General features: G+C 64.6%; 851 protein-coding genes, 14 tRNA genes and 6 pseudogenes (2 of these 871 cut by a window edge). 393 read left to right on the top strand and 478 right to left on the bottom strand.

Annotated elements, in window-relative coordinates:
- A protein-coding gene (locus JJB99_RS20635; protein ID WP_200494167.1) for a YhdP family protein crosses the window boundary here: on the top strand, positions 1 to 1496 show its 3' end. Its footprint begins 2314 nt before the window's first position; only the last 1496 of its 3810 coding nucleotides appear in the window; its start codon lies off the left edge, out of view; the stop codon is at positions 1494 to 1496.
- Positions 1497 to 1836: 340 nt separating this feature from the next.
- Here the strand turns inward: JJB99_RS20635 and JJB99_RS20630 are convergent, their stop codons facing one another.
- From JJB99_RS20630 to tyrS, 3 genes are all read right to left on the bottom strand, one after another.
- Positions 1837 to 2250, bottom strand: coding sequence for a DoxX family protein (locus tag JJB99_RS20630; protein ID WP_200494166.1), 414 nt, complete (start codon positions 2248 to 2250; stop codon positions 1837 to 1839).
- 219 nt (positions 2251 to 2469) lie between these two features.
- The gene (locus JJB99_RS20625; protein ID WP_200494165.1) at positions 2470 to 3729 is read right to left on the bottom strand and encodes an MFS transporter; all 1260 of its coding nucleotides are present in this window, start codon (positions 3727 to 3729) and stop codon (positions 2470 to 2472) included.
- Between the two features lie 57 nt (positions 3730 to 3786).
- Positions 3787 to 5037 (bottom strand): tyrosine--tRNA ligase, encoded by a 1251-nt coding sequence (gene tyrS, locus JJB99_RS20620; RefSeq protein ID WP_200494164.1) that lies wholly within the window; start codon positions 5035 to 5037, stop codon positions 3787 to 3789.
- 166 nt (positions 5038 to 5203) lie between these two features.
- Here tyrS and JJB99_RS20615 point away from each other — a divergent pair, with 166 nt between their 5' ends.
- The 3 genes from JJB99_RS20615 (at position 5204) to JJB99_RS20605 (ending at position 7426) form a co-directional block, all read left to right on the top strand.
- Entirely contained in the window at positions 5204 to 6307 is a 1104-nt protein-coding gene (locus tag JJB99_RS20615) for an anhydro-N-acetylmuramic acid kinase (RefSeq protein WP_200494163.1), read from the top strand.
- Positions 6308 to 6403: 96 nt separating this feature from the next.
- Entirely contained in the window at positions 6404 to 7099 is a 696-nt protein-coding gene (locus JJB99_RS20610) for a glutathione S-transferase family protein (RefSeq protein ID WP_200494162.1), read from the top strand.
- Positions 7100 to 7102: 3 nt separating this feature from the next.
- The gene (locus JJB99_RS20605; RefSeq protein ID WP_200494161.1) at positions 7103 to 7426 is read left to right on the top strand and encodes a DMT family transporter; all 324 of its coding nucleotides are present in this window, start codon (positions 7103 to 7105) and stop codon (positions 7424 to 7426) included.
- Here JJB99_RS20605 and JJB99_RS20600 read toward each other — a convergent pair.
- Complete coding sequence (locus JJB99_RS20600; protein WP_008143006.1) at positions 7423 to 8070, bottom strand: alpha/beta hydrolase; 648 nt, start codon at positions 8068 to 8070, stop codon at positions 7423 to 7425. The genes JJB99_RS20605 and JJB99_RS20600 overlap by 4 nt on opposite strands.
- Before the next feature lie 351 nt (positions 8071 to 8421).
- Here JJB99_RS20600 and JJB99_RS20595 point away from each other — a divergent pair, with 351 nt between their 5' ends.
- The 9 genes from JJB99_RS20595 (at position 8422) to JJB99_RS20555 (ending at position 16201) form a co-directional block, all read left to right on the top strand.
- Positions 8422 to 9561: a cysteine desulfurase family protein gene (locus tag JJB99_RS20595; protein WP_200494160.1), complete on the top strand. Its 1140-nt coding sequence runs from the start codon at positions 8422 to 8424 to the stop codon at positions 9559 to 9561.
- A gap of 113 nt (positions 9562 to 9674) precedes the next feature.
- Positions 9675 to 11171 carry a Fe-S cluster assembly protein SufB gene (sufB, locus tag JJB99_RS20590; protein ID WP_200494159.1) on the top strand — a complete coding sequence of 499 codons (1497 nt, stop codon included), beginning with the start codon at positions 9675 to 9677 and terminating at the stop codon, positions 11169 to 11171.
- Positions 11171 to 11389, top strand: coding sequence for a hypothetical protein (locus tag JJB99_RS20585; protein ID WP_200494158.1), 219 nt, complete (start codon positions 11171 to 11173; stop codon positions 11387 to 11389). The genes sufB and JJB99_RS20585 overlap by 1 nt, the downstream gene beginning before the upstream one ends.
- A gap of 15 nt (positions 11390 to 11404) precedes the next feature.
- Positions 11405 to 12157, top strand: coding sequence for a Fe-S cluster assembly ATPase SufC (gene sufC / locus JJB99_RS20580; RefSeq protein ID WP_200494157.1), 753 nt, complete (start codon positions 11405 to 11407; stop codon positions 12155 to 12157).
- An 11-nt stretch (positions 12158 to 12168) separates the two neighbouring features.
- On the top strand, positions 12169 to 13491 hold the full coding sequence (gene sufD, locus JJB99_RS20575; RefSeq protein ID WP_200494156.1) for a Fe-S cluster assembly protein SufD: 1323 nt from the start codon (positions 12169 to 12171) through the stop codon (positions 13489 to 13491).
- Positions 13488 to 14735: a cysteine desulfurase gene (locus JJB99_RS20570; RefSeq protein WP_200494155.1), complete on the top strand. Its 1248-nt coding sequence runs from the start codon at positions 13488 to 13490 to the stop codon at positions 14733 to 14735. Before sufD ends, JJB99_RS20570 begins: the two co-directional genes overlap by 4 nt.
- Positions 14732 to 15103, top strand: a complete 372-nt coding sequence (locus JJB99_RS20565) for an SUF system Fe-S cluster assembly protein (RefSeq protein ID WP_018641712.1) — start codon at positions 14732 to 14734, stop codon at positions 15101 to 15103. Before JJB99_RS20570 ends, JJB99_RS20565 begins: the two co-directional genes overlap by 4 nt.
- A gap of 49 nt (positions 15104 to 15152) precedes the next feature.
- Positions 15153 to 15563 carry a HesB/IscA family protein gene (locus JJB99_RS20560; protein ID WP_200494154.1) on the top strand — a complete coding sequence of 137 codons (411 nt, stop codon included), beginning with the start codon at positions 15153 to 15155 and terminating at the stop codon, positions 15561 to 15563.
- Positions 15564 to 15766: 203 nt separating this feature from the next.
- On the top strand, positions 15767 to 16201 hold the full coding sequence (locus JJB99_RS20555; protein WP_200494153.1) for a TfoX/Sxy family protein: 435 nt from the start codon (positions 15767 to 15769) through the stop codon (positions 16199 to 16201).
- 99 nt (positions 16202 to 16300) lie between these two features.
- Here JJB99_RS20555 and fabA read toward each other — a convergent pair whose 3' ends face one another.
- The 4 genes from fabA to JJB99_RS20535 all read right to left on the bottom strand — a co-directional run bounded on the left by fabA (position 16301) and on the right by JJB99_RS20535 (position 21013).
- On the bottom strand, positions 16301 to 16831 hold the full coding sequence (gene fabA / locus JJB99_RS20550; protein ID WP_200494152.1) for a bifunctional 3-hydroxydecanoyl-ACP dehydratase/trans-2-decenoyl-ACP isomerase: 531 nt from the start codon (positions 16829 to 16831) through the stop codon (positions 16301 to 16303).
- 124 nt (positions 16832 to 16955) lie between these two features.
- Positions 16956 to 18023, bottom strand: a complete 1068-nt coding sequence (locus tag JJB99_RS20545; protein WP_200494151.1) for a GGDEF domain-containing protein — start codon at positions 18021 to 18023, stop codon at positions 16956 to 16958.
- A 162-nt stretch (positions 18024 to 18185) separates the two neighbouring features.
- Positions 18186 to 19748: a DEAD/DEAH box helicase gene (locus JJB99_RS20540; RefSeq protein ID WP_200494150.1), complete on the bottom strand. Its 1563-nt coding sequence runs from the start codon at positions 19746 to 19748 to the stop codon at positions 18186 to 18188.
- A gap of 287 nt (positions 19749 to 20035) precedes the next feature.
- The gene (locus tag JJB99_RS20535; RefSeq protein WP_200500228.1) at positions 20036 to 21013 is read right to left on the bottom strand and encodes a helix-turn-helix transcriptional regulator; all 978 of its coding nucleotides are present in this window, start codon (positions 21011 to 21013) and stop codon (positions 20036 to 20038) included.
- 224 nt (positions 21014 to 21237) lie between these two features.
- Between JJB99_RS20535 and JJB99_RS20530 the strand changes: the two genes are divergently transcribed.
- From JJB99_RS20530 to JJB99_RS20515, 4 genes are all read left to right on the top strand, one after another.
- Positions 21238 to 22752 (top strand): caspase family protein, encoded by a 1515-nt coding sequence (locus JJB99_RS20530; RefSeq protein WP_200494149.1) that lies wholly within the window; start codon positions 21238 to 21240, stop codon positions 22750 to 22752.
- A 151-nt stretch (positions 22753 to 22903) separates the two neighbouring features.
- Positions 22904 to 23098 carry a hypothetical protein gene (locus tag JJB99_RS20525; RefSeq protein WP_200494148.1) on the top strand — a complete coding sequence of 65 codons (195 nt, stop codon included), beginning with the start codon at positions 22904 to 22906 and terminating at the stop codon, positions 23096 to 23098.
- Positions 23099 to 23590: 492 nt separating this feature from the next.
- The gene (locus JJB99_RS20520; protein WP_200494147.1) at positions 23591 to 24838 is read left to right on the top strand and encodes an FAD-dependent oxidoreductase; all 1248 of its coding nucleotides are present in this window, start codon (positions 23591 to 23593) and stop codon (positions 24836 to 24838) included.
- 179 nt (positions 24839 to 25017) lie between these two features.
- Positions 25018 to 25785, top strand: a complete 768-nt coding sequence (locus JJB99_RS20515; protein ID WP_200494146.1) for an outer membrane protein — start codon at positions 25018 to 25020, stop codon at positions 25783 to 25785.
- A gap of 113 nt (positions 25786 to 25898) precedes the next feature.
- Here JJB99_RS20515 and JJB99_RS20510 read toward each other — a convergent pair whose 3' ends face one another.
- The 3 genes from JJB99_RS20510 to JJB99_RS20500 all read right to left on the bottom strand — a co-directional run bounded on the left by JJB99_RS20510 (position 25899) and on the right by JJB99_RS20500 (position 28826).
- On the bottom strand, positions 25899 to 26669 hold the full coding sequence (locus tag JJB99_RS20510) for an SDR family NAD(P)-dependent oxidoreductase (protein ID WP_200494145.1): 771 nt from the start codon (positions 26667 to 26669) through the stop codon (positions 25899 to 25901).
- 22 nt (positions 26670 to 26691) lie between these two features.
- On the bottom strand, positions 26692 to 26877 hold the full coding sequence (locus JJB99_RS20505) for a hypothetical protein (RefSeq protein ID WP_200494144.1): 186 nt from the start codon (positions 26875 to 26877) through the stop codon (positions 26692 to 26694).
- Between the two features lie 257 nt (positions 26878 to 27134).
- Positions 27135 to 28826 (bottom strand): outer membrane protein, encoded by a 1692-nt coding sequence (locus JJB99_RS20500; protein ID WP_246774930.1) that lies wholly within the window; start codon positions 28824 to 28826, stop codon positions 27135 to 27137.
- A gap of 334 nt (positions 28827 to 29160) precedes the next feature.
- On the opposite strand from JJB99_RS20500, the gene JJB99_RS20495 reads away from it, so the two are divergent.
- A complete protein-coding gene (locus tag JJB99_RS20495; protein WP_200494143.1) occupies positions 29161 to 29799 on the top strand; it encodes a hypothetical protein in 639 nt (212 codons plus the stop codon).
- 64 nt (positions 29800 to 29863) lie between these two features.
- Here the strand turns inward: JJB99_RS20495 and JJB99_RS20490 are convergent, their stop codons facing one another.
- Together JJB99_RS20490 and parE are read right to left on the bottom strand one after the other, a co-directional pair.
- Positions 29864 to 30646, bottom strand: a complete 783-nt coding sequence (locus JJB99_RS20490) for an outer membrane protein (protein ID WP_200494142.1) — start codon at positions 30644 to 30646, stop codon at positions 29864 to 29866.
- Positions 30647 to 31089: 443 nt separating this feature from the next.
- On the bottom strand, positions 31090 to 33135 hold the full coding sequence (gene parE / locus JJB99_RS20485) for a DNA topoisomerase IV subunit B (protein WP_200494141.1): 2046 nt from the start codon (positions 33133 to 33135) through the stop codon (positions 31090 to 31092).
- A 275-nt stretch (positions 33136 to 33410) separates the two neighbouring features.
- Between parE and JJB99_RS20480 the strand changes: the two genes are divergently transcribed.
- The 3 genes from JJB99_RS20480 to argC all read left to right on the top strand — a co-directional run bounded on the left by JJB99_RS20480 (position 33411) and on the right by argC (position 35819).
- Positions 33411 to 33941, top strand: coding sequence for a DedA family protein (locus JJB99_RS20480; protein ID WP_200494140.1), 531 nt, complete (start codon positions 33411 to 33413; stop codon positions 33939 to 33941).
- A gap of 226 nt (positions 33942 to 34167) precedes the next feature.
- On the top strand, positions 34168 to 34833 hold the full coding sequence (locus tag JJB99_RS20475) for an FMN-binding negative transcriptional regulator (RefSeq protein WP_200494139.1): 666 nt from the start codon (positions 34168 to 34170) through the stop codon (positions 34831 to 34833).
- Positions 34830 to 35819 carry an N-acetyl-gamma-glutamyl-phosphate reductase gene (gene argC, locus JJB99_RS20470; RefSeq protein WP_200494138.1) on the top strand — a complete coding sequence of 330 codons (990 nt, stop codon included), beginning with the start codon at positions 34830 to 34832 and terminating at the stop codon, positions 35817 to 35819. Before JJB99_RS20475 ends, argC begins: the two co-directional genes overlap by 4 nt.
- A 73-nt stretch (positions 35820 to 35892) precedes the next feature.
- Here the strand turns inward: argC and JJB99_RS20465 are convergent, their stop codons facing one another.
- The 3 genes from JJB99_RS20465 to JJB99_RS20455 form a co-directional block, all read right to left on the bottom strand.
- A complete protein-coding gene (locus JJB99_RS20465) occupies positions 35893 to 36237 on the bottom strand; it encodes a hypothetical protein (RefSeq protein ID WP_200494137.1) in 345 nt (114 codons plus the stop codon).
- A gap of 81 nt (positions 36238 to 36318) precedes the next feature.
- A complete protein-coding gene (locus tag JJB99_RS20460) occupies positions 36319 to 36717 on the bottom strand; it encodes an MAPEG family protein (RefSeq protein WP_200494136.1) in 399 nt (132 codons plus the stop codon).
- A gap of 64 nt (positions 36718 to 36781) precedes the next feature.
- Positions 36782 to 38590, bottom strand: coding sequence for a PHA/PHB synthase family protein (locus JJB99_RS20455; protein WP_200494135.1), 1809 nt, complete (start codon positions 38588 to 38590; stop codon positions 36782 to 36784).
- A gap of 253 nt (positions 38591 to 38843) precedes the next feature.
- On the opposite strand from JJB99_RS20455, the gene JJB99_RS20450 reads away from it, so the two are divergent.
- The 5 genes from JJB99_RS20450 (at position 38844) to JJB99_RS20430 (ending at position 43806) form a co-directional block, all read left to right on the top strand.
- Positions 38844 to 39119 carry a hypothetical protein gene (locus tag JJB99_RS20450; RefSeq protein ID WP_200494134.1) on the top strand — a complete coding sequence of 92 codons (276 nt, stop codon included), beginning with the start codon at positions 38844 to 38846 and terminating at the stop codon, positions 39117 to 39119.
- 231 nt (positions 39120 to 39350) lie between these two features.
- On the top strand, positions 39351 to 40571 hold the full coding sequence (locus tag JJB99_RS20445) for an LL-diaminopimelate aminotransferase (RefSeq protein ID WP_200494133.1): 1221 nt from the start codon (positions 39351 to 39353) through the stop codon (positions 40569 to 40571).
- A 48-nt stretch (positions 40572 to 40619) separates the two neighbouring features.
- The gene (locus JJB99_RS20440) at positions 40620 to 41936 is read left to right on the top strand and encodes a homoserine dehydrogenase (RefSeq protein ID WP_200494132.1); all 1317 of its coding nucleotides are present in this window, start codon (positions 40620 to 40622) and stop codon (positions 41934 to 41936) included.
- A gap of 81 nt (positions 41937 to 42017) precedes the next feature.
- Positions 42018 to 43019 carry a class II fructose-bisphosphatase gene (gene glpX, locus JJB99_RS20435; protein WP_200494131.1) on the top strand — a complete coding sequence of 334 codons (1002 nt, stop codon included), beginning with the start codon at positions 42018 to 42020 and terminating at the stop codon, positions 43017 to 43019.
- A gap of 67 nt (positions 43020 to 43086) precedes the next feature.
- Complete coding sequence (locus JJB99_RS20430) at positions 43087 to 43806, top strand: haloacid dehalogenase type II (RefSeq protein WP_200494130.1); 720 nt, start codon at positions 43087 to 43089, stop codon at positions 43804 to 43806.
- 41 nt (positions 43807 to 43847) lie between these two features.
- Here the strand turns inward: JJB99_RS20430 and JJB99_RS20425 are convergent, their stop codons facing one another.
- The 4 genes from JJB99_RS20425 to JJB99_RS20410 all read right to left on the bottom strand — a co-directional run bounded on the left by JJB99_RS20425 (position 43848) and on the right by JJB99_RS20410 (position 46699).
- Positions 43848 to 44264 carry a cupin domain-containing protein gene (locus JJB99_RS20425; protein ID WP_200494129.1) on the bottom strand — a complete coding sequence of 139 codons (417 nt, stop codon included), beginning with the start codon at positions 44262 to 44264 and terminating at the stop codon, positions 43848 to 43850.
- A 49-nt stretch (positions 44265 to 44313) separates the two neighbouring features.
- Positions 44314 to 45057, bottom strand: a complete 744-nt coding sequence (locus tag JJB99_RS20420; RefSeq protein ID WP_200494128.1) for an SDR family oxidoreductase — start codon at positions 45055 to 45057, stop codon at positions 44314 to 44316.
- 258 nt (positions 45058 to 45315) lie between these two features.
- Positions 45316 to 45963, bottom strand: coding sequence for a glutathione S-transferase family protein (locus JJB99_RS20415; protein ID WP_200494127.1), 648 nt, complete (start codon positions 45961 to 45963; stop codon positions 45316 to 45318).
- A 70-nt stretch (positions 45964 to 46033) separates the two neighbouring features.
- Positions 46034 to 46699 (bottom strand): GntR family transcriptional regulator, encoded by a 666-nt coding sequence (locus JJB99_RS20410; RefSeq protein WP_200494126.1) that lies wholly within the window; start codon positions 46697 to 46699, stop codon positions 46034 to 46036.
- A gap of 118 nt (positions 46700 to 46817) precedes the next feature.
- Between JJB99_RS20410 and JJB99_RS20405 the strand changes: the two genes are divergently transcribed.
- From JJB99_RS20405 to JJB99_RS20360, 10 genes are all read left to right on the top strand, one after another.
- Positions 46818 to 47612, top strand: a complete 795-nt coding sequence (locus JJB99_RS20405) for an enoyl-CoA hydratase/isomerase family protein (protein WP_200494125.1) — start codon at positions 46818 to 46820, stop codon at positions 47610 to 47612.
- Positions 47613 to 47621: 9 nt separating this feature from the next.
- A complete protein-coding gene (locus JJB99_RS20400; RefSeq protein ID WP_200494124.1) occupies positions 47622 to 48872 on the top strand; it encodes a CaiB/BaiF CoA transferase family protein in 1251 nt (416 codons plus the stop codon).
- A gap of 51 nt (positions 48873 to 48923) precedes the next feature.
- Positions 48924 to 49916: a Bug family tripartite tricarboxylate transporter substrate binding protein gene (locus JJB99_RS20395; RefSeq protein ID WP_200494123.1), complete on the top strand. Its 993-nt coding sequence runs from the start codon at positions 48924 to 48926 to the stop codon at positions 49914 to 49916.
- 228 nt (positions 49917 to 50144) lie between these two features.
- A complete protein-coding gene (locus tag JJB99_RS20390) occupies positions 50145 to 50627 on the top strand; it encodes a tripartite tricarboxylate transporter TctB family protein (RefSeq protein ID WP_200494122.1) in 483 nt (160 codons plus the stop codon).
- Between the two features lie 11 nt (positions 50628 to 50638).
- Positions 50639 to 52201 (top strand): tripartite tricarboxylate transporter permease, encoded by a 1563-nt coding sequence (locus JJB99_RS20385; RefSeq protein WP_200494121.1) that lies wholly within the window; start codon positions 50639 to 50641, stop codon positions 52199 to 52201.
- Entirely contained in the window at positions 52198 to 53202 is a 1005-nt protein-coding gene (locus tag JJB99_RS20380) for a 4-hydroxythreonine-4-phosphate dehydrogenase PdxA (protein ID WP_200494120.1), read from the top strand. The genes JJB99_RS20385 and JJB99_RS20380 overlap by 4 nt, the downstream gene beginning before the upstream one ends.
- A gap of 135 nt (positions 53203 to 53337) precedes the next feature.
- Positions 53338 to 53553, top strand: a complete 216-nt coding sequence (locus JJB99_RS20375) for a hypothetical protein (protein ID WP_200494119.1) — start codon at positions 53338 to 53340, stop codon at positions 53551 to 53553.
- A gap of 131 nt (positions 53554 to 53684) precedes the next feature.
- Entirely contained in the window at positions 53685 to 54746 is a 1062-nt protein-coding gene (locus JJB99_RS20370) for a glycosyltransferase family 4 protein (RefSeq protein WP_200494118.1), read from the top strand.
- Between the two features lie 12 nt (positions 54747 to 54758).
- Entirely contained in the window at positions 54759 to 55754 is a 996-nt protein-coding gene (locus tag JJB99_RS20365) for a L,D-transpeptidase family protein (protein WP_200494117.1), read from the top strand.
- Positions 55755 to 55921: 167 nt separating this feature from the next.
- Positions 55922 to 56158: a hypothetical protein gene (locus tag JJB99_RS20360; protein ID WP_200494116.1), complete on the top strand. Its 237-nt coding sequence runs from the start codon at positions 55922 to 55924 to the stop codon at positions 56156 to 56158.
- A 314-nt stretch (positions 56159 to 56472) separates the two neighbouring features.
- Here the strand turns inward: JJB99_RS20360 and rpoH are convergent, their stop codons facing one another.
- Positions 56473 to 57369 carry an RNA polymerase sigma factor RpoH gene (rpoH, locus tag JJB99_RS20355; protein ID WP_200494115.1) on the bottom strand — a complete coding sequence of 299 codons (897 nt, stop codon included), beginning with the start codon at positions 57367 to 57369 and terminating at the stop codon, positions 56473 to 56475.
- A 332-nt stretch (positions 57370 to 57701) separates the two neighbouring features.
- On the opposite strand from rpoH, the gene JJB99_RS20350 reads away from it, so the two are divergent.
- Positions 57702 to 57920, top strand: a complete 219-nt coding sequence (locus tag JJB99_RS20350) for a hypothetical protein (protein ID WP_200500452.1) — start codon at positions 57702 to 57704, stop codon at positions 57918 to 57920.
- 260 nt (positions 57921 to 58180) lie between these two features.
- Here JJB99_RS20350 and ftsH read toward each other — a convergent pair.
- Positions 58181 to 60018 (bottom strand): annotated as a pseudogene (ftsH, locus tag JJB99_RS20345) (ATP-dependent zinc metalloprotease FtsH).
- 458 nt (positions 60019 to 60476) lie between these two features.
- Complete coding sequence (locus tag JJB99_RS20340; protein ID WP_200494114.1) at positions 60477 to 61553, bottom strand: methyl-accepting chemotaxis protein; 1077 nt, start codon at positions 61551 to 61553, stop codon at positions 60477 to 60479.
- 271 nt (positions 61554 to 61824) lie between these two features.
- On the opposite strand from JJB99_RS20340, the gene recJ reads away from it, so the two are divergent.
- The 3 genes and pseudogenes from recJ to JJB99_RS20325 all read left to right on the top strand — a co-directional run bounded on the left by recJ (position 61825) and on the right by JJB99_RS20325 (position 65403).
- Positions 61825 to 63666, top strand: coding sequence for a single-stranded-DNA-specific exonuclease RecJ (recJ, locus tag JJB99_RS20335; RefSeq protein WP_200494113.1), 1842 nt, complete (start codon positions 61825 to 61827; stop codon positions 63664 to 63666).
- Positions 63667 to 63699: 33 nt separating this feature from the next.
- A complete protein-coding gene (locus JJB99_RS20330) occupies positions 63700 to 64509 on the top strand; it encodes an SDR family NAD(P)-dependent oxidoreductase (RefSeq protein WP_200494112.1) in 810 nt (269 codons plus the stop codon).
- A gap of 95 nt (positions 64510 to 64604) precedes the next feature.
- Positions 64605 to 65403: pseudogene (locus tag JJB99_RS20325) on the top strand (aldolase).
- 6 nt (positions 65404 to 65409) lie between these two features.
- On the opposite strand, the gene JJB99_RS20320 reads toward JJB99_RS20325, so the two are convergent.
- Positions 65410 to 66639, bottom strand: coding sequence for a lytic murein transglycosylase (locus JJB99_RS20320; protein WP_200494111.1), 1230 nt, complete (start codon positions 66637 to 66639; stop codon positions 65410 to 65412).
- Between the two features lie 189 nt (positions 66640 to 66828).
- On the opposite strand from JJB99_RS20320, the gene JJB99_RS20315 reads away from it, so the two are divergent.
- Positions 66829 to 67080: a hypothetical protein gene (locus tag JJB99_RS20315; protein ID WP_200494110.1), complete on the top strand. Its 252-nt coding sequence runs from the start codon at positions 66829 to 66831 to the stop codon at positions 67078 to 67080.
- Here JJB99_RS20315 and JJB99_RS20310 read toward each other — a convergent pair.
- Positions 67077 to 67604: a MarR family winged helix-turn-helix transcriptional regulator gene (locus JJB99_RS20310; protein WP_200494109.1), complete on the bottom strand. Its 528-nt coding sequence runs from the start codon at positions 67602 to 67604 to the stop codon at positions 67077 to 67079. The genes JJB99_RS20315 and JJB99_RS20310 overlap by 4 nt on opposite strands.
- 54 nt (positions 67605 to 67658) lie before the next feature.
- Between JJB99_RS20310 and JJB99_RS20305 the strand changes: the two genes are divergently transcribed.
- Together JJB99_RS20305 and JJB99_RS20300 are read left to right on the top strand one after the other, a co-directional pair.
- A complete protein-coding gene (locus tag JJB99_RS20305) occupies positions 67659 to 68138 on the top strand; it encodes a carboxymuconolactone decarboxylase family protein (RefSeq protein WP_200494108.1) in 480 nt (159 codons plus the stop codon).
- A gap of 21 nt (positions 68139 to 68159) precedes the next feature.
- Positions 68160 to 68657, top strand: coding sequence for a cupin domain-containing protein (locus tag JJB99_RS20300; RefSeq protein ID WP_200494107.1), 498 nt, complete (start codon positions 68160 to 68162; stop codon positions 68655 to 68657).
- A 43-nt stretch (positions 68658 to 68700) separates the two neighbouring features.
- Here the strand turns inward: JJB99_RS20300 and JJB99_RS20295 are convergent, their stop codons facing one another.
- Together JJB99_RS20295 and efp are read right to left on the bottom strand one after the other, a co-directional pair.
- Positions 68701 to 70317: a M23 family peptidase gene (locus tag JJB99_RS20295; RefSeq protein WP_200494106.1), complete on the bottom strand. Its 1617-nt coding sequence runs from the start codon at positions 70315 to 70317 to the stop codon at positions 68701 to 68703.
- A gap of 25 nt (positions 70318 to 70342) precedes the next feature.
- The gene (efp, locus tag JJB99_RS20290) at positions 70343 to 70909 is read right to left on the bottom strand and encodes an elongation factor P (protein ID WP_200494105.1); all 567 of its coding nucleotides are present in this window, start codon (positions 70907 to 70909) and stop codon (positions 70343 to 70345) included.
- A gap of 162 nt (positions 70910 to 71071) precedes the next feature.
- On the opposite strand from efp, the gene epmA reads away from it, so the two are divergent.
- The 3 genes from epmA to JJB99_RS20275 are packed head-to-tail and all read left to right on the top strand — an operon-like array spanning position 71072 to position 73523.
- The gene (epmA, locus tag JJB99_RS20285) at positions 71072 to 72136 is read left to right on the top strand and encodes an EF-P lysine aminoacylase EpmA (protein ID WP_200494104.1); all 1065 of its coding nucleotides are present in this window, start codon (positions 71072 to 71074) and stop codon (positions 72134 to 72136) included.
- Positions 72133 to 73227, top strand: coding sequence for a lysine-2,3-aminomutase-like protein (locus JJB99_RS20280; protein ID WP_200494103.1), 1095 nt, complete (start codon positions 72133 to 72135; stop codon positions 73225 to 73227). The genes epmA and JJB99_RS20280 overlap by 4 nt, the downstream gene beginning before the upstream one ends.
- A 44-nt stretch (positions 73228 to 73271) precedes the next feature.
- Positions 73272 to 73523: a hypothetical protein gene (locus JJB99_RS20275; RefSeq protein WP_200494102.1), complete on the top strand. Its 252-nt coding sequence runs from the start codon at positions 73272 to 73274 to the stop codon at positions 73521 to 73523.
- A 56-nt stretch (positions 73524 to 73579) separates the two neighbouring features.
- On the opposite strand, the gene JJB99_RS20270 is transcribed toward JJB99_RS20275, so the two are convergent.
- From JJB99_RS20270 to JJB99_RS20245, 6 genes are all read right to left on the bottom strand, one after another.
- Entirely contained in the window at positions 73580 to 74665 is a 1086-nt protein-coding gene (locus tag JJB99_RS20270; RefSeq protein ID WP_200494101.1) for a 3-deoxy-7-phosphoheptulonate synthase, read from the bottom strand.
- A 233-nt stretch (positions 74666 to 74898) separates the two neighbouring features.
- On the bottom strand, positions 74899 to 75477 hold the full coding sequence (locus JJB99_RS20265; RefSeq protein WP_200494100.1) for an HdeD family acid-resistance protein: 579 nt from the start codon (positions 75475 to 75477) through the stop codon (positions 74899 to 74901).
- A gap of 69 nt (positions 75478 to 75546) precedes the next feature.
- Positions 75547 to 76587 (bottom strand): PrsW family glutamic-type intramembrane protease, encoded by a 1041-nt coding sequence (locus tag JJB99_RS20260; protein ID WP_200494099.1) that lies wholly within the window; start codon positions 76585 to 76587, stop codon positions 75547 to 75549.
- Positions 76588 to 76914: 327 nt separating this feature from the next.
- Positions 76915 to 77154, bottom strand: coding sequence for a hypothetical protein (locus JJB99_RS20255; protein WP_200494098.1), 240 nt, complete (start codon positions 77152 to 77154; stop codon positions 76915 to 76917).
- A gap of 92 nt (positions 77155 to 77246) precedes the next feature.
- Complete coding sequence (locus tag JJB99_RS20250) at positions 77247 to 77891, bottom strand: PilZ domain-containing protein (RefSeq protein WP_200494097.1); 645 nt, start codon at positions 77889 to 77891, stop codon at positions 77247 to 77249.
- Positions 77892 to 78091: 200 nt separating this feature from the next.
- Entirely contained in the window at positions 78092 to 78346 is a 255-nt protein-coding gene (locus tag JJB99_RS20245; RefSeq protein WP_200494096.1) for a PilZ domain-containing protein, read from the bottom strand.
- A gap of 227 nt (positions 78347 to 78573) precedes the next feature.
- Between JJB99_RS20245 and JJB99_RS20240 the strand changes: the two genes are divergently transcribed.
- The 3 genes from JJB99_RS20240 to JJB99_RS20230 all read left to right on the top strand — a co-directional run bounded on the left by JJB99_RS20240 (position 78574) and on the right by JJB99_RS20230 (position 79092).
- Positions 78574 to 78648: transfer RNA gene (locus tag JJB99_RS20240), tRNA-Glu, on the top strand.
- Between the two features lie 24 nt (positions 78649 to 78672).
- Positions 78673 to 78918, top strand: a complete 246-nt coding sequence (locus JJB99_RS20235; RefSeq protein ID WP_200494095.1) for a hypothetical protein — start codon at positions 78673 to 78675, stop codon at positions 78916 to 78918.
- Positions 78919 to 78924: 6 nt separating this feature from the next.
- Positions 78925 to 79092 (top strand): hypothetical protein, encoded by a 168-nt coding sequence (locus tag JJB99_RS20230; protein ID WP_200494094.1) that lies wholly within the window; start codon positions 78925 to 78927, stop codon positions 79090 to 79092.
- A gap of 121 nt (positions 79093 to 79213) precedes the next feature.
- On the opposite strand, the gene JJB99_RS20225 is transcribed toward JJB99_RS20230, so the two are convergent.
- Positions 79214 to 79852 (bottom strand): glutathione S-transferase family protein, encoded by a 639-nt coding sequence (locus JJB99_RS20225; RefSeq protein WP_200494093.1) that lies wholly within the window; start codon positions 79850 to 79852, stop codon positions 79214 to 79216.
- 293 nt (positions 79853 to 80145) lie between these two features.
- Positions 80146 to 80598: a VOC family protein gene (locus tag JJB99_RS20220; RefSeq protein WP_200494092.1), complete on the bottom strand. Its 453-nt coding sequence runs from the start codon at positions 80596 to 80598 to the stop codon at positions 80146 to 80148.
- A gap of 204 nt (positions 80599 to 80802) precedes the next feature.
- Between JJB99_RS20220 and JJB99_RS20215 the strand changes: the two genes are divergently transcribed.
- Positions 80803 to 81276 (top strand): hypothetical protein, encoded by a 474-nt coding sequence (locus tag JJB99_RS20215; protein ID WP_200494091.1) that lies wholly within the window; start codon positions 80803 to 80805, stop codon positions 81274 to 81276.
- A gap of 189 nt (positions 81277 to 81465) precedes the next feature.
- Positions 81466 to 81894, top strand: coding sequence for an ester cyclase (locus JJB99_RS20210; RefSeq protein WP_200494090.1), 429 nt, complete (start codon positions 81466 to 81468; stop codon positions 81892 to 81894).
- Between the two features lie 244 nt (positions 81895 to 82138).
- Here JJB99_RS20210 and JJB99_RS20205 read toward each other — a convergent pair whose 3' ends face one another.
- Positions 82139 to 82324, bottom strand: coding sequence for a hypothetical protein (locus JJB99_RS20205; RefSeq protein WP_200494089.1), 186 nt, complete (start codon positions 82322 to 82324; stop codon positions 82139 to 82141).
- 325 nt (positions 82325 to 82649) lie between these two features.
- Here JJB99_RS20205 and JJB99_RS20200 point away from each other — a divergent pair, with 325 nt between their 5' ends.
- Entirely contained in the window at positions 82650 to 84053 is a 1404-nt protein-coding gene (locus tag JJB99_RS20200; RefSeq protein ID WP_200494088.1) for an NAD(P)/FAD-dependent oxidoreductase, read from the top strand.
- A gap of 106 nt (positions 84054 to 84159) precedes the next feature.
- On the opposite strand, the gene JJB99_RS20195 is transcribed toward JJB99_RS20200, so the two are convergent.
- Positions 84160 to 84396: a hypothetical protein gene (locus tag JJB99_RS20195; RefSeq protein WP_200494087.1), complete on the bottom strand. Its 237-nt coding sequence runs from the start codon at positions 84394 to 84396 to the stop codon at positions 84160 to 84162.
- A gap of 498 nt (positions 84397 to 84894) precedes the next feature.
- Here JJB99_RS20195 and JJB99_RS20190 point away from each other — a divergent pair, with 498 nt between their 5' ends.
- From JJB99_RS20190 to JJB99_RS20180, 3 genes are read left to right on the top strand one after another with little or no spacing between them, the layout of a single operon-like run.
- On the top strand, positions 84895 to 85095 hold the full coding sequence (locus JJB99_RS20190; RefSeq protein ID WP_200494086.1) for a hypothetical protein: 201 nt from the start codon (positions 84895 to 84897) through the stop codon (positions 85093 to 85095).
- An 8-nt stretch (positions 85096 to 85103) separates the two neighbouring features.
- Entirely contained in the window at positions 85104 to 85364 is a 261-nt protein-coding gene (locus JJB99_RS20185; RefSeq protein ID WP_349628973.1) for a hypothetical protein, read from the top strand.
- Positions 85365 to 85387: 23 nt separating this feature from the next.
- The gene (locus JJB99_RS20180) at positions 85388 to 85651 is read left to right on the top strand and encodes a hypothetical protein (protein WP_200494084.1); all 264 of its coding nucleotides are present in this window, start codon (positions 85388 to 85390) and stop codon (positions 85649 to 85651) included.
- A 238-nt stretch (positions 85652 to 85889) separates the two neighbouring features.
- Here the strand turns inward: JJB99_RS20180 and JJB99_RS20175 are convergent, their stop codons facing one another.
- On the bottom strand, positions 85890 to 86192 hold the full coding sequence (locus JJB99_RS20175; protein WP_200494083.1) for a hypothetical protein: 303 nt from the start codon (positions 86190 to 86192) through the stop codon (positions 85890 to 85892).
- A gap of 191 nt (positions 86193 to 86383) precedes the next feature.
- On the opposite strand from JJB99_RS20175, the gene JJB99_RS20170 reads away from it, so the two are divergent.
- From JJB99_RS20170 to JJB99_RS20150, 5 genes are all read left to right on the top strand, one after another.
- Positions 86384 to 86674 (top strand): hypothetical protein, encoded by a 291-nt coding sequence (locus JJB99_RS20170; protein ID WP_200494082.1) that lies wholly within the window; start codon positions 86384 to 86386, stop codon positions 86672 to 86674.
- A 280-nt stretch (positions 86675 to 86954) separates the two neighbouring features.
- Positions 86955 to 87251, top strand: coding sequence for an HU family DNA-binding protein (locus tag JJB99_RS20165; RefSeq protein WP_008558895.1), 297 nt, complete (start codon positions 86955 to 86957; stop codon positions 87249 to 87251).
- A 310-nt stretch (positions 87252 to 87561) separates the two neighbouring features.
- Entirely contained in the window at positions 87562 to 87699 is a 138-nt protein-coding gene (locus tag JJB99_RS20160; protein ID WP_200494081.1) for a hypothetical protein, read from the top strand.
- A 487-nt stretch (positions 87700 to 88186) separates the two neighbouring features.
- Complete coding sequence (locus JJB99_RS20155) at positions 88187 to 88537, top strand: GrlR family regulatory protein (RefSeq protein WP_200494080.1); 351 nt, start codon at positions 88187 to 88189, stop codon at positions 88535 to 88537.
- A gap of 192 nt (positions 88538 to 88729) precedes the next feature.
- Entirely contained in the window at positions 88730 to 88927 is a 198-nt protein-coding gene (locus JJB99_RS20150; protein ID WP_200494079.1) for a hypothetical protein, read from the top strand.
- 97 nt (positions 88928 to 89024) lie between these two features.
- Here JJB99_RS20150 and JJB99_RS36680 read toward each other — a convergent pair whose 3' ends face one another.
- Both JJB99_RS36680 and JJB99_RS20145 read right to left on the bottom strand, forming a co-directional pair.
- Positions 89025 to 89150, bottom strand: a complete 126-nt coding sequence (locus JJB99_RS36680; protein WP_283815971.1) for a hypothetical protein — start codon at positions 89148 to 89150, stop codon at positions 89025 to 89027.
- 88 nt (positions 89151 to 89238) lie between these two features.
- Positions 89239 to 89469 carry a hypothetical protein gene (locus tag JJB99_RS20145; RefSeq protein WP_200494078.1) on the bottom strand — a complete coding sequence of 77 codons (231 nt, stop codon included), beginning with the start codon at positions 89467 to 89469 and terminating at the stop codon, positions 89239 to 89241.
- Between the two features lie 278 nt (positions 89470 to 89747).
- Between JJB99_RS20145 and JJB99_RS20140 the strand changes: the two genes are divergently transcribed.
- Complete coding sequence (locus tag JJB99_RS20140) at positions 89748 to 90032, top strand: hypothetical protein (RefSeq protein WP_200494077.1); 285 nt, start codon at positions 89748 to 89750, stop codon at positions 90030 to 90032.
- A 66-nt stretch (positions 90033 to 90098) separates the two neighbouring features.
- On the opposite strand, the gene JJB99_RS20135 is transcribed toward JJB99_RS20140, so the two are convergent.
- The gene (locus JJB99_RS20135; protein WP_015686271.1) at positions 90099 to 90263 is read right to left on the bottom strand and encodes a hypothetical protein; all 165 of its coding nucleotides are present in this window, start codon (positions 90261 to 90263) and stop codon (positions 90099 to 90101) included.
- 258 nt (positions 90264 to 90521) lie between these two features.
- On the opposite strand from JJB99_RS20135, the gene JJB99_RS20130 reads away from it, so the two are divergent.
- The 4 genes from JJB99_RS20130 (at position 90522) to JJB99_RS20115 (ending at position 93056) form a co-directional block, all read left to right on the top strand.
- Positions 90522 to 91283, top strand: coding sequence for an SIR2 family NAD-dependent protein deacylase (locus tag JJB99_RS20130; RefSeq protein WP_200494076.1), 762 nt, complete (start codon positions 90522 to 90524; stop codon positions 91281 to 91283).
- A gap of 198 nt (positions 91284 to 91481) precedes the next feature.
- Complete coding sequence (locus tag JJB99_RS20125) at positions 91482 to 92144, top strand: cold-shock protein (protein WP_200494075.1); 663 nt, start codon at positions 91482 to 91484, stop codon at positions 92142 to 92144.
- A 300-nt stretch (positions 92145 to 92444) separates the two neighbouring features.
- Positions 92445 to 92882 (top strand): DUF192 domain-containing protein, encoded by a 438-nt coding sequence (locus tag JJB99_RS20120; protein WP_433995790.1) that lies wholly within the window; start codon positions 92445 to 92447, stop codon positions 92880 to 92882.
- Positions 92883 to 92979: 97 nt separating this feature from the next.
- Positions 92980 to 93056: transfer RNA gene (locus tag JJB99_RS20115), tRNA-Pro, on the top strand.
- A gap of 378 nt (positions 93057 to 93434) precedes the next feature.
- Here the strand turns inward: JJB99_RS20115 and JJB99_RS20110 are convergent.
- Entirely contained in the window at positions 93435 to 93593 is a 159-nt protein-coding gene (locus JJB99_RS20110; RefSeq protein ID WP_200494074.1) for a hypothetical protein, read from the bottom strand.
- 326 nt (positions 93594 to 93919) lie between these two features.
- On the opposite strand from JJB99_RS20110, the gene JJB99_RS20105 reads away from it, so the two are divergent.
- Entirely contained in the window at positions 93920 to 94114 is a 195-nt protein-coding gene (locus JJB99_RS20105; RefSeq protein ID WP_200494073.1) for a hypothetical protein, read from the top strand.
- Between the two features lie 35 nt (positions 94115 to 94149).
- Here the strand turns inward: JJB99_RS20105 and JJB99_RS20100 are convergent, their stop codons facing one another.
- Positions 94150 to 95328, bottom strand: coding sequence for an OpgC domain-containing protein (locus JJB99_RS20100; RefSeq protein WP_200494072.1), 1179 nt, complete (start codon positions 95326 to 95328; stop codon positions 94150 to 94152).
- A 259-nt stretch (positions 95329 to 95587) separates the two neighbouring features.
- Between JJB99_RS20100 and JJB99_RS20095 the strand changes: the two genes are divergently transcribed.
- The 3 genes from JJB99_RS20095 to JJB99_RS20085 all read left to right on the top strand — a co-directional run bounded on the left by JJB99_RS20095 (position 95588) and on the right by JJB99_RS20085 (position 97265).
- Positions 95588 to 95893, top strand: a complete 306-nt coding sequence (locus JJB99_RS20095) for an ETC complex I subunit (RefSeq protein ID WP_200494071.1) — start codon at positions 95588 to 95590, stop codon at positions 95891 to 95893.
- Positions 95894 to 96236: 343 nt separating this feature from the next.
- Positions 96237 to 96728 (top strand): Lrp/AsnC family transcriptional regulator, encoded by a 492-nt coding sequence (locus JJB99_RS20090; protein WP_200494070.1) that lies wholly within the window; start codon positions 96237 to 96239, stop codon positions 96726 to 96728.
- 237 nt (positions 96729 to 96965) lie between these two features.
- Positions 96966 to 97265 carry a DUF3551 domain-containing protein gene (locus JJB99_RS20085; RefSeq protein ID WP_200494069.1) on the top strand — a complete coding sequence of 100 codons (300 nt, stop codon included), beginning with the start codon at positions 96966 to 96968 and terminating at the stop codon, positions 97263 to 97265.
- Positions 97266 to 97366: 101 nt separating this feature from the next.
- Here the strand turns inward: JJB99_RS20085 and JJB99_RS20080 are convergent, their stop codons facing one another.
- Entirely contained in the window at positions 97367 to 98404 is a 1038-nt protein-coding gene (locus JJB99_RS20080; protein ID WP_200494068.1) for an AraC family transcriptional regulator, read from the bottom strand.
- A gap of 147 nt (positions 98405 to 98551) precedes the next feature.
- Here JJB99_RS20080 and JJB99_RS20075 point away from each other — a divergent pair, with 147 nt between their 5' ends.
- The 4 genes from JJB99_RS20075 to JJB99_RS20060 are packed head-to-tail and all read left to right on the top strand — an operon-like array spanning position 98552 to position 104241.
- A complete protein-coding gene (locus tag JJB99_RS20075; protein ID WP_283816043.1) occupies positions 98552 to 99679 on the top strand; it encodes an isovaleryl-CoA dehydrogenase in 1128 nt (375 codons plus the stop codon).
- A gap of 24 nt (positions 99680 to 99703) precedes the next feature.
- A complete protein-coding gene (locus JJB99_RS20070) occupies positions 99704 to 101308 on the top strand; it encodes a carboxyl transferase domain-containing protein (RefSeq protein ID WP_200494066.1) in 1605 nt (534 codons plus the stop codon).
- Between the two features lie 4 nt (positions 101309 to 101312).
- Positions 101313 to 103328 (top strand): acetyl/propionyl/methylcrotonyl-CoA carboxylase subunit alpha, encoded by a 2016-nt coding sequence (locus JJB99_RS20065; protein WP_200494065.1) that lies wholly within the window; start codon positions 101313 to 101315, stop codon positions 103326 to 103328.
- Position 103329: 1 nt separating this feature from the next.
- On the top strand, positions 103330 to 104241 hold the full coding sequence (locus tag JJB99_RS20060; protein WP_200494064.1) for a hydroxymethylglutaryl-CoA lyase: 912 nt from the start codon (positions 103330 to 103332) through the stop codon (positions 104239 to 104241).
- Positions 104242 to 104343: 102 nt separating this feature from the next.
- On the opposite strand, the gene JJB99_RS20055 is transcribed toward JJB99_RS20060, so the two are convergent.
- From JJB99_RS20055 to dctP, 3 genes are read right to left on the bottom strand one after another with little or no spacing between them, the layout of a single operon-like run.
- Positions 104344 to 105702 carry a TRAP transporter large permease gene (locus tag JJB99_RS20055; RefSeq protein WP_200494063.1) on the bottom strand — a complete coding sequence of 453 codons (1359 nt, stop codon included), beginning with the start codon at positions 105700 to 105702 and terminating at the stop codon, positions 104344 to 104346.
- Positions 105699 to 106253, bottom strand: coding sequence for a TRAP transporter small permease (locus tag JJB99_RS20050; protein WP_200494062.1), 555 nt, complete (start codon positions 106251 to 106253; stop codon positions 105699 to 105701). The genes JJB99_RS20055 and JJB99_RS20050 overlap by 4 nt, the downstream gene beginning before the upstream one ends.
- A complete protein-coding gene (gene dctP / locus JJB99_RS20045) occupies positions 106250 to 107272 on the bottom strand; it encodes a TRAP transporter substrate-binding protein (protein ID WP_200494061.1) in 1023 nt (340 codons plus the stop codon). The genes JJB99_RS20050 and dctP overlap by 4 nt, the downstream gene beginning before the upstream one ends.
- Before the next feature lie 351 nt (positions 107273 to 107623).
- Here dctP and JJB99_RS20040 point away from each other — a divergent pair, with 351 nt between their 5' ends.
- Positions 107624 to 107866 carry a pentapeptide MXKDX repeat protein gene (locus tag JJB99_RS20040; RefSeq protein WP_200494060.1) on the top strand — a complete coding sequence of 81 codons (243 nt, stop codon included), beginning with the start codon at positions 107624 to 107626 and terminating at the stop codon, positions 107864 to 107866.
- Positions 107867 to 107989: 123 nt separating this feature from the next.
- Here JJB99_RS20040 and JJB99_RS20035 read toward each other — a convergent pair whose 3' ends face one another.
- On the bottom strand, positions 107990 to 108337 hold the full coding sequence (locus JJB99_RS20035; RefSeq protein ID WP_200494059.1) for a DUF6481 family protein: 348 nt from the start codon (positions 108335 to 108337) through the stop codon (positions 107990 to 107992).
- 265 nt (positions 108338 to 108602) lie between these two features.
- On the opposite strand from JJB99_RS20035, the gene JJB99_RS20030 reads away from it, so the two are divergent.
- The 3 genes from JJB99_RS20030 (at position 108603) to JJB99_RS20020 (ending at position 110057) form a co-directional block, all read left to right on the top strand.
- Entirely contained in the window at positions 108603 to 108830 is a 228-nt protein-coding gene (locus JJB99_RS20030) for a hypothetical protein (RefSeq protein WP_200494058.1), read from the top strand.
- A 78-nt stretch (positions 108831 to 108908) separates the two neighbouring features.
- Positions 108909 to 109121, top strand: a complete 213-nt coding sequence (locus JJB99_RS20025; RefSeq protein WP_200494057.1) for a hypothetical protein — start codon at positions 108909 to 108911, stop codon at positions 109119 to 109121.
- A 174-nt stretch (positions 109122 to 109295) separates the two neighbouring features.
- Positions 109296 to 110057, top strand: a complete 762-nt coding sequence (locus JJB99_RS20020) for a hypothetical protein (protein ID WP_200494056.1) — start codon at positions 109296 to 109298, stop codon at positions 110055 to 110057.
- Positions 110058 to 110472: 415 nt separating this feature from the next.
- Here JJB99_RS20020 and JJB99_RS20015 read toward each other — a convergent pair whose 3' ends face one another.
- Complete coding sequence (locus JJB99_RS20015; protein WP_200494055.1) at positions 110473 to 110634, bottom strand: hypothetical protein; 162 nt, start codon at positions 110632 to 110634, stop codon at positions 110473 to 110475.
- Positions 110635 to 110889: 255 nt separating this feature from the next.
- Between JJB99_RS20015 and JJB99_RS20010 the strand changes: the two genes are divergently transcribed.
- Both JJB99_RS20010 and JJB99_RS20005 read left to right on the top strand, forming a co-directional pair.
- Positions 110890 to 111039, top strand: coding sequence for a hypothetical protein (locus JJB99_RS20010; protein WP_200494054.1), 150 nt, complete (start codon positions 110890 to 110892; stop codon positions 111037 to 111039).
- 245 nt (positions 111040 to 111284) lie between these two features.
- Positions 111285 to 111503: a hypothetical protein gene (locus JJB99_RS20005; protein WP_200494053.1), complete on the top strand. Its 219-nt coding sequence runs from the start codon at positions 111285 to 111287 to the stop codon at positions 111501 to 111503.
- A 129-nt stretch (positions 111504 to 111632) separates the two neighbouring features.
- Here JJB99_RS20005 and JJB99_RS20000 read toward each other — a convergent pair whose 3' ends face one another.
- The gene (locus tag JJB99_RS20000) at positions 111633 to 111860 is read right to left on the bottom strand and encodes a DUF2171 domain-containing protein (protein ID WP_200494052.1); all 228 of its coding nucleotides are present in this window, start codon (positions 111858 to 111860) and stop codon (positions 111633 to 111635) included.
- 128 nt (positions 111861 to 111988) lie between these two features.
- On the opposite strand from JJB99_RS20000, the gene JJB99_RS19995 reads away from it, so the two are divergent.
- Positions 111989 to 113272 (top strand): hypothetical protein, encoded by a 1284-nt coding sequence (locus tag JJB99_RS19995; RefSeq protein ID WP_200494051.1) that lies wholly within the window; start codon positions 111989 to 111991, stop codon positions 113270 to 113272.
- A 49-nt stretch (positions 113273 to 113321) separates the two neighbouring features.
- On the opposite strand, the gene JJB99_RS19990 is transcribed toward JJB99_RS19995, so the two are convergent.
- Positions 113322 to 113398, bottom strand: a tRNA-Arg gene (locus JJB99_RS19990).
- A gap of 405 nt (positions 113399 to 113803) precedes the next feature.
- On the opposite strand from JJB99_RS19990, the gene JJB99_RS19985 reads away from it, so the two are divergent.
- The 6 genes from JJB99_RS19985 (at position 113804) to JJB99_RS19960 (ending at position 124981) form a co-directional block, all read left to right on the top strand.
- Entirely contained in the window at positions 113804 to 119008 is a 5205-nt protein-coding gene (locus JJB99_RS19985; protein ID WP_200494050.1) for an alpha-2-macroglobulin family protein, read from the top strand.
- Between the two features lie 92 nt (positions 119009 to 119100).
- Positions 119101 to 121209 (top strand): penicillin-binding protein 1C, encoded by a 2109-nt coding sequence (pbpC, locus tag JJB99_RS19980; protein WP_200494049.1) that lies wholly within the window; start codon positions 119101 to 119103, stop codon positions 121207 to 121209.
- Positions 121210 to 121259: 50 nt separating this feature from the next.
- Positions 121260 to 123002, top strand: coding sequence for an ArnT family glycosyltransferase (locus tag JJB99_RS19975; protein ID WP_200494048.1), 1743 nt, complete (start codon positions 121260 to 121262; stop codon positions 123000 to 123002).
- A gap of 1 nt (position 123003) precedes the next feature.
- Positions 123004 to 123849, top strand: a complete 846-nt coding sequence (locus JJB99_RS19970) for a phosphatase PAP2 family protein (RefSeq protein WP_200494047.1) — start codon at positions 123004 to 123006, stop codon at positions 123847 to 123849.
- A gap of 62 nt (positions 123850 to 123911) precedes the next feature.
- Entirely contained in the window at positions 123912 to 124646 is a 735-nt protein-coding gene (locus tag JJB99_RS19965; RefSeq protein WP_200494046.1) for a glycosyltransferase family 2 protein, read from the top strand.
- Positions 124643 to 124981: a lipid-A-disaccharide synthase N-terminal domain-containing protein gene (locus JJB99_RS19960; protein ID WP_200494045.1), complete on the top strand. Its 339-nt coding sequence runs from the start codon at positions 124643 to 124645 to the stop codon at positions 124979 to 124981. The genes JJB99_RS19965 and JJB99_RS19960 overlap by 4 nt, the downstream gene beginning before the upstream one ends.
- Before the next feature lie 9 nt (positions 124982 to 124990).
- Here JJB99_RS19960 and JJB99_RS19955 read toward each other — a convergent pair whose 3' ends face one another.
- Both JJB99_RS19955 and metC read right to left on the bottom strand, forming a co-directional pair.
- Entirely contained in the window at positions 124991 to 126688 is a 1698-nt protein-coding gene (locus JJB99_RS19955; RefSeq protein ID WP_200494044.1) for a Na/Pi cotransporter family protein, read from the bottom strand.
- A 126-nt stretch (positions 126689 to 126814) separates the two neighbouring features.
- Positions 126815 to 127999 carry a cystathionine beta-lyase gene (metC, locus tag JJB99_RS19950; protein WP_200494043.1) on the bottom strand — a complete coding sequence of 395 codons (1185 nt, stop codon included), beginning with the start codon at positions 127997 to 127999 and terminating at the stop codon, positions 126815 to 126817.
- Positions 128000 to 128390: 391 nt separating this feature from the next.
- Here metC and JJB99_RS19945 point away from each other — a divergent pair, with 391 nt between their 5' ends.
- Genes JJB99_RS19945 through JJB99_RS19930 form a run of 4 tightly spaced genes read left to right on the top strand, consistent with a single transcriptional unit; the run spans position 128391 to position 132883 of the window.
- On the top strand, positions 128391 to 129407 hold the full coding sequence (locus tag JJB99_RS19945) for an amino acid ABC transporter substrate-binding protein (protein WP_200494042.1): 1017 nt from the start codon (positions 128391 to 128393) through the stop codon (positions 129405 to 129407).
- Between the two features lie 19 nt (positions 129408 to 129426).
- Positions 129427 to 130632 carry an amino acid ABC transporter permease gene (locus JJB99_RS19940; protein ID WP_200494041.1) on the top strand — a complete coding sequence of 402 codons (1206 nt, stop codon included), beginning with the start codon at positions 129427 to 129429 and terminating at the stop codon, positions 130630 to 130632.
- A complete protein-coding gene (locus tag JJB99_RS19935; protein WP_200494040.1) occupies positions 130629 to 132134 on the top strand; it encodes an amino acid ABC transporter permease in 1506 nt (501 codons plus the stop codon). Before JJB99_RS19940 ends, JJB99_RS19935 begins: the two co-directional genes overlap by 4 nt.
- Before the next feature lie 11 nt (positions 132135 to 132145).
- Positions 132146 to 132883 carry an amino acid ABC transporter ATP-binding protein gene (locus JJB99_RS19930; protein ID WP_200494039.1) on the top strand — a complete coding sequence of 246 codons (738 nt, stop codon included), beginning with the start codon at positions 132146 to 132148 and terminating at the stop codon, positions 132881 to 132883.
- Between the two features lie 118 nt (positions 132884 to 133001).
- Here the strand turns inward: JJB99_RS19930 and JJB99_RS19925 are convergent, their stop codons facing one another.
- Positions 133002 to 134036: a cysteine synthase A gene (locus JJB99_RS19925; protein ID WP_200494038.1), complete on the bottom strand. Its 1035-nt coding sequence runs from the start codon at positions 134034 to 134036 to the stop codon at positions 133002 to 133004.
- Positions 134037 to 134812: 776 nt separating this feature from the next.
- Here JJB99_RS19925 and JJB99_RS19920 point away from each other — a divergent pair.
- From JJB99_RS19920 to JJB99_RS19890, 7 genes are all read left to right on the top strand, one after another.
- Positions 134813 to 136264 carry an efflux transporter outer membrane subunit gene (locus tag JJB99_RS19920; protein ID WP_246774927.1) on the top strand — a complete coding sequence of 484 codons (1452 nt, stop codon included), beginning with the start codon at positions 134813 to 134815 and terminating at the stop codon, positions 136262 to 136264.
- On the top strand, positions 136254 to 137654 hold the full coding sequence (locus tag JJB99_RS19915) for an efflux RND transporter periplasmic adaptor subunit (protein WP_200494036.1): 1401 nt from the start codon (positions 136254 to 136256) through the stop codon (positions 137652 to 137654). The genes JJB99_RS19920 and JJB99_RS19915 overlap by 11 nt, the downstream gene beginning before the upstream one ends.
- A 37-nt stretch (positions 137655 to 137691) precedes the next feature.
- A complete protein-coding gene (locus JJB99_RS19910; RefSeq protein ID WP_200494035.1) occupies positions 137692 to 140841 on the top strand; it encodes an efflux RND transporter permease subunit in 3150 nt (1049 codons plus the stop codon).
- Complete coding sequence (locus JJB99_RS19905) at positions 140841 to 143945, top strand: efflux RND transporter permease subunit (RefSeq protein ID WP_200494034.1); 3105 nt, start codon at positions 140841 to 140843, stop codon at positions 143943 to 143945. Before JJB99_RS19910 ends, JJB99_RS19905 begins: the two co-directional genes overlap by 1 nt.
- Before the next feature lie 37 nt (positions 143946 to 143982).
- Positions 143983 to 144717, top strand: a complete 735-nt coding sequence (locus JJB99_RS19900) for a tRNA-uridine aminocarboxypropyltransferase (RefSeq protein ID WP_200494033.1) — start codon at positions 143983 to 143985, stop codon at positions 144715 to 144717.
- A gap of 182 nt (positions 144718 to 144899) precedes the next feature.
- Positions 144900 to 144973, top strand: a tRNA-Cys gene (locus JJB99_RS19895).
- Positions 144974 to 145171: 198 nt separating this feature from the next.
- Positions 145172 to 145318: a hypothetical protein gene (locus JJB99_RS19890; RefSeq protein ID WP_200494032.1), complete on the top strand. Its 147-nt coding sequence runs from the start codon at positions 145172 to 145174 to the stop codon at positions 145316 to 145318.
- 84 nt (positions 145319 to 145402) lie between these two features.
- Here JJB99_RS19890 and JJB99_RS19885 read toward each other — a convergent pair whose 3' ends face one another.
- Positions 145403 to 145609 (bottom strand): hypothetical protein, encoded by a 207-nt coding sequence (locus JJB99_RS19885; protein WP_200494031.1) that lies wholly within the window; start codon positions 145607 to 145609, stop codon positions 145403 to 145405.
- Between the two features lie 259 nt (positions 145610 to 145868).
- Here JJB99_RS19885 and JJB99_RS19880 point away from each other — a divergent pair, with 259 nt between their 5' ends.
- The 7 genes from JJB99_RS19880 (at position 145869) to JJB99_RS19850 (ending at position 153731) form a co-directional block, all read left to right on the top strand.
- A complete protein-coding gene (locus tag JJB99_RS19880) occupies positions 145869 to 146129 on the top strand; it encodes a hypothetical protein (RefSeq protein WP_200494030.1) in 261 nt (86 codons plus the stop codon).
- 644 nt (positions 146130 to 146773) lie between these two features.
- Positions 146774 to 146848, top strand: a tRNA-Asn gene (locus tag JJB99_RS19875).
- A gap of 212 nt (positions 146849 to 147060) precedes the next feature.
- Positions 147061 to 147240, top strand: a complete 180-nt coding sequence (locus tag JJB99_RS19870; RefSeq protein WP_200494029.1) for a hypothetical protein — start codon at positions 147061 to 147063, stop codon at positions 147238 to 147240.
- 135 nt (positions 147241 to 147375) lie between these two features.
- Positions 147376 to 148032, top strand: coding sequence for a protein-L-isoaspartate O-methyltransferase family protein (locus tag JJB99_RS19865; RefSeq protein ID WP_200494028.1), 657 nt, complete (start codon positions 147376 to 147378; stop codon positions 148030 to 148032).
- Positions 148033 to 148238: 206 nt separating this feature from the next.
- Positions 148239 to 149645 (top strand): TolC family outer membrane protein, encoded by a 1407-nt coding sequence (locus tag JJB99_RS19860; protein WP_200494027.1) that lies wholly within the window; start codon positions 148239 to 148241, stop codon positions 149643 to 149645.
- A 303-nt stretch (positions 149646 to 149948) separates the two neighbouring features.
- Entirely contained in the window at positions 149949 to 150725 is a 777-nt protein-coding gene (locus tag JJB99_RS19855; protein ID WP_200494026.1) for a PopZ family protein, read from the top strand.
- 129 nt (positions 150726 to 150854) lie between these two features.
- Positions 150855 to 153731, top strand: coding sequence for a valine--tRNA ligase (locus JJB99_RS19850; protein ID WP_200494025.1), 2877 nt, complete (start codon positions 150855 to 150857; stop codon positions 153729 to 153731).
- 94 nt (positions 153732 to 153825) lie between these two features.
- Here the strand turns inward: JJB99_RS19850 and JJB99_RS19845 are convergent, their stop codons facing one another.
- On the bottom strand, positions 153826 to 154428 hold the full coding sequence (locus JJB99_RS19845) for a DNA-3-methyladenine glycosylase (RefSeq protein ID WP_200494024.1): 603 nt from the start codon (positions 154426 to 154428) through the stop codon (positions 153826 to 153828).
- Positions 154429 to 154559: 131 nt separating this feature from the next.
- Between JJB99_RS19845 and lipA the strand changes: the two genes are divergently transcribed.
- Both lipA and JJB99_RS19835 read left to right on the top strand, forming a co-directional pair.
- A complete protein-coding gene (gene lipA / locus JJB99_RS19840; protein WP_200494023.1) occupies positions 154560 to 155516 on the top strand; it encodes a lipoyl synthase in 957 nt (318 codons plus the stop codon).
- A gap of 6 nt (positions 155517 to 155522) precedes the next feature.
- Complete coding sequence (locus JJB99_RS19835; RefSeq protein ID WP_200494022.1) at positions 155523 to 156005, top strand: type II toxin-antitoxin system RatA family toxin; 483 nt, start codon at positions 155523 to 155525, stop codon at positions 156003 to 156005.
- Between the two features lie 36 nt (positions 156006 to 156041).
- Here the strand turns inward: JJB99_RS19835 and JJB99_RS19830 are convergent, their stop codons facing one another.
- Together JJB99_RS19830 and JJB99_RS19825 are read right to left on the bottom strand one after the other, a co-directional pair.
- Positions 156042 to 156650: a CinA family protein gene (locus JJB99_RS19830; protein WP_200494021.1), complete on the bottom strand. Its 609-nt coding sequence runs from the start codon at positions 156648 to 156650 to the stop codon at positions 156042 to 156044.
- 3 nt (positions 156651 to 156653) lie between these two features.
- Positions 156654 to 157835, bottom strand: coding sequence for a bifunctional 2-C-methyl-D-erythritol 4-phosphate cytidylyltransferase/2-C-methyl-D-erythritol 2,4-cyclodiphosphate synthase (locus tag JJB99_RS19825; protein ID WP_200494020.1), 1182 nt, complete (start codon positions 157833 to 157835; stop codon positions 156654 to 156656).
- A 280-nt stretch (positions 157836 to 158115) separates the two neighbouring features.
- On the opposite strand from JJB99_RS19825, the gene dusB reads away from it, so the two are divergent.
- Genes dusB through ntrC form a run of 3 tightly spaced genes read left to right on the top strand, consistent with a single transcriptional unit; the run spans position 158116 to position 161735 of the window.
- Positions 158116 to 159117 carry a tRNA dihydrouridine synthase DusB gene (gene dusB, locus JJB99_RS19820; protein WP_200494019.1) on the top strand — a complete coding sequence of 334 codons (1002 nt, stop codon included), beginning with the start codon at positions 158116 to 158118 and terminating at the stop codon, positions 159115 to 159117.
- A complete protein-coding gene (locus JJB99_RS19815; RefSeq protein WP_200494018.1) occupies positions 159114 to 160283 on the top strand; it encodes a two-component system sensor histidine kinase NtrB in 1170 nt (389 codons plus the stop codon). The genes dusB and JJB99_RS19815 overlap by 4 nt, the downstream gene beginning before the upstream one ends.
- A gap of 9 nt (positions 160284 to 160292) precedes the next feature.
- Positions 160293 to 161735 carry a nitrogen regulation protein NR(I) gene (gene ntrC, locus JJB99_RS19810; protein ID WP_200494017.1) on the top strand — a complete coding sequence of 481 codons (1443 nt, stop codon included), beginning with the start codon at positions 160293 to 160295 and terminating at the stop codon, positions 161733 to 161735.
- Positions 161736 to 161883: 148 nt separating this feature from the next.
- Here the strand turns inward: ntrC and JJB99_RS19805 are convergent, their stop codons facing one another.
- Positions 161884 to 162030, bottom strand: a complete 147-nt coding sequence (locus tag JJB99_RS19805) for a hypothetical protein (protein ID WP_200500451.1) — start codon at positions 162028 to 162030, stop codon at positions 161884 to 161886.
- Positions 162031 to 162768: 738 nt separating this feature from the next.
- Between JJB99_RS19805 and JJB99_RS19800 the strand changes: the two genes are divergently transcribed.
- On the top strand, positions 162769 to 164427 hold the full coding sequence (locus JJB99_RS19800) for a hypothetical protein (RefSeq protein WP_200494016.1): 1659 nt from the start codon (positions 162769 to 162771) through the stop codon (positions 164425 to 164427).
- A gap of 63 nt (positions 164428 to 164490) precedes the next feature.
- On the opposite strand, the gene JJB99_RS19795 is transcribed toward JJB99_RS19800, so the two are convergent.
- The gene (locus JJB99_RS19795) at positions 164491 to 165597 is read right to left on the bottom strand and encodes an acyltransferase family protein (protein ID WP_200494015.1); all 1107 of its coding nucleotides are present in this window, start codon (positions 165595 to 165597) and stop codon (positions 164491 to 164493) included.
- An 837-nt stretch (positions 165598 to 166434) separates the two neighbouring features.
- Here JJB99_RS19795 and JJB99_RS19790 point away from each other — a divergent pair.
- The 4 genes from JJB99_RS19790 (at position 166435) to hflX (ending at position 172188) form a co-directional block, all read left to right on the top strand.
- Positions 166435 to 168819 carry a sensor histidine kinase gene (locus JJB99_RS19790; protein ID WP_200494014.1) on the top strand — a complete coding sequence of 795 codons (2385 nt, stop codon included), beginning with the start codon at positions 166435 to 166437 and terminating at the stop codon, positions 168817 to 168819.
- A gap of 18 nt (positions 168820 to 168837) precedes the next feature.
- Positions 168838 to 170208 (top strand): sigma-54-dependent transcriptional regulator, encoded by a 1371-nt coding sequence (locus JJB99_RS19785; protein ID WP_200494013.1) that lies wholly within the window; start codon positions 168838 to 168840, stop codon positions 170206 to 170208.
- 337 nt (positions 170209 to 170545) lie between these two features.
- Positions 170546 to 170794: an RNA chaperone Hfq gene (gene hfq / locus JJB99_RS19780; protein ID WP_007591126.1), complete on the top strand. Its 249-nt coding sequence runs from the start codon at positions 170546 to 170548 to the stop codon at positions 170792 to 170794.
- Between the two features lie 11 nt (positions 170795 to 170805).
- On the top strand, positions 170806 to 172188 hold the full coding sequence (gene hflX, locus JJB99_RS19775; RefSeq protein WP_200494012.1) for a GTPase HflX: 1383 nt from the start codon (positions 170806 to 170808) through the stop codon (positions 172186 to 172188).
- A gap of 149 nt (positions 172189 to 172337) precedes the next feature.
- Here hflX and mazG read toward each other — a convergent pair whose 3' ends face one another.
- Positions 172338 to 173192, bottom strand: coding sequence for a nucleoside triphosphate pyrophosphohydrolase (gene mazG, locus JJB99_RS19770; RefSeq protein ID WP_200494011.1), 855 nt, complete (start codon positions 173190 to 173192; stop codon positions 172338 to 172340).
- Positions 173193 to 173318: 126 nt separating this feature from the next.
- Here mazG and queC point away from each other — a divergent pair, with 126 nt between their 5' ends.
- Entirely contained in the window at positions 173319 to 174035 is a 717-nt protein-coding gene (gene queC / locus JJB99_RS19765) for a 7-cyano-7-deazaguanine synthase QueC (protein ID WP_200494010.1), read from the top strand.
- A 178-nt stretch (positions 174036 to 174213) separates the two neighbouring features.
- Here queC and JJB99_RS19760 read toward each other — a convergent pair whose 3' ends face one another.
- From JJB99_RS19760 to nthA, 3 genes are read right to left on the bottom strand one after another with little or no spacing between them, the layout of a single operon-like run.
- Positions 174214 to 174594: a nitrile hydratase accessory protein gene (locus JJB99_RS19760; protein ID WP_200494009.1), complete on the bottom strand. Its 381-nt coding sequence runs from the start codon at positions 174592 to 174594 to the stop codon at positions 174214 to 174216.
- On the bottom strand, positions 174594 to 175253 hold the full coding sequence (gene nthB / locus JJB99_RS19755) for a nitrile hydratase subunit beta (protein WP_200494008.1): 660 nt from the start codon (positions 175251 to 175253) through the stop codon (positions 174594 to 174596). Before nthB ends, JJB99_RS19760 begins: the two co-directional genes overlap by 1 nt.
- Entirely contained in the window at positions 175250 to 175897 is a 648-nt protein-coding gene (nthA, locus tag JJB99_RS19750) for a nitrile hydratase subunit alpha (RefSeq protein WP_200494007.1), read from the bottom strand. Before nthA ends, nthB begins: the two co-directional genes overlap by 4 nt.
- Before the next feature lie 425 nt (positions 175898 to 176322).
- On the opposite strand from nthA, the gene JJB99_RS19745 reads away from it, so the two are divergent.
- The 5 genes from JJB99_RS19745 (at position 176323) to JJB99_RS19725 (ending at position 182907) form a co-directional block, all read left to right on the top strand.
- Entirely contained in the window at positions 176323 to 177462 is a 1140-nt protein-coding gene (locus JJB99_RS19745) for a methionine ABC transporter ATP-binding protein (RefSeq protein WP_200494006.1), read from the top strand.
- The gene (locus tag JJB99_RS19740; protein WP_200494005.1) at positions 177452 to 178117 is read left to right on the top strand and encodes a methionine ABC transporter permease; all 666 of its coding nucleotides are present in this window, start codon (positions 177452 to 177454) and stop codon (positions 178115 to 178117) included. Before JJB99_RS19745 ends, JJB99_RS19740 begins: the two co-directional genes overlap by 11 nt.
- Positions 178118 to 178661: 544 nt before the next feature.
- Positions 178662 to 180650, top strand: a complete 1989-nt coding sequence (locus JJB99_RS19735; protein ID WP_200500225.1) for a TonB-dependent siderophore receptor — start codon at positions 178662 to 178664, stop codon at positions 180648 to 180650.
- A gap of 62 nt (positions 180651 to 180712) precedes the next feature.
- Entirely contained in the window at positions 180713 to 182002 is a 1290-nt protein-coding gene (gene fsrB / locus JJB99_RS19730; protein WP_200494004.1) for a siderophore utilization protein FsrB, read from the top strand.
- 89 nt (positions 182003 to 182091) lie between these two features.
- Positions 182092 to 182907: a hypothetical protein gene (locus JJB99_RS19725; protein ID WP_200494003.1), complete on the top strand. Its 816-nt coding sequence runs from the start codon at positions 182092 to 182094 to the stop codon at positions 182905 to 182907.
- Here the strand turns inward: JJB99_RS19725 and JJB99_RS19720 are convergent.
- Positions 182904 to 184100 (bottom strand): M24 family metallopeptidase, encoded by a 1197-nt coding sequence (locus tag JJB99_RS19720; protein ID WP_200494002.1) that lies wholly within the window; start codon positions 184098 to 184100, stop codon positions 182904 to 182906. The genes JJB99_RS19725 and JJB99_RS19720 overlap by 4 nt on opposite strands.
- A 452-nt stretch (positions 184101 to 184552) precedes the next feature.
- On the opposite strand from JJB99_RS19720, the gene JJB99_RS19715 reads away from it, so the two are divergent.
- The 4 genes from JJB99_RS19715 (at position 184553) to JJB99_RS19700 (ending at position 190801) form a co-directional block, all read left to right on the top strand.
- Positions 184553 to 185578: a TRAP transporter substrate-binding protein gene (locus JJB99_RS19715; RefSeq protein WP_200494001.1), complete on the top strand. Its 1026-nt coding sequence runs from the start codon at positions 184553 to 184555 to the stop codon at positions 185576 to 185578.
- Positions 185579 to 185594: 16 nt separating this feature from the next.
- Positions 185595 to 187484 carry a TRAP transporter large permease gene (locus tag JJB99_RS19710; protein ID WP_200494000.1) on the top strand — a complete coding sequence of 630 codons (1890 nt, stop codon included), beginning with the start codon at positions 185595 to 185597 and terminating at the stop codon, positions 187482 to 187484.
- A gap of 22 nt (positions 187485 to 187506) precedes the next feature.
- Positions 187507 to 189156, top strand: a complete 1650-nt coding sequence (locus JJB99_RS19705; protein ID WP_200493999.1) for an acyl-CoA synthetase — start codon at positions 187507 to 187509, stop codon at positions 189154 to 189156.
- 250 nt (positions 189157 to 189406) lie between these two features.
- Positions 189407 to 190801 (top strand): autotransporter outer membrane beta-barrel domain-containing protein, encoded by a 1395-nt coding sequence (locus JJB99_RS19700; RefSeq protein ID WP_200493998.1) that lies wholly within the window; start codon positions 189407 to 189409, stop codon positions 190799 to 190801.
- A 140-nt stretch (positions 190802 to 190941) separates the two neighbouring features.
- On the opposite strand, the gene JJB99_RS19695 is transcribed toward JJB99_RS19700, so the two are convergent.
- From JJB99_RS19695 to JJB99_RS19670, 6 genes are all read right to left on the bottom strand, one after another.
- Positions 190942 to 191739, bottom strand: coding sequence for an MBL fold metallo-hydrolase (locus tag JJB99_RS19695; RefSeq protein ID WP_200493997.1), 798 nt, complete (start codon positions 191737 to 191739; stop codon positions 190942 to 190944).
- A 13-nt stretch (positions 191740 to 191752) separates the two neighbouring features.
- On the bottom strand, positions 191753 to 192529 hold the full coding sequence (locus JJB99_RS19690) for a TatD family hydrolase (RefSeq protein WP_200493996.1): 777 nt from the start codon (positions 192527 to 192529) through the stop codon (positions 191753 to 191755).
- 12 nt (positions 192530 to 192541) lie between these two features.
- Positions 192542 to 194521 (bottom strand): methionine--tRNA ligase, encoded by a 1980-nt coding sequence (metG, locus tag JJB99_RS19685; RefSeq protein ID WP_200493995.1) that lies wholly within the window; start codon positions 194519 to 194521, stop codon positions 192542 to 192544.
- A 110-nt stretch (positions 194522 to 194631) separates the two neighbouring features.
- On the bottom strand, positions 194632 to 195678 hold the full coding sequence (locus JJB99_RS19680) for a DNA polymerase III subunit delta' (protein ID WP_200493994.1): 1047 nt from the start codon (positions 195676 to 195678) through the stop codon (positions 194632 to 194634).
- Positions 195675 to 196361 (bottom strand): dTMP kinase, encoded by a 687-nt coding sequence (tmk, locus tag JJB99_RS19675; RefSeq protein WP_200493993.1) that lies wholly within the window; start codon positions 196359 to 196361, stop codon positions 195675 to 195677. The genes JJB99_RS19680 and tmk overlap by 4 nt, the downstream gene beginning before the upstream one ends.
- A gap of 2 nt (positions 196362 to 196363) precedes the next feature.
- A complete protein-coding gene (locus JJB99_RS19670; protein WP_200493992.1) occupies positions 196364 to 197626 on the bottom strand; it encodes a D-alanyl-D-alanine carboxypeptidase family protein in 1263 nt (420 codons plus the stop codon).
- Positions 197627 to 197778: 152 nt separating this feature from the next.
- Here JJB99_RS19670 and JJB99_RS19665 point away from each other — a divergent pair, with 152 nt between their 5' ends.
- Entirely contained in the window at positions 197779 to 198732 is a 954-nt protein-coding gene (locus JJB99_RS19665) for an alpha/beta fold hydrolase (protein ID WP_200493991.1), read from the top strand.
- Here JJB99_RS19665 and JJB99_RS19660 read toward each other — a convergent pair.
- Positions 198729 to 199664, bottom strand: a complete 936-nt coding sequence (locus JJB99_RS19660; protein ID WP_200493990.1) for a septal ring lytic transglycosylase RlpA family protein — start codon at positions 199662 to 199664, stop codon at positions 198729 to 198731. The two genes, JJB99_RS19665 and JJB99_RS19660, sit on opposite strands and share 4 nt — an antisense overlap.
- A 795-nt stretch (positions 199665 to 200459) precedes the next feature.
- On the opposite strand from JJB99_RS19660, the gene JJB99_RS36675 reads away from it, so the two are divergent.
- Positions 200460 to 200588 (top strand): hypothetical protein, encoded by a 129-nt coding sequence (locus JJB99_RS36675; RefSeq protein ID WP_283815969.1) that lies wholly within the window; start codon positions 200460 to 200462, stop codon positions 200586 to 200588.
- A 94-nt stretch (positions 200589 to 200682) separates the two neighbouring features.
- Here JJB99_RS36675 and JJB99_RS19655 read toward each other — a convergent pair whose 3' ends face one another.
- On the bottom strand, positions 200683 to 201003 hold the full coding sequence (locus JJB99_RS19655) for a DUF1476 domain-containing protein (protein WP_200493989.1): 321 nt from the start codon (positions 201001 to 201003) through the stop codon (positions 200683 to 200685).
- Positions 201004 to 201256: 253 nt separating this feature from the next.
- Between JJB99_RS19655 and JJB99_RS36785 the strand changes: the two are divergent.
- Positions 201257 to 201466, top strand: a pseudogene (locus JJB99_RS36785) (hypothetical protein); the annotation flags it as partial.
- Positions 201467 to 201531: 65 nt separating this feature from the next.
- Here the strand turns inward: JJB99_RS36785 and JJB99_RS19650 are convergent.
- Together JJB99_RS19650 and JJB99_RS19645 are read right to left on the bottom strand one after the other, a co-directional pair.
- Positions 201532 to 201723: a hypothetical protein gene (locus JJB99_RS19650; RefSeq protein ID WP_200493988.1), complete on the bottom strand. Its 192-nt coding sequence runs from the start codon at positions 201721 to 201723 to the stop codon at positions 201532 to 201534.
- A 593-nt stretch (positions 201724 to 202316) separates the two neighbouring features.
- Positions 202317 to 202487, bottom strand: coding sequence for a hypothetical protein (locus tag JJB99_RS19645; RefSeq protein WP_200493987.1), 171 nt, complete (start codon positions 202485 to 202487; stop codon positions 202317 to 202319).
- A gap of 602 nt (positions 202488 to 203089) precedes the next feature.
- Between JJB99_RS19645 and JJB99_RS19640 the strand changes: the two genes are divergently transcribed.
- Entirely contained in the window at positions 203090 to 203317 is a 228-nt protein-coding gene (locus tag JJB99_RS19640) for a hypothetical protein (protein WP_200493986.1), read from the top strand.
- Between the two features lie 375 nt (positions 203318 to 203692).
- Here JJB99_RS19640 and JJB99_RS19635 read toward each other — a convergent pair whose 3' ends face one another.
- Positions 203693 to 203890 (bottom strand): hypothetical protein, encoded by a 198-nt coding sequence (locus tag JJB99_RS19635; RefSeq protein ID WP_200493985.1) that lies wholly within the window; start codon positions 203888 to 203890, stop codon positions 203693 to 203695.
- Between the two features lie 332 nt (positions 203891 to 204222).
- Between JJB99_RS19635 and JJB99_RS19630 the strand changes: the two genes are divergently transcribed.
- On the top strand, positions 204223 to 204846 hold the full coding sequence (locus JJB99_RS19630; RefSeq protein ID WP_200493984.1) for a hypothetical protein: 624 nt from the start codon (positions 204223 to 204225) through the stop codon (positions 204844 to 204846).
- 1353 nt (positions 204847 to 206199) lie between these two features.
- On the opposite strand, the gene JJB99_RS19625 is transcribed toward JJB99_RS19630, so the two are convergent.
- The 8 genes from JJB99_RS19625 to pncA form a co-directional block, all read right to left on the bottom strand.
- A tRNA-Ser gene (locus JJB99_RS19625) sits at positions 206200 to 206289 on the bottom strand.
- A 162-nt stretch (positions 206290 to 206451) separates the two neighbouring features.
- Positions 206452 to 206775: a hypothetical protein gene (locus JJB99_RS19620; RefSeq protein ID WP_200500224.1), complete on the bottom strand. Its 324-nt coding sequence runs from the start codon at positions 206773 to 206775 to the stop codon at positions 206452 to 206454.
- Between the two features lie 221 nt (positions 206776 to 206996).
- Entirely contained in the window at positions 206997 to 208847 is a 1851-nt protein-coding gene (ilvD, locus tag JJB99_RS19615; protein WP_200493983.1) for a dihydroxy-acid dehydratase, read from the bottom strand.
- A 516-nt stretch (positions 208848 to 209363) separates the two neighbouring features.
- Complete coding sequence (locus JJB99_RS19610) at positions 209364 to 210659, bottom strand: DUF1236 domain-containing protein (protein ID WP_200493982.1); 1296 nt, start codon at positions 210657 to 210659, stop codon at positions 209364 to 209366.
- Positions 210660 to 210751: 92 nt separating this feature from the next.
- Complete coding sequence (locus JJB99_RS19605; RefSeq protein ID WP_200493981.1) at positions 210752 to 211135, bottom strand: GrlR family regulatory protein; 384 nt, start codon at positions 211133 to 211135, stop codon at positions 210752 to 210754.
- 13 nt (positions 211136 to 211148) lie between these two features.
- A complete protein-coding gene (locus JJB99_RS19600; protein WP_200493980.1) occupies positions 211149 to 213182 on the bottom strand; it encodes an NAD(+) synthase in 2034 nt (677 codons plus the stop codon).
- A gap of 140 nt (positions 213183 to 213322) precedes the next feature.
- The gene (locus tag JJB99_RS19595; RefSeq protein WP_200493979.1) at positions 213323 to 214432 is read right to left on the bottom strand and encodes an alpha/beta fold hydrolase; all 1110 of its coding nucleotides are present in this window, start codon (positions 214430 to 214432) and stop codon (positions 213323 to 213325) included.
- Positions 214433 to 214448: 16 nt separating this feature from the next.
- The gene (gene pncA, locus JJB99_RS19590; RefSeq protein ID WP_200493978.1) at positions 214449 to 215075 is read right to left on the bottom strand and encodes a bifunctional nicotinamidase/pyrazinamidase; all 627 of its coding nucleotides are present in this window, start codon (positions 215073 to 215075) and stop codon (positions 214449 to 214451) included.
- Between the two features lie 264 nt (positions 215076 to 215339).
- Here pncA and glk point away from each other — a divergent pair, with 264 nt between their 5' ends.
- From glk to JJB99_RS19575, 3 genes are all read left to right on the top strand, one after another.
- Entirely contained in the window at positions 215340 to 216305 is a 966-nt protein-coding gene (glk, locus tag JJB99_RS19585; RefSeq protein WP_200493977.1) for a glucokinase, read from the top strand.
- Positions 216306 to 216444: 139 nt separating this feature from the next.
- The gene (locus JJB99_RS19580) at positions 216445 to 216648 is read left to right on the top strand and encodes a hypothetical protein (protein WP_200493976.1); all 204 of its coding nucleotides are present in this window, start codon (positions 216445 to 216447) and stop codon (positions 216646 to 216648) included.
- Positions 216649 to 216801: 153 nt separating this feature from the next.
- The gene (locus JJB99_RS19575) at positions 216802 to 216957 is read left to right on the top strand and encodes a hypothetical protein (protein ID WP_200493975.1); all 156 of its coding nucleotides are present in this window, start codon (positions 216802 to 216804) and stop codon (positions 216955 to 216957) included.
- A gap of 85 nt (positions 216958 to 217042) precedes the next feature.
- Here JJB99_RS19575 and JJB99_RS19570 read toward each other — a convergent pair whose 3' ends face one another.
- Entirely contained in the window at positions 217043 to 217420 is a 378-nt protein-coding gene (locus JJB99_RS19570; protein WP_200493974.1) for a response regulator, read from the bottom strand.
- 111 nt (positions 217421 to 217531) lie between these two features.
- Positions 217532 to 218344 (bottom strand): Spy/CpxP family protein refolding chaperone, encoded by an 813-nt coding sequence (locus JJB99_RS19565; protein ID WP_200493973.1) that lies wholly within the window; start codon positions 218342 to 218344, stop codon positions 217532 to 217534.
- Between the two features lie 463 nt (positions 218345 to 218807).
- Here JJB99_RS19565 and JJB99_RS19560 point away from each other — a divergent pair, with 463 nt between their 5' ends.
- From JJB99_RS19560 to JJB99_RS19535, 6 genes are all read left to right on the top strand, one after another.
- The gene (locus JJB99_RS19560; protein WP_200493972.1) at positions 218808 to 220148 is read left to right on the top strand and encodes an ABC transporter substrate-binding protein; all 1341 of its coding nucleotides are present in this window, start codon (positions 218808 to 218810) and stop codon (positions 220146 to 220148) included.
- Positions 220149 to 220286: 138 nt separating this feature from the next.
- Positions 220287 to 221225, top strand: coding sequence for a carbohydrate ABC transporter permease (locus JJB99_RS19555; protein ID WP_200493971.1), 939 nt, complete (start codon positions 220287 to 220289; stop codon positions 221223 to 221225).
- Complete coding sequence (locus tag JJB99_RS19550) at positions 221225 to 222136, top strand: carbohydrate ABC transporter permease (protein WP_200493970.1); 912 nt, start codon at positions 221225 to 221227, stop codon at positions 222134 to 222136. The genes JJB99_RS19555 and JJB99_RS19550 overlap by 1 nt, the downstream gene beginning before the upstream one ends.
- A gap of 6 nt (positions 222137 to 222142) precedes the next feature.
- Positions 222143 to 223243, top strand: coding sequence for an ABC transporter ATP-binding protein (locus JJB99_RS19545; protein WP_200493969.1), 1101 nt, complete (start codon positions 222143 to 222145; stop codon positions 223241 to 223243).
- 34 nt (positions 223244 to 223277) lie between these two features.
- Positions 223278 to 224267, top strand: a complete 990-nt coding sequence (locus JJB99_RS19540; protein ID WP_200493968.1) for a hydroxyacid dehydrogenase — start codon at positions 223278 to 223280, stop codon at positions 224265 to 224267.
- A 170-nt stretch (positions 224268 to 224437) separates the two neighbouring features.
- The gene (locus JJB99_RS19535; protein WP_200493967.1) at positions 224438 to 224929 is read left to right on the top strand and encodes a hypothetical protein; all 492 of its coding nucleotides are present in this window, start codon (positions 224438 to 224440) and stop codon (positions 224927 to 224929) included.
- Here the strand turns inward: JJB99_RS19535 and JJB99_RS19530 are convergent, their stop codons facing one another.
- Positions 224930 to 225427: a DUF1993 domain-containing protein gene (locus JJB99_RS19530; RefSeq protein WP_200500223.1), complete on the bottom strand. Its 498-nt coding sequence runs from the start codon at positions 225425 to 225427 to the stop codon at positions 224930 to 224932.
- A 114-nt stretch (positions 225428 to 225541) separates the two neighbouring features.
- Here JJB99_RS19530 and JJB99_RS19525 point away from each other — a divergent pair, with 114 nt between their 5' ends.
- The 3 genes from JJB99_RS19525 (at position 225542) to JJB99_RS19515 (ending at position 227875) form a co-directional block, all read left to right on the top strand.
- A complete protein-coding gene (locus JJB99_RS19525) occupies positions 225542 to 226324 on the top strand; it encodes a transporter substrate-binding domain-containing protein (RefSeq protein ID WP_200493966.1) in 783 nt (260 codons plus the stop codon).
- A gap of 171 nt (positions 226325 to 226495) precedes the next feature.
- Complete coding sequence (locus tag JJB99_RS19520; protein WP_200493965.1) at positions 226496 to 227341, top strand: DUF2147 domain-containing protein; 846 nt, start codon at positions 226496 to 226498, stop codon at positions 227339 to 227341.
- 177 nt (positions 227342 to 227518) lie between these two features.
- Positions 227519 to 227875 (top strand): hypothetical protein, encoded by a 357-nt coding sequence (locus tag JJB99_RS19515; protein ID WP_200493964.1) that lies wholly within the window; start codon positions 227519 to 227521, stop codon positions 227873 to 227875.
- A 146-nt stretch (positions 227876 to 228021) separates the two neighbouring features.
- Here JJB99_RS19515 and JJB99_RS19510 read toward each other — a convergent pair whose 3' ends face one another.
- Together JJB99_RS19510 and JJB99_RS19505 are read right to left on the bottom strand one after the other, a co-directional pair.
- A complete protein-coding gene (locus JJB99_RS19510; protein ID WP_200493963.1) occupies positions 228022 to 228426 on the bottom strand; it encodes a (R)-mandelonitrile lyase in 405 nt (134 codons plus the stop codon).
- A gap of 19 nt (positions 228427 to 228445) precedes the next feature.
- A complete protein-coding gene (locus JJB99_RS19505) occupies positions 228446 to 229144 on the bottom strand; it encodes a ribonuclease activity regulator RraA (protein WP_011087336.1) in 699 nt (232 codons plus the stop codon).
- A 361-nt stretch (positions 229145 to 229505) separates the two neighbouring features.
- On the opposite strand from JJB99_RS19505, the gene JJB99_RS19500 reads away from it, so the two are divergent.
- The 4 genes from JJB99_RS19500 (at position 229506) to JJB99_RS19485 (ending at position 232624) form a co-directional block, all read left to right on the top strand.
- The gene (locus tag JJB99_RS19500) at positions 229506 to 229865 is read left to right on the top strand and encodes a hypothetical protein (RefSeq protein WP_200493962.1); all 360 of its coding nucleotides are present in this window, start codon (positions 229506 to 229508) and stop codon (positions 229863 to 229865) included.
- A gap of 196 nt (positions 229866 to 230061) precedes the next feature.
- Positions 230062 to 230793, top strand: coding sequence for a 5-oxoprolinase subunit PxpB (gene pxpB / locus JJB99_RS19495; protein WP_200493961.1), 732 nt, complete (start codon positions 230062 to 230064; stop codon positions 230791 to 230793).
- On the top strand, positions 230790 to 231827 hold the full coding sequence (locus JJB99_RS19490; RefSeq protein ID WP_200493960.1) for a biotin-dependent carboxyltransferase family protein: 1038 nt from the start codon (positions 230790 to 230792) through the stop codon (positions 231825 to 231827). Before pxpB ends, JJB99_RS19490 begins: the two co-directional genes overlap by 4 nt.
- A 26-nt stretch (positions 231828 to 231853) precedes the next feature.
- Entirely contained in the window at positions 231854 to 232624 is a 771-nt protein-coding gene (locus JJB99_RS19485; protein WP_200493959.1) for a LamB/YcsF family protein, read from the top strand.
- Between the two features lie 132 nt (positions 232625 to 232756).
- Here the strand turns inward: JJB99_RS19485 and JJB99_RS19480 are convergent, their stop codons facing one another.
- The 5 genes from JJB99_RS19480 to JJB99_RS19460 form a co-directional block, all read right to left on the bottom strand.
- Positions 232757 to 232909, bottom strand: a complete 153-nt coding sequence (locus JJB99_RS19480; protein WP_014495196.1) for a hypothetical protein — start codon at positions 232907 to 232909, stop codon at positions 232757 to 232759.
- 210 nt (positions 232910 to 233119) lie between these two features.
- The gene (locus JJB99_RS19475) at positions 233120 to 234727 is read right to left on the bottom strand and encodes a sulfite reductase subunit alpha (RefSeq protein ID WP_200493958.1); all 1608 of its coding nucleotides are present in this window, start codon (positions 234725 to 234727) and stop codon (positions 233120 to 233122) included.
- Positions 234724 to 236505: a NirA family protein gene (locus JJB99_RS19470; RefSeq protein WP_200493957.1), complete on the bottom strand. Its 1782-nt coding sequence runs from the start codon at positions 236503 to 236505 to the stop codon at positions 234724 to 234726. Before JJB99_RS19470 ends, JJB99_RS19475 begins: the two co-directional genes overlap by 4 nt.
- 337 nt (positions 236506 to 236842) lie before the next feature.
- Positions 236843 to 238006: a CmpA/NrtA family ABC transporter substrate-binding protein gene (locus tag JJB99_RS19465; protein ID WP_200493956.1), complete on the bottom strand. Its 1164-nt coding sequence runs from the start codon at positions 238004 to 238006 to the stop codon at positions 236843 to 236845.
- On the bottom strand, positions 238003 to 238593 hold the full coding sequence (locus JJB99_RS19460; protein WP_200493955.1) for an ANTAR domain-containing response regulator: 591 nt from the start codon (positions 238591 to 238593) through the stop codon (positions 238003 to 238005). Before JJB99_RS19460 ends, JJB99_RS19465 begins: the two co-directional genes overlap by 4 nt.
- Before the next feature lie 110 nt (positions 238594 to 238703).
- Between JJB99_RS19460 and rimO the strand changes: the two genes are divergently transcribed.
- Complete coding sequence (gene rimO, locus JJB99_RS19455; protein ID WP_200493954.1) at positions 238704 to 240029, top strand: 30S ribosomal protein S12 methylthiotransferase RimO; 1326 nt, start codon at positions 238704 to 238706, stop codon at positions 240027 to 240029.
- A 189-nt stretch (positions 240030 to 240218) separates the two neighbouring features.
- Here rimO and JJB99_RS19450 read toward each other — a convergent pair whose 3' ends face one another.
- Positions 240219 to 241157: a hypothetical protein gene (locus JJB99_RS19450; protein ID WP_200493953.1), complete on the bottom strand. Its 939-nt coding sequence runs from the start codon at positions 241155 to 241157 to the stop codon at positions 240219 to 240221.
- Between the two features lie 401 nt (positions 241158 to 241558).
- On the opposite strand from JJB99_RS19450, the gene JJB99_RS19445 reads away from it, so the two are divergent.
- The gene (locus JJB99_RS19445) at positions 241559 to 242749 is read left to right on the top strand and encodes an acetylornithine transaminase (RefSeq protein ID WP_200493952.1); all 1191 of its coding nucleotides are present in this window, start codon (positions 241559 to 241561) and stop codon (positions 242747 to 242749) included.
- Between the two features lie 157 nt (positions 242750 to 242906).
- On the opposite strand, the gene JJB99_RS19440 is transcribed toward JJB99_RS19445, so the two are convergent.
- The 3 genes from JJB99_RS19440 to pcsA form a co-directional block, all read right to left on the bottom strand.
- On the bottom strand, positions 242907 to 243881 hold the full coding sequence (locus JJB99_RS19440; protein WP_200493951.1) for a quinone oxidoreductase family protein: 975 nt from the start codon (positions 243879 to 243881) through the stop codon (positions 242907 to 242909).
- A 74-nt stretch (positions 243882 to 243955) separates the two neighbouring features.
- Positions 243956 to 244690: a TerC family protein gene (locus tag JJB99_RS19435; protein ID WP_200493950.1), complete on the bottom strand. Its 735-nt coding sequence runs from the start codon at positions 244688 to 244690 to the stop codon at positions 243956 to 243958.
- Complete coding sequence (gene pcsA, locus JJB99_RS19430) at positions 244687 to 245454, bottom strand: phosphatidylcholine synthase (RefSeq protein WP_200493949.1); 768 nt, start codon at positions 245452 to 245454, stop codon at positions 244687 to 244689. The genes JJB99_RS19435 and pcsA overlap by 4 nt, the downstream gene beginning before the upstream one ends.
- Before the next feature lie 87 nt (positions 245455 to 245541).
- Here pcsA and JJB99_RS19425 point away from each other — a divergent pair, with 87 nt between their 5' ends.
- Positions 245542 to 246726, top strand: a complete 1185-nt coding sequence (locus JJB99_RS19425; RefSeq protein ID WP_200493948.1) for a UbiH/UbiF family hydroxylase — start codon at positions 245542 to 245544, stop codon at positions 246724 to 246726.
- Between the two features lie 15 nt (positions 246727 to 246741).
- Here the strand turns inward: JJB99_RS19425 and JJB99_RS19420 are convergent, their stop codons facing one another.
- A complete protein-coding gene (locus JJB99_RS19420) occupies positions 246742 to 247695 on the bottom strand; it encodes an AEC family transporter (RefSeq protein WP_200493947.1) in 954 nt (317 codons plus the stop codon).
- Positions 247696 to 247801: 106 nt separating this feature from the next.
- Between JJB99_RS19420 and hspQ the strand changes: the two genes are divergently transcribed.
- Positions 247802 to 248134: a heat shock protein HspQ gene (hspQ, locus tag JJB99_RS19415; RefSeq protein ID WP_200493946.1), complete on the top strand. Its 333-nt coding sequence runs from the start codon at positions 247802 to 247804 to the stop codon at positions 248132 to 248134.
- Between the two features lie 77 nt (positions 248135 to 248211).
- Here hspQ and JJB99_RS19410 read toward each other — a convergent pair whose 3' ends face one another.
- Positions 248212 to 249027, bottom strand: a complete 816-nt coding sequence (locus JJB99_RS19410; protein WP_200493945.1) for an invasion associated locus B family protein — start codon at positions 249025 to 249027, stop codon at positions 248212 to 248214.
- Between the two features lie 272 nt (positions 249028 to 249299).
- Here JJB99_RS19410 and JJB99_RS19405 point away from each other — a divergent pair, with 272 nt between their 5' ends.
- The 3 genes from JJB99_RS19405 (at position 249300) to JJB99_RS19395 (ending at position 253958) form a co-directional block, all read left to right on the top strand.
- Complete coding sequence (locus JJB99_RS19405) at positions 249300 to 251123, top strand: extracellular solute-binding protein (protein WP_200493944.1); 1824 nt, start codon at positions 249300 to 249302, stop codon at positions 251121 to 251123.
- Between the two features lie 23 nt (positions 251124 to 251146).
- Positions 251147 to 252649: a class I adenylate-forming enzyme family protein gene (locus JJB99_RS19400; RefSeq protein ID WP_200493943.1), complete on the top strand. Its 1503-nt coding sequence runs from the start codon at positions 251147 to 251149 to the stop codon at positions 252647 to 252649.
- Between the two features lie 85 nt (positions 252650 to 252734).
- Positions 252735 to 253958 carry a GGDEF domain-containing protein gene (locus tag JJB99_RS19395; protein ID WP_200493942.1) on the top strand — a complete coding sequence of 408 codons (1224 nt, stop codon included), beginning with the start codon at positions 252735 to 252737 and terminating at the stop codon, positions 253956 to 253958.
- A gap of 130 nt (positions 253959 to 254088) precedes the next feature.
- Here the strand turns inward: JJB99_RS19395 and mfd are convergent, their stop codons facing one another.
- Both mfd and JJB99_RS19385 read right to left on the bottom strand, forming a co-directional pair.
- Positions 254089 to 257607 (bottom strand): transcription-repair coupling factor, encoded by a 3519-nt coding sequence (gene mfd, locus JJB99_RS19390; protein ID WP_200493941.1) that lies wholly within the window; start codon positions 257605 to 257607, stop codon positions 254089 to 254091.
- Positions 257604 to 257894 (bottom strand): succinate dehydrogenase assembly factor 2, encoded by a 291-nt coding sequence (locus tag JJB99_RS19385; protein WP_200493940.1) that lies wholly within the window; start codon positions 257892 to 257894, stop codon positions 257604 to 257606. Before JJB99_RS19385 ends, mfd begins: the two co-directional genes overlap by 4 nt.
- Positions 257895 to 258079: 185 nt before the next feature.
- On the opposite strand from JJB99_RS19385, the gene recG reads away from it, so the two are divergent.
- Complete coding sequence (gene recG / locus JJB99_RS19380; RefSeq protein ID WP_200493939.1) at positions 258080 to 260188, top strand: ATP-dependent DNA helicase RecG; 2109 nt, start codon at positions 258080 to 258082, stop codon at positions 260186 to 260188.
- A gap of 79 nt (positions 260189 to 260267) precedes the next feature.
- On the opposite strand, the gene JJB99_RS19375 is transcribed toward recG, so the two are convergent.
- Positions 260268 to 261098, bottom strand: coding sequence for a helix-turn-helix domain-containing protein (locus JJB99_RS19375; protein WP_200493938.1), 831 nt, complete (start codon positions 261096 to 261098; stop codon positions 260268 to 260270).
- Positions 261099 to 261196: 98 nt separating this feature from the next.
- A complete protein-coding gene (locus JJB99_RS19370) occupies positions 261197 to 261586 on the bottom strand; it encodes a nuclear transport factor 2 family protein (RefSeq protein ID WP_200493937.1) in 390 nt (129 codons plus the stop codon).
- Between the two features lie 172 nt (positions 261587 to 261758).
- Here JJB99_RS19370 and JJB99_RS19365 point away from each other — a divergent pair, with 172 nt between their 5' ends.
- Complete coding sequence (locus JJB99_RS19365) at positions 261759 to 262280, top strand: AAA family ATPase (protein ID WP_200493936.1); 522 nt, start codon at positions 261759 to 261761, stop codon at positions 262278 to 262280.
- A gap of 10 nt (positions 262281 to 262290) precedes the next feature.
- Here the strand turns inward: JJB99_RS19365 and JJB99_RS19360 are convergent, their stop codons facing one another.
- The 3 genes from JJB99_RS19360 to glmS form a co-directional block, all read right to left on the bottom strand.
- On the bottom strand, positions 262291 to 263145 hold the full coding sequence (locus JJB99_RS19360; protein WP_200493935.1) for an NAD(P)-dependent oxidoreductase: 855 nt from the start codon (positions 263143 to 263145) through the stop codon (positions 262291 to 262293).
- Positions 263146 to 263249: 104 nt separating this feature from the next.
- The gene (locus JJB99_RS19355; protein WP_200493934.1) at positions 263250 to 264020 is read right to left on the bottom strand and encodes a DUF502 domain-containing protein; all 771 of its coding nucleotides are present in this window, start codon (positions 264018 to 264020) and stop codon (positions 263250 to 263252) included.
- 79 nt (positions 264021 to 264099) lie between these two features.
- Complete coding sequence (glmS, locus tag JJB99_RS19350; RefSeq protein WP_200493933.1) at positions 264100 to 265926, bottom strand: glutamine--fructose-6-phosphate transaminase (isomerizing); 1827 nt, start codon at positions 265924 to 265926, stop codon at positions 264100 to 264102.
- A gap of 223 nt (positions 265927 to 266149) precedes the next feature.
- Between glmS and JJB99_RS19345 the strand changes: the two genes are divergently transcribed.
- Positions 266150 to 266368 (top strand): hypothetical protein, encoded by a 219-nt coding sequence (locus tag JJB99_RS19345; RefSeq protein WP_200493932.1) that lies wholly within the window; start codon positions 266150 to 266152, stop codon positions 266366 to 266368.
- 6 nt (positions 266369 to 266374) lie between these two features.
- Here JJB99_RS19345 and glmU read toward each other — a convergent pair whose 3' ends face one another.
- Positions 266375 to 267730: a bifunctional UDP-N-acetylglucosamine diphosphorylase/glucosamine-1-phosphate N-acetyltransferase GlmU gene (gene glmU, locus JJB99_RS19340; RefSeq protein ID WP_200493931.1), complete on the bottom strand. Its 1356-nt coding sequence runs from the start codon at positions 267728 to 267730 to the stop codon at positions 266375 to 266377.
- 173 nt (positions 267731 to 267903) lie between these two features.
- Here glmU and JJB99_RS19335 point away from each other — a divergent pair, with 173 nt between their 5' ends.
- Positions 267904 to 269295 (top strand): hypothetical protein, encoded by a 1392-nt coding sequence (locus JJB99_RS19335; protein ID WP_200493930.1) that lies wholly within the window; start codon positions 267904 to 267906, stop codon positions 269293 to 269295.
- Between the two features lie 129 nt (positions 269296 to 269424).
- Here JJB99_RS19335 and JJB99_RS19330 read toward each other — a convergent pair whose 3' ends face one another.
- On the bottom strand, positions 269425 to 270489 hold the full coding sequence (locus JJB99_RS19330; protein ID WP_200493929.1) for an acyltransferase family protein: 1065 nt from the start codon (positions 270487 to 270489) through the stop codon (positions 269425 to 269427).
- Positions 270490 to 270768: 279 nt separating this feature from the next.
- Here JJB99_RS19330 and JJB99_RS19325 point away from each other — a divergent pair, with 279 nt between their 5' ends.
- Complete coding sequence (locus JJB99_RS19325) at positions 270769 to 271149, top strand: hypothetical protein (RefSeq protein ID WP_200493928.1); 381 nt, start codon at positions 270769 to 270771, stop codon at positions 271147 to 271149.
- Here the strand turns inward: JJB99_RS19325 and JJB99_RS19320 are convergent.
- Positions 271109 to 272773: a beta-(1-6) glucans synthase gene (locus JJB99_RS19320; protein WP_200500222.1), complete on the bottom strand. Its 1665-nt coding sequence runs from the start codon at positions 272771 to 272773 to the stop codon at positions 271109 to 271111. The two genes, JJB99_RS19325 and JJB99_RS19320, sit on opposite strands and share 41 nt — an antisense overlap.
- A 222-nt stretch (positions 272774 to 272995) precedes the next feature.
- On the opposite strand from JJB99_RS19320, the gene JJB99_RS19315 reads away from it, so the two are divergent.
- The 5 genes from JJB99_RS19315 (at position 272996) to JJB99_RS19295 (ending at position 277725) form a co-directional block, all read left to right on the top strand.
- Positions 272996 to 273595, top strand: coding sequence for a beta-1-3, beta-1-6-glucan biosynthesis protein (locus tag JJB99_RS19315; RefSeq protein WP_200493927.1), 600 nt, complete (start codon positions 272996 to 272998; stop codon positions 273593 to 273595).
- Positions 273596 to 273811: 216 nt separating this feature from the next.
- Positions 273812 to 276478, top strand: coding sequence for a glycosyltransferase (locus tag JJB99_RS19310; RefSeq protein WP_200493926.1), 2667 nt, complete (start codon positions 273812 to 273814; stop codon positions 276476 to 276478).
- A 498-nt stretch (positions 276479 to 276976) separates the two neighbouring features.
- Positions 276977 to 277052 (top strand) — tRNA-Lys (locus JJB99_RS19305).
- Between the two features lie 94 nt (positions 277053 to 277146).
- Positions 277147 to 277317, top strand: a complete 171-nt coding sequence (locus tag JJB99_RS19300; protein WP_200493925.1) for a hypothetical protein — start codon at positions 277147 to 277149, stop codon at positions 277315 to 277317.
- Between the two features lie 186 nt (positions 277318 to 277503).
- On the top strand, positions 277504 to 277725 hold the full coding sequence (locus JJB99_RS19295; RefSeq protein ID WP_349628972.1) for a hypothetical protein: 222 nt from the start codon (positions 277504 to 277506) through the stop codon (positions 277723 to 277725).
- A 299-nt stretch (positions 277726 to 278024) separates the two neighbouring features.
- Here JJB99_RS19295 and JJB99_RS19290 read toward each other — a convergent pair whose 3' ends face one another.
- The gene (locus JJB99_RS19290; RefSeq protein ID WP_200493923.1) at positions 278025 to 278198 is read right to left on the bottom strand and encodes a hypothetical protein; all 174 of its coding nucleotides are present in this window, start codon (positions 278196 to 278198) and stop codon (positions 278025 to 278027) included.
- Between the two features lie 134 nt (positions 278199 to 278332).
- Here JJB99_RS19290 and JJB99_RS19285 point away from each other — a divergent pair, with 134 nt between their 5' ends.
- The 4 genes from JJB99_RS19285 to JJB99_RS19270 all read left to right on the top strand — a co-directional run bounded on the left by JJB99_RS19285 (position 278333) and on the right by JJB99_RS19270 (position 279928).
- Complete coding sequence (locus JJB99_RS19285; protein WP_200493922.1) at positions 278333 to 278530, top strand: hypothetical protein; 198 nt, start codon at positions 278333 to 278335, stop codon at positions 278528 to 278530.
- 181 nt (positions 278531 to 278711) lie between these two features.
- Positions 278712 to 278882: a hypothetical protein gene (locus tag JJB99_RS19280; protein ID WP_200493921.1), complete on the top strand. Its 171-nt coding sequence runs from the start codon at positions 278712 to 278714 to the stop codon at positions 278880 to 278882.
- A gap of 472 nt (positions 278883 to 279354) precedes the next feature.
- Entirely contained in the window at positions 279355 to 279597 is a 243-nt protein-coding gene (locus JJB99_RS19275; protein WP_200493920.1) for a hypothetical protein, read from the top strand.
- A 172-nt stretch (positions 279598 to 279769) separates the two neighbouring features.
- Positions 279770 to 279928 (top strand): hypothetical protein, encoded by a 159-nt coding sequence (locus JJB99_RS19270; protein WP_200493919.1) that lies wholly within the window; start codon positions 279770 to 279772, stop codon positions 279926 to 279928.
- Positions 279929 to 280355: 427 nt separating this feature from the next.
- Here JJB99_RS19270 and JJB99_RS19265 read toward each other — a convergent pair whose 3' ends face one another.
- Positions 280356 to 280541: a hypothetical protein gene (locus JJB99_RS19265; protein ID WP_200493918.1), complete on the bottom strand. Its 186-nt coding sequence runs from the start codon at positions 280539 to 280541 to the stop codon at positions 280356 to 280358.
- A gap of 391 nt (positions 280542 to 280932) precedes the next feature.
- Between JJB99_RS19265 and JJB99_RS19260 the strand changes: the two genes are divergently transcribed.
- Positions 280933 to 281157: a hypothetical protein gene (locus tag JJB99_RS19260; RefSeq protein WP_200500450.1), complete on the top strand. Its 225-nt coding sequence runs from the start codon at positions 280933 to 280935 to the stop codon at positions 281155 to 281157.
- 38 nt (positions 281158 to 281195) lie between these two features.
- On the opposite strand, the gene JJB99_RS19255 is transcribed toward JJB99_RS19260, so the two are convergent.
- On the bottom strand, positions 281196 to 281873 hold the full coding sequence (locus JJB99_RS19255) for a hypothetical protein (RefSeq protein ID WP_200493917.1): 678 nt from the start codon (positions 281871 to 281873) through the stop codon (positions 281196 to 281198).
- 435 nt (positions 281874 to 282308) lie between these two features.
- Positions 282309 to 285440, bottom strand: coding sequence for a DEAD/DEAH box helicase (locus tag JJB99_RS19250; RefSeq protein ID WP_246775310.1), 3132 nt, complete (start codon positions 285438 to 285440; stop codon positions 282309 to 282311).
- A gap of 722 nt (positions 285441 to 286162) precedes the next feature.
- Here JJB99_RS19250 and JJB99_RS19245 point away from each other — a divergent pair.
- On the top strand, positions 286163 to 286408 hold the full coding sequence (locus tag JJB99_RS19245; protein WP_200500220.1) for a hypothetical protein: 246 nt from the start codon (positions 286163 to 286165) through the stop codon (positions 286406 to 286408).
- Positions 286409 to 286569: 161 nt separating this feature from the next.
- Complete coding sequence (locus JJB99_RS19240; RefSeq protein WP_200493916.1) at positions 286570 to 286857, top strand: hypothetical protein; 288 nt, start codon at positions 286570 to 286572, stop codon at positions 286855 to 286857.
- 27 nt (positions 286858 to 286884) lie between these two features.
- Here JJB99_RS19240 and JJB99_RS19235 read toward each other — a convergent pair whose 3' ends face one another.
- From JJB99_RS19235 to JJB99_RS19225, 3 genes are all read right to left on the bottom strand, one after another.
- Positions 286885 to 287250, bottom strand: coding sequence for a hypothetical protein (locus JJB99_RS19235; protein WP_200493915.1), 366 nt, complete (start codon positions 287248 to 287250; stop codon positions 286885 to 286887).
- 135 nt (positions 287251 to 287385) lie between these two features.
- Positions 287386 to 287778, bottom strand: coding sequence for an NUDIX hydrolase (locus JJB99_RS19230; protein ID WP_200493914.1), 393 nt, complete (start codon positions 287776 to 287778; stop codon positions 287386 to 287388).
- A 109-nt stretch (positions 287779 to 287887) separates the two neighbouring features.
- Complete coding sequence (locus JJB99_RS19225; RefSeq protein WP_433995725.1) at positions 287888 to 288967, bottom strand: AI-2E family transporter; 1080 nt, start codon at positions 288965 to 288967, stop codon at positions 287888 to 287890.
- Between the two features lie 236 nt (positions 288968 to 289203).
- Between JJB99_RS19225 and JJB99_RS19220 the strand changes: the two are divergent.
- From JJB99_RS19220 to JJB99_RS19210, 3 genes and pseudogenes are all read left to right on the top strand, one after another.
- Positions 289204 to 289433 (top strand): annotated as a pseudogene (locus tag JJB99_RS19220) (hypothetical protein).
- A gap of 123 nt (positions 289434 to 289556) precedes the next feature.
- On the top strand, positions 289557 to 291605 hold the full coding sequence (locus JJB99_RS19215) for an acetoacetate--CoA ligase (RefSeq protein WP_200493912.1): 2049 nt from the start codon (positions 289557 to 289559) through the stop codon (positions 291603 to 291605).
- Between the two features lie 213 nt (positions 291606 to 291818).
- On the top strand, positions 291819 to 292121 hold the full coding sequence (locus JJB99_RS19210; RefSeq protein WP_200493911.1) for a hypothetical protein: 303 nt from the start codon (positions 291819 to 291821) through the stop codon (positions 292119 to 292121).
- A gap of 5 nt (positions 292122 to 292126) precedes the next feature.
- On the opposite strand, the gene JJB99_RS19205 is transcribed toward JJB99_RS19210, so the two are convergent.
- Positions 292127 to 292363: a hypothetical protein gene (locus JJB99_RS19205; protein WP_200493910.1), complete on the bottom strand. Its 237-nt coding sequence runs from the start codon at positions 292361 to 292363 to the stop codon at positions 292127 to 292129.
- 339 nt (positions 292364 to 292702) lie between these two features.
- On the bottom strand, positions 292703 to 292987 hold the full coding sequence (locus tag JJB99_RS19200) for a hypothetical protein (protein ID WP_200493909.1): 285 nt from the start codon (positions 292985 to 292987) through the stop codon (positions 292703 to 292705).
- A 203-nt stretch (positions 292988 to 293190) separates the two neighbouring features.
- Between JJB99_RS19200 and JJB99_RS19195 the strand changes: the two genes are divergently transcribed.
- From JJB99_RS19195 to JJB99_RS19185, 3 genes are all read left to right on the top strand, one after another.
- Positions 293191 to 293778, top strand: coding sequence for a formyltransferase family protein (locus JJB99_RS19195; protein ID WP_200493908.1), 588 nt, complete (start codon positions 293191 to 293193; stop codon positions 293776 to 293778).
- 199 nt (positions 293779 to 293977) lie between these two features.
- Positions 293978 to 294328 carry a hypothetical protein gene (locus tag JJB99_RS19190; protein ID WP_200493907.1) on the top strand — a complete coding sequence of 117 codons (351 nt, stop codon included), beginning with the start codon at positions 293978 to 293980 and terminating at the stop codon, positions 294326 to 294328.
- The gene (locus JJB99_RS19185) at positions 294273 to 294818 is read left to right on the top strand and encodes a hypothetical protein (RefSeq protein WP_200493906.1); all 546 of its coding nucleotides are present in this window, start codon (positions 294273 to 294275) and stop codon (positions 294816 to 294818) included. The genes JJB99_RS19190 and JJB99_RS19185 overlap by 56 nt, the downstream gene beginning before the upstream one ends.
- Before the next feature lie 49 nt (positions 294819 to 294867).
- On the opposite strand, the gene JJB99_RS19180 is transcribed toward JJB99_RS19185, so the two are convergent.
- Positions 294868 to 295266, bottom strand: a complete 399-nt coding sequence (locus JJB99_RS19180) for a RidA family protein (RefSeq protein ID WP_200493905.1) — start codon at positions 295264 to 295266, stop codon at positions 294868 to 294870.
- A gap of 148 nt (positions 295267 to 295414) precedes the next feature.
- On the opposite strand from JJB99_RS19180, the gene JJB99_RS19175 reads away from it, so the two are divergent.
- On the top strand, positions 295415 to 296290 hold the full coding sequence (locus JJB99_RS19175) for a DMT family transporter (protein WP_200493904.1): 876 nt from the start codon (positions 295415 to 295417) through the stop codon (positions 296288 to 296290).
- Positions 296291 to 296492: 202 nt separating this feature from the next.
- Positions 296493 to 297917: a caspase family protein gene (locus JJB99_RS19170; protein WP_200493903.1), complete on the top strand. Its 1425-nt coding sequence runs from the start codon at positions 296493 to 296495 to the stop codon at positions 297915 to 297917.
- Between the two features lie 194 nt (positions 297918 to 298111).
- Here the strand turns inward: JJB99_RS19170 and JJB99_RS19165 are convergent, their stop codons facing one another.
- Both JJB99_RS19165 and cysK read right to left on the bottom strand, forming a co-directional pair.
- Positions 298112 to 298351, bottom strand: a complete 240-nt coding sequence (locus tag JJB99_RS19165) for a BrnA antitoxin family protein (RefSeq protein ID WP_200493902.1) — start codon at positions 298349 to 298351, stop codon at positions 298112 to 298114.
- A 3-nt stretch (positions 298352 to 298354) separates the two neighbouring features.
- Entirely contained in the window at positions 298355 to 299332 is a 978-nt protein-coding gene (gene cysK, locus JJB99_RS19160) for a cysteine synthase A (protein ID WP_200493901.1), read from the bottom strand.
- Between the two features lie 223 nt (positions 299333 to 299555).
- Here cysK and JJB99_RS19155 point away from each other — a divergent pair, with 223 nt between their 5' ends.
- The gene (locus JJB99_RS19155) at positions 299556 to 299774 is read left to right on the top strand and encodes a hypothetical protein (RefSeq protein ID WP_200493900.1); all 219 of its coding nucleotides are present in this window, start codon (positions 299556 to 299558) and stop codon (positions 299772 to 299774) included.
- Between the two features lie 12 nt (positions 299775 to 299786).
- Here the strand turns inward: JJB99_RS19155 and tgt are convergent, their stop codons facing one another.
- Positions 299787 to 300920, bottom strand: coding sequence for a tRNA guanosine(34) transglycosylase Tgt (gene tgt, locus JJB99_RS19150; RefSeq protein WP_200493899.1), 1134 nt, complete (start codon positions 300918 to 300920; stop codon positions 299787 to 299789).
- A gap of 218 nt (positions 300921 to 301138) precedes the next feature.
- On the opposite strand from tgt, the gene JJB99_RS19145 reads away from it, so the two are divergent.
- From JJB99_RS19145 to JJB99_RS19135, 3 genes are all read left to right on the top strand, one after another.
- Complete coding sequence (locus JJB99_RS19145) at positions 301139 to 301897, top strand: TetR/AcrR family transcriptional regulator (protein WP_200493898.1); 759 nt, start codon at positions 301139 to 301141, stop codon at positions 301895 to 301897.
- 269 nt (positions 301898 to 302166) lie between these two features.
- Positions 302167 to 302766 carry a PepSY domain-containing protein gene (locus tag JJB99_RS19140; RefSeq protein ID WP_200493897.1) on the top strand — a complete coding sequence of 200 codons (600 nt, stop codon included), beginning with the start codon at positions 302167 to 302169 and terminating at the stop codon, positions 302764 to 302766.
- Positions 302767 to 302994: 228 nt separating this feature from the next.
- Positions 302995 to 304032, top strand: coding sequence for an aspartate-semialdehyde dehydrogenase (locus tag JJB99_RS19135; protein ID WP_200493896.1), 1038 nt, complete (start codon positions 302995 to 302997; stop codon positions 304030 to 304032).
- Positions 304033 to 304136: 104 nt separating this feature from the next.
- Here the strand turns inward: JJB99_RS19135 and queA are convergent.
- The 5 genes and pseudogenes from queA to coaD all read right to left on the bottom strand — a co-directional run.
- A pseudogene (gene queA, locus JJB99_RS19130) lies at positions 304137 to 305201 on the bottom strand (tRNA preQ1(34) S-adenosylmethionine ribosyltransferase-isomerase QueA); the annotation flags it as partial.
- 141 nt (positions 305202 to 305342) lie between these two features.
- Complete coding sequence (locus JJB99_RS19125; RefSeq protein ID WP_200493895.1) at positions 305343 to 305807, bottom strand: peptidylprolyl isomerase; 465 nt, start codon at positions 305805 to 305807, stop codon at positions 305343 to 305345.
- The gene (locus tag JJB99_RS19120; RefSeq protein ID WP_200493894.1) at positions 305804 to 306214 is read right to left on the bottom strand and encodes a hypothetical protein; all 411 of its coding nucleotides are present in this window, start codon (positions 306212 to 306214) and stop codon (positions 305804 to 305806) included. Before JJB99_RS19120 ends, JJB99_RS19125 begins: the two co-directional genes overlap by 4 nt.
- A 15-nt stretch (positions 306215 to 306229) precedes the next feature.
- Positions 306230 to 306805, bottom strand: a complete 576-nt coding sequence (locus tag JJB99_RS19115; RefSeq protein ID WP_200493893.1) for a peptidylprolyl isomerase — start codon at positions 306803 to 306805, stop codon at positions 306230 to 306232.
- Between the two features lie 37 nt (positions 306806 to 306842).
- Complete coding sequence (gene coaD, locus JJB99_RS19110) at positions 306843 to 307340, bottom strand: pantetheine-phosphate adenylyltransferase (RefSeq protein ID WP_200493892.1); 498 nt, start codon at positions 307338 to 307340, stop codon at positions 306843 to 306845.
- Between the two features lie 277 nt (positions 307341 to 307617).
- Between coaD and JJB99_RS19105 the strand changes: the two genes are divergently transcribed.
- Positions 307618 to 307875: a hypothetical protein gene (locus JJB99_RS19105; RefSeq protein ID WP_200493891.1), complete on the top strand. Its 258-nt coding sequence runs from the start codon at positions 307618 to 307620 to the stop codon at positions 307873 to 307875.
- Between the two features lie 190 nt (positions 307876 to 308065).
- Positions 308066 to 309919, top strand: a complete 1854-nt coding sequence (locus tag JJB99_RS19100) for a potassium transporter Kup (RefSeq protein ID WP_200500219.1) — start codon at positions 308066 to 308068, stop codon at positions 309917 to 309919.
- A 44-nt stretch (positions 309920 to 309963) separates the two neighbouring features.
- Here JJB99_RS19100 and gyrA read toward each other — a convergent pair whose 3' ends face one another.
- From gyrA to JJB99_RS19085, 3 genes are all read right to left on the bottom strand, one after another.
- Positions 309964 to 312696 carry a DNA gyrase subunit A gene (gene gyrA / locus JJB99_RS19095; RefSeq protein ID WP_200493890.1) on the bottom strand — a complete coding sequence of 911 codons (2733 nt, stop codon included), beginning with the start codon at positions 312694 to 312696 and terminating at the stop codon, positions 309964 to 309966.
- Positions 312697 to 312864: 168 nt separating this feature from the next.
- On the bottom strand, positions 312865 to 313263 hold the full coding sequence (locus tag JJB99_RS19090; protein ID WP_200493889.1) for a DUF2306 domain-containing protein: 399 nt from the start codon (positions 313261 to 313263) through the stop codon (positions 312865 to 312867).
- Between the two features lie 201 nt (positions 313264 to 313464).
- The gene (locus JJB99_RS19085) at positions 313465 to 313959 is read right to left on the bottom strand and encodes a single-stranded DNA-binding protein (RefSeq protein ID WP_200493888.1); all 495 of its coding nucleotides are present in this window, start codon (positions 313957 to 313959) and stop codon (positions 313465 to 313467) included.
- Positions 313960 to 314388: 429 nt separating this feature from the next.
- On the opposite strand from JJB99_RS19085, the gene JJB99_RS19080 reads away from it, so the two are divergent.
- The 6 genes from JJB99_RS19080 (at position 314389) to JJB99_RS19055 (ending at position 321506) form a co-directional block, all read left to right on the top strand.
- Positions 314389 to 315168 (top strand): outer membrane protein, encoded by a 780-nt coding sequence (locus tag JJB99_RS19080; RefSeq protein ID WP_200493887.1) that lies wholly within the window; start codon positions 314389 to 314391, stop codon positions 315166 to 315168.
- Positions 315169 to 315407: 239 nt separating this feature from the next.
- Positions 315408 to 316106, top strand: coding sequence for an outer membrane protein (locus tag JJB99_RS19075; RefSeq protein ID WP_200493886.1), 699 nt, complete (start codon positions 315408 to 315410; stop codon positions 316104 to 316106).
- A 155-nt stretch (positions 316107 to 316261) separates the two neighbouring features.
- Positions 316262 to 317050, top strand: coding sequence for an outer membrane protein (locus tag JJB99_RS19070; protein WP_200493885.1), 789 nt, complete (start codon positions 316262 to 316264; stop codon positions 317048 to 317050).
- Between the two features lie 322 nt (positions 317051 to 317372).
- Positions 317373 to 320357, top strand: a complete 2985-nt coding sequence (gene uvrA, locus JJB99_RS19065; RefSeq protein ID WP_200493884.1) for an excinuclease ABC subunit UvrA — start codon at positions 317373 to 317375, stop codon at positions 320355 to 320357.
- Positions 320358 to 320448: 91 nt separating this feature from the next.
- On the top strand, positions 320449 to 320745 hold the full coding sequence (locus JJB99_RS19060) for a hypothetical protein (protein ID WP_200493883.1): 297 nt from the start codon (positions 320449 to 320451) through the stop codon (positions 320743 to 320745).
- Positions 320742 to 321506 (top strand): type II toxin-antitoxin system VapC family toxin, encoded by a 765-nt coding sequence (locus JJB99_RS19055; RefSeq protein WP_200493882.1) that lies wholly within the window; start codon positions 320742 to 320744, stop codon positions 321504 to 321506. The genes JJB99_RS19060 and JJB99_RS19055 overlap by 4 nt, the downstream gene beginning before the upstream one ends.
- Before the next feature lies 1 nt (position 321507).
- Here JJB99_RS19055 and JJB99_RS19050 read toward each other — a convergent pair whose 3' ends face one another.
- Positions 321508 to 321843, bottom strand: coding sequence for a DUF5615 family PIN-like protein (locus JJB99_RS19050; RefSeq protein ID WP_200493881.1), 336 nt, complete (start codon positions 321841 to 321843; stop codon positions 321508 to 321510).
- Position 321844: 1 nt separating this feature from the next.
- Positions 321845 to 322072 carry a DUF433 domain-containing protein gene (locus JJB99_RS19045; RefSeq protein WP_200493880.1) on the bottom strand — a complete coding sequence of 76 codons (228 nt, stop codon included), beginning with the start codon at positions 322070 to 322072 and terminating at the stop codon, positions 321845 to 321847.
- 85 nt (positions 322073 to 322157) lie between these two features.
- Between JJB99_RS19045 and JJB99_RS19040 the strand changes: the two genes are divergently transcribed.
- Positions 322158 to 322814, top strand: a complete 657-nt coding sequence (locus JJB99_RS19040; protein ID WP_200493879.1) for an HAD-IA family hydrolase — start codon at positions 322158 to 322160, stop codon at positions 322812 to 322814.
- 981 nt (positions 322815 to 323795) lie between these two features.
- Here the strand turns inward: JJB99_RS19040 and JJB99_RS19035 are convergent.
- Positions 323796 to 324563, bottom strand: coding sequence for an AAA family ATPase (locus JJB99_RS19035; RefSeq protein WP_200493878.1), 768 nt, complete (start codon positions 324561 to 324563; stop codon positions 323796 to 323798).
- A gap of 154 nt (positions 324564 to 324717) precedes the next feature.
- Here JJB99_RS19035 and JJB99_RS19030 point away from each other — a divergent pair, with 154 nt between their 5' ends.
- A complete protein-coding gene (locus JJB99_RS19030) occupies positions 324718 to 326799 on the top strand; it encodes a DUF1217 domain-containing protein (RefSeq protein ID WP_200493877.1) in 2082 nt (693 codons plus the stop codon).
- A gap of 16 nt (positions 326800 to 326815) precedes the next feature.
- Here JJB99_RS19030 and JJB99_RS19025 read toward each other — a convergent pair whose 3' ends face one another.
- A complete protein-coding gene (locus JJB99_RS19025) occupies positions 326816 to 327676 on the bottom strand; it encodes a PCC domain-containing protein (RefSeq protein WP_200493876.1) in 861 nt (286 codons plus the stop codon).
- Between the two features lie 9 nt (positions 327677 to 327685).
- Entirely contained in the window at positions 327686 to 329293 is a 1608-nt protein-coding gene (locus JJB99_RS19020) for an acyl-CoA synthetase (RefSeq protein WP_200493875.1), read from the bottom strand.
- On the opposite strand from JJB99_RS19020, the gene JJB99_RS36270 reads away from it, so the two are divergent.
- Both JJB99_RS36270 and JJB99_RS19010 read left to right on the top strand, forming a co-directional pair.
- Complete coding sequence (locus tag JJB99_RS36270) at positions 329222 to 329839, top strand: hypothetical protein (RefSeq protein WP_246775363.1); 618 nt, start codon at positions 329222 to 329224, stop codon at positions 329837 to 329839. The two genes, JJB99_RS19020 and JJB99_RS36270, sit on opposite strands and share 72 nt — an antisense overlap.
- 118 nt (positions 329840 to 329957) lie before the next feature.
- Positions 329958 to 330233: a GNAT family N-acetyltransferase gene (locus JJB99_RS19010; protein ID WP_200493873.1), complete on the top strand. Its 276-nt coding sequence runs from the start codon at positions 329958 to 329960 to the stop codon at positions 330231 to 330233.
- Between the two features lie 49 nt (positions 330234 to 330282).
- Here the strand turns inward: JJB99_RS19010 and JJB99_RS19005 are convergent, their stop codons facing one another.
- Complete coding sequence (locus tag JJB99_RS19005; RefSeq protein ID WP_200493872.1) at positions 330283 to 330681, bottom strand: SPW repeat domain-containing protein; 399 nt, start codon at positions 330679 to 330681, stop codon at positions 330283 to 330285.
- Between the two features lie 272 nt (positions 330682 to 330953).
- Between JJB99_RS19005 and JJB99_RS19000 the strand changes: the two genes are divergently transcribed.
- Positions 330954 to 331229 carry a GNAT family N-acetyltransferase gene (locus tag JJB99_RS19000; protein WP_200493871.1) on the top strand — a complete coding sequence of 92 codons (276 nt, stop codon included), beginning with the start codon at positions 330954 to 330956 and terminating at the stop codon, positions 331227 to 331229.
- 61 nt (positions 331230 to 331290) lie between these two features.
- On the opposite strand, the gene JJB99_RS18995 is transcribed toward JJB99_RS19000, so the two are convergent.
- Positions 331291 to 331704, bottom strand: a complete 414-nt coding sequence (locus tag JJB99_RS18995) for a DUF3597 domain-containing protein (RefSeq protein WP_200493870.1) — start codon at positions 331702 to 331704, stop codon at positions 331291 to 331293.
- Positions 331705 to 332038: 334 nt separating this feature from the next.
- Here JJB99_RS18995 and JJB99_RS18990 point away from each other — a divergent pair, with 334 nt between their 5' ends.
- From JJB99_RS18990 to JJB99_RS18965, 6 genes are all read left to right on the top strand, one after another.
- Positions 332039 to 332947 carry a DUF2189 domain-containing protein gene (locus JJB99_RS18990; RefSeq protein ID WP_200493869.1) on the top strand — a complete coding sequence of 303 codons (909 nt, stop codon included), beginning with the start codon at positions 332039 to 332041 and terminating at the stop codon, positions 332945 to 332947.
- 134 nt (positions 332948 to 333081) lie between these two features.
- The gene (locus JJB99_RS18985) at positions 333082 to 333906 is read left to right on the top strand and encodes a lytic murein transglycosylase (RefSeq protein WP_200493868.1); all 825 of its coding nucleotides are present in this window, start codon (positions 333082 to 333084) and stop codon (positions 333904 to 333906) included.
- A 430-nt stretch (positions 333907 to 334336) separates the two neighbouring features.
- Positions 334337 to 334489, top strand: a complete 153-nt coding sequence (locus JJB99_RS18980; protein WP_007590701.1) for a DUF1127 domain-containing protein — start codon at positions 334337 to 334339, stop codon at positions 334487 to 334489.
- A gap of 125 nt (positions 334490 to 334614) precedes the next feature.
- Complete coding sequence (gene trmFO / locus JJB99_RS18975; RefSeq protein ID WP_200493867.1) at positions 334615 to 336042, top strand: methylenetetrahydrofolate--tRNA-(uracil(54)-C(5))-methyltransferase (FADH(2)-oxidizing) TrmFO; 1428 nt, start codon at positions 334615 to 334617, stop codon at positions 336040 to 336042.
- A 7-nt stretch (positions 336043 to 336049) separates the two neighbouring features.
- Positions 336050 to 337144, top strand: coding sequence for a serine/threonine protein kinase (locus JJB99_RS18970; RefSeq protein WP_200493866.1), 1095 nt, complete (start codon positions 336050 to 336052; stop codon positions 337142 to 337144).
- Between the two features lie 77 nt (positions 337145 to 337221).
- Positions 337222 to 337794 (top strand): CAP domain-containing protein, encoded by a 573-nt coding sequence (locus JJB99_RS18965; protein ID WP_200493865.1) that lies wholly within the window; start codon positions 337222 to 337224, stop codon positions 337792 to 337794.
- Between the two features lie 44 nt (positions 337795 to 337838).
- On the opposite strand, the gene JJB99_RS18960 is transcribed toward JJB99_RS18965, so the two are convergent.
- The 4 genes from JJB99_RS18960 to JJB99_RS18945 form a co-directional block, all read right to left on the bottom strand.
- A complete protein-coding gene (locus JJB99_RS18960; RefSeq protein WP_200493864.1) occupies positions 337839 to 339170 on the bottom strand; it encodes an MFS transporter in 1332 nt (443 codons plus the stop codon).
- Positions 339171 to 339211: 41 nt separating this feature from the next.
- Positions 339212 to 340153: a hydroxymethylglutaryl-CoA lyase gene (locus JJB99_RS18955; RefSeq protein WP_200493863.1), complete on the bottom strand. Its 942-nt coding sequence runs from the start codon at positions 340151 to 340153 to the stop codon at positions 339212 to 339214.
- Entirely contained in the window at positions 340150 to 341343 is a 1194-nt protein-coding gene (locus tag JJB99_RS18950; protein ID WP_200493862.1) for a CaiB/BaiF CoA transferase family protein, read from the bottom strand. The genes JJB99_RS18955 and JJB99_RS18950 overlap by 4 nt, the downstream gene beginning before the upstream one ends.
- Before the next feature lie 113 nt (positions 341344 to 341456).
- Complete coding sequence (locus tag JJB99_RS18945) at positions 341457 to 342413, bottom strand: LysR family transcriptional regulator (protein WP_200493861.1); 957 nt, start codon at positions 342411 to 342413, stop codon at positions 341457 to 341459.
- Between the two features lie 203 nt (positions 342414 to 342616).
- Here JJB99_RS18945 and JJB99_RS18940 point away from each other — a divergent pair, with 203 nt between their 5' ends.
- Positions 342617 to 343795 (top strand): aminotransferase class V-fold PLP-dependent enzyme, encoded by a 1179-nt coding sequence (locus tag JJB99_RS18940; protein WP_200493860.1) that lies wholly within the window; start codon positions 342617 to 342619, stop codon positions 343793 to 343795.
- Between the two features lie 8 nt (positions 343796 to 343803).
- Here JJB99_RS18940 and JJB99_RS18935 read toward each other — a convergent pair whose 3' ends face one another.
- On the bottom strand, positions 343804 to 344265 hold the full coding sequence (locus JJB99_RS18935; protein ID WP_200493859.1) for a cupin domain-containing protein: 462 nt from the start codon (positions 344263 to 344265) through the stop codon (positions 343804 to 343806).
- A gap of 127 nt (positions 344266 to 344392) precedes the next feature.
- Between JJB99_RS18935 and JJB99_RS18930 the strand changes: the two genes are divergently transcribed.
- Positions 344393 to 345940, top strand: coding sequence for a winged helix-turn-helix domain-containing protein (locus JJB99_RS18930; protein WP_200493858.1), 1548 nt, complete (start codon positions 344393 to 344395; stop codon positions 345938 to 345940).
- 29 nt (positions 345941 to 345969) lie between these two features.
- On the opposite strand, the gene JJB99_RS18925 is transcribed toward JJB99_RS18930, so the two are convergent.
- From JJB99_RS18925 to yajC, 6 genes are read right to left on the bottom strand one after another with little or no spacing between them, the layout of a single operon-like run.
- A complete protein-coding gene (locus JJB99_RS18925; protein WP_200493857.1) occupies positions 345970 to 347214 on the bottom strand; it encodes a threonine ammonia-lyase in 1245 nt (414 codons plus the stop codon).
- 45 nt (positions 347215 to 347259) lie between these two features.
- On the bottom strand, positions 347260 to 348123 hold the full coding sequence (locus JJB99_RS18920) for a phytoene/squalene synthase family protein (RefSeq protein WP_200493856.1): 864 nt from the start codon (positions 348121 to 348123) through the stop codon (positions 347260 to 347262).
- On the bottom strand, positions 348120 to 348503 hold the full coding sequence (locus JJB99_RS18915) for an Mth938-like domain-containing protein (protein ID WP_200493855.1): 384 nt from the start codon (positions 348501 to 348503) through the stop codon (positions 348120 to 348122). Before JJB99_RS18915 ends, JJB99_RS18920 begins: the two co-directional genes overlap by 4 nt.
- A 60-nt stretch (positions 348504 to 348563) precedes the next feature.
- Positions 348564 to 349589, bottom strand: a complete 1026-nt coding sequence (gene secF, locus JJB99_RS18910) for a protein translocase subunit SecF (protein WP_200493854.1) — start codon at positions 349587 to 349589, stop codon at positions 348564 to 348566.
- A gap of 16 nt (positions 349590 to 349605) precedes the next feature.
- On the bottom strand, positions 349606 to 351210 hold the full coding sequence (gene secD, locus JJB99_RS18905; RefSeq protein WP_200493853.1) for a protein translocase subunit SecD: 1605 nt from the start codon (positions 351208 to 351210) through the stop codon (positions 349606 to 349608).
- Positions 351211 to 351269: 59 nt separating this feature from the next.
- On the bottom strand, positions 351270 to 351638 hold the full coding sequence (gene yajC / locus JJB99_RS18900; RefSeq protein WP_200493852.1) for a preprotein translocase subunit YajC: 369 nt from the start codon (positions 351636 to 351638) through the stop codon (positions 351270 to 351272).
- 181 nt (positions 351639 to 351819) lie between these two features.
- Here yajC and JJB99_RS18895 point away from each other — a divergent pair, with 181 nt between their 5' ends.
- A complete protein-coding gene (locus JJB99_RS18895; RefSeq protein WP_200493851.1) occupies positions 351820 to 352803 on the top strand; it encodes an ATP-binding protein in 984 nt (327 codons plus the stop codon).
- A 167-nt stretch (positions 352804 to 352970) separates the two neighbouring features.
- Here JJB99_RS18895 and JJB99_RS18890 read toward each other — a convergent pair whose 3' ends face one another.
- Both JJB99_RS18890 and JJB99_RS18885 read right to left on the bottom strand, forming a co-directional pair.
- Positions 352971 to 354356 (bottom strand): LysM peptidoglycan-binding domain-containing M23 family metallopeptidase, encoded by a 1386-nt coding sequence (locus JJB99_RS18890; RefSeq protein ID WP_200493850.1) that lies wholly within the window; start codon positions 354354 to 354356, stop codon positions 352971 to 352973.
- A gap of 109 nt (positions 354357 to 354465) precedes the next feature.
- Positions 354466 to 355116: a protein-L-isoaspartate(D-aspartate) O-methyltransferase gene (locus JJB99_RS18885; RefSeq protein ID WP_200493849.1), complete on the bottom strand. Its 651-nt coding sequence runs from the start codon at positions 355114 to 355116 to the stop codon at positions 354466 to 354468.
- A gap of 239 nt (positions 355117 to 355355) precedes the next feature.
- Here JJB99_RS18885 and JJB99_RS18880 point away from each other — a divergent pair, with 239 nt between their 5' ends.
- Positions 355356 to 355727, top strand: a complete 372-nt coding sequence (locus JJB99_RS18880; protein ID WP_200493848.1) for a response regulator — start codon at positions 355356 to 355358, stop codon at positions 355725 to 355727.
- A 20-nt stretch (positions 355728 to 355747) separates the two neighbouring features.
- Here JJB99_RS18880 and surE read toward each other — a convergent pair whose 3' ends face one another.
- The 12 genes from surE to JJB99_RS18820 all read right to left on the bottom strand — a co-directional run bounded on the left by surE (position 355748) and on the right by JJB99_RS18820 (position 367772).
- The gene (surE, locus tag JJB99_RS18875; RefSeq protein ID WP_200493847.1) at positions 355748 to 356515 is read right to left on the bottom strand and encodes a 5'/3'-nucleotidase SurE; all 768 of its coding nucleotides are present in this window, start codon (positions 356513 to 356515) and stop codon (positions 355748 to 355750) included.
- 105 nt (positions 356516 to 356620) lie between these two features.
- Positions 356621 to 356983, bottom strand: a complete 363-nt coding sequence (locus tag JJB99_RS18870; RefSeq protein WP_200493846.1) for a hypothetical protein — start codon at positions 356981 to 356983, stop codon at positions 356621 to 356623.
- Between the two features lie 96 nt (positions 356984 to 357079).
- A complete protein-coding gene (gene serS, locus JJB99_RS18865) occupies positions 357080 to 358411 on the bottom strand; it encodes a serine--tRNA ligase (protein WP_200493845.1) in 1332 nt (443 codons plus the stop codon).
- A 188-nt stretch (positions 358412 to 358599) separates the two neighbouring features.
- Positions 358600 to 359415, bottom strand: a complete 816-nt coding sequence (tatC, locus tag JJB99_RS18860) for a twin-arginine translocase subunit TatC (protein WP_200493844.1) — start codon at positions 359413 to 359415, stop codon at positions 358600 to 358602.
- Positions 359412 to 359930, bottom strand: a complete 519-nt coding sequence (gene tatB, locus JJB99_RS18855; RefSeq protein ID WP_200493843.1) for a Sec-independent protein translocase protein TatB — start codon at positions 359928 to 359930, stop codon at positions 359412 to 359414. Before tatB ends, tatC begins: the two co-directional genes overlap by 4 nt.
- A gap of 88 nt (positions 359931 to 360018) precedes the next feature.
- The gene (locus JJB99_RS18850) at positions 360019 to 360252 is read right to left on the bottom strand and encodes a twin-arginine translocase TatA/TatE family subunit (RefSeq protein WP_200493842.1); all 234 of its coding nucleotides are present in this window, start codon (positions 360250 to 360252) and stop codon (positions 360019 to 360021) included.
- Positions 360253 to 360408: 156 nt separating this feature from the next.
- Positions 360409 to 361161 (bottom strand): SMC-Scp complex subunit ScpB, encoded by a 753-nt coding sequence (gene scpB / locus JJB99_RS18845; RefSeq protein ID WP_200493841.1) that lies wholly within the window; start codon positions 361159 to 361161, stop codon positions 360409 to 360411.
- 21 nt (positions 361162 to 361182) lie between these two features.
- Entirely contained in the window at positions 361183 to 362022 is an 840-nt protein-coding gene (locus JJB99_RS18840; RefSeq protein ID WP_200493840.1) for a segregation and condensation protein A, read from the bottom strand.
- A complete protein-coding gene (nagZ, locus tag JJB99_RS18835) occupies positions 362019 to 363047 on the bottom strand; it encodes a beta-N-acetylhexosaminidase (protein WP_200493839.1) in 1029 nt (342 codons plus the stop codon). Before nagZ ends, JJB99_RS18840 begins: the two co-directional genes overlap by 4 nt.
- 46 nt (positions 363048 to 363093) lie before the next feature.
- The gene (locus tag JJB99_RS18830) at positions 363094 to 364623 is read right to left on the bottom strand and encodes an SPOR domain-containing protein (RefSeq protein WP_200500218.1); all 1530 of its coding nucleotides are present in this window, start codon (positions 364621 to 364623) and stop codon (positions 363094 to 363096) included.
- Positions 364624 to 364763: 140 nt separating this feature from the next.
- Positions 364764 to 366554 (bottom strand): arginine--tRNA ligase, encoded by a 1791-nt coding sequence (gene argS, locus JJB99_RS18825; RefSeq protein WP_200493838.1) that lies wholly within the window; start codon positions 366552 to 366554, stop codon positions 364764 to 364766.
- Between the two features lie 9 nt (positions 366555 to 366563).
- Positions 366564 to 367772: a deoxyguanosinetriphosphate triphosphohydrolase gene (locus JJB99_RS18820; protein ID WP_200493837.1), complete on the bottom strand. Its 1209-nt coding sequence runs from the start codon at positions 367770 to 367772 to the stop codon at positions 366564 to 366566.
- Between the two features lie 130 nt (positions 367773 to 367902).
- Here JJB99_RS18820 and erpA point away from each other — a divergent pair, with 130 nt between their 5' ends.
- Positions 367903 to 368232, top strand: a complete 330-nt coding sequence (erpA, locus tag JJB99_RS18815; RefSeq protein WP_027559340.1) for an iron-sulfur cluster insertion protein ErpA — start codon at positions 367903 to 367905, stop codon at positions 368230 to 368232.
- A gap of 188 nt (positions 368233 to 368420) precedes the next feature.
- Here erpA and JJB99_RS18810 read toward each other — a convergent pair whose 3' ends face one another.
- The gene (locus JJB99_RS18810; protein ID WP_200493836.1) at positions 368421 to 370751 is read right to left on the bottom strand and encodes a hybrid sensor histidine kinase/response regulator; all 2331 of its coding nucleotides are present in this window, start codon (positions 370749 to 370751) and stop codon (positions 368421 to 368423) included.
- A 136-nt stretch (positions 370752 to 370887) separates the two neighbouring features.
- Between JJB99_RS18810 and xth the strand changes: the two genes are divergently transcribed.
- Positions 370888 to 371685 carry an exodeoxyribonuclease III gene (xth, locus tag JJB99_RS18805; RefSeq protein WP_200493835.1) on the top strand — a complete coding sequence of 266 codons (798 nt, stop codon included), beginning with the start codon at positions 370888 to 370890 and terminating at the stop codon, positions 371683 to 371685.
- 17 nt (positions 371686 to 371702) lie between these two features.
- Here the strand turns inward: xth and JJB99_RS18800 are convergent, their stop codons facing one another.
- The 3 genes from JJB99_RS18800 to JJB99_RS18790 form a co-directional block, all read right to left on the bottom strand.
- Positions 371703 to 372527 carry a tetratricopeptide repeat protein gene (locus JJB99_RS18800; RefSeq protein WP_200493834.1) on the bottom strand — a complete coding sequence of 275 codons (825 nt, stop codon included), beginning with the start codon at positions 372525 to 372527 and terminating at the stop codon, positions 371703 to 371705.
- On the bottom strand, positions 372514 to 374235 hold the full coding sequence (gene ilvD / locus JJB99_RS18795; protein ID WP_200493833.1) for a dihydroxy-acid dehydratase: 1722 nt from the start codon (positions 374233 to 374235) through the stop codon (positions 372514 to 372516). Before ilvD (JJB99_RS18795) ends, JJB99_RS18800 begins: the two co-directional genes overlap by 14 nt.
- A 549-nt stretch (positions 374236 to 374784) precedes the next feature.
- Positions 374785 to 375183: a MerR family transcriptional regulator gene (locus JJB99_RS18790; RefSeq protein ID WP_200493832.1), complete on the bottom strand. Its 399-nt coding sequence runs from the start codon at positions 375181 to 375183 to the stop codon at positions 374785 to 374787.
- A gap of 84 nt (positions 375184 to 375267) precedes the next feature.
- On the opposite strand from JJB99_RS18790, the gene JJB99_RS18785 reads away from it, so the two are divergent.
- On the top strand, positions 375268 to 375711 hold the full coding sequence (locus tag JJB99_RS18785) for a hypothetical protein (RefSeq protein WP_200493831.1): 444 nt from the start codon (positions 375268 to 375270) through the stop codon (positions 375709 to 375711).
- Positions 375711 to 375926, top strand: a complete 216-nt coding sequence (locus JJB99_RS36265) for a hypothetical protein (RefSeq protein ID WP_246774924.1) — start codon at positions 375711 to 375713, stop codon at positions 375924 to 375926. The genes JJB99_RS18785 and JJB99_RS36265 overlap by 1 nt, the downstream gene beginning before the upstream one ends.
- On the opposite strand, the gene JJB99_RS18780 is transcribed toward JJB99_RS36265, so the two are convergent.
- The 4 genes from JJB99_RS18780 to JJB99_RS18765 all read right to left on the bottom strand — a co-directional run bounded on the left by JJB99_RS18780 (position 375862) and on the right by JJB99_RS18765 (position 377463).
- Entirely contained in the window at positions 375862 to 376503 is a 642-nt protein-coding gene (locus JJB99_RS18780) for a hypothetical protein (protein WP_246774923.1), read from the bottom strand. The two genes, JJB99_RS36265 and JJB99_RS18780, sit on opposite strands and share 65 nt — an antisense overlap.
- 89 nt (positions 376504 to 376592) lie before the next feature.
- Complete coding sequence (locus JJB99_RS18775) at positions 376593 to 376850, bottom strand: hypothetical protein (protein ID WP_200493830.1); 258 nt, start codon at positions 376848 to 376850, stop codon at positions 376593 to 376595.
- An 84-nt stretch (positions 376851 to 376934) separates the two neighbouring features.
- Positions 376935 to 377147: a hypothetical protein gene (locus JJB99_RS18770; protein ID WP_200493829.1), complete on the bottom strand. Its 213-nt coding sequence runs from the start codon at positions 377145 to 377147 to the stop codon at positions 376935 to 376937.
- A 139-nt stretch (positions 377148 to 377286) separates the two neighbouring features.
- The gene (locus JJB99_RS18765) at positions 377287 to 377463 is read right to left on the bottom strand and encodes a hypothetical protein (RefSeq protein ID WP_200493828.1); all 177 of its coding nucleotides are present in this window, start codon (positions 377461 to 377463) and stop codon (positions 377287 to 377289) included.
- A 464-nt stretch (positions 377464 to 377927) separates the two neighbouring features.
- On the opposite strand from JJB99_RS18765, the gene JJB99_RS18760 reads away from it, so the two are divergent.
- Complete coding sequence (locus JJB99_RS18760; protein ID WP_200493827.1) at positions 377928 to 380111, top strand: transglycosylase SLT domain-containing protein; 2184 nt, start codon at positions 377928 to 377930, stop codon at positions 380109 to 380111.
- A 75-nt stretch (positions 380112 to 380186) separates the two neighbouring features.
- Here JJB99_RS18760 and JJB99_RS18755 read toward each other — a convergent pair whose 3' ends face one another.
- Together JJB99_RS18755 and JJB99_RS18750 are read right to left on the bottom strand one after the other, a co-directional pair.
- A complete protein-coding gene (locus JJB99_RS18755; protein WP_200493826.1) occupies positions 380187 to 380528 on the bottom strand; it encodes a hypothetical protein in 342 nt (113 codons plus the stop codon).
- A complete protein-coding gene (locus JJB99_RS18750) occupies positions 380525 to 380719 on the bottom strand; it encodes a hypothetical protein (RefSeq protein WP_200500449.1) in 195 nt (64 codons plus the stop codon). The genes JJB99_RS18755 and JJB99_RS18750 overlap by 4 nt, the downstream gene beginning before the upstream one ends.
- Positions 380720 to 381863: 1144 nt before the next feature.
- On the opposite strand from JJB99_RS18750, the gene JJB99_RS18745 reads away from it, so the two are divergent.
- The 3 genes from JJB99_RS18745 (at position 381864) to JJB99_RS18735 (ending at position 384997) form a co-directional block, all read left to right on the top strand.
- Complete coding sequence (locus JJB99_RS18745) at positions 381864 to 383849, top strand: PAS domain S-box protein (protein WP_200493825.1); 1986 nt, start codon at positions 381864 to 381866, stop codon at positions 383847 to 383849.
- On the top strand, positions 383846 to 384517 hold the full coding sequence (locus tag JJB99_RS18740) for a response regulator transcription factor (protein ID WP_246774922.1): 672 nt from the start codon (positions 383846 to 383848) through the stop codon (positions 384515 to 384517). The genes JJB99_RS18745 and JJB99_RS18740 overlap by 4 nt, the downstream gene beginning before the upstream one ends.
- A gap of 93 nt (positions 384518 to 384610) precedes the next feature.
- Positions 384611 to 384997 carry a response regulator transcription factor gene (locus JJB99_RS18735; protein ID WP_200493824.1) on the top strand — a complete coding sequence of 129 codons (387 nt, stop codon included), beginning with the start codon at positions 384611 to 384613 and terminating at the stop codon, positions 384995 to 384997.
- Between the two features lie 60 nt (positions 384998 to 385057).
- Here the strand turns inward: JJB99_RS18735 and JJB99_RS18730 are convergent, their stop codons facing one another.
- The 15 genes from JJB99_RS18730 to eno all read right to left on the bottom strand — a co-directional run bounded on the left by JJB99_RS18730 (position 385058) and on the right by eno (position 400379).
- Entirely contained in the window at positions 385058 to 386029 is a 972-nt protein-coding gene (locus tag JJB99_RS18730) for a tripartite tricarboxylate transporter substrate binding protein BugD (RefSeq protein ID WP_200493823.1), read from the bottom strand.
- A gap of 199 nt (positions 386030 to 386228) precedes the next feature.
- Positions 386229 to 387470: a threonine synthase gene (locus JJB99_RS18725; protein WP_200493822.1), complete on the bottom strand. Its 1242-nt coding sequence runs from the start codon at positions 387468 to 387470 to the stop codon at positions 386229 to 386231.
- A 133-nt stretch (positions 387471 to 387603) separates the two neighbouring features.
- Positions 387604 to 389025 (bottom strand): dihydrolipoyl dehydrogenase, encoded by a 1422-nt coding sequence (gene lpdA, locus JJB99_RS18720; protein WP_200493821.1) that lies wholly within the window; start codon positions 389023 to 389025, stop codon positions 387604 to 387606.
- Positions 389025 to 389213, bottom strand: a complete 189-nt coding sequence (locus tag JJB99_RS18715; protein WP_200500448.1) for a hypothetical protein — start codon at positions 389211 to 389213, stop codon at positions 389025 to 389027. Before JJB99_RS18715 ends, lpdA begins: the two co-directional genes overlap by 1 nt.
- Positions 389213 to 390574 (bottom strand): pyruvate dehydrogenase complex dihydrolipoamide acetyltransferase, encoded by a 1362-nt coding sequence (locus JJB99_RS18710; protein ID WP_200493820.1) that lies wholly within the window; start codon positions 390572 to 390574, stop codon positions 389213 to 389215. Before JJB99_RS18710 ends, JJB99_RS18715 begins: the two co-directional genes overlap by 1 nt.
- Positions 390575 to 390637: 63 nt before the next feature.
- A complete protein-coding gene (locus JJB99_RS18705; RefSeq protein ID WP_200493819.1) occupies positions 390638 to 391090 on the bottom strand; it encodes a nucleoside deaminase in 453 nt (150 codons plus the stop codon).
- 2 nt (positions 391091 to 391092) lie between these two features.
- Positions 391093 to 391395 carry a DUF5076 domain-containing protein gene (locus JJB99_RS18700; RefSeq protein WP_092181243.1) on the bottom strand — a complete coding sequence of 101 codons (303 nt, stop codon included), beginning with the start codon at positions 391393 to 391395 and terminating at the stop codon, positions 391093 to 391095.
- Between the two features lie 3 nt (positions 391396 to 391398).
- Complete coding sequence (locus JJB99_RS18695) at positions 391399 to 392790, bottom strand: pyruvate dehydrogenase complex E1 component subunit beta (protein WP_200493818.1); 1392 nt, start codon at positions 392788 to 392790, stop codon at positions 391399 to 391401.
- A gap of 29 nt (positions 392791 to 392819) precedes the next feature.
- On the bottom strand, positions 392820 to 393842 hold the full coding sequence (pdhA, locus tag JJB99_RS18690; RefSeq protein ID WP_200493817.1) for a pyruvate dehydrogenase (acetyl-transferring) E1 component subunit alpha: 1023 nt from the start codon (positions 393840 to 393842) through the stop codon (positions 392820 to 392822).
- 265 nt (positions 393843 to 394107) lie between these two features.
- On the bottom strand, positions 394108 to 395487 hold the full coding sequence (locus tag JJB99_RS18685) for a glycerophosphodiester phosphodiesterase family protein (RefSeq protein WP_246774921.1): 1380 nt from the start codon (positions 395485 to 395487) through the stop codon (positions 394108 to 394110).
- A 119-nt stretch (positions 395488 to 395606) separates the two neighbouring features.
- The gene (locus JJB99_RS18680; protein WP_200500215.1) at positions 395607 to 395924 is read right to left on the bottom strand and encodes an FtsB family cell division protein; all 318 of its coding nucleotides are present in this window, start codon (positions 395922 to 395924) and stop codon (positions 395607 to 395609) included.
- Between the two features lie 138 nt (positions 395925 to 396062).
- A complete protein-coding gene (locus JJB99_RS18675; RefSeq protein WP_200493816.1) occupies positions 396063 to 396614 on the bottom strand; it encodes an NADPH-dependent FMN reductase in 552 nt (183 codons plus the stop codon).
- A gap of 180 nt (positions 396615 to 396794) precedes the next feature.
- The gene (locus tag JJB99_RS18670) at positions 396795 to 397793 is read right to left on the bottom strand and encodes an MBL fold metallo-hydrolase (RefSeq protein ID WP_200493815.1); all 999 of its coding nucleotides are present in this window, start codon (positions 397791 to 397793) and stop codon (positions 396795 to 396797) included.
- Between the two features lie 113 nt (positions 397794 to 397906).
- Positions 397907 to 399046 carry a zinc-binding dehydrogenase gene (locus JJB99_RS18665; RefSeq protein ID WP_200493814.1) on the bottom strand — a complete coding sequence of 380 codons (1140 nt, stop codon included), beginning with the start codon at positions 399044 to 399046 and terminating at the stop codon, positions 397907 to 397909.
- Positions 399047 to 399095: 49 nt separating this feature from the next.
- The gene (gene eno / locus JJB99_RS18660; RefSeq protein ID WP_200493813.1) at positions 399096 to 400379 is read right to left on the bottom strand and encodes a phosphopyruvate hydratase; all 1284 of its coding nucleotides are present in this window, start codon (positions 400377 to 400379) and stop codon (positions 399096 to 399098) included.
- A gap of 174 nt (positions 400380 to 400553) precedes the next feature.
- Here eno and JJB99_RS18655 point away from each other — a divergent pair, with 174 nt between their 5' ends.
- Positions 400554 to 401531, top strand: a complete 978-nt coding sequence (locus JJB99_RS18655) for a Vgb family protein (protein ID WP_200493812.1) — start codon at positions 400554 to 400556, stop codon at positions 401529 to 401531.
- Between the two features lie 40 nt (positions 401532 to 401571).
- The gene (queF, locus tag JJB99_RS18650) at positions 401572 to 402033 is read left to right on the top strand and encodes a preQ(1) synthase (protein WP_200493811.1); all 462 of its coding nucleotides are present in this window, start codon (positions 401572 to 401574) and stop codon (positions 402031 to 402033) included.
- A 14-nt stretch (positions 402034 to 402047) separates the two neighbouring features.
- On the opposite strand, the gene JJB99_RS18645 is transcribed toward queF, so the two are convergent.
- The 3 genes from JJB99_RS18645 to JJB99_RS18635 all read right to left on the bottom strand — a co-directional run bounded on the left by JJB99_RS18645 (position 402048) and on the right by JJB99_RS18635 (position 404561).
- The gene (locus JJB99_RS18645; RefSeq protein ID WP_200493810.1) at positions 402048 to 403259 is read right to left on the bottom strand and encodes an MFS transporter; all 1212 of its coding nucleotides are present in this window, start codon (positions 403257 to 403259) and stop codon (positions 402048 to 402050) included.
- Complete coding sequence (gene kdsA / locus JJB99_RS18640) at positions 403259 to 404110, bottom strand: 3-deoxy-8-phosphooctulonate synthase (RefSeq protein ID WP_200493809.1); 852 nt, start codon at positions 404108 to 404110, stop codon at positions 403259 to 403261. Before kdsA ends, JJB99_RS18645 begins: the two co-directional genes overlap by 1 nt.
- Before the next feature lie 124 nt (positions 404111 to 404234).
- The gene (locus JJB99_RS18635) at positions 404235 to 404561 is read right to left on the bottom strand and encodes an NIPSNAP family protein (protein WP_200493808.1); all 327 of its coding nucleotides are present in this window, start codon (positions 404559 to 404561) and stop codon (positions 404235 to 404237) included.
- 137 nt (positions 404562 to 404698) lie between these two features.
- Between JJB99_RS18635 and JJB99_RS18630 the strand changes: the two genes are divergently transcribed.
- Positions 404699 to 404959 carry a BrnT family toxin gene (locus JJB99_RS18630; protein WP_200493807.1) on the top strand — a complete coding sequence of 87 codons (261 nt, stop codon included), beginning with the start codon at positions 404699 to 404701 and terminating at the stop codon, positions 404957 to 404959.
- A complete protein-coding gene (locus tag JJB99_RS18625) occupies positions 404943 to 405230 on the top strand; it encodes a BrnA antitoxin family protein (protein ID WP_200493806.1) in 288 nt (95 codons plus the stop codon). Before JJB99_RS18630 ends, JJB99_RS18625 begins: the two co-directional genes overlap by 17 nt.
- Before the next feature lie 5 nt (positions 405231 to 405235).
- Here JJB99_RS18625 and JJB99_RS18620 read toward each other — a convergent pair whose 3' ends face one another.
- The 3 genes from JJB99_RS18620 to tpiA form a co-directional block, all read right to left on the bottom strand.
- Positions 405236 to 406867 (bottom strand): CTP synthase, encoded by a 1632-nt coding sequence (locus JJB99_RS18620; RefSeq protein ID WP_200493805.1) that lies wholly within the window; start codon positions 406865 to 406867, stop codon positions 405236 to 405238.
- Positions 406868 to 407033: 166 nt separating this feature from the next.
- A complete protein-coding gene (secG, locus tag JJB99_RS18615; protein WP_200493804.1) occupies positions 407034 to 407420 on the bottom strand; it encodes a preprotein translocase subunit SecG in 387 nt (128 codons plus the stop codon).
- A 135-nt stretch (positions 407421 to 407555) separates the two neighbouring features.
- The gene (gene tpiA / locus JJB99_RS18610) at positions 407556 to 408311 is read right to left on the bottom strand and encodes a triose-phosphate isomerase (protein WP_200493803.1); all 756 of its coding nucleotides are present in this window, start codon (positions 408309 to 408311) and stop codon (positions 407556 to 407558) included.
- Positions 408312 to 408537: 226 nt separating this feature from the next.
- Here tpiA and JJB99_RS18605 point away from each other — a divergent pair, with 226 nt between their 5' ends.
- The 4 genes from JJB99_RS18605 to moaC are packed head-to-tail and all read left to right on the top strand — an operon-like array spanning position 408538 to position 412802.
- The gene (locus tag JJB99_RS18605; protein ID WP_200493802.1) at positions 408538 to 410436 is read left to right on the top strand and encodes a SurA N-terminal domain-containing protein; all 1899 of its coding nucleotides are present in this window, start codon (positions 408538 to 408540) and stop codon (positions 410434 to 410436) included.
- Positions 410437 to 410450: 14 nt separating this feature from the next.
- Positions 410451 to 411464, top strand: coding sequence for an anthranilate phosphoribosyltransferase (gene trpD, locus JJB99_RS18600; RefSeq protein ID WP_200493801.1), 1014 nt, complete (start codon positions 410451 to 410453; stop codon positions 411462 to 411464).
- Between the two features lie 7 nt (positions 411465 to 411471).
- Positions 411472 to 412290 (top strand): indole-3-glycerol phosphate synthase TrpC, encoded by an 819-nt coding sequence (trpC, locus tag JJB99_RS18595; RefSeq protein ID WP_200493800.1) that lies wholly within the window; start codon positions 411472 to 411474, stop codon positions 412288 to 412290.
- Entirely contained in the window at positions 412290 to 412802 is a 513-nt protein-coding gene (moaC, locus tag JJB99_RS18590; RefSeq protein WP_200493799.1) for a cyclic pyranopterin monophosphate synthase MoaC, read from the top strand. The genes trpC and moaC overlap by 1 nt, the downstream gene beginning before the upstream one ends.
- A 3-nt stretch (positions 412803 to 412805) precedes the next feature.
- Here the strand turns inward: moaC and JJB99_RS18585 are convergent, their stop codons facing one another.
- Complete coding sequence (locus JJB99_RS18585; protein ID WP_246774920.1) at positions 412806 to 413504, bottom strand: CGNR zinc finger domain-containing protein; 699 nt, start codon at positions 413502 to 413504, stop codon at positions 412806 to 412808.
- 20 nt (positions 413505 to 413524) lie between these two features.
- Here JJB99_RS18585 and JJB99_RS18580 point away from each other — a divergent pair, with 20 nt between their 5' ends.
- From JJB99_RS18580 to JJB99_RS18570, 3 genes are all read left to right on the top strand, one after another.
- Positions 413525 to 414949, top strand: coding sequence for an amidase (locus JJB99_RS18580; protein ID WP_200493798.1), 1425 nt, complete (start codon positions 413525 to 413527; stop codon positions 414947 to 414949).
- Positions 414946 to 416208 (top strand): MFS transporter, encoded by a 1263-nt coding sequence (locus JJB99_RS18575; protein WP_200493797.1) that lies wholly within the window; start codon positions 414946 to 414948, stop codon positions 416206 to 416208. Before JJB99_RS18580 ends, JJB99_RS18575 begins: the two co-directional genes overlap by 4 nt.
- A gap of 165 nt (positions 416209 to 416373) precedes the next feature.
- On the top strand, positions 416374 to 419094 hold the full coding sequence (locus JJB99_RS18570; RefSeq protein ID WP_200493796.1) for a bifunctional diguanylate cyclase/phosphodiesterase: 2721 nt from the start codon (positions 416374 to 416376) through the stop codon (positions 419092 to 419094).
- A 101-nt stretch (positions 419095 to 419195) separates the two neighbouring features.
- Here JJB99_RS18570 and JJB99_RS18565 read toward each other — a convergent pair whose 3' ends face one another.
- A complete protein-coding gene (locus JJB99_RS18565) occupies positions 419196 to 420533 on the bottom strand; it encodes a S41 family peptidase (protein ID WP_200493795.1) in 1338 nt (445 codons plus the stop codon).
- A gap of 293 nt (positions 420534 to 420826) precedes the next feature.
- On the opposite strand from JJB99_RS18565, the gene JJB99_RS18560 reads away from it, so the two are divergent.
- The 3 genes from JJB99_RS18560 to JJB99_RS18550 all read left to right on the top strand — a co-directional run bounded on the left by JJB99_RS18560 (position 420827) and on the right by JJB99_RS18550 (position 422955).
- Positions 420827 to 421960, top strand: coding sequence for an alpha-hydroxy acid oxidase (locus tag JJB99_RS18560; RefSeq protein ID WP_200493794.1), 1134 nt, complete (start codon positions 420827 to 420829; stop codon positions 421958 to 421960).
- Between the two features lie 9 nt (positions 421961 to 421969).
- Positions 421970 to 422599, top strand: coding sequence for an HAD-IA family hydrolase (locus tag JJB99_RS18555; protein WP_200493793.1), 630 nt, complete (start codon positions 421970 to 421972; stop codon positions 422597 to 422599).
- A gap of 161 nt (positions 422600 to 422760) precedes the next feature.
- Complete coding sequence (locus JJB99_RS18550) at positions 422761 to 422955, top strand: hypothetical protein (RefSeq protein WP_200493792.1); 195 nt, start codon at positions 422761 to 422763, stop codon at positions 422953 to 422955.
- Positions 422956 to 423057: 102 nt separating this feature from the next.
- Here the strand turns inward: JJB99_RS18550 and JJB99_RS18545 are convergent, their stop codons facing one another.
- The gene (locus JJB99_RS18545; RefSeq protein WP_246774919.1) at positions 423058 to 423315 is read right to left on the bottom strand and encodes a type II toxin-antitoxin system RelE/ParE family toxin; all 258 of its coding nucleotides are present in this window, start codon (positions 423313 to 423315) and stop codon (positions 423058 to 423060) included.
- Between the two features lie 32 nt (positions 423316 to 423347).
- Positions 423348 to 423575 carry a hypothetical protein gene (locus JJB99_RS18540; RefSeq protein WP_200493790.1) on the bottom strand — a complete coding sequence of 76 codons (228 nt, stop codon included), beginning with the start codon at positions 423573 to 423575 and terminating at the stop codon, positions 423348 to 423350.
- A gap of 137 nt (positions 423576 to 423712) precedes the next feature.
- Here JJB99_RS18540 and JJB99_RS18535 point away from each other — a divergent pair, with 137 nt between their 5' ends.
- The 3 genes from JJB99_RS18535 (at position 423713) to JJB99_RS18525 (ending at position 426588) form a co-directional block, all read left to right on the top strand.
- On the top strand, positions 423713 to 424924 hold the full coding sequence (locus tag JJB99_RS18535) for a molybdopterin molybdotransferase MoeA (protein ID WP_200493789.1): 1212 nt from the start codon (positions 423713 to 423715) through the stop codon (positions 424922 to 424924).
- Positions 424925 to 425099: 175 nt separating this feature from the next.
- Complete coding sequence (lexA, locus tag JJB99_RS18530) at positions 425100 to 425801, top strand: transcriptional repressor LexA (protein WP_200493788.1); 702 nt, start codon at positions 425100 to 425102, stop codon at positions 425799 to 425801.
- A 352-nt stretch (positions 425802 to 426153) separates the two neighbouring features.
- Entirely contained in the window at positions 426154 to 426588 is a 435-nt protein-coding gene (locus tag JJB99_RS18525) for a hypothetical protein (RefSeq protein ID WP_200493787.1), read from the top strand.
- A gap of 7 nt (positions 426589 to 426595) precedes the next feature.
- Here the strand turns inward: JJB99_RS18525 and JJB99_RS18520 are convergent, their stop codons facing one another.
- The 4 genes from JJB99_RS18520 to JJB99_RS18505 form a co-directional block, all read right to left on the bottom strand.
- Complete coding sequence (locus JJB99_RS18520) at positions 426596 to 428878, bottom strand: ComEC/Rec2 family competence protein (RefSeq protein ID WP_200493786.1); 2283 nt, start codon at positions 428876 to 428878, stop codon at positions 426596 to 426598.
- A 96-nt stretch (positions 428879 to 428974) separates the two neighbouring features.
- A complete protein-coding gene (locus JJB99_RS18515) occupies positions 428975 to 429208 on the bottom strand; it encodes a DUF2171 domain-containing protein (protein WP_024341296.1) in 234 nt (77 codons plus the stop codon).
- 89 nt (positions 429209 to 429297) lie between these two features.
- Positions 429298 to 429684 carry an SgcJ/EcaC family oxidoreductase gene (locus tag JJB99_RS18510; RefSeq protein ID WP_200493785.1) on the bottom strand — a complete coding sequence of 129 codons (387 nt, stop codon included), beginning with the start codon at positions 429682 to 429684 and terminating at the stop codon, positions 429298 to 429300.
- A gap of 7 nt (positions 429685 to 429691) precedes the next feature.
- Entirely contained in the window at positions 429692 to 431368 is a 1677-nt protein-coding gene (locus JJB99_RS18505; RefSeq protein ID WP_200493784.1) for a glutamine--tRNA ligase/YqeY domain fusion protein, read from the bottom strand.
- Positions 431369 to 431524: 156 nt separating this feature from the next.
- Between JJB99_RS18505 and gltX the strand changes: the two genes are divergently transcribed.
- Entirely contained in the window at positions 431525 to 432952 is a 1428-nt protein-coding gene (gene gltX / locus JJB99_RS18500; RefSeq protein ID WP_200493783.1) for a glutamate--tRNA ligase, read from the top strand.
- A gap of 145 nt (positions 432953 to 433097) precedes the next feature.
- Entirely contained in the window at positions 433098 to 434402 is a 1305-nt protein-coding gene (gene gltA / locus JJB99_RS18495; RefSeq protein ID WP_200493782.1) for a citrate synthase, read from the top strand.
- A gap of 16 nt (positions 434403 to 434418) precedes the next feature.
- On the opposite strand, the gene JJB99_RS18490 is transcribed toward gltA, so the two are convergent.
- Positions 434419 to 435285 carry a glutathione S-transferase family protein gene (locus tag JJB99_RS18490; RefSeq protein ID WP_246774918.1) on the bottom strand — a complete coding sequence of 289 codons (867 nt, stop codon included), beginning with the start codon at positions 435283 to 435285 and terminating at the stop codon, positions 434419 to 434421.
- Positions 435286 to 435316: 31 nt separating this feature from the next.
- Here JJB99_RS18490 and JJB99_RS18485 point away from each other — a divergent pair, with 31 nt between their 5' ends.
- The 6 genes from JJB99_RS18485 to JJB99_RS18460 all read left to right on the top strand — a co-directional run bounded on the left by JJB99_RS18485 (position 435317) and on the right by JJB99_RS18460 (position 441500).
- Positions 435317 to 436495, top strand: coding sequence for an ROK family transcriptional regulator (locus JJB99_RS18485; RefSeq protein WP_200493781.1), 1179 nt, complete (start codon positions 435317 to 435319; stop codon positions 436493 to 436495).
- Between the two features lie 61 nt (positions 436496 to 436556).
- A complete protein-coding gene (locus JJB99_RS18480) occupies positions 436557 to 437846 on the top strand; it encodes an ABC transporter substrate-binding protein (protein WP_200493780.1) in 1290 nt (429 codons plus the stop codon).
- Positions 437843 to 438766: a carbohydrate ABC transporter permease gene (locus tag JJB99_RS18475; RefSeq protein WP_200493779.1), complete on the top strand. Its 924-nt coding sequence runs from the start codon at positions 437843 to 437845 to the stop codon at positions 438764 to 438766. Before JJB99_RS18480 ends, JJB99_RS18475 begins: the two co-directional genes overlap by 4 nt.
- Positions 438759 to 439616, top strand: a complete 858-nt coding sequence (locus JJB99_RS18470) for a carbohydrate ABC transporter permease (RefSeq protein WP_200493778.1) — start codon at positions 438759 to 438761, stop codon at positions 439614 to 439616. The genes JJB99_RS18475 and JJB99_RS18470 overlap by 8 nt, the downstream gene beginning before the upstream one ends.
- A 10-nt stretch (positions 439617 to 439626) precedes the next feature.
- Positions 439627 to 440736 carry an ABC transporter ATP-binding protein gene (locus tag JJB99_RS18465; protein WP_200493777.1) on the top strand — a complete coding sequence of 370 codons (1110 nt, stop codon included), beginning with the start codon at positions 439627 to 439629 and terminating at the stop codon, positions 440734 to 440736.
- Positions 440733 to 441500 (top strand): SDR family NAD(P)-dependent oxidoreductase, encoded by a 768-nt coding sequence (locus JJB99_RS18460; RefSeq protein ID WP_200493776.1) that lies wholly within the window; start codon positions 440733 to 440735, stop codon positions 441498 to 441500. The genes JJB99_RS18465 and JJB99_RS18460 overlap by 4 nt, the downstream gene beginning before the upstream one ends.
- Here the strand turns inward: JJB99_RS18460 and lpxB are convergent.
- From lpxB to JJB99_RS18375, 17 genes are all read right to left on the bottom strand, one after another.
- On the bottom strand, positions 441497 to 442675 hold the full coding sequence (gene lpxB / locus JJB99_RS18455) for a lipid-A-disaccharide synthase (protein ID WP_200493775.1): 1179 nt from the start codon (positions 442673 to 442675) through the stop codon (positions 441497 to 441499). The two genes, JJB99_RS18460 and lpxB, sit on opposite strands and share 4 nt — an antisense overlap.
- A complete protein-coding gene (locus JJB99_RS18450; RefSeq protein ID WP_200500212.1) occupies positions 442672 to 443529 on the bottom strand; it encodes an LpxI family protein in 858 nt (285 codons plus the stop codon). The genes lpxB and JJB99_RS18450 overlap by 4 nt, the downstream gene beginning before the upstream one ends.
- Positions 443530 to 443548: 19 nt before the next feature.
- On the bottom strand, positions 443549 to 444340 hold the full coding sequence (gene lpxA, locus JJB99_RS18445) for an acyl-ACP--UDP-N-acetylglucosamine O-acyltransferase (protein WP_200493774.1): 792 nt from the start codon (positions 444338 to 444340) through the stop codon (positions 443549 to 443551).
- A 199-nt stretch (positions 444341 to 444539) separates the two neighbouring features.
- Positions 444540 to 445001, bottom strand: a complete 462-nt coding sequence (fabZ, locus tag JJB99_RS18440) for a 3-hydroxyacyl-ACP dehydratase FabZ (RefSeq protein WP_035702330.1) — start codon at positions 444999 to 445001, stop codon at positions 444540 to 444542.
- Complete coding sequence (gene lpxD, locus JJB99_RS18435; protein ID WP_200493773.1) at positions 444998 to 446065, bottom strand: UDP-3-O-(3-hydroxymyristoyl)glucosamine N-acyltransferase; 1068 nt, start codon at positions 446063 to 446065, stop codon at positions 444998 to 445000. Before lpxD ends, fabZ begins: the two co-directional genes overlap by 4 nt.
- 149 nt (positions 446066 to 446214) lie before the next feature.
- Entirely contained in the window at positions 446215 to 448755 is a 2541-nt protein-coding gene (gene bamA, locus JJB99_RS18430) for an outer membrane protein assembly factor BamA (RefSeq protein WP_200493772.1), read from the bottom strand.
- 185 nt (positions 448756 to 448940) lie between these two features.
- Complete coding sequence (gene rseP / locus JJB99_RS18425; protein WP_200493771.1) at positions 448941 to 450092, bottom strand: RIP metalloprotease RseP; 1152 nt, start codon at positions 450090 to 450092, stop codon at positions 448941 to 448943.
- Positions 450093 to 450136: 44 nt separating this feature from the next.
- Positions 450137 to 451360 (bottom strand): 1-deoxy-D-xylulose-5-phosphate reductoisomerase, encoded by a 1224-nt coding sequence (dxr, locus tag JJB99_RS18420; RefSeq protein WP_200493770.1) that lies wholly within the window; start codon positions 451358 to 451360, stop codon positions 450137 to 450139.
- A gap of 4 nt (positions 451361 to 451364) precedes the next feature.
- Positions 451365 to 452207: a phosphatidate cytidylyltransferase gene (locus JJB99_RS18415; RefSeq protein WP_200493769.1), complete on the bottom strand. Its 843-nt coding sequence runs from the start codon at positions 452205 to 452207 to the stop codon at positions 451365 to 451367.
- Positions 452204 to 452962 (bottom strand): isoprenyl transferase, encoded by a 759-nt coding sequence (locus JJB99_RS18410; RefSeq protein ID WP_200493768.1) that lies wholly within the window; start codon positions 452960 to 452962, stop codon positions 452204 to 452206. Before JJB99_RS18410 ends, JJB99_RS18415 begins: the two co-directional genes overlap by 4 nt.
- 121 nt (positions 452963 to 453083) lie before the next feature.
- Positions 453084 to 453647 (bottom strand): ribosome recycling factor, encoded by a 564-nt coding sequence (frr, locus tag JJB99_RS18405; RefSeq protein ID WP_200493767.1) that lies wholly within the window; start codon positions 453645 to 453647, stop codon positions 453084 to 453086.
- Between the two features lie 66 nt (positions 453648 to 453713).
- The gene (pyrH, locus tag JJB99_RS18400; protein ID WP_200493766.1) at positions 453714 to 454430 is read right to left on the bottom strand and encodes a UMP kinase; all 717 of its coding nucleotides are present in this window, start codon (positions 454428 to 454430) and stop codon (positions 453714 to 453716) included.
- Between the two features lie 61 nt (positions 454431 to 454491).
- Positions 454492 to 455415 carry a translation elongation factor Ts gene (gene tsf, locus JJB99_RS18395; RefSeq protein WP_200493765.1) on the bottom strand — a complete coding sequence of 308 codons (924 nt, stop codon included), beginning with the start codon at positions 455413 to 455415 and terminating at the stop codon, positions 454492 to 454494.
- A gap of 133 nt (positions 455416 to 455548) precedes the next feature.
- On the bottom strand, positions 455549 to 456547 hold the full coding sequence (locus JJB99_RS18390) for a 30S ribosomal protein S2 (protein ID WP_200493764.1): 999 nt from the start codon (positions 456545 to 456547) through the stop codon (positions 455549 to 455551).
- Positions 456548 to 456755: 208 nt separating this feature from the next.
- On the bottom strand, positions 456756 to 459179 hold the full coding sequence (locus JJB99_RS18385) for a caspase family protein (RefSeq protein ID WP_200493763.1): 2424 nt from the start codon (positions 459177 to 459179) through the stop codon (positions 456756 to 456758).
- A gap of 260 nt (positions 459180 to 459439) precedes the next feature.
- On the bottom strand, positions 459440 to 462943 hold the full coding sequence (dnaE, locus tag JJB99_RS18380) for a DNA polymerase III subunit alpha (protein ID WP_200493762.1): 3504 nt from the start codon (positions 462941 to 462943) through the stop codon (positions 459440 to 459442).
- Positions 462944 to 463411: 468 nt separating this feature from the next.
- A complete protein-coding gene (locus JJB99_RS18375) occupies positions 463412 to 464131 on the bottom strand; it encodes an outer membrane protein (RefSeq protein ID WP_200493761.1) in 720 nt (239 codons plus the stop codon).
- A gap of 253 nt (positions 464132 to 464384) precedes the next feature.
- Here JJB99_RS18375 and JJB99_RS18370 point away from each other — a divergent pair, with 253 nt between their 5' ends.
- Both JJB99_RS18370 and JJB99_RS18365 read left to right on the top strand, forming a co-directional pair.
- Complete coding sequence (locus tag JJB99_RS18370; RefSeq protein WP_200493760.1) at positions 464385 to 464687, top strand: DUF3551 domain-containing protein; 303 nt, start codon at positions 464385 to 464387, stop codon at positions 464685 to 464687.
- Between the two features lie 218 nt (positions 464688 to 464905).
- On the top strand, positions 464906 to 466075 hold the full coding sequence (locus JJB99_RS18365) for an MFS transporter (RefSeq protein WP_200493759.1): 1170 nt from the start codon (positions 464906 to 464908) through the stop codon (positions 466073 to 466075).
- 202 nt (positions 466076 to 466277) lie between these two features.
- On the opposite strand, the gene JJB99_RS18360 is transcribed toward JJB99_RS18365, so the two are convergent.
- Complete coding sequence (locus JJB99_RS18360; RefSeq protein WP_200493758.1) at positions 466278 to 466550, bottom strand: hypothetical protein; 273 nt, start codon at positions 466548 to 466550, stop codon at positions 466278 to 466280.
- A gap of 578 nt (positions 466551 to 467128) precedes the next feature.
- Between JJB99_RS18360 and JJB99_RS18355 the strand changes: the two genes are divergently transcribed.
- Entirely contained in the window at positions 467129 to 468373 is a 1245-nt protein-coding gene (locus tag JJB99_RS18355; RefSeq protein WP_349629025.1) for a hypothetical protein, read from the top strand.
- Positions 468374 to 468461: 88 nt separating this feature from the next.
- On the opposite strand, the gene JJB99_RS18350 is transcribed toward JJB99_RS18355, so the two are convergent.
- Positions 468462 to 469235 carry a helix-turn-helix transcriptional regulator gene (locus tag JJB99_RS18350; protein ID WP_200493756.1) on the bottom strand — a complete coding sequence of 258 codons (774 nt, stop codon included), beginning with the start codon at positions 469233 to 469235 and terminating at the stop codon, positions 468462 to 468464.
- 108 nt (positions 469236 to 469343) lie between these two features.
- On the opposite strand from JJB99_RS18350, the gene JJB99_RS18345 reads away from it, so the two are divergent.
- Positions 469344 to 470423 carry a quinone oxidoreductase family protein gene (locus JJB99_RS18345; protein ID WP_200493755.1) on the top strand — a complete coding sequence of 360 codons (1080 nt, stop codon included), beginning with the start codon at positions 469344 to 469346 and terminating at the stop codon, positions 470421 to 470423.
- Between the two features lie 95 nt (positions 470424 to 470518).
- Here JJB99_RS18345 and JJB99_RS18340 read toward each other — a convergent pair whose 3' ends face one another.
- The 8 genes from JJB99_RS18340 to JJB99_RS18305 all read right to left on the bottom strand — a co-directional run bounded on the left by JJB99_RS18340 (position 470519) and on the right by JJB99_RS18305 (position 479655).
- Positions 470519 to 471223: an ABC transporter ATP-binding protein gene (locus JJB99_RS18340; protein ID WP_200493754.1), complete on the bottom strand. Its 705-nt coding sequence runs from the start codon at positions 471221 to 471223 to the stop codon at positions 470519 to 470521.
- Between the two features lie 7 nt (positions 471224 to 471230).
- Entirely contained in the window at positions 471231 to 472511 is a 1281-nt protein-coding gene (locus JJB99_RS18335) for a lipoprotein-releasing ABC transporter permease subunit (protein ID WP_200493753.1), read from the bottom strand.
- A gap of 73 nt (positions 472512 to 472584) precedes the next feature.
- A complete protein-coding gene (gene proS / locus JJB99_RS18330; protein WP_200493752.1) occupies positions 472585 to 473904 on the bottom strand; it encodes a proline--tRNA ligase in 1320 nt (439 codons plus the stop codon).
- A 145-nt stretch (positions 473905 to 474049) separates the two neighbouring features.
- The gene (locus tag JJB99_RS18325) at positions 474050 to 475612 is read right to left on the bottom strand and encodes a copper resistance CopC/CopD family protein (protein WP_200493751.1); all 1563 of its coding nucleotides are present in this window, start codon (positions 475610 to 475612) and stop codon (positions 474050 to 474052) included.
- Positions 475612 to 476130: a YcnI family copper-binding membrane protein gene (locus tag JJB99_RS18320; protein ID WP_200493750.1), complete on the bottom strand. Its 519-nt coding sequence runs from the start codon at positions 476128 to 476130 to the stop codon at positions 475612 to 475614. Before JJB99_RS18320 ends, JJB99_RS18325 begins: the two co-directional genes overlap by 1 nt.
- A gap of 32 nt (positions 476131 to 476162) precedes the next feature.
- A complete protein-coding gene (locus JJB99_RS18315) occupies positions 476163 to 476696 on the bottom strand; it encodes a copper chaperone PCu(A)C (protein WP_200493749.1) in 534 nt (177 codons plus the stop codon).
- A 41-nt stretch (positions 476697 to 476737) separates the two neighbouring features.
- Positions 476738 to 479197: a TonB-dependent receptor gene (locus tag JJB99_RS18310; RefSeq protein WP_200493748.1), complete on the bottom strand. Its 2460-nt coding sequence runs from the start codon at positions 479195 to 479197 to the stop codon at positions 476738 to 476740.
- 83 nt (positions 479198 to 479280) lie between these two features.
- A complete protein-coding gene (locus JJB99_RS18305; protein WP_200493747.1) occupies positions 479281 to 479655 on the bottom strand; it encodes a DUF2946 domain-containing protein in 375 nt (124 codons plus the stop codon).
- Between the two features lie 759 nt (positions 479656 to 480414).
- Between JJB99_RS18305 and JJB99_RS18300 the strand changes: the two genes are divergently transcribed.
- Genes JJB99_RS18300 through JJB99_RS18290 form a run of 3 tightly spaced genes read left to right on the top strand, consistent with a single transcriptional unit; the run spans position 480415 to position 483987 of the window.
- Positions 480415 to 481437 carry a sugar ABC transporter substrate-binding protein gene (locus JJB99_RS18300; protein WP_200493746.1) on the top strand — a complete coding sequence of 341 codons (1023 nt, stop codon included), beginning with the start codon at positions 480415 to 480417 and terminating at the stop codon, positions 481435 to 481437.
- A 6-nt stretch (positions 481438 to 481443) separates the two neighbouring features.
- Positions 481444 to 482946, top strand: a complete 1503-nt coding sequence (locus JJB99_RS18295; protein ID WP_200493745.1) for a sugar ABC transporter ATP-binding protein — start codon at positions 481444 to 481446, stop codon at positions 482944 to 482946.
- A gap of 12 nt (positions 482947 to 482958) precedes the next feature.
- Positions 482959 to 483987 carry an ABC transporter permease gene (locus tag JJB99_RS18290; protein WP_200493744.1) on the top strand — a complete coding sequence of 343 codons (1029 nt, stop codon included), beginning with the start codon at positions 482959 to 482961 and terminating at the stop codon, positions 483985 to 483987.
- A 308-nt stretch (positions 483988 to 484295) separates the two neighbouring features.
- Here the strand turns inward: JJB99_RS18290 and JJB99_RS18285 are convergent, their stop codons facing one another.
- The 32 genes from JJB99_RS18285 to JJB99_RS18130 all read right to left on the bottom strand — a co-directional run bounded on the left by JJB99_RS18285 (position 484296) and on the right by JJB99_RS18130 (position 515922).
- On the bottom strand, positions 484296 to 485339 hold the full coding sequence (locus JJB99_RS18285; RefSeq protein ID WP_200493743.1) for an ABC transporter ATP-binding protein: 1044 nt from the start codon (positions 485337 to 485339) through the stop codon (positions 484296 to 484298).
- Entirely contained in the window at positions 485332 to 486312 is a 981-nt protein-coding gene (locus JJB99_RS18280) for an ABC transporter ATP-binding protein (protein ID WP_200493742.1), read from the bottom strand. The genes JJB99_RS18285 and JJB99_RS18280 overlap by 8 nt, the downstream gene beginning before the upstream one ends.
- Entirely contained in the window at positions 486309 to 487130 is an 822-nt protein-coding gene (locus tag JJB99_RS18275; RefSeq protein WP_200493741.1) for an ABC transporter permease, read from the bottom strand. The genes JJB99_RS18280 and JJB99_RS18275 overlap by 4 nt, the downstream gene beginning before the upstream one ends.
- Positions 487127 to 488050 carry an ABC transporter permease gene (locus JJB99_RS18270; protein WP_200500211.1) on the bottom strand — a complete coding sequence of 308 codons (924 nt, stop codon included), beginning with the start codon at positions 488048 to 488050 and terminating at the stop codon, positions 487127 to 487129. The genes JJB99_RS18275 and JJB99_RS18270 overlap by 4 nt, the downstream gene beginning before the upstream one ends.
- Before the next feature lie 59 nt (positions 488051 to 488109).
- Positions 488110 to 489699 (bottom strand): ABC transporter substrate-binding protein, encoded by a 1590-nt coding sequence (locus JJB99_RS18265; protein WP_200493740.1) that lies wholly within the window; start codon positions 489697 to 489699, stop codon positions 488110 to 488112.
- Positions 489700 to 489831: 132 nt separating this feature from the next.
- The gene (gene mtnK / locus JJB99_RS18260) at positions 489832 to 491124 is read right to left on the bottom strand and encodes an S-methyl-5-thioribose kinase (RefSeq protein ID WP_200493739.1); all 1293 of its coding nucleotides are present in this window, start codon (positions 491122 to 491124) and stop codon (positions 489832 to 489834) included.
- Between the two features lie 33 nt (positions 491125 to 491157).
- Complete coding sequence (locus JJB99_RS18255) at positions 491158 to 491505, bottom strand: hypothetical protein (protein ID WP_200493738.1); 348 nt, start codon at positions 491503 to 491505, stop codon at positions 491158 to 491160.
- A gap of 259 nt (positions 491506 to 491764) precedes the next feature.
- Positions 491765 to 492919 (bottom strand): IS481 family transposase, encoded by a 1155-nt coding sequence (locus JJB99_RS18250; RefSeq protein ID WP_200493737.1) that lies wholly within the window; start codon positions 492917 to 492919, stop codon positions 491765 to 491767.
- A gap of 139 nt (positions 492920 to 493058) precedes the next feature.
- Positions 493059 to 493334, bottom strand: coding sequence for a DUF1467 family protein (locus tag JJB99_RS18245; protein WP_200493736.1), 276 nt, complete (start codon positions 493332 to 493334; stop codon positions 493059 to 493061).
- Positions 493335 to 493343: 9 nt separating this feature from the next.
- Positions 493344 to 493748 carry a methylmalonyl-CoA epimerase gene (gene mce / locus JJB99_RS18240; protein ID WP_200493735.1) on the bottom strand — a complete coding sequence of 135 codons (405 nt, stop codon included), beginning with the start codon at positions 493746 to 493748 and terminating at the stop codon, positions 493344 to 493346.
- A 13-nt stretch (positions 493749 to 493761) separates the two neighbouring features.
- On the bottom strand, positions 493762 to 495432 hold the full coding sequence (locus tag JJB99_RS18235) for a ribonuclease J (protein ID WP_200493734.1): 1671 nt from the start codon (positions 495430 to 495432) through the stop codon (positions 493762 to 493764).
- Entirely contained in the window at positions 495432 to 496238 is an 807-nt protein-coding gene (locus JJB99_RS18230; protein ID WP_200493733.1) for a biotin--[acetyl-CoA-carboxylase] ligase, read from the bottom strand. Before JJB99_RS18230 ends, JJB99_RS18235 begins: the two co-directional genes overlap by 1 nt.
- Position 496239: 1 nt before the next feature.
- On the bottom strand, positions 496240 to 497676 hold the full coding sequence (gene nuoN, locus JJB99_RS18225; RefSeq protein ID WP_200493732.1) for an NADH-quinone oxidoreductase subunit NuoN: 1437 nt from the start codon (positions 497674 to 497676) through the stop codon (positions 496240 to 496242).
- Positions 497677 to 497698: 22 nt separating this feature from the next.
- Positions 497699 to 499207: an NADH-quinone oxidoreductase subunit M gene (locus JJB99_RS18220; RefSeq protein ID WP_200493731.1), complete on the bottom strand. Its 1509-nt coding sequence runs from the start codon at positions 499205 to 499207 to the stop codon at positions 497699 to 497701.
- Complete coding sequence (gene nuoL / locus JJB99_RS18215) at positions 499208 to 501319, bottom strand: NADH-quinone oxidoreductase subunit L (protein ID WP_200493730.1); 2112 nt, start codon at positions 501317 to 501319, stop codon at positions 499208 to 499210.
- An 8-nt stretch (positions 501320 to 501327) separates the two neighbouring features.
- Positions 501328 to 501636 carry an NADH-quinone oxidoreductase subunit NuoK gene (nuoK, locus tag JJB99_RS18210; protein ID WP_008547737.1) on the bottom strand — a complete coding sequence of 103 codons (309 nt, stop codon included), beginning with the start codon at positions 501634 to 501636 and terminating at the stop codon, positions 501328 to 501330.
- Positions 501633 to 502271 (bottom strand): NADH-quinone oxidoreductase subunit J, encoded by a 639-nt coding sequence (locus JJB99_RS18205; RefSeq protein ID WP_200493729.1) that lies wholly within the window; start codon positions 502269 to 502271, stop codon positions 501633 to 501635. The genes nuoK and JJB99_RS18205 overlap by 4 nt, the downstream gene beginning before the upstream one ends.
- A 9-nt stretch (positions 502272 to 502280) precedes the next feature.
- Positions 502281 to 502769, bottom strand: coding sequence for an NADH-quinone oxidoreductase subunit NuoI (gene nuoI, locus JJB99_RS18200; protein WP_200500210.1), 489 nt, complete (start codon positions 502767 to 502769; stop codon positions 502281 to 502283).
- 14 nt (positions 502770 to 502783) lie between these two features.
- Positions 502784 to 503851, bottom strand: coding sequence for an NADH-quinone oxidoreductase subunit NuoH (gene nuoH / locus JJB99_RS18195; protein ID WP_200493728.1), 1068 nt, complete (start codon positions 503849 to 503851; stop codon positions 502784 to 502786).
- Between the two features lie 5 nt (positions 503852 to 503856).
- Entirely contained in the window at positions 503857 to 505932 is a 2076-nt protein-coding gene (gene nuoG / locus JJB99_RS18190; RefSeq protein WP_200499997.1) for an NADH-quinone oxidoreductase subunit NuoG, read from the bottom strand.
- A gap of 13 nt (positions 505933 to 505945) precedes the next feature.
- Positions 505946 to 506155: a hypothetical protein gene (locus JJB99_RS18185; RefSeq protein WP_200499996.1), complete on the bottom strand. Its 210-nt coding sequence runs from the start codon at positions 506153 to 506155 to the stop codon at positions 505946 to 505948.
- A 4-nt stretch (positions 506156 to 506159) separates the two neighbouring features.
- Complete coding sequence (nuoF, locus tag JJB99_RS18180) at positions 506160 to 507485, bottom strand: NADH-quinone oxidoreductase subunit NuoF (RefSeq protein ID WP_200499995.1); 1326 nt, start codon at positions 507483 to 507485, stop codon at positions 506160 to 506162.
- Between the two features lie 15 nt (positions 507486 to 507500).
- On the bottom strand, positions 507501 to 507707 hold the full coding sequence (locus tag JJB99_RS18175) for a hypothetical protein (protein WP_200499994.1): 207 nt from the start codon (positions 507705 to 507707) through the stop codon (positions 507501 to 507503).
- Complete coding sequence (gene nuoE / locus JJB99_RS18170) at positions 507707 to 508318, bottom strand: NADH-quinone oxidoreductase subunit NuoE (protein ID WP_200499993.1); 612 nt, start codon at positions 508316 to 508318, stop codon at positions 507707 to 507709. The genes JJB99_RS18175 and nuoE overlap by 1 nt, the downstream gene beginning before the upstream one ends.
- Before the next feature lie 12 nt (positions 508319 to 508330).
- On the bottom strand, positions 508331 to 509308 hold the full coding sequence (locus JJB99_RS18165) for an FkbM family methyltransferase (RefSeq protein ID WP_200499992.1): 978 nt from the start codon (positions 509306 to 509308) through the stop codon (positions 508331 to 508333).
- Positions 509308 to 510504 (bottom strand): NADH-quinone oxidoreductase subunit D, encoded by a 1197-nt coding sequence (locus JJB99_RS18160; protein ID WP_200499991.1) that lies wholly within the window; start codon positions 510502 to 510504, stop codon positions 509308 to 509310. The genes JJB99_RS18165 and JJB99_RS18160 overlap by 1 nt, the downstream gene beginning before the upstream one ends.
- A 2-nt stretch (positions 510505 to 510506) precedes the next feature.
- Positions 510507 to 511118: an NADH-quinone oxidoreductase subunit C gene (locus tag JJB99_RS18155; RefSeq protein ID WP_200499990.1), complete on the bottom strand. Its 612-nt coding sequence runs from the start codon at positions 511116 to 511118 to the stop codon at positions 510507 to 510509.
- An 11-nt stretch (positions 511119 to 511129) separates the two neighbouring features.
- On the bottom strand, positions 511130 to 511717 hold the full coding sequence (locus tag JJB99_RS18150) for a NuoB/complex I 20 kDa subunit family protein (RefSeq protein WP_200499989.1): 588 nt from the start codon (positions 511715 to 511717) through the stop codon (positions 511130 to 511132).
- Positions 511708 to 512073 carry an NADH-quinone oxidoreductase subunit A gene (locus JJB99_RS18145; protein WP_008136158.1) on the bottom strand — a complete coding sequence of 122 codons (366 nt, stop codon included), beginning with the start codon at positions 512071 to 512073 and terminating at the stop codon, positions 511708 to 511710. Before JJB99_RS18145 ends, JJB99_RS18150 begins: the two co-directional genes overlap by 10 nt.
- 207 nt (positions 512074 to 512280) lie before the next feature.
- Positions 512281 to 512517, bottom strand: coding sequence for a hypothetical protein (locus tag JJB99_RS18140; RefSeq protein ID WP_200499988.1), 237 nt, complete (start codon positions 512515 to 512517; stop codon positions 512281 to 512283).
- The gene (locus JJB99_RS18135; RefSeq protein ID WP_200499987.1) at positions 512517 to 513653 is read right to left on the bottom strand and encodes a PepSY-associated TM helix domain-containing protein; all 1137 of its coding nucleotides are present in this window, start codon (positions 513651 to 513653) and stop codon (positions 512517 to 512519) included. Before JJB99_RS18135 ends, JJB99_RS18140 begins: the two co-directional genes overlap by 1 nt.
- Positions 513654 to 513675: 22 nt before the next feature.
- Positions 513676 to 515922 carry a TonB-dependent siderophore receptor gene (locus tag JJB99_RS18130; protein WP_200499986.1) on the bottom strand — a complete coding sequence of 749 codons (2247 nt, stop codon included), beginning with the start codon at positions 515920 to 515922 and terminating at the stop codon, positions 513676 to 513678.
- 401 nt (positions 515923 to 516323) lie between these two features.
- Between JJB99_RS18130 and JJB99_RS18125 the strand changes: the two genes are divergently transcribed.
- Both JJB99_RS18125 and JJB99_RS18120 read left to right on the top strand, forming a co-directional pair.
- Complete coding sequence (locus tag JJB99_RS18125; protein ID WP_200499985.1) at positions 516324 to 516527, top strand: hypothetical protein; 204 nt, start codon at positions 516324 to 516326, stop codon at positions 516525 to 516527.
- A gap of 275 nt (positions 516528 to 516802) precedes the next feature.
- Positions 516803 to 518233 carry an ArnT family glycosyltransferase gene (locus JJB99_RS18120; protein WP_246775286.1) on the top strand — a complete coding sequence of 477 codons (1431 nt, stop codon included), beginning with the start codon at positions 516803 to 516805 and terminating at the stop codon, positions 518231 to 518233.
- A 72-nt stretch (positions 518234 to 518305) separates the two neighbouring features.
- On the opposite strand, the gene JJB99_RS18115 is transcribed toward JJB99_RS18120, so the two are convergent.
- Positions 518306 to 518382: transfer RNA gene (locus tag JJB99_RS18115), tRNA-Asp, on the bottom strand.
- 231 nt (positions 518383 to 518613) lie between these two features.
- On the opposite strand from JJB99_RS18115, the gene JJB99_RS18110 reads away from it, so the two are divergent.
- Both JJB99_RS18110 and pepT read left to right on the top strand, forming a co-directional pair.
- Positions 518614 to 518928 (top strand): HU family DNA-binding protein, encoded by a 315-nt coding sequence (locus JJB99_RS18110; RefSeq protein WP_200499983.1) that lies wholly within the window; start codon positions 518614 to 518616, stop codon positions 518926 to 518928.
- Positions 518929 to 519033: 105 nt separating this feature from the next.
- Positions 519034 to 520284, top strand: coding sequence for a peptidase T (pepT, locus tag JJB99_RS18105; protein ID WP_200499982.1), 1251 nt, complete (start codon positions 519034 to 519036; stop codon positions 520282 to 520284).
- A gap of 41 nt (positions 520285 to 520325) precedes the next feature.
- Here the strand turns inward: pepT and JJB99_RS18100 are convergent, their stop codons facing one another.
- Positions 520326 to 521219: a hypothetical protein gene (locus tag JJB99_RS18100; RefSeq protein ID WP_200499981.1), complete on the bottom strand. Its 894-nt coding sequence runs from the start codon at positions 521217 to 521219 to the stop codon at positions 520326 to 520328.
- A gap of 660 nt (positions 521220 to 521879) precedes the next feature.
- Between JJB99_RS18100 and JJB99_RS18095 the strand changes: the two genes are divergently transcribed.
- The 5 genes from JJB99_RS18095 to JJB99_RS18075 are packed head-to-tail and all read left to right on the top strand — an operon-like array spanning position 521880 to position 528764.
- Positions 521880 to 522311: a hypothetical protein gene (locus JJB99_RS18095; protein ID WP_349629021.1), complete on the top strand. Its 432-nt coding sequence runs from the start codon at positions 521880 to 521882 to the stop codon at positions 522309 to 522311.
- Between the two features lie 55 nt (positions 522312 to 522366).
- Entirely contained in the window at positions 522367 to 523641 is a 1275-nt protein-coding gene (gene ihpA / locus JJB99_RS18090; RefSeq protein WP_200499980.1) for a divalent metal ion exporter subunit IhpA, read from the top strand.
- Entirely contained in the window at positions 523638 to 524615 is a 978-nt protein-coding gene (ihpB, locus tag JJB99_RS18085; RefSeq protein ID WP_200499979.1) for a divalent metal ion exporter adaptor subunit IhpB, read from the top strand. Before ihpA ends, ihpB begins: the two co-directional genes overlap by 4 nt.
- Complete coding sequence (locus JJB99_RS18080; RefSeq protein WP_200499978.1) at positions 524608 to 527811, top strand: efflux RND transporter permease subunit; 3204 nt, start codon at positions 524608 to 524610, stop codon at positions 527809 to 527811. Before ihpB ends, JJB99_RS18080 begins: the two co-directional genes overlap by 8 nt.
- Positions 527812 to 527813: 2 nt before the next feature.
- Positions 527814 to 528764, top strand: coding sequence for a cation diffusion facilitator family transporter (locus JJB99_RS18075; protein ID WP_200499977.1), 951 nt, complete (start codon positions 527814 to 527816; stop codon positions 528762 to 528764).
- 155 nt (positions 528765 to 528919) lie between these two features.
- Here the strand turns inward: JJB99_RS18075 and JJB99_RS18070 are convergent, their stop codons facing one another.
- Entirely contained in the window at positions 528920 to 529780 is an 861-nt protein-coding gene (locus JJB99_RS18070) for a class I SAM-dependent methyltransferase (protein ID WP_200500208.1), read from the bottom strand.
- A 711-nt stretch (positions 529781 to 530491) separates the two neighbouring features.
- Here JJB99_RS18070 and JJB99_RS18065 point away from each other — a divergent pair.
- Positions 530492 to 531106: a hypothetical protein gene (locus JJB99_RS18065; RefSeq protein ID WP_200499976.1), complete on the top strand. Its 615-nt coding sequence runs from the start codon at positions 530492 to 530494 to the stop codon at positions 531104 to 531106.
- 101 nt (positions 531107 to 531207) lie between these two features.
- On the opposite strand, the gene JJB99_RS18060 is transcribed toward JJB99_RS18065, so the two are convergent.
- The 4 genes from JJB99_RS18060 to clpX all read right to left on the bottom strand — a co-directional run bounded on the left by JJB99_RS18060 (position 531208) and on the right by clpX (position 535821).
- A tRNA-Val gene (locus JJB99_RS18060) sits at positions 531208 to 531284 on the bottom strand.
- A 44-nt stretch (positions 531285 to 531328) separates the two neighbouring features.
- Entirely contained in the window at positions 531329 to 531733 is a 405-nt protein-coding gene (locus JJB99_RS18055; protein WP_200499975.1) for a GFA family protein, read from the bottom strand.
- Between the two features lie 68 nt (positions 531734 to 531801).
- On the bottom strand, positions 531802 to 534225 hold the full coding sequence (gene lon, locus JJB99_RS18050; protein ID WP_200499974.1) for an endopeptidase La: 2424 nt from the start codon (positions 534223 to 534225) through the stop codon (positions 531802 to 531804).
- 324 nt (positions 534226 to 534549) lie between these two features.
- Complete coding sequence (clpX, locus tag JJB99_RS18045) at positions 534550 to 535821, bottom strand: ATP-dependent Clp protease ATP-binding subunit ClpX (RefSeq protein ID WP_008547851.1); 1272 nt, start codon at positions 535819 to 535821, stop codon at positions 534550 to 534552.
- 177 nt (positions 535822 to 535998) lie between these two features.
- On the opposite strand from clpX, the gene JJB99_RS18040 reads away from it, so the two are divergent.
- Positions 535999 to 536211 (top strand): hypothetical protein, encoded by a 213-nt coding sequence (locus tag JJB99_RS18040; RefSeq protein WP_200499973.1) that lies wholly within the window; start codon positions 535999 to 536001, stop codon positions 536209 to 536211.
- Between the two features lie 67 nt (positions 536212 to 536278).
- On the opposite strand, the gene JJB99_RS18035 is transcribed toward JJB99_RS18040, so the two are convergent.
- From JJB99_RS18035 to JJB99_RS18025, 3 genes are all read right to left on the bottom strand, one after another.
- Positions 536279 to 536914: an ATP-dependent Clp protease proteolytic subunit gene (locus JJB99_RS18035; protein ID WP_200499972.1), complete on the bottom strand. Its 636-nt coding sequence runs from the start codon at positions 536912 to 536914 to the stop codon at positions 536279 to 536281.
- Positions 536915 to 537192: 278 nt separating this feature from the next.
- Positions 537193 to 538554 (bottom strand): trigger factor, encoded by a 1362-nt coding sequence (tig, locus tag JJB99_RS18030; RefSeq protein WP_200499971.1) that lies wholly within the window; start codon positions 538552 to 538554, stop codon positions 537193 to 537195.
- 175 nt (positions 538555 to 538729) lie between these two features.
- A tRNA-Leu gene (locus JJB99_RS18025) sits at positions 538730 to 538814 on the bottom strand.
- A gap of 154 nt (positions 538815 to 538968) precedes the next feature.
- On the opposite strand from JJB99_RS18025, the gene JJB99_RS18020 reads away from it, so the two are divergent.
- Entirely contained in the window at positions 538969 to 540273 is a 1305-nt protein-coding gene (locus tag JJB99_RS18020) for a multicopper oxidase family protein (protein ID WP_200499970.1), read from the top strand.
- Positions 540274 to 540380: 107 nt separating this feature from the next.
- Here the strand turns inward: JJB99_RS18020 and JJB99_RS18015 are convergent, their stop codons facing one another.
- On the bottom strand, positions 540381 to 541880 hold the full coding sequence (locus JJB99_RS18015; RefSeq protein ID WP_200499969.1) for an NAD(P)H-hydrate dehydratase: 1500 nt from the start codon (positions 541878 to 541880) through the stop codon (positions 540381 to 540383).
- 381 nt (positions 541881 to 542261) lie between these two features.
- Between JJB99_RS18015 and JJB99_RS18010 the strand changes: the two genes are divergently transcribed.
- Entirely contained in the window at positions 542262 to 542600 is a 339-nt protein-coding gene (locus JJB99_RS18010) for a P-II family nitrogen regulator (protein ID WP_007603495.1), read from the top strand.
- A gap of 150 nt (positions 542601 to 542750) precedes the next feature.
- Positions 542751 to 544160 (top strand): type I glutamate--ammonia ligase, encoded by a 1410-nt coding sequence (glnA, locus tag JJB99_RS18005; RefSeq protein ID WP_200499968.1) that lies wholly within the window; start codon positions 542751 to 542753, stop codon positions 544158 to 544160.
- Positions 544161 to 544402: 242 nt separating this feature from the next.
- On the opposite strand, the gene JJB99_RS18000 is transcribed toward glnA, so the two are convergent.
- The 3 genes from JJB99_RS18000 to JJB99_RS17990 form a co-directional block, all read right to left on the bottom strand.
- Positions 544403 to 545161 (bottom strand): slipin family protein, encoded by a 759-nt coding sequence (locus JJB99_RS18000; RefSeq protein ID WP_433995771.1) that lies wholly within the window; start codon positions 545159 to 545161, stop codon positions 544403 to 544405.
- Positions 545161 to 546546, bottom strand: coding sequence for an NfeD family protein (locus tag JJB99_RS17995; RefSeq protein ID WP_200500206.1), 1386 nt, complete (start codon positions 546544 to 546546; stop codon positions 545161 to 545163). The genes JJB99_RS18000 and JJB99_RS17995 overlap by 1 nt, the downstream gene beginning before the upstream one ends.
- Before the next feature lie 222 nt (positions 546547 to 546768).
- Positions 546769 to 547542 (bottom strand): gamma-glutamyl-gamma-aminobutyrate hydrolase family protein, encoded by a 774-nt coding sequence (locus JJB99_RS17990; protein ID WP_200499967.1) that lies wholly within the window; start codon positions 547540 to 547542, stop codon positions 546769 to 546771.
- Positions 547543 to 547785: 243 nt separating this feature from the next.
- On the opposite strand from JJB99_RS17990, the gene JJB99_RS17985 reads away from it, so the two are divergent.
- Entirely contained in the window at positions 547786 to 548925 is a 1140-nt protein-coding gene (locus JJB99_RS17985) for an AI-2E family transporter (protein ID WP_200499966.1), read from the top strand.
- A gap of 7 nt (positions 548926 to 548932) precedes the next feature.
- Here the strand turns inward: JJB99_RS17985 and JJB99_RS17980 are convergent, their stop codons facing one another.
- From JJB99_RS17980 to JJB99_RS17955, 6 genes are all read right to left on the bottom strand, one after another.
- Entirely contained in the window at positions 548933 to 549229 is a 297-nt protein-coding gene (locus JJB99_RS17980; protein ID WP_200499965.1) for an antibiotic biosynthesis monooxygenase family protein, read from the bottom strand.
- Between the two features lie 101 nt (positions 549230 to 549330).
- Positions 549331 to 549582, bottom strand: coding sequence for a hypothetical protein (locus tag JJB99_RS17975; protein WP_200499964.1), 252 nt, complete (start codon positions 549580 to 549582; stop codon positions 549331 to 549333).
- A 56-nt stretch (positions 549583 to 549638) separates the two neighbouring features.
- On the bottom strand, positions 549639 to 550859 hold the full coding sequence (locus JJB99_RS17970; RefSeq protein WP_200499963.1) for a GGDEF domain-containing protein: 1221 nt from the start codon (positions 550857 to 550859) through the stop codon (positions 549639 to 549641).
- 229 nt (positions 550860 to 551088) lie between these two features.
- Positions 551089 to 551568, bottom strand: coding sequence for a 30S ribosomal protein S9 (gene rpsI, locus JJB99_RS17965; protein WP_200499962.1), 480 nt, complete (start codon positions 551566 to 551568; stop codon positions 551089 to 551091).
- A gap of 1 nt (position 551569) precedes the next feature.
- Positions 551570 to 552034 carry a 50S ribosomal protein L13 gene (rplM, locus tag JJB99_RS17960; RefSeq protein ID WP_011087726.1) on the bottom strand — a complete coding sequence of 155 codons (465 nt, stop codon included), beginning with the start codon at positions 552032 to 552034 and terminating at the stop codon, positions 551570 to 551572.
- Positions 552035 to 552192: 158 nt separating this feature from the next.
- Positions 552193 to 552621 (bottom strand): PaaI family thioesterase, encoded by a 429-nt coding sequence (locus JJB99_RS17955; protein ID WP_200499961.1) that lies wholly within the window; start codon positions 552619 to 552621, stop codon positions 552193 to 552195.
- A 70-nt stretch (positions 552622 to 552691) separates the two neighbouring features.
- Between JJB99_RS17955 and JJB99_RS17950 the strand changes: the two genes are divergently transcribed.
- From JJB99_RS17950 to JJB99_RS17935, 4 genes are all read left to right on the top strand, one after another.
- Positions 552692 to 553510, top strand: coding sequence for an enoyl-CoA hydratase (locus JJB99_RS17950; protein ID WP_200499960.1), 819 nt, complete (start codon positions 552692 to 552694; stop codon positions 553508 to 553510).
- A 115-nt stretch (positions 553511 to 553625) separates the two neighbouring features.
- Positions 553626 to 554210 (top strand): CoA-binding protein, encoded by a 585-nt coding sequence (locus JJB99_RS17945; RefSeq protein WP_200499959.1) that lies wholly within the window; start codon positions 553626 to 553628, stop codon positions 554208 to 554210.
- 138 nt (positions 554211 to 554348) lie between these two features.
- Positions 554349 to 555626, top strand: coding sequence for an O-acetylhomoserine aminocarboxypropyltransferase (locus JJB99_RS17940; RefSeq protein WP_200499958.1), 1278 nt, complete (start codon positions 554349 to 554351; stop codon positions 555624 to 555626).
- Between the two features lie 186 nt (positions 555627 to 555812).
- Positions 555813 to 556154, top strand: coding sequence for a hypothetical protein (locus JJB99_RS17935; RefSeq protein WP_200499957.1), 342 nt, complete (start codon positions 555813 to 555815; stop codon positions 556152 to 556154).
- Positions 556155 to 556164: 10 nt separating this feature from the next.
- Here the strand turns inward: JJB99_RS17935 and JJB99_RS17930 are convergent, their stop codons facing one another.
- Positions 556165 to 557247 (bottom strand): COX15/CtaA family protein, encoded by a 1083-nt coding sequence (locus JJB99_RS17930; protein ID WP_200499956.1) that lies wholly within the window; start codon positions 557245 to 557247, stop codon positions 556165 to 556167.
- A gap of 108 nt (positions 557248 to 557355) precedes the next feature.
- On the opposite strand from JJB99_RS17930, the gene JJB99_RS17925 reads away from it, so the two are divergent.
- Positions 557356 to 557577, top strand: a complete 222-nt coding sequence (locus JJB99_RS17925; protein WP_200499955.1) for a DUF2842 domain-containing protein — start codon at positions 557356 to 557358, stop codon at positions 557575 to 557577.
- On the opposite strand, the gene JJB99_RS17920 is transcribed toward JJB99_RS17925, so the two are convergent.
- Positions 557561 to 558610 carry a polysaccharide deacetylase family protein gene (locus JJB99_RS17920; protein ID WP_200500205.1) on the bottom strand — a complete coding sequence of 350 codons (1050 nt, stop codon included), beginning with the start codon at positions 558608 to 558610 and terminating at the stop codon, positions 557561 to 557563. The genes JJB99_RS17925 and JJB99_RS17920 overlap by 17 nt on opposite strands.
- Before the next feature lie 129 nt (positions 558611 to 558739).
- On the opposite strand from JJB99_RS17920, the gene JJB99_RS17915 reads away from it, so the two are divergent.
- Positions 558740 to 559921, top strand: a complete 1182-nt coding sequence (locus JJB99_RS17915; protein ID WP_200499954.1) for a GNAT family N-acetyltransferase — start codon at positions 558740 to 558742, stop codon at positions 559919 to 559921.
- A gap of 262 nt (positions 559922 to 560183) precedes the next feature.
- On the opposite strand, the gene JJB99_RS17910 is transcribed toward JJB99_RS17915, so the two are convergent.
- A complete protein-coding gene (locus JJB99_RS17910; protein WP_200499953.1) occupies positions 560184 to 562460 on the bottom strand; it encodes a GumC family protein in 2277 nt (758 codons plus the stop codon).
- Between the two features lie 203 nt (positions 562461 to 562663).
- Between JJB99_RS17910 and JJB99_RS17905 the strand changes: the two genes are divergently transcribed.
- The 3 genes from JJB99_RS17905 to JJB99_RS17895 all read left to right on the top strand — a co-directional run bounded on the left by JJB99_RS17905 (position 562664) and on the right by JJB99_RS17895 (position 566891).
- Entirely contained in the window at positions 562664 to 563797 is a 1134-nt protein-coding gene (locus tag JJB99_RS17905) for a glycosyltransferase family 4 protein (protein ID WP_200499952.1), read from the top strand.
- A 119-nt stretch (positions 563798 to 563916) separates the two neighbouring features.
- Positions 563917 to 565464 (top strand): undecaprenyl-phosphate glucose phosphotransferase, encoded by a 1548-nt coding sequence (locus JJB99_RS17900; RefSeq protein WP_200499951.1) that lies wholly within the window; start codon positions 563917 to 563919, stop codon positions 565462 to 565464.
- A gap of 170 nt (positions 565465 to 565634) precedes the next feature.
- Positions 565635 to 566891, top strand: a complete 1257-nt coding sequence (locus JJB99_RS17895) for an O-antigen ligase family protein (protein ID WP_200499950.1) — start codon at positions 565635 to 565637, stop codon at positions 566889 to 566891.
- On the opposite strand, the gene JJB99_RS17890 is transcribed toward JJB99_RS17895, so the two are convergent.
- Entirely contained in the window at positions 566860 to 567336 is a 477-nt protein-coding gene (locus JJB99_RS17890; RefSeq protein WP_200500204.1) for a MarR family transcriptional regulator, read from the bottom strand. The genes JJB99_RS17895 and JJB99_RS17890 overlap by 32 nt on opposite strands.
- 147 nt (positions 567337 to 567483) lie before the next feature.
- Between JJB99_RS17890 and JJB99_RS17885 the strand changes: the two genes are divergently transcribed.
- The gene (locus tag JJB99_RS17885; RefSeq protein ID WP_200499949.1) at positions 567484 to 568680 is read left to right on the top strand and encodes an FAD-dependent monooxygenase; all 1197 of its coding nucleotides are present in this window, start codon (positions 567484 to 567486) and stop codon (positions 568678 to 568680) included.
- Positions 568681 to 568817: 137 nt separating this feature from the next.
- Here JJB99_RS17885 and JJB99_RS17880 read toward each other — a convergent pair whose 3' ends face one another.
- From JJB99_RS17880 to JJB99_RS17870, 3 genes are read right to left on the bottom strand one after another with little or no spacing between them, the layout of a single operon-like run.
- Positions 568818 to 569996: a saccharopine dehydrogenase family protein gene (locus tag JJB99_RS17880; RefSeq protein WP_200499948.1), complete on the bottom strand. Its 1179-nt coding sequence runs from the start codon at positions 569994 to 569996 to the stop codon at positions 568818 to 568820.
- Between the two features lie 9 nt (positions 569997 to 570005).
- Positions 570006 to 570788, bottom strand: a complete 783-nt coding sequence (locus JJB99_RS17875) for a DUF169 domain-containing protein (protein WP_200499947.1) — start codon at positions 570786 to 570788, stop codon at positions 570006 to 570008.
- Positions 570789 to 570843: 55 nt separating this feature from the next.
- Positions 570844 to 571560 (bottom strand): YdcF family protein, encoded by a 717-nt coding sequence (locus JJB99_RS17870; RefSeq protein ID WP_246775285.1) that lies wholly within the window; start codon positions 571558 to 571560, stop codon positions 570844 to 570846.
- A gap of 219 nt (positions 571561 to 571779) precedes the next feature.
- Here JJB99_RS17870 and JJB99_RS17865 point away from each other — a divergent pair, with 219 nt between their 5' ends.
- The 3 genes from JJB99_RS17865 (at position 571780) to JJB99_RS17855 (ending at position 573691) form a co-directional block, all read left to right on the top strand.
- Positions 571780 to 572721 (top strand): acetamidase/formamidase family protein, encoded by a 942-nt coding sequence (locus tag JJB99_RS17865; protein WP_200499946.1) that lies wholly within the window; start codon positions 571780 to 571782, stop codon positions 572719 to 572721.
- A gap of 201 nt (positions 572722 to 572922) precedes the next feature.
- Complete coding sequence (locus JJB99_RS17860; RefSeq protein WP_007603456.1) at positions 572923 to 573120, top strand: hypothetical protein; 198 nt, start codon at positions 572923 to 572925, stop codon at positions 573118 to 573120.
- 73 nt (positions 573121 to 573193) lie between these two features.
- Positions 573194 to 573691 (top strand): GcrA family cell cycle regulator, encoded by a 498-nt coding sequence (locus JJB99_RS17855; RefSeq protein WP_246775284.1) that lies wholly within the window; start codon positions 573194 to 573196, stop codon positions 573689 to 573691.
- Positions 573692 to 574012: 321 nt separating this feature from the next.
- Here JJB99_RS17855 and JJB99_RS17850 read toward each other — a convergent pair whose 3' ends face one another.
- Positions 574013 to 575536: a porin gene (locus tag JJB99_RS17850; protein WP_200499945.1), complete on the bottom strand. Its 1524-nt coding sequence runs from the start codon at positions 575534 to 575536 to the stop codon at positions 574013 to 574015.
- A gap of 405 nt (positions 575537 to 575941) precedes the next feature.
- Here JJB99_RS17850 and JJB99_RS17845 point away from each other — a divergent pair, with 405 nt between their 5' ends.
- Entirely contained in the window at positions 575942 to 576448 is a 507-nt protein-coding gene (locus tag JJB99_RS17845; RefSeq protein ID WP_200499944.1) for a MarR family winged helix-turn-helix transcriptional regulator, read from the top strand.
- A gap of 111 nt (positions 576449 to 576559) precedes the next feature.
- On the opposite strand, the gene JJB99_RS17840 is transcribed toward JJB99_RS17845, so the two are convergent.
- From JJB99_RS17840 to JJB99_RS17830, 3 genes are all read right to left on the bottom strand, one after another.
- Positions 576560 to 577672: an alpha/beta hydrolase family protein gene (locus tag JJB99_RS17840; protein WP_200499943.1), complete on the bottom strand. Its 1113-nt coding sequence runs from the start codon at positions 577670 to 577672 to the stop codon at positions 576560 to 576562.
- A gap of 274 nt (positions 577673 to 577946) precedes the next feature.
- Positions 577947 to 578918, bottom strand: a complete 972-nt coding sequence (locus JJB99_RS17835; protein ID WP_200499942.1) for an SDR family NAD(P)-dependent oxidoreductase — start codon at positions 578916 to 578918, stop codon at positions 577947 to 577949.
- A 136-nt stretch (positions 578919 to 579054) separates the two neighbouring features.
- Complete coding sequence (locus JJB99_RS17830; RefSeq protein WP_200499941.1) at positions 579055 to 579963, bottom strand: dihydrodipicolinate synthase family protein; 909 nt, start codon at positions 579961 to 579963, stop codon at positions 579055 to 579057.
- Positions 579964 to 580292: 329 nt separating this feature from the next.
- Here JJB99_RS17830 and JJB99_RS17825 point away from each other — a divergent pair, with 329 nt between their 5' ends.
- Complete coding sequence (locus JJB99_RS17825; RefSeq protein WP_200499940.1) at positions 580293 to 580532, top strand: hypothetical protein; 240 nt, start codon at positions 580293 to 580295, stop codon at positions 580530 to 580532.
- 108 nt (positions 580533 to 580640) lie between these two features.
- On the opposite strand, the gene JJB99_RS17820 is transcribed toward JJB99_RS17825, so the two are convergent.
- Complete coding sequence (locus JJB99_RS17820; RefSeq protein WP_200499939.1) at positions 580641 to 581615, bottom strand: alpha/beta hydrolase fold domain-containing protein; 975 nt, start codon at positions 581613 to 581615, stop codon at positions 580641 to 580643.
- 122 nt (positions 581616 to 581737) lie between these two features.
- On the opposite strand from JJB99_RS17820, the gene JJB99_RS17815 reads away from it, so the two are divergent.
- Positions 581738 to 582370 (top strand): TetR/AcrR family transcriptional regulator, encoded by a 633-nt coding sequence (locus JJB99_RS17815; RefSeq protein WP_200499938.1) that lies wholly within the window; start codon positions 581738 to 581740, stop codon positions 582368 to 582370.
- A 399-nt stretch (positions 582371 to 582769) separates the two neighbouring features.
- On the opposite strand, the gene JJB99_RS17810 is transcribed toward JJB99_RS17815, so the two are convergent.
- The 7 genes from JJB99_RS17810 to JJB99_RS17780 all read right to left on the bottom strand — a co-directional run bounded on the left by JJB99_RS17810 (position 582770) and on the right by JJB99_RS17780 (position 587512).
- Positions 582770 to 582847: transfer RNA gene (locus tag JJB99_RS17810), tRNA-Pro, on the bottom strand.
- A gap of 124 nt (positions 582848 to 582971) precedes the next feature.
- The gene (locus JJB99_RS17805) at positions 582972 to 583547 is read right to left on the bottom strand and encodes a MerR family transcriptional regulator (protein WP_200499937.1); all 576 of its coding nucleotides are present in this window, start codon (positions 583545 to 583547) and stop codon (positions 582972 to 582974) included.
- Positions 583548 to 583572: 25 nt separating this feature from the next.
- The gene (locus JJB99_RS17800; protein WP_018456841.1) at positions 583573 to 583914 is read right to left on the bottom strand and encodes an integration host factor subunit alpha; all 342 of its coding nucleotides are present in this window, start codon (positions 583912 to 583914) and stop codon (positions 583573 to 583575) included.
- 132 nt (positions 583915 to 584046) lie between these two features.
- On the bottom strand, positions 584047 to 585027 hold the full coding sequence (locus tag JJB99_RS17795; protein WP_200499936.1) for a beta-ketoacyl-ACP synthase III: 981 nt from the start codon (positions 585025 to 585027) through the stop codon (positions 584047 to 584049).
- Positions 585024 to 586085, bottom strand: a complete 1062-nt coding sequence (gene plsX, locus JJB99_RS17790) for a phosphate acyltransferase PlsX (RefSeq protein WP_200500201.1) — start codon at positions 586083 to 586085, stop codon at positions 585024 to 585026. The genes JJB99_RS17795 and plsX overlap by 4 nt, the downstream gene beginning before the upstream one ends.
- A 297-nt stretch (positions 586086 to 586382) precedes the next feature.
- Complete coding sequence (locus tag JJB99_RS17785; protein ID WP_200499935.1) at positions 586383 to 586952, bottom strand: YceD family protein; 570 nt, start codon at positions 586950 to 586952, stop codon at positions 586383 to 586385.
- Positions 586949 to 587512 (bottom strand): ubiquinol-cytochrome C chaperone family protein, encoded by a 564-nt coding sequence (locus JJB99_RS17780; RefSeq protein WP_200499934.1) that lies wholly within the window; start codon positions 587510 to 587512, stop codon positions 586949 to 586951. Before JJB99_RS17780 ends, JJB99_RS17785 begins: the two co-directional genes overlap by 4 nt.
- A 98-nt stretch (positions 587513 to 587610) precedes the next feature.
- On the opposite strand from JJB99_RS17780, the gene JJB99_RS17775 reads away from it, so the two are divergent.
- Together JJB99_RS17775 and JJB99_RS17770 are read left to right on the top strand one after the other, a co-directional pair.
- Complete coding sequence (locus tag JJB99_RS17775; protein WP_200499933.1) at positions 587611 to 588096, top strand: outer membrane protein assembly factor BamE; 486 nt, start codon at positions 587611 to 587613, stop codon at positions 588094 to 588096.
- 117 nt (positions 588097 to 588213) lie between these two features.
- On the top strand, positions 588214 to 589215 hold the full coding sequence (locus JJB99_RS17770; protein ID WP_200499932.1) for a Bug family tripartite tricarboxylate transporter substrate binding protein: 1002 nt from the start codon (positions 588214 to 588216) through the stop codon (positions 589213 to 589215).
- Positions 589216 to 589300: 85 nt separating this feature from the next.
- Here the strand turns inward: JJB99_RS17770 and JJB99_RS17765 are convergent, their stop codons facing one another.
- The 13 genes from JJB99_RS17765 to JJB99_RS17705 form a co-directional block, all read right to left on the bottom strand.
- Positions 589301 to 591421 carry a sodium-translocating pyrophosphatase gene (locus JJB99_RS17765; protein ID WP_200499931.1) on the bottom strand — a complete coding sequence of 707 codons (2121 nt, stop codon included), beginning with the start codon at positions 591419 to 591421 and terminating at the stop codon, positions 589301 to 589303.
- A gap of 272 nt (positions 591422 to 591693) precedes the next feature.
- On the bottom strand, positions 591694 to 592302 hold the full coding sequence (locus JJB99_RS17760; protein ID WP_200499930.1) for a hypothetical protein: 609 nt from the start codon (positions 592300 to 592302) through the stop codon (positions 591694 to 591696).
- A 117-nt stretch (positions 592303 to 592419) separates the two neighbouring features.
- Positions 592420 to 593418 (bottom strand): thiamine-phosphate kinase, encoded by a 999-nt coding sequence (gene thiL / locus JJB99_RS17755; protein ID WP_200499929.1) that lies wholly within the window; start codon positions 593416 to 593418, stop codon positions 592420 to 592422.
- 29 nt (positions 593419 to 593447) lie between these two features.
- Positions 593448 to 593942, bottom strand: coding sequence for a transcription antitermination factor NusB (gene nusB, locus JJB99_RS17750; protein WP_200499928.1), 495 nt, complete (start codon positions 593940 to 593942; stop codon positions 593448 to 593450).
- Positions 593943 to 593945: 3 nt separating this feature from the next.
- Complete coding sequence (gene ribH, locus JJB99_RS17745; RefSeq protein WP_018644625.1) at positions 593946 to 594437, bottom strand: 6,7-dimethyl-8-ribityllumazine synthase; 492 nt, start codon at positions 594435 to 594437, stop codon at positions 593946 to 593948.
- 63 nt (positions 594438 to 594500) lie between these two features.
- Positions 594501 to 595127: a riboflavin synthase gene (locus tag JJB99_RS17740; protein ID WP_200499927.1), complete on the bottom strand. Its 627-nt coding sequence runs from the start codon at positions 595125 to 595127 to the stop codon at positions 594501 to 594503.
- 1 nt (position 595128) lies between these two features.
- Positions 595129 to 596277: a bifunctional diaminohydroxyphosphoribosylaminopyrimidine deaminase/5-amino-6-(5-phosphoribosylamino)uracil reductase RibD gene (ribD, locus tag JJB99_RS17735; RefSeq protein WP_200499926.1), complete on the bottom strand. Its 1149-nt coding sequence runs from the start codon at positions 596275 to 596277 to the stop codon at positions 595129 to 595131.
- Positions 596274 to 596756 (bottom strand): transcriptional regulator NrdR, encoded by a 483-nt coding sequence (nrdR, locus tag JJB99_RS17730; protein ID WP_027559574.1) that lies wholly within the window; start codon positions 596754 to 596756, stop codon positions 596274 to 596276. The genes ribD and nrdR overlap by 4 nt, the downstream gene beginning before the upstream one ends.
- Before the next feature lie 29 nt (positions 596757 to 596785).
- Entirely contained in the window at positions 596786 to 598084 is a 1299-nt protein-coding gene (gene glyA / locus JJB99_RS17725; protein ID WP_200499925.1) for a serine hydroxymethyltransferase, read from the bottom strand.
- A 227-nt stretch (positions 598085 to 598311) separates the two neighbouring features.
- Positions 598312 to 598533 carry a hypothetical protein gene (locus tag JJB99_RS17720; RefSeq protein WP_074118440.1) on the bottom strand — a complete coding sequence of 74 codons (222 nt, stop codon included), beginning with the start codon at positions 598531 to 598533 and terminating at the stop codon, positions 598312 to 598314.
- A gap of 37 nt (positions 598534 to 598570) precedes the next feature.
- On the bottom strand, positions 598571 to 598807 hold the full coding sequence (locus JJB99_RS17715; RefSeq protein ID WP_200500200.1) for a hypothetical protein: 237 nt from the start codon (positions 598805 to 598807) through the stop codon (positions 598571 to 598573).
- 201 nt (positions 598808 to 599008) lie between these two features.
- Positions 599009 to 599527, bottom strand: a complete 519-nt coding sequence (ldtR, locus tag JJB99_RS17710; protein WP_018320040.1) for a transcriptional regulator LdtR — start codon at positions 599525 to 599527, stop codon at positions 599009 to 599011.
- A gap of 498 nt (positions 599528 to 600025) precedes the next feature.
- Positions 600026 to 600517, bottom strand: a complete 492-nt coding sequence (locus tag JJB99_RS17705) for a DUF6163 family protein (RefSeq protein ID WP_200499924.1) — start codon at positions 600515 to 600517, stop codon at positions 600026 to 600028.
- Positions 600518 to 600640: 123 nt separating this feature from the next.
- Between JJB99_RS17705 and hemB the strand changes: the two genes are divergently transcribed.
- The 4 genes from hemB to JJB99_RS17685 all read left to right on the top strand — a co-directional run bounded on the left by hemB (position 600641) and on the right by JJB99_RS17685 (position 603900).
- Positions 600641 to 601702 (top strand): porphobilinogen synthase, encoded by a 1062-nt coding sequence (gene hemB, locus JJB99_RS17700; RefSeq protein ID WP_200499923.1) that lies wholly within the window; start codon positions 600641 to 600643, stop codon positions 601700 to 601702.
- Between the two features lie 300 nt (positions 601703 to 602002).
- Complete coding sequence (locus JJB99_RS17695; RefSeq protein WP_200499922.1) at positions 602003 to 602548, top strand: RDD family protein; 546 nt, start codon at positions 602003 to 602005, stop codon at positions 602546 to 602548.
- A gap of 119 nt (positions 602549 to 602667) precedes the next feature.
- Positions 602668 to 603444 carry an arginyltransferase gene (locus JJB99_RS17690; RefSeq protein WP_200499921.1) on the top strand — a complete coding sequence of 259 codons (777 nt, stop codon included), beginning with the start codon at positions 602668 to 602670 and terminating at the stop codon, positions 603442 to 603444.
- Positions 603445 to 603510: 66 nt separating this feature from the next.
- Positions 603511 to 603900 (top strand): hypothetical protein, encoded by a 390-nt coding sequence (locus tag JJB99_RS17685; RefSeq protein ID WP_246775283.1) that lies wholly within the window; start codon positions 603511 to 603513, stop codon positions 603898 to 603900.
- On the opposite strand, the gene JJB99_RS17680 is transcribed toward JJB99_RS17685, so the two are convergent.
- Complete coding sequence (locus JJB99_RS17680; RefSeq protein WP_200499920.1) at positions 603901 to 605253, bottom strand: Nramp family divalent metal transporter; 1353 nt, start codon at positions 605251 to 605253, stop codon at positions 603901 to 603903. It lies immediately after the preceding gene.
- A gap of 167 nt (positions 605254 to 605420) precedes the next feature.
- Here JJB99_RS17680 and JJB99_RS17675 point away from each other — a divergent pair, with 167 nt between their 5' ends.
- Complete coding sequence (locus JJB99_RS17675) at positions 605421 to 606665, top strand: MFS transporter (protein WP_200499919.1); 1245 nt, start codon at positions 605421 to 605423, stop codon at positions 606663 to 606665.
- A gap of 38 nt (positions 606666 to 606703) precedes the next feature.
- On the opposite strand, the gene JJB99_RS17670 is transcribed toward JJB99_RS17675, so the two are convergent.
- Positions 606704 to 607963 carry an adenylate/guanylate cyclase domain-containing protein gene (locus JJB99_RS17670; protein ID WP_200499918.1) on the bottom strand — a complete coding sequence of 420 codons (1260 nt, stop codon included), beginning with the start codon at positions 607961 to 607963 and terminating at the stop codon, positions 606704 to 606706.
- Positions 607964 to 608127: 164 nt separating this feature from the next.
- On the opposite strand from JJB99_RS17670, the gene JJB99_RS17665 reads away from it, so the two are divergent.
- Complete coding sequence (locus tag JJB99_RS17665) at positions 608128 to 609282, top strand: MFS transporter (RefSeq protein ID WP_200499917.1); 1155 nt, start codon at positions 608128 to 608130, stop codon at positions 609280 to 609282.
- Here JJB99_RS17665 and JJB99_RS17660 read toward each other — a convergent pair.
- From JJB99_RS17660 to dmeF, 3 genes are all read right to left on the bottom strand, one after another.
- Complete coding sequence (locus tag JJB99_RS17660; protein ID WP_200499916.1) at positions 609279 to 610157, bottom strand: DMT family transporter; 879 nt, start codon at positions 610155 to 610157, stop codon at positions 609279 to 609281. The two genes, JJB99_RS17665 and JJB99_RS17660, sit on opposite strands and share 4 nt — an antisense overlap.
- An 82-nt stretch (positions 610158 to 610239) precedes the next feature.
- Complete coding sequence (locus tag JJB99_RS17655) at positions 610240 to 611070, bottom strand: N-acyl homoserine lactonase family protein (protein WP_200499915.1); 831 nt, start codon at positions 611068 to 611070, stop codon at positions 610240 to 610242.
- 89 nt (positions 611071 to 611159) lie between these two features.
- The gene (gene dmeF / locus JJB99_RS17650; RefSeq protein WP_200499914.1) at positions 611160 to 612122 is read right to left on the bottom strand and encodes a CDF family Co(II)/Ni(II) efflux transporter DmeF; all 963 of its coding nucleotides are present in this window, start codon (positions 612120 to 612122) and stop codon (positions 611160 to 611162) included.
- 191 nt (positions 612123 to 612313) lie between these two features.
- On the opposite strand from dmeF, the gene JJB99_RS17645 reads away from it, so the two are divergent.
- From JJB99_RS17645 to JJB99_RS17635, 3 genes are all read left to right on the top strand, one after another.
- Entirely contained in the window at positions 612314 to 613132 is an 819-nt protein-coding gene (locus tag JJB99_RS17645; RefSeq protein WP_200499913.1) for a chromate resistance protein ChrB domain-containing protein, read from the top strand.
- On the top strand, positions 613132 to 614517 hold the full coding sequence (chrA, locus tag JJB99_RS17640) for a chromate efflux transporter (RefSeq protein ID WP_200499912.1): 1386 nt from the start codon (positions 613132 to 613134) through the stop codon (positions 614515 to 614517). The genes JJB99_RS17645 and chrA overlap by 1 nt, the downstream gene beginning before the upstream one ends.
- Positions 614518 to 614673: 156 nt before the next feature.
- Complete coding sequence (locus JJB99_RS17635; protein ID WP_200499911.1) at positions 614674 to 615228, top strand: hypothetical protein; 555 nt, start codon at positions 614674 to 614676, stop codon at positions 615226 to 615228.
- A 146-nt stretch (positions 615229 to 615374) separates the two neighbouring features.
- On the opposite strand, the gene JJB99_RS17630 is transcribed toward JJB99_RS17635, so the two are convergent.
- Entirely contained in the window at positions 615375 to 615626 is a 252-nt protein-coding gene (locus JJB99_RS17630; protein WP_200499910.1) for a hypothetical protein, read from the bottom strand.
- A 916-nt stretch (positions 615627 to 616542) separates the two neighbouring features.
- On the opposite strand from JJB99_RS17630, the gene JJB99_RS17625 reads away from it, so the two are divergent.
- Positions 616543 to 617781 (top strand): YeeE/YedE family protein, encoded by a 1239-nt coding sequence (locus JJB99_RS17625; RefSeq protein ID WP_200499909.1) that lies wholly within the window; start codon positions 616543 to 616545, stop codon positions 617779 to 617781.
- Between the two features lie 16 nt (positions 617782 to 617797).
- On the opposite strand, the gene parC is transcribed toward JJB99_RS17625, so the two are convergent.
- The 11 genes from parC to rpoZ form a co-directional block, all read right to left on the bottom strand.
- Complete coding sequence (parC, locus tag JJB99_RS17620; RefSeq protein ID WP_200499908.1) at positions 617798 to 620056, bottom strand: DNA topoisomerase IV subunit A; 2259 nt, start codon at positions 620054 to 620056, stop codon at positions 617798 to 617800.
- A gap of 60 nt (positions 620057 to 620116) precedes the next feature.
- Complete coding sequence (locus JJB99_RS17615) at positions 620117 to 620407, bottom strand: hypothetical protein (protein ID WP_200499907.1); 291 nt, start codon at positions 620405 to 620407, stop codon at positions 620117 to 620119.
- A 111-nt stretch (positions 620408 to 620518) separates the two neighbouring features.
- On the bottom strand, positions 620519 to 621271 hold the full coding sequence (gene recO / locus JJB99_RS17610; protein WP_200499906.1) for a DNA repair protein RecO: 753 nt from the start codon (positions 621269 to 621271) through the stop codon (positions 620519 to 620521).
- Positions 621272 to 621400: 129 nt separating this feature from the next.
- A complete protein-coding gene (locus tag JJB99_RS17605; protein WP_200499905.1) occupies positions 621401 to 621781 on the bottom strand; it encodes a hypothetical protein in 381 nt (126 codons plus the stop codon).
- 21 nt (positions 621782 to 621802) lie between these two features.
- On the bottom strand, positions 621803 to 622729 hold the full coding sequence (gene era, locus JJB99_RS17600; RefSeq protein WP_200499904.1) for a GTPase Era: 927 nt from the start codon (positions 622727 to 622729) through the stop codon (positions 621803 to 621805).
- Positions 622719 to 623567 (bottom strand): ribonuclease III, encoded by an 849-nt coding sequence (gene rnc / locus JJB99_RS17595; protein WP_200499903.1) that lies wholly within the window; start codon positions 623565 to 623567, stop codon positions 622719 to 622721. The genes era and rnc overlap by 11 nt, the downstream gene beginning before the upstream one ends.
- On the bottom strand, positions 623564 to 624328 hold the full coding sequence (lepB, locus tag JJB99_RS17590; protein ID WP_200499902.1) for a signal peptidase I: 765 nt from the start codon (positions 624326 to 624328) through the stop codon (positions 623564 to 623566). The genes rnc and lepB overlap by 4 nt, the downstream gene beginning before the upstream one ends.
- Positions 624329 to 624577: 249 nt before the next feature.
- Positions 624578 to 624997 carry a holo-ACP synthase gene (acpS, locus tag JJB99_RS17585; protein ID WP_200499901.1) on the bottom strand — a complete coding sequence of 140 codons (420 nt, stop codon included), beginning with the start codon at positions 624995 to 624997 and terminating at the stop codon, positions 624578 to 624580.
- Entirely contained in the window at positions 624994 to 625746 is a 753-nt protein-coding gene (locus JJB99_RS17580; protein ID WP_200499900.1) for a pyridoxine 5'-phosphate synthase, read from the bottom strand. Before JJB99_RS17580 ends, acpS begins: the two co-directional genes overlap by 4 nt.
- Before the next feature lie 45 nt (positions 625747 to 625791).
- Entirely contained in the window at positions 625792 to 628077 is a 2286-nt protein-coding gene (locus JJB99_RS17575; RefSeq protein WP_200499899.1) for a RelA/SpoT family protein, read from the bottom strand.
- A 208-nt stretch (positions 628078 to 628285) separates the two neighbouring features.
- Entirely contained in the window at positions 628286 to 628678 is a 393-nt protein-coding gene (rpoZ, locus tag JJB99_RS17570; protein WP_027522935.1) for a DNA-directed RNA polymerase subunit omega, read from the bottom strand.
- Positions 628679 to 629003: 325 nt separating this feature from the next.
- Here rpoZ and JJB99_RS17565 point away from each other — a divergent pair, with 325 nt between their 5' ends.
- The 3 genes from JJB99_RS17565 (at position 629004) to JJB99_RS17555 (ending at position 631090) form a co-directional block, all read left to right on the top strand.
- Positions 629004 to 629651 (top strand): NYN domain-containing protein, encoded by a 648-nt coding sequence (locus JJB99_RS17565; protein WP_200499898.1) that lies wholly within the window; start codon positions 629004 to 629006, stop codon positions 629649 to 629651.
- A complete protein-coding gene (locus tag JJB99_RS17560) occupies positions 629632 to 630306 on the top strand; it encodes a uracil-DNA glycosylase (RefSeq protein WP_200499897.1) in 675 nt (224 codons plus the stop codon). The genes JJB99_RS17565 and JJB99_RS17560 overlap by 20 nt, the downstream gene beginning before the upstream one ends.
- A gap of 142 nt (positions 630307 to 630448) precedes the next feature.
- Entirely contained in the window at positions 630449 to 631090 is a 642-nt protein-coding gene (locus tag JJB99_RS17555; protein WP_200499896.1) for a glutathione S-transferase family protein, read from the top strand.
- Between the two features lie 108 nt (positions 631091 to 631198).
- Here JJB99_RS17555 and JJB99_RS17550 read toward each other — a convergent pair whose 3' ends face one another.
- The 4 genes and pseudogenes from JJB99_RS17550 to dapA all read right to left on the bottom strand — a co-directional run bounded on the left by JJB99_RS17550 (position 631199) and on the right by dapA (position 633681).
- Positions 631199 to 631786 carry a peroxiredoxin gene (locus JJB99_RS17550; protein ID WP_200499895.1) on the bottom strand — a complete coding sequence of 196 codons (588 nt, stop codon included), beginning with the start codon at positions 631784 to 631786 and terminating at the stop codon, positions 631199 to 631201.
- 4 nt (positions 631787 to 631790) lie between these two features.
- Entirely contained in the window at positions 631791 to 632264 is a 474-nt protein-coding gene (gene smpB / locus JJB99_RS17545) for an SsrA-binding protein SmpB (protein WP_035709956.1), read from the bottom strand.
- A 59-nt stretch (positions 632265 to 632323) separates the two neighbouring features.
- Positions 632324 to 632736: pseudogene (mscL, locus tag JJB99_RS17540) on the bottom strand (large conductance mechanosensitive channel protein MscL).
- Between the two features lie 54 nt (positions 632737 to 632790).
- Positions 632791 to 633681: a 4-hydroxy-tetrahydrodipicolinate synthase gene (gene dapA, locus JJB99_RS17535; RefSeq protein WP_200499894.1), complete on the bottom strand. Its 891-nt coding sequence runs from the start codon at positions 633679 to 633681 to the stop codon at positions 632791 to 632793.
- A 243-nt stretch (positions 633682 to 633924) separates the two neighbouring features.
- Between dapA and JJB99_RS17530 the strand changes: the two genes are divergently transcribed.
- Positions 633925 to 636390 carry a lytic transglycosylase domain-containing protein gene (locus JJB99_RS17530; RefSeq protein WP_200499893.1) on the top strand — a complete coding sequence of 822 codons (2466 nt, stop codon included), beginning with the start codon at positions 633925 to 633927 and terminating at the stop codon, positions 636388 to 636390.
- Between the two features lie 411 nt (positions 636391 to 636801).
- Here JJB99_RS17530 and JJB99_RS17525 read toward each other — a convergent pair whose 3' ends face one another.
- Positions 636802 to 638334 carry a porin gene (locus JJB99_RS17525; RefSeq protein WP_200499892.1) on the bottom strand — a complete coding sequence of 511 codons (1533 nt, stop codon included), beginning with the start codon at positions 638332 to 638334 and terminating at the stop codon, positions 636802 to 636804.
- Positions 638335 to 639131: 797 nt separating this feature from the next.
- Here JJB99_RS17525 and JJB99_RS17520 point away from each other — a divergent pair.
- Positions 639132 to 639224 (top strand) — tRNA-Ser (locus tag JJB99_RS17520).
- A 303-nt stretch (positions 639225 to 639527) separates the two neighbouring features.
- On the opposite strand, the gene JJB99_RS17515 is transcribed toward JJB99_RS17520, so the two are convergent.
- Both JJB99_RS17515 and gatB read right to left on the bottom strand, forming a co-directional pair.
- Positions 639528 to 639794 carry a hypothetical protein gene (locus JJB99_RS17515; RefSeq protein WP_200499891.1) on the bottom strand — a complete coding sequence of 89 codons (267 nt, stop codon included), beginning with the start codon at positions 639792 to 639794 and terminating at the stop codon, positions 639528 to 639530.
- Positions 639795 to 641520: 1726 nt separating this feature from the next.
- Complete coding sequence (gene gatB, locus JJB99_RS17510) at positions 641521 to 643005, bottom strand: Asp-tRNA(Asn)/Glu-tRNA(Gln) amidotransferase subunit GatB (protein WP_200499890.1); 1485 nt, start codon at positions 643003 to 643005, stop codon at positions 641521 to 641523.
- 180 nt (positions 643006 to 643185) lie between these two features.
- Here gatB and JJB99_RS17505 point away from each other — a divergent pair, with 180 nt between their 5' ends.
- Entirely contained in the window at positions 643186 to 643902 is a 717-nt protein-coding gene (locus JJB99_RS17505; protein ID WP_246775282.1) for a CC0125/CC1285 family lipoprotein, read from the top strand.
- On the opposite strand, the gene JJB99_RS17500 is transcribed toward JJB99_RS17505, so the two are convergent.
- The 6 genes from JJB99_RS17500 to JJB99_RS17475 form a co-directional block, all read right to left on the bottom strand.
- The gene (locus JJB99_RS17500; protein WP_200499889.1) at positions 643891 to 644187 is read right to left on the bottom strand and encodes a hypothetical protein; all 297 of its coding nucleotides are present in this window, start codon (positions 644185 to 644187) and stop codon (positions 643891 to 643893) included. The genes JJB99_RS17505 and JJB99_RS17500 overlap by 12 nt on opposite strands.
- Positions 644178 to 645653 (bottom strand): Asp-tRNA(Asn)/Glu-tRNA(Gln) amidotransferase subunit GatA, encoded by a 1476-nt coding sequence (gatA, locus tag JJB99_RS17495; RefSeq protein ID WP_200499888.1) that lies wholly within the window; start codon positions 645651 to 645653, stop codon positions 644178 to 644180. The genes JJB99_RS17500 and gatA overlap by 10 nt, the downstream gene beginning before the upstream one ends.
- Entirely contained in the window at positions 645650 to 645862 is a 213-nt protein-coding gene (locus JJB99_RS17490; RefSeq protein WP_200499887.1) for a hypothetical protein, read from the bottom strand. The genes gatA and JJB99_RS17490 overlap by 4 nt, the downstream gene beginning before the upstream one ends.
- Before the next feature lie 18 nt (positions 645863 to 645880).
- Positions 645881 to 646168 carry an Asp-tRNA(Asn)/Glu-tRNA(Gln) amidotransferase subunit GatC gene (gatC, locus tag JJB99_RS17485; RefSeq protein WP_200499886.1) on the bottom strand — a complete coding sequence of 96 codons (288 nt, stop codon included), beginning with the start codon at positions 646166 to 646168 and terminating at the stop codon, positions 645881 to 645883.
- 77 nt (positions 646169 to 646245) lie between these two features.
- Positions 646246 to 647322, bottom strand: a complete 1077-nt coding sequence (locus JJB99_RS17480) for an NAD(P)H-dependent flavin oxidoreductase (RefSeq protein ID WP_200499885.1) — start codon at positions 647320 to 647322, stop codon at positions 646246 to 646248.
- A gap of 143 nt (positions 647323 to 647465) precedes the next feature.
- The gene (locus JJB99_RS17475) at positions 647466 to 648485 is read right to left on the bottom strand and encodes an NAD(P)H-dependent flavin oxidoreductase (protein ID WP_200499884.1); all 1020 of its coding nucleotides are present in this window, start codon (positions 648483 to 648485) and stop codon (positions 647466 to 647468) included.
- A 94-nt stretch (positions 648486 to 648579) separates the two neighbouring features.
- Here JJB99_RS17475 and JJB99_RS17470 point away from each other — a divergent pair, with 94 nt between their 5' ends.
- The 4 genes from JJB99_RS17470 (at position 648580) to JJB99_RS17455 (ending at position 652170) form a co-directional block, all read left to right on the top strand.
- Positions 648580 to 649470, top strand: a complete 891-nt coding sequence (locus JJB99_RS17470; protein ID WP_200499883.1) for a LysR family transcriptional regulator — start codon at positions 648580 to 648582, stop codon at positions 649468 to 649470.
- A gap of 214 nt (positions 649471 to 649684) precedes the next feature.
- Complete coding sequence (locus JJB99_RS17465) at positions 649685 to 650620, top strand: cyclase family protein (protein WP_200499882.1); 936 nt, start codon at positions 649685 to 649687, stop codon at positions 650618 to 650620.
- A gap of 131 nt (positions 650621 to 650751) precedes the next feature.
- Positions 650752 to 651243 carry a Holliday junction resolvase RuvX gene (ruvX, locus tag JJB99_RS17460; protein ID WP_200499881.1) on the top strand — a complete coding sequence of 164 codons (492 nt, stop codon included), beginning with the start codon at positions 650752 to 650754 and terminating at the stop codon, positions 651241 to 651243.
- Between the two features lie 3 nt (positions 651244 to 651246).
- Positions 651247 to 652170, top strand: a complete 924-nt coding sequence (locus tag JJB99_RS17455) for an AEC family transporter (protein ID WP_200499880.1) — start codon at positions 651247 to 651249, stop codon at positions 652168 to 652170.
- A 6-nt stretch (positions 652171 to 652176) separates the two neighbouring features.
- Here the strand turns inward: JJB99_RS17455 and JJB99_RS17450 are convergent, their stop codons facing one another.
- The 3 genes from JJB99_RS17450 to JJB99_RS17440 form a co-directional block, all read right to left on the bottom strand.
- On the bottom strand, positions 652177 to 652941 hold the full coding sequence (locus tag JJB99_RS17450) for a CPBP family intramembrane glutamic endopeptidase (RefSeq protein WP_200499879.1): 765 nt from the start codon (positions 652939 to 652941) through the stop codon (positions 652177 to 652179).
- Between the two features lie 147 nt (positions 652942 to 653088).
- Positions 653089 to 654732, bottom strand: a complete 1644-nt coding sequence (locus JJB99_RS17445; RefSeq protein ID WP_200499878.1) for an acyl-CoA dehydrogenase family protein — start codon at positions 654730 to 654732, stop codon at positions 653089 to 653091.
- A gap of 92 nt (positions 654733 to 654824) precedes the next feature.
- Positions 654825 to 655574 (bottom strand): M15 family metallopeptidase, encoded by a 750-nt coding sequence (locus tag JJB99_RS17440; RefSeq protein WP_200499877.1) that lies wholly within the window; start codon positions 655572 to 655574, stop codon positions 654825 to 654827.
- A 213-nt stretch (positions 655575 to 655787) separates the two neighbouring features.
- On the opposite strand from JJB99_RS17440, the gene JJB99_RS17435 reads away from it, so the two are divergent.
- The 4 genes from JJB99_RS17435 (at position 655788) to JJB99_RS17420 (ending at position 660051) form a co-directional block, all read left to right on the top strand.
- On the top strand, positions 655788 to 656735 hold the full coding sequence (locus JJB99_RS17435; protein ID WP_200499876.1) for an aspartate carbamoyltransferase catalytic subunit: 948 nt from the start codon (positions 655788 to 655790) through the stop codon (positions 656733 to 656735).
- A gap of 5 nt (positions 656736 to 656740) precedes the next feature.
- Entirely contained in the window at positions 656741 to 658042 is a 1302-nt protein-coding gene (locus JJB99_RS17430) for a dihydroorotase (RefSeq protein ID WP_200500197.1), read from the top strand.
- 32 nt (positions 658043 to 658074) lie between these two features.
- Positions 658075 to 658671 carry a glycerol-3-phosphate 1-O-acyltransferase PlsY gene (gene plsY, locus JJB99_RS17425; protein ID WP_200499875.1) on the top strand — a complete coding sequence of 199 codons (597 nt, stop codon included), beginning with the start codon at positions 658075 to 658077 and terminating at the stop codon, positions 658669 to 658671.
- A 207-nt stretch (positions 658672 to 658878) separates the two neighbouring features.
- A complete protein-coding gene (locus tag JJB99_RS17420; protein ID WP_200499874.1) occupies positions 658879 to 660051 on the top strand; it encodes a patatin-like phospholipase family protein in 1173 nt (390 codons plus the stop codon).
- On the opposite strand, the gene JJB99_RS17415 is transcribed toward JJB99_RS17420, so the two are convergent.
- Positions 660043 to 661287 (bottom strand): amidase, encoded by a 1245-nt coding sequence (locus JJB99_RS17415; protein WP_200499873.1) that lies wholly within the window; start codon positions 661285 to 661287, stop codon positions 660043 to 660045. The two genes, JJB99_RS17420 and JJB99_RS17415, sit on opposite strands and share 9 nt — an antisense overlap.
- 91 nt (positions 661288 to 661378) lie before the next feature.
- Here JJB99_RS17415 and dprA point away from each other — a divergent pair, with 91 nt between their 5' ends.
- On the top strand, positions 661379 to 662521 hold the full coding sequence (dprA, locus tag JJB99_RS17410; protein WP_200499872.1) for a DNA-processing protein DprA: 1143 nt from the start codon (positions 661379 to 661381) through the stop codon (positions 662519 to 662521).
- Positions 662522 to 662790: 269 nt separating this feature from the next.
- On the opposite strand, the gene JJB99_RS17405 is transcribed toward dprA, so the two are convergent.
- Together JJB99_RS17405 and JJB99_RS17400 are read right to left on the bottom strand one after the other, a co-directional pair.
- Positions 662791 to 662973 carry a hypothetical protein gene (locus tag JJB99_RS17405; protein WP_200499871.1) on the bottom strand — a complete coding sequence of 61 codons (183 nt, stop codon included), beginning with the start codon at positions 662971 to 662973 and terminating at the stop codon, positions 662791 to 662793.
- 179 nt (positions 662974 to 663152) lie between these two features.
- Positions 663153 to 663926, bottom strand: coding sequence for an SDR family NAD(P)-dependent oxidoreductase (locus JJB99_RS17400; protein ID WP_200499870.1), 774 nt, complete (start codon positions 663924 to 663926; stop codon positions 663153 to 663155).
- A gap of 118 nt (positions 663927 to 664044) precedes the next feature.
- Here JJB99_RS17400 and JJB99_RS17395 point away from each other — a divergent pair, with 118 nt between their 5' ends.
- Together JJB99_RS17395 and JJB99_RS17390 are read left to right on the top strand one after the other, a co-directional pair.
- Positions 664045 to 664512 (top strand): winged helix-turn-helix transcriptional regulator, encoded by a 468-nt coding sequence (locus JJB99_RS17395; RefSeq protein ID WP_200499869.1) that lies wholly within the window; start codon positions 664045 to 664047, stop codon positions 664510 to 664512.
- 123 nt (positions 664513 to 664635) lie between these two features.
- The gene (locus tag JJB99_RS17390) at positions 664636 to 665190 is read left to right on the top strand and encodes a flavodoxin family protein (protein WP_200499868.1); all 555 of its coding nucleotides are present in this window, start codon (positions 664636 to 664638) and stop codon (positions 665188 to 665190) included.
- 34 nt (positions 665191 to 665224) lie between these two features.
- On the opposite strand, the gene JJB99_RS17385 is transcribed toward JJB99_RS17390, so the two are convergent.
- Positions 665225 to 665464 carry a hypothetical protein gene (locus JJB99_RS17385; protein ID WP_200499867.1) on the bottom strand — a complete coding sequence of 80 codons (240 nt, stop codon included), beginning with the start codon at positions 665462 to 665464 and terminating at the stop codon, positions 665225 to 665227.
- A gap of 228 nt (positions 665465 to 665692) precedes the next feature.
- Between JJB99_RS17385 and topA the strand changes: the two genes are divergently transcribed.
- The 7 genes from topA to JJB99_RS17350 all read left to right on the top strand — a co-directional run bounded on the left by topA (position 665693) and on the right by JJB99_RS17350 (position 676235).
- A complete protein-coding gene (gene topA / locus JJB99_RS17380; RefSeq protein WP_200499866.1) occupies positions 665693 to 668452 on the top strand; it encodes a type I DNA topoisomerase in 2760 nt (919 codons plus the stop codon).
- A 19-nt stretch (positions 668453 to 668471) separates the two neighbouring features.
- A complete protein-coding gene (rnr, locus tag JJB99_RS17375; protein ID WP_200499865.1) occupies positions 668472 to 670823 on the top strand; it encodes a ribonuclease R in 2352 nt (783 codons plus the stop codon).
- Positions 670817 to 671257: a DUF983 domain-containing protein gene (locus JJB99_RS17370; protein ID WP_200499864.1), complete on the top strand. Its 441-nt coding sequence runs from the start codon at positions 670817 to 670819 to the stop codon at positions 671255 to 671257. The genes rnr and JJB99_RS17370 overlap by 7 nt, the downstream gene beginning before the upstream one ends.
- Positions 671258 to 671287: 30 nt before the next feature.
- Entirely contained in the window at positions 671288 to 672037 is a 750-nt protein-coding gene (locus tag JJB99_RS17365) for an NUDIX hydrolase (RefSeq protein WP_200499863.1), read from the top strand.
- Between the two features lie 245 nt (positions 672038 to 672282).
- A complete protein-coding gene (locus JJB99_RS17360; RefSeq protein WP_200499862.1) occupies positions 672283 to 673608 on the top strand; it encodes an LLM class flavin-dependent oxidoreductase in 1326 nt (441 codons plus the stop codon).
- 125 nt (positions 673609 to 673733) lie between these two features.
- Complete coding sequence (gene rpmG / locus JJB99_RS17355) at positions 673734 to 673901, top strand: 50S ribosomal protein L33 (RefSeq protein WP_007603295.1); 168 nt, start codon at positions 673734 to 673736, stop codon at positions 673899 to 673901.
- A gap of 1713 nt (positions 673902 to 675614) precedes the next feature.
- Positions 675615 to 676235: a hypothetical protein gene (locus JJB99_RS17350; RefSeq protein ID WP_200499861.1), complete on the top strand. Its 621-nt coding sequence runs from the start codon at positions 675615 to 675617 to the stop codon at positions 676233 to 676235.
- A gap of 61 nt (positions 676236 to 676296) precedes the next feature.
- Here JJB99_RS17350 and JJB99_RS17345 read toward each other — a convergent pair whose 3' ends face one another.
- Complete coding sequence (locus tag JJB99_RS17345) at positions 676297 to 677523, bottom strand: MFS transporter (protein ID WP_200499860.1); 1227 nt, start codon at positions 677521 to 677523, stop codon at positions 676297 to 676299.
- Positions 677524 to 677664: 141 nt separating this feature from the next.
- Here JJB99_RS17345 and JJB99_RS17340 point away from each other — a divergent pair, with 141 nt between their 5' ends.
- Positions 677665 to 678258: a TetR/AcrR family transcriptional regulator gene (locus JJB99_RS17340; protein ID WP_200499859.1), complete on the top strand. Its 594-nt coding sequence runs from the start codon at positions 677665 to 677667 to the stop codon at positions 678256 to 678258.
- 328 nt (positions 678259 to 678586) lie between these two features.
- On the opposite strand, the gene JJB99_RS17335 is transcribed toward JJB99_RS17340, so the two are convergent.
- Together JJB99_RS17335 and JJB99_RS17330 are read right to left on the bottom strand one after the other, a co-directional pair.
- A complete protein-coding gene (locus JJB99_RS17335; protein WP_200499858.1) occupies positions 678587 to 679960 on the bottom strand; it encodes a PleD family two-component system response regulator in 1374 nt (457 codons plus the stop codon).
- A gap of 14 nt (positions 679961 to 679974) precedes the next feature.
- Positions 679975 to 680340, bottom strand: coding sequence for a response regulator (locus JJB99_RS17330; RefSeq protein ID WP_008566616.1), 366 nt, complete (start codon positions 680338 to 680340; stop codon positions 679975 to 679977).
- A 252-nt stretch (positions 680341 to 680592) separates the two neighbouring features.
- Between JJB99_RS17330 and JJB99_RS17325 the strand changes: the two genes are divergently transcribed.
- From JJB99_RS17325 to JJB99_RS17315, 3 genes are read left to right on the top strand one after another with little or no spacing between them, the layout of a single operon-like run.
- Positions 680593 to 680904 carry a DUF3572 domain-containing protein gene (locus tag JJB99_RS17325; protein ID WP_200499857.1) on the top strand — a complete coding sequence of 104 codons (312 nt, stop codon included), beginning with the start codon at positions 680593 to 680595 and terminating at the stop codon, positions 680902 to 680904.
- Positions 680901 to 682190 (top strand): DNA polymerase IV, encoded by a 1290-nt coding sequence (locus tag JJB99_RS17320; protein WP_200499856.1) that lies wholly within the window; start codon positions 680901 to 680903, stop codon positions 682188 to 682190. The genes JJB99_RS17325 and JJB99_RS17320 overlap by 4 nt, the downstream gene beginning before the upstream one ends.
- Complete coding sequence (locus tag JJB99_RS17315; RefSeq protein ID WP_200499855.1) at positions 682190 to 682597, top strand: ACT domain-containing protein; 408 nt, start codon at positions 682190 to 682192, stop codon at positions 682595 to 682597. The genes JJB99_RS17320 and JJB99_RS17315 overlap by 1 nt, the downstream gene beginning before the upstream one ends.
- A gap of 6 nt (positions 682598 to 682603) precedes the next feature.
- On the opposite strand, the gene JJB99_RS17310 is transcribed toward JJB99_RS17315, so the two are convergent.
- The 3 genes from JJB99_RS17310 to JJB99_RS17300 all read right to left on the bottom strand — a co-directional run bounded on the left by JJB99_RS17310 (position 682604) and on the right by JJB99_RS17300 (position 686654).
- Positions 682604 to 683005, bottom strand: coding sequence for a RidA family protein (locus JJB99_RS17310; RefSeq protein ID WP_200499854.1), 402 nt, complete (start codon positions 683003 to 683005; stop codon positions 682604 to 682606).
- A gap of 90 nt (positions 683006 to 683095) precedes the next feature.
- Positions 683096 to 684529 (bottom strand): HlyD family type I secretion periplasmic adaptor subunit, encoded by a 1434-nt coding sequence (locus JJB99_RS17305; protein WP_200499853.1) that lies wholly within the window; start codon positions 684527 to 684529, stop codon positions 683096 to 683098.
- Positions 684516 to 686654, bottom strand: a complete 2139-nt coding sequence (locus JJB99_RS17300; protein WP_200499852.1) for a type I secretion system permease/ATPase — start codon at positions 686652 to 686654, stop codon at positions 684516 to 684518. Before JJB99_RS17300 ends, JJB99_RS17305 begins: the two co-directional genes overlap by 14 nt.
- Before the next feature lie 561 nt (positions 686655 to 687215).
- Here JJB99_RS17300 and JJB99_RS17295 point away from each other — a divergent pair.
- Both JJB99_RS17295 and JJB99_RS17290 read left to right on the top strand, forming a co-directional pair.
- Positions 687216 to 688529, top strand: a complete 1314-nt coding sequence (locus JJB99_RS17295; RefSeq protein WP_200499851.1) for an autotransporter strand-loop-strand O-heptosyltransferase — start codon at positions 687216 to 687218, stop codon at positions 688527 to 688529.
- Complete coding sequence (locus tag JJB99_RS17290) at positions 688526 to 690289, top strand: hypothetical protein (RefSeq protein ID WP_200499850.1); 1764 nt, start codon at positions 688526 to 688528, stop codon at positions 690287 to 690289. Before JJB99_RS17295 ends, JJB99_RS17290 begins: the two co-directional genes overlap by 4 nt.
- A gap of 86 nt (positions 690290 to 690375) precedes the next feature.
- Here JJB99_RS17290 and JJB99_RS17285 read toward each other — a convergent pair whose 3' ends face one another.
- On the bottom strand, positions 690376 to 691221 hold the full coding sequence (locus JJB99_RS17285) for a cell envelope integrity EipB family protein (RefSeq protein WP_200499849.1): 846 nt from the start codon (positions 691219 to 691221) through the stop codon (positions 690376 to 690378).
- Positions 691222 to 691477: 256 nt separating this feature from the next.
- Between JJB99_RS17285 and JJB99_RS17280 the strand changes: the two genes are divergently transcribed.
- The 4 genes from JJB99_RS17280 to JJB99_RS17265 all read left to right on the top strand — a co-directional run bounded on the left by JJB99_RS17280 (position 691478) and on the right by JJB99_RS17265 (position 694625).
- The gene (locus JJB99_RS17280) at positions 691478 to 691945 is read left to right on the top strand and encodes a RidA family protein (protein ID WP_200499848.1); all 468 of its coding nucleotides are present in this window, start codon (positions 691478 to 691480) and stop codon (positions 691943 to 691945) included.
- Between the two features lie 5 nt (positions 691946 to 691950).
- A complete protein-coding gene (locus tag JJB99_RS17275) occupies positions 691951 to 692697 on the top strand; it encodes a glycerophosphodiester phosphodiesterase (protein WP_200499847.1) in 747 nt (248 codons plus the stop codon).
- 194 nt (positions 692698 to 692891) lie between these two features.
- Complete coding sequence (locus JJB99_RS17270; RefSeq protein ID WP_200499846.1) at positions 692892 to 694133, top strand: GNAT family N-acetyltransferase; 1242 nt, start codon at positions 692892 to 692894, stop codon at positions 694131 to 694133.
- A gap of 63 nt (positions 694134 to 694196) precedes the next feature.
- Positions 694197 to 694625, top strand: coding sequence for an HIT family protein (locus JJB99_RS17265; RefSeq protein ID WP_200499845.1), 429 nt, complete (start codon positions 694197 to 694199; stop codon positions 694623 to 694625).
- Between the two features lie 88 nt (positions 694626 to 694713).
- Here the strand turns inward: JJB99_RS17265 and tsaA are convergent, their stop codons facing one another.
- The 4 genes from tsaA to JJB99_RS17245 form a co-directional block, all read right to left on the bottom strand.
- Positions 694714 to 695205: a tRNA (N6-threonylcarbamoyladenosine(37)-N6)-methyltransferase TrmO gene (gene tsaA, locus JJB99_RS17260; RefSeq protein ID WP_200499844.1), complete on the bottom strand. Its 492-nt coding sequence runs from the start codon at positions 695203 to 695205 to the stop codon at positions 694714 to 694716.
- 32 nt (positions 695206 to 695237) lie between these two features.
- Positions 695238 to 695588, bottom strand: coding sequence for an AzlD domain-containing protein (locus tag JJB99_RS17255; protein ID WP_200499843.1), 351 nt, complete (start codon positions 695586 to 695588; stop codon positions 695238 to 695240).
- Positions 695585 to 696325, bottom strand: a complete 741-nt coding sequence (locus tag JJB99_RS17250) for an AzlC family ABC transporter permease (protein ID WP_200499842.1) — start codon at positions 696323 to 696325, stop codon at positions 695585 to 695587. Before JJB99_RS17250 ends, JJB99_RS17255 begins: the two co-directional genes overlap by 4 nt.
- 109 nt (positions 696326 to 696434) lie before the next feature.
- Positions 696435 to 697454, bottom strand: coding sequence for a lytic transglycosylase domain-containing protein (locus JJB99_RS17245; RefSeq protein WP_246775280.1), 1020 nt, complete (start codon positions 697452 to 697454; stop codon positions 696435 to 696437).
- Positions 697455 to 697493: 39 nt separating this feature from the next.
- Here JJB99_RS17245 and JJB99_RS17240 point away from each other — a divergent pair, with 39 nt between their 5' ends.
- Entirely contained in the window at positions 697494 to 698510 is a 1017-nt protein-coding gene (locus JJB99_RS17240; RefSeq protein ID WP_200499841.1) for a TRAP transporter substrate-binding protein, read from the top strand.
- Between the two features lie 70 nt (positions 698511 to 698580).
- Entirely contained in the window at positions 698581 to 699219 is a 639-nt protein-coding gene (locus JJB99_RS17235; RefSeq protein WP_200499840.1) for an HAD family hydrolase, read from the top strand.
- Here JJB99_RS17235 and JJB99_RS17230 read toward each other — a convergent pair.
- Entirely contained in the window at positions 699216 to 700256 is a 1041-nt protein-coding gene (locus JJB99_RS17230; RefSeq protein WP_200499839.1) for a phenylacetaldoxime dehydratase family protein, read from the bottom strand. The two genes, JJB99_RS17235 and JJB99_RS17230, sit on opposite strands and share 4 nt — an antisense overlap.
- A 24-nt stretch (positions 700257 to 700280) precedes the next feature.
- A complete protein-coding gene (locus tag JJB99_RS17225; protein WP_200499838.1) occupies positions 700281 to 701297 on the bottom strand; it encodes a carbon-nitrogen hydrolase family protein in 1017 nt (338 codons plus the stop codon).
- A 198-nt stretch (positions 701298 to 701495) separates the two neighbouring features.
- Between JJB99_RS17225 and JJB99_RS17220 the strand changes: the two genes are divergently transcribed.
- From JJB99_RS17220 to JJB99_RS17210, 3 genes are all read left to right on the top strand, one after another.
- On the top strand, positions 701496 to 702452 hold the full coding sequence (locus tag JJB99_RS17220; protein ID WP_200499837.1) for a helix-turn-helix domain-containing protein: 957 nt from the start codon (positions 701496 to 701498) through the stop codon (positions 702450 to 702452).
- Positions 702453 to 702941: 489 nt separating this feature from the next.
- Positions 702942 to 704363, top strand: a complete 1422-nt coding sequence (locus JJB99_RS17215; RefSeq protein WP_200499836.1) for an MFS transporter — start codon at positions 702942 to 702944, stop codon at positions 704361 to 704363.
- A gap of 127 nt (positions 704364 to 704490) precedes the next feature.
- Entirely contained in the window at positions 704491 to 704952 is a 462-nt protein-coding gene (locus JJB99_RS17210; RefSeq protein WP_200499835.1) for a PEGA domain-containing protein, read from the top strand.
- A gap of 172 nt (positions 704953 to 705124) precedes the next feature.
- Here the strand turns inward: JJB99_RS17210 and clpA are convergent, their stop codons facing one another.
- Positions 705125 to 707533 carry an ATP-dependent Clp protease ATP-binding subunit ClpA gene (gene clpA, locus JJB99_RS17205; RefSeq protein WP_200499834.1) on the bottom strand — a complete coding sequence of 803 codons (2409 nt, stop codon included), beginning with the start codon at positions 707531 to 707533 and terminating at the stop codon, positions 705125 to 705127.
- Positions 707534 to 707829: 296 nt separating this feature from the next.
- Positions 707830 to 708162, bottom strand: coding sequence for an ATP-dependent Clp protease adapter ClpS (gene clpS / locus JJB99_RS17200; protein WP_015685564.1), 333 nt, complete (start codon positions 708160 to 708162; stop codon positions 707830 to 707832).
- 315 nt (positions 708163 to 708477) lie between these two features.
- On the opposite strand from clpS, the gene JJB99_RS17195 reads away from it, so the two are divergent.
- Entirely contained in the window at positions 708478 to 710028 is a 1551-nt protein-coding gene (locus tag JJB99_RS17195; protein WP_246775279.1) for a TadE/TadG family type IV pilus assembly protein, read from the top strand.
- 74 nt (positions 710029 to 710102) lie between these two features.
- Here JJB99_RS17195 and JJB99_RS17190 read toward each other — a convergent pair whose 3' ends face one another.
- Positions 710103 to 710441, bottom strand: a complete 339-nt coding sequence (locus tag JJB99_RS17190; protein ID WP_200499833.1) for a phasin family protein — start codon at positions 710439 to 710441, stop codon at positions 710103 to 710105.
- 400 nt (positions 710442 to 710841) lie between these two features.
- On the opposite strand from JJB99_RS17190, the gene JJB99_RS17185 reads away from it, so the two are divergent.
- Positions 710842 to 712677, top strand: coding sequence for a D-alanyl-D-alanine carboxypeptidase (locus JJB99_RS17185; protein ID WP_200499832.1), 1836 nt, complete (start codon positions 710842 to 710844; stop codon positions 712675 to 712677).
- Positions 712678 to 712891: 214 nt separating this feature from the next.
- On the opposite strand, the gene JJB99_RS17180 is transcribed toward JJB99_RS17185, so the two are convergent.
- From JJB99_RS17180 to JJB99_RS17165, 4 genes are all read right to left on the bottom strand, one after another.
- Positions 712892 to 713608 (bottom strand): DnaJ domain-containing protein, encoded by a 717-nt coding sequence (locus JJB99_RS17180; protein WP_200499831.1) that lies wholly within the window; start codon positions 713606 to 713608, stop codon positions 712892 to 712894.
- Positions 713609 to 713707: 99 nt separating this feature from the next.
- On the bottom strand, positions 713708 to 714457 hold the full coding sequence (locus JJB99_RS17175) for a VWA domain-containing protein (protein WP_200499830.1): 750 nt from the start codon (positions 714455 to 714457) through the stop codon (positions 713708 to 713710).
- A 120-nt stretch (positions 714458 to 714577) separates the two neighbouring features.
- Positions 714578 to 715438 carry an alpha/beta fold hydrolase gene (locus tag JJB99_RS17170; protein ID WP_200499829.1) on the bottom strand — a complete coding sequence of 287 codons (861 nt, stop codon included), beginning with the start codon at positions 715436 to 715438 and terminating at the stop codon, positions 714578 to 714580.
- A 343-nt stretch (positions 715439 to 715781) separates the two neighbouring features.
- Entirely contained in the window at positions 715782 to 716705 is a 924-nt protein-coding gene (locus JJB99_RS17165) for a division plane positioning ATPase MipZ (protein WP_200499828.1), read from the bottom strand.
- 277 nt (positions 716706 to 716982) lie between these two features.
- Here JJB99_RS17165 and panC point away from each other — a divergent pair, with 277 nt between their 5' ends.
- Together panC and JJB99_RS17155 are read left to right on the top strand one after the other, a co-directional pair.
- Complete coding sequence (panC, locus tag JJB99_RS17160; protein WP_200499827.1) at positions 716983 to 717834, top strand: pantoate--beta-alanine ligase; 852 nt, start codon at positions 716983 to 716985, stop codon at positions 717832 to 717834.
- Between the two features lie 76 nt (positions 717835 to 717910).
- Complete coding sequence (locus tag JJB99_RS17155; RefSeq protein WP_200499826.1) at positions 717911 to 718660, top strand: hypothetical protein; 750 nt, start codon at positions 717911 to 717913, stop codon at positions 718658 to 718660.
- On the opposite strand, the gene JJB99_RS17150 is transcribed toward JJB99_RS17155, so the two are convergent.
- The 5 genes from JJB99_RS17150 to JJB99_RS17130 form a co-directional block, all read right to left on the bottom strand.
- A complete protein-coding gene (locus tag JJB99_RS17150; protein WP_200499825.1) occupies positions 718657 to 719097 on the bottom strand; it encodes a DUF1489 family protein in 441 nt (146 codons plus the stop codon). The two genes, JJB99_RS17155 and JJB99_RS17150, sit on opposite strands and share 4 nt — an antisense overlap.
- A 42-nt stretch (positions 719098 to 719139) precedes the next feature.
- On the bottom strand, positions 719140 to 720129 hold the full coding sequence (locus JJB99_RS17145) for a hypothetical protein (protein WP_200499824.1): 990 nt from the start codon (positions 720127 to 720129) through the stop codon (positions 719140 to 719142).
- 157 nt (positions 720130 to 720286) lie between these two features.
- Positions 720287 to 720478 (bottom strand): hypothetical protein, encoded by a 192-nt coding sequence (locus JJB99_RS17140; protein WP_200499823.1) that lies wholly within the window; start codon positions 720476 to 720478, stop codon positions 720287 to 720289.
- A gap of 204 nt (positions 720479 to 720682) precedes the next feature.
- The gene (locus JJB99_RS17135; protein WP_200499822.1) at positions 720683 to 721051 is read right to left on the bottom strand and encodes a YidB family protein; all 369 of its coding nucleotides are present in this window, start codon (positions 721049 to 721051) and stop codon (positions 720683 to 720685) included.
- Between the two features lie 84 nt (positions 721052 to 721135).
- Complete coding sequence (locus JJB99_RS17130; protein ID WP_200499821.1) at positions 721136 to 721798, bottom strand: glutathione S-transferase family protein; 663 nt, start codon at positions 721796 to 721798, stop codon at positions 721136 to 721138.
- A 122-nt stretch (positions 721799 to 721920) separates the two neighbouring features.
- Here JJB99_RS17130 and JJB99_RS17125 point away from each other — a divergent pair, with 122 nt between their 5' ends.
- A complete protein-coding gene (locus JJB99_RS17125; protein ID WP_200499820.1) occupies positions 721921 to 722637 on the top strand; it encodes a DUF599 domain-containing protein in 717 nt (238 codons plus the stop codon).
- A gap of 797 nt (positions 722638 to 723434) precedes the next feature.
- Here JJB99_RS17125 and JJB99_RS17120 read toward each other — a convergent pair.
- The 3 genes from JJB99_RS17120 to JJB99_RS17110 all read right to left on the bottom strand — a co-directional run bounded on the left by JJB99_RS17120 (position 723435) and on the right by JJB99_RS17110 (position 725757).
- Positions 723435 to 724421 carry a hypothetical protein gene (locus tag JJB99_RS17120; RefSeq protein WP_200499819.1) on the bottom strand — a complete coding sequence of 329 codons (987 nt, stop codon included), beginning with the start codon at positions 724419 to 724421 and terminating at the stop codon, positions 723435 to 723437.
- A gap of 49 nt (positions 724422 to 724470) precedes the next feature.
- Positions 724471 to 725289: an aldo/keto reductase gene (locus tag JJB99_RS17115; protein ID WP_200499818.1), complete on the bottom strand. Its 819-nt coding sequence runs from the start codon at positions 725287 to 725289 to the stop codon at positions 724471 to 724473.
- 165 nt (positions 725290 to 725454) lie between these two features.
- The gene (locus JJB99_RS17110; RefSeq protein ID WP_200499817.1) at positions 725455 to 725757 is read right to left on the bottom strand and encodes a helix-turn-helix domain-containing protein; all 303 of its coding nucleotides are present in this window, start codon (positions 725755 to 725757) and stop codon (positions 725455 to 725457) included.
- Between the two features lie 350 nt (positions 725758 to 726107).
- Here JJB99_RS17110 and JJB99_RS17105 point away from each other — a divergent pair, with 350 nt between their 5' ends.
- Positions 726108 to 727058 (top strand): IS110 family transposase, encoded by a 951-nt coding sequence (locus tag JJB99_RS17105; protein ID WP_200496759.1) that lies wholly within the window; start codon positions 726108 to 726110, stop codon positions 727056 to 727058.
- A gap of 217 nt (positions 727059 to 727275) precedes the next feature.
- On the opposite strand, the gene mgtE is transcribed toward JJB99_RS17105, so the two are convergent.
- Positions 727276 to 728697 (bottom strand): magnesium transporter, encoded by a 1422-nt coding sequence (gene mgtE / locus JJB99_RS17100; RefSeq protein ID WP_200499816.1) that lies wholly within the window; start codon positions 728695 to 728697, stop codon positions 727276 to 727278.
- 83 nt (positions 728698 to 728780) lie between these two features.
- Between mgtE and JJB99_RS17095 the strand changes: the two genes are divergently transcribed.
- The gene (locus JJB99_RS17095) at positions 728781 to 729587 is read left to right on the top strand and encodes a polysaccharide deacetylase family protein (protein ID WP_200499815.1); all 807 of its coding nucleotides are present in this window, start codon (positions 728781 to 728783) and stop codon (positions 729585 to 729587) included.
- Positions 729588 to 729745: 158 nt separating this feature from the next.
- Entirely contained in the window at positions 729746 to 731008 is a 1263-nt protein-coding gene (locus JJB99_RS17090; protein ID WP_200499814.1) for a polysaccharide deacetylase family protein, read from the top strand.
- A gap of 3 nt (positions 731009 to 731011) precedes the next feature.
- Here the strand turns inward: JJB99_RS17090 and JJB99_RS17085 are convergent, their stop codons facing one another.
- The gene (locus tag JJB99_RS17085; protein WP_200499813.1) at positions 731012 to 731386 is read right to left on the bottom strand and encodes a hypothetical protein; all 375 of its coding nucleotides are present in this window, start codon (positions 731384 to 731386) and stop codon (positions 731012 to 731014) included.
- 301 nt (positions 731387 to 731687) lie between these two features.
- Here JJB99_RS17085 and JJB99_RS17080 point away from each other — a divergent pair, with 301 nt between their 5' ends.
- A complete protein-coding gene (locus tag JJB99_RS17080) occupies positions 731688 to 731945 on the top strand; it encodes a hypothetical protein (protein WP_246775278.1) in 258 nt (85 codons plus the stop codon).
- 146 nt (positions 731946 to 732091) lie between these two features.
- Here the strand turns inward: JJB99_RS17080 and JJB99_RS17075 are convergent, their stop codons facing one another.
- On the bottom strand, positions 732092 to 732421 hold the full coding sequence (locus tag JJB99_RS17075) for a four-helix bundle copper-binding protein (protein WP_200499811.1): 330 nt from the start codon (positions 732419 to 732421) through the stop codon (positions 732092 to 732094).
- 317 nt (positions 732422 to 732738) lie between these two features.
- Between JJB99_RS17075 and JJB99_RS17070 the strand changes: the two genes are divergently transcribed.
- A complete protein-coding gene (locus tag JJB99_RS17070; protein ID WP_200499810.1) occupies positions 732739 to 733449 on the top strand; it encodes a transglutaminase-like cysteine peptidase in 711 nt (236 codons plus the stop codon).
- A 96-nt stretch (positions 733450 to 733545) separates the two neighbouring features.
- On the opposite strand, the gene JJB99_RS17065 is transcribed toward JJB99_RS17070, so the two are convergent.
- Together JJB99_RS17065 and JJB99_RS17060 are read right to left on the bottom strand one after the other, a co-directional pair.
- Positions 733546 to 733911, bottom strand: a complete 366-nt coding sequence (locus JJB99_RS17065; RefSeq protein ID WP_200499809.1) for a helix-turn-helix domain-containing protein — start codon at positions 733909 to 733911, stop codon at positions 733546 to 733548.
- Between the two features lie 413 nt (positions 733912 to 734324).
- On the bottom strand, positions 734325 to 736586 hold the full coding sequence (locus tag JJB99_RS17060; RefSeq protein ID WP_200499808.1) for an AAA family ATPase: 2262 nt from the start codon (positions 736584 to 736586) through the stop codon (positions 734325 to 734327).
- Between the two features lie 297 nt (positions 736587 to 736883).
- Between JJB99_RS17060 and JJB99_RS17055 the strand changes: the two genes are divergently transcribed.
- Positions 736884 to 737516: a hypothetical protein gene (locus tag JJB99_RS17055; RefSeq protein ID WP_200499807.1), complete on the top strand. Its 633-nt coding sequence runs from the start codon at positions 736884 to 736886 to the stop codon at positions 737514 to 737516.
- Between the two features lie 4 nt (positions 737517 to 737520).
- On the opposite strand, the gene JJB99_RS17050 is transcribed toward JJB99_RS17055, so the two are convergent.
- The 5 genes from JJB99_RS17050 to JJB99_RS17030 all read right to left on the bottom strand — a co-directional run bounded on the left by JJB99_RS17050 (position 737521) and on the right by JJB99_RS17030 (position 744566).
- The gene (locus tag JJB99_RS17050; RefSeq protein WP_200499806.1) at positions 737521 to 739707 is read right to left on the bottom strand and encodes a glycosyl hydrolase family 28-related protein; all 2187 of its coding nucleotides are present in this window, start codon (positions 739705 to 739707) and stop codon (positions 737521 to 737523) included.
- A 71-nt stretch (positions 739708 to 739778) separates the two neighbouring features.
- The gene (locus JJB99_RS17045; RefSeq protein WP_200499805.1) at positions 739779 to 740408 is read right to left on the bottom strand and encodes a class I SAM-dependent methyltransferase; all 630 of its coding nucleotides are present in this window, start codon (positions 740406 to 740408) and stop codon (positions 739779 to 739781) included.
- Positions 740409 to 740611: 203 nt separating this feature from the next.
- Positions 740612 to 741787, bottom strand: coding sequence for a hypothetical protein (locus JJB99_RS17040; protein WP_200499804.1), 1176 nt, complete (start codon positions 741785 to 741787; stop codon positions 740612 to 740614).
- A gap of 233 nt (positions 741788 to 742020) precedes the next feature.
- Complete coding sequence (locus JJB99_RS17035; RefSeq protein ID WP_200499803.1) at positions 742021 to 743295, bottom strand: hypothetical protein; 1275 nt, start codon at positions 743293 to 743295, stop codon at positions 742021 to 742023.
- Positions 743296 to 743402: 107 nt separating this feature from the next.
- Complete coding sequence (locus JJB99_RS17030; RefSeq protein ID WP_200499802.1) at positions 743403 to 744566, bottom strand: peptidylprolyl isomerase; 1164 nt, start codon at positions 744564 to 744566, stop codon at positions 743403 to 743405.
- Between the two features lie 342 nt (positions 744567 to 744908).
- On the opposite strand from JJB99_RS17030, the gene JJB99_RS17025 reads away from it, so the two are divergent.
- On the top strand, positions 744909 to 746543 hold the full coding sequence (locus JJB99_RS17025) for a substrate-binding domain-containing protein (protein WP_200499801.1): 1635 nt from the start codon (positions 744909 to 744911) through the stop codon (positions 746541 to 746543).
- Positions 746544 to 746723: 180 nt separating this feature from the next.
- Here JJB99_RS17025 and JJB99_RS17020 read toward each other — a convergent pair whose 3' ends face one another.
- The gene (locus tag JJB99_RS17020) at positions 746724 to 747806 is read right to left on the bottom strand and encodes an alpha/beta fold hydrolase (RefSeq protein ID WP_210347645.1); all 1083 of its coding nucleotides are present in this window, start codon (positions 747804 to 747806) and stop codon (positions 746724 to 746726) included.
- A gap of 251 nt (positions 747807 to 748057) precedes the next feature.
- On the opposite strand from JJB99_RS17020, the gene JJB99_RS17015 reads away from it, so the two are divergent.
- Positions 748058 to 749296 (top strand): glycosyltransferase, encoded by a 1239-nt coding sequence (locus JJB99_RS17015; RefSeq protein ID WP_246775277.1) that lies wholly within the window; start codon positions 748058 to 748060, stop codon positions 749294 to 749296.
- A 44-nt stretch (positions 749297 to 749340) separates the two neighbouring features.
- Here the strand turns inward: JJB99_RS17015 and JJB99_RS17010 are convergent, their stop codons facing one another.
- On the bottom strand, positions 749341 to 751137 hold the full coding sequence (locus JJB99_RS17010) for a carbamoyltransferase family protein (protein WP_200499799.1): 1797 nt from the start codon (positions 751135 to 751137) through the stop codon (positions 749341 to 749343).
- Positions 751138 to 751620: 483 nt separating this feature from the next.
- Here JJB99_RS17010 and JJB99_RS17005 point away from each other — a divergent pair, with 483 nt between their 5' ends.
- The 3 genes from JJB99_RS17005 to JJB99_RS16995 all read left to right on the top strand — a co-directional run bounded on the left by JJB99_RS17005 (position 751621) and on the right by JJB99_RS16995 (position 755456).
- Positions 751621 to 753075, top strand: a complete 1455-nt coding sequence (locus JJB99_RS17005) for a sugar transferase (RefSeq protein ID WP_200499798.1) — start codon at positions 751621 to 751623, stop codon at positions 753073 to 753075.
- Between the two features lie 216 nt (positions 753076 to 753291).
- A complete protein-coding gene (locus JJB99_RS17000; RefSeq protein WP_200499797.1) occupies positions 753292 to 754437 on the top strand; it encodes a hypothetical protein in 1146 nt (381 codons plus the stop codon).
- Positions 754434 to 755456, top strand: coding sequence for an NAD-dependent epimerase/dehydratase family protein (locus JJB99_RS16995; RefSeq protein WP_200499796.1), 1023 nt, complete (start codon positions 754434 to 754436; stop codon positions 755454 to 755456). Before JJB99_RS17000 ends, JJB99_RS16995 begins: the two co-directional genes overlap by 4 nt.
- Before the next feature lie 180 nt (positions 755457 to 755636).
- Here JJB99_RS16995 and JJB99_RS16990 read toward each other — a convergent pair whose 3' ends face one another.
- From JJB99_RS16990 to JJB99_RS16950, 9 genes are all read right to left on the bottom strand, one after another.
- Positions 755637 to 756626: a glycosyltransferase family 2 protein gene (locus JJB99_RS16990; RefSeq protein ID WP_200499795.1), complete on the bottom strand. Its 990-nt coding sequence runs from the start codon at positions 756624 to 756626 to the stop codon at positions 755637 to 755639.
- A gap of 39 nt (positions 756627 to 756665) precedes the next feature.
- Complete coding sequence (locus JJB99_RS16985; protein WP_200499794.1) at positions 756666 to 770264, bottom strand: filamentous haemagglutinin family protein; 13599 nt, start codon at positions 770262 to 770264, stop codon at positions 756666 to 756668.
- A gap of 294 nt (positions 770265 to 770558) precedes the next feature.
- On the bottom strand, positions 770559 to 771578 hold the full coding sequence (locus JJB99_RS16980) for a peptidylprolyl isomerase (protein WP_200499793.1): 1020 nt from the start codon (positions 771576 to 771578) through the stop codon (positions 770559 to 770561).
- Positions 771575 to 772168, bottom strand: a complete 594-nt coding sequence (locus JJB99_RS16975) for a hypothetical protein (RefSeq protein ID WP_200499792.1) — start codon at positions 772166 to 772168, stop codon at positions 771575 to 771577. The genes JJB99_RS16980 and JJB99_RS16975 overlap by 4 nt, the downstream gene beginning before the upstream one ends.
- 2 nt (positions 772169 to 772170) lie before the next feature.
- Complete coding sequence (locus JJB99_RS16970) at positions 772171 to 773970, bottom strand: putative porin (RefSeq protein WP_246775276.1); 1800 nt, start codon at positions 773968 to 773970, stop codon at positions 772171 to 772173.
- 81 nt (positions 773971 to 774051) lie between these two features.
- The gene (locus JJB99_RS16965; protein WP_246775275.1) at positions 774052 to 774765 is read right to left on the bottom strand and encodes a TonB C-terminal domain-containing protein; all 714 of its coding nucleotides are present in this window, start codon (positions 774763 to 774765) and stop codon (positions 774052 to 774054) included.
- A gap of 21 nt (positions 774766 to 774786) precedes the next feature.
- The gene (locus JJB99_RS16960) at positions 774787 to 775191 is read right to left on the bottom strand and encodes an ExbD/TolR family protein (protein ID WP_027559757.1); all 405 of its coding nucleotides are present in this window, start codon (positions 775189 to 775191) and stop codon (positions 774787 to 774789) included.
- Between the two features lie 4 nt (positions 775192 to 775195).
- Positions 775196 to 777148 carry a DUF2341 domain-containing protein gene (locus tag JJB99_RS16955; protein WP_200499789.1) on the bottom strand — a complete coding sequence of 651 codons (1953 nt, stop codon included), beginning with the start codon at positions 777146 to 777148 and terminating at the stop codon, positions 775196 to 775198.
- Positions 777149 to 778996, bottom strand: coding sequence for a ShlB/FhaC/HecB family hemolysin secretion/activation protein (locus tag JJB99_RS16950; RefSeq protein WP_246775274.1), 1848 nt, complete (start codon positions 778994 to 778996; stop codon positions 777149 to 777151).
- 290 nt (positions 778997 to 779286) lie between these two features.
- Here JJB99_RS16950 and JJB99_RS16945 point away from each other — a divergent pair, with 290 nt between their 5' ends.
- Positions 779287 to 779958: an RNA polymerase sigma factor gene (locus JJB99_RS16945; protein ID WP_246775273.1), complete on the top strand. Its 672-nt coding sequence runs from the start codon at positions 779287 to 779289 to the stop codon at positions 779956 to 779958.
- On the top strand, positions 779909 to 780175 hold the full coding sequence (locus JJB99_RS36955; RefSeq protein WP_433995770.1) for a FecR/PupR family sigma factor regulator: 267 nt from the start codon (positions 779909 to 779911) through the stop codon (positions 780173 to 780175). Before JJB99_RS16945 ends, JJB99_RS36955 begins: the two co-directional genes overlap by 50 nt.
- A gap of 45 nt (positions 780176 to 780220) precedes the next feature.
- Here JJB99_RS36955 and JJB99_RS16935 read toward each other — a convergent pair whose 3' ends face one another.
- The 14 genes from JJB99_RS16935 to JJB99_RS16870 form a co-directional block, all read right to left on the bottom strand.
- Positions 780221 to 781102 carry a lytic transglycosylase domain-containing protein gene (locus JJB99_RS16935; RefSeq protein WP_246775272.1) on the bottom strand — a complete coding sequence of 294 codons (882 nt, stop codon included), beginning with the start codon at positions 781100 to 781102 and terminating at the stop codon, positions 780221 to 780223.
- Entirely contained in the window at positions 781099 to 781500 is a 402-nt protein-coding gene (locus JJB99_RS36260) for a hypothetical protein (RefSeq protein ID WP_246775271.1), read from the bottom strand. Before JJB99_RS36260 ends, JJB99_RS16935 begins: the two co-directional genes overlap by 4 nt.
- A 165-nt stretch (positions 781501 to 781665) precedes the next feature.
- A complete protein-coding gene (locus JJB99_RS16925; protein ID WP_349629020.1) occupies positions 781666 to 782844 on the bottom strand; it encodes a polysaccharide biosynthesis/export family protein in 1179 nt (392 codons plus the stop codon).
- A 346-nt stretch (positions 782845 to 783190) separates the two neighbouring features.
- Positions 783191 to 783403 (bottom strand): hypothetical protein, encoded by a 213-nt coding sequence (locus JJB99_RS16920; protein WP_200499787.1) that lies wholly within the window; start codon positions 783401 to 783403, stop codon positions 783191 to 783193.
- A gap of 367 nt (positions 783404 to 783770) precedes the next feature.
- On the bottom strand, positions 783771 to 784589 hold the full coding sequence (locus JJB99_RS16915) for a hypothetical protein (protein ID WP_200499786.1): 819 nt from the start codon (positions 784587 to 784589) through the stop codon (positions 783771 to 783773).
- 162 nt (positions 784590 to 784751) lie between these two features.
- Positions 784752 to 785309: a type II secretion system protein GspM gene (gene gspM / locus JJB99_RS16910; RefSeq protein ID WP_200499785.1), complete on the bottom strand. Its 558-nt coding sequence runs from the start codon at positions 785307 to 785309 to the stop codon at positions 784752 to 784754.
- Complete coding sequence (locus tag JJB99_RS16905) at positions 785306 to 786379, bottom strand: PilN domain-containing protein (protein WP_200499784.1); 1074 nt, start codon at positions 786377 to 786379, stop codon at positions 785306 to 785308. The genes gspM and JJB99_RS16905 overlap by 4 nt, the downstream gene beginning before the upstream one ends.
- Positions 786376 to 787299, bottom strand: a complete 924-nt coding sequence (locus tag JJB99_RS16900; protein ID WP_200499783.1) for a general secretion pathway protein GspK — start codon at positions 787297 to 787299, stop codon at positions 786376 to 786378. Before JJB99_RS16900 ends, JJB99_RS16905 begins: the two co-directional genes overlap by 4 nt.
- A gap of 2 nt (positions 787300 to 787301) precedes the next feature.
- On the bottom strand, positions 787302 to 788006 hold the full coding sequence (locus JJB99_RS16895) for a PulJ/GspJ family protein (protein ID WP_200499782.1): 705 nt from the start codon (positions 788004 to 788006) through the stop codon (positions 787302 to 787304).
- The gene (locus JJB99_RS16890; protein WP_246775270.1) at positions 788003 to 788362 is read right to left on the bottom strand and encodes a general secretion pathway protein GspI; all 360 of its coding nucleotides are present in this window, start codon (positions 788360 to 788362) and stop codon (positions 788003 to 788005) included. Before JJB99_RS16890 ends, JJB99_RS16895 begins: the two co-directional genes overlap by 4 nt.
- A gap of 13 nt (positions 788363 to 788375) precedes the next feature.
- Positions 788376 to 788807: a pilus assembly FimT family protein gene (locus tag JJB99_RS16885; protein ID WP_246775269.1), complete on the bottom strand. Its 432-nt coding sequence runs from the start codon at positions 788805 to 788807 to the stop codon at positions 788376 to 788378.
- 37 nt (positions 788808 to 788844) lie between these two features.
- Positions 788845 to 789315, bottom strand: coding sequence for a type II secretion system major pseudopilin GspG (gene gspG, locus JJB99_RS16880; RefSeq protein ID WP_200499779.1), 471 nt, complete (start codon positions 789313 to 789315; stop codon positions 788845 to 788847).
- Positions 789316 to 789331: 16 nt separating this feature from the next.
- On the bottom strand, positions 789332 to 790549 hold the full coding sequence (locus tag JJB99_RS16875; RefSeq protein ID WP_200499778.1) for a type II secretion system F family protein: 1218 nt from the start codon (positions 790547 to 790549) through the stop codon (positions 789332 to 789334).
- Between the two features lie 4 nt (positions 790550 to 790553).
- Complete coding sequence (locus JJB99_RS16870; protein WP_200499777.1) at positions 790554 to 792227, bottom strand: GspE/PulE family protein; 1674 nt, start codon at positions 792225 to 792227, stop codon at positions 790554 to 790556.
- Between the two features lie 318 nt (positions 792228 to 792545).
- On the opposite strand from JJB99_RS16870, the gene gspD reads away from it, so the two are divergent.
- Together gspD and JJB99_RS16860 are read left to right on the top strand one after the other, a co-directional pair.
- Positions 792546 to 794912 carry a type II secretion system secretin GspD gene (gspD, locus tag JJB99_RS16865; protein ID WP_349629019.1) on the top strand — a complete coding sequence of 789 codons (2367 nt, stop codon included), beginning with the start codon at positions 792546 to 792548 and terminating at the stop codon, positions 794910 to 794912.
- Positions 794913 to 795096: 184 nt separating this feature from the next.
- Positions 795097 to 795858, top strand: coding sequence for a Hint domain-containing protein (locus JJB99_RS16860; RefSeq protein ID WP_200499776.1), 762 nt, complete (start codon positions 795097 to 795099; stop codon positions 795856 to 795858).
- Between the two features lie 177 nt (positions 795859 to 796035).
- On the opposite strand, the gene JJB99_RS16855 is transcribed toward JJB99_RS16860, so the two are convergent.
- Complete coding sequence (locus JJB99_RS16855; protein WP_200499775.1) at positions 796036 to 796935, bottom strand: LysR family transcriptional regulator; 900 nt, start codon at positions 796933 to 796935, stop codon at positions 796036 to 796038.
- Positions 796936 to 797060: 125 nt separating this feature from the next.
- Here JJB99_RS16855 and JJB99_RS16850 point away from each other — a divergent pair, with 125 nt between their 5' ends.
- The 4 genes from JJB99_RS16850 (at position 797061) to JJB99_RS16835 (ending at position 802624) form a co-directional block, all read left to right on the top strand.
- A complete protein-coding gene (locus JJB99_RS16850) occupies positions 797061 to 797540 on the top strand; it encodes a hypothetical protein (protein WP_246775268.1) in 480 nt (159 codons plus the stop codon).
- Positions 797541 to 797624: 84 nt separating this feature from the next.
- Positions 797625 to 798827, top strand: a complete 1203-nt coding sequence (locus JJB99_RS16845; protein ID WP_246775267.1) for an efflux RND transporter periplasmic adaptor subunit — start codon at positions 797625 to 797627, stop codon at positions 798825 to 798827.
- The gene (locus tag JJB99_RS16840; RefSeq protein ID WP_200499774.1) at positions 798824 to 801943 is read left to right on the top strand and encodes an efflux RND transporter permease subunit; all 3120 of its coding nucleotides are present in this window, start codon (positions 798824 to 798826) and stop codon (positions 801941 to 801943) included. The genes JJB99_RS16845 and JJB99_RS16840 overlap by 4 nt, the downstream gene beginning before the upstream one ends.
- A gap of 54 nt (positions 801944 to 801997) precedes the next feature.
- Positions 801998 to 802624: a hypothetical protein gene (locus JJB99_RS16835; protein ID WP_200500475.1), complete on the top strand. Its 627-nt coding sequence runs from the start codon at positions 801998 to 802000 to the stop codon at positions 802622 to 802624.
- A 208-nt stretch (positions 802625 to 802832) separates the two neighbouring features.
- Here JJB99_RS16835 and JJB99_RS16830 read toward each other — a convergent pair.
- Positions 802833 to 802917 (bottom strand) — tRNA-Leu (locus JJB99_RS16830).
- 184 nt (positions 802918 to 803101) lie between these two features.
- Positions 803102 to 803344 (bottom strand): FliM/FliN family flagellar motor switch protein, encoded by a 243-nt coding sequence (locus tag JJB99_RS16825; RefSeq protein ID WP_200499773.1) that lies wholly within the window; start codon positions 803342 to 803344, stop codon positions 803102 to 803104.
- Between the two features lie 82 nt (positions 803345 to 803426).
- On the opposite strand from JJB99_RS16825, the gene lipB reads away from it, so the two are divergent.
- Both lipB and JJB99_RS16815 read left to right on the top strand, forming a co-directional pair.
- Complete coding sequence (gene lipB / locus JJB99_RS16820; RefSeq protein WP_200499772.1) at positions 803427 to 804164, top strand: lipoyl(octanoyl) transferase LipB; 738 nt, start codon at positions 803427 to 803429, stop codon at positions 804162 to 804164.
- 201 nt (positions 804165 to 804365) lie between these two features.
- Positions 804366 to 805079 (top strand): DNA helicase, encoded by a 714-nt coding sequence (locus JJB99_RS16815; protein ID WP_200499771.1) that lies wholly within the window; start codon positions 804366 to 804368, stop codon positions 805077 to 805079.
- Positions 805080 to 805122: 43 nt separating this feature from the next.
- On the opposite strand, the gene JJB99_RS16810 is transcribed toward JJB99_RS16815, so the two are convergent.
- A complete protein-coding gene (locus JJB99_RS16810; protein WP_200499770.1) occupies positions 805123 to 805545 on the bottom strand; it encodes a tautomerase family protein in 423 nt (140 codons plus the stop codon).
- A gap of 110 nt (positions 805546 to 805655) precedes the next feature.
- Here JJB99_RS16810 and JJB99_RS16805 point away from each other — a divergent pair, with 110 nt between their 5' ends.
- On the top strand, positions 805656 to 806510 hold the full coding sequence (locus tag JJB99_RS16805; protein WP_200499769.1) for a LysR family transcriptional regulator: 855 nt from the start codon (positions 805656 to 805658) through the stop codon (positions 806508 to 806510).
- A gap of 4 nt (positions 806511 to 806514) precedes the next feature.
- Here the strand turns inward: JJB99_RS16805 and JJB99_RS16800 are convergent, their stop codons facing one another.
- The 3 genes from JJB99_RS16800 to JJB99_RS16790 are packed head-to-tail and all read right to left on the bottom strand — an operon-like array spanning position 806515 to position 809187.
- Positions 806515 to 807951, bottom strand: coding sequence for a TIGR01777 family oxidoreductase (locus JJB99_RS16800; RefSeq protein WP_200499768.1), 1437 nt, complete (start codon positions 807949 to 807951; stop codon positions 806515 to 806517).
- Positions 807948 to 808613 carry a DUF4166 domain-containing protein gene (locus JJB99_RS16795; protein ID WP_200499767.1) on the bottom strand — a complete coding sequence of 222 codons (666 nt, stop codon included), beginning with the start codon at positions 808611 to 808613 and terminating at the stop codon, positions 807948 to 807950. Before JJB99_RS16795 ends, JJB99_RS16800 begins: the two co-directional genes overlap by 4 nt.
- Before the next feature lie 16 nt (positions 808614 to 808629).
- Positions 808630 to 809187 carry a GbsR/MarR family transcriptional regulator gene (locus JJB99_RS16790; RefSeq protein ID WP_200499766.1) on the bottom strand — a complete coding sequence of 186 codons (558 nt, stop codon included), beginning with the start codon at positions 809185 to 809187 and terminating at the stop codon, positions 808630 to 808632.
- 154 nt (positions 809188 to 809341) lie between these two features.
- Between JJB99_RS16790 and JJB99_RS16785 the strand changes: the two genes are divergently transcribed.
- Positions 809342 to 810862 carry a PAS domain-containing sensor histidine kinase gene (locus JJB99_RS16785; protein ID WP_200499765.1) on the top strand — a complete coding sequence of 507 codons (1521 nt, stop codon included), beginning with the start codon at positions 809342 to 809344 and terminating at the stop codon, positions 810860 to 810862.
- Between the two features lie 178 nt (positions 810863 to 811040).
- Here JJB99_RS16785 and JJB99_RS16780 read toward each other — a convergent pair whose 3' ends face one another.
- The 4 genes from JJB99_RS16780 to JJB99_RS16765 all read right to left on the bottom strand — a co-directional run bounded on the left by JJB99_RS16780 (position 811041) and on the right by JJB99_RS16765 (position 815616).
- Positions 811041 to 811340 (bottom strand): acylphosphatase, encoded by a 300-nt coding sequence (locus JJB99_RS16780; protein ID WP_200499764.1) that lies wholly within the window; start codon positions 811338 to 811340, stop codon positions 811041 to 811043.
- The gene (locus JJB99_RS16775) at positions 811337 to 812203 is read right to left on the bottom strand and encodes an isocitrate lyase/PEP mutase family protein (RefSeq protein WP_200499763.1); all 867 of its coding nucleotides are present in this window, start codon (positions 812201 to 812203) and stop codon (positions 811337 to 811339) included. The genes JJB99_RS16780 and JJB99_RS16775 overlap by 4 nt, the downstream gene beginning before the upstream one ends.
- 149 nt (positions 812204 to 812352) lie before the next feature.
- Positions 812353 to 814368: an acetyl-CoA carboxylase biotin carboxylase subunit gene (locus JJB99_RS16770; protein ID WP_200499762.1), complete on the bottom strand. Its 2016-nt coding sequence runs from the start codon at positions 814366 to 814368 to the stop codon at positions 812353 to 812355.
- Between the two features lie 165 nt (positions 814369 to 814533).
- Complete coding sequence (locus JJB99_RS16765) at positions 814534 to 815616, bottom strand: zinc-binding metallopeptidase family protein (protein ID WP_200499761.1); 1083 nt, start codon at positions 815614 to 815616, stop codon at positions 814534 to 814536.
- Positions 815617 to 815831: 215 nt separating this feature from the next.
- On the opposite strand from JJB99_RS16765, the gene JJB99_RS16760 reads away from it, so the two are divergent.
- From JJB99_RS16760 to JJB99_RS16725, 8 genes are all read left to right on the top strand, one after another.
- Positions 815832 to 818306 (top strand): hybrid sensor histidine kinase/response regulator, encoded by a 2475-nt coding sequence (locus JJB99_RS16760; protein WP_200499760.1) that lies wholly within the window; start codon positions 815832 to 815834, stop codon positions 818304 to 818306.
- Positions 818307 to 818453: 147 nt separating this feature from the next.
- Positions 818454 to 818894: an EamA family transporter gene (locus JJB99_RS16755; protein ID WP_200499759.1), complete on the top strand. Its 441-nt coding sequence runs from the start codon at positions 818454 to 818456 to the stop codon at positions 818892 to 818894.
- Positions 818895 to 818926: 32 nt separating this feature from the next.
- The gene (locus JJB99_RS16750) at positions 818927 to 820396 is read left to right on the top strand and encodes a sensor histidine kinase (protein ID WP_200499758.1); all 1470 of its coding nucleotides are present in this window, start codon (positions 818927 to 818929) and stop codon (positions 820394 to 820396) included.
- A complete protein-coding gene (locus tag JJB99_RS16745; protein ID WP_200499757.1) occupies positions 820381 to 821742 on the top strand; it encodes a sigma-54-dependent transcriptional regulator in 1362 nt (453 codons plus the stop codon). Before JJB99_RS16750 ends, JJB99_RS16745 begins: the two co-directional genes overlap by 16 nt.
- Positions 821743 to 821852: 110 nt before the next feature.
- A complete protein-coding gene (locus JJB99_RS16740) occupies positions 821853 to 822569 on the top strand; it encodes a hypothetical protein (protein WP_200499756.1) in 717 nt (238 codons plus the stop codon).
- Positions 822570 to 822609: 40 nt separating this feature from the next.
- Positions 822610 to 823239 carry a hypothetical protein gene (locus JJB99_RS16735; protein ID WP_200499755.1) on the top strand — a complete coding sequence of 210 codons (630 nt, stop codon included), beginning with the start codon at positions 822610 to 822612 and terminating at the stop codon, positions 823237 to 823239.
- A gap of 48 nt (positions 823240 to 823287) precedes the next feature.
- Positions 823288 to 824571 carry an MFS transporter gene (locus JJB99_RS16730; RefSeq protein ID WP_200499754.1) on the top strand — a complete coding sequence of 428 codons (1284 nt, stop codon included), beginning with the start codon at positions 823288 to 823290 and terminating at the stop codon, positions 824569 to 824571.
- 26 nt (positions 824572 to 824597) lie between these two features.
- Positions 824598 to 825851: an arsenic transporter gene (locus JJB99_RS16725; RefSeq protein ID WP_200499753.1), complete on the top strand. Its 1254-nt coding sequence runs from the start codon at positions 824598 to 824600 to the stop codon at positions 825849 to 825851.
- Between the two features lie 6 nt (positions 825852 to 825857).
- Here JJB99_RS16725 and JJB99_RS16720 read toward each other — a convergent pair whose 3' ends face one another.
- Both JJB99_RS16720 and JJB99_RS16715 read right to left on the bottom strand, forming a co-directional pair.
- Positions 825858 to 827222, bottom strand: coding sequence for an MFS transporter (locus tag JJB99_RS16720; protein ID WP_200499752.1), 1365 nt, complete (start codon positions 827220 to 827222; stop codon positions 825858 to 825860).
- Between the two features lie 24 nt (positions 827223 to 827246).
- A complete protein-coding gene (locus tag JJB99_RS16715) occupies positions 827247 to 828014 on the bottom strand; it encodes a GntR family transcriptional regulator (RefSeq protein WP_200499751.1) in 768 nt (255 codons plus the stop codon).
- A 178-nt stretch (positions 828015 to 828192) separates the two neighbouring features.
- Here JJB99_RS16715 and JJB99_RS16710 point away from each other — a divergent pair, with 178 nt between their 5' ends.
- Genes JJB99_RS16710 through JJB99_RS16700 form a run of 3 tightly spaced genes read left to right on the top strand, consistent with a single transcriptional unit; the run spans position 828193 to position 831226 of the window.
- Positions 828193 to 829392, top strand: a complete 1200-nt coding sequence (locus tag JJB99_RS16710) for a mandelate racemase/muconate lactonizing enzyme family protein (protein WP_200499750.1) — start codon at positions 828193 to 828195, stop codon at positions 829390 to 829392.
- Between the two features lie 12 nt (positions 829393 to 829404).
- Positions 829405 to 830172: an SDR family oxidoreductase gene (locus JJB99_RS16705; RefSeq protein ID WP_200499749.1), complete on the top strand. Its 768-nt coding sequence runs from the start codon at positions 829405 to 829407 to the stop codon at positions 830170 to 830172.
- 22 nt (positions 830173 to 830194) lie between these two features.
- A complete protein-coding gene (locus JJB99_RS16700; protein ID WP_200499748.1) occupies positions 830195 to 831226 on the top strand; it encodes an L-idonate 5-dehydrogenase in 1032 nt (343 codons plus the stop codon).
- 13 nt (positions 831227 to 831239) lie between these two features.
- On the opposite strand, the gene JJB99_RS16695 is transcribed toward JJB99_RS16700, so the two are convergent.
- Positions 831240 to 832112 (bottom strand): DUF3280 domain-containing protein, encoded by an 873-nt coding sequence (locus JJB99_RS16695; protein WP_200499747.1) that lies wholly within the window; start codon positions 832110 to 832112, stop codon positions 831240 to 831242.
- Positions 832113 to 832301: 189 nt separating this feature from the next.
- On the opposite strand from JJB99_RS16695, the gene JJB99_RS16690 reads away from it, so the two are divergent.
- Positions 832302 to 833684, top strand: coding sequence for a sensor histidine kinase (locus JJB99_RS16690; RefSeq protein ID WP_200499746.1), 1383 nt, complete (start codon positions 832302 to 832304; stop codon positions 833682 to 833684).
- Positions 833681 to 834358, top strand: coding sequence for a response regulator (locus JJB99_RS16685; RefSeq protein WP_200499745.1), 678 nt, complete (start codon positions 833681 to 833683; stop codon positions 834356 to 834358). Before JJB99_RS16690 ends, JJB99_RS16685 begins: the two co-directional genes overlap by 4 nt.
- Here the strand turns inward: JJB99_RS16685 and JJB99_RS16680 are convergent.
- The gene (locus JJB99_RS16680) at positions 834339 to 835181 is read right to left on the bottom strand and encodes a hypothetical protein (protein ID WP_200499744.1); all 843 of its coding nucleotides are present in this window, start codon (positions 835179 to 835181) and stop codon (positions 834339 to 834341) included. The two genes, JJB99_RS16685 and JJB99_RS16680, sit on opposite strands and share 20 nt — an antisense overlap.
- Positions 835182 to 835392: 211 nt before the next feature.
- Between JJB99_RS16680 and JJB99_RS16675 the strand changes: the two genes are divergently transcribed.
- The 3 genes from JJB99_RS16675 (at position 835393) to JJB99_RS16665 (ending at position 838689) form a co-directional block, all read left to right on the top strand.
- Positions 835393 to 836271: an IclR family transcriptional regulator gene (locus JJB99_RS16675; protein WP_200499743.1), complete on the top strand. Its 879-nt coding sequence runs from the start codon at positions 835393 to 835395 to the stop codon at positions 836269 to 836271.
- A gap of 36 nt (positions 836272 to 836307) precedes the next feature.
- Positions 836308 to 837276, top strand: coding sequence for a Bug family tripartite tricarboxylate transporter substrate binding protein (locus JJB99_RS16670; protein ID WP_200499742.1), 969 nt, complete (start codon positions 836308 to 836310; stop codon positions 837274 to 837276).
- Positions 837277 to 837528: 252 nt separating this feature from the next.
- Positions 837529 to 838689: a helix-turn-helix transcriptional regulator gene (locus JJB99_RS16665; RefSeq protein WP_200499741.1), complete on the top strand. Its 1161-nt coding sequence runs from the start codon at positions 837529 to 837531 to the stop codon at positions 838687 to 838689.
- A gap of 34 nt (positions 838690 to 838723) precedes the next feature.
- Here JJB99_RS16665 and JJB99_RS16660 read toward each other — a convergent pair whose 3' ends face one another.
- Both JJB99_RS16660 and JJB99_RS16655 read right to left on the bottom strand, forming a co-directional pair.
- A complete protein-coding gene (locus JJB99_RS16660; RefSeq protein ID WP_200499740.1) occupies positions 838724 to 839215 on the bottom strand; it encodes an SRPBCC family protein in 492 nt (163 codons plus the stop codon).
- On the bottom strand, positions 839215 to 839622 hold the full coding sequence (locus tag JJB99_RS16655; protein WP_200499739.1) for an ArsR/SmtB family transcription factor: 408 nt from the start codon (positions 839620 to 839622) through the stop codon (positions 839215 to 839217). The genes JJB99_RS16660 and JJB99_RS16655 overlap by 1 nt, the downstream gene beginning before the upstream one ends.
- A gap of 381 nt (positions 839623 to 840003) precedes the next feature.
- On the opposite strand from JJB99_RS16655, the gene JJB99_RS16650 reads away from it, so the two are divergent.
- Complete coding sequence (locus JJB99_RS16650; RefSeq protein WP_200499738.1) at positions 840004 to 841059, top strand: serine hydrolase; 1056 nt, start codon at positions 840004 to 840006, stop codon at positions 841057 to 841059.
- A gap of 105 nt (positions 841060 to 841164) precedes the next feature.
- On the opposite strand, the gene JJB99_RS16645 is transcribed toward JJB99_RS16650, so the two are convergent.
- Positions 841165 to 841614 carry a hypothetical protein gene (locus JJB99_RS16645; RefSeq protein WP_200499737.1) on the bottom strand — a complete coding sequence of 150 codons (450 nt, stop codon included), beginning with the start codon at positions 841612 to 841614 and terminating at the stop codon, positions 841165 to 841167.
- A gap of 286 nt (positions 841615 to 841900) precedes the next feature.
- On the opposite strand from JJB99_RS16645, the gene JJB99_RS16640 reads away from it, so the two are divergent.
- Both JJB99_RS16640 and JJB99_RS16635 read left to right on the top strand, forming a co-directional pair.
- On the top strand, positions 841901 to 842179 hold the full coding sequence (locus tag JJB99_RS16640) for a hypothetical protein (RefSeq protein WP_200499736.1): 279 nt from the start codon (positions 841901 to 841903) through the stop codon (positions 842177 to 842179).
- A gap of 1036 nt (positions 842180 to 843215) precedes the next feature.
- Entirely contained in the window at positions 843216 to 845072 is a 1857-nt protein-coding gene (locus tag JJB99_RS16635) for an alkaline phosphatase family protein (protein WP_200499735.1), read from the top strand.
- Positions 845073 to 845112: 40 nt separating this feature from the next.
- On the opposite strand, the gene JJB99_RS16630 is transcribed toward JJB99_RS16635, so the two are convergent.
- Complete coding sequence (locus tag JJB99_RS16630) at positions 845113 to 845694, bottom strand: hypothetical protein (protein WP_200499734.1); 582 nt, start codon at positions 845692 to 845694, stop codon at positions 845113 to 845115.
- A 381-nt stretch (positions 845695 to 846075) separates the two neighbouring features.
- Between JJB99_RS16630 and JJB99_RS16625 the strand changes: the two genes are divergently transcribed.
- Together JJB99_RS16625 and JJB99_RS16620 are read left to right on the top strand one after the other, a co-directional pair.
- Positions 846076 to 846735 carry a peroxiredoxin gene (locus tag JJB99_RS16625; protein WP_200499733.1) on the top strand — a complete coding sequence of 220 codons (660 nt, stop codon included), beginning with the start codon at positions 846076 to 846078 and terminating at the stop codon, positions 846733 to 846735.
- Between the two features lie 275 nt (positions 846736 to 847010).
- On the top strand, positions 847011 to 847304 hold the full coding sequence (locus JJB99_RS16620; protein WP_200500186.1) for a histone: 294 nt from the start codon (positions 847011 to 847013) through the stop codon (positions 847302 to 847304).
- 58 nt (positions 847305 to 847362) lie between these two features.
- Here the strand turns inward: JJB99_RS16620 and JJB99_RS16615 are convergent, their stop codons facing one another.
- The 3 genes from JJB99_RS16615 to JJB99_RS16605 all read right to left on the bottom strand — a co-directional run bounded on the left by JJB99_RS16615 (position 847363) and on the right by JJB99_RS16605 (position 849610).
- Positions 847363 to 848106, bottom strand: a complete 744-nt coding sequence (locus JJB99_RS16615) for a hypothetical protein (RefSeq protein ID WP_200499732.1) — start codon at positions 848104 to 848106, stop codon at positions 847363 to 847365.
- 93 nt (positions 848107 to 848199) lie between these two features.
- A complete protein-coding gene (locus JJB99_RS16610) occupies positions 848200 to 849072 on the bottom strand; it encodes a DMT family transporter (protein WP_200499731.1) in 873 nt (290 codons plus the stop codon).
- Between the two features lie 91 nt (positions 849073 to 849163).
- A complete protein-coding gene (locus tag JJB99_RS16605) occupies positions 849164 to 849610 on the bottom strand; it encodes a hypothetical protein (RefSeq protein WP_200499730.1) in 447 nt (148 codons plus the stop codon).
- Positions 849611 to 849899: 289 nt separating this feature from the next.
- Here JJB99_RS16605 and JJB99_RS16600 point away from each other — a divergent pair, with 289 nt between their 5' ends.
- From JJB99_RS16600 to JJB99_RS16590, 3 genes are all read left to right on the top strand, one after another.
- Positions 849900 to 850163 (top strand): hypothetical protein, encoded by a 264-nt coding sequence (locus JJB99_RS16600; protein ID WP_200499729.1) that lies wholly within the window; start codon positions 849900 to 849902, stop codon positions 850161 to 850163.
- A gap of 528 nt (positions 850164 to 850691) precedes the next feature.
- On the top strand, positions 850692 to 850967 hold the full coding sequence (locus tag JJB99_RS16595; RefSeq protein WP_200499728.1) for a hypothetical protein: 276 nt from the start codon (positions 850692 to 850694) through the stop codon (positions 850965 to 850967).
- Between the two features lie 289 nt (positions 850968 to 851256).
- A complete protein-coding gene (locus tag JJB99_RS16590) occupies positions 851257 to 852231 on the top strand; it encodes an AraC family transcriptional regulator (RefSeq protein WP_200499727.1) in 975 nt (324 codons plus the stop codon).
- A gap of 28 nt (positions 852232 to 852259) precedes the next feature.
- On the opposite strand, the gene JJB99_RS16585 is transcribed toward JJB99_RS16590, so the two are convergent.
- From JJB99_RS16585 to JJB99_RS16575, 3 genes are all read right to left on the bottom strand, one after another.
- A tRNA-Arg gene (locus JJB99_RS16585) sits at positions 852260 to 852336 on the bottom strand.
- A gap of 152 nt (positions 852337 to 852488) precedes the next feature.
- The gene (locus JJB99_RS16580) at positions 852489 to 852983 is read right to left on the bottom strand and encodes a hypothetical protein (protein WP_200499726.1); all 495 of its coding nucleotides are present in this window, start codon (positions 852981 to 852983) and stop codon (positions 852489 to 852491) included.
- A gap of 160 nt (positions 852984 to 853143) precedes the next feature.
- Positions 853144 to 853716 (bottom strand): hypothetical protein, encoded by a 573-nt coding sequence (locus JJB99_RS16575; RefSeq protein WP_200499725.1) that lies wholly within the window; start codon positions 853714 to 853716, stop codon positions 853144 to 853146.
- A gap of 177 nt (positions 853717 to 853893) precedes the next feature.
- Here JJB99_RS16575 and JJB99_RS16570 point away from each other — a divergent pair, with 177 nt between their 5' ends.
- Together JJB99_RS16570 and JJB99_RS16565 are read left to right on the top strand one after the other, a co-directional pair.
- A complete protein-coding gene (locus tag JJB99_RS16570; protein WP_200499724.1) occupies positions 853894 to 854280 on the top strand; it encodes a VOC family protein in 387 nt (128 codons plus the stop codon).
- 237 nt (positions 854281 to 854517) lie between these two features.
- Positions 854518 to 854868 carry a GrlR family regulatory protein gene (locus tag JJB99_RS16565; RefSeq protein WP_200500185.1) on the top strand — a complete coding sequence of 117 codons (351 nt, stop codon included), beginning with the start codon at positions 854518 to 854520 and terminating at the stop codon, positions 854866 to 854868.
- On the opposite strand, the gene JJB99_RS16560 is transcribed toward JJB99_RS16565, so the two are convergent.
- From JJB99_RS16560 to JJB99_RS16515, 10 genes are all read right to left on the bottom strand, one after another.
- Positions 854869 to 857556 carry a PAS domain S-box protein gene (locus JJB99_RS16560; RefSeq protein WP_200499723.1) on the bottom strand — a complete coding sequence of 896 codons (2688 nt, stop codon included), beginning with the start codon at positions 857554 to 857556 and terminating at the stop codon, positions 854869 to 854871. It lies immediately after the preceding gene.
- A gap of 128 nt (positions 857557 to 857684) precedes the next feature.
- Positions 857685 to 858596, bottom strand: coding sequence for a DMT family transporter (locus JJB99_RS16555; protein WP_200499722.1), 912 nt, complete (start codon positions 858594 to 858596; stop codon positions 857685 to 857687).
- A gap of 80 nt (positions 858597 to 858676) precedes the next feature.
- Positions 858677 to 859492: an NUDIX hydrolase gene (locus tag JJB99_RS16550; RefSeq protein ID WP_200499721.1), complete on the bottom strand. Its 816-nt coding sequence runs from the start codon at positions 859490 to 859492 to the stop codon at positions 858677 to 858679.
- A gap of 4 nt (positions 859493 to 859496) precedes the next feature.
- Positions 859497 to 860450: a dihydrodipicolinate synthase family protein gene (locus JJB99_RS16545; RefSeq protein WP_200499720.1), complete on the bottom strand. Its 954-nt coding sequence runs from the start codon at positions 860448 to 860450 to the stop codon at positions 859497 to 859499.
- Between the two features lie 131 nt (positions 860451 to 860581).
- Positions 860582 to 861460, bottom strand: a complete 879-nt coding sequence (locus tag JJB99_RS16540; protein WP_200499719.1) for an SDR family oxidoreductase — start codon at positions 861458 to 861460, stop codon at positions 860582 to 860584.
- Between the two features lie 163 nt (positions 861461 to 861623).
- Positions 861624 to 862484: a MaoC family dehydratase gene (locus JJB99_RS16535; RefSeq protein ID WP_200499718.1), complete on the bottom strand. Its 861-nt coding sequence runs from the start codon at positions 862482 to 862484 to the stop codon at positions 861624 to 861626.
- Between the two features lie 194 nt (positions 862485 to 862678).
- Positions 862679 to 863068 carry a Zn-ribbon domain-containing OB-fold protein gene (locus JJB99_RS16530; RefSeq protein ID WP_200499717.1) on the bottom strand — a complete coding sequence of 130 codons (390 nt, stop codon included), beginning with the start codon at positions 863066 to 863068 and terminating at the stop codon, positions 862679 to 862681.
- The gene (locus JJB99_RS16525; protein ID WP_200499716.1) at positions 863068 to 864225 is read right to left on the bottom strand and encodes a thiolase domain-containing protein; all 1158 of its coding nucleotides are present in this window, start codon (positions 864223 to 864225) and stop codon (positions 863068 to 863070) included. The genes JJB99_RS16530 and JJB99_RS16525 overlap by 1 nt, the downstream gene beginning before the upstream one ends.
- Before the next feature lie 460 nt (positions 864226 to 864685).
- The gene (locus JJB99_RS16520) at positions 864686 to 865711 is read right to left on the bottom strand and encodes a hypothetical protein (protein WP_246775265.1); all 1026 of its coding nucleotides are present in this window, start codon (positions 865709 to 865711) and stop codon (positions 864686 to 864688) included.
- 198 nt (positions 865712 to 865909) lie between these two features.
- Positions 865910 to 869401 carry an indolepyruvate ferredoxin oxidoreductase family protein gene (locus JJB99_RS16515; protein ID WP_200499714.1) on the bottom strand — a complete coding sequence of 1164 codons (3492 nt, stop codon included), beginning with the start codon at positions 869399 to 869401 and terminating at the stop codon, positions 865910 to 865912.
- 294 nt (positions 869402 to 869695) lie between these two features.
- Between JJB99_RS16515 and JJB99_RS16510 the strand changes: the two genes are divergently transcribed.
- Positions 869696 to 870904: a cytochrome c gene (locus JJB99_RS16510; RefSeq protein WP_200499713.1), complete on the top strand. Its 1209-nt coding sequence runs from the start codon at positions 869696 to 869698 to the stop codon at positions 870902 to 870904.
- 178 nt (positions 870905 to 871082) lie between these two features.
- Here the strand turns inward: JJB99_RS16510 and JJB99_RS16505 are convergent, their stop codons facing one another.
- The gene (locus JJB99_RS16505; RefSeq protein ID WP_200500184.1) at positions 871083 to 871727 is read right to left on the bottom strand and encodes a trimeric intracellular cation channel family protein; all 645 of its coding nucleotides are present in this window, start codon (positions 871725 to 871727) and stop codon (positions 871083 to 871085) included.
- A gap of 163 nt (positions 871728 to 871890) precedes the next feature.
- On the opposite strand from JJB99_RS16505, the gene JJB99_RS16500 reads away from it, so the two are divergent.
- A complete protein-coding gene (locus JJB99_RS16500) occupies positions 871891 to 872283 on the top strand; it encodes a hypothetical protein (protein WP_200499712.1) in 393 nt (130 codons plus the stop codon).
- 181 nt (positions 872284 to 872464) lie between these two features.
- Here the strand turns inward: JJB99_RS16500 and JJB99_RS16495 are convergent, their stop codons facing one another.
- The 3 genes from JJB99_RS16495 to JJB99_RS16485 are packed head-to-tail and all read right to left on the bottom strand — an operon-like array spanning position 872465 to position 874008.
- Complete coding sequence (locus tag JJB99_RS16495) at positions 872465 to 873274, bottom strand: isocitrate lyase/PEP mutase family protein (protein WP_200499711.1); 810 nt, start codon at positions 873272 to 873274, stop codon at positions 872465 to 872467.
- Between the two features lie 51 nt (positions 873275 to 873325).
- A complete protein-coding gene (locus JJB99_RS16490) occupies positions 873326 to 873676 on the bottom strand; it encodes an antibiotic biosynthesis monooxygenase family protein (RefSeq protein WP_200499710.1) in 351 nt (116 codons plus the stop codon).
- 23 nt (positions 873677 to 873699) lie between these two features.
- Complete coding sequence (locus JJB99_RS16485; RefSeq protein WP_200499709.1) at positions 873700 to 874008, bottom strand: NIPSNAP family protein; 309 nt, start codon at positions 874006 to 874008, stop codon at positions 873700 to 873702.
- 148 nt (positions 874009 to 874156) lie between these two features.
- Here JJB99_RS16485 and JJB99_RS16480 point away from each other — a divergent pair, with 148 nt between their 5' ends.
- The 3 genes from JJB99_RS16480 to JJB99_RS16470 all read left to right on the top strand — a co-directional run bounded on the left by JJB99_RS16480 (position 874157) and on the right by JJB99_RS16470 (position 876438).
- Positions 874157 to 874855, top strand: coding sequence for a winged helix-turn-helix domain-containing protein (locus JJB99_RS16480; protein ID WP_200499708.1), 699 nt, complete (start codon positions 874157 to 874159; stop codon positions 874853 to 874855).
- 119 nt (positions 874856 to 874974) lie between these two features.
- Positions 874975 to 875982: an alpha/beta fold hydrolase gene (locus tag JJB99_RS16475; RefSeq protein ID WP_200499707.1), complete on the top strand. Its 1008-nt coding sequence runs from the start codon at positions 874975 to 874977 to the stop codon at positions 875980 to 875982.
- A gap of 213 nt (positions 875983 to 876195) precedes the next feature.
- Positions 876196 to 876438 carry a GCG_CRPN prefix-to-repeats domain-containing protein gene (locus JJB99_RS16470; RefSeq protein ID WP_200499706.1) on the top strand — a complete coding sequence of 81 codons (243 nt, stop codon included), beginning with the start codon at positions 876196 to 876198 and terminating at the stop codon, positions 876436 to 876438.
- Between the two features lie 138 nt (positions 876439 to 876576).
- Here JJB99_RS16470 and JJB99_RS16465 read toward each other — a convergent pair whose 3' ends face one another.
- Positions 876577 to 876858, bottom strand: coding sequence for a twin-arginine translocation signal domain-containing protein (locus JJB99_RS16465; protein WP_200499705.1), 282 nt, complete (start codon positions 876856 to 876858; stop codon positions 876577 to 876579).
- A gap of 123 nt (positions 876859 to 876981) precedes the next feature.
- Entirely contained in the window at positions 876982 to 877296 is a 315-nt protein-coding gene (locus tag JJB99_RS16460) for a hypothetical protein (protein WP_200499704.1), read from the bottom strand.
- A gap of 127 nt (positions 877297 to 877423) precedes the next feature.
- On the opposite strand from JJB99_RS16460, the gene JJB99_RS16455 reads away from it, so the two are divergent.
- The 4 genes from JJB99_RS16455 (at position 877424) to JJB99_RS16440 (ending at position 880165) form a co-directional block, all read left to right on the top strand.
- On the top strand, positions 877424 to 878071 hold the full coding sequence (locus tag JJB99_RS16455; RefSeq protein WP_200499703.1) for a glutathione S-transferase family protein: 648 nt from the start codon (positions 877424 to 877426) through the stop codon (positions 878069 to 878071).
- 251 nt (positions 878072 to 878322) lie between these two features.
- Positions 878323 to 878967, top strand: a complete 645-nt coding sequence (locus JJB99_RS16450) for a DUF1326 domain-containing protein (protein WP_200499702.1) — start codon at positions 878323 to 878325, stop codon at positions 878965 to 878967.
- A 51-nt stretch (positions 878968 to 879018) separates the two neighbouring features.
- Positions 879019 to 879840 (top strand): DUF2182 domain-containing protein, encoded by an 822-nt coding sequence (locus JJB99_RS16445; RefSeq protein WP_200499701.1) that lies wholly within the window; start codon positions 879019 to 879021, stop codon positions 879838 to 879840.
- A 172-nt stretch (positions 879841 to 880012) separates the two neighbouring features.
- Positions 880013 to 880165, top strand: coding sequence for a hypothetical protein (locus JJB99_RS16440; protein WP_200499700.1), 153 nt, complete (start codon positions 880013 to 880015; stop codon positions 880163 to 880165).
- 9 nt (positions 880166 to 880174) lie between these two features.
- Here JJB99_RS16440 and JJB99_RS16435 read toward each other — a convergent pair whose 3' ends face one another.
- Together JJB99_RS16435 and JJB99_RS16430 are read right to left on the bottom strand one after the other, a co-directional pair.
- A complete protein-coding gene (locus JJB99_RS16435) occupies positions 880175 to 880522 on the bottom strand; it encodes a hypothetical protein (RefSeq protein ID WP_200499699.1) in 348 nt (115 codons plus the stop codon).
- A gap of 125 nt (positions 880523 to 880647) precedes the next feature.
- Positions 880648 to 882180, bottom strand: a complete 1533-nt coding sequence (locus JJB99_RS16430; RefSeq protein ID WP_200499698.1) for an acyl-CoA carboxylase subunit beta — start codon at positions 882178 to 882180, stop codon at positions 880648 to 880650.
- A gap of 149 nt (positions 882181 to 882329) precedes the next feature.
- On the opposite strand from JJB99_RS16430, the gene JJB99_RS16425 reads away from it, so the two are divergent.
- Both JJB99_RS16425 and JJB99_RS16420 read left to right on the top strand, forming a co-directional pair.
- Positions 882330 to 882734, top strand: a complete 405-nt coding sequence (locus JJB99_RS16425) for a DUF4260 domain-containing protein (protein WP_200499697.1) — start codon at positions 882330 to 882332, stop codon at positions 882732 to 882734.
- Positions 882735 to 882889: 155 nt separating this feature from the next.
- On the top strand, positions 882890 to 883483 hold the full coding sequence (locus JJB99_RS16420) for a hypothetical protein (RefSeq protein ID WP_200499696.1): 594 nt from the start codon (positions 882890 to 882892) through the stop codon (positions 883481 to 883483).
- A 28-nt stretch (positions 883484 to 883511) separates the two neighbouring features.
- Here the strand turns inward: JJB99_RS16420 and JJB99_RS16415 are convergent, their stop codons facing one another.
- The 7 genes from JJB99_RS16415 to JJB99_RS16385 form a co-directional block, all read right to left on the bottom strand.
- A complete protein-coding gene (locus tag JJB99_RS16415; RefSeq protein WP_200499695.1) occupies positions 883512 to 884330 on the bottom strand; it encodes a class D beta-lactamase in 819 nt (272 codons plus the stop codon).
- Positions 884331 to 884402: 72 nt separating this feature from the next.
- A complete protein-coding gene (locus JJB99_RS16410; RefSeq protein WP_200499694.1) occupies positions 884403 to 884666 on the bottom strand; it encodes an EscU/YscU/HrcU family type III secretion system export apparatus switch protein in 264 nt (87 codons plus the stop codon).
- Positions 884663 to 886282: a flagellar hook-length control protein FliK gene (locus JJB99_RS16405; protein WP_200499693.1), complete on the bottom strand. Its 1620-nt coding sequence runs from the start codon at positions 886280 to 886282 to the stop codon at positions 884663 to 884665. The genes JJB99_RS16410 and JJB99_RS16405 overlap by 4 nt, the downstream gene beginning before the upstream one ends.
- Before the next feature lie 56 nt (positions 886283 to 886338).
- Positions 886339 to 887133: an ATP12 family chaperone protein gene (locus tag JJB99_RS16400; RefSeq protein WP_200499692.1), complete on the bottom strand. Its 795-nt coding sequence runs from the start codon at positions 887131 to 887133 to the stop codon at positions 886339 to 886341.
- A 378-nt stretch (positions 887134 to 887511) separates the two neighbouring features.
- Entirely contained in the window at positions 887512 to 888726 is a 1215-nt protein-coding gene (locus JJB99_RS16395) for an RluA family pseudouridine synthase (RefSeq protein ID WP_200499691.1), read from the bottom strand.
- Between the two features lie 52 nt (positions 888727 to 888778).
- Positions 888779 to 890116, bottom strand: coding sequence for a replication-associated recombination protein A (locus JJB99_RS16390; protein ID WP_200499690.1), 1338 nt, complete (start codon positions 890114 to 890116; stop codon positions 888779 to 888781).
- Positions 890113 to 891519: a DegQ family serine endoprotease gene (locus JJB99_RS16385; protein WP_200499689.1), complete on the bottom strand. Its 1407-nt coding sequence runs from the start codon at positions 891517 to 891519 to the stop codon at positions 890113 to 890115. The genes JJB99_RS16390 and JJB99_RS16385 overlap by 4 nt, the downstream gene beginning before the upstream one ends.
- A gap of 313 nt (positions 891520 to 891832) precedes the next feature.
- Between JJB99_RS16385 and JJB99_RS16380 the strand changes: the two genes are divergently transcribed.
- Entirely contained in the window at positions 891833 to 893446 is a 1614-nt protein-coding gene (locus JJB99_RS16380) for an OprO/OprP family phosphate-selective porin (RefSeq protein ID WP_200499688.1), read from the top strand.
- A gap of 145 nt (positions 893447 to 893591) precedes the next feature.
- Here the strand turns inward: JJB99_RS16380 and JJB99_RS16375 are convergent, their stop codons facing one another.
- Positions 893592 to 893969 carry a winged helix-turn-helix transcriptional regulator gene (locus tag JJB99_RS16375; RefSeq protein WP_200499687.1) on the bottom strand — a complete coding sequence of 126 codons (378 nt, stop codon included), beginning with the start codon at positions 893967 to 893969 and terminating at the stop codon, positions 893592 to 893594.
- A gap of 120 nt (positions 893970 to 894089) precedes the next feature.
- Here JJB99_RS16375 and JJB99_RS16370 point away from each other — a divergent pair, with 120 nt between their 5' ends.
- Complete coding sequence (locus tag JJB99_RS16370) at positions 894090 to 895103, top strand: zinc-binding alcohol dehydrogenase family protein (protein WP_200499686.1); 1014 nt, start codon at positions 894090 to 894092, stop codon at positions 895101 to 895103.
- Between the two features lie 104 nt (positions 895104 to 895207).
- On the opposite strand, the gene JJB99_RS16365 is transcribed toward JJB99_RS16370, so the two are convergent.
- The 13 genes from JJB99_RS16365 to rpsE all read right to left on the bottom strand — a co-directional run.
- Entirely contained in the window at positions 895208 to 896536 is a 1329-nt protein-coding gene (locus JJB99_RS16365; RefSeq protein ID WP_200499685.1) for a chloride channel protein, read from the bottom strand.
- 52 nt (positions 896537 to 896588) lie between these two features.
- Positions 896589 to 896888: a DUF1330 domain-containing protein gene (locus JJB99_RS16360; protein ID WP_200499684.1), complete on the bottom strand. Its 300-nt coding sequence runs from the start codon at positions 896886 to 896888 to the stop codon at positions 896589 to 896591.
- A 40-nt stretch (positions 896889 to 896928) separates the two neighbouring features.
- Positions 896929 to 897435 (bottom strand): hypothetical protein, encoded by a 507-nt coding sequence (locus JJB99_RS16355; protein WP_246775264.1) that lies wholly within the window; start codon positions 897433 to 897435, stop codon positions 896929 to 896931.
- A 166-nt stretch (positions 897436 to 897601) separates the two neighbouring features.
- Positions 897602 to 898390: an SDR family NAD(P)-dependent oxidoreductase gene (locus JJB99_RS16350; RefSeq protein WP_200499683.1), complete on the bottom strand. Its 789-nt coding sequence runs from the start codon at positions 898388 to 898390 to the stop codon at positions 897602 to 897604.
- A gap of 170 nt (positions 898391 to 898560) precedes the next feature.
- Positions 898561 to 898977 (bottom strand): 50S ribosomal protein L17, encoded by a 417-nt coding sequence (rplQ, locus tag JJB99_RS16345; protein WP_145629809.1) that lies wholly within the window; start codon positions 898975 to 898977, stop codon positions 898561 to 898563.
- 166 nt (positions 898978 to 899143) lie between these two features.
- The gene (locus tag JJB99_RS16340) at positions 899144 to 900175 is read right to left on the bottom strand and encodes a DNA-directed RNA polymerase subunit alpha (protein WP_200499682.1); all 1032 of its coding nucleotides are present in this window, start codon (positions 900173 to 900175) and stop codon (positions 899144 to 899146) included.
- Positions 900176 to 900288: 113 nt separating this feature from the next.
- Positions 900289 to 900678 carry a 30S ribosomal protein S11 gene (gene rpsK, locus JJB99_RS16335; protein WP_007603045.1) on the bottom strand — a complete coding sequence of 130 codons (390 nt, stop codon included), beginning with the start codon at positions 900676 to 900678 and terminating at the stop codon, positions 900289 to 900291.
- Positions 900679 to 900799: 121 nt separating this feature from the next.
- Complete coding sequence (gene rpsM, locus JJB99_RS16330) at positions 900800 to 901168, bottom strand: 30S ribosomal protein S13 (RefSeq protein ID WP_008549231.1); 369 nt, start codon at positions 901166 to 901168, stop codon at positions 900800 to 900802.
- A 187-nt stretch (positions 901169 to 901355) separates the two neighbouring features.
- Positions 901356 to 902246, bottom strand: a complete 891-nt coding sequence (locus JJB99_RS16325) for an adenylate kinase (RefSeq protein WP_200500182.1) — start codon at positions 902244 to 902246, stop codon at positions 901356 to 901358.
- Between the two features lie 275 nt (positions 902247 to 902521).
- Complete coding sequence (gene secY, locus JJB99_RS16320; RefSeq protein WP_200499681.1) at positions 902522 to 903856, bottom strand: preprotein translocase subunit SecY; 1335 nt, start codon at positions 903854 to 903856, stop codon at positions 902522 to 902524.
- A 150-nt stretch (positions 903857 to 904006) separates the two neighbouring features.
- Positions 904007 to 904492: a 50S ribosomal protein L15 gene (gene rplO, locus JJB99_RS16315; protein ID WP_008549236.1), complete on the bottom strand. Its 486-nt coding sequence runs from the start codon at positions 904490 to 904492 to the stop codon at positions 904007 to 904009.
- Between the two features lie 74 nt (positions 904493 to 904566).
- Entirely contained in the window at positions 904567 to 904773 is a 207-nt protein-coding gene (gene rpmD / locus JJB99_RS16310) for a 50S ribosomal protein L30 (protein WP_027564398.1), read from the bottom strand.
- A 23-nt stretch (positions 904774 to 904796) separates the two neighbouring features.
- Positions 904797 to 905167, bottom strand: partial view of a 30S ribosomal protein S5 gene (gene rpsE / locus JJB99_RS16305; RefSeq protein WP_027549202.1) — the 3' portion only. Its footprint extends 223 nt past the window's final position; the window shows 371 of its 594 coding nt (coding positions 224-594); its start codon lies off the right edge, out of view; the stop codon is at positions 904797 to 904799.

Genomic DNA, 905167 nt, shown 5'->3' with positions numbered 1-905167 from the left:
AGCTGGAAGCCAACAACCTCAAGATATCGGCCAACAACCAGGGCTATCAGGTCAAGGGCGACGTCAAGATCGGCGGCCAGGCCGCCTCGCTCGACTATCGCAAGCCGGCTGAAGGCGATGCGGACGTCAGGTTGCAGGCGACGCTCGACGATGCGAGCCGCGCGCGCCTCGGATTCGATCTCAGTCCCGCCGTCAGTGGATCGCTGCCGATCAAATTGTCTGGCAAGATCGCCGGCGGCGCGGAGCAGACGACGAAGCTCGGCATCGAGGCCGACCTGACCTCGGTCAAGCTCGACAACATCCTGCCGGGCTGGGTCAAGCTGCCGGGCAAGTCAGGCAAAGCCAGCTTCAAGGTCGTGCCGACGGCGCAGTCGACGCGCCTCGAGGACATCGTCATCGAAGGCGGCGGCGCTTCGATCAAGGGCTCGCTCGAGGTCGATGCGAACGGCGACCTCATGAACGCGAACTTTCCGACCTATTCGCCGTCCGACGGCGACAAGGCGTCGCTGAAGGTCGAGCGCGGTCAGGACGGCGTGATCAAGGGCACGATGCGCGGCGACGTGTTCGACGGCCGCGGCTTCCTGAAGTCGGCGATCTCAGGCAATTCCAAGGACGACGCCAAGAACAAGATGAAGAACGTCGATTTCGACATCGACGTGAAGCTCGGCGCCGTGTTGGGTTTCAACGGCGAGGCGATGCGCAGCCTCGACGCCAAGATGTCGAAACGCGCCGGCGCCATCAAGGCCTTCACCCTCAGCGGCAAAATCGGCAACGACTCGCCGGTCGCTGCCGACCTGCGCGGCGGCCGCGCCCAGGGCAGCCGCGAGGTGATCTACCTCCAGACCAACAATGCCGGGGCGCTGCTGCGTTTCACCGACACTTACACCAAGGCGGTCGGCGGCCAGATGGTGGTGGCGATGGAGCCGCCGACGTCGGAGCCGAACACTTCGCGCGAGGGCCTCATCAACGTGCGCGACTTCACGGTGAAGGGCGAGGCGCAGCTCGAGCGCGTCGCCGCCGGTGCGCCCAGCGGCACCGGGAACGGCGTCTCGTTCAGCGCGCTTCGTGCCGAATTCACCCGGCAGAACGGCGCGCTCACGATCCGCGATGGCGTGGTCAAGGGCCCGATGATCGGCGCCACCATCGAGGGCTCGATCGACTATCCCGGCAACCAGGTGTGCATGAGCGGCACCTTCGTGCCGATGTACGGGCTGAACAACATGTTCGGGCAAATCCCGGTGCTCGGGCTGTTCCTTGGCGGCGGCAACAACGAGGGACTGATCGGCGTGACCTACGAGGTCGTCGGCACGCCGGCCGCCCCCGTGATGCGCGTCAATCCGATCTCGGCGATTTTTCCCGGGGTGACCCGGAAGATCATGGAGTTCAACACCGGCAAGCAGAACTCGCCGTTCGAGGAATTCCCGTCGCAGTCGAACGACGGCTCGACCGCACCGACCCGTCAGCTCTCGAGCGGGTGCAGCCTCGCGCGGCGGTAGGAGCGAGCGATTTTCGTCATAGTTCTACGCGATCGGGTTTGGCAGCCGATGCGAAGCGTCGGCGCTCTTGAATGGCGGCCAAGTGCCGCCTACGCCGGCCTCTCCCGCAAGCAAGCGGGAGAGGTGAACAGATTCTGGTGGTGATCGAGCCTGGTGGGATGACGACGAACCGATTCGTTCACCGCCTCATCATGTCCGTGCTGCTCGCAGCAGCCCTCGTTCTGATCTGGAACGTGCTGGGCTCGCGCTAGGCCGCACCGGCAGAGTTGCCGGTGCCATCTGTTGCCTGCGTGTCAATTGTGCGCGTCAGCATCGCGCCAACGCGGCGCCGATCGAAGCATTATTTCTTGCCCATCGCCGCATCGACGCTGACCGAGCCGCCGCCGGCGGACGACAGGTAGAGGCACGCGAAGCAGAACAGGATTGCGGCGGTGCCGCCATTGAGCAGCGGCAGGAACACCGGCGGGCCTTCCTTGGAGATGTGGAACACGTGACCAAGGAAGTAGGCGAACGCCATTTCGCCGGAGAGGATGAAGGCCGAGAGGCGGGTGAACAGTCCGATCATCAACGCCGCGCCAAGCACGAGTTCGATCAGGCCGGCCGTCCAGATCAGCGGTGGAGGATTCGCGAACATGGCCACCTGCGGAATGTGGAAGATCTTGGTCATACCGTACTGGAACAGCAGCAGGCCGGTGATGAAGCGAAACAGGCTCAAGAGAACCGGTTGAAAGCGAACGAGATAGGGAAAGTCCATTGGTTTGTGCCCTCCATCCAATGCGCGACTTGGAGCGCATTCGGTTCCGCCTCGCAAGCCACCCGGAATAAATTTCACGCTGACATTTTCGTCATGTCGGACAAAACACCGCAGGCCGCGGTTTCAGCCGCGTGCGATTCGGATTTTTGCGCGCATTCGCGTCGTGCCCGTCCGTAATTTCCCGGTGACGCGAATGCGCCCAGGTTACTCCTGCGAAACCTAGCGCCGCAAGGCGGGCACGACCAGGAACGGGATCATCCCGAGCACGACGCTCGCAAGTGCGAACGCAAGCAGCGCGTTGTAGCCGTGGGTCGCATCGTGGATCAGGCCGCCGCTCCAGGAGCCGAACGCCGAGCCGAGGCCGCTGCCGATCGAGATGGTGCCGTAGATGGTGCCGACCCGTTTGCCCTGGAAAATCCGCATCGCGGTCGCGCTGATCAGCGGGCCGCGCGAGCCCATCATGCTACCGAAGCAGACGACGAAGCCGGTGAGCAGGAGGATGTTGGGCGAATATTGCAACAGCCAGAGCAGGGCGATGCCGAGGATCGAAATCGCGTAGCTCAGCAGCACCGACGGCCGGCGCCCGATCAGGCCGTCGAGCGCGGAGACCCCGAGCATGCCGAACACGAGGACGACGCCCGAAAAGCCCCAGGCGGTCGCGGCCTGGAGCGGCGGGAAGCCGGCGTCGATCAGATAGGCCACGATCTGCGCGGCGATTGCGTACATGCCGACGGCGGTGAAGAAGAAGGTCGAGAACAGGGCCCAGAAGGCGTGGTGGCGCATGGCGCCGAGCAGCGTCCAGCCGTTGTCGACGAAGTCAGGATCGGTCTTCTTCACGACATGCGGCGAGCCCGCGGCGAACAGCCGCCACGGCAGCAGTAATAGCGGCACCAACAGGCCAAGTGCGGCGAAGCCGAACAGCTGGTAGGTGTCGCGCCAGCCGATATGATCGATCAGGAGCTGCGAGGCCGGCAGCAGCGCCAGCACGCCGCCGCCCATTGCCGAATACACCACCGACATCGCGGTCGGCAGGCGCGGCCCGAACCAGCGGCCGAGCAGGATCGAGTTCGGCACGATGCCGATGAAGGCGATCCCGATCCCAACGCAGAGGCCGATCGAGAGCTGGAATTGCCAGAGATGTTGCGCATGGGCCGCGATCAGGAACGCAGCGCCAAGCAGCAGCAGGCCGAGCGCATAGACGATGCGCGGTCCGGAATGGTCGAACAGCCGTCCGACGAAGGGGGCGGTGAGGCCGCTCGCGAGCCAGGTGAGCGAATAGACCGAGACGATCTGCGCGCGGTCCCAGCCAAAACTCTCGGCGATCGGTTTGAGGAACACCGTAAAGCTGTCGCCGAGCCCGCGGCCGAGCACTGCCAGCGTGAAGCAGAGCGCGAGCACGGTGAGCGCGATGCGCACGGCGCCTTGCGGCGTCGCCGCAGCGCCATCCCGGCTCATCTCCCTGGGCGTGTTCTGATCCATTGCCGGTCAGGGAGCGCGCATCCGTGCGCCCTGACAAGCGGCGAAAAGCTCATAAGCCTATGCAGGCTTGAGGAGAACGTGCTTCTTCTTGCCGAACGACAGCTTGATCACGCCTTCCGTGAGATGTGCCACTGACAGCGCCATCTTGTCGTCGGTCACAGGCTCGTCATTGACGCGCAGGCCGCCGCCCTTGATCTGGCGCCGCGCCTCGCCGTTGGAGGCGACGAGGCCCGCCTTGACGAAGGCGTTGAGCACGCCGAGGCCCGCGTCCAATTCGCCGTGCGGAATTTCCACCGTCGGCAGGCTTTCGGCGAGCGCGCCCTCCTCAAACGTGCGGCGCGCGGTCTCGGCGGCTTCGTTCGCGGCATCGCGGCCATGCAGCAGCGCGGTCGCCTCGGTGGCGAGCACTTTCTTGGCCTCGTTGATCTCGGAGCCGCCGAGCGCTTCGAGCTTCCTGATCTCGCTCATCGGCAGCGTCGTGAACAGCTTCAGGAACTTGCCGACGTCGGCGTCCTCGGTGTTGCGCCAGTACTGCCAGAAATCATACGGCGAGCACTGGTCGGCGTTGAGCCAGACCGCGCCCTGCGCGGTCTTGCCCATCTTGGCGCCCGAGGCGGTGGTCAACAGCGGCGTCGTCAGCGCGAACAGTTGATGCGTCCCCATGCGGCGGCCGAGATCGACGCCCATGATGATGTTGCCCCACTGGTCGGAGCCGCCCATCTGCAATTTGCAGCCGGTGCGCTTGGCGAGCTCGACGAAGTCGTAGGCCTGGCAGACCATGTAGTTGAACTCGATGAAGCTCATCTCCTGCTCGCGCTCGAGACGCAGCCGCACGGAGTCCATCGTCAGCATGCGGTTGACCGAGAAATGCCGGCCGACGTCGCGCAGCATCTCGATCCAGTTCAGCTTCGTCAGCCACTCCGCATTGTCGAGCATGATGGCGTCGCTCTTGCCCTCGCCATAGCGCAGCACCTTTGCGAACACGCCGCGGATCGATTCCTTGTTGGCCTCGATCTCGGCGACGGTGCGGATCGCGCGCGTCTCGTCCTTGCCGGAGGGATCGCCGACCATGGTGGTGCCGCCGCCCATCAGCGTGATCGGCTTGTTGCCGGACTGCTGGAGCCAGTGCAGCATCATCATGGTCAGGTAGTTGCCGATATGCAGCGAGCGGGCGGTGCAATCGTAGCCGACATAGGCCGTTGCCTCGCCCCTGGCGGCGAGCGCGTCCAACCCCTCGAAATCGGAGCATTGGTGGATGAATCCACGCTCCTGCAGGGTGTTGAGGAAATCCGATTTGAATGCAGTCATCTGTCGGCGTGCCTGACAAGTCTTGGTTTACCGTTTTGGGAGCAATTTAAGGATTTTCCGGGAGGAACTCGATTGCTGCCCGCCACTTTGGCCTGTGGCATTATAAGATGTGTCCCTCTGGCACAAGATCGGCATGCCGGAGGGGTGTTTTGAGGACGCTGATCCCATGATGTTGACGGCACTCGGTTTGATGAGCGGCACCTCGCTGGATGGGGTGGATGTCGCGCTGATCGAAACCGACGGCAGGCAGGTGAAGGCGTTCGGACCATCGGGTTACCGGCCCTATAATCCAGCCGAGCGCAATTTGCTGCGCCAGGCGCTGAGCGAGGCCGTGCACCTGCAGCAACGCAATGCCCGGCCGGGGATTCTGGCCGACGCCGAGCGCGTGGTGACGCAGGCGCATGCCGAGGCGGTCGCCGCCTTCATCGCCCAGAACCGGATGCGGCCGGAGGACATCGACATCGTCGGCTTCCACGGCCAGACCGTGCTGCACCGTCCCGAGCAGCGGATGACGGTGCAGATCGGCGATGCGCCGGCTCTCGCCAGGGCGATCCATATCCCCGTGATGCATGATTTCCGTGCCGCCGACGTCGAGGCCGGCGGGCAGGGTGCGCCATTCGTGCCGGTCTACCACCGCGCGCTCGCCAGTTCGCTGGAGCGCGAAGGGCCGATCGTCGTGGTCAATATCGGCGGCGTCTCCAACATCACCTATATCGACGGCAACGACACGCTGATCGCCTGCGACACCGGGCCCGGCAACGCGCTGCTCGACGATTTCATGTACCGCACCATGAACCAGGCGTTCGATGCGGAAGGCAAGTTCGCCGCGCTCGGCAAGGTGGATGAAGCTTGGATCGCGCGGGCGTTGGAATTGCCGTTCTTCGCGGCCCCGCCGCCGAAATCGCTCGACCGCAACGATTTTGCCGCACTCAAGCTCGGCGACGTGGCGCCGGCCGACGGCGCGGCGACGCTGACCGCCTTCACCGCGGCGGCGATCGCCCGCATCATCCCGCTGCTGCCGCGGCGGCCACGCAGCTGGATCGTCTGCGGCGGCGGCGCCCGCAACCTCACCATGCTGCGCATGCTGCGCGAGCGGGTGGGGGCGGCCGCCGTCGAAGCCGCCGAGACCCTCGGCTGGGCCTCCGATGCCATCGAAGCGCAGGCCTTCGGCTTCCTTGCCGCGCGCGGCCTGAAGGGCCTGCCGCTGTCGTACCCGGCCACCACGGGCGTGCCGATGCCGATGACCGGCGGGGTGATCGCCAGACCCTGACGTCACAGCTGGTTGATGCAGATGCATTGATCTTGACGGATATATGCAAGTGCATCTATCTTGATGCAGTTGCATCGAACCGCCGGGATCATCGCCATGACGTCGTCTCCCAATACGCCCGCTTCACTGAAGCTGATCAGCCACAAGCTTTGCCCCTATGTGCAGCGCGCCGTGATCGCGCTGAACGAGAAGGGGGTCCCGTTCGAGCGGGTCGACATCGACCTCGCCAACAAGCCGGAGTGGTTTCTGAAGCTGTCGCCGCTCGGCAAAGTGCCGGTGCTGGTGGTGACGATGGAGAAGCGCGAGGTCGCGCTGTTCGAGAGCAACGTGATCTGCGAGTACATCGAGGAGACGCAAGGCGGCGCCAAGCTGCATCCGACGGATGCGCTTGAACGAGCCGAGCACCGCGCCTGGATGGAGTTCGGCTCGGCGATCCTTGGCGATCTCTGGGGACTTGAGACCACGACGGATCCTGCGATCTTTGAAAGCAAGCGCCAGGCGTTGGTTGCGAAGTTCACGCGTGTCGAGGCCGCACTTGGCGCGGGCCCATTCTTCGTAGGCGAGGCGTTCAGCCTGGTCGATGCGGTGTTCGCGCCGGTGTTCCGCTATTTCGACCTGTTCGACGAACTGACCGATCATGGCATCTTCCGCGATGTGCCGAAAGTGCGCGCTTGGCGCGCCGAGCTTGCAAAGCGCCCGAGCGTGCGCGCCGCGGTCGGCGCGGACTATCCGCAATTGCTGCGCGCCTTCCTGGTCCGGCACGACGCGCACCTGCTCAAGCTCGCGGCCTGAGCGATGTCATCATCTGTGGCGTGGCTCATGCTGTTGATCGCAGGCGCACTCGATGTCGGCTGGGCGATCTCGATGAAGTACGCGGAAGGCTACACGCGCGTCGGCTGGAGCATCGCTTCCCTGGTGCTGCTCGCAGCCTTCGTCTTCCTGCTCGGACGCGCCCTGAAGGTGCTCGAGGTCGGCGTCGCCTATTCGGTGTGGACCGGCATTGGCGCTGCCGGCACCTTCGTGATGGGCGTCATGCTGTTCGGCGAGAATTTGAGCGCGATGAAGCTCGCAGGCATCGCGCTCGTCTTGACGGGGATCGCCGCGCTCAAGCTGGCTTAGCGCACGTTGGCGAGGCGCATGTCCAGATAAGCGGTGATGGTTTCCATCAGCGGCTCGAGCTTGGCGTCGAAGAAGTGGTTGGCGCCGGGGATGACCTGCTGGTCGATCACGATGCCCTTCTGCGTCTTCAGCTTCTCGACCAGCGTGTTGACATCCTTCGGCGGCACCACCGCGTCCTTCTCGCCATGCACGATGAGCCCGGAGGACGGGCAGGGCGCCAGGAACGAGAAATCGTAGAGATTGGCGGGCGGCGCGATCGAGATGAAACCTTCGACCTCGGGGCGGCGCATCAGGAGCTGCATGCCGATCCACGCCCCGAAGGAGAAGCCGGCGACCCAGCAGGCGCGTGCTTCGGGATTGATGGTCTGCGCCCAGTCGAGGGCTGCCGCCGCATCCGACAATTCGCCGGTGCCGTGATCGAACGACCCCTGGCTGCGGCCGACGCCGCGGAAATTGAAGCGCAGCACCGAGAAGCCGCGATGTGCGAAGGCGTAGTAGCACTGGTACACGATCTGATGGTTCATCGTGCCGTGAAACTGCGGATGCGGATGCAGGATCATCGCGATCGGCGCGTTCTTCTGCTTGGCCGGGTGATAGCGGCCTTCGAGGCGGCCAGCGGGGCCGGCGAAAATAACTTCGGGCATCGATGATCTCTTGATTGATTTCCTGGAGAGACGATCCTCAGCAATCAACCGATTGTGGCCCCATCGGCGGCGACGCCGACGAAAGCGCGAATGAGGGGGTGAGAAGGCGTGCGCCTCGCGGTGATGCGCAAACGGCGCACGGTGACTTGACGGCCGCGTTCTAACATAGGCTGCGGGGCAAAAAGCAAGCATCTTGAACATCAGCCAACGGGCTCAAGATGTTAGCGTGTCATGGCGCCGTCATCGCAACCTGCGGATTCGCAAATCGCGGTTGCCAAGCGCGTGGCGGCGGCCCATGTCGGTCGGCGAGACGGCCTGAACGGGCCCGTGCTATAAGGTAACATATTACTAATGCCGCGCCGCGTTTATCTCGACTGGAATGCGACCACGCCGCTTCGCGCTGAGGCGCGGGCGGCGATGCTCGCCGCCTGGGAGCTGGTCGGCAACCCGTCCTCGGTGCACGCCGAGGGGCGCGAGGCGCGGCGGTTGGTCGAGGAAGCCCGGGCGACGCTCGCGGCGGGCACGGGCGCGCTGCCGCGGAACGTTGTCTTCACCTCCGCCGGAACCGAGGCCAACGCGCTGGCGCTGTCGCCCGGCCTGCGCGGCCCGTTGGGTGGCCCCGTGGAGCGGCTGCTGGTCTCGGCGATCGAGCACGCCTCGGCGCTGGCGGGTGGTCGGTTCCCGCCGGACAAAATCAGCCGGATCCGCGTCACACGCGCTGGCGTGGTCGACCTCGATCATCTGAGGGCGCTGCTCGGCAATGGCCCGCCGGCGCTGGTCTCGCTCATGGCCGCCAACAACGAGACCGGCGCGCTGCAACCGGTTGCAGAGGCGGCGCGGATCGTTCACGGGGCCGGCAGTCTCCTGCATGTCGACGCGATCCAGGTGCTCGGAAGAATTGCGTTCAGTATCAACGCGGTAGGCGCCGACCTTGCGACTTTTTCGGGCCACAAGATCGGCGGTCCCAAAGGCGCCGGCGCACTGGTCGTCGCCGAGGGCGTCACCGGGCTTGAGCCGGTGCTGCGGGGGGGCGGGCAGGAGCTGAACCGCCGCGCCGGAACCGAGAATGTCGCAGGCATCGCCGGCTTCGGTGCGGCGGTCAGGGCCGCGCTTCAGGCTCTCCCGGAAGATACAAATCGTATGGCAACCCTCAGAGATCGCTTGGAAAATGGTCTTCGTGGCGTGGCGGGCGCCACGGTCTTTGCGGATGACGTGGAGCGCTTGCCGAACACGGTTCTGTTCACGGCGCCGGGCCTGAAGGCCGAGACCGCTGTGATCGGCTTCGACCTCGAAGGGGTTGCTGTGTCCTCCGGCTCAGCCTGCTCCTCGGGCAAGGTGCAGCCGTCCCACGTGCTGTCAGCGATGGGGTACGATGCCACCGTGGCCCAGGGAGCGGTGCGTCTCAGTCTGGGCTGGTCCACGGAACTAGATGACATCAATAGGGCGCTAGAGGCTTGGCGAAAGCTGGCCAATACCCTACTTAAGAGCTAAGCGACGAAACACGGCTTGAACGGTTCTAAGCACGTGCCTTCGGCCAGAAAACATCGTAATACTCGTCCGAATTTGATCCACCGCGGTCCTTGAAACCGCGAGCGGAGGATGGAATGCCAGCCGTACAAGAGACGGTCGAGCGCGTGAAGCGCATCGACGTCGACCAGTATCGTTATGGGTTTGAGACCCTGATCGAGTCCGACAAGGCCCCCAAGGGACTGTCGGAGGATACCGTCAAGTTCATCTCGCAGAAGAAGAACGAGCCCGCCTGGATGCTCCAGTGGCGGCTCGAAGCCTATCGGCGCTGGCTGACGATGACGGAACCGACCTGGGCGCGCGTCGACTATCCCAAGATCGACTTCCAGGACCTGTATTATTACGCAGCGCCGAAGCCGAAGAAGACGGTCTCCTCGCTCGACGAGATCGATCCGGAGATTCTCAAGACCTATGAGAAGCTCGGCATCCCCCTGCGGGAAGTCGCCATGCTCGAAGGCGTCGAGCCCAAGGCGGGCGAGGAAGACCCGGCCCGCCGCAAGATCGCGGTCGACGCGGTCTTCGATTCGGTCTCGGTTGCGACCACCTTCAAGGCGGAGCTGAAGAAGGCCGGCGTGATCTTCATGCCGATCTCGGAGGCGATCCGCGAACATCCCGAACTGGTGCAGAAGTATCTCGGCTCCGTGGTGCCGACCTCGGACAATTTCTATGCGACGCTGAATTCGGCCGTGTTCTCCGACGGCTCGTTCGTCTACGTGCCGCCGGGCGTGCGCTGCCCGATGGAGCTGTCGACCTATTTCCGCATCAACGAGCGCAACACCGGCCAGTTCGAGCGCACCTTGATCATCGCCGACAAGGGCTCCTACGTCTCCTATCTCGAAGGCTGCACCGCGCCGCAGCGCGACGAGAACCAGCTGCATGCGGCGGTGGTCGAGCTCGTCGCGCTCGACGATGCCGAGATCAAATATTCGACGGTGCAGAACTGGTATCCGGGCAATTCGGAAGGCAAGGGCGGCATCTACAATTTCGTCACCAAGCGTGGCGATTGCCGCGGCGCCAATTCCAAAATCTCCTGGACCCAGGTCGAGACCGGTTCGGCGATTACCTGGAAGTATCCGAGCTGCATTCTCCGCGGCGACAATTCCCGCGGCGAGTTCTACTCGATCGCGATCTCGAACGGCTTCCAGCAGGTCGATTCGGGCACCAAGATGATCCATCTCGGCAAGAACACGTCGAGCCGCATCATCTCCAAGGGCATCGCCGCCGGCAAGTCGCAGAACACCTATCGCGGCCTCGTCACCGCGCACCGCAAGGCGACCGGCGCGCGCAACTTCACCGCCTGCGATTCCCTCTTGATCGGTGACAAATGCGGCGCACACACCGTGCCCTACATCGAAGCCAAGAACTCCTCGGCGACGTTCGAGCATGAGGCCACGACATCGAAGATCTCCGAGGACGTGCTGTTCTACTGCATCCAGCGCGGCCTTTCGCAAGAAGAAGCGGTCGGCCTCGTCGTTAACGGCTTCGTCAAGGACGTGCTGCAGCAGCTGCCGATGGAGTTCGCGGTGGAAGCGCAGAAGCTGATCTCGATCTCGCTGGAGGGGAGCGTGGGCTGATGGTCGAACCGGAGAATCTCGTCTTGGAGCATCTGCGGGGAATTCGCACCGAAATGGCCAAAATGGCCGACTGGATGCAGACCTTGAGCGTCGAGATGACAGCCATTCGTCAGCATCTTGCGGGCGTTGTGACCATTCAAGAGCACGACCACACTGACCTCGCCGCCATCAAGCTTCGGCTGGACCGTATCGAACGGCGGCTCGAGCTAACCGAATAGATTTAGGGACAAGTCATGCCGCTGCTGGAAGTAAGAAACCTCCACGTACGTGTCGAGGAGCGCGAGATCCTTCATGGGCTCGATCTCATCGTCAACGAAGGCGAGGTGCATGCGATCATGGGGCCGAACGGCTCCGGCAAGTCGACGCTCTCGCATGTCATCGCCGGCAAGCCCGGCTATGAGGTGACGGACGGCCAGATCCTGTTCAGGGGTGAGGACCTCCTGGAGATGGACCCGGACGAGCGCGCCGCCAAGGGCGTGTTCCTGGCGTTCCAGTATCCGGTCGAGATCCCCGGTGTCACCACCATGAATTTCCTCCGCACCGCGCTGAATGCCCAGCGCAAGGCACGCGGCGAGAGCGAACTGATGGTGCCGGACTTCCTGAGGAAGGTCCGCGAGGTCTCGAAGTCGCTGAACATCCCGCAGGACATGCTCAAGCGCGGCGTCAATGTCGGCTTCTCCGGCGGCGAGAAGAAGCGCAACGAGGTGCTGCAGATGGCGCTGTTTGAGCCGAGCCTGTGCATCCTCGACGAGATGGATTCCGGTCTCGACATCGACGCGCTGCGCATTGCGGCCGACGGCGTCAACGCGCTGCGCTCGCCGGGGCGGGCGATGGTCGTCATCACCCATTATCAGCGGCTGCTCAACTACATCGTGCCCGACGTGGTGCACGTGATGTCGAAGGGCCGTGTCGTGAAGAGCGGCGGCAAGGAACTGGCGCTGGAGCTGGAAGCGTCCGGCTACGCCCAGTTCGAGGATGCCGCGTAAGGAATGTTGCGATGAACGTTGCTGTGGCAAAGACCGGAGGCGGCCGCGCGGTGAGCGATCTGTTCGCCAGCGCCGAAGGCCGGCTGCCGGGTTCGCCGTCCGTGATCGCCGCACGCCGCGAGGCGTTCGAGACCTATGAGCGTCTCGGTCTGCCGCATCGCCGGATCGAGGAGTGGAAATACACCGATCTGCGCGTGCTCGTCGGCGAGGTGCTGCCGCTGGCAGCCGTGCCCGATGCCGCCGCGCTGAAGCGCGCTGCGGATGCCGTCAAGGCGCATGCGATCGCAGGCGCTTGCAAGCTGGTGCTGGTTGACGGCGTGTTCGCGGCTGATCTGTCGGACGTCAAGGCGCTCGCATCCGAAGTGAGCCTCAAGACGCTGCGCGAGGTCTTGGCGAACGAGGTCAATCCCGCCGCCGGCGATCTCCTCCAGGCTACCGCGACCGATGCGGTGATCTCGCTCAATGCGGCCATGGCGACGGATGGCGTCGTGGTCTCGGTGGCTGACGGCACGCGGCTGTCTGCACCGATCCAGGTGATTCACATCGCGACAGCGGCTGCTGCATCCGCGTTCACCCGCTCGCATCTGCGGATTGGCAAGGGCGTGCGCGCCACGGTCGTCGAGAGCTTCGTCGCGGCCGGGAAGGCGAGCGGCTATCAGGTCAACGATGCGGTGATCCTCTGGATCGGTGATGGCGCCGACGTCGCGCATATCCGCCTGATGGACGATGCGGCTGACGCGGTGAACATCACCTCGCAATTCGTCACCGTCGGCGCGAACGTCAAGCTCAACTTCTTCAACATGACCAGCGGCGCTGCGGTCAGCCGCCTGCAAGGCTTCGTCACGCTGGCGGGCGAGGGCAGCGATCTCTCGATCAATGGCGTCAATCTGTTGCAGAAGACCGAGCACGGCGACACCACGCTGGTGGTCGATCATGCCGTGCCGAACTGCGTCAGCCGCGAAACCTTCCGCGCCGTGATCGATGAGCGCGCCCATTCCGTGTTCCAGGGCCGCATCATCGTCCGTCCCGATGCGCAGAAGACCGATGGCAAGATGATGACGCGGGCGCTGCTGCTCTCGGACGAGGCCGAGGCCGACAACAAGCCCGAGCTGGAAATCTTTGCCGACGACGTCTCCTGCGGCCACGGTGCCACCGCCGGTGCGCTCGACGAGAGCCTGCTGTTCTATCTGAAGGCGCGCGGCTTGCCGGAGAAGCAGGCGCAGGCGCTGCTGATCCAGGCCTTCGTCGGCGAGGCGATCGAGCAGATCGCCGACGACGGCCTGCGTGAGCATGTGATCGGCATCGCCGAGCGCTGGCTGGAGCGGCGGTCATGAGCACTCATCCCGCGGTCAAGAACGGCGCCTATGATGTCGCCCGCGTGCGCCAGGACTTTCCGGCGCTCGCCCTGGAGGTCTACGGCAAAAAGCTGGTCTATCTCGACAACGCCGCCTCGGCGCAGAAGCCGAGTGCCGTGCTCGACCGCATGACGCAGGCCTATACCAGCGAATACGCCAACGTGCATCGCGGCCTGCATTACCTCGCGAACGCCGCGACCGAAGCCTATGAGGGCGGCCGGAGCAAGGTGGCGCAGTTCATCAATGCTGCGCGGACCGAAGAGGTGATCTTCACCCGCAATGCGACGGAGGCGATCAATCTCGTCGCCTCGTCCTGGGGCGGGCCGAACATCAAAGACGGCGACGAGATCGTCCTGTCGATCATGGAGCACCACTCCAACATCGTGCCCTGGCATTTCCTCAGGGAACGTCAGGGCGCCGTAATCAAATGGGCTCCCGTCGATGACGAAGGCAATTTCCTCATCGACGAGTTCGAGAAGCTGCTGACCGCGAAGACCAAGCTGGTCGCGATCACGCAGATGTCGAACGCCCTCGGCACCATCGTGCCGGTCAAGGACGTCGTCAGGCTAGCCCACGCCCGCGGCATTCCCGTGCTGGTCGACGGCAGCCAGGGCGCGGTGCATCTGCCGGTCGACGTCCAGGACCTCGGCTGCGACTTCTACGTCTTCACCGGCCACAAGGTGTACGGCCCGACCGGTATCGGCGTGCTCTGGGCCAAGTACGATCATCTCGTCGCGATGCGGCCTTACAATGGCGGCGGCGAGATGATCCGCGAGGTCTCGCGCGAGATCGTCACCTATGGCGATCCCCCGCACAAGTTCGAGGCGGGCACGCCCGCGATCGTCGAGGCTGTCGGCCTTGGCGCTGCCATCGACTACGTCAATTCGGTCGGCAAGGAACGCATCGCCGCCCACGAACACGACCTCACCACCTACGCCCAGGAGCGCTTGCGCGAGATCAATTCGCTGCGGCTGATCGGCACGGCCCGCGGCAAGGGCCCGGTGATCTCGTTCGAGCTCAAGGGCGCGCACGCCCATGACGTCGCCACCGTGATTGACCGCCAGGGCATCGCCGTGCGCGCCGGCACCCATTGCGTGATGCCGCTTTTAGAGCGGTTCAACGTCACGGCCACCTGCCGGGCCTCGTTCGGCATGTATAATACGCGGGAAGAAGTCGATCATCTGGCACAGGCGCTTTTAAAGGCGCGGGATTTGTTCGCATGAGTGACACGGCCGAAATCAAAGCGAATCCGATGGAGACTCATTCGGCGCTGCCGCCGGAGGAGACCGAGCGGCTGACCCGTGAGATCATTGCCGGGCTGAAGACTGTATTCGACCCGGAAATCCCGGCCGACATCTACGAGCTCGGCCTGATCTACAAGGTCGAGATCAAGGACGACCGCTCCGTCGACGTGCAGATGACGCTGACGACGCCGAACTGTCCGGCCGCCGGCGAGCTGCCGACCATGGTCGAGAACGCGGTTGCCAGCGTCCCCGGCGTCGGCGTGGTCGACGTCAAGGTGGTCTGGGAGCCGCCGTGGTCGCCCGAGCGCATGAGCGACGAGGCCCGCCTCGTCCTCAACATGTGGTGACGGTCAAGGCTCGCATTGAATTCGCTCCGCAACGGACCACATAAATACCATGACCCAGATCTCGTCAGGCTCGACACCAGCATCCACTCCCAAGCCGCGGCGGCCCCGCCCGCAGGTGATGCGGCTGACGGATGCCGCTGCCCAGCGCATCACCGAGCTGACCCAGCGCGCCGATTCCGAGATTGTCGGCCTGCGGGTCGGCGTGAAGAACGGTGGCTGCGCCGGCCAATCCTACACGGTCGAATACGCCCATGACGTCCGCCCGACCGACGAGGTCGTCGAGGACAAGGGTGTCAAGATCCTGGTCGATCCCAAGGCCGTGCTGTTCCTGCTCGGTACCGAGATGGACTACAAGGCCGACAAGATGCAGGCCCAGTTCGTCTTCAACAACCCCAACCAGATCTCCGCCTGCGGCTGCGGCGAGTCGGTCGAGCTGCGGCCGGCCAAGATCGACGGGTAAGCCCGGCTTTCGCCAAGCATTCTGCTGTCGTCCCGGCCTAGTGCGCAATTGCGCACGGGCGCCGGGACCCATACCGCGTGATCCGTCTTCAGCGGGAAATGGCAGTATCGGAGCTGGCACGACTAACAGTCTTCGCTAAACTCCTTCCTGTGGTTATGGGTCCCCGCGTTCGCGGGGACGACGCCGGGGAGAGAGATGGGGCCATGGACCGCGAATTCCTGATCGACCTGTTCGCCGATTTCGGCCCCGTCACCATTCGCAAGATGTTCTCCGGCTACGGCATCTCGGCCGACGGCACCAATTTCGCGCTCGCCTTGCGTGCCGGTTTGTTTTTGCGCGCCGACAAGGTGACCATCCCGGACTTTGAAGCCGAAGGCTCGAGGCCGTTCCAGTATTCGACCCGCGCCAAGACGGTGACGGTCAATTCCTATTGGGAGCTGCCGGCCCGCCTGTTCGACGATTCCGGAGAGCTTGCGCAATGGGCGAGGGCGGCGCTCGCCGCCGCCCAGCGCGCCAAGGTGAGGAAGCGGCCGAAGGGGAAAACTGTGAAGAAGGCGATGAAGAAAGCGGCGTCGAAGAAGGCGGCCGCGAACAAGCCCGTTGCCAAGAAGCGGCCGGCTAAGAGGGCGGTGCGGTAGGGTGGGCAAAGCGCAGCGTGCCCACCATTCAGGACAACAGTGTTGGAGAAATCGTGGGCACGGCGCTTGCGCCTTTGCACACCTTACGGCAGTTGAACATCAATCCACGGCCTTGGTCAGGCCAACCCGCATGTCCTTCGCCACGAACACGCTGACACCATCGGCGAGCACACGGCCATCGGCAATGCCCAGCACCAGCTTGCCGCGCCGAACCATGCGCATGGCGACCTCGTAGCGCACGGCGCGCGTCTGCGGTGTGATGGCGCCCGTCGCCTCGACCTCACCGACGCCGATCGCGCGGCCCTTGCCCGGTGATCCCGACCAGCCGAGCCAGTAACCGACCATCTGCCACATCGCATCCAGACCCAGGCTTCCCGGCATCATCGCATCGCCGCGATAGTGGCACTGGAAGAACCAGTGGTCCGGCACAATGTCGAGCTCGCCGACGATGTGGCCCTTGCCGTATGCGCCGCCATCCAGACTGATCTCGGTGATGCGGTCCATCATCAGCATCGGCGGCGCCGGCAGTTGGGCGTTGCCCGGTCCGAAATAGCCGCCTTCGCTCGATCTCAGCAGTTCGTCCCTGGTGTAGGACGGCTGCGGCGCGTGAAAATCATGCGGGTTTGGCAAGACGGCAAGTCCTCGCAGTTAGAGCATGACCGGGAAAAGTGTGTCGCGGTTTTTGAGGCGGCGAAGAAGATGTCGCTCGCGGTATTGGAATGTCAAGCGCGCGCCGTTCGGCAAGCCGCTTCCGTCACGCCACCCGGCTGTGGCTTTCGACGGCGAATTCCGGGTCGGCTTCGCAGATCACGCGGTTGCGGCCGTTGCGCTTGGCCGCGTAGAGGCAGGCATCCGCGCGCTCGATCAGCGCGTCGGTGTCGTCGCCCGGCTTGAGCATGGAGACGCCGACGGAGATGGTGACGCGGCCGAGGATCTCGCCGGTGGACTTCTTCTTCAATTCCTTCGCCATCACCGCGCGGCGGATGTGATCGGCCACGGTGAGGGCCTGGCGCAGTGCCGTGTTGGGCAGGACGACCGCAAATTCCTCGCCGCCATAGCGCGCGGTGATGTCCTGGCCCTTGATGGTCTGCTTCAGCGACAGGCCGACAAGGCGCAGCACCTGGTCGCCGGTGAGATGGCCGTAGGAATCGTTGAACGACTTGAAATGGTCGATGTCGACCAGCAAGAGCGACAGCGGCTCGCCGCTCGCCAGCGCGCTCTGCACGGCCATGCCGATCATGCGGTCGAAATATTTGCGGTTGCCAAGGCCCGTGAGCGGATCGGTCAGGCTCTCGGCGCGGATCGCCTCGAGGCTCTGCTGGAGATTGCTGATCTCGTTCTTCGACAGCGTCAGCCGGTCTTCCAGCGCCTTGTTGGTCTCGCGCATCTCGCTGGTCGAGCGCAGCAGCGTCTCGACGATCGCGTTGATCTGGTCGCGGTTCTTGGCCGATGGCAGCTTCTCGGTCGCGCCGGACAGGGTGGCGTCGTAGGCGCCGGTCATTCCGAGCGCTTCGCCCAGCACCTTCATCACGTCGTCGATCTCGCCGATGACGCGCGCGCCGACCTTGTCGATGCGATCGGTCGTCTTGATGTGGGAGAGATAGGTATCGTAGATCTGCTCGAGATCGGCTTCGGTCAGCTTGCCGTTGCGCGCCAGCGTCTCGTTGATGATCTTGTTGAGCGGCGCGTTGTAGCCCGTGGCGTAGACGTACCAGATCTCGTAGTTGCGGGGAATTGCCGTCTGCCGAAGCGATCGGATCTGACCGAGCGCCACCTCGGCGAACGCCATCGTGCGTTCGTGTTCGTCGAGCACCTTGACCACGGAACGTTCCCCACGGCGACCGGTACGCGGCCGATCGCTGCAATGCCTAAATTATGTTCGTAGGCTAACGGACGATCGTGAACGGCCCGTAAATATACGGCCGCGAATGCTTCTGAAAAAGTGTGCGGCCGTCCGTCTCAACCAAACTGAAGTTGTCGCGCTTCAGGCGCCGGCGGGAGAGCGAACCGGTCGCAGCAGAAACGCCGGCAGATGCGAGTGATCGCCCGGTTCGGTGTCCGCCTCGCGCTGGCGGCGCGGCTCGGGACGGCCGATCGACGGCACATGCGACGCATTCGCCTGTGAGCGTGCGCCATGGCGCGGCTCGGATGGTGCCTTGGCTTCGCGCGCCGGCCTTGCCTCGCGTGCAGGTCTTGCTTCGCGTGCAGGTCTCGCCTCGCGTGCGGGTCTTGCCTCGCGTGCTGGCCTCGCCTCGGGGGCGGGCCGGGCCTCGCCACGCGCCTCGCTCGGCTCGTGGCTGCGCTCACGGTCGTGACCGCGGCGCTCGCCGCGTTGCGGCTTGCCGCGTCCGCCGCGGGAACGTTCACGGCCGCGCTGCTCGCGCGGACGCTCGGTGGCGTCGCCGGATTCAGCGTGGATCTCGTAATCGCCGTCGGCGCGCGGAATGCTCTGGCCGATCAGCTTCTCGATCGCGACCATCGACTTCTGGTCGAGCGGCGTGACGATCGAGATCGCGGTGCCGCTGCGGCCGGCGCGCCCGGTGCGGCCGATGCGGTGAACGTAATCGTCGGGATGATGGGGGACATCGAAATTGAAGACATGGCTGACTTCGGGAATATCGAGGCCGCGCGCGGCAACGTCGGAGGCGACGAGCAGAGGCAGCTCGCCCTTGCGGAACTGGTCGAGCGCCGCCATGCGGGCCGGCTGGTCCATGTCGCCATGCAGCGCGCCGACACTGAAGCCGTGCTTCTGGAGTGACTTGTGAACGATCGCGACCTCGCGCTTGCGATTGCAGAAGATGATCGCGTTCTTGAGGTCTTTGGCTTCGCGCAGCAGGCGGCGGAGCAGCTCGCGCTTCTCATGCGCCTCGCGTCCGGCGGGCACCTGGGCCTGCGTGACGGTCACGGCGGTGGTCGCGGGACGGGAGACTTCGACCTTCTGCGGATTGTGCAGGAAGGCCTCGGTGATGCGCCGGATTTCCGGCGGCATGGTCGCGGTGAAGAACAGGGTCTGCCGCGTGAACGGGACGAGCTTGCAGATGCGCTCGATGTCGGGAATGAAGCCCATGTCCAGCATGCGGTCGGCTTCGTCGATGACGAGCAGCTCGACGCCGGTGAGCAAGAGGCCGCCGCGCTCGGTATGGTCGAGCAGGCGGCCGGGGGTGGCGATCAGCACGTCGACGCCGCGCGTCAGCTTGGCATCCTGGTCGCCGAACGAGACGCCGCCGATCAGCAGCGCGACGTTGAGTTTCTGGCCGGCTCCGTAGCGGTCGAAGTTTTCCTTCACTTGCGCTGCGAGCTCGCGGGTCGGCTCCAGGATCAGCGTGCGCGGCATGCGCGCCCGGGCCCGGCCCTTTTCGAGGATGGTGAGCATCGGCAGCACGAAGGCCGCGGTCTTGCCGGTGCCGGTCTGGGCGATGCCGAGCACGTCCTTGCGTGCGAGGACGTGGGGGATCGCCTGTTCCTGGATGGGGGTGGGGGTGGTGTAGCCGGTGGCCGCCACTGCGGCGAGGACTTTTTCGGACAGTCCGAGATTTGAAAAGGACATTGAGCCTCTGGTCGAAACCGCCGTTCGGAATCGAGGGTAATAAGGCTGTCGCGTTCCACCCCGAAACGGCGCGCTCTCAAAGAAGCTGGGGGTGCTGACTCACGCGAACAAAGCGCCAGGCTCGGGAATCGGTCTTCGATCTGAGCCGCGTCGCCCCGGAACATAGGCGGGAATCGGCCAAAGTCAATGGAGCGGGCGCGGGAAGATCCTAAAAAACCTGAGCTTTTTAGCCAAATACCGGGTTCTTCTGGAGTTTTCCGCCAGCCCGGAACGGGCAGAGCCCGCGCTTAACGCCGCTCTGGACCCTGAGCCCGGAAATCACCGGGCGCCATGCCATAGGCGGCGTTGAAGACCCGGTAATAGGTCGCAAGGCTGTCGAAGCCGCAGGCGGTGGCGATGTCGGCGATCAGCCGCTCCGGGGCCTCGCGCATCAGGCGGCGGCTCTGCTTTAGGCGCGCGTCGGTCACGGTCTGCGAGAAGCTCTTCTCGGATGTCTCGAACAGCATATGCAGGTGGCGCACGGACACGCCGAGCTGGTCGGCCACCATGATCGGAGCCAGATCGGGGTCTTGCAGGTGACGCGCGATCAGGTGCCGCGCCTGCGATAGGCGGGCCGTCCGCAGCGCAGCCTGTCCGCGGCGGCTGCCGGGCCGCAGGATGCCGCGTTCGATCAGCGCCAGATGCGCCAGAGCTTGAACCAAGGCGGCCTGGACGAGAGAGGTCGGATCGGTCGCGCCGCCACCCGCGGCAGCTTCGGCGAGATCGGTGAAGCAGGCGCTGAGCAGAGGCGCAAGAGCGCTGTCGTTGAACGTCTTCGGCGCGAGCTCGCGCATACGCTTGTCCTGTCCCGGGATGCTGCTCACCGGAATCTTCAGAATCCGCAGGTGGAAGCCTCCGGCACCCAGCGGCGCGGTGCGGTAGGGCAGGTCGGTGTGGCTGGTGGCGAAGCTGCCATTGGCGATCGCAAAGTCACTTGCGCGCAGGCCGCCGAACCAGCCGCCGCTGCCGAGCTGCTGGTAGACGCAGATGGCATCGCCCGGCGCGCAGGCGATGTCAGACGCGCTGCGCTCGACCGCATAGGCCGACGCCTTCAGCTCGACAAGGCCGGCTCCGCCGAGCTGGCGCAGCGAGAATTCGCCGAAGAATTCCGCACGCCGTTCGCGCTCGAGCTCGGCGGTAACGCCGAACAGCCCCTTGGCCCGCACCTCGCGCCAGTAATCGAAGCGATCGTGCGGCTCGACCTCGTCCGTACACCAGCGAAACACGGTTGCCCCCGCTTCCAACGGCATTGCCCGGAAACCTGATTAAGAAAAAGCAGATTCCGGCAGAATCTGCCATAGGCCAGACGGCGGAGCTGGGATCCATGACGTGTACAGCCCTTGAACCGCCGATGTGGCTGGGCCGACTATCACATCAGCGGCGGGGCCTTCCAGAGAACGAGGGTTCGAGGAAGCCGGGGACGGGCTGCTCGGCAATGGGAATTTTTTCGATGACGCGTCGGCTTTTCAGACTTCTGGCGGCCCTGGGCCTCGCGGCGAGCCTGAGCGGCGTCGCGCTTCCTGCCCATGCCGAGAAGCGCGTCGCGCTCGTCGTCGGCAACAACGACTACCGCAACGTCCCGAAGTTGCTCAAGGCCGTCAACGATGCCCGCACCATGGGCGACACGCTGAAGCAGCTCGGCTTCCAGGTGATGGTCGCCGAGAACCAGAACCGCCAGCAATTCTCCGAGACGCTGCTCGCCTTCGACCGGGCGATCGAGCCCGGCGACACCGCGTTCTTCTTTTACGCCGGCCACGGTTTCGAGATCGCGGGCCAGAACTATCTGCTGCCGACCGACGTGCCGGCGGCGTCGGAAGGGCAGGAAGAACTGGTACGCGACGCCTCGATTCTCGCCGACCGCATCGTCGAGCGCCTCCAGAACAAGAAGGCGCGGACCTCGATCCTTGTGTTCGACGCCTGCCGCAACAATCCGTTCGAACGCGCCGGCACGCGCGCGGTTGCCGGCGGCGGCGGGCTTGCACCGATGACGCTGCTGCCGGAGGGCGTGTTCTCGGTGTTTTCGGCCGGCCCTCGCCAGACCGCGCTCGACCGCCTCTCCAATGACGACGCCAACCCGAATTCGGTGTTCACGCGCACCTTCGCCAAGGAGCTGCTCCAACCCGGCGAGAACCTGGTGCAGGTGGCGCAGCGTACCCGCCGTCTGGTCAGCGAGATGGCCGACACCGTCAGGCACAAGCAGGTGCCGGTCTATTTCGACCAGATGGTCGACGACGTCTTCCTCAGCGGCGTCGCCAAGGATGCTGCAGCGCGCCCCGCCGAGCCGCCGCCGCAAAAGGTCGCGGCGCTGCCGCCGGCATCGGTGCCGCGCCTGCCGAAGGAGGAGACCACCAACGCGCCGATTGCGAGCTTCTCCCGCCACAATGGCGGCTGGAGCGTGGTGTTCTCCTTCGCCGATCCGACGCTGGGCATTTCCTGGCGCATGGCGGGCACGGGCGATTTCCGCGAGACCGGCTTCATCGACGCGCTCGATCCACGCACCCGCAAGCGGATGCCGAACCCGTCGATCGAGCTGCCGCCGGACGCGCAGGCCGGCACCATCGAGGTCCGCTATGTCGACCAGTCCGGCGACATGCAGGGGCCGTTCCCGATCAGGTTCGATCCCGAGGCCGCGCTGATCCGCGACCAGCGCAAGATCCTCGACATGACCGCGACGAGCTGGCTGTCATTCCGCGAGTTCAACGGCCTTTTGGTGTATTACACGCATCTCGTGTCCTACCGCTGCGCCATCCGCGAGGTCCGCATCGGGATCGACACGGCCGTGCCCAACCAGGTGCTGAAAATGCCGAATTGCGATTTGCGCGATCCCAGCGCGATCACCGCCGGCATGCCGCTCTACATGAAGCTCGCACCGGCGACGCAATTCGTCTCAGTCGAGCTGACCTATCGCGACGGCAGCGTGTCGGAGATCAAGAGTTTTCGCACCGCCACCCGCAGCAACAATTGACACCTCTTATGGATCTTTACAAAGTTCCGACAACGGAGGCGCGTCAGAAGTTCAGGCGTCTCGTTTTTGCCAACCTACCGCCCTGCGCTTTCCATGTTGCTGTCGGCTGGACGCAACATTTCTGCGACATACTCCGTCGGCGGAGGTGAACATGTCGGACATTGCTAATCAGGCGAGCTTGGGCGCGGACATCGACACCGAGAAATTCGGCAGCGACAAAACGCCGATCGGCGAGCGGGCCCTTGCCGGCGTCTATCTCACCGCAGTCGGCGTCGCCATGGTCTGTTGGCTGTATGTCATCACCCGCGCTGCGCTTGCCGTCGTCAGCTGGATGATCTTTGGCTAGAGCGCTGCCAAGAATTGACTGATCTTGATCGCCGCGCAGATGATCATACCCCACAGCGCGAAATTGATCTGCAACGCTTCGGCCATTGGCATTTCCCCACCCGGTTTGTCGTAAGAGACGCGTTCATTGAGCGACGCGATCTTCTAGGGCGATACAACTTTTGATCCCGCCCGCGATTTGAGTCGAATCTTAGGCAAAGCCGCAGATCGGTCAAATCCGTATCGCTACGGTTCCAGGCCAGGCGTCAGGTGGCAGCGCTGGCCGCGCGAGCGCCGGTGCTTGTGGAACCGAGACTTGCCAAGGCGCCGAGATCAACCGGATTGAGACCGATTTCGCACTTATGTTCAAGCAGTTGAAGGGCAGATCACTCCTGCCCAGCCGGCGTCAAGCGGTGTCTACGATCCCGGCGAATCTTAGAATAGGACTGCGACCGAGCCGACTTGGGGCTAAGGTTATCCCCATCTCCGAGCGACTGCGCACGTTGGGGTTTCCATGACATCCGATCAAGAACGGAACCGGACGACAAAGGTCCGATGCTGCATCGTCGGCGGCGGGCCGGCCGGCATGATGCTGGGCTATCTCCTGGGACGCGCCGGCATCGACCTCGTGGTGCTGGAGAAGCATGCGGATTTCTTCCGCGATTTTCGCGGCGACACCGTGCATCCCTCGACCCTCCAGGTCATGGACGAGCTCGGTTTGATCGACGATTTCCTCAAGCTGCCGCATCAACGCTTGCAGAAGATGGATGGCCTGCTCGGCGGCACGAAGGTGCGCATCGCCGATCTCAGCCGGCTCGATGCGAAATATCCCTTCATCGCCTTCATGCCGCAGTGGGACTTCCTGAATTTCCTGCGCGAGGCCGGCAAGCGCTTCCCGTCGCTCAAGGTGATGATGAACACGGAAGCCGTCGACCTGATCCGCCGCGGCGAGACCATTGCCGGCGTGCGCGCGAATACGCCGGACGGGCCGATCGACATCGAGGCCGATCTCACCATTGCCTGCGATGGCCGGCATTCGCTCGTGCGCGAGCGCGCCGGTCTTGAGGTCGAGGAGATCGGCGCGCCGATGGATGTGCTCTGGTTCCGCGTCGGCCGCAGGGCGGACGAGACCGAAAGTCTGTTCGCGCGGCTCGAGCCCGGCAAGATGATGGTCACCTTCGACCGCGGCGACTACTGGCAATGCGCCTATGTCATCGCCAAGGGACAATATGAGGCGGTGAAGGCGAGGGGATTGCAGGCCCTGCTCGACGATGTCGTGCGGATGGCGCCGGTGCTCCGAAGCGGCATTGCCGAGGTGAAGAGTTTTGACGACGTCAAGCTGCTCACCGTCGCGATCAACCGTCTGACGCGCTGGACGCGGCCGGGTCTGCTTCTCATCGGCGATGCCGCGCATGCGATGTCGCCGGTCGGCGGCGTCGGCGTCAATCTCGCCGTGCAGGATGCGGTTGCGACCGCCAACCTGCTTGCGGACAAGCTGCAACACGGCTGTCCGCTCGAGAACGAGCTCGATGCCGTGCGGCGCCGGCGCGAGTTCCCGGTGAAGATGACGCAGCGGATGCAGGTTATCGTGCAGAACCACGTCGTCAGCGCCGCCTTGCAGGGCGGCGACCAGCCGCTGAAGGTGCCGCTGATCCTGCGCCTCATCAGCGCGGTGCCATGGTTGCAGGGCATCCCCGCGCGCTTCGTGGCCGTCGGCGTGCGGCCGGAGCACGTGCAGTCGAAGGCCGCGCCGGCATCGTAGCGCAAGTACGCGGTAGGGATAATGCCGCGTTAAATCGCGCCCGGCGCGTTGCGCGCGGGCAACAGCACAAACGGATTCACGGCGCGCGGCCTGTCAATCCGGCGCCTTAACTTTCTTGATTCAAATTTGAGTAAGACCTGCGTGTGAGCGTGCACCCATCAAAGGACACGGGGTGTACCATGCGTAACAAACTGATTGCTGCCTTCGCCTGCACGACGGCTCTGGTTTCGACCGGCGCCGCCTGCGCCGCCGATCTCGGCGCGCGCTACACGAAGGCGCCCGCCTATATCGAGCCGCTGTTCAACTGGACCGGCTTCTACGTCGGCGGCCACATCGGTGGCGCCTGGACCAACGAGCAGTTCATCAACAATGGGACCGGCGCGCCGTTCGGGGACCTCGTTCCGGGACAGGGTTATCGTCAGCGTAGCGCGGGCATCATGGGCGGCGCCCAGATCGGCTATAACTGGCAGGCCAACAACTACGTGTTCGGCATGGAAGGCACGATCTCCGGCCTCGACAACAAGGGCACGGTCGTGAACACCGCGTTCGCTCCCGGCGGCAATGTGTTCGACTGGCGTACGAACGTGCTCGCGACCGTCGTCGGCCGCGCCGGCTTTGCCGTGCAGAACAACCTGTTCTACATCAAGGGTGGCTATGCGGGCGTGAACAACCGCCTCAACGTCACCGACACGGTCGGCCCGGCGACGGGATCCGGTGGGCAAACCCACTGGGCCAATGGCTGGACTGTCGGCGCCGGCTGGGAATATGGCATCACGCGCAATTGGATCGTCGGCCTCGAATACAATTACGCGGCCTTCGGCAGCCAGACCTATCAGCTTGGCGGCCTCTCCGGCAATTACACCTTCGATGCCAAGCCGCGCGACATCCAGTGGGCTGTCGTGCGCGCGAGCTACAAGTTCGACGCGCCGGTCATCGCGCGCTACTGAGCAGATCAACGAACGACCAAGAACGTGTAAAAGACGATCACTGCCAAAAATTCAAAAGCCCCGGCGTCGTCCGGGGCTTCTTTTTTTCCGTGCGGTTTACGTGCGCGGCGGCGTCACGCCATCACCGAGAATCCCCCGTCAACGGGGATCGCGGTGCCCGTGACGAAATTCGACGCGGGCGAGGCGAGGAACACGGCGATGCCGGCGAAGTCGTCGATGTCGCCCCAGCGCCCTGCCGGCGTGCGCGCCAGCACGCGCTCGTGCAAGCCTGCGACCTGCTGGCGCGCGCCGCGGGTGAGGTCGGTGTCGATCCAGCCCGGCAGGATGGCGTTGACCTGGATGTTATCGGGCGCCCAGGCGTTGGCGCAGGCGCGCGTGTACTGCACGATGCCGCCCTTGCTCGCCGCATAGGCGGTGGCGAAGCTGGCGCCGAAGATCGACATCATCGAGCCGATGTTGATCACCTTGCCGTTGCCGGACGCCTTCAGCGCCGGATAGGCCAGCTTTGAGCACACGAAGGCGCTGGTGAGGTTGGTGTCGATCACCTTGTTCCACTCGTCGAGCTCGAGCTCGTGCGGCGGCTTGCGGATGCTCATGCCGGCATTGTTGATGAGGATGTCGATACGGCCGAGCTCCTTCACCACGCGGTCGATCATGGCGGCGACCGCGGCCTTGTCGGTGACGTCGGTGGTGACGGAAATCGCCTTCACGCCGCGCGCTTTGAGATCGGCGACGGCGGCGGCGGACTTGGTCTCGTTGCGTCCCACCACGGCGATATCGGCGCCGGCATCGGCGAGGCCGTGGGCGAGGCCGAGGCCGATGCCGCCATTGCCTCCCGTGACGATCGCGACCTTGCCGCGGAGATCGAACCGGTTGGATGTCATGCTTGTATTCCCTGGTTTTCTTCTATTGGTTGCTCTGCCAGATCAGCACCAGCCCGAAGCCGGCCATGGCTGCGCCATAGCCGGCCCATTGCAGCTGGCTGACCATGAAGCTCGATCGCGGCCAGGGAACCGTGCCGGTGCCCTGACCGATCCAGAGCAGGCCGACGGCGAGGGCAAGCAAGCCTGCGACAAGCAGAAATCTGCGCATGCTTTCCTCTCATCGGTTCGCATCTGTCGCGGCTTGCGACGCTCAAGGTAGTGCCGGCCTCGGCCCGCGGGAAAAGCCGGCGCAAGACTAGCCGGAGCTCGGGGCCGGGTACAATGGCCAGCGGCTTCGCCTGATGGCAGACAGGAACGAAAAAGCTGCGGGCGATCCGGAGCTTTGACGCCGCCACTCTGGAACACACCAGCCTTCATTGCAAAAGCGACATTCTTGCGAGCAAGGCTTCAGCGCGTGAGCCGGCCCTAGTTGAAGCGATAGACGATCGCCGTGCTGATGGTCTGGACCCACGGCTTGAACGTGATCGCGGTACCGGGGTCGCCCCCGCCTCCTGCCGGGAGAACCGTCTGCGGCAGGGTGATCCGGTCGTAGAACGCGGACCGATACTCGGTCTTCATGAACCAGCCGGGCGCGGAGATGCCGAAGATGTTCAGGCTGTTCTCGACGCCGCCGCCCACGAACCAACCGTCGCGACGGAACGAGGGCGTGGTCGCGAATGCTATGCTGGGGAGCGTGATCGTTGCCTGCGTGGTTCCAGACCATTCAGAGCCGGAATAGCCCGCGTTCACGTAGGACAGGACGTTCGGCGCGACCAGATAGCCAAGCCTTACACCAGCGGCGTAGCTGGTCCGGAGCTTTTCAGTGCCTTCGGTATCGGGCATGGTCGGATTGGCCAGCGAGCCGCGAATGTCTCCGAACTGTCCGTCGGCGAACAGGCCTGCCACCCAATTGCTGTTGAACTGTCGGTCGTAACCGGCGCCGACGGTGCCAAACCAACCAGTGCCGCCCATCCGCTGGTCGCTCGTGAAGGGCGTGCCCGGCGCAAAGCCGAACGCGGCCAGCGCGGGCGAGGCGACGACGTTGCTGTCGGCATTCCAAAGGCCGCCCCCGCCACCGCCGAATGCATAGAAGCCGGTCCAGCTCGGCGCCGTACCGGCAGCTTGTGCCTTCGTGTACAGCCGCGGCGCGGACTCCGCAGCGGCGACCGTTCCCGCTGCGTTGAAGCGGTAGACGAGCGAGCTGCTGATGGTCTGCACCCAAGGCTTGAAGGTCACGGTCGCGACCGCGGGGGTGCCGGTCGCTGCGAAGGTCTCGGGGAGTGTGGTGCGAGTGTAATAGGCGGACCGATATTCGGTCTTCATGAACCAGCCCGGCGCCGAGATGCCAAAGATGTTCAGGCTGTTTTCCACACCGCCGCCGATGAACCAGCCATCCCGATGGAAAGAGGGCGTCGTGAGCAATGGTGTGCCGACGGGGAAGAAGCCTCCAATGGTTGAGACGGAGAGTGTGCTACCTGACCAGTCAGAACCGGAATAGCCCGCATTGACATAGGAAAGAACATTCGGCGCAACCAAATGGCCAAGCCGCGCGCCGGCCGCGTAACTCGTGTGGAGCTTTTCGCGCCCCGTCGGCGAAAAGTCCGAGAATGGGTCTGCGATGGTGCCGCTGATATTGCCAAACTGTCCGTCCGCAAACACGCCGGCCACCCAGCCGCCGTTGAACTGCCAGTCGTAGCCCGCGCCAACTGTGCCGAACCAGCCGCTGCCGCCGAGGCGCTGATCGCGCGTGAATGGCGTTCCGGCCGGAGCGACGGCCGGGGGACCAGAACTGAGAACGTTGCTGTCGGCGCTCCACAACCCGCCGCCGACGCCGCCAAACACGTAAAAGCCGGTCCAGTTTGCGGTCGTCACAGGGAGAGCGACGGCTTTGAGGGGACGAGCGCCGAGATCGGCCGCCGTCGCGGATCCAGAGAAAGCAGCCGCAGCCGCCAATGCAATTGTCAGCCTCTTCATTTCCACTTTCCTCGACCCAATCCTTTCCATCGCAACCGCAGCGCGATTGCGTTTGTCCATTCCGGAAAAATACATCGGGTCGAGAGAACAAGTCTGTTGCAGGCGAGCAACAAAGGAACTTTCTGACAATGCCTGGGATGACATGTCCGGACTTGGCCGCCGAGATCGAGCGGCCAAACGCTGGCATGACTCGCGCGAGATCACCTCCTGCCGGTCTCTTCCACCGTTCAGGCCTTAGGGGCGCTGCCGCTTATTGTGCTCTCGTATGATTCACTTGGCTGATTTCTGCACCGCGGTCAGGCCGCCTTGCGACGGCCTCAGTCCCGTTGCGGGGGCGTAGCACAGACCTCCCGAGGTACGACCCGACCGCCTCGGCATCACGATCACCACGGACGCGAAAAACTTCCCGCCAGACTAGCCGTAGCTTCGGTTCGGATACAATGGCCACTGCAAGCAACGCGGCCAAAAGGGAGGACGCATGTCCTTGCGAAAAATCGCCCTCGGTGCCGCGATGTCTCTCGCGCTGGTCGTGGCCTATGCCGTCGTTCCGCGTCAGGCGGATCTGCGCGCCTTCGACCCGGCCGAGATGGCGCGGATGGAGACCGCGATGTGGCGCGACTATTACGACAAGCGCTATGCCGCGTTGTTCTACCATCTCTACCAATCGACGCGGACGCAGTTCGGCTTCTCTCCGCTGACGAGCCTGCATCTCGCGTTCAGCGCAGCGGAGGCCGCCAGGACGTTCCAGCCGACGCGCTCGCGCCGCGAGGCCGACGCGGCCCTGCCGGCCCTCGTGGCGTATTACCGCGATTTTGCGCCGGCAGCGCCGGTGGCGTTCGACGTGGCGGAGGCCGCCCGTCTCGAGCTCGACTGGTGGCAGGCGCGGCGCGAGGCTGTGGCTCCCAGCGATTACGGCCTCACCATCGCGCGCGTCGCGGCGCTGACCTACGGCAAAAGCGTAGACGATGCCGGCATCCGGCAGTTCGGCATCGCGCGGGCAGAGGCGATGGCCTATCGCGATGCGCGCGGCGAGGGGATCGCGGAGGTCGACTGGGCCACGATCGAGTCGCAGCTGCGAACCGCTTATCAATCGCTCAGGGCGAGCGTCAGCCGCTGAAGTACTGCGCAACGAAAAAGCCCCGGACGATGCCGGGGCTTTGACGTCTGAACTTGCGTTCGGATCAGTACTTCGCGACGACCGAACCACCCCAGTTGAAGCGGTAGACCAGCTCGCTGCGCACGCTGTGCTCGCGGAACTTCTGGGTCTCGGACACGCCCGTCGGCAGGCCCGTGGCAGTGAAGTTGATTCCGACGTCCGCGCGATCGAATTCGGAGTAGCGATATTCCGTCTTCCAGAACAGGCCGGGCAGGAAGTTGGTCAGAGCGTACTCGTCGCCGGCACCGATGAACCAGCCGCCTTTGGTTGCGCCGGGCAGGGTGGTCGGACCAGCCGGGAGTACGCCGGTGCCGATCATGCTGGTCGACTTCCAGTGCGCCTGGGTGTAGCCGCCCGAAACGTAGGTCAGCAGCTGCGGAAGGACCAGATAACCGACACGGCCGCCGACCGCCCACTGATAGTCCTGCTTCTGGGATCCGACGCTCATCGGCCCGAACACGCCGAAGGTCGAAATGTCGCCCTTCACGTCCATGAAGTCGTAGTCGGCGAACGCACCAACCACCCAGTTCTGGAACTGATAGTCGCAACCGACCTGCACGGTGGCGAGCCAGCCGTCAGCGCCAGTCGACAGATTCGGGCTTGTCGCGCCGACGCCGGGGATAAAGTCGTTATGGTCGTTCTTGGTGATCGCGCCGCCGCCGCCGGCACCGACGTAGCAGCCGGTCCAGCTGGACACGGGAGCCGCAGCCACCGGAGCCTTGGTGTAGGGACGGGCAGCCAGATCCGCCGCCGAAGCCGTCCCCGTCATCGCCGCCACCGCGGTCAGAGCCATCAAAATCTTGTTCATCTCTAAATCCCCAACCTTGGTCTTGTGGGCAGGCACGAGCGCCGTTCCGGTCAAATTCGATGGTTGGACTATAGACGTTTCCGACTGAAATGCTGTTGCCGGGCAGACACAGATGACCGAAAACCATCCGGTGTTGTACGGAGGACACAGCTTCGCCGGCATCCGCTAGCACCAAGAAATCGCTATTCTAATCAAAGGCTTGTGCGCGAGGCGTCGCTACACGCCTAGGATGTCGTCGCCGTTTACATCAGCCAAATTCGCGATGACGCCAGCGCTGCCTGAGCCGATGGCCAAGCAATGTCGGACTCAGACGGCCGAATTCCGGTCCTTCCGAGCCCTGCACCTCGCAGTGAGTCGCACCTGGATGCGGGCCGATGCGGCACTGTGCCGCCGCCGAGGCGGCCGGAGCAGAATCCGCACGTTTAGAAGGGGCTTTTGCAACCTCACACGTCCAGCAGCTCTTCGCTGGCGAACTCGGCCTTGTCCGAGATGAAGGCGAAACGCGCCTCGGCCTTGGTGCCCATCAGCCGCTCCACCGAATCGGCCGTGGTATCGCGGTCGTCGGGCAGCAGCACCACCTTGAGCAGCGTTCGCTTGGCCGGATCCATCGTGGTCTCCTTGAGCTGCGCCGGCATCATCTCACCGAGGCCTTTGAAGCGGTTCACCTCGACCTTGGCGTTGGCGTTGAACGCGCTTCGGATCAGCTCTTCCTTGTGCTTGTCGTCGCGCGCGTAGACCGATTTCTGGCCGTGCGTGAGCTTGTAGAGCGGCGGCACCGCGAGGAACAGGTGGCCCTCGTCGATCAGCCGTGGCATCTGCCGGTAGAAGAAGGTGATCAGCAGCGAAGCGATGTGCGCGCCGTCGACGTCGGCGTCGGTCATGATGATGATGCGCTGATAGCGCAGATCCTCTTCGCGGTACTGCGCAAGCTGGCCGCAGCCGATCGCCTGCACGAGATCGGAGAGTTGGGTGTTCGCCGTCAGCTTGTCCTTGCCGGCGGAGGCGACGTTGAGGATCTTGCCGCGCAGCGGCAGCACGGCTTGGGTCTTGCGGTCGCGCGCCTGCTTGGCGCTGCCGCCGGCCGAGTCGCCCTCGACGATGAAGAGCTCGGAGCCTTCGGTGCCGGCATCGGTGCAGTCGGCGAGCTTGCCGGGCAGGCGCAGCTTCTTGCCCGCGGTTTTCCGCGCGGTCTCCTTCTCCTGGCGGCGCCGCAGCCGCTCCTCGGCGCGGTCGATCACGAAGTCGAGCAGCCGGTTGGCCATGTTCGGATTGCCGGACAGCCAATGGTCGAACGGATCCTTCATCGCCTGCTCGACGATGCGCTGCGCTTCGGCGGTGGCGAGACGATCCTTGGTCTGGCCCTGGAATTCTGGCTCGCGCACGAACACGGACAACATCACGGCCGCGCCCACCATCACGTCTTCCGAGGTGATGGACGAGGCGCGCTTGCCCTGGCCGACGCGCTCGGCGTGATCCTTCAGGCCGCGCAGCAGCGCGCTGCGCAGGCCGGATTCGTGCGTTCCGCCGTCGGGCGTCGGCACGGTGTTGGTGTAGGACGACAGGAAGCCGTCGGCGTCCGCGGTCCAGGCCACCGCCCATTCGCAGGCGCCGTGCGCGCCGTTGCGGCCCGACTTGCCGGAGAAGATGTCGGGATGCACCAGCGTGTCGGCGTGGATCGCAGCGGCGAGATAATCCTTCAGGCCGCCGGGGAAGTGGAAGGTCGCTTCCGCCGGCACGTCCTCGATGCCCTTGAGCAGCTCGGGCGCACAATTCCAGCGGATCTCGACGCCGCCGAACAGGTAGGCCTTCGAGCGCGTCATCTTGAACAGGCGCTGCGGCTTGAATGCGGCTTTGGCACCGAAGATGTCGGTGTCGGGCTTGAAGCGCACGCGCGTGCCGCGGCGGTTGTTGACCTTGCCGAGGTCCTCGAGCTTGCCCTTCGGGTGCCCGCGCTCGAACGACATGCGATAGAGCTTCTGGCTGCGCGCGACCTCGACCTCCAGACGCGAGGAGAGGGCGTTCACGACGGAGATGCCGACGCCGTGCAGGCCGCCCGAGGTCTCGTACACCTTGCTGTCGAACTTGCCGCCCGAATGCAGCGTGCACATGATCACTTCGAGCGCCGACTTCTTCGGGAACTTGGGATGCGGATCGACCGGAATGCCGCGGCCGTTGTCGGTGACGGTGAGGAAGCCATCTGCGGAGAGCTCGACGCCGATGAAGGTCGCGTGTCCCGCCAGCGCCTCGTCCATCGAGTTGTCGATGACTTCGGCGAACAGGTGATGCAGCGCCTTCTCGTCGGTGCCGCCGATATACATGCCGGGCCGGCGCCGCACCGGTTCGAGACCTTCGAGCACCTCAATGTCGGCTGCCGTGTAGTCGGCTTCGCCGCCGCTTCCGCGCGGCGCCGCCTTGGCGGGCATGCGGGGCTTCGGCTCATCGCCGCCGAAAAAATCGTCTTTTGCTTTGGGCTTCAACTGCTTGGACATATATCTTGATGTGTTTTGAGGGCCGCAGAAGCGGCGAATCGGTTAGGCCGACTATGCCACTTTCTGGCCTGGAAAGGTTACTTGCGGCCCGGCCGGGCGGTGTGGTTGGGAGCCAATCCCGGCGATTTTACGCCGCAGGTCCACCAATTCCCGGCAATTTGACGCTCCGGTCCGGTTTGGCGTCGGTTTTGTGACTTGATGTCACACAAGCCCTTGGCTTACCAGTCATTTTCATCGAGCAGCACCTTGAGGCAGGGCGGGAAGGCTATTTCGGAATGGAGCATTACGCGCACGCACTGGCCGACTTCGTGCGTGCTCATCAGGCCTGGGCGGCCCCGATCGTGTTCCTGCTCGCATTCGGGGAGTCGCTCGCCTTCATCTCGCTGCTGATCCCGGCCTGGGGCGCGCTGGTGGCTATCGGCGCGCTGATCGGGGCGAGCGGGATCAGCTTCTATCCGGTCTGGATCGCCGGCGGCATCGGCGCTGCGCTCGGCGACTGGGTCTCCTATTGGTTCGGCTATCGCTACAAGGAGCAGGTCGCGCAGATGTGGCCGCTCTCGCGCTATCCGGAACTCTTGCCCAAGGGTGAGGCCTTTGTGCGCAGCTGGGGCGTGCCCAGCATCTTCATCGGCCGCTTCTTCGGCCCGCTGCGCGCCTCGGTGCCGCTCGCGGCCGGCATTTTCGAGATGCCCTATTGGCGTTTCCAGGCCGCCAATTTCATTTCCGCACTGGTCTGGGCAGCGGCGCTGCTGCTGTTCGGCGATGTGATCGCGGAGATCATGGAATGGATCTGGCGCGTGGTGTGACGTCGGGACCTTGACGGGAACCGCATCTCGCCTTATAGCCGCGCGCCATGATCAACGCCGCGACCATCCTGTTCGCCCGTCGCCGCCGCCGCGCTTTAGCGGTTTGGGCGGTCGATCGCGTTTGAGATCATCGTCTTTGCCGCTGGATCCGATCCGCGGCATTCTCTCTCCTGTCAGCGCGATCTGATCCGGCGGCTCCCCGAGGGAAGCCCAGCAGGAGACCACGATGTACACGCCACCGTTTTCCAAGCAGGACCGCGCCGCGAGCCTGAAATTCGCCGACGCGCGTGGCTTCGGCACGATGTGCGCCTTCGACGGCAACAAGCCAATCGCATCAGCGCTGCCGTTCTACCTGAACTATGGCGATGACGGCACGCCGCACGCCGCCTTTCACGTTGCCCGTCACAATCCGCTGATAAAGTTGGCGGACGGCAAGGCGTCCTGGCTGCTCGCGGTCAACGGCCCCGATGCCTATGTATCGCCGGACTGGTACGTCTCGCCGGATCAGGTGCCGACCTGGCTCTACCAATCGGTGCATCTGACCGGACCGGTGCGGTTGTTGTCGGACGGTGAGCTGTCAGTGCAAATCGACACGCTCAGTGACAAGTTCGAGAGCTGGCTCGCGCCGAAGACGCCGTGGACGTCGGCCAAGATGACCGCGGGCCGGCTGGAAGCCATGAAGAAGGCGATCGTGGGTCTGGTCATGACGGTCGAAGAGGTCGAAGGCAGCTTCAAGCTCAACCAGCACAAATCGGATGCCGACTATGCGGCGATCGCGAACGCGCTTGGCGGCGGCGATGCCGACGCCAGGCAGATTTCTCACCTGATGCGGCAGGCCCGGCCGCAGATTTTTGCAGACGACACCAACATGCTCGAAAGGAGCGCGCCATGAGCCTTTCTGAAACCAGCCTCGCTGAGACCACCAAGGCCCCGACCACTGGCGCGACGACGAAGCCCGCCACCGTCTTCGTCGACGGCGGCTCCGGCACCACCGGCCTCGGCATCAATGAGCGGTTGAAGCTCCAGAACGACGTCGTGGTGAAGACCATCGCCGATGACAAGCGCAAGGATCCGGCGGCCAAGAAGGCGCTGATGGAGGAGGTGGACCTCGTCATCCTCTGCCTGCCCGACGAGGCCGCCAAGGAGACCGTCGCGCTGGTCGACAGCATGGGCGCCTCGGCCCCGAAGGTGCTGGATGCCTCGACCGCGTACCGGGTCGCGCCCGACTGGGCTTACGGCTTTCCGGAGCTGACTCCGGACCAGGCCGGCAAGATCAAGGCTGCGAAGAAGGTCTCCAACCCTGGCTGCTATCCGACCGGCGGCATCGCGCTGCTGCGGCCGATCGTCGACGCGGGCCTGTTGCCATCAGACTATCCCGTCACCATCAACGCGGTGAGCGGCTATTCCGGCGGCGGCAAGTCGATGATCGCGAGCTTCGAGGACGGCAGCGCGCCGGCCTTCGAGCTCTACGGCCTCGGCTTCGAGCACAAGCATCTGCCGGAGCTGCAGCTCTATTCCAACCTGACGCGGCGGCCGATCTTCATTCCCTCGGTCGGCAACTATCGCCAGGGCATGCTGGTCTCGGTCCCGCTCCAGCTCGACACGCTGCCGGGAAGGCCCAGTGGCGCGGACCTGCAAGCTGCACTCGCCAAGCGCTACGCCGGCTCGAAATATGTTTCGGTGATGCCGCTTCAGAAAGAGGGCGGCAAGCTGGAGCCGGAGGCGCTGAACGAGACCAACAAGCTCGAACTCTACGTCTTCGCCAGCGACAAGTACCATCAGGCGGTGCTGGTCGCGCGGCTCGACAATCTCGGCAAGGGCGCCTCGGGCGCAGCCGTGCAGAACATGCGGCTGATGCTGGGCCTGCCGGAGGCGTAAGGCAGGTTCGTGCCCCCGGACGCAGCGCAGCACTTCTTCTGTGATGCGCTGCAGAGCCGGAGGGCCCGTGATTTCAACGCAAGATGATATCCGCCGGAAACGCTCGAGCGGGGCGGCCGGCGCAGACATTGTTGCGGGCCACCATTGCGTCGTGGTGCAGCTTGTCGATTTCGCTGAGCGAGCGGCCGGAGATATTGCACATCTCCTGATGGTCCTGCGCGTAGGCGCGCACGGTCCTCCAGGCGAGCGATGCGCGGATGTAGGCGTCACAGCGGTCCGGCATCAATCCGCGGTTCATCGGCTTTGTAGCCTCCACGGCCTCGCGGCGCAGACGGGTCAATTCGGGGCACTGGGCTTGTGCTGCGCCGCCAAATCCAGCAAGCGCGATCATTGTGACGGCTGGCAAAAGGGTCCGCATTGGGAAATCCGTCGCATCGGGTGTCTCAGCCGCGCGACGATATCCCGGATTGCAGTGGCGTGCAGCTCCTTTCCGATGCGCTCAAACCACCCTGAAGATCGCCAGCGCCAGCACGGCCTGCGCGAGGAAGCCGACGGTGAAGGCCAGCGTGCGGAACACCGGGATGCCGAGCGCATAGACGATCAGATGTGCGACGCGCGACCAGAAATAGACCACGCAGGCGAGCACGGTCCACTTCGTGGAATAGTCGATTGCGTTGAGGATCAGGACCAGCGGCGCGAAGATGACGAGATTCTCGACCGCGTTGTCATGGGCGAACATCAGGCGGTTTGCCCACTCGGCTTGCGGCTTGTCGCCGCGCGAAGGATTGGCCATCGCGCCGCTGAGGCCGCGAACCTGGCAGCGATTGATGGTGTAGGGGATCCAGAGGATTCCGGTCAGGATCACCGTCAGTGTCAGCCAGAACAATTCACGCGTCATAGTCCGGTCCCCTCTATCGTCGCTGTGTCGAGAGCGAGTCTATACAAGAGCGCGGCAGAGTCCGCTATGCGCGGACCCTGACATAGCTGCCGGGGGCGTCCTCGATCGGGGGCAGGGCGTCGCTGCCGACCGCGCGCGCCGGGACCTCCTCCGGATCGAGATCGCCCAGCCATTGCCGCCAGTCAGGCCACCACGAGCCCTTGTGCTCCACCGCGCCCTTCATCCATTCGGCGACGCTGGCGGCCTTGATGTTGTCATTGGTCCAGTACTGGTACTTGTTCGACGCCGGCGGATTGACCACGCCGGCGATGTGGCCCGAGCCCGACAGCACGTATTTCACCGGGCCGCCGAAGAACTGCGAGCCGTACAGCACCGACTCGGCCGGTGCGATGTGGTCCTCGCGGGTGGCGAGGTTGTAGACGGGCACCTTGACCTTGGAGAGATCGAGCAACGTGTTGTCGAGCACCATGGTGCCGGTCGACAGCCGGTTCTCCAGATAGCAATTGCGCAGGTAATAGGAATGGTTCGCCTGGGTCATGCGCGTCGCGTCGGAATTCCAGTGCAACAGGTCGAACGCGCTTGGCTGCTGGCCCTTCAGGTAGTTGCTGACGACATACGACCAGATCAGGTCGTTGGAGCGCAGCATGTTGAAGGCCATCGCCATCTTCGAGCCTTCGAGCACGCCGGCGGCCTTCATGTCCTGCTCGAGCGCTGCGATCTGCTCCTCGTCGACGAACACGAGGAGATCGCCGGCATGGGTAAAGTCGACCTGCGCTGCGAAGAACGTCGCCGACGCTACGCGCTGGCGGCGTTTCTCGGCGAGCCAGGCCAGCGTGGTCGCGAGCATGGTGCCGCCGACGCAATAGCCGGCGGTGTGCACCTTCATCTCGCCGGTGATCTTCTCGATCACGTCCATCGCCGTCAGCACGCCTTCCTTCATGTAGTCTTCCCAGCTCTTGTTGCCGAGCCGCTTGTCGGGATTGACCCATGAGATCACGAACACGGTGACGCCCTGGTCGACGCACCACTTGATGTAGGATTTCTCCGGCTTGAGATCGAGGATGTAGAACTTGTTGATCCAGGGCGGCACGATCAGGAGCGGGGTGCGCAGCACCTTCTCCGTCGTCGGCGCATACTGGATCAGCTGCATCATCTCGTTCTGGTAGATCACCTTGCCGGGCGTCGTCGCCATGTTGACGCCGACGACGAGATTGTCCGGATTGGACTGGCGGATCTTCAGCATGCCCTTGCCGGCGGCGATGTCCTCGGCCAGCATCGTCAGGCCGCGCGCGAGATTTTCGCCGCTGCTCGCCATCGTCTCGCGCAACACCTCCGGATTGGTCAGCACGAAATTGGACGGCGACAGCGCGTTGGTGACCTGCTGGACGTAGAACTCCGCCTTGCGACGGGTGTGCGGATCGAGCCCGTCGGCCTCGCGCACCAGCTCCTGCGCCCATTTGGTCGTGAGCAGATAGAGCTGCATCACGAAATCGAAGAACTGGTTCGATTTCCATTCCGGATCGGCAAAGCGCTTGTCGCGCGGCGAGGGCGCGATCGCGGGCTCCACGTCCTGGCCGGCCATGCGGCGCACCGCCGCCCCCCAGAGGTCGAGATAGTCCTTGGCGAGCTTGGTCTGGAGATCGGAGGCGCGGGACGCATCCGACAACCAGTATTCGGCGACCGCTGTGAAGGTCTTGACCACTTCCGTCAGCTCGGCCGGCGGACGGTCCTGCACCTCGCCGCTCTCGCGCGGCTTGAGGTAGGCCGCGAGCGCCTTGCCGCCGCTCTCCATCGCCCGTGCGACATTCATCGCGAAGGCTTCCGCATCGAACTTGGTCTCGGGCTTGGGCGTGTCGGTTGTGGCGATACTCATGAGCAGAACAGTAACGATTCATTCCGTATTCGTCACCGCGAAGCTCGCAAGTTTGGCATTAAACACTCTCGAAGATGTGTTGCGCTGCGACAAATATTCTTGGTTCTGTCACAATCGAGCCGCACCGCTCGGCTTGGTGGTTCCGGGCTGTTTTCTCGCTCACGCCATTTCGGGCAGCAATGGTTTGAGCTTGGGCGCGGTGTCGGGTAGGCTTTTCCGGGGCCGTGCTTTGGGACAGTAGGGGATTTCCCAAGTGTTGGCGTTTAGGGACCTGCAAAAGTCGCTGCTGATCTGTGGCGCGCTGCTGAGCGTGGCATTTGCGCTTGCCGGCTGCTCGAGCCAGCTTGCCGATCTCACGCCTGCGGATGCGCAGGCGCATCCCAAGGACCCCGCCACCTATTTGCCGGTGCACGATTTGCCGCCGGATCGCGACCAGGCGGTCATCCCGCCGGAGCAGCGCGCGAAGATCGAGGCCGAGCTCGCCGCCGCGCGCGATCGCCAGGCCATTGCCGCCAAGGATGCGAAATAACGACTCCAGACGAGGCGGCGCAAGGTAATCGCTGGCGCCCCCGCCATGCCGTGCTAAAAAGACCTCAGTTCAGCCGAGAGTCAGGGCGAACGACTTCAGCCGCCGTCGTCGAAAATTGCTCTAAGTATTTGATTTTGAGTAGTTTGCGCGAAAGGGGCGGGGCGCCTTTCGAAGGCGACCGTCATGGCTTGTCGATTCTGTCCTGACCGGTTGCCCGGAGCCCAGAGAGCCATGGAAGAATTTTACCGCATCCGCCGCCTTCCGCCTTACGTGTTCGAGCAGGTCAACCGGGCCAAGGCGGCCGCGCGGAATGCCGGCGCCGATATCATCGACCTCGGCATGGGCAATCCGGACCTGCCGGCGCCGCCCCATGTGCTGGAGAAGCTCAAGGAGACGCTCGGCAAGCCGCGCACCGACCGCTACTCGGCCTCCCGCGGCATCCCCGGCCTGCGCCGGGCCCAGGCCGGCTATTACGCCCGCCGCTTCGGCGTGAAGCTCAACCCCGACACCCAGGTCGTGGCGACGCTCGGCTCGAAGGAGGGCTTTGCCAACGTGGCCCAGGCGATCACCGCGCCGGGCGATGTCATCCTCTGTCCGAACCCGAGCTATCCGATTCACGCCTTCGGCTTTTTGATGGCGGGCGGCGTGATCCGCTCGGTGCCCTCGGAGCCGACGCCGCAATTCTTCGAGGCGGTGGAGCGGGCGATCGTGCATTCGATCCCCAAGCCGCTCGCGCTCGTCGTCTGCTACCCCTCGAACCCGACCGCCTATGTCGCGAGCCTCGACTTCTACAAGGACCTCGTCGCCTTCGCGAAGAAGCACGAGATCCTGATCCTGTCCGACCTCGCCTATGCCGAGGTCTATTTCGACGAGAACAACCCGCCGCCCTCGGTGCTCCAGGTGCCCGGCGCGATCGACGTCACCGTCGAGTTCACCTCGATGTCGAAGACCTATTCGATGGCCGGCTGGCGTATGGGCTTTGCGGTCGGCAATGAGCGCGTGATCGCGGCGCTCGCCCGCGTCAAATCCTACCTCGACTACGGCGCCTTCACGCCGGTCCAGGTCGCCGCGACCGCCGCTCTGAACGGTCCCGACGATTGCATCAAAGAGATGCGCGACACCTACCGCAAGCGCCGCGACGCGCTGGTGGAATCGTTCGGCCGCGCCGGCTGGGAGATCCCGCCGCCGGAGGCCTCGATGTTCGCCTGGGTGCCGCTGCCGGAGGCCTTCCGCGGCGTCGGCAGCATGCAGTTCGCGACCCTGTTGGTCGAGAAATCCGGCGTCGCGGTCTCGCCCGGCGTCGGCTTCGGCGAGCATGGCGAAGGATATGTCCGCATCGCCATGGTGGAAAACGAGCAACGGATCAGGCAGGCCGCGCGCGGCGTGCGCCGCTTCCTTGAAAGCGGCATCGAAACGTTGCACAACGTCGTTCCGCTCGCCAATCGGCGCTAAGCTCTCTTCACGTTTCACGCTTCTCTTCGGCAGGTTTTCTAAGACATCATGGTTGCACCCCTGAAAGTGGGCATAGCGGGGCTCGGCACCGTGGGCGCCGAAGTGGTCCGTTTGATCGAAACGCAGAGCCGCGTGCTCGCGGGCCGCAGCGGCCGCGGCATTCGCGTCGTCGCCGTCACTGCGCGCTCGAAGGCGAAGAAGCGCGACCTCGATCTGGACGGCGTTGAGTGGACGAAAGACCCGATGGCGCTCGCGACCCATGCCGAGGTCGATTGCTTCGTCGAACTGATGGGTGGTGCCGGCGATCCCGCGCTGTCGGCGGTCGAGGCCGCGTTGAATGCCGGCAAGTCGGTCGTCACCGCCAACAAGGCGCTGCTCGCCAAGCACGGCATCAAGCTGGCAAAAGCCGCTGAAAAGCACGGCGGCGCGCTGAATTACGAGGCAGCCGTCGGCGCCGCCATCCCTGTCATCAAAACGTTACGCGAAGGTCTTGCCGGAACCGGCATCAACCGCGTCTATGGCATCCTCAATGGCACCTGCAATTACATCCTGACGCGGATGGAGCAGGAGGGCCTGTCCTTCGCCGAGTGCCTCAAGGACGCGCAGCGGCTCGGCTATGCCGAGGCCGATCCGTCCTTCGACGTGGACGGCCACGACACCGCGCAGAAGCTCGCGATCCTCGCCAGCCTCGCTTTCGGCACGAAAGTTGCTCAAAGCGCGGTGTATGTCGAAGGCATCTCCTCCATCGCGCCGGAAGATCTGCGCGCCGCGGCTGATCTCGGTTATCGCGTCAAGCTGCTCGGCGTTGCGGTTCGCACCGCCAAGGGCATCGAGCAGCGCGTGCATCCGACCATGGTTCCAAAATCCTCCTCGATCGCGCAGGTGGTGGGTGTCACCAATGCGGTTACGATCGATGGCGAGGGCATTCCGCCGATCACACTGGTCGGCCCCGGCGCAGGCGGCGCTGCGACCGCATCCGCCGTCGTCGCCGATATCGCCGATGTCGCGCGCGGCATCCGCGCCAATCCGTTCGGCCGGCCCATTTCCCAACTTCACGACACCAAGAAGGCGCCGATGGAGCGCCACGAAGGCGGCTATTACATCCGCCTTTTGGCGCGTGACTTTCCGGGCACCGCGGCTGCGATCGCGACCCGGCTTGCAGAACAGAAGATTTCGATCGAGTCGATCGTGCAGCGCCATCCCAATGGCGGCGCTGCGCCCTCGGACGGCAAGGCGGCGCCCGTGCCCGTCATCCTGATCACCTATGCGACGCATGAGGACGCCGTGCGCCGTGCGCTCGCCGCCGTGCAGAAGGACAAGGTGATCAGCGGACGGCCGCAGGTGATTAGAATCGAGAAGAACTGACACGGTTCGAACGAACTGTGGGTGCTACGAGTTGATGCGGACGGAGATTTCCGTCCAGAACCGTTTCGAAGGAGTGAGCCGATGTCGACCCATATTTCAGTCCCGCCGCAAGCGTTGCTCGAGCGCATCCTCACGCTGGAAATCGTGCGGGTGACCGAGCGGGCGGCGGTATCGTCGGCGCGGCTGCGAGGGCACGGCAACGAGAAGGCGGCCGACCAGGCCGCGGTGGACGCGATGCGGCGCGAACTCAACAAGCTGCCGATCCAGGGCACCATCGTGATCGGCGAGGGCGAGCGCGACGAGGCCCCGATGCTTTTCATCGGAGAGAAGGTTGGTGTGAACGCCGGCCCGGAAGTCGACATCGCGGTCGATCCGCTTGAAGGCACCACGCTGTGCGCCAAGAACATGCCGGGCTCGATCGCCACCATGGCGATGGCCGACGGCGGGACCTTGCTGCACGCGCCCGACGTCTACATGCAGAAGCTCGCGATCGGCCCGGGCTACGATAAGGGCGTCGTCGAGCTTGACGCCTCGCCGGCCGATAACGTCCGCCGCCTCGCCAAGGCCAAGGGCGTCAAGCCGGAAGGCATCACCGTTCTCGTGCTCGACCGTCCGCGCCACGCCGACATCATCGCCAGCGTGCGCTCGACCGGAGCTGCCGTGCGCCTGATCACCGACGGCGACGTCGCCGGCGTGATCCATTGCGCCGACCCTGATAATACTGGCGTCGACATGTATCTCGGCACCGGCGGCGCGCCGGAAGGCGTGCTCGCGGCCGTGGCGCTACGCTGCATCGGCGGCCAGATGCAGTGCCGCCTGATCCTCGATTCCGGCGAGAAGGTCGAGCGTGCCGCCAAGATGGGCGTCGACGATCCCAAGATGATCTACGGCATCGAGGACATGGCGCGCGGCGACTGCCTGTTCGCCGCCACCGGCGTCACGACCGGTTCATTGCTGTCGGGCGTCAAATTTCGCAAGGACGGCGTAATCGAGACCGAGACGGTGGTGATGCGCTCCGTCACCGGCACCGTGCGCTACATTAAGGCCGAGCACCGCGAGCTCGCGAAGTTCCATCTGGACTAGTTTTCTCCGTCATTCCGGGGCTCGCGAAGCGCGAACCCGGAATGACAAGAAACAAGAGGAAGCGCACATGCCCGATCTCTCCGCCGTCAAGGCCCTGGTCTTCGACGTGTTCGGCACTGTCGTGGACTGGCGCACCAGCCTGATCACCGACTTCATGTGGTGGGCGAAGGGCCGCGGCATCAGCGCCGACTGGACCGCTTTGGTCGATGGCTGGCGCGGCATGTATGTCGCCTCCATGGACGACGTGCGCAAGAACCCTGCGCGCGGCTATGTCATGCTCGACGACCTGCACCGCCGCTCGCTTGAAAAGCTGGTTGAAAAGTTCGGAATCAAGGGCCTCACAGACGGCGATCTCGACTACCTCACCAAGGGCTGGCACCGCCTCAATCCCTGGCCCGACAGCGTCGCCGGACTCACGCGTCTGAAGACGAAGTTCGTGATCTCGCCGCTCTCGAACGGCAACGTCGCGCTGCTCACCAACATGGCGAAGTTCGCAGGCCTGCCCTGGGACCTCATCATGTCGGCCGAGCTGTTCGAACACTACAAGCCCGATCCCGAAACCTATCTCGGCGCCGCGCGCCTGCTCGGCCTCAAGCCGGCGCAGGTGATGATGGTCGCCGCCCATAACGCCGATCTCGCCGCCGCGCAGAACAACGGCCTGAAGACGGCGTTCGTGGCGCGGCCGACGGAGTATGGCCCGCTTCAGAAAGTTGATTTCGAGGCCACCGGCAATTGGGACATCGTCGCGAAAGATTTCGGCGGCGTCGCCGACAGGTTGGGGTGCTGACCTTCGCTTAAGTGGGGCATGAAGTTGGTCCGCGGCATGTTCTACTTCGCGATCGGCGTCGTCAGCTCGGTATCGGACGTGTCCACCACGAACACGGCAAGGAGCTTCGCAGGCTCGGTGTCGCTGGCATTGCTGCTGACAGCATGGCGGTCGCCGGGCTTCTCGAAGAAGTTCTCGCCCTTGTGATAGACCTTGGCGGGGTCGTCGTTGACCTGGCTTCGGATCGCGCCTTCCAGCACGGTGGCATAGATGAAGGAAGGCGCGTGAATATGGGCCGGTGAGAAGCCTCCGGGCCCGTACTCAACCAGCACGCCCTTCATGCTCTTCCCCGGGACGTTCGGCAGCGCGTGGTCGAACACCACGCTCACCTTGGCGGACTTCGCAGCCGCCGTCTCGGCCGCATGTGCCGCCGGGGGGAATGCGGCACAAACGGCCGTCGCGATCAGGATTCTGCGCATGGGATGTCCTTCGCTGCCGTGGTTGCAGTGATTGCGGGTTCGCGGAGTCTCAGGCCGTCGCGAGCCAGGTCGCAAGCGGTGTTTTCCCGAGTTGCGCCTCGCCAAGCGGGACCAGCGAGGTGTCCTGGATCGGCGAACCGTAATACGGCGCCTTGGCATCTCCCACCACCGGACGGCTGTCGCCCGCCGCTTTCAGGCGGCGCGCGACGAACTCGTTGAAGGGCGCCTTCTCCGGTCCTGCGATATCGATCGTGCCGTTCAGCGGCCGTCCTGTCGCGACCTCCGCGAGGGACGCGGCCACGTCGTCGGAGGCGATCGGCTGAAACGACGCGGAGGGCACGACGATCCGGCCGTCAGCCGCGCCGGACTCGGCAATGGCGCCGAGGAATTCGAAGAACTGGGTCGCACGCACGATCGAGTAGGGGACCGGAGATGCCTTGACGATCTTCTCCTGGGCAAGCTTGGCACGGAAATATGCGATATCGGGCGAGCGATCCGTGCCGACGATCGACAGCGCGACATGATGCTTGACGTCCGCTGCGACCTCGGTCGCGGCGAGATTTCGGCTCGAACGCTCGAAGAATTCGAGCACCGCCGCGGGTTCCCAGGACGGTGCGTTGGCGACGTCGACGACGACATCCGCGCCTTTGAGCACAGCTGCGAGGCCTTCCCCGGTTACGGCGTTCACGCCCGATTTCGGCGAGGCCGCGATGGCTTCATGGCCCTTCTGCTTGAGCTTGGCCACGAGCTTGGATCCTATCAATCCGGTCCCACCGATCACGACGATCTTCATGGCATGTCTCCCTGGCATTCGTGAATGTGAGAGGATCAGGACAGCCGGCCTGACGCTCTCAAATCGGTTTGAGATGCGAGCGCACCTTACGCCTGATATGGCCGGATCTCTTGCCTGGAATGGGCCTGACTTGCTCAAAAATGCTGTTTGCTGGTCGTGACCGCGTTGAAATTATTGTGGGGCGGCGTCGCCGGCTATCTCATGTGGATTTGGATTGCGAATGTCTGCGGGGAGGCTGCCGCGCGGCACGGCCAAACGCTATCGCACCGCCGGTGGCAATCGCGGGCTTGTGGCCATGAAAGTGGCTCGCTTGGAGAAATCCGCCCACCAGGCACTGAGCCTGAGCTGCTTCTGAAGCAGGTCTCTTCCTTCCGGCGCGCGTGCAAAGTAGCCGATCATCGGCGCAAGATGGATGTCGGCCAGGGTTATGCCATCGCCGCAGAGATATCGGCCCTCGCCGGCCGCGTCCTCCAATGCCGAGAGAATCCGCGGCGCAGCTTCGAGGCCCCTCTGGAACTCCTTCTCGTCCGCTTGCAGCTTCATCATCGGCCTGAACACCCCGTGCGAGAAGACCTGTCTCACCAGAGGCCAGTAGGCGTAGCTGTCCACGATCGAGATGATCTGATTGCAACGCGCGCGGTTCCTCGGCTCTTCCGGCTGAAGCCTCCGACCTTCGAACGCTTCATCCACATAGCGCGTGATCGCACCCGTTTCGTACACGACGATCCCGTCGTGAATCAGCGCGGGCACGCGCTTGAACGGATGGATTGCGAGGTAGCTCGCAGGGATGTCCTCGGCGAAGGGGTTGACCTCGATCCAGTCAAACGCCTTGCCCTTTTCATGGAGCGCCAACCGGGCGATCCAGGAATAGACGCTGTATTGGTAGCCATGCAGCTCAATCGCCATCGAGTGCGGTCCTCCGCCATGATCAGGATCGGCCGATCGCTGCAACTTTACAAGCAGTGGGTGCGTCAGCCTACGCAATGCGCAGCGTCAGATCGTTCGCTTCCGTCTCGGCAAAGCCCGCCTGCAACACCTCCTCGCGCTTGTGGCGCAGATGCGTGCGCAGGATGTGGGAGAGGCCGGCGCCGTCACGCCGCTGCAGCGCGTTCAGGATCGCTTCGTGCTCCTTCACCGCGAGCGCCCAGCGCTGCGGCGTCATCGGGGTGACATAGCGCGCGCGGCGGATGCGCGCGGTCACGGAGGCATAGAGCCCGGTCAGCGCAGGATTTCCCGCCGCGCTGACGATGGCCTCGTGAATGGCCCGGTTGCCGCGGTAATATTGGATCAGATCGCTCTCGCGATAATGCCGCACCATCTCCTCATGGGCAGCGGCGATCTCCCCGATCCCGGCGTCGGTGATGCGCTCGCAGGCGAGCTCGCCGGCCAGCGCCTCCAGACCCTGGCAAACCTCGAACAGGTCGCGCATATCCTTGTCGGTCAGTTTTGCGGCGCGCGAGCCGCGATGGGGCAGCAGCTGCACCAACCCTTCGGCGGCGAGCACCTTGAGCGCCTCGCGCAGCGGCGTACGCGAGATCTGAAGCCGCTCGCACAGCTCGCGCTCTGGAATCCGTGCGCCCGGCGGGATCTCGCCGTCGAGCAGGATGGCGCGGATGCGGCCGACGACCTCCTCATGCAGCATGGGACCTACGCTCCAGTTTGAATGCAAAAATGCGGTTACGCGTCGAAACCTGCAAGTTCCAGCTTGATAATTGTAGATTTTGCATTCAAAACTGTAAAAAACAAGGGGATATGAGGAAATGGACCAGGCGGCGGAGGCGGAAGACCTCGTTTTTGAATGCAAGGACGGCATCGGGCGGATCATTTTCAACCGTCCGCAGGCCCGCAATGCCTTCACCTTCGCCATGTATGAGCGCCTCGCGGCGATCTGCGAGCAGGCCAACGACGATCCTGCGATCAAGGTGCTGGTGCTGCGCGGGGCCGGCGACAAGGCCTTTGCCTCCGGCACCGACATCAACCAGTTCCGCGAATTCAGGACGCCGCAGGACGCGATCGACTACGAAAACCGGATCGATCGGGTGCTGACCACGCTCGAGCAGTGCCGGGTGCCGACCATCGCAGCGATCAATGGGTTCTGCACTGGCGGCGGAGCGGGCATTGCCGCGGCCTGCGACCTGCGCATCGGAACGAACAGCACCAGAATCGGATTCCCGATCGCCCGCACGCTCGGCAATTGCCTGTCGATGTCCAATGTCAGCCGTCTCACCGCGCTGATCGGCGCCGCACGAGTCAAGGACCTGATCTTCACCGCGCGCCTGGTCGACGCCACCGAAGCTGCCAGCGTCGGGCTGCTCGGCGAGGTCGTCGCGGACATTGCTGCGCTCGACAAGCGCGCCGACGAGGTCGCCCGGCTGCTCGCCGGCCACGCGCCGCTGACGCTGACCGCGACCAAGCAGGCGGTCGCCCGCCTGCAAAAGCGGCTGACGCGGGACGAGGGCGAAGACCTCATCCTGATGTGCTACACGAGCCAGGACTTTCGCGAAGGGCTCGATGCTTTCCTCAACAAGCGCGCGCCGCAATGGCGCGGCCAATAGGACGCCCCGATGCAAAGCCCGCAATCCTCTCGCCGTTCCGGACCACTCGCCGGCCTCAAGGTCATCGATCTCACCCATGTCATGGCGGGGCCGACCTGCACCCTGATGCTCGCCGACATGGGCGCCGACGTCATCAAGATCGAGAAATCGCCGAACGGCGACGACACCCGTCATTCGGTGCCGCCGAAGATCGGCGACGAGGCGGCGTCCTTCCTGATGATGAACCGCAACAAACGCGGCATCGTGCTGGACCTCAAGACCGACGGCGGCAAGGCGGTGCTGCGGCGGCTGATCGCGGACGCCGACGTGCTGGTCGAGAATTTTGCGCCGGGCGCCATGGAGCGCCTCGGCTTCGGCTATGAAGACCTGCACAAGCAGCATCCATCGCTGATCTATTGTTCGCTGTCCGGTTTCGGCCGCACCGGCCCCTACAAGCATCGTCGTGGTTTTGATCTCGTCGCGCAGGCGATGAGCGGGATCATGAGCTTTACCGGCGAACGCCCGGACGGCCCGCCGGTGAAATGCGGCCCGCCGCTGTCCGACATCACCGCCGGCCTGCTCGCGAGCATGGGCATTTTGGCTGCCTATGCGCACCGCCTCAAGACCGGCGAAGGGCAGTGGGTCGAGACCTCGCTTTACGAGGCCGCACTGGTGCAGACCTATTGGCAGTCCACGATCGCGCTCGCCGCCGGCACCGCGCCGCGCGCGATGGGCTCGGCGCATCCGCTCAATGCGCCGTACCAGGCCTTTGAGGCCTCGGACGGCTGGCTCGTGGTCGGCGGCGCCAACAAGAAGCATTGGCTGTTGATGCTGGAAGCGCTCGGCGCGAGCGAGCTCGCCGCCGATCCGCGTTTCGTGAGCGGTGCCGACCGTATGGCGAATTTGAAGGAGCTCGAGACCGTCCTGAGCGAGCGCTTCCGCAAGAGGTCGCGGGCGCATTGGCTCGCCGCGCTGGACGAGAAGGGCGTGCCGTGCGGTCCCGTGCACGACATGCTGGAAGCCCTGAGCGATCCGCAGACGCTGGCGCGCGAGATGGTGGTCGAGGTCGATCACTCCACGCTCGGCCCCGTCAAGACGATCGGGCTTCCCGTCAAGTTTTCGGAGACCCCAGGCAAGGTGCGCACGGGCGCGCCGGTCTATGGCGAGCACACGAGCGAGGTTCTGGCCGAGCATGGCTTCGACCAGAAGCAGATTGAAGCGCTCGAACAGGAAGGCGCAATCGTTCTGGCATCAGGGAGGCGCGAGGAACGCGTCGCCTGAGCGGATGTCGATAGGGCAGATCAAACAAAACAAAAGAATCTGGAGGAAATCATGGGTCGGACGTCAACCCTTCTGCTCTCCGCGGCTGCGGCCGTGTTCGCCGGCACGGTGCCGGCGCTCGCCGCATGGCAACCGCAAAAGCCGATCGAGTTCGTGGCCACCGCCGGGCCGGGCGGCGGCACCGACAATCTCGCCCGCGCGGTGCAGAACATCATCACCAAGTACAAGCTCACCGAGCAGCCGATCGTCGTGGTCAACAAGGGCGGCGGCAGCGGCGCGGAAGGCTATGTCTACGCCAAGGCCTCCGCCGGCGATCCCTACAAGGTGATCTTCGGCACCTCGAATGCCTGGCAGCAGCCGCTCGTCTCCAAGGTCGCGTTCAACTACACCGATCTCACCCCGATCGCGGCGATGGCGCAGGACGAGTTCCTGCTCTGGGTCAAGCAGGATGCGCCCTACAAGACTGCCGGCGACTATCTGAAGGCGGCTGCGTCAGGCGAATTCAAGATGGGCGGCGCGCAGTCGAAGGACACCGACGAGGTCCTGACCCGCATGATCGAGAAGGTGGGTCACATCAAGCTGACCTACATCCCCTTCAAGAGCGGTGCCGAGACCGCGGTGCAGCTCGCCGGCGGCCATCTCGACTCCCACGTCAATAATCCCAGTGAGAGCCTGGGACAATGGCGCGGCGGCACGCAGCGCCCGCTGTGCGTATTCAGCCCGAAGCGGTTGCCGTCAGGCCCGAAGGTCACCGCGACCGAAGGCTGGAGCGACGTTCCGACCTGCGTCGAGCAGGGACTCGACATCAAGCAATACGAGCAGCCGCGCACGGTGTGGTTACCCGGCAAGATCACCCCGGAGCAGGCCGCGTACTATGTCGACCTCATGAAGAAGGTGCAGGCAACACCGGAATGGAAGGACTACATCGAGAAGACCTCGCAGGTCGACACCTTCCTGACCGGCGCCGAGCTCGACAAATTCATCAAGGAGGACCTCGAGCACGTCAAGCAGGTCGCAGGCGAGCAGGGCTGGCTGGTGAAGTGAGGCGACCATCGTGCCACAATCTCCGCTGTCGTCCCTGCGAACGCAGGGACCCATACCGCGTGATCTATCGAGAGGTGTTGGTCGTCGTGCCGACGCGGATTTGACGTCTAGTCTTCGTCAAGCTCCTCCCTGTTATGGGTCCCCGCGTTCGCAGGGACGATACCGAATGCCGGGCAAAGATGCGTGCGCCTTAGCCGGCTATTGTTCGACTTCAGACCGGAGCCCCCGATGATTTCGCGCCGCGCGCTTGAGCTTGCGACTGCCGTTCTCACCGGCAGCTTTGGTATCGCTGTGGTGGTTCAGAGCCTCGACAACGGCATCGGCTGGTCGAGCGCGGGCGTGGACGCCGGCACCTTCCCGTTCCTGACCGGCATCATCATCGTCGCTGGCAGCCTTTACAATCTGGTCCGGGGCGTGCTCCCGGTTGCCTCGCTGGCAAACGTGCCGATCGCCATCACGCCGATCGAGCTACGCCGGCTCGCCGGCCTGTTCGTACCGGCGGCGATCTTCGTGGCCGCGATCCCGCTGCTCGGCATGTATCTCGCCTCGGCGCTGTATGTCTTCGCGGTGCTCGCGATCCCGAGGCACCAATCCGTGCCGCGCGCGCTGGCCATGGCGGCAGCCACGGCGCTCGCGCTCTATGTCGTGTTCGAGCGCATGTTCCAGGTCAGCCTGCCGCACGGCGCGCTCGCTGCCGCGCTCGGGTTCTGAAGGAGGGGCGGATGGACAATCTCCAGGAGCTCCTGCACGGTTTCACCATTGCGATCACCATGCCGCATCTGCTCCTGATGGCGGTCGGCGTGCTGCTCGGCATTCTCGTCGGTGTGCTGCCGGGGCTGGGCGCACCGAACGGCGTGTCGTTGCTGTTGCCTTTGACGTTCGGCATGCAGCCGGTCTCGGCGATCATCCTGCTCTCCAGCATGTATTGGGGCGCGCTGTTCGGCGGCTCCGTGACCTCGATCCTGTTCAACATTCCCGGCGAGCCGTCCTCGGTCGCGACCACCTTCGACGGCTATCCGATGGCGCGCGACGGCCGGCCGACCACGGCGCTCGCGACCGCCTTCGGCTCGGCCGCCTTCGGCGCGCTGATCGGTGTCATCCTGATCACCTTCCTGGCGTCCTGGGTGGCGCAGGTCGCGCTCGCCTTCGGGCCGCCGGAGTATTTTGCGGTCTATTTCCTGGCCTTCGCCAGTTTTGTCGGCATGGGCGGCGTGGCTCCGATCAAGACGGTGGTGGCGCTGGCGATCGGCTTTGCGATCGCCGCCATCGGCATCGACACTGTGTCCGGCAGCGTCCGCCTCACCATGGGCGTGGACGAGCTGGTCAAGGGCGTGAACTTCGTCGTCGCTGTCATGGGCCTGTTCGGCATCGGCGAGCTCTTGGTTGCGGTCGAAGAAGAATTTCATGCCCGCGCCGTCTCCTCCAAGATCGATTGGCGGGAGGTGTTCCGCGCGGTCGGCCGGCTGCCGCGGCACAGCGTTGCGCTGCTGCGCAGCGCCGCGATCGGCTGCTGGATGGGGATCACGCCGGGCGGCCCGACCGCGGCGTCCTTCATGAGCTACGGCATCGCCCGCCGCTTCTCGCGCCGCGGCCGATACTTCGGCACCGGCGAGGTCGAAGGCATCATCTCGCCGGAGACCGCCGACCATGCCGCCGGCACCAGCGCGCTCTTGCCGATGCTCTCGCTCGGGATTCCCGGCTCGGCCACCGCGGCCGTCATGATGGGCGGCCTGATGATCTGGGGCCTCAATCCCGGGCCGATGCTGTTCGTCGACCAGAAGGACTTCGTCTGGGGCCTGATCGCCTCGATGTATGTCGGCAACATCGTCGCGGTCGCGCTGGTGCTGCTGACCGTTCCAATCTTTGCCGCCCTGATGCGGATTCCCTTCGTGGTGATCGCGCCGCTGATCGTGATCATCTGCGTCGTCGGCGCCTATTCGGTGTCGAACTCCTATCTCGACGTGGTCATGATGCTCGGCTTCGGCATCGTCGGCTATCTCTTCAAGAAGCTGTTCTATCCGCTGGCGCCGCTCGTGCTTGCGATCGTCATCGGCGACAAGGCCGAGGATGCGTTCCGGCAGTCGATGCTGATGTCCAGGGGATCGCTCGGGATCTTCTTCGCCAACAAGCTGGTGACCTGCCTGATCGTGGGCGGCATCGCGCTGCTCCTGCTTCCGCTCGTGTTGCAGCTTGCGCGCCTCTTTCGCAAGCCTGCGCCGTCCGCCGACGGGACGACCACCCAAGAAACAGTTGAAGAGAGAGCCCGAGAGAAGGTGATCATATGACCGCAAAGCCGCTCATTGCACTGGCAATGGGAGATCCCGCCGGCATCAGCCCGGAGCTGACCGCAAAGCTGGTGGCGCAGGACGATATTCGTGCCCGCGCCCGGATCGTCGTGATCGGCGACCGCCGCATCTTCGACGAGGGCGCGCGCGTTGCGGGCGTCAAGCCGGAGCTGACGATGGCGGAGCAGGGCACTGATGTTCGCGCGGCCCCGGGCGATGCGCTGTTCCTCGATTTCCGCCACCTCGACCCCCGGGACGTCGAACCGAAGACCGCGACGCTTGCCGGCGGGAAATTCGCGCTGGCCAACTACAAGCACGCGCTCGAGCTCGGCCGCGACGGCCATGTCGATGCGGTCTGCTTCACACCCTTCAACAAGCAGGCGATGCGGCTTGCCCGCGCCGAATATGACGACGAGATCGCGTTTTCAGCGGAAGTGGTCGGCCTCAAGACCCCGGCGAGCGAATTCAACGTGCTCGACCGGCTCTGGAACGCACGAGTGACCTCGCACATTCCGCTCAGGGACGTCGCAGCAAAGCTGTCCGGCGAGCGCGTTCATCGCGCGCTCAAGCTGACCGATGCCTGCATGCGCAACGCCGGCTTCGCGCGGCCGCGGATCGCGGTCGCCGGTCTCAATCCGCACGCTGGCGACGGCGGCAATTTCGGCCGCGAGGAGATCGATGTGATCGCGCCCGTGGTCGCGGCCGGGCAGGCCGAGGGCATCGCCGCCGAGGGACCGTTTCCCGCCGATACCGTGTTCCTGCGCGCCAAGGCCGGCGCCTTCGATGCGGTCCTGACGATGTATCACGACCAGGGCCAGATCGCGATGAAGCTGATGGGGTTCGATCGCGGCGTGACCTTGCTCGGCGGCTTCTCGTTTCCGATCTGCACGCCCGCGCACGGCACCGCCTACGACATCGCGGGCCACGGGATCGCTTCGATCGGCGCCAGCCGCGCGGCGCTGCTGCTCGCGGCGGAGATGGCGGTACGACGCATCGCCTGATTGCACGCAGCAAGGGGGGCGAGTCCGACTGCGCTCGCCTTGCGCGCATGATTAGGTTTTTCGGGAAAAACTGGAAACTTCCGCCATCGCGACGAGTTGGCCTCCCATGAACATCTCCACGTCGGAGCTGGGAACATGGTCGACGACAGCCCGCTACGAACCGCGGTTGATACCGCATGGTGCGTGTACCGCGCCCGGCATCGCAATATCGATGCTGCGGATGGGCGTCGCTGTCTCCTTGAGCGTCATCTGCAAGGGAGGCGGGAAGCGCGCGAGAGTAACGGTGATGCCCAGGAACTCGCGGGGTTCGGGCTTGCCTATCTCGATCGGCTTTCCGGTGATGAATGTTAGCGCTCATTGAACGCTTTGCGTGCCGCTTGGCGAGCGAAAGCGCGAGGCCGGACTGGACGTTGCTTGCGCTTTCGAACCTTCTGTCTGCAGCCATCGTGCTGATCCTTCGTTCAGCGGTGTAGCGGGCTCTCATGCGCATCGCCCAACTCGCTCCCTTGGCCGAAAGCGTACCGCCGAAGCTTTACGGCGGCACCGAGCGAGTGGTGGCCTGGCTGGTGGATAAGCTTGTCGAGCTCGGCCACGAGGTCACGCTGTTTGCGAGCGGTGACTCCCGAACGACCGGGAAACTTCACCCCGTGTGGCCACGCGCGCTGCGTCTCGGCCGGCGGGGTGCCGATCCGAGCGCAGCCTGTGCGATGCTGATGGAAGCGATTGCGAAGCGTGCCAGCGATTTTGACGTGATCCACGCCCACATCGACTGGCTGCATCTGCCGTTGCTCAGCCGCCTTGGCGTGCCGTTCCTGACGACCATGCACGGTCGGCTGGACCTGCCCGGGTTGCCTGACGTGGTTCGGCAGTTCCCTGAGGCAGCATTCGTGTCGATTTCCGATCACCAGCGCGCGCCGCTTCCGGAAGCGAAATGGATTGGAACGATCCAGCACGGACTGCCGTCCGAGCTGTTGCGCCCCTCCTATGAGGAGGGATCCTATCTGGCGTTTCTGGGCCGCCTCACGGCAGACAAGGGTCCGGAGGCCGCCATTCGCATTGCACGCGCAGCAAGGATGCCGTTGCGCATCGCCGCAAAGATTCCACGCGCTGAGACCGCCTACTTCAGGAAACATATCGAGCCTCAGGTCGATGGCGAAGCCATCCAGCTTGTCGGCGAAGTCGACGACGCGAAGAAGCAGCACTTCCTGGGTCGAGCCGCCGCGCTTCTGTTTCCCATCGATTGGCCGGAGCCTTTCGGGTTGGTCATGATCGAGGCCATGGCCTGCGGCACGCCGGTGATTGCCTATCGCTCCGGATCAGTCCCCGAGGTCGTCGAGCAGGGACTGACCGGTTTCGTTGTCGAGAACGAGGAGCAGGCCGTCGCGGCGGTCGGTGAATTGGGCAAGCTGGATCGAAGGAGGGTGCGCGCCCGCTTCGAGGAACGCTTCACCGCGGGACGAATGGCGCGCCAGTACGAAGATCGATACGGCGAGCTGATTGCCGCTGCAGGCCGCAAATTCAGTACGCAACGGTCGGAAAGGTGAAAGGAGGCGGCGATGTCGCTGAAAGTCGGGCAGATTTGCATCGTTCTTATCTTCGCCCTCGCGGCATCGCGAACGTTCGCTGCCGAGCTGACGGCGGACGCTATTAATTCCGCCCAGCCGTCAAAAAAGACGCTCTCGAACGAGAAGCCTACCCCGGCGGGCGTACGCCTGCAGGTCCTTCTGGACCGCGCGCACTTCTCGCCTGGCGAGATCGACGGCAAGTTCGGCGAGAACGCGAAGAAGGCGCTGCGGGCCTATGCGGAAGCGCGGCAATTGCCTGGCTCGGATGATCTGACGCCAGAGGTCCGGAGCGCGCTACAGGCGGACGACCGACCCGTGACGGCGACCTACACCATCACTGGACAGGACGTGGCCGGTCCCTTCCTGCGGAAGCTGCCGTCGAAAATGGAGGACATGAAGGGCATCCCGAAGCTCGGTTTCACCAGTCCGCGCGAAGGACTGGCCGAGAAATTTCACATGAGCGAGCAGCTCTTGGCAGCGCTCAATCCCGGGCGCCATTTGGATCGAGCCGGCGAAACCATCGTCGTGGTGGACACCTCGAGTGGAAGCGGCGCTGCACCGGCCAAGGCTGACCGGGTCGAGGTCGACAAGGTCAGGCAAACGGTAAAATTGTTTGACAAGTCGAATGCGCTGGTCGGATTTTATCCGGCGACCGTCGGAAGCGAAGAGAAGCCGTCACCTTCGGGTACGCTGAAGGTCACCGAGGTCAGCCGCAATCCGTTCTATCGCTACAATCCCAATTATCATTTCAAGGGCGTGCATGCCCGCAAGCCGTTCATCATCAAGCCAGGTCCGAACAATCCGGTCGGCACGGTGTGGATCAACCTGTCCGCCGAAGGCTACGGTATTCACGGCACGCCCTGGCCGGGGAAGATCTCCAAGGCGGAATCGCACGGCTGCGTGCGCCTCACCAATTGGGACGCCGAGCGGGTCGCAGCGAGTGTCGCGAAAGGCACGCCGGTCGCGTTCGTGGAGGGCGCCAGTTGAGAGTCTTCGCGAGGACACGGGCGCTGTCCGCACGTGACCTCGCGACTTTTCCCGGCGGACGTCCAAGGATGTTGAACAAAAAAAGGTCGTCCTTAGATAGTATTCGGCCGCGAGCTCATTCGCGGCGAGGTCCATGGCATTCGCGAAGGAAAGGGGAGAGACGACAGATGCGAAGCCTGCTGTTAGCAACAATTTTGCTTGGGATGACGATCACGGCATTGGCGGCTAAGGAGGCCGACACGTCAGATGCAATGAAACGGAGTTCTGTCGACGCCGCCCGGCAACTCGTTATCAACTCCGACGCAGCTCCGCGCAGCAAAGCGCAGGAGATCCGCCGCCAGCCCCGCAAGCCAGCGGATTTCTCCGCCGAGCGGCTCATTCCGGATATCTGCACAGGTTGTTGATGGTGCCGGCCGGTCAGCCGCCGGCCGGCTCTGCCTTCAATCGCATTGTCCCCTTCAAGGTAGGGCAATCGCATATGCGTCTCACGAACACTGTCCGCGGGCCTGCTCCGCCTCTCCCGCTTGCTTGCGGGAGAGGCCGACGCGCTCGCAGAGCGCGGCGGGTGAGGGCTCTCGCCACGCGGAGACGTCCTCCGCAATCCCCCTGGAATCCCGATGCGGAAGCACCCCACCCCGGGGCCCTCCCTCGCAAGCGGGAGAGGGAGCCTAGCGCCGATGCCGCCGCGTCGTACGGCCATATGCGATGGGCCTCGTCTTCAAGGCGAGCCCGCAAGTGCAGGCGACAGGTCGGCCAGTTGCGCGCACATTCTTGCCTTGATGCGCTGCAACGCCCTTTGCTCGATTTGCCGGATGCGCTCGCGAGAAATGCGGAACAGGCCCGCCAGCTCATCGAGCGTACTCGGCTGCTCTGTCAGGAAGCGCCTCTCGATGATGGTGCGCTCACGATCAGATAGGGTGCCGAGCGCCTTCGCAACGGCATCGGCTTTTCGTTCGCGATCCTCTGCTTCGGAGAGCAGAGTTTCGGGATCGGGGGCAGGATCGGCCAGCCGATCCTGCCAGTCATCGCCTTCCGCATTGCCATTAGGCGGCGCGCTGAGCGAGAGGTCGCCGCGCAATCTGCTGTTCATGTTGATCACCTCGGTCGGCTGCACCTGGAGGTGATCGCAGACGTATTGAACCTGCGACGGCGTCAGCTCGGTTTCGTCCTGAGCGCCGAGGCGGCTCTTCAGCTTGCGCAGATTGAAGAACAACTTCTTTTGCGCCGCCGTCGTTCCGACCTTCACCAGAGACCACGAACGCAGGATGAATTCCTGCACGGAGGCCCTGATCCACCAGGTCGCGTAGGTTGCGAGGCGGGAGCCCTTTTCGGGATCAAACCGCTTGACGGCCAGCATCAGGCCGACATTGGCCTCCGAGATCAGGTCTACGATCGGCAGACCATATCGCCGGTAGGTCAGCGCGATCTTGGCGGCGAGCCGCAGATGGCTGGTGACCAGACGAAAGGCCGCTTCGCGATCGCCGCAATCGCGCAGACGCCGCGCATACATCGCCTCCTCGTCGGCTGTCAGCAGCGGGAACCCATGGATCTGCTTCAGGTAGCGGGACAAGCCTGCTTCGGATCGAAGCGCCGGGAACGTTGAAACGCCTGACATGGCCCGCCTCCCTCAGGCGACCGCGCCGCGTCGGCGGCGCACCGCGTCATCAAAACCGTTCGGTTGGTGAGCCGCGATCCTGCCAGCGCGCTGGACTTCGACGGAGAGCAACAGATGGATCATAGCCAAATCCTCCAGAGAGCGAGATGGTCATAGCCGCCACCATTTTATTGGCCAGGCCCGCAGATGGCGCCCGGCTGCTCGGGACAGGCGGCGCCTAAAAAATGAGATGGCCGCCGGAATGTTCCCGAGCGTTTCATCGCAGCACGTGTGTTGGAACGGAGCGGCAATGGCCACGTTTTCTGCTTCGGCAGGCTGGGTGGGCGACATCAATGGATGACTATCGTGATCTCGTGACGGTCAGCCTTGCGCTGTTGTGCGCAGGCGTCATGCTGGTGGCGGGCCAGCTCTACATTGAGCATCGTGCGACGGACGCCGCGCCCAAGACGATCGAAACGCCGGTCCAGCCGGGACCGCCGCCCATGGTCTCGCACACCCCGCGGCAGAAGGTCAGCCAATCCGTCGATCTCGCCGAAAAGCGACCGGCCTGACGCGTCGAGCATCAGGGCTATCGGATTTGAGACTGGTGTCCCATGGCGCGTCCTTTGACGCCCGCCCTCTGGCGGGCCCTCAGGACGAGGGCTGGTGCGTGATAGCTGCTTCAACGGGCACCATTGCTGTTCAGCCTCATCCTGAGGAGACCGCGGAGCGGTCGTCTCGAAGGACGAGGCGTGCGCGCAGGTCGCTCAGAAGTCCCTACGCGATAGCCCGTGTCGAGCAAGATGGCTCGCCGGCGGCCGCTTCGCCGGACCTACACCGCACGCAGGCCTTCCTTGGGCATCTCGCGGATCAGCGCGTCGATATCGGCCTGCTCAAGCGTCTCCTTCTCCAGCAGCTTCTTTGCGGCGCGATCGAGAATGGACCGTCGCATGGTCAGAAGACCCTGCGTCCGCTGGAATACGTTGTCGACGATCACCCTGACTTCGCGGTCGACGGCCGCTGCCGTCTCCTCCGCGTACTCGCGCTCGCGGACGGGGTAGGGGCGGTCGGTGCTGGCCAGGAAGTTGCCGGGATCGCGCTCATAGGCGATGCTGCCGAGCTTTTCCGACATGCCGTAGCGCGTCACCATGCTGCGGGCGATATCGGTGACGCGGCGCAGATCGTCGGCCGCGCCAGTCGAGAGATGACCGAACACGATCAATTCGGCGGCACGGCCGCCGAGCAGAACCGCCATCTTGTTTTCCAGCTCCTCCTTGGTCATCAGGAAGCGGTCCTCAATGGGCCGCTGAATGGTGTAGCCGAGCGCCCCCACGCCGCGAGGAATGATCGAGACCTTGTGCACGGGATCAACCCCCGGCAGAGAGAGGGCGATCAGCGCGTGACCCATCTCATGATAGGCGACGATCTCGCGTTCGCGGGGATTGAGCAGGCGGTTCCGCTTTTCCAGGCCCGCGACCATCCGCTCGACGGCGTTACTGAAGTCGCTCATGCCGACCGCCTTCGCGCCGCGGCGTGTAGCGAGCAACGCCGCTTCGTTAACGAGGTTGGCGAGGTCGGCGCCGGTGAAGCCCGGCGTCAGCGCGGCGACAGCGTCCGGCTCGACGTCAGGCGCGAGACGCACCTTGGTCATGTGAACCTTCAGGATGTCGATACGGCCCTTCTTGTCGGGGCGATCGACCAGCACCTGGCGGTCAAGCGACCGGCGCGGAGCAGGGCGGGATCGAGGATTTCGGGCCTGTTGGTCGCGGCGAGGATCACGAGCCCGGACCGCGAGTCGAATCCGTCAAGCTCGACCAACAATTGATTGAGCGTCTGCTCTTTTTCGTCGTGGCCGCCTGCGAACGGGCCGATACCGCGCGCGCGGCCAAGCGCGTCGAGTTCGTCGATGAAGATGATGGCAGGCGCCTTTTCGTGGGCCTGCTGGAAGAGGTCACGGACGCGCGCGGCACCGACCCCGACGAACATCTCGACGAACTCGGAACCCGAGATCGAGAAGAACGGCACCTTCGCCTCGCCCGCCACCGCCTTGGCCAGCAGGGTTTTGCCAGTGCCCCGGGGGGCCTACCAGCAGGATACCTTTCGGCATCCGCCCGCCGAGCCGGCCATAGTCGCCGGGAGCCTTGAGAAAATCGACCACTTCGCGAAGCTCATCCTTGGCTTCGTCGACGCCGGCGACATCGGCAAAGGTGACGCCGGTATTGGATTCGACATAGATTTTGGCCTTGCTCTTGCCGATCTGCATCAGGCCGCCGCCGAGACCTCCGCCTTCCGCGATGCGACGGCCGATGTACCACCACAGGCCAAAGAACAGCAGGACCGGCATGACCCATGACAGAAGGTCGCGGAAGAAGGTGCTTTCGATCTGGCCGGTGAAGCGGACGTTGTGCTTCTCGAGTCCTGGGCGATGTCCTGATCGACGCGCGTCGTGATGAACTGCTTCTGGCCGCCCTTCAACGGCTCCTTCAGCGTGCCCTGCAAGGTGCGATCCGAGATGCCGACACTCTCGACCTTGTTGTCGCGCAACAGCTGCTGGTACTCGCTGTACGGGATCACAGCGATTTGGCTGGCGGTCGCGATCAGGTGCTGGATGAACAGCACCGCAAAAACGGCGGCGATGGCATAGGCGATGTTGAAGCGGGTTTTCGTCATGCGAGCGCTCGAGATGACCGTGGAGGAAGCGGCCGAAAGGCCGACGCCAGAACGACCGGACGGTTCCGGGATAACCGGGCTGCACAGGCTTGGTTTCAAGAACGGGCTTGGTTTCAAGAACGGGCTTGGTTTCAAGAAGGGGCTGAGTGGCCATTCGTGGCCGCGGCGCTGCCGCAGGAAACTTGCCCCGCGGCGCAAGAGCGTTGCGCTCGCAAATGGTGCGATGATCCCAGTTTGCCAGTGTATTGCCCGACGTGTCAAACGTTCCGAGCTAGCTCGTAAGAATGTGTCGCACGCGCCGCTTCGACATCATCGCCGCACTCGCAGTGCCTTGCCTCGACAAGTGAAAAGTCGGCAGGCGCAAGACGCCAAGGAGACGCTAGGGAAACATCAACGAAAACAACCTCCGCCTACTGTGCATGGGGTTGTTTTCGCACTTTTTGTTTGGACCTCGCAGCTTACGCCCCGCAGACGATCACGCCGTACCAGCCAAGGCCGCGATAGGTCTCGTAACCCGGCGTGGCGTGGAAAGCGACCAGCGCGCCGCTGCGGTCGTGATAGAAGCCGGAGCGCTGGCCGTTCAGCGAGAGCGAGATGCGCTCGCTGAGAATGCCCTGACCGTCGGAGGCGGCGATCACCCGAAGGTTCGAGTCGACCAGCAGCACGCGGGCCTTGTCGCCGTCCCCGACCCGGACGCCTTGCACGATCGCACGCGCTTGCGGCTCCCAGTCGAAATGGATGGCGAGCACGCCGATCGGTGCGCCATTGGCCTCTCCGCCGGCGCGAACGCTGGCGCAGTAGGTCGCGACCTCAGCGTTGCCGAGCAGCGGCTGAGTCTCGACGTCGCCGGGGACGTAGTCGTCGCCGGAGCGAAGGGTGCGCGCCTCACGAAACCATCTGGTGTGGGCGACGTTCTGGCCGACCACATGAAAACGATCCGCGCGGCCGTTGGCGATGACGTTGCCGTCGAGGTCGCAGAGCCAGAGGTCGAGGTAGACGGTATAGGCGCCGAGGATGACGCGGAGGCGCTGCGAGGCATGGGTGACCGCCGCCGGAGCAGGCGAGGCCGCGCAATCGACCACGGCGGAATCCGTGGCCCACCAGCGCACGTCACAGGTGCGCTCATAGAGGTTGCGGTCGATCAGCTCGACCGCGTTGAGCGACAGATCGACCATGCGCTCGCCGCGCGAGCGCTGGCTCATGCGGTCGATCGAGGCGAGGAGATCGCCGGTGCGCTTGGTCAGCTGCGTCTCGAGCTCGCGCGCGATGGTCTCGACCTGCTGGCCGACGCCGCGCACCTCCTGCGCCACCACCGCGAAGCCCGCGCCTTGCGCGCCGGCGCGCGAGCTTTCGATCAGCGCGTTCAGCGCCAGCATCTTCATCTGGTTGGTGATCTGCTGGATCGACTTGGTCTTGTCGACCGCGATCTGGTTGACCTCCGCGGTCAGCCGGTTGATCAGCGCGGAGATGTCGGAATCGTCGTCAGCGGGCTCGTTGGAAACGGGCTTGGCTTTGAGACCCAGCGCAGCAGACATCGGGGAGCTTCCCTTGGCAATGAGGTCTGATCTGCAATGGACCCGGAACAACAACTCACAGATCGAATACGAGTCGTTTTCGAAGATTCCGCCTAACGCCCGCTTAATTTGCTATTTTGCGGAATGCCCAAATGATAGTCAGTCCGCGTACGGATTCGGCAATCCACCGGTTTGTGCGCCCCGGACATTGCAAACCACGGGAAATTTCGGGCCAATCGTGTCGCCGGCCGATTTGCTGCCAGTTCCGGGTTCCTCAAGCCAATCGCGACTCATGACGCCACCCGCCATCGCCTTGCCCGTCGAGATGCCCCAGGCCTTTCTGGGCGTCGCACGCTCGCTCACCGACAAGCTATGGCGCGACCGGCTGGACGCGCGCGGCGCGGCCAAGGCACTTGCCATCGTGCAGCAGCACCAATTGCCGGAACTGCTGGCCCGGGTGCTGGCGGGCCGCGGCGTCGATATCGACGCGGTCGCCGACTTCCTCGATCCGACCATCCGAAAACTCATGCCGGACCCGTTCACGGTGACGGAGATGGAGGCCGCCGCCAAGCGCATTGCCGATGCTGCGGTGAAGGGCGAGACGGTCGCGATCTTCGGCGACTACGACGTCGACGGCGCGACGTCCGCGGCGCTGCTGGCCTGGCACCTGCGCCATTGCGGGCTGGATCCGTTGATCCACATTCCCGACCGCATCTTCGAGGGCTACGGCCCGAACACGGAGGCGGTGCGGGCGCTGGCCGCGAAGGGCGCGACGCTGCTCGTCACCGTCGATTGCGGCACCACCAGCATCGAGCCGCTCGCCGAAGCCAAGCGCCTCGGCATGTCCGTGGTCGTGATCGACCATCATCAGGCCGGCGACGTGCTCCCTGAGGTTGACGCCTTGGTCAATCCGAACCGGCTCGACGATCTCTCCGGCCTTGGCCATCTCGCCGCCGTCGGCCTCGTGCTGGTGACGCTGGTTGCGGTCAACCGCGAGCTGCGACAGCGCGGCTGCTGGAACGCGGAGATGCCCGAGCCCGATCTCTTGGGCATGCTGCATCACGTTGCGCTCGGCACGGTCGCCGATGTGGCGCCGCTGATCGGCCTCAACCGCGCCTTCGTCGCCAAGGGGCTGATCGCGATGCGACGGCGCGACCATGTCGGCCACACCGCGCTGATGGACGTGGCGCGGCTGAACGGGCCGCCGGAAGCCTGGCATCTCGGCTTCATGCTGGGGCCGCGCGTCAATGCCGGCGGCCGCATCGGCCGTGCCGATCTCGGCGTGCGGCTGCTGCTGGAAGGGGACAGCGTCGAGGCGGCGCGGATCGCCGCCGAGCTCGATCGCCTCAACAGCGAGCGCCGCGTCATCGAACAGGCCGCGGAAGCGCAGGCCGAAGCCGAGGCGCTGGCCTCGATCGGGCTGGAGGACAAGCTCGGCGTCATCGTCACCGCGTCCGAAGGCTGGCATCCCGGCGTGGTCGGCCTGGTCGCCTCGCGCCTCAAGGAGAAGTTCTCGCGGCCTGCTTTTGCCATTGCGCTCGAGCCAGGCGGCATCGGCACCGGCTCGGGCCGTTCGATCGCCGGCGTCGATCTCGGCAAGGCGGTGCGGCAGGCCGTCACAGATGGCATCTTGCTGAAAGGTGGCGGCCACGCGATGGCCGCGGGCGTCACATTGCGGAAGGAGAGGCTTGCCGAATTCCGCGCCTATCTCGAGAGCACGCTGGCGCGCGATGTCGCCGAGGCGCGCCACGTCAACGAGCTCGATATCGACGGCGCGGTCTCCGCGCGCGCGGTAACGGCCGAACTGGCGACCACGCTGAACCGGGCGGGGCCGTTCGGCAGCGGCAATCCGGAGCCGGTGCTGGCGCTGCCGGCCCATCAGCTCGTCTTTGCGGACGAGGTCGGGCAGGCGCATTTGCGCTTGCGTTTCAAGTCGGGCGATGGCGCCATCGTCAATGGCATCGCGTTCCGCTCGGTCGGCCAGAAGCTCGGCAATGCGCTGCTTGCCAACCGTGGCCAGCAATTGCATGTCGCAGGCTCACTGTCGGTCGACCGCTACCAGGGCGCCGAGCGGGTGCAATTCCGCGTCCTAGATGTCGCGCTACCGGATCAGGGGCCATCCGTGATTAGATGACGACGGCAAGAAGTAAAAAGAGAGGGAGTGGACATGGCAGGGCAGGTTGAGGGCAAGGTCGCGCTGGTGACGGGCGGCGCGTCAGGCATTGGTGAGGCAATCGTCGAGCTGTTCGCGCGCGAGGGCGCCACCGTTGTCATTACCGACATCGACGAGCTCAGAGGCGCAGAGCTTGAAAAGCGTATCACCAAGGCCGGCGGCAAGGCGATCTTCCTGGAGCAGGACGTCACCAGTGAGGAGCGCTGGATCGAGATCGTCGCCGAGGTCGCAAAGCGCTACGGCCGGCTCGATATCATGGTTTCGAATGCCGGGATCGGCATTGCCGTGCCCTCGATTGTCGACATGACACTCGGCGACTGGCGCAAGCAGAACGCGATCAATCTCGATGGCGTGTTTCTCTCGGTCAAGCACTGCCTGCCCTTGATGCGCAAGACCGGCGGCGGCTCGATCGTCATGATGTCCTCGCTCGCGGGTCTGCGCGGCGCGCCCGGCCTTTCGGCCTATTCGGCGACCAAGGGCGGCGTCCGGCTGTTCGCCAAATCGATCGCGATGGAGTGCGCGGCGGCTGGTGACGGCATCCGCGTCAACTCCGTGCACCCCGGCATCATCGATACGCCGATCTGGGGCAAGATCCCGACCGGTGCGACCGGCAACCAAGGCAATGCGCCGATCGATCCGGAGGAGCGTGCCAGAGTCGCAACCCCGCTTGCCCGCGCCGGCCAGGCCGCAGAGATTGCCAGCGGCGTGCTGTATCTGGCCTCCGACGCCTCGCGCTATGTCACGGGGAGCGAGCTCGTGATCGACGGCGGCATGAACGCAGGCGCGGTGCCGCGGCGGGCCTGAGCCGCGCAGGGCAGGCTGGCGGTCGCAGGGGCTGACGCGCAGACGCGGCCCCTGTAGAACGCTGGGACCTGCCGACCGACAGAGGTGATTTCGCCATGGCGCACAGCCTTCACTCGTCTTCGAACGCGCCTGAGCCCGTCCGCTCGAACCGGCCGGATCTTGCCACCGACGCAATTCGGAGCGCGCGCGAGGATCTCGCTGCCTGCTTCCGCATGGCCGCGCGTAACGGCTTTGAAGAAGGCATCTGTAACCATTTCTCGGCGGTGGTGCCGGGCCATGACGACCTGTTTCTCGTTAACCCCTATGGCTACGCCTTCCGCGAGTTGACCGCCTCGAAGCTCCTGATCTGCGACTTCCACGGCAACGTGCTCGACGGCGAGCGGCGTGCCGGAGGCGACCGCCTTCTATATCCATGCCGAGATCCACAAGCGGCTGCCGCGCGCCAAGGTCGCGTTTCACACCCACATGCCCTACGCCACAGCGCTGTCGATGATCGAAGGTGATCCGCTGATCTGGGCCGGTCAGACCGCGCTGAAGTTTTATGGCCGCACTGCGGTCGACCGCGACTATAACGGCCTTGCGCTCGACAGTCGCGAAGGTGCGCGGATCGCTGCAAGCGTCGGCGATGCCGACATCGTCTTCATGAAACATCACGGCGTGATGGTGCTGGCGCCGACCATCGCGGAAGCCTGGGACGATCTCTATTATCTCGAGCGCGCCGCCGAGGTGCAGGTCCTGGCGATGTCGACGGGGCGCAAGGTGCTGCCGGTCGATCCCGCTGTTGCGGCCGAGACCTACAGGCAGATGCGCGACGGCGATTCCGAATCGGCCCGGCTGCATCTCGCCGCGATCCGCCGCCAACTGGATGCGGAGGAGCCGCAGTACCGACACTGAGGCCATTTAAGGCCCCTGCCGCAGCTTCGCCAGCACCTTCAGCCCGCCATAGCCATCCGCCGGCGTGATCCCGACCTTCTGCTGAAAATCCTTGATCGCCTTCATGGTGTCGTTGCCGACGCGGCCGTCGGTGCCGCCGGTGTCGAACCCGGCCTTGGTCAGTCGCGTCTGCATCTCCTGCACCTCGGCGAGCGTCAGCGCGCGCTCGGAGCCGGGGAAGGGCTGGATGAAGGGCGGCGCGCCGAGACACCGGTCGCCGAGATGGCAGATCGCGAGCGCGTAATTCATGGAGGGATTGTAGCTCTTCACCGAGTAGAAGTTAGGGCCGAGCAGGAACGTCGGTCCGCCCGCGACCGGTGTCCAGATCTGCGCAGATGCATTCGGCTGCGGGAACGGCTGACCATCAGCACGGGTGACGCCGGCCGCCTGCCATGCCGCGTAGGTGCGGCTGCCGCTCATCTCGGCCGCTGGGCGCACCTCGTAGCCCCAATGCTCGCCGCGGTGCCATTTGCCGCGGTTGACGAGATATTTTGCAGTCGAGCCCAGCGCGTCGTCGGGCTTGCCGAACGGCGAGACCTTGCCATCGCCGTCATAGTCGATGCCGACATTGAGCCAGACCTCCGGCATCCATTGCGAATGCCCCATCGCGCCGGCCCAGGAGCCGCGCATCTCCTCCGGCGTGCTCCAGCCCTTGTCGACGATGCGCAGCGCGTTGGTCAGTTCGGCCTCCCAATAGGCCTTGCGGCGCGGCTCGTTCCAGGCGAGCGCCGCGAGGGAGGGAAACACCGGCGTCATGTGGTTCTGCTGCACCAGGGGATCGCCATAGGCCGACTCGACGCCCCACAGCGCCAGCAGCGTGCCGCGCTCGACGCCGAAGTCGTGCTCGATGCGTGCGAACAGTGCCTCGTTGTTCTTCAGCGCGATCTTGCCGTTGATGATGCGCCAGTCCGAGACCCGGCGGTTGATGTATTGCCAGACCTGCTCGTGGAATTCGGGCTGGTTGCGCATCTGCCTGAACACGCTCATGTCGGGTTCGACCCGTCCCATCGCGCGCTGCCAGGTTGCGGCCGAGATACCCTTAGCCATCGCGCGTGCGCGAAAGCTCTCGCGCCATTCGTCGAAACCCGGAGGCGCCGCAAGCACATGCGCCGGTGACGCGAGCAGGGCGGCTGCCCCGAACGCGGATTTCAGTAATGCGCGGCGCGTGTGAGGGGGCGAGGAATCAACGTGTTTCATGATGCCATTCTAGCCGGAAAATCGGGCGTGTGAGTCGGTTCCGGGAACGCCGGGAACAGCCCGTCCCCGCGGAACAAATTGTTGCGCCACCGCATTCTCTCCGCACGACAATGATTGACGGAGTTGGGCTCCGGCCGGACCGGGGCCCTCCTTCGGCACGCAGTCTGTTCATCGAGCATCCGGGGTGGAATGAAGATACGCGCGCATGCGGAAAGCCACGTGGTCGAGCTCGACGACGGGTCGCAATGGCAGATATTTCCCGGCGATCTCGCGACCACGCTGAGCTGGAAGCCCGAGACCAATCTGCACCTGGAGCGATGCCGCGACCGGGTGAGTTCGCATGTGCTGGTGAATGACGCCGACCAGAGCCGCGTGCGCGTGATCGCGGCGGGCGAGACCTGGCCCGATGGCGAGGTTAAAAAGGTGTTGAAGGGCGACTAGTCCTGCAACTGCGTCGCGACGCCAGCGAGCCAACGACGAATGCTTGCCTCGGTCTTGGCATCGAGGCCGCCGGCAAGACGCTTCTCCAGCGCGATCACACGCTCCCGGCACGCCTTCAGCAGCGTCGCGCCACGCGGCGTCAGCGTCCATTGCTGGATGCGGCCGTGGATGGGATGGGGCGTCATTACGATCGCGCCATCACGCTCGAGGTTACGAATGATCACGCCGACGGTCTGGGGCGTGAGGAAGGTGAGGCGGGCGACGTCGGCCCCTGACAGGCCCGGATAGGCGTTGAGCATCGTCAGCACCGCGAATTGCGGCGAGGTCACACCCAGATCGGCGAGCGTCCGCTCCATCGTCAGGCGGACTGCGGCATGGGCCTGCCGCAAGAGATAGCCGAGATAACCCTGTTCGCCGCGCTTGCCCTCACCGGGGGCAGGCACACGCACGGCGCCGTCGTCGGCAGGCACGGGCAGCCTGCGCGCGGTTTTCGATCTTGTGATATCGGCGGTCTTGCGCGACATATAAGTGCTCTTATAAGATATAAGCACTCTTATGATAACACAAGGTGAACGGCGATGGCACACGCCCGCAGCGAATACGACGACTTCAAGCGGATCGCACCAGATGCATATGATCTTGTGCTGGCGCTGGGCCAGGTGGCGGCCAAGGCCGGCCTCGACAAGCAGCTGCTCGAGCTGGTCAAGCTGCGCGCCTCGCAGATCAATGGCTGTGCCTTCTGCCTGCAGCATCATGTGCTGTTGTCGGAGCGGATCGGCGTGCCCGTGGACAAGCTCCATCTGGTCGCGGTCTGGCGCGAGGCGCCGATCTTCTCCGCGCGCGAGCGGGCGGCGTTCGCATGGGCCGAAGCGCTGACCCTGCTGCCGCACGGCGTCAGCGAAGAGGTCTATGCGGAGGCGAGCCGCGAGTTCTCCGAGACGGAGTTGACGTATCTGACCTCTGCTGTCGCTTCGATCAACGTCTGGAACCGTTTTGGCGCGGCATTTCGCTGGACGCCTGCAAAGCGGCCGGTCGCAACGACCGCCGCTGCATCCTGATGGAGACGAGGGGAGATCACGATGACAGCCATGAACCTTTCTGCCGCGCAACGTCCGCCGCGTTCGGTGGCGCTGGCCGTCGTCGGCGGGCTCGCCTGCGCGTTTGCGATTGGCAAGGCGCTGTCGGTGACGATGGACACCGTATCGGGCGCACTGGCGCCGCTTTGCGCGGCGGCCGCGGAGAGCTCGCCACTCGACAAGGTCGAGCCGATCGGCTCGTACGCATTGCCGGACGTGCCGGGCAAGCGCGTCACCATCGTGCGCGTGTTCTACGGTCCGGGCGGATTCTCGCGGCCGCACCGGCATGCCGGATCGGTCACGGCCTACATCACCAAGGGCGAGATCCGGTCCCAGCTCGGCGGCGGCCCGGTCGAAACGTTCGGCGTCGGTCAGTCCTTCTTCGAGCCACCGGGATCGACGCATCTCGTGTCGGCGAACGCGAGTGTGACAGAACCGGCCGAATTGATCGCCCTGTTCGTGGCGGACGAGGGCGCGCAGCTCACGACGTATCTGGAGTGATCGGTAGGGGACTTGTGGCCCGGGGGCTACGATTCCTCCCTGCTCAATTCTCCTCGCCGCTGGAGCCCTCGCGCAGGTCCGGCTTGCTCGCGTCCTCGGGCAGCGCATGCGCCACCGGCTGTGGCGTGCCCGAGATCTCCGGGCCGATCTCGCGGCCGCGGGCGTGGATTAGGCGTTCATAGGCCGAAACCAGCGTGACGTAGGGGCTGACCCAGATCCAGCCGTCGCGTGTGAACACCTGCACGTCGAAATGCAGGTGCATTGAGGTGCCGGCGGGATGGTCGAGATAGTTCGAGACCACGCCGATCTTCTCGCCCTCCGTGACCATGCGGCCGTTAAGCACGCCATCGGCGTTCATCGCCTGCGGGTTCATGTGCATGTAGCGGAAGCGGATGTGTTCGGTCCGGCTGTTGACTTGAAGCGTCGCGGCCTGGTCCTTGGTGGAACGGATCACGATGGCGTCGCGCACCGCGACGACGCCGCGCTGCTTGGGATCGCACGCTTCGCGGCCTTCGCCGGATGGCGGACAGGCGGCGCGGATGTCCTCGCCCTGGTGGCCGAAACCGCCGGCGCATTGCCCGACCTCGAAACTGCGGGACTCGCAGAAATTGTCGCGCCAGGCATAAGCGGTCGAGCCGTCGTTGTTGTTGCGCCCGTGGGATTGCGAGCGTACCAGGGCCGGCGCCCTCTCCAACGGAAAGCGGATCTGCGCATAGGCCATCACGTCGGGATGGCCACCCCTGTTGCGGTAGCCGGTGTTCGGGATGATGTCGCCGCTCGGCCGATAGCCGAATTCCGCCGAGCGCGCCGCGGGACGATCGATGACGCTGGAGGCGATGTCGGGCAGGGGGCGCATGCGTTGTCCGCCGGCGATCCGCAGCGCCTTCAGGAAACGCTCGGCGACCGGATAGGCTTCCTTGCAGGCCAGCCGCCGCGGCTTTGGGACGCTGTCGAGGCACTGGATCGACACCACATAGGCGACGCCGAAGCGCGTGAAGGCGTAGCGGACATAGCCTTCCCTGATGAACCTGCGCAGGTCCGGATAGGTTGCCGCGAGCGGCTTGACCGGCTCGCCCTTGCCGCCCGAGGGATCGGCGATGTCGTAGATCAGGGCCGAGCCCGTGATCTGCACCTCGACGCCCCTGGCGAACACGCGGCTTGGCATGCCGTCGCCGGCGCCCGGCTCGAACGAGAACGTCGCGTTGTAGCCTGCGGGGCCGGCATCGAACAGCTCGACGGGGTTGAAATCGGCCTGGTAGCGCGACGGCGACAGATTCGCAGGCGCGCCGCTGCGCAGAGCCTCGAGGTAAGCTGCCGCATCGAACGGCAGCAGCACGGGCACGGAACTGCGGGCGATGCCGGTGAAGAACTGCGAGGAGACCGCGTTGAGCTGTACCAGCGCCGGCATCGCGCGCGGATCGTAGCGCGGCACCGAGCGGCGCGGCGCAAAGATGAAGTCACCCGCTATTTGCGGGCGGCTGTTGATCTCCGTCCGGAGCTGGTCGAGCGCTGCGCGCCAGTCGACGCGCAGGGCCGGGAGCGAGGGACTGCGGAACTCGTCCGCGGCGAGCGGCGAGACGATGAGGAGCGAAAGCGACGCCAGAAGCAGCGAGACGAAGCGGAAGCTCTTCCTACCCACTGTCTCGCCCCCCGGCGGCAACCTGCTCTGGTCCTCGGCCCCTCGCTTAGTCCTTGGCGCGCTCGGCGTAGGAGCCGTCCTCGGTTATCACTACGACGCGGGTGCCGACCGTGATGTGCGGCGGCACGGTGGTGCGCACGCCGTTGGAGAGCACTGCGGGCTTGTAGGACGACGAGGCGGTCTGGCCCTTGGTCACGGGCTCGGTGTCGACCACTTCCAGCGTGACGCGCTGCGGCAGCGCGATCGACACCGGGTTGGTGTCGTGCATGGACAGCTTGACCGTCATGCTCTCCTGAAGATACGCGGCGGCGTCGCCGACGACGTCCTTGGACACCTGGACCTGGTCATAGGTTTCCGGGTTCATGAAGTGGAAGCCGTCGCCGTCTTCATAGAGGAACGTGTAATTGCGCTCTTCGATGGTGGCCTTTTCGACCTGGTCGGTGGTCTTGTACCGCTCGGAGATCTTTACCCCGTCCGAGATTCGGCGCATTTCGATCTGGCTGACCGGCGTGCCCTTGCCGGGATGGATGTTCTCGGCGCTCACGACGACATAAAGCTTGCCGTCTTGCTCGATCACGTTGCCCTTGCGAATAGAACTGGCGATGACTCTCAAAGCTGTATTTCCTGCTTGCTTGGCCCGGCATCGGCCAGGACGTGGTCAAATCGATGGGGGACTTGGGGCCTCAAATCGGACCTCAGCGCCCGTTTCGGGCCGCAACATACTGATTTTGCCGTTCGATGCCAGCACTTTGCTCAGAGCCGGAGCGGCCGGCTGATGGTTGGGGACAAGCCAATTTCGCCATTCTGGTCGCCTGAGCGGCATCTCGACCGGCGACCCTTCCTCCAGGCGCGGGGAGCCATTACCGGAGCAATACGGGCCTTTTTCGCCGAGCAAAGCTTCGTCGAGGTCGAAACCTCCGTCCTCCAGGTGTCCCCGGGCAACGAGACCCATCTGCACGCCGCCCGGACCGAACTCGTGCGTCCCGACGGCAGCCGGGCCAGCCGTTACCTGCGAACCTCACCGGAATTCGCCTGCAAGAAGCTGCTGGCAGCCGGCGAGCCCCGAATCTTCGAGCTCGCCCGGGTGTTCCGCGACCGCGAGCGGGGCGACCTCCATCTGCCGGAATTCACGATGCTGGAATGGTATCGGGCCGGCGCCCCCTATGACGCCATCATGGCCGACACCGTGGTCGTCGTTGCGCGGGCCGCGCAGGCGACCGGGATCGGGACCTTCTCGTTCCGCGGCCGGACCGCCGATCCCTTCGCCGAGCCGGAGCTCCTGACGGTCGCGCGCGCCTTCGAGCGTTTCGCCGGCATCGATCTGCTGTCGACAATCTCTGGCGCCGAGGGTAACCGTGCCGCGCTTGCCCGGGCGGCGGCCGGCAAGGTCCGCGTCGCCGAAGACGACACCTGGTCGGACATCTTCAGCAAGGTCCTGGTCGAGCATGTCGAGCCGCAGCTGGGGCAGGGACGTTTGACCATCCTGTTCGAATACCCATCTCCAGAGGCGGCGCTGGCGCGGGTGAAGGCCGAAGATGCGCGGGTCGCGGAACGGTTCGAGGTCTATGCCTGCGGCGTCGAGCTCGCCAACGGCTTTGGCGAGCTGACCGATGCCGAGGAGCAGCGCAAACGCTTTACGGAGTCGATGGCGGAGAAGCGGCGCCGCTACGGCGAGGCCTATCCGCTGGACGAGGATTTTCTAGCCGCGGTCGCCGCAATGCCGGAGGCGAGCGGCGTTGCGCTCGGCTTCGACCGGCTGGTGATGCTGGCGAGCGGCGCAACACGGATCGATCAGGTGGTGTGGACGCCGCCTGCAGAAGAAAAGCTAAGCGAAAGATGACGAAGACCAATCTTGCACGCACCTTGCGCGAGCCGGCTGACCTCGTGGCCGAAGGCCTGGCGCCTGCCGCCGCGCTGCCTGCGCTGGAGCGCGTTGCCGCGCGCTATGCGGTCGCGATCACACCGGCGCTGGTCGAGCTGATCGATAAGTCGGATCCCGACGATCCGATCGCGCGGCAATTTGTTCCGAGCGCAAACGAATTGCAGATGCAGCCGGGCGAGAACGCCGATCCGATCGGCGATCACCCGCACTCGCCGGTATCAGGCATCGTGCATCGCTATCCCGATCGCGTGCTGTTCAAGCTCGTCCATGTCTGTGCGATCTATTGCCGCTTCTGCTTCCGCCGCGAGATGGTGGGGCCCGGCAAGGAGAACGCGCTCTCGGATAGCGCTTACCGCACTGCGATCGACTATATCCGCGCGCACGACGAGATCTGGGAGGTGATCCTGACCGGCGGCGACCCCTTGATGCTGTCGCCGCGCCGAATGAGCGAGATCATGGCTGATCTTGCCGCCATCGATCACGTCAAGATCATCCGCCTTCACACCCGCGTGCCGGTGGCCGATCCCGCGCGTATCAGCGAGGAGATGGTCGCAGCGCTGAAGGTCGGGGGTGCAACCACCTGGGTCGCCCTGCATGCCAACCATGCGCGCGAGCTGGCAGGGCCGGCGCGCGCCGCCTGCGCGCGGCTCGCCGATGCCGGAATTCCGCTGGTGAGCCAGTCCGTGCTTTTGCGCGGCGTCAACGACACCGCGGCCGCTTTGTCGGATTTGATGCGGGCTTTCGTCCAATGCCGGATCAAGCCCTACTATCTGCATCACGGCGATCTCGCGCCCGGCACGGCGCATCTGCGAACGACGCTGGCCGAGGGGCAGGAGTTGATGCGGCAGTTGCGCGGGCGGGTGTCGGGGCTGTGTCAGCCTGACTATGTCATCGATATTCCCGGCGGCGCCGGCAAATCGCCGGTCGGGCCGAATTATGTGTTGGCGGCGCAAAATACCGCAGCCGGCACGCGTGAAGCCGGCACGGAAACGCGCTATCGTATCCTAGACTATTGCGGCGACGTTCACCTCTATCCGCCCGAGACCTGAGCGGTGATAACGGCGACGTCGGTTTGAGGAACGGAGGCACGGATATGAAGAAGATCATGCTGGCAGCATCGCTCGTGGTCTTGCTCGGCGGCGCAGCGATGGCGCAGACCGGGACCAAGGGATCGACGTCGGGTGGCGCCACATCGGGATCGGTGCCGCAGGCGCCGGTCGGTCATCGCCAGCCGCGCGCCGGGGACGTGCCGAACGAGAAGAATGTGAGCGACGCGAACGATCCCCTTAGCAAGGAAAACCAGGCGCTCGACAAGAAGATCAAGAGCATCTGCCGCGGCTGCTGAGACGCGACTGCGCCGGCGGGCAGGGCGCGACAGCGCCCCACCCGCGCTTTTCAGGCTTATGCCGTACGCCCGTGCAGCCCCGCACGCCGGGTGTTGCGCCGGATCTCGACCGCGTCAGCGAGCTGCTCGAGCACTGTCGCCGTCGTCACCCAGTCGATGCAGCCGTCGGTGATGCTCTGACCGTAGACGAGCGGCTTGCCCGGCACGACGTCCTGGCGGCCGCCTTCGAGATTGCTCTCGATCATCACGCCCACGATGCGGGTTTCGCCGCCGGAGATCTGGCCGGCGATATCGGCCGTGACCAGCGGCTGGTTTTCCGGCTTCTTGCTCGAATTGGCGTGGCTCGCATCCACCATCACCAGCGGCGCGACGCCGGCCTTGGCCAGCTCGTTGCAGGCTGCCGCGACGCTTGCGGCGTCATAGTTCGGCTTGCTGCCGCCGCGCAGGATGATGTGGCAGTCCTCGTTGCCCGCGGTCGAGGCGATCGCCGAGCGTCCGAGCTTTGTGACGGCCATGAAGTGATGCGGATGCGAGGCTGACTTCACCGCATCGGCGGCAATGCGAACATTGCCGTCGGTGCCGTTCTTGAAGCCGACCGGGCAGGACAGGCCCGAAGCCAGCTCGCGATGGATCTGGCTCTCGGTTGTGCGCGCACCGATCGCGGCCCAGGACACGAGGTCGGCGATGTATTGCGGCGTCGTCATATCCAGGAATTCGGCGCCGGCGGGCAGGCCGAGATTGTTCACCGCCGACAGCACGTTACGGGCCAGCCGCAGGCCCTTGTTGATGTCGAAGCTGCCGTCGAGATCAGGATCGTTGATCAAGCCCTTCCAGCCGACGGTGGTGCGCGGCTTCTCGAAATAGACCCGCATCACGATCTCGAGCTGGTCGGCGAGGTCTTCGCGCAAGCGTGCGAGGCGCTCGGCATAGTCGAGCGCGGCCTTGGGATCATGCACCGAGCAAGGGCCGACCACGACCAGCAGGCGGTCGTCCTGGCCGTTGAGGATGGCATGAATGGCGTTGCGCGCCGCCATCACCACACGCGTTGCGGTGAGCGTGCGCGGGACTTCCCGCATCACCTCTTCCGGCGTGCTCAGCTCTTTCAGTTCGCGGATACGAAGATCGTCGGTCGTGCTCAGCACGGCGGGCTCCTGTTTGTTTTCGAACCTGCCGGCCAACAAAAAAGCCGCCAGGTCTGGCGGCTTGTTCGGACGTTTGCTTCAATATTCAGATTGAGCGTGATCCTCCTGCCGCCAGCGAGCTGTCGTAGCTAAAGTACCAAAAATAGCTGGTGGCAACGGTGATCATGGCAGGGCATATAGCGCGCCCTTGGCGCCTTGTCACCCCCAAAACGGCGCCGGCGCGACGAGGCGTCTCAGGTGTTGCTATTGCGTGCCGCCAGCGCCATGCCGATCAGGGTGGCGCCGCCGAACAGCAAATTGATCGCGACGAGGATGCCGATCGCCCATTCCGCCGAGCTCGGCAGCCCGGTGATCACCATGAACGAGATTGCCATGTCGACGAGGCCCGCGATCAGGAGCCACGACCAGCGGCCGCTCAGCTCGCGGCGGTGCTCCAGCGCATACATGATGGTGGCAACGCCCTCGGCCAGGAAATAGGCGCCGAGCACGATGGTCAGCGTCAGCACCGCCTGCATCGGCCGCGCCAGCAGCAGCATGCCGGCGAGCACCGCGAGCGCTGCCGAGATCAGCGACCACCAGAAGCCCGGCGTGCTGCGCGCCCAGTAGGTCACGATCAGCCCGCCGATGCCGCTGATCAGGAACATCCAGCCGAGAAGGATCGCGATCGCAAGGCTCGCGAGCGGCGGCAGGATCAGCGCCGCGATACCGAGCACGGCCAGCAAGATGCCTTCGAACAGGAAGGCCTTCCAATGCGCCTTCACCGTTTGGCTCATGGTGGATTGCAGCCTTGAAAAATCCTCGGGCGATGGCATCGGCAGGCTCCGGATCAAAAGACGTGCGCCCAATCTAATGTGCGGATACCGCACTTGCCATCCTGCGGCTCAACCGCCGCCATGCGCCGACGAAAAACCTTCGCCGCTGGTGCGGATGCGGTTGCGGCCGAGAACGTAGATTGCCGTTGTGACAACCAGAAGCGCAAGGCCGAGCAGGATGGAGACGAGGCCGATCGGGATCAGCGCCAGCGTCAAATTGCGCTCGGGGTTGATCAGCCAGTGGTGGATCGAGGTCAGCACGAAGGCGAGGCCGAGGAAGCCGACACCGCCGCCGGCGAGCAGCAGCGCCCACATCCGCCGCAGCTGGCTGAGCCGTTCCCGCGCGATATTGGTACGGGGCGCGTGGTGGCGCGCGACGCGGCGGACGAGGCGAATGGCGAAGGCGATCGAGCTGAAGCCGATCAGCAGGCTGGCGCCGCCCAGCCACATCCGCAAGGTTGGATCGAGATCCGGCATGCGCTGGAGGGTGAGCAGCGGGAAGTCGAAGGCCGAATGCAGCGCCAGGGGCCCGGCGAAGATCAGCAGGCGGCTGGAGAGGCGGGCCCAGTCGCGATGATGACGGTTCGCGCCCAGCGCCGTGCCGGCGCGTGCCATCGTCAGATAGGCGCCGGCGATGATGCCGAGTGCACCGTGGAACGGCACCGTCAGCACGCTCCGCAAGGCAGCGAGCGAGCGCCACATCTCAGCATGCTGGACGAGATAGGCGAGGTTCTCGTAGGCGGCGAAGCCGAGGCCGACCGCGGCGCCATAGACCACACTGTCCATCGGATTGGCAAAGGTCCGCCGCTTGGTCGAGGAGACCAGCACGATGGCGATGACCTTGACGGCTTCCTCGGGCAGCGCCACGCCGAACACCGAATGCATGGCCAGCATCGCCCAGGGATTGTCGGGGGCCGCGACCATCTTGACGAAGGGCGCACGGACAAGGCCGAGCAATGAGATGCTGGCCGCGCCAAGCAGGAACGCGGTCCAGACCTGGGCCGGCGGTCCCGGCCGCTCCTCGGCGGCAATGACGAGCCAAAGCATCAGCAGCGCCGGGGCGATGGCGGCCGTTCCGATGACGGTGGGTAACGCTTCAATCAGGTACATCGGCGCCGAAAATAGGTTCCCTTGATCCGCTTAGCTACGTCCACCGATGCGACCATGTGTCATGCGCTTGCCGACAGCTGCAGCTTACGTTCATCCGTTTCGGCGGCGAAGGTTTGGAATGCAAGCGCGATCAATTGCATGACGGAGCGTGGTCGTCATCCTTATCAATGATCGCGGGTCCGATCCCGGATCGCGATTGGCAAGCCAGATCAAGGAAATATGCAGACTTCCTCGAGCTTACCATGCGCCCGTGACGGGCGAGGCCAGAGGCGGGCAGGCCGCCTGGTCACTGTTCGATGTGCGCGTGCGGGCCACGCGCATTCCCGCTCAATGCGTGGTGAATGGCAGCGCGTCAGGCGCGATGTCGAAGGCACCGAGATGGAACTCCTCGCCAACGGCCTCGGCCCGCTCCGACGCTTGCGCGAGCAGCGTGAACGCGGCCTGCGGATATTGCTGCCAGACCGCGAGATCGCCGGCGGTGATGGTGAGCCAGCCGAAGGTGTACATGTAGCGGCCGGGCTCCGTCACCCGGCCGACCCTGTCCCAGGTGATCTTGTTGACTGGCATCCGGTCCCCCGATCGCAAGTCCGCAAATGACGTCCGGCGCAAGGCCTGGACCCTCAAAAGCTGATCCGGCATTGGGGCCGTGATAGGGCAGTCTAGCCGCAAGCTGCCATTCGGGCCGGCTGCAGCACGGCCTGGCGCACGACCAGCCGGACGAGGTCGTCCCGCTGCTGCTTTTCGGCGAACTTGACCGCAAAGCCGTGGCCGAACTTGCGGATGACGCGCCCGACGCAGGCGCCGACCGCCAGCGGGGTGCCGAGAGGCGGATCGTACTCCGAGGACACCGCGACCCCCGCGGTGGAGACGTCGATGATGAAGCAGGGATGGGTGCTGCCGTCGGCCAGTGTCAGAAAGGTGTGCGGGACCTGCGGGACGAAGCGCGCGTCATGCCGGAACTCCTGAATGCTGGCGTCCTTCTGCTTCTTCTCCAGCCAGGTCAGCTTTGCCGACATCCAGGCGCGCCGCGCGCGTGTCATCTCGAGTTCCATCAGGAAGCCCGATCTCAGCGTCGCGCTGATGGTGCACTGGAATTCGCCGAAGTCCTGGAAATAGGAGGTCACGCGCTCGCCGATCTTGCCGACGACCGGCACGTCCACGAGCATGCGGAACGGCGAGACACGCTTGGTACGGCAGGCGAAGGTGCGTAGCTTGCCCTCGCAATCATACCAGCGCGGCAGCGAGTAGCTGCCGCTGACCGCGACTTCCACTGCACGCTGCTTGAGGAACTCTGCGACGGACATGAACGCTAATCGTGTTTCGGGATTGTTTCCGTAGATTCACGGTAGCGATCAAATTCTAAGCAAATGATACCGGCGCTCGCGAGCAGGGGTAAATTTTCGGTAAATGCGCCGAGTGGTCATGGCGGCGAGGAATTCACGACCACATCATCGCTCATGCAGCAATTCGCAGTCCGGAACGATGATCAGCCGGCGCGCCCGGATCAGAGGAACTTGACGCCTGCGGATTTGCCGCGGCGCCAGACCACCTGGCAGCTCCGTCCGGTGCGTGCGTCGCGTGCGAACGCCATTCGGATCACGCCCGGCAGCTGGCTCGCATCCTCGTCCAGTGTGATCTTCGCACCCGAATCCGAGATGTCGTGGACCAGGCAATGCCGCGCGGCGAATCCGCCGGCGAGCGTGATCCAGGCGTGCTGCGACAGCAGCTTGCGGGCTGCGCGCTTCTTGGGCAGTGGCATTGGCTCAAAATCTCCCGCTCCAGCGCTAGCTCAGGGAACCCTAAGAAACCGTTCAAACCGGCCCGGGGTGAAGCCAGGGGCGGGGCTATCCACCGGCGCCAGGGAGTCCGTTCCGAACGGCTTGCCCGCGGGCCCAAAGGCCATTATAGGTTCGCCCGCCGCAAGCCGCCGGGCACGACTCGTGCGGCCACGGCCGTGCCGCCTTCAAGCGGCGGGGCTTTGCGTTTGCTCCCTTCGTCTATCGGTTAGGACGCCACCCTTTCACGGTGGAGAGAGCGGTTCGATTCCGCTAGGGAGCGCCACCGGTCCGGGCTAGAACCGACCGCATGCGAACGCTGTTCCTCATCCTCATCTCCTCCCTAGCCGCGTCCGCGGCTGCGGCCGAGGGCCTGCGCCTGCCGCCCGATGCGGCGCCACAGGCGGGCAGGACGCTGCCCCTGAAGGGCACGAGCGGGACGGCGAAGGCGAGCGGCTGCGCCGCCTATGGCCGCGGCTTCCGCATGGTCGAGGCGACCGGCACCTGCGTGAAGATCGGCGGCTCGGTCAGCCTCGAGACCACGGTCAGGCGGTAAGCCTGCATGCCGCCGGATCTGATGCGGCCCGACATCATCGTCCCCTTCGTGATGTATTGCGCACTGCTGTGGTGGGTTGGCCGCGGCGTGAACTGGACGGCGAAGCTTGCCATAGCGGTGGTGACGTTGGCGCTGATCATCTGCGTGCTGCTGGTCGAGCGCGGCTGGCCTTAAGACAAAACCGCGAAAACAACCCCATGCACAGTAGCCGTCAAGTGCGAGCGTGACGCCCGTTGGCATGCGCGGGAATGGCGATTTCGCGCGGCCTCCGCGTGCCTTAAGCCGCGTCAGCGGGTCACGACATCGGTGGTGCGACAAATTGCGCAAATCCGCTTCGCTTGCCGAGCTCGGCGAGCCAGCGCGTCAGGTGCGGCTGGGCCGGGCGGGCGATGCCCTCGACGCCGAGCCAGCGCCGTGCATAGCAGCCGATCGCGATGTCGGCGAGGGTGAACTGGTCGCCGTCGATGAAGCGGCGCGATGAGAGCAGGCGATCGGCGATGGCCCAGACCTCGGCGGCCGCATCGGCATCCTTCTGCACCTGGATCATGTCGCGCTCGGCGGGCGGCGTGCGCACGATGCCCCAGAACACCGGGCGATCGACCGGCTGCACCGTCGACAGCGTCCAGTCGAGCCAGCGGTCGACGCTCGTGCGGCTCTTCGGCGCCTCGGGATAGATCGGCGTGCCGCGCCCATGCGCGAGACAGAGATAGCGCAGGATCGAATTGGACTCCCACAGCACGAAGTCGCCCTCGACCAGCGTCGGGATCCGCGCATTGGGATTCATCTTGAGGTAATCGGCCTCGCGCGTCTTGCCGAACGCCATGCCGGCGTCGATACGCTCAAAGGGCAGGTCGAGCTCGGCCAGGCACCACAGCACCTTCTGCACGTTGACCGAATTGGCGCGGCCCCAGATCGTCAGCTTTTGGTCCGGCATGAAAACTCCTCCCGCGGCATTTTCGTCTTGCGCGGGTGATAGCGGGATTCCGCTGCGCCAGCGAGCCGCGATTGCGGCGCGCCTCTCATGCAAAAAGCTCCGCCATGGCGGAGCTTTCGCTGCAGATTGCAGCCTGCCGTCAGTGGCCGAAGAACAGCCACAACAGAATGATCACCGGGATCGGCACGCCCAGCAGCCACAGCAAGAGTCCTCGTCCCATCGCGTTCTCCTCCGATTCGCATTTGCCGGAGGGACAATCCCGGGCGCGAGGGCTTGTTCCAGCCGCGATGCGCCTACCAATGGCCGGTGTTCGGCATCGAGGCCCAGGGTTCCTGCGGCGGCTTCGGCTCGCCCTTCTGCAACAGCTCGATCGAGTGCAAATCGGGCGAGCGGACGAAGGCCATGTTGCCGTCGCGCGGTGGACGGTTGATGGTGACGCCGGCCTTCTGCAGCTTCTCGCAGGTGGCGTAGATGTCGTCGACCTCATAGGCGAGATGGCCGAAGAAGCGGTCCTCGCCGTACTTCTCCTCGTCCCAATTGTAGGTGAGCTCGACCAGCGGCGCGCCGCGCGTCTTGGGCTGATCCTTCAGCGCGTCGAGATCGTCCGCTGCGCACAGGAAGACGAGCGTGAAACGCCCCTTGTCATTCTCGATCCGCCGCACCTCCTTCAAGCCCAGCGCATCCTGGTAAAACTTCAGCGCGACATCGAGATTGCGCACGCGCAGCATGGTGTGGAGATATCGCATGGTTGTTGCTCCCTGGGTGGTCGGAGGGTTTTGGTTTGGGCCGGGACAGTAGGAGAGATAGCAGGAAAGTGCGGGGAGGGGCAGGGGGCGGGCAACATGCGTGAGGGATTATGTCCATAGGCCGAAAATGGGAATTGCCGAACCTCAGGTAATGATTTCAACTCAAAGTGTATTTGGCTGAGAGATTGATTTTCGGAGGCAATCATGGACGCCCAAGGCGATTTGCCTGCCCAGTTTCTTGCGGAAATCGAAGCTGCCATCAAGAAGCATAATCGAGCTTACACCAAAGACACTGCGCTCTATCAGTTAATCGTTATCGCTTCCGCCGTCTGTGGGATCATCTCGCTGTTCGCTGGAGCAATGGGGCAGTCGGTCTTGGCGGGTGTGATGGGGGGCACAACGACAATTGCATCTGTCCTGACACAGACCCTGCACTGCGTAAAAGCGCAGGGGTGGCAAGACCGCATGCGGGCCGAACTCGAAGGCATGCGAATTCAGTTTATCTACGAGCACGGTGGAGTGCCAGCGGCTGAAGCGCTGGCCGATCTTGGAAAGCAGTATAGGGATTTAGTCCCCCGCATGTCGAAGGAGTGGGAGAAGATTTTGAGCACGCAGGGTGGCGGTCTCAACGTCAGGCTGCCGAGGACGAAGAAGATTTCTGAAGACGCTTTAGAGTAGCCGTTCGCGGCGACGCCCGTCTCATAGGTGCGCACACGGAAAGCCCCTTGGCGTGAGGTCTCGCGCGTGAAGACGCGAGCCCGCCAAATGGCAGGTTACAGGTTAGCGGACGCAGATGACGACAGTTGCGGTTTTGTCGGATACTCGGCGGTTGTGTAGGCTCGGCACCATCCAAAAAGGGGCCTGACAATGACAAGGCAGGAGAAGCGGGTGCTGATCGAGCGCTTGCACGACATCTGGAGCACGGGCGATACCCGGTCGATCCACGAGGTGTATTCAGAAAATTTCGTCGCCCATATGCCGAAGGGCTGGGGGCCGGCCCCGTCCCGGGACGGACACGACGGTATTCGACGGGCAATCCAGCGGCTCCGTTCCAGCTTTCCGGACTGGCGCGAGCACATTGACGACATTGTCATAGATGAAGATAGGGTGGCGGTTCGATATCATTCGACGGGTACTCATCTCGGTGCGTTCGCGGGCATGCCCGCCAGCGGTCGTCGTGTTCAGGTCGATGAACTGTCAATCTTCCGAATCGAGGATGGACGTGTTGTGGAGCAATGGTGCCTCAACGACGACCTTGCCTTCGGAAAGCAGATTCGAGGTGAACCTCTCAGCTAACCTGTCCGTAAATCTCAACGTTCAGTGTACGAAGCGCCCTCGGTTGGATCGGCTTGGGCGGAGAGCTGACTGCGCTCGCGCCGCGTGAGCGACGTTCTGAGTTACGGTGACAGTGCTGGACTGCACCCCGTGAGACACGGCAATTGCAGTGACAAGCGTTTCGAGAATGACCAGCGGCGGACAAGCGAATAGGTGCGCTCTCACGGCCGCCCGTGTGCCGCGCGCGTCGATCGGGCCTATCCAGTCATTTGGCATAGCCTTGAGAGCGGAGCCACGCGATCTTGCGGTCACCGTTCATCCAGTCGTCGGCATCTGCCTTGCTGGCAAATCCGGTAATTTCACGCTGTTCGTGGTCCGGATAGTCGGCGAGTATTTTCCAGTCGCCCTCGGCGACACGTACGGTTCTGAACGTCACTTTTGTTTTGGCCATGCCGTACTATGCAGCGGTTGGCTTGAAAAGAGAACCCGCTTTGCGGCCCGGACGGCCATCTCTTGGCCGGGAGCGCTGTCACGGAGGTCATGGCGAGCAGGGCGGTGACGGCGACTGAGCTTGGTGCACTGTCACCGCGACGTCACGTCGCCAGCTCTTGAAGCCGCTGACGATCGTGGGTGTCGAAAAGCGAAGCAGCATGTGAACCGCTTCACATCCGGAAATACCATTCTGCTGTAGTGCTCGTGCCTGGCATTGCCGCGCCCGCGGCATTGGGCGACGCTGGCCGCGAAACCAGCGGGAAGGTCTGCCACCGGAGCGCGACATGCCCAAAATCCTGATCTGTGGCGGCGGCATCATCGGCCTTTCCGCGGCGACGATGCTGGCGCGGGACGGGCATGACGTCACGGTGCTCGAGGCGGACGCGGCCGAAGCGCCGGCACGCGCTGGTGGCGCCTGGGACGCCTGGGATCGACCGGGCGTGGCCCAGTTTCGTCAGCCTCACAACCTTTCGTCTCGCTTCCGGATGATTTGCGATAGCGACTTGCCCGGGATGACGGAACTGCTGGTTCGCGCGGGCTGTGTCTGGGTCGATTTCTTCGACGAGCCATCGCTTCCACCAAAGATCCGGGATCGGGCGCCTCGGCCCGGCGATGCGGCGATGCGGTTTGTCACCGGTCGTCGGCCGACAATCGAAGCCGCTGTGGCGGCGATGGCGGCTTCGGAGCCAAGCGTCAGGATTGTACGCGGCGTCAGGGCCCGCGAACTCGTCACCGGCCCGTCTGCGATCGCCAATGTGCCGCACGTTGCAGGCGTCCGAACCTCCTCCGGAGAGGTCATGCGCGCCGACCTGGTGATCGACGCGATGGGCCGCAAAAGCCCGGCATGCAAATGGATCGCCGAGGCCGGCGGCCGCAGTCCGCACGAGGAGTCCCAGGACTGCAACTTCCTTTACCACACGCGGTTCTTTTCGGGATCACGGCGGCCACGCAGGATCGGCCGTGCGCTGACGCCAATGGGCCTGTTCTCCATCCTGACGCTCGACGGCGACGGCGAGACGTGGTCGGTCACGCTGTATACCGCGGCGAGCAACAAGGCGCTGAAGGCCTTGCGCGATCCGGCCACATTCGATCGGGTCGTCGGCGCGTGCCCGTTGCAGGCACACTGGCTCGACGGCCAGCCCATCACCGATGTGATGCCGATGGCCGGCGTGCTCGATCGCTATCGACGATTTGCCGTGGACGGCCAGCCGGTCATCACGGGCTTCGTTGCGGTCGGCGACGCCTGGGCCTGCACCAATCCATCGGCCGGACGCGGGTTGAGCGTCGGTCTCCTGCACGCGCAGGTGCTCCGCAAGGTCGTGCGCAACGCGCTCGGCGATCCCGCGGCCCTGGCCGCCGAATATGATGCCGAAACCGAACGGCAGGTCACGCCATTCTATCGAAATCAGCTGGCCGCCGATCGCGCCCGTATCGCCGAAATGGATGCCCTGGCGAACGGCGAGCCAATGCCGACGCCAAATCCGGGTCTCGCCCGCTTCCTTGCCGCAGCGGGGGAGGATGCCGATGTCTACCGCGCAGCGGTCGAGATCGGGACCGGCGTGTCACTGCTGCAGGACGTCATGGCGAGACCAGGGATCGCTGCAAAGCTGCGCGAATTCGAAGGGCGCGAATTGCGGCCCGAGCCGGGCATGGACCGCGAGCGGCTGATGGCGCTGCTGGACGGCTAGCGCTGATCCGGAAACGCGCGACCGGAGTGCCGATTGACAGCCGAGATTTCGGACAAAAACTGAAAATGCGGGGCCAGCATTCATCGATGGGATGCGCCGGCCGCCCTCAGGACTTCGGCTTTCGCTCCGGCGCAACCGAGGTCTCCCACGGGCGCTTTCCGTCGCTGTCGCGGTCCCAGGCGCGCGAGGTGTGATCGGCCTTCTCGTCGGCCTTGTCCTTGGCGCGCGCGGCCTTGATCTGGTCGCGCACGGACAAGTCGCTTTGCAGGGTTTGGGGAGCTGCAGTCTGTGCCGCCGCGGCGGCCGACCAGACGATGAATAGGATCGCGAGGGATATCTTCATCCCTGTCGTTAACACGTTCAGCCCGCGCTGTCCGATTTAGTTTGGGCGCGCTTCGGTTGGAGCTTCCTTGGGCACCTAGCGCCGTCGTTGCGCCGGCGCCGCCTGTCCGTTCCAATAGGGCTGAGCCGAGGCGGCAGGAGGAACGCCTTGCCCGATCGGATTGCTGAACGGATTGTTGCTGGGCTGCGTCGCCACGGCGCAGCAAGAGGGGCCGTTCGCATGACGGGTTCGCTGCCGCTGCTGCTGTGTCTGGGCGAGGGCAGAGGTCGCGCACAGGAGGAGAGAGATCGCGAGGGCTGATCGAAGCATGGGAGTGCCTTTCCGGTCAGGGGAAACGGGACACATGCGTGGGTGTTCCCGGGCCGGTGGTCGATAGAGGCTTGCTTCTTCCGTTTGCGAGCAGATGCCTGGTCAATTGGCGCTTGGCGCAAGGCCTGGAATGGCGGCGAGATGGCCCGCCCTGTTGAACCCCGCTCGAGATGGGGCCGACCAAAGGCCATGGCCGCACTCTTTGCAGAACTCCTGTTTGATCTCGCCAGAAGCCTCCTCGGCGGCTTGCTGAGACGGGCCGTGCTGGCTGTTTGTGCTTGGCTCGATACGAAGATTCAGGGCCGCACTGCACGCTTCGTCGTGGGAATACTTCTCGGGATCGCCGCCTATTTCATCATTCCCGTTTTGGCCGGGCTATTGGGATTGTGATGCCCGCCATGAAGACGAACTTCATCATCGCGTTGGCGATCGGAGCGCTCATCTCGGCGGCGCTCCTCGTCATGGAGCCCTTCACCGACTACGCGTTTCTTTCGCTGGAGTGGCCGGGCATCACTGCAGGGCTTTTGTTCTGGGGAGCGGTCGGAGGCTCCGCCTTCGCAGGCATCGCTATTTCCTGGCTCTTGAATGCGCTCTGCTACGGCCTCGGTGCCTTCGCCATTCTCAGCGTTCTCAAGCTCCTGACTGCGCCAAAGACTTGAGACGCGCGGCTGGTGAGGGCGACATGAAGCGCTGGCTTGAAAAGCTCGGAAAGATTGCGAGGATCGCAGGACTATGCGGGACGGTCGCGTGGCTCGTGCTCTTGACGATCTCACCTGGGCAGCCCGATGCCGCACATCCCGAACGTTACGCGCACCGGCATGACGTCCGATATGTCAGCGCGGAAACAGGATCGGCCCTGCGAATCCTGCTCGGATTGAACGTCACGCTGGCCCTGGTGGCGCTCGGATGCCACTTGGCGACCAGGGACGTCGGAGACGGCATGTAGAACGGCGCGGGGACCTTGAGACGCACCCTACGTCACCGGACAAAGGACGCAAGTACGACAGCGAGTCCGGCACGGGAAGGCGTTGAGCGAGAAGCTCGCTGAAGCTGCGCGTGAGTACGCGCGAAGGCGCAGCTTCAGCCTAGGGGCTCATCGAGACCGAACAAACGGGACATCGTCAACCCACCGCGGCCGTCGTGCGAAAAAGCCGCCCCGACATGACCGGGGGGCGGCGCGGAGCCTACGCCGCAATCCGTTGCTCGGCGGGCGCGGTCAGCTGCTTGAGCACTTCGGCATGCTCGAGGTCGGGCACCGCGATGGCGGTGTGGCTGTACATTGCATGGGTCCGCGAATTTGCGATCCCGTCCAGGATCTCCTTGCCCTTGATGACATGCAGGCCCATGCCTTCCTGCGAAGGGAAGATCGCCAGCACCACGTCGTAGGCCGCAATCACGGCCCTGAGCGCTTCGGCCTTGTCTTCGGCAACGTCGACGAAAATACGAACATCGGCCGCGAGTTCGCGCAGCTCGTGAAAATCCAGCACTGTGGGGTACTCCAACGCAACGATACGTGACGAAGAGCTTGGAGCGGTTAGGTTACTGAAGTCTGAACAATGCGAGCCAAGCCACAGGTTTCGGGACGAGGTGACGCCGGGCGCGGAAACAGCGTGCGAATTGAATATCGCGTCCGCCGGGCATAGACTATCCTGTCAGCTGACAAGGGCGGAGAGTGGCCGTGTGGAAAGCTGTCGTGGTTGCGTTCGTTGCAGTCGGTCTGGCGCCGGCACTGGCGCAGAATGCGGCGACAACATCCGATCAGAAGCCCGGTTCACCGCCGGACAACTGCTTCTACACGGTCGGCACCCAGGCCATCCAGGTCCCGATCGGCGCCAGTGTCTGCCGGCGGCAGCCCGCACCCTACAATGACAAATATTCGCTGCTGCGATGCACGCCGCCGCTCGATGAGATCGATACCGACGTCAAGCGTGGCGATGCGCGCTGCGATCGGTATGACGAGAGAGACTAGTCGGCTTCGCTGACAGCTCGATCATCGCCGCTGCGGCCTGGAGGCGGGGATCTGTGCGCGGCCGTCACGGTTCGAGGCGCGCATTTTCCCCGGGTGCGGAAGGCCCAGATTTTGCCGCAAAGCGAGGCCTCATCCCAGAGAACCGCGGCTTGCGTTTTCAGCCTCGATGGGTTCTAAGCCGCGTCACCTCATGGCCACCGGCGTGAATCGCAAGCGCGCGCTTCGCGGGTTCGACCGCGTCCAGCAGGGTTTGCTCGCGCGCACAGAAGGAATTCAGAACATGGCGAAGATGACGAAGACCCAGTTGATCGATGCAATTGCGGAAGGCACGCAGCTGTCGAAGAACGACGTGAAGTCGGTGATCGAGTACATGGCGACAGTCGGCTACAAGGAGCTCAACGAGTCCGGCGAGTTCGTCATTCCTGGCTTCGTGAAGATGTCGGTGGTGAACAAGCCCGCGACCGAAGCGCGGATGGGCATCAATCCCTTCACCAAGGAGCCGATGCAGTTCGCGGCCAAGCCGGCGAGCAAGTCGGTGAAGGCCTCGCCGCTGAAGGTCGCCAAGGACGCGGTTTGATCCCCCGCGGCCCAAAAGAAGAACCCCGCGCTTGCGCACGGGGCTTCTGCGCCGAACGGCGATGGGATTTCAGCGCCTGGCCGTCAGCCGCATCCCTGACTTAAGGTTGAGAATCCAAAACGCAACCGCGCCGCCGTGACGGAATATGTCGGGCGGCGCTGCGACGTTGACTGAGCGCTGAAATCCCGGCCGCCATGGGGCCACGCGGCAGCCAAAGCTCAAACGCGACGTCGTCCGGAAAGCGCGCGCAGGGGACTGGACTTATTGTTCTCAGTTTGTTCTAGTCAGTCATCTTCCTTGGAGGTGATTCATGACCGTGGACAAGCAACGCGAAGTGATCAGGCTCTGGAACAAGCTCCGCAAGGTCGAAGGCCCGGCTGCGGAAGAGCTCCGCATCCAGATCCTGGAATGCTTTTCCGAGAAGGGCAAAGACAAGCGCGCGGCTTGACGGGCGTCGGTGAGAGCCGCGACATCCGTCAGGCGCGATCTCGTTCCGGTTGCGCGTCTGACAGGACGGAGAAGACTGTCGCCACTGATGACGTGACGGCGGCGCACGCTTTCACCGATCGTTAGCATTCGCTGCGCGCCGGTTTTTCGACTCCGATTCGTTCTCTGCGAACGAAATGGAGTCGGATGCAGAACAAGGCGTGCCTTCTGTGTCGGTGCGAGACAGTGCCGCACGGCCGAGCGCGGGTGATGCTTCGCGCAGTCCCGTCCTCATGCGCTGGGGTGAATCGATCGCGGGTTCGTTTGCATGCGAACGATTTGTTAAGACCTGCTCCGCGCTGGTTTCTGGAATTCCGATTCGTTCTTCGAGAACGAAATGGAAGCGAAGCTGGAACAAAGCCGCGCGGCCAAGCGGGCACGCGGCGCCGCGCTTTCCGTCTCGACGCTCTCTATGTCCGGCGCTATCGTCAGGACGGCGGGCGCGATCGATGAAGAACGGGCTTTATTCCATCCACATCCACATGCTCGACGGCGTGAAGGGCCGCGACAGCGGCGTCTTGATCCTGCGCGACGGCGTGCTGCTCGGCGGCGGGCCTTACTTCTGGTCGCGCGGCTCGTATAAGTGCGGCAACGGGACCTGGAAGGGCGAGCTCGCCACCAATCAGCACACGCGGTTCGCAGACAGCTTCGTCCGGCCGCTGTTCGGCGGCGAGGAAGCCACGTGCGGCTTCTCCGGGACGTATCGCGACGACGAAGCCGAAGTGTTCGGCACGGTGCTGGTCGCGGGCCATCGCAGCCTCAGTTTTCGCGCAACCCTGAAATGGCTCGCCGAGATCTGAAGCGCGCCAAGACTTAGCTACATCAAGACTTAGCTAATCAAGACTTAGCTGGATCAAGACGTCAACGAAAGCTTGCACGGAAAGCCGATAACCCTATTCGGTTAGGTTAAAAGCCCAATCGCGTTGCGCTTGCTGCGGGTTGGCGTAGGTGTCCTGGCAAAGACAACGACTTTGCCAACAAGCATCATTCTCATGACGCCATTTTCAGAACCGTCCTTTTATCAAGGCGACCGGCACACCTACCGGCGCGTCGCCGTCGTCGGCTCACTGTTCTGCCTCGCTTTCGTGGTGATCAGCTTCTCGCTGCGGCCGCAAGCCGAGGATACGCGCGTCGCGGTCAAGGCGGACCGCCTGGTGCGCACCGCGGGTCAGGCGCCGCACGCGAACTAAAACGCGATGCGATCAAGACGAATCGGCATTGCGCTTTGGCTCCTTGTTTGCGCATGATCTTTTCGGAAAACCGCTGCGCACTTTTCCGGATCATGCGTTAGCGCTCGCCCCCGGCGATGTGATCGTCGGCGCAATCGTCGGGGCACCCGACGCCCGTCGTCGCGAGCGCCACGAAGCCGGCATAGCCGGACAGGTTGAGCAGAATTTCGAGCCATACGGGCATGATCGGCCCTTTCTTTGCTTCTTCTCTCGAAGGCTAGGCCAACGTGCGCCCTGCGCGCATGTTCCCGGGAAGGCTGTTCCGCGAGAGTTCAGAGCGGAGAGGAGGGGTCGAGCCGACGGCCGAGCGTCGCAACGGACTCGCTCGAGGGCTGCTCCTTGAGGAACTCGGCGATCGCCTGCGCCAGTTCGCCGTCGCTCATCGGCACCGGCGGCGGACGCAGCGTGCCGACGCCGAAGCTGCGGACGATCTCGTCGTAATGCCGATCGCCGGATCTGGGAACGAGCCTGCGGATGCGAGCCAGCAAAGCGGATATCGGCAATCACTCCTCCTCGATCCTCCGCCCGCTGGCAGAAGCTTGCCTCTGCTGCCATGTGCTCCCGTGAAACCAAAAACCCCGCCGGCACCGCGGAGGATGCTGACGGGGTCTTCGTGCTGTTGCCTCTACCGGATGGCGGAGGCTTCCGCACTTGAAGGTTCAATCCACGCTGGGCGTATTCGTTCCCGTGGTCTCCATTTTTTTGCCGCCGCGGGTTCCGCGCTGCGCGCAACCATCGCAGGCGCTGGCCGTTATCGTCGCAGTACGCGAAGGAGGAGAACATGAAAAAGACACTGGCAGTTCTGGCCACCATCGCGGCCGTCGGCGTGACGGCGGTCGCAGCGCCTGCGCCGGCCGAGGCGCGCCACATCGGTCCGGGCCTCGCATTCGGTCTCGCCGCCGGCGCGATCACCGCGGGCGCGATCGCCGCGTCGCATCCGTACGGTTATTATGGTCCGAGCTACGGTTATTACGGCGGCCCCGCCTATTATGACTACGGCCCTGGCCCCTATGCCTATTACGGTGGGCCGTATTACCGGCACCACCACTACTACCGTCATTGGTAGGGCTGAACAACGAAAAGCCCGGAGCGACGCTCCGGGCTTTTTTCATGCGCGGCGATTGAAGCCTGCTTACGGCCAGAGCGACGGCCGTTCCACCTTGCGGGCATTGTCGAGCGTCGACACGAAATATTCCTCACGCTCGCGCTTGAATTTTTCCTGCGTGGCACGGAAGGCGGCGACACGGGCGGCGATCTCTTCGCGTTCGCGGATCTTGCGTTGTTCGTCTTCGGTCATGTCAAATCCCCTCTACACCCTGAGTACGTGTGCACTCCGGAACTCAAGCACTGCCGCCGCAATCACGTTGAGTCGCGTCAACACATGCATTGGCGCTTCTGATTGGGGCGTCAATGGGGAGGAGGCATTGCAGGATTGTGATAAGCGAAGGCCGGAAGAAATTGCCGAGCGCAACGCGTTCGCGCTTGATAATAGCGTCAGCAGTCTTGTCGCTTGCGCCGGTTGCAGCCAGGCCAAAATGGATTCGGGAGGCCCGCCATGATTGCGTCAGATCTTCGCAGCGGCGTTGAACGGCTCGGCGACATGATCGCCGAGGCGAAGACCATCGTCCCGTTCACCGGTGCCGGCATCTCCACTGAATGCGGCATCCCCGATTTCCGCTCGCCGGGCGGGATCTGGACGCGCTACCGTCCGATCGAATTCGGCGAGTTCATCGCCAGCCAAGAGGCGCGCGACGAATCCTGGCGCCGCCGCTTTGCGATGGAGGAGGTGTTCGCCGCGGCAAAGCCCGGCCGCGGCCATCGCGCGCTCGCCTCACTCTACCGCGCCGGCAAGGTTCCCGGGATCATCACCCAGAACATCGACAATCTGCACCAAGCCTCGGGCTTCGCGCCCGAGCACGTGATTGAACTTCATGGCAATACCACTTATGCGCGCTGCATCGGGTGCGGATTGTCCTATCAGCTCGACTGGGTGAAGCGCCGGTTCGACCGCGACGGCGCCGCGCCCAACTGCACCGTCTGCGACGAGCCGGTGAAGACCGCCACCATCTCGTTCGGCCAGATGATGCCGGAGGCTGAAATGCAGCGTGCCACCGAGCTGTCGCGGGCCTGCGACCTCTTCATCGCGATCGGTTCCTCGCTGGTGGTCTGGCCGGCCGCGGGCTTTCCGATGATGGCGAAGGAGGCCGGCGCGCGCCTCGTCATCATCAACCGCGAGCCGACTGATCAGGACGACATCGCCGATCTCGTGATCCGCCACGACATCGGCGAAACCCTCGGGCCCTTTGTCGGCAATTGAGGCGTCAATTTGATTCGCGCCTGTGCAAGCTGTTCATAGGTTCCGGCGAATCTCTTTTTTGTCTATGCCTCGCAACCGGGAGTGTTATCTTTTGAGTCGAAAGATTCGCGTCGCGTCGAATTGAGAACATTCTCTTAAGACGCGTGATTCGACGCCGCCGTTGAGGCGGGTTGCATGGCATGTGTGGGGTCCGGGGTTATGGGGTCGTCGGACGGATTTGAGTCCAAGAAGGTTGGAGTTCCGGGGCCCGGCGGCGCGTCGGGGCGAATGATGCCGGGCGAGCACGGCGGTGCCGGCCGCGACAGCGCCCTCAGCCCCTTCACCGGCCTCGGGGAGGCCAGCGCCAACCTCGTCGAGGTCACCGGCGTCATCAAATGGTTCGACGCCTCCAAGGGCTACGGCTTCATCGTTCCCGACAATGGTTGGCCCGACGTGCTCCTGCACGTCACCGTGCTCAGGCGCGACGGCTTCCAGACCGCCTATGAGGGCGCCCGCATCGTCGTCGAGTGCATCCAGCGCGCCAAGGGCTACCAGGCGTTCCGCGTGGTCTCGATGGATGAGTCGACCGCGATCCATCCGGCGCAGATGCTGCCGCCGCGCACCCACGTCACGGTGACCCCGACCAGCGGGCTGGAGCGGGCCCAGGTCAAATGGTTCAACCGGCTGCGCGGCTTCGGCTTCCTGACTTGCGGCGAGGGCACGCCCGACATCTTCGTGCACATGGAGACGCTGCGCCGGTTCGGCATGACCGAACTGCGGCCCGGCCAGTATGTCCTGGTCCGCTTCGGGCCCGGCTCCAAGGGCATGATGGCGGCCGAGATCCATCCCGAGACCGGCTCGCCGGGATTGCAGTCGCACTAAAGCGCGATGCGATTGCGATGAAACGTCATCGCGCTTTAGGTTGTTGTTCTCGCATTATCTTTATCTTTTCGGAAAACCGCTTCGCACTTTTCCGGATCATGCTTGAGCTCTTGCATTCCCGGAATCGTGACAAGACGGATGCCGGCAGGCCGGCGCGCCTCTGGCTTTTGTCATGATCGCCGCGTAAGGACTGTTCCAGTCCCACGCGCTCCGAGTGCCGTTCCAATGTTTTCTGCCATGACCTTTGCCATGCGCCTTGCCACGCGTTCTTCCGATCGAAAGGCGGCCGGATCGATCGCCATGGGCTGGCTTGCCGCCATCCTCGTCGTCGCCGGTGTTGCCATCGCCAACGCCGCCAGCTTCCAGCCGCTCGAGATCGTCACCAAGAACGGCGTGCAGGTGTTCTCGGTCGAGATGGCGACGACCGAGGAGGAGAAGCAGACCGGCCTGATGTACCGCAAGGAGCTGGCCGACGGCAAAGGCATGCTGTTCGACTTCAATCCCGAGCAGGAGGTGTCGATGTGGATGAAGAACACCTATGTTCCGCTCGATATGATCTTCATCCGCGCCGACGGCCGCATCCTGCGCATCGCCGAGAACACCGAGCCGCTGTCGACCAAGATCATCTCGTCGGGGGGCCCGGCGCGCGCCGTGCTGGAGGTGGTGGCGGGAACGGCACAGAAATACGGTATCCGGCCCGGCGACCGCGTCGGTCATCCGCTGTTCGGCAGCAAATAGGACCGGCCGGCGGAGGGCGTTGCCAGCCTTGCTGGCGCCCGTTAGTAAGCTTGATGGCGACTTGGGAAGCGTGTATCGACAGGGTTCGCCGGACATTCGGGGTATAGCGCAGCCTGGTAGCGCGGCAGTTTTGGGTACTGCAGGTCGTTGGTTCGAATCCAGCTGCCCCGACCAGTCCCGCCGTTGAGTTCCTAAACTTTTTCCCAATGATTCTGACGTGACTCTGGCACGCCGTTGTTCGGTTGCGCGCTTGTCCTCCGCCGGGCGACTTCTGCGGGTTCTTTCAGGGCGTTGCGACGTGGTGGAGCGGCGCACAATTACCGAAGCTTCGTCGAACCTTTGCTCGTCGCCATAGACATACAGGTGTTGGGAATTTCAGCGCCCAATGCCTAAACGGACGCCGCCAAGCGATGATACTCCGCTTGCGCGGCGTTGCGCTTTTTGAAGCATGATCCGGACCCGAAGGGACCGCGCGAGCGCAAGGTGCGCAGCGGCTTTCGAAGGTGATCATGCTCAAACAACGACCTACAGTGCGATGATGCGCTTTAGCGATCAGTTCCAGGCGTACCAGCCGAGCGGAAACGGCAGGAACGGCCAAGCCATCTGGTTGTCGTTGGCAGCCTTCGGCGGCTGCTCGACGGGTATCCTGACGAGTGGCACGGGCGGCGTCGAGCGCAGCGCCAGGCGCAGACATGCACATTGCAAATTCATCGCGGTCGCCCCAGCCGGTCAATTGTTTTCAAAATTCCACTGCTCGCAAAATTCGACGTCGGTGCAAAATCGTCACGCGTCCAAGACGGCGCGCTCATTCTCAAATCGCGCCTGCACTTCTAGAAGAATCGATATCGGCTTTCAACCGGTCCGGCCGGCCATGCACGACAAGTAAGGTTGACCGGTTAGGTTAAGACAGAGCGGCTGTTGCGGCCGCGCTGGTGATCGTTATCAGATCGGTCCCGGCTCGCGACGGGCTGCCTGTAACGGGTGCTCACACAGGATCACAGTTGGTCGCGGCGCGCGTATCCTGTGAGTTTCTCATCATGTCTTTCGATCGCAACGTCCGAACCGTCGGTTCGCAGTCGAGCTGGACCGAGATCTGGCACCTCTGGACCGTGATCGTGCCGCGCCGCTCGATCAACGGGCATCTCGTCTACGGCAAGGTCTGGCGCCGCCACGATGGCCGCGACTGGATTTACAAGAAGTTCACCGAGTTCGACAGCGAAGAGGCGGCCTGAGCAGCCGCCATCAGGCGCGGTATCGCCGCCGCGGCTCAGGCGGCCTTTGCTGGCGCGGCGGCCGCAGGCTTGGCCGGCGGCGGCTTCAGCGGCTTGTCCTGCTTCTTCGACCACGAGATGTAATAAGCCACCGTCGTCATGATCGCGATGCCGGCGATGCTGACAAAGAGCTGCGCGAACAGCGAGCCCGAGCTCATCGATAGTTCGAAATGGCCGACAAAGGACAGGAACACGCCGACGCAGAACACGGCGAGCGATTGCTGCCCGCAGACGATGATCGGATCGAACACCTTCCATTCCAAGCCCGGCCATTCCTTCGGCACGAAGCGGATCACCAGGATCACGATCACGACGAAGTGGATGAAGCGATAGGGCGCAAGGTTGGTCTTGTCATTCGGGTTGAAGGCCGAGAACAGCCATTCGGGAAACATGCCGCCGAGGGTCGGGAAGCGGCCGGCCATGGTCATGACCAGCGCGAAGGCGAGATAGAAAAGGCAGAGCCACAGCGTGATCTGCGAGTTGATCAGCCAGCCCGAGCGACGCGCGCCGCCCATGGCGCACCAGGCGCCGAACACGAACAGCACCTGCCAGCAATAGGGGTTGAAGTACCACTGACCGGCCGGATAGGCGTTCAGATTCCAGCCGAAGTGGCGCGCGGTCAGCCACAGGACGATGGAGAGCACCATCGTCAGGTCAGGCTTGCGCAGCATGAACCATAGCACCGGCGGAAACAGTCCCATCAGCACGATATAGAGCGGCAGCACGTCGAGATTGAGCGGCTTGAAGCGCAGGAACAGGCCCTGGCGCAGCGTCTCGGTGGCGTTGTCGACGAGGCCGGCGACGTTGAACTCGTTGATCATCTCGGAATCGCCGAAGCGCAGCGCCAGATAGCTGATTGAGGCGATATAGATCACGAACAGGATGATGTGGGCGACGTAGAGCTGCCAGACCCGCTTGGTCAGGCGGGTGGCACCGACGATGAAGCCGCGCTCCAGCATCATCCGCGCATAGACGAAGGACGCGGTGTAGCCGGAGATGAAGACGAACAGGTCGGCAGCGTCGGAAAAGCCGTAATTGCGCGTCGTGACCCAGTTCACGACGTTGTCGGGGATGTGGTCGAGGAAGATCGCCCAGTTCGCGACGCCGCGAAACAGGTCGAGCCGGAGGTCGCGGCCTTTCTCGGGCAGCGTGGCGTTGACGTTCAGGAAGGCCATGCGACGGAAGCTCTCGGAAGGGACGGATACGCACAGGCCGGCAGGGAGATGCCGCCGGGCGGGATCCCGGGGCGGACGGCGGGGACGCAATTGTCACGGTGCAGCATAATGACTATACCCCTCGGTGAAGGGGACCCAAGGGGCCGGAATCACCGATTAGTTCCCAAAGGTGTCTCTCTATACTATGCCCGCGGTTTCCACCAACCGCTACCGTGACGCATCGAAATCGAACGAAAAGACCAAGAGGCCCGGACCGACCATGACCGCACGCATTTTCAAGCCCGCCAAGAACGCGATGCAATCCGGCCGGTCCAAGACCATGGAATGGCAGCTGGACTTCGAGCCCGAGCAGCCGCGGTCGGTCGAGCCGCTGATGGGCTGGACCTCGTCCGGCGACATGAAGCAGCAGATCACGCTGCGTTTCCACACCAAGGAAGAGGCAGTCGCCTATTGCGAGCGCAAGGGCATCGCCTACCAGGTGATCGAGCCGCAGGATTCGATCCGCCGTCCGGTCGCCTATGCCGACAATTTCTCGTTCCGTCGCGGCGAGCCCTGGACGCATTGAGGGCATTTCCCTCCAAGAGCTCGTCATGCCCGGGCTCGCCCGGGGGGGCATTTGCGTTGTGAGAGCGGCGCAATTGACGGTAGGAGGTTGACGCACCAGCTCGGCCTGCATGGTTCGAGACGCCCGCTTTGGGGCTCCTCACCATGAGGGTCTAATGTCTCGCCGAAAACGCGACCTCATCCTGAGGGCCCGCCGGAGCCGGGCGTCTCGAAGGATGGCCGCAGGCAAGCTTCCCGCCACGCTTTCCCTCGTCTGCCATGGTCCCAGGAGCCCAAGGGCGGTTGGCAGCCACTTCGCCGCGTGCTTCGCTGCCGCGCATGACACGACCATGACGAGGTGGGGGATGGCGGTGCGTGACCAGCTCGACGGCGTCGACTTAAAGATACTCTCCGAGATGCAGCAGGACGGGCGTGTCCGCAACAACGAGCTGGCGCTGCGCGTCGGCGTGTCCGCGCCGAACTGCCTGCGGCGGCTGAAATCGCTGTTCAGCCGCGGCGTGATCCGGGCGGTGCGCGCGGTCATCGACGAGCGGCTGCTCGGTTTCGAGGTGGTGTCGTTCGTCTCGATCCAGCTCGGCAGCCAGGCCCAGCCGGTACTGGAGGCGTTCGAGAGCTCGATCGCCGCGATCCCGCGCATCCAGCAGTGTTGGCGCATCTCGGGTGATACCGACTATCTCTTGAAATGCGTCGCGCCGAGCGTCGAGAGCATGCGCCAGCAGCTGCTGCATTTCGCTGCGATGCCTGACGTGAAGAACGTCCGCAGCTTCCCGGTGCTGGGCGTCGCCAAGGACGTACCGCTGCCGGTACAGGAGATCGTGACTGCGACGGCAGGGTAGGGGGACGCCTACTGACAATCGGAAAATTCGACGTCCGGCATGCTGACCGAGCGATTCGGGTAACGTCATAAAAGCTTAGTAACTCACCTATTTGTGAAAGGTGATTGGGGAATAGTTGCAATGCGCTGAGCCGTGATTGCGGGACGCCGCCCGGCGCATAGATCGCCAGATGTGAACCTCGGCGTGCCCAGCGTGCCGGGGACTCTTTTGTGGGACCCTGAGCTAGGAAAAGACACCATGACCTTGACCTCGAAGACGTTCGTCGCATCCGCTGCGACGTTGTTTGCATCCGCGTTTCTCATGATGACCGCCCCCGCCGCACAGGCGGAAGAATACTGCATCACCAACGGCGCCCAGGCCGCGCACGGCTGCGGCTATCCGACCATGGAAGCCTGCCGTCAGGCGGCCGGCGGCATCGGCGGCACGTGCTCGCAGAGCGGTGGTGCCAAGACCTCGAACGATGCGCTGGCCTACCAGCCGAAGCAGACACACTCGCGCGGCAAGCTTCGCCCGGGCGGCCAGACCAACTCGAACTAACGCCTGAATCCCGAGGCCGGTTTCGAAAGCTTTGTGGCCCCCGAGAGTCATCTCGGGGGCCACAAGTTTACGACGGTCAGACGACGGTGCGCCCGCAGGCATCACCGATAGCGGCTGCGAAACTCGCGCGGGCTGGCGCCGCTCCAGCTGCGGAAGGCGCGGGAGAAACTCTTCTCGTTGCGGAAGCCCGCAATCTCCGCGATCCGCTTGATCGGCACTCGGCCACGCATCAATTCCTGTTTAGCCAGTTCGAACTTCGCCTCTTCCTTGAGAGCGCGCAGCGAGGTGGACTCCTCGCGCAGGCGCCGATGCATGGTGCGCGTTGAAAGCGCAAGCTCGCTTGCGATATCCTCCGCGCCGAGGCTGCGTCCGCGCGCCTCGCGCAGTACGCGCCGGACACGCTCGACCAGGAGCCGATCGCGGCGATAGGGCCGGTACGGCAGCACGGTCAGCCGCAGCGCGCCCTTGAGCATGCTGTCGAGATCGGCGGCGCTGCGCGTCAGCGGCAGCGAAAGGTAGTGCTTGTCGAATACAATGCGAGCAACATCCGCATCGAAGCTCAAGGTCCGGCAGAAGATGGTCGGATAGACCGAGACGTGACCGGGTTGGGAGTAAGGAAACTCGGCGGCGCCCAACGCGATCGCGGAATCGATCGCCCAGCAGGAGAAGCCGAGGACATAGCGGAGCAGGGTGACGAGGCAGAATTCGCGCAAGGGGCCAAGGTCGCGCTGCTCGCGGATGGAGATGGCCGCGGTCTCGTTACTGGCCGAGAGCTCGAACAGGACGTCGTCGGTGAGCAGGCGGTGATGCCGGCACCAGCGCTTCAGTGCGACCTCGAGATTGGGCGCCGTGATCGAGGCACGGCACAGCATGCCATAGGTGCCCCACGGCAGCCGGCGCGAGAACCAGCCGAGCGCCTCGTCATCGAGCTCGCGCATGGCGTGACCCGCCAGCGCTTCGAACTGGGCCGCCGTGACCCGCCCGTCACTGGATCGAACCAGGTCGTCGGTGACCTGTCCTTTGCCCAGGGCCTCCGTCGGATCCCGCCCATAGCCGCGATAGGCGGCGACCACGCCCCGGACGAAGGCGGCGGGCGTCATGGCGCGGCGGGGGGTCGCGGTCGCGGCTTGAAAAGGCATCAAAAATCCTCGCCAAACTTGGCAGAAAATGCAACCTTTTCGACCGAAGCGGCGCCCGGGCGGGGATAGGTTCGGGCTCGACAAGAAGACGGAGGAACCGCCTTGAACATCCCGAGCATCGACTTCGATCTGGGCGAAGACATCAGCATGCTGCGCGACACCGTGCGCGCTTTCGTGGAGGCGGAGGTGGCGCCGCGTGCCGCCGAGGTCGAAAAAGCAAACCTGTTCCCGGCCGACCTGTGGAAGCGGTTTGGCGACCTCGGCCTGCTCGGCATGACCGCGCCGGAGCAGTATGGCGGCTCCAACATGGGCTATCTCGCCCACATTGTCGCCATGGAGGAGATTTCGCGCGGCTCGGCCGCGGTCGGCCTGTCCTACGGCGCGCATTCCAATCTCTGCGTCAACCAGATCCGCCGCAACGGCACCGACGCGCAACGCGAACGCTATCTGCCGAAGCTGATCTCCGGCGAGTATGTCGGCGCGCTCGCGATGTCCGAGCCCGGCGCCGGCTCCGACGTCGTCTCGATGAAGCTGCGCGCCGACAAGCGCGGCGATCGCTACGTGCTGAACGGCTCGAAAATGTGGATCACCAATGGCGGCGATGCCGACGTGCTGGTGGTCTACGCCAAGACCGATCCTGAGGCTGGCCCGCGCGGCATGACCGCCTTCCTGATCGAGAAGGGATTCAAGGGCTTCACGCATGGCCAGCATCTCGACAAGCTCGGGATGCGCGGCTCCAACACCTATCCGCTGTTCTTCGACGAGTGCGAGGTGCCCGAGGAGAACGTGCTTGGCGGCATTGGCGAGGGCGTCAAGGTGCTGATGTCCGGCCTCGATTATGAGCGCGCGGTGCTGTCGGGCGGCCCGCTCGGCATCATGGCGGCGTGCATGGACGCGGTGGTGCCCTACGTGCACGAACGAAAGCAGTTCGGCCAGCCGATCGGCGATTTCCAGCTGATGCAGGGCAAGCTCGCCGACATGTATTCGACCTGGCAGGCGACGCGCGCCTATGTCTATGCGGTGGGCCGCGCCTGCGACCGCGCCGACCACGCGCGCAGCCTGCGCAAGGACGCGGCCGCCGCGATTCTCTATTCTGCGGAAAAGGCGACGTGGATGGCGGGCGAGGCGATCCAGGCGCTCGGCGGCGTCGGCTATACATCCGAATTTCCGGTCGGACGGCTCTGGCGCGACGCCAAGCTGTACGAGATCGGCGCGGGCACGTCCGAAGTGCGCCGCATGCTGATCGGCCGCGAGCTGATGGCCGAGACAGCTTAAAACCATCACCGCATTGGAATCCACATGCCGCTCCATTCCAGCATCGATCCATCGTCATCAGATTTTGCGCGCAATTCCGACGCCATGCGCGCCCTCGTCGCCGACTTGCGCGAGAAGCTGAACCAGGTCGCCGGCGGCGGCGGCGAGCCCTCGCGCAACCGTCACACCGCGCGCGGCAAGATGCTGGCGCGCGAACGGGTCGACCTGCTGGTCGATCCCGGCACCTCGTTCCTGGAGCTGTCGCCGCTCGCGGCCTACGGTCTCTATGGCGGCGACGTGCATTCGGCGAGCGTCGTCACTGGCGTCGGGCGCATCGCCGGCCGCGAATGCGTGATCGTAGCGAATGACGCCACCATCAAGGGCGGCACCTACTACCCTATGACCGTGAAGAAACATCTGCGCGCGCAGGACATCGCGCGGCAGAACAATCTGCCCTGCGTCTACATGGTGGATTCCGGCGGCGCCTTCCTGCCGCTCCAGGACGAGATCTTTCCGGACGAGCGGCACTTTGGCCGCATCTTCTACAACCAGGCGCAGATGTCGTCACAGGGCATTCCGCAGATCGCGATCGTGATGGGCTCCTGCACCGCCGGCGGTGCCTATGTGCCGGCGATGTCGGACGAGAGCATCATCGTGCGCAACCAGGGCACCATCTTCCTCGGCGGTCCACCGCTGGTGAAGGCTGCGACGGGCGAAGTCGTCAGCGCCGAAGAGCTCGGCGGTGCCGACGTGCATTCGCGCCAGTCTGGCGTGACGGATCATTACGCTCAGAACGATGCCCATGCGATCGGCATCGCCCGGCGCATCGTCGGCACGCTGAAGCCCTCTGTGCGGCCGAATCTCAACATGCACAAGCCGCGCGAGCCGCTATTTGCGGCGGAGGAGATTTACGGCGTGGTGCCGGTCGACGGCCGCAAGCCGTTCGACGTCCGCGACATCATTGCCCGCGTGGTCGACGGCTCCGAGTTCGACGAGTTCAAGAAGCTGTACGGCACGACGCTGGTGTGCGGCTTTGCCCACATCTGGGGCTATCCGGTCGGCATCATCGCCAACAACGGCATTCTCTTCAGTGAAAGTTCACTGAAGGGCGCGCATTTCATCGAGCTGTGCTGCCAGCGCGGCATCCCGCTGGTGTTCTTGCAGAACATCACCGGCTTCATGGTCGGCAAGAAGTACGAAGCCGGCGGCATCGCGCGCGACGGCGCCAAGCTGGTCACCGCGGTTGCGACCGCCTCGGTGCCGAAATTCACCGTGGTGATCGGCGGCTCCTACGGCGCCGGCAATTACGGCATGTGCGGGCGCGCCTACGCGCCGCGGTTCCTGTGGATGTGGCCGAATGCGCGCATCTCGGTGATGGGCGGCGAGCAGGCCTCGATGGTGCTGAGCCAGGTCCGGCGTGACAATATCGAGGCCAAGGGAGACAGCTGGTCGAAGGAGGAGGAAGACAAATTCCGCGAGCCGATTCGCGTGCAATATGAGAGCCAGGGGCATCCGTACTATGCGACCGCGCGTCTGTGGGACGACGGCGTGATTGATCCTGCGGACACGCGGCTCGTGCTAGGGCTCGGCCTCTCGGCGGCGTCGAATGCGCCGATCGAGCCCACGAAATTCGGCCTGTTCAGGATGTGATGCGATGGACCGCTCAAAGCTCTACCGCCGTTTTCGCACGCTCCTGATTGCCAACCGCGGCGAGATCGCCTGCCGCGTCATCCGCACCACCCGCGCCATGGGCCTGCGCACGGTCGCGGTCTATTCCGAGGCCGACCGCGACGCGATGCATGTCGCGCTCGCGGATGAGGCCGTGCTGCTCGGGCCCGCACGCGCCCGCGAAAGCTATCTCAATGTCGAGCGGCTGATCGAGGCCGCGCGCAAGACCGGCGCGGAAGCCGTGCATCCGGGCTACGGCTTCCTGTCCGAGAATGCCGAATTCGCGCAGGCCTGCTACGATGCGGGTCTCGTCTTCGTCGGCCCGACCGCCGCGATGATGACGGCGATGGGCTCGAAGTCCGGCTCGAAGGCGCTGATGGAAAAGGCCGGCGTGCCGCTGGTGCCCGGCTATCACGGCGAAGCCCAGGATGATGCGACGCTGGCGAAGGCGGCCGAGAAGGTCGGTTTCCCGGTGCTCGTAAAGGCCTCGGCCGGCGGCGGCGGCCGCGGCATGCGCATCGTGCGCTCGGCGGCTGAATTGGGGCCTGCCATCGTCAGCGCCAAGCGCGAAGCAAAAGCGGCGTTCGGCCACGACCGCATGCTGATCGAGAAATATGTCGACAATCCCCGGCACATCGAGGTGCAGATCATCGGCGATAGCCACGGCAATCTGCTGTCGCTGTTCGAGCGCGAATGCACCTTGCAGCGGCGGCACCAGAAGGTGATCGAGGAAGCGCCGTCGCCGACCCTCAATCCCGCCCAGCGCGAAACGGTCTGCGCCGCCGCACGAAAAGCGGCGGGCGCGGTGAACTATGTCGGCGCCGGCACCATCGAGTTCGTCTCCGACGGCAAGGACGTGTTCTTCATCGAGATGAACACGCGCCTTCAGGTCGAGCATCCCGTCACTGAGCTGATCACGGGAATCGATCTCGTCGAGTGGCAGCTGCGCGTGGCGTTCGGCGAGGCACTGCCGCTGAAACAGGACGAGATCAAGCTCAACGGCCACGCGGTTGAGGCGCGCGTCTATGCCGAGAACCCGACCAAGAATTTTATGCCCTCGGTCGGACGGATTTCCACGTGGCGCCTGCCTGCCGAGACGGGTGGCCTGCGCATCGATGCCGGCTACGGCGAAGGTGATACCGTCTCGCCGTATTACGACGCCATGCTCGCCAAGATGATCGCGTGGGCACCGACGCGAGACGTCGCGATCGAGCGGCTGAACCGCGCCCTGGAAGAGTCCGACGTTCGCGGCATCGTCACCAACATCCCGTTCCTGTCGGCGCTGATGACGCACCCAAAAGTGCGGACCAATGCGATCGACACCGGCTTCATCGAGCGCGAGCTGGCGGTGCTGACAGAGGCTGCGCCGACGCCCGGCGAGCTCGAGCTCTGCGCCGCGGTCGCCGCGATCGTCAACGACGAGCGGCGAGCTTCGCAAAGCGAGGCGAATTCGCCGTGGCAGACCTTCGGCTGGCAGCCGGTCGGTCGCCGCCGGCGCAGCTTTGCCTTCCGCGTCGGCCACGGTGTTGGTCACGGGCCGGAGCACAAGATCGCGCTGAACTATGGCGGTGGGCCATCGACCTTGGTGATCGGCGAGCGCGAACTGGCGTTCGCGATCGCGGCGAAAGAAGGCGGCTTCGACCTGACGCTGGATGGCGTCAAATCACAGGTTGCGGCCGTGATCGACGGGCATGAGTTGTATTTGCGCACGCGCAATGGCCGCTTCGACCTGCATTGGGTCGATCCGTTCGGCGGCGAGAGTGAGGAGCATGTCGGCGAGGACAAGATCGCGGCACCGTTGCCGGGCACGGTCGTTGCCGTGCTGGCAGAGGAGGGCGCGCAGCTCGACAAGGGCGCTGCGATCCTGACGCTGGAGGTGATGAAAATGGAGCAGACGCTGCGTGCGCCCTATGCCGGTGTGCTGACATCGATCAAATGCAAGGTCGGCGACATCGTGCAGGAAGGCGTGGAGCTTGCTGTAGTTGAGCCTTCAGGGGAATGACATGAGCGATCCCGTCCGCATCATCGAAATGGGGCCGCGCGATGGCCTCCAGAACGAGAAGACGCCCGTCAGCGTCGCGGCCCGCATTGCCTTCATCGAGGCGCTGGTTGCCGCCGGGCTCGATACCGTCGAGGTCGGCGCCTTCGTCTCGCCCAGGGCGATCCCGCAGATGGCCAGCTCGGATGCCGTGCTGCGCGGGGTTGCCCATATCAAGGGCGCCGAATTTCACGTGCTGGTGCCGAACGAGAAAGGTTACGACGCCGCGCGCGCCGCCGGCGCCAAAGTGGTCTCGGTGTTCGCTGCAGCCTCCGAAGGCTTTTCGCGCGCCAACATCAACTGCACCGTCGCGGAGTCCATCGAGCGGTTCAAGCCGGTGCTGGCGCGCGCCAGGGACGACGGCGTGAAGGTGCGCGGCTATGTCTCCTGCGTGCTGGGCTGTCCGTTCGACGGCGAGGTCAAGCCGAAGGCAGTGGCCGATCTCGCGCGCACGCTGTCGGAGCTCGGTTGCTACGAGATCTCGCTCGGCGACACCATCGGCGTGGGCACGCCGGCCAAGGCCAAGGAGATGCTGCGCGCGGTCAGCGCCAACATGCCGCCAGCAAAACTGGCGATGCATTTCCACGACACCTACGGCCAGGCGCTCGCCAACCTCTACGCCGGAATGGAGGAGGGCGTGCGCGTCATCGATGCCGCCGCCGGCGGCCTCGGCGGCTGTCCCTATGCGCCCGGCGCCACCGGCAATGTCGCGACCGAGGATGTCGTCTACATGCTGGAGGGGATGGGCGTGAAGACCGGGATCGATATGGAGAAGTTGCTGGCGGCCACGAACGCGATGAGCAATGTGCTGGGCAAGCCGCCGGTGAGCCGCGTGGCGTCCGCGTTGAATGCGAAAAAGAAGCGAGCGGCTTCCTAATTCTCCGTCATTGCGAGCCTAACGAAGCAATCCAGGGCCCCTCCGCGGAAGAGACCGGATTGCTTCGTCGCAAGGGCTCCTCGCAATGACGGTGGAGAGACATCACCTGCTCCCGTCCGGCCCCATCACGATATCCGGCAGCGCGGTCGAGATCTCCGGCACGAAGCAGAGCAGCAGCACCGCGAGCATCATCAGCAGCACGAAGGGCAGCGTGCCCCAGATCACCTCGCTGAGGGGAATGTCTGGCGCGACGTTGCGGATGACGAAGATGTTGAGGCCGACGGGGGGATGGATCAGGCCCATCTCCATCACGATGGTCATGACCACGCCGAACCAGATGATGTCGAAGTTCGCCGCGCGCAGCGGCGGCAGGATGATCGGCGCGGTCATCAGGATGATCGAGACCGGCGGCAGGAAGAAGCCGAGCACGACGACCATGACCAGGATGGCGAACAGCAGCTCCCAGCGCGGCAGGTGCATTGCGACGATGGATTCGGCAGCCGACTGCGAGATGTGCAGATAGCTCATCACGTAGGAATAGAGCAGCGACATGCCGATGATCATCATCAGCATGGTGGATTCCCGGACCGTCGACTTCATGATCGGCGCGAGGTCGCTCGGCCGCCACACGCTGTAGATCGCCGCGATCAGCGCCAGCGCGAGCAGGCCGCCGAGACCGGCAGTTTCCGACGGCGTGGCGTAGCCGCCATAAAGCGCGATCATGACGCCGGTGAGCAGCAGCACGAAGGGGATCACCCGCGGCAGCACGCTGAAGCGTTCGGCGAGCGTGTATTCGTCCCGTGCGAGGATCGCCGCCTCCGGGCCGCCATTCTTGTAGACCCGTTCGGCCGCCTTGTATTCCTGGCGGAAGCGGATCACGGCATAAGAGCCGAACAGCGAGACCAGCAGCAGGCCAGGGCCGATGCCGGCGAGGAACAGCCGCCCGAGCGATTTTTCGGCTGCGACCGCAAACAGGATCATGGTGATCGAGGGCGGCAGCAGGATGCCGAGCGTGCCGCCGGCCGCGATGATCCCAGCGGCAAAGCCGCCGGAATAGCCGCGCTTGCGCATCTCGGGAATGCCGGCCGAGCCGATCGCCGAGCAGGTCGCCGGGCTCGAGCCCGCCATCGCCGCGAATAGCGCGCAGGCGAACACGTTGGCAACGCCGAGGCCCCCGGGCACACGGTGCAGCCAGGCATGCAGGGCCGAATAGAGATCCTCGCCGGCGCGCGACTTGCCGATCGCGGCGCCCTTCAGGATGAAGAGCGGAATCGACAGAAGCGTGATCGAGGCCATCTCCTCGTAGACGTTCTGCGTCACCGTATCGAGCGAGGCTGAGGGCATGTAGATGCCCATGAACACCAATGCGACCGCGCCGAGCGCAAACGCGATGGGCATGCCCGAAAACATCACGACCAGCGTGGCGATGCCGTAGGCAAGGCCGATACCGAACACGCTCATGAACGCCTGGCTCCGGCGAAAGGCAGCGCAAGCTGCACGAGGATCTGGACGCAGAGCAGGCTCATGCCGAGCGCCATCAGTGAATAGGGAATGGCGAGCGGCGGCGACCACATCGAGTTCGAGACCTGGCCGTCGACATAGGCTTCGTGCGCGAGCGTCCAGGATTTCCAGGCGAAGAAGGCGCAGAATAGGAATGTTGCGGCATCGACCAGCCAGAGGCGGATCTTGTTGGCGAGCGGCGACAGCAGGCCGACAAAGGCTTCGATGCCGATATGGCCGCGGTTCTGCTGCACATAGGCCGCCGTCATGAAGGTCGCGCCGACCAGCAGGAACACTGCGGCTTCGTCCTGCCAGTAATTGGCGGCCTTGAACAGCGCCCGGCTGAGCACGCTGTAGCTCAGGATGGCGCAGGCCGCGACCAGCGCAATCGCGGCGAACACGACGATGATGCCGTTGAGGATGGCGAGACCGCGATCGAGCGCCGCCGCAGGGCCTGTGGCTGCGGCGGCGCTGTTCGGGGTGTCTCGATCCGGAAGCGGACCGTGGCTCATGCCGCGACGTCGGAGGCGAGCTTCAAGAGGTTCGCCGCGGTCGCGGTCTTGGCGCCGTAATCCTTCCAGGCGGTGTCGCGGGCGATGTCGCGCCACTTGCCGACGGTGGCGGCGTCGAGCGCGGAAACCTTGGCGCCGGCCTTCTCGTAGACCTTGGCGACCTCGACATCGTCGTCCTGCGCGCCCTTGCGGCCGAAGGCCTCCAGCTCGGTGCCGACCGCAAGCAGGATGTCCTGATGGTTCTTCGGCAACTTGTCGAAGATCGCCTTCGACATCATCAGCGGCTCGAGCATGAACCAGTAAGAGGCGCCGGCACCCGAGGTCAGCGCTTTCGCGACCTCCTCGAGGCGGAACGAGATCAAACTGGTCGAGGAGGTGATGCCGGCATCGCAGGCACCGGTCTGCATCGCCGCGTAGATTTCGTTCGAGGGTACCGACAGCACCGAGGCACCGGCGGTCTGGAGGACCATGTCCATCTCGCGCGAGCCGCCGCGCACCTTCATGCCCTTGGCATCTTCGGGGGCGACGATCGGCTTGGACCGGCTGGCGACGCCGCCGGCCTGCCAGACCCAGGTGAGCAGGATGATGCCCTTGTCGGCAAGGAAGTCGGTCAGCGCCTTGCCGACCGGCTCTTTCTTCCAGCGCATGCCCTGGTCGTAGGTGGTCACGAGGCCGGGCATCAGGCCGATATTTGTCTCCGGCAGCTCGCCGCCGGCGTAGGGCATCGGATAGAGCGAGATGTCGAGCGCGCCCTTGCGCATCGCGGAGAACTGCGCGTTGGTCTTGATCAGGGAAGAGTTCGGATAGATCTCCGCGGCGATGTCGCCGTTGCTGCGCTTGCTGACCTCGGCGGCGAACATGCGGCAGAGCCGGTCGCGGAAGTCGCCCTTGTCGATGGTGCCGCCCGGGAATTGGTGCGAGATCTTCAGCGTGGTCGCGGCGTGCGCGGTACCTGTACTGAAGCGGAGAATGGCGGGTGCAGCGACGGCAGTCGCGAGCAGGTGACGACGCGTGAACATGGATTTATCCCTTTGGACGGTTCTTGCTTGACGTGATCGGGTCTTGAGAGGCCGGCTTCAGGGCCCATCCTAGCCGGTCTTCGACCCGATATTCTCTAGTCTGATAGTTCGAGACCGAATGCGGCGGCAAGTCGCGGCCATTGCTGCGCCGCACACTCACCCTTGAGCCGTCGGCGGCACTAGCTGGGGTCACGCGGGCGAAATTGTGTCGGACCGATCGCTCCCCGCGACCAGCTCTGGCGTTCGCCAAAATAATTAGCGGCGTCACGTAACAGGCGTGGGCCGTGATCCGTCGAACTCCAGGTAGCGGCATCCGTCGCTGGCCAACATCACCTCGAAGGAAGATGACCCATGACCATTCGCACCCGCATCGCGCTCGGCATCTCGGCTGCCGCTCTCTCGCTCGGCCTTGCGCTGTCGCCGGCCGCCTTTGCTCAAGACAAGATGGGCAAGGACGACGGCATGATGAAGAAGGACACCATGTCGAAGGACGGCATGAAGAAGGACACCATGTCCAAGGACGACGGCATGAAGAAGGGCCATATGTCCAAGGACGGGATGAAGAAAGACGACGGGATGATGAAGAAGAACTGATCTTCCGCCGTCAACCGGAGCGTCCGGCCAGGACAAGGGCCCGCGAAAATTCGGGGCGGTCACGTGGACCGCCCGAAAGCGTGATATCTCAGTTCAAATTCAACTGAACGTGACTTGCGAGCGTTACTTGCGCTTGGCCTTGCGGGCCGCATAGCGCGCGTCGCGCTTGGCCTTCTGCTCGGCCTCGAGTGCGGCTGCCTTTTCGGCGGCTTCCTCTGCCTCGCGCGCAAGCCGCGCAGCCTCCGCGGCCGCAGCTTCTTCCGCAAGACGCTTCTGCTCGGCCTTTTCGGCTTCGCGCGCGGCCTTGGCCTCGGCGCGCTTGGCGGCGAGCGCCTCGCGCTCGGCACGCTTCGCCGCGACCGCGGGATCATCGGGCCCGGGCTGCGACTTGAACTTCTTCAAAAGATTTTTGCGGGCTTCCTGCGCGGCCTTTTGCCGGTCGGAGAAGCCGGGTTCCCTGAATCCACTCATCGACGAACCTTGTCTTCCTCGCTTTCGATCCTACATCGCTGCCTGTTGGTACGTCGGCTGGGCATAGCAGGCGCCACGCGACGCAGAAGCGTGTACATCGGCGCGCGTCGCGAAGCCACCCATAATCGCAGCCGATCAGGTCAACGAAATCGCCTCCCCCGACGATCTCTCGTAGCCCGGAAAAACTGCCGAATTGTGATGTCCCTCATAGGGACGACACCGAGCGGCGCCTAGCGTCCGGCCCGGTACCAGACGGAGCACGGGCATGACGATCTCCAGATTGAGCCTGAGGGCACTCGCAATTGCCTTCGCGTTGGCGGCCGTCACCGGCGCCGCGGTCCTGCTTGCCCTTCCACAAACGATCGACAGCGCCGTTCTGGGCGCCGGCTGGGAGTGCACCCAGACTGCGTTCGTGCTGACGACCTGCGCGCCGCGGGCAAACCCGGCGGTCGAAACCTCGCGCAAGGATGCGATCCGGCCAACCCGAGGCTGAGGACGGGATGTGACGCCACGCCGCAGAGGTGATAAAGCCGGCCCGCCTCTGTGATCGGTCAGCCACATCCAAGCGCAAATGTCCAAGCCCGCCCCGGGCGACAAGCCCAAATCCCCGCCAAAACCCCAGTCCGGCGACAGCCGCCGCGGCGCGATCGCGGGGTTGATCATTGCGCTTCTCATCCTCGGAATCGGCTGGTGGCTCGCCCGCGATCTCACTGCGGCCAGCAAGATGCAGGACTGCCTGATGTCCGGACGGACCAATTGCAATGTGATCGAGCCGGCCCGCTAGAAGCGCTCCGGCGCGGCCCGCTCCAGCCGAAAAATCGCCCTGATCTTAAACATTTGTAACGGGACTTGGCCTGCCAAAGCAGGTCAGTTATGTCGGCCGGCATCAGCCCGGCGCGAGCCGAATCGGCTATCGCCGCGGACCATGGCAATCGAGAGAGCAGGGGGTCGAGCACGCATGAGTGCGTCCAGCCGCATGAAGATCATCATTCCCTTGGTTTCGGCCGTGTCATTGGTCGCGCTCCCGGCGCAGGCGCAGGACGCGGGGCCCCCGAAGGGTTTTGGCCAGCCGCCGGCTGGCGCAGGCGCGCCGCCCCAGAACAACCAGAATATGCGGAAGGGCCCGCCGCCGCAGCAGGCGGCCCGGCCCGCGCCGCAGCCCGGTCATGCAGGTCCGGGTCCTGGCCCGCACCATGCCGACGGCCCGCCGCCCGGCCGCAACTACGCCCACGGCCCTGCACCGGCGCGCGACTGGGGCGGACACGCCTATCGCGGCAATCTCGCCTGGGAAGGCGGGCGCTGGCGTCATGAAGTCCACAACGGCCGCTCCGGCTGGTGGTGGGACATCGGCGGCGTCTGGTATTATTATCCGCAGCGGATGGCCGGTCCGCCCGGCTACATTTCGGAGGAGTATTACGACGACGTGCCGGTGGCCTATGCCCCGCCGCCGGTCGCCTATGAACCGCCGCCTCCGCCTCCACCGCCGGCCGATCCCGGCGCGAGCGCGCTGGGCGGTGCCATTGTCGGCGGGGTGCTCGGCGGCCTGATCTCGGGCAACGCAACGGGCGCGGCCGCAGGTGCCGTGATCGGCGGCGCCACCGGCGCGATCGCTGGTGCAACGGAGGCCTCGCGCCCCGGCTATTATCTGGCCCAGGGCAATTGCTATTACCGTTATCCGAACGGGCAATACGTGCAGGCCGATCCCCGCGCGTGTTACTGACGGCTCAAGCGAGCTTTGAAGCGAAGAGGCGGGCTTAAGGCCCGCCTCTTTTGTTTTGGGATTACCCGCAGCGCCGGTCGGCGCCGGTTTGGCGGCGCACAACAACTGCCCCAAAATAGCACTGGCGCGCGCCGCCGCTTCGCGCATTCTCAAAGAAAAGAGTCGGGAGATGATTCGCGGGGATGTGGGACATGCTGGATGCAATCCAGATCAGCCTGGCACTATGGGCCATGATCGTGTGCGGCGGGATCAAGCTGGCGCAGGTGGCGCACTGGCTGTTCTAGAGCATGATCCGGACCCGAAGGGCCGCGCGATTGCAAAGTGCGAAGCGGTTTTCCGGAAAGATCACGCACCAACAACAACCTGAATCGCGACGGCGATTCAACCAAATCTCATCGCGCTTGAGAACGCCGCCTCAAGACACCAGCCAGGTGAAGAACGCCATCGCGCCCCAGACGAGGCTGGCGATCCAGGCCAGCATCACGATGCCGATGGTCCCGAGATAGGCGATGCCGAACAGGTCCGATCGCTGTCGCAGTGTCGGGACTTCGGCCTCGGTTGCTGTTTCTTGTGTCATGACGGAAAACACCACCCCTGCCTTCTTGCGCTCCTGGAAGCGTCAAAGCGCTGTTTAGCGGAGTTGTCGGGGGCAGGCTGTGACGCAATTCACAGATCGGTCCGGATGATGCGCGGCCACGGCTTCCCAATCAGCGCACGCTTCAAGCGATCGAGACCGCTCCCGGGCGACTCCGGGCGAGGGGCCGTCAACCCGCAATGATACGGACGAAATTGCCATGCGCCTGTCCAGATCGGTCGGCTAGGGTCCCGCCGCATGTGCACCAACTACGATCCGCGGCACGAAGCCGAGGCCGCGATGAAGCGGGCCGCCGCCTCCGAAGGCGACGACCGGCAACGCCTGATCCAGCTCGCTTTGGCCTGGCACCAGCTCGCCCGCGATCGCCGCGACGAAGAGCGAGACTGATCGCATTTGGACGAGAAAAACCCCGTGCTCGGGGGACAAGCACGGGGTTTTTCGGGGCCGACCGGGGCTGGCAAGTCGGCACCACTTGATTTCTGCAATTAACGCTGTAGTTGCCAATTAACGCTGTAGTTGCGATCTCGTTCCGCGATCTCTCGCCAATAATTGTCTCACATTGTTGCGTTGTCGGCCTGCCGCGAGGCGCGCTCGATACAGGAACATCCGTTCCGCGCCGACGTTGGCCGGCTATGACCGACCTTCAGTTGCGTGCACAGTCCTTCGAGATCGCCTGGAGATATCTCGAGCAGTCAGGCCTGCTCACCGGCGAGCACCAGGATTCGGCCCGCTTCATCCTGAACAAGATCGATCGCATGATGCTGCGCGGCGAGCGACGCAGACTGCTGCTGTCGAACGCAGCGATCGATGCCTACCGGTTGCGGCCGGTGCTCGTGGCCGCGTCCGCATGAGCAATCAGCGCCTGGCAATCCGATCTTAAGATTTGCGAGATGCTGATTTTTGCGGTCGCGATTCGTACTTTGCGAACGAAGCGGAGTCGGACCGTGAACAAACAAAAAGCCCCCGAAGGGGCTTTCGTCTCATGCGGCTTCCGCCTTAGGCACCGCATCGGCATTGACCGAGAGCTTGACGACATCGCCCTCGACCGCACCAACATATTTCATGTCGATGTAATGATGATGGTCCTTGTGACCTTCCGGGCTGTCCTTCCGCGTCAGCTTGATCCGGTTGTTCTCGACGCGATCGACAGTGCCGACATGGGCGCCGTCCTTGCCGATGATTTTCATGTGTTCCTTGATCTGAGACATCTTGTCCTCCTTTGCTCCGTCTTCAACGGCGCAGGCGTGTGTTCGTTGCAAGCAGGCGTCCTGGACCTCAGACGCGCGCCGGACGTTGATGAAGGAGCGTATTTGCCGAGAGGCGCATCAAGAGCCGCATGGAGACCATCGAGGCCTATCTGGGGCGCAAGCATGAGGAGATCAGGCTGCTGAATGGCTGCCTGAGAAACCCGGCAGACTTGCCCTGTCCGCGCTCGGTGGACGAGGTCATCGAGACGAAATTCCGGCTGACTGCCGCGCTGCGCGCCGAGCATGAACTCCAGGACTGGAAGGCGACCGAGACCTCCTGGTCGGCCACAGCCTGTCCGGCCAGCGGGCCCTTTACGTTCAGCTACGACTACCAGCGCGCGGATCTGAGGGTGAGCGGACCCTCGTTCTATGAGCCCGGGCGTGGCTGCACCAGTGAGGCCATCTACACCGCCTCCGGCATGGCCGCGATCTCGGCGCTGCTGCTTGCCTCGGCAAGGCTCCTCGCCAAGGGCGACATCGTGGTGCTGTCGGGGTCCTACGGCGAGACGCTGGAGCTGATCGAGCGCTTTGTCCCGCATTTGCGGCTTGTGACGCTGAGGCTGCCGCTGGCGGATGCGTCGGCTCCGGACGGCTCGCCGCGCATTCTCCTGCTGGATTCCTGCATATCCGCCGGCACCTTCGAAGCCGCCCTGCGCTGCGATGGTGAGGGGCTCGATCTGCTGATCTTCGACACGACGTGTTTTGCCGGCCGATCGGGCCGCATCCGGCGCGTGCTGCGCTGGGCGCGGCGATATCAAATCCCGGTCGTGATGGTGCGGAGTCATACCAAGCTGGATTCGCTCGGTGTGGAATATGGCCGGCTTGGTTCGGCGGTTTTCGTCGCTGGACGCGAGGGCGCCGAGGTGCGGGGCTTGACGGCCGAGCGGCTCGCGGCGGAGACGCGCGATGCGGTGCGTCTTCTTGGCGGCGCGGCGCTGCCGGCGCATTTTCCCCCGTTCGTGGGCAGCCCGGCCTATTGGGCGTCAACAAAGCGGCGCGTTGCGGCCATCCTGCGCAATGGTCGTTCGGCGGCCCGCCTTTTCGCGCGCGAGCTCGGATCGCTCTCGGCCGAGCTCCATTTCACCCACGGCCTCTACGTGACGCTCCGCGGCAAGCATGCCTTCGATGAGGCCGGCGCGCGCCAAGTGGCCGAAGCGATGAGCCGCGATCTCAGAGGGGAGGGATACCCCATCCGCCACGCCGGCAGCTTCGGCTTCGACTTCGCCGCGACCGAGTGGTTCCACAACGCGACGACGGATGAATATAGCGTCCGGGTGGCGGTGCCTGACCTGCCGACGGAGCTGTGGAATGAGCTTGCAGCGGCGATTGCCCGGTGGTGGGTGACGCACCAGGTTGGCTTTGGCCGAGCCTGAGGATTCGGAGCTGGCCCGGTGGAGGGCCGGCCGGTGAACAATTCTGGACTGGCGATCCCGGCAGGACTCGAACCTGCAACCCGCGGAGTAGAAATCCGCTACTCTATCCAGTTGAGCTACGGGACCGTCTTGAGCCGCCCCGGTTTGGGGGCAGGCTGTTCATCTACCATGCCAATATGAAAAATCTGGCGTTTCGCCAAGCCTGAACCGAACCGATTTCCTCGCTGCCGCGACAAAGCGGAACGGTGGGGGTGTCAGGGTGCCGGGTTGAGCGGCAGCGCAGCGGACGATGGTTCACATCGCCGCGAGCACTGAGGAGCTTCCGGGACACGGCCGCCGGTCGACTGGTCGGATGTGGCTGCGCCATCAGGACGGCGTGCGCGGCGGTGTCTGGACTGGTCTCCTCTGGGCCTGCCTTGTCATGGCGCATGCGACGATTTCCACCTTCGGTTCCATCGCCTTGAGTCCGTCACCTTTCCGCGCATTTCTTTTGCCGCCGCGGCGTTCGTCCGCGCTTCCCGGGAGTCCATCATGATCGGTCTGGTTCGCGCCGTCACAATCTGCGCCGCGCTGGCGTTCGGCCTTTGCGCGGCGCAAGCCGCCGACAAGGCGTTCAAGCGCGACGATCTCGCCGATTCCGCGATCAAGCTGGAGGCGCAGATCAAGAGCGAGGCGGGGCCGGTCGCCAAGACCAATGCGACGCTGAAGACGGATGCCGACGCCGCCTTCCGGCGCAACGACTACCGCACTGGCCTTTCGGTGCTCGGCCAGATTGCGGCGACCACGCCTGAGGATGCCGGCAACTGGCTGCGGCTCGCCAAGGTGATCTTCCAAATCTGGCCGAAGAACTCGAGCGAGCAGACCTTCCTCTTGGAGCGCGCCTCGACCGCCGCCTACATCGCTTATCAGCGCGCCGGCAATCCGGGCGAGGAGGCCGACGCGCTCGCCGTGCTTGGCAAGGCCTTGGCCGAGAGACATTTGTTCCGGCCGGCGCTGGACGCGCTGCGGCTGTCGCTCGACCTGCGCGAGGTCGCCGACGTCCGCGGGCGATATGAGAAGATGCGCGACGAGCACGGCTTCCGGTTGCTCGACTACACCGTGGACTCGGATTCGGCGAGCCCGCGCGCCTGCTTCCAGTTCTCGGAGGAGCTCGCCAAGCGCACCGATTTTGCGCCATTCCTGGCGCTGGCCGGCCAGGACAAGCCGGCGCTGTCGGCCGAAGGCAAGCAGCTCTGCGTCGACGGGCTGAAGCACGGCGAGCGCTACAACATCAATTTGCGTGCCGGGCTACCGTCCACGGTGAAGGAGGGACTGCTGAAATCGGCCGAGTTCAACGTCTATGTGCGCGACCGCAAGCCGTTCGTGCGCTTCACCAGCCGCGCCTATGTGCTCCCGCGGACCGGCCAGCGTGGCATTCCCGTGGTCAGCGTCAACACGCCCGCGGTCAGCATCAACGTGTTCCGGATCGGCGACCGCAATCTGATCAACACGGTGGTGGACAGCGACTTCCAGAAGACGCTGTCGAAGTACCAGCTCCGCGATCTCGGCGACGAGCGCGGCGTGAAAGTCTGGACCGGCGAGCTCGCCACCGCCATGACCCTGAACCAGGACGTCATCACCGCATTCCCGGTCGACCAGGCGCTCGGCGAGCTCCAGCCCGGCGTCTACGTGATGACCGCCGCGGCCAAGGGGCCGGGCTCCGATGACGACTATCAGCTCGCCACCCAGTGGTTCATCGTCTCCGATCTCGGTGTGACCGCCTATTCGGGCAATGACGGCATCCATGTGTTCGTGAATTCGCTGGCCTCGACCGATCCCGTCGGCAAGGCCGAGGTGCGGCTGGTCGCCCGCAACAACGAGATTTTGGCGACGCGGAAGACCGACGAGAGCGGCCACGTGCTGTTCGAGGCGGGGCTGGCGCGCGGCGAGGGCGGCCTGTCGCCGGCGCTGTTGACCGTTACGGGCGAGAAGGCGGACTATGCCTTCCTCAGCCTGAAGACCTCGGCCTTCGACCTGTCCGACCGTGGCGTTGCGGGTCGCGCGGTGCCTGTCGGCGCCGACGCCTTCGTCTACGCCGAGCGCGGCGTCTACCGCTCCAGCGAGACCGTTTATCTGACCGCGCTGCTGCGCGACGGGCAGGGCAACGCCGTCAACGGCGGGCCGCTGACCCTGGTGGTCGAGCGCCCAGATGGCGTCGAATACCGACGCGCCGTTCTCGCTGACCAGGGCGCGGGCGGCCGCTCTCTGTCCGTGCCGCTCAATTCAGCGGTGCCGACCGGGACCTGGCGGGTGCGCGCCTTCACCGACCCGAAGGGATCGTCGGTCGGCGAGACCACCTTCATGGTCGAGGATTACGTCCCCGATCGGATCGAATTCGATTTGTCTACCAAGGACAAGCTGATCAAAGCTAATGCTCCTGTGGAGCTGAAGGCGGACGGCCATTTCCTCTATGGCGCGCCGGCCGCGGGCCTCGCGCTCGAAGGCGACATGCAGATTGCACCGGCGAGCGAGCGCCCGGGCTTTGCCGGCTACCAGTTCGGCGTCGCCGACGAGGAGACCACCTCGAACGAGCGCACGCCGCTGGAGAATTTGCCCGAGGCCGATGCCAACGGTGTCGCCACCTTCCCGGTGACGCTGGACAAGCAGCCGGCCTCGACGCGCCCGCAGGAGGCGCAGATCTTCGTCCGCATGGTCGAGACCGGCGGGCGCGCCGTCGAGCGCAAGCTGGTGCTGCCGGTCGCGGCCGCCGCGGCGCAGATCGGCATCAAGCCGCTGTTTGGCGACAAGAACGTCGCCGAGGGCGACAAGGCCGAGTTCGACGTCGTGTTCGTCTCGCCCGAGGGCGAGCGGCTGCGCCGCGACGGCCTGCGCTACGAACTCCTGAAAATGGAGTCGCGCTACCAATGGTATCGCCAGAACAATTACTGGGAGTACGAGCCGGTCAAGTCGACCTCGCGCGTCGCTGACGGCGACGTGACGGTTACCGCCGACAAGCCGGCGCGGATCTCGCTCGCCCCGCAGCCCGGCCGCTACCGGCTCGAGGTGAAGTCGAACGACGCCGACGGCCCGGTCACCTCGGTGCAGTTCGACGTCGGCTGGTACTCCGAGGGCAGCGCCGACACGCCGGACCTGCTCGAGACCTCGATCGACAAGCCGCAATATGCCTCCGGCGAGACCATGACGGTGTCGGTGAATGTCCGCTCCGCCGGCAAGCTGACTGTCAATGTGCTCGGCGACCGCCTGCTGACGACGCAGACCATCGACGTCAAGGAAGGCACCGCGCAGGTCAAGCTGCCGGTCGGCAAGGATTGGGGCACCGGTGCCTATGTGGTAGCGACGCTGCGCCGTTCGCTCGACGCAGCCGCCCAGCGCATGCCGGGCCGCGCGATTGGCTTGAAATGGTTCGGCATCGACAAGCAGACCCGCACGCTCGAGGTCAAGCTGGCGCCGCCGGCGCTGATCCGGCCGAATTCAACCTTGAAGATCCCGGTCAAGCTCGACGGGCTCAATCCGGGCGAGGACGCCAAGGTGGTGATTGCCGCGGTCGATGTCGGCATCCTCAATCTCACCAATTACAAGCCGCCGGCGCCGGACGACTATTATCTCGGCCAGCGCCGCCTGAGCGCGGAGATCCGCGATCTCTACGGACAGCTGATCGATGGCATGTCGGGCACGCGCGGCCAGATCAAGTCCGGCGGCGATGCCGGCGCGGCCGAGCTGCAGGGCTCACCGCCCGCGCAAAAACCGCTGGCGCTCTATTCGGGTATCGTGACGGTTGGCGCCGACGGAACCGCGGAGGTGAGCTTCGATATTCCGGAGTTCGCGGGCACGGCGCGCGTCATGGCGGTGGCGTGGACCGCGACGAAGCTCGGCCGCGCCACCACCGATGTGGTGATCCGCGACCCCGTGGTGCTGACCACGACCCTGCCGCGGTTCCTGCTCAATGGCGACCACGGCACGGTCAACCTCGAGATCGACAATGTCGAGGGCCAGGCCGGCGACTACGTCATCAACGTCCAGACGGGCGGCCCGGTGAAGATATCAGGCAATCTCGCAACTACGGTCAAGATCGCCGCCAAGCAGCGCAACTCGTTCTCGCTGGCGCTCGACGCGACCGCAGCGGGACAGGCGAGCCTCGGCGTCGACATCAAGGGACCGAACGGCCTTGCGCTGGCGCGGCACTACGCGTTCGACGTCGAGGCGGCGACCCAGGTGCTGGCGCGGCGCTCGATCCGCACCCTGGCGAAGGGCGAGAGCCTGACGCTGACCTCGGACATGTTCTCCGATCTCGTGCCGGGTACCGGCACGGTCTCGGTCTCGGCGAGCCTGTCCACCGCGCTCGATGCGGCGACGATCCTGAAAGCGCTCGATCGCTATCCCTATGGCTGCTCGGAGCAGATCACGAGCCGTGCCATGCCGCTGCTCTATGTCAACGAGCTCGCGGCAGGCGCGCACCTCGCCATGGACACAGAGGTCGACCAGCGCATCCGCGACGCGATCGAGCGGCTCCTGGCACGACAGGGCTCCAATGGCTCGTTCGGCCTGTGGTCGGCCGGCGGCGACGATGCCTGGCTCGACGCCTACGTGACGGACTTCCTGACCCGCGCCCGCGAAAAGGGCTTTGTGGTGCCGGACGTGCTGTTCAAGAACGCGCTCGACCGCATTCGCAATTCGGTCGTCAACGGCAACGAGCCGGAGAAGGACGGCGGCCGCGATCTCGCCTACGGACTCTATGTGCTCGCCCGCAACGGTGCCGCGCCGATCGGCGATCTCCGCTATCTCGCCGACACCAAGCTGAGCAATCTCGCCACTCCGATTGCGAAGTCGCAGCTCGCGGCCGCGCTGGCGCTGGTCGGCGACCGCAACCGCGCCGAACGGGTGTACGGTGCTGCGCTCGACAGCCTGTCGCCGAAGCCGGTGCTGGAGTTCGGCCGCACCGACTACGGCTCGCAGCTGCGCGATGCCGCGGCGCTGGTCTCGCTCGCCAGCGAAGGCAACGCGCCGAAGGCGACGCTGACGCAGGCGGTGAGCCGGGTGGAGACCGCGCGCGGGCTGACGCCCTATACCTCGACGCAGGAGAACGCGTGGCTGGTGCTGGCGGCGCGGGCGCTCGCCAAGGAAAACCTCTCGATCGAGGTTGACGGCCAGGCCGTCAAGACCGCGCTTTATCGCAGCTACAAGGCGGATACGCTGAGCGGCAAGCCGCTGAAGATCACCAACACTGGCGATGCGCCGATCCAGGCGGTGATCTCGGTCTCGGGCTCGCCGGTGACACCGGAGCCGGCGGCCTCGGCCGGCTTCAAGATCGAGCGGAATTACTTCACGCTCGACGGCAAACCCGCCGACATCAGCAAGGTGAAACAGAACGATCGCTTCGCCGTGGTGTTGAAGATCACCGAGGCGAAGCCTGAGTACGGTCATATCATGGTGTCCGATTATCTGCCGGCGGGACTTGAGATCGACAACCCGAAGCTGGTGTCGTCGGGTGACAGCGGCACGCTAGATTGGATCGAGGACGGCGAGGAGCCTGAGGATACCGAGTTCCGCGACGATCGTTTCGCGGCGGCCGTCGACCGTGCGTCGGACTCCAAGGCGGTGTTCACCGTCGCCTATATCGTGCGCGCGGTCTCGCCCGGCAAATACGTGCTGCCGCAGGCCTATGTCGAGGACATGTACAACCCCTCGCGCTATGGCCGCACCGGCACGGGAGCGGTTGAGGTGCGAGCGGCGAAGTGAGTGGTGAGATGAGCGAGGTGGCGCCTCACACACAGTCGTCATGCCCGGGCTTGTCCCGGGCATCCACGGCCTTTGACGCTGTGGACAAGAACGTGGATGGCCGGGACAAGCCCGGGCATGACGGAATGCGGGGGAGAGGCCCACGTGTCCTGTCGACCGCCGCCTCTGGTTTTATTCTCGCCATCATCGGCTTCGTCGCCTGGGTCTACGCCCTCGGCCCGCTCCCGCTCGACGAAGCGCGACAGGTCTCCACCACGATCGTCGACCGCAACGGAAAACTCCTGCGCGCCTATGCGATGGCGGACGGCCGCTGGCGGCTGCCCGTCGATGCCAAAACCAATGTCGATCCGACCTATCTCAAGCTGCTGTTCGCCTATGAGGACCAGCGCTTCTACGCGCATAACGGTCTCGACCCGCTCGCGCTCGGCCGCGCCGCGCTGCAGCTCGGAACGCGCGGCCACATCGTGTCCGGCGGTTCAACCATCTCGATGCAGCTCGCGCGGCTGATGGAGCCGCGGCGACAGCGCTCGCTCTATGCAAAACTGCATCAGATCGTACGCGCGATCGAGCTGGAGCGCACACTCGGCAAGGACGAGATCCTCAACCTCTACCTGGCGCTCGCGCCCTACGGCGGCAATCTCGAAGGCATCCGCGCCGCCTCGATCGCCTATCTCGGCAAGGAGCCGAAGCGGTTGTCGCTGGCCGAGGCCGCGCTGCTGGTGGCGCTACCGCAATCGCCGGAGACGCGCCGGCTCGATCGCCATCCCGAGGCCGCGCGCAACGCGCGCGACCGCGTGCTCGATCGCATGGTCGAGGAGAACGTCGTCAGCACCGAGGATGCGGCCCAGGCCAAAGCCGTGCCCGTGCCCAAGCTGCGCAAGCCGATGCCGATCCTGGCGCCGCATGCCTCCGATTCCGCGCTGTCGACCGTCAAGGAGACGCCGGTCATCAAGCTGACGCTCGATGCGAACTTGCAGAAGGTGCTGGAGCCGCTGGCCCGCGACCGCGCCATTGCGCTCGGGCCGAACATCTCGGTCGGCATCATCGTGGTGGACAATGAGAGCGGCGACGTGCTCGCGCGCGTCGGCTCGGCCGATTATTTCGACGACAGCCGGGCAGGGCAGGTCGACATGACCCGCGCCATCCGCTCGCCGGGCTCGACGCTCAAGCCCTTCATCTACGGCCTCGCCTTCGAGGACGGCTTTGTTCACCCCGACAGTCTGATCGACGACCGCCCGGTCCGCTTCGGCTCCTACGCGCCGGAAAATTTCGACATGACGTTCCAGGGCACGGTGCCGGTGAAGAAGGCGCTGCAGATGTCGCTGAACGTGCCGGCGATCGTGCTGCTCGATCGCGTCGGCGCAAGTCGGCTGGCCTCGCGGCTGCGCCAGGCCGGCGGCAATCTGGTGCTGCCGAAGGACGAGGCGCCGGGGCTCGCGATGGGGCTCGGCGGCGTCGGTGTGACGCTCCAGGATCTCGCCCAGCTCTACGCGGGCTTTGCCCGGCTCGGCACCACCAGGCCGCTGCGCGAGGTCATCGCTGACAAGGACGATCGTGAGCCGTTGCGGCTGCTCGATCAGGCCGCGGCCTGGCAGGTCGGCAACGTGCTGCTCGGCACGCCGCCGCCGGAGAATGCCGCCCACAACCGCATCGCCTTCAAGACCGGCACTTCCTACGGCTATCGCGATGCCTGGTCGGTCGGCTTCGACGGTCGCATGACCATCGGCGTCTGGGTCGGCCGGCCCGACGGCGCACCGGTTCCCGGCCTGATCGGCCGCGTCGCCGCCGCGCCGATCCTGTTCGATGCCTTCGCCCGCACCGGCAAGACGCTGACCCCGCTGCCGAAGCCGCCGAAGGGAACACTGGTGGCCAGCAACACCAAGCTGCCATTGCCGTTGCGACGGTTCCGCCCCATCGGGGACCTGGTGCGGACCGGGGGCGAGCAGGCGCTGCATATCCAGTTTCCGCTGAACGGCGCGCGGATCGAAGTCGATCGATCCGGTGGGCCTGATAGCGCAGCCCTGCCGGTGCGAGTTGCCGGCGGCGTGCTGCCTATGACCGTCATGGTTAATGGAACGTCGCTCGGCGAGATCGACGGACGGCGCCAGCGCCTGATCGATCCGCCCGGTCCGGGCTTTGCACGGCTGACCGTGATCGATGCCAAGGGCGCCGCGGACACAGTTGTCATTCGAATTCAATGACCCTGCCTCAAGCGGTTGTGGCGATGGCGGTTTCGGCGTAAGCGGAACCAATGGCCGAGACCTACCCAACTCCCCGTTTTGGAGCCCCCCGCGAGCCGAGATCGCCCGTCAATCCGGGCAGCGGCCTCGTGCGCGTGCTGGATTTTGCCACCGCCAGCCATGCCCGTGCCGTCGCCTTCCTGGTGCTGTGCGCGCTGCTGATCTTCCTGCCGGGCTTCTTCACCATCCCGCCGGTCGACCGCGACGAAGCGCGCTTTGCGCAGGCGACCAAGCAGATGGTCGAGAGCGGCGACTATGTCGACATCCGCTTCCAGGAGGATGTCCGCTACAAGAAGCCGGTCGGCATCTACTGGTTGCAATCGGCCGCGGTTGAAGCTGCGACGGCGCTCAAGCTGCCGAAGGCCGAATTGCGGATCTGGGTCTACCGGATTCCTTCACTGATCGGCGCCATCGGCGCGGTGCTCATGACCTATTGGGCCGCGCTCGGCTTCGTCACGCGGCGCGCGGCGGTGCTGGCTGCGCTGCTGATGTGCGCTTCCGTGCTGCTCGGTGTCGAGGCGCGGCTGGCGAAAACCGATGCGATGCTGCTGTTCTGCGTGACCGCCGCGATGGGCGCGATGGCGCGGGCCTATCTGTCGTGGCAGCGCGCCGAGGACGAGACCCATCCGCCGTGGAGCTGGCCCGCGATCTTCTGGACCGCGCTCGCCGTCGGCATCCTGATCAAGGGCCCCCTGATCCTGATGTTCGCAGGCCTGACCATCGTCGCGCTCGCGATCCAGGACCGCGATGCCTCCTGGCTGTGGAAGCTGCGTCCGCTCTGGGGCCTGATGTGGATGCTGGTGCTGGTGCTGCCCTGGTTCGTCGCGATCTTCTGGCGCGCGGGCGACGCCTTCTTTGCGGACTCCGTCGGCGGCGACATGCTGAGCAAGTTAGGGGCCCAGGAATCCCATGGCGCGCCGCCCGGGCTCTACCTCGTGCTGTTCTGGATCACGTTCTGGCCGGGCGCGCCGCTCGCGGCCATGGCGGCGCCGGCGGTGTGGCGGGCGCGGCGCGAGCCCGGCGCGCAATTCCTGCTGGCTTGGCTGATCCCGTCCTGGATCGTGTTGGAGGCGGTGCTGACCAAACTGCCGCATTACGTGCTGCCGCTGTATCCCGCGATCGCGATCCTCACCGTCGGCGCGCTCGAGCGGAACGTGTTGTCGCGCTCGTGGCTGGCGCGCGGCTCGGCCTGGTGGTTCGCAATTCCCGCGGCCGCCTCGATCATCGCGGTGGTCGGCGCGGTGATGCTGACGCGGCAGCCGGCCTTCGTGGCCTGGCCCTTCATCGCGGCCTCGCTGATCTTCGGCCTGTTCGCCTGGTGGCTGTTCGACACCAACCGCGCCGAGCGCTCAGTGCTGAATGCGCTGGTCGCCGCCCTGATGCTGGCAGTCGTGGTCTGGGGCATCGTACTGCCGTCGCTGACGCCGCTGTTTCCGAGCATCGAGGTGGCGCGCGCGCTGCGCAATGTCACCTGTGTCGGGCCGAAAGCGGCGGCTGCCGGTTATCACGAGCCGAGCCTCGTGTTCCTCACGGGCACGCAGACGCTGCTCACCGACGGCTCGGGCGCGGCGGATTTCCTGCGGCAGGGCAGCTGCCGCTTCGCGCTGATCGAGCAGCGCTCGGAGCGCAGCTTCGTGCAGCGCGCCGAGGCGATCGGGCTGCGCTACAAGGTCGGCGCGCGCATCGACGGCTATAATTTCTCGCAGGGACGCGCGATCTCGATCTCGATCTTCCGCTCGGAAGGCACCGAATAGGATGGCTGTTACGACCGACGCCGCGCCGCGTGCGAGTTATCCCGCCCGATTGTTCGCCGTGTCCGGGCGTGCGTTGGCGCAGCTGGTCCGCGCGCCCTCGCATTCGCGCCGCGCCGAAGCCGCGCGAAAACTGGGGCGGCATTCGCTGTGGCTCAGTGTGGCGGGCGCGGCCTTGATCATCGTGCTGATGGTCACGTTCGACCGCACCGAGATCCAGCTGATGCCGGCGCGCGGCACGCCCAGCCTGTGGCCGATCCGCATCCTCACTGATTTCGGCAAGGACGAGTATGTGCTCTCGGTGCTGGGCGTGACGCTGGTCCTCGTGGCGCTCGTTGCGGCGGGACTTCATGGCACGAGCCGTGTATTGCTTCTCGGCTTGGGCACGCGGTTTCAGTTCTTGTTTTTGTCTGTCGCCCTGTCCGTGTTCGTCGGCGAGATCCTGAAATATCTCATCGGCCGCGGGCGTCCATTCGTCGGCGGCGCGGCTAATCCGTTCAATTTCATCCCGTTCGAAGGAACGGGAGCCTATGCCAGCCTGCCCTCAAGCCATGCCGTCACCGCGTTCGCATTGGCGTTCGCGGTCTCGGCGCTGTGGCCGCGGCTACGCATGGTCATGTTCACTTACGCGATCGTGATTCTGCTGACGCGCCTGGTGCTGCTTGCGCATCACCCGAGCGACGTCGCGGCCGGTGCCCTGCTGGGCATGGTCGGCGCCATGACGGTCCGGTACTGGTTCGCGGCCCGCAGGCTCGCCTTTGCCATCCGTTCCGACGGCACCATTGTGCCTCTGCCGGGGGCGGTTTCCGGCCGCCTCAAAAGGGTTGCCCGCGGGGCATCCGCCCCATAAAAGCGGCTGCTTCCGGGGACCGCCGGTTCCACGGGTGCTCCCATTCCAACCACGAGCCTGCTTTGTCGACGTCCCAGCCTTCGGTTTCCATCGTCGTTCCCGTGCGCAACGAAGCCGACAATATCGCGCCGCTGATCGCCGAGATCGGCGCGGCGCTCGATGGCCGCTGGGCGTACGAGATCATCTACGTCAATGACGGCTCGACCGATGCGACCGGCGAGCGGCTCGCGTCCATCATGCAGCAGCGGGACAATCTGCGGCAGCTTCGCCACGCCAAATCGACCGGTCAGTCGGCGGCGGTGCGCAGCGGCGTGCGCGCGGCGCGCGGCAGCATCGTGGCGACGCTCGACGGCGACGGCCAGAACAATCCGGCTTTTCTGCCGGACCTGATCGCGGCGGTGGAGAAAAGTGCGCGCGTCGGCCTCGCCGCCGGACAGCGGGTCGGGCGCAAGGACACCGGCTTCAAGAAGTTTCAGTCGCGCATCGCCAACGGCGTGCGGGGCTCGATCCTGAACGACGGCACGCGCGACACCGGCTGCGGACTGAAGGCGTTCCGGCGCGATGTGTTCCTGATGCTGCCCTATTTCGACGGGCTGCATCGCTTCCTGCCGGCGCTGGTGCGCCGGGAAGGCTACGAGATCGCCTATGTCGACGTGATCGACCGGCCGCGCCATTCCGGCGTATCGAATTACGGCTTCTTCGACCGGCTGTGGATCGGCATCATGGATCTTGCCGGCGTGTGGTGGCTGATCCGCCGCAAGAAGCCGACACCAGACGTAACCGAGGTGAAGGTGTGATCATCCAATACGGCCAGGCTCTGAGCAATTATTTCTACGACGTCTTCGTCGCCAAGTTCGATTTCTGGCTGGCATTCGGCCTGATCGCGCAGCTGTTCTTCACCGCGCGCTTCCTGGTGCAATGGATCGCGAGCGAGCGCGCCGGCAACAGCGTGGTGCCAATGGCGTTCTGGTTCTGCTCGATGGGCGGCGGCCTGATGACCCTGATCTATGGCGTCGTGAAGCGCGAGCCCGTCATCATCATCGGACAGCTGTTCGCGACCATCATCTATCTGCGCAACATCATGCTGATCTGGAAGAACCACGGCACCGCGTCGAAGACGCTGGACCGCTGATCCGGGACATCAGCGCGGCAGCGCCGAGGCCGCGCCTGTTGCGGGTAGGGCGGCGGCCTCCGCCTTGGTCCTGCGATAGGGCTCGCCTGCCGCATCCAGCACGGGATACGCGACCGAGCAGATGTGCGAGTGGATGCGGCGCAGGTCGCGCAACACGTCCAGATGCAGCGAGGTGGTCTCGATAGTCTCAGGGCGGCCCTCGCGCAGGCGGTCGAGATGGCGCTCGACGGCGGCGAGTTCGGTGTTCCTGAGCGCGGTCTTCTCCACCAACAGCTTGCGCGCCTCGTTGGCGTCGCCCGACATGAAGACGCCGAAAGCGATGCGCAGCGAGTCCATCGTGCGCTTGTGGAAGGCGGCGAGCTCCTCGGCGCCTTCGGCCGAGAACTGGAGGCGGCGCTTGATCTTCTTGATTGCAAGCTCGCTCAAATTCTTGTCGATGATGTCACCGATATGCTCGAGGTTGATAGCGAAGGAGATGATCTCCATCGCCCGCCGGCCCTCAGTCTCGTCGAGGCTTCCGCGGGTCAGTTTCGTCACGTAGAGCTTGATCGCTTCGTCGAGGCCATCAACGGCATTGTCGGTCTTGGTGACTTGGTCGACCAGCGCGCGGTCGCCCGTCATCATCGCCGTCATCACCTTGCGCAGCATGACTTCGACAAGATCACCCATCCGCAAGGTCTCGCGAGCGGCGTCGGCGAGCGCCAGTGATGGCGTCTCCAATGCGCTCTCGTCGAGGTAGCGCGGCCGGGCCGGATCGGCCTCCCGAACGCGATCGGGCAACAGCCGGGTCAGGACACGCGACATGTTGTCCAGCAGGCCGATGAAGATGACGGCCGTCCCGACATTAAAGGCAATATGGAAGGCCGCCGTCATCTTCGCGAGATCGGGCTGCCAGGCGTGCATATGCGAGGCGATCACGCTCAGGAACGGCAAGACGAGCGCGATTCCGACGATGCGATTGATGAGATTGCCGAGCGGCACGCGGTAGCTCGCGGGATCGTCGCGCCTGGCGCCTTCGAAGACGGGATTGATGGCGCTGCCGAGATTGGCTCCCAGCACCAGCGCGAGCGCCGCGTCAGGCGCGATGAACTGCGAATAGGCCAGCGACATGATCAAGAGCACGCTGGCGACGCTCGAATGCACAGCCCAGGTGACGAGCGCTGCAATCGCGATGCACAGAACGGGGTCGCCTGTTATCGCCGACATCACCACGCGCATGCCGGGTGCGGTCTCCGCCGGCGCCAGCGTGTCGAGCAGAATGTGCAGCGACAGCAGCATCAGGCCGAGACCGATGGAGACGCGACCGACATCCTTGATCCGCGAGCGCGGCCCCGAGCGGAAGGCGACGAGCCCGAGCACGAACAGCACTGGAGCGATGGCCGCGATATTGAACGACAGCACCTGCACGATCAGCGTCGTGCCGACATTGGCTCCGAGCATGATGGCAAGTGCAGCGGCAAGGCTGACGAGCCCTTCGGCCGCGAACGAGCTGGTGATCAGTGCCGTCGCCGTACTGCTCTGGAGAGCCGCGGTCAGGCCGAGGCCGGCCGCAAACGCCTTGAAGCGGTTGCCGAGTGCCTTGCCAAGCAGGTGCCGCAGGTCCGGGCCAAAGGCGCGCAAAATGCCGCTGTGGACCATGTGCAGGCCCCACAACAACAGCGCAATGCCGCCCATGAGATCGAGCAGAACCAACTTCCCATGCTCCATATCCGGATTGGAGTCGATTGGTTAGGCTAGCGCCAAATGCCTGAGGATCAAACCCTTTGTTGACGCGTGGGCGTTAACGCGTGCTGTGTCTGCGCGTTCCTCAGCCGCTCTTTCCCGTGAGCAGGCTCACATCGCTGCTTTGAGGGCAGCAAAGCCGCGATCGAGATCGGTCTTGAGGTCGTCGGTGTTTTCCAGGCCGATGTGCAGACGCAGCGTCGGACCGCCCGGCGCCCATTTGGTCGCGGTGCGATAGGCGTCGCAGTCGAACGGGATTGCCAGGCTCTCGAAGCCGCCCCAGGAAAATCCCATGCCGAACAGTTTGAGCGTGTCGAGCATGGTGTCGACGGCCTTCTGCGGCGCCGGCTTCAAGACGATGCTGAACAGGCCCGAGGCGCCGGTGAAGTCGCGCTTCCAGATCGCGTGGCCCGGATCGGTCTCGAGCCCGGGATGCAGGACGCGCGCGACTTCCGGTCGAGCAGCGAGCCAGCTTGCCATTTCAAGGCCCGAACGATGATGCTGCGCGAGGCGCACCGACAGCGTGCGCAGGCCGCGCAGGGCGAGGAAAACATCGTCCGGACCGGCGCAGACGCCGAGCAGGCGGATGCCTTCCGCAATCTGCGGCCAGGCTTTCGCGTTGGCCGAGATGGTGCCGAACATGATGTCGGAATGGCCGCCGATATATTTGGTGGCGGCCTGCATGCTGATGTCGACGCCCTGCTCGAGCGAACGGTGATAGAGCGGCGTCGCCCAGGTGTTGTCGTCGATGACGAGCGCGCCCTTGGCATGCGCGACCCCGGCGATGGCGCGGATGTCAGGCATCTCGAACGATTGCGAGCCCGGCGCCTCCACCAGCACCGCGCGCGTGTTGGACTTGAACAGCTTGTCGATGCCGACGCCGATCAGCGGATCGAAATAGGTGGTCTCGACGCCGTAGCGGGCGAGCATGCCGTTGCAGAAATTGCGCGAGGGCCGGTAGACGTTGTCGCAGACGAGCAGATGGTCGCCGGTCTTCAACACTGAGAGCAGGGTGGTCGAGATCGCCGAGAGGCCCGACGGAACGATGCCGACGCCGGCACATTGCGGCCCCTCCAGCGCCATGAGCGTCTCCTGGAATGCCTTGGTCGTCGGAGTGCCGTGGCGGCCATAGGTGAACTCGCCGCGATGGGCGTGCAGATCCTCGGCGGTCGGATAGAGCACGGTCGAGCCATGGAACACCGGCGGATTGACGAACCCCTTCTGCGCCTTGGTGTCGCGGCCGGAAGTGACCAGCCGGGTCTCGGCCTGCTGCTGAGAGGGATGCGAGGAATCCATGCGTCTGCTTTCAAAACCGCGTTTCCGCTCAGCGCAAGGCGCGCCGCGGGCTGGCCGAAAGGCCGCTGTCGTTAATAACAGAATACAGAAGACTCCCGTCAACCCCTTGACCCGGCTCGCCAGTCGTTCTGTGATGCGCAGGTGCTATTCAGTCGCCGCATGTTGAGGGGCCTGCCGCGACCTTCGATCCATCGTCTGACCGGACCTTGCGCCCAGCCATCAAGCGGGCGCCTGCGGCGGGGATTAAGGTATGGCCTTTCAGGGATGGGGCGGGTGTTCGGCAAGTTTTTCCAGCATGACTCTTGCAAGGCTAGGTCTTGCGACCCCTGGTCCTGGCAGCGACGATCCTGAGACAACGTTCCTTGAGACGACCTTGAAAGGCCTTCAGCCCATGAAACGCGTGACCCTGGCTCTCACTTTCGCTCTCGCCGCCGGCCTGACGGCCCAGACCGCCGGTGCGCAAACGCTCAAGACCGTCAAGGACCGAGGCACGCTGTCCTGCGGTGTCAGCCAGGGCCTGCCGGGCTTCTCCTCGCCCGACGACAAGGGCAACTGGACCGGCCTCGACGTCGACGTTTGCCGCGCGATCGCGGCCGCCATCTTCAACGACCCGACCAAGGTCAAGTTCGTGCCGACCTCGGCCAAGGACCGCTTTACCGCGCTGCAATCTGGCGAGATCGACGTGCTCTCGCGCAACACCACCTGGACCCTCTCGCGCGACACCTCGCTCGGCGCCAATTTCACCGGCGTGACCTATTATGACGGACAGGGCTTCATGGTGAAGAAGTCGCTCAAGGTGAACTCGGCGCTCGAACTGAACAGCGCCTCGGTCTGCGTGCAGACCGGCACCACCACGGAACAAAATCTCGCCGATTACTTCAAGGCCAACAACATGAAGTACGAGGTGATCGCGTTCGGCACCAACGACGAAACCGTCAAGGCCTATGAGGCCGGGCGTTGCGACGTTTTCACCACCGACCAGTCGGGCCTCTACTCCAATCGCCTGAAGCTTGCCAATCCCAACGACCACATGGTGCTGCCGGAGATCATCTCGAAGGAGCCGCTCGGGCCGATGGTGCGGCACGGCGACGACCAGTGGTTCGACATCGTGAAATGGACGCTGTTTGCGATGATCACCGCCGAAGAGCTCGGCATCACCTCGAAGAACGTCGACGAGAAAGCCAAGATGGACAATCCGGAGCTGAAACGCGTGCTCGGCACCGATGGCAATTTCGGTGAGCAGCTCGGCCTCACCAAGGACTGGGTGATCCGCATCGTGAAGGCCGTCGGCAATTACGGGGAAGTGTTCGACCGCAATGTCGGCGCGGGCTCGCCGCTCGCGATCAATCGCGGGCTCAACAATCTCTGGAACAAGGGTGGTCTCCAGTACGCGCCGCCGATCCGCTGATCCCGCCTGATCCGCGGCGATGAGCACCGAGGCTCGAAAACCGCCGGCCCAGATCGCGCTGAAGATCAGGCGCATTCTGGGCGGCAAGGCAGGCTGGAACGGCGTCGCCGTCCAGTTTGCCTTCGCCGCGATCCTGGGGTGGATCGGCTACGAGATCGTCTCCAACGCCCGCGCCAATCTCGAGAACCAGCACATCGCCGCCGGCTTCGGCTTCCTCCGCAACAACGCCGGCTTCGACGTCAACCAGACCCTGATCTCCTACACCGGCTCGGACACGTTCCTGCGCGTGTTCGTGGTCGGTCTCCTCAACACCCTCGTGGTCTCGGTGGTCGGTATTTTCTTTGCCACCGTGATCGGCTTCATCGTCGCCTTGTGCCGGTTGTCGCCGAACTGGCTTCTGTCGCGCGTCGGCGAGATCTATGTCGAGATCATCCGCAACCTGCCGCTGCTGTTCCAGATCCTGTTCTGGTACCTGGCTGTGCTCGCGGCCCTGCCCAATCCGCGGCAGAGCATTTCGCTGCTCGGCATCGGCTTCATCAGCAACCGTGGCCTCGTCATCCCGCGCCCGATCGGCGAGAGCGGGCTCGAGCCGTTCGTGGCGGTGGCGGCGTTCGGCATCGCGGCGTCGATCGGCTTGCGCATCTATGCGCGGCGGGCGCTGTTCCAGCGCGGGCAGATGATCCGGATCTGGCCCTACGTGCTGGTTCTGCTGTTCGCCCTGCCGCTCGTCACCATACTGGTCTCAGGGCTGCCATTCACGTTCGAGCTGCCGCAGCTCAAGGGGTTCAACTTCGCCGGCGGCTCGCGGATCGTTCCGGAATTCGTGGCGCTGACGGTGGCGCTGTCGACCTATACCGCCGCCTTCATCGCCGAGATCGTGCGCGCCGGCATCCTGTCGGTGCACAAGGGCCAGATGGAGGCGGGGTCCTCGCTCGGCCTCAGCCGCGGCACCACGCTGCGCCTGATCATCGTGCCGCAGGCGATGCGCGTGATCGTGCCGCCGCTGACCAACCAGTATCTCAACCTCACCAAAAATTCCTCGCTGGCGGTCGCGATCGGCTATCCTGACCTCGTGTCAGTCTGGGCCGGCACGTCGCTGAGCCAGACCGGGCAGGCCATCGAGATCATCGCCATGACGATGGGCGTCTATCTTCTGATCTCGCTGCTCACCAGCGCGATCATGAGCGTCTACGGTTGGCGCGTCAGCCGGAGCCTCGGCGCATGACCGACATCAGCTCATCCGCCTATGTCCGCCAGGATCTGCTCGCCGAGCGTCCTGCGCCGGTGAAGACGACGGGCTTCGTCGGCCTGGTGCGCATGCGCCTGTTGAACTCACCGACCAACATCCTGATCACCATCGTCGGTGCCTTGCTGCTCTGGTTCACCATCGTGCCATCGGTCAAGTTCCTGTTCGTCGACGCGGTCTGGTCCGGCACGGACCGCACGGCGTGCCTGATCGAGAACGGCGCCTGCTGGCCCTACATCCAGGCCAAGCTGCCGCAATTGATCTATGGCTTCTATCCCGAGGCCGAGCGCTGGCGGGTCAATCTCACCTTCGTCGTGGCAGCCGTTCTGTTGCTGCCGATGCTCGTTCCGCGTCTGCCGGCGAAGGCGATCAACGCCGGCCTGTTCTTCTTCGCCTTTCCCGTGGTGGCATTCTTCCTGCTGCATGGCGGCGGCATCAAGGGATTTGGCCTGAGCGGGACGGCGGACCTGCTGCAACTGTTCGACGACAGCATCATCGGCGCCGGACAGGTGCTGCTCAGCCTCAGCAAGACCTCGGCGATCGCGCCGCTGTTGTGGGCCATCGGCAACCTCATCCTGCTGGTCGGCACGGCGATTTACTGGCTGATCTTTCCGCTGACCTGGCTGCGTGACCAGCTCGAGGGCTCGGGCCAATCGGTCTGGACCGATTTTGCGATCACCACCGTGGTCGTGTCCTTGATTGCCTTCGTGGTCGGCGGCGGCGTGCGCACGGGATGGCGTCCCCTGGCGTGGAGCCTCGCGACTTTCGTCGCCATCGCGATCGTGATCAAGCTGATGGGGCTCGATCACGGCGGACTGCCGGTCGTGCAGACGAGACTCTGGGGCGGCCTTCTGGTGACGCTGGTGGTCTCCGTCGCCGGCATCGTCACCTCATTGCCGATCGGCATCGCGCTGGCGCTCGGCCGTCGCTCCACCATCCCCCTGATCCGGATCTTCTCGATCGCCTTCATCGAGTTCTGGCGCGGCGTGCCGCTGATCACCGTGCTGTTCTTCGCCACCTACATGCTGCCGCTGTTCCTGCCCGGCAATTTCACGGTCGACGGTCTCGTCCGCGCGCTGATCGGGATTGCACTGTTCACGGGCGCCTATCAGGCCGAGAACGTTCGCGGCGGCCTCGCTGCGATCCCGCGCGGGCAGGGCGAGGCGGCGGCGGCGCTCGGGCTGTCGTGGTGGAAGACGACCTCGCTGATCGTGCTGCCGCAGGCGCTGCGCCACGTCATCCCGAACCTCGTCAACAGCTTCATCTCGCTGTTCAAGGATACGTCGCTGGTCTCGATCGTCGCGCTGTTCGATTTGCTAGGGTCGCTGCGCGCCTCGTTCGCGGATCCGAAGTGGTCGGCGCCGTCAACCTTGTTCACCGGCTTTGCCTTCGCCGGAATCATCTATTTTCTGTTCTGCTTTGGAATGTCGCGTTACTCGCTCTTCGTCGAGCACCGTCTCAACGCCCACCGTCGCAACTGATCGAGGTCACCATGTCCGAACCCATCGTCAAGATTTCCGGCCTCAACAAATGGTACGGCGACTTCCACGTGCTGCGTGACATCGACCTCGAGGTCCACAAGGGCGAGCGCATCGTGATCTGCGGCCCCTCGGGCTCGGGCAAGTCGACGCTGATCCGCTGCATCAATGCGCTGGAGGAATTCCAGGAGGGCGAGATCGTCGTCGACGGCATCGAGCTCGGGCCGAACCTCAAGCACGTCGACGCCGTGCGCCGCGAGGTCGGCATGGTGTTCCAGAGCTTCAATCTGTTCCCGCATCTGACCGTGCTCGACAATTGCACGCTGGCGCCAATCTGGGTGCGCAACATCCCCAAGAAGGACGCCGAGGCGGCCGCGATGAAATTTCTGGAGCGGGTCAAGATCCCGCACCAGGCCAACAAGTTTCCGGGCCAGATGTCCGGTGGCCAGCAGCAGCGCGTCGCGATCGCGCGCGCATTGACCATGAACCCGAAGGTCATGCTGTTCGATGAGCCGACCTCGGCGCTCGATCCTGAGATGGTCAAGGAGGTGCTCGACACCATGGTCGATCTCGCCGAGGAGGGCATGACCATGCTGGTCGTCACCCACGAGATGGGCTTTGCCCGCGAGGTCGCCAACCGCGTCGTGTTCATGGATGCCGGCCAGATCATCGAGGCGAATACGCCGAACGAGTTCTTCGCGGCTCCCCAGCACGCGCGCACGAAACTGTTTCTGAGCCAGATCTTGCGCTGATCTCGTAGGGGGGACACGGCGCGAGAGCGCCTTTGCCACCCTGCGGCAGCCGGGCCGTTGGAAACTGTCGATCTCTTAGACTTTTAGGGATACAGATCGCTGCGCCGCAACCAACCGCCTAGACGAATGGCAGCTTGATGTTGCTGCGCTTCTCCAGCCATTCGGGCACGGGCAGGTTCTTGGCGCGCATGAAGTCGGCGTTGAACAGCTTTGACTGATAACGGCTGCCGGAATCACAGAGCACGGTGACGATGGTCTTGCCGGGCCCGAGCTGCTTGGCGAGCCGGATGGCGCCCGCGACGTTGATACCGGTCGAGCCGCCGAGGCACAGGCCTTCGTGCTGAAGCAGGTCGTAGATCACCTTCACGGCCTCCTCATCCGGAATCAGGAAGGCATCATCGACTTTGGCGGTCTCGATGACGGGCGTGACACGGCCGAGCCCAATTCCTTCCGTGATGGAATCGCCGGACGTCGATTTGGCCTCACCGTTCTTGAACAGTTCGTACATCGCAAAACCGTGCGGATCGGCGCAGGCGTTGATGATGCCCGGGTGCTTCTCCTTGAGATAGCGGCTGACGCCGGCCAGCGTGCCCCCGGTGCCGACCGAACAGATGAAGCCGTCGATCTTGCCGCCGGTCTGCTGCCAGATCTCGGGTCCCGTGGACTCGTAATGCGCCTTGGCGTTGTCGAGGTTGTTCCACTGGTCGGCGAACAGCACGCCGTTCGGCTCGGTCTTGCGCAGCTCGTCGGCGAGCCGGCGGCCGACGTGCTGGTAATTGTTGGGATTGGAGTAGGGCAGTGCCGGTGATTCCAGCAGCTCGGCGCCGCACAGCTTCAGAAAATCCTTCTTCTCCTGGCTCTGCGTCTCCGGGATCACGATCAGCGTACGATAGCCACGCGCGCTCGCCACGACCGCAAGGCCGATGCCGGTGTTGCCGGCGGTGGCTTCCACGACGAGACCGCCCGGCTTGAGCTCGCCGCGCTTCTCGGCCTCCAGGATCATCCATTTGCCGGCGCGGTCCTTGACCGACTGACCCGGGTTCATGAACTCGGCCTTGCCCAGGATGGTGCAGCCGGTCAGTTCGGAAGCGCGCTTGAGTTTGATCAGCGGAGTATTGCCAATCGCTTCGACAACGTCATTTCGAGGGGTCATATCGGGGGAAATCACTGGCAAGGGTTGATCTGGTTGGCCAGAACCTAGTGCTTGGGAGACCAAAGGGGAAGGCTTTTGCGCTGCGGCGAAATCCGCCGAAGCGCCCGTCGATGCAGCGATATTTCGGCGAAGAGATGCCGCCCACCGTGAGGCGGGATATCAGTAGGAGGATATGGCCGATCTTCGCGCGAGCGTGAAAAATAACGGTCGTCACCGGCGGCTCGCATCGCATCAGGCAGGATGTCCGAAATTGGCAATCGGCATAAGCGTGGATAGCGCAGGGAAGGCCGAAGACATATTTGCGCGGCGGATGTCTATTGAGTTTCGCCTGTGACCTCGCGAGAACGGCCGGGACGGCCGGGGGCAGGCGTCGAGAGACCGAGCTGAAGGCCGCATCCATTGCTGTTGCCGCCGATGCCGCCGGATTGAAGGGCTGGGCTGCGGTGTGGCGGCAATATCACATGAAATCTTGGTAAGCTCGAATGCGCGCCGGGCGGTCCGAGAGTGCAAGAAAGCGCTGCAAGACAATGGTTTCTTGTATTTGCCTCATTCTGATATCAGCGCGTTTGGGCAGCGCTTTCGCAGTTGCGGGCCTGTCCCACTGTTCCGCGCCCGGCTAGTATGAGTCCCAGGGTTCCGCAGAAAGCATCACCTGTGCACGAGTTGTCCAACGTCCCCCGACTGTTCCGCAGCGAATCGGTTAATCCGGCTGCGCGGTGGCGGCTGGATCTGCCCGGCGGGGGGTGGATGTGACACAGGATGCTTGTGCGATCACCATGCGGCGGTCTCCGGCGTCCATGCTCGGCATACCGCGCGCGGCGCGCTGGCTTGCGGTGCTGTGCCTCGCCGCCGGCTCGGGGGCTTGCGTGCTGACCCAGGATCTCCCGGATCCCGCGCTCGATGTTCCCACGCAGTACAAATACGCCGGGAAGGGCGATGCGCCGCCGTCACTCGATTGGTGGCGCGGCTTCCGCTCGGCCGAGCTGACGCAGCTGATGGAAGAGGCGCAGACCGTCAACCTCGACGTCGCCGCCGCGGTCGCGCGCATCGTCGAGGCGGATGCGCAGGCGCGGCAGGCAGGTGCGGCATTGCTGCCGAGCCTGTCCGGCACCGGGCAGGAGACCTATTCACGCACCTCGGGATCGAGCGCCTCGGGCCTCTCCATCGGCGGCCGCGAGGTCGTCAACTACCAGGCCTCGCTCAGCGCCAGCTATCAGCTCGATTTCTGGGGCCAGAACCGCGATGCGCTGCAAACGGCGGAAGAGACTGCGCACGCTAACCGCTTTGATCGCGACACGGTCGCACTGACCACGCTGGCCAGCGTCGCCAACGCCTATTTCCAGGTGCTGGCCTCGCAGGACCGCATCAGAACCTCACAGCGCAACATCGCGAGCGCGCAGCGCATTCTCGATGCGGTCAGGGAGCGCAGCAAGGCCGGCACCGGCACCGATCTCGACGTCGCCCAGCAGGAGAGCGTGCTCGCCAACCAGAAGGCGCTGGTGCCGCCGCTGCGCCAGACACTCGACCAGAACATCAATGCTCTCGCCGTGCTGGTGTCGCGCCCGCCGGAGAGCGTGCGCGTGCACGGCGGCTCGCTGAACGCAATCGCGATTCCGCGCGTCACGCCCGGCCTGCCGTCGGAGCTCCTGACGCAGCGGCCGGACATTCGCCGGCAGGAGGCGCAGCTTGCCTCTGCGACCGCGAATATCGGCAATGCCCGCGCCCAGTTCTTTCCGACCATCCAGCTCACCGGCAATGGCGGTTATCAGAGCTCGTCGCTGGCCTCGCTGTTCCAGCCGCATGCGGCCTTCTTCCAGCTCGTCGGCAGCGCGACGCAGCCGATCTTCGACGGCGGCAGGATCCTCGGCAATTTCGAGTATGCCAAGGCGCGGCAGGACGAACTGCTCCAGACCTACCGCAAGACCATCGTCCAGGCCTTCACCGACGTCGACAATGCGCTGTTCTCGATCAAACAGACCACGATCAAGCTGCAATTGCAGCGCGATGTCGTCGCCGCCTCGCGGCGAGCGTTCGATCTCTCGGAGCAGCAATTGCGCGCCGGCACCGCCGATATCGTCACCGTGCTCAACACGCAGCTGACGCTGTTTCAGGCCGAAGACGCGCTGTCGCAGGCGCAGCTGGCCCGCTTGCTCGCGATCGTCAGCCTGTATCAGGCGCTCGGCGGCGGCTGGGAGCCGCGCATGGAGAAACCGGTCAATGCTCTTTAAGCCGGATATGAAGGAAGGCGCGAAGGAGGGGACGGCGACGAAGTCGCGCGGCCGTGGCTTCCTCATGACCCTGATCACGCTCGCCATCCTCGGTGGCCTCGGTTATGTCGGCTGGATCATCATGCATCAGCAGCAGGCGAGCAACCGCAACCAGCGGCCGGATTTGCCGGTGCCGGTGCTGGCGGCAACGCCCCGGGTCCAGGACGTGCCTGTCTATCTCGACGGCGTCGGCGCGATCCGCGCCCTCAACACCGTGACCGTGCGCTCGCAGGTCGACGGCAAGCTGATCGCTGTCAACTTCACCGAAGGCCAGGACGTCAAGAAGGGTGACGTGCTCGGCGAGATCGATCCCGCGCTCTATCAGGCGACCTACGACCAGGCCGTCGCCAAGAAGGCGCAGGACCAGGCCCAGCTCGCCAACCAGCGCATCGACCTGACACGCTACGAGCAATTAGCTGCCTCCAATGCCGGCTCCAAGCAGCAGGCCGATACCCAGCGCGCGCTGGTCGCGCAGACCGAGGCGCTGATCAAGGCCGACCAGGCCGCGATCGACAACGCCGCGGCAACGCTGAGCTACACGAAGATCGTGGCGCCGATCTCGGGCCGCGCCGGCCTGCGCCAGGTCGACCAAGGCAACATCATCCATGCCTCCGACACCACGGGCCTCGTGGTGATCACGCAATTGCAGCCGATCGCGGTGTGGTTCAGCCTGCCGCAACAACAGATCATGCGCGTTAACGCGGCCGCCGCGAAGGGCCCGCTCGCCGTCGACGTGTTCGGCAATGACGGCGTGACCGTGATCGACACGGGCAAGCTCACCGGCATCGACAACCAGGTCGACCAGACCACCGGCACGCTCAGGCTCAAGGCCGAGTTCCCGAATGCCAATTACCAGCTTTGGCCCGGCCAGTTCGTCAATGTCCGCCTCAAGGTCGAGACCCTGACGCAGGTGCTGGTGGTGCCGACGTCGGCGGTGCAGCGCGGTCCGGTCGGCACCTTCAGCTACGTCATCGGCGAGGACAATGTGGTCTCGGCCAAGCCCGTGACGGTGACCCAGCAGAACGAGCATGACGCCGTGATCGCCAGCGGCCTGTCGCCGAACGACCGAGTCGTGACGACGGGCTTTGCCAATCTGTCCGACGGGTCCAAGGTGATCGTCGGCCGCGACGACCAGACGCCGTCGGCCGATCTCGCTCCGCGCAAGCGCTCGCGCGGGCCGCAGGGTGACGGCCAGAAGAAGGACGGTGCCAAGGACGGCCAGAAGGACGGACAAGGCAAGGACGGCGAGTTCCGCGCCAAGCGCAAGAGCAGCGAAGGCGACCAGAAGGGCCAGACCGGACCTGCACCGGAGCCGGGCGCATCCTCGGGACCTGGAGCCAAGCAGCCATGATCCCGACAACAGCCGCGTGACGCGGCAGGCGTAACCCATGGGTGTCTCCGAACCCTTCATCCGCCGCCCGATCGCAACCTCGCTGCTCGGCATTGCGCTTCTGATCGGCGGGCTGCTGGGCTATTTCGCGTTGCCGGTCTCGGCGCTGCCGCAGGTCGACTTCCCGACCGTGCAGGTGACGACGCAGCTGCCGGGTGCAAGCCCCGACGTGATCGCCTCGCTGATCACCGCGCCCTTGGAGCGGCAGCTCGGCCAGATTCCGTCGCTGTCGGCGATGAATTCGACGAGTTCGTTCGGCGTCAGCCAGATCTCGCTCCAGTTCGATCTCAACCGCGACATCGACGGCGCGACGCAGGACGTGCAGGCCGCCATCAATGCCGCCGCCGGTGTCTTGCCGAAGACGCTGCCTTATCCGCCGACCTACGCGAAGGTGAATCCGGCGGATGCGCCGGTGATGACCTTGGCGCTGCGCTCAGACACGATTTCACTGCGGGCCATGAGCGATATCGCCGATACAATCCTGGCACAACGTTTGAGCCAGATCTCGGGCGTCGGGCGCGTCTCGGTGCTCGGTGGGCTGAAGCCGGCAGTGCGTATCCAGGCGGACCTCGCGCGCTTGGCCGCCTATGGCATCGCCATGGAGGATTTGCGCACGGCGATCGCCAACGCCAACGTCTCCGGGCCCAAGGGCTCGCTCGACGGCGCGCAGCAATCCTATCTGATCGCCGCCAATGACCAGATTGCCGCCGCCGACGCCTACAAGCCCGTCATCATCGCCTATCGCAACGGCTCGCCGGTCACGATCGCCGACGTCGCGCAGATCGTCGACGGGCTCGAGAACGACCGCACGGGCGGCTGGTACCAGGGCACCCCGGCCGTCATCATCGATATCCAGCGCCAGCCCGGCGCCAACGTCATCGATGTCGTGAAACAGATCCGTGCCGAGATCCCCAAGGTGCAGCGCGCGGTGCCGGCCGGCGTGAACCTCACGATCGTCTCCGACCGCACCGTCACGATCCGCGCCTCGGTCCACGACGTCCAGTTCACCCTGATTCTCAGCGTCGTGCTGGTGACGCTGGTGGTGTTGCTGTTCCTGCGCTCGCTGCGAGCCACCCTGATCGCGGGCGTGGCGCTGCCGCTGTCGCTGATCACCAGCTTCGGCATCATGTATTTTTCCGGCTTCAGCCTCGACAATCTGTCGCTGATGGCGCTGACCATCGGTACCGGCTTCGTCGTCGACGATGCCATCGTGATGATCGAGAATATCGTTCGTCACATGGAGAACGGCGACAGCGCCATGGAAGCCTCGCTGAAGGGCGCCAGCGAAATCGGCTTCACCGTGATCTCCTTGACGGTGTCGCTGATAGCGGTGTTCATCCCGCTGCTGTTCATGTCGGGCCTGGTCGGGCGCATGTTCCGCGAATTTGCGCTGACGCTGACCATCGCGGTCGTGACCTCGGCCGTGGTCTCGCTGACGCTGACGCCGATGATGTGCTCGCGGCTGCTCAAGCACGCCCATGAGGAGCTGGCGCTGCCGGGTCTCGCCGCGATCAGCCGCTTCATCGACCGCACCGTCGCGTTCTACCATCGCACGCTGCTCTGGGTTTTGGAGCGCCAGCGCGCCACGCTGGTTGTGACGTTTGCGACGCTGGCTGCGACCTTGGTGCTCTATGTCGTCGCGCCAAAGGGCTTCTTGCCGCTCCAGGACACCGCCTCGATCACGGCGGTGACGGAGGCGGGGCCCGACGTCTCCTTCGCCGAGATGCAGAAGCGGCAGGCTGAGGCTGCCGATGCCATCAAGGCCGATCCTGACGTGGTCGGCGTCGTCTCGGTGATCGGTGCGGGCTCGGTCAACCCGACCACCAATGTCGGGCGTCTCGTGATGACCTTGAAGCCGCGCGGCGAGCGGCGCGATGATGTCAGCGTGGTCGTGACCCGGCTGAAGCAGCGGGTCTCCGGCATTCCCGGCATGACCGTCTACTTCCAGCCGGTGCAGGACGTGCAGATCTCGACCCAGTCGAGCCGCTCGCAATACCAGTACACGGTGACGGGCACCGATGCAGCGCTCGTCTCGGAATGGGCGCGCAAGCTGGTTGCGGAGATGCGGCGCGACCCCTTGTTCCGCGACGTCTCGTCCGAGGCGCAGGAGGGCGGCCTGCGGGCGCAGCTCGAGGTCGACCGCACCCGCGCCGGCCAGCTGGGCGTGAGCCTGCAAGGCATCACCGACACGCTGAACGACGCTTTCGCACAAAGGCAGATCTCGACCATCTACGGCCAGGCCAACCAGTACCGCGTGGTGCTGGAGGCGCTGCCGATGTACCAGCGCGATCCCTCGATCCTGTCGAAGCTGTATCTGCCGGGCGCCGCGAGCGCGACCGTCGGCGCGCCCAATGCCCAGGTGCCGTTGTCGGCGGTGGCGACGTTGAAGCGCACCACGGCGCCGCTCGCGATCTCGCACCAGGCGCAATTTCCGTCGATCTCGCTCAGCTTCAACCTCGCGCCGGGTGCGGCGCTCGGCGATGCCGTCGAGGCGGTGAAGGCGATCGAGACCCGCATCGAAATGCCCAACAGCATCGTCGGCGTCTATGCCGGCGATGCCGCCGAATTCGCCAAGGCGCTTGCCGGGCAGCCTTGGCTGCTGCTCGCCGCCGTGATCACGATCTACATCGTGCTCGGCGTGCTCTATGAGAGCTACATCCACCCGATCACGATCCTGTCGACGCTGCCCTCGGCCGGCGTCGGCGCGATCCTGGCGCTGCTGCTGTGCGGGCAGGATCTCTCGGTGATCGGCCTGATCGGCATCATCCTCTTGATGGGCATCGTCAAGAAAAACGCGATCATGATGATCGACTTCGCGCTCGAGGCCGAGCGCGGACAGGGGATGTCACCCAATGAAGCCATCGTGCAGGCCTGCCTATTGCGCTTCCGCCCGATCATGATGACGACACTCGCGGCGCTGTTCGGCGCGCTGCCGCTGGCGATCGAAAGCGGCACCGGCGCCGAGTTGCGCTTTCCGCTCGGCATCTCCATCATCGGCGGCCTGCTGTTGAGCCAGCTCTTGACGCTCTACACCACGCCGGTGATCTACCTCGCCCTCGACCGCATCAACCGCCGCCTCGAACAGGCGCTGCCGCCGGCCGCATCCGGCGGCCCGCCGGTCGGCGGCGCGACCGAGGGGATGCAGTGATGGCATCGATCTCGGAGCCCTTCATCCGCCGCCCGGTCGCGACCACGCTGCTGTCGATCGGGCTGTTCCTGCTGGGTGTCGTCGCCTACGAGTTCCTGCCCGTGGCCTCGGTCCCGAACGTCGATTTTCCCGCTATTTTCGTCTCGGCCGGCCGGCCCGGCGCCGATCCCTCTGTGATGGCTGCGACCGTGGCCTCGCCGCTGGAGCGGCGGCTGGGTGAAATCGCCGGCATCAACCAGATCACCTCGACCTCGTCGCTCGGCGTGACCAGCATCCAGCTCCAGTTCGACATAGGCCGCAACATCGACAAGGCCGCCCGCGACGTGCAGGCCGCGATCAATGCCGCGCTGGTCGACCTGCCGAGCGACCTGCCGGCGCTGCCGCGGTTTCGCAAGGCCAACACGGCCGGCGCCCCGGTGTTCGTGCTGGCGCTGACCTCCAAGACGATCTCTCCGTCCGCGATCTACGACGTCGCCGATAGCGTGCTGGCGCAACGCATCTCGCAGGTGCCGGGCGTCGGCAACGTGACCATCAGCGGCGCCGATCAGCCGGCAGTGCGCATCCAGCTCAATCCGGTGGCACTCTCGAACGCGGGCATTGCCACCGACGACGTGCGGACCGCGATCATCAGCGCCAACCCGCTCGGCCCGGTCGGCATCTTCAACGGCGAGCGCCAGAGCGAGACGTTGTCGCTGAACCGGCAGATGCGGACGGCGAAAGAGTTCCGCGACATCGTCATCAAGAGCGCCAAGGGAAATTTCGTCCGGCTCTCCGACGTCGCCGACATCGAGGACTCCGTCCGCAACGCTCGCTCGATCGCCTGGTTCAACAAGCAGCCGGCGGTGCTGATTCAGATCACCAAGCAGGGCGATGCCAACGTCATCGACACCGTCGACAGGGTCAAGAGGCTGATACCCGAGCTCAAGCAGTGGATCCCGGCCGGCGTCGAAGTTCTGACCCTGGTCGATCGAACCAGCACGATTCGCGCCAGCGTCCTCGACATGCAATGGACGCTGCTGGCGACCGCTGTCCTGGTCATGGTCGTCGTGTTCGTGTTCCTGCGCCGGATCACGCCGACGATCGCCGCCGGCATCTCGGTGCCGCTGGCGCTGGCCGGCACCTGCGCCGGCATGTGGGTCGCGGGCTTCTCGATCGACAATCTGTCGCTGATGGCGCTCGCAATCTCCGTCGGCTTCGTGGTCGACGACGCGATCGTCATGATCGAGAACATGTACCGCAATCTCGAACACGGCATGCGGCCGTTCCAGGCCGCGCTGGAAGGCGCCCGCCAGATCGGGTTCACCGTGGTCTCGATCAGCCTGTCGCTGATCGCGGCGTTCACGCCGCTGATCTTCATGGACGGCATCGTCGGCCGCCTCCTGCGCGAATTCTCGCTGACGCTGACCTTCGCGATCCTGGTCTCGACGCTGGTGTCGCTGACGGTGACGCCGATGATCTGCGCCCATTACATCCGGCAGACCACCTCCGGCACCGCGACCCTGTTCGACCGGATCGTCGAAGGCTCGCTGTCGCGCATCGTCGCGTTCTACGCGAGAACGTTGCGGACCGCGCTGGAATTTCCGCTGCTGACGCTGCTGATCTTCTTCGCCACCATTGCGCTGACGGTGACGCTCTACATCAAGATTCCCAAGGGCTATTTCCCGACCGACGATTCCGGATTCGTCATCGGCGCGACGCGTGCCTCGGCCGACATCTCGTTCCAGTCGATGCTCGGCCTGCAGCAGCGGCTCGCCGACATCGTGATGCAGGATCCGGCGGTGGCCGGCATCGGCTCGACCGTCGGCAGCGGAGGCGGGCCGGGGCCGGCGACGTCGAACCGCGGCACCATGTTCATCAGCCTGAAGCCGCCGGAGGAGCGCGATCACGTCTCGACGCAGGTGGTGATCGACCGCCTCAGGCGCGCATTGTATCCCGTGCCCGGCATCCGCCTCTTCATGTTCGCCGCCCAGGACGTGCGTGCCGGCGGGCGCCAGAGCGATTCCGACTACCAGTACACGCTTTCCAGCACCGATCTCGGCCTGTTGCAAAAATGGGCGCCGATCGTGGCCAAGCGCATGGAGAGCGTCGAGGGTATCACCGACGTCTCCAGCGACCGCGATCCCGGCGGCCTCCAGCTCACGCTGAACATTGACCGGCAAAAGGCCGCGACGCTCGGCGTGCGGGTCCAGGACATCAACAATGCGCTGAACAACGCGTTCTCGCAGCGGCAGATCTCGATCATCTACACCCAGCGCAACCAGTATATGATCGTGCTGGAGATCGACCCGAAATTCCAGGTCGATCCCTCCAACCTCGATCGCATCTATGTTGCCGGTGCGGGCGACGCGCAGGTGCCGCTGTCGGCCGTTGTGCAGGCGACGCGCGGGCTCGCCGCGCTCGCGGTCTATCACTCCCAGTCGTTCCCCTCGACCACGGTGTCGTTCAACCTCTTGCCGGACGTGCCGCTCCAGACCGCCACGCAGAACATCCAGCGCGCCGTCGAGGAGCTGCATATGCCGGAAGGCATCCGCGGCAGCTTTGACGGCAATGCCGGCGATTTCGCCAGGACCAGCGGCCGGCAGCCGCTGCTGATCCTCGGTGCGCTTGTGGCGATGTATATCGTGCTCGGCGTGCTCTATGAGAGCCTCGCCCATCCGTTGACAATCATCTCGACGCTGCCGTCGGCCGGGTTAGGTGCGCTGCTCGCCTTGCAGGTCACCAACACGCCGCTGACGGTGATCGCCTTCGTCGGCATCATCCTGTTGATTGGGATCGTCAAGAAGAACGGCATCATGATGGTGGACTTCGCGCTCGACGCCGAGCGCCAGCGCGGCTTGTCCTCGGCAGAGGCGATCTTCGAGGCCTGCCAGGCGCGTTTCCGCCCGATCCTGATGACGACGATGGCGGCGCTGTTCGCCGGCATCCCGCTGGTGGTGGCGACCGGCCCGGGCACCGAGCTGCGGCGTCCGCTCGGCATCACCATCATCGGCGGCCTGTTCGTCTCGCAGATCCTGACGCTGTACACGACCCCTGTGATCTACCTGCTGATCGACCGCCTGCGGCGGCGCTCCGAGCCGCGTCAGCTGCCTGCGCCGGCGGAATAGGTTGTTGAAGCCCCACTTCGAGCGTATAGCGGCGACCATGTCGAACCCTACAGCCGCAGCGCCGGCCGATCCGATCCCCGAATGCCCGCATTGCCAGAAGCCGATGCCGCTGTGCATCTGCGATAGCGTCACGCAAATCAAGAACCGGCTCTCGCTCCTGATCCTCCAGCATCCGCAGGAGCAGGACAGGGCGCTCGGCACCGCGCGGCTGCTGGCCAAGCACTTTGAAGATGCCACCGTGCGGGTCGGTCTGTCCTGGCCGAGCCTGTCCAAGGCGCTGGGCCGGCCGGTCGAGAATGCATCGCACTGGGCTGTGCTCTATCTCGGCTCGGCACGCGCCGCCGATCTCGACGCGGAAGGTGAGATCGTGGCGCTCAGCCGCAAGGGCGAGGTCGCTGAGAACCAGCGCGCCATCCTCGGCAAGCTCGAAGGCGTCGTGCTGCTCGACGGCACCTGGAGCCAAGCCAAGGCGCTGTGGTGGCGCAATCCGTGGATGCTCAAGTGCCAGCGCGTGATCCTCAACCCGGCGCATCCGTCGCGGTATGGACGCCTGCGCAAAGAGCCGCGGAAGGACGGGCTCTCCACCATCGAGGCGGCGGCGACGATCCTGGCCGGCCTCGAGCGGCGTCCTGACATCGCCGACACGCTGCACGCGAGTTTTGAACGGCTGTTGACGCGCTACCGCGAGGTCCAGGCCGAGATGCCGGAACTGGCACCCAAACCTGCCCCGAAAGGCCGCCGGCGCGACTTCAGGCGTCGCAAATCAGCCTGACCGGCCCACTCATCTGTACGATTGATTGCCCCGTGCCGGGCGGACGGATAGTGGACACGACGTCGAGCTGACCAAGACGACGTGCAACCGCGCGATCCTGCTGACAGGGGCGGAGTGAAAACCTTGGCGCCCGCTCGGGGTTGCCTAAGCCATTGATCCCCTATATTGCTCCGCCCTGACGGGGCCACGTGGCGGAGTGGTTACGCAACGGTCTGCAAAACCGTGTACTCCGGTTCAATTCCGGACGTGGCCTCCATCGCAAGCTTCTGATCTTCCAGCAAAATTTGTGTCGTCGCGGGGGCTTCGCCGATACTGCGCGCCAGCCCCCGCCGGGGTGAGGCGGGACGCCGCCATCGGATTTGCCCGGGGTTCGGCCGAAACCAGCATTTCAGGCTTGATGGCATACACTTCGCACTGCGAAGTGCATTCCCCATCAACGAGCGCTGGAGCACCCGTGGGCCACATCGTCCGACTTGTCTCGAAATCCGAGCTGGAGCGGGCCCGCCTGATCCGCAAGACGCGCGCGATCTATGACAGCATTTTTCCGCCGGCCGCGCCGGATCGGGCGCCGCTGGACGGCGAGGAGCGCGTCAAGACCTGATCGCGACCGCGTCGGGCTCGGGGCCTGGTCGACAGCAAAACGCCCGCAGATCGCGGGCGCATCGGCTCATGGTGGAAAGGGACCTCAGCAGGCCGCGTACCAGTCGTCCGGAAACGGCAGCAGGGGCCAGGCGCCCTCGTTGTCATTCGCGGCCCTCAGAGTTTGCTTGGGCGCCGCCTTGAAGCTCCACGAGCGGGGCACGAATTCCGCCTCCGGCGCGGGCGCGAAATCCTGATGGACCATGGCGTCCCGGACGGCATCCAGCATCAAGTTGAATTCGGCTTCGCTCATCGCACCCTCCGGCAATTCGGAAGGCGAATGTCGCAAAGCCGGTTTGTTTCCTAATTGAGCCGATCGTTCGAATTTTACCGATCCGACGATCGCGGCCCGATTGGTTAGCGATTCCTGAAAATCCCCACGGAAATTTTAGGCAGCCCGGGCGCATCGCCAGTGTGAATGAGATCACATCCTCAGCGGATTATTTCTCCTACCCCTTCACACACACCGGCCAATACAGGCCGGTCGGGCAGGGCAGAACGGGAGACTGGTCATGAAGGCGCGGTTCTTGCGGTTTGCGGGTGTGAGGAGCCGGGCGCGTCGCGCCTCGACGGTCGGATTGTTTCTCACGCTGTTTGCCTCCGCCGCCCAGGCGCAGGGCACACCCGAGCAGCGCCGGGCCTGCACCCCCGACGTCTACCGTCTCTGCGCCGGTGAAATCCCCAATGTTCGCGCCATCACCGCCTGCCTGCGGCGCAACCGCGCCAGCCTGAGCGAGGCTTGCCGCTCCGTGTTCAACCAGGCCGGCGGCTGACTGCAGCCTGTTGATTTGTGCGCAGCAAGTAGCTCGCGGGCATTGGCGAATCCGCCGTGATCAGCCTGTGGATATGCTGCGGATATGTTGTGGAAGGCCGGTGACGGTACCGCGGATCCCGAAAGCAGATGCGTCGCTGGAACGTCATATCTCTGTCAAACGATCGCACTGAATGACTCGAAGATCGATAGGATATCAGCTTCGGCCGGCGTTATGCTGCGGAGAATTCGAATCGATATGAACTGCCCCTGCGCGTCGCGCCACGTTCCGGAGTGTAGATCGATCGCGTGGTGAACGTTTCGATCGCACTCCGGACGAATCTTTCGAGCAATGCCATTTGTTGCTGCGGCGCCTGCGCCGACCGACGTAGGCGCTGAAAGCCGGTTTCGATCGGGGATTTCATATGAAGGCCGTGCTCAGGAAAAAACGTCAACCTCTGCAAGTTCACTGCGCTGCGGCTGCGCGACGACCCCGGCACCAAGACCACCTCGTTCGTCGCCGAGTAAGCGCACCTGACTTGCTCCGAAAGGGGGGCCGCGTCCCGGCCCTTCCTTACCCGCGTTGCCGATGATGTCGAATTCGTCCTTTGCAAGCGCAAGCGGCTTTGTTATACGCACCCCGCGCGAACGACTGGTTCGCCCTTTTCCTCGGTAGCTCAGCGGTAGAGCATCCGACTGTTAATCGGATGGTCGCTGGTTCGAATCCAGCCCGGGGAGCCAAATTTCGTTGTATTCGCAATAACTTGCTGTCGCATCCTGACATGATGCGCGATATCGCTTCAGCACCATCTTAACTCCGATCATCTCAATCAGGCGCGGAATCGCGTTCAAGCGCTTGTGTGGACGCTCGCCGTCGCGCCGCGGCGGTGGCGCCAAATCGACTTAATTCAAATCGAGGTTTCGAGGGCCGGACTCTTACGGAGCTGATTCCCATGCCCGACATCCAGATCGACCGTGCCCACATGGCTCCCTCGATGATGCCGGCTGACGTTCCCGAGCTCAGCGATGATGAATGCCTCGCCCGTCTGGCGCGTGCGGTCGAGACGCCCGATTCGGCTCGGCTCGACGAGGTCGCCGCGCTGATCGGTCGGCTCGCGGTCACGATCGAATAGCCCAGCGCCGCTTGTGCCGTGACCTGCACAGCCTGGGCTTGCCCGGGTGCACGGACTGTTGCGTTTTGGCGGAGCCTGTTCCAAAGATGCCGCCAACTTTCGTCGGCGGCATCGTCCGCATTGCAGGGTCCGCAAATGTCCGGTTTCTCGACCGCGCGCCTCAAAATGGTCGATGGCCAGGTGCGCACCAGTGACGTCACTGATCGCCGCGTCCTTGACGCCATGCTCACGGTTCCGCGCGAGGCGTTCGTGCCGGCCAGCAGGCAGGCCTTGGCCTATCTCGACCTCGATCTCGACGTGAGCGAGGGCGGCACCAAGCGCTTCCTGATCAAGCCTCAGCTGACCGGCAAGCTGCTCCAGGCCGCAGAGATCAGCGAGGACGACAACGTTCTGGTCGTCGGCTGCGCCACCGGCTATCTCGCGGCGCTCGCCGCCAGGCTCGCGCGCCAGGTTACCGCAACGGAATGCGATTCGGCCCTGGCCGCGAAGGCCAAGGACACGCTGGCTGGCGTCGCCAACGTCACCTGCAAGGCCGCATCCTGCGCCGAGGGTGATGCGTCTGCCGCTCCCTATGACGTGATCATCCTCAATGGCGCCACCGAGGTGACGCCGGACGGGCTGCTCGGGCAGCTCAGGGAGGGCGGGCGTCTGGTGGGTGTGTCGGCCCAGTCCAGGCCGCCGCGGGCCATCATTGTGACCCGTACCCACGGAGAATTCGGCCATCGGTCGCTGTTCGATGCCGCCGCTCCGGTGCTTCCCGGGCTGGAGCGCGCCCCCAGTTTCGTTTTCTGACGGCTCAAACCCTGTTAAAATCCCGTTCTGAATCATTAGTGTGGCCGGGATGCTGCACGTGAAGAGTTTCCACTGGGAACTGCCTTGAGGTGGTTCCGTTGCGCCAATCCGCGTCCTATGTTGCGGCGGGGCAACGACTCCACTCGGTAGACGGTAACCCAGCTCGCGGGCACGAGATGGGCGTTAGGATGAACGGAATTTCAGGGATGCATGGGGTGAAGCTCTTCACCGGAGCTGCGGTTTCGGTCGTGTTGCTGGCACTTGCCGGGCCGGCGCCTGCCTTGGCGGACACGATCGAGGCCGCCTTGGTGCGCGCCTATCAGAACAACCCGCAGCTCAACGCACAGCGTGCCCAGGTGCGCTCGACCGACGAGAACGTGCCGCAGGCTTTGTCGGGCTACCGCCCCAAGGTCAATTTGAGCCTCAGCAGCGGGTATCAATATCAGGATATCCAACAAACGCAGAAGGGCCCGTCGATCTATAGCGCCTCGCCCTTTACCTCCGGGCCCCTTCAACCCAACAGCGCCAGTCTGACCGTCAACCAGACGCTCTACAACGGCAATCAGACCGCCAACAGGACGCGCGCGGCGGAGAGCCAGGTCTCGGGGTCGCGCGAGGCGTTGCGTGTGCTCGAGCAGACGGTGCTGCTCCAGGCTGCGACAGCCTACATGGACTATCTTCGTGACTCCGCCACCCTCGAGGTCCAGCGCAGCAACGTGCGCGTGCTTGAGCAGACGCTGAAGCAAACGCGCGACCGTTTCAATGTCGGCGAGGTCACGCGCACGGATGTGGCACAATCCGAAGCGCAGCTGGCTGCCGGCAGGACGCAAGCCCTGACCGCCGAATCGAATCTCACGACGACACGCGCGAACTTCCGCCGGATCATCGGCAATGAGCCCGCGGTCCTTGCGCCAGGCTCGCCAGTCGATCGCTTTCTACCCCGGACGCTCGCCTCCGCGGTCAATCTCAGCCTGGTGGAGAACCCCAACGTCACGGCTGCGATGTTCGGCATCGACGTCAACTATCTCCAGGTCAAGATCAACGAAGGCGCGCTGCTGCCTACGCTGACCGTTCAGGCTGCCGTGAGCCAGTCGACCGAACAGACCCTGACGGTCTTCCGGACGACGACCGCCTCCGCCATCGCGACAGCCTCGGTGCCGATCTATCAGGGTGGCGGAGAATATTCGCTGATCCGCCAATCGAAAGAGAATTTGGCGCAGCAGCGCCTGAATCTCGAAACCACGCGTGACCAGACCCGCGCCAACGTCGTGCAGGCCTGGGGCCAGTTGGAAGCCGGCAAGGCGCAGGTGAAGTCCGCGCAGGCGCAGGTGACGGCCTCCGAGATCGCGCTGAACGGCGTGCGCGAGGAAGCCAAGGCCGGCCAGCGCACCACGCTCGACGTGCTCAATGCGCAACAGGCGCTGGTGAACGCGCGCGTTGCTCTCGTCACGGCCCAGCATGACCGCGTCGTCGCGTCCTATTCGGTGCTCAACGCGGTCGGCCGTCTCGCACCTCAGGTGCTCGGTCTCAACACCACGGTGTACGATCCCAGCGTGCACTACCAGCAGGTCCGCGACAGCTGGGCCGGCGTGCGCACGCCTGACGGACGCTGAAGTCCCGTAAGTGTCCGGTTGGCCTCGCAAACAGTTAGGCCGACCGGCGCTTTGCTTGCAATCATCAAAATCCCTGACATAGCCTTGCCAAGACGATGCGGGTCGATTCGCGCCGCACCGATGTCGTGTGCGTAAGGCTTGATTGCCGAGGGCAGGGGCGCACACCGCACGTTGAACCGTGAACTGGGGACAAGTCGGGCTCTCGCGACGAAAATGTCGGAGCGTCCGTTGCGGAACCGGCCAATCCTGTCGTGCTTGGTGTAAAACAACGCATGCGAGGGCGTTGATGATGTGGAGTCGGAGATGACGCAGCCTGCAAAGGTCACAGAACCCTCGATGGAGGAGATTCTGGCCTCGATCCGGCGCATCATTGCCGACGACGAGGCCAAGCCGCCGCCGGCCGAAGCTGCCAAACCCGAGAAGGCCGCGGCGCCCGCCGCGCCGAAGCCGCAGGCGATGAACGACATTCCGCCAACCAAGGTCGCTCCCGCAAAGCCCGCCGCTGAGAAGCCTGCGCCGCCGCCGGCTGCAAAGCCGGCTCCGGCTCCGGCGCCGCCTCCACCGCCTGCGCCTGCGGCGGATGCCGGACCGAACAGCCAGGACGACATCGACGCGCTGCTGGCGGGGCTCGACGCGGCCACGCCTGCGCCCGAGGTCCGGGCGCCGGAGCCTGAGCCCGAGTCCGACGTGCTCGAACTGACCGACGAGATGGCGATGGATCCGGCGCCGACGCCGCCCCCGCCGAGCTTCCGTAAGGTCGAGCCGCGCGACGATCTGGAATTCGCCGAATCGCCGCCGCCGCGCCCGACGCCGTCACCGTCCTATGCGCCGGTGGACTTCGATGCGCCGCCTGTGCCGCCGCAGCAGCCGATCCTGGCGCAATCGACGGTCTCGGCGGTCGAATCCGCCTTCAACTCTCTGGCCCATACCGTGCTCAGCAGCAATGCGCGGACGCTGGAGGATCTGGTCAAGGAAATGCTGCGCCCGATGCTGAAGTCCTGGCTCGACGACAACCTGCCGGGCCTCGTGGAACGCATCGTGAAGGCCGAAATCGAGCGGGTCTCGCGCGGCGGCCGCTGAGCGTGGCCGTGCGGCCCCGATAAAGCCCTGCTCCTGCGTCATATTCGGCCTGCGGATGGGGGCGGAGAGCCCTTTCGCCGCTGAGCTTTCCGTTGACTTGAACCCCGCGCGCGGCTTTCTAGCAGCCCCATGATCGAAAAAAATTACCAGCCCGCCGATATCGAAGCCCGCATGTCCGTGGTGTGGGAGGACGGCCTTGCCTTCAAGGCCGGCCGCCCCGACCGCCGAGACGCCGTGCCCTTTACCATCGTGATCCCGCCGCCAAACGTGACGGGCTCGCTGCATATGGGTCACGCCCTCAACAATACACTCCAGGACATCCTGTGCCGCTTCGAGCGCATGCGCGGCCGCGACGTGCTGTGGCAGCCCGGCACCGACCATGCCGGCATCGCGACCCAGATGGTGGTCGAGCGGCAGCTGATGGAACGCCAGCAGCCCGGCCGCCGCGAGATGGGCCGCGAGAAGTTTCTGGAGCGGGTCTGGCAGTGGAAGGCCGAGAGCGGCGACACCATCATCAACCAGCTCAAGCGGCTCGGCGCCTCCTGCGACTGGTCGCGCGAGCGCTTCACCATGGATGAGGGCCTGTCCAAGGCCGTCATCAAGGTGTTCGTCGAACTGCATCGCGACGGCCTGATCTACAAGGACAAGCGCCTGGTGAACTGGGACACCAAGCTGCTCACCGCGATCTCCGATCTCGAAGTGCAGCAGACCGAGGTGAAGGGCCACCTCTGGTATCTGCGCTATCCGATCGAAGGCAAGACCTTCAATCCCGAGGATCCCACGACCTTCATCGTCGTCGCGACGACGCGCCCGGAGACCATGCTCGGCGATACCGGCGTTGCCGTGCATCCGGAGGACGAGCGCTATCAGAAGCTGGTCGGCAAGAACGTCATCTTGCCGCTGGTCGGCCGCAAGATCAAAATCGTCGCCGACGAATACTCCGATCCGGAGAAGGGCTCGGGCGCGGTGAAGGTGACGCCGGCGCACGACTTCAACGATTTCGAGGTCGGCAATCGCCACGGCCTGCGCCGCATCAGCGTGCTGGACAAGGAAGGTTGCCTCGACCTTGTCGGCAACGAGGACTACCTGCGCGACCTGCCGGAAGGCACTGCGCAATTCGCCGAGGAGTTTCATAAGGTCGACCGCTTTGCCGCGCGCAAGCGCATCGTCGAGCGGCTGGAATCCTTCGGCTTCGTCGAGCGGATCGAGCCGCACACCCACATGGTGCCGCACGGCGACCGCTCCGGCAGCGTGATCGAGCCGTATCTGACCGATCAGTGGTACGTCGACGCCAAGACACTCGCAAAACCGGCGATCGCAGCAGTGCGTTCGGGTGATACGGAATTCGTGCCGAAGAACTGGGAAAAGACCTATTTCGAGTGGATGGAGAACATCCAGCCCTGGTGCATCTCGCGCCAGCTCTGGTGGGGCCATCAGATCCCGGCCTGGTACGGCCCCGACGGCAAGGTGTTCGTCGCCGAGACCGAGGAGGAGGCCGTCAGCCACGCGCTCGGCTATTACGTCGAGCAGGAAGTCATCACGGTCGAGCAGGGCCGCGAGATGGCGCTCGACCGCAACAAGCGCGAGGGCTTCATCACGCGCGACGAGGATGTGCTCGATACTTGGTTCTCCTCGGCGCTGTGGCCGTTCTCGACGCTCGGCTGGCCTGAAGACGCGCCCGAGGTGCAGCGCTACTATCCGACCAACGCACTGGTCACCGGCTTCGACATCATCTTCTTCTGGGTCGCCCGCATGATGATGATGGGCCTGCACTTCATGAAGGAGGTGCCGTTCTCGACCATCTACATCCACGCCCTCGTCCGCGACGAGAAGGGCGCCAAAATGTCGAAGTCGAAGGGCAACGTCATCGATCCGCTCCACCTGATCGACGAGTATGGGGCCGACGCGCTGCGCTTCACGCTGGCCGCGATGGCGGCGCAGGGGCGCGACATCAAGCTCGCGACCAGCCGCGTCGAGGGCTACCGCAACTTCGCGACCAAGCTTTGGAACGCCTCGCGCTTTGCCGAGATGAACCATTGCACGGTGCCCGACGGTTTCGAGCCGGCGAAGGCGAAGGAAACGCTGAACCGCTGGATCGCGCATGAGAGCGCGCACACCACGCGCGAGGTGACCGAGGCGATCGAGGCCTATCGCTTCAATGATGCGGCAGGCGCGATCTACCGCTTCGTCTGGAACGTCTATTGCGACTGGTATGTCGAGCTCGCCAAGCCGGTGCTGCTTGGTCCGGACAGCCCCGCCAAGGACGAGACCCGCGCCATGGTCGCCTGGGCGCGCGACGAGATCCTCAAGCTGCTGCACCCCTTCATGCCCTTCATCACGGAGGAACTGTGGGAGGTTACGGCCAAGCGCGACGGCCTGCTCGCGCTGGCGCCATGGCCGCTGAAGCCGGCCGATCCGTCGCCGGAGCAGCTGGCGATCCTGGCGGCTGCGGCAGGTCCCACCGATCCGCTGGTCTCGCCGGCGCTGGTCATGCCGATCTTCGACCATGCCGACTTCACCGATCCCAAGGCCGAAGCCGAGATCGGCTGGGTGATCGACCTCGTCACGCAGATCCGTTCGGTGCGTGCCGAGATGAACATTGCGCCGGCGACGCTGACGGCGCTGGTGCTCGCCGGTGCCTCGACTGAAACGAAGGAGCGCGCGCCGCGCTGGACCGACGTCATCAAACGCATGGCACGCCTGTCTGATATCTCCTTTGCCGACCGCGCACCTGATGGCGCTGTGCAGCTGCTGGTGCGCGGCGAGGTGGCTGCGCTGCCGCTTAAGGGCGTCATCGATGTCGCCGCCGAGCGGGCGCGCCTCGACAAGGAGATCGGCAAGGCCGACGCCGACATCAAGCGCGCCGAGTCCAAGCTCGCCAACGAAAAGTTCGTCGCCAACGCGGCCGAGGAGGTCGTCGAGGAAGAGCGCGAGAAGCGCGAGGCGGCGCTGGCCCGCAAGGCCAAGCTGCTCGAGGCGCTGGAGCGGCTGAAACAGGCGACCTAAGAGGACCGTCATTCCGGGGGCGATGCGCAGCATCGAACTCAGGTGCGCAATTGCGCACCGTAGTTCGCGTCTTCGACGCGCCCCGGAACGACAACTACTTCGGGAACGGCTTGCTCAAAAATTTCGAGCCCCTGACGCCATAGCGCCAGGGCAGCTCCACCGCCTTGGTGATGCCGATCCGGATGCCGGCCACCACCTCGACATCCTCCGTCCGCGCGTGCAGCGCGATCGGCGGGCGGTCGAGGGGCAGGGCATTGTGCGCGATGGTGATGCCGAGCGCCTCGGTCAGCTTGCCCGGGCCCGAGCACAGCGCGTGCACATCCTGGAGATGACGGCGGCGGCGCATCGCCGCCAGACCATGCGTCGGCTCGATCGCGCGGATCAGCACGGCGCTGGCCGAGCCTTCCTCCTCGCAGACGAAGTTGACGCACCAGTGGATGCCGTAGGAACGGTAGACATAAGCAAAGCCCGGCGGGCCGAACATGATCCGGTTCCGCGGCGTCGGGCCGTTGTAGGAATGCGCGGCCGGGTCGGTATGATGATAGGCCTCGACCTCGACGATGATGCCGCCGACGCCATCCACCAGCATGGTGGCACCGATCAGGTCAGGCGCGACCTCGTGGACGCTGCGGTCGAAAAAGGCCCGCTTCAGGACCTTGCCAAGCCGCGCCGTGGAAGTCTTCGATGCTGGAGCCATTCGAGGTGAGAATCGCCAGAGAACAGAGCAGGATATTGCCCATATTTGCCATGTTCCCTGAAGCGGAGCGAGCCGGGTTGCGGCAGCCAGCCAGACCGACTAGGTAGGGACCTGAACAGACCGGACAGCCCATGGTCGTTATTGTCGACACTATCTCCAACCCGTTGCGGCCGCGCCACCCCGAAAAGGTGAATCGCCCTGACTCCGCTTCGCCGCCGAAGCCGGACTGGATCCGCGTTCGCGCGCCCAACACACGTGGCTATGCCGACACTCGCAACATCGTGCGCGCCAACGGGCTGCACACGGTATGCGAGGAGGCCGGCTGCCCGAACATCGGCGAGTGCTGGGACAAGAAGCACGCGACCTTCATGATCATGGGTGACACCTGCACCCGGGCCTGCGCCTTCTGCAACGTCAAGACCGGCCTGCCCAACGCGCTGGACGCAGCCGAGCCGCAGAACGTCGCCGAGGCCGTCGCCAAGCTCGGCCTCGCCCACGTCGTCATCACCTCGGTTGACCGCGACGATCTCGCCGACGGCGGCGCCGAGCATTTCGCAGAGACCATTCGTGCGATCCGGACGGCGTGCCCCTCGACCACCATCGAGATCCTGACGCCGGACTTCCTGCGCAAGGAAGCTGCGCTCGAGGTCGTCGTCGCGGCGAAGCCCGACGTCTTCAACCACAATCTGGAGACCGTGCCCGGGCGCTATCTCACCGTGCGGCCCGGCGCGCGCTACTTCCACTCGATCCGGCTGTTGCAGCGGGTCAAGGAGATCGATCCCACCATCTTCACCAAATCAGGCATCATGGTCGGCCTCGGCGAGGAGCGCCACGAGGTGCTCCAGGTGATGGACGATTTGCGCTCCGCCGAGGTCGACTTCCTGACCATCGGGCAATATCTCCAGCCGACCCGCAAACATCACGCCGTGATGCGTTACGTGCCGCCGGACGAGTTCAGTTCTTACGAGAAGGTCGCCTACACCAAGGGCTTCCTGATGGTGTCGGCGAGCCCGCTCACCCGCTCGTCGCATCACGCCGGCGAGGACTTTGCGAAACTGAAGGCCGCGCGGGCAGCTAGCGCCCGCTGAACCGCCATGCCCAAATTTTCGAGCAAGCGCCGTGTCCATCACAGCGCGTCCGAGATGTTTGATCTGGTCGCCGACGTCGAGCGCTACCCCGAGTTCGTGCCGCTGTGCAGCGCGCTGAAGGTGCGCCAGCGCATGGCGAAACCCGACAGCACCGAGGTGCTGGTCGCCGACATGACCGTGTCGTTCAAGCTGGTCAAGGAATCCTTCACCAGCCGCGTGACGCTCGACCGCGCCAATCTCAAGATTTTGGTCGAATACCTGCAGGGCCCGTTCAGCAAGCTCGAGAACCGCTGGACGTTCGAGCCGAAAGGCCAGCAGGACGGCAATGACGTCTGCGACGTCGGCTTCTTCCTTGCCTATGAGTTCAGGAGCCGCATGCTGGCGATGCTGATGGGCTCGATGTTCGATGCCGCCTTCGCGCGGTTCTCCACCGCATTCGAGAAGCGGGCGGACGCGATCTACGGCCGGCCGAAGCTGGCGTCATCGTAACGGCCGGATTCCGTTCGCTCCATCCGGGCCGCGAAATCATCCCCGCGGCGAGCGTGGCGGCCTGCGCTTCACCGCATGCCGGCGCGGCGAGCGGGTCACGCGCGGGCGCAGGCGGCTGGCGGCGGCGCGTTGCGGCTTGGCCTGAACTTGCGGGCCGCGGGCGAGGTCCATCAGCATGCGCAGCGCCTCGACCACCGAGCGGGCGCGCACCGCGCTGCGGCCGATCGCGCCGAAGCGATGCTCGCGATGGATGATGCGGCCGTCGCGCGCTGCGGCGGCAAAATGCACGAGACCCACCGGCTTGCCCGGCGTGGCGCCGCCCGGGCCGGCAATGCCGGTGATGGCGACCGCGAGATCGACGTCGGCGCGCTCCAGCGCACCGATCGCCATGGCAGTCGCAGTTTCCTTGCTGACGGCGCCGAAATTGGCGAGCGTGCTGGCTTCGAGTCCCAGCATCGCGCGCTTGGCGTCGTTGGAATAGGTGACGAAGCCGCGATCGATCACGTCAGATGAGCCGGGAATGTCGGTCAGAGCGGCGGCAACGAGCCCGCCGGTGCAGGACTCCGCCGTCGCAATCGTCAGCTTGCGCATCCGGCACAGATCGAGCAGCGAGCGGGAGAGGGCGCGTGCGTCGCTGCCGGCCATGTCCTATGCGCTCCACGGAAGGCGGATGGTGGCGCTCGCGGTGGCCGCGATGCCTTCCTCGCGGCCGGTGAAGCCGAGCCGCTCGCTGGTCGTCGCCTTCACCGCGACGCGCGAGATGTCGACGCCGGAAATCTCCGCGATGCGCGCGCGCATGGTGTCGCGCAGCGGGCCGATCTTCGGCCGCTCGCAGATCATCGTGACCTCGAGATTGGCGACACGGCCGCCGCGCTGCGTGACACGCTCGATGGCGTATTTCAAAAACTGGTCGGAGGAGGCGCCCTTCCACTTCGCATCGGTCGGCGGGAAGTGTGAGCCGATGTCGCCATCGGCCAGCGCGCCGAGGATGGCATCCACCAGTGCATGCAGGCCGACGTCGCCGTCAGAATGCGCCAGAAAACCCTTGCTGTGCGGCACGCGCACGCCGCAGAGCATGACGTGGTCGCCTTCGCCGAAGGCATGGACGTCATAGCCGGTCCCGGTCCTGATGTCGCCGAGCAGGCTTGCCAGGCGCGCTTCCTCGCGCACGAAATCCTCGGGAGTGGTGAGCTTCATGTTGGCAACATCGCCTTCAAAGGTTGCAACCGTCAATCCCGCCCATTCGGCAATCGCGGCATCGTCGGTGAAATCGCTGCGTCCCTCCTTTGCCGCGCGACGATGCGCCTCGAGGATGACGTCGAAGCGAAAGGATTGCGGCGTCTGGGCGATTCGCAAGGACGCCCGGTCCGGCGTGTCCTGGACATCGCCGCTCTCGCCAGTGACCTTGATGGTGTCGGTGACGGCAACGACGGGGATCGCAGCGCCGGTGCGGCTCGCCGCATCGATCGCGCGTGAGATCACGCCTGCCTTGACGAAGGGCCGCGCGGCGTCGTGGATCAGGACGATGTCCGGCGCGTGCTTCGCCAGCGCTTCGAGACCGGCGAGCACCGAAGCTTGCCGCGTCGCACCGCCACTGGCCGGCGCCTCGTGCTTGAGGCCTGCGACCGCTGCCGTGAACATGGCGCTGTCGTCGGGGTTCACCACCGGCTGCACCGCAAACACGTCGGGGTGGCGGCTGAAGGCTTCCATGGCGCGATGGATCACGGGCACGCCGCCGATCGTCCGATACTGCTTCGGCCCGCCGGCGCCTGCGCGCAGGCCACGTCCGGCCGCGACGAGGACGACTGCGGTGCGCTGTGGTTTCGCCATAGGACTCAAATACTCAGTTGCTGATGAATGGAGTCGGGGAGGGTGATTGTTGGAATGCCTCTAGCACGGCAGGCCCGCAAAAAAAGGGGGTTTCTCCGGATTGTGGGAGATAGCACTTTGCTGCACTGCACTTGAAAGATTTAGAGAACTGTCTAAACTGTAGGCATGGTGCTTGACTGCACAAGAATTGTGCGCAAGATAGGTCATGGCAGATGCGATGAGGCCCTGCCCATACAACGGGACCCCTGTGACCGGCTCGGCAGTATCAGGCTCTAAGCCGTTGAAAATAGGCGATATCGATGTCGCTACCCCGGTCTTCCTGGCGCCGATGTCGGGGGTCACCGACTCGCCCGTCCGCCGGCTAGCCGCCGAGCTTGGCGCCGGTCTCGTCGTCTCCGAAATGACCGCCAGCGACGAGCTCGCCAACGGTCACCGGATGTCCCGGTTGCGCTGCGAAGCGACCGGAATCGGCCCGCATGTGGTCCAGCTCGCCGGCTGCGAGGCGCATTGGATGGCCGAAGGCGCCCGCATCGCGGAGGCCGAGGGCGCCGACATCATCGACATCAACATGGGCTGTCCGGCCCGTCACGTCACCGGCGGCCAGTCCGGCTCGGCTCTGATGCGTGACCTCGATCACGCGGTCAGCCTGATCGATGCGACCATCGCCGCGGTGAAGGTGCCGGTGACGCTGAAGATGCGGCTCGGCTGGGACGACCGCAACCGCAACGCGCCGGAATTGGCGCGCCGCGCGGAAGCTGCCGGCGTCAAACTCGTGACCGTGCATGGCCGCACCCGTTGCCAGTTCTACAAGGGCGAAGCCGATTGGGATGCGATCCGTGCTGTTCGCGAGGCCATCTCCATTCCGCTGGTCGTCAATGGCGACATCACCAGCTTCGAGAAGGCGCTCGCCGCGTTAGAGGCCTCCGGCGCTGATGCCGTGATGATCGGTCGCGGCGCGCAAGGGCAGCCCTGGCTGCCCGGCGAGATTGGCCGCCGCCTCAAGGGCGGAGCCGTTGAAGCCATTCCGTCGCTCGAGATCCAGCTGCACTACGTTCGCACGCTCTATGAAGGTGTCTGCGCGCTCTATGGTCTGCGCATTGGCCTCAGGCACGCGCGAAAACATCTCGGCTGGGCGCTCGATGTTGCCGCCGATGCCAGCGGCGCGCCGGTCGAGAAGCTGAAGGCCTGGCGTCAGAAAATCCTCACCTCCGAGGATCCGCGCCTCGTCCACCAGTCGCTGCAGGATGCTTTCGACGACTTCGCATGGAGCGCTGCTGTATGAGCTCAGCCGCTGAACATCGCCGGCCGTCCGACAGCGACGCAATCCTCGATGCCTTGCCGAACCCCGTGCTGATGATCGGGCCGGACGGCAAGATCGTTGGCGCCAATATCGCGACCGAAGCCTTTTTCGAGATTTCGACGCAGTTCTTGAAGCGGCAGTCGCTGAAAGAGCTGGTGCCGTTCGGCAGCCCGTTGCTGGCGCTGATCGATCAGGTGCGCTCGTCGAACTCGCCGGTCAACGAATACAAGGTCGACCTCGGCACGCCACGCATGGGAGGCGACCGCCAGGTCGATTTGCACGTCGCCCCGATGACCGACCGGCCCGGCCATATCGTGGTAATGCTCCAGGAGCGCTCCATCGCCGACAAGATGGACCGCCAGCTCACCCATCGCAGCGCCGCGCGCTCGGTGATCGCGCTGGCCGCGATGCTGGCGCATGAGATCAAGAACCCGCTCTCCGGCATCCGCGGCGCAGCCCAGCTTCTTGAACAGCAAGCGTCCTCCGAAGATCGCATGCTGACGCGGCTGATCTGCGACGAGGCCGACCGCATCGTGACGCTGGTCGATCGCATGGAGGTGTTCGGCGACGAACGGCCCGTGATGCGCGGTCCCGTCAACATCCATTCGGTGCTCGATCACGTCAAGCGGCTGGCGCAGTCGGGCTTTGCCCGCAATATCCGCTTCATCGAGGACTACGATCCCTCGCTGCCGCCGGTGCTGGCGAACCAGGACCAGCTGATCCAGGTGTTCCTCAATCTGGTGAAGAACGCCGCCGAAGCGCTGATCGACGTCCCTGACGCCGAGATTCAGCTCACCACCGCATTTCGCCCGGGTGTGCGCCTGTCAGTCCCCGGTCAAAAAACCCGGGTATCCCTGCCGCTGGAATTCTGCGTGAGGGACAATGGACCAGGCGTGCCGGACGACCTTCTGCCCAATTTGTTCGACCCCTTCGTGACCACCAAGCAGACCGGCTCTGGCCTCGGTCTGGCGCTGGTCGCCAAGATCGTCGGCGATCACGGGGGCATCATCGAATGCGAGTCTCAGCCGCGCAAAACCAACTTCCGCGTGCTGATGCCGATGTACTCGACATCGGTCAAAACCGCCGATCACAGCAGTCGCGACGGCTCTGCCGGGAAGTCGTCGTCTGCATCACAGGGGGCAAAATGAGGATCAACAATGCCCGCAGGTAGCATTCTCGTAGCTGATGACGACACCGCCATCCGCACGGTTCTCAATCAGGCACTTTCCCGGGCCGGATATGAAGTCAGGCTGACCGGCAACGCCGCCACGCTATGGCGATGGGTCAGCCAGGGGGAGGGCGATCTCGTCATCACCGACGTGGTGATGCCGGATGAAAACGCCTTCGACCTGCTGCCTCGTATCAAGAAGATGCGGCCGAATCTGCCTGTCATCGTCATGAGCGCGCAAAACACGTTCATGACGGCGATCCGCGCCTCCGAGCGCGGCGCCTACGAATATCTGCCAAAGCCCTTCGACCTGAAGGAACTGATCGCCATCGTCGGCCGCGCGCTGGCCGAGCCGAAGGAACGGGTCTCGACCCCGGACGAGGACGCCGAAATGGAGGCGATCCCGCTGGTCGGCCGCTCGCCCGCGATGCAGGAAATCTACCGCGTGCTGGCGCGGCTGATGCAGACCGACCTCACCGTGATGATCACCGGCGAGTCCGGCACCGGCAAGGAGCTGGTGGCGCGCGCGCTGCACGATTACGGCAAGCGCCGCAACGGCCCGTTCGTCGCCGTCAACATGGCGGCGATCCCGCGCGACCTCATCGAGTCCGAGCTGTTCGGCCATGAGCGCGGCGCCTTCACCGGCGCCAACACCCGTGCCTCCGGCCGGTTCGAGCAGGCCGAGGGCGGCACGCTGTTCCTGGACGAGATCGGCGACATGCCGATGGAGGCGCAGACGCGACTGCTGCGCGTGCTGCAGCAGGGCGAGTACACCACGGTCGGCGGCCGTACCCCGATCAAGACCGACGTGCGCATCGTCGCGGCCTCCAACAAGGATTTGCGCGTCCTGATTCAGCAGGGGCTGTTCCGCGAAGACCTGTTCTTCCGCCTCAACGTCGTGCCGCTGCGGCTGCCGCCCTTGCGCGAGCGCATCGAAGATCTGCCGGACCTGGTGCGGCACTTCTTCACGCTGGCCGAGAAGGACGGCCTGCCGCCGAAGAAGCTCGATGCGCTGGCGCTGGAGCGGATGAAGCAGCACCGCTGGCCCGGCAACGTCCGCGAACTCGAGAACCTCGCCCGGCGCCTTGCCGCGCTCTATCCGCAGGACGTGATCACCGCCTCCGTTATCGATGGCGAGCTTGCCCCGCCCTCGGTCAGTCCGGGAGCGGCGGTCCAGCAGGGCGTCGACAATCTCGGCGGCGCGGTGGAGGCCTATCTGTCCTCGCACTTCCAGGGCTTTCCCAACGGCGTGCCGCCGCCCGGGCTCTATCACCGCATTCTCAAGGAGATCGAGATTCCGCTGCTCACGGCGGCGCTCGCCGCCACCCGTGGCAACCAGATCCGGGCCGCCGACCTGCTCGGCCTCAACCGCAACACGCTGCGCAAGAAGATCCGAGATCTCGACATCCAGGTCTATCGCAGCGGGGGCTAGTTCCTCGCGGACGGTGGCTCAGCTCCCCTACCAAGCGGAGCTGAGCCTGTCCGGATCGCGCTGGCCGTTGTGGCTGACGCGGTGAGCAAAGTCCGGATCGGACCGAACGTTCCGCGCTCTCGCTGCAATTTCGGCGGAGGACGCGGAGCTACCGGATCAGGCGAGCTGAAAGCGGCGTGATATTGGCCATTTCTGCCGCCTTGTCCTGCCGGCTCGGGCCGTTGACCAGAAGGTCAGAGGCCACGATCAGCAGCAGCACGGCCGACACCATGATCGCGAGAAAGAACCTGTCCATCCGGGTCAAGCCGGAATGGCCAGATTCTGTTCCGGGGCATCTGCTTCCGCTTGAAGGGCGCTGTGGATGCGTCGGCCTGGCCCGGGACAGACGCCGCGGAATTGTCGCAATTCGGCAATTTTTACGGGTTTACAGCAAATTCAACGACTTACCAGAGGCCCATTTTACCAGTTTTCGTCATCCGTTCCCACGTTTTACCAGGCCGCTGGCCGGTCACTCGCCACGCGCATCACTCGTCGGACTCACGTTCTGGCCATCGGCCGTCATACCTGGCCTTGCGGCGCTGCTCCCAAGCCCAATCGAGGGCGTCTTGCTCGCTGGAGAAGCTCTCTTGAACAACAACAGTGCCGTCATCGAGGTCTCGGATTCAACCGCATAGACCCCATCGGCGATCTTGGTGACTTCGTATTTTGGCTCGCTCATCCCGCGAATATGCGCGCCGAATCGCTGACGTGCTGCCCCCGCTCACTTCACCCGCTTGATATTGGCCCGGCGCTCGACTGGTGAAAATGTAGACCGCGTCAGAGCGCGTCATAATGTCGAGCATCTTCTTGAGCGGCGAGGGGCAGTGAATCCGGATGCACTCGCCCGTTCCAGCAGAATGCGAGCAAGTTATAGTTGCGTTCAGTTCGCCACAATGCTTTGAATCCTTGTCCTGAATTTTTCGCCACGGCGGAAGAAATCAAAGCTTCGATCACACCACCCGCGACGAACTGAAATCCCTCTCCAAAAATGTCAATGCAAAGTCCGCTGTCGCGGCGCCGGGATCCACTGATCCTGATAGTTGCGCTGCTGCTCGTTCACGTCCTGCTCGTCTTCAACGACGGTTTCTATATGGACGACTGGCTGATGTTTCGCATCACGCCGGACTACCCCGCCGACACCGATTTTCTCATTCACGGCGCCGGGCACCCCTTTCTCTTTGTCTACGTCACGCTGGCCAACCTGTCGGGCCATCCGGCAACGTTCATGAAGCTGCTCGCGATTGCGGCGATCGTGATCGGCGCGTTGAGCCTGCGCAGCCTGCTTCTGCGGCTGCGCGTCTTTTCCGACTTCGAGGCCGCAATGTTCGCCTTCCTGGTCTGGAGCTATGCCGGCTACCAGAGCTGGGCGGCCAAACTGCTCGCGTGCTATCTCTTCAGCTTCGCACTGCTCTGTCTCGGACTGAACCTGCTCTCGATCCTGTCCGGGTCCGGAGATCGCCGTATCGGGGTGCGTGCTGGCGCTCTCGTCGCCATTTTTTGCAGCTTCTCTCTGAACTCGATGATGGCCGCCTATGCGATCGGCCTCTTCGCCATCGTCTTCGTGCAGAGCCGCAGCGATCAGGCACAACCCTATTCGGTGCGCTCGCGGATCGCCGGCGCGATCAAGGATTTCCCCGATTTCATCGCCTTGCCGATCGTCTACTGGGTGTCGATCAACCACTTCTTTCCCAAGATGGGCCCCTACAAGGCCTACTACATGCCAAGGCTGCCAAACCTCGGCGAATTGGCCGCCGGACTGAACGCATTCTGGATCTTCGGCGTTCGCAAGGTGATCAGGCAGGGTCTCGAGCTGATGCGGGACGCGCCGACCGCGCTTGCGCTTGCGTTGCTGATGGCCGTGATGCTCGTTGCACTGCTGGCCCGAAATCGCAGCCTGCGGAGCGCCGTGTCGGGCAGTTCGGCGCTGGCGGTCATCTGGCCACTCCTTGCGGCCGTCGTCGTCTTTCCGCTTTGCGCGCTTCCCTATCTCGTTTCGGGCGTTCAGCCGGACGGACATTTCTTCGGATCGCGCCATCTCATTCTCTTCGGCATTCCAAGTGCGCTGCTGCTGGTGGCCTTCGTGCGAAGCCTCGGCCTCGTTGCGATACCCCGCTTTATCGGCTACGGCCTCGTGGCAATCGTCATGTCCGTCAGCATAAGCGCGCTCTGGAGTGGATATATCAACCAGCAAGCGCGCTGGCTGAGACTGGAAGCGCTGATGGACAATCTGCGCAGGGCCTATCGAGAACCGCCTGCGGCCGTGTTCGATCTCTCCGACGGATTTCTCGACAATCTGTGGCACACCTATTACGGAATTCCGGAGCTGACCGGCGCATTACACCTGGTCTGGGGACCGCACCCGCAGCTTGCCTTTACCGGTTCGCACGAGCGCCCCTCCGTCCTCCAGGAAATCGACGACGCCTCTCGCACTGACGGCTCGTCGTTCCGCAACATCGATCCTTGGGGACCGCAAGCGACAATTACTTTCGTTCCGACCATGCCGCTCCTGAACAACTACGGGCTGGCAAAGAGCTACTTTGCGTGTCTGCTGACGTCCTGCGATGCAGCGGCACTGATCGACCAGATAGCGACCGTCGATGTCAAGACCGGCCCCATCGCGAACCTCGCGCCGCGAGCGCCCCCGAAGGAATGACCTCAGATTGGTTTGCGGCAGCCGGTACTGCCTACTAACTGGCGCAGTACAACGGCGCGGGCATCACTGGTGCTTGTTGGCCGGCCCGGTTGGTTCAGCCGCGAGGGCGATCGAAAGTCTGTCGATTGCGTAAGATGGTGATGTGCCATCCGGACTTGCGCGGTTCGCCACAGGCTTTGGAGCGCTATAGAATCGTTTTCGCCGCCAGACATCGATGCCCTTCTGGACGAAAATCTCGAAGCCGAGTGCGGTGAGGGACGAGACCACGATGACCCAGGCGACCTGGAACAATACGACCCTTGTGTCGGTCGCCGAGAGGTCGATCCACTTGAGGCCGATTCCGATTTGAATGACCAGCATGTGGATCAGGTACACGCCATAGGAGAGATCGCCGAGCAGTGTCGAGATCCGTCCGTTCATGTGCTTGAAGAGCGTCGGCGTGATGATCGCCGTGGCAACCGTCAGTGCGACAGTGTTGAGTGCGCCGGCGTGTAGGTCCACGTCGGCGAAGTCGGCCGCGAGGACATAGATGGTGTAGAGCGCCGCCAGCGTGTAGGCCACGAATTTCGGCCAGGTCAGCCAGTCGCGCATGAAATACAGCCAGACGCCGAGGAGGAAGAAGCCGATTTGCCCGAAGAACGGGTAGTAGGCCCAGCGCCAACCGACATAGGTCAGGAGTGCCGCCTTGCCGGCAAATGCCAGAATCGTCAGGACCGCGAGGATTGTCGGGCGAAGCCGCACCATCAGCGGCACCAGCACGTAGAAGATCAACTCGGCGCCGATCGACCAGGCCTGCGGGACGAGCAGCAGATGATGCTCTCGCTCATTGACTGAGTACATGTCGAGCCCGAGCATCGAGAAGTTGATCAGCCAGGATCGATCCGGTGCAGCAAAGAAGCTGAAGAGCTGCATCTCGTTGTTGTACGGAAACCAACGATGGACGGGGTAGGTCAGCACGAGAGCGAGGGCGTAGAACGGGTAGAGGCGGCTGTACCGGCTCGCCCAGAACGCAACCGGACTATCGCGGTAATAGCGCACATAGGCAGCGGCCATGTAGAAGCCACTGATGAGGAAGAATGCCTCCACCGCGGCGAGCGCGCCGACCGTTTGAAGAATTGTGTAGAAGCCGGTGTGATAGGCCGCAACGATCGCGGCCAGCAGAAATCGCACGTACCCCAAAGATGCCCCCTCGGTCCGGCTCGCATGCGACGCAAGCTGGAAACCGCCTGTGATTGCTAACGGGACGTGCCGGCAAATCCCGCTGCTCGGCGGCGATCGTCCCGTGAGGGATTATGTCTTTTTGTTAGAAAGCATGTCTACATGTTTCATCCGGGATAGTGGAGGGCGCACAGGAGATCGAATCTCGGACCGTTCCCAAGCTGGGGTTCGCCCATCTTCTTGAAAATATAGCCCTCCTTCCGCCTGAGGCGGTTCCCCGCCGGATGTGCCGCATTGGCCCCGGTGCTCTGCCGGCGGCGCTGGCCTTGGGTTGGCAAGTTATCTATTCCGATGGTTCTCCTTTGAACGACGCGCGCCGCGGTGGGGCGGTTCAAGGGACGAGCGGGATCAGAACGGCGGTCGTGCGGGCGCAGCGAAGGGAGCGGACGGGGCAACCAGGGCCGTTGCCAGCCAAGCCAACCCAGAGATCAATCCGAAAGTCAGCATAGAAGTCATGAGCGCGCGACTATCAGGGTTCCCACTGCGAACAATGATCGGGCCTTATTCCTCAGTTCCGACACGATAGCGGGCGACTACGCCGACAGGCATGCAAGGCGCCGATCCCGTAGCCAGCAGTACAAGACCGACCAAGACCCAAGATCCCAATGAGAATGGCCATCGAATCCCAACTGCCGTTTTGGTAAATCGTGGCCAAAAGAAGAAGTTGAATTTGGTAAGTTGCTGAGTTTACGTGGCTATTTGGCGCTGTAGTGTCTCGGCAACAATGTGGTACGAATACATCAGTATCCGCCCCGCCGCGGCCCCCGTTTTCAACCATCCATTGCCGGAATGACCAGCGCAGATACCTCGGCCGCACACTTCGACACGGCCCCAGCGGAAGAGCCCCGGCGTTGGTCGGTGCGGCGCTGGCTGGCGCCGCTTGCCGTGGCCATGGCGCTGCTGTCGGCGCTCCTGACGTTCCTTGTCCTGACCGGCCTGACGCAGATCGACCCGACGCCGGAGGTGGTCCGTTCATTCTATCTGATCAACGCCGCCACGATCCTGCTGCTGGTCGGCATCATCGTCCGGGAACTCTGGCAGCTGATCCTGGCCCGCCGCCGCGGACGGGCAGCGGCGCGCCTCCACGTCCAGATCGTCAGCCTGTTCTCGATCGTCGCCGTGCTGCCGGCGGTTCTGGTCGCCGTCGTTGCCAACGTCACCATCGAGCGCGGCCTCGACCGGCTGTTCTCCGGCCCGACCAAGGAGGTCATCCAGAATTCGCTGACGATCGCGCGCGCCTACATGCAGGACCACGCGCAGCTGATCCGCGGCGACATCATCGGCATGGCCAACGACATTGCCCATGCAAGGCCGCTCTACGATCAGGACCGTCGCTCGTTCCGCGAGATGCTGACCGCCAGCGCCGGCTCGCGCAATCTGCCGGGCGCGATGATCATCGACAAGAACACCAATATTCTTGAATCCGCCGACACCGGCATGCGGCTGGCTTATTCGCCGCCGGCGCCGGATTTCCTCAGCAACGTCAACGAGAACGAGCCCGAGATCGCGGTGCTGCCGGATTCGAGCTACGTCGCCGCGGTGATCCGCCTGCGCGCCTTCAGCGACACTTTCCTCTACGTCGCGCGGCCGCTCGATCCGAATGTCGTGGCCCAGCTCAAGCAGACCGAGCTCAGCGTCGCCGAATACGCCCAGATCGAGTCGCGCCGGCTCGGCATCCAGGTCGCCTTTGCGCTGATGTTCGCGGTGATCGCGCTGACGATCCTGATGGCCTCGGTGCTGATCGGCCTCAACTTCGCCAACTCGCTGGTGGCGCCGATCCGGCGGCTGATGAACGCGGCCCACACCGTCTCGACCGGTGACCTGCATGTGAAGGTGCCGGTGCATCAGTCGGAAGGCGACCTTGCGCAGCTCGGCGAGACCTTCAACAAGATGACGCAGGAATTGCGCAGCCAGCGCGACGAGCTCGTCAACGCCAGCGATCTCATCGACAGCCGCCGCCGCTTCATCGAGGCCGTGCTATCCTCGGCGAGCGCCGGCATCATCGGCGTCGATGCCTCCGGCAGCGTCGGCATTCTCAACCGTTCCGCCGAGAAGCTGATCGGACACGCCGAATCCGAAACGCTCGGCCATCCGCTGTCGGACGTGCTGCCCGAGCTCGACGAGATGATGAAGACGGCGCGGGAAGGGACCCAGCGCCTGGTGCAGGGCCAGATCACGATTAGCCGCGACGGGCAGGAGCGCAACCTCTCGGTCCGCGTCAGCGCCGAGAAGAACCAGCCGCACGACAGCTACATCATCACGCTCGACGACATCACCGAGCTGGTCTCGGCGCAGCGCACCTCGGCCTGGGGCGACGTGGCGCGCCGCATCGCCCATGAGATCAAGAATCCGCTGACGCCGATCCAGCTCTCGGCCGAGCGCATCCGCCGCAAGTTTGGCAAGAGCATCACCGAGGACAAGGACAAGCAGATATTCGACCAGTGCACCGACACCATCGTGCGCCAGGTCGACGATATCAGGCGCATGGTCGACGAGTTTTCGCGCTTCGCGCGGATGCCCAAGCCGGTGATGGAAGGCGAGGACGTCGCCGACACGGTGCGGCAGGCCGTGTTCCTGATGAAGGTCGCTCATCCCGAGCTCGACATCGAGACGGAATTCAAGGAAGACCCGCTGCGCGCCCAGTTCGACCGGCGGTTGATCTCCCAGGCAGTCACCAACATCATCAAGAATGCCACCGAGGCGATCGAGCAGGTCCCGCCGGAGGAGCTCGGCAAAGACGGTGGAAAGGGCCGCATCGACGTCGTGGTCTCACGCGAGGGCGCGGACGTGCTGATCGACGTCATCGACAACGGCATCGGCCTGCCCAAGGTCGCGCGCTCGCGGCTGCTCGAACCCTACGTGACCACGCGCGCCAAGGGCACCGGCCTTGGCCTTGCCATCGTCGGCCGCGTGCTGGAGGACCATGGCGGGCGCATCGAACTGAAGGACGCCTCGGACTTCCGCGAGGGCCAGCGCGGCGCCTGGATGCGCTTGCGCTTTGCGATCTCAGGCGGGCCTGCGAAGTCCGAAGCGGCCGCGCCGCCGGCCAAGGACGCGGCCAGCGTCCCTGTCAAGGACCAGGCGCAAGAAACAAATGAGCCGTCGGCCGAAACCAAAGAGCCGGCTGAAAAGACCAATGATTCAACGAAAATCGAAGCCTCAACAGGCAACTGACAAGAACAGGCGCGACCCATGGCAAGTGAAATTCTGATTGTCGATGATGAGGCCGATATTCGGGATCTCGTTGCGGGCATTCTCGAGGACGAGGGTTTCGTCACGCGGACCGCACGCGACAGCGATACGGCTTTGGCCGAAATCGCCAATCGCAGGCCGCACCTCGTATTCCTCGACATCTGGCTCCAGGGCTCCAAGCTCGACGGCCTGCAGCTCTTGGAGCAGGTCAAGAAAGACAATGCCGATCTGCCGGTCGTGATGATCTCCGGCCACGGCAACATCGAGACCGCGGTCGCCGCGATCAAGCGCGGCGCCTACGACTTCATCGAGAAGCCGTTCAAGGCGGACCGGCTGATCCTGGTCGCAACCCGTGCACTGGAGAATTCGCGGCTCAAGCGCGAGGTCAAGGAGCTGAAGCAACTCGCGCCGAGCGCCAGCCAGCTCGTCGGCCGCTCGCCCAGCATGAACCAGCTGCGCCAGACCATCGAGCGCGCCGCGAAGGCCAACAGCCGTATCCTGATCGTCGGCCCCGCCGGCGCCGGCAAGGAGCTGACAGCGCGCACGCTGCATACGGCTTCGGGCCGCGCCGACGGTCCGTTCGTCGTCATCAACGCTGCCGCGATCACGCCCGACCGCATGGAGCACGAGCTGTTCGGCGTCGAGCAGTCCAACGGCGAGCAGCCGCGCAAGCCCGGCGCGCTCGAAGAGGCGCATGGCGGCACGCTGTTCATCGACGAGATCGCGGACATGCCGCGCGAGACCCAGAACAAGATCCTGCGCGTGCTGGTCGAGCAGTCGTTCCAGCGCGTCGGCGGCACCGCCAAGGTGCAGGTCGACGTGCGCATCATCTCCTCCACCGCGCGCAATCTCGAAGAGGAGATCGCTGCCGGCCATTTCCGCGAGGACCTCTATCACCGGCTTTCGGTGGTGCCGATCCGCGTGCCCGCGCTGTCGGAGCGGCGCGAGGACATTCCCGAATTGATCGACTATTTCATGGAGCAGATCTCGGCCGGCAGCGGTCTGCCCAAGCGGCAGATCGGGCAGGATGCGATGGCGGTGCTGCAATCGCATGTCTGGCCGGGCAATGTGCGCCAGCTCCGCAACAACGTCGAGCGGGTCATGATTCTGGCCGCCGGCGGCCCCGAGGTGATCATCACCGCGGACATGCTGCCGCAGGACGTCGGCTCGATGGTGCCGGCCATGCCGACCAGCAACAATGGCGAGCACATCATGGGCCTGCCGCTGCGCGAGGCGCGCGAAGTGTTCGAGCGCGACTATTTGATCGCACAGATCAGCCGTTTTTCAGGAAATATTTCTCGCACAGCCGAGTTCGTCGGCATGGAACGGTCGGCCTTGCACAGGAAGTTGAAGGCGCTCGGCGTCGGCTGACGAGGCCGGATACCGGTCGGCATACAGAGGGCGCGCGCCGAAACAGGAATCCGGAGCCCCGTTCAGTTTGGGGCGGAAATAGCTCCGGTGCCGCGACGTTGCGGCAACACCTACGGAATTGGCGAGGAAAAACATCTATTTCCGTAGTTTTTCGGAGAAAACGGACGTGGTCTGCCGCCTGAAGCGGCTTGCCTAATAAGCCGTCCTGCCCTCTAATCGAACCGCTGTTCCTCCGAGGGGGATCTCATGAGGAGCGGCAACCGGAAGAGGCCCCACCATGTTCAGAAGAGGGTCGCAACCGGCGCAATAAAAAGAAACTCAAAGCGAGAAAAAAACAATGGCGGCAGACCGCGCACAAAACCTACAGGACACCTTCCTTAATCACGTTCGCAAAACCAAGACGCCACTGACGATCTTTCTGGTCAACGGAGTGAAGCTCCAGGGCATCGTGACCTGGTTCGACAATTTCTGCTTACTACTTCGGCGCGACGGTCACTCGCAGCTTGTCTACAAGCATGCGATCTCGACCATCATGCCGGGCGCTCCGATCCAGCTGTTCGAAGGCGGCGAGGATCAGCCGGCTTGAGAGTGATCTGATTGGAACCCCGGAATTTTGACGGGGATGCCGACCGTCCGCGGTCGGCAGGGGCTCAGCAGACGGGGCGGGTGCTTGTCATCGGCCCCTACTTGCGGGTGCGTGCGGGAAGTGCCGACGCGCAGTCGGAGAGCCATGTCCAGCGCGACGCCGAGGCCCGGCTCGACGAGGCCGCAGGCCTTGCGCGCGCGATCGACCTCGTCATCGCCGATGCCATCATCGCACCGATCAGCCAGATCCGCCCCGCGACTTATATCGGTAAGGGCAAGGTCGAGGAGATTGCAGCGCTCGCCAAGAGCCTCGACGTCGAGCTCGTGGTGATGGATTGCGCGCTGGCGCCGATCCAGCAGCGCAATCTCGAGAAGGAATTGCATGCCAAAGTGCTCGATCGCACCGGGCTCATTCTGGAAATCTTCGGCCGCCGCGCCAAGACTAGGGAAGGCTCGCTGCAGGTCGAGCTTGCGCATCTCAACTACCAGCGCTCGCGCCTGGTGCGATCCTGGACCCATCTCGAACGCCAGCGCGGCGGGTTCGGCTTCATGGGCGGTCCCGGCGAGACGCAGATCGAAGCCGACCGCCGCCTGATCCAGGAGCGCATCTCCAAGCTCGAGGGCGAGCTGAAGAAGGTGCAGGCGACGCGGCGGCTGCATCGCGCCGGCCGCCAGCGCGTGCCGTATCGCGTCGTCGCGCTGGTCGGCTACACCAATGCCGGCAAGTCGACGCTGTTCAACCGCCTGACGCGGGCCGACGTGCAGGCCGCCGACATGCTGTTCGCCACGCTCGATCCGACCTTGCGCGCGCTCACCCTGCCGCATGGCGGCAAGGCCATGCTGTCCGACACCGTCGGCTTCATCTCCAATCTGCCGACCCAGCTCGTCGCCGCCTTCCGCGCCACGCTGGAGGAGGTGCTGGAGGCCGACGTGATCCTGCATGTCCGCGATATCTCGCATGAGGACGCCGAGGCGCAGCAGAGCGACGTCGACGCGGTGCTGCGCCAGCTCGGCATCAACCCGGACGACAGCGGCCGCATCATCGAGGTCTGGAACAAGATCGACCGTTACGATGCCGAGCAGCGTGAAGAGCTTTTGAACATTGCCGCGCGCAGGCCCGAGGATCATCCGGCGATGCTGGTCTCCGCCGTCTCAGGCGAGGGGATCGACGCACTGCTCAGCGCGATCGAGGAACGGCTTGCCGCCAAACGCACCACGCTCGATCTCTCCATCGATGCCGCCGACGGTGCCGGCATCAGCTGGCTGCACCGCAATTCCGAGGTGCTGACCAAGGAGCTGCACGACGGCCGCTTCGACATGACCGTGCGGGTGGACGAGACCAAGCGGGATATCGTGGTGTCGAGGTTCGACGCCGTGCCGCGTCACGCCACATGATAGGTGTCGTCCCGGCGAACGCCGGGACCCATGCCGCGTGATCTATATTGCCAGGGTAGTCGTCGTAACGACGCGCACCTGACTTCGAGCCTTCGCCAAATTGCTGCCTGTGGTTATGGGTCCCTGCGTTCGCAGGGACGACAGCGAAGCTAGCGGCGCACTTCCTGGCGTTCTTCCGGCATTGGCTTCGTCTCGGCTTTCGCCGCATTCCACAGCGCATCCATCTCCGCCAGTGACGCCTGCTCCAGCGTGCGTCCCTGCGCTTTCAGCGCCCGTTCGATGAACGCAAAGCGCCGCTCGAATTTCGCGTTGGTCGCACGCAGAGCGGCCTCCGGATCGGCATCGACATGGCGGGCGAGGTTGACGAGGGCGAACATCAGGTCGCCGGTCTCCTCCGCGAGCTCCTGCTTGTCGTTGCGGTTGAGCGCGGCCTCGATCTCGTCGGCTTCCTCGCGGATCTTTTGCAGCACCGCGCGCGGATCGTTCCAGTCGAAGCCGACGGTAGAGGCCTTGCGCTGCAGCTCCATCGCGCGCGTCAGCGCCGGCTGGCCGGCCTTCACGCCCGACAGCAGCGATTTGTGCGGCTGCGTCTCCACCGACGGCCGGCGTGCCGCGCGCTCGGCCTTCTCCTCGGCCTTGATGCGGTCCCAGACCTCCTTGACGTGGGAGGAGGCAAGATTGCCGTCCTTGTCGGCGAAGACATGGGGATGGCGGCGGATCATTTTTCGCGTGATGGCCTCGACGACATCGCCGAACGCAAACGCGTTCTGCTCCGAGGCCATCTGGGCGTGGAACACCACCTGCAACAGAAGATCGCCGAGCTCCTCTCTGAGATCGTCGAGATCGCCGCGATCGATGGCGTCGACCACCTCATAGGCTTCCTCGATCGTGTAGGGCGCGATGGTCGAAAAATTCTGCTCGAGGTCCCAGGGGCAGCCGGTCACCGGCGTGCGCAGCGCCGCCATGATCTCGATCAGGCGGGAAATGTCGCGGGAAGGGGTCATTGCGTGGCAGTCTCCTGGGCCTCCAGCCTTATGCCAAAACGAGGCCGCCGTTCCCAGCGCGGCGGGGCGGAACAGGCCGATTTCCACCGATTGGCGGGTTCGTTCCGCAGTGCTAAAGCGCGGGTCATGAGCGACGGATTTTCGACTGAAACCGCCCTGGTGCTGTTTTCCGGCGGCCAGGATTCCACCACGTGCCTTGCCTGGGCGCTGAGCCGCTTTGCGCGCGTCGAGACGCTGGGGTTCGAATACGGCCAGCGTCACGCCATTGAGCTCGCCTGCCGCGACCGTCTGGTCGACGGCCTCAAGGGCCTGCGCGCCGACTGGGCCGCAAAGCTCGGCGAGAGCCACACGTTGTCGGTCCCGACGCTCGCGGCCGTGTCCGAGACGGCACTGACGCGCGATGTCGCGATCGCGATGGGCGCCGACGGTCTGCCGAATACGTTCGTGCCCGGCCGCAACCTGGTGTTCCTGACCTTTGCGGCAGCGCTGGCCTACCGGCGCGGCATCAGCCACATCGTCGGGGGGATGTGCGAGACCGACTATTCGGGCTATCCCGATTGCCGCGACGACACCATCCGCGCCATGCAGGCCGCACTCTCGCTCGGGATGGCGCGACAATTCGAGCTGCACACGCCCTTGATGTGGATCGACAAGGCGGCGACCTGGCAGCTGGCACACGACCTCGGCGGCGACGGCCTGGTCGACCTCATCCGCGAGCACTCCCACACCTGCTATCTCGGCGAACGCGGCGCGCGGCATGACTGGGGCTACGGCTGCGGCGAATGCCCGGCGTGCAGCCTGCGGGCGAAAGGGTGGCGGGAGTTTGCGGCGGGGCGCAAATAGCGCTCCGGTCTCCGCTGCTGCCGTCACCACACCTGTCATCGCCCGCGAAAGCGGGCGATCCAGTATTCCAGAGGCCGTACTTGAGCCGAGGGGCCGCGGCGTCCTGGATTCCCCGCCTTCGCGGGGAATGACAGTGTTGGTTGGAGCAACAGCGTCCGTAACGCCACGCGGCGCTAGACTACTCCGCAAAATCCTCGTCCCGCAGCTCGATCGGCTTGCCGTGCGGTGTGCGGTCGGCGGCATGGTCCCAGGCGTCCCGATAGCGGTGCAGCGTCTCGATCGATGCGACGCCCTTGCGTGCGACCAAACCCTCCAGAGTGGCGAGCCAGTGCAGGTAGTAGGTCTCGCCCGTGTCAGGATCGCCCGCGGCCTGCGCCCGCTTGATCTCGTCGGCCAGCGCGGCGGCCCATTCCGGCCAGGTGAACACGCCGCGCTCGTGGAGCGTCAGCGCCATCGCAAACGCGTGTGCCTCCCAAAGCGCGCGGAACACCGGGCCGTCGTCATCGCGGGGAATGCTTGGAATGGCCGCCGTCGCGGCGGCGGCAAGCACGCTGCTCATCACGCAGGGTCCAGATAGGGCTCGAACGCGTCAATCGAAACCTTCAAGGTCGGATCGCCATCCGCACCCCAGAGCTCGCGGCCTTCGAACACGACGGTGTAGAGCCATTGCGGATTCTCGCCGAGCTCCATCGCCGCCGAGTCCGGAAACACGTGGCAGCCATGGTTCAATTCGACCACGCCGGCATGGCCGCGGACATAGCGCGGCAGCCGCGTGTGCGTAGCCGGATGGATGTTCTTCGCGCGGACGCGATCGCCGATGTTGAACCTGGCCGGCGCCGGGGCAGGGCGGGCGAACTTGCCGCGTACCATCACGCGCTCGACATTGGCGAGATCGAACTTGCCGTGCTTGAGGGCCTTCGCCGGCTGCATCGCGTGGCCGGCGGCGACCTCCTCGCGCGTGAGATAGCCCTTCTCGAGCAGCATCTCCTCCAGCCCCAAAAACCATTTCTTGTAATAGGAGCTGGACAGGTAGACATGCGGCGGCAGCGTCTCGCGGTAGAAGCGCGAGGTGTCGATGTTGAACGCGCCAGCTGCGCCCATCGCGCGCACCATCGCCAGCACGCGGGACTCCCACTCCGCGTGAAACATCGGCTCGTTCGGCTCAGGCTCGACCTTGCCGAAGCCATCCATGCCGCCCATGTCGTGCACGCCGTTCACGACGGCGCTCCGGGCGTCCTGGGAAAGCCGGTGCCGATCATGGAATCGCGGGTCACGAGCGCGGCGAGCTGCTCCTCGCTCCAGCCTTCCGTGCCCGCGGGACGCATCGGCAGCACCAGAAAGCGCGTCTCGGCGGTGGAATCCCAGACCCGGATCTCGATCTCCTTCGGCAGGCTGACGCCGAAATCGGCGAGCACGCCGCGCGGGTCCTTCACGGCACGCGAGCGGTAGGGCGCGGCCTTGTACCAGACCGGCGGCAGGCCCAGCATTTCCCAGGGATAGCAGGAGCACAGCGTGCACACGACCATGTTGTGGCGCTCTCGCGTGTTCTCGACCACGACAAGATGGTCGCCGACGCGGCTGACATGGCCGAGCGTGCCGATGGCCTTGCTGCCATCCTCGAGCAGCGCCTGCTTGAAGGCCGGATCGGTCCAGGCCTTGGCAACGACCCGCGCGCCGTTATGCGGGCCGATCTTGGTCTCATAGGCCTCGATGATGGCATCGAGCGCAGCCGGCTCGACATAACCTTTTTCGGTCAGGATCGTCTCGAGCGCGCGCACGCGCAGCTCGGTCTCGGACAGCTCCGAATGATCGTGATCGTGATGATGATGGTGGTCGTGATCGTGGTCGTGATTTTGGCTCATGGGCGGAAGATTAGGCGCAATCTTGCCCGCCTGTCGAGCCGTCGTTGCAGCGCGGTCCGGCCGCCGTGTTGCACGCGATGACGATTGAAAGGGAGGTTTCATGACCGCTGGCGCGTCAGCGAGAACAGCGCCTGGGAGGTGTTCTTCTATTTCAGCTCGGTCCTGACTCTGGCATCAACGAGATCGGCTTCATCAAATGGTTCGCGGCTGACCGTGGCAGATGAATTTTCTCTGCCGGAAAGGGTTTTGGAAAATTTCGCCCAACTCCCCGCAAAAATCTGACATTGCAACAAAGACCCGAAACGGCAATGGTGCATATTGCGGTGCAGCGCGCTTCAGCGCTCGGTCGCAGTTCCATTTTGTCCCTCGCTCCGACCCGGCTCGCGGTATGGCTGAGAGGCCTGCGGACGAACCAATTCTTCGGTATGAAGGCCGCCTCCATGAACGCCCACCAATCGCTTGCGATCGGACCGCCGATCGAAACGCTTGAAGCGATCCCACCTGCCGCGATCGAAACCGACGCCATGGTCCGGTTCGTCGGCATCTCAAAAACCTATCCGGCCTATCGCGGCAAGCCCGGCGTCAACGCGCTGCAAAATATCGATTTCGCCATTCCGCGCGGCTCGATCACCGGTGTGATCGGCCGCTCCGGCGCCGGCAAATCGAGCCTCGTGCGGCTGATCAACGGACTGGAGAAGCCGACCGCGGGCAGCGTCATCGTCGACAACAGGGACATCTCGGCGCTCGCTGGGCGCGAGCTGCGGCTGGCGCAGCGCTCGATCGGCATGATCTTCCAGCACTTCAACCTGCTGTCCTCGCGCACCGCCGCCGACAATATCGCGCTGCCGCTCGAGATCGCCGGCTGGGCCAAAGCCGACATCCGCGCCCGCGTCGCCGAACTGCTGGCGCTGGTCGGCATCGCCGACAAGCACGACCGCTATCCCTCGGAACTCTCCGGCGGCCAGAAGCAGCGCGTCGGCATTGCGCGGGCGCTGGCGACACGGCCGAGCGTGCTCTTGTCGGACGAGGCGACCTCGGCGCTCGATCCGCAGACCACCCGGGCGATCCTCGATCTGCTCGCGAGCATCAACCGCGAGTTGGGGGTGACCATCGTGCTGATCACCCATGAAATGTCCGTGGTGCGCCAGCTTGCCAGGGACGTCATCGTGCTGGATGCCGGCCACGTCATCGAGAGCGGCCACGTCGCCGACATCTTCACCCATCCCAAACATCCGATCACGCAGTCCTTCCTGGCTGAAGCGATCGGCGACAGCCTGCCGGTCTCGCTGGCGAGCCGGATTGCAGCGGAGCCGTCTGCCGGCAGACAGGCCGTGATCCGCGTCCAGGTGCGTGGAGCAGGGGCCGGCGACACGCTGGTGGCGCGGCTCGCGCGCGAGCTCGGTGTCGACGTCGCGCTGCTGTCGGCCCGCATCGACGAGATCGGCGGCCAGCATGTGGGCTCCCTGACATTAGGTATTCCCGGCGGCGAGAACGCAGGTACGCGGACGCTGGCCTGGCTGTCTCAACATCAATTCCCGGCGGAGCGCCTCGGCTATGTCGCCTGAACTCCTCAACCTGATTCTGCAGGCCACCTTCGAGAGCCTGTACATGGTCGGCATCGCCGCGCTGCTCGGCACTGTCTTCGGCCTGCCGCTCGGCGTATTCCTCGCCACCAGCCGGAAAGGCGAGCTGTTCGCTGCGCCCCTCGTCAACCGCGTGCTCGGCATCGTCGTCAATGCGACGCGCTCGACACCCTTCATCATCCTGGTCGTCGCCATCATCCCGTTCACGCGGCTCGTCGCCGGCACCTCGATCGGCTCGACTGCGGCGATCGTGCCGCTGACCATTGCTTCGGCGCCGTTCATCGCGCGCCTGGTCGAGGCGGCGGTCCGCGAGGTCGACGGCGGTCTCATCGAGACCGCATCCTCGTTCGGGGCATCGCCGATGCAGATCGTGTTCAAGGTGCTGATCCCCGAGGCGCAGCCGGGCCTGCTGCTGGCGCTGACGCTCGCGGTGGTCAGCCTGCTCGGCTATTCCGCCATGGTCGGTGCCGTCGGTGGCGGCGGCCTCGGCGATCTCGGCATCCGCTACGGCTATCAGCGCTTCATGCCGGAGATGATGCTCGCCGTCGTCGTCGTGCTGATCGCGCTGGTGCAGCTGGTGCAGAGCGCGGGCGACTATCTCGCACGCCGGGTCAATCGCCGGCTGCGGCAGCGCTGACATCGGCTTGCACGACATCGGCTTGCACGACATCGAACAGGCTATCATTCGTCTGTCTGGAAGTATTCAAATTCCAAAGACGCAGCATCGCGTTGCATGTGGGCGCATTCGCCGCACGTGCTGCGCACACGTCTGGAGAAATTCTAACGCAGCTCCTATCGCACTCCGAAATCGCCTGAGTTAGGGCGGGACATCAAAACGGTACCGGCAAAAGCCGGCAGTGCGTGGGGCTTCGACAGACGTGACCGACTTCCAGATGCTTGCGCGTTCCGGCGCGCGTGTTCGATCGATTGAGGTGCTTTTCCTCGGAGCGGTCGGCACATTGAGTCTCATCGTTCCCTTCGATTGTGCAAAGGCGCAGGTGCAGATTCCTGCCGTCACCGTGGAAGCACCCGCGCAGCGCGCTCGTCCCGCGGCAATTGCTTCGTCACGAAGGTCGGCGGCGGCACGCGCCTCCCGCGTCACCCGCCGCACTCCGGCGACCCAAGCTGCGCCGACACAATCGGCATCGAACGGCGCCACGCGTGAGCGAGCCAATGGTCCGGTGCGCGGTTTCGTCGCCACGCGCAGCGGCACGGCGATTAAGACGGATACGCCGCTGATCGAGACGCCGCAGTCGGTCTCCGTCGTCACCACCGATCAGGTCAGGAACCAGGGCGCGGTCTCGATCGGCGAGGCGCTGCGCTATACCGCCGGTGTCAGCGGTGACGTCAATGGCGGCTCGGACACCCGCTTCGGCGGCCTCCAGATCCGCGGCTTCGACATGACCATGCCGGGCCTCTACGTCGATGGCTTGCGGATTCCCTCCAGCAATTACGTGCATTTCAACGGCCTCGATCCCTACGGCGCCGAGCGCATCGAGGTGCTCAAGGGCCCGTCTTCGGCGATGTATGGCGGTAGCGGCACCGGCGGCATTCTCAACTACGTGACAAAGCTGCCGACGGCGCAGCAGTTCGGCGAGGTCTCGATCTCCGGCGGCAGCTTCAACCGCTATCAAGGCCAGTTCGACATGGGCGGCCCCGCCAACAAGGATGGCACCGTGCTGTGGCGACTCACCGGCGTGGTGCGCGACGGCGAGACCCAGGTCGACTTTACCAAGGACAACCGCGTCTTCATCGCACCCGCGGTCACCTTCAAGCCGAACGAGGACACCACCATCACGTTTCTCGCCAATTATCAGCGCGACCGGGCAGGGTGGGGCCTCCAGTTCCTGCCGGCCTCGGGCACGGTGTGGCCGAACAACGGCCGCACCATTCCGGTCTCCTTCTTCGCGGGCGTGCCGGGCTTCGATGCGTTCAATACTGAGATCGCGACCGCGGGGTATCAGCTTTCGCACGACTTCACCGACACCATCACGTTCCGGCAGAACCTGCGCTACGCCTATCAGCACAACGAGGAAAAGGTGTTTTACGGCGGCGGCTATACCGACGAGACCGCAGGGCAGCTCGCGCGCCATGGCAGCACCAGCAATTCGTACATCAACTCCTTCGCGGTGGACAATCAGCTCCAGGGCAAGTTCACCACCGGCATCCTCAGCCACATCACGCTGATCGGGATCGACTATCGCAACACCGACTTCCGCGACACTGCCTATAGCGTCACGACCTCCTCGCCGACGGTCAACGTCTTCAATCCCGTCTACAGCTACGACTGGACCATCGGCGCCATGAGTGACAACACCGGTGCCAAGCAGTCACAGGTCGGCCTCTATGCGCAGGACCAGATCAAACTCGGCCGTCTGTCGTTCCAGCTCGGCGGCCGCCAGGATTTTGTGACGACACAGGTCGACAGCGGCATCTCCAATACGACTGTTTCGAAGGATGCCTCGGCCTTCACCGGCCGCGCCGCCGTGATGTACAATTTCGACAATGGCATCGCGCCCTATTTCAGCTACTCGGAATCATTCCTGCCGGTGCTCGCGACCGGAGCCGGCGGCCAGATGCTCAACCCTGAAACCGGCGTTCAGTACGAAGTCGGCGTCAAATACCAGCCGCCCGGCTGGAATGCGCTATTCACCTTCGCCGCCTTCGACCTGACGCGTGACAACGTCGTCACCTATGCGCCGCCGAGCTATCTCGCCGAACAGACCGGTCAGGTGAAATCGCGCGGCATCGAGCTCGAAGGCACGATGTCGCTCGCCGACGGCTGGAACCTGCGTGCGGCCTACGCCTATATCGATGCCATGGTCACGCAGGATCCGGTGAATGTCGGCAAGGCGCCGGTCACCGTGCCGCTCAACCGGGCCTCACTGTGGAGCGATTACACGCTGCAGAGCGGCCCGCTCGACGGCCTGCAATTCGGCGGCGGCATCCGCTATGTCGGCGCGACCTGGGGCGATGGCGCCAATACGTTTAAGGTGGGAGCCTCGACCGTGCTGGATGCGCTGCTCGCCTACAGCAGGGACAATTGGCGCCTGTCGCTCAACGTCACCAATCTCGCCGACACCCGCTATGTCGCAGCCTGCTACAGCCTGTCCGGTTGCTTCTACGCGGAGGGACGCAAGGCGATCGGCAGGCTGACCTACCGCTGGTGAGTTCGGTCAGAGGACGGCCCCCGGCAAAGGCCCGCCGGACCGCTTGATGAGAGTCGACGACGATGAGAACGATATTCGGCAAGCTGCATCGCTGGGCGGGACTGTTGACGGCGGGCTTCCTGTTCTTCTCCGGCGTCACCGGCGCGATCATCTCCTGGGATCACGAGATCGACGACGTCCTGAACAGCCGCTTGTTCGACGTCACCAGCAAAGGCCCGGCGATTCCCTCGATCGAGCTCGCCAAGATGATCGAGCAGCGCGATCCCCGCGCGCGCGTCGTCTATCTCTTCATGACGCCGGAGGAGGGCCACTCGCTGTGGTTCTTTGTGGTGCCGCGGATCGATCCCGCCACGGGCAAGCGCTTCACGATCGACTACAACCAGGTGTTCCTCGATCCCAACACCGGCGCGGAGCTCGGCCGGCGCTATTGGGGCGCGGTGTGGCCGGTGACGCGGGAGAATTTCGTCTCGTTCCTGTACAAGCTGCACTACACCATGCATATCCCGGAATTCTGGGGCAGCGACCGCTGGGGCATGCGCCTGCTCGGCATCATCGCCATCATCTGGACCATCGACTGCTTCGTCGGCTTCTACCTGACGCTGCCGTCGCGCCGGCGCGCCAGGGCGGCGCGGGCGCCGGCCGTCACACGCCAGCTTGCGCGCGGCTTCTGGGCGCGCTGGGCGCCGGCCTGGACCATCAAGACCTCGGGCAGCGCCTACCGGATCAATTTCGACATCCATCGCGCCTTCAGCCTGTGGACCTGGGGCGTGCTGTTCATCATCGCCTTCACGGCGTTCTCGCTGAACCTCTATTTCGAGGTGTTCTCGCCGCTGATGAAGATGGTGTCGAACTACACGCCGACACCCTATGAGCAGCGGCCGTATCGCGATCTCGACGACCCCATCGAGCCCAGGGTGACTTTTGCCGAGATCGCCGCGCGTGCGGCGGCCGACGCCAAGGCGCGCGGCTGGACCGTCCCGGTCGGCTCGATCAACTACGGACCGGCCCACGGCGTCTATGCCGCCGCCTTCTTCCATCCGGGCGACGACCACGGCGCCGGCGGCGTCGGCCCGGCGCAGCTCTATTACGACAGCGAGGATGGCCGTCCGCTCGGCGAGCGGTTGCCCTGGGTCGGCACCCCCGCCGATATCTTCGTGCAGGCGCAATTCCCGCTGCATTCGGGCCGCATCGTCGGACTGTTCGGCCGCATCCTGATCTCGGTCATGGGGCTGGTCGTGGCGGCGCTCGCGGTCACCGGCCTCGTGATCTGGTGGCGCAAGCGGCGCGCCCGGATCCGGGTGCGCGAGACGGCGGCGCTGCGCCTGAGCCGGCAGCTGACGCCGGCGGAATAGGCCGCGACGTGTATGTCCCTCTCGGATGAACCTTCACGCCGCGCAGCGGCACAAAGACTGGAGATCGCCCCCGTCTTGCCGGAAATCGCATGAGATCGTTCGCCTTGCTCTGCCTGCTCGCTTTCGCCACGCCCGCTGATGCGGCCAGTCCCGAGCAGCACTGTCTCGACCTGCGCGACCACTACATCGCAAAATTCTCCAAAGCCAAGGACAACGACGAGACCACCAAGCAGCACGATGCGGCGCTCGGAGAATTGACAGGCGCGCTGCGCAACCTGGTCGGACCCGTCGCCATCGAGGGGCTGCCAGCCGACGGCAAGTCGAATGTCGACACGCTCTTCAAGGGAGACTCCGGCTTCGGCCATCTCGACGGGCTCGGCTTCGCCTCCGAGGGCGACAAGATGCAGGCTGTTGTGACCACGACCGCGCTGCTCAAGCATTGGCTGCGCGAACACCGCGAGGACGGCATGCCGCAGGAGATTGGCGCGGCCTTCAGGTCCGACCGCTTCTACTATCAAGCCATCCAGGACTCTGCCTTCGTCAAATATGCCGAGCTGCCGATCACGAAGCCCGCATCCGCGAGCGTCGCGGTCGCCGTGCTCGGTGTGCGCGGCAATGGCGACCTGAAGGGATCGCCGCGTGAGATCGATGTGGTCGCGATCCAGGGCGACAAGGTCTACTTCCTTGCCGTAGCGGATGCGGTGAAGACGGCCGAGATCCCCGCCTGCGAAAAAGTCTGGAAGCAGATGATGGCCAGGAAGATCCCGCAGGACGCCATCGCCAAAGAGGACCAGGCCATGGACGCCTACACGAAATGCTTCGCCAAGGAAGCGCCGAGGCAGGGTTGGTTCGCAGCAGTCGTCAAGAAGGCGCAGAGCCAGCTCGATCTGCTGCCGCTGCGCTAGAGCGCGCTCCCGCCCAAATTCCAAGCACGCCCGCCCTCACCAAAAATCTCGTACCCACTCGCCGTCACCGCGACCGTATCCTCGAGCTTGATGAACCCGCGCTTCGGATGCTTCATCGTCGTCTCGATCGACACCACCATGCCAGGCTCGAGCGGTCGCCGAGCGTCGGTGTCGTCATAGGGAACCGGACCTTTGGCGGTCAGGTGAGGGGCCTCGTGGGTGACGAGGCCCATGCCGTGGGCCAAAAAGTCCGTGCAGTCGCGCTGCGGGATCTGGGCGAGCTGCCGCTCGGCCGCGACGTAGATCTCGCCGCCCATCGTGCCCGGCCGGACCGCGGCAAAGGCGGCGCGCTGCACCGCCTCGATCTCGGCGAGGCAATCCTTCAGCTCGGCATCCGGCTCGCCCAGCACGGCCATGCGCGCGAGGTCGCCGATATAGCCGTGATAATTTCCGCCGGAGTCCAGCGACAGCACCTCGCCTTGCTCCCAGCGCTGCGCCGACGGCGCCCGGTTGTGGCTGCTGCCGCAGGCCAGCAGGCAGTATTCGAAGGTGAGGCCGCGATTGACCTCGGCGACGCGCAAGGCGTCCGACAATTGCTGCTTGGTCGTGCCAGGACCATGTCCGGCGATCACCTCCAGCATCGATGCGATGACAAGCTCGGACGCCGTCCTGAGCTTTGCCAGCTCATCCGCTGACTTCACCGCGCGCAGCCGCTCCAGCACCAGCAGCGCGTCCTTGAGCTCGGCGCCGGGCAGGGCATCCGCCAGCGCCCGGCCGGCATCCATCGGCAAGAACGCCATCTCGACCCCGATCCGCTTCATCGGCACGCCCGTGTCCTTCAGGGCGCTCACGGCCCGCATGATCGCGTCGACCGAGCCGTTGGACTCGGTCCGGACTTGCGGCACCCAGGGCGGCGCCACGGCGCGCTGATGGGTCTCCAGCCGGTGGCCGATATAAATCGACTTCCCGGGCGCGCCCTTGGGATAGACCAGCACCGGCAGATAGCGGCTGACGCCCACCGCGTCCATGTAATCGAAGAAGATCGCGCGCTCAGCGCTCAGGAGGTATTGCACATTGTGCTTGGAGGTCGCGATCAGGACATCGAGTCCTGCAGCTTCCATCAGACCGTCGAGCTTGGCGGCGTCGAATGGAATAGCGCGCGAGCCGGACGCGCGCGTGACGTGCTCCTGCATAGTGGACCTCCCAATGGGCTGGCGCGGCTTGGCTGCGTCCGTTGTCCGTGCTTGTCGACAGACAATTCTGAGCCGGGAGCGGGGTTCTCGGTAGCCTTAGATTTGGCCGAGCTGACCTGCGCCATTCATATCTGGAATTCGCATAAGGTATATTATGGAATATGTTTTTCTACAATCAGATCAAATATTTAGGCAGAATTCCTGCCGCCGAGCCTTCGCTACGGCGCGTTTTCCGGCGCCGGCCTCGACCCTCGCCTCAGCTCTTGACGGCTACTGTGCATGGGGTTGTTCTCAGATTTTGAATCCGGTGCGTCTGCCGAAAGCCGATATTGCCGTGGTGATGTCCGGCTGCAATAAGCGAGGCTTCGCGAGATCGCAGATGACGTTCTGACCGTCCGTCCGTATAGGTTTGCGTCTCAGAACAACAACAAACCTTCCGAGGAAGCAGACCCATGGTCTTTTCAACGCGCTTTTCCCGACGCACGCTTCTCAAGGCCTCGACCGCGGTCCTGGGCGGCCTCGGTGCGCCCCATGTGGCCCGCGCAGAGAGCGCCGAGTTCAGCTACAAATATGCCAACAACCTGCCGGACACCCATCCGCTGAATGTGCGCGCCAAGGAGATGGCCGCCGCGATCAAGAGCGAGACCAATGGCAAGTTCGACCTCCAGATCTTCCCGAACAACCAGCTCGGCTCCGACACCGACATGCTGAGCCAGATCCGCTCCGGCGGCGTCGAATTCTTCACGCTGTCGGGCCTGATCCTGTCGACCCTGGTGCCGGCCGCCTCCATCAACGGCATCGGCTTCGCGTTCCCGGACTACGGCACGGTCTGGAAGGCGATGGACGGCGATCTCGGCGCCCATGTCCGCGGCGAAATCAAGAAGGCCGGCCTCGAGGTCATGGACAAGATCTGGGACAACGGCTTCCGCCAGACCACGTCCTCGACCAAGCCGATCAACGGCCCCGACGATCTGAAGGGCTTCAAGATCCGCGTGCCGGTGTCGCCGCTGTGGACCTCGATGTTCAAGGCTTTCGATGCGGCGCCCGCCTCCATCAATTTCGCCGAGGTCTATTCCGCGCTCCAGACCAGGATCGTCGAGGGCCAGGAGAACCCGCTGGCGATCATCTCGACCGCCAAGCTCTATGAGGTGCAGAAGTTCTGCTCGCTGACCAACCACATGTGGGACGGCTTCTGGTTCCTGGCCAACCGGCGCGCCTGGAGCGCGCTGCCGGAGGACGTGCGCACCATCGTCGCCAAGCATATCAATGCCGCCGCGGTGAAAGAACGCGAGGACACCGCCAAGCTCAATGCCAATCTCCAGCAGGAGCTCGCAGCCAAGGGCTTGACCTTCAACCAGCCCACTGTGGCGCCGTTCCGCGACAAGCTGCGCGCCGCCGGCTTCTATGCCGAGTGGAAGGGCAAGTATGGCGACCAGGCCTGGGACCTGCTGGAAAAGGCCGTCGGCAAGCTGTCGTAACGCGTTGGGAGCCGTCATGGCTCATGTCGAGGTCGAGGCGAACGGCGTGGCGGGCGAGGCGGCTGTTCAGTCCCCTCGCCGACCTTCGCTGCTGGAATCGCTCGAGCGCTTGCTCGGCCTCCTCGTCGAAATCCCGGCGGCGATCTTGGTCGTCGCCGAGATCGCGATCCTGTTCGCCGGCGTGGTCGCCCGCTACGGCCTGCACCGGCCGCTGATCTGGTCGGACGAGCTCGCCTCGATCCTGTTCCTGTGGCTGGCCATGCTGGGCGCCGCAGTCGCATTCCGCCGCTCCGAGCACATGCGCATGACCGCAATCGTCGCCAGCGCGGGCCCAGCGATGCGGGCCTGGCTCGATTTGGTCGCGGTCTGCGCGGCGCTGACATTCCTGGTGCTGATCGTCTGGCCCTCCTGGGACTACGCCTACGAGGAAAGCTTCATCACCACGCCGGCGCTCCAGATCCCGAACATCTGGCGCGCCGCCGCGCTGCCGGCCGGCATCGGCCTGATGGCGGCGTTTGCCCTGCTGCGGCTCGTGCGCACGGCCGATTACCGGATGGTGCTGACGGCCGCGCTGTCCGTTGCCGTCGTCGTCGGTCTGTTCTGGCTGGCACAGCCATATTTGCGGCCGCTCGGTAATCTCAACCTGGTCATCTTCTTCGTCGGCGTCGCCGGCTTCTGCGTGTTCGCTGGCGTTCCCATTGCGTTCGGCTTTGGGCTCGCGATCTTCGGCTATCTCGCGCTGACCACGCGCACGCCCGTCATGGTGCTGGTCGGACGGATGGACGAGGGCATGAGCCACCTCATCCTGCTCTCGGTACCGTTGTTCGTGTTTCTGGGGCTGTTGATCGAGATGACCGGCATGGCGCGGGCCATGGTGGCGTTCCTGGCGAGCCTGCTCGGCCATGTCCGCGGCGGCCTTCATTACGTTCTTGTCGGCGCCATGTACCTGGTCTCCGGCATATCAGGCGCCAAGGCCGCCGACATGGCGGCGGTCGCGCCTGTGCTGTTCCCGGAGATGAAGCAGCGCGGCGCCCGTCCCGGCGATCTCGTCGCGCTGCTGGCGGCAACCGGCGCCCAGACCGAAACCATTCCGCCGAGCCTGGTGCTGATCACGATCGGCTCGGTCACCGGCGTCTCGATCGCGGCGCTGTTCACCGGCGGCCTGCTGCCCGGCGTCGTGCTCGCGCTCACGCTCTGCATGCTGGTGTGGTGGCGCTACCGCTACGAGGACATGAGCCATGTCCGCCGTGCCACGGCCGGCGAAATCGGCAGGACCTTCATCGTCGCCCTGCCCGCGCTCGCGCTGCCCTTCGTGATCCGCTACGCCGTGGTCGAGGGCATTGCCACCGCGACCGAAGTCTCCACCATCGGCATCGTCTATGGCGCCCTCGCCGGCCTTATCGTCTACCGCCGCTTCGACTGGCGGCGGCTGTTTCCCATGCTAGTCGAGACCGCGGCGCTGTCGGGCGCGATCCTGCTGATCATCGGCACTGCCACCGGCATGGCCTGGGGCCTGACCCAATCCGGCTTCTCGCGCTCGCTGGCATCCGCCATGACCGGCTTGCCGGGCGGGGCTGCGACCTTCATCGCCGTCTCGATCCTCGCCTTCACCATCCTCGGCAGCGTGCTGGAGGGCATCCCGGCGATCGTGCTGTTCGGGCCGCTCTTGTTTCCGATCGCCCGCGCCGTCGGCGTGCACGAGGTGCACTATGCCATGGTGATCATTCTCGCCATGGGCATCGGCCTGTTCGCCCCGCCCTTCGGCGTCGGCTATTATGCCGCTTGCGCCATCGGACGCGTCGATCCGGCCGAAGGCATCAGGCCGATCTGGGGCTATCTGCTGGCGTTGCTGGTGGGATTGATCATCGTCGCGGTCTTCCCCTGGATCTCGATCGGATTCCTTTGAGACGCTTTTGCGGAGGGTGTCGATGAGTGCGCAGCAGAACCAGTACGATATCGGCCTCGACAAGACCCCCGCCAACTACGTGCCGCTGAGCCCGCTCAGCTTCCTCGCGCGCAGCGCCGCGGTCTATCCCGATCACGTCAGCACGGTCTATGAGGGCCGCAGCTTCACCTGGGCGCAGACCTTCGAGCGCTGCAAGCGCTTTGCCTCATATCTCGCCGGCAAGGGCGTCGGCGTCGGCGACACCGTCGCGGCGATGCTGCCGAACATTCCGGCGATGAACGAGGCGCATTTCGCGGTGCCGATGACCGGCGCCGTGCTCAACGCGCTCAACATCCGCCTCGATGCGCCGTCGATCGCATTCCAGCTCGACCATGGCGGCGCCAGCATCATCCTGGTCGATCCCGAATTTTCCGGCATCATCGCCGACGCGCTGGCGCAGATGAGCGGGCCGAAGCCGTTCGTGATCGACGTCGACGATGCCGCCTTCAAGGGGGGAACGCGCATCGGCGAGATCGAGTACGAGGCTGCCGTCGCGCAAGGCGATCCGAACTTCACGGTGATCGGGCCGAGCGACGAATGGAACGCGATCGCGCTGAGCTACACCTCGGGCACGACGGGCAATCCCAAAGGCGTCGTCACGCATCACCGCGGCGCGTATCTCAACGCGGTCAGCAACATCCTTGCCGGCAATCTCGGCCAGCATCCGGTCTATCTCTGGACGCTGCCGATGTTCCACTGCAACGGCTGGTGCTTTCCCTGGACCATCGCGGCCGCCGCCGGCGTCAATGTCTGCCTGCGCAAGGTCGAGCCGACAAAAATCTTCGAGCTGATCAGGACCCACGGCGTCACGCATATGTGCGGCGCGCCGATCGTCTACAACACCCTGATCAACGCCCCCGACGCGCCGACGCGCGAGGGCGCCCGCCGCGTCGTCGGCCTGATCGCAGGTGCGGCGCCGCCCGTCGCGGTGCTGGAAGGCGCCGAGAACATCGGCATCAAGCTGACGCATGTGTACGGCTTGACCGAGGTCTACGGCCCCGCCTCCGTCTGCGCCGAGCAACCCGGCTGGGACGAGCTTCCCGCCGCCGAACGCGCCCGCATGAAGCGACGCCAGGGCGTGCCCTACCCGCTCGAGGAAAGCGTCACCGTGATCGATCCGCAGACGATGCGTGAGGTGCCGCGCGACGGCGAGACCATCGGCGAGGTCATGTTCCGCGGCAACATCGTGATGAAGGGCTACCTGAAGAACGAGAAGGCGACGAAGGAAGCGTTCGAGGGCGGCTGGTTTCACACCGGCGATCTCGGCGTGCTCGATGCGCACGGCTACGTCACCATCAAGGACCGCTCCAAGGACATCATCATCTCCGGCGGCGAGAACGTTTCGTCCGTCGAGGTCGAGGACGTCCTCTACAAACACCCGGCCGTACTGTTCGCCGCCGTGGTCGCCAAGCCCGATCCGAAATGGGGCGAAGTGCCGTGTGCCTTCGTCGAGCTGAAGGACGGCGCCAGCGCAACCGAAGCCGAGATCATCGCTTTCTGTCGCACGCATTTGAGCGGCTTCAAGACGCCGAAGGCCGTCGTGTTCGGACCGATCCCGAAAACGTCCACCGGCAAGATCCAGAAATTCCTGCTGCGCAAGGAGGTGGGCTCGGCGAAGGCGATCTCGGCCTGACTCGATCCAACGCTGGAAACATCCGGAAACAAGACTGCATGCGCGTGACGATCGTGTGTTGTCGTGAAACCGATTGCGTGTGTTTGCTGACATCACGACACGTCAGGAAAAGATTGGAAAAACATTAGGGACGCATTTACGTTTCGCTCCCGTCGGATTCGCCGCTTCCATATGATTCGCCGCGCGGGCTGCGTGGCCGGCGACCGGCGCTGTTGGGGCGCTTCATGCGGCTGGTGTCGTGAGCCCGGACGTGCGTGCGCGTCTGGCGCTGCTGCTATTGACGGCTGGACTGCTGCTGCCCGATGCGGCCGCTGCGCAGGCGATGCGCGAGTTCGGCGCATTCGGGCAGACCGAGAATTTCACGCCAAGCCCGAACGGGCCGGGTAACGTCATTAATTTCAGCATCATCAACACCGTTGGCGGCGGCATCGGTGGTGCCATGTCTGGTGGCCCGCAGCTGATGTCGGCGGGCGGCGGCGCGCCGCTCGGCAACGGTAATGGCGGCGGGACGCCGCCGCCTTACGGATCGAGCGCCGGTCCGTCCGGCGCTTCCGCCGCCGCGCGCTTAGGCATGCAGCAAGGCTTTGTCGTCAGTATTGCCAGTCGCAACGCAACGCAGACCGAGACGGCGCAAGCCACGTTCCTCGCGATGACCCAGTTCACGCAAGCCCTGCTCGATCCCGCCATCGACGGACGTGGTATCGGCCCTGCTGGATGGGATGCAGAACTCGCCGCTTACGCCGAGATCGGAAACGACCGCACCCATGGCGGCATCGGGCGTGAGGCCTATGCGGCGATCTACGGCAAACCCTCGCTCGCGACGGCGCACTGGAACGTCTGGGCTGCCGGCTTCGGCTGCTCGCAGGTGTCGGCCGAGGGCAGCGGCTCCGCCAGCCGGAGTTTCGGCACGGTGGTCGGCGCCGACTATTTGCTCTCGCCGCAGACGCGGATGGGCTTTGCGCTCGCTGGCGGCGGCACCGGCTTCGCCAACAATTTCTCCAGCGGCCGCTCCGATCTATTCCAGGCGGGCGCCTTCGCCAGGCACTCGATGGGGCCGGCCTATGTCGCAACCGCGCTCGCTTACGGCTGGCAGGCCATCACCGGGGATTATCAGGTGACGCCGGCCGGCGCCCGCCAAGTCAACGCGGCCGTCAATGCCAACGCCTATTCCGGTCGCCTCGAAGGCGGCTACCGCTTTGCCATGCCCTGGCTCGGCCTCACGCCCTACGCGGCGGCGCAGATCACCACCTTCCGCCTGCCGTCCAGTGTGGCGCAGTCGGCCTACCTGACCGACGTGCTGCCGGCCGCGCCCGACGGCAACAGTTTCACCGACAGCCGGACCGAGCTCGGCGTGCGCACGAGCGCGTCCTTCGCACTGCTCGGAAGCGTCATGAACCTGCGCGGGCGGCTCGCCTGGGCGCATGATTTCAGCGCGGGGCAATCGATCCCCGCCGCGTTCCAGTCCCTGCCCGGCCAGGGGTTCATCGTCGGCGGCACGGCATTGGCGCCGAACGCCGCTCTCACAGGTGTTGCGCTCGAGCTGCGGGACCTGAATGGCTGGTCGGCCTCGGCGAATATTGATAGCGAGCTGTCGAGCCTCGTGCGCTCCTATACCGGCAGGGCCGTTCTGCGCTATGTCTGGTGATCCTGTTCCTGCACAAGATGCGCGTCATCATGTACTTCATCATGGGCGCGATCTTCTCGGCCACAGCCGGCTTGGTCCCGTGGTTCAGTTAGGGCCCTCAGCGCTGACGCGCCCGCCTCGGCCCGGGCGATCCGTTACTTTCAGTGCGTCTCCAGCCGCAGCCCGTCATAGGCGGGTACAACGCCCGCGGGCAGCGACTGCCGGATCACCTCGTAATCGACGTCGGCGGTCATGTTGGTGATGACGGCGCGTTTCGGCTTGAAGCGCTCGATCCAGGACAACGCGTCATTGATGCTGAAATGGCTGGAGTGACTCTGGTACCGCAGGCCGTCGACGATCCAGAGATCGAGGTTCTCGAGCGCGCCAAAACTCTCGCGTGGGATGTCGTCGAGGTCGGGCGTGTAGGCGGCATTGCCGATGCGGTAGCCGAGCGCGGGGATCTGGCCGTGCCGAACCAGGAAGGCGGTCATCTTCACCGCGCCGCCCTTCCCCAAGATGGTCTGGCTCTCGCCCGCCTCGATTGAATGCCGCGTCAGGATCGGCGGATAGTCGCTGCCCTCCGGCGAGATGAAGCAATAAGAGAACCGCGCCATGACGTCCTTGGCGGTCGACTGATTGAAATAGGTCGGAATGCGCTTGCGCATATGCAATACGACCGAGCGCAGATCGTCCATCCCATGAGTCTGATCGGCATGTTCGTGGGTGAGGAAGACCGCGTCGATATGATCGACATCGGCGTCGATGAGTTGTTCACGCAGGTCAGGCGAGGTGTCGATGACGATCCGCGTCGTGCCGTGCTCGCCGGCCTGCTCGACCAGCAGCGAGCAGCGGCGGCGGCGGTTCTTGGGATTGTTGGGATCGCAGGCGCCCCAGCCGAGTGCCGGGCGCGGCACGCCGGCGGAGGAGCCGCAACCCAGGATCGTCAGCGTCAGCGTCATGCGGCTCCCAATCCTAGATTTTCACCTTTGAGAACAGGCGAAAGAAGTTTTCGCTGGTCTGGCGCGAGATCTCTTCGAGCGACACGCCGCGTGTTTCGGCGAGCACCTTGGCGACCTCGACCACATAGGCCGGCTCGTTGCGCTTACCCCGGAACTTGCCGGGCGCAAGATAGGGCGAGTCTGTTTCAACAAGAATACGATCGGACGGCAGTTCGGCTGCGAGCGCACGCAAGGCCTCAGACTTCTTGAAGGTCAGGATGCCCGTGAAGCCGATGTACAGCCCGAGCGACACCGCCTTCAGCGCCAGCTCGCGCCCGCCGGTGTAACAATGCAGCACGGCGCGAAACGATCCCTTGACCGCCTCCTCTTCCAGGATGCGGGCGCAATCCTCGTCGGCCTCGCGGGTATGGATGACCAGCGGCAGGCCGGTCGTGCGCGCCGCGGCGATGTGCGCACGAAAGCCCCTCGCCTGCGCCTCCGGCGAGCCGTTGTCGTAGAAATAGTCGAGCCCGGCCTCGCCGAGCGCGACCACCTTGGGATGCCCGGTCAGTGCGATCAGCTCGTCCGGCGAGACGCCGTCTTCCTCATCCGCGTTGTGCGGATGAGTGCCGACGGAGCAGTAGACGTCGTCGAATCGCTCGGCGATGGCGAGAAGCTGGTTGAGCTTTTTCACCCGCGTCGAGATCGTGACCATGCGGCCGATTCCGGCCGCACGTGCACGCGACACGATCCCGTCGAGATCTTCCGCAAAGTCCGGAAAATCGAGATGGCAGTGACTGTCGACCAGCATGGAGCGAACGCCTCAGGCCGCCGGTTCGATGTAGCGCGGGAATGCCGGCGTGGGCGCGGGCAGCACCGAGCCGGGTGCGATCCGTTTGGCGCCGCCGAGCATGGCGAAGTTGCGCTCTCCTTCGGGAATGCCGAGGCTATCGAGCAGCAGGTTCGAGGCGGTCGGCATCGCCGGCTGGGCCAGGATCGCGATCTGGCGCACGACTTCAGCGGTGACGTAGAGCACCGTCTTCTGCCGCGCAGGATCGGTCTTGGCGAGCGCCCACGGCGCCTCGCCCGCGAAATAACGGTTGGCTTCCGCGACCACGGCCCACACCGCGTTGAGCCATTGGTGGATCTGCTGCGTCGCCATCGCTTCGCGACTGGCTGTGACCATCCCGTCGGCCATTGCCAGGATCGCCTTATCGTTGTCACTGAACTCGCCGGGCTCCGGCAGCACGCCGCCGAGCTGCTTGGCGATCATCGACAACGAGCGCTGCGCGAGATTGCCGAGATCGTTGGCGAGATCGGCATTGATGCGCGCGACGATGGCCTCGTGGTTATAGTTGCCGTCCTGGCCGAACGGCACCTCGCGCAGGAAGAAATAGCGCATCTGGTCGACGCCATACTGGTCGGCGAGATTGAAGGGGTCGACGACGTTGCCGACCGACTTCGACATTTTCTCGCCCCTGTTGAACAGGAAGCCGTGGGCATAGACCCGCTTCGGCAGCGGGATCCCAGCCGACAGAAGGAAAGCCGGCCAATACACCGCATGGAAGCGGATGATGTCCTTGCCGATGATGTGCACGTCGGCCGGCCAGTAACGCCAGTTCTTGTCGCTTTCGTCGGGAAAACCGACGCCGGTGATGTAGTTGGTCAGCGCGTCGACCCAGACATACATCACGTGCTCTTCGTCGCTGGGCACCTTGACGCCCCAGTCGAACGTCGTGCGCGAGATCGAGAGATCGCGCAGGCCTCCCTTGACGAAGCTCACCACCTCGTTGCGGCGCGAGTCCGGGCCGATGAAATCCGGATGCTCCTCGTAGAGCTTCAGCAGCTTGCCCTGATAGGCCGACAGGCGGAAGAAGTAGCTCTTCTCCTCGACCCATTCGACCGGCGTGCCCTGCGGCCCGAGCCGCACGCCCTCGTCGTTCAGGCGCGTCTCGTCCTCGGCGTAATAAGCTTCGTCGCGGACCGAGTACCAGCCCGAATAGATGTCGGCATAGATGTCGCCGTTCGCTTCCATGCGTCGCCAGATCTCCTGGCTCGAGCGATGATGTTGCTCCTCGGTGGTGCGGATGAAGCGGTCGAACGACACGTTCAGCCGCTTGTCCATCTCCTTGAAGCGGCCGGCGTTGCGGGTCGCGAGCGCCGACGGATTCAGGCCCTCGTTCTGTGCGGTCTGAACCATTTTCTGACCATGCTCGTCGGTGCCGGTCAGGAAGAACACGTCCTTGCCGTCGAGCCGCGCAAACCGCGCCAGCGTATCGGTGGCGATCGCTTCGTAGGCGTGGCCGATATGCGGATGGCCGTTGGGATAGGCGATCGCGGTTGTGATGTAGAAGATGTTGTCCCGCGCGGGAGCGGCAGCAGACTCTACCGCCTTGGGTGCAGCCAGCGGCCTCGACGCAGGCGGGGCCTTGGATTTCGATACCTTGGGCTTCACGGCCTTCGGCGGAGCGACGGCAGGCGCCGGCGCGGCGATTGCGGTGGCCGTGGTCACCCTCGCCTTCTTCGCCACCTTCGTTGCCGGAGCCTTGGCGGGCGTTTTGACAGCCGTTTTCTTCGACGCTTTCTTGGAGCCTTTCTTGGAGCCTTTCTTGGAGGCTTTCTTGGCGACGACCTGCTTCTTCGCAGCCTTTTTGCCGGCCCTCTTTGCCGTCTTCTTCACGCCCTTCCCGACCGCAGCCTTCTTGGTCTTCTTGGCGCCCTTGCGCGCAGGTGCCTTCGCAGCCTTCTTCGCGGCCTTCTTGCTGCTCTTGCCCTTGACGTTCTTCTTAGCTCGCGCTGCCACGACGAATTCCTTTACCGGCCGATCGAAAGTTGGAAACGAACCTGCGTTAGGTTGTTGTTTTGCGCATGATCTTTTTCGGAAAACCGCTTCGCGCTTGTCCGGATCATGCTCTAGCGCGTTGCGTCCGCCAGCCAGCCGAACACCGAGAAAACCAAGGGCTTGCGCTCCAGATTATAGGTTTCGGTATCGCGCGCGGCGCGGACGATCTTTTCCCATACCTCGCTTAAGCGCGCAAGGCGCGGCAAGTTCTGGTTGGCGTTGGCCTCGTCCGCATGCAGGCTTTCGGCGATCCAGCGGTCGATGCCATCGATAAAGGCTGCAAGTGCGACGCGGTCGTTGGTGGGAAGCGAATCCCCGAGGGTGTGCAGTTCGCGCGGATCGACCTGCGGCAGGCGCGCCAGCAGCGCCGCGGTGCGCTGCTGGAGTTTGAGCGCATCGCCGCCGAGCAGTGTCAGCGCGCGCGCGACGCTGCCCTCGGAGGCCTCCGCGGCCTCGCGCAAGGCCTCATCGTTCGGACCGAGATCGGCAGCCAGAGCCGCCGCGCCGATCACGTCGTCCGTAGCAAGCGGCCGCAGACGCAGCTTGCGGCAGCGCGACTGGATCGTAGCAAGCACGCGCGCGGGCGCGTGGCTCACCAGCAGGAACAGCGATTGCTGCGGCGGCTCCTCCAGGATCTTCAGCAGTGCGTTGGCCGCATTCGGATTGAGCTCATCGACGGTGTCGACAATACAGACGCGCCAGCCTTCGGCCGCCGCCGTCGAGCCGAAGAAGCCGATGGTCTCGCGCGTCTCGTCCACAGTGATCACGGTCCGCATCACGCCGCGATCATTCGCGGTGCGCTCCAGCGTCAGCAGGCCGCCATGGGAGCTCGCGGCGACCTGTCGCGCCACGGGATCATCGGGGTCGATCGCGAGATCCTCGGCGCGCTGCACGGCTGGCGCCATCGGCTGACCATGCGCGAGTACGAAGCGCGCCATGCGATAGGCCAGCGTCGCCTTGCCGATCCCGTGCGGTCCGCCGATCAGCCAGGCATGCGGAATGCGCCCGCTGCGATAAGCGGTCAGCAGCGCGCCTTCGGCCTCGCGATGGCCGAACAGCTTCAATGTCTCGCGCGGATGCGGAGTGGCAGTCTCGCGCTCGGCCTGGCGCGGGCTCATGCGGAAATCACCGAGGCAGGCGTGGGAAGCAGGCGCTCGCGGACCGCGTTCCAGACCCGCCCGGCGACCGTATCAGCGTCGGAATTGGCGTCGATCAGCACGCAGCGCGCAGGCTCATCCGCTGCGATCTTGCGATAGGCCTCGCGCAGCCCTTGATGGAATGCGAGCTGCTCGCCCTCGAACCGGTCGGGCGTGGCGCTGCCGCGGCGCGTTACGGCGCGCCCGAGGCCGATCTCGACAGGCAAATCGAGGATGATGGTGAGGTCCGGCTTGAGATCGCCGATCGTGACCCGCTGCATCGCGTTGATCAGGCCCGCCGGCACTTGGCCGAGGCTGCCCTGATAGGCCCGCGTCGAGTCGGCGAAGCGATCGCACAGCACCCAGGCGCCCTGGTTGAGCGCGGGCTCGATCACGGTGCGGACATGGTCGTCACGGGCGGCGGCGAACAGCAGCGTCTCGGCCTCGGGGCCGAGCAGCTTTCCCATCCCCGACAGAAGCAGATGACGCATGATCTCGGCGCCCGGCGATCCCCCCGGCTCGCGCGTGACGAGAATGCGCATCCTTGCTGCCTTGAGGCGGTCGGCGAGCTTCTTGATCTGGGTCGACTTGCCCGTCCCCTCACCGCCTTCAAAGGTGACGAAGCGTCCGCGTCCGGACGGCCGCTTGACCGCGCTCTCACTCATGATCAGAGCTTCTCGGCGCCTGCGCGGAACATGCCGATCACCAGCTCGCTGGCGCCATCGATCGCGCGGCGCACGGTCGAGCCGGTGCCGATCGCCTCCGCCGCGTAGACCGGCGTTTCCACCGCGATATTGCCGCCACGCCAGACCCTGACGACGCCGACCTGCTGGCCTTCTTGCACGGGTGCCCGCACCGGGCCGCTATAGACGATGCGCGCGATCAGCTTGTCGCTGCCGTTCTTGTGCACCATCACCTTCACGGGCGTCTTGGCGACAAGCTTGACCGAGCGGCTCTCGCCGCCGAACACTTTGGCGTAGCCGACGGGCTGCTCAGCCGCGATCAGCGTGCGCGTCTCAAAATTGCGAAAGCCCCATTCCAGCATCTTCTTGGCTTCCGTGGCGCGATCCTCAGGGTCTTCCAGCCCGTTGACTACGACGATCAGCCGCGTGCCATTCTGCACGGCCGAGCCGACCATGCCGTAGCCGCCTTCCTTGGTGTAGCCGGTCTTGAGGCCGTCGGCGCCTTCGAGGGCGTTGAGCAGCGGATTGCGATTCTGCTGGCGGATCTTATTCCAGGTGAACTCCTTCTCGCCGAACAGTTTGTAGAATTCCGGGAAGTCCAGAATGATGTGGCGGGCGAGAATGCCGAGCTCGCGCACGGTCATCTTGTTGCCGGGGTCGGGCAGACCGTTGGAATTCGCGAAGGTCGACCTGGTGAGGCCAAGCTCGCGGGCACGCTTGGTCATGAAGTCGGCGGCGAAAATCCGCTCGTTACCGGCCATGGCTTCGGCGAGCGCGATGCAGGCATCGTTGCCGCTCTGGATGATCGCGCCATGCAGGAGATCGTCGACCGACACCTTGCTGTTGATGGCCGCGAACATGGTCGAGCCGCCCGAGGGCGCCCCGCCCCGGCGCCAGGCATTCTCGCTGATCCGGTATTCGTCGGTCAGCTTGATGTCGCCCTTCTTGATGGCGTTGAAGACGACCTCCACGGTCATCAGCTTCATCATGCTGGAGGGCGCGCGCAGCTCGTCGGCGTTCTTCTCGAACAACACGCTGCCGCTGGACGCCTCGATCAGGATCGCGGTGGGGGCATCGCCGTCGAAGCCGGCCTCCTCGGTCTTCTTGGCGCCCTGAATGCTCTGGTTGGCGGCGTGAAGCACTCCGCTCCAGCTGACGCTTGCCGCCAGTGCTATCGCGATCAGCCCACGCGCCAGCGCGCCGGGCGCAAAGCGCCTGCGACTGAGCGAATTGAGACGAAATACCATGGCCAAGCCCTGAGAGCGGCGTTCTAACAGTTGCAACCGGCGCGAACAACACGAGGCTCGTGCCGGCACCCGAGTTTGCACGATTCGCGCCACGCCCCTATCGTGGCACCTCATATTTGTCGACCAAACCCCTGAAACAAGGCGGAAAAGCGATGTCCTCCACCCGCGTCATCAAGGCCAACGGGATCGACCTCTTCATCCGCGAAGCCGGCGAAGGTCCGCTGGTGGTGCTGTGCCATGGCTGGCCGGAGCTCTCTTATTCCTGGCGCCACCAGATCCCGGCGCTGGCCGCCGCGGGCTTTCGCGTCGTCGCCCCCGACATGCGCGGTTACGGCCAGAGCGCCGCGCCGGCCGATATCGGCGCCTATTCGATCTTCGACACGGTCGGCGACATCGTCGGCCTCGTGCAGGCGCTGGGCGCGACCAAGGCGATGGTGGTCGGCCACGACTGGGGCGCGCCGGTCGCCTGGCACGCGGCGCTGTTCCGGCCCGACATCTTCACGGCAGTGGCAGGCCTGAGCGTGCCGCCGCCGTTCCGCGGCCGCGGCAAGCCGCTCGAGCTGTTGCGCGCGAGCGGCGTCACCAATTTCTACTGGCAGTATTTCCAGACGCCCGGCGTTGCCGAGGCCGAACTCGAGCGTGACGTCGCCCGCACCATGCGGATCGTGCTCGGCGGCCGCGGCCTGGCCGATCCCACGGCTGCCATGTTCGTGCAGGCCGGCAAGGGCTTTCTCAGCCACGCCACCACCGACGAGCCGCTGCCGGCTTGGCTCAGCGAGGCCGATCTCGCCTATTTCACCGAGGCCTTCCGCAAGTCGGGCTTCCGCGGCGGGCTGAATTGGTATCGCAACCTTGACCGCAATTGGGAGCTGACGGCCCCATGGCAGGATGCGCAGATCCACCAGCCCTCGCTGTTCATTGCCGGCTCGATGGACGCGGTCATCACCGGCCTGATCGGCGCCAAGCGCGTCAACGAGCTTGAGCGCGTGCTGCCCAATCTGAAGCGCAAGCTCATCATCGACGGCGCCGGCCATTGGGTGCAGCAGGAGCGCCCCGACGAGGTCAACGCCGCGTTGGTCGGGTTCCTGAAAGAGAGTACGGCCTAGTAGAGGCCGCGGCCGCTCAGGATGCTGCGGGCCTCGGCAGCGCCGTCCGAGACATAGGCGGCGGACGGTGCGCTCTCCGGCGCGCAACGGCCGTCCTCGTCATAGGACACTGCGCGCGCGTTCTGGAGCGCCCGGCCCCGGCTGCGGCTCGAGGCCGACATCTCCGAGGTCGCATTGAGGGAGGCCATGTCGGCAGAGGTGTTGCCGAGATTGTAGGGCCGCCCCTCCGGCATCGGAACCTCGCCGCGAATGGCGCCGCGGTGCGAGGACGGCAGCTCTGGCACGAACGGCCTTGCCGAAGCAACGCGCACCATAGATGGCGACGGAGCCGGGATCCCGGTGCGCAAGGTGGCAATCAGCTGGCGGTCGTCGGAGCCTTCCAGCGGCGCCCGGCCGACATATTCGACCCGAACCTTGGCAACGCCATTGCCTTTGAATTCAAGCAGTTCGGCGGCCTTGTTCGAGACGTCGATGAGCCGGTTGCCGTGATAGGGCCCACGATCGTTGACGCGGACGATCAGCGACTTGCCGTTCGACAGGTTGGTGACCCGCGCATAGGACGGCATCGGCAGGGTCGGATGCGCCGCCGTCAGCGAGGCCATATCGAACACTTCGCCGTTGGCGGTCAGGCGGCCGTGGAAGTCGTCCCCATACCAGGACGCCGTGCCCTCGGCGCGGTAGTTGACGTCCTCCTCCGGCACGTAGGTCCGGCCGGCCACGACATAGGGCTTGCCGACGCGGTAGGTGCCGCCGCCCTTCGGGACCGGGTCTCCGAAAGCCACGACCCGCGGGCTCGAGGACACCCCGTATTTCGGATCGACCCGGCTGGAGAATTTGTTGGAGGACGCGCAATTGGCCAGCGCAAGGCAGGTCGCGACCGCCGCAACACCGCGCGCGGCCCGCAACACCGAATCTGACCGTCGGATCCCCATGCGCCCCAAATACCACTTCGCCGGCGGTGTACCCATCCCGCTTTGGTTACGGGGAGCGCCGTCCGGTGCTTTGCTCCGAGGCGGCCCACCACCGCGCCGAAGTGGTGACGATATCGCAACCCGATCACGGCGGAAATGGGGAGCCCACAGCGATCGCGCTGGGATGGTAAACGAGGCGTTCGTTTCTCCCCGTTGATCTACCGAGCGCCGCCACCCTGCTCTGTGCCACTCCCGGACATTCTGTTGCGCCGAATCCTCACTCCACCCCCATTGTCGCGAGCCGCCCTGGAATTCTTTTGACTGTGCAAGGCCGCACGCGTTTTCTCGCGCTGCAGGGGCGGATTGGAATTTGACGATGATCGAGACGGTTTCGGCACTGATGGGTCTGGTAAGCGCGGGGATCTTCCTGGCCCATGCGTTTGAAGGTTACCGCACGAGGGCCTAGAGGCACTCGCGCGGGCGGCAAGCATCACCTCTTTCAAGACGGCACGTTCGGACAATTTTAATCGATCCGATCGAGCATCGAAGACGAGAGCGGCAGGTGTCCCATGCGCAACCATGACTTCGTATCCGATGGCTTTCTGGCTTTGACCGCCGGCGGCTTGGTCCTTCTCTGCTCGAGCCTCGTGGCACTCGCCTTCGGCTGAGCACCACCAGCGCTTTCCTGACCACAACTGCACTGCGGCGCAGCATGCACCGCTCCCAACAGTGCCCCGCTCCCGTTTAGTTGATTGAATTTCTGCGTTCGGCGCCTCGACTCATTTCAAGAGGCCATCACCAACGAGGGTGACGCAAATGCTTGCAGAGAAATTTTTTCTTGTTCTGGAATCCCTGATCCGCGGCGACCGCGTTTACCCCGACGGCAGCCCGCGGACCGTCAGCTCCTCGCCGCACGTGCCGGTGAAGCTGCCGAACCAGAAATAGCCGGCGTCCGCCGACCTTCCGAATCAGGCGCCGCTCAGCGCAGGCCCAGTAGCAAGCCGGGCCGCGCCAATCAGGATCGCGGCAGCTTGCCTTCCTATTGCCTGTCCGCTTCGAGTTGCGCGAGCGCCTGGTGCAGGCATTCCTGAAGCTTGGCTGCGACCTGCTCGCGCGCCACGCCTCTCGCCGCGAGATCGCCCGACACCTTGCCCACGACATCGTCGATTGTCTGGCTCTCCAGATTGCCCGTCACCAGCGCCGTCGCATAATTCGAAGCCGCCTCGCCGCTGAGTCCGAGCTGCGATGCCGCCCAGAGCCCGAGCAGCTTGTTGGACCGCGCCGCGGCCCTGAACATGAGCTCCTCGTCGTGGACGAATTTGGCTTCAAAGCCCTGCTCGCGCTTGTCGAACGTGGTCATGGTCAGCTCCATTGCCTCTTCGCTGATGGTGGTCGGGACTGGCTGAGAGCAACGTCTCCGTGGTTCACGTCAGTTCAGGATCATTCGAAGCTTCCTCCCGGAAGGCAAACGCCGTCAAGCCTGTCGCCGCACGCCCGCGGAGCCGGCCGCGGCAGCACCAGCCCTGCGCCAGCCAATCCGGCTAAGCAGAGACGTTTACCGTTCGTTAAACAGACTCGGTGCCGCATGGCGCGGGGAGATCGAGAGCTGACGCATGAACAGGGACCTGCGAGAGTTTCGACGGCTTGAACGGGTGTGCCTGGAGCAGGCAGCCCTCTCCACCCTGGACCTCGCCCGCAGCGGGTTGCTCGAGGTCGCCAACGATTGCCGCATCGCAGCCGAGGCGATCGAAGCACGATCGCCTCGCGGCACCTTGGCTGGTGCCGTGCAGGCGCTCAAGCTCGCCTTGAGCGTGGCGCGTCTCCGGCCGCCATTAGCGGCGGCACCGGTCGATTCGAGAGCTGTTTCGGGGGCGATGCCTAAGCGCAGTCAGGCCTTCGCGGCCGCGGCTTCCCGTGCCAGGCGCTCGGCCTTCAGCCGGTCCTTGTTGGCGTAAAACGCCTTCTGCGCCGCTTCATGATCGCGCATGGCCTTTTCAGCCTCGATCCGGCGCGCCGCATCGCGCGCCTGACGCTGCTCGGGAGTGAGGGGTTTGCGTCGGTAGGAAAGGTCTTCAGTCATGGCGGGACAACGCAGATGCGGCAGAAGGGTTCCGCAAGGCCAAGCCAGGCGGTGGCGTAAGCCAAGTCGTCGCGCAAACAAAATATGAAAACAACCCCATGCACAGTAGCTAAGTCGCACTGGCACAATGCTTTTTTCGTGCGCCCCGGAAAAGCCGTTTGACACCTCGGGCAAAACGGCGGCATAATGCCATTATTCCGAAATCGATCGAGAGCGTCGCTGCTCGATCAACGGAAGCTTCAGCCGCTAGCGCGTGGGCGCAGGGCCGCTGCGATCAACGAAGAGCAATCCCCCAATTGTCAGCATCACGGCGCCAAGGATGCCTTGCTGCAGCCTGGCAAGCCATGCGTTGCGGGACAGCCAGCCGCCAATGCGGGAAGCGCCAGCGGCGATACCGGTGCAATGGCGAAAGGGGTGTCAACCAAAGGACGCTGCTTTTCGAAGGAATTTCGATTTTCTACGATCCAACCCACGTCCTATCCCACATGTCGCGAGCGGGTTGATTGCCAAGGGGCGGCGTTCTGGCCGGTCTGCTTCGTGCTGAAGGCAATTCGGCATCTGACCGACTGAAAGAATGAAACGGCGTGCGGCGATCAGCTCCAGAGCCGCCGGGTGATGTTGAAGAAACCTGCGAGAGGGACGCCGATCAAGATACCTGCAGTGCCATATGCGACCCCGAACAGCGTCGCGGTCCATGGTCCTGAACTTGCGGCCATACCGTACACTGCTCCGATCGCGCCGAGCGTCCCGGCAATCACGAACATATTCCGATCGTTGCGCCGCTCTACGTTGTGGATTGGCGGCTTACGACCAAGCGTCGGTGGACCGAAGGGATGCCGCGATCCGCAACTTGGGCATGCGACCGCGTTTGCTGAAACAGAATTTCCGCAGTCGTAGCAATCAGTAAGCGTCTGAATCCGCCCCATGGACAACAATCGTAAATTGTCGGCCTGCCGATGTCTATTCCCGGTCCTTCGTTCGGGACGCCCTTAGTCCGATCTCGATTATTGCCGGATTGCATCCGAAACGGTGAGAATTGGCCGCTGCTTCGCACGCTACTTGTCAATTCCTTCGAGCATGCTCTCACTCAGCCCGACCAATTTCTTGACCGGATAGATTTCAGGACGCGACACAAATTTCCCAAGGTGCTGCCGGTAGGAACAATGGCTGTGGTACCGGCTTTGAGTCGCGCTAGCCCGCCGTCGGGCTGGCGGAGCGGCCCCGGCCCATCCCCAATAGCCCCCCTGAAGCCGGGGCTGGCTCTCCGCCACCTGAGACCGCCTCTCATACTTCGTGATTGAACTATTAACTTGTTCAATTATTTAAATCGTCGATATAATACGGTTAATTCTTTGCGGAGGGTGCGATGGCTGAACAAAAAGATGATGACCGGCGCGAATTCCTGAAGACCTGCGGCAAATTCGCCGTTGTTACTCCGCCCACGATCACAGCGTTGCTGTCGACGTCCCTTACCAGCACAGCCATCGCCAAGTCCGGCGGCAGGATCGTACATCACGCTCCTCGTGGCAATAACGGCTGGGGCAATGGCGGCGGGGACGGCAGCCCCAACGGCAAGCCTGACAAGGATCGCTGACCCGGTGAACCGGGGGGTCAGTGGATAACGGCTCGGTGAACGAAACCATTTGCCGATCCCCTCGAAGCAGCCTGGAAACAATCAGGGCTCAACCTCTCCTCATTGGTAGCGAGAGGGGACTTCAGATGATTGCAGTTAAAGCGCTTGTACTCGCCATGGGCGCTGGAATCCTGTTTTGGACGTATTCGGGTGACCTCGGCTACGACGTAGCTCTCGCGATCCTCGCCTGCCTGTCGTAGCGAGAAAGCCCGCCGGTGTGAACCTGGCAAGCTTCGAACCGCAGGCGTAGCCTGAGATAACCCCTGCGGCCGATGCCGCGATGAAGCGGCGCCACGAAATGGCCGCCGGCGGGAGCGATAGTCCCAGGCTAAGCCATCAACGCCACATGGTAGGTGGATTCAGGGCCTCACGACCGGCCGCCATCAACGCATCGGTCGAAAGGTGCCCCTGCGCCGCCGCCTCAAGAATCTTCGACGCAACGTGTGTTCTTGCGCCGGTCTCATTGACGGGAATCTTCTCGCAGACTTCCTCAAGCACGGCTCTAAGCAGAGCGGTCGTTTCCGCATTGAACATGCAGTCAACCTCAAAAAACGAGGACAAAGAACATCGCGCGGGGGGAGTATATGAGCCGCGGGCGCGTTCGTGCATTCCGGCATTCCGGTTTGGGCGGCTGAAATCCCAGCGCTGACCACCATTTGGCACACTTGCGCCAAAGTGTTGACGCTTGGCCTGTCAGCAGTTTCTCGCCCTAACATATATTAAAGCGCGTCGCTGTTCCCTGAGCAGCCCCGCCAGATTTAATTTGAAGTTTACCAAATTTTCCCGGTAGAATTTTTCCACCGGGGCTGGCTGTATATCTCACGGAATTCTTTCACCCGGTTTGTTTTGACCAGCGGGGCCGCAGCATGACGATTGCTGCGGCCCCTTTTTGCGAAGTTGGCTTTGGCGCGCTCAATGATGCGGTGTTCGATCAGGTCAACTTCGTTGCGCAGAAGCGCAGCCGCGGCGCACTGGCGCCGGCCTCGCCGGGCACCCTGCTCTGGTCCGCCAGATCCCGGCAGATGCGCTCCGTGCGCGCGAGCTCGACGATGCCGTGCCCCATACGGACGATCAGACTCCTATCGCGCTCCGATGCAATGCCTAAGCTTCAATCCTTGGTTCGATTCGGGCGACAACCGCACATGCCGTTTTTTTATCTGAGCGCAGCAATGCTTCAGCCGGGTGCGATCATCCTGCCCGGCAATTGGGGCCGGATCATCCGGCAACTGGGCTGGCAGCATGGACCAGCCGTATTCGAAATCGCGCTTGAGGACCAACGGATAAGGAGCTTTCCGTCGCTGCCATCAAGGTTGAATTGTTCGTTTTTCTTCGACGATCTCGTAGACCGGCCTTTGACTCGCTTGTTTTTGCCACCCACGACACGCAGTAGCTCGCGCACGCTTCCGGGCCTCAAGGGATCGATAATTCGCCCCCCTGCGCCGGCCCGCTTTGATCTCGGTATGCCCGCGCTCACCCGGCCGCCGCGATGACGGTCAAATCAGATCCATAACGATGAAAACTCCGATTTCAATCAGTAACGCCGCCCCCGTCATGGCAGAGACAAGAAACAGGTCAGCCGGTGATAAGGGCCGCATGATGCGCCTCGACCATTCGAAGAAACGGCTCCCGCATCCTGGGGGGCATACGCAGGGGGCAGATGCTGGAGCCGTTCCTCGGATACCTGACGCGTTCTTCCGGCGCCAAGTCCTGCTTTACCCTAGTCCAAATTTCAATCACGTCTACATTTAATTTATTTAATTTTATTATTTTCAAAATACCAGTGTTCGAAACGAAAGCCGCCAGCGCGAACCGTCACCCGTGCTCTTTCGCACCGACAACATGCAGTAGCTCGCGCGCATTCCGAGGCCCAAGAGATCGACAATTTGACTCTAGCCGACGCCGCGCTTCGATAGCGGTATGCCTCGCTCTATCCGACGCCACACGCCAACGCACGCCGACGGCCGGCCGCTCAAGATCACGTTGGGCGAGATGCGCGAGATCGGCGTGCGCGGCATCCTAGTCTATTGCCGCTGCGGGCATCGCGTCGCACCGAGCGGCGATCGCTGGCCCGACGGGGTGCGGCTGTCTGACTTGGAGCCGCGGTTCGTGTGTCAGGGCTGCGGTAGCCGGGGCGTCGACCTTCGGCCGGACTTTCAGCGGGGTGACGAACGGCTTGCAATTGTGGAGCCTGGGAAATAGAGGGCCAGAGAGGCCGCCCAGTGAGGCGGTCTTAGTCACAATTCGTGACCGAATTTTCCGATTTAATGTTATTTAATTTGTGGTATTTAAATATAGGGACAGGATCATAGGATGGACGCTATGCCCTCTGAAGACGAAGACCGTCGTGAGTTCTTGAAAACGTGCGGAAAGTTCGCGGTGGTCACGCCGCCCGCCATGACGATGCTACTTTCGACCTCTCTCACGTCAACCGCTATTGCGCGCTCCGGAGCTGGAGGCGTCCGTAGAAACGAGCACCACGAGCACCATCACCACCACCACGACCGCGATTAGCAGCGTGAACCGGCGGGCCGCTTGCCGCTGGCTAGGCAGAGAGCCCGCCGCCGAGCTAAAGCACGAAGCAAGGGAGGACGACCTAGAGCTTTTGCCTGCGTACAGCGTTTCCGAAGCAGCAGATCAGGTTCTGGCGCTGGCTGCGTAAGATCCTGAATGCGCTATATTGCGGATTCCGAGCCGATCAGGGAGCTATGTCGGCCAGCAGGCGGCCTTCAAGTTGCCACTCACGCGATTGCGCTGTGATCGGCCCTGGGCCTCGACCTTCTGTCGGGTGAGGAGTGCGACGTCAGACATGGCGCACCAATTGCGAACAGTGGAGAACAATATACTGGCGGAAGGGGTGGGATTCGAACCCACGGTACCCTTGCGGGCACGCCGGTTTTCAAGACCGGTGCCTTAAACCACTCGGCCACCCTTCCAAGCCCGGAATGCAAACCCGGAATGGCTGTCGCTTAACGCAGTCGGCGGCGCATGGCAACGCGAAGTTGGCGCCCTCGCCTCGGGCTCCCCGCCCAACGGCGGCAGCAAACGAAAACGGCGCCCGAAGGGCGCCGCTTAGAATTCTTCGGTACTGCCCCCGCTCAGTACCCGCAGGACGCGCAGCCCATCTGGACCGGGGCGTAATAGGAATAGCCGGGCGAGACCATCTCGACGCGCTGGCGCGTGGCATATTGCGGCGGGATGCGCTGGTACTGGACGCCGGGCGGTGCGACCATCACGGTCTGCGGCACCATCACGGTGCGGTACTGCGCCGGCGTGCGGTGCGCGACCACGGCGCCGGGCGACACCATTACGGTCTCGTCGACGGTGCGGTATTGCGGCGCGACGTATTGCTGCTGGTAGCACGTCTGGCACGGCGGCGGCGTGTAGCAATTGTAGCAGCCGGCGGAGGCTGCGCCGGTCATCGAGATCGCGGCGACGGCCGTTGAGAAAACGACAGCAAGAGTACGAGACATTGTGGTGGTGCCCCAGTTGCCCGAAATGGATTTGCGAAGCTCGCGCGCAGTATATGCCGCAAAACCCTGCTTTGCCGAAGTTCGTCGGGGCATCCTTAACGCGAACGGCCGGCTTGCGCCGGCCGTTCAGGACTTGTTGACCATGCGCGCCGCGCGAGGCGGTACAGCGTTTAGTTCGAGCGCCGCTTCACCTCGCGCACCGCGCCGCGTGCGGCGCTGGTGGTAAGTGCGGCATAGGCCTGCAGCGCGGTCGAGACGTTGCGCTTGCGCGCGGCGGGCTGCCAGGCGGCATCGCCCTTCGCCTCCTCCGCGGCACGGCGGCACGCGAGCTCCTCGTCGGAGATCTCGAGGGTGATGCTGCGGTTCGGGATGTCGATGGCGATGACGTCGCCGGTGCGCACGAGGCCGATGTTGCCGCCCTCGGCCGCTTCCGGCGACAGATGGCCGATGGAGAGGCCGGACGAGCCGCCGGAGAAACGGCCGTCGGTGACGAGCGCGCAGGCCTTGCCGAGGCCCATCGATTTCAGATAGCTGGTCGGATACAGCATCTCCTGCATGCCGGGGCCGCCGCGCGGACCTTCATAGATGATGACCACGACCTCGCCGGCGACGACCTTGCCGCCAAGGATGCCTTCAACGGCTGCGTCCTGGCTCTCGAACACGCGTGCGGGACCTGAGAATTTCAGGATCGAGGCGTCGACGCCCGCGGTCTTCACGATGCAGCCGTCCTGGGCGAGATTGCCGTAGAGCACGGCGAGGCCGCCGTCCTTGCTGAAGGCATGCGCGATATCGCGCACCACGCCCTTCTCGCGATCGGCATCGAGCTCGTCGTAGCGGCGCTCCTGGCTGAACGCGACCTGGGTCGGGATGCCGCCGGGCGAGGCCCGGAAGAAGGTGCGCACCGAGTCGCTCCTGGAGCGCTTGATGTCCCAGCGCTCCAGTGCGTCGTTCATGGTCGGCGCATGCACGGTCGAGACCGAGGTGTCGATCAGGCCGGCGCGATCGAGCTCGCCGAGAATGCCCATGATGCCGCCGGCGCGATGCACGTCCTCGACGTGCACGTCGGCGACCGACGGGGCGACCTTGCAGAGCACGGGCACGCGGCGCGACAGCCGGTCGATATCCTGCATGGTGAACTTCACGTCGCCTTCATGGGCCGCCGCCAGCAGATGCAGCACGGTGTTGGTCGAGCCGCCCATCGCGATGTCGAGCGTCATCGCGTTCTCGAACGCCTTGAAGTTGGCGATGTTGCGCGGCAGCACGGAGGCGTCGTCCTGCTCATAGTAGCGGCGGACGATATCGACGATGGTGTGACCGGCCTCGACGAACAGGCGCTTTCGGTCGGCATGGGTGGCGACCACGGTGCCGTTGCCAGGCAGCGCCAGGCCAAGCGCCTCGGTCAGGCAGTTCATGGAATTGGCGGTGAACATGCCCGAGCAGGAGCCGCAGGTCGGGCATGCCGAGCGTTCGATCACCTTGACGTCCTCGTCGCTGACCTTGGAGTCGGCCGCGGCGACCATGGCGTCGATGAGATCGACGGCCTTGGTCTTGCCCTCGAGCTTGACCTTGCCGGCCTCCATCGGGCCGCCGGAGACGAACACGGCGGGGATGTTGAGCCGCAGCGCGGCCATCAGCATGCCGGGGGTGATCTTGTCGCAATTCGAGATGCAGACGAGGCCGTCGGCGCAGTGGGCGTTGGCCATGTACTCGACGCTGTCGGCGATCAGCTCGCGCGACGGCAGGCTGTAGAGCATGCCGTCATGGCCCATGGCGATGCCGTCATCGACCGCGATGGTGTTGAATTCCTTGGCGACGCCGCCGGCCTGCTCGATCTCGCGCGCGACGAGCTGGCCGAGGTCCTTGAGGTGGACGTGACCGGGCACGAACTGGGTGAAGGAGTTGACGACCGCAATGATCGGCTTGCCGAAATCCGCATCCTTCATGCCCGTCGCGCGCCAGAGGCCGCGGGCGCCCGCCATGTTGCGGCCGTGGGTGGTGGTGCGGGAGCGATAGGCTGGCATGGCGGTTTCCGTCCTTGGGTCTGGCTGGGCCGGGCGGGAAATGGAAGCCGCCTCAGGCCTTTCCGGCCGGATAGCGCACGGGGTGGGCGCGTGCAACGGGAACTTGGGCCAGACAGGGCTCCCCTGCTCCCGGCGCGGGCCGTCCCGAACACGCGGTGAGACGGGATCGGAGGCCCGCGCGCGAGCAGTTCAGCGAAACAGCCCTAAGCACGATGCAGACGCGGACATGCTTCCGGCGCGCATTGGGACCTCGGGCCGCCACGCGTGAGGCCGTCGACAGATCAATCAGCGCACAGCTGCAAGCATGTTCCTGTCCGTAGTGATCCGGAATGGAATCCTAACCTTAACTCGCGTACATCGCGCGACATCGATCGGCGGCCACTTTCAAGGGCATCACCCTCTGATCGCGCGACATGGGGTTGGGAGATCACATGGGGCGGGGGATTGAAGGCTGGGGCAAGGTGACGAGGTCCGGACTCCTAGGCACTCCGGACCTCGAAACTTTTCAGGCGTAGGTTACCGCGTCTGCGGCTCCAGCGTGACGGTGCAATCGCCCTGGCCTTGCGTCGCGACCACGATATCGCCTGCGGCGGCACCCAGCGGGATCGGCGCGGACGCGCCGCCATCGGGCATCTGAACAATCACGCTCAGGGAATCGGTGCGCGCGGTCGAGCCCACCGTCGACGCTTGCGCCTCGGCCACGTTGCCGGAGGCGTCGCGCCGCATGATGCGGCAATTCACATTGCTGCTGGCATTGGTACCGCCGGCCGCCGCCATGCTCGACGTGCCACCGCTCATTTGCGCGCGGGCACGTGAGGGATCACGCGGCACCTGGCTGACGATGCGGTGGGTGCGCGGCTCCACGATGACGACATCGTCGTCGGTCGCAAAATATTCGTAGTCGCGATATTCGGGCTCGATCGACACGATTTCGGGCGGCAGCCTGTAGAGCCGCACGCGCGGGGGAATGGTCTCGCCGACCCGGATCGAGATGTTCAGATTTCGCTCGGGCTGTGCCAGATGCTCCCGGCTAAGCCTTTCCGAGATCTGCACCTGCTTCTCGGAGGTGATACGGCTCTGCTGATTCACTTGCGTGTTGGTCTGGGTCGTCTGATTGGCCTGATTGGTCTGGGTGCCGGTCTGCGACGGTGCGGTTTGCGCGTTGTTGGTCGGCGCGGTCCGGTTGGTCTCCGTTGCCGTTGCCGGCCGGTTGCCCTGTTGCGCGGGCTGCTGCTCCGCCGCGTTGCGCGGCGGCTGGCTCTGGTTGCGCTCGTTCTGGTTGGCCGCAGCGCCCGTTCGCTCGTTCTGCTGACCGGTCGGACCGGTCTTGGATTTCTCGGACTCGGCGGTCGACTTCTGCGGCGGGGACTTGTCCTGCTTGGTCTCCGCGCTGCCCTTGCTGTCACGCCCGGGTTTGGCAGTCTCGGCCTCGCGCCCCCGATCACGCGCCGGTTCGCGCGACTCCTGCGCCTGGTCCTTCGCCTTCGGCTGGTTATGCTCGGCTGCGGCCGGCGAGCGCTTCTCCTCGTTGGCCTCATGCCTGGCGGCGCCGCCCTTCTCCTCGCGGCCGGCTCCCTGCATTTTCTCCTGGCCGCCCTGGGCGCGCTCCTGCACTCGCTCCTGAGCCCGTTCCGGTCCGCGTTCCTGAGCCGCTCCGCCGCGTTGCGGCGCGGCGCCCTTGGTCGGCTCCTTGGCCGGTTCCTCGGTCCGTTTGGGTTCGTCGCGCCGCTCGCCGGGCGCCTGGGCATAGGCGAAGCCGGACCCGAGCAACAGTCCGATCGCAGCCGTCGACAACATCAATTGCGTGCGCATGATCCCTCTCCTCAAAACCTCGCAACAACAGACGCGAACGTTCTGTACGTGCGAAGGTTCCTGAAGAGGAACGAATGAGCGGTCAGGCGCGCCTACATCGCATCCTTCAACGTCAGCCGGGCCGTGAATGTCACGCTGGTCTTGCCGACCAGCGCCATGCCCTCCACTTCCGCGCCGCCGGGAAAATAGTCGCCGGAAAAGCCGCAGGTGACCTCGCGGCCGCCGAATGCCAGCGTCTTGCCAACCGCCTCGGTGTGCTGATTGACGATCATGTCGCCGCGCCACTTTCCGCCCCGGAAGGTGTAGCTGCCGGTGTAGTAGAAATAGCTGTCGCCGCCCATGATGCGGCCTTCGCAGAGCACGACGACACCCCTCGCCTGCCCGCGCTTGCCGTCGCGCATCTCGATGTCGAAGATGTAGAGGCCATTGACGACCTTGGCCTCTTCACCCGTTTCCGGCCCGTCGCCCGCCGACATCAGATCGTCTCCCTCACCGCGGCACGTTCCGCTCGAGATCCTCAAGCCAGGCGGCCGCACTCGAATCCGACGGCGCGCGCCAGTCGCCGCGCGGCGACAATGAGCCGCCGGCCGAGACCTTCGGGCCGTTCGGCATCGCCGAGCGCTTGAACTGGCTGAAGGCGAAGAAGCGGCGCAGAAACACCTCGAGCCAACGCCTGATCTCGGGCAGATCATAGGCCTTGCGCCTGTCGCTCGGGAATGCCGGCGGCCATTCGCCTTTGGCGACATCCTTCCAGGCATGCTGCGCCATGAACGCGATCTTGGACGGCCGCATGCCGAACCGCAGGGTGTAGAACAGGTTGAAATCCTGCAGCTCATAGGGACCGACAGAAGCTTCCGTGCTCTGCGGCGTCTCGCCGGCCTGCACCGGAACCAGCTCCGGCGAGATCTCGGCCGAGAGGATCGAGGCCAGTGTCCGGTTGACGTCGCCAGAGAACTGCTTCGAGGCAATCACCCAGCGGATCAGATGCTGGATCAGCGTCTTCGGCACGCCGGCATTGACATTGTAGTGCGCCATCTGGTCGCCGACGCCGTAGGTGCACCAACCGAGCGCAAGCTCCGAGAGATCGCCGGTACCGATGACGATGCCGCCATGATGATTGGCGAGCCGGAACAGATAGTCGGTGCGCAGGCCCGCCTGCACGTTTTCGAAGGTGACATCGTAGACCTTCTCGCCCTTGCCGAAGGGATGGCCCATGTCCTTCAGCATCTGCGTCGCCGTGGTGCGGATGTCGAGCTCCTGCCAGTTCGTCTTGAGCGCCTTCATCAGCGCCAGCGCGTTGGTCTTGCTCTCGCTGCCGGTGGCAAAGCCCGGCATGGTGTAGGCGAGGATGTTCTCGCGCGGCAGGCCGAGCAGGTCGACCGCCTTCGCGGCGACGATCAGGGCATGGGTGGAATCGAGGCCGCCGGAGACGCCGATCACGACGCGTTTGGTGCCGGTGGCGCGCATGCGCTGCACGAGACCCGCGACCTGGATGTTGTAAGCCTCGTAGCAATCCTGCTCGAGCAGACTCTCGTCGCTCGGCACGAACGGAAAGCGCTCGATCCTGCGCAGGAACCCGATGTCGGCTGACGGCGGCTTCAGGGCGAAGGTGATCCTGCGATAAAAACCTTCGCGCTGGCGGCGATTGTCGTCGAACGTGCCCATCAGGGCGCGTTCCTGCCTGAGCAGGTCGAGATCGACGTCGGCAATGGTGATCTGGCCGCCCTGGCGGAACCGCTCGCCCTCGGCCAGCAGCACGCCGTTCTCGTAGATCGAGGTCTGGCCGTCCCAGGCGAGATCCGTGGTCGATTCCCCGGCGCCAGCGGCCGAATAGACGTAAGCCGCAAGGCAGCGCGCCGAGGTCGACTGGCACAGCAGCGCGCGCGAGCGCGCCCGGCCGATCGTGATCGGGCTGCCCGACAGATTGATCAGTACGCTCGCCCCGGCGAGCGCGAGCTCCGAGGCCGGCGTCACCGGGATCCACATGTCCTCGCAGATCTCGACGCCGATGGTCAGGCCAGGCACATCCTCGGCCGCAAACAGCAGATCGGTGCCGAACGGTGCGTGCAGCCCGCCGAACGCGATCGTCTCACCGGCGATGCCGGCGCCGGAGGCGAAATGCCGTCCCTCGTAGAATTCGCGATAGGTCGGCAAATAGCTCTTCGGCACGACGCCGAGGACGTTGCCGCGGTGAACGACGATGGCGCAATTGTAGATGCGGTTGCCGAACCGCAGCGGGGCACCGACGATCAGGACGGTCATCAGCGTCGAGGAGGCTTCGATGATCGCGGCGAGCCCGCGCTCGACCGCATCGAGCAGCGCATCCTGCTTCACCAGATCTTCGATCGCATAGCCGGACAGGCACAGCTCGGGAAACACGGCCACCGCCACCGACTGCTGGTGGCAGGCATTCGCGGCTTCCAGGACGGCCTTGGCGTTGGCCGAGGGATCGGCGACGTGGGAGGTGGTGACGCAGGCCGCCACGCGCGCAAATCCGTGGGCATAGATCGAGTGGAAAGTCATCGCGTACCCTTAAATCTCGTCGCGAGCCGGTCTCCGGCAGCTCCTTGACTCTATGTAGCCCATCGGCCCGGCCCCGTGCAGGCCATCCGCCGTCATGCATAACGGAATTGCGCGCCGGCCCTGCCCAGCGCCGCGTGACGTCAGGCGCTGCGGGCCAGGACGCTCGAGAGGTCGTCGCGCAGCCACGCGGCGATCCGCGGCCAGGCGCAAGTGTGGGTTCGCGCGCCCATGAACAGGCCGAGATGATCGCTCGGCTCGGAGGCCGCCGCAACGAAGGCTGGCGGGGTGCCGACGAGGTCGGCGGTGGCGAGCGCCTGTGACGCCGGCACCACATCGTCGTCGAGCCCGGCCAGCAGGAACAGCGGCGCCTTGACGTTCTTCAGGTCGATCGCGCGGCCGAGCGCGGTGAAGCGGCCGGCGGCAAGCCGGTTCTCGCGGAATATCCAGTTGACGATCTCAAGATAATACCTGCCGGGCAGATTGAGCGTTTCCGCGTTCCAGCGGTCGAAGCGCGCGAGCAGCGCTGCGCCCTCCCCATCCGTAAGATCCTTCTGCAACGCGGCCGCGATATCCTCGCGGCTTGGTGCTTTGGACCAGAACCGCAGCATCTCCTCGCCGCTGAGATTGCCGCCGCCACGCGCGACGAGCTGATCGTAGACCGCCTCCGGCGCATTGCGGACCAGTTGGGAGAGATGGGACTCGATCGAAAGATCGACCGGCGCGCCGGCCAGCACCAGCCGCCGCACCTTGGCCGGAAAGCGCGCCGCGTACAGCAGCGACAGCCAGCCGCCCTGGCACAGACCGATCAGATCGACCGGCGCGCCGATCTCGTCGATGGCGACGTTGAGATCGGACAGATAGTTGTCGATCGAGAGATAGCGCATGTCGGGCGCAGCCGAGCGCCAGTCGGTGAGATAGACCCGATCGATGCCGCCGCTTTGCAGCGACTGCACCACGCTGTGATCGGGCGCGAAATCAGCGATCAGGGCGCGATGCAGCGCATAGGGCGCGCAGACCAAGGCCGGCTGGCCCGAGTGCGTTCGCGAGCAATCGCGCAGGCGCATGGTCGCAAGCTCCAGCGCGACAGCGTTGGGTGTCGTCCACGGCAGGCAGCTGGCGCCCTGCTCCGGCGGATCGCGCTCCAGCCACCAGAAGCATGCATCCATGGCGAGCCGTGCCGCCGCGAACGGCCACAGCAGCGGGTCGTCCGGGACGGGTCCGCCCTTCTGTTTGCCCGTCGTTTCCACCATGGCTATCTCACGGTCCTCACAGGAACGCTTCGAGGCCGACGACCGAGACGCCGAGATCCCGAAAACTCTGATGGGTCGCGGCCACGGAGCCGTCGAGATCGATGCCGCGGCAGGCGTCCTCGATGACGACGACCTCGAAGCCGGCGTTGCGGGCATCCTCCGCCGAGAAGCGGACACAGAAGTCGAGCGCGAGACCTGCGACGAACACGGTCTTCAGCTCGCGTTCGCGCAAATAGCCGAGCAGACCGGTCGGCGTCCGATGGTCATTCTCGAACAGCGCCGAATAGGAATCGATGCCGCGGCGAAAGCCCTTGCGCACGATGAGGCTGGCGCAGCTGACGTCGAGATCGCGATGAAATTCCGCGCCTGCCGTGCCCTGCACGCAATGCGTCGGCCAGAGCACCTGGGTGCCGTAGTCGAGCTCGATGGCCTGGAAGGGCTGCATGCCCGCATGGTTCGCCGCGAAAGAGACATGGTCGCGCGGATGCCAGTCCTGGGTCAGCACCACGTTGGCGAACTTCTGCGCAATGCGGTTGACGGCCGGGACCACCTTCTCGCCGCCGGGAACGGCGAGCGCCCCACCGGTGCAGAAATCGTTCTGCACGTCGATCACCAGCAGCACGTCGCGCTCTGAAATCTTCATCGCAGCGTCCCATTCGATCCGCCCGGCGCAGAGCCATCGGCGCTCGTTTCCAATGTCGATCTTCCCGCGCTGTTTCGCAACCACCGTCCGCCTGCGGCGATGACCCGCGCTGACCGCCCCCCGGAGAATGCAACGGTTTGGCCTCGTCCGAGTTGACTAGCCGCACCCAAGGACGGATTCTAAAAGCCGTTCGCAATCTGCGGATCGGATGGAGCGGAGGAAACGGTTCCCGCAAGCCGGCATCGGCGCGGCAGCCACATAGTCATGAGTATCGGCAGGACAGGACAGATTCTTCTCGCCGATATCGGCGGCACCAATGCGCGCTTTGCGCTGAGCCAGGATACCCGACAGATCGACTATGTGAAGGTCGCCGATTTCCCAACCGTGCGGGAAGCCATTGTCGATGTTCTCGCACGCCGGACCGGCGGCGCGCCGCCCCAACGGGCGGTGCTGGCCGTGGCAGGTCCTGTGACCAACAATCGCTGCGTCATGACCAACAGCCCTTGGGTCATCGACGGCAACGAACTCCAGCCGGCCCTCGGCTTCGACAGCGTGCACGTGCTCAACGATTTCGAGGTGGTGGCCTGGTCCCTGCCCGCTCTGGAGCCGGCCGACCTGATCCCGCTCGGCGGACATGACGGCCTTCCCGGCGAGCCGTTGCTCGTGGTCGGGCCTGGAACCGGCTTCGGCGTCTCCTGTCTGGTCGAGCGCCATGGCGCGCGGCTGGCCGTCGTGACCGAGGCGGGACATGCCACGCTACCGGCCGAGAACGAGCGCGAGGAGCGCGTGATCGCGTGCCTGCGCCGCCGCCTGGGCCATGTCTCCATCGAGCGCGGCGCGCTCTCGGGTTCCGGCCTGCAAAGCCTTTACGAGGCGCTGGCCGAAGTCGACGGCGCCCAGGTGCCGCATCGCGATGCCGCCGCCATCACCAAGGCAGCCATGGACAACACCTGCCCGATTAGCCGCGCGACGCTGGAGATGTTCTGCGCCATCCTCGGCTCGGTCGCGGGCAATCTCGCGGTGACCTTCGGCGCCCGTGGCGGCGTCTACATCGCCGGCGGAATCGCGCCGCGCTTTCCGGACTTCCTTGCGGCCTCGGCCTTCCGCGCCCGCTTCGAGGCCAAGGGCCGCTTCCAGGATTATCTGCGCAACATCCCCACCCGACTGGTCATTAGGCCCGATGCGAGCTTCCTCGGCCTGAAGATGTTCGCCGACCACAATCCGGATTGAGTCGCAAGCGCCCTCGTTCGGTTCAGTGATTCACAATTGAGTGCAGTGCACGCGCGGTTCCATGCAGGATCGTGCTTGCCCCTTCGTTCCCGATGAGAAACAATTCGCCCCGTGTGTGGCGTAGGTGCAGGGGCGTGACATGCGTAAGCAGGATCTGGGTTTCGACTATCACCGCTATCACCGTCTGCTCACCGAGGCGGACGACGAGGACAAGCAGCTCGCCCTGATCGAGCTCCTGATCGAGGAAAAGGCGCGCGACAGGCTGGCCGCGCAGCGTGCCTCGGACAGGGCCGCCATGACGGCTCATACCATCGCCACGGTGCTGAAGAACGGCCGCGGCTGAGCCTGCAGCCGGGACCTTTGGATCCGAGCGGAGCGCGTGTTCGCACGCCCGTTGCGATTGCGTTAACGATCCCTCGAAATCTCACGTCAAACTTTTTGCGCTACGAGTTCCCTCACCTGATGCAATTCAGGATCAACAAAGGGGGGAATGAACATGAGCATGATTTCGCTCGCTGCGATGCCGGCCGCTGTCGAAACGCGTTTTGCCGATTCTTCGATCAAGACCATCCTGCTGTTCTGCTGCGTGGGGCTCTTCGCCTCGCTCGGCCTGATGGCGCACGGCGTCGACCTCAGCGCCGGCCTGATCTGAGACTGACATACACTCTTCGCCAAATGGCCGCCCTGACAGGCGGCCATTTTCGTTGGCGGTCTCGGCGCGGCGCCTTCGCCGTCGCTCAATGCGGCGTCTTGGCGGGCGCGTCCGGAAACATCGAATCGATCATCGTCTTGAGCTGATCGATCGAAATCGGCTTGCGCAGGATTGGCCTGCGCCGGAGCAAGGACGGCAGCAGCTCCGGCCCGTAGCCCGTGGCGAACAGAAACGGCTTGCCGCGGCGCTCGATCAGATCGGCGACGGGATCGACGTAGACGCCCATGAGGTTGATGTCGAGGATGGCCAGATCGTACTGCGCGGTCATGGCAAAGGCGCTGGCGTCCCGGACATTGTCCGCTTCCGCGACGACATGGTGGCCAAGCTCCTCCACCATGTCAGCCATCATCATCCGGATCAGCGCCTCGTCTTCGACCAGGAAAACGGAGAGTCCGTCCGCCATTTCAACCCCGCAATCAGCTTATGCAGCTAATCATAACCGAGTTGCTTGGAGGATTCACGAATTCGTGGCGGGTGCCGTTAATCCAGACGCGCCCGATCCGATTCAACTTGATCAATCCAGTCCTCGCTCGTGGCTGAGGCGCACCATCTCCTGGATAAAGACCTGCTTCTGCTTGTCATCGAGACTCGAATAGAGCGGCTCGGCGGCGTCGGCGACATTGCGCTGGTCGGCGGCGCGATCGATCAGGAATTGCGCCTCGTTGCGCATCTGCTCGATAATATCGTCAGGCGGATCCCGCTTGGCCCGCGCGACCCGCAGGTTGAGCCGCTCCGCACCATTATGCCCGAGGTAGTGCATAGCGCTGGAGAATCCGAACCAGTGCTTCTCCTGCTCGGGCGTGAGGTTCAGCTCGGTCTTGATCCGCTCGATATAGGAATCGCTGTTGGCGACGATCTGGTCGGCGGTCAGCTGCGGCGTCCCGCTCTGCGTGAGAACCGTGACGCCGTTATTATCCTTGGCGTCCTGCGGCGCATTCTTGGCTTCCTTGGTTGCCTTGGCGCCCTTGCCCGCCTTGGCGTTCTCCTTGGCGCTCTTGGCGTCCTTGTCCTTGCCGGCGCCCTGCGGCTTGGCGTCCTTGCCCGCATCCTTGCTCGCGCTCTCCTTGGCGGCCGGCGCCTGATTGCCATTGTTGTTGCCGACACCGAGCACGCCGGTGAAGACGCCGACCACGCCGCCGATTGCGCCGCCGAGCACGCCGCCGACCGGACCGGCCGCCTTGTTCCCGGCCGCGGCGCCTTCCTGAACGCCCTTGACCAGACCTTGGGCATTCGCGACCGCGGCCGCGCCGAGCAGCAGCGCGAGCACCGATCCCAGCGCAAACCATCGCCGCAGGTGAAGCCGCGCGGGCGGCGCCGGGTTGATCATTCTCGTCTCCATCGTCGATCTGATTGGCCTGTCGGGGTGGGAGCCCGGTTGCAACTCTATCGTTTCCACCGCTTCAAGGTCCAGACGCAGCCGATCGCTGTCCACGTCCGAAAAGCCTTTCGCGCGAAGCGGTTACGCAGGTTTATTCGAAACTGCGGCGTAATTGCGCACGGAACGTTCCAGGCGGGCTCTTGCGAAGTGTGCGTCGCAAAAGGAGGCACCGCGGTTCAAGTCCGGCGCACGCATTGCCGCGCTTTCGGACGCAACGTTAGTTCTAGGCGCGAGCCGTTCGGTTTTCTCGACAGACGCGATCAATCATGATCTGATCGCGCTACCAATTTGCCGTCGAAGCTGACGGCGGCATAAGAAACGTCGAACGACAAACTCCAACAAAAAATCAAAAAGAACTCGAAAGAGTCAGAGGAAACACCACAACAATAAAACACCCAAGCGAGGAAACGAGATGTCACGCAAGACACTGACGCGACGTCAATTTGTGGCTGCCACTGCAATGTCCTCCGCGGCGCTGATCACAGCGCCTTATGTCCGGGGCGCCTACGCCGCCGGCAAGATATCGATCGGCTTCTGGGACCATTGGGTGCCCGGCGCCAACGACGCTTCCACCGCCCTAGTCAAGGAGTGGGGCGAGAAGGAAAAGGTCGAAGTCTCGATCGACTACATCACCAGCAACAACAAGAAGATCGAACTCACCGCAGCCGCCGAAGCCCAGGCCAAGTCCGGTCATGACATTCTCCAGATGCCGAGCTGGTGGCCACACGCTTATTCCGAGAACCTCGAGCCGCTCAACGACGTCATGGAGCCGCTCATCAAGCAGAACGGCGAGGTGAACGGCACCGTCAAATATCTCGGGCAGTCGGGCGGCAAATGGCTCGCGGTCCCCGCAACGCCGGGAAGCCAGATCAAGGGACCCTGCTCCCGGATCGATCTGATGAAGAAGCACGCCGGCATCGACGTGCAGGAGATGTATCCGGTCGGCAGTGTGCCGAAGGATGAGAATTGGACCATGGAGACCTTCCTCAAGGCCGCCGAAGCCTGTCACAAGGCCGGCGTCCCGTTCGGGATCGGCCTCGGCGAAACGACCGACAGCGTCGATACGGCCGGCGCGATCTTTCAGTCGTACGGCGCGGAGTTGGTCAACGCCAAGGGCGACATCACCGTGAAGACCGACGCGGTTCGCGAGGCCCTCGAATATTACAAGAAGCTGATCGCCGTGCTTCCGACCGACGCACCCTCCTGGGACGATGCTTCCAACAACAAATGGCTGATCTCGGGCCGTGGCGCGATGATCCTGAACCCGCCGAGCGCCTGGGCGGTCGCCAAGCGCGATGCCCCCCAAGTTGCCGAACAGTGCTGGACGCACGGCATGCCGGCCGGTCCGAAAGGCCGCTTCGCGCCCTTCTTGCCATATTTCTGGGGCGTCTGGAGCTTTGGCAAGAACAAGGAAGCCGCCAAGAGCCTGCTCGTTCACCTGTCCTCGCCATCTGCGATCGAGAAATTCGTCGCCGCGAGCGGCGGCTACGATCTTCCGGCCTATGCGAACATGACGAAGCTGAAGACCTGGGCCGAGGAAGGGCCGCCGAAAGGCACGCTCTACCACTATCCGGACCCATACCACCGTCAGACACTTTCGATCGCGGCCTCGCCTGCACCGCCCAAGATTGCACAGCAGATCTACTTCCAGGCGACGCTGACCAAGCTGGCGTTGCGTTATGCGAAGGGCGAGAAGCTGGAAACCGCGCTCGCCTGGGCCGAAAGCGAGTGTGAAGGCTTCATGCGGAGTTGATGCCGGGTGTGTGCCATGGCGGTTCATGCTTCGCGCGTGAGCCGCCGGGGCGCCCTGTCACTCGCTGTCACCCCTCCGATGCAGGCCGACCGATGTGGCCGGCTCCGCCGTTGAACCTACCCTAGGAAAGCGTGACCCATGGCCGATGTCGTCCTTGAGCAAGGTCGCCCTGCCCGTGCCGCGAGCCCGTCGAGGCGTGCGAGCCTGCGCAATACATTGCAGCGCAAATCGACAGTGGCGTTTTTCCTGGCGCTGCCGCTGATCCTCCTGATCGCGATGCTCGTGCTCTATCCCGCCTTCTATTCGCTCTACCTGGCGACGCTGAACAAGGCGATGACGAAATTCGTCGGCCTCAGCAATTTCACCTTCCTGTTCAAGCGTGAGACGTTCTGGATGGTGGTGAAGCAGTCCTGCATCTTTGCGATCACGGCCGTGGTCTTCAAGGCGCTGATCGGCTTCATCGTCGCGCATTTCGTCCACAACATCCCGGCCAGGGGGCAGCGCAAATGGCGCGGCATGCTGCTGGTGCCCTGGGTGATTCCGCCGGCGATGAGCACGCTGGCCTGGCTCTGGCTGTTCGACCCCTCCTACAGCGCCTTCAACTACACGCTCTCCTTCTTCGGCGTCGGTCCGATCCCCTGGCTCGGTGACACCTTCTGGGCGCGCTTCGCCGTCATCCTGGTTAACGTCTGGTACGGCGCGCCGTTCTTCCTGATCATGTACCTCGCCGCGCTCAAATCGGTCCCCGACCAGCTCTACGAGGCGGCCGCGATCGATGGCGCCAATTGGTGGCAGAAGATGTGGTACGTCACGCTGCCGATGATGCGCAACATCATCGCAATCACCACCCTGTTCTCGCTGATCGTCACCTTCGCCAATTTCGACATCGTGCGCATCCTGACCTCCGGCGGACCGCTCGATACGACGCATCTGTTCGCCACCTGGGCATTCCAGGTCGGCATCCAGAGCAGCGACATTCCGCTCGGCGCCTGTGTCTCCCTGTTCATGGTGCCGATCCTTGCCGTCGCAGCGATCTTCATCCTGCGCGATGTCTCCAAACGCGGGAACGAAGCCTGATGAGCACGCTCGCAATCGACAAGGCCGGCCCCTCCCGCAAGGTCAAGCTCGGCAGCATGAGCCGGGACCGCGCCTGGGCGTTGCGCTGGTCCTATTTCTTCCTGGTGCTGTTCGCGATCTTCTTCCTGACGCCGCCGGTTTACATGTTGATCACCTCGCTCAAGAGCAGCGCCGAGATTTCGGCGGCCACCAATCCGTGGTGGGTGTTTCATCCCACCTTGTCGAACTATGTCGAGCTCCTGACCTCGAACCAGTTCCTGCGGTTCTTCTGGAATTCGTCGATCATCTCGATCACGGTCGTGATCGTCACGATGATGATCAGCATCCCCGCGGCGTTCGCGCTGGCACGGATGAAGTTCTGGGGCTCGGCGACGCTGGCGACCGGCGTCTTCCTCACTTACCTCATCCCGGACAGCCTGCTGTTCATTCCATTGTTCAAGATGCTCGCCGTCGTCCAGGACCTGACCGGCATCACGCTGCTCAACCGGTGGTACGTGCTGGTGTTCATCTATCCGACCCTGACGGTGCCGTTCTGCACCTGGATCATGATCGGCTATTTTGCCTCGATCCCGAAGGAGCTGGACGAGGCGGCGCTGATCGACGGCGCCTCCTGGCTGCAGACGCTGACGCGGATCTTCATTCCTGTCGCGCTGCCCGGGCTGATCGCGGCGACCATCTTCGCCTTCACGGTGTCGTGGGCGCAGTTCCTCTATCCTCTGGTCTTCACGACCTCGGTGGATCAGCTCGTGCTGCCGGTCGGCATCACCACCACGCTGATCAAGGGCGACGTCTTCAACTGGGGGCAGATCATGACCGGCGCGCTGCTCGGCGCAGCGCCGCCGCTGATCATCTATGCCTTTCTGATGGACTACTACATTGCCGGCCTGACCGCCGGCGCGACAAAGGGTTGATCTCTCATGGCTGACGTTGCATTGCGGAAGGTCGTCAAGCGTTACGATGATGTCGAGGCCGTGCGCGGCATCGACCTCGACATCGCCGACCACGAGTTCATCGTGCTGGTCGGCCCCTCCGGCTGCGGCAAGTCGACCACGCTGCGCATGATCGCAGGGCTCGAGGACATCAGCGACGGCGACATCATGATCGGCGGCGACGTCGTCAACGACGTGCCGCCGAAGGACCGCGACATTGCGATGGTATTCCAGAACTACGCGCTCTACCCCCACATGACGGTCGCCGAGAACATGTCGTTCGGGCTGCGGCTCAAGCACTATCCCAAGGCCGAGATCAAGGCGCGGGTGACCGAGGCGGCGCGCCTGCTCGACATCACCGATCTGATCGACCGCAAGCCGAAACAGCTCTCCGGCGGCCAGCGCCAGCGCGTCGCCATGGGCCGCGCCATCGTGCGCAATCCGAAAGTCTTCCTGTTCGACGAGCCGCTGTCCAATCTCGACGCGAAACTCCGCGTGCAGATGCGAATCGAGATCAAGAAGGTGCACCAGAAGGTCCGCACCACCACCGTCTACGTCACCCACGACCAGGTCGAGGCGATGACGCTCGCCGATCGGGTGGTGGTGATGAACAAGGGCCGGATCGAGCAGATCGGCACGCCGAACGAGCTCTACCACAAGCCGGCGACGCGCTTCGTCGCCGGCTTCATCGGCTCGCCCGCGATGAACTTCATCCCGTGCCGGCTCGAGGACGCCGGCGGCACGCTCCAGATCCGCCTGAGCGACCGCATTGCTTTCCCGCTGCCGCCGGCCCGCGCCGCGCGCTACAATGCGCTGCCGCGCACCGAGAAGCTGCTGCTCGGCCTTCGTCCCGAGCATCTCACCGAGTCGCATGCGCATCTCGGGCCGGGCGTCGAGACCTTCGACACGGTGCTCGATGTCACCGAACCGATGGGCATGGAGACCCTGGTCTATTTCGGGCTCGACGGCACGCCCGTGTGCGGCCGCGTCGATCCCAATGCCGGCGCCAAGGACGGGGCTCCCATGCGTTTGGCGATGGACCTCAACAATATGCACCTGCTAAACGAGGAGACCGGCGTCGTGCTGTGATGCCGGCTCAAGAAACGCGAGCAGGCGGGGAGCGATGGCGACCAACAAGAAGAAGATTTTCGTTACACAAACTTTGTCGCAAGGGGCACGCGCCCTCCTCACCCAGCGGGACGATATCGACCTCGTCGAGTTTCCGAACCTGATCTCGGCCAGCGACTTTCAGGCCCTGCTCAAGAGCCATGCGCCGGTCCATGGCGTGGCGCTCGGTGCCACCGCCTTCGGCGAGACCGAGCTCGAGGCATCCGGGGACATGAAGGTGGTGACCCGCATCGGCGTCGGCTATGACGCCGTCGACGTGCCCGCCCTCTCCCGCCGCAAGGTGCCGCTGATGGTCGCCGGCAGCGCCAACTCGCCGTCGGTCGCGGAAGCGGCGCTGTTCATGATGCTGACGCTGGCCAAGCGCGCCAATGAAATGCACGCCTGCGTCAGGGACGGCAAATGGGCCGACCGGCTCGGCATGCTGCCGTTCGACCTCTACGGCAAGACCGTGCTGATCGTCGGCTTCGGTCGCATCGGCAGCCGCACTGCCAAGCGCTGCCTGGCGATGGAAATGAAGGTCCAGGTCTACGATCCCTATAAGCCTGCCGCCGACATTAAGGCGGCGGCTTGCGAGCCCGTCGCCGACCTCGACGCCGCGCTGCCGAACGCCGATTTCGTCACCATCCACTGCCCGAAGACGCCGGAGACGATCGGCCTGTTCGACGCGGCCCGGATCGGCCGGATGAAGCCGAAATCCTACCTCATCAACACCGCGCGCGGCGGCATTGTGAAGGAGGCCGCGCTGTACGATGCGCTGGTCTCCGGCAAGATCGCCGGGGCCGGCATCGACGTGTTCGAGGTGGAGCCGCCGCCGGCCGGCAACGCGCTGTTCGCGCTGCCCAACGTCATCATGGCCCCGCATGTGGCCGGCGTCACCGTCGAGGCCGTGAGCCGCATGAGCGAGCAGACCGCGCGCAACATCCTGAGTGTGCTGGACGGCGATCCGATCCGGCAGAACGTCATCAATCAGGATGTCCTCGGCTGAGCCAAATCCGAAGGCGGACGGTCGATCCGCCCGCCTTCGGAAGGCCAGAATGCGTCCCATTTTGGTGCAGATCGGGCCCCAACTCAGCCTTAATCGAACCCGCGTAATGGATCCGGCCGCGGCGGCAGTGGGACAGACTTGCCGGCCGCGTCGAGCTGGAGGATGGACCCTTGTCAGAGATCGACCCGACCGACCACGCGCTGGCGACCATCGCCAGCATCCTGGAGCACCCCGAGCCGGCCGTCGTGGTCCGCGAAACCGAGATCATCCGCGAGACCGAGATCGTCGTCACCGGTGAGCATCCGGCCGTCGAAGACCATGCTGAGGAACATCATGCGACAGGCGAGCAGCCGGTGGTCGACGAGCAGCCGCTGGTGCCTGATCACACCGATGCCGATGGCTACAGCAAGGTCGGTCCCGGCCCGATGGTGGCGATCCGCCTGAAATGGACGGTTCATCGCGGTGACGACGGCCAGTATTATGTTCACGAGACCATCGGCGAGCAGTCCGCACCCGTGGTCAGCGGCCCGATGAGCAGCGAGGCTGCGGTGCGCTTCGTCGACGAGCACGAGGACGAGGCACACCGCCGCTTCGAGCTGCTGCGCAGCGAGATCGCCGGCCGCAGCTCGCTCGCCGAGTTCGAGCGCAAGGGCGAAGCGTAGTTACTTTCGGCCCAAGAAGTCTTTCTTCACGAGCTCGACGCCGGCGTGCCGCAGCAGGTCGTAGGCCGTCGTGACGTGGAAGAAGAACTGCGGGATGCTGTTGGTGAGCAACAACGTCCGCCCGGTGAAGGGCAGCTCGGTCCCGTTCTTCAGCCGGAAGAAGACCTTCAGCTCCGCAGCCGCATCGATCTCGGCGCGCGGCAGGCTTTCGATGAACTCGATTGACGTCGCAATCCGCGCCTGAAGTCCGGCCATGTCGTGCTCCAGCGCCGGCAGCGCCGCCGGCTCGCGCTGCGCCAGCAGGGCCGGCGCGACCGTTGCGTGGCGGCACGCCTCGCCGACCTGCTGGGCCAGATCGTACATGTTCGGCGCCATGCGCATGCCGAGCAGCACCGCCGGGTTGAACTTGCGTGCCTCGGCATAGGCGACGCCCTTGTCGAGCAGGACGGACAGGTTGCGCAAATACGGCACGAAGAGGCCGACCGAGGCCTCGTACATCGAGATCGTCACGACAAGATTCCCTTCAATTCCGTCTCGCCAGCAATTGGCATCTGGTCTAAATCCACGCTTCGAGGGCTGCACAATGACAGCTCGGGCATGAGTGGAAAAGAGATGATCGTTCGTATCGTGACAGCGCTGGCCGTGGTGCTGCTGGCAAATCTTTCGGCGCACGCGCAGCAGGCGGTGCCCTCGCGCCTCGACGAGATCGTCAAGCGCGGCACGTTGCGCGTCGGCATGACCGGCGACTACAAGCCCTTCACTTACCTCGACAAGACGACGCAGCAGTTCTCCGGCTTCGACGTCGACATGGCCGAGGCGCTCGGCAAGGCCCTCGGCGTCAAGGTCGAGTTCGTACCCACCGCCTGGGCGAAGCTGATGAAGGATTTCGAGGCCGACCAGTTCGATATCGCGATGGGCGGCGTCTCCGTCACGCTCGACCGGCAGAAGAAGGGCTTGTTCTCGACCCCGATCATGCGCGAGGGCAAGACGCCGATCACCCGCTGCGCCGACACGGCGAAGTACCAGACACTCGCCGACATCGACAAGAAGGGCACCCGAATCGTCGTCAATCCCGGCGGCACCAACGAGCGCTTCGCGCGCGCCAACATCAAGGACGCCGACATCACCGTCTTCCCCGACAACACCGTGATCTTCGATGAGATCGCCAAGGGCAACGCCGATCTGATGATGACGGACGCCTCCGAGACCCGCTATCAGCAGAAGCAGCATCAAGGCGTGCTCTGCGCGGTCCATCCCGAAAAGCCGTTCGATTTTTCCGAGAAGGCCTACTGGCTCCAGCGCGACATGGCACTGAAAGCCTTCGTCGACCAATGGCTGCACATCTCGATGGAAGACGGCAGCTACAGGAAGATCTACGCCGCCTGGTTCGACTAAACCGCGTCCTCCTGTCGCCTGCGCCCGCCAAACTTTGGACCGGCTCCGGCGTTATTGAACCCGGAACCATCGCAGAACGACTCATACGGACAACAGTGATCTAGATCACTTTTTGTGATCGAGCCGGCGCGTAAGCGTCGGTGCGGGGACCATTCGTTCAGGAGATGCGAAATGAGGAAGCTGTTGGCCGTGGCCGCATTCCTTTTGGCGAGCACCGCTGCCCAGGCGCAGTACACGTTCGAATATGGCGGGCATACCATCCGCATCGATCCGGATCGCGGCACGGTGCAGATCCCCGGCGTCTACGACAACACCGGTCAAGGCAAGGCGAAGAAGGCCAAGAAGAACGAGACGCCCCCGGACAAGCAGGGGCCGCAGCAGGCCAAGGCCGATCCGCAACCGCCACCTGCGCCGGCACCAGCCTCTGGACCCATCGCGGCGCCCGCAGCGGAACAAGCGCCAGCACCGCCTCCCGCTCCTCCGCCGCCGGCCGCTACAGCGAACAATGCGCCGGCCGCGACTGCCGTCGTGCCGCCGTCCGCACCGGCCGCTCCGGTCGAGCAGCAGGCTGCTCCCGCCGCTCCGCCGGCGCCCGCTCCGACCGTGGCTGCCGCTCCCCCGGCGCCGCCTCCACCTGCACCGGGGCCGGCACCCGCTCCCGTTCAGTCGGCAGCCATCGCCCCGCCGGCGCCCGCAGCCGCGCCGACGCGCGATCTCAATTCACCGCTTGGCGTCTGGCTCACCGAGGAGAAGGAAGGCAAGGTTCGCATCGAGCAATGCGGCAACAATCTTTGCGGCTATTCGGTCGATTCAAAATCGAATCAGAACGGCGAACAGGTCCTGATCAACATGAAGCCTGGCAAGGACCAGAAATGGTCCGGGCGCATCCTCGACCCCAACTCCGGCTCGACTTACGATTCGACCATCGCGATGAAGGGCACCGACCGCCTGCACGTGCAGGGTTGCGCTTTCGGCGGCATGTTCTGCGGCGGCCAGACCTGGACGCGGGTGAACTGAGCTCGAGCGACGCGCCCTGATGGAGACGAGGGGCCCCGCAAGGGCCCCTTCGCTTTTGTCCAGCGCATCGTTGAAAGTGCGGCACCTCACACGCCGTCTCGCATACGTGACAGTCCTCACATCCCCGGTTCCGCGCTCATGCGACGGTCGGCGCATGGTCAACCCAAGGGGCGTGTCATGAACGGATTTCGTAGAGGTCTCTTCGCCTGCATCATCGCCATCGCGTTCCCGCTCGCACAGGCCGATGCTGCGGGCTCCACTTTCGACGGCACATGGAATGTCCGGATCGCGTCATCGAGCGAGACCTGCGGCAACGGCGCCACCGTGGCGATCGGCATCAACAATGGTCAGATCGCATCGAGCAGCGCGGCGGTAACCGCGTCGGGCCGCGTCGCCGAGGCCGGCAGCATCAACGTCACCCTGAGCACCGGCATCAAGCGCGCGGTCGGCTTCGGACGGCTGAGCGGCACCTCAGGCTCCGGCACCTGGCGCGGCGCGATGTGCACCGGCACGTGGACGGCAGAGCGGATGTGAATGGCCGTGTCCCGGACAAGCAGCGACGCGAAGCGTTGCTGCGCAGAGCCGGGACCCAGAGATGTTCGTTTTGCGGAGAGCTCTGGATCCCGGCTCGGCGGCGCATCGCCTTTGAGGCGACGCGCCTTGTCCGGGACAGGAGCGCCTTAGCCGAGCGGCGCTTCGTATTCCGCGTCCGTCACCGGCTCCAGCCAGGTCGAGAACACGCCGTCGAGCGCTTCCTGCATGGCAATGTGGCACATGCTGTTACCCGGCGTAGCGCCGTGCCAGTGCACTTCACCCGGCGGAATCCAGACGGTGTCGCCGGGACGGATTTCCTTGACCGGCCCGCCCTTGGTCTGAACGCGGCCGACTCCTGAAATCACGTAGAGCGTCTGCCCGAGCGGATGGTGGTGCCAGTTGGTGCGGGCGCCTGGCTCGAACGAGACGCGCGAGACGTTGAGACGCGCCGGCGCGGGCGCCATGTTGATCGGGTCCTGCAGCACGGTGCCGGTGAAGTGTTCCTTCGGCGCGCGGCGGGTCGGCCGCGTGCCGGCGAGCGTGATGTCCATTTGCGGTCCTCGTTTCCTGTTACTTCTTGCTGGCGGCGTAGCGCGCCTTGGTTTCGGCGTTCATGGGGTAGAGGCCCGGCAGCACTGCGCCATTATTCACCTCGTTGACGATCCAGGCTTCCATCCGCTCCTGCTCGACGCCCTCGTTGAGAACGTGATCGAGCATCGCCTGCGGGATCAGCACGCAGCCGTCCTGGTCGGCAACCACGATGTCGTTCGGGAAGACGGCGACGCCACCGCAGCCGATCGGCTCGCCCCAGCCGACGAAGGTCAGGCCCGCGACCGACGGCGGCGCGGCATAGCCGTCGCACCACACCGGCAGGTTGGTGCCGAGCACGCCCTCAACGTCACGCACGACGCCGTCGGTGACGAGCGCGGTGACGCCGCGCTTCATCATGCGCGCGCAGAGGATGTCGCCGAAGATGCCGGCATCGGTGATGCCCATGGCATCGACCACGGCGATGCAGCCTTCCGGCATCGCCTCGATCGCGGTGCGGGTCGAGATCGGCGATGACCAGGATTCCGGCGTCGCAAGGTCCTCGCGCGCCGGCACGAAGCGCAGCGTGAAGGCCGGTCCCACCAGGCGCGGCAGGCCCGGGCGCAGCGGACGCGCGCCGCGCATCCACACGTTGCGCAGGCCCTTCTTCAGCAGGACCGTGGTGATGGTGGCAGTGGTGATGCCGGCGAGGGTCTTGCGGGCTTCGGGGGACAGCGACATGGAAACAGACAAGCTCCGAGGTGCGGGACAGAACGCGCGCATCTTGCGAGCCGCAGCCCTTGCGTCAAGGGCCAAGAGGGTAGCAATAACGCAGGGCCGCAGCGCTGTTATGCGCCGCGATAACAAGGCTTTAGAAGAAGTTCTTAACGTTTCAACTACTTCCCAAGCGTCATTTCCCAAAAACGTTCCATTGTTGTTCAGGGTCTAGTTAAACTGAAAAGCCTACCTCACGATAGACCCAGCGCTGAAAAACGGCTTCTCGGAAGAACTTCTACGGGAGCTTCGTGGCCGCTTAGAAGGCAATGCGTTTTTTAAGACCATCAATCCCAAACGCCAGAAAGCTCTTCTTGAAGGCGCTGATATGTTTGTGGATGGACGCCACGCAGCAATGCTCAGTCTCGGGTGGGGTGAAGATACTACCCGTGCCGTCTATAAATATTTGTCAAACCAAGCACACACATTAGCCATGGCCTTCCACCGTACAGCCGAGAACGAGTTGTACAAGACAGATAGCGGCGGCGCGCGTGTGGTTGCAGCGTTCGCGCTTTCCTTTGCCCGTCTCGCGTTGGGCTCTTCCTGTCTTCATATGATCGATCTATTTCCCGATGTCGAACTGAAATTCCATGAGCTGACCATAGTGAATCTCAGATCCGAATATGAGAAAGGCTCCATTGCAGCACATCAGGCGGTCGTTCCGCCCGCGCAAGCTCGGCAATCTTGAAGCGATAATTGGCGATTATCAGCGATCCAAGGGAAGTCATTGAAGATGTGGCATCTCGGATAACAAGGCTTTATCGGATGTCCCTGCATTAATTTATTGGACTTGCGGGCGCATTTACGCGAAGCAGACAAGCGGAACTCAGGCGCGAGCCCGCGTTTCTCTCACAAGCCCGATTTCGACAGCTCTTCGACAGCTCATGGCCGCGACGCTCCCCCCGCCCCGCCTTCTGCCCAGTGGCGACAGCGCCGTCACCGTCGAGTTCAGCCGCACCATCGACGACGATGCCAACCAGCGCGTGCTCGCGCTGGACAAGGCGCTCGCAGCACGCCCCGTCGACGGCATCACCGAGACCGTGCCGACCTATCGCTCGCTGCTGGTGCATTACGATCCCGGCAAGATCGGCTTCGAGGCGCTCGGCGAAAAGCTGCTGCCGATCGCCACCCAGCCGCTGCCGCCAGCCGCCAAGGCGCGGCGCTGGCGCATCCCCGTCGCCTATGGCGGCGAGCACGGCATCGACCTCGAGGATGTCGCGAAAGCGCTGAACACCACCCCCGACGACATCGTCGCCCGCCATACTGGCGGCGACTACAAGGTTGCGATGATCGGCTTCACGCCGGGCTGGTCCTATCTCAGCGGCCTCGACAAATCCCTGCACATGCCGCGGCGGCAATCGCCACGGCTGTTGACGCCGGCCGGCACGATCTCGATCGGCGGCATCCAGGCGGGCATCCAGTGCCTCGCCGCGCCCAGCGGCTGGCACCTGCTCGGCCGCACGCCTGTCAGAACCTATCAGCTCCACCGGAATCCGACCTTTCTCACCGAACCCGGTGATTGCGTGACGTTTTTCGCCATCGACCACAACACGTTCGAGGAGCTGGACCGCGCCGCCGAGGCCGGCGAGATCATCGCCGAGCGGGTCGACGCATGAGCCGGCTCGTGGTCGCCAGCATCGGGCCGGCAAGCTCCGTCCAGGACGGCGGCCGCCACCGCGCGCAGCGCTACGGCCTGACCGTCAGCGGTGCCATGGATCGGCTGTCGTTGGCAGCGGCGAACACGCTGGTCGGCAATGAGCCGTTCGCGGCCGCGGTCGAGATCGGCCCGTTCGGCGCCACGTTCTTGGCCCGGGACGGCGCCGTGCGGATCGCCATCGCCGGCGCACCGCGCAACGCCGACATCGCCGGCCGGCCGGTCGCGATGGACACATCGGTGACGCTGAAGGACGGCGAGACGCTGACGCTGGGCTTTGCCCGCGGCGGCGCGTTCACTTATCTCGCGATCGAAGGCGCGGTCAAAGGCGAGCAGGTGTTCGGCAGCCTGGCGGTGAACGCCCGCGCCGGGCTCGGCAGCCCCTACCCGCGCCCGCTTCAGGCCGGCGACGAATTCACCGTCGATGCCGCGAGCGGCGCGCCCGAACTGCGCATCGAACTGCCGAAACCTGTGAGCGGCCCGATCCGCGTCGTGCTGGGCCCGCAGGACGACGAGTTCGACGACGCCAACAAGGCGCTGTTTCTGGATAGCGAGTGGAAGATCTCGGCGACCTCCGACCGCATGGGCTACCGGCTCGAAGGACCCGCGATCAAGCATCTGCACGGCCACAACATCGTCTCCGACGGCACGGTGAACGGCAGCATCCAGGTGCCCGGCAACGGCGCGCCGATCGCGCTGATGATGGACCGCGGCACCTCCGGCGGCTATCCGAAGATCGCAACCGTGATCACGGCCGATCTCGGCCGCCTCGCGCAGACCTCGGCGGGAACGGCGTTCCGTTTCAAGGCTGTCAGCATGGCCGAGGCGCAGGACGAGGCGCGCAAGTTCGCGCAACTGATCCGCAACCTGCCGGATCGGCTGCGCTCCTCCGACAGCATCGCGCTCAACATCGAGGCGCTCAGCGATGCTAACGTCGCCGGCTATGCGGTGAGCGCCATGGATGCCGGGACCTGGCAGGTCGCGGTGGAGCCGTAAACGGCACAAGACCAGAGGAGCATCCCATGAAGACGATCGATCTCAATTGCGACCTCGGCGAAGGTTTTGGCGCATGGGAGATGGGCAACGACGCTGCCATGATCGAGCTTGCCAGCTCGGTCAACGTCGCCTGCGGCTTCCATGCCGGCGACCCCGACATCATGCGGCGGACGGTCGAGCTCGCAAAGGCGCGCGGGGTATCCGTCGGCGCGCATCCTGGCTATCGTGACCTCCACGGTTTCGGCCGGCATCCGATCGCGGGCCTGAAGGCGTCCGAGATCGAGAACCTCGTCGCCTACCAGATCGGCGCGCTGCAGGCGATCGCGACCGCGGCCGGCCACAAGGTCACCCATGTGAAGGCGCATGGCGCGCTCTCCAACGTCGCCTGCGAGGACGACATGACCGCCAAGGCGATCGCCGCTGGCATCAGGGCGGTCGACCCGAACCTGATCTTTGTCGTGCTCGCCAATTCAAAGCTGGTGAAGGCGGGCGAAGACGCCAACCTTCCGCTGGTGCACGAAGTGTTTGCCGACCGCGCCTATGAGGACGACGGCAACCTCGTCTCGCGCAAGAAACCCGGCGCGGTGCTGCACGATGCCAAGGCCATCGCCGAGCGCGTGGTGCGCATGGTGCAGGACGGCGCGGTGGTCTCGGTGACGGGCAAGGTCATCAAGATGCGCACGGATACGGTGTGCATCCACGGCGACACGCATGGCGCGGTGGACATCGCGCGCGGCGTGCGTCAGGCGCTCAAGGATGCGGGGATCGAGGTCGCGCCCTTCAAGCGCGGGGCGTGAGGCACATCAGGTGTGCCGTAGGGTGGGCAAAGCAAAGCGTGCCGACCAAATCGATGCCGTTTGCTGAGAGATGGTGGGCACGGCGCGCGAAGAGCGCGCCTTTGTCCACCCTACGAGAGCGGTGCGGCTTCGTTAGAACGGATGCACCGACAACGTCCCGAACACGATCGCCGCGATGACTGCAAACGCGCTGTAGAGCCCGACATGATGCATGCTTGCTCCGGTCCGTCGCGAGAGCGAGCGCGCGTAGAAGTGCAGCCTGGCTTCCGCCGATAGTTCGCGCATCGCCGATCTCCAACGCTCCATGCGCGGGAGTATGAAGGATCACCCCCGGTGGCGGGCAAGACGCCGCCGGAAATAGCGATATCGGTCCTCCGAACGGGTCCTCTCGCAGGCGTAAATTCTCCCGATCCGCGGGTTCCGAGAATGCTATTCGCTAAAATCCGAGCCAGCGGGAACCGACTCGGATGACAATGGAGTGACAGCTCTTCGCCGTTAGTACACGTCAGCCTGGAAGCGGCCGGTCTTCTTCAATTCGGCGACGAAGCTGACGGCTTCGTCGGTCGAGCGTGCGCCGAACTGGGCGACGATGTCGACCAGCGCCCGCTCGACGTCCTTGGCCATGCGCTTGGCGTCGCCGCAGATGTAGAAATGGGCGCCCTCGGCGAGCCATGTCCACACTTCGCGGCCGACCTCGCGCATGCGGTCCTGCACGTAAAACTTCTTCTCGCCGTCGCGCGACCAGGCCAGCGACATGCGGGTCAGAAGCCCCGAGGTCTTCATCGCGTTGAGCTCGTCCTGATAGAAGAAATCGCAATCGCTGCGCTGATGGCCGAAGAACAGCCAGTTCTTGCCGGGCGCGCCGGTCGCCTTGCGGTCGAGCAAGAAGGCGCGGAACGGCGCGATGCCGGTGCCGGGGCCGACCATGATGATCGGTGTCTTCGGATCCTGCGGCAGGCCGAAGCCGTGCGCCTTCTGCACATAGACCTTGAGCTTCTCGCCTTCGGTGATGCGCTCGCCGAGGAAGGTCGAGGCAACGCCGATGCGCTTGCGCTTGCCGATCACGTAACGCACGGAATCGACCGTCAGCGACAGTTTTCCCGGCGTCGCATTGTGCGAGGAGGAGATCGAATAGAGCCGCGGCTGCAGCGGCTCCAGTGCCTCGACGAAGGCCTCGGGATGCGGCCGCGTGCCGGAGAACTTCTGCAGCGCCGCCATCACGTCGAGAGTTGCGGCATCTCCATCGGGATCCTCGCCCTGCGCCAGCGCCCGCGCCTTCTCGCGCGCCGCGCCTCCGGTGATGAAGGAGATCAGCTCGAACAGCGTGTCGGGCGCCGGCGACAGCGAGACGTCGTCGATCAGCACCTCGCGCAGCGTCTTGCCGTTGACCTCAGTGGTGTGAGAGGCGCCGAGCAGCGCAATGATCTGGTCGACGAGGCCGACATCGTTGCGTGCGAACACGCCAAAGGAATCTCCGACGACATAGTCGAGCTTGCTTGCGGAGAGATCGAACTCGACGTGATAGGTCTCCTTCTCCGACTTGCCCTTGTTGAGCAAACGCCGCGACAGGAAGGTCGCGGTCGCAGGATTGTCGCGCGAACGGCCGGGCTCGGCGATGGTGACGGTCACGGCGGGCGCTGCCACCGCGTTGGTCCTCTCAGGTGCTTTCGCGGCCGGAGCCTTGTCGAGCTCCTCGTATAGCGACTTCAGCATCCGCGCGGTTTCCTTGCCGCCGGGGACGCAGAGATTGAGCCGCGCCTCACTGCGGCTCGCGATCGCCTCCGAATAGTCTTGGCAATTGTAGCCGCACTGGCCGCAATCCTGCTGCGCCATCGCCGCCATCATCTTGCGGCGCAGGGGGCGGCCCTCGGCGAGCTTCATCCGATCGGCGATCGGCATGGTCTGGTCATGCCACGGCGCTTCGCCGTCGTCGCCGTCGCCACTTTGCATGACGGCCGCACCCTGCTCCGCCGACAGGGGCGCAGCTACATCAGGCGACAGCAGCCCGGCAAAGAAGCCGTTCAGCCATGAGCGCTGCGCGTCGGAGAACGGCGCGCTGGCGGGAATGATGTCGAGCTTGGGCGGAGGCGTGATCTGGTTCATGCGGACACCTGTGCATCGGCAAGCTTGCGCAGCGTTTCGCCGTCATGGCGGCGCGCGAAGGAGAGGAAGGTCTCGTCGGGGGACAAGCGACTGGCGATGTAGGCCTTGAGCAGCGCCTCGACCATTTTCGGTGCGTCCTCGGCCTTGAGGTCGTGATAGACCTCCTGCCCGACATCCGCGTCGGGGCCGAACCCGCCGCCGGTGAAGAGATGATAGCCCTCGACGGTGTCGTCCTCGCTGACCGGCACGCGCGCTCCGATCAGTCCAATGTCGCTGATGTAATGCTGTGCGCAGGAATGGTGGCAGCCGGTGACGTGGATGTTGACCGGCTTGTCCATGGCGACGCGCGGCTCGCACCAGTCGCCGATCTCTTCAGCGTGACGCTTGGTATTGGCGGCCGCGAAGCGGCAGCCCGCATTGCCGGTGCAGGCGATCAGGCCGGCACGGATGTGCGATGCGTCGACCGCGAGTCCGATCTGCTTGATCGCGGCAATCGCAAGCTCAACGTTTTCGTCGCGCACCCCCGAGATCAGCAGGTTCTGCCAGACCGTGAGGCGGATCTCGCCGTCGCCGAGATCTTGCGCGATCTTGGCGAGCCCCCGCATCTGGTCGCAGGTGAGCTTGCCGAGCGTTAGCGAGACACCGATCCAGTTGAGGCCATCCTGCTTCTGCTTGTGCACGCCGACATGCGCCATGCGGTCGGCGGCGGGTCGCGGGAGAAACGCCTCATCCGGCACGCGCGTGAGCGGCGTCTTCAGCCGCTCCTCGACCAGCTTGAGGAAGCCGTCATGGCCCATGGCGTCGAGCACGTATTTCAGCCGCGCTTTGTTGCGGTTGGTGCGGTCGCCGTGCTCGATGAACACGCGCACGATGGCGTCAGCGACGGCGGTGGCCTGCTCCGGCTTGACGATGATGCCGGAGTACTTTGCAAAATCCTTGTGGCCGGTGATGCCGCCGAGGCCAAGCCGGAACCAGACGCCGGGCGCGACACCGAACCCGTCCTTCACCTCAAAAGCCGTGAAGGCGATGTCGTTGGTCTCTTCGAGCACCGCGATCCTGCCGGCGCCGTCGAAGGCGACGTTGAACTTGCGCGGCAGGCCGTACAGCGAGCGGTCGTTGAGGATGTGATAGTGCCACTCGCGCGCATGGGGCCGCGTGTCGATGATTTCCTGCGGATCGATCCCCGCGGTCGGCGTTCCCGTGACGTTGCGGATGTTGTCGGCGCCGGAGCCGCGCGAGCACAGGCCGAGGTCCTGGATGCCCTCGATCAGCTTGATCGCGTGCTTCGGCGGGATCTCGCGAAGCTGGAGATTGGCGCGCGTCGTGACATGGCTGTAGGGTCCGCAGAGTTCGTCGGCGAGATCGGCGAGGCCCGACAGCTGCCAGTGCTTCATGATGCCGTTCGGAATGCGCAGGCGGCACATGTAGGAGTCCTGCGTCGGCGCGACGTAGAAGATGCCGTAATAGCGCCAGCGGAAATTGTCCGCCGGGCTCGGCGGGGTATTGTCGAGCGCCTGCTGGCGCAGCCGCGGATAGGCATCGAAGGGATGCTCGGCGCGCTTGAACTTCTCCTGGTCGACGAGCTTCTTGCCGGACGCAATGACCTTGTCCTGCGCCTTGATGTGCACGGCATCGGGACCAACAGGCTCAGCATCCGCCTTGCCCGCGCCACTGCCAAGACCGCGACCGACGCGGCTGATCTGCAGACCGGTCGTGAAGCCTTCGAGATAGCGTTTCTGCTCGTCGGTAAAGTCGACTGCGAGCGTATCAATTTTCATGGTCGGTAACGAAGCTCCTGCGGCCACGAAGGGTGGCATCGACGGATATTGGCGCGTCCCGTGAGGAACTCGGCTGGCTCAGGAGCCCGCCTTGCACCCAACGGTCCGATCAGCTTCGTTGCTGCGGGACTTGGCTCAGCAGGCACCTGTGACAAGCTGGCCGCACTGCAACATTCAAGTTGCGTGCCAGCTTTGACGAAATGAAAACTGATGAGATTTCAAGGGAATGCGGAGGTCCCGCAGGAACACCGACCACGCAACTCTTCACGAAATGGAGGCAGTGAGCCTAAAATTTGATCGCTAAAACAGATTGCCTAGGAAATATGCAAACGCCGAATCAGGCTGTCCACCGTCCCACGTCAAAGGCTTTCAAATGCCCCAAAATGTTGTCCGGATCGAACGCCGGCCCGGCGAAAGCGTCGAGCCCTCCAGCGGCTTCATCAGGGGGCCGACGGCCGATCGCCGCATCGTAGAGATCGGGCCTGAACACCGCCATCGCAGTCTTGACGCCATCCGGCGTCAGCGCCGTCTGCCCCCAGCGCACCATCTGCGCATAGAGCCAGGCGGCCTGAACCGGATCCGGGCGCCCTGCCCCTTCGCGCCCGACCAGGAGATAGCGGCCGCTTTCGCGAATGGTGCCGTCAGGCGAAATCTTCAGGCGTCCCACCAGCGTCCGCTCGATCACCTCAAGCTCGACGCCGATCCGTTCCGGCTGCGCCAGGATGCGCGCCGCCTCGGTCCGGTTCGCCGGCTCCTCGATGAACTCGGCGGCTTTCACCGCCGCCCGCACCAAAGCTGCAACCACATCCGGGTGCTTGTCGGCCCAGACCTGGCGGACCGCCAGCACCTTCTCAGCAGCGCGGGCCAATATGTCGGAGGAGAAATGCAGGATGTGGCCGACGCCGCGATCGACCGCGATCGAATTCCAGGGCGCGCCGACGCAGAACGCATCGACATGCCCGCTCCTGAGGCTGTCGACCATGAAGGGCGGCGGCAGCACGACGAGGCGCACATCCTCGTCCGGATCGACGCCGGCCGCGGCCATCCAGAATCGCAATTGGTAATTGTGGGTCGAGAACGGAAAGGTCATGCCGAAAGTCAGCGGCTCGGCCTCTGCCTTGCGCCTGATGGCGACGACCTTCGCCAGCGCTTTCGCGGTGAGAAGCGGATCGAAGCGGTCGCCATCGATCGCCTCCATCAGCGCCGCATGGAGCGACGGCGACACCGTGATCGCATTGCCGTTGACGCCGAGATTGAAGGGCGCGGCGATCGGCACCTTGACATGGCCGAGCCCGAGCGAGGATGCGATCGCCACCGGTGCAAGCAAATGGGCGGCATCGAACAGGCCGATATTGAGCTTGTCGCGGACGTTCGACCAGGACACCTCGCGCACCAGCTCGATCTCTAAACCCTCGGCGGAGGCAAAGCCCTTGTCGACGGCGACGATCAGTGCGGCGGCATCGACCAGCGGGATGAACCCGATGCGGAGGGGAGCGGTCATTTCAGCATCTCCGACGCGGTGATGATCGACTGGGCGATCTCGCCGATTTTCTTCTTCTCGCGCATCGCGGTCGAGCGCAGCAGCACATAGGCCTCGTCCTCGGTGAGGCCCTTCACCTTCATCAGGATGCCCTTGGCCTTCTCGATGATCTTGCGGTCCTCGAGCTGCGACTTGGTGCGCTCCAGCTCCTCCTGGAGTTTTGCGAAGGCGTTGAAGCGGGACACGCAGAGGTCGAGGATCGGCTTGATGCGCTCCTTCTTTAGCCCGTCGACGATATAGGCGGAGACCCCCGCCTCCACGGAGGCCTGGATCGAGGCGGAATCGCTCTGGTCCACGAACATCGCGATCGGCCGCTTCACCGCGCGGCTGACCTGGAACATCGCCTCCAGCACGTCGCGGCTGGGGTTTTCCAGATCGATCACGATGATATCAGGATCCACCGCATAAATACGGGCCAGCAGGCTCTGCATCTCGCGGATATGGACGACTTGCGTGAATCCGGCCTCCCGCAACCCGTCCTCGAGGATCGCAGCCCGGATCGGGCTTTCGTCGACGATCACGATTTTGGGCGACTGTTCGGCGCTCATGGCTCACTCACGGCAGGTGGCTCATCCATAGCATGCCGGAACGCGATGCAAAGGGTTGTAATCAGGGGCAATTGGGACTAGCTCAGGCCGGTCAATCAGGCAGATCGGATATGGATCAGACGGCTGCGCCCAAGGTCAGCTTCGTGTCACTCGGGTGTCCCAAGGCATTGGTGGATTCCGAGCGCATCATCACGCGCCTGCGCGCGGAGGGCTACGAGCTCGCCCGCAAGCATGACGGGGCCGACATCGTCATCGTCAACACCTGTGGCTTCCTCGACAGCGCCAAGCAGGAATCGCTCTCGGCGATCGGCGAGGCCATGGCCGAGAACGGCAAGGTGATCGTGACGGGCTGCATGGGCGCCGAGCCGGAAGCGATCGAACAGGCCTATCCCGGCGTGCTTTCCATCACCGGCCCGCAGCAATACGAGAGCGTGCTGGACGCCGTGCATCGTGCGCTGCCGCCCGCGCATCATCCGCATCTCGATCTGGTGCCGCCGCAGGGTATCAAGCTGACGCCGCGCCACTACGCCTACTTGAAGATCTCCGAAGGCTGCAACAACCGCTGCACCTTCTGCATCATTCCGAAACTGCGCGGAGATCTCGTCTCGCGTCCAGCCAATGACGTGCTGCGCGAGGCCGAGCGTCTGGTCGGTGCGGGCGTCAAGGAACTGCTTGTCATCTCGCAGGACACTTCGGCCTATGGCGTCGATCTCAAATATGCCGAGAGCCCTTGGAAGGACCGCCAGGTCCGCGCCAAATTCCTCGACCTCGCGCGCGAGCTCGGTGAGCTCGGCGCCTGGGTTCGGCTGCAATATGTCTACCCCTACCCGCATGTCGACGAGGTCATCGCGCTGATGAATGAGGGCAAGGTGCTGCCCTATCTCGACATCCCGTTCCAGCATGCAAGCCCCGAGGTGCTGAAGGCGATGAAGCGCCCGGCGGCACAGGACAAGACCCTGGCGCGCATCAAGCGCTGGCGCGAGGAATGCCCTGATCTTGCGCTGCGCTCGACCTTCATCGTCGGCTTCCCCGGCGAGACCGACGCCGATTTCGCCTATCTGCTCGACTGGCTCGATGAGGCCGAGATCGACCGCCTCGGCTGCTTCAGATACGAGCCGGTTGCGGGCGCGACGTCGAACGCGATCGCAAATCCCGTGCCGGAGGAGGTCAAGCAGGAGCGCTACAACGCGCTGATGGCGCGGCAGCAGAAAATTTCCGCGCGCAGACTGAAGCGCAAAGTCGGCACGCGCCAGCAGATCATCATCGACGAGGTCGGCCCGACCGTCGCCAAGGGCCGCTCCAAGGCCGATGCGCCCGAGATCGACGGCGCAGTGTATCTCTCCAGCCGGCGGCCTCTGCGCGTCGGCGAGATCGTCACCGCGAAGATCGAACGCGCCGACCAATACGACCTGCACGGCAGCGTCGCGGGATTCTGACGGAATTCGCTGTGACGATCGGTCCAGCTACGAACTCTCTGTAACCTCTCCCGCTTGCGGGAGAGGTCGCGCCGAAGGCGCGGGTGAGGGCTTTCTCCTCATTGGGAGTCTCTCTGCAGAGGCACCCTCTCCGCAGCCCTCTCCCGCAAGCGGAAGAGCGAGCAGACCGCCGCTGGCGCTACAGCTCCCTCACGCCAGCCATTTCGGCACCCAGCGCTCGGGGCGCGGGGCCCGGGCGAGATCTGCTTGCGCTTCTGATAATTTCGCCGGCTCGCCGTCGATGGTCGGGCGCACGTCGTAGTCGAAGCTCGGCATGACGCGGCCGTCGGCATAGAGACCGAACTTCATCGCATACCATAGGCCGAGCTCGGGCTGGGCGCGGCGCATCTCCTCCCGCAAATCGCGCAGCAGGGATTCGATCGCGGCGGCTTCCTCGAACGGCTGCGGTCCGCGCGACAGCACGCGCGCCTCGTATTGCTTGCCGACGATGGCGACCTCGAAATGCGTCTTGTCCCAGGGCTTCTTGCCCTTCGGCAGATGCGCAGCGAGCCGCCAGCCGAGCTCGGCCATCAGGCGGTGATTGGCCCAATAGTCCTCGCGGTCGCGGCTCCATTTTTCGACGAAGCCGCGGAAGTCGGGCAATTCCGACGGTGCATCCTCGGCCGCGGCCAGCTCACCGGCCGGCCGCTCGGCGAGCCAGCGTGCAAGCTCGACCGTTTGCGGCTCGACCTCCTCGCGCGGCTTGAGATCGCTCCAGGCCTCGTCGAATTGCTGCGACGTCAGCTTCGTCAGCAAAGCGTCGAGGCTCGGCGCGAGCAGCTCGTAGTCGCCCTCCGATCCCAGCCCCACGATCGGCGGATTGTCCCGGTCCAGGCCCGCGCCGTACCAGCCGCCGACGACCGAGCCGTCCGGCAGCCGCATGAACAGCGAGAATCTGTCGCGCAACGGACTGCCGTCGATGATCGGTGCGTGATCGGAGAACTGGCCTTGCAGGGAGAAGCAGCCGACGCTGCCCCAGGGACGCTCCTTGAGCCAGCCGGCGAAGTCGATCAGAAGCGGCAGCGCGTCGATGCCCGGCGGAAATGCGCCGCGAACGCTGTCGAGGTCAATTGGGTATGTGTCGGACAAGGCAAAAACAATCTGTTGGTCCCGCCCCTCTTGGTCTTGGGAGGTACGCGTCCGGTTCGAAGCAATTCGCGTTGCCTGATCACAAACGCGCCAGAGCCCCGATGGTTGCCGCGCGACAATGAAATGAAACGCGATGCACGAGCAGAGTGTGTTTTGTAACGCGCCTGCTTGACAAGCCGTGTCATTCGGCTGTAGGGACGCGCCCCATGATCAACGCTCGGACCCATCAGCGCACCGAAATGCTCCGTCGTCGCTTCCGCGACGATGAGAGGGTGCGCCATGTCCGACGACGCCGCTGAACCGATAAAATTCAGCCGAGTTCTCGAGAAGGCCGCACCCGCAAGGTGCGGCCTTTCTGCTTTTTGCGCCGCTTTTTTCACCCGCCTCCAGAGGAGTTCGACATGACGACGCATCCGTACGACGCGCTGATGGACATCACCGCACGGCCGAAGGCCGTGTTCGTCCGCGGCGCGGGCTCCTACCTCTGGGACGACAGCCGCAAGCGCTATCTCGATTTCGTGCAGGGCTGGGCCGTGAATTGTCTCGGTCACTCCCCGCCCGCGATCGCCGACGCGCTCGCATCGCAGGCCAAGCGGCTCTTGACGCCGAGCCCGGCCTTCTACAACGAGCCGAGCCTGAAGCTGGCCGAGGCGCTGGTCGCAAACAGTGCGTTCGATCAGGTGTTCTTTGCCAATTCCGGCGCAGAAGCCAATGAGGGCGCGATCAAGCTCGCGCGCAAATATGGCAGCCTGCACAGAGGCGGCGCGTTCGAGATTATCAGCTTCGAGGGCGGCTTTCACGGAAGGACGCTAGCGACGATGTCGGCCTCGGGCAAGAAGGCGTTCGAGCCGCTGTTCGAGCCGAAGGTCTCGGGCTTCAAGAAAGCGAAGCTGAATGATATCGCCTCGGTCGAGACGCTGATCAACGACAACACCGTCGCCGTGATGCTCGAGCCGATCCAGGGTGAATCCGGCGTGTGGCCGGCGAGCGATCAGTTCCTGCAACAGCTGCGCGCCCTCACTGCGGCGCACGGCCTGCTGCTGATTTTCGACGAGATCCAGACCGGCATGGGCCGGACCGGAAAGCTCTTCCACTACGAGCATACCGGGATTGCGCCCGACATCATGACGCTCGGCAAGGGCATCGGCGGCGGCGTGCCGCTCGCGGCGCTGCTCGCAACCGAACGCGCCTCCTGCTTCGCGCATGGCGATCAGGGCGGCACGTTCAACGGCAACCCGATCATGTGCGCGGCGGGGCTCGCGGTGCTCGAGGAGGTCGGCAGGCCGGACTTCCTCAAGAGGGTCACCGAGACCGGTCTGCTGCTCGAAAGCGAGCTGCAGAAGGTCTCGGCGCGGCACGGCCTCGGCGAGGTCCGCGGCCGCGGGCTCTTGCTCGCGCTCGACCTCAAGCTGCCGATCGCGCCGGGAATCGTCGCGCAGGCGTTCGAGGCCGGCGTGCTCTTGAACGCACCGCAGCTCGACAGCTTGCGCTTCATGCCGGCGCTGAACGTCACGAAGGCGGAGATTGCCGAGATGATCGATTGTCTTGACGGGATTTTGACCAAAGCCGGCGCGGCAAGGCGGGTGGCGTAGGGCCAATCTCGTGCCCCGGACGCAGCGCAGCGCCACTTCGGCGGTGCGCTGCAGAGCCGGGGCCCATCTCTCTGCATCTTGTGCCGCATCTGGGTCCCGGCTCTGCGCAGCAGCGTTGCACGCTGCAGCGCGTCCGGGACAGCGAATGACGGAATACCTACGGCTTCAGGATCGACGCGCCCGTGGTCTTGCGGCTTTCGAGATCGATATGCGCCTTGGCGGCGTCCTTGAGCGCATAGGCGTGGTTGATCGGCACGTGCAACTTGCCATTAATGACGGCGGCGAACAGCGTGTCGGCGCCTTCCAGCAGCTCTTTGCGCGTACCGATATAGTCGTTGAGCTTCGGCCGCGTCGCGAACAGCGAGCCGTGAGTGTTGAGCTCGGCGATCGAGAACGGCGGCACCGGACCTGACGCGTTACCGAACGAAACGAACATGCCGCGCGGCTTGAGGCAGGATAGCGAGCCCGGAAAGGTCGCCTTGCCGACGCCGTCATAGACGACGTCGCAGCCCTCGTTGCGGCTGATTTGTTTCACGCGCGCGACAAAATCCTCCTCGTTGTAGAGGATGACGTGATCGCAGCCATTGGCTTCGGCAAGCTCGGCCTTCTCGCGCGAGCCGACGGTGCCGATGACATGGGCCCCTAACGCCCTTGCCCATTGGCACGCGAGCAGGCCAATGCCGCCGGCCGCAGCGTGGATCAGCACGCGATGATGCGGCTCGACCTTGAACGTCTTGTGCAGGAGGTACCAGACCGTGAGCCCCTTCAGCATCAGCACGGCGCCCTGCTCGTGGGTGATGTGGTCGGGCAGCTTGACCAGCTTCTCCCAGGGGATGTTGCGCTCGCCGGTATAGGCGCCGAGATTGTGGTAATAGGCGACGCGGTCGCCGGGATGGAAATTGGTCACGCCCGGCCCGACCGCTGTGACCTCGCCCGAGGCCTCGTTGCCGGCGATGAAGGGCAGCCCCGGCGCCTTGTAGAGGCCGGTGCGGTAATAGACGTCGATGAAGTTGAGGCCGACCGCATGCTGGCGGATGCGCACCTCGCCGGGGCCCGGCGCCGGCACCTCGACGCTCTCATAGACCAGGGCTTCGGGGCCTCCGACCTTGTGCACGCGGACGGCTTTGGTCATCCCTGACCTCCTCTTCTTTCGGCTAAGCGAAAGACATCGCGCCGATCTTGTCAACTCGGCGCTGGTCGCAACCACTAGGCGGAGGGCTTGCCGGCCTTCTTGCGGTTACGCTTGGCCAGCACGTTGAAGAATTCCACCGCCGCCGAGAACGCAATTGCGAAATAGATGTAGCCGCGCGGAATGTGAAATTGGAATCCGTTCGCGACCAGCGCGACGCCGATCAGCACCAGGAACGCCAGCGCCAGCATCTTGGTGGTCGGATGCGCCGCGACGAATCGCGCCACCGGCCCGGACGAAACGTACATGATCAGGCAGGCGATCACGACGGCCGCGATCATGATCTCGATATCCTGCGCCATGCCGATCGCGGTAATGATCGAGTCCAGCGAGAACACGATGTCGATGACGATGATCTGGACGATCACCCAGAAGAAGGCACTGCCGGCGGACTTCTGACCGCCCTCGCCGTCATCGGCGTCGACCTCGGCGTGGATCTCGTGCGTCGCTTTCGCAATCAAGAAAAGGCCGCCGCCGATCAGGATCAGATCGCGCCAGGAGAAGTCGTAACCTGCGAGCGAGAACACCGGCGCGGTCAGGCCGATCAGCCAAACCAGGACGCTGAGCAGGATGATGCGGAAGACCAGCGCCAGCGCGAGGCCGATCTGGCGGGCGCGGAGCGCCTGCTGCTCGGGGATGCGCGAGACGATCACCGACAGGAAGATGACGTTGTCGATGCCGAGCACGATCTCGAGCGCAGTCAAAGTGAGCAGCGCGGCCCAGGCTTCGGGGCTGGTGATGAGGTGCATCATGCGAAAGATCTTGCCAGGCGGATCACGGCGTCGCTGAAGCTGATCCAGAGCGCGATGGCGCACATCACGACCGTCACGCCGACGCCGACGCGAAAGTCCATCTCCAGCACATAGAGGCCGAGCACGGCCCAGATCGCGATCAGCGACATCGTCAGCCAGCGCAGCCGCACGACGCGGACCGGATGCAGCACGTGGAATGGCACGAAGGTCAGCACCACGAGTGCCGCGACCAGCAGCGTCGACCACAGCGGCGGCCAGTGCAGCAGGAACAGGTAGAACGCTGCCGCATTCCACAGTGCCGGAAAGCCGCGGAAATGATTGTCCTCCGCCTTCATGCGCAGATCGGCGAAATAGAGTGCGCTGGTGACGATGATGGCGACGCCGAGCAAGGGCGCTGCGACCGGCAGCAGCAGACCGCTGGCCACGATCGCATAGGCCGGCACGAAGACATAGGTGACGAAATCGACCACGAGGTCGAGCACATCGCCGGACCAGTTCGGCTGCACCGTCTTGACGTCGAGCCGGCGCGCGATCGGACCGTCGATCGCGTCGATGATGAGGGCAACGCCCAGCCACTGAAACATCGCCGCCCAGTGCTCGCGCACGGCCTCGAGCATCGCCAGCAGCGCGATCGCCGCGCCGAAGGCCGTGAAGATGTGCACCGAGAAGGCCGCGGCGCGGACCGCCGGTCTCGGCTTCAGGGAATCCTCTTGGGTATCCATGGCTTTTGCTATCAGAATGGGGCCGGTTTGCACATAAGCCATTGCGGCGCGCGGTCGCACAATTCGCCACAAAATCAGGGAAAAATAGCTGGGCTTGAATTTGCCGCGGAGCGTGTCAATTGTCAGTCCATGACAGACGCATCGACGCTCTTTGACGCAGCCGTGATCGGCGGCGGACCGGCCGGACTTGGCGCGGCCATTGCGCTGGCGCAGGCCGGCGCGCGGACCGCGCTGGTGGCGCGCCGCGTGCCCTATGCAGACAACCGCACCACCGCGCTGCTGGGTGCCTCCGTCGATCTGCTGGAGAGCCTCGACGTCTGGCCCCGCTGCAAGGACAAGGCAGCCGCGCTGCAGGTCATGCGGCTCGTCGACGACACCGGACGGCTGTTCCGCAGCCCCGAGGTCCGGTTCTCCTGTCACGAAATCGGGCTGGATGCTTTCGGCTACAACATCGACAACCGCTCGCTGATGCTGGCGCTGGAGGCGCGCGCGACTGAGCTGCCCAAGGTCGTCCGGTTCGACGACGAGGCCGAAAGCGTCGTGATCGAAGCCGACGACGTTGCGATCCGCACGGCGTCCGCGCAATTCCTTTCGGCCCGGCTCGTGGTCGGCGCCGACGGCCGGCATTCGCTGTGCCGCGAAGCCGCCGGCATCGCGGTGACCCGGCGCGAATTGAACCAGACTGCGCTGACCTTCAACGTCGGCCATGCCCGCCCCCACCGCAACGTCTCGACCGAGTTCCACACGCCGTACGGCCCCTGCGTGTTCGTGCCCCTGCCGGGTAATCGCTCCAGCATCGTGTGGGTCTCGGCGCCGGCGGAGGCCGAGCGGCTTCGCGGCTTGAGCGATGATGAATTGTCCGCCGCGGTCGAGAAGCAGTCGCATTCGATCTTGGGACGCATGACGGTCGAGCCCGGCCGCAACCTGTTCGCGCTGGCGATCGAACGCCCAAGATCCTTCGGCCGCGGCCGCGTCGCGCTGGTCGGCGAAGCCGCCCATGTGGTTCCGCCGATCGGCGCCCAAGGCCTCAACCTTGGCCTTCGCGATGCCGCCGACATCGCCAGGCTCGCCGGCGAGACCATCGCGTCGGGTGAGGACCCCGGCGCGGATGAGGTGCTCAAGCGCTACGATCGGGCCCGGCGGCCTGACATCTTGAGCCGGACCTTCGCGATCGACATCGCCAATCGCTCTTTGCTCAACGACTTCCTGCCGCTCCAGCCGGTCCGCGCCGTCGGCATGCACCTGTTAGGCGCCATCGGCCCGCTCCGGCGCTTTGCGATGCGCGAGGGGCTGACGCCGACCTGGCGAAGGTAGCTTGGCGAGCGTTTCCTAAGGAAACGCCAGCCGCCCCGTCTGGATCGCCCACATCACGCTGGTCAGCGTGATCACCGACGCGAAGGTGCCGAGCAGCACCGCGACGGAGGCGGATTCGATCCAGGCATCGTTCTGCCGGGCGATCACGAACACGTTCAGCGCCGGTGGCAGCGAGGCCATCAGCACCGCGGTCGCGGCCCAGGGCTGCGCGAACGGGCCGAACGCCAGCATCAGGCCGAACGCCGTGAGCGGATGGATCAGGAGTTTTATCGCGATCACGCCGGGCACCTCCCAGGGCACGCGGTCGAATGGACGCAGCGCCACCGTCACGCCGAGCACGAACAGCGCGGTCGGCGCGGCTGCGTTCTGGAGGAAGGTGATGGTGCGGTCGAGCACAACCGGCAGCTCGATATGGAGCGCGGCTACGGCCGCGCCGAAGCACGCCGACATGATCAGCGGGTTGAGCACGATCTGCTTCAGCACCACGCCGACGGCATGCACCAGCGAGGGATGCTCGCGGTCGGAGAGCTCGATCAAGAGCGGCACGATCGTGAACAGGAAGATGCTGTCGCAGCAGAAGATCAGCGCGGTCGGCGCCGCCGCCTTGGTCCCGAGCACCGCGAGCGCCAGTCCAGGACCCATGTAGCCGATGTTGCCGTAGCCGCCGGACAGGCCTGCAAGCGTCGCCTCGCGTAGCGTGAGGCGGCCCAGGACCTTGCCGACGACCAGCGCCAGGGTGAAGGCCGCGACCGTCGACAGCGTCGTCGCCACCAGGAACGGCGGGTTGTTCAATTCCGCGAATGGCGTCTTCGACATGATCGCGAACAGCAGCGCCGGCAGCGACACGTAGAGCAGGAAGAAGTTCATCCAGGCGAGGCCCGATTCCGGCAGCGATTTGACCTTGCCGCAGGCGAACCCGACGAAGATCAGGCCGAAATAAGGTAGAGCCAGATTGAGGATATCGACCATTGATGAAGTGTTTTCTAAAGACTTGGGGGCTATCCGCCCCGGAAGCGAAGGTTAATTCCGGATCAGGCCACTAGCATCGGCCACAATCCTGGTCTATCGACGGGGGATGATCAAAACGCGGACCGCCAAATTCCAGATCGGACAGGTCGTGCGCCATCGGATTTTCTCGTTCCGGGGCGTGATCTTCGACATCGATCCGGAATTCAACAACACCGAGGAGTGGTGGCTGTCGATCCCCGAGGACGTGCGGCCCCACAAGGACCAGCCGTTCTACCACCTGCTCGCGGAGAATGCGGAGTCCGAGTACGTTGCCTACGTCTCCGAGCAGAACCTGCTGCCCGACGAGTCCGGCGAGCCGATCCGGCATTCCCAGGTCGCCGAGATCTTCATCAAGAACAAGGACGGCGGCTATCGCCCGCGCAACCCGTCGCTGAACTGAGGTTTCGCAGCCGGCAAACGGCCAACAAAAAAGGCGCTCATCCGAGCGCCTTTTTCATATCCGGAATCCGGTCCCGATTATTTCTGACCGGCGGCCGCTGCGCCCGGAGCCGCGCCCTGCTGCTCGAGCTTCTTGCGCTGCTCGTCGGCCTTCTTCTGAAGCTCTTCCTGGAGCTTCTTCTGGTTTTCTTCGAACACCTTCGGATCGGTCGGCGGACCGTCATAGGCCTTCTGGAATTCGCCGGCGAGCGGCAGCGGCAGGGTCAGCGGCGCGCCGTTGGCATTGATGGCCTGGACAACGAGGTTCTGGCCCTTCTTCATGCTGTTGATGAGCTCGGGCGTGGCCTCGTAGTCGGACATGCAGCCGTTCTGGAAGCAGATCACATAAGGCTGCTGCAGCGGCGCGTTGCCATCGACGATGATGCGGGTGCCGTGCACGAGCTGCATGCCGAGCGGCAGCGTCACGCGCAGGATCTTCTTGGGCTCGCCTTCCGGCTCGATGATGACGGCGGCGATCACCGGCTGGCCCGACTCGATGCGGCCGTCCTTGCCGGTGAAGCAGACCTGCTTGGCATTGGCGTCCTGGCCCTTGAGGCAGAACTTGGTCCAGGGGGCGTAGATCAGCTGGATCTGCTGGTCTGCCGGCTGGGCGGCGCCCTGCTGCGCCGGAGCACCCTGCTGGGCGGGGGCCGGCTGCGCGGGCGCCTGGGCGGCCGGCGCCGGAGCCTTGGGGGCAGCCTTCGGAGCGGCTTTCGGCGTCGCCTTGGGCGCGGGCGCACCCGGAGCAGGAGCCTGGGCCTCGGCGGCAAACGGAACGACCAACGCCGTCGCCGTCAACAGGGCGAGAAGCCGCCCGCGCGGCCGGATGGACGCGGCCAAGTCATGGAAATTCATTGCGGAAAACCCTTTCTGAACGGGAAGTGCCCGAACCGCTCCGAAGCGCCGAACCTAGCCGCCTTGGGTGCGGCTCTCTCCCCGTCAATTGAGGCGGATAAGTGACGGGTTCGACGCTCTTGCGCGATTGGGTGCCTTCTTAACGTGGCCGACGAAAAGATCAATGCCGACAAGCGTCTTTGACCGCGCCTCAAGCCCCGCCTTGGCCTGCGCTCCGGGAAAATCCCTGTGATAGGATTCACGGCGACCGGTCCTCGAATCAACGTGTCCGAATGTCCATGTTCCAGTGCCTGCTCGAGGGCCTTGCTGTCCGCCTTTGCAGTCTCGCCTTCGCGCTCATCATCAGCCTGGCAGGCAGCGCGCGGGCTGAGGAAGCCCATGCCATCGCCATGCATGGCAAGCCGGCGATGCCGGCCGATTTCACCCACATGCCCTACGTCAACCCGGATGCCCCCAAGGGCGGCCGGCTGGTCTGGGGCATTCTCGGCACCTTCGACAGCCTCAATCCGTTCATCGTCAAGGGATTGGCCGTGCAGCCAATCCGCAGCTACGTCGTGGAGAGCCTGCTGGCGCGCGGCCAGGACGAGCCGTTCACGCTCTACGGCCTGCTCGCAAAGACTGTCGAGACCGACGACGAGCGGAGCTATGTCACGTTCCACCTCGATCCCCGCGCCCGCTTCTCCGACGGCCGGCCGGTAACGGCCGAAGACGTGCTGTTCTCCTGGCAGCTGCTGCGCGACCATGGGCGTCCGAACCTGCGGCAGTACTATGCCAAGGTCGCCAAGGCCTGGGCGCCCGATCCCCTCACCATCCGCTTCGATCTTACTGGCGCCAACGACCGCGAGCTGCCGCTGATCCTTGGCCTGATGCCCATCCTGCCGAAGCATGCGGTCGACGTCGCGAGCTTCGAGGAGACGACGCTGACCGGCCCCATCGGCTCGGGCCCCTACCGCGTCACGGCCGTGAAGCCCGGCGCCAGCGTCACCCTGACGCGCAACCCCGACTATTGGGGCCGCGACCTCCCCATCAATCGCGGGCTCTACAATTTCGATGAGATCAGGCTCGACTATTACCGCGAGGCCAACGGCCAGTTCGAGGCCTTCAAGCGCGGCCTCTATGATTTCCGTGTCGAGCCCGAGCCGCTGCGCTGGCACGACGGCTACGATTTTCCCGCAGCCAGAAGCGGCGAGGTGATCCGCGACACCATCAAGCCGGGCGTGCCGCAGCCTTCGGAATTCCTGGTGTTCAACACGAGGCGGCCGATCTTCGCCGACATCCGGGTGCGCCAGGCGCTGACGCTGCTGTTCGACTTCGAGCTGGTCAACCGCAACTACTTCTTCAATCTCTATTCGCGCGTCGCCGGCTATTTCGCAGGTTCCGATCTCTCCGCCTACGGCCGGGCTGCGGATGCGCGCGAGCGCGAATTGCTGAAACCCTTCGCCGCACAAATCCCGCCCGACATCATGGACGGCAGCTACCGCCTGCCCGTCACCGACGGCTCGGGGCGCGACCGCACCACTCTGCGCGCCGCGTTGAAACTCCTGTCGGAGGCCGGCTGGGATCTCGACGGAACCGTGCTGCGCAACCGCAAGACAAAAGCGCCTTTCACTTTCGAGATGCTGGTGACGACCCGCGACCAGGAGCGCATCGCGCTCGCGTTCCAGCGCGACCTCAAGCGCGCCGGCATCGAGGCCAGAGTCCGCACGGTCGATCCCGTGCAGTTCGACCAGCGCCGGCTCGCTTACGAATTCGACATGATCCAGAATCGCTGGGATCAGTCGCTCTCGCCAGGCAACGAGCAGTATTTCTATTGGGGCAGCGCCGGAGCCGACCATCCGGGGACCCGCAACTACATGGGCGCCAAGGACCCCGCGATCGAAGCCATGATCGCCGCGCTGCTGGAGGCCCGTGATCATACGGAATTCGTCTCGGCGGTGCGGGCGCTCGACCGCGCCCTGATCGCGGGCTTCTACACAATCCCCCTGTTTAACGTATCCGAGCAATGGATCGCGCGCTGGAATCGGATAGAACGGCCCGAGGCCACCGCGCTGTCCGGCTATCTGCCGGAGACCTGGTGGTCGAAGGGGCCGCCCTAGAGCCACTCAAACGAAGTGACGCCGTGAACCAGCCAGCAATATCCCCGACGCTCGACACGCTGTTTCAGCGCACGCTGCTGCGGCAGCCGCACGCGCTCGCTTTGCTCGATCCGCTCAACAAGGCCCGCGTGACCGGTCACCAGCCGCGGCGGCTGACTTATGCCGAGGCCGATACCGCCATCGAGGCGCTGTCGGCGCATTTCGTCGAATCGGGCCTGCCGGCCAATTCCGTCATCGCGATCCAGCTGCCTGCTACGGTCGAGTTCGTGCTGACCGTGCTCGCGGCCCATCGCGCCGGGCTCGTCGTCGCCGTGCTGCCGCTGCTGTGGCGCCATGCGGAGCTGACGGCCGCGCTGAATCGCACCGCGGCGCGCGCCATCGTCACCATGAGCAAGATCGACGGCGTCAGCTATGCCGACCTCGCGATGCATGCCGCCGCCGAGGCGTTCTCGATCCGCCATGTCTGCGGCTTCGGTACCGATTTGCCCGAAGGCATGGCCTCGCTCGATGACGTGCTGGCCCGCCCGCCCGGCACCACGCGCGCCGTGATCCAGGACGGCCGCAAGGCGGCGATGATCTCCTTCGACGTCACCGCGGAAGGTTTCCGCCCGGTGCCGCGGCCGCACTTCAGCCTGATCGCCGGCGGCCTTGCGATGTCGCTGGAGGCCGACATCAGGCAGGGCGCGACGGTGATGGCGGCGTTCACGCCGATGTCGTTTGCGGGCCTCGCCTCCTCGCTCGCGGTGTGGCTGCTCTCGGGCGGCACGCTGGCGCTGCATCATCCGTTCGAGAACGACGTGCTGGAGCAGCAGATCAACGCGCATGAATGCGCGGTGCTGGTCGCGCCGGCACAACTCGCGCTGCGGCTCGCCGATTCCGACCTCGCGGCACGACTGCCGACCTTACGCAACGTCATCGGCCTGTGGCGGGCACCCGAGCAAGTGGCGGCGAGCGATGCCTGGATCGCCCCGCATGCGCCGCTGACCGATGTCTACCTGTTCGGCGAGGCGGGACTGTTCGGCGCCCGCCGCGGCGAGGACGGCATGCCCGTTGCAGTGATGCCGGGGCCGCACGGCGCCCCGCGCGAGCAGTCCGGGTCCTCCATCGCCGGCGAGATCCTGCTGACGCCGAAGGGCACGCTCGGCCTGCGCGGACCGATGGTGCCGATCGCAGCCTATGCCCCGCCGCAGCCGGTCGGCGAGACGCTGACGGCGCAGCCGCCGCGCGACTATGTCGACACCGGCTACGCGGCGCGGATCGACCGCCAGAGCGGCGCGATCTGCATTACCGCCCCGCCATCCGGTCTCATGGCCGTCGGCGGCTACCGTTTCCTCTCCAACGACCTCCAGGAATGGGCGCGCCGGCTCGGCCAGGGCGCCCTGCTCACCGCGCTGCCCGACCGGCTTTCCGGCCACCGGCTCGCAGGACGAGCCCAGGACAATGCGAGGGCCCGCGAGGCGCTCAGCCAACTCGGGCTTAACCCCCTGATGGTCGAGGCTTTTCGCGACCGCTCCGGTCCGGTCTAGCCGCAGTTTCGCGCTCAGCATTGACGCTGCATTAAGGCGCCCGGACTAGATTGCGCAGCATCTGTTGCGTGATCAGAGTCTTTTGATGTCCCAGGCGGGCCCGATCCTGTTTGTGTCCAATGCCGAACGGCCGCCCTTCATTGCGGCGCTGGACGAGGCCCGGCTGTTTCCCGTGGTCGAGACGGACTGGGCCAGCGCGGCGCGCGCGGTCGAGCAGGTGCAGCCTGCCGCGGTCCTCGCCGCGATGCATGCGGGACACGAGCCGCATATGGCTGGGCTCTCCAGAAAGATCGCCGACCAATTGCCCTACGTGCCCTTCGTGGCCATGGATGCGGCGGGCACGCTGCCGCACAACGCCCTGCCCTTCACCTCGCGCGGCGGCAATTCCGATCGCCTGATCGCGCGGCTCCGCGCCGCACTGCGCGTGCGCACCCTTCATGCCACCGTGCTGCGCCGGCTGCCGGAAGCCAAAGTCACGCTGCCGGAGAGCGATCCGGCGCGCGATGCCACCGTGCTGCTGATCGGCCGCGGCGCGGCCTACCCGGCGCTCTCCGTCGCGCTCGGCGAGCGCGTCGGCGTCGTCGGCGCGCTTTCGATCGAGGCTGCGGCAAAGCATCTCAACACCCGCGACCTCGACGGCGTCGTGCTCGCCGAGGGTTTTACGGCGCGCGTGACGGATGCCTTTCTCACGGTGCTCGCCGAGGACACCCGCTTCCGCAGCCTGCCCGTGATCGTCACCGTCCACCAGCTGACCCAGACCTACGACCTGCCCAATCTCGAGCTGATCCCGGGGGAGCCGGTAAAAGTCGCCGCCAACGCGCTGCCCCTGATCCGCCAGCACGCGATGGAAGCGCAGCTGAGCCGCACGCTGCGTTCGATCGACGCCGGCGGCTGGCTCGATCCGCGCAGCGGCCTGCTCACGGTGGAAGCCTTTGCCCGCGATTTCGCCAAGGCGGTCGAGCAGACGCTGGCGCGCGGCGGCGGCCTCTCGGTCGCGCGGTTCGCCTTCGACCCCGGCAACTCCCGTGCCCAGCTCGATGCCGCGCGCATCCTCAGCCGCCTGATGCGGCAGATGGATTTTGGCGCGGCGCAGAAGGACGGCTCGGTCATCGTCGTGTTCGCGGAGACCGATTTCCGCACCGCGCACATGATCGCGCGCCGCTTGTCGGCGGTGATGCGCCACACCTCGAACGGCAAGCACGAGATGCGCAGCGATCCCGTGGTCAGCGTGGACTCGCTATCGCCGTCGGATACGGCGAGGTCGCTGCTGGCCCGGCTGTCGGCGGATGCGTCGCGCGCGGCGTCGTAGTTTTTCGCGGGTTGTCGCAACAAGCACCGTCATTGCGAGCGCAGCGAAGCAATCCAGACTGTCTCCGCGGAACGATTCTGGATTGCTTCGCCGCAAGGGCTCCTCGCAATGACGTGGCGAGAGCGTCCCCTCAAGCCGCCTTCTTGCTCTCCGCAAGCTGCGCCAGCTGGCGCATGATCTCCGTGGTGCCGGCGAGGCGCTCCTCCGGCGTCTCCCAGTCCTGCAAAAACACCACCTTCATGTCGGGCCGCACCTTGGCGGCCTGGCCATGGCTGCGGATGAAGGTCACAAGACGATCGGGATGGGCGAAGGAATTGTCGCGGAAGACGATGACAGCGCCCTTCGGGCCCGCGTCGATCTTCTCGACATTGGCTCTGCGGCAGAACGCCTTGATCGCGGCGACCTTGAACAGGTAGCGCACCTCGTCCGGCAGCACGCCGAAGCGGTCGCGCATCTCGGCGCCGAAGTTCTCGATCTCCTCCTCGGTGTCGAGATCGGCCAGACGTCGGTACAGCGACAGCCGCACCGAGAGATCGCCGACGTAATCCTCCGGGATCAGCACGGGCATGCCGATGGTGATCTGCGGCGACCAGCGGTCGGCGGCGGGCTCGGCCACGCCGGCCTTGAGGTTGACGATCGCCTCCTCCAGCATCGACTGGTAGAGCTCGAAGCCGACCTCCTTGATGTGGCCGGACTGCTCCTCGCCGAGCAGATTGCCGGCGCCGCGGATGTCGAGGTCGTGGGAGGCGAGCTGGAAGCCGGCGCCGAGCGTCTCCAGCGATTGCAGCACGGTGAGCCGGCGCTCGGCCTGCGCGGTGATCTTCTGCTGCGCCGGCAGCGTGAACAGCGCATAGGCGCGCAGCTTGGAGCGGCCGACGCGGCCGCGGAGCTGGTAGAGCTGGGCGAGGCCGAACATGTCGGCGCGGTGCACGATCAGCGTGTTGGCGTTAGGAATATCGAGGCCGGATTCCACGATCGTGGTCGACAAGAGGATGTCGAATTTGCCGTCATAGAACGCGGTCATGATGTCCTCGATCACGGCCGGTGGCATCTGCCCATGCGCGACCGCGACCTTCATCTCCGGCACGTTCTTGTCGAGGAAATCCTTGACCTCGGCGAGGTCGTCGATGCGCGGCACCACATAGAAGGCCTGGCCGCCGCGATAGCGCTCGCGCAGCAGCGCCTCACGGATCATCAGCGGATCGTGCGGGGCGACGAAGGTGCGGACCGCAAGGCGGTCGACGGGGGGCGAAGCGATGATCGAGAGCTCGCGCACGCCGGTGAGCGCCAGTTGCAAGGTGCGCGGGATCGGCGTCGCCGATAGCGTCAGCACGTGCACCTCGGCGCGCAACGCCTTCAGCCGCTCCTTGTGGCTGACGCCAAAATGCTGCTCCTCGTCGACGATGAGCAGGCCCAGATCGCGGAATTTGATGGCCTTGCCGAGCAGCGCATGGGTGCCGACGACAATGTCGACCGAGCCGTCGGCGAGGCCCTTCTTGACCTCGTTGAGCTGCTTGGTCGGGACCAGGCGCGAGGCCTGCGCGACATTGACTGGGAAGCCCTTGAAGCGCTCGCTGAACGTCCTGTAGTGCTGACGGGCCAGCAGCGTGGTCGGCACCACCACCGCGACCTGCTTGCCTTCGAGCGCGACAGCGAAGGCCGCGCGCAACGCCACCTCGGTCTTGCCGAAGCCGACGTCGCCGCAGATCAGCCGGTCCATGGGACGGCCCTTTTCGAGGTCCTTCAGCGTGGACTCGATCGCCCCCAGCTGGTCCTCGGTCTCGTCATAGGGGAAGCGCGCGCAGAACTCGTCGTAGAGGCCCGGCTGCACCGGCAGCTTCGGCGCATCGTGCAACTGCCGTTCGGCGGCAATCTTGATCAATTCGCCCGCAATCTCGCGGATGCGGTTCTTGAGCTTCGCCTTGCGGTTCTGCCAGCCGCTTCCGCCGAGTCGGTCGAGCTCGACCGTGGTCTGGTCGGAGCCGTAGCGCGACAACAGCTCGATGTTCTCGACCGGGAGGAACAGCTTCGTCTCGGCGGCATAATGCAGCTCGAGGCAGTCATGCGGCGCGCCGGCGACGTCGAGGGTCTGCAGGCCGATGAAGCGGCCGATGCCGTGGTCGACGTGGACGACGATGTCGCCGGCGGTAAGGCTCGTCACCTCCGAGATGAAATTGTCAAGCTTGCGGCTCGCCTTGCGCGGCCGCACCAGGCGGTCGCCGAGAATGTCCTGCTCGCTGATGACAGCGATCTCGTCGGTCTCGAAACCGCTCTCGAGGCCGAGCACGGCGAGCATGGTCTCGTTGCGCGGGGTCGCCTGCACCGTGCGCCAGGAGTTGACGCTGGTGGTGTGGGTCAGCTTGTGGTCGCGCAGCATCGAGGTCATGCGGTCGCGCGAGCCTTCGGTCCAAAGCGCGATCACGACCTTCTTGCGGCTAGCCTGCAAGGCCATGACGTGGCTGACCACGGACTCGAACACGTTGACCGTGGTGTCGTTGCGCTCCGGCGCGAAATCGCGGCCCTTGCGGGCGCCGGCATCGACCACGCTGCTGCCGTCAGCCGGCACCGAGAACGGCGTCAGCCGTGCCAACGGAATATCCCCCAGGCGCTTGGCCCACTCCTCGTCGGTGAGATAAAGCCTGTCAGGCGGCAGGGGCTTGTAGATGGCGCCGCCACCCGGATGCTCCATCGCATCGCGACGGGCCTCGTAATAGTCGAGGATCTGCTTGAAGCGCTCGCGGACGGCATCCTCGGCCTGCGGCTCGATGGCAACCACCGCCCCTTGCAGATAGTCGAATAGCGTGTCCATCCGGTCCTGGAACAGCGGTAGCCAGTGCTCCATGCCGGGATGGCGGCGGCCCTCGCTGACGGCTTCGTACAAGGAATCGTCGCGCTCGGGCGCGCCGAACTCGGCGACATAGCCCATGCGGAATCTGCGGATCGTGTCGGTGACGAGCTGGAATTCCGAAACCGGCACGAGATCGAGCGAACGCATGTCGAGCAGCGTGCGCTGGGTCTCGGCGTCGAAGGAACGGATCGATTCCAGGCTGTCGCCGAAGAAGTCGAACCGGACCGGCTGTTCGAGTCCGGCCGGGAAGAGATCGAGAATGCCGCCGCGGACGGCGTATTCGCCGGGCTCGCGCACGGTCGAGGAGCGGTTGTAGCCGTTATGCTCGAGCCATGCGACGATGGTGTCCATCGGCACCACATTGCCGGGTGCGACCGACAGCGCCTGCGCCGCAACGAGCTCGCGCGCGGGCACGCGCTGCACCACGGCATTCACCGTGGTCAGCACGATCAGCGGCTTGTCGCTGCCGGTGAGCGAGGCGAGCCTTGCCAGGGTGGTGAGGCGTTGCGCCAGAATGCCGCCATGCGGCGAGACGCGGTCATAGGGCTGGCAGTCCCAGGCCGGGAAGGTCAGCACCGGCAGATCCGGCGCGAAGAATCTGAGCGCCCGTTCGAGCTGCTGCATCCGCGCGCCGTCGCGGCAGACCACGGCAAGGCTCACGGCCGGCTTCTTCGGCCGCGCCGCGATGGCCCGGGCGAGATCGGAGACGATCAGGCCCTCGGCGCCCTCGGCGACATTGGCAAGCGTCAGCGCGCGGCCGGGCGTGAGCAGCTCGGCCGGCGATTTCATCCCCGGCTTCATGCGTTGCCGTCCGCGACCGGAAACGCCTTGATGCGCGCGAAGATCGCGCCGGTGACGTCGGCCGGCAGCACCTTGTCACCAGTGATGGCGGCATACAGATCGGGATCGTTGACCTCGAGCAGGGTCTCGAGCTCGGTGAGCTCGGTATCGGACAGCTTGCCGATCTCGGCGTCCGCGAAGCGGCCGAGGATCAGGTCCATCTCGCGCGTGCCGCGGTGCCAGCAGCGGAACAGGAGCCGCTTGCGGCGGTCGTCCAGGCCGTTGCTCGATCGTGTCGTTCCCGTCATGTCTCAAATCCAGTCAAACGCAGAAAGCCCGGACGTGCCGGGCCGGGCTGATATAGCTACTGGAACTGCGCGTGTCAGCCCTCGATTTGTCATGGCCCCCCGTCCGCACGCGGACAGGAAAAAAGCCGTGGATGCCCGGCACAAAGCCGGGCAAGACGAGCCGAAACGATCCTAGATTCGCCTCCATGCGCCCCAGCCTGCTCAATCCGCTGTTTGCACCCGTGACCAGCCTCTCTGGCGTCGGTCCGAAGCAGGAGAAGCTGCTGCAGTATCTGCTCAGCCGGAGCGAGACGCCGCGGCTGGTCGATCTGCTCTTGCATCTGCCGAGCCAGGTGATCGACCGCCGCGCCCGGCCGAAGGTCCGCGACGCGGCCCAGGGAACCATGGTGACGCTGGAGGTCACCGTCGATCGCCACCGCCCGCCTCCGCCGCGCAATTCGCGCGCGCCGTACCTCGTCTATGCCAGCGACGATACCGGCGACGTCGTGCTGACCTTCTTCCGCGCCAAGCCCGGCTATGTCGAGAAGCTGCTGCCCGTCGGCGAGAAGCGCTACGTCTCCGGCACGCTGCAGATGTACGACGGCATCGCCCAGATCGTGCATCCCGACCGCGTGCTCGACGAGGAGGCGATCTCAAAACTCTCGGGCATCGATCCCGTCTATCCGCTGACGGAGGGCCTCGCGCTCGGCTCGCTCCGCCGCGCGATCGCGCAGGCGTTGCAGAAGCTGCCGACCCTGCCGGAGTGGATCAGCCCGGACGTGCTGCGGCGCTGCAATTTTCCGCCCATAGCGGACGCGCTCAACCGCGTGCACCAGCCTGTCGAGCTCACGGACATCTTGCCGGACCAGCCGTTCTGGTCCCGCCTCGCCTTCGACGAGTTGCTCGCCGGCCAGCTCGCGCTCGCCCTGATCCGCGCGCAACTGCGCCGTCCCGCCGGCGTGCGCAATGCCGGCGACGGGCAGCTGCGCAACAAGATCATCGACGCCCTGCCCTATGCGCTCACGCCCTCCCAGCGCAGCGCCGCAGCCGCCATCGCCGAGGACCTGAAGCAGCCGGTGCGCATGCTGCGCCTGCTCCAGGGCGACGTCGGCTCGGGCAAGACCGTGGTCGCGCTGCTCGCAGCCGCTGCCGTGGCCGAAGTCGGCAAGCAGGCCGCGCTGATGGCGCCGACCGAAATTCTGGCGCGCCAGCACATCAAGACCATCGCGCCGCTCGCCGAACGCGCGGGCATGCGGGTCGCCATTCTCACCGGCCGAGAGAAGGGCAAGGAGCGGCGCGAGCTGTTGGCGCAACTTGAAGCAGGCGAGATCGATCTCCTCGTCGGCACCCATGCGCTGATCCAGGACCACGTGATCTTCCGCGATCTGGCGCTTGCCGTCGTCGACGAGCAGCACCGCTTTGGCGTGCGCGAACGCCTCGCGCTGACCTCGAAGGGCGAAGCGGTCGACGTGCTGGTGCTGAGCGCAACCCCGATCCCGCGCACGCTGGTGCTGACCTATTTCGGCGACATGGACATCTCGGAGCTGCGTGAGAAGCCCGCCGGACGGCAGCCGATCGATACCCGCGCCGTCGCCATGAGCCGGCTCGGCGAGGTCATCGACGGCGTCGGCCGCGCGCTCGACTCCGGCAAGCTGGTGTACTGGATCTGCCCGCTGGTCGAGGAATCCGAAGCGGAGGGCACCGAGCACCTGACCAACGCGACCAAACGTTTCGAGAGCCTGCAAAAGCGCTTTGGCGACCGCGTCGGCCTCGTCCACGGCCAGATGAAGGGCGCCGAGAAGGACCGCGTGATGGGTCAGTTCGCCGCCCACGAGATTGGGCTGCTGGTCGCGACCACCGTGGTCGAGGTCGGCGTCGACGTGCCGGCCGCAACGATCATGGTGATCGAGAACGCCGAACGCTTTGGCCTCGCCCAGCTGCACCAGCTGCGCGGCCGCATCGGCCGCGGCTCGGAGGCCTCGACCTGCATTCTGCTCTATAGCGAGCCGCTCGGCGAGATGTCGAAGGCGCGGCTGAAAGTGATCCGCGAGACCACCGACGGCTTTCGCATCGCCGAGGAGGACCTGAAGCTGCGCGGCGAAGGCGACGTGCTCGGCGTGCGCCAGAGCGGCCTGCCCGGCTACCGCATCGCGCGCCCGGAGGTGCACGGCCAGCTCATCGCCCAGGCCAGAGACGAGGCGCTGCGGATCCTGAAGGACGATCCGAAGCTGAAGGGCGAGCGCGGCGAAGCGCTGCGGTGCCTGCTGTACCTTTACGAACGGGATGAGGCGATCCCGCTGATCGGGGCCGGCTAGCTGGAGCACGCTACGCTCGCAATGACGATGTGGGTGGAGCTCGGCACGCGTCGATGGAATCGGCCCGTGGCAACGCCGCTCACCCCGCATGTGCGCGCAAGAACCTGCCGTGCTCGGCTTCAGTCGCATCGTTGGCTGGGAACATGCACTCGAGCCGCAGCTCTTCAGCCGTCACGGTCTGCGGCGTCCCGACCGTCGTGATCAGGGAGAAATAGTCGAGCATCACGCCGTCCTTGACGAAGCTGAGCGGGATCATCGGCATCGCGTCCGAGGCCGATGGCGCGCGCCATTCCGGCTTCACGCCGGGGTATCGCGACAGCTCTTCCAGCAGCGCTTTCGTCCGGATATCGATGACGTGCCCGACCGCCTCGCGATGGACACGCGCAAGCAGGCTGCGGGCGGTCTGCGGCCAGTTCGCGATGAAGGGGCGCATCCCCTCCGGATCGAACATGAGATGCAGCAGGTTTCGCGGGCTCGGCCGCGCCGACAGGTCGATGAAGCAGTTGAACAGACGCGGCGCGGCCTCGTTGGTCATCAGCACGTTCCAGCGGCGGTCCATGACGATGGCCGGAAACGGTTCGTGCTGATGCAGCATCCGTTGCAGGGCGCGATTGATGCTGGTCATGGCAGACGTGCCCAGCGCGGGATCGGAATAGGACGGGGCGTAGCCTGCGGCCAGCAGCAATTCGTTTCGCTCGCGCAAGGGCACGTCGAGGGCCTGGGCAAGATCGAGCAGCATCTGGCGGCTCGGGATGCTGCGACCGCTCTCGACGAAGCTGATGTGCTTTTGCGAGACGCCGGCATCGAAAGACAAATCGAGCTGCGTCTTGCCGCGAATGTCCCGCCATCGACGCAGCAGCGCGCCCGCGGACGTCGCGCGTGTCTTGAGGGCGCTGGCTGTGACTTTCATTGTCGAACGATCCTTCGATGCTGCCGCGTCGTCGACGCGCGGGCGCCGGTGCCCCGGGATCGCCCCGAGGCACCATTTGGGTCGCCAATGGCGGACAATCAACCGAAGGCGACCGGACCGACGGCCCCGACCCAGTGCTTCACCTTGGTCTCGTCCCGCTCGTCCATGTAGAAGAAATGCATCATCGTCGGATGCACCGCCTTCATCGAGGGATCGTCGGGCCTCATGTCCACGACACCGCGAAACACCTTCAGAGTGCCGGCATCCCAATATTCGGTGACGTGATGCAGCGCCGTGAAACCGGTGTCGATGAAAGCCTTCAGATTGGCGCGGATCGCTTCCCGCCCCTTCCAGTCGGCGACGCCGAGATTGCAGACCGCATCCTCCGCAAAGCAATCGAACCCCTGTCCAAACGTCTTGTCGTCGATCTCCTTCCACATATCGAGCAGCCATTGCGGTGGCTCCTTCTTCGTGAACACGACTTGCATTCTTCTCTCCTCATGCGGTGATACGCGTCCGACCGGAGGCTCATGGGCGCCCCGGCGGAGGATGAGCGGGAGACTAGTCGGGCTGCGGATTGGCTCAATTACACGCGAGGTAATAAGCGGGCCGCGAAGGCGCGCTCTTTCACCGAGCCTCACTCTGTGAAATCCTGCTTCCATGCGCCGGATCATCGTCGTTGGCTCCCAGGGGAGCGGAAAGACGAGTCTCGCCCTGAGGCTTGGGCGAAAGCTCGGATTGCCCGTGGTGCATCTCGACGTGCTGTACTGGCGGCCGGGCTGGACGCCTTCGGACACAGCAGGTTTTCGGGCACGCGTCACTGATGCGACCGCGGGCGATGCCTGGGTCGTTGACGGCAGCTTCTCGGGTCTCGTCTTCGACATCACGATCGCACGCGCTGACGTTCTTGTTGTGATCGACCGCCCGCGCTGGGTCTGCCAGTGGCGCATTCTCTGGCGCTCCGCCTTCGGTCGCGACAACGGCCGGCCCGATTTGCCGGACGGGTGCCTGGAACAGTTCGACTGGAAGCTGATGAAGGAGGCGTGGCGCTACGATGTCGAGCGCGTGCCCGTCATCGAGGCCGAGCGGCTCCAGTATGGCCCGGATGTTCCGGTCGTGCGTTTGAGGCGCGACCGGGACATTCAGGGCTTTGTGGAGTCCGTTTCAGTGCAAGGCGAGTGAAACTGGCCGATCAGGGATTCTTCGCGATCCGCGCGGCAAACGCCTTCAGCAATTCCGCATCCACCGCCTCGCCATTTGCGTCTGCGGCGAGATGCTCGAACCAGCGCGCAAAGCCCTCGTAGATCTGGCTGGCCGGATGATCGGCGCCGAGAAAGCCGGAAATCTCCCGCATCTCCGCAACCCAGCGATAGGCCTTCGGGATCATGTCCGGCAGCGCGACCTCGAGCCGCGCCAGGATGGCGGGCTGGCTCAGCGCCAGCTCGTCGCGCAGCGCGTCCGCCGCGCCTGCTTTCGTGGCCGCAACCACCATGGCCGAGCCGATGCCGGCGAGGCCCTTGACGATGCCGGCATAGGACATCTTCAGCGCCGACGCCGCGCCGACCGGGCCCTCGACGATGCGCACGTCGAGACCGAGGTCCTTCAGCACCGCGACGTCCCTGGCGTGCTCGCCGGACATGTAGAAGGCCGGACTCTTGCCGCCGGGCTGCGGCGGAAACCCGATGATGCCGCCATCGACGAACGGCGCCTGCGCCGAGCCGATGATCTCCTCGATCCGCATCACGGTGTCGACATTGACGGCATTGCAGTCGACCACGACCGGCTTCTTCTCGCGCCGGACGATCAGCGCCGCCAGCCGCTCCGCCAGCGCCACCGCCTCGCCCGGCGGCACGATCGAGAGGATGATGTCGGCCTCCGCGATCGCCTCGTCCTCGGCACCGACCATGCCGGCGTCCGCGGCGCGTTTCAGCGTGGCTTCGCTTCGTCCCTTCAACGACGTCAGGACGCGGGCGCCGTTCTCGCTGAGGCGGCGGGCCACGGCGCTGCCCATGGCACCGGGCGCGAGGATCGCTATGGTTTTGGACATCGTGCACTCCGGATCGCGTTCCAAGCGAGGCGTTTCGCTCAACCGGAAGAATAGCAGAGGACGAAAGCTCTTGCGTGAACGCGGCCACCCAGCACGGGAATGGCCTACTCCGCCTTCGCAGGCGCGGGCTGGAGCGTGGAGGCATTGGCGATGCGCGCCGCATTCGCCATGCCCGCGAGCGCAGCGGCCTTCTTCGGATCGGGCGCCGAGCCCGGCTGCACCACGCCGGCCGACATGATCAGGGTCGCAGCGTCCTCGGCGGTGAGATCGACTTCGATGATCTTGCTCTTGGGCACATAGAAAAAGAAGCCGGTGGTCGGGTTCGGCGAGCACGGCAGAAACACCGAGACATGTTCCTCCTGTCCCGGCAGGCTGCGCGCGATGTCCTCGTTCGGCGACTGCGAGATCAGCACGATCGACCACATGCCCGGCGAGGGAAACTCGACCAGGCCGACCTTGCGGAAGCTCGAGCCCTTGCCCGAGAACAGCGTCTCGAACACCTGCTTCAGGCCCCGATAGATCGCGCGTACCGCCGGGATCCGGCCGAGGAAGGTCTCGCCGACATCGACCAGCGTCCGGCCGATCAGGTTGGCGGCGAGGAAGCCGACCAACGTCAGCGTGAAGAATGCGACAATCAGTCCCCAGCCGGGAACGCCGTAAGGCAGATAGGTTTCGGGCCGGTAGGCCAGCGGCACGAACGGCCGCACCACGCCATCGACCCAGGTCACGAACCACCAGACCAGATAGAGGGTGATCGCGATCGGCCCCGTCACAACGAGGCCCGTCAGGAAATATCTCCGGAAACGGCCCATGAGGCCGGTATGCGGCTCCGGTACGGGATCAAGAGGCGCAGGCACGTCGTCGCGGGTGGTCATTCGGGTTCCAGGTCGGTCGCAGCACACAAGCTAGGGGCTTCTAGCAGGTTTTGGAAGAGCGCGGCCTGGTCCGTTCTGCCTATTCCACCGTCACCGATTTCGCGAGGTTGCGCGGCTGGTCGACGTCGGTCCCCATCACGACCGCGGTGTGATAGGCGAGCAGCTGCACGGGCACGGCATAGACCATCGGCGTGAACGCCGCCGCCATGTCGGGCATGACGATGGTGACGAGCGACTCGACCGTTGCTTCCTCCGCACCCTTGGCGTCCGTCATCAGGATGATGTTGCCGCCGCGGGCGGCGACCTCCTGCATGTTGGAGACGGTCTTCTCGAACACGCGGTCATGGGGCGCAATGACGACGACCGGCATGGTCTCATCGATCAGCGCGATCGGCCCGTGCTTGAGCTCGCCGGCGGCATAGCCTTCGGCATGGATGTAGGAGATCTCCTTCAGCTTCAGCGCGCCTTCCAGCGCGAGCGGGAAGCTGGTGCCGCGGCCGAGATAGAGCACGTCGCGCGACTTGGCGATCCTGTGCGCGAGCTTCTCGATCTGAAGCTCGGTGGTGAGCGCATCCGCCATCAGGCGCGGGATCTCGACGAGGCCATGGACCAGCTTGATCTCGTCCTCGTCGGACAACTCGCCTCTAGCCTTGCCGGCCGCAATCGCAAGGTTCGCCAGCACCATCAGCTGACACGTGAAGGCCTTGGTCGAAGCGACCCCGATCTCGGGGCCGGCCAGCGTTTGCAGCACGGTCTCGCTTTCGCGCGCGATGGTCGAGGTCGGCACGTTGACGACGGCAATGGTATGCGCGCCTTCGGCCTTGGCGTAGCGCAGTGCGGCCAGCGTGTCGGCAGTCTCGCCGGATTGCGAGATGAAGATCGCGAGATCGCCCTTGCGCAGCGGCGCCTCGCGGTAGCGGAATTCGGAGGCGACGTCGACCTCGACCGGCAGGCGCGCGAAGCGCTCGAACCAGTATTTTGCAACGATGCCGGCGTAGCTCGCGGTGCCGCAAGCGGTGATGTTGATGCGCTGGATGGTCTTGAAGTCGAACGGCAGCTTGACCGGCAGCGAGACCCGCTCGGTCGCCATGTCGACATAGCGCGCCAGCGTATGGCCGACCACTTCCGGCTGCTCGTGGATCTCCTTCGCCATGAAGTGGCGGTAATTGGCCTTGTCGACCAGCGAGGTCGATGCGGCGTGCTTGATCTTGTCGCGCTGGACGGCGTTTCCGTCCTTGTCGAAGATTGTGGCGCTGTTGCGGGTCAGCACGACCCAGTCGCCGTCCTCGAGATAGCTGATCGTGTCGGTGAACGGGCCGAGCGCGATGGCGTCGGAGCCGAGATACATCTCGCCGTCACCATAGCCGATCGCGAGCGGCGGGCCGTTGCGAGCGCCGATCATGAGGTCGTCGTCGCCGGCGAAGATGAAGCCGAGCGCGAAAGCACCCCGCAACCGCCCCAGCGCCAGCTTCACCGCTTCCACCGGCTTGTTGCCGCCGGTCAAGAGAGCGTCGACGAGATGCAGCACGATCTCGGTGTCGGTCTCGGTGTGGAACACCGTGCCCTTCTTCTCGAGCTCCTCGCGCACCTCGCGGAAATTCTCGATGATGCCGTTGTGAACGACGGCAACACGCTCGGTCGCATGCGGGTGGGCGTTGTTGACCGTCGGCTTGCCATGGGTGGCCCAGCGGGTGTGGCCGATGCCGGTCGTGCCCTTCAGCGGCTCGGCCTCCAGCCGCTTCTCCAGGTTCTTCAGCTTGCCCTCGGCGCGGCGGCGCTCGAGACGCTTGCCTTCGAGTGTGGCGACGCCCGCGGAGTCATAGCCGCGATATTCGAGACGTTTGAGCGAATCCACCAATTGCTCTGCAACCGGCTCGCGCCCGAGAATGCCGACAATCCCGCACATGCGGACCACTATCCCCCAAATCGTCGAAAAATCGCCTAAACGACGCGCCCGGTTTTTAGCGAAGTTCCCTGGGAACCAGATACTCAATAATTATGACGAATTGCGACAGCAGCCGATGACGGCGCGTCGTGCGCCTGCGTCGATGTGGCCGGCCCTTAAACCGCGCGCATTAACTCCTTGTCAATAAGTTTGGCCAACGATTCCGGCCCAGGAGAGTGCGGCCATGAAGGGCTCAGCCGACCGCAAGGGTCTGTCGTCGAGGTATGTGCAGGCGAGCGAGACCTCGGGCACGCACCTCGCCCATTGGCCGCCGCCCCTGCGCGGCAAGGAAAGCAAGCCGGTCTTCGTCAAGCATGTGCAAGGCGAACCGGCCAAGCGCGCCAAGCCGCGCGGCTGGCGCCTGACCCGCGCCATCTTCTCCGAGTTCGCCGACGAGGAATAGCGCGGTCTATTTCTCCGGCTTCTTGCCGCCGGTCTTCATCTCGCGATAGCGCGCAGCGCCGCCTTCCCGGATGGTCTGCTGGTTGCGCTCCAGCGCCATGGCATCGTCAGGCACATCGCGGGTGATCACCGAGCCGGAGCCGATATAGGCGCCGTTGCCGATTCTGACCGGAGCCACCAGCGAGGAATTGGTGCCGACGAATGCGCCCTGCCCGATGACCGTCTTGTGCTTCTTGAAGCCATCATAGTTGCACGTGATGGTGCCGGCGCCGATGTTGGAATTGGCGCCGACGGTGGCATCGCCAATGTAGGAGAGATGGTTGACCTTGACGCCGGCCTCCAGCGTTGCTGCTTTCGTCTCCACGAAATTGCCGATGCGCGCGCCGTCGCCGAGCGAAGTGCCGGGGCGAAGCCGCGCATAGGGACCGATCGAGACATTCTTGCCGAGCGTGGTCTGCACGATATGCGAGAACGAGTGGATCACCGTGCCATCGGCGATCGACACGCCGGGCCCGATCACCACGAACGGTTCGATGGTGACGTCCTTGCCGAACATTGTGTCCGCGGACAGGTACACGGTCTCGGGCGCGATCAGCGTGACGCCGGCCTCCATCGCCGCTTTGCGCAGCCGCGCCTGCATCACCGCTTCGGCTTCGGCGAGCTGCGCCTTGGTGTTGATGCCGCGCACCTCGTCTTCGCTGGTCTCGATCACGACGGACTCCCATCCCTGCTTGCGAACGATGCCGACTGCGTCGGTGAGATAATATTCGCCCTTGGAATTGGCATTGCCGATCTGCCCGAGAATGTCGAGCGCGCGGCGGCCGTCGATCGCCATCACGCCGGCATTGCACAGATTGATCTTGCGCTCGGCGTCGTTGGCGTCGGCCTGCTCGCGAATCGCGACCAGGCGCTCGCCCTCGACGATGAAGCGGCCGTAGCCGGTGGGATCGGTGGCGCGGAACCCGAGGGCGGCGATTGCAGCGCCCCTGGCCAGCGGCGTACGCAGCCGCGCGAACGTCTCGGCCGAGATCAGCGGCGTGTCGCCGAATGCGATCAGCAGGTCGTCGGCGCCCTGGGCAATCGCCTCGCGCGCCGCCAGCACCGCATGTGCGGTGCCGAGGCGCTCGGCCTGCACGAAGGTGAGCGCATCGGGCCTGATGCGCCTCGCCTCGTCCGCGACCGCCTGATGGTCGGGACCGATCACGACGGCGAGCGCGGTGCCGGTTCCCTTGGGCGCGGCAGCGAGCACATAGGCGAGCAGCGCCTGATGCGCGACCGGATGCAGCACTTTCGGCAGACTCGATCGCATGCGCGTGCCCTCGCCGGCGGCGAGCACGATCGTGAGGCTTGAACGGGCGGTCATCGAAATCCTGTCAAATATGGCCGAATCAATTGCGCGACGGGTGGCGAGCCGCCCTGATGGACTGCCCGCCTTGCTACCCCCGCAAACGCCCGGAATTCAAGTGCGACAGGGTTTTCCTGTTAATGTTCCCTATTGATTCGGGGACGCCTGACAGGGCTGGGCACTTAAACTTCATGGCAAAGGATTCCGACCCACTGGCGGACGCCTTCGGCACCAAGGAGACCGGCGGGCTGTTCTCCGGACTTCTGGCCGAGGAAAGCGCAGTCGACCGCCGCTTGATGTGGCGGCTGGGCACATGGGCCGCGACAGCAGTTGGCGCCGTGGTGATGGCCGTGATGGCCAACCAGGCCCAGCTCGGCTGGCGGCGTGATCAGGTCGCCTCCGCCGATCTCGCGCGCCAGGCCGACCGCCTCCAGATGCTGACCAGGGAGAGCCAGGCTGAGGCGCGCCGGCTCGCCGCCGCCATCGAAACCCTGAACTCCGATCGCGACCGGCTCTATTCGCGCGTCACCGTGCTGGAGCAAGGACTCGATTCCGTCACCGGCGCCATCGCCAAACAGACCGCCGCGACGCCGCAGGCCGCAAAGCCGCAGGATGCAGCGCCCGCGGCCCCCAGTGTCGCGCCGGTCGCCTCGACGCCGGCCCCCAGTGACAAGCCACGCGCCGAGGCGTCAAGGGACTCCTCGAAGGACACTCAGAAGGACGCTGCCAAGGATACTGTCAAGGATACTGTCAAGGAGCCGGCAAGCCCGCCGCCGCAGACCGCGGCCGCCGCCTCGCTGGTACAGCAGTCGCCAGCAACGAACTCGGCGCTGCCGGCCATCCCGCTCGTGCCGTCGAAATCGATCATGGCGCCGCCCGATCCGGCCGCATCGAAATTGATTCAGCCCGAGACCAGCGAAAAGGCCGCCGAGAAGAAGGCCGAGCCGACACCTGCCCCGACCGAAGTCGCGAGCGCGTCAGCCAAGCCACCGGAAGCCACCGAAAGCGAAGCCCCCGCAATCGCGGTCCAGCAGACGCGCTTTGCGATCGACCTCGGCGGCGCCAATTCGATCGACGGCCTGCGCGCGCTCTGGCGCGGCGTCACCAAGACGAACCCGGAGATTGCGGGCCTGCGGCCGATTATCATGATCAAGGAAGGCAGCACGGGCCTTGGCATGCAGCTGCGCCTGGGGGCGGGCCCGCTGATCAACGCCGCCGCCGCCGCGAAACTCTGCGCGGGCCTTACCGAGAACGAGCGTCATTGCGAGACGACCGTGTTCGATGGCCAGCGGCTGTCGATGCGCGGCGGCCAGGAGAAGAGTCAGGACAAGGGTCAGGACAAGTCGCAGGACCGGGTTCAGGAGAAGACCTCAGAAAAGAACCAGGACTCGGCCCCGCAAGCCGAGACCGCCCCGGCGCCCGCGCCCAGCGCAAAGCCGGACAAGCACCGCCGCAGCTACTCCTCAAAACGCTCATCAAAGCGCGAGGAACCCGCGCCTGTTCCCGCGCCCCAGCAGCCGGCGCCGGCCAAGCCGGAGACGGCGACAGCCGGATCGACGCTGTCGTCGTTCTTCAGGCGCTAGCGTTCGATAGCTGCGGCCAGTTGCAGGCTGTCTAGCCTCTCCCGCAAGCCGTAGCGCTCATTTGCAAGATCCGGGCCTCTAAATGCGATGAAGCAAGCCGACAGGCGAAACCACGCAGGACGAGCGAATTCAGACTTCCGGGCGAGCTGGAATCAAGGCTGACTGCTCAACCTTTCGCCTGGTGGCAAGCCGGCGGCCAATGCTGATTGCAGGTTGCTCAATTGCCACGTGGGCCAGCCAAGCCAAGGCCACCGAGACGGCATAATCGGCCAAAAAGATAGTCAGAAAAGTAGCGTCGACGTGGAGCTTCTGCAGCACGCCTTGAACAAGATTGCTGGCCAATGTCTGCAAAAGATAGATCGCGTAGGTCAGCGTCCCGAGCCAAACCAGAGGAGGAAGCGCTAGAAAGCGAGCTAGTCCTTGCTCTCGGTCAAACCAGACGCTCACAATCAGAAGCGAGACACTGGCCGAAAGCCCCAAGTGCCAATATACGCTCGGCGCCATGATGAGCCCCCCGTACATCACCACCGTCATTCCGAGTGATATCCAGCCGATCGGGATATTCCTGAAAACGGTCGCGTATGGCGAGCTATTGAGCCAGATCGCCATCCCAGCCCCTACACTTAGGCCAAAATAGCCCCGAATGAGATAGTCATTCGTTCCGAACAAACCGAACAGCGCGCCAATCACAATGAACGCGCCGACCACGGCAACCCCGGTGAACCGTGCAGCCAAGAACAGCATCAGCGGCCAAATGACGTAGAATTTTTCCTCTATGCCCAGTGTCCAGGCGTGTCCGAAGATGACGCCGGCATTGTCGGGACGGTACTCGGAATTGAAGGTGACAAGGTAGAGCGCTGCAGTTCGAAGCTCGTCGAGCTTCGCAGAATTCGCCGTCAGGAAGTACACGGCAACTGCCGCGCCGGTGTAAATACCGATAGTCAGATAATAAAGCGGCACGATTCTGAAGATCCTTCGCAGATAAAAGGCTCTCAGATCTATCCGTCCTTTTCTTCGCTCCTCAAGAAGGAGCCAGGTTATCAGCCAGCCACTCAATGGAAAGAAGGCGTCCACCCCAACGGTGCCGTCGACGAACCATGGCCTGCCAGCGGCTGGGATATGGTTCAACACCGTAAAGATGATGCAAAACGTGCGAATGCCGTCGAGCTGCGGACAATATTTGTTACTTGTCACTAGCAATACCAATCAAAAGAGCGAAACCGCGGCAATATCGGCTGTAACCCCATGACGATATAAGTACGATATAACGCCGATATAACGAGCTCCAACGGTCTCAAGAATGGCAGATATCCGCTTGCAGTCAGCCTCGATCGTGCCGGTTGGCCGGCGCATAACTTGATCCGGACTAACAACCAAAAATAGCACCGCGGAAAACTACCTAAACCCGCTCCGACGAAGGTTACAGCAGGATTCCCCGTTGCCCTCTGCCGTCTTCCCGATCATATTGCCCCCATGACAAAAAAGCCCTTCCGCCTCACGCCCTACCAGGTGCAGTTCCTGCTCGTCGTCGGCTTCGCCTCGGTCGGCTATGCGCTCTATCTGCGCTATCTCGGGATCGAGCTCTCGAGCGTCGCGCTCGCCTGCGACGCCGGCCTGCAGACGCTGATCTGCAAGGCGCGCTCGGTCGCGACCGTGCTGTTCAAGAATTCGGTATTCGGGATCGTCGCGCTGGTGGTGGCGACGCTGAACCTGATGCGGCCGTCGATCGTGCTGCTCACCGTCGGCATCATCGCCGCGGGCCTTGGCATCGTGCTCTACAATGTCGTGCTGTCGGGCCTTGCGATCGGCCTGCTCATTCTTGGATTTGCTCGGCCCGCGCCCGCCACAGCGTGAGCGCGAACAACAGATAGATCGCGCAGGTCCACAGCGACTGCCAGTTGTCGCGGCCCTCGTTGAACAGCACGAAGACCGCCGACAGCGCGAGCACGCCCGCGAACACGGCTTCCGCAATCGGACGCTGGCCGATCTGCGGCCGGTTCAGCATCAGCAGCGCGAACGGCACCACTGCCATCGTCAACGCGGCGTAGGGGAAATCCTTGTAGCGCGGGTCGAACACGAAGCCGAGCGCGGTCTGCGCCGCGATCACCGCGGTCACCGCCAGAGTGAGGCCGAGCACCGCCGTCAACTTCGACCATTTCCGCCCCTCGCGCGGACCGAGCAGATCGAGGAAGGTCGGCAAGCTCCGGCCGATCACCATCGCCTGCGCGCAGAAGATCGGCGACAGGATGCCGGCGAGCAGCAGCGTGCCCCAGAGCAGCCAGCCGCCGATGCCGTAGCTCTCATAGTACATCTTGTCGGCGCCGATCCCGAGCAGGATGCCCGCCGACGTCGCCGAGATGGCAACGCCAAGCCAGGCCGTGACGCGCGGCGTCCAGGGCCGCCGCCGCAGCGTCAGGCCGGCAACGGCGAACACCAGCACGCACAGGCCCATGCCGGCGCCCATGTACCATTTCCAGTACGGGAAATTGCTGATCGGCGCGCCCGGCGGATATTTCAGGTTCCTCCGCACCGAGTCATAGAGACCCCAATAGCCGCCGACAGTACCTTCCAGCCTGCGCTTCCACGGCTGGTCGTAGGACTCGATCAGATTGACGCGGAATTTTTGCGCCTTCGCCAGGCTGAGGATTTCCGAGACGACGCGCGCCTGGTTGGTGCGCGAGGGCAGCGCGCCGTCGCGCATGCGGCCTTCGCTCGGCCAGCCGGTCTCGCCGATCAGGATTTCCTTGCCCGGAAACGCCACCGCCATGCGCTCGCGGATCGCCTCGACATGGGACGCTGCAAATTTCGCCTTCACCGGAAAATCCTCCCAATAGGGCAGGATGTGGATCGTGACGAAATCGACGGCGTCATAGACCTCGCGATTCCTGAGCCAGAACTCCCAGACGTCGGCATAGGTGACGGGCACGCTGACCTGCGCCTTCACCGAACGGATGATGGCGACGAGATCCGCCGTCGTCATCTCGCCGCGCAGCAGCACCTCGTTGCCGACGATGACCGCGGTGATGACCTCAGGGAATTGCTTGGTGAGGCGGACGGCGAGTGCCGCCTGCTCGAAGTTCTTGGTCCGGTTGCTGGACAGCCAGATGCCCTGGAGCACCTTCAGCCCGCCGACCTTGGCCGCGACCGCCGGCACCTGGTCGAGCCCGTTCTCCATCGAATAGGTGCGGACGCAGTCGGTGATCTCCTTGAGCTGGCGCAGGTCCTGCTCGATCTGGTCGGCCTCGATATGGGTCCACGCGTTCAGCGGCGACTGCTCGCCGCGGAACGGTGCATAGGAGACGCATTGAACCTTCTCGGCGGGATCGATCGGGGCGCGCGCGAGCGTGATTGGCGTGGCCAGCCACCACCACACGGCAGCAATCACTCCCAGTGAGACGAGCAGAAGCGCCAGTGGCGTACGAAGAGAAATTGGTTCCGTCCTCCGCGAAGGGCCGTCGATTACCTGCATCCACGCCATCTGCCAAGGGGTGACGACGGGAACGATCCGTCCCTCCCCGAGGAATTTGCCTGCGGCCGTTCGACAGAGGCCTAGGATCGTGACTTTGCTGGACAAAATTCCAAATACAGGTCATGGGACTCGGCGGGAGTTTTCCGCCGCATTGGAGACCCATTTGGACGCCATCACCGGCGCGTCCGCGGGATCCTGACGCGGGCGGTCAGCGGAGCAATTGGGGAATTCATGCGGCAACGGGTGCGTCAGTCACGAAATGCGGTCCTGCGGCAGTTCGCCGCCACCTTGGCCGTCTCCTCCCTGGTCGCGATCGTCGGTGTCGGTGGCGCATTCGCCCAGAGCGGCACGCCCACCCCCGCCGACCAGGGCAAGGCCGCCGCCCAGCCCGCCGACGCCGCCGCCAAGGACGCCGCCCAGAACCAGCGCCGCACCGACGAGTTCGCCGAAGCCGCCCAGGTCATCAACGGCCCGGCCGGCAACCCCGAATGCGTCTGGCTCGGCCGCCGCGTGGTGCGGCTGATGTGGCGCGATGACCTCGATACCGCGTTCCGCCATCTCGACCTCTACGATCGCTTCGGCTGCCCCGGCGGTCACATCCAGGCCGCCTTCCGCTGCCTGACCCGGTTCGGCGGCCAGATCGATCCCAAGGTTGCCGAGACCCTGGACAGCCGCGTGCACGCCTGCTGGATCAACCCGGCCTCGCAGCCGCAGCAGGCGGCAGCCAGCGCCTCCCAGCCGGCGGCGCCGACATCGGGCAATGCGCCGGCCGCCCAGCCCGCGGCCAGCCCCTCGCCTGCGGCAAGTCCGACACCGGCGCCGCAGAAATAGTCGCAGGCACCTTCAGCCGCCGTTCAGGAACGATCGACCATAGAGGCGGTTGGCACTGCCACGCATTCCGAAAAAGCCCATGCCCTGATAAGGACATGAGCCCATGACAGTTGTGAAACCGCGCTGCAGAGATATGCTCCCTTTGCCGCGGACTCGGTCGGATCTCGGGGTCGGATCCGCTTCCCTGCCACCTCAGCCCCTCATGGTTTAGCCGCGATGCGCGTTGTCGCCGCCGTTCTGTTGCTTGTGTCCGCGCTTCACGCAGGGCTGTGGGGAGTCTTGCGCGACAGGGAGCCCGCGCCTGATTTCAAGGGCCTGCTGCCCAGCGTCTCCTACGCGCCGTTCGAAGGCTCGGCCCATCCCGATATCGACAACGTCCCGACGGTCGAGAAAATCCGCGCCGACCTGAAGACGCTGTCGACCATGACGCGCGCGATCCGCCTCTATTCGTCCACCGGCGGCGTGGAACTGGTGCCGCCGATCGCGGCCGAGTTCGGCCTCAAGGTCACCGTCGGCGCCTGGATCGACAAGGACAAGGATCGCAACGAGCGCGAGATCAAGGCCGCCATCGAGCTCGCCCGCAAGAACAGCAACGTCGTCGGCGTCGTGGTCGGCAACGAGGTGATCTACCGCGGCGAGCAGAAGGTCGAAGACCTCATCGACATGATCAAGAAGGTGAAGGGCGCGGTCCGCGTGCCCGTCACGACAGGCGAGATCTGGAACATCTGGCGCGACAATCCCGACCTTGCCTCCAATGTCGACTTCATCGCCGCCCACGTGCTGCCCTATTGGGAAAACTTCCGCTCGGACCAGGCCGTCGATCAAGCCGTCGACCGCTATAACCTCTTGCGCAACCTGTTCCCCGGCAAGCGCATCGTGATCGCCGAGTTCGGCTGGCCGAGCCAGGGCTACAATTTGCGCAACGCCGATCCGGGTCCGTTCCAGCAGGCCCTGACGCTGCGCAATTTCGTCAGCCGCGCCGAAGCCATCGGCATGGAATACAACATCGTCGAAGCCATCGATCAGCCCTGGAAGTTCTTCGAAGGCGGCGTCGGTCCGTATTGGGGCATCCTCAACGCCAGCCGCGAGCCGAAATTCGCCTGGACCGGCCCGGTGGAGAATCCCGACTATTGGAAGCTGATGGGCATCGCGCTGCTGGTCGGCATCCTCCTGTCGCTGCCGATCCTGCGGCTGGAAAAACCGACCGCAAGGCAGGCGTTCCTGCTATCGGCGACCGCGAACGGCGTCGGTGCCTGGGCCGCCACCGTGTTCGCCTTCTGGAACAACCACTATTTCATCTTCGGCTCGGCCTTCGCGCTGACGCTCGGCATGATCCTTCTTGTTCCTCTTGTTCTCATTGCGATGGCGCGCATCGACGAGATCGCGGCGGTGGCGTTCGGCCGGCTGCCGCAGCGGCTGCTCGCCAAGAGCAAGCCGGTCGAGAATGTGCCCGAGAATTACTTTCCAAAAGTCTCGATCCACATTCCCGCTTATTTCGAGCCGGTCGAGATGCTGAAGCAGACGCTCGATGCGCTGTCGCGGCTGAACTATCCGAACTACGAATGCGTGGTCATCATCAACAACACGCCCGATCCCGCCTTCTGGCAGCCGATCCAGGACCATTGCCGCGCGCTCGGCGAGCGCTTCAAGTTCATCAACGCCGAGAAGGTGCAGGGTTTCAAGGCCGGCGCGCTTCGGATCGCCATGGACCGCACCGCCGCCGATGCCGAGATCATCGGCATCATCGATGCCGACTATGTCGTCGATCCCGACTGGCTCAAGGACCTGGTGCCGGCGTTCGCCGACCCGCGCGTCGGCCTCGTGCAGGCGCCGCAGGAGCATCGCGACGGCGACCTGTCGATCATGCACTACATCATGAACGGCGAATATGCCGGCTTCTTTGACATCGGCATGGTCCAGCGCAACGAGGTCAACGCCGTCATCGTGCACGGCACGATGTGCCTGATCCGCCGCGCCGCGATGGACATGGCCGGCGGCTGGTCGAGCGACACGATCTGCGAGGACTCCGATCTCGGCCTTGCCATCCAGGAGCTCGGCTGGGTCTCGCATTACACCAATCACCGCTACGGCCGCGGCCTGCTCCCGGACACGTATGAGGCCTTCAAGAAGCAGCGTCACCGCTGGGCCTATGGCGGCCTCCAGATCGTCAAGAAGCACTGGCGCCACTTCCTGCCCGGCAAGAGCCGACTGACGCCGGACCAGAAGCGCGAATACGGTCTCGGCTGGCTGAACTGGCTGGGCGCCGAAAGTCTCGGCGTGGTCGTGGCGTTGCTCAACCTCGTCTGGGTGCCGATCGTCGCCTTCGCCGACATCGCCATCCCCGACAAGATCTTGACGCTGCCGATCATCGGCGCCTTCATCGTCTCGCTGGTGCACTTCCTGTCGATGTACCGCGCCCGCGTCGCGATCAAGCCGGGCCAGATGCTGGGCGCCATGATCGCGGCGATGAGCGTGCAATGGACCGTGTCGCGCGCGGTGGCGCAGGGCCTCATCACCGAGCACATCGCGTTCGCGCGCACCTCCAAGGGCGGACTCTCGCGGATGTCGATCGAGTTCCAGGCGTTCTGGGAGGCCGTGATCGGCATCCTGCTGCTGATCGGCGCCGGCGTCCTGGTCGCCTCCAACAGTTTTCGGCAGATCACCGAGATCTACATCTTCGCCGGCGTGCTGGTGCTGCAAAGCCTGCCGTTCCTGGCGGCCGTCGCGATCGCCATCCTCGAGCTCAGCCGGATCAACTCGTTCCAGTTCTGGCGCGACAGCGCGATCCGCACCGCCGAGCTGATTGGCCTCCGCCCCGTCGCGCTGCCAGCGCCCGGTTCGCCGCAACCCGTGCCGAGCGAGGTGCGGCGGGAGGCGAACTGACGGCGATTGCCCGCGCCCGCGCATCCTTCGAAACGCCCGCCGACGGCGGGCCCTCTCCATGAACGGGCTGTCAGGCGATGGCGGGGAGGTCTTGCGGCAACGTATCAGACCCTCATGGTGAGGAGCCCGCCAAAGCGGGCGTCTCGAACCATGCAGGCCGAGCTCTTCCAGCAGGCCTCTGGCATCATACGTGATAACCCAGCCTTCGCACTCCGAAGCCAATGTCGCAGTTTCGGCGTGGATGACGGCCCACCAATCGGGTTGAAAATCCGGACCTAAGCCCAGGACACCCCAAGCAAATCCCCGCCCCTACCCCGAGTTTCGGCAGCCATCCGCACTATTGACCTCCGCAGCCACTCCCCCTACACAGCGCGAGCGACAGCATGATCCGGAAACAGCCGGTTTTCCCCGCCACGCAAGTTTGAGCGCAGCGGCAAGACATGCTTCTCGAATGTCCGACAACGATGGCGATTTCTTCGAAGCCATCAGCGGCCATGGGAGCGCGTAGCTCAGCCGGTAGAGCACGTGACTTTTAATCACGGGGTCCTGGGTTCGAGCCCCAGCGCGCTCACCAACCAAATCAGGGACTTACACCTAAATTCGATTGGTCAAATCCTCCGCCAAAATACGACGTGCACACAATGTGCACACTTCGCGGAGGCAGAGCAATGAGCGAGATGACCGATCGTCTGAAGCGCGTCATTGCGGCCGGCGGTGACGCCCAAGCAGTGCTTCGCGAATTGCGTGTCCCATCACCTGAAACGTTGGCTGCGGCGGCAACCTTGCCACGAAGCACGACCGCACAAGAAATCTGGGAAGCGACGGTGGACGCAGCTTGATCGCCGCGTCTATCCACACCCACGACCGGCAATAGCCCGCGCCAGCTCGGCTACGCTAGGAATCGATAATTTGCGAAGAGGCCCAGGCGCCGCTTTGATCGCGGTATGCCTCGCTCTGTCCGACGCCACACGCCAACGCACGCCGACGGCCGGCCGCTCAAGATCACGTTCGGCGAGATGCGGGCGATGGGGGTGCGCGGTGTCCTGGTCTATTGCCACTGCGGGCATCACATCGCGCTGAGCGCCGATCGCTGGCCTGACGAAATGCGGCTGTCCGATATCGAGCCGCGCTTCGTGTATCAGAGCTGCGGTAGTCGCGGCGCTGATGTTCGGCCCGGCTTCTCGCGGGGTGACTCGCGGCTTGCAATTCTGGCGAGGAACAAAGCCGATCATCTGTCCCAAATTTAATCCAGGCTCCGTATCATTTGAGACATTCAGTGCGAGTCTGTCGGCAGACGATATCACCGGCGTGCCACCGGGGGTGGTGCGTCGGGCGGCCCTGGTGCGTCCATAGCCAGCCCCGGGACGCCCGGGGTCGTTCCCATGATCAACAAATGTTGGTGCAGGAACATCGTTTACGATGAACCCTGTAGTTACCGGGGCTGGCACTTTTCATCCGGATCTATTGCAACCCGGTAGGGCCGCTGTTCCAGAGCAGCGGCCCTTGCTGTGACGGCCCGCCAGCGTGAATGGCGGGCCTTCGTCAATTAGGCGGGCTTGACGGCCTCTTTGATCTTGTCGGCTCTTGCGCCGATCTCAAGCGCCACAAGCCGTGCTCCGTCTGTGGCGTTCTCGGCATCAGCGGCGGAGAAAAGGATCACCAAGAGGTCGGCAAAGTCTCCGATCTCGCCGGCAATGTCGTGAATGTCCGGCGCGCTCATGCCATCACCGTTTGCGTCCGGTCCCGATAGCCGATCTGCTCGAGCAACCCGCCATGATCGGCAATGCCGGACCCGGTAGGGTCTTCCTCCAGGTCGGTGCGACCGCCTCCAGCTCATGCCTCTTGGTTATGATAGTGGTCGAGGCGTCCCAGAGACGGCTCGCTGTCGCAGTCGTCGTGCTCGGCATCGTCACACGCGCCCATCGCCCACCGGACTTGATCCAAGGCGCGGTCGAGAGAGCCAAGGGACGGCTCGTCCGGCTCGGGCTCCCGGTGGTCGTCGTCTTCCAACTCGGTTACGACGTAGGGATCGGAAGCATCACGGAAGGCTAGCGATGATCGCTTGACGTAGGCGCTTCATTTCCGCGACCTGAATGGCAGGTATACGGTGACAGTGCACTCAAGCGGTCGCACTTGCTCGGCATCTGCCTGCCGTTCCACGAGCCCCTCCCCAAAAACCCGCAAGACAACCCGCCGGAAATGTGTAGGATTCACCAAAACCGGAGGGAGCGGCATGTTTGAGATCAGCGGTTTCGACACGGCAGGCGTCGTCAGCCTCAAGCGGCTGTCACTCGCCGCCGCCCTCAAGAAGGCCAGAGAACTGGTCGAGGACGGGTGCTGGGACGTGCAGGTCGTTGATCCCACTGGCCGGGTCTACACCTCGTTTGAAGAGCAGGCCGCCTAGCCGTCCTACCCTCCGGTGCCATTCCGAACGATCGCGGTGCCTGTTCTAGCCCCCTCGGCCGACGTTTGACGAGGCGTTGTTCAGCCAGCGCTGCGTTGCCTCGTCGCTCCAGCCCGGGACTGCGAAGCGCGCCGGCGCATTCGCATTCGCGCGGGGCCGGTCTACCGCAGGATGACGTGCGCGAGCGTGATGCACCGTTGCGGCGTTTGCAGAGATGCACAGGACGAGCAACAGGCCCACGCTCAAAAGGAAGCGCATCACATCAGCTCCAATCGCGCAATCGCTGGCTGTCATCTGATGCGCCGATCGGTTCGCCACAATCGATGGCGGCTTCACAAGCGGGAGAGAGCAGCGTGAGCTATTGCGGCGGCGCAGGCCGGCCCTCTACTGCCGCGCGCGTCGCCATTGCCAGTCAACTCATTTGGGAGCACGCTCTCTCCAGGCGCTCAAGACGCCGCACAGGGAGCGAAACATGAAGGAACATGGCCTGGATGGCCGCCATCGGGACAAGGATGGCGGGATCAGCAAGAAGCACGGCAACACGCTGGTCGGCACTTTGCGCAAGATCTACGGAAAGGGTTTTGCAGCCGGCTATCCGGATGCGACCCAACTCAGCGAGGTTTTACTCCAGCTTAATGAGACCTCGCTGAGCCAGTTGCGTCGCGATCACGACACCGGGCATTTGGGGCACAAGATCGACCAAGCCTCGAAGTGAGGGACTTCACCCGGCCTGTTCTTGGCGCCAACGCATTTGCGAGCACGCTCTCTCCGGGCAACAGGCCAGCACTGTCATCGTAATTGCATCGCGCTCGCCGGGATAAGGAACGTTTCCACGCGCGGGGAATCCTACAGTCGCAGTCGATCCTGTGTTGCTCGTGGATCGAACGATGGAAAAAGCCGTCGCCTATGCCATCTCAGCGCTCCTTGTGGGCTTCGGTGCCTGGATACTGATCGTTGGCCTTTCCTCCAGCTCGCCCGCCCTTTGGACCGTCGTGGCGCTGGTCCCGATCACGATTGGGATCGTGAGCGCTTTTGGCCCGATGTGACTTGATGGGGACAATCAGGGATGGGTCAGCGCGTCTGCATTTTCCGAATCGACGTTCTGTGGTCGCTCCGTTGATACGTCGCGTTCGGGGGTACAGGCGTGAGTCAGTTTCTATCGATGCTGCTGCTAGTTGCCGCTGTCTTTCTGACCGTCTGCTTCGGAGTGGCGGCCTGGCGCCTCTCTGACGAGAAGGATCTCGATATCACGGGCCAAATCGCGCGTCAGTCCTATGGATGGAAGGCGCCTCCGACCCGGTAACCCCGGCGCTCGCCCTTCGTCGCTACCGGCGACCCTCCTCGTAGACGTGGTCGTAAGCCGCCAGCGCATCGGTATCGACGCATGCCTCTCTCCGCCACTTGCCGCCCACCCGATGGAGCGGGGATCCGTGCAGAGCATCTTGCCGCACAGAGGCACCAACTGACGGAGCCTTACGGTCCAGCGCCCTTGTGTCGCTGCAGCATCGCCAATTCGATATGTTCCGCGAGCACGGTCAGATGATTGGTCAGCCGATCAAACAGCTCGCGCTTGGCTTTGTCGGTTGCAAGATCGCGGATCAATGCGCACTCGGCTGCGTCCGTGCGCAACTTCTCTAGCTGAGCCTGGTAGTCTTTCATGGCCGTCGCCCAGATTGCCGCTTTTTCCCGAATAATTCGACAGGGAAACTGCAGAGTCAATCTGGCTCGCGGAGAAAGACCCGGGAAGGCTCTCACCGTTGATGCCTCTTGGCGGAGCCGCGGGACGGCCCCGGCCGTGGGGGGGCGCCTTTTGGGGTGTAGGGCCGGGGCCGCTGGAGGTGCTCGGCCTTTGGGGAAGGCCCAAGCAGGTGCAAGCTTACACCTGGATCGAAGCGCGGCTCTGTTCGTTTCAGCACATTCGGCGATGTGTTCCGGGCAGAACGGCGCGGAATATTGCCCGATTTTCCCGACTCGATTCACATGGGCTAATGCATTTGACGAAGCGGCGCGGCTTACTTCGCCAATCGCAGCAAGTAACGGGGAGCCATCCTTGAGTGACAGAGCGCTGGTGCAGAGCAGATTTTTGGTTCGGATGGGAGGCGTCGGCTGGATGGTTTACGATCGAGAGCGCAAAGGTCCGGCGCTGATCGGAATCGACGTGGCGGCCAATTTGACGAAGGAACAAGCAGAACGAGCGTACCGCATCGTCTCTGGCTCAGCGGAGGAGTTGAAAGGTCGATCTCTGAATGGCTTGCCAGACCTGCGAGCCAGCTGAGCGCGGACATCGTCCCAAGTGATTTGCTTGAGGTGTCTTCAGCTCTCAGGAGCCGCCGTCGCAGCCGGCACACTCAGCGGCGCCCCGCCAACCGACACAGGCCCCACAGGCCCCACAGGCTTCGACTGCCGGGTCAGTAGCCGTTTGCGCATCGCGGCGGACAGTCCATAGCGCGCGTTCGCGCGCCGGATGGAGGACGTGACGTCCGACATCATCGTGTTTTGCAAGGACTCGACCTTCGCGATCAGCGTGGAGAGCTGCGACGATACCTTCCTCACATCGACCCGTTCATCCGTGATGCTCTGCCGCAGCGACAGCAGCACCGTCGAGTCCTGCTGCAGCACGGCTGCATTATGCTCCAAAGCGTTATTGTTCTGCTGCAGCAAAGCCGTGTGTTGCTGCTGGGCCGCCTGAATGTCCTTCAAGGCAGCGATAACCGGATCCGGTTTTGGCGCGGACGCTTCCCCGCGCGGAAGCAGGTCAGCCAGGCGGCCGACGTTCAGCGACCGAAAATCGGACGGCAACGTATAGATCGCCGCCGCGCCATTGATGGCCAGGGCACATATGGCCAAGGCCAGGACCGATTTGCGACTGGACCGCTCGATCGGCACTTCAGCGTCCGGGGTAACCGGTTCGGCCGCTGCGGCGAGCGCCAGGGCTGCGGGGTCGAGTTGTTCGACGAGGCATTGCGCTTCGGATGTCGTGGTCACGTGCATTGACCCCATGAGCGAGCAAAAGGAAGCCGCCCCCGGAACGTCCTCGCGACGCACCCTTTACGCAGCACCCATACACAACTGTCTAAAATAGTGGGCTTTTTGGATTAATTCCGCGTTAGCGGCCGAGCTGTCGGACCGGCTTGGCGACCCCGGCCGATTACGGGGTCCGTGCAGCGGAATGCGTCAGCGCAACGGATTTTCCGAAGTTGGCAGAATGCCACTGTTTTGCCCGACGGGTCAAGCGCCGCCTGCCGAAGGTGCGGTGTCCCGCGGCGGCGTGACGCAGAGCCGTCGATCCGGTCCGGATCGGAGGGCCAGCAGCCGCCCAGCCGCACCAATGGTCGCGGGCGGCCCCTTCCGGCGGATGCAGAACTCATTGTAGCAGCGGCACTTTGCTACTGTGCATGGGGTTGTTTTCGCGCTTTTGGAAGCGCCCTACCCCTCGTCCAGCACCTCGAACAGCTCCTCGACCCGCTCGAACGGCGCGTCCTGCATGCTGACGTGATAGACCACGCGATCGCCGTCGCGTTGCAGTGACTTGCCTCGTGACTTGCCACGTGACTTGCCCCGCGACTTGCGCAGCCGCCCCGGCAGGAACGTTGCGGCTACCGCTTCAGGGCCGACGTCGAGGCGGACGATGCCGCGTCGCTTGCACTCGATCCTGAGCCTGGCAGCGGCGAAGAAGTCGCGCGCGAGCTTCGGCAGCGGCCCGAAGCGGCGGGAGGTTTCCTCCTCGAGGTCGTCGAGCTCGTCCTCGCTGCTGCATCGTGCGGCGCGCGCATAGAGCTCGAGCCGCACCGGCTCGGACTGCACATAGGTCTCGGGCAGCACGTCCCCGACCGGCAGGTTCAGATCAGGCACCCATACTACGGCGCGTCCGTCATCGACCTTCTCGGACGCCATTTTCAAGAGGTGGCTGTAGAGCACAGGCCCGAACACCTGGACATGGCCGGACTGCTGCTCCGAGAACAGGTCGCCGGCGCCGCGCAGATCCAGATCGCGCTCGCTGATGGCAAAGCCCGCGCCGGGCCGGCTGAACTCCTCGAGCACCGCGAGCCGCTTCTCGGACTGCCCGGACTCCGTTTCGGTCAGGAGATGGGCGAAGGCGCGGATGCCGCTGCGGCCGACCCGGCCGCGCAGCTGGTGCAGCTGCGCGAGGCCGAACTTTTCGGGCCAGCACACCGCGATGGTGTTGGCGCGGGGAATGTCGAGGCCGCTCTCGACGATGTTGGTGGCGAGCAGCACGTCGGCTTCGCCCTCGACGAAGCTCATCATGCGGTCGTCGATCTCCTCGGCCGGCAATCTGCCGTGCAGGCTGACGATGCGCAGGTCCGGCGCCACCGCCTGCACCCGCGCCAGCATCGGCTCGAGGTCCTGGATGCGCGGGCAGATCAGGAAGCTCTGGCCATGGCGCCGCTGCTCGCGCAGCAGCGCGGAAGCGATCGCCGCATCCGACAGCGGGGCGATCCTGGTCGCGACCGGAAGCCGGTGCACCGGGGGCGAAGCGATCACGCTGAGGTCGCGGAAGCCGGCAAGGCCGGCGGCGAGCGTGCGCGGGATCGGCGTGGCGCTCATCAGCAGCACATGGACGTTCTTGGCGAGGCTTGCGAGCTTCGCCTTCTCGGCTGCGCCAAAATGCTGCTCCTCGTCGATGATGACGAGGCCGAGATCATCGAACCTCACGTCCTTGCCGGTCAGCGCCTGGGTGCCGATCACGACCTTGATCCGGCCGCTGCGCAGGCCCTCCCGGGTCTCGCGCAGCGCCGCGCCCAAGGTCGCCCGCGACAGATTGCCGACCTCGATGCCGAACGGCGCGAACCGCTTCTGGAACGTTGCGGCGTGCTGCCGTGCCAGCACCGTCGTCGGCACCGCGACCGCCACCTGCTTGCCCGAGAGCACGACGGCGGCAGCCGCGCGCAGCGCCACCTCGGTCTTGCCGAACCCGACGTCGCCGCAGACCACGCGGTCCATCGGGTGACCGGAGGCGAGATCATCCAGCACGTCGCGGATCGCGTTGGCCTGATCGACCGTCGTGAAGTAAGGGAAGCGCGCGACGAATTTCTCGTAGGCCGATCCCGGCGGAACCAGCTTCTCGCCGCGCCGCCGGCGGCGCTGGCTGATGTGCTTGGCGAGGGCCTTGCCGGCGATCTGGATTTCGCGCTCGGCTTCGGTGCGGCGGGCCCACCATGTGCTGCCGTCCGCTTTGTCAAGCGTCAGCTTGCCGCGCTCGGCCGCATAGGGCCACATCAGGGCCAGATCCGGCGGCGGCACCAGGACCGCATTGTCGCCGGCAAAGGACAGTCTGACCATCTCGCGCAGCGCGCCGCCGCCGGTGTTCACCGTCTGCAAGCCGTCGAGCACGGCAAGGCCGCGCTGGAGATGGACGACCACGGTGCCCTGCTCCGGCACGTCGGCATGGTCGAACGCCGTGCTCCAGGCCCGCGCCATCGGCTGCGCACGATGCGCCCGGCTACCGAGCACGTCGGACGCGGTCACGACCACCAGCGGCTTTTTCCCGGGCACGATGAAGCCGGCATCGAGATCGGCCAGCAGCGAAGCTTCGCCGCCCCGGCCGCTCGCGGCCTCCTCCCAGTCTTGGCAGCGCTCCGCCTTGACGCCGCTCATCCGCTCCATCACGCGCAGATCGTCCTCCTGCGCCGCGACGAAGATCAGCCGCGAGCCGGCTTGCTGCACCTCCTCGACGAAGGCGCGCAGCACCTTCCTTGGCGAGGTGACTTTCGAGAAATCAGGCACGGTCTGAAGGGCAGCCGCCCGCGGCAGCACCTTCATGCCCTTCGAGAGCTGCTTCCAGTCGGGCCGGCCGAGATATTCGCGCGCGCGCTCGGCGCGCGGTGCGGCCTCCTCGATCGTGCTCAGCCAGCCGTCGGCATGCGAGGGGACGCCTGCGTCGGCGATCCATTTGGCGCGGCCGCAATAGTCGAACAGAGACGCGCGCTTGCCGCGTTTGCCGGCGAAGGCAAGCCGCTCCGACATGGGATCGACGAGCAGCTCTTTCGTCTCGAAAATGATCTCGTGCTCTTTCGGGTCGAACGCCACGATCCGATCGATGCTGCGATCCGAATGCTCGATCCGGAACGGACCGAGCGCGCCCGCGGGAAAGATCTCGAATGTCTGCCCGTGAAACAGCGCCCCGCCCGGATAGTCCGGCTCGTCGTCGAGATCATATCCGAGCGACTGCAGGCGCGCCTCGAGCTCGGGCTCGGAGAATGCGCCGCCCACCTTCAGGCTCACGCTCAGCCGCGCCAGGCTCGCAGGCGGCGGCAGGCGCTCCATCACGGCTTCCGCCGTCGCGACGAGAAACAGCGGCCTCCTGGATTTCGTGAGGCGCCTCAGCACGGAGGCTCTGCGCCCTGCGAGTTCGTGGGACGGCTCCAGCTGATCGAACGGCAAGGTGTTCAGGCGCGGAAACACCAGGACTTCGCAGGATGGATCGAGCGCGTGAATGACGCTGCCGAGCCGCTCTGCCCTGGTCTCGTTCTCGGCGAGAAATACGAGGCCGCTTGGAGCGGACTGTTTCCATTGTGCAAGCAGATGCAGCGCCAGCAGACCGAGAGGCGACGAAGACGAGATCGTGGCGCGCTGCGATCCTTTGCTCTTCTTGGGCGATCTCTTGGTTACCCGCGCTTTTTTGGCAAGCCTCACTTGAACCCGTCTCTGGTCGTCAACTGAACGCGCGCGGTCCGCATCTCGATTCGGCAGCGCGCCGCCATGCATATGGGATTTGGCCTGCGAACGCACGCCTCGTGGCAACGTCCGGGCCGCCATCGCGCTCCCAAATATTTGGCTGTTGATCGGGCCTGCAACCGGGAACTCGCGACTTGCTTACGCTGCGAGCGCGCCCCCAGGGCCGGTGCGATCGGAGACGCACACGGCAAGTACGAAAAAGCCCCAGCGCTTGGAGCCACGCTGGGGCATTCGTTCAAAATGAAATGGTCAAGCAATGACGCCTTCATAGCAGCGATTCCGCCCGGCACTTGTGAACTGGTTCACACGCGGCGCGGCAAAGCAAACGACCCCAGCGCGGGGGCTACTGAGGTCGCCAACCTTGTGGGAAGGTTTTCTCACGGCCCGGGGGCTTGGGGGGCTTGGGGGATGGGCCGGGAGCCCTGAGTCTACGCTTGCGGCGCACAGTCGTTCCAAAGCGGGCGAACCAAAAGATCGCTTATGCGATCAGGATTGGGCCCACCATGGCGGACCAGGCTACCGCACCTTGCGGTTTGAGCCGTCACACGCCGTGGGCTAGGATCGGGCTTTTCAAGGAGGCTCATTTGAAACAGCTCATTATCATCATCATCGCGGCCATTGCACTGTCTGCTGCGGCCCCTGCCCGGTCACAGCCGCTGGTCGATCCCACCAAGGTTGCCCCGGAATACCGGGAAGCTGCCGAGAAGCGCCGGGCCGAGCAGTTGCGGCAGCGCGAATGCGCCTTGAAGGCAGATCTCGAGAAGGTGCTGCCGAGAGATCGCACCGCCTATCTCAATCATTGCCTGGATATGATGGCGGCAAAGCAATAGCGGCGGTGATCTTATGCGCACAAGGTGGCGGGCTTTGGCGGCGCGAGGCATGCCGCGCCGCCAGACGAAGCGTGCAACGAGTTCCTGAGCGCGTTCAAGCTTTCTTCAGACATTTGGGCTCAGCTGACGATCCATTTTCCATCAGTCATTGTTGTCCGCGCATGAGTTCGGTCCAGATCCAATGCACGCGGTGCAAGAGCGTATTCCGCGATCTCGCCGGCCGATTGCAGGACGGCTATTCCAGGCAATGTCCGAGCTGCGAGGTGGTGCTGTTCTTCGCCGAGGATTCCCAGCACCCTTTCATCAAGCGCGCGATGCGCAGCGCGCGCCAGGTCCGCAAGGAGCTGCGCGAGGCCGAAGCGGCGAGGCTCCTCGCGCCGCCGCAGACGCAAGCGGCGCCGTCGCGGTCGTTCGAAAGCCGCACGCGGTCGGCGGCCAGATCAGACTAGATGCCACCCTGGTGCCGTCATGAGCACTCAGTACCTGCGATAGTAATTTCCGGGCAGGTTCTGGAATTGCTGCGGCACGGTGCCGTTCGGATAGCAAAGGCCGTCGCGGATATCGAGGTCCGCGCCGTCGGTGCACGGCACCGGACGTCTGCGGGTCCCGTAGTACGGCCGTGGCCGCTGATAATATCCCTGCATCGCCGCCTGGTCTTCCGGAGGCAGATAGCCGTTCGGATAGCACATGCCGTCACGGGCGCTGAGGTCCCAATGGTCGCCGCACGGCGGCGGATGCACCGGCACCCGGTACTGCACCTCGAGCGCGCGCTCGCTGGCTGGGGACGGCAGCGGCGAGCCCGCATGAAGAGCAAGGATCGTCGCGATCGTGGTGATCAACATTGAGTTTCCTCCTGCGCCAACGAACGATGGCCCGGCGGCGCTGAATGCCGCATGAACGCATGCGCAGCCAGCGGACGGGCGCGTCGCCCGCGGCCGGGCGATTTGTCGCATCGGCGCAACGCAGCGAACGGCAGCTTACCGGCGCGACTGCTTTCTCGGAAACAGGCGATCGCGGATATAGCGCGAAGTCGCGGTCAAGCGGATGCCGCGCGGCTTCTGCCAGGCGGCGCGGTCGATCTCGTTCTTGTCGCCGATCGCGAGCCTGCCCTTGGCGTTCTTGGCGATGAAGATCGCGTCACTCATCTTGCGGCCGGAGCGCTTGTTCCTGGCCGTCACTTCCTTCCAGAGGCTGATCCTGCCGAGCTTCAGCTTCGGCAGCTCCTCCTTGATCTCGCGCCGCAGGCAGTCCTTGTCGGACTCTCTCGCGCGCTTGCGTCCGCCCGGGAACATCCACAGGCCGTCCGATCGCCGTCTGACCAGTAAAACCTTGCCGCGCTTGGCGGCGACCAGCTTGGAAGACTTCGCCATTACTTTCGTAGACTGTCGCAGGCTCAAAACCAGAATCTTGCTCATCGTAACTTGTCTAGCTCAATAGACAAGTTCGACGGAGGCATTGATCACAGGCCCGTACGGGCGTTCAGCCCTTACCCGCCTCCGCCCGGTCCTCCGTCCTGATCCAGGCCATCATCATTTCCCAGGCCACCGACAAAATGATCGGTCCGATGAACAGGCCGACGATGCCGTGGGCGAGCGTGCCGCCGATCACGCCGACGAAGATCACGATGGTCGGCGTGGTCAGGCCGCGCCCCATGACGAGCGGCTTCAGCATGGTGTCGATGAAACCGACGAGGACAAGAAACACGGTCAGCAGCAACGCCGTGGTGACGTCCTTGGCAGTCCAGATCCAGATGATGACGGGCAGCAGCACGAGGAAGGCGCCGATCTGCACGATCGAGAGCAACAGCACGATGAAGGCGAGCAGGCCTGCACTCGGCACGGCCGCGAGCTTGAAGCCGATGCCGGCAAGCAGCGCCTGCACGATCGCAACGCCGATCACACCCTGCGCCACCGCGCGGATGGTCGCGCCCGCGAGCTCCAGGAAATGCTCGCTCTGCTCGGGCACGATGCGAAACAGGAAGCCGCGGCCGGCCGCGACCAGCCGCGGCCCATGCGGGAACAGGAAGCCGGCCACGAACACCGAAACCAGAAACTGCAGCGTTCCGAGGCTCGCATCACCCGCCAGCGACAGCAGCGGTCCCGCCAGCGGCTGGAGATAGGGCGCCACCTCGCGCAGCACCGCGCGGATGTTGTTGTAGGCCTGCTCCCACAGCTCAAACAGCCAGGGGCCGACCAGGGGCCAGGACTTCAGCTGCTCCGGCGCCGACTGGAGCGCGAGGTCGCCGGTACCAAGCTGGTGCGCGAGCTCCCTCGCGCCATCCACGGCGCTGATACCAAGCCAGGTCGCGGGGCCAAGGACGATGCCGAGCGTGATCAGGGTCAGGATGGCGGCCGCGGTCTTGGGCCGCCCGCCGAGGATTTTGGCGACCCAGCTGAACGCCGGATAGAACGCGACCGCGAGCACGCCGCTCCAGGCCAGGATCGGCACAAACGGGCGGATGATCAGGAAGGTCCAGATGATCAGCAGGCCGAGCAGGCCGACCCGGATCAAGAGCTGGATGATGTCCTCTCCGGTCAGGAGCTGACGGAGACTTTTCACGGGCACGACCTTCCTTCATCGATCCCGGGGTTCCGGGACTTGCGCAACCTTGGCGTTATTGCCAGCCGCGCCACCGTCGTCAAGACGACGGCCGGCCCAGGCGAGGTCAACGATCGATCTCGCCCGGCTTCCGGCTTGGCTAACGCCGGTTAACCGGATTTCCCTGACCCGGTTTACGCCGCTGCAAATGGCCGCACCTATCCTGCGTCGAGGTCCCCCAAAAAACATTCTGTGCAATGGCCAACAGCATCTGGACGATCGAAGAATTCACCTGCCCGGGTTGCGGCATGAACTATACCGCGACAAGGGAAGAGCACGCCGAGAGCTGCATTCCGGCAGCTTCAAATGCAGCATCTGCAGCGGCGTGGTGCACGAATGGTCCGGCAAGCATCATTTCTTCGGCTGGCAAGCCGTGAAAACGAAGCCGCCCGTGTTCGGACGGCGCTGGGCCGGTGTCGCCTGGTAGCTGCTGGCGATCCTCCGGCCGCGAAAGCTCCACATTCCGTCATTGCAGCCTGCGCGAAGCACGGCTTCTGCTACTCTGCGGCACCGGGTAGATTGCCCTCCCCGCCAGTGAAGCCGAGACGCAATGACCGCTCCATTCGTTCCCCAGATCGCCCTCTACCGCAACTGGCTTGCCGAGCAGCGCGGCCTCTCCTTCGCGAGCTACGAGGAGATGCGGCAGTGGTCGCTGCGCGATCTCGACGGCTTCTGGCGCAGCATCTGGGACTATTACGATCTGCAATCGCCGACGCCGTTCGCGGCCGCGATCGCGGAGCGCAAGATGCCCGGCGCGGTCTGGTTTCCCGGCGCGCAGGTGAACTATGCCCGGCAGGTGTTCCGGCATATCGCGGCGGCCGACGCCGCCGGCCTGCCCGCGATCGTCAGCAGCAGCGAGGACGGCAAGCTGAGCGAGACCAGCTGGCCGGAGCTGCGGCGCAAGGCGGCCGCGCTCGCGCTGCATCTGAAGGACAAGGGCATCAAGCCGGGCGACCGCGTCGCCGCGTACCTTCCCAATATCGCCGAGACCATCATCGCCTTCCTCGCAACCGCCAGCATCGGCGCGGTGTGGAGCGTCTGCGCGCCCGACATGGCCGCGCCTGCGGTGATCGACCGCTTCAAGCAGATCGAACCGAGGGTGCTGATCGCCTGCGATTCCGTCACCTATGCTGGCCGCCGCCACGATCGCAACGACGTCGTCGCGGAGTTGCGGCGATCGCTGCCAAGCGTCGAGCATGTCATCCTGCACAGCGAGGCCACCGCGCCCGCGGCGCCGGACGCCCTGCTCTCGGACATCGTCGCAAGGACCGGCCCGGCGGTCGATGCGTTCGAGCCGATGTGGCTGCCGTTCGATCATCCGCTCTGGATCGTCTATTCCAGCGGCACCACCGGCCTGCCGAAGCCGATCGTGCATGGCCATGGCGGCATCGTCATCGTGGTGCTGGCGCTGCTCGGGCTGCACAACGACATCGGCTGCTCCTATCACCCAAACTCCTTCGGCGAGCGCTATCACTGGTACTCTTCGACCGGCTGGATCATGTGGAACAGCCAGGTCGGCGGCCTGCTCAGCGGCACCACCTGCTGCATCTTCGACGGCAGCCCGGGAGGTACCAAGGACAAGCCGGACTGGACCACGCTGTGGCGCTTCGTCGCGCAATCGAAAGCGACCTTCTTCGGAGCCGGCGCGGCGTTCTTCGCCAACTGCGCCAAGGCCGAGCTCGATCTCACCTCCGCCGGCGATCTCTCGCGGCTCCGGTGTCTCGGCTCGACCGGTTCACCGCTCAGCGCGGAGACGCAAGCCTGGTTCAACGCGCGTTTCGCGACGCTCTCGAAGACCAACGGCAGCAAGGCACAAGCCGACATCTGGTGGGCGAACATCTCCGGCGGCACCGACTTCGCCGGCGCCTTCATCGGCGGCAATCGCGAGCTGCCGCAGACGCCGGGCGCGATGCAGTGCCGCCTGCTCGGTGCGGCCGTCGAAGCATTCAGCGAGCAGGGCCGCGCCGTCATCGATGAGGTTGGCGAGCTCGTCTGCACCGAACCGATGCCGTCGATGCCGCTTTATTTCTGGAACGACAAGGACGGCGCGCGCTATCGCGCCAGCTATTTCGAGACCTATCCAGACAATTTCGACGGCAGCGGACGAGGACCTGTCTGGCGGCACGGCGACTGGCTCAAGATCAATCCGGACGGCTCCTGCATCATCTACGGCCGCAGCGACGCCACCATCAATCGTCACGGCCTGCGCATGGGCACGAGCGAGCTCTATTCCGCGATCGAAGCCTTGCCGGAGGTGCTCGACTCACTCGTCGTCGACCTCGAATATCTCGGCCGCGACAGCTACATGCCGCTGTTCGTCGTGCTGCGCGAAGGCATTGCGCTCGACGGCGCAATGCAGGCGAAGATCAACAAGGCGATCGAGGCTGGTCTTTCCCGCCGTTTCTTGCCCAACGACATTTTCGCCGTTGCCGAGATCCCGCGCACGCTGTCCGGCAAGAAGCAGGAGCTGCCGATCAAGAAGCTGCTGCTTGGCCAGCCGGTCGAGAAGGTCATCAACAGGGAGGCGATGGCCAATCCCGCCTGCCTCGACTGGTATCTGGACTTCGCGCGCAAATATCTCGCGCGGACTGCGGCGTAAGCTGTCTACACGCGCCAGGAGTTCCAGACGTCCACCCAGCCATTTATATGGCGAGGGAACCGCACGCTGACGATGCATCGCAACGTCACGATGCCTCACATCGCCGTCATCGGCGGGGAGCCGAGATCGGCCGAATTGCGTCGACTGCATTTGGATTCCGTTCACCGATCACCGCTAGATCAGGATGGATTTTCCGCAGCGAACGCACCCGTCATGGCCGACCTCAACGCCGTCCTCTCCAGGCTCAACGACCGCCTGCTCCGTCTCGAGGGCGAGCTGTTCGTGCTGCGCTCGCTGGCGCGCGCGACGCTGACGGCGGGCGATGATCATGCGGCGCGGATGCGAAAGCTGGTCGAGGCTGCCAAGGTTGCGCTCGATGACGAAGCCAAGCGCGAGCTCGACAAGCCGACGCGCAAATATGTCGATGCAGCCACCGCATTGGTCGAGGAGTTGCTGGTCGAGCCAACCCCGGCGCGGCCGCTGTTCACAGTCATCGACGGCGGCCGGCGCGACTGAACCCGTCAGATTGGCCCGCTGCTGCCTGGTGCGGCGGAATCGCCGGCCTTTAGCCGGCTGAGGCCGGCCTCGATGATCGCGATCTCCTCGTCGATCTTTTCGATCGGGCGGCTGAAATCGTAGCCCGACCTGCTCTTCAGATCGACCGCGAGCCGTTGCCTGTGCATCATCAGTTCGTCGAGCCCGCGGCGGTTCTTCAGCCGCACATAGGCGTCTACAATCTGCTCAATCGCGCTTGGCATCAAAATCGGTCCCGGCAAAAATGCCCGCGCTGCGCGCCCACGCCGGCGGGACATTTTCGGTGTCGCGGTACGCAATACAAATCCGCGACGGATTCGTCGATACGCCAGGCTGGTTGAGAAGGCGTTACCGTTTGATGATTTCGTAATGCCCAGCATGAAAAGGCCGCTGGCATTCAAGCCAGCGGCCAAAGCCGGGTTCGAAAACGGATCCGGAATGAAATGTCGCCAGCCCCGGTAGGCGCCATTCTAGCGACGAACCGCGAAGGTCTTCTGTCGGAAAAGAAACACAGGAACCGGCGCATTCCCCGTTTTCCGCCGACCGTGGCCACGCGGCAACGCTTAGTCGACGACGCAAAAATATTTGCGCGGCCATTTGCGGTAGGCGCTGTAGCGGTAGTACGGCCGGTAGGCGTAGCCGCGGTAGATCGCCGGCGGCTCCTCGCCATAATAGGCGCCGTGGTAGAAATTATAAGGCACGCCTTCGGCGCAGCGGTACGCATCCCAGGTCGGACCTATGAAGGGTGCAACCCCGATCTCGGGCGGCACCACCGGATACGGCCCACCGGCGTACGCAGGGGCTGCCGCAACCAGTGCAGCGAGAACAACAAACCAAGCGCTTCGCATTCGTCCGCTCCTTGCCCTCCGCTCCTGGCCCTCGAGATGCGCCCATGGAAACACCGCAGCGGACGGCTGCGCAATCGCGAAGTTCGGGCGCCCCCGCGCCCGACGCGCTGTTGATAACCGGCCGCGACGCCTCGCGGGTGGTGACAGGATGCTCCGGCGTGTTATCGGGAGTATGACGCAGTTGCGAGAGAGATCGGACACCCATGCGCATTACCCTAGTCGGCTCCCGCCATTTCGGCGTGACCACCCTGAACATGCTCCGGGAGCACGGCGTCGGGGTCGTGCGGGTCGTGGTGGCCGATGCCGAGGATCGCCTCGCGGCGACCGCGAAAGCGGCCGGCATCGAGGTGGTGGTGCAGGCCAATCCGAAGCTGGTGGTGGCCTCCGAGATCGCGCCCGACACCGATTTGATCATCACCGCCCACAGCCACGCCCGGATCGGCAAGGATGCGCTGGCCGCGGCCAAGCTGGGCGGGATCGGTTATCACCCCTCGCTGCTACCGCGCCATCGCGGCAAGGCCGCGGTGGAATGGACCATCAAGGAGGGCGATCCGATCGCCGGCGGCACGATCTATCACCTCGCCGACCGCATGGACGCCGGCGCCATCGCCGCCCAGGACTGGTGCTTCGTGAAGAAGGGCGAGACCGCCCGCGAACTCTGGGAGCGCGCCCTCGCCCCACTGGGTCTCAAACTGCTGGCCGACGTGATCGATTACGCCAAGGTCCACAAGGCGCTGCCGGCCAAGCCCCAGGACGAACAATTCGCGACCTCGGCGCCGAGCCTGTCCTAAAGTCCGTCGCCTGAATCTCTCTGTTCACGTTTACAATGAACGTGAAGCCGCATTGATTTTGCTTCGAAAATTGGAGCCGGAAACGCAAATAAACCATTGTTTCCACAGGAACAATTTTCGGTTTGGCATCGCAACAAATTTCGGTCACATTTGGCCCGAATAAGTGTCAGCATCTCAGACATATTCAAGGACGGAATTTATGCGTTTTGGTCGCATCGTGGCGTTCTGTGCCGCTTCAGTTTTCGCCGGCGCGCTCGCCGCTCCTGCTTTCGCCCAGAGCCCTTATGACGGCAACTGGCAGGTCACCATCGTGACCAAGACGGGCTCCTGCGAGCCGACCGCAAGCTCCATGCTGACCGTTGCCGACGGCAAGATCAGCGCGCCGGGCGCTAACGTTTCCGGCACCATCGGCAGCGGGGGACTTGTGAAAGTTTCGATCAATGGTGCATATGCCAACGGTCAACTCAACGGCAACGCCGGATCGGGGAAGTGGAATGGAGCATCTGCAGGCATACCGTGCAGCGGGCGGTGGGAAGCATCGCGCCAATAAACCAATCGAGCCGCGCGCCCGAAACCGGCGGCTGCTGATTGCAGCCGCCGTTTTGTTTGTGGCGGCAGCGATCAACTCTGAAGGCAAGGCTCAGTCCAGCCCGTTTGCCCCTCTGGCCGGCACGTGGAGCGGCAGCGGCACCGTCACACTGGATGACGGCTCGACCGAGCGGATCCGCTGCCGGGCCAAATACGCCCCGATCGGCCCCACCATGGAGATGTCGCTGACCTGCGCCAGCGATGCCTACAAGTTCAATCTCGCCGCCAGCGTCAAGGCCGAGGGCAGCGCCATCGCCGGCAGCTGGTCCGAGGCCAGCCGCAACATCTCCGGCTCGCTCCAGGGCCGCGGCGCTGGCGGAAACTTCGAGGTGGTCGCCTCCGCCGCCGGCTTCAATGCCAACATCGCGCTCAGGACGAGCGGCAACAAGCAGACCGTCACGATGCGCGCGGACAGCCAGTTCCGCGGCGCCAACATCTCGATGTCGCGCTAAGCCGTACAGCCGTCGACGCAAACGCCCCGGCGATCCCGCCGGGGCTTTTTCATGCGTTCGGCACGAACGCAGTGACCTCGATCTCGACCTTGGCGCGCTCGTCGACAAGGCCGCCGATGTAGAGCAGCGTCGAAGGCGGAAAATTGCGCCCCAACGTTTCCTTCCAGGCTGCGCCGATGCCGGCGCCCGCAGCTTCATATTCGCTCCGGCTGGTCAGGTACCAGGTCAGGCGCACGATGTGCTCGGGGCCGGCGCCGGCCTCGCCCAGGAGCTTGATGATCCGCTTCAACGCGGTCGCAACCTGCGCCGCCAGGTCGGGCGCGTAATTGCCGGCCTCGTCGCCGCCGGTTTGGCCCGCCAGCACCACCCAGCGGCCCGGGCCCGCCACCTCAACGCCGTGAGAAAAGCCGCGCGGTTTCTTCCATTCGGCCGGCTGCAAGATACGCATGAGCGACGTTCTCCCGTTTTTATCGTTGGTCACCCAAGCCTTAGCACGCCGCCCTGCATCGCTGCATCCGCAGTTTTGGCCGTTGCAAACGCCAGCGATGTCGCCGATACCGGCCCTCCCTCAGGCTCGATTTCCCGCACCTGCACCGATGACCGCGACACCGTCCAAAACGATGGCTGCACTCTGGATGGCCGGCTGGCTGGCGCTGATGCTGGTCATGGCGGTGGCCGGACGCGAGACCACGCGCGAACTCAACGTCTTCCAGATCATGGAAGTGCGCTCGGTGATCGGGTTCGCGCTGCTGCTGCCGATCATCTCCCGTGCCGGCGGCTTCAAGGCGGTCGCAACCAAGCGCCTGCCGCAGCACCTCGCCCGCAACGGGGTTCATTACTTCGCGCAGCTCGGCTGGTTCTACGCCCTCACCCTGATCGGGATCGGCCAGGTGGTGGCGATCGAATTCACGATGCCGATCTGGACCGCGCTGATGGCCGCAACCTTTCTGTCCGAGCGCATGACCGTCTGGAAGATCGCCGCGGTCGTGCTGGGCGTCGTCGGCGTCGTCATGATCGTGCGCCCCGCCACCGGCGAGATCAATCCGGGCCAGCTGATCGCGCTCGGTGCCGCCATCGGCTTCAGCATCTCCATGATCCTGGCGAAATCGCTGACCCGAACCGAGAGCGCGTTGTCGATCCTGTTCTGGATGATCATGGTCCAGATGGTCGTGGGCCTGTTGCCGACGCTCTATGTCTGGACCTGGCCGTCAACCTATCTCTGGGGCTGGCTCTTCGTCATCGGGGTCTGCGGCACATTCTCGCACTACTGCCTCGCCAGCGCGCTCCGTTACGCCGATGCGACGATCGTGGTTCCCATGGACTTCCTGCGGGTTCCACTGACCGCCACCGCCGGCTGGCTGCTTTATTCCGAGCGGCTCGATTCCTGGACCGTGCTCGGCGCCGCGCTGATCCTGTGCGGCAATCTCCTGAATTTGAAACCGGCCGCGCCCGTCCCCGCCCGCGCGCAATGAACCCCACGCGGCCCCGCGCGACAAACGAGAGTGGTCGAGCGTGATTTGGATCACGTTGGAGGGCTGCTCCATCGTGCACATTCGGCCACACAGCACCGGGTTGAACGGGACGTCCTGCCGTTTTGGTGGCGCGAAGTCGGGCACTTCGTGTAGGTTCACTGTCAATTTGTTGCTGCCTGCAATTCGATTCTGGGGATTTCAGATGCGCTATCTCACCCTCCTCGCTTCGCTGATGTGCTTGGCCTTGTCGGTTAGCGCCGCGAAAGCGGACCGTCGCGTCGCCTTCGTCGTCGGCAACGGCTCCTACAAGAACGTCGCGCAATTGCCGAACCCGCCGATCGACGCCAAGGCAATGGCATCGACGCTGCGCAATGTCGGCTTCGAGGTGATCGAAGGATCCAATCTCAGCCGCGACCAGATGACGGAGAAGCTGCTCGATTTCGGCCGCAAGGCGCAGGGCTCCGACATCGCGTTGTTCTATTATGCCGGCCACGGCATCGCCGTCGGCGGCACCAACTATCTCCTGCCCGTCGACGCCGACATCAAGTCGGAAATGGATGTCAAGCTTGGCGCCGCCATCAACATCGACCTGACACTCGAGCAGACCATGGGCGATGCCAAGGTCAAGCTCGTGTTCCTCGACGCCTGCCGCGACAATCCGTTCGCCGCCAAGATCAAGTCGAACTCGGCGACCCGCAGCGTCAACGTGCAGAGCGGCCTTGCCGAGATGAAGTCCGGCGAAGGCACGCTGATCGCGTTCGCGACCGGTCCGGGCCAGACTGCGCTCGACGGCCAGGAGGGCAACAACAGCCCCTTCACCCGCGCGCTGATCGACAACATCACCAAGCCCGGCGTCGAGATCCAGCAGGCGATGACGTCGGTGCGCGCCCAGGTCAATGAAGAGACCCACAAGGGCCAGCTGCCCTGGGGCCACACCAACCTGATCGGCGCCGTCTATCTCAACCAGGCCCCGACCACCCAGGTCGCCAACGCGGCCCCGATGGCTTCCAGCGCCGTGCCGGCCGCGAGCGGCAGCAATGACGGTGTCGAGCTCGAATACTGGCGCTCGGTCAAGGAGAGCAACAAGCCGGAAGAGCTCAACGCTTATCTCTCGGCCTATCCGAACGGCCAGTTCAAGGCGCTGGCGCTGGCGCGGCTCGCCGCGATCAAGAGCGGTCCGTCGACCACGACACGCAATCTGAACGCCGGCGTCGATCCCGCCACCTTCACCGATGATGCGACCCAGCTCACCGAGGACCAGATCGGCCTCGACAAGGGCCAGCGCCGCGACGTGCAGCGCCGCCTCACCGGGCTCGGCTTCGACACCAAGGTGACCGGCATCTTCAGCGAGGAGACCCGCTCGGTGCTCAAGCGCTGGCAGGCCGCCCGCGGCTATCCGTCGACGGGTTACCTCAATAAGCTCCAGCACAAGGCGCTGCTCTCCGAGATCGTGGCGGCCGCGCCGGCCACCGCGAGCGAGGACAGCCCGAAGCCGGCCCGGCGCGCGGCCCCGGCTCAGGCCCAGAGCGCACCGGCGCCCCGGCATAACGGCGGCGGCGGCGATGCCGGCGCAGCCTTCGTCGGCGGTGTCGTCGGCGGCATGATGGGCGGCATGTTCCGCCGCTGAGGCGGGATCATATCTCAAACAAAAAGCCCGGCTCGCGCCGGGCTTTTTCGTTGGTAATCCTCATGGTGAGAAGGCGCGAAGCGCCGTCTCACCATGAAGGCCCGGCTCTCACGACGTGGGCCAATCATCCTTCGAGACGCCTGCTGCGCCAGCTCCTCAGGATGAGGAGCTGGCGCCGGAACGCGCGGCTGAGCTCACTTCCCCGCCGCCTTGCGCAGCGCCTCGTTGATGCGGTCCTGCCAGCCGGGGCCACCTTGCTGGAAGAACTCCAGCACGTCCTGGTCGATCCGCAGCGTGACCTGCTCCCGGACCCCGGGTGCCACGTTCGGCTTCGGCGGCGCCACGGCGACCTTGGCTGTCACCTTCTTGAACGCCGCCTCGGCCTCCGATCGCGCATCGCCAAGCGTGCGCGGTCGCCTCGGTTGATCCGCCATATCCTAGACTCCCTCAAACAGAGCCGTCGAAAGATACCGCTCGGAGAAGGACGGCACCACCGTCAGGATGGTCTTTCCCGCAGCTTCCGGCCGTCGGCCGATCTCGAGCGCGGCCGCGATCGCCGCACCCGAGGAGATGCCACCGGGTATGCCCTCATGGCGCGCCAGCGCGCGCGAGGTCTCGATCGCCGTCGTCGAGTTGACCTTCACGATCTCGTCGATGACCGAGCGGTCGAGAATCTCGGGCAGGAAGCCGGCGCCGATGCCCTGGATCTTGTGCGGCGTATGCTGGCCGCCCGACAGCACCGGGCTCTCCTCCGGCTCGACCGCCACGACGCGCAAGGACGGCTTGCGCGGCTTCAGCACCTGGCCGACCCCGGTGATGGTGCCGCCGGTGCCGACGCCGGCAACGAAGACATCGATGTTGCCGCCGGTGTCGTTCCAGATCTCCTCCGCGGTGGTGCGGCGATGCACCTCGGGATTGGCGAGGTTCTTGAACTGCTGCGGCATCACCGAGTTCGGTGTCGTCTTCAACAGCTCCTCGGCGGTCGCGATCGCGCCCTTCATGCCCTGCGCGGCCGGCGTCAGCACCAGCTCGGCGCCGAGAAAGGCCAGCATCTTGCGCCGCTCGATCGACATCGATTCCGGCATCACCAGCTTCAGCCGGTAGCCGCGCGAGGCAGCGACGAAGGCGAGCGCGATTCCGGTGTTGCCGGAGGTCGGCTCGATCAGCACGGTATCGGGCTTGACGATGCCGGCCTGCTCCATCGCGATGATCATGGCCGCGCCGATGCGGTCCTTCACGCTCGCCGCCGGGTTGAAATATTCAAGTTTTGCCAAAATCGTCGCGTTCACGCCGTGCATGCCCGGCAACCGTTGCAGCCGCACGATCGGCGTATCGCCAAAGGCCTCGACGATCGAAGAGTAGATCCGGCCGCGGCCGGGTTGGTGCGCTGCACCCGTTTGGGACGATGCGTCCATGATGAACTCCCTGTGGCGACAATTTGCGCTTCTTTCACGGCTCTTGCGCAGTTGCGGACAGCGTGCGGCGACACGCCAGCGACAATGCGGCACATGTTAAATACACTGCATCGCAAAATCGCGTGAGCGATCATTAGCAGAAAACCAACGCATTTGTGTTGCGGCCTCGTCAACTGATTCTGCTTATGTTAGACACAGGTCTCAAAGCAGGGAGGTCACCACGATGTCAGCAGTTGCTGAAGTGTTGTCGACCGTCGCGCACCATCGCGAGCCGCGTTGCAGTGAGTTGCCCACCTGTCCCGTCTGCGCCGATTCCATGATCGCCGCCGAAGCATCCGCCTACGTCTCGGACGACGTGATCTCTTATCTCTGGACCTGCGACAATTGCGGCTACGGTTTCGTGACCAAGCATGCCGTCAAGCAGCGGATCGTCTGCAACTGAGGTTTGATCAACCTAGCGCGGGGCGATGTCGCCCCTCGCCCAGTCCTCGCGGGTACGCTGATAGAACTCCTCGAATGCCCCGTGTGCGATCGCATCCCTGATGCCCTGCATCAGGAATTGGTAGTAAGCGACATTGATTTCGGACAGCAGCATCGCCCCCAACGTCTCGCCGGCCTTGACGAGATGGTGCAGGTAGGCGCGTGCGTAGTTCCGCGCTGACGGCCACGAACTTTCCTCGTCGAGCGGACGCGGATCGTCGGCGTGGCGCGCGTTGCGCAAATTGACCTGGCCGAAGCGCGTGAAGGCGACGCCATGGCGGCCATTGCGCGTCGGCATCACGCAATCGAACATGTCGACACCGCGCTTGACCGCCTCGAGAATGTCGTCGGGGGTGCCGACGCCCATCAGATAGCGCGGCCGCTCCGTCGGCAGCGCCGGCGCAGTCTCGTCGATCATCGCCAGCATCACCGCCTGCGGCTCGCCGACGGCAAGGCCGCCGATCGCATAGCCGTGGAAACCCATCTCGACGAGGCCCTGCGCGCTGGCATGACGGAGCTGCGGGATGTCGCCGCCCTGCACGATGCCGAACAGCATGTAGCCGTCGGGCGCGCTCTCGAAGGCGCGCTTGCTGCGCTCGGCCCAGCGCAGCGACAGCCGCATGGCGCGATCGATGTCGTCGCGCTCGGCCGGCAGCCGCACGCATTCGTCCATCTGCATGGCGATGTCGGAGCCGAGGCAGCGCTGCACCTCGATCGAGCGTTCCGGCGACAGCTCGACCTTGGCCCCATCGATATGGGAGCGAAAGGTCACGGCATGCTCGCTGACCTTGCGCAAATCCGCCAGCGACATCACCTGGAAGCCGCCGGAATCCGTCAGCATCGGCCCGTTCCAGCCGGTGAAGCGCTGCAAGCCGCCGAGCGCCGCGATCCGCTCGGCGCCCGGGCGCAGCATCAGGTGATAGGTATTGCCGAGCACGATGTCGGCGCCGGCCTCGCGCACCTCGCGCCAGTGCATGCCCTTCATGGCGCCGGCGGTGCCGACCGGCATGAAGGCGGGTGTGCGCACCACGCCATGCGGCGTGGTCAGGCGGCCGGTGCGCGCGGCGCCATCGGTGGCGAGCAGTTCGAAATGATTGGGAAGCTCCATGGCGCTGCTTATTGCGTGTCGGGAGGGGCCGATCAACCACTCAGTTTCGGGCCGTCGGAGCCGTCCTGTGGGCCCGCGTACCGTGACCCCGATGGAGGAACGGGGTCCCATCGAAACCGTTGACGATGGCCAATTCGGCCAGATTCGCGATGACGCTCCCGCTCCTGCACGATATAGAGCGAAGTACGACTGTCAGAAGCGCGCAGGAATCATTGGGCATGGGATTGACTGCGACCAAGGCAAGATCGGCAGCGCAGCGGCGCGAAGTGCCGAAATCGCGCGGCGGCCGGCCGACCAAGACCGCCGCGATCGAGCGCGACCAGCGACTGATCGAGGTCGCCACCCGCCTGTTCCTGGACCGCGGCTTCGACGCGACCTCGCTTGACGCGGTCGCGGAAGCGGCCCGCGTCAGCAAGCCCACCGTCTATGCCCGCTACGGCGACAAGCGCGGCCTGTTTGCCGCCGTGCTGAGGCGCGAGATCGCGCGTTGGCTGGCGCCGCTGTCGGCCGCGGCAGAGACCCAGCTGGGCAGCGCCACGGACATCTCGGTCGAGCAGCGGTTGGTCGAGATCGGGCGCGAGATGCTGACCTTCACCTGCGGCCCCGATGCCGTCGCGTTCAGCCGCATGATGACGTCACAAGCCATCAACTTCCCCGACGTCGCCAAGCTCGGCAAGGAGGAAGGCTGGTTGAAAGCCGTGGCGACCACCGCGCGCTTCTTCGATCATCTGGTTGCGCAGGGCGCACTCGATGTCGAAGACACCACCGTCACGGCGGAAGTCTTTCTCGACGTCGTCGTCGGCCACAACCATCGCTTGGCGACGTTCGGAACGCCACCGGAGATGAAGCCGGCCGAAAAACGCATGCGCGCGGCGATCAAGCTGTTCCTGGCCGGCGCGCTGGGACCTGCCGACCGCGTCGAGACTGCGGCCAAGGACACCGCCAAGAGCACGCAGCGCCGGCGCCCGTCCCGCTGACGATTTCGTGAGCTCGCGATGTATCCCCAAGCGGGTCGCGCTGACAGCCTTGACCAAAACAAAACGATACGGTATGGTTTAATTATAAGGCGATATGGACCGCTTTTTTCACCAGCCCCAAAGAGGTCCGCACCGCTTTGATCGCCGGGACGGGTACAGCCCGCCACGACGTTCCGCGGCCGACCGATGCCCAAGGTCGGCCGCGTCTTCTCTCGGGAAGATCAAGTCTCGGCAAGATCAAGCCCGCTCGCCGACCAAAGGTTTCGAGCATGACGACAGCCAAACGATCGACCTCGTTACTTGCGATCGCCTTGTCCGCGCTCATCCTCGCCGCACCGGCGCGGGCGATCGTGACCACGGGCACGCCGACTGCCCTGCACAGCGACACAGATGGGGATGCGGGAGCCGACCGCCAAGCGGTCAACCGCGAGATCGAGCGCTTCCGCAGCTCATCGATCTCGATCAGCCAGGCGATGGCGATCGCGGAAGCCCGTCACGCCGGTGCCACCACCGCGGATGTGAGTTTTGACGGCGGCTCCGGCGTGCCGGTCTACCGGGTGAAGACCCTGCACAATGACCGGATCTGGCGCCACACCATCAATGCCGCCACCGGCGAGCTCGTCGGCGGTGAAGCCGCCCTTCCCCTTACCGAGCTTGACCTCGAGGATCGCGACAATCTCGCGGCGCTCGGCGCGATCAGGCACCGCCTTGCGGACGCCGTGCGCGTTGCCGAGCACGCAGCCTCAGGCAAGGCGATCAGCGGCGGCCTGGTGCGCGAGCGCGGCCGGCTCAATTTCGCGATCGTGGTGATCAGCGGCGACGATCTCAAGGAAGTCATCCTGGAGCCGCCGGGCGCCCGAGCCAAATAGCCGCGGAATCGGCGCTCGCCACAATCCCGCCGAAAAGCCATTGACGGGCGCCAGACTCTCCCGCATAAGTCGCGCCATGTTCACGACCACCAAACGCACGACCAAAACCACCACGGCCTTCGGGGCCTGGGGAGGCGTGCGCGCGTAGTCGTCGACTGGAACGCATCAGCTCTACCGAAGCCCCGCCCTCGATGGTCCGGGGCTTTTTTGTTGTCTAAATCGATCTCAATGGAGGACAAAGTGAGTAACGATCCCGTCGTCGCGATTGTCGGCGTCACCGGTGCGGTGGGCGCCGAATTCATCGCCACCATGGACAAGCGCGGCTTTCGCGTCGGTAAGCTCAAGGCGCTCGCCAGCGCCCGCTCGGCGGGCAAGACAGTGTCGTTTCGCGGGCAGAGCGTCGTCATCGAGGAGCTGACCGAGCGCGCCTTCGAGGGCGTCGACATCGCGCTGTTCTCCGCCGGCAGCGGCATCTCCAAGAAGTTCGCGCCTGTTGCGGTCAAGGCCGGCGCCGTCGTGGTCGACAACTCCTCCGCGTTCCGGATGGATCCGAACGTGCCGCTGGTGATCCCCGAGGTCAACGGCAGCCGCATTCGCGACCACAAGGGCATCATCGCCAATCCCAACTGCGCCGCGATCACGGCGCTGGTGCCGCTCTGGCCGATCCACCAGAGGAATCGCATCAAGCGCGTCATCATCTCGACCTACCAGGCGGCAAGCGGTGCCGGCGCTGCCGCGATGGACGAGCTCGTCGAGTCCACCCGCGCCAATCTCAACGGGCAGGTCTACACGCCCAAGGTGATGCCGCACCCGTACGCCTTCAATCTCTTCAACCACAACACCGCCGTCGACCCAGAGACCGGCTACAACGATGAAGAGACCAAGGTCATCAAGGAGACCCGCAAGATCTTCGAGGACGACAAGATTGCCATTGGCGTCACCTGCGTCCGCGTGCCGGTGTTGCGCGCCCATTGCGAGGCCATCACCTTCGAATGCGAGAGGCCGATCGCCGAGGACCAGGTCCGCGCCATCATGGCGCGGGCGCCCGGCGTCAAGATCGTCGACGACCGCGTCAAGAACTACTTCCCGATGCCGATCGACGCCTCAGGCCAGGACGACGTCCTGGTCGGCCGCATCCGCAAGGATCTCAGCGATCCCTCAGGGCATTCGATCTCGATGTTCGTGGCGGCCGATCAGCTGCTCAAGGGCGCGGCGCTGAACGCCGTACAGATCGCGGAGCTGCTGCCGCAGCGGGTGATGGCGTAACAGAAGGTCTCGTAAGGATGGGCAAAGGCGCGCAAGCGCCGTGCCCACGACGCTTGCGGGGCATTCAAGAGCGATGGTGGGCACGCTTCGCTTTGCCCACCCACCGCCCGGAACAACAGGCACGCATCGCCATACGAATAGAACCGATAGCCGCTGGCGATGGCGTGCGCATACGCGGCCTTCATCGTGTCCAGCCCCGAGAACGCGGAGACCAGCATGAACAGCGTCGATTTCGGCAAGTGGAAATTCGTCATCAATATATCAACCGCGCGGAAGCGGTAGCCGGGCGTGATGAAGATCGAGGTCTCGGCGGCGAACGGCTGAATCGTGCCGTCCTCGCCGGCCGCGCTTTCGAGCAGCCTTAGCGACGTCGTGCCGACGGCGATGACGCGGCCGCCGTTCTTCCGCGCGCCGTTGAGCCGTTCCGCCGTCTCAGCCGAGATCGTGCCCCACTCGGCGTGCATCTTATGGCCTTCGGTGTCGTCCACCTTGACCGGCAGGAACGTCCCTGCCCCGACATGCAGTGTGACGCGGTTGATGCCGACCCCGCGCACGCGCAGCGCCTGCTCCAGCGCGGGGGTAAAATGCAGCCCCGCGGTGGGCGCTGCAACCGCGCCTTCGTTGGCCGCGAACATGGTCTGGTAGTCGGCAAGATCCTGATCGTCAGGCGTACGCTTGGAAGCGATGTAGGGTGGCAACGGCGGGCTGCCGAGATCGGCGATCGCCTGATCGAGCGTGGGCCCGTGGAACGAGAACGACAGCGTCACCTCGCCCTCGGCGCCCTTGGCCTCGACCTCGGCGTCGAGATGACCGAGCAGGCAGACCTTGCCCTCATTGCCGAAGCGGATGCGGTCGCCGGCGGTGAGCTTTTTCGCCGGCTTGACCAGCGCCTGCCAGCGCGAGCCGTCGAGCCGCTTGATCAGCGTCGCCTCGATCTTCGGCTCGGTCTCGCGCCCGATGCGGCGGCCTTTCAATTGCGCCGCGATCACCTTGGTGTCGTTGACGACGAGCTGGTCCCCCGGCCGCAGCCATTGCGGCAGGTCGGCGACGGTCTGGTCGCGCAGCGCGCCGCCTTCCACGACCAGCATCTTCGCGGAGTCGCGCGGGCTCGCCGGGCGCAAGGCGATGCGCTCGGGCGGCAGGTCGAAATCGAAGAGATCGGTGCGCATGTCGGGCTCAGCGCCACACGGTTACTCCTCATCCTGAGGAGCGCGGAACGCGCGTCTCGAAGGATGAAGGCCCCGCTGCATCAGCTCGGCCTTCATGGTTCGAGACGGCGCTTCGCGCCGCCTCACCATGAGGGGAAACGCTTACTCCGCGTCCGCGGCCATCCGCGCCTTGACGATCTTGTCGGGGTTCTGCACCGGCTCGCCGCGCTTGATCTTGTCGACGTTCTCCATGCCCTCGGTCACCTTGCCCCACACCGTGTACTGGTTGTCGAGGAAGCGGGCATCGTCGAAACAGATGAAGAACTGGCTGTCGCCGGAATCGGGATTGGCGGCGCGGGCCATCGAGGTGGTGCCGCGCACATGCGGCTCCTTGTTGAACTCGGCCTTGAGCTTCTTGCCGGAGCCGCCGGTGCCGGTGCCCTGCGGGCAGCCGGTCTGCGCCATGAAGCCCTCGATCACGCGGTGGAACACGATGCCGTCGTAGAAGCCCTCGCGGACCAGCTCCTTGATGCGCGCGACATGGCCGGGGGCGAGGTCGGGACGCATCTCGATGGTGACGGGGCCCTGCGTGGTCTCGAGGATCAAGGTGTTTTCGGTAACGCTCATGCTGGTCTCTCTTGCGTTGGGGGTGAAGTCTTCCGCCTGCGGATCGGGATTGCGAATGGACGCCCCGCGGCAGCGCCGGCCATTGCATCGGTAAATGGCAACGGCGTGCAGCGTTGCAATGTCTCCATCACCGCAATGCGGTACTGCAACCGGTCCTCGTCGGAGGCATCCGCGGATTCATAGGAAATTCGCGGATGGCCCAAAATGTTTCCGGCCCGGTTAAAGCTCACGATGACGGTGATGTCGAGTGGGCGGGCCTTGGCGGCCGGCGGCGGTTTCCAGCAGGTCTGCAGATACCTGGAGATGTCCGCGATGGTATTGACCTTGCCATCCTCGGCAACCGCGCCGGAGACACCGAGGAACAGCGCCGCGGCAGCCGGCACAAGCCTGTTGCCGCAGCGCGCCATGGCGTTCTCCTGTTTCTATTTGATGTCGGAAGCGACTTGCACCTTCACCATCTTGTCGGGATCGGTGACGGTGCCGCCGGGGGCGCCGGGCGGAGCCTTCTTCAGCTTGTCGACGACGTCCATGCCCTGCACGACCTCGCCGATCACGGTGTACTGGCCGTCGAGGCTGCCGCCGTCGGCGAACATGATGAAGAACTGCGAGTTGGCGCTGTCGACGCTGTCGCCGCGCCGGGCCATACCGACGATGCCACGCGCGAAATGCACCTTGGAGAATTCCTGCTTCAGGTTCGGATATTTCGAGCCGCCGGTGCCGTTGCCGTTCTGGCCATCGCCGGTCTGTGCCATGAAGCCGTCCATGACGCGGTGGAATGGCACGTTGTTGTAGAAGCCCTCACGCGCCAGCTGCTTGATGCGCTCGGCATGCTGGGGCGCGATGTCGGTGCGCAGCTTGATGACGATGCGGCCCTTGGTGGTGTCGATGACGATGGCGTTGGCCTTGTCGAGATTGGCCGGCAGTTGCTGCGCCACCGCCGGCACTGCGCCAATCAGCGCGACGAACATCGTGGCAAGAATTGCGAGACGACGGGTCATGAAAACTCCGGATCAGGTGGGGTGAAGAAGTGCGCCGTTATCCGGCGAATTTGGCCTTGAGCAGGGATGCAACGAGCGGCGGCACGAAGCTCGAGACGTCGCCACCCATACCCGCGATCTGTCGTACCAGTGTGGCGGTGATCGGGCGGACCATCGGAGATGCCGGCAGAAAGACCGTATGCACCTCAGGGGCCATGGCAGCGTTCATGCCGGCGAGCTGCATCTCGTAGTCGAGATCGGTGCCGTCGCGCAGGCCCCGGATCATGATCGTCGCGCCGTGCGTGCGCGCCGCGGTCACCGACAGATCGTCAAACGTCGTCGTCTCGAGCACGCAGCCGGCCTGGGCGGCCACCGGCCCGCAGACGTCGTTCAGCATCTTCAGCCGCTCCTCGGCCGAGAACAGCGGCTTCTTGCCGGGATGGACCCCGATCGCGACAACCAGTCTGTCGCACAGCGCGACGCTGTGCCGGACCACGTCGAGATGGCCGTTGGTGATGGGATCGAAGGAACCTGGGTAGAATGCAATGCGCGGCATGGCCACGTCCTACCGCGCCCGGCCCGGCCCGGCAAGCCGAACAGGTTCCCTGCCCGTTCCTAGCGGTAGCCCGCCCGTTTCCCGCGAATTCTGCCCGCCGCATGTCGGCAACGGGCGGTTTGTTTCGTCCTGGGGGCGGTCACGAAACAAAACGGAGCGCGAACGAAACCATTTCCGACGTCCGCGAAGACGTCCGGAAACTGGCCATGGTTACTAATCCACCCAACAAATACGGACCGTACGTTGGGCGTAGCGGCCGCATCACAGGGGACCGTCGATGATCAAGACCATCTCAGCGATTGCGATCGCCGCGTTTGTGGCCGCTGCCCTCACCATGCTTCCCGGCTTTGCGCCATCAGTCGAAGCCAGCGTCCCGCAGCCGCTCGCCAAGAGCGACCGCCTCGATATCCGCACCATCGGCAAGGACTGCTCGCAGCGGGCCTGGCCGAATTTCGAGGCCGCGTGCCTGCGCCGCGCCGGCACCAAGGCCAACGTCCGCGAGGCGCGCCTGGTGACGGCCAACCGGACCCCGTAGTCGGGTGTCAGCTTCGCGTCAGATAAAACTCCAAAGAAACCCCGTGGAAATTTGCAGCGTCCCGTCGCAGACTGCGCGATGATCGCGCCCGTCGGAATGTCCCGCCGGGCGCGATCCCATCGGGGGATCCCCATTGTCCAGTACGCCTGCAATTGCTTCCGGCCACCATCCCGATCCGCTGCCGCTCGCCATGACCATGGGCGCCCTCGGGGTGGTCTATGGCGATATCGGCACCAGCCCCCTCTACGCCCTGAAGGAAGCCGCCAAGGCGGCTGCCCATGGCGGCACCCTAAGTCATGACGCTGTCCTGGGGGTCGCCTCGCTTATTCTCTGGGCGCTGCTGCTCATCATCTCGCTGAAATATGCGCTGCTGATCCTGCGCGCCGACAATCGCGGCGAAGGCGGCATCGTGGCGCTGCTGGCGCTGCTGCATGCCCGCCACGCGCAACCCGGGACCTGGCGCGCACATCTGCTCGTCGTCGGTCTCGTCGGCGCGGCGCTGCTCTATGGCGACGGCGCGATCACGCCGGCGATCTCGGTGCTCTCAGCCATCGAAGGCTTGAAGGTGGACGCGCCCTCGCTCGCGCCTGTCGTGGTCCCCATCACCGTCGCCATCCTGATCGGCCTGTTCATGATGCAGAAGCAGGGCACGGGCTTTATCGGCCGCATTTTCGGACCGGTGATGCTGGCCTGGTTCGTCGTGCTCGCCGCGCTCGGCATCCACGGCATCGTCAAGGCGCCGGCCGTGCTGGCCGCGCTCAGCCCGTTCTATGCGTTCGACTTCCTGATCCACCAGGACTTCCACATCTCCTTCGCGATCCTTGGCGCCGCCTTCCTCGCGGTGACAGGCGGCGAAGCCATGTATGCCGACATGGGCCATTTCGGCCGCTTCCCGATTCGCCTCGCCTGGTTCGCGATCTGCCTGCCCGCGCTGGTGCTGAACTATTTCGGCCAGGCCGCGCTCCTGATCACCGATCCCACCATGATCGAGAACCCGTTCTTCCAGCTCTGCCCAGATGTCCTGCACTATCCGCTGGTCGCCTTCTCGGCGGTCGCCACCGTGATCGCCTCGCAGGCGATCATTTCCGGCGTGTTCTCGCTGACCCAGCAGTCGATCCAGCTCGGCTTCCTGCCGCGCATGCAGATCCGCCACACCACCAGCGCAGCGATCGGCCAGATCTACGTGCCGCTGGTCAACTGGCTGCTCGCTGCCGCCACGCTCGGCGCGGTGCTAAGCTTCGGCACCTCCGACGCGCTCGCCGGCGCCTACGGCATCGCGGTGTCGCTGCTGATGGCGATCACCACGTTGCTCGCAGCCCTGGTCGCGATCCAGTGGGGCTATTCGCCCTGGCTCGTGGTCGCGGTGAACGGCTTCTTCTTCGTGATCGACGTGATCTTCTTCTCGGCCAATTCGATCAAGCTGTTCGAGGGCGGCTGGTTTCCGCTGCTGCTCGCAGCCCTCGTCGCCTTCCTGATGCTGACCTGGCGCAGCGGCGTGAAGCTGGTCGAAGCAGCGCGCGGCAAGCTCCGTCAGCCCGAGGAAGACCTGATCGAGACGGCGGTCAACAAGTGCAATGCCAGGCTGCCCGGCGCGGCGGTATTTCTGGCGTCGGCGCCGAATGGCGTGCCGCTCGCGCTGACCCAGTTCGTCAAGCACAATCATGTCCTGCATGAGCGCATCGTCCTCGTCACGGTGCTGATCGAGGAGGTGCCGCACGTCCCCGACGAGGCACGCGCCGAGGTGATGGAGATCATCCCCGGCATCACCCGCGTGATCCTGCATTACGGTTTCATGCAGAACCCGACGATCTATGAGGGACTGACGCTCGCTTGCCGCCAGGGCAAGCTGCCCGGCATCGATCTCTCCGACACCACCTATTATGTCGGCCGCGAGACCATCATCCCGCGCGAGGACATTCCGGGCATGTGGGTCTGGCGCGAAGGCCTGTTCGCCTTCCTCCAGCGCAACGCCGAACGCTCCGCCGCGTTCTTCGGCGTGCCGACCAAGCAGGTTGTGGAGTTCGGCACGGAGCTGGAGATTTAGCGTCGCGAATGGCCAGGGGCGAATGGAATAGCCAACGCTACTCCCTATTCGCCATTCGCCCCGTTCCCGCTCTCCGCCTCTTCCGTGATGTGCTCGACCGACACCACGTGCTCGTCCTCGGCGGTGTCGAACACGATCACGCCTTGGGTCGAGCGGCCGGCGATGCGGATGCCTTCGACCGGGCAGCGGATCAGCTGGCCCTTGTCGGTGACCAGCATGATTTGATCAGCATCCTCCACGGGGAAGGACGCGACCAGGTTGCCGTTGCGGTTGTTGACGCTCATGGCGACGATGCCTTTGCCGCCACGCCCGGTGGTGCGGTACTCGTAGGACGAGGTCCGCTTGCCGTAGCCGTTGACGGAGACGGTCAGCACCACCTGCTCCTGCGCCGACATCTCGACATAGCGCTCCTGGGCGAGCTGGAAGCTGCCGGAGGTCTCCTCGGCCTCGGTGTCCACGGGCGCCTCTTCTGCCGTGGCTTCGCCGGCGACCGCGCGGCGCATCTTCAAATAGGCCGAGCGCTCGTCGGACGTGGTCTCGACGTGGCGCAGAATCGCCAGCGAGATCACCTTGTCGCCCTCACTGAGCGCAATGCCGCGCACGCCCATCGAGGTGCGCCCGGTGAACACGCGCACGTCGGGGACCGGGAAGCGGATGCACTGGCCGCCCGCGGCGGTCAGCAGCACGTCGTCGCGCTCAGTGCAGATCTGGACGTCGACGATCGCTTCGCCCTCGTCGAGCTTCATGGCGATGATGCCGGAGCGGCGGACGTCGACGAAGTCGGACAGCTTGTTGCGCCGGACGTTGCCGCCGGTCGTTGCGAACATCACGTCGAGCTGACCCCAGGTGGACTCATCCTCGGGCAGCGGCATGATGGTGGTGATGCGCTCGCCCTGCTCCAGCGGCAGGATATTGATCAGCGCCTTGCCGCGCGCATTCGGCGCAGCCATCGGCAGCCGCCAGACCTTTTCCTTGTAGACCTGGCCGCGCGAGGAGAAGAACAGCACCGGAGTATGAGTCGATGCGACAAAGAGCCGGCTGACGAAGTCCTCGTCGCGGGTCTGCATGCCGGCGCGGCCCTTGCCGCCGCGGCGCTGCGCCCGGTAGGCCGACAGCGGCACGCGCTTGACATAGCCGGCGTGCGAGACGGTGACGACCATGTCCTCGCGCTGGATCAGGTCCTCGTCCTCGACCTCGCCCTCCTGCTCCATGATCACGGTGCGGCGCGGGGTGGCGAATTCGGCCTTCACTTCGGCGAGCTCGGTCTTGATGATGTCGAGGATGCGGGCGCGCGAGTGCAGGATTGCGAGATACTCGCCGATCTCGCCGGCGAGCTTTGCCAGCTCTTCGCCGATTTCGTCGCGGCCGAGTGCGGTGAGGCGTGCCAGGCGCAGTTCCAGGATGGCCTTCGCCTGATCCAGCGACAGGCGGATGGTGCCATCCTCGTTGATCCGGTGACGGGGATCGTCGATCAGCGTGATGATGTCCTCGACGTCGCGGGCCGGCCAGTCGCGCGTCATCAGGGTGTCGCGCGCGGCGGCCGGCGTCGGCGATGTCCGGATCACCTTGATGATCTCGTCGATATTCGCGACCGCAATCGCAAGTCCGACCTGCTCATGCGCGCGCTCGCGCGCCTTGCGCAGCTTGTATTTGGTGCGGCGGGTGACGACCTGCTCGCGGAAGCCGACGAAGATCGTCAGCATGTCCTTCAGGTTCATCGTCTGCGGCCGGCCGCTGTCGAGCGCGACGGCGTTGACGCCGAAAGAAGTCTGCAGCGGCGTGAACTTGTAGAGCTGGTTCAGCACCACGTCGGGCACGGCATCGCGCTTGAGCTCGACGACGACGCGATAGCCGTCGCGGTCGGACTCGTCGCGCAAATCGGAGATGCCCTCGATTTTCTTTTCCTTATAGAGCTCTGCGATACGCTCGACCATCGTCGCCTTGTTCACCTGATACGGGATCTCGGTGATGACGATCGCCTCGCGCTCCTTGCGAATGGTCTCGAACTCGACCTTGCCGCGCATCACGATCGAGCCGCGGCCGAGATGATAGGCGCTGCGGATGCCCTGGCGCCCGAGGATGATGCCGCCGGTCGGAAAATCCGGACCCGGAATGATGTTGTTGAGTTCGTCGATGGTCAGCGACGGATTGTCGACCAGCGCCAGGCAGGCATCGATGACCTCGCCGAGATTGTGCGGCGGAATGTTGGTGGCCATACCCACGGCGATGCCGCCGGCGCCGTTGACCAGCAGGTTCGGGAACCGCGCCGGCAGAACCACCGGCTCCTTGGTCGAGCCGTCGTAATTGTCCTGGAAGTCGACCGTCTCGTTGTCGATATCGTCGAGCAGCTTGAGCGCGATCTTGGTCAGGCGCGACTCGGTGTAGCGCATCGCCGCCGGCGGATCGCCGTCGACCGAGCCGAAATTGCCCTGCCCGTCCACCAACAGTTCCCGCATCGAGAACGGCTGCGCCATGCGCACCAGCGCGTCGTAGATCGCCTGGTCGCCATGCGGATGGTACTGGCCCATGACGTCGCCGACGATGCCGGCCGACTTCTTGTGCTTCTTGTCGGGCGTGTAGCCTTCCTCGTTCATCGAGAACAGGATGCGGCGATGCACCGGCTTCAACCCGTCGCGTGCATCGGGCAGCGCGCGCGACACGATCACGCTCATGGCGTAATCGAGATAGGACTTCTTCATCTCCTCGTAGATCGAGACGGGGCGAATGTCCGAGGGTTGCGCCGGCTGGTCGCCGGGCTTGTTGTCGTCGTCAGCCAAGGGGAAATCCGGTGAGGGTTTATCTGGGAATCATATAGCGCATCGAGGCCCTGATAACCACCCTTGCAAGGGTGCGGGAAGCGGTTTTTCCGACTGTTTTTCCAGAGACTTACGCTCTCCGCACCACGGCCTGAAGCAGGTTCGAAATCGGCCCTTGCAAACGGCCCGTCACGCCCCGAAAATCACCCGGTGCATGATCCGCCCGGGCACAAGTGTGAACAGTCCCGCCACCACCAGCGCACCGGCAAATATGAAGATCATCATCCGCCGGTGATCGGCGATGCGATGGGTGTGCGCCCGCCACACCGCGAGCGGCAGCACGACGAGGGTGAAGATCGACAGCAGATGGATCGGGCCGAACGGTCCGACGACGCGGATGCCGTGGATCCAGAATGACGAGGCGGCCACCGCGATCATCAGGAGAACCCAGATCCAGCCGAGCGTCCGGTGCGGCAGCGTGCCCTTGGGGGCGGCGAATTGAACGAGGCCGAGCACGAAGGCCGCCATCGCGGCAAAGGCGTGCAGCGGGATCGCTGGAGCGGCCTCAAGCAGCGGCGCAAGACTCATGCGGTGCGTCCTCCGACCGGCGGGAGAGCCATGTAAATAGGATTAACATGAAGTTAATACCATTCACATCATCGCCCGTCAAAGGCTTGAGGCAGCACCTGAAGCAGGCCCGGAAAAGCCGAGCTCCACCAACCAATTGGTAAGAAATCCTGCCGCTTTGCGCGAGCACGTACCGTTCGAGGAGAGACGCCCCCGTAAGCGTCAGAACGGGATATCGTCATCCATGTCGCTGTTGCGGCCACCGCCGGTCGCGGCAACGGGACGGCGCGGCGCGCCACTGGCGGGACCCGAGGAGCCGAAATCGCCGCCCGGCTCGTCGCCGAAGCTGCCGCCTCCCCCGCCGCCGCGGCCGTCGAGCATCGTCAGGGTCGAGTTGAAGCCCTGGAGCACGACCTCTGTGGAGTACTTCTCGACGCCGCTCTGGTCGGTCCATTTGCGGGTCTGGAGTGCACCCTCGATGTAAACCTTGGCGCCCTTCTTCAGGTACTGCTCGGCGACCTTGCACAGCCCTTCATTGAAGATCACGACGCGGTGCCACTCGGTCTTTTCCTTGCGCTCGCCGCTGTTCTTGTCGCGCCAGGTCTCCGAGGTGGCGATGCTCAAATTCGCGATCGGCCGCCCGTCCTGGGTGCGGCGGATTTCCGGATCCTTGCCGAGATTTCCAACCAGAATGACCTTGTTGACGCTTCCCGCCATCGCCGCTCTCCACTCCAGATGCCACTGAATTTCAAAGGGCCGGCCCTCGCGCCGCGATGCCGCCCTATTGGCCGACCCTATACGCTCGGGCGGGCTGATCAGCCCGTCACCCCTCGGGTTATCCCCACATATAGCATCGACGCCGGCCTTGTTCCAGATTTGTTCCTGTACAAGGCAAACGATTGCTGGGCCACAGATCGCTGAAAAATGGCACGCTGTGGATGGAACCTTTTCGGGTTCCCGCCAACGACAAAAAACTCTTAACATTCATCAAGTTGGACCGAGTTCAAGCAGTTCGCGAGTGTGGCATTTCGGAGACGGACTCTGCCCGCGCTTCGGGCTAGGCTCGCCTCGGAATTGATTCATTTGGGCGTCGCGCCTGATCTTCCGCTTCGGGGACCCAGAAGCGGTGAAACTGGGGAGACTACAATGAAGAAAATTTTGTGCGGTGTAATCGGTGCAGTGACCTTGGGCCTGTCGGCTCCGGCAAGCGCGGCGGATCTCGCAGCGCGTCCCTACACCAAGGCTCCGGCGCCAGCCGTTGCTGCGATTTACGACTGGAGCGGCTTCTACATTGGCATCAATGGTGGTGGCGGCTCGGCTCACAAGTGCTGGGACTTCGTCTCGCCAGGCACCGGCGCACTGGTGCGCGAAGGCTGCCACAACGCCACAGGCGGCACGGTCGGCGGCCAGATCGGCTATCGCTGGCAATCGGCCAATTGGGTGTTCGGCTTGGAAGGCCAAGGCAACTGGGCCGACTTCAGGGGCGACAACGTCAGCACTGTCCTGTTCGCCACGGGTATCCGCAATCAGTCCAGGATCGACGCCTTCGGTCTGATCACCGGCCAAGTCGGTTACGCCTGGAACAACGTGCTCTTGTACGTCAAGGGCGGCGCCGCTGTGGTCGGCGATCGCTACCGCAGTTTCGACGTCCCGACCGGTCTGCTATTCGACAGCGCCAACGAGACTCGTTGGGGCGGCACGGTGGGCGCTGGCATCGAGTTCGGCTTCGCACCCAACTGGTCGGTCGGCTTCGAGTATGATCATCTCTTCCTCGGCAATCGCAACGTCACGATGACCGCCTCCGGCAACTTCCTGGGTTTCCCAGGCGGTGCCGCCACGCGCACCGACCGGATTGGCCAGGATGTCGATATCGGGCTGATTCGCGTGAACTATCGCTGGGGCGGCCCGGTGATCGCAAAGTACTGATCTTTGGTTCCAATCTCGATTTGAAAGGCCGGCCTCGCGCCGGCCTTTCTGCTGGGCGGTGCCTGCTTGGCGGTGCGACAATCTGTCAGCAATCATTACGTTTTGCGGCTGTTGTGGCTTTTGAGAGACACAACTTGCAGCTTTAGTGGTGTAAGCACGACGTCAGTTGGACCACGGCGTCCGATGCCCTTCTGCTCGCGGAAGGCAACATGAGAAACTGGGACTGGGACTACTTGAAAATGAAAAAGGTTTTGTTGGCTTCGGCCTGTTTGTTCGCTCTCGCCGCCCCGGCTTCGGCCGCCGATCTCGCGGCGCGCCCCTACACCAAGGCTCCGGTGGCTCCTGTCGCGGTCTACAACTGGACCGGCTTCTACCTCGGTATCGTCGGTGGCGGTGCCTGGGAAAACGCCTCGGGCGACCCGAAGATGAAGGGCGGCTTCGTCGGCGGCACCGCCGGCTACAACTGGCAGACCGGCAACGTCGTGTTCGGCCTGGAGGCCGACGGCGCCTGGGCTGACGTCAGCGCTTCGGCCACCGGTCCCGTCGCCGTGCCGGGCTTCGGCATTGTGTCCACGACCTTCAGCTCGAAGGCGGACGCGATGGGTACCGTGCGCGGCCGCATCGGCTACGCGGTCAACCAGGTGCTGTTCTACGGCACCGGTGGCTATGCCTGGATGGACAACAAGCTCAGCCTCAGCGCGCTGGGCGTGACCGTTTCCGATAGCAAGTGGCACTCCGGCTGGACCGTCGGCGCGGGCGTCGAAGCGTTCTTCGCTCCGCAGTGGTCGGTCAAGGGCGAGTACCTCTATCGCAGCTTCGGCAGCGAGAACTACTTCTCCAGCCTCGGTGCTCCCCTGGCGTCCGGCACGATCAGCTTCCACACCGTGCAGGTCGGCGTGAACTATCACTTCGGCGGCCCGGTCGTCGCCAAGTACTGAGCTGCAGTACTGATCTTCACGACCGACGTCATCGTCACGAAAGGCCGGCCTCGCGCCGGCCTTTTTGTTTTCGTGCGGCAGCGGACCGAATCGTCTGGGAGTCATGGGGTGCAGATCGCCTCAGGCAGAATGGCTCGTTGAGTTGGGGACGTGAAATGAAGGCATCGGCGCTGAAGACTTGCGCGCTGAAGACTTGCGCGCTGGCCGCGGTCAGCTTGTTTGCACTCGGTGCGGTCGCGCCGGCAGGTGCTGCCGATCTTCCGCTTTACGGCAAGGCGCCGGTGGTGGCGCCCGTGCTCGCCTTCGACTGGACGGGCGTCTATGTCGGCATCAATGGCGGCGGTGGCCTTGCGCATGCCTGCTGGAGTGTCGTCGCCGTCGCCGGCGTTCCCATCGACCCGGGCGTTGGCGAAGGCTGCCACAATGCAAGCGGCGGCACAGCAGGTGCCCAGCTCGGCTATCGCTGGCAGAAGGCGCACTGGGTGCTCGGCGTCGAAGCCCAGGGCAACTGGGCCGACTTCAAAGGCAGCAATGTCAGCTTCGCGCTGGCGCCGCTCAACAACCGGACCACGATCAACAGCTTTGGTCTGTTCACCGGCCAGCTCGGCTACACCGTGAACAGCCTGCTGTTCTACGGCAAGGCGGGCGCAGCCGTCGCGCACGACAGATACGACGAGTTCATTCCGAGCGTTGGCGTCGTATCCAACACGTTGAACCAGACCCGCTGGGGCTATAGCGCCGGCTTTGGCGTGGAATACGCCTTTGCGGAGAATTGGTCGGTCGGCGGCGAGTACGACCATCTGTTCCTTGGACATCACGGCGGCGACCTCGCCAGCGCGATCCTCGTCCCGCCCGTGCGCACCGAACGGATCGGGCAGGACGTCGATATCGGCCTGATCCGCGTCAACTATCGCTGGGGCGGCCCGGTCGTCGTCAAATACTGAGCCCCGGCTACGAATCCCCAAGGACTCCCCAGGTCCTGCTCACGTGCGGATTCCCCCAAGTCTGCACCCCAAGTCTGCACTCAACCGCGAACGAAGGGCCGGCCTCGCGCCGGCCCTTCGGCTGTTCCGGATGCCGCCGCTCCTGCCAGATGCCGCCAGCGCGCCAACAATCCGTTGACGATTCGCAAGTCCCACTGGAAATCCGTTCTCGTTCTTCCTACGTTCGCTGCCATACCCATCGGTGCCGATCCCGGTTCCGGCGAAGCGTGCCTCCAGCGTTGGCGCGGTCGCGCGCCCATGGGATTCCTTGAGGGCAACTCGGATGGATGAAGTGATCAAGGCGAAGCGCCAACAGCAGAACGCGGGCTCAAGCCTGCGCGCAATTACGATCCGTGGCGCGCGCGAGCACAACCTCAAGAACATCGACGTCGAGATTCCCCGCGACAAGCTGGTGGTGTTCACCGGCCTCTCCGGCTCCGGCAAATCCTCGCTCGCTTTTGACACCATCTACGCCGAGGGCCAGCGCCGCTACGTTGAATCGCTGTCGGCCTATGCCCGCCAGTTCCTGGAGATGATGCAGAAGCCTGACGTCGACCAGATCGACGGCCTGTCGCCGGCGATCTCGATCGAGCAGAAGACGACGTCCAAGAATCCGCGCTCCACCGTCGGCACCGTCACTGAAATTTACGACTACATGCGCCTGCTCTGGGCCCGCGTCGGCGTGCCCTATTCGCCGGCCACCGGCCTGCCGATCGAGAGCCAGACCGTGTCGCAGATGGTCGACCGCGTGCTGGCGCTGCCCGAAGGCACCCGCCTCTATTTGCTCGCCCCGGTCGTGCGCGGCCGCAAGGGCGAGTACCGCAAGGAGCTCGCCGAATGGCTCAAGAAGGGCTTTCAGCGCGTCAAGATCGACGGCACCTTCCACGAGCTGGCGGAAGCGCCTGTTCTCGACAAGAAATTCCCGCACGACATCGACGTCGTCGTCGACCGCATCGTGGTGCGCGCCGACATCGGCCAGCGCCTCGCCGAGAGCTTCGAGACCGCGCTGAAGCTCGCCGAAGGCCTGGCCGTGGTCGAGTTCGCTGACGCGCCCGCGGCCGCGGCCGCGGCGCCCGCTGAAGAGAAAAAGAAGACCGCAAAGATCCACGACAAGAGCGGCCCCGAGCGCATCCTGTTCTCGGAAAAATTCGCCTGCCCGGTCTCCGGCTTCACCATTCCCGAGATCGAGCCGCGCCTGTTCTCGTTCAACAACCCCTACGGCGCGTGTCCCGCCTGCGGCGGCCTCGGCGTCGAGCAGCATGTCGACGAGGATCTCGTCATCCCCGACAAGGAGATGACCTTGCGCAAGGGCGCGATCGCGCCCTGGGCCAAGTCGTCCTCGCCCTATTACGTGCAGACGCTGACCGCGCTCGGCAAGCACTACAAGTTCACGCTGGACACCAAGTGGAAGGACCTCGCGAAGAAGACGCGAGACGCGATCCTCTACGGCTCCGGCGAGGACGAGATCAAGTTCTCCTATGAGGACGGGGTGCGCTCCTACGATACCAAAAAGCCGTTCGAGGGAGTCATCACCAACATCAACCGCCGCTATCGCGAGACCGAGAGCGAGTGGGCGCGCGAGGAACTCGCAAAGTATTTCCACGACGTGCCCTGCGGCGCCTGCAACGGCTTCCGCCTCAAGCCCGAGGCGCTTTGCGTCAAGATCGGCGGCAAGCATATCGGCGAGATCTCGGAGCTATCGGTGAAAGGCGCCGGCGCCTGGTTCGAGACCGTGCCTGAGGCGCTGAACGCACAGCAGAACGAGATTGCCGGACGCATCCTGAAGGAGATCCGCGAGCGCCTGACCTTCCTGCTCGATGTCGGCCTCAACTATCTCACCCTCTCCCGCTCCTCCGGTACGTTGTCCGGCGGCGAGAGCCAGCGCATCCGCCTGGCGTCGCAGATCGGCTCGGGCCTGACTGGTGTGCTCTACGTGCTGGACGAGCCTTCGATCGGCCTGCACCAGCGCGACAACGCGCGCCTGCTCGACACGCTCAAGCGACTTCGCGACCTCGGCAACACCGTGGTCGTGGTCGAGCATGACGAGGACGCGATTCGCCTCGCCGACTACGTGCTCGACATCGGCCCCGGCGCCGGCATGCATGGCGGCCACATCGTCGCCGAGGGCACCCCGGCCGAGATCATGCGCAACCCGAAATCGCTGACCGGCAAATATCTCACCGGCGAGCTCGAGGTCGAGGTACCGGAGCGGCGCCCGCCGAACCATCGCCGCACCATCAAGGTGGTGAACGCGCGCGGCAATAACCTCAAGAATGTCACCGCCGAGATTCCGCTCGGCCTGTTCACCTGCGTCACCGGCGTCTCCGGCGGCGGCAAGTCGACGCTGCTGATCGACACGCTCTATCGCGCCATCGCCCGCAAGCTGAACAACGCCAGCGAAGGCGCCGCCCCGCACGACCGCATCGAAGGCCTCGAGCACATCGACAAGATCATCGACATCGACCAGTCGCCGATCGGCCGCACCCCGCGCTCGAATCCTGCAACCTATACCGGCGCCTTCACGCCGATCCGCGAATGGTTCGCCGGCCTGCCCGAGGCCAAGGCGCGCGGCTACGAGCCCGGCCGCTTCTCCTTCAACGTCAAGGGCGGCCGCTGCGAGGCCTGCCAGGGCGACGGCGTCATCAAGATCGAGATGCACTTTTTGCCCGACGTCTACGTCACCTGCGACGTCTGCAAGGGCAAGCGCTACAACCGCGAGACGCTCGAAGTCCTGTTCAAGGGCAAGTCCATCGCCGACGTGCTCGACATGACCGTCGAGGAGGCCGCCGAGTTCTTCAAGGCGGTGCCGCGCGTGCGCGAGACCTTCCAGACCCTGCACCGCGTCGGCCTCGACTACATCCATGTCGGCCAGCAGGCGACCACGCTGTCCGGCGGCGAAGCCCAGCGCGTCAAGCTCGCCAAGGAATTGTCCAAGCGCGCCACCGGCCGCACGCTCTACATCCTGGACGAGCCGACCACCGGCTTGCACTTCCACGACGTCAAGAAGCTCTTGGAGGTGCTGCACGAGCTGGTCGCGCAGGGCAACACCGTCGTCGTCATCGAGCACAATCTCGAAGTCATCAAGACCGCCGACTGGGTCATCGACCTCGGCCCCGAAGGCGGCGACGGCGGCGGCGAGATCGTCGCCTGGGGCCCGCCGGAAGACATCGCGAAAGCGCCGCGGAGCTACACGGGCAAATTCCTGGAGCCGGTGCTGAAGAAGGCGCGGAAGCCGAAGCGGCGGAGCACGAGCGAGGCGGCGGAGTAGATTCGGTTAAGGTCTGAGACCTGCCTCGGCTGATATTGCTAAAGCCGGGGTATGATGGCATGATGGCGCTGGGGTCGGCTCGGAGCAGCCCATGAGCGACAGAACGCAAGTCACGCTCGATCCAGAAACTCGGCGGCGGGCACAAGCCAAAGCCGCCGAGAAGAAGATATCGTTCGCCGAATATGTGAGGCGGCTCGTGGTCGACGACTTGGGCGAAGCGGACAGAAAGCTCGACATTTCCACTGTTTTCGATCTCGCCGAAGAAGGGCCAGAAACCGAGATCGCAGATCAGAAAGACGAAATGATTGCGGAAGCGATACTGGATGTGCATCCCTCGCAACGCGGGCGCAAAAAAATGAAACTCAAGCTCAAATCGCGCCGCCGTTGAGTGTCTTTGTTGACACGTCGGTCTGGTTTGCAGCGGTCGCAAAGCGAGACCGAAATAATTCCGTAGCCAAAGCAATCCTCCAAAGTTTTCCTGATCCGGTGATGACCGATCAAGTGCTCGCCGAGACATGGCTATTACTTAGAAGCCGATTCAACCGGAACGTGGCTGAAACATTTTGGGATCGTGTTCGCAACAGCGTCGTGCGCATCGAGCCGGTTACCAGTGCTGACCTCGAGGTGGCCTGGGGGATAGGAGCTTCATTTCGGGATCAGGACTTCTCGTTAGTAGACCGAACGAGCTTCGCTGTGATGGAACGGCTTGGGATTACGCGAGCGGCGAGTTTCGGCGAAGACTTCTCCGTCTATCGGTATGGGCGTACACGCGACAGAGCCTTCGAAATCGTCAGGTCCAGCCATAGTGCTGCTTACGAAATGCTCGCACAGGCGATATTGAGGCGCGTGCCCGTTTCATTAAACTACAACGGTGTTCGTCGTGAAGTATGCCCCCACATTCTCGGACATACTAACGGACAAGAACGGGCGTTGGTCTTTCAATTTGGCGGATTAAGCAGGAGCAAGCTGCCAGCCGGTGGCGAATGGCGCTGCCTTACCGTGGCACAGGTTAGCGATGTGGAGATCCGCGAGGGGGAATGGCGCGGCGGGAACTATCATCGCACCGTGCAACGCTGTGTCGATAAGATCTATATCGATGTGAACGAGGATGTGCCAAATCAGCCCGGTCGCCGACTGGGCTATGACTAGTCTAGCTGGCGGCAAATTCGACGACCGCCTCGCCACGCGCTACCGCTTCGACAATTTGCGGCATGGCGCCGAGGAACTGGCGGATCAGGGCGCGATTGTCGATGTTGCCAATACGCACCCAAAGCACGACCGGTCCCTGCCGCTTTGCGGCGCGGAGAAGCGAGAAGTCGCGATCCTTCGTGACGAGAATGGCCGACCGGGAAATGGCCTCGTTCCAGATCATCCCGTCGATCGCGTTTGCCATCCCGACCTCGGCGACATGGATCGCCTCGTATCCGGCGCGACGCATGGCTTCCGCGAGGGCAGGAGGAAGCTGAGCGTCGATCAGATAAGGCAAGCTATTTGGCCGCTATGATCGGGTGATCGACCTGACGCGCAGCATAGGCGAGCACCGCGTCAATGTCGGACTCTTCCAGATAGGGATAATCTTCGAGGATGCTCTCCCGCGACTGTCCCGCTGACAGCAGCCCCAGGACGTCGGCAACCGTGATGCGCAGATCGCGAATGCAAGGGCGTCCATGCATACGCTGCGGATCGACCGTAATCCTTGCCAGTAGCTCCGACATCTGTCACCTCTGAGATCAATATAGCATCTCCAAAAGCATCTGTCAGCGGATCGCCAGCAGGCCCGATGCGCGCACTTCCCCGCCCATGCCCTACGCCCTCGCCATCTTCGATCTCGACGGCACGCTGGTCGACAGCTTCCCGTGGTTCCTGCGCACCATCAACGATGTCGCCGATCGCTTCGGCTTTCGCCGCGTCGCGGATGAGGACGTCGAGGGGCTGCGGCATGCCTCGACGCGCGAAATCCTCTCCGGGCTCGAGGTACCCTTGTGGAAGCTGCCGGCGATCGCGCGGCATGCCCGGCGGTTGAAGGGCGAGGCAGCGGCGGAGATTTCGCTGTTTGCCGGCGTCGAGACGATGCTGCGGACGCTGGCTGAGAACGACGTGCAGCTGGCGCTGGTGACGTCTGACAGCGAAGCCAATGCGCGGGCGAAGCTGGGTGCGACCGCCGCCCTGTTCTCGCATTTCGACTGCGCAGCGTCGCTGTTCGGCAAGCCCGCGAAATTCCGTCGGGTCATCGCCCGCGCAAATGTGGCCCCTGCGCGGGCGATTGCGATCGGCGACGAGGTGCGCGATATCGAGGCCGCTCGTGCGGTAGGTATCGCCTGCGGCGCAGTGTGTTGGGGCTACGCGGCGCCGGCCGCGCTGCGGGCGCACGCGCCCGACATTGTGTTCGAGCGGATGGACGATATTGCGCGCACGTTGTGCCGGGCCGAGATCGTAGGGCGGATGAGCGAAGCGTAATCCGCCGGCCCGTCCCAACGCGAAGGCGGCGGGTTACGCCTCGCTAGCTCTCCCTGCACATTGCGCACTTGTCCACCATCCCTAGCGCTGCCCGACGGGCAAAACACCCCACATCGCGGTCAATCCGCCTTAGCCAAAATAATTCGCTTTACTCGAATTCGGAATTAACGCATGTTGCGGCCATCCTATTCCGAGCCGAGGGGCGTATCGCGATCGTCACGAATGCGGGATGGGACGTGGTGGACGCAGGCGGCGTCGGCGCGACGGTGGTTTGCAGGGCGGGAAACCGTGAGCGAACGCTGCGCGCACACGACCGGTGCAGCCTCGCGTACGGCAAAATCGTGTGGTCCTGGCGCCCGGGGTCTGTGCGCCAAGTGTTGCGGTGATGTGGCGGCCCGACCGGGTCCGTGCATCAGCCATCCGCAAGGCGACGGGGGCAATAGTGCATCGCTCCCCGGGGAGAGCGCGACATAAGCCGTCAAACCACTGCGCAGGGAAGGCCGGATGTTTGGCTTCACCTGTATGCCGCTGTGCAGTTTTTCAAGCACACGCTTCGCACAGTGGACCGTGGGTGCCCGGCCGGCACCCGGCCTTCCCTGCGCCCTCGGCACTTTCGAGGGCGGCGACTAAGGCAAAGCTCGGGCGGAATAGGCCGCGAGAATGCGAAGCCGCGCTTACGATTTGGATTCGGATGCCAAGATGAATTCCGCTCTCGTGCCCCGGACGCAGCGCAGCGCCCCCCTTCGGCGGTGCGCTGCAGAGCCGGAGGCCCACGCACCAGCGATCAGTGCGTCTCCTGGGTCCCGGCTCTGCGCCGCACCGCTTGCGCGCTGCGTCGCGTCCAGGACACGAGAGGAGCGACTAACATCACACTCCGTCATTGCGAGCGCAGCGAAGCGATCCAGACTGTCTCCGCAGGGGATTTTGGATTGCTTCGCTTCGCTCGCAATGACGATGGAGAGACCGATCGTCAGTCCAACCTCACTCCTCCAGCGTCGCCTCCACGAACCCGCGCGGATCGTCGCAGAACTCCCGCATCACCCGATAATGATCGGTCTCTTCGACCCTCGTCGGCTCCAGCCCGTATTTCCCGAGCCGCAGCAGCCGCGCGCCGGGATAGGCCATCAGCATCGGCGAGTGGGTCGCCATGATGACCTGGCAGATTCGGGACTCGTCCATGCGGCGCAGCAGCTTGAGGAATTCGATCTGCCGCGATGGCGAGAGCGCGGATTCCGGCTCGTCGAAGATGAAAATGCCCTGGCGCTGGCAGCGTTCTTCGAAGAAGCGCAGGAAGCCTTCCCCGTGGGAATGCGACAGGAAATCGGGGCCGACCTGGCCGGCATCCCGCGCCGCCTTGTCCAGATATCGCGCCACCGAAAAAAAGCTCTCGGCACGAAGGAACCAGCCATTGGTGATCTTCGGCAGCCAGCTTGCGCGGAGCGCCCTGGACAGTTGGCTGCCCATCCTCTCGCGGGCTTCGGAGTGATCGACCGGCATGTACCCCTTGCCGCCCCCGGCATCGTCGTAGCCGGCGAGCGCCGCGATCCCCTCGAGGATCGTCGACTTCCCGGTGCCGTTCTCTCCGACGATGACCGTGATGGCGGCCTCGAAGTTGAGTTCGAAATCATCCGGAAAAATCGGCAGGCAAAACGGATAGACCTTGCGGTCGTGGACCTGCGAGGGGTCGAGCCAGACCCGTTTCAGGTAAGGCGCCGGCAGGTTGATGGTTCGACCGCTTCTTCGGCTCATGTCCGGCTTCCAACCTATTCTGACCCGTCTTCCGGCCGGAACATATCAGGAACACAATCCTCGCGAAAGCAGCATCTGAGAAACAGATAGCAACAAACAGAAACAAAACCCGGCATGAGGACGTCCGGGACCGTAAAGCCGCAAGGAATGCGCGATGGTATCAACCTATTTCAGCTACAACTACATTACGCGCAATCTCAAGCAGTCCCTGACCCGGGTCGAGCAGCAACCCGACGTCGCGCGAGAGGCCGCGTATTACAAAGCCAACATCGGCAAGGTGAAGACCGTCGATGAGTTCATGAAGGACTATCGCCTCTATCATTATGCGATGAAGGCGTATGGCCTGGAAGACATGGCCTACGCCAAGGCGTTCATGAAAAAGGTGCTGGAGAGTGACCTCTCCAACTCCCAAAGCTTCGTCAACAAGCTGGTCGACAAGCGCTACCGGGAGTTTGCCGCGGCATTTTCCTTTAGCGGCACCGCGACGCCGGTTGCGCAATCGGACAACCAGACCGAAGAGATGATCGGTCTGTACACAGCGACCAGGAAGAGCCGGGTCGATGCACTTGCCGACGATTCGAATTACTACAGCGCCCAGATCGGCAGCATCCGCACCGCAGACCAGTTCCTGAACAACGACCGTCTTCGCAACTACGTCTACTCGGCATTCGGGATCGATGAAAGCAAATGGCCGCGTGACACGATAAGCCAGGTCCTGCGCTCCGATCCATCCGAGCCGAACAGCTACGTCAACACCACCTTCGCGTCTCAGTTGACCGGCCTCAACGGCCAGCTTGCTCAAGCCCAATCAGATGTGAGCGCCACCAATACAAAGATCGCCGATTACACAGCCCAACTCTCGCAACCAGGCGCTGACGTGACCCAGTTGAAGGTCCAGATCCTGATCGAAAAATATCACATGGAGTCGTATACGAAGAGCGTTTCCGATCTCAACGACCAGATCGCGACGATTGACGGGTTTGTAGACTTGGCCGGCGCATTCGAGTTCTTGCCCGACGGGGCGCTTCCGGCCGGCACGCCGGCGCAGACCGCCGCAAATATCGCGCTCACGAAACAACGGTTCGACGACAGCAAGGCCGCCGTCTACGCGGCGGCAAGCCCGATCTACGAAGCCGTGGCCATCAAGCAATTCAGAGCGGACCTCCTCAAGATCAAATCAGTCGATGCGTTCGTGTCGACGCCTGGCGTGTATGATTTTGCACTGGGCGCCGTCGGCCTCGATCCCAAAGAGATCTCGCCGGCCACCATGAAAAAAGTCCTCGAAAGCGACCTCAGCGATCCCAAGAGCTACGTCTATACTCTCAAGGACGATCGATATGTTCAACTCGCACGCGCCTTCAACTTCGATGCAAAAGGCAATCTGACGACCCCCCTGGTGGCGCAGGATGCTGCCGAAGTCCTCCAGATTGCAAAGGACTACATTATTTCAGCGGTGAAAAGCGCAAGCACGGCGAGCACCCAGCAGCAGGCGGCAGTTCGGGCCGAAGCCACCAAGGATGCGACGGCTTATCAGGAGGCGATCGCAGGCATCGACAGTGTTTCCGATCTGCTTGCAAACCGGCCGATGGTCGACTTCATTCTGCTGGCCAAGGGGTTGGATCCCAGGAAGGTCAGCACCGAATTTCTCAAGAAGATCTTCGCCTCCGACCTGAACGATCCGAAGAGTTTTGCGAACACGCAGAGCGATCCTCGCTTTGCCGAAATCGTGGCGTCGTTCAATTTCGACAGCAAGGGCAACGTCGCACGCCTCCCGATGATGGGGCCACAGAAGCGCGATCAATTCCGGGAAACGCAGTCGAACTATCTCCAGCAAAGCCTGGAGCAGCAGCAAGGCAATACCAATCCCGGCGTGCGGCTGGCGCTCTATTTCCAGCGCAAGGCGGGCGACGTCACATCCGCATACGACATCCTTGCCGACAAGGCTCTTTCGGAGGTGTTCAGGACCACCTTCAACCTGCCCGATTCGATGGCGGCGATGCCGATCGATCAACAGGCCAAGTTTGTGGACAGATACATGAAGATCAAGGATCTGTCCGATCCCGCGAAGGTCGAAAAGCTGTTGAACCGTTTCTCCGCCATGTACGACGTCAGAAACAGCGAGAGCATCGATCAAGCTCAATCGCCCTTGCTCAACCTGTTTCAAGGATCGAACTCAGGCCTATCGAGCGTGAGTGAATCCACGTACCTGGCCATTGCCAAATTACCTGCTCACTGATGATCGCCCGGCGAGACTAGCCCAGCACCTCGAGCACCAGCTCCATGGTCATCAAGACGGGGTTGTCGCCGCGGACCAAACGGCCCTCCGCAATGCCGCCGGTGTAATCGATCAGCGCAACATCGAGCGCAGCTTCCAGCGCACCGGAGGAACCCGGCGCGATCGCGCCTGCCGTCACCGCCAGCTCTGTAGCGAACGGCTCAGTCACGCCCCCATGGGTGAAGCGCGCGCCGATGGTCGAGCCGACACCACCATGAATCTTCGCACGCGCGATGCCGTGAGCACGGCAAAACTCTTCGAGGCAGCCAGCAAAATCCTGGTTCGGCCGCAGCCGCAACGCGAAGGCGCGGCTCGTCGTGCGCGCACCGGTGCTCGCGGCCGTGCCCGGCCCGAACAGCTTGAAATTGGTCTCGGGGTCTGGCTCGGCGGCGAACATCGCGCCGTCGATGCCGAAGGCTTCGACCGCGAATGGCTCGGCGACAACGGTCTCGTCCGGCAGCATGTGGCCGCCGCTCGCCTTGCCGTCCGCCTCGGTCCAGAGCCCGTGGCAATGAAAGAACGGCGTGCCGTCGCGCATGCCGAGCGTCATGCTGCCGAGCCTGGTGCGCGTCACGCCTGCGGGCCGATAGGTGTCGCTGTAGAACGCGGCGTTTTCGCCGGTCTTCGACAACGCCGGCATCACATAGGCGAACGGCCCGAGCGCGCCGCGGCCGAAATTCAGCACGCCGCCCGCAAAACCTTCCGCCGCAAAGCCGCGGTGCGCGGCTTCCAGCAGCGGCAGGCCGGCTTGAAGGGTGAACGTAAAGGCACGCCCCCTCGCCTCCACCCATTGGATGCGTTCGGCAACAAGCGCGCCCGGCTGCTTGATACTCCGCATCGCCTGCGCTCAGCCCGTCTTCGTCTTGTCGAGATCGAGCAGCCCGCGCGCCTCGAGCTCGTCGCGCACCATGCGTTTTGGAATCTTGCCATAGCCGGATTTCGGCAGCGCCTCCCAGAAGAAGAAGCGCTTCGGCATCTTGTAGCGCGGGACCTTTGGTGAGAGGAATGCCGCCATCTCGGCTTCACTCACCGGCTTCGCACCCTCGCGCGCAACGCAGACGGCGACGCCGACCTCGCCCCAGGTCGCATCGGGCACGCCGAGTACGGCGACCTCGCCGACCGCGGGATGGGTCAAGATCTTCTCCTCGATCTCGCGCGGATAGATGTTGGAGCCGCCGGAGATGTACATGTCCGACGCGCGTCCCGTGATGTAGACAAACCCTTCCTCGTCCATGTGGCCGAGGTCGCCGGTGCGGAACCAGCCGTTGCGGAACGCCTTCGCATTGGCCTCGGGGTTGTCGTAATAGCCGGCGAGCACGGCCGGCCCGATCACGCAAATCTCGCCGCTCTGGTTTGCCCCGAGCTCGCGGCCTTCGTCATCCTGGATCGAAACCTGCATGCCTGTGCGCTCGAAACCGCAGGTGCCGATCTTCGCATGCGGCCCGTCATCGGGATCGTGCAGCGCCGCGGGCAGCACCGTGATGTTGCCGGTGACCTCGCCGAGTCCAAAATACTGCACGATGACCTTGCCGAGCTTCCTCAGCGCCGTCTTCTGGTCCTCGCGATACATCGGCGCGCCGGCATAGATCACGTGGCGCAGCGAGGAGTGATCGTATTTGTCGACGGCGGGGTGCTCGACCATCATCTTGAGGATCGTCGGCACGGTGAAGAGATTGCTGACACGGTGCTTCTCGATCAGGCGGAACGCCTCGTCGATGTCGAACTTCTCGGTCGGCAGCAGCACGGTGCGCACGCCACGCGCGGTCTGCACCAGCTGATGCACGCCGGCACCATGCGACAGCGGCGCCACCACAAGCGAGGCATCGTTTTCGGTGACTCCAGGCGTCAGATCGGCGAGATGGTTGGTGACGACAAAACCCATCTGGCCATGCGTCAGCACCGCCGCCTTGGAACGGCCGGTGGTTCCCGAGGTGAAGAAGAACCAGCAGGGATCGTCATGCTCGACCGCGACGTTCTCGACGACGGTACCAGCCTTCGAGGCGATCGCATCGGCCACAGAGTGCTCGCCGAAGGCGGCCTTGCCGCCGATGCTCCAGGTGAATTCCAGCGCTCCGCCCGTCACGGCCGCGGCATGCTCCGGAAAATCGGCATGGCACAGGAATCCTTTCGCGCCGGAGGCCTGCGCGAGATAAGTGACCTCGTCCGGCATCAGACGGAAATTGGTGGGCACCCAGACCGCACCGAGCCGGAACGCTGCGAACATCGAGAAGAACATCTCGTCGCCGTTCTTGGAATGCACGAGGATGCGGTCCCCCTTGCTGATGCCGCGCGCGGCGAGCGCCGCGGCCAGCGCGGAGACCTGCGCATCGATCTCGCGCCAGGTCCAGGATTTGTCCCCCCAGACAAAGCCGAGGCGCGTCCCATGCCGCCGCGCATTCTGGGTCAGCATGTGAGCGAGATTCATGACGCGGCGGGACATGCGCAAGGGCTGCATCGGGCTTCCTCTCCGGCGGCGGACGGCGCGCGCGGTCCGCTCATTGCAGGCCATTTATCGCCATCGAACATGCCGCCGCAAGACCGTGAGGCGCGGCGCAGCCCAGCCAAACGTTCAGGGAATTTTAAACATGATCGGCGCAACCTCCGTCAGTTCTCGCGTACAGAGTGCCGCATCATGGTCAAAGCGCCCGCCGTCCTCCTGTTGTCGCTGGCGCTCGGCGGATGTGCCGTCGCCCCGCAAGCTTATCTCGCACCCGATCCTGCCTTCAGGCCCGCGCGTTATGCTTGGGACGGTGCCGGCGAGGATCCCAACCAGCCGCGTTCCGCCTCGGGCCTATCATCACGTGCCGCGCGCGGCAGCGGCGCCGAGCGCAACCGGGCGGAAGCGGGACTTCAGCCCTCCTCCGGAGAATGGTGGCACGCGCAGGATGGCATGGCGGACGAACAGGAAGCCAGGGTCAACCGCTCCCTGGTCATCTGCCAAGGCTGCCTTCGTCCGCAGCCGCAGCCCGAAGATTCCAGGCTCGCCAAAGCGAGCAATTGAACCGAACGGCCATCATCGGCCACCCCAACGAGCGGAAACCCGCCGACCTGACCGGGCGTTACGACTTCGTGCGTGACCCCTGGCCGGCGGACTCGCTGAAAGGCTGATCGGAGACGACATGAGCGACGTCATCAACAACAAGGCCCATCACCGCTATGAGCTCGAGGTCGAAGGGCATCTTGCGACCGAACATTACAAGCTCGATGGCGACGTCATCACCTTCGAGCACACCGAGGTCCCGAAGGAGCTCGGCGGCAAGGGCGTCGGCTCAAGACTGGTGCAAGGCGCGCTCGACGAGGTCCGCGCGGCCGGATTGAAGCTGATCCCGCAATGTCCGTTCGTGAAAGCGTGGATCGAGAAGCATCCGGACTATCAGGACCTGGTGAAACCATGAGCATGCAGGCCCGCCGTCCGTCGCCGGCGGACCCGCCGATATCCCCCGCCTATCGTCCGTGCCTCAGCATGTCCTGGTCGTTCAGATCCCAATCCTGCCACAGCTGGAGCAGGCCGAGCAGCACCACCACCGCACCGAGGCTCGTGTGATAGATGCGAAGCGCGCCTTCACCGGAATAGCCGAGGACATAGGGCGAGGCGATGAGCCACAGTCCGACCAGGATCGTCGCCACCTCTTGCCAGCGCTGCAGCGCGACATATTCGAGCTGGCTGATGCCAAACACGACGAGGCCGCCTGCGACCGCGTTCAGGATCATCATGTCGTGTCCAGCGAGGGGCACTCGATCCTGAATCGGAAACCACGGCGAGACCACAATCAGCGCGCCGAGCAGCATCCCGCACCAGTCTTCCCATGTTCGATGAGTATTCAAGAAACCAAAGTCCGACATCGTACCCTCCTACAAAGAGGCATACGTCTGCGGCCGGCGATCATGACACACCGAATGTCTAGCGACCTTGCCGGCCGCATTCGGGCGTATGTCCTCTAGAGGACGTGGGGTCGGCCGCGGAACTTGCAAGAACGGGACGAGGGAATTTTTGGGGGCTCTCGCGTGGCATGTGCGGATAGCTGCCCTGCAGCAACCTCCCTCGGCCGCGCCTTGCCAAGGGCGGGCCCGCGCTCCTAGATCAGCAAGCAACAGGCACGTCGGAAGGATCTGGCATGGCGGCATCGGTTCGCGACAACAAGGACAAGAGCCGTTTCGAGCTCGACGTCGGCAGCGAAATCGCCTTCGCCAATTACCGGCTGACGCCGTCCGCGGTGATTATCACTCACACCGAAACGCCGCGCGCGCTGCGCGGCCGCGGCGTCGGGTCGGAGCTGGTGAAGGGCGCGCTGGAGCTGATCCGCCGCGACGGCAGGAAAGTGATCGCGGGCTGCGGCTTCGTCGTCGATTATCTCGATCGGCATCCGGAAGATGCCGACCTCGTCGCCTGAAAGCAAAAGAGCCCGCGAGATCGCGGGCCCTGCTAATGCCTGGCAATGACCAAGCAATCGATCAGTGCTTGATCTCCGGCGGCAGCTTGCCGCCATTGGCGGCGAGCTTGGACATGACCTGCTTGTGCAGCCAGACGTTCATGCTGGCCGAGTCGTTCATGTCGCCGGTATAGCCGAGCTCCTTGGCGAGGTCCTTGCGCGCGGCAAGGCTGGAATCGACGTCGAGCGCCTTCATGAGGTCGACGATCGAGGTGCGCCACTCCAGCTTCTCGCCCTTGTGCGCGGCCGCGGCCTTGTCGACGATCGCGGCGACGTCGACCGTTGCCGCGGGCGCTGCACCGGGAGCCGATGACGGCGCCGATCCGCTCGGCGCAGCGCCTGCAGGCGCGCTGTTCGACGGTGCGCTGCCTGCGGGTGCGGCGGAAGCCGGATGGCTGCCGAAGATCGCGCCCATGATTTTCCCGAAAATGCTCATGTCTGCTCCCCGAAAAGGATCCGTTGGAAGGACCCTGAATGGCCTTATAGACGAAGTTACGCCGCTGCGCCCGCGAAGTTCCGCGAGCCAACAAGCAGCATCAGCTTATCTGCGGCGAAATGACGACCGAATGACACATTCGAAGTTGCGCTGCGGCATCGAATTTCACCCAAGCGTGAGCGACAGGACTCGGAAATAGGCGTACCCTTCACGCTCAGCTTGCGATGCCTTCCGGAATTCGCGTCTGGTTCGGGATCGCGCAACTCAGAGAATGGCGGCCGCTTGCGCCGTTACCGGCGCCGGACTCGGCCGCTTGGCAAGGGAGCTAGCGACCATGGCCACATTCTACCAGGGCAATGTCCCGACGATGGCCCGGCCCACTGACGCGGCTGGACCGGTGATCCGTACCATCCAACTCTCCGATCTGCACGACGCGCTGAAGCGCGGCTGGGAGGATTTCAAGGCGGTGCCGAGCCACGCCATCATCCTCTGCGTGATTTATCCGGTGCTGGGCCTCGTGCTCGCCCGCGTGGTGATGGGCTATTCGGTGTTGCCGCTGTTGTTTCCGCTGGCCGCCGGCTTTGCACTGATCGGGCCGTTCGCGGCGCTCGGTCTCTACGAGCTCTCCAGCCGGCGCGAACGCGGTGAAGAGGCGAGCGCCTGGGATGCCATGGAGGTGCTGCGTTCGCCCTCGTTCGGCGCGATGCTCGGCCTCGGCACGCTGCTGCTCGCCCTGTTCGTGACCTGGGTTGCAACCGCGCAGGCCATTTATGTGTCGGCATTCGGCTACGAAGGCGTGACCGGGATCTCCGATTTCGTGACGCGCGTGCTGACCACTCCGCAAGGCTGGTGGCTGATCGTGGTCGGCTGCGGCACTGGCTTCCTGTTCGCGCTCGCGGCACTCTGCATCAGCGCCGTGTCGTTCCCCCTGATGCTCGACCGCCATGCCGGGGCATTCGAGGCGATGGTGACCTCGCTCCGCGTCGTCGCCAAGAACCCGGTGCCGATGGCAGCCTGGGGCGTGATCGTGGCGGTGCTGCTGGCGCTCGGCACGATCCCGGCCTTCCTCGGCCTTGCTGTGGTGATCCCCCTGCTCGGCCATGCCACCTGGCACCTCTACCGCAAGGTGATCGTGTCCGAGCCCGGCGCACGGCCGGTGCCGCCCCCACCGCAGCGTCCGCGCAAGCCGGCCGCTGACTTCCCCGCCAACCTCTTCCCCTGGCGTAACAGGACGGGCGGCTGACGATATCGTGACATGCGGTCCTGTCCGAGCCTCGCTCGGGCAGGATCGCGAACCGTCATACGCCTTGCTTTGGCCGCGGTTACAATCGAGATTGCGCCGCCGGTCAGATCACTTCACGGAATCCATTTCATCTGATGACCCCGACGATTTCTCGTCTCGCTCTCGCAGCCTTCGCCCTCTCCGCGTCCATCCTGTCCGCCCAGCCAGTACTTGCTGCGGTCGCCTGCGGCTCCGGAAATTTCGACGCCTGGCTTGCCGACTTCAAAGCGGACGCCGCTGCCAAAGGCATCTCGCAGCAGGCCATTGCCGCCGGGCTTGCCGGCGTGACGCTCGACCAGAACGTGCTCAACCGTGACAAGTCGCAAAAAGTCTTCACCCAGACCTTCGAGGAGTTTTCCGGCCGCATGGTGCCGCCGCGGATGACGCGCGGCTCCAACATGATGAAGCAATACGGCTCGGTGCTCTCCCGCATCGAGCAGACCTATGGCGTGCCCGGCGAGGTGCTGGTCGCGATCTGGGGTCTTGAGACCGATTTCGGCGTCAACACCGGCAAGTTCGCGACCATCCGCTCGCTAGCGACGCTGGCTTATGACTGCCGTCGTTCCGAGCAGTTTCGCGCCGAGCTGATGGATGCGCTGCGCATCGTCCAGCGTGGCGACCTGGCCCCCGGCGACATGAAGGGCGCCTGGGCCGGCGAGCTCGGTCAGACCCAGTTCATGCCGTCGTCCTGGCTGAAATACGCTGTCGATTTCGACGGCAATGGCAAGCGCGATCTCCTTCACAATGCGCCCGACGTTCTCGCCTCCACCGCCAATTATCTCGCCAGCTATGGCTGGCAGCGCGGCAAGGATTGGCAACCCGGCAGTCCGAATTTTGCGGTGCTACAGCAATGGAACAAGAGCGAGGTCTATTCCAAGACCGTCGCCTATTTCGCCACCCAGCTCGCGCACGCCCCCTAAAACATCCGGCCGCCGGCTAAGAGCTCGCCGAATCGCTAGCTGGTGTCCCTACGCGCGCACCCCTCAAGTGAATCAAAATTCATTTCTATAGGCCAACATCGCATGCGGTTTGCGCATGCGAGACTTGGGCCTAGACGCTGGACGCTCGCCTTGCGGACAGCGGGAACGCAATCTATTTCCGCATGGGAGAGGACCGTCCCGACAGCCGCCTTAAGCCCGTGTATCCACGGAGCTTTATGACAGAATGAGGTCCGCTTCGTCCTTCGTTCGGGCGAGGTTGCCTGCAGGTTAATCGTCCGTTACCAGCGCTATGCACGCTGCGCTTAGCTGCATCGCAACATCGGAACTTTCGCACTGCACTACTCTCATATATATTCATTTCAACGATGAGGCTCCGGCAAGAGCTGAATCGAACTACAGGAGACTACCAATGCTGCTCTCGCTCATCCGCATGATCCAGGCTTTCCGGGACTATCAGCGCAATGTTGCCGAATTGTCCCAGCTCAGCGATCGCGAACTGGCCGACATCGGCCTCGATCGCTCGGACATCCCGCGCGTTGCCGCCGGTCAGTACCAGGGCTGATATCGTTCAGCCCTTACTGGACGAACCGATAGCGCCCGCCTCGTGCGGGCGTTGTCGTCTCTAGCGGCTGAAAACTCGATCTCGGCGATTCCACTGGCCGCCAAAAAGCGCTACCTGTCCGCTCCATGACAGGACCCCAATCCAACATCGTCCATGTGATCGGCGCCGGCCTTGCCGGTTCCGAGGCCGCCTGGCAGGTCGCCAAATCCGGCCTGCCCGTGGTGCTGCACGAGATGCGGCCAGACCGCATGACCGAGGCGCACCGCACCGACGGGCTGGCCGAGCTCGTCTGCTCCAATTCGTTCCGCTCGGACGACGCCGCCAACAATGCCGTCGGGCTGCTGCATGCGGAGATGCGCCGGCTCGACTCGCTGATCATGCGCGCAGCCGATGCCAACCAGGTGCCCGCCGGCGGCGCGCTGGCGGTCGACCGCGACGGCTTCTCGGCGGCCGTCACCAAGGCGCTGAACGACCATCCCCTGATCGAGATCGCCCGCGGCGAGGTCGCAGGCCTGCCGCCGGCCGACTGGAGCAACGTGATCGTTGCAACCGGCCCCCTCACCTCCGCCCCGCTCGCCGATTCCATCCGCGAACTTACGGATGAGAACGCGCTCGCCTTCTTCGACGCGATCGCGCCGATTGTGCACCGCGAGTCCATCGACATGTCGGTGGCCTGGTTCCAGTCGCGCTACGACAAGGTCGGCCCCGGCGGCAATGGCGCCGACTACATCAATTGTCCCATGACCAAGGAGCAATATGACGGCTTCGTCGCCGCGCTGGTCGCGGGCGAGAAGACCGAGTTCAAGGAGTGGGAGACCAACACGCCCTATTTCGACGGCTGCCTGCCGATCGAGGTGATGGCGGAGCGCGGCCCCGAGACCTTGCGCCACGGGCCGATGAAGCCGGTCGGCCTCACCAATGCGCACGATCCCGCAACCAAGGCCTATGCCATCGTCCAGCTGCGCCAGGACAATAAGCTCGGCACGCTCTACAACATCGTCGGCTTCCAGACGAAGCTGAAATATGGCGAGCAGCAGCGCATCTTCCGCACCATTCCAGGCCTCGAGAAGGCCGAGTTCGCCCGTCTCGGCGGCCTGCATCGCAACACCTTCCTCAACTCGCCAAAGCTGCTCGACAGCCAGCTGCGCCTGCGTGCGCAGCCGCGGCTGCGCTTCGCCGGCCAGATGACCGGCTGCGAAGGCTATGTGGAATCCGCCAGCGTCGGCCTGATTGCCGGCCTCTATGCGGCAGCCGATGCTCGCGGCGAGCGGCTCGCGAGCCCGCCGGCGACGACGGCACTGGGATCGCTGCTCGGTCACATCACCGGCGGCCATATCGAGACCGTCGAGCCGGGCACGCGCTCGTTCCAGCCGATGAACATCAATTTCGGCCTGTTCCCCCCGCTCGCAAGCGTGCCGACCAAGAAGCCCGACGGTACGCGGCTGCGCGGCAACGAGAAGACCGTGGCCAAGAAGCAGGCGATGAGCGCACGGGCGCTCGCCGATCTCGATCGCTGGATCGCCGATCACCTGCGCATTGCTGCCGCTGCGTGAGCCTTCGATGAGCCTCCCCAAAGACGACGCCGCGGTGCTCTCGGCGCGCTGGACTGACGGCGTGCTGCTCAAGCGCGACGTGTTCTCGACCGTCGAGCGCGGCCGCTTCCGCGGCGACGGCGGCGAGGTCGACGCGGTGCTGCGCCGGCTGGATGAAGTGCCGTGGTGGTCATTCGCTCTAGCGCGACATCTGTTCGCCCGCGAGAGGCATGCGCTGGTGCACGCCAAAGGTCTCGACGTCGGTCCCGAGCTGCTGTGGGCCGGCCGCCGCGCCCTGGTCCGCGGCTTCGTCGACGGCGTCGCATTGCATCTGGCCAAGCCGCATGGCGATGTCGCCTACTTCCGCTCGGCCAAGGCCGCGCTGCGCCGGCTGCGCCGCGCCGGCATCTGCCACAACGATCTTGCCAAGGAACAGAACTGGCTGGTCGGCCGCGATGGCCGCGCCTATGTGACCGACTTCCAGCTGGCAGCGTGCTTCAACCGGCGCGGACGGCTCTATCGCATCCTCGCCTATGAAGACCTGCGGCATCTGCTCAAGCACAAGCGCTCCTACGCGCCCGAGGCGCTGACGCCGCGCGAGCGAAAGGTTTTGGCGAACAAGTCGTTCGCCGCGAGCCTGTGGCTGGCCACCGGCAAGAAGGTCTATCGGGCCATCACCCGCGGCCTGTTCAACTTCACCGACCGCGAGGGCGGCGGCCGGCGGCTCGTCAACGACGCCCCGGTGCTGGCCGAGCTGATCCGCAAGAATCCAGCCGTGCGCGATACGGCCATTGTCGCGTTCGCCGACCGCCGCTCCGGCGTCGGGCTCTATGCCTTCGTCGAGGCGGATCAGGCCACGCTCGAAGGCCAGCTCCGCATCGAGCTCACCGCCGCGAAGGGCCCGAAGCCGCCGGAACACATCCAGGTGGTGCATGCGTTGCCGCGCGACACAAGCGGCAAGCCGCGCACCGAGATCCTGCAGCTGGTCGCCATGAACCAGCTCGACCTGATCGAGCCGATGATGAGAAACGACCAGGACCGCGCCTTCCTCAGGGACATCCTGGAGCAGCGCAAGAACCTGCGCGACCGCTTCAACTTCGAGGCGGACCTGCCGACGAGCTAGCGCTGGGGGCCTCGGTGCCTTGAAGCGTCCACATTGGCGATGGAGAAGCGGTCGAACAAAGGTGGGCTTGGCGGGTTATGGGCAGGCGGGGGACGACGACGCATCGTTTGGTTGGCGGGCTGATCGCCGGCTTTCTGCTGCTGGCGGCTGCGCCCGCAATGGCCGAGACCCCGGCCGAGCTGATCTCGAGCTTCCGCCTCAAGCACGGTGAGGTCCGCGTCGTCCGCGACGCTACGCTCGACCGCATTGCCATGGACCAGGCGCGCGCGATGGCGGCCAAGGACGATCTCAGCCACGACGCGCTCGGTCCATTCAACAAGCGCGTCGCGCCCGCGGGCGCGGGCCGCGCTGCCGAGAATATCGCCTACGGCTACGACAATTTCGAGAAGACGCTCGGACAATGGATCGACTCCTCGGGCCACCGCAAGAACCTCTTGCTCCACAACGCCTCCCGCGTCGGCATCGCCAGCGCCAGAAATGCCAGCGGCAAACGCACCTATTGGGTGATGGTGATCGCCGGCGATTATGAGCCGAAGGGCAAAGGCAAGAAGGACAGGGAGCCGCTGGTTGCCGTGAAGCGCGAGATTGCGCCCGCGAGCAAGTCCAAATCCAGCGGCTGCCACATCAAGCTGCTCAGCCTCTGCATCTGAGCCCTCCTGGACGCGAGTCACCCAGGCGCGCCGATTGCCGCAGCCTACCTCGCGGGTTCCGCGACATCCCTGGCCCTCAGGTCACGCGGAAGCACCGTTAGCAGCAGGACTGCGCACAGCACGCACAAGCCGCCGATGACATAGAGCGCCGGCGTCGTGCTGCCGGTCCAGTCCTTCACCGAGCCGACCATGACCGGGCTGACGATGCCGCCGACCTGCCCGAGCGTGTTGATGAGCGCGATCCCGCTCGCCGCGCCGGCGCCGGCGAGAATCTTCGGAGGCAAAGTCCAGAACGTCGGAATGGCCGCGACCACACCTCCACCAAGGATTGCAAGCGCACCAACCAGCGTGACCACGTTCCGGTCGAATGCACCGGAGGCGAAGAAGCCTACCGCCGCAGCCAGGATCAGGCCCGCGACGAACTTCGGGCGCTCGCCCGAGGCATCCGACAATCGCCCGACGACGATCATGCAGACGGCGCCGCAGATGTAAGGTACGGCCGTGAGGAAGCCGATCGCAGCCGCACTGCCGCCGCCGGCCGCCTTGATCAGGTCGGGCGCCCAGAAATTGAGGCCGTAGGACGCGATCTGGATCAGGAAGTAGATGAACCCGAGCAAAAGCACGCCGGGCATCAGAAGCGAACGCCAGGCCGAATGGTCGCCAATCTCTCCCTTCTGGCGATCGAGCTGCACCAAGACCAGGCGTCGCTCGTCATCGCTCAGCCATTCGGCCTGCTCGATCCCGTCGTCGAAGCGCAGCAGCACGATCAAGCCAAGGGCAACGCACGGAATACCGCCGGCCAGGAACAGCCATTGCCAGCCGGCGAGACCATGCAGGCCGTTCAGATAGTTCAGGATGAGGCCGGAGATCGGCGCGCCGATGATCCCTGAGAACGCTGTCGCAAGAAAGAACACGGACGTCATGCGGCCGCGATGCGATTTCGGAAACCAGAGCGTCAGGTAGTAGAGAATGCCGGGCGCAAAGCCGGCCTCCATCGCGCCGATCACGAAGCGCAACGCATAGAACTGCCATTCGCTGTGAACGAAGACCATGGCGGCCGTCGCCAGCCCCCAGGAGATCATGATGCGGGCGATCCAGCGCCGTGCGCCGAAGCGATAGAGCAGCATGTTGCTCGGCACCTCCAGCAGCACATAGCCGACGACGAACAGGCTGGCGCCAAAGCCGTAAGCCGTGTTGCTGAGGCCGAGATCGGCCTGCAACGCGGCCTTGGCGAAGCTGATGTTGACCCGATCGAAGAACGCGAAGAAATAGCAGACGATGATCAGCGGCATCAGCCGCCACGCGATCTTCCTGATCACTTGATGCTCTGTGATCCCGGTATCGAGGTCGGCCGGCGCCGCCGTGGCAATCGTCATGGTTTCCTCCATTTGGCTTTGAGATTTTGCTTGGCGGCCGCTCAGGCAGAACGCCGCAGTCGTTCGGGTATGGGATGCAGATCGAGGGGGCGACCGGCCTTGGCGACCTGCCCCGGCACCTCATGTCCAACCAGTCCGGGCAATCGGAACGACAGATCGATCAAGCGCTGCAGGTCGAGACCGGTCCGCAAGCCAATCTCATGGCAGAGATTGACGAGGTCTTCGGTACAGACGTTGCCGGTGGCGCCCGGCGCAAATGGACAGCCGCCAAGGCCGCCGAGTGCTGCATCGAAGCGGCGCGCTCCTGTGTCGTAGGCCGCGAGCACGTTGACCAATCCGAGACCGCGCGTGTTGTGAAAGTGAAGCGTGAGCATATCGGCAGGCACGAGCATCAGGCCCTCGTCCACCAGTTGCGAGACCTGCTTGGGATTGGCCATGCCCGTCGTATCGGCAAGCGTGACGCCGTCGACCCCAAGGTCGAGATAGCGCCTGACGATGTCGAGAACCTTCTCGAACGGCTGCACGCCCTCGAACGGGCAGCCGAACGCGGTCGCGATGGTGGCGTTGACCAAGGCGCCACCGGCATGGGCCGGCTCCACGATCTCGCCGAGCGACGCGAGCGACTGCGCGTGCGTCATGTTCATGTTGGCACGATTGTGCGTTTCGCTCGCCGACATCACGAAATTGAGTTCGTCAGCGCGCGCCGCCAGCGCCAGCTCGGCGCCCTTTCGGTTCGGGACGAGCGCCGCATAGATCGTGCCGGGACGTCGCTCGATGCCGGCGAAGACGTCCGCCGCGTCGCGCAGCGACGGGACCGCCGCCGACGACACGAACGATGAGACCTCGATGCGGCCGAACCCGATCGCGGACAGCGAATTGATCAGCCGGACCTTGTCGCTGGTTTCAACCCATTTCGCTTCGATCTGGAGGCCGTCGCGCGGGGCAACCTCCTGGATCATGATATCGGGCGGCGTTGCCGTCATTGCACCGCTCCGCTTCGGCGCAGCTGCGCGATATCTCCAGCCTGCAGGCCGAGGTCCCTCAGCACCTCATCAGTGTGCTGTCCCAGCGTCGGGCCCGGCCATTTGACGACGCCGGGCGTGTCGGAGAGCTTTGGCGCGATGCCCGGCATCTTCACGGTGACGTCGCCCGGCAGCTCGGTCGACAGGATCATGTCGCGGGCGGCGTAATGGGGATCGTCGACGATATCGGCGACCGAATAGATCCGGCCCGCGGGAACATCAGCCGCATCGAGGCGCTCGAGGATCTCGTCCATCGTCCGCTCCGAGGTCCAGCCGGCGATGGCGGCATCGAGCATGGCGTTGCAGCGGACCCGTCCGTCATTGCTTGCGAGCGCCGGATCGTCTGCAAGATCCAGACGGCCGACCACCTGCATCAGCCGCTTGAAGATCGCATCGCTATTGCCGGCGATGACGACGTGGCGACCGTCCGAGCTCGGGTACGTATTGGAGGGACTGATGCCCGGCAGCGCCCCGCCGGTGCGAGTCCTGACATGCCCCATGAGATCGTATTCGGGGACCAGGCTCTCCATCAGGTTGAACACGCTCTCATAGAGCGAGACGTCGACGACCTGCCCGCGGCCCTGCCCCGTCTTGACCCGCAGCAGCGACATCAGCGCGCCGATCACACCATGGAGCGAGGCAAGACTGTCGCCGATGCTGATGCCGACGCGCGCCGGCGGGCTGTCCGGATCGCCCGTGGTGAAGCGCAACCCGCCCATGGCCTCGCCGATCGCACCGAACCCGGAGCGGTCGCGATAGGGGCCGGTCTGGCCGTAACCGGAGATGCGCACCAGTGTCAGGTCCGGGTTGAGCTTCGACAGCACGTCCCAGCCGAGGCCAAGCTTCTCGAGACTGCCCGGCTTGAAATTCTCGATCACAACATCGGCTTGTGCCGCGAGGCGAAGGGCCACGTCGCGACCATCAGGCGATTTCAAATCGATCGCGATCGATTTCTTGTTGCGCGATTGCAGGTACCACCAGAGCGAGGTGCCCTGATGCAGCTTGCGCCACCTGCGCAAGGGATCGCCGCTGCCAGGCTGCTCGATCTTGATGACTTCGGCGCCGAACTCGGCGAACAGCCGTGCCGCAAAGGGCGCCGCAATCAAAGTTCCGAGTTCAACGACCCGTATTCCCGATAGTGGTCCGTCCACGTCCGGCGCTCCTCGATCTTGTTTGATCGTGGTGTCGCCGAGTGCAGGGTGTTAAGTCCAATATCCTTTGATGAACACGCGTTCGCGGATGACGAACGAGGCCGAGGGCAGCGTCAATGTGGTCTGCCAAGCGATCGCAGATGGTCGAGCATCAGCTGGCTCGTCGCCGACAACCCTGCCCGATCTCTCGCGACCAGCACCAGCTCGCGATCGGCCCAGTCATCCGTCAATTCGATAGCGGTCAGGTTCATGCCGTGACTGAGGACCTCGAACGCACGGTCGGGAATGAGGCCGATGCCCATCCCGGCCTGCACCATCCTGCACACGGCATCGAAACCAGGAACGTGAACCCGCAGCCGGATCGACTTGCCGATCTGCTGCGCCGTGTATTGCGAGCGCAGATAGATCGAGCTCGTCGCAAACAGGCCGATATGGTCGTAGTCGAGCGTATCGGCGAAGGACAGGTCCGTCGCCCGAGCTAGCGGATGGTCGGACCGCACCACGATGACGAGGCGGTCCCGCCGATAGGAAAACCGATCCAGACCGCGCGTCGACACGTCGGCCGAGCAGATGCCGATTTGGGCCACGCCCTCCTCCACGCCGCGAACGACATCGGCGCTGGGACGCTCCTGCAGATCAAGGCGCACCAGTTCGTGCGAGCGGAAGAAGCCGGGCAGATCGTCGGGGAGGAACTCGACGATCGACGACAGATTGGCCAACATGCGTACATGACCGCGCACGCCGCGCGCATGCTCGGCCATGTCGACTGCGATCTTCTCGACATTGAGCAGCGTCACGCGCGCATGATGCAGCAGCGACTCGCCGGCCGGCGTCAGCGCCATGCCGTTCGGGTGCCGCTCGAACAAGGCGACCTCGAGCAGCTCCTCGAGATCATGCATGCGCTTGCTGACGGCGGAGGGCGCGATCGCTTCGCGCTGCGAGGCGCGCGTCAAATTGCCTTCTTCACAGATTGCGATGAACAGCCTGAGGGTCGTGAGGTCGATCCGTCGCGTGATGTCGGTCCTGGGCGCTCCGCTCGCCGAGCGTGATATCTGCGTTTTCTCTTGCATGGCCGGTTTTCCGATCCTCCGAGGATACCGCGTTCGGAGTCGCCGGTTTTCTCAAAGCTTAGGCCGATAACCCGCCGTATTGGAATTAGATACCAAGATCGAGCAATAATCCGCCATTCTATTCCAAGCGACCCACAAGCTTGCTCGTACGCGTCATCACGCCTAATTCATAGGACCGGGACAGCGGATGCGGAGACCAGTACGTGATCGACATCGACAGGATACGCGCCGACACGCCCGCCGCTTCCCGGCTCGCATATCTCCACAACGCCGGCGCAGCCCTCATGCCGACGGCCGTCGTCGCGGCGATGAAGCAGCATATCGATCTGGAGAGCGAGATCGGAGGCTATGCCGCCGCCGACCGCGAGGCCGATCGGCTCGACGCCGTGTACGGCTCGGTAGCCCGACTGCTGAATGCCGCGCCCGACGAGATTGCGCTGGTAGAGAACGCCACGGTCGCCTGGCAGATGGCGTTCTACGCGCTTGCGTTCCGCGAGGGCGACCGGATCCTGACTGCCGAGGCGGAATACGCCGCCAATTACGTCGCATTCCTTCAGGTCGCGAGACGCACCGGCGCGATCATCGACATCGTGCCGAGCGATGCCACCGGCGAGCTCGACGTCCGCGCGCTCGAACGCATGATCGATGCGCGCGTAAAGCTGATAGCGATCACCTGGGTGCCGACCAATGGCGGGCTGGTCAATCCCGCAGCGGCGATCGGCAAGATCGCCCGGGCGCACGGCATCCCTTATCTGCTCGACGCCTGCCAGGCCGTCGGCCAAATGGAGGTCGACGTCGAAGCCATCCGCTGTGACATGCTGTCGGCGACCGGGCGTAAATTCCTGCGCGGCCCGCGCGGCACCGGCTTTCTCTACGTTCGCGGGCCGCTGCTGCAACGCCTCGAGCCGCCGATGATCGACCACTTCGCGGCGCCTTGGGTCGCACGAGATGAATACCGGCTTCGGGACGATGCGCGCCGTTTCGAGACCTGGGAGAACAATTATGCGGCCCGGCTGGGGCTGGGCGCTGCAGTGGACTATGCGCTCGACATCGGTCTTGGCCCGATCGAACAGCGCTGCCGCATGCTCGCCGATCGCTTGCGTGCCGGCCTTGCATCCATTCGCGGCGTCGAAATTCGCGACCTCGGACGCACGCCGGGCGCGATCGTCAGCTTCACGATGGAGGAGCATGACGCCGATGCGATCGTCCGCAGCGCCGCGGCAGCCGGCATCACGATCGGCGCTTCGGACCCTGCGAGCACCCGCATCGATGCCGAAATCCGCGCCCTGCCGCCGGTCGTGCGGGCGTCCCCGCATTGTTACAACACGGAAGCCGAGATCGATCGGCTGATCGACCACCTCACGGGTTTGGCCAGGCGATAGCGCGAACTTCAAACCGTGGTCGTCAGCGCCGACAGCTGATCAGTATCGAAGCGGGCGCGCAATTCGCTGATGGCTTTCGCATCCGGCGGTCCGCTGGCGGTCAGCCTGGCGAGCTCCTCGAAGTAACGTTCGTGCCCCGGCGGAGACACCGTCATGAGCACGCGGGCTGTTTTTTCGCTGACATTGGTGATGTTGTGGGGCACCCCCGGCGGAATGAAGAGGTACGTCCCCGGTGTGGCGCGGACGACTTCGTCGCCGACATGCCATTCGCACTCGCCTTTCAGCATGTAAAAAGTCTCTTCCTGCACGCGGTGAACGTGCCGGCCGGTGGCAAACCCTGCCGGGATCGTCCAGTCGAACATGCTGGTATGCTCGGTGTCCTCGCCGGTCACGAGAAAGGCCATCGGGTGGCCGCGGAGCATGACCCCTTTGGTGTCGCCGGGCCTGCGGATAATTGGTTTCGCGCTCATGTGAACCTCCAAAGCTCGCTGCGGCTTCCCTTGAAAACCGCGCCATGGTGATCCGGCTGCGGCGGAAAGTCGCGAAGCCGTTCGGAAAATGTTGCAAAAACGCTGCGAAATGTGCCCTTCTTAGGCTATGGCCGCGATCCTTGAATTTGGTCCATTCCGGCTCGACGCTGACGCGGGGATTCTTTTCGGTGGGGCCGAGCCGACCCCGCTCGGCCAGCGCGCAGTGCTGCTTCTCGCCCTGCTGGTGCGGCGGGCCGGCGCGCCGGTTTCCAAGGATGAGCTGATCGAGGCGGCGTGGCCCAACCAAACGGTCGAAGACAGCAACCTGACCGTTCAGATCGCAGCTGTACGGCGCATGCTGGCGGATATCTCGGGAGAGGCCCACTGGATCGAGACCCTGCCGCGACGTGGCTATCGCTATATCGGTCCGTCCGTGAGGATGCTGGATCACGCATCGGCCGCCTCAGAAGCGCAACGGCTGACGCTGCCCGAGAAGCCATCGGTCGCAGTGCTGCCCTTTTCAAATCTGAGCAGCGATGCGGCGCAGGACTACTTCGCCGACGGCATGGTCGACGACATCGTCACCGGCCTGTCGCGCATCAAATGGCTGTTCGTGATCGCACGGAATTCGACATTCGCCTATAAGGGCCGCGTGGTCGACGTGAAGCAAGTCGGCCGAGAGCTCGGCGTGCGGTACGTGTTGGAAGGCAGCGTCCGGAAGACCGGCACGACCGTGCGCATCACAGGTCAGCTGATCGACGCTTCGACCGGCGTGCATCTATGGGCCGAGCGCTACGACCGCCGTTCCGACGATATTTTCGCCCTCCAGGACGACATCGCGATGTCGGTCGTCGGCGCCATCGCGCCGAGCCTGCGGCGCGCCGAGCTCAACAGGGTCAGGCGCAAGCGGCCTGACAGCCTCGATGCCTATGACCTCGCCCTGCGTGCCCAGCCGGATGTCGATTCCGGCATGCCGGAACAGGTCACACAGGCGCTGGTGCTGCTCGAACGTTCGATCGCGCTCGAACCTGACTATGCGCTGGCTCACGGCAACGCTGCGATGTGCCATCATTGCCTGTTCCTGCGCGCCGGTTTGCAGGAGACCAATCGTACGGCGTCCATCCGCCACGCACGATCCGCCATCGCCCACGGGCAGGATGACGCGGTCGCCCTCACCCTGGCCGGATTTTCGATCGGCATGGATGGGCATGATCGCGCAGCGGCCTTTACTGCACTTGACGCCGCGCTCGCGATCAGCCCCTCATCGGCGCTGACCTATATCCTTGGCAGTGTCATGCTCGGCTGGGGTGGCGATGCCGACCGCGCGATCGAATGGAGCGAAAAGGGCATGCGGCTCAGCCCGTTCGATTCCTGGGCTTTCGCAGCGTTCGACGCGCAGGCTCTGGGGCACTTCCATCGTGGGCGGTATGAGGCGGCCTGTCACGCCGCCTACCGCGCGGTCCAGGCCAATCCCCGCCACAGCATTACCCATGTGCAATTGGCCGCGGCTCTGGCAAGGCTCGGACGCTTGCAGGAAGCGAAGGCGGCGGCTGCGCGTGTGCTGGAGTTGCACCCGACCTTTCGCTATGGCCGCCAGTTTGCGGGCGTCAATTGTGACCCAGCGCTCGCTTCATCCCTTGGCGACGCACTTCGTATTGCGGGTCTGCCGGAGTAGCGATCGCGTCGGATGTCGCGATGCGACGTTCACGTGCAGCGTGCGCTCAGTCCAGAGGCCCCGAGCCTGGCCATGACCTCGTCGAGATGCGCGGCATCGCGGGTCTCGATCACGAGTTGCAGCAGCGTCGCCTTGGCCGGCAGATCGGAGAAGGTCCGCTGGTGCGAGACCTCGATGATGTTGGCCCCGGCCTCGGCCAGCAGGGCCGCCACGGCTGCCAATTGCCCGGGCCGGTCCGGAATATCGAGTGATAATTGGGTTAGCCGCCCCTCGCGGGCCAGCTCCCGCGTCAGGACCGAAGCGATCAGTCGCGTGTCGATATTGCCGCCGCTCAGCACCAGGCCGACCTTCTGGCCTTCGAAGCGGGACGGATCGGACATCAGCGCGGCAAGGCCGGCGGCGCCGGCGCCCTCGACGACGGTCTTCTCGATCGAGATCAGGGTCGCGACCGCGCGCTCGAGCTCGGCTTCGTTGACGAGCGCAATGTCGTCGACGAGGTGGCGGACGATCTCGGTGGTGATCTTGCCCGGCGATTTCACCGCGATGCCTTCGGCGAGCGTGTCACCGCGCGCCGGCAGATTGCCGTCGTGGATGGCGTTGTACATCGAGGGGTAGAGCCAGGCTTCGACGCCAAGAATCCGCAGCGACGGCTTGATTGATTTGGCGGCAATGGCGATGCCGCTGATCAGCCCGCCGCCGCCGATCGGGACGACCAGCGTGTCGAGCTCCGGCACGGCCTTGAGCATCTCCAGCCCCACCGTCCCCTGTCCGGCGATGACAAGCGGATCGTCGTAAGGATGGACGAAGATCATGCCACGGGCTTCGCCATGGTTGCGCGCGAACGCCGCAGCCTCCTCCAGCGTCGCGCCCGTCACCACCACTTCGGCGCCGTGGTGCCTGGTGTTCTCGACCTTCACCATCGGCGTGCCCACGGGCATGACGATGGTGGCGGGAATGCCGAGCCGCCTCGCGTGATAGGCAACGCCCTGTGCGTGGTTGCCCGCGGACATCGCGATGACGCCACGCGCGCGCTCTCCTGGCGTCAGCGCGGTGAGCCGGTTGAGGGCGCCGCGCTCCTTGAACGAGGAGGTGAACTGGAGGTTCTCGAATTTCAGCCAGACGTCGCAGCCACAGATGCTGCTCAGCGTCCGGCTGTAGTTGCATGGCGTCTCGACGACAGCGCCGCGGATGGTCTCGGCGGCGGCGTGAATGTCTTCAGGTGCGACCGGAAAGCCGCCGGGATCGACAGACTTGCTTTGGGACAACTCGGCCATGGGACAGCATAGAGCATTTGGCCGGCTCAGGCGATATGCCACCCGCTATTTGGTAAATTCCCGGGAACGTGAAGCGCGCCACAGCGTCCACAGCGCGCGCAGCCGCGAGATCGGCTGCGGGGCGAATGGATTGCGGCCGGGCTGCGACAGGCGCTTGAGATCGGCCCGTACCTGTCCCAGCGGCAGAAAGGCCGCGCGGGCCGCGGCCGGCACCTTCCTCAGCAACGAGAGCGCTGTCGCCAAATGCTGCTGCGCCTCGCCCACGATCTGCTCCAGCGCGGCGCGCAGGTTCGGCGTCTCCTTGCCGGCGAACACGTCCTCCATGCTGCAATTGTGGCGCGCCAGCACCTGCTGCGGCAGGAACAATTGCCGGTGCGCGGCGTCTCGCGGCAGGTTGACGATGACCTGGACCATGCCCTGCGCCAATCCGGCATGCCGGGCGAGATGCTCGGTCGCGTCCGAAGGTGGCGCCATGATGCGGGCTGCGAGCGCGAACAGCGCCGATGAGGTCGCCGCCAGATAGCCTTCCAGGGCCGCCATGGTCGGCATTGGATCGTTGTAGAGGTCGAACTGATGCTCATCGACGAGCAGCGACAGCGGTTCGACCGGCAGGTCGAAATCGCGGATCGCGCGGAGCAGCTCCGCCGCCACCGGGTTGCCCTCGGCGCTGCCATGGACATGGCCCGCGAGCAGATCGGTCCACCACTGAAAGCGGATCTCACCGGGCAACGGCTGGCTCACCTGGTCGCGGACGCGGACGATCTCGACATTGAAGGCGTAGAGCGCCAATAGCGCGCGGCGCTCGGCGGCAGGCGCGAACAACGTCGCCGCATAGTGCGGAAAGTCGTGGCTACGCACGAGGTCGGCGCAGAAGGTAACGGTGTCGGGCGGCGGCGCGGCGCTGCTCATGGCACGGCGATCAGCGCAGCCGCGACGCGCCGCCGTTCGCCGATCATGATGTTGTAGGTGCGCACGGCGGGGCCGGTCTGCATCGTGTCCAGCACCACCCTCACCGCTTTCAGCGCCTGGCGCAGGGCGGGCGGCGGCAGCCAGAGCCCGGTTCCGGTGCCGATCAGCAGCGTGTCGATGCTGTTGGCGGCCGTGAACACGCGGTCCAGCGAATAGCGGTCGATCTGCGCAGGGTCGGTCACATCCCAGGCCCAGATCGCGTCGGGCAGGCAGAGCAGCGAGCCGCGGTGCGACATGCCGGCAAAGGCAAAACCGCCCTTGCCATAGGCCTCGATCGGCGCCGAGCGCGGAAAATGCGGAGCGTTGGGATCGCCGGCCATGAGCCTCGTCCGAATGGGCTGACTACCCCCGCAAACGCGTGCGAGGGCATAGGGTTCGGATCATGCCTTGGTTTTCTTCGCCGGCGTGGCCGTCTCGGGCGCATCCTCGCGATGTTCGCCGACGCCGAGATAGATCAGGATCGGGGCCGCGATGAAGATCGAGGTGTAGGTGCCGACCAGCACCACGCCGAACATCATCACCGCGGTGAAGCTGTGGATCGCATGGCCGCCGAACAGCAGCAGGGCCAGCAGCGCCAGCGTCACCGTGAAGTGGGTGATGATGGAGCGCGACAGCGTCGAGTTGATGGACTCGTTGAGCAGCTGCGGCATCGGCATCTTCTTGTAGCGGCGCAGCATCTCGCGGATACGGTCGTAGATGACGACGGTGTCGTTGAGCGAATAGCCGAGAATGGTGAGCAGCGCCGCGATGCTGGTCAGGTCGAAATCGACCTGGCTGATCGACATGAAACCGATCGTCAGCACGATGTCGTGCACGTTGGCGATCATGGCGCCGAGCGCGAACTGCCACTCGAAGCGGAACCAGAGGTAGAGCAGGATCGCGCCGATCGCGAGCATCAGGCCGGCCATGCCCCAACCCAGCAGCTCGCCGGAGACCCGCGGGCCCACCACCTCGACGCGGCGATACTCCACGGACTCGCCGAGGGCGCCGCGAACTTTGTCGACGGCTGCCTGCTGCGCCTTGTCGCCGCCCGGCTGCTCAGCAACGCGGAGAAGCACGTCGGCGGGGCCGCCGAATTGCTGCAGCTGGACTTCGCCGAGACCGAGGCTGCCAAGGCTCGTGCGCATCTGCGCAAGATCGGCGGAGCCTGACTTGGCGCGTACCTCCATCAAGGTGCCGCCCTTGAAGTCGATGCCGAAGTTCAGGCCGTGCGTGAAGAACAGCGTGATGGCGACGATCGACAGCACAGCCGACATCGGGAAGCTGATGCGGCGGAAGCGCGTGAAGTCGAAATGCGTATTGTCCGGGACGATGCGCAGCGACGGCAGGAGGCCAAGCACGCTGACCACGGTCAGCACGGCAATCAGGACGCCGAGAGAAGTGAGAACGAGTTGAGTAGTGGTCACAGCCGGCCTCGAATTGTCAAATCGGCACAGTCTTCGGCCGCTTCCACTGCACCCACCATGCCACGATCAGGCGAGTCATGGTGAAGGCGGTGAAGACCGTCGTGATGATGCCGATGCCGAGCGTCACTGCGAAGCCGCGCACCGGACCGGTGCCGATCATGAACAGCACTGCAGCGGCGATGAATGTGGTGATGTTGGAGTCGAGAATGGTGGCAAGCGCCCGGGTGAAGCCTGCGTCGATCGCCGAGATCGGGCTTCTGCCGCCGCGCAACTCCTCGCGGATGCGCTCATAGATCAGCACGTTGGAGTCGACCGCGATACCGACCGTCAGCACGATGCCGGCGATGCCGGGCAGCGTCAGTGTGGCGCTGAGCAGCGACAACAGGCCGAAGATCATTGCGACGTTGATACAGACGGCGATGTTGGCGAATACGCCGAACAGCCGGTATGTCAACAGCATGAACACAACGACCAGGATCGAGCCGACATAGGCGGCGAGCTCGCCCTTCTCGATCGAGTCCTGGCCGAGGCCCGGACCGACCGTGCGCTCTTCCACGACCGTCAGGGGCGCCGGCAGCGCGCCGGCGCGCAAGAGGATTGCGAGGTCGTTGGCCGACTGCACGGTGAAACTGCCGGAGATCTGGCCCTGACCGCCGGTGATCGGTTCGCGGATGACCGGCGCCGAGATCACCTTGTTGTCGAGTACGATCGCGAAGGGCAGCCCGACATTCTCCTGCGTCGCCTGCGCGAACTTGCGCGCTCCCGAGGTGTTGAACTGAAAGCTGACGACCGGCTCATTGGTACGCTGGTCGAAGGTCGCTTGGGCGTTCTTCAGGTCGCCGCCCGCAACCAGCACCTGCTTCTTCACGACGTAGCCGGGCGGCGGAGGATTGGCGGCCGCCAGGAACTCGGACTCCGGCGGAATCCTGCCCTGCTGCGCCTGGTCCGGCGGCACCGAGGGATCGACCATGCGGAATTCCATCTTCGCGGTCTTGCCCAGCAATTCCTTCAAGTGGGTGGGATCCTGCAAACCCGGCACCTGCACCAGGATGCGGTCGTTACCCTGACGCTGGATGATGGGTTCGACGGTGCCGAGCTCGTTGACGCGCTTCTCGACGATCTGGATCGATTGCTCGATGGTCTTGCGCATGCGATCGAGCATCGCGGCCTCCGGAATACTGAGGCGGATCAATCCGCCACCGGCGTCGACGACTTCAAGGTCGCGCTGTCCGCCGGACCCCATCAGGCCGCCAATCGGCTGGGCCAACTCGCGCAGCTTGGCAAGCGCAGGCTGAAGATCGGTGTCCTTGGTGATGCGAACTTCGGCCGCGTCGTTGCGTACCGTCACGCCGCCGGTGAAGCCGATCTTGGCCTCGCGCAGCACGCGACGGACGTCGTCCCGGATCTGCTCCAGCCGCTCCTTTTTCACATATGCGGAATCGACTTCAAGCTGCAGAGAGGAGCCGCCCTGCAAATCGAGACCCAACACGAGCCGGCGCTGCGCCCAGGCGGGCCAGGTCTTGACCTGCGCCTCGGGGAAGAAGTTCGGGACCGCGCAGAGGCACACGATCAGCGCTGTCAGGATAATCCCGAGCGCCCTCCACCGCGTGAAATACAACATCGACTGGACCTGTCAGATCAGGAGCTTGCAGCAAACTTAGGAAACTCGCGGGAAAGCGCTCACTTCGCCGCGGTGTCGTCCTTGGCGGCTTCCTTCGCGCTTTCCTTGGCCGGCTCGCCCTTGGCACGCACGCCGGAGATCATCTGGCGCATCTGCCGCACGCGCACGCCATCGGATATCTCGAATTCGATCTGGTCGTCGTCGACGACCTTGGTGACCTTGCCGACAAGGCCGCCCGAGGTCACGACGGTGTCGCCGCGGCGGATGTTCTTCACGAGATCGGCGTGGTCTTTCACCTTCTTCTGCTGCGGACGCAGAATCAGGAAGTACATGATCACGAAGATCAGGGCGAACGGCAGCAGCGACATCAACATGCTGTTGGTGTCGCCGGCGCCCGCAGCCTGGGCATACGCAGGGGTAATCAGCATTCGGACGATCCTCGTGAGAACGGGGGACAGCCGGTCAGGCCCTCAAAGGCGACCGGTTCGGTCAAATTCGCGCGGACTATAGCGGCCACCGCCCCAATTGCAACGCTGCCAGACCGCCCTTTTGGCCACCTTGCAGCGCGCCGTCAGGCCCGATAAGGCTGCGTTCTCAGGAACTTCAGATATGCCCAAAAAACCAAGCAAAAGCCCGGCCGGCAAAGGCCCCCACACCCCTGCCCGCAAGCCCGCCCGCATCGCGGCAAATCGCCCCAAGGCTGAGCTCAAGGCAGCCCCGGCCGACCTCTCCCAGGAGCGCATTGTCCGCGCACTGGAGACCATTGCGGCGCATCTCGCCGCCCAGCGCAAGCCCGCCGTCATCCCAGAGGCGTTCGAACGGGCGGACGCCTATGTCTGGCATCCCGACGGCCGACTCTCGGCGGTGCCACGGGTCAGCCGGGTCGAGCTGTTCCTGCTGAAGGGCGTCGACAGGATGCGCGACATCCTGATGGAGAACACCGAGCGCTTCGCCAATGGGCTGCCCGCCAACAACGCCCTGCTCTGGGGCGCGCGCGGCATGGGTAAGTCGTCGCTGGTGAAGGCCGCGCATGCCAGCATCAATGCGGAGCGCAAGCCGGCGGACAGGTTGAAGCTGATCGAGATCCATCGCGAGGACATCGAGAGCCTGCCCGCGCTGATGGAGCGCTTACGCGCCTCCTCCTTCCGCTTCATCGTGTTCTGCGACGATCTCTCCTTCGACGGCAATGATGCGTCGTACAAGTCACTCAAGGCCGTGCTCGAAGGCGGCATCGAGGGCCGGCCCGAGAACGTCATCCTCTACGCCACCTCGAACCGCCGCCATCTGCTGGCGCGTGAGATGATCGAGAACGAACGCTCGACCGCGATCAATCCCGGCGAAGCCGTCGAGGAGAAGGTGTCGCTGTCGGATCGCTTCGGCCTGTGGCTTGGCTTCCACCGTTGCAGCCAGGACGAATACCTCGCCATGGTGCGCGGCTATTGCAGTCATTTCGGCATTAACGTCGACGACGAGGCGCTGGAGCGCGAGGCGCTGGAATGGTCGACCACACGCGGCTCGCGCTCGGGCCGTGTCGCCTGGCAGTTCGTGCAGGAGCTGGCGGGACGAATGGGTGTGAAGCTGACGGTGGCGTAGCCGGAGTTATAGCCCAACCCACAACTGTCATTCCCCGCGAAAGCGGGGAATCCAGTATTCCAGAGACAGTTGTGATCGATCGAGAGGCCGCGGCGTACTGGATCGCCCGCTTTCGCGGGCGATGACAGTGTGCTTGTGGCGATTGCGTGTCCTACTCTGCGTAGGCCTTACGCCCCGTTCAGGAATTGAAGCGGGTCAACCGGGCTCGATCCCTTACGGATCTCGAAGTGGAGCTGCGGCGACGCCACCTCCCCGGATTGACCCGACTTGGCAATGACCTGACCGCGCTTGATGGTATCGCCGCGCTTCACCAACAGCTCACTCGCATGGGCATATGCGGTGACGTAGCCATTGGAGTGCCGAACCAGGACCAGATTGCCGTAACCTTTCAGCTCGTTGCCGGAATAGGCGACGACGCCGTCTTCGGCCGCCTTGACCGGCGTCCCCTCGGGCACCGCGAGATTGATGCCGTCGTTGGACTTGCCGTTGGTCTTGGCGCCGTAGCTCGTGACCACCTTGCCGCGCACCGGCCAGCGGAAGGTCGGCAGCGCACTGGTGGTCTCGGCGGCTTTCGCCGGAGCCTCCGCAGGCTTCTCTTCGACATTGGCTGTGGCCTGGGCGAGGCGCGCGCTCTGCACCGGCGCGGCGGCGGCCGCCATCTTGGTTGCCTGCGCCGGAGCCGCCGCGACCGGCTGGAACGTCCCCGCAACCGGAGCGGCCGCGACCGGAGCCGCAGCAGCCGACGCCGCAATAGCGGCGGTCTTGGCACCGGGCACGATCAGCTTGGTGCCGAGCTTGAGCTTGGCCGACGGCTCGATGCCGTTGGCCCGGGCAAGCTCGGCCGCCGAGATGTGGTTCTTGCGGGCGATGCTGACGAGCGTGTCGCCGCGGTTGACGAAGTGGGAGCTCGATGGCGCAGCCATGACTGCAACCGGCTTCGCAGCAGGCGCTGCGGCGACGGGCGCCATCACCGGGGCCGGCGCTGCGGCCGTGGCCGGATGCGGAATGATCAGCTGCTGGCCGGGCGAAAGCGCGCGCGGGCCCTTGTAGCCGTTGGCGGCGAGGATCGCCTGCGGCGTCACGTGATAGCGCTTGGCGAGCACGTCGAGCGTGTCGCTGGTGCCGACGATGATCTTGGTCCCGCCGGCGGGCTGGGCGGCCGCGACCGAGCGCGGCGGCACGGTGGCCGTGGTCTCGAGGTGCGGCTGCGTCGGGGGTGCATAGGAGCTGACGCCGCGACCGCCTCCGGACACGCCACCACCAGCCGCAACGGGATAGGATTGCGGCGCGGACACCGCGGGCGGCGGCAAGGGCTGCGACTGGTAAGAGCCGGGCTGGGTCTGCGGCCGCGCATATTGCGGCAGCTCGCGCTGCGGCGGCGGGGCCTGCTGCACCGAACCGGTCTGCTCAGACGCGAAGGGATTGGAGAAATTCGATTGGGACAGCCGCGACGACATGTCGGCGCTGCACCCCGCAAAGCTGAAGGAGATCAGCGCCAGCACCGCGACCTGCGGCACGCGGCGCGAGTAAAGCAACTCGGCGACGACAGACATGGTTACTCACTCGTACGCAACAGAACTGGTCTTTTAAGTAAACACGCGCCGAGTAAATAACGGCTTAACCCTCCCAATAAGATGTTGGCAGCACAGCCAATCCGGGAATCTACAGCTCCCGCGCCACGCCGGGCAGCGCAGGCACGAAGCGCACCTCGACGAGTTCCTTGCGCTCGATCCCGGCCGCGGTGCGGCTCAGGCGGATCAGCGTCTGCACGCCCTGATGCGGACCGACCGGAGCTATCAGGATGCCGCCGACCTCAAGCCGCTCGACCAGGTTCTCCGGAAGCTGCTCCAGCGCGGCGGTGACGATGATGCGGTCGAACGGGCCGATATTGGGTGGCAGGTTGAGACCATCGCCGAGCATCACCTCAACATTGTGACAGCCGAGCTTTTCAAGCCTGGCGCGCGCCGTGTCGGCAAGCTTGCGATAGCGCTCGACCGTAAGCACCTGGCCTGCTAGCCGCGACAGCACTGCCGCCTGATAGCCCGAGCCGGCGCCGATCTCAAGCACGCGGTGCTGCTTCTGGAGCTGGAGCTGCTCGGTCATGTAGGCAACCACGAAGGGCTGGCTAATGGTCTGGCCGCAGGCGATCGGCAGCGCACTGTCGCGATAGGCCCCCTCGCGATCGGCCTCGTCGACGAACTCGTCGCGCGGCACCTCCTCCATGGTCCGCAGCACCGCCTGATCGCTGATGCCCCGACGCCTCAGCGTGAGCTGAAACATCATCTTTTCCGGCGGGTGCTGATTGGGGGGCATCGCTGCTTGTGTCGCCTCGTCAGGTCTGCTTGTCACTTGCATTGCCAAAAGCCGCCGCAGGGGTCTTGTTCCTGCTCAGGAACCCCACATGGCGCTCTGTTGCGGCATTTGACCATAAAATGGCTTGCGTCGGGCTCGCCGCAAACACCCTTTTCGGGTGTCCGTTCGCTGAAACGCGCATTGCGTCGATTCGTAATATCTGCGAACGTTTTCCGCAAACGGGCAAGGACTCAACGACAATGACTGCGACAGGGCTTTCGGGCCGCTCTGTATTCCTCGTCGAGGACGAGGTGATGATCAGGATGATGGTCGCGGACATGCTCGAAGAGCTCGGCTACACAGTGGCCGCCGAGGCCGGCGATATCAGCGAGGCCATGCGGCTCGCGGAGGCGACCGAGTTCGACATCGCCATTCTCGACGTCAACGTCAACGGCAAGGTCATCTCCCCGGTCGCCGACCTCATCCAGGCCAAGGGCTGCCCCTTCATCTTCGCCACCGGCTACGGCTCCTCCGGCCTGCCCGAGCAGTACCGCGACCGGCCGGCGCTGCAGAAGCCGTTTCAGCTCGACGCGCTCGGCAAGACCATCGAAGCGGCGCTGCGCGGCGGCTAGCCGCTATGTCCAAATCGCCTTCACTTTAACGTCGCGCTCAACTCTTCCGAGAACGCTTCATTGGTGCGGTCGAGCCTGAGCGGCGTGACCGAGACGTAGCGGTCGCGAAGCGCCGCCAGATCGGTGCCGTCTGCCGGCGTATCCATCATCGCTGCGCGCTCGAACCCGATCCAGAAATAGGGATTGCCGCGGCCGTCCCTGCGCTCGTCGATCCGCAGGAAACCGAGATTGCGCTTGCCCTGACGCGTGACGCGGATGCCCAGCACATCCTCCGGCGCGCAGGACGGGAAATTGACGTTGATGACGGTATCCTTGGGAATGCCGGCGGCAATCACCTTGCGCAGGATGTCGGGACCGAACTTGCGCGCGGTGTCCCATGGCGGCCGCTCACGGGTCTCGACGCTGAACTCCTGCGACAGCGCGAACGACGGCAAGCCCAGGATCGTGCCTTCCAGCGCGCCGGCGATGGTGCCGGAGTAGACCACGTCCTCGGCGACGTTGCGTCCCTTGTTGACGCCGGACAGCACGACATCCGGCAGCTTGGCACCCAGGATGTGCCGCGCGCCCATGATGACGCAGTCGGTCGGTGTGCCGCGCACGGCGAAGTGCTTTGGTCCGACCTCGCGCAAGCGCAGGGGGTCGTTCAGCGACAGCGAATGCGAGACGCCGGACTGGTCAAGCTCGGGGGCAACGACCCAAACGTCGTCGGAGAGCGCCTGCGCGATCTCCTCCACGACCTTGAGGCCGGGGGCGTGGATGCCGTCGTCGTTGGTGCAGAGAATGCGCATGCGAGAGGTCGTTTCCAGAAAGCGGGCCTGAGCCGTCTTATCCGGCCGGGGCCGATCAGGCAAACCGCGCCGATTGGGTCCGGCCAGGTTCCGCGTCCCGTCTTGTTACCGGCGGACGCGCCACTGCGGCAGAAAGCGCGCGAGCCGGCCTTCCGCACGCAGCTTCATCGCCGGCACGACCGGACTTGGGACGGGCCCCTCGATCACGCCGAGCGCCTCCAGCTGCGCAACCAACGGATCCGACACCGGCGTCTGCGGAAAGCGTGCGCGGGCCACCGTCAGCGCCTTGTCGAAATCCGCGGCATTCACCCCGGGCTTAGCCCGCCGGCTCTGCACAAGATCGTCATCCCAGAGCCGCGCGATCTCGATGTCGAGAACACCGCGCAGCCGCTGGTCGACGGCCTGGATGCCGGCGCCCGTCACCGCCCATTGTCTGCCGACCCAGAAGATGTCGCGGTGCAAGGCCATGAACGGTTGGGTTCGCGTTGTCGGGTGGCCGGCAGGATAACCGGCCGCCCGATCTTCGCAACCAAACGTTTCCAGCGTGACAGCCGAGCAACGCGATTAGTCGCGCGCGATCACCTTGAGCCCGCCCATATAGGGCTGGAGCACGTCCGGGACGGCGATCGAGCCGTCCTGCTGCTGATAGGTCTCCATCACGGCGATCAGCGCGCGGCCGACCGCGGTGCCGGAGCCGTTCAGCGTGTGCACGAAGCGCGGCTTGCCGTCCGGCCCGCGCGAGCGCGCATCCATGCGCCGCGCCTGAAAGTCGCCGCAGACCGAGCAGCTCGAAATCTCACGGAACATGCCGCCGTCGCCCTGCCCGGGCATCCAGACCTCGATGTCATAGGTTTTTTGCGACGAGAAGCCCATATCCCCTGCGCAGAGCGTCATCACGCGGTAGTGCAGGTCGAGCTGGCGCAGCACCTCTTCGGCGCAGGCCAGCATCCGCTCCAGCTCGTCCTTGCTGGTCTCGGGCGTGGTGATCGAGACCAGCTCGACCTTGGTGAACTGGTGCTGACGGATCATGCCGCGCGTATCGCGCCCGGCAGCGCCCGCCTCGGCGCGGAAGCATGGCGTCAGCGCGGTGAGCCGCATCGGCAGCTGCTTCTCGTCAAGAATGGATTCCCGCGCGAGGTTGGTGAGCGAGACTTCCGCCGTCGGGATGAGGCCAAGGCGGTCGGTCTTCAGCCGCTCGTGATCGGGCGCCGCAAGCAACTCGCCCTTGATCGCCCAGAACTGGTCGTCCTCGAATTTCGGCAGCTGACCTGTGCCGAACATCACCTCGTTGCGCACCAGCAGCGGCGGGTTGATCTCGGTGTAGCCATGCTCGTTGGTGTGCAGGTCGAGCATGAACTGCCCGATCGCGCGTTCGAGTCGCGCTAGCCCCTTCTTCAGCACGACGAAGCGCGCGCCGGAGAGTTTTGCCGCCGCCTCGAAATCCATGTAGCCGAGCGCGGTGCCGAGATCATCATGCAGCTTGGGCGCGAACGAATAGTTGCGGGCCTTGCCGAACACATGGTGCTGCACGTTGCCGTGCTCGTCGAGGCCGTCGGGCACCTCGTCGAACGGAATGTTCGGAATCGCGGACAGCTCTTTGGTCAGCTCCTCGTCGGCAGCTGTCGCGGCGGCTTCGAGCTCGGGCATCGTGGTCTTGAGCTCCGCAACCTCGGCCATCAGCTTGGCCGCGCGCGCCTCATCTTTCGCCTTCTTGGCGTCGCCGATTTCCTTGGACGCTGCATTGCGCCGCGCCTGCGCTTGCTCGGACGCCAGGATCGCCGCGCGCCGCTTCTCGTCGATCGCGAGCAGCGAGGCCGACGACGGCTTCAGGCCACGCCGGGCGAGACCGGCGTCGAAGGCTTGCGGATTGTCGCGGATCGCTTTGATATCGTGCATGGCCGTGGTCCTGGGTCAGCGCGTAAACATACAACGACGAACGTTGTACGTCAGCGCGTCTCCCCTAGCACTCTGTCATCGCCCGCGAAAGCGGGCGATCCAGTATTCCAGAGACGGGACTGATTCCTCGATGGGTCGCGGCGTACTGGATTCCCCGCCTTCGCGGGGAATGACAGCGAGTGTGGCCCCTACTCCGCCGGATTGGCCGGCGTCGACACGTCGGTGCCGGTGGAGGCCTGCGACGACGCGGCCGCCTTCTTCTCCACCATCGCCACCGCGATGATCGAGCCTTCATAGAGCGCCAGCAAGGGAATCGCGAGCGAGCATTGGCTTAGGACGTCGGGCGGGGTCAGCACGGCCGCGATGACGAAGGCGATGACGATGAAATAGCGGCGCTTCTCGCGCAGCATCTTCGAGGTGATGATGCCGATGCGGCCGAGCAGCGTCAGGATTACCGGGAGCTGGAACGCGATGCCAAAGGCGAAGATCAGCGACATCATCAGCGACAGATATTCGCCGACTTTGGGCAGGAGCTGGATCTGCGCGGTCTCGTCGCTGCCGGCCTGCTGCATGCCGAGCGAGAAGCGGACCAGCATCGGCAGGACGACGAAATAGACCAGCGCAGCACCGAGCACGAAGAAGAAGGGGGTCGCGACCAGATACGGCAGGAAGGCCTGCTTCTCGTGCTTGTAGAGGCCGGGCGCCACGAACTTGTAGATCTGCGTCGCCACGATCGGGAACGAGATGAAGCCGGCGCCGAACAGCGCCAGCTTGAGCTGGGTGATGAAATATTCCAGCAGCGCCGTGTAGATGAACTTGGAGTTCTCGGGACCCGCGACCCACACAAAGGGCCAGACCAGCACGTTGTAGATCTGCTTGGCGAAGAAAAAGCAGAAGATGAAGGCCACGCCGAAGCCGAGCAGCGCCTTGATCAGCCGCGAGCGCAGCTCGATCAAATGGTCCATCAGCGGGGCTTTGCTGGCCTCGATATCGGCGTCGCTCATGACGCTTTGGCGTCCTTGGTCGCCTCGGATGGCGCGGTGTCGTGAGTGACGTGGTCTTGGATCACCTCAGCCGGCTCGACCTCGCGGGTGATGGCGAGCGGCTCGGTCACGGCCGCATGCGCCTCGGCTTCCACGAAGGTCTCCGGCGTCGGCGCTTTCGGTGTCGTTGGGGTCGACGGCGGCTCGACGGCGGTGGTCGTCGACGTCTCAGCCGGCCTATCCAGCGCATCGACGCGGAGCGAGTCGCTGACGTCCTTCTGAAGCGAGGTCATCAAATTGTTGCCGGAAAAGCTGGAAGCGGCTTCCTTGACCTCATCAAAGCTCTTCTTGAGGTCGGCCATCTCGGCCTCGCGCATCGCTTCCTGGAACTGGCCCTGGAATTCGGCGGCCATCTTGCGCGCCTTGCCCATCCACTGCCCGACCATGCGCAGCACGCCCGGCAGCTCTTTCGGGCCGATGGCAACCAGGGCCACGACCCCGATCAGGACCAGTTCACTCCACCCGATGTCGAACATGAGGTCTTCCGTTCACGCGAAGCCGCGGCCGGCCCAATCCCTTGCGCGCAGGATCGGGGCCGCTACCCGCGTCTCGCGTGCTCTCTGCTCAGACGGCCTTGCTGCCGACGTCGGACCGGGCCGCAGTCGGTGCGGCGTTGTGCTCGATGGACTTGGCCGGCTCGGGCTTGTCGGCGACCTTCTCGTCGTCCTGCATGCCCTTCTTGAACGCCTTAATGCCCTGCGCCACGTCGCCCATCAGATCCGAAATCTTGCCGCGGCCGAACAGCAGCAGGACCACTGCGATCACCAGGATCCAGTGCCAAATGCTGAGTGAACCCATCCTGCAACCCTCCAAACGCGCATGGCCGGGGACCCGGCCGATCTTCACCGAAACCTAGGCTTGGCAGGTGTCAAAAACAAGGACCAACGCAGCGCCAATTCGCTGTCGGCACTACGTAATCTTGCTAAGCGTTAACTGGTCGCAGGGGGCAGAGCGTCATTCGTCAGCGCTGCCCTCGGCGCCACCTTCATTGCCGCCTTCCGGCGCTTCGGGCTCGACCGCCGGGGCCAGAGCCAGATCGAGTTCCTCGCCCGGTTCCAGCGGATCCTCGTCCTCGCGCAGCTGTGGATCGTCCGACGGCGTCGGCACGCTAAAGCCAGTCGGCAGGCGCGAATCCAAGAGGCCAGTGCCCTTCAGCTCTTCCAGGCCCGGCAGGTCCCCCAGCTGTTCCAGGGTGAACTGCGACAGGAACTCCTCGGTGGTTCCGAAGGTCAGCGGACGGCCGGGCGTCTTGCGGCGGCCGCGTGGCTTGATCCAGCCGGTCTCCAACAGCACGTCGAGCGTACCCTTCGAGGTGACGACGCCGCGGATTTCTTCGATCTCGGCACGCGTCACCGGCTGGTGATAAGCGATGATCGCCAGCACCTCGATCGCCGCGCGCGACAGGCGGCGAGTCTCGTGGCTCTCGCGCGTCATCAGCCAGGACAGATCACCGGCGGTGCGGAAGGTCCATTTGTTGGCGACGCGCACGAGGTTGACGCCACGCAAGGCGTAGTCGGCCTGCAACTGCTCCAGCGCGGCTTTGACGTCCACGCCCTCGGGCATGCGCTTGGCCAGCGTCGCGGTATCCAGCGGTTCACTCGAGGCGAACAGCAGCGCTTCCAGCAGCCGCAATTCTTCGGGACGCGCCTGGGACTCGTTCTCCATCGGCTCGGCCTCTTCTACCCGCACTTCAGCCAGGCTTGCCATGGCAGATTCTCCTTCTTGCACTTAAGCGACCGGCGCGTCGGGCGCAGGAGCTGCATCCGGGACCGGTTTGGGACGCCCCTTCCGGAAATAGATGGGCGCAAACGCCTCTTTCTGGTTCAGCTCGAGCTGACCTTCACGCACCAGCTCCAGCGCGGCGGCGAAGCTCGAGGCAAACACCGTCGCGCGCTGCGTCGGATCGGCGACGTGGCGGATCAGGAAGTCGTCGAGCACGCCCCAGTCATCCTGCTCGCTGATGCTGCCGACCAGCCGCTCCAGCGTGGCGCGCGCTTCCGCGAGCGACCACACCGTGCGCTTGGCCAGATGCACGCTCGCCAGCACCCGCGACTGGCGCTGCGCGGCATAAGCGGTGAGCAGGTCGTACAGGGTCGCGGTGTATTTCGGATGCTTGATCTCGGCGATGTGCTCGGGCTCGCCGCGCGGGAAGATGTCGCGTTGCAATTGCGGGCGGTTCATCAGCCGGTTGGCGGCTTCGCGGATGGCTTCCAGCCGGCGCAAGCGGTTGGCGAGCGCCGTCGCCATCTGCTCCGCGCTCGGGCCTTCGGCACTCGGCGGCTCCGGCAGCAGCAGGCGTGACTTCAGGAAGGCGAGCCACGCGGCCATCACGAGATAGTCGGCCGCAAGCTCCAGCCGGATTTTTCGCGCGGCTTCGATGAAGTGGAGGTACTGGTCGGCGAGGGCCAGGATCGAAATCTTGGCGAGGTCGACCTTCTGCTGCCGCGCCAGCGCGAGCAGCAGGTCGAGCGGACCTTCATAGCCCTCGACGTCCACCACCAACGCCGGCTCACCTTCGGCGAGCTCTGCGGGCCGCCCGGTTTCAAACGATAGGATTTCTGCGGTCATGCGGATGCCGTGTTTGCCCGTGCGATCAATGCGTCCAGCTCAGTGCGGGCGGCCGCGCGATCAAACGGCTGCGGTGGCTTGCGCGCGGCAAGCGCGGCGTTCGCCCGCTCGAGCGCCCTGCCCGCGAGTTCAGGCGTCTGGCCGGCGACCTCCCGCATCTCCTCGATGTTGCCGTTGCAATGCAGGGCCATGTCGCAGCCGGCCGCGAAGATGGCGCGGGTCCGCTCGGCGATCGTGCCCGCCAGCGCGTTCATCGACACGTCATCACTCATTAACAAACCCTGGAACCCGATTGCGGCGCGAATCACGTCAGCGATCATTGTCGCAGAAGTCGTCGCCGGATGGGCGGGGTCGACGGCGCTAAACACAACATGTGCAGTCATCGCCATCGGCAGGTCGGCCAGCGGCTTGAACGCCGCAAAGTCGGTCCGGTCGAGCTCGTCCCTGGCGGTGCCGACCGTGGGCAGCTTGAAATGGGTATCGGCGGTCGCCCGGCCATGGCCGGGGATGTGCTTCAGAACGGGGAGCACACCGCCCTGTTCCAAACCTTCGGTAACCGCGCGGGCGATCGCCGCGACCTTGTCCGGCGAGGTGCCGTAGGCCCGGTTCCCGATCACGGCGTCGGCACCCGGCACCGGCACATCTGCGAGCGGCAGGCAGTCCACCGTGATGCCGAGCTCGGCCAGATCAGCCGCGATCAGGCGGGCGCTGAGCCGTGCCGCCGTCAGCCCAAGCGCCGAATCAGCGTCGTACAAGCTCGAGAAAACGGCGCCTGGCGGGTAGGCCGGCCAGTGCGGCGGCCCCAGTCGCTGCACCCGTCCACCCTCCTGGTCGATCAGGACAGGCGCATCGGGCGCATTCGCGGCCGACCGCAATTCAGCAACCAATGCAGCAACTTGCGTCGGCGTCTGGACGTTGCGCTTGAAGAGGATGAAACCCCATGGGCGTTCGCTGCGGATAAACTCCCGCTCGGCGGCGGTCAGTTCCGTTCCGGAAACGCCGGTAATGAAGGCCCGCGTGCTCATAAGGGCCGATTAACCCTGCCCTGCGAGGGGGTCAAGGAAACGGCCGTTAATTCCTCTGGACGAAGCAGGCCGACAGGCCTGCGGACTTCAGGCTGTTGCAGGCCTGCGTCGCCTCCTCGGCCGATCCATAGGGACCGGCGAAGGCGCGGTAAACGATCCCCTTGCCCTTGTCGGTGAGATCGACGCGCTTGATCACCGGCGCGCGAGAGCCGAGCACGCTGCCGTACTTACTCTGAAGCACCCGGTAGGAGGCGTGAGCGCTTTCCTCAGTCTGCTGCGAGGAGACCTGCACGACGTAGCCGCCACCGCCGCTGCTGGCGGGCGCGATTTGCGTCGGGGTGGTCGCAGCCATCCGCTGTGGCGGCTCGGCAGGCGCCGATTGCGGGGCCAGTGACAGCGGCTGATTCGCGCTGGCATTGGCCGAGGTCGGCGGATTGCGCGGTGCGGCTGGGGCAGCGGGCGCAGCGACCGGCTTTGGGGCCGTTGCCGCGGGCTTGGCCGCCGCGGCTTGCGGCGCGGCGCTATCGGTCTGGTCGCCCCGCACGGCCACGGTCCTGACCGGGCGCGGCGAATTGTTCGGCATCGTACCGTTGCCCGGCATCGGACCTGCGCTCGGCGGCGGCACCGCCGAGGGCGAGACGCTCGCCACCGTCGGCGGATTGGCGTTCTGGTTCAGCGGCGGGAATACCACGCGGGGACCGCTGGCCTTGGCGTTGACGTCGACGGGTGCTTCCTCGCGCGGCACGATCTTCTCGGAACCGTCGCCGCTCGCCATGCGATCCGGCAGCTTGGCCGAGGAGTCCGTCGGCGCCGGCACGATCTTGGTCGGCGTGTTGTCGGCCCTGATGATCGGCGGCTCACCACTGCGGGGCGAGCCGACATAGGTCTTGTAGGCGAAGGCCGCACCGGTGCCGACCACGGCCAGCGCAAGGATCGCCGCGATCGTCATCATGCCGCCGCGCTGCTTCTTCGGCTCGTCGAGGTCCGCTTCGGGATAGTCGCTCTGGAACGCGTAGGGGTCGTCCGGATAAGCGGGATCGCGCTGATAGTCCTGCTCGCCCGCCTCCAGCCGTCCGTAGAGCGCATCGTCGTAGCGCGACGGATCGGGCTGCGGAGACGGCTCCTGATAGGCCTGCTCCTGGTAGGCTTGAGCCTGATCTTGATAGCCGTGATCCGGATAAGCCTGCGGCTGATGGTAATCAGGCTCGGGGGCAGCCGGCTGGGCTGAATAGCGATGCAGCGGATGAACCGGGCTCACAGAGGCAGGATAGTCGGGTTCGGGTGCCGGCTGCGGCTGCACGTTGGCGCGCCGCATCCATGACGGCGGTCCGGGCGGAGGCGGCGGAGCCTCCTCGGCATAATCCTGCTGATCATCGTCCTGCGCGTAGTTGTCGTCCTGGTAGCTCTGCGTAGGCGCCGGCGGGTGGGCGGGCCGTCCCTGCGCAGCGAACGGATCGGTTTGACCGATCAGGCGGGCGAGCTCGGCTAGGGGATCGCTTTCCGCCTTCGCATGCAGGTCGCCACCGCGACCATAGTCATCGGAAGGAAACGGTCTATCGTGATATCGTTCGGCCATCGTGATGATGCGTCCCTTCGGGAAAGCCGCGCGCCCCTCGACCAAGGCACGGCTTTCGACCCACAAGGCTGTCAACCAAGTCTAAGCGATCCGGCTTCTGCCGGTTACCCCCAAATTCCCCTTAGGTAGTTCGCCCCAAACTACCGCATCTCGTCCGGAGCATGGACGCCGAGGATGGCGAGGCCCGATGCCAGGACAGAGACGACGCCCTGGACCATGGCCAGCCGCGCCTTTGTTAGATCTGCATCATTATTGATAATGAAGCGTAAATAGGGCAAATCGCGCCCCTTCGTCCAAAGTGCGTGAAATTCGCTGGCTAAATCATAGAGATAAAAGGCAATTCGGTGCGGCTCGTGGGCGCTGGCGGCCGCTTCCAGCATCCGCGGATAAATTGCGAGGCGCTTGAGAAGGTCGAGCTCGACCGGGTCGGACAGCCGTTCCATCGCCGACTCACTGAGCCAGGCGATGCGCTTGTTGGCCTCCTCGGGGAGTTCCGGGAACACCTCGGCCCGCGCGTTGCGGAAGATCGAGTGGCCGCGGGCGTGACCGTACTGGACGTAGAACACCGGGTTGTCGCGCGACTGTTCCATGACCTTGGCGAGGTCGAAGTCGAGCACCGCGTCGTTCTTGCGGTAGAGCATCATGAAGCGGACGGCGTCCTGGCCGACCTCATCCACCACCTCACGCAAGGTGACGAAGTCCCCGCTCCGCTTCGACATTTTCACCGGCTCGCCGTTGCGCAGCAACTTCACGAGCTGGACGATCTTGACGTCGAGCGAGCCTTTGCCTGAGGTCGTGGCCTTCACCGCCGCCTGCATGCGCTTGATGTAGCCGCCATGGTCGGCGCCCCAAACGTCGATCATCTCGGCGAAACCACGGTCGAACTTGTTCTTGTGGTAGGCGATGTCGGAGGCGAAGTAAGTGTAGCTGCCGTCCGACTTGATCAGCGGACGATCCACATCGTCACCGTAGGCGGTCGCCCTGAACAGCAGCTGCTCGCGGTCTTCCCAGTCCTCGACCGGCGCGCCCTTCGGCGGCGGCAGGCGTCCCTCGTAGATGTCGCCCTTGGCCTTCAGGAAATCGATGGTCTCGGCAACCTTGTTGTTGCCGCTCTCGATCAGCGAGCGCTCCGAGAAGAACACGTCGTGACGGATGTTCAGGGCGGCGAGATCGTCCTTGATCTCGTCCATCATCATCGCGATCGCCTTGGCGCGCACCGTCGGCAGCCACTCGGCCTCGCTCATCGCGAGGAGCTTGTCGCCATGCTCCTTTGCCAGCGCAGCGCCCACCGGCTTCAGATAGTCGCCGGGATAGAGCCCCTCCGGGATCGCATCGATGTTCTCGCCGAGCGCCTCGCGGTACCGCAGGAACGCGGAGCGCGCGAGCACGTCGACCTGCGCGCCGGCGTCGTTGATGTAATATTCGCGCGTGACGTCGTGGCCGGCAAACTGCAGCAGACTCGCCAGCGCATCGCCGAACACGGCGCCGCGGCAGTGGCCGACATGCATCGGTCCGGTCGGATTGGCCGAGACGTATTCGACATTGACCTTGGAGCCGCCGCGGATGCGCCCGTAATCGGCGGCCTCGCGCAGCACTGTTCGCAGCGCCTCGGCCCAGGCCGCGGGCTTCAGTGTCAGATTGATGAAGCCGGGACCGGCGACGTCGACCTTGGCGATCAGCGCGTCGGCGCGCAGCCGCTCGGCAATCTGCTCGGCGAGATCGCGCGGCTTTGCCTTTGCCTCTTTCGCCAGCACCATGGCCGCGTTGGTCGCCATGTCGCCATGGGTGGCATCGCGCGGCGGCTCGACCACCACGCGCGAGAAATCGATGCCCTCGGGCCAGTTGGATTCCGCCGCGAGCGCGCGGCAGGCGGCGTGCACGCGTGCGAGCACGTCGGCGAACAAATGCAGTGCTGAGGATGGGTCGGGCATGGCCGCCGCCTAACGCAAATCCGGGGTCGAGTCAAAAAGCCGCTGGTGCTCGGTCAGGGCGAAACGGTCGGTCATTCCGGCAATGAAATTGCCGATCCGGCGGGCCCGGTCGCCCCCATTGTCCGCCTCCGCCCCGAGCAGCCATTCCGGCGGCAGGTCGCCAGGGGATTTCAGGTATTTTGCGAACAAGTCGAACAGGATCTGCTCGGCCTCCCCCATCACCCGCATCACCCGTTGGTGGCGGTACATGTGCTGGTAGAGGAAGCCCTTGATGGCGGCCTCCTCCTCGGCAACTTCAGGCGGGAACGCGATCAGCGCCCGGCTCTGCTGGCGGACGTCCTGGGCCGACTGCGGTTTCACCGCATTGAGGTTCTTCTGCGCCTCCGCGAACACCGCGCCGATCAGGTGCGAGATCAGCTCGCGCACCAGTTCGGCGCCGCGCCTGACGTCTTCGAGAGCGGGATAGTGCGCCGAGGTCTCGGCGATGATCTCCGCGGTGAGCGGCATCACCTTGAGGTCGTCGAGATGGAACAGGCCGGCGCGCAGGCCGTCGTCGATGTCGTGGGCGTCATAGGCGATGTCGTCGGCGATCGCTGCGACCTGCGCTTCGAGCGAGGCGAAGCTCCACAATTCGAGATCGTAGGTCTTGATGTAGTCGGCGATGCCGACGGGAACGCCATGCTCGCGGTAGCGTCCGACCGGCGCGCCGTTGCGGTCGGTCAGCGGGCCGTTGTGCTTGACGATGCCCTCCAGCGACTCCCAGGTCAGATTCAGCCCGTCGAACTCGGGATAGCGGTGCTCCAGCGCGGCGACGACGCGCAAGGTCTGGGCATTGTGGTCGAAGCCGCCAAACTCCTTGAGGCAGGCATCCAGCGCCCGCTCGCCGGCGTGGCCGAATGGGGGATGGCCGAGATCGTGGGCGAGCGCCAGGGTTTCGGTGAGGTCCTCGTCCAGCCCGAGCTGCCGGGCCAGTGCGCGGGCGATCTGCGCCACCTCCAGCGAATGGGTCAACCGGGTCCGGTAGTGATCGCCCTCGTGGAACACGAACACCTGGGTCTTGTACTTCAGGCGGCGGAACGCGGTGGAATGGATCACCCGGTCGCAATCGCGCCGGAACGGGCTCCGGGTCCGGCTCGGCGGCTCGGCGACTAGCCGGCCGCGGCTGCGATCGGGATCGCAGGCATAGGGCGCGCGGGGGGCTGCCATTCCGACGGACACGGCGAATTTAGTCCCTATCCATTTGATTCTGCGTATGGTGGCACTTAACTATGTCGGGCGCGGGATACCAACTGAATTGGGCAAGTGAATTTGGTGTGACGCGGGACTAAGGGACTATCGGAGACCAGCCATGACGACTGCCGTGACCATCAGCGACCGGGCCGCACGCCGGATTGGGGAGATCCTCAAGGGCGAAGGCACAGGCGCGATGCTGCGCATCTCGGTCGAGGGCGGCGGCTGCTCCGGCTTCCAGTACAAGTTCGACATCGACCGCGACCGCACCGACGACGATCTCGTGATCGAGCAGGACAATGCGGTGGTGCTGGTCGATTCCGCCTCTCAGCCGTTCCTGGCTGGCTCGCAGGTCGATTTCGTCGACGACCTGATCGGCGCCTCGTTCCGCGTCAACAATCCCAACGCGACGGCGTCCTGCGGTTGCGGGACCAGCTTCTCGATCTAGCCCGACTCAAAATCTGAAAAACAACCCCATGCACAGTAGCCGGCACGCCGGCGCGATGCACTTCGGCTTTTACGAAAAACATTTGACCCGTCGGGCAAAACAGGGGTAGGATGTAATCATCGCGCGGTCCCCAAGGGCGGGGAGCTCGGCCGGACACTACGCGCCGGATTCGACCCCTAGCCGGCGCTTTAGACGTCCGTCATCTGTCTCTCTTCGTCCGTCCACTCCACCTCATCCGGCATCAGCTCCGGCTGAAGGGGCGCGTCTTCCGACATCGTATGGCCGTCCAGCGCGCGCAGCAACGCCGCGACCAAGGCGGGCTTGCGCAGCGGCTTCGCCAAGAAATCCGACATGCCCGCTTCGCGGCAAATCCTGACGTCCTCAGGGAAGGCATTGGCGGTCAGCGCGATGATCGGCACGGCGGCGAGGCGCCCGCCGTGCCCTCGGATCGCCCGGGTCGCGGCAAGGCCGTCCATATCGGGCATGCGCACGTCCATCAGCACGATGTCGTAATCGCCATCGGACGCAGCCCCGACGGCCTGGACACCGTCGGTCACAACCTTCAGCTCGATATCGAAGGCACCCAGCATCTTGCTCACGACCATGCGGTTGACCGCATCGTCCTCGGCGACCAGCACTCTCAGCGGCTGGTCGAGCCCGGCAATGCGCGCCTTGAGCGCGTCGGCCTCGTCGGCGCCCGCCGTCTGGTCGGACGCTTGCGCCTGGCTCCAGGGCAGCACCAGCGTGAAGCGGAAGGTCGAGCCCTGACCCGGCATCGAGGTGACCCCGATGGTGCCGCCCATCTGCTCGATGATGCGCCGCGAGATCGCAAGGCCAAGCCCCGTGCCGCCGAAGCGGCGGCTGATCGATGCATCGGCCTGCGCGAAGTCGCTGAACAGCTGCCCCAGCTTGTCGGGCGCAATGCCGATGCCGCTGTCGGTCACGCTCCATTCGACAGTTGCGAGCAGGTCGCGGCGCGCCTGGCAGGTCGCCGAGATCGTCACCTCGCCTTCATCGGTGAACTTCACGGCGTTGGAGGCAAGATTGAGCAGCACCTGGCGGATGCGCGCGACGTCGCCGCGCAGCGTCGGCGGCAGGTTCGGATCGAGCTCGACCTTGACCGCGAGGCCCTTGTTCTTGGCGCTGGCGCGCGCGACGGTCGCGACGGTTTCGACCAATGCCTGCGGCGCGAAGTCGATCGCCTCGAACGCGAAGCGACCCGCCTCGAGCTTGGAGAGGTCGAGAATGTCGTTGAGAATGCGCTGGAGATTGTCGCCGGATTCCCGGATCGTGGTGACAGCCTCGCGCTGCTCCGGATCGAGCTTTGTCTCCAGCAGCATGCTGGCGAGGCCGAGTACGCCGTTCATGGGCGTGCGGATCTCGTGGCTCATCACCGCCAGGAAGTCCGACTTGGCGCGGCTCTCGGCCTCGGCCTTTTCGGCGCGCCAGCGCTCAGTGACGTCGCGGCCGAAGCCGCGATAGCCCAAGAATTGCCCATCGCGGTCATAGGCCGGCTTCGCCGTCAGCGACCACAGCCGCGCCTCGCCGCCGGCGACGACCTTCAGGTTCATCTCGTGCAGCGGCTCGGCATGCTCCATCAGGCCGACAATGTTGTAGGCGGCGCTCTTGTCCTCGGGACAGAGCATGTCGAGCACGTCGGAGAAATGCGAGCCCTTCAGCAACGGAAGCGGCAGCTGCGCGACTGCGGCGAAGCGTTCGGGCACGTCGACGAGATGCCCTTCGGCGTCGGTCTGCCACAGCCAGTCGCTGGCGTTCTCCTGAAAGTCCTTCAGCAGCAGCGAGATGATCTCGGTCTGCCGCTCGAGCTCGAGCCGGGCCTTGAGGCTGCCGAGGAACAGGTTGCCCTGTGAGACGATGTTGCGCGCCATGAAGAACGCGAACAGCAGCAGGAATACCGAGGTCACCAGATACGGCCCGGTGCCGCACACCAGCAATGCGCCGGCGCAGGCGACCGTCATGGTGGCGAGATAGACGAGGCCGGCACGCGGGAAGGTCGACAGCGTGAAGGCGCCGCCCGACATCATGCCGACCATCAGGCAGGCCAGGATGAGCTGACTGGTCGGCTCGATGCGGCTGAACAGCGCCAGCGGCAGCGTGCCCCAGATCGCGGCGAGGAAGAAGGCCTGCCGCAGCATCTGCCTTGCCGCACGCGGGGAGGCTTCCTGCGGCGGGTCCTGATGCGAGCGATGCCAGGCGCGGACAGCGAGCGCGGCAGTGACGGCAAGGGTCATGCCCCAGAGCGCGAGGAAGTCGTTCCAGCCCCGCCCCCAGAACAGGATCAGCACGATGGCGACGTTGAGCATGGTGACGGCCATCGTCACCGGGATGGCCCGCGTCACCGCGTCGATCTGCCTGGCGCGGATGCGGCGCAGCTCGCGCTCGCTGAGATCGGCGGTCAGGCCGTCCTCGATCTCGAAGCCGCCGAGCCAGTACAGGAACGCGCCGATCAGGCCGTCGCGCGGCTCGGTCTGTCCCAAAGATTTATCCGGCCATCGCATCCGCGGAACCTTTTCCGCATCAATGGCCTGCGGCCTGCTTAAGCCGGGTTAATTTTGTGGGCGATTTTGCAGCGTCCTTGACGGGCGCGTTTGCAGTTTGTTCTAACCATGGCCCTTGGTCCGGAGCCCCGCCGACATGCCCATCAGAGTTGCCACCTGGAACGTGAACTCGGTCCGGCAGCGGATCGACCCACTGCTGACCTGGCTGAGGGAATGCCAGCCGGACATCGTCTGCCTCCAGGAGATCAAATGCGTGGACGAGGCCTTCCCGCGGCTGGAGATCGAGGCGCTCGGCTACAACGTCGTCACGCACGGACAGAAGACGTTCAATGGCGTCGCCCTGCTCTCAAAACTCCGCTTCGACGAGACCAAATCGGGGCTGGCCGGCGATGACGAGGACGCCCATGCCCGCTTCCTCGAAGGCGTGGTGACGCTCAAGCAAGGAGTCCTGCGCATCGCGTGCCTCTATCTGCCCAACGGCAACCCGGTCGGGACCGAGAAATATCCCTACAAGCTCAAATGGATGTCGCGGCTTCTTGAGTATTCGAAGGAGCGCCTCAAGTCCGAGGAGCCGCTGATCCTCGCCGGCGACTTCAACGTCATTCCGCACGCCCGCGACGTCCACAACCCCGCCGCCTGGACCGAGGACGCCCTGTTCAAGGCCGAGACGCGCGAGAGCTTCCAGTCCCTGCTCGGCCTCGGCCTCACCGATGCGCTGCGGGCCGTCACCGACGAGGGCGGGCTCTACACCTTCTGGGACTACCAGGCCGGGGCGTGGCAGAAGAATCAGGGTCTGCGGATCGACCATCTCTTGTTGTCGCCGCAGGCCAGCGACAAGCTCGCCAATGTCGGCATCGACAGCTATGTGCGCGGCTGGGAGAAGCCGTCGGACCACGTGCCGGTGTGGGCGGATCTGGATCTCGAGGCGGCGTAACAGCGCCTCTACGGGGCCTATTCCCGGCGGCCCTGCACCCACTGTTCCAGCATTTGCAGGCACATGGCGCGGTCGTCGTCGGAGGCCTTGGCGAAGGCGCGGTTGTAGTTTTCCTTGATCCAGGTCTCTTCCGGCCCGGCGCTGTCACGCGCCAGGGTCAGCCACATCAGGCCGCGCGCGGCCTGCCGCGGCAGGCGGTCGCCATTGAACAGCATCTGGCCGAGCAGCGCCTGGGCCTCGTGCTGCCCCTTCTGGGCGGCAAGGCCGAGCCAGCGCGCGCCATAGCGGAAATCCTCGCGCGAGGCGTCGGGCGTCTTCAGATACAGCCGGGCGAGATCGTACTGGGCGTCCGCATTGCCGAAATAGGAGGCCGCGTAGGAGAACATCTCCCGCGCCCGGTCCTGGTCCGGCTTGATCTTGGAGTTCGGGATGCCGCTCAGATAGTAGCGGCCGAGCGCGACGAAGGCGTTGGCCACGACCTGCGCCTGCGGCGCCGACGGGCTGTCCTCGGCATGCGCATTGGCGATCCGGCTGAAATATTCAAAGGCGCGGACATCGTCCTGGGCCACACCGTCGCCATTGGCGTACATGCGGCCGAGCTTCCACTGCGCGATGGGATGACCGCCCTCGGCGGCATATTGCAGGGCGCTGAGTGAGGCTTCCTGGGGCGCCGTCACCGGTGCCGTCCGGCTGCGCAGGGTGGTGGCCGTGCCGGGCAATGTGGTCACGACAGGGAGGGCGGCGTCCTTGTTGACCGGCGCGCCGTCGAAGGCGAGCGCCGGCGCGGCCAGCGCAGCCGCCCCCAACACAAACGCAACAATGGCACGCCTAGATGTCCGCATAGCACTGTTTCTCGTGCGCGCCGCCCGGATGGGTTACTGCCCCTCCGACCGCTGGTCCAACCTGCTGAGCATATTTCCAGAGCGCACCCGACGTATGATTAGTCGCGCGAGCCGCCCATTTGGTCTTGCGCTGAGCGAGCTCAGCGTCACTCAATTTTACGTCAAGGGTCCCCGCGACCGCATCGATCTCGATGATGTCGCCGTCCTCGAGCAGCCCGATCGGGCCGCCGACCGCCGCCTCGGGCCCGACATGGCCGATGCAGAAGCCGCGGGTGGCGCCGGAGAAGCGTCCGTCGGTGATGAGCGCGATCTTGCCGCCCATGCCCTGGCCGGTCAGTGCCGCGGTGGTCTGGAGCATTTCCCGCATGCCGGGACCGCCCTTCGGCCCCTCGTAGCGGATCACGATGACTTCGCCTTCGCGATAGGTGCGCTTTTGGACCGCCTCGAAAGCATCCTCCTCGCGGTCGAAGCACCTGGCCGGACCGGTAAACCTGAGGTTGGACATTCCCGCGACTTTCACGATCGCACCTTCTGGCGCCAAATTGCCCTTCAGACCGACCACACCGCCTGTGACGGTGATGGGCTTGTCTGCCGGGTGCACCACGTCCTGGTGCGGATTCCATTTCACGCTTTTGAGGTTTTCGGCGATCGTTCGACCGGTGACGGTAATGCAGTCGCCGTGGAGAAATCCGTTGTCGAGCAACGTCTTCATCAGAAGCGGTATGCCGCCAACTTCAAACATGTCTTTGGCGACATAACGGCCACCCGGCTTCAAATCCGCGACATAAGGTGTCTTTTTGAAGATTTCGGCGACGTCGAACAGATCGAACTTGATGCCGCACTCATGCGCGATCGCCGGCAAGTGCAGCGCAGCATTGGTCGAGCCGCCGGACGCGGCGACCACGGCGGCGGCATTCTCCAGCGCCTTGCGGGTGACGATGTCGCGCGGCCGGATGTTCTGCGCGATCAGGTCCATCACCTTCTCGCCCGCGGTCATGCAGAAGGCGTCGCGGATTTCATACGGTGCCGGAGCACCAGCCGAGTAAGGCAGCGCGAGGCCAATGGCTTCCGAGACGGTCGCCATGGTGTTGGCGGTGAACTGCGCGCCGCAGGCGCCCGCCGAGGGGCACGCCACGCGCTCGATCTCGTCGAGATCCTCGTCCGACATGGCGCCGACCGAATGCTTGCCAACTGCCTCGAACATGTCCTGCACGGTGACCTGCTGCCCGCGGAAATTGCCGGGCAGGATCGAGCCGCCATAGATGAAGATCGAGGGCACGTTGAGGCGGACCATCGCCATCATCATGCCCGGCAGCGACTTGTCGCAGCCGGCCAGCCCGACCAGCGCGTCATAGGCGTGGCCGCGGACCGTCAGTTCGACGGAGTCGGCGATACATTCGCGCGAGGGCAGCGAGGAGCGCATGCCGTCATGGCCCATGGCGATGCCGTCGGTGACGGTAATGGTGCAGAATTCACGGGGCGTGCCGCCGGCGGACGCGACACCCTTCTTCACCGCCTGCGCCTGGCGCATCAAAGCGATGTTGCAGGGAGCGGCCTCGTTCCAGCACGAGGCGACGCCAACAAAGGGCTGGTGGATCTGCTCAGTGGTCAGACCCATGGCGTAGAAATAGGACCGGTGCGGCGCGCGCGCAGGGCCTTCCGTCACGTGACGGCTCGGCAGCCTCTGCTTGTCGGTCTTCGCGTCCATCGCAAACCAGTTTCCCCGGCCAACCCTTTCAGACCCGAAAAATCAGAGCCAAGATTTGAATCGACCTTGGGATTTCCCGTCGCTCTAAGGACCGCCGCTGTCTCTCAAACTTTAGAGCCATTTTATTCATGTTTAGGTGTGGCCAAAAAGCGGCGCCGGTGCGAACGGACAGAGATAAGGGTTAAATCGGCGGTGAGTGTTGCAGGGGTGGCACAATCGTTACCAGGAAGACACGGATTGGCTTACCGCAATACCTCGCGAAGATGACAATCCACAACTTGAGATTTTACGACACGGGGAAGGCGCCCAGTCTCGGCGCGATGACCGCAGCACTCGGGTGAGTCGATAGTCGTAGATGCTCGTAGGACGGGAGAGCGGAGCGAAACCCATCACCCTCTCGTCAACGTCGAGGCATGATGGGTTCGCAAGTGCTCTATCCATCCTACGCGAGTGCAGGCACGCCTTGGCAGCCCGGATGAGCGAGGCGACATCCGGAAGCTTTTACGCATCGATTCCCGGGTATCGCTTGGCTCACCCGGACCACGCGGCTCATTTGCCGCGCAATCCAGGCTGCAAGATCACGCAATCCGGCGCCGCGCTGCCGCAGCATGTCGTCTCGCAGCCGCTGACCAGTGCGGCCACCGTCGCTTCCAGCGCACGTAGCTCGGCGATCTTCTTCCGGATCGAGCCGAGGTGCCTCTCCGCGAAACTCTTCGTGTCGCTGCAAGGTTGCCGGCGCTGGACCGCAGCAAGGATGTCGCGGGTCTCGTCGATCGAGAAGTCGAGCTCGCGGCAGTGCCTGACGAGGTTGAGCGCCTTGAGATCGTCGGGGCCGTAGATGCGCTGGCCGCCCTGCCGTGCCGATGCGGCCAGAAGACCGATGGTCTCGTAATAACGGATGCTGGGGACCGAGACGCCGGCGGCTTTGGCGAGGACGCCAATTCTCATGGAGCTCTCACTTTTCGCTTGAACCTCAAGTGGCTTGAGGGCGTAGCGATCACGTCCATGACGCACAAGCTTGAGGAGAATCACATGAGCGTTATTGGACCGTCCTGCAACCTGCCGTCAGAAACGGCGCCGGGATGCGGCCGCAGAGCGAAGGCCGAGCCAGGCGGCAGCAAGGCCGCAGGCACGGCGGCGGTTGCGACCGCAGTGATCGCTGCGGCCTGCACGGCGTGCTGCGTGCTGCCCTTCACATTGCCTGCTGTCGTGCTCGCCAGCGCCGGGAGCATGATCGCCGTGCTCGACCATGCGCACGGGCTGATGACGGCACTATCGGTCGCCGTGGTGCTCTGCGCCTGGGCCTGGATCGTGTGGCGAGCGCGGACGAGCGGCTTGAAGATCCGCTCGTCCGTGCTGGCGGCGATGTGCGCCGCGACCGTGCTGACGGCAACAGCTGCGCTGTGGCCAGTGATGGAGCACGCCGTCTTCCACGCGCTCGGCGTCGCCAAGAAGCCGAAGCCGCCAGCCAGCTGATGGACGCGCTCACGATCTTCGGGCTGCTGTCGGTCAGCGCGATGCTGCTATTCTACGCGCTCGAGCCGCGGGGGCCGCAATATGTGCTGGCCTTCGCGGCGGCGTGCGCGTTCAGCGCTGCGTACGGTTTGCTCCAGGGCGCCTGGCCCTTTAGTCTTGTCGAGGCGGCCTGGACGGGGGTCGCACTACGCAGGTGGGCCCGGTCACCGCCATGACCGAATTTCGGTCTCGTAGCCCGAGCGGATCGAGCAGGCGGACGATCTCGCAGATTGCGGCGAGAGCGGCGAGCCAGACCGCGCTGGTTAGCCCGATGCGCGTCACGATGGCGGCGGCGAAGGCGGCCTCGCCGCCGAGGAATGGCGTCGCGGCGAACAGCGCGAGTTCGTAAGTCCCGTAGGCGGCAACGAGCGCGATGGCGAACATCAGCGGCGTCCGTTCCTGCGGCAGCATGTGCAGAATGGCCGACGCTGCGGCGGTCGCGAGCAACGCTGCCGCCCCAATGACGACGCCCCAGGCAATGGTGCTGCCCTCGACGGGATAATGCAGCGCGCCGAAACCGATGCTCTGGTTCACGAGCCAGGCGCCGGCGACGACGAGCAGCGCCGGACGCAGCGGCAGCATCGCAGCGGCGATAACGGCGAAGGCCGCGAACGGTGTCGCGCAGGCCAGCGCAAAACTTGCCAGCGCGGATGACAATGTCAGCAGCGCAAAGCCGAACATCGGCGCAAGACGCGGCGCAACCGGATGGAGGCGGAAATGATGGGCGTGAGGCGAAAGCATGTCAGCGGCCATGGATAATCTCCCGGCGGCCACCCTAGCACATTTGCATCAGATGGTGTCCCTGGGGGACTTCGCCCCAAATGACAGGCTGGAACGATCGCTCAGGTCCGCCCGCGCGGACGCTGGGCTTGGGCCCAGGCGGTGGCGACGTCGCGCGGCGGAGCATCGATGCGCTTGATCGGTGTCAGTTCACCGGAGGCGGAGACGATGGCGGTCTCCTCGCGGCGGCAGCGCGGGCAGACGAAACGGACCTCGTGCGGGGACGCGGTCCAGCTCGAACGTTTCAGATTGGCCGCCATCGGCCAGGCGTCGCAATGCGAACACGACACCAGGAACCGACCGGGATCGAGCATACCCATTCCATAGGACTCCGCGTCCTGCCCGCCACTTCAATGATTGATTCATGTGAATCGTTCCGGTGCCGAGGCACCGCAAGCTGCCCCTCAATGCGCGCCCTTGAGGGTGCAGGAGGTGGTGCAGGTCACGGTGGTGCCGTGGTCGCATGCCTTGCAGGCGGCGACGCACTGGTTCATGTCGCGGGGATGGTAGGAACTGTAGTTCCGCATCGCGCACACCGGAGTCGAGCCGGTGATGTCCTGCTCCTGGTTGCAGGCCGCCGTCATCAGCGCAAAGATGATCACCGCAAGAAGGCGCATGCGATTGGCCCAAAGCGACGTCAGCGGGGACGCTGCAGCGCAACTACCCCGGTGTTCCCATTGCGAGCCATCGTGGATCGCGACGCTCACATCGCAGCAGGATGCGCGCCAAACATTAAGAACAAATTGCCGCCGGCCGTCAGGCCGCTGCCCGGGTCGCGATCGCCTGCCGCGTGTCCACCGCCAGCTTGCGGTACTGTTCCGAAAGTTTCAGATAGAACTCGCGCTTTGCGCTGTCGGTGGCGAGCTTGGTGATGAGCTCGCATTCGGCGGTGAGCGTCTCGAACCGTTCCAGCCTGTCCTGAAGTTCTGTCATCGGCGTGTCCCCATTAAACGCCTTAGGGCCACTCAACCTAAGTCCGGGAAATAGGTCATGGCGAACATGGTTATGGAGTAGAAACAATTATTCCCGCGCGAGCGGCTGGTTCTGCTCCAGCCGCCAGCGGCATCCCAATCGGTCTCTGGCGGATCGGTCGCGAACTGCGCGATGCGGTCGAGCAGCGTGCGCGAGCGCCACCGCCGGGAACGGCTTCGAGCGCCGCGATGAGCGCCTTTAGGCGATCACAACGTCGCCGAACCCCTGTTAGCGAGGTTAGACACACCGTCTATTCTGCCACTTTTCGAAAGTTCCCGGTTCCCATCCGTATTTTGCCGCATTGTTGCGTGACCGTGAGAAATGCGAAACGATGTCGCGACATCGTTTTTGGTGTCGTCCTTGATTCTCAAGCCGCATGTCGTCGCGGACCTTGGTTTGTAGTGGTTTCGCAGGGGGACCATCCAATGAACCAGTGCCTACGCTCGCTCGCGTGTGTCGTTACCGTGGCCGCGTTGGCCTTTCTCCCTTCCGAATTGGCGGCAAAGAGCGGTCACAAATCGTCCGCGCCGAAGAAGACGCATGAGGCGAAGGCCGGCAAGCAGCGCCATGCCGCGGCGAAATCCCGTCATGGCAAGCATGCCGAGGCCAAGCGCAAGTCCAAGAAGGACGACGAGTCCTCGGACAAGCCGGCGGCGCCGCCGCTGACCGGCGATCTCGCCGCGCTGAAGGACGCGATCGATCTTGCGCGCAAAGGCAAGACCGATGACGCCAGCGCGGCGCGCGATCGCATCGCCGACCCTGCCGGCCAGAAGCTCGCCGACTGGTTCATGCTGCGCCATTCCGAGAGCACCGCGAGTTTCAAGCGCTACGCCGCCTTCCTCGCCGCCAATCCGGACTGGCCGAGCAGCGCCCTGCTCCGCCGCCGGGCCGAGGCGCGGCTGTGGCAGGAGAAGAGCGATGCGGACACCGTGCACAAATTCACGATGGACCGGCCGACCAGCGCCAAGGGCAAGTTCGCGCTCGCCCGCGTGCTGCTCACCGAAGGCGACACCGACCGGGCCGCGCGGCTGGTGCGCGAGGCCTGGCGCGGCGACGAATTGTCCGAGCGCAGCGAAGAGGATTCCTACGAGGCGTTCCGCGATCTCCTCAACGCGGACGATCATCGCGCCCGCATGGACAAGCGCCTCGGCGCCAAGGACTATGCCGGCGCGCGGCGCGCGGCCAAACGGCTCGGCGAGGACGCGCTCGCGATCGTCAAGGCCTGCGCCGCCGTCACCGGCAAGGCCAACCAGGCCAAGGACTATCTCGAGGACGTGCCGGCCGAGGCACGGCGCGATCTCGGCTATGTGCTGTGCCGCGCGCAATGGCACCTCCAGAAGGACCGCATCGATGACGCCGCCGAGCTGATCCTCGCTGCCGCGCCCGGCATGATGGCCGCGCAGGACACCGATGCATGGTGGCGCGAGCGGCGCCTGCTGGCGCGCAAGCTGCTCGACCAGGGCAAATACAGGACCGCCTACGACGTGGTGCGCACGGCGGCCGTGCCGGCGATGGAGGTCTACCGCGTCGACTATCACTTCATGTGCGGCTGGATCGCGCTGCGCTATCTCGACGATCCCAGGACGGCGATGGCGCACTTCGCCGCGATCGACGAAGGCTCCGCCAATCCGATCGCGCTGTCGCGTGCGCATTACTGGCGCGGCCGTGCCGCCGAGGCCATGGGCGCAACCGCCGACGCGCGCAGGAGCTATCAGGCCGCGGCGCGTTATCCGACCGCCTATTACGGCCAGCTCGCGCGTGCAAAGCTCGGCATCGACCGGATCGAGCTGCGCGCGCCCTCGCCCGTGCTGGCCGCAGCCGACACCCCGCCCGCGGACGAGCGCGTGCGCGCCGCCGACATGCTCTACGGCATCTGCGAGCGCGACGTAGTGCTCTACTACGCCGAGGATTTCGCCAGGGAGAGCGCCGACGTTGCTGCGCTCGAAGCACTCGGCGAACTCGCCGGCCGGCGCAACGATGCGCGCGTGATGCTGGAGGTCGGCAAATCGGCGCTGGCGCGCGGGCTCGCGCTCGACCATTACGCCTTCCCGACGATCGGAATCCCCGAACACAAGCAGGTCGCACCCGCGATCGAGACCAGCGTGATCTATTCGGTGGTGCGCACCGAAAGCTCGTTCGACCAGCGGGACAAGTCGGCTGCCAACGCAGTCGGGCTGATGCAGGTGACGCCGGAAGCCGGCCGCGACACTGCCAAGCGCTTCGGCCTGACCTATGACTGGGACCGCATGATCTCGGACCCGGTCTACAACACGCAGATGGGCGCGGCCGAGCTCAGTGCGCTCCTGTCGGAATATCGCGGCAACCAGATCATGACCTTCGCCGGCTACAATGCCGGCCGCGGCCGGGTCCGCGAGTGGGTGCAGGCCCGCGGCGACCCCAGGGATCCCAATGTCGATCCGGTCGACTGGGTCGAGCGCATCCCGCTGTCGGAGACGCGCAACTACGTCCAGCGCGTGATGGAGAACGTGCTGGTCTATCGCGCCAGGTTCGAGGGCAGCAGCGTGGTGGCCGGCAAGAGCGAGCAGCGCGTGATGACGCACGAAACCAGCACAAGGGCACCCGTGGCAGCCGCAGCACCCGCTCCCTAGTCGGCGCCGCCGGGGCTGGACGCGGCGCCTGCGAGGTTGCGTTGCTGCGGCTTCCACGCGAGTGCAGTCGCGCAGCTAGGTGTCACCTCCTTCCGTCGTGATCAGGTCGCGGCCGCCCAAATATGCGCCGGTCAGGGCTCTTGCGAAGGTCCACATCTGGATCGTGCAGCTCCAGCACGAGACGGCACTCAGCATCGCCAACATCTCGATCATGTTCCCGGCGGCCGGCACTCTGCGCCCGGGCATCCACCACGGCATCAACAACCTGACAAGTTCGTCGCGCCCGTAGCAATCGTAGTCGCAGTAGCGGCGCTGCGTCTGCGCATGCCGGACATAGCCGGATCGCAGCGGCTGTGAGCAGGTGCTGCACGCGGCCTCGCGCGACGGCGGCTCATGATTGACCACCACGAACTTCATGACGCCGCCCTCACCCGATCCTTCTGCTCCGCCAGGGTTTCGCGGAACAGCGCGTAGCATTCATAGTCGCAGTAAGGCAGTTGGGTCCCGATCTCGCGCAGATAGCTGCCGCGGATGTCCTCGCAGCACTGCAAGCACCAGGTTTTCCGGAATGGCGTCCTGTCATTCACCAGCACGAATGCGAATCTCATGTGGCACCTCCCAAAGCGAAACAGTAGACGCCGTCCAACGGAGACAGTGCGGGCGGTGGAGCGCAAAGGTGGTTTCGGCCGTCCGGATTATCCCTGTTTCGCTCCACTTTTTGCGGTGGGACGAGGATGTATCTCCCGTCCTCCCTGCGCCGTGCATAGATCCGGCCGTCGATGTACTTGATCTCCGTCGGGTAGCAGTCAGCGCTGTTGCAGCAGCTGAGCCTCGGATTATCCGGCATGTGCCAGGTCGAATAGAATTTTTCGTGCAGCTCCCGGTCCTGGGGTGGGTGCTGGCGATGAGCGGCACCGTGTCCCGTCTCCTGCGCCTGGGCCGCTGCGGTGGAGCAGAGGAGAACCATCGAGCAGAAGAGCTTGCATGAGTGGTTCAAAGCGTCGGCTCCCGGTTTTGACCTGCTGAACGGTGTCAGCTCTCCAATTCAGCCTCACGCAATCAGGGCACGGAACAGCCACTGGCGGTCGCGTTCGCGCCGTGCGCGGAAGCGATCAACGCACTTCTTGGAGCAGAGCGCAGTGCACCAGGAATAGTACCGGATCAGACCGAACTTGCCGCCACACACCGCGCAGCCATTGCTTGTAGAGCAACGTTCAGACTGGGATAGGGCACGCTCAGGAACAACGGATGCATCGCACATTGCTGTCTCCCTCTGTTGTTTGCCGTTGCCTGTCGAGAAGTGCGGCGGCGGCCTCGTCCTCGGTCGTTGCCTGTCGGTCAGATGCTTCAGCCGCAAGCTTCAGACCCGTTCTCGTGCGCTTGCCGCGATCGACTGGTCGACATTCCCGATTGGTCGTGAGGGTAGTCCGCCCGGTACGAAGCGCTCAATTGTACGGAGGTAAATGGCCGACATGACTAGGATTGGAGCCGCTATACCTAGGTTTGCCCGTGGTCGCCCGGGACCTTCGCGCTGGAGCTCGTTCAACGAGACGGCGCACGCTGCATCAGTTGCACGGCGGCCGCGAAAAACTCGCCTGGCACGGCAAGCTTAATGCGCCGCGGTGGATAGGACAGGAAGCAGTCATTCAAAGACGAAAGGCCCTGCCCGCCATCCGACTTTGGCCGGAATTGCTCCTCCAGCGGCAACGTGCTCTACTTGCGTTCACGCAGAGAGCGCCGGGAGCGTCTGCGATGAAGCCGGGCCGAGCAGCAACGTTCGGGAAATCAGCCGCGCAACTCGTCGTCGGCTGTATCCGGCTAGCCGTTGCCCCCAAGCCGCGCACCGAGTCCGGTGACGTCGGTCTGCAGGAGGCAGTCAAGCAGTGGCAGCAGGTCTTCGAGCACAATCCGGTCATGTACTTCATGGTCGACCGGAGCGGAACCGTGATCAACGTGAACACGTTCGGCGCCGCACAACTGGGCTATACGGCCGCGGAGTTGATCGGCCGATCGGTCCTGGACGTCTTCTTCGAGGAAGATCGCGATTTCGTCCGTGCGTGTGTCGCGCTGTGCCTCAAGACCGTCGATCAGTCGCACACCTGGGAGATCCGGAAAGTGCGCAAGGACGGCTCGGTGCTGTGGGTGCGCGAGAACGCCAAGACCATGCTGCGGGCCAACAACGAGCCCATCGTGCTAGTCGCCTGCGAGAACATCACGGAGCGCAAGGAAGCGGAGAATGCGCTGCGACAGAGCGAAGCTTACCTCGCCCAGGCGCAGGAATTGAGCCACACCGGCAGTTTCGGCTGGCGCGCCGCAACCGGCGAGATCACCTGGTCCAAGGAGACCTATCGCATTTTCGAATGCGATGAGGGAAGCAAGCCGCAGATCCCGGTGATGCTCCAGCGGATCCATCCGGAGGACCGGCTCGCGGTGCAACGGATCACAGGTCGCGCCGCGCGCGAAGGGAAAGATTACGATCACGAATACCGGCTGGTGATGCCCGACGGTTCCATCAAGTACGTTCGAGCGGTAGCCCGGGCCATGCGAGATTCCGGCGGTCACGTAGAGTTTGTGGGGTCGGTGAGTGACATCACGGCGACCAAGGAGGCAGAGCGCAGGCTGCGTGAGAGCGAGCAGCGCTTTCGCGACTATGCCGAAACCGCCTCAGACTGGTTCTGGGAGACGGGGCCGGACCATCGCGTCACCCACATATCGCAGCACTCCGATACCGTGACCACCCCCGCGGGACTGATCGGCCTCACGCGTTGGGACATCGCGCCGGACGCCGATCTCGAACCCGAAAAATGGCAACAACACCGGGCGGCGCTCGACGCCCACATCCCGTTCCGCGATCTGGTGTATCGCAGCAGAGACCGCAACGGGCAGCCGATCTATGTCCGAACCAGCGGCAAGCCGTTCTTCGACGCCGACGGGAATTTTCTGGGCTATCGTGGCGTCTGTACCGACGTGACCGCCGCGATCCGGGCCGATCAGGCCGAAGAGGCGCTGCGCAAGGCCCAAGCAGAACTCGCCCATGTGACGCGCGTCACGACACTGGGCGAGCTGACCGCTTCAATCGCCCATGAAATCAACCAGCCTCTCGCTGCAGTGATCGCAAACGCCGACGCTTGCCTTGGTTGGCTGCAGCGCAGTCCGCCCGATCTCAAGGCGGCACGACGCTCCGTGGAGTGGATCATCGAGGACGGCACGCGTGCCAGCGACGTGATCCGTCACGTTCGGGCGCTCGCCAAGCGGTCCGACATCGAGATGGTTCCGCTCGATGCAAACGTGGTCGTGCGCGAGGCCGTCGCGCTGGTGCAGCGCGAGATGGCCAGCCACGCCGTGTCGGTGCGAATGGAGCTCTCGTCGGCTCTGCCCAAAATCTTTGGCGATCGAATCCAATTGCAACAGGTCTTGATCAACCTGATCATGAACGGGATCGAGGCCATGGAAGGCGTCGATGATCGCCCGCGCGAGCTGGCGATCCGCTCAGCAGCGGACGGCGATGGCGCGGTGCTGGTGAGCGTCTCCGACTGCGGCGTCGGCATCAGCGAAGAGGCCATCGACCGCCTGTTCATGCCGTTCTTTACCACGAAGTCCAGCGGCATGGGCATGGGGCTGTCGATCTGCCGCTCCATTATCGAGGCCCATGGCGGACGACTTTCCGCTGCTCCGAACCAGGCAGGCGGCGCGATTTTTCAGATCACCCTGCCCTTCCATCGAGAGGAAGCACCGTGACCGAGCGCAGGGGGCATTCGCCGCCACAGGAGAACGGCGATCAGCCGATCGTCTTCATTGTCGACGACGACGCCTCCATGCGCCGTGCGCTCACCAACCTCTTCGAGTCGGTCGGTCTCAAGGTGGAAGCGTTCGGCTCTGCGCCGCAGCTCCTCCAGACCAAGCCCCCGGAAGTTCCCAGTTGCCTGGTGCTCGACATCCGCCTGCCCGGAGTTAGCGGCCTTGACCTGCAGAGCGATCTTGCCAAGGCAAACATCCACACACCCATCATTTTCATCACCGGTCACGGCGATATTCCCATGACGGTTCGGGCCATGAAGAGCGGCGCGATCGATTTCCTGACCAAGCCGGTTCGCGACCAGGACATCCTGGACGCAGTCCAGGCTGCGATCGAGCGGGACCGCAGGCGCCGCGATCTCAACAAGACCGTCTCGAACGTCAGATCACGTTTCGAGTCACTCACCTCGCGCGAGCGGGACGTACTATCACTGGTCACGTCCGGCCTGATGAACAAGCAAGTGGCCGCCCAACTCGGATTGGCGGAAATCACCGTCAAGATCTATCGCGGCCAGATCATGCGCAAAATGGGTGCGAAGTCCCTCGCCGACCTCGTGAGAATGAGTGAAGCGCTCGGGATTCGGCCCGGCAACCCCGACGTACAAACCTAAGTATGAGTTTCCAATGATGACTGGCAGGTTCACCTTGCGCGCATGTGTGGCCGTAGCGACGGCAAGCGTAATCCCGGGCGAGGAGCGCACGTCTTGTCAGTGGCTTCGGTCATTTCGGTGCTTGATGACGACCCCTCCGTGCGGGCCGCGATCAACAATCTCTTGGAATCGCGCGGATACACCGTGCACACATTCGCTTCCGCCAACGAATTTTTGGCCTCGGCCGACTTGCACGGCACCTCGTGCGTGATCGCGGACGTGCAGATGCCTGTGACGAGCGGAATCGATCTGCTGACGCAGATGCGCGCCCAGGGTTCGGCCACGCCATTCATTTTGATCACAGCTTTCCCGGATGACAACGTACGTTTGCGTGCACACAAAGCCGGGGCTACCTGCTTTCTTGGCAAGCCGTTCACCGCGTCGGATCTGATGAAATGCCTGGAGGTGGCGCTGACAGCAGGTGACGAATCCACGGAGTGATCGCCCGGCGATCGGCGACGTGGTTGAATGACTTGGCCGCACACCAGAAGCGCGCGCGCCTCAATCGACCTTGATGTTCGCGGCCTTGATGATCGGCCACCATTTTGCGATCTCGGCCTTCTGCCGCGCGCCGAGCGCTTCGGGCGTGAGCTGGTCCTTTGGCGTCATTTCCAGGCCCTGGCTTTCGAGCTGCTTCTTCACGGCGGGATCGTTCAGCGCTTCGACGGCGGCGGCGTTGAGCTTGGTGACGATCTCCTTCGGCGTGCCCTTCGGCACCCACATTCCCGACCACAGCGTCATGTTGAAGCCTTTCAGGCCCGCCTCCTCCGCGGTCGGAATCTCGGGCGCAGAAGCCAGGCGCTTGTCGTCGGTGATGGCGTAGGCGCGGATGGTGCCGGCGCGGACCTGATTGATGGAGTTGGAGGTCTGGTCGACGATGAGGTCGATCTGGCCGGCGATGAGATCGTTCAGGGCCGGGGCGGTGCCGCGATACGGCACGTATTGCAGCTTGATGCCGGACACGCTCTCGAAATAGACGCCGGCGATGTGGCTGCCTGAGCCTGCGCCGGCCGTGCCGGCGGTCGGCGGCGACGGTCTCGTCTTCAGCCATGCCAGCAGCTCCTTCAGCGAGGTCGCGGGCACTGCGGTCTTGCTGACGACGATCATCGGGTTGCTCGGCAGCAGCACGACCGGCTCGAGATCGGCAACGAGGTCGTATTTGAGCTTGTAGACGGCGCCGTTGGCGACGTGGGTGCCGAGATGACCAAAGGAGATGGTGTAACCGTCCGGCGGCGACTGCACGGCACGGCCGACGCCGATCGAGCCGCCGGCGCCGGTGACGTTCTCGATCACCAGGGGCTGGCCGAGCGTCGTGCGCATCCGCTCGGCGAGCACGCGTGCCATCGCATCCGACGGCCCGCCGGCGGCGAAGGGAACGATGATGGTGATGGGATGCGAGGGATAATCGTCGGCGCGCGCGGCACCCGTGACAGCGAGAATACCGATCAGCCCGGCCCAGATGGCCTTCTTCATTGTGCTCTCCCGGCGATGTCTTCTTCCTTTATTCACCTCTCCCCGCGTGCGGGGAGAGGTCGAAAGCGAAGCTTTCGGGTGAGGGGCGCCTCCACGAACCCAACTGTCACCGCTCCCGCGGAGACTTCCCCTCACCCCAACCCTCCCAGCGCGAGCGAAGCTCGTCGCGCCCCCGCAAGCGGGGCGAGGGAGAAGCAAGTCAGAACTGCGTGTAGTCGATCGGCTTGTGGCGATCGAGCGTGCGCGTGACCGGCGGCAGTGGATATTTCAGGCCGCTCGCGCAGTTGAACAGCATCACGCGATCGGTCTTGTTGACGCGGCCGTCGGCAAGACTGTCCTTGTAGGCGGCATAGGTCGCGGCACCCTCGGGGCACAGCAGCAGCCCCTCCTCGCGCGCGACCTCGCTCAGCGCTGCCGAGATCTTGTCGTCGTCCACTGCAATCGCAAAGCCCTTGCTCTCGCGCACGGCGCGCAGGATGAGAAAATCGCCGATCGCCTGCGGCACGCGGATGCCGGAGGCAATAGTGTGAGCGTCCTCCCAGCGCGTCGCATGCTCGGTGCCGGCCTCATAGGCGCGCACCATCGGTGCGCAGCCGGAGGCCTGCACCGCGACCATGCGCGGGCGCTTTGATCCGATGAAGCCGATCTTCTCGAGCTCGTCGAAGGCCTTCCACATGCCGATCAGGCCGGTGCCGCCGCCGGTCGGGTAGAAGATCACGTCGGGCACGTCCCAGCCGAGCTGCTCGGCGAGCTCGAGGCCCATCGTCTTCTTGCCTTCGATGCGGTACGGCTCCTTCAAGGTCGAGGTGTCGAACCAGCCGACTTTTGCTTTTCCTTCTCCGACGATCTTGCCGCAGTCATCGATATAGCCGTTGACGCGGTAGACGGTCGCGCCCTGGAGCTCGATCTCGCTGACATTCACTTCGGGCGTATCGGCCGGGCAGAAGATCGTGGTCTTGATGCCGCAGCTCGTTGCATAGGCCGCGAGCGCCGCGCCGGCATTGCCGTTGGTCGGCATCGCCATGTGCTTGATGCCGAGCGCCTTGCCCATCGACACTGCCATGACGAGGCCGCGCGCCTTGAACGAGCCGGTCGGCAGCCGTCCCTCGTCCTTGACGATGATCTCGCCGCCGCCAAGTTTTGCGCCGAGCTTCGGCAGCCGGATCAGCGGCGTCGTCACTTCACCGAGCGAGACGATATCCTTGCATTTGCGCACCGGCAGCAACTCGCGGTAGCGCCACATGTCGGCCGGGCGCTGTGCCAGCGTATTCTTGGTCAGCGCCTTCTTCACGCCGGCGAGGTCGTAGCGCACCAGCAACGGCTTGCCCGCCTTGGAGAGGTTGTGGATCTGATCGGCGGCGTAATGATCGCCCTCCATCGCGCATTCGAGATGGGTGACGAAGGTCGGGCGTTCGATGGTGAGGTTGTCGTTGTCGTGCATGGCTGGTTTCTTTCTTGTTATGCCAACGGTTCTTGTTGCTCGTCATTGCGAGGAGCTCTTGCGATGAGCAATCCAGACTGTTTCCGCGGGTGCGCTCTGGATTGCTTCGCTTCGCTCGCAATGACGGCGAAAATCAAATATTCAGCACCCTTCCATAAGCATCCAGCACCGCTTCCTTCATCATCTCCGAGAGGGTCGGATGCGGGAACACGGTGTGCATCAGCTCTTCTTCCGTGGTCTCCAGGTTCATGGCGACGACGTAGCCCTGGATCAGCTCGGTGACTTCGGCGCCGACCATGTGGGCTCCGAGGAGCTGGCCGGTCTTCTTGTCGAAGATCACCTTGACCAGGCCCTGGTCCTCGCCGAGCGCGATCGCCTTGCCGTTGCCGACGAAGGGGAAGCGGCCGACGCGGATCTCGCGGCCGTTTTCTTTCGCCTTGGCTTCGGTGAGGCCGACTGAGGCCACCTGCGGCTGGCAATAGGTGCAGCCCGGGATCAGATTCTTGTCCATGGGGTGCGGATTGAGGCGCTTGATCGCTTCGACGCAGATCACGCCTTCATGCTCGGCCTTGTGAGCAAGCATCGGCGGACCTGCGACGTCGCCGATGGCGTAGATGCCGGGCACGTTGGTCTTGCCGTAACCGTCGATCACGATCGTGCCGCGGTCGGTTTTGACGCCCAGCTTTTCGAGGCCGAGATTCTCGATATTGCCGACGACGCCGACCGCCGAGATCACGCGCTCGAACTCGGTGGTGACGGGCTTGCCCTTGCCGTCGTCGATGGTGGCGACGACGCTGTCGGCCTTCTTCTCGAGCTTGGTCACCTTGGTCGAGGACATGATCTTGATGCCCTGCTTTTCCAGCCGTTTTCGCGCGAGGCCGGCGATCTCGGCGTCTTCGACCGGCAGAATCTGCGGCAGCACCTCGACTACGGTGACGTCGCTTCCCATGGTGTGGAAGAACGAGGCGAATTCGATGCCGATCGCACCGGAGCCGACGACCAGCAGCGACTTCGGCATCTTCTCCGGCACCATGGCCTCGAAGTAGGTCCAGATCAGCTTCTTGTCGGGCTCGAGCCCCGGCAAGACGCGCGGCCGTGCACCGGTCGCGATGATGATGTGCTTGGCCTGGTAGGTCCCCTCGCCCAGCGTGCCCTTGGGGCCCTCGACGTCGGACTTCTTTACCGTGACCTTGCCGGGGGCGTCGATGGAGGCAGAGCCCCAGATCACGCTGACCTTGTTCTTCTTCATCAGAAAGCCGACGCCGTCATTCAGACGCTTCGACACGCCGCGCGAGCGCTGCACCACGGCTTTCGGATCGAACGAGACTTTTTCCGCCGACAGGCCGTAATCCTTGGCGTGCTGCATGTAGTGATAGATCTCCGCCGAGCGTAAGAGCGCCTTGGTCGGAATGCAGCCCCAGTTCAGGCAGATGCCGCCGAGATAGGATTTCTCGACGATCGCAACCTTGAAACCGAGCTGGGCGGCGCGGATCGCGGTGACGTAACCGCCGGGGCCGGAGCCGATGATGATGATGTCGAAGGACGTGTCGGCCATTATCTGTACTCCAGCCAAATTCCGCCCAGGATCGCGGTCCAAACCAGCGCGAGCACGCCCGCGCCGATGGTCATGATCTTGAACTGGGTCGTGGATACGAGGTCACGTTGAAAGGCAAATATCGAAGCAATGAGGATGGCGGCGAGCAGGACGTACGGACCGTAGATCGCGTACATGGCCCAGCCCATCACACCATCATCATGACGGGATTTTCGATCAGCTGCTTGAACGCACCGATCAGCTCGGCGCCGAGCGCGCCGTCGATGGCGCGGTGATCGCAAGACAAGGTCACGCTCATCATGTGCGCGATCTCGATCTTGCCGCCGCGCACGACGGGACGCTCCTCGCTGGTGCCGACTGCGAGGATGGTCGCGTGCGGCGGATTGATTACGGCGGTGAAGTGGCTGATGCCGTACATGCCGAGGTTGGAGACGGCGGTGGTGCCGCCCTGGTACTCTTCCGGCTTCAGCTTGCGCGAGCGGGCGCGGGCGGCAAAATCCTTCATCTCGTTCGAGATGATCGAGAGCGTCTTGGTTTCGGCCTTGCGGATGATCGGCGTGATCAGCCCGCCGGGCATCGCCACCGCGACGCCGACGTCGGAATGATGGTGCTTGACCATACCGGATTCGGTCCAGCTGACGTTGCAGTTCGGGATCTTCTGCAGCGCGACCGCCATCGCCTTGATGACGAAATCGTTGACCGAGATCTTGTAGAGCGGCTTCTTCTCCTTGTCCTTGGGAGCTGCCGCATTGATCTCCTCGCGCGCGGCGAGCAGCTTGCCGATGTCGCAGTCCATCGTGAGATAGAAGTGCGGGACGTTCTGGATCGATGCCGTCAGGCGCTGCGCGATGGTACGGCGCATGCCGTCATGCGGGACGACGTCGTAGGAGCCGGGCTCGAACAGCGACAGGATCTGCTTGTCCGACATGGTCGGCGCGATCGAGGGCGCGCCTGGTGGCGCTGCCGCAGGCGCCTTGAGGCCCTTGCCCGACTTGGCCTGCTCGACGTCGCGCGCGACGACGCGGCCATGCGGGCCGGTGCCGGTGACCATGCCGACATCGATGCCGGCTTCCTTGGCAAGACGCCGCGCCAGCGGCGATGAGAACACGCGGCCACCATGGCCATTGGCCTGCGCGGCGGGAGCTGGGGCCTGCGGCGCTGGTGCGGCGGCGGGCGGCGGTGCGGCCTTGGGAGCAGCGGGCGCAGGAGCTGGCGCAGCAGCGGGAGCCTCAGCGGGCTTGTCAGCAGCTTTGGGCGGCGCGGCCGACGCGCTCGGCTTGGCGCTACCGGCGGCCTTCACGTCCTCGCCCTCGCCGGCGAGCACTGCGATCACGTCGTTGACCGGGACGTCCTGGGTGCCCTCGGGCACCAGGATTTTGGCGATCGTGCCCTCGTCGATGGCCTCGACCTCCATGGTCGCCTTGTCGGTCTCGATCTCGGCGATGACGTCGCCGGATTTGACCTTGTCGCCTTCCTTCTTCAGCCACTTGGCGAGGTTGCCCTTCTCCATCGTCGGCGAAAGAGCGGGCATCAGGATGTTGATGGGCATGCTGACCTCACGAAGAACTTCTCAAAAACGCCGTCCCCGGAAGCGAGGACGAACAGACCAGGTTTAGTTGCCGATGTCGCCCTGCCACAGGCGCTCATTGGCAGGATTGGAACGCCAATTCTTCATCATGGTGATGGAGCGCTCGTCGGCAAGGTCGATCCAGGGGATGCCGAACTTGTCGAGGATGTCCTTGGAGCCGTCGAAGGTGACGGATTCCCCGATCACCACGAGCTTGACCTTGAACAAAGCGAGCGCGCCGGCACACATCGAGCATGGCGACAGCGTGGTGTACATGACGGTGTCGTGGAACGAGATCGCGCCGGCTTCGCGCAGACAGCTCATCTCGCCGTGCAGGATCGGGTTGTTCTCCTGCACACGGTTGTTGTGGCCGCGCGCGATGATCTTGTTCTCGCGGGTCAGCACGGCGCCGATCGGCAGGCCGCCCTGCGCGATCGAGGCTTCCGCCTCGCGGATCGCCTCCAGCATGAAATCGAAATGATGGGCTTCGACGGCCACGGTCAGTGCCCCTTGCCGCGCGGCGTCGTGGTGCCGGTGTCGGTGGGGCGCTCGATCTCGGCCTGGAACATCTCGAGGATCCGGTTCAGGGCGTCTTCCTCGGTGTATTCGCTCTCGCGCGCATAGGCGCGTGCGGCGTGGCGGGCAAGATCGACCAGCAGCAGGCCCCACATGTCGGGCTCCTCGAAGGCCCGCTGGAACGCCATCGACAGCCCGCCGTCCAGCACGAACACGCGCAGGATCTCGACCGCGTCCTCGCGGGTCATGACGTCGGGCGGCAGTGGCTGCTCCTTCGGGCCCGCCATGGTCTACCTGTAGCAGACGGCTTTGGCGGCCTCGACGACTTCCGCCGCCGACGGCAGCGCGAGCTTCTCCAGGTTTGCGGCATAGGGCATCGGCACGTCCTTGCCGGAGACGCGCGTCACCGGCGCGTCCAGATAGTCGAAGGCATTCTCCATGATGCGCGCGGCGATCTCGGCGCCGACGCCGCTCTGGGCCCAGCCCTCTTCTACCGTGACAGCGCGGCCGGTCTTCTTGACCGAGTTGACGATGGTCTCGGTATCCATCGGGCGCAGCGTGCGCAGGTCGATCACCTCGGCCTCGATGCCCTCCTTGGCGAGCTCGTCGGCGGCCTTGAGCGCATAGGTCATGCCGTTCGACCAGGAGATGATGGTGACGTGGGAGCCGGCGCGCACGATGCGGGCCTTGCCGATCGGGATCACGAAGTCGTCGAGCTTCGGCACTTGGCCGGTGTGCCCGTACAGCACCTCGTTCTCGAGGAAGATCACCGGATTGGGATCGCGGATCGCGGCCTTGAGCAGGCCCTTGTAGTCGGCGGCCGAGAACGGCGCGACGACCTTGAGACCCGGAATGTTCGAGTACCAGGACGAATAGTCCTGGCTGTGCTGGGCGGCGACGCGCGCGGCGGCACCGTTCGGGCCGCGGAACACGATCGAGCAGCCCATCTGGCCGCCGGACATGTAGAGCGTCTTGGCCGCGGAGTTGATGATCTGGTCGATCGCCTGCATGGCGAAGTTGAAGGTCATGAACTCGACGATCGGCTTGAGACCCGTCATGGCAGCGCCGACGCCGACGCCGGCAAAGCCGTGCTCGGTGATCGGGGTGTCGATGACGCGCTTGGCGCCGAACTCCTGGAGCAAGCCTTGCGTGACCTTGTAGGCGCCCTGATATTCGGCAACCTCTTCGCCCATGACGAAGACGTCCTGATCGCGGCGCATCTCTTCGGCCATGGCATCGCGCAGCGCTTCGCGGATGGTCTGCGTCACCATTTCGGTGCCTGCAGGCACTTCCGGATCGGGCTCGGCGACAACCTGCGGCGCGGGCGCAGCCTTCGGCTGCCGCGCTTCCGCCTTTGCCGCGGCAGGCGGAGCTGACTCCGCGGCCTTCTCCTGCTTGGCGGGCGCAGCAGGCGCTTTGGCAAGATCGGCGGCGCTCTCGCCGTCGGCGAGAATGGTCGCGATCGGCGTGTTCACCGCGACGTCGGCGGTGCCCTCGGGGATCAGGATCTTACCGAGCGTCCCCTCATCGGTCGCCTCGACCTCCATGGTCGCCTTGTCGGTCTCGATCTCGGCGATGACGTCGCCAGACTTGATCTGCTCGCCCTCTTTCTTCAGCCACTTGGCGAGGTTGCCCTTCTCCATCGTGGGCGACAGCGCGGGCATCAGCACTTGAATTGGCATATCGACTCCAAAGGAAAGCTTGCGCGCGTTCAGCGGTAAACGTCGGTCCAGAGCTCGGCGGCATCCGGCTCCGGATCATGCTGGGCGAAATCGGCGGACGCGTTGACGATGTCGCGCACCTCGGCGTCGATCGCCTTGAGATCGGCCTCACTGACCTTGGCCGCGAGCAGGCGGTTGCGCACCTGCTCGATCGGGTCCTGGTCATGGCGGATCTTCTCGACCTCCTCGCGCGTACGATATTTGGCGGGGTCGGACATCGAGTGGCCGCGATAGCGGTAGGTCTGCATCTCCAGGATGTAGGGGCCTTTGCCGGCGCGGCACCAGGCCGCCGCCTCCTCGCCCGCCGCCTTCACGGCGCGCACATCCATGCCGTCGACCTGCTTGCCGGGGATGTTGAAGGAGGCGCCGCGCTTGGAGAAATCCTGCTGCGCCGAGGCGCGCGAAACCGAGGTGCCCATGGCGTAGCGGTTGTTCTCGATGACGTAGATCACCGGCAGCTTCCAGAGCTCCGCCATGTTGAAGCTCTCATAGACCTGGCCCTGATTGGCCGCGCCGTCACCGAAATAGGTGACGCTGACATTGTCGTTGCCGCGATAGTGGTTGGCGAAGGCGAGACCCGTGCCGAGCGAAACCTGGGCACCGACGATGCCGTGGCCGCCGTAAAAATGCTTCTCCTTGCTGAACATGTGCATGGAGCCGCCCTTGCCCTTGGAATAGCCGCCGCGGCGGCCCGTGAGCTCGGCCATGACGCCCTTGGCGTCCATGCCGGTGGCGAGCATATGGCCGTGATCGCGATAGCCGGTGATGACCTGATCGCCCCCTTTCAGGGCCATCTGCATGCCGACCACGACGGCCTCCTGGCCGATATAGAGATGGCAGAAGCCGCCGATCGCGCCCATGCCGTAGAGCTGGCCGGCCTTTTCCTCGAACCGCCGGATCAGGAGCATCTCGCGGAGCGCCTTGAGCTCCTGTTCCCTGGTGAATTCCGGGGGCGAACCGCCGTCCATCTTGTCCTGTGCAGCGCTCGCGGCGGCTTTCTTGGGTGCGGCCATGGGAATTCCGGGTCAGAGAAAACTTCAGCCCTCTCTAACCCAAGTCAAACGCGGTTGGAAAGCACCGCAGCGGCATGACAGGTGACATGGCACGATTTTCATTATGCCGCACTGCAACGTGGCCGAAACTTTGCAAAACCTTTGGCGCGGATTGGGCAACATTCGCTCCTCAGCGACGCAGGCGGTGCCGGTAGATGCGGCAAGCGCGTCGGACGCGCAGCTCACGGGCCGAAGCCCGTGCCGTGTCCGATTCGTATCGATGACCTTACCAGCCGAGCTCGCGCAGATAGGCTGCGCGGGCGGCAACGCCGGTGTGCGTGAAGTCTGTGAACACGCCGTCGACGCCGAGACAGAAGAACTTGAGATACTCCTGCGCCGGATCACCGCGATAATCGGCAGCGAGATATTTCTTCTCGTTGCGGAACGTGAAGACGTGCACGAACAGGCCGAGCTTGTGCGCGTCGGCAATGAGACTGGTCGGCTGCTGCGTCGATGCTTCCGGCGTCGATCCCTTGTAGGGCGTGCCGTCGGCGTTGCTGTCCTTCCACGGCGCAATCTTGAGCGGAACGATATAGGCCTTCCACGGACCGATGCCGTCGGCATAGGACTTGATCTCGGCAAGACCCTCCGGGGTCAGCATTGCATCGTAGAGGCGCGCGTCGCCCGCCACCGTCCAGTCGTACGGACGCGACGTGGTGATGTTGTTGAGCAGGACCTTGCCGGTTTTGAAGTCGATGCCGTTGCCGTCGATGAGCTGGACCTGCCGCGTTTCCAAGCCATGGCTGCGCATATATTTCAGGCTGCCGGGCTCGAAGCTCTGGACCAGGATCGGCGCGTCCCTGGTGTTGAGGCCGTTGTCCTTGATGATCTTGATCAGGGCATCTTCGAGCGGGCGGCTGCCGGGCATGCCGCAGCCGTTTGCGATCCCCTGGGCATTATTCCAGGTCGGATTCTTGGTCTCGGGATAGACGAGGATAGAACGTCCCGTCTGCTTGCTCCTGGCCTTGGCGATGTCGATGACGTCCTGGAAGCTGATGACGGGGAATTTGCCATTGAAGACTTTTGGCCGCTCGTTGGCCGCATCATAGGTGGTGCCGGCGATCCATTGCTTCAGCTCGGCCATGGTGAAGTCGGTGATCGACCAGTCGTTGGTGTGGTCTTCGCCGTCCACGATCAGCGACTTCAGCACCGATTTCGGGTCGGCGGGATCGGTGAGGTCCGTGAGGTAGTCGGCGGGCCCGTTGGTGGGAGCCGGCGCTTTGACGCGCACACCGGGCACCGTGCGCTTGCGCGCCGCGACAGCCGCGTTGGTCTTGGCCACCTCGGCCACATTGGTGTTGTCGCTGAGCCAGGGGTTATGGCGCACCACGAGGACGCAGTCCTTGGTCAGGTGCAAATCCTCTTCGAGCGCGTCGGTGCCGAGCGCTGCGGCAAGCTCGTACGATGCCTCGGTCTCTTCGGCCACCAGCCCCGGCAGTCCGCGATGTCCGAGGATCAGCGGCGGCCTGCCGTCGAGGGTCGGGACCTGCTTGGCGCCTGATGGGGCCGGGCCGGTCTGTGCGAAGGCCATCGACAGAGGAAGGAACGCCGCGCCGAGCAGCATCGCTCCAATACGCACCGTCCGTCGCGAACGATTGTCCGGCATGACAAGCCTCCATCTTTTGCGCAGCATCGCGTCAAAACGCCACAAGGGTGAGCTCGTCGTCTTGTCCGAATTCTCTGACAGGCAGATGACGCTTGTGACCCGCGCGCGGCGCGCTCCGATCATTTCGCCGGGATCATCCGAACGAGATCGTGCGGATTGACATAGTCGAGCTGGAAGCGCGCCCGCTCCTCCAGCATGTCGGGATCGATCTTCTCGGAGCGCAGCAGCGAGACGCGCTGCTCGCTCCTGGCGCGCTCGCGCTTGAGCTGCGCCAGCTCGCTGGTCAGCGCGATGATCTCCTGGTCAAGCTCCTGGCGGGCGTTGAGGCCGTATTTGCCGGTATAGGCGTTGACGCCGAAATAGCCGACGATGGCGGCCGCCATCGCATAGAGGGCAAGGCCGGTCAGGATCGATTTCAGGCGCGCGCGGGAGACCATGCTGGGAAGATGGGGCAGCTTGGTTAAGGGAGTGCTAACCAGCCCACCGCTAGTCGTCATGCCCATCCACGTTCGTCGTTGCGGTCAGCCAAGACGCGGATGGCCGGGACAAGCCCGGCCATGACGGAGAATGAGACCTCAGCCGTGGTGCTTGGCCACGTGCGCGGCGAAGGCGTCGATATAGGCTTGGAGCACGGGCTTCAGCGACTCCTTGACCAGATTACCTTCCGCATCGAAAGCGTCGCCGACGGCGTTCAGATAGGTCTCCGGCTGCTGCATGATCGGGCCGGAAATGCCCGGCAGAATGTTCTGCAGCGTCTTGGCGGCGCTGACGCCACCGAGCGGGCCAGGCGAGTTCGAGACGATGCCGACCGGCTTGCCGTTGAACGAGCTCTTGCCATAAGGGCGCGAGGCGACGTCGATGGCGTTCTTGAGCACGCCCGGAATCGCCCGGTTGTATTCGGGGGTCACGAAGATGACGCCGTCGGATTTCTGAATCTTCTCGCGGAAGGCCAGCCAGTCCGCGGGCGGCGCGCCCTCGAGATCCTGGTTGAAGAACGAGATGCCTCCCAGCGTGACGACCTCGAGCTTGAGGGATGCGGGCGCCAGTTTTGCGAGCGCATTGGCGATCTTCAGCGAGAAGCTGTCCTTGCGCAGGCTGCCGGCGATAACGACGATGTTGTAGGCCATGAAGTGTCCTCGAGGGCTTGAGCGGGAGTGCCGGGCGGCACTTAAGCGATCCGGGTCGATCGATGCAAGTGCATGAACCAGTCCGATTTGGAAACGTAGAGTTTCCCGAAAGCAGATGGTCATCCAAAGCAATCGGGCCGCCAAGCGGCGGCCCGATTCTTCGCGAACCTCTCGTCCAGCTCAGATCGTCGGATTCCACGCCGACGGGATCAGGCGATATTTGGCGCCGTCCTTCTCGACATGACCGACCGAGGGGAAGGTGAAGTGGAAGCCCACAACCGTTGCCTTCTCGGCCGCCGCCATGTCGAGGAATTTGTGGCGGGTCTCCTGCGCCATCGCGGGATCATTGTCGAACGCCACGTGCCAGTCCGGATTGCGCAGGAAGAATTCGGGAATGTTGGTGACGTCGGACTGGATCAGGATCTTGGCATCGCCGGAGGCGACTGCGAACGAGGTATGGCCGGGCGTGTGGCCCGGCGTCGCGATCGAGGTGATGCCCGGCGCGACCTCCTTGCCCCACTCGTACTTGGTGACCTTGGACTCGAGGCCCGCAAAGGTCTTCTTCACGTTGGCGAAATAGTTCTTCATCATCGCGTTGGACTCGGCCTTGGCGGCGTTGTCCGCGCTGGTCCAGAACTCCCAGTCCTTGCCCGGCACCATGATCTCCGCATTCGGGAAGGCGAGCGCGCCGTCGGCGAGGCGAATGCCGTTGGTGTGATCGGGATGCAGATGCGAGAGCAGCACTACGTCGATGCTCTTGGGATCGACGCCGGCAGCCGCAAGGTTTTGCAGCGTGCGGCCGACCGCGCCCTTGCTGGGCTCGAGATTGGCGACGCCGTTGCCGGTGTCGATCAGCACCAGCTTGGAGCCGGTGTTGATGAGCTGCGGGTTGAACGGCACCGTCACCATGCCCTTGGGCATGTAGGCGGCCTCGCCCGCCGCGAGCGCCTCCTCCTTCGACAGGTTAGTGACGAACTTGTCCGGCATCGGGAAGGTGCGCGCCCCGTCATTGATCGAGGTGCACTCGATGCTGCCGACCTTGTAGCGGTAGAAGCCCGGCGCCTGCGTGCCGGCTTGCGGCACTGCGGCATCGGCGGCCCTCGGCCGGAGGCCGGTGGCGGCAGCCACGCCAATGGCGGCGGCGCCTGCGAGCAAATGGCGGCGATCGAGATCGGTCATGGAGAGGTCCCCTTCTGAGCGCTCTGCGGTTTTTCCGCTTTCAAATGACGGCGGAATAATCCGCCGCTTCGCTCAGAAGGCAAGACCTTCTTTCGGTGACCGGCCGTCGCCGATCACGACAATTTATTTGGGTTGATGAGGAATTTTTCGCCGGTGGCGCGTTTGGCGTACACCGCGATATTGGCGGGATCGAGTGCCTCCTGAAGAGACACCACTTTGGTGTAGTGGCTGGCGAAGGTGGTCTTGAGTTCGGACGCCACGCGCTGGCGCAGGCGCCCGATATCAGCCGGACCGATCTTCTGGAGGAACGGCGTCAGCAGCCAGCCGCCAACGCCCCAGCTGAGGCCGAACGACCGGTTCAGCTCAGTCGGGCGCGTATCGAGGCTGCCGTAGATGTAGACCTGCTTGTACACGTTGGAGCCGTAGCGGCTGTATTCCTTCGCGGTCTTGTTGGCCGCCACTTCCATCGCGGTCAGGATCTGGCTGGCGAGCTTGCCGCCGCCGATGGCGTCGAAGGCGATGGTGGCGCCGGTCTCCACCAGCGCGTCCGTGAGATCGTCCATGAAGCTCGGCGCGGAGGAATCGACGACGTGCTTGGCGCCGATCTTGTGCAGGATGTCGGCCTGCTCCTTGCTGCGGACGATGTTGACGAGGCCGATGCCGTCCTTGATGCAGATCTTGTTCAGCATCTGGCCGAGGTTGGACGCCGCAGCCGTATGCACCAGCGCCTTATGGTTCTCCCGCCGCATCGTCTCGGTCATGCCGAGCGCAGTCAGCGGATTGACGAACCAGGACGCGCCGTCGGCGGCCGTGGTGCCGGCCGGCAGCTCCATGACGTCGCGGACCTTGAGCACGCGGTACTGCGTGTACATGGCGCCGCCGATCATCGACACCGTCTTGCCCATCAGCGCTTTTGCGGCATCGGACGCACCGGTCCGGATCACCGTGCCGGCGCCCTCATTGCCGACCGGCAGCGACTGGTCGAACCTCGCCGCCATCATCCGCATCGCGCCTTCCGGCATGGTCGCGGTGATGACCGGCATCTCCCTGGTGCCGGACGCCTTGGCGGCCGACATATCGGCGGCGCCGATCAACAGGCCGAGATCGGACGGATTGATCGGCGTCGCCTCGACGCGGACGACGACCTCGTCGTCGGCCGGCTCCGGGGTCGGGACATTCACGAGGGACAATTCCAGCTCGCCGCTCTTCTTGAGCAGTGAACGCAATTGCATTCCGGTCTTGCCGTCGCTCATGTCTAATCCTCCCCTGTTTCTGTTTTTCGCGTGTCGCGCGGGCGCCGGCTTATGCCAGCGCCTTTAGTGCCGCCCTGCCGCCATAGAGCGCCTGCTTGCCGAGCTGCTGCTCGATGCGCAGGAGCTGGTTGTATTTGGCGGTGCGATCGGAACGCGCAAGGGATCCGGTCTTGATCTGTCCGCAGTTCGTGGCGACCGCGAGGTCGGCGATGGTGGAATCCTCGGTCTCGCCGGAGCGGTGCGACATCACCGAGGTATAGCCCGACTTGTGCGCCATCTCGACGGCGGCGAGCGTCTCGGTCAGCGTGCCGATCTGGTTGACCTTGATCAGGATCGAATTGGCGCGGCCGGCCTTGATGCCTTCGGCGAGGCGCTTGACGTTGGTGACGAAGAGATCGTCGCCGACCAGCTGGCACTTCTTGCCGATGAGATCGGTGAGCTCCTTCCAGCCGTCCATGTCGTCTTCCGACATGCCGTCCTCGATGGTGACGATCGGATAGCGCGAGACGAGATCGGCGAGATATTTGGCCTGCTCGGAGATCGAGCGGGTCTTGCCCTCGCCTTCATAGACATACTTGCTGTCCTTGAAGAACTCGGTCGAGGCGCAGTCGAGGCCAATCACGATGTCGCTGCCAGCCTTGTAGCCGGCCTTGCCGATCGCGTTCATGACGAAGTCGAGCGCGGCGTCGGCCGACGGCAGGTTCGGGGCAAAGCCGCCCTCGTCGCCGACATTGGTGTTGTGGCCGGCCTTCTTCAGCTCCGACTTCAGCGTGTGGAAGACCTCCGCGCCGTAGCGCAGCCCTTCCGCGAAAGACGAGGCGCCGACCGGGAGGATCATGAACTCCTGGAAGTCGATCGGGTTGTCGGCATGCACGCCGCCATTGATGATGTTCATCATCGGCACCGGCAAGAGCCGCGCGGCGGTGCCGCCGACATAACGATAGAGCGGCATGTCGAGCGAGTTCGCGGCCGCCTTGGCGCAGGCGAGCGAGACGCCGAGAATGGCGTTGGCGCCCAGCCGGCTCTTGTTCGGCGTGCCGTCGAGGTCGATCATGATCTGGTCGATCTGGGCCTGCTGCTCGACATCGAGGCCGCTCAGCGCCTCGAAGATCTCGCCGTTGACTGCGCCGACCGCCTTGGTGACGCCCTTGCCGAGATAGCGCGCCTTGTCGCCGTCGCGCAGTTCCACGGCTTCATGGGCACCGGTCGAGGCGCCTGACGGCACGGCGGCGCGGCCAAGCGCACCATCTTCCAGCACGACGTCGACCTCGACGGTGGGATTGCCCCGGCTATCGAGAATTTCGCGGCCGATGATGTCGATAATGGCGGTCATGATGTACACTTCCGTTCGTTAGGGCTGATCGGTGCCGCGGGTCTTACACGGGCCGCAAGCAAATGTGAACGCTTGGACGATCCGGTTCGACGGACGCGCGAAGGACATCGGACTAAGCTTGACGCTGCCTGGTCCGTGCGTCCAACCTCAATCTGAAACAGTCGGGGTAACGCCATGAATCGCCGCCAGTTTCTTGCCTCGAGCACCGCCTTCCTCGCGACCCGCCCATCTTTTGCGCAGGAAGGCCCGTTCCGGACAAAATTTTTCCCGATCAGGCCCGGCATCGGCCTGCACGACCTCGCTCCCGCCGCCGACGGCACGGTCTGGTTTACGGCGCAGGGCAAAGGGATGCTCGGCCGGCTCGATCCCAGGGATGGCAGCTTCAAGACGGTCAGCCTCGGCGACGGTGCCGCCCCGCACGGCGTGACCATCGGGCCCGACGGCGCGCCCTGGATTACCGAGGGCGGCCAGAACGCGATCGTGCGGGTCGATCCCCGTGATCTCAAGGTCACGCTGTTCCGCCTGCCCGAAAAGTACGCCTACGCCAATCTCAATACCGGTGTGTTCGACCGAAGCGGCACCTACTGGTTCACTGGCCAGTCCGGCTATTACGGCCGTCTCACGCCGCAATCCGGCGCGATGGACGTGTTCAAGGCGCCGAAGGGCATTGGCCCCTATGGCATCGCAGTCACGCCCAAAGGCGACGTCTGGTACGCCTCGCTCGCCGGCAGCTACATCGCCAAGATCGATCTCGCGACCGGCCACGCCAATGTCGTCGAGCCGCCGACGCCCGGCCAGGGCTCCCGGCGCGTCTGGTCGGACTCGAAAAGCCGGATCTGGGTCAGCGAGTGGAACAGCGGGCATGTCTCAGTGCATGATCCCGCTGACAGCTCCTGGAAGACCTGGAAGCTGCCGGGCGAACGCCCCCGCACCTACGCGGTCTATGTCGACGACAGAGACAAGGTCTGGCTGTCCGACTTCTCGGCCAACGCGATCGTCCGCTTCGATCCCGTGACCGAAAAGTTCAACGTCTTCGCCAGCGACAAGGCAAACGCCAATGTCAGGCAGCTCGACGGCCGCCCAGGCGAGCTTTGGGGCTGCGAGTCCGGCAACGACCGCATTGTGCTGATTCAGACAATCGCCGCCGGTTGACGACGGCTTTAATTGCGTCCATCCCGACATCCGCAAAAGGATGACGATGATGGCGAAGAAGCCCCTCCAGCTCGGCCGCGCGGTCGAGTGGCCGCACACACCGGATGAAGCCCAGCTCGACCGCGTGCCCAATCCGCAAGGAGGCACCGACTATCTGGTCCGCTTCACCGTGCCGGAATTCACCTCGCTGTGCCCGGTCACAGGCCAGCCCGATTTCGCCCATCTGATGATCGACTACGCGCCGGGTCCGTGGTTGCTCGAGTCGAAATCGCTAAAACTCTACATCGCGAGCTTCCGCAATCACGGCGCCTTCCACGAGGACTGCACCGTGATGATCGGCAAGCGCATCGCGAGCGAGATCAAGCCGAAATGGCTTCGCATCGGCGGCTATTGGTATCCGCGCGGCGGCACCCCGATCGACGTGTTCTGGCAGACCGGCCGCGTGCCGAAGGGCGTGTGGGTGCCGGAGCAAGGCGTCGCGCCCTATCGCGGGCGGGGTTAGCTTCTACTCTTCGATCAGGCCCGCGCGTCCGACGGCGCGCGCTGCCTGAGCAGTTGCGCGCAGACGAGGCCGAGGCACACCATGATCGCCGCGCTCGCGAGCAGGGTCGGCACCTTGCCGCCATGCTGGAGGCCAAGGCCGTAGGCGATCGGACCGACCGTCTGCCCCATGAAGAAGAAGAAGGAATGCAGCGACATCGCCGTCGCACGCGCGCCGATCGACAGCTCGCTGGCGAACACCTGCAAGCAGCCGTGGATCATGTAGAAGCCCCAGCCCATCGCCAGCATGCTGGCGAATTGCAGCTTCCAGCCGGGACCGAACGCAAGCACGCCGAGCTGCAGGGCGACGAGGCTCGCGCCCGCGATCATCATGCCCTTGACGCCGAGCCACGGCAGGAAGCGCGAGACCGTGAAGGTGTAGAACAGTCCGCCGACGGCGAAACCCGCGATCACGATGCCGGCGATCGACAGCGACTTCTCGCCGAGATCGAACAGCAGCGCGGCGATGAAGGGAAACAGGCCGAACACGCAGCAGCCCTCGACGAACACCGCCGAGTAGCAATAGCGCGTGTTGGGGTTGGCGAAGATGGTGCGGTAGCCCTGGCGCAAGGTCTTCAGGTCGCTCTTCGGCGGCGCCGTCAGCGCGGCACCGCGAAAGCCGGCCGCCACCGCAACGGCCGCAATGAGACCGAGCGCGCCGAGGATCATGAGCACACCGCGCCAGCCGATGAGATCGCCGATGATGCCGGAAGCGGAGGCGCCGAGCAGATTGCCGGTCATCGACCCCGCCAGCGTGCGCCCGATCGCGACCTGCCGCCTGGCGGGCGCGACGAGGTCGGCGGTCAGGCCGAGCGCAACCGGAAACACGCCGCCGGAGGCGATGCCGGCCAGGATGCGGCTCGCGAACAGGCCCGAGAAGGACGTCGCGAGCGCACCAAGAATGCAGGAGACGCCGAGCAGCGCCAGGCACAGCGTCATCAGGCGCGCCTTGCCGAACAGATCGGCAGCTGCGCCGATCACCGGCTGGACCAGCGCGTAGATCAAGGCGAAGCCGGCCGCGATGCTGGCGGCCGTGGTGATGCTGATCGAAAAATCCTCGGCGACATGCGGCAGCACGGGATCTAGCGCGCGCGTAGACAAGGCCGCCGAGAAGCTTGCGAGCGCGATGATATTAATTGCCGGCGGAAACTTCTGGTCGGCGGCCGGCCTGGTCACAGGCTGGTGCATCAGCGCGTTGTGCTCTTGGCCAGTGAGTCGAAAGCCATTAGCCTGCGAATAAGCCCTTCGAACTCCCGCAGCGGCACCATGTTGGGGCCATCCGACGGCGCGCGATCAGGATCGGGATGGGTCTCGATGAAGACGCCGGCAACGCCGACCGCGACCGCCGCGCGTGCCAGCACCGGCACGAATTCGCGCTCGCCGCCGGAAGAAGCGCCCTTCCCGCCCGGCTGCTGCACCGAATGGGTGGCATCGAAGATCACGGGCGCGCCGGTGGTGCGGGCCAGGATCGGCAGCGCGCGCATGTCGGAGACCAGCGTGTTGTAGCCGAAAGAAGCGCCGCGCTCGGTGACGAGCACGTTGGGATTATTCGCGCTCGTGATCTTGGTCACGACATTCGTCATGTCCCAGGGCGCCAGGAACTGCCCCTTCTTGACGTTGACGACCTTGCCGGTCGCGGCGGCTGCGAGCAGAAGATCTGTCTGCCGGCACAGGAAGGCCGGGATTTGCAGGATGTCCACCGCCTGGGCAACCTCGGCGCATTGCGTGGCCTCATGCACGTCGGTCAGGACCGGCAGGCCGAGCGAAGCGCGGATTTCCGCGAAGATCGGCAGCGACTGCGCAAGGCCCAGACCGCGCGCAGCGGAGGCGCTGGTGCGGTTGGCCTTGTCGAACGAGGTCTTGTAGACGAGGCCGATGTTCAGCCGCGCGGCGATCTCCTTCAGCGCTGAAGCCACCTCCAGCGCATGCTGGCGGCTTTCGAGCTGGCACGGCCCGGCAATAACCGAGATCGGCAGATCGTTGCCGAACTTGACCGTGCCAATGGTGACGACCGGCGCCGCCGAATTCGAAGAGCTCAAGGCAAATCCCTCGTTTCGCCGCGACCATAGCGGCGATGAGGGTCGGATCAACCCTATTTGGCCCGGGCCGTCAGAATATCAGGGTTGCGCCAGGGTTGCTCGTAGCGGCCGCGCCGGAATGCCGCTACTTGACCGACGAGAAGGCGGTCGGCGCCAGGATCTGGCTGACGATGTTGGCGACGATCTGGCCGTCCGCTTCCGTCTTGGTCCGCGCATCGAGCCATTCCGGATCGGCCACGAACGCGCCCCACTTCTTCTCGCGCTCGGCGAGCGACTCCCAGGCCAGGAAATAGGTCAGCTCCTGGTTGGATTCGCCGATCACCGTGGTGAAGAACCCGGCCTGCTTGATGCCGTGCTTCTCCCAGATTTTCAGCGTCATCGTCTCAAAGCGCTTCAAGAGCGCCGGCAGGCGGCCGGGCACGCAGCGGTATTGTCGCATTTCGTAGATCATTCTCGCTTCCTCCCTGATCGTTCCTGCGATCTATAGCTGCGGCTTTTGCAACTGTCTTGAGGCGCTGTGCTCATGCCTCCTCTGCCGATCATTCACGGCGATTGACGGCACAGCACGCAAATCGTATATACATAAAAATGTCGGATTTCGATCCCGCGAAAGATGCGGCCAATGTCGCGAAGCATAGCATCTCGCTCGCGCGTTGGTCCGACATGGAAATCCGGGCCGTCGTGCCTGTCGAACCGTTTGATCATGGCGATCCCCGCTATCGTGCCTACGGGTTCATTGATGGCGTTGCGCATTGTCTGGTGTTCACCATCCGCAGCGAACGGTATCGACCGATCAGTCTGCGTCGCGCCCACGCAAAGGAGATGAAGCGCTATGTCGCGGAAGACTAAAGGATCCGTCGTCGATCACGAAAATCCCGAGTGGACCCGCGCCGATTTCGCCAAGGCGGCCAAGTTTCCTGCTGGCGTCCGATTGAAGGATGTCAAGCCGGGGCAGCTTGCCTCGTTGGTCGGCAAACGCGGCCCTCAGAAGACTCCGACCAAAATTCCGGTGTCGATCCGGCTCAGCCCTGAAGTGGTGGAGCACTTCAAGGCACAGGGCCCTGGCTGGCAGTCGAAGATCGACGCCGCGCTTCGCAGGATGGTCAAGAAGGCGAGCTAAGGCGGCTACACCAGCCGGCTCTGCACCATCGCTGCCTGGATGAACGAGGCGAACAGCGGGTGCGGCTCGAATGGCCGCGACTTCAGTTCGGGGTGGAACTGGACGCCGATGAACCAGGGGTGATCTTCGTACTCGACGATTTCAGGCAACACGCCGTCGGGCGAGAGCCCAGAGAATTTGAGCCCGTGCTGCTCGAGGCGATCCTTGTAGGCGGTGTTGACCTCGTAGCGGTGGCGGTGGCGCTCGGAAATCTCGGTAGCGCCGCCATAGACCTGCGAGACGCGGCTGCCGCGGTTGAGCGCGGCCGGGTACGCGCCAAGGCGCATGGTGCCGCCGAGATCGCCGGCCTGCGAGCGCTTCTCGAGCTCGTTGCCGCGCAGCCATTCCGTCATCAGGCCGACCAGCGGCTCCTTGGTCGGCCCGAACTCGGTGGAGTTGGCATCCTCGATGCCGACGAGATTTCGCGCGGCTTCGATGACTGCCATCTGCATGCCGAAGCAGATGCCGAAATACGGCACGTCGCGCTCACGCGCGAACTGCGCCGCGCGGATCTTGCCTTCGGCGCCGCGCTGGCCGAAACCGCCCGGCACCAGGATGCCGTTGACGTGCTCGAGGAAGGGCGCCGGATCTTCCTTCTCGAAGATCTCGCTTTCGATCCAGTCGAGATTGACCTTCACCTTGTTGGCGATGCCGCCATGCGAGAGCGCCTCGATCAGCGACTTATACGCATCCTTCATGCCGGTATATTTGCCGACGATGGCGATGGTGACATTGCCTTCGGGATTGCGGACGCGCTCGTTGATCTCTTGCCAGCTGCGCAGCTCCGGCGGAATCCGCGAGGCGATGCCGAAGGCGGCGAGCACCTCGTCGTCGAGGCCCGCATTATGATAGGCCTCGGGGACGGCGTAGATGTTGTCGACGTCGCGCGCCTCGATTACGGCGCTTTCGCGCACGTTGCAGAACAGACCGAGCTTGCGGCGCTCTTCCTTCGGGATCTCGCGGTCGGTGCGGCAGAGCAGGATGTCCGGCTGGATGCCGATCGAGCGCAGCTCCTTGACCGAGTGCTGCGTCGGCTTGGTCTTCAATTCGCCGGCACTCGGGATGTAGGGCAAGAGCGTGAGATGGATGTAGACGGCGTGATCGCGCGGCAGCTCGTTCTTCAGCTGGCGGATTGCCTCAAAGAACGGCAGGCCCTCGATGTCGCCGACGGTGCCGCCGATCTCGACCAGCACGAAATCGTATTCGTCATTGCCGTCGAGCACGAACTCCTTGATGGCGTTGGTGACGTGCGGAACCACCTGGATGGTCGCGCCGAGATAATCGCCGCGGCGCTCCTTGGAGATGATGTCCTGGTAGATGCGCCCCGTCGTGATGTTGTCGGCCTTGGTCGCAGGCCGCCCGGTGAAGCGTTCGTAGTGACCGAGATCGAGATCGGTCTCCGCGCCGTCATCGGTCACGAACACTTCGCCGTGCTGATACGGCGACATGGTTCCGGGATCGAGGTTGAGATAGGGGTCGAGCTTGCGGAGGCGGACCTTGTAGCCCCGGGCTTGCAACAGGGCACCCAGTGCCGCCGAAGCCAGACCCTTGCCGAGCGAAGAAACCACGCCGCCGGTGATGAATATGTACCGCGCCATGGGACTTAACCTCTAATCCCTCGAATTCGATTCGCCAAAGCGATTCGTATTCCGCCCCAAAGATTCTGCGGGCCTGTGGGTGATCCGAAACTGAGAGTGGTGACAGGGCCTTGATGGGGATTATTGATGCAGGACGGTAGCCACCGCCCTGCATGGCCCCCCTGCTTTATTGCGAGCGCGGCACCTGCGGGCCTGATGGCGCCTGGTTCTGCTGCTGCTCGTCGGCCTTCTTCAGCGTGTCGAGGATGCCGCCCGAGGTCGGCGCCGAGATCGGCGCTCCGCCGGCCGGCTGGCCCTGCGATGTCGGCTGGCCGATGATCGACGAGGGCGCACGGTTGTAGCCGGCGTACCAGGACAGGAACAGGCTGGTCAGGAAGAAGCCCGCGGCCAGGACCGCGGTCGTGCGGGACAGCAGGTTCGCGGTGCCGCGGCTCGACATGAAGCCCGCGCCTCCCCCCATGCCGAGCCCGCCGCCTTCCGACTTCTGGAGCAGGACGGCGCCGATCATGATGGCGACGATCATGAGGTGGATGACGATGACAACGGTCTGCATAGTATCCTTCCGTCACAAGCGGGCGGCGCCTGACGGCGGCCGATCGCGCTTCGCGGGTTTTCCTGAAGTTGCGCGGTGTTACACGATCGGGCGAGGCATTGCCACCCCGATCGGTCGCATACCGACTTGGGATAGCTAGGGACAGCCCTTGGCAATCGCAAGGAAATCGGCCGCCTTCAGGCTGGCGCCGCCGACCAGCGCGCCGTTGACGTTCTTCACTGCCATCAGCTCGGCCGCGTTCGAGGGCTTGACCGAGCCGCCATAGAGGATGCGCATCCTGGCGCCCTCCGCCTTGAAACGGGAGGTCAGGAGTTCCCTGATAAAGCCATGAATTTGCTCGACATCCTGCGCCGTAGGGGTCAGGCCGGTGCCGATCGCCCAGACCGGCTCGTAGGCCACCACCAGGTTGGCAGCGGTGGAGCCGTCCGGCAGCGATCCGTTGAGCTGCCCGCGCAGGATATCCAGGGTCTGGCCGGCATCGCGCTGGCCTTGCGTCTCGCCGATGCAGACGATCGCGATGACGCCGGCGCGCCAGGCGGCTTCCGCCTTCTGCCTGATCAACGCATCGCCCTCGCCGTGGTCGGCGCGGCGCTCGGAATGGCCGACGATGATGGCGCTCGCCCCCGCATCCGCCAGCATTTCGGCGGCAATATCGCCGGTATGGGCACCGGAGGCCTTCGGGTGGCAGTCCTGGGCCCCGACCGCGACCGTCTTGCCGCGCGCCTTGTCGGCAAAGGCCGCAATCAGGGTCGCCGGCGGGCAGACCAGCAGATCGGCCTTGGCGGCGACGTCTGCCGCGCCGTTGAGCATGGCGTCGAATTCGGCAGCCGAACCTTTCAGGCCGTTCATTTTCCAGTTGCCGGCGATCAGCGGTCGGATGGCGTCAGTCATGTCAACTTCCAGCAAATGAGGTTTGCGTATGCGCTAGCAGAGCTCCCGCGGCAGTTCCAGAGACCTGAGAGCTTTAAGCGCAGCGGCTTCGGGCGGGCCGCGTGAGCCGAGGTTGCGGGGGGAAAGCCGCCACTTTATGATGATTGATCAATTTGGTGACGCGCTTTTGCGGAATCTGCATTAAGACGCGCTCCGTTCCCCTCCTGACCAAAACAAGTTGGACCAAATGCTTCGAGGAATGCGCAAGGCCTCATCAAACTGGGTCGGCAAGACCATTATGGCGATCGTGATGGGCGTGCTGATCATCAGTTTCGGCATTTGGGGCATCGCCGACATCTTCCGCGGCTTCGGGCAGTCCACGCTGGCCAAGGTCGGCCACACCGAGATTTCGCTGAACGAGTTCCGCCAGATCTACACCGACCGCCTGCAGCAGATCGGCCGCCAGTTCGGCCGGCCGCTGACGCCCGACCAGGCCCGCGCCTTCGGCCTCGACCGCCAGGTGCTTCAGCAGACCATCGCTGAAGCCGCGCTCGACGAAGAGGCGCGCCGCCTCGGGCTCGGCCAGTCCGACGAGCAGATCCGCCAGGTCATCATGAACGACCCCAACTTCAAGGGCGTCAACGGCACCTTCGATCCGAGCCGCTTTCAGGGGCTGATCCGGAATTTCGGCTACACCGAACAGCGCTACGTCTCCGAGCAACGCAAGGTGTCGCTGCGCCGGCAGATCACCGGCACGATCGGCGCCGGGCTCGAGCCTGCGAAGGCCATGATCGACGTGGCGACGCGGTTCCAGAACGAGCAGCGCGGCATCGAATTCGTCAGGCTCGACGCCGCGCAGGCGGGCCAGATCGATGCGCCCTCGCCCGAGGCGCTCGCCGCCTATTTCGAGGATCACAAGGTCCAGTTCCGCGCGCCCGAATACCGCAAGATTGCCTTCGTCGTGATCTCGCCGGAGGAGATCGGCAAGTGGAGCGAGGTGTCCGACGAAGACGCCAAAAAGCTGTTCGATCAGCGTAAGGACCTGTTCGGCACGCCGGAGAAGCGCCAGATCCACCAGATCGTGTTCCCCACCGTGGCCGAGGCGCAGGCCGCGCGCGAGCGCCTCGTCGGCGGGACGTCGTTCGAGGACCTCGGCAAGGAGCGCGGGCTGACCGCCTCCGATGTCGACCTTGGGCTCGTGACCAAGTCCTCGCTTGACCCGGCGGTTGGCGATGCCGCCTTCGCGCTTCCCGCAGGCGAGATCAGCCAGCCGATCCAGGGCCGTCTCGGCACCTCCATCGTCAAGGTCGACAAGATCGTGCCGGGCGTTGAGGCGGACTACGCAAAGGTCGCACCCGACATCAAACGCCAGATCGCCACCGAGCGCGCCCGCGTCAAGGTCGCCGATCTGCGCGACAAGATGGAAGACGAACGCGGCGGCGGCGCCAGCGTAGTCGACGCAGCGCAAAAGCTCGGCCTCACCGCGGTGACCATCGATGCGGTCGACCGCTCCGGCCGCGCCCCGAACGGCCAGCCGGTCGCCGACATCCCGCAGGGCCTCGACGTGGTGTCGCAGGCCTTCAACACCGATGTCGGCGTGGACAACGACCCGATCTCGTTCAAGGGCGGTTATGTCTGGTACGACGTGCTCGCCATCACGCCCTCGCGCGACCGCAATCTCGACGAGGTCCGCGACCAGGTCGAGGCGCGCTGGCGCCAGGACCAGATCGCGACCAAGCTGAAGGCCAAGGCGACCGAGATCGTGCAGAAGCTCGAAGCTGGCGGCAAGCTGGCCGACGAGGCCGCCGCGATCGGCGCCAAGTTCGAGATCGCGACCGGCTTCAAGCGCGACGATACGCCCGCCGGCGTGCCCGCGGCCGTCGTGGCGGCCGCCTTCCGCACCGTCAAGGACGGCGTCGGACAGACGCCGGTGACCGGCGGCGCCGAGGTGATCGTGTTCCGCGTCACCGACGTCGTCGACCCCACGGTCGATGCCGCCTCCGAGCCCGTCAAGAAGCTGAAGGACAGCCTCGACCGCGCGCTCACCGACGAGCAGGTCGCCGCCTATGTCAGCAAGCTTCAAACCGACATCGGGACCAGCATCAATCAGGCCGCCTTCGCGCAGGTGACCGGCGCGAACCAGTGAGTTGAAAGCACGCGATGGACGACCTGAAATCGATCATAGGAAAAGTGGCGACCGGCGCCAGCCTGTCGCGTGAGGAAGCAGCGTCCGCCTTCGACGCCATGATGTCCGGCGAGGCCACCCCCTCGCAGATGGGCGGCCTGCTGATGGCGCTCAGGGTCCGCGGCGAGACCGTGGACGAGATCACCGGCGCCGTTACGGCGATGCGCTCCAAGATGCTCACGGTCGATGCGCCGGCGGACGCCGTCGATATCGTCGGCACCGGCGGCGACGGCTCCGGCTCGGTCAACGTCTCGACCTGCGCCGCCTTCATCGTCTCGGGCACGGGCCTGCCCGTCGCCAAGCACGGCAACCGCGCGCTGTCGTCGCGCTCAGGCGCCGCCGACGTGCTGGCCTCGCTCGGCGTCAAGATCGACCTCAGGCCGGATCAAGTCGGCCGCTGCGTGCGCGAATGCGGCATCGGCTTCATGTTCGCCCCAGCGCATCATCCGGCGATGAAGAACGTCGGCCCGACCCGGGTCGAGCTTGCGACACGCACAATCTTCAACCTGCTTGGTCCGCTCTCCAACCCGGCCGGCGTGAAGCGGCAGATGGTCGGCGTATTCTCCCGGCAATGGGTGCAGCCGCTGGCCCAGGTGCTCAAGAACCTCGGCTCCGAATCCGCCTGGGTCGTGCACGGCTCCGACGGCCTCGACGAGATCACCCTCACCGGCCCGACCTTCGTCTCGGCGCTCCACAATGGCGAGATCAGGAATTTCGAGGTGACGCCGGAGGACGCCGGCCTGTCGCGCTGCGAGGGAGGTGCGCTGAAAGGCGGCGATGCGGACGCCAATGCGATCGCGCTGCAGGGCGTGCTCGACGGCAAGCCGAGTCCCTATCGCGACGTCGCCCTGATCAATGCCGCCGCGGCGCTGGTCGTGGCCGGCCGCGCCAGGGATCTCAAGGAAGGCGTCGCCCTCGGTGCGAAGGCGCTCGATAGCGGCGCGGCAATCACGCGGCTGAAGCATCTGATCGCTGTCTCGAACGGCTGAGTTTCCCATGTCGGACATCCTGACCAAGATCGAAGCCTACAAGCGCGAGGAAATCGCCGCCGCCAAGCGCACGCAGCCGCTGTCGAGCGTCGAGGCCAGGGCGAAGGCGCAAGCCGCGCCGCGCGGCTTCATGCGGGCCATCAAAGCCAAGCATGCCAATGGCGACTACGCGCTGATCGCGGAGGTGAAGAAGGCCTCCCCCTCGAAGGGCCTGATCCGCGCCGATTTCGATCCGCCACAGCTCGCCAAGGCCTATGAGGCCGGCGGCGCGGCCTGTCTGTCGGTGCTGACCGACACGCCCTCGTTCCAGGGCCATCTCGACTTCATGGTGGCGGCGCGCGCGGCGACCTCGCTGCCGGTGCTGCGCAAGGATTTCATGTTCGACACCTATCAGGTGACCGAGGCCCGCGCGCATGGCGCCGACTGCATCCTGATCATCATGGCCGCGCTCGACGATGCCGCGGCAAAAGATCTCGAAGACGCTGCGCTCGCCTACGGCATGGACGTTCTGATCGAGATCCATGACCGCGCCGAGCTCGACCGCGCGCTGAAACTCAGCTCGCCGATGATCGGCGTCAACAACCGCAACCTGCGCACCTTCGAGACCACGCTCGCGACCAGCGAGACGCTGGCGCCGCTGATCCCGCAGGACCGGCTGATGGTCGGCGAGAGCGGCATCTTCACGCCCGCAGACCTCGCGCGGCTCGAGCGCGTCGGCATGTCGACCTTCCTCGTCGGCGAAAGCCTGATGCGGCAGACCGATGTGACCGCCGCCACGCGCGCGTTGCTCACGCGTGAGGCTGCTCGCGCCACGGGCACGCGCTGATGGCGCGCAAGCCACCCAAGCCGGCCAAGAGCAAGGCCGGTCCTGCCCTCACTCATATCGGCGCCTCGGGCGAGGCGCGGATGGTCGATGTGTCGGACAAGCCCGCGACCGAGCGGCTCGCGGTCGCCGAAGGCCGGGTCGTCATGACGCGGGCGACGCTCGATCTCATCGTCTCCGGCAATGCCAAGAAGGGCGACGTGCTCGGCACCGCGCGCATTGCCGGCATCATGGCCGCGAAGCGCACCTCGGAGCTGATCCCGCTCTGTCATCCGCTCGCGCTGTCGAAGGTCATCGTCGACATCGAGCCGGATACGACGCTGCCGGGCTGCCTCGTCCGCGCCAGCGTGAAGGTCACGGGACCGACCGGCGTCGAGATGGAGGCGCTTACCGCCGTCTCGGTTGCCTGCCTCACCATCTACGACATGATCAAGGCGGTGGAGCGCGGCGTGCGCATCGAGGGTATCCATCTGGTCGAGAAGCTCGGCGGCAAGTCGGGCCATTACCGCGCCTGAGCTCTATTTCCCCTCGCGCTGCCGTTCGCGATAGGCACGCGTCTTTACGCGGTTTCCGCACAGCGTCGACATGCACCAGCGCCGGGTCGCTGGCTTCGAGCGATCGAAGAACACCCGGCGGCATTCCTCCGACGCGCACATCTTCAATCGGTCCAGCGTTCCCAGCAGCGTCGCGTCGTGAAGCTCGATCGCAATCGTCGACAGGCCGCCAAGCGCATCCTCGCGTACCGCCGACAATATTGCGCCGCGCCCGGCACGCGCCTCCACCCGCAATGGAAACGGCGCGAGAGCGTGGTCGAGCGCGGCGAGAACGTCCTTGTTGCGGCGGCGCTCGGCCGGCTCGCACTGCAGATAGTCGCGCAACGCGCCGCGCAGCCGAAGCGCAATCTCGAGCATTGCGGGCGTGACGCGTCCGGCCTCGCCCCCGAGGCCGCGTTCCCGCATCCAGTCCGCAAGCTGCTTCGGCCCGCCGAGCTCGTCGGCTTGCGGGTGCACCACACCAAAATGCGTGAAATGGCGGACGTCGAGCGTGTTGGCGAAGTCGTAGACGTTCGCCAGCGCGTCGGGAACCTTGAACTTGCGAGACTCTTTCGACATCGGCCACCGCGATTGGAACACCAGTAAAGCAGATTTACCGGTTGACGGCAACAAACACCTGTATAATAGTTTTAATGGTGTCGATGACATCAGGTTGAACGTCACCGCGATGATACGGATGGAGAATGCGAGCCGTGACCGATGCCCTTCATTATCTCGAACTCACCGAGCTCGCGGCGCGCATCAAGGCGCGCGATATCTCCGCGATCGAGGTGACTCGCGCGCAGCTCGGCCGTATCGACGATCTCGACCGCGAGCTTGGCAGCTATGTCCACGTGATGGCGGAAACGGCTATCGCAGCGGCGAAGGCAGCGGATGCCGAAATCGCACATGGCCGATATCGGGGCCCGCTGCACGGCGTGCCGATAGCGCTGAAGGATCTGTTTTGGACCAAAGGCGTTCCGACAGCGGCCGGAACGACGCTTCATCGCGACTTTCGTCCCGGTGACGATGCGACAGTCGTGCGGCGGCTCAAGCACGCCGGCGCCGTGGTGCTCGGCAAGGTGCAGCTCACGGAGGGCGCTTATGCCGATCACCATCCGGCGGTGACGCCGCCGAAGAATCCCTGGAATGCGGCTTACTGGCCGGGCATTTCATCCAGCGGCTCGGCGGTCGCGACCGCCGCCGGGCTCTGCTTCGCCTCGCTCGGCTCCGACACCGGTGGTTCGATCCGATGGCCGTCGGCGGCCCAAGGCCTGAGCGGACTGAAGCCCAGCTGGGGGCGCGTCAGCCGCCACGGTGCGTTCGAGTTGGCCGCGACGCTCGACCATGTCGGTCCGATCGCTCGCAGCGCGGCTGATGCCGGCGTGCTGCTCGGCGTGATCGCAGGATACGACTCGAACGATCCGACATCGCTGTGCGATCCGGTGCCCGACTTCCTTGCCGCCGCTGCGCAGGACATGCGCGGCTTGCGGATCGGTGTCGACGCGGCCTGGAACAATGACGACGTGGACGTCACGGCTCAGCGCGTGCTGACGGACGCTATCGATGCCTTCCGCTCGCTCGGCGCTGACATCGTTGATGTCGAATTTCCCGACGTGACGCAAGCGATCGCCGACTGGACGCCGAATTGCGCGATCGAGGCTGCGGTCGCGCACGAGGCGACCTATCCCGCCCGCAAGGACGAGTATGGCCCGATCCTCGCCGCGGTGATTGAGGCCGGTCGAGCGCTCTCCGCCCTCGACTATCAGAAGATCCTGCTGCGGCGGCTCGCGCTGCGCGGGCGAGTGACTGCGCTGTTCGAGATCATCGACCTGCTGCTGATCCCGGTGCACCCGTTGCCGCCTGTGACGCTCGCCATGATCAGCACGCTCGGCGAACGGCCGGACCTGATCGCAAAGCTGCAGCGCTACACCTGCCCGTTCGACATGACCGGCCATCCCACGATCACGCTGCCGGGCGGCGTATCGGCCGACGGAATGCCGGTCGCGTTCCAGCTCGTTGCGGCCCATCTCGGCGAAGCCGTCCTGGTCCGCTCCGGCGCCGCATTCCAGCGGGCGACGTCCTGGCATCGTCGCCATCCTTCCCTCACCTCGCGGAGGCAACATTGACCATTCAATCCACGCAGGCTCGTCGGGGCATTTTCCACGGCTGGTTCGTCGTCGCAGCGGCATTCGCCGTCATGTTCGTCGGCTTTGGCTCCGCCTATACGTTCAGCGCATTTCTCGAGCCGCTCCAACGCGACTTCGGCGCCTCGCGCGGCTCGATCTCGCTGGTGTTTTCGATCGCCGGCTTTCTCTATTTCGCGCTCGGCCTCATCAGTGGTCCACTTGCCGATCGGTTCGGCTCGCGGCCGCTTGCGGTCGCCGGCATGATCCTGGTCGCGGTCGGGCTCGCCGCCGCAAGCGCGGCGCGTTCGCTCGTCGAGGTCTATCTCGCCTATGGGCTGGGCGTCGGCATTGGCGTCGGCTGCGCCTATGTTCCCGCGATCGGCGCGGTGCAGCGCTGGTTCGTGCGGCGCCGCGGCTTTGCCTCTGGTCTCGCGGTCAGCGGCATCGGGCTCGGCACACTGACGATGCCTCCACTTGCCTCACTGCTGATCGCATCGGTCGGTTGGCGCGGCGCCTATCTGGCGCTGGGCGCAATCACCCTGATGCTCGGTGGTGGGCTCGCGCTGCTGATCGAGAACGATCCGAAGGACCGAGGCCTCGGCCCGGACGGTGATTCACCCCACGAAGCCTCCGCTGTCACGAATGCAGGCGGCGCCTCGGTACGGGAAGCCGTGCGATCGACGCGCTTTGTCGGTCTCTATATGTCGTGCCTGGTCTGTTCCTTCGGCGCCTTCGTTCCGTTCGTCCATCTTGTACCCTACGCGCGCGACCACGGGATCGCGGCATCCTTTGCCGTGCTGTTGCTCGGGATGGTCGGGGCCGGCAGCACCGCAGGGCGGTTCTTTCTCGGCGCGCTTGCCGACCGGACCGGCCGCGACCGCTCGCTCATCATGGTGCTGATCGGCATGGCATTCGCGATGGTGATCTGGGCCGTCGCTGCAAATGTCTGGGCACTCGCCGCCTTCGCCTTCGTCTATGGCGTGTTCTACGGCGGCTGGGTCGCGGTCCTGCCGGCAGTGGTGATGGACTATTTTGGCGGACGCAACGTCAGCGGCATCATCGGCGTTCTCTACACGAGCGTCGCCTTCGGCACGCTGGTCGGCCCAAGCGCAGCCGGCTTTGCCTATGACTGGAGCCACAGCTATGCACTGCCGATCATGCTCAGCGCGGCCGCGAACATCATCGCGGCGCTGATCGCGATAGCAGTATTGGCGCGTAGCGGAAAACGCACCGTCACCGTCACTTCAGCGGCGAGCTGATCGGCCCGAATTTTGCGCCGAGCTTTCGATCGATTGCATTTGCGCGCGGCCATTCATGTCGCATTAACCGCGCTTCCTAACTTCGCCTCCACACCGTTCCCGTAAACCAACGGATGTCTTCAGGGTCGAGAATTGACCCTGACGTGTGTACGGCGATGATCCGGTATGATGACAAGAATAGGCAGTCGTCTTTTTGACCAGGCCTTCGCGCGCAGCGGACCGATCCGCTGGCTGGTGGTGGGCGGCACGCTTTTGATTGCGGCAATCGCCGTCGGCGCGACGCTGATGGCGCAGAATTTCCGCGAGCGCGCGCTGCGCAATTCCGGCCGCGAGCTGGAAAACACCGTGCTGCTGCTCGCCCATCATTTCGATCAGCAATTGCAGGATTTCGCGGTTATCCAGAAGGATTTTGTCGATCACGTCCGTACGACCGGAATCACCACTGCCGAAGACTATCGCAAACGCCTCTCCGGCCAGGATATCCACCGGATGCTGCGTGCGAAGATCGAGGCCCTGCCCTACATAGGGGGCGTCAACGTCATCGACGTCGACGGCAATGTGATCAATTCGTCGACGGCGTGGCCGGCCCCGAAAGTGAATGTCGCCGACCGCGCCTATTTCCGCACTTTCAAATACGATCCCTATTCGCCTGATATCCTGATCGAGCCGCTGCACAGTCGCATCTCCGGCGCCTGGACCATCCTGATCGTCCGCCGGATCGTGGGGCCGAACGGCGAATTCATGGGCGTGGTCGGACGCGGCATCGAGCCCGCCAATTTCGAGAAATTCTTCGCTTCCGTCCTGCTCGGCGAAGGCGCGACGATCTCGATGCTGCACCGGGACGGCACGCTGCTCGCCCGCTATCCTCATTCCGGCGAAATGATGGGGCGCAATTTCAAGACCGGCCCATTCGAGCAGCAGCGGGTGTTCGGGCTCGACCACTTCGCCGGCCACCTCACGAGCCCCGTCGACGGCGAGGACCGGTTGATCTCGGCCCGCGCCCTGCCCCATTTCCCGATCCTGATGATGGCCACCACGACGCGGGCGGCGGCCCTGACCGACTGGCGCGAGCAGATCGGCATCCTGATCTCGGTCGCCGGCGCCTCCGCGCTCGCCATCGCCGGCGTGCTGATCGCGATCGTGCGCAAGCTGCTTGAGCAGCACCGCGCCTCCCGCGAGCTGCTGACGCTGGAAAAGCAGCGCCTCGACCGCGCCGTCAACAACATGACGCAGGGTCTTTTGCTGTTCGATGCCGAGCGGCGGCTCGTCGTCTGCAACCAGCGCTACATCGAGATGTACGGACTTTCGGCGGACGTGGTGAAGCCCGGCTCCAGCTTCCATGACATCATCGCCCATCGCAGAGCGACCGGCTCCTTCACCGGCGACGTCGACGACTATGTCGCGCGGGTGCTGCGCGACATTCATGTCCGCAACTCCATGGTGGTCGACACCGCCGACGGCCGCTCGATCCACATCCTCAACGAGCCGCTTGCCGACGGCGGCTGGGTGGCGACACATGAGGACATCACCGAGCGCCGCCGCATCGAGGAGCGCATCACCCACCTCGCCCATTACGACGCGCTCACCGACCTGCCCAACCGCACCATGTTCCACGAGCATCTGCGCAGCGAGCTGGCCGCCGTCGCAGGCGGCGAACAGCTCGCCGTGCACTACATCGACATCGACGAGTTCAAGGGCGTCAACGATGCGCTCGGCCATCTCGTCGGCGACGACCTGCTCAAATCGATCGCGCAGAGCCTGCGCCGGTGCATTGGCCCGGCGGATTTCGTGGCCCGGCTCGGCGGCGACGAGTTCGCCATCGTGCAGAGCGCGGTGACCTCGCCGGACCAGGTCAACGAGCTCGTCGCACGGGTTTTTGAGGCCATCCGCATGCCGTTCGACTGCATGGGCCATCATCTCACTACGGATGCCAGCATCGGCATCGCGCTGGCGCCGGAGCACGGCACGGCGCTCGACCAGATCCTCAAGAATGCGGACATGGCGATGTATGCCGCCAAGTCCGCCGGACGCCGCACCTATCGCTTCTTCGAGCCGGAGATGGACGCCAAGGTGCACGAGCGGCGCCAGCTCGAGATCGACCTGCGCCACGCCATCGCCCATGGTGGTCTCGAGGTCTATTACCAGCCCTGCCTCGGCCTGAAGGACGAGCGCATCACCGGCTGCGAGGCGCTGGTGCGCTGGTGCCATCCCGAGCGCGGCATGGTCTCGCCGGCCGAATTCATCCCGATCGCCGAGGACACCGGCCTGATCAACGAGATCGGCGAATGGGTGCTGGCGACTGCGTGCCGGGACGCTGCAAGCTGGCCCGACGGCATCCGTCTCGCCGTCAACGTCTCGCCGGTGCAGTTCAAGAGCGGCACGCTGGCGCTGAAGATCATGTCGGCCCTCGCTGCCTCCAATCTGCCGGCGAGCCGGCTCGAGCTCGAGATTACCGAAGCCGTGCTGATCCGCGACGACGATGCGGCGCTCGCGATCCTGCACCAGCTCCGCGCCATCGGCGTGCGCATCGCGCTCGACGATTTCGGCACCGGCTACTCATCGCTGAGCTATTTGCACCGCTTCCCGTTCGACAAGATCAAGATCGACCGCTGCTTCGTCAACGACATCGCCGGCCCCGACGGCTCGGCCAGCATCGTCCAGGCCGTCGTCAACCTGGCGGCCGCGCGCCGCATGACCACCACGGCCGAGGGCGTCGAGACCGAGGAGCAGCAGCGGCTGCTCCGCGCGCTCGGCTGCTCGGAGATGCAGGGCTATCTGTTCAGCGCGGCGAAACCGGCCGACAAGGTGCTGGAGCTGTTCGCGCTCCATCGCAGCCGGCTTGCCGAGCGGGAAGGCAGCGACAGCCGCCGCCGCGAGGCGGGTTAGGGCCGAATGTAGCCTGGATCACTGAGACAGCGGGCCAAACAAGATCGCCCGGGAGCGGTTATCCACTCCCGGGCGATCAATGTCTCGCAGTCGTAAAGCGCCTAGTTCGGCACCGCAGCCTTTGGCGCGGGCTTGGCGGCAACCGCGTTCGCAGTGACGCCGTGCAGGAAGTCGAACGCGGCATGCAGCGCCTTGTCGTCCTCTTCCTTCGGCGGCACGTAGGATTGCGATCCGGTCTGCTCGCTGCCGTCGGAGGCCGACAGATGGCCGCGCATCTGCGACTCGGCCATGGTATCCATCCGGCCCTTCAGCTCCGGCGGCACGTCCTGGAGGATCTCGATATCGGGCGCGATGCCCTGGGCCTGAATTGAGCGACCCGACGGCGTGTAGTAGCGCGCCGTGGTCAGCGCCAGCGCACCGTTGCCGGCGCCGAGCGGGATGATGGTCTGCACCGAGCCCTTGCCGAACGAGCGCGTGCCGATGATCGTGGCGCGCTTGTGGTCGTGCAGCGCGCCCGCCACGATCTCGGAAGCCGAGGCGGAGCCGCCATTGACCAGAACGACCAGCGGCTTGCCCTTGATCAGATCGCCGCCATGCGCGGTGAAGCGCTGGGTCTCTTCCGGATTGCGGCCGCGGGTCGAGACGACCTCGCCGCGCTGCAGGAACGCGCTCGACACCGAAACGGCCTGGTCGAGCAGTCCGCCCGGATTGTTGCGCAGGTCCATCACATAGCCGACGAGCTTCTCCTGCGGGATTTGCTTGGAGATCGCGGCGATCGCCTTCTTCAGCCCGTCGGTCGTCTGCTCGTTGAACGAGGTGACGCGGATATAGCCGATATCGCCGTTCTCGACGTGGAAGCGCACCGGGCGCACGTGGATGATCTCGCGCGTGATCGCGACATCGAGCGGCGCGTCTGCGCCCTTGCGCACGATGGTGAGCTTGGTCTTGGTGTCGACCGGGCCCTTCATCTTGTTGACGGCCTGTTCGAGCGTCATGCCCTGCACGGCCTCGCCGTCGATCTTGCTGATGAGGTCACCGGACATGATGCCGGCCTTGGATGCCGGCGTGTCGTCGATCGGCGAGACCACCTTGACCAGGCCCTCCTCCATCGTGACCTCGATGCCGAGGCCGCCGAACTCGCCGGAGGTGGTCTCCTGCATCTCGGTCCAGGCCTTGTCGTTCATGTAGCGCGAATGCGGGTCGAGTGATGTCACCATGCCGGTGATCGCGCCCTCGATCAGCTTGGAATTGTCGGGCTTCTCGACATAACTCGCCTTCACCCGCTCGAACACTTCGCCGAACAGATTGAGCTTGGAATAGGCATCATCCGCGCTCGCCGCCGCCCGGGCCGCCCATACGCCGCCGTGCGGGGTGGCTACAAGAAGGGTCAGACACGCACCAGTGAGCGCGCCCAGGGGGAACAGCAGGGATTTCCGCATGGATCAGTTGGCCTTCTTGCTTGGGCTGAGGGACGCCATGCAAATGGCGGTCCGGCCTGTTTCTCACAATATCATTCGGGTTTCTTCATGGCCGGGCCGCCACGCCGGCGGGTACGCCGCAAAAATCCCTTCGCCGGGACCTAAACTTTTGGCAACGTTCAGAAACCGTTTTACGCAAGGCGGGAATCGGTCGGCCCGCCCTCCGCCTCGCAGCTATGCGATTTTAGGATGGTTTTGCAGGGCGGGACGGGTTAGGCGATGACACAAGGCTTCAAATTATCGGGAGGATAACAATGAACGAAGCACCCCGGATCCGGCCGGAACGGAACGTCGAGCTCGGCGCCAGCAACGAGCCGTTCCAGAATCTGCACGAATTGATCCGGAAGGCGCGTGCCAACCTCAACCAGAATGCCTGGGACTACATCGTCGGCGCCGCCGAGACCGAGACCACGATGCGCCGCAACCGCATGGCGCTGGACGAGATCGCCTTCCGCCCGCGCGTGCTGCGTGACGTGCGCAAGGTCGATGGCTCGGTCGAGCTGTTCGGCCGCAGGATGCGCCTGCCGGTGGTGCTCGCTCCGGTCGGCGCACTGGAGATTTTCGACCCGCATGGCGCCGCCAGTGTTGCACGCGCGGCCGGCACCTTCGGTGCGGCGCACATGCTGAGCTCGGTGTCGGAGCCCGGCCTTGAGAAGACCGCCGAGGCGGCCCCCGATGCGCTGCGGCTCTATCAGCTCTATGTCCGCGGCGATGACGATTTCGTCGCCGATGTCGTCACGAGGAGCGAGAAGAACGGCTATGCCGCGTTCTGCCTGACCGTCGACACCGCCCATTACAGCCGTCGCGAACGTGACATCGCCAAGCGCTATGTCCGCGAGAGCCGGCTGCGCGCCACCGGCGGCGATTTCCAGAAGGGCCTGGAGTGGCGGACCGTGAAGATGATCAAGGACAAGTTCAAAATACCCCTGATCCTCAAGGGCATCGCCACCGCCGAGGACGCGCAGATCGCGGTCGACCACGGCGTCGAGTGGATCTACGTCTCCAACCATGGTGGACGCCAGCTCGACCACGGCCGCGGCGCCATGCATGTACTGCCTGAGATCGTCGAGGCGGTGAAGGGCCGCGCAAAAATCATGGTGGATGGCGGCTTCTGCCGCGGCACCGACATCGTCAAGGCGATCGCAGCGGGCGCGGACATGGTGGGCATCGGCCGGCTGCAGTGCTGGGGGTTGGCAGCGGCCGGCGAGGCCGGCGTGACGCGAATGCTGGAACTTCTGGAGGACGAGGTGCTGCGCTGCCTCGGGCTTTTGGGCGCCACCTCCTTCGCCGAGGTCAGCAAATCGTGCCTGCATGCGGCGGCCGCGACCAATGCGCCGAGCGTGTTCAGCGCGTTCCCGCTGTTCGACCACGACCCCTACCGATACTGAAGTGAAAGGATGCAGGTGACCCCGCTCTCCCCCGGCAGCGCCGATGCGCTTCTATTCGATCTCGGGCGCGTCGTGCTCGACATCGACTTCTCCAAGGCGATCGCTTGCTGGGCGGGACATGCCGGATGTAAGCCCGAAGCCATCGTCGCGCGTTATGTGCGCGACGAGGCTTACCGGCTGCACGAGATCGGCAAAATCAGCGACGAGGACTATTTCGCTTCGCTGCGCACTTCGCTGGGCATCGGCATTTCGGATGCGCAATTCCTGGAGGGCTGGAACGCGATCTTCGCCGGCGAGATGCCTGATGTCGCCGAGCTGTTGCCGCGCGCGGCGAGGCACATGCCGCTCTACGCCTTCTCCAACACCAACCGGCCGCATGTCGACTATTTCTCGAAGGAATATGCCGCCCTGCTCGGTCATTTCCGCGAACTCTACCTGTCCTCCAGTATCGGCCTGCGCAAACCCGACGCGGAGGCTTTCGACCATGTCGTCGCTGCGATCGGCGTGCCGGCCAACCGTATCGTATTCTTCGACGATCTTGCCGAGAACATCGAGGGAGCACGCGCCCGCGGCCTAACCGCGGTGCATGTGACCTCGCCAACCGACGTCGGCAATGCGCTCAAATCCCTTGGGATTTGACCGCGGGTTCGATCCCGCCCACGGTCCGTTCGTCGTGGAACCAATTTGGCGCAGAATGAGGAACCAAGTCACTTTGTACATTTTTGTACAGAGTTCCCGGAACGAATGCCTGCCTCCCGGACTCATCAGTCCGTTGGGAATTCTACATCGGACTTATCATTGTGTTGGGCAAAACCTACCTCACCAAGCAGGCCTCCCTGCTGATGAAATTCGCCAGAACCACCTCGGATTCTGAACTCTCCGCCAAGCTGATCAGCAAGGCCGCGGACCTGAAGTCGCAGGCCGATCCGCTGCCCGACAAGGATCAAAGCCCCAAAGCGCCCGACGTCAGTCCGGACGAGCAGCCGGGGAGTTGACCGATGCTGGCCGTGGCTCTCGTCATTCTCATCCTTGCCATGGCCATCCTCGTACCGGTCTGTCTTGCCTTCCGGATCATGCCGCGGCGAACGTGAGCCTCCTCATGCGTCGGAATGCTCGCGGTCCCGCGCCGGATGTTGGATCGCGAGAATAACGACTTCGTCGGCCTCCTGGTCCAGCGAGTAATAGACAAGATAAGGATAACGCCGCGTCACCAGTTTGCGGACGCCCTCAACCTTCTGCGGTCTCCCAAGTCGCGGAAAGCGAACGAGATTCTGAAGCGATTCAAGGATCGCAGCGCGCACGCGCAACGCACCTTGTGGGCTATGCTCCCGGACATAATCGGCGATGCTGATCAAATCTTGAGTCGCGCGCGGTGTGAATCGGAGTTTCATTGCTCGAAGCGGCGAAATGCGGCTTCGACCTCGGCGTCGGATGAAAACTCCCGGAGATTGGCTTGTGCGAGCCCCTCGAGGACCGCAGAAAGATGCCCCGGATCAATTTCCTCGGGCTCGCCCGCGTTGCCGGTCAACGCCAGCATCGCACGCGCGATTTCGTCCTGGCTATCAGCAGGAAGCTGGCGCACGGCCTGGAGTGCCTTTTCGAGCAGTTTTGTCATGGATTGAAAGATAAGCCGAGCCAGCGCCGAAAGGAAGTGTAGCTTCTCGCTTCATCGAGCAGCCCGTTTTGCGTCGTCCCTTCCGCTCGGCTAGAACCTTGCCGACCGAGTCCTTCGATTTGTTGCGGGAGTTCGCCGTGGCCCTGATGCCGGTATCCGATGCGCTTGCCGCCGTGCTCGCGGGTGCGGAGCCTCTGGCCGAGGAGATGGTTGCGCTCGACGCCGCTTTCCACCGCGTGCTCGCCCGCGACGTCGCGGCGCTGCGCACACAGCCGCCGCAGGCGATGTCGGCGATGGACGGCTATGCGGTGCGCGCGGCCGATGCAGCGACAATCGATTCCGAGCTGACCGTGATCGGCGAGGTCGCGGCGGGCCGGCCGTTTGCGGGATCGGTCGGCGCCGGCGAAGCCGTGCGGATCTTCACTGGCGGTGTCGTTCCCAACGGCGCGGATGCCGTCGTCATCCAGGAAGACACGGTCGCGGACGGCAGGCGCATCACGATCAAGGAAGCCGCCGTTGCCGGGCGGCACATCCGTCCCGCCGGCGTCGACTTCAGGGAAGGCGACGTGCTGCTGCGCAAGGGGGCCAGGCTCACCGAGCGCGACCTCGCGCTCGCAGCCGGGATGAACCACCCACTTTTGCCCGTCCGCCGTCGCCCAAAGGTCGCGATCCTCGCCACCGGTGACGAACTGGTGATGCCGGGCACCACGCCCGGCCCCGGCCAGATCGTCTACTCCAACGGCTATGCCCTGCACGCGCTCGCGCGCAGCGAGGGGGCCGATAGCCTCGATCTCGGTGTTGCCGCCGATACCCTGGACGCCACCACCGCAGGCATCCGCCGCGCCCGCGAGAGCGGCGCCGACATCCTGATCACGACCGGCGGGGCGTCGGTCGGCGACCACGATCTGGTCCAGCAGGCGCTGAGGGCCGAGCGCATCGCGATGGCGTTCTGGAAGATCGCGATGCGGCCCGGCAAGCCGATGATGAACGGGCAACTCGGGGCGATGCGGGTGATCGGCCTGCCCGGCAATCCCGTGTCATCCTACGTTTGCGGTTTCCTGTTCCTGGTGCCGCTGATTCGCGCGCTGTCGGGCCGCTCCGTGATTCATCATCGCCGCGAACGCGCCGTGCTCGGCCGCGACGTCGGCGCCAATGACCAGCGCGAGGATTATTTGCGCGCGCGTTTGGAGACGCGCGGCGACGGTACGCTGATCGCGCTTCCGGTCGATCACCAGGACTCCTCGCTGCTTGCGAATCTCGCTGCGGCACAGGCACTTCTCGTGCGCGCGCCATTCGCGCCGAAGGCCGAAGCCGGCACCGCTTGCGAGGTGTTGCGGCTGCCCGTCTGACCCCGGCGTTCACCTGCGTTCCGCGAACTTTGTCGCGTTCACGGTAAATTAAGCAGTTGCGGAACATGTATCGAACATATAGTGTCCGTTCATGATTTGTTTCGAGCATGCAGCCACTTATCGCTGAATTCATCGTCTCGGAATCGAACGGCGTCAACCGGGGGACTTGGTCGAGATGTTAACGCGCAAACAATACGAGCTTCTGCGATTCATCAGCGAACGGCTGAAGGAAAGCGGCGTGCCGCCCTCCTTCGACGAGATGAAGGACGCGCTCGACCTGCGCTCGAAATCGGGCATCCATCGCCTGATCACTGCGCTTGAAGAGCGGGGCTTCATCCGTCGCCTGCCGAACCGCGCCCGCGCCATCGAGGTCATCAAGCTGCCCGAGCTCCAGGCCGCCGCCGGCAGCCGCCGCGGTTTCACCCCGAGCGTCATCGAGGGCAATCTCGGCAAGGTGCGCACGACCTCCAGCCCGCCCGCTGACGACGGCGAGCGTCCCGTTGCGGTGCCGGTCATGGGCCGCATCGCGGCCGGCACGCCCATCGAGGCGTTGCAGACCCGCAGCCACACCATCAGCGTCCCGCCCGACATGCTCGGCTCGGGCGAGCACTACGCGCTCGAAGTGCGCGGCGATTCCATGGTCGAGGCCGGTATCCTCGACGGCGACATGGCCCTGATCCAACGCAACGAGAGCGCCGACACCGGCGATATCGTGGTGGCGCTCATCGACGACGAGGAAGCGACCCTGAAGCGCTTCCGCCGCCGCGGCGCCTCGATCGCGCTCGAGCCCGCCAATGCGGCCTATGAGGTGCGCATCCTGCCGCCGAACCGGGTCAAGATCCAAGGCAAGCTGATCGGGCTTTATCGGAAATACTGATACCGCAAGTACTGAGCGCGCCTTCTTGCGCGCTTGCGATCGGCATCGCTGATCAGAGATCGGAGCGGATGATTGTCCGCTCCCGCTGGACGCGATCGCGCGGCCATCGCGGCCCGCCTCGCCATACTTGGGCTGGTCGGCGCCGGCTGGCCGCTGACACGCGCCCACCAAATGCACGGGAGCAGCCTTTGTTCCTAGGGGATTCGGGAAAGATAATGTGATCACGTGCTGCGGCGGCGAGCCGCAGATTTGCCTACAACCGGGCAGACGCTTTCATGCTTCCACTCTGATAGAGGCCTGCGCCTCCGAGACAGAGGCGCGGGTTGCTATCTTCGCATGAGGAGCACCCACGATGTGTGATTACAGCCTGCATGCCGTCGCATCGCGCCCCGCCGAGGTCGGCGAAACGATCGTGACGACAACATTCCGCGGCACCTCGACGCGGGGCTTTGCCTCCGCGGCCGATCCGACCGTTGCGGTCTGCCTGCTGCCGGGAACGGAGCTCGCCTTCGCCGACAACGTCCGCTACGACAATCGCTGGATCTGGACACGCACCATCAACTCGCGCGTCGGCAAGTTCGGCAAGATCGATCCGCACATTCCGGATCGTCATCATGATGCGATCGAATTCCCCGACGGCAAATATGTGCTGGTGACGCAGCTCGTCGAAGGCCAGCGCGCAACCGTGCTGCAACTGCCCGTGACCCAGCCGCTCGGTGAGCGCGAGCACAAGCCGCAGGTCAGTGCCGACGACCGGCCGACAACTCCGCGTCTGCCGATCGGTTGAACAGATCCTAGTCCTCAGCCGCAAGGTCGGCCTCCGATGGTGTTGCGTCCCGGACGCGCGGAGCTTTCGATAACGGCATGAGGGTCAGTTCGGAAACGCCCTCGCCGGCAGCCGCCGGCGACCAGGGGCGGTTTGCGCCTCTCGCTTTCACCGCCCGCACCGCAAACCCGTCGCCAGTTTGCGTCAGCGCCAGCGCGCCCTGGCTTGCCAGACGCTTCCGGTCGACCACCATCGCCGCGCAATCCGGCGGCGCTGGCCTTGCCGTCACCACCAGCGCAGCGCGGCTGCAATCGTCAGCCAGGGCCTCGCTGCGCAAGGACAGCGCGACCAGCCGTCCATCGGCCAGCGCTGTCACGCAGCCGGCCTCGTCGCATGAGACACCGTCGGCCAGCGAACTGGTATTGGCATCGCGCGGGTCGGCATCGGCAGCCAGCCACTCCTTGAGCAGAAAACCGTCCTTGCTGGCCCTGATCAGATGCAGTCGACCATCCCCGCCTCGCACCGCCACGCTCTGGCCGTCGCCGGCAATCAGGATGTCGGGCTGCCGCGCCGACAGCCCCCAGAGGATCGCAAACAACAGCACCACCGCACCGGACCAGCGCAGCGGCGTGCGCAACAGGCCCAGCACGATGATGCCCAGGCTCGCCGCGATCAGCGGCCCAATGCCGAACGCCGGGATGTGGCCGACCGCGCCCGGCAACCCCGCCACCCATCGGGAAACCATGACCATCCAGTCGATGCCGATCCCCATCAGCCACCAGAACACGCCGTCGAGCCCGAACGGCGCCGCAAGCAGTCCGAGCAGCCCGGCCGGCATCACCAGCGCCGAGACCACCGGCATCGCGCCGAGATTGGCGAGCACGCCGAACGGCGTGACGCGGTGGAAGTGGAAGGCGGCATAGGGCGTGGTCGCAAGCCCCGCGATCATCGAGGCCATGAACAGCATCGCGATCTCGCGGCCGCCCCACAGCGCAACGCGCGCCGTCGCGGAATGATCGGGCGAGGCGAACAGGTTCGGCATGCCGATCTGCACCAGCGCCACGAGGCCGAGGGTTGCCGCGAACGACATCTGAAAGCTCGGATGCACCAGCGCTTCCGGCGCGACCGCAAGCACGATCAGCGCCGCCACCGCCAGCGTGCGGAAGGTGATGGCGCGGCGATCGACCATCACCGCGATCAGCACCACCGCCGTCATGAAGAACGAGCGTTGCGTCGCGACCTCCGCGCCCGACAGCAGCAGATAGAATGCCGCGGCGACCAGCGCCGCGGCGGCCGACCATTTCTTGATAGCGAAGCCGGCCGCCAGCCCCGGGATCAGCGCCAGCAGCGCGCGCACCGCGAAGAACACGACGCCGGCGACAACCGCCATGTGGTAGCCGGAGATCGAGAGCACATGGCCGAGGCCCGAGATGAACATGGCGTCATTGACGGGCGTGGTGATCGCATCGCGCCGCCCCGTCAGCAGCGCGGTCGCGATGGCGCGATTGTCGCCCTCGAGCGTGGCGCGGATGCGCGCGTCGATCGCATCGCGCAGGCCCTGCATGAACGCGGCATAGCGCAACCGCAGGCCGCCGGCATCCGGCGGCACGGACGCCGTGATCGCGCCCATCACGAAACCGGAGGCGCCGATACCCTGAAAGAACATGTCACGCGAAAAATCGTAGCTGCCGGGGCGCACCGGCGAGATCGGCGGCAGCAGCCGCGCCTTCAGCTGCACGAAGCTGCCGACCTCGGGCGCAGTCCCCTTGCGCACCGAGAGGCGCACGCGCTCCAGCTGGACATCGCTGCGCTGCGCCTCCATCGCGGTGACGCGCAGCACGAAGCGGTCGGTGCGTTCGCGGATATCCCGTGTCTCGACGAAACCCGACAACGAGACCGAATAGAGCGGCTTTGTCAGCACGGTGTGTGAAATGCGCGCCGTTTTCCAGGTCGCCATGGCGAGGCCGGCCACGACCGCCGCGACGAGAAACGCGGGCGCAAACCACGGGCTCCGCCGCAACAGGACCGCGCCAAGCGTGAGCGCGACCGCGGTGGCGGCAACAACCCACAGCACCGGCTCATGATCGGCCGCGAAGTACAGCGCGATGCCGCCGCCGAAGGCGACGGGCACCCACGGTAACAGCCGTCCGGCGCCCGCCTCCGCGCCGGCCCACCGGCGCAGCGTCTCGACGATCGCAGGCCAGAGATCAAAGCCCGCCGGGGCGAAGCCGCCTGCGGATGCGGCCCGGCCCGTCGGCCAAGTTCCCGCGATCCCTTGCGAGACACGCTGCGGCCGGCTCGGCTCCGCCATTCCCCTGCACCTTACGATACGCGACGGATGCAGAGGCTACCGGAACGTGCAGGCGGACGCATAGCGGTACGGATCAGGAACGGACGGATGCCCGCCCTACTTTTCCTCTTCCATCGTCACGGCCACCGACGCCTTGGCCGAGAGGCGGACCTTGTTGCCTTCGACGTCGGCGACGAGGCCCTTGTCGATGAAGTGATGATGCCCCTTGTGGCTGCCCTCACCGCTGTCCTTCTTGGTCAGCTTGATGCGATTGCCTTCGACCCGGTCGACGGTGCCGACATGGACGCCGTCGGCGCCGATGACTTCCATATGCTCTGCGATGTTCTGCATGGCGGGATCCTTGTTGGACCCACCTCAACGCACAGAGCGCGCGTTCGTTCTGTTGCGGGAATGACGATGCCGTGTGCGCCGCGCCTTGGTCAGATCAGCGGCGCCTGCGATGAGGCATGATGATTGACGATCTTCCAGTCGCCGTCTTCGCGAATGATGACCCAGCTCATCTTGACGATGAGATCGCTCCGCTCGCCGGCGAGGTCGAACGTGATGGTTGCGGCCATGTTGATCAGATCGGGGCCGGCCTGCGCTGCATTCACCTCGGAAAACGCCGCACTCGGCTTGCGCCAGCGCGGCAGGCCGTTGAAATAATCGGCGACGCCGTCCCTGCCCCGGTACAGTTTCGGGTTGGAGCCGAAGAAGAACGCGTCCTTCGCGTACAGCGACGACAGCGCGCCGGCGTCGAGCTTGGCGAAGCCGGCGCACCATTTCGCGATGATGGCGGAAACGATGGCGTCGGCTTCGCTGCTCATTGTCGTCTCAACCTTTCGCCACTTCCTTGGCAAAGGTGTCGCGCAGGCCGATGGTCCGCGAAAACACCGGCTTGCCGGGCGTCGAATCCTTATCCCGAACGAAATAGCCCTGGCGCTCGAACTGCATCGGCTCGGTCGCATTGCTCTCGGCAACCGATGCCTCGATCCGGGCGTCACTGAGGATCTCCAGCGACTGCGGGTTGAGGTCTGCGGCGAAGTTTGAAGCGTCCGGGTTCGGATTGGCGAACAGCTGGTTGTAGATGCGGATCTCCGCGGGCACGGAATTTGTCGCCGGCAGCCAGTGCATGGTCGCCTTGACCTTGCGGCCGTCGGGCGCGTTGCCGCCTTTGGTCGCGGGATCGTAGGTGCAGCGCAGCTCCACCACTTCGCCCTTATCGTTCTTGATCACGCCGGTGCACTTGACGAAATAGGCATAGCGCAGCCGCACCTCGTTGCCCGGCGACAGGCGGAAGAACTTCTTCGGCGGGTTCTCCATGAAGTCGTCCTGCTCGATAAAGAGCTCGCGGCCGAACGTGATTTTCCGCGTACCGGCCGAGGGATCGTCGGGGTGATTGATCGCCTCGAGCGTCTCGGTCTGCCCTTCCGCATAGTTCTCGATCACGACCTTGAGCGGCCTCAAGACCGCCATGCGGCGCTGCGCGGTGCGGTTCAGCTCCTCGCGGATGCAGAACTCCAGCATGCCGACGTCGACCACGCTGTTGGCTTTGGCGACGCCGATGCGCTTGACGAATTCGCGAATTGCCGCTGGCGGCACACCGCGCCGGCGCAGGCCCGCCATGGTCGGCATGCGCGGATCGTCCCAGCCGGCGACATGACCGTCGCGGACGAGCTGGGTCAGCACGCGCTTCGACAGCAGCGTGTAGGTCAAATTGAGTCGCGCAAACTCGTACTGGTGCGGCTCTGACGGCACCGGCAGCTTTTCGATGAACCAGTCGTAGAGCGGCCGGTGGTCCTCGAACTCCAGCGTGCAGATCGAGTGCGTGATGCCCTCAATGGCATCCGACTGGCCGTGAGCATAATCGTAGCTCGGATAGATGCTCCATTTGTCGCCGGTGCGCGGATGATGCGCATGCAGGATGCGGTACATCACGGGATCGCGCAGGTTGATATTCGGCGAAGCCATGTCGATCTTGGCCCGCAGCACGCGCGCGCCGTTGCCGAATTCGCCCGCCTTCATGCGGCGGAACAGGTCGAGATTCTCCTCGACCGAGCGGTCGCGGAACGGCGAGTTCTTGCCGGGCTCGATCAGCGTGCCGCGCGAGAGGCGGATCTCCTCCTGGGTCTGGTCATCGACATAGGCAAGACCGTCGCGGATCAGCTGCTCCGCCCATTCATACAGGCGGTCGAAATAGTCGGAGGCGAAGAACAGGTTCTTGCCCCAGTCGAAGCCGAGCCAGCGCACGTCGGCCTGGATCGCATCGATATATTCCTGCTCTTCCTTGACCGGGTTGGTGTCGTCGAAGCGCAGGTGGCAGCGGCCCGGAAACTCCTGGGCAATGCCGAAGTTGAGGGCGATCGACTTGGCATGGCCGATATGCAGATAGCCGTTCGGCTCCGGCGGGAACCGGGTCACGATCTCCGTGTATTTCCCCTGATCGAGGTCGGCCTGGACGATATCGCGAATGAAATCGCGCCCAACCTCGTTCGCCACCGGTTCTGTCATTGCGATAATCCTGTAGGGAAATCAGCGGACCTTCTGCCAAATTCGGCTGGCCGCGCCAAGGGCTTAAGTACGGCCTTAGGCCGTTCGCCGTCGGGCTTTAGTTATGCTCCGGTCCTGCTATACACCACCGCTTCCAATGCATAGGCCCTGCCAAGAATGACCGATCCCGTCGTCACCCGCTTTGCCCCTTCGCCGACCGGCTTCCTCCATATCGGGGGCGCCCGCACGGCGCTATTCAACTGGCTCTATGCGAAGAAGCACGGTGGCAAGATGCTGCTCCGGATCGAGGACACCGATCGCGAGCGCTCCACCGAGGCTGCGATCGGCGCGATTCTGGACGGCTTGAGGTGGCTGGAGCTCGGCTGGGATGGCGATGTCATCTACCAGTTCAACCGCGCCGCCCGTCACCGCGAGGTCGCCGAGCAGCTGCTCGCCGACGGCAAGGCCTACCGCTGCTACGCCACCGCCGAGGAGCTCGCCGCCATGCGCGAGAAGGCGCGAGCTGAGGGCCGCACACGCCTCTATGACGGCATGTGGCGCGACCGCGACCCAGCGATGGCACCTTCCGACGTCAGGCCGACCATCCGCCTGCGCGCGCCGCAGACCGGCGAAACCGTGATCGAGGACCAGGTCCAGGGCCGCGTGGTCTGGCAGAACGAGAACCTCGACGACCTCGTGCTGTTGCGCGGCGATGGCAACCCGACCTACATGCTCGCGGTGGTAGTCGACGACCACGACATGGGCGTCACCCATGTCATCCGCGGCGATGACCATCTGATCAACGCCGCCCGCCAGAAGCAGATCTACGATGCGATGGGCTGGGCGCTGCCGAGCATGTCGCACATCCCTCTCATCCACGGCCCGGACGGCTCGAAACTGTCCAAGCGGCATGGCGCGCTCGGCGTCGATGCCTACCGCGCCATGGGATACCTGCCGGCCGCGCTCCGCAACTATCTCGTCCGCCTCGGCTGGAGCCATGGTGACCAGGAGATCTTCTCGACCGAGGAGATGATCGCGGCGTTCGACCTCACCAGCGTCGGCCGCGCCGCGGCGCGGTTCGATTTCGCCAAGCTGGAAAGCCTCAACGGCCACTACATCCGCCACGCCGACGATCAATCGCTCGTGAAGGCATTCGAGGACGTGCTCGACCACGTCGTGCCCAGCCGCGACGACATCAAGGCCAAGTTGAACGACACCACGCGCGCGCAGCTGCTCAAGGCCATGCCGGCCCTGAAGGAGCGCGCCAAGACGCTGATCGAGCTGATCGACGGCGCCTATTTCATCTTCGCCGACCGGCCGTTGCAGCTCGATCCCAAGGCGGCCGCCTTGCTGACGGGCGAAAACCGCAAGCTGATCGGCCAGCTTCATTCCGCGCTGGAGAATGTCCAGACCTGGAGCGGCGCCGCGACGGAAGCTGCGCTGCGCGCCTTTGCCGAGGAAAAAGGTCTCAAGCTCGGCGCGGTCGCCCAGCCGTTGCGGGCGGCGCTGACGGGCCGGACGACATCACCTGGCATATTTGAGGTTTTGGACGTGCTGGGACGCGAGGAAAGCCTGGCCCGGCTTAAGGATCTGGCTACGACGTAAGTAGGACCATGGCTGCCATGATCTTGCAGCGCACACAGCAATAATATACCCATCTCCCCGTACATTCTGGAACATCCGGCCTGCCCCTCGTTCTTCATTTGGGGCCTCCGGCTCCGGCCGTTTCACCACACATCGGGGACCTCTGATGGACGCAAACTCGAGCAATAAGACCGCCACGCTGACGGTCGGAAACAAGAACTTCGATCTCCCGATCCACAGCGGCAGCGTCGGGCCTGATGTCATCGATATCGGCAAGCTCTACGGCCAGTCCGGCCTGTTCACCTACGATCCGGGCTTCACCTCCACCGCGAGCTGCCAGTCCAAGATCACCTATATCGACGGCGACGCCGGCGTTCTCGAATACCGCGGCTACCCGATCGAGCAGCTCGCCGAGAACGGCGACTTCCTCGAGACCTGCTATCTCCTGCTGTTCGGCGAGCTGCCGAGCGCCGCGCAGAAGCAGGATTTCGACGACCGCGTGATCCATCACACGATGGTGCACGAGCAGATGGCCCGCTTCTTCCAGGGCTTCCGCCGCGACGCCCATCCGATGGCGATCATGGTGGCCGCGGTCGGCGCGCTCGCCGCTTTCTATCACGATTCCACCGACATCAACGATCCGAAGCAGCGCATGATCGCTTCCATGCGCATGATCGCGAAGATCCCGACGCTGGCGGCGATGGCCTACAAATACACCGTCGGCCAGCCCTTCGTGTACCCGAAGAACTCGCTGAAGTTCGCCGAGAACTTCCTGCACATGTGCTTCGCCGTGCCGTGCGAGGACTACAAGATCAACCCGGTGCTCGCCGACGCGCTGGACAAGATCTTCATCCTGCACGCCGACCATGAGCAGAACGCCTCGACCTCGACGGTGCGCATCGCCGGCTCTTCCGGCGCCAACCCGTTCGCCTGCATCGCGGCCGGCATCGCCTGCCTCTGGGGCCCGGCGCACGGCGGCGCCAACGAAGCCGCGCTCGCGATGCTCTCCGAGATCGGCACCGTGGACAAGATTCCCGAGTTCATCGCTAAGGTGAAGGACAAGAACTCCGAAGTCCGTCTGATGGGCTTCGGTCATCGCGTCTACAAGAACTACGATCCGCGCGCCAAGATCATGCAGAAGATGTGTCACGCCGTGCTCAAGGAGACCGGCCACGGCGACGACCCGATGCTGAAGGTGGCGATGGAACTCGAGAAGATCGCGCTCAGCGACCAGTACTTCATCGATCGCAAGCTGTACCCGAACGTCGACTTCTATTCGGGCATCACGTTGAAGGCGATGGGCTTCCCGGTCTCGATGTTCACCGTGCTGTTCGCGGTCGCCCGCACCGTCGGCTGGATCAGTCAGTGGAGCGAGATGATCGAGGACCCGCATCAGAAGATCGGCCGTCCGCGGCAGCTCTACACCGGCGTCACCCGCCGCGACTACGTCGCGATCAAGGATCGGAAGTAAGATCGGACGTCAGGCCCTACGGAACGGCGCCATCGCAAGATGGCGCCGTTTTTGTTTGCGTCGCTGTCGTACGAAAAACCGGCAACGACCGTCCTACCGGCATCATCTCATAAGGCGGCTTCCAGCCCGACAACGCGGCAATCCGCCCGCGCCAGGCATTGATCGCCGGAAACGCCGCGGCAAGATCGAAACCCGTTTCCTCGGTCGGGTAGTACAGATACCCAACCAGCGAAAAATCGACGATCGTCGGCTGGTCGCTCAGCATGAAGCGGCGATCAGCGAGATGCTTCTCGACGATCGAGAGCGCGCCATGCGCCCGCGCCCGCATGTAGGCCAGCACGTCCGGATGCGACGGCTCTGGCGTCATGGAGTGGAGAACGCGGTGCGCCGCAAAGCTCCCGGTGAGGCGGTGGTTATCAAACAGCAGCCAGCGTGCAGTCTCGAATCTCTCCTCTGCACTCGACGGACCGAACACACTGTGGGTATCGGCAAGCCATTCCAGGATTGCGCCTGACTGGCTGAGGCGCCGGCCATCCACCGCGAGCACCGGGATCTCGCCCATCTCATTGGTCGTAGCGCGCCACGTAGGATCGCGGGTCTCACCGCCGGCAAAGTCGACGCCGACCGGCTCCCAAGCGAGCCCTGCACAGTTGAGAAACAGCGCAACCTTGTACGAATTGCCGGATGCGCCCACGCAATGCAGTCGATATCGCGCCATTGGGAGAGACCTCGCACGTGCTTGATTGCTGGCTCGATCATCTTCCCCGACTGCTGACACCGCCATGGCAGCAACCTCGAATGCGCCCGATTTGCTGCCGCGCACAACAACAAGTCGAGGCATCGAGCCGACAAACGCTTGACAGCCCAGATGCTCCGCGCGCAAATTCTTACACTAAGTAAGAATGACGACAGGGATGGAAATGCCGGAGCAGCCGAGAAGTCGGCGGCAGACGCGCGCTGCCATTTTGACTCATCTCCTTCAGTCCGGCGGCTCATTCCGGCCGCCGCTGGCCAAGGCCGTGCGCCTGTCGGAAGCGAGCCTGTCGCGCATCCTGTTCGACCTGAAGGCCGAAGGCCTGATCGAGGAAGTGCGGCGCCCTGCCCCTTACGTCGGCGGCCCGACGGGCCTCGTGTCGCTCGACAGCGCGGTCGCGCTTGGGGGGCTCGAGCTGACCGGCCAGTGGCTCAGCGTCGGCGTCGGCGGCATGACCGGCGCAATGCACTACACCGAGCGCGTGCCGCTGCCGGAAAAGCCGACCGTCGAGACCGTCGGCCGGGTGTTCCGCGAGGCGCTGACCCTGCTGCGCGACTGGACGCGCCGCCGCCGCATCACGCTTGCGCAGATCGGCATCACCATTCCCGGCCTCGGCCGGCTCAGCGAGTTCGGCAATCCTATCATTCCCTGCGACATCGGACGGATCAGCAACATGTGCGGCGAGATGTTTGCGGACGTTCCGGTCGAGTTCACCAATTCGGTAGTGGCGCATGCCATTTTTCACCGCTGCCGCATGGAAGACTATCCATTCAGCGGCGCGCATCTGTTCGTCTTCGTCGGCCAGGGCGTCGCGGGCGCCTGGATGGACGATCCGATCGAGCAGGATGCGCAGCAGCCGGTCGAGCTCGGTCACATGGTGTTCGGTGCGGACGGACCGCGGTGCCGCTGCGGCCATCACGGCTGCGTCGAAGCCTATACGTCGCTGCCGGCGTTGGCCGAGCTTCTGCGCACCACCGAAACTGAATTGCTCCAGCTCGGCAGTGAATGGGTGACCACGATCCCGCTCACAGCGCGGGTGCGCCAGGAATTACGGCAGCGGCTGTTCAGGCTCGGCCTCGCCATCGGCAACACATTGAACGTCAAGCCATGCCGCGGGGTTGTCATCAGCGGATGGCCATCGGCCCTCACTGAAGACGATCGAAAGGCGGTCATCGACGGGATCGACGCCTGTCTCTTGGGCGGCCGGAAGCTGGCGCAGGTGTCGCTCGCCTTCGTCCCGCCATCGAACGGCAACGATCCGCAAGCCGCCCTCGCCTTCGCCGCCTTCTGTCTCGCCAGCCGCGGCGGAATGCCCGCGGCATCGACGGAGGCCGCCTGACATGCCCTGACGCGCGCGGCCTCAAGCGCTCAACAAGACTTCACACCCGGAGGAACTTGCCATGCCGATCACGACAACAAGGCGCCGTCTGCTCGCAGGATCTGTGGCCGCACTCGCGCTGCCGGCCTTTGCCCGCGCGCAAGGCGCGGTCAAGCCGCGCCTGACCGCGATCTCGCAATGGTCCGCAGGCAGCGATGGCGCGGCCATCACGGCGCTCGGCAAGAAATTCGAGGAGAAGGGCGGCGTCTGGCAGCACTCGCCCGTCCCCGGCTTCACCACGGAGATGATGAACAAGCTGCGTGCCCAGATCATCGCCGGCGATCCGCCGGCCTGCTCGCAGCTCAAGGGCCCCGAGATCGCGGCTTGGTCGAAGATCGCCCCGACCGTCGATCTTGACGCACTCGTCGCTGCCGCCGGTTACGAAAAGGTCGTTGCGCCAGATCTTGCAAAATTGCACAAGCCGGCCGGCAAGTGGATCGCGCTGCCGCTGCAGATCTACAGCACCAATATGCTGTTTCTGTCCAAGCGCGCGATGGACAAGGCCAAGGCCGACAAAATCCCCGTCACCTGGGCCGATTTCAATGATCTCGCCGAGAAGATGAAATCAGGCGGCGGCGTCGCCTATCCTGTCGCCAACGGCGGCACCCGCCCCGATGACGGACAGAAGTTCGAGGCCGCCCTGGCGGGCATCAGTCCCGCCGTATACCGCGCGGCCATCATGAATCTGGACGAGAAGGCCCTGAAGGCTTCCGAGATCAAGGCTGCGTTCGCGCAGGTCCGCAAGATCGCCGACTGGATGGATCCCAATGTCGGCGCCCAGCACTTTTCGACCAATCTGAAGCGCTTCATCGATGGCGACATGGGCATGATGATCATGGGCGGCTGGGCACAGGGCGTGTTGCGCAACGCCGGTTTCAAGTTCGAGGACTTCACGATCGCCCCAGGCCCGAGCGACAACGGCAAGCCGGTCTTCCTGCTGAATGCGGATGCGTTCATCTTCTGGCAGCGCAAGGAGGCGGACCTGCAAGCCGGCCAGACGCTGATGGCCCAGCTCGTCATGGATCCGGCGATCCAGACGATGTATTCGCAAATCACGGGCTCGATCCCCGTGCGCACCGATGTCGATCTGTCTGGTGAAGGCTGGTCGGACGGTCAACGGCGGACCGCAGCAGCCTTGAAAGACGCGATCGCCAGCAATCAGGCCGTCCTCAGCCTTGCACACAACATGGCGCAGGAAAACGGCATGACCGCAGCGATGATCGACGTGATCACGGAGTTCGTGAAGAACAGGACGATCAAGCCCGACCAAGCGGCCACACGCCTCGCTGACGCCGTCGAGGGCGCACGTTGACCCTCGCCGTCTCGACAAGACCGGGCCCGCCGGCGGCTTCCGACATGGTCCGCCGGCTGCCCGAAGTTCTGGCGATCTGGGTGCCGCTGCTGTTGTCCGCCGCGCACCTCATCGCGTTTTCACTGTGGACGATCTGGATCTCGTTCACGCCCTCCACTCTGGTCCCTGTTACGGGCTGGGTGGGCTTGCGCAACTATACGGCGGTCGCGGCATCGCGGAACTGGCAGATCGCCCTCGACAATTTGCTGCTGTTTGGCAGCACCTTCGTGTTGCTCAGCCTGGCGACCGGCCTCATCCTTGCCATCCTGCTCGATCAGCGCATTCGCGGCGAGAACCTGCTGCGATCGATCTTCCTCTACCCGCTGGCGGTGTCCTTCGTGGTCACCGGCACGGTCTGGAGCTGGCTGCTCAATCCTGGCTTGGGAATCCAGAAGCTGGTCCACGATCTCGGCTGGACGTCCTTCCGGTTTGATTGGCTGATCGACCGCGACATGGCGATCTGGACCATTGTCATCGCTGCAATCTGGCAATCCTCGGGTTTCGCCATGGCGCTGTTCCTCGCCGGCCTCCGCTCCGTCGATGCCGACCTGATCAAGGCCGCACAGATCGACGGCGCCGGACCTATCAGGATGTACCGGCGCGTCATCCTGCCGACGCTTTGGCCGATCACCATCACGGTCATCGTCATCCAGTTGCAGTTCGCGATCTCGACCTTCGACCTCGTCCGCGCGCTCACCAATGGCGGGCCAGGAATTGCGACCCAGCTGCCGGCCCTCGTCGTCTATGACCTGATGTTCCAGCGCAGCCTGCTCGGACGCGGTGCGGCGGCGGCAGTCCTCATGTTGCTCATTCTTCTTGCGGTGCTGCTGCCCTATTGGGCGTGGCGTTATGTCCAGCGGCGGCGGGCGATCCATGCGTGAGCGAACCTTGGCCCCAAGCCGGATTCTGATCTATCTCGTCGTCTCGCTGATCGCTGTCGCGTGGCTCGCGCCGTTGGCGGTCGTCGTGCTGAACTCGCTGCGTAGCAACGAGGAGATCGCGCAGGGCTCGATGATCGGCTGGCCGCAGCACCTGGCGTGGAGCAACTATGCCGTCGCCTGGAGCGGTTTCTGCGTCGCCGAGACCTGCGCCGGCATTCGGCCATACATGCTGAACTCCGCGCTCGTGACCATCCCGGCGACGATCTTCTCCACCCTGCTCGGTGCGGTCGCAGGTTACGCGGTGTCGCTCTGGCGCTTTCGCGGCGACAGCTGGATTTACGGTATCGTCACGCTCGGCATCTTCCTGCCCCAGCAGATGCGTTTGCTGCCCTGGACCATCGTGCTGCGCGATACGGGGTTGATGAACACGCTGACCGGCCTGGTCCTGATCCACACGATCCAGGGGCTCTCCTTCACGACATTGTTCTGCCGGAACTACTACGTTGCGATCCCGCAGGAGTTGATCAGAGCCGCGCGCATCGACGGCGCCGGGTTCTTTCGCATCTTCTGGCGCATCATCCTGCCGCTCTCGCCGCCGATCCTGGTCGTCACCGTGATCTGGCAGTTTACGCATATCTGGAACGAATTCCTTTATGGCGTGACATTCACGACCGGTCAGCAGCAGCCGGTCACCGCCGCGCTGATCGCGCTCTCCGCCGCGGTCGCCGATATCCCGCAGCATGGCGTGCAGAGCGCCGCGGTGATGATCGCCGCCTTGCCGACCCTGCTGATCTATCTGATCGGCGGCAAGTACTTCGTACGCGGCCTCACCGCAGGCGCAGTGAAATGATGGATCTGTCATGACAGCACTGAGCATTCGCGCCCTGTCGAAGCGCTACGCCAATCTGGAGGTGCTGAAGGGCATCGACCTCGACATCGAGAGCGGCGAGTTCACCGTGCTGGTCGGGCCGTCGGGCTGCGGCAAGTCCACGCTGCTCAACATCGTCGCCGGGCTCGACCGCGCCAGCGCCGGCACTGTCGAAATCGGCGGACGCGTCGTCAACGACGTCCCGCCCAAGGACCGCGACATCGCCATGGTGTTCCAGTCCTACGCGCTCTATCCGTCGATGACGGTGCGCCAGAACATCACCTTCGGCATGGAATGCCGTCACGTGCCGAAGGCGGAGCAGGAGAAGGCGGTCGCAAACGTCGCAAAACTGCTCCAGATCGAGCCGCTGCTCGGCCGCAAGCCGGCGCAGCTGTCCGGCGGCCAGCGCCAGCGCGTGGCGATGGGCCGGGCGCTGGTGCGCGATCCCCTGCTGTTCCTGTTCGACGAGCCGCTCTCCAACCTCGATGCAAAACTGCGCGTCGAGATGCGGATGGAGATCAAGCGGCTGCACCAGCGCGTCGGCGCTACCATCATCTATGTCACCCACGACCAGATCGAGGCGATGACGATGGCGACGCGGATCGCCGTGATGCATCAGGGCAGCGTGCAGCAGTTCGCCGACCCTGATACCGTGTACCGCTATCCTGCCAATCTGTTCGTCGCCCGCTTCATGGGCTCGCCGCCGATGAACACGATGCCGGCGCGGCTTGAGGCAGATAACAGCAGGCTGGTGGCCGTGATCGGCTCTGGGCGGCCGGACGAAGTTCGTCTGCGCCTGCAGAGCTATGACGCGGCCGCTCCCTATGTCGGCCGCGCGGTGGTACTTGGCATCAGGCCGGAATGCATCGCCGAGGGCGGCCGCGTGTTTTCCGCCGAGGCCCCCATCCTCGTCAACGCACCGGTGGAGATGGTCGAGCCCACCGGGGCCGAGACCATCGTGCTGCTGCGGCTCGGCGGCGAGCCCGCGCAAGCGCGCATCTCGCCGGACGTCCGCCCCGCGCCGGGCGCCGTGGCGCCCTTCGCGCTCGACACCCGCCGCATTTGCCTGTTCGACCCCGAGACGGAGCGACTGATCGCATGACAAAGACGAGCTATGCCGGCCTTGCCGGCCGCGTGGTGCTGATCACCGGAGGCGCCAGTGGCATCGGCGCCGCCTTCGTGCGCGCCTTCGCAGGCCAGGGCGCTCGCGTCGCTTTCCTCGACATCGATGAAGCAGCCGGCGCGGCGCTGGTCCAGGATGTGGCCGCTGCGTCCGGCAGCGCCCCCCTGTTCGTGCCCTGCGACCTCCTCGACATCGACGCCTTGCGCGCCGCGATGAGCCAGGTCCATCGCTCGCTCGGCGATGCTGCAGTCCTTGTCAACAATGCCGCCAATGACCACCGCCAGGTGCTGGCTGAGGTGACGCCAGCCGAGTTCGACTGGATGATCGGCGTCAACCTCAAGCACGTCTTCTTCGCCGCGCAAGCCGTGGTGCCGCAGATGCAGGCCCGCGGCGGCGGCTCGATCATCAACATGTCGTCCATTGCATGGATGCGCGGCGCGCCGGCTTTGCCGGTCTATGCCGGGGCGAAGGCGGCGATCGTCGGCTTCACCAACTCGCTGGCGCGCCTGGTCGGTCCCGACCGCATCCGCGTCAACGCGATTGCGCCGGGCATGGTGATCACCGAGCGCCAGCGCCGGCTGTGGTATCCGGACGAGAAGCAGATCGCCGAGTTGCGCACGCGTCAGGCCGTTCCCGATGCGGTGACGCCCGAGGACATCGCCAGCATGGCGCTGTTTCTCGCCTCCGACGAGAGCCAGCGCATCACCAGCCAGTGTTTTCGGGTCGATGGCGGCCTGGGTTAGCGCTGCGCTTTCCGCATCGTCGCGAGCACGATGTCTGCGGCGAGCACGCTTGGCGATTTGTTGCCGGTCGACATGATGGTGTCGAGCCGCGCGAAGGCTTCGACCTGCTGCCGCCGCAGCGGCGAGTCCGTCAGCACGTCGGCGAGCGCCGGGGCGAGCTTCTCGGGCGTACATTCCTCCTGCAGGAACTCCGGAATGACGTCCTCGCCGATCACGAGATTGGCGAGGATCACCGAGGAGACGCGGATCGCGCGGCGCAGGATGAAGGCTTCGATGGCGCCGACGCGATAGGCCGTCACCATCGGAATGCCCGAGAGCGCGAGCTCCAGCGTCACCGTGCCGGATTTTGCCAGCGCAGCGTGCGCAATCCGGAAGGCGGCGCGCCTCTCGTTTTCGCCGATCACGATCTGAGGCTTGACCGGCCAGCTCGCAATGCCTTCGCGCACCGTGGCTTCGAGATGCGGCATGGTCGGCAGCATCGGCTCGAAGGCGCGCCCCTCCGCCTGAAGCCGTCCGAGAGTTGCGCCAAACACCTCGATATGATGCCGGATCTCGCTGCGGCGGCTGCCGGGCAGCACCAGCAGCACCGGAGGCTCGGCGGCGCGGCGGCGTTGCTCTTCGGCATTCGGCCGGAGCGAAGTCAATTGCTCGATCAGGGGATGGCCGACATAGCTGCATGCCGGTCCGCCGAGCTTGCGATACTCCTCCGGCTCGAACGGCAAGAGGCCGAGCACATGGTCGACATAGCCGAGCATGGTCCGCGCCCGCCCCGGCCGCCACGCCCAGAGCTGCGGTGAGACGTAGTCGACCACCGGGATCGACGGATTCTTGGCGCGCACGCGGCGAGCGACGCGATGGGTGAAATCGGGACTGTCGACGATGACGAGCGCATCGGGCGCTGACTCGATCACGGCGTCCACGGTCTGGCGGATCAGCCGCAGGATCTTTGGCAGTTGCTGCACCACCGCGGCAAAGCCGACGATCGAGAGCTCCTCGATCGGAAACAGCGACTCCAGCCCCTCCCGCGCCATCGTGCGGCCGCCGACGCCTTCGAACTGCACGCCGTCGCCGAGGCGCTGGCGCAGCACCTTCATCAGGGCGCTGCCGAGCCTGTCGCCGGATTCCTCCGTCGCGATCAGGAAGATCCTGCGCTTGGGATCGCGGCCCTGCATCACGGCGGCAGACCGATGATGAAGAGAAATTTCGCATCGGCAAGCGCGATCATTGCCTGCGGCTCGGCGGCGATGGTGTTGCCGGCGATGACGGCGATGCCGGCAAGCCCGGCTTTGGCGACACCGTCGATGGTGCGCGGGCCGATCGTCGGCAGGTCGAAGCGCAGGTCCTGGCCGCTCTTCGGCGCCTTCACCAACACGCCGCGGCCCGTGGCGGCGCGGATACGGCCCTCCTCGCGCAGCCGCGCCACGCGCGCCAGCAGCGCGTCAGTACCCTCGATGTCCTCGACCGCCACGACATGATCGTCGATCACGACCGCGGCCTGGCCGATATCGAACGGGCCGAGCGCGGTCAGCACCGCGCGGCCGCGCGCGATATCGGTCTTGCTGTTGTCGCTCGGCCAGGCGCGGCTGATGCAGCCCTCGGGCATCAACAGGTCGGGCGCGATATCCTTGATGCCGACCATGCGAAAGCCGTCCTGCTCGAGGATGCGGCCGACGCCGGACAACAGATGATCGTCGCCGCCACGGAAGGCGCGAATGACGTTGCCGAGCAGGCGCAGCGTCTTGACGTCGAACCGGATCTCGGAGAGCGAGGGCCGCACCAATGTGCCGATGAAGATCAGGTCGCGGCAGCCTTCCTCGCGGAACAGCCGCATGGCGCGGCCGAGCTGGCCAACCGAGATCCAGCGGTGGCGAAATTTCTCCACCCGCGCCGGATCGCAGGCGCCGCGCAGCGGAAACAACACCGGCGTGACGCCCCGCGCGGCGAGCGAGTCGGCCACCGCGAACGGCATCGCGCCGCCGCCGGCAACGATGCCGACCGGCGATGAAAGCTCCGAAGCCGCCGATGTCATGCCCGCGGCCATGCCAGGATCACCTTGCGACGGCAGGAAGACAGAGCGGGCGTTTGCCCTTGCCGATGAAGTCGAGGATTTCGGCAATCGCCGGATCTTCACCCGCAAGCGGCCGCGACGCCTCCAGCCGTGTGGCGAACGTGCCGGGGCCGTGGAAGAGTTTTTGGTAGAACGCGCGCACGGCGGCAAGCCGCTGCCTGGTGAATTTGCGCCGCTTCATGCCGATCAGGTTGAGGCTCTCCAGCACCGCATACTGACCGTTGGCCAATCCGTACGGGATGATGTCGTCGCGCACGCCCGAGAGGCCGCCGACCATCACGTAGGACCCAATGCGGGTGAACTGATGCACCGCCGAGAGGCCGCCGATATAGACGGCGTCGCCGATCTCGCAGTGCCCGCCGAGCGTCGCCGAGGTCGCGAAGATCGCGTTGTTGCCGACCATGCAATCGTGGCCGACATGGCTGTTGTTCATGAAGTAACCGTCGTTGCCGACGCGCGTCTTGCCGCCGCCCTTGATGGTGCCGACGTTCATGGTCGCGCCTTCGCGGATGGTGTTGCCGGAACCGATCTCGAGTGTGGTCGGCTCGCCCTTGTAGCTGAGGTCCTGCGGCGCGCCGCCCAGCACCGCGAACGGCGAGATCAGGCAATTATCGCCAACCGAGGTGTGGCCGATGATTGTGACCTGCCCGATCAGCCTACAATTCGCGCCGATCACGACATGCGGGCCGATGATGCAATAGGGCCCGATCTCGGTGCCCGCGCCGATCACGGCGCCGTCCGCCACGCGTGCGGTGGGATCAATCTTGCTCATCAGGCGATGTTACTCATCAAGAAGGTCTGCTTATGTGTTGAAGTCGCTCGCTTTTCCGGTGGTTAGCGCGACCAGGCCCGATCTGTCCAGTGGACCTATCATATCGTCATATCGGCACGCTTCATCGGCCGGTCGAAGCAGCCGACCCGGCGCGTGAACGAGTTCATCCTCCGCATGAAGAAGCGCGCTGGAAGCGCCCTCAATCCGTCAGCATCGCGCCGACATCGGCTTCCGCAACGACCTGGCCGTTGACCTTGGCGTCGCCGTGAAACCACCACATCGCCTTGCGGCGGCCGAGCGAGCGCATGTGGTATTCGATGGTATCGCCGGGCAGCACGGGCTTACGGAACTTGCACTTGTCGATGGTGAGGAAATAGACCGCGCGCGGCTTCTCGGTGCCCTCCACCGACTTGATGCCGATCACGCCCGCCGTTTGTGCCATCGCCTCGATCATCATGACGCCGGGATAGACGGGGCGCTCGGGGAAGTGCCCCTGGAAGGCCGGCTCGTTGAACGTGACGTTCTTGATGCCGATGCCGCTGTAGTCGGCGCGGATGTTGATGACGCGGTCGATCAGCAGCATCGGAAAGCGATGCGGAAGCGTCTGGAGGATCGCGTTGATGTCCACCAGTTCGAATTTAACAGGCGATTCCTCGGTCATTCCCGTCCCTCGTCCTTCGGATCGGCCCTGCTATCGCGTACCAGGCGCTCCACCGCGATGATCTCCTTGAACCATTGTTTGGTCGGCTTGGCGAAGTACCCGCCCCAGCGCCCGCCCGGCGGGATGTCGTCCTTGACGGCGCTCATGGCGGTGACCTGGGCTCCATCCCCGATCTTGAGGTGGTTGTTGATGCCAACCTTCGCTCCCAGCGCCACGTTGTCGCCGATGGTCAGACTGCCGGCGAGCCCGATCTGGGCCGCCAGCAGGCAGTACCGGCCGATCGTCACATTGTGGCCGATCTGGACCTGATTGTCGATTTTGGTGCCCTCGCCGATGACGGTATCCCGCAAGCTGCCGCGGTCGATCGTGGTATTGGCGCCGACCTCGACGTCGTTCTGGATCAGCACCCGCCCGGTCTGCGGCACTTTCAGATGCCCTTCCTGGCCGAAGAAGATGAAGCCATAGCCGTCCTGGCCGATCGAGCAGCCCGGATGGATCAGCACGTTGTTGCCGATCAGGGCGCACTGGATCGCGGTGCGGGCGCCGACATTGCAGTCCCGGCCGATCTTGACGCCTGGGCCGATCACCGCCCCGACGCCAACCACGGTGCCGCTGCCGATCTCAACGTCCGGCCCGATCACAGCCAGGGGATCGACGATCACGCCGTCCTCTAGCCGGGCGCTGGGATCGATGATGGCCGAGGGCGCGACGCCGTCATTGCCGGTCCAGGATTGCGGCCGGAGCGCATCGCCATGCCACTCCCGGGCGATCCTGACGAAGGCGCGGAATGGCTGCGCCACCCGCAGCACGGCCACATGTGCGGGCACCGTCGCCTCGAAGCGCGGGCTGACGAGGCAGGCGCCGGCCTTGGTCGCCTTGAGCTCGTCGGCGTATTTGAGGTTGTCGAAGAACGCCAGATGCATCGGGCCGGCCTCGCTCAGCGAGGCTAGTCCCGTGATGATCTGGCCGCCCCTGATGGGGTCGACCAGCTCCGCCTTGGTCAGCGTGGCAATCTCGGCCAGCGCTGTGGCAGGCGGCTTTGTAAAGAAGGTCGGCTGCGCCATTCCACCCCGTCGCGGTCCGGCTTCGGCATGAAGCGATCAGGCCGCATCATGCCTTATCTCATGGATTGAGCACGATCTTTTTGCCGGCCGGCCCCGGGGAATTCCCAAAAGGAAATCCCGGGTGGCCGGATCATGCCCTGCTGATCGAATTAGAACGTGGTGCCGCCGCCGAACCGGAATTCCTGCGTGCGGTCGTACTTGCCCTTGGTGAGCGGCACGGCGTAGTCGAAGCGCAGCGGTCCGAACGGTGACTGCCAGATCAGGCCGACACCGACCGACGAGCGGACCACCTTGCTGTCGTCATAGATCAGACCGGTACAGGTTCCGGGCGTCGGCGGATTGGTCGTCGACGGCGTACAGCCCGAATTGGCCGGCGTGGTCATTTCGTTCGTCACCGACCACGTCGTCGGTCCCTTGTAGTCGTAGAGACCGCCGGCATCGGCATAGACCGCGCCCTTCAGACCCACTTCCTTCGGCAGGAACCAGAACGGCATCTGCAATTCGAGCGAAGCGCCCCAATACTTGGTGCCGCCGAGCGCGTCCTGCGTATCGTACGGATTGATGTCGCGCGGACCGATGCCGTTCGGGGCAAAGCCGCGCACGAGGTTCGGACCCATCTGGAAGTGATCGAGCATGCGCAGATCCTGGCTGCCGATCTTGTTCAGCATGCCGCTCTGCACGTGGACGAGGCCGACGATATCGGACACCAGCGGAGCGTAGTACTTCGCGTCGATCACCGACTTCAGGTAGGAGACGTCGCCGCCGACGCCGGCGAAGTCCTGACGGAAGTCGATGAGCAGACCATCGGTGGGGTTCTTGTTGTTGTCCAGCGTGTTGTAGGTCAACGTGTAGCCGAGCGCCGAGGTCAGGGTCTTGCCATTGGCGAGCTCCTTGCGCACCGGCAGCGAGGCTTCGCCATCGCTGTAGCAGCCGAGGCCGTTGGACGAGCTCAGGTCGATCGGCGGCGTCTGCGACGCAGCGAAGGCCGGGCTCGGGTTGAAGGCCGACGAACCGAGGACGTTGTTACAGTTCGTCAGATAGTACGGCAGCGTGATTTGCTGCTGGTAGATCGAGTAGCGCAGCTGGAGCGCCAGATCTTCACGCAGCGAGAAGCCGAGACGCGGCGAGAAGCCGAGCGTCTTGGTGCCGTAGGAGATGTAGCTGTTGGACAGCTGCTGGCGCTGATAGAGATCGAGGCCGAGCGCGACGCGGTAGTCGAGCAGATACGGCTCGACGAATGACAGCGAATAGCCGCGGGCATACTGGCCGTAGGTCACCGACGCCTTGGCGAACAGGCCGCGGCCGAGCAGGTTGCGCTCGGAGATCGAGACTTCGGCGAGCGCGCCGTCGGTGGTGGAGTAACCGCCGGAGATCGAGAAGTCGCCGGTCGATTTCTCTTCCATGTCGACGATCAGGATGACGCGGTCGCTCGAGGAGCCCGGCTCCGTCGTGATCTTCACGCTCTTGAAGTAGTCGAGGTTCTTCAGACGCCGCTCAGCGCGATCGACCAGGGCGCGATTGTAGGCATCTCCTTCCGAGATGTCGAACTCGCGGCGGATGACGTAGTCGCGCGTGCGGGTGTTGCCGCGCAGATTGATGCGCTCGATATAGGTGCGCGGGCCCTCGTCGATGTTGAACACGACGGAGACGGTGTGCGCCTCGAAATTGCGGTCGCCGCCGGGCCGGACCACGGCGAAGGCATAGCCGCGACGCGAGGCCTCGATCTGCATCTCCTCGACCGACTTCTCGACCGATTCGACGTTGTAGAGCGAGCCGACATTGACGCGCGAATAGGCGCGCATCGAGGTGGGATCGAAGTTCGGAATGCTGGAGCGGAAATCGACGGTGGCGACGCGGTACTGCGCGCCTTCCTCGATCTTGAAGGTGACGTTGAAGCCCTTCTTCTCCGGATCGTATTCGGTGAGCGCGGCCACGACCTGCACGTCGGCAAAGCCGTTCTTGAGATAGAAGCGGCGGATCAGGTCGCGGTCGGCCTCGACGCGATCGGGATCGTAGATGTCGCCGCTGGCGAGGAAGCTCAGCAGATTCGATTCGTGGGTCTTGATCACGTCCTTGAGGCGATAGGACGAGAACGCGTTGTTGCCGATGAACTCGATCGACTTGACGCCGGTCTTGGCGCCCTCCTCGATCGTGAAAATGAGGTCGACGCGGTTGTTCGGCTGCTCGATGATCTCAGGCGTGACGCGCACGTCGTAGCGGCCGGAGCGGCGGTAGATCTCGGCGATTCGCAGCGTGTCGGACTGCACCATGGCGCGGGAGAAGGTGCCGCGCGCCTTGGACTGGACCTCGGCGGTGAGCTGCTCGTCCTTGATCTTCTTGTTGCCCTCGAAGGCGATGCGGCCGATCACCGGGTTTTCCACCACGGAGACGACGATCTGGCCGCCGGGGCCGCGATTGATCCTGACGTCCTGGAACAGGCCGGTCTCGATCAGCGCCTTGAGGCCGTCGTCGATGGCGGCCTGGTCCAGACGGCCGCCCGGGCCCGGCTTGAAGTAGGAACGGATGGTCTCCACCTCGACACGGCGATTTCCCTCGACGGAAATCGACTGGACGGTCTGAGCGAGCGCAGACGAAGACACAAAAACAGCCCCAACCGGGCCAACCACCGGCGCGCCGAACAAGATCAGGGTTGCGAGCAAGCCCCCCCGGAGTCGCAGTCCAAACTTCATTGCGCAACGCGCCCTTATCAGTACCAGACCCACCCCAACGCCGGTCTGGGAGATTCCCCAAGTTCGAAGCCGCTTGTAGCCAATTTCCTCGATGCCGCAAACGGCAGCAGACACCGTAATTTCAATTTCATTCCAAGACGTTGCTGATCAGCAACGCCACGAACCGCGCCACAAAAAAGCCCCTATCAGGACGCCGCCATGCGCAGGATGTCGTTGTAGGTCGCAAACACCATCAGCATCAGCACCAAACCGAGACCGATTCGGAACCCCATCTCCTGAGTCCGCTCGGACAAGGGCCGGCCGCGCACCACTTCCGCCGCATAGAACATAAGGTGACCGCCATCGAGCAGCGGGATCGGGAACAGGTTCAACAGACCGATCGACACCGACAGCACCGCGCACAAATTGATCACGAATTGGAACCCGGCGCTGGCCGCCTGCCCGGACATCTTCGCGATTCCAAGGACGCCGCTGACCTCGTTCGGATTACCCTGTCCGACGAACAGCGAGCCCAGGAACTTGAACGTGCTGGTGATGATGAACCAGACCTGCTCGACGCCGATCTTGAGGGCTTCGCCGATGCCAACCGGGGAGGTCGAGGCCTCGCCGGCTTGCGACTTGTGCTCGACCCCGAGCACGCCGACCTTATGGCTGTTGCCGAACGGATCCTTGCGCTCGAGCAGCGCAGGCGCCGCGGTCAGCGAGACGATGGCGCCGTCCCGCTTCACTTGGAACGTAAGCACCGAGCCGGCATTCATCGCCACGATGCGCTGCATGTCGGCAAAGCTTTCGATCGGCTTGCCGTCGATCTGGACCACGACGTCGCCGATCTTGAAGCCAGCCGCGGCCGCAGCGCCATCGGCGACGACGCCGTCGACGCGCGCGATCGTGCTCGGCTTGCCGTAGTACAGCGCCATGCCGGCGAAGATCAGCGCGCCCAGGATGAAATTGGCGACCGGGCCCGCCGCGACGATTGCAGCGCGCGGGCCGACCTTCTTGTGATGGAAGCTGCCGGCGCGCTCCTCGTCCGACATGGCCGCGAGCGTTTCGGCCGATGGGGTCGAAGCCTCGCTCTCGTCGCCGAAGAACTTCACGTAGCCGCCGAGCGGGATCGCGGAGATCTTCCAGCGGGTGCCATGGCGGTCGTTGAAACCGACCAGCTCAGGTCCGAACCCGAGCGAAAAGGTTAACACGCGAACGCCTGCCCAGCGCGCGACCAGGAAATGGCCGAGCTCATGGAAGAACACAACGATGGTCAGGACGAACAGGAAGGGAACCACGTAGCCAAGCAGCCCATGGCTCAAGCCATTGAAACTATGGACGAAAAAGTCGATCATCGATTCCCCTTTTCCAGCGCCGCAAGGCCCTGGCCCGAAGCCATCTAGGATGCCTTTAAGGCAATTTGAGGCAATAGGGCGGCAGCTCTATTTCGAGCAACATGGTCAACAGAGATTGCATCATCGGCGGAGGTCAGGGGCACCTGGTTCCCGCCGCGGATCCAGTCCTCCAGCGTCGCCTCCACCAGTCGCGCGATCGCGCCGAACCGGATCTTGCCGGCGATGAAGGCGGCGACCGCGACCTCGTTGGCGGCGTTGTAGACGGTGGTCGCGCCCTTCCCGGTCCGGAGCGAATCGAAAGCCAGCCGCAGTCCGGGGAAGCGCTCGAAGTCCGGCGCCTCGAAGGTCAGCTGGCCGATCTTGGCCAGATCCAGCCTCGCAGCCGGACCCTTGATGCGGTCCGGCCAGCCGAGGCAGTGTGCGATCGGCGTGCGCATGTCGGGCGCGCCGAGCTGGGCCATCACCGAGCGATCGGAGAACTCGACCATGCCGTGGATGATGGACTGCGGATGCACCAGAACATCGATCTCGTCGGGCGAGAGCGCGAACAGATAGGACGCCTCGATCACCTCGAGGCCCTTGTTCATCATCGAGGCCGAGTCGATCGTGATCTTCTGGCCCATGCTCCAGTTCGGATGCTTCAGCGCCTGCTCGAGCGTCGCCTGCTCGATGTCGGCGGGCTTCCAGGTACGGAATGGGCCGCCCGACGCCGTGATGATGACGCGGACGAGCTCGTCACGATTGCCCGACGCCAGCGCCTGAAACAGCGCGTTGTGCTCGGAATCGGCCGGCAGGATGCAGGCGCCCGCTTTCGCCGCGCGCTGCATGAAGAAATCGCCGGCGCAGACGAGGCATTCCTTGTTGGCGAGCGCGACATGGGCGCCGCGATCGACCGCAGCCAGAGCCGGCTTCAGTCCGGCGGCGCCGCTGACGGCCGCCATGACCCAATCGGCCGGACGCGCGCCGGCCTCGATCACCGCGCTTTCGCCGGCGCCGCATTCGGTGGTCGTGCCGGCGAGTGCGGCCTTGAGCTCGGCGAGCTTGGAAGTGTCGGCGATCGCGACAAAGCGCGCGGAGAATTCCTTCGCGAGCTTGGCCAGCGCCGCGACATTGCCGTTCGCGGTCAGGGCCTCGACGCGGTAGCGCTCGGGCGAGGCGCGCAGCAAATCCATCGTGCTGTCGCCGATCGAGCCGGTGGCGCCGAGGACCGTGACGCTGCGGATGTCGGACGCAGCAAGCCTGTTGTTACGCAATGGGACTGCGCTCATATCCTCACCAAACCATAAGACCGCTTCCGGCGCTATGCACACCGAGGCGGAGAAAGCCGATAATCCATGCCATCAGGATGGCGGCAACAAAGCCGTCCAGGCGGTCCATAAGCCCGCCATGACCGGGAATTAAGTGACTGGAATCCTTGACGCCGAAGCGGCGCTTCACCGCGGACTCGAACAGATCGCCGGCTTGCGACACCACCGACAGGATGGCGCTGACAAGCAGGAGCGGAATAGCCTTCCCGATCCCGCAGGCCGCAAAGCCGCCCGCCACCGCAAGGCTCGCGACAAAGCCGCCGAGCGCGCCGGACCAGGTCTTCTTCGGGCTGACGCGCGGCCACAGTTTCGGCCCGCCGATGCTGCGCCCGGCGAAATAGCCGCCGATATCGGTCGCCCACACCACAAGCAGGACGAACATCAGGGCGGAGAAGCCGTTGACGAGATCCTTCCGCACCAGGATCGAGGCCAGCAGCGCCGCCGACGCATAGGCGAATCCGGTCGCGGCCCAAACGAACTTGCCGCGCGCGATCAGCGTCACGATCGCACCGCCGATCAAGCCGGTGATGACGGCGGTCTTGAGCGCGCCGAACGTCACGCACAAGCCCATCGCGGCGATGACGAGCGTCCCTGCCCCGGTCAGCGCGGTCGAGCCCGCGCCCACCACCATCAGCCATTCCGCAAACAGGCCGATCGACACCAGGGTGACGAGCAGCGCCCACAGCCAGCCGCCGGCATAGGCGAGCGCAATGGCGAGCGGCGCCAGCACAAGCGCTGCGAGCACTCGCATCACGAAATTGCTCGGGGCGGGCTTGGTGTCCGCCGATGCGGCGTCGGGTTCGCTCACGTGGCGGTTTTCGCGACCAGGCCGCCGAAACGGCGCTCGCGCCTGGCAAATTCGGCGATCGCGCTTTCCAGCGCCGCCTTGTCGAAATCGGGCCAGTGGATCGGCACGAACACGAGCTCGCTATAGGCCGCCTGCCACATCAGGAAATTGGACAGGCGCTGCTCGCCGCTGGTGCGGATGATGAGATCGGGATCGGGAATGTCGGGCGCATCGAGATGCGCGCCCAGCGTCTCGGCGTCGATCGAGGCAGGATCGCGCTTTCCTTCGGCAACTTCTCGCGCAAGCTTCTGCGCCGCCTTCGCGATCTCCTGGCGCGAGCCGTAATTGAAGGCCACGACGAGCGTCAGGCGCGTATTGTCGCGCGTCAGTTCTTCGGCCTCATTCAACAGCGCGCAGATGTCGCTCTCGAGCCCTTCGCGCTCGCCGATGATGCGCACCTTGACGCCGTCGCGATGCAGGCTCGCCAGATCGTTGCGGATGAAACGCCGGAGCAGGCCGAACAGATCGCCGATCTCGCTCGCCGGGCGCGACCAGTTCTCCGACGAGAACGAGAAGATGGTGAGATAGCGGATGCCGAGCTCGTGCGAGGCACGCACCACGCGGCGCAAGGCCTCGACGCCGCGGCGATGCCCTTCCGCACGCGGCAGACCGCGCGCGGCGGCCCAACGCCCGTTGCCATCCATGATGATGGCGACATGCGCAGGCGCATCGGACCGGTCGGGTCCTTCCGTTGCGGGCGCGGCGGCGTTCGACATGACGACAGCCTTAAAGCATGATCCGGACCCGAAGGGCCGCGTTGACGCAAGGTGCGAAGCGGTTTTCCGAAAAGATCATGCGCGAACAATAACCTGAAGCGCGATGACAATTCATCGCACTTTAGACGGTGAGGATTTCTTTTTCCTTGGCGGCCAGCAGCTGGTCGATGTCGGCGATGGTGCCGTCGGTCGCCTTCTGCACCTCGTCGGCGTGACGCTTCTGGTCGTCCTCCGACATCTCGTGATTCTTCTCGAGCTTCTTGAGGACGTCGAGACCGTCGCGGCGGACATGGCGCGCAGCGACCTTGGCGGCTTCCGCGTATTTGTGCGCGACCTTGACCAGCTCCTTGCGGCGCTCCTCGTTGAGCTCGGGGATGCGCAGGCGCAGCACCTGGCCTTCGGTCGCCGGCGACAGGCCGAGATTGGAATCGACGATCGCCTTCTCCACCGCCTTGACCATCGACTTGTCCCAGACCTGCACCGAGATCAGGCGCGGTTCGGGCACGCTGACGGTGGCGAGCTGGTTGAGCGGCATGTGGCTGCCGTAGGCCTCGACCTGGACCGGATCGAGCATCGAGGCCGAGGCGCGTCCGGTGCGCAGGCCGCCGAGCTCGTGCTTGAGCGACTGGACGGCGCCCTGCATGCGGCGCTTCACTTCGTTGAGGTCGAAATTACCCGTGGTCATCACGTTTCTCCTTCAAAATCCCGGCGATCTCACCGCGCCCTTCCCTCGGGGCGCGCATGTGAGCCGTCAGCCGGCGACGATGGTTCCGTGGCCGCCGCCACGCAGAATCGCGCCGATCGAGCCCGGCTCCGCGATCGAGAACACGATGATAGGCAGCGACGTCTCGCGGGCAAGCGCGAAGGCGGTCGCATCCATCACCTTGTAGCCGCCCTCGATCGCCTGCGAATGCGTTAGGCGTTCGAACCGCGTGGCGGTCGGGTCCTTCTTCGGGTCGGCCGAGTAGACGCCGTCGACGTTGGTCGCCTTCAGCACCGCTTCCGCGCCGATCTCGGCGGCGCGCAGCACGGCCGTCGTGTCCGTCGTGAAATACGGATTGCCGGTTCCGCCGCCAAGCACGATGATTCGGCCCTCGGCGAGGTATTTGTGCGCTGCGGTGCGAGTGAACAGCTCGGATATCTCGGGCATGACGAACGCCGAAAGCGTGCGCGCCGGCGTACCCTTGCGTTCGATCGTGGCCTCAAGCGCAAGGCAGTTCATCATGGTGGCGAGCATACCCATGGTGTCGCCGGTGGTGCGAGACACCCCGCGCGAGGACACCTCGACGCCGCGAAAGATGTTGCCGCCGCCGATCACGACTGCAACTTCGGTGCCGAGCTGGCGGGCGGCAATCAGATCGTCCGCAACCCGGTCGATGGTCGGCTGATCGATGCCGAAGCCTTGCTGTCCCGCGAGATATTCGCCGGACAGCTTGATCACGACGCGACGATAGACCGGATCAGTCATGAGCACTTTCCTTGTCCGGGCGCCGCTTCCGGCGGCACGCCGGAAGGAGGTGTTCCGGCGCTTACTTCTTGCCGCTGGCCGCCGCGACCTCGGCCGCGAAGTCGCTTTCCTGCTTCTCGATTCCCTCGCCGAGAGCATAGCGCACAAAGCCGGCGACCTTCACAGCGCCGCCGACCTTGCCTTCGGCTTCCTTCACCGCCTGCGCCACCGACTTGCCGGTGTCGTGGATGAAGGCCTGCTCGAGCAGGCAGACTTCCTTGTAGTAGGTCTTGAGCCCGGACTCGACGATCTTCTCGATCACGTTCTCCGGCTTGCCCTGCTGGCGGTACTTGTCGGCGAGCACGTCCTTTTCGCGCTTGACGACCGCCGGATCGAGCCCGGACGGATCGAGCGCCAGCGGGTTGGCGGCGGCGACATGCATCGCGATCTGGCGGCCGAGCACTGCGAGCTCGTCGGCCTTGCCGGGCGATTCCAGGGCCACGATCACGCCCATCTTGCCGGCGCCGTCGACGACCGCGCCGTGGACATAGTGCGACACCACGCCCTGGCCGACTTCGAGGGAAGCCGCGCGGCGCAGCGTCATGTTCTCGCCGATGGTGGCGATCGCGTCATTGATCGCAGCTTCGATGGTGACGTCGCCGACCTTGGCGGCCTTGATCTTCTCGACATCGGCACCGACGTCGAATGCGACCTGGGCGATCATCTTGACCAGGCCCTGGAACTGGCCATTGCGCGCGACGAAGTCGGTCTCGGAGTTGACCTCGACCACGACGCCCTTGGTGCCCTTGGTGAGCGCGCCGATCAGGCCCTCGGCGGCGACGCGGCCCGACTTCTTGGCAGCCTTGGACAGGCCCTTCTTGCGCAGCCAGTCCTGCGCCGCTTCCATGTTGCCGTCGTTCTCGGTCAGCGCGGCCTTGCAGTCCATCATGCCTGCGCCGGTGGACTCGCGCAGATCCTTGACCATCGCAGCAGTGATCGTTGCCATCGTTGAAAATCCTTCTTGCCTGCCGGTTTGCCGCGGCGTGGCTCCCAATTGCCCCGCCGCGGTCCATCTCAGGAATTCGCGTCAACTGAATGAAATGGTGGCCGGATCCGATCCGGCCAACCGATCGCCCGGACTATTCTGCTTCCGCGGTCAGCGCCTTGGCCTTGGCCACCCAGGCATCCGCACGGCTCGGCAGACCGACTTCTTCGCCGATCGTATGCGCGGTGTCGTGGTCGAGCTCGGCGAGCTGCCAGAAGTGGAAGATGCCGAGATCGTTGAACTTCTTCTCGATCGCGCCCGACACGCCCGGGAGCTTCTTGAGGTCGTCGGCGGTGCCGCGGGGACCGGCAAGGCCCTGGAAGCCGCTTGAGGACGCGGCCGGCAGCTCTTCGGCGACGACCGGCTGGGCCGAGGCACCGACGTCGACGCCCGAATCGCCTTGGGCGCGCGAGATGCCGTCGATCGCCGCACGCGCGATCAGGTCGCAGTACAGCGAAATGGCGCGGCCGGCGTCGTCATTGCCGGGCACCACATAGGTGATGCCCTTCGGGTCCGAATTGGTGTCGACGATCGCGGCGACCGGGATGTTGAGGCGCTGGGCCTCCTGGATCGCGATGTCTTCCTTGTTGGTGTCGATCACGAAGATCAGGTCGGGCAGACCGCCCATGTCCTTGATGCCGCCGAGCGAGCGGTCGAGCTTGTCGCGCTCGCGCTGCAGCGTCAGACGCTCCTTCTTCGTGTAGGAATTGGCTTCGCCGCCCGAGAGCACGTCATCGAGGTGACGCAGGCGCTTGATTGAGGCCGAGATCGTCTTCCAGTTGGTCAGCGTGCCGCCGAGCCAGCGCGAATTGACGAAATACTGCGCGCAGCGCTTGGCCGCGTCCGCGACGCCGTCCTGCGCCTGGCGCTTGGTGCCGACGAACAGGATGCGGCCGCCCTTGGCAACCGTATCGCTGACGGCCTGCAAGGCACTGTGCAGCATCGGCACGGTCTGGGCGAGATCGACGATGTGGATGTTGTTGCGGGTGCCGAAAATGAACGGAGCCATTTTCGGATTCCAGCGGTGAGACTGGTGACCAAAGTGCACGCCAGCTTCGAGCAGCTGACGCATAGTGAAATCGGGTAGCGCCATCGTTCTAATTCTCCGGTTGGTTCCTCCGGAAACGTGTGAGCAAAACGGAGCGTTCTCGCCCCGGCTGCCACCGGACGGCCTTGTGAGCCATGTTTCCGTGTGAGATGGCGCGCTATATAGCGCCATTTCGGCCAGAAGCAAGGAAATAAGGGCCTTTCAGGGCTTTATCGTCCCTGAAAGGCCCGGTCGGGCAATTCCGCCCTGCCCGCTAGCACTTGGGCTGATTGGGCGGGCATCTTTTCGCGGCTGGCGCCGGGGTAGCCGGCCGTGGCGGTGGGGCGGCCGGACGTGGCGGAGGTGGTGGCGCGACCGCCATTCGCGGCGGCGGGGGCGCCGGCCGGGCCACCGGCGGAGGCGGCGCGGGCCGAGCCATTGGCGGTGGCGCGGGCCGTGCGGCTGCAACTGGCGGGCGTGGTGGCGGAGGCGGCGCGGCCACCCGCGGCGGAGGTGGAGGTGCCGGCCTTGCGAGCGCTTGCGGATGCGGCGGGGCCGGCGGCGGCCTCGAGACCTGCGCGGGCGACGGTGTTGCAGGCCGCAGGCTCTGCGGCTTGATGTGCTCCCGCGCAGTGACCGGCGGCGATGGCTGCGTCGGCTTCCCGTTGGTCACGTTCGTCGTGGTCATGGGCGGCTTGCCCGCCGGTGTCGTGGTCGGCGGGGTCACGGCCGGCTCATGCGCCGGCGATTTCCCACGCTCCGCTCGTCCGACTGGCGGCGTCTGCGCCACAGGCGGCTTGGAGGCCGGCAAGGTCGCGGCGCCGGCCGGAGCGGTCGTATTGGCAGGCGCCGTCGCGGTATTGGGACGACCCTGCGGCTGACCATTGGCAGGTGCCGTCGACGTGGTCGGCGCCAGCCGGTTCGGCGCAGTTCCTGCCGCACCCGCCGGTGCAGCCGGCGTGTTCTGGAAGCCCGGAAGCGCATGGCCGGCTGGCGGCGCCGCGGTGGGAGTGACCGCAGTCGGCGTCGTGGTGACCGGCTTCGCCATTATCGCGGCCGGCTTGGCCGTGGGATTGCTGACGAACGCCGCCTGGCTTGGCGTGAGCTGCCGACCGGGGTTGGTCTGGATCGTCATCGCCTGCTGCTTGACGGCGGCGGGCACCGGCGTCAGCGCGCCGGCGCGGCCAGCTCCATTCGCCGCGACGACCGTGGCGGCGGCGATATTCCCGGCCGGCGGCGGGGCCGGTGCCTGGTTGATCACGGTATTGATGACGGTGGTGTTGTGGATGTTGTTGAAGATGATGTTGTTCGGCGGCGGTGCGACATAGACCGGCGGGCTGTAGAACGCCGGGATCGGCACGAACACCGGCTGCGGCAGCACGAACAGCCCGACCACGGGCAGCGGCGGCGGCAATACGACAAAGTCCGGCGGCGGCGGCGGGCAGAAATAGACCGGCGGCGGCGGCGGCGGCACGAAGTCGAACACGGGATCGCTGAAATACAGCACGGGACGATCGACGTAGACGATCTCCTCCGGTGGCGGGGGCGGCACGTCATAGTCCATCATCGCGAACGTCGGCGGCGGCTCGAGCGGCGCCGTCAGGATCGCAAGACGTCGTCGTGCATCGCCCGCATGCGGCCCGCGCGGATAACGGCGCAGATAGGACCAGTAGGCATCCGGCGTGTCGGCGCGATAGGTCCGCCGCCAGGTGATCGCCTCACGGCGCGCCGCCACAATCGCCATCACGCGCTTCGCAAGTGGATCGCCGGGATAGGCCGCGAGAAACTCCTCGTAGGCCGGCAGCGTGTCGCGCGCGAGCGCGGCGGCATAGGCGTCCTGCACGCCGAGATCGCGGATCGGCTTGGCGCGGATCGCCGCGACCTGGTCGGGCGCGGCCGCCGGCGGCGGCGCGTCGGGCCCGCGCTCGAAGAATGAGAACTGCGCCGATATCTTCTGCTCGTCCCACGGTACCTGCGCCCCCTTGGAGGCCTCGTTGACGCGCAGGCGGACGCGGTCGAACACCTCCGGCAGCGACAGCCCGCCGGTGCGGATCATCTCGGCGAGCGATTGTGCATAGATGCCATAGGGCCCCGGCTCTTCGGGCGCGACCGTACCCGGCGCTGCGTTGAAGGCGATCAGCATGTTCGGATCGGGCTCGACCAGAGCGAGCCCGCTCGCGATCGGCTGCTGGCCGCCCTCGATGAAGGGCTGCGCGCGCGCTGCGTCGAGCACGATGATGTTGGCCTTGAGCGGGATGGCGGCAAGCTGGCGGGCATAGTCGCTGATGCGCAGCGCCTCGGTCGGGATGTCGGTGTCGCGGCTGATGTTGGTATCGACCGGGATGAAATAGTTCTCGCCGGCCAGCTGCACGCCATAGCCGGACAGATAGATCATCGCGACGGTGCCGGGTCCGGAAGCCTGCGCCTTCTGGATGAAGTCGCGAAAGCTCTTGCGCAGCGTGTCACCGTCGAGATCGCGGGCGCCGACGACGTCGAAGCCCGCCGCCTGCAGCGTCTGCGCAATCAAGCCGGCATCGTTCGCGGTGGTCGCCAAAGGCGACTTGGCGTAAGCGCCGTTGCCGACCACGAGCGCGATGCGCTTTTCCTGCTGCTGCGCACGCGCCTGATCCGGCGCGCCCGCGGCAAGAACCACGATCGGCAGGAGAAGGCAGATGAAGATCTTGAGCGTCCCACGCATGGCTTGTGCCCGCTTTGTCGTTGAGGTGCCAGCGCGCATCAGACACGCAGCCAGCTGAATGGCAATTGAACGAAAGCCCTGAATGACGAAAAGGCTTGGCTAAGGAAGAGCTTGGATTGAGGCGATGCCATGGCCGGCTTTCCGGCCGGCGTCAGCTCCATGTCAGCCTCGTACCGGCAAAACAGCCGCCGCTGCCCCTCTCCAATTTGCGCAGGGTCGCCGCGCCTCGGGGCCTGCAAAGAACCCGGCAGAAGATGACGTTACAGCTGCTGCACGTCCACGACGCCAGCGACCGCCTTGATGGCACCGGCGATCTGCGGCGAGACCTTGAAGCGCCCGGGCAGCTTCATCTCGACCTCGGTCTCGAGATCGAGCATCATCACCAGCGAGACCTCGCCGTCGCCATTGGAGCGCGGCGCGAGGCCGGGGCTGCCGACTTTCGGCGCGGCACCATTGGTGGCCGCCATCTCGGGGCCGGCGAGCCGCTTGGCAATCGAGTCCAGCGGTTTGGTGTCGCGCAGGAAGATGCGCAGGCCCTTCTGCGTCTTGGCGGCGGCATCGTCGAGCGGCTCGGCATGCAGCACGCGGGCGCGGACGTCTTCGCCCTGCAGCTCGGCACCGAGCTGCAGCAGCACGGCCGCGCCCGGCTCCAGCACGTCGCGGTATTGCGCCAGGCCTTCCGAGAACAGCACCGCCTCGAAGTGGCCCGTGGGATCGGAGAGCCCCATGATGCCCATTTTGTTGCCGGTCTTGGTGCGGCGCTCCATGCGCGACACCACGGTGGCGGCGACCTTGCCAGCTGTGGCGCCGGTCTTCACCGCACGCGAGAACTCGGCCCAGCTCTGCACCCGCAGGCGCTTCAGCACGGTGGCGTAGTCGTCGAGTGGATGGCCCGACAGGAAGAAGCCGATCGCGTCGTATTCGCGGCGGAGCTTTTCGGCCGGCAGCCATGGCTCGATCTGCGGCAGCATGATGGTCGGCGCATCGGCCGAGCTGCCGAACATGTCGTTCTGGCCGATGGTCGCGGCTTCGTGCGCGCGCTGGCAGGCGGCGAGGATCGCATCCGCGCCGGCGAAGACGCGCGCGCGGTTCGGCTCCAGCGTGTCGAAGGCGCCGGCCGCAGCTAAGCTCTCGATGATGCGCTTGTTGATCGCGCGCGGCGACACCCGCGCGGCGAAGTCGGCGAGCGAGGTGAACAGCCCCCGCTTGGTGCGCTCCTCGATGATCTGCTCGATCGCCTGAATGCCGACGCCCTTGAGCGCGGCGAGCGCGTAATAGATGACCTTGTCGCCGACCTCGAAGGTCGCCCCCGAGCGGTTGATGTTCGGCGGCTCGACCTTGATGCCGAGGCGCTGCGCCTCGGAGCGGAATTCGGAGAGCTTGTCGGTGTTGTTCAGATCGAGCGTCATCGACGCCGCGATGAACTCGACCGGGTAATGCGCCTTCATGTAGGCGGTGTGGTAGGACACCAGCGCATAGGCCGCCGCGTGGCTCTTGTTGAAGCCGTAGTCGGCGAACTTCGCCAGCAATTCGAAGATGGTCTCGGCCTGGCCCTTCGGCACGCCGTTCTTGACCGCACCGGCGACGAAGATCTCGCGCTGCTTCTCCATCTCGGCGCGGATCTTCTTGCCCATGGCGCGGCGCAAGAGGTCGGCGTCGCCGAGCGAATAGCCCGACATCACCTGCGCGATCTGCATCACCTGTTCCTGGTAGATGATGACGCCGAAGGTCTCCTTCAGGATCGGCTCCAGCACGGGGTGCAGATATTCCGGCTCCTCGTCGCCGTGCTTGCGCGCACAATAGGTCGGGATGTTCGCCATCGGACCCGGGCGATACAGCGCGACCAGCGCGATGATGTCCTCGAAGCGGTCGGGACGCATGTCGACCAATGCGCGCCGCATGCCCTGGCTTTCAACCTGGAACACGCCAACCACCTCGCCGCGTGCCAGCATCTGGTAGCTTTCGGCATCGTCGATCGGCAGCGTGGCGAGATCGACATCGATGCCGCGCGGCTTGAGCAGTTTGCACGCGACGTCGAGCACGGTCAGCGTCTTCAGGCCGAGGAAGTCGAACTTGACGAGGCCCGCCGGCTCCACCCATTTCATGTTGAACTGGGTCACCGGCATGTCGGATTTGGGATCGCGGTAGAGCGGCACCAGCTCGCTTAGCGGGCGATCGCCGATCACGATGCCGGCGGCATGGGTCGAGGCGTGCCGGGTCAGGCCTTCGAGGCGCTGTGCGATGTCGAAGGCGCGCGCGACCACCGGGTCTTCGTCACGGAACGCCTGAAGCTTCGGCTCGCTCTCGATCGCAGCCGCCAGCGTCACCGGCGCGGCCGGATTCTGCGGCACGAGTTTGGTCAGCTTGTCGACCTGGCCGTAGGGCATCTGCAGCACCCGGCCGACGTCGCGCAGCACGCCGCGCGCCTGCAGCGTGCCGAACGTGATGATCTGCGCGACCTGGTCGCGGCCGTAGCGCTGCTGCACGTAACTGATCACCTCGCCGCGGCGGTCCTGGCAGAAGTCGATGTCGAAGTCCGGCATCGAGACGCGTTCGGGATTGAGGAAGCGCTCGAACAGCAGGCCGAACTTGATCGGGTCGAGGTCGGTGATGGTCAGCGCCCAGGCGACCAGCGAGCCGGCGCCGGAGCCGCGGCCCGGCCCGACCGGGATTCCTTGCGACTTCGCCCATTTGATGAAGTCGGACACGATTAGGAAGTAGCCCGCATATTTCATGCGGGTAATGACGTCGAGCTCGAAAGCCAGCCGCTTGGCGTAGGTTTCCTCCGTCGTGCCCTGCGACAGGCCGTGCACGCGCAGGCGGTTGGCGAGCCCCTCCTCTGCCTGCCGCTTCAGCTCGGCCGCCTCGACCGCGGCCGCATCGGAGCTGCCGGCCGCGCCGACGGTGAAGAACGGCAGGATCGGCTTGCGCGTCATCGGGCGGAACGAGCAGCGCTCGGCGATCTCGACCGTGGAAGCCAGCGCCTCCGGAATGTCGGCGAACAGCACCGCCATCTCGGCGCGGGTCTTGAAGCGGTGATCGGGGGTGAGCTGCACGCGATCGGTCTCGGCGATCAGCCGGCCGCCGGCGATGCATAAGAGCGCATCATGGGCCTCGTAATCATCGGTCGAGGCGAAATACGGCTCGTTGGTCGCGACCAGCGGCAGGCCTTTTGCGTAGGCGATGTCGATCAGCCCGCTCTCGATGCGCCGCTCCTTGTCGATATTGTGGCGCTGCAATTCGATGTAGAACCGGTCGCCGAACAGCCCGGCCAGACGCTCGCAGCGCGCGGCGGCGAGTTCGGCATAGCCGCCGGCCAGCGCCAGCGAGATCGGTCCGTCGGGGCCGCCGGTGAGCGCGATCAGGCCTTCGGTCTCGTTCTCGAGCCAATCGAATTTGATGAACGGCGCATGGCTGTCCGGCGATTCGAGGAACGCGCGCGAGTTCAGCCGCATCAGGCTGCGATAGCCGCGCTCCTGCGCCGCCAGCAGCACCACGCGCGAGGGGCCCATCGCATTGCGCGCGGTCGGATCCTGGTCGCCGAAATCGATCGCGAGCTCGCAGCCGACGATCGGCTGGATGCCGGAGCCCGCCATCTTGTCGGAGAATTCCAGCGCGCCGAACAGATTGTCGGTGTCGGTCAGCGCTAAGGCCGGCTGGTGGTCTTTCTTCGCGAGCTCGGCGAGCTTGGCGATCTTGATCGAGCCCTTGAGCAGCGAATAGGCCGAGTGAACGTGAAGGTGGACAAATCCGGCGCTCGGCATGGTCGCGTGACGGCCTCTTGCAGATGAGATGGGGCGGTCGTCCGCACCGGAGGCATCCTGCACTCGCCCGGCCGACTCGCCCCACAATGGTGGGGGCTCGCCGCGTCAGAGTCCACGCCGCAGCCGCCAATCGGCGGCCTCATCCCGCTTTTCCCCAACGCGGCGCCAAAGGGGGACTAGAGGGGCACGGCTGACTACAGCTGTGGAATCACCTGCGCCCAGATCGCGATCATCCCGACGAACAGCGTGATCGACGCCAGTGCGGCGGCTTCTTCCACGAAAATCCTGAACATGGTCTCGCTCCCTTGCTAGAACGTATGAAGAACATTGTTCTCATTTCGTTCTCAGGAGTCAAGCCATCTGAACCATCCCGCGAGAGAATGGTTAGCTAGCTGAATTCGAACAATAAAAAAGCCCCGGCGCGAGGCCGGGGCTTTTCGACGACCGCTCCTTATGGGGCGATCAGTCTCAGTACCTGCCGATCATCGGGCCGCCGAACTTGTAGTTCAGGCGGACGAGACCCATGTCGACGTCCTGCTTGATGTGGTCGACGGCACCACTGGCGAAGGTGACGTCCTTGCCGCCCAGGAAGATGTGGTTGTACTCGACGCCAACCGACCAGTTCGGCGCGAAGCCCACTTCGAGGCCGGCACCGACCGTGCCGCCCCAACGGGTCGCGCTCGCCGAGTCGAAGCTCGCCCCAGCGGCGGTGAAGACGTCATACTTGCTGCCGACAACCGCCGCGCCGCCCTTCACATAAGCGAGCACGTTGTTCCAGGCGTAGCCGACCTGGCCGGTGATCAGACCGAACGAGTCGATCTTGGTGCGATTGCGGAAGCCGGTCACAGCACTGATGTTGTCGCCCGTGAAGTCGGCCCAGTTGCCCTGGCCTTCCACGCCGAACACCCACTGGCCGGACTGCATGCGATAACCGACCTGACCACCGACGGTGCCGCCGGTCGCATCGTGCGAACCTTCCGGACCGAAGCCGACGAGATCCCAACTGGTGTGCGACGAGGCGCCGCCGCCGTTGATACCGATGTAGAAGCCGCTCCAATCGTAGACCGCGGCGATCGCCGCCGGCGGAGCCTTGGTGTAGGGCCGCGCCGCGAGGTCAGCAGCCACAGCCGGCGCAGCCGCACTGAGCGCGACGAAGCTCACAGCAGCAAGCAACAAATTCTTGTTCATTTGATTCCCGTTCCAGTTTCTTCAGTAGGCCCCCGGGCCGTGGTGTCGTCTTAGCAGTGATCGACGGAATTGCTGTAACCTCGACGCAACAGTCAGGGCCAAAGGCCCCTGCTGCGTTAACGGATGTTTAGCAGCGCGCGCCAGAAACCCTTTGAAACAAGAGTTTTCTGCAGTTCCAATGTCTTCTGCACGAGATACAGTGCGTGGGCGCGCAACAACGTCGCGCGCACATTCGCGTGATTGGAGAACCGAAATGCGTGGACGAATCGCCCTCCCAATTGTCGCCACATTTTCGCTCGCTCTCGCCACATTCGCGCTCGGCGCAAGCACGCCCGCGCGCGCCTTCGGCACCAATCATGCGTTCTGCCTGACGGGCGATGAATGGCCGGGACTGAGCAATTGCAGGTTCGACAGTTACACGCAGTGTCAAGCGAGCGCATCGGGTCGCGCGCTGACTTGCATCGCTAATCCGTACTTTGCAGGCCAAAGCGATGACCCCTACGTCTATCAAAATCGCCCGCGCGTGTCGGCGCCGGGCTATTACCTGCCGCGATGAGAGGCGTCGCGCCCGCCTCACGGTCGTTGCGATCAGTGCGCCCCTCGTTGCAAGCGAGCGGATGGCCACGTCCGAATTGGGACGCTGATATGCGGCAGGCCCGGCGTCGGGGCTCCGGTGTTGACGCAAGCCGATCGCGGTTTAAGTACGACGGATAAATCTTGCAGGGGTGGCGACGTTCGCTGGGCTGGTTCCCGTTGACGCCACCAATGCAGGACATGACAGCTCCGCCTCAAGCGACCTCGCGCCGAGCGATCTCGGCTTCCCCTCGCCTCGCCATTGTCCTGTTCTCGCTCGCAATGGGCGGCTTTGCGATCGGCACCACCGAGTTCGCGTCGATGAGCCTGCTGCCGTTCTTCGCTGCCGATCTCGGGATCGACGAGCCGACCGCGGGACACGCGATCAGCGCCTATGCGCTCGGCGTGGTGCTGGGCGCGCCGCTGATCGCCGTGCTCGGCGCGCGCTTTCCGCGGCGCACGCAGCTCTTGGCGCTGATGCTGGTCTTCGCGATGGGCAACGCACTCACCGCGCTTGCGCCCGGCTTCGGCTTGATGATCGCGGCCCGTTTTCTTTCCGGCTTGCCGCATGGCGCCTATTTCGGCATCGCTGCGCTCGTCGCGGCCTCGCTCGTTCCTTCAGATCGCCGCTCGCAGGCGATCGGCCAGGTGATGCTCGGCCTGACCTGCGCCACCATCATCGGCGTGCCGTTGGCCAACCTGATCGGTCAGGCCGTCGGCTGGCGCGCGAGTTTTGTCCTCGTATCCGTGCTGGCGCTGCTCACGGTGCTGCTGAGCGCCCTGTTCGTACCGCGCGACCAGGCCGGCAAGTCCGATCCGCTGCGCGAGCTCGGAGCACTCCGACGCGGCCGCGTCTGGATTACGCTGGCGATCGGCGCCATCGGTTTCGGCGGCATGTTCGCCGTTTACACTTATCTTGCCACGACACTGATCGAGGTCACCAAAATCAGCACGGCGGTCATCCCGTTCTTCCTGGCGGTGTTCGGCATCGGTGCCACGCTCGGCAACCTGTTCGTGCCACGCTTTGCCGACCGCGCCCTGATGCCGACGGCGGGCATCATCCTGCTGTTCGCCGCGATCGCGCTGCTGCTGTTTCCGCTTGCCGCCGGCAATCCCTGGCTGCTCGCGGCGGACGTCTTCGCCATCGGTGCGAGCGTCTCCCTCGGCGCGATCCTCCAGACACGGCTGATGGACGTCGCCGGCGATGCACAGGCGCTCGCCGCCGCACTGAACCATTCGGCATTCAACACCGCCAATGCGCTCGGTCCTCCGGTCGAGGTCACGTCGAGCGGCGATGCTGCTCCGCTCGCGCCATCATTGGCGCCGGATCGCCGCAGCCGCGCGGATTCCGCCAGGGATCCGGTGGCATGAGGTCAGCGCTGGTCGGGCGACCCGCCAGACGAGGGCACGCAGCCCGACACCGACCTTGAATCGTTTACCGCCAGGGCGGCGCAACCAGCAATGGTCCGATCTCGATGGCTCCTTCCTCACCACATTGCGCCATGGCGTCACAGAGCAAGAGCGCAGCGTCATCCAAGGCGCGATGCGGGTCACGCGCCGCGCGCCAACCGTCTCATGCCGAGGTCTCGACCTTGGCGACTGCGAGCAGATCGCGCGCCAGGTTGACGCGGGCGAAGAACAGAGCTGTCGTCGGTCCGTGACCGAGCTGCGCCGGGTCGATGATGCCGCTTCGGCATCGCTTCCACGCCTCGATGCCCGTGACGAACTCGGTGCGAGGCACATCCGCCGGGTCGAAATCGAACTTGAGCAGACTGCGATGCAGCTCGTCGAGCTCGGCATCGACCAGCACCCAGCGTTGCTGATCCCGGGCCCGGTACTCGCACACCCAATGATCGTGGTAGGGATGCCCGGTAAAATACCTGCGAAGCCGCAGCGGACGCGGACCGGCACGCCATGATGACGCAGCACAGCACAGGTCATCAATGCAAAGTCCCGCCACGTCGCCAGTGCCCACGACGCGCCCAGCCTGGCGATGTTCAGCGGCCGCGGATCGATCGTCAAGAGTTGCTCGAGGCGCCGGGTCACGGGCAACGTGGCGCGGCTTTGACCCGAGAAAGAGGCCGGGTCCAATCCCTGCCTCTCGATCCATGCCTCGTGGATCAAAAGGCCCTGCAAGTTGCGGCACAACACAGGACTATCCAGCGGCAGGCTGCCGATCAGGGCCGCGTAAGCCCCGGGATCGGTAAACTCGCTCTGGCAGGTGTCGTCGTCCGAAGCCTTGAGTTCAGTCATCTGTACATCCCGGCAAAGATAAGCGCTGCGCGGGACAGCCGGATTGCCCGCCGGCCGTCGACGAAATAAACGAGAATGACGCGCCACTGCAAGTTGTGAGAGCGCCGATCGTCGTGTAGCGTCGGTATCGATATGCACTGCGTGGTAGATCGTTTCATGCTCGCTCGGATGATGCTTCTCGTGGCCGCGTTGTTGCTTTCCGGCGCATTGCATGCAGCGGAAACACCGGCCGCGAAGGCGGGATTTGCGTCCAAGCTGACGATCTACCTTGCCAAGGGGCCACCCGACGCTTGCGGGCCGGGCTGCGACCGCTGGATCGCCATCGAGGGCCAGATCGATGGGGACGCCGGCCAGCGCGTCCGCCGTTTCCTCGCCGGCGTGAAGGACACGCAGCGTCCAATCTACCTTCATTCGCCCGGCGGCAGCGTCGAGCAATCCTATGTCATCGGGCGGCTGCTGCGCAGCCGCAAGGCGGTCGCACGCATTGGCCGGACGATTGCCACCGCGTGCGCCGCGGGGACGCAGGTGGATGCCGCCTGCCTGAAGGTGAAGAATGCAAGCGGCGAGGTCGAGGCCGAACTCACCACCTACCACGCGATGTGCAACTCGGCCTGCGGCTACCTGTTTCTCGGAGCGACTTCGCGCGAGGTCGCACCCGACGCCGTGCTGGCGGTCCATAACTCCAGGGTGGTCCTCGTCATCCACGGCAATCCGCCGCCAGGGGCCGTCGCGGAGCTCAAGCAGCGCCGGATGGTCACCGGCGAGCGCGATCGCGTCGCGTTCATTACGGCAATGGGCATCAGCCGCGAGCTCAACGATCTGATCCGGACCGTGAAGTTCGAAAATCTGCACTTGCTGACGCGCGCCGAGCTCTATCGTTTTGGGATCGACACCCGAGCGGTGGCCGAAACGGGGTGGAGGCTGGAGACGGGCGCGCGGCCGTTCGTCAGCAAGATCGCGGTGATGAGAAACGAGAACGGCTCGTCATTCCGGACGATGGAGTGGCGCATGTATTGCGAAGCCGGCGATCGCGTGCCGCTGCTGTTCGCGGGCGAGGTCGACGAGGCCAGCGCCGGCAAGAGCGCGATTCTGGTGACCGCGGATGCCGACGCGAGCAAGGCGGCCGGAGGGTCCCCGGTGCGGGCCGGGAAGTACGAAATGTGGAGCGGCAGCGTCGACCGCGACATGGTCACGACGATCCTGGCGTCCCGTCTCCTGCATGTCCGCCAGACCGCGACCATGCCGGACGACAAGACCGACACGACGAGATTCGACATCGGCCTGACGGGCCTGGCGTCGCTCTGGCCACAGCTCGTGACGTCATGTGCGTCGGTCGCGGCCAAGCCGAAGAGCCCCTGGCCGGCCATTCCGCTGCCGAGCGCCAACGCAAAGCCGGCCGCCGTGCCGGCGCAATAGGTCGAAGCCCAAGCTTGGCTGGAGGGCGGCCAATCCGCCCTCGAGGCTCAATTTCTCCCGTCTAAGCGCTCCCGCTCGAATTCATTCCCTAAACCGGCGTGTAGATCACCAGCTTCAGCGCGGGATCGTCATTGGCCTGGAAACTCGTATGCTCGAAATGCAGCACGCCCAGGGTCGGGTGGGACATGGTCTTCAGGCCTGACCACGTACCGCGGACCTCGTGCGCTTCCCACCATTTGACGAATTCGGGACTGCCTTCGCGGAGCCGCGTCAGCAATTCGGCGAAGGCAGGATCGCCGGCCCAGACGTCATGGGTGGCCCGAAACATCGCGACCATGCGCTTGGCGACCTCCGCCCAGCCCGCACCATAGGCCTTGCGGGTCTGCTTGTTGGTCATCATCAGCAGCATCGTGTTGCGGTCCTCTTCCGGCAGGCGCCCGAAAGCGAAGACCTTTTCGGCGGCCTCGTTCCAGGCCAGCACATCCCAGCGCCGCCCGGTGATGTAGGCCGGATGCGGCAGGCTCTCGACCAGCCGCTGGATCGGCGGCGGCACGATCTCACGCGTGAAGGTGCGCCTGTCGCCGTCGCGGGCGAGCGCCTTCAGATGCGCATGCTCGGTCTTGCTGAGCCGCAGCGCGCGCGCCAGCGCATCGACGGTGGTGACCGACGGGCTGACGGTGCGGCCCTGCTCGAGGCGGATGTACCAGTCGACGCCGATGCCGGCGAGCTGCGCAACCTCCTCGCGGCGGAGCCCTGCCGTGCGCCGCCTCTGGCCTGCGGGAAGGCCGACCGTCTTCGGCGACAGTTTTTCGCGTCGGGAGCGGAGGAAATCGCCGAATTCGACGCGGCGCGGATCGGCCATGGCGTGTTCCCATGATGGAGGGCCTAGAGAATACTAGGATAATACCAGGCCTTCCCGGCACTTCCAAGGCGCGGCATATGCGTGTCACCCGTCTCTGAGGTGAACATCATGAAAGCTGCCGTACTTAAATCCCTGGGATCACCGCTGGTGGTCGAGACCGCCCCGGATCCGGTGCTCGGCACCGGCGAGGTCATCGTCGATGTCGTCGCCACCCGCGTCCTGTCCTACATGAACGAGGTCTTCGACGGGACGCGCAACTACGCGCTCGATCTGCCGATCATTCCGGGCCCCGGCGGTATCGGGCGGGTGCGCGCGATCGGCCCTGACGCGACCAAGCTCAGCGTCGGCGAGTGGGTGTTCTGCGACCCGAGGGTGCGCTCGCGCGACGACGTCGTCGCGCCCGATATCGCGCTGCAAGGGCTTACCGCCGCCGGCCCAGGCGGCATGCGCCTGCAACAGCATTTTCGGCATGGCTCATTTGCCGAGCAGATGCGCCTGCCGACCGAGAACGTCAAACGCCTGGGCAGCATCACCTCGGAGGAAGCCTCGCAATGGTGCGCGCTGGGGACGCTGCTGGTGCCCTATGGCGGCTTCCTCGCCGCCAAGCTTCAGCCGGGCGAGACCGTGCTGGTCAGCGGGGCCACCGGCAATTTCGGCAGTGCCGCCGTCTCGGTCGCACTCGCGATGGGCGCGGCCTGCGTGGTGACGCCCGGCCGCAACGAACAGATCCTCGCCGACCTCGTCCGCCGCTTCGGCGCGCGGGTGAAGCCGGTCAGGCTCAGCGGCGACGAGAACGACGATCGCGAGGCGATGAAGCGCGCCGCGCCCGGCCCGATCGATTGCGTGTTCGACATCATGCCGCCTTCGGTGAGCACCAACGTCGTGCGCGCGGCGGTCATGACGGTGCGCCCGTATGGCCGCGTCGTGCTGATGGGCGGCGTCGGTATGGCCGGTGGCCCCGGCCTCGAGCTGCCCTACCCCTGGCTGATGCGCAACTGCATCAGCATCCACGGCGTCTGGATGTATCCGCCGGATGCGGCGAGCCGGCTGATCGCGCTGGTGCGCGCCGGATTGCTACGGCTCGACGAATACACGACGACCGCCTTCGACCTCGATCACGTCAACGAGGCCGTCGCGCATGCCGCGATCAACGGCGGGCCGTTCAAATTGACCGTGATCAGGCCTTGAGCCCTCAGGCGGCGGCGGAGCACCGTCGCCGATCTTTTTCGCAAGTCCGGCCAAGCACTTGGCTACTGTGCATGGGGTTGTTTTCGAAACTTTAGCTATTCGAGCTCGATCACCTGGCCGTCGGCCAGCGAGACGCGCCGGTCCATGCGGCCGGCGAGCTCCATGTTATGGGTCGCGATCAGCATCGAGACCTGGGTTGCCTTGACGAGCTGCATCAGCGCCTGGAACACGTGGTCGGCCGTGTGCGGATCGAGGTTGCCGGTCGGCTCGTCCGCCAGCAGCACGCGCGGGGCGTTCGCCACCGCGCGTGCGATGGCGACGCGTTGCTGCTCGCCGCCCGACAGCTCGGCCGGACGATGTGTGATGCGGTCGCCGAGGCCGAGATAGCCGAGAATCTCCTTGGCGCGCTTGACGCTCTCGGACTTCTTCAGGCCGCGGATCATCTGCGGCATCATGACGTTCTCCAGCGCGGAAAACTCCGGCAAGAGCCGGTGCGACTGGTAGACGAAGCCGATATCGGTGCGACGAAGCTGGGTGCGCTCGATATCGGCCAGCTGCGAGGTTGGCGCACCGTTGACATAGACCTCGCCGGAATCCGGCGCTTCCAAGAGCCCCGCGATGTGCAGCAATGTCGACTTGCCCGAGCCCGACGGCGCCACCAGCGCGACCGACTGCCCGGCCCACAGCGCGAGCTTGGCATTGTCGAGTATCGTCAGCGGCACCTCGCCCTGCAAGTACTGCCGCTTTATCTCGTGGAGATAAATGACCGGTACATCTTCCGCCCCCCGTTGCTGCTCCATCAGCCCCTCACTCGTACCGCAGCGCTTCGACGGGATCGAGGCGCGCGGCGCGCCACGACGGGTACAGTGTCGCAAGGAACGACAGCGTCAGCGCCATGATGACGACGGCCGTGGTCTCGCCGACGTCGATCTCGGCGGGCAGCTTGGAGAGAAAGTAGAGCTCCGGCGAGAACAGCTCGGTCGAGGTCAGCCAGGACAGGAATTGCCTGATGGATTCGATGTTGAGGCAGATCACGAGCCCGACGAAGAAGCCGACCAGCGTGCCGACCACGCCGATCGAGGCGCCGGTGATCAGGAAAATGCGCATGATCGAGCCTTGCGAGGCCCCCATCGTGCGCAGGATCGCGATGTCGCTGCCCTTGTCCTTCACCAGCATGATCAGGCCGGAGACGATGTTGAGCGCGGCGACCAGCACGATCATGGTCAGGATCAGGAACATCACGTTGCGCTCGACCTGGAGCGCGTTGAAGAAGGTCGAGTTGCGCTGGCGCCAGTCGACCAGGAACACCGGGCGTCCCGCGGCCTCCGTCACCGACTTGCGGAAGGCATCGATCTTGTCGGGGTTGGTGGTGAACACCTCGATCGAGGTGACGTCGCTGCTGCGGTTGAAATAGGCCTGGGCTTCGGCGAGCGGCATGAACACGAAGCCGAGATCGTATTCGGACATGCCGATCTCGAACACCGCGACGATCTTGTACGGCTTGATGCGCGGCGTCGTGCCCATCGGCGTGACCGCGCCCTTCGGCGCCACCAGGGTGACGCTGTCACCGGCATGCAGCGAGAGCTGGTCGGCAAGCCTGCGGCCGATCGCGACCCCCTGCCCCTCGTCAAAGCCCTCGAGGGAGCCCTGCTTGATGTTCTTGGCGATCGAGGTGAGGTTGTTGAGATCGTCGGAGCGGATGCCGCGCACCAAGACGCCCGAGGCGTTCCACGGCGAGGACGCCAGCGCCTGGCCGTCCACCACGGGCGCGGCAAGGCGGATGCCCTGGACCTGGCTGATGCGGTCGGCGACGTCCTTCCAGTCGGTCAGCGGCGATTCCAGCGGCTGCACCAGGATGTGGCCGTTGAGGCCGAGGATCTTGTCGAGCAGTTCTTTCCGGAAGCCGTTCATGACGGCCATGACGATGATCAGCGTCGCCACGCCCAGCATGATGCCGAGAAAGGAGAACCCGGCGATGACCGAGATGAATCCCTCCTTGCGGCGCGCCCGGAGGTAACGCGCCGACAGCATCCACTCGAATGGCGCAAAGGGCGCAGTTTGAACTGTTTCGGTCATGGTTTCATCCATCGCTCGATAATCCCATGATTCGGGGTCAATTGTGGCCGGATTGGCGGCCGCGATCTCGGGCGATGAACAATATTCAGCCAACCAGGCGGGCGACCGCATCCGCGGGCGACATCGTCTCGCGGGCGCCGTCGCTGCGCTTCTTGATCTCGACCTTGCCGTCGGCGAGCCCCTTCGGCCCGATCATGATCTGCCAGGGGATGCCGATCAGGTCGGCGGCGGCGAATTTGGCGCCGGCGCGCTGGTCGGTATCGTCGTAGAGCACGTCGACGCCCTTGGCGGTAAGCTCGGCATAGAGTTTTTCGCAGGCCGCATCGACCGCGGCATCGCCCTGCTTCAGGTTCAGGATCGACACCCGGAACGGGGCGACGGCCTCCGGCCATTTGATGCCGGTCTCGTCATGGCAGGCCTCGATGATGGCACCCAGCAGGCGGGAGACGCCGACGCCGTAGGAGCCGCCATGGATCGGCACGTCGACGCCATCGGGACCAGCCACGAGGGCCTTCATCGGCTCGGAATATTTGGTGCCGAAATAGAAGATCTGGCCGACCTCGATGCCGCGGGTGTTCACCCGCTTGTCCGCCGGCACTTCGTGCTCGAACCGCGCGGCGTCGTGGACATCCTCGGTCGCAGCGTAGAGCGAGGTCCACTGCTTGATGATCGGCGTCAGGTCGCTGTCATAGTCGACGTCCTCGCCCGGCACCGGCAGGTCTAGCACGTCGCGATTAATGAAGACGCCGGATTCGCCTGTTTCGGCCAGCACGATGAACTCGTGGCTGAGATCGCCGCCGATCGGGCCGGTCTCGGCGCGCATCGGGATCGCCTTCAGCCCCATCCGCGCGAAGGTGCGCAAGTAAGCGACGAACATCTTGTTGTAAGCGACGCGCGCCGCCGCCTCGTTGAGGTCGAAGGAATAGGCATCCTTCATCAGGAACTCGCGGCCGCGCATCACGCCGAAGCGCGGACGCTGCTCGTCGCGGAATTTCCATTGAATATGATAGAGATTGAGCGGCAGGTTCTTGTACGACTTGACGTAAGCGCGGAAGATCTCGGTGATCATTTCCTCGTTGGTCGGCCCGTACAAGAGCTCGCGCTTGTGCCGGTCGGCGATGCGCAGCATCTCCGGACCGTATGCATCGTAGCGGCCACTCTCGCGCCAGAGGTCGGCGAGCTGGAGCGTCGGCATCAAGAGTTCCAGCGCACCGGAGCGATCCTGCTCCTCGCGCACGATCTGCTCGATCTTCTTCAGCACACGAAAGCCGAGCGGCAGCCAGGCATAGATGCCGGCCGCTTCCTGCCGGATCATGCCGGCGCGCAGCATGAGCCGATGCGAGACGATCTCCGCCTCTTTCGGATTTTCCTTCAGGATGGGCAGAAAGAACCGCGACAACCGCATGGCAACACTCTGGGAATCAGTGATCGGTTGCAGTGAAAGCGGATTGGGGGCGGAAACACAAGACCGGGAATGAGGAAAAGCCGCTAACGCGGCGAAATTCCTGTCATTTTTCCGTTGCCTTCAGGTTCGACGTGAACCTCGTCGCCTAGGGCGGCGCCACCTCGAGTTCGTCCTCGAGCGTGATCTTCTCGAAATCGGTCACCAGCGCATCGATCCGCACATGCCAGCGGCCGGCAAAAGGCAGCTCGACCTTGCGCACGTGCCAATAGCCGTCCGGTCCGAGCTCGGCATTGCGTTCCATCAGCTCAATGCCGCGTTCGGGCAGGCTCAGGGTCAAGGTCGTCTCCTTGGCCGCAAGCGGCGTCGCCTCGCCGGTCATGAGCTGGAGCACGAAATCATCGAGACCCGCCTTGCCCGGCGAGACCAGCACCTGGAACATCGCCTTGTCGGTGTGGATGTGGATCGCCAGCGGCGTCTCCGGAACGATCGTCCGCGGCGGCGGCGCAAACCGCCAGCCGGCGACGACGGCGAAGATGGCCAGCGCGATGGTGCACTCGAGCAGGATCGAGCGCTTGAGCGCCGCCTTGCCGTTTTCGTCTCGGGCCAGAGCCGGCGTCAGCCGGAACCGATTGAGCGCGGCAAGCGCCAATAATGCTGTGACCAATGCAAGCTTGATCGAGAGGATGAGGCCGTAGCTGGTCTCGACCAGCGCTGCCGGCTTTTCAAGCTGAACGATCGCGAGTGCGAGGCCGGTCAAGGCCAGCACGGCGACCGCCAGCGCAGCGAGGCGGGAAAAGCGGTTCACGACAGCGAGCGTCGCAGTCGTCGGCTTCGACATCAGCGCGACGAGCGGCGCGAGAGCGCCGATCCAGATCGTGACGCCGAGGCCGTGCAGAAAGATCGCCGGCTGGGTCAGCGCTTCCGGCGGCGCCGTCGCAGCGTGCCCGGTCATGGCGAGCGACAAACCGACGCCGATGAACGCGATGATGGTGAGAGCACGCGCATACCATGCACTCCGCAGCGCCACCCGAGCGAGCAGCATCGCCGCGATGGCAATTAGCAGCGCCGGGCCGGCGCTGGTCGCTAATGCGACTCTCCAGGGACCGGCCGTCGCAAGCGCCGCCAGCGGCAGGCCGAGGAGATCGAGGCCCAACAAGCCGAAAGACGCAATCGCGCTCGCAAGGCCGATCGCGAGCGCGACGCGCGGCAGGGCCATGCCCGTCATCGCCCGCGCAATCCAGCGCGCGAAGAACACGCCGCCGACGCCGACGAACAGCCCGAGGTAAAGACCGACCCGCGCAAGCCAGATCAGCGCATTCAACCCGCCATCCACGGTGGCCGGAGGCTTTGTCGCCGTCGGCATGCCGATCGAAAAGATCACCGATCCCGAGATCGGATGGCCGTCCTGCGAAATCACGCGGTAGCTGACCACGGCCGTTCCCTGCGGCAGGTCCGGCGGCATCGCGACCGAGATGATCTCGCTAGATGCATCGACGCGCGCATCGTCTCGCGCCCTGCCCGCGCCGTCGATCAGCCGGATCGTGCCCGGCGTCACCGCCTCGTTGAAGCGCAGCTCCACGGCCTTCGGGGCAGCGCTGAGCATGCTGCCGCTCGCCGGCTCGACCGCGACGAGCGCCGCATGTGCCGAGGCGCCGGTCGCGAAGCCGACAATGAGAAGCAGCGTCGCGAGCGCGGCGAGCAGGCGCATCACGGTTTTGGCAGCAGGTTCACGCCGGGCGCCGGCGATTTGCCCTCATGCGAATGCCCTGCCCCTTCCATCGGGATTTCGATCCAGCGGCTGACGCCGGCCTCGCATTCCTGGACGACCGGGAAATACAGCGTCGTGTTCGGTTTGAGCGCGTCGGTCAGGACCGTATGCATGACGAACTCGTCATAATGCTTGTCCGGCAGCTTGCCGCCGGACCACGCCACCTCCTTGACGCCGGAGGAGAGCTTGCTGCCGTGGTAGTCGTACTCGCTGGCATATTTGCCCTCGACGACATCGACGGTCCAGCCCGCCTTCGGCATCGGCTTCACCGCGATCACCCCTTCCGGGATCTGGACGCGGATCTTCACCGTGGGCGAGCCGGCGCAGCCGTGCGGCACGGCGAACACGGCCTTGTAGGACGTGCCGACCGTCGCCTGCTTGCCTTCGAGGAAGACGTGCGCACTCGCCGGCGCCTCCGCAAGGACGCAGAGAAGAATGAGCCAGCTTCGCTTCGCCATGTTCGGTCTCCCGGAGATCCAGATCATGCTCGTCACATCTTCATTCCCGAATGATCCGGCATTTTCTTCATCTCCATATGGCCGGAATGGCCGGCATCGCCGGGCGCCTGCGCGCCGACGCCCTGCACGTCGAGCGAGACCGCAACCTTGCCGGCCTTTTCGAACTCCAGCGTGAGCGGCACCTTGTCGCCCTGCTTGAACGGCCCCTTCAGCTCCTGGAGCATCAGGTGGGAGCCGCCGGGGGCGAGCTTCACCGTCTTGCCGGGATCGATGACGAGCCCCTTGTCGAGCGGACGCATTTTCATCACGCCGTTGTCCATCGCCATCTCATGGAGTTCGGCCTTGCCCGCGATATCGGCGGACGCGCCGACCAGCTTGTCCGCCGTCGTTCCTTTGTTCTCGATCGTCAGGTAACCGCCGGCCACCTTGGCGCCGCCCGGCGTCGCACGGCTCCACGCCTGCGAGATGACGAGATCGCCGGCCTTGACGTCGTCGGCGCGCCCGGGTGCTACAAATATTGCTGAGGAGAGCGCTGCGAGCGCCAGGACGCGAGAGAGCTTGTTCATGTCGTTTGCCTTTCTTGCCATCATCAACATTGCCCCGCCCGTCAGAACGTGTACTTGCCAGCGACCACGAAGGTTCGTCCCGGGAACGGATGGAACAGGAAATACTGCTCGTTGAAGAGATTATCGACGCCGAAGTCGAACGCGAAATTCTTCGTCGCGTTGTAGTGCATCTTCAAGTCCACAACGAAAAAGTTATCGAAGGCGCCGTAGACGTGCGAGATGCGATCGGTGTTGTCGAGGGTCGAATACTGCTTGCCGCTGAAGCGGGCAGCAACGGTATAGGCCCAACTCTCATTCGGCCTGTAAGTAACACCGAATTTGGCGCGCCAGTCGGGCACGTAAGGGACTCGCTTGCCGACGACGGTGGCGGGCAGGTTTGTCAGCGGATCGAAGCCGGCCCAGCTCGCGTCAGCCAGGATTCGCGAATCGACGTAAGTCGCGCTGCCGAACAGCTGCAGGCCGCTCAAGAGAACGTTGTCCTTGTCGGCGGACAACTCGACGCCTTGCATCCTGATCGCATCGACATTGCTGAACGTGGTCGCGCTTTGGGTCGCGTTGACCATGTTGGTCTGCGCGATGATCGCATGGTTCGTCCGCTCCCTGAACAGGGTCAACCTGATACGGCCGTCATTCCAGTGACGCTCGATGTTGAGCTCGCCGGTGAAATCCTGCTCGGGTTTCAGGAAGGGGTTTGCGACCGTAATCGTGTTGCCGACGGTCACGTTTTGATAGAGCTCGAGAACCGTCGGGTAACGGTAGGCCTCGCCGAAATTGACCGTGACGTTCCAATTCTTGTTCGGATCGTAGGACAGTGAAGCCTTCGGCGAGAAATTCGTCGAAGCAAGACCCGGCTGGTTCGTCGTGAACGACGAGGTGATGAAGCCCGCCGCGTTGGCCAGGGTCACGACGTTCTGGCCATCGAGCGCTTGCCAGGTCTCCAGGCGTCCGCCCAGGGTCAATTTCAGATCGGGCTGGATCTTCCAGGCATCCTGAAGCCATAGCGCGCCGGTGCGCGTTTCACCCTCACTGTTTGCATAAAGCTGTCCCGTCCCCGTCGAGGCCTGATACCAGACTGCCGACCCGTAAGTTGGATTTTCCAGGCGATACCGGTCGCCATGGATGCCAAAGCTCACCTCGTGCGCATCGTAGCCCGGCGGACGCCAGATGCCCTTAGCATCAGCGTTCTGCCAGTTGGTCCCGTCCATGCGCTGGATCTTGCCGTTCTGCGAGAATCCGACGCCGGTCGACGTCACCGTGTACGGATTGAGCTGGGTGTCCTCGAGATAGTTGTAGCTCGAGGCGGACAGGTCGAAATCGAATGTGCCTTTGGTGTCGCTCTTGATCGCGACCGCGTTGCTGACATGGGTCTCGTCCCAGATATATTTAGCATTCGCAAACGTCGTGATGTTCTTGAAGGTCGGCAGTCCGGTCGCCGTCGACTGCAGATAGGTCTGGGGATTGGAGACCTGGTGATTATTCCAGATGCCGAACGAGTAGGTCGCCTGCACCTGCGCCGTCAGGTCGTAAGCGAGGCGGACATTGCCCGAGGTCTGCTGCGAATGCGCGAGGATTCCCGTCCCGACCACGTTGGCCGGAACGCCTTGCTTGTTCAGTGCCGGAAACGCACCGGTCGTGCCGGCCGGGATCGTGGCGCTGGTCGTGTAGGTCAGCGGCTGCTGAAAACTGTCGAGATAGTTGGCGCTGACCAGCCACGACAAGGCGCCGTCGCGATTGCCCGCGGTCGCGCTGGTCTGGCTGGTCACATACGTGTCCTTGGTGCCGTATTGATGCCACGGCATCACCGAGACCGTTTCCTTGGCCGTCGCGAACGGCTTGTCCGGCATCTTTGACGAGATCAGCAGCACGCCTCCGATCGAGTTGCCGGGATAGGCGGCGGCGAACGGGCCATTGAGGTAATCGACCCGCCCGATCGCCTCCGGCGAAATCAAGTTCCACCTTGGCGAGGAGTTCGTGTTGTTGTTGCCGATCAGCGCTGAGATCAGAAGGTCATCGTAGTAGATCAGCGTGCGCGCGCTGGAGTTCAGGCCCCAGCTTCGCGTCGCGAGCACCGCCTGGTTGTCGCCGTCGTTGCGCTTCCGCACGAACAGGCTAGGCATGTATTTGACGGCGTCTTCGGGGTCCTTGAGGTTGATGCTCTCGTCGACCTCTCTGGCCGTGATGCTGAACGAACGCTGCGGCAGCTGATAGCGGACTACGGCGGCGGGAGCAGCGAGCGACGGGCGAACATTGCCCGCCCCCTGCTCGCTGGGGACGCCACGCCGCGCCAGCGCGGCCGCGCTCGCCGGCTTTGCCGACCGGCTCCTCGCAGCAGTGTGCACCGCCGGTTTGCGTGGTTTCGGCTTAAGGCCGGCTGGCGCGTCGACTGTCACCGGGGGCAGGACCGCGCTACTGCCTTGGGCGACGGCTCCGCTCGATGACGCGAGCAGCGCGGCCTGAACGGCAACGATGCTCACGCCGCGACGGGCATGAGAAACTGACATGGGCATTCCTGACGCCGGCTTTCGCTCCGGCCAATCGACAACATCAATCGCCGGCGGACGTGCCGCGGCGACCGCGAGGGTCGTCAGGAAAAATAAGGTGGCGCACGCGCCTGGGCGTTCGGGCCCTTATCGGCCGCGAGGGGGGAGACCTCGGCGGCATGCCACGAGACGCGTTCGGCGTGACGGAAGGGAATGGTGAATGCCACCTCCGGCGGCGAATCGAGCGAGGCACCCGCCTGCGCCAGGCAACACAGCGCGCAGGCAGCACCGTGCGCGGTCGGCGTGCCGGTCTGGTCGTTCAGCCCCCCCTGCTCGCCCGTACTGTGGCAGATGACGGCGGCGGACAACGGATCAGCCACGGCCTGGCCGGCCGACCAGCACGCGGCGATCGGCGCCAGCACCTGCATCGCCAGGGCGAGCAGGACGAGGGGTAGGAATTTTTGCAGCCGTGCGCGCATCCGCCGAACCATTCGTTCGTGCGCCAACTAAACACCTGGCCGCCCCTCGAGTCGAGGTCAGTTCCGCGGCCTTCTTGGGCCAGCGCGAATTTCCCGGAAACTGTGATCGGGCTGCCCACGGGACCGGGACGCCCGCGCATTGCAGGCAGCGGCGAAGCCCGCCCTATCCACAGATTTCTTATATTTGTCATGCGCTTACAGGGTAAACAGCCGATCGTTTCGTGCATTGCTCGAATTTTGAACAATCGTTGCCGAAAATGATGACAAGTGAGAAAAGTTGATCTAGCATCCCTCTTGCTCAGGCCTGACCGCAAGGTCGACGTCTGGTGGTCCAAGTCTCGGGAGGAGCCCCTGGCGCGCAAAACGCAGCGTCGCCCCGTCAATCAAGATCAAATCTTAAGATCGGGGATAATAGGGTCGACACAATTTTCGAGCGGGGCCAGGGCCCCGCTCTTTTTTTGTCCGCGTGGCTGAAGCGCCGCTGAATGCTTCGGTCATCAACAAAGTCTTGAGCTCGCGGCGATGCGCTGATTTCTCGCTGCCCGATCGATCAACGTCCCTTCAAGCAGCATCCGAAACGCAAGCGATGTTGCGCTCGCAAGTAGCGAACTTGCGAGGAGGCGATGCTGGCGCCGCACCAGCGCGGCTTGCATCTCGCGATTGATTGCAGATTGAGTGGCATCAACTCTTGTGAGAGACTTTCGGACATCGGTCGCGCAGGCAATGACGCGCCGACGATAAATTATATGGGAGCGAGCGATGTCCGGGACGAAAGATTTCTCGACGACCAGGCGCGATCTTCTTCAGGCGGCAGCGACCGCCGGCGCCGGGGCTGCCCTGTTCGGCAGCATGGGCATAAACCCCGCACTGGCAGCCGAAGTAGGACGCAGCGAGAAGCCGCTGAAGGCGGCGTTCTCCAATGCGGGCCTCCAGGCCACCTGGTGCGCGCAAGGCAAGCAGGCCGCGGAATTCTGGGGCAAGTTGTTCAACGTCGAAGTGACCTGGTTCGACGGGCAGCTCGATGCGGTCAAGCAGCGCGCCGCGATCGACAACATGGCCTCGCAGAAATGGGATTTCGTCGCGATCCAGGCCTTCGGCATCGGCACCCTGACCCAGCCGGTGCAGAAGATGATCGACGCCGGCACGCCCGTGATCGACATGGACACGCTGATCGCGCCGCTCGACCAGATCAACGTCCACTCCTTCCTCGCCCCCGACAACGAGTTCATGGGCGCCTCGGTGACGCAGGCGCTGTGCAATGCGATGGGCGGCAAGGGCAAGATCATCATGACGCAGGGCGCCCTCGGCCATACCGGGGCACAGGGCCGTGCCAAAGGCTTCAACACTGTCGTGAAGCAATTCCCGAACATCGAGGTGCTCGACACCCAGCCGGCCGATTGGGACGTCTCCAAGACCGCGCGGCTCTGGGAAACCTATCTGACAAAGTACCCGCAGATCGACGCGGCGTTCTTCCACAATGACGACATGGCGCTGGCCGCGGCCAACATCATGAAGGCCCGCAATCGCACTAACATCCTGATCGGCGGCGTCGATGCCATGCCGCCGGCGATTCAGGCCGTGAGCGAAGGGCGCATGTTCGCGACCGTCCGCAATCCGTCCTGCCGCATCCATGGCGGTGCGATCATCGCGGGCGTCGCCGCCGTGGTTGGCGGTGAGAAGAGCGGACAGGGCATTCCCAAGAACGTCGTCACCGACGGCCCTGTCGTGACCAAGGCCAACGCCGCGGGGATGCAGTGGATGCAGGATCATTTCCTGATCTAGTCCTTCATGTCTGAGGTTCGTTCGCCCATCCTGGAACTGCAGGGCATCACGAAGAGCTTCGGCGGCGTCGAAGCGCTTCGTGGTGTCGATTTCGCGCTTCATCCCGGCGAGATCCACGGTCTCGTCGGCGAGAACGGCGCCGGCAAAAGCACGCTGATGAAGATCATCGCCGGCGTGCACACCGAGTTCTCCGGCCGCTTCCTGATCGACGGCGCCGAGACGCATTTCCGCTCGGCCCGCGACGCGCACGCCGCCGGGATTGCCATGGTGCATCAGGAGCTCTCTGTCGCACCCGACCTCACGGTCGCCGAGAACGTCTTTCTCGGCAACCAGCCGACCAACGCCCTTGGCCTCGTGCAATGGCGGCGGATGGCGCGCGAAGCCGGTGAGCAGCTCGCCCGCTTCGGCATCGACGTCGATCCGATGACCAGGCTCGGCGATCTCCCGATCGGGCTGCAGCAGCTGATCGAGATCGCGCGCGTGCTGTTCTCCGGCGCGCGCATCGTCATCCTGGACGAGCCGACCTCCGCCCTCTCCCCGCCCGAGGTCGAGCGGCTGTTCGCAACGCTGCGGCGGCTGCGGGAGCACGGCACTGCAATCGTCTTCATCTCGCATTTCATCGAGGACATCCTGCTTGTGTCCGACACTGTCACCGTGTTCCGCAACGGGCGGAAGGTCGCCGAGACCGCGGCTGCGGCGACCAGCAAGGGCGCGCTGATCGAGGCCATGATCGGCCGCGGCGGCGAAGCGCTCGAGCACAGCTATACCGATGATCTGATGCTGCCGCGGCCTAGCGACAGCGCGGTGGTCCTGAAGGTCGACCAGCTGTCGCTGGCGCGCAGCCTGAAGGACATCTCCTTCGAGGCACGGGCCGGCGAGGTGCTCGGCATCTACGGCTTCATGGGCTGTGGCCAGCAGGAGCTGTCGCGTATCTTGTTCGGCAAGTTGAAGCCGGACAGCGGCACGCTTCTGGTCGACGGCGCGGCAAAGACCTTTGCCAGCACGGCGGCGGCGCGGCGGGCCGGGGTGGCGCTGGTGCCGGAGAGCCGGCGCGCCATGCTGTTTCATCAGGAGCCGGTCTACAAGAACATCTCGATCAGCATCTTGGACCGTATCTCGTCGCTGCTGCTCAAGCCGGCACAGGAGCGCGACATCGCCAAGCGCCAGGTCGAGCAGCTGCAGATCCGGCCGCCGGTGGTCGGTCTCGATCTCGGCATGCTCTCCGGCGGCAACCAGCAGAAGGTCGCGCTGGCAAAATGGCTCACCTACCCGCCCAAGCTTTTGGTGCTGTGCGAGCCGACCCGCGGCATGGATGTCGGCGCCAAGAACGATGTCATCAACATCGTGCGCGACCTCCGCTCAAAAGGGCTCGCGATCATCGTGCTGTCGACCGAGCCGGAAACGGTGCTGTCGCTGGCTAACCGCATCCTCGTGCTCAAACGCGGCGCATTGGTGCGGGAATTCAGGAACGAGCCGGTCAGCAAGGACCGCCTGCTGGAAGCGGCGTGACGGAGAGGCACCATGGCGAGCAGTGAGACGGCCTTTGCTGAAGCCCATCGGGCGCGGGGCCTTGCGCCCTTCCTGCGCTCGCAGATGCGCAACATCGCGCCGTTCCTGACGCTGATCTTCCTCTCAGCCTTCTTCGCCTTCGCCAGCCCCTCCTTCGCCACGCTGGACAATCTCGGCAACATCCTGACGCAGGTGTCGGTCACAGGCATCATCGCCGTCGGCCTCACCTTCGTGATCCTCTGCGCCGAGATCGACCTGTCGATCGCCAGCATCGCCAACGTCACCGGCATCGCGGTCGCCTACTTCACGCTGCAGGAGTCCTACGTCAACATCGCCAATGTGCCGCTGCCCGGCGCCGCCGCGATCCTGCTTGCCATCGCGCTCTGCGGCCTGCTCGGCCTCGTCAATGCGCTCGGGCTGACCGTGATCGGCATTCCCTCCTTCATCATGACTCTGGCGATGATGCAGATCGCCGCCGGCATCTCCGCGCTGCTGGTGCGCGGCCAAATCGCCTACAAGGTGCCTAATATGATCACGACGCTCGGCTCGGGATCGATTGGCGGCATTCCCTGGATCGTCATCGTCGCTGCCATCATGCTGCTCGGCGGCCACCTCGTGCTGACCTACACGCGCTTCGGCCGCTACGTCTACATGGTCGGCGGCAATCGCGAGGCGGCCGAATATGCCGGCCTCAACGTCAAGCTCATCCTCGGCGCTGTCATGGTGATCTCGGCGGTGTGCTCGGGCATCGGCGGCATGCTCGGTGTCGCCCATTTCGGCAGCGCGCAGCAGAACGAGTTCGACACCTATTTGCTCGACTCCATCGCCGCCGTCGTGGTCGGCGGCACCAGCCTGTTCGGCGGCCGCGGCGGCATCGGCAACACCATCGTCGGGCTCTTCGTTCTCGGGGTGCTGAATAACGGCCTCGACCACGTCAACATCGACAGCTTCCTGAAGATCCTGATCCGCGGCCTGATCCTCTTGGCGGCGCTGGTCATCAACGTCTATGCGCAGCGGTTGCGAGAAAAAGCGGCGGACTAGATCGGCCTCAAAAATAAGAAATGGAAAACAACCCCATGCACAGTAGAAATTCTGGGGAAATTCAGCCGCTTACCAAACCCGTCGTTGCGTGAGTGCGGCCGGTGCCGACATTTGACACGTCGGGCAACACAGGAGCATGATGTCATCATGGCGCTCGGCGCGTCCGTGCAGCTTTCCCAAGCCCTGTAACAACGATCCATCATCCTGAGGCGCAAGGGGATGCAAGGCATCGCATGCGGAGCCGCGAAGGATGAACGGCCGAGATGCACAGCCGGGGCGTCGCTCTTGGAGGGCAAGGAGCGGCCATGTCAGGGGGACGGCGATATAGCGGCGCTCGCTGCACCGATCTCGTCTGCTCGCCAGCACCGCACCGCATGCCCATCGGCGCGCGCCTCCAGCATCGGCCCCGGTTCGCGCCTGCACACCGCCTCGGCATAACGACAACGCGGGCTGAAGGCGCAGCCGTTCGGCGGATTGAGCGGGTTCGGAAGATCGCCGCCGGTCGTCGCCAGCGGGGCATGGCGCAAGGGATCGGGGATGGCTGATATCAGGGCCTGCGTATAGGGGTGCGCCGGCCGTTCGAAGATTTCGCGCCAGTCGCCGTTCTCGACGATGTGGCCGAGATACATGACGGCGACCCGGTCGCTCATGTGCTCGACGACGCCGAGGTCGTGGCTGATCATGATGTAGGAGAGACCGAGCGTCTCCTTCAATTCCAGCAGCAGGTTGATGATCTGGGCGCGGATCGAGACGTCGAGTGCCGACACCGGCTCGTCGCAGATGACGATCTTGGGGTTGAGGATCAGCGCACGCGCAATGCCGATGCGCTGGCGCTGGCCGCCGGAGAATTCATGAGGGTAACGGCCCGACTGCTCAGGCCGCAAGCCGACATGTCGCAGCATGGCCGAGACGCGGTCCTCGATCTCGCTCTTTGCGGTCACGCCATGCACGCGGAGAGGATCTTCCAGCGTGCGCCGAACGGTCTGGCGCGGATTGAGCGAGGCGTAGGGATCCTGGAACACGATCTGCACGATGCGGGCCAGCGACTTCCGATCGCCGGATTGCCTGTTCGTCACGACCTGCCCGTCGAGCACGATGCGGCCGCGCGTCGGCGTCAAGAGACCCAGGATCGACAATGCGACCGTCGACTTGCCCGAGCCGGACTCGCCGACGAGGCCGAGGCATTCGCCCCGCTTCAGCTTGAGATCGACACCGTCGACGGCGCGGAGCAGCCGGCGGCCGCGGCCGAGCAGGCCACCGCCAATCGGAAAATGAACCGCGAGATCCTCGACGCTGAGGATGAGATCGTCGTCCGCCCTCCCCTCACCCGATCCGTTCTTGGGCTCATGCATGGTGGTGACACCTCACCAAGCCGCCGGCCTCCAGCCACTCCGCGGTCGGCGCGACCGTGCGGCAAATGTCGGTTGCATGCGCGCAGCGCGGATTGAACCGGCAGCCATCGGGGAAATTCGTGATGGCCGGGACGACGCCCGCGATCTCCTTCAGCCTGCTGCGGCCAAGCGCGGCGCGGCTGCCCAGCCGCGGCAGCGAGTCGACCAGACCCTGCGTGTAGGGGTGCGACGGCGCGCGGAAGATGTCGGCGGAGCTGCGCTCCTCGACGATGCGGCCGGCATACATCACGGCGACGCGACTACAGACATTGGCGACGAGGCCCAGATCGTGGCTGATCATCAGGATCGCCGTGCCCCGCTCGGCGCACAGATTCCGCATCAGTTCGATGATCTCGGCCTGCACGGTCACGTCGAGCGCCGTGGTGGGCTCGTCCGCAATCAGCAGATCCGGGCCGCAGGCCAGCGCAATCGCGATCATCACGCGCTGGCGCATGCCGCCGGAGAGCTGGTGCGGATAGTCGTACACGCGCCGCTCGGGTGCGGGGACACGAACGCTCGCCAGCGCCTCGACCGCGAGCTGGTTGGCCTCCCGCCAGCTCTTGCCCTTGTGCAGCACGAACATCTCGGCGATCTGCCGGCCCACGGGCGAGACCGGGTTGAGCGCCGTCATCGGCTCCTGGAAAATCATGGCGATGCGATCGCCGCGCAGGTCGCGCAGCCTGGCGGCTGAAAGGCGCTGGATTTCCTTCCCCCCGAACCGGATGACGCCACCGCCGATCGACAGCGGCGGCCGCAACAGCCCGATCAGGGCGAGCGCCGTGATGCTCTTGCCGCAACCGGATTCGCCGACGAGGCCAAACGTCTCGCCGCGATCGATGCGGAACGAAATGCCCTCGGCCGCCGCAACATGTTTCGATCCGTCGTCGAGATCGATGCGCAAATCCTCGACTTCGATCAGCGGCATGCCCGTCATGTCCGCCGGCTCCGCGATTGGGGATCGAGAATGTCGCGCAGGCCATCGCCGAGCAGGTTGAGGCCGAGCACCGTGAGGAAGATGGCAAGGCCAGGAAAGACCGAAAGCCATGGCGCCGTCGTGATCTGGTCGCGGGCGTCCGACAGCATGCTGCCCCAGCTCGGGAACGGCGGGCGGACGCCGAGGCCGAGGAACGACAGCGCGGCTTCGGACAAGACCGCGCTGCCCATACCGAGGGTGCCGATGACCACGATCGGCCCGAGCATGTTCGGCAGCAACTGCGTGATCATGATCCTTAGGTCGCCGTAGCCGAGCACGGCCGCCGCTTGCACATAGCCCTGGGTCCTCAGCGATAACGCCGAGGCCCGCGCGATCCGGCAGGTGAAGGACCAGTTGGTCAGGCCGAGCGCGATCAAGAGGCTGGTCAGGCCCGGGCCGAGCACCGCCATGATGGCCAGCGCAAAGATCAGCGAGGGGATCGCGAGCATGACGTTGGTCAGGCCGTTGACGACATCGTCCCACCAGCCGCCCCAATAGCCGGCACTGAGGCCGAGGCCGACGCCGATCACGCTGTTGATGAGTTGCGAGACGATGCCGACCGTCAGCGATACGCGCGCGCCGTAGACGACGCGGGAGTAGATGTCGCGGCCCTGGTCGTCGGTGCCGAACCACCAGGTCCAGCTCGGCGGCTCTTCCGCGTTCATGAGATTGGCGTCCAGGACCGGATCGGCGTGCGCCAGCCAGGGCGCAAGCAGGCCGACCAGGATCGCGAGCGCGAACAGCGCGCCGCCGATGATGAGATTGGCGCGAAGCTTCATGCGTATCTGATCCTGGGATCGATCACGCCGTAGAGCACGTCGATCAGCAGATTGATCGCGAGAAAGGCCAGCACGACCACGAGAATGGAGCCCTGGACGGCGGGAATGTCACGCTGCAAAACACTGTCGACCAGCAGCGAGCCGATGCCGGGCCAGGAGAACAATTTCTCGACGACGACCGCCTGCCCCATCAGCCCGCCGAACTGCAGGCCGACGGTTGTGAGGATGATGACGAGCGCGTTCCGCATCACATGCCATTTCACCACTCGGGCCTCGCTCATGCCCTTCGAGCGCGCGGTCCGGACGAAATCGGCGGTCATGATCTCGAGGACCGCAGCGCGCGTCGTTCGGGCAAACAGCGCCATCGGCGAGACGCCGAGCGTCAGGGCCGGCAGCAGCAGATATTTCGGGCCGCCATCGCCGTAGCCGAAACTTGGCAGCCAGCCGAGCTTCAACGCAAACAGATACATCAGCACGAGGCCAAGCCAGAACTTTGCGATTGAAAGGCCCGACACTGCCAGCACCATTGCGAGCGTATCGACGATGCCGCCGGGGCGCAGCGCTGCGACGAAGCCAAGCGGCACACCGAGCAGAACCGCAAACGCCATGGCTGCGCAGATCAGTTGCAGCGTCGGCCATGCCCGCTTGGCGATCATGGCCGTCACAGGCTCTCGCGTCCGGAACGACGTCCCGAAATCGCCGGTCGCGAGCTTGGCGATATAGGCGCCGAAGCGCACATAGATGGGATCGTCCAGGCCAAGCTGCTTCTTCATGCGCAGCTCGACCTGCGGATCGGCATCGTCGCTCATGCTCGAGACAATGCTGCCGGGAACGACGCTGAACAGCACGAAGACCATCAGCACGACGGCGAGCACGGTCGGAATGGTTTGCAGAAGGCGACGGATCACGAACGAGAGCATCGGCACTTTCTTCCCTCCCTCCATCGCTTAAGGTGATGGAGGGAGCACGAGAACGCGTATCACTTCGCGGGCGAGGTCTCGTCGACCCAGAGGTCCTCGACGTTCTGGTGGGTCAGCTCCGTCGCGTTGAGCTGAACTCCGTGGAGCCAGGGCTGCACGGCCATGACTGCCTTGTTGTAGTTGAAGAACCAGACCGGCGCCTCGTCATAGAGCAGCGCATTGGCCTTTTGCAGCAGCTGGGTTCGCTTGGCGACGTCGTCGGCCTGCCCTGCCTCATCGATGATCTTGTCGAACTCGGCGTTCTTGAAATTCATGTAGTTGCAGGCCGATTGCGGCGTCGACGAGTGGAAGCATTTCAGCGCAGCGAGCGGGTCCGGGCCGGTCTGCTGGGAATAGATGAACGCCTGGTAGTCGCCGGAGCGGATCACCTCCGACAGCACCGCGGTCTCGATCTGCTTGACCTTCGCCTTGATGCCGACCTTGTCCAGCATCGGGATGACGGCCGAGACGATCGGCAAGCCCCAGCTTTCATTCTGACTGGTGGTCCATTCGAATTCGAAGCCGGAGGGATAGCCGGCCTCGGTCAGCAGCTGCTTGGCCTTGGCGGGATCGTACGGATACGGCTTCATCGCCTTGTCGTAGGCGGACGAGGTCAGCGGCAACCAGCTGGTGGCACGATAGGCCTTGCCCTTGACCAGCTTGTTGATGATCAGATCGGTGTCGATCGCGTAATTGATCGCCTGCCGGACGCGCTTGTCGGTGAACGGCTTGAACGAGGGATTCATCCCCATGTAGCGCGTGAAGACCTCGGCGACCTCGACGATGGTGCCCTTGAGATCGGCATCGTTCTGATAGGCGACGTACTGCGCAGGCCCGAGCACGGAGGTGTCGATCTCCTTGTTACGGAAGGCGACGTCGCGTGCCGCGGCCTCGGCCATGATCGACACCACGACCTTGTCCGCATAGGGCTTGCCGGGCTTGTAGAACCGGTCCCAGCGCTCCATGGCGATGCGCGATCCCGGCACGTGCTCGACGAATTTGAATGGCCCGAGACCGATCGGCTTCTGGAGAAAGCTCTCCTTGGCGGCCTCGTCGGCGGGATAGATCGAGGTCAGCGCGGTGAAGAAGTAGAAGCCCGGATCGAGATTCTCGGTCAGCTTCATCTCGACGGTGAAGTCGTCGATTTTCTTCAGGCCGGATATCTCCTTGGCCTGGCCCTTCTCGACCGCGGCCGCGCCCTCGATGATGCGGACGTAGCGCGCGCCCGGATAGGCCTTGGTGCCGTCCATGATGCGGTTGTAGGACCAGATGACGTCGTCGGCCGTCATCTTGCGGCCGTTGTGGAAATAGGCGTCGTCGCGGAGCTTGAACGTGTGAACGAGGCCGCCGCCCGAAACGACGTCCTCCTTGGCAAGCTCCAGAACCGGTTTGCCTTCCGCGGAATTCCAGATGTAGAGCGAGCGATGCAGGGCCTTGGCGTAGATCTCGTCCTGCGCGCGCTGCGTGGTGTGAATGTCCAGGCTGGTGAAGCTCGAACCATAAGGCGCCGTCATGCGGATGGTTCCGCCCTTGCGCGGCGTCTGCGCCTCCGCCGGGGCGGCGAGCGCCAGACCCAAACCCGCAACGATCGCAATCGTCCTGAACATCATGGTCCCTCCGACAATGCAGGCGTATTCCAGTCTGCGAGTTGACCATTCGTAGGATGCCGAATGCAAGCGCCTTGAATGGGGTGACGCATGCGAGCGTAGCGCTCGGGCTCTGCCGATTTGCAAGGGCGCGCCCTAGCCGGCCGCGAACTCCGGCTGCCAATTGCGCAACTTTCGCGCTGCAGCGGTGACATCGGCGATGGCCGGAAATGCCGCTGTCTCCACCATCATCCTCCGCGCCAGCCGCACGGCACGGGCCTCGCTGATCGCCCGCCTCCTCGGGTCCTCGATCAGCTCGAAATCGATGTTGTGGGCGAGGCCGAAGATGCGGCGGATGGTCTTTGCTGCGGCGAAACCGATGGTGTCGGCGAACAGGCGCTGCATGTAGGCCTGCCGCTCGGCCTCAAGGCGCGCGGCGCCCTTCTCGCCGGCGAACAGTGCGACGGGATAGGCATCGCCCGCCGCGCCGGCGCGCCAGAGCTCGAGGAATTTTCGCGCGAACTCGGTCCAGACCTGCTCGACGGTCTCCAGCACCCAAGCCTCGAATGCAGCCCGCTCGCCCGGTGCGCGCTCATGCCCGGCGGAGGCGAAATAGGCCATCAGCAGATTGGCCAGCACCGCGCCGACGTCGAACCCCATCGGGCCGTAGAAGGCGAATTCGGGGTCGATCACGCGGGTCTGGCTGTCCGTCACCATGATCGAGCCGGTGTGGAGATCGCCATGGAGCAGCGCCTCGGGGCTCGCCATGAATTTCAGCTTCAGCCGGGAGATCGCGACATGCAGCTCCATGTCGTCGCGCAGCTCTGCGGCGAGCCCATCGAGATAGGGCGCGGTCCAGCGGTTCTGCTCGGCGATGCGGTAGGGATCGGTGAAGATCAGGTCCTCGGTGATCTTGCAGAGCGCATGGTTGCCGGCGAACGCCGCGATACCCTCCTTCTTTTCGGCCGCGGACAGTGCGAGGTCAGAGGTGAAGAACAGGGTGCGCGCCATGAAGGTGGTGATGTCACTGGCGAAGCGCGGATAGTGCGTGGCCGCGACCAGCCCCTTGCGCATGATGATGTGGGGCTCGAGCAGCTCCATCACTGTCAGCGCCAGCACCTGGTTGTGATGCAGCAGCGCCGGCACGAGGCCAGGCGCGAGCTGGGCCTGCCGGGATAGCGCGAGATATTCGTAATGGGCCCGCGACAGCGGCAGTGGCCAGCTCTCGCCGACGAGGCGGACATAGGGCAGCGCCTGCTTCACGGCGATGCCGCCGCGATGGCCCTTGACGATGAAAACGAGATTGAGATTGCCGTCGCCGACTTCGGTGATCGACCAGGATGCCGGCTCACCGCCGAGCAGCGCGGCGATGTCAGCCAGGCCTGCGAGATAGTCCCGCAAGGCCGCCTCATGCAGAATCCGATAATCCTCCGTCCGGCTCCCAGTCATGACGATCCCATCCCCTATGTAGGGGCCGGATCGTTACTCCCGCTCCAGGAAGCTCGAGCCGATCTCGGCCTTTCTTTTGATCGGATCGTAATCGCAATAGACGCTGTCCGCCACCAGCGTGTAGCTGGCGCTGATATTGTATTTGTCTGGCTTGACCGAGTTCAGTCCGATCACCGCGGTGCTCTTGCCGCCGTTCCACTTGAAGGGCGTCGAACTCTTGGCCTGCTCGCAGGCCATCACCGCCTCGTTGAAGACATAGCCCTCGACGAACGCCTTCAGCGTCCGCACCTGCACCGCCGTCTTCCATTCGACATAGCCGACGGCCCCAAGCCCCGCGACGATCAGCACCAGCAGTGCGATGACGATCCGCTGAAAAGTCATTCATGCCCCCAATAATGAAACAAGTGCAAAATTCTAAGCAAGCGACCAGGCTAGGCAAGGTCTGTCGAAGAGACCTCACCCCTCTCCCGAAGGGAGAGGTCGGATCGCATCGGAAGATGCGATCCGGGTGAGGGGTTACAGTCCCACCGTAGGATGCAGCCCCTCACCCGGATTGCACTGGAGATGCTTCGCATCGCCAGACGCATGTCCAGCGGATGGATGGGTAACAAAACAGACCGGATGGATAGGTAACAATCGTTCATGGTTTGGTCGGCTGCGGCGCTGCGCTAGCGCAGCGCCGCAGCCTGCGTGTTTTCTGGTCGATGATGCCGATCGGTATGTGGAAGAAGCGCACTTGCCATTGCCCATCGGCGGCCTCCTCGACGGCAACGGCCTCACCAATGAGAGCGCTGGAGATGTGAATGAGTTCGCCGCGCCACTTGATCTCGCCGTTGGAGCGGACCTGGCGCACCGCGGCTTCGGCTGGATAATCCGGCTCCGGAAGCCGCCTCGGCATCGCACGAGACGAAGGCTGATAGACGCTGGCAGGTGGGCGCTGGCCAAGTGACTCGTGCGGTCGTTCTTCGTTGTAGTCGCGCACGAATGCCGCGAAGCGACGAGCCTGCGCGGCCTGGGTCGGCGGCGGCGGCTGCATGGCCTCCAGAAGCGTGAGGTGAAAACGCTCGTGGCGGCCGTTCTGCTGTGGATGGCCGGGATCAATCCGTTCATGGCGGATGCCAAGCTTGATCCACCATACCGACAGTGCCGTCAGGCCCGTGGTTCCGGTCGAGGCGAACGGCGAGCCGTTGTCGGAGCGGATGATCTGCGGCAAGCCGTACTCGCGAAACGCCCGCTCCAGCAGCGGTTGGCACTCGGCATGTTGCGTGCTGCCCGTCGCCGCCAGGCTAATCAAATAGCGGCTGAAGCCATCGGTCACCGTGAACGGTTCAACGCGAGATCCGTCGCCCAGGCGGATCCAGCCCTTGTGATCGAGCGCCCATACATGGTTGGCATGCTGAGGCACCGTCAGTTGCCCCATGCGCGGCGGCGCACGCCGCCGGGTCCGACGGTTGCTCACCAGTCCCGCCCGTTTGAGAATCCCGCCCGCCGTCGAGGCCGACGGCCAATCGACGTCCCCTTGGCGAGCCTCAAGTTTGCTGACGATCTTGCGCGGTCCCCAGCTCGGCCGCTCAAGCCGCAGCCCCACAATCGCATCCACGATGTGCTGTGGTGTCGCCCGTCCATGAACCCGCGCGGCATGGGAGCGATCCGCCAGCCCGGCAGGTCCTTCCAACCGGTAGCGCTCCAGCCACTTATAACCGGTCTTGCGGCTAATCTCGTAGCGCTCGCAAAGCTCCGTCATCGTCCACAAGCCGGTTCGCTGATCCGAGATGAAGCGAACTCGTTCGTCCATTGTACAGCTCTCCCGCCAAGGCATCGGCTGATCCTCCCAGCCGACAGAGAACTGTCACCCATCCATCCGGTCTACTCTGTTACCTATCTATCCGGTCTGGACACGCAATCCGACCTCTCCCCTACGGGGAGAGGTGAAGCTAGAACGGCATTCCCATCAGTTTCGACAGGCGTTCGATCGAGAGATAGCCGGCGTGATAGGCGGTCATCCCGAGGCCATAGATGATCGCCGAGATGACCGTGGTCCAGATCAGCTTGCGGCCCATCCGGGTCAGGATCGGGGCGCCGGGATCGGTGCCGGGTGCGCCGACGCCGTCCTCGTGCTGGCTGCGCACGCCGAACGGCAGCGTCAGGAACAGCGCGATCCACCAGATGACGAAGTAGATCGCGATCGCGGTCGATATCTGGACGGCCATGGGGCGGCCTTATGCCTGCTCGATTTCGACCAGGGCGCCGGAAAAATCCTTGGGGTGCAGGAACAGCACCGGCTTGCCGTGCGCGCCGATCTTCGGCACGCCGTCGCCGAGCACCCTTGCGCCCTCCTTCACCAGCGTATCGCGCGAGGCGATGATGTCGACAACCTCGTAGCAGACATGGTGGATGCCGCCGTCGGCATTGCGCTCGAGGAATTTTGCGATCGGGGAAGCTTCGCCGAGCGGCTCGATGAACTCGATCTTGGTGTTGGGCAGCGTCGCGAACACCGTAGTGACGCCATGCTCGGGCAGCGGGACGGCCTCGGAGATCTGGGCGCCGAACGCCACGCCGTAGATCTTCGCGGCCCTGACGGCGTCCTTGGTCGCGATCGCGACATGGTTGAGCCGGCCCAACATGTTGTTTCTCCCCTTACACCGTCAGAACATGTACCAGACAGGGAGGCTTTTTGCCCCAATGTTCGTTGATGACGGCCCGGACGGCGCGTCGCACCGATTCGGCCAGGGCGTCCGGATCGCGTCGGCGCGCCCGCGGCAATCCCTCGATCGTGGACATCACTGCGTCGAAGACGATGTCGTCAAAGGCCTCGCCGGCCCTGTTCTTCTCGGGAATGCCGACGAGATCGACCTCGGGATCGTCGGCGAGCTCGCCCTGCTCGGTCATGGCGATGGCGACGAAGGCACAGCCGGAGAACGCCATGCGGCGGCGCTCGATGACCGCGCGGGACTTGGAGTCCTCCAAAATCGTGCCGTCCTTGTAAAGCCGGCCGGAGGGCACCTCGCCGACGACGCCGGGATCGCCGGGGCCGAGCTTGACGAGGTCGCCGTTGCGGACAACCAGCACGCGCGGCACCCCGGCGGCGCGCGCCAGCTTGGCATGCTCGTTCAGGTGCAGGGCCTCGCCATGAACCGGGATCAGCAGCTGCGGCTTTACCCAGGAGATCAGGTCGCGCAGCTCGTCGCGGCGGGGGTGGCCGGAGACGTGGACCAGATGCTCGCGGTCGGTGAGGACCTCGACGCCCTGGAGCACCAGATTATTGATGATCGAGCCGACCGCCTTCTCGTTGCCGGGAATGGTGCGCGAGGAGAAGATCACGCTGTCGCCGCGGTTCAGCGTGATCTCGGGATGGTCGTCATTGGCGATGCGCGCCAGCGCGGCGCGCGGCTCGCCCTGGCTGCCGGTGCACAGCGCCAGCACCTTGTCCTGCGGGAGATGACCGTAGATCTCGGGCGAGCGGAAATTCTGCACGCCGTCGAGGTAGCCGGTCTCGCGCGCCACCTGCACCACCCGCTCCATGGCGCGGCCGACCACGACGACCTCGCGGTCGGCGGCTTTGGCGGCGTCGGCGACGGCCTTGATGCGGGCGACGTTGGAGGCGAAGGTGGTGACAGCGACGCGGCCCTTGGCAGCCTTGACCAGATCGATGATGGTCCGCGCCACCTCGGCTTCGGAAGGTGAGCGGCCGTCGCGTACGGCGTTGGTGGAATCGCCGATCAGAGCGAGCACGCCCTGCTCGCCCAGCTCTCGCAGCCGCTTCTCGTCGGTCGGACGCCCCAGCGTCGGGGTCGGGTCGATCTTCCAGTCGCCGGTGTGCAGCACCGTGCCGGCGTCGGTGTGGATCGCCAGCGCGTGCGCTTCGGGGATCGAATGCGCGACGGGGATGAACTCGACGTTGAACGGGCCGACATCGACGCGGCCGCCGGACGGGATCACGGTGACGGGGATTTCGGGCGCATTGCGCTCGGCGGCGCATTTGGCCTCGAACAGCGCGGCGCTGAACGGCGTCGCATAGATCGGGCATTTCAGCCTGGGCCAGAGATCGATGATGGCGCCGAAATGGTCCTCATGGGCATGGGTCAGCACCAGGCCCATGAGGTTCTTGCGTTCCTTCTCCAGGAAGCTGATATCGGGCATGATCAGGTCGATGCCCGGCAGGTGCTCCTCGTCGCCGAAGGAGACGCCGAGATCGACCGCCAGCCAGGTGCGCTGCTGGCGGTTGCCGAGGCCGTAGATCGACAGATTCATGCCGATCTCGCCGACGCCGCCGAGCGGCGCAAACACCAGTTCGTCGGGTCTCGCCATCACGCAGCTCCCACCGAGCGGACCGGGCCGAAGAACACCTCGCCCGCAGCCACCGGCACAAGGCGCCCCTCCGCGGTGCGGACGATCAGGCAGCCGGTGTCGTCGATGGTGTCAAAAATGCCTTCCAGCGTCGTGGTTCCCGTGTGGATCGCGACGTTCTCGCCGAGGCCAGCGGCGCGCTCCAGCCAGAGTTTTCGGATCTCGGCAAAGCCGCGGCCATTGTCCCAGATGCCGCGGAACTCGACCCAGGCATCGGACAGTGCTGAGAACAGCTCACCGGCGCTGATCTGGACCCCGAGCGCAGCGAGCGACACCGCGGGCGTCGGGGTGCCGTCGGGGGCTGCAACGACATTGGTGCCCATGCCGGCGACGACGGCCAGCCGGTCGCCGACAGCCTCGGCCTCGAGCGCGATGCCGACCAGCTTCCTGCCATCGGCGAGCACGTCGTTCGGCCATTTCAGGGCGTAACGGGGACGGCCCTCGCCGAGGCGGAGGGCCGCTTCCAGGCTGACCTTCTCCAGCGCCGCCTCCTGCGCCAGTCCGGCTGCAAAGCCGAGAGTGGCGGCGACGGCCGGGGCGACATCCGTCACCTCGAGGATGCTGGCGGCAAGATTGCCCTTCGGCGCGATCCAGGCGCGCTGGCGGCGGCCGCGGCCGGCGGTCTGCTCGTCGGTGACGAACCACATCGGGCCGCGTTCGCCGGCCCGCGCATGCTCGATCGCATCGGTGTTGGTCGAGCCGGTCCGTTCGAAAGCCGCGAGCTTGTAGCCCGCCGAGAGTGCGCGAGGACCGAGTGCGAACCCCATCCTAAAACAGCGACTTGGCCGCGGCGGAGGCGACGCTCACCACGGGGCCCGCGAACAGTGCGAACAGCAGGTTGAACAGGCCCGTCACCGCCAGCACCGTCCGCACCTCGATCCTGACCGGATCGACCTGCCCGGCCGGCTCATCGAAATACATCGTCTTGACGATGGAGAGATAGTAGTAGGCGCCGACGACGCTGGTCAGCACGCCGATGACGGCGAGCGTGAACAGATTGGCCTTGATGGCGGCAACGAAGACGTACCACTTGCCGAAGAAGCCGGCGAGCGGCGGCACGCCCGCCAGCGAGAACAGCAGCATCGCGAACAGGAAGGCGAGCATCGGATTGGTCCGCGACAGGCCTGCGAAATCGCTGATCTGCTCCACCGCCTGGCCGTTGCGCTTCATGGCGAGGATGATCGAGAACGAGCCGAGCGTCATCGCGACATAGATCACGATGTACATCAAGACGCCCTGCGCGCCCTCCAGCGTGCCGGAGGCAAGGCCGACCAGCGCAAAGCCCATATGGCCGATCGAGGAATAGGCCATCAGGCGCTTGATGTTGCTCTGGCCGATCGCGGCGAAGGAGCCGAGCGCCATCGAGGCGATCGCGACGAACACCAGGATCTGCTGCCATTGCGAGACGATGCCGGGGAATGCGGTCAGCGTGACGCGGGTGAAGACGGCGAGCGCGGCAACCTTCGGCGCCGAGGCGAAGAAGGCGGTGACCGGCGTCGGCGCGCCTTCGTAGACATCCGGCGTCCACATGTGGAACGGCACGGCCGAGACCTTGAAACAGAGGCCGGCGAGCAGGAAGACCAGGCCGAAGACGAGGCCGACATTCGAAACCGTCGCGGCGGCGGCGATGCCGCTGAAGCTGACCGTGCCGGTGAAGCCATAGATCAGCGAGGCGCCGTACAGCAGCATGCCCGAGGACAGCGCGCCGAGCACGAAGTACTTGAGGCCGGCCTCCGTCGACTTGGCGTTGTCACGGTTCGAGGCCGCCACGACATAGAGCGCGAGCGACATCAGCTCGAGGCCGAGATAGAGCGAGATCAGGTCGCCGGCCGAGATCAGCACCATCATGCCGAGCGTCGAGAGCAGCACCAGAATGGCGTATTCGAAGATGCGGCGCGACGGATCGGACAGGAACTCCGCCGACAGGATCAGCGTCGCGGCCGAGCCGATCAGCGCCATGATCTTCATGAAGCGGGCGAAGTCATCGAGGATGAAACTGCCGCCGAAGGTCACCTGCTTGCCGGCAGGCTGCGCGTAGACGAGCACACCGACCACGACCAGAAGCACCACCGCCAGCGAAGTGACCGCGCGGGTCATCCCCTGCCCGCGATAGGCGCCCAGCATCAGAAGCGCCATCGCGCCGACCGCGAGCACGATCTCGGGCAGCACCGGCGCCAGTTGATAACCTGCAGTCTCAAAGCTCATGGCGATATCCTGACCTGCCCGATCAATGGAGCAGTGCGGCGGCCTTCACGGCCGTCACAGCGGTGTTGTAGTTGTTGACGAGTTGCTGGACCGAAGCGGCCGACATGTCGAGCACCGGCTTCGGATAGACGCCGAACAGGATCGTCAGCGCGATCATCGGGAACAGCGTCACGCATTCGCGCAAGGTCAGGTCCTTCATGCTCATCAGCGACGGCTTGACCAGCGCGCCGAACACGACCTTGCGGTAGAGCCACAGCGCGTAAGCGGCCGACAGGATGACGCCAAGGGTCGCGAAGAACGCCGTCGGGATCGAGACCTTGAAGGTGCCGAGCAGCGTCATGAACTCGCCGACGAAGCCGCTCGTGCCGGGCAGACCGACATTGGCCATGGTGAAGACCATGAAGGTCATCGCATAGAGCGGCATCCGGTTGACGAGGCCGCCATAGGCCGCGATCTCGCGGGTGTGCATGCGGTCGTAGACGATGCCGACGCAGAGGAACAGCGCGCCGGAGACGATGCCGTGCGAGATCATCTGGAACACGCCGCCGGCGACGCCCTGCATGGTGCCGGCGAAAATGCCCATGGTGACGAAGCCCATATGCGCGACCGAGGAGTACGCGATCAGCTTCTTCATGTCCTCCTGCATCAGGGCCACCAGCGAGGTGTAGATGATGGCGATAGCCGAGAGCGTGAAGATCAGCGGCGCGAAGTCGTGCGAGGCCAGCGGGAACATCGGCAGCGAGAAGCGCAGGAAGCCATAGCCGCCCATCTTCAACAGGATCGCGGCGAGGACGACCGAACCCGCGGTCGGCGCCTCGACGTGGGCATCCGGCAACCAGGTGTGCACCGGCCACATCGGCATCTTCACCGCGAAGGAGGCGAAGAAGGCGAGCCAGGCCCAGGTCTGCAAGCTGCGCGGCACGGCGGTGTGCATCAGGGTCGGGATATCGGTGGTGCCGCCGTTCCAGTACAGCGCCATGATGGCGAGCAGCATCAGGACCGAGCCGAGGAAAGTGTAGAGGAAGAACTTGAATGAGGCGTAGACCCGGCGCGGGCCGCCCCAGATGCCGATGATCAGGAACATCGGGATCAGGCCACCCTCGAAGAACAGGTAGAACAGCACGAGATCGAGCGCCGAGAAGGTGCCGATCATCAGCGTTTCCAGGATCAGGAACGCCATCATGTATTCGCGCACCCGGCTCGTGATCGCCTTCCAGCTCGCGATGATGCAGAACGGCATCACGGCGGTGGTCAGGATCAGCAGCGGCAGCGAGATGCCGTCAACGCCCATATGGTAGGTGATGCCGGTGGCGAGCCAGCTCGACTTCTCGACGAACTGGAAGTCGGCACTCGTGGGATCGAAGCGCATCACCAGGATCACCGACACCGCGAAGGTGATCAGCGTGGTCCACAGCGCGATCCAGCGCGCATTGCGCCTCGCCGCCTCGTCGTCGCCGCGGCTGAGATACACGATCAGCGCGCCGACCAGCGGCAGGAAGGTCGTGACCGAAAGAATGGGCCAGGTTGTCATTTACTGGCCTCCAAAGCCGAACATGAACCAGGTGATCAGGCCGGCGGCGCCGATCAGCATGGCGAACGCATAGTGATAGAGATAGCCGGTCTGGATCTTCACGACATTGCGGGTGACGTCCAGCACGCGGGCGGAGACGCCATCGGGACCGAGGCCGTCGATGACGAAGCCGTCGCCCTTCTTCCAGAGCTGGTAGCCGATCCACTTCGCCGGTCGAACGAAGATGAGGTCGTAGAGCTCGTCGAAGTACCATTTGTTGAGCAGGAACTGGTACAGCATCGGCTGCTCTTTCGCGAGCTCGACCGGCAAATACGGCCGGCGGATGTAGAACAGGTAGGAGACGAGGAAGCCCAGCACCATCATCACCGTCGGCAGGAAGGCGATGGTTTCGGGGATGTGGTGCATCTCCTCGATGATGTGCGGGTTCATCTTCACGGACTCGCGGAAAAACTCCTCGACGCCATGGCCGGCGAACAGCTCCTTGAACGGCAGGCCCGCGACGAACGAGCCGACCGCGAGCACGCCGATCGGGATCAGGATCCAGAGCGGCGCCTCATGCGCGGCCTCGTAATGGTGCTCATCATGCGGCTCGCCGTGGAAGGTCTTGAAGATCAGGCGCCAGGAGTAGAACGAGGTCAGGCCGGCGGCGACGACCGTCATCAGGAAGCCGTACATCGCGAACGGATTGTGCGAGGCATAGGCGGACTCGATGATCGCGTCCTTGGAGAAGTAGCCGGCGGTGAGCGGGAAGCCGGTCAGCGCCAGCGTGCCGACCACCATCACCGCATAGGTGTAGGGGATCTTGCGCCAGAGGCCGCCCATGTTGCGGATGTCCTGCTCGTGATGCATCGCATAGATCACCGAGCCGGAGCCTAAGAACAGCAGCGCCTTGAAGAAGGCGTGCGTGAACAGGTGGAACATGCCGACGGAATAAGCCCCTGCTCCCATCGCCACGAACATGTAGCCGAGCTGCGAGCAGGTCGAGTAGGCGACGATGCGCTTGATGTCGTTCTGGACGAGGCCGATGGTCGCGGCGAAGAACGCCGTGGTGGCGCCGAAGAACATCACGACGGCCTGCGCGGTCGGGGCCAGCTCGAATAGCGGCGACAGGCGCGCCACCATGAATACGCCGGCGGTGACCATGGTCGCGGCGTGGATCAGCGCCGACACCGGGGTCGGACCTTCCATTGCGTCCGGCAACCAGGTGTGCAGCAGGAACTGCGCCGACTTGCCCATCGCGCCCATGAACAAGAGGAGGCAGGTCAGGGTCAGCGCGTCGGCGTGCCAGCCGAGGAAGTCGATGGTCTTGCCGGTAAGGCCGGGCGCGGCATGGAAGATGGTCTCGAAATCGGTCGAGCCGACCAGCGCGAAAATCGCGAAGATGCCGAGCGCGAAACCGAAGTCGCCGACGCGGTTGACCACGAAGGCCTTGATGGCGGCGGCGTTCGCCGACGGCTTCTGGTACCAGAAGCCGATCAGCAGATAGCTGGCGAGACCCACGCCTTCCCAGCCGAAGAACAGCTGCACGAGATTATCCGCCGTCACCAGCATCAACATGGCGAAGGTGAACAGCGAGAGATAGCCGAAGAAGCGCGGCCGGTTCGGGTCCTGATCCATATAGCCGATGGAATAGAGGTGCACGAGCGAGGACACGGTCGTCACCACCACCAGCATCACGGCGGTGAGGGTGTCGACCCGCAGCGTCCACCAGACCTGGAGGTCGCCGGAGAAGATCCAGGGCAGCAGCTGATACCGGGCGTCGTGGTCCATGAAGCCGACATCGACCAGCGTCATCCAGGACAGCGCGGCCGAGACGAACAGCAGTGCGGTCGTGATCAGCTCGGCGCCGCGCGAGCCCGCCGCCGGCGGCTCGACAGGACCATGGTCGTCATGGCCATCGCCCGGCTCGTGATGGGTCTCGTGGATGGCGGAGGCATCCTCGTTGATCGTATCGGATGCATGGGCGTGCGCGCCAAGTCCGTGATCATGTCCGTGGTCGCCGTGATGCTCGACCTCGTCGCCCGAGGGGTTGCGGCCATGCGCGCCGACGAGCGAGATCAGGCCGGCCAGAATGGCGCCCAGCAGCGGCAGGAAAACGATTGCCTGAACCATTTGAGCGCTCAGCCCTTCATCAGATTGACGTCCTCAACCGCGATCGAGCCGCGGTTGCGGAAATAGACCACCAGGATGGCGAGACCGATCGCGGCTTCCGCCGCAGCCACGGTCAAGACCAGCAGCGCGAAGACCTGGCCGACGATGTCGCCGAGGAAGGTCGAGAACGCGACGAGGTTGATGTTGACCGAGAGCAGGATCAGCTCGATCGACATCAGGATGACGATGATGTTCTTGCGGTTCAGGAAGATGCCGAGGATGCCGAGCGTGAACAGGATCGCGCCGACCGCCAGATAATGTCCGAGCCCGATCGTCATTTCACCCACTCCGCAGCATCGGCATCCGAGAGCCCCTGCCCCGACGCCACCTTGCGCATCGCCATCGCCATCTCGGGCGTGCGTGCGTTCTGAACGTTGATGTCCTGCCGCTTGACGTTCGCCTTGTGACGCAACGTCAGCACGATGGCGCCGATCATGGCGACCAGAAGCACCATGCCGGAGAGCTGGAAGTAGTGGATGTACTTCGTATAGAGCACGAGCCCGAGCGCCTCGGTGTTGGAGACGTTGGCCGGGATCGCCGCCGTGATGTTCTTGCTCACGGACGGGTTGATGACCCAGGCGCCGACGGTCAGCAGCAGCTCGAACAGGAAGATGCCGCCGATCACGACACCGACCGGCAGGTACTGGATGAAGCCTTCGCGCAGCTCGAGGAAGTCGACGTCGAGCATCATGATCACGAACAGGAACAGCACCGCGACGGCGCCGACATAGACCACGATCAGGATCATCGCGAGGAATTCGGCGCCCATCAGCACGAACAGGCCGGAGGCGTTGACGAAGGCCAGGATCAGGTACAGCACGGAGTGCACGGGATTGCGCGAGACAATCACCATCACCGCCGAGGCGACGCAGACGCCGGCGAAGAGATAGAAGAACAGCGCGGGAAGGATCATGCTCTCATCTCACCGGTACGGCGCGTCGAGCTCGATCGCTTTTGCGATCTCGCGTTCCCAGCGGTCGCCGTTGGCGAGCAGCTTGGCCTTGTCATAGAGCAGTTCCTCGCGGGTCTCGGTCGAGAATTCGAAGTTCGGACCTTCGACGATGGCATCGACCGGACAGGCCTCCTGGCAGAGGCCACAATAGATGCACTTCACCATGTCGATGTCGTAGCGCACGGTGCGGCGGGTGCCGTCGTTGCGGCGGGGGCCGGCCTCGATGGTGATGGCCTGCGCCGGGCAGATCGCTTCGCACAGCTTGCAGGCGATGCAGCGCTCTTCGCCGTTCGGATAGCGGCGCAGCGCGTGCTCGCCGCGAAAACGCGGCGAGATCGGGTTCTTCTCGAAGGGATAGTTGATGGTCGGCTTCGGCTGGAAGAAATAACGCATGGCGAGGAAGAACGCCGAGACGAATTCCGACAGCAGAAGCGAGCGTGCAGTGGCGTTGATGTTGATACCCATGACGGCCCTCACTTCGGCGCGATGCCGGCGAAATGCAGCACGCCGGCCACCACGACCACCATCACGAGCGAGATCGGCAGGAACACCTTCCAGCCGAGACGCATCAGTTGATCGTAGCGGTAGCGCGGCACGATCGCCTTCGCCATCGCGAACAGGAAGAACATGAAGAAGACTTTGAGCGAGAACCAGATGATCCCCGGCACCCAGTTGAACGGCGGCAGGTCCACCGGCGGCAGCCAGCCTCCGAGGAACAGGATCGTCGCCAGCGCGCACATCGTGACGATCGCGACATATTCGCCGAGCATGAACAAGAGATACGGCGTCGAGCCGTATTCCACCATGAAGCCGGCGACGAGCTCGGATTCCGCTTCCACGAGATCGAACGGCGGACGGTTGGTTTCCGCCAGCGCCGAGACGTAGAAGACGACGAACATCGGGAACAGCGGCCAGACGTACCAGTTCAGGATGGTGAGTTGCGGCAGCCCGATCAGGCTGGCGAGGCCGCGGGCATGCTGGGCTTCGACCACGGCCGACAGGTTCAGCGTGCCGGCGCAGAGCAGCACGGTGATGATAACGAAGCCGATCGAGACTTCATAGGACACCATCTGCGCCGCCGAGCGCAGCGCAGCCAGGAACGGATATTTCGAGTTCGACGACCAGCCGGCCATGATGATGCCGTAGATCGACAGCGACGAGATCGCGAAGATGAAGAGCACGCCGACATTGATGTCGGAGATCACCCAGCCGAGATTGGTCGGGATCACCGCCCAGGCCGCGAGCGCGAGCACGCAGGAGACCAAGGGAGCGAGGAGAAACACGCCCTTGTTGGCGCCGGCCGGAATGATCGGCTCCTTCAGCACGAACTTGAGCAGGTCCGCGAAGGACTGCAGCAGGCCCCAAGGGCCGACCACGTTCGGGCCGCGGCGAATCTGCACCGCCGCCCAGATCTTGCGGTCGGCGAGCAGGATGTAGGCGATCGCGATCAGCAGGACGACCAGCACCAGCACGCTCTCCGCGACCATGATGATCAGCGGCCAGAGGAAGCCGGTCCAGAATGCGCTTTCGAAGAATTCCATCTAGCTCACTCCGCTGCGGTCAGCATCTGCCCGGAGGCAAGCCGCGAACATTCCGCCATCACGGCGGACGCACGCGCGATCGGGTTGGTCAGGTAGAAGTCCTCGATCGCGGCCTTGAACGGCGCCTTCTCGGGCGTGCCGCCCTTGCCCGCCAGCTTCCTGATCTGGTCGGCGGAGCCGGCCTCGATCTGGTCGAGACGGATCAGATGCGGCACCGCCTTGAAGATCGCCTGGCGCAGCGCCGAGAGCGAGTCATAACCGAGCTTCTTGCCGAGCGCTTCCGACAGCGCCCGGACGATCGCCCAGTCCTCGCGGGCTTCGCCCGGCGGGAACGCGGCACGGCCGGTCATCTGCACGCGGCCTTCGGTGTTGACGTAGATCGCGGACTTCTCGGTGTAGGCGGCCGCCGGCAGGATCACGTCGGCGCGATGCGCGCCGCGGTCGCCATGGGTGCCGATATAGACGACGAAGGTGCCATCCGGCGCCTTGATCTCGTCGGCCCCTAACAGGAACAGCAGGTCGAGCGTGCCGAACGTCGTCATCTGCGCCGCGTTCAGGCCGCCCGCGGTCGCGGTGAAGCCGATATCGAGCGCGCCGACGCGCGAGGCGGTCTCGTGCAGCACGCCAAAACCGTTCCAGCCGTCCTTCACCGCGCCGACATCGAGCGCGAGCTTGGCGGCGCTTGCGAGAATGGCCGCGCCGTCATGGCGCGCGGCGGCGCCCGCGCCGACCAGGATGATCGGGTGCTTGGCGTTCTTCAGCACGTCCATGAAGGAGTGCTTGCCGGCCGCGAGTTCGCTGAGCGTCTCGGTGCCCGCGCCGAGATGGTCGTAGTCGTAGGTCAGGTCGGCCTTGGCGCCGATCACGCCGATTTTGAAGCCGCCGGCGCGCCAGCGCTTGCGGATGCGGGCGTTGAACACGGCCGCCTCTTTCCGCGGATTGGCGCCGATGATGAGCAGCGCGTCGGCCTGCTCGACGCCGGCCAGCGTCGGATTGAAGATGTAGGAACCGCGGCCAAGCGCGGGATCGAAGGCATCGCCGCCCTGCACCGCCAGATTGCTCGAGCCGTACTTCGACAAGAGATCCTTCAGCGCGAACATCTCCTCGACGCCGGCGAGGTCGCCTGCGATCGCGCCGATGCGCTTGCCGTCGGTGCGCGCCGCCTTCGAGGCGATCGCGGCGAAGGCCTCCTGCCAGCTCGCCGCGCGCAGCTTGCCGGCCTCGCGGATATAGGGCCGGTCGAGCCGCTGGGTACGCAGGCCGTCGACGACGTGGCGGGTCTTGTCGGAGATCCACTCCTCGTTCACGGCCTCGTTGATGCGCGGCAGAATGCGCATCACCTCGCGGCCGCGGGTGTCGACGCGGATCGCAGATCCCAGACCGTCCATCACGTCGATCGACTGGGTCTTGCCGAGCTCCCAGGGACGCGCCGCAAAGGCATAAGGCTTCGAGGTCAGCGCGCCGACCGGGCAGATGTCGACGAGATTGCCCTGCAATTCCGACGTCAGCGCGTGCTCGAGATAGGTCGTGATCTCCATGTCCTCGCCGCGCCCGGTCGCGCCCATCTCGGGGGCGCCGGCGACTTCCGCCGAGAAGCGGACGCAGCGCGTGCACTGGATGCAGCGGTTCATCGAGGTCTTGACCAGCGCGCCGAGATATTTGTCCTCGACCGCGCGCTTGTTCTCGGCGAAGCGGCTGGTGTCGACACCATAGCCCATCGCCTGGTCCTGCAGGTCGCACTCGCCGCCCTGGTCGCAGATCGGGCAGTCCAGCGGGTGGTTGATCAGAAGGAATTCCATCACGCCTTCGCGCGCCTTCTTCACCATCGGTGAACGCGTCGAGATCTCCGGCGGCTCGCCCTTGGGACCCGGACGGCAGTCGCGCACGCCCCAGGCGCAGCTTGCGACCGGCTTCGGGCCGCCCTTCACCTCGACGAGGCACATCCGGCAATTGCCGGCGATCGACAGCCGCTCGTGATAGCAGAAGCGCGGAATCTCGGCGCCGGCTGCCTCGCACGCCTGAAGCAGCGTGTACTCGGCGGGGACATCGATCTCTTTGCCGTCGATGATGAGCTTGGTCATTCGTCAGTCTTTCTCAGTGCGGCAGTTCGACGAGATCGAGGCGCCGCTCGATCCGCTCAACGCGGGCTTCGAGACGGTCGAGGCGGCGATCGACACCAGCCAAGCCCTCCTCCACCGCAGTCAAACGAACCTTCACGTCAAGCATTTCATCTACCACGCGATCGAGCTTCTCGTCGAAACGGCGCAGGTATTGAGGCACGATGTTGTCGGGTTCGTTGGCCATCGCCCTACTCCGCCGCGACCATGTTGACGGGATCGCGGACGCCGATATCGTCGACATCGGCCCTATGCGAATACTGGTCGATGCGCGCTTCGATCTCGTGACGGAAATGCGCAATCAGGCCCTGGATCGGCCAAGCGGCAGCGTCCCCGAGCGCGCAGATGGTGTGGCCTTCGACCTGCTTTGTCACCTCCAGCAGCATGTCGATCTCGCGCTTATGCGCGCGGCCCTCGGCCATGCGGGTCAGCACGCGCCACATCCATCCCGTGCCCTCGCGGCACGGTGTGCACTGGCCGCAGCTCTCGTGCTTGTAGAAATAGGAGATGCGGGCAATGGCACGGATCAGATCGGTGGACTTGTCCATCACAATCACGGCCGCGGTGCCGAGACCCGAGCGCAGCTTGCTCAAGCTGTCGAAGTCCATCGGCGTGTCGATGATCTGCTCGGCCGGCACCATGCGCACCGAAGAGCCGCCGGGGATCACGGCCTTGAGGTTGTCCCAGCCGCCGCGGATGCCGCCGCAATGCTTGTCGATCAGCTCACGGAACGGAATGCCCATGGCCTCTTCGACGTTGCAGGGCCGCTCGACATGGCCGGAAATGCAGAACAATTTGGTCCCGACATTGTTGGGACGGCCGATGCCGGCGAACCAGGCGGCGCCGCGGCGCAGGATATCAGGCGCAACCGCGATCGACTCGACATTATTGACGGTGGTCGGGCAGCCGAACAGACCGACATTGGCGGGGAACGGCGGCTTCAACCGCGGCTGGCCCTTCTTGCCCTCGAGGCTTTCGAGCAGCGCGGTCTCCTCGCCGCAGATATAGGCGCCGGCGCCGTGCGCGACATAGATGTCGAACGGCCAGCCGTTGACGTTGTCCTTGCCGACCAGCTTGGCCTCGTAGGCCTGGTCGATCGCGGCCTGGAGGTGCTCGCGCTCGCGGATGAACTCGCCGCGGACATAGATGTAGCAGGCATGCGCGTTCATCGCGCAGCTGGCGATCAGGCAGCCCTCGATCAACAGATGCGGATCGTGCCGCATGATCTCGCGATCCTTGCAGGTGCCGGGCTCCGACTCGTCGGCGTTGACGACGAGATAGCTCGGCCGGCCGTCGGTCGATTCCTTCGGCATGAACGACCATTTCAGGCCGGTCGGGAAGCCGGCGCCGCCGCGGCCGCGCAGACCCGAGGCCTTCATTTCGTTGATGATCCAGTCGCGGCCCTTGTCGATGATGGCCTTGGTGCCATCCCAGGCGCCGCGACGGCGCGCACCCTCGAGCCCCCAATCGTGGAGGCCGTACAGGTTCTTGAAGATGCGATCCTTGTCCTCGAGCATATCAGTGCTTTCCGATCAACGGTTGGCTTGCTTGTAGGCAAGCCCGGCGGCGCAGACGGCGAAGGTCAGCGCCCAGAGCAGGCTGGATTCCAGCGACGCGTTCAGGCCGAAACGCTGAAGCAGGAAAATGAAGCTGGCCGCGACCGCGGCATGCATCGCGATGAAGCCCCATTTCTTCACGGCACCGCTCCCCTGCACTGAAGGCGACGAGAGATCACGCATCAGGTGATCTCCTTCAGCGTGGTCGGCCCGGTGATCGGCGCCGAGAACTGGCGGCCATTCTGCGGACCGGGTTTGGGCGGATTACCCGAAGCGAAGCCGTCGAGCACCTTGCCGAAGCTTTCCTTGGTCAGGTCCTCATAGGTATCCTTGCCGATCAACACCATCGGCGCATTCACGCAGGCGCCCAGGCACTCCACCTCTTCCCAGCTGAAATTGCCATCCTTGGAGAGATGGAAGGGCTCGTGATGGATGCGATGCTCGCAAACGTGGATGAGGTCCTCGGCGCCGCGCAGGCGGCACGGCGTGGTGCCGCAGACCTGGACGTGGGCCTTCTTGCCGACGGGCGCGAGCTGGAACATCGTGTAGAAGGTCGCCACTTCCAGCACGCGGATATAGGGCATGTGGAGCAGGTCGGCGATGACGCGGATCGCGGCTTCCGGCACCCAGCCGTCATGCTGCTCCTGCGCGCGCCACATGATCGCGATCACGGCAGAGGCTTGCCGGCCGGCCGGATATTTCGCGATCTGCTGCTTGGCGAATGCGAGGTTCTCCTCCGTGAACGCAAAGCTCGCGGGCTGGACTTCCTTCGGTGCTAATCGGCGGACGGACATCTCTTCAATCTCTCACTGCATACGGCGCGAAGTCTTGGCATTCAGGTTCCTGGCATTCAGGGCTTCGATCCTGTCCTGCCAGAATGCGCTTGCGGTGCCGAAAACGTTGTAGCCGACATGGGTCGAGACCTTGATGCGGTCGAGGATCGACAGCTCGGTCACGGTTTCCATCCGATTGCTGCGCGGATCGAACACGATCAGCTTCAGCGGGGTCTGTTCGAGGATGTAGCGCGACACGGCATGCGAGCGATCGCTGCCGTGCTCCTCGCACATGATGACGCTGTCGGCCTCGAGCAGCCGGGCGCCGCCCTTGATCGCCTCGATCTCGACGCCCTCGACGTCGAGCTTGACCAGGTACTTGCCGCTCGCCGCCACCTTGCCGTCATCGATCAGATTGTCGAGCGCGATGACCGGCACTTCCTCGCCGCCGTCAGACGGATCGCCAGCGATGCTGAAGGCCTCGTGCTTGGTGCCTGATAGCCGCGCAGTGCCGCGGCTCGCGCCGATGGCGCATTTCATGGTCTCGAAACGGTTGCCGTTGACGCGCGCATTGTTGGCGAGCTTCGGATAGTTCTGCCCCGACGGCTCGATCGCGATCGCCTTGTGGGCGCCGAACGGCTTGCTCGATACCAGCACCGACCAATAGCCGTAATTGGCGCCGCAATCGAGCAGCGTGTAGTCGACGTCGACGGAGTCGGCAAACAGCAGCTCGAGCTCGTCCTCATAATTATACGAGCGGTTGAGCAGCTTGCTCCAATAGCCGTCGCCATAGGGGAATTCGAACACGGCGTCCGGATTGAGCCTGATCGCGATGTTGCGCTCGGGCAGCGTCTTGCGCAGCAGGTTGGCGCAGGCGATGTAGCCCATATGCGAGAAGTGTGACGAGATCTTCGATCCCGTCACGAGCGCCAAGGCAGCCGTCCGCTCCCACAGGTTGGCCCCTTCAAGGGCCCCCGAGGCACGGTCAAACTGGATTGGCGCCTGCGCCATCACCGATCGACCTCTCCGAACACAATGTCGAGCGAGCCGAGGATCGCCGAGACGTCGGCGAGCAGATGGCCGCGGCAGATGTGGTCCATGGCCTGGAGATGCGCAAAGCCCGGCGCGCGGATCTTGCACTTGTAGGGCTTGTTGGTGCCGTCGGAGACGAGATAGACGCCGAACTCGCCCTTGGGCGCTTCGACCGCGGCGTAGATTTCGCCGGCCGGCACGTGGACACCCTCGGTGTAGAGCTTGAAATGGTGGATCAGCGCTTCCATCGAGCGCTTCATCTCGCCGCGGCGCGGCGGTGCGACCTTGTTGTCGGCGACAACGACGGGGCCCTTCCCGTCAGGCGCGTTCAGCTTCTGGATGCACTGCTTCATGATGCGCACGGACTGGCGCATCTCTTCCATGCGGATCAGGTAGCGGTCGTAGCAGTCGCCGTTCTTGCCGATCGGAATGTCGAAATCCATCTCGGCGTAGCACTCATAGGGCTGCGACTTGCGCAGGTCCCAGGCCGCGCCCGAGCCGCGCACCATCACGCCCGAAAAGCCCCATGCCCAGGCTTCGTTCAGCGGCACCACGCCGATGTCGACGTTGCGCTGCTTGAAGATGCGGTTGGCAGTGAGCAGGCGGTCGAGGTCGTCCACGACCGTCAGGAACGGGTCGCACCAGGCCTCGATATCGTCGACCAGCTTCTGCGGCAGATCCTGATGCACGCCGCCGACGCGGAAGTAGGCCGCATGCATGCGGCTGCCCGAGGCGCGCTCGTAGAACACCATCAGCTTCTCGCGCTCTTCGAAGCCCCACAGCGGCGGGGTTAGCGCGCCGACGTCCATCGCCTGCGTGGTGACGTTGAGCAGGTGCGAGAGGATGCGGCCGATCTCGCAATAGAGCACGCGGATCAGCTGGCCGCGCCGCGGCACCTCGATGCCGAGCAGCTTCTCGGCGGCGAGGCAGAACGCATGCTCCTGGTTCATCGGCGCGACGTAGTCGAGGCGGTCGAAATACGGAATCGCCTGGAGATAAGTCTTCTGCTCGATCAGTTTCTCGGTGCCGCGATGAAGCAGGCCGATATGCGGATCGACGCGCTCGACGACTTCGCCGTCGAGCTCCAGCACCAGACGCAACACGCCATGCGCGGCCGGGTGCTGCGGGCCGAAGTTGATGGTGAAGTTACGGAGATTCTGCGGTTGCTCGTTCATGATCAGCTCTTCGGCCCCGCCTTTTCATCCCCCGGCAACGGATAGTCCGCCCCTTCCCACGGCGAGAGGAAATCGAACTTGCGGAATTCCTGGCTGAGCTTGACGGGCTCGTACACCACGCGCTTCTCCTGGTCGTCGTAGCGGACCTCGACGAAACCGGTCAGGGGGAAATCCTTGCGCAGCGGGTGACCTTCGAAACCGTAGTCGGTGAGGATGCGGCGCATGTCGGGATGGCCGACGAAGAACACGCCGTAGAGATCGTAGGCCTCGCGCTCGAACCAGTCGGCGCCGGGGAATTCCTCGATCAGCGACGGCACCTGCGTGGTCTCGTCGGCTTGGGCCTTGAGCCGGATCCGCGCGTTCAGGGTCGGTGACAGGAAGTGATAGATCACGTCGAAGCGCTTCTCGCGCGAGGGATAGTCGACCGCCGTGATATCGGTGATGTTGACAAAGCGGCAGTTCGGATCGTCGCGGAGGTGTCTGACCACCTCGACGATCCTGCTGGCCTCGACATCGACCGTGAGTTGGTTGAAAGCCACTGTGTGACCGGTGGCGGCGCCCGGAAGCGCGCTAACGATCGTTTGCCCAAGGGCGTCGAGCTTGCCGTCATCCATGACGTAAAACCTTAGCGTTCGATGGTGCCGGTGCGCCGGATCTTCTTTTGCAGCAGCAAGATGCCGTAGAGCAGCGCTTCGGCGGTGGGCGGGCAGCCCGGCACGTAGATGTCGATCGGCACGATGCGGTCGCAGCCGCGCACGACCGAATAGGAATAATGATAGTAGCCGCCGCCATTGGCGCAGGAGCCCATCGAGATGACGTAGCGCGGCTCGGGCATCTGGTCGTAGACCTTGCGCAAAGCCGGCGCCATCTTGTTGGTCAGCGTCCCCGCGACGATCATCACGTCGGACTGGCGCGGCGAGGCGCGCGGGGCGAAGCCGAAGCGCTCGACGTCGTAGCGCGGCATCGACACCTGCATCATCTCGACCGCGCAGCAAGCGAGACCGAAGGTCATCCACATCAAGGAGCCGGTGCGCGCCCAGGTGATGAGGTCGTCGGTCGCGGCGACGAAGAAGCCCTTGTCGGACAGCTCGTGATTGACCTCGAGGAAGAACGGATCATTGGCCCCGACCGGCTTGCCGGTCGACGGATCCAGAATGCCCTTGGGAGCCGGCGCGAGAACCGGACCGGCGGACGTTGCAGGGTTCAATCCCATTCGAGTGCCCCTTTCTTCCATTCATAGGCGAACCCGACCGTCAGCACGGCGAGGAACACCACCATGGACCAGAAGCCGGTCGCGCCAAGCTTGCCGAACGCCACCGCCCAGGGAAACAGGAACGCCACCTCGAGATCGAAGATGATGAAGAGGATGGCGACCAGATAGAAGCGGACGTCGAATTTCATGCGAGCGTCGTCGAAGGCGTTGAAACCGCACTCATAGGCCGACAGCTTTTCCGGGTCCGGCTGCTGGAACGCGACGATGAAGGGCGCGATCAGCAGGACGAGGCCAATGAGGCCCGCTACTCCTATAAAGACGACGAGTGGAAGATAGTTCTGTAAGATGCCGCTCATTGACGAGCCCTTTTTCCCGCAGCCTCGGGACAGCCACGGATTCGTCCGATTTGGAATTATTCTGAGCCTTAGCGCAGTGCACCAATGGGCGCAAGACACGCTCGTTTTAGGCCCTTTGCCCGCCCCCAGACCGTTGGAAGTCCCGGAATCGCCCCGCGGCTGGTATGGAGCAGATCGACGAGCCCAGCAAGGGCGATCCCGATCAGTTCACGCGCGCCGGCCGTGACGTCCGCTGTTGAGCAGGCTCACTTTATTTAGGCCGCGGCGCAGCAAAATCCAACTTACAACGAAGACAGGCGCCCCCACCGTCACCCAGGCGACATATTGGCCGAGTTCGCCCCAGAGCAGCGCGGCCAAGAGGCCCGTGATGGTGGCGGCCGCGAGCAGGATCGGTGCAGCAAAGACACGTATCCACAGGCGCGATCGGTCAGAGGAGCCATGCATCACGACGGGACCGGGGCTCGTCTGGCGAATGCGTGAGCTCTGGCGGGCGCACGCTTGCGCCGTCGCGCCAGCCAGAGATAGAGACCGCTGCCGATCACAACGATGGTGAGCAGGTCGAGCGCAGCCCAGATCACCTTCAGCGGCATGCCGCCATAGTCGCCGAAATGCAGCGGCTGCGAGATCAAGAGCGCCTGGAGATAGAGCGGCAGCGCGCGGGCATCGGCCACCTCCCCGCTCTCGCCGTCGAGAAGCACCGGCTTGAGCAGCCGCGCCGTCAAAGCCGTGTCGCCGCGCATGAAGGCGGCGAAGTGATGCGACGAAGTGAACGGCGTGCCCGGAAACGCAATGAAGGCGACCTCCATGCCGGGCGCGGCCTGTCTGGCGCGCGCGACGACGACATCGAGCGAGGCGAGATGCGAGGGCGGCGGCTTGCCGGCATAGGGCGCGGCCATGCTGGCGAGCTCGGTCGCCTTCCACTGGTTCAGCATCAGCTCGGCCCAGGTGTTGACGACGCCGGTGAGGCCCACCACCAGCGCCCAGGCCACTGTCACCACCCCGATCAGATTGTGCCAGTCGAGCCAGCGCACGCGGCGCGAGGAACTGTCACGAATGGTGGCAAAGCGCAGCCGGCGGGTGAACGGCCAGTACAGCACCACGCCGGAGACGATGGCGATGGCGAATAACAGGCCCATTCCGCCCAAAAACAGTTTGCCGGGCTGGCCGGCGAACATGTCGGTGTGCAGCTTGAGCATGATCAGCATCGGCCCGACGCCGACCGGCCCGAGCGGTTTGGTCGAAACCGCATCGAAGGCGCGCACCGTCGCGTTGTCGGGCGGTCCGTTGACGGCGCTGTTGGTGAAGGCGGTGACGATGCCAGGCTCGTCCTTATCCCAGGAGATGTATTGCAGCACGCGGCCGGAATCGGCGGCGAGCGCGGCGTCGGCGACGGCCTGCGTCGTCGCGCGCGCCGCGCCCGCATGAGCTCCGGGCTGGGGGGCATAGCCCAGCAGCTCATCGATCTCGTGATGGAAGATCAGCGGCAGGCCGGTCAGGCAGAGCAGCAGCAGGAACAATGTCGAGATCAAGCTGGTCCAGGTATGGACCACCGACCAGAGCCTGACCGTGCGCGCCTTCATTACGCCCTTCCGTAGCCCGCCATCACCATTTGTAGGCGAGGCTCGCGGTGATGCGGCGACGGTCGCCGTAGTAGCATGAGGTGACGACCGCGCAGCTTGCGACGTAGATCTTGTCCGTCACGTTCGCGACGTTGAGCGCCGCGCGCCAGTGGTTGTCCCATTCATAGTGCACGGCGAGATCGCCCAGCACGAAGGACGGAACGAGCGCGGTGTTCGCGGTGTCGGCAAAGGACGAGCCGACGTAGCGCACGCCGCCGCCAAGGCCGAAGCCCCGCAGCGGACCGTCGCTGAATGTATAGTCGGTCCAGACCGAGGCGAACTCCCGGGGAGTATTGGTCGGAACGGTGCCGATCAGCGCGGGATTGAGGTCCTGGCTCACGAACAGATCATAATTGGTGTAGCTCGCCACCAGCTTGAACTCCGGCGTGATGTTCGCCACCGCCTCGAGCTCGACGCCACGCGAGGTGACCTCGCCGTTCTGGGTCTGGAACAGCGGATTGTTCGGATCGCTTGTCAGCGCATTCTTGCGCTTCAGATCGAACCACGCGACGCTGAACCGGGCGTTGAGCCCAACCGGCTCGTACTTCACGCCGACCTCGGTCTGCTCCGATGTCTCCGGCAGCTGCAGCCGTCCGGCCGAATTGATGCCGATGATCGGATTGTAGCCCGTCATGTAGGAGACATAGGGCGCGACGCCTAAGTCGAGGTTGTAGATCGCGCCGACGCGGCCGGAGAACTTGCTGTCTTCACGACTTTGATCTGGGCCGAGCCGGTTATGGTTGACGAGGTCGACCCAGTCCTGACGGCCGGACAGCACCACCGTCAGCCGATCGAGCTTGACCTGATCCTGGAGATAAACTGCGGCCATGCCCTGAGTGAGATAGGCGTCCTGATACAGCGCTCCGTTGAACGGCGCGTTGACGCCGTAGACCGGATTGAGCACGTTGAGATTGGTGCCCACCGCAAAGCCCTGCCGGTCGTCGAGGGCGTAATGCTTGAGGTCGACGCCGAGCAGCGCGGTGTGCTGCAGCGCGCCGATGGCGAAGCGGTACTCGAGCTGGTTGTCTAGGTTTAACTGGTTGGCGACGCCGCGGGCGTAGAAATTGCCGCGCATGATGTCGGCGGCCGCCGGCGTCGTCGCGTAGCCCAGCCCGTAGAGGCCGGTGTAGAAGACGTCGACATGCCCGAAGCGGGCATTCTGGCGGAAGTCGAGACTGTCCGTGATGTTCTTCTCTAACTGGTAGCCGAGCGTCTCCTGCTCGCGGCGAAATTGATCGGCGCGGGGATCGCCGACGAAAAGGCTGGTGGGAATGCGGCCGAACGGCGCGTTGGTGACGGTGCCGACATAGGGCAGGAAGTTCTCCGCCCTAGTGTTGTTGTGCGCAGCCGTGGCGTAGACAGTGAGCCTGGTGTCGGCGTCCGGCCGCCAGGTCACCGACGGCGCGAAGAAGAAGTTGTTGTCGTAGATATAGTCGGTCTGAGTGCCGCCGCCCTGCACCTTGCCGACAAACCGGTACAACACTTGCCCGTTGCCGGGCTGTGGGACCACGCCGCCGATGTCGAATGCCGTGTAGGCGTTGCCGTAACTGTTGATGCCGACCTCGAGATAGCGCACCGGCTCGGCGCGCGGCAGCTTGCTCATCGCGTTGACGAGACCGCCCGGCGCCGAGCCGCCGTACAGGATGCCGGACGGCCCGCGCAGCACCTCGACGCGCTCGAGGTTGAATGGTTGCAGTTTCCAGCTCGCATAGGAGGTGTAAAAGAGCTGGAGGCCGTCGAGGAACAGTGACTCGTTCTGCGCAGGGAAGCCGCGGATTAAGAACCAGTCGTTGCGGAAATCGGCGCCGTAGGTGCCGCCGATCACGCCGGGCGTGTAACGCAGCACCTCATCGAACTTGCTGACGATCTTTTGGTCGCGGATCTGCTCGGCGCCGATCACCGACACCGACTGCGGCGTCTCCATGATCGGCGTGTTGGTCTTGGTGCCCGAGGAGCTGCGCGTGGCGACGTAGCCGTTCACCGGCCCGGTCGGCGTCTCGACGAAGCCGACACTGCGCTGGGGCAGCGGCTTGTTCCGGCTGACGGTCTGCACTGGGCGTCTCAGCGTGGTGCGCACGATGGCGGCGGGCGCACGGCGTCGTGCTTCCGGCGCGGTGACGGTCACCGACGGCAAATTCTGCGCGCCGCCCTGTCCCAACGATTGCGCCAGCGATGCCTGCGGCATCAACACGAAAGCGGACGCGGTCGCCAATACGGCCGACCGCAGCATTCCCAGACTGTTCAACGCGCCACCCCGAAGCTGCAGTTCGATGCGTCATGCCGCCGGTCCCCGCACGGCATGCGCTTGCAGCGACGCTTATGTGAGCGCGCGCGAATTCCCAAATTGAAAGCCTCTTAGAAAAACTCTTAGAAGCACTCCAACATGTCCGGAGACTGCTGCGAGATCAGCGCGATCTCTTCGAGCTGCCGAGCATCTCGGCGGCGATGGCCGTGAGCTGATCGACCTGCCGCACCGGGCGGCGGTCTGAGATCAAGTCCGGCCGCAAGCCCGGCGAAACCAAGCGGGCGTATTAATGAAACCATTTTGCGGAACCGGCGAAACCATCCGGAAACAGATCGCCCTTAGAAAAAGAGCCTATAGACGGCGGCAAAGCCCGTCGGGAGGCTCAGATGAACCACTCAATTCACTCTGCTGATCGTGCGACCCATCTGAAGATCGTGGTGGTGGCGCTGATTGCCGGCATCGCGGTGGCCGGTTTCGGAATCGCAGCCCGCACCAACGCCGATTACAGCCAGACCGCGCAGTCCACGCACGTGATCAAGGCCGGAAAGCCGGTGGTCGTGACGAGCGCGGGCACCTCCGAGATGCGCTGATAGCCCGAAAAAGGTCCGGTTTGACACCAAACGGCTGCCACTGGCGGCCGTTTTGCTTTATGGAGATGGACCCGCCGGCCGCGCCGGCGGGTCCAACGAGGGCAGTAGGCGCGCCGGCGCACCGATCTCGTTTGGGCAATAATCGATTGAAATCACGTTGCAATTTTTAACTCCTGTTTTGCGCCAGAGCTGGAGCCGTCATGAGGCCTGGAGCAGGGCCGCCTCGCTCGATCGTTGCGAGGGCGGTGGATGTGTCGTTTCGGCCTGGAGAGTGGATGCTCGCCCGGTTTTGCGAGCTGGATCGCGCGCGCTGGCCGATCGCCTGGGTCCTGGCCATCTTCATGGTCCAGGCGATCCCGGCCACGCTCATTCGCGCTTCGAACCTCGAGGAAGGCCGCATCCTGGCGATGGCGCGCGGCGCGCTCGAGGATGGTCACTGGCTCCAGCCTTTCATCTACGGCGAGCGCTTCATCGAAAGACCGGTCCTGGCGTCGTGGATGGCTGCGCTGCTCGGCGATCTGACCGGCGGGGTCAGTCTTTGGTCGCTGCGCATACCGCATCTCGCATTTTTCCTTGTTGGTAGCGTGCTGATCTACGAATTGCTGAGGCGGAATGCGGTCAGCAAGAGCGGCTCGGTGTTTGGCGCATTCTGCTGGGTGTGCATGCCGATGGTGGCGGCGAAGTTCATCAACGCCGAAGCAGACATCGTGGTCTCGACGCTGCTGTTCGCCGCACTGTTTCTGTGGTGGCAGGCCACGATCGCCAGGCGTGTCGGCTGGCCGACCTGGCTTGGCGTCGGCCTGTTGCTGGCCCTGGCCGGACTGACCAAGGGACCGCAGCCTGTTGCGTATTTCACGCTCGGAATCGGCGCCTATCTCCTGCTCAAGGCGCGAGAGCAGATCGCCGGATTTGTTGGCGCAAACACGCTGGCCGCATTGATCATCGGCGCCTGGTACGGGCTCGTGCTTCAGCCCGGCGACATCGACGTCTGGCAGGCGCATTCCAGATTGTCGGACCAGATGTCGCCCGCAGAACGAATCCGGGATCATCTCGACTTCATCAAGAGCCTGATCGCCGAATCCCTGCCGGGCAGCATCCTGATCGGTCCGGCGATGGCAGCCATGCTTGGGACATGGAAGGACAGCCGGCACGACTTGCTGCTGGTCTGCGTCATCTACACCCTGGCCTGCACGCTCGTCCTCGTTCTTTGGCCCGGCGGCGTCGCCGCGCGCTATGCCATGCCGGCCACGATGACGCTGGCGGTCATCTGTGGCCTGATGTTCGACCGGTGGCGCTACGACCACCCGCGGGTGATCGTGTCGACACTCGTCGTCACCTGCCTCATTTTCACCGGCCTGCTGCTGCGCGGATGGGTGGTGATGCCGTTGTGGCCGCATCTCTTTAGGGAGAGCCAGATCGCGGGAACCGCGATCAGCGACGCGCTCAGGACCCGCCCCGGCCCGCTCTACGTGATGGCGACGACGGCCGAGTACAACATGCTCGTCTACGTGAAGGGTCCCATTCATGCGGTCACGGTCGAAGATATTGCGCGAGTTCAAAATCGCGTGGTGGCGGTGATGCAGCCGGACGAGGTGAGCCGGCTCGCCGAGCGCAACCCGCAACTGACGATATCCGAGGTGGCCAGGATCGTGTCGCTGAAGCGGCCGTATAGGATACTCGATATCCGGCCCAAGGCGCCGGATTAAACGCGCGGCGATGCCCGCATTGTCGAGCGCGGTGAAGATTCAGCAATAAGGGTTTGAAGATGCTGCCAAAAATGGCGCGAGAGACGGGGCTCGAACCCGCGACCTCCGGCGTGACAGGCCGGCGCTCTAACCAACTGAGCTACTCCCGCGTGACACGCAAATGTCTGCGGAACGAGGGGGGACTTAAAGGCGGGACTAGGTGAAGTCAAGGACGTTGGCATCCATGGCCGGAATAGTCCCGTCTCGCGCCGGCTGAGCGCACGCCGGCGGCTTCCGCGTCCCCTGACGTAGTCAGTCCGGCCCCGAATCGTCTACGCCTTCCGCAACTTGCGTGGGTTTCGGGCCCTCCCAGAGACCGGCAGGAAGCGAGGAGGCCAGACATGGCTAAGAAGGATTCGGCAAAGAAGGCTGCCGCGCCCGCCACCATCACGCTCAAGCATCTTGCCGCCGATATCGCGGAGAGCCAGGACCTCTCGAAAAAGCACGCAGAGGCCGTCCTCACCGACTTGGTCGAGCTGATCACCAAGCACCTGAAGAAGGGCGACCGCGTCCGCATCGTCGGCCTTGGCATCCTCCAGGTCCGCAAGCGCGCGGCCCGCACCGGCCGCAATCCCGCCACCGGCGAGGCGATCCACATCAAGGCCAGCAAGAAGGTCGCGTTCCGCCCGGTCAAGGAACTGAAAGAGGCGATCTAGCTGCTTACGTCCCGTTAAGCCTGATCCCGCCTCGTCCGGCCGCAACGCGGCTCGCTTTTCTGATATACCGCCTGCTTCCCCCAAAGACCCGGCGGTTGACCAGACATGTCCTCCCTCACCTTCACCCATACCGTGACCGAGCGCTTCCTGCGCTACGTCACCATCGACACCCAGTCCGATCCGGAATCCCCCAGCTCGCCCTCGACCGAGAAGCAGAAAGATCTCGGCCGCGTGCTCGCCGCCGAGCTGAAGACCATGGGCATCACCGACGCCCATCTGGACGATTACGGTTATGTTTATGCCACGATCCCGGGCAACACCGACAAGAAGGTGCCGGTGATCTGCTTCTGCTCGCACATGGACACCTCGCCCGACGTCACCGGCAAGGACGTCAAACCGCAAATGGTGAAGAACTATCGCGGCGGCGACATCACGCTGCCGGGCGACACCAGCCAGGTGATCCGCTTCGCCGAACACCCCGCGCTGAAAAACCAGATCGGCAACGACATCATCACCACCGACGGCACCACGCTGCTGGGCGCCGACAACAAGGCCGGCGTCGCCGAAATCATGGATGCCGCGCATTTCTTCATCAACAATCCCGACGTCAAGCACGGCACCATCAAGATCCTGTTCACGCCGGACGAGGAGATCGGCCGCGGCGTCGACAATGTCGACCTGAAGAAGTTGGGCGCCGATTTCGGCTACACCATGGACGGCGAGAGCGCCGGCTGCGTCGAGGACGAGACCTTCTCGGCTGATGGCGCCACCATCGTCATCAACGGCGTCAGCGCCCATCCCGGCTATGCCAAGGGCAAGATGGAGCACGCGATCAAGGTCGCGGCCGCCATCGTCGAGCGTCTGCCGAAGGAGGGCTGCTCGCCGGAGACGACCTCAGGCAAGCAGGGTTTTCTGCATCCGATCAGCATCGAAGGCGCGCTGGAGCAGGCGACGCTCGCCTTCATCGTGCGCGACTTCACCGAGGAAGGCTTGAGGGAGAAAGAGGCCCTGCTCGAGACCATCGTCAAGGACGTGATGAAGGACTATCCGCGCTCGACCTACACGTTCGAGGTGCGCGAGCAGTACCGCAACATGAAGCAGGTGATCGACCGTCACCCGCACATCCTCGAATACGCCATCGAGGCGATCCGACGCGCCGGCCTGCGTCCGATGCGCACCGCGATCCGCGGCGGCACCGACGGCTCGCGCCTGTCCTTCATGGGCCTGCCCTGCCCCAACATCTTTGCCGGCGAGCACGCCTTCCATTCGCGGCTCGAGTGGGTCAGCCGGCAGGACATGGAGAAGGCGGTGCAGACCATCGTGCATCTGGCGATGATCTGGGAGGAGCGGGCTTAAGGCGGGAATGGCCGGGCTTGCTCCCGGCCATCGCTTGCAAGCTACGGCACCGGCATCGCGCGGGGGTTGCGATGGAAGCGGTTCGAGCTTGCCATCCAGTTCGGCAACGGCTCGCCATCGCGGTGCCGTCCGCCGGCCACGGCGGCAGCCCAGGCGACCGCGGCGCCGATCAGGGCGGCCGCCGCCACCGAGAAGGCCACGATGATCGAGCTGCGCCGCGCGCGGTTGATGGCCGTCTGCGACTGCGCAATCGCCGCATCGACACGCCGTTCGGAATCCGGGGCCGCCAATCCCGTGACCGCGGCGACCTGCTGCACCAGATAACTCCGGTCGTCGGTGCTGACGCCGCTGTGGCTCGACGACGTCATGAGGATGCGCCCGGCCTCGGCGCGGGCATCCCGCATGTCGGTGTTGGGAGGCCGGCGCGGGGCGCGGAACAGCTTGTCAAGCTCGTAGCTGAGCAGCGGCTCGGCGGAGGTCGCGTTGCCGGCCCCGCTGCGCATCGGCGAACGGTCGATCGCCGCTGCGCCGAGGATCGCCAGCAGCATGGCGCCGATCAGCACGGCCAAAGCCCAGGACATCAGTCCATGAACCCCGTCCCGCCGCTCGGCGTCGTCCTCGATCGTTGCCAGTGCGGGCGCCGGCCGCGCCGTCCGGCCGGCAATGTAACCGCCGAAGCCGAAGCTGATGATCGCCTGGATGATCAGATACAGCCCCGACAGCAATGCCAGCGCCGCCGATGCATCGCGCCAGCTCGGCGAAGCCGAGCTGACACCGAGGCCGATGGCAACGCCAAAGCTGACCAGGATGAACGACATCGCCCCTGCGGCCAAAGCGCCGGCGACGACGGAGCTCCACTGGATGCTCCTCCGCTCGTCGGCCATCGCCGCGCCGCCCTCCATCACGTCTTCCTGCACGAGAGTTTCAATTGTCATCGCGGCTCTCTCAGCGCAGGCCGAAGAACGACAGGATCGCCATGATCACGACGATCAGGCCGATGAGATAAATCAGTCCGTCCATGGTCCATCCTCCTCAAGATTCCCAGTCCCTAATCAGGAGGTCCGAGGAACGTTCCTAATTCGGCGCGCCCCGCGGAACGAACCCGCGAGATGCGGATTGTCTGTCCAAGTCCCAAGGACGAAGATTGTGAGCGCAAAAGACCCCAGCCGGTCAGCCCCGGAGCTGGGGCCTTTCCGCACGTGCAACCGCCTGACCCGCCCGTCGCCTGTCCTATGTTAACGACGCCGCCATCTGGATCATCAAAGATGCGATCGGGGCGGAACCTCCAGATCGGGAGCACCGCAGGTGGATCGCAGAACGGCGTGCCTGCATCAGGCGAATGTTTTCCGGGAGAAGGCCCTCGCCGATCCCGAGCACCACCATCAATGGATCGACAAGCCATCAAATGGCTGGAGCGGGCGATGGAAGCGAGCTGTCATGCTGTCATCACGGTCGAGGCCGCTGACATCAGCCATGTTCCGGATCCGGCCCGCGCAGTCGCGATCGAGACGCTTGTCTCACACCGACGAGTCATCGCCCGTCAGTGAGAAGCGCTCGTCTTGCGCTGCTGCGACAGTTGTTCCCAGAACGTAACAATGTTCCGGGTCGACACTGTTCCCGCCTCCATGCTAGGCCGGACGCAGACCCGCAATCAGAGTGACGTCGTGCTCGCGAACCGCCGGCCTTCAGGATCTTGCCGCCCGCGCAACTGGCGCGGGCTGCTGGCTGTGCTGATCGCGGTCGTCTACCTGCTCGCGGGCGCGCTGCACGGCGTGCACGGCATCGACGTGACCACGCCCGCCAGCGGCTCGGAGATCGCTGCGTTGCTTGACGGCTCCACAGATCGCGGCGACGACAAGGCGATCGGCGGACATCATTGCCATGGCTGCTTCTCGGTGACGGTGGCGCAGCCGGCGCCATCGGCCGTGTCGATCGCGCGTGTGTCTGCATCGCGCCCACAATGTGCACCCCGGCTCGCCGGAATTATCCCCGATACCGACTCTCCGCCTCCCAAGCCGATTGCCTGAACGGATTGGTCGGGCGCCCCGCGCCCATTAGGTTCATCCTTCATAGGTCGGTTTCATGTTTCGCAAGGGAATGGCCGCGCGCTTGGCGTGCGCGGCAGCGTGTCTTGTTGCTGGATTGGCGCTCGGACCGTCTCATGCCGAGACTTTGACGATGCGGAGCGCGCTCTCGCGCGCGCTGGCGGCGAGCCCGCGGCTCACGGCCGCGGAGCGCGATGTCGGCATCGCCACCGGCCAGCGCATCCAGGCCGGCGCGCTGCTCAATCCGGAATTGTCCTATGAACAGGACGATTCATTCGGCTCCGGCAAATATCGCGGGACGCGATCGGCCGAGACCACGCTCCAGATCAGCCAGGCCTTCGAGCTGTTCGGCAAGCGCGAGGCGCGGGTCGCAGCCGGTGCGGCCGGCGTCGAGGTCGCCGCGATCCAGCGCAAGGCCGTCAGGCTGGAGGTGCTGTCGGAGACGGCGATCGCCTTTCTCAGCGTGCTCGGCGCGCAGCGGCGCATCCAGATCCTCGACGAGCAGATCGTCGCGATCGACCGGCTGACGCCGCTGCTGCACCGCCGTGTCGAAGCCGGCGCCTCCTCGCCGGCCGAGACCGGCCGCGCCGAGGTCGCCTCCGCTCTGGTGAAGGCCGACCGCGAACGCCTGAAGGCGACGCTGGCGAGCGCCCGGCGCGAGCTCGCGGTGCTGATGGGCGACCCCGCCGCGAAATTCGGCGACGTCTCCGGCCGGCTCGACACCATGGGCAAGCCGCCGACGTTCCAGTCGGTCGTTGCCGCCATCGACGCCAATCCGCAGCTGGTGCGCTGGACCGCGATCTACGCTCAGCGCAATGCCGAGCTGCTGATGGCGCGCTTGAGGCCTTATCCCGACGTGCGGATCGCCGCCGGCTGGCGCCATTTCAACGAGACCAATGACGATGCGGTGCGCCTCACCGTCTCGGTGCCGATCCCCGTGTTCGACCAGAACCAGGGCAACATCCTCTCGGCGCAGGAAAGCCTCGCCAAGACCCGCGCCGAGCGTGAGGCCAACCGCAATACCCTGATTGTGGTCGCGGGCCGCGCCTATGACTCGCTCCAGGGCTCGCTGCGCGAGCTCGCGGTGCTGCGCGAGACCGCGATCCCCAAGGCGAGCGAAGCGGCCGAGGCGATTTCGCAAGGTTACGGCCAGGGCCGCTTCACGCTGCTCGAAGTGCTCGACGCCCAGGCCAGCGTGGCGCAGGCGCGCCTGCGCGAGCAGGAGGCATTGCAAAACTTTCATGTCGGTGTTGCCACCATCGAGGGCCTCGTCGGCAATCCCTTCACGCTCGCGCGGGAGGGCGCACGATGAAGACAGCTCCCACCATCCTCATGGCCGTGATTGCCGCCGCGCTCGGCGCTTACGGCTATTCCATACTCGCGCCGGCCAAGGTCGTGCCCGTCGAGCATGCCGCGGAGAAGAAGCCGGAGAAGCCGAACGATCATGTCGAGCAGGACGAGCACGGCGCCGACCGCATCCGCATCTCCGACGTCAAGCTCGCCGCCGCGGGCGTGACGCTGGCGGAGGCCGCGAACGCCACGCTGACCGACACGCTCTCGTTCAACGGCATTTTGCGCGCCAATCAGGAAGCCGTCGTGCAGGTCACGCCTCGCTTTCCGGGAATCGTCAAATCGATCCAGAAGCGCATTGGCGACAAGGTCGCCAAAGACGATCTGCTCGCCGCGATCGAGAGCAACCAGAGCCTGACCGTCTACGAGCTGACGGCGCCGTTCGCCGGCACCGTCATCGAGCGGCAGATCTCGCTCGGCGAATACGCTTCCGAGCAGAAACCCGCTTTCGTCCTCGCCGATCTCTCTAGTATCTGGGTTGATCTGTCGATCTACCGGCAGGATCTAAAGCGTGTCCGCCTCGGCGACGAAGTGCTGATCGATCCCGACGACGGCCGCGGCGAGATCAAGGGCACGATCTCCTATATGGCGCCGATCGGCTCGAGCGAAACCCAGACCGCGCTCGCCCGCGTGGTGCTGCCAAATCCGGACGGGCGCCTGCGGCCCGGCCTGTTCGTGACGGCGCGGCTGATCCTCGCCGCCCGCAATGTTGCGGTCGCCGTGCGCCGCAGCGCGATCCAGACGTTGGAGAACAGGACCATCGTGTTCGTGCGCGAGGACGGCGACAAGATCGAGGCGCGCCCCGTCGAGCTCGGCGATTCCGACCCGAAATTCGTGGAGATCCGCGCAGGGCTCTCGGCCGGCGAGCGCTACGTCGCCGAAAACAGCTTTGTCGTGAAGGCGGAAATGGGCAAGGGAGACGCCGATCATGATTGACGCGCTCCTCGGCTTCTCAATTCGTCAACGATGGCTCGTGGTCCTCCTCGCGCTGGCGGCCGGCGCCTTCGGGGCCTGGAATTTCACCCGCCTGCCGATCGACGCCGTGCCCGACGTCACCAACGTCCAGGTCCAGATCAACACGCGCGCACCGGGCCTGTCGCCGCTCGAGGCCGAGCAGCGCATTACCTTCCCGATCGAGACCGCGATGGCCGGTTTGCCGAGGCTCGACTACACCCGCTCGATCTCGCGCTACGGGCTGAGCCAGGTCACCGTCGTGTTCCAGGACGGCACCGACATCTATTTCGCGCGACAGCTCGTCAATGAACGCATCCAGCAGGCCAAGGACCAGCTCCCTGCAGGCACCGAGGTCGCGATGGGACCGATCTCGACCGGGCTTGGCGAGATCTACGTCTATTCCGTCGAAGCCAAGCCCGGCGCGAAGTCACAGGCTGGGACCGAGTTTACGCCGACGGAATTGCGCACGATCCAGGACTGGATCATCAAGCCGCAGCTGCGCACCATTCCCGGCGTGATCGAGGTCAACTCGATCGGCGGGCATGAGCGGCAGTTTCACGTGCTGCCGATCCCCGGCCGGCTGATGGCCTACAAGCTCGGCTTCCGCGACATCATGACGGCGCTCGCCGCCAACAACGCCAATGTCGGCGCCGGCTATATCGAGCGCAATGGCGAGCAATATCTCGTGCGCGCGCCCGGCCAGGTCGCTGATATCGCTGACATCCGCGACATCGTGATCGGCTCGCGCGGCGGCGTGCCGGTGCGCATCCGCGATGTCGCCGACGTCAGCGAAGGCCAGGATCTACGCACCGGCGCGGCAACGGCGAACGGCGCCGAGACCGTACTTGGCACCGCCATGCTGCTGATCGGCGAGAACAGCCGCAGCGTGGCCCAGCGCGTGAAGGCCAGGCTCGCGGAGATCGCGAAATCGCTGCCCGACGGCGTGATCGCGCGCGCCGTTTACGACCGCACCCATCTGGTCGAAGCCACCATCCAGACCGTCGAAAAAAATCTGGTCGAGGGCGCGGCGCTGGTGATCGCGGTGCTGTTCCTGATCCTCGGCAACATCCGCGCCGCGCTGATCACGGCCTGCATCATCCCGCTCTCGATGCTGTTCACGATATCGGGCATGGTCGAGAGCAAGGTCAGTGCCAATCTGATGAGTCTCGGCGCCATCGACTTCGGCATCATCGTCGACGGCGCGGTCATCATCGTCGAGAACTGCCTGCGGCTGCTCGCCGCCGAGCAGCACCGGCGCGGCCGGCTGCTGACATTGGAGGAGCGGATGGAGACGATCCGCGCCGCAAGCAGCGAGGTGATCAAGCCGAGCCTGTTCGGCACGCTCATCATCGCCGTGGTCTACCTTCCCGTCCTGACGCTGACGGGCACCGAGGGCAAGATGTTCACGCCGATGGCGCTGACCGTGCTGATGGCGCTCGCGGGCGCGGCGCTGCTGTCGGTCACCTTCGTGCCGGCCGCGGTTGCGATCGTCGTCACCGGCAAGATCTCGGAGACGGAGAACATTTTTATGCGTGCGGCGAAGCGTCTCTATGTGCCGCTGCTCGATCGCGCCATCCGCTACCGCCGCAGCGTTGCGTTCGGTGCGGTGCTGATCGTCGCCGGCAGCCTCTTTGCGGCCACACGCATGGGCGGCGAGTTCATCCCTCGTCTCGACGAGGGCGACATCACCATTGAGACCATTCGCATTCCCGGCACCAGCCTGACCCAGAGCGTCGACATGCAGCTCCGCCTGGAGAACGCGATCAAGCGGGTGCCGGAGGTCGCGACCATCTTCTCCAAGATCGGCACCGCCGAGATCGCCAACGATCCGATGCCGCCGAATGCCGCAGATACCTATGTGACGCTGAAGCCGCGCGAGGACTGGCCCGATCCGGCCAAGCCGAAGGACGAGGTGGTCGCCGAGCTCGAACGCGCCGCCAACACCCTGCCCGGCACCGCCTATGGCATGACCCAGCCGATCCAGATGCGCTTCAACGAGCTCATCGCCGGCATCCGCAGCGATGTCGGCGTCAAGATCTTCGGCGACGATCTCGACGTCCTCGCGGGCATCGCCCAGCAGGTCAATGGCGTGGTGCGCGGCATCGAGGGCGCGGCCGACGTCAAGGCCGAGCAGATCGCAGGCCTGCCGATCCTAACCGTCAAGCTCGACCGCCAGGCGCTGTCGCGCTACGGCCTCAGCCTCGGCGAGGTGCAAAATCTGGTCGAGATCGCGATCGGCGGCAAGCCGGCCGGAAAGCTGTTCGAGGGCGACCGCCGCTTCGACATCGTGGTGCGGCTGCCGGAAAGCCTGCGCGCCGATCCGGATGCGATAAAGTCGCTGCCGATCCCGCTGCCACTGGGCGAGGATATCGCGGCCGTGACGAAGACCGCATGGGCTGGCGGAAACACGGGGCTGCGCTATGTGCCGCTCTCCTCCGTCGCGGCGATCGAGATCGCACCCGGGCCGAACCAGATCAGCCGCGAGAACGGCAAGCGCCGGGTGGTGGTGATGGCCAATGTTCGCGGACGCGACCTGCGCTCCTTCGTCGCTGAGACGCAAGCCGCCGTCGCGGAGAAGGTCAAGCTGCCGCCGGGCTACTGGATCGGCTGGGGCGGACAGTTCGAGCAGCTGGTCTCCGCCACCAAGCGGCTGACGATCGTCGTACCAGTGGCGCTGCTGCTGGTGTTCTTGCTGCTGTTCATGGGGATGGGATCGGCGGCGGATGCGGCGCTGGTGTTCTCTGGGGTGCCGCTCGCGCTGACCGGCGGCGTCGCGGCGCTGTTGCTGCGCGGCATTCCCCTGTCGATCAGCGCGGGCGTCGGCTTCATCGCGCTGTCGGGCGTCGCCGTGCTGAATGGGCTCGTGATCATCGCCTTCATCGAGCGGCTGCGCAGCGAGGGGCGGCCCATCGCGGAGGCGGTGCGTGACGGCGCGTTGACCCGGCTGCGTCCGGTGCTGATGACGGCCCTGGTCGCCTCGCTCGGCTTCGTGCCGATGGCGCTCGCCACTGGCGCCGGCGCCGAGGTGCAGCGGCCGCTCGCGACCGTGGTGATCGGCGGCATCATTTCCTCGACAACGCTGACATTGCTGGTGCTGCCAGCGCTCTATGTGCTGTTCCGTCGTGACGGGACAAGCGAAACGCCTACAATGGCTGCTGCAACTTCCTGGGAGGACTAGATTTGGGCAGCGACGACCATCACGGTCATCATCATGATCATGGCCACGACCATGATCATGGGCACGCGCATGTCCATGCACCCGCCAGTTTTGGCAAGGCGTTCGCCATCGGCATTTCGCTCAACATCGCGCTGGTCGTGGCCGAAGCGGTCTACGGTTATCTCGGCAATTCCACCGCGCTGCTCGCGGACGCCGGCCATAATCTGTCCGACGTGCTTGGCCTCGTCGTGGCCTGGGGCGCGTCGATCGCGGCAAAGCGCGCCCCAGGCGGCCGTTTCACCTATGGCCTGCGCGCCTCCACCATCCTGGCGGCGCTGGCGAATGCCGTGTTCCTGCTGGTCGCGACCGGCGCGATCGGGTGGGAGGCGATCTTGCGGCTGCGCGCGCCGGAGCCGATCGCCGGCGTCACCGTGATGGTGGTCGCCGGCATTGGCATCCTCATCAACGGTTTTACCGCCATGCTATTCGCGCGCGGCCGCAAGGACGACATCAACATCGAAGGCGCGTACCTGCACATGGCCGCCGACGCCGCGGTCTCGCTCGGCGTCGTGGTCTCGGCAGCGCTGATCATCTGGACCGGCTGGCTCTGGCTCGATCCCGTCACCAGCCTCGTCATCTGCGTCGTCATCCTCGGGAGCACGATCAGCCTGCTCCGCAGTTCGATCGACATGTCGATGGCGGCGGCGCCGAAGGGCATCGATCTCGCCGCGATCAGGGCGCTCCTGCTTGCGCGGCCCGGCGTATCAGGGATCCACGATCTGCATGTCTGGCCGATCTCGACCACCGAGACGGCGCTGACCTGCCACCTCGTGATGCCCGCAGGGAGCGGCGATGCCTTCCTGATGGAGACCGCACAACTTCTGAAGACGTCTTTTCGCATCGGCCACACCACGCTCCAGATCGAGACGCATCCGGACAATGGCTGCGCGCTGGCGCCGGATGATGTGGTGTGAGGCATTCTGCCTCCACGCCGTCATTGCGAGCCACCGGGTCCGCGCGAAGCGCGGCCCGATGACAGGCTCCGCGAAGCAATCCAGAATCTTTCCGCGGACACAGTCTGGATTGCTTCGTCGCTTCGCTCCTCGCAATGACGCGAGAGAGCGGCGGACTACGCCGTCTTCGCCGTCACGATCCAGATCGCGCCCGGAAGCGCCACGCTCTGCCCTTTCAGGAACGGCGCGAGTGTCTCGCGGATCGAGGCTTTCGCGGCAGCATAGGTCTCTGGCGGATGGCCTTGCAGTGCGCGGCTGGCGGGGCCGATCTGGAGCGCGCCGTCGACGGCCGCCTCAAGTCCACCGCCGATGGCGATGTCCATGGGAAGATTGTGTGGCTCCATCGCCACGTCGACGAAGCCAGCGCCCCCAAGGATGCGCATCACGCGCTCTTCGGCGGCGAAGGCGAACGGACCCGGCTCCTCCGGTCCGACCGGCGGCATCTTCGGCACGTGCTTGTAGACCGCCATCAGCGGCGCCATCATCCAAGGGTTTTCCTTCGGCTCACGCCAGCAGGCAAACGCAAGCCGCCCCGCCGGCTTCAGCGCACGGCGCAAGTTGGTGAAGGAGGCGATGGGGTCGGCGAAGAACATCACGCCGAAGCGCGACGCCAAGAGATCAAAGCTCGCCGGCTCGAACGGATAGACCGTCGCATCCGCCAGCACGAAATCGAGCGGCAGGCCCTTTGGTGCAAACGCTCGCGCCTGCGACAGCATCGGCTCGGAGACGTCGAGGCCGAGCGCAAAGCCGTCAGGCGCCACCGCCTTCGCGAACGCAAACGTCGTCGCACCGGAGCCGCAGCCGATATCGAGAACGCGCTCACCTGGCTTCGGCCTGGCGCGGTCGATCAGCACCTCGGCGATGGGTCCGAGCAGGCTCTCCTGCGCCGCGTGGCGGTCGGCCCAGCGCTGTCCGCTCGGACCGTTCCAATAGGCGATCTGGTCGGCGTTTTGCTCGTGTCCGCTCGGCTGTTCCATGATGTTCCTGGTCGTTCCCATCGGCGGTTCTGACTGCAGTGCGGCGATACCACGTCCGGATGCCGGGTGCACCCTCGATGCCCGTCGCCCGCCGCGCTTGGGGTCGCGAGCCGCACAACAGGGAATTATCGGATGTTTGTAGGAACGTTCGCCGCCGTCGCGCTTGATCCGGCATGGAAAAGCCTTCGCCGATGATGTGCCGGGCACTGCGCCAGGCTCAGCTCTATGGATATCTGATTGTCCGAAGTGACCGGCTGTACCACCCCGGAGCCAGTCACCCGGTTTGTTCGATCCATACAGCCCGAGAGATGGTCAGGTCCGGATGGCTGACGGCGGAGGGCGATCGATACAGCATTACCTCAGAAGGGTCGCGACGCGTCGAGCAGGAATTCAGCCATTGACGCGTCTCTGCGTCCTCGCGCACGGCTTGTCTGCCGCACGAACCCGTGGCCGGCGCTCCATCGAGCGCCGCGCCTTCACCCGCAGGCTCTCCACTCCGCAAGCTAACGCCAGAACAGCGCGAGCAGCAGGATCACCGGGAGAGGGATACCTAGCAGCCACAACAGGGCGCCTCGACCAAGTGTCATATGTCCGGCCTCTCTCATCTATCCGCAAACCAAGCCGCGAGGGGCCCAGGCAGTTCCTGCTTCTGGAACGGAAGATTTGAGGACGCGTTGGAACACGAAATGTAAGTTCGTGGAGGAACTCGTCATGGCGACACGCACAATAGCTAACCCCTTCTTTGGCTGGACATGGTCGGCCGTCCTGGCCGGGATGTTCACCTCGTTGGTCGTCCAGATCCTGCTGACCATGCTCGGTCTCGGCATCGGTCTGCTCGCAATCGACATTCCGACGGCCTCAGCGGCACCCGCTGGTGCCGGCTGGGCGGCATTCGTGTGGTGGGCGGTGTCCGGAATCATTGCCGCCTTCATCGGCGGTGCCGTCGCGGCCGCCAACTCGCCGGATCAATCCGGGCTCGGCCGGGTCGGTCACGCCCTTGCCACCTGGGCGGTTGCGACCGTCGTCGTGGTGGCTGCGGCAGCGATGATGCCGATGTCCGCGACCAGCATCGCCGGCAACCTGGTCGGCCCGTCGTATGCAGCGAGCGCCCGCATCGCCTATTGGTCGAACAATACGGGACGGGACACGGTCGGTACGACGGCCCGGGCTGCGACGCCGGCCCAGCTCGATGAGGCCCGCAAGCACTTCTCTTATGTGATGTTTGCAAGCTTCTGCTCGCTTCTGCTTGGCGCAGGCGCCGCCTATGCCGCCGGCATGGCGACGACGGCCCAGGGGATGAAGGAAACGGCGCGACCGTTGACGTGAGGGCCCACGTCCATCCGAAACGCCGAGAGCGTGAGGATCAGCTCGCTTCGCGACATCGGTGTTGGAGCTGCCTGCAGCCGGTGCTCGCGAAGCGAGCGAACTGGTGGGCGGTCACGGATTCGAACCGCGGACCCTCTCGGTGTAAACGAGATGCTCTAACCAGCTGAGCTAACCGCCCTCGCCGCCTCTTTAGCCTCACGTGGCCCGACCGGGCAAGTGCGATCAATCCTGCGGCCGGCCCGGCAGCCCTGGCACGGCGTCGATCCAGACCGCGGCCGACTGGCACCAGATCTGGCGGCTTGGCCGCAAGGCGTCGCGCTGGCGGATCGAGCCCCAGCGGATGCCCCAGTCGTCGGCCTGGTCGCCCTCGCCGCTGGTGAACAGCGGGGAACCGCAGTCGGCGCAGAAATGCTGGTAGCGCATCCGGCCGTTGTCGCCGCGCTTGCCGTAGACCCTGGGGGTGCCGCCGGTCAGCTTGACGTCGGCGCGCGAACAGACGGCGGTCACGCGGAACGGCGAGCCGGTCAGCGTCTGGCAATCGGTGCAGTGACAGACCGAGACCGCCTCAGGATCGACCTCGGCCTCATAGGTGATCCGCCCGCAATGGCACTGCCCGTCGACCTGCATCGCCCGCGTCCTCTGAAACAAAAACGGCGCCCGAAGGCGCCGTTCTATCATCTTTTCGAGCTGCGATCTCAGTGAGCGGTCAGGCCGCCGGCGGCTTCGTCGCCGTCCGGCTTCACCGTCACCTTGGTGTCCTCTTCCCAGACGATCGGCACCGGCTTCTTCACCAGCGCCCTGGCGACGACGTCGTCGAGGCGCGAGACCGGGATGATCTCCATGCCGCCCTTGATCGCATCGGAAATCTCCGTGAGATCCTTGGCGTTGTCCTCGGGGATCAGCACCGTCTTGATGCCGCCGCGGGCAGCGGCCAGCAGCTTCTCCTTCAGACCGCCGATCGGCAGCACGCGGCCGCGCAGCGTGATCTCGCCGGTCATCGCGACATCGTGGCGGACCGGGATGCCGGTCATGACCGAGATGATCGCAGTGGCCATGGCGACGCCCGCCGACGGGCCGTCCTTCGGCGTCGCGCCTTCCGGCACGTGCACGTGGATGTCGCGCCGGTCGAACAGCGGCGGCTCGACGCCGTAATTGATCGCGCGGGAGCGGACGTAGGACGCCGCCGCCGAGATCGATTCCTTCATGACGTCGCGCAAGTTGCCGGTGACCGTCATCTTGCCTTTGCCGGGCATCATGACGCCCTCGATCGTCAGCAGCTCGCCGCCGACATCGGTCCAGGCAAGGCCGGTGACGATGCCGACCTGCGGCTCACTCTCGATCTCGCCGAAGCGGTACTTCGGCACACCGAGCAGCTCTTCCAGAGTCTTCTCGGTGACCTTGACCGACTTCTTCTTGGAGATCATCAGCTCCTTCACCGCCTTGCGGGCGAGTGTGGAGAGCTCACGCTCCAGGTTACGCACGCCCGCCTCGCGGGTGTAGCGGCGGATCAACAGCAGCAGCGCGTCGTCGTCGATCGAGAACTCCTTGGAGTCCAGGCCGTGCTTGAACACCGCGTTCGGGATCAGATGCTTGCGCGCGATCTCAACCTTCTCGTTCTCGGTGTAGCCCGCGATCCGGATGATCTCCATGCGGTCCATCAGCGGCCCCGGAATATTGAGCGTATTCGCGGTTGTGATGAACATCACGTTGGACAGATCGTAGTCGACCTCGAGATAGTGGTCGTTGAAGGTCCCGTTCTGCTCGGGGTCGAGGACCTCGAGCAGAGCCGAGGACGGATCGCCGCGGAAATCGGCGCCCATCTTGTCGATCTCGTCGAGCAGGAACAGCGGATTGGACGACTTCGCCTTCCGCATCGACTGGATGATCTTGCCGGGCATCGAGCCGATATAGGTGCGGCGGTGACCGCGGATCTCGGCCTCGTCGCGCACGCCGCCGAGCGAGACGCGCACGAATTCGCGTCCCGTCGCCTTCGCGATCGACTTGCCGAGCGAGGTCTTGCCGACGCCGGGAGGCCCGACCAGGCACAGGATCGGCCCCGTCAGCTTGTTGGCGCGCGACTGCACGGCGAGATACTCGACGATGCGCTCCTTGACCTTCTCGAGCCCGTAGTGATCGGAATCCAGGATGGCTTGCGCCTGCTCCAGATCCTTCTTCACCTTGGACTTCTTGTTCCACGGGATCGACAGCAGCCAATCCAGATAGTTGCGCACGACGGTCGCTTCCGCGGACATCGGCGACATCTGGCGCAGCTTCTTCAGTTCATGCTGCGCCTTGTCCCGCGCTTCCTTGGAGAGCTTGGTCTTGGAGATCTTCTCTTCGAGATCGGCGAGTTCGTCGCGACCGTCGTCGTCGCCGAGTTCCTTCTGGATCGCCTTCATCTGCTCGTTGAGATAATACTCGCGCTGGGTCTTCTCCATTTGCCGTTTGACACGAGAACGAATCCGCTTCTCGACCTGCAGCACCGAGATCTCGCTCTCCATCAGGCCCAGCACCTTCTCCAGGCGCGTGGTGACGGACAGCGTCTCCAGGATGCCCTGGCGGTCCGCGATCTTGACCGCGAGATGGGAAGCCACGGTGTCGGCGAGCTTGGCGAAATCGGTGATCGCCTGCACGACGCCGACGACCTCGGCCGAGATCTTCTTGTTGAGCTTCACATAGCTCTCGAAGTCGGACACGACCGAGCGCGACAGCGCTTCGGCCTCGACCGATTTCGCATCGGTGTCGGCGAGTGCAATTGCAGTGGCTTCGTAGTAGTCGGCGCGATCGGTGTATTTCTGCACGCGCGCACGCTCGAGCCCTTCGACCAGCACCTTCACGGTGCCGTCGGGAAGCTTCAAGAGCTGGAGCACGCTGGCAAGCGTCCCGGTCTCGTAAATGGCATCGGGCGCCGGATCATCGTCGGACGCGTTCTTCTGCGTCGCGAGCATGATCAGCGCGTCGTTCTTCATCACCTCTTCGAGCGCGCGGATCGACTTCTCGCGGCCGACGAAGAGCGGCACGATCATGTGCGGGAAGACGACGATGTCGCGCAGCGGCAGCACGGGATAGGCGTGCGTTTCGCCATGGACGATGGTTGGCCGGGGTTTTGGATTAGTCATGGCCTTTTCCTTTTGCTTTGCCCCCTTGCACGCAGCCCGCTGTTGTCATGCGCAACCGCCACAAGGTGCCGAGGTGATCGGCAGAACCGGTCTACCATTCCCAGGTTGGACCAAGCTTGCCGGATCGGAACAGCGGCGAATCTTGCACAGAATTCTCGCTCGCCGCCGACATTAGGTGGCTATCGACCCGGGGGGTGTCAAGTCATTGAAATACGCGCGCCATCAGGCGCTTACGAACGGAAGTAAGCGACGCAACACCGGCTGCGGAAAACCATTCCGCAGCCTTCAACTGATAAGACGATTGGAGCGTTCCAGCGCCGCAATTTAGGCGCTGGCGTTCTCGACCGCGCGATCGGACCGATCGGCGTAGATGTAGAGCGGACGCGCCGTGCCTTCCACGACTTCGCGCGAAATCACGACTTCTTCCACACCTTCAAGGCCCGGCAGGTCGAACATGGTCTCGAGCAGGATCGCTTCGAGGATCGAGCGCAGGCCGCGCGCGCCGGTCTTGCGCTCGATCGCCTTGCGGGCAACCGCGCCAAGCGCCTCGTCGGCGAAGGTGAGCTCGATGTTCTCCATCTCGAACAGCCGCTGGTACTGTTTCACCAGCGCGTTCTTGGGCTCGGTCAGGATCTTCTTCAACGAGGTCTCGTCGAGATCCTCGAGCGTCGCCACGACTGGCAGACGGCCGACGAATTCGGGGATGAGGCCGTACTTCAGGAGGTCCTCAGGCTCGACGTGACGGAAGATCTCGCCAGTGCGGCGGTCCTCCGGTGCGAGCACCTGGGCACCGAAGCCGATCGAGGTCGACCGGCCGCGCGCCGAAATGATCTTCTCGAGGCCGGCGAACGCGCCGCCGCAGATGAACAGGATGTTGGTGGTGTCCACCTGCAGGAATTCCTGCTGCGGATGCTTGCGGCCACCCTGCGGCGGGACCGAAGCCACCGTGCCTTCCATGATCTTCAGCAGCGCCTGCTGCACGCCCTCACCCGACACGTCGCGCGTGATCGAGGGATTGTCGGACTTGCGGCTGATCTTGTCGATCTCGTCGATGTAGACGATGCCACGCTGGGCGCGCTCGACATTGTAGTCGGCGGCCTGGAGCAGCTTCAGGATGATGTTCTCGACGTCCTCACCGACATAACCGGCTTCAGTCAATGTCGTCGCATCCGCCATCGTGAACGGCACGTCGAGGATGCGGGCGAGCGTCTGCGCCAACAGCGTCTTGCCCGAGCCGGTCGGACCGATCAGCAGGATGTTCGACTTCGCGAGCTCGACGTCGTTGTGCTTGGTCTGGTGGTTGAGGCGCTTGTAGTGGTTGTGCACCGCGACCGACAGGACCTTCTTCGCGTGGCTCTGGCCGATCACGTAATCGTCCAGCACCTTGCAGATTTCCTTCGGCGTCGGAATGCCGTCGCGCGACTTCACGAGCGAGGACTTGTTCTCCTCGCGGATGATGTCCATGCAGAGCTCGACGCACTCGTCGCAGATGAAGACCGTGGGTCCCGCGATCAGCTTGCGGACTTCGTGCTGGCTCTTGCCGCAGAACGAGCAATATAGCGTGTTCTTGGAGTCGCTCGTGCCAACCTTACTCATTCATGTCTCCGTCCGCGGTTCGATCGTGTCGCTCGATCGCTCCATTCCGGCACGAACGGCCGGCATGAAGTTCAAATAGAGCAAATTCCGTACCAAAAAAGACCCTACGCCTTACATCCCGTGCGAATCACGGTCACTCGATTCTCCGCGATCATAGCCGATCGTGCGTAGCCAACCATGCTGTCACCCGACTATCAAGAATTCGCTAATCGGGGGTCGCTGGCTACCCGTGACAATACCGTGATTTCCGGCCTTGGTACGGGCGAAGTGATGGAAATCACCCCGGCGTTGCTGGATTGCCACGAAAACAAGCACGAAAGCGGAACTTTGTGCCTGTCGCAGCGCGCAAAACTGCGGTTTGCGCGCTTGCGAAGTGTGCTGTTAACGTGAACGCCGCCCTGAGGATACCGGGAAATCCCGAAAGATATTCCAGGGACCGGATTTGCGGTCGCAGCAGCTACGACGTCTTCGCCGGGGCCGGCTCCTCGGCGCGCTTGTCGATGACCTTGTCGACCAGGCCGAACTCCTTGGCGTCGTTCGCGGTCAGGAACTTGTCGCGTTCCAGCGCGTCCTCGATCGACTTGTAGGTCTGCCCGGTGTGCTTCACGTAGATCTCGTTGAGCCTCTTCTTCAGGTTCAGGATCTCCTGGGCGTGCAGCATGATGTCGGTGGCCTGGCCCTGGAAGCCGCCAGAGGGCTGATGCACCATGATGCGCGCGTTCGGCAGCGAGAACCGCATGTCCTTCTCGCCGGCGGCGAGCAGCAGCGAGCCCATCGAGGCTGCCTGGCCGGTGCAGAGCGTCGAGACCGGCGGGCGGATGAACTGCATGGTGTCGTAGATCGCAAGGCCCGACGTCACCACGCCGCCCGGCGAGTTGATGTACATCGAGATTTCCTTCTTCGGATTTTCCGCTTCAAGGAACAAGAGCTGCGCGACCGTCAGCGTCGACATGCCGTCCTCGACCGGACCGGTCACGAAGATGATGCGCTCCTTCAGGAGGCGCGAGAAAATGTCGTAGGCGCGCTCGCCACGGTTGGTCTGCTCGACCACCATCGGCACGAGGTTCATGTAGGTTTCAACCGGATCGCGCATGAGTCACCTAGGGGTTTTGGAGAGGCGGACATCGCCAATCTTGGCTGCCAGTCTGGGCTGGATGTGCCGGAAGGCCGATGGACGTCCCGTGATGCAGGAACTTTCGTAAAAGGGCGTAGCGACAGATATAGCCCAATTCGCGCCAGACAAGTCCCGAACGAATTAAGGCTTAATCCGTCAGGCAGTTGAAGCTGATTCGCGCAAAGAGGCCCAGCCGGCCATTTGGCTAGCTGGGCCGCTTTGCCGATCGTCCTTAACAGAAGGCTGTGTCAAAGCCTTCAGGCGGCGGTCTTGTCCGCCTCGTCGTCCTTGTAGAGGTCCTCGCGCGAGACCTTCTTCTCGGTGACGTTGGCGAGTTCGAGGATGAAGTCGACGACCTTGTCCTCATAGATCGGTGCACGAAGCTGGGCCAGGGCCTGGGCGTTGTTGCGATAGAAGTCCCAGACCTCCTTCTCGCGGCCGGGCATCTGGCGGGCACGCTCGATCACGGCGCGGCCGACCTCGTCGTCGGTCACGGTGATCTTGTTCTTCTCGCCGATCTCGGAGAGCACGAGGCCGAGGCGCACGCGGCGGTCGGCGATCTTGCGGTACTCTTCTTTGGCCGCCTCTTCAGTGGTGTCCTCGTCGGCGAAGGTCTTGCCGGCGGAATCCATCTCGGCCTTGACCGAGTTCCACATCAGGTTGAACTCCTCGTCGACCAGCGAGGGCGGCGCCTCGAAGCGATGCGCCTCGTCGAGGCGGTCGAGCAGCGCGCGCTTGACGCGCTGGCGCGTCGCACCGGCGAACTCGGCAGCCAGACGCTCGCGCGCGGCTTCCTTCAGCTTGTCGAGCGATTCAAGCCCGAGCGACTTGGCGAACTCGTCGTCGATCGCGATGTCCTGCGGCGCCTCGATCAGGGTTGCGGTGGTCTCGAACTCGGCCGGCTGGCCGGCGAGCTTGTCGTTCATGTAGTTCTTCGGGAACGACACCTTCAGCGTGCGGGTCTCACCAGCGCCGATGCCGATGAGCTGCTCCTCGAAGCCAGGGATGAACGTGTTGGAGCCGATCGCGACCTGGATGCCCTCGCCGGTGCCGCCCTCGAAGGCTTCGCCGTTGATGGTGCCCTTGAAGCTGACGGTGACGCGGTCACCCGACTCGGCCTTGGCGCCCTCGCCCTTCGCAGCATAGGTGCGGTTGGAATCAGCAATGCGCTTGATCGCCTCGTCGACGTCGGCATCGGAGACTTCGGCGACGGGCTTCTCGACCTGGAAGCTCTTGAAGTCGGCGAGCGCGATCGACGGCACCACCTCGATGGCGACCGTATAGGTCAGATCGGTCTTGCCGTTCAGCAGCTCCTCGACCTCGGCCTGCTCGCTCGGCATGGTGATCTTCGGCTCGGTCGCAAGGCGGAAGCCGCGCTCGGAGAACAGCTGCGTGTTGGTGTCGCGGATGGTCTGGTCGATGGTCTCCGCCATCACCGAGCGGCCATAGACCTTCTTCAGGTGCGTGACCGGCACCTTGCCGGGACGGAAGCCGTTGATGCGGACCTTGTCCTTGAGGTCGACGAGCTTGGCGCCGGCCTTGGCGTCGAGATCAGACGCGGGAACGCTGATCTTGAACTCGTGCTTCAAACCTTCCGAGAGGGTTTCTGTGACCTGCATGGCGTCCAATCTTCTTCTCGTTCGGTCCCGGCACATTGCGCGTCGGGACGCTGTCATTAATCGATCCGGCGCGAGGCGAATGCCTCAATGCCGGTGGTTCATCGGACCAGCTTTCCGCGGACAAACGTCCGCGAGGAAGCAGGTCCTCGTAATCCGTGCAAACGCGACAAGCGCTTGGTGCGGGCGGAGGGACTCGAACCCCCACAACTTTCGTCACTGGAACCTAAATCCAGCGCGTCTACCAGTTCCGCCACGCCCGCGTAAATTTGCATCAAGACCGGCCGCGATGCCGCGGGCGGCCGGGCTTATAGCATGTGCCCGACTGTTCGCAGCAAAAAAATGGCCGGTTGGAGCCCTGTTTGAAGTAGGCACGGCGGCTGGACTTATCCAGCGCGCCATGGTCCGGATCAGCACATGAAACTGAGGTTTTTTGACCCAACTCGACGCGAGGTTCTGGCCGGCCTCGGAGCCTCCGCGGCGGGGTTGATGGTCGGCGGCGCAGCCCCGCCGGTAACCGCCCAGGTGCTCCTTCAGGCCAAGCCGGCCACACTCGCTCTCAGGCCGGGTCAGCAAGCTACACCAATCTGGGAGCTTGCCGCCGCAAGCCATACCAGGGGTGTCCGCCTCAGGCGTGGCGACCGCTGCGAAGTGGTGTTTCGGAATGACCTGCCTGTGCCGCTTGCGCCCGTCTGGTATGGCCTGAACGGCGCGGCCGTGGCCGACCCCTATCGGGGGCGCGCACCCGCCGCGCCCGGCACGACTGAAACATCAGTTATTTCAATATCAAGCGCGGGAACCCTACTGGCTGACTTCCGCCTGTTCGAGGACGATCTGAAACAGCCAGCGCGGCCGCTTCCGATCATTGCCGGGGAGCCAAGCCGGGTCGCCGTCGATCGTGACGAGGTTCTGCTGATCGAGGAATGGCGCCTGCGACCGGACGGCACCGCGCTGCCGCCGGGCCACGATCCCAAGGACACCACGGCGCTTCATACGATCAATGGGCAGACTTCATTCGAACTCTCGGCCGCGGCCGGCGAGCGGCTACGCCTGCGCTTCATCAACGGCTCGCAACGTTCTGTTCTGGCAATCAAATTGGAAAGCCACGAGGTCCAGGTGATGGCGTTGGACGGACAGCCGGCCGAGCCGTTCCCGGCCCGTAATGGTGCCCTGGTGCTGGCCCCAGGAGCGCGGGCCGATGCCTTCGTGGATGCTGCCACATCGGCCCGATTCCTGCTGCATGACGGCAAGGAGGCGCACCGGGTCGGGAGCCTCACGGTCTCCGGCAAGCTGGAGCGGGGCACGCCGCTGGAGCCGCCACGGCCGCTCCCTTCGAACGATCTGCCTGTCCAGCTCGACCTCAAAAGCGCCCTGCGGTTCGATGTCGCGCTCGGCGCACCTGAGACCGCTTGGGTACGGACGGCAAGCTTCTCCACGGCCTCCGCCCCCGCCTTCCGGGTCAAGACCGGCCGGACCGTCGTGCTGGCCCTGAAGAATCCCTCCCCGACCACCACCATCGTCTACCTGCACGGCCACCATTTCCGCCTGCTCGACAAGCTTGATGATGGCTGGAAGCCCTACTGGCTCGACACGCTCGCGATCGAGCCCGGCCAGACCCAGCGTATCGCGTTCGCGGCGACCTCACCCGGCCGATGGCTGATCGAATCCGTCATGGCCGACTGGGCCGCGCCGCGGCTGGTGCGCTGGTACGCGGCGGAGTGAGGTGTCGTAGGATGGGTAGAGCGCAGCGAAACCCGTCGGGATCGCGCCGAATTTGAGATAACGGGTTTCGCTGGTGCTCTACCCATCCTACCCGTCATAGCAACAGCTCAGTACTCCACCCCAAGCGCATCATAGATCCGCCGGTGCACTGCCGGCAGGGTCTCGGTCAGGTCCTCGGCGATCAGGCCCGGCCCCGCCTCGCGTCCCGCCTCGCCATGCATCCAGACGCCGATGCTGGCGGCTTCGAAGGCCGGCACGCCCTGCGCCAAAAGCCCGGCAATGATGCCGGAGAGCACGTCGCCGGCGCCGGCGGTGGCGAGCCAGGGCGGCGCGTTGGCGGCGATGGTGGCGCGGCCATCGGGGGCGCCGATCGTCGTGTCCGGCCCCTTCAGCAGCACGACCGCACCGGAGCGTTCGGCGGCGACGCGGACGCGCTCGAGCTTCGAGCGGCCCGGATGTTTGTTGCTGAGGTCGGAGAACAGGCGCGGAAACTCGCCCTCGTGCGGCGTCAGCACCACCGCATTGTCCTGCGAGGTCTTGATCGACTCGAACAGCCGCTCGGGATTGGCGGCAAAACTCGTCAGCGCGTCGGCGTCCAGCACCAGATGCCGCTGCGCGCTCAGCGCGGTATGGACGAGATCGCAGGTACGATCGCCAATGCCCGCGCCAGGGCCGATCATGCAGGTGTCGTAGCGTTTGTCTTCGAGCAGCTGGCCAAATTCGAAAACGGTGTCGACAGGGCGAACCATCACCGCGGTCAGCGCGCTGGCATTGATCGCGAGCGCATCGCGCGGCGTTGCTAGCGTCACGAGGCCCGCGCCGGCCCGCAGCGCGCCGCGCGCGGCGAGCCGCGCAGCCCCCGTCGCAGCCGCATCGCCCGAGACCGCCAGCACATGACCCCGCGCGTATTTGTGGCCGTCGATGCGCGGCACCGGAAAGGCTGCACCCCAGACGGCCGGATCGTTCTCGAAGGTCTGCGGCCTGATCTCGCCCAGCACCGACGCCTCGATGCCGATGTCGGCGACGCTCACGCGGCCGCAATGCATCCGGCCAGGCAGCAAGAGATGCGCCGGCTTCTTGCGGAAGAAGGTGACGGTCTCGGCGGCGTTCACCGCCGCGCCGAGCACGGCGGCGCTGGTGCCGTTGATGCCGCTCGGCAAGTCGACCGCAAGCACCACGGCACCGTTGGCGTTGATCGCCTCGATCATTTCGCGCGCCTCGCCCTCGACGGGACGGCTGAGGCCGGCGCCGAACAGCGCATCGATGATCAGCGCCGGTCGTCCGATCGCCTGCGGATTGAACGGCAGCACTGGATGCTTCCAGCCGCGCGCGGCGGAGGCCGCGTCGCCCTGCAGCTGGTCGCGCTCGCACATCAGGATGACCGAGACCTCGCGCCCCTGCGCGGCGAGCTCGGCGGCTGCGACAAAACCGTCGCCACCATTGTTGCCGGGGCCGGCGACGATCAGGATCGGCCCCTCCTCCACCAGCGCATTGGCGGCTTCGGCGACGGCCTGGCCGGCGCTCAGCATCAGCTTGAAGCCGGGCGTGCCGGCCGCGATGCTGAGCTGGTCAGCGCGCTGCATTTCGGCGTTGGTCAGAATTTCCATGCCACTTCCCTGGTCCAAACGCCTTTTCAACAGGCACGTTCCATGCCGGCCCACCCGATGAAACGACGAACTGCACACATATTGAACCGTTTGCCTATTTCGTAGTCTTCGGTATTTTGGACCGGTCGGCGCCACCTATCAGAGATGCTCGTTAAAAGGCTGATAACGCTTCAATAATCAGGGCATTTGCAACTTGGCATAGACCCTGCTTTCGAGGAAGCCGCTTCGGTTTGTCGTGCTCACTGGCTTTTATCAGGGTGTGGCCGGCCGTTGTTGCCGGAGTGGTCAGGAATTCCGGCATAGCGAAGACACGATCGTGCGTGAGAAAAGCGCATCCTGACGAAGACGTTGCTATTTGATCGAAAGGCCGGGAGGCGCGCAGTGAAGAAAATCGAAGCCATCATCAAGCCATTCAAGCTCGACGAGGTGAAGGAAGCGCTTCAGGAAGTCGGCCTCCAAGGCATCACCGTCACCGAGGCCAAGGGCTTCGGCCGGCAGAAGGGTCACGCCGAGCTTTACCGGGGCGCAGAATACATCGTCGACTTCCTGCCCAAGGTGAAGATCGAGATCGTGATCGGCGACGATCTGGTCGAGCGCGCCATCGACGCGATCCGCCGCGCCGCGCAGACCGGCCGCATCGGCGACGGCAAAATCTTCGTCTCCAACATCGAAGAGGCGATCCGCATCCGGACCGGCGAATCCGGGCTGGACGCTATCTGAGCCGGGTGCTATCCCGCATTTTGCGACACTCTGAAAGAAAATAGGCTGCTTCGGCGGCCTGATTTCGTTTGTGCGGTTGCGCCAACTCGCCGCAAGCGACAACGAATCTGCTCACCTGGAAACCGACCCGCAGAGCCAAAAGGGGTATGCATGAAGACCGCCAAAGACGTCCTGAAATCGATCAAGGACAACGACGTCAAATACGTCGACCTGCGCTTCACCGATCCGCGCGGCAAGTGGCAGCACGTGACGTTCGACGTCAGCATGATCGATGAGGACATTTTCGCCGAAGGGACGATGTTCGACGGTTCCTCGATCGCCGGCTGGAAGGCGATCAACGAATCCGACATGTGCCTGATGCCCGATCCGGTGACCGCGACGATCGATCCGTTCTTCGCCGAGACCACGATGGTGATCACCTGCGACGTGCTCGAGCCGACCACCGGCGAGCCCTACAACCGCGATCCCCGCGGCATCGCCAAGAAGGCCGAGGCCATGGTGAAGTCGATGGGCGTCGGCGACAGCGTGTTCGTCGGCCCCGAGGCCGAGTTCTTCGTGTTCGACGACGTGCGCTATTCGGCCAACCCCTACAACACCGGCTTCCGGCTCGACTCCTCGGAACTGCCGATCAACTCCGACACGGAATATGAAGGCGGCAATCTCGGCCATCGCGTCCGCACCAAGGGCGGCTACTTCCCGGTGCCGCCGCAGGATTCGGTGCAGGACATGCGCTCGGAAATGCTGGGCGCCATGGCCAAGATGGGCGTCAAGGTCGAGAAGCACCATCACGAAGTCGCCTCCGCCCAGCACGAGCTCGGCATGAAGTTCGACACGCTGACGCTGATGGCCGATCACATGCAGATCTACAAATACTGCATCCACCAGGTCGCGCACATCTACGGCAAGACAGCCACCTTCATGCCGAAGCCGGTCTATGGCGACAACGGTTCGGGCATGCACGTGCACCAGTCGATCTGGAAGGACGGCAAACCGGTGTTCGCCGGCAACAAATATGCCGACCTGTCGGAGACCTGCCTGCACTATATCGGCGGCATCATCAGGCACGCCAAGGCGATCAACGCCTTCACCAACCCGTCGACCAACTCCTACAAGCGTCTGGTCCCGGGCTATGAGGCCCCCGTGCTGCTCGCCTATTCCGCGCGCAACCGCTCGGCCTCCTGCCGCATCCCCTACACCGCTTCGCCGAAGGCCAAGCGCGTCGAGGTGCGCTTCCCAGATCCGATGGCCAATCCCTATCTCGGCTTCGCTGCGATGCTGATGGCGGGCCTGGACGGCATCAAGAACAAGATCGATCCGGGTCCGGCGATGGACAAGGACCTCTACGACCTGCCGAAGGAAGAGCTGAAGCAGATCCCCACCGTTTGCGGTTCGCTCCGCGAAGCGCTGGAAAACCTCGACAAGGACCGCGGCTTCCTCAAGAACGGCGGCGTGTTCGACGACGACTTCATCGACGCTTACATCGAGTTGAAGATGACCGAAGTCGCCCGCTTCGAAATGACCCCGCATCCGGTCGAGTTCGAGATGTACTATTCGGGCTGACCGGCTCGAAGACCGTCACAGACAAAAGGCGCCCTTGCGGGGCGCCTTTTCGTTTTGGGCCAGTGCCATCGGTATTTGACCTCAAATGTCCTCCGGACAAAACATGTTTAAACCATCGCTCGCCCATGAGGACCCGTTGATCGACCGGCACTCCATCTCCTCCGCTACTCCGTCCGCGATCTGTTGATTCATCCATTGCAAGAATCGGCTCAACTCGAGGGCTCCGGCTTTGCGGAGCGCAATCACGTCGTCTCACGTCGCGGCATCAAATGCTCGAATAGCCCCATCGGCAACGGGAAGACGACGGTCGACGACCGCTCGCCCGCGATGTCGTGCAGGGCCGCGAAATAGCGGAGCTGCATCGCCTGGGGCTCCTGCGCCAGGATGCGGCCGGCCTCGACGAGCTTTTCGGCGGCCTGCTGTTCGCCCATGGCGTTGATCACCTTGGCGCGCCGCAACCGCTCGGCCTCGGCCTGCTTGGCGATCGCGCGCACCATGGTCTCGTTGAGATCGACGTCCTTGATCTCGATGCCGGTGACCTTGATGCCCCAGACGTCGGTCTGCTTGTCGAGGATCTCCTGGATGTCTGCGTTCAGCTTGTCGCGTTCGGCCAGCATCTCGTCGAGATCGTGCTTGCCGAGCACCGAGCGCAGCGTGGTCTGGGCGAGCTGGCTGGTCGCGGCCATGTAATCGCCGACCTTGATGATGGCGCGCTCGGGATCGACGATGCGGAAGTACAGCACGGCGTTGACCTTGACCGAGACGTTGTCGCGCGAGATCACGTCCTGGGGCGGCACCACCTGCACCATCACCCTGAGATCGACCCTGACGACCTGCTGCACCACCGGAATGAGGATGATGAGACCCGGCCCCTTCACTGCCGTGAAGCGGCCGAGCGTGAACACGACGCCGCGCTCGTATTCCCTGAGGATGCGGACGGCCTGGGTGAGAAACATGACGACGAGCAGCGCAAGCACCGCATAGATCGAATATTCAATCATCAGAGTTGACCTCCTTCGCCTTGGCCCGGACGCCGGACCACCAGCGTCAAATCGACGACCTTGGCGACCTCGACCCGCTCGCCGGGCCTGAAGATTTCGGCGCCGCGCGCTTGCCAGCGTTCGCCATGCGTAAAGACGTGACCTTCGGTCTCGTTCCAGTCGAGCACCTCGGCGGACAGACCTTGCATGGCTTGTACGCCGGCCCGGCCCGGACCTCTGCGGGCACGGCGAAGCGCGCCGAACACGACCAGCACGAAGCCGGTGAACATCGCCGCGACGATGCCGATGACCGTCCACGACAGCCGGTAGCCCGGCGCTTCGACCCGGACCAGCATAAGCGCTCCCAGCACGAAGGCGACGACGCCGCCGAGACCGATCACCACGGTAGGACTGAACGCCTCAATGGCCAGCAGCGCGATCCCGACCAGCATCAAGCCGAGGCCGGCATAGTTAATCGGCAGCAGGTTGAGGGCATAGAGGCCGATCAGCAGGCAGATTGTCCCGACGACTCCCGGAGCAACCGCGCCGGGGGACACGAACTCGAAGATCAGGCCGTAGATGCCGACCATCAGGAGAATGAAGGCGACATTGGGATCGGTGATGACCGCCAGGAATCGCGAGATCCAGCCGGCATCGACCGCTTCAATTACGGCGTCCTTGGTCGCGAGGCGCCGGGTCTTGCCGCCGGCGACCTCGACCACGCGACCATCGATCTGCCTCAGCAATTCGGCCTGATCGCGGGCGACGAGGTCGATGACCTGCGCCTGCAACGCGCCATTGGCAGAAAGGGTGGCGGCTTCGCGGACCGCCTTCTCGGCCCAATCCGCGTTGCGATTGCGCAGCTCGGCGAGGCTGCGGATGAAGGCGACGGCATCGTTCGTCGCCTTCGCCGTCATCGCATCCTTCGGCTCATCCTTCTTGTCCTTGCCATCCTTGCCATCCTTGTCGGGTGCGCCGCTCGGCAGGCCCGGAAACGAACCGCCGATCTGCACCGGCGTCGCGGCACCGATGTTGGTGCCCGGCGCCATCGCAGCGATATGCGTCGCATAGAGGATATAGGTCCCGGCGCTCGCCGCATGGGCGCCTGCCGGCGCAACGTAGCCCACCACGGGAACGGGCGAGGCCAGCACGTTCGCGATGATCTCGCGCATGCTGGAATTGAGACCGCCGGGCGTGTTCATTTTCAGGATCACGACCTCGGCGCGTCGTTCGCCGGCCCTTGCCAAGGCGTCCTTCACATAGGCGGCCGCCGCCGGTCCGATAGCTCCGTCGATCGTAACAGCCAGGGCAGGACGGCCGTTCTCCTCGGCTGCTCCGGGAAGCAGGCAGAAGATCAAAGCGACGAGGGAAATCGCCGCAACGAGGGCCGCCTTCATGATCTGCACGGCAAGGGCTCCCTTGCCGATCATATGGTGTTCGTTCCCTAGACCTCAATGCAGCGGCGCGCATGCCGCCGCTGTGATTGTGCGGCGCAGTGAGGTGCGGAGGCGACGATTGCTCCGCCTCACTTCTCTGGAAAATTCACGCCGATCTCCGTCACCACCACTGCGCTCGGACGATGTGGCGAGAGCGTGCTTGAACGCTCATCCATGCCTGCGTCCGCGTGCCTACGCCGCCGCGCGCTGCCGCGCCACCAGCGCCTCACCGAACGCCTCGAACAGCTTGCGGTTGATCGGATTGCGCTGCGGGTCGTATTCGGCGTGCCATTGCACGCCGAGCGCGAAGGTCGGCGCTTCGGCGATGCGGATCGCCTCGATGGTGCCGTCCTCGGCGACGCCCTCGATCAGCACGCGCTTGCCGGGCTCCAGGATGCCCTGGCCGTGCAGCGAATTGACCCGGATCTTGTCGCAGCCGAGAATCTTTGCGAAGGCGCCGCCGGGCGTGAGGTCGACCTCGTGGCGGTCGGCAAAGATCACGGTCGGATCGGGATGAATCTCGCCGTTCTCGAGGCGGGGCATGCGGTGGTTCATGCGGCCGGGGATTTCGCGGATCTCGGGGTGTAGCGAGCCGCCGAAGGCGACGTTCATCTCCTGCAGGCCGCGGCAGATGCCGAACAGCGGAATGCCGCGGGAGACGCAGGCGACCGAGAGCGCCAGCGCGACCTCGTCGCGGTGGATGTCGTAGGGCTCGTGCTTCTCGCAGGGGTCGACATTGAACCGGGTCGGGTGGACGTTGGCGCGAGCCCCCGTGAGGACGATGCCGTCGACCGTGTCGAGCAGCGCGCTGATGTCGGTGATATCAGGGGCTCCCGCGAACATCACCGGCAAACCGCCGGAGACCTCGGCCACGGCGCGCAAGTTTCGCTCGCCGACCATCTGGACCTGAAATCGATTTTCGACGCGATGGGCGTTCCCGATCACGCCGACGACCGGCTTTCTCATCTCCCGTTCCGACCTCCCCGCAACAAGATTCTCCGAACATGCCCTTCGAATGGAACAAATTCAACAGAAGGGATCGCGGGACGGCAATGCTATTTTCGCGCAAATGCTCCGCCAAGGACCCCACGCGTCCGCGGCCTTCACCCCTGGCGGCCGCGAGCGCTTCAATCCGGCGCACGGCCCGGGCTTGATCCCTAGTCAGATTTCACGAAAGAGTGCTTCCTGTCGGCCCCGAAAGGACATGATGTGAGCGTCTTCCGAGATGAACAGGCCAAGACCCGCTCCGATATTGCCTGGGGGATTGCGGTCGGCGGCATCGGGGTCGTCCTGTTCACCGCGGCTCTGGTCTTCACCTGGTATTTTGCCGCCACCCTGCTGCTGATCTTCGCCGGCATGCTGCTCGGCGTCGGCCTCAACGCGCTGACCAACGGGCTGGGCCGCCATGTCCGGCTGCCGCACGCGGTGCGGCTCGCGATCGTCTGCCTCGCGCTTGCCGCCATGCTGTCTGGCATCGCCTATCTCGGCGGCGCGACCATCGCCGAGCAGGCTTCGCTGCTCAGCAACACCATCAAGTCGCAGATCGGCAATGTGAAGTCGTTCCTGGATAACCACGGCGTCGACACCAGCTTCTTCGATTTCGGCAACGTTGCATCTGACGCCGCGGCCAATACACCGCCGGACTCGACGCCTTCGCCGGCAGCGCCACCGCACAGTCCGTTGCCTGGCGCCGGCGCGCTGGCCTCCAGCGGCGGAGCGATCGTGAGCCAGACCTTCAAGCTGCTGCTCGGCACCATCCACGGTGTGGGAAACATCTTCATCGTGCTGTTTCTGGGACTGTCCTTCGCCGCGCAGCCGGGTGTCTATCACGACGGGCTGCTGTTTCTCGCGCCGGCGAAGCATCGCATCCGCGCGACCCTCATCGTCGACCGCATCGGCGAGACGCTTGAACGCTGGCTGATCGCGCAAATCATCGTCATGCTTGCGGTCGGGGCGGTAACCTGGGCTGGCCTTGCGGCCATCGGCATCCCGGGCTCGTTCATCCTGGGAATTCAGGCCGGCCTGCTGGCCTTCATCCCGACCGTCGGCGCCATCATCGCCGGCGTCGTCGTGGTGCTGGCGAGCCTCGCCTCGGGCTGGGTCCCGGCGCTGTCGGCCGTGATCCTGTTCCTCGGCGTGCACGCGATGGAGAGCTACGTGCTGACCCCGATCCTGCAGCGCCAGGCGCTCGACATCCCGCCAGCCACGCTGTTTGCGTTCCAGATCCTGCTTGGCGTCGTCTTCGGGGTCTGGGGCCTTGCGCTGGCGCTACCACTCGTCGCCATCGCCAAGGTCATGATCGACCATTTCAAAGCGTACGATGCGCCGCCTCTGACCGAGGCGGCCTGACCCCTAGTCAGGCCGTCAGCACGGTTTCGGTGTGCTCGACCTCCGGGGGCGAGGCAAAATACTGGCCGACGAGGCCGCGCCATTCGGTGAAATTCTCCGAGCTGCGGAAATCGACGGTGTGGTTTTCCAGCGTCGCCCACTTCACCATCAGCCGGTAGCGCTGCGGCTTCTCGATCGACTTGTGCAGTTCGAAACCGTGAAAGCCCTTGGCGCGGCCGAAAGCGGCCTTGGCCTTGGCGACGGCGGCCTCAAAGTCCTTCTCGCTACCCGGCTTGACATCGATTTGCGCGATCTCGGTGATCATCGGCTTCCACCCTTTATTGTTCGATGGGCGTATCTACCGCAGCAGCCGGCAAAGAAAAAGGCGCCGAAACGGCGCCCTGCCCGGTCAAAAATGCGCCGCTCTCAGGCGAGCAGCAGCGCGATGCCGGCCACGATCAGCGTGCAACCGATGAACAGCGCGACCGGCCAGTAGCTGCGGCCTTGCGTGTAGCGGCCTTGCGTGTAGCGGCCTTGGGCGCGGCGTTCGGTGATCAGCGCGTTCTCGTATTCATCCGCGGTGGAGAACAGACACGCGAAGCCGCCGCGTGCCGAGGCCGCAGCAGCTTCGAGCGACATCAGGGCAGCCTGCGGGTTCTGTCGACGGATCGATTCCATGACCGCAATGGTAGGGATCGAATGGTAAACAGAGGCTTACCGCAAGCTCCCGCGCCTTATGCGGTGGCCGGACGCGCCTGCTGCGCGCCGGTCCGCGCGGCGCTCTGGCGGCGCCAGTTCTCCAGCGACAGCGGCAACTCCTCCGCCGCCTCGACGCGGTTGCGGCCGCCGCGCTTGGCCTGGTAGAGCGCGGTGTCGGCCGAGGCCAGCAGCACCTCGAGCTCGGTGCCGGCCGGACCGCCCGCGACGCCGATGCTGACGGTGGTGTCGACCGGGCCTTCGTCGACCACGACGCCGGAGGTTTCGAACGCCTCGCGCACGCGCTCGGCGACCAGCACGCCTTCCTCCAGCGCACACGGCAGCAGCGCGGCGAACTCCTCGCCGCCGATGCGGCCCGACAGGTCGGAGATGCGCAAATTGCTGACGACCACGGTCGAGAACAGCTTCAGCATCTCGTCGCCTGCAGGATGGCCGAAGCGATCGTTGATCGACTTGAAATGGTCGATGTCGAAGATCATCACCGTGACCGGGCGCCCGGCCTTGGCCTCGCGCTCGATCACGCGCGCGCAGGCTTCGGAGAAGCCACGACGGTTGAGCATGCCAGTCAGGGGATCGGTCGATGCGGCAGTCCGGTGCGCGGTCACGGTGCGCTCCGACACCAGCATGAAGATCACGAACACGGTGCCGACGGCGTAGAGCACGAGTTCGACCGCAAACACGGTGACCCAGATGCTCGTCGAGAAGGCGGCATCGTGCGGGCGCAGGAAGCTGCCCAGCAGGATCGGCAGCATCAAGACGCAGCCGTGCATCACCGGCACCACGAAGGCCGGCCAGCGCCGTTGCAGGCTCTTGCGCCGCTCAACCCAGAGCTCGCTTGCGGTCAGCGCCGCATAGACCGAGACGATGCCGGCGCCGACGATCATGCGCAGCATGGACGCTGTGGGATCGAGCAGCATGGCGGCGGCGACCCAGGCGAGCGCGCCGACGAGGAGGCCTGGCCAGTTCGGCTTGCGGCCGTGGAAGACGCGCGCCGCATTCCACACCATCCCGCAGGCGACAAAACCGACCGCGTTTAACGCGAGATAGAGGTGTGGCCCGAACTTGTCGCCGGCCGCGGTCCACAGCGCGACGGAGGCGGCACCGAGCAGATAAGCGGTACCCCACCATTTCAGCGCAGGACTGTTCTCCTGCCTGCCGAAAAAAACCATCATGGCGCCGAGCAGTGCGGCAACCATGGTGGCAACCAAATAGAGCGTGATGCTATCGAGCGACATCATGTCGGCCCCCTCTAAGACATAGCAGTTACGCGATCGGCACATCCGATTTGCGCGCCCTTCCAAATGCGACGCTATGTCTCGCGGGTTCCATTCAGGTTTTCGTGCGTGCCCAAGTTTTCGGGAAACACGCCATCAATTTGCATACAAACGAACAACAAAAAGGGCGCTGAAATCAGCGCCCTTTTGCATCTCATTGAAGCCGCTTTCGCGGCGAATGCGACCGAAGCGATTAACGCTTCGAGAACTGGAAGGAGCGGCGGGCCTTGGCCTTGCCGTACTTCTTGCGCTCGACCACGCGGGAGTCGCGGGTGAGAAAGCCGCCCTTCTTGAGCACGGTGCGCAGCTCCGGCTCGAAATAGGTGAGCGCCTTCGAGATGCCGTGACGGACCGCGCCGGCCTGGCCGGACAGACCGCCGCCGGCGACGGTACAGATCACGTCGTACTGGCCGGAACGCTGGGCCACCGAGAACGGCTGCTCGATCATCATTCGCAGCACGGGACGGGCGAAATAGACCTCGACCTCGCGCGCGTTGACCGTGACCTTGCCGGCACCCGGCTTGATCCAGACGCGGGCGACCGCGTCCTTGCGCTTGCCGGTGGCATAGGCGCGGTTGAACTTGTCGACCTTCTTCTCGTGCTTGGGCGCCTCAGGCGCCGCCGCCGTCTTGAGCTGCGAGAGCTGGTCGAGCGACTGGATGGATTCGGCCATGTTATGCGGCCCTCGTGTTCTTGCGGTTCAACTTGGCGATGTCGATCTTCTCGGGCTGCTGCGCCTCGTGCGGGTGATCGGCGCCGCCGTAGACACGGAGGTTGCCCATCTGCACGCGGCCGAGCGGACCACGCGGGATCATGCGCTCGACGGCCTTCTCGAGCACGCGCTCGGGATGTTTGCCCTCGAGGATCTGGCGCGCGGTGCGCTCCTTGACGTGGCCGACGTAGCCGGTGTGCTTGTAATAGGTCTTCTGCTCGCGCTTGCGACCGGTGAGGACCGCATGCTGCGCATTGATGATGATGACGTTGTCGCCGCAATCAACGTGCGGGGTGTAGGTCGGGAGGTGCTTGCCGCGCAGGCGCATGGCGACGATGGTGGCGAGACGGCCGACGACCAGACCCTTGGCGTCGATCAGCACCCACTTCTTCGTCACCTCAGCCGGCTTTGCCGAAAAGGTTTTCATGTCAGAGTTTCCGTGGACGGGGAGCATCGGCGCGAACACCGCACCGGACTGCGCGGTTTTCTAAAGAAGAGACGCGCCACGGTCAATGCCCGAGAATGTAAATTAGTTTGGCGAAATCAATTACTTAGAAATATGGTGCTATATTACCTGCAAAAACATCAAACATTTGGAATGGAATAGGTCGAGGTGACATGCGCGATCGGATCGGGCGAGGTGCCGGACAACAGCTTCACCTCGCCGACCGCCAGGCGTTTGCCGAGTTTGAGCAGCCGCGCTTCCGCCAGGACGTCCTGCCCCGGCTGGCCCTTGCGGAGGAAATTGATGTTGAGATTGGTGGTGACCGCGAGCCCGACCGGCCCGATGGCGGACAGCAGCACCACGTACATGGCGAAATCGGCGAGCGCCATCAGCGTCGGTCCGGACACGGTTCCGCCCGGCCGCAGCATCCGTTCGCTGAAACACTGGCGCAACAGGCAGGTCTGGCCGTCCGCGCTCTCGATGGCGATGTCGTCGCCGCTGAAGGCCTGGGGAAACTGGTCGCGAAGAAACCGTTCGACCTCCGCCACGCTCATTTTCGCTGCCGCCATACCGCCCCTCACCCTCGATTGTCCTCGCCTGTTACATTAAGTTAAGTGTGTCATCCAACTGGAATATCCGATGTCAGTCCAGCCCTTCCCCTCCCCGGAGCCGCCGATCCTCCTGCGCGAGATCGTTGGCAGCGTTGCCGTACTCACGCTGAACCGACCGGCCGCGCGGAACAGCCTCTCGGGGGCGATGATTGGGCAGTTGCATGCGAGCATCAACGCAATTGCAGAAGACAAGCGCATCCGCGCCGCCGTCATTGCCGCCAACGGTCCCGCGTTCTGCGCCGGACACGATATGAAGGAGCTGACCGCGCGCCGCACCGATCCTGATCGCGGCCGCGCCTTCTTCGCCGAGATCATGAACGCCTGCAGCGCGATGATGCAGGCCATCGTGCACCTGCCCAAGCCCGTGGTCGCGTCAGTCCAAGGCATTGCCACTGCCGCGGGCTGCCAGCTCGTGGCCAGCTGCGACCTCGCGATCGCCTCTGAGGACGCGAAGTTCGCCACGCCCGGCGTCGACATCGGCCTGTTCTGCTCGACGCCGATGGTGGCGCTGTCGCGCAACGTCCCGCGCAAGCAGGCGATGGAGATGCTGCTCACGGGCGAGCCTGTCACGGCCGACCGCGCCCGCGAGATCGGCCTCGTCAATCGCGTGGTGCCCGCCGGCGCTGAACTCGGCGCCGCGATCGAGCTTGCGCAACAGGTCGCGCTGAAATCCGCCTACACCGTCAAGCTCGGCAAGGAGGCATTCTATCGCCAGGCTGACATGACCCTTGCGGACGCCTACCGCTATGCGGCAGAGGTGATGACCGAGAACATGATGGCGCGCGACGCCGAGGAAGGCATCAAGGCCTTCATCGAGAAGCGCGAGCCGACTTGGCGGGATGAATAACCAATTCCTCATCCTGAGGAGCCGCGGAACGCGGCGCCTCGAAGGATAGAGGCCCGATTGTGGTTCGAGACGCGCGTGCCGCGCTCCTCACCATGAGGGTCCCAGAAAGAAAAAGATGAACCACGACGCCTATCCCGACAATTACATCCGCGGCATCCTCAACAGCGTGAAGTCGATCGCGATGGTCGGCGCCTCGCCGGTCAATGTGCGGCCGAGCTATTTCGCGTTCAAATATCTGGCGCAGCGCGGCTATGACATGATCCCGGTCAATCCCGGCCATGTCGGCAAGGAGCTGCTCGGAAAGCCCTTCGTCGCTTCGCTCTCCGACATCGGTCATCCCGTCGATATGATCGATATCTTTCGCAACTCCAGCCACATCATGCCCGTGGTCGAAGAGGCGCTCACGCTCGATCCGTTGCCGAAGGTGATCTGGATGCAACTCGGCGCCCGCGATGACGCGGCGGCGGCGAAAGCGGAATCCGTCGGCATCAAGGTGGTGATGAACCGCTGCCCCAAGATCGAATATGGCCGCTTGTCGTCCGAAATCTCCTGGATGGGCGTGAATTCACGCACGCTCAGTTCCAAGCGGGCGCCGGCGCCGACGCAAGGTATGCGGCTCTCCCTCAATCGAATGAGTGTCGGGGGCGGCGACACCGCGGCATCCGATCGCGCCGCCAAAAACAAGACCGAGCAGAGCTGAGACTATCGCGAAGGATTCATTTCGCGAACGCGACAATGCGTAGCAAGATCATTCCGATATGAAGCGGCAGCTTGACGGCGGCCACGGCGCCCATCAGCATGCCGCGCGATTTCAGGCCAAAAGAACAGGACGCCCTCAATGAGCGATCGCCTTCCGGGATTTTCAACGCTCGCCGTGCATGCCGGTGCCCAGCCCGATCCCACCACCGGCGCGCGCGCGACTCCGATTTACCAGACGACCTCTTTCGTCTTCAACGACGCTGACCACGCCGCCTCGTTGTTCGGCCTGCAGGCATTCGGCAATATCTACACTCGCATTGGCAATCCGACCAATGCGGTACTGGAAGAGCGCGTCGCCGCGCTCGAAGGCGGCACGGCTGCACTCGCGGTGGCCTCCGGCCACGCAGCGCAGGTCGTGGTGTTGCAGCAATTGCTGCAGCCCGGGGACGAATTCATTGCCGCGCGAAAACTCTATGGCGGCTCGATCAACCAGTTCACGCATGCGTTCAAGAGTTTTGGCTGGAACGTGGTGTGGGCTGATCCCGACGACATCGCCAGCTTTGAGCGCGCGGTGACGCCGCGCACGAAAGCCATCTTCATCGAGTCCATCGCCAATCCCGCCGGCAGCATCACCGACATAGAGGCGATCTCGACTGTGGCAGCCAAGGTCGGCGTTCCGCTGATCGTCGACAACACGCTGGCTTCGCCCTATCTGATCCGGCCGATCGATCACGGCGCCGACATCGTCGTGCATTCGCTGACAAAATTCCTGGGCGGCCACGGCAATTCGCTCGGCGGCATCATCGTCGATGCCGGCACGTTCGACTGGTCCAAGGGCGGCAAGTATCCGATGCTGTCGGAGCCGCGCCCGGAATATCACGGCATCCGGCTCCAGGAGACGTTTGGCAATTTCGCCTTCGCGATCGCCTGCCGCGTGCTCGGCCTGCGCGATCTCGGCCCTGCGCTGTCGCCGTTCAACGCCTTCATGATCCTCACCGGCATCGAAACGCTGCCGCTGCGCATGCAGAAGCACTGCGACAATGCCAAGGCAGTCGCCGAATTCCTCGCCGGCCATCCGGCGGTGGCCTCGGTGAACTATGCGGGCTTGGCAAGCGACAAGTACAACCAGCTCGCGCGCAAATATGCGCCGAAGGGCGCGGGCGCGGTGTTCACCTTCAGCCTCAAGGGCGGCTATGACGCCGGCGTCAGCCTGGTGTCGAAGCTGCAGCTGTTCTCGCACCTCGCCAATGTCGGCGACACCCGCTCGCTCGTCATCCACCCGGCCTCGACCACGCACAGCCAGCTCGACGACGCCGCCAAGATCAAGTCCGGCGCCGGCCCCGACGTGGTGCGGCTCTCGATCGGCATCGAAGACAAGGAAGATTTGATTGCCGATCTGGAGCAGGCGCTGGGCTAATTGTTGTCGTTCCGGGGCGGTGCGGAGCACCGAACCCGGAACCTCGGCATCGTCTGGTCATCTCTGGATTCCGGGTTCGACGCTTCGCGCCGCCCCGAAATGACGGTAGCCGTTCCAGTTAACAGTCATTAACCATATCTGCCCCATACATCGTCCTTGGATCGCCCCTTTGATTCGGAGCCGACGATGCTGCGCTGGATGGTGCCTGCCCTTGCGGCGATGCTGACGGTCTCAACCGCCCTCGCCGCTGATCTGCCGGCGACGCCGAAGCGGCGGGCCGTGTCGCCCCAGGGGCCGCCAAAGGTCTATGTCGAAACCGATCCGGATGCGCTGATCTCGCCCGCCTATGGCATCGGCAGCTATATCCGCAACCTGCCGGGCACGCCGCTGCTGCCCGGCTCGCATACGCTGCCGGGCTATTACGGCCGCCCGTGGGACTACGACTATCAGGGCTCGTATTACGGCGGGAAGCAGGTCGACTACTTCTGGCGCCTGCCCTATTCGTGCGGCATCTACGGCTATTGCTGATCAGCCAGCATCAACCGACCTGCCCGACCGGAACCGCTTGCGGCTGCGCTTGCGCAGATTGCCGCGAGGCGAGCCGCTCCACTTGCATCACCGCCAGCGTGAGCACCACGATCGCAATCGCCTGATGCGCGAGTGCGAGCCCGATCGGCACCTGGTTGAGCAGCGTGAGGATGCCGAGCACGGCCTGCAGGCTTACTGCCGCAAACAGCCACACGGCTCCGCTCGCCGCCGAACCTGCACGCGAGCGCAGCGCATCGAACGCATGCAATGCCGCCAGCGCGAACAGCGCATAGGCGGTCATGCGGTGCTCGAATTGCACCGTCAGGACGTTGTCGAACATGTTGCGCCACCATGGCGTCTCGAACCACAGCCGGTCCGGGGACGGAATCAACGCACCGTCAATCTGCGGCCAGGTGTTGAAGGCGCGGCCCGCGCGCAGGCCCGCGACCAGCGCGCCGAAATAGATCTGCACGAAGGTCACGCCGAGCAAGAGCGCGCTGGTGAAGCGCAGCCGCGCGGACGCGGCGATCTGCGGCCGTTCCTTGAGCCGCCGCACGGTCCAGACGATACCGGCAAAGATCAGCAGCGCCAGCATCAGATGCGTCGCCAACCGATATTGCGAGACCTCGACACGCTCAGTGAGGCCCGAGGCGACCATCCACCAGCCGACCGCACCCTGGAGCCCACCGAGTGCGAACAGCAGCCACAGCCGCCGCTTCAGCTCACTGGAGAGGCCGCCACGCCAGAGGAAGAACAGGAACGGCAGCAGATAGGCAACGCCGATGAAGCGGCCGAGCAGCCGGTGGCTCCATTCCCACCAGAAGATCTGCTTGAACTCGGACAGGCTCATGCCGGCGTTGAGCTCGCGGTATTGCGGGATCTCCTTGTAGGCCTCGAAGGCGTCAGTCCATTGCGCTTCCGAGAGCGGCGGAACACTGCCCGTGACCGGCTTCCACTCGACGATCGAAAGGCCGGATTCCGTCAGCCGGGTCGCGCCGCCGACCAGCACCATCAGCGCGATCAGCGCGGCCACGGAAATCAGCCACCAGCGCACAGCGCGCTGCGGTTCGGACGGGACGGAAATCGGCGCCATTTCAGGAGCTAAACCAGGCCTTTGGCTAAGAGACTTGAACCGGACTGCGTGCCCCTTATAGTCCCCCGCTCCCGCAGCGCAAGTTACGCGAAAGCCGCAAGTCCCGCCATGACGATCCGCACCCGCAAGTTCCTCGGCGCCATCCTGCTCCTGGTGCTGGCCACCGTCTGGGCCCTGCTCGGCATGGCCTTGGCGCAGATGCCGTGGATCGCCGCGTCCGGCTGGCGGCAGGCGGTCTATTACGTGGTGGTCGGCATGGGCTGGGTGCTGCCGGCGATGCCGATCGTGAGCTGGATGCAGCGGCCGGACCGCGTCAGGTCTGGCTCGTGACGCTGCCGGTCGGTCTCACCGGCGCAAAGGCAACACCTGATACCAGCACGCGCAGCATGCGCAGCGATTGCATCCGGCCATCCCAGGAAATCCGCGGCAGCGCGCGCAGATTGGTGCGCCCCTCCGCATCCACGATGCCCGGGATGGTCGACACGGCGCTGGCAAATCCGGCCTCCTCCGCCATCACGACATGGCTGCGCCGGAAGGAAGAGCGGTCGCCGAACGGAAAGGCGAGATGCCTGACATCGCGGCGAAAGGCGGCTTCCGCAACGGCCTTGCCCATGGTCATCTCGCGCAGCGCGGCCGCGTCCTTCATGTTGGCAAGAACAGGATAGTTCACGGTCGCACTGCCGATCGTCACCAGCGGATCGGCAGCCAGCTTCGCCAGGTCTTCCCAATCCATCGACGCTTCGCGCGAGAGCGCGGCGAGGTCGACCCGGTAGCGCGTGCAGAGATCGGCGATGGCCGTCGATAGATCCGGCGGGGGCAGCGAGCGCAGCCAACCTTCGAGAAGCGAGAACAGCGCCTGCTTCTCGGCATTGCCTGTGACGGTAAAGCGCTGCTCCTTCCCGCCCATCATCAGGTTGATGCGGCTCTCGCGCGCGATCACCTGCTCGAGGCCGAGCCACCAGGCTTCTCCGACACCGTCGGGAAAGGCGGTGGGAACGTAGATGGTGAAAGGAACCGCATGACGCGTCAGCAACGGATACGCGAAGCTGATGAGGTCCTTGGGCGCGCCGTCGAAGGTGAGGGCCACGAAGCGCCGCTTCTCCGGCAGCGTCACTGCACGGCGGCAAACCTCGTCCATGCCGAGGAAGTCGTATCGCCAGCGCTTCAGCGCACGGATGGCGCGATCGAGGAATTGCGGCGTGATCTCGTGCTTTCGCAGCGGCTGGAATCCGCCGCGCCGCCGCGGCCGCACGCGCGAGAAGCGCAGGATGGCGCCGGCGCCACGGCTGCGCAGCGCAGCCTGGCCGGTGAACCAGGCCAGCTCGAGGCGCAGCCGCTCCAGCCATCTGTCATCCGCAGCCAATATCCCACCTTCGCGTTCGCCGGCGGCCGTTCCCTCGCCCGTTGTCATTACCCTTTATTGACATTTCTTTGCAAAGGTCGGCCACAGGCCGAACTACGCATTTTTTTCATTTCTCGACAGGTTTCGCGAATGACCATGGCTGCGGCGGTGCAAAGCCGGACGGCAGAATCGCCCGCGCGGTCGAAAGCGAGCCGGATCGTGCATGTCGATATCGTCACCGATCTCGGCGAGGCTGAGGCGGTCTGGCGCGCATCCGAGGAGAGCGGCCACCTCTTCACGCCCTACCAGCGCTTCGACCTGCTGAGCCCGTGGCAGCGGCTCGTCGGCAGCCACGAAGGCGCCCGCCCCTTCATCGTCATCGCCCGCGACGCCGAGCGCCAGCCGCTCCTGCTGCTGCCGCTCTCCCTGCGCCAGAGCCATGGCGTGCGCACCGCCTGCTTCATGGGGGGCAAGCACACGACTTTCAACATGGGCCTGTGGAACGCCGAGTTCGCAGCGCAGGCTACCATCGCCGATCTCGACGCGCTGCTTGCGCCGGTGCGCGAACATGTCGACGTGCTCGCACTAACCCAGCAGCCGCTGCGCTGGCACGACCAGCAGAACCCGTTTGCACTTCTGTCGCGGCAGAGCTCCATCAACGGTTGCCCGCTGCTGCTCATGGAGCCAGGCGGGCCACCCGCATCGCGGATCAGCAACTCCTTCCGCCGCCGCCTCAAGAGCAAGGAAAAGAAGCTCCAGGCGCTTCCCGGCTATCGCTATCACCTCGCTACCACCGATGCGGACGTCACCCGCCTGCTCGACTGGTTCTTCCGCGTCAAGCCGGCGCGGATGGCGGAACAAAAGCTGCCCAACGTCTTCGCCGAGCCGGGCGTCGAACAGTTCGTCCGCAGCGCCTGCCTGTCGCCGCGCGGCGAGGGCCGCGTTATCGACATCCACGCGCTCGAATGCGACGACGAGGTGATCGCGATCTTTGCCGGCGTCGCCGATGGCCAGCGCTTCTCGATGATGTTCAACACTTACACGATGTCCGAGCACGCCCGCTACAGCCCCGGGCTGATCCTGATGCGCTACATCATCGACCGCTACGCCGAGCGCGGCTACCGCTCGCTCGACCTCGGCATCGGCTCGGACGAGTACAAGCGCATGTTCTGCAAGGACGACGACGACATTTTCGACAGCTTCGTCCCCCTGACCTCGCGCGGCAAGCTCGCGGCCATGGCGATGTCCTCGCTGAGCCATGGCAAGCGGCTGGTGAAGCAGAACCAGATGCTGTTTGATCTGGCGCGCAAGCTGCGGCAGGCGTTCGGGTAGGCTCCGAGGCTTCGCCGATAATCTATTCACTCGCGGGCTGCCGCCCTTACCCTCCCCTGGAGGGCAGGGTCGATCGCGCGAAGCGCGAGCGGGGTGGGGTGATCTCTCCACTCGGGCAGCGCGTCCGCGGAGAGACTGTCACCCCACCCCGTCTCACATTTCGCTTCGCTCAATGTAAGCCGACCCCTCCCCCTCCAGGGAAGGGTAAGAGGCAGTGCGGCCGTTGCTAAACTGGCCGATAAACGACGACGACGTCCCTCGCCTATGCCGCCACCACGCTTGGTGTTTCCAGCGCATTCGACGGCTGCACAGGCCTGCTCAGCATCGTCACCTCGCTGAAGCCGACGGCCGTCAGCTGCTCGCACATCAGCGTGCGCGCGTCCTGGGTCATCGACGCATCCGGCACCACGACGGCGCGGGCATGCGCCGTCAGCAGCTCCGCCGGCAGGTCGGATGCGCTTCCCGCATCAAGCAGCACGTGATCGTAGGCACGAAGCAGCGCGTCGATCGCGAGCGTCACCCGAGGCGATTGCAGCAGGCTGCGCTCGAAACCGGGACGGCCGGCCATGGCCAGGTGCAGCCGCGAGAGCTTATCCCGGGTGATGATTTGCGCGAACGAGGCCTCACCCTGCATCAGCTCGGCAAGGCCGGGCGCCGTGGCATCGACGGACACCGCGGCGATCGTCAGCGAGGACCCGGCGAGATCGACCACGATGACGCGTGCGTCGCGCGCCAAATGGCGCGCGAGTGTCAGCGCCGAGAGCGTAATGGCTTCGCCGGACGCAGTGCCCAGAACCGTGACCTTCTTCGCTGCTGGACCCGCGGCACGCAAGGAATCGGCCAGACGTTCGATCTCGGAGAATTCGCTGACGTCGCCATCGGCCGTCAGCTCCGGCTGGAGCGGTGCGGGCTCTTCCACGACCGGAGCGACAATTGGTTCGACGAACGGCTGGACCACCCGCTCTTGCCGCACCGGCGCCTGCACCGGAGCGAACACAGCCACCGCGCGCGGCGCGGTCTGGCGGAGCAGCTCGCCGGTGACGACGACGCCGGACGAGAGCAGCAGCGTCGCGATCGTCGCGATCAGCACGATCGGCAGCTTCTTGGGATAGGCCGGCGTGTTCGAGACCATGGCGCGCGAGATGATGCGGCCATCGGTCGGCGCGGTGTCGATGGTCTCGCGGGTGTTGGCCTCGCGATATTTGGCGAGATAGGTCTCGAGCAGGTCGCGCTGCGCCTTGGCCTCGCGCTCGAGCGCGCGCAGCTGCACGTCCTGACCGTTGGTCGACGTCGCCTGCTTCTTGAGCTGCTCGAGGCTCGCCGATAATTCCTGCACCCGGCCGCTGGCGAAGCGTGCATCGTTTTCCAGCGAACGGGCGATCTTGGCGGCTTCATCGCGGATCTGGTTGTCGAGATCGGCAAGCTGCGCCTTCAGCTCCTTGATGCGCGGATGATTGCCGAGCAGCGTCGAGGATTGCTCGGCCAATTGTGCCCGCAGCTGCACGCGCTGCTGGGACGGCCCGCGAATCGATTCCGAGTTCAGCACCTCGGAGGCCTCGATCGGCTTGCCGCTCTGGAGCATCTCGCGGATCAGCCGCGCCTTGGCTTCGGCATCGGCCTTCAGCGCACGCGCGTTGTTGAGCTGGGTGTTGACCTCGCCCATCTGCTGGTTCGACAGCGTGGTGTTGTTGGTGCCAACGAACAGGCTCGACTTGGAGCGGAAATCCTCGGCCTTGGCCTCGGCCTCGGAAACGTTCCGCCGCAGCTCGTCGATCCGGCCGGCATACCACTGGCTGGCGTTCTTGGCCTGCTCCTGGCGCGCATCCTGCTGGAGCACGAGATAGCCGTCGGCGATCGAGTTGGCGACGCGCGCGGCGAGATCCGGATCGGCGGATTGGAATTCGATCACGATCACCCGCGACTTGTCGACGGCGTAAGCCTGGAGGCGCTCGTAATAGGCGTCGAGCACGCGCTCTTCCGGCGTCATCGAGAACGGATCGCGGCCGATGCCGACCATGGCCGCCAGCGATTTCAGCGGCGAGATGCCTTGCAGCACCGGATCGAATTCGGGCCGTTCCGCAAGCTTGTTCTTCCTGATGATCTCGCGCGCGAGATCGCGCGACAGCACGAGCTGCACCTGGCTCGTGACGGCCTCGGCGTCCAGCGCCTGCCGTTCCTCGGTGCGGTCGCTGTTCGGCCGCAGGAACACGTTCTCTCGGCCGTCGATCAGGATGCGCGCCTCGGACTTGTAGCGCGGTGTGACGAGATTGACGGCAGCAATGGACGCGACGAGCGCGAGCACCGTCGGCACGATGATCCAGCCGCGCTTGCGCGCCAGCACCGCGCCAAGCGCGTGCAGGTCGATGTCGCCGGATTCAACAGGAGCCTGCTTCGGAGCAGCGGGCGCAGGCTTGGCTTCAACCTTGGGCGCGGCTTCGGCCAACATGGCCTCGGCGACCTTGGGCTCAGCTTTGGACTTCGACACGGCCCGCTCGATCACAGCCTTGTCCTTGCCGGCACGCCAGAACGCTAAACGCATCGAACACTCCCGCAGGGCAATGCTGCGACTCTACCTCAACCGGGGCGATTACACTCCATTAAGGTTGCCGCTGCGTTAATCGTGCCGCGCGGCGACCGGCAAACTCGCACTCGTCACCGTTTGTTAACCACGAGGGCTCTTAATCCATCTCGATATTTCGAAGATTGTTCGAGCATTCGCCGGACGCCGCGCTGGTTCTGATCATGCCCCCCTCTCCCGACCGGCCGCTCCGCATCCTCCACGCCGTGCGCGCTCCCGTCGGCGGCATCTTCCGCCACATCCTCGACCTCGCCAACGGCCAAGTCGACCGCGGCCATTATGTCGGCATCCTCGCCGACAGCCTCACCGGCGGGGAGCGCGCCGACAAGGCGCTGGCCGAGCTCGCGCCGCGGCTGAAGCTCGGCGTGCATCGCCTCGCGATCCGCCGTGAACCGTCGCCCGATGATGTCCTGGTATGGCTGCGGATGCGGCGCCTGATCGCCAGCCTCAAGCCCGACGTCATGCACGGCCATGGCGCCAAGGCCGGCGCCTTCGTCCGGATGCGGCGGCGCTCGGACGACACCATCCGCATCTACACCCCGCACGGCGGCTCGCTGCATTATCCTCTCAACACCTTCAAGGGCGAGTTCTACGCCCGGCTCGAACGCACGCTGATGGATGCGACCGATCTGTTCCTGTTCGAGAGCGCGTTCGCCCGCGACACCTATCAGCGCATCGTCGGCACGCCCAAGGGCGTGGTGCATTGCGTTTTCAACGGCGTGACACCGGAAGAATTCGAGCCTGTCATCACCGCCGAGGATGCGACCGATCTCTGCTATGTCGGCGAGTTCAGGCACATCAAGGGCGCGGATTTGCTGGTCGATGCGGTGGCGCGCCTGCACGCAAGTGGCAGGAAGGTCACGCTGACCCTCGGCGGCGACGGCGAGGAAATGGCGGCCTTGAAAGCGCAGGTCGAGAAGCTCGGCCTCGCGAAGGCCATCCGCTTCATCGGTCACGTCAAGGCGCGCTACGGCTTCTCCAAAGGGCACCTGCTGGTCGTGCCCTCGCGCGGCGATTCCATGCCCTATGTCGTGATTGAAGCGGGAGCCGCCGGCATTCCCATGATCGCGGCCCGGGTCGGCGGCATCCCCGAGATTTTCGGGCCCGAGAGTCCCGCCCTGTTCGCGGCAAGCAACGCCGAGGCGATGGCTGAGGCGATCGCCGCTGCGCTCGACGATCCCGAGGCAACGGCAGAGCGCGCGGTGTCCCTCCGCCAGCGCATCTCCGCACATTTCTCCCAGCAGGCGATGGTCGACGGCGTGCTCGCGGGCTATCGCCACGCATTTGCCAATCATTAACCATCCTCAAGGCCGCTTTAGAAAATCTTCCGATTTGTTCGATAATCGAGCTGCCAGGGGATGCTCGCCCGGGCGCAAGATTGCTGCCCCCGGGTTTTTCGGAATGGACGTGGACGCCCGTGGAACCGCTCAACGCACGCTCGATGCTCGATGCCGCGACCAGCGCCGCGGCCGGCCCGGTTGATAAACCCTTCGTCGAACGACGGCGCCGGCTGACGCCGGCTGCGCTCGAGGTCGTCAATCAGAAGGTCGCCCGCGCCTATTCGCCGATCGTGATCACAGGCTTCGTGCGCGCGGCGGACTTCACGCTGCTGAGCCTCGTCGGGGCCGCGCTCTATGCCGGCTATGTCATGCCGATGTCGGGCTTCAGCTGGGTTTATCCTGCGCAGATCGTGGCCGTCGCGATGGCAGCGGTGGTCTGTTTCCAGGCCGCCGACATCTACCAGGTGCAACTGTTCCGAGGGCAGCTGCGGCAGATGAGGCGGATGATCTCGTCCTGGTCGTTCGTCTTCCTGCTGTTCATCGGCGTCTCCTTCTTCGCCAAGTTCGGCAGCGACATGTCGCGGCTCTGGCTCGCCGCCTTCTTCTTTCTCGGCCTCGCCGCGCTGATCGGCGAACGTCTCGTGCTGCGCTCGCTGGTGCGCAACTGGGCCCGTCAGGGCCGGCTCGACCGCCGCACCATCATCGTCGGCTCCGATCGCAATGGCGAGGAGCTGGTCGAGGCGCTGAAGGCGCAGGACGACTCCGACATCCACGTGCTCGGCGTGTTCGACGACCGCAACGACAGCCGCGCGCTCGACACCTGCGCCGGCGCACGCAAGCTCGGCAAAGTCGACGACATCGTCGAGTTCGCCCGCCGCACCCGCGTCGACCTCGTGCTGTTCGCGCTGCCGATCTCGGCCGAGACGCGCATCCTTGAGATGCTGAAGAAGCTCTGGGTGCTGCCGGTCGACATCCGCCTCTCCGCCCACACCAACAAGCTGCGCTTCCGGCCCCGCTCCTATTCCTATCTCGGCGAGGTGCCGACGCTGGACGTGTTCGAGGCACCGATCACCGATTGGGATCTGGTGATGAAATGGCTGTTCGACCGCGTCGTCGGCAGCCTTGCGCTGCTCGCGGCGCTGCCGGTGATGGGCCTCGTCGCGCTGGCGGTGAAACTCGACAGCCCCGGCCCGGTGCTGTTCCGCCAGAAGCGCTTCGGCTTCAACAACGAGCGCATCGACGTCTACAAATTCCGCTCGATGTACCACCATCAGGCCGACCCGACCGCCTCCAAGGTCGTGACCAAGAACGATCCGCGTGTCACCCGCGTCGGCCGCTTCATCCGCAAGACCAGCCTCGACGAGCTGCCGCAGCTCTTCAACGTGGTGTTCTCCGGCAATCTCTCCCTGGTCGGTCCGCGCCCGCATGCGGTGCAGGGCAAGCTCCAGAGCCGCCTGTTCGACGAGGCCGTCGACGGCTATTTCGCCCGCCATCGCGTCAAGCCCGGGATCACCGGCTGGGCCCAGATCAACGGCTGGCGCGGCGAGATCGACAACGAAGAGAAGATCCAGAAGCGCGTCGAGTTCGACCTTTATTACATCGAGAACTGGTCGGTGCTGTTCGACCTTTACATCCTGCTGAAAACGCCGGTCTCGCTGCTGACCAAGAACGAGAACGCGTATTGAGTTTTGTCGTGCCCGAGCCCCACTGTCATCGCCCGGCTTGACCGGGCGATCCAGTAATCGCCGGCAGCGGAAACTGCCACGAACGGCTCGGCGTACTGGATGCCCCGGTCAAGCCGGGGCATGACAGCGGTGCTTGTGGCGTATGAGTTGCGTAAGCGTATGAGCGTGTGATGGCATATGCGGCGACAGCCGGGGAGATGAATGCAGCGGTTCGCGCTGCGCCCGGCGTGCTGGCGCTCCAGCGCACGCTGGTGTGGCTGGTCGGCGCCACCGGCGCCATCGTCTTCATCGAGCCGAGCCCCTACGAGATCGCGACGCTGCTCGCGACCGTCATCTTCTTCGCTACCGGCCTGCGCCTACGGCTCGCGCTGATGCCGCTGGTAGCGCTGCTGGTCTTGCTCAATGTCGGCTACACCATCAGCGCGGTCCCGCTGTTCGAACAGCCCGAGGTGGCGAGCTGGATCGCGACCTCGTGGTACATGGCGGTGACCGTGGTGTTCTTCGCCATGATCGTCTCGGAGGACACGGCCGCTCGGCTCGACATGCTGCGGCGCGGCCTCGTGGTCGGCGCGATGGTGGCCTCGCTCTCGGCAATCGCCGGCTATTTCCACCTGGTTCCGGGCGGGGATGATCTCCTCACGCTCTACGGACGCGCGCGCGGCACGTTCAAGGACCCCAACGTTCTCGGCGCCTTCCTGATCCTGCCGGCGCTGTTCGCGCTCCAGAGCGTGGTCTCCGACAAGCTCCTCAAGGCCTTCCGCAACGTCATCGCCTTCGGCATCATGTCGCTGGCGATCCTGCTCGCATTCTCCCGCGCGGCCTGGGGCGGACTGGTGCTGACCTCCGCCTTCATGCTGGCGCTGATGGTGCTGACCAGCCGCACCAACGCGCAGCGCTCCCGCATCATCGTCATGGCGATCGTCGCCGCGGTGCTGGGCCTCGCTTTGATCGCGGTGCTGCTGTCATTCGACTCCATCGCCGAGATGTTCAAGCAGCGTGCGAGCTTCGACCAGAGCTATGACGAAGGCCGCTTCGGCCGGTTCGGCCGCCACATTCTCGGCGCGGAGATGGCGCTCGACCTGCCGTTCGGCATCGGCCCGCTGCAGTTCCACCGCTTCTTCCCCGAAGACACCCACAACTCCTACCTCAATGCCTTCATGTCCGGCGGCTGGCTCTCCGGCGTGTGCTACCCGGCGCTGGTCTTCACCACCGTCATCATGGGCTTCCGGCACATCTTCGTCCGCGTGCCCTGGCAGCGCGCTTATCTCGCCATCTTCTCCGCCTTCGTCGGCACCGTCGGCGAGAGCTTCGTGATCGACACCGACCACTGGCGGCACTTCTGGATGATGCTGGGGGCGATGTGGGGCATGATCGCGGCCGCGCAAATCTACAAAATCAACGTTTCGGACGAAGCTTCTTCAGTTTGAGATCGGGACGCTGCTCCGGCGGCGTGTCGATGAGGCTCTTGAGCGCCTCGGTGGCCGCGAGCACGCCCTTGTAGCCGTCCGTTGCGAAGCGCAGCAGCAGACGCAGCTCCTCGTCGGAATAGCCGCTGCAAATCTTCTCCATCGCCTGCTGCATCGGCACGTAGAGCTGGCCGATCTTCATGGCCTGCTCCGGCACGACCGAGATGAAGACCTTGCGACGGTCCTTCTCGTCGCGTTCGCGGCGCACGAGGCCAGCCTTCTCGAGCCGGTCGACCACGCCGGTGATCGCACCCGTCGTCAGCCCCGTTACCTCGGCGAGCCGGCCGGCCGTGACACGACCCTCGAGATAAAGAATGTCCATGCATTCGAGGTCGGAATTGGCAATTCCGGCAACGTTCGCAACGGTCTGGCCATAGAGCACGCCCTGCGCAGACGACCTGCGCATCGCTTCTTCGAGCTCTTCCAACAACGCCGCGCGCGCTTTCGTCCTTGACAAGGCCTACCTCATATCTTAGTCGATATATATCTTAGCCGCTAAGATAGTTAGCAGCCGTGATTTCTCCTAGCACCACGGAAACGTCAGGAGCAAGCCATGTCCAACCGTCCCCGCAAGGCCTTGATCATCGGTGCCGGCATCGCCGGCCCTGTCGCCGCGATCCTGCTGCGCCGCGCCGGCATCGAATCAGCGATCTACGAGGCCTGGCCCTATTCGAAAGGCATCGGCGGCGGGCTTCAGATCGCGCCGAACGGCATGCATGTGATGGACGAGATCGGGCTTGCGAACGAGCTGATCAGCCGCGGCTCGATTGCCGAATCCTTCGATTTCTATTCGCAAGAAGGCGAGCGGCTCGGCTCGATCAATCGCGACATGGAACAGCGCTTCGGCCAGCCGGCGGTCAATGTCTGCCGCGCCACGCTGAACGAGATGCTGATCGACAAGGCTTGGTGCGCCTGCGTCTCGCTCTATTTCGAGAAGCGCCTGGTCAAGATCGAGGACCGCGGCGACCAGCCTGTTATCGCCTATTTCGCCGATGGCACCACCGCCGAAGGCGACTTCCTGATCGGCGCCGACGGCGTGCATTCGATCACGCGACGCCAGGTGGTGCCGGACGGGCCGCAACCGTTCAACACCGGCCTGATCGGCTTCGGCGGCTTCGTGCCGCATGCGGTGCTCGATGGCAGGCCGATCGGACGACACGTCGAGACCACGTTTGGCCAGAGCGGCTTCTTCGGCTACGGCTATTGCAGCCCGGATCCGAACGACGGCGTGATGTGGTGGAGCACGCAGCCCGCGCACGGCATGGACGCGGCGATGTTCCGCGCGCTCGACCAGGCGACGCTGAAGCAGCATCTACGCGGCTTCCATCGCGGCTGGCACGCCCCGATTCCCGACATCATCGAAGCCGCCGAGAACATCGTGGTCACCGACACGCTGGATGTCGCGACGCTGCCGACCTGGTCGCGCAAGCGCTCGCTGCTGATCGGCGATGCCGCGCATGCGACCAGCCCCCATGCCGGCCAGGGCGCCTCACTCGCGCTGGAGGATGCGATGCGGCTCGCCCGACTGATGCAGGAGGGCCAGGAGCTAACCGCCACCTTCCAGGCCTTCGAGGCCGAGCGGCGCCCCCGCACCGAGAAGATCGTCGCCATTGCCCGCCGCAACGGCAACAACAAGCGCGAATTCAGCGCCACCGGCGCCTGGATGCGCAATCAGATGGTGAAGTGGCTGCTGCCGCTGGGAGCAAAGAGCATGGATTTCATGTACGCGTATGATGCGCGAGCGGTGTAGCTAGCATCTCAGTGTCATCGCCCGGCCTTGACCGGGCGATCCAGTATTCCAGAGACTGCAGTGATTGAGCCGAGAGGCCGCGGCGTACTGGATGCCCCGCCTTCGCGGGGCATGACAGCGTCCGTGATGCACGCCGTCTACCCCTCCACCCCAAACTTCAACCCCGCATTGTCCTGCAGCCGCTTGATCAGCTTGTGCTGCATCGCTGCGCCCGGCGTCCAGATTCCTCCGGCGACGTCCGTCGCATCGCGCAGCAGGCAAACTGCGCATTCGGCGATCATCTTCGAGGTCGAGCCATAGCCGGGATCGCGGTCGCCGGTGACGCCGGCGCGGACCATGCGGCCATCAGGCGCGATCGCGACATAAAGCAGATTGAAGAGGCCGCTCTCCCGCTCTTCCTTCGAGGGCCCCTCGCCCGGTTTCGGCGCATTCGGGCCAGTCTTCTCGGCGTTGGCAGCCATCACGCGTTTCGCGTTGGCCTCGCCCTGCTCGCCGGGGCCGGTCAGGACCATCTCGTCGTAGACGAACTCGCGGCCATAGGGAAAGCCCATCAGCATGTTGGAGCGATGGACGTTGCGCGTGTTGATCAGCGCCATTGTGAACGGCGCACTCCAGGATTGCAGATCCTCCTCGAAGGCCGCCCTGTTGCCCTTGGGCTGCTTCACGCCGGTGAACCCCGGCGTCAGCGCAAAATGGTCGTTGAGGATGGCGACGAGGCTGAGATCCTTGGCGACCGCATCGAAGGTCGCTTTCGCGCTCGCCGCGGTGCCGCCCGAGAGCGCACCGCGCATGTCGCGCACGCGCCCCTTCACGCGCGACGCCGGCGCGCCGAACACGCGCTTCGCCTCTTCCTGCACGAAGAACGTGCCGAGTTCGAACGGCACGGAATCATAACCGCAGGAGAACACGATGCGTGCGCCGCTCGCCTTGGCGGCGGCCTCGTATTTGTCGATCATCTGCCGCATCCAGACCGGCTCGCCGCAGAGATCGAAATAATCCGTACCGCCTGCGACGCAGGCCGCGAGCAGGTCCTCACCATAGAATTGATACGGACCGACGGTCGTGATCACCGACTTCGTCTGCGCCACCATCGCCTTCAGCGAGGCGGCATCGGAAGCGTCCGCCACGATCAGCGGCGTATCGGCGGGCGCGCCGATCGCCTCGCGCACCGATTTGAGCTTGTCGAGGCTGCGGCCCGCCATCGCCCATTTGAACGCTTTGTCGTGCTTGTAATGCGCAGCCAGATATTCGGCGACGAGCTGGCCGGTGAAACCGGTCGCGCCGTAGACGACGATGTCGAATTTCGCTGAGCTCATGGTCGGCCTTTACTTTTTTGCGTAGCTCACGCCCATGCCGGCACGGACGTCGCTTTGAATGCCATAGGGCGGGATCGGATAGCGCAGGCCGTTCTTCGCCAGCGCCTTCATGCCCAGAACCGCCTTGGCGAGATGATGAGGCTTCAAGGCCATCAGCATCTCCTCATCCGGCACGCCGCCATAGCGCCGTTCGGCATAGCATGGCAAGGACAGGCTGGGCTCGCCGGTCTTGAGCGCCCTGCCCCAGGAATCAGCGCAAGCCGTCTCGCCGACCACACCCCATTCGAACTTCTTGTAACCGGTATATTGCAGCCCGTTGATCAGGATGATCATCTGCCCGGGCGTCGCGTAGACGAGGCAGATGTCGGGCGGATCGAGCCTGCCGCTGGCGAGCGGGCTGACCGCGAGCGCCTGATACTGCCCGAAAGGAACCACGTCCAGCGCCTCCTGGCGCTTGCGCGCGTCCTCCGCGGTGCCGTGCCAGACGCCGACATAGTTTTCGCCGGCGAGCCATTTTTCGTCCTGGGGGCTGAGGCCAATCACCGCGCGGCACTGTGCGCCGACCAGATCGTCGCCGGTGATGCCGACGGTCCAGCCCAGCCGTGCGGCCATGCTGACGATCTGGTCGGTGGTATGGATCGCGTTCGGCCGCCGGATTTTTGGAATCGCCTCCATCTCCGCGGCTTGCGCGAACAGCTTCATGCCGATCACCGTCGTCTTCAGCCGCAACAGGCTGTTGAGATCGGCAACGAGGCCGGCCAGATCGATCCTGTCTGCGCTCTGCTGCTGCATGGCGTCCTCCGGGCGGCGCTCGCGCGCCGTGTGTTCTTGTTTGGCAGCCCCCGTTCTAGTCCGTGCCGGGTCCCGGAAGCAACTCGCCGGTCCGTCCCATGAGGCGGTACGCCAAAAGGCCGATCCATTCGCGCACTGCGACGTCGGTCTTGCCGAGCCCGTCGGCGCCATTGCGGGTAAAGGCGAAGAGCTCGTCACGCCCGCCCATACGCCAGTCCACCGGATAAGCTTCGACGTCAAATCCGGCCTTGCGAAAGATGCCCATCGCGCGCGGCATGTGGAAGGCGGACGTGACCAGAAGCCACCGCTCGCCGGGTTTCGGCGCCACCAGTTTCTTGGTGAAGATCGCATTCTCCCAGGTATTGCGGGAGTCGCGCTCGAGGATCAGTCGCTCCTTCGCTATGCCGATGCTCTCCAGGATCGGCGCAGAGTAATCGGCTTCCCTCGCCTCAGTCGGGATCAGGCTTGCCGTGCCTCCGGTGAAGACGATGCGCGCATTCGGATAGCGGCGCGCCAGCTCGGCCGGCGCAAACAAGCGATCCGCCGCGCGCGGGACCACCGGCGTGCGATGCGCTGCCGACAAATCGGTGTCGACGGAGCCGCCGAGCACGATGATGCCATCAGGCGCGCCGCGCGAGGAGTCCCACGCCGGAAATCGCGACTCGAGCGGATACAGCAGGAGATTGCCAAGCGGCGAGAACGCAGCCAACGCCAGCAGGATCAGCGTGGTCGCGGCCAGCTTGCGGCCGAGCGCCGCAAAGCGCGTCGCCATGAGCAGCAGCGACAGGATTCCGAGCTCGACCAGCAGATTGATCGGCAGCAGCGCGGTGCCGAGCGTCTTGGAAAGAACGAAATACAGGGGAGCCTCGCTGGAATGATCGTGCCATGCGCGGGCTTGACCGGCCCGGCCATCTACAGAAAGCTTCTTGAAAGAGGATCGATCGCCGGGTCAAGCCCGGGCGTAACGAGCAATACCGATTGGACGCGGCAAATGACCCATCATCACCTGCATTCCAGCCCCGAGACCTGCCATTGGGGCTTTTTCGAAGCCAAGCTCAAGCCGGTCCTCACGGTCGCGAGCGGCGACGAGGTGACGGTCGACACCATCAGCGGCGGTCCCGACATGCTGCCTGAGCGCGACACATTTCACATTCCGCCGGAGATGCACGAGGTTCACGCCAGGAACGAACGCATGCTGCCCGGCCACATCCTCACCGGCCCGATCGCGGTCGTGGGCGCCGAACCCGGCGACGTGCTCGCGGTCGAGATCCTCGACGTCCAGCTCCGGCAGGACTGGGGCTGGAACATGATCAAGCCCCTGTCGGGCACCCTACCCGACGATTTCCACGAGACGCGCATCCTCAACATCCCGCTGGACCGATCGCGGATGGTCGCGCGCATGCCGTGGGGTCTCGACCTGCCGCTCAAGCCGTTCTTCGGCGTGATGGGCGTGTCGCCGCCACCTAGCTGGGGCCGCATCTCCTCCCTGATTCCGCGCGCGATGGGCGGCAATCTCGACAACAAGGAGCTTGGCGCCGGCGCGACATTGTATCTGCCCGTGTTCGTTCCGGGCGCGCTATTCTCCTGCGGCGATGGCCATGGCGTGCAGGGCGACGGCGAGGTCTGCGTCACCGCGATCGAGACCGCGCTCCGGGGCCGCTTCCGCCTGACGCTGCGCAAGGACCTCAGGCTCGACTATCCCCGCGCCGAGACGGCGACGCACTACATGACCATGGCGATGGACCCTGATCTCGACCAGTGCGTGGTGCGGGCGCTGCGCGACATGATCGCGCTGCTCGGCGAGACGCGAGGCCTGTCGCGCGAGGACGCCTATACGCTGTGCAGCCTGGCGGCCGATCTGCGGGTGACCCAGACCGTCAACGGCGCCAAGGGCATCCACTGCATGATCGAAAAAGCGATCGTGCACGGCTGAGCCAAAGCCTGCGCTCCCTGACCCGTTGATGCCGCGCCGTCGCCCGGCCTGCCGCGCGGCGCGCTGAGTCATGTCCAATTTCATCTGCGATTCCAACGGGCTGAGCATTGCGCTCAACCCGCATTTGACTTCCACCCCCGAACCTAAATAGAGTCTTAATCGTTACTTTTATGTACCTGAGTAAGAGGCTAGCGTTCGGCCATGGCCACCGAAAAAGCCGAGACTGACCGCATTCCCGTAACCTTGGCGCTCTCGACCATCACCTATCTGGAGAAATTGGTGAGACAGGGCACCCACGGCACCAGCGTTCCCGGCGTCGCACGTACCTTGATCGAGGAAGGCATCCGTCTCGCCATCAAGGACGGGCTTTTGTCGATTCGCGACAATGGCAGGACGTGAGCGCGCGCCGGACGTGAGGCGGACGGATCTTGCGATGCGGATGGCCGACATCTGCAAACCTGGGACCGTTACAATGCCTGTTCTCTCACCAACTTCTTCACCGACTTCACCGACTTGGACTGACGAACGAATTGAACTTCTGAAGCGGCACTTCGAGGCCGGCCTGTCCTGCCGCGAGATCGCCGCCGACATCGGCGTCAGCCGCAATGCCGTGATCGGCAAGCTGTCCCGGCTCAATCTGACGCGCGGCAGATCGGGGGATGACCGCAAGCTCGAGCGAGAGCTTGCGCCGGCCCGCGCGAGGCGCGCCGTGCCGCGACTGCAATACGAGATGCTGGCCACGATCTATGGCGAGAGCGATGTACCCGTGACGACCGGGCCGATCGACGACGCCAATCGCTGCTCGCTGCTGGAATTGTCCGAGAACCACTGCCGTTGGCCGATCTCGAGCCCGGGCGAAGAGGACTTCTGTTTCTGCGGCAATACTGCGCCCGACGGTCAGCCCTATTGCGTCGGTCACAGCCGCCTCGCCTACCGGCCGAACTCACGCGTCCGCACGATGCGCGGCTAGCTTCTTGTCTGACGCGTTTTCTTTGCGCGGACCGGTATCCACTTCGCTTGAAACGCTCTGCCCAAAAAACGAAAACCTCCGGCGGGGCATCGCCGGAGGTTTCTGGAGGCTTAGCGTGAAGCTAAGAGCCGTGACTTTCGTAATCGGCTGAAGACTATATAGCTGATTAACTCAGGTAAGTAAATAAGTTTGAAGCCGATCGAATCGCATGGCTCGTCTTCATCGGCCGCGGGCACATCGTTTTTCCGAAATCGTGCCGCATCCGGAAAAAGCCCCGGCGGTGTCCCGCCAGGGCTTCATCGGATCGGAGCGACCTTGAGCTTACCAGTTGCGCTGGGCGCGCAGCAGCAGGCTGTAGGTGTCCTGGTCCTTCAGCTCGTACGTGGCCGCCGGCTTGGCAACCGACGTCAGTGCCGGGGTCGTGATCACGCCCGAGTACTTCTGGTCGAGATGGCTGTAGGTGAAGTCAGCCGAGAAGGTCAGGTTCTTCACCGGCGTCCAGCGGGTGATGACACCCACCTGGCCGATATTGAAATCCGGGTTGCAGGTGCCGGTCAGGGTGGCGAACGCGGCGCTGCCGCAGATCAGGCCCTTGGCCGTGCCGCTGTAGTTGACCGCAGCCCACGCGCCGTACAGCGCCGTGTTCCAGTACGGGCTCCAGTTGTGGGTGAAGGCACCACGGAAGCCGTAGGTCTTGGTCAGCTCCATGCCGCCGCCGGGGCCGAACACCGCGTCAGACACGCCGGCAAAGCCGATGCTCTGATAGGCCGCGTTCGAGCTGCCGAACATCGAGTAGCTGGTCGCAGCCAGCGACTGGAAGTTGTAGCGGCTCGCGCCATCGGTGTAGACGCCCGAGACGTTGATCACATCGCCTGCACCGGTCGGGATGTTCTTGATCGACAGTGCGAGCTGAACGGCCCAGCCCCACTTGTCTTCGGGGTGACCGGTGACTTCGGTCGCACCATAGTAGGCGGCGTGGTTGTCGTGCGCGGCAACCGACGCCTGGAACATGCCCCAGGCCTGGTCGACGCGGACCATGCCGACGAGGTCGGGAGATCGGGTGCCACCGATGTCGTTCGAGCCGTAGGCGCCACCGAGCACGCCCGAAGTGCTCATACCGGCGGTGTTCCAGATGTTGGTCGTGAAGAACTGAGTCTGGTCCTGCGCCGAAATCGCGGCCGTCACGCCCTGGCCGAAATCAGCCGTGTAGGTGAACTGGGCGACGCCGTTGGTCGAGCCGCTGCCGCCGACCAGCTGGTCGAAGTTGTTGCCGGGATAGTTGATCCAGGGCGCGTCGAACTGCGATACCGCCTTGCCCATGGTGAAGCCGGCGAACTGGATGAAGGCGTAGTAGACGCCGAGCGCGCCGCCCGAGATGCCGCCGTCCGTCGGGTTGATGCTGGTCGTGCCGGCCACCGTGCCACTGTAGGCGGTGGTACCTGTGGCAGAGCCGGTGCCGATATAGCTGCCGGTCGTCCAGGTGAAGACCGCATCGAAGTAGGTGCGGACCACGCCGTACTCGGTCGCGGTGCGCGTGTCGATGTTGAGATCTTCACGAGCGCGCATCGAGTAGTAGTTGGTCAGGCGGTTGTTCGCCGCAAACACGCCGTTGTACTGGGCGTTGTAGTTGCCGCCGGCATTGAGCGCCACTTCAGCACGCAGATAGCCGCCGAGCTTGATGCAGGTGTCGCTGCCCGGAATGTAGTAGAATCCCGCGCCGTACAGCGTGCAGATCTTCACGTACTCGACCGCCTTGGCCTTGACCGGAAGATCGGCCGCCTGGGCTCCACCGACGGCGATCAGACCCGCCGCAGTGCCGAGCAAAAGGCTCTTCACCACTTTCATTTAAAAACCTCCAAGTTGCTCATTTTGCGAAGACCGGACCGTGAGGCCCCCCAGATCTCCGTCTCTTCAAATCCGCTCGGCCGCTTCGCGCTTTCGGACACACCCGCATTCGACGCGCGGGACGTGAGCGAACCACCTGCAACGGGACGATCGAGTACCCCCACCGTCACGGATCAATATGCATGGGTCATTCTGCTAATCAAAATAGTTTATTTGATAAGCTTTGTGGTTTCACTAAGCCTGTGCCTCGCGAGCAACACTCCGCCGCACCGGTATGCTGAGTCGGTCATCTTTGTAGTTTTAGTGACCAAATTACCCTGCTCTGCACTTGCGTCAGGGCAGGCTTGCGTGGACTATGGCCTTCCATGACACCAGCCAGAAGAATCAGATCACGGGAGTGACGCTGTGTCCGCAACGAGGAAGGAAGGAGCGCGCCTGCGCTCCATCGGAAATCTCGATATCATCAGGCGCTTCACCTGGGAGATATCGTCGATCAACATGTATCTGGAGGAGCTGCGTCAGTTCTGGGCCAGAACGCTCGGCATCAGCGGCCCGCAATGGCTGATCCTGATGGCGATCTCCGACCTCGACAAGGACGACGGCATCCCGGTCAACGTGGTCTCCAAGCTGCTCCACGTCGATCCGTCCTTCGTCACCACCCAGTCCAAGCTGCTCGAAAAGAAGGGCCTGCTGCGCCGGCGTCCGTCCCCGACCGACGCCAGGGTGGTCCGGCTCTCCCTGACCGAGAAGACACAGAAGCACCTGGCGAGCCTCAACGAGCAGTACAAAACCATCAAGGAATTCGTCTTCCAGGAATTCGACGAGAACGAGCTCACCGAATTCACCACCAAGCTCGCGATGCTGAAAACCCGTCTCGAGAAGGCCTGCGTCCGCCTCAGCCTCGACTTCTGACGCGGGCCGCCGCTAAAGCACGATCCGGAAAAGTGCGAAGCGGTGTTCCGAAAAGATCATGCTCAGACATAAGCTAAGCGCGATGACGTTTCATTCCAATCTCATCGCGTTTTAGACGCGCGCCATGCCGAGCCGCGATTCCAACCAGTCGAAGATGTATTCGTTGGCAAGGCTCGGATTGTCCGCATGGGCTTGCGCTGCGCCGGTCTCCGCCGCCGTGAACACCTTGAGCATGACATCCGACCTGCTGCCGAGCCGGGACGTCTGGACGATCTGACGGGCCCGATCGGCCTTGAGCCAGCCGTCCTCACCCAGCGTGATCAGCACCGGACAATCGGCGCCGGATGCCATCAGCGGCGCATGCGGCACCGGGACGATGCTGACGTCGTTCATTGCGAACCGGCTGGCGAAGAAGGCCCGCTCGTGCAGGTCCCAGAGGCCGCCGTCGCAGACGGCGGCCGCAAGCCGCGGCTCCTGCAACACCGCGCGCGCCACGAAGGAAGAGCCCCAGCCGTCGGCGAGGATCGCGACGCGATCGAAATCGACGTCACGGCGGGTCTCCAGATAATCCATCACGGCGGGAATCGCGCTCTCGAGATCCCGCCGCCGCAACAGCGCGTCGAGATAATCGTCGCGCTGGTCGCCGAACAGGTCCAGCGCCAGCATCGAGAATCCGCGCTCGCGCGCATGCGGCGCCAGCTTGAACAGGAATTCCTCCTTGCGGTGGCCGGGCTCGCCGATGCAGATCACGGTCGGAGCCCGCTCACTCGCCGCCGGCGCGGGCAGCAAGTAGCCTTGCAGGGAATGACCGCCGAGCCAGGGGATCGTCACGACTTCACCGGCCGGGCCGCGCGCAGAAAGATAGCGACGGGCGCATTCCTGCATCGCGAGCACCGCAACCCAGCGGCGCTCGTCGGCCGGATCCAGCGGCATCGCCGCCGCACCATAGTAATTCAAGGCCCGCAGCCAGTTGCGCTGCGCCGTCGCCATGTGGCCTTCCGCGAACGCAGCCTCGGCGCGCTGCCGGTTCACGCGTGCGAGCTTCTTCCACTCGCGATGCCAGGACTGCTCGTCGCCCCGCTTGAGCTGCCGCGCGATCATCAGACATTCTGCGATCGTGGCGCCGCCCTCCTGGGCTGCGGTGAGCAGCCTCGTGAATTCAGCGGAGATGTCCTCTCTCTCCGGGCAAAGGGTCCACTCGTCGGAGAGGCATGCGGGTATCATCGGGAGCTACGCTCTAATCATCGCGTTACGCTTGATTGACTAAACTATTTTGCTTCCGTGACCAAGCTGCCGCGCGTCAATTGAGAGCCCATCAAGATCACCATCGCTTGAACGATGGGCTATGCCGCATGCGTGATATTCCAATTCGTCATAAGGCGGCGAACCGGCAAGCAAACTGGCAAGAGGTGGCACGCAAAATAATCCGCGCGTCCCTTGCCATGATAACCATCATACCTACATAGGCGCGCTCGTCGACAGCAGCGGCCAAAGCGACTCAGCCGAGGCGCCAGCCGACCTCCTGGATCAAGCTTTCGTAGAAGGCGCGGTCATAGGCCTGCTCGGGCGCTGCGCGCACGCGCTCGTCAAGGCGCTTTGCGTCCTCGCCCACAAGAATGCGCCAGCGCTCCGCCTTGACCCCGTCGAGGATGATCTTCGCGGCCTGCGCGGCGGTCGTCGGTGCATCCTCGAGAAAGCTGCGGGCGCGCTCGGCGAAGGCCGCCTGGATGTCCTCATCCGACATTTTGTCTGCGTCTGGCACGCCGGCGGCGGCCATGCGCTTACGGGTCAGCGCGATCTCGTCGGCGTTGAGCCGCTCCGAGCCGTCCCCGCTCTGCACCTTGCGCGAATTGGAGACGATCGACGTGCCGATGTGGCCGGGCATCACCACCGAACATTTGACGTGTGGCGCGTGCAGGCGCAAATCGTTGATCAGCGCCTCGGTAAACCCCTTCACCGCGAACTTGGCCGAGTTGTAGGCGGTGTGCGCCTGGTTCATGCCGATCGAGGCCCAGAAGCCGTTGACGCTTGCGGTGTTGACGATGTGGGCCTCGTCCGCCGCCACCAGCATCGGCAAGAAGGTGCGCACGCCGAGATAGACGCCGCCCCAGCAGATGTTGAAGGTGCGCTCCCACTGCTCGCGCGTGTTGGTGAACAGGCTGCCGCCGCCACCGATGCCGGCATTGTTGAACAAGAGATGGATGCGGTCCGTCTTCTGCTGCTCGGCAAGCTCGTCGCGAAACCGCTTGAGGTGATCCTCGATCGAGACGTCGGCGACATGCGTCGTGACGCGCAGGCCCTGCGGCAGCTTCTCGACCTCACAGAGCCGCCTCGTCTCGGCCATCGCGGCCTCCGAGACGTCGCACATCGCGACATTGCAACCCTCGGCAACGAGCTGCCGCGCGAGCTCGCGTCCCATTCCCGTGCCGCCGCCGGTGATCACGGCGATCTTTCCTGCAAAATCCTTCATGGGACCTCGGCCCCTCCCCTTATGTTTCTTTGGCTGCGCCAAGCATCGGGGCGCTGGCAAAAAATGTAGCAGCGCCGCATCCGCTGTTAAAGCGGATCGGCGCGGCTGTTCGATGCCAGTTATTTCGGCCCGCGGACTATTCGGCCGCTTCGACTTGTGGCCCCTTCAGCGCGCCGAGCGCCTCCAGCGCCTTGCGGATCGCGGCCTGCTGCGCCGGCGAGGCCTCCGGCATCGGCGCACGCGGATACGTCTGCGGCAAGCCCTGGAGCATCTGCGCGTAGCGTGTGCAGGCCGGCAGGTTGTCGGCAATGATCGCGTTCCACAGCGTCAGCAGCTTCCCGTGCAGGTCGAGCGCGCGCGGATGGTCGCCCGCCTTCACCGCATCCCACAGCGCGACGGAGGCATGCGGCGCCGCGCTCAGGATCGCGGCGATCGAGCCGTGGGCCCCCAGCGTGTAGGACGGATACATCAGGGCATCGACCGCGCTGTAGATCAGCTTGTCCGGGGCCATCATCATGAGGTCCGCAAACAGCTTGAGGTCGCCCGCGCTCTGCTTGACGCCGACCACCAGCGGCACCTCGGTCATGATCCGCGTCAGCAGCGCCGGCGACAGATACGACCACGGCACGACGTTGTAGATGATGATGGGCATGCCGGTCTCATCGGCCATGGCGCGGAAATGCGAGACCATCGCTTCGTCGTCCGGCTTGAACAGATAGTGCACCGGCGTGACCTGGAGCGCCGCGACATTCATGTCGCGCACGAGCTTGCCGCGGCGGATCGCATCGCGCGTGGAATCGACGATGATGCCGGCGATGACGGGAATACGTCCCCGCACCGCTGCGACCGTCGCCGCCATCAGGTCGCGGTATTCCTCGTGATCGAGCGTGTGGCCCTCGCCGGTCGAGCCGCCGGCGGCGACGCCATGCGCGCCGGCACCGATCATCCAGTCGACCTGCGGCGCTACAAGCTCAAAGTCGATCTCGCCGTCCTTGCGGAACGGCGTCGTCATCGGCGGGATCACGCCTGTCGGTCGTACTTTCATGCTCTGCCCTCGCGTTTCGTTTGGTCCCGCGGCGGTCCCGCTCTTTTGACGGGTTTCCGCAACGCCATCGAAGCCTATCGGCCGCACGCTCGTTGTGAAGCGCGGCTAGCGCGGCGCTGCCCCCACAATCGCTCATTCCTGCACTTATTCCTGGGGGTTCCCCGTAGTTCTCCGGCTTCGGTTTAGGGGCATTTTTTACAATCCGAATCGTCAAATGACGGTGGACGCTGGGTCGATTCGGCCAGGCCAGCGTGTTGTTGGCGTCACAGGCTCTGGCACTCCGCTTGCATACTCTTCGTGGTCAGAAACGACCGAATGAGGTGACTGGAATGTTCGTGACCGTGGTAGCCGTGCTCTGCCGGCTTAGCGCAGCCAGCTCAGGCAGTTGCGTCGAGGAAATCGTGACCGACAGCAACATGACGCCCGAGATGTCGATGATGCAGTGTGCGATCGGCGCACAAGCACCGCTGGCGAAATGGATGGGCGAGCATCCGATCTATCACGTCAATTGGCGCCTTGAGCGTTACAAATGCGTGCCGGGCCGTTACGAGATCAAGAGTCACGCCTAAGACCCTGCAATACGACGTCCATCAAGGAAGCGCCCGGGGCTGCCCTCCGAGCGGACAGCGCCAGCGCCAGACTGATCGAGCCTTGCGTGACAATGATCACGCTTTCCCTCAAGCCACCGCCCGCAAGATGATCGACCGCGCCTGCCGCCCTTCCGGCGTCGGCATCAGCGCATAATTATGCGGCTGGTCACCGAGCAGATGCAGCTCGACTGGCACGCCCGCCGCCCGCGCCCGCTCGGCGAGATCGACGCTGTCGGGGTAGAGCAGATCGCGCGTCCCGGAAAAAATCGTCATCGGCGGCAGCGAACGAAAGGCACCGTTGAGCGGGCTGACAAAGGGATGGCCGACATCGACCTCGCCGGCATAGAGCCGCGCCGCCTCGATGATCCCCGGAATGTCCTGGATCGGATCGCGCGCGGCGATCTGGGCGTGCTCGGGGCGGCTCACAGACGCATCGGCCGCAGGCGAGATCAACATCAGCCGGTCCGGTTGTCGATGACGGCGATCGCGCAGCCATTGGCATGCGGCGAGCGCAAGCCCGGCGCCGGCCGAGTTGCCGACCACCGTGACCTTTGCCGGCCCTGCGTCCTCCAACAGCATCCGCAACAGCTCGGCCGTTCCCGGCACGACGTCTTTTGCCGTGGCGCGCGGCGCCAGCGGATAGATCGGCACGACGCAAACGACGCCCGCCTTGCGCGTCATCTCGCCGACGAAGCGCCAATGCGCCGGCACGATCTCGTTGATGTAGCCGCCGCCATGCAGGAACATGACGAAGTTGCAGCCCTCATGGCCGGAGGACGGCGCGGTGTAATAGACCGGCCAGCCGCCCATCTTGGTCAGCGTCGCCTCGACGCCGCGGCCAAGCCCCGTCGGCTCGAACGAGGCCGGCTGCAGCGCGAGCTTCTGTACATGAGCCTGCACCGCCTCGGCGGATGCGAGCCGCTCCTTGTACGGAAGCTGTCGCAGCAGCAGGTTGAAGGCGCGGCTTTGCAGGCTCGGCGCGGGATCGCGCGACGCCCGCGCACCGAACACGCAGGTATCAGGGCAGAACTGAAAGGCTGACACAAGTCTTGCAACGCTCATGGTCCACTCCGCCTGGTTCAGCATCCATATGGCGACAAAGCGGCTTGCCGAAAGGCCGCCGCTCGCGGATATAATGCGAGCGATCACTCGCTTTTTCCACTCGCATTCGGGATCGCAAGCTTATGGCGCGCAAGCCGCCGACAAAGCCCCGGAAAAATGCCTCGCAGTCGCGCTCGCGCGCCACCGTCGAGGCGCTGGTCGAGGCGACCGCTCGCATTCTGGTCCGCGAAGGTTTTGAGAAGACCAGCACCAACCGCATCGCCGAGATCGCCGGCGTCAGCGTCGGCTCGCTCTACCAGTATTTTCCGGGCAAGGAGGCGCTGGTCGCCGCCGTGATCGACCGTCACAACGGCGAGATCATGACAATCGTCCGCGCCGCTTTCGTCGAGGTCGCGGACATGCCGGTCGAGAAAGCGGTGCGCCGGCTCGTCACCGTCGCGATCGGGGCCCATCACATCGATCCCGAACTGCATCGCGTCCTCGCCGAGCAGATCCCGCGCTCGGGGCGGCTTGCCGAAGTCGAAGCCTTCAATCACGAGGTCCACGCCCTCGTGCGCGCCTATTTCGAAAGCCGCCGCAAGGAGATGCGCAAGATCGACCTCGACATCGCGACCTTCATCTGCGCCAGTGCCATCGAGGCGGTCGCGCACAACACGGTGCTGCACCAGGCCGGGATGCTGTCGGAGAAGACGGTGAAGACGCTGGTGGACGAGACAACTAGGATGGTTGTCGGATATCTGCGGCCGTCGGCGTAACACGCGCCGCCTTGTTACAGATCTGTCGCACTTCAAGAACGCGTGCGCGAGCGTGCCCCGGGGCTTGAACCTGGCGAAAACGCCCCACCTATCCGTGCAGGCGGACAAGTACCTGAGAAAGTCAACTAATGCAGTCACCAGAATGGAAGGCGATGGCCGTCGCTGCGGCGATCGCGGTCCTGTCGATCTCCCTTTTGGCCGCCGATGCGGTGCTGGACCTGAGCGCCAGCGGATTGGCCAAACGGCTGGAGAGCGCGCAGGCTTCCATCGCGGACGCGATGGGGCCGCGTCAGATCACATTCGTCGTCCGGACTTGGGCGCGCGGCAAAGCGCCGCCCGAGCAGCAGTGCCCGCACAACGCCGCAATCGCGCAAAGCTTTGGTCCATTTGAGAAGAAAATGGTCGGAGCGAGAGGATTTGAACCTCCGACCCCTAGTCTCCCAGACTAGTGCGCTAACCGGGCTGCGCCACGCTCCGAATGCCGTTCCATTAGCTAGGATCGCCGCTTTGCGCAAGGCGAGGTCACACCATTTTGCTGGCTCTCTCTACCGGGCGGAGGCCGACGTCCGAGGAACCGGCCGCAAAGCCGGCGAAAACCGCCTCAGCCGTCCTTCAGCGCCTGGTCCAGCATCTCCCGGCAGGCGACGAGGTCGGCGAGCGCCCGGCCCAGCCGCTCGCGGTCCAGCGCGCTCGGACCGGACGGCGCCGCAGTGCCGCCCTTGCGGAAGGTGGTGAGGATTTCCTCGTCGTCGATCTCGGCGAAGCGGAAGTCGATGCCTTCCTCTTCATCGCCCTGGTAGTCGTCATCGTCGGTATCCGCGACCCCCTTGATCGGCGCCTCATCGTCCGGCTCCATCAGGCTCTGGCCGATGGCGTCCTCGATGGCGCCAAACGAGACCGCGGCCGCGCTGTCGGCGAGGCCCTGTACCGACTTGACGCCGTGCTCTTTCAGGATCCGCTGCACGCCGCGGATGGTGTAGCCCTCGCCATAGAGCAGCCGGCGGATGCCTTTGAGCAGGTCGACGTCGTCGGGGCGGTAGTAGCGGCGGCCGCCGCTGCGCTTCATCGGCTTGATCTGGGAGAATCGCGTCTCCCAGAACCGCAGCACGTGCTGCGGAATGTCGAGTTCCTGCGCTACTTCGCTGATGGTTCGGAACGCATCCGGCGCCTTGTCCAAATGCTAGATCCTTTCCGAAAGGCGATTACGCCTCGGGTTGCGCCTTGCTGGCATCGCCATTGGTGCGGTGCTGGGCGTTGATCCGCTGCTTCAGGATCGCCGACGGCTTGAACACCATCACCCGGCGCGGCGAGATCGGCACCTCGGTGCCGGTCTTCGGATTGCGGCCGATGCGCTGGCCCTTCTTGCGCACCATGAAGGAGCCGAACGAGGACAGTTTCACCGTCTCGCCCTTCTCAAGGCAGTCGGTGATCTCCTTCAGCACGAGTTCCACGAAGGCGGACGATTCCGTGCGCGACAGGCCCACCTTCTGGTAGACGGCTTCGCAGAGATCGACACGCGTTACGGTTTTACTTTGATCGGTCATCGCCCTGCCCCACATCACGGCGAACAATTGTTGTCTGAAATTATGAGGTTACGATACAGCGGTCAACAGCGCTCATCAATGCAGGCGCATCGATAATCCGCGCGGATTCCGGCAAAATTTTATCGACTGTTGCTACCAGCGCACCAGCGCGGAGCCCCAGGTGAAGCCGCCGCCCATCGCTTCCAGCAGAACCAGGTCGCCGCGCTTGATGCGGCCGTCCTTGCGGGCCACCGACAGCGCCAGCGGGATCGAGGCCGCCGAGGTGTTGCCGTGACGGTCGACCGTCAGCACCACCTTCTCCGGAGCGATATGCAGCTTATGCGCGGAGGCGTCGATGATTCGCTTGTTGGCCTGGTGCGGCACGAACCAGTCGATGCTGTCGGCATTGAGCCCCGTCGCCTCAAAGGCATCGACGATCACGTCGGTGATCATGCCGACCGCATGCTTGAAGACCTCGCGGCCCTCCATGCGCAGATGGCCGACGGTCTGGGTCGAGGACGGTCCGCCGTCGACGAACAGCTTTGCCTTGTGGCGGCCGTCGGAGCGCAAGTGAGTGGTGACGATGCCGCGGTCGGTCGCAGCCTTGCCCGGCTGCTCCTGCGCCTCCAGCACAACTGCGCCGGCGCCGTCGCCGAACAGCACGCAGGTACCGCGGTCGTTCCAGTCGAGGATGCGCGAGAAGGTCTCCGCGCCAATCACCAGCGCGCGCTTGTAGGCGCCGGTGCGCAGGAAATTATCGGCAGTGGCGAGCGCGAACACGAAGCCGGAACACACCGCCTGGAGGTCGAAGGCCGCGCCATGGTTGATGCCGAGCCCATGCTGCACGGCGACGGCGGTCGCAGGAAACGTATTGTCCGGCGTCGAGGTCGCCAGCACGATCAGCTCGATCGACTGGGCGTCCACGCCGGCATCAGCGAGCGCGGCCTGGGCCGCCTTCGTCGCCAAATGCGAGGTGAATTCGCCCTCGGCCGCGACGTGCCGTTCGCGAATGCCGGTGCGCTGCACGATCCACTCGTCGGACGTGTCGATGCGCGCCGCCAATTGGGCGTTGGTCACCACCTGCTCCGGCAGATAAGAGCCGCAGCCGAGCACGACCGAACGAATTTGAGTCACGAAACAGCCTCCTGCGCGGTCTGCACCGAATTGAGTGCACCACCCTCGCGGTTGAGCATCTGATTGATCTTGTTCAGGAGATCGTAGTGAGCCATCTCATAGCCAACATCGATCGCGTAGGCAAAGCCTTCGGCGTTGATTCCGCCATGGCTCTTGACCACAAGCCCGTTCAGCCCGAGCAGCACGCCACCGTTCGACTTGTTCGGATCCATCTTGTCGCGCAGCGCCTGGAAGGCATTGCGGGCAAACAGGTAACCGAGCCTGGACAGCCAGCTCCGCTGAATCTCGTTGCGGAGTAAGTCCGCCATCTGGCGCGCGGTTCCCTCGGCAGCCTTGAGCGCAATGTTGCCGCTATAGCCCTCGGTCACGATCACATCGGCGACCCCCTTGCCGATGCCGTCACCTTCGACGAAGCCGACATAATCGAGTTCCGGCAGGTTCATCGCGCGCAGGATCTCGCCGGCCTCGCGGATCTCCTCGTGCCCCTTGATCTCCTCGGTCCCGATATTGAGCAGGCCGACCGTGGGGCGCTTCTTGTCGAACACCACGCTCACCATGGCCGCGCCCATGATCGCGAGCGACACCAGATGGCGCGCATCGCCGCCAATCGTGGCGCCGAGATCGAGCACGACCGACTCGCCACGCCTGGTCGGCCATATTGCGCTGATGGCCGGGCGGTCGATGCCGGGCAGCGTGCGCAGGTGGAACCGGGCCATCGCCATCAACGCGCCGGTATTGCCGGCGGAGACCGCGACGTCCGCCTCGCCCTTCTTCACGGCGTCGATGGCCAGCCACATCGACGAAGTCTTGCGGCCGCGCCGTAGCGCCTGACTGGGCTTGTCCGAGCCGCTGACGGCAATTTCTGTATGGATGATCCTCGAGGCGGCCTTGAGCTGAGGGTGCTTCTCGAGCTCAGGCTCGATCTTGGCGCGGTCACCAACCAGCAAGAATTCGGTGTCGCGATGCCGGCCAAGCGAGATGGCGGCGCCAGGAATGACCACGGCGGCGCCGGCGTCGCCCCCCATGGCGTCGAGCGCGATGCGAACCTTGCTTGACATAGAAGTCCTGGAAACCTGGTCTGGTGCGGTCCTGAACGAGCGGGACCGCATAATGGGTTCGCCATGAACGGGGCGACCGGTCAAGTGCCACGTCGCACCCGAACCGGGGCGCGACAATAGCGTTTTGTTATCCCGAAACAACCTCTTGCCCCCAGCCTTTTGCATTCGGGGCGATCCGGCCACGGACCGGCGAAATCACAAGAAATTTCCAGAAAATCAAATAGATGAGCCTGCCTTTCAAACCACTGCCGCAAACGCCTCGCGTTCGCTGGCAAGCGGTCTTACGCAAATCGGCAGCTATTGGCCCTTCTTCTTGTCCTGGAGCGCCTTCAGCGCCGCGAACGGATGGTCCTCGGGATCGGGCGCGGCAATCTCCGCCTCGAACACTGCCCCCGGCTTGCGGGGATACGGATCGACCGCCAGGAACAGTGCGTCGGTGGCAAGCCGGCCGAGATCGATGATGCCGCCAACGATCGCCTCCGGCAGATCAACGACCTCCGGCGGCTCCCGGTCGTCCTGGCCTTCCTCGATCAGGTCGGCGAGGCGGCGCGCTTCGGCCTCGGGTGCGAACATCAGGTCCACCTCCTCGTCGATCTCGCTTTCGATCGGATCGAGCGTGACCACACAAGTCTGGCCGATCCGGGCACGGACATGTCCCGTGACCTGGTAGCGGCCGCCGCTCTTCGGCACGACCTCGAAGCTGGCCTGGGCGGACAGGATCTCGCGAAGGCTGGCCAGATCCGCCATGGCCTGCCGCTCGGCGGCTGACGCCTCGAGTTCGCGATGCACGCCCGTGTCGGGAATCTGGGCAACGATCACGGGCGCCCGCCAGGGATCGGGCTCGGATCCGGTCTTCGGTCGGTTCATGGCGCGACATCCTTAGGCAGCACCGGGGGAAACTTGAAGGCGGCACCGAGAAGCGCGGCCTCGCCGGTCCGGCCCAGATCGGCCTCGCTGGCCTTGGCGTAGGCCGCGAGCTGCCGGGCATGGTCCATACCGATCCCATTCAAGATATTCTTGCAGATCGCCGCTGCCAGCGCCTCGCCATCGCTAGCCATGGCTTGGTCATAGGCCTGCGCCCGGCCGTAAAATGCCTCGCCAAAGGCCCGCATCCGCTTCGGCACGGTCTGGTCGCCCACCCCCATCTCGCGCAGATTGTCGTCCATGTCCTCGCAGAAGCGGTCGAACAGCGCCTGCGACAGTGCGGTGGCGCCGTAGGGCGAACCTTGGACCGTGCGCAGGCGGCGGAGCAGCAGCCAGAGATGCAGCAGCAACAGGTCGAAACGCCCGTTAACCGTATCGGGCACCCCCAAGTCGCGGTAAAATATGGGTTCTCGCGCCTGCGTCACGATCATGCCATAGATGGCTTCAATGGTGCCGGCCGGGGCTAGCCGGGGTTTCCTGAAGTGATTGAACGGCCAAAGCATTGTGGTTTCCGCAAGCGGGCGCGCGCGTGTTGCATTCAGAGCCTCCGCCCGGTACTTCAGCGCCTCGCGCGACGCAAGGGGACGGAATCAGTTCCGCTATGACGATAACGAACCAGACCAGCCTGCGCGCCGACAAGCAGCGCAGCCTTTTTGCACGCTGGCGCGGCCTGCGCATGCTCGCGGCCGTGGCTCTGGTCGGTGGCGCGCTTGCGGGCTGCACCGGCGAGCAGTTCCAGAAGGGTTACATCCTGCCGCCCGGCGCGCTCGAGCAAATCCCGATCGGCGCGAGCCAGGATCAGGTGCTGATCGTGATGGGGACGCCCTCCACGGTCGCGACCCTCGACGGCGAAGTGTTCTACTACATCTCGCAGCGCTCGGAGCGTCCGGTCGCCTTCATGAACCAGAAGGTGGTCGATCAGCGCGTGATCGCGATCTATTTCGACAAGAACCGGCGCGTGCGCCGGCTGGCGAATTACGGCCTGCAAGACGGCAAGATCTTCGACTTCATCAGCCGCACCACGGCGACGTCGGGCCAGGAGATGAGCTACCTTGCGCCGCTGTTCAAGCTGCTGAGCTTCAACTGATCTTTCAGCCTGCGGCGTCCTGCCGCTGTCCGTTCGGCGCTTGCCGCCGCGCGCGGCTTGCCGTTGCGCGCGGCCTTCCCTACGCTCCCTGCAAAACAAGAAGCAGGGAGTGGATTCGTGCCCAATAGTTTGTTGTCCCGCCGTCGCGTGCTGACCGCCGCTGCCGGCCTCTCGGCCGCGGCGATCCTGCCGCGATCGAGCCTGGCCGACTGGAAGCCCACCGAGAACGTCCGCATCATCGTGCCGGCCGCGGCCGGCGGTTCCACCGACGTCATGGGCCGGCTTCTGGCCGCGCATCTGCAAACCGCCTGGGGCCAGTCGGCCGTGGTCGAAAACCGCTCCGGCGGCGGCGGCACGATCGGCACCGCCGAGGTGGTCCGCGCCAGGCCCGATGGCCACACCATCCTGATCGGCAATCCCGGACCGAACGCGATCGCCTACAGCATCTTCAAGAACCTCACCTACAAGCCGGACCAGCTCCAGCCTGTTACCAACATGATCCGGATCCCGAACATCGTCTCGGCACATCCGAAGACCGGCATCAAATCGATTGCCGAATTGGTCGCGTATTTGAAGGCCAACCCGGACAAGCTCAGCTACGCCTCCTCCGGCGTCGGCCAGAGCCCTCATCTCACCGGTGCCTGGTTCCTGCAGCTCACCGGCCTGAAGATGACGCATATCCCGTTCCGCGGCGCCGGCCCCGCGCTGCAGGCTGCGCTCGCCGGCGACATCCAGATCCTGTTCGACAATCTCTATCCGAGCCTGCCGCAAGTGCAGAACGGCACGCTCAACGGCCTGTGCGTCACCACGCCCGAGCGCAGCGAGCTCGCGCCGAACCTGCCGACCATGCGCGAGAGCGCGCCGGAGCTTGCCAGTTTCGACGTGTCGTCGTGGTTCTCGGTGTTCCTGCCGAAAGGCGTCCCGGCACCTGTGCTCGAAGCGCTCAATCTCCAGATCAAGGCGATGCTCGAGCGCGACGACATCAAGAAGCAGATCGTCGCCATGGGCGCCCGCGCCGACTACGGCACGCCCGAGCAATTCGCCGCCTTCGTGGACGCCGAGACGAAGAAGTTCGCCGGCATCATCCAGAAGGAAGGGCTGCAGATGGATGTGCAGTGAGGCGTAGCGTCATTCCGGGGCGATGCGCAGCATCGAATTCCCGCGGCTCGCACCGCGGGGTTTTGTGTTGTCGCATCTGCGCTGCTCAGTGCGCCAGGATCGCCAGCAGCAGCAGGGCCACGATATTGGTGATCTTGATCATCGGGTTCACCGCGGGGCCCGCCGTGTCCTTGTAGGGATCGCCGACGGTGTCGCCGGTCACCGCGGACTTGTGGGCATCACTGCCCTTACCGCCGAAATGGCCGTCCTCGATGTACTTCTTGGCGTTGTCCCAGGCGCCGCCGCCCGAGGTCATGGAGATCGCGACGAACAGACCGGTCACGATCACGCCGAGCAGCATGGCGCCGACGGCCGAGAATGCCGCCGACTTGCCGGCCGCGCCGCCGCCCGCGATCGCGTAGATCAGGAAATAGACGACGATCGGCGACAGCACCGGGAGCAGCGAGGGGATGATCATCTCCTTGATTGCCGCCTTGGTCAGCAGGTCGACCGCCTTGCCGTAGTCCGGCTTGTCGGTGCCCTGCATGATGCCCGGCTTCTCGCGGAACTGGCGGCGCACCTCTTCGACGATTGCGCCGGCCGCACGGCCGACCGCCGTCATGCCCATCGCGCCGAACAGATAAGGTAGCAGGCCGCCGAACAGCAGACCGACCACGACGTAAGGATTGTTCAGCGAGAAGTCCGGATTGACGCCGGCGAAGTACGGGTGATGCGCGGAGTCCGCAACGAAGAACTTGAGGTCCTGGTTGTAGGCCGCGAACAGCACGAGGGCACCGAGACCGGCGGAGCCGATCGCGTAACCCTTCGTCACCGCCTTGGTGGTGTTGCCGACCGCGTCGAGCGCGTCGGTCGACTTGCGCACCTCCTTCGGCAGGCCCGCCATCTCGGCGATGCCGCCAGCGTTGTCGGTGACCGGGCCGAAGGCGTCGAGCGCGACGACCATGCCGGCCAGCGCCAGCATGGTGGCGGTCGCGATTGCAATGCCGAACAGGCCGGCGAGGCTATAGGTGACCAGGATGCCGGCGATGATGACGATCGCGGGCAGCGCGGTCGCCTCCATCGAGACGGCGAGGCCCTGGATCACGTTGGTGCCGTGACCGGTCACCGAGGCCTGGGCGATCGACTTCACCGGCCGATAGTCGGTGCCGGTGTAGTATTCGGTGATCCAGATGATCAGCGCGGTGACGACGAGGCCGACCACGCCGCATTCGAACAGCGCCATGCCGGTGTAGTCGACGCCCTCGAGCTTGCCGAAGCCGATCAGGGCGTAGATCACCCCGGCAATGCCGATCAGGGACAGGATGCCGGTTGCGATCAGGCCCTTATACAGCGCGCCCATAATCGACTGGCTGGCGCCCAACTTGACGAAAAACGTGCCGATGATCGAGGTGATGATGCAGATGCCGCCGATCGCGAGCGGCAGCGTCATCATGTTGGACAGGATCGGCGTCTTGGCGAAGAAGATCGCAGCTAACACCATGGTGGCGACCGCGGTCACCGCATAGGTCTCGAACAGGTCGGCGGCCATGCCGGCGCAGTCGCCCACGTTGTCGCCGACGTTGTCGGCGATGGTGGCCGGGTTGCGCGGATCGTCCTCGGGAATGCCGGCTTCGACCTTGCCGACGAGGTCGCCGCCGACGTCCGCACCCTTGGTGAAGATGCCACCGCCGAGACGGGCGAAGATCGAGATCAGCGAGGCGCCGAAGCCGAGCGCCACCATGGCATCGACCACGGTACGGCTATCGGGCGCGAGCTTCAGCGAATGGACCAGGAAGCCGAAATAGAGGGTGACGCCGAGCAGCGCGAGACCGGCCACCAGCATGCCGGTGATCGCGCCCGCCTTGAAGGCGAGCTCGAGACCGCCGGCGAGCGACGTCGTCGCAGCCTGGGCGGTGCGCACATTGGCGCGAACCGAGACGTTCATGCCGATGAAGCCGGCCGCTCCTGAAAGAATGGCGCCGATCAGGAAGCCGACCGCGACATAAAGCCCGAGGAAATAGGCAAGCAGCACGAAGATGACGATGCCGACCATGCCGATCGTGGTGTACTGGCGCCGCAGATACGCCTGTGCGCCTTCACGCACGGCTCCCGCGATCTCCTGCATGCGCGGCGACCCCGCATCCGCGCTCAACACCGAAGACGTCGCCCAAATCGCGTAGACGACGGAAAGCACTCCGCAGAGCACGATCAACCATAATGCTGTCATGTGATTTTTGCCTCAGATCCTTGATGAACGTACCCCCGGCGCCTTTTGTTGTCCGTCGTGCGGTGCGGCGCCTTGATTTTGAACAAGGCCGTCCCTCGCCCGAAGGGACGGCCCCAGTCGGCGCCAAGCTTGCCAAAATCAAATTGAGGGTGCAACGCCGGAAGCGACGGAAAACGTCGATCCGGGCAGGTATTTAGGTCGAAGACGCCCGCCGTGCGGAAATGCCTGCAAGCTGTGCTTCGATACGGCAAGGAGGATTGGTCCCTGCCGCCTCAGGCGGCGGACCTTGCGGGATGACGGGACGCCGAGGCGATTTCCAGCGTTTGCCCGTCGGCCGTCGTGCGCCGGTTGAAGATCTTGATCTCGTAGACAGCGCCGCTGGGACCGGCCTCCTGCGTCACCGAAACGACCTGCTCGCGGGTGAGGACGCCGAGCTGGACATCCTGGTCGGGCAGGATGAGCCTCCCCAGGTCGTTGACGAACACCACCACAAGACGGCCCTTCGGCATGTTGTTCTTCGACAATGCGCGCAGCTGGCCGTGATAGGGCTGCCGGGTCCAGGCCGATGGCTGGCCGGGATCGACCACGACCTGGATGTTGTTGGTTTCAGGGTGCAAGGTGAGCACCATCTTCGACTGGTCGGGCTTCCATTGCACGGACAGCGCCGGCATGGTTTTCCAGAGGCAATTGAACGCCGCACACTCGCGCGGCAGATTGTCATGGATGGTGCAGCCCCGGCCCGGCTTGCAATGCGAGCACCATTTGCCGGCGGCCTTGCCGAGCTCGACCACATTGTAGACCTTGCAGCAGAGCGTGCAGCTTCCGCACTCCCTGCCGGGAACAACCCGCGCCTCGCCCACATTCGAAACGGCCGCCGTCATCGAATCATGTCCATTGGCTGCTTTTGCATCGGAGGGCCTGATACATCCGCATGCTGTCGCCGGGGTTGCGGCACCGGAAAAGCCGGCGGGCCGATGGGATTCAAGGCGGACTTGAATTCAGAAGTGGCTGTACGACAGGCGCGTCAGGGCCAGTTCCCGGCCCTGCCCGTCCCAAAAGCGCGGCCGCTCATGGCCTGCGACGATCGTGCCGATCACGGTGACAGCCACGCCCGCTGCCCGGCCCGCGGCCACCAACGCATCGCTCCGCGCCGGCGGCGCCGTGCACAGCACCTCGTAATCGTCACCACCGGCAAGCAGCGCCTCGATGCCGACGACGTTGCGCGCCGTCAGGCCTGCCGCCGCGGCTGAGAGGGGGACGCCCGCCACGTTGACGGTGGCCGAGACGCCGGACGCGGCACAGAGTTTTGTGAGATCGCCGGCGAGGCCATCAGAGACGTCCATTGCAGCCGACGCATGATCACGGACGGCCAGCGCCAATGCATTGCGCGGCTGCGGCACGCGGTAGCGCGAGATCAGCGCTTGGCTTGCGGCAGCATTGGAGGCGAGCGCGGCGGCCACGGCGCCGCCGGTGAGCACGTCGAGGCCAAGCGCGGCATCGCCGATCGTCCCCGTCACCAGGATGCGGTCGCCGGGCCTTGCGCCCGCGCGGCCGACCATGCGGCCCTTCGGCACGCGGCCAAAGGCGGTGATCGAGATCATCTGCGGCCCCGGCGTCGAGACCGTGTCGCCGCCGAGCAGCGGGCATGCGAAGGTTTTCGCATCCTCGCCCAGCGCATCCGCGAACGGCCGCAGCCAGGCGTCCTCCTTGCTGCGTAGCGCCAGCGTCAGCACGAAGCCGGCGGGCACAGCGCCCTTGGCGGCGAGGTCGGAGAGGTTCACCCGCAGCGCCTTGCGCGCGATGGTATCAGGCGGATCGGTGACAAGATAATGCACGCCTTCGACGACGGCGTCGGTGGTGACGACGATGTCGTCGCCGGATGAGGACAGGACCGCGGCATCATCGACCAGTCCGAACGCGCCTGGATCCGTCGCCAGCGGCTTGAAATAGCGCGCGATGAGGGAGTCTTCCGCGGAAGGATTGCTCGAGGTCGCCATCGATGTCGGTCCCAACCTCCGTCGCCGCCCTACCCTCGCCCGAATTCATCACCGCGAAACTGCCGGCCGATCTGGTCGAGCACGGCGTTGACCATGCCGGTCTCCTCGCGGTCGACGAAGGCGTTGGCGACGTCGACATATTCGGAGATCACGACGCGGCCCGGCACGTCCTTGCGATGCTCCAATTCATAGGCCCCTGCCCGCAGCACTGCGCGCAGGATCGCCTCGATCCGCTTCAAGGGCCAGCCCTTGGACAGTGCCTCGTCGATCAGCGGATCGAGCTTCTTCTGGTCGCGCACGACGCCGGAGACAACGTCGCGGAAGAACGCGGCTTCCGCGGGCAGGTAAGTGTCGCCCTCGACCTCGTTGCCGAGCCAGTGGCTCTCGAACTCGGCAAAGATGTCGTTGATGCCGGCACCGGCAATGTCCATCTGGTACAGCGCCTGCACGGCGGCGAGCCGCGCCGCACCGCGCCGGTTCGCCTTCTTCTCCGCCGGGCCCGCTGGTTTCTTGATGTCAGCCATGGCTCAGGCCCGCGCCAGGCGGCGCTTGATCCGCAGCATCGCCAGCGCGGCGCGCGCGGCGTCACCGCCCTTGTTGAGCTCGCTGGCGCGCGCCCGCGCCCAGGCCTGGTCCTCGTTGTTGACGGTGAGAATGCCGTTGCCGAGCGGCAGCTTGCGCGCCACCGCAAGATCCATCAGCGCGCGCGAAGATTCCTGCGAGACGATCTCGAAATGGATGGTGTCGCCGCGGATCACGCAGCCGAGCGCGATCACCGCGTCATACGGCTTGCCGTTCGCCGCAGCGGCGTCGACTGCAATGGCCACCGCCGCCGGGATCTCCAGCGCGCCGGGAACCGTGATCACATCATGCGTCAGGCCGGCCGCTTTCAGCTCGGCGACCGCGCCGTCCAGAAGTGCGTCCTGGAGATCGTCATAGAACCGCGCCTCGACAATCAGCGCGCGGGCGCCGGAAATGTCGGTCTGATCCTTCAGGGGTGCGCGCCGCGCGTCTGCCATCGTTCAATCCGTTCTACTGGGGTCGGCGCGTTATGTAGTCGCCGCAGGCAAGTAAGCCAAGTTTTAAACCGTCATTTCCGTCAGCCGCGCCGCGTAGCGGGCCATCAGATCGACCTCGATGTTGACCTCGTCGCCCGCCTTCCAGCCGCCGATCGTCGTGACGTCAAGCGTGTGCGGGATGATCAGCACCGAAAAGGTCACGTCCGTCACCGTATTGACCGTCAGCGAGACGCCGTCGAGCGTGATGGAGCCCTTGGTGGCGATGAAGCGCGCCAGCTCGCGCATGGTCGAGAGCTCGAACCGCGCCATGTCGGGCAGGTCCTCGCGGCTGACCAGGGTCGCAATGCCGTCGGCATGGCCGGCGACGATGTGGCCGCCGAGCTCGTCGCCGATCTTGAGCGCGCGCTCGAGGTTGAGCCGTGTGCCGGCCTTCCAGTGCTTCGCCGTCGTCAGCGCCAGCGTTTCGGCAGCGGCATCGACGTCGAACCAGGTCCTTTGAGGAGAGTCTTTGTCGCCGGTGACGCCGGAAGCGACCACCGTCAAACAAACGCCGTTGCAGGCGATCGAGGCGCCGTCGGCGATGGTGGTCTGGTCATAACTGCAGGCGATGCGCAGCCGGTGCAACTGGCCCTGCGCCGTCGGCGTGAAGCCGACGATCTCGCCGATATCGGTGACAATGCCGGTGAACATGTTAGGTGCGCTCGTAGATGGTGAGAGTATCCCGGTCGAAGGTCTCGCTAGCATGAACCTTGTAGGCCGGCGACTGCGTGATTTTCGACAGGGGCATTGCATCGAGCGCAGCCACGCCGTCGGTGCCGACCGCTTCGGCGCCGCGGAACAGCCAGATCTCGTCGACCAGGTCGGCCGCCACAAAGGACGCTGCCACGCGGCTGCCGCCCTCGACCATCAGCCGCGAGATGCCTTTCCCGGCCAGCGCATGCAGCAGGGCTGCAAGATCGAGCCCGGACGCACTGCCCGGGGCTACACGAATGATCTGCGCGCCGGCTGCGCCAAGCCGCGTCGCTGCCGCCGCCTCGGCAAGCTCCGAGCCCACCACCCAAAGCGGCGTCTCGCGCGCGGAGCGCATGAGCTGGCTCGATGCGGGAGTCCGCAGGCTCTGGTCCAGCACCACGCGCACCGGCGAGCGCGCCGCCATGCCCGGCAGGCGGCAGTTGAGCTGCGGATCGTCCGCCAGCACCGTGCCGATGCCGACCAGGATGGCATCGCACTGCGCGCGCAAGAGATGCACGCGATCGCGCACGGCCTCGCCGGTGATCGCGAGCGGCTTGCCGCCGGCAGCGCCAATCTTGCCATCGGGCGAGACCGCGAGCTTCAGGATCACATGCGGGCGGTGGTCGCAGATGCGGCGGAAATGACCGGCGTGATCGAACGCGGCCTCTGCCGCGCACAGGCCGACGTCCACCGTGATGCCGGCGGCGCGCAGCCGTGCGTGGCCCTGGCCGGCGACCTCAGGATTGGGATCCTCGATCGCGGCGACCACGCGCGTGATGCCGGCCGCGATCACCGCATCGGCACATGGCGGCGACTTGCCGAAATGCGAGCACGGCTCCAGCGTGACATAGAGCGTGGCGCCGCGCGCGGCCTCGCCCGCGCGCCGCAGCGCCTCGGGTTCGCCATGCGGCCGTCCGCCCGGCTGGGTCCAGCCGCGGCCGACGATGACGCCGTTCTTGACGATGACGGCGCCGACGGCCGGATTGGGCCAGGTGCGCCCCTGCCCACGGCGACCGAGCGCCAGTGCGAGCTGCATGAAGCGACGATCGGCGTCCCTGGCCTCGCGGGCCTTCTCCGCAAACTGATCTTCCAGGATGCGGAAGATCATTTGCGGATCGCGGCGAGCCGCGCTTCCTCCTCACCGGAGAGTTCGCCAAGCACGTCGGCGAAATCCTTGGCCTCGCGGAAATTGCGATAGACCGAGGCGAAGCGCACATAGGCGACATCGTCGAGCGTGCGCAGATGCTCCATCACGGTCTCGCCGATCACCTCGGAGGAGATTTCGGCCTCGCCCCCGGTCTCGAGCTCGCGCACGATGGTGGAGACCATCTTCTCCACCCTTTCAGGCTCGACCTGGCGCTTGCGCAGCGAAATCTGCACCGAGCGCATCAGCTTGTCGCGATCGAACGGCACGCGGCGGCCGTTGCGTTTGATCACCGTGAGCTCGCGCAGCTGCACGCGCTCAAAAGTCGTGAAGCGGAATTCGCAGGCGACGCAGACGCGCCGCCTGCGGATCACGGAAGAGTCCTCGGTCGGACGCGAGTCCTTCACCTGCGTATCGAGACTGTTGCAGTTCGGGCAGCGCATCCGTTTGCCTTGGCCGGTTTTCTTGGACTTTACTGGTAGATCGGGAACCGGTCGGTGAGCGCCTTGACCCGCTCCTTGATCGCGGCTTCGACCAGCGGCGCCTTGCCGTCGTCGGACTGCGCGATCGCGTTGAGGACCTCGGCGATCATGCCGCCGACCTGCTGGAATTCGGCAACGCCGAAGCCGCGGGTCGTCGCCGCCGGCGTGCCGAGACGCAGGCCCGAGGTGACGAACGGCTTCTCAGGGTCGAACGGAATTCCGTTCTTGTTGCAGGTGATGGCGGCGCGAACCAGCGCCTTTTCCGAGACGTTGCCCTTCAGGCCCTTCGGCCGGAGGTCGACCAGCATCAGATGGTTGTCGGTGCCGCCGGAGACAATGTCGAAGCCGTGGCTCTTCATCGCTTCGGCCAGCGCCTTGGCGTTCTCGACGACGTTCTTGGCGTAGACCTTGAAGTCCGGCCGCAGCGCCTCGCCGAAGGCGACCGCCTTGGCCGCGATCACGTGCATCAGCGGGCCGCCCTGCAGGCCCGGGAAGATCGCCCCATTGAACTTCTTGGTCAGCGTCTCGTCATTCCACAGCATCAGGCCGCCACGCGGGCCGCGCAGCGATTTGTGCGTCGTGGTGGTGGTGACGTGGGCATAGGGCACGGGCGAGGCGTGCACGCCGCCGGCGACGAGGCCCGCGAAGTGCGCCATGTCGACCAGCAGATACGCACCGACGCTGTCGGCGATCTCGCGGAAGCGCTTGAAGTCCCAGGCGCGCGAATAGGCCGAGCCGCCCGCGACGATCAGCTTCGGCTTGACCTCTTCGGCCTGCTTCTGGACCGCATCCATGTCGATGATCTGGTCCTCGCGGCGCACGGTGTAGTGCGCGGCCTTGAACCATTTGCCGCTCATGTTGACGGGCGAACCGTGCGTGAGATGGCCGCCAGCCGCAAGATCGAGGCCCATGAAGGTGTCGCCGGGCTGGAGCAGCGCCAAAAACACCGCCTGGTTCATCTGGCTACCGGAGTTCGGCTGCACATTGGCGAAGTTGGCACCGAACAGCTTCTTGGCGCGATCGATCGCGAGGTTCTCGGCGACGTCGACCCACTCGCAACCGCCATAGTAGCGCGCGCCGGGATAGCCTTCCGCGTATTTGTTGGTCATCACCGAACCCTGCGCTTCCAGCACGGCCCGGCTGACGATGTTCTCGGAAGCAATCAGCTCGACCTCATGGCGCTGCCGGCCGAGTTCGCCCTTGATGGCGGCGGCGATTTCCGGGTCGGCCTGCTCGAGCGAGGCGGTGAAAAACGAATCGGGCGCGGAGGCGGTCTTGGCTGAGGTCATCTTGCGAATATCTCCACCGCCGCAGCCTTTTGGCGGGCTGCGGGCGGTCTGGTGTGGCGATCGGAAGCGGCGAGCGCGATCTACCACATCGCCCGCCCCCGGCCAAGCATTTGCGGGTCAAGGGCAAGATTTGTGCAAGATATGGTGGGGATCAGGGGATTTGGCCCGCGGGCCTCCGGATGGGAATGGCCCGCGTGCGGATGGTCGAGGGAAGGTCCGATCCGGGCCTAAAGCCCGGTATACCCCGCCTTCACGGGATCCACGCTACCGTCGAGCTGGCGCAAGTACGTCAGGCCGCAGACGGTCAACCTGTGGGGGTCCTTTTCGCCAGCTTCCATCAAGGTGTTGAGGTAGTTCGTCACCTTCACGCGCGCCTCCTCGCTCGCCGCCGCGGTGCGGTTGGCGAGCAGGTCATAGGTCTGCATGATGCGGTCGATGGCAGCTTCCATGGCACCCTCTGGTTCTCTCAATTTTTGGCAGTTTTGATCAGGCAACCGCGCGGGCCTCAGGCTCGGCCTCAAACCGGGCGATCGCCTTGTTGGCGAGCCTGATCTTGTTGAATTCGCCATGCTGAAACAGCTTGACGATGATTCCGAGCAGGCATTCGTCGGTGACGAGGGAATCGGGGATCACACCGGAACGGCGGAGGTAATTCGCGGCAATGGCGTAGGCTTCGCTCACGAGTTCCACGTTCATCGCCTGAAGCCCGCGCTCAACCAGCATCGACATGTCTCCGATCCGAAGGAGATAAGCGCCGAGCCGGAAACTGGTTCCGCGGTGCCGTCTTTTTTTTCGCAGGTGCAAAAAGGCAAAACGCACCGGTCCAGGCAAAGCCGGGCTGGCGCGATTGGGGAAGTTCGGCACGTTCGGAAAGGCTTGCCGGTCTTGTTGCGGGCCGGCTTGGCCTTGATCCCTTCCAGAAAATCAGAGGCGGTACAGGATCTGATCGGTCCAAAACCGCTCGAGACGGTGCAGCGACTTGTTGAGCGTGGAGAACTCCTCGCCCGAGATGCCACCGACCTGCTCGACCGTCTTGACGTGCTTCTGATAGAGCGCATCGACGATGCGGCGGACTTCCTGGCCCTGCGGGGTCAGACGGATGCGCACCGAGCGGCGATCGACGCGCGAGCGCTGATGATCGAGGAAGCCGAGCTCGACGAGCTTCTTCAGATTGTAGGAGACGTTGGAGCCGAGATAGTAGCCGCGCGTGCGCAGTTCGCCCGCAGTCAGCTCCTTGTCGCCGATGTTGTAGAGCAGCAGCGCCTGCACCGAATTAATGTCGGCGCGGCCGCGGCGATCGAACTCGTCCTTGATGACGTCGAGGAGCCGGCGATGCAGCCGCTCCACCAGAGTCAAAGCTTCCAGATAGAGCGACTGCACCGAACCCTGCTGGCCGGAGACGCGCTCTGCGGTATCTGCCGCAGTTGCGACGGCTTTCATCATGACACTTCCCCTGTTGTCGTTTTTATCGACACTTATTCGACGAAACTTGTGTCCCGCCTGATAGGTGCAACTTAAGGGGGCCGTTTGAACATCGGCTTAAATAAGAGAATAAAGAGATCATGAATTTAAGACAGTGAATTGCGGATTAAGCCTGTGCCACAAGCACTTTTCGCAACCCTCTGTTGACCTTCGCAAGGTCCTGTTCACCCTCCGTCCGCCACATCTGTCGCATTCCAGAACAGCCCCGCCCTGTTTCGAAACGGCCGCGTAACAGCTGTGGCGAAACGGCCGGGTTAGCGAAAACTTAGGGCAAATTTGACGCAACCAGCGGTCAACCACGAGCAACGCTCGTGTCCCGGACAAGCGCAGCGAAGCGGAGCGCGGAGCCGGGACCCAGAAGCCAAGGCGAGATCGCAGAGAGATGGCCCCGGCTCTACAACGCATCACTGCGTGCTGCGCTGCGTCCTGGGCACGAGAGAGCGTTATGTCGCCTGTGTGCTATGGCGGCCGCTCGCGCGCGGCCATCCAGGCAAGCGCGAGATAGGCGGCGAGCATGAAGGCCTCGACGCCGACGACGATCAGGCTGCCGCCATAGATGCCGGGGAACATCAGCTCGATCACCGCCATCGACACCACGGTCGTCAGCCACACCACCGCACCCCACGGCGTCGCCAGCCACAGGCCGACGGCGGCGACCAGCTCGATCACGGCAAAGTAGACTGTGGCGGCCTGCCAGGCCATCGACTGGTTCTCGAATGCCTCGTCCTCGCCGCCGACGAAGCCGGTGACCTGGGCCCAGTGATAGAGACCTTTCAGGATCGACAGCAGCGCCATCACCCGCAGGAACAGCACGAGCCGGCGCGTCCAGACATTGTCGTCGGACTCGGTCCGCTCCGACGAGATCGCCGCCACTGAGATCGCATGATCTCGGGCGGCGTCTCTGGCAAGAGCGCCGTCGCGGGCCGCATCGCGGGTGGAGATCTCGGACATGGCCCCCTTCTGGCTGCTTCGCCCGGCAAAATCAATCGGCTGCTATCCCATGCGGCAGGTCAGGCCGCGGTGACGGGAACCAGGCGAGCTGGTATAAGAATAATTCCAGCCGGAGGAAGAGTGATGGCGATCAAATACGGACGTCCGATCGAATTGCGCGAGGTGTCGCGCGGGACCGGCACGGCCGCGCCCCATGCCCTCGATCTGACCGTCCGTCCGCGCCGCAACCGCAAGGCCGAATGGGCCCGGCGGATGGTGCGCGAGAACGTGCTCACCACAGACGATCTGATCTGGCCGCTGTTCCTGATCGACGGCGACAACAAGCGCGAGCAGGTCGCCTCGATGCCGGGCGTCGACCGCCTCAGCGTCGATCAGGCCGTGCGCGAGGCCGAGCGCGCCACGAAGCTCACCATCCCCTGCCTCGCGCTGTTTCCCTATACCGACCCCTCCTTGCGCGACAAGGAAGGCTCGGAAGCGACCAATCCGGACAATCTGGTCTGTCAGGCGGTGCGCGCGATCAAGAAGGAGTTTCCTGATATCGGCATCCTCTGCGACGTCGCTCTCGATCCGTTCACCAGCCACGGCCATGACGGCCTGATCGCCGACGGCAAGATCCTCAACGACGAGACAGTCGCCGTGCTCGTGCGCCAGGCCCTTGTGCAGGCCGAAGCCGGCTGCGACATCATCGCGCCCTCCGACATGATGGACGGCCGTGTCGCTGCGATCCGCGAGGGACTGGATCGCGCCGGACTGCTCGATGTGCAGATCATGGCCTATGCGGCAAAGTACGCCTCTGCCTTCTACGGTCCGTTCCGCGACGCCATCGGCTCGGCCAAGACGCTCACCGGAGACAAGCGCACCTATCAGATGGACAGCGCCAACACTGACGAGGCGCTGCGCGAGGTCGAGCTCGACATTGCCGAGGGCGCCGACATGGTGATGGTGAAGCCCGGCATGCCCTATCTCGACGTGGTCCGCCGCGTGAAGGACACGTTTGCAATGCCGACCTTCGCCTATCAGGTTTCCGGCGAATACGCGATGATCGCGGCGGCCGCCAACAACGGCTGGCTCGACGGCGAGCGCGCGATGATGGAAAGCCTCGTCGCCTTCAAGCGCGCCGGCGCTGACGGCGTGCTCAGCTACTTTGCGCCGAAGGTGGCGGAGAAGCTGCGGAGCCAGAGGTAAGCCCGCACTGCTTCGATGTCGTCCCGGCGAACGCCGGGACCCATACCGCGTAATCTCTCGATGGTGCATGGTATGAGCACCGGCGAAGGAAGCACGCCAGTCTTCGCCAAACCTCTCCCTGGGGTTACGGGTCCCGGCGTTCGCCGGGACGACATGGGAGTTTGCGCGGCGCTAGGCGCTCACCGCCAAGCATTCTCCGCCCCCGAATCGCCGGAATATTTCCGCTTGTTAATCCCCGCGCCCTTGGCACGGAGATGGCCTGTTCCCATGTCCTGCCTTGAGCCCTTGGGAGGACGGACCATGTCGTATGACTCGGGTAGTTCAGGCACCTGGCGCAATGACGGCGCGGTGCAGCCGCACGCCTACGACCCTGACCTGCATCCGGAACTGTTCCGCGGCGTTGCAACGCGGCGGGCGTTCGCCTTCCTGATCGACCTCGTCATCATCTCGGTGCCGGTGATCCTCGGCTATGTCTTCATTTTCGTATTCGGCGTGGTCACGCTCGGCGTCGGCTTTCTGTTGTTCGGGATCGCCTGGCCGGCTTCCGTGGTCTGGGCCATCGTCTATTACGGCGCCTGTATCGGCGGTCCCTCCTCGGCGACCATCGGCATGCGCCTGATGGATCTGGAGCTGCGCACCTGGTACGGCGCGCCGGGCTATTTCGTGCTTGGCGCCACTCATGCCGTGCTGTTTTGGGTGACGGTCTCGTTCTTGACGCCCTTCGTGGTGCTGGTCGGCCTGTTCAACTGCCGCCGTCGCCTGCTGCATGATTTCGTGCTGGGAACGGTCGTGATCAACAATTCCGTCCGCGCCCCTCTGCCGCAGGCCAGCGCCAGAACCTGGTGATCAAGGACCTATCAACCCGGACCCATTAAGCTGTCTGATCTGACCTGCCGCGCAGGCCAATTGACCGGGAGCTTCCGTAGCGCGATGCTCATATTCAGTTCGGAGGCCCACGACGTCCCTTGACCCAGCACTCGCGCGATACCCCGCAATTCTACCTTACGGCGCCTTCGCCCTGCCCCTATCTGCCCGGCCGGCACGAGCGCAAGGTGTTCACGCACCTCGTGGGTGACCGCGCCGGCGACCTCAACGACCTCCTGACCCATGGCGGGTTCCGCCGCAGCCAGTCGATCGCCTACCGTCCGGCCTGCGACCAGTGCCGCGCCTGCGTCTCGGTCCGGGTCGTTGCCAACGAGTTCCGTCCCTCCCGCAACTTCCGCAAGGTGCTCGCGCGCAACGCCGACATCATCGGCGAGCAGCGCAGCGCAATGCCGACCTCCGAGCAATATTCGGTGTTCCGCGCCTATCTCGACGCCCGTCACCGCCATGGCGGCATGGCCGACATGACCGTGCTCGACTACGCCATGATGGTCGAGGACAGCCATGTCGAGACCCGCATCATCGAGTACCGCAAGCGCGGCCCCGACAGCGGCCTCACCGGCCGCGGCGAGGAGCTGATCGCGGTGGCGCTCACCGACGTGCTCAGCGACGGCCTGTCGATGGTCTATTCGTTCTTCGAGCCGAGCCAGGTCAGCCGCTCGATGGGCACTTTCATGATCCTCGATCACATCGCCCGCGCCCGCCGCCAGGGCCTGCCCTACGTCTATCTCGGCTACTGGATCGAGGGCTCCAAGAAGATGGACTACAAGGCCCGCTTCCTGCCGCAGCAGCGCCTCGCGCCGTCGGGCTGGCTGCGTGTCGACGCGCAGGGCGATGCCGCGTCCGAGCCACAGGACTGATCGATGCGCAAAGGGTCATAAGCTGGCAATTGTCCCTAGGAAAATGGACGGGCGGTAGAGGCTTCCTTGTCGAGCAACTATGATTTGATCGCGCAGGCCATGATCGAGCGCCAACAGGTGCTCTGTTTCTATCAAGGGCACCCGCGCGCGATTTGTCCGGCAATCTTGGGCCATACCAACGGCCAGGAACGCACGCTGGCCTTTCAGTTCGCCGGTAGCTCCCGCACAGGCCTGCCGCCCGAAGGGGAGTGGAAGTGCCTCGATGTGGCAGGCATGAGCAATGTCGAACTCCGCACCGGCAAATGGCATGCTGGCTCGAGCCATCGCGAGCGCCAGAGATGTGTGAAGGTCGTCGACCTCGACGTGAATCCATCCAGTCCATACGAACCGCGGCGTCGGGTATCCCAACCAGACGGGCCTCCAACAACTCGTCAGAAGCCTCGGCGTCTGCGCTGATCACCCGACCAGCGTATCCACCAGCAGCTTCACGTTCAAAATCACGATGATGCCCGCGACGATCCATGCAGTCGCGGCAACGTAGGGCGGGATTGCAAACTTGCCCATCTTGCGGCGGTCGGAGACGAAGCGGACCAGCGGGATCACGGCGAAAGGCAGCTGCATCGAGAGTACGACCTGGCTGAACACCAGAAGGTCGGCCGTGCCGCGCTCGCCATAGATCGCGGTGACGACGATCACCGGAACGATGGCGATGCCGCGCGTGAGCAGGCGGCGCGCCCAGCTCGGCAGGCGTAGATCAAGAAAGCCTTCCATCACGATCTGGCCGGCGAGTGTTGCCGTCACCGTCGAATTGAGGCCGGAGGCGAGCAGCGCCACTGCGAACAGCGTCGAGGCGATGCCGAGACCCAGCAACGGCGAGAGCAGCTCGAAGGCCTGGCCGATCTCGGCGACATCCGAATGGCCACTCTTGTGGAACGTCGCCGCAGCAACAACGAGGATCGCGGCATTGATGAACAGCGCCAGCATCAGGGCGACGGTCGAGTCCGTCGTCGCCCATTTGATCGCTTCGCGCCGGCCCTCATCGTTGCGCTCATAGGCGCGCGTCTGCACGATCGAGGAGTGCAGATAGAGATTGTGCGGCATCACGGTCGCGCCGATGATGCCGATCGCGATGTAGAGCATTTCCGGATTGGTGAAGATCTCGGTCTTCGGCACGAAGCCGCGCAGCACCTCCGCGACCGGCGGCGCAGCGGCCACGATCTGCACCGCGAAGCACACCGCGATCACCGCGAGCAGCGCCATGACGAAAGCTTCGAGGAAACGGAAGCCGCGGTTCATCAGGAGCAGCAGCAGGAAGGCATCGAGCGCGGCGAGCAGCGCGCCGCCGATCAGGGGAATGCCGAACAGCAGCTTTAGTGCGATCGCGGTGCCGATGACCTCGGCGAGATCGCAGGCGATGATTGCAGCTTCACAGGCGAGCCAGAGCAGGAAATTCACCGCCGGCGAATAGGTCGCGCGGCAGGCCTGCGCGAGGTCGCGGTCGGTGACGATGCCGAGCCGTGCTGCCAGCGATTGCAGCAGGATCGCCATCAAGTTGGAGAGCAGGATGACCGAGAGCAGCGTGTAGCCGAACTTCGACCCGCCGGCGAGGTCGGTCGCCCAATTGCCGGGGTCCATGTAGCCGACCGAGACCAGGTAGCCCGGGCCGACGAAGGCGAGCAGCCGCCGCCACCACACTCCCGCCGTGGGGATGGCGACCGTGGCATTCACCTCGGCGAGGCTCTTCGTGGTGGGCGCATCAGCGCGCCAGCCGGTGGCCTCGGAGGTCATGTCGGGCGATCGGGCATCCATGCTGGCACAATACCGAAGTCAGAGCTTATTGCAACTCATTTGCAACTGCATCTAGCCGCGCCGGTTCCCGGTCTGGCCGCGTTTGCCTCCGCTCTGTCGGGAAGCGGGTGGGTTAGTCGGTCCTCGGAGTCGATACTGACGCAGATCGTCTGTGCAGGACATGAGCCATGCCAAATTCACCTCGCCTCCCCGATACCTTCAATCGCCTTGCCTGGTCCAACCTCGCCGCGCAGTCGGCCGAGCAGATCGCGCTGGCGGCGGCCCCGATCGTCGCGGTGCTGACGCTGGGCGTCGCCGAAGGCCGGACCGGCCTGCTCCAGACCGCCCTGACTTTGCCCTTCGTCCTGTTCGCCATTCCGGCCGGGCTGCTCGCCGACCGCATCTCGCGCCGCTCGCTGATGGCGGGTGCCGAGGCACTCCGCGCGGTGGCGCTTGCGGCGATCGTGCTGCTGCTCGCGCTCGGCGCGCTCAATCTGCCGCTGCTGGCGCTGCTCGGCTTTGCGGCGGTGTGCGGCACCGTCGTCTACAGCGTGGCCGCGCCGGCGCTGGTGCCGTCGCTGGTCGGCGCGGAACTGTTGCCGGCGGCCAACGCGCGCATCGAGCTTGCGCGCACCGTCGCCTTCGCCAGCGGCCCTGCGCTCGGCGGCGCGCTGGTAGGATGGTGGGGCGCGAGCCCGGCCTTCGGCTTTGCCGCGGCGCTCTCGGCGATCGCGGTCGTATTGCTCTCCGGCATCTACGAGCCTTCGCGCGCCCCCTCGCCACGGCGGCATCCATTGCAGGATATCCGCGAGGGCGCGGCCTTCGTGTTTCACCATCCCCTGCTGCGGCCGGTGTTCATCACCCAGTTCATCTTCAACACCGGCTGGTTCCTGCAGATCGCCGTGTTCGTGCCCTACGCCGTACGCCATCTCGGCCTGACCGCCGCGGGCGTCGGTACCGTGCTCACGATGTACGGCGTCGGCATGGTGATCGGCGCGCTGTTTGCTACGCGCGTGATGCAGCGCATCGCGTTCGGCACCGTGGTCGGCCTCGGTCCGATCACGGGCTTCGTTGCGGCGGTGGTGATGGCGCTGACTGTGCTGGTCCCCTCGCCCTGGCTTGCGGCCTTGAGCTTCTTCCTGCTCGGCGTCGGGCCGATCCTGTGGGTGATCTCGACCACGACGCTGCGCCAGTCGGTGACGCCGCCACGCCTCTTGGGCCGCGTCTCCGCCATCAACATCATGAGCTATGGCGCCCGTCCGCTCGGCTCGGCGCTGGGCGCCGTCGTCGGCGGCCTGTGGAGCGCGGAAGCGTGCCTGTATCTCGCCGCCGCCGTGTTCGGCGTGCAGGCGCTCATCATTTGGCTCTCGCCCGCGGTGGCGCTGGATCGCCAGCCCAGCATGGTCGGCGACGAAGCCGCGGCGAGCTGCTAGCCACAATCGTCATTGCGGAGGGTGTGGGAACAGCCCGGCTAATTCGCCAGATACCGCTCGTAGCTTCCCGTCACCGGCTCGCTCGCGTCGACATCAGGGTCGAGCGTGTAGAGATCCTGCGCATGGCCAATGCCACGCAAGGCGTAGCGGCCGGTGGAGACGAGATAGCGGCGGCCGGCCGCATCGAGGCCTTTGTAGAACTCGGCGGACGCCAGCAGCTCGCGGTCGACCGAGCGGCTCATCGAGGCGATGCGGCTGACCTCGTTGACGGTCGGGCCGACCACCGTGAAATCCAGCCGGTCCTCGCTGCCGATATTCCCGTAAAAGACCTCGCCGACATGCAAGCCGATATAGGCCGACGTGATGGGACGACCGTCGGCCGCCCGTTGCGCGTTCAGCTTCGCGACGTTCTGGCGGAACAGGTGCTCGGCGCGCAGCGCCGCGCGGCGGGCATGCGCCATGTCCTCGCCGGTGAACATCGCCAACACGCCGTCGCCGATCAGCTTCAGAACGTCGCCGCCGGCATCGTGGATCGCGTCGATCACGGCCTGGGCATAGTCGTTGAGAAACGGGATGATCTCGTCCGGGCCGATGCTCTCGCTGATCCCGGTCGAGCCGCGCAAATCAGAGTACCACAGCACGGCCTTGATGCGCTCGGTGACGCCGCGCGATATCCGCCCGCGCAACACCTGCTCCGAGGCATCGCGGCCGAGATAGACGCGGCCGAGCGTGCGCGCGATGTCGACCTGCTGCGCCGATTTGATCGCGAGCCCCAGCACCGGCACGAGATCGCGCATCGCGGCGAGCTCGGCGTCGCGAAACCCCTCCTCCCGCCGCGTCGTCCAGCAGGAATAGAGGCAATCCATCTGTCCGAGCGCGCCGGTCTCGCCGAAGCGGTGCACGAAGGCGAGATAATGGCGGTGGCCGTTTTCGGCGAGCTCGCCGATCTGCGAGAAATCCAGCGAGGGCGCGTCGGCGAGATCGATCACCATTTCGTCTTCGCCGTGCTCGAGCAGATGATAGAACACGGAGCGCCGCCAGTTCTTGGCCGCATCGCCTTCCGCGGTCGAGCCGTATTCGACGACCTCGCTCTCGTTGGTCGGCGTATCGCTCCAGCGGAAGGCGCGGCCCTCGTAGATCGGGTGCAGCGTATCGATCACGACGAGCCCGCGCGACAGTTCCAGCCCTTCGGCGCAGCAGCGCTCGCAGAAACCACGGAGCAGGTCGGGTTCGGGCAGGCCGGTGAGCCCCTGGCCGGCCACCCAGTTCATCAGCGCAAGGCGCGAGGTCAATTGCATGCGCCATTATGGCGTGCATTCGTGACGGGCGAAAGGCCGCCCGCGACCTTGCAACCAAGGCTCCCGCCCACAACAGGGCGAATATGCTGCAGGCACCGTTGACGCGCTCGCGCCGCAAGCTGCAAATGGAACTGATGACACCACCGCCCCCGAAAGACAGGGACATGAGCCAGCGCCAGCTTCCGATCATCCTGGCGCTCGGCACCACGCAGACCCTGGCTTGGGCCTCCAGCTACTATCTGCCCGCGCTGCTCGCCGATCCCATGGCGCACGACCTCGGCATCTCCTCCAACTGGATCTTCGGCGCCTTCTCGGCCTCGCTGGTGATCTCCGCCATGCTCGGCCCGCGCGTCGGGCGGCAGATCGATCTCTTCGGCGGGCGGCAGGTGCTGTCGGCCTCCAACCTGATCATCGCCGCCGGCCTCGTCCTGCTCGGCTTCTCTCACTCCGTTGCGGTCATGGCGTTCGCTTGGCTCGTGCTCGGCATCGGCATGGCGATGGGACTTTACGATGCCGCCTTCGCCGCGCTCGGCCGCATCTACGGCACGGAGGCACGCAGTTCGATCACCGGCATCACGCTGATGGCGGGGTTTGCCTCCACGGTCGGCTGGCCCCTCACCGCCTGGGGCCTGTCGCACATCGGCTGGCGCGAGACCTGCTTTGCCTGGGCCGCCGCCAATATCCTGATTGGCCTGCCCCTCAATTTCTTCATGCTGCCAGCGATCAAGGGCGCGAAGCAGGCCGCGGCGACCGCCGAGAAGCCGCACGTGCCGCTCGATCGCACCATGATCCTGCTCGCCTTCGTCTTCGCCGCGGCCTGGACCGTCACCGGTGCGATGGCCGTGCATTTTCCGCGCATCGTGGAAGCAACCGGCGCAACGCCGGTCGAGGCGATCGCGGCCGGCGCTCTGATCGGCCCGGCCCAGGTGGCCGCGCGCGTCCTCGAAGCCGGCTTCCTCAGTCGCTTCCATCCGCTGTGGTCGACACGGCTCGCCTGCCTCACCCATCCGATCGGCGCGGTGATCGTGGCGATCTTCGGCGGCGCCGCGGCGAGCGCGTTTGCCCTGTTTCACGGCTCCGGCAACGGCATCCTGACGATTGCCCGCGGGACGCTGCCGCTCTCGATCTTCGGCCCGAAGGATTTCGGCTATCGCCTCGGCATCATCGGCGCACCGGCGCGCATGGCACAGGCGGTGGCGCCGCTGGCCTTCGGTCTGCTGATCGACGTCATGGGCGCCAAGGTGCTGATCGTCTCCTCCGCGCTTAGCCTCTCGGCGCTGGCGGCGTTGTTCCTGATCCGGACCGAGCCGCGGAGCTAGGCCTTCTTCGCCTCGCTGGTCGCGATCCAGATGCCGGCGAACACGGCGACCAGGCCGACCAGAAGATTGGGCGTGATCGGCTCGCCGATCAGCAGCGCGGCCAGCAAGGTCGCCGCGATCGGGTTGACCGTCATCGTATTGGCGACCCGGGTCGGCGTTGCCCGCGCCAGCGCCATGACCCAGAGAATGAAGGCGAGCGCGCCGCCGCCGATGCCGAGGTAGATGCCGGCGATCCACTGCGCCGTCGTGAAGTGACCGAGCGCCGCGAAGCTGCCCTTCACGAGCCCCGCGACCACCAGCACGGCGGCGCCTGCACCCATGCCAACGGTGAGAAATCCGAGTGCGCTCGAGCGTTGCATCAACGGGCGCGACAGCACGTTGTAGAACGCCATGCAGAACACGGCGCCGGTCATGATCAGTTCGCCACGCCAGGCGCCGGGCGGGCTTTGCGCCAAGCCCGCGGCCAGCGCCGCTGCGACCCCGAGCACGGCGATGGCAACGCCCGCAATCTTGCGCGCGCTCAGCCGTTCGACGCCGAGCAGCGCGCCGACCATCATGGTGTGGAGCGGCAGCGTCGCCAGCGCCAGGCTGGCGCGCGCCGCGGTCGTGTAGGACACCGCGATGTTATAGAGGATGAAGAACAGGCCGAAGAAACAGATGCCGAGCAGCGCCACGGAAGGCCAGTCGGCGCGCTGCGGCCAGCGGACACTCAGCATCAGCGCACATGGCAGGAGGCAGAGGAAGCCGATGCCCCAGCGCAGGATCGCCAGCAGGACCGGATCGGCCCCGCCGACCAGATAGCGGGTGATCGCGGCCGCGGTGCCGCCGAGGCTGCTCGATAGCAGCGCGATCCCAACTCCGAGCCACTCGCCCACGGCCGCCTCCTGCTCCCGGAGCTGTGAGAGCGGCTAGCACATCCCTGCTGCCACCGTCATGGCATCAGGGGCGCACGAGGGGTCAGTCGTAAAACTCCGGCGCCATCTTCTGGCTGTCGCGCTGGGCCTTGTCGTGGTTGATCCAGAGCTGCGCCTTCTCCTTGGCGAGCGTGTCGGCGATCTTCCGCATCGAGGCCGCGCTCTGGTCCTTGTTGAAGTTCATGCCGGGCACGCGGCGGTTGTCCCAATTGTCCTTGAAGTGGACGGCATCGCCTGAGAGCACCACCGCGCCGGTTTTCGGCAGCTTCACCAGCAGCGACTGGTGTCCGGGCGTATGGCCGGGCGTCGAGAGGATGGTCACGCTGCCGTCGCCGAACACGTCCTTGTCGCCCGCGAGCAGCTCGACCGGGTGCGAGGGCTTGAAGCGCGGCTCGTTGTTGGCGCCGGGCCAGTCATATTCGGCCTTCTGGACGTAGAGCGTGGCCTGCGGGAACAGCTCGACATTGCCGATATGGTCCGGATGGGTGTGCGAGACGGCCATCGCCTTGATGTCGTCGGGCTTGACGCCGAGCTGCTCGAGCTGGGCGGCAAGCGTCTTGGGCCGCCGCCAGGTCACCGCCTTGGGATCGGCTGGCGCAAGGCCGTTCGGCATCGCGGCGACGGCATCGGCGATGCCGGTGTCCCACAGCAACCAGCCCTTGGCATGCTTGATGAGATAGCAGCTGTCGACGAAGTCCATCGTCTTGCCTTCGTTGAGGCCGGGCGTCCAGCGCGAGATGTCGCCGGCGGTGCCCTCGCCGCAATTGAGAACGTAGAGCTTTTCGACGCCGGTCTTTTCCGACTGCGCGACGGCCGCTTGAGTGGTCAGGGCGAGTGCGGCGACCGCGAGAGCGAGCTTGATCCCGGGCATCATCCTTGGTCCCTCCTTGGCAAGCGCTTGGGTCAGTTGCGACCGAGGATCAACCCCGGCCACGCCGCCGAATTCCGCTCGCGCGGATCACGTCAATGTGGGCAAGTCTCGACCTCGACCGTGATGTGGCTGAGCCCCTTCAGCCCGGCGAGGCGCTTCTTATAGACGGCCGGCTGCTTCGGCTTGTCAGACACCAGCGACACCAGCACCGCGCAATGGCCGGGGCCGACCTGCCAGAGATGCAGATCGGTGACACGGTCCTCGCCGACCTCCATCCGCGTGCGGATCACCCGCTCCAGCTTCTCGTCGGCGCGCGCGTCGAGCAGCACCGCGCCCGACGTCCTGATCAGGCCGAACGCCCAGCTCGCGATCACGGCGCTGCCGATCAGGCCGACGGCAGGATCGGCCCAGACCCAGCCCGAATACATCGCGACGACGAGCGCGCCAATCGCCAGCACCGAGGTCGCGGCATCCGCCATGACGTGGACATAGGCCGCGCGCAGATTGTTGTCGTGATGATGGTGGTGATGGTCATGATCGTCGTGGTCATGATGTGCATGGCTGTGGCCATGATCATGACCGTGATGATGATGATCATGGCTGCCGCGCAGCAGCCATGCGCTGGCGAGATTGACGCAGAGACCGAGTGCGGCCACCGCAATGGCCTCGCCATAGACGATCGGCACCGGCGCGAACAGCCGCAGCACGCTCTCATACGCAATCTCGACCGCGATCAGGCCGAGGATGATCGCGCTGGCAAAGGCGGCGAGATCGCCGAACTTGCCGGTGCCGAAAGTGAAATGCGCATTGCCGAGGTGCCGGCGCGCGAAGCGGTAGGCGAAGGCGGCAATGCCGAGCGCGGCCGCATGCGTGCCCATGTGCCAGCCGTCGGCGAGCAGCGCCATCGAGCCGAACAGCGAGCCGGCGACGATCTCGCCGACCATCATGACCAGCGTCAGGACGACCACGAGCCAGGTGCGCCGCTCGTTCTCGTCGTGTTTTTCTCCGAGAAAGGCATGGTCATGGGTCCACTGTTCGATGGAATGGGAATGCATTGGTAAGTCTCCGAAAGGGCTGATCCGTTGGGCCGCAATATAGACCGGTGGGCCCACGGGTGAAATCGACCAAACAAGCCGTTGACAGTCCGCCGCGGTTTCGGTGTATTGGGGTTTATGGGGATTGAGCGATCTCCCCACGAGGCGACAAGCCCAAGAATCGCGTCCCGTTGTTCTTACGAGGGCGCATCATGTCTTCTTACACGACAATATCATCTGACAAGCTGGCACGGCTGATCGGCACGGCGAATGCGCCTGTCCTGATCGATGTGCGGACAGAAGAGGATTTTGCCGCCGACCGGCGGCTGATCCCAGGTTCCATCAAGCTCAGCCACGACAATGTGACGGACTGGGGCGGCGCATTTGCCGGTCGCCGGGCCATCGTCTCCTGCTTCCGCGGCGAGAAGCTCGCGCAGGGTACCGCGGCCTGGCTGCGCCAGCTCGGCGTCGAGGCCGAGACGCTGGAGGGCGGCTTCGAGGGGTGGAAGGCCGCAAAACTGCCGCTGCTCGACACGCGCAAGCTGCCGCCGCGCGATGCCAAGGGACGCACGATCTGGGTGACGCGGGCGCGGCCGAAGGTCGACCGTATTGCCTGCCCCTGGCTGGTCCGCCGCTTCGTCGATCCCAATGCGGTGTTCCTGTACGTGGCGCCGTCCGAGGTGGTCGCCGTCGGCGAGCGCTTCAACGCAGTCCCGTTCGACATCGAGAACGTGTTCTGGAGCCACCGCGGCGAGCTCTGCACCTTCGACGTGATGATCGAGGAGTTCGGGATCGCGACGCCGCCCTTGCTCCGCCTCGCGACGCTGGTGCGCGGCGCCGACACCGCTCGTCCGGATCTCGCACCAGAGGCGCCCGGCCTGCTCGCCGCCTCGCTCGGGCTGTCGCGGATGTACGATGACGACCTCGAACAGCTCGAGGCCGGCATGACGCTCTACGATGCCTTCTACCGCTGGTGCCGCGACGCCACCGCCGAGACTCACAACTGGCCGACCAACAAAGCCAAGGCGTAATGGACACCCGTGCCAATCAAGCAGGAGCTGATGCCGGTCACGGCATCAGCTTCGGTGAAGCGTTCCGCGTCTGGTTCCGCGTTGCCTGTCTCAGTTTTGGCGGGCCTGCGGGCCAGATCGCGGTGATGCACCGCATCCTGGTCGAGGAGAAGAACTGGATCTCCGAGGGCCGCTTTCTGCATGCCCTGAATTACTGCATGCTGCTGCCGGGACCGGAGGCACAGCAGCTTGCGACCTATGTCGGCTGGCTGATGCATCGCACCGCCGGCGGGCTGATGGCGGGCGGGCTGTTCATTCTCCCCGGCATCATCGCGATCATGGGCCTCAGCTACATCTATGCTGCCTACGGCAATGTCAGCTTCGTCGAGGCGTTGTTCTTCGGCCTCAAGGCCGCCGTGCTCGCCATCGTCGTCGAAGCCGTGGTGCGGGTCGGCAAGCGCGCGCTGAAGAACCGCATCATGATCGCGCTCGCGGCCGCCGCCTTCGTTGCGATCTTCTTCTTCGCGGTCCCCTTCTCGATCATCATCGTCGTTGCCGGCGTGATCGGCTATATCGGCGCGAAAGCCGGCCGGCCCGAATTTGCGCCGGCCGCGCACGGCAGCGGCGGCAGCGGCGCCGCGATTGACAGCATGCTCGGTGAAGCCGTGCCCGAGCACATTCGCCCCGACACCGGTCGGACGATCCGCATCGGCGCGGTGTGGCTGGCACTCTGGCTGGTGCCGGTGGTCGCGCTGCTCCTGGTCCTCGGCGAGGCCAACGTGTTCAGCCAGATCGCGCTGTTCTTCTCGAAGATGGCGCTGGTCACTTTCGGCGGCGCCTATGCCGTGCTGGCCTATGTCGCCCAGCAGGCGGTGGAGCATTATCATTGGCTGAAGCCGCACGAGATGCTCGACGGCCTCGGCATGGCCGAGACCACGCCGGGCCCGCTGATCATGGTGCTCCAGTTCGTGGGCTTCATGGCGGCGTATCGCGACGCCAGCGGGCTGTCGCCAATGCTCGCGGCAACGCTGGGCGGGCTGCTCGCAACCTGGGTCACCTTCACGCCCTGCTTCCTCTGGATCTTCGTGGGCGCCCCCTATATCGAGCGCCTGCGCGGCAACACGGGATTGGCCGGTGCGCTCGGCGCGATCACCGCCGCCGTCGTCGGCGTGATCCTCAACCTCTCGATCTGGTTCGCATTGCACACGCTGTTCCGCGAGACCGTGCCGGTGGATGCGTTCCCGCTGTCGTTCGACCGCCCGGTGGTGTCCAGCGTCGATCTCCCTGCGCTGGTGCTCTCGATCGCGGCCGCGACCGCGATCTTCCGCTTCAAGCTGGGTATGCTGACGGTGCTGGCGGGAAGTTGCGCCGCCGGCGTGGCGCTGCGGCTGGCGGGGGTGATCTAGCTAGGTTCGTCGCGTCCGGTTTGCTATCGGAAGGCGACATTGCAGCCGATGGGCTGCATGGCGGCCTTGGGCCACAACCGGACCTCGCGCGACCGATCAACTTGATAGCAACCATACCGAATTAGGAGCGAGCAATTCCATCTAGACAAGCATAGATTGCTTCGTTCTTTGGCGATAAACTCGGCAGGTATTGTGGAAGGCACAAGGCATATTATTCCAATGAGGAGGCGGTTACGGCTCGCAGCTCTTGGGGCTACCCTGGCGCTGCTCTTAAGCGCAGCGGTCGTTCCCTTTGTTGATAGCTGGCATCATATCTGCCGCCCTGACACAGCCCTCTGCCTTCCCGTTTTCTGGTTCTATGCCGCGAGCGTCGTTGGCGCCTTTTTGGCATCTTTCATTGCGCTCAATACGGGCGAAACAGTTCGCCGTCCTTCGCTGCTTTCATTCATTCTTTTGTGCGATCTGTTCTACGCTTGGATCGGTGGAATTGGCTTTATGCTGCACTTGATCTTGCTGGCTCCCAATACGTTTGGGCTCACGATGGCCGACCGAATTTGGCAGTGGGCAGAACTTCCACTAATGAGTCTTATGACGGGCCTGTTCTGGGGAAATGGGGTGACACTCGGGTTTGGTTTTCTGATCGGACTACCAACAGTACTCTGGCTCGCATCGCCTCCAATGCGTCTTCCATGGGTTAGTACGCCAAAGTGATCAGGAGGTCAGGAAAGGGTCACAAGCAGCGGTCAGGACAAGCGCGGCGCGGCGTCCGGTCTGCCGCCGATAGGCGGCATGGCAACGGCCTCCGCTTTCTTCGAGAGCAGAAGTAACGCGGCCACCAGAGGCGGCCTTACTCATCCTCATGAGACTGCGAACGGTCCTATTGCCAAGATCCAAAAACCGTAAGCTAATTCGTTTCTCATCATCCAAGCGCGATATTTTTGCCCCTCTTCATTGAACAATTTTCTGTCCACCTGCCCCGCAAACTTACGGAAGAACGTTACGTCTTTGCGTTCGACACCAGGAGCCAGGTTTCGCAGCGCGTGCGTTCCAAGATAAAGCTCAAGTCCGGCGAAGACTGCTACACCAAAGGCCCAGACATAGACCGCCATCGGATCAGCTCCATGTGCGATCTAAATCTAAAGCGCTGACCACAGGTTCGCTATGGGTAGAAGCTGCCGTTGATGAGTACACGCCCTCCTGGCGAAAGCTCGCCATCTATGCCCCGCCGGCCATTGCCGTCGGCCAAAACAGTCGCGACCAGCGCGGCGTCATTGCTTGTCAAGCCCAGCCCTCGCAAATATTCCACTTTACCGAAATTCGGATTTGTCGTACAAGCGAGACACCCTGGCCCGAGACAAGGGGCGGATCGCGATCGTCACGAACCGCGGGCTGGGTTGCGATGGACGCGACGGCGTCGGGCGCGAGCGGCGTTGCAGGGCGGCTTCGGCCGTGAGCGATTGCTTCGCGCCGACGACACGATGCTGACAGCGTCTTGGTATGGCTTCGGGCGTGAGCACACGCCAGCTCTCGAAGTCCCAGCGAAGACGTGCGCGGACGGAGAAGTCGTGTGGTCCTGACGCCCCCGGGGTCTGTGCGTCAAGTCCTGCAGTGATGTGGCGGCCCGACCGGGTGTGCGCATCAGTCATCTGCAAGACGACGGGGGCAATAGTGCATCGCTCCCCGGGGAGAGCACGAAGGACACCGTTAAAACCATTCGCGCAGGGAAGGCCGGGCGACCGGCAACACCTGTGGTCCACCCCGTGTGCATCTTTCGTAGCGCACGGACCTGCGAGTGCCAGCCGGCGCCCGGCCTTCCCTGCGCCCTTGTCTTTGCGAGGGCAACACGACGGAGCAAAACTCGGGCGAAATGCGTCGCGAGAAGGTGAAGTCTCGTCTGCCGTTGAACGGCTCTCTGCGCGGTTCCTCGGCCGGTCTCGCGCGCCGCAAAGCACGAGACGATTGGAACGCTGGCTGTCCGCCACGGTTAGCTCCATTGCAAAGACCGGCTTTCCCCGGGATGATGACATGACTGATCTGTCCATTGATGCGCGGCTGCTCGCTCCAGACAATGATCGGCACCGCGCAAATCTGACGGTCGTCACGATCGCTGCGGCCATTCTCCTCGTCGGCGCGGTGGCCCTGTCGGGCACGATCGCCTGGCATCAGGGATTGTTGTTCCTGCTCGGCGGTGCGCTCGGCCTGACGCTCTATCATGCGCTGTTCGGCTTCACCTCGGCTTGGCGCGTCTTCATCGTCGCGCGCCGCGGCGCGGGCTTGCGCGCGCAGATGGTCATGCTGGCGCTGGCGACCGCACTGTTCTTCCCCGCGCTGGCGCAAGGCACGCTGTTCGGCCAAGCCGTGCATGGCGAACTCGGCGCGGTCGGTGTCGGCATGCTGACCGGCGCATTCCTGTTCGGTCTCGGCATGCAGCTCGGCGGCGGCTGCGCCTCCGGAACGCTCTATACCGCCGGCGGCGGCAACACCCGCATGCTGGTCACGCTCGCAGCCTTCATTGCCGGGTCGACGCTCGGGGCCCTGCATCTGCCCTGGTGGAGCGCGCTGCCGAACATCGGCGCCGTCTCGCTGATCGAGAGGTTCGGATGGTTGCCGGCGCTGCTGCTCGGCTGGATCGTAATGGCGGCGGTCTATCTCACAACGGTCAGAGCCGAGATCGGCCGGCATGGCACGCTCGAGCCGGGCGCGCGGACCAAGCTGCGCGGCGCGCGCCGCTTCATGCAGGGCCCATGGCCGCTCTTGTGGGGCGCGATCCTGCTCGCGATCGGCAATTTCGCCACGCTCTATCTCGCCGGGCGGCCATGGGGCATCACCTCCGCCTTCGCGCTGTGGGGATCGAAGGTGTTGATGGGGCTCGGTGTCGACGTCGCGTCCTGGCCGTACTGGCAGGGCGCGCGGGCGGCCTCGCTGCATCAAAGCATCTTCGCCGACATCACCTCCGTGATGGATTTCGGCATCATGCTGGGCGCGCTGTTGGCGGCGGGCCTCGCGGGAAAATTCCAGCCGAGCTGGCAGATCTCCGCGCGGTCGCTGCTCGCCGCCATCGTCGGCGGCCTGCTGCTCGGATATGGCGCGCGCCTCGCCTATGGCTGCAACATCGGCGCCTACTTCAGCGGGATCGCCTCCGGAAGCCTGCACGGCTGGTGCTGGCTGGTGGCGGCCTTCGTCGGCAATATCCTGGGAACGCAGCTCCGGCCGCTGTTCGGTCTGGCCGTCGAGCGAGAACCGACGGCCAATGCGAAACGATAAGACCGGGCGTGTGTCCCTACCCGATCCCCCGTCCGAACTTGTTTGACTTCGGAAAACCCTTCGGCGGCAGGCGGCCCGCGTCACCGCGATTGCCTTGCCACTCGGCGAGCTCCTTCATGGTCGCGGAGAATTCGCGGCCGGCCGAGTCCTTCCAGGTCAGGCCCGCCTTCGCATCGAAGACCGCGACGTCGGACAGGCCGCCGTCCTTGTACTTCTGCAACCGCGTACCACGGCCACGTGCCATCTCGGAGACCTGCTCGAGCGGGAAGACCAGCATCTTGCGGTTCTCGCCGATGACGGCGACGGTGTCGCCGGTGACCTCGGTGATCGCGCGCGCCTCGTTGGGCATGTCGACGTTGAGGACCTGCTTGCCCTTCTTGGTGGTGCCGACGCAATCGTCCTCATTGACGACGAAGCCCTGCCCCTCGTGGCTCGCGACCAGGAATTTGCGCCCGCCCTTGTGGACGAACAGCGTGACCGGCGCGGCCTCGGGCTCGAGGTCGATGAACTGGCGGATCGGCTCGCCGTGACCGCGGCCGCCCGGAAGCTTGGCGACGTCGATCGCGTAAAATTTTCCGTTGGTCGCAAACAGCAAGAGCTTCGAGGTCGTTTCCGCAAAAAACGCAAATCCGAGCTTGTCGTCCTGCTTGAAGGCAAGGCCCGAGAGATCCTCGACATGGCCCTTCATGGTGCGGATCCAGCCCTTGTCGGAGACGACGACCGTCACCGGCTCGCGCTCGACGAAGGCTTCCTCGATCGCGGCGAGATCATGCTCGGGCGCATCGGCAAAAGTGGTGCGGCGCTTGCCGAGCGGCGTCTTCGGTCCGAACATGTCGCGGACCTTGCCGACCTGCTCGCTGACCTTCTTCCACTGCTCGGCTTCCGAGGCGAGCACCGCATTGATGCCCTTGAGCTCGTTGCGGAGGTTTTTGTCCTCGGTGCGGATCTCCATCTCTTCGAGCTTGCGCAAGCTGCGCAGGCGCATGTTGAGGATGGCTTCGGCCTGCACCTCGGTGAGCTTGAACGCCTTCATCAGTTCGGGCTTGGGCTCATCCTCGGTGCGGATGATCTTGATCACCTTGTCGATGTTCAGATAGGCGATCAGGAAGCCGCCGAGCACTTCGAGCCGGTGCTCGATCTGCGCCTTGCGATAGTTCGTCCGGCGGATCAGCACGTCGCGCAGATGGTCGAGCCATTCGCGCAGGCACTCCGCGAGCCCCACCACCTTGGGGATGCGGCCCTTGATCAGCACGTTGAGGTTCAGCGGAATCTTGTTTTCGAGCTCAGTCAGCCGGAACAGCGATTCCATCATCAGCGCAGGATCGACGTTCTTCGACTTCGGCTCGATGACGAGGCGGACGTCCTCCGCGGATTCGTCGCGGACCTCGCCGACCAGCGGCAGCTTTTTCTGGTCGAGCAGCTCGGCGATCTTCTCGACCATGCGCGACTTCTGCACCAGAAAGGGAATCTCGGTGACCACGACGACCCAGGTGCCGCGCGCGCCCTCTTCCTGCTCCCACCTGGCGCGGACGCGGAACGAGCCGCGGCCGGTGCTGTAGGCCTCGGCGATCGCCTGCTTGGAATCGACGATGATGCCGCCGGTCGGGAAGTCCGGACCCTTGACCCATTTCAGCAGGGCCTTGGATTTCGCGTCGGGCTTCTCGATCAGATGCAGCGCGGCATCGCACAGCTCGGCGGCGTTATGCGGAGGGATCGAGGTCGCCATGCCGACCGCGATCCCCTGCGCGCCGTTGGCGAGCAGGTTCGGGAAGCCGCCGGGCAGCACGACCGGCTCTTTCGACTGGCCGTCGTAATTGGGTCGGAACTCGACGCCGTCCTCGTCGATGCCGTCGAGCAGAAGCCGCGCGACGTCGGTCATGCGCGCTTCGGTGTAGCGGTAGGCGGCGGGGTTATCGCCGTCGATATTGCCGAAATTGCCCTGGCCGTCGACCAGCGGATAGCGCGACGAGAAATCCTGCGCGAGGCGGACCATGGCGTCGTAGATCGCCTGGTCGCCGTGCGGATGGAACGAGCCCATCACGTCACCGACGATTTTGGCGGATTTCTTGAATCCCGTGCCGGGGTCGAGCCTGAGCAGGCGCATGCCGTAGAGGATGCGCCGGTGCACCGGCTTCAGTCCGTCGCGCGCGTCCGGCAGCGCGCGATGCATGATGGTGGAGAGCGCATAGGCGAGATAGCGCTCTTCCAGCGCCTCCCGCAGCGGCACGTCATGGATTTCGGCCGGCTCTTCCGGCGGAACGATTCGTTTACCCATGCCGCCCCGTTAAACCGTGGAAGCGAATCGGGCAAGGATCGATTGGTTCCCTGTGCGCGCCTACTGTCCCGCCCAGCCCGCCGTCATAGGTGGAGTCTTGATAGGCGGAGTCTTGGCCTCGGCAGGGGCCGGTGCGTTGGTCAGGCAGCGGCGGGCCGTCTCGATCTCGGCCTCGGTTGCGCCGTGGGACCGGGCCCATGTCTCTGCGGCTGCAGCGGAATATTTCGCGACATAGTACCGCACGACGGTGCAGGAGGCCCGACGAAACACACCCGATTGCGGCTCCCCTGCCGTTGCGTCCGGCGCGAAGGCAAGCAGCGCCGCCGAGAGCGCAAATCCCCTGATCAACATTTGGGCTGTCCCCGCTGTGGAACCCATTGTGGAACTTGGAAGCCAAGTCGCCCGAACCGATTTGGTTCCGCGGAACTCCATGTTCAGCCGCAAGACAGAGTCCCGATTAGCTCATGGCGCCGGAATGGCCACCTTCGCCTGCTGCCGCGTCAGCGCGTTGATGAAGCCGGCTCGCGCGTCAGAATGGCCCTGGCCGCGCGGCTCCAGCACATGGCGCAGCAGGAACAGGCCGGTCAGACGAAAGCCATCCTGGAGATCCTGATCGGTGAGCTCGCTCGCGGTCTCGCCATGACGCAGGAACGGCGGCAGCCGCAGCAACCGGTCACGCCACGGCTCGCCCGCGCCGCGCGAGACCGCGCCGCCGGATTTGGGCGAGACGTAAATCAGGTCGGAGGTTTCGCCGGTCACCGCGCAATTCTCCAGCGCCAGCCCGAAGCCGAGTTCGGCCAGCATCGCCAGCTCGAAATGGATGAGGTGCACGGCGGCGCTGCCGATGTCGTCGAAATCGTCGAGCGAATGTTCGAGCAGCGCAAAGATATCTTCGTGCGGATCGCGTTCGGGAAGCAGCCGCGCGATCGAGGCCAGATGGGTGACGCCGTAGACCCCATGGGAGGATCCCAGCAGTGTCGCCGCACGCAGCTTCAGACCTTCGATGGCATAGGTGCCGAGATGCTCGTCGAGCCGCGCCCGCCAGACCACGCTGACGCTGTTACCGGGTTGCAGCAGCGGCCGCATCCGCGAGCCCGCGCCGCCGCGCACGAGACCGAGATGCCGGCCATGCGCCCGCGTCAGCAGCTCGACAATGGCGCTGGATTCGCCATGCCGCCGCACACCCAGCACGATGCCTTCGTCGGTCCATTCCATCGGATGAAGCTTACCGCATTTGCGGTGTCGTAGGGTGGGCAAAGCAAAGCGTGCCCACCAATTTGATCGGCCGTGCGACTATGGTGGGCACGGCGCGCAAGCGCGCGCCCTTGCCCACCTTACGCAGCCTCACGCGTCGAACCAGTCCTGGGCGTCGCCGGTGAAGGAGAAATACAGACCCATTGCCGTCAGCACGCAGGAGACGATCTCGATGGCGCTGTCGAGCTCCATGCCTTTCTCGCCGATAATCTGTGCGAGCGAGATCAGTGACAGCACCAATGCCGCTCCCAGCACCCAGCGCGGCCAGTTCTTGCGCCCGTGCGCGGCCAGCCAGACGAAGTAGACCAAGAGCAGGATCATCCCGCCGGCGAGCAGCGTCGCCGTCATGATCATCTGCTCGGTCATCTCGGCATTGGGCGTGCGGTCCTGCACCGCGACCGACACGGCATCCAGCATCAGCGATGCATAGAGCAGCGCTTCGAAGCGCCGGACGTTGCTGGGCAGGCTCATCGATGACCGATCTTTTCTTGGTTATTCCCTGGGAAAGTCCAGGCCCATCTCGCGGTAGCGATCGGGATCGTCGCCCCAGTTCTCGCGCACCTTGACGAACAGGAACAGGTGCACCGGCACGTCGAGGATCTGCATCAGCTCTTTGCGCGAGTCAGCGCCGATCGACTTGATGGTGGCGCCACCCTTGCCGAGCACGATCTTGCGCTGGCTTTCGCGCTCGACGAAGATGGTCTGCTCGATCCGCACCGACTTGTCCTTGCGCTCCTCCCATTTGTCGGTCTCGACCGTGGACTGGTAGGGCAATTCCTGGTGCAGCTTCTGATAGATCTTTTCTCGCGTGATCTCGGCCGCCAGCTGCCGCATCGGCGCATCCGACATCTGGTCTTCGGGATAGAGGTATGGGCCGGGCGGCACCATCTTGGCCAGCGTTGAGCGGATGTCGTCGACGCCGTCGCCCGAGATCGCGGAGATCATGAAGGTTCTTTCGAACTTCATGCGCTCATTGGCGGCCTGCGCCAGCGCCAAAAGCTTCTCGCGCTGGACCAGATCGACCTTGTTGATTACCAGGATCTTGTCGTGGTTGACACTTTCCGCCTTGGCGAGGATCGCCTCGGCCTCCTCGTCGATTCCCGTCTTGGCGTCGAGCAGCACGCAGACGAGGTCGGCATCATGCGCCCCGCTCCACGCGGTCGAGACCATGGCGCGGTCGAGCCTGCGCTTGGGCAGGAAGATGCCGGGCGTGTCGACGAGAATGATCTGCGAACTGTTCTCGATGACGATGCCGCGGATCAGCGCCCGCGTGGTCTGCACCTTGCGCGAGACGATCGTGACCTTGGCGCCGACCAGCGCGTTGACCAGCGTCGACTTGCCGACATTCGGCGCGCCGATCAGCGCAACGAAGCCGCAGCGCGTCGCAGTGGGCACCTCGCCGCTTGCTTCAGCTGTCATTGCCGCCGCCGACGCCTTCGCGTTCGATCATCACCGAGGCCGCCACCTTCTCCGCCGCACGCTTGCTGCCGCCGACGCCTTCGGCCGGCGCCAGTCCCGGCAGGTCCACGGCGACGCGGAACTGCGGATCGTGATGCGGGCCGGTGCGCTCGACCTCGCGGTAAACAGGCGTCGGCAGTCCCTTGCCTTGCGCCCATTCCTGCAGCACGGTCTTGGGATCCCGCAATGGACGCCGCGGCTTGTGCATGCGCTCGGTCCAGTTGCGCTTGACGAACTCGTCGGCCGCCGCGTGACCGCCGTCGAGGAAGATGGCGCCGATCACGGCCTCGCAGATGTCGCCGAGGATCGACTTGCGCAGGCGGGCGTCGGCGCTGGAGCCGACCGAGCCGAGCTTGATGTCGTCGAGCAGGCCGAGCGACTTGGCGACGTCGGCGCAGCTCTCTTTCCGCACGAGCTCTGCAAGACGCTTGGACAGTTCGCCCTCATCGGCGTTCGGGAAAGCGTGGTAGAGCATGTCGGAGACGACGAGCCCGAGCACGTGGTCGCCGAGGAATTCCAGCCGCTGATAGCTGTCGCCGCGCTTGCGTCCCGATTTCAGCGCCGAGACATGCGTGATCGCCTGCATCAACAGGTTCGGGTCAGTGAAGCTGTGGCCGATGCGCGCCTCGAGCGCCGCGTTTGCATCCGCCGCCTTCGCCTTGTCCTTGGCCTTGCTGCTGCGCGCCCGCTTCTTCCTCGCGGGGGCCTTCGTTTCAGGCATCTTGGTCGCAGCTTCGCCGTCGGGTGCGGTTTGCGCCTCGATCGGTTGGGCCGCGATGTCCTTGGCTTCGTCTTTCATCGGACGATTTTGAAGAACCGATTCCAGCGCACCGCCCACGGCCAGCGCCAGAACATCCAGGCATGCTCGCCTTCGCCGATCGAGAAGAAGATCATCTGGGCGCGGCCGATCAGGTTTTCGGCCGGAACGTAGCCGACCTGGCCGAGGAAGCGGCTGTCGGTCGAGTTGTCGCGGTTGTCGCCCATCATGAAGAAGTGGCCGGGCGGCACGGTGTAGACATTGGTGTTGTCCATATAGCCGTTGTCGGCGCAGTCGAGCGTCTCATACGACACGCCGTTCGGCAGCGTCTCCTTCCAGCGCTTCACCCGGGAAATGCCGCCGCCTTCGGCGCCGCAGGGATCCTCGCCGACGAATTCGCTCATGCGCTGCCGCTCGACCGGGACGTCGTTGATGTAGAGCAGCCCGTCCTTCATCTGGATGTGGTCGCCGGGAAGGCCGATCACGCGCTTGATGTAGTCGGTGGAATCGTCCTTCGGCAGGCGGAACACGACGATGTCGCCGCGGTTCGGATCCGAGCCCCAGATCCGGCCCGAAAACAGGGGCGGCGAGAACGGGACCGAGTAGTGGCTATACCCGTAGGAATATTTCGAGACGAACAGATAGTCGCCGACCAGCAGCGTCGCCTTCATCGAGCCGGACGGGATGTTGAAGGGCTGGAACAGGAAGGTGCGGATCACCAGCGCGATCAGGAGCGCGTGGATCACGACCCGGATGGTCTCGCCGACGCCGCTCTCAGTTTTCGTTCCCGAAGTCACGCTCATTGCTCTCTCAATTCCGGCCGGCGGTCACAGAGCGCCCTCCTCCCGCGAACAGCCCATCGGTTCGCGGCGTAAGGAGATTGTCCTGATTCTGATAGTAAGGGCCAATTCCGGCGTAAAGCCGAATTCGCCCAGCCTGATTTGCGTCAGCGGACTTTTAGACGGTTGTCGCAGGCCACGCAATCAAGGATCGCATCAAAACTGCCCAACCCACTGATATGTAATAAGAATTATAAATTCGACCCGAGACCGTCAGGGTTTCGCCAGCGGGACCGCGGAAATGATGACGAAGGCCTGCGCGAGCGGCCAGTCGTCGGTGATCGACACATCGATCCTCGCCTCGAACCCCTCCGGGGTCAGGGCCTGGAGCCGGGCCAGGGCGCCGCCGGTCAGCCGCATGGTCGGCCGTCCCCCCGGCAGGTTGACCACCCCCATGTCGCGCCACCACACGCCGCGCCTGATGCCGGTGCCGAGCGCCTTGGAGCAGGCCTCCTTGGCGGCGAAGCGCTTGGCATAGGTCGCCACCACCATCTTCTCGTTCTTGGCCCGCCGCTCCGCCTTGGCGCGCTCGGCTTCGGTGAAGATGCGGTCGAGGAAGCGCTCGCCATGGCGCTCGATCACTTTGGCCACGCGGGTGATGTCGATCAGGTCGGAGCCGATGCCGATGATCATGCCGGGCTCCGGCCGCGGTCCATCGCCGCGCGCATGCTGCGGACCGTCTCGGCGAGGCCGACGAACAGCGCCTCGCCGATCATGTAGTAGCCGATGTTGAGCTCCATGATCTCCGGCAGGGCCGCGATCTTCTCTGCCGTCGCATAGTCGAGCCCATGCCCGGCGTGAACTTCCAGCCCGGCGGCCTTTGCGAGCTTCGCCCCCGCCACGATCCGCTGCCATTCGGCTTCGGCCTTGTCGGCACGGCCGTCGACGACGGCATCGCACCAGGCGCCGGTGTGGATCTCGATCACCGGCGCGCGCAGCTGCGCTGCCATCTCGATCTGCGCGGGGTCGGCGGCAATGAACAGCGAGACGCGGATGCCGGCATCGTTCAGCCGCGCGATATAGGGCGCGAGCGCATTGTGCTGGCCGACGACGTCGAGGCCGCCCTCGGTCGTCACCTCCTGGCGGCGTTCGGGCACCAGGCACACCGCATGCGGCTGGGTGGCGAGCGAGATCCGCATCATGTCGTCGGTCGCCGCCATCTCGAAATTCAATGGCTTGGAGATTTCAGCCTTGAGCCGCGCCATGTCCTCGTCGCGGATGTGGCGGCGGTCCTCGCGCAAATGCGCGGTGATGCCGTCGGCACCGGCCTCGATCGCGAGCAGCGCGGCCCGGACCGGATCGGGATGGCTGCCGCCGCGTGCGTTCCGGACGGTCGCGACATGATCGATATTGACGCCGAGGCGGAGCGGAGTTGCGCGCATTTCAGGACTCACGAAATCTGGGCGATCGACGCATGCGAGATGCGTCTATCCATTAACACGTTCGACGCGGGCGACGACCGCCTTGGCGCGCAACTGGGCCAGGATCGCGCTCAGATGCTTGAGGTCATAGACCTCGAGATCGATCGTCGTCTCGGTGAAGTCGGGCGAGCGGCGCTGCATGCTGATATTGTCGATGTTGCCATCGTGCTCGGCGATCACGGTCGCGATCTGCGCCAGCGCGCCGGGCTCGTTGACGTTCTCCACCTTGATGCGGGCCGGAAAGCGCTGCGGCGCGGTGTCCTCGATGTCCCAGCGGACGTCGAGCCAGCGCTCCGGCTCCTCCTCGAAATCCTTCAGGGCCGGCGCCTGGATCGGATAGATCGTGATGCCCTCGCCCGGCGTGACGATGCCAACGATGCGGTCGCCCGGCACCGCGCCGCCGTTCGGCGCGAACTTCACCGGCAGGTCGGAATTGATGCCGCGGATCGGAATCGCGACCGGGCTGCGCGTCGGTTCGGACGATTTATCCTTGAGCTTGGCGGCAAGCCCCTTCTTGACGCCGTAGCGCGCGACGCGCTCCTCCTTGTAGTCGGGATACATCGCGCGCGCGACGTTGGAGGCCTTGATCTCGCCGCGGCCGACCGCCGCCATGACGTCCTCGATCGAGGTGCGCGCAAGCCGCGGCAGCGCGCCCTTGAGCTTGTCGTCGGCATATTCGATCTTCGCGCGCTCGAACAGGCGCTCGACGATGCGCCGGCCGAGACCGGCATATTGGTCGCGCACGGCGGTGCGCGTGGCGCGGCGGATCGCGGCGCGCGCCTTGCCGGTGACCGCCAGCGTCTCCCAGGCCGAGGGCGGCGCCGATTGCGCTTCCGAGGTCAGCACCTCGACCTCGTCGCCGTTCTGCAGCTCCGAGGACAAAGGCGCGAACTTGCCGTTGATCTTGCAGCCGACCGCGCTGTTGCCGACGTCGGTATGCACCGCATAGGCGAAGTCGATCACATTGGCATGGCGCGGCAGCGCGATCAGCTTGCCCTTCGGGGTGAAGCAGAACACCTGGTCGTGGAACAGTTCGAGCTTGGTGTGCTCGAGAAATTCCTCGGGGTTGGCACTCTCGGAGAGAATGCCGATGGTGTGGCGCAGCCAGGCGAACGCGTTGGATTCGCGCTTGAGGAATTCGGTCGGCGAGCCCAGACCTTCCTTGTAGAACACGTGCGCGGCAATGCCGCGCTCGGCGATCTGGTCCATCCCCTCGGTGCGGATCTGGAGCTCGACACGCTGGTTGCCGGGACCGATCACCGTGGTGTGGATCGAGCGGTAGTCGTTCTGCTTCGGCGTCGAGATGTAGTCCTTGAAGCGTCCCGGTACGACCGGCCAGGTGGTGTGGACGATGCCGAGCGCGCGATAGCAGGCCTCGATGTCGTTGACCACGAGGCGGAAGCCGAAGATATCGGACAATTGCTCGAAACCGACCGACTTGCGCTCCATCTTGGTCCAGATCGAGAACGGCTTCTTGCGGCGGCCGTAGACCCGCGCGCCCAGGCCGCGGTGGCGCAGATTGTTGGAGAGCTGGTCCTCGATCTCGCCGATCAGGTTGCGGTTACGCTCGGCGAGCGCGTCGAGCCGCTGCATCACCACCGAATAGGCCTCGGGGTCGAGGGTGCGGAACGACAGATCCTCCAGCTCCTCGCGCATCTCCTGCATGCCCATGCGGCCGGCGAGCGGCGCATAGATGTCGAGCGTCTCCTCGGCGATGCGGCGGCGCGATTCCGTCGGCACGAAATCCAGCGTGCGCATGTTGTGCAGGCGGTCGGCGAGCTTGACCAGCAGCACCCGGACATCGTCGGCAATGGCCAGCAACAATTTGCGCAGATTCTCGGCCTGCTTGGCCTCGCGCGACACCAGCTCCAGCCGCTTCAGCTTGGTCAGCCCGTCGACCAGCGCGCCGATCTCGGGGCCGAAGATCTGGTCGATCTCGGCCCGCGTCGCCTCGGTGTCCTCGATCGTGTCGTGCAGCAGCGCGGCGACGATGGTGGCGTCGTCGAGCTTGAGGTCGGTGAGAATCGCCGCGACTTCCAGCGGGTGCGAGAAATAGGGATCGCCCGAGGCGCGGGTCTGCGAGCCGTGCGCCTTCATGGCGTAGACATAGGCGCGGTTCAACAGGTCTTCGTTGGTGTTGGGATTGTAGGACCTGACGCGCTCGACAAGGTCATATTGACGCATCATGCGCGCGCGCGGCTTGGCCGGACGGGCCACCGGCGCAGTCGGGGCCACGGCAACCGACTCGGTTGCGGCCAGCATCTGCGTTGGTCTCCGGCGCCGATACACCATGCCCATCCTGCCTTCGAACGGACCACGCGCGAGCCCGTTGTATACATCCTAGCTCCGATCCGGCCTGCGTCCGATCAATTCAGTGACAGGCGCGGCGCGAACCGGCAACGCTATGGTAACCACGAAAACGCCAACAAAAGCAAAGGCCCGAACGACGGTTCGGGCCCTTGATAAGATCACAAGAAGTCGAAGACTGCGATGGGACGATTTACTCGTCCTCCTCCGGCTGCTCTTCGGGCGGCGCGAGGCCTTCGAGGCCCTTCAGGAGCTCCTCTTCGGTCATGCGCTCCACGGCAACTTCGGTATCGTCCGCATCGACGCTGGCGCCGGCGGAACCGATCAGCGGCACGGTGTCCGGCTCGGGCTCGTCGACCTCGACGAACTTCTGCAGCGAGTGCACCAGCTCCTCGCGGAGGTCCTCGGGCGAGATGGTCTGGTCGGCAATTTCGCGCAAAGACACAACAGGGTTCTTGTCGTTATCGCGGTCAACCGTTAGTTGTGAACCGGACGAAATCATGCGGGCGCGGTGGGCGGCCAGCAGGACCAGGTCAAACCGGTTGTCGACCTTGTCGATGCAATCTTCTACGGTGACGCGAGCCATGGACTGTCGCTCCGCTGTGGGTGGGACGAAATATGTGGATGATCGGGGCTAGTTATAGGGGCTGGGGCGATTTCGCAAGGCCAATTTGTGATTTGGCCTCGCCAAACGGCTCTGCTACCCCCACATTGGGGTTGGGTCGCGTGATTTTCCGGGCTGTCGGACGGGGCAGCGCTGGATGTATGCACGACCGCCATAACTATACCTTGATTGCCCCGACTTCTCCGGATTTGCGGTTTCGACGGGTTTCGGCAGCATTTGATGTGCGCGGCTCACTGCCGCCGCGCCAACAATAAACGATCAATCACGAACACGACGCGAGCAACTGATGTCACCTTCTGCTACCAACAAGATCGCGCTCTTCATCGATGGGGCCAATCTCTACGCCACGGCGAAAACTCTGGGCTTCGATATCGATTACAAGCGCCTGCTGAAGGAGTTTCAGAGCCGCGGGACCTTGCTGCGGGCGTTCTACTACACCGCGATCATCGAGGATCAGGAATACTCCTCGATCCGCCCGCTGATCGACTGGCTGGACTACAACGGCTACACCGTCGTCACCAAGGCGACCAAGGAATTCATCGACGCCTCCGGCCGCCGCAAGGTCAAGGGCAACATGGACATTGAGCTCGCCGTGGACGCCATGGAGCTCGCCGAGCACATCGACCAGATGGTATTGTTCTCCGGTGACGGCGACTTCCGCTCCCTGGTCGAGGCCGTCCAGCGCCGCGGCGTACGGGTCACCGTGGTCTCCACCATCGCCAGCCAGCCGCCGATGATCGCCGACGAGTTGCGCCGCCAGGCCGACGTCTTCACCGACCTCGTCGAGCTGCAATCCAAGCTCGGCCGCGACCCGTCCGAACGCCCTGCCCCGCGTGACCGCGGCGAGCGTGGCGAGGGACGCCACCACGCCCCGCAATTCCTCCAGCGCGCAACCACCATGGCGCCGAGGGGCGATGACGACTTCGAGGAGTGAGGCGGCCCGGTCGAGCTGCCAGCCTCTCACCGTCGTCCCCGATCGCGATTGTCCGCTCTGTCCGCGCCTGGTCGCCTTTCGCGAGGCGAACCGCGCGCGCGAGCCGTTATGGCACAATGCGCCGGTCGCCCCCTTCGGCGACATCACGGCGCGCCTCCTGATCGTCGGGCTCGCGCCGGGCATGCAGGGCGCCAACCGCACCGGCCGTCCCTTCACCGGCGACTATGCCGGCGACCTGCTCTACGCCACGCTGCTCGAATATGGCTTTGCCAAGGGCAGCTATCAGGCACGTCCCGATGACGGCCTCGAGCTGGTCGACTGCCGCATCGCCAATGCCGTGCATTGCGTGCCGCCGCAGAACAAGCCGCTGCCGATCGAGATCAACACCTGCCGCCGGTTTCTCGTCGCCAATCTCGCAACCATGCCGAACCTGCGTGCGATCGTCGCGCTCGGGCGTATTGCGCACGACAGCGTGCTCAAGCCGCTGAACCTGAAGGGCTCACAGGCACTGTTCGGCCATGGCGCGGTGCACCAGGCCGGTTCGCTCAGGCTCTACGACAGCTATCACTGCTCCCGTTACAACACAAACACGGGCGTGCTGACGCCGGACATGTTCAGATCGGTGTTCGCGAAGGTGAAGGCGGATCTCGACTAGCTCGTGAACCCCATAGAGTGGGCAGGCCCTTAGGATGGCGAATATGCGCCGAGCGTCGAGCGCATGATGCACTGTTGATAGTCGATTGCGCGACGGACCTCTGCGAGTTCGTATATCTGACCCAATCCAGGAACGCTTAGCTATGCTCACCGTCTATGGCGAAGGTCGTGGCTTCCGCGTTATTTGGCTGCTCGAGGAATTGGGATTGCCTTATCGGCTGCGCCCGGTCGATCTGCGGGCAGTCGAGAATGATCGCGATTTCCTCGCGATCAACCCGGCCGGCTTCATTCCCGCACTGCAGGACGGCGAGACGATCATGGTCGAATCGATCGCGATTCTCGAGTACCTGCTCGCCCGCCACGGCTCAGGTTCACTTGCCGTCGCCCCGGACGATCCCGCCTTCGCGTCCTATCTGCAATTTCTCCATTTAGGCGAGGCCGGGCTCGCCGGGCCGATGAACGCCGTCTTTGTCGGTCGCGACCTGGCGCCCGAAGCCGAGCGAGGTGCCAGGGTTACCCGCTGGGCGCTCGATACCTTCGAGAGCCGGCTGGGGTTGGTTATCCGCCGCCTCGCGGATTGCCCCTATCTCGCTGGCGATCGATTCACTGCTGCGGATATCTCGGTGAGCTACGCCCTCCTGCTCGGCCTGAGGACTGGCAACTACGTTCCAGGTTCTACCGAGCGGGACTATCTCACCCGAACGACGGCACGCCCCGCTTACGCCCGAGCGATGGAAAGCTGCCAGGCCACCAAGGCTTGGGCGGCGAAATCACCGGGATTGTAGTGCTCGCTTCTCTCGCTTCAGTCCGGCCGTGGCTCCGAACTTGCGAGTCTACGGACAAAGCGCGATGAGACGCGCTTTAGGCTGTTGTTTGAGCATGATCTTTCCGGATCACGCTTTAGGCTTGACGGGATTGGCCTTCAGCCACTCCAGGACATCGCCGGCGTTCCGGTCGGGCGGGAACACCGGATAGAACACGTGGGTGATCCTGGCGTCGTCGATGATCAGCGCGAGGCGCTTGATCAGGGTCAGGCCGGCGACCTCCATCGTCGGCAAATTCAGGGCGCGCGTGAGCGCCAGCTTCTCGTCCGACAGCACGGGGAACGGCAGATGCAGCCGGCAGGCCATTTCGGTCTGGTATTCGTTGCTCTGGGTCGAGAGCCCGAACACGTGCGAGGCGCCAGCCGCCTTCAAATCGGCGAACAGATCGCGGAACGCGCAGGTCTGCGGCGTGCAGCCGCGCGCGCCCGGGATCATGTCCCAATCGTCGACCAGCGAGATCTTGCCGGGCTCGCCGGTGCGCGGATAGGCGAACACCACGGTCCGCCCCGAGAGCGCCGACAGCGTGACTGACGTATCGTCGGTCGCGAGCAGGCTGATCGGCGGCAGCGTCATACCTGTCAGGTGCGCAGCGCCGCCATCGTCGGCGGGTGCGGGAATCTGGCTCCAATCGACCTCGAGCAGGTTCTTCTGAGTCATCGCGCTATCCCCTCGCCCGCATCAGCCGGCCCTTCTCGCGGCTCCAGTCGCGCTTCTTCTCGCTCTCGCGCTTGTCGTGCAGCTTCTTGCCCTTGGCTACCGCGAGCTGCAATTTGGCCCGCCCGCGCTCGTTGAAGTAAAGCTTGAGCGGGATCAGCGTCATGCCCTCGCGGTCGACCGCGCCCATTAGCTTGTTGATCTGCCGACGATGCAGCAGCAGCTTGCGCGGCCGCTTCGGCTCATGGTTGAAGCGGTTGCCCTGGAGATATTCGGGAATGGTGGCGTTGATCAGCCAGATCTCGCCGTCCTTGGAATCGGCGTAGGATTCCGCAATCGTGCTCTTGCCGTTGCGGATCGACTTCACCTCGGTGCCGGTCAGCGCAATGCCCGCCTCGATCGTGTCCTCGATCGCATAGTTGAAGCGGGCCTTGCGATTTTCCGCCATGACCTTGATCGGACGTTCGTTCTTGTCGGCCATGGAGACAAAACCTGATCGAGATATGCAGCGATGCTAACAGTTCGGATGAAGCGCGCGCGTCACTTCTTGAGGAGATCGCGGATCTCGGTGAGCAGCACGACCTCCGCCGACGGTTTCGGCGGCTCCGCCGGCTTGCTCTCTTCCTTGCGCTTCAGCGTGTTCATGGCGCGGATCACCAGAAACAGCACGAACGCGATGATGATGAAGTTGATCGTCAGCGTCAGGAAGTTACCGTAAGCAAGGACGGCGCCTTGCTTTTTCGCATCCGCTAAATTGGTGGCCGTGACCTTCGCCGACAAGGGGGTGAAGTAGTTCGAGAAGTCGAGGCCACCGGTTGCGGCGCCGATGATCGGCATGATCACGTCGCCGACCAGCGAGTTGACGATGCACCGAAGGCCGCGCCGATGATGACGCCGACGGCGAGGTCGACGACGTTGCCCTTCATGGCGAACTCGCGGAACTCATTGAGCATCTGCCTACCCTTCTCGTCGACGCTCATGAACGGCTCCCCCGAACAGCTAATCCATCAATTGATCAGCCCCGCGTGCACCATGGCGCTGCGCACTGCGACGCGCGTGGGCTCCGAGACCGGAACCATCGGCAGCCGCAGCGTCTCGTCGAGCTTGCCGAGCAGCGACATCGCATACTTGATCGGCGCCGGATTGCTCTCGATGAAAAGGTTGTTGTGCAGCGGCATCAGCTTGTCGTGAATTGCGAGCGCCGCCTTGGTGTCGCCCTTCGCCCAGGCAGCCTGGAACTCCGAGCACAGGCGCGGCGCGACGTTCGAGGTTACCGAGATGCAGCCATGGCCGCCGTGCGCCATGTAGCCGAGGATGGTCGCGTCCTCGCCGGAAAGCTGGTTGAAATCCTCACCCATCGCGGCGCGCTGCTGCGACACGCGGACCATGCTGGCGGTGGCGTCCTTGACGCCGGCGATGTTCTTCAGCTCCCACAGCCGCTTCATGGTGTCGACCGACATGTCGATCACCGAGCGCGGCGGGATGTTGTAGATGATGATCGGGATCCCGATCGCGTCGTTGATCGCCTTGAAGTGCTGGTACATGCCTTCCTGGGTCGGCTTGTTATAGTACGGCGTCACCACCAGCACAGCGTCCGCGCCTGCCTTCTCGGCGTGCTGGGAAAGCTCGATTGCCTCCTTGGTCGAGTTCGAGCCGGCGCCGGCGATCACGGGCACGCGGCCCTTGGCCTCGGCGATGCACCATTCGACCACCTTCTTGTGCTCGTCATGGCTCAGCGTCGGGCTCTCGCCCGTGGTGCCGACCGGGACCAGGCCGTTGGTGCCCTCTGAGATCTGCCAGTTGACCAGGGAGCGGAACGCCGCCTCGTCCAGCGAGCCGTTCTTGAAGGGCGTGACCAAGGCGGTGAACGACCCCCGGAATTTCGTCTTGGCTGCCATGGATTTCCTCCGTACGCGGCGATCTCTTGAGAGCAAGTCCCATACATATCGGGTCTATCCCGCCGGTAAAAGGCCCGCTTCCGCGTGACACACCGTTTAAGCCGCGATTTTGCCGCGGTGGTGGTGCAAACCCGGCGGAGGTAAGCGGCTGTTGGTATTTTGTCCGCATATTCAATCAAATACAGCCAGATCTTGTACACATAGGTCTTGAGCCAGTTGACTGATTCGGGGCGACGAAACGCCGTGATCTCCTTTCCTTGCGCCGTATGGCGATCCGCAGGTCTGGTCGTGTGCCTGGCGGCGGGGCTGTCGATCGGCTGCGCCGCCCTCGCCAAGTCCAACGAGACGGCCGGGGATGCCGCCACAGAGAGCGCAAAACCGGCCGCAAAGGGACCGGCCAAAGGATCGACCAAGGACACGGCCAAGGACGCGGCCAAGGGAACCGGCAAGGACACTTCGAAGGGCACGAACAAGGGCGCGGCGAACGCTCCTGCCAAGGATGCCGCGAAGAAGCCGACCAAGGATGCAGCCAAGAACGCCGGCAAGGACCCCGCGAAGGACAAGCCCAACGACAAACCGAAGGACAAACCGAAGCCTGCCGCAGCGGCCGCGGCACCAAAATCGCAGCCGGCCGCCCACGGGTCGTCCCCCAAAGCCGCGCCCGCGCCGGCCGTGACGGCCACCGTCAGACCGACCGCCCCAGTTCCCGCCAAACCGCTCACGGCTCCCGTCCTCGCCCCCGCGACGCGGCAGCACGCGGCGCCGCGCAAGCCGGTCACGCCGGCCGCGGTCGCTGCGACCTCCGCGACGTCGCAGGCCGACAAGGACACGCTGGAGACCGTCATCGAGCTGGTGCGCAAGCGCAAGGCGGGCGACGCCACCAATTATGCCGCCTCTATCTCCGATCCTGTCGCGCGAAAACTCGCGGAATGGATCATCCTGCGCAGCGAGGACAATGGCGCAACCGTCGAGCGCTACCGCGCCTTCCTCTCCGCCAATCCGAGCTGGCCGTCGCAGACCTTCCTGCGCCGCCGCCTCGAGGCCGCGATGTGGGACGACAGGCGCGACGATTCCGTTGCGTGGTCGTGGTTCGAGAACGAGTCTCCGGTCTCCGCCAAGGGCCGCTTCTCGCTTGCCAAGGCGATGCTGGCGCGCGGCGACCGCGCCAATGCCGAGCGGCTGGTGCGCGAAGCCTGGCGCAGCGATCCGATGTCGGAGGAGACCGAGAACAACGCGCTCGACCAGTTCGGCGCACTGCTGACGCCGGGCGACCAGAAGGCACGGATGGACACGCTGCTCTACGGCAGCGAGAACGAGGCTGCACTTCGCGCCGCCAAGCGGCTCGGCGCCGGCTATGTCGCGCTCGCCAAGGCCCGCATCGCCTCGTTCAGGAAGGCGCCGAACGCGCGCGCGCTGCTGGAGGCGGTGCCGCGCGAGCTGCACAATGACCCCGGCTTCATCTTCAGCAAGATCCAGCTGCTGCGCCGCGAGGAGAAGTTTGCGGAAGCGGCCCAGCTGATGCTGTCGGCGCCGAAAGATCCGGGCCGGCTCTACAATCTCGACGAATGGTGGATCGAGCGGCGCCTCCTGGCGCGCAAGATGATCGACACCGAGGAATTCCGCAGCGCCTATCTGATCGCGCGCGATGCGGCCCTGCCCTCGCGCGACATCTACAAGACCGAGCAGGAGTTCACCGCGGGCTGGATCGCACTGCGCTTCCTCAATGATCCCGCGACCGCCGCCCAGCACTTCGCCCGCATCGGCGTCGGCAGCGTCAACCCGACCACGCTGGCGCGCGCCGGTTATTGGCAAGGCCGCGCCGCGGAAGCCGCGGGACGCCAGCAGGAGGCGCGCAACGCCTATGCCCGCGCAGCCGAGCAATCCACGAGCTATTACGGCCAGCTCGCGCGCGCCAAGCTCGGCCTGCCGCAGATCGAGCTCAACAGCCAGCCGCGCAGCCGCGGCGCCGAGCGGCTCGAGATCGTGCGCGCTGCGCAACTGCTCTACGAGCTCGACGAGCGCGAGCTCGCCGTGCCCATGCTCGCCGACATGGGCGAGAACGGCGATCCCGAAGCGCTTGCCGGCCTCGGCGAGCTCACCCAACGCTACAGCGACGCGCGCGGCATGCTGCTGCTCGGCAAGGCTGCGCTCAATCGCGGGCTGCCCTTCGATTTCTACGCCTATCCCGTCAACGGCATCCCGCAATTCTCGCAGATCGGCCCCGAGGTCGAGCGCAGCATCGTCTACGCCATCGCGCGGCAGGAAAGCGCATTCAATCCCTCGGTGGTGTCGCCGGCGCAGGCCTATGGCCTGATGCAGGTGACGCCGGACGCCGCGCGTTATGTCTGCAAACGGCACGGCGCCACTTACGACCTGTCGCGGCTGAAGAACGATTCGTCCTACAATGCGACCCTCGGCGCCGCCGAACTCGGCGGGCTGCTCGAGGATTATCGCGGCTCCTACATCATGACCTTTGCCGCCTACAATGCCGGCCGCGGCAGCGTGAAGAAGTGGATCGACCGCTACGGCGATCCGCGCGACCCCAAGGTCGATGCGGTCGACTGGGTCGAGCTGATCCCGTTCTCCGAAACGCGCAACTACGTGCAGCGGATCATGGAGAACCTTCAGGTCTATCGGGCCCGCTTCGGCGGCGGCACGCGGTTGCAGATCGAGGCCGACCTACGCCGCGGCACCGCCAGCGTAGAATAGAACCCCTCGCCTCAGTCGCTCTGCCGGGAGCATCGGTAGCGAGCGATGCCGTCAGGCCTCCTGGTCTTCGACGGATCAGGTCTGTAAGGTCGTCGTCACATCGACCAGCGCACCCTCATCCGCCTGTTTGAAGCTGAACGCAGCGGTCGCGCCCGGCTGCAAGCCCAGAATCGGCGGGCGCTTTGCAAGATGCATCGGTGAGCGACGGTCTGCCCATGCGCGCCTCGGACGGGATCCGGCTTGCGCGGAGCTCCCTCGCTCGCAACGGCTTCGATCAGGTCGCGGCGAGCGATCATCGATGGAACGGGAGGCGCCAACTCGGCCGTCATGACCCAATGCGAGAACAAGCCGGCAAAACAAAAACCCCGGCGGTTTCCCGCCGGGGCTCTCTGTCAGGTCGTTAGACCAAACTTACCAGTTGCGCTGAGCGCGGAGGAGCAGGGTGAACGAGTCCTGGTCCTTCATTTCGTACACAGCGGCCGGCTTGGCCGTGCCAGCGATCGCCGGAGCCGCAATCAGACCCGAATACTTCTGATCGATGCGGGTCCAGTTCAGGTCGGCCGAGAAGGTCAGGTTCTTGACGGGCGTCCAGCGGGTGATGAGACCCACCTGGCCAACATTGAAGTTGGGGTCGCAAGTGCCGGTGAGGCCCAGCAAACCAACCATGTTGGCGCAAATCGCCGCCTTACCCAAGGAGCCGAAGCCAGCGTGGGCATAGGCACCGTAGATCGCGGTGTTCCAGTACGGATCCCAGTTGTGGGTGTAGGCACCACGGAAGCCCCAGGTCTTCACCGACTCCTGGCTCGAACCGGTCGTGTACACCGTATCGGGCGCGCTGGCGATGCCAAGGCTCTGATAGGCGCCGAAGGCACCGGTGTCGCCGTAGATGGAATAGGTGCTGCCCGCCAGGTTCTGGAAGTTGTAGCGGGTCGCACCGTCGGTGTAGACGCCCTGGATGTTGATCACGTCACCCGCACCAGTCGGGATGTTCTTGATCGACAGAGCGAGCTGAACCGCCCAACCCCACTTGTCGTCGGGATGGCCAGTCAGTTCGGTCGCGCCGTAGTAGCCGACGTGGTTGTCATGCGCAGCAACCGACGCCTGGAAGAGGCCCCAGGCCTGGTCGACACGGACCATGCCGACGAGGTTCGGCGAACGCGTGCCGCCGATGCCGTTCGAACCGTAGGAGCCACCGACCAAGCCGGCTGCCGTCGCACCCGTCAGGTTGATGTTGCCGGCATCATAGTAGGCCGCCCTATCTTCTGCCGAGAACGACGCCGTCACGCCCTGACCGAAGTCAGCGGTGTAGCTGAACTGGTTGACGCCAGTGACCGTGCCGCTGCCGCCGACGAGGCTGTCGATGTTGTTGCCGGGATAGTTGGTCCAGGGCGCGTCGAACTGCGACACGGCCTTACCCATCGTGAAGCCAGCGAACTGGATGAAGGCGTAGTACACGCCGAGCGAACCGCCCGAGGTGCCGCCGTCGCTGGGATTGAGGGTCGTCGAGCCAGCGATCGTCGAGCTGTAAGCGGTCGCGCCGGTAGCGGAGCCGGTGCCGATATAGCCGCCGGTGGTCCAGGAGAACGTCGCATCAAAGAAGGTGCGGACGACGCCGTACTCGGTCGCGGTGCGCGTGTCGATGTTGAGATCTTCACGAGCGCGCATGGTGTAGTAGTTGCTGAGGCGGTTCTTCGCGCCACCCGGCGAACCGTTCTCAATGCCGTAGATGCTATTGGTGTTCAGCCCGACTTCAGCGCGCAGATAACCACCCAGCTTGATGCAGGTATCAGTGCCCGGGATGTAGTAGAATCCGGCACCGTACAGGGAGCAGATCTTCACGTATTCGACCGCTTTGGCCTTCACGGGGAGATCGGCTGCCTGTGCTCCGCCAACGGCGATCAGACCCGCCGCTGAACCGAGCAAAAGGCTCTTAACCAACTTCATGTTAAACCTCCAAGTTTGCTCTATAGGGAAGGTTCCGGATCCGCTGGGTGACGACACCCTAAGGTTGGTTCCCTTGTCCCTTAACTCACCGCTTAGCCGCTTCGCGCCTTCGGACACACCCGCTGAACGCGAGGGACTTAAGCGAACCACCTAAAACGGGACGACCTCGGGATGCCCCCCTCCGTCGCTCAGTCACAATTACCGAACGTCCTTGCACACACAACAACAGAACGCTCCGGAACGGGCCTATGACGCGCGTTTCCCAGAGAGTGTTGCACAAATAACACGCAGATGTGATCGACGCGCCCTCGTAACGCATTGTTAAAGCTAATGTTTTCGAGACGGTTCCATTTGCCTTCAAAGTTCCACACATAAGGCGACCCAACTGGGAGCGGGTCCGAAACGGCTGTCGCGCACTCGAATCGCAGAATCGGAAGGACACTCAAGGAGAAGGCATGCCCCTCTCGTTCGCGCCCCTCATCCTGCGCAGGCGTGGTCACGGCGAGGCCCGCCGCGTGCCGGCAGGTCGGATCGAGCCCGGCAGCCCGACCTTCCGCCGCGCTCGCTGACTTTGGCGAGAAACTCAGCCGCGTATTCGAGAAAAGGCGGCTTGCGTGCGGGAAACCGCCCCTGCGACACCGGCCGGACATGCCGGCTCTATGCCCGTTGGCGGGGAATTGGGGTTCTCGCCCCGAGGGGAGACCCGTCTTGTTTCGAAGATCGCTGGGAATATTCGAACGAAAACACGCGCTTCCAAATTGACCAGCCCAAGCAATTAGATGCATAAGGCTCGCACCGGAGAGGTGGCCGAGTGGCTGAAGGCAACGCTTTGCTAAAGCGTCATACGGTCTCAAGCTGTATCGAGGGTTCGAATCCCTCCCTCTCCGCCACCCAGCAGCAGAATCAAGCCCGATTGCGCCGTTTCAACTGAAAGCGATCGTCGAACGGCCGCGAAAGCCTGGCGCAAGGATCAGTGCCGCTGAACTGCCCCGATTCGCGCTCTCCTTATATATGCGTGTCCGCCTCCAGCGGCTGGATCGCCGGGGCCGCCATGCGAGGCGCCATCAGCACCGGCTCGCCATTCCGGTTGGATCGCTCGTGCCGTGCGGGTTCTTGAGCGGTAGCACGGTCAACGAACTTGATTCAGCCCAACCGCGCGCGCCTGAAGCACGGATCCGGATGCCGGTCTCCGCTCACTGGGCCGAAACCCACGCCCTCGCATCGCGCTGGGCGGCCGCGATCTCGGCATCCGACATCTGGCTGGCGATTTCCTGGCGCAGCGCCACAGCGTCCTTGCGGCCCTTCAGGGCGGCGAGGTTGAACCATTTATGCGCGGCGACGAGATCGACCAGGCCGGAGCGGCCGCTCGCCCAATAGATTCCGCGCTCGAACAGCACGTCCGACAGCGCGCTCGCATCGATCGGCGTCGCCGTATCGAGATCGAAAGTACCCTGAAACATCACGCATCCCCTTTTTTCTTGTGCCGCCTCGTTCCCCGAGTGCGGCTCCCGTCCAACTCTGATGTGCATGACCCTTCCTGGATCACACACGGTTCAACTCATCCCCGAGTCTTCTTGCCCAATGCCGTTTGCCGGCTTGTTGGAGGCGATGATGGCGGGCAAATTTGAATGGCAGTTTAAGTATCGCGATGAAGCAGACGTAAACGCGACGGCGCGCCATCCGCTCGCCGAATTCAAAAAGTCTTCGTTCTGCAGGGATTTCCGAGATTCGTCAGATTCGGTTTACCGTGCGATTTTCGGACAACGATAACCATCGCGCGGAGTGGCGCGTGGGCATCGAGCATGGCGCCGCGCGTTGTCGTCGCCCGCTGGGCGGATGACCCAATATTTGCAGAGACGGCAATCGTCGCATGAAATGCCACGGCGTTACTTGATCGCCCGATCGGAAGCCGGACGATGACACCGTGCAGGGCGATCGCATATGGAAGCGGCGTCCCTGCGGCCATCCTTCGAGACGCCCGCCTTTGGCGGGCCCTCTGGATGGAGTACGCGGAAGGAGTTTCGGCGGGCAAAGGTGCCGCTTGCCTCATCCCGAGGAGACCGCGGAGCGGTCATCTCGAAGGACGAGGCGCGCGCTCAGGCCGTCCAACAGGCCACATGCGATGGCCCTGCCGTGAATGAGGGCGCTCCCGTGCGAACGTCGAGCAGGCGCAATGCCGTCGCGCGCCTGCCCCGGGCAGTACGGTCGCATCAGCGCAGCCACGGCGCGGTCGGATCAGCAATGTGGGGAAATGGGAATGCCGGCAATGCCCCGGCCTCAACAGAACGAGGGCGTCGGCGAACACGTCAGGACCAGATTCCACGTTGGCCCGAAGGCCGCTTGTGAAATTGCGGAGCCCTTTGGAAAGAGAACCGCACCGAACGAAGAAAACTTGTTTCTTCTGCCGGACCGCGAAAGAGGCGATCCGACCGTTGACCTGATGTCTCGCCGACACCCTCTATCGTCGACCAGAACCTTTGGGAGGTGCTGATGACGTGCCGGCGCTCAAAGAGCCGGCAACTTCAGAAGCGAAGTTACTTCTTCTTCTTCGCGACCTTGCGGGTCTTCTTCGCAGTCTTCTTCACTGCGCTCTTCGCCTTCTTCGCCTTCTTCGCTTTCTTGGCCATGTTGCCCTCCGATGTGTGAGATGGCTTTAATCGCTGCGTGCACTCGGGGATCGAGATGCACACTCATCCCGAATACACCAACACGACGAAAAAAACATCTTCTGACTTAAGGAAGTGTTGACGGCGCAGTGCGCGTGCGCCAGCCGCGCCTGATTTGCCGACACGCAGAGACGCGCGTCCACGATCGCAAATGCTTCGCGCCGCATCGATGTCGACGAGCGCAGCGATTGCAAGAAAACCCTATGCAGCAAGTAATATTCTGCACGCGCACATCGCGCATGATCAGTGCGATGACGCGCGCTGCAGCGCGCGCGATCGCGTCGCCGGGCAGAGTCGCGGACTCTGAGTCGTGAATTTTGGCAACGAAATTATTTTCATGCTTAATGGCGGAAGCGCTCGTCAGAGCGTGTGCAAGTCGCCGTTTTGCGCGAATCGCGCGACCCGCGATTCGCATCGTGACCTTGACGAATGAAGCGCGCCGCCGGCGATGCGTGCGCGTCTGTCTCGACGCCGGGCGAGGTGACGATACGTGTCCGCCACCTCGTTCGAACGCGTGAGGTTAGATGCCGAGCTTGGACTTGAGCAGGTCGTTGACCGCCTGCGGGTTCGCCTTGCCGCCGGATGCCTTCATCACCTGGCCGACGAACCAGCCGAGCGACTGCGGCTTGTCCTTGACCTGCGCGGCCTTGTCGGGATTGGCGGCAATGATGTCGTCGACAACCTTTTCGATCGCCGAAAGATCCGTCACCTGCTTCATGCCGCGGCTTTCGACCAGCGCGCGGGGATCGCCGCCTTCCTGCCAGACGATCTCGAACAGATCCTTGGCGATCTTGCCCGAGATCGTGCCCTCGCCGATCAGGTCGATGATCGCGGCAAGCTGCTCGGCGCCAACCGGAGAGTCCGTAATATCCCGGCCTTCCTTGTTGAGACGGCCGAACAGCTCATTGATCACCCAGTTCGCCGCCATCTTGCCGTCGCGCGCGCGGTTGGCGAGCTTGTCCAGCACGGTTTCGTAGAACACCGCGCTCTCGCGCTCGGCAACGAGCACGCTCGCGTCGTAAGCCGACAGGCCGAGATCGGCGACGAAGCGCGTCTTCTTCTGGTCCGGCAGCTCGGGGAGCTCGGCCTTCAGCGCGTCGACGAACTCCTGGCTGAACTCGAGCGGCAGGAGGTCGGGATCTGGGAAGTAGCGATAGTCATGCGCCTCTTCCTTGGAGCGCATCGAGCGCGTCTCGCCCTTGTTGGGGTCATAGAGCCGGGTTTCCTGGTCGATCTGGCCGCCGTCCTCCAGGATCTCGATCTGCCGGCGCGCCTCGAACTCGATCGCCTGGCCGATAAAGTTGATCGAGTTCATGTTCTTGATTTCGCAGCGGGTGCCGAGCGGCGCGCCCGGCTTGCGCACGGAGACGTTGACGTCGGCGCGCAAGCTCCCCTTCTCCATGTCGCCGTCGCAGGTGCCGAGATAGCGCAGGATCGAGCGCAGCTTGGTCACATAGGCCTTGGCCTGCTCGGCATCGCGGATGTCGGGCTTGGAGACGATCTCCATCAGCGCCACGCCGCAGCGGTTGAGATCGACATAGGACATGGTCGGCGACTGGTCGTGCATCAACTTGCCGGCGTCCTGCTCCAGATGCAGCCGCTCGATTCCGATGGTGACGCTGCGGCCGCCGTCGAGCTCGATCAGGACCTCGCCCTCGCCCACCACCGGCGACTTATACTGGCTGATCTGGTAACCCTGCGGCGAGTCCGGATAGAAATAGTTTTTGCGGTCGAACACCGAGCGCAGGTTGATCTGAGCATTGAGGCCGAGCCCGGTCCGGACAGCCTGTCTGACACATTCCTCGTTGATCACGGGCAGCATGCCCGGCATCGCCGCGTCAACCAGCGACACGTGGCTGTTCGGCTCGCCGCCGAATGCGGTCGAAGCGCCCGAGAACAGTTTTGAGTTCGAGGTCACCTGGGCATGGATCTCCATGCCGATGACCATCTCCCAATCGCCGGTAGCGCCTTTGAGAAGCTTGTGGGATGCGGCAGGTGCGTTCATCGGTCTCGGTGTCCGGATCAGATCATATCGGGGATGATTGGGCTTCGCGCAACGGGTCGCGCCAGTCAAGCTGGAGATCGCCGCACACTCCCTCGGATGCGGCGCGGCGCTTCCGCCTCGCTCCGGCGACACACTGCCGGGCATTGACGCCAACGCCTCATGTACCTTAGAAGTTGCGCATTGGGGGCGTTGCATATGTTTAGTATATTTATTCGTGCTTTGATGTTGGCAGCTGCGGCCGCCATGCTCACCTCGTGTGCGACACCGTATCAGCAATCAGGTCTGACTGGCGGCGCGGACGTCCGGGAATTGCGGCCTGACGTCTATCGGGTCACGTTCCAGGGCAACGGGTACACCACCCGCGAGACCGTCCAGGTCTACTGGCTCAATCGCTGTGCCGAGCTTGCCCTCGAAAAAGGCTTTGCCGGATTCGAGATCCTGTCGGACGTGCGGTTCGTCATGCGGCGTCAGCCGTCGGAGGATCGCCTCGGTCCCCGGCTCGCCAGCGCAATCCCATCGCTCAAGACGCACATTCCGGTATCGCGGGACGAAGCCTCGGCATTCTCGTTCCGTCCTGAAAGCACCGATGCAGCGAATCGGCCGCTGGCACCGGTCAGATTGGCGCGCGGCGGCATGCTGTTCGTCTACACGGCTCCCGCCGCGGCTGGTCCCAAGCCAGGGATCGAAGCCGACGTCCACTTCCTGGCCGCACCGATGACCGCGGCACCGCCCAGGATATTCAACGCCAGGGCGCTCCTCGCGCAGCTCGAGCCGATCATCAAGGCCGAGAAATGCGGACTTGGCAATGTCTGCCCGCACGTGCACGATTATCTGCTGCCGAAGGACATGTTGACGCCGCAACAGGGAATACGCGGCGCTCCGCCCTCACCGCGCTAGCAGCGTGGCAGCGATCCGCTGCCACTCCGCCTCCAATGAATCCTTTGCCGCCACCTGGCCGGCCTGGCGGTACCAGTAGCCGGCATTGCCGAGGTCGCCCTCGACGCGGTGCAGATAGGCGTGCACCCAGGCTGCCTCGCGGCTGCTCTCGTCCTGGACGATTTTGTGCGCCCGGTCCCAGTCACCCTTCGCCGCCCACCAGAGACCGGCGAGCGGCGCGTTCAGGCCCGGCGCGGGCGCAGCGCCCTCGAGACTTGCGATGAAGCCAGCGACATTCACCACCACCTCGCGGGCGTGAAGCGGCCGGCGGCCTGCTCGATCACCTCGCCGAGCGAGAATAGCGTCTCCTCGTCGAACGGACGGCCAATCAGCTGCAAGCCGAGCGGCAGGCCCTGCGCGTCCTTGCCGGCGGGCACGGCGATGCCCGGCAGGCCGGCCATGTTCACGGTCACCGTAAAGATGTCGTTGAGGTACATCTCGACCGGATCGGCGCCACCCTTCTCGCCGATGCCGAAGGCTGCCGATGGCGTTGCCGGCGTCAGGATCGCGTCGACACCCCCAGCAAAGCAATCCTCAAAATCCTTCTTGATCAGCGTCCGCACTTTTTGGGCACGCAAATAATAGGCGTCGTAATAGCCGGCGGACAGCACATAGGTGCCGATCAGGACCCGCCGTTTCACCTCCGCGCCAAAGCCTTCGGCGCGGGTGTTCTCGTAGAGCTCGAGGATGTTCTTAGCTGGCTCGCGCAGGCCGTAGCGAACGCCGTCATAACGGGCGAGGTTGGAGGACGCTTCCGCCGGGGCCACGATGTAATAGGCCGGCAGCGCGTATTTGGTGTGCGGCAGCGATATCTCAACGAGCTCCGCGCCCGCGGCCTTCAGCCACGCCGCGCCCGCTTCCCAAAGTTTTTCGATCTCGACCGGCATGCCGTCGAGACGATACTCCCTGGGAATGCCGATCTTCATGCCCTTCACGGATTTGCCGATCGCGGCCTCATAGTCCGGCACCGGGATGTCGACCGAGGTCGTGTCCTTCGGATCGTGCCCCGCCATCGAGCGCAGCAGCATCGCGCTATCGCGCACGCTGCGCGCGATCGGACCTGCCTGGTCGAGCGAGGACGCAAAGGCGACGATGCCCCAGCGCGAGCAGCGGCCATAGGTCGGCTTGATGCCGACGGTCGCGGTGAACGCCGCCGGCTGGCGGATCGAGCCACCGGTGTCGGTCGCGGTCGCGCCCATGCACAGCAGCGCCGCCACGGCCGCAGCCGAGCCGCCGGACGAGCCGCCCGGCACCAGCGTCGTGTTGCTGCCCTCGCGCCGCCACGGATTGCCGACCGGACCGAAGCACGAGGTCTCGTTCGCCGAGCCCATCGCGAACTCGTCGTTGTTGAGCTTGCCGAGCATCACGGCGCCGTCGCGCCACAGCTGCGAAGTGACGGTGGACTCGTAGGTCGGCACGAAGTTGCCGAGGATCTTCGAGCAGGCCGTGGTGCGCACGCCCTTGGTCGCGAACAGATCCTTGATGCCGAGCGGGATGCCCGCGAGCGGGCCGGCATCACCCTTGGCGATCTTGCCATCGGCCTCGCGCGCCATGGCGCGGGCCTGGTCGGGCGTCTCCATCACGAAGGCGTTGAGCACGCGCGCGGCTTCGATCGCGGAAAGATGCGCGTCGGTCAGCTCGAGCGACGTGAAAGTCTTGGCCGCGAGGCCCTTGCGGGCCTCGGCGAGCGTCAGCGATGTCAAATCGGTCATTTATTGATCGGGCTGCAGAAGAACGGAGACAGGGTCTTGTCGTTGGCCGGGTCGTCTTTTTTGGCAGCCGCATTCGCGGCGGCCTCGAGCTCGTCGAGCACGGCATTGACGGCGACATCGGGATCGGCAGCCTTGCCCTGCCGCTCCATCTTGTCGAGATAGTTCATGTAGGCCTGATAGGCCTTCTCATCGTCGCAAAGCAGGCACATCGGACCACGTCCTAAAAGTTACTCGACGACCTTCGGCACCAGGAAGAAGTGCCCTTCCGTTGCGGGCGCATTGGCAACGATATCGTCGGCAATCTCGCCATCATTGACCACGTCCTGCCGCTTCTTCATCCGCATCGGGGTGACCGAGGTCATCGGCTCCACCCCCTTGACGTCGACCTCCGAGAGCTGCTCGACGAAGGCGAGCATGGCGTTGAGCTCGCCCTGAAGATGCGGAACCTCGTCCTCGGAAACCGCAATGCGCGCCAGATGCGCGATGCGGAGGACAGTAGCGGCGTCGACGGACATTATATAAGGCCTCTCACGGCAAAACCCATGTGCCGTATAGCAGAGGCCGGTTTTGCGCCGCAACCGGCGCTTCCCGCCTATCCGGCGAGCGCTTTCATGCGGGTTAGCGCCGATTTGGCGAGATCCCGGGTCAATTCGGCCGCCGGAAGCTCCCGTCCCATCGCGACCGCCTGTCCCGCCCAGAGATTGGTGAAGTCGACCTTCCCCTGCTTGTCGGCAGCCGCCTTCAGCGGCACGAGGGCCGTCGCCGCATGGGGGAATGGCGGGGCATCGGGCGAGATTGGGCCGACCTCGCGCATCAGGCGGTTCTGTACCCCGCGCGCCGGGCGCCCGGTCATGACGTTGGTGATGACGGTGGAATCGTCCCGCGCTTCGGCGAGCGCCTTGCGGCCGCCGGGCGTGACCTTGGATTCCGGACAGCGCAGATAGGCACTGCCGATCTGCACACCCGATGCGCCGAGCGCAAATGCCGCGGCGATGCCGCGTCCGTCCGCGATGCCGCCGCAGGCGATCACCGGCACCTTCACGGCATCGACCACCTGCGGCACCAGCGCAAACGTGCCGGGCTGCTCGGCGATCTTGTCGGTCAGGAACATGCCGCGATGGCCGCCGGCCTCGGCGCCCTGCGCAATGATGGCGTCGACGCCGCGCTGCTCGAGCCAGACGGCTTCCTTCACCGTCGTCGCGGACGAAATGACGAGGCAGCCGGCCGCCTTGACGCGCTCGAGCAGCGCCTGATCCGGCAGGCCGAAATGAAAGCTGACGACCTCCGGCTTCAGCTCCTCGACGACCTTGCAGAAGGCATCGTCGAACGGGGCCCGGTTCGCAGCATTGATCGGCGCCGCCGGATCGAGGCCATGCTCGGTGTAATAGCCCGTAAGCCGCTGCTTCCAGCGCGCCTCAGCCTCCGCCGTGAGCTCGATCGGGGTATGGCAGAAGAAGTTCATGTTCACCGGCGCCTTCACGCGTTGGCGGATGAGACCGACCTGCTCGCGCGCCTTCTCCGCCGACAACATCGCGCAAGGCAGCGAGCCCAGCGCGCCGCCTTGCGCGGCCGCAATCACCAGCTCCGCATCCATCACGCCAGCCATCGGCGCCAGCACGATCGGGAATTCGGTCTTGAAGAGGTCGATCAGTCGACGGTCAGGCCACATGGTTGTTCTCTCTCGTTGGTCTTTACCCTCCCTGGAGGGGGAGAGTCGATCGCGCGAGGCGCGAGCGGGGTGGGGTGACAGACTCTCCGCGGAGGCGCTGCCCGAGTGGAGAGATCACCCACCCCGCTACGCATTCCGCTTCGCTACGTGCGCAGCGACCCTCCCCCTCCAGAGGAGGGTGAAGACTCCCGCGCCGCTGTCATCGAGTTTCTCCGTCCGGCCAAAAGTTGCTCAGCCTCGCTCGCAATCCGCTCGACGATCTCGGCCGCCGCGGGAATATCATGGATCAGGCCGACCGCCTCTCCCGCAAAAACGGCCGCGATTTCGAAATCGCCCGCCAGTTTTGCCGCCGCATATTCGACGCAAACCTCGTCCGCGCGCTGCATCAGCTCGACCTCGCGGCCGGTCCAGCTCTTGATATGGTTGTTGACCAGCGTGCGTGCGGTGAACGGAGCCGGCCAGAACAGCTTCCGCGACCAGTCGGGAACGACGCCGCGCACTGTCTCGTTGCCGTCAGCGGCACGAATGCGCTGCTTCGCCTGCTCCGCGCCGTTGGCCTCGACGCTCGCATAGAAGCGCGTGCCGATCAGCACGCCCGATGCGCCCAGCATCATCATTGCAGCAAGGCCCCGGCCATCGGCGATCCCGCCGGCCGCGACGACAGGCACGCGGCCTGCGGCGAGATCGACGATCGCGGGCACGATATCAACCGTGGTGCGCGCCGCGCCGTGACCGCCCGCCTCTGTCCCCTGCGCGACCAAGATCTCCGCGCCGGCATCGAGCGCCTGCTTCGCCATGCCCTCGCTCTGCACCTGGCAGATCAATCGGGCGCCGCTGGCCCTGATCCGCGGCGCGAATGGCGCGGGATCGCCGAACGACAGCATGATCGCCTGCGGGCGAGCATCGAGCGCGATATCGAGAAGCTCGGGCTGCTTGGCGAGGCTCCAGGTGATGAAGCCGATCCCGAACGGCGCGAAGCTGTTCAGCTCCCTCGTCTCACTCTCCAGCCGCGCGCGGTCGCCATAGCCGCCACCCAGGATGCCGAAGCCGCCGGCGTCACTGACCGCGCGGGTCAGCCCGCTGCCGGCGATCGTATCCATCGGCGCCGACAAGATCGGATGCCTGATCCCGAGAAGCTCCGTCAGCTGTGTGGCGATCGGCATGCATCCTCCCACTCTGGACAGGAAGATTAGCCGCGAATAGCATTCTTCAAAATTGAATTCTTGCGAACGCTGCCATCTCAGAAGCGAAACGATCATGGAACTCAGCGATATCAAGACCTTTGCGGCCGTGGCCCGCACTGGGGGCATCACCCGCGCGGCGGAAGAGCTCAACACCGTGCAGTCGAACGTCACCCAACGCATCAAGGCGCTGGAGGCCGAGATCGGCACACCGCTGTTCGAGCGCCACAGCCGCGGCATGACGCTCACAGCCGCCGGCAAGCGCCTCCTGCCCTACGCACAGAAGATGGCGGCATTGTCGCACGAAGCCGTCCTCGCGGCGCGCGACGACGGCGAGCCGAAGGGGCCGCTGGCGATCGGCTCGATGGAAACCACCGCCGCGGTGCGGCTGCCGCCGCTGCTGGCCGACTTCCATCGCCGCTTTCCCGCCGTGCGGCTGACATTGCGCACCGCGACCACCGCCGACCTCGTTGCTGCCGTGCTCGATGGGATCCTCGACGGCGCCTTCGTTGCAGGTCCGATCGAACACGCGGAGCTCTTTGCCGTCACCGCGTTCCGCGAAGAGCTGGTGCTGGTCAGCGCGCGGCGCTGGACCTCACTCGCTGAGCTGCGCGCCGGCACGCCGGAGTCAGGTCCGACTGCGCTGGTATTCCGCACCGGCTGCACCTACCGCCAGCGGCTCGAGCAGGTGTTCGTCGAGTTCGGCTGGCCGTCGGCCGCACGCTTCGAGCTCGGCACGCTCGACGGCATGATCGGCTGCGTCGCCGCCGACATGGGCGTGACGCTGCTGCCGCGCGCGGTGGTCGAACGCAGCGCGATGCACGGCAGCGTGTCGATCCACACGCTGGGCGCCTCGCATGCGCGGGTCGAGACGCTCTTCATCCAGCGCCGCGCCGGACATCAATATAGCGCACTCACCGGTTTCATCTCTTGTCTGAAGAAAGAGGACGACGTCATCGCAGCTTGAGGCGCGCTTTCCATAGCGCGAAAATTCACCGTCACAAATCTGTCGTACTTGAATCAAGCTGCGCTGCACTGCGTTCAGCCGTCGCAGCCCAATGCGTCGAAACATTTGAAGCGCGCGCCCCTACTACGTTAGGATGAGCGACTGGCCAGCGCGATACCACAACGAAGCCAAACATCGGCAAGAACATCGGCAAGAAACATCGGGAGGACTATCGATGCGCAATACGCTCGTGTTGTGCTGTGTCGCCGCGTTGTCGGCGATGTCAGGGACTGCAAGCGCACAGGACTGGACCAAATCGAAATGGGGGCCGAACGACGAGATCGGCGCCGCCAACTACATGACGCCCGAGCTGGTGCTGAAGGCCGCCTCTCTGGTGAAGACCGGCAAAACCTACGCCCTCGGCATGCCCGTCACACCGCAGACGCCCGCCTATCCGCCGCGCACCTTCAAGCTCACCATCGTGCAACCGGGGCAGGCCGGCAGTCCGGGTATCGGTCCGAACAAGGCGACCTATAATGACGACATCCTCGATACCTGGGTCGGTATCGGCAGCCAGATCGACGGCCTCGGCCATCTCGGCATCGAGCACGTCTATTACAACGGCAACAAGCTCGCCGATTTCGCCGATCCGAACGGGCTGAAGAAGCTCGGCATCGAGAAGGTGCCGCCGATCGTCACCCGCGGCGTGCTGCTCGACATGGCCGCCTATTTCAAGACCGACGTGGTGAAGGAAGGCACCGCCTTCAACGTCAAGGAAATCGAGGAAGCCGCCAAGCAGCAGAACGTCGAGATCCGCCAAGGCGACGTCGTGCTGTTCCACACCGGCTGGCTCAGCCTGATCGGCAAGGACGACAAGCGCTACTCGGCGGGCGAGCCGGGGCTCGGCGCCGAGGGCGCGAAGTACCTGACCGGCAAGGGCGTCGTCGCGATCGGCGCCGATACCTGGGCGCTCGAGGTGCTGCCGTTCGAGTCCAAGAACGTGTTCGAGGTGCACCAGATCCTGCTCGCGATGAACGGGACCTACATCCTCGAGAACATGGACACCGCTGCGCTCGCCCGGGACAAGGGTTATGAATTCCTGTTCGTGCTGGGCCAGCCGCGCTGGACCGGCGGCGTGCAGGCGATGATCAACCCGATCGCGATCCGCTGATCGGCAAGCCTGCTCGCGGGCGAGGGTCCGGCCGCCGAGGCGGCAGGCCCCCTCGCCCGCGTCGAATAATGTCAGTGCATCCATGGTCCAGGGTTCACCCCGGAGCGCGATGCGTGCTAAGCGCTAGCGCCATGCCGGCTCTTATCCTGCCTCTCATCGATGCTGCAGCCCATTGGCCCGAACGCGGTGCGCTGGTCGGGCTGGACTTGGGCACCAAGACCATCGGCGTTGCCGTGTCCGACCCGGACCGGCGGCTGGCGACCGGCGTCGAGACGATCCAGCGCAAGCAGTTCAAGCAGGACGCCGCCCGGCTGCTCGCGATCGCGGCCGAGCGCAAGGCGGCCGGCTTCGTGCTCGGCCTGCCCATCAACATGGACGGCAGCGAGGGTCCGCGCGCGCAGTCCACCCGCGCCTTCGCCCGCAACTTTGCCAACTTGACCTTGCTGCCGATCGGCCTCTGGGACGAGCGGCTCTCGACCGCCGCCGTCGAGCGCGAACTGATCGGCATGGATGTCAGCCGCGCCAAGCGCGCCGAGGTGATCGACGAGCACGCCGCGATCTTCATTTTGCAGGGTGCGCTCGATCGCCTCGCCAATCTTCGCGCCAGTCCGGCGATTGGCTGATCCATGGCTGTGGTCATCGCGGCGCTGCTGCCGGTCTTCATCCTCATCGTCCTCGGCGTGGTGCTGAAACGCACCCTGATGCGGCTCGACACGCAATGGCACGGGCTGGAGCGGCTGACCTATTTCGTCCTGTTCCCGATGCTGCTGATCCAGACGCTGGTGAAGGCCGACCTTTCCAAAGTGCCGGTCGCCGGCGTCGGTGGCGCGCTGCTGCTGTCGGCGCTGACGATGTCGCTCTTGTGCCTCGCGCTCCGCCCGGCGCTGTCGCGGCTCGACATCGACGGTCCCGCCTTCACATCGATCTTCCAGGGCGCGACACGCTGGCAGACCTACGTCGCGCTCTCCGTCTCCGCCAACATGTTCGGCGACGTCGGGCTGGCGCTGGCCTCCGTCGCCATGGTCGCGATCATTCCATTGGTCAACGTGTTCAGTGTCGCCGTGCTCGCCCATTACGCCGCTCCGGAAAAGCAGTCCGCGCGCGCGATCGTCATGACGGTGATCCGCAATCCCCTGATCTGGGCCTGCGTCATCGGCCTCGTCATCAACGTCGTCCATCTGCCGCTGCCGAAGATCTGGCACGAGGTTGCCGACGCGCTCGGCCGCTCCTCGCTCGCCATCGGCCTGCTCGTCACCGGCGCGGGCCTGCAGCTCAAGGGCCTGCTCCGCCCGAGCGTGGGCGCGACGATTGGGGTTGCGTTCAAGCTGGCGCTAATGCCCGTGCTCGCGCTGGCGCTCGCCGCCTGGTTCGGGCTAGCAGGCACCAACCTTGCGATCGTCGCGATCTGCGCGGCGGTGCCGACCTCGCCCAGCGCCTATGTGCTGGCCCGCCAAATGGGCGGCGATGCACCGCTGCTGGCGCAGATCATCACGCTGCAGACGATCTTGGCGGCGATCACGATGCCGATCGCGATCGCGCTGGTAGCGTAGTTCCCGTCATACCCCGAGCCACATCGTCAGCACCACCGCGGCCATGTTGTTTAGCGCATGCAGCACAACGGTGAGCCACAGTGAATTCGCGCGATAGCGCATGTAGCCGAACCACAGGCCGATGGTGAAGACCTCGGCGAGGAAGTACATGTCGTATTGCAGATGGACGATCGTCCATACCAGCGACGACAGGATGATCGCGCCTGATACGCGCAGGAAGCTCGCCGACCAGCCGCGGAAGAGAAAGCCGCGCGCCAAAAATTCTTCCGACATCGGCGCGGCCACGCTGAAGGCGACCAGCAGCAACATCGCGGCTCCCTTTTCGCGGCCTGATTTCAGGAGGTCGGTCATGAAGCCCGGCGTCGCCTCACGGCCGAGCGCGCGCGATATCGTCTCCCAGGCCAGCACCAGCAGGATGAGCCCGGCCGCGCCGAACAGCAGCTGTCTCCAGGACGGCCAATAGAGTGCGAGGTAGTCGACGAACGAGGCCTTCTTGGTGCGGATGGCAAGCCACACCGCCAAAAGCGTCGCTGGCAGGCCCATGATCACGGACAGCGCCAGCGCCTCGGGCTCGTGACCGACAAGTTCGACGGAGCTGAGGTTTGCGGGAAGACCACGCAGCACCACCAGCAGAACGATCGCACCGATCTGCCCGACGAACATCGCGACGAAGATGAGCAGGCCCCACAGCGCCGTGCCCCAGAACTTCCAGACGCGCGGCAGCGCACGCGTCTCGATGAGCGGCGGATGGTCGGGATTGAGGGAGTCCATCAGAAGGCTTTCGTTGGGGAGCGCAAACTTATCGAGCGATCGTCATGCCCGGGCTTGTCCCGGGCATCCACGTTCTTCGTGCCGCGCAGCAAGACGTGAATGGCCGGGTCAGGCCCGGCCATGACGTTGTGGAGAGATCGTGCCCACTCATGGCAGCGCCCGCTCCAGCAGCGCGCGCATGTCGCTGCTGTCCAGCTCGACCGCGCCATACATGCTGGCGTGATTGGCCGCGAGCCGCGTTGCGGCGAACAGTTCGGCTTGGTGCGGCGCGACGCCATTGAGCGCGGCGGCCGCGGCAAGCAGCGCCAGCTTCTCCACCGCAAGGCGTGCGACGCGCTCGCCGTCGGCACGGCGGAAAGTTTGTCCAATAAACGCGACGGCGTCGCCTGCCCCGGGCAGCCCCTTCGTTTCGGCCGCAAGTGATTGCAGCACGGTCATCGCCGCATCCGGCTCGCGCGACAGCGCGCGGAGCACATCGAGGCACATCACGTTGCCAGAGCCTTCCCAGATCGCGTTGACTGGCGATTCCCGGTAGTGGCGCGCCAGAATACCGTCCTCGACATAGCCGTTGCCACCGAGGCACTCCATCGCCTCGTAGAGAAAGCCCGGCGCGCTCTTGCAGGTCCAGTATTTGATCGCGGGCGTCAACAGCCGCATATAGGCGGCCTCTGCCGCATCGTGCGGCGTGCGGTCGAAGGCGCGGCAGAGCCGCATCACCAGCGCGGTGCTCGCCTCGACATGCAGCGCCATGTCCGAGAGCACCGCCTGCATCAGAGGCTGATCGGCCAGATACTTCTGGAACACGCTGCGGTGACGGGCGTGATGCAGCGCATGCGCGAGCCCGGAGCGCATCAGGCCCACGGACGCGATCGCGCAATCCTGCCGCGTCAGCTGCACCATCTGGATGATGGTGCGAATGCCCTTGCCCTCCTCGCCGACCGCTTGCGCATAGGCGCCGACGAACTCCACCTCGGAGGACGCATTGGAGCGGTTGCCGAGCTTGTCCTTCAGCCGCTGGAACTGGATCGCGTTGACGGAGCCATCCGGCGCAAAGCGCGGCATGAAGAAACAGGTCAGGCCACCATCGGCCTGCGCCAGCACCAGGAAGGCGTCGCACATCGGCGCCGACATGAACCATTTGTGGCCGGTGATGCGGTAGGCGTCGCCATCACGCACTGCGCGCGTCATGTTGGCGCGCACGTCGGTGCCGCCCTGCTTCTCGGTCATGCCCATGCCGAGCGTCATGCCGCGCTTGTCCCACCACGGCGCAAAGCGCGGGTCATAGCTTCTCGTCGACAGCACCGGCATCACGCGCGCGAGCAGGTCCGGCTGCATCGCCAGCGCGGCGACGGAGGCACGCGTCATCGTGATCGGGCAGAGATGGCCGGTCTCCACCTGCGCGGCCATGTAGAATTTTGCGGCACGAATGACTTCAGCAGCATCGCCCGCCGGCTTGCCATCCGTGGTCCATGTCGAATTGTGCACGCCGGCATGCGCGCTGTGCGCCATTAGCTCGTGATAGGCGGGGTGAAACTCGACCTGGTCGCGGCGATTGCCCTTGGCATCGAAGGTACGCAGCTTCGGCGTGTTCTCGTTGGCGAGGCGCCCGCGATCAGCCATCGCAGCCGAGCCCCAATGCCTGCCGAACTCGGACAGCTCCCGCTCCGCCGCCGCGCCGCCATTGGCCTTCACGGCCTCGACCAGCGGCCGATCCATGGCGAACAGATCCACGTCCTCGAACGGCGGCGACTGGTTGAAGACCTCGTGGGTCGCAAAGCTCGGCTGGGTCATTGGGCTTCCGATCAAATCTATCTCGGCTCGGGCAGTGCCAACCTCTCCCGACGGGAGAGGTAACCCTGCTCGCGGCTGCTTTCGCCTCAAATCTACCTCGTCCGCGGCTGGATCGAGAAATCATAGGCCGCCCCGCCCGCCCCCGGCAGGGAAAAATGCCACCACTCCTTCGAATAGTTCACAAAGCCTTGCCTCGCCATCGCAGCCACCAGCCGCTTGCGCCAGGCGCGCTGCTCCGGCGTGATCGATGTTACAGCGGTATGGCCTTTCGTGTCGGTGCAGTCATAGCCGGTGCCCATGTCGACGCTGCCTTCCGGCAGACGCGCCTCGGCCGGCGCGGTGCAATCGGCATAGGTCTTGGACGGATCGATCCTGGCGGAATTGTGCGCCTTGAGATCGACCAAAGTGAGGTCGAGCGCGGCGCCCGTCGAATGCTGCGAGCGGCTCGCGATGTAGCCGAGACGGAACAATTCGGTCTTCGGGATCTTCGGATTGTAGCGCCGCTCGGCAGCGGTCTCGCGGCCGTTCTGCGACCACTTGACCATGTCGAGCGAGGCCCGCGCCGGCCGGTAGCAGTCGAACATTTTCAGCGACAGGTTCTGTGCGGCAAGCTCCTGCTGCACCGCCTTCAACCGCAGCCCCACCTCCCGCTTCACCACGCATTCGCCGGCATTGTAGCCGGCGAGCGGACGGCCGACGAAATTGTTGGAGGTGGCGTAGCGGATATCCTGGATGATGCTGGGATCGATGTCGCGCAGATAGACGAAGCCGCCGGGCAACGATTGGGCATAGGCTGCACTGATCGTTGCTGCGGACAAGAGCACAGTCAGAATTGCTTTCACGAAATGGCCCTACATCGTCGTGGCCCGGTTTATCCCTGCCATCCACGTTCTTTTTGCGTCAAATGCGTTAGAAGAGCGTGGATGCCCGGGACAAGCCCGGGCATGACGGAGAGGCCACGCCACGGCGAGGAAATCGACAGATCAGGGGATAACTCCCGTCCCGCCGATTGGCCCTTGCCCACCCCGCCATCCCCGCCTATAGCTCTGCTTTTAATGACATCGAAATCGACCTTCGTCCTCGGCCACCGGCATTTGCTGGGCATCGAGGGCCTTTCCGCGGCCGATATCACCGGCCTGCTCGACCTGTCCGAAGAATATGTCGAGCTCAACCGCCAGGTTGACAAGAAGCGTACCGTCCTGCGGGGACGGACGCAGGTAAACCTCTTCTTCGAGGCCTCGACCCGGACCCAGTCCTCGTTCGAGCTCGCGGGAAAACGGCTCGGCGCCGACGTCATGAACATGTCGGTGTCCTCCTCGTCCATCAAGAAGGGCGAGACGCTGGTCGACACCGCGATGACGCTGAACGCCATGCACCCGGATATCCTGGTGGTACGCCATCACGCCTCCGGCGCGGTGGAACTCTTGGCGCGCAAGGTCGACGGTTCCGTGATCAATGCCGGCGACGGCGCGCATGAGCATCCGACCCAGGCGCTGCTCGACGCCCTGACCATCCGCCGCAACAAGGGCCGGATCGAGGGCCTCGTCATCGCCATCTGCGGCGACGTGCTGCATTCGCGCGTCGCGCGCTCCAACATCATCCTGCTCAATGCCATGGGGGCCCGCGTCCGCGTCGTTGCCCCTTCGACGCTGCTGCCGCCCGGCATCGAGCGGATGGGCGTCGAGGTCGCGCGCGACATGCGCGAGGGCCTCAACGGCGCCGACATCGTGATGATGCTGCGGCTGCAGCGCGAGCGCATGAACGGCTCGTTCGTGCCGTCGACCTCCGAGTACTTCCACTATTTCGGGCTCGACCAGAAGAAGCTCGCCTATGCCAAGCCCGACGCGCTCGTGATGCATCCAGGTCCCATGAACCGCGGCGTCGAGATTGACACTGCGGTTGCCGACGGCGCGCAGTCCCTGATCCGCGAACAGGTCGAGATGGGCGTCGCCGTGCGCATGGCGGTGCTCGAAGCGCTCGCCCGCAACCTGCCGAACGCGTGATGCCGATGCTGACCGATCGCCGCCCCGTCCTGCTCGCCAACGCCCGCGTCGTCGATCCCGCCAGGGATTTCGACGGCATCGGCGACGTTCTCATCGCCGACGGCGTCATCCGCGAGACCCGCCGCGGCATCGGCGCGGCCGGCGTCCCCGAGGGTACCGACATCGTCAACTGCACCGGCAAGATCGTCGCGCCGGGTCTGATCGACATGCGCGCCTTCGTTGGCGAGCCCGGCTTCAGCCATCGCGAGACTTTTGCCTCGGCGAGCCAGGCGGCTGCGACCGGTGGTGTCACCACGATCATCTGCCAGCCCGAGACCGAGCCCGTCATCGACAATTCCGCGACCGTCGACTTCGTGATGCGCCGCGCCCGCGACACCGCGATCGTCAACATCCTGCCGATGGCGGCGCTGACCAAGGGCATGCGCGGCGAGGAGATGACCGAGTTCGGCCTGCTCAAGGCTGCCGGCGCCATCGCCTTCAGCGACGGCGACCGCAGCGTCACCAATGCGCAGGTGATGCGCCGCGCGCTGACCTACGCCCGCGATTTCGACGCGCTGATCGTGCACCACACCGAGGACCCTGACCTGGTCGGCGAAGGCGTGATGAACGAGGGCGAGTTCGCCTCCCGCCTCGGCTTGATGGGCATCCCGAAGGCCGCCGAAGCGGTGATGCTGGAGCGTGACATGCGCCTCGTCGCGCTGACCGGCGGGCGCTATCACGCGGCCTCGCTGACCTGCATCGACTCGCTCGATATCTTAAGGCGCGCCCGCGATGCCGGGCTCGCCGTCAGCGCCTCGGTTTCGATCAACCATCTTGCGCTGAACGAGAACGACATCGGCCCCTACCGTTCCTTCCTGAAACTGTCACCGCCGCTGCGCACCGAGGACGACCGCCGCGCGCTGGTGGAGGCGATGGCCGCGGGCCTCATCGACGTCATCATGTCCGATCACAATCCGCAGGACGTCGAGGTCAAGCGCCTTCCGTTCGCGGAAGCCGCGCCCGGCGCCGTCGGGCTCGAAACCATGCTGCCGGCCGGCCTGCGGTTGGTGCATAATGGCGAGATGGAACTGACGACGCTGATCAGGGCGATGTCGACCCGGCCGGCCGAGCTGCTCGGGCTGCCTGGGGGAACCCTGCGCGCAGGCAGCCCGGCCGACCTCATCGTGATCGACCCCGATACGCCCTGGATCGTCGATCCCGCCGATCTCAAATCGCCCTGCAAGAACACGCCGTTCGACGAGGCCCGCTTTACAGGTCGCGTGGTGCGCACCATTGTCGGCGGACGGACGGTGTACGAGCATGTCTGACATGGGCAGCTGCGGCCAGGGACTTTGCAACCATGGGGCTTGAAGCATTTCTGCCGGTGGCCCTCGTCATCGGTTATCTCCTCGGCTCGATTCCGTTTGGGCTGATCCTGACCAGGCTCGCCGGCACGCAGGACATCCGCTCGATCGGCTCCGGCAGCATTGGCGCCACCAATGTGCTGCGCACGGGACGCAAGAGCCTTGCTGCGGGCACCCTGCTGCTCGATGCGCTCAAGGGCACCGTCGCGGTCGTGATCGCCGGCTACATCGCGGGGCCCAACGCCGCGATGGTGGCCGGGCTCGGCGCCTTCCTCGGCCATCTCTTCCCGGTCTGGCTCAAATTCAGGGGCGGCAAGGGGGTCGCCGTCTATATCGGCATCCTGCTCGGCCTGTTCTGGCCGGCCGCAATCGTGTTCTGCCTGCTCTGGCTGGCAACCGCGTTCACCAGCCGCTATTCCTCGCTGTCGGCGCTGGTGGCGGCGTTCATCACGCCGATGTTCCTGTGGTGGTTCGGCCACCTCGCGCTGGCCTCGCTGTCCGCGGTGCTGACGCTGCTCTTGTTCTACGCGCATCGCGAGAACATCAAGCGCTTGCAGGCCGGCAAGGAAAGCCGGATCGGCGAGAAAGCCTAGAGCGTTTTCGAGCGAAGTGGATACCGGTTCGCGTCAAGAAAACGCGTCAAACAAATCCAGCTCCGGAAAAAATACGGATACCGCCGCGCCTCTTCCGCATTATATGCCAATTCCTGTTTGCAACGGGGCCCGACTCACGGCCAGAGTAGTGAATCGGTTCCATGCCTGTCATCCCGACAGAGAGATGGCGTTACGCGGTTGCTCAGAATGAGCGAGAAAATTATCGGCACGCAACATGACGGTGGCTTGCAGGGCACGGCGGCAAGCCGGCTGCTCTCGACCACCAATATCTGGTCCGATGCGCCCTCGCCGCCTGTCGCGCCGCAGCCCGCCGCCGTTCCCACGCCGCAACCTGAGCCCGTCGCGGAAGCTGTGCCAATCGAGGTCGCAAGCAAGCCCGCGCCCGTGCAGGCCCGCCCGGCTCAATGGCCGCCGCGAAAACTCTCGCTGGCGCTTCAGGGCGGCGGCACTTTTGCCGCCTTCACCTGGGGCGTGCTGGAACGGCTGCTGGAAGAGTCCTCCATCGAAATCGACACGATCAGCGGCGCCAGCGCCGGCGCCATTAACGCGCTGCTCCTGGCCTGCGGCCTTGCCGAAGGCGGCCGCGAAGGGGCCCGCACGCGACTGAGCCGGTTTTGGCTCCGCCTCCTGCATGAAGCCTCATTCCGTTCGCTGATGCTGATCGGCGGCTTTTCGCCGGCGGGAAGCTCGGTCGCGTTCGGTCCGACGCTGCGCTCCGGTCAGTTCGATCCGTTCGATCTCGATCCGCTGCGACAGGCACTGTCGCGCGACATCAATTTCGCGGCCTTGCACGCTGCGGCCTGCCCAAAGCTCCTGATCGCGGCAACGCGGATCCACGATGGGCAGCAGCAAATCTTCCGCAACGACGCAATCACGGCGGACGTCGCCCTGGCCTCAACCTGTCCGCCCCTGGTTCACTGCGCCATCGAGATCGACGGCGAGGCCTATTGGGATGGCGGCTACGGCGGCAACCCGCCCCTGATAAGACTCGCGCAGGAGTCGGCAACCGCCGACCTGCTGCTGGTCCAGGTCACGCCGGCGCGCGACGGCTATGTGCCGATCACGCTCGCTGCGATCGACCGCCGGCTCGACCAGATCGCGGCCAATGCCGCCCTCAATGCCGAGATCGCGGCGATCGAATGGGCGCAATCTCACGCAGCACCTGCGCTGCGGCTGTCCAGGATCGCGGCAGAGGACTCCATCGAGGGCCTGGCCCAGCGCTCATCGGCCGACCTCGGCCGCGGCTTCATCCGCCTCTTGCACCGGAGCGGCCGCGAGGCCGCCGGGCGCTGGCTCGCGCAAGGCGCTGTTGGCGTCGAGGCCGAATGCGCGCCACCCACCGAACTTGCGCTAGCCTGATTTCGCCAGCGCATCCTCCAGGAACCACGCGGCGGCTAGCGCACCCGGATCGTTGCCGAAGCGCGCAATCACCTGCACGCCGATTGGCAGGCCGCCGACCTTCAGCACCGGCACGTTGACGCAAGGATTGCCCATCAGCGTCCAGAGCCGGTTGTAGCGCGGATCGCCCGTGGTCGCGAGTTCCTTGGCCGGCGCCGTGCCCGGCGCGGAATAGGTGAGCAGCACGTCAAAACCCTCGAACAACTCGTTGAGCTCGCGGCGGCCGCGGCGGGCGATGCGGCGTGCGTCGTCGTATTCCCTCGGCGTCAGTCCGACCGTCGCATCGAGGCTGGCGCGCAGCATCGGCGCGATCTCGTCGTGACGTTCGTCAAACTCCCAGGCGAGCGCGCGATGTGCCTCAAAGTCCTGGATGATCGGGTGGATGCGCCAGGCCTCCTGCACCGCCTCGGGCAGATCGATGATCTGCACGCTGGCGCCGGCCTTCTCGGTCGCCTTGATCGCAGCCTGCAAGCCCTGCTCGGCCGCCGGCTCCACGGCGCCGGCAAACTCCTGCCTGACCACACCGATGCGCGGCGCGTTCGCCGCGACGATGCCGGAGAATTCGGTACGTCCGGTCATCGCCAAAAGGCCGCGCGCGAGATCTTCCGCCCGCGATCCGAACAGGCCGACCGTGTCGAGCGCCCACGAATAACACTTCACCCCGACCGTCGGCAGCATCCGGAACGACGGCTTGATCGCAGCCGTGCCGCAATAGGCCGCGGGCCGGATCACCGAGCCGCCGGTCTGCGTGCCCAGCGCCAGCGGGATCATGCCGGCGCCCACGGCGGCCGCCGAGCCCGAGGACGAGCCGCCCGGCGAATGGCTGGGATTGTGCGGATTGAGCGTCACCGTCGGATCGCGCGAGGCGAACGCGGTCGTGGTGGTCTTGCCGATGACGGTGGCACCTGCCCGCTTCAGCATCATCACCACAGGCGCATCACTGCGCGGCTGCCAGCCGCGATAGATCTCCGAGCCCATCTCGGTCGGCATGTTGGCGGTGTCGATGATGTCCTTGATCCCGACCGCGATGCCGCGCAGCGGGCCCGAGGCTTGCGCTTTCGCGGCCTTGTCGTAGCGGACGAAGGCGCGGACGTCCTTCTCCCTGGTCTCGATCGCCGCAAGCGACTGGGCGAGGGCGGCATCGGGCGACAACTCGCCGGCTTCGATGCGGCGCTGGAGGTCGGCGAGTGAGATCATGGCAATACCCTTCTTATTGGGATCGCTTTTAGCATCGGGGCAATACCGTGCAAGCGCACGTCGCTGTTGCGCAACGCCCTCAGGTTGTTCCATGCTATGCCCACAAGGAGCCGCAGTGGACGCCATCAATCCCAGCATGGAGCTAACCGAGGCTGAGCGGATCGACCGCCTGCGGCTGATCCGCTCCGACAATGTGGGCCCGCGCACCTTCCGTTCGCTGGTCGATCACTTTGGCAGCGCGCGCGCCGCGCTGGAGCGGCTGCCCGATCTGGCGCGCCGCGGCGGCGCGCAGCGATCCGGGCGCATCTGTAGCGCGGATGAAGCCAAGGCCGAGCTCGCCGCAGGCCGAAAACTCGGCATCGCCTGGCTCGTGCCGGGTGAAGACGGCTATCCGGGACGGCTGGCGATGATCGACGATGCCCCGCCCCTGCTCGCGGTGCGCGGTGACAAGGGGACCTTGATGCGGCCGATGATCGCGATCGTCGGCTCGCGCAACGCCTCCGGCGCCGGCCTGAAATTCGCCGGCCAGCTCGCGCGCGAACTTGGTGAGGCCGGCTTCATCGTCATCTCGGGACTCGCTCGCGGCGTCGACCAGGCAGCGCATCGCGCCAGCGTGGAGAGCGGCACGATTGCGGTGCTCGCCGGCGGTCATGACTGCATCTACCCGCCCGAGCATGGCGATCTGCTCGCCTTGATCCTCGATCACGCCGGCGCGGCGATCTCCGAGATGCCGCTCGGCCACGAACCGCGCGCCCGCGATTTTCCCCGCCGCAACCGGCTGATCTCGGGCGCCGCGCTCGGCGTCGTCGTGGTGGAAGCAGCGCACCGCTCGGGCTCGCTGATCACCGCGCGCATGGCGGCGGAACAGGGCCGCGAGGTGTTCGCCGTCCCCGGCTCGCCGCTCGATCCGCGCGCCGCTGGCACCAACGATCTGATCAAGCAGGGCGCTACGCTGGTCACGGAAGCCGCCGACGTAGTCAACGCGGTTCAGCCGATCATGGAGCGCCCGCTGATGCACCCCGTTGGCGAGCCCGACAGCGAGCCGTTCGAGAGCGATCCGCAAGGCCATGACCGCGACCAGATCACCGCCCTGCTCGGCCCCGCACCCATCTCGATCGACGACCTCGTGCGGATGTCCGGCGCTTCGCCCGCGATCGTGCGCACCGTACTGCTGGAACTCGAGCTCGCGGGCCGGCTCGAGCGCCACGGCGGCGGACTGGTGTCGCTGCTCTAGCGGAGGATGAAGTCAGGCTCCAACGCCTACCGGGGGCCTGGAGGGGCAGGGCAATCGCATGTGGCATGTTGGACCGTCTGAGCGTGCGCCTCGTCCTTCGAGACGACTGCTCCGCGATCTCCTCAGAACGAGGCTAAGCGGCACCTTCGCCTGCTAACCGCTGCCACGTACTCCCTCCTCATCCTGAGGGCCCGCCAAAGGCGGGCGTCTCGAAGCAGGGCCGCAGGAAAGTCGCTTCCATGAGGCGGCGGCTGACAGACCGACAAAAGCTAGAACCAGACGCCCTGAATGCCCAGGATGACGGCGAGGAGCGATACGAGGAGCCCGATGCCGGAGAAAATCGCCACCCCGATGAACTCGGCGATATCGGAGCGTTTGGCGGGAATGGCGGAACGGTCGGTGTAAATACGCGGTGCTGAAATCGACGGCAAAATGCGAGCTGCCTTTGGCATCACGGGGCTCCCTTGAAAATGAGTCTATGACCTCCCTGCCCGTAAGAAGGTCTTGGCAGCATGCGCGAAGGTTCAACGCTTCACGCAAGGTTCAAGAAATACCTCCCGCAAGGCGCAGGAACCGGCCGATGCAACCGCGCGCGGAGAGCGTCGACCGATTCAATTTTCACCGAGATTGATCAGCCGCGATAGATTGGTGCCCCGCTCGGCGAAGCCACCGCGCCGCCGTCGACGAAGATCTCCTGACCCTGGATGTGCGCGGCATCATCGGAGGCGAGGAACAGCACCGTCTTCGAGATGTGATCTGGTTCACCAAGGCGCCCAAGCGGCGTCATCAGCCCGATCCGCTTCTCGAATGCCTTCTCCGCTTCGGGCGTTGCGATCGCCGCGCCCCAGATCGGCGTGCGGATCGCACCGGGCGCCACGACGTTGACGCGGATGCCGCGCGGCGAAAGTTCCGACGCCATGATCCGCGCCATCGCGCGCACGCCGGCCTTGGCGGCGCCGTAGGCGGAGTAGCCGGGAATGCCGAGCACCGAGATCACCGAGCCGTTGAGGATGATCGAGGCATTGTCGTTGAGATAAGGCAGCGCCGACTGCACGGTGAAGAACACGCCGGTGAGGTTGGTGCTGATGACCTTCTCGAATATTTCGAGCGTCGCCGACCCCAGCGGCGTGCCGCCGGGAATGCCGGCATTGGCGAACACGATGTCGAACTTGCCGAACTTTTCGGCGCCCTGCTTGATCGCGGCGTCCGTTGCGCCGATGTCGGTAGCGTCGGCAACGAGCGCAAGCGCGTTCGGGCCGAGCTCCTTGGCCGCAGAAGCCAGCGTCTCCTTGTTGCGCCCGGTGATCACCACCTTGGCGCCCTCGGCCACGAACAGCTTTGCCGTCGCAAGTCCGATGCCGCCGTTGCCGCCCGTAATCAATGCCGTCTTGTCCTTCAGTCTCACACTCGCCTCCAGTGGTTTCATATTGAAACTAGATTGCCATCTAGGGCATTTGGTTTTATGATGCAACCGCACAAGCCCGTGATCGGCGCCGAAATCGGGCGCGACAGGACGACAGACGATGGTGAAACGAACCAGCTTCGAGGGGGATTCTTGCCCGATCGCACGGTCGCTGGAGGCGATCGGCGACTGGTGGTCGCTGCTGATCATCCGCGAGGCGCTGTTCGGCGTCCGCCGCTTCGGCGAGTTTCAGAGCAAGCTCGGCATGGCCAGGAACATCTTGTCGGCCCGCCTGCGATCACTCGTGGACCACGGCATTCTCACCACCGCCCCAGCCTCCGACGGCAGCGCTTATCAAGAATACGTGCTGACGCCGAAGGGCCGCGGCACCTTCCCCGTGCTGGTCGCGCTGCGGCAATGGAGCGAGGAATTCGACGACCATCCCGAGGAGATCGCGACCATTCTGGTCGACCGCGAGAAAGGCCGCCCGGTGAAGAAGCTCGAAATGCGCGCCGAAGACGGCCGGCTGCTCAACCCCGCGGACACGATGCTGAAGCCCCGACCGCCGCCGCGGCGGCGCTCGGCGTGACCAGAGTCTTTCCGCGGAGGCAGTCTGGATTGCTTCGCCGCGCCCGCAATGCCGACGCGGAAGCACTTGTACAAAATACAGCCAGCATCGAAGATGGCTCGATACTGCAAAGCGGCGCCATCCATGCCCCTGCTCGCGATCGTCTATTTCTCCATCACCGGCACCACCGAGAAGCTGGCGCATGCCGTGGCGCGCGGAGCGGATGGCATCGCGGACGTCGCGCGTTGTCGCATCAGGAGCGACGACATCGCGTCAGGCCGCTTCCAGAATGAGAGCCTGCTCGAAGCGATTGACCACGCTAGCGCCGCTGCATTTGGCAGCCCGACATACATGGGCGGACCCGCAGCGCAATTCAAAGCCTTCGCAGACGCTTCAAGTGACCGCTGGAGTCAGCAGCGTTGGGCCAACAAGATCGCGGGCGGATTCACGACGGGCGCCTGCGCGAGCGGCGATCAACTGCACACGTTGACTTACTTTTCCATTCTGGCTGCGCAGCATGGCATGCTCTGGTGCGGACTGGATGTTCCGGGTGGGGAAGATCCGGGCGGCCGCAATCGCTTAGGCAGCCAGCTCGGCCTTGCGACACATTTGGTCGACGCCGTGTTGCCTGAGAGCGACCTCAGCACGGCCGAATATCTCGGCCAGCGATTGGCTCGGATGGTCGCCCGCAACGGCTGACTGCACCGTCATTGCGAGGACCGGCAGTGAACCCTCACGACAGCTTGCGCTTGCTCCGCAGCCGCAAGTGCTCGTCGGCTTCCAGCCTGGTCATGCCCAATAGATAATGCAGCACGTCGAGCTTGTGGCGCTCGGCCAGCTTGCGCAATGCGCCGGCCTGCTCGGCGATGAAGGCGACTGCCTCATCGACGCCGCCCTCCTCCGGTTCCTCATTGCGCGAGCGCCCCGGCGCGCGCGATGCGGCACGCGCCCGTTTCTTTCCTGGCTTAGCCACCGGACCCAACCCCGAATCCATACCCCGGAGGAACTCTACGCCGATAGCGAGCACAACTCCAGGGTGGTATTTTACAACTTTCTCGATATGAAACTTCTCCCACCCGGAGCGCCTTCAGCGCCCCTCGATTTGACAGGGACCGCCTCACCACCCATGTTCGGGACGAAACGGCCGACCCGAATCTCGTCGAATTCGGCCCAAGATTTCCCCGTAAGTTACTGGAACTACATGAATATCGTCATTGTGGAGTCGCCGGCGAAAGCCAAGACGATCAACAAATATCTGGGCTCGTCCTACGAGGTTCTGGCCTCATTCGGCCATGTCCGCGATCTCCCGGCGAAGAACGGCTCCGTCGATCCCGACGCCAATTTCAAGATGATCTGGGAGGTCGACCCCAAGGCCGCCGGCCGGCTCAACGACATCGCCAAATCCCTGAAGGGCGCCGACCGTCTGATTCTGGCGACCGACCCTGATCGCGAGGGCGAGGCCATCTCGTGGCACGTGCTGGAGGTGATGAAGGAGAAGCGCGCGCTGAAGGATCAGAAGATCGAGCGCGTGGTGTTCAACGCCATCACCAAGCAGGCCGTCACGGACGCGATGAAGCACCCGCGCCAGATCGACGGCGCGCTGGTCGACGCCTATATGGCGCGCCGTGCGCTGGACTATCTGGTCGGCTTCACGCTCTCCCCTGTGTTGTGGCGCAAGCTGCCGGGCGCCCGCTCGGCCGGCCGTGTGCAGTCGGTGGCGCTGCGCCTCGTCTGCGACCGCGAGCTCGAGATCGAAAAATTCGTGCCGCGCGAATACTGGTCGCTGATCGCGACCCTGCTCACCCCGCGCGGCGATGCCTTCGAGGCGCGCCTCGTCGGCGCCGACGGCAAGAAGATCCAGCGCCTCGACATCGGCACTGGTGCAGAGGCCGAAGACTTCAAGAAGGCGCTGGAACTGGCGACCTACGCCGTCACCGCGGTCGATGCGAAACCCGCTCGGCGCAACCCGCAGGCGCCCTTCACCACCTCGACGCTGCAGCAGGAAGCCAGCCGCAAATACGGCTTTGCGCCGGCGCACACCATGCGCATCGCCCAGCGTCTCTATGAGGGTATCGACATCGGCGGCGAGACCACCGGACTCATTACTTATATGCGGACCGACGGTGTGCAGATCGATCCGTCCGCGATCACCCAGGCGCGCAAGGTGATCGGCGAGGATTACGGCAACGCCTATGTGCCGGATGCGCCGCGCCAGTACCAGGCCAAGGCCAAGAACGCGCAGGAAGCGCACGAGGCGATCCGCCCGACCGACCTCTCCCGCCGCCCCGACAGCATGAGCCGCAAGCTCGATGCCGATCAGGCCAGGCTCTACGAGCTGATCTGGAAGCGCACCATCGCGAGCCAGATGGAATCGGCCGAGCTCGAGCGCACCACGGTCGACATCACCGCGAAGGCCGGCCCCCGCACGCTGGAGCTGCGCGCGACCGGCCAGGTCGTCAAGTTCGACGGTTTTCTCGCGCTGTACCAGGAAGGCCGCGACGACGAGGAGGACGAGGATTCGCGCCGCCTGCCGGCGATGAGCCCGAACGACGCGCTCAAGCGGCAGTCGCTCGCCGTCACCCAGCATTTCACCGAGCCGCCGCCGCGCTTCTCGGAGGCCTCGCTGGTCAAGCGCATGGAAGAGCTCGGCATCGGCCGGCCCTCGACCTATGCCTCGATCCTCCAGGTCCTCAAGGACCGCGGCTACGTCAAGCTGGAGAAGAAACGCCTGCATGGCGAGGACAAGGGACGCGTCGTCGTCGCGTTCCTGGAGAGCTTCTTTGCCCGGTACGTCGAATACGACTTCACCGCGAACCTGGAAGAGCAGCTCGACCGCATCTCCAACAACGAGATCTCCTGGCAGCAGGTGCTGAAGGACTTCTGGCGCGACTTCATCGGCGCCGTTGACGACATCAAGGATCTGCGCGTTGCCCAGGTGCTCGACGTGCTCGACGACATGCTGGGCCAGCACATCTATCCGCCCCGCGCCGATGGCGGCGATATCAGACAGTGCCCGAGCTGCGGCACCGGCCGCCTGAATCTCAAGGCCGGCAAGTTCGGCGCCTTCGTCGGCTGCTCGAACTATCCGGAGTGCCGCTACACCCGTCAGCTCGCCGCCGACGGCGAAGCCACCGCCGACCGTTCGCTCGGCCAGGACCCCGATACGGGGCGCGATGTCTGGGTCAAGGCCGGCCGCTTCGGCCCCTACATCCAGCTCGGCGAGCAGAAGGACTATGAGGAAGGCGAGAAGCCGAAGCGCGCGGGCATTCCGAAGGGCACCTCCCCCGGCGATGTCGATCTCGAGCTTGCACTCAAACTGCTGTCGCTGCCGCGCGAAATCGGCAAGCACCCGGAGACCGGTCAGCCGATCACGGCCGGCCTCGGCCGCTTCGGGCCGTTCGTGAAGCACGAGAAGACCTATGCGAGCCTCGAGAGCGGCGACGAGGTGTTCGACATCGGCCTCAACCGCGCGGTCACGCTGATCGCCGAGAAGGTCGCCAAGGGCCCGAGCCGGCGCTTCGGCGCCGATCCCGGCAAGGCGATCGGCGATCATCCCACCCTCGGCACCATCACCGTGAAGAGCGGCCGTTACGGCGCCTATGTCACCGCAGGCGGCGTCAACGCGACGATCCCCGCCGAGTTCGAAAAGGACGCCATCACACTGCCGCAGGCGATCGCGCTGATCGATGAGCGCGCGGCCAAGGGCGGCGGCAAGCCCAAGACCGCTAAGACGGCGAAGAAGGCCGCGAAGCCGGCCAAGGCCAAGAAGACTGCGGAGAAGGCTGCGGACGGCGAGGACGCAACGCCGAAGAAGAAACTGGCCGCGAAGAAAGCCGCGCCCAAAACCAAATCCGAATCCACCAGCAAGGCGCGCGCCGCCGTGTCGTCGACGGCAAAGACGTCGCCGACCAAGGCCGCCGCCACCAAAGCTCCGGCCAAGAAGAGTGCCGGCAAGACTTAGATCAAGAGTTAGAGGTTAAGTGAAACGCAAGCATGACCATGGCTTTCCCGACCGGCAAGCCATCGTCGCCTTCATCAAGGCAAATCAAGGAAACGTCGGCACCCGCGAAATTGCGCGCGAGTTCGGCCTGAAGAACGCCGATCGCGTCGAGCTCAAGCGCATGCTGCGCGAGCTCGCCGACGACGGGATCATCAAGAAAAAGCGCCACAAGGTATCCGAGCCGGATGCGCTGCCGCCGACGCTGCTCGCCGACATCACCGGCCGCGACAGCGATGGCGAGCTGATCGCCTCCCCCGCCGAATGGGACGAGGTCGAGAGCGGCGAGCCGCCAAAAATCATCGTCGAGATGCCGCGCCGGCCGAAGCCCGGCACCGCCGCCGGCGTCGGCGACCGCGCCCTGCTGCGGATCGAGCCGAGCGGCGAGACCGAAGGCCCGGCCTATCGCGGCCGCATCATCAAGGTCATCGACAAGGCCAAGAGCCGCATCCTCGGCGTCTTCCGCGAGCTTCCCGAAGGCGGCGGGCGCCTCGTCCCCGTCGACAAGAAGTTCGCCGACCGCGAGCTGAACATCGCGAAGACCGACACATCAGGCGCGCAGGACGGCGACCTCGTCAGCGTCGATATTGTCCGCTCGCGCGGCTTCGGGCTTGCCTCCGGCCGGGTGAAAGAGAAGCTCGGCTCGGTCAAATCCGAAAAGGCGATCAGCCTGATCGCGATCTACGCCCACGACATTCCCTTGCAATTCTCCGCCGCCGCCGAGCGCGAGGCGGAAGCGGCCGAGCCCGCCAATTTGAAGGGCCGCGAGGACTGGCGCGACGTCCCGCTCGTCACCATCGATCCGCCCGATGCGAAAGATCACGACGACGCGGTGCATGCGCAAGCCGACGACGATCCCAACAACAAGGGCGGCTTCATCGTCAATGTCGCCATTGCCGACGTCAGCTTCTACGTCCGCCCGGGCTCGGCGCTCGACCGCGATGCGCAAGACCGCGGCAACTCGGTCTATTTCCCCGACCGCGTCGTGCCGATGCTGCCCGAGCGCATCTCCAACAATCTCTGCTCGCTGGTGCCGGGCGAGCCGCGCGGCGCGCTCGCGGTGCGCATGGTGCTCGGCCCTGACGGGCGCAAGCGCTCGCACAGTTTTCATCGCATCCTGATGCGCTCGGCGGCGAAGCTGAGTTACGCGCAGGCGCAGGCCGCGATCGACGGCCGGCCCGACGACACCACCGGCCCGCTGCTCGATCCGATCCTGAGGCCGCTCTATGCCGCCTATGCCTGCGCCAAGCGCGCCCGCGACGACCGCGATCCGCTCAATCTCGATCTGCCCGAGCGCAAGATCCTCCTGAAGAGCGACGGCACGGTCGATCGCGTCGTGGTCCCCGAGCGTCTCGATGCCCACAAGCTGATCGAGGAGTTCATGATCCTCGCCAACGTCGCGGCGGCGGAAATGCTGGAGAAGAAATCGCTGCCGCTGATCTACCGCGTGCATGATGAACCGACACTGGAGAAGGTCCACGCGCTCGCGGAATTCCTGGAAACGCTCGACGTTCCCTTCGCCAAAACAGGCGCGCTGCGCCCGACGCTGTTCAACCGCGTGCTCGCCCAGCTCGAAGGCCATGACTACTATCCACTGGTCAGCGAGGTGGTGCTGCGCGCCCAGGCGCAGGCGGAATATTCCTCCGAGAATTACGGGCATTTCGGCCTGAATTTGCGCCGCTACGCGCATTTCACCTCACCGATCCGCCGCTATGCTGACCTCGTCGTGCACCGCGCGCTGGTCCGCGCCCTTGGCCTCGGCGAAGGCGCGCTGCCCGACAGCGAGACGCCGGAAACCCTGAGCGAAGTCGCCGCACATATTTCGCTGACCGAACGGCGCGCGATGAAGGCAGAGCGCGAGACCGTCGACCGGCTGATCGCCCATCACCTCGCCGACCGTATCGGCGCCAGTTTTCAGGGCCGCGTCTCCGGCGTTACCCGCGCCGGCCTGTTCGTCAAGCTCTCAGAGACCGGCGCCGACGGCCTGATCCCGATCCGATCTCTCGGCACGGAATATTTCAACTATGACGAGGGCCGCCACGCGCTGGTCGGCACCCGCAGCAGCACCATGTATCAGCTCGGGGACGTCGTCGACGTCCGTCTGATCGAGGCGGCTCCCATCGCAGGCGCACTCCGCTTCGAGCTACTCTCGTCGGACAGCGAGAGGTCCCCGCGCGAACGCCGGCCGTTCCGCGCCCAGCGCAAATCGTCCAAGGCGCAGCCCGGCCGCAGCCCGGAGAGAAAACGCAAGCCGGAGAAGCAAAAGTCCGGCAAGGGCAAGAAGCAGAGAAAGAACAAAGGCAAAAGCAAGGGACAGAAGGGCAAGGCGTGGTGACGATGAGCATGGCCCCAAAAATCTGGATGCGCGAGACCGGCCTCATCGAGAAGCGCGACGTCTGGACCGCGATGAAGCGGGGCCTTCGCGGCCGTTGCCCACGCTGCGGCGAGGGAAAACTGTTCCGCGCTTTCCTGAAAACGGCGGACAATTGCTCGAACTGCGGCCTCGACTTCACGCCACACCGCGCCGACGACCTGCCGGCCTATCTCGTGATCGTCATCGTCGGCCACTTCACTGTGCCGGCCATCCTCTGGATCGAGACCAATTACACGACGCCGATCTGGCTCACCTTCGCGGCCTATCTCCCGTTTACCTTCTTCGCCTCGCTCGGGCTGCTGCAGCCTGTGAAAGGAGCCGTTGTCGGCTTGCAATGGGCTCTGCGCATGCACGGGTTTGACGAGACCCCGCCGGATGGTATTCCGCCTGTGTAAGCAATAAGCAAAAAAGGTCTGGGTGAGGACATGACGGATATTTCGCAAGCAGAAGAAAAGGCCAGGATTCACGAGGGCAAGGAAGCGGACCACCACCCCTACGTCCGCCCGAAGGATGCCGCGACACTGATCCTGGTCGACCGCAGCGGCGCGATTCCGAAAGTTCTCGTCGGCAAGCGCCACGACAAGGTGGTGTTCATGCCCGGAAAGTTCGTCTTCCCCGGCGGCCGCGTCGACAAGGACGATTATCGCGTGCCGTGCGCCGCGCCCATCACCGCCGAGCTGGAAGCCAATCTCGCCAAGGGCAGCCCGAAAACACCGGCCTCACGCGCAAAGTCGCTGGCGATCGCCGCGATCCGCGAAGCCTGCGAGGAGACCGGCCTCTGCCTCGGGCGCAAGGCGGAAGGCAAGGCAAAGCTCGACGGCGCTTGGAAGCCGTTCGCCGATGCGGGCCTGCTGCCCGACCCATCCAGCCTGTTCCTGATCGCCCGCGCGATCACCCCGCCCGGCCGCGTCAAACGCTTCGACACACGCTTCTTTACCGCCGATGCCTCCGCGATCACCCACCGCGTCGAGGGCGTGATCCATGCCGATGCGGAGCTGGTCGAACTGGTCTGGGTCGAGCTCGGCTCAAAGCCGCTCGCCGATCTGCATCCAATGACGCGCAACGTCCTCAACGAGCTCGACACCCGCCTTGCAACAGGGCCGCTGCGCCACGACGCGCCGGTGCCCTTCTTCCATTTCTACGGCGGCAAGATGCAGAAGGATATCTTGAGCTGATCGGCGCGCGGCCCCAGTCCCTCCCCGTCATTCCGGGGCGCGCGTAGCGCGAACCCGGAATCCATCCCGCGTCAATCTCTGCTGCTCGATGGGATTCCGGGCTCGCCGCTCCGCGGCGCCTCGGAATGACGGGATTGTGCTGAGCAGGCATCGAAAAACAAAAAAATGTTCCTACGCGTCCCAATGGCAGAGTTCCCACTCGCACCTATGTCTTTCCGAACGACACCCGGAACGGACACCGCGCGATGGCACAACGGCAACTCAAGCTTGGCGCGTTCATGCGCCCGATCTCGATCCACACCGGCGCTTGGCGCTATCCCGGGGCCTGGCCCGACGCCAATTTCAATTTCAGTCACATCAAGCAGCTGATCCAGAAGCTCGAGGCCGGCAAGTTCGATGCCTTCTTCATGGCCGATCATCTGGCCGTGCTGAACATGCCGATCAATGCGCTCAAGCGCAGCCACACTGTGACCTCGTTCGAGCCGTTCACGCTGCTGTCGGCGCTCTCGGCCGTCACTGAACGCATCGGCCTGATCGCGACGGGGTCGACCACATTCGATGAGCCCTATCACGTCGCGCGCCGCTTCGCCTCGCTCGACCATCTCAGCGGTGGCCGCGCCGGCTGGAACATCGTCACCACTTCGAACCCGGATGCCGCGCTCAACTTCGGTCTCGATGATCACATGGAGCATGCCGAGCGCTACAAGCGCGCCCGCGAGTTCTACGATGTCGTCACTGGCCTGTGGGATTCCTTCGCCGACGATGCTTTTGTGCGCGACGTCGAGAGCGGACTGTTCTTCGAGCCATCGAAGATGCACACGCTCGACCACAACGGCAAATATTTTAGGGTGCGCGGACCCCTCAACATCGCCCGCCCCGTGCAGGGCTGGCCGGTGATCGTGCAGGCCGGCGCCTCCGAGGACGGCAAGCAGCTCGCGGCCGAGACCGCGGAAGCCGTCTTCACCGGCGGCGGCAGCCTCGCCGACGGACAAAAGCTCTATGCCGACATCAAGGGCCGCATGGAAAAGGTCGGCCGCGATCCTGAAAACCTCAAGATCCTGCCCGGCGCCTTCGTCGTGGTCGGCGACAGTGTCGACGAGGCCCGAGAGAAGCGCGCTTTGCTCGACAGCCGCGTGCATTACGACAGCGCCATCGCCTCACTCTCGGTCATTCTCGGCACCGATGCGTCCGGCTTTGATCCGGACGGGCCGCTGCCGGAGATCCCCGAGACCAACGCCAGCAAGAGCGGCCGCCAGCGCATGGTCGACCTCGCCGCCCGCGAAAAACTCACCGTGCGCCAGCTCGCGCAGCGCGTCGGCGGCTATGGCGGGCTGTCCTTCGTCGGCACCGCGAAAACCATTGCCGACCAGATGGAGGAATGGCTGGTCGGGCGCGGCTCCGACGGCTTCAACATCATGTTCCCGTTCCTGCCGGCGGGCCTCGACGATTTCGTCGACAAGGTCGTCCCGGAGCTGCAGCGGCGCGGGATTTTCCGCAAAGAGTATGAAGGGGCCACTTTGAGGGAGAATCTGGGCCTGCCGCGGCCGAAAAACCGTTTTTTCGAGGAATGAAAAGGACCGATCTGGGTGGTTTTCCGACCCTCAAACCTTGACATCAGGCAGTTTCTGGCTAGGTTGCCGGCCAACGCGGGCCGTTGGGCCGGCTCCAGATTCCCTTCATTTTTGAGGTCCTGAACATGGCCAAAGCGGTCACCATCAAGGTCAAGCTCGTGTCCTCGGCTGACACCGGCTTCTACTATGTCGCCAAGAAGAATTCGCGCACCATGACCGACAAGCTGGTCAAGAAGAAGTACGATCCGGTCGCGCGCAAGCACGTCGAATTCCGCGAAGCCAAGATCAAGTAAGAAGATCAAGATCAAGTAAGAAGATCAAGTAAGATCGGCGCAGCGTCGAAGCGTTTTGCGGGGCCCTTTTCGGGCCCCGTTTTATTTTGCTCCCTCAGCCCTGGACGCGCTGCGGCGGAAGCAGGGCTGACTCAGGCCTGCTCCTTCCGGCCGCCATGCAAATGGCGCGTTTATAGGCAGACGCCACATCAACCACCGGTTGTTCAACCCGCAGTGTATGTTACCGTGCACTGACCGGGAGGGCATTTCCGGCCCGGATTGGGAAGGACATGGTCATGAGATTACCATTAAGCCTTGTCGTGCCTTCAACCATCGCTGCCCTGTCAGCCGTCTTGCTGGGCGGCCCCGCCGCGTCGCAAATCCCGACAGGCTCCGCCGCCACGATTCCCCCAGTCACGGTCGACGCGCCGAAGCAGGCGGCAAGGCCGCATAGGCAGGAGCCCGCGGCAACCGCCGGGCCGTCATCGCGCCGGACTGCGTCAACGGTGCGAACCTCGTCCGGAGTCGCACGGACGCCTTCATATGCGCCGGGTTCAGTGATGGGGAGGATTGCCAGGCTGGAGAAATCCGCCAGCAGCTGCAACGGTGGCTGTGCATCAAGCTTCCGGCACGGCAACGAGCCCTGGATCGGATGCAGCGAGTCGGGCGGAAACATAGACTATGGACCTTTCTCGCCGACCTGCCGAGACACCATCACCCATAACTCCTACATGGGTTGCGTCGAGACGAAGGTGTTCCTGGGCGAGAATCGAAACAAGGCCCACTGGTTTTGCAGCAGCCTGGCCGCCGGCAACAGGTTCAAGGTCGCCGACCTCAAGCGGCCAGCACGTCGCTAGGCCAGACCCGCCGCGGGTTGCTGCAAGCGCGTCGAATTTCCGCGAAGCCAACATCGAGTAGAAGATCAAGTAAGATCGGCGCAGCGTTGAAGCGTTTTGCGGGGCCCTTCTCGGGCCCCGTTTTGCTTCGGACCAAAACGTCCGCGCTAGTTTGACGGGGCCTTGCGGCCCCGTTTCATTTCATGCGCCATCCTCCGCACGACGGCAAAGCCGTCGTCCCTGGAGGTGCGAGTAGCGCGGTGCATTTGCACCGCGCGGCGAGCGATCTCACGCCGCTTTCACCAGCACGTCAGTCAACCAATCCGGCTCGGCGATCATGACTGAGTGGCCCGACGTCGTGTTTTCGAGGACGGTCCAGGAATTGTCGGACTTGCACTCCCCTGCGGCTTTGTCCAACGCGGCTAACTGGAATTTGGGCAGGCGGATGTAGGTCTTCTTAGCGACGTTTTCCCGGGCTCCCGACAGCTTGACCGGTTGCAGCCATGTGCCAATCGGTTGTGGGGTGACTTTCGACAGAACCCAAGCAACGTCTTTGGGGTCGCTAAAGGCCGTTGGAGGCAGTGCTTTGGAGCCGGACGACTGATCGCGCCCTCCTCGATCGCGAAGGGGACCAGGTCTCGGAATGACTGGCCATCGGCGGGCTTGATTGCGTCCACCCAGACGATGGACGACACACGATTTCCGATGCGCTCGAGCGCGCCCGACGCGGGACATCCGGCGTATGAATGGGCAACGAGGCAGATGTTTGCGAGATCTTCCCATTCGACGAGATTTGCTATGTCCGCGATGCCGGCTGGCGTTCGTGACCTAACGCACACAGCCTGGGGGTCCGCATAGGGTATTATCACCTCCTATTCTCGAAGGAGAGGAGACTACGATGTCGGATTTGCGAACACAGATCGCCGCATCCCTCTTTCAAGAGGCGCCTGGCGGATACGTGTACCGCGAGCCCTATGGTTGGCCCTTCAAACGCGCTCCGCATTATCTGGTCACCGAGGATCAGAAACTCGCGATTGTTGACGTCGTCGTGCCGCGACGGCCGATACTTTGGCAAGTGGCACTTTGGAGTACGCTCTGCCTGTTCGTCGCCATCGATTGTGTCGCTCTCTGGCTATCCACCGGTCACGCTACGCCGACCGGACTGGACTTTTTTGCCATCCTCGTTCTCACGGCAGCGCAGGTCGTTGCCGCGCTCGCAATCCTGTTTTGGTGGAAGCGGCGCCGGTTGGCACCGCTAATTGCGACGCTGACCCCCACTGACCTCCAAATCACGCAGAGCGACATGCGCAAGGCGGCTACCGACGCAATGTCCGGCAAACAACTCATGTTTGCGGGGGTGGCCAGTGTATTCGCCTCCGTCTCGATGCTGATCAACGGCGGCCTTCAACTCGCATGGCACCACCCAATCTGTTTGCTGTGGATCGCATGCGGCATGGTCTTCGCACGCTGTGCCTGGTTCTACCTGAGGCAGCTTGTCATTCGAGCGGAGGCGGCCTGACACTCGGTATCTCAGATTGATTGGATTTGTCGACAAGGACGAGGAGAAGTCGGCACCCCGCCTACGCCGCTCTCAGCACCGGCGGCGCCGTCGGCCTGATCAGCGCGAACGCGATCTGGACGATGCCCGCGGCAAGCCCCACCGCCACGCCGATCCGCCAGGCCATATTGTAGGAGCCGAGCGCGTCGTAGATCAGGCCGCCGCCATAGGCGCCGACGAAGCTGCCGACCTGGTGGCTCATGAAGGCGAGGCCCTGGATCATCGCCTGCCATTGCAGGCCGAACATCTCGGCCACGGCGCCTGCGACCAGCGGCCCGACGCCGAGCCAGAGGAAACCCATCAGCGCGCCGAACAGCAGGGTCGAGGCCTCCGACGGCGGCAGCATGAAATACCAGGCGAGCACCAGCGAACGCACGACGTAGATGCCCCCGAGCAGCGCGAGCTTGTTCCAGCGCTGGCCGGCCCAGCCGAAGAACAGCGATCCCAGCACGTTGAAACCGCCGATCACGCCCAGCGTCTTCGCGCTCAGCATCGGGTCCATGCCGCAGATCTGCAAATAGGATGGCAGGTGCGTGGTGATGAAGACGAGCTGCATGCCGCAGACGAAATAGGCCGCGGTCATCACCGAAAATGACACGTTGCCGAACGCCGTGGCGGTCGCAGTCGCGGCCGACACATTGCCGATCCCGCTCGTCTTCGGCAGCGGGATGCGGTCGATCCGGCCAGCAAACCACGCCGCCGGCAGCATCAGCAGCGACAGCACGACGAAGCCGCCGAGGCCGAAGCGCCAGCCATAGTCCTCGGCGAGCACCTGCCCGATCGGCGCCGACAACAGCGCGCCGAGCGAGCCTGCGGCCGAGACCATGCCGAGCACGGTCGAGCGCACGCTCTCGGGCGCGGCACGCGCCGCAACCGACATCGCCATCGCGGCCGCCGTGCAGGCGAGCGAGGTGCCGATCAGCACCCCTGCCCCGATCATCACCGAGACCATGCCCTGCGCACCCACCATCAGCGCGAGTCCCGCGATATAGAGCAGTGCGCCGGCCATCATGATGGTGCGAAAGCCGTAGCGCACCGTCAGCGCGCCGGCGAGCGGCTGGAGGAAGCCCCAGGCGAGGTTCTGCACGGCAATCGCGAGCGTGAAGTCGGAGACGGAGATGCCGACATCATGGGTCAGCGGCTGCATGAAGATGCCGAGCGACTGCCGCAGACCCATGCTCAGCGTCAGCATCAGCGAGGCGCCGATCAGGATCGGCAGCGTCGGGCGAAGCGCTTGCAGCAGCGGCATGGTGGTTCTCCCTTTTCTTGTCGTCGCCGGCTTGATTACACAGGTCTGTGTAATTAGGATGGAGCGAGATCGGCTTGTCAAGGACATTGTAAACAGGTCTGTGTAATGGCTGCCCCTGCAAAATCGGATACGAAGGCAGACATGAAGGAGCGGATCCTGAAAACCGCCGACCGGCTGTTCTATCTTGAGGGCATCCGCGCCATCGGCGTGGACACCATCGCGGCCGAGATCGGCATCTCCAAGCGCACGCTCTACAACCACTTCCCGTCCAAGGACGCGCTGATCGCGGCCTATCTGGAACGCCGTTTCGTGCAGCCGCCGCCGTCAGCGCCGGCGCCATCCGCCCAGACCGCGGTGGCGCAGATCCTCGCCACCTTCGATTCGCTGGAGCGGCGCTTCGCCGCGAAGGACTTTCGCGGCTGCCCGTTCGTGAACGCGGTCGCGGAAGTCGGCAACCATGACCGCGCGGTGAAGAAGATCGCCATCGCCTTCAAGGAAAGCCGCCGCGTCTGGTTTCGCGAGCGGCTGAACGAGCTCGGCGTTGCGGAGGCGGATGCGCTCGCCACCCAGCTCGTGCTGCTGGTCGACGGCTCCATCGCACAGGACCTCGTCCGCGACGATCCCGCGATGGCGCGCGCGGCAAAGGAAGCGGCGAAGGTGTTGTTGCGGAATGCGGGTGTGGATGTGGGCGGTGATGCGAAGCCGATGGCATCAGACAAGGGCACGTCACAGTAGCGGCGGTCGCTGCATCATTCGGTGTCATCACCCGCGAAGGCGGGTGATCCAGTATTTCAGAGACAGTCGTGATTGATCCGAGACGCCGCGGCGTACTGGATTCCCCGCCTTCGCGGGGAATGACAGTTGAGCTTGTGGAGACACCGACGACGCCTGACCACACATCAGCAACAAGTCGTGACCCTACCAATATGCTCCTGTTTTGCCCGACGGGTCAAAATGGCGCCGCTGCCCGCGCAAGCCTTCTTACTACCCCGCAAGTCATTGATCCGACTAGCGCCGGCTACTGTGCATGGGGTTGTTTTCGCAACTTTTGTGCAAGCGGCCTTCACGCCGCCTGCGACACCACGCGATTGCGGCCGTCGTGCTTGGCCCGATACAGCGCGGTGTCGGCGCGCTTGAGGACGTCGGCGACCGCCTCGCCCTTCTGCTCCAGCGTGGTCAGACCGATCGAGATCGTGACCTCGATGCGCTTGGTCCCCTTGTGGACGGCGAACGCTTCGCCCGCGATCGAGCGGCGCAGGCGCTCGGCGACCATGCCGGCGACGTGCAGATCGGTCTCCGGCATCACGATGACGAACTCCTCGCCGCCATAGCGGCAGGCAAGGTCGATGCCGCGGATCGACTTGCGCACGCGCACCGCGAATTCACGCAACACGTCGTCGCCGGCGTCGTGGCCGTAATTGTCGTTGATCGACTTGAAATAGTCGATGTCCAGAATCATCAGCGCGAGCGGCTTGCCGCGGGTCGCGGCCTGCTCGGCTAGCGTCGCCAGATGGCTCTCCATGTAGCGGCGGTTGTGCAGGCCGGTGAGCGCATCGGTGATCGCCATCTCGATCGAGTTCTGCACGTTGTCGCGCAGATGATCGGTGTAGCGGCGGCGGCGGATCTGGGTGCGGGCGCGGGCCAGCAGTTCGATCCTATCAATCGGGCGCAGCAGATAGTCGTTGACGCCGATCTCGAGGCCGCGCAGCAGCCGCGTTGAGTTCTCGGGATCGGCGATCGCCAGGATCGGCACGTGGCGCGTGCGCTCCAGCGAGCGCGCCTGGCTGCAGAGCCTGAGGCCGTCGAAATTGCTGAGGTCGAGCGAGACGATCAGGAGGTCGTAATTGCCTTCGGCGGCGTGGAACAGCGCCTCTGTGGGGTTCGGCTCGACATCGATGGTGTGCTCGGCGGCGAGGATCGTCGCCAGCCGCTCATGGGAGGATTGGCGGTCGTCGACCAAGAGGATGCGGCCGCCCTTGCCGGTGTCGGCGACGGCGCTGCGCTCGGGCGCCTGCATGCCGATCTCGAGCGAGGTGATGGCGCGCATGCGCAGCTCATCGGTCATCATCTTCAGCCGCGTCAGCGAGCGCACGCGCGCGATCAGCACGATGTCCGAGACGGGTTTGGTGAGGAAATCATCGGCGCCGGCCTCCAGCCCGCGGTTGCGGTCAGCCGGGCTGTCGAGCGCGGTCACCATCACGACGGGAATGTGGTGGGTCGCCGGATCGGTCTTGAGGCGGCGGCAGACCTCGAAGCCGTCCATGTCGGGCATCATGACGTCGAGCAGGATGATGTCGCATTCGGCGCGGCGGCAGATCGCCAGCGCCTCGGTGCCATTCGAGGCGGTCATCACGTCGAAATATTCGGCCGAGAGGCGGGCCTCCAGCAGCTTCACGTTGGCAGGAACGTCATCGACGACCAGGATACGCGCGGACACTGTGAACTCACTTCCTATCCGATAAAACGCCGGACCGTCTCAATGAATTTGCCGACCGAGATCGGCTTGGACAAATAGGCTTCGCAGCCGCCTTCACGGATGCGCTCTTCGTCGCCCTTCATCGCGAAGGCCGTGACCGCGACGACGGGAATGGCGCGCAGCTCCGGATCGTCCTTGATCCAGCGCGTCACCTCGAGGCCCGAGACCTGGGGCAATTGGATATCCATCAGCACGAGGTCGGGCCGCATCTTGCGGACGAGGTCGAGCGCCTCGTAGCCGTTGCTGGTGCCGGAGGTCTGGTAGCCGTGCGCCTCCAACAGGTCGCGGAAGAGCTTCATGTTGAGCTCGTTGTCTTCCACGATCAGGACGGTCTTAGCCATCCCGCCCTCCTGTTGGTCCGAAAGACCGGTGCATGTGACGCCTCAGGCGCCTCTCGCCGGCGCTTCGAAAACTGGATTCAAACTAGCCTCAGATTCGCTCTAGTTTCGTTAAACCCGAGGGCCCATTTTCTGCGACGTGGTTTCCAGTTGTTTGTTCCGGGGCGGCAAGACCTCAAGGCTGAGACTCAGTGCCAAGACTCGGGCATGATCCAAAGTAGACACCGAAAGTTAACGGAAAGGCAAACTGCGCCCTTGAAAAAGCCTGTTCACAACCCCCGGGAAGTCGCTGAAATCGTTGCGATTCAGGCGCTGTCCTTCGTCGCGGGCGAGCCCGAGCGGCTGGGCCTGTTCCTGGCCGAGACAGGCGTCGGTCCGGAGACCCTGCGCAACGCCGCCTCGGACCCCAATTTTCTCCTCAGCGTGCTCGATTTCGTGCTGCGCGATGACGAGACCGTGAAGGCCTTCGCCAAGACCGCGGAACTGCACCCGACCAACGTTGCCGCGGCGCGGCAGGTGCTGGGCGACGCGCTCGGCGACCGCAATTGGGAGCGCGACGTACCGTGACCGCGCCTGAAACGGCCGGGTCCCGCTGCTTCTGCCGGGATTGTCTGGCCGATCTGGATATGGGCGTGCGGCGCTGTTCCGCCTGCGGTTCCCCCCGGCTCGTCCGCCACCGCGCGCTCGCGAGCCTGACCATCGCTCATATCGATTGCGACGCTTTCTATGCGACGGTCGAGAAGCGCGACAACCCTGAGATCGCCGACAAGCCGGTCATCATCGGCGGGGGAAAACGCGGTGTGGTGTCGGCCGCATGCTACATCGCTCGCACCTATGGGGTCCGCTCGGCGATGCCAATGTATAGGGCATTGGAAGCCTGCCCGCATGCGACCGTGATCCCGCCCGACATGGCGAAATATGTCCGGGTCGGGCGCGAGGTGCGCCAGGCGATGCAGGCGCTGACGCCGCTGGTCGAACCGCTCTCGATCGACGAGGCCTTCCTTGATCTCTCCGGCACCGAACGGGTGCACGGCATGCTGCCGGCCAAGGTGCTGGCGCGCTTTGCCCGCAGCGTCGAACGCGATGTCGGCATCACCGTTTCGGTTGGGCTGTCCTGCAACAAGTTTCTCGCCAAGATCGCTTCCGACCTCGACAAACCACGCGGCTTTGCGACGCTGGACCAGGAAGAGGCGCGCATGATGCTTGCAGAGAAGCCGGTCGGCTTCATCTTCGGCGTTGGACCTGCGACCCAGGAACGCCTGGTGCAGCGCGGCTTCCGCATCATCGCCGATCTGCAGAAGGCCGACGAAATCGAGATGATGCGGCAGTTTCCGAGCGACGGCCGCAGGCTATGGCGGCTCGCCCGCGGCATCGACGACCGCCGCGTCGAGCCTGACCGCGGCGCCAAGACGATTTCGAGCGAGACCACCTTCGAGACCGACATCCGCGATTTCGCAACGCTTGAGAAGATCCTGTGGCGCCTCTGCGAGAAGACCTCGTCGCGGCTGAAGAGCAGCGAGCTCGCCGGCTCGACCGTCACGCTGAAGCTGAAGACCTCCGATTTCCGCCAGCGCACGCGCTCGCAATCGATCACAGCCCCGACGCACCTCGCCGCAAAGATCTTCTCGATCTGCCGCGAGATGCTGGCGAAAGAGATCGACGGCACCGCCTTCCGCCTGATGGGCGCCGGCGTCAGCGCGCTGCGCGACGGCTCGCCCGCCGATGACACCGACATGCTCGACCGCCGCGCCGCCCATGCCGAGCGGGCCGTGGACAGTCTGCGCAAGAAGTTCGGCAGCGCGGCGGTGATCCGCGGGATTGCGTATAAGGGGCCGGAGAAGGCGGAGGAGTAATGGGAGGTGAACGCGATCTCGCCGCGTTGCTCAGACACATGGCGCCGGATCTGCGGCCGGGTATCTTCGTCTTCTCCACAATTTCGACACGCGAGAGTATCCCGACAGCGATCAGTGCGCTGCTGGCGTTTCGCGAACAGGAAGGTACGACGCTGGTGATCCTGCGCGAAGAGGCCGAAGCCGCAGGGCTACGCTACGCATTCCCCTCGCGCCTGATTACCTTGACGGTTCACTCGGCGCTCGATGCGGTGGGATTCCTGGCCGCGATCACGGCTCGCTTGGCCCAAGCCGGAATCAGCGTGAATGCGGTTTCGGCCTTCCACCATGACCATCTCTTCGTGCCCCTAGACAGGGCCGACGAGGCGATGGCCATCCTGCAAGAGATGTCCAGCGCAATGCGCGCCTAGCCCAGCTCAATCCGCGATTGCGATCGCCTCGATCTCGATCAACCACTCCGGCGCGGCGAGCGCGGAGACGCCGACGAGGGTCGAGGCCGGTGGCTCCATGCCTTCGAAGAAGGCCGAGCGGGCCTTGCCGATGATCGGGCGGAGCTCTGGCTTGTAATTCACAACGAACGTCGTGATCTTCACGATGTTGGCGTAGCTCGCCCCGGCCGCTTTCAGCGCATGGCCGAGATTCTGCATCACCTGCGTCGTTTGCGCGGCGATGTCCCCCTCGCCGACGATCCGTCCCTCCTCGTCCACCGACACCTGCCCGGAAATGTAGATGGTGCGGGCGCCGGAGGCGGTGACGACGTGGGAATAGGCCGGATTGTGATGCAGCCCGCTGGGGCGAAGATGATCGAGCTTGGGCATGAGGGCTCCCTGGCGTTTTGTTCGTTGGACGTGAGCCTAGCCGGATCGCCAGTCTGGAGCCAGCGGGAAGATGCGGCAGGCGGTCCGCCGTTATCTCTCCCGCATGCTCTCGTGCCGATAGCGCGCAAGCGGTGACAACAGATAGCTGATGATCGAGCGCGTCCCCGTCTTGATCTCGACGCTCACGGCCATGCCGGGTGAGAGATTGACATATTTGTCGTCGATCAGCATCCGGTCCTTCGCGGGAACTATCCGGGCCGAATAGACCAACTCCTGCCCCTTGGGCTCGCTGCTGTCCTGCTCGGTGCCCAGAGATCTGTCGCCATTCTTGTCCGCGGGCTTGTCGCGGGTGATGGCATCGTGCGACACGCTCGTGACCTTGCCGTCCACCAGCCCGTATCGGGTGAAATTGAAGGTATCGATCTTGATTGCCGCGTCCTGGCCGACCTCGATGAAACCGATGTCGCGGTTCGACACCATCGCCTCGATCTCCAGCCGGCTCTCCAGCGGCACGATCACCATCAACGACTGCGCGGGAGTGACGACGCCGCCGACCGTGTGGATCGCAAGCTGCTGGACGATGCCGTCGACCGACGCGGTCAGGCGCTGAAAGCTCCTCCGCTGCTCGGCCTTGACGACGTCCTGCATCAGGCCCGCGGCCTTCTGTTCGGCCTTGGCAAGGTCGTCGGACAGCGAACGCTGATATTCGGCCGTGGTTTTGGTCCCGGTCTCCCTGAGTGCAGCAAGGGCCGCATCGGCCTCCCTGGACCGGCTCCTTTGCACCACGAGCTCCTGCTGCTGACCGACCAGATCCTGGAACTCCTGGAGATAGAAGATCTTCGATCCCAGCTCCTTGTCGAACAGCTGCTTGCGCATGTCGACGCGCTGCTGGAGCAGCGGGATGGTCGCCTCAAGCTTGCCGATCGTTGCCGCGATCGTGGCCCGCTCGGCCTCCTTCTGCGCGACCTGGTGCTCGATCGAGGCCAGCTTGGCGGTCTGCTCGGCGGCCTGGCTCGCCAAAAATCGCCGTTGCACCTTCACAAGCTCGGCTGGAGCACCTTCGGGTGGATGGAAGTCGGCGACCGGATCGCCGCCGCCGGCGAGAGCCGCGCGCAACCGCGCGGTTTCCAGCTGCGCGCCCATGAGATCGCTCTTGAGGTGCCCGAGCTCGGCCTCGTTCATCGTGGAGTCGAGATCAACCAGCACATCCCCTGCCCGCACCGGCTGGCCATCGGCGACCTGGATCGCACGCACGACGCCGGTCTCGAACGGCTGGATCACCTTGGTCCGGCCGCTCGGGATCACCTTGCCCGGCGCCACCGCGACGATATCGACAGTGCCGAGGCAGGCCCAGACGATTGCCACCGCAAAGGCAGAGACGATCACGGCCCCAATGGCGCGGCCAACCGGATTGGGCGGTGCCTCGACGATCTCCAGTGCGGCCGGCAGAAAGGCAATCTCGTCCCTGCTCCGCACCGGATCCTTGCCGGCCGGAAATGCTACGACTTTGCTAGCTGATTTCATGCAAGCCCGCCTGAAGTCGGAACAGCGTGGCGTAGCGGCCGCCGGTCTTGACCAAATCGTCATGGGTGCCGTCCTCGATCAGGCGGCCGCGATCCATCGTAATAATGCGGTGGGCCATGCGCAGCGTTGAAAGGCGATGCGCGATCACGAAGACGGTGCGTCCCTTGGCGATCTGTAGCATGTTCTGCTGGACGATCCGCTCGCTCTCGTAGTCGAGCGCGCTCGTGGCCTCGTCGAGGATCAGGATGCGCGGATTGGTCATCAGCGCCCGCGCGATCGCGATGCGCTGCCGCTGGCCGCCAGACAGCGTGCTCCCCTGCTCGCCAACGACCGTGTCATAGCCTTCGGGAAGCTCGAGGATGAAGTCGTGCGCGCCGGCGAGCCTCGCGGCTTCGATCACGCGCTCGATCGGCATCGCCGGATCGCCGAGCGCGATGTTGTCGCGGACGGTGCGGTTGAACAGGATGTTCTCCTGCAGCACGATGCCGATCTGCCGGCGCAGCCAGGTCGGATCGACCATCGCCAGATCGGTGCCGTCCACCAGCACGCGCCCGCTCTCGGGCACGTAGAGCCGCTGAATCAGCTTGGCGAGCGTGCTCTTGCCCGATCCCGAGGTGCCGACCACCCCGACGAACTGCCCCGCCGGCACGCTCAGGCTGACATCGCTGAGAATCTCGGGACCGTCGATACGGTAACGAAATGTGACATGCTCGAATTTGATGTCGCCGCGGATCGCGGGCAACGCCGCGCGCCCCGGCGTGTACACCGGCTCTGCCGGCGTGTTCAGGATGTCGCCCAGGCGCTGCACCGACAATCGCGCCTGATGGAAATCCTGCCAGATCTGCGCCAGGCGAAGCACCGGCGTACTGACGCGGCCGGCCAGGAGATTGAAGGCGACAAGCTCGCCGACGGTCAGGTCGCCCCCAATGACGAGCCTCGCACCGAAATACAGGATCGCGGCCGTCGCCACTTTGCTGACGAGCTGGATGGCTTGGCTTGCGGTATTGCCGAGGCTGATGACGCGAAAGCTCGCCGCCACGTAAGCAGCGAGCTGCTCCTCCCAGCGCCGCTGCATCTGCGGCTCCAGCGCCATCGCCTTCAGGGTCTCGATGCCCGTGACGCATTCCACCAGGAATGCCTGGTTCTCCGCGCCACGCTGGAATTTTTCGTCGAGACGCCAGCGGAACGCCGGACTGACGCCCGCCGAGATGGCAATGGAGAACGGAAACGAGACGAGCGTGACCAGCGTCAGCAGCGGCGAATAGAACCACATCACCGCGATGAAGACGGTGGTGAAGAACAGATCGATCGCGATGGTCAGCGCGGAGCTGGTGAGAAAATTGCGGATGTTCTCCAGCTCCCGCACCCGCGCGACGGAGTCGCCGACCCGACGCGCCCGGAAGTAGCCGATGGGAAGCGCCAGCAGATGCCGAAACAGCCGCGCCCCCAACTCGACGTCGATGCGATTGGTGGTGTGCGAAAACAGATAGGTCCGGAGCGCACCGAGGATCGTCTCGAAGATCGCGATCGCGACCAGCCCGGTCACCACGACGTCCAATGTGGTGATGCTGCGATGGACCAGCACCTTGTCGATCACCACCTGGAACAGCAACGGGGAGACCAGCGCGAACAGCTGGAGGAAGAGCGAGCCGACCAGCACCTCGGCGAGCAGCCGCCGGTATTTGTGGATCGCCCCCAGGAACCAGGTGATGTCGAAGCGCCGGGAGAGATCGGTCAGCAGCGCGCGCTTGGCGACCAGGATCGCGCGGCCGTCCCACACCGCCTCGAACTCCGCCCGGGTCATCAGGTCCGGCTTCGAGGCGTCCGGCACCTGGACGATGATCTTGTCCTCCCCGGCCTTGCCGAGCAGCAGAAAGCCGCCGTCGCGCAAGACCGCGATGCACGGCATCGCTATCCCGGCGAGCCGGTCCCACCGCGTGGAGACCATCTTCGCCTTTAGGCCGAAGCCTTTTGCGCAGCGCAGGATCTCGGTGACGCCGATCGTGTTGCCGAATTGATGCCGGACCTGGTCCAGGCTCGCCCCCACGCCGTTCAGACGCAACAAGGCGACGATCGCGTGAAGGCCCGGATCGCCGGACGGCTCGGAGACCGCATCTTCAGCCATGTGCAGCCCCGCAATCTCTCAAGTCGACCACGCGCGGACACCTCGGCAGGCCCCTCGTCTGCTCCCGACATCCCCTCGACGCGCACGACGCGAGCGGCCGCGCTGAAATCCATATGATATCCCGGCGACATACGTTATATACGACAAATTGGACTCACATACGAACGTCAATTCAATTTGAACGGCGATCCCGACGCCCGCGGTCAGGGGTCTTACTCAACACCGACGACATTTGGGTGAACTTCAGGCCCGCATCGCTCCCGGATCGGTAAAACAGGCCCTACTCGGCCCCCGTTATCGAAAACGCACCGATCCCTTCCTCATGATCGGCGCGTCATCTTTCACGGCTTCCGTCCTGCGGCCCCCGCCGCGTCAACGCGACGCAACATCACATAACAATGGACGGGAATAAAACCATTACTCACTGTGTTATGATAACAAAAATAATGTGCTTATCGTAATTGCTTCCCCCGTCGCTGCGACGCCGACGGCCCGGTCATTGCGACAAGCCATTCCGCGCCAGAACCGTTAGATGAAGTGCATTTTGCCGACCGCTCAGCCATGAATATTGCGCACGTCCCAACATCCGCGCCGGGCGCGAACGGCTCATCCCGGCCTCCGGCGCCCGGGCCGGGTGATGCTGCGCCGTCGCCGCAGAGCGCGCGGGCGCCATCGCCGGGGCCAGACAAGCTGCCGTTCCGTCCGCCAGCCGACGTCCCAACCCAGTCCGGCCCGCTCGGCATTCGCTTCGACTTCAACGACGGCTGCCGGGTGTGGCTCCCCGACAGCAACGGCCCCTACCGGGTCAGGCTGAGCGACATCGACAGCGGCAATGTCCTGTTCGAAACCGAGATCAAGTCGGGCCGCATCAATTCGACCAAGCGCTACTTCGTGCGCGTCCGGCTCGAGATCCGGATCAAGGACGAGATCGTCCTCCAGCACGATTATTCGGCCGCCGATCGCGACATCCTGATCCAACTTCCCGAGATGACACTGGGGGATACCATCGGGTGGTTTCCCTACGCGGACAGATTTCGCGCCCTCCACGGCTGCCGCCTGACCTGCACGATGTCCGAGAAGGTCATCCCGCTGTTCCGCACGGCCTATCCTGACATCACGCTGCTCGGTCATAGCGAGCTCGATCCACGCCGCTACTACGCGACGTACAATATCGGACTGTTCTTTGACGATCAGGACCACGTGTGTCAGCCCTGCGACTTCCGCCATGTCGGCCTGCATCGCACCGCAGGCTACATCCTCGGGGTGGATCCGGCCGAACAGCCGCCGCGCATTGCGTTGGCCGAGGATACCGCTCCGATCGAGCAGCCTTACGTCTGCATCGCCGTGCAGAGCACGACGCAGTGCAAATATTGGAATAATCCGCACGGCTGGCGCGAAACCGTCCGCTTCCTGAAGCAAGCCGGCTACCGGGTGATCTGCATCGACCAGAAGCCGGTTCACGGCTCCGGCGTGGTGTGGACGCACATTCCGCATGGCGCCGAGGACGAGACCGGCGACCGCCCGCTCCAGGAGCGCGCGCGTTGGCTCAAGTACGCCGCATTCTTCGTCGGCTTGTCGAGCGGGCTGTCATGGCTTGCCTGGGCGACCGGAACGCCGGTCGTGCTCATCAGCGGCTTCACGCATCCGACCAACGAGTTCACGACACCCTACCGCGTCGTCAACTATCACGCCTGCAATTCCTGCTGGAACGATCCTGTTCACAGGTTCGACCACAAAGATTTTCTGTGGTGCCCACGCCACAAGGATACGCCGCGGCAATTCGAGTGCACGCGGTTGATCACCTTCGACCAAGTGAGACGCACGATCGAGAACATCCCGGGCTTCGGGACGCGAAACGGAAATAGGACACAGTGAATATTACCAGGAGAAAAGCGATGACTGATACCGTACAGCCCAGCGAGACCTTGGAAGTCGGTTCGGGGACCACCGCCGACGGGACCTTGGTCCTGTGGAGCGGCACGCTCGAGATCCATGCCGGCGGCACCGCCAACGGGACCGTCGTCAATGGCGGCGCCACGCTGGTGGTGGACGCCGGCGGAACCGCGGTCGATTCCTTCCTTGGCGGGCTTGCCGTCGAGAACGTGTTCGGCACCGACATCAATGCGACGATCGCCGGTGGCGCCGTCATGAACATCTTCAACGGTGGCAAGGCGATCGATACCACCTTGGACGGCGCCACGCAGAACGTCTACTCCGGAGGAGCGGCGAGCGGCACGACCGGTAGCGGCGTTCAGGCAGTCTATGACGGCGGCATCGCGACTGGAACCAACCTGAGCGCCGGCGCGCAATGGGTCTATTCCGGCGGCGTGGCCAGCGGCTCGATCCTCGGCAACGGCATCTACCAGGCCGTCTATCGCGGCGCCATGGTGAGCGGCACCACCATTGCCGGCGGTCAGCAAGACGTCATCGGCCTCGCGATCGACACGACGATGACCAGCGGATGGCAATTCATCGGAAACGGCGGTGTTGCGAACAATACCACTATGAGTGGCGGCTCTGAATACGTGCTGGCCGGCGGCACGGCCAACGGCACGACCGTGCGCGGCGGCTCCCAAATCGTATGGGACGGCACAGCGAACCATACAGTAGTAAACGGTGGCACGCAGACCGTGCTCGGTGGAGGCATCGCTGCCGACACCGTCGTCAACAGTGGTACGCAACAGGTCGGAGTCTACGGACTGGCGGTGGGCACGTTGGTGAATCGCGGCGGCTACGAGGTCGTTACCTCGGGCGGCGTGACGAGCGGCACTGTCATAAACAATGGCGGCTACGAATTCGTCAGCGCAGGAGGAACTGCTTCCGGCGGGATCATCCATAAGGGCGGATACGAAATCGTCAGCGCTGGCGGGACCGCCACGAACGCGACGGTCTATGCCGGCGGCTATGAGGTCGTCGACACCGGCGGTATCTCGAACAATGCCACGGTGCTGACTGGCGGCTATGCCATGATCCAAGTCGGCGGCCTGGCGACGAACATGGTCATCAGCGCCGGATACCAGTTCGTCTACGGCACTGCGGACCATACCACCAACCTGGGTGGCACCGAGTACGTCTATGGCGTTGTCGACGATGCCGTGATCGGAAATCACGGCAAGGAGAACGTCATGGGCATCGCCAACGACACCGTCGTGAACAGCGGCGGCGTGCAGACCGTGACCGGCGGCATCACCAACGGAACGATCGTCAACAGCGGTGGCGTCGAGCTCGTGAACAGCGGCGTCGCCAATGGCACGATCATCCAGGGCGGTCTTGCGCATGTTGCCGTGGGCGGTGCTGCCAGCAATGTCACGTTCCAGGGTGAAGGCGGTACGCTTCAGCTCGACAGCTCCGACCTGTTTTCGGGCCAGATCGCTGGCTTCGGCGACAGCGACGTCATCGACCTCCGCGACATCGCCTTCAGTGCAGGGACGACGCTAGGCTACGCGGCTGACCCCGGCAATGGCGGCGGCACGCTGACCCTCAGCGACGGCGTCCATTCAGCCTCGCTGGTCCTGCTCGGCCAGTATTCGGCCGCGAGCTTCGCGCTGACTTCGGACGGACATGGCGGCACCACGATCACCGAGAGCATCGCGGCGCAGCAGGCGAACCTCGCGCCCAACGCCCTGGCGGCCTGATCACGAACGGGCGGCGGAGCTTCGGCTCCGCCTGCCCTGAAAACATCAAGGGCTGTCGTAACGTGGCGGAGTGTGGGGCTCGGCGCTTAGTTGCAGGGCTTGCTGTCCTTGACGTCGAACTTGCCCATGGCGCCGGAGATGACGAAATCGTTGTAATCGAGCACGAGCTGGCGGGAGACGCCGTTCTCGTAGAGCTCGAACGACATTGCATAGACGGGCGTTTGCTCGCCTTCTTTCTGCTGAACGTCGCGGTCGAAATAGCTCACCGTGACGGGCCAGCGCTTGAGCGATTTCATGTGCTCGTCGGAGGTCGACGGATCGGACGACGTGACGCGGTCGGCGGGAATCGGCTGGCCGATCACTGTGAGCGTGTTGTAGACCTTCTGGCCGTCGTCGGAGCCGTCATAGACGGAGAGCTCCAGCAGCGACTTGCCCTCCTTCGCCGCCGCGATGATGCGCTGGATCTGCTCGGTCGGGAACACGATCTTGCCGTCGAGGGTGAAGGTCTTGGGCGCGGGCAGCTTCAGCTTGACGTTGATGTGGTCGCCGTCGCGTTCCGCCGAACCGTCGACCCGACCGGCATCGGCCTCGTTCATCCGCGTCTCGATCTTGAAGCGGTAGCTCTTGCCGGCGGCGTCCTCCCAGGAATTGGAGCGGAGATCGCTGAGCGTGACCTTTCCCTCGCCGCTGTCGAGCTCGGACACCTGGCGGAATTCCGAAGTGTACCCTTCGCAAGTGCTCCCGGTGAAGTTGTAAAGAATGCGACCCCGCGCACTGTTGACCGAATTGGAGCGCGATTTGACGAGGCTGAGGTCGTACAGCGCCTGGTGCGCGAGGAACGGACCGTTGGCGGCTTGCGCCCCGCTGCCGGGGCCGAAACTGGCCGCCGCGAGCGCCATCATGCCGAGCGAGGTCCGGAAAAGGTGCAGCATATCTGTTCCTTGGGGATGCGTCCTTGGCGAAAGCGCAGATTCGACATTTTAATGACTGTTCCATTGCGTCGCAACTGAGGCGGTCTCACGTAAAGTTGCGGCGCCTCCATTGAACCGCCCGCCCTGCCTCAACAAAATGCAGTGCCTCCGGTTGCTTGCATGTGGCGGTACGATGGGCGAAACAGGACGCGCCGGGCCAATAGACAGTGCCCGGGCTGACGAATCCTGGACGAATTTTTGGACAACGAGGTCGAACATGGCGGGCACGGTCGAGCAGAAACTGGCGGAACAGGGCATCAAGCTGCACGAGGCCCCCACCCCCGTCGCCAACTACGTCCCCTTCGTACGCACTGGCAATTTGCTGTTCGTCTCCGGCCAGGTCTGCTTCGATCCCTCAGGCAAGCTGATTGCCAAGGGCAAGCTCGGCGCCGGCGTCTCTCTCGAGGACGGCGCCGCGGCCGCGCGCGGCTGTGCCGTCAACCTGCTGGCCCAGGTCAAGGCGGCGCTCGGCGACCTTGACAAGGTGGTGCGCGTTGTGCGCCTCGGCGGTTTCATCAACTCGGCGCCGGATTTTTTGGACGGGCCGAAGGTGCTCAACGGCGCCTCCGACCTGATGGTCGCTGCGTTCGGCGACAAGGGCCGCCATGCCCGCACCACCGTCGGCGTCGCCTCCCTGCCCGCGGATGCGGCGGTCGAGGTCGACGGCGTGTTCGAGGTCGCCTGACGCGCATGCGCGCTCCGGATTGGCTGACAGCCCGGCCGATCGCCCATCGCGGCCTGCACGACATTTCGCGCGGCATCGTCGAGAACATGCCGGGCGCGGTGCAGGCGGCGATCGCGGGCAATTTCTCGATCGAGGTCGACATCCAGCTGTCGGCCGACGGCGAGGCGATGATCCATCACGACCATGCGCTCGGCCGCCTCACCGAGGCGACCGGCGAAGTGGTCTCGAAGACCGCGGCGGAGCTGAAGGCGGTCAGGTTCAAGGACACCGCCGAGCGGATGATGTCGCTGTCCGATCTCTGCGCCACCGTCGCCGGCCGCGTGCCGCTGGTGATCGAGGTGAAGAGCCGTTTTGACGGCGACCGCAAGCTGGTGAGGCGGATGGCCGAGGTGCTGTCATCTTACGATGGCCCCGCCGTCGGCATGTCGTTCGATCCCGACCAGGTGCTGGCGCTGCGCGAGCTGTTGCCCAACCGTCCGCGCGGCATCGTCGCGCAGCGGACCTATGAGGACGAGTATTGGGCCGACCTGACCCAGGAGCAGCGCGACAGCATGCTGTACCTGCGCCACGGCTTCCAGACCCAGCCGCATTTCGTCGCCTTCAAGGTCGATCACCTCCCGGCCCCAGCCCCCTGGATCGCCCGCAATGTGTTCGGCTGCGCCTTGCTCGGTTGGACCGTGCGCAGGGGCGAGCAGCGGACGCGGGTCGGCCAATACGCGGATCAGATGATCTTTGAGGGGTTCGTGCCGTAGGCCCGTGCACGCCCGCTCTCGTGTCCCGGACGCGCTGCGACGCGTAGCGTTGCTGTGTAGAGCCGGGACCCAGAAGGCGGCGCAACTGGCGCGGCAAGGTGAGCCACCGCTGCGCGCTGCGCTGCGTCCGGGGCACGAGAGCTCTGTTCCCCTGCCCCTTGAAGTCACTGCTGCAATGCACGATCTTGGGACCGATGGCATCATCCGAAATCACGCTCGAGGCTGTACCTTCCATTGCCGAGGTGTCCCCCGAAGACTGGGACGCCTGCGCCAATCCCGGCGGCAAGTGCAACGGGCTTGGTGCGGGAACCTCATCCGTCCGTCCAGGCGATTTCCTCGGCCTCTCAAAACCCGCCTATAACCCATTCGTCTCGCATGCATTTTTATTGGCCGTTGAGAAATCGGGTTCGGCAACAATCCGCACCGGCTGGGGACCGCGGCATCTCGTGGCCAAGCTCGACGGCCGCGTTGTCGGCGTCGTGCCCTGCTATCTGAAATCGCACAGCCAAGGCGAATACGTCTTTGACCGCGGCTGGGCGGACGCCTATGAGCGCGCCGGCGGGCGGTACTATCCAAAGCTTCAGGTCTCGGTTCCCTTCACCCCGGCGACAGGCCCGCGGCTGCTGGTGCGCGACGGCGTCGACCACGAGCGCATCATAGAGGCGCTGGCGAGCGGGCTAGTAGCGCTGTGCGGCGTCAGCAAAGCCTCCTCGGTGCACGTCACCTTCGCCCGCGAGGCGGAGTGGAAGCTGCTTGCCAAGCACGGCTTCCTCCAGCGCACCGACCAGCAGTTCCACTGGCACAATCGGGGTTTTGCGAGCTTCGACGATTTCCTGGCGACGCTGAACTCACGCCATCGCAAATCGATCAAGCGCGAGCGGCGCGATGCGCTCGCGGCCGGCATCACCATCCACTGGCTCACGGGTAAAGGCATCACCGAGGACGCCTGGGATGCGTTCTTCGCATTCTACATGGAGACCGGTTCGCGCAAATGGGGCCGGCCTTACCTGACGCGCGAGTTCTTCTCGCTGATCGGCGAGACCATGAGCGAGGACGTGCTGCTGGTGATGGCCCGCCGCAATGATCGCTGGATCGCAGGCGCCATCAATTTCATCGGCTCGGACACGCTGTTCGGCCGCAACTGGGGCGCGGTCGAGCATCATCCCTTCCTGCATTTCGAGGTCTGCTACTACCAGGCGATCGATTTCGCCATCCAACGCGGCCTCACCCATGTCGAAGCGGGCGCGCAGGGCGAGCATAAGATCGCGCGCGGCTACCTTCCGCAGACCACGCATTCGGCCCACTTCATCGCCGATCCGGGCCTGCGTCGCGCCATCGACGACTACCTCAAGCGCGAGCGCGCCTATGTCGCCGAGGCCGGACGCGAGCTGGCCGAGCTCGGCCCATTCCGCAAAGGCGCCGACGAGGCGCCTTGACGCCCTCGCTTGACTGGTGACAGTAAGCGCAAAATTCTTGGTAGAGAATTCCTGGGAGCCGCAATGACCGCCTACGACCCCAACAACATCTTTGCAAAGATCCTGCGCGGCGAGTTTCCCTGCCACAAGGTCTATGAGGACGAGCACGTCTTCGCTTTCCTCGACATCATGCCGCGGGTAACAGGCCACACGCTGGTGGTCCCGAAGGCCCCTGCCCGCAACATCCTCGACATCAAGGCCGACGACTATGCTCATGTCGCGCGCGGCGCACACAAGCTCGCCACCGCGGCGATGAAGGCCTTCAATGCCGACGGCATCACCGTGCAGCAATTCAACGAGCCCGCTGGCGGACAGGTGGTGTTTCACTTGCACATGCACGTGATGCCGCGCCATGATGGCGTCGCCATGCTGCCGCCCGCCAGCCGCAAGGAAGACGTCAAGGTGCTGGAGGAGAACGCGGCCAAGCTGATTGCGGCGTTGAAGGGGGATTGAGTCTCCCCCTTAGCCCGGATGGAGCAAAGCGCAATCCGGGACTGTCCCCGCATTCTGCTTCGCTCCAAGCGGCTACGATCGCCGCCCCTCACTCCGTCTGGAAATCTCCCGGCTGGGGCGCAGCTAGCGGCGTGAACTCGCAGCGGTCGGGCTTGATGTCGATCAGCGGCGTGTTGTCGATGCAATCAAGCCCACGCACCAGAATGGTGTTGCCCTCGATACCCACCAGCTTCACGATCGAGGTGCCGATCGGGTTCGGCCGCACCGGCGAGCGCAGCGAGAAGGTGCCGCGGGTCTTCTCGTTGTTCTTCGGGCTTTGCAACACGATGTCGCGGCGCGACTTGTCAAGCCAGTACAGCACTTCGAGATTACTATAGAAATCCACGCCCTTGATGGCCGGCACGAACGGTTCGAAGATCTCGAGCCGGCAGATCGGGCCGTCATGACGCCCCTGCCGCGGCGTCTCCAGCCGCGAGGTCCAGGGCGTGCGGATGCGACCGATGAAGACCAGGCCGGCATCCTCCGTCGATGGCAGCTCGATGGCAACCTCGCCCTCGCGGAGCTCGTTTTCGCGAACCATATTTCCAGTTCCTCGACTGTTCGCCGGCGGTTTTAGCCCAACCACCGTTTGCCGGCCAGCATGAAGAGCTCGCCGGTCACCACGCCCGCGAAGATCGAGCGGCGGGTCAGCAGGAAGACGATCAGGCCGGCGCCGACCGCGCCGTAGCGCAGGACATCCGGCACACTCGCAAGCGCGCCCGGCGGCTGGAGCACGATCTGGGCGATGACGCCGGCCAGAATCGCGGTGGCGACTGCCCTCACCCAGACCAGCAGTTCGGAGCCCTCGTCGATGCCCCCGCCGAACCACAGGCCCAGCATGCGCCATATCTGGTTCGGAACAACGCCGGCGACGAACAGCACGACAAGCGCATGCCAGTCGCCGATGAGGTCGGCGTAACTCATGCGCGCACCTCCCGCCACCAATGCACGCCATAGGCGATGGTACCGGCCGCAAGGCCGCTGACGAGGATGTCGAGGCCGGAGTTCATCTTCGCGGCCAGCGGGTAAAGCACAACGCCGAGCGCCAGCGCGACGACGTCGGCAACCTCACGGCTGTTGCGCGCGGTCGAGAACAGGAACGACAGCGGCGTCAGCATCAGGATCGCGGCGCCCAGCGTTTGCGTGAGATTTGCTGCGAGGAAATAGCCGACCGTGTTGGCGGTGAGGCACACCGAGACCAGACCGAAGCCAAGTCCATTGACGAAGGCGATCCGCCGCTCGCGCGGCACCTGCGGCAGGAAGCGATGGCACTCGACCCACAACGTCACCGCGGTGAGGTGCGCGGCAAAGACCAGCTCGCGCCGCCTGGTCTTCGGCGTGCGCATCAGCGGCAGCACCGAGACCACCATCGGAAACAGCCGGATGGCGCTGACCGTCACCGCGATCGCCGATTGAATGATGGTGGCGCCCGAGCCGAGCGTGGTGATCAAAATGATCTGGGCCGGGCCTGCCCAGACGAACAGTGTCGAGCAGAGTGCCCAGAGCAGGCTGAAATGGCTGTCATGGGCGAGCGCACCGATGCCGAGATAAGTCGCGAACAGGACGAGTGTGAGGATCGTCTGCGTGATCGAGCGCAGCCCCCACGCAAAGGCGTGCCAGGGACTTTGCCATTGAGAGGAATCGAGCGGAGGAAGCGCCAAGGGACGGCCGGCCGAGGTTGCGGAATGGTGCCCGCATAACGGGCAATGCGGACGGCCACGTCAAGGAAGCGCGCGGCGGGGCTGGCATGCGCATGCGGAGAGATGCGCCCTAACCACGCATACCCCGGTTCTTCAGCACGAAGCAGGCGCCGCCCGCCTTGCGGATGCGGTTGCACAGGTCATCCGCCTCGTTGCGCGTGTCCGCGCCGATGCGCACCTGGTAGAACGCGCGTGTGCCGCGGCTGCGCATCACCGAGGTCAGCAGGCTCGGATCACGCTCGCCGATCACGGCGCTCAGCTTGGTGACGGCCCGGGAATACATCGCCAGCGCCTTGTTGCGGTCGAAGCCGGCGGCGAGCTGCACGCCCCAGACCTTTGCGGCGGCAAGCTCGACATGCTGCTCGAGCTCGGCAACAAAGGCATTCGGCGCGCGCTTCAAGAGCGCCATCAGATCGCGGCAGCTGGTCGGCGGTGCGCTCGGCGGGCCCTTGCCGGTCGCGCCCGCCTTGGCCCAGGCATCGACGCTGGTACCGGTGATGGCATAGACGTAGTTGCGGGTCTGCTCCGGCATGCCGCCGGTGCCGGCGAGCCACTCCTGAACCCTGCGCGGACCGGCATTGTAGGCCGCGGCCGCAAGGCCGAGATTGCCGAACTGGTTGCGCAGCTCGTTCAGAAACTCCGCCGACTTCGGCAGCGCCTGCACCGGATTGAAGGGATTGAGCAGGCCGCGCTCGCTCGCGGTGCCTGGCATGAACTGCGCAATCCCCTGTGCATGTTCGCCGCTGCGCGTCATTGGCCCCACCGCATCAGCCTGGAAGCGGCTCTCCTGCCAGATCACGCGCGCGAAGAACTCCAGCGGCAGATTGGCATCGCGCGCCGCGGCCTCGACAATCAGGCAGATGGATTCCCGCGTGTCGCTCTCGCGCCCATCCGGCTTCTCCGGCGGATGCGCGAGCTCCTCGACGCTCGGGACGGCGACATTGGTCTTGGCGGGCGAACTGTCCCATGCCGCGGCCGCCGTCGTCGAGCCGAGCATCGCGGCAACAAGGAGTGATGCAATTCGCGCCAGCGCTGCCCAGGCATCGCCGTGGCGCGCATCAGCGTGGTGTGCGACAAGATAATCTGCCATGTTGTGGCATCGTGCCATGGTTCGACGAGTTGCCAATATATGCTGCCTGACCTGCTTCTCCCAATGCGCTTCCCCGCCAGAGGGATCCGCGCGTTCCTCGCCGTCGCCGTCCTCGTCCTGTCCGCCGCGCCGGCCATGGCGCAGGTCAACTGGCGGATGACCACGGAATATCCGCAAAGCAATATCTCCGGGATCGGCCTCGCCGCTTTCGCCGATCGCGTCGCGGCACGCACAAACGGCTTCGTGACCGTGACGAACGCCTTCGACAACGAGCTCAAGATCAATTCGGGCGAGATGCCGCGCGCCGCGCTGGACGGCCGGATCGCCGGCGGCGACGCCTTCGCAGGCGCGCTCTCGGGCCTCGATCCCGTGCTCGGGCTCTCCACCCTGCCCTTTCTGGTGCAATCGATCGAGGTCGCCCGTGCCGCCAACGCGCGCGCACGCCCGCTCTACGAGAAGGCGCTCGCCGCGCGCGGCCTCAAACTGCTCTATCTGACGATCTGGCCTGCGACCGGCCTCTGGTCGGATCGCGCGCTCTCAGGCGCCGACGATTTGCCGAAGCTGAATTTGCGGGCCTACGATGCCAACTCCAGCGCGGTCATGCGCGCAGCCGGCACGAACGCGCAGTTCCTGCCGATGGACAAAGCGCTGGCCGGCTTGAAGGAACATCAACTGAATGCGTTCCTCACCTCGGGCGACGGCGGCGCCGGGCGAAAACTCTGGGACTTCCTGCCGCATTTCACCGCCATTAATTACGCGATGCCGATCTCGATCGCCTTCGTCCGCAGCGAGGCGTTTGCCGGGCTTCCCGAGCCGATGCAGCGCGAGGTGCTGGCGGCCGCAGCCGAGACCGAGCAGAGCCAGTTCGCGCTGCTGGCACATCGGACCGCCGAGAATTATGCGCGCATGCGCGACAATGGCGTCAACATCACCGAGCCGGCGCCACCGTTCCTTGTCGCGGCACTCCGCAGTGCGGCGACAGGCACAATCGCCGCCTGGGAGGCCCAGGCGAGCCCGGATGCGGCCGCGATCGTCGAATGGGCCCGGCAGCAATGATGCGACAGGGCTTGACTTGGGGACCCAGCCAACTAGCAACGGGCGACGATATCAACGCCGGTCCGCCCTGATGGTTACAGTCTATTTTGATCTCGACGGCACGCTGACCAACCCGAAACCCGGGATCACGCGCTCGATTCAGTACGCGCTGGAGCGGCTGAACGTCGCAGTGCCGAGCGAGGACGAGCTAGTCTGGTGCATCGGCCCGCCCCTGCATGCCAGCCTGGAGAAGCTCACCGGCAGTTCGGAACTCGCCGACCGCGCGCTGCTGCTCTATCGCGAGCGCTTCAGCGATGTCGGCCTGTTCGAGAACGAGGCCTACGGCGGAATCACCGAGACATTGTCATCGCTCGCGGCGATGACGCCGCGCATGTTCGTGGCGACCAGCAAGCCCGCGGTCTATGCCAACCGCATCATCGATCATTTCGGCCTGCGGCCCTATTTCGAGCGCGTGTTCGGCTCCGAGCTCGACGGCACGCGCGTCGACAAGCGCGACCTGCTGCGCTACGCGCTCGACGAAACCAGGGTCGATCCCGCTGGCGCGATCATGATCGGCGACCGCAGCCATGACGTGGTCGGCGCCCGCACCAATGGCATGACCGCGATCGGCGTGCTGTACGGCTATGGCAGCGAAGCCGAACTGAGAGATGCCGGCGCGCATCATATCTGCGCCGCGCATCCTGAGCTGCTCGGACACTGCGTGGCCTAGCCGCCGACGGTCTCCACCGCCGCCAGCATACCGGTCTTCGCACGACAGTTCAGGTATTCAAAGAACTGCTCGTCCGCGGCCGCCACCGTGACCTCGTGATAGAGCCGCAGTTTTGCTGACGGCCCGAGCGTCGAGAGATACTTCATCGCCGCACCGAATATTCTGACATGGGTCGGGTGCGACTCCGCCCAGCGTTCCAGTGCGGCAAGACTCTTCCACCAGCTCTGGCCGTAGGACTTTTCGCTGACGCTGCCGTCGGCCGCGAGCACCTGCATGTACCGGTTGGCGTAGCAGCCGATCGCAAGACCCTCGTCGCGCAGAAATTCCATGCCCTCGCGCAGCACCGGCTCGACGTCGTCGAGATAGAGCTTTCGCTCCGACGCCTCGGTATCGCTCCAGTCCTGCCCGGAGCGGATCAGGCAGAGATTGTCATGTGGTTTCACGCGCAGCCGCGCACCATCGCGGATCAGCTCTGGATTGCCGACCGGCGACATCGGATCGGTCTGTGACAGCGGAATGCGGTCGCGCATGCCGCCCCAATAAGCGTGCTCCTGCACCTCGCCGCTCATGCCGTCGGCGATTGCCGCGACGCCCTCGGGCCGGCCGAGCGAGGAAAACAGCGTCTCGTGCCGCGCGAGCGTCGGACGCAGCACCTCGATAAAGGTGCCAAGCCCATCGCGCTGCCTTCCAGTCCAGGCCTCGCGCGCCAACATAAACCAGCCGTCGAAGCGCGCGATGTCGTCCCAATAGGCCACCGAGACGATGGTCTCGTAACCGGCCTGTTCGACATAATGCGCGCGGTCCCAATGCGAGGGGCCACCCTCGCCAGCGAACAGGCCGGCGATCTCAACGAGCGCCTCGGTCACTGCCGCCGTCGCTGACCCACGATACTGTACGCCGAAATAGGCCATCACGACCCGGCTCACGGCCGGCTTGTAGCGCGCCACGAAGGACGGATATGGCGGCTGGTAGTCATCAGGCACGCGCTTGTGGCGCGTACGCGCCGTCTCGAGATGCAGAGGAATTGCGGATTCCATGATCGTGCCCTCCCCTTTCGGCGATCAGCTCGCCGCCGCGGCGATGTCCGTGGGCTCCACGGCATCGACCGGCAATGCAAACTGCTCCACGCGCTTGTAGGGCTTGTTGTTGAGCAGGAGCCGCGTCACGTCGGGCCGCGAATAGTGTCCGGCGGGATCGGCGGCGTTCTTGGCGACGCCGATGGCGCCGAGATCGATCTCGGCGACCAAGAGGCCCTCCTGGTCCGGCGCCAGCTTGTCGCCGATCTGGCTGCCGTCGGGGCCATAGATCGCGGCAAAGCCGCCACCGGCATGCAGCAGGGCGTGCTTGTCCGGCCGGTCGCAGAGCTCGTCGATCATCGCCTGCGAGACGGTCGCGCAGGGCGCGAGCACGAAGCAGGAGCCTTCCACCGCATAGACGCGCGAGGCGGCATTGTTGACCTCGGCCCCGAGCGCGGGCGCGAAGGGATCGTAGAGCGAGAAGCTCGGCCAGGCCGCGACGTGCACCTGCTCGTTCTGGGCATACATGGCGTATTTCGACAGCGGCTGGAGATGCTCCCAGCAGCACAGCGCACCTAAGCGGCCGATGTCCGGCCGCGCGTGCACGGCGAGATCGCTGCCGTCCCCCTCGCCATAGACCGTGCGCTCGGCATGGGTCGGCCGCAGCTTGCGGCGCTTGGCGATGGTCTCGCCGTCGGGCCCGATCAGCCATTGTGCCAGATAAAGACTGCCGCCATCGCGCTCGGACAGGCCGATCACGGCCGTCAGCTTCGCCCTGCGTACGGCGTCGAGCAGCCGCTCGGCCTGCGGACTGTCATAGGACAGCGAATTGTCGAAATAGCGCTGCACGAAGCCGCGGCCGATGGCCCAGGCCGGCGAGTCCATCCAGATGTGCCAGGGATAGCCGGGGATGAACGCTTCGGGAAAGGCGATCAGCTTTGCGCCCTTCTCGGCGGCCTCCCTGATCATCGCGACTGACTTGTCGATCGAGCCGTCGAGATCGAGCCAGGCCGGCGCCGCCTGCACCACTGCCACCTTGTATTTCGGATGTTTGACGCCCATTCCCGCCTCCCTTGCCGGTTGATCCGAAGCCACGTCCGATGCAGTCTATTTGGCCAAGCCCGGCGGCCGTGCGCTCGACCGCGGCGGAACAAAAATTCGACTGGACGGAATCGCCCGACCCGGTACGGGATTTGCCTCCGCCGAGGCTCGACCCGCGCCGACATGCAGTTTTGCAGGATGTGAAAGGGAGGCTTGCCAATGCCAATCCAATTCACGACAGACGGCAGCCCCGGCTACCGGCGGCTGGCGCTGTGGCAGGACATCGTCTGCGACGTCTTCGTCGGGCTCGACTGCAAGTCCGACCTCGGCAGCGCCTTTCGCGGCTCGGTCACGCAGGCCCCGCTCGGCAAGGCGGTGTGCTCCGAGGTCTGCTCCGACCGCCAGCACGTGTACCGGACGCCGTCCCGCATCGCGCGTTCGGATCAGGACTTTGTTCTCGTTGCGCTCGGCAATCGCGGCGACGGCGGCGTGGCGCAGGACGGCCGCGAGACCGTGATTCATTCCGGCGAGTTCGCGCTCTACGACACGACACGGCCCTATGAGCTGAAGTTCAACGGCGCCTTCACGCAGACCATCTTCAAGGTACCGCGCGAGATGTTGCAGCGCCGGCTCGGCGCCACCGAGACGCTCACCGCGATCTCGTTCGGGGCCGAGGCGCCGCTCGAACGGCTCGCTTACGATTTCATCTTCCGCCTTTGCCTGAGCGCGGACCGGCTCGCACCTGGCAATGCCCCTGCCTTATCGGAGCAGGCGGTCGATCTGCTGGCGATGGCGCTGAGCGAACGGCTCGGCAAGGCGTCGCTGCCGTCCTCGACCCATCGCTCCGCCCTGCTCTACCGGCTGAAGGCGCATATCCGCGCCCGCCTTTCCGATCCCGAGCTCTCGCCGGCGGAGACTGCCGCCGCGCTCGGCATCTCGCCGCGCTACGTCAACGATCTCCTGGCCGACGAAGACATGTCGTTCCAGCGCTATGTGCTTGCCGAACGTCTCGCCCAATGCCGGCGCGACCTCGCCTCTGCCGTGCTTGCTCACCGCCACATCAGCGAGATCGCGTTCGCCTGGGGCTTCAACGACCTCTCGCATTTCGGCCGTGTCTTCCGCGAGCATTTCGGGATGTCTCCGCGCGACTTCCGGCAGAGCCAGCTGCGGCACTAATAGCCAGCTATCACGCCGAGCCTTCGTCCTGGGCGAAAGCATGTCTCGCCAATTCCAGATTGTCTTCTTGGGCGGCCTCCATCAGGCTGGCATGCATGAGAACTCGCGCCACGATAAGCGGATCTGAGCTGCTGCTGGGTGTGGTTGCGATTCGGCTCGCAGTGCTCGTCCTCGTGGGCTGGAGCCTGACACTGTTGCCGCGGCAGGCGAGTGACAGCGAACTGGTCTGCGTCCCCGCGCCGGCAATGAGAGACGAGGCTCGGGCTTCGGTGAAGGCGGATGGCGCCCGCGCTGCCGATGCTGCATTCGACGACATGCGTCTGCACGACTAGGCCGTTCGGAAGCAAAACGTCGCACGCGGCGTCGCGGCTTGTTGCACGACCGCGTGCAGGTCGGAGGGGCGGGCTCCGGAACCATCGCGATCCTTCCCGGTTGGCGCAATACTCCGCCACCGGCACGTTCGATTCGCCAAGCCAGACACCGCTGACAATGTCGACAATCACGATCGAGCAGGCCGACGGCCTGCCCTTGCCGCAGCGTCGATGGGCCATTCTCACCATCGCGCTCGGCATCACCATGTCCGTGATCGACGGCGCCATCGCCAATGTGGCGCTGCCGACGATCGCGACTGACCTCAGGGCGAGTCCGGCCTTCTCGATCTGGATCGTCAACGGCTACCAGCTCGCCATCACCATCTCGCTGCTGCCGCTGGCCTCGCTCAGCGAGATCGTGGGCTACCGGCGGGTCTATCTGGCGGGACTTGCACTGTTCACCCTGGCCTCCGCCCTCTGCGCCGTGGCGCAATCGCTGCCGCTGCTGACGGTCGCGCGCATTGTCCAGGGCTTTGGCGCGGCCGGCATCATGAGCGTCAACACCGCGCTGGTCCGCTTCACCTATCCGCATGCGCAGCTCGGCCGGGGCATTGCGCGCAACGCGCTCGTGGTGGCGGTGTCGGCCGCGATCGGACCGACGCTGGCCTCGGGCATTCTGGCCGTGGGCAGCTGGCCCTGGCTGTTCGCGATCAACGTGCCGATCGGTGCGGTCGCGGTTGTCCTCGGCGCACGCTGCCTGCCGCACACGCGCCTGGCAGCGCATTCGTTCGACTGGCAGAGCGCGGGCCTGAGCGCCGTCACCTTCGGTGTCGGCATTTTCGCGGTCGACAGCGTCGGCCACGGCGAGCCACTGCTCACCTGCTTGATCGAGTTCGCCGTCGCGGCGATCGCGGGGACCGCGCTGATCTGGCGCGAAACGCATATGGCCGTGCCACTGCTGCCGGTCGATCTGCTGCGGATCCCGATCTTCGCGCTGTCGATCGCAACCTCGATCGCCTCGTTCTGCGCCCAGATGCTCGCCTTCGTCGCGATCCCGTTCTACCTGCAAAGCCGCTTCGGCTATTCGGCCGTGCATATGGGGCTCCTGATCACGCCGTGGCCGATCACGGTGGCGTTCGCCGCCCCGCTCGCCGGGCGATTGGTCGAACACTACCCGGCCGGCCTGCTCGGCGGCATTGGCCTGTTGCTGTTCGCCGGCGGGCTCGCCGCGCTCGCGATGCTACCGGCCGAGCCCGTCGCCTTCGACATCGCCTGGCGCATGGCGCTGGCCGGCTTCGGTTTCGGCCTGTTCCAGACCCCGAACAACCGCACCATGATCGCAGCCGCCCCGCGCGAGCGCACCGGCGGCGCCAGCGGCATGCTCGGCACCGCCCGGCTGCTCGGCCAGACCGTCGGCGCCGCGCTGGTCGCGCTGTTTCTCGGCCGCTATCCGCAGGAGGGAACCAGGATCGCGCTGCTAGCCGGCGTCGGCTTTGCGCTATGCGGTGCGCTGCTCAGCATGTTGCGCCTCTCGCCGGCCGGCGCGCGCGGCGCCGAGCATGTGCGGGTGCAGGACGGGCAGCGGATGAAGGGGGATTAGGCGCGCCAGACGCAAGCTATTGATGCTTCGCGCACAACCTGTGCGTGGCTTAACTATCTGGGCTAATGACATATTGCCCTCCCGCTCCGGTTGCGCTTCACTGGCGCCGGGGATCAAGGGGCATTTCATGCGTTCATTTGGAATTGTGGCGCTCAGCGTCATGCTGGGCGGCTGCGCATCGGTCACGCGCGGCACGACCGAAAACATCAGCATCTCATCGACGCCGTCGGGCGTGGAAGCCGTCGTCAGCGGATTGGAGGTTCCGACCACCTGCACGACACCGTGCTCCGTGGTGGTCAAGCGGAACGCCGACATCTCGATCACCTTCCAGAAGGAGGGCTATGAACCGCAGGTCGTCCCGCTCAGCCGGGACGTTCAAACCAGCGGAGCCGCAGGGTTTGCGGGCAATCTCTTGCTCGGCGGCGTGGTCGGTATGGGCGTCGATGCCGCGACCGGCGCGGCAACCGACCACAAGCCCAACCCGGTCATCGTAACAATGCAGCCCTCAGCGCCTCCCCGCAGCGCACGACCGCCAACGCCGAAGAAACCGCGGCCGCCGACGGCTCCTCCGCCAGACACCGGCACTTAAAGCGCGATGAGATTAGGATGAATCGTCATCGCGCTTTAGGCCGTTGTTTGAGCATGATCTTTTCGGAAAACCGCTGCGCACTTTTCCGGATCATGCTCTAGAAACCGGTAACTGCCACGCAAAGAAAAAGGCCGGCTGTTCAGCCGGCCTTTTCGATTTCATCAAACGCGGATCAAGCCTTGACCAGCGGTCCCTTGGAGGTCGGCCCCTTCGAGCCGCCGGGGCCACCCGGCTTGGACTTGCCCGGCGGGCGCTTGCGGGCGCCGGGCAGCTTCTCCTGCTTCGGCGTGACCGGGCCCTCGACGAACTCGAAGCCGATCTTCTCCTTGGTCTCGTCGGCCTCGTCCTTGACCAGGACGACGCGGACGTGGCCGCCGCCCTTGAGCTTGCCGAACAGCACCTCGTCAGCCAGCGGCTTCTTGATGTGCTCCTGGATCACGCGGGCCATGGGGCGCGCGCCCATCTGCTCGTCGTAACCGTGCTGGACCAGCCAGGCCTTGGCCGGCTCGGACAGTTCGATGGTGACGTCGCGGTCGCCGAGCTGCGCCTCGAGCTGAAGCACGAACTTCTCGACCACGGTGCCGATCACCTCGACGCTGAGATGGCCGAACGAGACGATGGCATCGAGACGGTTGCGGAATTCCGGCGCGAACTGCCGATTGATCGCCTCGTGGTCGTCGCCTTCCCGCTTCGAGCGCGTGAAGCCGAACGCCTGCTTGGCGAGATCCGCCGCGCCCGCATTCGTGGTCATGATCAGGATCACGTTGCGGAAGTTGACCTGCTTGCCGTTATGGTCGGTGAGCCGGCCGTGGTCCATGATCTGGAGCAGCACGTTGTAGAGGTCGGGATGCGCTTTCTCGATCTCGTCGAGTAGCACCACGCAATGCGGGTGCTGGTCGACGCCGTCGGTGAGCAGGCCGCCCTGGTCGAACCCGACATAGCCGGGAGGCGCGCCGATCAGGCGCGACACGGTGTGCCGCTCCATATATTCGGACATGTCGAAGCGCAGCAGCTCGACGCCGAGCGTCGCCGCGAGCTGCTTGGCGACCTCGGTCTTGCCGACGCCGGTCGGACCCGAGAACAGGTAGCAGCCGATCGGCTTCTCCGGCTCGCGCAGGCCGGCGCGTGCGAGCTTGATCGACGCGGCGAGCGACTCGATCGCCCTGTCCTGGCCGAACACGGTGCGCTTCAGGGTCTGCTCGAGATGCTTGAGCACCTCGGCGTCGTCCTTCGACACGCTCTTCGGCGGGATCCGCGCCATCGAGGCGATCGTGGTCTCGATCTCCTTGATGCCGATGGTCTTCTTGCGCTTGTTCTCGGCCACTAGCATCTGCGCCGCGCCGGATTCGTCGATCACGTCGATCGCCTTGTCCGGCAGCTTGCGGTCATGGATGTAGCGCGAGGACAGCTGCACCGCCGCCTCGATCGCCTCGTTGGTGTACTTGAGCCGGTGGTAGTCCTCGAAGTAGGGCTTGAGGCCCTTGAGAATCGCGATGGCGTCCTCGACCGTCGGCTCGTTGATGTCGATCTTCTGGAAGCGCCGCACCAGCGCGCGGTCCTTCTCGAAGTGCTGACGGTATTCCTTATAGGTCGTCGAGCCCATGCAGCGAATCGTGCCCGAGGCGAGCGCGGGCTTGAGCAGGTTCGAGGCATCCATCGCCCCGCCCGACGTTGCACCGGCACCAATCACGGTGTGGATCTCGTCGATGAACAGGATCGCATTGGGATGGGCCTCGAGCTCCTTGAGCACCTGCTTCAGGCGCTCCTCGAAGTCGCCGCGATAGCGTGTGCCCGCGAGCAACGTGCCCATGTCGAGCGAGAACACGGTCGCGGCCGCCAGAACCTCCGGCACCTCGCTGTCGACGATGCGCTTGGCGAGCCCTTCCGCGATCGCGGTCTTGCCGACGCCGGCTTCGCCGACGAACAGCGGATTGTTCTTCTGCCGCCGGCACAGCACCTGGATCGCGCGGTTGATCTCGGAATTGCGTCCGATCACCGGATCGATCTTGCCGTCGCGCGCCTTTTTGTTGAGGTTGACGCAATAGGTCTCGAGCGCCTCGCCCTTCTTCTTGGCGTCCTCGTTGCCCTTGGTCTCGGTCTCCTCGTCGACGCCGCGAACGGGGCGCGCCTCGGAGACGCCCGGCCGCTTGGCAATGCCGTGGCTGATGTAGTTGACGGCATCGTAGCGCGTCATGTCCTGCTCTTGCAGGAAATACGCGGCATGGCTCTCGCGCTCGGCAAAGATTGCGATCAGCACGTTCGCACCGGTCACCTCTTCGCGACCGGAGGACTGCACGTGAATCACCGCGCGCTGGATCACGCGCTGGAAGCCCGCTGTCGGCTTGGCGTCATCGGCGCCATCCGTCACCAGATTTTCGAATTCGGTTTCGAGGTAGTTGACGAGGCTCGTGCGGAGCTTGTCGAGATCGACGCTACAGGCGCGCATGACGGCGGCTGCATCGGAGTCGTCGATCAAGGAGAGCAAAAGATGCTCGAGCGTCGCGTATTGGTGATGACGCTCGTTTGCGATCGCCAGCGCACGATGCAGGGATTGTTCAAGGCTTTGGGAAAAAGTCGGCATTCGCGTCCTCTATGGCCCCCACCATCATGATCGCCATCGCCCGGTCAGGCAACAACAACCTTTGTCACATATAGTTATACAAGACCGCGGCGAAAGACCGGTTCCGCGACTCGACGGGCATTACGCGCACGGCATATTCGATGCAAAACCCGTTCCGATTTGGGCAGAACTACCCATTTGGGCAGGATTGGCGCCGACGCTGATATCTGCCGGATCACGCCGCGGCATGCGCAGGCATCACACACCGCACGAACAGAACCAATCCAAGGGACTCTGCCCTGGATTCGAACGCGTGGTTACTTCTTTTCCATCACGCATTGCAGCGGATGCTGGTGCTTGCGGGCGAAATCCATCACCTGCGTCACCTTGGTCTCGGCGATTTCATAGGTGAACACGCCGCACTCGCCGATGCCGTGATGATGGACGTGCAGCATGATCTTGGTCGCGGCCTCGACGTCCTTCTGGAAGAACTTCTCCAGCACGTGAACGACGAACTCCATCGGCGTGTAGTCGTCGTTGAGGATCAGCACGCGGTACAGGTTCGGCCGCTTGGTCTTCGGTTTGACCTTGGTGATGACCGAGGTATTCGGACCCGTCGGCCCGCCCGAACGGTTCTCGTCATTGCTCATGCTGGGAGCGTGGGCGGCAGCTGGCGCGAACGGGTCGAGTCTGGAAGTCAATTGCGGCATGGCTCAGGCGTTCAAATTCCCCACGGAAGCGAATGACGGTTGCCGCGCGACCCCGCCCTTCGGAGCCTTGCGCAGGCACGCCGCCTTGTTAGATCGCCGCTCCCGACGGATCCGGTCCAAGCCGGATCGTTCGCTAGCAATATGGGCCTGCCCCCGGCTCGCCGCAAGCGTGCAAAGGTCTGGCCGATGCGGCCGCGACGGTTCTGGAGTCCCGGTCGGGGCGATCCTGGCCAAGGTTAATCAATCCGGACCGATTTGACAAAAATTTCCGCTCGCCAGCTGGAGAGTATTAACCAGGAACCCGGCTTTGGCGCAGCGGCGACCCTTTCGCGCAGGTTATCTCCGGTTTTCCACGGTCCCATTTACCTGCCGTTCAAGGCCATGGCGCGAAATCGGGCAAGATCACAGATTCCGGGAATCGTCATGTTTCGCCTGCCCGTTGTCAGCCGCCTTGGACGACAGCTCGCCCGCTTCGCGGGCGCGGAGCAAGGCAATATTGCCATGATCTTCGCCATTTCTCTAATCCCAGTTCTCGGCTTCGTGGGCGCCGCGATAGATTACAGCCGCGCGGTCCAGGCCCGCACCCAGATGCAGGCGGCACTGGATTCCACCGCCCTGATGCTCTCCAAGGATCTGTCCTCAGGCGTGATCACGACGTCGCAGATCAACTCCAAGGCACAAAGCTATTTCAGCGGCCTGTACACCAATAAGAGCACTCAATCGCTGTCCGTCTCCGCGAGCTATACCGCGGCAAGCAATACCAGCAATGCGACGGTCCAGGTCACGGGATCCGGCTCGATCCCGACCGATTTCATGAATATCGTCGGATTTCCGAATCTCGGTTTCAACGCGAACTCAACCAGCACCTGGGGAGCTAGCCTGCTGCGCGTTGCGCTGGTGCTCGACAACACTGGATCGATGGCCAACTACAACAAGCTCACGTCGATGCAGAGCGCGGCCAAGAGCCTGGTAACCCAGCTGTCCAACCTCGCCGTCAATACTGGTGACGTCTACATTTCCGTCGTTCCCTTCGAGATCGACGTCAATGTTGGCACGTCGAATGTCAGCGCGAGCTGGCTGCGCTGGGATCAATGGGATCCGAAGAACTATCCCAACTCGTCCTACCCTTGGCAGACGTATTGCAGCGGCGGTTACTGGATGACCATGGCGCAGTGCAAGGGCCACGGGTACAATTGGAATCACACGCCGACGATCAACACCTCGCTGTGGAACGGCTGCGTCACCGACCGCGACCAGAACTACGACGTCTCGTCGACAGTTCCCAGCTCAACCGCCACCTATTTCTACGCCGATCAGGATCAATCGTGCCCGACGGCACCAATCCTCCCGCTGACCTACAATTGGACCGCGGTCAATAACACTATCAATGCCATGACCGCGCAGGGCGCGACTAACCAGACCATCGGGTTGCAGTGGGGCTGGCTCTCGCTGCTCCAGCAGGCGCCGTTGAACGCGCCGGCCGAACCAGCCACCGGCAACACCTATCAACACATCATCGTGCTGTTCACCGACGGCTTGAACACCGGCGACCGCTGGTATGGCGACTTCTCGAGCACGAGCACCCAGGTTGATTCTCGCATGAGCACCCTGTGCACCAACATCAAGAACTCGGGTGTCGTCATCTACGCGGTTCAGATCGACACGGACGGTGCGGGCCAGTCGGCGGTCCTGCCAGGCTGCGCGAGCGACTCGAGCAAGTTCTTCATGCTGACGAGTTCGAGCCAGATCGCATCGGCCTTCAATCAGATCGGCACATCGATCTCAAAGCTCCACGTCTCACGCTGACGCGCGGCGAAGCCGGCACGAAAAAGCCCGGCTGGATCAGCCGGGCTTCTTGATTCCGGGATGTCCGGAAAGGCTTAGTTGGCGGCCGGGGTGAACTTCGAGACCATGGTCTCGACCGGCTTGAACGCCTGCTTGGCGAGGTCGTTATAGAGGCCGGCGATCTTCTGCGATTCCGCGACGAAGGTCTCGTAGGCGGAACGGGCGAAATCAGTCTGGGCTTCCATGGCCTTGTCCAGCGACTTCACGCCGGAAAGCTTCTCGACGAAGGACTTGGTGTCTTCGAACGACTTCTTGGTGTAGTCGCCATAGGCGCTGGCAATCGCCTGGAGGCCGTGCTGCACCGAGGTCGCGGAGGCAACGCACTGCTCGAACTGCTCTTTCCCGTAGTTCTGAAAGTCTTCAACCTTGAACATTTCGGAATCCTTTTCCCTGGCTCTCGTCGGGAAGCCCCGGCTCCCTGACTCTGCCCACAATTAGTGCAATGCACAAAAATGTCAAGAATATTGTGCGGCGCACAAAAGTGAATGCAAGAATGGATGCAACTCGCGGAAATTCCCGGGCTTTCCCGCAATGATTTCTTAAGCCTTTGGAAACCGCAGCCCCCTACCCTGATTCCCTGGACGTGTTCAGCTTCCACAGGCGGTCAAAAGCCGTTTGAGAACATCACCTTAGCCAGAACAGCGGCTCAGGCCCAACGTCTCCCGTGGCGAACACCAGCGGAGGGACAGCCTGAGCAGGTAATGATCCCGGGTCCAGTGGGCACAATTTCGCCTCACGAGCCGGTGATCAAGTCAGAAACGGGGACGGGGTTCCATGCTTCGTAAAAGCTTGTCTTCCTCGCGCTTGGCGCGGGTCGGCGTTTTCGGGCTTCTTACAGTCACCACCGCAATCATCTTCACCACCGACGCAGCCGAGGCGCGGCGCCACCGCCGCCACTACGCGAGCCACCGGGTGCAGCGCGACGTGTCCGAGAGCTCCAGCTCGAAATTCGCGTCGATTATCGTCGACGGCAATTCCGGCGCCGTGCTCCAGGCCACCAGCCCCGACGGCCTCCGCCATCCGGCCTCGCTCACCAAGATCATGACGCTCTATCTGCTGTTCGAGCGTCTGGAGTCCGGCAAGATGAAGCTCGACACCGAGATGCCGGTGTCGCAGCACGCCGCCGATCAGGATCCAACCAAGCTGAACCTGCGCGCCGGCCAGACCATTCGCGTCGAGGACGCAATCAAGGGTCTCGTCACCCGCTCCGCCAACGACGCCGCCGTGGTCATCGCCGAAGCCATCGCCGGCGACGAGGACGACTTCGCCCAGATGATGACGCGCAAGGCGCGCTCGCTCGGCATGTCCAGGACGGTCTATCGCAACGCCAACGGCCTTCCCAACGACGAGCAGGTCACGACCGCGCGCGACCAGGCCACGCTCGGTCGCGCCATCCAGGAGCGCTTCCCGCGCTACTATCGCTATTTCGCGACCACGACGTTCAATTGGCGCGGACAGTCGATCCGCAACCACAATCACCTGCTCGGCAGCGTCGAGGGCGTGGACGGCATCAAGACCGGCTATACCCGCGCCTCCGGCTTCAACCTCGTGACCTCGATGCGCCGCGGCAACCGCCACCTGATCGGCGTCGTGCTCGGCGGCCGCAGTGGCGGCTCGCGCGACGCCATCATGCGCAATTTGCTCGCGGAGAATCTCGAGAAGGGCGCGACCACTCACACAGTCGCCGCTGTCACCGAGCGCAACGGCGCTGACGCCACCGCCGATGTCGCCGACGCGTCGGACACGCCGCCGGCCCGGTCCGCTCCGCAGGCGCAGGCCGCGGCCGCTCCTGAAAGCGCCCCGTTTCGCCTGGCTGCACGTTTGTCGACGCTTGCCGCGGCAACTGCCGCGGTCCCGCCAGCCCCTAGGCCTGAAGCGAGCAAGCCCGAAGTCCGGCCGACCGAATCCAAGATCGAGCCGGCCCCCCTCACCAATGGCGTGATCTCGAGCCAGCCGCTCTCGATCATTCCCGGCTCGTCCGAGCCGATGAAGCCTGTCCGGGTCAAGACCGTTCAGGTCAAGGCCGGCGCCATCAAGGTCGCCTCCGCCGCCCCGGCTCCGGTCGCACCGCAGGTCACGAGCGCGATTGCGTCCCGCTCCGACGTCGCGGAAACCTCCGGCGCCGTCGTCGCCCGCGCCGATCTCATCAACAAGCCCGAAATCGCGAGCCAGCCCGAGGCGCCGAAGGCAGAGATGGCCCGCGCCGAGATGCCCCGCCAGCCGGCCGGTTTCGGCACCGGCAACGGCATCCTCGGGGTGCTGCCGGCCGCAACCGCCGCCGCCCCCGCTGCCCCGAAGCTCGCGTCCGCCGATCCGGCGCCGCAGCCGATCCACATGAGCGCCACCAAGCCGGTCGTCACCCACAGCGGCTGGATCGTCCAGGTCGGCGCGCTCGAGAGCGAGAACGAAGCCCAGCAGCGCATCGACGCCGCACGTAGTTCAGCCCGCGGCCTGCTCAGCAAGGCCGATCCGTTTACCGAGCCTGTCGTCGCCAAGGACAATCGCAAGCTCTACCGCGCCCGCTTCGCCGGGCTCGAGCGCGACCAGGCCGAAGCCGTCTGCCGCGCCCTGAAGCGCGCCGAGATCTCCTGCATCACCATCCGCAACTGATCTCCTCACCGTTCTGTAAGGCATGCCCGCGCGCGTTGCGCGGGCATTTTTCTTTTGGGATGCGGTGACGCCAAGGCCGTTCCACGACAACCTCTCGTCAAGACTTTACGGTTAAGACTTTACGTAACCACGCCGACAAGGCGGGCATCGGGGCGACGACAGACAGAGCAAGCGGAGCTCACGCGGTACGGGCGTTTGTAGCGTGGTGCCGGAGTTAGCCGTTATGCGTGCGAAGCAGAGTATCCTTGGCCTCGTTTACACGGGCAGCGAGATACGTCGAGCCCCCCTGGTCGGGATGGAGTTTCTTCATCAGGGACTTGTGAGCCCTGCTGATGTCCTCGCGCCCCGCCCCCGGCTGCAAGCCAAGGATCTGATAGGCTTCCTCCGCCGTCATTTTGCCGCCCGCCGCCGTGCGGCGCTGCCGCCCTGCCGTATCGCCCTGCGCGTTCTGACGCCAAGCGGGAAACCGGCGGTCCAGATAGCTTTCAAGTAACGCCACGCTCTCGGCGTCGAACGCCGGAGCCATCGCCAAAAGGCCGGCGAGATCGAACTCGTCGAGATTGCGCCCGGCATGAGGCCCGGCGACGATCTGACCCGCGAGCTGGCCGGAATCGTGGTCGAGCCGCATGTCCAGGAATTGCGAGCGCACGCGCGAGGCCTGACCGGTCGGGCGCGCGCCGACGCCAAACAGCCCACTGCCGAAGCCGGCATTCGCCAGCGGCGTCCAGCCCAGCAGCCCGGCCCCCATGATTCCGAGCGGGATCGCCACCGCTAGTTCGCCCCGCAGGCCCGTGAAGGCCGCGACCGCCAGCGCGAAGACGCCGCCGCCAAATTTGATGGTACGCGCCAGCACCGCCGGATTGGCGGAGCGGAACATCTGGAGCAGCAGATAGAGCGTGATAATGGCGACGGCGCCGGCGATCAGGGTCATGGCCGGAATATAGTCGTCCTGTTGTCAAAAAGCATGGCGTCCTTGCGCGCGTGCGCGATCGATCGCCGCTTCCATCGCAAGTCGCGTCAGCCCGGTGCGCTACTTCATCTGGCCGATCAGCCTGGCCGCGCCGCTCGTGCCCTCTGCCAATTTCAACAGCGCCTCGCGGCCGCCGACCGCGTAGGCCGCGGCTGCGCGCAGCAGCTCGCGCAGCTGCGCCGCCGCGCCGGGATCGAACCGGCACCAGGCGCCGCCGGTCAGGCGAGCGATCTCGCGAAACGCCCGCTCGGCCACGGCGTCATCGCCTTCCTGAAACAGGAACACCGGCACCTTGAGCATGCCGAGTTCGCCGGCCTTGGCACAGAGCTCGTCGATGCGCTCCTCCATGGCGTCGCCGACGAAGACGACGGCCCGCACGCCGGAGGCAACCGCCTCGCGGCGGGCCTCGCTCAGCACCTTGCTGATCTGGGTGTCGCCGCCGCGGCAATCGATCTTGCTCATCAGCGTCGCGAGCTTGCCGCTGTCGGAGATCCATCCCGTGGCGCGGCATTCGTTGAGGCCACGATAATAGACGAGCCGGATGTCGAGGCTGCCGAGCGCCGCCGCCTCGCGGAACATGTCGGCCTGGAGCGCGCACGCCATGTCCCAGGTCGGCTGCCGGCTCATCGTCGCATCCAAAGCGAAGATCAGCCGCCCCTTCGCGCCCGGCGCATGCGGCGACAACATGCGCGCCTTGGCGACGAAGGCGGCGATGTCCTCCGAAGTCGACGTCGTGGCCTGCGGCAGCGCACCGTCCGCCTGCCCCGAGACGGCATCACCACCACGCGGTTTCATCGGTTCGCCCGACATCGCTGCTTCGCCTTGCGTGAACAGGTAATGTGGTCAGCGACGGCGGCCTGGTCAATGTGCAAAGCCCCCGCGGGCGGAGCTTGCGGGGGCTTTGCAATCGCGAGCGCTGAGAAAGGAACGTCAGCTCTTGGCAGGCGCCATCAGAGCGACCGGACCGGGCTCGAGAATCTTGGGCGGGGACGATTGCGTGTCGACCGGCGCCACCTCGCTGTCAGTCGAGCTCAGGAACTTGTCGAGCATGCTCTGAATCGAGTTCTTGGCGTCGTCCGGACCGGTGTCGCGCATATCGTTATGCTGGAATTCGGTCTTCACGACCTGGATGCCGGCCTTCTCGCACTCCTCCTCGGTGGGGATCACGCCTGGATCGGTCTTGAATTGCGGATCCTTGGAACGGAACGACAGGATCTTGAATTTGCCGGCGGTGACGAAGGGCACGCGGAGATTGTCGAGCGTGACGACCTTCTTGACCTGATCCGGATACTGCTTGGCGAAGTACATCGTGATGTCGCCGCCCATGGAGTGGCCGACCATCGTCACCTTTTCGTAGTCGGCGTTGGGCTGAACCTTCTTCATCTCCTGCATCGCCAGATGGATGTTGGCGACGCCGCGCAGGATCTGCGGCAGCCGGCCGACATAGAGCTCACCGGGCTTGGTCACCATCGGAGGGTCGGTCGGCAGGTCATGCTGCGGGCTGACGACGAGATAGCCGCGCGCCGCGAAGATGTTGGCGAGGAAGCCATACTCGGTGTTCTTGACGGTGTTGCCGTGATTGATCACGGCGACCGGCAGCGTGATCATGCCGGCATTGGCCTGCATTTCCTTGTCGCGACGGATCGCGATATCGACGGGCACCGGACGGTTGTCGCGCGAAGCGTCGTAGAAGGTGATGGTCTCGTGCTTGATCGCCCACTTGCTCGCCGTGAAATAGGCGATGCCGCAGAGGGCACTGACCGCAACCAGAACGGCAATTCCACGCTTCATTTTCGTCCTCAGCCTCAGGCTCTTGCGGCCTGAATCCCTGTTGAAAATCGTGTTCTTCCGGGGCTCTCGGGCCCCTTGTCGCCTATTCCCTAATATATGTCACAGCCACGTGACAGGAAGCGCAAAAATTGTGAACCGGCAGCCCTTTCATTGTGCGCCGCACACGATTCTTGGGCAACTCGTACTCACACGGCGATGTCAGCGTGCAGGTCACTGTCGGACGCAACCGGACTGGATGTGGTTCAATTTCGCAGTGAATTTGAGGTGAAACGGCAGAGCGCGGGCTTCGGTTCCATAGGAACCGAAGCACGCACAACCGGGAGTAGCGATATACCGCCCCGTTTCAGGCGCCGAGGATGTCGTGGACCTCGAGCGGCTTGTCGACCTGATTGAACCACTCGGCGCGATTTGCCGCACGACGGCGGCCGCGCTCGTCGAGGGGCAGTTTGAGCTGGCGGAGCAGGCTCGTCACCTCCTCCCGCGCGGTGAGATGGCCGAGATTGGGCCGCATGCCGAGCGTGGCCTCGTCGATCTCGTCGAGAGCGGTCAGGCCGCGCGGGAAGAATTCGCGATACACGACGCGTTCGGCGAAGCCGTCGACGTAGCGGAAGCCGAGTCGCAGCGACAGATCCTTCAAGCCGTCGGCGACGAGCTGCTTGTTGCGGGAGCCGAGCATCGACAGGCGGTTGCGCACGACGATCCAGTCGGTGGTCGCGCCGTCGAGCTGGCGGCGTTTGCGCCTGACGTCGCGCACCATCTCGGCGTAATGGCTCTCGCCCGTCACCGCGTAATTGGTGGGATCGACGGTGCCGAGCACGTCGAAGTCGAGAAAGCTGTCGTTGATCGGCGTCACCAGCGTGTCCGCCATCGAGTGTGCGAGGCGCATCAGGTAGCTGTCGGTGCCGGGCGTATCGATAACGATGAAGTCGAAGCTACTCTCGACCGCCGAGACCGCCTCCATGAACTGCTGGAACTCGGAATTCTCGTTCTCGGCGATCTGCATGGTCTCGCCGAGCTTGATGCAGCGATGCACCGGAAGCTCCAGGTCGAGCTTGGTGCGGCGCGCCCAGGCGGAGCGGTTGCCGATGTAGCGGGTAAAGCTTTGCTGACGGCAGTCGAGGTCGATGGTGGCAACGCGCTGGCCGGCCTTCAGCAGCGCAACGGCGATGTGCAAGGCGGTGGTCGACTTGCCGGAGCCGCCCTTTTCATTGCCGAGCACGACCACATGCGCCGAGCCGGATTGGCCTTGGCTGGCTTGCACAAGCATAGCGATCCTCAACACCCCTGACGAATATCTTCGAGTTGGCCGCCTCTGCGGTCAAGTGAAATGCGTGACAGGTAATGCAAATAGCAGTGCGCCGTTCTTCATCATGAATAGCAGTGTCGCTGCGCGTCTGTGAGCCAGCCCACATACTCGCGAGATCACGCGGCTCGACGCGGACTGCTGTGTCACATCTGGATGCATGGCATCCACGATCGCCGCTTGTTAAGGTTAGCCCGCGCCCAGCCGCGCGCGCGTTGATTCTCAACCCAGTCGAGTCGTGATGTCACGAAGCCCCTTGATCGCCCGCACGGTCCCCACCCTGCGACGCGCCGTTGACCACCTTCGCAAACGAAAGGCCACGATCGCGCTGGTTCCGACCATGGGGGCACTCCATGACGGGCATGTGTCGCTGGTGCGCCTCGCCAAGCGGCGTGCCAGCCGCGTCGTGGTATCGATCTTCGTCAACCCGACCCAGTTCGCCCCGACCGAGGACTTTGGCGCCTATCCGCGCACCTGGAAGTCCGACATCGCCAAGCTCGCGGCCGAAGACGTCGACATCGTCTGGCATCCCGGCGTCGAGGCCATGTATCCGGACGGCTTTGCCACCCGCATCGTGCCGGAGGGACCGGCGCTGGCAGGCCTCGAGGACCGCTTCCGGCCGCACTTTTTCGGCGGTGTCGCCACCGTGGTCGGCAAGCTGTTCACACAGTGCCGGCCGGATGTTGCGATCTTCGGCGAGAAAGACTTTCAGCAGTTGCGGGTGGTGATGCAGATGGCGCGGGACCTCGACCTCGGCGTCAAGGTGATCGGCTCCCGCACCGTGCGCGAGCGCGACGGGCTCGCGATGTCCTCGCGGAACGTCTACCTCTCGCCCGAGGAGCGGCAGACCGCGACCACGCTCTACCGCGCCATGAAGGACAGCGCCGGGCGCATCCGCGCCGGCGAGGCCATCGCGAGCGCGACCGCGCGCGGCGCCGAGACGATCAAGGCGGCCGGATTCGCGCTCGACTATTTCGAGGCCCGCCACGCCGAGACGCTGGCCCCGGTCACCTCGCGCAAGGACGGGCCGTTGCGGATCCTGGTCGCGGCCAAGCTCGGCACCACCCGGCTGATCGACAATATCGCGGTGTGACAGCCGCGGTTGATCTTGAACCTGACATCAACCGTATGGATGATTGTGGTGAGGGAACGAGCCGGGCGACAGGTCCATGTCATCGATCCGCACCATCATTGTGAGCGGCCTGCTGGCAATCATTGGCGCCACCGCGGTACCGGCGCAGCAGCGGCCGCCGATCGGCCCATTCGGCTCGGCGCCGGACGCGATGATCTTCTATGTGGCCCACGGCCCGGAGGGTGCTTGCGGACCGGGCTGTTCGGACTGGATTGCCGCCGAAGGCGCGGTGCAATGGGACACTTACAAGCGGCTGATCGCGATCCTCGATCGCCAGGCGGGACACAAGCTCCCGGTCGTCATCCATACTTCGGGCACGTCCAATCTCAAGGTCGCGAGCAGTCTCGGCCGCATCCTGCGCGACCACAAGCTCGATGCCGCCGTCGGGACCACCGAGGCCATCGCCTGTGCCGGGAAATCGGACGCCGAATGCTTTGCGCTCAAGCGCCCGGGTGGGCCGCTTGATGCAAGGTTGCTGGTTTCGAATCAGATTTGCGATTTCGCCTGCGTGCTCATTTTGGCGGGCGGCGAGCATCGCAGCCTACCGCAAGGCACCAAGGTGGTGCTGGCCGGCCGCTCCATCCGTAACCGGCTCGCGCCCAACGTCTCGGCCGAGCAGCGTGAGAGCCTGACGGAGTATTTTGGCGAGCAACACCGGAAATATCTGCAGGAGATGGGTCTTGCGCCGGATCTCGTCGACATCGTCGACGGCATCGGCGAAGGCAGCCGCCCCGTCATCATACCGCCCACCGATTGGGCGCGGCTGCATATCGTCACGCCGCCTTAGAGCAGCCCGAGGTCGCGGAGTTCGCGCCGCATCGGCTCCGGCATGGCCGCGATCGAGCCGGCGGCGGACTTGCCGAGATCGGCCGGCACGGAATCGTCGGCGAGATAGCGCCAGCCCTGGAACGGGCGCATCGGCCGCGGCGACACCGAGATCACCCTCGGCTGCATCACGATCCGGCAGCGGCCGATGCCGTCCTTGTCGCGGAACGGCTCGATGCCGATGATCTTTTCGCGCGCGGCGATCTCGCCCTTGATCACCCAGTAGAGCGATCCGCCAGCCAGGATCTCGGCGTCGCGCTTGGGGACCATCCGCGTGATGTGGATGTGGTGTTGGGGCAGACCCTTCTTCTTGGCGGTCTGCATCCGTTCGGCGATCCACTCCTTCAATTCCTTGACGGAGTCGCAGCCGACGGCGAGCTTGATCAGATGAAGTGGCATGCCCCAGCATTAGCCGGGCAGCCACGCATTTGGAATGCCGATCTACTCGTTATCCGCAGCCGCGGGAGCCGGTGTGGGGGCCGGCGGTGTAAGCGGAACCGGCGCGGCGGCGGGCGCACGCTTCGCGGCCGGCTGCTTCTTTGCGGCCGGCGCTGCGGGAGCTGCGGCCTGTGCCGACGTCGCGGCCGGTGCGCGCGGCGTTCCATTTGCGGCAGGGGCGGCCTGACGCGTCGCCGCCGTCGGCGGCTCGGGAGTCATGATGCTGACCGGCGGCGTCGACGAGGCGCTCGGGAACTCCGCATTGGTCGGCTTGCCTGTCGGCATCGACGGCGGCAGTCCGGCGAGCGCAGCATTTGCCGGCAGTGCCGCCGGCGCCGTTGCGGGCGCATTCCAGGTCGGCGCATAGCGCGCGACCAGCTGATCGTAGTGATGGGAATCCATGTTGGCGGCGACCTGCTGCTGATCGGTCAGCGAGCGGAACGCGGGGCAATCGAACTGCGTGCAGCCGTCGCGCGCGACCAGCACCTGCGCGACGAGGCCGTAGCGATCGTGCTCCAGCGCCTTGCGCAGCACCTTCATGTCGAGGGTCAGGCTCTTCTCGGCGGTGGCGGCATCGCCGAGCGCGGTCAGCCGGTCGATCCGGCTTGCCGTGTAGGCGATGGCGGCGGCCGCCGTATCAGGCGCGCCGAACAGCGCCTTCTCGCAGCCTGCGGCCACGACATCGCCGGCGAGATCATCGAGGCAGGACAGCGCCGGCAAGCTAGCGGTCACTGCAGCTGCTTGCGTGCGGGCCTCAGTGGCCGGGGTTTCCTGCTCGAGCGGCCCGTAGACGCGCACGGTGGTGGCCCCGGCGATCGCGATGGATAGCAGCGCGATGACGATCAGCGCGCCGTTGGCGACCGATTTCTCGGCACGCAGCAGCGTGATCAGCAGGATCAATCCGAAGAAGCCGGCAGCAGCCAGCGTCATCCACATCGGGAAGGCCGGCGAGCGCCAGATTTGGTCGAGCGAAGTGGCCCATGCCCAGTTCATGCGCGACGTCCCCTCACGCGAGCAGCGAGCGAATGGTCAAAGCGAGCACCGCGAGTCGGCAACTGCCCCCAGCCCACCTTGTGAAGGTGAAGCTGGCCTTTTGACGGCGGCAGGACACAAATTCCGAGGAGGGGCCACGGCGCGGCGCGGTCGGCCTTCAGGACAGCGCGAGCTGGCTTTCCTTGGCGACGCGCTCGAACGCTTCGGTCGAGCTCTTGATGCGGTACTGGCAGTCGTCGCCGTCCGTCGGCAGCAGGCGGATGATCTCGTACGAGCCGCTCGCAGCGGGGCGCGCGACGTTGCTGGCCGTGAACAGTACGCGCGTTCCCACGGGGAATTTATGCTTCAACACCCATCTCCATGACTCAAACAGCGCCGGCCGTGCCCAGGGTCCCCACTGCGACGGACCGGCTGAAAACCCGAGCTGCTCTATAGCATGCGGACGGCCGATTTGGCCAGCAGTATACCGGCATGGCAAACGTGCCGATCCTGCTGCGTTTTCAGGATGATGGCCGGGGAACCGGCAGCGGATGATCCCGCTGGAACCGCCGCCTCAGGCAGTGTGCGGCAAATGGCCGTCGGGACTGGCGTGATCCACCGCCTTGGGCAGTTCCTGAGCCAGGATCTGGCCCAGCTGGTCGACGGGAATGTTGTAGCGCGCGGCCAGCTGGCGGACAGTCTCGTTGCCAAGCACGGCCCGGAGCTGGTCGGCCGAGATCGGCAGGTTCTGGCCGTTGCCGAGCCAGGATTTGACCTGCTCGCCAAAGCCGGCCTGCTGGAGCTTTGCAACGATTGCGCTGAGGCCGCCCTGATTGTTGCTGCCGAGCACCTCGCTCAGCACGGCCGGCAGGACGGCGGCGCCGAGCTGGCCGAGTGCGCTGCGCAATGCCGGGTTGTTCTCCAGCGAATCCAGAATTCCCATTGCCGTGCCCTCTCCTTGCGTTTCGCCGGGATTGAGCGCCGCCCGTCCGCTCGTCGTCAAGCGGCGCCCGATCACGATCGTGAGTTACACAGTCTCGAACTTTTCGATGACGAGCGTTTCGGCGATGCCATCGCGCGTCCATTCCTGGAACGCCGGCAGTGCGATCATCGTGTCCATGTAGGCCCTGGTCTCCGGCGTGACCTCGATGGCGTAGGTGCGGAAACGATGCACGACCGGGGCATACATCGCATCCGCCGCACCGAAGCGGCCGAACAGGTACGGTCCGCCGGCGCCATAGCGCGCCCGGCACTCGCGCCAGATATCCTGCACGCGCGCCACATTGGCCTTGGCGTCCGCCGACAGCGTCACAGGCCGCACGGGCCGGTGCAGGTTCATGCCGCATTCGGTGCGCAGGGCCATGAAGCCGGAATGCATCTCGGCGCACACCGAACGGGCATGGGCGCGGGCCGCGACGTCGTCGGGCCACAGCTTCTTCTCCGGGTAGCGCTCGGCGATGTATTCGATGATGCTGAGCGAGTCCCACACCGTGATGTCGCCGTCGACCAGCACCGGCACCTTGCCGGCGCGGCTGAAGGACAGGATCTGCTCCTTGTCCGCGGGATTGTCGGTGTAGAGCGGGATCACGGTCTCCACGAACGGGATGTCGTTGGCGCGGAGCGCGAGCCAGGGCCGCATCGACCATGACGAGTAGTTCTTGTTGCCGATCGCGAGTTTCAGCGCTGCCATGTCACTGGTCCTTCCCGAGACGTCCTGAAGCAAGCTGCTTTTAGCGCCATTGCCTGCCGCCAATCAATCGTTGCTGTGCCAAGCCGCGCGTGGCAATCGTTGCGGCCCGCGAGGAGAGAGACATGAGCAGGCACTGGGTCGACATCACCGCCGTCGGCTTCTTCATCATCGAATGGCTGGCCTATGCGCTGACGCTGGAGCATTCGGCTTACGGCCGCGACAGCCTGTCGGCACGCATGAACCGCTACCGCGAGGTCTGGGTGCGCCGGCTGCTCGACCGCGACACGCGCATGGTCGACATGCAGATCATGGCCTCGCTCCAGAACGGCACTGCCTTCTTCGCCTCCACCAGTCTGTTCGCGCTCGGCGGCGCGCTGGCTCTGCTGCATGCCACCAACGACGCCATCACGATCCTGAGCAAGCTGCCGATCGATCTCAGCACTTCGCCCGCAATGTGGGAGCTGAAATGTGTCGGCCTCGTGCTGATCTGCGTCTACGCCTTCTTCAAATTTGCCTGGGCCTATCGCCTCTTCAACTATGTCGCGATCCTGTTCGGCGGCATGCCGCCGGCCTCGCAGGCCGGCACACCTGAAGCCGAAGCCCATGTCATCCGCACCACGCGCTTGTTCGAATCCGCCGGCCGCCATTTCAACCGCGGCCAGCGCGCGTTCTTCTTCGCGCTCGGCTATCTCGGTTGGTTCGTCAGCCCGTGGGTGCTGTTCGTGAGCACCGCGGCGGTGGTGATCGTGACTTGGCGGCGGCAGTTCGCGTCCAGTGCCTGGACGGCGATGGCGCCGGAGGTGGCGGACGGTGATGAGGGGCGGAAGCGCGGTCATTAAGGCCGGCTCTCTCCACGTGAGGTGCACTCGTAGGATGGGTAGAGCGAAGCGAAACCCATCACGCTTTGTCCACGCGGAGGGATGGTGGGTTTCGCAAGTGCTCTACCCATCCTACGACGCACGCCTTCGCATCCTCGCGGCTTGCTTCGCCCGAGCTTTGCCTGGTCATTCCACCCTCTCTAAGCCAAGAGGGCGCAGGGAAGGCCGGGTGCCGGCTGGCACCCGCGGTCCGCTGCGCGAAAAGCACACGCAGGAAGAACCGCACAGCAGCATACAGGTGAAGCCCAACACACGGCCTTCCCTGCGCGATGGTCGGACGGCTTATGCCATGCTCTCCCGGGAGCCGAGTTCTTGCTGGCCTCCCTCACCCTCGCAGAAGTCACCGGCCATCGCGCCGGTTGGCGCGACTGCCGCATCCGCCAGGGCTTGGCCGTAGCAACGACGGCCAGGACCACACGGTTTTGCCGTACGCGCGGCTCGTTGGCGCCACAGCGGCCGACGGCGTTGTGCACATTGCCATCGACATGTGGCGCGACGAACCTGACAGCGCCGTCCGTCTGCGCGAAGCCTTACGGGCTCACGGAGAGCAATCCGCCCTGCCCCAGACCTATCGCGCCCGACGCTGCCGCGTCCACCGCAAGCCCGGCTCGCGAACATGACGACCACACGATCGCCCCTCAAGGATGAGCCGGGATGACCCGATACATACGACAAATCCGAATTTCGGTAAAGTGGAATATTTTTGCGCGAGGGGATTGACGCGAGAGCGACACAGGCGGGTCGCATAGCCCAGTGAGCTAAGATCCAAAATCCTGCGGCGAGAACGGCAGGTCCATCACCTTCCATTCCCCATACAAGGCCGTCGGCAGCATCTTGTAAGGCTGGCAGGCCTGCAGTGCGCTCATCGCGGATTTCACCAGCGCCACGCCCTTCGCCGACGGCGGGGCTTCGATCAGGATCGGCTCGCGCGCGAGCGTTCCATCGGTCGCGAACACTGTGCGCAACTTGATGTGGACATTATCGCCCGGCGTGAGCCCGGCGGGCAGTTTTGCGCAGCTTCGCAGATGGCGACGCAGTTCGGCGATGACTTCGGGCGGCAGCTTGGCTGCGATTGAATCCTTGGCATCGCCGCCGTCGTCCTTGGGCAGGTCTTTCGGCAAATCCGGCGGCAATTCCGGAGGCAGGCCCAGCAAGACGCCGTATTTGACGGTGACATCGGGCTCCAGCGCCTGATAGGCCGGCGGCGGCGCGGCCTGGGGCTGCGTCATGGCTTGCGGGGGCGGTGCCGGCGGAGATTGCAATTGCGGCATCGGCTGCGGCGGCGGCAACTGCGACAGCTGCGGCTGTGGTTGCGAAGGTTGCGGTTGTTGAAGCTGCGGCTGCACGTTGGCCTCGCGCTGCTGTTGGGTCTGTGAGGGTTGCGGCTGCGGCTGCTTCTGCTCGGGCGATGCCTGTTGCTTCGGCGATGGCGCGGCGGCTTGCTGCTTGGCGGAGGGCTTCGGCGCGGCCTCCGCCTTGTCCTTGTCGCTGAAATCCAGCTTCGGCAGCTTCAGGTCAGGCAGCGGCTCCGGCGGTTTTTCCTTGACCTCTTCCTTCGCCTTTTCCTCGGCTTTGGCCTCCTCCTGCTTCACCTGCTCGGGCGTGACGATGTCGATCGAAACCGTTTCGGGCGGCGCGGCGTGGAACGGATGGACCTCGCTGATCAGAATGATCAGCGTCACCAGCGTCAGATGCGCAATCGCCGACGCCGCAATGTCCGTCCGTATGATTGTCCGCAGTTCCATCGCCCGATCTTGGATTGCCGCCCTGCTCCTATCATACCGGAACGGCCCCTCAATCCCATTTCGGCGCGAAGCCGAAATCCGTTAGGCGGCCCTTCGGGCTCGCCAGCGCGGCGATCTCCGCCATCTCGTCGTCGGAGAGCTCGAAATCGAAGATCTCGATGTTTTCCGACAGGCGCTCGACGCGGGATGTGCGCGGAATCGCAGCGACATTCTGTTGCACCAGCCAGCGCAGGCAGATTTGCGCCGGCGTCTTGCGATGGGTGCGGCCGATCTCGGCGAGGGCCTGATCGGACTTGACGCGGCCCTTGGCGATCGGGCTGTAGGCCACGAGCGCAAGGCCGTGCCGGTCGCAGGCCGCCCTCACCTTCGCCTGGTCGAGATAAGGGTGATATTCGACCTGGTTGCAGACGAGCGGCTCGGGCGACAGCGCGAGCGCCTGCTCCATCAGCGCCACTGTGAAATTGGAGACACCGATGTACCGGGTCAGGCCCATGCGCTTGGCATGCGACAGCGCGCCCAGCGTCTCTTCCAGCGGCACGTGCGGATTGGGCCAGTGCAGCAGCAACAGATCGACGGAAGGAAGCCGCAGCCGCGCCAGGCTCTCCTTGACCGAGCGCTCGAGATCGTGGGGCGCGAAATGATTGGTCCAGACTTTTGTGGTGAGGAAGATGTCGTCGCGGCGCACGCCCGAAGCCCGCATGCCGTCGCCGACCTCGCGCTCATTGTCGTAGACCTGCGCAGTGTCGATGTGACGATAGCCGAGCCGCAGCGCCTGCTCGACCACGCGCGCGCAAGTGCGCCCGTCCAATTCCCAGGTCCCGAGCCCGATCGCCGGGATCCTTGCGCCATTGGCCTCGACGAACAGCATGAGGAATCCTCTCTGTCGCAGTCGTCCCCAGCAGCCATTATGGACCTCGCCCGTCGTGGTGCCAACGGAAGCCGCCGGCCGTAGGGCGGATATTCAGCGCAGCGCTAACGGGAGGTTCGTGCGCGGTCCTGACGTCAGACCTCAACCTCAAGCCTTGCCGTGCCCTCAAGCCTTGGCGAGCGCCTGGAACACCGTGTCGGGCGCGTGCGCGATCACCGCGAGCAGCGCCCGGGCCGGCCCCCGCGGGGCGCGCTTGCCCTGCTCCCAGTTGCGGATGGTCTCGACGGGAACGCCGAGTTTTGCAGCAAACTCCATCTGGGTCAGACAAGCGCGGCGACGCAAATCGCGCACGGCGAGCGAGTTGGTGTCGGCCGGCACAGCATTGGCCGCCGGCTGGACCGGAAATTCCTGCCCATCCCGCAACTCGACGATCCGCCCGTCCGCCTTCAGCCGCAACCGCATATCCATTCCCCCAAGCGGAGCGATGATGCGGCAGGTCGCTTAAGTTCGGATTAAAGATGATGGTCTCGTGCCCCGGACGCAGCGCAGCGCTTCTTCAGCGGTGCGCTGCTGAGCCGGGGCCCATGCCGTTGCAGCGTGCCGGGCCCCGTTCTGGGTCCCGGTTGCATGTTGTTGGCGCCTTCCTGTTGGAAGGTCAGCCGCCGGCGGGACCTCGCGGTCCCGGAAGATCGTAACGATCGTGCAGATCTTGAGGCCCGCCGACGCTTCTGGGTCCGGGCACGAACGGTAGAGAGGGCTATTCGCCCGTTTGCAATCCAGTGCTCGTTCCGGACCCCTCAAGGATGATGGAGGTCGGTATGAACGGCAAGCAGGTTATTGGTGTCGACATCGGCAAATCGTATCTCGATGCAGCGATCGAAGGCCGTCACCGTGTGCAGCGGTACGACAACGACGCGGCCGGCGTTGCCGCGCTGATCGAGCATTTTGACCCGGCCCGGGATATCGTGGTGTTCGAGCGCACTGGCGGCTGGGAGCGAAACCTGGAAGCAGCACTGGCGGACAGGGCCATCACGTGGGCCGTCGTTCACTCGCAAGGCGTGAAAGCCTTCCGCCAGGCACAAGGGATCAAGGCAAAAACCGATCGGATCGACGCGCGGCTGCTGCGTGACTATGGCCGCGACCGGCTCGAGGCCGGCAAGTTGCGGCCTGGGCACAGGGAAGACGTGACGCTGGCTTGTCTGATGGCGCGGCAGCGGCAGCTCAAGGCCATGCGGCACGCGGAGAGTTGCCGCCTGGCCACTGCGGCACTGGAAGCGGTCCGCAGTTCGATCGAGCGTATGATTGCCGATCTTGACATGGCGCTCGCAGCGATAGCGACCGAGCTCGTCCGACACGAGACTGAGCATGTGGACTTGGCCTTCAGAGAGGAGGTTCTATGTGGCCAGATTGGTGTTGCCGAACAGACCGCGCGCGGGCTCTTGGCGGAGTTGCCCGAACTCGGCAGGCTCGGCAGCAAGGCGATTACTGCGCTTGGCGGACTGGCCCCGCGCGTTCATGAGAGCGGAAGCCTTCGCAAGCGCCGGGGACTGGCGCCCGGGCGTACGTCCATCAAGGTGATCCTGTTCAATCCGGCGCGTACGGCCATGCGGTTCGACCCACAGATTAAGGAGTTCTGTGGTCGGCTACGGGCACGAGGCAAGCCCGGCAAGGTGATCATGGTCGCCGTGATGCGCAAAATGCTGGTACGGCTAAATGCTCAAATGCGGGACGCAATGGCCCGGGCTTCAACCGCAGCCGCGGTGCATTGAGGCGTCGATCACGGCAGCCCTTGCGGCAGCGCGCACAGGCCGTCAAGGCTGGCCGCAGGCCACCGCCGCAAGGCGGGGCGAAGCCGCCTTGACGGCCGAGCACGATGCCGCACACTAACGGCCGATCGACCACCTTGACAGCCAAGACGGTAGATCTGCGCAGCAGCGCTACGCGCCGCAGCGCGCCCGGGACATGAGAGCGAGGGCGTCGGCGTCGCTACCTCAACCCGAACCAAAGCGTCGCGATGCCGAGGAAGGAGAAGAAGCCGACGACGTCGGTCACCGTGGTGACGAACGTGCCTGACGCCACCGCCGGATCCGCCCTGACACGTTCGAGCGCCATCGGAATCAGGATGCCGCCGAGCGCGCCGGCGACGAGGTTGCAGATGATGGCGAGCCCGATGACGATGCCGAGGCCGGGGATCTTGAACCAGGCCACTGCGGCAATGCCCGTGATCACGGCGAAGGCGAGGCCATTGACGAGGCCGACCAGCGTCTCGCGCAGCACGACGCGCCAGGCGTTGGAGGAGCCGAGCTCGCGGGTCGCCAGCGCCCGCACCGCCACCGTCATGGTCTGGGTCGCGGCATTGCCGCCCTGGCTGGCCACGATCGGCGCCAGCACGGCGAGCGCCACCATCTTCTCGAGCTGGCCCTCGAACAGGCCGAGCACGGAGGAGGCCAGGAAGGCGGTGGCGAGGTTGACCAGCAGCCAGTTGAAGCGGCCACGCGCGATGGTCAGGAACGTGTCCGACAGCTCTTCGTCGCTGGTGACGCCGCCGAGCGCCTTGAGGTCCTCGTCCGCCTCCTCCTCGATGACGTCGACGACGTCGTCGACGGTGATGACGCCGACGAGGCGGTCGTGGGTGTCGAGCACGGGCGCGGCGACGAGATTGTACTTGCCGAACATGCGCGCCACCTCCTCCTGGTCCTCCAGGACGGAGACGCGGCGGCGGTCCTCGTCGGTGAGCTCGGTGAGCGGCACCGGGCGGCGCGCGCGCAGCAGCACGTCGAGCGGCACCGCGCCCTGCCAGTGCTGGTCCTTGTCGACGACGTAGATCTCGTAGAAGCGGTCGGGCAGATCCGGCGTCTCGCGCATGTAGTCGATCGCCTGGCCGACGGTGAACTCCTGCGGCACCGCGATGAACTCGGTCTGCATCCGGCGGCCGGCGGAGTTTTCCGGATACAGCAGGCTGCGCTCGAGCGCGACGCGCTCCGGCAAGGGCAGCTTCTCCAGGATTTCTTCCTGATCGGCCTGGTCGAGGGTTTCCAGCAGTTCGACCGCGTCGTCGGATTCGAGCTCGCGCACGCCTTCGGCGACCGTCTCCGGCGGCAGTTCCTCGAGGATCTCCTCGCGCACGCTCTCGTCGACCTCGTTCAGCGCGGAGAAGTCGAAATCGCGGCCCGTGAGCTCGACGAGGCGGACGCGGTCGTCAGGCTCGAGCGCGCCGATCAGATCGCCGAGATCGGCCTCGTGCAGCTCGGCGACGCAGGCGCGCAAAGCGGCGCTGTCGCCAGCCTCGATCGCATGGGCAATCTCCTCGACGAATTCGTGCCGGATATCGCCGTCTTCATTGCGCATCGGCACGTGGTCGAGTACCGAGGCCTCGGCGGATGAGGCACCGTCCATATGTTCATCCATGGTGCGCCTCGCCGTTTGACAGGTTGGAACGAGCGGTCTGAGCTGATGGTTCAGGCAATACCCACAACGCAACTCCGAGCGCAATGACAAAGATGTTCCGAGCGAGGTGGACCTCGACGGCACTGGGCGCCGTCCTCGCGGCTCTCGCCGGCACCGCCTCGGCGGGGGCCGCAGACTGTCCGCGCAAGGATGGGCTCGGCACCTCGCGCATCCTTAGCGTCGATGCCAAGACCACGCCGCGCGTTGGGCTGAAGAGCTTTCCGCAGACGCTGGCGCTGGCCGACCACGAAGTCGTGCTGACCTTCGACGACGGCCCGCATCCGCCGACGACGTCAAAGGTGCTGGCGGCACTGGCGCAGGAATGCGTGCGCGCGACCTTCTTCCTGATCGGCCTGCACGCCTCTGAGCATCCCGACATGGTCAAGCGCATCGCACGCGAAGGCCACACCATCGGCCATCACACCTTCTCGCATCCGTTCATGGCGCGGATCCCGTTCGAGAAAGCGAGGAGCGAGATCGACCGCGGCATCGCGGCCGACGAGATGGCGCTGCACGGGGTCTCGACCACAACGCCGTCGACGCCGTTCTTCCGCTTCCCCTATTTCGAGGCAACGCAAGCACAGCTCGATTTGCTCCTGTCGCGCGGCATCGTCGTGTTCGGCGCCGACCTGTGGGCCAGCGACTGGAACGAGATGACGCCGGAGCAGGAACTGAAGCTGGTCACCGAGCGCCTCGCCGCGGCCGGCAAAGGCATCATCCTCTTCCACGATCCCAAGGCGCGCACGGCCGCGATCATGCCGGCCTTCCTGCGCTATCTGCGGGAAAACGGTTTTCGCGTGGTCCACGTGGTTCCGGCCGACACATCACAGAAGAACGCCGACGCGCATTGATGCCGGAATGTCACGCCGGCGCAAAATGGGGTGATTTGAGCCCTATTAACACTCCGTTCATGCTACGCCGTGCAAACATGAAGGGTATTGCGCCTGAACCGTTTTGGGGCGCCACCGACCTACTAGGGCGGCAATCGCGTATGAGGACAGACGGGTTCATGATCGGACGTAGCGTTGTTTTCCGGACGCGATCCTGGACCGTGCTTGGCGCGTTGGTGGGATTGCTGACCGCCTCCTCGCCGGCGGCGCTGGCGGCCGAATGCCCCGGGCGTCCGGGCGCGCTCGGCACCTCCCGCACTCTCGTCGTCGATCCGCGCGAGCATCCGCGCATCGGCACCATGCAGTATCGCGAGACGCTGCCCCTGAAGGACCACGAGGTGGTGCTGACCTTCGATGACGGCCCATTGCCGAAATATTCCAACCAGGTGCTCCAGATCCTCGCCGACGAGTGCATCAAGGCGACCTTCTTCATCATCGGCCAGCAGGCCAAGGCGAATCCCGAAGGCGTGCGCAAGCTGGTGGCCGCGGGCCACACCGTGGGCACGCACAGCATGAGCCATCCGCTGACCTTCGACCGGATGCCGATCGAAAAATTCGAGCCGGAGATCAACGGCGGCATCGAATGGACCTCGGCCGCGATGACCGATCCATCCAGACAGCTCGCGCCGTTCTTCCGCATTCCCGGCCTGATGCGCGCCGAGGCCGTCGAGAACTATCTGATATCGCGCGGCATCCAGGTCTGGAGCGCCGACTTCCCGGCCGACGACTGGCGGCATGTGTCCCCCGAGCGCGTCTACCAGCTCGCGATGCAGCGGCTGGAGGCCAAGGGCAAGGGCATTTTGCTGCTGCACGACATCCAGGCGCGCACGGTGGCGGCGCTGCCGAAGATCATCCGCGACCTCAAGGCACGCGGCTATCGTATCGTGCATGTGGTGCCGGCGACCGCGGACCTGCCGGCGACGCCGACCACACCGGTGGAATGGCTGCTGCATCCGCCGACCGAGACGACGCCGATCGCGCGCTGGCCGGCCGTTCCGAATTTCGTGTTCACGCAGACCAGGGTGCTGCCGGCGCCCTCGCTCGCGGATCTCAATGCGCAGACCGGGCGTCAGCCTCTGCTGCCGCGCCCGACCAAGGCGCAGATGGATGTCGCGTCCACCCTGGCCGCGCCCGGCCGCGACCTGTTCGCGATCCCGGAGGGCTCGGTCGAGGTGCTGCTGTCCACGGCCTTGTCGCGGCGCGCCGCCATGCGGGTGGCCATGGCCGCCGAGGCGCCTCATCCGGCCAGGGGCAAGGCCGCACAGCTGCCGGGACGCACGAGCGCGCATGCGGCACACGCTGCACCGAAGCACGCCGCGCAGCCCAAGACCACCACGCCCCGCGCGGCCCGCGTCGCGGCCAGCGTGAAGAAGCGCGCTTGAATCTTATTGCCGCATGATGGCGGCGACGCAGAGCAGCACGATCAGCGCCAGGAAGAACAGGTCCATATAGGACTTGAGCTCGCCGTCGCGCCGCAACCGCGCAACGTCGGCGACCACCTGCTTGCGCGCCGTGGTTCCACCCGAGCCGTCGTTGATCGGGGCCTGAAGGCGGCGCGTCTCGGCCTCCAGCTTCTCGATCTTCTGGAAGAAGTAGAACGCGCGCAGCGTCGAGGCCGCGCGCATGCCGGTATAGACCAGCACCAGGATCGCGATGATGGCCCGGTCCTGGTATTTCTCCATGAAATTCAGGCTGAAATAGACCAGCGCCATGAACGCGAAGTTGGTCGTGAAGCGGTAGACGAAGCTGAGAAAGACCATGCTGGCTCCAGCCTTGAGCGGTATGACCGTCCGGCTTTGTCGAATTCACGGAGATAAGGTTACAGGCCGGAACAGCCGGCCTGAGGGTGCGCGAGGCTCGTCTACGCCAACTTATTTCAAGAAAGAAACGATTCGCCCGCCCGCCTTCTAGCCACGCGCGGTCATATTGCAAGCTGGAGTGCCGTGGCAAGTGCGAGTGCAGCTGCCGGCGTGTTCCACGCAGGGAGGTGGCCGCGGCCCGATGGAGATTCGGCGTCAGGTAAGGTAGACTGGCACAGTCACCCGCATGTGGGGTCTGCCGATGCCGAAAAAGGGAATCACGGGCCACGACGACTGGGTTCTGACCGAAGCGCTTGCGACCGCGCTGGTCGCGCTGGAGCAGCTCGAACCCAAGCACCGGCCGAACGCGCATATGGACGACATCCGCAAGATGCTCGCCAACGGCAAGGAGCCGGCGGCGGTGCGCCTGCACCTCGCCCAGGCCAAGTGCCGGCTGTTTCCAGATCTCGATCCGCTGCAGATCTACCGGGAATACGGCATCGGCGAGGAATATGGCTGAAGGGAACGCGCGCGGTGTGCGGTCGCTTGGCTGCGATTTCAAGCGGTTGACGATCTAGCAGGCCCGCCCGCAGCCGACCCCGCGGTCACGTGACGAGCGCGGCAAGATTGATCTTGCCGTTGACGATCTTCTTTGGCGCTTGTCCTTCAGGTCGCCATCGCGCGGCAGGACTGGGCGCAGGAGCGGCACATCGCGACGCACTCGTCCATGCCGCCGATCCGCTCGCAATCGTCGGCGCATTCGCCGCAGATCTCCGCGCATTCGCCGCATGTATGCCGGTGGTGCGGCGTGTTGATCAGCATGAAATGCGCGGCCGTCCGGCACATCTCGGCGCAGGCCATCATCAGGCGGAAATGCTTGGGCTCGACGTGCTTGCCGCCGGTCTCGAGGCAGTGGTTCATCGCCGTGCCGAGGCAGGTCTGGTAGCAGCTCATGCAGAGCGCGATGCAGCGGGTCATGTCTTCGGATTGAGCCATCCGTTCTCTCCAGTTCCGCGTAGATGCCCCTCCGCTCGACGACCAACCCCGCGCGCCGCGCCCGGTTCCGCCGGTTACTGGCGAACCACCTCCAGGGGCAGATCGAATTGCGCAATGCACTGGTCCAGCTGCGTGACCGCGATGTCGAGATCTGGGAGCCGCTGCGGAGCGATCACCGCTGAAGCTTAACCGAAATCACACCATGGCCCGCGGCGAGAGACGCTTTGACGGAGATCCATTCAATTTGAAGCAACCGCTTAGCGGGATCGCGAACTGTCTCTGCCAGCCTTCCACCCGGAATCCGGTGGGGTGTGGGGATGACGAGATTCTGCAGAGAGCGACGAACCGCCAGACGGCTTGGCGCGTGGACAGTCGCGGCGACTGCCGCGGCCGCCGTGTTCGCCTGGGATGCTCTCCCGGCTCACGCCTTCCTCGCCCGTCCGGCGCTGTTCGCCGCGATCGGCTCGGCCACCAAGGCGCCGAGCGGATGGCTGCAGCTCTGCGCCGCCAATGCCGACGAATGCAAACCCTTGGCCGATCAGGCGCGCGATGTGACGCTCACGCCGGAACTGCTCGAGCAACTGTACCGGATCAACAAATACGTCAACGACCGCGTGACGTGGACCAGCGATGCCGAACTCTATGGAAAAACCGAGCGCTGGGCCTATCCGCTCGACCGGGGCGATTGCGAAGACATGGTCCTGCTCAAGCGCCGGCTGCTCGTGAAGACCGGTTGGCCGCAGGGCGCGCTGTTGATCACCATCGTCGAGGAGCGCGGCCAGAACAGGACGCGTCATGCCGTGCTGACCGTGCGGTCCAATCGTGGCGAAATGATCCTCGACAACCAGACGCCGGAAATCCTGTTCTGGTACGAGACGAACTATCGCTATTTGTCGCGACAGAGCGCAACAGATCCGAACGTCTGGGTGTCGTTCGGCCCCGAGCCGGCCAAACCGGCGGTTGACGTCGCGGTCGCGTCTTCGCCCTCGCCCCTTCCGCTGCCTCCCCCCTTGGGGATCAGGCCCTAACGCGCGATGAGATTAGGATAAATCGTTATCGCGCCTTAGGTGTTGTTTGAGCATGATCTTTTCGGAAAACCGCTGCGCACTTTTCCGGATCATGCCTTAGCCCTTCTCGGGACGCCGCAGCCGCGGCTCCTGACGCGCACGCAGCTCCTCCTCGTATTTCAGCTTCTCGAGCAGCATATCAGTGACAAGGCGCCGCAGTTGCGCGTTTTCGCGCTCCAGGCGCTGGATGGTATCCTTGGAGCCGGCATCGCGCGGAACGCTCGCGCCGCTGTCGATACTGCCGCCCGCACCATCCATCTCCGGCTCGGAAGATTTGAGCATCTTCTTCCAGCGATGATAGGTCATGATGCTTACGCCGAGCGCCTTTGATATCTCGCGCTGGGTCTTGCCTTTGGCCGCGAGTTGATCCGCCTGGGCCAGCTTGTCCGATATTTCCCGCGAATCATGTCTCCTGCCGACCATCTCGCCCTCTCCGGCCAATGTCCCCGCTTTGACCTTCGTAAAGCGGATTAGTTAACCTTTTCAACTTGCTAATGAAAGGTCGCGATAGGCTTGGCCCGAATTGTCCCAACAGTAAAGCCTTCCGCACCATCACCGCAGCGCCAATGGTTAATTTGCGCTTGCCCGATGCCCCCTGGCCGGAATCCCCATGGCCCTGTTAGCACACACTGGCGTCCTCCCAAAATTCCCTCCAGACTCAGCCGCCCTCACCCCCTGCAACCTGCATCGCAAATTCGACCAAGAATTTAAAGGAAAAATCGAAGCTGCGGCCAACGGCCGATCATGCGGCCGACTGTAGGGGCCGCCGCAGGTCGAGGCGAGGACGAGGCTGTACTACCTTGAGACGTTCTCAAGACAAAAAGCAGCTTTTGCGTTCAGTAGTAGCCGCTCTGGCCGTAGACGGTGTCGAGCGTCTCATGCCGGCCGAATACCCTGAGATCGACCTTGTTGAGGACCGCTCCGAGCAGCCGCTCGTGGATCTCGGGAGCTCCGAGCAGCTGCTGTCGCACCGTGTTCTTGCGCGACCTGCCCCACTCGATCACCTGGACATATGAATCGATCATGCTTGCGGTCCCCCGGACCTCTGCAACGGGACCGAGGGGCGGCAAATCGATGATGATGTAGTCGTACGTGTCCCGCAGTTCGTCGATCAGCAGCTTCAGGGATTCCGAGCCGAGCAGTTCGCTGCCGCGAACATCGCGGGGCCCGATGATCGTCGGCAGGAAGGCGAGCCCCCGCTCCGTACGGACGGCAGTCTGCAGCCCGATCGTTCCGGCGAGAACCTCGAGCAGGCCGCTCGTGGCGTCGGCAGCCATCGCACGGCTTATGGTCGGATTGCGAAGGTCGCCGTCGATCAGGATGACCTTCTTGCCGAGGTGCGCGACCAGTTCGGCGAGATTGCTGGCGATGGTCGACTTGCCTTCGTTCGGAGCCATCGAGAGCAAGCCGACGACCCTGCTGCGCTGGCCGGCGGTGCTGACGTCGACGGCAACCTTGATCGAACGCAATGATGCGGCAAACAGCGACGATGGATCGAGAACCGCCCGGCCGAACATCCCATCCGCGGCGGCCGGCGGCGCGACATCCTGCACGACGTTTCGTCGCCATGGCCTGGGCAAGCGCGACCGCGGCGGCGCGTCCAGAAGCGGCACGACGGCGAGACACTTGACCTGCAGCGTTTCCTGGACCTGCCGCCTGCTCCGGAACACCGGGTCGAGTGCCTCGCGCAGGCCGGCGACCGCAAGACTGAGAACAAGACCCATGACGGTTGCGAGTCCCAGGACGACGGAAGCACGCGGACTGCTCTTCTGCTTTGGCGCACCTGCCGCGCTGATGACGCGGGACTCGGTAATCGGAAATGATTGCTGCTGGATCGCTTCCATGTAGCGCTGGAGAAAACTGTCATAGATCGTATGGATCGCCTGGGCGTTGCTTTCGAGCTCGCGCAAGCCGATGCGTTCGCGGTTGGTGATCCGCGCGTCCGAGACCATGTCCGCGAGCTTGTCCTTGAGCGACTGTTCTCGCGCCGTTGCGATCTCGTACTCGCTCTTGGTGCTTTCCGCGATACGGCGCAGCTCGTCACTGACAGACTGGCGGATCTGCTCCATCTGAGCCCGCACGTTGATGGCGGCCTGATGATCGCTGCCGTAGCGTTGCGAGAGAAGACCCTCGCGCGCGGCCAGGTCGAGGTACTGGTTGCGCAGCCGGATGACGATCTCGCTTCGCAGCGAATCCACCACGGAGGCATCCGGAATCCCCATTTTGAGGACCTCCTGGATGCGATCGAGCCGTGCCTTCGCCTCGGTGCTCGCGGCACGCGCGGTACTCAGCTGACTCGAAATCTCCGCAAGCTGCTGCTCCTCCAGAGAGCGCGCGCTGGCGCTGGAGCCGCCGGCAGCAGGGGCGACAGCGATGTCGAAGATCTTGTTCTTTTCCTTGTAGTCGAGCACGGCGCGATCGACGGCGGAGACCTGCTCGCGCAGTTCCGTGATCCTGTCCTGAAGCCATTTGCTGGCCCGGCGCGTGGCCTGGTATTTCGATTCCAGCTGGTCGACGATGTAGGCCTCGGCGATCCCATTGGCGATCTGGGCGGCACGATCGGGACTGAGCGAAGTAAAGGCGATGTCGAGAACGTAGGTGCGGCCGACCCGAGTGATGATGCGCTGACGCAGCAACGTCACGAGGGCCTGGGACAGCCGGCTTTCGGCATTTTGCGCCGAATTGTCGGTCCCCCAGAGCCCCGCGCCGCTCCCCACGAACTCCGCGTCCTCAGTGAGGCGCATCTCCCTGACGACGGCGAGCCCGATGCCGTCGGATTTCAGCACTTCGACCTGGGTTTCGACCTGGGTGGTGTCGAGCGGCGTGTCGGCGAACGACACCTGCTGCTGTTGCATGACACGCAATTTGCTGGAGTCGATCAGCATCATCGCGTGCGCGGTGTAGCGCGCCGGCGTCGTCAGCAGATAGACGAGGCCAAGACCGACCGAGCAGGCCGAGACGATCAGAAAGACCAGATATTGACGCCGGATGAAGCCCCAGATCTGCTCGACCAGATCGGACACGGAGATGGTCCCGCCGAGACTCTCGCGGTCGATCTGATCGATTGGCTTGGCTGATATCGCCGTTCGGGTATCCATCGTTGTCCGCCGAGGATCCGCACCATTGGCGCAGCCTCGTCCAAATCCTCAACTTTCCGGCCGCATGACGTGCGGCCCGGGTCACCGGAGACGCTCCGCCGAAGCCGACCGTCCGGTCTCTACGCACAAGACGTATCGTCCGCCGCTTCGACGAAATAAAAGCTCCGATGCCGACGTCATCTTCGCGTCACAAGTATCAAGGCACATGCGATCGCTCCCGCTCCTCCGTCTCAAATAGATCGACCAAGCTCATCCATGGCCCGGCGTCATCGTCCCGTCGCAGCGATCGCAGCTCTCGTGGTGGCGCTCATTGGTCCAGGACAGTCGGTTTCAGCGGAACAGGTCAGCGAAGCCGCTCTCAACCGATGCCGGACGATTGCCGACGGTACCGAGAGGCTTCGCTGCTTCGAGAGCATCGAAGCAAGCCCCGATGCGCCTTCCGCACCGGCGGCCAATACCGATGCGACGTCCGATCCCGCGGCAATGGGAAAATGGAGATTGATCCGCACGCCGCATCCGCAGGGCGGCAAGGCCGCCGTCTCGATCGTTCACCCCGGCGAACCGGCAAGCTCGGACCGGGATTTCGCCGGCCTGATGCTTCGCTGCGGCGATCCGGGGGTGGAGGTGATGATCGCAGTCATCACGCCCTACGCGTCCCGCGATCGCCCGCTCGTGACGTTCAGGACCGGCGCCTCGGCACGCAGTTTCCGAGCAACGCCCGTCCCGCCGGGCGCTCTCGTCCTGCTACCTCCCGAGGCAGCCGAGCTCGCCCGGGACTTTTGGCCATCGGTCGAGGACGTGTCCGCTGTGATCGAAGCCCCGCCCCGCGCGGCGGTGAAGGGCCTCGTTCGCCTCGATGGCTTCCGGAACGCCCTCCGCGCGCTCACCGCAGGTTGCACGGCAAGAGCCTCGACCGGATCGGCCCGCTGAATACCTACCTGTCGATGAGATTGACCGTGTTGCGCCGCTCGGTCGCCAGCAGCACGCCGCGGTCGATCACCAAGCCGACGCGCGATGCGCCAATCACATTGTTCTCAACGACAACGTCACGCACGCCCGGATAGACCGGCGTTACGCCGGTGATCTCGATGTGGGAGTCGTTCTCCATCCGGTTGCCGCGCACGATCACGGCACGAACAAGAGGTGGTTGCTTCAGCATGTTCGGCGGTCGCACGGCCTGGACCGCGATCAGGGCTTCGCCGGACGCAATCGTGCGATCGGGACCGGCTTGGTACGCGTTGCCCTCGGTGATACGATTGTTGAGGATCTGAACCTGCCAGCTCGGCTGGAAATGGTGATAGATCAAGGCGCGGTCGAAGAAGCCTCCGGTCCTTGTGGCGACGTTGCCGGCCAGCACATGATTGAGGCCGGTGCCGTAGAACTGCGCGGCAACACCGACGTCCTCGAATGTGTTGTCGACGACCAGATAGTTCTGATGCATCTGGACCACGGTGACGATCGACGTCGCATCGAGCTCGACCGCGAGCTTGCGGTCGAGTGCAATCGACATCGGCTTGTCCGCGGCGGCCGGATCGAACCTTGCGACGCGCGCGAATTGGCCGGCCCCCCGCCCGTCCGCGACCATGACGACGGCGCCCGACCAGGTCGTTGCGATCACGCGCTCGTTCGCTGGCCCGGTCAGCGATAGCCGGTCCGGGGCAACGCTCAAGGCGGGGCCGAAATAGAAGCCGCCGCCTCCGTCGCTCGACACCGCTTCACGATCCCAGCCGTAGATCGCCTTGAAGACATTGTTGGCGAAGAACACATTCTCCGAACCGGTGACGTCGGGCGCAAGCGTATTGATCGAACCGCCGGTGCCCTGGAGATCGGCAGCCGTGACCGTGTTGTTCTCGAAAATGAAGCGATTTGAGCCGGTGAACGAGTTCCAGCCGAACCGGCCATTGTTGAGAACATTGCCGGAAATGACGGTGTTGCTTGCCTTGAGCAAATAGAGCGCTCGGCCCGATCCGACGACATCGCAATCTGTCACCGCGAGCTTGTCGCCCGTCAGCCGAATGGTGTCCAGCGATTGACCAAATTGCCGGTCGATCTTCTGCATCCGCTGAAAGGTTTGCTCGGGAGACATATGGCCGCGAAAGGCCGAGGCGCGAATGCGCACGCGACGGAGAGCGATCTCGGAGGCGCCCGGGATCGGCACACCGTTGAGAAAGCCACCGACAACGACATGACCATGTCTGGAGGTGTAGATCGTCAGATCCTCGATGGCGAAGTGCGATGTACCGCTAATCAGCGCTTCCGGCGGATCCTCCACATCCTGCCAGACCAGATTGACGAGATCCGTACGCTCGCCCCTGAGGGTCACATGGGATGGGATCATGAGCGGGCCCGTTATCAGATACCGCCCCCGCGGAAGGTAGACGACGCCGCCGCTCTGCTGGGCCGCACTGATCGCCGCTTTGATCGCCCGCGTTGCGTTAATGACGCCATCGCCGAGTGCACCATATTCGCGGACGTTGAAGATCGCAGGTGTCTCCGTTGCGGCGGGAACGACGTGAATGCGTTCTACGTCGACGAAATCATCGTCGATGCCGTCGCCGTTCGAGAGCCGCACGCGATAGTCGCCTGGTGCTACCGTGTCGGGCAGACGGAAGCTCCCGTTCCAGAGATTCCCTCCACCCGGCCTCAATGTGACCGGCTGGCCCGCGCGTTCCGGAACCAGAACGAGTTTCGCCTGGTCCGGCCGCCGCACGATATTGCGTCCGAACACGCGCACGGTTCCGCCGGGCGACACCGCGTCGCCGAGGCTCGCCTGCATCCAATAGACGGTTGGCCGGTTGAGGCGGCCAGAGATTTCGCCTTGGGGATAAGTTAACGTGAAGCGATAGATCCCCGGAGCAAATTCCTTGGGAACGACGAACTTCAGGGATTGCGCGTCCTTCTGGATCAACTCCACCGACCGCGGCGCAGCGGCTTGCCCTGTCGCACCGTCTGGAACGCGGCTGATGCTAGTCGCGGTGACTGCATCAAGTTGTGCGCCGGTGACGATCACCGTATCGTCCGGCCCAACGGGATCGCTGTACCAGAACATCTGCGGCTGCGCGGCCGCACCCGCAACCGTGAGCACCATCAGCGCGAGTGCGATGCAGACCGATCGAAACATGCAATTACGTCCCCGGTACCGCCCTGCGACGTCCGTGACGACGTGCGAACGGCCTGCCAAAAGGTAAAGTTCTATTTCCGGGTGACGGCGAGCATCGATTTGGCCAGCGGAGGAATTCGTCCGACGCGGTGGAACTGGACGTCACGGAGACCTGCCTCCTCGAGAAGCATCCGAAGGGTCTTGTACGACCAGAACTTGATATGGCCGTGATCCCACAGGGCCGTAAAATGGTGGTCGAGCTTGCCCGTGACGGCCATCGTCAGGTTCTTCCAGTATCCGTGATAGGGCGTGCTGATGATCGCGGTGCCGCCCGGCTTGAGCAGACTGCAAACGGTCGCAGCGTATTTACGCGGATTGTAGAGGTGCTCGACGACTTCGAGGCTGACGACGAAGTCGAACTGGCCATATTTTTCCGACAATGCATCGTAGGCCGAGCCGCGATCGATCTGAAGATGCGGATATTTTTCGCGCGCATACCGGATGCCGGACTCGGAGGGATCGACGCCGACCACCGAATGACCGCGGCGGTGCAACTGCTCGGCGACCGCCCCGTTGCCGCAACCGAGATCCATGATCCGGGTACCCTTCCTGCCGCCGCGCTCTTCAAGGACGGCAAGCACGCACGGAAGAAGAATGTCGTGCGATACGTCCAGCTCCGCATCGTCAAAGGTGTATCCAGAGATCGATTCGAGCTGTTCCATACGCATCTCCTAACCGTTGTGCGGCCACACCCCGTCGCGGCAGCAGGACACGATCGGCGAGCGCCGATCCGCCTACGGTACGCCCAATAGACGTAGCCATGGACGTTGCCGCGAAATCATAACATCGCATCACACACCGGACAGTCGATTCACGTAAATCATGTTATCGACGAGACGCTTCCCCGTGGTCCCTGGACCAGGGATCACGACCGACGGCACAGGATGCGGGTCAGCACCGCCAAAATGATCATCTCGACGAAAGTCAGCGAGACCACTGAGCCCAGCGAGCCGCGGACGAGAATCGGCGCCGAGGCCATGAAGACGAACGCACGCAAATCCATCCCGTGCACAAGGACCGCCCGCTTGGTCCCGAAAAACGTGAGCAGGAAGGAGACCATGACCGCGCCGATGACGACGCCGGACATGCCAAGGTCGGCATAGAAGTCGCCGGCCACGAAGCCCGACAGGTTCGGTATTGCTGCCGCCCCAAGATCGGCCAGAACGGTCCCCATGTCGCTGGCGAGAACCGTCTCCTTGGCCGGCCAAAGGCTGCGCGGCACGAAGAACAACACCAGACCAACCGTCTTCCATCCCCAGAAGAAGTCCGACAATTCCAGATATCGCACTTCGTAAACGAGCATGTCGAGAACATCGAGGCCGGGAATCGTGAGCACGCTGGAGAAGTCGACGACTTCGATGGCCTCGGCGAGCGAGGCGCCGGATCTCGAGGTGAGATTGAGCATCGGCATGACGACCACGAGGCCGATCAGCACGCCCAGATAGAATGTCCTGATGCCGAGTTTCCCGGAGATAAAAACCAAAACGATCGGCAACCAGGCGATGAGAAAAACGAACCGCGCCGTATTGTACGGATTCTGGGCGACAAAGAGCAAGGCAAGCGCGAGGGAAGCCCAAATGACGACAGACGGGCCGGCGTTTCGCCGATGAGGCATGCACTTCGCATAGACCGCGATCAGGAGACAAGCGACCATCTCCAGCGCCAGCGCTGCGAGTCCCACAGTACCCATGGCACCATCGTCGGACAATTCCTTGGAATACCGATCGGCCAGGACGTTCCCCATGCCTCCCTGACTGACCGCGAAAACGGCGAAGCCGAGTACGCCGAGGACAAACAGGACAGGCAAGGCGCTGTCCCTCAACCTGTAGCGTGCGGGCTCCGCCGCCGGTACGAGCCGCCTGACCAGAATGCTGGTGACGGTCGCGGTCAGGACGAAAAGTAAGATGATGCCGAAGGCCGTTGCGATCTCCGCGCTGGTAAAAAATAACCCTGTGACCGGTCCTTCATTCTCGAAATGTCCGAACCTGAGAGTTTGACAGGGCGCGATGACGAAGAACACGAACATCAGCAGCCAGAGCATGTCCTCGACGGTGGCGTAGGGTCCTGCTATTCGCGAGACGTTGTAACAGCAGATCAGGAAGCACGGGACCGTCAGCACGACTACGAATTTGTCGGCTGCGAACGGCACGTTGAGTGTGTAGTATCCAAAGAAGAAGCTGAGCCTCATGAGCGTCGCGGTGGTAACGAGCCGATGTCTTTGGAGGGCTCTCGGCCGGTCGGCGAGGCTGCGCAGCCCTGTGCTCGCTGCCGCAGTCACGGCCGCTGCCCGATCGCCGCAATCTGCGGCTTCGATCTGCCCAGCCGCAGCGCGAGCAGCAGGATGCCGAGCAAGGTCGACAAGATGTCGGCCACGACGAAGGCATACACGCCCAGCCTGTCCAGAAAGACGTAGCTGGCCGCAACCCCGACCAGGTGGAAGATCGCGATGTCCAGGGCAAGGCCCTCATAGGCCCCCGTTGCAGCCAGCCCCTGCATCATCATGATCACCGCGGTGACTGTCAGAATGGCCGGGGAAAACGCGCTCAGAAGCGGCGCAACCGCGCTGAAGCGGCTCTCCGGGAATCCTGCCGCGACCAGTCCCGCCGCCGACACCGCCACCGTGAAGGCAATTCCCGTAGCGGCCACCAATTTCTGCGCCCGGAATACTGTCGCCAGCGGATTTTCGTTATGACCCGACATGCACGCAACAAGGGTCGGGAATTCGACCCGCTGCACGAAGGCGACGATCTGAAGCGCTCCCGTGACGATCTGCTTGGCATAGAGAAAAAGCGCCGTCGTCTCGGGACCGAACCAAGCCGCGCTCAGGACTACTTGGGCCCGGCCGTAGAGTTGTGCTGGCAAGTGGACACAGAGCATGGCCCCGCCTTCCCGTGCCGCCCTTCGCAGGCCGCGCAGCGTCGTGGTGCGGGCATGCGGCCGCCAGCCGAGTTTGCCGAGCGCGATCCACTGCATTGCGACCATGAGCAAGCATCCGGCCGCGAATGCCGCGCCGAGAGCCGCGCCCGCGGCTTCCGGCGAGGCGTATCTTGCGGCAATGACCAGAACGAGAGCCGAACTCGCGTAAGGGAACGCCGCGCTCATCCCGCTGAGACCGCTGAGCTTGAATCCGTCCAGCAATCCCGCCGCGTTGCAGGCCACGACCAGTAAGCCGGGCGCCGCAAACAGCGCATAGTTGCGGGAAAATCCGTCCGGGGCGAAAGCAAGCGCGTAGATGCCTGCGGCGACGACCAGAGCCATCGCCAGCAGCATTCGAAACACGCCCGTGTCCCAAAATGCTTTCGAGAGCTCCTGAGCGCCCGTCTCACGGGAGGAAGATGCCGCGTGACGTGCCAGCGTGGTGCTCGAACCAGCATCGACCACGAGGCTGCCGAGGACGGCGAACAGAAAATGAGTCCCGAAGGAGGCGAGCAAGCGATACTCGCCGGCGGCAATCAACCAGGTCTGGGCAAGGAACACGGCTCCCTGCCCGAAGCCGTAGCCGCCGAACAGGAGGCCGATATTGGCGGCCGACGACAACCGTGCCTTCACTGGCAATTCCTGTTCCCGCATTGATCTGGAACGATCGACGAAATCGCTGACGCGCTCGGCCGATCGCGTTCTTCCGCCGCCGTTCGGCGCGACCGCCGAGTGCGCGGTCAGTTCGGCGCCTTCACCTTGGCACCCTCAGTCGGCGTCCTGGCGGCCTGATCCTGCGGCTGCTCGGGAAGGTCCAGCCGCTCGATCTTTGCTTCCGAGCGCAGCTTCTCCATAGCCGCGAGCTGAGCCTTTCGCCCGACAACGGCTGCGAACCGCTCCCGCACGGTGTCAAAGTCCAACGGCTTTCGCGTCTGCTTGTCCTCGACCTTGAGAACCTCCCAGCCCTGCTCGGTCCGGATCGGAGCCGAGGTGCTTCCGACCTCGGTCGCGAACGCGACTTTCGCAATTTCCGGCTTCATCTGCTGGCGGCCCTGATAGGCCGCTTCCTTGAGCGTGGCGGGCACAGACGTTCCCGTCATGTCCTCGGCGACCTTGGTGAACTCCTCGCCCTTCTTGATGCGGGCGACCGCCTCGTTGGCGCGATCCTCTGCGGCCTTGACCGCTTTTTCGTCGTTGGCGGCATCGACCTTGAACAGCATGGTCCGCATGCGGATCTGGGGCTCGGCCGAATCCTTGACCGCCTGATCATATAACGCGTGAACCGCATCGTCCGTGACCGCAGTACGCGCGACGTCGCCCAGCCAGCTCTCCATCAGCGCTTTCTTGCGCAGGAACTCGACGTTGCGCTGCAGGGCAGCCTCGTCGATTTTGAGATCCTTCTTCTGCGCATCCTTCGACATCAACGCGACGTCGATGAGGTATTGCACAAGGAAGTCGTGGCGCGCCTTTGGATCCAATCCCTTCAGGTCATGCACGAACATCTGCTGCGCCAATTCGTAGTCGCGGGCATCAATGACCATGTCGTCAACCCTGGCGACGACCAAGTCGCTGACCTTGGCGAGGACCGTGTCGCTTGACTGGGCGTAGCCCGGTCCGCTCGCAGACCAGAGGCTCGTCGCGACTGCGAGTCCCACCACCATTCGAGAATACACGCCAGACGGCTGCTGGCGACGACCACGATAGAGAACCATCATACCCTCGATCAGATTTCGAATTGCATCATCGTGGCTGCGCGGTAGCGGCGTCGGAACACGAGGCCCCTGCAAGCGCAACCGGTCGTGCCGCTCGGCATGACCAGGATGCGTCTGTAGTGATCCAAGCCTGACGCTAATATAATGTGGACAAGAATGATTTGTGACTATCGACTCCGTGATGTTATCCACTCACCATCGACGGCGTCGGCGCGACACGAAAATCGGATGTCGCGACAATTGGATCGCGTGAAAATTGCCGATGCGGGCGCGACGCGGCTCGCAGAAAAGCAAGGCGAACGCGGCAACATTTCGCTCTCAATGCCATCACGAAACCTCAAAACGGCGCACGCCAAGTCAGCGCAAACGACGTCAGCGCAAACGATGCGCGGCTCGCATATCATTCAATCATGTTATCTAGTTCACAAATGTAACGTTAAAACATAACAAAGTCTGACTAGGGTCCGCCGCGCCCGATACGATGCCCGTTGGGGGAGAAGGTCGGGAGTTTGAGAAATTGAACAGGAGTCTCTAATGAGAAACTGGAAAGCGTATTTGCTGGCCTCGGCTGCCATCGGCACCTGCGGTCTGGCTGCACCAGCCGAAGCTCAGCTGGTTTACGCGGGAGGCGCGTCGTTCCCGGCACCGGTATATCGTAATCTCTTCGACTGCCACTCGGTTCAAGTCGACGGCAATCCCGCCGGCCCGACCTGGCCCTATCCCGGTGGTGCGTTCGAGCCCGCCTATCCGATCAACCCGGCCTGCCCGAGCTCGACCGGCGACAACAGCGGTCTGTTCATGCAGATCCTCTACGTTCCGGTTGGCTCTGGCGGTGGCAAGCGCGCGCTGATCGCCCATGACGGCTCCTCCAACAGCACCGGCTTCGGCACTGCGCCCCCCGTTCACCTGCCCTACGTCTCCGGCTGGATTCCCGGCTGGACCGACAAGTACGGCTATCCGTCGGTGCAGTTCATCGGCAGCGACGACGTCTGGAACGCGGCTGACGCGGCGAACTATGTTGCTTCGGGCAACCAGGCCAAGTACGGCAACATCATCCAGATGCCGGCTCTGGCTGGCGCCGTCGTGATCGCGTTCAACGGCAAGGACGGCAACGGTACGCCGCTCAACATCCAGAACGCGGTTCCCGCTGGTGCAACCGCCGACAAGACCACGTTCGGCTATCCGGGCAACTACTCCGGTCTGAACCTGACCCGCAAGGCGCTGTGCGGCATCTTCACCGGCCACATCACCGCCTGGAACGACCCCGAGCTCAAGAAGTCCAACAACAACGTTGCCCTCGGCACCGGCACGATCACGGTCGTCCACCGCGCCGACGGCAGCGGCACCAACTTCCTCTTCGTCAATGCCCTCTATCGTCAGTGCCAGGGCGTCACCGGCCCGCTCAACACGGCCGATGCGCTCGGTTCGTCCCCGAGCACTCGCTCGTGGGAGTTCCGCTTCAGCGACCGCACCAAGGCGGCCTGCCCCGACGCTCTCTATCGCGCAAGCAACCTCATCAACTGGCCAGATTTCGGCAACGACCTCTGCACGCCGGCTGTGCCGCTCAACAACAATCCGGGCGGCGGCACGTTCGTTGGTGCCAGCACCAACGGCGGCGTGAAGACCACGATCGAGGCCACCAACGGTGCGATCGGCTACTCCACCACCGACTTCGCGCAGCCGGTCCTTTCGACCGGCATGAAGGTCGCCAACATCCAGTCGCAGTATGACGTCGACAACAACACGGGCGCCTTCCAGTGGCCCTCGCCGACCCGCATCAAGAACTCGATGGCTGCCGTCAGCCCCATCCTGCCGGACGCCAACGCGATCGCCAACCCGCTGAACTGGAGCTCGCAGTCTGAGGTTCCGAACCCCGCCACGCCGAATTCGTATCCGATTGCTGGCTTCACCTGGCTGGACTTCTATCAGTGCTACAGCCAGACCCGTGACTCGGGCCTCGGCCTCGGCACGTTCCAGAACATGATGAACTACATCGGGTTCCACTACTACGACACGGCCGCCACTGCGATTCTCAACTCGCAGGGCTTCGCCGCGATCCCGAACGCCTGGCGCGACCCGATCATCCCGCTCATCACGGGCGGCCCGTCGATGATGGGTAATGCCGGCGACTCGAGCAACCCGGTCTGCTCGACCAGGCAGGGCGCCTGATCTAGCGCTCAAGGCCTCCATCAAACGATGGCACGTGCACCCGGCTTCGGCCGGGTGCATTTTTTTTCGCGCCCCACATGAGCAAATGCATCGCGCCGGCCGGCCGCGATGACGCCGTGCACTCGGCCGCGCGCCTGCGCGCGCGCAGACCGCGAAAGACGAATCCCGGTGAGATGATGACTAGGACAGGCGGATTGAAATCTCGGCTGCCAGCCCGTGCACAAAGGGAGGGAAGATCATGTTGGCATGGGTCCCGTCGACTTCGACCACTTCGAGTTCGGGTACCTTCGGTCGCCAGGTATCGACGGGATCGACGAGATCCCGCTTGGCCGATTCCCACGACTTGAACAGGACGACGGGAAAGTCGACCACGGGTGGCACGTAGCGCTCATAGGCCTCGAGCGCGAGGTCCTTGACCACCTTGATCCTCTCGTCGAGTGAGGATTCGTAATAGCGCGTGAATTCGGCATTGTAGGTGAACTGACCGATCAGGCGACGGATCAGCGGGCGGACGATATTGAGCAAGGTCTCCAGGCGCTGCCCCGGCGGAGCCTCAAACAATCCCCACACGCGCAGTTGCGAACGCCGGGCCGCGTATCGCAGCCGCGTCGTGAGCGACCAGTGTCTTTCCACGACGTTGGTGTCGATGAGGCCGATTAATCCCAGCTTGCGATTGTCCGAGCGCAGGGCCCTTGCCATCTCGATCGCGATCTCACCGCCCATCGAGTATCCAACAAGGTTGACCGGATCGGTCCGATCACCGCCGAGATGCTTGACGAACAAGGCTGCGGTCGCCTCGATGGATTCGAAACGCGGCGTGTCGCCCTCGAAGCCGGGTGGCTGGAATCCCCAAATCTTGCCGGGGAACGGCGACGCCCGCGCCAGCGCCACGACTTCAAACAGAGTCCCGCGAACGCCGGCGATCAGATAGAGCGGCGGACGATCGTCGCCATCCTTCAGAAGCAGCAACGGCGACGGCTCGGGCCATCGATCCGTCACGATGGCCTGCGCAATGGCCTCCGGTGTGCCCAGCCTTAACGCAGTCCCGATCGGTATCCTCTTGCCGAGCGACCATTCGATCTCATCCAGCAAACGAACCACCCGCCTGACGCCGATCCCGATGTGGCGCAGATCCGGATTCGCCTGCTGCCCCTTCGGGCCCGTCGTGCGCTGCCAGATCGCGAGGACCGTCTCCTGAACTGAAAATGATGGCTCTATCGGCGCTGCCCCGACTTGTGCGTTGGGTGTCATTGCATCGCTCATCGTCGCATTCCTTCCGGCGAACCGCCCAGCCCCCGGTTTGCGCGGCCTTGCCGTCTGTCGCGATGCCGTCGGCGCGCCCCGCAAATGTCGCCAGCGCACCGTGATGGCAGCCCTCGTTGACAGTCTGATGAATCCTGCCGTGCCGCCCGGCCGGCGGCATCCAGCGCAACCGCTTGATACGGCGGCAATCAATTTGGTATCGCTCGCCGGTCCATATATCGTATGGATCATATTCGGATGTGAAGCCACCGATGAAGTCATCATTGCGCGTTCTCGAGATCATAGCATCCGTCGATCCCTGCGGTGGCGGGGCCATCGAGGGCCTGCTGCGTCAGGCGGAGAGCCGGCGTGCGTTCGGAATGGAAACGCATATCGTCAGTCTGGACGGTCCAGACGACCCCTGGGTCTGCGAATGTCCCGTGCCGACCTTCGCAGTCGGGAGCGGCAGGCTGAGCCATCCATCCGGTCCCTTGAACTGGCTGTGGACCCACTACGGATATGCGCCCAAATTCGTGCCATGGCTCAGATCGCATGTCGGCGACTATGATATCGCGGTGGTCAACGGACTTTGGAATTATTCAACGCTCGGATCGCGCCAGGTCCTGTCGCGATCCGGCGTTCCCTATGTCGTGTTTGCGCATGGCATGCTGGATCCATGGGCGCGCGGGAGCTTGAAGCATGCAATGAAGCAGGCGCTGTGGGCTTTCTCCGAGGGCCCGTTGTTGAAGCAGGCCAACGCCGTGCTGTTCACCACGGAAGACGAGATGATCCGCGCCCGCAACACGTTCTGGCCATATCGCGCCCGTGAACGAATTGTCGGTTATGGGACCGCGGACATTCGCGGTGATCGCGAACAACAGATCGGCGCGTTTCGCAAATCCCTGCCTGCCCTCGGCGAGCGGGCATTTCTGCTGTTTCTCGGCCGCATCCATCCCAAGAAGGGCTGCGACCTGCTGATCGCGGCCTTCGCCGAGATTGCGGCCGCGAACCCCGAACTCGATCTGGTCATCGCAGGCCCGGATCAGGTCGGATGGCGGAGCGAGCTCGAGGCCCAGGCACGCGCGGCCGGCATTGAACGTCGTATCCATTGGCCCGGCACGGTGTTCGGCGACGTCAAATGGGGCGCCTTGCGCGCCTGCGATGCTTTCGTGCTGCCATCACATCAGGAGAACTTCGGCGTTGCGGTTGCCGAGACCCTTGCGGCCGGCAGGCCGGTCCTGATCACCGACAAGGTCAACATCTGGCGTGAAGTCGTCTCGGATGCCGCCGGACTGGTCTCGACCGATGACGCTGCCGGCGTTGGCGACATGTTGGCGCGCTTCGTGTCGCTGCCTCAGTCGGAGAAGAACGCGATGGGCAAGGCCGCCCGCGACTGCTTTCTGGATCGCTTCGAGATCAGCATTCCGGCCAAGCAACTTGGCCGGGTGCTCTCCGAGATTGCGACAGCTCGCACCCAGACTCCGGGGATGGCTGCGCGAGCGATCTCGTAGCCGAGCGCCTCGTTGCGACCTGCAGCGCAATGGAATGACGGGCTTCAGCCCGCCGCAGCTTCCTGCGAGCGGCACACGTCGCGCACGAGCGCCTCGTGCTCCGGCTTGGCGACAATGTAGTTGCCGAGGCACAGCGCATCGAGCCCGGTTCGCGTGAAGCAGCTCACGGCCTGCTCCGGCGTGTCGACGATCGGCTCGTTCTCATTGAAGCTGGTGTTGAGAACGATCGGAATGCCGGACTGGCGTCCGAACGCCTCGATCAGGTCGAAGTACAGCGGGTTGGTCTCGCGCTCGATGCTCTGGAGGCGGCCGGTGCCGTCGACATGCGTGATGCCCGGCAGCTGCTCGCGCCACTCGGGACGAACCTTCACGACGTGCATCATGAACGGACTGAAAACGTCCTGCTCGAAATATTTGGCGACCTCGTGGCGCACGATGGTCGGCGCGAAGGGACGAAACAATTCGCGGCGCTTGATCTTGGCGTTGATGAGGTCCTTGATGTCTGACCGGGTCGGATCGCCGAGGATGGAACGGTTGCCGAGGGCGCGCGGGCCCCATTCCGACCGGCCCTGATACCATCCGATCACGAGGCCCGCCCGGATCAGCCGGGCGGCCGCCTCCGGCAGTTCGGCGCGCGACACCTGGTGAACCGGGAAGCCGGAGGCTTCCGCCGCCTTGCACACGACGCTGTCCGAATATTCCGGGCCCCAATAGGCGTGCTTCATGTAGAAGCGCTCCGATCTGCCGGCAACGTTGTGCCAGGCCCACATGGCGGCCCCGATGCACAGGCCGTCGTCGGAGGCGGCCGGCTGGAGATAGACATTCTCGAACGGGGTGTCGCGCAACAGCCGCGCATTCGCGACGCCGTTGAGCGCGCATCCGCCGGCATAGGCGATCTGGTTGCTGCGAACCCGATCGTGAAGCTTCTGGAAGCAATCCATCGCGACGTCTTCGAACCGTACCTGGCACGAACGGGCAATGTCGCGTTGCCGCTGCGTCAACTCGTCGCCGCGCTGGCGTGGCGGGCCCAGCTTTTCGGCCCATTTGTCGGTGTAGAGCGTGCCCGTCACGATCGCGTTGCGGTCGTCCATTCCGCCGCTCTCGCCGCCCGAATGCATTCCGAACCAGCCGGGGGCAAGACGGAACCAGCCGTCATCCGGCGAGCTCACCAGGCTGCGCATGAATTCGGCATAGGTGTTCTCCCCATAGGGGGCAAGGCCCATGACCTTGTACTCCTCGCCGAACCCGTCGAAGCCGATGTACTGACAGCAGGCCGTGTAGAAGAACCCGAGGCTATTCGGCAACGATACCCGATCGAGCACCTCGATGCGGCTGCCTTCGCATCGCGCGGCCATCGCACTCACGAAATCGCCGCTGCTGTCGTAGGAAAAGCCGGCGGTCACGCCTTCGAATGGCGAGCAATAATAGGCGCTCGCGATGTGCGCGATATGATGCTCGATATTGACGACCTTGGCCCGGAGCGAGCCGGGCGCTTCGCCGCATGCTTCCGCAACCCGATCGGCAGTCCCCTTCTCGGCATTGGCGCGGCGCAGATGCTCCGCCACCGCCTGTGCGCCCTGCCAGGGATTTTGCAGGACATACAGGGCCTTGCTCAGCCGATTTTGCTGCGTATCGCGCGGCACTGCGATGAGATCGATGTCCTTGACGCTGATCCCGCCGATCGCAAGGACCGACCTGACCGCGTGTTCCGGAAACGAGGGATCATGCTTGATGCGACGCCCAAAGCGTTCCTCGGCGACAGCCGCGACGACCTTGCCGTCCAGGATCAGCGCGGCCGATGCGTCGGCGTGATTGAAATTCAGCCCCAGGATCGCGGTCATCTGCCCACCCGTCTCCTCTAACGCCCGCCGCACGGCTTGCTGCGTCGGCGCGCGTGTTACGCGGAACGTTATGCGCGAGCCCCGGGCACGCACCTTACGGCCGCCAAGCCCGCAACCTGCCCGTTCGGCACGTTTCGGTCCCGGCAATGCCGGCACGGGATACACCACGTCATATTATGTTACGATGACATGAGAGCATCGCAATGACGTCGCGGCGTCGTGGAGCACCGCGATGACGCGTCATGGTCCGGCCTGCAGCGTCGTCGGCTGCACTGCCAAGAGTTCCTGCAAAGCTTTCGGCAGCATCGCGGCTCCCGCAACGACCTCGGGTGTCTTGTGGAACTCTTTCTAACTGATGTTGTGATGTCGCCCCGATGTCACAGACTAATGTTAACCGAATGTTAACCGCGAGATACCTGCTCGGAACGGCAGTGGAAGCGGCAAATATCTCTGAAATGACAAGGGATTGAACGGTATATTGCCATGAGATCATTGCGCATTCTGCTGGTGGATCTGGCGTTGGTGTCGATCGCGCTGGTTGCCTCGTCGGTGCTCCGCGAAAATCTCGAATTTTCGGGCGATCACCTTCTGGCCCTCATCCCCTACGGACTACTCACGGTATCCACAGCCGCGATTGTGCTGCCCTTATCCGGCGTCACCAGGGCGGTGTGGAGATACAGCTCTCCGCAGAACTATCGTGACATCGTCGCCGCAGTTATTGCGATCGTGGCTGGCGCCGCGGTCCTGACCTTCATCGCCAACCGGCTCGACGGGGTCTCGCGGGCGTTGCCGCTACTCCAGGTACTCATCACCATCACCTTGATGATCGGAGCCCGGATCGCGAGCCGGCTCTGGCATATGCGGCGCACGCCGAGCGATTGGCCGCAGGATGTGGTCGTTCCTGCCGCTGAATCCGTCCTTGTCGTCGGCGTCAACGAACTCGCCGAGCTCTATCTGCACTGCATCACCCGCTATGCCCGCGATCGCGTGCGCGTCATCGGCCTGCTGGACTCGCGGGCTCCGAGGGGACAGTCGCTGTTGTCGCATCGCGTTCTCGGCGCACCGGAAGATGTCGCTGACATCGTCCGTACGCTCGAAGTCCACGGCGTCGTCATCACGCGGATCGCGCTCGCGGTTCCGCTTCGTGAGCTGTCGATCCAGGCACGCGAAGCCCTGTTTGCCATCGAAGCTTCCAACGCGATCCCGCTCGAATTCCTCGATGAGAAACTCGCCTCGGACCGTCCCAGCCGCGAAGCGGCGCGCAGCGGCGATGCGCCGGAGACGCGAACACAGACTTATGCGCTGAACGTAAAAGCTGACGCAGGTCTGGCCAACTCGCCTTATCGCACCGTCAAGCGGGCGCTCGACATCGTCCTCGCGGCGGTCCTTCTGGTGATGCTGGCCCCCCTCATGAGCCTCGTTGCCATCGTCACGATCGTGAACGTCGGATTCCCTGTGCTGTTCTGGCAGGAACGTCCCGGGCTCGGCGCGCAGCCCTTCAAGGTCTTCAAGTTCCGCACCATGGCTGCCGCACATGATGCGCAAGGCCGCCGCAGACTGGAATCGCAGCGGATTTCCGCGATCGGCAACGCGATGCGCCGAACCCGGGTCGACGAGCTGCCCCAGCTGATCAGCATCCTGATGGGGCACATGTCGTTCGTCGGACCCCGGCCGCTGCTGCCGATCGACCAGCCGTCGGATTATTCGGCCCGCCTCCTGGTTCGTCCGGGTCTCACCGGCTGGGCCCAGATCAAGGGTGGACGCGCGATCTCGCCGACCGATAAGGCAGCGCTCGATGTTTGGTACGTCAAGAACATGTCCTTCATGCTGGATATCAAGATCGCCCTCGGCACGATCCCGATGATCCTGTTCGGCGAGAAGGTCGAGACCGACGCGATCGCGCAAGCCTGGCGCGAACTGGAGCAGATGCAGGCCTGAATCGAAACGCACGAGATCGCCGCCATCCCGGCGGCCTCGGCGCGAAGCTTCACGTGTCGTGAAGGCGACATGTTGCTACCATAGCGTCACCTACACATATCATTCAGATCAGCGGAATCTATGTTATGTGGCCCGAGTGCCCGGATATGCGACGTCGCGAGCGGCACATCCGCGGCCTGACCGCGCACGTTCGCTGAGCAAACGAGCCCACTGGTCATGTCCGCCTCCCGTCTCGTCTACATCTGCGACTGGCTCCCGCCCGACTTCGGCGCGGTGGGGCAGTATTCCGTACTGTTCGCCCGCGAACTCGCGCGCGACCGCCGCCTTCACGTCACGCTGGTCGGGCTGACCTCGGGCGAAGCCGAAAGCTCCATCGAACGTTTCGACGGCGGTACGCTCGAGATCGTCAAGGTGCCGGTCCCCGCCTACGACAAGGCGAGGACCTCGGCCCGCATCCGCTGGACCGTCGCAACCAACACCAGGTTGTTGCGGGCTGCCCTGCCCTTCATCCGCAAGGCCGATACGGTCCTCTTCACCGGAAGTCCGCCGCTGTTCCTGCACTGGATCGCGCCGCTGAACGTGCTGCTGCGCAAGCGGCTGATCTATCGCATCACGGATTTCCATCCCGAATGCGCCATCGCCGAACGCGGCAGCGCCAGCCTGTTCCTCAAGCTTGTCCTCGCCCTCACGCTGTTCTGGCGCCGGCGGGTCGACACCTTCGAGGTGCTCGGCCACGACCAGGCGGTGCGGCTGCAGGAGATCGGTGTGGCCAAGGAGCGCCTCGTGCTCAAGCGCGATCCCTCCCCGATCGCGATCGGTCCCGACACCCCGCCGCTCGCCCGCCCGGCACAGACCGAGGGGAAGTTCCTCCTGCTCTATTCAGGCAATTGGGGCATCGCGCACGACACCGCGACATTCGTCAGCGCATACATCGAACACCACAACCAGGGCTCGGGAACAGTCCTGCTCTGGCTCAACGCCATCGGGAAAGGCGCGGCCACCGTCGCCGAGGCACTCGACGCAGCCAAGGTGCCGTACATCCGCACCGACCTCGTGCCGCTGGACCGGCTCGCCTCGCTGCTGCGGACGCCCGACGCGCATCTCATCACCTTGAAGAACGCCTTCGTCGGCTACGTGCTGCCGTCCAAGGTTTATGCCTGCGTCGATTCCGATCTGCCGGTGATGTTCATTGGCCCCACGGAATCCGACGTTCACCTCCTCTGCGACCAGCGCAAGTCCAGCTCGTATGTCCACGTCGATGTCGGCGACAGCGAGCGATGCGCGCAGGCCCTCGAAGATTTCGGTGCGAACCACAGTGCATCGTCATCCAGGAAACTACGATTAGTCAGGAGCAGCGTATGAAGAAGGCATTGGTCTGCGGCGCAGGCGGGTTCATCGGGTCACATCTGGTCAAGCGCCTGAAGGCGGAAGGTTTCTGGGTCCGCGGCGTGGACCTCAAATATCCCCGCTTCAGCCAGACCCCGGCCGACGATTTCATCGTCGGCGATCTCAGGGATCTCGCGGTCTGCCACGAAGCCGTCGATACCCGCTTCGACGAGGTCTATCAGCTCGCCGCCGACATGGGCGGCGCGGGCTACATCTTCACCGGCGAGAACGACGCCTCGGTGATGCACAATTCGGCGCAGATCAACCTCAACATCCTCGAGGCCTGCCGGCGCCGCAACAGTTTTCGCATCTTCTACTCGTCGTCGGCCTGCATCTATCCGGAATACCGCCAGCTCGAGGCCGAAAACGCCGGCCTTGCCGAGAGCGATGCCTATCCGGCGGCACCCGACAGCGAATATGGCTGGGAGAAGCTGTTCAGCGAGCGCCTCTATGCCGCCTACGCCCGCAACCACGGGTTCGAGGCCCGCGTCGCGCGCTATCACAACATCTTCGGGCCCGAAGGCGCCTGGAACGACGGCAAGGAAAAGGCGCCGGCGGCGATCTGCCGCAAGGTCGCGCAGGCCGGCAACCCCGGCGAGATCGAGATCTGGGGCGACGGCGAGCAGACCCGCTCGTTCCTCTACATCGACGAATGCCTCGAGGGCACGATCCGCTTCATGCGCTCGGACTGGGCGGGACCCGTGAATATCGGCTCGGAGGAAATGGTCTCGATCAACCGCCTCGCGGCGATCGCCGCCGAGATCGCGGGCAAGACCATCACGCCGCGCCACGTCCCCGGCCCGCTCGGCGTGCGCGGCCGCAACTCGAACAACAAGCTGATCTTCGAGAAGCTCGGCTGGCGCCCATCGCAGTCGCTCGCGAGCGGCATCGCCAAAACCTATGCCTGGATCGACCAGCAGGTCCAGAAGACGCAGCGCCCCAAGGACGCGCCGAAGCCGGTGGTTCGCCAGCGGGAGATCGTCGCTGCGGAGTGAGGAGCCAGAAGAACGTGTTGATGTCGACTGTGCCGCGTCCGGGATCGGATGCGGCACTACCTTGCGTCAGTATATGTCGGCTAAATCAACGCAGCTTGGTTGATGGCTGCCCCGCCGCTGAGGGCGTTCTTCACCCTCTTTCAAAACCAAAACTCAACGAAAGTGCCAATGTCCTCGGCCCTACCCGTGCGCGACAGCCCGCGCGCGGCTGGCCTCGCCGTCTACCGTGATAACCCGCGGCGGCGGTTCAGCCGGCGCTATCACTGCAACGTTCGGGTCGAATCCCGTCGCGAGCCGCACGGCCTCGCTGACCGGAATCCCGTGGCGCTTGGCCAGCGCCATGATCTCGTCGAGCTTGGCGTCGATCAGGGTGCGATACCAGAAGCCTTGCAGGATGTGGAAATAGTAGCCCTGCTTGCCGTCGAGGAAGCCGAGCCGCACCAAATAGCGGTAGAGGAAGAAGAGCAGCGGACGCACGCCGCCGGGCAGCTTCTCGTAGACGCGCTCCTTGACGAAGCGCTTGAGCTTGGCCTGCCAGGACGCGCTGTGGCGCTGGATGTCCATGTTGCCGCCGAGCAGGCCGCGCGAGGCGAGGATGTCGATCACCTCGCGCGAAGCATAGCGATTGTGCTTGCTGGTCCACCAGTCGAGCGAGTTGAGGTTCTCGTCGACGAGATCGATCGTCGACCGCACCACCTTGCCGGTGACGACGATGTGCTCGTCCATCCAGCGCTGCTCGCAGGAGCCCTGCCCGGCGCGCCAGAGCCGGAGCTGCCAGCTCGGCTCGATCGCGCCCCATTTGATGCGGCGTCCGAGAAACACGATCTGGCGGCGGACGACGATGCCGCCGACGTCGCGCGGCTGCCGCTCCAGCAGCTCGTGCAGCCCGGCCGCCGATGCCGGCGTGAGATATTCATCGGCGTCGATGCGCATCAGCCAGCCGGTCTTGCCGGCGCAGGCCGCGATCGCCTTGTTGGTCTGGGTCGCGTAGTTGATCCAGGGATTTTCGATCACCTCGGCACCGAGGCCCATCGCGATCTCCCTGGTGCGGTCCTTCGAGCCCGAATCGACGACGAGGATGCTCGCGCACTGATCGCGGATGCTCTCGATGCAGCGCGCGATGTGCTTCTCCTCGTCGAGCGTGAGGATGATAGCGTGCATTTCGGTCATCGCGGCCCCTTGAGCCCTGCTGTTTCGCGCCAGCCCGACTTACGGCTGCTTGCGCTCCTGGTCGTCGGACTTGGAGTCGGACTTGGATCCCTGTCCATTGCCGGACGAGCCGGAATCCCGGCCGCCACTGTCGCCGCCGCCGTAGCCGACCACCTCGACGATGAAGACCGAGGCGCGATCGTTGTTGCCGCCGGCGGTCGGCGGCTCGGCCGACTTGGCCGCAGCGCCGGCCGTGTTCGAGGCCGCGCTGAGCGCACCGATGTTCGGAGCCGTGACGGTCGGGATGCCGGTCGCGGTGCCGCCAACCTGGATGTTGCCGGCATTGACCACCTGCACCGCCGCGATCGTGAGGTTGCCGGACACCCTGATGCCGGCTTCGCCAGCATCGACAGTGCCGCGCGGCGCGAGCAGATAGGCGTTGGACTTGCTCGCGAGCTTCGAGCTCTGCACCACGGCAATGCCGGCACCGCTAACGAGGCCGCCGAGATCGACGCTCTGATAGTCGTCGGAGTTGAACACGACCGCTAGGGGCGGGAACGACAGCGTGGTCTGGGCGCCGCGGCCGGCGTCGAGGTCGCCGTTCGAGCTCCACATCAGGATGTCGCCGCCCTGCTGGGTCATGACGCGGCTCGAATTGACCAGCACGCTGGTGTCCGTGAACGTGTTGATGTCGCCACGGCCGAGCGTGAGGATGCCGAGATCGTTCGGCTTGAGCAGAGGATTCGGCTCGATCGCGAGCGAGCCGACGCGGATGGTACCGCCCGGGCCGAAGATCGAGACGTCGCCGCCGAGCCTGGTCTGGATCGTCGCGTGCAGCAGGTCGAGATCGCCGGTGTGCTTGAGCGCATTGGCGCCGTTGGTGCCGCCGCCAAGCGTGTTCTTAGTGTACCCGAAGTCCGACGGGAACATGGTGTTGATCGCCTCGTAACCGCGCTGGTAGTTGCCGGACGTTGCGGACTGCGCCTTGCCGACCGCCTTGAGCTCGGCGAAGAAAACCTTGTCGGCGAAGACGTGCTGAAGATCCTTCGGCAATGCCTGGAAGATGCTCCATGCCTCCGCGTCGCTGCCGGCCGGCCGGCCGATGTTGACGAGGAAATCCTTCAGCTCGCTGATGTAGTTGTGATCGACGCGAGAGGCGTTGGCGGGATCGATATAGGTGCCGATCACGCCGGGATGATAGACGGACTGATTGGTCGCCTGATCCACGGTCGAATAGCCATCGTAGTTGATGCCGTTGGCGACGCCGAACATCGTGATGATGTCGGCGCCGGTGCCAGGCAATTGCTCATTGCGCTTCTTTGCGATCGCATTGGCGGGGCCGAGCAGCGTGACGTCGTAGGTGCCGCTCGAGCCCAGGCCGACATATCGGTTGCCGATCGGCCACAGGCTGGCGTTGCCGATCGAGGCGATGCCTTCCTGGTCCTGGGTATACGCATTGTTGTCGCGCGTCGCGGGCAGGAACGGCCCGAGGTCGCGCCCGGCCTGCACGACGAGGAAACCGGAGCCGGCGATCTGCAGGCCAGGCCCACCAAGGCTACGTCTCGTTCCCCCCCAAATTGAAGGTTGTGTGAGACCTGTAGGCAATGTTCCGGTGGCAAACGCCGGGACGTAATTGTACAGAATGTCGCGCCCTGCCTGAATGGTGGTGACGTCGTCCGCAGCGACGTTCTGGGCGATGAGATTGAGATTGAGAATGTCACGGCCGGCGTAGATCTTCGCCGGCCGGTTGAGTTCGATCCTCGAATAGTCAATCGGCGTGGCCGAAGTGATCGCGCCAGTCGGTATGAAGCTTGTCATGGTCGCCACCGCCGAGACGTCGCCCGACACGGCGTAGATGCGCGCAGGGTTGGTATCGTGATCGTCCCGGTGGGCCAGCAATGCGGAACTGGAGGCGCCTGTCATGCCGTTATTGGGCTGGTAGGGGTCGAACGCCGTATCCAGCAGGGAAGGTCCCGCCGAAATGGACGGCGCGATGGTGGAGAGATTGGTGTACCCCCCCGTCAGATCGATGCTGCCCTGCGCGAGCAACTCAAACGTGCCATTCTGCGAGCCGGTCAGGACGATGCCGGGCAATCCGGGATTGAGAGTCGATGAATTGGTCACGAGCCCGTTTGTGGTGATATCCCCGCCCGCCGCGATAGCGGTGAAGCTCGCAGGGTAGGTCAATCCGGGGTTGCGCCAGGGGGTCGTACCGAAGGTCTGCGGCATCGCGATATTCAGGTTTCCGGTGATCGCAACCAGATTGACCGCGCTATCCGGTCCGTAGGTGTTCATGAGAAGGCCGGCCCCCTTACCCGCGGGATTGCTCTGCGTCGGCGACTGAACGTGCAACTGGGCCGGGTTGACCACGCCGCCGATCGCCATCGATCCGCCCGCGATCATGCTGATCTGGCCAGTGTCCACCGCCAGCAGCGTGTAATTGGGCGCGGTCGTAAGGTCCCTGAGCGTGATCGTGCCCTTGGCATCCACGATGCCGCTGACCTGGATGCTCGCGTGACCCGAGCCTTCGTAATACGAGCCACCCAGCAGATTGCGGCCCGCCCGCACCGTCATGTTACCGCTGCCGTAGAGCTGGGTCTGCGGCGTGCTCAGCGCGCCAAGTCCTCCGGTGACCCGCCCGGTCGTAGGCAGCGAGACCGAAACATCGACCAGATCGCGTCCCGCCACCACATTGACGTTGCCGCCGGCCGAGAGAATTCCCTCCCGGAAGCTGGCGTACTGAATCCACCAGGCAGTCTGCGATCCAATGCTGCCTGAGGCAGGAGCGAACACGCCTGCGCCCAGCGTTGGGGCGCCGGCCGAGTCCGTCGCGCCGGCATGGGAGATCAGCCAGGGTGTATAGTAGGCGTTCCACAGGACGGCGGTTTTAGTGAGTGGGTTCGTCGTCGTGACGTTCCTGTACCCCTTGATGTCCTGCTGCGCGACGACCGATACGTCTCCCGCAGCAACGGGGAATGCTGCGGCAGTCGGTGCCCCGTAGACCACCTCGACGTTGCCCTGCTTCGGGCTGCCATAGCTCAACAGCTGCGGCTCAAGGAAGCCGTTGACATCGGTCACCTTGCCGGACGCATCATACGGGTTGGCGTATCGCGCCGTGTTCACGCCCGCGGCATAGATGACGCCCGGCGCGACGGTATCGGCGAAGCTGACGTCGCGCGCGGCCGCGATCGAGATGCTGCCGGTGCCGGTCCGCACCATGGTCGGAAGATTGAGATCCGCCGCGATGTCCGTGGCCGGGACGTGGTTGTTTACGATGACATCTCCAGCACCACGGCCGCTCACGCTTGCGAGCGGCTGCATCGCGTTTGGATTGGCGCTTCCCATGTCGGCGCCGGCCGTCAGACGGTAGGACCACGAGCCGGGATTGGTGATCGCGATCGGATCGTGCGGCGCAGAGTCGGCATCCCCACAATGGCTAACGCAGACATTGAGCATGTGCGGGAACAGATCTGCCTCATTGAGGTCGAGCGCAGTCGGGCTGATCACATTTCCGGTCGTCTTGTACGGCGCGATCGGAGCCGGTAGGTAATTGTTCAGGTTGTTACCGTCGATTGTGCGTGCAGGAGGTTTAGCGAGATAGGTCCTGACGTCACCCTTGTAGGTCGCGTTCAGGTAGTCCCCGAATTGGAAGAACCCATCGGAGATCGAGGCGTTCACGTTGATGTTGTTGAGGGCGCGCAGTGTCAGCGCGCCGGCTTCGACCCCGTATTTCGGAGCGTCCACGCTTCCGTAATTTGCCAGGTAGCGGTAGACGAAATCGACATAGCTGGTGCTGGGGTCGAACTTATTGTCGGTCGTCAGCTTCCCGACCGTGCCGGCGGCCAGATTCCAGTTGCTGGCGACCGTGATGTTGCCGCCGTTGATGGTCGGATCCGGACTGACGAGTTCGACGCCGGGCCGCAGATGCACCATTGAACCGAGCCGGTCGGCGAGCGGCTTGACCACCCGATCCATCGCACCGCTGAAACCGAAATGCTTGACTTCAGTGCTGGTGTTGTAGGTCAAGTTGCCCTGCACATACTGCCGCAGCGTCACGTTGGCAAACGCCCCCGAGCCCGTCGCCTCGGCCGTATCCATGTCCGCGCTCACTGAAGCCGCCTGCGTCGCGCCGGCGCCGCCACCCGAGAAGCTGAGGGTGGCACTACTGCCGACGGCGTAACCCGCACCGGCATTCGTCACATTGACGCCGACGACCGTCATCACGGTGCTGGCGAAATCGTTGGCGGTCAGATGCCCGGTGAGAATGAGCTTGCCGCCCTGATAGAACAGGATCGTGGATGGCGCGCCGGTAAAGCCGCTGCCGGCGCCCGTGATAGTGAAGGTCGGGACGCCGTTCGCGTCCGTCGTCACGGTTCCGGTCGCCGAAGCGCCGCCCGAGGCGGACTGGATCACCACATTGCCCGAGAAGTTGGGATCGAGGTGATACCAGCCGCTGGTCGAGGCGATCGAGATGCTCTTGAGCCCCATCACCGCGGTGCCCTGGGCCTGATTGGCCGTCGTCGTCAACTGCGCGCTCGCGAAGTCGCTGCTCGTCAAGTGTGCCGTACTGACCAGAACGCCCTGGCTGTAGAAGCGGATCGTCGCCGGCGCGCCGGTGAAGCCGCTGCCCGCATTGGTGATGGTGAAGGTCGGAACGCCGTTCGCGTCGGTCGTCACGGTGCCGCTTGCGGCGCGTCCGCCCGCGGGCGCCTCGATCACGACTTCGCCGACGAAATTGGGGTCGAGGTGGAACCAGCTGCTGGTCGAGGCGATCGAAATGCTCTTGAGGCCGGTCGCCGACATCGCAGGCGCAGAGAAGATCACATCTGGGACTTGGGTGTAGGACCCGCCGCTGCCCGGAGGCACATACACGGTGTTGACCTTCAGGCTCGTCTTCGCCACCGAGCCGCCCGGATCGAGCACGCCGTTCCAGCCGAGCGAGGACGCATCGATTCCGCCCTGGCCGTTGGTGCTGAAGCTGACGAACGACTCGATTGTGACGTCGCGGGCGCCGGTGATCGTCGATCCGATCTCCGTGATGTAGACGTCGTTGCCGCCGTCATTGGGCGCACGGACCAGGACCGTCCCGCCGCTCAACCCGCCCTTGGTGCCGCCATGGACGTCGATGCGCGAGCCCGGCTGGAGGTCGATGCCCGCGTTGCTCTTGGCGCCCCAGCCGATCGCGATCGTCACATCGCCGCCGCGCTCATCGCTGTGCTCGGTCGATGCATTGATGACGCCCGTCGTCAGCAGGTCGATTTCGTTGGCGGCGTAAAGGTTGACCTTTCCACCCGCCTGCCCGGTGCCGTCGGCCGTCTTGCCGGCATAGCCGCTGGCGTCGATCGTGCCTGCGACGACGATGCGTCCGAATTGCTGCGTCGGGTCGCTGCCGTTCCAGGTCTGGTCGTCCGCCGTGAGCGTGACCGAATTGGCCTTGAGCGTGTGGCCTTCGGATAGGATCAGATCGCCGGTCCGGGTGTGGATGTCGACCGCGCCTGTGAAGCCGCCCGCCAGCAACTTGTCCGCGAGCGGATCGAGCGCCACCCTCGGCGTGAAGCCCTGGCTGTCGACCTGAAGCCTGTTGGCGTCGATCAGCAGGCCACCGCCGAGACCGTTGCCGCCCTTGCCGCGGAGATCCCCGAGCACGGTCGCCTGACCGGCGGTCGCGAGAATCTGGACCTGTCCGCCATAACCCATGCCGCCGTCCGGCTGCGCCACATCGATCACGCTGGCGTCGCTGCCCTTGGCCGAAGCGCTGGCGCCGCGCGTGACGACGTTGCCGAGATCGGCCTTCAGCACGATCTTCCCGCCAGGTAGATAGGTCGTGGTGTCGATCAAGTTCTTGGCGTAGCCGCGCGCCGACAAATAGGCGTTGTGGTCGAGCGTGACGTCTCCCGTCGTCGCCTCCAGCGTGATCGAGCCGGACTGCGCCTGGATGACGCTGCCCGAACGCTGCTTGCCCTGATCATCGGCAAAGCCGCCGACGTTGACGCTGCCGCCCTTGACGAGCAAGCTGCCGCCGGTGTCAGCCTTGTCCTTGGGCGCATTGGCGCGGACAGGCGGGCTGCCGGGATCGCCGACGATGGCTTCGCCGATATTGACGGCGCCGGACGTGGCGACGACGAACGATCCGCCGCCCTTCGAGGTGTTGCCACCCACCGAAACCAGCGGCGTGACGATCTGGAGACCGACCACGTCGGCGCCAGTCCCCAGCGTCAGCGCGCCCTGATTTTTGAACAGCACCTGATCGCTGGCAGCGAGGTTCACTTGCGAGAATCCCGCGATCGTCTGGCTGCCGCCCCCGAATACGACATCGGTCGCGGCGATGCTGAGACTTCCGCCGACACCGGCCTGCGCCGACGTACCAGTCGCGCCGCTGGTGTTCACCAGCGTCACGGTGCCGCCGACCTCGATCCTGCTATTGCCGCCGGTGCCCGTGACCGCGCGCGCATCGAGCGTCAGCCCCTGCATCGCCGTCTGGATCAGGTTGGTGCCGTAGAAGGTGATGTCGCCTGCGACGGCGGCGAGCTTCAGGTTCTTCACGCCCGCGAGCTGATCCAGATTGGTCTGGCTCAGGATCACGCTGTCGCGCGAGCTTGCTCCAATTCCGATGCTGCCGCCCGCGATTGTCGCCTGGTTCGCGGTGATAACGGCGGCCGGTGCGTTCGAATTGCCGGTGACGGATTTGTTCAGGACGATGCTGTCCTTGGATGCAGTTGCCTGCATGAACAGGTTGTTGGTCGTGATTTGGGCGCCGGCCCCGATCTCGATGCGACCGACGTTGCCGCCCGGCAAAGTGACAGTGGCAGGACCGCCGCTGCCATCGGCGCCGCGCACCGGGAGGCTGCCTGCCAGCGAGGTGAACTGGATCGTCAGCGGCGACCCTGAGGGTCCCGCGATCGAAATCGTAGAATCCTGAGACGCGACCAACAGGCCGCCAAGACCCTGGCTGTAATAGTTGGACAACACGGTTGTGGACGGGTTGCTGCCGTACACCCCCGGAATGCTAACAGGAATCTTGTTGATATCGGCGCCGGTGATGACGGTGCCGGTGGAATCCAGCGTTCCTCCGAGAGCCGTGGCCACTTGCTGTGCCGTTGTGTAGCCGCCCGGATTTGAGCCGACATAGAAGTTGCGTCCCGCACCCGTATGAACACTCCCGCTGGTCCTGATCACGCTACCGGTGGCGATCGAGATGGTGCCGGTGGCCGTGGGCGCATTGGTGGTGAACTGGGACGTACCATCGAACCAGGTCCCGCTGATGTTGACCTGGAACGACGAGGAGACAGTCTGCTGCGTCGTCGTGCCCGACTGGGTCACGAGCATGATCTCCGGGAGCAACAGCCCGCCGGTCTGCGTCGACGGATCGACTGGCGTATCCACCACGAGCTCGGACGCGGTTCCCGTGATCAGGGTACCCTTGGCCGTGTCGCTGCGCAGGCCGCCGATCAAGACGCTTTCGAAACTGCTGAGCTGGTCGCTCGCAACGACGACGTAGCCAGCGTTCGCGTACGTCTGCGCGTTGACGCTGGGGCTCACCACCGCGAGCTTGCTCACCGAAACATCGAGCTCGCCGCCGCGGCCATCCGTGGCAGGCGCGTTCAACTCGGTTGCAGCAAGAAGGAGCTGCTGTTGCGCAACGATCGCGATGCGGCCCGCGTCGACAGGCAGCCGCGGGATTGCGACGCCGTCGTGATTGGCCTTGTCGGTGAAATAGCTGTTGGCCGAGTTGAAGCTGTACTCGCTGTACTGCTTCCACACCGCGCCGGTCTGGATCGCGAACAGCTCGCTGCCCGACGAATAGGCTCCCGGCCGCACCGACTGGGCGTAGTGTCCCGTCACCAGCACGGTGCCGTCCGGCAGCGTCGTGCCCGATGGGATGTTGCGCCCGAGATTGCTGCCATAGTCGACCACGCGCAAGGCGCCAGGCAGGGTCGCATAGTGCCCCGGATAGAGCGTATAGGTGCCGGCCGGAACGCCGGTGCTGCCGTTGAGATAGATCTGCTGTCCCGCCAGCGGGTAGGCATCCCCCGCCTTGACGGTTTGTCCGGCATCGAGGCTGCGCGCAGTGGTGAAATGGATGTCGTGGGCTGCGACCGGATCGTTGCTCGACGGAACGAGCGCGTAGACGGTCTGGCCCGAGGGGGTCGTCGCGAGCGTGTCGCGCGAGCCGCCCTTGCCCTGGATCCACTCGGCCGCCTGAAGATCGCCGCCGCCGCGCGTATCGATCGTCGCGCCCTTCTTCACCGCAACGCCGCTCGCGTTCAGCACGAGCCCCTTCGAAGGCAGCACTGGCTCCGTCCCGTTAGCCGCAGCCAGCAGAGGGTGGAGACTGGCGTTGTAATACCAGTTCACGCCGTCAATCGTTTCGCCGTAGGGCACGACGGTACCAGCGAGCGTGACCGAGGTCAGGCTGCCGGGCGCAAGGGTCACCGACGTCGTCGGTATCTTCGACGTGTTGCCGGTCGCCGTGCCGTCATCGCCGAGCGTGATTCTGCCGAGCGGGGCGAAGATGTTGCCGTTCTGGTCGATGGTCGCCGCATAGACGCTGAGCGAGCCGCCGGCCGACAGGGGAATGTCGCTGCGTCCGCCGGCAGTGGCCTGGAAAGTGACGTTGCCTGTGGTCTGAATGGTGAAGTCGACATCTGAGACCGGGTAGATTCGCTGCGCGTCGAGGATGAGGTTGGCCCCACCCGCCACGATCTGTCCGCTGAATCGCGGAGCATCCGTCGAGGTCGCGAGACCGTTGGCAACCTTCGGAGTGCTGAGACGAATGTCGCCGGAGCTCCTCAGCTGGATGTCGTTGAAGCCCGCAAACGCGGCGTTTTCGACGTCGATGGTCCGGGCGATGATGACGTCCGATGTCGGATCACCCGCCTTGGTGCGTTCGAAGCCCAGGTGCAGCGAACTGCCGGCGGTGCTGCTGCTGCCGCCCCCGCCCGTGAGCAGCATGTAGGGCGCGGCCAGCGTGACTGTGCTGCCAGACTGTGTGGAGCTGATCGAGCTGGCCGCGACGTAGAGGCGGGACAGGCCGTCGTTGGATGTCCAGGTCACGGAGCCCGAGATCGACAACGGATTCAATGTCGGCGCGGCAATGCCGTAGGTGCTGCCCGACACGCCCGTGAAGATTCGCGCGGCGCCATTTTGCGCCGTGCCGCTGTAGAGCAGGACGTTCTCGAACGCGCTCAGCCGATCGACTGCGGCGAAAATCGAAGACGACGTCCCCGACGCCGAGGCAAGCTGATCGACGAGCGAATTCGCGTTGCCGGCAAGGTTGGCAAGCGTCGCGGGGCCGCCTGCGAGGGTTCCAGCCAGCGCTGCCGTGACATTGGCGGAATCCTGCTGCAGCAGCATCGCGGCGCCGCCGAGCATGAGGGTGCCGCCATTGGCCAGCGGCGTCTTGCCGTCCGCCGACATCACCTGCGTGCCGTCGGCCGAGCGTCCACCCCTGGCTTCGAAGGTGCCGCCCCAGACGAACGCGGCGGCATCGACCTTGACGGTGCCGGCATCGCTCCAGGACTGAACCGTCACCGCGCCGCCGTGGCCGTCCTGGGCCTGGATCGACGTGGCGTAGCCGGATACATCGACCACAGCCCCCTGCTCGGCGACGACATAGGTACCGGATGGCACAGCACCCGGGGTGTAGGTGTTCGCGAGCGTGCCGGCCTGAACGTTCGGCGTGGCAGCTTCGATGGTAAATGTGCCGCCGGTCAGGACCGTACCGCTGACAAGTTGGCCTTTCGGCTGCCCGAAACGAGAGTTCGCCACAAATGTTCCGGAGACGTCGACCTTGGCCTGCGATGCGAGCCAGGTCTTCTGCGCGTTCACGACGACCGTGCCGCCATGATCGATAATGCTGCCGCGCAGCAGCACGTTCTGAGCCGCCTGCTCCCGGATTGGATCCGAAGTCGTGTAGATGGGGATGCCGCCCAAGCTGATTTTCGCCTGCGGATCGGTCGTAATCACGGCGCCGGTGTCCAGCAGGATGTTGTCCGATTTCAGCGTGAGATCGACCGCCTTGCGCTGATCGTCCGGCAAGCGGGCCCGGGACGCGACGTCGGCAATCTTGCTGCCGGTCCCAACCTTACTGTAGTCGGCAATGCTCGAGAGGTTCTGCTGCTGGAGCGTTAGATTCACACCCGCGGCCACGGTGATGGCCGCCTTGGTGCCGGTCCAGCCGTCGGGAGTCGATTCGATCACATAGGCGCCAAACCCGCCGCCTGTCAGCCGCGAGGCTGCGAGCGTGACCGGCGCCAGCCCTGTGCTGGTGGCGGTCACGATACCCGAACTCGCGTCCGCATGCGCGGTGCTGTCGATCGTGATCGTCTTCGCCGCGCCCAGCGTCAGCGTGCCGTTGCGCTCGAAGCCATAGGCCCGCAGCGTACCGTCGAGCTGGATCTGGGCGGTAGTGCCCGTGGTAGGTCGTTCAGGCCCCGAACCACCGTTCGGGTCGCGCCACGCGGCACCCCTCTGATAGGTCGTCAGTGAAATGCTGCCGCCACGGCCGGCCATGACTCCGGTCGAGGCGGTCTTGGCAGTCCCGGTCGAAGAAATGTATCCGCCACTCGAGGCGTCCAGCAGAGATCCCTGCGCGAGCAGAATGCTGCCGGTCGTGTCGGCGCCATTGATAAGGTTGCTGTTGTTGTTCGTCGCAATCGAAATCGAACCGCCGTCGATGTATCCTGGGCCGCCCATCTCGGTCCCGCGCTGGCCGGTGTCGTTGACCCAACGGCCGCTGACGTCGAGGGTGCCCTCGACGACGATATCGTCCTTGCCGGATGCAGTTTGGGCCCGCTGGAAGAGGGCTCCGGTATTAGCTGCGTTGGCAAACGCATAGCCGTCGGTCACGAGACTGATCTGGCCGCCAGCGGCCTTGATGTTACCTGCGACGCTGATGGCGCCGCCGGTTGTCGCCGAGAACGTTCCGCCGGCGGCGAAATTGAGGTCGGGCAGTCCTGCCGCGTCGTTGGCCGAATTGCGCGTGACCAGCAGATCATTGCTGTTGATCTTCAGCAGGCTGAGACCGTAGCTCGACAGCGTCTCGGCTGACAGGATGGTCTGGTACGCACTGGTCGGGGTGAAATCCGCGCCCTTCACAACAGGCGCGAATTCCGGCGGGTCCGGCACGTTGGCGATATGCTTGGTCTGGTTCGTCACGCCCAACCCGCCGGACGTCGAATCGGGGCTTGAGCCGATCACGACGCTGCTCGCGAGATTGAGCGTGAGATATCCCTGCGAGGGGAGTTCGTCGGCCTTGGCTTGCGTGGCGGTGACGCCATTCGTCGCCGATGGTTTGAGCCCAAGGGAGATTTGCCGCTCGCCCGCCGCGGACCCGAAATACATCTGGCCCTGGAGCTGCGGGCTGACGCTGGTGATGTTGATGCCGCCGGCGTCGTGCCCCTCGGTATAGCCGGGCTGATAGGTCTGCGTCGCGGTCGACCAGACCTCCTTCACGCGCCAACGCGAGTGATCGACCGTGAACGTGCCGGCGAGCCCGACATAGGTCATGTTAGGATCGGCGTTCGTCATGCTATATCTGCGGCCGTCGGCCCCGAGCAGGACGCTGGTCGAGACGATGCCCGGCAGATAAGTGACGTTGCCGCCTGCGACGTTGATCACCGAACCGGACTGCGTAATCACGCTGCGGCTGGGAGTCACCCCGTCAATTGCGTTCCGGTCCGTTTGCAGGCTGACGGCGCCGCCGCTCGTCATGAGCTGCTGGATGCTGCGGCCGTAGTTGCTGATCGTGCCACTGGCATCAGCCACCGGTGTTCCGACCCACGTGGTGCCGTCGCTCCGCGTCCCCGACGCGCGGATGTCGATCCACAACGTCTGGCCATCCAATGCGCCGCCGCGCTGCAACGGCATGTCTGCGAACGGGAGGCCGATCGGCTTGAACGGAATGAAATTGTAGCTGGCCGGGAGCAGAACATTCTGCAGCCCCGCGACATCGACGGTTGCGCCGTCCTCGAGTAGGACCTGCTGCGGGCCGGTGACGCTTGCACCGAGCCCGAGGGCGGCGCCCGGCGTGCCAAACAGGGCGGTTGTAGTATTCGTGTAGAGAGAAGAAGCGTTCAACCCAGTTCCGAGGTCGATAGCGCGCAGCGCCACGGTCGCCGAGGGCGCCGATATCAGCCCGCTCGATCCTACGGTGACCGAGGTCTGGGCCGACAGTTCGACATAGGCCGGCGCGAAGCTCTGCACGGTGCTGCCCGTGCCTCCACCTTGCGGCAGGCTGCTGGTCAACGGATCGTCGTAGGGAAGCGAGCTGATGGTGCCTTCCAGGTCGACGCTGGTCGCAGCGCGCAGCAGCACCATGCTGTTACGGGTGATGCCGGTATCCGCCGAGATGACGCCGGTCTTGCCGATCGTGATCCGGTCACCGTTCATCTGGGTGATGCCGCGCGGCGTTTCGATCAGGCCGTCATTGCTGATCAGGCCCGTCCCCGCCGCGTAATTGTTTGTGATCGCGAGGCCGCCGCCATCTTTATACTCGCCCGCTAGATAAACGTCGGAAAACTGGGTGATCTGGAAGTCGGTTCCGCGATAAGTCACACCGCTGGGAAGCACCGCCGAAGGCAGCTTCCAAAAGCCGCCGGAAACCAGGCTGATGCTGCGGGCGGCCACCATGGCGACCTCGCCTGCGGGAGATGAGAGCGTGCCCGCATTGGAGACGTTCCGGCCGAACAGATAAATGAAGCCCGGTGAATCCAGATCGACCGTGCTGGTCTTGATCGACGCACCGGCCTGGACCTTTACGTCACCCCAGCTGTTGTTCTCCAGCGCGTAACCGCCGTCATCCGGTGCGCCCGGCACCTGCGGCGGGCGCGTCGGCGCCACGGAAAACGCGTTCGGACCATTGATGCCGGTACCCAGAAAGAAGTTGTCGCGTGCGCTCTGCGTCATACCCAGCGCACCGACGTCGAGGCTCGAGGCGACCAGCGCATGAACATTGACCTGCGCGCCGGCGCCGAAAATGATGCCGTTGCGGTTGATGACGTAGACACCGCCGAGCGCGCTCATCTGCCCGAGAATTTGTGTCGGGGACCCGGTCGGATCGGTCACGCGGTTCAGCACGGTCCAATCCGCGGACTGCTGCTCGAACTTCACCGACGTGTTGCGGCCGATATTGAACGTCTCCCAGTTCAGGATCGCCTTCTGCTGCGTCTGGGTGATGTCGACCTTGTACTGTCCATCCTTGACCGTTTGGGTGAAGGTCGTGCTGGCGTTCTGCCACGAGGCCGGCGTGTTGAGCTGGAGAGATGAGCAGGAATTGCCGCAGGCACTCTGCGCGGTGACGTCCTTGACGCCGCCGAGCGGCATCAAGCCGCCGGTCGTGACACCGTTGAAGGTCGACTTGAGAGCTTGTGCCGCCGCGGCGGCGTCCTGCTGCGCCTGGCGTGCCGCGGTAAATGCGGCAGCGGCGCGCGCGAGCGAGACTTGCGCCTGCGCTCCCGCGGCTGCGGCCTGCTGTGCCGCCTGTCCGGCAGCCAGCTGAGCCGCGGTGGCCGGGGCCACCGACGAATTGCCCGGAGTGAGACTGCGTGCCTGGGCCTGATGACTGATCAGTCCGGGCAGAATGGCCGTCGAGGTGAGCAGCGCGGCCCGGATGCTGCGCCAGCGAAGCGAAAAGGCCGATGGTTTCCGATCGATCGTCACGCGTTCACACTCCAGCGGGAATGGGCGTTGCTTAGGGCGGCCGCCTCGCCGCACCGGCCGGTTTCGCGGCCGCCGCTGAGAGCACGCAACGTGTGCGTCGGGGTATCACATATACTGTTACATATATATGATACTTAACTAACGATTAACGATATTGGTGAGCGAAACAGTTGAACGCGGCAGGAAGGTTGGAACCGCGATATCGCTTTCGTATCGACGCCGTTCTAAGACCAAAAACCCGGCCAGACCACGCTGCCGCGCAATTTGGCCGGGACTGATCAGACACAAGATGGTCTAGCGCGACGGCGCGGCCTCGGGTTTCGTCTCGAGCAGCTTCGAAAGCGCGATCTCGTTCACGACGGGGGGAGATTGCTTGAGCAGTTCCGCGACATAGGCGCGACGATTGGCCTCGATGCGTTCCGCCCTCATGCGCTGCACCAGGGCATCCCTCACCTCCGCAAACGGCCGCGTGTGCGCCGCCTCGGTTTCCAGCAGCTTCACGATATGCCAGCCGTCATCGAGCCGGATCGCTTCGGTGATGCCGGCTTTCGGCAGTCCGGTGACCTGGCTGCGGATTTCGGTCCGCAGATCCGGCTCGTTGACCCAGCCGATCTCGCCCTCGCGCCCGGCTGAATCAGACTCCTCGGACGAGCTGCGCGCGGTCGCGCCGAAATCCGCGCCCGGTTGCTTGAGCTTCTTGACGACGTCATCGAGCTTCTTGCGCGCGGTGTCCTCGGCGGCCTTGTCCGCATCCTTCGGCACCGCGATCACGATCTGCGCCACGCGGAAGCGGCGCGGGACGAGGAGCGCGCTGGCGTTTGCCTCGTACACGCTCTTGATCTCGGCCTCGCTCGGAAAGCTATCGGGCGGCGTCGTCACGGATTGGAGATAGCTCTCGACGATCAGGTTTTCGCGCGCTCGCGCGAGCTGAGCGACCACGGCCGGCTGCTGTTCCCATTTCTTGGCCGTCGCCTCCTTGAGCACGAGGCGATTGGCGAGGATCGCCCGCACCGTCTGGCTGAGCAGGGCCGGATCACGCGCCATCGCGGCCTGCTGGCGCGCGTCCAGAAGCTGGATCGTCGTCTTCACCTCGTCTGCGGTCACGTCGCTGCCGCCGACCCGCGCGATGACCTCGCCGGTCTTCACCGCCGAAACATCTTCGGCGGACGGCGCGCGCGCGGGTGCCGCAGGCGCGGGGCGCGCGGGTGCCGGCGCAGGCTGGGGTGCATTCCGGGTCTGGGCCGTGGCCATCGACGAGACGGCAGCGACCAGCGCGCTGGCCACCAAGGCGGTCTTGAATACATGTTTGGTCATGGCTTGGCCTTCTGTTCGAGGATCTTGTCGCGGAAGTCCTGGGCTGCATTCTGGTGCTCGACCCGCTTCAATCCGAACACGGGATCGTGGTCGAGAACCTTCTCGAACGGATCCATCGCCTCGTATTTGGTCACGACCTCGTCGGCGATCTTCCCCAGGCGGACGTTCTTGGCCTCGAGCGCCTTGGTGCTCGCCTTCAACGCGGTCGCCTCGGCTTCGAACTTGGCCCGCTCGGCATCCTTGGCTCGCGCCACGCTCGCTGCCTCGGCATAGGCGGTCTTCCACTTCTCGAGTGAATCGTCGCGCTCGGCGAGGCGTTCGTTGAAGTCCTTCACGGCCTGGCGATAGGCCTGCTCAGCTTCCTTGACCTGGGCACGGTACGCCTCGTTCTGCTTGCGCAGCCGGTCACGTTCCTGCTCGGCCGAGGTCAGCTTGGCCTGAAGCGCGGCACGTTGATCTTCCGCCGCTCTCGCCTGCGCGGTCGCGGCGCGCAGCGCCTCGCGCAGGCGATCGCCTTCCTGGTCCGCGCGCGCGGTCGCGGGGACCAACAATGCCAATGCGACGATGGAGGAGAGGCGCAGGAGCCGCATGGTCAGAACCTCGCATTGAGATCGAGCTGCACGATGTCCACCGCATAGGGCAGGCCCGCAATGCCGTTCGCGCTCATCCAGCGCACCGAGGCCCAGATGTTCTCGCCGAGGCCCACATTGCCGCCGATGAAGTAGCCCTTGAGGTTAGTGCCGCCGAGGCCGAAATCGGAATCGACGAACGCATCCACCATCGCGTCGGACTCGAGATATTTGTAGCCGACATGCGCGTTCCAGTCCCAGAGATGCTTGACCTCCTTGTTGCCGACCGTCAGGCGCGCGAGCCAGCCCTGGTTGCCGCCGTTGAAGGCGCCGGCCGCGCCGCTCGGGGTGCCTGCGAAATTGTTCACCGCGACGGCGGCGACGGCACCGCGATTGAACGCCGTGTTCCAGACGTATTCCGCGTCGAGGATGATGTGGACCGGATTGAATTGCGCGAAGTCAAGCTGGGCGCTGGCGACGACCGGACGGAAGTCGCTGGCGAGGCCGTAGTACTGGTAGTTCAGTGAACCATTCGGCGGGAACGAGGCCGGCAACACCAGCGGGATGTTGCGCAGCTGCATGTACGTATTGCCCTTCTGGGCAAAGGACGGCCGCAGGATATCGGTCTCGCAGACATCGGTTGCGGCGCCGACGAGGCATGGGCTGGAGAGCTTGCCGCGCATGTTGGTGAAATCATAGTAGGCGACCGCCATCGTCAGGCTCGTTTCGGGATCGAACCGCGCCCCGAAGCCGCCCTGCGCACCGAACAGCCATTTGTCGCGGCTCGGCGACTTGATCGGTCCACTCAGATTCGACGTGTTGAGACCGGCGTTGAGATCGGTATTGAAAACGGGGAAAGCGCCGCCGACGAAGAATGGTGTGAATCCTTCGGCGACTTCCTGCTTGGCCTGAATCGCAAAGCCGTCGAAGCCGATCTCCTTGTACCAGACCAGATCGGTCGGCGACCAGAACGGGTTGTCGAACCGGCCGACCGAGCCGACGAAGTCCTGCACGGGCTGATATTTGATAAACGCACGATCGAGCCACAGCGCGTATTTCGAGAAATCGCCACCATTGTTGCCGAACGTCTGATTGGTCGAGACGGGCGAGCTGTTCTCGCCTGTTGCGATCCTCAGGCCAGCGGTGAAGCCGTCGTACAGATCGACATCGGCGCCGAGCCGTGCACGAAAGCGGAAGCGATTGCGATCCTGCGTCGTGTTGTAGGTCGGCGGCAGGTAAGGATTGACCGCGTTGAAATTGTCCTCGAGGAACGGGCTTCCAGTGTTGATCGCATTGAAATTCTGCAGCGGGCCGTTCCCGGCCGGGAAATGATCGCCCTCATAGCGCACACGCACGTCTCCATAGAAGCGGATCCGCTGCGCCCACTCGGGATATTTGCCCGGCGAGGCCCAGTTCTCCTTCTCCGCCTTCGCCATCACCTCTGCCCTGATTTCGTCGCGCAGCTGTTTCTTGACGATCTCGGGAACGTAGGTGACGCGCTTGGTGCCGGGCGGCGAGACCGCTTCGGTCGCGGTCGCTGCCGCCTTCTCCGCGCCTTCCGCCTTCGTCGCGGCGTCGCGCGTCGCCTGACGGGCGACGTAGGCCTCATCGTCCGCCTGCTTGATCAACGCGGCCGCCTGCTCTTCGCTCAGCGTGCCCTGCTTCACGAGAAGATTGATCAGGTTGACGGTCGCATTGGACGACGGCGGCGAATTGCGCGAGACCGTCGGGAGCTTGCCACGAGGAGCTTCGTCCTGGGCTGACGCGGGCACGGTTAGCGCAAGCAGGATCGCTGCGCTTCCTGCCAGCTGTCGCTTCGTCATCTCTGCACCCCACATGACTCCAACCCTTCTTCCACTCTCTCACTCGTCTATGAGGACGGCCTGCGCCGCCCTGCCGTGTCGTCAGCCCGGACTGCGCGCCGTGACCTGCATCACGATCGGCGTCGGCATTTCCCTCGGCGGTGGCTCCCGCAAGGTCATGCCGCTGAGGATCTGGTCGCGAATCACCGCGTCGAGCTCAGCGTTGCCGGTGGAGGACATCAACTGCACGCGGGTGATCCGGCCGGTCGCATCCGGCCACAACCGGACCCTGACCCGCATCACCGCGTGACGGGTCTTGTCGTTCGCACGCAAGGCAGCCTCGATCTGCGACTGCACGATGCTGGCGTACCAGCCCCATTTGCTGCTTCCACCGCCGCCACCGCCGCCGCCGATCAGGCCGCCCTTGCCGCCCTTCAGGGTCCCCGGACCGGTCGTGTTGGCTTCGAGCGAAGGCGGGCTGTCGTTGGGATCGTTGGGCGCGTCCGGCGGCGCTTCCTTGGGAATGTCGACCGGCTTCTCCTCGATCATCTCCTGCTTGACCGGCATCTGCTCGACCATCTTCTGTTCGGGCTGCTGCTCCGGTGGAGGCGGCGGCGGAGGCGGAGGTGGCGGAGGCGGCACGACCATCGTGACCTGCAGCTCGTTCACCTTGCGCGGCGGGTTCTTGTCGCCGCTCATCAGCACCAGGACGCCCATGACCATGAGCGCGACGACAAGCAGACCACCGCCGCCCAGCAGCAGATAGCGCCGCCAGGCCGGTCTCTCGCTCTCGTCGATGTTGTCGCGCTGGTCCATCGGCATCACATGCGGCCAGGTTCACCGCGCCACCGGCTTGGTCGCCATGCCGACCTGGGTGAAGTTGAGGCGGCCGAGCATATCGAGCACGTCGACGACGTTCTGGTACTGGGTCTGGGCATCGCCGCGCACGACGATCGGAAACTCCGGCGTCAATGCACGCTGCTGCACCAGCCGCTGCTCGAGCTCCGGCAGCGTCACGGGGATGGTGTCGAGGAACAGCTTGCCGTCGTTGGCGACCGTGATCGCCTTCGTGGTCTGCTGCGCGAGTGACGGCGCTGCGCTGGCCTTCGGCAAGTTCACCTTCATGCCTTGCACGGTCGCGGTGGTCATGATGATGAAGATCACCAGGAGCACGTAGGCGAGATCGAGCATCGGCGTGATGTTGATGTCGTCGTACGGCTTGCTCTCGGACTGGACTTGCATGGTTTCACTCCGCCGCCTGCTTCACCGGCTCGTCCGGCAGCTCGTAGGATTCCGCGATCCGCGTGATGAACTCGTCGACGAAGACCTGCATCTCGCTGCTGACGTCCTTGATGCGGATCGTCAGGTAGTTGTAGGCAAACAGCGAGGGGATCGCGACGCCGAGACCGGCGACGGTCGCGACCAGCGCGGCCGCGATGCCGGGCGCGATGGCGTTGACGTTGACGTCACCGCTGGCCGCGATCGCCGCGAAGGTGATCATGACGCCGACGACGGTGCCGAGCAGACCGAGGAACGGGCCGCCGGAGATCGCGATCGTCAGCATCACCATCAGTCGGTTGAGGCGCTGGCTCTCCCGCACGAAGCCGCTGTCGAGCACGGCGCGAATCGACTGGATCGCCTGCGGCGACAGCCGGCGGTAGCCGCCACCCGCAAAGCGCCGCCGGATTTCCTGCGCGCCGGCCGCGAACAGGCGGTAGAGCGGCGCGGCATGCACCGCCTTGCGCTGCTTCTTGCCGAGCTCGCCGCCGAAGCTGGGGTCGTTCTCCTGGCTATCGAGCTGAAGCAGCCCGCTGATGTCGGTCGACGTCTCGCGAAAATGCTTCAGGAAAATCGTGTTACCGGCCGAAACCCGGTTCAGGTACGAGACGCGATCGACCATCACGTACCAGCTGATGAACGCCATGATCCCGAGCAGGCCGATCACCACCCAGCCGTCGACCGTCACCGAGCGCAGGATCACGCCGAAATAGCCGCCGCTGAACCAGCCTGAGGTTTCCTCATCGACGCTGAACGAGATCAGCTTGGCCTGGTCTGGGCCCTGCGCGATCGCGGCGAGTTTGATGAATCCGGCCGGACGCGCGACCTTGGCGATCTGGAATTCGTCGACGTCGCCGGCAAATCCCGACGCCTGGCTGGCCGGAGCCGCGGCAGGCGCTGGCGCCTGGGCCGCGTCGCCTGCGGCTGGGGTGGCCTCTGCGTCCGCTGCCGGGGCCGGAGCCGCCGTACTTGCGGCAGCACCGAGTTGCGCCGTACCGGTCATGGTGGGCAGGCCCGCAGCGAGGATCGCGGCCTGGTTGCCGTCGACATAGAGCGTGATCTGGCTGCCCTTGGCCGCAAAGGCGACATGGTGCCAGGTGCCGGCCGCAATTGCCGTCCCGCCGGCGGCACGCTGGGTGTTGCCGCCATTTGCGACCTCCACGAACGCGGCACCGTTGTCGAGGCCGACCGTGAGTCCGTTCGCTCCCTCGGTGCGGGAGAACAGCACGGCGCCGGGCTGCGGCGCGGTCATCTTGACCCAGATGGACCAGGTCAGCTCGCCGCCCTCGGCAACGACGAGCGACGGCGAGCCGGGAAGTGTGAGCGCGGCCTGACCGTCAAGGCGTGCGCCCTGCCCGATGATGGCGCCGTCCGCCGCCGGCACCGCGTTCTGCGCGGAGTTCGCCCAGGCCGTGATGTCCTGCGCCGGGGTCGCGCGGTCGTTGAAGTGATAGACCAGCAGCGTGTCGGGATCGTAGGTTCCCTTGGCGTCGACCGCGGTCGGCGCCTTCTGGTTTCCGTAGTAGAGCCAGATGTCGTTCTTGGTGCCGGGCTTCAGATCGGGAACGCTGACCCACACCAGCGCCTCTCCGAGCAGGGAGTCGTATTTCTCGACATGGTGCTTGAGGGGCGTCTTGTCGTCGCCGGCAATGAAGCGAAGATCGCCGCCGTCCTCCTTGGCCGCGCCGAAGCGGAAATTGCCGACGTGGAGCCGGACCAGGATCGGCGCGGTGCCGATCGCATCGCTGATGCCGGCACCTGACGGAGCGGTATCGATCGTGATCTTCTTGCGCAGCGTCCACTGGTCGTTCCACCACGCCGACGCCGGGCTCGGCCAAAGCGCCGCGAGAAAGAGGAGAGCGAGCATCACCGGCGCACTCAGGCCGTATCCGCGCCGTGATCCAAAGCGAAGGAGCGACATCTAGAATTCTCCCCAGAGGCGAAAGCTGATCCGCGGATGATTGGCGACCGTGACCTGCTGACTGGTCAGCGGCATGCCGACGAAAACGATGCTGTTGAGATAACGAAGCGTCTTCATGCGCATGCCGACGCCATAGCTTGCGAGGTCGAAATGCGATTGCTGATCCGGCAGCGGCTCATGGATCCTGGCGTTGCCGCCGTCGACGAACGCGAAGAAGCGCCACTCGTCGAATGCGTTGTACTTGATGGGATCGCCGAGCGGATTGGGGAGCTTCTGCTGCATGTATTGCGCGAGGTTGGGCGTGCGCAGCTCCAGCGTTCCGGCGATGCCGTAGTCGCCGAGCACCTCGGATTCGAGGTAGCCGCGCACCGTGTCCTGGCCGCCGAGGCTGAGCTGCTCGCTGGACACCAGCGGCTGATCCGCCACCTGGCCCTGAAGCTTGGCGTAGAGCTGGAAGCCTCCGGCGAAATCCTGAGTGTGCGAGATGTCCGCATGCAGCGTGATGAAGCTCGCGGTCGCGTCGAAGCGCTTGGCGTCGAACTCGTCGCGGCTGGAGCCGACGCCGCGCAGGCCGGCGGTGATCGTGGCGTTGAGCTGCGTGAGGTGCCCGTCGCCCTGCCAGGTCGCGCCGTAGGTGCCGACGAGCGGCACATAGGTCACGGGAGAGTCGAAGGCATCGCTGCCGAGCTTGAGCGTTTGCTTGAACTCCTTGTAGTCGACGCCGAGCGACAGGGTCTGGAAGAGATCGCCCTTGGACGGCAATGTCAGGACCGCGCGGCCACCGACGACCTGGCCTGGACCAATGACGTTCGCTCCGCCGACCGTCGCGACCGCGCTGTCGGAGACGAGGCCGTAGACGAGAACGCTGAGCCAGTCGATCTCCGTGCGCGCCAGATACGAGCCGGAGACGACCATCGCATCCTTTGGATTCATCGGAGCGACCTGGTAGGTCCAGGTCATGGAGTGGCCGAGCTGCCAAAGGTTGTCGTAGTGCATCGAGACGCTGGTCCGCAGCGGCGTGGTGCTCGGGCTCTGCTTGTTGTTGAGCTCGATGCTGCCATGCAGCGGATAGGTATCCTCGACGTTGAGATCGACATCGACTGTTCCCGGCGCGACACCCGCCCGCAGCGCCGGCGTGATCCGCCGGTCCGCCCAGCGATTGAGTGCGACGATGTCCTTCGTCACGTCCTGGAAATTCGGCAACGTTCCCTCCTTCAGCGAAGGCGCGTTGTCCTTGATGTTCTTGAGGTCGAAATAGCGCGAGCCCTTCACGCGCAAACGTCCGACCCGGTTCTCGGCGACCTCGAGCACGATGAAGCCGCGCTGCGCATCCTGCTGAGGCACGCCCACGCTCACGGTCTGAAGGCCCTTGTCGTGATAGGCCTTCTCCACCGCGGCGCGCGCCTTCTCGACATCCTGTGCGCTCCTGTTCGGACCGAGAAAGGGATAAACCGCGGCCTCTACCTCGATCTGCGGCAGATTGTCGGCTCCCTCCACGCGAAACTCGTCGATGTCGAAATGAGCTTCCGGAGCGGCGGGCTTGGCCGCATCGCCGGCGCCCTTGGCATCGCCGGTCCCTTTGGCCTCCCCGGCATCCTTGTTGGCCTCCCCGGTCCCTTTGGCAGGCGCGGTCGCTGCCGGCGCGGCTGCGGGCTTCGCCGCAGCAGACCTCGCGGCGTTAGCCTCAGGCTTCGCGAGCGCCGGCCTTGCACAGATCGCGCAGATCAGCAGGCCGCAGAAGGCGAGCCGCGAGAAGCGTGCGACGACCGTCCCCGTTCGCGATACGGCGCGCGACCGAACCGACGTCTGGCGGCGTGTGCGCCTCTCATGCAGATCACGCGAATTCACCTAAGCCTCGATATCATGCTCGCAATGCGGTCAGCTGTTGCTGCCGCAGAGGTGTTCGGACAGACCGAACCAACCGGAACGGATCAGCCGGCCGGGCCCTTATCCGATAGACGTTGCGCCCGCAGGGGCCGCGAAAAGATTCTCGCGTGCATCGCGAGGCGCTTCGTTTGAAGTGATGATTTCACGCAACATAACGCAACTATCGCGAACTGGCCGTTACTCGATAACGTCTCGTCACATTACCGTTGTGCGGCCTCACTACCGTCCCGCCAAAATTCGGGCTTTAATAAGTGGGGCGTAACATGACCAACGATAGCATCGCGAGCCTGCGCAGTTTGCTGCTCACCGAATATGTCGATTTCGATCGGCGACTGACGCGCCGTCTCGGCTCGCCGGATCTCGCGTCCGAGGCACTCAACGAGACCTTTCTCCGCCTCTCCGGCATGCGGGAGATCGGGCCCGTGCGCAGCCCCAAGGCGTATCTGTTTCGCATCGCGCTCAATATCGCCACCGATCGCCGCCGCGCCGAAAAGCGCCGCCTCACGGCCGATGAGGTCGACACCCTGCTCGAGATTCCCGATGATCGCCCGGATGCGGCCCGCGTGATCGAGGACCGCTCCGAGGTCGAACAGCTCAAGCGTGCGATCGCCGAGCTTCCGGAGCGCCGGCGTCGTGTCCTGATGCTCTCTCGTATTGATGGATTGCCAAACCGCGAGATCGCTGCTCTGCTTGGTGTGACGGTTCGCACCGTAGAGACCGACCTCAAGCAGGCAGTCGAGCATTGTGCCGATCGCCTCAAACGTCCCACGCGCGGCAAATTCGGTTTTCAACGTTCTGCGTCGTCTCACCTACAGAGATATGTCGATCGGGGCCATCCGCTCATGACCGGCATGGGCGGGAAAGCGCTGGATCGTGACGAAGCGAAACCATCAGGTCGACCAATTAGATCCTTTAATCCGTGAGGCACTGTCGTGGATCTTGCGCCTCAAATCGGGTGAGGCGACGATCGCGGATGCCGAACAACTGATGGACTGGCGCGGCAAGAGTTCCGCGCACGAACACGCCTTTCGCGATGCCGTGAAATGCTGGCGCGCCATCGGGGAGGCACTGACGACGAGCCGCCCGGCCCCCGCCGCCGTCAGGCGGCGGCGTCCATCGAGAAGCAAGAAGCGCGCATGATGCGGCTGGCCTGGACGAGGCCCTCATATCGTCGGCAATCCTGGATCAACGCAGGTCGGACGGCGACTTTCGCTCGGCCACGGTACGCAGGCGCGTATTGAGTTCGGCGAAGTTGACCGCGCCAGCCTCCGCTAAGACGGGCCGGCGCGAGGATCCGCTGGCCGGCGCTCGGCCCAGCGCAGGGGATCTGCCGAACGTTGATTGCGGAACGGTGCCGGTGACCGGAACGCCGCTCGCGGTCAGATGGGCACGGACACGCGTGCAGTATTGGACCGACAAGAACGAGAAACGCGTTTCGCCGTGCCCGGCGCGATACTTCATCGTCGCGGTGCAGAGATCGCCACGGGCCAGACGCCAGGCACCGGCCAGATACCGGACGCCGTAATGTACGTTGACGTCCGGCGTGGCCAGCTCCGCCGAGGTTCCCGCAAATCCCATCATCCGCGCGGTCGAAAGCATCACCTGCATCAATCCGACCTCACCATCCATGCCGACGACGGCCGAATTGTAGCGGCTCTCGACCGCCATAACGGCATCCACAAGCGCGGGCGGAAGGCCGAAGGCGAGCGATTCACGCTCGATGAGCTGACGGTATTGCGCACGGCCGGCGCGCCAGTCGCGGCCAAACATCGCGCTCGTCCGGTACGAGGAACTGGGGTACGCGAAACCGGCGAGAAGCGGATTTGCGGGCGGAAAATCTGCGGCCGTGAGCGGTCTCGGCGCGAACGGTTCGAGCATCAGGGGTTCGGGCGTGCCCTCGTCCGCATCCGTCGAGGCGACTTCACTGACATCCGTCTTGTGCCCGCCTTCGTCGTCCTCCGCCCGCGCCTCCCCGTTCAGGATAATGAGCAGGCACAATGCGGCCGAGGGCCACAATCGGCGTGCGGCCCAAATCGACTTAGCGTGCGGAAAGGACTTCACTATCATCGATGCGGCAGCACGTTCGGAATAGGCGGCGGCCGGAACGGATTAATCGAACGACCGTAGTTCGAACCCAATTGCTGGCGCACCGCAGCTTCATTCGCGTTACCGACCTTCACGTCGGATGAGCGCGCGTCGATTGGCGGCAAGTTGAGCGTCGGATTGACCTTGTCCACCTCGCGCCGAAGCTTCTCGTTCAGACAGCCAAACGCGCTGTCGCCGCCGATCTGCACATCGACGCAACGTTGAACCGTCGAGCCGCTCTGCTGGCCGCCAATGATCGTGCTCTCACGTCGTTCCGCCGGCCCAGGGGCCTGAGCCATCGCCGGGACCGTCATGACGGTGAGCAGACAGGCCGCAAGGCCACCAGCGGCCGATCTCAATCCTGATAGAGCGTCGCCCATGCTGCGAAGCCTCCACTAGCCAGCGCGTTTCCCGCTCGGAGCCTGCGAGACGACATCATTGCCGGCCGTTACGGTATGAGAATCCCACATTATCATCATTCGTCGCAATTGGCGCGTCCGATCCAAAAAGGGGTGCTTTCTTCGAACGTTCAACATCGCGCTGGCTCAGAGCTTGCTTCGAACCACCTTGACGTCATTGACGAGCGTCACCCCATCGTCGGCGGTTATGACGGCGGTGTTGATGAAGTTCAGGACCTTGGTGATGTCCACCACCGGGGCATTGGCGGCATAGAGCACGTCGAAGGGACGCATCTGCATCTTGGTGGCGACGAAATAACCCGCCGGATCCTGGAAGTTGACGTTGAAGATGATCGGGACGGTTTCGCCGTCGTATTTCGAGCAGTCGATTCCCAGCTGCTTTGCCACCTCGCGCGGCTCGCGGCGGTAGAGGAAGACCGAAGCAGGATCGGCCTGCAAGTCGAGCAGCCCGCCCGCCTTTGCGACCGCCTGGGTGAGGTTGATCCGCCACGCATCGAAGTTGAACTCGCCCTGCTGGCCGGTCGCACCAAAGGCGATGAACTTCATCGCCTCGCGGTAGAGATAGATCCGGTCACCCGGTTGCACGAAGATGTTGCTCGCCGGGAAATAGACTAGATTGCCGAACGGCACCGTGGCGCGCTGGCCGTTGCGCTCCAACACCACCCAGGTCTCCCAGCCGGCACCGCTGATGCCGCCGGCGCGCGTGATTGCGTCGGTGATGCGGTCCTGGGCGCCGGCCGCCGGCATGGGGAAGCGCACGGGCGTCCTGACCTCGCCGAATACGCTGACCAGCGATGACCGCTGCTGGCTCGATGTGACGACGACCTGCGGATCGATCGCGCGCTTCTTGATCTGCGCCAGAATGTCGTCCTGGATCTGCACGTTGGTGCGGCCCGCCGCACGTATCCGGCCGGCATATGGCACCGTTATGTTACCGTCGTTGTCGACGGCCTGATCGGGCAGGCTCACGTAATTGCCCGGTCGCACGCCAGCCTCGAGCGGGACGTACAAGCCGCCGGCGGACGCCTCGAAGATCGTGACACTGACGATATCACCGATGCCGAAGCGAATGCTCGAGGGAGGGCGGCTGTCGGCCAGCGTTCCCGGCAATCCGTTCGGTTCGAACTTCTCGAGCAGGCGTACGATATCCGGCGTCAGCTTGACGACGGCGAACGGCAGCACGGTCGTATTCTCGGCCTTGACGTCGATGCTGGCCGGCCCCGACATCGAAATGAATCCGCAGCCACCAAGCAGGGTCGAGCAGACGAGACAGCATGCGATCGCCAGGTAGTTTCTCAATCGCATGACCGTTTCGTACCCAGCCGCACTACGTTCGCCGCGCTTGCCCGGCGCATTGCGCGCCGGCCCACTTCCCGCAGCCGACTGCGGATCAGGATATGGTTCCTGCTCCATAGACGCCGCTCGCGCGGTGACCACGAAAACAAGACGCACAACGTTGCTCGGAGATGGCGGCCAGGAGGCCCGGAGCGGTAGCAACTACCCGCCGTCAGTACGGCGGATACGCGCATTGGTGCCCGCCTATTGGCGAGCACCGGCCCGATCAGTTCGGTTTGGCTCGTTTGCCGGCGATCACCGCGTCGGCCCGTCCGGACCAACAGCGCCGATCAGCCGACGGCAACGCTCTTCGTCGTCACACCGCGGATAGCTGCTCGCGCAGACGCACGATTTCGATCCTGGTTTCCTCGACCATGCGCATCAGTAGCGCATTCTCGCGCTTGAGGTTTTCGATACGGCGAAGCCTGCTGCTTTCGTCCTGCTTGAGGCCGAGGCTATAGACGTTCTCGCTTGAATCTGGGGAGGCGGATTTAAGACAAGCCAAATCAATCGCATTTATCGCGCGCATTTCAACCCCCCAAAAACTACAAACCAAGCCTTGGCTTCCAAACGTCTGCACAAGCAGCAGCCCACTGCCCGTTGCGCGATGCCTATTTCTCATTCTTGTAAGAATGTTTCTTATCGTTGCTGTGACCAACATTAAAAAAGGCTGCAAATTTGAGATGGAAAGCCGTCGTTATGTTGGACGAATAGCGGTCATTAGATGGCGAGGATGACCATCTCGGACCGGTTGACTTTTGGCGCGCCGGGAGCGCGCCCGTTCGTCGCATCCGCGTCATGTTCCGACGATTTTACAAGCGCAATCCTGCATCTGACCCGTTTGATGCGCATCGCTCAAAGGCCGCGGTCTCACCGGTCAGCGCGGTGTGGTCGACCTATCGCGGCCTCAGCATGCCCGGACCTCCAGGGATGCCCGGACCTCCTGGCGGCGGGGGCGCCTGCAACGCGCGCTGCACGCCGGTGCTCGTCAACATTTGGGGTGAGCCCGCCGGCTTGAATGCATTGACAAGGACCGCGGGGGGCGTCGATCCGCGTGGTGCAGCCGTTGACGTTGTTGGCGCCGCTATCGGCGCTGCCGTCCCGGCAAGCATCGATCCGGATGGACCTGGCTTGAGATCGGGAGGCGCCAAATCGAGGATGGTGTTGTCCAGCCCCTTCGCCAGTTCGACCTGACGCGGGCGAACGTTGCGCAGCGTCCATCCCCGATGGTTCTCCCCCGCTTTCAGGCGCAGGACCTCCTTGCTGACGGAATCGATGAAAAGGCCGATCCGTTCGCGCGATCCTGCAACTGTGCCAAGCAAGGAAAGCTGAGGCTTCTCAGGTTCGGGCGGCTTGGGTGGCGGGCCGACCGGTGCCGGCGCAGATCGGACCATCTCCAGCGGAGGCGCCGGACGCCGCGATGGCACAAACAATGGCTGATCGCGCGACGCAGTCAGACGCGCCAGAGGGATCGCCCATAGCGGATTGCCGCTCGAGAGCTGCTCGACCGAAGGCGCAGGCGCAGGCGTGGGCACGCCGGACTCCGGCGCAGGCGGCGGAACGGCAACCGGCGCCGCCGCAACCGGCCTCGGCGCGAACAAATCGCTGCCGCTCGGATCGACGGTTTGCGCATCGATCGTCAGCGGCGCGTTCGTGGCCCGCGCTCCGGCGTTACCGATCAGAACCGAGCCAATCAGCAAAGCAACAGCGCGCATTTCCACGCCTTTCCCCGAGGTAGACATGGCGGCGAGCAATAACGTTCGCATCTCTCGAAATTGTGACGATATCGTTATATCGCTAACATTGCGGTTCGATCAAGTGATACCCGGCTGCAACATCCGCGCGGATACGGGCGCGTCCGCGCGGCCCTGCATTGTCTATTTCTGGCCTTGCCGCTGTCCCGAGACGCCGAGCTGGACGCGCAGCTTTCCGCTCTGCGTTGTCGTTGACGGCGCCTGCACGACCAGTTCGTCGATGAACAGAAAAGGCATTCCCGCTTCGAGATCGTACAGCAGCGGCTGGAGTTGAGTGGGATCGATCTCAAAGTTCGAGGTCGCTGTGATGAAGCCGGACTTGGCTTTCGAGCCCTGGAGATCGACCTGGGACGACAGCGTGTTGCCGTTCACCCGCTTCGTCGCCGCCGCTACGCGCTGGAGCAGCGCGGCGCCGGCGAGCGAGGCGCTCGCGCCCTCGAGGAATGGCGAGCCTGGCGGGATGCTGACGGCGACCCGGGCCGCGGGGACACGTTCCGGACCGCGCGCGTCCAGCCGCGCGAGGATTTCCAGCGCGGCGACCGCAGCCCCACGCCGCTCCAGGATGTCGAGCGTCGTGCCGATCGTGACGAAAAGAAACACCACGATCAGGGCGAGGTAGGCGGCAGCCGCCGCGATCGGAAATCGTGCGAGAAGGGTTTCGATCCGCTGCATGCTGATCATGTGCCAGACCCGAAATAAGGCTTGAGCTTGGTTTCGATGTGAAAACGCTCGCCGGCCTCGTTGGCGGCATGCGTCGTCGGGGCGAAGAAGCCCGCGCTGGAAAAATGTGGTGATTGCTCCAGGATCGAAATCAGGGATGGTGCGTCGCGGGTGACACCAACGATCTGCAATTTGTTGCCTTCGATCCGGACTTCGGTCGCGTAAGTGTCCAGAGGCAGCAGCGCCGACAACGCTTCGATGACGAGCACACTGGAAGGGGAGCCCTGCTTGCGCCGGATCAGGAGATCGAGCGGGCTGCCGCCCGAGCCGGTCTGATTGCCGCGCATGACTGCGCGCCGTTCAGCGATCCGCTGCTGGATTAGCTGTTGCTGCGCGTCGTAGGCGTCGGCGACGAAACCGCCGAAACCAAGCGACAGCATCGCCAGCAGAGCGGTTGTCGCGAAGCCCGCGATCAGGGCGGTCCGTATCCGGCGGTTCTCCGCCTGCATGCCGCTGCGCTGGTCAAGGACCGTGATCCGGCCGTGCTCGGGCGTCCCGGTCAAGATCGCGACGCCCGCAGCTCCCAGGTCGGAGAAGGCCTGGGCCAGGGACGCGGCCGGAGCGCGCCCGGTGGCCACGACCGTCGTTTCAATGCGGTCGCCAACATTGCCTTGCGGAGGTGTCCAGTGGAACAGCGCCTCGCTGGGCGGCCACGGCGTGATACGATCGATCTGGGCACGAATGATCCCGTCAAGGAATTCGGCGGCGCGGGCCGGCAGCTCTATGGTCCGGAAAACAAAGCGGGATGGCTGCAGCAGTAATTCGACCACGCCTCCCCGCACCGCGGCCGCCCATTGCGGCGAAAGCGGACCATTGATGCTGCCGTCGGTCACGTCGAGGCGACACGGAGAAAGATCGCCATCCGCGAGCTTCGTCGACGGCGCAAGGCGCATCGTCAAGGCGCCGGCTTCATCCTCGGCGACCTCGATCCGGCGAACCGGTTTCACATTCGCGAGCCGGGCGCTGACGACACCGGCAACGGCGTCGATCCACAACGACAACGCCGCGGTCAATTCACTGACGACACTCATCTCTGCGTTCCCCCCGTCGACGGGTCTATCTCGTCTCGCCATGTGAACACCCGGTAGGCAGCCTTCGTGCCCCGATCGGGAAGCACGATGACCCCTTCCGACCGGCTGTCCCGGCCGTCGGGAAGGATGATATGCATGCGAATGCGGTAGGCATTGCCTGCCGACACCGTGGCCCCGGTGACCCCGCCGCCGAGAACACCCAGGACGAAGCCCGGATCCTGCGACGCCAGCGAGTCACGCTGATTGAGGAATGCATCGGCCTTCGCGGCGGTCATATCGGGAAGTGCGGCAAGGACTTCCGGAGCGGCTTCCAGGACGTTCACCCCCGCAATGCCGCTGTACAATGTCAGATACGGCCGCGCGCGCTCGACCAGCGCCGCTGGCATTCCCACGACGAGCGACAGCTCGTCGACATTGTTGAAGCCTGCGTGGCGCGGCAGGTACTTCAATCCGGCGGCGACGTAGAGAGAATCCTCTTCGTCCTGCAAACTTGGTCTTGAGGCAGTCCGCCACGCCACCACCCGATCGGCAAGCTGGACGGCTGCGTCGGACCCAACGCCGAGGGCCGTGAACAAGCCCGCGATCGTGGATCGAGGCGCCATGTTCAGATTGATGCGCGCGGCCTCCGACTGGTACTCGACCGCGATCCTCGCGTTCGCGAGTCGGAACGTGAAGCTGCCTCGCGTCGGACGTGCCTGCGGTGCGACACCAGACAGCTGGTAGGCAGCCAGCTCGACGCCCCCCGTCGATATCATTTGCAGCTGCGTGGCCGCATCGAACGCACCGAGCGCAATCGCCGATTGCGTCATGTACACCGAGCCCACCAGAATCAAGCCGGCTAGGGCGGCGAGCAGCCATAGCGTCGCCACCACGATGAAACCGCGCTCGGCCGTCCTTGATCCGACCTTCGAAGGATTCATCGTCACCTGACCCCGGTCCCGTTGTTATTTGCCGCCTGACTGTCGCCAGGGCGAACGTCGCTGACCGCTTCGGACTGAGGTGCTGCCGTGTTGGCGCGGACGCGTGTCGCGGTCGAAAGCACGATCGTTCCTTCGACGTCATGAATGTCGAAACGCACCGTCGTCGGCAGGCCCGCCCAGGCGGGCCAGTTGCCGAACCAGTCACCGCGAGGGCCGGCGAAAGCAAAGGTGATGCGAAGCGGCGCGCGCAGCAACACGACGGGATCGCTGAACGGTATTGGATCAACCGCGGGATCACCGGTCGGCAGCACGACGAAAGGTGCCCGGTCCCGCACCAGCACCCGCCCGGCGCCATCGCTCGTTTCGGCAATCCGCACAATCTCCAGCCCCGCTCGGTTGTTGGGGCCGACCGCCGAGCGCACGAAAACGATTGACGATTCATCACCACGGAACAGCGCGGCGGTGCGGTCCCGGTTCGGTGTCACAAATTCGGCTGCGGACACGTCCGCCGCCAGGCGATCGAGCGCGATCGTGACCTGCTCGTTGCGCTGGATCTGGAGCAGACCGCGATTCCAGGGTGGCAGCCAGCCCCCTGTCACGCTTGCAAGCACGCCGAGAACCAGGCCCATCACCGCGAGGGCGACCAGCGCCTCGAACATGGTGAAGCCGGCATTTGACCGCCACATCCGAAGCAGCGACGACCTCATTGGAGCGCGTCCCGGAATTGCAGGCGCACGGTCTCGAGCGAGACGATCGCCCCGGTTGGCGATTGCACACGCAACTCGATCCGTTGCGGAACGAACGGCGAGTCCGAAATCGCGGTGTCTGCATCCATGAACGGCGATATCCGCATCTGCCAGCGGTAGCCGCCTTCCCTGCCCGCGAGCTCCCTCGGAAGCGGTTGACCTTCCTGCGGAAGGCGGGATGCGATCAGGCGCGCCGTCTGCATCAATGCCGTATGCTGCTCGAGTTGCCGCGCGCCACGCACGTTCCTGGCCACGAGCGAGCCGATTGCCGCGAGCACGATGGACAGCAGGGCCAGCGCGATGACCGCCTCGATCATCGTGAAGCCGGCTTCACTGCTCTGCCTGGACGGCATCCTGCGCGACAATGTCCACTCCTCCCGTCAACCAGTTCACCCGCACGTCGAACCCGATGCCGAACCGCGTCAGCCGTATTGTTCCGCCGCAAGACATCCCGCTCGGCAGGAACGTGATGGTCGAAGGCACCTCCCGGCCGTTGCAGCGCTGCGGCAGGAGCGCATCGAACACGACGTCGTCCGGCACCCTGACGAATCCTGTACTCGAACCGGCCCGGACGCTTCGCCCGGGCGCATCGACCACCGCTCCGAACGACACACGGCGTGCCATCGCGGCGTTGCGATCGGCCTTGAGCAACGTGGCGATCTGGATCGCATAAGCTTCCAGCTTGGGGCGCGAGGTGGCCAACGGCGTTCGTGGAAGCGAGATCGCGACGAGCAGCGCCGTGATCGCGAGAACGCAGACCATCTCCAGCAGGGTGAAACCCGCCTCGCCGCGATCGACGTTACTTCGCCGCCGAGGAGATATCTCCCGCCGTTCCCGTTCCGCCTTCCTGACCGTCCGAGCCGAGCGAACGGATCTCGTAGGGATCCCTCTCCGCGGGTTGCTTGTAGACATAGGGATTGCCCCATGGATCGTTGGGAACGTTGCCGCCCTTGACATAGGGTCCGTTCCAGGACGCCACGCCGCTCACCGGATGCGCGAGCGCACCCAGCCCCTCCGAGCTCGTCGGGAAGCGGCCGGCATCGAGGTAGAACAGGTCGAGCGCGCTGCTGAAGCTCTGGATCTGGATCTTGGCCGCCTTGACGCGCGACTCGCTGAGATAGTTGAGCACCCGTGGGCCGACCAGCGCCATGATCATGCCGATGATGGTGATGACGACCAGCATCTCAACCAGCGTGAAGCCCTCCTCCCCGCGGCGGCGCCGGCGCCGCCTGGATGGAGCGAACAGGCTCCTCCTTGAAAAGCCGATCATGTGCCTCCTCCCCTGCTCATCCGACAACCTGAGTGACCGACAGCAGCGCCGTCATCACCGACACGATCAATCCGCCGACGACGACGCTGATGAGGACGATCGCCGCCGGGCCGATAATGGCCACAACGCGGTCGAGCTGCCGCTGCAGCTTCTCCTCGTAGAACTCCGCGACCCGGCCCGACAGCGTCGGCAGCTGGCCGGTCTCCTCGCCAAGCCGCAGCATCCGCACCGCGACCGGCGGCAAGACGGCCGATGCGGCCAGCGCATCGGCGAGCCTGCCGCCGTGGCGCACGCGGTCGGCCATCGCCGCCCATGCCGGGACATCGCCCGTCGCGGTCATGATGTCGACCAGAATGCGCAGCGTTGCCGTCAGTGTCACGCCGCTGCCGAGCAGAATGCCGAGGTTGCGCGAGAACAGCGCGGCCCGGTGGAATTCCACGACGGTCGAGATGACCGGAAGCCGCGCGAGCTGGGTTACGACGCTCGCGCGGACAGCGGGCCTTCGCCACGCCAGCCAGCCGCCGATGGCGGCGATGCCGACCACGGCGCCGACCTCGAACCCATGGCCGCGCAATATGTCCGAAAGCCCAAGGAAGATTTCGATCACCGGATCGGTCTTGGCGTTGAAGTCGCGCAGGACCGCGGAGAATTGCGGCAGCACGAAAGTGACGAAGAAGATCAGAACGCCGCCAGCCGCGAGCAGTACGAAAGCGGGATATTGCAAGGCCCCGGTCACCTTGCGCCGCAGCGCTTCGGCGCGCGTGCGCTCGATCCCGATCGTCTCCAGGATGTGGTCCAGCCCGCCGGACATCTCTCCGACCCTGACCAGGGCGACATACATCGCCGGAAACAGCGACGGCTCGCGCCCGAGCGCTTCCGCAAAGCTCTCGCCGGAAAGGATCGAATTCTTGATATTGTTGATGACCGGGCGCAGCCGGCCGACGTCCATGTCGCTCGCGAGCAGTTCGAGGGCGTCGTTGAGACGGGCACCGGCCTTCAACAGCAACGCGAGGTCACGGGTAAAGATGGTGACGTCCGCGGGCCCCGGTTTCGACAGCGACAGCGAGGCCAGCGACAGCGACCATCCCTTTGCGTCGTCCTCGGGGCCGGCATCGATCGCCACCAGGCCGAGATACTCGATGCGCTGCGCCACCTCGGCGAGATCAGCCGCGGAGATCGAGCCGGAAACGACTTCTCCCTTCTGGGTCAATGCGCGATAGCGGAAGTTCGGCATCTCGTCACCGTACGGTGGTCACACGCAGGATCTCCGCCGCCGAAGTCATGCCCGACAGGCATTTGGCGAGGCCATCCTCGATCATCGTCGTCATGCCGTTGCGGATCGCGACCTTGTCGATGGACTCCCAATCGGACTTCTCATCGAGCAGCGCACGCACGTCCTCGTTCATCTCAAGCACCTCGAACACGCCGATACGGCCGCGGTACCCGACCCCGCCGCAGCGCTCGCAGCCGGCGGGCTCGAAGATGGTGTTGCCGACCGCAAGGCCGACCGCAGTGTAACGCGGATCAGCCTCGACGTCGGCGTGGGTCAGCGGCCGGCTGGTCTTGCAGCGGTCGCAAAGCTGGCGGACCAAGCGCTGCGCGATCACCGCGCGCAACGTCGAGCGCAGCAGGAAAGCTTCGACACCCAGATCGAGAAGGCGCGGTACGGCCGCCGCCGCCGTCTCGGTGTGCAGCGTGGTCAGCACGAGATGGCCGGTGAGCGCGGCGTGGATGGCGACATGGGCCGTTTCGGAGTCGCGAACCTCGCCGACCATGATCACGTCGGGGTCCTGGCGCACGAAGGAGCGCAGCGCGGTCGCGAAAGTCAGGCCGATCGAGGGCTTGGCCTGCGACTGGCAGATGCCCGGAATCTCGTATTCGACGGGATCCTCGATCGTCAAAATCTTTCGGGTCGGCTCGTTGAGCAGCGACAGCACCGTTGCAAGCGTCGTCGTCTTACCGCTGCCGGTCGGGCCGGTGACGATGATCATGCCGTGCGGCAGCGCCAGCATGCGCCGCAGCTTGCTCTGGTCGCCGGCAAGGAAGCCCAGCTTGTCGATCGACAGCAGGGCCCGGTCCCGCGGCAGGAGACGGATAACGGCGGATTCGCCGTGCTGCGTCGGCATGATCGCGACGCGCACGTCGATCTCCGAGCGCGCAGCCCGAACCCGCGCGCCACCGTCCTGCGGCAGACGACGCTCGGCAATGTTGAGGCCCGCCAGGATCTTGATGCGGGAGATCACCGCCGCCGGCGGAACGCCGTTGGGCGTCGCAACATTGCGTAGGAGTCCATCGACGCGCATGCGCACCATGAGCGACGTGCGGCCCGGCTCGATATGGATATCGCTGGCGCGCAGCTCCACCGCGGTCTCGAACAAGTCATTGACGGCGCGGACGACGGGCGCACCGCTCGCGAGGTCGCGCAGATTGTCGATGTCATCGTCCTGCACCGCGCTCGAAACGGCGCTCTCGGCGCCTGCACTCTCCTCCTCGCCGAGGCGCTGGTCGAGCACCGTGGCGATGTCCTCGAACGAGGCTACCTTGACGGTCGGCGCCATCCCCAACACGATGCCCGCCGCCTGAATCGAAGCACGGTCCGTCGGGTCGGCCACGACGAGCGTCGGCGATCCGCCGGCCGGCTGGCACGGGAACACGGCCATTTCGCGCAGGAAACGGCGCGAGAACTGCTGCACGCGGGATTCCGCCGTCATCATCTCCTGGAGCGCCACGCGCGGCAGCTCGAAGAACAGCGAAACTTCGTCGGCAAACTCGCTGGCCGACAATTCGCTCATTTCCCACAGCCTGCGCAGACCGCCGTCGGCAGGGCCGGACCCGTTCAGCCTGCCGAGCTTGTCCGGGTCCGCCTTCAGGCTGAAACGAGCTGCGAACTCGTGCGCATTCGGGGAAGCCATGAATGTCTACCGCAAAACTCTGACAGCCGTTCGAAGCAGCGAGCGCGCCGTTTACCTTACTTCTTTGGTTGGAAATGTGACGTTATATCCGTCGACATCATCGGCAGCTGGCGCGCTGTAACATATCTGGTGTCACGACCTTGAAATTTCAGCACGATTCCTGCCTCGCATCGCGAATTCTTAACATTAAGATCGCGATGGCCGAACGATCAGACAATATTGATAACACATGAATGTCACAGGAGGGAGTTAAGCAAACAGCATCCGGCTCGGCCCCACCTCCAGGATGGCAGCGGGCGCGCGTAAGTGAGGCATTCAGTGAGCCGAACGGCATTCCAGATCGGCTTCCTTGTCCAATGCGCGATGATCTGCGTGTTGCTCGGGTCGTGCAACACGGTGGGCAGCATTGCCGATGCCGACAGCAACAAGGACCCGGACGTCTTCGATAAGGTACGCTCGGTCGACCTGCTGCCGCGCTATCCGAACCAGTTGCCGCAACGACAACTTAGCACCGGCCCCAAAGCCAAGACCGCGATCTACGCCGCCGACCCCGGAGATGACGCCCCTACGGCGACATCGGCGCAGGCCGCCACGACCAGCGCGGACAAGTTCGAGCTGAATTTCGACAATTCGCCGATCGCATCCGTCGCCAAGATCGTGCTCGGAGACATTCTCGGCGTCGGCTACGTGATCGATCCACGCGTCCAGGGCAATATCAGCCTTTCGTCGGGTCGCCCCATCCCGAAAACGGACGTCGTGTTCGCGCTGGAGAATGCGCTTCGTCTGGTCAGCGTTGCACTCGTGCGCGACGATACCGGCTACCGTCTGATGCCCCAAACCGAGGCAGTCGGAGCCGGAATTGCGGATGGGGCCGACCGGATGACCCCCGGTTACGGCATCACGGTCGTGCCGCTGCAATATGTCTCTGCGCAGACGGTCATCAAGCTGGTCGACAGCTTTGCCACCAAACAGGGCATGATCCGCGCCGATACGAGCCGCAATCTCATTCTGATCCAGGGTACGGGCAGCGAGCGCCGCAACGCGGTCGACCTCGTGCTCAGCTTCGACGCAGATTTCCTCAAAGGACAATCCGTCGGCATTTTCCCGGTGCAGAACAGCAATCCTGGCCCCATCATCGTCGAGCTCGAGAAGATCGTGGACTCCGGCGAAGGCGGGATGACGCAGAACCTCATCAAATTCCAGTCGATCGCTCGCATGAACGCGGTGCTCGCGGTGACGCGCAAGCCGGAACTGCTCCAGCGCGTCGAGACCTGGATCCGTCGCCTCGACACGACCAACACGGGACGGTCGGCGGTCCACGTCTATCGCGTGAAGTTCGGCGACGCCAAGCAGATTGCACGCGTTCTCAACGACGTGTTCGGCGGCGGCGGAGGGTCGGCATCCCAGTCATCGTCGCTGGACACGCCCGCCGGGCAGGTCGCACCGGGCTCCGGCGCGTCAGCGAGCTCGAGCAGCGGCTCCGCACTCAACCGCCTGTCGGCCTCCCCCACCGGCCAGTCGTCGGGATCGGGCGGCTTCGGATCGAGCGGCCGCAGCGGTGGCGGCGGCGGCGGATTTGCAGCAGATTCATCGTCCTCCAATCAGGCGAGCTACGGCACCAGTTCGGCGCAGGGCGGCGGTAGCCTGTTCGACAATTCCGGCACGAGCCAGAGCGGGGGACGGGGCGGCCCCGGCGGAGCCGGCGTTCTCGACGGCGTTCGCATCACTGCCGACAGCGTCAACAACACACTCCTGATCTATGCAAGCCAGGAGCAGTATCGCACCATCGAACAGACCATCAAGGAGGTCGACCAGCCCCAGCTTCAGGTCGCGATCGACGCCACGATCGCCGAGGTGACGCTGACCGACGATCTTCAATACGGCATCCAGTCCTACATCATGAGCCACGATCTTGGTCTCAAGTCCAACACCGGATCGATCGGCTACGGCGGCGCGAGCGCGATTGCCGCCGCGGCAACCGACATCGTGCTCCAGCGCGCCATCCCGGGCTTCAACTTCCTGGTCGGCTCTGCGCAGACCCCGAGGGCGGTGCTCAATGCCTTGCATGCAATCACCGACGTCAAGGTGCTGTCGAATCCGTCCGTGGTCGTGATCGACAACCAGATCGCGACGCTCCAGGTCGGCGACGAGATCCCGATCCAGACCGGAAGCGCGACCGTTCTGACCGGCAGCAACACGATTGCCAATACCACGGACTACCGCAGCACCGGCATCATCCTGCGCGTCGTGCCGCGGATCAATGCGAACGGTAACGTCCGGCTCGATGTCGAGCAGGAGATTTCCAATCCCGTATCCAATTCCTCGTCAGGCTCCTCCTCGACTTCGACCAACTCGCTGACGCCGACGGTGTCGACCCGCAAGGTGCGCAGCTCCGTTGCGGTCGCCAGCGGGCAGACGGTGCTGCTGGCAGGCCTGATCAGCGACAGCCAGACCAAGTCCCGCTCCGGCATTCCCGGGCTCGACCAGATTCCCGTCATCGGCGAAGCCGTGTTCGGGCAGACGGAGAAGCAGGTCAAGCGAACCGAGCTGATCATTTTCATCCGCCCGCAAATCATCCGTGACGGCGCGGACGCCCACTTCGTCGCCGAGGAACTGCGTACCAAGCTGCGCGGCACGATCAACGCGATTGGGCCGAAGTCGACGACCCCGACCACGTACCAGTGAGCCCGGGTGCGAACCCGAGCGAGATCATGTCGCAGTCGGCGTCGCGCCTTCGGGGTTTACCTCGCAGATGCGGCAATGTATAACATTGGCATAACATAACTGGATGACGTAACGCTATGACGCATCATGCTCCGAATTCGTTCGGAACGGGGCGATCGCGGTTAGCGGGAATTTTGGAGACCGAATGTCTCAGGCAAATCAAGCGAAGACCCCGTCGAAAGCGATGACGCGCCGCACGATTTTTGCTGCCGCGGCTGCAATCGCGGGGTTCGGGGTCGGGCCCGCCCGGGCCTACCCGCACGGCCATAACTGCTTCCTGAAAGGCACCGGGATTGCGACCCCCACGCGCGCCTGCAGGATCGAGGACCTCGGCGTCGGCGACATTGTGCTGACCGCCTTCGGAGGAGCAAGGCCGATCGAGTCCATCGCGCGATTCCGGCGGACGCGCCACGATCCGAGCAAGCCTTGGGGCAAGCATGAGCGTCCCGTCCGCATCGCTCGCGGCGCACTCGCTCCCAATGTCCCGTCGGCCGACCTGTTCGTGACGGGGGGACATGCATTGCTGATCGATGGCCTGTTGATCCCGGCGGAGTGCCTGATCAACGAGGCCACGATCTCGCTCTACCCGGCCCATGAGCATGACGAACTGGAATTCTTTCATATCAAGCTCGCGAGCCACGACGTGATCTATGCCGAGGACGCACCTTGCGAGTCCCTGCTCCGTGTCGATGATGCAATGAGCGGCTCCTCCAGCGATCCCGGCGTGACGCTGGAGCGACATTGTGCGCCAATCATTCACAATGGTCTGCGCGCAGAATGGACCGCCGGCGTCAGGAACTTGCTATCGTCGTCGCAGCACATGCGAAAACTCCACCTCATCCGGGCCCGGCTGAATGCCCGTGCGGCCGCTCTTGGCGGGCGGCAGGTGGTGGGAACGGCGGCATAGCACGCGCCACATCTCCAATTATAGCGGTTTGGCGCCGCTGGTTGATACGTGAACGACCTCCGCGACGATGAACCGGGCGAAGCGATTGCCGCCGCAGAGATATCGGCTTGGTGCGCTCGGAGGACGACATCGGGCTGCTTCCCGCCAGATGCGTCCACCGCTCATTGCGTCCACCGCTCATAAGGTGGCGCCGGCTCCGATAATTGTATTACGCAACCATCGGTGGGCGGGGACATCGTCAAAGCGCCGGTGCCAGCTCATCACGCTGTGCAGAACTGGAGCTTCGAACGGCAGCTCCCTGATCTCGATGGGATAGGCGCGGCGGAACTCCAGCGCCAGCTTGCGTCCGAGGATGGCAACCAAGTTCGATTGCACCAGAACCGCCCCTGCGGAGAGATAGGGCACGTCGGAGGCGACAAAGCGGGCGTCCTTCCTTGCTTTGAAGAACGCATCCATAAACTCCAAGTTCTCCCCGCTCGAGCTGATCCCCAGATGCCCCAATTCGGCAAGCACCCCCGCCGTCAACCGCCTTCGTAGCGCCGGATGGCCGCTCCGGAGCGCGGCCACAAAGCGATCCTCGATGAGCTGTTGCGAGGCGAACCGCTCGCCATCGATAACCTGCCCCGACAACGCAAGGTCGAGCTCGCCGCGGTCCAACCGATCCGCGAGATGCAGGGTCCCACTGGGCACGAATGACAGTCGCACAGCCGGCGCCTGCGCGCGCACCGCGGCCAGGATCGGCCCCACCGCGACCACGGCTGCATAGTTGTTCACCGCGATCGTGAACCGCCGGTCCGCCGTCGAAGGATCGAATGTGTCACCCTCGACAGCGAGCTGCAGATCGTTGAGAGCCTTGCGAACCGGAAGCGCAAGCTGCTCGGCTCTGGGGGTCGGACTCATTCCAGCGGGGGTGCGGATGAACAGCTTGTCCTTCAGCGCATGGCGCAGCCGGTTGAGTGCGTGACTGACGGCCGGCTGGCTGATGGCAAGGCTGTCCGCGGCGCGCACCACGCTGCGCTCGCGCAGCACCGCGTCGAACACCAGGAGCAGATTGAGATCGAGGCTGCGCAGTCTCATGAGGCTTCGATGCACGACACGAATTGGCGGATTAGCTCAATTCATTTGAATAATAATCCTGCCGCATCCAACTTCAAGTCATGTCAATACGTCCGCCATACGGGATCGCCGCGCGGCCGGCGCGCTTGGCCGCGAAGGTCACCGTCGCAGTCATTGCAGGGCCGGACGCCCCGCTGGTTGCGACGCTTGAGGACCTGCGCCGCTGGCCGCGACTGACACCGCTCGCGTTGTGGTCCGCCGTTTCCATCCGCGGTGTCCCTCCGGACAAGAATTTGCCTGATGAGATCCTGCGCGGCATTGCCGCTGAGCTGGCCCGGCGCGACATAGAGGCGCACCGACTGATCCTGCTTGCAGAGGGTAAGGCGGCCCGCGCCGCGCTAGAGCTCGTGCTGCGCGGAGGGATCGACTGCGCCGGCCTTCTTGCGATCGCGGTTCCCTGCGCGGCGCTGTCGTTTCGCATCGTCCCCACCGCCGCTGCCATCCGGCTTGTCGTGCGTCGCGAGGATCGCCGGGACTCGCAGGTCGATCTCGTCACCGCGCTGCGCACTGCCGACATCGACGCGCGGATCATGGGGTTCGATTCGGCCGCAGCGAAAGACGCGTGAGCCGCGGCAATGCAGCCGAAACCTTTGCCCTGGAGCTGGTCGCAAATGCCAGCCGCCGAAGCCGCCGTTATGGAGTGTGAAGCGATGCCGTCCAGAAAGACTCTTCTCCTCGTCGGCTCGGTTCTCCTGATCGGAGCCGGGATCGGCTCGCATGTCCTGCACGACGGCACGCCAGGCCATGCGGCTGAGCCCAAGGCGACGTCCAAGGTGACGTCCAAGGCCGCGCCGCCCGTTCCGGTGACGGCTGCCCACGCGCGCAAGGGCGACGTGCCCATCGTGCTCGAAGGGCTCGGCACGGTGACGCCCATCAACACCGCGGCCATCCACACCCAGATCCAGGGAACGCTCGACAGCGTCGATTTCGTCGAGGGACAGGAAGTGAAACGCGGCGACGTGCTGGCGAAAATCGATCCGCGCGTGTTCGAGGCGCAGGTCGACCAGGCGGAAGCGGCCCTCGCCCGTGATCAGGCGGGCTTGAAGAACGCGCAAGTCAACCTGGCGCGGACGCAGCCGCTTGCCGCGCGTGGATTTGCCACCCAGCAATTGCTCGATACTCAGGATTCGCAGGTGGCGCAGGGCCAAGGCACGGTCGCGCTTGACAAGGCGGCGCTGGAGGCTGCGCAAACCCAGTTGAGCTACACCACGATCACCGCGCCATTCGATGGGATCACCGGCATCCGCCGCATCGATCCCGGTAATATCGTGCATCCAACGGACGCGACCGGGCTTGTGATCCTCACGCAACTCCAGCCAATCTCGATCATCTTCACCCTGCCCTCGACCGACATTCCCGGCGTGCAGAAAGCGATCACCTCCGGCGAGGCGTCAGTCGACGCCTATGACGCGGCCAACACGCACAGGCTCGACCATGGTAGCCTGATGCTGATCGACAATCAGGTGGACGCATCCACCGGCACGGTACGGGTGAAGGCGTCCTTTCCGAACGAAAAGAAGAACCTCTGGCCGGGATCGTTCGTCAACATCCATCTCACCGTCGCGCTCCGCCATGACGCCGTAACCGTGCCGCTAACGGCTGTTCAGCAGGGACCAAGCGGCACCTTCGTCTACGTCGTCGATGCGAATCATTCCGTGAGCGCGCGCAAGATCAAGGCCGGCCAGTCGCGCGAGGACAAAGTGCTGATCGACCAGGGTCTGTCCGGAGACGAAACCGTTGTCACCGCCGGTCAGTACCGGCTGACGCCCGGGACGTTGGTCGAAGTCGTACCCGATAATCGCAAGGACATGGTTCAGAACGCCACCACCGCAAGCGCAGGCATGCTGCCATGAGCGTCTCCCAAGGCTTCATTCGCAAACCCGTCGCGACCGCCTTCCTCGCGATCGGCATCATGCTGATCGGCCTGATTGCCTTCTTCCGGTTGCCCGTTTCGGCCCTGCCGACGGTGGACACACCAACGATCCAGGTCACCGCGCAGCTGCCCGGCGCCGATCCGCAAACCATGGGCTCATCGGTCGCCACGCCGTTGGAGCGCCAGTTCGGGCAGATCGCGGGCCTGACGGCCATGACCTCATCGAGCGGCTTCGGCAACACCGAGATCACCCTGCAGTTTGCGCTGAGCCGCAGCACCGACGCGGCCGCGCAGGACGTGCAGGCCGCGATCAATGCGGCCGCCGGGCAATTGCCGAAAACCATGCCGTCGCCGCCGATCTTCCGCAAGGTCAATCCGGCCGACGTGCCGGTGCTCCTGATCGCACTGACGTCGGACACCGAACCGCTTACCAAGGTCGACGATTATGCCGACAGCATCCTGGCGCAAAAACTGTCGCAGGTGCCGGGCGTGTCATTGGTCACGATCGGCGGTATGCAAAAGCCCTCGATCCGTGTCCAGGTCAATCCAGCAAAGCTTGCCGGGGCCGGCATCGATCTCGAGCAATTGCGCTCGACACTCGGCAACGTCACCGTCAACCAGCCCAAGGGCGTCCTCTACGGCAATGAACAGGCCTACACGCTGGCGACCAATGACCAGGTGCTGAACGCCAAGGGCTATGACGATCTGATCATCGCCTATCGGAACGGCGCGCCGGTGCGGCTGCGTGACATCGGCCATGCCGAAGTCGCGGCGGAGGACGTGACGCTGCACGGCTGGTACAACGACAAGCCGTCGGTGGTTCTCGCCATTCAGCGCCAGCCGGGCGCCAACGTGATCGGCACGGTGGACGGCATCAAGAAGCTGCTGCCGCAGCTGGTCGCGGGCCTACCCTCGGATATCAAGGTCACGATTGCATCTGACCGTACGCAGACGATCCGCGCCAGCGTTGCCGACGTGCAGTTCACGCTGCTCCTGACCATCGCACTCGTGGTCGGCGTCATCTTCCTGTTCCTACGCAATTTCTGGGCGACCGTCATTCCCGCGATTTCGGTGCCGATCTCGCTGATCGGCACGTTCGGCGTGATGTATCTCTTGAACTACAGCCTCGACAATCTGTCGCTGATGGGCCTTTCGATCGCGGTCGGCTTCGTCGTCGACGATGCTATCGTCATGATCGAGAACATATCCCGGCATATCGAAGAGGGACTATCGCCGCTGGCGGCCGCGCTGAAGGGCGCCGGCGAGATCGGGTTCACCATCATGTCGATTTCGGTGTCGCTGGTTGCGGTGTTCATTCCCCTGCTCCTGATGGGCGGCGTGATCGGACGGATGTTCCAGGAATTCGCGGTCACCGTATGCGTTGCGATCGCCGTTTCCGTGATCGTGTCGGTGACGTTGACGCCGATGATGTGTGCTTACCTGCTTTCCGGCCACGGCGCAGGTACAGGCGTGGTGTCGCGGACGCTGGAGCGCGGATTCGTGGCGATCCAGCGCGGCTACGAAGCTCTTCTGTCCGTTGCATTGCGGTTCAAGCTCGCGACGCTGGCGCTCATGCTTGCGAGCGTCGTGGCAACGGGCGTGTTGTTTGTAGGCATTCCGAAAGGGTTCTTTCCCCAGCAGGATACCGGCATGATCACCGGCATCACGGAAGCCTCGGCCGACGTCTCACCGACGCAGATGTCGGAGCTGCAGCGGGGCGTGATCGACGTAATTGCGAAGGACCCTTCGGTCGCCAACGCCACGGGTTATATCGGCCCCGGGGGACCGACCGTGACCGAGAATAACGGCCGCCTGTTCGTGCTGCTCAAGCCGCGGAGCGAGCGCCAGTTCAGCGCCGACGAGGTGATCCGGCAGCTCGATGCCAAACTCGCCAAGCTTCAGGGGATCGCCGTGTTCATGCAGGCGACGCAGGACATCAATCTCGCCAGCCGCCTGTCCAAGACCCAGTACCAGTTCACGCTCACGGATGTGAACCAGGACGAGCTGAACAGCTGGGCCAGCAAGCTGTTCGAGAAACTGAAAAAGCGGCCGGAGTTCGCCGACGTCGCCAGCGACCAGGCCAATGCCGCGCGTCAGCTCAAGCTCAAGATCGACCGCGATGCCGCATCCCGCCTCGGCATCGATCCGGCGGCGGTGGACAATACGCTGTACGATGCGTTCGGCCAGCGTCACGTCGCCCAGCTCTTCACCACGCTGAACACCTATTACGTGATCCTCGAGGTCGATCCGTCGTTCCAGTCCGGCCCCTATGCGCTCAATCGCATTTACGTCCGCTCATCGAACGGATCGGTGGCACCGCTCAGCCAGTTCACGACGATCGAATATGGCTCGGCGGCGCTGGCTGTGAACCATCAGAACCAGTTTCCGTCGGTCACGCTGAGCTTCAATCTGTCGCCCGGCACGGCTGTCGGCACGGCGGTCGCCGCCGTGCAGCAGGAGACCGCCGGGCTGCATATGCCTTCGACCATTGCGACGAGCTTCCAGGGCAACGCCCAGGCTTTCCAGTCTGCGCTCGCCTCCACGCCTGTGCTGATCCTGGCTGCGATCGTCGCGGTCTATCTGATTCTCGGCATGCTCTATGAAAGCACGATCCATCCGGTCACGATCCTGTCGACGCTACCGTCGGCCGGGCTCGGCGCGCTCATGGCGCTCTGGACCTTCGGCTTCGGGCTCGACGTCATCGGGCTGATCGGCATCATTCTCCTGATCGGTCTGGTGCAAAAGAACGGAATCATGCTGATCGATTTCGCGCTCGAGGCCGAGCGCCACAGGGGACTTTCGGCGGAGCAGTCCGCGCTGGAGGCCTGCAGGGTCAGGTTCCGTCCGATCCTGATGACGACCATGTGCGCGATGCTCGGAGGCGTGCCGTTGATGATCGGCACGGGGACCGGATCAGAATTGAGGCAACCGCTCGGCTTCGCGATCGTCGGCGGCCTTATCGTCTCGCAGCTCTTGACGCTGTTCACAACGCCGGTGGTCTACATCTATCTCCAGAACGTCAGCGACTGGTTCGCACGTAAACGCGCGATGCACCGCGCTTCCCGTCCCACTGTCAAACCGGAGCTTGCAGGATGAACGGCAAGACGAAGGGACTGCGCGAGGGCTCCGAATGACGCGCCATCGATCCGCATGAGCATCGTTCCAGAGCTCTCGGCCACTTTCTGGACCAACTGGCTCCTCGCGGCCATGGCGGGCGAGATCGCGGGCCATGCACTCAATCAGATCTACCTTCACCGCTCGGGAAGAGTGATCGTCGCGCTCATGCTGTGCTTCCTTGCGACGTCGATATTGCAGGGAACGACCCGGCGGCTTCCGCGGGTGATGTTCTGGTTCGCCGCATTCTTGCTCAGTCTGTTGGGTGCGGTGCTGGCAGAGACAACCGATATCTCGATGGGAGTCGGCGACGGCGGCGCGATTCTGCTCATCGCCATCCCGCTCATCTTCTCCTTCGTGATCTGCTATCGCCTCACGGGAAATCTGCCGGGTCCTGCGGATGGCTCCAATGTCCGCGGCTTCTTCTGGGCGACGGCAATGCTGGCCCAAACAGTCGCCAGCGCGTGCGCAGACTGGATCATCGACCCCGGCGGGCCGTCGGAGCGCTTGGCGATCGCCGTGATCGCGCTTGGCATCGCAGCGACCATCGGGGCTCATTCATGCATGCGCGTGCCGCGCCCGATATTGTTTTGGCCAGCGTTCGTTCTGTCGGGGACCGTGGCCGCACTCGCGGGACACGTCGTTCTGAGATCAATCGAATGAAGCATCCAAGATGCAGCGGTAGCCAAGTTGCGGGTTGAGCAGCTTCGATAACATCGCGTCGCGCCGATTCTTCGGCGGAGGAGGGTTCAAAGCGCCCGACGCGACATGAGAGCAATGCTCGGAGACGCGATCAAACATGCGGATTGGCGGACCAGCATCCGGCACTCCGCGCGCTAAAATATACTTCGTATCAATAACTTATTGGGCTTGGTGCGCTCGGAGGGACTCGAACCCCCACGATTTTACTCACTGCCACCTCAAGGCAGCGCGTCTACCAGTTCCGCCACGAGCGCTTTTGGGGATGCCGGCCTGAGGCTTGAAGGCCGGCCGGATCAACGGCGCCGATCTAACAAATCCATCAGAGGGGTACAAGCCTGCAAAGGCCCCGAATTCCACAAGCTTGGCAGGAAAGTTCCGGCCCTCCCCCGGAATCGGGCTTTTGCCGCGAGCCCAGGCTGCTACCACATGCCCAGGCTGCTACCGCATGCCCGGCGTGCGCGGCAGCATCTGCTTGACCTCGACCGCGATCCGGTTGCGGTCGACCAGCACGACGCCGGAGGCGACCGGCAGATTGTTGGCCAGAACCTTGACCTCGTCGGCCTCGGTTGCGTCGAGCTCAATGATGGCGCCGCGGGAAAGACGCAATACTTGATGAATCGGCATAGTGGTCGTGCCGAGGACGACCATGAGATCCACGGTGACTTTATCGAGAGTGGGCACTGTCAGAACCGCCGCAACTTGAGACCTAGGACTTGGGACTCTTCATTTGCTCCCGAGATCATCACCACGTTATGGTTAGCCAATGGTTAATTCGCCGCAAAACCCGCGCCAAGACCTCGATTTGACGTCGTTTTCCGCCTCTTCGGGCGCGCCCGTGGAATGGCGGATTTCGGATGCTCCGGTGCCCTATCCGAAGGCCGTGGCCGCCATGGAGGCACGCGTTGCCGCGATCGCGGCTGGCGAGGCGCCGGAGCTGGTCTGGCTGCTCGAGCACCCTCCGCTGTATACCTCCGGCACCTCCGGTAAGGACTCCGACCTGCTCGATCCCCGATTCCCAACCTTTGCGACGGGGCGCGGCGGGCAGCTGACCTATCACGGGCCCGGCCAGCGGGTGGCCTACATCATGCTCGACCTCAAGCGGCGCCGGCCGGACGTGCGGGCCTATGTCGCGAGCCTGGAGGAACTGATCCTGAAGACGCTCGCCGCCTTCAACGTCCGCGGCGAGCGGCGCGAGGACCGGGTCGGCGTCTGGGTGAAGCGGCCCGACAAAGGCGTGGGCCACGAGGACAAGATCGCCGCGATCGGCGTGCGGCTGAAGCGCTGGGTCTCGTTCCACGGCATCGCCATCAATGTCGAGCCTGAGCTGGAGCACTTTGCCGGCATCGTGCCCTGCGGCGTCACTGACGCCCGCTATGGCGTCACCTCGCTGGTCGATCTCGGCCAGCTCGTGACCATGGCCGATGTCGACGTCGCGCTGCGTCAGGCGTTCGAGGAGCTGTTCGGGCCGACCAAGGCGCAGGTGCCGGAGGCGGCCGTCTAGCATTTTTTCTGTATCAGGCCGACCGCGCGCGTTCTCTGCACGCCGTCGAATCGGCTATGCCTGAGCCAGGTGCCGCCCACGCCTCCCCCCTCCGCCGGGAAAGTACATTTCATGCCGGGCGACTAAACCATCGGACCGACTGTTCGAGCGCCAGGCATAAGGAGGGATTGCGCTTTCTGCTCGCAATGGGAGGTTTTGACGATGAAGCTGTCTGCGCCGATCTATCATCTGAAGCGACGGGCAAAGCGCCTGTCCCGCGAGCAAGGCATTCCGCTCCATGACGCGCTTGACCGCGTCGCCGCCGCGGAAGGGTTTTCCGCCTGGAGCATGTTGGCGGGGAAGGCTGCGGCGATGACGCCGGCTAACAAGCTGTTCCCGCAATTCCGGCCCGGCGACCTCGTGCTGGTCGGCGCGCGCCCCGGCCAGGGCAAGACGTTGATGAGCCTCGAACTCGCCGTGGCGGCCATGAAGTCGGGTCATCGCGCCGCATTCTTCTCGCTCGAATACACAGAGAAGGACGTGCTTGATCGCTTGCGTGCGATCGGCGCCGATCCGGCGCAGTTCGACAAGCTGTTGGAGGTCGACTGCTCCGATGCCATCAGTGCCGATTACGTCGTCAAGCAGATGGTCACGGCTCCCCGCGGCACAATCGTCGTGATCGATTATCTGCAACTGCTCGACCAGCGGCGCGAAAACCCAGACCTCACCGTTCAGGTGCGCGCGCTGAAATCCTTCGCGCGCGACAAGGGACTGATCGTCGTCTTCATCTCGCAGATCGACCGGTCCTATGATCCCGTGACCAAGCCCTGCCCCGATCTCGGCGATGTCAGGCTGCCGAACCCGCTGGACCTGAACCTGTTCGACAAGACGTGCTTTCTGAACAATTCCGAAGTTCAGTTCCGCGCCGCAAGCTGATGATCAGGCCGCGGGTGGGATCACGCACCCGCGGCTTGCAGCCTCACGCCGCAGCTGGCGACACTTCGAGCTTGCCGGCGATATAGCGGCGCTCCTGGGTCAGGCCGCCAAAGCCGTAGGCGTCGCCCTTGACCTCGTCGACATGCAGATAGGTCTCGGGATGCAGCGGGCCAAGAATCTCGGCCATGCGCTTGAACATGGCGGCCAGATAGGCCGCCTTCTCATCCTTGGTGTTGGTGCCTTCGGTGACGTGGATGTCGATCCAGTAGCTGGCGAGCCTCTGCTCGGCCAACGATTGGCCGCCGGCAAACCAATCGCCGGCATCGACTGCTCTCACGACGATGGCGGTGATCTTCGGATCCTTGTGCAGGATTTTTGCGGTGAGCTCGGACACGGCGCTGGCGATGTCGGCCTTCAGCGACGGCGACTGGCGGGAGGTGGTGTAGGACACTGTGATCAGGGGCATGGTCGTTCTCCTCAAATTGCCGCGGCTTCCTGCGGCGTTGGTGAGAAGCTAGACCTTCCCCAGTCATTTTGGTATCTTATCTCAGATGATACCAATGATAACGGTTCAAAATGACAGCCACGCTCGACATCGCCACCATCAAGGCCTTTCTGCTGGTCGCCGACCTCCAGAGTTTTACCCGTGCCGCCGAAGCGCTGGGCACGACGCAAGCCGCCGTCAGCCTTAAGCTTCAGCGGCTGGAGACGTTGCTCGGCAAGCGCCTCGTTGAGCGCTCGCCTCGCGCGGTCCGGCTCACCGCCGACGGCGCAGGGTTCCTCGATCGCGCCCGCGCCCTGATGCAGGCGCATGACCGTGCGCTGTCTGACGGGACATCGACTGCTCAATCGCTCTCGCTCGGCATCTCCGATCACGCCGCAGGCCCCGAGCTCGTGCCGCTGCTCGAACGCCTGCACGCGATGTCGTCGAACCTCACCCTCGCCGTCACCATCGGCTTCTCGCGCGAGATGCAGGATGCCTATGACGCGGGTCAGCTCGATGCGGTGATCGTCCGCCAGGAAGGCAGCCGCCGCGGCGGCGAGAAGCTGGCCGAGGACGAGTTTTGCTGGTTCGCATCAAGGCGCTTCGCCCTGCCGAAGGGCGAGCCGCTGCCGCTCGCAACACTCGCCCCGCCCTGCGGCGTCCGCGCCGTCGCCGTGCGCGCGCTGGACAAGGCCGACATCGCCTGGCGCGAGCGCTTCGTCGGCGGCGGCGTCACGGCAGTGGTCGCCGCTGCGCTCGCCGGACTCGCCATCGCGCCCCTGGCACGACGGATCGCGCCACCCGGACTGATCGACGTCGGACCCGCGCACAAGCTGCCGAAGCTCGGCAGCTCGAAGGTGATGCTGCATTCGAAGGTCAGCGATCCCGCCAAGCTCGCGGCGTTGCGTGCGGTGGCGGCGACGTTTCGAAGTGTAGCCGCCACCTGACGTCTCACAAGATCGCCTGGAACGCGCTGCGCAGCGTCTCGTGCCGAAACACAAAACCTCGGCTCAGCGCCTTGTTCGGCAGCACGCGCTGGCCGCCGAGCAGGAGTTCATCGGCAAAGCCGCCGCCGATCTTGCGCAACAGCCCGCCGGGAATGCGGAACACCGCGGGCCGGTGCAGACGTCGGCCGAGCTCTTCGGTGAATTTTGCGTTGGTGACCGGGATCGGCGCCGTGGCGTTGACGGGTCCCGTGAGATCCGGCGTCGCCATCACATAGGCGATCAGCCGGATCAGGTCGTCGCGCTCGATCCAGGACATCCACTGCCGCCCGGTGCCGAGCGGGCCGCCAAGACCGAATTCGAACGGCGTCAGCATGCGGGTGATGAAGCCGCCTTCGGTGCCGAGCACGAGGCCGATGCGCAAATAGACCACGCGAACGCCGAGCTCCTCCGCCGGCCGCGCCGCGGTCTCCCAGGCCGCGCACAGCTCGTGGCTGAAGCAGGCGTGGGATTTCGCCGACTCCGTCAGCACCTGGTCGGCCCACAGGCCGTACCAGCCGATTGCGGAGCCGCTGACGAGCACCTCGGGCTTGCGGTCGAGCCGCGCGATCAGTTTCACGACCTCACCGGTCATGTCGACGCGCGAGCTGATGATCTTGGCGCGCTTCGCCTCGGTCCACAGGCCATTGCCGATCGGCTCGCCGGCGAGATTGACGATGGCGTCGATCGGCGTGTCCGCGGCGAGCTGATCGAGGCTGGTGATGAGCGTCACCGGCGGTGGCAGCATCTCCGCCTTGGCGGGATTCCGAATCAGCGCGATGACGTGATGCCCTGCTCCGCTGAGGCTGGCCGCAAGACGGCTGCCGATGAAGCCGGTTGCGCCGGTGATCAGCACGCTCCTGCGGCCCCGTAGCTTGTCGACAAGTCCTTCCGCCGGAACGCTTCGCATGCGGCCGAGCCGGCGCATCGCGGCAAAATCCCTGACGCCGCAGAGCGCCGCGCCCACCGCGCAGGCGGTCGCGGCGATGCTGAGCAGGCCCTGATACACGATCGTCGCGCCGAACGGCTGCATCACCCAATCGATCAGCACCGGCAACAGCAGCACCAGGATGGCGCCGTAATTGATCGCCAGCAGCGTGTGGTTGATGCGCTCGCTCGGCGGCAGCTTCCGGCTCAGATCCTCCTCGACGAAATCCATCAGCGTGATGACGATCTCGGCCACCAGGACCGCTACGATCAGCAGCGCCAGTACGCCGTAGACCTCCAGCCAGCCGAGCAGCAGGAACAACAGCGCATACAGCATGTTGCGAATGCCGTGCAGCTTCAGCTCGAAGCGCTGCGATGGACGCCAGGCCAGGCGCTCGGTGAATTCATGGTGATAGAAGGTGTCGAACACGCCCATCACGATCTGGATGGCGATGAGCGTCCACAAGAGCGGCGTCATGACACGGCCTCCCTGAACACGGCGGACTGGTGGATCAGCGCGCCGTAACGCGGATGAATGACATCGAGGGTGAAGCGGAAGGCACCCTCGCCGAGATCGCTATGCGTCACCGTGAGGTCGCCCGGTGTGAGCCATGGCGGTAGCGGGATCCACAACCGCCCGAGCTGCAGGCCATAGCCGGCGCTGCGGAAGGTCAACGTCTGGCCTTCAACGGCGATGCGGAGCGCCATCGAGACGCCGCAGCCGACATATTCCTCGAGCCCGGTCGGGCCGGCGAAGCGCTTTGCGGAATGGATGACTTGGGGAAAGCCGCGCCTGCGCGCGCAAATGCGGGTCCAGGTCTGGCCGCCGGTCGCGCCGTCCTCGGTGACGGTGACGATCATCGGCACCCCGGTGTCGCGGCTGGTCGGCAGCGGCCCGCCGATCAGGCGTGCGGCTTGCGCAAACCACCAGCCGATATCGCTGAAGCTGACCTCGTCGACAACGCCGACATAGACGACGCTGTCGCCGTCGGCGACGCGCTTGGAAAAGCGCCGCCAGGTCGCGAGCGGCAGGCGGCCCCAATCCTCATCCAACAGCAGCGCGCGAAAGCGGCGGTCCTCGAGCAGCTTGGTGTGAGCGGAGGTTGGTACGTTGGAACCCGATAATCTCGCCGACGTCATCGCAACCTCCTCACCACTATTTGGCCTTGCCCAGCGGCAGCAGGTTGGCGATCTTCTCGCCAAGCCGCATCAAGGCGACCAGCCGCGGCCGCGGCACCTTCAGCATCTGCATGAACCAGTGGTCAGCGAGCTCGGTGAAGGCGAGCATCTCCTTCAGCCGTTTGCTCGCGACCGGACTGATGGTCGGATCATCCGTGGCATCGGACACGCAGGCCCTGAGCGCCACGATCGCCGGATCGATTTCCCGCTCCTTACGGCGCGCCGCGATTCGGGCCGCAACCTCCCAGATGTCGGTCTCGGCCTCGTAATGGTCGCGGCGGTCGCCGAGGATCGGCACCCGCCGGATCAGATTCCAGGCGAGCAGCTCCTTGAGCGAATTGGAAACGTTGGAGCGGGCCATGCCGAGCGTGTCGGCGATGTCCTCGGCCGTCATCGGCGCCTCGGCGAGATACAGCAGCCCGTGAATCTGGCTGACCGAACGGTTGACGCCCCACTGGTCCCCCATGTCGCCCCAATGCAGGATGAAGCGCTCAACGGCGGCGGGGAGTTTCTTCTTTCCGGTTATTTCTGTCATGACAGAAATATCTGATGGATGAGCTTGATTGTCAAGTGTAGTGGGCGGCTGGTATCCCTGCATACGGCCCGCGAGATTTGCCTAAAAACATTCCAGAATGCGGGAACAAAACCACCGCCTGCGGCGTTTGCTCCGGTTCAGGCAGGGCCCCGGAATGGTCGAAAAGTTCAGTCGGCAGAGAGACTTATTCGAGAGCGAGCGCAGTTTCCGGCTGTTGGTTGAGGGAGTCGCGGACTACGCGCTCTACATGCTGGACCCCAACGGGATCATCACCAGCTGGAATATCGGGGGCGAGCGCATCAAGGGCTATTCGCCCGGAGAGATCCTCGGCCAGCACTTTTCCCGCTTCTACACCGAGACCGACCGCGCCAACGGCAAGCCCGCCCGTGCGCTCGGCATCGCCAGGGAAAAGGGCCGCTACGAGGAGGAAGGCTGGCGCGTCCGCAAGGACGGCACATTCTTTTGGGCCAGCGTCGTGATCGATCCGATCTACGAGGACGGCGAGTTGGTCGGCTTCGCCAAGATCACGCGGGACATCACCGAACGCCGCAACACGCAGCTCCAGCTCGAGGCGATGCAGAAGCAGCTCGCCGAGTCCCAGAAGTTCGATGCGCTCGGCCAGCTCACCGGCGGGGTCGCCCACGACTTCAACAACCTGCTGATGATCATCAGCGGCAGTCTCCACATGTTGAAGCGGGGCGTCGACGACGAGGCCAAGGTCCAGCGCGCGATCTCGGCCATCGAGACCGCGACCAAGCGCGGCGCGGCGCTGACCAACCAGCTCCTCACCTTCGCGCGGCGGCAGAGTGTCAATCCGCAGGCGATCGACTTCGCCGACCGCGTCGAGGCGATCCGCGAGGTGCTCGACGCCGGCGTCGGCAGCTCCGTGCGCCTCGCCTTCAATCTCAGCGGCGCCCTCTGGCCGATCAAGGCAGACGTCTCCGAGCTCGAGACCGCGCTGCTCAACCTCGTCATCAATGCCCGCGACGCGATGCCCGACGGAGGCACGGTGACGATCGGCGCGCGCAACGTCGTGCTGGACGAGGCGCCCTTCGCCGGCGATTTCGTCGCCATCGATGTCATCGACACCGGCCTCGGTATTCCATCCGACGTGCTCGACAAGGTCTTCGAGCCGTTCTTCACCACCAAGCCGATCGGAAAGGGCACCGGGCTCGGTCTCTCCCAAGTGCACGGCTTCGCCCATCAGGCCGGGGGCACGGTGAGGGTCGCAAGCGAGCTCGGCAAGGGTACGACGTTCACCATCCTCCTGCCACGGGCAGACGACATGCCGGCGCGCGAGACGGCCGCAGAACCGTCGTTTCGGGGCAGCGGCACGGTGCTGCTGGTCGAGGACAATCCGGACGTTGCCACCGTCAGTATCGGCCTGTTGGAGCAGCTCGGCTATCAGGTCCGCAGGGTCCCCGATGCCGAAGCCGCATTGCGCGAGCTCGAGAAGAACGGCGTCGATTTCGTATTCTCTGATATCGTGATGCCCGGCAAGATGGACGGGCTCAGCCTCGCCCATCATCTACGCCAGATCCACCCCGGCCTGCCGATCCTGCTTGCCACCGGCTACAGCGATGTCGCGGCCGGTGTGCGCGGCGATTTCCCGATCCTGCGCAAGCCATACGAGATCCACGAGCTGAGCGAGGCGATTTCCAAGCTGCCGAGGTGAGGATTTAACCTCTCCCCGCCTGCGGGGAGAGGTCGGATTGCGAAGCAATCCGGGTGAGGGGGTACAAGTCCCACAACCATCTCGCCTGTGGAGAGAGGCCCCTCACCCCAACCCTCTCCCCGTAAGAACGGGGCGAGGGAGCGCACCGCCGGCGCGGCAAGAGCTCCCCCGTATCAAATCAAACCGTCGGCAACACCGAAAACGCCTCCCCTGCCCTGCGTAGATTCAGCTCATCGGCACTGGCCGTCTCGCTGGTGACACTATCCACGCGTGAGGATGGCGGGCCATGGCGGCACAGCGCGACCATCTCGGCGACATGCTTCGGCGTGCCCGCGAACAGCGCTTCCACGCTGCCGTCGCGGTGGTTGCGGACCCAGCCTTCGAGGCCGCTCGTCTTCGCCTGGTACTCGACCCAGGCCCGATAGCCGACGCCTTGCACGCGACCGCGGATCATGACCTGGAGGATCGCCCGGCTCATTTTTTCAGTCCCAGAAAGTCGGCGCTGCGCGCTTTTACCTCGGCTTCGCGCACAACGCGATTGGTCAGCTCCGCTGACGGCAAGCCCCTCAGCGCCTTCGGCGCCGTGCCCTCGCGCAACGCCTTCTGCGTCTCGTAGACGGCCTGCGTCGCCGCCGCGATCGGGGCATGGCCCTGGAGTGCGACACGCACGCGCTGGCTGGCGAGATAGTCGATCGCGCTCAACTCCTCCGGCGTGCCGCCAAGCACGATCGGCAGATGCGTCGCAGCCGCAATCGCCTCGAGGTCCGCGCGCGACTTGATGCCGGTGAAGAACAACGCGTCGACGCCGGTCGCTTCATAGGCCTTGGCGCGGCGGATCGCATCCTCGATCGAGCTGATCGAGGCGGCACCGGTGCGGCCTATGATGACCAGCGAGGGATCGCCGCGACCGTCGAGCGCCGCCTTCATCTTGCCGACGCCTTCTTCCACTGAGATCAGCTGCGCCTTCGCTTCGCCGAAGGCTGCCGGCAGCAGCGTGTCCTCAATGGTGAGGCCGGCGGCGCCCGCGGTCTCCAGCTCCTGCACCGTGCGGCGTACATTGAGCGCATTGCCATAGCCGTGGTCGGCATCGACCAGCACCGGCAGCGCGGAGGCGCGCGACATCCGCCGCGTCTGCTCGGCGAGTTCGGTGAGCGTGATCAGCGTGACATCGGGATCGCCGAGCACCGCGAGCGAGGCGACCGAGCCGCCGAACATGCCGAGCGGAAAACCAAGGTCCTCGGCAATGCGGATCGAGATCGCGTCATAGACCGAGCCGGGATGGACGCAGGCCGGGCCTGAAAGGATCGAACGCAGTTTCTCACGGCGGGAACGAAAGGCCATGCTTGCCTCACTCCAAAATCCTCATCCTGAGGAGCGCGCTCTTGCGCGCGTCTCGAAGGATGAAGGCCCGGCTGGTGGCCTCGCCCTTCGAGACGCCGCGCGAGGCGCGGCTCCTCAGGGTGAGGGTCGACTGTTGTGCGCCGGAGCGCTTACGCAAACTCCAGGATCAGCGCGTCTACCGCGAGCGTTGCGCCTGCGGTAGCGTGGATCTTCTTCACCTTGCCGTCCTGCTCGGCGCGGAGCACGTTCTGCATCTTCATGGCTTCGACCACGGCCAGCGTCTCGCCGGCCTTGACCTCCTGCCCTTCGGTCACCGCGATCGAGACCACGAGGCCGGGCATCGGACAGAGCAGCTTCTTGCCGCTGTCGGAGGCCCTCGTCACCGGCATCAGCCGTGCCGAAGCGGCTTCCGCCTCGGTCCAGACATAGACCGGCACCTCGACGCCCTGATGCGCGAGGCGGATGCCATTGGCAATCGGCCGCGCCTGAACCGCGACGAGATGGCCGTCGATGGTGCCCTGCCAGACCGGATCGCCCGGCTTCCACGGCGAAGCCAACAGATGCGCGTTGCCCGCCTTGCCCTCGGCGTCGATGAAGCGGATCGCGATCGCATCGCCCTCGCGACCGACCTCGAGCAAGATCTCCTGCCGGTCGAGCCAGACCGCGCGGCGGCGCTCGCGCTGCACGATCCGGCCGCCCATCTGGCCCGAGATCTGCCGCTTGCGCTCGCCCAGCACGTGATCGATGGCGGCGCCGACAGCGGCGATCCGCCGCGCGACCTCGCCTTCGGGCACGCGCACCGCAAAGCCCTTGGGAAATTCCTCGGCGATGAAGCCGGTCGACAGCCGGCCCTCGCGCCAGCGCGGATGGTGCATCAGCGCCGACAGGAACGGAATGTTGTGGCGGATGCCGTCGACATAGAACGAATCCAGCGCGGTCGCCTGCGCCTCGATCGCGGCCGCGCGCGACGGCGCATGCGTCACGAGCTTGGCGATCATCGGATCGTAATGGATCGAGATCTCTCCGCCCTCCTGCACGCCGGTGTCGTTGCGTACGGTGATGCCGTCCTGGCTCGCTTCCGCCGGCGGACGATATTTTACGAGCCGCCCGATCGAGGGCAGGAAGTTGCGGAACGGGTCTTCGGCATAGAGGCGCGACTCGACGGCCCATCCCGTGAGCGTGACGTCCTTCTGCGCGATGGCGAGCTTCTCGCCGGCGGCGACGCGGATCATCTGCTCGACGAGGTCGATGCCGGTGACGAGCTCGGTGACGGGATGCTCGACCTGGAGGCGCGTGTTCATCTCGAGAAAGAAGAAGCTCTTGTCCTGCCCTGCCACGAACTCGACGGTGCCGGCGGAATCATAGTTCACGGCTTTCGCCAGCGCGACCGCCTGCTCGCCCATCTTGCGGCGCGTGGCCTCATCGAGCAGCGGCGACGGCGCCTCCTCGATGACCTTCTGGTTGCGGCGCTGGATCGAGCATTCGCGCTCGCCGAGATAGATGACGTTGCCGTGCTTGTCGCCCAGTACCTGGATCTCGATGTGGCGGGGATCGACGATGAATTTTTCGACGAAGACGCGGTCGTCGCCGAAAGAGGCCTTCGCTTCGGCCTTGGCGAGATTGAAGCCTTCCGCGACCTCGGCCTTGGAGTGCGCGATGCGCATGCCCTTGCCGCCGCCGCCGGCCGAGGCCTTGATCATCACGGGATAGCCGATCTCGTCGGAGATCTTGACCGCGTGCTTGTCGTCCTCGATGACGCCGAGATAGCCGGGCACGGTCGAGACCTTGGCCTTCGCGGCCGCCTTCTTGGATTCGATCTTGTCGCCCATCGCAGCGATGGCGCCGGGGTTCGGGCCGATGAAGACGATGCCGGCCGCTTCCAGCGCCCGCGGAAACGCCTCGCGCTCGGAGAGGAAGCCGTAGCCGGGATGCACCGCCTCGGCGCCGGTCTTGCGGCAGGCCTCGACGATCTTCTCGATCACCAGATAGCTCTCGGCCGCCGCGGGCGGGCCGATCAGCACGGCCTCGTCGGCCATCTCGACGTGGAGGGCGTCGCGGTCGGCCTCGGAATAGACCGCAACCGTCTGAATTCCCATCTTGCGAGCGGTCTTGATGACCCGGCAGGCGATTTCGCCGCGATTGGCGATCAGGATGCGTTTGAACATGCTTTTCTTGAGTCTGGACCTTGGGCGGGACCCTTCCCGGGCCGATGGGACGGGCCGTGTAGCTCCCGTGGTACATTAAAATGGGCCGGAGGCAACGGCCAAAATCCGGCCCGCTTCCAGCGTACCAGCGCAAGACCGAAACGGCCCCGGCTGACCTTGGGACGGCTAAGGCTGTCCTAAGGCCTTGTTGGCCTTGGCCACGTCCCGGACGAGGCCATGAATGAAGCCCAGTTTGGCGACCACGGCGGGCGACAGGATGAAGGGATAGAGGTCGCGCAGGCCCATGGCGCGGTTGACGCTGTTCATGGCGAAGGTGAAGGGCAGCCATGCGTCGATAAGCGCCTGGACGTCCCTGGCCTCGTAGGGGTTGAAACGAATGCGCGCCGTCAACTCTCCGTCGCGGTCGACCTTGGGACGCACCTCCATGCCGAACTCGCCGGCCATCTCCAGGGTGTCGACGATGTGGAGGTAATGCGCCCAGGTTTCCGCGAAGTCTTCCCACGGGTGCATGGTGGCATAGGCCGAGACGTAGTTCTGCTGCCAGTCCGGCGGCGCGCCTTCGGCGTAATGACGCTGCACGGCCTCACCGTAATCGGCGGAATCGTCGCCGAATACCGCGCGGCATTCCTCCAGCTTGCTACCGTCGCGCACCAGCGCGTCCCAAAAATAGTGCCCGACCTCATGGCGGAAATGCCCGAGCAACGTGCGATACGGCTCGCCCATCTCCAGCCTGCGCCGTTCGCGCTCGATATCGTCGGTCTCCGTCAGCGCGATGGTGATCAGGCCGTTGTCATGGCCGGTCATGATCTTCTGCCCGCTGTTCGGATCGTCGGCGAGGAAGTTGAAGATCAGGCCGTGCTCGGGATTGTCTTGCCGGGTCTGGAGCGGCAGCTTCCAGCGGATCAGGGAATAGAACAGCCGGTGTTTTGCCACCTCCAGCTCGCGCCAGCCGGCGAGCTGCGCGGGGTCAGAGAGATCAGGCACGATGCCGTTGTGACGGCAGGCGCGGCAATAGCCGGTGGCATCGGCTGCGTCCGTCAGCCAGTTGCAGGCATCGTACTCGGCATTGCGGCACAGCATGCGCTCCTCGCTCTTGACGGCGAGCGTCCTCCAGGCCTCGCCGTCAGGCTCGATCGCCGACATCGTTTCCTTGTCCGGCAGGAACGCGACCCGATGCCCGCAGCGTTCGCAGGTACGGTTCTCGAAATAGAGGACGTTGCCGCAGGCCTGGCAGACAAAGAGCTTCAAGATTTAGCCTCTTCGGAAAGGGGGCTTTATGAGCGAGAGCTTTGGCGCCTCGCAGATACGCCCGCCGACGGCCTATCGTTCCAAGGTTTGGAACAAATAGCCAGACCCGGCGTTCGTCCGTGCCCGCCACGCGGCTTTCGGCGGGGCACTTCCTTATCTATTCCCTTTTGAGCAATGGTCATCACGCTTTGTCTGTGTGAATATCGGTGCGGCACGTGCGCTCCCGCATCACAACGGCCGACGCCTTGAACGATCGCTCGCCCGACACCGCCGCCGAAAGGCTGCGCCAGCACCTCGAAGACATCGCGCGCGAGCGCGACGACGCCTATCGCGCGCTCCAGGAGCGCGAAGCCGAGCTGGCGCGGATCCAGCGCATCGGCAAGGTCGGCGGCCTTGAGGTCGACTTCCGCGAGGGTTTCAAGAACCGCCGCTCGCCGGAATATCTGATGATCCATGGGCTGCCGCCCGAGGCCGCCGACGAGACCCACGAGGAGTGGGTGAACCGCATCCATCCTGACGACCGCGACGCCGCAGTAAAGCACTTCCTCGATGCGCTGGCCGGGACCAGCGAAGACTATACGGCCGAATACCGCATCATCCGCCCCAGCGACGGCGAGACTCGCTGGATCCGCGTCGTCGCCAAGATCGAGCGCGACAGCAACGGCCGCGCCATCCGCCTCGTCGGCGCCCATATCGACGCCACCGACCAGATGCTGGTCCGCGAGACCCTGCGCGAGAGCGAGGAGCGCTTCCGTCTGATCGCCGACAGTGCACCGGTGCCGATCTGGGTCACCAAGCTCGACCGCACGCGCTCCTTCGCCAACCAAGCCTATGTCGACTTCCTCGGCCTGCCCTACGACCAGGCGATCGCATTCGACTGGCGCAAGGTGCTGCATCCGGACGACCTGCCGCATGTGCTCCAGCAATCGGTCCAGGGTGAAGCATCACTAAAACCCTTCGTACTGGAAGCGCGCTACAAGAACGCCAGCGGCGAATGGCGCTGGCTGCGCTCGGAATCGCAGCCGCGCTGGGATCCGACCGGCAAGCATATCGGCTTCATCGGCGTCGCCCACGACATCACCGCCGCCAAGCAGGCCGAGATCGAGCTCCGCCAGCTCAACGAGACGCTGGAAGAGCGCATCGTCGAGCGCACCGCCGAGCTCGAATCCAACGAGTCCCGGCTGCGGGCGATCCTGGGGACCAGCAATCAGTATCAGGGCCTGGTCGATCTCAAAGGCGAGCTGCTCTACGCCAACAAGACCGCGCTGGACGGCATCAAGGCAAGCTCCGCGGACGTGATCGGCAAGCCGCTCTGGCAGACCCCCTGGTTCACCGGCACCCACGGCATGAGCGCAACGGTACGCGAAGCGTTCGACACCGTGCTACGCGGAGAAGCGGTGCGGATGGAGATGCGGCTGCGGCTGCCCATCGGCGAGCGCGATTTCGAATTCAGCATGCGTCCCGTGCTCGACCGCCACGGCAACATCACCGGTGCAGTGCCCGAGGCCGTCGACGTCACCGAGCGCCGCCGCGGCGAGGAAGCGCTGCGGCAGTCGCAGAAGATGGAGGCGATCGGCCAGCTCACCGGCGGCGTTGCGCACGACTTCAACAATCTCCTCACCATCATCCGCTCCGCCACCGACTTCCTGCGCCGGCGCGAGCTGCCGGAGGAGCGCCGCCGCCGCTATGTCGACGCCATCTCCGACACCGTCGAGCGCGCCTCCAAGCTGACCGCGCAGCTGCTGGCTTTTGCGCGAAGGCAGCCCTTGAAGCCGCAGATCTTCGACGTCGGCAGCCAGGTCGAGGGCGTGGCGCAGCTGGTCCGGCCACTGGTCGGCGGCCGCATCGAGATCTCCGTCGAAATCAACGACGCCGATTGCTTCACGGTCGCCGATATCGCGCAGTTCGAGACCGCCCTGATCAACCTCGCCATCAACGCCCGCGACGCCATGAACGGCGAAGGCCGCCTCACCATCGCCGTGCGCAAGGTTCAGGGTATCCCGAGCCTGCGCGCACACTCCGCCCGCGGCGGCGATTATGTCGCAATCTCCGTTAGCGACACCGGCAGCGGCATCGCGCCCGAAAATATCGACGCCATCTTCGAGCCGTTCTTCACCACCAAGGAGGTCGGCAAGGGCACCGGCCTCGGCCTCAGCCAGGCGTTCGGCTTCGCCAAGCAATCCGAGGGCGACATTGCGGTGACGAGCACGCACGGACAGGGCGCAACCTTCACCATCTATTTGCCGCAGGTGCAGTGCCCGGCCGCCGAGAAGCAAGCCGCAGCGCTCACCAGCGAGGCGGCAACCACGGGGCGCGGCTATCGCGTGCTCGTGGTCGAGGACAATGACGATGTCGGCCAGTTCTCAACCGAGCTGCTGGAGGACCTCGGCTATATCGTCCGCCGCGTCGCCAACGCCAATGCGGCGCTCGCGATCCTCGGCGAGAACGAGTTCGCGGTCGATCTCGTCTTCTCCGATGTCATCATGCCAGGCATGAACGGCGTCGAGCTCGCTGGCATCATCCGCGAGCGCTATCCAGGCCTGCCCGTCGTACTCACCAGCGGCTATAGCAACGTACTTGCCGAAAATACCCATCGAGGTTTCGAATTGATCCAGAAGCCGTATTCCGTCGAGTCCCTGTCGCGGATCCTGCGCAAGGCGATCACGGAAAAGCTATCGGCGGCGCGGTGAGTGTGAGGTATGCGGTAAGCAGCCAAGAACTCCGTCATTGCGAGCGCAGCGAAGCAATCCAGAGTCTCTCCGCGCAGACTGGATTGCTTCGCCGCGCTCGCAATGACGGCGCTGGTGCGCCGTCCTAAACCAACGGATATCGACCCCATGAAACCCGCCCTTTTTTCCGCCTGGCAGACCTGGGCGCTGCTGTCCGCCTGCTTCGCGGCGCTGACCGCGATCTTCGCCAAGGTCGGCGTCGAGAACATCAATCCGGATCTTGCCACCTTCATCCGCACCATCGTGGTGCTGCTCGCCTTCTCCGTGCTGCTGTTCTTCAGCGGGCAATTCGCCGCGCCCTCGGCGATCTCGTCGAGGACATGGCTGTTCCTCGTGCTGTCGGGCCTTGCGACCGGAGCGTCGTGGTTGTGCTATTTCCGGGCGCTGAAGCTCGGGCCCGCCACGCTGGTGGCGCCGATCGACAAGCTCAGTGTCGTGCTGGTCGCCCTGTTCGCCTTCGCCTTTCTCGGCGAGCGGCCGACCGCGCAGGGATGGCTTGGCATCGCCATGATTGGCGCCGGCGCGGTGCTGCTCGCCGTGAAGCTTTGACGCACTGATCCTGGAGGCGCACGTTCCCAAGCATGCACTCGCTCCGCTCCCGATTGCTGGCCCTCTGGATCATGTTGGTCGTCTCCGGCATCGCCACCGGCTATCTCTTGTTCGAGTCCTTCCAGCAGACCGCCAATGCGCGGCTGGCCCGGTCCGAGGAGCTGGTCGCCCGCGCCTGCCGCGACCTTGCCGATCGCTACCAGTTCTTTGTCGCCGCATGGCACGGGGGTCCCATCGATGATCGGCTCAGGCAGCAACTGACAGCCGTCGCCCAGACGGCGCTTGCGGCCGCGAATGGGGTCGAAGGGGGTATCTGGAAGGCCGACGACGGCTCGCTCGCCTACGCGTATCCCACCTATGAAGGCACCGGACCGAAGACCGACCTGCCCGCGGCCGAGCTCAACAGCATCCGCGAGGTCAATGCCGAAGCGCTCCGGTCCGGCCGCGCGGCATCGATCAAGCAACCCGGCCGGTCGCAGGTGCTGATCGTGCACGCCTGTCCATTGCAAGGCCCGCTGCCTGAGGTCACCGGATGGACCATGACACGGGCCTTCACGGCGGAAGGGCCGGCTTACAATCAGCTGCTTGCCGGTCTCGTCGTGCTTGCATTGACCATCTTCGGTTCGGCCGCGTGGCTCGCGCGCGTCTTGTACGTCTGGTCGCGCAAGATCGATCTGATCGAGACCGCCCTGGATGACCGCAAGAACGGCCTGGTCGGTCTGCCGAGAGTCGACCTGCCAAGACTTGCGCCCACCGGCGCGCCCGAGCTTGACCGGCTGGTCGACGCGCTCAACAGCACCGGCGAGCGCCTGTCGGCGGAGCGTCGTCGTGCGGCGGCCGCGGAGCGATTGGCGGCGCTCGGCCGCATGTCGGCGGGACTCGCTCACGAAATCCGCAATCCGATTGCCGCAATGCGGTTAAAGGCCGAGAACGCCTTGGCCGTGCCCGACGGCTCGCGCAGCTCGGCGGCTTTGAACACCATTCTCCAGCAAGTGGACCGGCTGGATGCGCTGTTGCGCGACCTTCTGGAAATGACGCAGTCGCGCGACCCCAGTTTCGTGGAGGTCGACCTTGCGGCCTTCCTGGCCCGGACCGTCGACACCCATCGCGACCTTGCGTCGGCGCGAAGCATCGCCCTGACCGCGGGAACCGGGCCAACATTCTCACCGTTACCGAAATTCGATCCATCCCAGGTGCAACGCGCCCTAGACAATTTGATCATCAACGCCCTCCAAAACACGCCGGCTGGCGGGGCGATTACCGTCGAGGCACGCCGGAAAAATGACATGTTGCTGTTGCGTGTGGCCGATACCGGACCCGGGGTTGCCGAAGAGCTGCGTGAACGGCTGTTCGAACCCTTCGTCACCGGACGCGCCGACGGTACCGGCCTCGGCCTCGCCATCGTTCGCGAGATCGCACGACACCATCACGGCGACGTCCGCCTGGCCGAGGCCGCCGGCGGCGCCGTATTCGAGATCGAGATCCCATGGCAACCATCCTGATCGTCGACGATGATGCCGCGCTGCGCGAAGGCCTCGCCGAAGCGCTCACGGATCTCGGCCACACGCCGCGCCTCGCGGCTTCGGGTCCTGAGGGCCTCGCCGCGCTTGATGGCGATGTCGACGCCGTGCTGCTCGACCTGCGCATGCCCGGCGGCATGGATGGGATCGAGGTGCTTCGCCGGATTCGATCGGAGCACGACGCGCCGCCGGTGGTGGTGCTGACCGCCTTCGCCAGCGCCGCGAATACCATCGAGGCGATGCGGCTCGGCGCGTTCGACCATCTCAGCAAGCCGATCGGGCGCGACGCGCTGAGGGCGCTGCTCAAGCGCTTGCCCGAGCGCAGGTCCGTGGTCAGGGCGCCGAATGACGAAACCGAGGATACCCTGATCGGGGCGAGCGAGGGCATGCGCCGCGTGCAAAAGGCGATCGGGCTTGCTGCCGACAACGACGCAATCGTGCTGATCCTTGGCGAGACCGGCACCGGCAAGGAACTGGTGGCGCGCGCGCTCCACGTCCACGGCAAACGCAAGGAAGGTCCTTTCGTCGCGGTCAATTGCGCGGCGATTCCCGAGGACTTGCTCGAGAGCGAGCTATTCGGCCATCTCAGAGGCTCTTTCACGGGTGCTACCGCCGATCGCGCCGGGGCTTTCCGCGACGCCGCCAACGGCACGCTGTTCCTGGACGAGATCGGTGACATGCCGCTCGCGATGCAGGCCAAGATCTTGCGCGCGCTCCAGGAGCAGGTCATCACGCCGGTCGGAGGCAAGCCGGTGCGCACCAATGCGCGGGTCGTCGCCGCCACCCATCGCGACCTCGCCAAGCTGGTGGCGGCGCATCAATTCCGTGAAGATCTCTACTACCGCCTCAATGTCGTGCCGATTGCAATCCCTGCGCTGCGCGAGCGACCTGCGGATATCGAACCACTTGCCCGGCATTTCCTGGCGGGCGCGAGCGCTTCGAGCGGGCGGCACAAGCAACTCGATGCGGCGGCGCTCGACAAATTGCGCCACCATGCCTGGCCCGGCAACGTCCGCGAGCTCCGCAACGTGATCGAGCGGGCCTGCATCCTGACGCGCGCGGACATCATCGGGGCCGGCGACATCGACATCGGCGCGAGCGAGATCACGGCCGGCCCTGCGCAGCCGGATTCGGATCTCCCCGCGGCCGTCGCCCAGCTCGAAACGGAAATGATTCTGCGCGCGCTGGAAGCCTGCGACGGCAACCGCACCGAGGCAGCACGGCGTCTCAACATCAACCGTCAGCTTCTCTATACGAAGATGCAGCGTTACGGCCTCGCCGAGCCGTCGGAAAATCTGACGGACCGTGTCGCGAAAGACGACGACTGATATCGGCATCGTCGCGAATTTTCCTTTCGAAACAGCGATTATCCGGCTGGCACGTCGCTTGCTGAAGTGATCGCACGCGACAACGTCGCGAAATCGAAAGGAGACGTTCCATGAAGACGACACGCTTGCGCGCGCTGTTCTGCCTGCTGCTCGCCACGACGGCGATCGGCGGCGGAGCAGCCGCCTACTCCCAGGCAAGGGATCCGATGTGGGATTCCTCGCAGCTCCCGGAATCGCGCGGGATCGTCAAGCAATACACGCTGACGCCGCGCGGCGACGTCGACGGCGTCATTCTCACCAATGGCACCGAAGTCAAACTGCCGCCGCATCTTACGGCCCAGACCGTGTTCGCGATCCACCCTGGCGACGAAGTTTCAGTACGCGGCCTGCGCGCCCGCGCCCTGCCGCTGGTCGACGCCGCGTCGATCACCAATGTCGCGACCGGCAAGAGCGTCGTCGACAATGGTCCGCCGGACCGGCGCGGCGGCAATGACGATCGCGTCGTCAGCGGCAGGATTGCGCTGCAATTGCATGGCAAGCGCGGCGAGGTGAATGGCGTGCTGCTCGACGACGGGACCACCCTCCGGCTGCCGCCGCCGGAGGCCGAGCGCATGCGGGAATACCTGCGCCAGGGCCAGACCGTCGCGGCGCGCGGCGATGTTCTCGACACTGCGCTCGGCAAGGTGGTCGATGTCAGGGCCATCGGCGCTTTCCCGGACCAGATGACCGAGCTGCGCGGCCCGCGTCCGCCCGGCCCGAACGACGGTCCGGACCGTCGCGGTCCGCCGCCTCCCGGCTTTGCTCCACCGCCGCCTCCGCGCGGCTGATCCTCATTCACGTCAGAGACAAACAGAGAAAGGAATCAACATGCATTGGATCAATCCCGACTGCCTGCCTGAAGTCGCAGGCACATTCGAGCGCTTCGTGCTCAACCCCCGTGGCGAGATCGACGGCTTTGTCATGAACGGCACGGACGCCGCCATCCTGGTGCACACGCCGCCGCATCTGGACGGCGAGCTCAGCCTCCACCTCGCGCCCGGTGACAGCGTCCGCGTGCGCGGGGTGCGCCCCCGCGGCGCCGAACTGCTGGCCGCGGTCGCCGTCACGACCGCGAGCGGCCGGCAGGTCATCGACCAGGGCCCGGACCACGACCGCAAGCATCCGAAGGTGAAGCACGAGCCGATGACGGCCGATGGCATCGTGCAGATGTCGCTGTTCGGACCGAAGGGCGAGCTGCGCGGCGCACTGCTGTCCGACGGGACCGTCCTGCGCGTCGGCCCCAAAGAGGCCGCGCAGGTCGCAGCCCTGCTTGTGCCCGGAGCCAAGCTCGCAGCGCGCGGCGACGGCCTTCAGACCCGGCACGGCCGCGTGATCCATGCGCAGGAGCTTGGCCCCGACACCCCGAGGCTGAAGCCGGTGCGGAAGCCGAAGCCCAAGGAAAAGGACAAGGAAAAGGACAAGGCGCCCAAGCACGAGGACGACGCTCGCGCGGCCTGACGAAGACCTCGCGCGGGGAAGAAAGCAGCCGTATTTCGGAGGACTCTGATGGCCGGAAATCTCGACCAAGGGCGCGCCGGCCGCGCGCTGGATGCGGCCAATTTCTTCCTCGCCGACGTCCGCGACGGGCTCGGGCCGTATCTTGCGATCTATCTCCTGACCGAGCAGCACTGGGACGAGGCCAGGATCGGCCTCGTCATGTCGATCGGAACGATGGCCGGCATCGTGGCGCAGACGCCGGCCGGTGCGCTGGTCGATGCAGCGCGCGCCAAGCGGCTGGTGATGGCTGTCGCCGCCATCATGGTGACGACAGCCTCGCTGGCACTTCCATTGTTTCCAAATTTTCTGCCGGTCGTGATTTCGCAAAGCGTCGCGCACGCGGCCGCCGTGGTCTTTCCACCGGCGATCGCGGCCATCTCGCTCGGCATTTTCGGCCACGCCGCCTTCACCCGGCGGATCGGCCGCAACGAGACATTCAATCACGCCGGCAATGCGGTCGCGGCCGGGCTCGCCGGGCTCGCCGCCTGCTGGTTCGGACCTACCGTCGTCTTCTATATTCTCGGCGCCATGGCGGTCGCCAGCCTCATCAGCATCCTCGCAATCCCCGAGCGGGCGATCGACCACGATCTCGCCCGCGGGCTTCACGACATTGGCACGGACAGCCAGCGCGAACAGCCGTCCGGGCTCGACGTACTGCTGACCTGTCGTCCCCTGCTCATCTTCGCGGCCTGCGTGGCGCTCTTCCACCTCTCCAACGCGGCCATGCTGCCGCTGGTCGGACAAAAGCTGGCGCTCCAGGACAAAACCATGGGCACCAGCCTGATGTCGGCCTGCATCGTGGCCGCGCAGATCGTCATGGTGCCGTTCGCAATGCTGGTCGGCGCCAGGGCCGACCGCTGGGGCCACAAGCGCTTCTTCCTCGCCGCGCTGCTGATCCTCCCCGTTCGCGGCGCGCTCTATACGCTCTCAGACAATCCGTTCTGGCTGGTCGGCGTGCAATTGCTCGACGGCGTCGGCGCTGGCATTTTTGGCGCGATCTTTCCCGTCATCGTCGCCGATCTCATGCGCAACACTGGCCGCTTCAACGTCGCGCAGGGCGCTGTCATCACGGCCCAGAGCATCGGCGCGGCGCTGTCGACGACGCTCGCGGGCCTCGTCGTGGTGAGCGCCGGCTACAGCGCGGCATTCATGATCCTTGGCGCGGTCGCCGCGATCGGCGCCATCATCTGCCTTGTTGCGCTGCCCGAGACGCGCCAGATCGCCGGCGGTGGTCTGGAAGCGAAGGGCAAGACAGCGGCATCGGCATCAGCTATCGCTGCCGCTGCCGAATGAACCAACTTTCGCATCAGGGATTAACCGTGCCGTCTGACACCATCTGGGCCTGGAGCATCATCGTCGCCGCCACCGCAGGCGTCATCATCCGGCCCTTTCGCTTGCCCGAGGCGATCTGGGCGGTCATCGGTGCCGCCGCGCTGGTGCTGCTCGGCTTCTTGCCCTGGCAGGATGCGCTCGCCGGCGTCCAGAAAGGCATCGACGTCTATCTTTTCCTGATCGGAATGATGCTGATCGCAGAGCTGGCGCGGCTCGAAGGACTATTCGATTATCTCGCCGCGCTTGCCGTGGAATACGCCGCCGGCTCGCCGCAGCGGCTGTTCCTGCTGATCTATCTCGTCGGCACGGTCGTGACGGTGCTGCTCTCCAACGACGCCACCGCGATCGTGCTGACGCCCGCCGTCTATGCCGCGACGCGTGCGGCCGGCGCCAAGCCGCTGCCCTATCTGTTCGTCTGCGCCTTCATCGCCAACGCCGCGAGCTTCGTGCTGCCGATCTCCAATCCGGCCAACCTCGTCGTGTTCGGCGAGCACATGCCGCATCTCGGCACGTGGCTGCGCCAGTTTACGCTGCCCTCGCTTGCCTCGATCGGCCTCACCTATGTCGCACTGCGCCTTGCCCTGCACCGCGAGCTCAGGGATGAAACGATCGAAAAGCGGGTCCCTCACCCAAAGCTCGGCAGTGGCGGCCGATTGACGGCCTACGGGATCGGCGCCATCGGCATCGTGCTGATCTGGGCCTCCGCGCTCGACAAGCAGCTGGGCCTGCCGACCTTCATCTGCGGCGTGGTGACCGCCGCCATCGTGCTGCTGCTCAGCCGGCAATCGCCCTTACCCGTGCTGCGGGGCGTATCATGGAGCGTCTTGCCGCTGGTTGGCGGACTTTTCGTGATGGTAGAGACGCTGATCAAGACCGGCGTGATCGGGCAGCTCAGCGCGCTGCTGCATCAAGCGGTCGGGCAGTCTGTGACGCAGGCGGCCTGGAGCGTCGGCATTGCGACCGCGATCGCCGACAACATCGCCAACAATCTTCCGGTCGGCCTCGTCGCGGGCTCGGTCGCCGCCAGCGATCATCTGCCCCCGCCCGTCATCAGCGCCATTCTGATCGGCGTCGATCTCGGGCCCAATCTGTCGGTGACCGGATCGCTCGCGACCATTCTCTGGCTGGTCGCCCTCCGCCGTGAGAAGATCGAGGTCGGCGCCTGGCCGTTCCTCAAGCTCGGCCTGCTGGTGACGCCGCCGGCCCTGATCGCGGCCTTGGCTGCCGCGATCAGGTGGTAAGCGCCTTCAATCGTTCTCGTAGCCGTAGACTTCCGGCAGGATGAAGATTGCTGCAAGCAGTCCGATCAGCGGGAAAATCGCGACGAACAGCGTGGCGCCCGCCTGCCCGATCGCCGCGAACAGCGACGGGAACAGGAAGATCGCCAGGAACGAGGGCAGTTTCACGAACATGTAGGCAAAGCCGCTGGCGGTGCCGCGGTATTTGGGTTTGGCGACCATGGTCGGGATCGTCATGCAGTTCGAGGCGTCCCAATAGTGGCCCCACAGCATGGCGGCCGCCGCGAACGGCAGCAGCATCTTGTTGTCGGTGTAGAGCGCGAAAGCCGCAACCAGGAGCGAAGCCAGCACGATGCCGAAACCGGCAATGGCGATGCCTCGGTGGCCGATCTTCGGCGTCAAGAGCGGGCCGACCCAGCCGGACAGCGCGGCGAAGCAGAACAGCGCCATGGTCACGAGATTGTTGCCGAGCACGCTCGACACGCCGACCATCACGAACAGCACCGGCAGGTAGAAGGCGAAGGTCGAGAACTCGCTGCCTTGCGCGAAACAGGCGATCCAGCCATAGATCGTGGCGCGCCAGCGGATCGGGTCCTTCTTGAGATCGGCGAGGAAGGCGCGGGTCGAGACCTTCGGCACCTGCACGTCCTGGTCCGGCAGCATGTCGAGATTGTCGTTGAACATCTCGCGCGCAACCTGCTTGGCCTCGCGGTAGCGTCCCTTCTGCACCAGCCACACCGCCGTCTCCGGCACGTCGTGGCGCATGATCAGGATGATCAGCGCCGGCACGGCGCCGAGGCCGAGCGTCACGCGCCACAGCATCTCGTGCTGCATGTCGATCAGCAGGAAGATCACGATGACGCCAATGGTGAGGACCTCGCCGACGGCGAACATGAACTGCCAGCGGTTACCCATGACCTCGCGCTCGCCCTTGGCCATGGATTCCATGATGTAGGTGTAGCCCGTGGAGATGTCCGAGCCGAGCGGGATGCCGAGCAGGAAGCGGATCACGACGAGCCAGGTGACGTTAGGCACGAAGGCCTGCGCCAGCGCCAGGACGATGAACATCACCATGGTGACCAGGAACATCACGCGGCGGCCGATCTTGTCGGAGAGCCAGCCGCCGAGCAGCGCACCGATCAACGCGCCGCCCTGCGTGCCGGCCGCGGCAAGGCCGAGCATCAGCGGATCGGGATTGTACTGCTCCTTGATGAAGATCAGCACGAACGCGATCGAATACAGGTCCCAGGCCTCGACCAGGATCGAGGCCATCATCAGCCAGCCGACCTTGTTGCCCTTGGGACTGTAGTTCGTGATGAGATAGCGGACTGCGGCTTCGCTCGCGGTCGGTTGTGGCATGGCCATCGTTGACATGTCTGGTCCTCTCTTCAAAACTCTCTATGCGCCAAGCAGCGGCTCGATGCTGCAATCGAGCAGGCGCGGGTCGATTCCCGTCTCCATGCCCGTGAACATGTCGCCCATGTAGTCGATCAGCGCGTCGCTCGCCTTCACCGCGTCCTCGACGCGGCGATTGGCCACCGCGTTGAGAATGGCGAGGTGATGATCGATCGTGCCTGACAGATCGGCCTGTCCCGGCATGAAGCGATGGTGGATGTAGCCGATGCGACGATAGAGCGTGTGCAGCGGCCGCAACGTGTGCACCAGGAAGGGCTCGCCCGCGGCCTCCAGCACCAGCGCGTCAATGCGGCGATCGATGCTGTTGAATTCGTCGAGGCTCAGCGTGGCGCGGCGCTCGCGCAGCAGGCGCTCGATGTGCAGCGCCTGATTGCGATGCGAGAGGCTGGCGCGATCGGCTGCAAGGCGGATCACGAAGCGCTCCATGTCGCGGCGCAAGGCCAGCAGCATGCGCTCGCGCGCGAGATCGATCGGCGCAATGTGCAGGCCGTGGCGCGGACGGATGATGATGAGCGTATCTGCGGACAGACGATTGACCGCGTGGTGCACCGGCGTGCGCCCGAAGCCGGTGATCTGCTGCAACTCCAGCATGGTCATGAACTGGCCGGGCTTGAGCTCGCAATGAACGAGCAACTCTTCGATCCTCTGATAGGCCAGCTCGAAGAAATTGAGACGGTTGCGCCGCGAGGGCCTGCCCTCGCCGTCGTCCTCGTTTCTCACCACCTCGAGCGCGCGCTTGCGCCGTGCCATGTCGTTCTCTCCCGTCAGCCCGCGCTCTCATTGCAGGGTGGCGCCTTGTTTGTGGCACTCTTAAAACATGTTGTGATATATTACAAGCAGGCGTAAGACTCCCAGCGGTCCGCGATATGTTGCGATGCGGAATGAAAACAGGCCGGCGCAATGCGCCTGTGATGGGAGGACAATTGCCGTGAAGATCACGTCGATCGAGACGCTGCGCACCGAGGAATTCTCCAACGTCATCTGGGTGCGCGTTCACACCGACACGGGCGTGATCGGTCTCGGCGAGACCTTCTATGGCGCAGGCGCCGTCGAAGCGCAGATCCACGATACCTTTGCCGGCCGCCTGCTCGGCCGCAATCCCCTGCACATCGAAGCGATCCATCGCGACATGCTGAACCTGCCGATGGCACAGTCCTCCACAGGCGTCGAGTACCGCGCAGCCTCGGCGATCGACATCGCGCTGTGGGATTTGTTCGGCAAAGTCTGCAATCAGCCGGTGCACCAGATGCTCGGCGGCCTCTGCCGCGACAAGCAGCGCATCTACAATACCTGCGCCGGCACCCAATACGTTCGCTCGACCAATATCAGCCCGGTCGCCAACTGGAATCTCGGCGCCGCCAAGGGACCTTACGAGGATCTCGACGGCTTCATGCATCACGCCGATGCGCTCGCCGAGAGCCTCTTGGAAAGCGGCATCTCGGCGATGAAGATCTGGCCGTTCGATCCCGCCGCGCAGGAGAACAAAGGCCTCTACATCACCGCAGCCCAGATGAAGCACGCGATCGAGCCGTTCGAGAAGATCCGCAAAGCCGTCGGTGACAAGATGGAGATCATGGTCGAGCTCCACTCGCTGTGGAATCTGCCGACCGCCAAGCAGATCGCGCGCGCGCTCGAGCCCTACAAGCCGACCTGGTACGAAGACCCGATCCGCATGAACTCGCCGCAGGCGCTGGCCGAATACGCCCGTTCGACCGACGTCTGGGTCTGCGCCAGCGAGACGCTGGGCTCGCGCTTTCCCTACAAGGACATGCTCGACCGCGACGCCATGCATGTGGTGATGGCCGATCTGTGCTGGACCGGCGGCCTCACCGAGGGCCGCAAAATCGCGGCGATGGCCGAGACCTATCATCGGCCCTTTGCGCCGCATGATTGCATCGGCCCGGTCGGCTTCATCGCCGCCATCCACATGTCGTTCAGCCAGCCCAACACGCTGATCCAGGAATCGGTGCGCGCCTTCTACAAGGGCTGGTACAATGAACTCGTCACCACGATGCCTGTGATCAAGGACGGCTATGTCTTTCCGATGGAAGGCCCCGGCCTTGGTGTCGACCTTCTGCCCGCCGTCTTCGATCGCAGCGATCTCACCGTACGCCGCTCCAACGTCTGAGGATTTTTTGAGATGAGCACCGCCCTGTTCAATCTGTCCGGCCGCACTGCGCTGGTGACCGGCTCCTCCCGCGGGCTCGGCCGCGCCATTGCCGAGGGCATGGCGAAGGCCGGCGCAAAACTGATCATCAACGGCGTCGATGCCAGGCGTGTCGAGCAGGCCGTCGCCGAATTTCGTGCCGCCGGCCATCAGGCCGAAGGCGCCGCCTTCAACGTCACCGACGAGCCCGCGATCGTGGCGGCCTTCGAGCGCTTCGACCGCGAGGGACTCGCGGTCGACATCCTCGTCAACAATGCCGGCATCCAGCATCGCAAGCCGCTGGTGGAATTCACCACCGACGAATGGCGCAAGGTGATCGAGACCAACCTCACCAGCGCCTTCGTGATCGGCCGCGAGGCGGCCAGGCGCATGATCCCGCGCAAGCACGGCAAGATCGTCAATATCGGCTCGCTCGGCAGCGAGCTGGCGCGGCCGACGATCGCGCCCTACACCGCGGCCAAGGGCGGCATCAAAAATCTGACCCGCTCGATGGCGGTGGAATGGGCCCAGCACGGCATCCAGGCCAACGCGATCGGCCCCGGCTACATGCTCACCGACATGAACGAGGCACTGGTCAACAACACCGATTTCAACAACTGGCTGATGGGCCGCATCCCCTCAAAACGCTGGGGCAAGCCGGACGAGCTGGTGGGCGCGGCGATCTTCCTCGCCTCCGACGCTTCCACTTACGTCAACGGCCAGATCATCTATGTCGATGGCGGCATGATCGCCGCGATGTAATCGCGAAACAGGGAACGAGACCATGCGCGCCGTCGTCATCCACGCCCCGAAGGATCTGCGGATCGACAACTACCCGGATCCGGCGCCCGGGCCGGGCGAGGTCCGCGTCAAGATCGCCAATGGCGGCATCTGCGGCTCGGACCTGCACTACTATCATCACGGCGGTTTCGGCGTCGTGCGCATCCGTGAGCCGATGGCGCTGGGGCACGAGATCGCCGGCGTGGTCGCTGATGTCGGTGACGACGTCACCAGCCTCAAGCCGGGCACGCGCGTCGCCGTCAATCCGAGCAGGCCGTGCGGCCAGTGCCTGCACTGCCAGGAGGGCCTGCGCAACCAGTGCATCGACATGCGCTTCCTCGGCAGCGCGATGCGGTTTCCCCATGTGCAGGGCGGTTTTCGCGAGTTCATCACGGTCGATGCCACGCAGGCCGTGCCGATCTCCGACAAGCTGTCGCTGGCGGAAGCTGCAGTCGCCGAACCGCTCGCGGTGTGTCTCCACGCCGGCAAGCAAGCCGGCCCCCTCCTCGGCAAGCGCGTGCTGATTACCGGCTGCGGTCCGATCGGTGCGCTGATGATCCTCGTCTCGCGCTTCGGCGGTGCGGCCGAGATCGTCGTGACCGATGTCGCCGATGCCCCGCTGGCGATGGCGAAAAAGCTTGGCGCGACCCACGCCTTCAATGTCGCGGCCAACGCCACCGCACTCGATCCCTGGCGCGCCGGCAAGGGTGTGTTCGACACGCTGTTCGAAGCGTCCGGCAATCAGGCTGCGCTGCGCGCCGCGCTCGACGTGCTCAGGCCCGGCGCAACGCTGGTGCAGCTCGGCCTCGGCGGCGAGATGACGCTGCCGATCAACACCATCGTCGCCAAGGAATTGCAGCTCCGCGGCACCTTCCGCTTCGATCCCGAGTTCGAGCTCGCGGTGCGGCTGATGGGCGAAGGCTTGATCGACGTCAAGCCGCTGATCACGGCCACCATGCCGTTCGAGAACGCGGTCGCCGCCTTCGAGCTCGCCAGCGACCGCGCGCGATCGATGAAGGTGCAGTTGACGTTCTAGGCAGCGGCGAGGCCTACCGGCTTTCGATCAACCGGTCGCTGACCAGCCGCACGGCGCCGCGCTTCCATGAATAGTCTGCGCCCATGCGCAGGCCACTGTCGCCGCGCGCCAGCACCGCGCCGGTCCTGGCGTCACGGACCTGGAAGCCGAGCGTGTATTCGGTGCGGCTGACCCGCCGCACCACGCCGATCAGCGACTGATCCGCGCCGAGCTTTTGCGCGATCGCCGCCTCGCAGCCCGCACAGTCCCGCAATGCATGCGCCTTCACGGCCTGTTCATTCGCCTCGCCGACATCGACGAGGCGGTAGCGGCCGGACTGGCCCAGTGCCTCGCGCACGCTGCTGGTGACTTCGGCAAGGTAGGATGCATCCGATGTGGCCGAGGCGCCCGCCGATGCGGCAGTGGCATCCTCGAGCTCGAAATCGAACACCGCCAGCGCGACCGGCGCAGGCGTGGCGAGCGCGGCCATGACCTCGCGGGACACGAAGGTCTCGGCGCGCTCCCATGATTCATCATTGTCGCCGCGGAAGGTGTAGAGCTTGTCCATCAGGAGCTTCCTGGCGCCGACGTCGAGCACGGCGACCTTGGCCCATTGCACCAGCGTGCTGGTCTTCTGGATGCCGCCAATGACCTTGAATGCCGCACCGTCCTGGGCGGAGGCTACGAGCCGGTAGCGCCCACCCTCGCTGATGTCCCGCCTGAGCGCCGCCATGAATGCCGACAGCCGCCGCTCGTGGGCGGCGGTCTGATTGGCCGGCTCGCCCGACGTATCGGTGTAGCTGAAATCGTCCATGGCGACCCCAACGGCAGTCTCGGCACCTGACCGCGACGAGGCCACCGGGAGGACCAACAGAAGAGCGGAAAGGATCAACCAGGTGCGGCGCATGCGGGCCTCGTATGATGGAGCGGCGACGCAGCCTGGATGGCAGTCTCGGGCCGTGCATCCGTGCCTGTCCCGGCGAGCACCGGGAAAATTTCACGACATTGCGCTGCGGTAAGCGTGATGCTTTCCGCCGCTTCCGTTCTGCCGTTTAATGTGAGATGCGACAAACCCGTTCGCGTCAGGTGCCCGCCGATGTGGAACCGCCCGAGATTCGATCTCAAGGTCCGGCTGACGTTGCGCGTGGCCGCGATATCGGCCGCCTGCTTCGCCGCGATCTCCGCCTATTTCCTCATCACGGCCGACCGCGCGGCGCATGCGCGCATCGACGGCATCGCCGCCATCGTGGCGAAGTCGCTCGAGCTGCAACAGGGCAAGGTCCAGTGGGGGGCGGGCCCGCGCGCGGACTTCCCGAACCTCGACCCCGTTTCGGCCTATGTGATGACGCCCGGCCTGTGTCTGGCATTCCGCGGCGCGAGCGGCGACATCCTCCAGCGCTTTTGTAGCGGCGTGCCTCCGGCTGCCCCGCCGCCGCAGGCCTTCACGGCCTTCTATCGCAGCCTGTTCGACCCGGGCCGCGAGGCGGCACGGGCGGTGATCGTGCGCGGAGCAAAGCTCGGGGAAGCCGTGGTCTGGCTCGACCCGGCGGTGCAGACAGCCGAGGCCTGGCACGAGGCCGGCCGTCTGATGATCGCGCTTGCGATCGCCTTGCCGCTGCTGTGCGCGCTGGTCTATGCCGCGCTCGCGCGCGCGCTGCACCCGACCCGGATGATCCGCACCGGCCTCGAGCAGATTGCCGCTGGCGATCTCACCGCGCGGCTGCCGCCGTTCGACCTCGCCGAGCTCTCCGCCATCCGCGACGTCTTCAACCATCTCGCCGAGAGCCTCGATACCGCCCTGGCCGAGCGCAGCGAGCTGACGCGGAAGCTGATCGCGCTCCAGGACGAGGAGCGCCGCCATCTCGCGCGCGAACTGCACGACGAGTTCGGCCAGTCGCTGGCCGCCATCCGGGCGCTCGCCTCCTCGGCCCGCCAGACCGCCGCGCAGGACTGCCCGTCGTTGCTCGGCGAATGCGACGGCATCGCGCGGACCGCGACGGGCATGATGGAGACGCTGCGCGGCGCGTTGTTCCGGCTGCGCCCGCCCGATGTCGAGGAGCTGGGGTTGGTCGCCAGCCTCGAAGGTCTCGTTGCGGGCTGGAACGGACGCAGCCGCGGCGAGACGCGCTTTTCGATCCGCTTCGACGGCGCGTTCGAGAGCCTGCCGGCCACGATCAGCGCCAATCTCTACCGGATCGTCCAGGAGGCGCTCACCAATGCCGCCAAGCACGCCGGCGCCACGCGGGTCAGCCTGGAAGTGACGATGCGCGCTGACGAGATCGCGCTTGCGATCGACGATGACGGACGATCGACCGATCCCGCCGGCAAATCCGGCATGGGCCTGCTCGGCATGCGGGAGCGCGTCGCAGCCCTGCGCGGCCGGCTGAGCTTCGAGGCCGGCCCCAATGGCGGCTCAGCACTGCGTCTCGTCATTCCGCTCCCGGCCGCCGATCAGCCCGTGCTGGAGCACGCGGCATGACCGCGACGATTCTGCTGGTCGACGATCATTCCGTCGTCCGCGAAGGCTATCGCTCCGTGCTCGAGAAGCAGCCGGGCCTGCGCGTCGTCGCCGAGGCGGCCGACGGCGCCGAGGCCTATCGGCTGTTCAAATCCGAGGCGCCCGATCTCGTCATCATGGATCTGAGCCTGCCCGGCATCGGCGGCATCGAGGCTATCAGGCGCATCAGGCAATGGGACAAGGCCGCACGGATCCTCGTCTTCACCATGCACCAGAATGCCGGCTTCGCCGTGCAGGCGATCCGGGCCGGCGCGCGCGGTTACGTCACGAAGATGAGCCCGCCGGAGACGCTGATACGCGCAGTGATGGATGTGCTGGCCGGCAAGATCGCGATCAGCCCCGATATCGACCACGAGTTGGCGCTGAGCCGGATCAGCGGCGAGAGCTCGGCCGCCGACGTGCTCACCCCGCGCGAGTTCGAGGTGCTGCGGCTTTTGCTCGCCGAGAACACGACGGACGAGATCGCCGAGACGCTGCATGTCAGCCCGAAGACAGTGGCGAACCTGCATTCGCTGATCAAGGACAAGCTCGGCGTCGGCTCCGACATCGAGCTGGTCCGGCTGGCACTGCGCCAGGGATTGTTGACCGAGGTCGATCTCGGCGACGCCCGAGCGATCAGGCCAGATACCGCGTGAGATAGCCTTCCATGGCATAGAGCGCGCAAAGCGCGAGGCTCGACCACACAGCGGCGCTGAAATACAGGAACATCCAGGTCAGCTCGCCCTTCCAGTGGGCGATGTCGTGGGTCACCACCCAGCGCGTCGAGACGTCATGCAGGCCTTCGAGGAAGCCCAGGAACCTGCCGCCCTCGGCATGCCCTGCCCGCCAGCGGCTGAGATACATCGGCACATCGACGGTGACGAGGAAGGCGAGGAAGCAGGCGATGCCGACGATGCCCGCGATCAGCGCCCAGCGCACCACGCCCTGGAATTCCGGCATCAAGCGGCACAGCGCGATGCCGGCGAGGAAGAAGGTCACCGCCCACAGCGAGTTCTCGATCGCGTTGTACAGGAAGTTGGTGGTCACGACCGCGTACCAGGAGAAACACTCAGCGATGATGATGACAGGCACGATCATCCAGGCGATGGTCACCGCGGTCTCCGCGCCCGTCATGGTGCCGAACTGGTGCAGGATGATGGCCCATTGTGCGGCGAAGCAGACTTCAGCCACGGTCGCGACCGTGCGGCCGACGAAGACGCTCGACAGCCAGGTGTCGAACAGACAGATGCGCTGCACGTCGGCGCGCGGCAGTACCGAGCGAAAGGCGCAGCCAAACACATAGGCGGCGCACAGCAGGAACATCAGGCCGGCGTCGGAGCCGCCGCCGACACTGCCGGCAACCGTTGGATAGAACTCGCGGTACAGCATGAACCAGACGAGGATGTTGGCAGCGCTGACCAGCGTCAGGGACCCCCACCACCACGCGAGGGGATTTGATCGTGTCTGCCACCGCAACATGAATCGCTCCGTGTAATCGACGTGACATATCCTCGTAATAATCTTGTCACAACACACCGTGGAATCACGACAAAAAACTGTGTGCGGCAGTGCTTTTTCGCGCTGCTTTTCGCCCAACCCACGGGGAAGTGTGGCGTCCGTATAGTGGACGATAGATAGCAATTGTGTGAATTTATTGGACAACGGCCTTCGCCGGGTTCATGAAGCCAGCATGGCTCGAACCGCGTCCAAACCGACCCGCGCCTCCTCGTCCGCCGCCGCGGTGCTGGCGTCGAGCGCCGATGACGCCGCCTTCGCAACGACGCTCGCAAAGGGTCTCGTGGTGCTCGAGGCCTTCAAGGCCGGGACCACGCTGCTCGGCAACATGGAGCTCTCCCGGCTGACGGGCATCCCGCGGCCGACCGTAGCGCGGCTGACGCACACCCTGGCCGAGCTCGGATATCTCCGCTATGAGGCCGCGCGCACGAAATACCGCTTGGGTGCGCGCGCCCTGCGGATGGCGCATCCGTTGCTCGCCAACATGCAGTTCCGGCAGGTGGCGCGGCCGATGATGCAGGAGCTCGCGCAGAGTGTCCGCGGCACGGTCTCGATCGGCCTGCTCGATGGGACCTCCATGATCTATGTCGAGACCGCGCGCTCCGGCGACGTCGGTCCTCACGTCCCCGATGTCGGCATGCCGATTCCGGTCGTGATGACCGCGATGGGCCGCGCCGCCGCGGCGACCCTGCCGCCGGCCGATGCGGACCGGCTCGAACGGCAGATCGCCGCCGAAGACGCCGGGCTGTGGGCGGCCTTCCGCGACCGATACCGCGCCGGGCTCACCCAATGCGCCAGCCGCGGCTTCTGCACCTGTTTTGGCGAATACATCGTCGCGATCCACGCCGTCGCCGCACCGCTGTTTCACGTGCCCGAGCTGGATCAGTCGTTCTCGATCAACTGCGGCATCCCCGCGTTCCGGCCGCAGCCGGGCCAGCTGGAGGGCGAGATCGGCCCGCGCATTGCCGCGCTCGCCGATAGCATCCGCGCGGTCGTGCACGCGGCGGGACCGGCGACCGAGACGCAACAGCACAACAAGAGGGCCAGGAAATGAACAAGAACACTGGCACTCCACCACCGGGAGGCCGCCATGACAGTCACGCGTCGAACATTTTTGGGCGCCCTCGCCCTCTTGGGACTTCCATTCGCCGCACGCGCTGAGGACACTTGGCCCTCGCGCATGGTCCGGCTGATCTCGCCCTACGGGCCCGGCGGCTCCAATGACATCTCGTTGCGCCTGCTGGCCGAAGAATTCGGCCGCAGCCTGCATCAGCAGTTCATCGTCGAGAACAAGCCGGGCGCCGGCACGCGTATCGCCAACGACCTCGTCGCGCATGCGCCGGGCGATGGCTACACGCTGCTCTATGTCGCCGCGCCCTATGCCACCGCCGAAGCGCTGTTCGGCAAGCTGACCTATCAGCGCCAGAATCTTCAGCCGGTCGCGATGGCGGTGATCGCACCGCTGTTCCTGATCATCAGCGCAGACGCGCCGTTCAAGACGCTTCCCGAGTTGATCGCCTACGGCAAGTCGAAGCCGGACGGACTGACCTTCGCCTCGCCCGGCGCCGGGTCGCAGCCGCATCTTGCCGGCGAACTGCTGTTCCGTGACGCCGGCGTGAAAGGCCTCAACATTCCCTTCCGCGGCGATGCCGCCTCCTACACCGAGCTGCTCGCCGGGCGCGTCGATGCCACGCTGACGGCGCTTCCGACCGCGCTGCCCTATATCCAGAGCGGCAAATTCATCGTGCTCGGCGTCGCCTCGCCCGAGCGCAGCACGCTCTACCCGCAGGCGCCAACCCTGCGCGAACAGGGCTTTCCCAATGTGGCGGCCGCCGGCTGGTATGGCTTCATGGCGCCGGCCACGACGCCGCGCGCCATCGTGGACAAACTTCAGACCGAAGTGCTGCGCGCGCTCGCCGAACCCGCGATCAAGGACAAGCTGACCGCTCAGGGCCTGGAGGTGCGCCCGGGCACCGCCGCCGCGTTCGGCGAGTTCATCGACGGCGAGACCCGGAAATGGACCAAGCTGATCCGCGAGGCCGGGCTCAAGGGGGAGTGACTGGCGATCGACGAGGTCGACCGCGGATGCCCCGGCTTTTGCGTCTCGGAGCCGTCACCCATCGGGGTGACGCCGGAACCGGATCGTCTCGTTAGCTTCGCACGAACCCGAGCCGGCAACGTTGATGTGATCAACATGCCAAATGTGAAGCACGACACAGCCATGCGCGATCGAGAATGCTATAGGATGGCGCTGAAATCGCAAAGCTGCGTCCGGTGATGCCGCGACGGCGCTGAGCAGAGCCGGCCAACCATGCCAGACTCCAGCTACACGAATGTTGTCGTTGCGATCTATCAGGCTGCTGCGCGGCCGGAGCTCTGGGGCGAGACACTCGAGTTCGTCACCGACTACCTCGGCGCCGACAGCGGCATGGTGCTGCATCTTTCCGCCTTGGGCGGCGACGATTTCATCGTCCACCGGCGTCTGCGCGACGACCTGAACCAACTCTTCCTCGAGGGCTATACCCAAAATCCCTATTCATACGCCTTCGCCCGCGCGCCGGTCGGCAAGGCGCTCGTCACCGAGGCGCTCGTCGAAAGGGACGTTCTGCATCGCAGCGCCTTTCATGCCGACATTCTTGCGCCGCAGGGAATCGAAGAGATCGTCGCGGTGCGCCACGCCGATCTGTCGCGGGACGGGGCCGGCGGCATTTTGTTCAACGTCTCGAAGTCGCGAGCCGGCAATGCCGGGCATGCGGCGACCCGTCTCGGCGATCTGGTCCCCCACCTCTCCCGCGCCATCGACCTGACGCTGCTGACAAGCCGCCTGAATGCCGGCCAGCGCCAGCTCGACCGCTTGCTCGCGAACCTGTCGGGCGCCGTCATTCTGCTGGACGGCCGTGGCGCAATACTCCATATGACGCCGGCCGCGGAGGCGTTGCTCGGCGAGTGCGGCGGCCTCGCAATCAGCAAGGGCAGCCGTCTCACTCTGACGGCGCAGATGCGCAGCGATGCCCTGCGCCTCGCAGCCAGCGTCCGGCAGGCGCTCGCCGTGGCGCGCGGCGAGGAGCGGATCCTGGACGACACGTTTCAGATCAAGGACCCGGCCGGCCGGCGTACCCTGCTCGTGCAGATGACGCCGCTTCCCCCGCCGGCGTTCGCGCCTTGGACCGCCATCGACGGCGGCGCGCGCGTCATGGTCCAGATCGTCGATCCCAAGGCGTCCATCGACACACAGGCCGAGCGGTTGCGGCGGCTGGCGGGACTGACCGCCGCCGAGACGCGCGTTGCCGCGCTGCTCGCCAGCGGCCTCGGGCTGACCGCAGCCGCAAGCGTGCTCGGCGTATCTCCGAACACGGTGAAGACACACGCCCGCCAGGTGTTTGCCAAGACTGGCGTGCGCTCCGCGGCCGCGTTGGCGCGGCTCGTGGCATCCATTCCGGCCGCGCCGCTGCGGCTCGCTGAGAGCTCGTAGGACAGGCGGGTTCGAGCGGTCGGCCCGGCTGCGATCACCGCTTCATCCCGCCCACATAAGCCGCAAGCTTGTCCAACGTCTGGTAGCCGTATTCGACGGCGCCAAAGCCGATCATGCCGTCGCGCTGCTCGGTGCTCGAGGTCAGTTGCCGCATCATCAGCACCGTCTTGCCGTTGCTCTGCTCGGCAAAAGTGACGGTGAAGCGGAACATGCCGGGATCGTCGTCCTGGTCGACGCCGTGATCCATCTCCATCAGCGACGGCCGCTCGATGCGGCGAAAGCGCATGCGGTTTGGATAGACCGTCCCATCGGGACCGATCATGTTGAAGCGCCAGACGCCACCAACCCGCACGTCGATCTCCAAGGTCTCGACCTCAAAGCCTTTCGGGCCGAACCATTGCGGCAGATGTTTCGGGTCGGACCAGGCCTCGAATACCAGCTCGCGCGGCGCGTCGATCACGCGCGACATCACGATCTCGCGGTCGAGCGACCATTGCGACAGCGCGGGGTTGGCAGAATTCGTCATCACTCAGCACCTTTCCGTTTGGTTGTCTTGTCGGTTTTCTTTTCAGCCACCTTGGACGGCCGCTTGGCGGCCGCCCTCTCCTTCTTCAGTTTCATCACATAGGCTTCGAACCGGTCGAGCCGCGCCTCCCAGATCGCGCGCTGCTGCTGGAACCAGTCCTCGGCGCCGAGCAGCGCATCCGGACTGAGACGGCAGGTGCGCACGCGGCCGGATTTCTCCGACTGAACCAGCCCGCTCGTCTCCAGCACCTGAATGTGTTTCATGAAGCTCGGCAGCGCCATGTCGAAGGGATCGGCAAGTTCGCCGACCGACGCCTCGCCGGCGCAGAGCCGCATCACGATCGCGCGCCTCGTGGGATCGGCAAGCGCCGCGAAGATCCGGTCGAGACGGGATGATTGGTTAGCCATGAAGCTAACTATACACGATCTGCCAAAGGCGTCAATAATTGTTATCCGATTGGCTAAGTTAAATTGGGGGCAGTAGTCCGGATGGAGCGCAGCGCAATCCGGAGGGCTTGCCACAAGCGACGAGGGTCCCGGATTTCGCTGCCCTCCACGCAGGCTACGAAGCCGCAAACCGACAGGTCGGAACCCACAACGCGCAATCGTGAATTGGGCCGTCGCGCCCTCGCCGCTAGAAATGAGCCGGGGGCGCACAAGCATGATTCATCAGAGCACGTGCCGCCAGTTGTCACCTCATCTCCGATCTCCCGGCGAACCTTCGCCGGGGCAGCGCTCATTCCGCTTGCGATGGCCCTTGCGCCAAGCCGCGCCTCGGCGGATTCCGACATGATTGCGCAGATGCGCGACATCGTCGCCGCCGAGCTGGCGCCGACCATGACGCCGGACCAGCCGGGCGGCCTCGCCGCAGCGCTTTGCGCCGGCGGCCATGTCGAGTTCTTCAACTACGGCTTTGCCGACAAGGCGACGCGCAGGCTGGTCACATCGGACACGCTGTTCAATCTCGGCTCCCTGCGCAAGCCGTTCGAGGCGACACTGGTCGCGCTCGGCGCGCTACGCGGTGAATTGCGGCTCGACGATGTCTTGCCGAAATATCTGCCCGAGCTCACCGGCGACTACGTCCGCCGCGTCACGATCGGCCAGCTCGCCACGCACACCTCGGGCATGCTGCTGCCGACCGACCATCCGCCCTGGCCGAACGACTCCTTCTCGCGTGCCCAATTCATCGCAATGTTCAACGATTGGAGACCGCAGGCCGGCGAGGAGCCTGGCAAGCAGCGCATCTACAGCCATGCCGGCTACGTGCTGCTTCAACTCGTGCTCGAGCGTTGTTACGCCGCGCCGATCGCGACGCTGCTCGAGCAGCGCATCCTCAGGCCGCTCGGCATGAACGCGACTTTTGTCCCCGAGCGCGGCGAGGACAACCGCGCCGCCATGGACGAAGCTTGGATGCAGCGCGTCGTGCAAGGCTATTCGGATCATGGCATGGCGATCGGGCCGATCGGCAACCAGCAGAGCTATTTTGATTTTCCCGGCACCGGCCAGATGTTCTCGTCCGCGCGCGATCTTGCGACCTTCGTTGCGGCCTGCGCCGACGGCCGCTCGATCGCTCCGCACCTGCGCGAGGCCTTGCGGATGACCCAGCATGAGGTCTTTCACGTCGACGACAAGTTCGGACAGGCGATGGCCTGGGAGACTGTGCGCCTGCCCGGTGTCGCCATCCTCGACAAGCCGGGCGGGCTCAACAACGCCTCCGGCTATCTCGGCTTCGTGCCGGCACGGCGGATCGGCATCGTCCTGCTCGCCAATCGCGGCGAATATCCGCACGAGATCGCGCGCTACAAGATCCTGCCCGTGCTGGCAAGGCTCGTCGCCTCGCATTGATCCCGCCGTTGAAACAGAAGGCCCCGGCTGAGCCGGGGCTTTCCATACCAAGGTTTTCCACGCGAAGCTCGGGGCGGGATGCTCACGACCTGACGATAACCCTGCTCAGTAGCAGCGCATGATGTTGACGGTGTGCTCGCCGCCGCGGCCGGGCACCGTCACCTGCTCCGTCGGACAGCTCGGCACATAGGGCCGGTCGGACGGCACGACGTTCGGCGGGAAGCGATGCGCCCAGTCCCAGGGCACGTCGTAGGTGTAGGTGTAGCGCACGTCGGTCGAGAGCGGCTGCCCGGCATCGGCGAAGGGCTGGCTGTAGCCCGAATTGTCATAGAAGAAGCCGCCGCCGCCCGGCCAATAGACCCAAGGCGTGTTGCGGCCGCGGAACCGGGCGCCCGGCGCAATCGGCGGACGCGCCACTGGGCCGGACGGCGCGGCAGTGATCACAACACCATGCGGCGCGCCGCCGCCGGGTCGTGCAAAACTGTCATTGGGGCTTAGGAGCAGCGCGGCTGCGCTGAGCGAGGCGAACAACGCCCCATATGAACTGGACATCATGATACGCACCAACTCTCTGGCTTCGCGAAAAGCGGCTCCCCGCCGTACGCTAGGCCGCGCTGTCATCCGCCCGCAAACGTATAATTAATTATTGGTTAAGACACGCGATGAACGAGAACCAGGGTGCGACAGAACGACCGGAATTCCCCACACTTTTCAGGCACTTCGTTCCACGGAACGGCACTTCATAATCAGTTGATCGGAGTTGATCGGCGCCGTCAAAATACGTCCGGAACGCTCCCCCATCGCGGTCGTTGGCCCCGACAGGAAGCAAGGAGCATCTTCAATGCAGAACAAGACAAAACTCCTCGGCCTGATCATGGCATCGCTGATTGCGGGCACCACAGCCGCATCGGCACAGGGCTATTATTACGGCTGGAACGAACCGCGCCCCGGCTGGGACACTCCCGCCTATGAGACGGTTCAGCCGCGCGCGTATTATCCTGACGCCGGACCGTACGGTACGCTCAACGGCCGCATCCATCCGGCGCCAAGCTCGACCCAGGGCGATGTCGGCCCGGCAGGGAATAACAACGGCACGCTGACCGGCGTCTATCACTGGTAGCGCGCGAGCATGGGTTGAGGACCCGCCGCTTGATCGAGCGGCGGGTCCTTTGCTTGCGCCGGCGACAATGCGCAGCCGGATGGGAATCCGGGCTACGAGGCCTTGCGTTGCCCGACGGGCAAAACACCCAAATTGCGGGTCAATGCTCGTCGGCGAAAATATTCCACTTTACCGAAATTCGGAAATGACGTATGTGTCGCCGCAACCCGGCCCAAGGAAGAGGGGCGTATCGCGATCGTCACGAACGCGGGCTGGGCGGCGGTGGACGCAGATGATATCGGCGCGGAATGGTTTCGCAGGGCGGAGAGCCGTGAGCGAAACACCTCGCGCACACGACCGGTGTGATCTGCGTACGGCAAAATCGTGTGGTCCTGGCGCCCGGGGTCTGTGCGCCAAGTCTTGTGGTGATGTGTGGTGCCCAACCGGGCTCTTGCATCAGTGATCGGCAAGGCGACGGGGGCAATAGTGCATCGCTCCCCGGGGAGAGCGCGACATAAGCCGTAAAACCACTGCGCAGGGAAGGCCGGATGTTTGGCTTCACCTGTATGCCGCTGTGCAAATTCTTTTGTTGCCACCGTTCGCACAGTGGACCGTGGGTGCCCGGCCGGCACCCGGTCTTCCCTGCGCCCTCTTTCATTCGAGGGTGGTATCGAGGCAAAGCTCGGGCGAAATGCGCCGCGAGATGCGAAGCCGTGTCTATCTTTGAACGAAGGTCTCGTGCCCCGGACGCAGCGCAGCACGAAGTGATGCGCTGCAGAGCCGGGGCCCATGCATCAGCGAGTGCCGTGACTTCCTGGGTCCCGGCTCTGCGCAGCAACGCAAAGGGCGTTGCAGCGCGTCCGGGACGCGAGAGCGGAGAATGCCGCGCCCCGAATTACCTCGCTCCGATCGCAATGACGACTCCGCGAGAACGAACTCCCCTCCAGCCCTCTTGCATTGGCAAGAGACCCTGTAACAAAACTGTCATACAGCAAATCTAAACGATGGCGGGGCCGCGGTTTCGGCGGCCAAGCCGCCTCACCGCTAGGAGATTTTGATGCGCCGTTCACTGGTGTTGCTGTCAGCCGGACTGACAGTGCTGTCCACCGGATTTGCCTTTGCCCAGAACAACACGCCCCGCAACCTGATCCTGTTCATTCCGGACGGTTTGCGGGCGCTGAAGGTCACCCCTGAAACGGCGCCGGCAATGGCCGAGGTCCGCGACAAGGGCGTCAACTTCAAGAACTCGCACTCCCTGTTCCCGACCTTCACCATGGCCAACGGCTCGGCGATGTCGACCGGTCATTATCTCGGCGACACCGGCGTGTTCTCCAACACGATCTGGACCAATTACACCTCCGGTCCCGCCGGCGACACTGTCGTCCCCTTCATCGAGAACGACGCCGTGCTCGGCGACATCGACGAGCATTTCAAGGGCGACTATCTCAATGAAGAGACCGTTTTGAAAATGGCGCGTGACAAGGGCCTGAGCACCGCGGCGATCGGCAAGGTCGGCCCGACCTACCAGTGGGACCACACCGACAAGCCCGAGAAGCCGGGCCAGCATTCGATCGTCATCGACGATTCCACCGGCGGCAAGAACGGCGTGGCACTGTCGGACGAGATGAAGGACGCCCTCACCAAGGCGAACCTGCCCCTCACCACCCCGAGCCGCGGCGACAACGGCAAGGCGGGCGACGCCAAGACGCCCGGCACCACGGTCGCCAACACCGCGCAGCAGGCCTATTTCGCCGACGTCGCCACCAAGGTGGTGCTGCCAATGTTCAAGGCACGCAACAAGCCATTCGTGCTGGTGTTCTGGTCGCGCGACCCTGATGGCACCCAGCATAACCAGGGCGACAGCCTCAACCAGATCATGCCCGGTATCAACGGGCCGAGCTCGATGGCGAGCATCAAGAACGCCGACAACAACCTCGCCCAGATCCGCAAGGCGCTGGACGACCTCGGCCTTGCCGCCAACACCAACATCATGATCCAGGCCGACCACGGCTTCTCGACCATCTCCAAGGAAAGCAAGACCAGCCCGTCGGCCAAGCTCAGCTATGACGACACGCCGAAGGACTTCTTGCCGATGGGCTTCCTGGCGATCGACCTCGCCAAGGCGCTCGACCTGCCGCTGTTCGATCCCAACGACAAGAACGCGCAGATTGACGGCAATAAGCATCCGAAGGCGGGCAACGGCGTGCTCGGCAAGGATCCGACCAAGCCCGACCTCGTCATCGCCACCAATGGCGGTTCGGACCTGATCTATTTGCCGAACAAGGACAAGAAGCTGGCGGCAAAGACCGTCAAGGCGCTGCTCGAGCAGGACTATGTCTCCGGCCTGTTCGTCGACGATCAGCTCGGCCGCATCCCCGGCACTCTCCCCCTGTCGAGCATCAATCTGCGCGGCAAGGCGGCGACGCCGACGCCGGCGATCGTCGTCAACTTCCGCTCCTATGCCAGCGATTGCGGCGAAGCGCCGACCAACTGCTCGGTGCAGGTGGCCGATACCGTGCTGCGCCAGGGCCAGGGCATGCATGGCAGCTTCAGCCGTGGCGACACCATGAACTTCATGGCCGCCATCGGTCCGGACTTCAAAGCCGGCTACGTCAGCGAGATCCCGGTCAGCAATGCCGACGTCGGCATGACCGCGGCCCAGCTCCTGGGCCTGCGCAGCTCGGGCAACGGCGGCCTGGTCGGCCGCGTGATGTCCGAGGCGCTGCCGAACGGCATCGTGCCGAAGGCCTACAAGAGCGTGGAGCGGTCGAAGAAGAAGTCCGAGAACGGTCTGGAGACCGTGCTCAACGTCCAGCGCGTCGGGAGCCAGCGCTACTTCGATGCGGCCGGCTTCCCCGGCCGCACGCTCGGCCTCGAGGTGGACGGCGCCAAACAAAAAACGGCGGGGAAATAACCCCGCCGCTCTCTCGCGCCCCGCAACGGGCGCGAAATTCTTACATGCCGATGTCGAACACGTTCGGCAATTGGCCCGCCAGAGGCAGCGCGGTGGCGCCGAGGAACGTCGCCACCATCGCCATCAGGCGACGGTTGTTCTGACGCTTGCCGCGCATCTGGCCGGCGATCCACTCCAGCATTTCGCTGTTGACCTTCGAGGCGTAAGCCGGCGCCCAGCTCTCGATATCGGTATCGGCCGACAGCGCGACGCTGCGCGGCGGCACCTTCAGGCCCGAGGCGCTGGCGGCATAGTGGGCCACGGCCTTGGCCAGCAGATCGTCGAAACGGCCGCCGTCCGTGCGCTCGGTTGCGGCCTCATTGATCTCGAACAGCGCTTCGGCCTCAGTGCGGCTGACCGGCTGGTCGTTGACGGCGGTGGCGGTCAGGATGCGCGCGCACCAGGCGGCGTCATCGGCATCGAGCGAGCGGGAAAAGTGGACGCGGCCCTTGGTGGTTGGGCCTTCGCCCGTGATCACGCCGTCGCGCACGATGGTCAGTGCGTGGGCCGAGGTATCGCAGCAGGACGGCTCGAGCGATGGCGACAGAGACTTTTCGGCGGACTTGGACGCAGCGGCAGACATAGTTCACTTCCAGATTTCTTCTGACCGGCCAGCATTTTCATGCTGGCGTAAAGGGGTGGTTAATGATTGGCTTCGGGGATTGCGACTTTTCTCAATGGTTGCCGATTAGTCGCTATGAGGACCATTTCGGTTCCGGAGAGCGTCGGACGAGCGTGATGCGGGCCATAAAAGGCTTTATCGGGGCAATTGAGACCCGTGTGCCTTCGTGGACATGTTTCGCCGCAGGCGCCGCTGTAACAGAAAGGTGCTAGGAAATGGGCCGTTCAAAGAAGGAATTCACATTTTACTTGAGCCGGTTCACTTGGGATCGCACGGCCCCTATAGTGACGGCGACGGCCAAAGATGAATTCACAAGCAAATTCAATGCGATGAGGTAGAACCATGACACTTCCGATCGGCGCCACCGCCCCCGACTTCGAAGCCGAGACCACCGAAGGAAAGATCAAGTTCCACGACTGGATCGGCAACAGCTGGGCGCTGCTGTTCTCGCACCCCAAGGACTTCACGCCGGTTTGTACGACCGAGCTCGGCGCGCTCGCCAAGCTGAAGCCGGAATTCGACAAGCGCGGCGTCAAGCTGATGGGCCTCTCGGTCGACCCGGTCGACCGCCACTCGAAATGGTCAGAGGACATCAAGGAGACGCAAGGCGCCGCTCCCAATTATCCGATGATCGGCGACACCGATTTCAACGTCTCGAAGCTCTACGGCATGCTGCCGGCCTCGACCTCGGGCGATCCCCTCACCCGCACGCCGGCCGACAACCAGACCGTCCGCAACGTCTTCATCATTGGGCCGGACAAGAAGATCAAGCTGGTGCTGGTCTATCCGATGACCACGGGCCGGAATTTCCAAGAGATTCTGCGCGTCATCGATTCGCTCCAGCTCACCGCCAAGCATCGCGTCGCAACCCCGTCCGACTGGAAGCAGGGCGAGGACGTCATCATCTCGGGCTCGGTGTCCAACGACGAGGCCAAGACGATCTACCCGCAGGGTTGGAAGGAGCCGAAGCCCTACATCCGCATCGTGCCGCAGCCGAAGTGATCTGGCGGTCGCGGATAGCGACTGCAAAAAGTCATCCCGGGGCGATGCGCCAGCATCGAACCCGGGATCTCGAGACTCTCTGGTGCGCAATTGCGCATCAGAGCTCGGTCCTAGACCGCACGGAATGACTCCTTGGTTATGCGGCGCTACGTTGGATCACGCCGCGAGCGCGCGGCTCGCAGCCTGCGCAAAGATCCGCAACGGTTGAGCGTTGCTTTGACACAATTATGAAACGCGCTATCGTCATCGCTCCATACAAACCGTGGGGGAAAGAGATGGACGACGAGAAGCCGATCACCGAGCAGGCGATGGACACGATCACCACCGCCGTGGAAGCCACCAAGGACGCCGCAGTCATCGCCGTCAAGAAGGTCAGGAAAGCCGCCAAAAAGGTCGCGAAGAAAGTAGCGCCGAAGAAGGCTTCGAAGAAGAAAGCCAAGAAGACTTCCAAAAAGACTTCCAAGAAAGCCTCGAAGAAGGCTGCAAGGAAGTTGTCGAAGAAGGCCGCGAAGAAGGCCACCAAGAAAACGGCTAAATCGAAAAAGAAGGCCAGGAAGGCGAAGCGCTGATCGCAACGTTCGAGCCGGTCTCCGGGTGCAGGCGCGCCCGGAGGCTTCCTCCCGCGCCCTACCCTCGCCGTTTGGCCGCACGCCGGCCGGGGTGATGCTCACCTTGCGGATCGCGGAATTCGCTGCGATGGCCGCGCCGGTCCTCGGCCTTGAAGCGGCGGCGCTTCTCCGGTGAGCCAAACGCCTTGATCACCTTCCTGCCGTTGACCTTTTTGATGACGTAGCCGCCCTCGGTCATCGAGAACGGCTCCTTCAGCGTTCCCTTGTGGTCGAACTTGGTGCCCGGGGGATGCCTGAACGGCTCGAACCAGGACGGATAAACGAAGTTCGACATCTCAAAGCCGCTGACGCGGAAAGAATCCTCCTCCACGGCGTCGCAGACCTCATAAGCGTATTGGGTGTTCGGATTCTTGTCGGCCCAGAGATTGGCCATGGGGTCGAGTACCATCTCGAACAGTTCGTGCGAGGCTGCGACGCTGACCGGCTCGTCGCCCAGCGCCTTGACGAAGATTTTCGAGATCGGCTGGCCGCGATGGGTCAGCTCGTGGCGTCCGAGCATGTTCCTGTGCGACGCATCGTCGAAATAGACCAGCTGCCAATCCGTCGGCTTTGGTTTACGGGTGACATAGAGGTCGACCGGATAGCCCCACACGGGCAGGAAGTGCTTGTCGTAGCATTTTTGCAGTGCCGCGGTGAGCTTGGCCATTTTTCGGCCGCTGATCGTCTCCTCCGCGTAATTGATGCAGGCAATCCGGACCGGCTTCAGGGACCGGCCGAGCAGCGCACGTCTCGCCTTCTTCATGAAAATCACCGTGCCAAAGGGAAATTGAAATGCGGCCAGCCTAACACGAACCCGCCCCGCACGTCAGGGATGTATTCCGCCGCGCCGGCACGCCTAGAAGCGCCGGTTGACCACGAACACCGCCGCCGCGCACATCGCCATGCCGGCAATCGCCGGCGCATCGAGCTTCTCGCCAAACAACAGATAGGCCATCAGCGCGGTTACCGCCGGCACCAGATAGAATAGGCTCGCGACCGAGGTCGCCGCGGCGTGACGGATCAGCCAGTACAGCAGCCCGATCGATCCGATCGAAAGCGCCACCGCGAGCCAGCCGAGCGCGAGCACGAACTCGCGCGTCCAGTGCACAACGCGGTCCTCGAACAGGAAGGCACCGGTCGCAAAGAAGATCGTGACCGACACGTATTGCACGAGATTGCCGGCGCGCCAGTCGATGTGGTTGCAGTAGCGGCGCTGGTACAGCGTGCCGAGCGTGATGCTGATCAGCGAGACGACCGAGGCGAGCCAGCCGAGCCCGGCTTCGCCGGTCATGGGACGGCCGTGCAGGATCATCACCACGCCGCCGAGACCGAGCACGAGGCCCGCCCATTGCACCGGCGTCACCTTCTCGCCGAGCCAGCGGTTGGCGATGGTCGAGGTCAGGATCGGCTGCAGGCCCGGGATCAGCGCAGAGAGCCCGGCCGGGATCGAATGCGCGATCGCGATCGCGGTGCCGCCGAGATAGAAGCCATGGACGAGGATGCCGGCGACCGCGCTGTGCGCGATGCCGGTGCTATCGGGCCATTTCGGCCGCGCGACACCTGCGATCATCGCCATCAGGCCGACCACGATCGCCATGCGGATGGCGAGATAGGTCAAGGGATCGGCGTTATCGACGACGTATTTGGTGCCGATGAATCCGGTGCTCCAGAGCAGAACGAACAGGATCGGCGCGAGGCGGGCGGTCAGGGCTTCTTGATTATGGTCCATTGCCGCCCTCATGCCTCATGGCGGCGTGTGCGGCAATGCGAATTTGGACCTCAGCAGTGCTGCGCTGCGGCGGGCGGCTCGGCTCAGCCGCTCACCATTCGTCTGGACAGGGGTCGATAATCTTCCAGAGCTCGACGCCGTTCTTGATCTTCTTCATGTCGGTGGTGAGCCCGCCATTGCGGCGGATCCAGTCCTTCACAGTATCGGGGTAGTAGGACATCAGGTCGGATGTCCCCTCCGCACTGGTGACCTTGATGCCAAAGGTGAAAGCCTTGTCGTAATAGGCTTGGTGAAACCCGAGGCTCGCCTTCGGCGTCACGCAGATCTTGTTCATCGGGACGATGCCGAGCACCAGCGTGCAGGCCGAGTTGCAGATGCCGTCGATGATGACGCGCTCGCCCTTGTCGCGGACGCGCTTGTATTTGGCCTTGTACTCCTCGACGTAGCCGCCGTGGTCGCGGGTGATGTGTAGCTCGGCACGGGCCGGCGTGGCGGCGGCCAAGGAGAGCAACAGCAGACTCAGAAGCGTGATGCGCATGGCGGCGTGACGGCGACAGCCTTCAGCAATGGACCGGCCTCGAAGGACCCCCAAGGGCCGGCGACAGGATTCTTATCCGAAGTCTCTTTGGTCATACTTGTGTGGGGAATTCGTTAAGCATCCCGAAAAGGCCAAAAATGGGCAGCCCAAAAGGCCGATTCCGGCAATTCTGTCACACCCTGCCGGAAATCTACGGGATTGGCCCCATTTTCGGCCCTCCGGACGGGTGCCCCGCCGGCCCGAAATGGTTATAGATGGCCGACCTATTCGCGGGTTCCGGAGAATCGAGATGAGCAAGTTGAAGCTTGTAGCCGCGGTTGCTGCCCTGTCGGCCGCAATCCTGGTCCCCAGCCTTGCGGAGGCGCGGGGACATCACCGGCACCACCGCCACCATGTCAACCCGCTGCCTTATCCGATCAGCTATTTGCACAATTACGGCCCCGGCATCACCCCCGGCACCTTCGCCTTTTATGACGGCCCGTCGACCAATCACTGCTACCAGAGCGCGGCCGCCTATGTCGGCCAAGACCGCCGTCGGCACCCCTGCTACTGAGGGGCGCCGGCGCAGGCGCCTCTATCCGGCGGCGCCCGACCGCAGAGATAGCTTCTCAATCTCGTAGACCGGCCGCTTGTCGGGGTCCTTGCCGACCTCGCCTTGAAGTGTCTTGCGCACCACGTTCGGTCTGCACGACCGAGTTGCGCGCCGCCAGCCGCACCGTGCAATCGGCCCGGCGTATCGCTCCCTCGCGCGGCTCCAAGGCACGGCTTCAAGGCACGGCTCTAAGCATGTTGCGGATTGTCCTTCGTATTTCTCGAAACACTGGCCACGGCGACAAGATCAGGGACGAAGGCCCGCGCCGATGCATTGCGCAGGATCAAGCATCGCCGCGATGTCCGCGGGACAGCAGCGCAGAATGCATCATTCATGCGTGCGAACCTGGGACAGTCTGGCGAGACTAAAGAAGGTCAGGCCTGGGGCAGACTGGCTGAAGACCTGTTCATGAGCATTACATTTCGGGCCCGCCACAATTTGATCAGAACAACTTCGATATCCTGTTTTGCGTAAGCGGAGGAATACATCATGAATCTGAAGATTGGCCTCGTCGCCGCGACCCTGTTCGGTGCTCTCGCTGCATCGCCGCCGGCGTCGGCCATGCCCATCGCACCTGCACCTGCGACAGCCGAGATCTCCAACGTCGAGCAGGTGCGCATGGTCTGCAACGCTTGGGGACGGTGCTGGTGGCGGCCGAATTACTATGGATACTACGGGCCGGGGCCATATTACGGCCCCCGATATTACGGGCCGCGCTATTATGGCCCACGTTACTATGGTTATTACGGCTATCGCCGCTGGTGACATTCGAAGGGCCCTCTGGGGGCCCTTCTCTTTTGCGGAAACGTGGATTGCCTATGCGCGCCGGGGCGGTCGGCCTGGAGCGCCTGCACGCGGCTCCGTTTCATCGATCTTGGCAGCAGCCAGCCGACGTGCCGCAGCCGTTGATGGGACATCGACCTGACCGGCGTCGTGGCATGATGTCCGCAATACTACGGCCCGGAATCCGGTTTACTGAATCAACGCGTTTCGCCATTGATTGCGATGTACCGGCATTCATTTCATTGTCACATTGCAGCATCCGGCCTGACGCATGTTGTTCGACGCCCTCGCCCCCTCCTCCGCCCTCCAGCTGGTCCGGTTCGCCGATGTCGACGCGTTTCGGCCGGCCGAGTCGATGGAGGATGCCCGAAGCATTCCTCTCGACGTCGTCAATTTCGCGGCGGCGCGTGCGGTCGTGAACCTGCCGGGATGCCGGATCATCGTGGCGAGGTCGTTTGCGCGCATCCTCGATACCGTCTATCGCGCGCCAGGCGGCATGGTGATCCTGCCAATGACCGACGACCTGCGAGCCAGTTCGAGCGGGATGGATCTCGATTCCCGTTTTTACGTGGCCCTGCGCGGCAACCATGATTGCCATTTCGTCGAGCACCACACCAATCACCACGCGCTGATCATGTTCTCTCCCGCGCTCAGGGATCGCGGCTGGTTCGATTGTGCTGACGCATTGCGGGTTCGGATCGCAGACCCCGCCGCTCACCTCCATGCCCGGCAGTTGGTGCTCGATATTCTGAGAACCGCGTCCGTGAACCCGCACATGTTCGAAACGAGAGAGGTCGCCGCACATCTCCAGGAGGGCCTGCTGCTCGCCTTCGATGACCTGTTTCGAAATAACCCGACGTCGGATTGCGGCGTCCCGAATGCCGGCGCGCGATCGGCCAAGCTCGTGCAGCGGATCGATGACTACGTTGCGGCCTATCCGACCACACCGATCTACACCGCCGACCTCGCCCATGAATTCGGCGTCTCCGTCCGGACCCTCGGCGGCGCGGTGAGTAAGGTGCGCGGCATGAGCCTGCATCAATACATCCGGCTGAAGCGGCTGTGGGCGGCCCGCGCCCAGCTCCTCAGGAGCCGCGGCGCGTCGGTCGCGACATGCGCGCGAGCCCAAGGTTTCCACCATCTCGGCGAGTTCGCCGCAGCCTATCGCGCGACCTTTCACGAGGCCCCTTCCGACACGCTGGCGCGAGCCCGGCAGACCAGACTCCCGGCAGGCCGACACCTGTGAGCCCTTCGACACGAATTTGGGACAGGAATGGCGCGCTCGGAAGGATTCGAACCTCCGACCCTCGGAATCGAAATCCGATGCTCTATCCAGCTGAGCTACGAGCGCCCTGACCCACCCGAGAGGCCACGACCGAAACGCACCGGACCGCGGCTGGCGAACCAGCACAGCGGGCAGCGTTCGGACGGGTTCGAATTAGCAGAGAGATGGACCAATAAAAAGCCCTTCCCGTCTCGTTTCGAAGCGGGCCGGGGCCGTTCTCACCAGGTGCTGTTGAAGAAGCCGAACTGCGGCCGCTGCGCCATCACCATCATCGGCCGGCCCTGCTGCGGCGCCGGATGCCATCTGGCGACCCTACGCCTGGGCTGAGCTTGCGGCCTGGCGTCGGCCTTCTTGATTGCGGCGGCGTCGGCCTTGGAGGCATCAGCCTTCGAGCCGGGGGCGAACTGAGCGAACCTCTCGCGCACCCTTGTCTTGGCTGACATCTCCGCAAGTGCGGCCGCCGACGCGCTATCCGGCGGCTGAGGCGCGGCCGCGGCGGTCTTCACCACAGGCGCTGCAATCGTCGGCTGGCTGGTGTCGAACACCACACGCTCAGGCAGATGGCGATCGGACCTGATCCGGATCAGAGGCTGATCGTTGCTAGTGGTGGCGACAGCCTGAACAAGGGGCGCGGTCGGCGCGATGTAGTTCACCGCGAACAGCAGAGCGAGCAAAGCTCCACCGACAAAAATGAAGTACCGAAAGATGGGCATTGATCGCGCTCCGCCCCCCGCATCCCCGCGTGGGCACTCCGCCTTAACAGGCGATCCTTTAATTGGTTCCTAGCCCAGCCGTTCGGTTCAAATGGCAACGCGGAGTTTTTGACCAAGAGCTGCGGACAGTAACTTTCCCGCTACCGGGAAATGCGGTCCTTTAGGAGCGCCGCGCGGCAACCAGCGAGCACTTCGCCTGATCGGCATTCACGTTGACGAAGCCGACGGGGATTCGCGCAAAGGTCTTGCGGCTCTTCATGCCGACCGGCTCGGCCAGCACGCGGCTGCGGTCGGTGAGATGACTGCCGTCGCGTCGTGCGAATGTGCAAACAATCTCGACATCCTTTACGGCATAGTCATTGTCGTTTCGCAGCGTGAACGTCACCAGTGCCTTTGAGCCGAGCCCACCGCGCCGCCAGGTCTGTGATGAAATCCTGAGGCGGCCGAGTTCGGCCATTGCCGCCGGAACCGTGGCTTCGGAAGGAGGCGAGACCGCCGCCGCATCAGCCGAAGGCGCCGTCTCGACGGAGGCAAGCTCCGGCTTCGCCGGCTCGGCGCTGTTGCCTTTAGAAAGGGGCAGCAGCATCCAGACCCCGCAGCCGACGATGATGGCCGCCAGCAGCCACAACAGGCTTCGGCCGAATGAGACGCTTGCGATCGTCACGGTCCGCGCCAGCCGCTCGCCGGTCCCGGCGAAACGTCCCAAGCCGATGCGGTCAAGCCTGGCCTTCATGGTTGCACCGATCGCGGCTGCAGCGCGTTGAGCGCAGATCAGGCCGCCGCTTACCTTAATCCGGCGGTCGCAGTAAGGTTCCCGCGCTCCATGCGAGTCGGCAAGAGCAATGGCGATCATCGCCTCGAGCCGTTAACACGCGCTGCAACATCGAAGACCCAGTCGGGAGAACATGAAATGCCGGTCGTCGTCACCTGGGATCACGTCCATCTGCGCAGCCCCGATCCGGAGGCCACGGCGGCCTGGCTGCGGGACATCCTCGGCGGCGAGGTCGTGCGCGCGCCGGGACGGATCGACGTGAATCTCGGCGGCGCAAGAATCTTCATTGCACCGCTCGAGGGAGATAACGCCGTCAACCCGCCGCCCCCGCACCCGCATCAAGGCCTCGACCATTTCGGTCTCACGGTGAAGGACATCGACGCCGTCGCTGCCGAGATCAAGGCCAAGGGCGTGACCTTCACGCGCGAGCCGACGACGATCCGGCCCGGCGTGCGGATCTGCTTCATCCGCGGCCCCGAAGGCATCTCCATCGAGCTACTCGAGCGCGACAGCAAGTACAGCTGACGCGAGGCGCATCAGACATCGCCGCCGGGCTGGCACCGCCCGGTGCGGCTACGTCATGCTACCGGGCATGATGAGTCCGTCATATCGGTGTCACAGAAAAGCCGGCACAATTACGGTGCGCATGGCGGCGACGGCTTGCCGGCCGGCAAACTGCCGCGTTGCGCGCAGGAATGCGCTTTGGCATAAAAGCTGTACCGGTTACGCGATTGGGCGATGGCGGCCGGCCTGCGGGACGTTATGAAGAACGGCCTCTATTCAATTCACGTGAGCCTGCTCGATGGTCGAGTCGGCAAGGGCAGCGGCGTGATTCTTTTTCGCGACGGCAAGATTCTTGGCGGCGACGCCTACCTGTTTTACACCGGCAGCTACACCGTGAAGGACAACACCTTCAAGGGCGAGGTGCTGGTGCAGCGCCACACCTCGCCGCGAGGCGACGACAATCCGCTGTTCGGCGGCCCTGCCCCGGTCGGTATCGGTGTCAGCGGCACCTTCACGGAGACGCGCGCGGAGATGACCGGCACTGCGTTGGTCGGCAAGGCCAGCCAGATCTTCGGCGCGACCCTGCACCGGCTCGCCGACGCGGATTAGCTATTCCGCGGCCTGCTCCAGCGGCGCCGTGCGCGGCAGGATCATCTGGATGCGCGTGCCGCCACCCGGCTCGGAATCGAGATCGAGCCGTCCGCCGAGCCGGTTGGTGACGATGCTGTAGACGATGTGCAGCCCGAGGCCGGTGCCGCCCTGGTCGCGTCTTGTCGTAAAGAACGGATCGAAGGCGCGGCGGCGGACGTCGAGCGACATGCCGCAGCCATTGTCGGAGAAGATGATCTCGACATTGTCCTTGCCGGACTCGCGCACCTGAATATCGATGGTCCCCGGGCGGCCGTCCGGAAAGGCATGCGCCACCGAGTTGAGAAACAGGTTGGTCAGCACCTGGCCGTATGGGCCGGGATAGCTGTTCATGGTCAGGTCCGGCTGGCACTCGACGTTGAGTGTCAGGTTGTGCTTGCGCAGGCCCGGCCGCAGGCTCATCACCACCTGTTCGGTGAGGTCGCCGAGATCGAAGCTGCGCTGGTCGGAATAGTTGCGGTCGGCAGCCACCTGCTTGAATGACTGGATCAGCTCGGCGGCACGGTTGAGGTTGGAGACGAGCTGCGAGGACGCGTCGCGGCTGGTGTTGAGGAAATCGTTGAGCGTGGAGCGGCGCAGCTCGCCCCGCTCGACCTCCGCGCTGAAGATCGCGGTCTTGCGCTCCAGCGCGGAAGCGACCGTGAGGCTGATGCCGACGGGATTGTTGACCTCGTGTGCGACGCCGGCAACCAGCCGCCCGAGGGCCGCCAGCTTCTCCGCCTCGATCAGCGAGGCCTGGGTCTCGCGCAGATTGCGCAGCGCGGTCTCGGCGGATTCCTTGGCTTTGCGCATCTCCTGCTCGCCGCGCTTGCGCTCGCCGATGTCGAGCGCGACGGTGACGATTCGCTCGATCTCGCCCTCGGCATCGAGCAGCGGCAGCTTGTTGACGAGCCATTGCCGCATGTTGCCAGAGGCGTCCTGATACTCCTCCTCATAGAAGCCCAGGCCTTTGCGGAATTTGATCACACGCTTATCGTGCTCGTCGGTTTTGGCCGCGCCGTAGCGCGACATCAGGTCGGCAGTGGTGCGGCCGATCGCGTCGCCGGGCTCGATGCCGAAGATGCCGGCCATGTAGCGGTTCATCAGCACGTAACGCAGGTTGCGGTCCTTGACATTGATGACCGCAGGCACCGTGTCGATGACCTGCTGGAGCAGGCGCCGGCCTTCCGCGATGGCGTCTTCCGCCCGCTTCTGGTCGGTAATGTCGCGCAGCGTGCCCTCGTAGCGGACGATGTTGCCGGCCTCGTCCCGCACGCCGGTGGCGCTGTCGGAGAGCCACAGGATCTCGCCGCTGCGCTGGCGCACCTGGTATTCGAACTCGCGCACCATGCCGTCGCGCGCCATCAGCCGCTGATATTCGTCGCGCGCCTCGGGATGGACGTAGATGGTGTGGGCGATGTCGTTGATGCTGTCGATCAGGTGCTGCGGGCTGTCATAGCCCATCATCCGCGCCAGCGCCGGATTGGCGTTGAGCAGGTCGCCGGCCGGCGTCGTGACGTAGATGCCGTCGACCGAGCCCTCGAACAGTTTCCGGTAGCTCTCTTCGGCGAGGCGCTGCTCGGTGAGCGCGCGCACAGCCGCCTCGCGCGCCGTGTCGGCCTCCTCCAGCGCACGGCGGAACACTTCGGCTGCGCGCGCGATGTCGCCGATCTCGTTGTTGAGGTCGGCGGACGGGATCGAGGTATTCTTCTCGCCGGCCGCAAGCGCGCGAATGGATCGCGCAATCTTGGCCAGCGGCCGGACCGTCCGCCGCACCACGAAGGCGGCCGCGACCATGCCGATCAGCACGCCGACGCTGCCGAGCAGGATGCTCTGCCACCGCGCCTCCGCAAGCGTCCGGGCAAAGTCGCGCGACAGCACGTGGCCGCGGCGGTCACTGACATCGCGGAGCAATTCGGTGACGCGGCCGATCAGCCTGCCCTCGGTGCCGAGCACCTCGCGGTCGATGTCGGCGATCTGCCGCTCGCGGACGGCGACCGCGATGATGGCTTCGGCGTAGTCGTTGACCGCCGTCTTCAACCCGCTATCGGCGATGTCCATCGTCCGCATGCCCTGGGCGGCCTGCTCGGCGGCGGACGGGTTGCGCGCCAGCAGGCCAAGCGCGATCCGGCTCTGCGCCTCGGACAGGCGGGAGGCCAGCTCGCGATCGGCGGTGCCGGACACAGCTGCGTCGAACCGGTCGCGCAGCGGCGGCAGGCCGGCGAGCAGCTGGGCGCGGCGGTCGATCAGGGTCGAGATGCGCTCGAGGCCGCTGCGATAGGTCGCAAGGCGCTCGGTGACCCCGTCGATCATGTCCTGCTGCTCGGGCGCGAGCTCGATGCGGGTCTTTTTCAGGATGTCGCTGAGCGTCGAGGCTGCCTCGCCGACTTGCTTGAACTGAATGCCGGCGCCGGGATCGGTCACGAAGTCGCGCGCGGCAAGGCGCAGCTCGTTCATCCGGCGGTCGATGTCCTCGGCGAGGTCGCCGACGCTCTGGAGCCGCTGGAGCTCGGCGAATGTGGTGTCGATATGCCGGATCGCGATCACGCTCGCCGTGGAGGTGACGATGATCACGGCCAGCACCAGAAGGAAGCTGCCGAAGGTGAGCTGGCCGATGGAGAGCGAGAAGGTTCGCCTTTTCTCGGGGGTCGGCGTCAATTCGGCGGACATGGGGCGCGTGAGGGACCGGGCTACTGGTAGCCCAATATACGACGTATTGCAGGCTCGGGGGAACATGCCTCGGGACGTCGACTATCCTTAATGTTCCGGGCCTATCATCCTCCCCCGTTGCGAGCTTATCAGGCTTTGGCGCCGGCCGGCCGCCGGGCTGGGATCGTCATCGCGGCGACGCCGAGGACGACGCAGGCAAGGCCGATCGAGGCGGTCCGGCTCAAGGTTTCGCCGAGGAAGGCGACGCTGATCGCGACCCCGATCGGGACGCGCAGATAGGCCTGCGCGGTGATGCCGACCGAGCCGAGGGTCTGGATCAGGCGGAAGTAGATCGCGAACGCCGCCGCTGTCGAGAATACGGCGAGCGCCAGCAGCGCCAGCACGGAACTCAGTGACGGCGATAGCGTCCAGGGCTGCTCGACCACCAGCGAGGCCGGGATCAGGACGGCTGCACCCGCCAGCAGCGAGCCGGCCGCGGGCGCCATCGGATCAAGACCCTTGAAGCTGCGACCGAAGATCGCGGCGCAGGCGTAGCAGATCGTGGCGGCAACGATCGCGGCTTCCGCCACGAGGCCGCTGCCGATGTCATGGAGGGCATCGACGCCGACGATCAGCAGGATGCCGGCCATGCCGGCGATCACGCCGAACAGCTTTCGCGGTGTCGTTGTCTCGTGGCGGGTGACGACCGCCGTCAGCAGGAAGGTGAAAATCGGTGCGGCCGAATTGAGGATGGTGGCGAGCGCGGCATCGACATGGCGCTCGCCCCAGGCGATCAGCGTCCAGGGGATGACGCTGTTGAGCACGGCCTGGAACGCGAAGCGCTGCCAGGTCGCGGCGTCCGTCGGCATCCGGATGCCGCGCACCCGCATGACGACGAGCAGCAGCAGGCCCGCAATGGCGGTGCGCGCGGCGATCAGCGTGATCGGCGGGATGGTGGCGACGCCGAGCTTGATGAAGGTGTAGGAGCCGCCCCACAGTGTCGCGAGCATAACGAGCAGCGCCAGCTCGACGGCGATGTTGGTGTCCTGCCGGTCGTCCATCCGATGCGCCCATCCATTCCGCGATGGACGGAACCTAGCGCATCCGCGCTCGACAATACTTCGTTGCGTGTCGAAGTGTATCAGCCGACCGCGCCAACCTCGAACACCTCGCCGTCATAGCCGGCCTCGCGGGGAATGCGGAGCTGGCGGCCGGTATCGGTCTGGGTCATGATAGGCATGACGGTCACGATCGACATGCTGCGGGCATGGTCCATCGCGGCCTGCACTGTCGGCTGTTTTGCCAATCGGATCAGATTGCGCGTGGTCGGAAATGGCAGCTTGAAGCGGCCGGTCTCGCCGCCCTCCACGGCCTCGCGCGGCGAGACCCAGATCGAGTCGGTGGACTCGCGGCCGTCATGGGCGCCGAGCTGATCCGGCGGCGCGGCGGCGAGAAAGAACCAGGTATCGAACCGCTTCGGCATGCCTTCCGGCGTGATCCAGTGCGCGTAAGGCACGAGCGTATCGAGCGCGAGCTGGAGGCCGTTGTCGTCGAGAATGTCGAGAAAGCTGATCTTGTGCTCGTTGAGCGCAACGCGATGCTTGTCCGCGATCTCGCCCGCGCGCCTGGCATCAACAGCCATGCCCGTTCCCTTCGAACGCGCCAGCAGGATGCCGCTCTCTTCAAACGTCTCGCGGATCGCGGCGATCCGAAAACCACGGTCCGCTTCGCTCAAGCCTTCGCCGCCTGAGTAGAGATCGGCGCGGGCGACGATCTCCTTGTCGCCGGCATCGACGCTGCCACCAGGAAACACCAGCGCGCCCGAATTGAACTCGATTTGATGATGGCGAACCATCATGAAGACCTCGATTTCGCCGCGGCCCTTGCCGTCGGCGTTCGCCCCGTCACGGAGCAGAAGGATGGTCGAGGCCGGGCGCGACGCTGATGTCTCGGCCATTCAACTAACCCGCGGCGCTGGATTGCGGGCCGATATTGGCGCGCTTGTCGACGCGGGCGACGCGCGACAGCAGATAGTCCACCTCGGCCTTTGCCGCCGGGGTGATGGTCGCGCCGGGCTTGCGCTGGGCGCTGGAGGCGATGATGCCGCGCTTCTGTAGCACGTATTTGCGCACGGCAAGGCCTGCGCCGGGCTGCTGCTCGTAGCGGATCAACGGCAGGTGAGCATCGAACAGATCATGCGCGGCGTCGCGCTTGCCGGCCTTGGAGAGGTTCACGACGTCGATCAGAAGCTCCGGGAAGGCGTAGCCGGTCATGGCGCCGTCGGCGCCGCGCTCCATCTCGAAATCGAGGAACAGGCCACCATTGCCGCAGAGGATCGAGAGCGGCCGCAGCGAGCCGTCCTTCTGGAAGCTGCGCAGTGTCGAAATTTTTTCGAGGCCCGGCCAGTCCTCGTGCTTGAGCATCACGCAGTTCGGATTGTCCATGACGATCTTGCGGATCACCGCGGGGGTGAACACCACCGAGAGCGTCAGCGGATAATCCTGGAGCACCCAGGGCACGTCAGGCCCGATCGCCTCGGCCGCCTGCTTGAAATAGCCGACGATCTGGTCGTCGGTCCGCAAGCTCGGCGGCGGCGCGATCATGACGCCGGCCGCGCCCGCATCCATCGAGGCCTTGGCCAGCGAGCGCATGGTGGCAAAGCCGGGCGCGGAGACGCCGACGATCACCTGCATCTTCTTGGCGCGCTTGACGAAGCGCACCGCGACCTGCTCGGCTTCGGTGGCATCGAGCTTGGGCGCCTCACCGAGGATGCCCAGCACCGTAACGCCGTCGCAGCCGACCTCCTCGTAGAAATCGGTCAGGCGGTCAATCGAGCGCTCATCGATCCGGCCGTCGTCGTGGAACGGCGTCGGCGCGATTGCGAAGGTGCCCTTGGCGTCGGCGGTGAGTTTCATCAGTATTCCCTGTCTCTCTCTATTCGTCATTCCGGGATGGCCCGCAGGGCCCGGCTCGGAATCCATAACCCCAGCTGGTGGTTATGGATTCCGGGCTCGCGACTTCGTCGCGCCCCGGAATGACAGTGTGGCTAAAATCGCCGCGCCCCCATCTTGATCTGCTCCTCAGAGAAGAAGATTTCCTTGGCGTGATCAACGATGTCCTGGGCGTTCCAGCCCGTGTGCGGCGGTTTCCAGCCTTCCATTTCCATCATCCGCATTTCGCGCACGCCGCGGGGCCCGGACACGCCCAGCACCTTGCCGGTCTGGTCGCCCGACAAGTCGCTGACCATGTATAGCACGGCCGGCGCGATGCCGTCCGGTCCGAGCGCCGCGCCGGGGTTTTCCTTGTAGCGGGGCAGGTCTGCGGTCATGCGGGTCAGGGCGCCCGGGGCGAGCGTCCAGATCCGGATGTTGTACTTCCGTCCCTCGATCGCCAGCACGTTGGACAGGCCCCAGATGCCGCCCTTGGCGGCGCCGTAATTGGTCTGGCCGAAATTACCGATCAGCCCCGAGGTGGAGGAGGTGTTGACGATAACGCCACCGCCGTTGTCCCGCATCCAGCGGAACACCGGCAGGGTGCAACAGAAGGTGCCCTTCAGGTGCACCTTGATGACCTTGTCCCAGTCGGCCTCCGACGCTTTGTGAAACGTCTGGTCGCGCAGGATGCCGGCATTGTTGACTAGGATGTCGGCGCGGCCGAAATGCTTGATGGCGTCGTCGAACACCGATTGGCCGCCTTCCATGGTGGAGATGTCGGCGCCGTTGGCGACCGCTTTGCCGCCCTCGGCCTTGATCGCATCCACCACCTGCTGCGCCATCGAGGTGTCGGCGCCGGAGCCGTCACGGGGCCCGCCGAGATCGTTGACAACGACCGAGGCCCCTTCCCGCGCGAACAGTTTTGCGTAGGCCTCACCGAGCCCCCCGCCCGCGCCGGTGATCAGCGCAACCTTGCCGTCGAGCAGTCCCATGGTGGCTTCTCCCTGTTATTGTTGTTTCGTGTCCCGGACGCCATGCAGCGTGAAACGCCGCGTCGCAGAGCCGGGACCCAGCTCTTCGTCAGGCTCTCTGGGCCCCGGCTCTGCAGCGCACCGCTGAAGGAGCGCTGCGCTGCGTCCGGGGCAACAGACCCGCTTACCCCAGCACCGTCTTGCCGTTCTTGATCACGGTGACGCCGCGCGACTTCACCTTGGCTTCGAACGAGATCACATTGCCGTCCTTCCAGAGGTCCATGGTCACGGTCTCGCCGGGATAGACCGGAGATGAGAACCGCGCGACGTGCTGGCGGAAGGCGGACGCATCGTAGTCGGCATAGGTCTGGAGCACGCCGCGGCAGGTGATGCCGTAGGTGCACATGCCGTGCAGGATCGGGCGCGGGAAGCCGGCCTTCCTGGCGAACTCGGGATCGCTGTGCAGCGGGTTGCGATCGCCGCAGAGGCGATAGACCAGCGCCTGGTCGGGCCGTGTCGAGATGTCGATGGTCCTGTCGGGCGCGCGCGAGGGGATCTTGTGCGGATCGGGCTGGGTCAGGTTCGGTCCGCCGAAGCCGCCGTCGCCGCGGGCGAAGCGTGAGGCAACCAGCGTGGCCAGCTTCTCGCCCTGCTCGTTCTTGAGCACGGTCTGGTGGCTGATGACAACGCCCTTGTCCTTGCCCTTGTCGTAGACCTCGACCACGGAGGAATCGGCGGTGATGTTGGCGGCCACCGGCAGCGGCTGATGGAAGGTGATGTCGCGCTCGCCATCGACCACCATGACGCGGTTGAGGTTCATCTCGCCCGGGCCCGCGCCCCAAGCTGCTACGGAAGCGAAGGTCGGCACCACCTTCAGCGGCCGCGGCGTCAGCGTGCCCTCGTTGACGAAAGCGAGCTCGTTCTCGTCCATGGGATCGGCGCCGAGGCCGATGCCGCAGGCGTAGAGCATCACCTCACGGTCGGTGTAGGCGTATTTCTGGCCGAGGTTTTTGAGGGCTTTGAGCTCTTCGTATCTAGCGGACATTTGTGTTTGTTTCCTCCCCGGAAATCACCGGCGCTCATTGATGAGCCCTCTCCCCTTGTGGAAGAGGGCAGCACGGTGCCGGCCACGTATTCATTTGGGTGAGGGGTTGCTTCCGCATCGAAAGCTTTCTCCGTGAGAGAACCCCTCATCCGGCGCTTCGCGCCACCTTCTCCCACAAGGGGAGAAGGAAGAAGTCAGGCCGGCGTAAAGAACGGCAGCGGCGCGCCGTCGGTCGGCTTGAACACCACCTTCACCTTCTGGCCGATCTTGAGCTTCTCCAGATCGCAGTCGACGAAATTGGTCTGCACTGATGGTCCCTCCTTCAGCGTGACGTAGCCGATGGCGTAAGGGCCGGTCGGCGACTTGCGCATCACGCTATAGGTGTAGATCGTGCCCTCGCCCGACGCCTCTTCCCACACCGTCTTGTCGGAGTAGCAGAACGGGCAGATCGAGCGCGGGAAGTAGTGCGCTTCGCCGCAGGCGGTGCAGCGCTTGATCATGAACTTGCCTTCCTTCGCCGCGTCCCAGAACGCGGCGGTCTCCGGATTGGTCACGGGAGCCGGGTACTTCTTCGCTTCACTCATCACACGCGCTCCAGAATGGCGGTCGAGGCGGCGTGGCGAACACCCAAAAGGCCGCCGGTGCCGTGAGCGATGGCGAGATCGCAATTTGGAACCTGCACCTTCGGATGCGCCTCGCCGCGCAACTGCCTCACGGCCTCGAGGATCTTGGTCATGCCGCCGCGGTTGACGGGATGGTTGCTGCACAAGCCGCCGCCGTCGGTGTTGAACGGCAGCTTGCCGACGCCCGAGATCAAATTGCCGTCGGCGACGAACTTGCCGCCCTCGCCTTTCTTGCAGAAGCCGAGGTCCTCGAGCTGCATCAGCACCGTGATCGTGAAGCTGTCATAGATCGAGGCGTATTTGATGTCCTTCGGTGTGATACCGGCTTCCTCAAACGCGCGCGGGCCGGACCAGACGCCTGCGGAATAAGTGAGATCGAGATCCTTGCCGCCGCGCGGCCCCTTCATGGCTTCGCCATGGCCGATCAGTCTGACCAGCGGCTTCTTCAGGCTCTTCGCGATCTCGGGCGTGGTCACGATCAACGCGCCGCCGCCGTCGGAGACGACGCAGCAGTCCATCCGATGCAGGGGATCGGAGATCATTGGCGAGTTCAGGACGTCCTCGACGGTGACGACGTCCTTGAGCATCGCATGCGGATTGTATTGCGCGTGATGTGAGGCGGCGACCTTGATCCAGGCGAGCTGCTCGCCGGTGGTGCCATAGTCGTGCATATGGCGCATGGCACACATGCCATAGGCGTTGTGCGTGGTCGCACCGTAGGCGGACTCGAAATCGACCTCGGCGCCGGCCGCGCGCGGCGGCATCACGCCAGTGCGCGGCTTACCCGCAAGCGTGATTAGCGCGATCGAGCATTTTCCCGCGGCGATCGCTTCGGCCGCGTGCCCGAGATGGATGATGTAGGAACAGCCGCCGGTCTCGGTGGAATCGACGTGGCGGAGCTTTTTGGTGTTGAGACCGAGATAATCGACCATCGGCCAGGCGCCGCCGGGCGCATCGCCCGCGCAGAAATAGCCGTCGATATCGTCCTTGCTGATCCCGGCATCCTCGATCGCGCCCTTGGCGACCTCGGCATGGAGCTGGGCGGTGGATTTGTCCGGCGCATGCCGGGTCGGGTGCTCGTAGATCCCGGCAATGTAGGCCTTGCCCTTGATGGTCAAAACTTCAGGTCTCCGCTCGCGTTTCTTCTTGGCTCTTTTTTCTGAACCGCACTGGCCTGATTGGCAAGCGTGGAAATATTCCGTCGGGCGAGAGAGCAGCGGGTTGGCGCAAGTGGAATGCTCTCGTGTCCCGGACGCGCTGCAACGCTCCAGCGTTGCTGCGCTGAGCGGGGACCCATGCGACCGCGCACTCGTTGCGGGATGGGCCCCGGCTCTGCAGCGCATCGCTAAGAAGCGCTGCGCAGCGTCCGGGGCACGAGAGGCGAATGAAATCCTAAAGGTGTGTTGCCCGACGGCGCAAGCTATTTTCTTTTTATCGGAAGAGGCTTTTATCGAAAACAACCCCATGCACAGTAGAACGGTGATTGATTTCAAACAGGAAAATCGCAAGGCCGTCGTCGCCCCGATGAGCGGAGCGAATCCGGATCCCGGGCCGCACTTGTCCCAGGAATTGCTTCGCTCACCCAGGCTGCACGCTGGTGCTCGGACGCCGGCGATAGAGGTACAGCGTCAGGCCGCCTAGGATCAGACCGAAGACCAGGAAAACCGCGCCCCCCTTCACGCCAAAACTGTCCTGGTATTGGCGTTCGGCCGCGTCGTCGACGATCAGAGGACGAGCGTCCGCCCTGCCGGGGAGATACCGGATCCTGGTCTGCCTGACCGTCTGGACGCCGTTGCGGGTGATCTGCTGCCAAAAGGCCGCACTGATATGGGTCGGCCCGTAGGTCTGCCGCTGTCCGCTTCCGTCGGTCCATGCCAGGGTGACGAGATAGCTCGGCGCCTCGCCGGCCTTGTTCACTTCACCGTAGGCGCGGGTGATATCGGCGGTGGCCTCATTGCCGTGCTCGAGCATCTCCTTCAACGCATTTTGCTCGAGATAGGAGGTCACCAGCATGTAGCCGCCGAACGGAAGCAGCACGGCCGTCAGCAGCGCGAGGGTGTAGGGGAAGGGACGCCTCGATCCCGCGGCGATTGCGGCACTCCCCGGCCCGCTTCGGCGCGCCGACCAGGCCTGCCATCCGATCACGAGCACCAGAAGCCCGGCGCAAGTACCTGCGCCCGCCAGCATGAACCTGGATGTGGACCGGATATGGTTCAGATGGTCGTCGATATCCTGGACCACCACCGGCAGCGATGAATCGTCGTCAACGACCTGAATGGGGATCGTCAGGAGCTTGAGCTGATTGCCAACCGTGATCCGCGCCGCATAGGCGGCGCTGACCGCAATGCCCTTGTGCTCGCGCTGAATGCCGTCCTTTCCGGTCCACTGCAATCCGATCGCCAGGTTTTCGTCGACATAGCGCGGCCAGGCTCCATCGAATACGAATGGAAACCGCGTCGAGACGACTTCGGCCGACGTGATCTTGCCCGTGGTGCCATAGCCATCGCGCATGACGCGTTGGATGTCATGCTGATGCCAGTACATCCCCGACGTCGCCAACACGCCGACGGCCACTAGGACAATCAAGAAACCGCGCAATGACATCGATCGCCGCCCCGCATAGCGCACGACCGCGTCGCCCGGCGCGCTTCACTATCGAAGGTAGTTCGTATCGCGCCACTACAACTTTTGTCAAACGTGCGTGGGGTGGGCAAAGCGGAACGTGCCCACGTCTTCTGGTGCGACCGTGGTAAGATGTTGGGCACGGCGCTTTGCGCCTTTGCCCAGTTTACGAGACGGCTCCTACTCCGCCGCGATCTGCCTCGGCGCGGGCGGCGGGCTCGCGAGGTCGGCGGCGAGTTGCGCATAACGCACCTTCGCGGCCGCCACCGCCTTCTCCTTCACCGGGCCGTAGCCGCGGATGCGGTCGGGCAGTGACAGGAGTTCGACCGCGGTGTCGATCGTGAGCGGCGACAGCAGGCCGAGCACGGTGGCGACGTCCTTTTCGTAGCCGGCGATCAGGTCGCGCTCGAGCTTGCGGTCGGCGCTGCGGCCGAAGACGTCGAGCGGGGTGCCGCGCAGGAATTTGAGTTTTGCCAGCACCCGGAAGACGTTCAGCATCCACGGGCCGAAGGCGCGCTTCTTCGGGCGGCCGAGCGCATCGACGCCGCCGCCAAGGATGGGCGGAGCGAGGTTGAAGCTGAATTTGAAGTCGCCCTCGAACTGGTCGCGGAGCTGCTGCGCGAAGCCGCCGTCGGTGAAGAGGCGCGCAACCTCGTACTCGTCCTTGTAGGCGAGCAGCTTGGCGTAATTCACCGCGACCGCGCGCGGCAGCGCCTCGCCATAGCCGCCCTTCACCGCTGCATCGCGGACTTGATCGACCAGCTTGCGATAACGCTTGGCCAAGCGGCCGTTCTGATAGGCAGTGAGATGTTTGGCGCGATGCTCGATCACCTCGTCGAGCGTCATGGCGTCCAGCGGCTTGGGCGCTGCGACCTCGTCCGTGCCCTTCAGCATGCCGGCAAGGCGGGCTGGATCGGCGACCGCGAGGCGGCCGAGGCGGAAGGCTTCCTTGTTCATCTTGATCGAGACGCCGTTGACCTCGATCGCCTGCTCGATCGATTCAGCCGACAACGGGAAAAGTCCCTTCTGATAGGCGTAGCCCATCATCATCATGTTGGTGGCGATGGCGTCGCCGAGGAGCTGCTCGGCCGGCTTGGTGAAATCGAAAAAGACGGAGTCCTTGTGCAGCGCCGTCTCCAGCAGCCCGTTCAGCTTGCGGGTCTGGAAGTTGAAATCGCGGTTGAGGATGAAGTCGGCGGTGGGAATGACGTGGCTGTTGATGATGCCGCGGGTGCGGCCGGAGTCGCAGAGCGAGATCGTGTCCTTGGCGACCGCGACGACTTCGTCGGCTGCAAGCACCAGGTCGGCCGTGCCGGTGACGATCCGCGAGCAGGTCACTTCCGCCGGATGATCCGACAGCCGGACGTGGCTGAGCACCGCCCCGCCCTTTTGCGCCAGCCCCGACATGTCCAAGATCATCGAGGCCTTGCCCTCGATATGGGCGGCCATGCCGAGCAGCGCGCCGATGGTAAGCACGCCGGTGCCGCCAACGCCGCCGACCGCGATGTTGTAAGGCCTATCCAGCGCCGGGCGCGAGGCAGGCTCCGGCAGCTCGCCGATATCGGCAAGCTCCGCCGGCGCGCGATGGCGCGGCGCACCGCCATCGATGGTGACGAAGGACGGGCAGAAGCCTTTCAAGCAAGAATAGTCCTTGTTGCAGGACGACTGGTTGATGGCGCGCTTGCGACCGAACTCGGTCTCCAGCGGCTCGACCGAGATGCAGTTCGACTGCACCGAGCAGTCGCCGCAGCCTTCGCAGACCGCCGGGTTGATCATGACGCGGCGCGCCGGATCCTCCATCAGACCGCGCTTGCGGCGTCGGCGCTTCTCGGCCGCGCAGGTCTGCACGAACACGATCGCCGAGGTGCCCTTGAACTCGCGGCACATCTTCATGACATTGTCGAGCTCGTCGCGGTGATATTTCTTCACCCCGGGCGCGATGGTGTCGGCCGGATAGGCGTCAGGATTCTCGGAGACCAGATAGATCTCGCGGATGCCTTCGGCGTGGAGCTGACGGGTGATCTGCTGCGGCGAGAGATCGCCGTCATGACGCTGGCCGCCGGTCATGGCGACGGCGTCGTTGTAGAGGATCTTGTAGGTGATGTTGGCCTTGGAAGCGACCGCCTGTCGGATAGCCAGAATGCCGGAGTGGAAATAGGTGCCGTCGCCGAGATTCGCGAAAATGTGGTTCTCGTTGGTGAAGGGCGCTATGCCGACCCAAGGCACGCCCTCGCCGCCCATATGTGTGAAGGTCTCGGTCGAGCGGTCCATCCACAGCGCCATGAAATGACAGCCGATGCCGGCCATGGCGCGGCTGCCTTCGGGGACCTTGGTCGATGTGTTGTGGGGACAGCCGGAGCAGAAATACGGGGTGCGGGAGACGGGTGCGACCGCCTGCATCTGGGTGGCCTGACGGCCGTTGAACCAGTCGGCCTTGACGCGGAGCATCTCCGCAATCTCGGGGTTGAGATTGAGCCGAAGAAGTCGCTCGGTGAGCGAGGTCGCCAGCGAGGCGACGCTGAGCTCGGCGGCAAAGGTGAGGAAGCGCTTGTCGTGCTCGTCCATCTTGCCGACGATGCGCGGACGGACGTCATCGCGCCAGTTGAACAGCTCCTGCTTGACCTGGTTCTCGACGATCTCGCGGCGCTCTTCGACGATGAAGATCTCTTCGAGGCCGACGGCGAACTGGCGCACGCCTTCCGGCTCCAACGGCCAGGGCATGCCGATCTTGTAGAGACGCAGGCCGATTTTTGCGGCGACCTCCTCGGTGATCCCAAGCTCGCGCAGCGCCTGGCGCACGTCCTCGTAGCTCTTGCCCGACGCCATGATGCCGAAGCGGGCGTTCGGCGAATCCATGGTGATGCGGTTGACCTTGTTGGCGCGGGCAAAGGCGATCGCGGCAAAGCCCTTGTAGTCCTGCAGGCGCCGATCCTGCTCGAAGCGGTCGTCGGGCCAGCGCAGGTTGAGACCGCCGGGCGGCAGCTCGAAATCGGTGGGGATGACGAAGGGCTTCATCTCGTCGGTGAGGTCGATCTCGGCGGTGGTCTCCACCGTCTCCGTGATCACCTTCATGCCGACCCAGCAGCCGGAATAGCGCGACATCGCAATGCCGAGCAGGCCCATCTCGATCATCTCGTGGATGCTCGAGGGATAGAGATAAGGCATCAGCGCCGAGATGAAGGCGTGATCGGACTGATGCGGGACGGTCGAGGATTTGGCGCCGTGGTCGTCACCGGCAAGACACAGCACGCCGCCGTTCTTGGCGGAGCCGGCGGCATTGCCATGGCGGAAGACGTCGCCGCAGCGGTCGACGCCGGGGCCCTTGCCGTACCAGATGCCGACCACGCCGTCATATTTGGCACCGGGCGAGAGGTTGAGCTGCTGCGAGCCCCACACCGCGGTCGCCGCGAGGTCCTCGTTCACGCCGGGCTGGAACTTGATGTTGTATTGTTCAAGGTGCTTGCGCGCCGCAAAGAGCTGCTGGTCATAGCCGCCGAGCGGCGAGCCGCGATAGCCGGAAATGAAGCCCGCGGTGTTGAGGCCGTTGGCGCGGTCACGCCGGATCTGGGCCATGGGCAGGCGGACCAGGGCCTGGATGCCCGTGGTGAAGACGTGTCCGGTTTCCTGGGTGTATTTTTGATCGAGACTGATCGGACCCTGGTTGATGCCCATGCTGTCCTCGTTTGCCGCCCTGTTCAGGCCCTTGTTGCTTTAGCTGGCTTAAGCCGTTGCCTGCCCGTTGTTTTCAGCTAGGGCGCGCCGACCACCTTCGCCACTCTATGTCGGAAATTTCACGCTCCGCATCACAAATCTGGACCAAGGGGAGCGCCGGGTAAAAATCGCAATTTCGTGGCCTGAAGCACACCGGGGATTTTCAATTTGTGTCACCATACCCCCGCTATGGCGAAATGAATCGACGCGCCTATCGTGCGGGAGGACGTCGGTTGGTCGCAGGGGAGACCGGGCATGCGGACGATTCTGGCTGTGATCGCGTTGTGCAGTGCGGTTGCGAGTGCGGCTGCCGCCGCCGAGCCGTCGCCGGAGCTGCTTGCCTATGGCAAGGCGCTGGTCGAGGCCGGCGACTGCGCGGGCTGCCATACCGCCGATCCGGCAAAGCCGTTCGCGGGCGGCAAGCGCATCGACACGCCGTTCGGCGCGATCTACGCCCCGAACCTGACGCCGGACCGCGACACCGGCATCGGCGCCTGGACGGATGCCGACTTCACCCGCGCGGTGCGCTATGGCATCGCGCCTGACGGCTCGAACTATTACCCGGCCTTCCCCTATCCCTACTTCACCAAGGTGACCAAGGACGACACGCTGGCGATCCGCGCCTATCTCGGCTCGCTGGCGCCGGTCGTGAGCCGCAACAAGCCGCCGGAGCTGCGCTGGCCGTTCGGCTATCGCGGCCTGATGCGGATCTGGAACGCCTTCTATTTCAAGCCCGGCCTGTTCGAGCCGGACCAGAGCCAGAGCGCGGCGTGGAACAGAGGCGGCTATCTCGTCACCGGGCTCGGCCATTGCGGCGCCTGCCATACGCCGAAGAATTATTTTGGCGCGGACAAGACCGCGCAGGCCTTGTCGGGCAACGAGGTCGGCGGCTGGTATGCGCCACGGCTCGACGGCGCAGCGCGCACCGGGCTGAAGTCGTGGAGCGCCAGGGATATCGCCGAATACTTGCAAAGCGGACGCAACGCCAGGAGCCATGCCGGCGGTCTGATGGCCGAGGTGGTCGTCAACTCGACCGCGAAGATGAGTGATGGCGACGTGCAGGCGATCGCGATCTACTTGAAGAGCCTGCCGCCGTTGCGGCGCGAGACCATCGTGACGCCGCCTGACGATGCCGAGATGAAGGCCGGCCAAACGGTCTACGCAAAGCTCTGCATCGCCTGCCACGAAGCCGACGGCGCAGGCAGCCCGCGCATCTACCCCCCGCTGCCGGGCAATGCGCTGCTGCAATCCAACAATCCATCCTCCACCTTGCGCATCATCCTCGACGGCGCCCACACCGTGACCACGCCGCGCGCGCCGAACACCGGCGAGATGCCGGGCTATGCCAAGCTGTCCGACGCCGAGATCGCGGCGGTGACGAACTATATCCGCAATTCCTGGGGCAATGCGGGCCTGCTGGTAACACCGGCGCAGGTGGCGAAGGCAAGGAAGGAAGAGCCGTAATCTGCTTTCTCTCCCCGTTCTTACGCCGCCGCGACGAGCTTCGCTCGCGCTGAGAGCGTTGGGGTGAGGGGCTGCTTCGGCAATCACGGACGGACTCGCGGAGAGTCCTCCTCACCCGGGATTTGCTATCGCAAATTCCGGCCTCTCCCCGCACGCGGGGAGAGGCGAAGAAGGATCCCTACTTGTCCTCGTCTCCCGTGAACACGAATTTCGGCATCTCCCATTTGTAGCGCACTGCGAGCAGGCGGAAGCTGAGGCCGAGCACGAAGGTCAGGATCGTCCAGAGCTCTGCGTGGAGGTTGAGGCCGAAGGCGGTGGCATAAAACAGGCCGGTCATGACCGAGACGCTGGCATAGAGCTCGGAGCGGAACAGCAGCGGCACGTCGTTACAGAGCACGTCGCGCAACACGCCGCCGGCGCAGCCGGTCACCATGCCCGAGACGATGACGATCGGCAGCGAGGCATCCATCTGCCAGGCAACGTTGCAGCCGATCATGGTGAAGACGACGAGGCCAATGGCATCCAGCACGATGAAGGCGACATGCAGCCGGTGCACCAGCCGCGCGATCAGGATCGTTAGCAGCGCCGAACCGCCCGGCAGCGCCAGATAGACCGGGTTTGCAACCCAGACCAGCGGATAATGGCCGAGAAACAGGTCGCGCAGCGTGCCGCCGCCAAGCGCGGTGACGCAGGCGAGAAGGCAGACGCCGACATAGTCCATGCTGCGCCGGCCGGCTGCCAACGCTGCCGTCATGCCCTCGGCCGAAATGGCGACATACGCCAGAAGATGCAACACGCTGTCGGTTGGCGGCAGACTCCACATCGGCTTGTTCCTTGTCGTGGCCATGGAACCTAAGTCCACAGTTCCCTCCGGAACAGGTTCCGATTCCCGGGATGAGGGCAACATGCGACGAAAGCATTAGGGGAGCGGAACAGAATCTCGCAGCTGAGGGTTGTCTCGCCGCAATCAACGAGGAGACCAATCGATGGCCGACGACCGTTTTCCCAACGATCCGTACCGCCCGAACCTTGCCGACGATGAGTATCTTCGCGCGGCGCGCCGGGATGCCGACCTGCAGGCCGATCCCGAGCTTGGCGAAGGCCCCGCCTCCAGCGGCAAGATTGCGCTGTTCGCGGTGGCGGTGGCCCTGGTGCTGGGCGCCGTGTTCTATGGCTTGAACAACACGACCACGAACAACCAGGCGAGCAACACGCCGGCAACGCAGACGGCGCAGCAGTCGCAGCCTGCCAATCCGGCCGCGCCTCCCGGCATGCGCGACGTGACGCCGCGCAACAACGCTTCGCCGGGCGTGACCACGGGCGCCGCGCCGAGCAAGCCGGCTCCGGATACGCAGACGCCGTCTGACGGCGCGAAGTAACGCGACTGTCGAAGCAACAAGCTGTCGTCGTCCGGCTTGACCGGGCGACCCAGTACTCCGAGACGTCAGTGGTTCAATCGATAGGCCGCGACGTACTGGATGCCCCGCTTGCGCGGGGCATGACGCCGCGTGGATGACGTGGATGACAAGGCGGCGGGACTCACATCCTCCCGCCTTTCGTTCAACTGAACATCTTGTTGAGCTCGCCGCCGGAATAGCCGCTGCCGAGTTCCGCAAAGGTCCCTTTCTCCGCCATCTCCTTCGCCGCGCGCATGAAGCCGCCCCAGGCGGCGCGTGCGAGCGAGCCGCCGACGCTGATGCGGCGCACGCCGAGATCTTCGGCCTCCTTTAACGACAGGCCGGAGCCGCCGATCAGGAGGTTGAACGGCTTTGGTGCGACGGCCTTCACCACCGCGGCGATGTCCTCGCGCGTCTTCAGGCCTGGCGCATAGAGGCAGTCGGCGCCGGCGTCCGCGTAGGCCGTGAGCCGGTCGATGACGAGCTTGAGATCGGTGAGGCCCCACAGATACGCCTCGCAGCGGCCGACCAAGAGCGTGCCGCTGTCGCCGATCGCCTTGCGCGAGGCCTTGATGCGCTCGACTGCGAGCGCGTGCTCGTAGAGCGGCTTGTCCTTATCGCCGGTGGAGTCCTCGATCGACAGGCCCGCGACGCCGGTGCGCACGCCGCGCGCGACATTGTCCGCGACCTGATCCGGCTCGACCGCGAAGCCGCCTTCGAAATCGGCATTGACGGGGATGTCGACGGCCGAGCTCAATGCTGCCAGATGCTGACAGACGTCCTCGACAGTGACGTGGTTGTCGGCCTTGCCGATGGTCCAGGCAAAACCCGCGCTCGATGATGCGATCGCCTTGAAACCGAGATGCTGCAGGGCTTTCGCGCTGCCGACATCGACCGGATTGGGCAGGATGAAGCAGCCGCTCTCGTGCATCTTCTTGAACGTCGCGCGCTTGTCAGCGGTTGTCACAGGCATGTTTCTCTCCCTTGTTGGCCGCGCAGACATAGGCACGCTTATTCGAGCCCGCTAGTGCACGTCGTGCACGGCGCGGCTGTCCTGCGGCGCCTGCTCGCGATCGGTCATGCTGTAATCCCTGATCACGCTGGCGATGCGCAGATGATAATCGGCAAAGATCTGCGCCCTGCCTCTGGCCTGGGTGCGACGATGCTCCATCGTGTTGCGCCAGGCAGCGACGGCCGCCTCGTCGCGCCAGAACGACACCGACAAAATCTTGCCCCTCTCGGTCAGGCTCTCGAACCGCTCGACCGAGATGAAGCCGTCGATGGTCTGCAGGACCGGCTTCAGATCGGCGGCGAGGTCGAAATAATCCTGGCGATGCTCCGGCTTGGGCCAGACTTCGAAGATTACGGCGATCATAGGCATCTCCTGTGGCGGGAGGCCTACAATACCACCTTGCGCAGGAACGTGCGCTCTTCCGCCATGATGAATTTGTTGTCCTCGGCAAAATGGAAATTCGCCATGCCGTCCGCATCCTGCCGCAGCCGCGCGCGATAGGTCTCGTAGGCGGCGAGGCTTTCAAAGTTGATCAGCGCGAACGCGATGTTGTTGGTGCCCTCATGCGGCATGAAATAGCCGATGAGGTCGCCGCCGCATTTTGGAATGATGGTGAGCCAGCGCTTCGCGTACTCCTCGAACTGCGCGCGCTTAAAGGGATCGAGCTGGTAGCGGATGAAGACGGTGACGGACATGATGGCTCCTAAGATTTGCATTGCGACAAACGCGAGCAGCACCGTCGCCGCTGAAGCATCTGGATTGCTTCGCTTCGCTCGCAATGACGTGTTTGCAGCAACACTCTACGCCCTTGCTCGACCGCGATGCTTCGGCTACCATCGAAGCATGAAATCAGGACCCGACATCGCCATGGTCGCTTCGCTGGTCGGCGACCCCGCCCGCGCCAACATGCTTACGGCGCTGATGAACGGCCGGGCGCTGACCGCGAGCGAGCTGGCGCAGGAGGCCAGCATCACGCCGCAGACCGCGAGCTCGCATCTTGCCAAGCTCGAGGCCGGCGGCCTTGTCGAGCCGGAGAAGCAGGGCCGCCACCGCTACTACCGCCTCACCGACGACGACGTCGCGGGGGTGCTCGAAGGGCTCGCGGGGCTCGCCGCACGCACCGGCCACATGCGCGTGCGCACCGGGCCGAAGGATCCGGCGCTGCGGCGCGCACGGATCTGCTACGACCACCTCGCCGGCGATCTCGGCGTGCAGATGCTCGATTCCTTGCGCGACCGGCAGTTGGTCAGGCAGCGGAAGCAGGAGATCGAACTGACGACAGAGGGCGAGCGGTTCCTGGCGAAACATTTGCAAATCTCGCCCGACATGCTCACCCATCCGCGCCGGCCGGTGTGCAAGGCCTGCCTCGACTGGAGCGAGCGCCGCCACCATCTCGCCGGCACGCTGGGCGCTGCGATGATGCGGCGTTTCGCCGAGCTGAAATGGGCCGCGCGCGATCCCACGCCCGGCAGCCGCGTGGTGAATTTCACCCGTACCGGCGAGAAGCAGTTCGCGGCGCTGTTCGGCAACGGGACGGACTGACAACACGTTTGCGTGTGAACTCTCACCGTCATCATGGCCGGGCTTGACCCGGCCATCCACGTCTTTATTGCGGCTGGCACGTGGATGCCCGGGACAAGTCGGGCATGACGGAGACCTCCATGATCCGCATCCTCCCGGCCGCACTCGCCGCCGCCCTCCTCGCTATCCCGCCTGCGTCTCGCGCCGCCGATGACGCCCCGCGCGAGCCCTACGGCATCGCGCTCGAAGGCTTTGCCTATCCCTATCCCGTGCACCTCTTGCCCGTGGTCAACGACGGCGAGCAGCTCAGCATGGCCTATATGGACGTCACGCCCCAGCAGCCAAACGGCCGCACCGTGGTGCTGCTGCACGGGCGCAATTTTCCGTCGAGCTATTGGGCGCCTGTCATCAAGGTGTTGAGCGAGGCCGGCTATCGTGTCGTGGTGCCGGACCAGATCGGCTTCGGCAAATCCTCCAAGCCGGTCGGCGAACTGCATTTCGACACCCTCGCGCGCAACACCATCGCGCTGCTCGATCACCTCAAGATCGACAATGCCGACATCGTGGCCCATTCGCTCGGCGGCATGCTGGGCGTGCGTGTCGCCCGCGCCTATCCGGACCGCGTCGCGCACCTTGTTCTGACGGCCCCAATTGGGCTGGAGGATTACCGCCTCTACGTGCCGCCGACGCCCACCGAGAGGATCATCGAGACCGAGGACAAGCTCACCGCCGAAGGCTACCGCAAGCAGCTCCAGACCAATTACGCGATCAAGCTGCCGCCTGAGGCGATCACGCCGTTTATCGACGCCCGCTTCAACATCAAGGGCGGCCCAGAGTATCCGCGCTGGCTGCGCGCCTTCGTCTCTTCCGGCCAGATGATCTATCGCGAGCCGGTGGCGCACGAGATCCCGCTCGTCACCGCGCCGACGCTGTTCGTCATGGGCGCCGACGACCACAATGCGCCGGGCCGGCCACTCGCGCCGGAGGCGCTGCGGCCGAAGATGGGGCAGAACGCGGAGCTGGCAAAAGCGCTCGCCGCGAAGATGCCGAATGCGCGGGCCGAGGTCATCTCTGATACGGGCCACCTCGTCTTCCTAGAGGCGCCGAACAAGTACCGCGAGCTGGTGCTGGATTTTCTGCGGCGTTAGCGACGCTGGCGTGTCGCTTCAAGCAGGATGCGGGCAGTGTTCATGCCGCATTCAGGTCATCATCGGCAGATTTGGATCGCGACGTGTCGATACGTTTCTACCCCAGATTTAACGTGTCGAATTGCATCTTTTGATTCATTATGCGCCGCAAGCGCGCTGTCCCAGAAATCCTGCCCCAATATCCTAGCCCCAAGGACGAGAAGGAAGACCCTGATGAAGTATCTGTTTGCCGCCGTCATGCTCGCCAGTGCGGTCGTCGGTTTCGGCGAGGCGGCCAGCGCCGCCGGCGGCTGCGGCCCCGGCTGGTACCGCGGCCCCTACGGCGGCTGCCGTCCGATGGCCGGTCGTCCGCCCGTGGTCGTCGTGGCGCCGGCGCCCGCCCCGGTCGTCGTGGTCCGTCCGCGCGTGTGCCCCTATGGCTTCCGCTGGTACGCCGGCCGCTGCCGTCCGTTCTGATCTCGCCTTTCGCGTTGCGAATGGCCGCGCGGCAAAAGCCTGCGCGGCCATTTCTTTTGGGTTTTCTTTTTGAGCGCGGCCTCAAATCAAACGGAGACCACAATCGCGGTCCCCGTTCGGCTTGGTCCTTCGCCGAGCTTACCAGTAGTGACGACGATGCCAGCGCCGGCGATGCCAGCCCCAGTGGCGCCGGCGCCAGCCCCAATGACGGCGGTGGTGATGCCAGCGCACCTGCTCGGGCTTGAGCTGCGCGGCTTCCTCGCTGGTCGTGACGGCGGGATGCGCGTCGGGATTGCCATCCGGCGTGCGGGCCGGCCCGACCGGCTGCGGTGACAATGGCGCGGCCTGCGCGGTCGCTGCGAAGGCGGCGGCGCCTGCCGTCACACCCAATGCAAGTCTCAAAAAGTTCCGGCGCTCCATGACATGTCCTCTGATCTATCGCGCAAGTGATGCAGAAGAAGTGTCGCGGTCGCGACATGAACCGGAGCTGAATCGCGCAGTCAGATTCGATCGAGGCGACGATGTCCAGTAGTCCGTAGCCCGTTACTCCACAAACTCCTGCGCCAGCACCAGCGTCTCGCGTGTGCGCTTCACATCGGGCCAGTCGCGGTCGAAATCGGCGACGAGCTTTGTCAGCGCATCGCCCTTCAGCATCGCAGCCAACCCCGCCTCGTCATCGAATCGATACATGGCCTGATGCAGCGAGGGATCGTCCAGGCTCCAGAACCGCCAGGCTTTGCTGACGCCGAACGCCTTCACCGCCTCGGGCACATGCTCGGTCTCGTACCAGCGATCGAAGGCGGCGCGCTTGCCGGCGTCAGTGACGATCGCGCGGACGACGAAGTAGGCAGCGGGCATCGGGTTTCCTCCTGTTGTTTGGCATCAGACTAGCCGGTTACGGTGGCGGCGACAAAAATTTGGCGGCGCTGTCGGCACGCGCGCCGTCCGCCCGTCCTATGGTTCGAACAGCACACGGAGACATCGCATGCCCGATCTCACCCTCTTCACCTTCGACTGGGTTCCCGAACCCCCGCGCGGCTTCGTGCGCGACCTCCGGGTGCGCTGGGCGCTGGAAGAAGCCGCCTTGCCCTATCGCGTCGCCAGCGTGCCGTTCAACCCGCGGGACACCACGCATTTCGCGCACCAGCCGTTCGGACAGGTGCCGTGGCTGACCGACGGCGATCTCTCGATCTTCGAGAGCGGCGCGATCCTGCTGCATCTGGGTCAGCGCAACCCCGAACTGATGCCGACCGATCCCCGCGGCCGTAACGAAGCCATGGAGTGGCTGTTCGCCGCACTCAACTCGGTTGAGATGCCGGCCCTGCCCTGGACGATGTTCAAGTTCACCGGCAGTTTCGATGGCTCGCCTGCCGTGAAGTTCGTCGACGATTTCCTCAAGCTTCGCCTCAAGCACATGGAGACCGTGCTTGCAGAGCGCGAATGGCTGGCGGGATCCTTCTCCGTCGCCGACATCCTGATGGCGGACGTGCTGCGCGTCGTCGATCGCTTCGAGGGGCTGACGGACAGCCCCGCCTGCCGCGCCTACGTCGCCCGCGCCACGGGCCGCCCGGCGTTCGCAAAGGCCCGCGCCGACCAGATGGCGCATTTTGCCGCCGCGGATAAGACGCGATGATAGAACGGAACACCTCGTAGCTCTCGGGATGGGTTGGGCGAAGCCGTAACCACCTGGGGTCTGCCCGAACGAATGGAGAAGTGGTGGGTTACGCTGGCGCTAACCCACCTACGCACCTCTACGCGCCTCGCCGCTTCACACCAACGTCATTGGCGCCTCGCCTTGCGATTCCCGCGCACGCAGCGTAGTCTTCCACCACAGGTAGCTCGTTCGAAAGCGATTTGTCGGGTTCGGCCTAGCGGGAGGGAGCGATGGTGGACCAGGTCTCATCTCAGGTCTCGTGGCATCTTTCCGGTGACTATTTCGAAAATTGCAGTTGCAGCATTGTGTGCCCGTGCCTCGTGTCTGCGAGTGCCCCGCTCACCGCGCGACCGACCGAGGGCTTCTGCAACGTGCCGCTGATCTTCCACATCGAGACCGGCCGCTACGGCGACGTCGCACTCGATGGACTGAACGTCCTGGTTATTCTCCATGCCCCCGGAGTCATGGCCGACGGGGACTGGTCGCAGGCCACCTATGTCGATCAGAGCGCTGACGATCGGCAGACCGAGGCGCTGGCTGCGATCTTCAGCGGCGCGGCCGGTGGTCCCATGGCCGCGTTTGTACCGCTGATCAGCAAGAACCTGGGCGTGAAGAAGGTCCCGATCACATTCCGGATCGACGGCAAGACGCGGTCGGCGGAAATCCCGGGCATTCTGCACATGTCCGTTAAGCCGTTGCCGACCATGCACCCGAGCGGCGAAATGTGGACCAACATCGGCCACCCCGTCAGCCCCGACAGGATGGTGATGGCGGTCGGCGCCGCCGGCAATACCTACAGCGATCATGGCATGCGCTGGGACAATTCCGGAAGGAACGGCCTCTATGCGCCGATCCAGTGGTCGAACCGGGCTTGATGCCGCTCCTGATATGACGGTCTGCGAGAAGCCCGGCAACACGCATCGCAAATGACCGACAGCGCTCTCGAAACCGTGCTGCGCCGCGACCGCTGGATCGCCGGCGGCGCGATTCTGATCATCGTCGCGCTGGCATGGGCCTATGTGCTCTGGCTCGCCGACGACATGGACATGGGCGGCATGGACATGACCGGCTTCCGCATGATTCCGGCCGGGATCGGAATCATGTTGCCCGCCAGCGAGCCGTGGCGAACGATCGAGTTCGCATACGTGTTCCTGATGTGGGCGGTGATGATGGTCGGAATGATGGCGCCCTCGGCCGCGCCCATGATCCTCATGTACGCCAGCGTCGGCCGCCAGGCGAAGGCACAAGCCAAGCCGTTCGCGGCAACCGGCTGGTTTGCGGCCGGTTACTTCCTCGCCTGGACCGGCTTTTCGCTTGTCGCAACCCTTCTGCAATGGGTGATCGACCGCGCAGCCCTTCTCGAGTCCCGGATGACGCTCGCCAGCAACCTCGTCGGCGCAATCGTGCTGATCGCAGCCGGGATCTATCAATGGACACCGCTCAAGGACGTCTGCCTTGTGCAATGCCAATCGCCATTCCTGTTCCTGATGCGCCACGGCGGCTTTCGCGAGACGCCGAGAGGCTCCCTGCTGCTAGGGCTTCGGCACGGGAGCTATTGTGTCGGCTGCTGCTGGCTCTTGATGGCACTCCTGTTCATAGGCGGCGTGATGAACGTGCTCTGGATCGCGCTGTTGGCGCTGCTCGTCCTGCTGGAGAAGCTGACGCCGGCCGGACGATGGATCGCGCGCGCTGCCGGCATTGCATGTGGGGCCGCGGGCGCGTCGCTGCTGATGTCCTCGCTGCGGTGATGCATTTTGTGTTGCGATAGCCGCGCCTCCGTTGAGCGGCTAAACCCATCGGCCTGCCGCGACCACGTCGCGCGCGCGACGTCCAGCGGACCATTAACCCGCTGTTATCCATGTCCCCACCGCCTCCGGAACGAAGCAATTTGCTTCAAATTATTCCGGCCAGAGGTGACACATGGCCCGCATCGACGATCTCAAAGAGCAGGTTGCCCGCGCCGAGCGCCTGGCAAAAACCATCCTCGACCAGGAAACCGTGGAGCGGCTTCAGAGGTTCGCCGCCGAATGCCGCGCGGAGTTGCTGGTGCTGACGCTGCGCGCCGCGGCGTAAGACCGCACGTCACACCAGCTTGAATGGCGCATCGGCGACCAGGCGCAGATCGATCGTTCCAATCAGCGCCTCGCGCCGCGCCTCCGCAGCGTTGATCGCCTCGCCCGTCTGGCGCAGCGTGCTGATGTTCGAGCCCAGCGACACGATCCCGCCCAGCATTAGCGCGATCGATCCGAGCGCGGCCGTCTGACCCGGCCCGAATAGCCCGAGGATCGTGATCAGCAGCAGCGCAGTCCCGCTGCCAATGGCGATCTTGGACGCCAGAATATACTTCCGGCACCGCTCGGCGATCTCGGCGAGCCGCTCGATCCGGTCTTCAATGTCGGAGATTTCGTCGGTCGGATCGTCTTCGGTCATTGGATCGACGATGGCAAATCAGAAGAAACCTTTAGATGGGGCAACGAGGCCCCATAAGTGAAGCGATCTGCGGGAACTGAAACGGAAACCTGCATTTCGCTACGCTCCATCCAGGCTGCGTCCCCTCACAATGGCAAATTGTCGTGCTTTTTCGCCGGCATTTCCGTCTTCTTGTCCTTCAGCATCGCCAGCGCCCGCGCGATCCGCTTCCTTGTCGAATGCGGCATGATGACGTCGTCGATGTAGCCGCGCTCGGCGGCAATGAAGGGTGACAGGAAGCGGTCTTCGTATTCCTTGGTGCGCGCGGCGATCTTGTCGGGGTCGCCGATGTCGCTACGGAAGATGATCTCGACCGCGCCCTTGGCGCCCATCACCGCGATCTGGGCGGTCGGCCAGGCGTAGTTCATGTCGGCGCCGATCTCCTTGGAGGCCATGACGTCGAAGGCGCCGCCATAGGCCTTGCGGGTGATGATGGTGACCAGCGGCACCGTGCATTGCGAATAGGCGAACAGCAGCTTTGCGCCGTGCTTGATCAGGCCGCCATATTCCTGCGCGGTTCCGGGCAAGAAGCCCGGCACGTCGACGAAGGTGACGATCGGGATGTTGAAGGCGTCGCAGAAGCGGACGAAGCGCGCCGCTTTCCGCGAGGCATCGCTATCGAGCACGCCGGCGAGCACCATCGGCTGGTTGGCGACGAAGCCGACGGTGCGCCCTGCGATGCGGCCGAAACCGGTGACGATGTTCTTCGCGAACGCATCCGCGATCTCGAAGAAGTCGCCCTCGTCCACGACCTTCAGGATCAGCTCCTTCATGTCGTAGGGCTTGTTCGGATTGTCGGGGATCAGCGTGTCGAGTGACATGTCAAGCCGTTCGATCGAGTCGAAGCTCGGCCATTCCGGCACGCCGTCGGTGTTGTTGGAGGGCAGGAAGTCGATCAGCCGACGCATCTGCAGCAGCGTCTCGACGTCGTTCTCGAAGGCGCCATCTGCGATCGAGGAGCGCGTCGCGTGCACCGAGGCGCCGCCGAGCTCTTCCGCCGTGACCACCTCGTTGGTCACCGTCTTCACCACGTCTGGGCCGGTGACGAACATGTAGCTGGTGTTCTTCACCATGAAGATGAAATCGGTCATGGCGGGCGAATAGACGTCGCCGCCGGCGCAGGGACCCATGATGACGGAGATCTGCGGGATCACGCCCGAAGCGAGCACGTTGCGGCGGAACACGTAGGAATAGCCGGCCAGCGCAGCGACGCCTTCCTGGATGCGGGCGCCGCCCGCGTCATAAAGGCCGATGATCGGCGCCCGCGCCTTCATCGCCATGTCCTGGAGTTTTGTAATCTTCAGCGCATGGGTCTCGGACAGCGAGCCGCCGAACACCGTAAAGTCCTTGGCGAAGACAAAAGTCTTGCGGCCGTTGACGGTGCCCCAGCCGCTGACGACGCCGTCGCCCGGGATCTTGGTCTTCTCCATGCCGAACTCGATCGAGCGGTGCTCGACGAACATGTCGAATTCCTCGAACGATCCCTTGTCGAGCAGCAGCTCGATGCGCTCGCGCGCGGTCAGCTTGCCGCGGGCGTGCTGCGCCTCGATGCGCTTCTCCCCGCCGCCGAGCTTTGCGCCGGCACGACGATCTTCGAGGGCGTCCAGGATATGTTTCATTTGCTCCCGCCAGTTCTTAAGCCTTAAAGCGATGCCGGCGGTTCTAACACGGCATTTTGCGAGCCGGGAAGCGGCTTTCGGCGCCGCAGGGCTGCCCTGACGCAGCGTGAAAGCGCAAGGAATTACAAAGTTTTGCCTGGGAGGGGACAATGGACGAACAAGCTGCCGAGACCGGCTCCGTGACAGGCGGTGTCAACATCCTGCTCCGCCTGGAAGGTCTCACCCTGTTCGTTGGCATGGTGATGCTCTACGCGGCCTGGGGCGGCTCCTGGCTGATCTTTGCGCTGCTCTTCTTCGTCCCCGATCTGAGCTTCCTGGCGTACCTGTCCGACGCCAAATTCGGCGCGCTGGTCTACAACGCCGCCCACAGCTACATGGCGCCGGTGACGCTGATGACGCTGGGCTTCGGTTTCGCCTCGCCCTTGACCCTGTCCATCGCCTTGATCTGGCTCGCCCATATCGGCATCGACCGGGCGCTCGGCTATGGCCTGAAATATTCCGCCGGTTTCGGCTTCACCCATTTGGGACGGATCGGCCGGCAGAAGCGCGCCTGATTCCGCGCGTTCGGCGGCGGGACGGCGTCCATTTTATCGGCTCTCGCCGGTTGACCGCGCCTGCCGATTCAGGCTTGCTTCAGCTCACGATCAGGCGCCGAATGTTGCGTGAGCCCAGTCGGTACGGCGGCGGTCACTACGCCCTGGCATCACCCATGTCCGCGACGGTCGTCCCACTGCCGCCGAACTCATCGTCCGCAACCGTCGACTTCCTGCGGCGCATGGCCAGCATGGTGTCGGGACGGAACGGCGAGATGCTGCTGCGCGCCGCTGCACTGATCCAGTCGCTGGCGCAGCGGGCGATGTCGGCCGAGCGGCTCTATCACGAGACGCAAGAAGAAAACACGCGCCATGTCGAGCTGCGCGCGGCCGCCGAGATTGCCTCCGATGCGATGGTCAGCCAGATCGAGGCGCTACGGACCCAGCTTGCAGAGGTCACCGCGGCCGCCGCCGCCGAGCGCGCCGCCTTTGACGCCGAGCGCGGCAAGCTGCTCGGCCTGATGCAGGCCGCCGAGAGCCACATCGGCAATCTCACCACCGAGCTCGCAACACTGCGCGCCTCCGTCGACAATCTGAACGAGACCGTGGTCTCTGTGCCGATCGAAGTGCTGCGCCTGGCCCGGACCCAGTTCGATTATCTCTCGCGCGGCTTTGCCGGAAAAGGCGACGTGATCTCGCAGGCGATGAGCGAGATCGGCGGCTTTGCGATCGACCAGGCGCTGACGGCGAAGAGGACCGACAAGGCCTGAGACTCTGACGCCGTTGTTGCGATCTTTCCTAGATCGCGCCGATCTCGGCAAGGCAGGCTTGCGTCAGTGGCATCCGCTCACTGATGAGCCGCGGCTCCTTGCAATCCATGTTGAGCGCGAACACCGTGTGCGCCTCGCCCTTCTCGGCCCAGCCGACCATCCAGCCGAGCGACGGCTCGCCGCGCTCGGCGCCCAATAACCCTGACTTGACGCGGATGATGCTGTCGCCGACCTTCGTCACCGGCAGGATGTCGGCGACGAGATCCTGGCTGCGCTTGCTGATGGGCAATGAACGGCGGCGCAGCCGGTCGACGAAATCGATCTGCTCGATCGGATCGATGCGCAAATTGCCGGTGAGCCAGAACTGGTCGATGCCGCCGCCGATGTCGCGGTTGCCGTATTCGAACAAGTCGACGTATTTCTGCATGCGCTCCTGTCCGATCCGGCGCGCGATCTCCTGATAGACCGGCACGGCGCTGACCGCGATCGCGCTGCGCAGCGTATGATCCTTGTTCCAGGCCTCGATCGGCCGCTTGACGCCGTCCCACGGGAAGACGTCCTTGTCGGGATCCACGACCACGCCCGTCTCGAGCGCAATCAGCGAGTTCGGGATCTTGAAGGTCGAGGCCGGGAGCTTGCCCTCACCCGAGCGCTCCTTGTCGCTGGCGACGATCAGATAATCCTCGACCTTGTAGCCGACGAAAGTGCCTGCCGTGCCGAGATCGGTGAAACGTTTTGCAAGGCTGTCACGGATCTCGTTGCGCGGCGGCGCGACGAGAGCGAGCGCGCGCTGCGGCAGGATCGCGGCTGCGGCGAGAACGCCGAGGGTGGAGCGGCGGGTGATCACAGGCGATATCCATTAAGACGGTGAAAGTAGCGACAACCATGCGGCCGCTATCATGGTCAAACGATGACAGCGTCAGCGCCCCCGGCCCGACAGCCGCAGCACGAATACCAAGACTTCGGCAACGGCTTTGTAGAGATCCGGCGGGATCTCCTCGCCGAGCTCGACCTTGGACAACGCCCCGGCGAGGATCTCGTTCTCCTCGATCGGGATGTCGTGAGCCTTGGCGATCTCGACGATTTTTTCGCCGATTGTGCTCCTGCCCTTGGCGACGACCACGGGCGCGCCAGAGCCCTTCTCGTAATGCAGCGCGATCGCGAGCTTGGATGGGTCGCTCATGTGGCGCGGTCCAGGAAATGCCCGGCGCGGGCCGGTGCCGGCTGCGGCGGGGCGCCATCGCGCACCAGGATGTCGCCGGGCTTGAGCTCGGCGCGCATCAAGGCCTGGTTGAGCTCACCGATTCCGGCGCGGAGCTGCCGCGCGGTCGCCGGCCGCTCCGCCCACATCCGCACAAAGGTTTTGTCGCCGCTCAGCGTGACCAGCGCATGCACGGGGCCGGCGGGCTCGATGTCGAGCGTGAAGCGCGCACGCCAGGCGCGCTTGGCGGGATCGGCGGATTCGCCACCGCCGTCGCGCGAAATCTCGAACTGCGCCATCGCGGTGCCCTGCGGTGTCGCAAACGGGATCTCGAAATTCCACTGCGGCACGGTCGGGTCGATGCGATGGCCGGATGCATCGGTCCGGTCAGGAAGCGAGGCGACTTGCAGCAGCGTCTGCCGCGCGATCGCAGCATCAGTGTCGTCCAGCAGGCGATGTACCGTTGCGGAGAGCGGCGTATCCGATGCCAGCGAGGGCGAGACGATAGCTTGCGGCGCTGGGAGCGCACCGCGGAACGGCGGAGGCGTCGTGCGCGCGGCCGCTTCGAAAACATGACCATCCGGCACGGCCTTGTTCGACCCCGGCACATTGCCGGTCAGGCGCGGCAGGTTCTGCGCGGCCTCTTGCAGCAGGCTCGCGGCAAGGCCGGCGGACATGGTGCGGGGCATCGCGGCCTGCGGAGCGTCACCCGTCATGTCGGCCAGCACAACGGCCGCGACACTGGTGCTACGCGGCATTTGCGGAGGCTGGGCGATCTCAGGTTCGGTCGATGGCAACGCGGCCTGCGCGGCTTCACCTGCTGTCGGTGCCGGTGCTGTGGCGACCTGCGGTGTCGCCGTGGCGCTCGTCGGGATCGCGCCGCCCTGCGCCTGCGGCGCGGCGGGCTCGAGCGTCGCCAGCGTCTGGCGCAGCACCAGCAGCGCGGCTTTCAGGTCAGGCACCGTGCCGGAAGGCGGCGTCGCGCCGGCGGCAAGCGAAGCCTCGAGAAACAGACCCGACTTCTGGAAAGCGGATTCGATATCGCCGCCGTCGAGGGCGGTGTTGAGCGGCGTCTGCTGCGCCAGCACGTCCAGCACCGCCTGCTTCAGTCCCGCCGGCAGATCGCCTCCGGCGACGACGGAGGCAAGATTGGCGAACAGCGGCGCCTGGCTGCCTTGCTTGGTCACGGCCTCGGCTGAAGCGGCGGTGACGACGACCTGCTCCAATGGCGTTAGCGTATTGCGTGCTGCGGTGGCGGACGGCGCGAGCGACGGGCTGTCCACCAGCGAAGCCGCGGCCGTCGTCAGCGTGATCTGATCAGAGGTCGCCTCGCCTGCGCCGTTCATGACGGCGAGCCGGATGGTGCCATCGCTCTGCGATACCGCGAGCTGGAGGTTCTGCCCTGGTGTCAGCGACACCTCGGACATCACGTCCATCGACAGATTGGCGATGGCGATCCGCACCAGATTGTCGGCGAGCACGCTGACGACTTTTGCGTCGACGATGCTGCCGGCCTGCAGCACGAGATCGGGCGTCGCCGCATCAGCCACGGGGCTGGCGGCGCTGACCGGAACGATCGAGCTTATCGGCGTCGGCATTTCGGCGGGCCCAGGGAACGCTGGCCCCACCCTAAACCGCCCTCGTAAACCTCTCGTTAAGGACCTTTGGCCGCCGGCGCTCTCACGGCCGCCAGGACCGTTACGGCAGCCTCGAAATCCCTGAGCCGCGCGGCCCGGCGGCTGGCTGCCTCCTCGTCCACGCCCCATTGGTCCGTGTTCCAGTCCTCGTCGACATGGGCGGCGGCCCAGACCTGGCCGGCATCTCGCACGCCATGCGCCAGCGCCAGCGCCAGCAGCGCCGAGCCGGTCAGGGTCGTCACCACGTGGAGCGCCGCAACCGACCAGGGATCGCTTGGCAGCGCAGCACGGGCCGCGTTCAGCGCCTCGTCCGGCTGCTTCACATGCATGACGCCTTCAGAGAGGATGAAATGCGCGCCCAGCGTCTCGGCCGCCCAGAACAACACAGGGTCCCAATGCGCGGCTTCGCGGGCGACCAGCCCTTCGGGGTGGCCGGCGCGATAGAACAGCAGGTCGGACTCGAAGTATTTTGCAAGATCGTCGCTGACGAGCTCGACGCGGTCGACGACGCCCTCGACTACGCTGTTGGCGATCCGCGTCAGCGGCATGCTCACCGGATCGATCGCCTCGCCTTGCGCCGCCCATTCCGCAGCCACGCTATCTGCGAGCGGCCGCGACGGGATCACCACCTGGCGGCCAGAGGGTGTGCGGATCGGCTTGCCGTCGAGCGTGACGGCAAAACCGCCCTCGGCATCAGCAACACCGGCTTCCTTGTAGAAGCGCTTGCGCAGCGGCGTCCGCGCCGACGCACGCGCCGATTCCCGCGGATCGGGCGGGGATTGGTCTGCTGCTTCTTCGAACAATTCGCGCATGTGAGTTTTCGGTCCCGGTCGCAGGATGCTAGGCTTTTAAGGTAAGATCGGCGACCGATAAAGCGAGCGGGGCGAGGGAACTTGCGGGCATTGCAGCCCTGTTCGCCGGGCCGGAGGGCTGGCTGACCACCGATGTGGAAAGCCCGCATGACTCGTTGCGGATGTTTCTGGAGCAGTTTCGGAATTGAGCGGGCTTTCGGTCTCAACCACAACCATCACTGTCATGCCCCGGCTTGGCCGGGCATCCAGTACGCCGCGGCGGATGTGGTGAGAGCGAGTTCTCTAAGGCCGGCCTCTGGAATACAGGATCGCCCGCCCCAGTGCGCAAGTGCGCACAAGGCGGGCGATGACACTGAGGAGGTGGTTAGCAGTGCGCCCCTACTCCTCCGGCGCGTTCTCGATCGGATCGAACCGGCTCGCATCGAGCCCGAGCAGATTCCACGACTGCTGCATGTGCGGCGGCAGCGGCGCTGTGGCATCGATAAAGCCGCCGCGCGGATGCGGAATCACGATGCGGCGCGCGAGCAGATGCAGCCGGTTTTGCAGGCCGCCCGGCAATTGCCAGTTCTCGATGTTGAAATATTTGGGATCGCCGACGATGGGATGGCCGATATGCGCCATGTGGGCTCGCAGCTGGTGGGTGCGGCCCGTCACCGGCTTCAGCGACACCCAGGTCAGCTTGTTGCCGGCGGTCTCGACCACAGCGTAGTACGTCACCGCGTGGCTCGCGCCCTCGTCGCCATGCTGGGCGATGCGCATGATGGTGTCGTCCTCGCTCTCTTCCTTCGCCAGGAAGGTCGAGATGCGGCCCTGCTTGGGCTTGGGCAGACCGGGCACCAGCGCCCAATAGACTTTTCGCGCAGATCTCGAACGAAATGCGCCCGTCAGATGCGAGGCGGCAAAGCGCGTCTTGGCGATCAAAAGACAGCCCGACGTCTCGCGATCGATGCGGTGCACGAGGCGCGGCTTCTGGCCCTTGGCATCGCGCATCACCTCCAGCATCTGGTCGATGTGCCGCGTCATGCCCGAACCGCCCTGCACAGCAAGGCCGGCGGGCTTGTTCAGGACCAGGACGTCGTCGTCCTCAAAGATCGTCATCTCCTTCAGCGCCTTGAGCGTCTTCTGCGCAGCTTCCGAGAGCTCGCCGACGGCCTTCGGCGTATCGACCTTGAGCGGTGGAATGCGGACGCTTTGCCCCTCCTCCAGCCGGTCCTTGCTGTCGACCCGCTTGCCGTCGACGCGCAGCTCGCCTTTGCGCACGACGCGCTGGATGTGGGAGAACGACAGGCCGGGAAAGCGCGCTTCGAGGAATCTATCGACGCGCATGTTGTTCTCATCGGCCGTGACGGTGACCGTCTGCACCTTGGTCGGCAGCAGCGCCTCGACGGGCTTTTCGGGCGCGGCCCTTTCCAGCTCAGCTTTCGGCGGACGCCGCTCGGCGCACTCGGTTACAAAGCGCGGCGGCTTGCTGCCGGGCTTGCCGCCCGGCCGCGACCCGGCTTTCTTCGTGCTGCGCGCTTGATACGGACGCGCCTCCTTGCGCTCGTCGCGCGAACGGGGCTTTGGATCAGTTCTCTTGATACGGCGGCTCATGGATGCCTGCGTACCCTAAAAGCCGGCAGCCGTCACGGCGAAATGGCCGTTTCTAGCGCTGGCTCCCCCGTTCCTTCCGCAGCTTCGCCCAGTAGTCCAGCCGCTTCCTGATCTCGCGCTCGAAGCCGCGGTCGGGCGGGTCGTAGAAGGTCTGGCGGCCCAGGGCTTCCGGGAAATAGTCCTGCCCGGAAAACGCGTCGGGGGCGTCGTGGTCGTATTCGTAGGCTGCGCCGTAGCCTTCCGACTTCATCAGCTTGGTCGGGGAATTCAGGATGTGTTTTGGCGGCAGCAGCGAGCCGGCCTGTTTTGCGACCTGCATCGCCTCGCCGAAGGCGGTGTAGACCGCATTCGATTTCGGCGCGGTGGCGAGGTAGACGACGGCCTGCGCGATGGCGAGCTCGCCCTCGGGATGGCCGAGGAAGTCGAAGGCGTCTTTCGCGGCATTGGCGATGACCAGCGCCTGCGGGTCGGCCAGGCCGATGTCCTCCACCGCCATGCGCACGACGCGGCGGGCCAGGAACAGCGGGTCCTCGCCGGCATCGAGCATGCGCGCGAGGTAATACAGCGCGGCATCGGGATCGGAGCCGCGTACCGACTTGTGCAACGCCGAGATCAGGTTGTAATGGCCGTCGGCCGACTTGTCGTAGATCGGCGCACGGCGCTGCAGGATGTCCTGCAACTGCGCGGCATTGAAGATCTCGTCCGCCCGCGCCGAACGCCAGACTTCCTCGGCAAGCGTCAGCGCGGCGCGGCCATCGCCGTCCGCCATGCGCACCAGCACCGCCCGCGCCTCGTCATCGAGCGGCAGCTTGCGGCCCTCGACCTCCTCCGCATGCGCAAACAACTTTTCGATCGCGGCGGCATCGAGCGAGCGGAACACCAGCACGCGCGCGCGGGACAGAAGCGCCGCGTTGAGCTCGAAGGACGGGTTTTCGGTGGTGGCGCCGACCATCACCACCGTGCCGTCTTCCATCACGGGCAGAAACGAATCCTGCTGGGCGCGATTGAATCTGTGCACCTCGTCGACGAACAGCAGCGTGCCCTTGCCCATCTCGCGGCGGGCGCGGGCGGCGTCGAACGCCTTCTTGAGATCGGCGACGCCGGAGAACACCGCAGAGATCTGCTCGAAATGCAGATCGGTGGCATCCGCCAGCAGTCGCGCCACCGTGGTCTTGCCGGTGCCGGGCGGGCCCCAGAACACCAGCGAGCCCAGCGTGCGCGTCTCCAGCATGCGCGTCAGCGCACCGTCGGGACCGAGGATGTGATCCTGGCCTACGACCTCTGACAGCGCGCGCGGGCGCAGCCGGTCCGGCAGCGGATGCGGAGCGTCGTGATCGAGCCCCGCCGCGGCGAAGAGAGTGGGCGTCTCCTGTGGTCGCTTCGGACTCATCCGCCCAGCGTGACGTTGATCTGCTGGCCGCCGCGCACCAGCGTGATGCGCCAGATCCGCGGACGCTCGCCGGCAGCCTTTTCCAGGTCGCCGGTCCTGCTGATTTTCTGGTTGTTGATGGCGAGGATGATATCGCCCTTCTGGAAGCCGACATTCGCAGCTGTGCTGTCGTCGCCGAGATCGGTGATGACGACGCCCTCGGTATCGGCGTCCAGATGCAGTTCGTCGGCAACCGCCGGCGTGATGGTCGAGACCTTCGCGCCCTGGAACGGCGAGCGTGCGGTGACGACGAGCTCGTTGCGCCCCGCATCGGGCGCGGTCTCCAGCGCCACCGTCAGCTTGAGCGGCTTGCCCCCGCGCTGCACGTCGAGCTGCGCGGTGCCGCCGAGCGGACGGGTGGCGAAGCGGTAGTCGAAGGCGTTGGGATCATCCACGGTCTGGCCGTCGATCCCGGTGATGAGATCGGAGGATTTCAGGCCGGCCTTCGCCGCGGGGCTGTTCGCGACCACGCTCGCGACCAGCGCACCGGTCGGCGAGCGTAGGCCGAGGCTTTCGGCGATCTCCGGCGTCACCGCCTGCAGCTTCGCGCCTAACCACGGCCGCTTCACCGCCTTGCCGCCGCTCTTGGCGGAAGCGACGACGACGCGCACCATGTTGGATGGAATCGCAAAGCCGATGCCTTGCGAGCCGCCGGAGCGCGAATAGATCGCGGTGTTGATGCCGGCGAGGCGGCCATTCATGTCGACCAGCGCGCCGCCGGAATTGCCGGGATTGATCGCCGCATCGGTCTGGATGAAGAACTGATAGTCGGTGATGCCGACCTGCGTGCGCGCCAGCGCCGAGATGATGCCGTGGGTCACGGTCTGGCCGACGCCGAAGGGGTTGCCGATCGCCAGCACGACGTCGCCGACCATCAGCTCGTCCGAATTGGTGAATTCGAGCGCCGGAAACTTCTCCCTGGTGTCTTTCAGACGCAGCACCGCGAGATCGCTACGGGAGTCCTTCAGCACGATCTCGGCCTCGAACTCGCGCTTGTCCGACAGCGACACCTTGACCTGGTCGGCGCCTTCGATGACATGGACGTTGGTGACGACGAGCCCGGCCGCATCGACGATGACGCCGGAGCCGAGCGAGCGCTGCACCTGCTCCGGCTGTTGGCCCGGCACGCCGAAGAAGCGGCGGAAGATCGGGTCATCGAGCAGCGGATTGCGGTTCTGCACCACCTTGGCCGCATAGACGTTGACGACCGCCGGCTGCACCCGCTGCACGATCGGTGCATAGGACAGCCGCAGCTCGGCCGGCGAGGACGGAACACGGCGGTCCTGTGCGGCGCCCGGATTGAACTGGGCGGAAAATGCGATGCACAAGGCTGTGATGACGGCGGCGCGGGTCGATCGAAACATTCCTACCTCTCGGAAAAGACGCCGGAATATAGGCGCGTTCGCCCCTCAATAGAAGGGCGCCGGGCGGCAATATTGCGTCCTCTACCGGTATCTCCCGAATGCGAGCCCGGCGTGCGAAATGGCAATCCGCCGGGCGCGATGGATTGGCATGATGCGCATCATCTTGCATGCTCGTCGCTGGCGGATTCGGTTGCGGCGAATTTACATCAGTGGGAACCCGTTCAACCCGGGTGCGCCGTCGCGGGGCAGTCATCGATCGTTCTTAGGCTCTCCGCTGTGACTTGGGGAAGTCGTCAAACGATGGAGTCATGACGTGAGCAGAACAAGAATTGCAGCGACGGCGATAGGTCTCGCTGGCGTGCTGGCGGCCTCACAGGCCCAGGCCCAATCGGCGAGCAGCAGCGAGCAGGAGATCGCGCTCCTCAAGCAGCAGTTGAAGATGCTGGAGCAGAAGCTCGACAAGCTCCAGAGCCAGACCGCCGCGAACACCGCGGCCGCGGCAAAAGCCAGAGCGGAAGCCAAGGCCGAAGCGAAGGCCGAAGCACGCTCGGAGGCGAAGGCGGTCGTCGCCAACGCCAACGCGGCGATCCCGCTCAAGACCCCGCCGCCTGCGTCCGGAGTCGTGGTGACGATGCCGAACAACCGGCCGACCATCTGCACCGCCGACGGGGCGAACTGCGTCGCAATCAGGAGCCGCGTGCATTGGGACGTCGGCGGCTACGACTACCGCCCCAACACGGCGGCAACTGTGCCGCAAAGGCTCGACAGCGGCGAAAACGTGCGCCGCGCGCGCATCGGCGTCACCGGTAAATTCTTCAACGACTGGAATTTCGCGCTGGTCTATGATTTCGGCGGCACGTCCGACGGATTTGGCGGCACCGCGCCGGGCTCACTGCCGGGCGGTGGCGTATCGGGCGTGGAGAACGCTTACCTGAGCTACACGGGCCTGAAGCCGTTCGGCGGCCGCATCGCCGTCGAAGCCGGCATCATGGATCTGCCCTACACGCTCGATGAAGCCACGAGCTCCAACGACATCATGTTCATGGAGCGCGCTTCGGCCGGCGTGGTCGCGACCAACATCGCCGCCGGCGACTTCCGCTCTGCCGCCGGTGCGCGCTGGTTCAACGACCAGCTCTGGATCGGCGGCTATGCCACCGGGCCGTCGACCGGCGCGATCCACTCCGCATCGAGCGCGGCGCCGGCCGGCACGTCCGAGCAATACGGCGCCGTGGCGCGCGTCGCCGGCAATCCGATCAGCGGCAAGGACTACTCGGTTCATATCGGCGCCGATGCGCAATGGCTGATCCAGCCACCGCGCAACCTGATCGCCAACACCCAGACAGTCGCGCTCAGCGACCGTCCGGAATTGCGTCTCGACCCGACGACGCTGGTCTCGACCGGCGCGATCGCCAATGTCTCGGGCGCGCAGGTCTACAGCCTCGAGGCGGCGGCGACCTATGGTCCGTTCATCGTCCAGGGCGAGTATTTCTGGTACAATATCGACCGAACCGCCAACACCAGCGTGCCGCTCGTCGGCGCGCCAAGCCTGAAATTCCAGGGCGGCTATGCGCAGGCCGGCTACGTTCTGACCGGCGAGACCCACACTTACAACGCCGCCAACGCCGCCTATAACGGCGTCAAGCCGGCGCATCCGTTCTCGATCGACGGCGGCGGCTGGGGCGCGTGGGAGATCGCGGGGCGCTTCTCGACGATCGACCTCAACGACCAGCTCGCGACCGCCAACGGTATCGCCGGCGGCCGCCAGAACGTCTACACGCTGGCGCTCAACTGGTACGTCAACGGCAACGTCCGATTCATGCTCGATTACCTGCATGGCACTGTGTCGAGGCAGGCTTCGGCGGTCTCGGCTGCCGATGCCGGCTCGAAGTTCGACGCTGTCGCGTTGCGCACGCAGTTTGCGTTCTGATTTGAATTACCTCTCCCCGACGGCGAGAGGTCGAATTGCGAAGCAATTCGGGTGAGGGGGCGGCTTGCTCGGTCGTGCAGATCCCCTCACCCGGATTGCATCTATCAATGCAATCCGACCTCTCCCTCCGGGAGAGGTGAAGTAATCACGCCGCCCGGTTCGGCTTCTTCACGAGCACCGGCGCCGGTGCGCAGGACAGCCGCTGCTGGTGGCTCTCGCCCCACGCCTTCAGAATATCGATCACCGGGCGCAGGCTCTCGCCGAGCTCGGAGAGCGAATATTCGACCCGCGGCGGCACTTCAGCATAGACCTTGCGGATGACGAGCTTGTCGTCCTCGAGCGCGCGCAGTTGCTTGGTCAGCATGCGCTGCGTGATCCCGGGCATTCTCCGGCGCAATTCGCCGAAGCGCTGGGTGCCATTTTGCAGGTGGTAGAGGATCACGCCCTTCCACTTGCCATCGATCAGATCCAGCGCCGTTTCGACCGCGCACCCGGGCCGGCAGGCAAAATTCTTCCGTTTCATCGGATTCTTCCCAATGGTATCCAAACGGGGACTATATCCCCGAATTTACAGTACTTGCCAAATGGGAGCCAGCGCGACAGTTAGGCGGCAGGCGAACACGCCATCTGATGGAGACAAGCCATGAAGGCCGTCGGCTACAAGAAATCGCTTCCGATCGAGGATCAGGATGCGCTAATCGATTTCGACACCGCTAAGCCCGACCCCAAGGGGCGCGACATCCGCGTCGCCGTGAAGGCGATCTCGGCCAACCCGGTCGATTACAAGGTGCGCAAGCGCGCCGCCCCGCCCGAGGGCGAGACCAAGATTCTCGGCTATGACGCAGCCGGCGTGGTCGATGCGGTCGGGCCGGAGGTCACGCTGTTCAAGCCGGGCGACGAGGTGTTTTACGCCGGCTCGATCCTGCGCCAGGGCACCAACGCCGAATTCCATCTGGTCGACGAGCACATCGTCGGCAACAAGCCGAAGAGCCTGTCGTTCGCGCAGGCGGCAGCCCTTCCCCTCACCTCCATCACCGCCTGGGAATTGCTGTTCGACCGGCTCGGCGCCGTTCCCGGCAAGAGCGTTGATCCGCGCACGCTGCTGATCACGGGCGGCGCCGGCGGCGTCGGCTCGATCCTGATCCAGCTGGCGCGCCGCCTCACCGGCCTCACGGTGCTCGCGACCGCGACGCGGCCGGAGTCGCAAAAATGGTGCCTCGATCTCGGCGCGCATGCGGTGATCGACCACGGCAAGCCGATGAAGGAGCAGATCGAGAAGCTCAAGCTGCCGCCGGTCGCGCTGGTGGCGAGCCTCACCTTCACCGAGCAGCACTACAAGAGCATTGCCGAGTTCATGGCGCCGCAGGGCCGGTTCGGCCTGATCGACGATCCGCCCGAGTTCACCATGAGCACCTTCAAGGGCAAGGCGATCTCGGTGCATTGGGAATCGATGTTCACGCGCTCCTCGTTCCAGACGGCCGACATGATCGCGCAGCATCACTTGCTCAACGACGTCGCCGATCTCATCGACAAGGGCGTGCTGCGCACCACGCTCGACCAGACCTTTGGCACCATCAATGCCGCCAACCTCAAGCGCGCCCATGCGCTGCTCGAGAGCGGCAAGTCGCGCGGCAAGATCGTGCTCGAGGGGTGGTAGCCTCTAAAGCGCGATGAGATTAGGATGAATCGTCATCGCGCCTTAGGCTGTTGTTTGAGCATGATCTTTTCGGAAAACCGCTGCGCGCTTTTCCGGATCATGCTCTAGCCGGACGCAGGCGGCGCCTTCGCTCCCGGCGGATGCCCCGCCCGCTCGATGAAGCCCTTGGCGAGCGCGTGATAGATGCCCTCCTCGCAGATCAACCGCGAGGTCGCGTGCGCGATCAGCGCGGCCGCCATCAACGGCACGACCATGCCATGATTGTCGGTCATCTCGGTGACGATCACGAAGGCAGTGATCGGCGCCTGCACGACGCCGGCAAAATACGAGACCATGCCGAGCAGCATGATCGCGCCGAGCGGCGCATCGTGGAAGAACCCGGCGATGTTGCTGCCGATGCCGGCGCCGACAGCGAGCGAGGGTGAAAAAATGCCGCCGGGTACGCCGCTGATCGCGGCGAAGGTGGTGGCGAGAAGCTTGAGCACGCCGAAGTCGGACGGCAATGGCGTGCCGTGCTCCAGCGCTGTCTTCACCTGCTGATAGCCGGTGCCGTAGATCGTGTCGCCGGACACGAGGCCGCAGATCGCGACAGCGAGGCCGCAGGCAAACGCGAACCAGAGCGGATGGCCCTTGACGGCGCGGCCGAGCGGATTCTTGAAACCGCGCGCCATCGCAATGACGGTACGGCTGAACAGTCCGCCTGCGAGGCCACCGACCACGCCACAGAGCGGAACGGCCAGCCAATCGGCACCGCGCGCAAGCGTCATCGCGCTGCTGCCGAAATAAGCGTAATTCCCCGCCAGCGCGAGCGAGGTCAGGCCGGCGGCGATAACCGCGGCGATGATGAGGCTCGACGTGCGGGTCTCGAACGCCCGGCTCATCTCCTCGATGCCGAAGACGATGCCCGCCAGCGGAGTATTGAAGGCCGCGGCGACGCCGGCGGCCGCGCCGGCCAGGATCAATCCGGGCTGCCGGCGAGGCGAGACACGGCCAAGCGCGAACATGATGGAGGCGCCGACCTGGACGGTCGGCCCTTCCCGGCCGACGGAACCGCCGCACAACAGGCCGAATAAAGTAAGGATCACCTTCCCAATCGCAATCCGGACCGAGACCAGGCTCTCGCGCGCATGCTGGTCGGTCAGATGCCGGGCGGCGATTGCCTGTGGGATTCCGCTGCCCTGCGCATTCGGAAACAGGCGCACGGTCAGATAGGCCGACAGCATGAAGCCAAGCGGCGTCACCGCCAGCACAGCATAGCGTGACTTGGTCAGCAGGAACGCAAAAGTATACTGCGCGAGATCGGCGAGTTGCGCCAGCGCCACGGCCGCAGCGCCGACCCCAATGCCCCCGAGCAAGAAGATCGCCCGCCGCTGCCATCGCGCGGACGTCAGCCTGAACAGACGTTTGTGGCGGGTCGAAAGGGGCCAGAGCATGGAGCGCTGTTGTAGCCGGTTGCGCCTCGAAAAGAAGGGGCAAACCGGCAAATCAGCTAGATGGAGCCGCCCCCTCGACAAATATCAGCCGCCGCTCCAGCGCCGTCTGCCGCAATTTCAGCGCCTCCGCGTATTCGACCGACGCGTACCATTCGCGCGCGCGGCTCATCGAGGGGAACTCCACGACAACGATAGTCTTGGGCGGCGGAGCGCCCTCCACCACCTCAGCGGCTCCGCCACGTGCGAGGTAGCGGCCGCCATATTGCGCGATGGTTTGGGCAGCCAGCATGCGATAGGCGGCCATCGCGGCTTGGTCGCGTACCTCGACTTCGGAAATCACATAGGCCTTCATGATCGTCTCCGAGATCGCGCGTCCCGCCGCTGCGTCCTCATCATTTCTTCCGGGCGGCGGTCTGGATTGCCTTCCAGTCGAACTTATCCGCAAGTGCGAGCGCTTCGTCCTCGCCCATGCCCTCATAGGCAAAATTGAACATGGCGTTCTTGTCGAGCTCGACCATCAGGTTGCCCGACTTCTCCTTGCTGTTGAAGACCTTCAACGCGGACAGGCCGCGGATCGTCGCGCTCACCATATGGCCCTCGGACGTTTCGAGGTTCATCCCGCCCTGGAGCGGCGCCAATGCGCCTTCTGCTGCCTGGCCAACGATCACGGTGGCATGAACTTTCGCTGCGCCCCGCTCGTAGTCACGGGTCGCTGTCGTCATGCTGGTGTCGGCCATCTCCATCGACACGCCGTCCGGCTTCTTGCCTTGCCATCCGTCCAGATCGATCAGAAGCGGCAGGAGGCGCTGAAATGACTGGTCGGCATGCGCATGGCCAAGCGGCCAGGTCATCGAAACGGCCAAGAGGACAATCAAGATCGCGTAGCGTGATTTATACATCGGCTTCCCCCAGGGGTTGAAAGGGAAATAATAGAATTGCGTTCGTGGCGCGAGGAAGGCGGCGCCAGCCGGGATCAACGAATCAAAGCAGATGCGGCGCCCGAAGGCGCCGCGTTCAAATTCAAGATGGACCCTGGCGGCCTTTGTAGCGCGTTGCGCGCATGCTCTAGGCGATCGTGTTGACGATGCCGCCTTCCGCGCGCAGCGCCGCGCCGTTGGTGGCGGATGCTTGCTTCGAAGCGACATAGACCACCATGTTGGCGATCTCGTCGACGCTGGCAAAACGCTGGATCAGCGAGCTCGGGCGATGCTGCCTGACGAAATTGGCTGCCGCCTCGTCCACGGACTGGCCGTTCTGCTTCGCAAGATCCTTCACGAAGGTCTCGACGCCTTCCGACATGGTCGGTCCCGGCAGCACGGAGTTGACGGTGACGCCGGTGCCACGCGTCAGCTGGGCCAACCCGCGCGCGACCGCGAGCTGCGCCGTCTTGGTCATCCCGTAGTGGATCATCTCGACGGGAATGTTGAGCCCGGACTCCGAGGAGATGAAGACGATGCGGCCCCAGTTGCGCTCGAGCATGTCCTTCAAATACGCGCGCGACAGCCGGACGCCGCTCATGACGTTGACATCGAAGAAGCGGCTCCAGTCCTCGTCCGGAATCTCGAAAAAGTCCTTCGGCTCGAAGATGCCGGCATTGTTGACGAGGATGTCGACGCTAGGCAGCGCCGAAATCAGCGCCTTGCAGCCCGAGGCGGTCGAGACGTCGGCGGCAATGCCGCGCACCTTGGCGCCCGTCGCTTCGAGCTTGCGCACGACGGCATCGACCTTGTCCTGGCCGCGGCCGTTGATCACGACGCCGGCGCCCGAAGCAGCAAGGCCCTTGGCGATGGCGTGGCCGATGCCGGCAGTCGAGCCGGTCACAAGGGCGGTCTTTCCGGACAGGTCGATGTTCATGTCATGTCTCCATTGATGCCGATGGAGATATCGGACGCAGTCAGTGACGCTGCAATCGGCGCTCACTCATGCGTGACGAAGCTACATGTGATTGGAGCGACGAGAACGGCCGCACAAAAAAGCGGCGCCCGAGGGCGCCGCTTTCGAAATTCGATCCTTGCGCGACCGGCTTACGCCGCCTCGGCTTCCTTCTCCTGCACCGGACCGGAGTCCTGGCCTTTGGCATCGACGTCGCGATCGACGAACTCGATCACGGCCATCGCGGCGTTGTCGCCGTAGCGGAAGCCGGCCTTGATGATGCGGGTGTAGCCGCCCTGGCGGTCCTTGTAGCGGGTGGCCAGGACGTCAAACAGCTTCTTGACCTGGTCCTTGTCGCGCATCTCCGAGATCGCCTGGCGGCGCATGGAGAGGCCACCCTTCTTGCCGAGGGTGACGAGCTTCTCGACGATCGGACGCAATTCCTTCGCTTTCGGCAGCGTGGTGACGATCTGCTCGTGCTTGATCAGCGCGGCCGCCATGTTGGCGAACATCGCGCGGCGATGCTCGGCCGTGCGGTTGAGCTTCCGATGAACCTTGCCGTGACGCATGTGACTATTCCTTACGATAAAACTGCCGCGACGGTTCGTCGGACATGTTGCTCAGGTGGGCTGCCTGCGTTCGCCCCAGTCAGTCATTCCGGACGGCCCGAAGCGACGATCCGGAATCTCGAGGTTCCGGGTTCGGCCCTGCGAGCCGCCCCGGAACGACGAATTCTCAGTAATGATCCTCGAAGCGCTTGGCGAGTTCGTCGATGTTCTCCGGCGGCCAGCCCGGCACTTCCATGCCGAGATGCAGACCCATCTGGGCCAGCACTTCCTTGATCTCGTTCAGCGACTTGCGGCCGAAGTTCGGGGTGCGGAGCATTTCCGCTTCGCTCTTCTGCACGAGATCGCCGATATAGACGATGTTGTCGTTCTTCAAGCAGTTGGCCGAACGCACCGACAGCTCGAGCTCGTCCACCTTCTTGAGGAAGGCCGGGTTGAAGGCGAGGTCCGGGATGATCTCCTGGGCGACTTCCTTGCGCGGCTCTTCGAAATTGACGAACACGTTGAGCTGATCCTGGAGGATGCGGGCAGCATAAGCCACCGAGTCATCCGGCGAGATCGCGCCGTTGGTCTCGATCGTCATGGTCAGCTTGTCGTAGTCGAGGATCTGGCCCTCGCGGGTGTTCTCGACCTTGTAGGAGACCTTGCGGACCGGCGAGTACAGGCTGTCGACCGGGATCAGACCGATCGGCGCGTCCTCGGGACGGTTGCGCTCGGCGGGCACGTAGCCTTTGCCGGTCGAGACTGTGAACTCCATGCGGATCTCGGCACCCTCGTCGAGCGTGCAGATCTGGAGGTCCGGATTGAGCACGATGACGTCGCCGACGGTCTGGATGTCGCCGGCGGTGACGGTGCCCGGACCCTGCTTCTTCACGACCATGCGCTTGGGGCCTTCGCCCTGCATCTTGATCGCGATGTCCTTGATGTTGAGCACGATGTCGGTGACGTCCTCACGGACGCCCGCGATCGAGGAAAACTCGTGCAGCACGCCGTCGATGTGCACCGATTGCACCGCCGCGCCCTGGAGCGAGGAGAGCAGGATGCGGCGCAGCGCGTTGCCGAGGGTCTGGCCGAAGCCGCGCTCGAGCGGTTCGGCAACGACGGTCGCAAAACGGGCCGGATCGCTGCCAGCAATGACCTGGAGCTTGTTCGGCCGGATCAGTTCTTGCCAATTTTTCTGGATCGTCACTGTTTCACCCATACAGGCCAGTCGAACTGCCGCTGCAGACACTGGCGTTGGAGAAAGGCCGCAGGTCGCACCCGCGGCTTCTTGCAAAAGTCATTGCAGGCGCCGAAGCGCCCGCAACCTCTCAATCAAACACGCCGACGCTTGCGGGGACGGCAACCGTTGTGCGGGATCGTGGTCACGTCGCGGATCGAGGTGACGGTGAAGCCCGCGGCCTGGAGCGCACGGAGAGCCGACTCGCGGCCCGAACCGGGACCGGCGACTTCGACTTCCAGCGTGCGCATGCCGTGCTCCTGCGCCTTTTTGGACACGTCCTCGGCGGCAACTTGCGCGGCATACGGGGTCGACTTGCGCGAGCCCTTGAAGCCCATCGTGCCGGCGGAGGACCAGGCAATCGTGTTGCCCTGCGCGTCGGTGATGGTGATGGTCGTGTTGTTGAACGACGAGTTCACATGCGCGACGCCGGAGGCGATGTTCTTGCGCTCGCGACGGCGAACGCGGGTGGCTTCCTTGCCCATAGAGTACCTTTCCTGGAGATCTCAAACGCCGCCGTAATGCCAGCGGCTACACCTGTGGAACGAAAGGGGCGTGGCGAACGGTCACCCCGCATCGCCACGCACCGCGATTGGATTCGAAAACTTACTTCTTCTTGCCGGCGATGGCCTTGGCCGGACCCTTGCGCGTGCGCGCGTTGGTGTGGGTCCGCTGGCCGCGCACCGGCAGGCCGCGACGATGACGCAGGCCGCGATAGCAGCCGAGGTCCATCAGACGCTTGATGTTGATGCCGACCTCACGACGCAGGTCGCCCTCGACGAGATAGTCGCGGTCGATCACTTCGCGGATCTGGAGCACTTCGGCGTCGCTGAGCTGGTTGACGCGACGATCCACGGGGATCTTCACCTTCTCCAGGATTTCACCGGCGATCTTCTGACCGATGCCATGGATATACTGGAGCGCGATCAGCACGCGCTTGTTGGTGGGAATGTTCACGCCGGCAATACGGGCCACGGCCTTCTCTCCTGTCGCCGATCCCTCGTCAGGAATCGCGCTTTAAGTGCTTATGTTCTCGGGCAGGTGTTCACAAACGCGAACACGACGCCCACCCCCGGTCTTCCTGGGGCCCGGCATCGTCTGAAACTATCCGACTTGGATGCGGGGCTTATTAGGGGATTCCAGGGGCTTTCGTCAACCGCTGCTAGCGTTTGGCTCGCTTTTTCGTGACCTTTTTTGGTCCCTTGTTCGAACCTTTTTTGACAGCCTTCTTGGCGGTCTTTTTGACCGTTGTCTTGGCGGCCTTCTTGGCCATTTTTTTAGCCGTTTTCTTGGCCGTTTTCTTGGCAGCCTTCTTGGCGCCCTTCTTGGCCTTTTTGGCGGTTCTGGCCGATTTTGCGGCCTTTTTAGCCGCTTTCGCCGGCTTTTTGGCCGGTTTCTTGGTAGTCTTCGCCTTCTTGGCCGGGCCCGCCTTGGCGGCACTCCTGGCGTGTGTCTTGGGCTCGACCGCCCCGAGCGCCAGCAACTGGCGGTGGATGGCGCGGGTGACCTCGTCGATCGCCATCATGCCGTCGATGGTGGAGAGCTTCCGACGCTCGGAATAATAGTGAATCAGGGGTTCGGTTTGGCTGCGGTAGCTGGCCAGACGCTTGGTCAAGACCTCCGGGGTGTCGTCGACCCGGATCTCCTCCCCGCGCTCCCGCATCTGGGCGACGCGGGTCTCGACGCGGCTCAAAAGCGCGCTCTCGTTGACACGGAGCTCGATCACGGCGTCGAGCTTGAGATGCTTGTGCCTGAGCAGTTCGTCCAGCGCCTCGGCCTGCGGCACCGTCCGCGGGAAACCGTCGAGGATGAAGCCGGCCTTGGCGTCCGGCTGATCGAGCCGGTCGGAGATGATTCCGACCACGACGTCGTCGGGCACGAGGCCGCCGCTCGCCATGATCTCCTTGGCCTTCAGCCCGACTGGCGTTCCCGCCGCGACGGCCGCGCGCAACATCTCACCGGTCGAGAGCTGGACGATGCCATAGCGCTGCACCAGCCGCTGCGCCTGGGTCCCCTTGCCCGACCCCGGCGGTCCCAGAAGTATGATTCTCATCGGCGTACGCCCCCCGGATTGGTGAGCGATACGTCGCGCACCTGTGTTTGAAAGTTCGGTAACAGTGCAAATCATAATCAGCGCCGCACCGCTACCCATATCATAGGGGAGCAAATGCCCGGACGCCAAGAAGGCCTTTGAAATCAGTGATTGCGTCGCAGTGAGAGCAGCTCTGCCGACATGGCCGCATGACTGGCTCACCGCTTGCGCGGGCGCCGCGCGTTGCTCGCACGGCGAATCGGCGGCGCTGTCGCGCCGCCTTGAAAGCGCTGCGCTTAGCGGCGGCGGCCGCCGCGCAGCTTCGACTTGCGGATCAGACCTTCGTACTGATGCGCCAGCAGATAGCCCTGCACCTGCGCCACCGTATCCATGGTCACGCTGACGACGATCAGCAGCGACGTGCCGCCGAAGTAGAACGGCACCGAGGCGTAGGAGATCAGGATTTCCGGAATCAAGCAGACGATCGCGAGATAAATCGCACCGAGCACAGTGATGCGCGACAGCACGTAGTCGATATATTCGGCGGTGCGCTCGCCCGGACGGATGCCCGGGATGAAGCCGCCGTGCTTCTTCAGATTGTCAGCGGTCTCGGTCGGGTTGAACACGATCGCGGTGTAGAAGAAGGCGAAGAACACGATCAGGGCGAGATAGAGGATCAGGAACAGCGGGCGGCCGTGGCCGAGCTGGGTGGTGATCCACTGGAACCATTCCGGCCCGCGGCCGGCGTTGAAGTTCGCAACCGTGGTCGGCAGCAGCAGCAGCGAGGACGCGAAGATCGGCGGGATCACGCCCGAGGTGTTGAGCTTGAGCGGCAAATGCGAGGACTGGCCCTCGAACATCTTGTTGCCGACCTGGCGCTTCGGATACTGGATCAGGAGCCGGCGCTGGGCGCGCTCCATGAACACGATGAAAGCGATGACGGCGACCGCCATGACGATCACGACCAGGATCAGGCCGGTCGACATCGCGCCCTGACGGCCGAGCTCGAGCATGTTGGCGAGCGCCGCGGGCAGCTCGGCGACGATGCCGGAGAGAATGATCAGCGAGATACCATTGCCGATGCCGCGCGAGGTGATCTGCTCGCCCAGCCACATCAGGAACATGGTGCCGCCGGTCAGCGTGATTGCCGTGGACAGGCGGAAGAACATGCCGGGGTCGCTGACGACATTGCCGGCGCCTTCGAGACCCACCGCGATACCATAGGATTGGAACGCGGCCAGGATCACCGTCAGGTAGCGGGTGTACTGGTTCAGCGTCTTGCGGCCGGCCTCGCCCTCCTTCTTCAGCGCCTCGAGCTGCGGCGAGACGGTGGTGAGGAGCTGGATGATGATCGAGGCCGAGATGTACGGCATGATGTTCAGCGCAAAGATCGCCATGCGGTGGATGCCGCCGCCGGCGAACATGTTGAACATGCCGAGGATGCCGCCCGCCTGCGACTTGAACACCTGCTCCCAGATGTTGGGATCGATGCCCGGCAGCGGGATGTAGGTTCCGAGCCGATAAACGAGCAGCGCACCCAGGGTGAACCAGATGCGCTTCTTCAGTTCGTCGGCCTTCGCAAACGCGCCGAAATTGAGATTGGCTGCCAGTTGTTCCGCTGCAGAGACCATCTTGGACTTTCTCCCGCCGCCTGTTGCGCCGTGATACCCGCGGCCGGGCTATTCTAGCGGACGCCGGACATTATCTGGGGCTTCGGCTTCGATAAGTCCATCGTCCCGCATGCGTAAAGGCCCGCGAGGCGCGGGCCAATGACGCAGTTGTTACGCCGCCTCGCCTTCTTCCTTGGCGGGGGCGAGGATCTTCACCGAACCGCCGGCCTTCTCGACCGCCGCGATCGCGGTCTTGCTGGCGCCGTGCACTTCGATGTTGAGCTTGGACTTGAGCTCGCCACGGCCGAGCAGCCGCAGGCCGGCCTTGGCGCGGCGCAGCACGCCGCCCTTCACCAGGGCCTCGACATTGACGACGCTGCCGGCGTCGATCTTCTTGGCATCGACCGCTTCCTGGAGCCGGTCGAGATTGATCTCGGCGAACTCGACGCGGAAGATGTTGTTGAAGCCGCGCTTGGGCAGACGGCGATGCATCGGCATCTGGCCGCCTTCGAAACCCTTGATGCGCACGCCCGAACGCGCGGTCTGGCCCTTGCCGCCGCGGCCGGACTGCTTGCCCTTGCCCGAACCGATGCCGCGGCCGACGCGCATACGCTTCTTGCGCGACCCGGCGTTGTCGGCGATATCGCTGAGCTTCATCGCCCTTCTCCTTGTGTCTTGCGCATGATCGTCACCGAAGACCGGCACCCGGTTTCGGGATCATGCGCTTTTGCTTACTTCTCGTCGACGATGCGGACGAGATGGTGAACCTTGTCGATCATGCCGCGGACCGCCGGGGTATCCGGCAGTTCGCTGGTGCGGCCGATCTTGTTGAGCTTGAGCCCGATCAGCGTCGACCGCTGCGAGTGATGGCGGCGGATCGCGCTGCCGGTCTGCTCGAGCTTGATCGTCTTGCTGGACTTAGCGGCGTCCTTGGCCATGGGAGTCTACTCCGAACCTTCCGTTAGTCGGCAGCCGCCTCGGCATCACCGCCGATACGGCGGGACTGCAGAGTGGACACCTTGATGTTGCGGCGGGCTGCGACCGAACGCGGCGAATCCTGGTGCTTGAGCGCATCGAAGGTCGCGCGCACCATGTTGTAGGGGTTCGACGAGCCGATCGACTTCGCCACCACGTCCTGGACGCCGAGCGTCTCGAACACGGCGCGCATTGGGCCGCCGGCGATGATGCCGGTACCGGCCGGAGCTGCACGCAGATAGACACGGCCCGCGCCATGACGGCCGGCGATGTCGTGATGCAGTGTGCGGCCCTCGCGCAGCGAGACCCGGGTCAGGTTGCGCTTGGCGGACTCGGTCGCCTTGCGGATCGCCTCGG

The organism is Bradyrhizobium diazoefficiens, assembly GCF_016616235.1.
GTDB classification, from domain to species: Bacteria; Pseudomonadota; Alphaproteobacteria; order Rhizobiales; family Xanthobacteraceae; genus Bradyrhizobium; species Bradyrhizobium diazoefficiens_H.
The sequence above is the reverse complement of the archived record's forward strand: the minus strand, read 5'-3'. Positions and strand labels throughout refer to the sequence as shown.

Coding starts and splice junctions, on each gene's coding strand:
- thiL (WP_200499929.1), bottom strand. CDS start 593,418: ATGGCGACCTCGAGCAATCCTTCCGCGGAAGACTCCCTCATCGCGCGC.
- JJB99_RS19180 (WP_200493905.1), bottom strand. CDS start 295,266: ATGCGTATCTTGCAGCCGGCCGAATGGAAGAAACCGCGCGGCTTTTCT.
- JJB99_RS19725 (WP_200494003.1), top strand. CDS start 182,092: ATGAGATCGTTCGCCTTGCTCTGCCTGCTCGCTTTCGCCACGCCCGCT.
- JJB99_RS17060 (WP_200499808.1), bottom strand. CDS start 736,586: ATGGATACCCGAACGGCGATATCAGCCAAGCCAATCGATCAGATCGAC.
- JJB99_RS19145 (WP_200493898.1), top strand. CDS start 301,139: ATGGGATTGACTGCGACCAAGGCAAGATCGGCAGCGCAGCGGCGCGAA.
- JJB99_RS20140 (WP_200494077.1), top strand. CDS start 89,748: ATGAAAAAGACACTGGCAGTTCTGGCCACCATCGCGGCCGTCGGCGTG.
- JJB99_RS17240 (WP_200499841.1), top strand. CDS start 697,494: ATGCTGCCTGACCTGCTTCTCCCAATGCGCTTCCCCGCCAGAGGGATC.
- JJB99_RS36265 (WP_246774924.1), top strand. CDS start 375,711: ATGGACGCGCTCACGATCTTCGGGCTGCTGTCGGTCAGCGCGATGCTG.
- JJB99_RS18925 (WP_200493857.1), bottom strand. CDS start 347,214: ATGGCCGAGTTGTCCCAAAGCAAGTCTGTCGATCCCGGCGGCTTTCCG.
- nuoK (WP_008547737.1), bottom strand. CDS start 501,636: ATGACGATCGGGCTCGGACATTATCTGGCGGTCGGCGCGATCCTGTTC.
- rplQ (WP_145629809.1), bottom strand. CDS start 898,977: ATGCGTCACGGCAAGGTTCATCGGAAGCTCAACCGCACGGCCGAGCAT.
- JJB99_RS16490 (WP_200499710.1), bottom strand. CDS start 873,676: ATGATCGCCGTAATCTTCGAAGTCTGGCCCAAGCCGGAGCATCGCCAG.
- JJB99_RS19255 (WP_200493917.1), bottom strand. CDS start 281,873: ATGCACGTGACCACGACATCCGAAGCGCAATGCCTCGTCGAACAACTC.
- JJB99_RS19985 (WP_200494050.1), top strand. CDS start 113,804: ATGATCGGTCTGGTTCGCGCCGTCACAATCTGCGCCGCGCTGGCGTTC.
- JJB99_RS16325 (WP_200500182.1), bottom strand. CDS start 902,246: ATGAGAATCATACTTCTGGGACCGCCGGGGTCGGGCAAGGGGACCCAG.
- JJB99_RS16995 (WP_200499796.1), top strand. CDS start 754,434: ATGAAGAAGGCATTGGTCTGCGGCGCAGGCGGGTTCATCGGGTCACAT.
- JJB99_RS18160 (WP_200499991.1), bottom strand. CDS start 510,504: ATGAACGAGCAACCGCAGAATCTCCGTAACTTCACCATCAACTTCGGC.
- JJB99_RS17020 (WP_210347645.1), bottom strand. CDS start 747,806: ATGAGCGATGCAATGACACCCAACGCACAAGTCGGGGCAGCGCCGATA.
- JJB99_RS16885 (WP_246775269.1), bottom strand. CDS start 788,807: ATGGTCTGCGTTCTCGCGATCACGGCGCTGCTCGTCGCGATCTCGCTT.
- fabZ (WP_035702330.1), bottom strand. CDS start 445,001: ATGACCGAGGAATCGCCTGTTAAATTCGAACTGGTGGACATCAACGCG.
- JJB99_RS17215 (WP_200499836.1), top strand. CDS start 702,942: ATGTCGACAATCACGATCGAGCAGGCCGACGGCCTGCCCTTGCCGCAG.
- JJB99_RS17445 (WP_200499878.1), bottom strand. CDS start 654,732: ATGACCCAGCCGAGCTTTGCGACCCACGAGGTCTTCAACCAGTCGCCG.
- tmk (WP_200493993.1), bottom strand. CDS start 196,361: ATGAGTGAGAGCGCGGTCAAGCGGCCGTCCGGACGCGGACGCTTCGTC.
- moaC (WP_200493799.1), top strand. CDS start 412,290: ATGGCGCGCAAGCCACCCAAGCCGGCCAAGAGCAAGGCCGGTCCTGCC.
- JJB99_RS17285 (WP_200499849.1), bottom strand. CDS start 691,221: ATGCTGCACCTTTTCCGGACCTCGCTCGGCATGATGGCGCTCGCGGCG.
- JJB99_RS19465 (WP_200493956.1), bottom strand. CDS start 238,006: ATGACCGCTCCCCTCCGCATCGGGTTCATCCCGCTGGTCGATGCCGCC.
- JJB99_RS19425 (WP_200493948.1), top strand. CDS start 245,542: ATGACAGACGCATCGACGCTCTTTGACGCAGCCGTGATCGGCGGCGGA.
- surE (WP_200493847.1), bottom strand. CDS start 356,515: ATGCGCATTCTCTGCACCAACGACGACGGCATCCACGCCCCCGGCCTC.
- JJB99_RS17130 (WP_200499821.1), bottom strand. CDS start 721,798: ATGGCAGCGCTGAAACTCGCGATCGGCAACAAGAACTACTCGTCATGG.
- JJB99_RS19955 (WP_200494044.1), bottom strand. CDS start 126,688: ATGGAGCATGGGAAGTTGGTTCTGCTCGATCTCATGGGCGGCATTGCG.
- serS (WP_200493845.1), bottom strand. CDS start 358,411: ATGCACGATATCAAAGCGATCCGCGACAATCCGCAAGCCTTCGACGCC.
- JJB99_RS18670 (WP_200493815.1), bottom strand. CDS start 397,793: ATGACCGATCTCGATCGCCGCCATTTGCTCGCAGGCGCCGCCGCCATT.
- nuoH (WP_200493728.1), bottom strand. CDS start 503,851: ATGGAATTCTTCGAAAGCGCATTCTGGACCGGCTTCCTCTGGCCGCTG.
- JJB99_RS18505 (WP_200493784.1), bottom strand. CDS start 431,368: ATGACAGAACCGGTGGCGAACGAGGTTGGGCGCGATTTCATTCGCGAT.
- nrdR (WP_027559574.1), bottom strand. CDS start 596,756: ATGCGCTGCCCGAACTGCAACAGTCTCGATACGCAGGTGAAGGACTCG.
- JJB99_RS18750 (WP_200500449.1), bottom strand. CDS start 380,719: ATGAGATTCGCATTCGTGCTGGTGAATGACAGGACGCCATTCCGGAAA.
- JJB99_RS18915 (WP_200493855.1), bottom strand. CDS start 348,503: ATGGCCGGCGATCCCAACGCTCCGCATTTTCCGCGCTCGGCGCCGATC.
- JJB99_RS16360 (WP_200499684.1), bottom strand. CDS start 896,888: ATGAAGGCCTATGTGATTTCCGAAGTCGAGGTACGCGACCAAGCCGCG.
- JJB99_RS20310 (WP_200494109.1), bottom strand. CDS start 67,604: ATGTCGCGCAAGACCGCCGATATCACAAGATCGAAAACCGCGCGCAGG.
- JJB99_RS19195 (WP_200493908.1), top strand. CDS start 293,191: ATGCGCATTACCCTAGTCGGCTCCCGCCATTTCGGCGTGACCACCCTG.
- JJB99_RS16615 (WP_200499732.1), bottom strand. CDS start 848,106: ATGAAGAAGGCGAGACGTGCGCTGCTCGGCCGGTCCCTGAAGCCGGTC.
- tpiA (WP_200493803.1), bottom strand. CDS start 408,311: ATGACTGACGCCATCCGACCGCTGATCGCCGGCAACTGGAAAATGAAC.
- JJB99_RS17245 (WP_246775280.1), bottom strand. CDS start 697,454: ATGGCAGATTATCTTGTCGCACACCACGCTGATGCGCGCCACGGCGAT.
- JJB99_RS16840 (WP_200499774.1), top strand. CDS start 798,824: ATGAGCGTCTCCCAAGGCTTCATTCGCAAACCCGTCGCGACCGCCTTC.
- JJB99_RS20200 (WP_200494088.1), top strand. CDS start 82,650: ATGCCCAAAATCCTGATCTGTGGCGGCGGCATCATCGGCCTTTCCGCG.
- JJB99_RS18175 (WP_200499994.1), bottom strand. CDS start 507,707: ATGCGTGATCTCTCGTCGCCTTCAGTGCAGGGGAGCGGTGCCGTGAAG.
- JJB99_RS18145 (WP_008136158.1), bottom strand. CDS start 512,073: ATGAGCGGCATCTTACAGAACTATCTTCCACTCGTCGTCTTTATAGGA.
- JJB99_RS19075 (WP_200493886.1), top strand. CDS start 315,408: ATGAAAAAGGTTTTGTTGGCTTCGGCCTGTTTGTTCGCTCTCGCCGCC.
- JJB99_RS18470 (WP_200493778.1), top strand. CDS start 438,759: ATGCGTGAGCGAACCTTGGCCCCAAGCCGGATTCTGATCTATCTCGTC.
- JJB99_RS18120 (WP_246775286.1), top strand. CDS start 516,803: ATGCTCGCCCGGTTTTGCGAGCTGGATCGCGCGCGCTGGCCGATCGCC.
- scpB (WP_200493841.1), bottom strand. CDS start 361,161: ATGGCAAGCCTGGCTGAAGTGCGGGTAGAAGAGGCCGAGCCGATGGAG.
- JJB99_RS17125 (WP_200499820.1), top strand. CDS start 721,921: ATGAGCAGGCACTGGGTCGACATCACCGCCGTCGGCTTCTTCATCATC.
- JJB99_RS19445 (WP_200493952.1), top strand. CDS start 241,559: ATGACGACGCATCCGTACGACGCGCTGATGGACATCACCGCACGGCCG.
- JJB99_RS16975 (WP_200499792.1), bottom strand. CDS start 772,168: ATGCGGCTCCTGCGCCTCTCCTCCATCGTCGCATTGGCATTGTTGGTC.
- JJB99_RS19175 (WP_200493904.1), top strand. CDS start 295,415: ATGACCGCGACACCGTCCAAAACGATGGCTGCACTCTGGATGGCCGGC.
- JJB99_RS19620 (WP_200500224.1), bottom strand. CDS start 206,775: ATGACCGGCGCAGCCTCCGCCGGCTGCTACAATTGCTACACGCCGCCG.
- JJB99_RS18295 (WP_200493745.1), top strand. CDS start 481,444: ATGTCTGAGGTTCGTTCGCCCATCCTGGAACTGCAGGGCATCACGAAG.
- tgt (WP_200493899.1), bottom strand. CDS start 300,920: ATGGAGCTTCCCAATCATTTCGAACTGCTCGCCACCGATGGCGCCGCG.
- JJB99_RS19280 (WP_200493921.1), top strand. CDS start 278,712: ATGTTTGAGATCAGCGGTTTCGACACGGCAGGCGTCGTCAGCCTCAAG.
- JJB99_RS18935 (WP_200493859.1), bottom strand. CDS start 344,265: ATGAGCGCGAAACCAATTATCCGCAGGCCCGGCGACACCAAAGGGGTC.
- JJB99_RS36675 (WP_283815969.1), top strand. CDS start 200,460: ATGCTTGCAGAGAAATTTTTTCTTGTTCTGGAATCCCTGATCCGCGGC.
- JJB99_RS20120 (WP_433995790.1), top strand. CDS start 92,445: ATGGGCTGGCTTGCCGCCATCCTCGTCGTCGCCGGTGTTGCCATCGCC.
- JJB99_RS16400 (WP_200499692.1), bottom strand. CDS start 887,133: ATGCGCGAATTGTTCGAAGAAGCAGCAGACCAATCCCCGCCCGATCCG.
- JJB99_RS16780 (WP_200499764.1), bottom strand. CDS start 811,340: ATGAGCCGGGCGATCCTCCAGGTCATGATCCGCGGTCGCGTGCAAGGC.
- JJB99_RS20095 (WP_200494071.1), top strand. CDS start 95,588: ATGACCGCACGCATTTTCAAGCCCGCCAAGAACGCGATGCAATCCGGC.
- JJB99_RS18555 (WP_200493793.1), top strand. CDS start 421,970: ATGCAGGTGACCCCGCTCTCCCCCGGCAGCGCCGATGCGCTTCTATTC.
- JJB99_RS18290 (WP_200493744.1), top strand. CDS start 482,959: ATGGCGAGCAGTGAGACGGCCTTTGCTGAAGCCCATCGGGCGCGGGGC.
- JJB99_RS19155 (WP_200493900.1), top strand. CDS start 299,556: ATGTCAGCAGTTGCTGAAGTGTTGTCGACCGTCGCGCACCATCGCGAG.
- JJB99_RS20205 (WP_200494089.1), bottom strand. CDS start 82,324: ATGGCCAAAACAAAAGTGACGTTCAGAACCGTACGTGTCGCCGAGGGC.
- JJB99_RS19200 (WP_200493909.1), bottom strand. CDS start 292,987: ATGCGAAGCGCTTGGTTTGTTGTTCTCGCTGCACTGGTTGCGGCAGCC.
- JJB99_RS18765 (WP_200493828.1), bottom strand. CDS start 377,463: ATGACAGAACTTCAGGACAGGCTGGAACGGTTCGAGACGCTCACCGCC.
- mgtE (WP_200499816.1), bottom strand. CDS start 728,697: ATGGATGAACATATGGACGGTGCCTCATCCGCCGAGGCCTCGGTACTC.
- lipA (WP_200494023.1), top strand. CDS start 154,560: ATGGTCGTTATTGTCGACACTATCTCCAACCCGTTGCGGCCGCGCCAC.
- JJB99_RS18945 (WP_200493861.1), bottom strand. CDS start 342,413: ATGCAAGAGAAAACGCAGATATCACGCTCGGCGAGCGGAGCGCCCAGG.
- JJB99_RS20275 (WP_200494102.1), top strand. CDS start 73,272: ATGAAGAAGATCATGCTGGCAGCATCGCTCGTGGTCTTGCTCGGCGGC.
- JJB99_RS20210 (WP_200494090.1), top strand. CDS start 81,466: ATGACAAGGCAGGAGAAGCGGGTGCTGATCGAGCGCTTGCACGACATC.
- JJB99_RS17910 (WP_200499953.1), bottom strand. CDS start 562,460: ATGCGTTTAGCGTTCTGGCGTGCCGGCAAGGACAAGGCTGTGATCGAG.
- plsX (WP_200500201.1), bottom strand. CDS start 586,085: ATGTCAAGCAAGGTTCGCATCGCGCTCGACGCCATGGGGGGCGACGCC.
- ihpA (WP_200499980.1), top strand. CDS start 522,367: ATGTTTCGCAAGGGAATGGCCGCGCGCTTGGCGTGCGCGGCAGCGTGT.
- JJB99_RS19460 (WP_200493955.1), bottom strand. CDS start 238,593: ATGAGCGCCGAACAGTCGCCCAAAATCGTGATCGTCGACGAAAGCCCG.
- JJB99_RS18920 (WP_200493856.1), bottom strand. CDS start 348,123: ATGAGCAGCGCCGCGCCGCCGCCCGACACCGTTACCTTCTGCGCCGAC.
- bamA (WP_200493772.1), bottom strand. CDS start 448,755: ATGAAGTTTGGACTGCGACTCCGGGGGGGCTTGCTCGCAACCCTGATC.
- xth (WP_200493835.1), top strand. CDS start 370,888: ATGCCCATCAGAGTTGCCACCTGGAACGTGAACTCGGTCCGGCAGCGG.
- rplO (WP_008549236.1), bottom strand. CDS start 904,492: ATGAAGCTCAGCGATATCGCCGACAACGCCGGGTCGCGCAAGAAGCGT.
- JJB99_RS17430 (WP_200500197.1), top strand. CDS start 656,741: ATGCTGACCGATCGCCGCCCCGTCCTGCTCGCCAACGCCCGCGTCGTC.
- JJB99_RS19545 (WP_200493969.1), top strand. CDS start 222,143: ATGGCTGACGTTGCATTGCGGAAGGTCGTCAAGCGTTACGATGATGTC.
- JJB99_RS18985 (WP_200493868.1), top strand. CDS start 333,082: ATGACCCCGACGATTTCTCGTCTCGCTCTCGCAGCCTTCGCCCTCTCC.
- JJB99_RS16770 (WP_200499762.1), bottom strand. CDS start 814,368: ATGTTCAAACGCATCCTGATCGCCAATCGCGGCGAAATCGCCTGCCGG.
- JJB99_RS17775 (WP_200499933.1), top strand. CDS start 587,611: ATGACGATAACGAACCAGACCAGCCTGCGCGCCGACAAGCAGCGCAGC.
- JJB99_RS19845 (WP_200494024.1), bottom strand. CDS start 154,428: ATGGCTCCAGCATCGAAGACTTCCACGGCGCGGCTTGGCAAGGTCCTG.
- JJB99_RS17185 (WP_200499832.1), top strand. CDS start 710,842: ATGCTTCGTAAAAGCTTGTCTTCCTCGCGCTTGGCGCGGGTCGGCGTT.
- JJB99_RS18335 (WP_200493753.1), bottom strand. CDS start 472,511: ATGGATGAAACCATGACCGAAACAGTTCAAACTGCGCCCTTTGCGCCA.
- JJB99_RS19490 (WP_200493960.1), top strand. CDS start 230,790: ATGAGCCGGCTCGTGGTCGCCAGCATCGGGCCGGCAAGCTCCGTCCAG.
- JJB99_RS20305 (WP_200494108.1), top strand. CDS start 67,659: ATGGCACACGCCCGCAGCGAATACGACGACTTCAAGCGGATCGCACCA.
- JJB99_RS17135 (WP_200499822.1), bottom strand. CDS start 721,051: ATGGGAATTCTGGATTCGCTGGAGAACAACCCGGCATTGCGCAGCGCA.
- JJB99_RS17840 (WP_200499943.1), bottom strand. CDS start 577,672: ATGATACCCGCATGCCTCTCCGACGAGTGGACCCTTTGCCCGGAGAGA.
- JJB99_RS19540 (WP_200493968.1), top strand. CDS start 223,278: ATGGCGACCAACAAGAAGAAGATTTTCGTTACACAAACTTTGTCGCAA.
- JJB99_RS16965 (WP_246775275.1), bottom strand. CDS start 774,765: ATGGACCAGCGCGACAACATCGACGAGAGCGAGAGACCGGCCTGGCGG.
- JJB99_RS18685 (WP_246774921.1), bottom strand. CDS start 395,487: ATGCCGGACAATCGTTCGCGACGGACGGTGCGTATTGGAGCGATGCTG.
- JJB99_RS16730 (WP_200499754.1), top strand. CDS start 823,288: ATGGCCGGAAATCTCGACCAAGGGCGCGCCGGCCGCGCGCTGGATGCG.
- JJB99_RS20565 (WP_018641712.1), top strand. CDS start 14,732: ATGAGTGACACGGCCGAAATCAAAGCGAATCCGATGGAGACTCATTCG.
- JJB99_RS18220 (WP_200493731.1), bottom strand. CDS start 499,207: ATGACAACCTGGCCCATTCTTTCGGTCACGACCTTCCTGCCGCTGGTC.
- JJB99_RS18800 (WP_200493834.1), bottom strand. CDS start 372,527: ATGCGGACATCTAGGCGTGCCATTGTTGCGTTTGTGTTGGGGGCGGCT.
- JJB99_RS17230 (WP_200499839.1), bottom strand. CDS start 700,256: ATGGAATCCGCAATTCCTCTGCATCTCGAGACGGCGCGTACGCGCCAC.
- JJB99_RS16500 (WP_200499712.1), top strand. CDS start 871,891: ATGGCCGACGACCGTTTTCCCAACGATCCGTACCGCCCGAACCTTGCC.
- JJB99_RS19720 (WP_200494002.1), bottom strand. CDS start 184,100: ATGCAGGAGCACGTCACGCGCGCGTCCGGCTCGCGCGCTATTCCATTC.
- JJB99_RS20330 (WP_200494112.1), top strand. CDS start 63,700: ATGGCAGGGCAGGTTGAGGGCAAGGTCGCGCTGGTGACGGGCGGCGCG.
- glmS (WP_200493933.1), bottom strand. CDS start 265,926: ATGTGCGGGATTGTCGGCATTCTCGGGCGCGAGCCGGTTGCAGAGCAA.
- gltX (WP_200493783.1), top strand. CDS start 431,525: ATGACCGATCCCGTCGTCACCCGCTTTGCCCCTTCGCCGACCGGCTTC.
- glmU (WP_200493931.1), bottom strand. CDS start 267,730: ATGACCGCCCGTTCAAGCCTCACGATCGTGCTCGCCGCCGGCGAGGGC.
- tyrS (WP_200494164.1), bottom strand. CDS start 5,037: ATGACTGCATTCAAATCGGATTTCCTCAACACCCTGCAGGAGCGTGGA.
- dctP (WP_200494061.1), bottom strand. CDS start 107,272: ATGTTCACGCGTCGTCACCTGCTCGCGACTGCCGTCGCTGCACCCGCC.
- lexA (WP_200493788.1), top strand. CDS start 425,100: ATGTTAACGCGCAAACAATACGAGCTTCTGCGATTCATCAGCGAACGG.
- JJB99_RS18245 (WP_200493736.1), bottom strand. CDS start 493,334: ATGGCCGTCCAGATATCGACCGCGATCGCGATCTACTTCGTCATCTGG.
- JJB99_RS20265 (WP_200494100.1), bottom strand. CDS start 75,477: ATGCCATCGCCCGAGGATTTTTCAAGGCTGCAATCCACCATGAGCCAA.
- JJB99_RS19565 (WP_200493973.1), bottom strand. CDS start 218,344: ATGATCAACCCGGCGCCGCCCGCGCGGCTTCACCTGCGGCGATGGTTT.
- dprA (WP_200499872.1), top strand. CDS start 661,379: ATGCTATGCCCACAAGGAGCCGCAGTGGACGCCATCAATCCCAGCATG.
- JJB99_RS16935 (WP_246775272.1), bottom strand. CDS start 781,102: ATGATAGTGAAGTCCTTTCCGCACGCTAAGTCGATTTGGGCCGCACGC.
- JJB99_RS16395 (WP_200499691.1), bottom strand. CDS start 888,726: ATGAGCCGCCGTATCAAGAGAACTGATCCAAAGCCCCGTTCGCGCGAC.
- JJB99_RS19170 (WP_200493903.1), top strand. CDS start 296,493: ATGCGCTATCTCACCCTCCTCGCTTCGCTGATGTGCTTGGCCTTGTCG.
- JJB99_RS16705 (WP_200499749.1), top strand. CDS start 829,405: ATGAGCACCGCCCTGTTCAATCTGTCCGGCCGCACTGCGCTGGTGACC.
- erpA (WP_027559340.1), top strand. CDS start 367,903: ATGACGACTGCCGTGACCATCAGCGACCGGGCCGCACGCCGGATTGGG.
- JJB99_RS16640 (WP_200499736.1), top strand. CDS start 841,901: ATGCAGAACAAGACAAAACTCCTCGGCCTGATCATGGCATCGCTGATT.
- JJB99_RS18390 (WP_200493764.1), bottom strand. CDS start 456,547: ATGGCGCTACCCGATTTCACTATGCGTCAGCTGCTCGAAGCTGGCGTG.
- JJB99_RS18055 (WP_200499975.1), bottom strand. CDS start 531,733: ATGCAGGTCGACGGGCAGTGCCATTGCGGGCGGATCACCTATGAGGCC.
- JJB99_RS20410 (WP_200494126.1), bottom strand. CDS start 46,699: ATGCTGCATGAGGAGGTCGTCGGCCGCATCCGCGCCATCCTGCTCGAC.
- JJB99_RS18280 (WP_200493742.1), bottom strand. CDS start 486,312: ATGACGGGCATGCCGCTGATCGAAGTCGAGGATTTGCGCATCGATCTC.
- JJB99_RS19185 (WP_200493906.1), top strand. CDS start 294,273: ATGGAGCATCTGCAGGCATACCGTGCAGCGGGCGGTGGGAAGCATCGC.
- JJB99_RS16805 (WP_200499769.1), top strand. CDS start 805,656: ATGACAGCCACGCTCGACATCGCCACCATCAAGGCCTTTCTGCTGGTC.
- JJB99_RS19335 (WP_200493930.1), top strand. CDS start 267,904: ATGGCAAAGGATTCCGACCCACTGGCGGACGCCTTCGGCACCAAGGAG.
- lpdA (WP_200493821.1), bottom strand. CDS start 389,025: ATGGCCGACACGTCCTTCGACATCATCATCATCGGCTCCGGCCCCGGC.
- JJB99_RS19570 (WP_200493974.1), bottom strand. CDS start 217,420: ATGGCGGACGGACTCTCCGTTTTCCTGGTCGAAGACGAGGCGCTGATC.
- JJB99_RS17645 (WP_200499913.1), top strand. CDS start 612,314: ATGTCTTCTTACACGACAATATCATCTGACAAGCTGGCACGGCTGATC.
- JJB99_RS17490 (WP_200499887.1), bottom strand. CDS start 645,862: ATGTGCCTGCTTTGCGACGATGAGAAGGCCTATCAGGCCTACATGAAC.
- JJB99_RS16845 (WP_246775267.1), top strand. CDS start 797,625: ATGCCGTCCAGAAAGACTCTTCTCCTCGTCGGCTCGGTTCTCCTGATC.
- JJB99_RS16460 (WP_200499704.1), bottom strand. CDS start 877,296: ATGCCCGCTGCCTACTTCGTCGTCCGCGCGATCGTCACTGACGCCGGC.
- JJB99_RS19060 (WP_200493883.1), top strand. CDS start 320,449: ATGAGCGACAGAACGCAAGTCACGCTCGATCCAGAAACTCGGCGGCGG.
- JJB99_RS17605 (WP_200499905.1), bottom strand. CDS start 621,781: ATGAGCCTGCCCAGCAACGTCCGGCGCTTCGAAGCGCTGCTCTATGCA.
- JJB99_RS17580 (WP_200499900.1), bottom strand. CDS start 625,746: ATGCGCGCAACTCCGCTCCGCCTCGGCGTCAATATCGATCATGTCGCG.
- JJB99_RS18255 (WP_200493738.1), bottom strand. CDS start 491,505: ATGACTTTTCAGCGGATCGTCATCGCACTGCTGGTGCTGATCGTCGCG.
- JJB99_RS20025 (WP_200494057.1), top strand. CDS start 108,909: ATGTCCAAGCCCGCCCCGGGCGACAAGCCCAAATCCCCGCCAAAACCC.
- JJB99_RS19345 (WP_200493932.1), top strand. CDS start 266,150: ATGAAGGGCTCAGCCGACCGCAAGGGTCTGTCGTCGAGGTATGTGCAG.
- JJB99_RS20630 (WP_200494166.1), bottom strand. CDS start 2,250: ATGGACTTTCCCTATCTCGTTCGCTTTCAACCGGTTCTCTTGAGCCTG.
- JJB99_RS19080 (WP_200493887.1), top strand. CDS start 314,389: ATGAAGAAAATTTTGTGCGGTGTAATCGGTGCAGTGACCTTGGGCCTG.
- JJB99_RS19860 (WP_200494027.1), top strand. CDS start 148,239: ATGCATGGGGTGAAGCTCTTCACCGGAGCTGCGGTTTCGGTCGTGTTG.
- JJB99_RS18930 (WP_200493858.1), top strand. CDS start 344,393: ATGGCCGCGATCCTTGAATTTGGTCCATTCCGGCTCGACGCTGACGCG.
- JJB99_RS17720 (WP_074118440.1), bottom strand. CDS start 598,533: ATGGAAGCTGCCATCGACCGCATCATGCAGACCTATGACCTGCTCGCC.
- JJB99_RS18715 (WP_200500448.1), bottom strand. CDS start 389,213: ATGGGCTGGGCCATGTACGCGATCTACGGTCCGTACGTCCTGCTCGCC.
- JJB99_RS18325 (WP_200493751.1), bottom strand. CDS start 475,612: ATGCGCCTGCTCGCCGCGCTCGCGACGCTGCTTCTCATTGTCGGCTTC.
- JJB99_RS20155 (WP_200494080.1), top strand. CDS start 88,187: ATGAAGAACGGGCTTTATTCCATCCACATCCACATGCTCGACGGCGTG.
- JJB99_RS19560 (WP_200493972.1), top strand. CDS start 218,808: ATGTCACGCAAGACACTGACGCGACGTCAATTTGTGGCTGCCACTGCA.
- JJB99_RS17780 (WP_200499934.1), bottom strand. CDS start 587,512: ATGCTTTGGCCGTTCAATCACTTCAGGAAACCCCGGCTAGCCCCGGCC.
- JJB99_RS18840 (WP_200493840.1), bottom strand. CDS start 362,022: ATGACCGCAGAAATCCTATCGTTTGAAACCGGGCGGCCCGCAGAGCTC.
- JJB99_RS20380 (WP_200494120.1), top strand. CDS start 52,198: ATGACCGCAAAGCCGCTCATTGCACTGGCAATGGGAGATCCCGCCGGC.
- JJB99_RS18970 (WP_200493866.1), top strand. CDS start 336,050: ATGAGCCTCCCCAAAGACGACGCCGCGGTGCTCTCGGCGCGCTGGACT.
- JJB99_RS16740 (WP_200499756.1), top strand. CDS start 821,853: ATGAAGACGACACGCTTGCGCGCGCTGTTCTGCCTGCTGCTCGCCACG.
- parE (WP_200494141.1), bottom strand. CDS start 33,135: ATGTCCAAGCAGTTGAAGCCCAAAGCAAAAGACGATTTTTTCGGCGGC.
- JJB99_RS20465 (WP_200494137.1), bottom strand. CDS start 36,237: ATGCGGACCCTTTTGCCAGCCGTCACAATGATCGCGCTTGCTGGATTT.
- JJB99_RS16955 (WP_200499789.1), bottom strand. CDS start 777,148: ATGTCGCTCCTTCGCTTTGGATCACGGCGCGGATACGGCCTGAGTGCG.
- JJB99_RS17045 (WP_200499805.1), bottom strand. CDS start 740,408: ATGGAACAGCTCGAATCGATCTCTGGATACACCTTTGACGATGCGGAG.
- JJB99_RS20395 (WP_200494123.1), top strand. CDS start 48,924: ATGGGTCGGACGTCAACCCTTCTGCTCTCCGCGGCTGCGGCCGTGTTC.
- JJB99_RS18315 (WP_200493749.1), bottom strand. CDS start 476,696: ATGAACAAGCTCTCTCGCGTCCTGGCGCTCGCAGCGCTCTCCTCAGCA.
- JJB99_RS19745 (WP_200494006.1), top strand. CDS start 176,323: ATGAAGGCCGCCTCCATGAACGCCCACCAATCGCTTGCGATCGGACCG.
- secD (WP_200493853.1), bottom strand. CDS start 351,210: ATGTTGTATTTCACGCGGTGGAGGGCGCTCGGGATTATCCTGACAGCG.
- JJB99_RS20585 (WP_200494158.1), top strand. CDS start 11,171: ATGGTCGAACCGGAGAATCTCGTCTTGGAGCATCTGCGGGGAATTCGC.
- sufD (WP_200494156.1), top strand. CDS start 12,169: ATGAACGTTGCTGTGGCAAAGACCGGAGGCGGCCGCGCGGTGAGCGAT.
- JJB99_RS20480 (WP_200494140.1), top strand. CDS start 33,411: ATGGAGCATTACGCGCACGCACTGGCCGACTTCGTGCGTGCTCATCAG.
- JJB99_RS20280 (WP_200494103.1), top strand. CDS start 72,133: ATGACGAAGACCAATCTTGCACGCACCTTGCGCGAGCCGGCTGACCTC.
- JJB99_RS18880 (WP_200493848.1), top strand. CDS start 355,356: ATGACTGCGACAGGGCTTTCGGGCCGCTCTGTATTCCTCGTCGAGGAC.
- JJB99_RS17110 (WP_200499817.1), bottom strand. CDS start 725,757: ATGGATATGCGGTTGCGGCTGAAGGCGGACGGGCGGATCGTCGAGTTG.
- JJB99_RS17465 (WP_200499882.1), top strand. CDS start 649,685: ATGCGCAATACGCTCGTGTTGTGCTGTGTCGCCGCGTTGTCGGCGATG.
- JJB99_RS19665 (WP_200493991.1), top strand. CDS start 197,779: ATGTCCTCCACCCGCGTCATCAAGGCCAACGGGATCGACCTCTTCATC.
- JJB99_RS16445 (WP_200499701.1), top strand. CDS start 879,019: ATGACCGACAGCGCTCTCGAAACCGTGCTGCGCCGCGACCGCTGGATC.
- JJB99_RS19940 (WP_200494041.1), top strand. CDS start 129,427: ATGAGCACCGAGGCTCGAAAACCGCCGGCCCAGATCGCGCTGAAGATC.
- JJB99_RS19365 (WP_200493936.1), top strand. CDS start 261,759: ATGCGCCGGATCATCGTCGTTGGCTCCCAGGGGAGCGGAAAGACGAGT.
- JJB99_RS19945 (WP_200494042.1), top strand. CDS start 128,391: ATGAAACGCGTGACCCTGGCTCTCACTTTCGCTCTCGCCGCCGGCCTG.
- JJB99_RS16405 (WP_200499693.1), bottom strand. CDS start 886,282: ATGCCGACGCCGATAAGCTCGATCGTTCCGGTCAGCGCCGCCAGCCCC.
- nusB (WP_200499928.1), bottom strand. CDS start 593,942: ATGGCTGACATCAAGAAACCAGCGGGCCCGGCGGAGAAGAAGGCGAAC.
- JJB99_RS18485 (WP_200493781.1), top strand. CDS start 435,317: ATGGAAATGCCGGAGCAGCCGAGAAGTCGGCGGCAGACGCGCGCTGCC.
- ilvD (WP_200493983.1), bottom strand. CDS start 208,847: ATGCCAGCCTATCGCTCCCGCACCACCACCCACGGCCGCAACATGGCG.
- JJB99_RS16420 (WP_200499696.1), top strand. CDS start 882,890: ATGTCCGCGACGGTCGTCCCACTGCCGCCGAACTCATCGTCCGCAACC.
- JJB99_RS17090 (WP_200499814.1), top strand. CDS start 729,746: ATGATCGGACGTAGCGTTGTTTTCCGGACGCGATCCTGGACCGTGCTT.
- JJB99_RS20090 (WP_200494070.1), top strand. CDS start 96,237: ATGGCGGTGCGTGACCAGCTCGACGGCGTCGACTTAAAGATACTCTCC.
- JJB99_RS18955 (WP_200493863.1), bottom strand. CDS start 340,153: ATGACGGCAACGCCGCCCGATATCATGATCCAGGAGGTTGCCCCGCGC.
- JJB99_RS17800 (WP_018456841.1), bottom strand. CDS start 583,914: ATGACCGATCAAAGTAAAACCGTAACGCGTGTCGATCTCTGCGAAGCC.
- JJB99_RS19265 (WP_200493918.1), bottom strand. CDS start 280,541: ATGAAAGACTACCAGGCTCAGCTAGAGAAGTTGCGCACGGACGCAGCC.
- JJB99_RS18275 (WP_200493741.1), bottom strand. CDS start 487,130: ATGAAGCTTCGCGCCAATCTCATCATCGGCGGCGCGCTGTTCGCGCTC.
- mtnK (WP_200493739.1), bottom strand. CDS start 491,124: ATGACTGGGAGCCGGACGGAGGATTATCGGATTCTGCATGAGGCGGCC.
- JJB99_RS19290 (WP_200493923.1), bottom strand. CDS start 278,198: ATGAGCGCGCCGGACATTCACGACATTGCCGGCGAGATCGGAGACTTT.
- JJB99_RS18700 (WP_092181243.1), bottom strand. CDS start 391,395: ATGGCGGGCCCGAAGGAGCAGCCACTGCCGCCCGACGTCATGACCCGC.
- JJB99_RS19760 (WP_200494009.1), bottom strand. CDS start 174,594: ATGAGCAGCGTGCTTGCCGCCGCCGCGACGGCGGCCATTCCAAGCATT.
- JJB99_RS18410 (WP_200493768.1), bottom strand. CDS start 452,962: ATGTCGAACGCCGCCGCGCCCGCAACGGAAGGACCCGACCGGTCCGAT.
- JJB99_RS16895 (WP_200499782.1), bottom strand. CDS start 788,006: ATGAGGTCGTCGCTGCTTCGGATGTGGCGGTCAAATGCCGGCTTCACC.
- JJB99_RS20540 (WP_200494150.1), bottom strand. CDS start 19,748: ATGTCCTTTTCAAATCTCGGACTGTCCGAAAAAGTCCTCGCCGCAGTG.
- JJB99_RS17680 (WP_200499920.1), bottom strand. CDS start 605,253: ATGGATGCCCGATCGCCCGACATGACCTCCGAGGCCACCGGCTGGCGC.
- JJB99_RS18000 (WP_433995771.1), bottom strand. CDS start 545,161: ATGATTGAATATTCGATCTATGCGGTGCTTGCGCTGCTCGTCGTCATG.
- JJB99_RS20425 (WP_200494129.1), bottom strand. CDS start 44,264: ATGCGCAGAATCCTGATCGCGACGGCCGTTTGTGCCGCATTCCCCCCG.
- JJB99_RS17890 (WP_200500204.1), bottom strand. CDS start 567,336: ATGCGCAGGTCGTCTGCGCAGGGCGTGCTCTATGGCCAGACCGTTGCG.
- JJB99_RS20460 (WP_200494136.1), bottom strand. CDS start 36,717: ATGACGCGTGAATTGTTCTGGCTGACACTGACGGTGATCCTGACCGGA.
- JJB99_RS16355 (WP_246775264.1), bottom strand. CDS start 897,435: ATGTATAAATCACGCTACGCGATCTTGATTGTCCTCTTGGCCGTTTCG.
- JJB99_RS19695 (WP_200493997.1), bottom strand. CDS start 191,739: ATGACGCTGACGCTGACGATCCTGGGTTGCGGCTCCTCCGCCGGCGTG.
- JJB99_RS18450 (WP_200500212.1), bottom strand. CDS start 443,529: ATGACATCGGCGGCTTCGGAGCTTTCATCGCCGGTCGGCATCGTTGCC.
- JJB99_RS19995 (WP_200494051.1), top strand. CDS start 111,989: ATGGAGACCATCGAGGCCTATCTGGGGCGCAAGCATGAGGAGATCAGG.
- JJB99_RS20340 (WP_200494114.1), bottom strand. CDS start 61,553: ATGTCTGCTGCGCTGGGTCTCAAAGCCAAGCCCGTTTCCAACGAGCCC.
- JJB99_RS18960 (WP_200493864.1), bottom strand. CDS start 339,170: ATGACGATTGCCACGGCGGCGCCGGCCGACCTCGATACCGGGATCACA.
- JJB99_RS19120 (WP_200493894.1), bottom strand. CDS start 306,214: ATGGCGCGCTGCGGCAACAGGCTTGTGCCGGCTGCCGCGGCGCTGTTC.
- JJB99_RS18780 (WP_246774923.1), bottom strand. CDS start 376,503: ATGGCCGCTGACATGCTTTCGCCTCACGCCCATCATTTCCGCCTCCAT.
- JJB99_RS17265 (WP_200499845.1), top strand. CDS start 694,197: ATGACCGCCTACGACCCCAACAACATCTTTGCAAAGATCCTGCGCGGC.
- JJB99_RS20215 (WP_200494091.1), top strand. CDS start 80,803: ATGGACGCCCAAGGCGATTTGCCTGCCCAGTTTCTTGCGGAAATCGAA.
- JJB99_RS16915 (WP_200499786.1), bottom strand. CDS start 784,589: ATGCGCGCTGTTGCTTTGCTGATTGGCTCGGTTCTGATCGGTAACGCC.
- JJB99_RS16590 (WP_200499727.1), top strand. CDS start 851,257: ATGTTGTTCGACGCCCTCGCCCCCTCCTCCGCCCTCCAGCTGGTCCGG.
- JJB99_RS18680 (WP_200500215.1), bottom strand. CDS start 395,924: ATGGTCTCCCGCGCGCGCCTGAAATCGATCCTGACCGGCCTTGCCCTC.
- JJB99_RS20390 (WP_200494122.1), top strand. CDS start 50,145: ATGATTTCGCGCCGCGCGCTTGAGCTTGCGACTGCCGTTCTCACCGGC.
- JJB99_RS19275 (WP_200493920.1), top strand. CDS start 279,355: ATGAAGGAACATGGCCTGGATGGCCGCCATCGGGACAAGGATGGCGGG.
- JJB99_RS17560 (WP_200499897.1), top strand. CDS start 629,632: ATGACGACTTCGAGGAGTGAGGCGGCCCGGTCGAGCTGCCAGCCTCTC.
- JJB99_RS16815 (WP_200499771.1), top strand. CDS start 804,366: ATGAAGCTGTCTGCGCCGATCTATCATCTGAAGCGACGGGCAAAGCGC.
- JJB99_RS20510 (WP_200494145.1), bottom strand. CDS start 26,669: ATGACATCCAACCGGTTCGATCTCCGCGGCAAGGTCGCGATCGTCACG.
- JJB99_RS16425 (WP_200499697.1), top strand. CDS start 882,330: ATGGACGAACAAGCTGCCGAGACCGGCTCCGTGACAGGCGGTGTCAAC.
- JJB99_RS16920 (WP_200499787.1), bottom strand. CDS start 783,403: ATGCGCGCGATAAATGCGATTGATTTGGCTTGTCTTAAATCCGCCTCC.
- JJB99_RS18065 (WP_200499976.1), top strand. CDS start 530,492: ATGGCGACACGCACAATAGCTAACCCCTTCTTTGGCTGGACATGGTCG.
- JJB99_RS16485 (WP_200499709.1), bottom strand. CDS start 874,008: ATGTCCGTCACCGTCTTCATCCGCTACCAGCTCGATCCCTTTAAGCGC.
- JJB99_RS19555 (WP_200493971.1), top strand. CDS start 220,287: ATGGCCGATGTCGTCCTTGAGCAAGGTCGCCCTGCCCGTGCCGCGAGC.
- gltA (WP_200493782.1), top strand. CDS start 433,098: ATGGACGCAAACTCGAGCAATAAGACCGCCACGCTGACGGTCGGAAAC.
- rpoZ (WP_027522935.1), bottom strand. CDS start 628,678: ATGGCTCGCGTCACCGTAGAAGATTGCATCGACAAGGTCGACAACCGG.
- JJB99_RS18625 (WP_200493806.1), top strand. CDS start 404,943: ATGTCGCGGAAGACTAAAGGATCCGTCGTCGATCACGAAAATCCCGAG.
- JJB99_RS17005 (WP_200499798.1), top strand. CDS start 751,621: ATGAGATCATTGCGCATTCTGCTGGTGGATCTGGCGTTGGTGTCGATC.
- glyA (WP_200499925.1), bottom strand. CDS start 598,084: ATGACCTCAGCCAAGACCGCCTCCGCGCCCGATTCGTTTTTCACCGCC.
- JJB99_RS19835 (WP_200494022.1), top strand. CDS start 155,523: ATGCCCAAATTTTCGAGCAAGCGCCGTGTCCATCACAGCGCGTCCGAG.
- JJB99_RS16900 (WP_200499783.1), bottom strand. CDS start 787,299: ATGAATCCTTCGAAGGTCGGATCAAGGACGGCCGAGCGCGGTTTCATC.
- JJB99_RS18620 (WP_200493805.1), bottom strand. CDS start 406,867: ATGGCGCGGTACATATTCATCACCGGCGGCGTGGTTTCTTCGCTCGGC.
- secY (WP_200499681.1), bottom strand. CDS start 903,856: ATGGTCTCTGCAGCGGAACAACTGGCAGCCAATCTCAATTTCGGCGCG.
- JJB99_RS19440 (WP_200493951.1), bottom strand. CDS start 243,881: ATGACCAAAGCCGTCCGCGTGCACAAGGTCGGAGGCCCCGAAGCCCTG.
- JJB99_RS17310 (WP_200499854.1), bottom strand. CDS start 683,005: ATGCCCAAGCTCGATCATCTTCGCCCCAGCGGGCTGCATCACAATCCG.
- JJB99_RS19355 (WP_200493934.1), bottom strand. CDS start 264,020: ATGACCACCCGCGACGACGTGCCTGCGCCTCTTGATCCCGTACCGGAG.
- glpX (WP_200494131.1), top strand. CDS start 42,018: ATGTCGACCCATATTTCAGTCCCGCCGCAAGCGTTGCTCGAGCGCATC.
- lpxD (WP_200493773.1), bottom strand. CDS start 446,065: ATGGCGCAGCCGACCTTCTTTACAAAGCCGCCTGCCACAGCGCTGGCC.
- JJB99_RS18035 (WP_200499972.1), bottom strand. CDS start 536,914: ATGCGCGATCCGGTTGAAACCTACATGAACCTCGTGCCGATGGTGGTC.
- JJB99_RS16905 (WP_200499784.1), bottom strand. CDS start 786,379: ATGAGTGTCGTCAGTGAATTGACCGCGGCGTTGTCGTTGTGGATCGAC.
- JJB99_RS19360 (WP_200493935.1), bottom strand. CDS start 263,145: ATGTCCAAAACCATAGCGATCCTCGCGCCCGGTGCCATGGGCAGCGCC.
- JJB99_RS17615 (WP_200499907.1), bottom strand. CDS start 620,407: ATGTTGATCAGGGGATTTGCGCTCTCGGCGGCGCTGCTTGCCTTCGCG.
- JJB99_RS20125 (WP_200494075.1), top strand. CDS start 91,482: ATGGGGTCGTCGGACGGATTTGAGTCCAAGAAGGTTGGAGTTCCGGGG.
- JJB99_RS17945 (WP_200499959.1), top strand. CDS start 553,626: ATGAACCACGACGCCTATCCCGACAATTACATCCGCGGCATCCTCAAC.
- JJB99_RS18125 (WP_200499985.1), top strand. CDS start 516,324: ATGAACCACTCAATTCACTCTGCTGATCGTGCGACCCATCTGAAGATC.
- JJB99_RS17150 (WP_200499825.1), bottom strand. CDS start 719,097: ATGCCACTTCATCTGATCAAGCTCGCCGTCGGCTGCGACTCCGTCAAG.
- JJB99_RS20065 (WP_200494065.1), top strand. CDS start 101,313: ATGGACCGCTCAAAGCTCTACCGCCGTTTTCGCACGCTCCTGATTGCC.
- JJB99_RS20085 (WP_200494069.1), top strand. CDS start 96,966: ATGACCTTGACCTCGAAGACGTTCGTCGCATCCGCTGCGACGTTGTTT.
- JJB99_RS18095 (WP_349629021.1), top strand. CDS start 521,880: ATGTTCCGGGTCGACACTGTTCCCGCCTCCATGCTAGGCCGGACGCAG.
- JJB99_RS19315 (WP_200493927.1), top strand. CDS start 272,996: ATGCGGCAACGGGTGCGTCAGTCACGAAATGCGGTCCTGCGGCAGTTC.
- JJB99_RS18015 (WP_200499969.1), bottom strand. CDS start 541,880: ATGGAAATTCTGACCAACGCCGAAATGCAGCGCGCTGACCAGCTCAGC.
- JJB99_RS19785 (WP_200494013.1), top strand. CDS start 168,838: ATGGCAAGTGAAATTCTGATTGTCGATGATGAGGCCGATATTCGGGAT.
- JJB99_RS19705 (WP_200493999.1), top strand. CDS start 187,507: ATGAGTGCGCAGCAGAACCAGTACGATATCGGCCTCGACAAGACCCCC.
- JJB99_RS17365 (WP_200499863.1), top strand. CDS start 671,288: ATGACGGATATTTCGCAAGCAGAAGAAAAGGCCAGGATTCACGAGGGC.
- JJB99_RS18510 (WP_200493785.1), bottom strand. CDS start 429,684: ATGAGCAGCGAAGCCGACGCCATCGTTTCCGCCATCATCGCGAAATGG.
- JJB99_RS18375 (WP_200493761.1), bottom strand. CDS start 464,131: ATGAACAAGAATTTGTTGCTTGCTGCTGTGAGCTTCGTCGCGCTCAGT.
- JJB99_RS18895 (WP_200493851.1), top strand. CDS start 351,820: ATGCCCAAAAAACCAAGCAAAAGCCCGGCCGGCAAAGGCCCCCACACC.
- JJB99_RS17670 (WP_200499918.1), bottom strand. CDS start 607,963: ATGCAATTGACCTCGCGCCTTGCGCTGATGAACTGGGTGGCCGGCCAG.
- JJB99_RS16375 (WP_200499687.1), bottom strand. CDS start 893,969: ATGAAACGGAAGAATTTTGCCTGCCGGCCCGGGTGCGCGGTCGAAACG.
- trmFO (WP_200493867.1), top strand. CDS start 334,615: ATGACAGGACCCCAATCCAACATCGTCCATGTGATCGGCGCCGGCCTT.
- JJB99_RS20455 (WP_200494135.1), bottom strand. CDS start 38,590: ATGAGTATCGCCACAACCGACACGCCCAAGCCCGAGACCAAGTTCGAT.
- JJB99_RS17765 (WP_200499931.1), bottom strand. CDS start 591,421: ATGACAGCATTATGGTTGATCGTGCTCTGCGGAGTGCTTTCCGTCGTC.
- JJB99_RS19660 (WP_200493990.1), bottom strand. CDS start 199,664: ATGGGGATCCGACGGTCAGATTCGGTGTTGCGGGCCGCGCGCGGTGTT.
- JJB99_RS16990 (WP_200499795.1), bottom strand. CDS start 756,626: ATGACCGAAATGCACGCTATCATCCTCACGCTCGACGAGGAGAAGCAC.
- JJB99_RS17345 (WP_200499860.1), bottom strand. CDS start 677,523: ATGCCGCTGCTGCAAGCGCTTCGCCCGACGCTGCCGATCCTGATCGGC.
- JJB99_RS18305 (WP_200493747.1), bottom strand. CDS start 479,655: ATGCGCGCACGGCTGCAAAAATTCCTACCCCTCGTCCTGCTCGCCCTG.
- clpX (WP_008547851.1), bottom strand. CDS start 535,821: ATGAGTAAGGTTGGCACGAGCGACTCCAAGAACACGCTATATTGCTCG.
- rplM (WP_011087726.1), bottom strand. CDS start 552,034: ATGAAAACCTTTTCGGCAAAGCCGGCTGAGGTGACGAAGAAGTGGGTG.
- JJB99_RS19520 (WP_200493965.1), top strand. CDS start 226,496: ATGAGGAAGCTGTTGGCCGTGGCCGCATTCCTTTTGGCGAGCACCGCT.
- JJB99_RS19800 (WP_200494016.1), top strand. CDS start 162,769: ATGCAAAGTCCGCTGTCGCGGCGCCGGGATCCACTGATCCTGATAGTT.
- JJB99_RS19040 (WP_200493879.1), top strand. CDS start 322,158: ATGCCCTACGCCCTCGCCATCTTCGATCTCGACGGCACGCTGGTCGAC.
- JJB99_RS18385 (WP_200493763.1), bottom strand. CDS start 459,179: ATGCGTGGGACGCTCAAGATCTTCATCTGCCTTCTCCTGCCGATCGTG.
- JJB99_RS19630 (WP_200493984.1), top strand. CDS start 204,223: ATGACGATTGCTGCGGCCCCTTTTTGCGAAGTTGGCTTTGGCGCGCTC.
- JJB99_RS20250 (WP_200494097.1), bottom strand. CDS start 77,891: ATGTCCGTCGCAGAGTTCCTCAAGCAGCGTGCAGTGGAAGTCGCGGTC.
- JJB99_RS16980 (WP_200499793.1), bottom strand. CDS start 771,578: ATGACCAAACATGTATTCAAGACCGCCTTGGTGGCCAGCGCGCTGGTC.
- tig (WP_200499971.1), bottom strand. CDS start 538,554: ATGCAGGTCACAGAAACCCTCTCGGAAGGTTTGAAGCACGAGTTCAAG.
- JJB99_RS20350 (WP_200500452.1), top strand. CDS start 57,702: ATGGATGACTATCGTGATCTCGTGACGGTCAGCCTTGCGCTGTTGTGC.
- JJB99_RS18695 (WP_200493818.1), bottom strand. CDS start 392,790: ATGCCAATTCAAGTGCTGATGCCCGCGCTGTCGCCCACGATGGAGAAG.
- JJB99_RS17930 (WP_200499956.1), bottom strand. CDS start 557,247: ATGGCGCCGATTTCCGTCCCGTCCGAACCGCAGCGCGCTGTGCGCTGG.
- JJB99_RS17925 (WP_200499955.1), top strand. CDS start 557,356: ATGACGATCCGCACCCGCAAGTTCCTCGGCGCCATCCTGCTCCTGGTG.
- JJB99_RS18775 (WP_200493830.1), bottom strand. CDS start 376,850: ATGGGTATGCTCGATCCCGGTCGGTTCCTGGTGTCGTGTTCGCATTGC.
- JJB99_RS16450 (WP_200499702.1), top strand. CDS start 878,323: ATGGTGGACCAGGTCTCATCTCAGGTCTCGTGGCATCTTTCCGGTGAC.
- JJB99_RS16465 (WP_200499705.1), bottom strand. CDS start 876,858: ATGGAGCGCCGGAACTTTTTGAGACTTGCATTGGGTGTGACGGCAGGC.
- JJB99_RS18605 (WP_200493802.1), top strand. CDS start 408,538: ATGCTTCGAGGAATGCGCAAGGCCTCATCAAACTGGGTCGGCAAGACC.
- JJB99_RS20605 (WP_200494161.1), top strand. CDS start 7,103: ATGTCATCATCTGTGGCGTGGCTCATGCTGTTGATCGCAGGCGCACTC.
- fsrB (WP_200494004.1), top strand. CDS start 180,713: ATGAGAACGATATTCGGCAAGCTGCATCGCTGGGCGGGACTGTTGACG.
- JJB99_RS17980 (WP_200499965.1), bottom strand. CDS start 549,229: ATGATCACCGAGATCGCGCAAATCGATGTCAAGCCGGGTAGCGAGAAG.
- rnc (WP_200499903.1), bottom strand. CDS start 623,567: ATGAAAGACGAAGCCAAGGACATCGCGGCCCAACCGATCGAGGCGCAA.
- JJB99_RS19420 (WP_200493947.1), bottom strand. CDS start 247,695: ATGGTCGATATCCTCAATCTGGCTCTACCTTATTTCGGCCTGATCTTC.
- JJB99_RS20230 (WP_200494094.1), top strand. CDS start 78,925: ATGCCGCCGGATCTGATGCGGCCCGACATCATCGTCCCCTTCGTGATG.
- ribD (WP_200499926.1), bottom strand. CDS start 596,277: ATGATCTTCCGCATCCTGGAAGATCAGTTTGCGGAGAAGGCCCGCGAG.
- JJB99_RS20365 (WP_200494117.1), top strand. CDS start 54,759: ATGTCGCTGAAAGTCGGGCAGATTTGCATCGTTCTTATCTTCGCCCTC.
- JJB99_RS16790 (WP_200499766.1), bottom strand. CDS start 809,187: ATGACAGAAATAACCGGAAAGAAGAAACTCCCCGCCGCCGTTGAGCGC.
- gspG (WP_200499779.1), bottom strand. CDS start 789,315: ATGATCGGCTTTTCAAGGAGGAGCCTGTTCGCTCCATCCAGGCGGCGC.
- JJB99_RS17705 (WP_200499924.1), bottom strand. CDS start 600,517: ATGTCCGAGATCTCCACCCGCGATGCGGCCCGCGACGGCGCTCTTGCC.
- JJB99_RS17550 (WP_200499895.1), bottom strand. CDS start 631,786: ATGACTCAGAAGAACCTGCTCGAGGTCGATTGGAGCCAGATTCCCGCA.
- tatB (WP_200493843.1), bottom strand. CDS start 359,930: ATGTTCGACATCGGGTGGAGTGAACTGGTCCTGATCGGGGTCGTGGCC.
- yajC (WP_200493852.1), bottom strand. CDS start 351,638: ATGCTGATTACCCCTGCGTATGCCCAGGCTGCGGGCGCCGGCGACACC.
- pepT (WP_200499982.1), top strand. CDS start 519,034: ATGTCCTCCCTCACCTTCACCCATACCGTGACCGAGCGCTTCCTGCGC.
- JJB99_RS16650 (WP_200499738.1), top strand. CDS start 840,004: ATGATTGCGCAGATGCGCGACATCGTCGCCGCCGAGCTGGCGCCGACC.
- JJB99_RS18850 (WP_200493842.1), bottom strand. CDS start 360,252: ATGGGTTCACTCAGCATTTGGCACTGGATCCTGGTGATCGCAGTGGTC.
- JJB99_RS16635 (WP_200499735.1), top strand. CDS start 843,216: ATGCGCCGTTCACTGGTGTTGCTGTCAGCCGGACTGACAGTGCTGTCC.
- sufC (WP_200494157.1), top strand. CDS start 11,405: ATGCCGCTGCTGGAAGTAAGAAACCTCCACGTACGTGTCGAGGAGCGC.
- gatC (WP_200499886.1), bottom strand. CDS start 646,168: ATGTCCGTCGACGCCGCTACTGTCCTCCGCATCGCGCATCTGGCGCGC.
- JJB99_RS19115 (WP_200493893.1), bottom strand. CDS start 306,805: ATGACCCGTCGTCTCGCAATTCTTGCCACGATGTTCGTCGCGCTGATT.
- proS (WP_200493752.1), bottom strand. CDS start 473,904: ATGCGGTTGTCGCGGTTCTTTCTGCCCATCCTGAAGGAAAATCCGAAA.
- JJB99_RS17885 (WP_200499949.1), top strand. CDS start 567,484: ATGTCCAACCGTCCCCGCAAGGCCTTGATCATCGGTGCCGGCATCGCC.
- JJB99_RS20235 (WP_200494095.1), top strand. CDS start 78,673: ATGCGAACGCTGTTCCTCATCCTCATCTCCTCCCTAGCCGCGTCCGCG.
- JJB99_RS17080 (WP_246775278.1), top strand. CDS start 731,688: ATGCCGAAAAAGGGAATCACGGGCCACGACGACTGGGTTCTGACCGAA.
- JJB99_RS19005 (WP_200493872.1), bottom strand. CDS start 330,681: ATGTCGGACTTTGGTTTCTTGAATACTCATCGAACATGGGAAGACTGG.
- JJB99_RS16455 (WP_200499703.1), top strand. CDS start 877,424: ATGCCCGATCTCACCCTCTTCACCTTCGACTGGGTTCCCGAACCCCCG.
- JJB99_RS18635 (WP_200493808.1), bottom strand. CDS start 404,561: ATGATCTACGAAATGCGACAATACCGCTGCGTGCCCGGCCGCCTGCCG.
- JJB99_RS19635 (WP_200493985.1), bottom strand. CDS start 203,890: ATGTTCAATGCGGAAACGACCGCTCTGCTTAGAGCCGTGCTTGAGGAA.
- JJB99_RS20260 (WP_200494099.1), bottom strand. CDS start 76,587: ATGTACCTGATTGAAGCGTTACCCACCGTCATCGGAACGGCCGCCATC.
- JJB99_RS20080 (WP_200494068.1), bottom strand. CDS start 98,404: ATGCCTTTTCAAGCCGCGACCGCGACCCCCCGCCGCGCCATGACGCCC.
- JJB99_RS20570 (WP_200494155.1), top strand. CDS start 13,488: ATGAGCACTCATCCCGCGGTCAAGAACGGCGCCTATGATGTCGCCCGC.
- JJB99_RS16665 (WP_200499741.1), top strand. CDS start 837,529: ATGCCAGACTCCAGCTACACGAATGTTGTCGTTGCGATCTATCAGGCT.
- JJB99_RS19865 (WP_200494028.1), top strand. CDS start 147,376: ATGTCCGGTTTCTCGACCGCGCGCCTCAAAATGGTCGATGGCCAGGTG.
- JJB99_RS16435 (WP_200499699.1), bottom strand. CDS start 880,522: ATGACCGAAGACGATCCGACCGACGAAATCTCCGACATTGAAGACCGG.
- JJB99_RS20055 (WP_200494063.1), bottom strand. CDS start 105,702: ATGAGCGTGTTCGGTATCGGCCTTGCCTACGGCATCGCCACGCTGGTC.
- parC (WP_200499908.1), bottom strand. CDS start 620,056: ATGGGTAAACGAATCGTTCCGCCGGAAGAGCCGGCCGAAATCCATGAC.
- JJB99_RS17855 (WP_246775284.1), top strand. CDS start 573,194: ATGCCTGTTCTCTCACCAACTTCTTCACCGACTTCACCGACTTGGACT.
- JJB99_RS18980 (WP_007590701.1), top strand. CDS start 334,337: ATGCTGCTCTCGCTCATCCGCATGATCCAGGCTTTCCGGGACTATCAG.
- JJB99_RS20105 (WP_200494073.1), top strand. CDS start 93,920: ATGTCTTTCGATCGCAACGTCCGAACCGTCGGTTCGCAGTCGAGCTGG.
- JJB99_RS20420 (WP_200494128.1), bottom strand. CDS start 45,057: ATGAAGATCGTCGTGATCGGTGGGACCGGATTGATAGGATCCAAGCTC.
- JJB99_RS16410 (WP_200499694.1), bottom strand. CDS start 884,666: ATGAGCGACCCATCCAAGCTCGCGATCGCGCTGCATTACGAGAAGGGC.
- JJB99_RS19930 (WP_200494039.1), top strand. CDS start 132,146: ATGTCCGAACCCATCGTCAAGATTTCCGGCCTCAACAAATGGTACGGC.
- JJB99_RS16695 (WP_200499747.1), bottom strand. CDS start 832,112: ATGCGCCGCACCTGGTTGATCCTTTCCGCTCTTCTGTTGGTCCTCCCG.
- JJB99_RS17565 (WP_200499898.1), top strand. CDS start 629,004: ATGTCACCTTCTGCTACCAACAAGATCGCGCTCTTCATCGATGGGGCC.
- JJB99_RS16775 (WP_200499763.1), bottom strand. CDS start 812,203: ATGGCCTTTCGTTCCCGCCGTGAGAAACTGCGTTCGATCCTTTCAGGC.
- JJB99_RS17935 (WP_200499957.1), top strand. CDS start 555,813: ATGCTGCGCTGGATGGTGCCTGCCCTTGCGGCGATGCTGACGGTCTCA.
- JJB99_RS18725 (WP_200493822.1), bottom strand. CDS start 387,470: ATGCACGACAACGACAACCTCACCATCGAACGCCCGACCTTCGTCACC.
- rimO (WP_200493954.1), top strand. CDS start 238,704: ATGGATCAGACGGCTGCGCCCAAGGTCAGCTTCGTGTCACTCGGGTGT.
- JJB99_RS19020 (WP_200493875.1), bottom strand. CDS start 329,293: ATGCAGCCCTTGCGCATGTCCCGCCGCGTCATGAATCTCGCTCACATG.
- JJB99_RS19105 (WP_200493891.1), top strand. CDS start 307,618: ATGATCAAGACCATCTCAGCGATTGCGATCGCCGCGTTTGTGGCCGCT.
- JJB99_RS19240 (WP_200493916.1), top strand. CDS start 286,570: ATGAGTTCGGTCCAGATCCAATGCACGCGGTGCAAGAGCGTATTCCGC.
- topA (WP_200499866.1), top strand. CDS start 665,693: ATGAATATCGTCATTGTGGAGTCGCCGGCGAAAGCCAAGACGATCAAC.
- metC (WP_200494043.1), bottom strand. CDS start 127,999: ATGGATTCCTCGCATCCCTCTCAGCAGCAGGCCGAGACCCGGCTGGTC.
- JJB99_RS16605 (WP_200499730.1), bottom strand. CDS start 849,610: ATGCGCATCACGCTTCTGAGTCTGCTGTTGCTCTCCTTGGCCGCCGCC.
- JJB99_RS19910 (WP_200494035.1), top strand. CDS start 137,692: ATGGGTGTCTCCGAACCCTTCATCCGCCGCCCGATCGCAACCTCGCTG.
- recG (WP_200493939.1), top strand. CDS start 258,080: ATGCGCCCCAGCCTGCTCAATCCGCTGTTTGCACCCGTGACCAGCCTC.
- queC (WP_200494010.1), top strand. CDS start 173,319: ATGAGCGACGGATTTTCGACTGAAACCGCCCTGGTGCTGTTTTCCGGC.
- JJB99_RS19125 (WP_200493895.1), bottom strand. CDS start 305,807: ATGAGCGTTACCGAAAACACCTTGATCCTCGAGACCACGCAGGGCCCC.
- hfq (WP_007591126.1), top strand. CDS start 170,546: ATGGCGGCAGACCGCGCACAAAACCTACAGGACACCTTCCTTAATCAC.
- rpoH (WP_200494115.1), bottom strand. CDS start 57,369: ATGTCAGGCGTTTCAACGTTCCCGGCGCTTCGATCCGAAGCAGGCTTG.
- JJB99_RS19205 (WP_200493910.1), bottom strand. CDS start 292,363: ATGCCAAGCGCGATTGAGCAGATTGTAGACGCCTATGTGCGGCTGAAG.
- JJB99_RS17350 (WP_200499861.1), top strand. CDS start 675,615: ATGTCGGATTTGCGAACACAGATCGCCGCATCCCTCTTTCAAGAGGCG.
- JJB99_RS17990 (WP_200499967.1), bottom strand. CDS start 547,542: ATGAGAAAGCCGGTCGTCGGCGTGATCGGGAACGCCCATCGCGTCGAA.
- JJB99_RS16390 (WP_200499690.1), bottom strand. CDS start 890,116: ATGAGTCCGAAGCGACCACAGGAGACGCCCACTCTCTTCGCCGCGGCG.
- JJB99_RS16570 (WP_200499724.1), top strand. CDS start 853,894: ATGCCGGTCGTCGTCACCTGGGATCACGTCCATCTGCGCAGCCCCGAT.
- rpmD (WP_027564398.1), bottom strand. CDS start 904,773: ATGGCCAAGGACGCCGCTAAGTCCAGCAAGACGATCAAGCTCGAGCAG.
- ilvD (WP_200493833.1), bottom strand. CDS start 374,235: ATGGACGCGAAGACCGACAAGCAGAGGCTGCCGAGCCGTCACGTGACG.
- JJB99_RS18265 (WP_200493740.1), bottom strand. CDS start 489,699: ATGATGTTCAGGACGATTGCGATCGTTGCGGGTTTGGGTCTGGCGCTC.
- JJB99_RS19235 (WP_200493915.1), bottom strand. CDS start 287,250: ATGTTGATCACCACGATCGCGACGATCCTTGCTCTTCATGCGGGCTCG.
- JJB99_RS19550 (WP_200493970.1), top strand. CDS start 221,225: ATGAGCACGCTCGCAATCGACAAGGCCGGCCCCTCCCGCAAGGTCAAG.
- JJB99_RS16785 (WP_200499765.1), top strand. CDS start 809,342: ATGGTCGAAAAGTTCAGTCGGCAGAGAGACTTATTCGAGAGCGAGCGC.
- JJB99_RS17875 (WP_200499947.1), bottom strand. CDS start 570,788: ATGCAGCAGCAGAGCGCAGACAGGATCGATCTGGCCGGCCTCGTTGCC.
- JJB99_RS16505 (WP_200500184.1), bottom strand. CDS start 871,727: ATGTGGAGTCTGCCGCCAACCGACAGCGTGTTGCATCTTCTGGCGTAT.
- trpD (WP_200493801.1), top strand. CDS start 410,451: ATGGACGACCTGAAATCGATCATAGGAAAAGTGGCGACCGGCGCCAGC.
- nuoN (WP_200493732.1), bottom strand. CDS start 497,676: ATGAGCTTTGAGACTGCAGGTTATCAACTGGCGCCGGTGCTGCCCGAG.
- JJB99_RS19030 (WP_200493877.1), top strand. CDS start 324,718: ATGGTATCAACCTATTTCAGCTACAACTACATTACGCGCAATCTCAAG.
- JJB99_RS16475 (WP_200499707.1), top strand. CDS start 874,975: ATGATCCGCATCCTCCCGGCCGCACTCGCCGCCGCCCTCCTCGCTATC.
- JJB99_RS17865 (WP_200499946.1), top strand. CDS start 571,780: ATGACCCATCATCACCTGCATTCCAGCCCCGAGACCTGCCATTGGGGC.
- JJB99_RS20180 (WP_200494084.1), top strand. CDS start 85,388: ATGAAGCGCTGGCTTGAAAAGCTCGGAAAGATTGCGAGGATCGCAGGA.
- JJB99_RS20515 (WP_200494146.1), top strand. CDS start 25,018: ATGCGTAACAAACTGATTGCTGCCTTCGCCTGCACGACGGCTCTGGTT.
- JJB99_RS19650 (WP_200493988.1), bottom strand. CDS start 201,723: ATGACTGAAGACCTTTCCTACCGACGCAAACCCCTCACTCCCGAGCAG.
- JJB99_RS20060 (WP_200494064.1), top strand. CDS start 103,330: ATGAGCGATCCCGTCCGCATCATCGAAATGGGGCCGCGCGATGGCCTC.
- JJB99_RS19010 (WP_200493873.1), top strand. CDS start 329,958: ATGAGCGACGTCATCAACAACAAGGCCCATCACCGCTATGAGCTCGAG.
- JJB99_RS16700 (WP_200499748.1), top strand. CDS start 830,195: ATGCGCGCCGTCGTCATCCACGCCCCGAAGGATCTGCGGATCGACAAC.
- JJB99_RS20520 (WP_200494147.1), top strand. CDS start 23,591: ATGACATCCGATCAAGAACGGAACCGGACGACAAAGGTCCGATGCTGC.
- JJB99_RS17955 (WP_200499961.1), bottom strand. CDS start 552,621: ATGGCGGCAGCGAAAATGAGCGTGGCGGAGGTCGAACGGTTTCTTCGC.
- secG (WP_200493804.1), bottom strand. CDS start 407,420: ATGCAGACCGTTGTCATCGTCATCCACCTCATGATCGTCGCCATCATG.
- JJB99_RS18995 (WP_200493870.1), bottom strand. CDS start 331,704: ATGAGCATTTTCGGGAAAATCATGGGCGCGATCTTCGGCAGCCATCCG.
- JJB99_RS18070 (WP_200500208.1), bottom strand. CDS start 529,780: ATGGAACAGCCGAGCGGACACGAGCAAAACGCCGACCAGATCGCCTAT.
- JJB99_RS16545 (WP_200499720.1), bottom strand. CDS start 860,450: ATGAAACTCACCGCCGACGCCAAGGGCACCTTCGCAATCGCGCCGACG.
- pyrH (WP_200493766.1), bottom strand. CDS start 454,430: ATGACTGATCCGGTCTATCGTCGCGTCGTGATCAAGCTGTCCGGCGAA.
- JJB99_RS17395 (WP_200499869.1), top strand. CDS start 664,045: ATGGTGAAACGAACCAGCTTCGAGGGGGATTCTTGCCCGATCGCACGG.
- JJB99_RS17010 (WP_200499799.1), bottom strand. CDS start 751,137: ATGACCGCGATCCTGGGGCTGAATTTCAATCACGCCGACGCATCGGCC.
- JJB99_RS19090 (WP_200493889.1), bottom strand. CDS start 313,263: ATGAGTCTTGCGCCGCTGCTTGAGGCCGCTCCAGCGATCCCGCTGCAC.
- JJB99_RS19850 (WP_200494025.1), top strand. CDS start 150,855: ATGATCGAAAAAAATTACCAGCCCGCCGATATCGAAGCCCGCATGTCC.
- JJB99_RS19610 (WP_200493982.1), bottom strand. CDS start 210,659: ATGCGCACGCAATTGATGTTGTCGACGGCTGCGATCGGACTGTTGCTC.
- JJB99_RS18040 (WP_200499973.1), top strand. CDS start 535,999: ATGCTGTCACCCGACTATCAAGAATTCGCTAATCGGGGGTCGCTGGCT.
- JJB99_RS18885 (WP_200493849.1), bottom strand. CDS start 355,116: ATGCCCCCCAATCAGCACCCGCCGGAAAAGATGATGTTTCAGCTCACG.
- JJB99_RS17470 (WP_200499883.1), top strand. CDS start 648,580: ATGGAACTCAGCGATATCAAGACCTTTGCGGCCGTGGCCCGCACTGGG.
- rpsK (WP_007603045.1), bottom strand. CDS start 900,678: ATGGGCAAGGAAGCCACCCGCGTTCGCCGTCGCGAGCGCAAGAACATC.
- JJB99_RS17655 (WP_200499915.1), bottom strand. CDS start 611,070: ATGATGCCCGGGATCAAGCTCGCTCTCGCGGTCGCCGCACTCGCCCTG.
- JJB99_RS20110 (WP_200494074.1), bottom strand. CDS start 93,593: ATGAATTTGCAATGTGCATGTCTGCGCCTGGCGCTGCGCTCGACGCCG.
- JJB99_RS20610 (WP_200494162.1), top strand. CDS start 6,404: ATGACGTCGTCTCCCAATACGCCCGCTTCACTGAAGCTGATCAGCCAC.
- JJB99_RS16350 (WP_200499683.1), bottom strand. CDS start 898,390: ATGAACATCGACCTGTCCGGAAAGACCGCCCTTGTGACCGGCTCGACT.
- JJB99_RS19580 (WP_200493976.1), top strand. CDS start 216,445: ATGCGTAAGCAGGATCTGGGTTTCGACTATCACCGCTATCACCGTCTG.
- glnA (WP_200499968.1), top strand. CDS start 542,751: ATGAAGACCGCCAAAGACGTCCTGAAATCGATCAAGGACAACGACGTC.
- JJB99_RS18110 (WP_200499983.1), top strand. CDS start 518,614: ATGGCTAAGAAGGATTCGGCAAAGAAGGCTGCCGCGCCCGCCACCATC.
- JJB99_RS16800 (WP_200499768.1), bottom strand. CDS start 807,951: ATGACGCCGCTCTTGTGGACGCTCATCGCCATCCAGATCGTGATGGGC.
- JJB99_RS19325 (WP_200493928.1), top strand. CDS start 270,769: ATGACAAAAAAGCCCTTCCGCCTCACGCCCTACCAGGTGCAGTTCCTG.
- JJB99_RS18810 (WP_200493836.1), bottom strand. CDS start 370,751: ATGCGATGGCCGGATAAATCTTTGGGACAGACCGAGCCGCGCGACGGC.
- JJB99_RS20050 (WP_200494062.1), bottom strand. CDS start 106,253: ATGAGCCACGGTCCGCTTCCGGATCGAGACACCCCGAACAGCGCCGCC.
- chrA (WP_200499912.1), top strand. CDS start 613,132: ATGGACACCCGTGCCAATCAAGCAGGAGCTGATGCCGGTCACGGCATC.
- ruvX (WP_200499881.1), top strand. CDS start 650,752: ATGCCGGCTCTTATCCTGCCTCTCATCGATGCTGCAGCCCATTGGCCC.
- JJB99_RS17435 (WP_200499876.1), top strand. CDS start 655,788: ATGACATCGAAATCGACCTTCGTCCTCGGCCACCGGCATTTGCTGGGC.
- JJB99_RS20415 (WP_200494127.1), bottom strand. CDS start 45,963: ATGGCGATTGAGCTGCATGGCTACCAATACAGCGTCTATTCCTGGATC.
- rseP (WP_200493771.1), bottom strand. CDS start 450,092: ATGATCGACTTTTTCGTCCATAGTTTCAATGGCTTGAGCCATGGGCTG.
- JJB99_RS18310 (WP_200493748.1), bottom strand. CDS start 479,197: ATGTCAGTTTCTCATGCCCGTCGCGGCGTGAGCATCGTTGCCGTTCAG.
- JJB99_RS16855 (WP_200499775.1), bottom strand. CDS start 796,935: ATGAGACTGCGCAGCCTCGATCTCAATCTGCTCCTGGTGTTCGACGCG.
- JJB99_RS17040 (WP_200499804.1), bottom strand. CDS start 741,787: ATGCTCTGGCTGCTGATGTTCGTGTTCTTCGTCATCGCGCCCTGTCAA.
- JJB99_RS17275 (WP_200499847.1), top strand. CDS start 691,951: ATGCGCGCTCCGGATTGGCTGACAGCCCGGCCGATCGCCCATCGCGGC.
- JJB99_RS16685 (WP_200499745.1), top strand. CDS start 833,681: ATGACCGCGACGATTCTGCTGGTCGACGATCATTCCGTCGTCCGCGAA.
- JJB99_RS17015 (WP_246775277.1), top strand. CDS start 748,058: ATGAAGTCATCATTGCGCGTTCTCGAGATCATAGCATCCGTCGATCCC.
- JJB99_RS17975 (WP_200499964.1), bottom strand. CDS start 549,582: ATGGAATCGATCCGTCGACAGAACCCGCAGGCTGCCCTGATGTCGCTC.
- JJB99_RS16565 (WP_200500185.1), top strand. CDS start 854,518: ATGAAGAACGGCCTCTATTCAATTCACGTGAGCCTGCTCGATGGTCGA.
- JJB99_RS17315 (WP_200499855.1), top strand. CDS start 682,190: ATGGGAGGTGAACGCGATCTCGCCGCGTTGCTCAGACACATGGCGCCG.
- JJB99_RS16890 (WP_246775270.1), bottom strand. CDS start 788,362: ATGATCGAGGCGGTCATCGCGCTGGCCCTGCTGTCCATCGTGCTCGCG.
- JJB99_RS16795 (WP_200499767.1), bottom strand. CDS start 808,613: ATGACGTCGGCGAGATTATCGGGTTCCAACGTACCAACCTCCGCTCAC.
- nuoE (WP_200499993.1), bottom strand. CDS start 508,318: ATGTCCGTCCGCCGATTAGCACCGAAGGAAGTCCAGCCCGCGAGCTTT.
- JJB99_RS17450 (WP_200499879.1), bottom strand. CDS start 652,941: ATGGACTCCCTCAATCCCGACCATCCGCCGCTCATCGAGACGCGTGCG.
- mazG (WP_200494011.1), bottom strand. CDS start 173,192: ATGACCCCTTCCCGCGACATTTCCCGCCTGATCGAGATCATGGCGGCG.
- JJB99_RS18155 (WP_200499990.1), bottom strand. CDS start 511,118: ATGGATGACGGCAAGCTCGACGCCCTTGGGCAAACGATCGTTAGCGCG.
- JJB99_RS16515 (WP_200499714.1), bottom strand. CDS start 869,401: ATGGGCATCAACCAGGGTCCGATCAGTCTCGATCAAAAATACACCCAG.
- JJB99_RS18990 (WP_200493869.1), top strand. CDS start 332,039: ATGGCCACATTCTACCAGGGCAATGTCCCGACGATGGCCCGGCCCACT.
- JJB99_RS17740 (WP_200499927.1), bottom strand. CDS start 595,127: ATGTTCACCGGCATTGTCACCGATATCGGCGAGATCGTCGGCTTCACG.
- JJB99_RS16535 (WP_200499718.1), bottom strand. CDS start 862,484: ATGTCCGCTAGATACGAAGAGCTCAAAGCCCTCAAAAACCTCGGCCAG.
- JJB99_RS20360 (WP_200494116.1), top strand. CDS start 55,922: ATGCGAAGCCTGCTGTTAGCAACAATTTTGCTTGGGATGACGATCACG.
- JJB99_RS16595 (WP_200499728.1), top strand. CDS start 850,692: ATGAATCTGAAGATTGGCCTCGTCGCCGCGACCCTGTTCGGTGCTCTC.
- JJB99_RS20405 (WP_200494125.1), top strand. CDS start 46,818: ATGGACCAGGCGGCGGAGGCGGAAGACCTCGTTTTTGAATGCAAGGAC.
- JJB99_RS19375 (WP_200493938.1), bottom strand. CDS start 261,098: ATGAAAGTCACAGCCAGCGCCCTCAAGACACGCGCGACGTCCGCGGGC.
- JJB99_RS20160 (WP_200494081.1), top strand. CDS start 87,562: ATGACCGTGGACAAGCAACGCGAAGTGATCAGGCTCTGGAACAAGCTC.
- JJB99_RS18870 (WP_200493846.1), bottom strand. CDS start 356,983: ATGGCCTTGCACCGCGACATCTTCTGGGTCGGCAGACAATGGGCGGTG.
- JJB99_RS18790 (WP_200493832.1), bottom strand. CDS start 375,183: ATGAGAATTGGCGTCCTCGCCAAAGCCGCCGGCGTCTCGGTCCCCAGC.
- JJB99_RS17950 (WP_200499960.1), top strand. CDS start 552,692: ATGTCAGTCCAGCCCTTCCCCTCCCCGGAGCCGCCGATCCTCCTGCGC.
- JJB99_RS17340 (WP_200499859.1), top strand. CDS start 677,665: ATGAAGGAGCGGATCCTGAAAACCGCCGACCGGCTGTTCTATCTTGAG.
- JJB99_RS17220 (WP_200499837.1), top strand. CDS start 701,496: ATGCCAATCCAATTCACGACAGACGGCAGCCCCGGCTACCGGCGGCTG.
- JJB99_RS17675 (WP_200499919.1), top strand. CDS start 605,421: ATGCCAAATTCACCTCGCCTCCCCGATACCTTCAATCGCCTTGCCTGG.
- JJB99_RS20440 (WP_200494132.1), top strand. CDS start 40,620: ATGGTTGCACCCCTGAAAGTGGGCATAGCGGGGCTCGGCACCGTGGGC.
- JJB99_RS17970 (WP_200499963.1), bottom strand. CDS start 550,859: ATGATGTCGCTCGATAGCATCACGCTCTATTTGGTTGCCACCATGGTT.
- JJB99_RS17940 (WP_200499958.1), top strand. CDS start 554,349: ATGAGCGATCGCCTTCCGGGATTTTCAACGCTCGCCGTGCATGCCGGT.
- gatB (WP_200499890.1), bottom strand. CDS start 643,005: ATGAACGCACCTGCCGCATCCCACAAGCTTCTCAAAGGCGCTACCGGC.
- JJB99_RS17330 (WP_008566616.1), bottom strand. CDS start 680,340: ATGGCTAAGACCGTCCTGATCGTGGAAGACAACGAGCTCAACATGAAG.
- JJB99_RS17115 (WP_200499818.1), bottom strand. CDS start 725,289: ATGCTGTTCGTCGAGGCCAATGGCGCAAGGATCCCGGCGATCGGGCTC.
- JJB99_RS18890 (WP_200493850.1), bottom strand. CDS start 354,356: ATGTCTGTCGTCGCCGAGTTGCTTTACTCGCGCCGCGTGCCGCAGGTC.
- JJB99_RS19410 (WP_200493945.1), bottom strand. CDS start 249,027: ATGAATTTCCATGACTTGGCCGCGTCCATCCGGCCGCGCGGGCGGCTT.
- JJB99_RS17255 (WP_200499843.1), bottom strand. CDS start 695,588: ATGAGTTACGCCGACCTCATCGGCGACTGGCATGCGCTTGTCGTGCTG.
- JJB99_RS17295 (WP_200499851.1), top strand. CDS start 687,216: ATGAATATTGCGCACGTCCCAACATCCGCGCCGGGCGCGAACGGCTCA.
- JJB99_RS17190 (WP_200499833.1), bottom strand. CDS start 710,441: ATGTTCAAGGTTGAAGACTTTCAGAACTACGGGAAAGAGCAGTTCGAG.
- JJB99_RS17455 (WP_200499880.1), top strand. CDS start 651,247: ATGGCTGTGGTCATCGCGGCGCTGCTGCCGGTCTTCATCCTCATCGTC.
- JJB99_RS19855 (WP_200494026.1), top strand. CDS start 149,949: ATGACGCAGCCTGCAAAGGTCACAGAACCCTCGATGGAGGAGATTCTG.
- JJB99_RS17525 (WP_200499892.1), bottom strand. CDS start 638,334: ATGAAGTTGGTTAAGAGCCTTTTGCTCGGTTCAGCGGCGGGTCTGATC.
- JJB99_RS17300 (WP_200499852.1), bottom strand. CDS start 686,654: ATGGCTGAAGATGCGGTCTCCGAGCCGTCCGGCGATCCGGGCCTTCAC.
- JJB99_RS17815 (WP_200499938.1), top strand. CDS start 581,738: ATGGCGCGCAAGCCGCCGACAAAGCCCCGGAAAAATGCCTCGCAGTCG.
- nthA (WP_200494007.1), bottom strand. CDS start 175,897: ATGAGCCAAAATCACGACCACGATCACGACCACCATCATCATCACGAT.
- JJB99_RS20560 (WP_200494154.1), top strand. CDS start 15,153: ATGACCCAGATCTCGTCAGGCTCGACACCAGCATCCACTCCCAAGCCG.
- JJB99_RS18570 (WP_200493796.1), top strand. CDS start 416,374: ATGATGACAAGAATAGGCAGTCGTCTTTTTGACCAGGCCTTCGCGCGC.
- pncA (WP_200493978.1), bottom strand. CDS start 215,075: ATGAAGATTTCAGAGCGCGACGTGCTGCTGGTGATCGACGTGCAGAAC.
- JJB99_RS16370 (WP_200499686.1), top strand. CDS start 894,090: ATGAAGGCCGTCGGCTACAAGAAATCGCTTCCGATCGAGGATCAGGAT.
- JJB99_RS19085 (WP_200493888.1), bottom strand. CDS start 313,959: ATGGCGGGAAGCGTCAACAAGGTCATTCTGGTTGGAAATCTCGGCAAG.
- JJB99_RS19600 (WP_200493980.1), bottom strand. CDS start 213,182: ATGACTTTCCACTCGATCTATGCCCACGGATTTGCGCGCGTGGCGGCC.
- JJB99_RS20150 (WP_200494079.1), top strand. CDS start 88,730: ATGACGCCATTTTCAGAACCGTCCTTTTATCAAGGCGACCGGCACACC.
- JJB99_RS19100 (WP_200500219.1), top strand. CDS start 308,066: ATGACCATGGGCGCCCTCGGGGTGGTCTATGGCGATATCGGCACCAGC.
- JJB99_RS19500 (WP_200493962.1), top strand. CDS start 229,506: ATGTTTGTGGATGGACGCCACGCAGCAATGCTCAGTCTCGGGTGGGGT.
- JJB99_RS20030 (WP_200494058.1), top strand. CDS start 108,603: ATGACGATCTCCAGATTGAGCCTGAGGGCACTCGCAATTGCCTTCGCG.
- JJB99_RS17475 (WP_200499884.1), bottom strand. CDS start 648,485: ATGCCGATCGCCACACAGCTGACGGAGCTTCTCGGGATCAGGCATCCG.
- dapA (WP_200499894.1), bottom strand. CDS start 633,681: ATGGCAGCCAAGACGAAATTCCGGGGGTCGTTCACCGCCTTGGTCACG.
- JJB99_RS17050 (WP_200499806.1), bottom strand. CDS start 739,707: ATGTTTCGATCGGTCTGCATCGCACTCGCGCTGATGGTGCTCACGGTT.
- JJB99_RS17415 (WP_200499873.1), bottom strand. CDS start 661,287: ATGATCTCACTCGCCGACCTCCAGCGCCGCATCGAAGCCGGCGAGTTG.
- JJB99_RS17270 (WP_200499846.1), top strand. CDS start 692,892: ATGGCATCATCCGAAATCACGCTCGAGGCTGTACCTTCCATTGCCGAG.
- JJB99_RS17825 (WP_200499940.1), top strand. CDS start 580,293: ATGTTCGTGACCGTGGTAGCCGTGCTCTGCCGGCTTAGCGCAGCCAGC.
- JJB99_RS19230 (WP_200493914.1), bottom strand. CDS start 287,778: ATGGCGAAGTCTTCCAAGCTGGTCGCCGCCAAGCGCGGCAAGGTTTTA.
- JJB99_RS18675 (WP_200493816.1), bottom strand. CDS start 396,614: ATGGCCTACAACATCGTCGTTATCGCCGGCAGCCTGCGCAAGGACAGC.
- JJB99_RS16690 (WP_200499746.1), top strand. CDS start 832,302: ATGTGGAACCGCCCGAGATTCGATCTCAAGGTCCGGCTGACGTTGCGC.
- JJB99_RS17835 (WP_200499942.1), bottom strand. CDS start 578,918: ATGAAGGATTTTGCAGGAAAGATCGCCGTGATCACCGGCGGCGGCACG.
- ldtR (WP_018320040.1), bottom strand. CDS start 599,527: ATGATGAAAGCCGTCGCAACTGCGGCAGATACCGCAGAGCGCGTCTCC.
- JJB99_RS16510 (WP_200499713.1), top strand. CDS start 869,696: ATGCGGACGATTCTGGCTGTGATCGCGTTGTGCAGTGCGGTTGCGAGT.
- JJB99_RS16970 (WP_246775276.1), bottom strand. CDS start 773,970: ATGACGAAGCGACAGCTGGCAGGAAGCGCAGCGATCCTGCTTGCGCTA.
- JJB99_RS19045 (WP_200493880.1), bottom strand. CDS start 322,072: ATGTCGGAGCTACTGGCAAGGATTACGGTCGATCCGCAGCGTATGCAT.
- argS (WP_200493838.1), bottom strand. CDS start 366,554: ATGCCCGACCCATCCTCAGCACTGCATTTGTTCGCCGACGTGCTCGCA.
- lpxA (WP_200493774.1), bottom strand. CDS start 444,340: ATGAGCAAGATTGATCCCACCGCACGCGTGGCGGACGGCGCCGTGATC.
- tatC (WP_200493844.1), bottom strand. CDS start 359,415: ATGAGCGACGCCGATATCGAGGCCAGCAAAGCCCCGCTGATGGACCAT.
- JJB99_RS17120 (WP_200499819.1), bottom strand. CDS start 724,421: ATGGAACTGCGGACAATCATACGGACGGACATTGCGGCGTCGGCGATT.
- JJB99_RS18525 (WP_200493787.1), top strand. CDS start 426,154: ATGTGTGATTACAGCCTGCATGCCGTCGCATCGCGCCCCGCCGAGGTC.
- JJB99_RS17715 (WP_200500200.1), bottom strand. CDS start 598,807: ATGCTGGTTGAGCGCGGGCTTCAGGCGATGAACGTGGAACTCGTGAGC.
- JJB99_RS18340 (WP_200493754.1), bottom strand. CDS start 471,223: ATGGAGCAGCAACGGGGGGCGGAAGATGTACCGGTCATTTATCTCCAC.
- JJB99_RS16960 (WP_027559757.1), bottom strand. CDS start 775,191: ATGCAAGTCCAGTCCGAGAGCAAGCCGTACGACGACATCAACATCACG.
- JJB99_RS17105 (WP_200496759.1), top strand. CDS start 726,108: ATGAACGGCAAGCAGGTTATTGGTGTCGACATCGGCAAATCGTATCTC.
- ntrC (WP_200494017.1), top strand. CDS start 160,293: ATGCCCGCAGGTAGCATTCTCGTAGCTGATGACGACACCGCCATCCGC.
- JJB99_RS19320 (WP_200500222.1), bottom strand. CDS start 272,773: ATGGCGTGGATGCAGGTAATCGACGGCCCTTCGCGGAGGACGGAACCA.
- JJB99_RS20220 (WP_200494092.1), bottom strand. CDS start 80,598: ATGCGATATCTCCACACCATGCTGCGCGTGCGCAATCTCGATGTCGCG.
- JJB99_RS20165 (WP_008558895.1), top strand. CDS start 86,955: ATGGCGAAGATGACGAAGACCCAGTTGATCGATGCAATTGCGGAAGGC.
- JJB99_RS18730 (WP_200493823.1), bottom strand. CDS start 386,029: ATGAAGAAGGCCATCTGGGCCGGGCTGATCGGTATTCTCGCTGTCACG.
- JJB99_RS16580 (WP_200499726.1), bottom strand. CDS start 852,983: ATGCCCATCTTTCGGTACTTCATTTTTGTCGGTGGAGCTTTGCTCGCT.
- JJB99_RS17165 (WP_200499828.1), bottom strand. CDS start 716,705: ATGCTTGTGCAAGCCAGCCAAGGCCAATCCGGCTCGGCGCATGTGGTC.
- JJB99_RS20185 (WP_349628973.1), top strand. CDS start 85,104: ATGAAGACGAACTTCATCATCGCGTTGGCGATCGGAGCGCTCATCTCG.
- JJB99_RS19830 (WP_200494021.1), bottom strand. CDS start 156,650: ATGGCCGGCAGCGACGCACGCGCCCTCTCCCGCTCGCTGCTCGATCTG.
- JJB99_RS17280 (WP_200499848.1), top strand. CDS start 691,478: ATGGCGGGCACGGTCGAGCAGAAACTGGCGGAACAGGGCATCAAGCTG.
- JJB99_RS18745 (WP_200493825.1), top strand. CDS start 381,864: ATGAAGCCGGGCCGAGCAGCAACGTTCGGGAAATCAGCCGCGCAACTC.
- JJB99_RS16750 (WP_200499758.1), top strand. CDS start 818,927: ATGCACTCGCTCCGCTCCCGATTGCTGGCCCTCTGGATCATGTTGGTC.
- JJB99_RS19470 (WP_200493957.1), bottom strand. CDS start 236,505: ATGAAAATTGATACGCTCGCAGTCGACTTTACCGACGAGCAGAAACGC.
- JJB99_RS18270 (WP_200500211.1), bottom strand. CDS start 488,050: ATGCTCTCGTTCGTGATCCGTCGCCTTCTGCAAACCATTCCGACCGTG.
- JJB99_RS18250 (WP_200493737.1), bottom strand. CDS start 492,919: ATGGACGAACGAGTTCGCTTCATCTCGGATCAGCGAACCGGCTTGTGG.
- JJB99_RS20375 (WP_200494119.1), top strand. CDS start 53,338: ATGGTCGACGACAGCCCGCTACGAACCGCGGTTGATACCGCATGGTGC.
- JJB99_RS17575 (WP_200499899.1), bottom strand. CDS start 628,077: ATGGTGTATCGGCGCCGGAGACCAACGCAGATGCTGGCCGCAACCGAG.
- JJB99_RS16875 (WP_200499778.1), bottom strand. CDS start 790,549: ATGCCGAACTTCCGCTATCGCGCATTGACCCAGAAGGGAGAAGTCGTT.
- argC (WP_200494138.1), top strand. CDS start 34,830: ATGAGCCTTTCTGAAACCAGCCTCGCTGAGACCACCAAGGCCCCGACC.
- JJB99_RS19480 (WP_014495196.1), bottom strand. CDS start 232,909: ATGCGCGAACTATCGGCGGAAGCCAGGCTGCACTTCTACGCGCGCTCG.
- mce (WP_200493735.1), bottom strand. CDS start 493,748: ATGTTGGGCCGGCTCAACCATGTCGCGATCGCGACCAAGGACGCCGTC.
- JJB99_RS16385 (WP_200499689.1), bottom strand. CDS start 891,519: ATGTTTCGATCGACCCGCGCCGCCGTCATCACAGCCTTGTGCATCGCA.
- JJB99_RS20615 (WP_200494163.1), top strand. CDS start 5,204: ATGATGTTGACGGCACTCGGTTTGATGAGCGGCACCTCGCTGGATGGG.
- pxpB (WP_200493961.1), top strand. CDS start 230,062: ATGGCCGCGACGCTCCCCCCGCCCCGCCTTCTGCCCAGTGGCGACAGC.
- JJB99_RS16745 (WP_200499757.1), top strand. CDS start 820,381: ATGGCAACCATCCTGATCGTCGACGATGATGCCGCGCTGCGCGAAGGC.
- JJB99_RS19575 (WP_200493975.1), top strand. CDS start 216,802: ATGAGCATGATTTCGCTCGCTGCGATGCCGGCCGCTGTCGAAACGCGT.
- JJB99_RS18540 (WP_200493790.1), bottom strand. CDS start 423,575: ATGACAAAACTGCTCGAAAAGGCACTCCAGGCCGTGCGCCAGCTTCCT.
- JJB99_RS19740 (WP_200494005.1), top strand. CDS start 177,452: ATGTCGCCTGAACTCCTCAACCTGATTCTGCAGGCCACCTTCGAGAGC.
- JJB99_RS16925 (WP_349629020.1), bottom strand. CDS start 782,844: ATGCGATTGAGAAACTACCTGGCGATCGCATGCTGTCTCGTCTGCTCG.
- JJB99_RS19310 (WP_200493926.1), top strand. CDS start 273,812: ATGCGCGTTGTCGCCGCCGTTCTGTTGCTTGTGTCCGCGCTTCACGCA.
- JJB99_RS19405 (WP_200493944.1), top strand. CDS start 249,300: ATGTCCATGTTCCAGTGCCTGCTCGAGGGCCTTGCTGTCCGCCTTTGC.
- glk (WP_200493977.1), top strand. CDS start 215,340: ATGAGTATCGGCAGGACAGGACAGATTCTTCTCGCCGATATCGGCGGC.
- JJB99_RS17905 (WP_200499952.1), top strand. CDS start 562,664: ATGCCCCCCTCTCCCGACCGGCCGCTCCGCATCCTCCACGCCGTGCGC.
- JJB99_RS18560 (WP_200493794.1), top strand. CDS start 420,827: ATGAACGAAGCACCCCGGATCCGGCCGGAACGGAACGTCGAGCTCGGC.
- JJB99_RS19645 (WP_200493987.1), bottom strand. CDS start 202,487: ATGTTCGTGATTGCCGGGACGCTCGGCGCGATCGGAGCAGTGTACGGT.
- JJB99_RS19385 (WP_200493940.1), bottom strand. CDS start 257,894: ATGACGGGAACGACACGATCGAGCAACGGCCTGGACGACCGCCGCAAG.
- JJB99_RS16365 (WP_200499685.1), bottom strand. CDS start 896,536: ATGCTCTGGCCCCTTTCGACCCGCCACAAACGTCTGTTCAGGCTGACG.
- JJB99_RS17785 (WP_200499935.1), bottom strand. CDS start 586,952: ATGAACCGACCGAAGACCGGATCCGAGCCCGATCCCTGGCGGGCGCCC.
- JJB99_RS18480 (WP_200493780.1), top strand. CDS start 436,557: ATGCCGATCACGACAACAAGGCGCCGTCTGCTCGCAGGATCTGTGGCC.
- JJB99_RS20445 (WP_200494133.1), top strand. CDS start 39,351: ATGGAAGAATTTTACCGCATCCGCCGCCTTCCGCCTTACGTGTTCGAG.
- JJB99_RS16675 (WP_200499743.1), top strand. CDS start 835,393: ATGGCTCGAACCGCGTCCAAACCGACCCGCGCCTCCTCGTCCGCCGCC.
- JJB99_RS16540 (WP_200499719.1), bottom strand. CDS start 861,460: ATGGGACTGCTCGACGGCAAGGTTGCGCTGATCACCGGCGCGGGCGGG.
- dxr (WP_200493770.1), bottom strand. CDS start 451,360: ATGAGCGCAGTCCCATTGCGTAACAACAGGCTTGCTGCGTCCGACATC.
- JJB99_RS16630 (WP_200499734.1), bottom strand. CDS start 845,694: ATGTCTGCCGCTGCGTCCAAGTCCGCCGAAAAGTCTCTGTCGCCATCG.
- JJB99_RS16680 (WP_200499744.1), bottom strand. CDS start 835,181: ATGTTGCGGTGGCAGACACGATCAAATCCCCTCGCGTGGTGGTGGGGG.
- JJB99_RS16810 (WP_200499770.1), bottom strand. CDS start 805,545: ATGCCCCTGATCACAGTGTCCTACACCACCTCCCGCCAGTCGCCGTCG.
- panC (WP_200499827.1), top strand. CDS start 716,983: ATGTCACGAAGCCCCTTGATCGCCCGCACGGTCCCCACCCTGCGACGC.
- JJB99_RS18465 (WP_200493777.1), top strand. CDS start 439,627: ATGACAGCACTGAGCATTCGCGCCCTGTCGAAGCGCTACGCCAATCTG.
- JJB99_RS19920 (WP_246774927.1), top strand. CDS start 134,813: ATGCGGCGGTCTCCGGCGTCCATGCTCGGCATACCGCGCGCGGCGCGC.
- JJB99_RS19370 (WP_200493937.1), bottom strand. CDS start 261,586: ATGCAAGTCGTGTTCACGAAGAAGGAGCCACCGCAATGGCTGCTCGAT.
- JJB99_RS16530 (WP_200499717.1), bottom strand. CDS start 863,068: ATGAGTGAAGCGAAGAAGTACCCGGCTCCCGTGACCAATCCGGAGACC.
- JJB99_RS17405 (WP_200499871.1), bottom strand. CDS start 662,973: ATGCCAAAGGCAGCTCGCATTTTGCCGTCGATTTCAGCACCGCGTATT.
- JJB99_RS18345 (WP_200493755.1), top strand. CDS start 469,344: ATGAAAGCTGCCGTACTTAAATCCCTGGGATCACCGCTGGTGGTCGAG.
- JJB99_RS19975 (WP_200494048.1), top strand. CDS start 121,260: ATGGCCGAGACCTACCCAACTCCCCGTTTTGGAGCCCCCCGCGAGCCG.
- JJB99_RS16720 (WP_200499752.1), bottom strand. CDS start 827,222: ATGTCAACGATGGCCATGCCACAACCGACCGCGAGCGAAGCCGCAGTC.
- JJB99_RS18565 (WP_200493795.1), bottom strand. CDS start 420,533: ATGCGGAAATCCCTGCTGTTCCCCCTGGGCGCGCTCACTGGTGCGTGT.
- JJB99_RS17025 (WP_200499801.1), top strand. CDS start 744,909: ATGAGAAACTGGAAAGCGTATTTGCTGGCCTCGGCTGCCATCGGCACC.
- JJB99_RS18755 (WP_200493826.1), bottom strand. CDS start 380,528: ATGAAGTTCGTGGTGGTCAATCATGAGCCGCCGTCGCGCGAGGCCGCG.
- JJB99_RS16560 (WP_200499723.1), bottom strand. CDS start 857,556: ATGTCCGCCGAATTGACGCCGACCCCCGAGAAAAGGCGAACCTTCTCG.
- JJB99_RS18760 (WP_200493827.1), top strand. CDS start 377,928: ATGAACCAGTGCCTACGCTCGCTCGCGTGTGTCGTTACCGTGGCCGCG.
- JJB99_RS19925 (WP_200494038.1), bottom strand. CDS start 134,036: ATGACCCCTCGAAATGACGTTGTCGAAGCGATTGGCAATACTCCGCTG.
- gatA (WP_200499888.1), bottom strand. CDS start 645,653: ATGACCGATTTGACATCGCTGACGCTCGCCGAGGCCCGCAAGGGCCTC.
- JJB99_RS17155 (WP_200499826.1), top strand. CDS start 717,911: ATGTCATCGATCCGCACCATCATTGTGAGCGGCCTGCTGGCAATCATT.
- JJB99_RS20005 (WP_200494053.1), top strand. CDS start 111,285: ATGACCGACCTTCAGTTGCGTGCACAGTCCTTCGAGATCGCCTGGAGA.
- JJB99_RS18235 (WP_200493734.1), bottom strand. CDS start 495,432: ATGGCGAGACCCGACGAACTGGTGTTTGCGCCGCTCGGCGGCGTCGGC.
- JJB99_RS17000 (WP_200499797.1), top strand. CDS start 753,292: ATGTCCGCCTCCCGTCTCGTCTACATCTGCGACTGGCTCCCGCCCGAC.
- rpmG (WP_007603295.1), top strand. CDS start 673,734: ATGGCCAAAGCGGTCACCATCAAGGTCAAGCTCGTGTCCTCGGCTGAC.
- ihpB (WP_200499979.1), top strand. CDS start 523,638: ATGAAGACAGCTCCCACCATCCTCATGGCCGTGATTGCCGCCGCGCTC.
- JJB99_RS20035 (WP_200494059.1), bottom strand. CDS start 108,337: ATGAGTGGATTCAGGGAACCCGGCTTCTCCGACCGGCAAAAGGCCGCG.
- JJB99_RS20300 (WP_200494107.1), top strand. CDS start 68,160: ATGACAGCCATGAACCTTTCTGCCGCGCAACGTCCGCCGCGTTCGGTG.
- JJB99_RS19790 (WP_200494014.1), top strand. CDS start 166,435: ATGACCAGCGCAGATACCTCGGCCGCACACTTCGACACGGCCCCAGCG.
- JJB99_RS18350 (WP_200493756.1), bottom strand. CDS start 469,235: ATGGCCGATCCGCGCCGCGTCGAATTCGGCGATTTCCTCCGCTCCCGA.
- acpS (WP_200499901.1), bottom strand. CDS start 624,997: ATGATCATCGGCATCGGCTCCGACCTGATCGACATCACCCGCGTGGCC.
- JJB99_RS19935 (WP_200494040.1), top strand. CDS start 130,629: ATGACCGACATCAGCTCATCCGCCTATGTCCGCCAGGATCTGCTCGCC.
- JJB99_RS16495 (WP_200499711.1), bottom strand. CDS start 873,274: ATGCCTGTGACAACCGCTGACAAGCGCGCGACGTTCAAGAAGATGCAC.
- JJB99_RS16520 (WP_246775265.1), bottom strand. CDS start 865,711: ATGTCATTGCGCGGTTTCTTGATTGTCCTAGTGGCCGTCGGCGTGTTG.
- JJB99_RS17515 (WP_200499891.1), bottom strand. CDS start 639,794: ATGTTTCAGGGTACTTTCGATCTCGATACGGCGACGCCGATCGATGCG.
- JJB99_RS17175 (WP_200499830.1), bottom strand. CDS start 714,457: ATGTCGGGCGAACCGATGAAACCGCGTGGTGGTGATGCCGTCTCGGGG.
- JJB99_RS19475 (WP_200493958.1), bottom strand. CDS start 234,727: ATGAACCAGATCACGCCTCCGCCCAAGCTCGACATCATTCCCGCCAGC.
- JJB99_RS20600 (WP_008143006.1), bottom strand. CDS start 8,070: ATGCCCGAAGTTATTTTCGCCGGCCCCGCTGGCCGCCTCGAAGGCCGC.
- JJB99_RS17225 (WP_200499838.1), bottom strand. CDS start 701,297: ATGGGCGTCAAACATCCGAAATACAAGGTGGCAGTGGTGCAGGCGGCG.
- JJB99_RS19190 (WP_200493907.1), top strand. CDS start 293,978: ATGCGTTTTGGTCGCATCGTGGCGTTCTGTGCCGCTTCAGTTTTCGCC.
- JJB99_RS19140 (WP_200493897.1), top strand. CDS start 302,167: ATGACGACAGCCAAACGATCGACCTCGTTACTTGCGATCGCCTTGTCC.
- JJB99_RS17420 (WP_200499874.1), top strand. CDS start 658,879: ATGAGCGAGAAAATTATCGGCACGCAACATGACGGTGGCTTGCAGGGC.
- rpsI (WP_200499962.1), bottom strand. CDS start 551,568: ATGGCCGAATCCATCCAGTCGCTCGACCAGCTCTCGCAGCTCAAGACG.
- nuoF (WP_200499995.1), bottom strand. CDS start 507,485: ATGCTCGAGGACAAGGATCGCATCTTCAAGAACCTGTACGGCCTCCAC.
- JJB99_RS16340 (WP_200499682.1), bottom strand. CDS start 900,175: ATGGGTGAAACAGTGACGATCCAGAAAAATTGGCAAGAACTGATCCGG.
- JJB99_RS19640 (WP_200493986.1), top strand. CDS start 203,090: ATGGCTGAACAAAAAGATGATGACCGGCGCGAATTCCTGAAGACCTGC.
- JJB99_RS17625 (WP_200499909.1), top strand. CDS start 616,543: ATGACTGATCTGTCCATTGATGCGCGGCTGCTCGCTCCAGACAATGAT.
- JJB99_RS19270 (WP_200493919.1), top strand. CDS start 279,770: ATGGAAAAAGCCGTCGCCTATGCCATCTCAGCGCTCCTTGTGGGCTTC.
- JJB99_RS17880 (WP_200499948.1), bottom strand. CDS start 569,996: ATGAGCTCAGCGAAATTCGACATCGTCGTCTACGGCGCGACCGGTTTC.
- JJB99_RS20555 (WP_200494153.1), top strand. CDS start 15,767: ATGGACCGCGAATTCCTGATCGACCTGTTCGCCGATTTCGGCCCCGTC.
- JJB99_RS19825 (WP_200494020.1), bottom strand. CDS start 157,835: ATGGCGAAACCACAGCGCACCGCAGTCGTCCTCGTCGCGGCCGGACGT.
- JJB99_RS18140 (WP_200499988.1), bottom strand. CDS start 512,517: ATGCATGGCTCCTCTGACCGATCGCGCCTGTGGATACGTGTCTTTGCT.
- JJB99_RS20020 (WP_200494056.1), top strand. CDS start 109,296: ATGAGTGCGTCCAGCCGCATGAAGATCATCATTCCCTTGGTTTCGGCC.
- JJB99_RS20370 (WP_200494118.1), top strand. CDS start 53,685: ATGCGCATCGCCCAACTCGCTCCCTTGGCCGAAAGCGTACCGCCGAAG.
- JJB99_RS20040 (WP_200494060.1), top strand. CDS start 107,624: ATGACCATTCGCACCCGCATCGCGCTCGGCATCTCGGCTGCCGCTCTC.
- gspM (WP_200499785.1), bottom strand. CDS start 785,309: ATGATCAGCATGCAGCGGATCGAAACCCTTCTCGCACGATTTCCGATC.
- eno (WP_200493813.1), bottom strand. CDS start 400,379: ATGACCGCCATTATCGACATCATCGGCCGCGAAATTCTCGATAGCCGG.
- JJB99_RS19525 (WP_200493966.1), top strand. CDS start 225,542: ATGATCGTTCGTATCGTGACAGCGCTGGCCGTGGTGCTGCTGGCAAAT.
- clpA (WP_200499834.1), bottom strand. CDS start 707,533: ATGCCGACTTTTTCCCAAAGCCTTGAACAATCCCTGCATCGTGCGCTG.
- recO (WP_200499906.1), bottom strand. CDS start 621,271: ATGGAATGGACCGACGAAGGCATCGTGCTGGGTGTGCGGCGGCATGGC.
- JJB99_RS19970 (WP_200494047.1), top strand. CDS start 123,004: ATGGCTGTTACGACCGACGCCGCGCCGCGTGCGAGTTATCCCGCCCGA.
- JJB99_RS18630 (WP_200493807.1), top strand. CDS start 404,699: ATGTCGGATTTCGATCCCGCGAAAGATGCGGCCAATGTCGCGAAGCAT.
- JJB99_RS18320 (WP_200493750.1), bottom strand. CDS start 476,130: ATGGCGAAGCGAAGCTGGCTCATTCTTCTCTGCGTCCTTGCGGAGGCG.
- dmeF (WP_200499914.1), bottom strand. CDS start 612,122: ATGCATTCCCATTCCATCGAACAGTGGACCCATGACCATGCCTTTCTC.
- JJB99_RS19510 (WP_200493963.1), bottom strand. CDS start 228,426: ATGGACATCACGCTCGCCGGCACGCGGCCGACCCGCCGCGCGCCGAAG.
- JJB99_RS18665 (WP_200493814.1), bottom strand. CDS start 399,046: ATGAGCGACGGCAAGACCGGAATGCAATTGCGTTCACTGCTCAAGAAG.
- JJB99_RS20475 (WP_200494139.1), top strand. CDS start 34,168: ATGTACACGCCACCGTTTTCCAAGCAGGACCGCGCCGCGAGCCTGAAA.
- JJB99_RS20255 (WP_200494098.1), bottom strand. CDS start 77,154: ATGCCAGTCAACAAGATCACCTGGGACAGGGTCGGCCGGGTGACGGAG.
- JJB99_RS18355 (WP_349629025.1), top strand. CDS start 467,129: ATGCTTCTCGTGGCCGCGTTGTTGCTTTCCGGCGCATTGCATGCAGCG.
- JJB99_RS17895 (WP_200499950.1), top strand. CDS start 565,635: ATGGCATATGCGGCGACAGCCGGGGAGATGAATGCAGCGGTTCGCGCT.
- JJB99_RS17390 (WP_200499868.1), top strand. CDS start 664,636: ATGCCCCTGCTCGCGATCGTCTATTTCTCCATCACCGGCACCACCGAG.
- JJB99_RS36680 (WP_283815971.1), bottom strand. CDS start 89,150: ATGCCCGTATGGCTCGAAATTCTGCTCAACCTGTCCGGCTATGCCGGC.
- JJB99_RS17070 (WP_200499810.1), top strand. CDS start 732,739: ATGACGAGATTCTGCAGAGAGCGACGAACCGCCAGACGGCTTGGCGCG.
- dnaE (WP_200493762.1), bottom strand. CDS start 462,943: ATGCCGAGCGCCGGATTTGTCCACCTTCACGTTCACTCGGCCTATTCG.
- JJB99_RS18100 (WP_200499981.1), bottom strand. CDS start 521,219: ATGACAATTGAAACTCTCGTGCAGGAAGACGTGATGGAGGGCGGCGCG.
- JJB99_RS36260 (WP_246775271.1), bottom strand. CDS start 781,500: ATGGGCGACGCTCTATCAGGATTGAGATCGGCCGCTGGTGGCCTTGCG.
- JJB99_RS20320 (WP_200494111.1), bottom strand. CDS start 66,639: ATGAAACACGTTGATTCCTCGCCCCCTCACACGCGCCGCGCATTACTG.
- JJB99_RS17630 (WP_200499910.1), bottom strand. CDS start 615,626: ATGGCGGTCTATGTCTGGGCCTTTGGTGTAGCAGTCTTCGCCGGACTT.
- nuoG (WP_200499997.1), bottom strand. CDS start 505,932: ATGACCAAGCTCATCATCGACGGCAAAGAGATCGATGTCCCCGCCGAG.
- hemB (WP_200499923.1), top strand. CDS start 600,641: ATGGCGATCAAATACGGACGTCCGATCGAATTGCGCGAGGTGTCGCGC.
- JJB99_RS18230 (WP_200493733.1), bottom strand. CDS start 496,238: ATGGGGTTCGCACTCGGTCCTCGCGCACTCTCGGCGGGCTACAAGCTC.
- JJB99_RS36270 (WP_246775363.1), top strand. CDS start 329,222: ATGCCGCCGCGCATTCTGGGTCAGCATGTGAGCGAGATTCATGACGCG.
- JJB99_RS20135 (WP_015686271.1), bottom strand. CDS start 90,263: ATGACCGAAGACGAACAACGCAAGATCCGCGAACGCGAAGAGATCGCC.
- JJB99_RS18655 (WP_200493812.1), top strand. CDS start 400,554: ATGAATCGCCGCCAGTTTCTTGCCTCGAGCACCGCCTTCCTCGCGACC.
- uvrA (WP_200493884.1), top strand. CDS start 317,373: ATGGATGAAGTGATCAAGGCGAAGCGCCAACAGCAGAACGCGGGCTCA.
- JJB99_RS16440 (WP_200499700.1), top strand. CDS start 880,013: ATGGCCCGCATCGACGATCTCAAAGAGCAGGTTGCCCGCGCCGAGCGC.
- JJB99_RS18165 (WP_200499992.1), bottom strand. CDS start 509,308: ATGGCGCAGGCGCCAATCCAGTTTGACCGTGCCTCGGGGGCCCTTGAA.
- lipB (WP_200499772.1), top strand. CDS start 803,427: ATGGTTAATTCGCCGCAAAACCCGCGCCAAGACCTCGATTTGACGTCG.
- JJB99_RS20000 (WP_200494052.1), bottom strand. CDS start 111,860: ATGTCTCAGATCAAGGAACACATGAAAATCATCGGCAAGGACGGCGCC.
- JJB99_RS20195 (WP_200494087.1), bottom strand. CDS start 84,396: ATGAAGATATCCCTCGCGATCCTATTCATCGTCTGGTCGGCCGCCGCG.
- JJB99_RS18520 (WP_200493786.1), bottom strand. CDS start 428,878: ATGGCGGAGCCGAGCCGGCCGCAGCGTGTCTCGCAAGGGATCGCGGGA.
- JJB99_RS16610 (WP_200499731.1), bottom strand. CDS start 849,072: ATGGACCATAATCAAGAAGCCCTGACCGCCCGCCTCGCGCCGATCCTG.
- JJB99_RS18830 (WP_200500218.1), bottom strand. CDS start 364,623: ATGGCCGAACGATATCACGATAGACCGTTTCCTTCCGATGACTATGGT.
- JJB99_RS19210 (WP_200493911.1), top strand. CDS start 291,819: ATGGCCGACCTCAACGCCGTCCTCTCCAGGCTCAACGACCGCCTGCTC.
- coaD (WP_200493892.1), bottom strand. CDS start 307,340: ATGCCGCGCATTGCATTCTACCCAGGTTCCTTCGATCCCATCACCAAC.
- JJB99_RS19070 (WP_200493885.1), top strand. CDS start 316,262: ATGAAGGCATCGGCGCTGAAGACTTGCGCGCTGAAGACTTGCGCGCTG.
- JJB99_RS17555 (WP_200499896.1), top strand. CDS start 630,449: ATGCTCACCGTCTATGGCGAAGGTCGTGGCTTCCGCGTTATTTGGCTG.
- JJB99_RS16645 (WP_200499737.1), bottom strand. CDS start 841,614: ATGATGTCCAGTTCATATGGGGCGTTGTTCGCCTCGCTCAGCGCAGCC.
- JJB99_RS19530 (WP_200500223.1), bottom strand. CDS start 225,427: ATGTACGAGGCCTCGGTCGGCCTCTTCGTGCCGTATTTGCGCAACCTG.
- JJB99_RS16670 (WP_200499742.1), top strand. CDS start 836,308: ATGACAGTCACGCGTCGAACATTTTTGGGCGCCCTCGCCCTCTTGGGA.
- JJB99_RS18460 (WP_200493776.1), top strand. CDS start 440,733: ATGACAAAGACGAGCTATGCCGGCCTTGCCGGCCGCGTGGTGCTGATC.
- JJB99_RS16550 (WP_200499721.1), bottom strand. CDS start 859,492: ATGGCCGAGACATCAGCGTCGCGCCCGGCCTCGACCATCCTTCTGCTC.
- JJB99_RS19135 (WP_200493896.1), top strand. CDS start 302,995: ATGGAGGACAAAGTGAGTAACGATCCCGTCGTCGCGATTGTCGGCGTC.
- era (WP_200499904.1), bottom strand. CDS start 622,729: ATGACAGCTGAAGCAAGCGGCGAGGTGCCCACTGCGACGCGCTGCGGC.
- ribH (WP_018644625.1), bottom strand. CDS start 594,437: ATGGCAGACGCGCGGCGCGCACCCCTGAAGGATCAGACCGACATTTCC.
- tsf (WP_200493765.1), bottom strand. CDS start 455,415: ATGGCAACGATCACTGCTGCGATGGTCAAGGATCTGCGCGAGTCCACC.
- JJB99_RS16480 (WP_200499708.1), top strand. CDS start 874,157: ATGAAATCAGGACCCGACATCGCCATGGTCGCTTCGCTGGTCGGCGAC.
- JJB99_RS20130 (WP_200494076.1), top strand. CDS start 90,522: ATGATTGCGTCAGATCTTCGCAGCGGCGTTGAACGGCTCGGCGACATG.
- JJB99_RS20315 (WP_200494110.1), top strand. CDS start 66,829: ATGAAGATACGCGCGCATGCGGAAAGCCACGTGGTCGAGCTCGACGAC.
- JJB99_RS18770 (WP_200493829.1), bottom strand. CDS start 377,147: ATGCGCCTTCTTGCGGTGATCATCTTTGCGCTGATGACGGCGGCCTGC.
- clpS (WP_015685564.1), bottom strand. CDS start 708,162: ATGAGCAATGACGAGAACCGTTCGGGCGGGCCGACGGGTCCGAATACC.
- JJB99_RS16860 (WP_200499776.1), top strand. CDS start 795,097: ATGTCTCAGGCAAATCAAGCGAAGACCCCGTCGAAAGCGATGACGCGC.
- JJB99_RS19595 (WP_200493979.1), bottom strand. CDS start 214,432: ATGGTGGAAACGACGGGCAAACAGAAGGGCGGACCCGTCCCGGACGAC.
- JJB99_RS19395 (WP_200493942.1), top strand. CDS start 252,735: ATGTCCCAGGCGGGCCCGATCCTGTTTGTGTCCAATGCCGAACGGCCG.
- JJB99_RS16660 (WP_200499740.1), bottom strand. CDS start 839,215: ATGACGAATTCTGCCAACCCCGCGCTGTCGCAATGGTCGCTCGACCGC.
- lepB (WP_200499902.1), bottom strand. CDS start 624,328: ATGAGCGTGACTTCGGGAACGAAAACTGAGAGCGGCGTCGGCGAGACC.
- JJB99_RS17820 (WP_200499939.1), bottom strand. CDS start 581,615: ATGAGCGTTGCAAGACTTGTGTCAGCCTTTCAGTTCTGCCCTGATACC.
- JJB99_RS19165 (WP_200493902.1), bottom strand. CDS start 298,351: ATGGCGGATCAACCGAGGCGACCGCGCACGCTTGGCGATGCGCGATCG.
- JJB99_RS20430 (WP_200494130.1), top strand. CDS start 43,087: ATGCCCGATCTCTCCGCCGTCAAGGCCCTGGTCTTCGACGTGTTCGGC.
- JJB99_RS18080 (WP_200499978.1), top strand. CDS start 524,608: ATGATTGACGCGCTCCTCGGCTTCTCAATTCGTCAACGATGGCTCGTG.
- JJB99_RS17180 (WP_200499831.1), bottom strand. CDS start 713,608: ATGACCCTGATCGCCGGCGCCGTCGCCATTATCACGCTCTATCTGCTG.
- JJB99_RS17850 (WP_200499945.1), bottom strand. CDS start 575,536: ATGAAAGTGGTGAAGAGCCTTTTGCTCGGCACTGCGGCGGGTCTGATC.
- smpB (WP_035709956.1), bottom strand. CDS start 632,264: ATGGCCGACAAGAACGAACGTCCGATCAAGGTCATGGCGGAAAATCGC.
- JJB99_RS18020 (WP_200499970.1), top strand. CDS start 538,969: ATGAAACTGAGGTTTTTTGACCCAACTCGACGCGAGGTTCTGGCCGGC.
- JJB99_RS19505 (WP_011087336.1), bottom strand. CDS start 229,144: ATGTCGCTGTCCCCCGAAGCCCGCAAGACCCTCGCCGGCATCACCACT.
- JJB99_RS17760 (WP_200499930.1), bottom strand. CDS start 592,302: ATGACGGCGGCCGTTTCGAATGTGGGCGAGGCGCGGGTTGTTCCCGGC.
- JJB99_RS19025 (WP_200493876.1), bottom strand. CDS start 327,676: ATGCGGAGTATCAAGCAGCCGGGCGCGCTTGTTGCCGAACGCATCCAA.
- JJB99_RS16655 (WP_200499739.1), bottom strand. CDS start 839,622: ATGGCTAACCAATCATCCCGTCTCGACCGGATCTTCGCGGCGCTTGCC.
- epmA (WP_200494104.1), top strand. CDS start 71,072: ATGGTTGGGGACAAGCCAATTTCGCCATTCTGGTCGCCTGAGCGGCAT.
- JJB99_RS19300 (WP_200493925.1), top strand. CDS start 277,147: ATGAGCGAGATGACCGATCGTCTGAAGCGCGTCATTGCGGCCGGCGGT.
- hspQ (WP_200493946.1), top strand. CDS start 247,802: ATGATCAAAACGCGGACCGCCAAATTCCAGATCGGACAGGTCGTGCGC.
- JJB99_RS17870 (WP_246775285.1), bottom strand. CDS start 571,560: ATGGCGACGCGCTTTGCGGCGCTCGGCCGCAAGCTGGCCGCGACCACG.
- JJB99_RS18205 (WP_200493729.1), bottom strand. CDS start 502,271: ATGATCCTTCCCGCGCTGTTCTTCTATCTCTTCGCCGGCGTCTGCGTC.
- frr (WP_200493767.1), bottom strand. CDS start 453,647: ATGACCACGGGTAATTTCGACCTCAACGAAGTGAAGCGCCGCATGCAG.
- JJB99_RS16555 (WP_200499722.1), bottom strand. CDS start 858,596: ATGGACGACCGGCAGGACACCAACATCGCCGTCGAGCTGGCGCTGCTC.
- JJB99_RS19815 (WP_200494018.1), top strand. CDS start 159,114: ATGAGCTCAGCCGCTGAACATCGCCGGCCGTCCGACAGCGACGCAATC.
- JJB99_RS19680 (WP_200493994.1), bottom strand. CDS start 195,678: ATGAGCCCGCGCCAGGCCGAGCGCGAGACTGCCACTCCGCATCCGCGC.
- JJB99_RS20625 (WP_200494165.1), bottom strand. CDS start 3,729: ATGGATCAGAACACGCCCAGGGAGATGAGCCGGGATGGCGCTGCGGCG.
- JJB99_RS16870 (WP_200499777.1), bottom strand. CDS start 792,227: ATGGCTTCCCCGAATGCGCACGAGTTCGCAGCTCGTTTCAGCCTGAAG.
- JJB99_RS17360 (WP_200499862.1), top strand. CDS start 672,283: ATGGCACAACGGCAACTCAAGCTTGGCGCGTTCATGCGCCCGATCTCG.
- plsY (WP_200499875.1), top strand. CDS start 658,075: ATGGGGCTTGAAGCATTTCTGCCGGTGGCCCTCGTCATCGGTTATCTC.
- JJB99_RS17075 (WP_200499811.1), bottom strand. CDS start 732,421: ATGGCTCAATCCGAAGACATGACCCGCTGCATCGCGCTCTGCATGAGC.
- JJB99_RS17210 (WP_200499835.1), top strand. CDS start 704,491: ATGCGTTCATTTGGAATTGTGGCGCTCAGCGTCATGCTGGGCGGCTGC.
- JJB99_RS19605 (WP_200493981.1), bottom strand. CDS start 211,135: ATGTCGGCGGGCGACGGGCCGGAAACGGGTGAAGAGGCCAAGGTCGTC.
- JJB99_RS18515 (WP_024341296.1), bottom strand. CDS start 429,208: ATGCAGAACATCGCAGAGCATATGGAAGTCATCGGCGCCGACGGCGTC.
- JJB99_RS19485 (WP_200493959.1), top strand. CDS start 231,854: ATGAAGACGATCGATCTCAATTGCGACCTCGGCGAAGGTTTTGGCGCA.
- trpC (WP_200493800.1), top strand. CDS start 411,472: ATGTCGGACATCCTGACCAAGATCGAAGCCTACAAGCGCGAGGAAATC.
- JJB99_RS17085 (WP_200499813.1), bottom strand. CDS start 731,386: ATGGTCTTTCTCAGCTTCGTCTACCGCTTCACGACCAACTTCGCGTTC.
- JJB99_RS17065 (WP_200499809.1), bottom strand. CDS start 733,911: ATGGTCGGCAGGAGACATGATTCGCGGGAAATATCGGACAAGCTGGCC.
- JJB99_RS20530 (WP_200494149.1), top strand. CDS start 21,238: ATGACGCGTCGGCTTTTCAGACTTCTGGCGGCCCTGGGCCTCGCGGCG.
- JJB99_RS18300 (WP_200493746.1), top strand. CDS start 480,415: ATGTCCGGGACGAAAGATTTCTCGACGACCAGGCGCGATCTTCTTCAG.
- JJB99_RS18965 (WP_200493865.1), top strand. CDS start 337,222: ATGGGCAGGCGGGGGACGACGACGCATCGTTTGGTTGGCGGGCTGATC.
- nagZ (WP_200493839.1), bottom strand. CDS start 363,047: ATGAGCACGCGGGCCTTCATTACCGGCGTTTCCGGAACGGAACTGACC.
- mfd (WP_200493941.1), bottom strand. CDS start 257,607: ATGAAGCCGGGGATGAAATCGCCGGCCGAGCTGCTCACGCCCGGCCGC.
- JJB99_RS16620 (WP_200500186.1), top strand. CDS start 847,011: ATGGACGACGAGAAGCCGATCACCGAGCAGGCGATGGACACGATCACC.
- JJB99_RS19870 (WP_200494029.1), top strand. CDS start 147,061: ATGCCCGACATCCAGATCGACCGTGCCCACATGGCTCCCTCGATGATG.
- JJB99_RS18710 (WP_200493820.1), bottom strand. CDS start 390,574: ATGCCCATCAACATCCTGATGCCCGCTCTTTCGCCGACGATGGAGAAG.
- JJB99_RS16625 (WP_200499733.1), top strand. CDS start 846,076: ATGACACTTCCGATCGGCGCCACCGCCCCCGACTTCGAAGCCGAGACC.
- JJB99_RS19900 (WP_200494033.1), top strand. CDS start 143,983: ATGTCGAACCCTACAGCCGCAGCGCCGGCCGATCCGATCCCCGAATGC.
- JJB99_RS19905 (WP_200494034.1), top strand. CDS start 140,841: ATGGCATCGATCTCGGAGCCCTTCATCCGCCGCCCGGTCGCGACCACG.
- JJB99_RS20505 (WP_200494144.1), bottom strand. CDS start 26,877: ATGCGCAGATTTCTGCTTGTCGCAGGCTTGCTTGCCCTCGCCGTCGGC.
- JJB99_RS20100 (WP_200494072.1), bottom strand. CDS start 95,328: ATGGCCTTCCTGAACGTCAACGCCACGCTGCCCGAGAAAGGCCGCGAC.
- JJB99_RS19295 (WP_349628972.1), top strand. CDS start 277,504: ATGGGGGTGCGCGGTGTCCTGGTCTATTGCCACTGCGGGCATCACATC.
- tsaA (WP_200499844.1), bottom strand. CDS start 695,205: ATGGTTCGCGAAAACGAGCTCCGCGAGGGCGAGGTTGCCATCGAGCTG.
- recJ (WP_200494113.1), top strand. CDS start 61,825: ATGACGCCACCCGCCATCGCCTTGCCCGTCGAGATGCCCCAGGCCTTT.
- JJB99_RS19670 (WP_200493992.1), bottom strand. CDS start 197,626: ATGGTATTTCGTCTCAATTCGCTCAGTCGCAGGCGCTTTGCGCCCGGC.
- JJB99_RS16755 (WP_200499759.1), top strand. CDS start 818,454: ATGAAACCCGCCCTTTTTTCCGCCTGGCAGACCTGGGCGCTGCTGTCC.
- JJB99_RS17830 (WP_200499941.1), bottom strand. CDS start 579,963: ATGAAAGTACGACCGACAGGCGTGATCCCGCCGATGACGACGCCGTTC.
- JJB99_RS19655 (WP_200493989.1), bottom strand. CDS start 201,003: ATGACCACGTTCGACAAGCGCGAGCAGGGCTTTGAAGCCAAATTCGTC.
- JJB99_RS17170 (WP_200499829.1), bottom strand. CDS start 715,438: ATGAAGCGTGGAATTGCCGTTCTGGTTGCGGTCAGTGCCCTCTGCGGC.
- JJB99_RS19435 (WP_200493950.1), bottom strand. CDS start 244,690: ATGATGCACCTCATCACCAGCCCCGAAGCCTGGGCCGCGCTGCTCACT.
- JJB99_RS18130 (WP_200499986.1), bottom strand. CDS start 515,922: ATGCTGCGGTCGGCCGTATTGGCGACCGCGTCCGCTTTCGTGTTGATG.
- JJB99_RS19805 (WP_200500451.1), bottom strand. CDS start 162,030: ATGGACAGGTTCTTTCTCGCGATCATGGTGTCGGCCGTGCTGCTGCTG.
- JJB99_RS16715 (WP_200499751.1), bottom strand. CDS start 828,014: ATGGCACGGCGCAAGCGCGCGCTCGAGGTGGTGAGAAACGAGGACGAC.
- JJB99_RS20245 (WP_200494096.1), bottom strand. CDS start 78,346: ATGCCACTGCCCAAGAAGCGCGCAGCCCGCAAGCTGCTGTCGCAGCAC.
- JJB99_RS17915 (WP_200499954.1), top strand. CDS start 558,740: ATGACCATGGCTGCGGCGGTGCAAAGCCGGACGGCAGAATCGCCCGCG.
- JJB99_RS19715 (WP_200494001.1), top strand. CDS start 184,553: ATGGTCTTTTCAACGCGCTTTTCCCGACGCACGCTTCTCAAGGCCTCG.
- JJB99_RS16430 (WP_200499698.1), bottom strand. CDS start 882,180: ATGAAACATATCCTGGACGCCCTCGAAGATCGTCGTGCCGGCGCAAAG.
- JJB99_RS19880 (WP_200494030.1), top strand. CDS start 145,869: ATGAAGGCGCGGTTCTTGCGGTTTGCGGGTGTGAGGAGCCGGGCGCGT.
- JJB99_RS19515 (WP_200493964.1), top strand. CDS start 227,519: ATGAACGGATTTCGTAGAGGTCTCTTCGCCTGCATCATCGCCATCGCG.
- JJB99_RS20190 (WP_200494086.1), top strand. CDS start 84,895: ATGGCCGCACTCTTTGCAGAACTCCTGTTTGATCTCGCCAGAAGCCTC.
- sufB (WP_200494159.1), top strand. CDS start 9,675: ATGCCAGCCGTACAAGAGACGGTCGAGCGCGTGAAGCGCATCGACGTC.
- JJB99_RS17145 (WP_200499824.1), bottom strand. CDS start 720,129: ATGAACTGGGCATGGGCCACTTCGCTCGACCAAATCTGGCGCTCGCCG.
- JJB99_RS18645 (WP_200493810.1), bottom strand. CDS start 403,259: ATGCACCAGCCTGTGACCAGGCCGGCCGCCGACCAGAAGTTTCCGCCG.
- JJB99_RS20075 (WP_283816043.1), top strand. CDS start 98,552: ATGCTGCGCGACACCGTGCGCGCTTTCGTGGAGGCGGAGGTGGCGCCG.
- JJB99_RS16600 (WP_200499729.1), top strand. CDS start 849,900: ATGAGCAAGTTGAAGCTTGTAGCCGCGGTTGCTGCCCTGTCGGCCGCA.
- JJB99_RS19915 (WP_200494036.1), top strand. CDS start 136,254: ATGCTCTTTAAGCCGGATATGAAGGAAGGCGCGAAGGAGGGGACGGCG.
- JJB99_RS16735 (WP_200499755.1), top strand. CDS start 822,610: ATGCATTGGATCAATCCCGACTGCCTGCCTGAAGTCGCAGGCACATTC.
- JJB99_RS17480 (WP_200499885.1), bottom strand. CDS start 647,322: ATGTGGCCTGACCGTCGACTGATCGACCTCTTCAAGACCGAATTCCCG.
- pcsA (WP_200493949.1), bottom strand. CDS start 245,454: ATGGCTTATGTGCAAACCGGCCCCATTCTGATAGCAAAAGCCATGGAT.
- pdhA (WP_200493817.1), bottom strand. CDS start 393,842: ATGGCCGCACCCAAGAAAGCCGCCGCGAGCGCTGCACAGGACAAGATG.
- JJB99_RS20500 (WP_246774930.1), bottom strand. CDS start 28,826: ATGTCATCCCAGGCATTGTCAGAAAGTTCCTTTGTTGCTCGCCTGCAA.
- JJB99_RS20225 (WP_200494093.1), bottom strand. CDS start 79,852: ATGCCGGACCAAAAGCTGACGATCTGGGGCCGCGCCAATTCGGTCAAC.
- JJB99_RS18135 (WP_200499987.1), bottom strand. CDS start 513,653: ATGAAGGCGCGCACGGTCAGGCTCTGGTCGGTGGTCCATACCTGGACC.
- JJB99_RS20385 (WP_200494121.1), top strand. CDS start 50,639: ATGGACAATCTCCAGGAGCTCCTGCACGGTTTCACCATTGCGATCACC.
- JJB99_RS19710 (WP_200494000.1), top strand. CDS start 185,595: ATGGCTCATGTCGAGGTCGAGGCGAACGGCGTGGCGGGCGAGGCGGCT.
- queF (WP_200493811.1), top strand. CDS start 401,572: ATGACGATGATGGCGAAGAAGCCCCTCCAGCTCGGCCGCGCGGTCGAG.
- JJB99_RS17860 (WP_007603456.1), top strand. CDS start 572,923: ATGGCCACCGAAAAAGCCGAGACTGACCGCATTCCCGTAACCTTGGCG.
- JJB99_RS17305 (WP_200499853.1), bottom strand. CDS start 684,529: ATGAAATCAGCTAGCAAAGTCGTAGCATTTCCGGCCGGCAAGGATCCG.
- JJB99_RS20010 (WP_200494054.1), top strand. CDS start 110,890: ATGTGCACCAACTACGATCCGCGGCACGAAGCCGAGGCCGCGATGAAG.
- JJB99_RS20595 (WP_200494160.1), top strand. CDS start 8,422: ATGCCGCGCCGCGTTTATCTCGACTGGAATGCGACCACGCCGCTTCGC.
- JJB99_RS18150 (WP_200499989.1), bottom strand. CDS start 511,717: ATGGGATTGAACCCTGCAACGTCCGCCGGTCCGGTTCTCGCGCCGGCT.
- JJB99_RS20015 (WP_200494055.1), bottom strand. CDS start 110,634: ATGACACAAGAAACAGCAACCGAGGCCGAAGTCCCGACACTGCGACAG.
- JJB99_RS19885 (WP_200494031.1), bottom strand. CDS start 145,609: ATGAGCGAAGCCGAATTCAACTTGATGCTGGATGCCGTCCGGGACGCC.
- JJB99_RS18285 (WP_200493743.1), bottom strand. CDS start 485,339: ATGCATGAGCCCAAGAACGGATCGGGTGAGGGGAGGGCGGACGACGAT.
- JJB99_RS18580 (WP_200493798.1), top strand. CDS start 413,525: ATGCGAGCCGTGACCGATGCCCTTCATTATCTCGAACTCACCGAGCTC.
- JJB99_RS18365 (WP_200493759.1), top strand. CDS start 464,906: ATGACAGCTCCGCCTCAAGCGACCTCGCGCCGAGCGATCTCGGCTTCC.
- JJB99_RS20490 (WP_200494142.1), bottom strand. CDS start 30,646: ATGAACAAGATTTTGATGGCTCTGACCGCGGTGGCGGCGATGACGGGG.
- JJB99_RS20495 (WP_200494143.1), top strand. CDS start 29,161: ATGTCCTTGCGAAAAATCGCCCTCGGTGCCGCGATGTCTCTCGCGCTG.
- JJB99_RS19000 (WP_200493871.1), top strand. CDS start 330,954: ATGGCGGCATCGGTTCGCGACAACAAGGACAAGAGCCGTTTCGAGCTC.
- JJB99_RS17235 (WP_200499840.1), top strand. CDS start 698,581: ATGGTTACAGTCTATTTTGATCTCGACGGCACGCTGACCAACCCGAAA.
- JJB99_RS18185 (WP_200499996.1), bottom strand. CDS start 506,155: ATGGCCAACGAACCCGACAACATCGTGCCTCAATACCTGCGCCGTTTC.
- JJB99_RS17665 (WP_200499917.1), top strand. CDS start 608,128: ATGAGCCAGCGCCAGCTTCCGATCATCCTGGCGCTCGGCACCACGCAG.
- JJB99_RS19215 (WP_200493912.1), top strand. CDS start 289,557: ATGACCGCTCCATTCGTTCCCCAGATCGCCCTCTACCGCAACTGGCTT.
- JJB99_RS19035 (WP_200493878.1), bottom strand. CDS start 324,563: ATGAGCCGAAGAAGCGGTCGAACCATCAACCTGCCGGCGCCTTACCTG.
- JJB99_RS20070 (WP_200494066.1), top strand. CDS start 99,704: ATGCCGCTCCATTCCAGCATCGATCCATCGTCATCAGATTTTGCGCGC.
- JJB99_RS16835 (WP_200500475.1), top strand. CDS start 801,998: ATGAGCATCGTTCCAGAGCTCTCGGCCACTTTCTGGACCAACTGGCTC.
- JJB99_RS18785 (WP_200493831.1), top strand. CDS start 375,268: ATGAGCGTTATTGGACCGTCCTGCAACCTGCCGTCAGAAACGGCGCCG.
- JJB99_RS18370 (WP_200493760.1), top strand. CDS start 464,385: ATGCGTGGACGAATCGCCCTCCCAATTGTCGCCACATTTTCGCTCGCT.
- JJB99_RS17095 (WP_200499815.1), top strand. CDS start 728,781: ATGACAAAGATGTTCCGAGCGAGGTGGACCTCGACGGCACTGGGCGCC.
- JJB99_RS17695 (WP_200499922.1), top strand. CDS start 602,003: ATGTCGTATGACTCGGGTAGTTCAGGCACCTGGCGCAATGACGGCGCG.
- JJB99_RS19690 (WP_200493996.1), bottom strand. CDS start 192,529: ATGCTGGTCGACAGTCACTGCCATCTCGATTTTCCGGACTTTGCGGAA.
- JJB99_RS16575 (WP_200499725.1), bottom strand. CDS start 853,716: ATGAAGGCCAGGCTTGACCGCATCGGCTTGGGACGTTTCGCCGGGACC.
- JJB99_RS16470 (WP_200499706.1), top strand. CDS start 876,196: ATGAAGTATCTGTTTGCCGCCGTCATGCTCGCCAGTGCGGTCGTCGGT.
- nuoL (WP_200493730.1), bottom strand. CDS start 501,319: ATGGTTCAGGCAATCGTTTTCCTGCCGCTGCTGGGCGCCATTCTGGCC.
- JJB99_RS20525 (WP_200494148.1), top strand. CDS start 22,904: ATGTCGGACATTGCTAATCAGGCGAGCTTGGGCGCGGACATCGACACC.
- lon (WP_200499974.1), bottom strand. CDS start 534,225: ATGACTAATCCAAAACCCCGGCCAACCATCGTCCATGGCGAAACGCAC.
- JJB99_RS20400 (WP_200494124.1), top strand. CDS start 47,622: ATGCAAAGCCCGCAATCCTCTCGCCGTTCCGGACCACTCGCCGGCCTC.
- cysK (WP_200493901.1), bottom strand. CDS start 299,332: ATGGACGCATCGTCCCAAACGGGTGCAGCGCACCAACCCGGCCGCGGC.